Source organism: Winogradskyella litorisediminis, from assembly GCF_042675765.1.
In the GTDB taxonomy this organism is placed as follows: Bacteria; Bacteroidota; Bacteroidia; order Flavobacteriales; family Flavobacteriaceae; genus Winogradskyella; species Winogradskyella litorisediminis.
In genome coordinates this window covers 496342-1419087 of record NZ_JBHTJL010000009.1, presented here as the reverse complement: position 1 = coordinate 1419087, position 922746 = coordinate 496342, and the positions used below count along the sequence as shown (strand labels likewise).

Here is a 922746-nt window from a genome sequence, read left to right as displayed (position 1 = left end):
TCACCTCAACATATTCATCTTTCTGAATATATTCTAGAGCTTCTTCTAAACTAAACTTAATTGCTGGTACAATTTTAGCTTTATCATCTGCTCCAGAAGAACGTACATTACTCAACTTTTTAGTTTTGGTAACATTGACCGTCATATCATCTCCACGAGAGTTTTCGCCAATAACCTGACCTTCATATATATCTTCACCTGGATCAACAAAAAACTTACCACGATCTTGTAATTTATCAATAGAATAAGGTATCGCTTGTCCGTTTTCCATAGATACCAATGACCCATTTTGTCTTTCAGGAATACCACCTTTTAGTGGTTGATATTCTTTAAATCGGTGTGCCATAATTGCCTCACCAGCAGTTGCTGTTAATAACTGGTTACGTAAACCAATAATACCGCGAGAAGGCACAATAAACTCACAAACCATACGGTCACCTTTGGCTTCCATACTTAGCATTTCACCTTTACGCATGGTTACCATTTCAATGGCTTTACCAGAAACGTGCTCCGGTAAATCAATAGTCATTTCTTCAAAAGGCTCGCATTTTACACCATCAATTTCTTTGATGATTACCTGTGGCTGACCGATTTGCAATTCGTAGCCTTCGCGACGCATCGTTTCAATTAAAACCGATAAGTGTAATACACCACGACCAAAAACCATAAACTTATCTGCACTATCTGTCTCTTCAACTCGTAACGCTAAATTCTTCTCAAGTTCTTTAGTTAAACGGTCTTTGATATGACGAGAGGTCACAAATTTTCCATCTTTACCAAAGAAAGGACTATCGTTAATTGTAAACAACATACTCATTGTAGGCTCATCAATAGCAATAGTTTTTAAACCTTCTGGATTTTCAAAATCGGCAACGGTATCACCAATTTCAAAACCATCTAATCCTACAATGGCACAAATATCTCCAGTTTGTACTTCCTCGACCTTTTTACGACCAAGACCTTCAAACGTATGTAATTCTTTAATTTTATTTTTTACAATCGTTCCATCTCTTTTTACCAAAGAAATTTGCTGATTTACTTTTAAGCTACCACGTGTTAAACGACCGATAGCAATACGACCAGTAAAAGAGGAGAAATCTAAAGATGTAATTAACATCTGAGTAGTTCCTTCTTCAATTTTTGGCTCAGGAATATGTTCAATCACCATATCTAATAATGGCTCAATGTTTTCGGTTTCGTTTTTCCAATCATCACTCATCCAGTTATTTTTTGCCGAACCGTAAACCGTTGGAAAATCTAACTGCCACTCTTCTGCGCCAAGCTCAAACATTAAATCAAAAACCTTTTCATGTACCTCATCTGGCGTACAATTTTCCTTATCAACTTTATTGATAACAACACAAGGTTTTAAACCTAAGTCAATCGCTTTTTGCAAAACAAAACGCGTTTGTGGCATTGGGCCTTCAAAAGCATCAACCAACAGCAATACGCCATCGGCCATGTTTAAAACACGCTCTACTTCTCCACCAAAATCGGCGTGACCAGGTGTATCAATGATGTTAATTTTAGTGTCTTTATAAATTACAGAAACGTTTTTAGAAGTAATTGTAATTCCTCTTTCACGTTCCAAATCGTTGTTATCTAAAATTAAATCGCCTGTATTTTCATTTTCACGAAACAACTGACAGTGATACATAATTTTATCTACCAAGGTTGTTTTACCGTGGTCAACGTGTGCAATAATTGCAATATTTTTAATAGTCGCCATAATAGGTGCTGATTTTAAGCGTGCAAAGATACGCTTAATAATTGGATATTTGTTTAACTTATTTCAGTATCTTTTTTGGGCGTTTCATCTTCCGCTAAAGCTTCAGATGATTGCGCTGTCCGCTGTGTCTTTTTAGGCTTAATTTATTCATTTTCAGAAGGTAGAATACAAATAAAATTTTTTAAGTCAATATTAATTCTAATTTTCCAAACGCATAAAAAGGATGCCGCTTCCATCGCTAACGCGGACACATCAACTTATGCCAATCTTAAACTCGAAACTTATGGTATATTTGCAGTATAATTTTAAAGATTTCTTGCAATGGCACTTCAAAATATCCCAAATATAAAACACGTAAATTCAGATAACTTTTTTTTACTATGTGGTCCATGCGCCATCGAAGGTGAAGACATGGCATTACGTATTGCCGAAAAAGTTATTTCTATTACAGATAAATTAGAAATTCCTTACGTGTTTAAAGGCAGTTTTAAAAAAGCCAACCGCAGCCGAATTGATAGTTTTACGGGAATTGGAAACGAAAAAGCACTGAAAATCCTTCGTAAAGTCTCGGAGACTTTTGATGTACCAACGGTGACTGATATCCATGAAGCATCAGATGCTGCCATGGCCGCAGAGTATGTAGATGTACTTCAAATTCCTGCGTTTTTAGTTCGCCAAACTGATTTAGTTGTAGCGGCAGCAGAAACAGGAAAAACTGTCAACCTAAAAAAAGGACAATTTATGAGCCCTGAAGCCATGAAACATGCTGTACAAAAAGTAAAAGATGCTGGAAACGAACATGCATGGATTACAGACCGTGGCACCATGTTTGGGTACCAAGATATGATTGTAGATTTTAGAGGTATACCAACGATGCGTGAGTATGCGCCTACTGTTCTTGATGTAACGCATTCCCTACAACAACCAAATCAAAGTGTTGGTGTTACAGGTGGCCGACCAGATATGATAGAAACGATTGCACGCGCTGGCGTTGTAAATAACGTCGATGGATTATTTATAGAAACGCATTTTGACCCAGCAAATGCTAAAAGTGACGGTGCCAATATGTTGCACCTGGATAATTTGGAAAGCCTATTGACAAATCTGACTGCTATTAGAAAAGTAGTTACTAATTTTTAGCCTTACCTACTCTTGTAAGCTTAAATGGATTGATATTAATTCGCAGTTGTTCTTCTAAAACATATTGAATAACCTCATCATTAATATCTTCAACCAATTTGTAACGCAATGACGTTACGGACTTTCTGTTTTCGGTTACAAAATGTTCTGTATACTCAGTTAATTTGTCGCCATGCCAAAAGGCTAAATCCACATAGTTTTTTGATTGATTAAGATAACAAACAGGCAAATCGTTGTTGTAATAAAACGGAATCCGCCACTTGTATAATAATTCTGATTCAGGTAAAACAGCTTCAACTATAGACTGAAGTTGCAATAAAATAGATTTAAAAGGTTCTTCTTGTTTTAAAATGTACTCTTCAGCAGGTTTCATTATTTTTAGAAAATTCTAAGAATTCCAATAATCAAAAGTGCAATACCAATTATAGCTTTAAAAGGCATTAACTTATCTGACAATTTTCTAAGTGAATCGATTTTTATAACATGATATATTAGTAGTAAACCACCTATTAATTCTACAGCAGTAAATAAAAGGTTACTCCAAAAATTCCATATAGCGAAGAAAATTAAAACACCGCCAATTATGGTCTGAAAAGGTGCCAAAACACCAGCGATTTTATTAAAGAAATTGCGCTCGCCATCCCATTTATCTAATGTTGCAAGGCCTAATAATATTCCGCCTGCGAGACAAGCTATTGTTAAAAATAATCCCATGATATTTTGTATTTATTGATTGATAGTTTTTCAAATTATAAGTCTCATTTTAAAAAAAATGTTACATCAATGATAATTTAAATTTAGTTAAAATCTTCCAAATTAGTTTTGCTAAATTCAATCTTTTTAATTTACTTTGTATTTCAAAGTACTTTTATTATGAGCAACGAAGACTATCTAAAAGATATTAGTGAGATTAAAAATCTTATGAATAAATCTTCACGGTTTATTTCTCTAAGCGGTTTGTCGGGAATATTAGCCGGCATGTATGCCTTAATAGGAGCGGCAGCAGCATATTGGTTAGTTGAAACTTACAGCAATGGTACATTGTATATTTTTCACGGCAAAGTATTTTGGTTATCTATGGCAATTTTAGCAGCCGTAGCCTTTTTCAGCATAGTCACAGGAATTATCTTAACAACAAGAAAGGCAAAAAAGAACAATGAAAAAATATGGGATAGTTCCTCAAAACGATTGCTTATAAATTTTTTAGTGCCTTTAGTTGTTGGCGGAATTTATTGCCTCATTATTCTAAGCCAAGGAAGGTATGGACAGACTGCCGGATTAATGCTCATCTTTTATGGATTGGCTTTAGTTAGCGCTTCTAAATATAGCATAGGAGATATAAGGTATCTTGGATATGTCCAACTAATTTTAGGCTTAATCGCAAGTTATTATCCTGGTTATGGATTTTGGCTTTGGGTTTTAGGTTTTGGAATAATGCACATTGTTTATGGGACTTGGATGTATTTTAAGTATGATAGAAATTAGTTTAAAATGAAAAGGTTAGAACTATATTCAATATTTTTAATTTTTTTGAATTGTTCATTTTTTAATAATGAAAACCAATTTAAAATTATTAATGAAAGCCAATTCGAAATTGATTCATTATCTATCGTTCCTGACTCAAGGAATCTCAATACAAACCTAAAAGTAGGAGAATCTAAATTGATTAAAACAGAATTAGGAAAAATAAAAACTGATGGCTCATTTCATCTCAGTTTTATTAATTCAAAAACTAAAGAAAAATTTCATAAAAATTTCGGTTACTTTACAAATGGAATAGCAAATGATTATCTAACTATAATCACCATAAAAAATGACACGATACTAATAAAATCAGAGTTTAAGTAATCGTATTAAATAAAATTCCTGCTTACACAGGAAATTATGAGCATAATCACCAATATAAATAAATTATTTGACCATCGCATTCGCCTTGGTATCATGTCAGTGCTTATGGTGAATGAGTATGCCGATTTTAATACTCTTAAAGACTTGCTTGGCGCAACAGACGGTAACCTTGCAAGTCATACCAAAGCCCTAGAAAAAGCAGAATATATTTTAATAGAAAAACAATTTATTGGGAAGAAACCAAACACGCGCTACTCTGCTTCAAAACTAGGAAAAGCCGAATTTAAAAAACATATTAACGCCCTAGAAAAATTAATAAATACAAAACCTTAGCATCCAAATTATATTTTTTTGCGTATTTACTTTGAAATACAAAGTACTTTTAATATTTAAATTTTTAATCATATGGAACAATCGAACACACCTCCGCAAGAATCAACAACACAAAACAAATTTACTAATTGGTTAAAAACGTCAATCACCGCTCGTATGCTCATGGTTGGATTTTTGGTCATTATACTTCTGATACCTCTTTCTTACATCAACAGTTTAATTAGAGAACGTTCCTACAGACAATCTGATGTCGTAAGAGAAATAAACGGAAAATGGGGAAACAACGTTTTAGTTTATGGCCCTATGCTTAAAATACCTTATAAAACCTATACAGAGACAAAAACTTATAACGAAACCACAAAGACTTATCTCACAGAAACTAAAACTTTTATTAAACACGCCTATATATTTCCCGAAAAACTTGATGCAGAAGTTAATGTAAACTCCAAAACATTAAATCGAGGAAATTTTGAATCTGCTGTATTTACAACAAAGATGGATTTTTCAGGTCATTTTATTGCTACCGATTTAAGTTCTAAAGACATCAAAGAAGAGGATATAATATGGAAGAAGGCTACAGTTATCATTAAAACATCAAATCTTAAAGGTATTAAGAGAGAAATGGTATTGAAGTTAAATGACGCTTCATACAGATTTCAAACTAATTTCAATTCAGATAACTCAAATAAACAATCAAATTTAGATGTTTTAGAATCTGGATTTATAAACGCAACACAACTTAGCGATACTAATGACGATGCTTTTAGTATTAGTATGGCCTTTAACGGAAGTGAACAAATAGACATCATTCCCATAGGAAAAACTACGACCATGTCCATGGACTCTAATTGGGCTGACCCAAGTTTTGTTGGCAATTACTTGCCTAATGACGAGACAAAATCAATCACAAAAGACGGTTTTAAAGCCGATTGGAAAGTGCTTCAAATCAATCGTGCTTTTTCTCAGCAACACTTAAATTCTATTCCAAACCTTAATCGTTTTGCTTTCGGCACAAAGTTTATGGTTATGGTTGACGAATACCAAAAGAGTGAACGCTCTGCCAAATATGGTTTTCTTGTTATTGGACTCACATTTCTAATTTTCTTTCTCATCCAAACCATGAGTAAGATTCATATTCACCCTTTTCAATATTTAATGATTGGTTTGGCGTTAACCATGTTCTACACATTATTAGTTTCCATTTCCGAGCATAGTAACTTCTTAAAAGCCTACTTAGTTGCAGGAATCTCAGTAGTAACTCTAATTACGCTTTACTCAAAATCTATATTAAAAAGTTTCAAATTTTCAAGCTTTATAGGTGTTTCATTATCAGCCCTATATGCTTTTATATATGTGATAATTCAATTAGAAAACTATGCCTTATTAGTAGGAAGTATTGGGCTTTTCTTAATTCTAGCAAGCGTAATGTTTGTATCTCGAAAAATAGATTGGCATAACGATTAATTAGTTGGTGTGTAACCTCGTTCCGCTTTTGACTTATCAAAATGAACGAGGTTTACATTAAAATGCAATATGAAAAATAATATCAATAATACCGGAAAAATCATTGCTTTGCTCAGTTTTGTTATTGGCACAATAGTATTAGCATTCTATCTCTATTTTGGAGAATCTGTAATAAAGATTTATGCCGCATTCTTATATATAATGGTCGCACTGATTATTAATACAGTAATATTCGCAGTAATTCTTGGCGCTACAATACTTAATAAGACCAACAGAATTGAAGGTGTAAAAACCTTAGCCATTATGCTGTGTAATATTCCTATATCAATTCTATATTTCTATATGGTCATCACATTTCCTGGGCATAAATTTCTATTATGAAGCTGAAATTAAACATAAATTATCTGGCATTTGCAACAGCTGTATTTGTAGTCGAAGTTTGCATTGCTACCTTCCTTAAATCTGGATTTATAAGGCACACGTTTGGGGACTATCTAGTTGTTTTCCTTCTTTATTATTGCATAAGAGGTCTAAGCAGTTTAGGTGTTTGGCGAAGTGCTATCTTAGTACTTATTATTTCATTTTTAATCGAGTTTCTTCAACTCACTACAGTATTAGAAGTCTTTAATTTAGATAATAACACATTAGCTAAATTAATTTTTGGAACTAGCTTTCAGTTCATGGATTTAATGGCTTATACCGCTGGTATAATTACTATTCTTTTTATTGAAACAAATCATCCTAAATACAAAAAATGAAAACATACCTCATCAAAAAATATGACACTTTATCTGTATTAATTTCGGCCATCTGTATGAGCGGACTATTACTTATACTTCGTGTTAAACTAAACAAGTCATTTTTCTACTTATTCCTAGTTTGGAATATCGTTCTAGCCATAGTTCCTTATGCTATAACTATGTATTTAAGTTCGGTAAAACTAAATAGATTTAAACTAGGATTATGGTTTTGTGTTTGGGTATTATTTCTTCCCAACGCACCATACATCATAACAGATTTACTGCATTTACTAGTAAGCAATTCCTATATGCTATGGTTAGATATCTTAGTCATATTAGCCTTTGCTGGTACTGGCCTATTGTTATTCTTCTTATCTCTAAATGACATGAGACTATTGCTAAATCTTCACTTTAAAAAACTACAAACAAAGTACCTTATGACTGCAATTGTATTTCTTTGTGCTTTTGGAGTTTATTTAGGAAGATATCTACGCTACAACTCTTGGGAAATACTAAGTAAACCACAACGTTTATTTTCGGATATCTTAGAAATGATTTCAAATCCCTTTAATAACTCTGAAGTTTGGTTGTTTACATTTGGATTTGGAATTTTCTTGTATGTTGGGTTTAGAATCTTTAGAAAACTCTACTCCTTTCCATCTACATAATCCTGAAGATAGTTGTAACGTTTAGTCAATTTACCGTCCGAAGTTGTCATTTTAGCGCGCTGTAAAATGCCATCTTTATCGTCATTAAAAAAGGCAGGAATAACATGCTCTAAAAATGCATCCCCAAAACCTTCGCTAGCATCTTTTGGAAGTTCGCATGGTAAATTATCTACTGCCATAACGGTAATAGCATCTTTGGCGTCAAAAGCAACTTCTGCTTCAGTTTGTGGATTGTAACCATAAAATGGGTCCGTAATAGTCGATGGGCGAATAGTACTCGCCACTGGACCATCAATATCGCAACTTACGTCAGCCACTAAATTGATTCTGAAATCAGGATGTTTAGCATCTTCCCTAGTGAATAAATACGGAGCGCCATCACCATAAAAATGACCGGCTATAAAGTAATCGGTTTGTTTTGCATAAGGCATAAAATTACTCTCGTAACCACTTGGGTCTTTATAAAATGCGTACTTATCTCCAACTTTTCCGTCTTTGCGTTTGGCATATTCCATAACATCTGCCATACAATAAACAGGTTCTGTAAATTCTGAAGTGAGATACAAAGCGTCACTTATTTGCTTAATCCCTAAATGGTCTAAAATCTCTTTTGCACCATAAGCTACTTTACCTGTTCCTGTAAGTAATATTTTTATATTCGGAATGGTAATTTTATCGAGTTCGGCTTTTACAGCATCTAAATCGGGAAGACTTTCAACTTTTGGTAGATTGAATAATCCGTCTCGCAAACCTAAGGCTCTAAAACCATTATATGCACCAACTAATCCAGCGTAGCGCCCAAAACCAATTAAACGTGCTCCGCTTCGCTTTATAATAGTTTCATGGTCGTACATTTCTATGCCCTTATCCAACATAGCTTGGAGCAGCTTTCGGTTATAAGGTTGCTTTTTTATAGTATGTGAGAAATAGAAATATTTTTTATTCGGAATTAAATGGTCTATTGGCACTTCTTTTACACCAATCATTACATCGGCATCGCTGACATCATCTGTCACTTTAAAACCAAAATCGGAATAAGCAGCATCAGGAAAAATTCTAATATCAGATGACTCTACTATGAATTCGGCATTAGGAAACTGCGCACGAGCTTCGGCTAGCTTTTCTGGTGAAAATACAACACGACGGTCTGGCGGATTTTTACGTTCTTTGATTATGGCGAATTTCATAATTGTTTTTTAAATTACTGACAAAACGACTAGAATATAGTCTGGAATAATATTTGCGTAAAATTAGTTGTAAATGTAGGGTTACACAAATTTTTTGATAGCTTTGCATTTGCTTACAAAGAAACTTCGTTTTGAGTAAGCCCGCGTTAGGGATTGCAGCGTCATCCTTTTTTTGCTGCCATATATGGCAAAAAAAGATATAGCGGAAAGCCCGACCGAGACCGAAGCTTTAGCGGAGCGTCTTGGTAACGCCCAAATAACAAAATATCATTTTTAATTCGGGGTCGACTGGTTTTGACAGCGAGATTAATGAAATGGTAAGCACGTCGTGTAATGGCATTGAAACACGTAAAAGGCTAGACCAAATTTTAAACGGCGAGAATAACTACGCTTTAGCTGCATAATCTGAATTATAGTAAGATTCGTGCTTATTTCTACTAGGTAGAAAGGCTAAATGTTCCCGAAAAGCCCTAGTCAGTGGCGTTTCTTTTAGGAGCATCGTAAAAATTGACTAAGATTAGGTAGTGCTTTGATGCCTTTTCGAGATTAAGAAGCTAAGTTGTAAGTAGGTTGTTTGTAACCAGCTTACAATCGAAAAACCAAGAACAAAATAAACGTGTAGAAAGCTCTTTTGTTACTTGTTTGGACGAGAGTTCGATTCTCTCCGACTCCACATTAAAAAACCTCAACTTAAAATTAAGTTGAGGTTTTTTTTATTTTTCTTTTTCAAAAAAATATTATGCTACTTGCTCTTCGTGTTTACCTTCGTAAACCTCTTCTACTAATTTAGCATTAAAAGCTGGTAAGTCGTCTGGGCATCTACTAGTTACTAAGCCTTCATCAACTACCACTTCTTCATCTACCCAATTTGCACCTGCGTTTATCATATCTGTTTTTATGGAACTGTATGATGTAATTTTTCTTCCTTCTAAAACACCTGCTTCTGCCAATAACCATGGTGCGTGGCAAATTGCTGCTACTGGTTTGTGGTTTTCAAAAAATGACCGTACAAAAGATACAGCATTTTCGTTTTTGCGTAACACATCTGGATTTATTTGTCCGCCTGGTAATACTAAAGCGTTATAATCTTTTTGACTTACTTCATCTAAAGTTTTGTCCACATTATAGGTATTGCTCCAGTTTCCATCGGCCCAACCTTTTATTTCACCAGATTCTAAAGAAACAATATGTACATCTGCTCCTGCACTTTCTAATGCTTTTTTGGGTTCTCTAAGTTCGCTTTCTTCAAATCCGTTTGTTGCCAATATGGCTACTGTTTTTCTGTTTAAATTTTCCATTTTCATCTTCTATTTTTATTAATATTTCATTTATCACTAAATTAAAACAAGTTTAGTTTAAAACTTTGCTTTAGACAATTAGTAATTAACGCAAAAACTTTTATTGTAGGATTGAGGTAACTATTTGTGCTTTTGAAATAATTAAACAACAAAGTATTTAGGACATTTACATAAAAATAAAATTATGTCACGACCAAGTATTAAAAATGAAGACCAATACGAAGCCTTAAAAGAACAAGGCTATAGTAAAGAAAAAGCAGCTAGAATTGCAAATACCAAAAATGCTGGAAAAAAAGGAGGAAAAGCCACTGATTACGAAAATCGTACAAAAGATGAATTGTATCAGCAAGCCAAAGAATTAGATATTGATGGACGTTCTAAAATGAATAAAGATGAATTAATTAAGGCATTACGAAACAATTAAAACTGTAAGTAAAACAGTTGATTTTCGACTATCTTTACAAAAAAAGAAAACTATGCTTAATTGGAAAGACATTATCAATTTCACTGTTAACGGCAACCCAAAACCAGACCAACGTATCGAAAAGACAGAGGCAGAATGGAAAGCACTTTTAACTCCAGAACAATATAGAATTACACGTTTAAAAGGAACAGAATCGCCACATAGCAGTGCGCTTTGTACTACTTACGATGAAGGTAAATACAATTGTGTTTGTTGTAATACGCCGCTTTTTGATTCCTCCATAAAATTTAGCTCAGGAACAGGTTGGCCAAGTTTTACGCAACCTATAAAAGAGAATGCCATTAAATACAAAAAAGATACTTCTTACGGAATGATTCGGGTTGAAGTAATGTGCAATACCTGCGATGCGCACTTAGGGCATATTTTCCCAGATGGACCAGAACCTAGCGGATTGCGATATTGTATAAATTCAGAATCTATGGTTCTAGAAAAAGAAACAGCAAATGGATAAAAATATACAACTAGCAACAGTTGGTGGCGGCTGTTTTTGGTGTACCGAAGCTGTTTTTGAGGAAGTAAAAGGCGTTGAAAAAGTGGTTTCTGGATACTCTGGCGGAAACGTACCTGGACATCCAACCTATCGAGAAATTTGCTCTGGATTAACTGGTCATGCCGAAGTCATACAAATTACATTCGATGCTAACTTAATTTCTTACGAAGACATTTTAGTAATTTTTATGACCACACACGACCCAACAACACTAAACCAACAAGGAGCCGACCGTGGAACGCAATACCGTTCGGTTATTTTTTACCATTCCGAAAAACAAAAGGAAATTGCTGAAGTGGTTTGTAAAGAAGTTGCATCGTATTACAAAAATCCAATTGTAACAGAAATTTCTCCGTTAGATAAATTTTATGAGGCTGAAAAAGAGCATCAAGATTTCTATAAAAACAACCCTAATTATGGGTATTGTAATTTTGTGATTGACCCAAAATTGGCGAAGTTAAGGCAGTTACATTCAGATAAATTGAAGTAAATCCAAGTTTAAATCGAAATTAATGATTCAATATCGAGCGGCAGTCGAGATATCTTATTACCTCAAAATCCTATTGACTTCTCGACTTTCGCTCGAAGTTGAATTGCTATTAAAAAAATGAACCTCAACCTAAAACATAATTTCACAACAGAACTTCCTGCCGACCCAGTTTTAGAAAACTCACGAAGGCAAGTTACCGAAGCATGTTTTAGTTATGTAAAACCAAAACAAACATCAAATCCGGAATTACTTCATGTTTCAAAAAAAATGGCTGAACAGCTAGGATTTTCAGAAATTGATTTAGCTTCAGATGAGTTCTTGAAAATAATGACAGGAAATTCAGTTTTTAAAAACTCAGAACCCTATGCGATGTGTTATGGCGGTCATCAATTTGGGAATTGGGCAGGACAATTAGGTGATGGTCGAGCTATAAATTTATTCGATGTTGAACATCAAAATAAACAGTGGACAATTCAACTTAAAGGTGCTGGCGAAACGCCATATTCTCGTCAGGGTGACGGCTTAGCTGTTTTACGCTCTTCTATAAGAGAATATTTGTGCAGCGAAGCAATGTATCATCTCGGTGTACCAACAACACGTGCTTTATCATTAGCTTTAACTGGCGATAACGTATTAAGAGATATGTTATATGATGGTAATCAAGCCTACGAAAAAGGCGCCATTGTTTCTCGTGTATCACCATCATTTTTACGCTTTGGTAATTACGAAATTTTTGCTGCTCGTGGCGACCATAAAACTTTAAAAATATTAGTTGATTATACGATAAAACACCATTTTAGTCATTTAGGTACACCTTCAAAAAAAACCTATATCAATTTTTTAGATGAAGTAATGCAACGGACTTTGGATATGATTATCCATTGGCAACGTGTTGGTTTTGTGCATGGCGTAATGAATACCGACAACATGTCTATTTTAGGATTAACAATAGACTATGGACCTTATGGCTGGCTGGATGATTTCAATTTTGGATGGACACCCAATACCACTGATGCTCAGCATAAACGTTATCGTTTTGCCAATCAGCCTAATATTGGATTGTGGAATTTATACCAACTTGCCAATGCGCTTTATCCTTTAATTGAAGAAACTGAACCGTTAGAAACTATTTTAGAAAACTATAAAAATGGTTTTGAAAAAAAGTCTTTTGATATGATGAAATCGAAATTAGGCTTGTATGACGTTGATGAGAATGATTTAAAATTAATTCAAGATTTGGAAGATGTTTTACACGCTTCGGAAACGGATATGACTATATTCTTCAGGAATTTGAGCAAGCTGAAAAAATCTAAGAAATTCGAAAGTTTAGCAATAATTGAAGATGCTTTCTATAAACCTAAAGAAATTACAGGAGATATTGAGGCACAATGGAAAAATTGGTTAATCAGATATCATTCACGCTTAAAGATTGAAACGCTTACGGATGAAGAACGAAAAGCTAAAATGAATTTGACAAACCCAAAATATGTACTTAGAAATTACATGGCACAATTGGCTATTGATGATGCTAATAAAGGAAATTACGGTTTGATTGATGAATTATTTCAACTTCTCAAACATCCTTACGCCGAGCAGCCACAAAACGAAAAATGGTTTGCTAAAAGACCAGAATGGGCGCGACACAAAGTTGGATGCTCCATGTTAAGTTGCAGCTCTTAATGGTTCTCTTATGTTTTTATCATAAAAAACTTTATTTTCATTTTTAAATTTCAAAATGCGACTGCATTGATTCTAAAATTGCCACTGCCAATTAAATACTAAATACAATAAATTATTTCAAATAAACTGTTTTCTTATTTACAAATTCCATTATTCCTTCCTTTGATAATTCTCTTCCGTAACCTGAAGCCTTTGTTCCGCCGAAAGGTAATCTCGGGTCTGATTTTACCATTTCATTAATAAAAAAGGCACCATCTTCTATTTCACTAATTCGGTGTTTGGCATCTTCGACATCTTCTGTAAAAATCATAGCTCCTAGACCTAATTTAGAATCGGATGACAATTGATAAGCCTCATCTTTAGTTTCGACTTTAATAATCGCAGCAACTGGGCCAAATACTTCTTCATCAAATAATGGCATTCCCTTTTTAACGTCTGTTATAATTGTTGGTTGATAATATGCGGTTTGGCGTTCGTTGCCATAAAAGAGAGTGGCACCTTTTGCCATAGACTTTTTTACCTGTTCCTCCACTTCTTCTGCTAAAGACTCTGAGGCCATACACGTTATTTTAGCATCTTCCGAAGTTGGATTTCCAACATTATAATTTTCTATTTCAGATTTGAATCGTTCTAAAAATTCGTCATAAATTTCAGATTGGACCAAAAAGCGTTTAGCTGCAATACAACTTTGTCCGTTATTTTGCATGCGTGCCCAAGTGATGGTTTCTATATGCTCATCTAAATTTGCGTCATTTAAAACAATGCATGCATTATTCCCACCAAGTTCTAATACAGTTTTCTTTAAATTTTTTCCTGCTATTTCTGCAATTTTTCGTCCTGCAACTTCACTACCTGTTAAAGTTACCGCCTTTATAATTGGATTACTAATTATGTCTTCGATTTGGTTATGGTCTACCAATAAAGTCTGAAAACAACCTTTAGGATAACCAGCATCTTCAAATAATTTTTGAAGTTCTACAGCACAACCTGCAACGCTGCTAGCATGTTTTAAAACAGCTACATTTCCTGCAGTTAATGTTGGTGCTGCGAATCGCATTACTTGCCAAAACGGGTAATTCCAAGGCATTACGGCAAGTATCATACCTAGTGGATCATAGCTTATAAAACTTTCTGAAGCATCAGTTTCTATAAGTTGGTCGGCTAAAAAGTCACCTGCATTTTTTGCATAAAAATCGCAAACCCATGCACATTTTTCAATTTCTGCAATACCTTGAGTTATGGGTTTTCCCATTTCCTCAGCCATAAGTTTAGCGTAACTTTCTTTTCGTTCTATCAAAAGTTCAGCAACCCTAGTCAATAGTTTCGTACGCTTTTTAATTGATACCGATTTCCAATGTTGAAATTGGGCTTCACCCTGTTTTAATTTGTCATTAAGTGCATCATCAGTAATCAATTGATATTCTTTAATCGTTTTTTGTGTGTATGGATTTTTGGTTTTGATAGTTTTCATATTATGCATTTTTCATAAAATTCGGCAATTTGTGGTTTTCAGAATAGCTCTATCCATTTATTTACTATAATTTTAGATATTCAATTTTAAAATATGGAAAAAACAGTTACCGAAGCTATCGCCTACAGACGTTCTACACGCGTTTACAAAGATGAAAACATTGATACTGAAAAAGTAAAAAATTGCCTTGTTAATGCCTCACTAGCACCAACAAGCAGTAATTTACAGCTTTGGGAATTTTACCATATTACCGATAAAAACAAATTGAAAAAATTAGCAGAAGCTTGTTTTAACCAAAGTGCTGCAAAAACAGCAAATCAGTTGGTTGTTGTGGTTGCACGAAAAGATTTGTGGCGCAAACGTGCTAAAGCAAATCTTGCTTTTTTAGAAAAGGTTTATGATAAAGATGATTTGAGCGAACGCGACCAAAAACGTAAAAAAATGGCGACCAATTATTATAGTAAATTGATACCAACTATATACACAGACTTTTTAGGAATTTTTGGTTATATAAAATATTTTGCATTTCAAATTGTGGGTTTATTTAAGCCAATTTACAGACAAGTACGCCAAAGCGATATGCGGATAGTAGCGCATAAAAGTGCTGGTTTGGCAGCACAAAATTTTATGACAAGCATGGCTGCCATTGGTTACGATACTTGCCCAATGGAAGGCAGTGACACTTTGCGTGTAAAACAAATTTTAGATTTACCACGTGGCGCTGAAATAAATATGGTAATTGGTTGTGGTATCCGTGACGAAAAGGGAATTTATGGCCTGCGCTTTAGAGTGCCTTTTAATGAGGTTTATTTTGAAGTTTAAGTTTTTTTATTGAATCTCTTTTACTTTTTTTTTAAACGTTTAAATTCAACTTTTTCTGCTTTACTTTTGTCTTTAAGATATCTATGATGCGCTTCAACTGTTTTGTCATCAATACAGCCCGTAACCTTTAAATCATAACCAAGTTTAATTAGCTTTTCTTGGTATTTTTCAAATTTTATTTTTTTCTTGATTATATCAACTGCTTCTTCACCTTTTATTACAAAATTTTCTCCTGCAGTTCTCAATTTGAGAGAATCGCAATGTACTTCGCGCCATTCTATTTTCGCTTCAAAATCAAAACACTTTTCATAGCATTTTCCAGGTACAGGATTTTTTGGAAGTTTCTGCCCAAAACAAATTCCTGCAAATAGAAAACTTAATATTTGAAGTACACTTTTCATTAATTAAACTGAAATCCTTTCGTTTTTTTACCAGCTTCAAAATTCTTCAAACCCGTTTCTAACCATTCAAAATAGATATCTTCATTTGGTTCGTAAGCATTGGTTGTGTTTAGCAATTCTAAATCGTGATTTAGAAGTGCATAATATGGTTGCGAGTTATTTTCAAAATTTACGGTTTGTAAGGTTGCCCACTTATCACCAATGGTTTCAACACGTTTTAAAGTGCCATTTGCTCGCAAATAATCGAATTGCTCATCTTCTGGTAATTCTTTTTTATCATCTACATAGAGTGAAATAATAACGTATTTTTCGCTTAAAATTTCATAAACATCAGATGTACTCCAAACTTGCTCTTCCATTTTACGGCAGTTGACGCATGCCCAACCTGTAAAGTCTAATAAAATTGGTTTGTCTTCTGCCTTTGCCTTTGCCAAACCTTCTTCCCAATCCTTACTACAATTTAAATCTAAAGGACATTCCGAAGCCTTATCATAAATACTGTAAAACATTGGCGGTGGAAAACCGCTCAAAAGCTTCAAATTGGCATATTTGGTATTTGTTAAACCTGAAATTAAATAGATGACGAAAGCCACGACTAAAATCCCTGTTGTGATTCGGCCTTTTCCTAATTTCTGTAATGGACCATCGTGAGGGAATTTAATTTTCCCAAAGAGATACAATATCAATCCAATACCGATGATTATCCATATTCCGATAAAGATTTCACGTTTTAAAAGTCCCCAATGTTCTACCAAATCTGCATTTGATAAAAATTTGAGCGCCAATGCCAATTCCGCAAAGCCTAAAAATACTTTTACCGTATTTAACCAACCTCCAGATTTTGGAAGTGTATTTAGCCATTTTGGAAACATTGCAAATAAGGTAAAAGGCAATGCCAATGCAAGCCCAAAACCGCCCATTCCCATAGTGAGTTGTGTTGCGCCACCATCTGCGGTTAAAGAGCTTCCTAGTAATGTTCCTAGAATAGGACCTGTACACGAAAAGGAAACTATAGCTAATGTCAACGCCATAAAAAATATACCGACAAAACCACCAATCTTGTTGGCTTTACTGTCCATTTTTGCACTCCAAGATTGCGGAAGAGTTAATTCGTAATATCCAAAAAATGAAAAAGCAAATACAATGAATATGATAAAGAATATGATATTTAGCGTAACGTTAGTTGAAATATTATTTAGAATTCCTGGGTCGAGTGAGTCGAGTAAATGGAATGGAATACTTAGTAAAACATAGATTAAAAAAATGAAAAATCCATAAAGAATGGAGTTGAAAACTCCTTTTTTAGAGTCGCCAGAACTCTTAGTGAAAAAAGATACTGTCAACGGAATCATAGGGAAAACACAAGGTGTTAGCAATGCAATTAATCCACCTAAAAAACCAAGTATAAAAATAGAGAAATTACTTTTTTCTTCAACGCTTTGCTTTTCGTATTTATCCCAACCAGTAATACCAAGTTCTAATTCTTTGGATAATTCAATACTTCGTTTATCAACTTCAACTAGCTCTTTTCCTACTTCGGTTCCGTCTAAATTTAGCTTAAAGTTATCATCACCTAAAATACATCTCTCATCATTACATGTCTGATATTCAACGGAAATCTCTATTTGTTTAAAATTTGGATTTATAACCTTGATTTGTTGAGAGAAAGTGACTATTCCTTGAAATTTTTTTACTTCTTCATCAAAAAGTGGGTCGTATTTTGATTTAATGTCTGGCTCGGTAGTTTTTCCTACAAGTTGATAATTGCCTTCTTGATTTTTAAACTCAAAATAAGTTTCTGGCGCAAAACCTTCTTCATCTATTTTATATTGTGAATAAATGCTATAACCTTCTTCAACTGTTACGGTCATTAAAATTTTATATTCGGAATCGGATATTTTTTCAATTTTATTTGCCCAACTTGCTGGATTATAATTTTGAGAAAACCCAATAGTAGAAAAAATTAGTGTAAAAAATATGAAGATAAATTTCTTAGAAACTGCCATAAATTTATATTGATGTACAAATGTAAGTTTTGCACATTTCTTATCGATTAAAAGTCGTCTAATTTATTAAAACCTTAATAATTTTTAGGTATAAAAAAACCCGAACATGTTGTTCGGGTTTGATATTCAATTTTATGATTTAAGATTTTTTCTCAATATCCAATAACTCAGTATGCTGCCATTGCGAAATTCCACCTTGCAAATCGTATATTTTTTTAAACCCAGCATCTTGAAGTTTCTTTGCGCATTTAGCACTACGACCGCCACCTTTACAATATAATACTACAGGTTTATTTTTATCTAATTTTTCTACGTCATCATCAAAAGTAGGCGAATTGAAATCTATATTTTGAGCATTTTTTATTCGTACTTCTTCATATTCTTCCGCTGAACGCACGTCTACTAGTTGCACATCTTCTAACTCTAAAATACTTTTCATTTCTGCAGCTGTTACTAATTTTACGTCTGAAGAATCTGCTGCTTTATCAACACAACTCGTACTTAAAAGTAGAGCTAAACTTAACAAAGTGATGGATAAAAATTGTTTCATGATTATTGATTTTTGATTGATTGCTATTTTAATTCACTGACTTCTCCCTGCCATTCTGTAAATCCGCCTACTAGATTGTAAGTATTATCAAAGCCAAGCTGATTCATAATTGCACACGCCTGTGCACTTCGACCTCCTGCTTTACAATACACGTAATAATTTTTAGATTTGTCTAGCTCCTGAATTTCATCAATAAAGCCTTGACCTTTAAAAATATCTATATGAATAGCGTTTGGTATAATCCCTAATTCTTCGACTTCTTCTAAGGTTCTTACGTCTACGATTATAGAATTATTATCTGCCTCAAGATTACTTTTCCAATCTTCTTGTTGTAAATCAGCCATTTAAATTATTTAATGTTAAACAAAATTAACATTTATTTATGATATAGACGAAAAAAAACCTGAGCTGTTACACTTCAGGTTTAACTTTTAACAAAAAAATTTAAAAATGTTATTTTGTTTTTATAGAACAACCGATTGCGCGTGTTGTTTTCTCTTGAACTTCTTTACCTGCCAATAGTGCATCAACAGCATTTTCGGTATATTTTGTTTTCACCTTTGAAGCGTCTTGATAATTATCATCAATTGCACCTATATATTGTACAATATTTCCTTTAGTTGTTTTTTCTAAAACATATACATGAGGCGTTTTTGTAGCACCATACTGCGGATAAATTTTCTGATCTTCGTCCATTAAATAAGGAAACGTAAACCCTTTTGCTTTAGCTCTCGCTTGCATGGCTTGCATATTATCACCTGGCTTAATATCTGTATCGTTTGGCATTATTGCAATTACTGGATAACCTTTTGATGCGTATTTTTTATCTAAAGCGACAATACGATCTTCATAAGCTACAGCATAAGGACAAGTGTTACAGGTAAAAATGACAATAAATCCTTTAGCCGATTTGTAATCGGATAAGGACACCATTTTTCCATCGATATTTTGTAATGAGAAATCGGTTGCTACATCGCCTACTTTATAACCAACCTCTGGTTTTAATGTAAAAGCCGTTAAGCTAACAAGGCAGATTAGAACCGCCATAAATTTTAAAGTTTTCATATTTTATTATTTTAATTTAAAAATTGTTTTAATTCGGTTTCTAATGCTTCTTGGGTAAAAGATTGTTCGTAAAACTTTCGCTTTTCGCCTTTATATATAATTGTGGCTGGTAATGCGCCAGACCAATCTTCATTTATTGCTGGTATCCATCGGTTTTGGTCCACATCATCAAAACAAACGACTTTTGATTTTATATCTCTTTTTTCTAAAAATGGAAGCAATTTTGTTTGGTATTGTCTCGGAAAATCTAAACTGACTAATAAAACCTCTACATTCTTATTTTTATAATTTTCATTTATATTCTCAAAATACGGTAATTCCTTAATGCACGGTGCGCACCAGGTTGCCCAAAAATTGACAACGTGTACTTTACCATCGTCTTTACTTAATAATGGCTTTAAGCCGTCATAGTCATAAATTGCAAGCGAAAAATTTTCATTAGAAGTATTATTAGCTTTTACTGTCTCTTCAGACTTTGCTTCAGAACTTATTTTCACTACTTCATTATTGGACCTTTTACAAGATAAGCCTATGAGTAATATTAGCACAATTATTCTTTTCATTTTATAAAATTACAAATGGTTGTAGGCTGATATTTTTTTTTAACAAAAAATTAATTGCTGATATTAAATTTCGAATTACATTTGTATATACAATAATTGTATATGAAAGAATTAGAAATCATATTAAAATCCACTGCAAAAATTTCAGATGAAAAAGCCGCGGTTGTTTCTATATTTCACATACACAATATATTTAAAGATGCCTTACTCACAGAGTTAAAAACTTATGACCTGTCTATTGAGCAGTACAATGTATTACGAATATTAAGAGGTCAAAAAGGGCAACCCATAAACTTACAAGATATCCAAGAGCGTATGATAAACAAAATGAGTAATACGACTCGATTGGTAGATAAACTATTAAAAAAAGATTTTGTTAACCGAATTATTTGTAAAAATAATCGACGTAAAGTTGAAATTTCTATTACTAGACATGGGCTTAAAATTTTACAAGAATTAGACCCAAAAATTGATGCCACCGAAACACGCGTAACGTCGAATCTAAAAAAAGAAGAATTAAAACAATTAAATAACCTTTTATTAAAACTTAATAATTAAAATCATGAAAAATTTAAAAACCTTAGCTGCTGTTGTATTAGCAGTATCATTCTTTTCGTTTTCTCTATTAAAAGAAAAAAAAGTTGACGTATCAAAAAGTACTGTAAATTGGGTAGGAAAAAAAGTAACAGGAAGCCATGAAGGCACTATTAAACTTGAAAGTGGCGTGCTTAATTTTGATGGAGACAATTTAGTTGGTGGCGAATTTGTAATAGACATGACCACAATTGACGTTACAGATCTAGAAGGAAAAAGCAAAGCTAGTCTTGAAGGTCATTTAAAATCTGACGATTTTTTTGGTGTAGAAAACCATAAAACAGCCACTCTTAAAATTACAAATGCCTCAAAACAATACAACGACTACGAGGTTATTGGAGACTTAACAATAAAAGGAATTACAAACCCGGTAAGCTTTACAATGTATAATAAAGATGGTGCAATGAAAGCAAAATTAATTATTGACCGTACAAAATTCGGCATCAAATATGGGTCGGCTTCTTTTATTGATAATTTAAAAGATAAAGCAATCTCTGATGATTTTGAAGTAAATGTAAATCTTGTTTTTTAATAATTTGAAAAAAATATTTGAAATGCAGTTTTTCATTTCTATATTTGAACTTGAAAATAAAAACAAATGCAATTACATAAAACATGGTGGTGGAATTTTATTAGCGAAACGTTCGTGAAATAGTCCATTGTGTTAACTGAAATACTAAAAGGCTTGTCATTCACGACAAGCCTTTTTTCTTTATGCTGAATTAATTACAGCTCCTAAAGATTAATAATAAAAAATACCGAAACAAATTCGGCACATAATGAAAACATATAATTTACATACATACTACAAAAAGATTTTAACAGACACTATAACACCTGTTTCAGTCTATTATAAGGTAAGGGATAAATTCCCAAATAGTATCCTGCTTGAAAGTGGTGATTATCATAAAAGTCAGAAAAACTTCTCCTACATATGTTTTAATCCAATTGCTGATATAAAAGTTGAAAATGAGGTGATTTATCAGAATTTCCCTGATGGAAGTTCTACCGAAACAATCATTTCCGAATTCGTTAATGTAATCGAAGAACTTCAACAATTCACAAAGCGCTTCAATACAAATTCTGATGAAGAGTTTAAATTTATAAACAACGGTATTTTTGGATATACGGCTTATGATGCGGTTAAATATTTTGAAGACATTACTATTTCTAAAAAAGACAACTCTGTTGAAATACCAGATATGTATTATGCAGTGTATCAGAATATCATTGCCATAAATCATTTTAAAAATGAAGCTTATATTTTCGCACATTGTCCTGATGGTGCTGAAAATAATATTGAAGCGATAGACAAACTGATAAATGTTCAAAATTTTGCGTCATTTAACTTTAACACTAAAAGCGACATTGAATCGAATCTAACAGATGACGAGTTTTTAGAACACGTGGATTTAGCAAAAAAGCATTGTGCTCGTGGCGATGTGTTTCAGTTGGTATTATCACGTCGTTTTACTCAAGAATTTTCAGGTGACGATTTTAACGTATATCGTGCATTGCGTAGCATAAACCCTTCGCCTTACCTATTCTATTTTGATTACGGAAACTTCAAAATTTTCGGAAGTTCACCAGAAGCACAACTTATTGTTGATAATGGTTTGGCTGAAATTCATCCAATTGCTGGAACATTTAAACGTACAGGAAACGATAAAAAAGACGCCATTCTCGCTGAAGAATTAATAAACGACGAAAAGGAAAATGCAGAGCACGTGATGCTTGTCGATTTAGCCAGAAATGATTTAAGTCGAAACGGTAATAGCGTAAAAGTAGAGACTTACAGAGAAGTGCAATTCTTCTCTCATGTCATTCATTTGGTCAGTAAAGTTACAGGTCAAAAACACGACAAAACCTCAACCATGCAAGTTGTGGCAGACACTTTCCCCGCAGGAACCTTAAGTGGTGCACCAAAGCACAAAGCCATGCAATTGATTGATAAATACGAAAAAACTAGTCGTGGTTACTACGGTGGCGCCATTGGATTTATGGATTTTGAAGGTAATTTTAATCATGCCATCATGATAAGAACATTTTTAAGCAAAGATTACAAACTCAATTGGCAAGCTGGCGCTGGATTAGTATCTAGGTCTAATCCAGAAAGTGAAAAACAAGAAGTATACAATAAATTAGGCGCTTTAAACAAAGCCATTGAACTTGCAAAAAGTATTTAATATGAAGAAAGTTTTAGTCATAGACAATTACGACAGTTTCACTTATAATCTGGTTCATTATTTAGAAGATTTAGACTGCGACGTTACCGTAAAACGAAACGACAAATTAACATTAGATGAGGTTGAGAATTTCAATAAAATTGTGCTCTCTCCAGGACCTGGAATTCCAGATGAAGCTGGGTTATTAAAGGCGATTATTCAAAAATATGCACCTACAAAAAGTATACTTGGCGTTTGCCTTGGTCAACAAGCTATTGGTGAAGTTTTTGGCGGAACATTAGAAAATTTAGACACTGTTTTTCATGGTGTTGCCACTAATGTAACGCTATCAGTTGACGACGAAACTTTATTTAAAGGTTTAGACAAAACTTTCGAAGTTGGTCGTTACCACTCGTGGGTTGTCAATACCAATTTACCAGAAAGTCTAGAAGCTACATCGTTTGACGAGAATGGACAAATCATGTCCTTACGCCATAAAGTGTACGACATAAAAGGTGTACAATATCATCCTGAATCTGTTTTAACCCCAAATGGAAAACAAATTTTAAAGAATTGGGTGAATAGTTAAGAAGATATGAAAGATGTTTTAAACAGACTTATAGCACACGAAACGCTTACAACTAAAGAAGCCAAGCAAATCATCGTTAACATATCTAACGATATGTACAACCCAAGTCAGATTGCTTGTTTTCTATCGGTGTATATGATGCGAAGTATTACGATTGAAGAACTTCAAGGATTTAGAGATGCGCTTTTAGAACTTTGCATTCCGATAGACTTAAGTGATTACAACGCCATTGATATTGTAGGAACTGGCGGTGATGGTAAAAACACTTTTAATATTTCAACTTTATCGTCATTTGTAACTGCAGGCGCAGGTGTAAATGTTTCTAAACATGGTAATTACGGCGTATCATCAACTTCGGGTTCATCAAATGTAATGGAGCATTTGGGTGTCAAATTCTCAAATAATGAAGATTTTCTAAAACGTTGTTTAGACCAAGCTGGTATTTGCATTTTACACGCACCGCTATTTCATCCAGCCATGAAAAATGTAGCTCCAATCCGAAAAGAATTAGGCGTTAAAACATTCTTTAATATGCTCGGGCCAATGGTAAATCCATCGTTCCCAAAGCATCAATTATTAGGTGTTTATAATTTAGAAATACTGCGATTATACAGTTTTCTATACCAAAAAACAAATACCAATTATAACATTATTTTCGCTTTGGATGGTTACGACGAAATCTCATTAACAGGAAAAGCAAAACTAATTTCAAATCATTCTGAAACCCTCTTTTCTCCAATTGATTTAGGCTTAAAAACCATCAATCAATCTGAAATTTTTGGTGGAAACACTATTGAAGACGCAGCAAATTTATTCGTAAACATCATCAAAGGAAAAGGTACAGAAGCACAAAACAATGTCGTGTGTACCAATGCAGGTTTGGCTATAGCAACAAGAGAACAAATAACACACAAAGAAGGGTTCGAATTGGCAAAAGAGTCATTACTGAGCGGAAAAGCAAAGCAAAGCTTAGACAAACTTATAGAATTAAGTAAATGAATATTTTAGATAAAATAGTAAAAGACAAACGCATAGAAGTTGACTTACGTAAGTCAATAATTCCAGCAAAACAATTAGAACAATCCGTTCTTTTTGAGAGAGAAACCATTTCATTATCCAAAAAACTACGACATAGCAAAAGCGGCATTATAGCAGAACATAAACGACGTTCGCCGTCAAAGTCTGTAATCAATCATAATTTAAATGTGCAAGATGTAGCTTCTGGCTATGAAAATGCTGGCGTTTGTGGTATGTCTGTTTTAACCGATGGAAAATATTTTGGTGGTAGTTTAGACGATTTACTCATTGCAAGAGCAAGTTCTAATTTGCCGTTATTAAGAAAGGAATTCATTATAGATGAGTATCAAATTTTAGAAGCAAAAGCCTACGGCGCTGATGTGATTCTACTCATCGCAGCCATATTAACTAGAGACGAAATCAAGCAATTTTCAGAATTTGCAAAACAACTAAATCTCGATGTTTTGTTAGAAGTTCACAGCGAAGCTGAATTACATAAATCAATCATGCCATCTTTGGACATGTTAGGCGTAAACAACAGAAATCTAAAAACCTTTGAGGTCAGTTTAGAAACCTCAAAACAACTAAGCCAACTCATACCTGATGATTTTGTAAAAGTATCCGAAAGCGGCATCAGCTCGGTTGAAGCTATAAAAGAATTAAAACCTTATGGCTACAAAGGGTTTTTAATTGGTGAGAATTTTATGAAAACAGATAATCCTGGAGCAAGCGCAACAGAATTCATAAAAAGCCTCCTCTAACTCCTCCAAAGGAGGAGAACACAGACGCAAATGAAAGAAAATTCAAAACACAATAATAAATCGTTTTTCCCCTTTGGGGAAAATGCCATCAGGCAAAAGGGGATGAAACTGAAGATTTGTGGAATGAAATATCAAGAAAATATAAAAGCTGTTGCAGCATTGCAACCAGATTATTTAGGCTTTATATTCTACGATAAGTCGTCACGTTTTTTTGATGGTAAAATTCCACAACTACCAAATTCAATTAAAAAAGTTGGGGTTTTTGTAAACGAAAGCTTAGATAAGGTTATCAATTTAGTAGGGAAACATAATTTACAAGCTGTACAATTACACGGAAATGAATCTCCAGAATATTGCACCAAACTCAAATCGTTTTGTCATGCTGAACTCGATTCAGCATCTCATCAAAAGATTGAATTAATTAAAGTATTCAGCATAAAAGACAGTTTCAATTTCGATATTTTAAAACCTTACGAAGGCATAGTCGATTACTTTTTATTTGATACCAAAGGAAAACTACCTGGTGGAAATGGCTACACCTTCAACTGGGATGTGTTAAAAAATTACCCTTCAACAACACCCTACTTTTTAAGTGGAGGAATTGGATTAAATGAAGTAGAAAAAATAAAAGCGTTCAAAAAAAGTCCAGCTTCAGAATACTGCTATGCTATCGATGTTAACAGTAAGTTTGAAATTGAACCTGGATTAAAAAACATTAATGAATTAGAAAAATTTAAATATGAGCTACAACATTAACGACAAAGGCTATTATGGCGAATTTGGAGGTGCATACATTCCTGAAATGCTATATCCAAATATTGAAGAATTACGTCAGAATTATTTAAAAATCACCGCCGAAGAATCATTTCAAGAAGAGTTTCACCAGCTATTAAAGGATTACGTTGGTCGTCCTTCTCCTCTGTATTTCGCGAAGCGCTTATCCGAAAAGTACAATACCAAAATTTATTTAAAGCGTGAAGACCTGAACCATACCGGTGCACATAAAGTCAATAACACTATTGGTCAGATACTTTTGGCACAGCGCCTAGGTAAAACTAGAATTATAGCCGAAACCGGTGCAGGACAGCATGGTGTTGCCACGGCAACAGTTTGTGCATTAATGGGTGTTGAATGTGTAGTTTATATGGGAGAAGTTGATATTGCACGCCAAGCACCAAACGTTGCAAGAATGAAAATGCTCGGCGCCAAAGTTGTGCCTGCATTATCAGGAAGTCGAACTTTAAAAGATGCCACAAACGAAGCCATGCGCGATTGGATTAATAATCCAGTTAATACGCATTACATTGTAGGTAGTGTTGTAGGACCGCATCCGTATCCAGATATGGTAGCACGCTTTCAGGCTGTAGTTTCAGAAGAAATTAAAAAACAATTGTTAGAAAAAGAAGGTACCGAAAATCCTGATTATTTGATTGCTTGTGTTGGTGGTGGCAGCAATGCTGCAGGGACTTATTACCATTACTTAGATAATACTGATGTAAACATCATCGCCGTTGAAGCTGCAGGAAAAGGCATAGATACTGGCGAAAGCGCTGCAACTTCTGTCTTGGGAAAAGAAGGTATTATTCACGGTAGTAAAACCCTATTGATGCAGACAGGCGACGGACAAATTACAGAGCCCTATTCTATTTCAGCTGGTTTAGATTATCCTGGCGTTGGCCCGATGCACGCTAACTTGTATAAAACTGGTCGCGCAGAATTTATCTCCATTACAGATGATGAGGCGATGACTGCAGGTTTAGAATTATCGCAATTAGAAGGTATCATTCCTGCTATAGAAACATCTCATGCACTAGCTGTTTTTGAGCACAAAACCTTTAAACCAGAAGACATCATCGTACTAAATCTATCAGGTCGCGGAGATAAAGATTTACAGAATTATATTGATTATTTTAAATTATAGGTTTTTCGTCATGCTGAACTTGTTTCAGCATCGCACAAGCAATGAAATACAGCTTTGTTTACATAATGACTAATAAATATCGTACCACTTTCTATATTGGTATGACTACAAATTTATCTAAACGTATAACCGAACATGCTGAAGGTACGGGGTCATTATTTACTAAGAAATATAATCTGAAAGATTTGATTTATTTTGAAAAATTTACTGATATAAATCAAGCCATTGACAGAGAAAGACAATTAAAAAACTGGCACAAAGATTGGAAGTTGAACCTAATACGCGAATTGAATCCAAAATTAGAAACTTTAATTTACTAAGAGAACATAAATTATGTGACACTGAAACAAGTTCAGTGTGACGGCCACAACATTATGAACAGAATAAACCAAAAATTACAAGAAGACAAAAAGTTGCTTTCTATATATTTCACGGCAGGTTATCCAAATATTAATGATACGGTAAACACCATTCAAAATTTGGAGAAAAGTGGTGTGGATATGGTAGAGATAGGATTACCATTTAGTGACCCATTGGCCGATGGTCCAACCATTCAAGATAGTTCGACACAAGCGCTAAAAAATGGCATGACTAGTGAACTGTTGTTCCAGCAATTAAAAGACATTCGTAAAACGGTGTCTATTCCTCTAATTATCATGGGTTACTTTAATCCCATGCTTCAATATGGTGTCGAGGCGTTTTGTAAAAAATGTCAGGAAATTGGCATCGATGGATTAATTATCCCTGATTTACCTGTTGATGTTTATCATGATGAGTATAAATCTACATTTGATAAATATGGACTTATCAATGTATTTCTAATAACACCTCAGACCTCAGAAGAACGTATTAGGTACATCGACTCCGTTTCGGATGGATTTATTTACATGGTAAGTTCTGCAAGTACAACGGGCGCCAAATCTGGCTTTGGCGATGAGCAAGAAAATTACTTTACTCGAATTTCTAATATGAATTTAAAGAATCCGCAAATCGTTGGATTTGGTATTTCTAATAACGACACTTTTATGCAGGCTACTAAGTATGCTAAAGGTGCTATAATTGGCTCAGCGTTTATAAAATACGTTACGGCGAATGGAATTAAAAATTTAAATCATTTTATTAATCCGATATTGGGCAAATAATCTTTTGCGTTAGTTTTTATATGTTTTGAACCATTTTGTCTTTAGTGTTTTGTCTAATTTTATAATGAACAAAAAACAGAATATTATGGGAATGATAGAAGACAGAAAAAAATTTAAACCGACAAAAACACAAACGAATCCAACAAACCCGACGGCAAATGTTAATCAAGAAACTAATGAGTTTGATATTGACAAAGCCACAATAAAAAAGCAGCAGGTTAAAAAATAATCTGTAAAATGAACAAAAACCGAAAAGCCTATTCTTATTTTTGAATAGGCTTTTTTATTTTACTATCTTTCATGAAACTACTCAATAATTGGCGTGTTATTATTCTCCTTTGTTTAACCTTAGGTTTAGCACCTTTTTTACCTGAACCACACATAATTGGAAAACTAAGATGGCTGAGTAGCGGTGCTAATGGTATGACAATTATGGATTATTTTGATGTTCTGCTTCACGGATTTCCATTTATTCTATTATTACGATTGCTAATTATTAAAATCACTAAGACCAATGGCGCTTAATATTGTCCTCATAGAACCCGAAATACCAAATAACACTGGTAACATAGGTCGCCTAGCATTAGCAACTGGCTCTCGATTACACCTAGTTAAACCGTTTGGTTTTGAGATTGACGATAAACGTTTAAAACGAGCTGGATTAGATTATTGGCAACATTTAGAAGTTATCTATTACGATAATGTGGATACGTTTTTCAAAATAAACCATAATAAGAACATGGCTTTTTTAAGTAGTCATGGCACAAAACATCATTGGGCTATAGATTTTGAGGATGATATGTTTTTAGTTTTTGGAAAAGAATCTGTAGGACTGTCAAAAGAAATCACAGAAAAACACGCAGACCAGCTTTTTAAAATACCAATGTATAGTGATAACATAAGAAGTCTTAACTTAGCCAATGCCGTTAGTATTATAGTCTACGAAGGGTTACGTCAACTAAACCATTAAATTAGCAGATATTGAAATTCTCGAGAACAAGAAATCTAATTTCAGAATACGGACAAATAGCTCTAGGTATTGTTCTAGCAAGTATTGGTTTAAAAGCGTTTCTGTTACCCAACGGATTTTTAGATGGTGGTGTTACTGGCATTGCACTTTTAGTAAGTTCACAGCTAAATATTGATGTTTCAGTTTTACTTATTGCTTTTAGTGTACCTTTTTTAATTTTAGGTTACTATACAGTTTCAAAACGTATTGTCATAAAATCCATAATTAGCATCATTGGCCTTGCGCTTTTTATTCATTTTGAAAACTTTGATACCATTACAGAAGACAAATTACTTATCTCAATTTTTGGTGGCTTATTTTTAGGCGCTGGTATTGGTATTGCCATAAGAAACGGTTCTGTTTTAGACGGATCAGAAATTTTAGGCGTGTATCTAAACGATAAATTTGGTATTAGTATTGGAAAAATTATTCTCGTTTTTAATATTATTTTATTCAGCATCACGGCTTATCTTATTTCGGTAGAAGTTGCGCTATACTCTATACTTACCTACATCGTTACGGCTAAAGTTACAGACTTAACTATTGAAGGTTTCGAAGATTTTATTGGTGTAACTATTGTCTCGAAAAAGTATGAATTAATTGAAGATGCCATCATTAAAGATTTAGGTGTTGGCATGACGCTTTACAAAGGAACACGAGGCGTTGGCAATTCAGGAAAATACGAAGATTTTGATATTATTCATTCTATAATAAATCGAATAGATATTAAGAAAATGCATCGCATTGTACATTCTATTGATGATGACGCTTTTATAGTAGAATTTGATGTCAATAATGTAAAAGGTGGCGTACTAAGACATTATTTAGACAAAAAGAAAAATAAAGTTTTACCTAAAATTTAACGTCGTTTTTTAAGCATATTTAAATACATGTTTTCCACCTTTGTTCTCGCCCAAGGCGTGCGACGTAAAAATTTTAAACTACTTTTTACAGATGGGTCATGCGTAAAACAACGAATATTAATTTGATGCCCCATATATTCCCAACCGTAATGCGCCACTAAATCTTCAACAATTTGTTGCAATTTAATACCGTGTAGTGGATTGTTGGGTTGTGTTTCCATAACAATGACTGTTTGATCGAGCATTAACGAGTTTGAAATATATTTTAAACGAAGGTAGCTTACGAAGTAAGTCGAGACTTTTTTTAAATTTTAGAATAAAATTCTCTCTAATTACTCTGTAACATGCTTTCAATAAAACTTATTTATCTCAACCAATGCTCGAAGAGACAAAACTAATTGATTAATTTCTGATATCGTTACTTCGTCTTCTATTTCGGTTACGGTTAGAGGTTTTCGAATTAGAATTTCCTCCTGAATTTTTAGAACTACCTTGAGGTCTTCCTTGGCTTCGTTGCCTATTCTGTCCTTGTTTTATAGGTTCTGTTGACGCATTAGGGTCAGGCTCAAAGCCTTCAATAATATCAACTGGGATTTTTTGCCCGATTAATTTCTCAATACCTTTCAAAAAAGAAGTTTCATCCGCACTTACCAAAGATAAAGCTTCACCACTTGCTCCTGCTCTACCTGTTCGTCCTATTCGGTGTACGTAATCTTCAGAAATATTTGGCAATTCAAAATTAATAACATGTGGTAATAACGGAATGTCTAAGCCGCGCGCTGCGATATCTGTTGCTACTAACACTCTAATTTTTCCGGTTTTAAAACCTGCCAACGCTTTCGTACGCGCACCTTGGCTTTTGTTACCATGAATTGCTGCTGCGGTAATCCCTGAACTCACCATTTTTTTAGTTAAACGATTTGCACCATGCTTGGTTCTTGTAAACACTAAAACTTGTTGCCAATCACCTTCGGAAATCAGCTTAATAATCAATCCTGTTTTTTTTGTTTTAGCAACACGATACACCTTCTGTTCAATAACTTCAACAGCCGTATTTTCTGGAGTCGCTTCGACTTGAACTGGATTATTTAAAATTGAATATGCTAGTTTTTTGATATCTTTTGAAAATGTTGCTGAAAACATTAAGTTTTGACGTTTGCTTGGTATTAATTTCATTACACGCTCAATATCGCGTAAAAAACCCATATCGAGCATGCGGTCAGCTTCGTCCAAAACAAATATTTCGACATCTTTTAACGACAGTAAACCCTGACTCTCTAAATCTAACAGTCTGCCAGGTGTAGCTACTAAAACATCTATACCGCGCTTTAGATTTGACACTTGTGGTTTTTGGTTGACACCACCAAAAATTACGGCACTTCGTATATCTAAAAATTCCGAATAATCTTTAACATTCGCATAAATTTGAGCAGCTAACTCACGTGTAGGTGTTAAAATTAAAGCTCTAACATTTCTGCGTCGATGTGCATCTTCTTTAGATAGCAAATGTAAAAGTGGTAATGTAAAACCTGCAGTTTTCCCTGTTCCTGTTTGGGCTGAAGCTAATACATCTTTTCCATCTAAAACTGGTGGAATGGCTTTGGCCTGTATGGGCGAAGGTGTTTCGTAACCTTTTTTAGAAATTGCTTTAAGAATTGGCGCAGAAAGGCCGAGAGATTGAAATGACATAAATAAGTTTTATAGAGTAAACTCTATGTATTTAGGTCACTCCTTTTAATTTTTGGCGAATGTACCGCTATTTTATCGTAAAAAACATAATTACAGAGATTATAAAAACTTAGCGTAATTTTGCTTTATAACAATCTTACGATAAAGGCGTTTGATTTTAAACCTCACTATGAAAACCCAATTGCTTTTTGTTCTTCTTTGCACATCAATAGGCATGTTTAATATTATAGATGCTCAAAACATTAGGCTTCCAGAAATTGAAGCTCCCGAAAAGAATTTTTACAACCTTCTAGAAGAGCAAAAAATAAAATTTCCTAAGTTTAATAACGGAAAAATTAAATCAGTTAAAAGAACCTATAACATCTATAAAAACAATAGAGTTAATGTTACCGAAACTGAAGTCACAATTTTTGACCGAAATAAAAGTATAACGGAGCATTATTACATTCATAATAATGAAAAATTTGATGATTTTAGTTCACCTCCAATTCAGTACAAAGACTCTATTAACGGTGGATTAAGGATTAAAATTATAGAAGACGAAACCACTTATAAAGACTATATTTATAAATCAGGAAAGCTGATAAAATATGTTGAAAACGCAGAAAATTACTATCAAATCGAAAACGTTTTTAAATATAACGCTAATGGAAAATTAATAAAACGTTATGCGTACAATTTTGATATTTTAGAAGATGAAAACAATAACGCTATTGCTGCTGCAAAAACAATGAATAATGCAGAAATAGCAACTTATAAAGAAAAAAAAATATCTGAAAAGGAAAGTTTTGAAATTTGGGAAGATATATTTAATTATCAAAAAATAGAGTATCAATATAACCTCAAGAACCATCTAGAAAACTATTTATATACACTTAGAAGTTATTCTACAGACAGTTTAAAAGCAGATATTAATTTGGAAAAACAAATACTATCAAACTTTAAGGAATTAAAAGTTAATAGAAAAAATTTAAAAGGCGAATTTCAATACAATGAAAAATCGAAAATAAAAAGTTTTACACTTTCAGATATTAAATCTGAAGCTATTTTAGAAAATTACAACATCAGCTATCAACCAAATTCCATGACGATACTTGGTAAATTTCCTAAACCAAATAACGCAGAATTAATTTTAAAATATGAATATATTTTTGACAAGTTCAAAAATCCTATTTCTATAAAATCGTATTACAAACTTGGTGAAACTTTTGTTTTAGATAAAGAAACACTAATAGAAATTTCGTATTACAAAGACTAATTTTTAGCTGCTCTCCATTCTAAAAATTTAAAAAAAGGATTAGTTCTTCTGTTTTTGTAACCGTGAATCATTACAGTAAAAAATAAAATAATAGCAGCACCATAACAAGTATTTTCTATAGTTGTATTTGTATCGGCATTGGCATTAGCAATCCCTAAAAGTGCCCAAATACCAACAGCAGCAAATTCGCGAAGATTTCGTTTCCAAACAGCAAGTAAATTTATAAATGTAGCTATAATAACCATTATTATTGTCCAGGTTTCTGGTGATAATCCTAAACCATTCCAATCTATTTTTAATAGATATGTAGAAACATTAGCAATACTTGCCACTGTTACCCAACCAGCATAAATTACAAATGGCCACCAAAGAAAAACAATGGTTGAAATCGGCTCATCATCAAGCTCCATTCTATTGTTCCATATGATTTTTAATAAAGAAATGAGCAACAAAAAAATGAAGATGCAAGACACAGCAGTGAACTCATATATCCATGCAAATACCCAAGCAGAATTAAATACACAGCTTGCTACAAACCACCAACCTGTGTCTATTACAAAATCGTTTTTACGTACGTTTACAAATAAACTACGCCCTTGATAAAAAACAAAACCTGCCAACATTAGATAAATAATACCCCAAATGGCAAAGGTATAACCAGCTGGCGTAAACAGAGATTTATAGCTATCAGAAACCTCGCCAATTGTTGTGTTATTTAATACACCAGTATTAGATAAGTAATTGATAAATACGGTAGAAACAAACGCTACTCCATTTGTAATTTGTAGAACTTTTTTCATCTTGAATAATTTGAAATCGAAGTTACGAAAGAAATGACTGTAATGTTGAATGACAATTTTACGGAATATCAAAAAATGCTTTTAAGTTAAGTTTGGGATTACAAAAAAGCTAATTATGTAAATCAAAGCGTTTTTAACAACTGCTCAACCTCAACAATGGTTTGTCGGAATAATTTCCGATTGGGTTTGGTCATGTGCTGCGCTTCGGCGCTGATGTCTTCTAAAATTTCTTTGCCTTTGTTACGACTATCGTTATCTAGATAAAATTTTGCTAATTCCAAACGTTCGCTATAATTAGAATATGGTCTATCAATGGCTTTCAATTGAGTTTCAGCAGCATCTAAATCGTCTTGTTCTCTTAATGCTAAACCATAACAAAATTGCTGTTTTGAGCCTTTAAATTCCGGCTTATTTTTTATTTCATTTACATGGGAAATGACTTTTTCAAAGTCGTTAATTTGAAAATAGCACAACACCAATTGCTGATGTGCATACAAACCATTTTGCGATTTATCTTTTAACGTGATTTCGTAATTTAAAATGGCATTCTGATACGCTTTAATCTCGAAATATGCATCTGCCAAATCCATTCGGTTTGCATACGTATCTACAAACTCAATCTTCTTTTCAAGGTCTTTTATTTTCTTGGTCGGATTGACAACAGACGTAATTTCCTTTTTAATGGTATTGACATCTCTACTAGTTAATACCTGTGTGATGATATAAAAAATCGCGCCAAAAATAGGAATAAATAAAACCACAAAGAACCAATAATACGGTTTGTGATTTTTATAAATATGATAAAAGCAGAACACTTTTACCGCAATAACAAGATAATATTGAAGCATCTAAATAATTATGATACTTAAAGATAAAAACTATCTCGTAAACACCAATTCTTTTTCCGAAGACAACTCTTCACTGAAACCGTAATTGTCTAAATTGAAATTCTTGACATCATCTAATTTTTTTGCATCGGTATCGATAATGTATCTTGTCATTAATCCGCGTGCTAGTTTTGCGTAAATAGCAATAGTTTTATACTTGCCGTTCTTGAATTCTTTAAAATTAACATTAATGACTGGTACTTTTAAAGCTTTGGTGTCAATGGCTTTAAAATATTCGTTACTGGCTAAGTTTAGGAATAACTCATCGTCTTTAAGTTCGTCGTTTAACGATTGTGTGACTTTTTTGCGCCAGAATTCGTAGAGGTTTTTGTTTTTTCCGACAGGGAATTTTGTTCCCATTTCTAAACGATATGGTTGAATTAAATCTAATGGTTTTAAAATACCGTATAATCCTGAAATGATTCGCACAGTATCTTCAACTTTATCTAATTTTTTAGTATCGATTGTATAAGCATCAATTCCACGGTACACATCACCATTAAATGCATAAATTGCTGGTCGTGCATTAGCGTTTGTAAAAGGTAATTCCCAATCTTGATTGCGCTCATAATTTAATTCTGCCAAATTATCTGAAATATGCATAAGCTCTGATAAGGCTTTTGGCGATTTTTTTTTTAGTAATTTATTGATGCGCTCTGCCTCTGCCAAAAAACAGCTTTCTGTTGTTTTTGGTGTTGGTAGTTTACTTTCGAAATCTAAAGACTTAGCTGGTGATAATACAAGTTTCATGAGCCCCTTTTAATTTCCCCAAAAGGAAAATTCAACATTTAAAATTATATCTCAAAGATACGATTTGAAGTTTGTTTGTACTTATGGCTTTAAGAAGATTTTACGATATTGTTATTGATGTTTTTTATTATTCATTTTTGAAACAAAAAGATTTTGAATTGACACTTCAACTGCGCTCAGTGCGACAAATGAGTTTCAAAAAAACATAACCTTGAATTAAAAAACATCTAGAAAGCCCGCGTTAAGGATAGAAACGGCATCCTTTTTATAAGGCACGCATAAAAAGATATAGTGGATAGCCTGACGAAGACGATGCCTTTGGCATGTCTTGGGAACGCCCAAAAAGAAAACAAATTAATCTGTCGCGTGCTTGGCGTAGTGTTTCCACTTTGCAATGCATTGCTTCATGTCTTCTGGGATTTCGGTCGAAAAGCGCAGAAATTCTCCAGTTTTTGGATGCTCAAAACCTAAGGTTTTAGCGTGTAAAGCTTGACGAGGCAATACTTTAAAAGCATTCTCTACAAATTGTTTGTACTTGGTAAATGTTGTACCTTTTAAAACGCGTTCTCCGCCATAACGCTCGTCATTAAAAAGCGTATGACCAATGTGTTTCATATGAACACGTATTTGGTGCGTACGCCCAGTTTCTAGCTTACATGAAACGAGCGTAACGTAACCCAAGCGCTCTAAAACTTTGTAATGCGTCACGGCTGGCTTGCCCTTGTAGGCATCATCACCTTCAAAAACGGTATTTTGTAATCTGTTTTTGGGATGGCGTCCAATATTTCCTTCTATTGTACCTTGGTCTTCAGTAATATTTCCCCAAACTATGGCAATATATTCGCGCTCGCTAGTTTTGTCTTTGAATTGCTGTGACAAATGCGCCATAGCAATTTCAGTTTTGGCAACAACCAAAAGTCCGCTGGTATCTTTATCAATACGATGCACTAAACCTGGTCTATCGCTTGAATTTTTTGGTAAATTTTCAAAATGAAAAATAAGTGCATTTATGAGCGTTCCCGAATAGTTGCCGTGACCTGGATGCACGACCATGCCAGCAGGTTTGTTAACGACCAACAAATCGTCATCTTCGTAAACGATATCTAATGGTAAATCTTCGCCAACCAACAAATGTTCGTGTGGTGGATGTTGAAATTTTACGCGAATAACATCATTTGGTTTTACCTTATAATTTGCTTTTACAGGCGTATCGTTAACAAAAATGGCACCTTCTTTTGCAGCGGCTTGGATTTTATTTCTTGTAGCGTTTTCGACAAAATTCATTAAGTATTTATCGATACGCAGTGGTTGTTGGCCTTTTTCTACAACAAATTTATGATGTTCGTAAAGCTCATTATTGGGCGGCAATTCTGGTGTTGTATCCATAACTTAATTAGATGAGCGGTTGCCGTTGCCCAATACCAAATCTATTTTGGTTTTTAATGGAAATTTATCGCCAGGTTTAACATTTTTTCCGTTGTGCTTTATGCCTAAAACCACATCTTTACCAATATTGTCAATGTATGTTTTATTACCAACCTCGAGACCTAAAGCTTCTAACGTTGGCTTAGCTTGTCTAAAAGTACGACGCATAATATTTGGTAAAGCTACTTTTCTGTAACCAGAAGGATTTAAAGTAAGGTATATTTTACGATTTTCTTTGACATTTTTTCCTGCATTTGGGTCTTGTTCTATAACAGAAAATTTTGGATAATTAGGATTATAATTTGCGGAATCTTGAATCTGCATCACTAAATCTAAATCTTCTAATTCTATCTGTACGGTTTCTAAAGACTTGCCTTTTAGGTCTGGCACCGTAATAAATTCGCCATTATTCGTGGTGCTATCTAGCCACTTTAATAACAAAAAACAAAATATTACAATTGCTATAACAGCTAAAGCCAAATGTTTAAAAAAGGTTTTGCTCGTTAAAAATTTTACAATACTCATATGCGTGGTTGTTGTTGACAAAACTAAGGAAAATGCCACTATTTAGATTAAAGCAATTTACTTTTTTATATACGGTAGTAAATTACAAATCGATTTTAGCTACTAAAATAAATTTATTAATACATTTACATAACAACAATTTCAAAAGTTTATTACGTTGAAAAACATTGCAATTATAATGGGTGGCTACTCTAGCGAATTTAAGATTTCGCTAAAAAGTGGTGCTGTGGTTTTTGAAACTTTAGACCGAACTAAATATATACCACATCGTATTCATATTTTTAAAGAAAAATGGGTGTATGTTGATGAAACTGAAAACGAAACTCCAATAAATAAAGATGATTTTTCTGTTGAAGTTGAAGGCAAAAAAGTAACATTTGATTGCGTGTTTAATGCTATTCACGGTTCGCCAGGTGAAGACGGTTTTATGCAAGGTTATTTTGAGTTGTTAGGTATTCCACATACAAGCTGTAGCATGTATCAAGCCGCATTAACGTTTAATAAACGTGATTTTTTGGCAACTTTAAAACCGTTCGGAATAAAAACAGCCGAAAGCTACTATCTAAATCTTGGTGATGCTATTGACGAAGATGCTATTGTTGCAAAAGTCGGATTACCGTGTTTTGTAAAGGCAAACAAAGCAGGAAGTAGTTTTGGGATTTCTAAAGTATATAAAAAAGAAGATTTACAGGCGGCAATTGGAACGTCTTTTAAAGAAGACAACGAAATTATTATTGAGCAGTTTCTTGATGGTGTTGAAGTTTCTGTAGGCGTCATTTCTTATAAAGGTGACACAAAAGTCTTACCAATAACAGAGATAGTTTCTGAAAATGACTTTTTTGACTACCAAGCTAAATACGAAGGTAAATCTCAAGAAATTACACCTGCAAGAATTTCAAAAGATTACGAAACCAAAGTAAAAACCGAGGCCAAAAAAATATACGAGCTTTTGAAAATGAAGGGTTTTAGCCGTAGTGAATTCATCTTTAAAAATGACGAACCTTATCTTTTAGAAATGAATACTGTTCCTGGCTTAACCAAAGAAAGCATTTTACCGCAACAGGCAAAGGAAGCTGGGATTTCTTTGCAAGATTTGTTTAGTAATGCTATTGAAGAGGCAATCAATTATTATTAATTACATTTGAATTTATGAAACGTGCACTTTTCCCAGGGTCATTTGACCCAATAACAAATGGACATTACGATATCATTAAACGAGGTATAAAACTCTTTGATGAAGTTGTAGTTTCTATAGGTATCAATGCCGATAAAAAATACATGTTCTCTCTTGAAGAACGTAAAGCGTTTATCGAAAAAGCTTTTGAGAATGACCCAAAAGTAAAAGTCACTACTTATGGAGGTTTAACAGTAGATTATTGTAAGGAAATTAATGCTAAATTTATTCTTCGTGGTTTGAGAAATCCAGCCGATTTTGAATTTGAAAAAGCCATTGCGCATACCAATCGAAAGCTATCTAAAATTGAAACCGTATTTTTATTAACAGCCGCCAAAACCTCTTATATTTCATCGTCTATTGTTCGAGACGTTATAAGAAATAATGGCGACTATACTTTACTTGTTCCTAAGAGTGTAAGAGTTAAATAAGATTATTACGTCGTGCCTTTTGCACAGCTTCTAGCTTATTATGCACCTGGAGTTTGCGGTAAATATTTTCGATGTGCTTACGGATTGTACCTGTAGATAAAATTAAATTATCTGCAATTTTATTGTAACTCAAGCCTTTGCCTAATTGTTCTAAAACATCAATTTCGCGCTTAGTAAGTTTAATTTCTTCTTGTTCTGAAATATTTTCTATTGAACTTGGATTACGCAATAGTTTCAATGTCTTTAAAGCTATTGATGGGTTCATAGCTGCGCCACCATTTAAGGTTTCTACAATTCCAGAGTGTAAGTCACCTGCATTGATTTCTTTCAACAAATAACCATCAGCGCCAGCCTTTATAGCATTAAATATATTTTCGTCATTGTCAAAAACGGTGAGCATAATAATCTTTATTTGAGGATATTTTTGCTTGATGACTTGTGTTGCTTCAATACCATTCATGTTTGGCATTTCAATGTCCATTAAAATAAGGTCGATGTTTGAGTTATCTTTAAGCTTATCAACTATTTCTTGGCCATTTAGACCCGTAAATCGGACCTCTAAATCATCAAAAAATGAGAGCTTTTCTTTAACTGCTGAGATTAAAAAAGAGTTATCATCTGCTATAGCCAATCGCGTTTTCATGATTTTTTATTTATAGTTAAAGAAATTTGAGTACCATTTGCAGGAGCTGACTTTATAGTTAGATTGGCATTAATTTCTTCGGCACGTTTTTTCATATTGTTTAATCCATTGCCTTCTGTGGTCTTTTCGACATCAAAACCATTTCCATTATCTGAAATTTCAAGTTTCAAATTTGAATTTTCTTCAAAAAATTCCACTCTAATTTCAGAGGCCTTAGCGTATTTTAGGCTATTATTAATGGCTTCTTGAATAACGCGATAGATATTCATGCCTTCAACAGATGTAAATGATTTTGAAGTATCAACCGAATTATCAACTGTAAATGAAAACGCAATATCAGCATCTGAAAGATTGGCTTTATCAATAAAATTTGAAATTCTAATTTGTAAATCTTCAAAAGAAATTCTGTCTTTATTCATTGCCCAAATGGTGTCACGAAGCTCGCGAATTGTACTTGAAGCAAAACTACTAATGGTTTCTAATTTGCTGTTCAATTTTTTGTCATCAATATTAAAACCGTACTTAAGATTATCTATTGATGAAATAATAAATGTAAGTTGCGCGCCAATATTATCGTGCAAATCTCTTGAAATCCGAAGACGCTGTTCTTGTAATTTATTTTGAGTTTCAATTTTTACCAAAGCATCTCGAAGTTGGTTTTCCTTCTCGAGTTGCTGGTTTTTAAGACGTTGCTGGTTATAAAACAAATAGCCTAATATTGCTAAAATTAAAGCTAATGCCAAAGCTCCGTAAATTTGATAATTTCGTTTCTGTATAACAACTTCATTCTCAGCAATTTTTGCACGTTGCTCAAGGATTTGGCGTTCTTTCTTTTCGGTTTCATATTTAACTTCAAAATCTGCCATAGATTTTGCCATTTCATTTGAAAATATAGAGTCTTTTAATTGAACATAAAGCTTTTTCTGAGAGCGTGCAATATTATAATTTTGTAAGCGAAAATTAGTTTCGGCACTGTTTAAATAAAAATCTGATACTGAATTTTCTAAACTCGGGTATTGTTTTAATAATTCTAATGCTTTTTTTATATAAATCATGGCCTTTTTTGGCTCGTTACGTCCGTTATATAAATCTGTAATATTATTATAAACTGAAAAAAGTGTTTTATCAGAACCTTCTGTTTTTGGCCGGTTTATAATTTCAAGATATGTTTTTAAAGCTAAATCACTTTTATCTTGAAGGTTGTAAACATTTGCTAAATTTTCTAGCAACCTATAATATTCAAGTAGGTTGTTTTCTGCTTTTGCAAGTGCAACACCTTTCTCGTAGGCTTCTTCTGCTTCGTCAAGTCTATTAATTTCTTTTAGGTTGATTCCTATATTATTATAAGAGGCGATTTGTGCATTTTTCATATTAAATTCTCGTCGAATTTTTAGCGCACGGTCGTGATATTCTAAAGCTTTTTCATTGAGACCCATTTCTTGATAAATCAAGCCAATGTTGTTTAGGGAAGATGCAGAAGATTTTCTATTGCCTTTGGCATCATCCATCTTTAGCGATTCAAAAAAATAATTTAATGCTGTTTGAAAGTCACCTGAATTCCAATTGGCCATTCCTAAATTATTGACGCAGCGAGCAGCCACGTCTTCAAAACCAAAATCTTGACTCAGCTTTAATGCTTTTTTAAAGTACACTTTTGCAGAATCAGATTTTCCAGTAACATCATAATATATACCCTGAGTATTAGTAAGAATTGTAAGTCCGTAATTTTCGTTTTTTTCTTTAGCTATAGCTTTACCTTCATTTATAATTTTTATAGCATTATCTGGATTGCTAAAAATAGATTTAAAAGCGATGGCATTGTATTTAAATAGTTTTGTAGAATCATTCTTAATCTTTTTAGCCTCTTGGTAAAGACTATCTAAATTCTGTGAAACCACTAATAACGGCAAAGTCAACGCTAAAAAAAGCAGTATCTTTTTCATATTGAAATTGTTAGGAATTCTCATAAAAATAAATGAAACTATTGACTTTACCATATCTAATTTTTAAAAGAGATTGAAGCACATCTTCCCCCAAAGATGTGCCCAATCCCAAGTTTAACTAACAAACTAAACTACTTTTTTAAATCGTATGCGTAAATTGTTTTATCGTTGGCTTTGTAGTATAAAATTCCACCAAAACCATCGACTTGATATTCTGGTTTTTTATCTTTTAAAATGATTTGTTTTTCTTCTGCACCTGTATCTTTATTCAGCTTTACAAGTCCAACACCTTCATCTAATTTTGTCAACACAAAACGAGAATCTTTAGTTGCCGAAGTTGCTTTAAAACGTTTTGCCATCTCATTAAATGATGCTGTACCGATGTTTGAAAACATAGTTGCTGCTCTATCCATCTCTGCACCGTAACTGTTATAACGACCTAAAGTATTTCGGTTTGCGCCTGCTCTTGCAGCTGCGCTCATAGCCATGGTTGTTGATGCTACAGCAGTAACACCTGCCAAGATAGCTCCAAAGGCACTTTTTCCTGGCGCACGACGATACTCATGCCAACTTTTGTCTCCTTCCCAATTAAGCATACGCATATTCTGGCTTGAGGTGAGTAAAATTCCGCCATCTCTAATTTCAACACTTGTTGGGTCTTCTTTACCTTCAAAATCAGACTCTGCTAGAATTTCAGATGTACCGTCATTAGCATTTAGGCTTATCAAATTTTCATCTGCAGAAATTAAATATCTATCATTTTTTTCGTCATAAACAGAACTTACAGCACTCGCCTTTTTATATTTCAATGGCTTTTTCCAAACTTGACTTCCTGTCTTTAAATCTACAATATTCGCATCAGAAGATGTTATATATAAAAGACCCTGAGGTGTTTCTGCCATTGTTAAAATATTTGGGCCAGTTTTTAATGGTTTTTTGAAAAGCGTATTTCCATCAAAAGAAATTTTGTTAATTCCGCCTTCTCTAATTCCGAATAAAATACCATCATCCATCACATAAAAATGCTGAACGTATCCTTTTGTTTTTGGAGCTTTTTTCCATAAATCTTCGCCATCAGCACGATTTAACATGTAAATATTAGATTGTGCTTTTGCTTGACCTATGGCACTCAAGCCCTTTTTCCCTTGGTCTGCAACGTTGCTAACTACAGCGATTCCTTGTGGTAAAATTTGAAAGTTAGACACCTTTCCTTTAACCTTGCGCTCATCATCCCAGGCAGGTTGTCCATTGGCATTGATTCTGTAAATTTTTTCGTTTTGCAAATTAGCTGAAGCTGCAAAAGCATAGATTTCTTGCTCGGTTTCATCAGTTATCATCCAATTGATGTTTTTCACTTTATTTTCCCAAAGCGTTTTTCCGTCTTTAGATTTGGCTAAAATTCCTTGGCTAGTTGGGATTAGCAATTTGTCTTTCAGCAGTAGTGGCGTTCCTGTCACGGCAAAATATTTCATCGTAACTTTTCCAGGTTCAACTAGGTAAAAAGAATAGTCGAGTTCTCCAGTTCCCAAATCGTAAACAGCAACTTTTGGAGTGACTGAACCGCCTTTTTTATCACCGCCTTTTTGCAAACCACTTACCACTAATTTGTTTTGAGGAATCATAGCGTCGCAAGATGTTACACTTTTCCAACCTTTTGACTCTGTAGTAAACAGTACTTTACCTGAGACATAATCTATTACTGCTTTTTTAGAGGTTACATTAGCAAAACCTGTTTGTCCAACGATAACGTATGGTGAATCAGGAACATAGGTCAATTCTTCTGGTTTTACACGACCGTAATCTGTAAAATTGAAAAGCAGTTCGTTCTGTCCTGGTTTTACACCAACTAAACCATCATTTGTAGCAACAACCATTGTACCTGCTGGTGTAATACGCATCTCGTTAATTTTTGCGCCTAAATCGTATTGAAAATCTGGAGTTTCAGCACGTTGTGCAACAGCATTATTTGTAAATGCAAAAAGCATAAATGCTATTAATGCTATAGGTTTTTGAAGTGAATTTTTCATTATTGAATGGTTTAAAATTAATAACATCACAAATTTGAAAAATAGACAGTTACAACACCATACGATAAATTACGTATAAGTTTTAAATTTATTCTGAAAACAATATCAGTTGCTTGCGTATAATTGGCTTATCAACCTTTCCATCGTACAATTTATCAACGAGATAATCCAAAACTCTGGAATTTTCTCTAATAGCAACCAGAAGAAAATCGACAACAAAACGAAATAGAATCAGTAATATGGCGGCAAAAACTGGCGCGCTTGAAAGCATCATAAAAAAACTACCAATTATAACTACAAATTGTTGAATGAAAATACGTAGATAAGGTTTAAACATCACTTCGTTTGCTGTAAATTGATGGAATTTTTCAGTTTTTAAAAAGTCGAAATAAAACTTCAGCAATTGACTAACAGTTAAAACTAACAGCATTAACAACATGCCTTCTAATTGAAGTAGTGCATTAAAATTATCTATTAAGTTAAAAGGCTCTTTAATAAAACCATTGCCTGAAATTGAAAAAATCGCAAAGAGAAATATAGATTGAATGGCTACAAAGCCACCATAATGAACCACAAAAAATGGGATTAAAAACCAAATGCTATCGTTTTTCTCAATGTCTTCACTATACGTATTTCTACATAAATACATTTTGAAGATATTGAATACACCAATAATTATAGTCTCTAAAAAATAACCAAATAATACAGCGTGCGCTTCAATTTTATCAACTGCTACCAAAAAGATGATAAACAGCAAATTGACCCAAGCGTAACTATTAATTTTGTTTGGTATAAAAATACTTTTAAGCATTATATAAAATTACACAATGGCCTAAATTTTTAACTACGTAAAATGTCGTAGATTTTACGGTATTAACTCAAATTGAGTTGGCGCAATAACATTTAAAGTTACAGAATCACCTGAATCCACAAGCTCTACAACATTTTCTCCAGTAACAAAATTAACTGGTATAGTTTTTATTCCAATTTCGGTAAATGTTACACTAGATGTATTACCGTTAACTGTATAGCTTACTACAACAGGTTCTATTAGCTGCACACTATTTTGAGTTGAAATGGTAATTTCTACTAAATAATTTTCATTTGGATTTATACAACTTCCAACACCAACATTAAACCCGTCTTGAGCTAATACTCTTAGATTTGTAACATTAATTACTGGTTGTTCAGGTGCATCATCATCTCCAGAACATCCTAAAACAACAAACAAAACAAATATTAAAACGACTTTTTTTATCCTAAAATTTTTAAAATTTTTCATAGCTTCTAATTTGTTCTTAGATTAACTTCTATATTTTTTACAATACTCCCAATTCTTACTTGATAGATATTTGCTTCTAACCCATTAAAAAGAACTTGACCATTTGCAAAGAATTGTGATGAGACCAACGTATTATTAAAAAGCAGTTCTACTGGTACTGTGAAACTTTCAGTCGTTTCTATACGTATTGCACCGTTTTCGTAACAAGTTGCATCTTTTCTAAAATATTGCAGGTCTGTATCTACTCTATTGACTATAATTGTCCAATCCTTTAAAACCGAGTTATCTTCGGAACGAACACGATACGTAATAGTATTTGTAAAATTTTGGTTTGTACTTCCTGAAATCTGTTCGATTGTTCCTAAAAACAATTGAGAACCTACTGAGGTTGTAAAAACCGGAGTTAGTGCAGTTACATCTTGACTCTGGTCGACTGCAATAGTAATAACACCATCTGATAATACATTGTCAATGGCTATGACGCCATCAAATTCAAAAGTTAAAATATCAGCAGAATTACTTAAAACTGGGTCTGAAACACTTACTGCCTGAAATACGTCACCCATATGAGAATTAATTTGAAATATTTCTGTTGTGGTAATGTCTCTAACATTATCATTTTGAGAGTCATAAACTTTAAAGCTCAAAGTCTCGCCATTAGTGTTAGAGAACGCAGTTAAGTATGCAAGGTATCTATCTACACTTGAAACGTATACGAGATTTGTAACACCTCTAATTTCAGTACCAACAAATACAGCAAGTTCATCATTAGTACTAGATAGTTCCGTACCGTCAATATTTAAAAAAGCTACAAAAGTCATCGTATGCTCATAGTTATTTTCATTTACAGTCCAGTTTGGATTTTGGGCTTGAAGACACAAGCTCATTGATATAAATAGAACTATGATGCTATACTTCATACTATTTCTTTTTAAGATAGATTCTATATAGATTTTCATATGTTATTTTTTTATGATTTTTTCAGTAAAAATTTGGTTATTCATTCTCATTTTTAAAAAGTAAACTCCAGCCTGAATATCTGTATCAATAGTGTAAGTATTGGTACCTTCACCTATTTCAATTTGCGTACTGTAAACCAACTGATTTGTAATACTAAATAATTGTACACTAATTGTTTGACTATTTTGACTATTAACTAAAAGCTGCAATTGCTTTTCTAAAGGGTTAGGATAAGCTATGATTGTATTTTCTAAAAGATTTAATACAACTGGGTCAGCAACTTTACCTAAAACGTTATTTCCTCTAAAACTAAAGTTACCATCGGTAGGTTTAATGATAGAACCATTACCAACATAAAAACGCAAATCTTCGATAATATCACCGTAAATAGTAATAAAACTTAACAGATTATTATTTACGCTTTGAGTTGTACTTTTTCCTTTTAAATTTCCATCATCGTCAAACACATAGAGTGTATTATAACCATTAGGAAGTTTTACAACCGCATTCATATTTTGAGCATATAAAGTATAGTCTTCTAGTGTTTGCTCTGAATTATCAGATTCTAGTTCTGCAATATCTAAGGTTCTTTGGGCTAAACGAGATGACAAAGCATTTGGATAATTAAAAAGTTGTGCATTTGCAGCTTTAATCATATATCCTTTTCCTGCTTCTAACGTTGCTAAAGAACCGCTCCATCCATTTAAGGGGTCGAAAATTGCAAAATTACCTTGAGATTTTATTACATCTCCGTCTTGAGCATTAAATAGCGCTAATGCTTCACTTACTGAATTATTTATACTAAATGGATAAGGTAACCAATTCCAATTTTCTTCAATATTAAATTCAAAATCTAATGTATTTATTGGATGACCTTGTACGATAAACTGTTGACTACTAGCCGTAAACATCTTATACATTTTGTTTGAAGATATACCACCATTTGCACTCAATGAACCCGACCAACCAATTGCTGCAATGTTATCTGCAGGGTAATAATAAGTATCTACCAAAGATGGAGAATGACTTAAAATACGGTCCGAAGTTGCTAAATTCATCCCTTGTGTCAGTATATTAAGGCTTCCAAAATTTGCATCATTAACATTAAACGACAACCATGTAAATCCTTGATTGAGTTGAATTTCTTGAAGTACATTACCTGTGTTTTCAAAAAGTGCAGGATTTGTAAACGTACCTATAACGTCATTATCTAAAAACTCAATTGTGTTTTGAGAATCGATAGTTACTAATTTAATCTGGCCAGAAGATGCGTCCCAAACTCTAAAACTAATTACATCTCCCACAGCCTCGTTACTATAGATGGTTAGAAAAGCAAAATATTCTTGACGTGCCTCATCAAACTCTAATTGTGCGCTTCCTCTAACCTCGCCTTGCTGAAATGCTCCGACGATGTCATATTCATCTGCCGAAAACTGACCATCAATTAAAACACGCCCAACAATATTCATACTAAATTCAAAATCGTTTGGATTTACATTCCAATCCGGTGCGGGTGATAGCACCTTTAAATCTATCTGAATCTTTTGATTGAAATTGAAATCGGTTTCTAAGAAAAGGTCTTGGGCATAATCTCCAGGAGATAAGCTATTATCTATACTTGCCGTTAAAACAATCGTAGAGTTAGGTTGCAAAACACCTGAAGTTTCAGAAACATCTAACCAACTTGGAATATTAGTAATAGCGTATGGTTGATTATTACCACCACGATTAACAAGAGTAATATCAAAAGATACATCTTCCTCGGATTCTTTAACAATTTCAACATTATTGTTATTAAAGCCATTAGCAAACCAATCAACATCGTTCTTATCTATAAACGCTGTCCATGTTATTGGTGAAAGCTGAACATTATTAAACTCATCAAACATTCGATGAACCGTTATGTCTAAAATTTGTCCTTCAACCGACGCCAAATCTGTAATAACAGGCTCTATAATCATTTCGTCTCCATTTATTACTCTATTAACTTGGAAACTTACAACGTCTCTCTGAGGCTTTATTGGTGGAACATTATCTGAATAATTTACTAAGCCTGTGTTAAGTAATGAAACACTTGATATTACCGTATTGTTTGTAAACGCATGGAAATATCTTGGTCCATTTCCCGTTGGCATGTCTGGCTCGTTCATTGGAGCATAAAGGAGTAAGCCAGTGCTTTCAAAATCGACTTCATTATATCGGTCTCGGGAAATCTGTTCTACATTTCTTAAAGTATTCCAAAAACGTAATTCGTCAATTTGACCTGTAAATTGATTGTCTGTAGATATATTGCCAACAGAATCTGTAAAACCTCTTGCTCCAATAAATATTCGATTACCAGAAAAACCACTAATTGGTATCGATGGGTTTGAGCTTACTTGAGCGCCATCAACGTAAGTTGACAATGCTCCATTTCTATTTAGTAAAATAGCTACATGATGCCAAGTGTCGTCTGCAATAGATTCAGTTGTTAATTGGTAATCGGTACCTTCATTTGCTAATTCTAAAACCCCCGAACTTGTCAAATTTACAGACCATTTATTGGCAAATCCATTAGATTGGATGGTATCATCTCCATTTCCTCTACCGTTTGAAAAAATTGTGCCCGATTGACCTGCCGACGTGTTTACCCAAAAGGATAATGTCGCATCCATATCGTCAGTTAATTGCACAAAACCAACATTGTCTAACTCCTGATATTGACCCGCAGCAAACTCATAAGATTGCGATTTTGGTTTTATGTCCCAACCTGTATTTACTTGCATAGTTTTAAAACGTGCTAAATCTCTTGCTGTATTTCCACGACCTTCGTCCATTGGCCAATAGCCAATTAAACCGTTTTCATTGCCTTGGTATTGCGTATAGATATTTGCAAATGCTTCTGCTAAAGACAGGTGTGTTTCCCAAAGTCTGATATCATGGATGTTACCTTCAAAATTATTTCCGCCAATTATTATATCGTTACTATTAGATATCAATAATTCTGGTACATTATTTATAACAGCCAATTCCGTATCATCTTGATAAATAGATAATTTATTGAGTTCTTCACTATATGTTAATGTATAATGATGAAATAAATCATCAACAAAAATCCCAGCTGTTACAGTTTCACCGCCTAATGTAAACGACATTACATTGTTATCGACATTGACTTGCAATCCTGTATTTTGAGTGAAAACAGTTGCATTTGCACCTGTACTTTGATTGTTCATCCAGAATTCTATTGCAAAATCGCCATTAGCAATATCTGGTTGCTCAATAATTGCTGTATTTGATGGCGCGCCAAATAGCAAAGACACATCGTTATTGATTGGTAATTGATTAGTGCGTCCTTTAATCTCAATTAAACTTACAGCCGAGTTATAAAAAATATCTTCATTAAAACTTACTTTTAAATCTTCACCAACAGATAAAACGCCATCTGTTGGAGTTGGTGTATTAAAGCGTCTAGGTGCTGTTAAATCAACTGTTCCACTAATTACATCAGATGTAAAATCTGTATTGTTTGTACATGAAGTCCTAGCTCTGATTTCATAATTACCATCAGCTAATCCGAGAGCAGCAATATCAAATGAATAAAATAAATTAGGCGCATCAATAAGACTTATTTCAGTTTCATTATTAGTTATTGCATTATCAAAAAATGCTTGGGTCGTATAATATGTTTGAAGCCTTGTCCAAGTTGGTGATGACGCCAATCTGTATTCTAACTCAATTTTCTCAAAACTATTAAAAGCTAGATTAAATTCTGAAAGCTGAATTTGCAAAGCATTTGTACTACCATCTAAATTAAAAGCTGTATTTCGATTATACACAAAATTATCTAGAGGTGCGTTAACTTTTACAGAAGAACACGCCGGAACAAACTCTGCACTAATTAAAACGTCATCAAATATGTTATCCGAGTCACAAAGCGATTGTAATATTATTCTAATATTTTCGTAAACATTTACATCTGAAATAGATTTTCCTAGGGTTAAAGAGTAATTAACCTGCTCACCAAAAGGGACGTTGACTAAAGTTCCGTTTTGTTCTATATTTATTATAGCATTATTTGGATTTGAGGTATTGTCTACAATTAATAAATATGTAGCGTCATCTCCAGTTACACTATTGTTTTCTAAAATAAGCTCAAACTCTGCGTTTTGAGATTCTGGAATATTAGCAACAGATGCAACCTCAACACTTATTAAAGGAATTTCGATCTGTTGCGTTGCTGCACTTAAAGGAATTTGTTCATTAGCTGATAAAGGTTGAATATCTGTAGCATCTGGATTAAAAGTCGAAGGGTTATAAAAATTGGTTAACTCTGCGCCTTCGTAAGGACATGAAGTTCTTCCTCCAATTGTTGCAAAAACAGGTCCATTACCATCAAAAAGATTAACAACATTAACACTCAATAAATTATTTGGATCATTATCACTTAATGTATAAGATATATTTGTAGTGGAAGTATGTTCTTCTTCTATTTCGCTTTCTAAAGATGTATTTTTGGCACCACCTTTTGAAAAAGTAACACCAACATCATTGGTTTCTACTCCAAATTGTAAAGACCATTCAGATTCTACTTCAAGTTGAAAAGATTCTGAAGTTGTATTTACAACTGATGTCTCTACACTTCTTGAAATTTCTCCTACTCCTGCATCAAAAGAAATGTTATCTGAGTAGTTATTTTGAATTAAGCTCCTTAAAAAATTAGCATCATCAATTTTAGAACCATATAAAAGCTCAAGACCTAAAGCTGTAACTTCATCAATAATTGTGTTTGTTTGAAGTAAAGTCAATGCAGCTTCTAAAGAATCGATGTAGTTTTGCATACCCTGATCTATCTCAGCACCCAAAGCTTCTGTTTGGGTAAATGCTCTAAATTTATCTAGCTCATTTTTAAGAATTGTTCTTCTCCATAAATTAATTTGTTGTACGTAAAAATTTCTAGATTGAACACCGTCCTGATTTGGTGTAATCTGTCCAGAATCTATCTGCTGAATTAAAAACTGAAGGTTAGGAATTATATTTTCAATAATTTCAAATTGTGAAAACACAAAGAATGTAGATGTTGGTTCTTCATTAAAATACATTGCTTTTTGCCTACTGATGTATATAGACTCATTTTCGCTATTGATTAATTGTTCAAACACTGTATTTGTTGGCTGTTCATTTGAAGCTTCTATATTATCGTAAGAGCCATAAAAATAATTTACGGAGTGACCGATATACAAATCACCATCCGAGCCAACAAAATCTGGGTCACTGCTAGTAGATATCGATTGAGAAAAAGTATAACTTTTTTGTACACCCTTTCCATCACTTGATGATGTCGATGCAGAAATTCCAGATTCTCCTTCGTTTGTGTTTTCTACTTCTACGACTGGCCCAGCAAGTCCACCTCCAGTTGTAAATGTAGCTCCAATGGAAACTTCTGTCCCTGCCTGAAAACTACTTCCTGTAGATAAAGCACTTGAAACTGCGTAAGAAATAGACTGACCACTCTCAATGGTTGCACTACTTCCAGAACCAGGTGGATCTCTTAAAATAATATCAGGTATATCTGGCGCCGCAGTAGTAAAGGTTTGGCTTCCGTCACTTGCTCCACCAAGTATTATTCCTTCTGATTCGTAATTTTCAGCTTGAAAGTCATTTCCATTTACTCGATACAAGAGATTGATTGTTTGAGTAAAAGGACTAGAAATCCTAGGCAAGCCAGCCTTAAAAGTATATATAATTTTACTCTGATCATTAGCATCAACTGAAATAGATTCTGAATCTTCGAGAGCTAAATTATTTGTTACTAATAATTCTCCATCAGTTATTGGAACCAAATCTTCTTCAGCAGGAGATACATCGAAGTTTTCGTAACGCTCAAGCCTAGTAAGATTAATATTATAAGTTTGGAATTGAGTGTAGATATTAGTGTTTATTCCTGTTGTAGATATTAGCTCTGGATTGTTTGAGTCACCAACATTTATAAATCCATCAGATTGTTGACTTTCGACTATCAATATTGGGGTTGATCTATACGTAAAACTTCTTTCGTATTGATATGGTTCATCAGTTAATACTTGACCGTTACCTAGAGTAATTTCAGGAATAATAGAATCTGGAATTTCTAAGAGGTTTATAGTTTCATTACTGTCTAAAATTGATATTGACGTATTATTCGTAATATTTAAACCTGAAGTTTGGTCAATTGTGTATTGTAATGGTAAAGCCTCAACGCGATACTCACCAGAGTCTTGGTTTGTACTAAACGAAAATTCTGTGTTTGGAGTAACTGTTGAGCCCAAAGGACTATAACCTAAAGTTAGATTAGCTACACCGATATTATTCTTAGAACTTATGGTTTCATTTTGAGTAATACCATTTGCATCAACATAAGATGTTTCAAAGAGTCCATCTGCTCCGAAACCAATTTCTTTTTGAGATTCTACACTACCACCTACAACACGACCAACTAAAGTTACTTTGGTATCATCTATAAAAGTAACTACTTCGTTACGGTCCTCAAAAAATTCATCTAAAGAGCCACTGTCAGCAGGAAAACGTCCATTAAATGTGAACTCGTGTCCCATTAATTCAACCGTAATAAAATGATTACCTATAGGTACTTGCACATCAAAGAAACCTTCAGCATCTGTTACTACAGGGATATTGTTTTCATCCAAAACAATTTCGCCATCAATAAAAATGTTTACATTAGGAGACGCTATTCTTGCATAACTTTCTAAATAATCATCTGAAATATCACCAGGCGTATCATTGTCGTTATACCAATATTCACCTTTCTGATATTTATCTGTTCCTTTTTGATAAAAATTATAACCCTCATCAATGATTCCTGGTTGGCTTACATATTCAGTACCATCAGCAAGGCCAGTAAAATTTGGTTCTGTAGCTCCAACTAGTGTATTTGTTTCAACAAAGGAAGGAAAAACACCTCTAGAATCGTATAACACACGACCTTTGAAACTAAACGATGAAATGTCCGTAAAGTTTACAGAATTTACAACCTCACTACCTTGACCCAAAAAGACAAGCTGTTGGTTTGGTTCAAATTGGTGTACTCCTAAAATTGGAGTTATCGTAAACGACTCGCCTGTTCCTGAATAGGGAATAGCAGTAATTTCGTAATTACCGTTGGCATCTGTAACACCTAAAACACCTAACTGACTGTCTGTTGGTATATTATCTGCATTAGTTTCCCAAGTAATACGGTTTGGGTCTGAAAACTCATCAAATAAACGTCCATGGTTATTGTTGTAGTTAAAACCACTACGAGATAAATCATAAGCAAACTGACCAACGCGTTCATTGGCTCTTAAATAAGTGATTAAACTAGAGTTATTACCACTAATAAAGCGTCTGTAATCAATTCTAATATCATCTGGCTCTACTGCTCTATCCCAAATACGTATTTCATCTACAAAACTATCTTTATTACCTCCTACAAAGAAATTTTGCCAGTTTGTTGGATTTCCGCCTATACTTAATTCAATAGTATTCGTTGGCTCTTCAACCGTGAATGTAGGGTTTAAAGCTGGCTCGTAAGTTGCTATAGAATCTGGATAAGCTGCTCCGATGAAACGTCCATTTACGTACAATTCTGGGATTTCACCATCTCTAATTACTACTGAAAAATGAACAAAATTAGAATTGAAATCGCTAATAGGCACTACTAAATCATTTCCTAGTGCATCTAATTCTCCTGAAGGATAATAATTATTGAGCGTGTAAATAGCGCCTCCAATATTTACATTTAATTTTGAAGTGTTATCCGTAACACTAATGTCAATAGGAATATTTGATGTAAAGCTTTGGTTGACTATATTAAACAAGCGAATTGGAGCATCGCCATTTGTAAATGCTTGTTGCGGTTTAAGATAAGCTTGAAGCGTTGTAGCAGTGGTCACCACTTTCGATGTATTCTCTATGCTTAAACTATTATCAAATGGGATGGCCAATGAACTGCCTGGATTAACAACATTTCCTTGAGCTTCTGCTTTAAGAATCACATCCTGTACAGGATTACCACCTTCAAAATTAACGCTACCAGTTACAATTGCTGTTGGGCTACGGTAACCGATACCAGTTATAAAGTTTGCAAATTTTTTCTCATCAGGCGAAATTCCATCGGCCAAAATTTTGTATTCGTATAAAACGCCACCTTCAATAAACTCGTCTTCGTAAGTCGTTGTTGTAGGTGATGTATTTGCTATCTGTATAAAACTGTTGCTATTATCTTCGGTATATTCTCTTCTAAATATTCTGATGTTGGTAATTATACTCTGATTAGCTTCAACTAACCAGCTTACCAATATCTTATTACCAAAATACCCTTTAGAAACATCAAAACTTAAAGGAGAAAACGTATTTGGTATAAATAAAACATCCCATGGATATCTAATGTCAACAGGATTATTAACACGACCCGATTGACCATCTATAACTCCTAAGTAAGGCACACCTACTTGTAGGGTTAGATTGTTATTTTGCACGGCTTCTGATACAGTGACCGTCGCAGGAGTTGGCTCCTGATTAGTGTCTTGTGCCAAAGAAATTTGGGTACACAAAACTATACTTAGAATAGCTATATAAATTTTCATAACTATTCTTTTTTAAAGTTTAATAATATAATTTACACCATAATTTACTGGGCGCGACTCATTGCTTCCATTTGCCGAAACACCTCCAGAAATCCCGTGGTTATGATCCATATCGTAGCTTATGCTATTCGTAAAGTTTGGAAATACTGAATTTTGAGATACTATTCTTGAAGGACTCCCGTTGGCTTCTCCGCCACTAAAACCAGCAGTTGTTTCCACCCATTTTATAGTAAAATCATTACCAAATGTATTATTTATACTAAAATTATTTCCATGAGAATGCGACAAATAGGTATCATCTTGTACACCTCCAAGTGTTGTAACCTGAGTCGTTAATCCATTGGTACCTGCACCACGTAAAAACATACCTCTCAAATCTGGGGGATTATTAGAACCTAATAAAGCAATCAATCGCTCAGAACCAGGAATGCTGGTTAAATCAGTTGCTGTACCATCACAAAATGCCCAACCTTTTGGCAAATTGGCTTTTGTACCCATAAATGGCATTATAGAACCTGTAGGTACACCATTTCCTGCGGCAGTAGCGTAAGGCACAGATTTAAAAGGCTCATTAGAAACTATGGTTTCTACACCACTATTAATTCTGGTAATTCTAAGTGAACTTTCAAAATTTGCAAGAATGACTTGGTCATCGTCGTCTAAATTAAGAACATACGAAAACACCCCAAATTCATCGGTGAGTAATGATGGCTCTTCTAAAACAAAAACTTGCTCTGCTGGTGCTTGACCGTAATAAACCTCAAAACGCAAGTCGACATTTTGACTTACTATTGCGGTGTTATCTCCATTTCTAGCGATTCCTTGAATTGCTATACCCGAAGTGGTTGCAACAGTTATTGGACCAGAAATCTGAGAATAGACTGATAAAGAAATTAAACCAATGGTTAATAACGAAAGTAGTTTTCTTGTTTTCATTTAAAAAAGTTTTGATGTTATTGTAATAGCTTTTTGAATCTTAAATAATTGTTAATTCTCAAAATTAGAACTTAATACAATACCAAAACAGTTCGCTTAATGTCGATTTTTACGTAGGGGTACGTAGTGATTTTTAAGAAGAAGAAAAAGTATAAATACTCTAAAACTTAAGAAAAGGTAAGGCTTCCTGAAGTTTTGATGCCTTTATTTCAATTTGCTTTATAAACTTTTTGTGAGCGTCAGAATTTGAATTAAAAGGCCGATGTGCCAATCCTTTTTGGATGGCATCAACTTCAGTCATTATGGCTTCAGAATTATCACTTATCCAAACTGAAACAAATTTTTGCCACACGTATTCAATTGCGAGTTGATTTGGGTGCAACATATCTTGGTTGTAAAATCTATAATCGCGCAATTCATCCATAATGATTTCGTAAGCAGGAAAATAACTAAGACTTTCTGACTCAAATTGACTTGACAATAATTGATGTATCGAAGAAATTAAATGCGATTTGCTTAATGTATTTTCTACAAATCCATCTTTGATGTGTCTTACTGGAGAAACTGTAAATATAAAATTTACTGTAGGGTTTATGGTTTTTACCAAATCGACTAAACTATTCAGGGACACTAAAATTTCTTTAATTGATAGTAACTTTTTTGTAAAATTTTGCTGCGGAACTTTATGACAATTAGCCACATATTGCTCTGTATCTAAATGCTTATATACCCAAGATGTACCCAACGTTATTATAATGTGAGTAGCATCTATTAAACAGTTCTTAGTCTGAAATAAATTCTTATTTAGAAGTTGCAGTAACGTCTCTTTTGAAGGGTTGCTTAATCGCGAATGGGCATCAAAACAATGCCATTGTTCGTTATAAAAGAATACGTCTTCTTCAGAATATATTTTCTCATTAATAGCATTAAAAATCAATTTTTGAATTGCTAGTGGCTGAAATAAAATTCCATATGGATTTTGTAAAGACTGAAATTTAAAATATTGAAATTTCTCACCTATATTTTCAGAAAAACAAGATCCCAATAAAACTACTTTGGAGTTATAATCTATTTGATTATTAGATTGTGGTTTTAGTGGGATTGTTGTTTGAAAATTCATATAAATTATAAATCTATTCTATATAAGATTTTGAAGCTTCGAGCGCAGCTTCAATGCCAGCAGGTTTTTTTCCGCCAGCGGTAGCAAAAAATGGCTGTCCGCCGCCGCCGCCTTGAATATATTTACCTAATTCTCTAACAATGTTTCCTGCATTTAGGTCTTTTGCAGCAACCAATTCCTTTGAAATGTAACAAGATAAGATGGCTTTACCGCCGGCTTCACATCCAAATAATAAGAATAAATTATCAACTTGACTACCCAAATCAAAACATAAATCTTTAATACCAGATGCGTCTAAATCTATCTTTTTAGCTAAAAATTGAACACCATTAATCTTAGTTATTTCATTTTTTAATTCACCTTTAAGATTTTTAGCTTTATCTCTTAGTAATGCTTCAACCTGTTTTTTAAGACTTGTATTTTCTTCTTGAAGACTTTTTAAAGCTTTTACAGGTTCTTGTGCATTATTTAATAAGCCCTTTATTTTAAAATAGGCTTTATTTGTTTCAGAATAATAATCTTTTACAGCATCATTAGTAATTGCTTCAATGCGTCTTATACCCGAAGCAACAGCGCTTTCAGAGCGAATTTTGAAATGCCAGATATCACTCGTATTTTTTACGTGCGTACCTCCACATAATTCAATAGATTGACCAAACTTTATGGTTCTTACGGTATCACCATATTTTTCACCAAATAAAGCCATAGCTCCATTTTCTATGGCTTGCTCCATAGGCACATTTCTATGCTCTTCTAAATCCAGTTTGCCTTCAATACGGGCATTAACAAAATTTTCTACATCTCTCAACTCTTCATCCGTAAGTTTGGAAAAATGAGAAAAATCAAATCTCAAGTATTTAGAATGTACGGCCGAGCCTTTTTGCTCTACATGGTCTCCTAATACTTCACGAAGTGCTTGATGTAACAAGTGTGTCGCTGTGTGGTTACATTCTGTTCTGTAACGCTGTTTATCGTCTACTACGGCTTTAAAAACTTCATTCAAATTTTTTGGAAGATTTTTAGCAAAGTGTATAATGACGTTATTTTCTTTTTTGGTATCTAAAATATAAATAACATCGCCGTGTGCATCTTGCAAATAGCCTTTATCACCAACTTGTCCTCCACCTTCTGCATAAAACGGCGTTAGATTAAATACGAGTTGGTACATTTCGCCATCTTTTTTTGAGGTCACTTTTCTGTATCGTGTAATTTTTACATTGGCTTCTAAAAAGTCGTAACCAATAAACTCTTGCTCAGTATCGTCAATTAATACAGTCCAATCATCGGTAGACATTTCACTTGCCTTTCTAGAACGGTTTTTCTGTATTTCTAGGTGTTTTTCAAAACCTTCATGGTCAAGTTTTAATCCCTTTTCTGAAAGAATTAAAGCTGTTAAATCAATAGGAAAACCATAGGTATCATAAAGTTCAAAAGCTTTTTCACCAGAAACTGTATCGCCTTTTGTGTTTTTTACAATACCATCTAGCAAAATTAAACCTTGCTCTAAAGTTCTTAAAAAAGACGCTTCTTCTTCTTTGATAACATTTTCAACTAGCTGTTTTTGAGCTTTAAGTTCTGGAAAAGCTTCTCCCATTTTTTTACTTAAAACATCAACTAACCTATAAATAAATGGCTCTTTTGTATTTAAAAATGTAAATCCATAACGTATGGCACGTCTTAAAATTCGGCGTATTACGTAACCAGCACCTGTATTGCTTGGTAATTGACCGTCCGCTATTGAAAATGCTACAGCTCTAACATGGTCAGATATTACCCTAATGGCAATATCAACCTTTTCATCTTTACCATAATCCGTGTTTGTAATGGTTTCTATCTCTCTAATAATTGGCGTAAATACATCGGTATCATAATTAGACTGTACACCTTGTAATACCATGCATAAACGCTCAAAACCCATTCCGGTATCAATATGCTTGCTTGGTAAAGCTTCTAGACTTCCATTAGCTTTACGGTTGTATTGCATGAAGACCAAATTCCAGATTTCTACGACCTGCGGATGATCCATATTTACTAGAGTCTTTCCGTCAACTTTGGCTTTTTCTTCGGCCGAACGTATATCTACATGAATTTCGCTACAAGGACCACAAGGACCTTGCTCTCCCATTTCCCAAAAATTATCTTTTTTATTGCCTTTTAAAATACGGTCTTCAGAAATGTATTGTTTCCAAATATCGTAAGCTTCAGTATCCATTTTTAGATTGTCGGCATCATTACTACCCTCAAAAACAGTAACATAAAGAATGTCTTTATCGATTCCAAAAACTTCGGTTAGTAATTCCCAAGCCCATGCAATGGCTTCTTTTTTAAAGTAATCACCAAAAGACCAATTACCTAACATTTCAAATAATGTGTGGTGATAAGTATCGTAACCAACCTCTTCTAAATCGTTATGTTTTCCCGAAACTCGAAGACATTTTTGAGAATCTGCAATTCTGTTGTTTTTTGGCTCTGAATTCCCGAGAAAATATTCCTTAAATGGAGCCATTCCCGAATTTACAAACATCAATGTCGGGTCATTTTTTAATACCATTGGTGCCGACGGAACAATGAGATGCTCTTTATTTTCGAAAAATTCGAGAAATTTATTTCGGATATCTTGAGACTTCATGTTTTATATATTTAATCGCAAAAAAAATAGTTTTTTATTCAATCAACCATTTATATCGAATAGCAACTGATTAATTTGAAATGCGAAAGTATTTTTATATTTGTATATTGTTCTAATTTGGCACAAAAATAGAACTTTTTAAGATATGGCTAAAGTAAAATACTATTACGATTCTGAAACCTTATCGTATCAAAAAATACGACGAAAAAAGCGTACAACTTTAAAGTATATTATGGCGTTTTTATTGGCTTCGGCATTGTTTGGTTTTTTTATAGTCGTTGCAGGTAGCTACTTTTTTGAATCGCCAAAAGAGCGTGAGTTAAGTAGAGAACTCGAAAACATGCAATTACAATACGATTTGCTAAACAAGCGAATGGATGATGCTATTGCTGTCCTCGAAAATATTGAGGAACGTGACAACGCTATTTACCGATTATATTTTGAAGCCAATCCAATTCCCGAAGAACAAAGACGTGCAGGTTTTGGAGGTATAAATCGTTATAAGCAATTTGAAGGTTTCGACAATTCAACTTTAATTAAAGAAAGCAATAAACGTTTAGATATTTTAGAGAAAGCAATTGTTGTACAATCTAAATCTTTAGACGAAATTGCAATTTTAGCCGAAGACAAAGAAAAATTCCTTGAAGCTATACCAGCTATACAACCCGTAAATAATGAAGATTTAACACGTATGGCATCTGGTTATGGTTATAGAACTGACCCGTTTACGAAAGTCCGTAAATTTCACTACGGTATGGATTTTACTGCGCCACGCGGAACTCCAGTTTATGCCTCAGGTGATGGCGTCGTAAAACGTGCAGACAACAGTTCATCTGGTTATGGAAATCATATTCGTATTGACCACGGTTACGGTTACGTCTCACTTTACGCACATTTGTACAAATATAATGTTAGAGTTAATCAACGTGTTAAGCGTGGCGATTTAATTGGTTTTGTAGGCAGTACTGGGCGCTCAGAAGCACCACATTTACATTACGAAATTTTTAAAGATGGTGAGCGTATCAATCCTATTAACTTTTACTATGGTAATCTTTCTGCTGAAGAATTTAGCGATTTATTACAAAAAGCGTCTTTAGAAAACCAATCACTCGATTAAGCCATGCACATAGACTTACCAGAAAAACGGTATTACAGTATTGGCGAAGTTGCTAAAGCATTTGATGTAAATACGTCACTAATTCGTTTTTGGGAAAAAGAATTCGATGTTATAAAACCGAAAAAAAATGCTAAGGGTAACCGAAAATTTACACCTGAAGACATTAAAAATCTCAAGTTTATTTATCATTTGGTAAAAGAACGCGGATTTACTTTAGAAGGAGCAAAAACTCATATTAAAGAAGAAAAACAAGAAGCCCTAACTAATTTTGAAATCATTGCAAAACTAGAAGGCATTAAAGCAAAACTTATTAAAATAAAATCACAACTTTAAAAACCACCAATTATGAAAAAATGGATTATACCAGTTGTTCTCATTGTACTTGTAGGACTTTGGGCAATGAATGTGAACAACAAAGCTGTTGAGTTAGACGAAAACGTAACTAAATCTTGGGCAGATGTTGAAAGTTCTTACCAAAGACGAAATGATCTTATTGGTAACTTAGTAAAAACCGTACAAGGAGCAGCAGACTTTGAAAAAGGAACTCTTGAAGCTGTCATAAATGCACGTGCAAAAGCAACATCAGTAACGATTGACCCAAGTAATATTACGCCAGAGCAATTAGCTAAGTTTAACCAAGCACAAAGCGGATTAGCTGGCGCTTTAAAAAGTTTATTGGTAACAGTTGAACGTTATCCTGAATTAAAAGCCAATCAAAATTTTTTAGAATTACAAAGTCAGCTAGAAGGTACCGAAAATCGTATAAATGTGGCTAGAGACCGATTTAATGCAGCTGTAGAACCATACAATAATTATGTGCGTAAAATGCCAACAAAAATTGTTGCTGGCTTTTTAGGATTTGATGAAAAGGGCTATTACAAAGCCGATGCCGGAAGCGAAAACGCTCCTGATGTAGAATTTGACTTTAAATAAAAATATGTCCGAAATTGAAAACTTCCTCACAGCTTCAGAAGAAGAAGCTGTTGTTGCCGCCATCCGTGAAGCCGAAAAAGACACCTCTGGCGAAATCAGAGTGCATATAGAAAATAGCTGCGTTGGTGATATTTTTGAGCATGCCATGGAAGTTTTTCATTACCTAAAAATGGACAACACCAAAGAACAAAATGGTGTTTTAATTTATGTTGCCGTTAGTAAAAAAGCTTTTGTTATTTATGGTGACAGCGGAATTAATAATGTAGTTAGCGACGACTTTTGGAATAAAACAAGAGACATCATAACAACCCATTTTAAAAATGGCAATTTTTCAAAAGGACTTATTGAAGGAATCAAAAAGGCTGGCAACGAACTTTCAGAACATTTTCCTTGGCATCATGGTGATGTCAACGAATTGGATAATTCAATTTCTAAAGGATGATTTTCAATAAGCAGTTTTCAGTCAGAACTATAAAATCAAATTTCTACAGGAATTTAAATTTGCTTGTAGCTTTTTTATTTCTTTTTGGATTTCAGTTTGCTGAAGCGCAGTATAATATTCCTGATGTTCCGAAATTTCAAACGAGTGTATATGACTATGTGAATCTGCTTTCGGACTATGAAAAAAAGAGTTTAGAAGACAAATTAGTTAGGTATTCAGATACAACTTCAACTCAAATCGTAGTTGTAACAATTCCTTCAACTCAGGGCGAAAATATAAATTATTTAGGCGCACAATGGGGTGAAAAATGGGGAATTGGCCAAGATGGAAAAGACAACGGTATCTTAATTCTTTTAGCAAAAAATGATAGAAGAATAGCAATTAATACTGGTTATGGTGTTGAGCATTTACTCACCGATGCGATGAGCAGACGCATCATTGAACGTGATATTATTCCATACTTTAAACGTAACGATTATCCTGGTGGACTTAACCGCGGTGTGGACGCAATTTTTGAAGTCTTAACTGGAGAATATCAAGGTACAAGACAAAAAAGCCAAGGTGACTTTCCTGCGGGTTTATTTTTCTTTATGTTTATTTTCTTCATTATTGTAATAATAGCGCTATCTAACCGAAAAGGTGGCAGCGGCGGAAATCGAGGTAATACAGCTGGTACTGGTAGTTTACTAGAGGCTATTATTCTTAGCAATATGGGTCGCGGTAGTTACAGAAGTGGCGGCTCATCATCTGGTGGCTTTGGTGGTTTTGGCGGCGGAAGTTCTAGTGGCGGATTTGGCGGTGGCTTTGGTGGCGGAAGTTTTGGCGGTGGTGGTGCTTCAGGTGGATGGTAAAAAAAAGCTGCTGCTAAAAATTTAAATTTTAAAACTTATAAATAGACCTATCGTTTAAGGGCAAAATGTTTGGTGATTGTCCTTCCATCGGACAGTTCTACTAAAACCCAGTAGTCGTCTGCAGGCATTAAATTTCCATTGTAAGTGCCATCCCAAGATTTGTTTTCGGCAGAAAGTTCTGTAAGTAGTTTTCCGTGTCTGTCAAATATCTGCAAACGCGAATTAAGCATAAATTCTTCGTTAAAGGCATCAACCGTCCAAACATCATTATTAGCATCTCCATTTGGAGTAAAAAACTTAGGAAAACCAATAACGGCAACTTCTTCTGAAACAACACCACAACCATTTTTATCTCTTACATATACAGTTTGAATACCTGATGGTACATTGGTAAACGTTGCATTGTCTTGATATGGTCCATTTATTGAAAATATTGAATATTCATAATCACCATCGCCTAAAGCAGCAATAGTTACAATATTATTTTCAACGGCGTCAACAACATCGATGGAGCTTATCGTTGCTGTGCTAGAGGCTTCAACTGTAATCGTTCTTCGGTTTGTACAGCCATCGACTTCAGTAACATCAACAAAATAAACACCAGGTTCATTTACTTCAATAGCTATTGTAGTTTCGCCTGTTGACCAATTATAGAAAAAATTATTTGGCACATTATTTACAACGCCACCATCAATGGTTATTGGTTCTGGAAAAATATTTATGCAATATAAAACAGTTTCATCTGGTGCTAGTTCTGGCAAAGGATTTACAATTAAGTTGACTTCAAAAATGCCTAAACATTCAGTACCATCTGATACTTTTACAAAAATTATTTCAGAATCAGGAGTTGCATTTGTGTAATTATTCGGCAGAACATTGTCATTAAGCAAGGCATCATCAAATGTAGGAAAGAATGATACTTGCGCCGTTGTGGGCATTCCCATTAAAACATCGTCATTTAAGTCTGATAAGTTAAATTCGGTTTGCCCATCTTCAATTTCATCATCGCAAATAGCCAATTCAAAAGTTTCACTTGATGGTGGTGCAACAGTCAAAGTTACTTCAGCAATAGCAAAACAACCAGAAGATTGATTTAATACCTCAGCAAAAATAATTTGATTATTAGTGGTATTGGTATAAGAACTAGCGTTTATTGGAATAGTTAAAGCGTTGTCTTCAAAAAAGCTAACAACTGAAGTTGTGCTTCCGTTATTAATGGCACCGATAAAAGTTATTAACTCAAAAACTGAAATACCATCAGCTGAGGTATCATCGCATTGTTGAATAGTGATATCGTTTGCCTGTGGGATTTCATTTACGGTTACAGTCAATTGACTTTCCTCTACGTTTGGACACGTCGAAAATCTCGAAGCAATAAAAAACGTAGTCGTTTGGGTTAAAACAACATCATAAGTAGTACCATTATTTACGGGCATTGTCAACGCAGCATCTTCGTACCAAATAACTTCATCTACATTTGTTGTAACAGAAAGATTGAAAGTGTCTCCTTCACATCCTTCTGTATTTTGCACGTTTATCCGAGGCATATTAAGAATTGTTGCTGCAGATAAATTAATATCTGGATCACCTGGAGAACCTCCAAATTCTACTAAATAACCTTTGGGATGATATGGACTATTAACATCGGCGTCACCTCCAAGTGGCAAATCGTTCCAAGAACCTAATAAGCCAATACTTGGATCTGTAATGTGTGCATAGTCTTCTTCAACATTTCCAAAATTATTTGGTTCGCCTGTATTCCAAAAAGAAAATTCGCCATTTACTGGTGTTCCTGCGACCGCACCTTGCCAAAAAGTAGTACCTGCTTCTGGACCAGTAACCCATTGCCATGTACCTTCTGCCGCAGCATCTGATGCACCTATCCAACCTGCTCCAGGTGATTGCTCTCCAGTAAGTTGCGCTTCCTCTGGAGTTGTTATTGTAGCCAAATAGCCTTGAAGACCAAAATAATCTAACGAAGCGGCTTCATCTCTAGCTGTATTCCAAGGAATTCCAAAACTATCTATATAAAAATAATAATGATCAGTTGACGGTAGATAGTTGGCGTTTCCAAGATTAATTGAAAAACTTCTATCTGATGTAAAAACGGTTTGTGTTGTTGAAAATTCTATACTTAAAATAGCAGTTTCAAACTCATTAAATGTTGCTGGACCAGTTAAAATTAAACTACCTTGAGCAATATTAAACGTACTAGAAATATTAGGATGTGTTCCTGTTAGAGTTAACACATCTGCATTTTCCACATATCCTTCAGAAATTTGAACAGAAACTTCATCTAAAGTAGTATCTGTTGCATCTGGGTCAGTAATTTCAGCACTTGTAGCTATAGCAATTGAAGAGCCTGGACAAAAATTTTGATTGCCGACAGCTGTAATTTCTGGTGGCGCATCTTGTGCATAGGCAAAAATTGAACTTACCACAATTAAACAAAAAACAATTAGAGTTTTTAAATATTTCATAGCATCGTAAAAATACTATTTTTTACGCATGTAAACATTAACTGGCACACCATGAAAATCGAATGTTTCGCGTAGTTTGTTTTCTAAATAACGCTTATATGGTTCTCTAACATACTGAGGAAGATTACAGAAAAATGCAAATTGTGGCTGCGGTGTCGGCAACTGCATAATATATTTGATTTTCACAAACTTTCCTTTGTAAGCTGGTGGCGGATAATTATCTATAATTGGAAGTAAAGTATCATTAAGAACACTAGTTTTAATGCGCTTAGAGCGATTTTTGTAAACCTCAACAGCTGTTTCTATCGCTTTAAAAATTCGCTGTTTATTTAGTACAGAGATAAACACAATTGGCACATCTGTAAATGGTGCTATTTGTTCTCTAATGTGAGTTTCGAATTGTTTTGCAGTTTTAGTATCCTTTTCGACTAAATCCCATTTATTTACAAGAATAACTATGCCTTTTCTGTTGCGTTCTGCTAACCAAAAAATATTTTGAACCTGACCATCAAATCCGCGAGTGGCATCTAAAACCAATAAGCAAACATCTGAATGTTCAATTGCTCTGACGCTTCGCATTACTGAATAGAATTCTAAGTCTTCTTTTACTTTAGACTTACGACGAATACCGGCAGTATCTACCAAATTAAACTCGAAACCAAAACGGTTATATTTTGTGTCAATAGAATCGCGAGTGGTACCAGCAATATCTGTTACAATGTATCTATCTTCACCAATTAATGCGTTAATAAACGAAGATTTTCCTGCGTTTGGCCTACCAACCACAGCAAATCTTGGCAAAGCTTCCACTTCTTCTTCCTCTTCTTGTTCTGGCAATGCTTCAACAACGGCATCTAATAAGTCTCCAGTTCCGCTTCCGTTAATACTGGCAATTGTAAAGTATTCTCCTAAACCTAAAGAATAAAATTCAACCGCATCTTCGGCACGTTTGTTATTATCAACTTTATTGACCACTAAAAAAACTGGTTTCTTTACTTTTCTTAGTAATTGCGCAACGTCTTCGTCCATTCCAGTAACACCAGATTCGACATCAACCATAAAGATTATAGCATCAGCTTCTTCAATAGCCAATTCTACTTGTTTATCGATTTCGGCTTCAAAAACATCATCACTACCAACGACATATCCACCGGTATCGATAAGCGAAAATTCCTTTCCGTTCCAATCACTTTTTCCGTAATGTCTATCTCTGGTTACACCGCTAACGGCATCTACAATGGCTTCTCGGCGTTGTATTAATCTGTTGAAGAATGTTGATTTTCCTACGTTTGGACGTCCAACAATGGCTACTATACTGCTCATAATAAAAGATTTAATCTGCGTTACATATCCTGTAAGCGGTTGCAAATGTAGTTTAAACTAAACGTTTTTAGACAAATAGTTATCAGTTTTTAGGTTTTACTCTAAAACCTTACTTATTATTATAGCCGAATCGTCTTAATTGTTTTTGGTTACTTCGCCAATTTTTATTCACTTTAACGTAAAGCTCAAGGTGTACTTGTTTGCCAAAGAATTTTTCTAAATCTTTACGTGCTTCTATACCTACACGTTTTAAAGCTGAACCTTTATGTCCTATGATAATCCCTTTTTGAGTTTCACGCTCTACCATTATTACAGAGCGAATTCGGATAATAGTTTCTTCTTCAAAAAATTCTTCAGTATCCACCTCAACAGCATAAGGAATTTCTTTTTTATAATGTAAAAGAATTTTTTCTCTAATCGCTTCGTTTACAAAAAAGCGTTCTGGTTTATCAGTTAATTGGTCTTTAGGATAGAACGCTGGTGACTCTGGTAGTAATTCAACTATTCTATTGAAAACGTTCTGCACATTGAATCCTTGTAATGCAGAAATAGGATAAAACTCAGCATTTGGTACTTTCTCCTGCCAATGTTGCGCTTGCTCTTCCATTAATTCCTGATTGGATTTATCAATCTTATTTAGAAGTAGTAATACTGGAATTTTGGAGTTTTTAATTTTATTGAAAAAGGCTTCATCCTTTAGCTCTTTTTCACCAATTTCGACCATATATACTAATACATCTGCATCTTCGAAAGCAGACTTTACAAAATCCATCATTGAGGCCTGAAGCTCGTAAGCGGGTTTTATAATTCCTGGCGTGTCACTTAAAATCATTTGAAAATCATCACCATTAACAATACCTAAAATACGGTGTCGTGTCGTTTGCGCTTTCGAGGTAATAATAGAAAGTTTCTCCCCAATAAACGCATTCATTAAGGTTGATTTCCCAACATTAGGATTACCAATAATATTTACAAAACCTGCTTTATGCATAAATTATATTTTTTGCAAAAATACGACCTTGGTTTGTTTATTCCCCTATCGTACATCACAATACTTCCTGCTACTGAAACATTAAGGCTAAGTTGCGACTTAAACTTTACTAAAAAATGACTCTTTTCTATGGCTTGTTTAGACAAACCATGGTCTTCTGCACCTAATAAATATACACAGCGTCTCGGATGATGAAAGGTCTCTAAATCTTCTGCCTTATCGGTAAGTTCTACACCAACTATACGAGCACCTTTTGGGAGATTATTAAAGAACTCTTCAAAGGTTTCATAATGAAAATACGGCATCGATTTTACAGCATTATGCGTGTCACTTGCTTGTTTAGCGTAGCGATTACCTATGGTGAATATAAAACTCGCTCCTAAGTTTTGAGCTGAACGCCAAAGGACGCCTAAATTTTCAGGTGTTTTGCCATTTTGAATACCAATACCAAAGAATTCGTTTGTAAAGTTGTCATTCATACTGCAAAAATATGATTATTTTGGAAGTATAATTTCAGAGATGTCACACTTCAGAAGAGACTTAAATAAAGAACAATTACTTGGCGAATACCTCGACACGGTTTATAATAGTCTGAATTTACATTTTGTACGAAATGAAGATATAAATCTTCAGCATCGAGGAGTAGATTTGATATTTCCAGAAAAGGAAGGTATTTATATTGATGAAAAAGCGCAACTAGATTATCTGAATAAAAGTCTTCCGACTTTTACGTTCGAATTATCTTATCTAAAAAACGGAGAGCAAAAATTAGGTTGGCTGTTGGATGACAGTAAACTCACCACATATTATTTTCTAATCACAGGAATTTATGTTGAAAATGAAACCGACTTAACTAAAGGTTTTAAAAGCTGTACCATCACAAGCGTAAACCGAAAAAAGTTATTGATTTACTTAGAATCAAAAGGGCTATCGAAGAATAGATTACTTCAATATGATGCCGATTTAAGAGATTTTGAAAACAAAAAACTGAAAAACGAGATTGAAGAATTACACGCAAAAACTGAAGGCTTGCTCTACTTCTCTCCTCATCTCACAGAACAACCTATAAATCTTCAGCTTCGATTAAAGCATTTGATAGAGGTTGGTGTGGCTAAACAGATTTTTCCTCTGAAATAGCATGAAATAGCGTAACACCTATTCTTTCAACAACGCCAACAACCAAGGCATTCCCCATAAAAAATGCACGTTTGGTATCTGTGACGCCTTCTAGTTGGGTATGATTATCAGGAAACATATTTAAGCGTTCTAGCTCTATAGGTGTTAATCGGCGATAGCCTTTTTTAGTTTTAATCACATGTTTAAAACGTGATGCCGATTTTCCACCTTCACCAGTAATAATAGTTCTAGAAGCGTTGTCTAAAGCGTCAGGGAAAATCATTGCTCCTTCGGCATAATTGTATTTATATCCATCTTTAGTTTCACGAATTTCTTTTTTGGCGCCTTTTAGGTAATTCCACTTATCTAGTTCTTCATCAGAAATGTAAAATTCCTCAGGAACCTCATTATCTGAAACTAAAACGTCTTTCAAGATTTTTCGTTTTCCATCAAATTGGGCTTTAGTTTTTACCGTATAAACTTCATCATTGATGTAAAGTCCACTATTGTTAAAAGGCGATAATTTTCCGCCTAAATTAAAGGTATCTGAAATGGTTTTTACGTCATCTTTAAGCTGAAATTTATAATCATCTTTTTCGAATGTAACAGGAAAACTTTTGGCTAGAATACCATCGTTAAAAATCCAATCTTCAGCATCGGACGCTTTCAAATTATCATAAAGTTCAGTCCCTTTTAAATATGCTAAAATGAATATGCGACGTCTACGCTGTGGCATTCCATAATCGGCAGCATTAATAACGCGCCACTCTACAGCATACCCTAAATCTGATAAGCTTTTAAGCATAATAGCAAAGTCTCTTCCTCGTTGTTTAGATGGCGATTTTAATAATCTATCGACGTTTTCTAAGAAGAGATATTTGGGTTTTGTTTTACTTTCATTTAAGATGCGATAAATCTCCCACCAAAGCACCCCTTTTTTGCCTTGAAGACCTTTTGAATTTTTAAGCGTTGTGGCTACGGAATAATCTTGGCAAGGAAAACCACCAACTAGTAAATCATGCTCAGGAATCTGAGAGACTGGTACTTTGGCAATGTCTTCATTAGAATGATTTTTCTTCCCAAATCTAGCCTCGTAAACCTCAGAAGCGTGTTGTCGCTTTGTAGAAGGTTCCCGTTGGTTACTCCAAACAACTTCAACTTTTAGGTCAGAAGCTTTCTGATTGAATTTTTCTAATCCTAGCCGAAAACCACCAACGCCAGCAAATAATTCGGCAACTCTAATTTTTGTCTTTTCTGCAGTCATATTTAGAAGTCCGAAAATAAGATTTAATATATTGAAATGAAAAAGCTCTACACATTATTGTAAAGCTTTTCAAATTACATACTTGTCATTAATAATTTCTTTCAAGAAATATTTTATAACTAAGTAATTGTTATTTCTTTTTTAGTTCGAAAAGGTCTTTTCTTCTATCTCTAAGATTTTTTACTGCTCCAAATTGGTTGAGCTCTCGCAGCAAATCGATATCTACATCTGCAATAAGAATCATCTCGGTATTTGGTGTAGCCTCGGCTTTGATACCATTTGTAGGAAATGAAAAATCACAAGGTGTAAACACCATAGATTGTGCAAACTGAATGTCCATGTTTTCTACATTTGGTAAATTACCAACACTACCAGCGATGGCAACATAACATTCGTTTTCTATGGCTCTAGCTTGAGAACAGTTACGAACTCTAGAATAGCCGTTTTGTGTATCGGTTAAAAATGGGACAAATAAAATGTCCATTCCTTCATCTGCTAGTAATCTACTTAATTCTGGAAACTCAGAATCATAGCAAATAAGAATGCCTATTTTACCACAATCTGTATCAAACGCTTTTAAGGTATTGCCACCTTGCATTCCCCAGACTTTTGCTTCGTCTGGTGTAACATGAAGTTTTTCGTAGCGTTCTACTGTTCCGTCTCTTTTGCAAAGATAACCAGCATTATACAGCTTACCATCTTTGACTTCTGGCATACTTCCTGAAATAATATTGATGTTGTATGCTATAGAAAACTCTGAAAACTTTTTGATGATTTGCTCTGTATGTTTTGCTAGTTCTCTAATGGCTTCTGGCGTAGATAAATGATTGTCTTTTGCCATCAGTGGCGCATTAAAAAATTCTGGAAATAAAGCAAAGTCCGAACGATATCCTGATAATGCATCTATAAAAAACTCTGCTTGTTGCAATAGCGCATCTAAGTTTTTGTAAGGACGCATTTGCCACTGTATTAAACCTAAGCGTACAATACTTTTTTTAGTAATGGCTTTTTTTGTGGGTTTTTTGTAATAGATGTTATCCCATTCCATTAATACAGCATACTCGTTTGATGCAGCATCACCTTCGAGGTAACCTTTCATCACTTTAGATGGATGAAAGTCATTAGATATCTGAAAATTTAGTACTGGGTCATTAATCTCTTTGTGCTTTACTTTTTCAATATACTCTTTGGGTGTTAGAGTGTCTGAAAACTTATGATAATTAGGTATTCGGCCTCCAAAGGCAATGCCACGAAGGTTAAGTTTTTCACATAATTCTTTTCTATAATCATAAAGTCTTCTGCCTAATCTAAGACCTCTAAACTTTGGTTTAATAAAAATATCTACGCCGTAGAGGACATCTCCATCGCTATTATGAGTGTTGAATGTGTAACCATCTGTAACATCTCTATAGGTATGTTCATCATCTAATTTTGAATAGTCAACAATAATAGACAACGCACAACCAGCTAGTTCTCCGTTTATTTTTATAACAATTTGACCTTCTGGAAATTTATTTATTAAAGATTTAATATGATTTTCTCCCCAAAAGGATTCTGGCATATTAGTATAAGCCATAATCATGACTTGTTTTAATTCTTGGTAATCATCAAAGGCTAAGTATTTTAGCTCAATATTATCGATGTCTCCTATTTTCATTAATCTCTTTATTTATATATTTAAAAAACATGTATTACTCAATTTTTAGAGTGGTTTCTTATTTTTTTAGACTCCAATTACTGATGTTTTTATACAAAAAAGCGGTCCTTAGACCGCTATAAATTGAGAGTCTTAATATTTACTTCTGTAATTCTAAATTGATAATTTTAAATACTTCGTATTCGCCATCATCTTCGTCTACTTCAATTTCGATAACGTATTTAATCTTAAACATTTTGTCTTCAAAACCTGCTGTAGTTAAATCGAATTGTTTTTTTGAAGCTTCATTTTGACCAGAAAACGCATACTGTTTTTCGTCTTTATCTTCAAAATAAAATGTTTGATCTTCGTACTCTACAAACTTTGCTTCAAGTGTAAATACTTCTGGCTCTTGAACTAAACCTAAGCCAATAAACAATGCAATAAATAATGTTTTCATTTTTTTAAATTTTTAAGAGTTAGTAATCGCACGTGCGCGCATCGATTATTATTCTGCAATTTCGAGCATATCGGATTGATCAAAATCTTCAAACTCAAAATCACCATCTTCATCATCGTAATCGTAATCGTCATCATCTATATCATATTCTTCCATTGCAATGACTAATTTTTTACTAATTTTTACGAGATAAATGCTATCATCTGTTCTTACCTCAACGCATTTTATAGTTTCGCCTTGAGCGTTTACAAAAGAAATGATGTCTGTATCGTTATATCCATTAGGATAAGTGCTAACCAATAAGTCTAAAATCTTTTCATTTAGCTTGGCATAATCAACAATTATGCGCTTAAGCTGAATTGTAGTTGGCCTCAATTTTATAAATCTAATAGATATGCAAAAATCAATGGCGCTACAATTGTGGCATCGCTTTCAATGATAAACTTTGGCGTATTAATATCTAATTTTCCCCAAGTAATTTTTTCATTTGGTACTGCGCCACTGTAAGAGCCGTAACTCGTTGTTGAGTCGCTTATTTGACAGAAATAACTCCAAAACGGCGTATCTGTACGTTCCATATCTTGGTACAACATTGGTACTACACAAATTGGGAAATCACCTGCAATTCCACCACCAATTTGGAAAAAACCAATTCCTTTTTCAGAATTATCTGTATACCAATCTGCTAAAAACGTCATGTACTCAATTCCTGATTTTACCGTACTTGCTTTGAGCTCACCTTTCATGACATAGCTAGCAAAAATATTGCCCATGGTGCTGTCTTCCCAACCAGGAACAACAATAGGTAAATTGGCTTTAGCCGCAGCATACATCCAAGAATCTTTAATGTCAATTTCGTAATGCTCTTCTAAAACACCAGACAGCAATAATTTGTACATGTACTCGTGTGGAAAATAGCGTTCGCCTTTAGCTTCGGCATCTTTCCAAATTTTTACAATATGTTTTTGGATTCTACGGAATGCTTCTTCTTCAGGAATGCAAGTATCTGTTACACGATTTAAGCCACGTTCTAGTAAATCCCATTCGTCTTGTGGTGTTAAGTCTCGATAATTTGGTACTCGCTCATAATGGCTATGTGCTACTAAATTCATGATGTCTTCTTCTAAGTTTGCACCTGTGCATGAGATAATATGAACTTTATCTTGTCGAATGACTTCAGCGAAAATCTTACCTAATTCCGCAGTACTCATAGCGCCTGCCAAAGACACTAACATTTTAGAACCGCTTTTTAATTGACTTTCGTAACCTTTTGCCGCATCGACTAAGCTCGCCGCGTTAAAGTGTAAAAAATTTTTTGAAATAAATTGAGAAATTGCACCTTTAGAATTCATTATCAGAATACTTTAATTTATTAACAACTGATTCTTTTTGAGACGAATATAAATCTTCGTTTTCATCATCTTCATCTTGTTCAAAAAACTTATAGCTTAGCATCTTGTAATATAATTTAGCCGCTAAAAAGTCTGAAGATTTGTCTATGTCATTCGGGCATAGTTCCACGATATCAAATCCGACTACGTTTTTTTCTTCAAATACTTTTCTTAAAAATTCTAGAGTTTCGTACCATAACAATCCGCCTGGTTCTGGCGTGCCAGTACTTGGGCAAATTGATGGGTCAAACGCATCTAAATCTAAAGTGATGTACACATTTTCGCCTAAAGCTTCAACAGCGTTGTCCATCCAATATTCGTCTGTATTCATATCCTCAGCAAAGAATACGTTGTCTTCGTTCATTACTGATTTTTCAGAAATATCCATACTTCTTATTCCTACTTGAACAAGATTTGTTGTTTCATTAGCTTCGTACAACGCACAAGCATGGTTGTATTTTGACCCATTGTAAGACTTGCGCAAATCTGCGTGTGCATCTATCTGAAGCACAGATAAATCATTAAAACATTCATTAAATGCACGGATTGCACCAATAGATACCGAATGCTCACCACCAAACATTGTTACAAATTTATTGCGCTTGATGTGTTTTTTAACTATTTCGTGTACAGCATTAACCATAGCTTCTGGCGATGCATTTTCTAAAATTGGTTCCGTTAAATGGATTCCTTGTTTGTACACTTCAGAATCTGTTTCAATATCATAAAGCTCCATATTCTCCGAAGCCTGTAAAAATGCCTCTGGACCTTTATCTGCACCTTTTCCCCAAGTACTTGTACCATCGTAAGGCACAGGACTTAAAACAATTTTTGATGTTTCTAAGTTCGCATAGTTATCCTCGATACCTGCGTAATTTTTTGTAGTATTCATTTTAAAAATTAAATATGTTGTGGTGTAATTATAAATTTGTTGTTGAAGTCATTTTTGCTTCACGTGTAGTTGCTTCTAACTCGTGGTTGATTCCAAAATCATAGCCTAAAATAGATAGCAATTGTTCTGAGGTTTGTTGTTCTGCAAATACAGAAGTTACTATTTCTCCAGCGTCACTTCTATCAATCAAAATATGTTTTGGCGTAGGAATTAAACAGTGTTGCAAACCTCCAAATCCGCCAATTGTTTCTTGATACGCACCGGTATTAAAAAAGCCGATGTATAATGGTTTTTCTTGCGAATATTTTGGTAAATAAATCGCATTCATATGCTGCTCGCTGTTATAGTAATCGTCACTGTCGCAAGTTAAACCACCTAACAAAACGCGCTCATATTCTTTGTCCCAACCTGTAATTGGTAACATCACAAAACGCTTATTAATTGCCCAAGTATCTGGCATGGTTGTGATAAAAGATGAGTTAATCATATTCCATTTCTCACGGTCGTTTTGCTTTTTTTGGTAAAGCACTTCATAGATTGCACCACCAGCTTCACCAACTGTAAAACTACCAAACTCTGTAAAGATATTAGGCACTTCGACGCCAGCTTCATCGCACGTTTGTTTTATTTGATTAATGATTTCATCAACCATATAAGCATAGTCATAATCAAATGCTAAAGAATTTTTTATTGGAAAACCACCACCAATATTCAGGCTATCTAACGTTGGGCATTCCTTTTTAAGATTTACATAAACCTTCATGCATTTTAAAAGCTCGTTCCAATAGTACGCCGTATCTCTAATGCCTGTATTTATAAAAAAATGAAGCATTTTGAGTGTTACTTTCGGGTTGTCTTTTATCTCAGCATTGTAAAAAGGCACTATATTTTTATAGCCAATGCCTAGTCGTGAGGTGTAAAATTCAAACTTTGGTTCTTCTTCTGAAGCTATTCTGATACCTATGTCGTAGGTGTCATCAATCTCTTTATCTAAAAGGCTGATTTCCTCGTAATTATCAATTACTACGATACAATTTTTGTGTCCGTTATTGATTAGACGCGCAATGTTCTTAATATATCTGTCGCGTTTAAAACCGTTACTAATCACAAACGTGTCGTTAGTAATTTTACCCTGAGCTTTAAGATTTTCTACAATATCGATATCAAAAGCCGAAGATGTTTCAATATGTATATTGTTTTTTAAAGCTTCATCTAAAACGTGTTTAAAGTGCGAACTTTTTGTGCAATAACAATAGTTGTAATTACCATTATAATTGTGTTTTGCAATTGCATCTGCAAACCAACATTTAGCTCTGTTAATATTGTCAGAGATTTTAGGCAAATACGTAAATTTTAATGGCGCACCGTACGTTTCAATAAGTGCTTTTAAGTCTATTCCGTGGAAACTTAGCTCGTTATTTTTTAAAGTAAATTCTTCCTGTGGGAAGTCAAAAGTTTGATCAATAAGATCAACGTATTTAGTTTTCATTTTTAAAATTGAAAATATTTAGAATTATTTTGATGTGCTGAAAACAGCAGATTCGAAAGTTTTTCTAAACATTCAGATACGAAAAATGAATATGGTAGATGGACTAAAGGTATTTTCCTCCAACTCTTGGAAAGCAATTTTAATTTCAGAAGTCAGCCTGAAAATTCGGTTTCCTATTCCTAGGACAGCTTTTGGAGTAGACTTCTTTATGCTCCTAAGCCCGAATCTGAAAAAAAATTTCATTAAATAGAGGCAATGCGTTCTTGATTTTTTTGAACTCATTCTGCATGACAAATTTATAAAAAAATTGAATTCGCAAACTTTTTATGACAAAAATTTTAAACTTAAAAAAACACTTGATTTTACTAGTAGATTTTATGGTTTGTACTGAAGTAGAGTGATTTGGTTAATTATTTTTGAGATTATTTAATGTCATAAAACAACTTAAAACCACCAAATCTTGAAAAATTTGATTTAATTAATGAAATTTCGACCTAATCCTAAGTGCTTTATTAATTTTACAATTCGAAATATCTTGATTGGAAACTTCAGAACAAAAAAAACTATATAAAATTCCATGTCCTAAATGCAAAGGACAAGGCATTGTTGCTCAACGAAAAAAAGCTTCAAAACAAAAAACCAAGAGTCAAAAAATCTGTAATAGCTGTAATGGCTCAGGTTTAATTAATTCTTTAGAAACTGTTCCAATAAATTATAAGCTCCCAAAAGTGGCTATTATTGGTGGTGGTATTGGCGGTATGGCATTAGCAGCTGCGTGTTACCATCGAGGTATTCCGTTTACATTATATGAACGAGATAGTCATTTTAAAGAGCGCTCTCAAGGCTATGGACTCACACTTCAGCAAGCCAGTAAAGCACTTAAAGGTTTTGGGATAAATCATTTAAAAGAAGGTATCACTTCAACCAAGCACATAGTTTATAAAACAGATGGCACCGTTATTGGCGAATGGGGAATGCGGAAATGGTTAAAAAACGAAGGCGTAATCGAAGATGAAGTTGTAAATGAAAATCAGATTAAAAATCGTAGTAAAAAAACGAATATTCATATTGCACGTCAAGCACTTCGCCTTGAACTTTTAAATCAAATAAAATCTACAGATTTAGTAAAGTGGAATCATCGATTTGTTAGTTATTCTGAAACTGAAAATGGACAGCAATGTATAAAATTTGAAGTCGAAGGAAATATTATAACTAAAAATCACGATCTTATTGTTGGTGCTGATGGCATACGAAGCACTCTCCGGAAACAACTTTTAGGCAACAATTACAAACCCTTGCGATATCTTGATTGTGTTGTTATTTTAGGTATTTGTCCGTTATCTAATTTAAAAGGAGTGAAAAGCGATTTACTAGATTTAAAAACCGTATTCCAGACTGCAAATGGCAATGAGCGCATGTATATGATGCCTTTTTCTGAAGATTCAATAATGTGGCAGTTTAGTTTTAAGATGAATGAGGAAGAAGCTATTATATTAAGTAAAGAAGGTTCCGAAGCATTAAAGTTTGAAACTTACAAAAGAACCCAATGGCACTCGCCTATTCCTGAAATCATAGATGCTACTCCAGAAAAAAATATTTCGGGCTATCCTGTTTATGACAGAACAACGCTGAACCCAGAAGATTTTATAGATAAAAATGCTGTTACCCTTATTGGAGACGCAGCGCATCCTATGAGTCCATTTAAAGGTCAAGGTGCCAACCAAGCGATGTTAGACGCTTTAGATTTAGCTAAACTAATTACCAAACATCAAAATTGGCAAGAAAAGGGAATACGTAAAACTGTTTTAAACCTATTTGAAAAAAGTATGCTAAAACGTTCTGCCAAAAAAGTAAAAGCTTCAGCAGAAGCTGCAAAACTTTTACATTCTGAAATAATACTTAAAGAGAAAAATGCACCTCGCGGGCGATGATAGCAAATAAAAAAGAGTAACCATTTCTGATTACTCTAACTTAGTAGCGAGGACTGGACTCGAACCAGCGACCTTCGGGTTATGAGCCCGACGAGCTACCTACTGCTCTACCTCGCGATGTAATCTAAAATTATAGAACTTAGTTAATAACTCTCGGTTCATAATACCGACTCTATCATTTTAGGACTGCAAAGATAATACTTTTTTTCATTTATAAAAGTTTTATCAAAAAAATAACCCTCATATTTCACGAAGGTTATTTAAAATATCTTTTTAAATTTTAGTTATCGTCTACTTCTTCGTCAAAAGTTGCTAATTGACCTTTTGTATTTGAAATGTCAATTTCAAAAGTTTTAATATTTGGCAGCTCTGCCTTAAGACTAGCATAGTTACCCGTAAAATTATTATTCCCTAAAACAAGTGTATTTAAATTGTCTAGTTTAGCGATACTCACTGGTAGTTGACCAAAAAAACTATTATTAGCAAGAATTAACTCTTCTAAAGATGCTAAATCACCGATATTACTTGGTAAATTACCAATTAAGTTATTATCAAAAAGACTTAGCACTTTCAAGCTTTTAATTTGAGCTATACTATTTGGTAATTTGCCTGTTAATTGATTACTGCTTAATGTTAAGTTTTCTAATTTAGTTAGGTCTCCAAGTTCTGCTGGAATAACTCCTGTTAAATCATTATTGTATAATTCTAAAGATTTTAAATTAACTAATTTTTTAACACTTCGTGGAATAGTACCTTCAATTTTGTTTGAATATAATCGTAATGCTTGCAGATTTGTAAGCTCAGTTATTTCTTCTGGAAGTTGACCTCCAATTGAGTTAAATGATAAATCTAAAACTTCTAAAAACTGTAAATTTTTGATACTTTTTGAAAGTTCGCCCTGCAAATTGTTAAACATTAATTTTACAGCAACTACATTATCATTTTTTATTGAAACACCATACCAACTGCTAACATCTGAATTTAAGTCCCATCCTTTTTTCCAATTTTTTCCTTCTGTAGAATTGTATAAATCAATAAGTGCATCCTTCTGAATTTGAGGAATACTCGCAAATGAAACCGCCGTAAAAAGCAGACTAAATAAAAAAGTATAAAACGTTTTCATGTTTTGAATGTTTGGGGCGAGGGAACCGTTTTAACATATCAAATATATATAAGAATTTAATGCTATCGATTAAATATTGTATTTTTTCGATGAAATGCACATTTTAAAATAAAGGATGTATAGAAATAATAGATTATTGCTCTATGCTATTTGCATCAATTTGAATTACAGATGTACCATCAGAAATTGCTCTTACCTCAATAGGATTACAGCAAACCTCACAATCCTCAACATATGTTTGGTTCGGAACCGAAACGTCAACTAGCATCGAAATTTCTTCCCAACAATACGGACATTGAAAAAACGTTTCTTCCATATTATTTTTTATAATTCAACGTTTAGTAGTTCGCCACTTATCTGAAGTACTAAAATTTCCGCAATTTTAGCATCATATTTGGCTTGACTTCTACTTAATTCGGCATTTAACAAATTGAGCTGTGCTTGTCTAAATTCTATTGAGGTAACTTGACCAAGTTTAAATTTTTCCTTAGTACGTTCAAAATTATTTTTAGCTGTAGTAATGTTATCTTCTTGAACTTTAAAAATTTGAAGTTTATTTTGATAATCATCCCAAGCATTATTAAAATTTCTTTCAATATCAATCTTTAATTGCTCTTTTTGAAGCCTCTGATTTTCAAGAGCAATTTTAGCATTTTTAACTCTTGTAATTGTGCTTCCGCCATCAAATAAATTCCAAGTTAGGTTGACACCTGCAGAAAATCCAGTGGTTGTATTTTGAAGTAAAAAGGCCAGAGGACTGTTATTACTAGACTCATTCCAACCATATGAACCCGTTAAACCAACTGTTGGCAAGTAGCCAGATTTATTGGCTTTTAATGTAAATTCATTAATTGCAATGTTTTTTTCATTTTGAACCAACGTCACATTATTCTTCAACATTTTTGATAGTAAATCTGTCTTATCTAACTGAATTAAAAACGCTATGGTTGTATCAACTTCAAAAGTATTTGTGATTTTATTTCCAGTGACCACATTTAAATCGCGCTTTGCATTTATTAAATTTTGCTTTGCTGAAATGATGCTAATACTATCGTTATTTATGTCTACCTGTGCATTTAAAACATCAAGCTTTGTGTTTTGACCATAATCGAATTGATATTCGCTTCGTAATAATCTATCTTTTGAAATTTCGATAGTTTCCTCGAGTGACTTTAAATTTTCGCTTTGCTGCGCCACATTATAATAAACAGACAATAATTGAATAGTTGTGTTTTCAATCGTTTCTCTGGCTTGTAACTCTGATAAATTATATTCTTGCTTTAAGCGTTTGTAATCGTAATAACGACCTAAACCATCAAACAATGTGTAATTGAGATTTATGGATGCATTATAACGTCTGGTTTCTGCGCCTTCTGCAACTCTGGTGTCGCCGTTTGCTAATTGCCCTTCAGAATTTTGACGATCAATAGACGCACCAGCTAAACCCGTTAAGGTTGGTAAATATCCAGAGTTTAAAATATCCTGATTGTTCTCTGCAATCTCAACGTTATTATTAGCGATTTGTATGCCATAGTTGTGTTCTAAGGCTAGGGCAACAGCATCTGAGGGTTTAATGACTTGCTGTGCATATGAAATTACTCCTATACAAAAAACAATTATACAAAGATTAATCTGTTTCATCACCCGTGTTTTGTTCTTTAATTGCTCTTTCAACTTCTTCTTTAGATATATGCTCTCCTTTAATTAGCCACTTTTTTCTTGTCTTAAAGCTATTACTTACCGATAATAACAATGGTAAAATAACTAATGTTAGTATTGTAGCAATGCCTATACCGTAAGCGATAGAAATAGCCATTGGTTTTAAGAATTGAGCTTGCCTACTCTTCTCTAACAAAAGAGGTGCAATACCAGCAATTGTTGTTAACGAGGTTAAAAATATTGCTCTAAATCTTACTCGTCCTGCCTCAAAAAGTGCTTCATCAAAATCCATCCCAGATTTTAAAAATGAATTAAATTTTCCGATTAACACTAGACCATCATTTACCATTATGCCTATTAATGCGATTATCCCTAAAGCTGAAAGAATATTTATTGGAAAGTCATGAATCCAATGTCCCCAAGCTACAGCAATAAAACTGAAAGGAATTAATAATAGAAGCATCAAAGGTTGGCTGTAACTTCTAAAAGTAAAAGCAATGACAACGTAGATTAGAAAAATTACTACAGGTACAGTTGTTTTTGCCGAACGCGCCAATTTCCCTGCTTCACGATTTTGACCTTCGTAAGAGACTCCTACTGTTGGATATTTTGACAAGATTTCTGGCATAATATTATTTTGAATATCTAAAAGTATCTCTGCAGCACTACTATTTGGATCTTTTAAATCTGCATTAACTTGAATTTCTCTTTGACCATTTAAATGACTTATACTTTCATCTCCACGCTTAATGCTATAGGTTGCTATTTCTCTAAAAGGAACACGTTGTCCTAGTGGCGAAACTATTCGCATGTCATCCAAATCATTAATAGAAGTACGATTAGTTCTATCGTAACGAACCCAAACTCTTATTTCATCTTGTCCTCTTTGAAACCTTTGCGCTTGAAGACCAAAAAAACCAGCTCTTACCTGACTCATTACTTCTCTTAGATTTAATCCAAGAGCGTATGCTGTTTCATTTAATTTTATATTAATTTCTTTAATACCTTCTGGGTCAGTATCAGTTACATCTGCTAAAAGCGAATTTTTTTCTAAAATTTCCCTTAATTCTGTTTTAGCACTTTTAAGTTCTTCGGTATTATTCCCTAGCAAAGAGACTGATATTGGAGTACCTCCAAAGTTACCTCCAGAACCAAAGGTCAATAATTCCACACCATATACTTCGCCAACTTCTTGTCTTATTGCATTTGTTATTTCTGGAGAGCCAAAGTCTCTTTCTTCACCAGGCAACAAATTTACATTAAGACTTGCTTTGTTATTTCCTGGACCAACACGCTTAGTAATGTTTTCTACGACTTGTTTATTGCTAGTTTGTTTTTTAGTGTATACTTCATTAACGCGCCATGCAGCGTTCTCAACTAAAGTGATTATAGAATCTGTAATCTTAGGATTTGTGCCTTCTGGCATTAATAAATTTATACTCACTCTATCGCTGGCTATGCTTGGAAAAAAAGAAGTTTTAATAATTCCACCTTGATTTGCACCTATGGTTAAAATCATTATAGCTAGTAATATGCTAAACGTAATGAAACGTTGATTAAGCGCAAAACGTAAAACAGGAGTATATAAGTTGTCACGGCAATAAGCCATAAAACGGTCGCCATACTCATTTACTTTTCTAAACTTTACAAATAGTTTAGCTAATCCTTTTTTGTTTTCCTTTTCATCTTTAGACATTGTTACTAAAGCCTTTGAATGAGCTATGTGTGCAGGTAAGATTATTAAGGCTTCAATTAAAGAAACACCTAAGGTTAAAATGACTACCACTGAAACTTCACTAAAAAAGTCACCGATTCTACCTTCTAAAAAAAGAAATGTTGAAAAAGCTAAAACTGTAGTTATAATGGCCGAAAGTATGGCAGGTAAAACTTCCATCGTGCCATCTATAGCAGCTTGTATTCTTGGTTTTCCTTGCTCGTAATGCTGATAGATGTTTTCTGCTATAACAATACCGTCATCAACCAAAATACCAATAACTATTATCATACCAAACAAAGACAATACATTTATAGTTACTCCAAATTGCGCAGCAAATACAAACATGCCTAAAAAAGATATGGGCAAACCAAAAGCCACCCAAAATGCCAATCTTGTATTTAGAAAAATAGATAAAAATAATAGTACTAAAAGAATACCAACAGTACCATTTTCTAATAATAATTTTGTTCTTTGGTTTAAAGTAATAGACGAATCACTAATAACATTTATTTTTACGCCAGAGTATTTTTTATTAAACTCGTCTATATAGTCGTTTACTTTATCAGCCGTAACTATTAAATCTTCGCTGTTTGTATTTGTAATTTCAACATTTACAGAAACATTACCGTTAAAATATGAGGCATTTGGTGTTTCGGAAAATCTATCTCTAATATCCGCTACATCCTGAAGTCTAACAATTGTACCATTTGCTTGTGCCCTAACTGGTAGGTTTGTTAATTCATCTCCATAGTAAGACCTATTGTTTGCTCGAATTAAGTAATCTTCTTCTTCGGTTTTTATATCTCCTCCAGTTGTTAATATATTTGATTGTGATACTGCGTTTGCCACCTCTATAAATGTGAGATTGTAAGCGAGTAAATCATTTTCTCTTACGGCAATTTCAATTTCTTCTTCAGGATAACCAACAATATTAATTTGCGAGATACCATCCATGGCTCTTAAATCGTTCTCAATTTGTCGCCCAATCTGTTTTAAAGATTTAAGTTCAATATTATCGCCACTTATAGAAAAATCTATAGTTTGCCTTATACGTTCTTGTTTGGCTACTACTAAAGGCTCTAATCCTGTCGGAAAATTTGGCACTCGGTCAACTGCATTTTTAACTTCCGCAAGCATATCATCAATATCCTCATCACTTTCAATCTCAATTGTTATACTTCCACCATTTTCTCTAGATGTAGATGTTACTCTCTCAACACCAATTAATCCTTTAAGATTATCTTCAATTTTTAAAACAACGCCTTCTTCTATTTCTGCTGGTGCAGCACCTGGATAAGCAATGTTTATTGAGATAATTTCTGCTTCTTGTAAAGGAAAAAATGAGGATTTAAGCTGAAGCATTCCAAAAACACCAAAAATGACAAAAGCGAGTATCACAACATTAACTGCGACATCGTACTTAATAAAATAAGCTATGACTTTTTTCATTTTAGTCTTCGGTTGGATTATTGTTATCTAACTTTGATTCTTGGTTTACCTTTACCAACATGCCAGCATAAGCGCCAGGAACAGAACGAGAAAGAATTACGGTATTATCAGGGATACCCTTTACAACTACAGATTTTGAAGAAAAATGTACTGGATTAACAGTCATAATATCTAAGACACTATCTCTAACAATAAAGATTTCGGATTGATCTATTAATAGTTTTCTAGAAATTCTGTAAGCATTTTCTATATCTTTTGCATTAAGCTGTGCCTCAAGAAACATCCCTTCTTTTAAATTATCAGCCTTAACCTCAACAAAAACGGTTACTGTTTGGGTATTTTGGTCGATTTTTCCGTTTATTCTTGATACTTTTCCCGTAAAGTCTCGTTGGTTATTCTGAGAACTTAATTTTACGTTTTCACCTATTTTTAATAAATCGCTGAAATTTTTACTAATAGATAATTCTAATTCGTAAACAGAGGTATCAATAAATTCACCTAATTTTTGTCCAGGTCTCACTAATGTTCCTTTTGTAACTAAAGCTTCAGTTAAAATACCGCTGTATGGTGCGTAAATTCTATACTTGGAAAGTCTTTGTTCTAAATTTTTAACATTATAGTAAGCAGAATAAATACCACGACCAGTTATAAAATAATTAGCTTTTTCATTTGTAGATTCTGGTAATGGAGCAATACTTTTATCGATTTTAAAATTTTTAAGGTAATTATTCCATGAAGGAAACGTCTCCGGATAGTCAAGCCTTAAATCTGGCATTATTGAAGTAATGAGATTGTACAATTCACTTTTTGCGGATTGAACCGATGCATAGTATTCACTCGAGTTTATGCCAAGTAAAAGTTGCCCTTTTCCAAATTTTTGTCCAGGCTTAAATACATTTGAACTATTTTGAAATACGCCTTGAACCTCCGCAAAAAGTTCTAATCTATTTTTTGCAACTAAGGTTCCGTTTGCAGGAATAGTTATTGGGACGGTTTTATTTTTTACAGTATCAACAAAAATTGTTTTTACAACTTTAGTAACTTCTGGCTTAACCTTAGTATTACTTTTTATAATTAAATACGCGCCTAATAATGCAGCTATAATTATAACAACACCTATTGCAAATAAGGCAAATTTTCTCATTAGATATAAAAGATGGTTAGTTTAAAATGCAAATTTACCTATTACCAAAACTAGTGCCGTTAAAATAATCTTAATTGTTACGCATTAAGTTGGTCAATGGCTTCTTGCACGGTTTCCCAATCTGTCATTAACTGCTCTAATTTTTTCTTTTTGTTTTGATAATTATCAAAAAACTCAGGTTTTGCAGCAGTTTCGTCGTAATTTGTAGCGAGTTGCAAATCGTCTTCCTTAATCTGCTTCTCTAAAGAATTAATTTTAGATTCGATATTACTTAACTTATTATTTAACGATTTTGCTTTTTTCTGGTCTTCGTAGCTTTGCTTATTATCTGTAGCTTTTTCAGCTTTTGCTACCACGGTTCTTTTTTCTGCCTCACGAAGATTTTGAAGATTTCGCTGCTCTAAATAAAAATCAATATCACCTAAATATTGTTTTACTTTTTGGTCTTTAAACTCATAGATTGTTTGCGTTAATCCTTGAAGAAAATCTCTATCGTGTGACACCAAAATCAGAGTTCCTTCAAATTTTTTCAAGGCGTCTTTTAAAACGTTTTTCGATTTAATATCTAAGTGATTTGTTGGCTCATCCATTATGAGAACATTCAACGGCTGCAATAAAAGTTTGGCCAACGCCAAACGGTTGCGTTCGCCTCCAGAAAGTACACGAACATATTTGTCAACTTCCTCGCCACGAAATAAAAATGACCCCAAAATATCTCTAACCTTTGAACGATTGGTTTCATTCGCAGCATCAATCATGGTATCTAAAACGGTTTTGCTGCCGTCTAAATATTCGGCTTGATTTTGAGCAAAATAACCGATTTGCACATTGTGCCCAATAGTCAATTGGCCTTTATAATCTAATTCGCCAACAATAATCTTCGCTAAAGTCGATTTACCTTGTCCGTTTTGACCAACAAATGCTGTTTTTGTATCTCGCGGAATAGACATGCTCACATTATGTAACACTTGTAAATTACCATAATGTTTTGAAACGTTTTCGACTTCTACAACAACTTTACCAGGTGTTATTGAGACTGGAAAACTTAAGGTCATTACTGCATTATCTTCCTCATCAACCTCAATCCTATCCATACGCTCTAATTTTTTTATAAGCGATTGCGCCATCGTTGCTTTAGAGGCTTTGGCTCGGAATTTTTCTATAAGTTTTTCGGTTTGCTGAATTTGTTTTTCTTGGTTTTTCTGCGTGGCTAATTGTTGCTCTTTAATTTCATTACGCAACTCTAAAAACTGAGTATAAGGCTTATTGTAATCATATATACGACCAAGAGAAATCTCAATAGTTCGGTTGGTTACATTATCTAAAAACATTTTATCGTGAGATACGATTACTACAGCACCTGCATAGCTTTTAAGAAAATTTTCTAACCAAATTATTGACTCAATATCTAAGTGGTTTGTTGGCTCATCGAGTAATAATAAATCGTTATTTTGAAGTAAAAGTTTTGCGAGCTCAATTCTCATACGCCAGCCACCAGAAAATGTATCTGTGAGTTTATTAAAATCCTTACGTTTAAAACCTAGACCTTGAAGAATTTTTTCGGTTTCGCCCTGATAATTGTATCCTCCTAAAATTTCATATTGATGCTGAATGTCGTTTAAATCTATCATTAACTGATTGTAAGATTCACTCTCATAATCGGTACGTTCGGCTAACTGAATATTAATTTCTTCAAGTTGTTTTTCGCAACTTTTTATTTCTTTGAAAGCTTCGTAAGATTCTTCTAAAACTGTCTTTCCAAAATCAAAATCGATATCTTGTTTTAAAAAACCAATCTTTAAATCTTTATCGGCTGCAATTTGCCCAGTATCTGCTTCTTGTTCTTTTGATAATATTCTAAGCATGGTAGATTTACCTGCACCATTTTTACCAATAAGTCCAATGCGGTCGCCGTTTCCAAGTTTAAAGGTGATGTCTTCAAAAAGGTATTCGCCTTGAAAAGAAATAGAAAGATTATGAATATTAAGCATAGCGTACAATTATAATAACATAAAACAAATGTTACATTTGTTACAAAACCAGAGCGATAAATCAATTATCTTTGTTTAGGTTTTAAAAAACGCAAAAGTAAGCTTTTAGTCTATGTTTGGAAAAGGAAATAAAATTTATAGTATTATTACAGGTGTTTGCCCAAAATGTCATGGCGAATCAATGTATGTAGAGAAAAATCCTTATAAAATAACAGACACATTAACGATGCATGAGCGTTGCTCTAAATGCAATACAAAATATGCTATGGAGCCTTCATTTTTTTATGGCTCAATGTACGTAAGTTATGGTGTTGGCGTAGCTTTTGCCGTTGCGGCTTTTGTAATTTCGAATATTATTTTTGAAAGCTCTTTAGTCACTGCATTTGTTGCAATTGTGGCTGTACTTGTAGGATTTATGCCAATTATCATGAGAGTTTCTCGAAATATTTGGATTAATTTATTTATGAGCTACGATAAGGAATTGGCCCGAAAAAATGCTGAAAAAAGTGAGTAATTCTAGGTAAACCGGTCGACATCAATTTCTTTGTCTATCGGCTGATTGTTCTCTATTAGACTAAAAAGTTTTTGAGAAACATAGGGCGCAATCATGACTCCACGACTTCCTAAACCATTTAAAATATAAACATTTTTGTAATCTGAATGTCTTCCAATTATTGGCCGTCTATCTTTAACAGTTGGTCTAATACCTGCGCGATGGTCAACCACTTCAAAATCGCACTTGATAAACGTTTTTAATTTTTGAAGCAGTTCTTCCTTGGCTTCCTTGGTTGGATCATTTGTTTTGTCGGTTCTCTCATAAGTGGCGCCGACACGGTATAAATCCTTGCCTATAGGAATAATAAAAACTGAAGATTTTACAGCTTCATCTAATTTTAAATTAGGTGCTTTTATGGTAAGCACCTCGCCCTTTGTTCCATTTAATGGAATATCTTGAAAAAAAGGGTTTTGTTTTACACCGAAACCTTCAGCAAATATGATATGTTTTGATTGAATTTCTTTATATATGATATTTTCATCTAAAAACTGTAATGCATCATACTGAAAAGATGTTTCTATCAAACAATCATTTTGTCTTAAATCATCTTTGTAAACAGAAATTAAATGGTCCGTGTCTACGCGACCAGCGTTGAGAACTTCACCAAAACCAAAAGGTGCATCAATAAATTTGTTAGTATTCTTTTTTAAGTTTGCTGACATAAATGGTTCAAGATTTGGCTTATCTGAAGCGGTGAACCATTTATTTTGTTCTTCAATAGAATTAAGTCTTCTGTGAATAGAATGAGGAAAATCGATTTTAGTATTTAAATGGGCCTCAATTTGTTTATAATTAGGCAAAGCTATGTCTAATTGCTCTTTAGCCTTCCAAACGGCCGAAAAACGTTTTAAAACAACTGGATTATATAAACCAACAGCGACTTTAGATGATTGTTGAGAATTGTCATCAAAAACTACAAAAGATTTATGATTAGCTTTCAAAACTTCGCAAAACGCAATGCCTGCTAAGCCGCAACCAATAACGATGTAATCTACGTTTTTCATATGACGAAAATATAAAAATAGGTCTCGATAGCGCTCAACCAGACATAATTTTTATTTAAAAATTAAAAAAAAACGCTCACTTATAAAGTGAGCGTTCAATTATCTATAATGCGAAATTAGTAATTCCACATGTCTTGTTCAAAGTTTCTAATTTTATCTTTGATACGTTGAGATTCCATAAGTTGCATTAAAGCATTGTCCTTGACGTAATCTTTAACCTCACGATCTCCATAAACGTTTTCCTCTTTGTACATATATCCATTAAATCGTCTTGAATTTAAGATGTGATCAAAGGAAATTGGCATCGCGCTATTTTTGTCATTAAAGGCTTTAGCTTCGTGCAAAATACCTCTAGCTTCAGGGTAAAACACCCAAAATAGAGGAACAGGTTCTTTGTTTGCCTCATCATCAGAGTCGATAAAATTAACATCTGGTGCTGCAGGTCCGATAGCTAATAAACGATACTTTAATTCGCCTTGACGTTTATCAAAATACCATAATCCTTTGATTAAATAAGCTTTGATATCATAAGCTTCAATATCTCTACGGATAATATATTCTGGGTCTACGTAGCCATCAGCATTAAATTGGTCAAAACCAACATCTAATGTGTCAATTTTTTGCATTGATTGCTGTAACTCCTCAAACGTACGCTCTTGCGAAAAATAAGAATCTGCATAAACTCTCGGAATATCTCCAGATTTTACAGCGCCCCATAACGTATGAAATAAAGAACGACGGTCTGCACCAATATTGTTAGTATCTACAGGATAATATAACGGAAAGTTAACACGCTCATCTAAAACCACTTTTTCCCAAGTCATTTTAGAAAATAAACGATCTCTGTCATCTACATAACCATATTCTAAAGGCTCATCATTGTCCATAAGCAACTGGTCATCAGTTTTAAGGCCAATTTCCTCTGGAATTTTAGCATTGAGGATGTTTGCTTGAGCAAACGCGCCTGAGAAAGTCAGAACTCCTAATGTGGTTAATAATAATTGCTTTAATTTCATTTTCGTTTGTTTTAATTGTTTGAGGCTATAAGCAAAACGTATTTAGCATCAAATTATTTTAGTTTGCTAATTCTATAACAACTGGAGTTACCGTTTTAATTTTGATAGAACTTCCTGAAGCTTTAGCTTTAATATTAATAAACTGAACAATATCACCTCTTCTTGCTGAACGTAATGCCGTTTTAGCAGCTGAGTTTAATCTATTACCAGTACAGTTAACAGATGGTTTACCAGGTACTTTCATAGTAAATGAAACAACATCTAATGGTAATTTAAAATCGAAATCGTCACCAAAATCAGCTGATATTTTTCCTATTTCTACATTGTTACGAGGTAATTTTGCATTACCAACTTGTCCGTTAAACGCACCAATTGGCTTTGGTAAATCTTTAATTCTAAAAGTCTTTTTATCTGAAACTTTTGAACCATCGTCTAATGTACCAGTAACGTTAATTGTTACTTCACGACCGCCTTGTGGTCTCATTTCATACTTTCCGTTTGAAACTCTTTTTAAACCAGCTGCATTAGCAACTACTTTATTATCAGAAACTCCAGCAAAAGAAATAGTCATTGGGTTAACAACACCACGGTAAACAACATTCATTTTGTCTGCTGAAATTGTTGCAGAGTTTGGCTTTGGTACAACGACATAGTTTCCTTCAATAGGGATATTAAGTGGCTTGCCATCTTCTAAGAAAGTAAACTCACCTTCAATTTCTTGTTCCCCTACATTTCCTACATTAAAATCTAAAGTTGCTGCTCCACTAGAATCAATTGCTTTAGTTAAATCTACTTCTTGACCGTTAACTACCAATTTTGTTGGAGTTACAGTAGAATATCTTCCTAAAACAACGCGTCCTTGAAATTTTTCACCAGCAAAGAATGCTGACTTATCAGCTAATACTATTGCTTTATAGTTTTTAAGGGACGTTGCATCACTAACTAAGTTACCTAAGAAACCATTATAGATGTTAGTTTCTGTTGCCTTAATATCGTTTTGCATAGCTGTTAGCTTAGTGTAAGATGCAATTGCAGGGAAACCTTGATAATGATAGTTTAACCAATCAATTTTTTTACCGTCGTTGTTTTCAACCTTTTCTGTGCTAAATCTATCATTGATACTTTCTATTACTGGTAACCATTTACCTTCGTTAGGAATTACATCTTTGATATCTGATTTGTATTTTTCAATTCGAGATACGATTTCTGCACCTCTTTTTGTTAATCTGTCTCCAGTAAACCAAAGTTCGTCAAGCTGGTCACCTTTATCCATCTCTTCGTATGGAAGTTCTCCATCTTCGAGTTCGTAACCACCATTAAGTACAACATCTTTACGCTTTACTTCTTCTATAAATTTGTAAAATTCATCAGAAATAACGCTTATTTGTGTTGCTTTTTCGTTTGCTAAAGCAAACTGCTCTGGTTTTTCATCAGCCTGTGTTTCTAATTGAGATAATATACCTTCGTTAGATGAAGTTGCTAACTCATTAGCTCTTACAAACTTTTTATTCATCAATCCAAATGCGGATAATACTTCTTTGGACATCGTCATTGCAATCATTGCAATAAAAACGAGGTACATTAAGTTAATCATTTTCTGCCTTGCAGATAATTTTCCTCCTGCCATGTTTAATTAGTTTTTTTAGTTAATAGTTATTAATTGAAATAAACTAATTAGTTTTTGTTCATTGCAGATAACATACCGCCATATACACCATTTAATGATGATAAATTAGATGCTAAAGATTGCATTTGTTCTTTAAGTTTTGCAGCATTTTCGACAGCTTCCTCGTTGATAGCTGCTTGTCTGTTTGCACTTTCCATTTGGATTTTATACAAACTATTTAATGATTCCATCTGTGCAGCAGCAAGAGACATTTCTTCGCTATATTTCTTTTGTGCAGCCATAGAATCTACAGTTGGATTTAAGCTTTTTGCAGCACCTTCAAAGTTTTTGATGCTATCGCCTAAACTTGCCATTAATTCCCCATCAATTTTTGCATCTTTTAATAAATTATCTAACTTCTTAGACAACATGCCTTCTGCATCTTTAGGCTCTTCTTTTAATTTTTTAGTTGAAGCTGTACCACCAGCTAATTCTGGATATACCAATGACCAATCTAAATCGTCTCCTTGTTTTTCAAATGCTGAAATTGTAAATACGATTGCTTCTACAATCATACCGATTGTTAAAATCAAAGAACCGTAAGGCCAGTGTTGAATTTTAAATAAAGCTCCAATAATTACAATTGCTGCTCCAATTCCGTAGACCATATTCATCGATGAAAGTTTCTTCTGTGCCATAATTTTAGTTTTAAATTTGAGTAAAGTCCAAGCAAGACCTTGCTCGTTAGTTTTGTTTTAGTTTATAGTTTATAGTTTAGTTTAAATAGTAGTTTTATTTTCTTGCGTTATTGGTAACTTCTGTACCCATATAATCTTGTACAGTTCTAAAACCAATGTAGCTTCTTGCTGAGTCAGCATATTCGTAGTCTCTTGAGCTTACTTGCAAATAATAGGCAACATCTTTCCAAGAGCCACCACGAACCACTTTTCTTTGGTTGTTTTGGTCATTAACACTTGGGTTAATACTTGACATAAATTCATATGAGGAAATAGAGTATGAACTATTTACCCATTCAGATACGTTACCAGCCATATTATATAGATTGAAATCGTTTGGCTCGTAAGCATCAGCTTCAACTGTATATAAAGCTTGGTCAGCAGCATAATCTCCCCGTAAAGGTTTAAAGTTTGCCATAAAACAACCTCTATCGTTTAATGTGTAATTATTTCCCCATGGAAATGTTGCACCTTGTAACCCGCCTCTAGCAGCGTATTCCCACTCAGCTTCATTAGGTAAACGATATACATTTACTGGTTGTCTTTTTTTAGTTTTTTGATACTTGTTATGGTATAATGTTCTCCACTGGCAGAACGCTTTTGCCTGCTCCCAAGAAACACCAACTACTGGATAATCACCATAAGCGTCGTGCCAAAAGTAATCGTTGTGCATTGGTTCATTATATGAGTACGCAAAATCACGAATCCATACGGTTGTATCTGGATAAATTTGAACTTCTTTTTGCTCAATAACATCAGAACGCTTTAAAGAACGGTCTTTCGCTGCAGCTTCAATATCCATTTTTGAGTATTTGAATACAAATTGAGACACATCCCATGTGCGCTGACCATTATAAGATTCTTCTAATGGCAAATACATACCATCCATCACTTCTGAATACAATTCATCTGGATAATCTTCTGTATCTAAATATAAATCGATATCTAAATTTAATTGTCTTTGCTCATTACCATAAGTATTAATCATATACTTTTGATAAGGATTAAGGTTTGCCGTATCTGCATCTTGATATGCAAATTCACCAATATCACCTTCACCAGGAACTTTACCTTCTAAATCTGCCATTTCAGCCAATTTTTCTCTGATGATGTTATTTCTAACATCCTCAACAAACTGTCTGTACTCGCTGTTTGTGATTTCGGTTTCATCCATATAGAATGCTCTTACCGTAACTGTTTTAGTAGGTGCATCTTGTACGCCAGCCAAATCATCGTCTGACTTACCCATAATAAATGCGCCTCCAGGAATTAAAGTCATTCCGTAAGGCTTTTCGGGGTGCCATCTTTTACCTTTTACACCGACTACCTGTCCGCGGTCACCAGAGTTACAGCTAACCATAAAAGCTAGAACTGTAATTAGTAAAATAAGCTTGTTAATTTTCATAAAACTATAGGTTAAATTGTTGTCCTTAAATTTTGAGTTGGTAAACATATTTCAATTAATCGGAAAAAACAACTTTTTTTCATTTTTTTTTGCATTTCATCCTTATAAAATTGCATTTCATCGATAAAATTTAAACTAAGTATCGACGAAGTGTAAATTTTAAAAGTTGTTCTTCCTGTAGGCTTTATACCATCTTTCGGGTATTTTACCTTGTGTTGCAGCCTCGTAATCCTCGTGAGCGCATGGTAATAACGTATGCTTTTTGAGTTTATTGTTAAGGTCTGTTAAAAAAGGAATTTCTATCCACCAGCGTCCAGTTTTAACGCTTTTGAAGAAAATAAGCTCCTCATCTTCTATGAGTACGTTATATTTTTGATAGTTGTTAGAATCTATAAAATCGTCATCTTTAACTCGACAATTAACGCCTTCAATAAAATACCATATCATCTGAGCAACTAGCATTGCTGTAATAGTGTCTTTCTTTTCATAATGGTATTCATAAATACCAAATGATGACACTTTATTACTAATACCTGCATAACGAGTTATAGCACATATTTCTTTACCATCTAATCCATTTGGTGTAAACTTCAAGCGCTCACCTACTTCAGCGGCTCTAACTGATTTTAAATCTACAGTGACAATATGAGCATCTCGCATTGCTGGTTCTACAGCATGGATGTTTTTTGACACTTCACCCAAACGGTAAGCTTCAAAATACAAACGTTCCATCAAATCTATTTCTTCTTGAGAATTAAAATAGGTTTGATAACCAATGGTTGAGTAATTAAAAAGATTGTAAGGCTCTTCGAGAATAATTTTGCCGAAGTAACTGTTATTTTTTATAGGCAATGATGAATCACCTAAATCGAAATTAGTGTCAACATTGACAATATTAACCATCGGCTGTAAATTATCATAAGCCCGATAATTAGCATAAGTTAAATCTTGGCTTCCGCCTAAAATGATTGGAATGATTTTCTTTTCTACTAAAACTTCTATAGCTGTACGTAATGCAAAATAGCTATCTTCTACAGTTTCACCTGGCTCAATATCTCCTAAATCTGCAAGCGTAGTGCTCCAATTTCCTGGGAACAAACTATAAAGTGTAGTTCTTATGATATCAAAATTAAGTTCAGAACCGATATAATTAACATCGTTTCTGTTTTCTTTGACACCGATAATGGCAAGTTTTACATCATCTAGGTCTGGAATGCCATACTGACTTGAATGAATTTTTACTTTTCTACCTATGGTTTGCTGAGATAATAATTCGCAATGAGCTAAAACTGAATCTGAAACTGGAGATAAAAAATTAAAATTCATTGATGCTTACTTTTTAGCTGTGGTTTTTTTCTTAGTTGTTGTTTTCTTTTTAGCAGCTGGTTTCTTTTTTGCTTTTTTCTTTGGTGCTGCTTTTTCTAAAATTGCTTTTGCTTCTTCTAAAGTCATTTTAGAAACGTCTTTAGTTTTTGGAAGCTCAACCTTTTGTTTTCCTTTGATTACGTTATGTCGTTTCCATCTGGCTTTTTCAACACGAATACCTTCTTCTTCCCAATTATGAATAATTTTATCTTTTTCTTTCTGAATTTTATCCTCTATCAATTCTTCAATATCACTATCAGACAAATTATCCCAATCGTATTTTTTATTCACATTAATAAACATATCGTTCCATTTTATAAATGGCCCAAAACGTCCTTTGCCTTTTTGTACATCTAATCCTTTATATGTATAGATTGGTGCATCGGCTTTTTCTTTCTCTTTAATATATTCTACAGCTTCATCGTAATCTACACTTAATGGGTCAACACCTTTTGGGAGAGAGACAAACTTTTTACCAAAACGAACGTATGGTCCAAAACGACCAATATTTACTTCAACTTCTTCTTCCTTATAATGTCCCAGTGCCTTCGGAAGTTTAAACAAATCCATTGCTTCTTCATAAGTAATAGAACCCAGCTGTTGGTCTGGTGCTAAACTTGCAAATTTTGGCTTTTCCTCGTCGTCAACTGTTCCCATTTGTACCATAGGACCAAATTTACCCAAACGCACACTGACTTGTCGGCCTGTTTCTGGGTCAACACCTAGAATACGCTCTCCAGATTCTCGCTCTGCGTTTTCTTTAACATCTTCAACTTGTGGATGAAAACCTTTGTAAAAATCCTTCATCATGGCACGCCAATCTTCTTTTCCTTCAGCGATGTCATCAAAACTTTCTTCAACTTTTGCAGTAAAGTTGTAATCTAATATGCTTTCAAAATGATTGACTAAGAAATCTGTTACAATAATCCCAATATCAGTTGGTACTAATTTTCCTTTATTAGATCCTGTAATTTCAGATAATTGGTTCTCCTTAATACTACCATCCTCAAAAACAAGCTGTTTGTATTTACGCTCGTCTCCTTCGTTAGTTCCTTTTTCTATATAATTTCTATTCTGAATGGTTGAGATTGTTGGCGCGTACGTCGACGGACGACCAATACCCAACTCTTCTAGCTTTTTAACCAAAGAGGCTTCTGTAAAGCGCGATGGCGGACGTGTGAAACGCTCTGTTGCAGTTATATATTTGTTATCTAAAACTTCACCGACTTTTAAATCTGGTAAAATTCCTTCTTGCTCAACATCTTCGTCATCTGTTCCTTCGAGATATACTTTTAAAAATCCTTCAAACGTAATGATTTCACCATTGGCAGAAAACTGTTCTTTTACTGGTTTTTCGGCATTAATTTGAATCTTTAAATTGGTACGTTCCAATTGGGCTTCGCTCATTTGCGAAGCAATAGCACGTTTCCAGATTAAATCATATAATCTCGCTTGGTCACGCTCAGCATTTACGGTATGACTTGCAAAATTTGTTGGTCGTATCGCTTCGTGAGCTTCTTGAGCACCTTTAGATTTTCCTTTATAATTTCGAGGCTTACTAAACTCTTTCCCATAAGCTTCAATAATTTCGTTTTGAGCACCTTTTTTTGCTTCATCAGAAAGATTAACACTATCAGTTCTCATGTAAGTGATAAAACCAGATTCGTACAAACGTTGCGCATTACTCATCGTTCGACTAACCGAAAAACCTAATTTACGTGATGCCTCTTGCTGTAATGTTGATGTCGTAAATGGTGGCGCTGGGGATTTTTTTGCAGGCTTTTTTTGCAAGTCTGCAACTTCATAATCTGCAGCAATATTTTTCTTTAAAAAGTCGTGCGCTTCTTTTTCTGAATTAAAATTCTTAGGCAGTTTTGCTTTAAATGAAGAACCATCTTTTGTACTAAATTCTGCATCTATTCTATAAGACGCATCTATTTCAAAATTTTGAATATCGCGCTCACGCTCAACTATTAATCTTACCGAAACGGATTGTACTCTACCGGCAGACAAACCGCCTTTTACTTTTCGCCACAAAACAGGTGATAGCTCGTAACCTACAATTCTATCTAATACACGTCTTGCTTGTTGTGCGTCTACTAAGTTGTAGTCTATTTTTCTTGGATTTTCAATTGCTTTATTAATTGCTGATTTTGTAATCTCGTGAAAAACAATTCGTTTTGTTTTTTCGATATCCAAATCTAAAGTCTCCGCTAAATGCCAAGCAATTGCTTCTCCTTCTCGGTCCTCATCACTCGCTAACCAAACTATATCTGCCTTTTTTGCTAAGTCTTTAAGTTTTTTGACGACGTCCTTTTTGTCTTTAGACACTTGATATTTCGGCATAAAATCACCTTCTACATCAACACCAAGTTCCTTCGACGGCAAATCGGCAATGTGTCCAAAACTAGATTCAACTTTATAGTCTTTTCCTAGAAATTTTTCTATGGTTTTTGCCTTTGCAGGCGACTCAACTATGACTAAATTCTTCGGCATTATTCGTTTTTTTAGGTGGCGCAAAGGTATATGAAAAAAAATTCACAATCCTAATTTGCTTTAAATTCGACCTATTTTTAATACTATTTAACATCATTTTTTTTACCAGAATTGATACTGCCAACTTGTCATAAAACTAAAATTAATCTTATCTTTGCATGCTTATTGAGAATTTGGAAGAAAAATTATTCTGACTTCAGAATATTACATATGGAAAAAATAATAGACGAAAAAAAACAAGGCGAACACCTTAATATTGAAGCCAAAGAAGGTAATACGCGTAAGCTTTTTATAGAAAGCTACGGTTGCCAAATGAATTTTAGCGATAGTGAAATCGTCGCTTCAATTTTATCTGAAGAAGGTTTTAATACCACAAAAAATCTTGAAGATGCTGATTTGGTTTTGGTAAATACTTGCTCTATTAGAGACAAGGCCGAACAAACTGTTCGTAAACGTCTAGAAAAATATAATGCCGTAAAACGAAACAAAAATCCTAAAATGAAAATAGGGGTTTTGGGTTGTATGGCAGAACGTTTAAAAAGTAAATTTTTAGAAGAAGAAAAAATGGTTGACCTTGTTGTCGGACCAGATGCTTACAAGGATTTACCAAATTTAATTAGCGAAGTTGACGATGGCCGTAATGCCATAAACGTTATCCTTTCTAAAGAAGAAACCTATGGCGATATTGCGCCTGTAAGATTAAATACAAATGGCGTTACCGCTTTTGTATCTATAACACGCGGTTGTGATAATATGTGTACGTTTTGCGTCGTTCCTTTTACTAGAGGTCGTGAGCGTAGCCGTGAACCACAATCTATAATTGAAGAAATTAACGACTTAGCAGCAAAAGGTTTTAAAGAAGTAACGCTACTTGGTCAAAACGTAGATAGCTTTCTATGGTATGGCGGTGGATTAAAAAAGGATTTTAAAAAAGCTACTGAAATGCAAAAAGCCACTGCTGTGAATTTTGCTATGCTTTTAGATATGTGCGCAAAAGCACAACCAAAAATGCGTTTTCGTTTTTCAACATCTAATCCTCAAGATATGACGTTGGACGTAATTGAAACTATGGCGAAACACAGAAATATCTGCAACTATATTCACTTACCTGTTCAAAGTGGTAGCAACCGTATTTTAAAAGAAATGAATCGTTTGCACACTCGTGAAGAGTATATGGAGTTAATTGACAATATTCGTAAAATTATACCAGATGTGGCGATAAGCCAAGACATGATTGCTGGTTTTCCTACGGAAACTGAGGAAGAGCATCAAGATACTTTGAGTTTGATGGAATATGTAAAGTACGACTTTGGGTTTATGTTTGCTTATTCTGAAAGACCAGGAACATTAGCTGGCCGTCGTATGGAAGATGATATTCCTGCTGAAGTAAAACAACGACGTTTAAATGAAATTCAAGCTTTGCAACGCAAGCATAGTCATTACCGTACGCAGCAAAATTTAGGACAAATTCAAGAAATTTTAATTGAAAAAGAATCTAAAAAATCCGATGCACATTGGATGGGACGAAACTCACAAAACACTGTTGCCGTTTTTCCAAAAGCGCATTATAAAGTGGGCGATTTTGTAAACGTAAAAATTACAGATTGCACCTCAGCAACTCTTATTGGTGAAGCAGTTGGGTATTCAGATAATAATTAAATTGATGAAGGAAAGTTATAAATTAAGCAAAAGTAATATCATATATATTTCAATACTTGCCTTGATATATGTTGTCTCGTTCGTCTTATTTTCACAGAAAGACGCATTTAATTTAGGAGCTTATTTAGGGTCTTTTCTTTTTTATTTTGTTTTAAGTTTCATTGCAAGTCTTATAGCTTGGTTGATTACAAAAAAAAGAAGTTCAGCAAGTAAAAGTTTTAACATAACTCTTTCAATATTATTAATTTTAAAAGTCCTTCAAACTCTAGCGGAAATAGGGCAAATCGTAAATAATTAATATGGAATCGTCAATACAAGCCATAAAACAACGTTTCGGAATTATTGGTAACGACGCCAAGCTTAATCGTGCTATAGAAAAAGCGATACAAGTAGCACCAACCGATATTTCTATTTTAGTAACTGGAGAAAGTGGTGTTGGTAAGGAAAGTATTCCAAAAATTATACACCAATTATCGCATCGTAAACACGGTAAATACATTGCGGTTAACTGCGGTGCAATTCCTGAAGGCACAATTGATAGTGAATTGTTTGGTCACGAAAAAGGGGCGTTTACGGGTGCTACGCAAACACGTTCGGGATATTTTGAAGTTGCAGATGGCGGAACAATTTTTCTTGATGAAGTTGGCGAATTGCCATTAACCACACAAGTGCGTTTGCTTCGTGTTTTAGAAAATGGAGAATTTATTAAAGTAGGTTCAAGTAAAGTTCAAAAAACAAATGTTAGGATTGTTGCTGCCACAAATGTTAATATGTTCGAGGCGATTAAAAAAGAAAAATTTCGTGAAGACTTATATTACCGATTAAGCACAATAGAGATTAATCTGCCTGCTTTACGTGAGCGAAAAGATGATATTCATTTATTATTTAGAAAATTTGCGAGCGATTTTGCCATTAAATACAAAATGCCAACCGTAAAACTCTCTGATGATGCAGTAACACTACTAACAAATTACCGCTGGAATGGAAATATTCGTCAGTTAAGAAATGTTGCTGAGCAAGTTTCGGTCTTAGAGCACAATCGTACCATAAATGCACAAACCATAAAGAATTACTTACCAACTGGTGCAGGGCAAAACCTACCAGCTGTTATTAATAGCAGTAAATCTGAAAGTGACTTTAGCAACGAACGTGAGATTTTATACAAGGTTCTTTTTGATATGAAAAGTGACTTAAATGACTTAAAAAAACTCACTATGGAATTGATGAAAAACGGTAACGTCTCTGATGTGCAGAAAGAAAATCCAGACCTTATCGAAAAAATTTATGGTGAAAGTGATGCTGCTTCAGATTTTGAAGACTTAATGGAAGAATCTCATGTATTAGAAATTACTGATAGTAACAATACTACCGAAGTAACCACAGCAACACCAGCTACTGTTGAAGACAAATACCATTTTGCCGAAGAAATTGAGGAAGAAGAAACGTTATCTTTACACGATAAAGAATTGGAATTAATTAAAAAATCGCTTGAGCGTCATAACGGAAAACGTAAATTAGCTGCTGCAGAACTAGGTATCAGCGAGCGCACGTTATACAGAAAGATTAAGCAATACGATTTATAATTTTAGCGTTCTATTTTGAAAAGAAACATGAGAATAAAGAAAAACATCTTCATACTAATTGCAGCCTTAAGCTTTTTAGGTTGTGGACCGTATTCATTTACTGGCGCTACAGATGTACCCGAAACTTTCCAAGTGAATTTCTTTCAAAATAATGCGCCTTTAATAGAACCTGGTATCGATTTTCTTTTTAGAAATACGCTTCAAGATTTATTGCAGAACCAAACCAATTCAACTTTAGTGACCTCTGGAGCTGTAGCCATTTTTGATGGTGAAATTGTTGAATATCGAATTTCTCCTACCACGGCAACTGCTAACAACAGAGCAGCACAAAACCGTTTAACTATTGGTGTTAATGTGAGATACACACATACCGAAAATGAAGAAAAGAGTTTTGAGCAACGTTTCTCTTTCTTTTTTGATTACGAAGGAGATGCGCTTTTAACAGGAAGCCGAAGAGATACAGCTATTGAAACTATTTACGAACGTATAACACAAGATATATTTCAGGCCGCTTTCGCCGATTGGTAATATGCAACTTCAAGAATTTACAAACATATTACAACAACCCGAAGCTTTAGATTCTAACCAAATAGAAGCTTTAGAAAGTATAGTAAACAATTATCCTTATTTTCAATCTGCACGTGCTTTGCATTTAAAAGCTTTAAAAAATAAAGAAAGTTACAAGTACAATAACGCTTTAAAGGTAACTGCAGCGCATACAACTGACCGCAGTATTTTATTTGATTTTATTACGAGCGATGTTTTCAATCAAAATGAGATTTCTGCTCAAATTAAGCAAAATTCAGAATACATTAAAGGTATCATTGTTAATGAAGTCGATGATATTTCTATAGAAAAAAGTATTAAAATTGATGATGCTTTAAAAGAGCAGGTTGAAGCAACTAAAGGTGTTTTAGACCCAAACCTCTTTAAACAAAAGGAAGAAATTCCACAACAAACACAAATCCTTCAATCTAGAAAACTAGAAGAACAACTACAAATAGGAAAACCTTTTGAGTTTTCTTCAACTGAGACACATTCTTTTTCAGAATGGTTAAAAATTTCGAGTTTTAAGCCTATCGATAGAACTATTCAGCAAAGTGAAAACAATTCGCCTTTAGCAGAAAAATTAGCGACAATTGATAAGTTTATTTCCGAGAATCCAAAAATAAAACCAAGTACAAAAGCGCCTAAACCCAAGCTAGTTGACAACTATGAAAAACTGGAAGATAGCCTAATGACAGAGACTTTAGCGCGTATTTATCTTGAGCAAAAAAACTATGAAAAGGCAATTCAATCTTACCGAATTTTAAGTTTGAAATATCCAGAAAAAAGTAGTTTCTTTGCAGACCAAATTAAAGCGGTAAAAGAATTAAGCGAACGAAATAATACAAACAATGACTAATTTTACAATATTCTTAATATTAATCGTAGTAGTAGCATTTTTACTCATCGTAGTAATTATGGTTCAAAACCCAAAAGGCGGTGGATTATCATCTTCTTTCGGTGGTGGTGGCACACAACAATTAGGTGGCGTAAAAAAAACTGGTGACTTTTTAGATAAAAGTACATGGTTTTTAGCAACACTTTTAATTGCTTTAATCTTATTATCAAATATCACTATTGATGGTGCTGGCGGTGTTAGTGATTCTAAAGCTTTAGATGCTGACGGGACAACAACTGAACAACCTGCTACAACTGACGATTCTAATACTGGAGATTAATCTCTAGTTCTATAAAATTTATAGGAAGCCAACTTTTTAAGTTGGCTTTTTTGTGTTTTTATATTAAAGATATTCAACATCGAGTAACAGTCGAGAAGTCATAAACTAATATTAAAAACCACCTCTATTCTGCACATTTGTCAGTCTATTCGGCTTGGCATAATTTTCGACTTACGCTTAAGCGTAAATTTAATTTTTAATAACAAAATATATAACAAATGGCTTTAAACATTAAACCTTTAGCGGACCGCGTTCTAGTAGAACCGTCAGCTGCTGAAACAAAAACAGCTTCGGGAATTATTATTCCGGATAACGCAAAAGAAAAACCACAAAAAGGAACTGTTGTGGCTATAGGTAATGGTAAAAAAGACGAACCACTAACTGTTAAGGTTGGAGACACTGTACTTTACGGAAAGTACGGCGGAACAGAACTTAAACTCGAAGGCAAGGATTATTTAATGATGCGTGAGAGTGATATTTTAGCGATTGTATAATTCGCATTAAGCTATTGGCTTTTAGCCATTAGCAATCCAAATTTATAACAAAAATTAATTTTTAGCTAATAGCCAAAGGCTAACAGCTAAAAGCAAAAATTTAAAAAAAAATGGCAAAAGATATAAAATTTGATATTGAAGCACGCGACGGATTAAAACGCGGTGTAGATGCATTAGCAAATGCAGTAAAAGTAACTTTAGGTCCTAAAGGACGAAACGTAATCATTGGCAAGTCTTTCGGCGCTCCGCAAGTGACCAAAGATGGCGTTTCTGTAGCTAAAGAAATTGAGTTAGAAAATGAGCTCGAAAATATGGGAGCTCAAATGGTAAAAGAGGTTGCGTCTAAAACCAACGATTTAGCTGGTGACGGGACAACTACAGCAACTGTTTTAGCTCAAGCAATTGTAAAAGAAGGTTTAAAAAACGTTGCTGCTGGCGCAAACCCAATGGACTTAAAGCGCGGTATTGATAAAGCAGTTGAGACTATAGTAAAAGATTTAGAAAAGCAAGCTAAAAAAGTAGGAAGCGACTCTGATAAAATTAAGCAAGTCGCAGCTATTTCTGCAAATAATGATGATACTATTGGCGATTTAATTGCAACTGCTTTCGGAAAAGTAGGTAAAGAAGGTGTAATTACTGTTGAAGAAGCAAAAGGAATGGACACGTATGTGGATGTTGTTGAAGGTATGCAATTTGACCGTGGTTATTTATCACCTTACTTCGTAACAGATGCTGATAAGATGATTGCTGATTTAGAAAATCCATACATCTTATTATTTGATAAAAAGATTTCTAACTTACAAGAAATCCTTCCAATATTAGAACCAGTTGCACAATCTGGTCGTCCTTTATTAATTATTGCAGAAGATGTTGAAGGTCAAGCTTTAGCTACTTTAGTAGTAAACAAGTTACGTGGTGGATTAAAAATCGCTGCTGTAAAAGCACCAGGTTTTGGAGATCGTAGAAAAGCTATGTTAGAAGACATCGCAATTTTAACTGGTGGTGTTGTTATTTCTGAAGAACGTGGTTTCTCATTAGAAAACGCTGACCTTTCTATGTTGGGTACCGCTGAAACTGTAACCATCGACAAAGACAATACAACGATTGTAAATGGTTCTGGTAAAGCGTCTGATATTAAGGCACGTGTAAACCAAATAAAAGCACAGATTGAAACAACAACATCTGATTACGATAGAGAAAAACTGCAAGAGCGTTTGGCTAAATTAGCAGGTGGTGTTGCTGTACTTTATGTTGGTGCTGCTTCTGAAGTTGAGATGAAAGAAAAGAAAGACCGTGTTGATGATGCATTACACGCCACTCGTGCCGCAGTAGAAGAAGGTATCGTTGCTGGTGGTGGCGTTGCATTGGTACGTGCTAAAAAGACTTTAGAAAAAATTACAACAGATAATTTAGATGAAACTACTGGTGTACAAATCGTAAACCGAGCTATTGAAGCACCTTTACGTACTATTGTAGAAAATGCTGGTGGCGAAGGTTCTGTAGTTATCAACAAGGTACTTGAAGGCAAAAAAGATTTTGGTTACAATGCAAAATCTGAAGAATATGTAGACATGCTTAAAGCAGGAATTATTGACCCTAAAAAAGTAACACGTATAGCTTTAGAAAATGCTGCTTCTGTTGCAGGTATGATTCTTACTACCGAATGTGCTTTAGTAGACATTAAAGAAGATGCTCCAGCAATGCCTCCAATGGGCGGCGGAATGCCAGGCATGATGTAGGCGGCGAGTCGCCGCAGACGTTGAGCTTACTCGGACGTAAAAAATTTGAGATAAGTGAAGCTGAAATAAATTTGAAAAGCCTTTGACGAAAGTCAGAGGCTTTTGTTTTAAATAAATTTTAGTAGATTTAAAAAACTAAAATATTTACTTTGAGCAAAACAAAAACTTGGAAATATACACTTCGTGAAATTATAATCGTTATTATTGGTATTACCATTGCTTTTAGTATGAATAAATGTGCAGAAAGTAGAACTGACGCAAAATTAAAAGAGCAATACCTTAGCAATCTTAAAAGTGACATTGAAGCAGATAAACTTCAGCTAACAAAAAATGCAAAAGATTTAAAACAAAAACTTAAGATTTGTGAGGAACTGATTCCTATTCTAAATACTGGCAAAAAACAAGGTATGCCCTTAATGAATAGTACTTTTGAACTTGTACAATACAATACATTTAGTCCTCAAGATATTACATATAAAACTTTAATAAATTCTGGGGATTTAAAATTGATAGATGACTTTGATTTAAAAACTAGTATCCAAGGTCATTACACACAGTACGAACAATTAAGTGATGTATATTTTAGACACACAAGTTTAGTAAGAGATTATATGGGCAGATATATGATTGAAAATGCAGACTATGACCAGCTTTTCGAAGGCAACTCACCATTTACTAACGAAGTACTATTAAAAAACATTGTCCGTGCGCTTACAACAACTTTAAAAGACAAACAAGTTGTTACAAAAAAAGCAATAGATAATTGTGATAATTTAAGTGTAAGAATTAAAAACGCAATGAAGTAAATTAATTTACAATAGAAGTAAAAAGCCCGATTAAAAATCGGGCTTTTCAATTAATTCTCATGCTCCTTCTTTACATCCTCATCACGATATCTGCAACATGGATGCACAGAATTGTATGCTTCTTCAGTTGCTTTTACAGCTTTTGTATCGTGGCCAACTTGTGCTAACTTTTTAGAAATGGTTTCTACATTAGTTTTACGCTCGTCAAAAATGAGTTTTAGCTCGTGCGTTTTTACATTCCAAATGGCAGACTTTACACCTTTAGTGCGGATGGCTGCCTTTTCAATGCGGTCTTTACACATCATACAAACACCATCAACTTCAATGGTTTGTTTGGCATTTTTATTTTGGCTAAAGGCTATGATGCTAATAAAAAGGGCAATTAGTGTTATTATTTTTTTCATCGAAAATTTATTTTCGTTCCCATGAAAATGAGAAACTATTATACTTTTATTTTTATATTATTGTCAGGTCGAGCGCAGTCGAGACCTATTTAGTCCTCAACTACTAAAACCTCTCGACTGCGCTCGAGAAGACAAAATTATTATTTTATTTTAAACCTTAATCCTGCATAATACATACTTCCAAAAATTGGACCATATACAAAATTAGTATCAAAATTTGAACCAAACGGATTATCTGCACTAATAATTGGGTCTGGCTGACGTACATTGATTACATTTTCGCCACCAACATAGATTTCCAACTTTGGTGAAAAGACTTTGGTCACTTGCAAATTTAACGTGCCAACAGTTGGCGAAAATTCATCTAATTGAAACTGCGATGGACTTAAACTCGTGTCTGGGAAACGTTGCTGACTGAGCCAATTATACGTGGCATCGAATTTCCATCGCTCACCTTTTTCTGTCAATTCTGTTTCATAAGCCGCATTAGCAAACAAACGATGACGAGGTGTTAATGGTCGTTGCAATCTACCAGAGTCATAATCGGTTTGCACATCATAAAATTTGTATGCCAACCGAATATCGAAATTAGAGAATGCATTATAATTTACTTCTGTTTGAAAACTATTAGCAAAACTCTCACCTTGTAAGTTGTAAAAATTAATTTCGAATGGATTTTCATAATCTACAACCACTTGATTCTTAAAATCGGTACGGTAAAAATCAAAAGTGATATCACCTTTTTGACCAAATAGATTAAAGCCTTGCAAATAACTCACCCCATAATTCCATGCGATTTCTGGGTCTAAACCGTAAATTTTACCACCTGTATTTCTGATGTTTATTTGTCTTGAACTCGAAAATATATTCTGATTTTCAGCAAAAATATTAGCGCTCTTTATGCCGCGACCGACTGAAAAACGCAATGCGGATTTTTCCCATGGCGTATAACGCAAATGCAAACGTGGCGTTAGAAAAAACCCAAATCTATTATGCACATCACCACGTAAACCCGCGGTTAACGTTAGCTTATTTAAATCGTCATAAGCGTATTCAAAAAATGCACCGTAGGAATTCTCAACACGATTAAAAGTGTTTGCGTTTACTAATTCCTCATAATCATCTAAAGTAAAACTCAAACCTGTTTTAACCTTATGACGAGAATCTGAAATAATACTATTATAAATAAGATTAGAATAAAAACTATTGTGTTTAATGTCGTAAACATTTAACCCAAAATAGGAGTCTTGTTTATGGTAGCTAAACGCCGTTTGAAAACCAAGGGTTTGCCATGGAATTTCAGGATTTACATACCCTAACTTTGTAGTAACCTCAAAACGTTCGGTGTTAATTAAACTTCCCCAATTGTTTGTCGTACCTTCATCTGTATCTGGATTAAAATCTACTTGTCCAGATTGTGTTTCATCATTTAAATATCTAAAATTTATAAAACTCACTATTCCTTTTTCACCATTTACGTATTGCCAACGGTTCATGATATTAATTTGCTTTTTAAGAGGAATATCTAAAAATGAATCATCATTATTATCAAACTTTTGATTTCTAATATTGCCGTGTAAATACAAACCGCTACTCCATTTATCTGATAATTTTTGGTTAAAATGTGTATTTAATTCTAAACGCCCGTTAATTGACCCATAAGCATTAAGAAAAAATTGATTATCGGTTAATGGTTTTACCAATTCGGCATTAATCTGCCCAGCAATACTCTCGTAGCCATTAACAACACTTCCGGCACCTTTAGTAATCTGAATACTCTCAACCCAAGTTCCTGGAATAAAACCCAAACCATAAGCTTGCGATGCACCTCTAATGGCAGGCACGTTTTCAGTAGAAATTAAAATATAAGGCGATTTTAAACCTAACATTCTAATCTGTTTTGTACCAGAAACCGCATCTGCAAAATTGACGTCTATTGACGGATTGGTTTCAAAGCTTTCAGAGAGGTTACAGCATGCAGCTTTTAATAATTCGTCACTACTTACCGTCATTGTATTTGTCGGTTTTAGATACGACCTTGTTGTAGCTAATTTTCGAGAGGTAATAGTGACTTCGTCTAAAGCTGAGGTAGCTTGCAATACATGACGTATAGATTTATTACTTGTAATTGTCAGCGTATCTGTCTTAAAACCGACATAGCTAATAATTAATCTTGAATAAGAGTTTTCATATGCGATTGAAAATGCGCCGTTCTCATCGGTCATCGTACCAACTGAAGTGTTTAACCAATAGACGTTTGCTCCAGGAAGTGGCATTTCTTTACCATCAATGGATTCTAAAACCACTCCATTAAGTTTATCTTGAGCATTTCCCGTAATTACAAGAAGACCTATCAGTAAAAATAATATCTGTCTCATAACACAAAGATTTTAACTAGCATATAAATTGCCATTAATAACATTATTGAATTTTCTATAATCGTTGCTGTCGTCATTGGCAATTTTAAAACCGTACCTAAACAAGCGCACTGTATGGTTTTTTTATCTAAAAGAACTTTTGCGACTCCTATTGTTGTAATTGCTAAAATGATAAGCGTTAGTATTAAGGCTAGCTTAATTTCTATTCGCATTAAAAATAAAAAACCTAAAACCAATTCAATAAATGGATAGATTTTAGCATAAGGTGAAAAACGTTTTGCTAACGGGTCGTACATGCTAAAGCTTTGGCTAAAACCTTTTAAATCTAGAAATTTAAAAAAACTGAAAACAATGAAAAATAAACCCATGAAATCATACATAAATCGGGCTGTATTCCATGCTGTTTTATTCAGTAAAATGGAAGCCACAAAAATGTAACTTAGAATTAAAAACAGAGGAAATAATTGTTTTAACTTAGATTCTGAGGTTTCTTTTTTAGTCAAAGTTGAAGAAAACACGTTGGTTTCTTCTAATTGTGAAATTTGATATTTTTCTGGTAAAGCCAATTGTAATTCCGACAAAGAAACGTGCGAAGTCATTTCTACCGTTGCTTCTTCTTTTTCAAGATTTACATTAACTGAAGTTATATTTTGAAGTGCTGAAAGCTTTTCTTTTACTGAAGCTTTACAGCCGTTACATGTCATGCCTGTAACTTTATATGTGTGTTTCATTATAATTTAATTTGAAGGCATTAGTAATTTATTGAAATAATTCAACCAATTAATAACTGTGTATCAAATTAAAAAAACATCATCTAAAAGCTGAATGTCGTAAACTAAATTTGGTGGTGAGTAATCTTTATGCGGAACTATTTGTTTAGGTAAACTTTCGTAAAAGACCGAAAACGAATACAGAAAAGAAACAATAAACTCCTGAGTTTCTAACTCAAAATCATCAAAAGATAGTGACTGTAATTCGTCCTGCCCTTCAATAACATCTATTGTATCTTTACAACACGATTTTTTCATGCTGTTTTTTAAAGGCATTTCCATTCCACAACCTTTTGCTTCAGAAAACACTGCTACATCAACTAAACGATTACCACAATAGTGCTTTTCTACTGTAAAAGAAAAAGTAGAGAACAATACTAATGCCGACAATGCTATCGAAAATATTTTATGTATCAAGTTTTGTTTCACACTGCAAAGTTAACCAATTCCTATTAAAAAATAGAACTTTAAGATGCACTTAACGTTTTAATTTATAATAGTATAATGCTGGTAATAAAAGGATTAAAATTAAAGGTTGAATTAAAAATCGGCGCACGTTAAAGAACAAATAATAATCTTCTTGTCTTGGATTAATTACAAAATACAAAAATGGAATTAAAAAACAGATGTAAGCAAAACCGTAAATGATTAGCGAAAATTTTACCATCTGTTTGTCCTTAAATATACAATAAATTATAGCTAAAGACAATAAAGTATTAATAAGAAATCTTAAGGATGTAAAGAAAACTAATTTGGCAATTTCGCGACGCGGACTATCGATGTAGAGATAATCATTTTCAAAAAATTGCAAATATGGGTCATAAAATAGTACATCCTCAAAAGCTCTAACCAAAACAAGCAACAATACACAAATAGCTGCTACCAAATAAGAAACTGTTTTAGACATTTGCTGTTTTATTTTGAATAGAAAAATGACGCACCCAAAACATCCATAGCAAAAATACCATACCGTAAATGGCTAATGGAAAAATAACCTCGTGCATAATGTCGCTTCGCCAAGGATAATGACGCAGACCAATGGTTAATAACACAATTCTTATAAGATTTACAGCATAAATTAAAACGCTACCTGCCAATAAAAATAATAGTGTGCGTTTAAACGTATCTCTGAATGAAACTACAAAAGCGATAAATAAAATAATAACGCTCATACCGTTGCAACCTTCAATAATTCTAGCAATATATTTTTGGTCAACAAACACCATTAATGACGGTTCATCATAATGTGGAACAATACTAGTTCTGTAACCAAATGAAGATAAAACGGTTTCTGTTTGTTTACCAACCAAGTTGGTTAAATAGTCTGGATAATATTTAGAACCTTCAGAAAAATCTAAGTATAATTTATAAGCAATAGATAACACACCGTAAACCAACACAAAAGTGAAAATAAACCGAATAACCAATTTGTATTTTGTAAGTAATGCGCGCAAGGAGTGACTTATGTTATTGTGCTGTTAAATTTATCGAATTTGAAATATAGAACTAGTACAATTTAGATATTTTTACCAAAATTTTAATTGAAAATGACTTTTACAGATTTAAAACCAGAAATAAAAAACATTATAGCTAAAGATTCTTTATCTAAAGATGAAAAGCTTTTAAAAGTTTGCGAGCTTTTAGAAAAACATATCGATTATTATAATTGGGTTGGTTTTTATTTTAAAAATGGCGATAAAAACGAATTAAAACTCGGCCCTTATGTTGGCGAGCCAACAGACCACACCATCATTCCGTTTGGAAAAGGTATTTGTGGACAAGTTGCTGTTAGTAATAAAAACTTTGTGGTTCCAGATGTTAATGCGCAAGACAATTATATTGCATGTAGTATTACGGTAAAGGCCGAAATTGTGGTTCCTATTTTTGTAAACAATGAAAATATCGGGCAAATAGACATCGACTCTAACACGGCTGACCCATTTACTGAAGCTGATGAACGCTTTTTAGAGTTTGTTTGTAAGCAAGTTGCTAAAATTCTCTCGTAAAAAAACTTGTTATCAAAACTAAAAATTCCAAAGGCAAACGTTTTATAAATATCAGCCTTTGGAATTTTATTTTTTTATAAGAATTTATTTCTATTTAAATGATTTATAAGTCTACATTCCAGTTCGGATTGCTTCAACTGGGTCTAATCGAGATGCTCTGATTGCTGGAAGCACACCAGATATAAGTCCAATCAACGTTGAAAGCGAAAAGCCTAAAAACATATTCCCTGGAGACAATACAAATTCAAAATCACCAGAAAAACTCGAAGCAATTAAGGTTAGAATATAAACCAAACCAAGACCTACCAAACCACCAACTACAGCTAAAATTACAGCTTCAAACAAAAACTGAAATAATATAAATCGATTTTTGGCACCTAGAGATTTTTGTATTCCTATTAGATTGGTGCGTTCTTTTACACTTACAAACATAATATTAGCTATACCAAAACCGCCAACAAGTAATGAAAAACCACTAATAAGCCAACCAATACCATTCATTACGCTTATAATTCCGTCAACAAAACTTACCAAGCCTGCCAATTTATTTACAAAAAAATCATCTTCTTCATCTGCTTTTAAACCTCTATATCTTCTAAATTTTTGTTTTAGTTGACTTTCAAAAGCTCCAATATCTATATCAGCTTTTGGTTTTATTACAACTGCTCCTGGCAATCCATCAGAACCTCCGTTTCTGAAACGTCTAACAAAATTTGCTGGTACAAATGCTTTTGTATCTGGTGAATCACCAAGTGCCGCACCATATTTTTCAAGCACTCCAATAACGGTTAATTTTCGGCCAAATACACGAATTTGTTTACCTAGCGGATTGGCATCTTTAAAAAGGTTAGTTGCCAATTCGTAACCCAATACAATAACTGGTGCGCCTGTTTCAGATTCTAATTCAGAATAAAAGCGGCCTTGACCCATTTTTAAGTCGTCAATGACATAAATGCCATTAGAAATCGGTGTTACATTGATATTAGTTAATGTTTCGGCTTGGTATCTAATAGTTTCGCTTCCACCAAAAATAACATAAGCTGAAGCTTCAATACCGTTTACATTTCGTCGTACAAATTCAAAGTCATCGTAATCTACTTGAGGATAACGGTCACGTTTCCATCGTGGCACTTGTGTTGGACCAAATGAAAATTTAGTAAGGTAAATGGTATTTTTATCGAGACCAGAAAGACTGTCTTTTATATTTCTATCTAAGGAATCAACAGCTGCAAGCACAGCGATGATAGAAAAAATACCGACAGTAACACCTAAAAGTGATAAGAAAGTTCGGAGTTTATTATTACGCAAAGCATTGATAGCAAAGGAAAAACTCTCCTTAAATAATCTTAGGTATACTAACATTGGTTGTTGATTTTCTACAATTGTAAATATAAGACGTTGTCAACAATTTAATGTTACAAAAAACTTAAACAAAGTCTTTTTTTCGCTCTTCTAATTTTGTGGTTATGACTATTTTTATGCCTTTAAAAATCACAACACAACACCATGAGCAACAAAACCATTTCATCGGCACTAATTTCTGTATTTAGTAAAGATGGTTTAGAACCAATTGTAAACAAATTAAACGATTTAGGCGTAACCATATATTCTACTGGCGGCACTGAAAAATTTATCAAAGATTTAGGTATTAATGTGGTACCCGTAGAGGATGTTACCTCATATCCATCAATACTCGGTGGTCGAGTAAAAACACTGCATCCAAAGATTTTTGGAGGTATTTTAAATCGTCAAAATCATGATGGTGATGTAGCTGAACTGAAAGAATTTGACATTCCGCAGATTGATGTCGTAATCGTCGATTTATACCCATTTGAAAAAACTGTGGCTTCAGGCGCAAGCAATCAAGATATTATTGAAAAAATTGATATCGGTGGTATTTCTTTAATCAGAGCAGCAGCAAAAAATTATGCCGATGTCACTTGTGTGTCTTCTGTTGATGATTACGCTGAATTTTTAGATTTACTAAACTCTAAAAACGGAGTAACTTCTGAAGAAGACAGAAAAGAATTCGCTGCGAAAGCCTTCAATGTTTCGTCGCATTATGACAGTGCAATTTTTAATTATTTTAATCAAGATGAATCTATTTCAGCTTTAAAAATTTCTGAAACTAATGGCAAAACACTTCGATATGGTGAAAACCCACATCAAAAAGGGTATTTCTATGGTGATTTTGATGCCATGTTTACCAAACTTCACGGTAAAGAATTAAGTTATAACAATCTTTTAGATGTTGATGCTGCTGTAAATTTAATCTTAGAATTTAAAGATGAAGCACCAACTTTTGCCATTTTAAAACATAATAACGCCTGTGGTTTTGCGCAACGCGAAAGTGTTTACAAAGCTTATATCGATGCGCTGGCTGGTGACCCAGTTTCGGCATTTGGTGGTATTTTAATTACCAACACCGAGATTGATAAAGAAACTGCAGAAGAAATACACAAACTATTTTGTGAGGTTGTCATTGCACCTTCTTTTTCGGATGAAGCTTCAGAAGTTTTAAAAGGAAAGAAAAATAGAATTCTTCTTATTCTCAATGATATTGAATTACCAAATACAACTGTTAGAACATGCCTAAACGGAATTTTAGTGCAAGACCGAGACAGTAAAACAGATATGGCTGGCGAACTTAAAGCAGCGACCCAAAAGGAACCTTCTTTATCTCAAATTGAAGATTTAATTTTTGCTTCAAAAATTTGCAAACACACCAAATCTAATACAATTGTTTTGGCTAAAAATAAGCAACTGTGTGCAAGCGGAACCGGACAGACGAGTCGTGTTGATGCCTTAAACCAAGCGATACACAAGGCACAATCTTTCAATTTTGATTTAGAGGGCGCAGTTATGGCAAGTGATGCGTTTTTTCCATTTCCAGATTGTGTAGAGATTGCAGACAAAGCTGGAATTAAAGCTGTAATACAACCAGGCGGCTCAATAAAAGACCAATTAAGTATTGATTATTGCAATGCTAATGACGTAGCGATGGTATTTACAGGTACAAGACATTTTAAACACTAAAATTGTTAAAATTTGTACGAAATTTCACAGATAACTTTAAGTATAAAATTATCTGTGATTTTTTTTGCTTTTAAAACGTCTAGATACAAAGAAATAACGTATTATTTATTTACATTTACGACTAAGCAAAAAACAAATAGAATACTTACCCCAAAACCTTAAAATTACGCATGGGATTTTTTGACTTCCTAACAGAAGAAATAGCTATCGATTTAGGTACCGCTAACACATTAATTATTCACAATGACAAAGTTGTTGTAGACAGTCCATCGATTGTTGCCAGAGACCGAATATCTGGTAAAATAATTGCCGTTGGTAAAGAAGCCAACATGATGCAAGGTAAAACGCATGAAAACATTAAAACCATTAGACCGTTAAAAGATGGTGTAATTGCTGATTTTGATGCGTCTGAGCAAATGATTAATCTGTTTATTAAAAATATTCCTGCGTTAAAAAAGAAATTGTTCAACCCATCGTTGAGAATGGTCGTTTGTATTCCTTCTGGAATTACTGAAGTAGAAATGCGAGCGGTAAAAGAATCTTGTGAGCGTGTTAATGGCAAAGAAGTGTATCTAATACATGAACCAATGGCTGCTGCAATTGGTATTGGTGTTGATATTATGCAACCAAAAGGAAACATGATTGTGGATATTGGTGGTGGAACAACAGAAATTGCCGTGATTGCTTTAGGCGGAATTGTTTGTGACAAATCTGTAAAAGTTGCTGGTGATGTATTTACCAATGACATCATCTATTACATGAGAACGCAGCACAACCTTTACGTTGGTGACCGCACTGCTGAAAAAATTAAAATTGAAATCGGTGCAGCTACCGAAGATTTAGATTTACCACCAGAAGACATGAGCGTTCAGGGTCGTGATTTGTTAACAGGAAAGCCAAAGCAAGTACAAATCTCGTATCGAGAAATAGCAAAAGCTTTAGATAAATCTATTTTACGTATCGAAGACTCCGTAATGGAAACGTTATCGCAAACGCCTCCAGAGTTGGCAGCAGATATTTACAACACTGGTATTTATTTAGCTGGTGGTGGCTCAATGTTACGTGGCTTGGATAAGCGATTATCTCAAAAAACGGACTTACCAGTTTATATTGCCGAAGACCCATTAAGAGCGGTTGTTCGTGGTACAGGAATTACTTTAAAAAACTTAGCAAAATACAAAAGTGTATTGATTAAATAGAGCTAAATAATGCAGCAAATTTTCAATTTTGTAATAAGAAACAAAACATTTCTATTGTTTTTATTACTTTTTGGTATTGCATTATCCCTCACGATACAATCCCATTCTTATCATAAAAGTAAATTTATAAATTCCGCTAATAGTGTCACTGGAGGCGTTTACGGAACTGTTAATGGTATTGGTCAATATTTCAATTTAAAAACACAAAACGAAATTTTGGTTGAAGAAAACCAGAAACTTCGCGAAGCGTTGTTTAATTCAGCATCAATTTCAAAAACTAAAATCGATTCTACTTTAATCGATAAACGTTTTGAAGTGATTTCAGCTGAAGTATTTAAAAACAGTTACAATCTTCCAAACAATCACTTAACTATAAATCGTGGAAAACGAGATAGCGTAGCTCAAGATTTTGGTGTTATTACTTCAAAAGGTATAGTTGGCATCGTTGATAACACTTCAAAGAAATATGCAACTGTTCTTTCAATTTTAAGTAAAAATAGCCGAATAAACGCGAAGCTTAAACGCTCCAATCAAAGTGGCTCGTTAACTTGGAATACCAAATCGCCATACGTTGTCCAGCTCGAAGATGTTTCAAAATTTGCCAAAATTTCTGTAGGAGATACTATTGTTACTGGAGGAAAATCGGCCATTTTCCCAAAAGATATTAATATAGGAACTATTAAAGATTTTACAACTGATGTTGGCGGAGATACTTATGTTATTAACGTGGATTTGTTTAATAACATGACCACGTTAGAACACGTCTATATTATTATAAACAAGGATAAAAAGGAATTAGAACAGCTCGAAGCTCAAAGTAATGAACAATAAAGTCACCCTTAATATCGTCCGCTTTGTTGTATTGCTAATAGCACAGGTAACTATATGCAGTAATATTAATCTGTTTGGTTACGTTAATCCGTTTATCTATATCATTTTTATTCTCATTTATCCAGTAAAGACAAATAGAATGTTGTTTCTACTATTGGCGTTTAATTTAGGATTATTGGTAGATATGTTTTTAGATTCTGGTGGCGTTCATGCAGCTTCATCAGTTTTATTGGCATTTGCAAGACCTGTATTTCTAAAAAATGCCTATGGTACGTTGTATGACCACCAAACTTTAAAATTTGGTAATTCTGAAATAGGAGCTCTAATAACTTATATTTCCACAGCGATACTTTTTCATCATTTTGCTGTATTTAATCTCGAAATTTTTAACATTTCACAGATACTTCTCATATTAAAAAAGACGTTATTTTCTAGTATTTTCACAATAATCTTGAGCTTTTTACTCATCTTATTATTTAAAACTCGAAAATGAGAAAACTGCTACTTTTATCTTTAGTCATAATTGTCGGACTTACCTTCTTAAGTCGTTTGTATTATCTTCAGATTTATGACTCTCAAGCTTATAATCCGTTGAATGACACTGCAATTCGGAAGGAATTCACCTATCCAAAACGTGGTTATGTTTATGATAGAAATGGAGAATTGCTTGTGGCTAACCAACCTTCTTACGATGTGATGGTTATTCCCAGAGAAGTGGAGCCATTAGATACACTTGAGTTTTGCGCATTACTAAAAATTACTAAGGAAGATTTTATAAAAACATACAACAAAGCAAAAAATTATTCGCCAAGATTGCCATATGTGTTTGTTTCAAACTTAGCCAAAGAAGACTATGCGAAGTTACAAGAAAAGATGCGAAAATATGACGGGTTTTATATTCAAAGACGTTCTATAAGAACGTACAGAAAAACCATTGGCGCCAATGTTTTAGGCGATATTGGCGAGGTGAGCCAAGCCACCATAAACAAAAATCCGTATTATGCCAAAGGCGATTTAATTGGCAAACAAGGCGTTGAAAAAACCTATGAGGATATTTTGCGAGGTGTCAAAGGTGTAAAATTTATTCAAAAAGATAGATTTAATAGAGACATAGGCAAGTTTGAAGGTGGAGCACGAGACACAATCGCCAAACCCGGCAAAGATATTACCATCACAATTGACTCTAAACTACAAGAATATGGCGAGTTACTAATGACCAACAAGCGTGGCGGAATCATTGCAATTGAACCAAGTAGTGGCGAAATCTTAGCTATGGTTTCTGGACCAACTTACAACCCAAATTTATTAGTTGGACGAAATCGTTCTAAAAATTTTACTAAGCTTTATAATGATAGTTTAGCTCAGCCTTTATTTGACCGAAGCTTACAAGCCATGTATCCGCCAGGATCACCGTTTAAGACCGTTAATGCTCTTATTGGCCTGCAAGAAGGTGTTGTAGATACTAACGACACCTTTAGATGTAGCATGGGTTTTAATTACGGAAATCGTAAAATGGGTTGCCATGCCCATCGCAGTCCTGCGAACATGAATTTAGGCATTTACGAATCTTGTAATGCATATTTTGCAAATGTCTATCTCAAAATCATGAATAAGTATGATTCGCCTGCAAAGTCTATGGATGTTTGGAGCAATCATGTGCAAAGTTTTGGGCTTGGAAATTATTTAGGAAATGATTTATCTGTAGGTCAACCTGGAAAAATCCCAGATGCCGACACCTACAATCGCGCTCATGGAAAAGGAAAATGGTACCCAACATTTACACTTTCAAACGCAATTGGTCAAGGTGAAGTTTTAGCAACACCAATTCAGTTAGCAAATATGGCTGCCGCTATAGGTAATCGTGGATACTATTTTACGCCACACATTATAAAAGAAATCGAAAACGACAGCATACCATCAAAATACTTAACACCAAATTACACCACAATTGATAAAAAACATTTTGAACCTGTCGTCCAAGGCATGTACGACGTCTACAATAAAGGAACAGCAAAAATGGTACAAATATCTGGTATTGAAATCTGTGGAAAAACAGGAACTGCAGAAAATTTTGCAATTATAGATGGCAAAAAAACACAATTGACAGACCATTCTATTTTTGTAGCATTTGCACCAAAAGACAACCCTAAAATTGCTATTGCCGTATTTATTGAAAATGGTTATTTCGGTAGCAGATTTGCCGGAAAAATGGCAAGTCTAATGATAGAAAAATATCTAAAAAACGAAATTACAAGAACGGATTTAGAGCGTTTTGTTCTTCGTTATTCCTTAGAGCACGAATACGAAAAGCCATTTTCTGGTGAACCTTTTGGCATAAATAGACAAACAACTCTGGAACCAATCTCTGATGAAGAATTTGAAAGACTTAATATGCTAAAAGCGAAAATTGATAGTAAATGATTAGAGAAAATCAAAGACGATTTGGATTTGATTGGGCAACCATAATTGTCTATTTATTATTAATTGCATTTGGCTATGTAAACATAATGTCTGCTTCGCATTCAGGAGAAATTACAAGTTATTTTGACATGAGCCAATCTTATGGAAAACAGTTGGTTTTCATAAGTCTTTCTTTGGTTCTTATTATTCTCACGCTTTCTGTAGATGCCAAATTTTATGAGCGCTTTGCGAGTCTTATTTACATCGGTGCTATGGTTTCACTCGTGGGACTATTTATTTTCGGAAAAGATATTAATGGTGCACGGTCGTGGTATGCTGTTGGCAGCATGACGATTCAGCCAAGTGAATTTGCCAAATTTGCAACAGCGCTAGCTGTTGCAAAATATATTAGTGACATTCAGACGAATTTAAAGACTCTCAAAGATCAGCTTAAAGCAGTTGCTATAATTTTATTACCTGCGTTTTTAATTCTACTTCAAAATGATGCTGGCAGTACTTTAGTTTATGCCTCCTTTTTCTTTGTTTTTTATCGAGAAGGTTTACAACAAGTGTATATGCTAATTGCCTTTTCTGCCATAATTTTAGCAGTTTTGTCTTTAAAATTTGGAATATTAATTGCCGTTTTAGCCGCTTTAATTGTGGTTTTAGGACTTTATTTTTTTAACCGAAAAATAAAAATTTCAGTATTACAAAGTATCGCGGTACTAATTGTTTGTTCTGTGTTTGCTGTTGGTGTTAAGTTGTTTTACAATAATATTCTAAAACCTCATCAGCAAAATAGAATTAGCCTTTGGTTACGATTGGAAAAAGACCCAGTAAAATTGGAGCGCATGAAAAAAGCAGAAGCTTACAATCTCATCCAATCTGAAGAAGCTATAGCTGCAGGGCGATTTTCAGGAAAGGGATTTATGGAAGGTACACGTACTACAGGAAAGTTTGTACCAGAACAAGACACCGATTATATTTTTAGTACCGTAGGTGAAGAATGGGGCTTTTTAGGTGCGTCCATAACCGTGATTCTGTTTGTTTTTTTAATTATAAGAATTCTCATCATGGCCGAAAGGCAGAAATCGCAATTTAGCCGTGTTTACGGTTATGGTGTGGCGTCTATTTTCTTTGTGCATTTTACCATAAATATTGGTATGGTCATGGGATTAATCCCAACCGTTGGTATTCCGTTACCCTTTTTTAGTTACGGCGGTTCTGGATTAATGTCGTTTACTATTTTACTCTTTATTTTTATAAAATTAGATAGTAATCGTATAAATGAGTGGTAATTTAAAAAAAAAAGGCTGAACTTTCGTTCAACCTTTTTTCCTCTAAAAATCAATGCTGTTATTTATTATTTTTTTCTTCGTAATCAGCAATCTTTTCTTTTTCGTCCATTTTATTATTGAACTTTTCAATGGCTTTATCTAGTTTGCCTTTTTCCAATTTCTTATTGAATTTGGCAATAGCTTCTTGATTAATTTTTAAGTATTCATCTATCGTCTCGTTTAACTCTTCTCTTAAATCAGCAAACTGTTCATTTAATTCTTCTAAGTTTTCTTGACGTTCGTTTGCAGAAGCATTCTTTTCTTCAAGATATTCTTTATATTCTTTCTGAATATCTGTAATATCTTCCATCACTTCTTCAGTCTTTAACCAAGCTGGAATGGTTTCACCCAAGCTCATTACTGTTCCATAAAGGTTTGTAATTCTCTTATTAGTTGTTTTGAAATTTGCGTTTTCAATTTCGCCCATTTCATAACTCATAATGTTATAAGCGTCCCAATCTCTTAGTGAGGTTACACCATCTTCAGTATATGTATATGAAATTTCGCTACCATCTTTCATGGCGTACTCTTTGGTCATAACTTCCATTTGACGCTTTTCTTCTAACTGTCCAGATTCATTGGTTAATTTAATTTCTGTGTTATCAGAAACGTTTAATTTTGCAGTATCTTCATTATTTACTTTATCATTACATGATGTCATTACAACACCTGCAATAAGTAAACTTGATATAATTTTAATCGTTTTCATAATTGGTTTCATTTTGGTTTATTACAAAGATAAATTTAACAGAAGACAGAAACCGAATGATTAACTTTAAAGTCCTCTTAAAGTTCAACTCCAAGTTTAACAAACACCTCATAAACTTTAACCATTTTAGAAATTTTATGTTAATGATTCTAAAATCAAAAATTATTTAACACGAAAAAAGCCTCAAAAAACGAGGCTTTTAATACTTTATACTTAACCTTAAACTATTGACCCTGGCCTAAAGAATAGCCCCTTTTTCCGTCGAAAGTGTATAAATTTTCAGTTTTAATAATATCTATATTATTTGCCATTGCAGCTTGCATAATATCAATAATCCTAGATTTGTTCATAGTTTTGCCATCTTTTAATGCATACCTACATCTCCAATGGTCTGTACAAAATGTTTCTTTAAAACCTTGTGGCCAAACCTTTATACCACGGTTAGTGATTAGAACTAATTCAAGCTCATCGTTATTTAAATTCTCAAGTATTTTGGCTAATGCATTTGCATCCTCACCATGCCAATCTACGAATACATCAACACCGACAATTGCTTTATCTTTGGCAGGTTTGCGCTGGTATTTAGGCAAAATTAATGGTGAACTGTTATTATAAGTTACAGAAGGTAATTGTTTTGGACTATTGCCTAAATTGGCAATTACAGCTTCGGCAAACTCTTTTGTACCAACTTTTTTAGTACTCATTACTGAATCGTAAATATCAGTTGTATGAACTCCGTCTTCAATTGTGCGTAACCAAGCATTATGAATTTTTTCTGCCACTTTGTTTTGACCTATGTGATTAAGCATCATTACTGACGCATTAATTAATCCTGAAGGGTTTGCAATATTCTTACCTGCAATATCTGGTGCCGAACCATGAATGGCCTCAAACATAGCACATTCTTGACCAATATTTGCCGAACCACCTAAACCAACTGAACCAGCAATTTGCGCCGCAATATCTGACATAACGTCTCCATAAAGATTTGGCATTACAATAACATCGAATTTTTCTGGTGAATCTGCTAAAAGTGCCGCTCCAATATCAACAATCCAATGCTCTGTTTCAATTTCAGGGTAACGTAGTGACACCTCATTAAAAATTTCGTGAAACAAACCATCTGTTTGCTTCATAATATTGTCTTTTGTAAAACAAGTTACTTTTTTACGATTGTTTCTTTTAGCATATTCGAAGGCATAAGTAATAATTTTTTCGCAACCAGGACGACTTATTAATTTTAGACACTGTACAACCTCATCGGTTTGCTGATGCTCTATACCTGCATATAAATCTTCTTCGTTTTCTCTAATTATTACAACGTCCATTTCTGGATGTTTCGTCTTAACAAAAGGATGCATACTCGTGCATGGACGTATATTTGAATACAGACCAAGTGTTTTACGCATTGTTACGTTTAAACTTTTGTAACCGCCACCTTGAGGAGTTGTTATTGGCGCTTTAAACATAATTTTATTAGTTCTAATAGTTTCCCAAGCATCATCTGAGATACCAGTAGTTTGTCCGTTGAGATACATTTTTTCGCCAACTTCTATTTCTTCAAAAGTAATATCTGCTCCAGCAGCGCTTAAAATATTTAGTGTTGCGTCCATAATTTCTGGACCAATACCGTCTCCTTTTGCAAGTGTGATTTTAACCATAGTTTCTTTAGATTTAAAATTTGATGCTGCAAAATTGAAAATAAATATTCATATATTTTCATATATGTTTTTTATATATATCATAAGTAAATATTATGAATAAAATTAAACATAAAAAAAAACACCATTATAACAATGGTGCTTTTAACAAATTCTTATATGGAGAAAAAATGTTACTGCAACGACTTTAAACTCGCTTCAATCGTTTCAATTTTTGCTAAAGCGTCTGCTTCTTTTTTCTTTTCTGAAGCAACAACTTGTTCTGGTGCATTGTTTACAAAACGCTCGTTAGATAATTTTTTCTGAACTGATTTTAAGAAACCTTGGGTATAATTTAATTCTTCCGTTAGCTTATTAATTTCGTCTTCAACATTAATTGCTCCAGCCATCGGAATAAAATATTCGTTAGACCTTACTCTGAACGTCAGTGCACCTTCTAAAGGTTCAGTTACAGTTTCAAGGTTTGAGATATTACCCATTTTGGCAATAACGCTGTTGTAAGACGCATCTAAACCTTCGTTATTAATTACAGAAAGTTCTATAGCATCCTTAAAGGCGATGTTTTTTTCTTTTCTGATGGTTCTAATGCCTGAAACCGCTTCTTTGACCAGTTCAAAATCTTCAATTAATTTTGAATCTATTGCTTTTCTTTCAGGATATTTTGAAATAATTAAAGCTTCCTCAGGAGTTCTTTCGGCCATAAATTGCCAAATTTCTTCTGTTAAAAATGGCATAAACGGATGCAAAATTTTTAAATTATCTTCAAATAATTCAATAACTGCATCAAAAGTTACTCTATCTATTGGCGCTTGGTATGCAGGCTTAATCATTTCTAATAACCATGAGCAGAAATCGTCCCAAACCAGTTTATAATTAGCCATTAACACATCAGATAATCTAAATTTACTGTAGTTATCTTCAGTTTCTTTTAATGTATTTTGAAATCTCGATTTGTACCAATCAATCGCAATTCTTGATGATTCTGGCTGCTCAATATCTGCAACTTCCCAACCTTTTACAAGACGAAATGCATTCCAAATTTTATTGGCAAATGATTTTCCTTGTCCGCATAATTCTTCATCGAACATTAAATCATTTCCTGCTGCTGCGCTTAAAAGTAAACCAACACGTACGCCATCTGCGCCGTAATCTTCAATGAGTTTTAAGGCATCAGGCGAATTTCCTAATGATTTGGACATTTTACGACGTTGCTTGTCGCGAACCAAACCTGTTAAATACACATTTTTAAATGGACGTTCACCTTTAAACTCATATCCAGCAACAATCATACGTGCCACCCAGAAAAACAAAATATCTGGACCAGTTACTAAATCGTTAGTCGGATAATAATAATTGATTTCCTCATTATCAGGATTTCTAATACCATCAAAAACACTAATTGGCCATAACCATGAGCTAAACCAGGTATCCAATGCATCTTCGTCTTGACGTAAATCAGCATTAGTTAAAGCATCATTGTTTGTCTTTTGCTTGGCTAATTCTAAAGCAGCATCAATATTTTCGGCTACTACGAAATCTTCTTTTCCATCGCCATAATAGAAGGCAGGAATTTGTTGTCCCCAACGTAATTGGCGAGAAATATTCCAATCGCGGATATTTTCCATCCAATGACGATAGGTATTGTTGAAACGTTTTGGATAGAGCTTTACCTCTTCAGATTCTAAAACTGCTTCAATTGCAGGTTTTGCCAAATCTTTCATTTTTAAAAACCATTGGTCTGAAAGTCTTGGCTCGATAATAGCTTTTGTGCGTTCTGAAATACCAACACGATTTGTGTGGTCTTCAATTTTTACAATGGCTCCAAGAGATTCTAATTCTTTTACAATTTCCTTACGAACCACAAAACGGTCTTTGCCTTCGTAGTGTAATCCAAAAGAATTTAAAGTGGCATCTTCATTAAAAATATCAATAACTTCAAGATTATGTTTTTCTCCTAAAGCCTTATCATTTTCGTCATGAGCTGGTGTCACTTTAAGACAACCGGTACCAAATTCTAAATCAACATATTCATCTTCAATTATTGGAATAACTCGATTGTTAATAGGTACAATCGCGCGCTTTCCTTTTAGATGCGTATGTCTTTCGTCGTTAGGATTTATACAAATTGCAGTATCACCCAATAAAGTTTCTGGACGCGTTGTAGCTATTGTTAACACCTCATCAGAATCTTCAATTTTATAATTTATATGGTAAAGTTTCCCTTGTTTTTCAACATATTCAACTTCTTCATCTGACAATGTAGTTTTTGCTTCTGGATCCCAATTTACCATTCGGTAACCGCGATAAATCATTCCCTTATTATATAAATCAACAAAAACTTTGATTACAGCCTCGGACATATCATCGTCTAATGTAAACTTAGTTCTGTCCCAATCGCAAGAGCATCCAAGTTTTTTAAGTTGTTCTAAAATAACGCCACCATATTCGTTGGTCCAATCCCAAGCATGTTTTAGAAACTCTTCTCTAGTTAAGTCATTTTTATTAATGCCTTGTTCCTTTAAACGCGCTACCACTTTTGCTTCTGTAGCAATAGACGCATGATCTGTACCTGGAACCCAACATGCGTTTTTGCCCAACAATCGTGCGCGACGAATCAACACATCCTGTATGGTATTATTAAGCATATGTCCCATGTGTAAAACACCAGTTACATTTGGTGGCGGAATTACGATGGTGTATGGCTCACGCTCATCTGGTGTTGAATGAAAATAATTATTTTTCATCCAGTAGTCGTACCATTTAGATTCTACACTCGAAGCACTATATTTTGATGGGATTTCCATTTTTGGTATCGTTTTTGGTAATAACTGACAAAAGTACTTATATTTCTTTTTTTTAGAAATTAATGCGAAGATAATGTCACTAAAATTCTGAAATTTTGTTAAATAGATTGCATTACAACGTAATAATTTTGATAGGAGTTAAAAAGTATCTAATTTTGAAATGATTATTAAAACGATAAAGCGATGAAAAAGTTAATTACAATTTTATTTATTGGCGTAATGAGTTTAGGGCTTAATGCTCAAGAAAAAGTAGCCAAAATTGAATTTAAAACTGATGTTATAGATTATGGAACTATTGAAAAAGGATCTAATGGCGTACGTACATTTGAATTTACAAATACAGGTGATGCACCTTTAATTATATCTAGTGTAAAATCTACTTGTGGATGTACAGTACCAAAAAAACCAAAAGGACCAATTATGCCAGGAGAAACTGGAGAGATTGAAGTTAAGTACGATACAAATCGTGTTAACCCAATTAGAAAGACTATTACTGTAATATCTAATGCTGAAACACCAACAGTAGCCTTAAAAATCAAAGGTTTGGTTGTTGACCCGAGTAAAACTAGCGTTTTAGATAAACAAGGAAAAAGTACTGTAGAACAGTAAAAGTTATAATTATATATTAATTAGAAGAGTCTTCAGTTTGAAGGCTCTTTTTTTTAAATACATCATCAAGTTGAAATTTAAAATAAAGAAGTTGACCATTTCGGTCAACTCGCAATCTTAAAACAGTACCTTTTTTGTCGTAAAAAAATTGGTTGACTTGTTGTAATGTTAAGTCACTTGTCTCTTTTCCATTTATTGCAATGACAACATCATCAATTTTTATACCTGCTGCTTTGGCATTAGAGTTTTCTCTAAGCTCAACAACTTGAAAATTAGGTTTTAAAACAAATTTGTATTTGTCTATTAAATCTAATCCTACACTACCTTCAACTTTTCTACCATAACCATCTTTACGTACAGTTTTCTGTAATTGTTTTGCTACTCTAAAACCTAATTGCTCCAATACAATACCACTATTATTATAGTAAAAATTAGATTTAAAAGCAGAATTCTTTTTTAACCAAGCTCTATTGTTTTTATAATCCAAAAACCAATTAAAGCGTTTTAAAAGATTACCTGAAATACTTCCATTTCGTTTTGTATTTCTTCTTGCAAACGCTAGATAACTTGAATCCGGATAAGCCACATTTACGTTCTCTAATTCAAAACCAGTCAAAACAAACGTATCTATTTTTGAGCGTTTTCCATAAACAGGTCCACTAAGACCTTTACCTAAAAAGTCTTCAAAATAGAATTGAGTAGGAACGGTAATATTAAATTTACTCTTTTCAAATAACCAAAGCGCATCACTGCTTCCTGTATCCATTAAAAGTTTCACAGACGTCTCTTTGCCATCTGTTGTCACCAAAGCATCCAAGTATGGTTTTTTATTAATAATTTCTATTGGAATCAAGCGTCTACTTTTGCTCGTTTTCAATTTAAAGTTATCTGGTTTATAGAGTTTAATAAACTTATTATTATAATTTATTTCGACTACAAAATCTTTAAAAATATCATATCCTATAATGCCATGTACTGGTACGCCAAGTCGGGGTGTAAAATTAATACTTGGGTCAAAAACCATTGAAATTTCTTTGTTTACGGCAATTGCTTCGCCTATCCTTAAAATATTTCCTTTTGATTTTATGGCACTAATAACTCCATCTTTACCTAATCCTCTTAAAAATGAGCGTTGAGTATTCTTAATTTGCAACGAATCTAAATTTGCAATGTTAAATAAAATTGGTTTACTGACTCCAGTATCTAAAACAAAAGATAATTCCACACCATTTAATTGCACAGGCATTACAATAATGTTATTAATCAATTGAAATTTTATTTTAGAACTTTTGTTTTTAGACATATTAAAAGAGCCTTGTCCAAAGCAACAAACGTTTAAACAAAAACAAAAAATGAGTAATAAAAAAGTCTTATAAATATTCATTAAATTAAAAATACAATTCTACTAGTAAAACATTAATTTTGTTATGTATTTTTTAATAAACTTTAAGAAACAAAACTAAAAACTGCTATGCCTAAAATTTCTGAAAAAGGTACAAAAATGCCATCATCACCAATACGAAAATTGGTACCATATGCTACTCAAGCCGAAAAAGAAGGAAAAACTGTATACTATCTCAATATTGGTCAGCCAGATATAAAAACGCCTCAAGTAGCTTTAGACGCTGTTAAGGTTCACTCTTTAGATATTTTAGCATACACAAGGTCTGAAGGTTCTGAAGATTATCGTAAAAAAATTGCCGCCTATTACGCTAAAAACGATATTAATGTCACTCATGACGACATTATTGTTACTACTGGCGGAAGTGAAGCCTTGTTGTTTGCCTTTGGAAGTATAATGGATAAAGATGACGAAATTATTATTCCAGAGCCATTTTATGCAAACTACAATGGGTTTTCAATTGCATCAGGTGTTAATGTTGTTCCTGTAATTTCAAAAATTGAAGATAATTTTGCATTACCTCCAATTGAAGAATTTGAAAAATTAATTACATCAAAGACTAAGGCAATTTTAATTTGCAATCCTGGCAATCCTACGGGTTATCTTTATTCAAAAGAAGAAATTAGACAACTTGCAGATTTAGTTGTAAAGCATGATTTGTTTTTAATAGCAGACGAAGTATATCGCGAATTTGTTTACGATGGTATTTCGCACTATTCAATATTGCAAGAAGAAAAATTAAAAGAACATGCCATAATTATAGATTCGGTTTCTAAACGCTATAGCATGTGCGGCGCTAGAATTGGTTATTTAGTTTCAAAAAACAAGGAGTTTATTCAAACAGCATTAAAATATGCGCAAGCACGATTGAGTCCGCCAACTTTGGCCCAAATTGCAAGTGAAGCAGCTTTAAACACACCAGATTCTTACTTTAAAGAAGTAATAGAAGAATACGTTGATAGACGAGATACTTTAATTACCGAATTAGAAAAAATTGAAGGTGTCAAAGTTGCCAAACCAAATGGTGCATTTTATTGTATTGCTGAGCTTCCAGTAAAAAATTCTGATAAATTTGCACAGTGGCTTTTAGAGTCGTTTAATTTTGAAAATGAGACCGTTATGGTAGCACCTGCAGCTGGTTTTTATTCGTCTCCAGATGTAGGTCTAAACCAAATAAGGATTGCATACGTACTTAAAGAAGAAAGCCTAAAAAAAGCAGTAAATATTATTGCCGAAGCTCTTAAAGTTTACAAAGATTAAATGATGATTCAAAAAAACGTTTCACTAAAGCCTTACAACACTTTTGGTATTGATGCCATTGCAAAAAGCTATGCAAATATCACCAGTGTTAAAGACTTGAAAAACGTTTTAAAATCTTATGCTTTAGAACCACTCTTTTTTCTTGGTGGCGGAAGTAACATGTTACTTACCAAAGATATTAATGCCCTTGTACTTCATCTCAATCTAAAAGGTATTTCTATAGTTGAAGAAAATGAAAACTATGTCATTCTTGAAGCTAAAGCAGGAGAAAATTGGCATGATTTTGTAATTTATTGTATTGATAATAATTATGGAGGTGTAGAAAATCTATCCTTAATTCCAGGTAATACAGGCACTGCTCCTATTCAAAATATTGGTGCATATGGTGTGGAATTAAAAGATGTTTTTCATTCGTGTAAAGCGATAAATATTGCAACCCAAGAAGAAAAAATCTTCAGTAAAATGGATTGTAATTTCGGTTACAGAGAATCGGTTTTCAAACAAGACTTAAAAGGAAAATATATCATAACAAGCGTAAATTTAAAACTCACCAAACGCAATCATAAGCTTAGTTTAGATTACGGAGCCATAAAGAATCAGCTTGAAAGTTTTGAAGTTAACAATCCGACTATAAAAGACATTTCTGATGCGGTCATTGCGATAAGACAAAGCAAATTACCGGACCCAAAAGAAATCGGCAACAGCGGAAGTTTTTTTAAAAATCCCGTAATTTCTGCTTCAGACTTTAAAATTTTGCAAAAAGATTTTCCAGACGCACCGCATTATGTGGTTTCAGATACCGAAATAAAAGTACCTGCCGGATGGTTAATTGAAACCGCAGGTTTTAAAGGCAAACGTTTTGGAGACTATGGTGTCCATAATAAACAAGCCTTAGTTCTCGTTAATTATGGAAACGCTTTAGGCAAAGAAATATTCGCTTTAGCGCAACTTATACAAACAACTGTTGAACGAATTTTCAATATAAAAATAGAGACCGAAGTAAATATTATTTAATTTTAGGTGAAACCTAACATCCTAAACTAAACTTAATTTGAGCCAAAATATAGAGCAACGTATTATAAAACTTCTTCAGCGAAAAGACAATTACGCGCTGAATTTGTTATACGAAAACTATTCGGATAGTTTATACGGTGCTATTCTCAAAGTTACAAGAAATGAAGAAATTGCAGAAGACGCTTTGCAAGAAACATTTATAAAAGTTTGGAAAAATGCTCATAAATACGATGAGTCTAAAGCCAAACTATTTACATGGCTTTTTCGTATTGCCAGAAACACTGCCATAGATAAACTAAGAAGTTTTAATAATAGATTTCATAAAGAAGTCCAAATTGATAAATCTAACGTATATATATTGCCTGGAACAAAGTTAAACCAAGATGTCATAGACATTAAAGAACACGTGGCTAGGCTAGAAAAAAAATATCAAATTGTACTCAATGCCTTATTTTTTGAAGGTATGACCCAACAAGAAGCTAGTGACGAGTTAGACATACCGCTAGGAACAGTAAAATCTAGACTAAAAATAGGCTTAAGAGAGCTAAAAAAAGTTTACGATTTTTAATTAAAATGTTATGAAAGAAAATATTAAATCATTTTTAGATTCGGGCTTACTAGAGCGTTATTTGGTAGGCGATACTTCTATAGCTGAAAATTTAGAGGTCGAAAATAAAATTGATAACAATCCTGAAATTGCAGAAGCTTACGATAAACTTCAGACTAATTTAGAGATTGTAGCAAAAGCAAATGCTGTCGAAGCACCTTTAGGTGTTTTAAACAAAATCTTACTTGATACAAGAGAAGAATCCAAAGTTATTGTTATGCCAAGGCAAAAAACACCTTGGTATAGCATAGCTGCAAGTGTTGCAGCCGTTGCTTTTGGCATGTGGAGCGTTTTCCTATATCAAGAAAATAAAGCGCTTAATAGCGAAAACAATGTAGTAGTCGATGAAATTTTTGACCTGAGAGATGATATTCAAAATAACAACTCAAAGTTAGATGCATTGGCTATACAACTTCAAAAATTAAATGATCCTGACGCTCAAAAATATTTATTAGAAGGTGATAGAAACCTTAAAACAGTAGCATACATAAATCCTATTGAAAAAACATCGATGATTGATGTGGTATCATTACCAAAATTGTCAGAAAATCAGCAATATCAACTTAGAGCAGAACTAGAAGACCGCATGGTTAGCTTGGGTTATTTAGAAGATTATCAACGTGAGTTAAAACCAATTCCATATATGGAAGAAGCAGTTGCGCTTAATATTGTTATCGAGGACAAAAGTGAGAACGCAAATAACAAATTTACGGAGGTCGCTGAAATTTCATTAAAAAAGAAATAAATTCTAATTTTTATAACATTAATCCGCTTATTAAAACTAAGCGGATTTTTTTGTTTTAAAATCTTATCTTTGCAGAAATAAATTTCACCATAGTATTATGAAATTATTTCTTATCGTTTTAGGACTTTTATTATTAGCCGTTGCCGGAATAGCCATTAAATTATGGGCAAAAAAGGATGGCGAATTTGCAGGCACGTGTGCCAGTCAAAATCCAATGCTTAATAGAGAAGGTGAAGCTTGTGGCTTTTGCGGAAAATCACCAGACCAATTCGATAGCTGCTCTGAGCCGCAACATTCATAGTCTGTAAATGACTATTTTTTTTACCGTACTTTTTTATACTTTCCTTGTAACATCTGCCATTCAGGTAGCGTATTACATTGTGTTTTTAAGTTGTTTTGCCGTAAAAAAACCTTCAAAAACCCAAGGCCATGATATTAGTGTTTCTGTAATTATTTGCGCTAAAAATGAAGCTGAAAATTTAAAAAAGAACTTACCATCATTTCTCAATCAAGATTACAGAAACTTTGAACTCGTTCTCATTAACGACAGCTCATCTGACGAAACTTTTGAAATAATGGAAGCTTTCGCAGAAAAACATAACAATATTAAACTAGTTAATGTAAAATCTATTGAGCCGTTTTGGGGCAATAAAAAATATGCATTGACTTTGGGCATAAAAGCAGCAACTCACGAATTTCTTTTGTTTACAGATGCAGACTGCAAACCAGTTTCTAACCGGTGGATTAAAGAAATGAGTAGTCATTTTAATAACAAAGCGTCGATTGTTCTAGGCTATGGTGCTTACAAAAAAGTGAAAAACTCTTTTTTGAACAAGCTTATTAGGTTTGAAACTCTGATGACTGCCATTCAGTATTTTTCGTACGCAAAAACAGGAAACCCTTACATGGGAGTTGGTCGTAACTTAGCGTACAGAAAAGAGCAGTTCTTTAAACAAAATGGATTTATCAACCATATGCAAATTCGGTCTGGAGATGACGATTTATTCATAAACGAAACGGCGAACAAAAAAAACACTGCAATTTGTTACAGTGAAAACAGTTTTACAATTTCAGAACCAAAACATAGTTTTAACGATTGGATAACTCAAAAAAGAAGACACATAAGTACAGCTAAACACTATAAATTTTTAGACAAATTTTTATTAGGCACGTTTTACATAAGTCAAATTTTATTTTATACGCTTTCTATTATTTTACTAATAACTATTTTCCAATGGAAAATAGTGATTTCTGTTTTGGCTTTACGCTTTACTCTACAGATTTTTACGATTGGTTTTTCTGGAAAAAAACTCAATGAAAAAGACCTAATTTATTTTGCACCATTTTTAGAAATTTTCTTAATCATCATGCAATTGGTTATATTTAGTGCTAATCTCATTTCAAAACCTAAGCATTGGAAATAAAAGAAGCCATACAACTCGCAAAAGAGAACAATCAAACTGCGTTTAAATTTTTACTAGATACCTACTGGAATGACGTTTATGGCTTTCAACTTAAACGTACCGAAAACGAAAACGATGCTGAAGATATCACCATTCAAACATTTTCGAAAGCTTTCGATAAAATTGAAACTTACAACGATAAGTATGTTTTTAAAACTTGGCTCATCACCATATCAAAAAATATTCATATTGATTTAATTCGAAAATATAAATCTTCTATAAACAGCAAAATCAATTCGAAGGATGATGATACCGTTTATGATATTCCGGATGAATCGCCAACACCTGAAGACAAACTCATCAGAAAACAGAACCTTGCACGTTTGCTTCGCGACATTAAAAAGTTAAAACCACATTACCAAGAAGTGATTCATCTTCGGTATTTTCAAGAATTAAGTTATAACGAAATTTCCAATGAGCTTAACGAACCGATGAATAACATAAAGGTAAAGCTACTACGTGCAAAAAAGCTATTAGCTCAAATATTAACCAAACCAAATGCTAGCTAATTTAAAAAAATTAGGTCCAGGATTGTTATTTGCTGGTGCTGCAATTGGCGTTTCGCATTTGGTACAGTCTACAAGAGCTGGAGCAGATTTTGGTTTTGGATTGGTCTGGGCTTTGCTATTAGTAAATGTATTTAAATACCCATTTTTTAGATTTGGTCCACAATACGCTATTGCAACCAAAGAGAGTTTAATTGACGGCTACAAGCGCTTGGGAAAATGGGTGTTTGTTATTTATTTTCTTCTGACTTTTGCCACGATGTTTACCATACAAACAGCAGTTACTATTGTTACGGCTAGTTTAACATCGTATGTGATTTTTGAATTCCAATCTGTTGAAATAGGTAATTTTATTCTGAATAGCGTTCAAATTTGGACAATTATTATTCTGCTGTTTTCTGCTGCAATTCTCATTATTGGTCGTTATAAATTGCTGGACCGATTGATGAAAATCATTATCATCACCTTAACCATTTCAACATTAATTTCTGTTTTTGCTTCTGGTATAAATACTGAACAACCTTTCGATTTTACTCAAATATTTCCTGACCAATCCAAATGGGTGTTTTTAATTGCTTTTATGGGTTGGATGCCAGCGCCGATGGACATTTCGGTTTGGCATTCGGTTTGGTCTTTAGAAAAACAAAGAGAGACTGAAATGCTTGACGTGAAATCTTCTATTTTCGACTTTAATATTGGTTACGTTACTACATTAATTCTCGGACTTGGGTTTTTAACTTTAGGAGCTTTGGTCATTTATAATTCTGATGAAACCTTACAAACTTCTGCTGCAGGATTTTCTGCTCAACTGATTCAAATGTACACCAGTAGTTTAGGAAATTGGGCTTACTCAATTATTGGTATTGCTGCAATAACTACAATGTTTAGTACAACGTTGACAACCTTTGATGGGTCACCAAGAGTTCTCGAACGTACAACGGCTTTGCTATCTAATTTCAAAATAGAACGCAGTTATAACTTTTGGCTTTGTGTTCTGTTTTTAGGAACAATAGGCATCTTTTTCTTTTTAAGTTCTAATCTTGGCACTTTAGTAGAAGTCGCCACAATTTTATCATTCTTAACGGCGCCATTTTATGCTATTGCCAATTACAAATTAATAAGCGCAAAGCACGTTCCTAGAGAACATCGTCCAAAACGAAACATACATATTTTAAGCTGGTTGGGCATTGTTTTTCTCATCGGTTTTGGTGTTTGGTTTGTCACTACACTTTAAGTCTTTTTTTAGTTTTTACTTCGTATCTTTGTTTTATTGAAAAAGAAAATAAATGGAGACGAAAACTGTATCTAATATATTACCAGAACGTAAGCCAAAATGGTTGAGAGTTAAACTCCCTACTGGAAAAAAATACACCGAACTTAGAAGTCTTGTAGATAAGTACAAATTAAATACTATTTGCACCTCTGGAAGTTGTCCAAATATGGGCGAATGTTGGGGAGAAGGCACAGCTACATTTATGATTTTAGGTAATATCTGCACGCGTTCATGTGGTTTTTGCGGGGTAAAAACTGGACGACCAGAAACCGTAGATTGGGATGAACCAGAAAAAGTGGCGCGCTCTATTAAAATTATGGGAATTAAACACGCGGTACTCACCAGTGTGGACCGAGATGACCTTAAAGATATGGGAAGCATTATGTGGGCAGAAACTGTAAAGGCAGTCCGAAGGATGAATCCTAATACAACTTTAGAAACTTTAATTCCAGATTTTCAAGGTATCGAAAGACATATTGATAGAATTGTGGATGTTGCTCCAGAAGTGGTATCTCATAATATCGAAACGGTTCGTCGTTTAACTCGCGAAGTACGTATCCAAGCCAAATACGATAAAAGCATGGGTGTTTTAAAATATTTAAAACAACAAGGTCAACGCCGTACAAAATCTGGTATTATGCTAGGTTTAGGTGAAGCTCGAGAAGAAGTAATTCAGACATTGTATGATTTAAGAGAAAACGAAGTAGATGTTGTAACGATAGGACAATACCTTCAACCAAGTAAAAAACACTTACCGGTGCAACGGTTTATAAATCCTGATGAATTTGAAGAATACAAAGAAATTGGATTAAACCTTGGTTTCCGCCATGTAGAAAGTAGCGCTCTTGTACGCTCATCATACAAAGCTCAAAAGCACATTAATTAATGATTAAAGTAGCCATAAATGGTTTTGGCCGTATCGGAAGACGCTTTTTTAGATTAGCGCTTCAACATCCTGATATAAAAATTGTAGCTATTAATGATTTAGCAGATGCTAAAACATTAAGTCATTTACTAAAATACGATAGTATTCATGGCGTTTTAAAAAAAACAATTAGACATAATAAAAGTGAAATTATTGTTGATGAAGCTTCGTTTCCGCTTTTAAATGAAAAGAATATTTCTAATATAAATTGGTCGGTTTTTCAACCAGATTTTGTTTTAGAAGCAACAGGAAAATTTAAAGAAAAACAGCAATTACTTCAACATATTTCAAACGGTGCAAAACAGGTGATTTTGTCTGTTCCACCAGTTGAAGATGATATTAAAACTATTGTTTTAGGTGTTAATGAAGATACACTTGATGGTACAGAAAAAGTAATTTCTAACGCATCATGCACCACAAACAATGCGGCGCCTATGATAAAATTGATGCACGAAAATTTTGGCGTCAAACAAGCCTACATTACAACTGTTCATAGCTATACAACCGACCAAAGTTTACACGATCAACCGCATAGAGATTTAAGACGTGCACGCGCCGCAGGACAATCCATTGTACCAACTACAACTGGAGCAGCAAAAGCATTGACTAAGATTTTTCCAAATTTGGAAGATGTTATTGGTGGTTGCGGAATACGCGTTCCTGTTGCAAATGGCTCTTTGACAGATATTACTTTTAATGTCGAAAAAGATGTCAACATAGAAACTGTTAACTTATTATTTAAAAAAGCATCACAGACTAATTTAAAAGGGATTTTACAATATACTGAAGACCCTATAGTGTCAATAGATATAGTTGGCAATCCACATTCTTGCATTTTCGATTCTCAAATGACTTCGGTAATTGGTAACATGGTAAAAATCATTGGTTGGTACGATAATGAAACAGGTTATAGTCAAAGACTTTTAGACCTAATTAGCGATTTATCGAAGAAAAATGCACTTTTGTCGGATAAATAATTATATTTGTTCAGATAAAATGTGTTTAAGTGTCACAGATAAAAAATATATTACTTGTACTTTTTTTGCTTTTAGGCATAACCACGTATGCTCAAAATTTAAGTAGAGCAGAACAAGAAAAATTAGAATTAGACCTTGAACAAGCACTCAAGCAGGCTGAGTTATGGACAGACCGTGGAGAATACTTCAGTGCCATAGAAAAGTTAAACGAAGCTATAAGTATTGCGCAACAATTTAACAATCAGCAATCGGAAGGAATTATCTACACTAAAATTGGCCGATTATACTTTTTTATAGATGAACCTGAAAAAGCCATTTCATATTTAACTAAGGCCATAACTGTTCAGCGAGAAATCGACGATAAAATAAATTTAGGCCTAACTTACAACATACGTGGTGTTATTCAATCTAACTTAGAAGATTACGACTCTGCGCTTAAATTCTTTAATTCTGCAATAGACAATTTTATTGCGGCCGAATCAGAAAAATATCAAGCGGATGTAAATCTTAATGAAGCCCGTGTTTATTTAAAACTTAACCAAATAGATAATGCACAAGCCAAGTTAGACCGTGCTATTTTTATTGCAAAAAAGCATGATTTACATCGAACATTAAGCAGTAGCTACATTTTTAATGCTAAAGCATTTATTGCTAAAAAGGATTACAATTTAGCGCTAGACCAAGCAAAATTAGGATTAGACATGGCTAATGAACATAAACTTGTTGAAAACAGAAATGATGCATTTTTAACACTTAGTAAAATTTATCAAAATAAAAACCAATTTAAGTCAGCTAATATGTATTTAAATAAGCATATGAATTTGTCTGACTCAATTTTAAGTATTCAACGAGAAGAAGCTTTGTCTGGAGGAAATCTTAAATACTTAAACGCTTATAAAAAAGCAGAAAACCAACAACTGAAAGACCAAGAAACTGAGGCTGAAGGCGATGGTAATTTGGCAAGAATTACTACAATTTTAAGTATCTCTTTAATAACAATCTTATCGTTGTTAACCTTGTCATTATACAAAAACAATAATATCCGTTTGCGAACAAACAATATGCTTCAAATAAAAAACGATGAACTTATTGTAGCAAAAGAAAAAGCAGAATTAGCGTCTAAAACGAAAGCAAATTTCTTATCGACAGTAACACACGAGTTAAGAACACCTCTATATGCGGTTACTGGCTTAACAAATTTACTGCTAGATGAAGAACCTAAAGAAAAACAAATTCCGCATTTAAAATCACTTAAATTTTCAGGTGATTACTTATTAACTTTTATTAATGATATACTTCAAATAAATAAGATTGAAGCCAATAAAGTAGAGCTAGACCCAGAAGATTTTAATTTAAAAACAAAAATCGAAAATGTTATTGCCGCTTTAAATAATTCTGCACACGATAATAAAACTCAAATTCACTTTAATTACGAAGAAAACTTACCAGAAAATTTTATTGGCGACCAACTAAAAATTTCCCAAATTTTAATTAATCTTTTAGGTAATGCTATAAAATTTACCCAAGATGGAGACATTTGGGTAGATGTAAAGAAAACATCCTCTGATGGTGATATTTACCAATTACATTTTGAAATTAGAGATAACGGTATAGGAATTTCCAAAGAAAAACAAGAACAAATGTTTGAGAGTTTCTCGCAAGGCTCTATACAAATCAACAGAAAATATGGTGGTACAGGCTTAGGATTGTCCATAGTAAAAGGATTAATAAAAATCTTAAAAGGAAAAATTTGGATGAAAAGCCAATTAGGACAAGGCACAAGTTTCTTTTTTGAATTGCCATTGAAATATGTTGAAGTTAAAAAGAAAATTGAACAACCAAAAGAGAGCAAACATTTAGAAAATATTAAAGCATTAGATTTAGAGAACATGAAAATTTTAGTGGTTGAAGACAACAAAATTAATCAGATGATTACCAAGAAAATCTTAAATAAAATGGGATTAACTTGCGAAATTGTTGACAATGGCGAAGATGCCGTTGAAAAAGTTAGAGAAAACGAATACAATGTAGTATTAATGGACATACATATGCCAGGAATCAGTGGCTTAGAAGCAACTAAACGTATTCGTCAGTTTAATCAAGAACTTACCATTTTTGCTTTAACAGCAGTAACTTTAGAAGATAAAATGCAAGAGTTTGATGATGCTGGATTCAATGATATCATCTCAAAACCCTTTAAACAAGAAACGTTTGAGAAAAAATTATACAGTGCGCTTTCTGGTGAAGAAGCAACTGCTTAATTTACATTATCAAAAATCAATTTATTAAATTCTAAAGGCTTATCTAAAACCACTTCAATTGGTAAGTAAAACAACTTCTTTTGGAGACTTTCAACTTCAAACAAACGCATAAAATCTTTTTCTGTAGTAACAATAAGCTCTTGCTTTTCGAGCAATTCAATATCTTTTAGTGTAAAATTGTAATGATCACCATATTCTAGATGATGAAAATCCAAAGTATTCGAATTTAAATAATTTACTAATGGATTTGCATTTGCAATACCTGTAACTAAAGTAAATTTTGGTAATTCTAATAACGATTTTGTTTCGATTGCAGAATTTACATGTTCAGTATATTTTATTCCACTGAAAAACACATGTTGATGCGCTTTAGGTTTAATTTGTTTTATAATAGCTTCTTTTTCAATATCGTTTATAGTTTCAGGACATTTTGTAACCACAATGATGTTTGCCCTATCTGCGCCAGATTTTGGTTCTCGTAAATTTCCTGTTGGCAAAACAATATCCTTTGTGTATAAATTGTAATATGCCGTTAATAAAATATTTAATCCCGCTTTTACTTTTCGGTGTTGGTAGGCATCATCTAATAAAATAACTTCTGGTTGAGGCTTTAATTTTCGGAGTTCTTTAATACCGTTTTGTCGATTTTCATCTACAGCAACATATATATCTTCAAACTTGTTATAAAACTGAAACGGCTCATCACCAACCATATCTACATTAGCACTAGAATCTGCTACCAAAAAACCTTTAGTTACGCGTTTATAACCACGACTCAAGGTTGCAACTTTCTTTTTTTCTGAAAGTAATCTAATTAAATACTCAATCATGGGCGTTTTTCCTGTGCCGCCAGTACTTAAATTACCAACACAAATCACAGGGAAATCGTATGATTTTGAAGGTTTAATACCTGAATCGTACAAGCGATTGCGCAGCCATGTTACTAAAAAATAAATGGGCACAATAGGAAATAAAAGGATTCTAAGAATTTTCATTATAGCGAAAGTAATATATATTTTATATTTGATGAAAAGAGAAAGTAATGGTTGTACAAGATGTTATTAATCACCTTCACGATTTAGCACCTTTGGCTTATGCCGAAGATTTTGATAATGTTGGGCTTCTGGTCGGCGATAAAAATCAAAACGTAAACGGAATTTTAGTCACACTAGACACTTTAGAAACTGTAGTTGATGAAGCTATCGAGAAGGATTGTAATCTTATTGTTAGCTTTCATCCTATCATTTTTAAAGGTTTAAAAAAACTAACTGGTAAAAGCTATGTGGAGCGTGTGGTGATAAAAGCTATAAAACACGACATTGCCATTTTTGCTATTCATACAGCTTTAGACAACGCTTTACAAGGTGTCAACTCTATTATTTGCGACCAGCTGAATCTAATAAATAAACAGATTTTAATTCCACAAAAAGGAACCATAAAAAAGTTAACAACTTATGTACCAAATGACGGAGCAGAAAATTTAAGAGCTGCGCTCTTTAACGCTGGCGCAGGAAACATCGGTAATTATGATAACTGTAGCTTCAACACAAACGGAGTTGGAACGTATCGCGGAAATGAAAACTCAAATCCAGTTATTGGCAAACGCGGACAACTTCAAAAAGAAGAAGAAACGCAGGTAAATGTCACATTTCCGAAACATTTAGAATCTTCGATAATAAAAACTTTATTCAGCGCACATTCTTATGAGGAAGTCGCTTACGAAGTTTCCACCTTAGAAAACACCAATCAACATATTGGTATGGGAATGATTGGCGAATTAGAATCTTCACAGTCGGAAAACGATTTTCTAAATTTCGTAAAAGACAAAATGAATTGTGGCATTATTCGTCATTCAGAATTACTTAATAAAACCGTTAAAAAAGTAGCCGTTTTAGGTGGCTCAGGAAGTTTTGCAATCGGTGCAGCAAAAGCAGCTGGTGCAGATATTTTTATTACTGCAGACCTTAAATATCATGATTTTTTTGCTGCGGAAAATAAAATCGTTGTGGCAGACATCGGACATTATGAAAGTGAGCAATACACAAAAACGTTTTTAGTAGACTATCTCTCAAAAAAAATTAGTAATTTTGCAATCATTTTATCAAACACAATTACAAATCCGGTTAAGTACCTATAATTATGGCAAAAAAAGCTGAAGCTACTGTAGAAGAACGTTTAAGAGCATTATATGATTTACAACTCATAGATTCTAGAGTAGACGAAATAAGAAACATCAGAGGAGAACTTCCTTTAGAAGTTAGAGATTTAGAAGATGATGTTGCTGGCCTAAATACAAGACTAGAGAAATTAAACGATAGCCTTGAAAATATTGACGAGGAAATTAAGGCAAAGAAAAATCAGATTGAAGAGTCTAAATCTTTAATTAAAAAGTATTCTGAGCAGCAAAATAACGTAAGAAATAACAGAGAATACAACTCTTTGAGTAAAGAGATTGAGTTTCAGGAATTAGAAATTCAATTAGCAGAAAAGCACATTAAAGAGTTTAAGGCACAAATAGAGCAAAAGAAAGAAGTTGTTGCAGAAACAAAAGAAAAATTAAAAGATCGCTCTGAGCATTTAAAGCACAAAAAGAACGAGCTAGACGAAATTCTTAAAGAAACTCAAAAAGAGGAAGAGGCATTAATTAGCGAGTCTGAAAAATACCAAAAGAAAATTGAAGAGCGTTTAGTAGTTGCATACAACCGCATCCGCAACAACGTTAAAAATGGTTTAGCTGTTGTAGCTATTGAAAGAGGTGCTTCTGGAGGTTCATTTTTTACAATTCCGCCGCAAATTCAAGTTGAGATTGCTGCACGTAAAAAAGTAATCACTGACGAGCATAGTGGACGTATCTTAGTAGATGCTGCTTTAGCAGAAGAAGAAAAAGCAAAAATGGATAAATTATTTGCTAAACTTAGTAAGTAATTTATTTTAACTATAAAATTGAAGCCTTTGAGAAATCAGAGGCTTTTTTTTACAAAATATTTAAAATTTCTTTTAATGAATCCTCCTTCAATACCTAAGTTAGTGATTAAAGTCTAGATGCAATAGAAGTGTTAATTCACCAAATCTTAATCCATAAAAACTACCAACTACTTTAGGAAAATTTTAAAACCTTTAAAATTTAGGTTTACTAACTTTACACAACCACTTACATAAAATGAATGTTTAGAAGGTCGAGCATGAGTTGAAACAGAGCATGTTTTATTAAAATCATTTTGCAAATCAAATTAAGACCGCGCTAAAAAATTAAATTCTAAAATACACTATGAAAAAACTATTGCCTCTTTTTGCAATCGCACTATTATTTAGCTGCAATAACACAGCCCAAAATCTCAGTTCAAAAAAACAAGAAATTATAAATGCTAAACCTGTTGAAGTTCCACTTAAAAAGGGAAAAGCACGTGCTTATTTTGCAAGCGGCTGCTTCTGGTGTGTTGAAGCAGTTTATGAAAGTGTTGAAGGTGTAGAAGAATCTATTAGTGGTTACTCTGGCGGATGGACAGAAAACCCAACTTATGAAGCAAGTAACACAGGTAGAACAGGACATGCCGAAGCTGTAGAAATTATCTACGACCCAAACATTGTAAACTTTGCCACTTTAGTCGATGTATATTTTGCATCTCAAAATCCAACACAGGTCAATGGTCAAGGACCAGATAGAGGCTCCCAATATCGCTCAATCATTTTTTATCAAAATGCAGAACAAAAGAAAATTATTGAAGAAAAAAAAACAGCTTTAGCTGAAAAACTAGATGCCAAAATTGCAGCAGAAATCTATCCATTTCAAAAATTCTGGGTAGCTGAAGATTACCATCAAAATTTTGAAAAACGAAATCCAAATCACCCATATATTAAAGGTGTATCTGTACCAAGACTTAAACGCTTTCAGTCAAAAATGCCAGAAGTTTTAAAGGACGATGCTAAACATTAAAATTGAAAGAAATGACTAAAGAAGAAAAACAAGAAATTTACGATGATTTTTATGATAATGTTAATATGACACCGTCAGAAATTGAAGATTGGTTAGAGACAGACAAATCTAAATCTGTTGGTCAAGATAGCGGAGATGGCGAATCTATTGGGCGAAAAAGTGCTAAAAAAATCATTAAAATAAAACGCACAAAAAAAGACGAACTTACAGATAGTAATTATGAGCATATGCAAAAAGTAAACGGATATGTAGCAAGACATAAAGCTCAAAAACCAGATGGAGATGTTAAAGAATCTGATTGGCGTTATTCCCTAAAAAATTGGGGACACGATCCGATTAAGTGAATAAGATAAAAATCAATAAAAAACTATACCCGTTAGAACTTCCAACGGGTTTTTTATTTTTAGTAAATTTCTACTATAAACTAAATCTAAGAAGGAGATGAAAGTCACAGCCAAAAAAAATGAGCAAGTTGCCAATATGATATTTGGCTCTATATATCCGCATTACTTAAGTAGAATAGAAAAAAACGGCAGAACAAAAGAAGAACTCAACCAAGTTATAGAATGGCTCACAGGTTACAATGAGAAAAAACTACAAGAACTTATTGATAATAATATCACTTTTAATACATTTTTTAAACAAGCCAAAATACATCCTAATGCGCACTTAATTAGAGGCGTAGTTTGCGGTTACAGAATTGAAGAAATAGAAGATGAATTTGAAACCTATAAACGATGCCGACAAATGGAAAAGCTAATTGACGAATTAGCAAAAGGTCGTAAAATGGAGAAGATTTTGAGAAAGGAGAAATAATCTAGATGTCAATTTTAAAAAATATTAAGTCAATTAGTTGGAGAGAATGGTCAGTATCTCTTTATAAAATATCCTTAATTACTCCAATTTTTATTGGTGCTTGGGGATTAATTGGCTTTTTTGGAATTATTCTCGGTTGGATTGGAGTATTATCATTTGAACCCACTGTTGGATTACCTTGGATTGCAAATTTTATATATGCAGCAATACTATTTGTCAATAGAATAAGTATAAAAATTAAACTTTTTCTAAGTATAATAATGATTGTATTTGCACTTTTTGCAATTGGAATTACTTCTATACCAAGAGATGAAGGTGGTGGAAATTACAAAGTATATGTTGGATTTGGATTTGCTTTTTGGATTTTAAGTTTCATTTGTATTTTCATGGAGCAACTAAATGCTTATAAAAAATCTAAACTTTCCTCGCCATAATCTCAAATATCATAGGAAACAACTGATTTTTCATAATGTACATACCATTTTCAGATTTTACTAAATCAGGGAATACATCATACGGACTTTCATCATGCTCGTTTAAATACTCTATTTGCAAACCCGCTTCGATTAGTGCATTTACAACATCGCCCAAACCATGATTCCAACCATATTCTTTACTCTCCATTTTTGAAGATTGGTCTGCATACGTGCCTTCATATTCATCATAAATGACTTCATCTTGGCTGTAATGGTATTTCATTTCGGGTTTATCTTCGTTATAATCAAACATCCAAAGTATTGGATGAAATTCAACAATATAAAACACACCACCAGGCTTTAATCTTTCAGAAATCATATGTGCCCATGGTTTTAAATCTGGTAACCAACCGATGGTTCCGTAACTCGTAAAAACAACATCAAAGGTTTCAGAAATATGTTTGGATGTATCTAAGACATTACAGCAAACAAATTCGGCATCTAAGCCTAGTTCTTCATTTAATTGCTTGGCCAATTTTATACCTTCATCACTTAAATCTACAGCAGTACATTTTGCTCCCATCCGACTCCAACTCAACGTATCTTGCCCAAAATGGCATTGTAAATGCAATAAGGATTTTCCTTTTACATCGCCTAAAGCTTTCAATTCATAAGGCATCAGAGAGCTTTTTCCAGCTTTAAAAGCTTCCATGTTATACATATCGCTTTGCGCATGTACAGCTACTTTTTTGTTCCAAGTGGCTTTATTAGTTTCAAAATAGTTAGTCGAATCACTCATGGTTGCTTAATTTAGCATGTAATTTAAAATAACTTTTTCAAAATGAAATCAGTAATCAAAATTCTATGTCTGCTTTTAGTTCTTACAAGTTGTAAATCAGACAAAAAAGAAACCGAAGTTAAAGTGCTTTCTATTGCTGAAAAAATTGCAAATGCACATGGTTACGAGAATTGGAAAAATGTAAAAGAAGTTCAATTTACGTTTCAGGTTGATAGAGATACCGTAAAAGGAAATGGACGTTCTTGGACGTGGCTACCAAAAAAAGACAGCGTTTATATGCAAGCTGGAGTTCAGAATATAAAATACAGTCGCAAGAGTTTAGATAGTATTCCTTTAAATGTGGATAGAGCTTTTATAAATGATAAATATTGGCTTTTAGTACCGTTTCAATTGGTTTGGGATTATGGTGCTACACTATCAGAACCAAAAAAAGCAAAAGCGCCAATTAGTAATAACGAAATGGATATGATAACGATTCTTTATCCTAGCGAAGGTGGCTACACTCCTGGTGATGCATACGACATATACTATGGTGAAGATTATTTAATTAAAGAATGGACATTTAGAAAAGGAAACACTACTGAGTCTTCTTTATCCAACACATTTGAAAATTACAAAGATTTTAACGGTATTAAAATTGCCATTGACCATAAGAAAGATAATGGTAGTTGGAATTTAAATTTTACCGATGTGAAAATTAAAACTGAGATTAAAGTCTTTTAAAGCATAATGTAAGTTTCGCGTGGGTCTTTCGACTTAAAACGTATAGCTTATATTTTCCGCCTTCGGGCGTCTATATATTTTGAAGGTTGTCATTTATTTGGCAACCTTTTTTTATTCAATAATCTCAGTTTAATTCTTAAGCCTTAAATCCTTATTTTTGTTAAACACCATAAAACAACTAAACTTTGTCTCATTATAAATTAGGCCTTGATTTTGCTAAAGAGCTCGACAAAAACGACCAATTAGCAAACTACCGAAATCAATTTCACATTCCTAAAGATAAAAATGGAAATGAATTGATTTACATGACGGGTAACTCTTTGGGCTTGCAACCAAAAATCACAAAAGATTATATCAACGAAGAGCTAGAAGATTGGGCAAATCTTGGTGTTGAAGGTCATACAGAAGGCAAACATCCTTGGCTGCATTACCATGAATTTCTAACAGAAACCATGGCAGAAATTGTCGGTGCAAAACCTATTGAGGTAGTGGTGATGAATTCGCTCACCGTCAACCTTCATTTAATGATGGTGAGTTTTTACCAACCTACAAACAAACGTTATAAAATCTTAATTGAAGCTGACGCCTTTCCTTCTGATAAATATGCTGTAGAATCACAACTGAGACATCATGGCTATGATGATAAAGAAGGGCTAGTTCTTTGGAAAGCTAGAGAAGGTGAAGAATTAGCCAATTACGAAGATTTAGAAGCCATTTTAGAGCAGAACGGTGACGAGATTGCCCTAATTATGATTGGTGGTGTTAACTATTACACCGGGCAATTTTTCGTTTTAAATCGTATTACCAAACTCGGACATAAACATGGCTGTATTGTTGGTTTTGATTGTGCGCACGGTGCAGGAAACGTTTCATTAAATCTACACAACTCAGGAGCAGATTTTGCCGTTTGGTGCACCTACAAATATTTAAATTCTGGACCAGGAAGTTTGTCAGGTGCTTTTATACATGAGCGTCACGCCAACAGAAAAGACCTTAACCGTTTTTCAGGTTGGTGGAGCCATAATAAAGAAACGCGTTTTAAAATGCGTGATGAATTTGACCAGTTGCCTGGTGCCGAAGGTTGGCAATTAAGCAATCCGCCTATTTTATCTATGGCAGCAATAAGAGCCTCTTTAGATGTTTTTAAATCTGCTGGTTTTGATAAATTATGCTTAAAATCTAAAACACTTACAGGTTATTTTGAGTTTTTAATTAATCACCTTAACAACCCAAAGATTAAGATAATTACACCTTCTAATCCTGATGAGCGTGGCTGCCAGTTATCGATTCAAGTGCAAGACGCGGACAAAGCTTTACATGATAAGTTAACAGAAGTGGGAATACTATCAGATTGGCGCGAGCCAGATGTTATTAGATGTGCTCCTGTACCATTGTACAACTCTTTTGAAGATGTATATCAATTTGTAGAGCGATTGAAAACATTATTATGAAAGAAAAAAAACAAAACATACTCATCATCGGCGCAGGACTTTGCGGCAGTTTATTAGCATTACGTTTAGGTCAACGCGGCTATAATGTCACCGTTTACGAAAAACGACCTGATTTACGTAAAGTCGATATTAGTGCCGGCCGCTCTATAAACTTGGCATTTTCAGACCGCGGAAACAAAGGCATGAAACTCGTCGGATTAGAAGAAAAAGTGAAGAAATTGTGCATTCCAATGAATGGTAGAATGATTCATGACAAAGAGGGAAACACCTTTATGTCTAATTACAGCGGACGTGATTATGAATATATTAACTCTATTTCACGTGAAGATTTAAATGCGCTATTACTCACTGAAGCCGAAAAGCACGAAAATGTAAAAATTCACTTTAATAAAGGTTGCAAACATGTTGATTTTGAAAATACCACGGCAGAATTCAAAGATTATGTAGATAATTCAGAATTTAAAGAAGATGCCGATGTGATTATCGCAACCGATGGCGCAGGTTCGGCGTTACGTAAAAGCTATTATTTAGGCAAAAAGTTTTTATTCAGTTTTTCGCAAGATTATCTCACCCATGGTTATAAAGAGCTTAGTATTTTACCAGCTGAAAATGGTGGCTATAAAACTTTTAAAAATGCCCTTCATATTTGGCCGCGTGGTGATTTTATGATAATCGCCTTGCCAAATTTAGATGGTAGTTTTACAGTGACGCTTTTTTTAAGTTATGATGAAGGTGAATACAATTTCAATAACTTGACCACGCCAGAAATAGTAACAGAATTCTTCCAAAAAGAATTTCCTGATGCTTTAGAAATTATGCCAAATCTGGTTGATGATTTTTTTGAGAATCCAACAGCACCTTTGGGTACGATAAAATGTTCGCCATGGCATTACAAAGGAAACACCTTACTCATGGGAGATTCTGCGCATGCCATTGTACCGTTTTACGGTCAAGGTATGAACGCTTCTTTTGAAGATGTTGTAGAATTCGATGCTGTTCTAGATGAAGGTCTCGATAATTGGGAGGCCATTTTTAAAGCTTACGAAAAACGTCGTAAAAAAGACACTGATGCTATTGCCGATTTAGCTATAGACAACTTCCACGAAATGAAAGACCACGTCGGTCAAGCTATTTTTCAAGAAAAAAGAAAAATTGAAATGGCTCTAGAAAAAGAATTCCCTGAAGACTACTCATCAAAATATAGTTTAGTAACTTTCAACGAAGATATTGGCTATAGAGAAGCTATGCTGAGAGGTCGAGCGCAAGATAAAGCCATACTAAACATGTTAAGTGACAATGTTATTTCAGCTGAAGATGACATTAAAGATGTATTAGAAAAGGTAAAAGAAGAAACTGAAGCTATTCTTGAAGATGATAGAATTGCTGGATTATATTAATGATTATGAGTGAAAAAACAGTAACACCAAGAGGTGCATATCCACACACAAAACGCGTGGGCGATTTTATATTTGTTTCTGGCACAAGCTCACGTAGACCAGATAACACCATAGCTGGTGTTGACATTATAGACGAGATGGGTACGAAAAAACTAAACGCATATACGCAAACTCAAGAAGTTTTAAAAAACATAAACCGTAATCTCGAAAAGGAAGGTGCCAGTCTTAAAGATGTGGTAGATGTGACATCATTTTTAGTCAATATGAATGACTTTGCGGATTACAACAAAGCGTATGCTGAGTTTTTTGAAAAAGATACCGGACCAACAAGAACAACTGTTGCCGTTCATCAATTACCACATCCAGATTTAGTGATTGAAATTAAGGTGATGGCTTACAAACCTGAATAATTTGAATATAAAAAACTACATAAACGGAGAATTTGTAAATCCAATATCCAATGAATGGATTGATAACTACAATCCATCGAATGGTAAAGTGTATGGACAAATCCCCAATTCATCAAGATCTGATGTAGAAAATGCATATATCGCTGCGAAATCTGCTTTTCCAAGTTGGTCACAAACCACTTTAGAACAACGTAGTAGAATCCTAATCAAAATTTCAGAATTATTAGAAGCTAATCTAGACCGTTTTGCCGAAGCCGAAAGTAAAGATAACGGAAAACCATTGTCACTAGCTAAATCAGTAGATATACCAAGAGCCGCAAGCAATTTTAGATTCTTTGGCAATGCCATTACTCAGTTTGCGAGTGAAAGTCATGAATCTGTTGGACAAAACGCTATTAATTACACCTTACGCCAACCAATTGGTGTTGTTGGTTGCATTTCACCATGGAATCTCCCACTCTATTTATTTACATGGAAAATAGCTCCATCAATTGCTGCTGGTAATTGTGTGGTTGCCAAACCAAGTGAAGTCACGCCAATGACAGCTTATCTTTTAGGAGAGATTTGTAACGAAGCTGGCTTGCCAAAAGGCGTTTTAAACATTGTCCATGGTTTAGGTACAACAACCGGACAAGCCATCGTAGAACATCCAGACATAAAAGCTATTTCCTTTACCGGAGGAACAGCAACTGGTGCACACATTGCAAAAGTCGCTGCGCCACTGTTTAAAAAATTATCTTTAGAATTAGGCGGAAAAAACCCAAATATCATATTTGCCGATTGCGATTACGACGACATGCTCAATACCACGGTGAGGTCATCATTCGCCAATCAAGGGCAAATTTGTTTATGTGGCAGTCGTATTTTTGTAGAGGCGTCGATATATGAAAAATTTAAAGCCGATTTTGTCGAAAAAGTTAAGCAGCTTAGAGTTGGTCATCCGTCAGATTCAGATACTAATATTGGTGCTTTAGTTTCAAAACCGCATCTAGAAAAAGTAAAAACGTATATTGATGTCGCTATAGAAGAAAACGGAACTGTTTTATGTGGCGGAAATGAAGTGACTGTAAATGGTTATGAAAATGGCTATTATTTAGAACCTACGGTAATCGAAGTCTCTAGTAATGAATGTCGCGTTAACCAAGAAGAAATTTTTGGTCCAGTCGTCACCATAATGCCTTTTAAAACAGAAGATAAAGTTTTAGAAATGGCTAACAAAGTGAAATACGGTTTATCAGCAACGCTTTGGACGAATGACCTAAAACGAACCATGAGGATGAGTAATCAATTACAAGCTGGTATTGTTTGGGTAAACACCTGGATGATGCGCGATTTAAGAACTCCTTTTGGTGGTGTAAAAGCCTCTGGTATTGGTAGAGAAGGTGGTTTTGAAGCGCTTCGTTTTTTTACAGAAGCTAAGAACGTTTGTATAAAATATTGACAGCTCGTCTGTCATGCTGAACTTGTTTCAGTATCTCAAAAAAGTAATAACAATTTAAAGATTTCCACTTTCGTGGAAAACAAATATGAACTTAGAACTCAACAACAAATATGCACTTGTCTGCGGAAGCACCGCAGGTATAGGAAAAGCAACAGCAATAGCTTTGGCTGAAGAAGGTGTAATTGTAACGCTGATAGCCCGAAACGAAGAAAAATTGAAAGCGGTTTTAGCTGAGCTACCTCAGCACAGAAATCATGATTATATCGTTGCCGATTTTTCGAATCCTTCAGAATTAAAATCTAAGGTTGAAGATTATATTTTTAAAAATCATGGTTTTCATATCCTGGTAAATAATACTGGTGGACCAAAAGCTGGACCAATTTTTTCAGCGGAAGTTAATGAATTTGAATCTGCTTTTACGCAACATTTAAAATGCAATCATATTTTAGTTCAAACTTTAGCACCATTTATGAAAGTTGAAAAGTATGGTCGAATTATAAATGTTATTTCAACTTCAGTAAAACAGCCTTTAGATGGTCTTGGCGTGAGTAATACCATTCGTGGCGCTGTGGCGAATTGGAGTAAAACAATGGCCAATGAACTTGGGCAATTTGGTATTACGGTAAATAATGTTTTACCGGGCGCTACAGCAACGGAGCGTTTGTCGAGTATCATAAAAAATAAAGCTGAAAAAACAGGCAAATCGATTGATGAGTCAGCAACAGCAATGAAAAATACCGTACCAGCTAAACGCTTTGCTCAACCAGAAGAAACAGCAGATGCTATTACATTTTTAGCAAGTGCGCGTGCTGCTTACATCAATGGTATTAATCTTCCTGTTGATGGAGGACGAACAAAATCTCTATAGCCCACCTTAATCCTCCCAAAGGGAGAAATTATTGCGTAAAAAAAGTACTATATTTATGTCAATTTTAATCATAATTAAACTCCATTCCCATAATGAGTTTTTCCCTTTTGGGGAAATTAAAAGGGGCTTTTCATCATGAGTAAATTATATCCGCCAATTAATTTTAAAGCTTGGATTGAAGAAAATAGACATCTTCTAAAACCACCAGTAGGCAATAAAGTCGTTTGGAAAAATGGCGACTTTATAGTTATGGTTGTAGGTGGACCAAACAGTCGTAAGGACTATCATTACAATGAAACGCCAGAATTCTTTTATCAAGTCGAAGGTGACATTGTGTTAAAAGTGATTGAAGATGGTGAGCCGAGAGATATCCATATTAAAGAAGGAGATATTTTTCTATTACCACCAAAAGTTCCACATTCACCGCAGCGAGGTGCCAATACTGTAGGCTTGGTTATTGAATATCCTAGAGATGAAGGTGTCAGCGATGCTTTATTATGGTTTTGTGAAAACTGCACCACAAAACTTTACGAAGAAGATTTTACACTCGATAATATTGAAACAGATATGCCTAAAATATTTGATAAGTATTATGGGGATGAAAGAAAAAGAAAATGTCCGAATTGCGGGAAATTAATGCAACCACCGAAGAAAGTAAAGTTAGATGACTAAAAGAAAATTAAGAATAAACGGTCACTCTCACCTACTGCCATATCCTGAGGAAATTCCGCAGTTTATGAAAGATAAAGGTATTTTTTGGGTGGATAAAGACCGTAAATTTATGCTTCAAAAAGATTGGAACAGACCAATCACAGATTCTAGCTTTTTCTTAGACGAAAAATTAGCTTGGATGGAGCGCAACAAAATAGATCATGCGGTTGTGCTTAATTTATCACAATTATATGGTAATGGCTTGCGAGTTGAAGAAATGAAACAGGCATTGCGTTTTCAAAATGATTTTAATGCTAAAGTACAGCATAATAATCCGAGTAAATTTACCACGGGTTTTGTGGTACATCCTGGATTTGTCCGTGGTGCATGTTGGGAAATTGAGCGCTGCGTAGAAGTTCTCGGAATGCGCTTATTATGTTTACCAACACATTACATGGATACAATCGGTACTTGGCGCTGTATATTTGATGAAGAAAACGAACCTATTTTTGAACTCGCCAACAAATACAATTTAGCTGTAGAAATACATCCTTATGATGGAGAAAAATTTATAAAATTAGAAAATACATCTTGGCGCTTTCACCTGATTTGGATGTTGGCACAGTGTGCAGACGCTTATCATTTTTTAACCTTAAATGGTTACCAAGATAAATATCCCAACATGCGAACTTGCTTTGCACATGGCGGTCAATTAGCACAAATTAACCTAGGAAGACGAATACAAGGCTTTGATGGGCGACCAGATTTATTTGAAGGAAAAAGTCATCCACGTAAAGCTGTAGGTCATAAAAATATCTTTTTTGACACTTTAGTTCATGATACTGGCGGATTAGAATTACTTATTAAAAATCAAGGCTCTAAACAAGTCCTCATGGGATTAGATGACCCATATCCGTTAGGGGAAATGGAAAGTGAAAAACAAAGCTCTTACCCTGGAAAAATTTTAGATTTGGCTATTGAGAGAGATATAATCTCTGAAACAGAACGCGATGCCATTTGGGAAGACAACGTAATTCAATGGCTTTGTGGTGATGATCAAAATGCAAAAGACGACTTAGTAAAACGAATTTTGGGATAATGCATTTTTTACCTGAAAAATTAGACGATTATGTTGTTGCGCATTCTGAAGAAGAACCACAATTACTTCAACAACTTACCCGAGAAACTTACCAAAAAATATTACAACCAATTATGCTTAGCGGACCATATCAAGGCCGTGTGTTGAGTATGATTTCCAAATTAATAAACCCAGAATCTGTTTTAGAAATAGGGACATTTACTGGATATTCCACGTTGTGTTTGGCTGAAGGCTTACAAAAAAAAGGTACGATACATACTATTGATATTAATGAAGAATTAGAAGATTTTCAGCGAAAATATTTTGACATGTCAGGTTATGGTAAACAGATTACTCAACATATCGGAAATGCGCTGGAGATTATTCCAAACATTAATGAAACGTTTGATTTGGTTTTTATTGACGCCGATAAACCCAATTACAGTAATTATTTTCATTTGATTATTGATAAACTCAAATCTGGTGGAGTTATACTCTCGGACAATGTGCTATGGCATGGAAAAGTGGTTGAAAAATTTAACCCAAAGGATATTTCGACAAAAGCGGTTTTAGATTACAACACACTTCTAAAAAATGATCCAAGAGTGGAAACTGTGGTTTTGCCTATAAGAGATGGCTTAACAATTAGTCGGAAGCTGTAATTGAGAATAATATACTTTTGAAGCCTCTAGTACCGAAATTTCGGAAGCAATAGAGATGATAACTTTATATAAATGTTCAGTAACCGGTTGCATTAGGGATTACTCATAGATTTTATTTAGAAATAAATTGTGAGTGCTTTGCAGTTGAGGGTTTTTTCGAGCTTATCTAAGAGAGCGACTTCCGAAAACCCGACCGAGACGATGCCTTTTTAGAATGTCTTGGTAACGTCCAAATAAAAATTTATAGTTTTCGTTTTACTGAACCTGCAAAATCTTCGACCTCATCTCTCACTTTGTCAAGTTCTTCTTTGATATCTTTTGTCACATCTGTGTCGATGATGCCATTATCTTTGGCGCTTTTTGTAACTTCATTTTTAATATCATTGGTAGCGTCTTTAAGTGTACGCATGCCTTTACCGAGACCGCGAGCGATTTCGGGAATTTTATCTGCACCGAAAACCATTACCACTATAAATAGGATAAAAATTACTTCGGTACCGCCGATAAATAAAAATGTAGGCTGAAAATTCATACTGCAAATATAGAGCGAGTTTAGCTAATAAAAAAAGCCGACTCGTTAAAGTCGGCTTTAGAATAAAAAAAACTTTTTAATTAATCTTTTATCTTATTTTTAAAACTATCGAACTCACTTTCCTTTACCTCTTTTGGCCAAGAATTGTTTGTTGTATCTACATCTGCAGTTTCTAAATCTGGGTCAACTGTAATGCTTACAATTTCTTTTGTACTTGCAATAGCACGAGTTGCTTGTTTATCATTAAGTCTCCAGATTTGTGCTGGAAATGTTTCTCTCTTTTTTGTACCATCTGCGTAGGTATATTCTACAATAATTGGCATTACGAGTCCGCCTGGCTTTTCGTAAGTTACTTGGTAGAAGTATTTAGGAGATTTCATTTCTTTTTGTTGTTCTGGCGTAAAGTTATCCATTACAAATTCCTTTACGGTTTTTAGCTCCGATAAGTCGGCGTTTTTCATAGCTTCATCATAGCCTTCTTGACCTTCTTCAACAAAATAAACCATTTTAGATGTATCTAATCCAAATTGCTTATAGCGCTCAGCTAGTTTTTTTCCTTCTTCTGTTGGTGTTTCGGTTACAGCAAATTTCTTTACTTCTTTGATACCGATATCAGTGTAATCTGTAGTGTAGAACCATCCTCTCCAAAACCAGTCTAAATCAACTGCCGATGCATCTTCCATTGTACGGAAAAAATCTTCTGGTGTTGGGTGTTTAAATTTCCAACGGTTAGCGTATTCTTTAAATGAATAATCAAATAAATCGCGGCCCATTATGGTTTCTCTTAAGATATTAAGTCCAGTTGCTGGCTTTGAATAGGCGTTACTTCCAAATTGGTACGTATTTAAACCTTTAGTCATAATTGGTGCAATATAATCTTGGTTTCCGCCCATGTATCTTACAATATTTTTTGCAGGTCCACGACGAGACGGATATTTTGTTTGCCCTTCTGATAAAGCCGCTGGATACCATTCACCGAAATCTTGCTCTGCAACGTATTGTACAAACGTGTTTAAACCTTCGTCCATCCAAGTCCATTGACGCTCATCACTATTTACAATCATAGGAAACCAGTTGTGACCTACTTCGTGAATAATTACACCCATCATCCCAAATTTTGTACGGTCTGAATACGTACCGTCTTTATTAGGACGTCCAAAATTATAGCAAATCATAGGATACTCCATACCCATTGGTGCGTGAGCAGAAATGGCTTTGTGGTAAGGATAATCAAATGTCATACGTGAGTAACTTTTTAATGTACTTGCAACTACTTTTGTAGACCAATCTCCCCAAAGAGGATTACCTTCTTTAGAATACATAGACACTGCCATTACATCTTTGGTATCTAGCTTTACAGCCATCATATCCCAAATAAATTTTCGAGATGTTGCAAAACCAAAATCTCGAACCATCTGTGCAGATAATTTCCATGTTTTTTTATCTTTACTTTTGCTCTTTTCTGCTTTTTCAGCTTCAGCCTGTGTTACGATAAGTACTGGCTCATCATAGGTCTTTTTTGCTTTCTCGTAACGCTTCATCATTTCTTTTGTGAAGACTTCTTTACGGTTTGTTAAATAACCTGTACCATCTAAGATGTGGTCAGCTGGTACGGTAATATTTACATCGAAATTACCAAATGGTAGCGCAAACTCGTCTCTTCCCCAGAATTGAGAATTCTGCCATCCTTCTACATCATTGTATACCGCCATACGTGGATAGAATTGTGCCATCACATAAATGCGGTTATCGTTTTCTTCAAAATATTCGTAACCCGAACGTCCGCCATCTTTTACGTGGTCATTAATGTTGTACCACCATTTGATGTTAAAGACAAATTTTTCGCCGGTTTTTAAAGTTTTAGGTAACTCTACACGCATCATGGTTCTGTTAATCATGTGCGGTAATGGCTTTTTATCTGTATCCGAAACTTCTTCGATATTGAAACCTCCGTCAAAACGTTCTTTTAAATAAGAGTTAGCCACTCTATCTGAAGTATTTGCTGGCCCAATACCGCTACTATTAATTAACGGTGTTTTTGAGTCGCGCGCGCGCATATTTTGATCAAGCTGTACCCACAAATAGTTTAATGGATCTGGAGAATTGTTTGTATATGTTATGGTTTCGTAACCGTAAAGACGTGCTTTATCATCATCGATTTCGATATCCATTTTGTAATCTGCTTGTTGCTGATAATACGCTGGACCTGGTGCTCCAGAACCTGTACGAAACATGTTTGGTGTTGCAAATTCATCATACAACTGCTTGAATTTGTTTTGGTTGGTGTGTCCTTGTGGCTTCTCGTTTTCTTCAGAATCTTGTGCAAATGCACCTGCCGAAATAAACATAAGACCGAGTAAGACGTGCTTAAAAATTTTCATAATGTGAAATTGGTGTTTTAAAAATGATGCCTAAAGTAGAAAAAAAGCAGCTTTTTTTAATGTAATTAGTCAAAGTTTAACACAGCTTTATTTTTCTCTGGAATGAGAATAAAGCTTTTATCTTTTTTGTAAATCTTTGTTCTAAGTATGTTTTGTTGCTTTGGATAAATGTCGAACAACACTTCGTTTTTTACCTCGAGTGTTTTTATAGTTTTTATATTTTCTATTTCGAGGTAACAATAGACGATATCGTCTTTATATTCTTTGCCCAAAAATTTAAAATCTATGTCCCTTGTGTTTATTTTAATATCTAACTTATATTTAAGATACTTCGCCATAAAATCATCAATTGATTTGGACTCGTTTTTTGTGGCTAGTGTAATATTCTCATCATAGCGTTCTCTTAAAACTTTTTCAAAATCATCTATGAAAATCTGGCTTATAATTTGAATGGATTTTTGGCTCTCGACGTATTCTAGTTTTGTTACGCTCACATAATATTCATGTTGGTTTGAAAACGAGACTAAAAGCGCAAATAAACTGAGAAAGGATAAACTGTAAATTAATTTTTTCATCTTGAAATTTAATGGTAAACTTTTGAAGTCAAATTATGTGCCAAGTTAGTTTTTACTTTCGTTTAAATTGGCTTTGTAAACTGCTAATTTTTCGTTTAAAAACGGAATCACTTCGCTAGGGTCGTTTCGTTCGCATAAATCTTTAAAACTATCGTCATCCATACAAAAGTAAAAATATTCGTTTTGTTGTGCTTCGGTTAAATCTTCTTCTTTAAATAAGGTTTCTGTATAAAAATCTTTTAAGCGATTCATACATTTGTCATTTTCGCTTAATGCTACAATGGCTTTTAATTTTTTTGTTCTGCCACTTACTTTATTTAATAATTTGTGAAAGTTAATACTAAACCCGATGCCGACATATCCCCAAGAACCTGCATCTGCATCAGCTAATTTTCGTTCTTCAATGGTTTTTGGCTTGCCTGTATAACCGGGAATGCCTAAATCGTAAAAATTTAACTCCTCTTTTGTTTCAACATTTCCAAGGTCAGAACCTAAACTACCCGTTAAAATTTTACCTACTGTGACTTCATCTAGCTCATTGATTTTTTCTTCTAAATAAACTTTAAAATCACTTTTTTGTAAGTCTGAAGCTGTCACTACAGTTTCTTTCAATTTATATTTTAATGCAGAAAAAACTAATGTATCATTAGCTTTTGCTATAATAGTGAAACTACCATCTGTATCGGTAACAGTATATTTTACTGAAGATTTATTAAGTACATGTACACCTTCAACTTCGTCATTAGCTATTACGATTCCGTTTAGATTCTGTAGCTGAGCAAAACCTGAATACGTCGAAACTAGAATTAATATGAGGCTAATTTTTTTTATCATCTTCTGCAAGACGTAATTTAAACAATTTTAATTCAGATTGAAGAAATTCTATTGGCTTTAAAACATTTGTACCATTAACACAAGCTTTTTGTAAATCTTCGCTATCGGTTATAAAAACGAAGAAACGATTTTGAAGCTCTTCACTGATATGTTTACCATCAAAAAGAATGTCTTTGTAAGTTGTTTTAAACTGTTCTACACAAGCAATATCCTTGTCTAATTGAATTCGCTTCTTAAGCTCTTTTGTTCTACCTGTAATGAGATTAATTAATGGATTTAAAGGAATTCCACCACCACCTGACGTAGCTTCATAAAGTTTTCTTTCGTTCAGTGTTTTGGGTTTTCCTGTATATCCTGGAATACCTAAGTCGTAAAAATTTATTGGTGTTTCAACATCTAAATTGTTGATATCTGAAGTCATATTACCTGTTAAAATTTTTCCTAATGTAACTTGGTCTAATTGGGTGATATTTTCTTCTAACTCAATATTTAGTTGATTGGTTTGTAATATGGATTTGGTAATTCTTAATTCCTTCACTTTGTACTTAAGACCAGATATGGTCAAAGTGTCGTTTAACTTTGCAGGAATAACAAAACTCCCATCAGTATCCGTAACCGTATATTTTAAAGCTGTTTTGTTTAAAATATGGATACCTTCTACTTCATCATTATTGATGATTTTTCCTTTTATATCTTGAAGCTGAGCATTGGCTGTATTAAAAACGAAAAGTAGAATAATACAGGCAACACTGTATTTAAAACTTAATTTTTCGATAGTAAAAAGAGTTGACTTTGTTTTTCGAGATATTCTATTAGATAGATTTCATTTTTTTCTTTCAAAAGTTTTTCATCATAACCTTTGTCTTGAATAAACTCAATAAACGCATCTGTTTGGTTTAAAGGAATATTAAAATTTTCCTCCAAAAATTGAGCTGTATATTTTTTGGTAATTGGACTCTGATTTAACTCCAAACGCTCAGCTTCTGTTTTTGGTTTATTTTTTTTACCCGGAAAAATGGCCTTAAAAACATTTACAATATTTAAACCATTAACCAATCTATTTGGGTCAACTAATGGATTGTCGACTTTAGTTTTATTATCTGCTGAAAATTTATAATCATCAAGGTCAGTTTCATCTTCATAAACCTTATCCATATCTACATTAACGGTTTTAACCGCATTGGCATCGACTTTTAAATTTCCTGATAAATCGTATGGTAAAACAATTACTTCATCCAGTTTGTTGACGTCTTCGACAAGTCTAACAGATACTTGTCTGGATTCGATAATACGCTCATCGATTCTTATGGTAAAATCTTTGAACTGTAAGGCTCCAAAAGCTACGACATCATTTTCGGCAACATCAATTTTAAAACTTCCGTTTTCGTCTGTAGTTGTGCCTTTATTAGAACTTCTATTGTACACAGTAATACCTTCTTTATCTGGAACGTCTACGGTAATTCTTCCATTAATCTCTACACGCTCAATTGTTTGCGCGCTTATAACAGAAAAAGAAAAAAGTATAAATATGATTGTGGTAATTGTTTTCATGGTTCGATGTGTTAGTTAAAGTAAATTTCGGTGTTGTAAACTTAAAATAGTTATAAGTCTGTGGTAAACTTTTGTTAAATGACAAAAATTTGTTCTTGACAAATTATTCTATTTTTACGTCTAAATAAATATAGTAAAAATGATTTCAGCAATTATTGCAAGTACATCAACAGTTCATGGAAGCGGATATCTCGAATACCTTTTAGATACATTAAAACTACATTTTAAAGGTATTGACAAAATTATTTTTGTACCATACGCTAGACCTGGTGGAATTTCTCATGATGATTACACAGCAAATGCTGCAAAAGCGTTTAAAAAATTAAATATTGAAGTTATAGGGCTTCACACGTGTGAAAATCCTGCTGAAGCGATTACTAAAGCCAAAGGCATCTTTACTGGTGGCGGAAACACTTTTGTATTGGTAAACCAGCTTTATAAAAATAAGGTGTTAGAGCCTTTAAAAATTGCAATAAACAATGGCACTTCTTATTTAGGCACAAGTGCAGGCAGTAACATTTGTGGACTTACTATGAATACCACCAATGATATGCCTATTGTGTATCCACCAAGTTTTAAAACCTTAGGAATTGTACCCTTTAATATAAACCCGCATTATTTAGACCCTATTAAAGGTAGCACTCATATGGGTGAAACTCGCGAAACGCGCATAAAGGAATTTCACAAATTTAACACTCAACCTGTTATCGGATTGCGAGAAGGTAGCTGGATTGAAGCAAAAGACAACAAACTATTTCTACGTGGAAATTTAGATGCCAGAATTTTTACTTACGACGCAACGGCTTACGAAATTAAGACCAACACCGATTTAGAATTTCTCAAATAATTATAAGTGCTTAAAAAAATGATAACCCCAAATTTCCATACCTTCATTATAATAAAATTTGTGAGACGGATAGTTATTAACGTAAGTGTTTAACTCCATAGAATTACAGCCTTGAGATTGACAATAATCATTAATCCATTTCATAAATTTTTTACCTAATCCTCCTTTTCTGTATTCTTCAGATATAAAAACATGATCTAATTCAACCGACTTGCCCACATAGTGTCTAGTACAAAACCAAAGACCAGAAACGCCAATCATTTTTTCGCAATCAAAAATACCAACGCATTGATAGTTTTGCTTAAACATTTCTTGAAATCGTTTATATAAGACACTTTTTGACACTTTTCCTTTATTCAGTTTATCTACTAAAGGAATTATCAAATCAATAGATTGAAAATCAACCAACTTAAAAGTAATATCTAACATTTAATCAACTTTAATATTTAATCAAAAATATATAACCATAATAGTTAATAATTTTAGTTTTTTTGATTTATTTACTTTTCTTAATGTATTTCAGCGAAATAGAGTGCATTTAAACGTATTTAATAATAATTTTTAAGTGGTTTTTTTGTAAGAAAAATAGTTATCATATTTTTACAATTATAGAAAACAAATATTTTTCTATATCAATTAAAATTTTTTTAGAGTAAAATTGTTCAAAAAATTTAAAACATCGGTCGTTTTAATGATTTTGATTATTTTACCTATTTTGTCTTATTCTCAAGTCAAAATAGGAAATAATCCTTCCATTATTGATTCAAACTCAATCCTAGAATTAGAAAGCAACGAAAAAGTTTTTGTGCTTACTAGAATTACGGATGCACAAATGAACACTATTGTTCCTTTAGAAGGTGCACTTATATACAACATTGACTCAGAATGTATTTTTGCTTATGACGGTACCCGATGGAAAAATCTCTGTGACGAACCGTTAATTAGCGTTACTGCCACTGCTCCAACAGCAAATGAAATCGGCGATTATTGGTTTAATCCCACAAACAATATTGCAAGTATTTGGGATGGCTCTGAATGGCTACCAATTAATATAAATCCTCGCAGTGGTAACGGACTACCAGACAATAACGTTTTAGATAATGTGGTTGCAGGAGATATATATGTTGATGAAGACACTGGAGATTTATTTACCTATAATGGCGCAGACTGGATAATGATTAATCAAATTTTAAATGCGGACAATGGTGTATCAATTACAAGTAATACCATACAACTAGGTGGTGCATTAATTTCTCCAACAGTTATAACAACAGATAGCACCAATACTTTAGCATTATTAGGGCTACCGCAAACCACATTAGACGGTAGTAACAGTGTTGTCGTCGCGGATAACGTTACAGGAGAATTAGCCCAAGTATCAGCCACAAATTTAGTACAGCAGCAGCAAGTTGTCATTATAGCTACTGAAGGACAATCACAATTTACGCCACCATTAAATGCGCTTGATATCAACAAAATTGAAGTTTATAGAAATGGCGCCCGAATTTCATTTACGATAATAAATCCTACAACATTAGAAGTAGAACCAGAAGCAAGCTGTTTTGCGGGTGATGAAATACGAATAGTACAATTAAATTAAATATAACTTAACACGAAAAATAATAATTAAAACAAGTAAAATGAAAACAAATTTTTTAAAATTAGGATTAGCTGCAGTAGCTATACTAGCGTTTAGCTTCGGTAATGCACAGCAAACAACAGGAGATATTGGCAAAGGCGAGGATCTAAGTCAATCAAGCGTTCTTAACGGTACAATTAGAGTCATTGACAACAAAGGGACAAAGAAGTTCTTACAAGTTCAGAATGGTTTAACACTTTTAACTGATACCACTCCAGATGGTGGGTACGTTTCAACATGGCAATTAGGTGGAACATTGAGTGATGACACAACCATTACACTAAATGATGGGACAACTGCAAATGGTTTTGTAATTGATGGTGTAAATTTCAGTCTTGAAAACATTGTTACAACCACAGCAGATGCAGCAACTGCAACAACTGCAGAATCTGGCACAGAAACTGGTTACACTTTATTAGTACGTAACGAAGCAACTGGTAATGTGGAGAAATTATTAGCCACAGATTTAATTCAAAGCGGTCAAGAAGCATTTACAGCTACAGCAGGACAAACTGATTACCCTCTAACAGGTGCGCCAGTATTGCCTGCATTTGCACAAGTTTATGTATATAGAAACGGTGCAAAATTGGTAGCAAACACAGATTATACAGTAGCAGGTTCTTCTGTAACATTAATTCCAAGTACTACTGCTCCAAACGATTGGGCGGTTTTAGCTGGTGATGTTATTGAAGTACATTTTGTAAAATAATAACTAATGCAAAAATCCTTGTTTAAAAATATTAATTACATAATCCTAATCTTGACGTTGGTTACCTCGTTTATAACCAACGCTCAAGAAGTTAGGGTTATCGATAACAAGGGAACAATTCAACAAATACGTAATAATCAAGTCACTACGTCTGCTACAGCACCAATAAATCCATTAGAAGGTGATGTTTGGTATGATACAAGTGGTAATACAACAGTAACCAAAACTTATGATGGTACTTCTTGGGTAGCAAATTTTACAAATGTGTACACAGGCTTTTTTATAATAGATAATACAACTCTAACAACTACAGGAACGTATTCTCAATCTATTACCAGTTTACCATTTCAACCATCACAAATTACTTTTGTAGCACACACCAATATTGGATCATTTAATATAAATGATGATAATGCAACAGGAAATAACAATACCAATTTGCTAGAGAATACTGCTGGCACCATGAATGGTTTTGCTCGTAATGATAGCGGCACCATAAATCAAGCAGTTATATTTATTGGAGCTCACGGAAATTCTATAAATGATATATCAAGATATTCTAACAATACGCAATGTATTGGCTTAAGATATACGACACAAAACGGAGATAATAATGGCGTGATTTCTGCTTCACTTAGCACTTTTGATACAAATGGTTTTACAATAAATGTTACCTATACTGAAGGTACTTTTGGAAATGCAGGAGTGCAAGATGATATTCTAGATGAATCTGTTATCGTATTATATACAGCTTACAGATAATGAAATTAAAAAAAAGTTATTTCTTTTTATTTGTTTTAACTCTACTCACTTTTGATTTTAGTGCACAATCCGCATTGCAAAATTCTGGAAACATACAAATCCATCAAGACGGACAAATGGGTTTCCATATAGATTTGGTAAACAATGGTACATTTAACCAAAATCTTGGTCTTGCTGGATTTTACCATACCAGTAATGAACTGACGATTTCAGGAACAGAAACGCCACGTTTTTTTGATATTGAAGTCGATGTGGTAAATCATCTTTTTTTAGATATAAATACTGAAGTAGCAAATAGTGTAGCCTATATTAACGGTGATGTAATTACACCTCGAAATAATCCAAATATTTCTTTAGATTATCTAGAAAATGCGTTTTACGTATTAGAATCATCAACAACCAATACTGACGGTTACGCTAGTTTTAATGGTAATGTAGAATTTAGTTTCCCTATTGGTAATGATGATAAACTCAGACCACTTATTACAACCAATAATACACCTAGAACTTTTATAAAAGCGGCGTATTTTAATGAAGACCCTAATTTCCCTTCGGTTTTTAATAATGGATTTAACACCTCTACTACAGATGCTTTTGTAAATAATGTAAGCACTATAGAATTTTGGGATTTTGATGGCCCAAATAATTCTTTAGTCACCTTAACTTGGGACTCAGAAAGTAATATCAATAGTTTGGTATCGGAATTACAAAGTTTAAGAGTTGTTGGTTGGCATATAGTTGACCAAGAGTGGAAAGATTTAGGTAACTCAAACTTTACTGGTACTTTTAATGAAGGCACTATTGATTCTTTTATTTTTAATCCTTCAGACTATGAAATAATTACTTTTGGTGCTTTAATTACTGAAGATGATTTAAACATCTACAACTTATTTTCTCCAAACAGTGATGGTACAAATGATACATTTGTTATAGAAGGTATAGAACTTTTTGAAAACACACTAAAAATATATAACCGCTGGGGAAATATTGTTTATGAGATTACAAATTATCAAAACGATTGGGATGGCACATCAAATGCTGGAAGAGTTGTTAGAAGAAATCAAAAGTTACCAGCTGGTACGTATTACTATACTTTAGAGCTCACAAATTCTGGCAAAGCTACTACAGGATGGCTATATATTAATTATTAAAAAAGCACCCTAAATGGATGCTTTTTCAAACTAACTAACTCAAATAATTGTCATTATCTAGACACTTATTTTTTAAAACGTTTTAAAAACTGAGCTGCCTCAGTTGCGTTTGTTTTTTCCGCATGTCTTAATGCCGTAAAACCTTTATCACAGGTTTTATGAATCTCTGAACCTTCAGTAATTAAAACCTTTAGCACTTCTACTCTATTAAATCTTGCAGCATAATGAATAGGAAGCATCCCGTTTGATTTTTGATTTACGTCCATTCCATTTTTAAGAAGTTGCTTAACGGCTTCGACATCACCTTTAGCTGCAGCTGCACAAAGCGCGTTAACTTCGTAAATGGATTCTAATTCGATATTCACCTTAGATAAATTTTCAGAATTTAATGCATTAACTGTTGGTAATGTAAAACATAATGCAAGGGCTAAAATTGAAATTGATTTTTTCATGATTGTTGTTTTTTGATTGATTATTAATTAATTTGTCTATACTATAAAGACTACTGAACTTTGTAATAGTTACATCAATTCTATGTATATAACATATATTTAACACGTTAGAAAACAACATGTTAAATTCTCCCAAAATAAAAATTCTCCTTTTTTCAACTAACAGAAATTTTCATCTCAAAAAAAATTAAGCGTAAAATTTGATATCCTTTGGTAAGTGTTATCTTTGAAATTCTAACAAAGTACCATGAATAAAAAAGTAATTCTAATGATTTTAGATGGTTGGGGAATGTCTCCTGACCCTAAAGTTTCTGCAATAGATAATGCCAATACACCATTTATAGATGGACTTACAAAAACCTATCCTCATGCTACTTTAAGAACAGATGGATTACATGTAGGCTTACCTGAGGGTCAAATGGGAAACAGTGAAGTTGGACATATGAATTTAGGTGCAGGCAGAATTGTATACCAAGATTTAGTAAAAATTAATTTAGCAGTTGCAGACAAAACGTTACAAGAAGAAAAAGCATTAAAAGATGCTTTTATTTATGCAAAACATAACAATAAAAGCGTTCATCTACTTGGATTAGTGAGCGATGGTGGCGTACACTCGCATATAAATCATCTTTTTGGACTTTTAGAAGCCACCAATGAAAATAATCTTGAAAATGTTTTTGTTCACGCGTTTACAGACGGTCGAGATGTAGACCCAAAATCGGGTTACGGTTTTATTTCTGAATTAGAAGAAAAGTTAAAAGAAACCAATGCAAAATTAGCTTCAGTTACTGGTCGATATTACGCCATGGACAGAGACAAACGTTGGGAACGTGTAAAAATAACCTATGACGCTTTAGTAAATGGCGAAGGACAAAAAACCACTTCCATTTTAAAAACTATTGAAAGCAATTACGAAGAAGATATTACTGATGAGTTCATAAAACCTATTATAAATGTTGATGCAGACGGTAAACCATTAACAACTATTAAAGATGAAGATGTTGTTATTTTCTTCAATTTTAGAACAGATAGAGGAAGACAACTTACTGAGGCACTAACTCAAAACGATTTTCATGAGTATAACATGCATAAGCTTAATTTGCATTATGTGACGCTCACTAATTATGATGAAAATTTTAAGGGTATCAAAGTTGTTTTTAATAAAGATAATTTGTCTGAAACCTTAGGAGAAGTATTAGAAAAAAATAATAAAACTCAAATTCGCATTGCCGAAACTGAAAAATATCCTCACGTGACGTTCTTCTTTTCTGGCGGACAAGAAGAACCATTTGAAGGCGAAACGCGAATTCTTAGAAACTCACCAAAAGTAGCTACTTACGATTTAAAACCAGAAATGAGTGCTTACGAATTAAGAGATGCATTAGTACCAGAATTGCAAAAAGGTGATGTCGATTTTGTTTGTCTAAATTTTGCAAATGGTGATATGGTTGGTCATACAGGTGTTATGGAAGCAGCTATAAAAGCATGCGAAACAGTAGATGAATGTACCAAAGATGTTGTAACAGCTGCATTAGAAAATAATTACACAACTATACTTATTGCAGACCATGGCAATTGCGAAACTATGATTAATCCAGATGGAAGTCCTCACACAGCACACACTACTAATCCAGTTCCTGTAATATTAATCGATAAAGATTTAACAACTATCAAAGATGGTGTTTTAGGCGATATTGCACCAACCATTTTAAAATTAATGGGTATTGTTCAACCCGAAGCAATGACCAGAAAATCTTTAGTGTAATCCATGAATCCAAAAGACAAACTTATACTTGCTATTGATTTTGACGGAACCATTGTTGAAGATGCATATCCAAGTATTGGTAAACCTCAACTATTTGCATTCGAAACGCTTAAAAGACTTCAAAATGATGGACATCGGTTAATCCTTTGGACGTATAGGCATGGAAAAAAACTTGAGGAAGCAGTTGATTTTTGTAATGAGAACGGCATCGAATTCTATGCTGTAAATAAGAGTTTTCCTGAAGAACAACCATCAACAGAAAAGAGCCCAAAAATCCACGCAGATGTTTTTATAGATGACAGAAATATAGGAGGATTTATTGGTTGGGGAAAAGTATATCAAATGCTTACCAACGAAATTCCAAATATTGAAAAGTCAAAAAACAAGAAAGGCTTTTTCGGCTTGTTTAACAGAAAATAATAGCATTCATATTTTAGTATCTTTGCGCCTCAATACCCTTTAAAATGATTGTTGTAAAAACAAAAGAAGAAATAGAATTAATGCGCGAAGCTGCTCTCGTAGTTTCAAAAACACTTGGAGAAGTTGCAAAAGCAGTTAAACCAGGTGTAACATCATTAGAATTAGACAAAATTGCTGAAGAATGTATAAGAGACCAAGGTGCAATCCCTGGGTTTTTAGGATTGTACGATTTTCCTAATACACTTTGCATGAGTCCAAACTCACAAGTAGTTCATGGAATTCCTAATGATACGCCTTTAGTTGAAGGTGATATTATTTCCATAGATTGTGGAGCAATAAAAAATGATTTTTACGGTGACCATGCCTATACTTTTGCTATTGGTGAAATTGCTCCTGAAACTCAAAAACTTCTTGATGTTACTAAAGAATCCTTGTACGTAGGTATTCGTGAATTTAAACTTGGTAATCGTGTTGGTGATGTAGGTTTTGCTATACAAAAACATTGCGAAGCACACGGTTATGGTGTTGTAAGAGAATTGGTTGGTCATGGCTTAGGACGCAAAATGCACGAAGACCCAGAAATGCCAAACTACGGCAAGCGTGGTCGTGGAAAAAAATTTATTGAAGGTATGGTTGTAGCCATTGAACCTATGATAAATCTTGGTACACATCGCATAAAACAACATCGTGACGGTTGGACAATTACCACACAAGATAACAAGCCGAGTGCACATTTTGAGCACGATGTAGCTATTGTAGATGGTAAGCCAGAATTGCTATCAACCTTTGCCTATATTTATGAAGCTTTGGGAATTGAAAGTAATGAGGAAGACGAATTTAGAAAAAAAGCTTTCGTGCTTTAATGAAGCGTATTTTTAAATTCATATTAAACACAATACCAAGACCGTTATTGATTAGGCTGAGCTATATAGCTCGACCAATATTAGCCTTCTTTTTAAAAGGAAATAACTTTACAGACCCTATTGATGGTAAGAGTTTTAAATCATTTTTACCCTATGGCTATGGAAACCAAAGAAATAACGTACTATCACCTTCTACATTAAGTTTAGAACGTCATCGATTATTATGGTTGTATTTACAAAATGAAACAAATTTCTTTAAAGCAGAAAAAAAAGTCCTCCATTTTGCACCTGAACAATGCTTCTTAAAACGTTTTAGAAAACTGAAAAACTTAGATTACACAACCACAGATTTGTTATCACCAATTGCAGATGTAAAAGCAGATATTTGCAATCTTCCGTTTGAAGATAACAGTTACGATATTATTCTATGTAATCATGTTTTAGAACATATACCAGATGATACTAAAGCCATGCAAGAGTTGTATCGCGTAATAAAGCCTGGTGGTTGGGGCATTTTTCAAATTCCACAAGATTTAAATCGTGACGTTACTTTTGAAGACGATACAATAATTAATAAAGCTGAACGTGCAAAAATATTTGGACAATACGACCACGTTCGCGTTTATGGCAGAGATTATTTTAACAAGCTTCGCTCCGTTGGGTTTAAGGTTGACGAAGTCGATTATACATCTCAACTTTCAAAAAAAGAAATTGAAAAATATTGTCTAGCCAATGGCGAAATAATTCCTGTGGTTTATAAATAAAAAAGAGCAACGTTTGCTGCTCCTTTCTTTCTCATTAAATAATTACCACCAATGCCAAGCAGAACCACACACTTCCTTGTGTTTTTGGCATGTTTCCATATGGGCATTAGCTTTACGACGACGGCGTAACACTTCTTGACCTTCGGCACTATTCCAATAAGCATTATTTTTGTCTTGTACCATTTTATCGTAATCTTTTCCTGCGTTTTTTATCGTTGCTAAATCAGCTTTATCTTTTTCCGTTAATTCGTATGTATCTTGCTTGGCTTTCATGGTTTTTAAATAAGACTTAATCATTTCTCTAACATCGTGAGACATCAAAGCATCATATTCAGGGCCTTCTGGTTGAGCATTTGTGTTTGTACGCCCTTGATTAATTGTAGCATCTTTAAGTTTACCTAAAAACTTACCAAACTTTTTCTTCTTTTTCTTTTTTGTTTCCGAGGATGCATTTTTTGTGCCCACAAGAACGTATGCACGCGATATTTCTCTAAAATCTAGTTTGTCTTTAGAGATACCTTCGAGAAAAAATACATAGTTATCTATGGCAACAAACCCTCTGTTATATCCGCCATGATGTAACATAGAAGTATTTGGAAAACCAATAAAATCTATTACTGTTTCTTTTGTAGCATCATAATTATAACGTCTTATAGGTTCTTTACCTTCAAAGTGCGAAAACACTTTAATACCAGCAGGCAGTCCCATAAACTCATTTAAATCAATAGTTGTTTTTTGCGGTTTACCTGAATTTACTTGTTGCTTACCATCGTCGTTAATATAAACTTGACCAAAATTAAGATATTCTGCATCTGCTCCATGAGAATTTAAAGTTTCAAAAAAAGACGTTTGAGCAAAAGAAAATAACGTAAAAAGATAAATACTAAGTTTTAAAAAAGTCTTCATTTTAATAATATTGAAAGATTAATATGATGCAAATATCTTTCAATTTTAGAGCTAAATATTTAGTGATTTAGTGAAGCGTAAGATTCTTTTAGTAAACCGAAAAAGAGCACCATTTCTGATGCTCTTTCTTCAAAACTAAAACTAAATAAAACTGATTACTGCTTGATAAAGCGCTTTACAACTTGCCCCAAGGTTGTTTTTGCTTTAAGTATGTAAATTCCAGATTTAAGATGAGAGACATTTATGTTTGAGTTATTAGCTCTTAAAACTTGCTTACCTAATATATCATAGATTGCTATTTGCTTAATTTGTTGGTTGTTGGTTTTGATGTTTAGGATGTTTGATGTTGGGTTTGGATATAGCTTTACATCAACTATTTGTGCTTCAGAATCAGAAGATGATAATGACATTGCCCCGAACTCATAGGCACCAGCATCAACAATTGAATTAAAGATTCTATTGTTATTTAATAAATCACCTACGGCGGAAGCTGGCAAATAAGTATTATCTCCAAAATCTATAGCTGGAGATGATGCATTACCAATGCGATATTTATACTTATCTGGAAACACAGCTAGCAATGGGTCTGCTGTACTAGAGTTTTGCGCTATACCAGAACTAAAACTAGGCGCTATACTATTTCTTACAATTCTATTACCAACACTTTGCGAACCAAAACCACCTATAGTGCTATGCTCATTGCCATCACTAGCGCGCTTATTATCCCAAAGAACGCTATTATATAATCTAGCAGTACAGGTTCCACCAATCCTAGAAGCAGATATTACACTAGCTGAATTGTTTGTAGCATTGAAGTCGTTACTTGATATAGTACAATTAATAAATTCTCCTATTTGAGTAGTTGCAACATCTGTTCTAAACCAAAACAAAGTATTTGTTCCTTGATTATAAGCTGGAACGTCAGCTACAACATTATCATAAAACAAACAGTTTGTAAAAGTAGTTTTTATTGTACCTGAAGTTCTTGGATTGGATGCATAATATACTGTAGCAAATCTGCCTAAGTTGTTTCTAAAAATACAATTGGTAAAATTGTAATTATAGTCACCTGTTTGCGCTGAAGTTTGATTAAAATACACAACACCAGCATCATTAACACGATTATCCTCTATTAATAATCTATTAAATTCAACATTTTTAACAGTTTGACTAATATTTATAGCTGCTCCTGTCCTAAAACCTGCTGCGTTTGCATTACCGCCCTTAATAGTAATTCCATCTAAAACCACATTGTCTCCTACAATATTTATAATTTGATATGTGTTATCTCCATAAGCCGATGTATTGAACTGCAAAACACTATCGTCGGTTCCATTAATATCACCAGAAAGAATGGTTTCATTTGCATCTATGTCTCGCTGAGATAAATCAATCTCAGTGCCATCAAATCCACCATAAATTTCTTGGCTTGCTGTTAAATCAAAAGACAATGTCCTATCATTAGATGATGCCTTATATATACCTTGAGCCACCCAGAATTTAGAATTAGGATTGTTTGATAGCGCTGTAGCCAAATTAGTATATGCATTTATCCAGCTAGTTCCATCGTTGGCACCCGTAGCATCAGCATCAACATATATTTGCGAATTGCTACACGTTGTCGAAAAATTTGTTTGTGAGTCTTTCGAGGTCCAATTATTATTTGAATAATTGAAGTAATCGACCAACACACAAGTTAAATTTGGATTCCCAACTGAATTGTATGTTACAATTGCTGTATTATTATTGTTTTTAAGATTAAAAAACGTCAAAGAATTATTTGAAACATCAACAGATGTCAAACTTATATTTTTTGAAAAATCCGCAGAACTTATTTGATTGTTTGAAACATCAATACCTGTAATATTTGGGAATTCTTCAATACCTAAAATATCTAACACACCAAGATTTGGTGTCACAACAGTACCTGTGTAAGCAACTGCCTCTGCAAATTCAATTTCGCTACTGCCATTTGTATTTATCAAATTATTATTTACAAACCAAGATTTAAAATTCGCATCAGAAAAAATAACAACTCCTGGGTCATTTTGAGTTTCGATAACCTCTTGCAAGGATAGTCCTCTGTCAAATATTCTTATATCGTCTATAATCCCAATAAAAGATTGAACGTTAGAACCAACAAATAATGGCTGGTTAGATGTTGTTATACTTGGATTTTGAGAAGAAAAATAAAAATTTGTTTGAGCGGAGGAAATCGAAACACCATCTTGAAATGCTTCTATTTCCCATCCAATTAAATTACCATTAGTAACTTGTTTTACTGTTATAACAATATGATGCCAATTACCATCTGCAATAACATTTGTTTCAGCAGAAGCCAAAATACCGCCAGTATTATTTTGTACTGGTCTAACATAACCTTTTACTTTTCCATTTTCTAATTGAATGGTTATACCGCCTGACTGCATAAAAGTACCAACTCCTTGGTTATTATTGAGTCGCTTAAATATATCTCTATCGCTAGAAATATTTGATGTAGTGTTTAACCAAAATGAATAAGAATACTCTTGTGCTATTTGGGGAAAAGCACCAGTGGTAAATAAAACATTAACTACGTCAATAGCGCTATTAGCAGTGTTATCCCAACCTGTTGTGACAGAATAATTACTAGGCTGTCCAGATGGATTGTTTAAATTTCCAATTCCATTTGCTTCATCTGCTAAACTACCATTGTCAAAATTGTATCTTCCAATATAATCTGTTGGTGCTTGCGTATAAAGGAAATTAAGAATAAATGAGAATGCAAAAAGTAATCGTATTTTCATAATAAAAAATTGAATTAATTTATATTGAAAACAAAAATGCAACCCAATTAAGGTTGCATTAATTATTATTTAGTGAACTGTAAGATTTTACTTGTAAACCGTAACTAGTTAAAAACCCGATTTACCATTTGCATAAATTCTTCTTTTCTGTCTCGAGCAATCGGTATGGATTTCTGATTTTTCATTATGACTTGCAAACCGTCTTTTTTAACGACTTCGTTCATGAATTTTAGATTTATCAAGTAACTACGATGTGGTTTGTAAAACAAGGGCTTATCACTTAGCTGGTCTGTGAAATGTTTAAGCGTTTTGCATATCAGCTCAGACTTTCCGTCTGCTAAATGTACTTTGGTGTAAACACCATCAGCTTCAAAAAATAAAATATCGTCATGAGATGCAAAGATGATACCTTTTGGCACCTCAAGAGCTATTTTGTTTAAAGATAATTGCTGAAAGGCTTTTTCTAAATTTTCGAGCTTATGCGTAATATTTTCTTCGGCTATAGCTTTAGTCGCTTTATTAACCGCCTTATTTAACTCGTCTTCATCGATGGGTTTCAACAAATAATCTACTGCAGATAATCTAAAAGCTTCTATAGCATATTGGCCATAGGCTGTTGTAAATATGATTTGAAAATCTATCACTTCGCCTTTAAAAAATTCGAGAATTTCTAGGCCGCTGTGTTGTGGCATTTCTACATCGAGAAATACAATTTTAGGCTTCTGAGATTTAATAATTTTTACAGCTTCAATTAAATTTGAAGCTTCAAGAATTTGCGAAATATCATCTCGTGTATCACTTATAATAGTGCTTAAAACTCGCCTGGCTCTATTTTCGTCATCGACTATTAATACCTTCATAACTTATATTTTTTTGACTAATGCAAACTGTAATAGCTTACATAGGAATTTGAAGCACAACTTCTGTTCCTAATGATTGATTGTTTGTGTCCTTTAAATCAATAATTTCAACCTTAAATCTTTTATCTCCAGATTTGTTGAGAAGATCTATCCGCTTTTGATTTGCTGACGTAGCAAACGATCTATGGTCCTTTTGCCGTTTTGCCTTAATTTTTGCTGAAGCTTCTCTACCAATTCCGTTATCTCGTATTTTGCAAATCAGTAATCCTTCTGATTCTTTCTTTACAAAAGATATTTTTAGGTTTTTATTTTCACTTTTATGCAATAGACCATGTTTAAGAGCATTTTCGACATAAGGCTGAATAAACAACGAAGGCAAAAATATCTCATCTGTGTTTAGTTGTTTATCGACTGAAATCTCAAATTCAAAATCATCTTCGAAACGGTCCTTTTCGAGTTGTAAATAGAGATTAAGCGCATTTAACTCTTCTGAAAGTGACACTCTATTTTTTTGGCTATGCTCTAAATAGGTACGGATTAATCTACTAAAACGCACCAAATATTGCCTTGCTAGCTTTTTTTCGTTTGTAATTATATAATCTTGTATAGAGTTTAACGCATTAAAAATAAAATGCGGATTCATCTGGCTTCTTAAATTTTCGAGCTGAGAAAACACTAGATCCTTACTTATTTTAGCCTTTTCTAATTCTATTTGTTGTTCTTTCTTAAGCCTATTGGTTTGTTTTTTAAAATACCAAATCACTAATACCACCGCAACACTAAATACCAACGCCCAAAACCACCATGTTTTATAAAATGGCAGTACAACATTAATTTTCAGAAATGCAGGTTGAGAAAAATTATTGGCAAATTTATTTTTGGCCTTTACCTTAAACGTAAAATTTCCGGCTGGTAAACTATTATATTTCACTTCTTGAGACGCGTCATTAACCATTTTGTAGTTTTCATCAAAACCATATAATTTGTAATAATAATCGATTGTTTTGTCAGACTGAAAACCTTTACTATGAAATGAAATAGCAATTTCGCTCTCGGTCTGCTTCAGTGTGTAACTGTCTTCTAAAATCGTTGGCGTTTCGTTTAATGTAACTGATGTAATTTCAACTTTTGGAATTTGTTTATCTTGAAAAACGTTGTCTTTTTGAAGTGAAAACAAACCTAAATTTGATGAAAAAACCACATGGTTTTTTAATACTTCAAGTTGATTAATATTAAAAGAGTTTAATCCGTTTAACCGAGATAAAGTCTGAAATGTGTTTAAATCTGAATTATAAAATTGCAAACCTAAGTCTGTTGCAATCCAAAGGTTGCTGCCATCAGCCGCAATTTTACTGGTCGTGTTAGATGCCAAACCATTTTCGGTTTTAAGATGCTTAATAACTTTACCATCTTTAATTCCAAAAACACCTTGACTGTAAGTTGCCGCCCAAAAAATTCCATTTTTAGTTTCGGTTAAGTCAAAAGCATAAATCGATTTGTTATCGTAATATATTGGCTGTTTGTCAAGCGAAGGATAATCATACTTATCCAATCCGTTTACGGAACTTAATAAAATTGACTTATTTCGTTCTGAATATATCGCTTTGTAAGCTCTTTTTTTTTCTAAAACAATCTCAGAATTTTTATTCAATATACTAGACTCATAATTCTTTCCAATGACATAAGATGTATCAGAAATTTTATCAACTGATTTCAGAGCTGCAAACTGCTGATAAGGGGTTTTAAAATTAGTTATTTCGTTATATAAATATGTGTTTTGGTCTGAAGCGTAAAATAGTTTTTCATCATCGTAGTGCAATTGTCTTACGACACTATTAGATGACAAAGAATGTCTCGTTTTAATTGAAGAATTAAGAGATAGCTCCGATAACTTGCCATTAAGTTCACCAACATAAACTACAGAGTCATTTTTTTTCTCTAGAGCCGTAACATCTTGAAATTTTGAATATGAGATGATATTCTCATTTGGCACAACAAAAACACCATTATTTAAGGTAGAAAACCAAAGGTTATTATTAAAATCTTTTACTGTGGCAGTAACATTCTCTTCCGAAAAATAATGCTGAATTATATGAAGATTTTGATTTCTAATTACACATTTAAAAACACCTTTCGTAGTAGAAAAAAACCAATAATTGTTGTCAATGAAAATCTGATGTATATAAAAACTTGAAAATTGTTCTGGTAAATTGATGTTTGTTAAGCGCTTACTTTCAAATAGAAATAACTTTTTTTTAAAATTGTATTTATTTTGAAACAACAACACATCTAAAGTCTTGTATTTATAAAAAGATGTAAATCCTAATTTATCATCCTTTATTTCATTTGAATATTCAGGAAAACTAAAGGTAGTGAGGCTATCAATACTTTTTCTGATTTGAAAATTTAGAGTAGAATCTAACGAAACAAAATTGTTGTTTTTATTAACGAAACCTATATTTGTGCCGTACTTAAAACCAACTTTAACCTTTTTTTGCTTTGTAACTAAATCAATAAAAAAAAATTTATTCCTCGCCTTAAAAACTAAATTGTTTTTAAAAAAAATATAATCTGGTAATGCGCCGTTAAGTTCATCTTTAAAGTCTAAAAACAATTGAAGTGAATCATTTTTCACCCTAAAAAACTGTCCAGCAATATTATTGCACCATACATTTCCGTACTTATCAAGCTTTAAATTAAAAAAAGAACGGCCACGTTTATTCAGATTTGTATAAGCCTTAAATTCTTTTCCGTCATATCTAAACAACCCTTTATTTGCAGCTAACCACATGTAGCCTTCGTTATCCTCTAACATAGAATAAAACTCTACATCGGGCAAGCCATTTTCTTCAGTTAAATGAATGGAAACTGGCTCTTGTGCTGAAACATTTAAAGCAAAAAGGAAAAGAGGTAATAATAGATGTAATGGCCTTTTCAAGAAAATAAAAATTGTTATCAAAAATACAATTTATAAAATTTTGAAAATCCTTAATTTTAGTAAACAGTAAGCTTTTACTTGTGAATAACTATATTAAAAGTCTATTCTGGAAATCCGTTTAGGCTCAAAGTCTGCAGTTCATTTTTTTCGTCTAAGTAAATAAAATAGACTTGAAGCTCTGGATGTGTTTCTAGAAAAGCTGTTGTTCCGTCAACTCCCATGGCCTGAAACGTTGTTGCATAGCCATCTGCCAACATAGCATTTGGTGCAATTACAGAAACACTTAATACATTTGTTTTGGTCGGGTAACCTGTTTTTGTATTAATAATATGCGCATATCGGTTTCCATAATCATCAACCTTAAATTTTCTGTAAGTGCCAGATGTTGCCATGCCTTTACCTTCTAATGTAATAACTTTTGAGTAGGATTTTGACCCATCAAAATTTGGGTCTTCCACGCCAACTGTCCAACCTCTTTTTTCGTCTAAGTTTGTTCCATTGGCGCGTAAATCACCACCAACATCTACCAAATAATTATAAACGCCGTTAGTTTCTAAAAAATCTGCTATAACATCAATACCGTAACCTTTTGCTATGGCATTGAAGTCTAAATAAGCCTTATCTGGCCGAATGAATTTTGTTGGCAGCATTTTTACACGATCAAAACCAACATGCGTCATAAGTTCTATAATAGTTGCGCTATCAGTTAAAAATTTGTTTTCATCAGGACCAAAATTCCAAGCATTTACGACATTACCAATTGTAGGGTCAAAAACACCTTTAGATTCTTTAAAGATTTTTTTTGAAGTATTAAATACGGTTTTAAAATGCTCGTCTACATTAACTGTTTCGTTTCTATTCCATTTTGAAATGTCTGAATTTGGAATGTAAGTAGATAGTGATTGATTAATTACTGCAAACAAACTGTCGAATTGTTTTTGGTATTCCTCTTTTGCATAATATCTAATATTATAACCTGTACCAAATACTGGTCCGTCAGTTTTAATTAATCTAACGGTGTCAGATTGTTTTGTTTGCTCATTTTTACATGAGGCTACAACTAATGTAAGTACAAAGAGAATAATTATTTTTTTCATATTAATTAAGATTAACATCTATAACTTGGATGCCATTGTATTCAATAAGATATTCTTCATTGAGATAGATAGGTAAATTTTCGCCATTAGGGTTTCCTAAACCAACACCAGCATAAAGTACTTTCACATTTTTTTCGAAAGCGTGCTGTTTAAAAGTTTCCATCCAGACAATGTCATAGTTATTAGGGTTATCTGGTAACAAAACAGCCCTTACAATTACAAAAAACCATTGTTTATTTTTGTCAATACAGACAAATTGTGGATGTTTTTTAAGTTTGCTATTAACAGCCACAAACTCAAAACCACACGCCTCTAAATCCTTTCCTACGTGGTTCATGGCTAGATTATGTAGTTCTTGTTTATTTAGTGGTTTACTCATTACTTAAATCTCACAAACTTTGAGTTTGCAAAGGTAAAACCTGGCACAGATATTTCCGAATTTAATTGCAGTTTATACCAAGGCGAAATGGTGCTATCATCTAAATTTTTAAGCAAATGAATACTCTGCGCAGGAGTATTGCCTTGAATGAGCAAAAAGAGACGTTCTCCATTTTCGTTTTCAACAATATCAGCAATCATAATTACATGACCTGGAAAGCCACCAAGTATAAGCATATCGCCAATTTTTAGAGTTGAAATATTTTTTATTTCTATTAATTCAGCATCAAGAGAACTCGTACCTGAATAGGTATAAATTAGGTTTAGGTAGTTGTAAAAATTGGCTTTTGAATGATTTGCTGAAGCGGTTTTATGAAACGTGACTTTATTTCCATTAATTTTTGGCCGATACCCTTTAGCATATTTATTCCATGAGCAGTGATGACCACTTGTAAAATTAAATCCTATTTTACTTTTCTGATTGGTTTGCCAAAGAAATTCACTTCGTAATCTTATTAAAGCATCTGCGCATTGTTGTAAACCATTACTTGGTACATCGACCTCTAAAACACCTGCATGACCAAGCTGATAGAAATACGGTTTACCATCATAACTAATCACTTTTGCTCCAAAAGGCTTTAATTTTTGCTCTCTTATAAAGTTTTGAAACGAAGAGGAATCGTATACAACTCGCTTATAATTATCTGGCACAAATACTCTTTTAACAATGGTATTTCCGTTTTTATTTAAATAACTTGGATTTGTAACAACAGCGGTAACGGTTTGCTTAATTGGCTTAAACTGCAAAGCAAATACTAAAATAGCAGCTGCCAAAAAAATAAAGAGAAGTGTTTTTTTCATCAATAAGAAAACGTGGTTAGTCATACCTTTCGTATTTAATCTCTATTTTTAATCGCATGAAACATTATTCCATATCAAAACGTATTGGTCTATTATTAGGTCCATTGCTATTTTTAGCGATTCAATTTTTACCATTAGAACTCATTTCGGAAACAGCAGATTCGGTAATAGCTACCGCATTATGGATGGTCATTTGGTGGATTACTGAGGCCGTTTCTATTTCTGTAACTGCGTTGTTGCCATTACTAATATTTCCACTTTTAAAAATTATGCCAATGGACGATGTTGGTGCTAATTATGGAAGCAGAATTGTGTTCTTATTTTTTGGTGGTTTTATATTGGCATTGGCTTTAGAGAAAGTAAATCTCCACAAACGGATAGCTTTAAATATTATAAGAAAAACAGGTACAACACCAAATAAAGTTATTTTAGGATTTATGATTGCTACTGCATTTATGAGTATGTGGATAAGCAATACAGCGAGCACTGTGGTTATGCTTCCAATTGCAATGTCCGTGATTCAATTATTAATAAATGATGATGATGGTTTTACAAAACATGATAAAAATTTCGCATTAAGCGTTATGCTTGGCATTGCGTTTTCTGCAAATGCTGGCGGAATTGCAACAGTAATCGGCACACCTCCAAATTCTGTTTTAATTGGTTTACTTGAAAATGAGTATAGCATTCAAATATCATTTGCAAAATGGATGACTTTTGGTCTGCCGCTTTCAGTTTTATTGGTGGTAATCGTTTATTTGGTTTTAGTAAAAATTTTATTTCCTTGTAGCGATTTGCAATTTGGTACTTCGGCTTCTGTAATTCAGTGCGAATTAGATAAGTTAGGGCGACTAAATTCAAGAGAAAAACATGTACTTATTGTTTTTATTATTGTTGTTTCTTTATGGATTTTTAGAAGTTTCATTAACAGTATATTTCCGAAGCTTGGCCTTACTGATACTATGATTAGTATTTTTGGAGCTATTGCACTTTTTGCTTTTCCGCATAACTTACAAAAGGGAGATTTTATCCTGAAATGGGAAGACACTAAAAATCTTGCTTGGGGTATTTTAATATTATTTGGTGGTGGCTTGGCGCTCGCCAAAGGTATGTCTATTAGCGGAATTGTTGATGTTGTTGCAGCATCCATTTCTAAAGCCGAAATCGGTATCTTATTTACAGCTTTTTTACTCATTTTATTAATGCTTTTTATGACCGAGTTAATGAGCAACGTGGCGCTCACTGCAGTTTTAGCACCAGTTATTGCCGGTATTGCAATAGGTTTAGAAATTCCTTTGTTGCAACTTTTAATACCTGTTGTAATAGCAAGTAGCTGTGCTTTTATGCTACCAATGGCAACACCACCAAACGCTATTGTTTTTGCAAGTGGATTTATCAAAGTAAAAGAAATGGCAAGAGCTGGTCTTATTTTAAATTTCATTTCGGTAGTTTTATTACTACTTATGTTTGAGTATATAATGCCCTTGATTTTTTAAATGAAAAAAAACATGATACAGACTTCTAGATATCTAATACTTTTTATTTTAATTTTTCTTTTTAATTGTAATAATAACCATCAATTACCAGACCCATTAGAAGCTGGTTGGGAAGGCAAAAACGTATGCGAAATATTAGAAGAAAGCAAAGAATTAAGGGTCTTAAAATGTACGTTTCCACCTAATGTTGGGCATGAGTTACACTACCATAATCCACATATAGGATATACCATTAGTGGAAGTAAATTTAGAATTAAAGACGCCAAAGGCATAAAAGAAGTAAACGTGCCGAGTGGATATTCATTTTCAAATGACGAAATAACCACGCATGAAGTTTTAAATATAGGCGATAGCATCGCGGTTTTTTTAATTATGGGATACAAATAAAATTTGTTTTTAAGTTTTTTGTATCTTAATACTCCGAAAAAGAAAAATCTATGAAAACTTTAAATCGTTTTGAAAATGCTATTGAAAAATTGTACTTAGCATTTCATAACAATACCTTAAATCCGGAATGTTGTAAACAGTGTGCTGTTGGAAACATTCTAAACAATACCGAAAGTTGGAAATATTTATCTGATGACCATGGCTCTATAGAGTTAAACTATATTGGTAAATTTCATCAAAATTTGGGCCGTCGATTTAATGGGTATACACCTTTAGAATTATTAACTATTGAATCTATTTTTTTGAAAGCTTGCGGCTATAAATTACCATTGCATCATAAAAATGGAAGACCAAATAATATTACCGACAAAGATGTTCTTTTTAAGGCGCTTACGGCCGTTATCTCGCACCTATGCAGATTAGAAGGTATTGCAAACATAATGGATTACTCAAAATTATTTGAGTATGAAGATGACAAACCTAAATACGAGTTAGTATTATAAAATCAGAACGTCATAAATACAAAAAAGCCGATGCATTAGCATTGGCTTTTTGTTTTTGATAAGACACTGAAACAAGTTCAGTATGAAAACATTTAGAGTTTATCCTCCAAAGTCATCAAACCTGATGTGTTCATCTGGGATACCAAAATCTTCACCCATTTTCTGAACAGCTTGATTCATTAATGGCGGTCCACAGAAATACAATTCAATATCTTCTGGTGCTTCATGATGTTTCAAGTAGTTATCAATTACACAGTTGTGAATGAATCCTATGAAACCATCACCTTCTTCGTCATGTATATTTTTCTTAACCTTCCAGTTATCAGACTCTAGTGGCTCAGATAATGCCATGTAAAACTTGAAGTTTGGAAAGTCTTTCTCTAAATCTCTAAAATAGTGGATGTAGAATAATTCGGCTTTAGAACGTCCACCATACCAATAGGTTACTTTACGACCTGTTTTAATAGTCTTAAACAACTCATATAAGTGCGAACGCATTGGTGCCATTCCTGCTCCACCACCAACGTAAAGCATTTCGCTATCTGACTCGTTGATAAAGAACTCTCCATAAGGTCCTGAAATGGTTACTTTATCGCCTGGTTTTTGTGCAAAAATATAAGAAGAAGCAATACCTGGATTAACGTCCATCCATTGATTTTTAGCTCTGTCCCATGGCGGCGTTGCAATACGTACGTTTAACATAATTTCACGCCCTTCTGCTGGATAAGACGCCATTGAATATGCACGCTCAATGGTTTCGTCATTCTTCATGACTAATGGCCAAAGACCAAACTTATCCCAGTCTTTTTTAAATTTTTCTGGTTCACCTGGATGGTCTGTTGGATGTGCTGTGATATCCATATTTTCATACTTGATTTCACATTCAGGAATTTCAATCTGAATATATCCACCAGCCTTATAATTCATATCTTCTGGAATCTCAACAACAAATTCCTTGATAAATGTTGCTACATTATAATTACGTACAACGGTTGCTTCCCATTTCTTAATCCCAAATACTTCTTCTGGAATAGTAATTTCCATGTCTTGCTTTACCTTAACTTGGCAAGACAAACGCGCGCCTTCTTTTAACTCTTTTCGAGAAAAATGTGGAGTTTCTGTTGGTAACGCTTCACCGCCACCTTCAAGAACGTGACATTCGCATTGAATACACGTTCCACCACCACCACAAGCGGATGGTAAGAAAATTTTGTTACTTCCTAATGTTGAAAGTAATGTGCCTCCAGAAGCGACTTCTATTTCACGTTCACCATTAATCTTAATCTTTACTGGACCAGATGGTGATAATTTCTGCTTCACAAATAATAACAAACTCACTAATATCAGCGTAATTAATAAAAACGCTGCAACTGTTGCTATTACTGTTCCCGTTGTTCCTGCTGCTAAAATCATACTTAGTCTATAGTTTTAGTGTTTTTTGCCTCAGCTAATTTTTTAGCTTCATCAGTATTTTCAATCGATTCAACTTGTGCTGTAGTATCCTTTGCTGGTTCACCTTCTTCATCGCCTCCTGTTAACATTCCACCAAAACTTAAAAATCCAATACCCATTAGTCCGGTGATGATAAATGTAATCCCTAAACCTCTTAAAGGAGCTGGTACACTTGAGTATCTAATTTTTTCACGAATAGCAGCAATTGCCAAAATGGCTAAAAACCATCCGATACCAGAAGACACTCCGTAATTAAATGCCAGTCCTAAAGTTTCAATCTCACGAGATTGCATAAATAACGAACCACCTAAAATGGCACAGTTTACTGCGATTAATGGTAAGAAAATACCGAGTGAATTGTATAATGATGGTGAAAATTTTTCAACAACAATTTCTACTAATTGTACCATCGTTGCAATTGTTGCAATAAACATAATGAAAGAAAGGAAACTTAAGTCGTAATCTGCATACTCTGCTCCTAACCATTTTAGTGCGCCAGGTTGTAATAAATATTGGTCTAATAACCAGTTTAAAGGAACAGTAATTGCCAATACAAAAATTACGGCAGCACCTAATCCAACTGCTGTTGCTACTTTCTTTGATACAGCTAAATATGAGCACATACCTAAGAACACGGCAAAAACCATGTTATCTATAAAAATCGACTTGAAAAATAATTCGATGTGTTCTATCATTGTCTTTTATTTTAAATTCTTTTTTTAAAGAATATTAGTCTTCGATTAAATCTTTGTTTCTACTGCGCTGTACCCAAATAATAAGTCCAACAATAATTAAGGCCATTGGTGGCATTAGCATAAACCCGTTGTTCTCATAACCTGTTGAGTACACTCCTGTTTTTTCAATTGGGTCACCTAAAACAGGAACTCCGAATAATGTACCAGAACCTAATAACTCTCTAAAGAAACCCACGATTATTAAAATTACTGCATAACCTAAAGCGTTACCAATTCCATCTAAAAATGATTTCCATGGTCCGTTTCCTAAAGCAAATGCTTCAAAACGCCCCATAATTATACAGTTAGTAATAATTAATCCAATAAATACAGAAAGTGTTTTACTTAATTCAAAAGCAAAAGCTTTTAGCACTTGGTCTACGATAATTACTAATGTTGCAACAACAATAAGTTGAACGATAATTCTAATTTTTGAAGGAATAATATTTCTCATTAGAGAAATAACCACATTACCTACTCCTAATACAAATAATACTGCGATACCCATTACTAAAGATGCCTTAAGCTCTGCTGTAATTGCTAAAGCTGAACAAATCCCTAAAACTTGGATAGTAATTGGGTTATTATCTGTTAATGGATCAGTAATTAACTTCGTATCTTTTTTTGATAAAATTCCCATACTAGTTAGTTTTTGATTTTAAATTATTGAAGTAAGGCAAATACAATTTTAAATCCTTTTTTATCATCGCAGAGACGCCATCACCTGTGATAGTTGCACCTGCTAAAGCGTCAACTTCGTAATCGTCTTTGATTTCATTTTTAGGATCGTTATTTCCTTTTGCTACCGTGATACCTTTAAACACACCTGCTTCTGTTAACAAACGCTCTCCGTAGAAATCATCCATAAAATAACGCTGCTTTATGTTTGCTCCAAGTCCTGGAGTTTCACCTTTATGATCAAAAAAAGTACCCTTAACAACCATGTCTTTATCAACTGCCACAAAGCCCCAAATAGCATCCCATAAACCTTTACCGTAAATTGGCGCAACATATACTTGTTCTCCATTTTGTTGACCAACAAATAAAGGTAGATATCTAGACTTTCCTTCTTTTGCTCTAGCTTGTTGTTTTTTAATATCAATTAGGTATGGCTCAATACCTTTATCAGCATCTTCAGAGTTCATAAACTCATCTCGAGTATATTCGTTTATGATTTTACCATCTTTAGATTCTAAAACGATTTGCTTAGAAATGTTTGTAGAAAAATCATCTGCAACTTTATCTGTTGATACAAATGTGATATCTCCAGTACCTTCATTTTCATTTACGCCCATGGCGTAAAGGATATTTTGTTGCTTCTCAATACGCTGATTTTCGTCGATATTAGGCTTTAAAACCGAAGCTGTAAAGGCTAATAAAGAACCCACAACTAAAACCATTGCAACTGCAAAGATTATTGTGTACGAATTTTTATCTGTGTTAACTGCCATAATTATGCTGTTTTAACTTTTACACGTTTCATTCTGCGTTTCACATTAGCCTGAACCACATAATGGTCAATTGTTGGCGCAAACACATTCATTAATAAAATGGCTAAGAATACACCTTCTGGATATGCTGGATTAAATACACGAATCATTATTGAAATAAATCCAATTAAGAAACCATAAATCCATTTTCCTTTATTGGTTTGCGAGGCTGTTACTGGGTCAGTTGCCATGTAAACAGCACCAAACAAGATACTACCTATGATTAAATGTTGCCAGAAAGGCACACTCATTAATCCATAAAACTTACTTGATTCGCCAATCCAGCCAGCATCTACAACACCGTTAAATATTAAGCCCATTGCTAAAGCTCCTATTAATGTTGAAAGGATAATTCTCCAGCTTCCAACCTTAGTGAAGATTAAAAATAACGCGCCAATTACAATTAAAAACTTTGACGTTTCGCCAACAGAACCAGGAATAAGTCCCCAAAACATGTCCCAATAATCAATACCAGCTAATGAACTGTTTTGTGCATAAGCACCTAAAATTGTTTCACCAGAGTATGCATCTGGAGTACCTGCCGCAGCAGTTGCTCCGTGAACCCAAACTTTATCTCCTGACATCCAAGTTGGATATGCAAAGAATAAAAATGCTCTAATCGTCAATGCTGGATTTAAAATATTCATTCCAGTTCCTCCAAAGACTTCTTTACCTATAACTACACCAAACACAACAGCAACCGCTAACATCCATAATGGAATATCAACAGGAACAATTAAAGGCACTAGCATTCCCGTTACCAAGTAACCTTCTTCAACCTCGTGACCTTTTATTACTGCAAAAAGAAATTCTACTGCTAAACCAACGCCGTATGATACAATTACCAATGGTAAAACTTGCCAAACACCAACTAAAAAGTTGTCTAATGTCCAGAAAGAAGCTCCAAGAAAACCGTCTGCGCTATCAATTAAGCCTTGTGCTAAATAATGCTGGTAACCAGCGTTAAACATACCAAATATTAAACATGGTATTAAAGCTATAATTACCGTATTCATGGTACGTTTTAAATCGTCTGCTGCCTTAACGTGAGTACCATTATGAGTGGTCTCGTTTGGCAAGTATAAAAAAGTATGTAATGCATTAAATGCCGGAGCCATTTTTTTGCCTTTGTACTTTTCTTTTAAGTTGTGTAATTTTTGTTTTAAACCCATTATCCTATCTCTTTAAGCATTAAGTCTAATCCTTCTCTAATTATTTTTTGATGTGGTTGTTTAGACACACAAATAAATTCTGTCAATGCAAAATCTTCTGGTGCAACCTCGTACATACCAAGTGCTTCCATTTCATCTAAATCTTTATACATACAAGCTTTTAAAATTTGCAATGGATAAATATCTAAAGGAAACACTTCTTCGTAACTACCTGTAATTACAAAAGCACGATGCTCACCGTTTGTGTTTGTATCTAAATCAAACTTCTTATTTGGTGTTAACCAAGAAAATGTTAAAGCTCTTGATGTTGACACTTTATCGAAAACTGGCTTATTCCATCCAAAAAATTCGTAATCATCTCCTTCAGGAATAACTGTTATTACATTACTGTAATAATCTAAGTTTCCGTCTGGCTTTACTTCTTTCCCTGTTAGAACATTTCCAGAAATAATTCTATCATTTCCATCTTTATCAACACCATTATCGTAAACCATTGTTGCAACCTCAGCACCAATTTTAGTTTTAAAATATCGTGGTTTTTTAACTGATGAACCTGCCAAAGCAATAATTCGTTCTGCATTAAACTTACCAGTTAATAATAACTCACCAATGATGACTAAATCTTGTGCGCTTATTGTCCAAACAGTTTCACCCTTATTAACTGGTGCCACTTTATTTATTAATGTACCAACATTTCCTGATGGATGTGGACCAGACACTTGATGTGTAGTAATGTCATTTAAATCAGAAAAAATCGATGTCTTGTTTTTTGGAATAGCGACATGGACATTTCCTTCAGTCAATTTTGCTAAAGCCGAAAGTGCAGCTTGCAACTCGGCTTCTTTTCCTGCTAAAGTATAATCCAAATCTGCAGCCAAAGGTGCTGATGCATAACCTGAAACAAAAATATCTCTTGGCGCGTTGTTCGGATTTGCAACTACATCATACGGTCTTTGCTTGATAAAAGCCCAACAGCCCGATGCTAATAAATGTGCTTTAATAGCATCTGCATTAGCGCTTGAGTCTAATTTAGAATGCTCCACATAAGTTTGTTGCTTATCTGCAGTAATTTTAATTGCCATGATACGTCGACGCTCACCACGTTCAACCTCGGTTACTTCACCAGAAACTGGAGAAACAAACTTCATAGCCTCATTGTCTTTGTTGTAAAACAAGGTTTCACCAGCTTTTACCTTAGCACCTTCTTTGGCAACTAATTTTGGAGTAATGCTGTGAAAATCTTCGGGTCTAACAGTGTAAGTATTGCTAATTATAGCACTTTCGGTGGTCTTTTCAGCTTCACCTACAAGTTTTATATCTAAACCCTTTTTTATTCTAATGTCTTTGGACATATGTCTTAAGATTAGTTATCTAAAAAATCGGTGCAAAAATACGAATTAAAAGAGCAAATTAATAGCTATTATTTTTCTCTTGATTTTATTTATAATTATTCTAAATAATAATATTTAATTCAAAATTTATCTTAACAAAAATTTTACATTTTTTGTTTAACTTCTCACTTAATAAATAGAAAAAAAACTAAGGTATCTTGAACAATTCTTAGGAAAATCACAAGAAATATTTAGGGCATAGAAATTGATTATCTTTGTAATAACAAATCAAATAAAAACATGATTAAAAGATTTCTTTTATTCGTTTTAATAGCATCGCAAAGTTTTTTAGTTTTTTCTCAAGCCGAAGAAATTTTACCTCCAGACTTTATAAAAACTATAGTCTTCAAAGGCGGAACAAACCAAGCTCAGCTTCCTGTTTTGCGACTTGGCCAGCCTTTTTCTTTAGAGTTTGATGCGCTTAATGGTAACGAAGAAGATTTCTATTATAAAATTGAACATTTTGATTTTGATTGGAAACCCTCACAATTGGTTAAAGGCGAATATCTTCAAGGTGTAGATAATGTTAGAATCCTAAATTACCTCAACTCGCAAAACACGTTTCAAATTTATTCGCACTATGATTTGGCCATTCCAAATATTCAAACCAAAGGATTAACAAAGTCTGGTAATTACATGATTACCATATTTGATGATTATGGCGAAGTCATGTTTTCAAGAAAATTTATGATTGTTGAAAACGTTGTCAATGTTGGTGTTCAACCAAAGCGTACACGTAATTTTGAAACCATAGAAACAAAGCAAATTGTAAATGTAAAAATAAATACAAGCAACATAAATCTCAATAATCCGCTTGAAACGGTTAAGATTAAAATTATTCAAAATAACAATTTGAAAACAGCAATTACCGACCTTAAACCTCAATTTTTAACGGGTCAAGAATTGATTTATCGCTATGATAACAAAGCTTCTTTTTGGGCAGGAAATGAATATTTATTTTTTGAAAGCAAAAACGAGCGTGCTGCAACTATCGGGATTCAGTTTATAGATTTAAAAGATTTATACCATACCTACTTATTTAAGCAAATTCCTCGTTACAATAGACCTTACACATGGAATCCTGATATCAATGGTAATTTTTTAATCAATGCCATAGACGTGGACAATGTGGATACTGATGCCGATTATACAATGGTACACTTTACACTTTTAGCAGACGAAATGCCCGATAAAGATGTCCATGTTTACGGTAACTTCAACAATTTTGAAGTTGAAAATATGACTCGCATGGTTTACAATCGGGAAGCAAACCAATACGAAACTATCCTTAAACTTAAACAAGGTTTTTATAACTACAAATTTGTCACTGTAGATTTAGATGGAAATCTCAATGAAGGCGACATAAGTGGAAACTTTTGGCAAACCGAAAACAATTACAAAGTTTTGGTTTATTATCGGGATTTAGGCGCACGGTTCGATAGACTCATCGGTTTTGGTGAAGCAGACTCTGAGCGAATAACAAATTAATTTTCAAGTTTTTTTGACACAAATATTGTAAGTATCTTCGTTTTTATAAGACAATTAATTCATTGTTTTAAAAAAACTTACATGCAAAAAGACCTACAAATATTTTCAAATTTATGTGATTTTTTAATTGAAGAAGAACAGAAAAATCCTGTAGCGGAATCTATTCCGACGTTAGAATTATTTCAGCAATTAGATTTATCATTAAATAATGATGGAGTTATTGATGAAACTCTAACCGAGACGCTAAAATCAATTATCAAACACACCCCAAAAACAGCTTCAAAATCCTTTTTCAATCAGTTGTTTGGTGGCCGAATTGGCAAAGCTACACTTGGTGATTTACTTGCCGTTATGTTAAATAATAGCATGTACACTTACAAAGTTGCTGGTCCGCAAGTTGGTATTGAAAAAGAAATTATAGACAATATTATTAAGCTATCTAGCTATCCTAAAAATAGTGGCGGCACATTGGCTGCTGGTGGCTCAATGACCAATTTTAAGGCGCTGTTGATGGCACGAGATTTTAAATCTCCAGAGGTTCGTTCTGAAGGTATGCAGCAGAAAATGACACTTTACACCTCTGATGCTTCGCATTATTCCATAGCAAAAAATGCTATGTTTTCTGGTGTTGGCAAAAACAATGTTCGTAAAGTTAAAACCAACGAATTTGGCGAAATGAATGCCGAACATTTAAATCAACTTATCGAAGAAGATATCAAAGCTGGTCACAAACCATTCTTTGTAAATGCAACAGCAGGAACAACCGTTTTAGGTGCGTTTGATGATATATTAAGCATTAGCAAAGTCACCAAAAAATATAACCTTTGGTTGCACGTTGATGGCGCCTATTGTGGAAGTGTTATTTTTAGTGAGCGCTACAAACATTTGGTTAATGGATTAGAACATTCGGATTCTTTTAGTTTGAATGCACACAAAATGTTGGGTACACCTTTAGGTTGTTCTATCATCATTACCAAACACAAAGAGCAATTACACCATTCTTTTTCTAACGAAGCCGATTATTTATACCAAACCGATGGTGATGATTTTAACCTCGGAAAAATCTCGTTGCAATGCGGAAGACGCAACGATGCTCTTAAATTATGGACACTTTGGAAATCTGTTGGCACTAATGGCTTAGAAAAAATTATTGACCACCAGTTTGAGTTGGCGCAATTTGCCCGAGACTATATTTCCAATCATCCAGATTACACCTTATATAGTTTTGACGAGTCGATTTCTATTTGTTTTAATTACAAAGACATTCCTGCAAATATATTGTGTACTTCGCTTTATGAAGACGCAAAATTAATGGTAGGTTTTGGTAATTTTAGAAACACGGAATTTGTGCGAATGGTCACCATAAATACAGTTTTAGAAAAAGAAGATATTATTAATTTCTTTGAAACCATTGAGGCTTATGTTGCAGATAATTTGTTAAAAAATAAGGTATCTTAACTTAATTGTTTTTCAAAAAATAAAAAATACACTATATTCGTTAAGAACAATAAAAGCAATGGTACAACAAGTTACGAGCGGAATTAAAATTTCTGTAGAAACTAATTTTGAAGGCACATTTTATAAAAACTATAAAATGAATTATGCTTTTGCCTACACCATTACCATAGAAAATCAAGGCAAAGATGTTGTTCAGCTAGACTCGCGCTATTGGAAAATTAAAGATGCTTTAAATAATATTGAAGTGGTTCGTGGCGAAGGCGTTATTGGCAAAAAACCAATACTTCAACCTGGCGAGTCTCATACTTATAATTCTGGCTGTTTATTAGCTTCTCCGTTTGGAAGCATGCACGGCTACTACAACATGGTTAACTTTTCGAACTCAAAACAATTTAAAGTTTACATTCCTTCTTTTAAATTGAGTGCGCCTTTTTCGATGAATTAAGGTTTGTAATCTTCAACATAATCAAACCTAAAAGTGGTTTCATTTTGCTGGATATGAAAAAATCCGCAGTTGGAATAATGTACAAATTGATAAGGTGAATTTATTTCAAAACCTTCATCATTAACCTCATAAACACCATCACAATCGACATTTCCGTATGGTGAAATTCTACGATATCGATACTTGTCTTTTTTACCTAAATCGTAAATCTCGAACCATGCACCAGCTGCAATGCCACCAAGCCATTGCGCATGAGGTTTCTTTTCAGCATTTTCCTTGGGTTCGATAGTTCCGACTAAACTTGGATTGTAACCTTTCAAGACATCTAAAAACAAACGTCTATTTTCTTTGGCGACGGTTGATGTAAATTCAAATATTTCGCCTATGTCAGTTACGCGGTAGACAAAATTTTCGGTGTCCGCAATTACCACATTTCCGATGGTGCTTGGCGTAAAAGATTTCGACTTAATGAGTTTTTTCTTGATACCATCATCTGTTAAACCTGCTATTAAGGCGTCAGTCACAAAACGTGCACAATTACATGCTCGTTTAATAAAGGCAGCATATCTTATAAATCCTTCATTTTGTCTTTCGGTAATATGTTTTCGGGCTAAATCGTAATTAATAGCGTTACACACAGACGCAAATAAATTACCATCTCCGTGTGTTAATTTGGGATTTGTGGCTAAAAATTTTAGAATATCTTCGAGATTAGTAATGACATCATCTTTTATTTCAGCCTTAATAGGAAAATTTAATTCAAAATCTGTTTCTCTTCCGCGAACGCGACCCATCGGTGATGGCGTGATGTATCGCCCAAAATCGTGATATTCTAAAACACCCGTTTTTTTATCAATCAGTACTAGAGCGGCATGACCAGCTCTAACATGTTTTTTGCTACCAATAAACGCAAATCTCAAAAATTTAGAGTACCATTCTTCAGCATGAGAAACAATGGTCTCTGGATATGCAAGGGTTAAAATAAAAGCATCATTTTTATTCATGAATAAATTTATGGTTTAATGGTCTCTTTAACAGGAACCAACTTACAAAAATATACTAAGAATTAAGTTTTCATTAAGAGTTGGTTTTCAGAAAAAAGGTTTAAAAATTGTACTTTTGCACTTTCAAAATTAACAAAACCAAAAAAATAAAATTATGGCAAACGGATTCTTTAATGTACCAGTAGCGGTTAATGAGCCAGTGAAGTCTTATGCTCCAGGTTCTCCTGAACGCGAAGCTGTTGCAGCAGCATACAAATCAATGTTTAACAGTAAAGTTGAAGTTCCATTATACATTAACGGAAAAGACATAAAAACGGGTAATACCAGAACAATGTCTCCACCACACGACCACAAACATATTGTTGGCGAGTACCATTTGGCAGAAAAAAATCATGTAGAAGAAGCTATTTCTACCGCATTAGAAGCTCGCAAATCATGGTCTCAAATGCCATGGGAACAACGTGCAGGTATCTTTTTAAAAGCTGCTGAATTAATTGCTGGACCTTACCGCGCAAAAATTAATGCCGCTACAATGATTGCACAGTCTAAAACAGTGCACCAAGCTGAAATTGATGCGGCTTGTGAGTTAATTGACTTTTTACGTTTTAACGTTCAGTTTATGACGGACATATACATGGACCAACCAGAAAGTACAAGTGATGCTTGGAATCGTGTTGAGTATCGTCCGCTTGAAGGCTTTACGTATGCCGTAACACCTTTTAACTTTACAGCTATTGCTGGTAATTTACCAGCATGTATGGCGTTAATGGGTAATGTAGTAGTTTGGAAGCCAAGTGACAGCCAAGTTTACTCAGCAAAAGTAATTATGGATGTGTTTAAAGAAGCTGGTGTACCTGCAGGTGTGATTAATGTTGTATTTGGTGACCCAGTAATGATTACAGAAACCGTATTGGCTAGTTCAGATTTTTCAGGATTACACTTTACAGGCTCTACACACATATTTAAGGAGTTATGGAAACAGATTGGAAACAACATTCATAACTACAAAACGTATCCTCGTATTGTTGGAGAAACTGGAGGGAAAGATTTTATCGTAGCACATAAAACAGCAGATGCAAAACAAGTTGCTACCGCTATTGCGCGTGGTGCTTTTGAATTTCAAGGTCAAAAATGTTCTGCAGCCTCAAGAGCTTACATACCAAAAGGTATTTGGAATGATGTGAAAGATTACCTTATTGAAGACATCAACTCTTTCAAAATGGGTTCTCCAGAAGATATGAGCAACTTTATTACTGCTGTAATTCACGAAGGCTCTTTTGATAAATTAGCCAAATATATTGATAACGCTAAAGCCGATAACAATGCCGAAATTATTGCTGGCGGAAACTATGATAAATCAAAAGGCTATTTTATTGAACCTACAGTTATCGTAACATCTGACCCAAAATACACAACAATGTGTACGGAGCTTTTTGGTCCGGTAATTACTATTTATATATACGAAGATGATGCTTACTCTGAAACATTAAAATTGGTTGACGAAACAAGTGAATATGCTTTAACTGGCGCAATACTTTCAAGAGACAGATACGCAGTGGAAGAAGCAACTAGAGCCTTACAAAATTCGGCAGGAAACTTCTATATCAATGACAAACCAACTGGTGCGGTTGTTGGTCAGCAACCGTTTGGTGGCGCAAGAGCTTCTGGAACAAATGACAAAGCTGGTTCTGCACAAAATTTATTACGTTGGGTTTCTCCTCGTTTGATTAAAGAAACGTTTGTAACACCTACCGATTATAGATATCCGTTTTTAGGATAAATACATAATTCTTAATAAATAAAACCCTTTAACTAAGAAAGTTAAAGGGTTTTTGTTTTTAGTTATCTTTATCACCTATTAATCCATTAATAACTACCAAAATGAAAAAAATCTACTTTTTAATTTTCTTAGCATCTTCCCTTTTTTGTTTTGCGCAAGTTACACCTACCGTTATCACTTCAGACCTTGTAGCTGATTTGACTGGTTATACAGGTGCAACGGAATTTCCTGGACAAGCTGAATATTTTGTGTATCTAAGCACAGATAACACTTTAGATAAGCCGATTTTTTTAATTGATGGTTTTGATCCTGGCGACACCAGAAACATAGATGCGCTTTACACTTCTTTGGATTACACAGGCAATCCAAACTTTACAAATTTGGGTGATGAACTTCGTGCTGAAGGCTTTGACATTGTCGTAGTCAATTTTCCAACTTATATGAATGCTGGAAACACTGTTGACGGTGGCGCAGATTTTATAGAGCGTAACGCTCTGACTTTAGTTGCACTTATAGAAGATATCAATGCTCTAAAAGCAATGAACTCACCAGAACAAAACGTTATTATTGGTCCAAGTATGGGTGGTTTGATTAGTAGATATGCTTTGAATTATATGGAGAATAATATGCTTGATGCAGATACACGACTTTGGATTTCTTTAGACTCGCCGCATTTAGGCGCTAACGTACCAATTGGCTTACAACACCAGTTTAATTACTTGGCTTTTAATGATTTGAATCCTGTTGCTGACGTACAACCATTAGTCAATGATGTATTAAATTCACCAGCAGCAAGACAATTATTGGTAGACCATTTTGAATCTCACCTATTAATTGGAAGTACTGTAGAATTTAACCCTGCATTAACTTTACCGATACCGCATCCATATCGAACTCAATTTGAGGCAAACATTAATAGTCTCGATGGGAACGTTACAACTGTAGATTTTCCTCAAAATGTCAGAAAAGTTTCAGTAGTAAATGGCAGTGGAATAGGTACGCCTTACCATGATAAATTAGGAAATGATGTAATATCTGGTTTTGAAATTGTAAATACTACCATACCAGTAAGTGTTGGTTTTTTTACAATTGATGTTGACATAGTTATAAACATGACTCCTGCTTCAGGCACAAGCCAATTAGTAAGTGAGTTTAACACCACAGTCCCTTTTGTAGGTAATGTAAATTCTGTAGCTAATTCGGGAACTTTAAATTTTGATGGTGTTGACGCCTCACCTGGCGGATTATTTGATATTTCTGGCTTATCTGGTGAATTACCAATGGATGGTTTGGCTGCAGATTTTTTAGATGACTTAACAATCGACAAGTTTAGTTTTATACCAACAGTGAGTGCTTTAGCCTTAGAAATAACAGACGAAGGAAATGGTGCTGATAATATAAATTGGTTTCATGATATTGATTTGACCGAAAGTCGTGCAACAACCAACAACACTCCTTTTGACAATACCTTTTTACCAGATGATAATGAAGACCATGTTGAAATTACTTCTGCAAACGCGGCTTTTGTTTTATCCGAAATTAGACAATCTACACTCGGTGAAAATGATTTTGATTTTAACGAAATTAAACTTGTAAAAAATCCTGTTTCAGATATTTTGATTTTACAAGCTAATACAAATGAAAATGCAACAGTTCAAATTATTGATTACTCAGGCAAATTAGTTTTTACAATACTTGCTGATTTAAATGGTATTACCGAAATTCCTATTAATTTAAATTCAGGATTTTATATTTTGAATGTTAAAGGCGAAAATGGAGCGCGTTTTACAACGAAGTTTATTGTGAATAAATAGGTTCACAACCTTAATAATACAAAAAGAGCTCCATCTTGGAGCTCTTTTTATTTATGCTTTAATGGTAAATACACCACTTTTTTGGTCTCAAAAAAGTCTTCTTCAAAATAATCGGTTAAAGGAAATTCTTTAACAGTTGTATATTGCTTCAATTCTTCTGTTAAATCGCCACCTTTTAAATACAAAATTCCGTTTTTAAATTCGTTTTGTTGACGCTTCAAAATCTTTCCTTTTACCCATTTGGTAAATTCTGGCATTGCTGTTACAGCGCGACTTACTATAAAATCGAATTGCTCATCAATGGCTTCTACCCTACTATGTGTTGTTTTTATATTTTGAAGTTCTAAACTCTCCGCAACACCATTAATTACTTTCAATTTTTTATTGATACTGTCTACTAAATGAAATTTACAATTAGGAAACAATATGGCTAATGGCACTCCAGGAAAACCGCCACCTGTACCAACATCTAAAATTAACGACCCATCAGTAAACGGCATCACTTTTGCAATAGATAATGAATGTAAAACATGTCGAAGATATAACTCATCAATATCTTTTCTAGAAATAACATTAATTTTTGAATTCCAATCTTTATACAAAGGCAATAAGGCTTCGAATTGCTGAATTTGAGTTTCTGTTAAATCAGGAAAATATTTTAAGATAAGTTTCATGCTATCGTTTTGGCAAAAATAGTTATTTTTAAAACGATTTTAATTAACAGAATTCGCGTTTTACTAAAACAATTATTAGTTATCTTTACGGCATACATACTTAATAATAATACAGGCCGTTAAGTATAAAATAAATCATTTATGAATACCCAAAAATCTCTTACTTTTTCTCGAGTTGATTCTGCAAAATTTTTCAGAACACTCAACAAACGTGTTAATACTTATTTTAAAGAAAACAACATTAAAAGAACAGGAAATTACAAACTTTGGATTAAAACCATTGTTATGTTTGCACTGTTTTTAACACCATATTTTTTACTGTTAACTCTTAATATACCGACTTGGGCTCAAATATTACTAACCATAGTTATGGGTATTGGTATGGCTGGAGTTGGCATGAATGTTATGCACGATGGTAATCATGGTTCGTTTTCAAATAAAGAATGGGTTAACCGCTTAATGGGAAGTAGTATTTACATTCTTGCTGGAAATGTGTACAACTGGAAAGTACAGCATAACGTTTTACATCATACTTATACAAATATTCATGGGCATGATGAAGATTTAGAAGCAGGAAGAATTCTTCGTTTTTCTGAACACTCGGAATGGAGAAAGCATCATAGGTTCCAGCACTATTACTCAATTTTACTATATGGATTACTAACCATAAACTGGGCAATTACAACCGATTTTCAGCAAATGTATCGCTACATGAAACGTAAATTATCTTACGGTAAATTACCAAATCCAGTAGCAAATTGGAGTAAATTGGTAGTCTCAAAATTAATTTACGTAAGCATGTGGATTGTTATCCCAATTGTATTAACAGATTTAGCTTGGTACGAAGTGCTTATTGGATTTTTAATAATGCATTATGTAGCAGGTCTTATTTTAAGTGTCGTTTTTCAACTAGCACATGTTATGGATGAGGCCGAGATGCCAATGCCAGAAAAAGACGGAACAATGAAAAACACTTGGGCAATCCACCAGTTAAAAACTACGGTTAATTTTGGCGCTAAAAATTGGTTTATAAATTGGTATACTGGAGGATTAAATCATCAAGTAGAACATCATATTTTCCCAAATATTAGTCATGTACATTACGGTAAAATTGCACAGATTGTAAAGGATACAGCAAAGGAATTTAACCTTCCGTATAAAGAATATAAAACAACACGTAAGGCTATTGCAGCGCATTTCAAATTTTTAAAAGAAATGGGAACAAAACCTACAGTGCCTGCTTAAAATAACAACACAACTAACCAACTAACTACATGAATCCACTTTCTGATAGAATAAACAATCTATCAACGTCGGCCACTTTAGCTATGGCTGCTAAAGCAAGAGAACTAAGAGAAGAAGGAAAAGATATAATAGGCTTAAGTCTTGGCGAACCAGACTTTAACACACCAGATTTTGTTAAAAATGCTGCTATAAAAGCGGTAAACGACAACTACAATAGCTATACACCTGTAGATGGTTATGCCGAATTAAAAGATGCTATTATCACCAAATTTAAACGTGATAATCAACTTAACTACAACAGACAACAAATTGTAGTTTCTACTGGTGCAAAACAATCTTTATACAACGTTGCTTCAGTGATGCTCAATGACGGAGATGAAGTTATTCTTCCATGCCCGTATTGGGTAAGTTATGCCGATATCGTAAAATTAAATGGTGGTGTACCCGTGGAAGTCAAAACATCGATAGATGATGATTTTAAAATGACACCAGCACAACTCGAAGCTGCTATTACCCCAAAAACAAAAATGATTTGGTATAGTTCTCCTTGTAATCCAAGTGGTTCTGTTTATAGCAAAGATGAGTTAAGAGCATTAGCAGATGTGCTTCAAAAACATCCAAATATTTACGTGGTTTCAGATGAAATCTACGAACACATAAACTTTATTGGAGGTCATTTTAGCATAGCGCAATTTGATGATATGTACAACCGCACGATAACTGTAAACGGCGTATCTAAAGCTTTTGCTATGACAGGTTGGCGAATCGGCTTTATTGGCGCTCCAACAGAAATTGCGCGCGCTTGCAACAAAATGCAAGGTCAAGTCACAAGTGGTGCCAATTGTATAGCTCAACGTGCTGTTATTGCTGCTTTGGAGGCGAGCCCTGATAAAGTACAATATATGGTCGACGAGTTTAAAGAGCGTCGTAAACTTATATTAGGATTATTGGCAGACATCGAAGGCTTTTCAACTAACGAACCCGAAGGTGCATTTTATGTATTTCCAGATATTTCATTTTACTTCGGAAAAACTTTAAACGGCACATTGATAAGCAATGCATCTGATTTTGCAATGTATCTATTAGAAAATGCCAACGTAGCAACAGTAACTGGCGACGCTTTTGGAAATCCTAATTGTATCCGCATTTCTTATGCTGCATCTCAAGAGCAGATTATTGAGGCTGTAAAGCGTATAAAAGCGGCTTTATAGGTTTACTTACAATTCAAATATAAAAAACCTTTTAGAAATTTATCTAAAAGGATTTTTTTCGTCTTAAAACAAATAAATCTTTAGGCGTATTTCAGAAAAAAATACACCATAATACCGAATAGTACAGAAGTCAAAGAAATCGCCTTTATCCACCAAATTTTAGTTTCAAGTTGCAAGCGCTTTCTAAGGTCTCGTAATTGCTTAGACGATGCTTTTGGGAGATTATACTCTGTTTTTTTAGTTGGGTCGTATCCACCAAGTCTATTTTTAAGTTTATCACGTTTAGGCAAGAGTTTTCTATTGTTATTAATTGCGGTATTCATTGCTTGGATAGACATAATATTTAAATTTAAAAGTTAAAAATGAAAAAGCGCCTCATTCAATAGAATGAAGCGCTTTTTCAATACAATATTATGTGTCTTATATTCTAAAAAATCATAGTTACTGCAATAATAAATACTGATAGTTTAAGTGCGACACCAATAGCATTTACGCTATTAAATTGTTTAAATTTTAGTCGATTTCTCATTCCGTAAACAGACGGTTTTTTAGAGTTGATTAGATTCTGTCTTGCCGCTGCTTTATAGTTAGAATTTAACAAAGGTTCGTTTGTAAAGTCAAACGATGTTTTGGATTCGGGTAATGGTTCTGTTTCAAATGTGTTTACTACTAATTCCATGATTGATGTTTTTTATATGATACTGAAACGAGTTCAGCACATGTTGGTTATACAAATAAGACGTCTATCAATTAAATTTGTTACAACAATTAAAAACATAAACCATTAAAATTCAACCATCAACATATTGAAATATCAGTAAATATATAGGCTAGATAAAAATTAAAAAAGACAAAAAAATTTTATTTTATTTAAAAATATGATGAATTTTTATCGGTTTCGCCAGAAGAAAGGCGTCAATAAAATAAGTACTGTAAATAATTCTAATCGCCCCAAAAGCATTAAAAAGGATGCCCACCATTTTCCTAAATCTGGTAATGCAGCATAATTATTTACTGGTCCAAAGTCGCCCAAAGCTGGTCCGACATTTCCTAAGCTTGAAGCTGCCAGACCTATTGATGAAGCAAAATCGAGTTGAAACATTGAAAACACCAAAGCACCAATAATAAAAAATATCATATAAGTGATAAAAAAACCAAGTATGTTAAATACGATATCTTTTGGTACTGATTTGGTATTGTAACGTACAGGCAATATAGCATTAGGATGTAATGCACGCTTAAACTCTAAAAATCCGTTTTTAATTAAAACCAAATGACGAACCACTTTGATTCCACCAGATGTACTTCCTGCAGAACCTCCTAAAAACATAAGCCCAAAAAAGAAAACGGTTAAAAATGGTGTCCACAGTGTATAATCAGCAGTTACAAATCCTGTAGTTGTGACTATGGCCAATACTTGAAACAAAGAGTGACGTACAGCACTTTCAAACTCTCCAAGAACCATCGGATGTTCAATAGATGATTGCGATACATCCGCATTAAAATAGATAATCAAAGCGGCAATGACAGTAAAAACAAATATGAATTTAAAATACAGTCTAAACTCTTCATCCTTTATAACTTTCTGTACTTTTCCTTTAAATGCAAAATAACTAAGAACAAAATTTGTTCCTGCTAAAAACATAAAAGTAATAATGATATATTGAATTAGCGGATTGTCATTCCAATATGCAATACTTGCATTTTTAGTTGAAAACCCACCTGTGGACAAAGTACTTAGCGCGTGATTTATAGCGTCAAAGAAACTCATACCTGCCACTTGAAGCAAAATCGTTTCAGCTATTGTGTAACCAACGTAAATTAACCAGAGGCGTTTTGCTGTATCGGTAATACGTGGATGTAGTTTGTCGCCTCCAGGTCCTGGAGCTTCTGCCGCAAAAAGCTGCATACCACCAATACCCAATAAAGGTAAAATTGCAATAGCTAATACGATGATTCCCATACCACCAATCCAATGGGTCATGCTACGCCAAAATAAAACACCTTTTGGCACAACTTCAATATCATTTAATATAGTAGCACCTGTAGTTGTATAACCAGACATGGTTTCGAAAAAAGCATTTGTAAACGATGGTATAGCCTCAGTAATCATGTAAGGTATAGCGCCAGAAAGTGACATTACTATCCAACCAAAAGCTACAACTATGTAACCTTCTCGTTTATTCATTTCTTTAACGTGGTTACGGGTATAAGCCATAACCAAACCACCAAGCAAGGCAACAACACCAGATGATAATAAAAGCTCAACGGTAACACCATCATCATAAATAAAGCTAATAAGTGTAGCCAAAGCCATAAAACCACCATTAAATAGCAGTAATAAACCTAAAAAGTGAAAAATAATTTTATAGTTGAGTTTCATTCTTGCCATAATGCCAATCTATTTAAGCAAAAAACTTTTCGACTTCGGCAATAGAACGAGGTAAACAACATACAACAACTCTATCTCCTTCAGCAATTTTGAAATCTCCTAATGGAATTAATCCTTCTTCGTTTCTAATGACACCACCAAAAATGGCTGACCTAGGAAAATCAACATCTTTAATTTTTTTATTGGTGATTTTTGAATTTGGTTTTACCACAAACTCTAAAAGCTCCGCATTCATGTTTGTTAATTTGGTCATTGCCACTACTTCTCCTTTACGGATATATCTAAAAATTGTGTTTGCAGCTAGTAACTTTTTGTTTATCAAAGTATCAATCCCTATGGACTGGGATAGTTGGTAATAATCCATATTTTCCACTAAGGCAATAGTCTTCCTTACACCCTTTGACTTGGCCAAAAGACAAGACATGATATTGGTTTCTGAATTTCCTGTCACAGAGATAAAAGCATCCATATCAGAAATACTTTCCTCCTCTAAAATATCTACATTTCTACCATCGCCACAAATTACAAGTGCTTCAGGAAGTTCATCTGCTAAATCTTCGGCAATACTTTTTTTACTTTCAACAAGTTTAACATTGAATTTACTTTTACATAAATCTCGTGCAGTTTTGTAGCCTATTTTACTTCCACCTAAAATCATAACATCTTTGATTTCGGCTTTAACCTTTCCTGATAATTGAAACAACTCTTCATCACCACCCTTTGAGGTAATAAAAACGACTTGGTCACCTTCTTTAAAAATGGTATCACCTCTCGGTATAATGGTATATTGTGTACCAAAACGTTGTATCGCAATTGGTATAAAGTGTAATTCGGAATATAACTCAGCAGCTTGTTTTACGGTTTTGCCCACAAAAGACGCCGTACGCGATAAACGTAAACCTAGCATGGTTAGTTTTCCTTCTTCAAACTCATAAGTATCATTAAAACCGTACTGGTTAAGAAGTAATTCAATTTCTGAAGCAGCTAAAGATTCAGGAGAAATTAATTCATCAATTCCAAATTTCGAAAACCCAACCTCATCTTTATTATCAATAAATTCGGTATTAGAAATTCTAGCAATGGTGCGTTTCGCACCTAATTGTTTTGCTAAAACACAGGCCGTAATATTAGTAGTTTCAGAAGATGTAACTGCTATAAAAAGAGATGATTCTTCAATTCGGCTTTCTTTTAATGTAGCAATAGACGTGGCGTCACCTTTAATGGTTTTTATATCTAGATTTTCTCCAGCATACGCCAAACTATCCTTTTTATTATCTAATAACGTAATCTCTTGGGACTCAAAAGAAAGTAGTTTTGCTAAATGGAAACCGACTTCACCAGCACCAGCAATAATAATTTTCATTTATATGTTTTTGAAAAGATATACAAATATAATAAGAAGTTACGCGCCTTAATCAAAGTGATAGTTATATTTAAGTTTCATTTTAATAATAAACTTAAACATTTAAGTAATACGTATATTTGCAAAAAATAAATTCGATGTCTAAAAACGTTAAACCATACAAAGACAGTGAGCTTGACAAAAAAGAGCAAGTGACTAAAATGTTTGATACTATTTCTGAAGAATACGATGGTCTTAACCGTGTAATCTCTTTTGGAATTGACATTAAATGGCGAAACAAAGTTGTAAAACTAGTAGCGGAGACTCAACCAGAAAACATTTTAGACATCGCCACTGGCACTGGAGATTTAGCTATTAGTCTAACCGAAACTTCTGCAAAAGAAATCATCGGTTTAGACATTAGCGACGGTATGCTTGAGGTTGGCCGCAAAAAAATAAAGTCGAAATCATTAGACGGCATCATAAAAATGGTTATTGGAGATTCTGAAGATTTACCTTTTGAAGATAATACGTTTGACGCTATAACCGTTGCCTTTGGAGTTAGAAATTTCATGAATCTTAAAAAAGGCTTAGCCGAAATCTTAAGAGTACTAAAACCTGGCGGTATTTTTGTTATTCTAGAAACATCTGTCCCTACCAAAACGCCTTTTAGACAAGGCTATAGATTGTATTCTAAATTTATTTTGCCTACTATTGGCAAGACGTTTTCTAAAGATAAAAGTGCTTATAAATATTTAAGCGAATCTGCCTCAGTTTTTCCTTTTGGTGAAGAATTAAACAATATTTTAAGAGAAATTGGGTTTATTAATGTCGAAGACAAACCACAAACGTTTGGTGTAGCAACCATCTATACCTCATCGAAGGCTTAATATGAAAAAAATACTTATTGTTTTTGTTGTTTTACTTAGTTGCAACCTTAGTTTCGGGCAATTATTTACCAAGAAAAAAGTAATTAACCTTGAGAATATGGACAAAAAAATATTGTCTTATGGTTACTTTTTAGGGTTTAACAGCTATGACTTTAAATTTGAATACGAACGTGATTTGGAAGATATTCTTGTTGACAACACTACTGGTTTTCAAGTAGGATTGGTAGGCGATTTAAGAATTAACAACCATCTTAATTTACGATTTGAACCTGGTGTATATTTTACAACCAGAAATCTTAGGTACGACGAAAGTTATTTTGCTGGACAAAGTTTTAATCCTTCTGATTTGGTTAGAGAAACAAAGTCAACATACATTCATTTACCGCTTTTATTAAAATTTTCTACAAACCGAATTAATAATATTCGCCCGTTTATTGTTGGAGGTATTTCTACAGCCTTAAACTTAGCAAGTAATGAGCAAAATCCTGATGACAATAGCGCTGGCCAGTTTAGAATGACCTCTAATAACTACTTTTACGAAATTGGTTTTGGTATTGATTTGTACCTTCTTTATTTTAAATTTACGCCTTCAATCCGAGGTGTATTTGCCATTAATGATGAAATCATTAGAGATGTAGACCCAAATAGTCCGTGGACCGGAAACATAACATCAATGAAAACTCGCGGTGTTTTTATCAATTTTACGTTTAGATAGTTTTTCGTTTAAATTCACTTAAACAAATCGATGTTGCCATTGCAACATTAAGGCTTTCTGTAGCTTTTAAATTTCCAAATCTTGGAATAGCTAAACGTTGATTTACTATTTGCTCAACCTTTTTAGATATGCCATTAGCTTCGTTTCCTAAAATCAATATACCGTCTTTTGGTAACTGCTTTTTGTAGATGTTTTCACCTTCCATAAAGGTTCCAAAAACTTCTGTATTGCTTTCTAAAAGAAATAATTTTAAATCGACATAATTAATGTTAACTCGAGTTAATGATCCCATTGTGGCCTGCACTACTTTGCTATTGTAACAATCTACAGTAGCGTTACTACACACCAAATCTTTAACCCCAAACCAATCGCACAACCTTATTATCGTGCCTAAATTTCCTGGGTCGCGCACGTCATCTAAAGCCACAATTAAGGCCGGTTTTTCAATCGTTTTAACTTCGGGAATTTTAAATACTGCCAAAGCTGTATTCGGATTTTTAAGCTGTGATATTTTTTTTAAATCACTTTCTGAAATAATTTCAAATTCATCACTCTTTACATCAAAAACAGATTCAGTAGTAAAAATTTTGTAAAGTTGAAATGAAGAATTTACAAACTCCGTAATCCCTTTTATACCTTCAACCGTAAATAAGCCATGTTGCTGCCTATATTTTTTCTGGGCTAAACTTTTAATTAATTTTATTTGAGTCTTTGATAACATTAAAATGTCTTTACTTTTGTTACGTAGAACAAATTAATGCTTTTTTGGACTAATATTTGCATAATGCAAATGGCATCTTACATTTATAACAACTTTTAAACAGCTAAAATTGGTAGCACGGAAATTAAATTTTTACGTTTTTAGAATTGCCTTTTTTGTTGGTATGTTAATTTTTTTGTTTTCATGTAATGCTGTAAAGCGAGTTAAAGATGGCGAACATCTACTAACGGAAAACACCATTTTAATTGATGGTGAAGAAAATAATGAAGCGAGAGTAGATAATATTCCTTTACAAAAACCAAACTCAGGTATTGGTTTTTTTCCTTTAAACCTTCATGTTTACAATTTAGCTCGCCCAAACAGAGATTCTATTTTTGAAGCTTGGTTAGATAAAGGCAATAGAAGAGAGCGCTTAGTAAAGAGATTGTCTCAAAAGCAATTAGACAAGCTTAAATCATCCATGCTTGGTTTTAATTCTTGGCTAAAACGTGTAGGTGAACCACCAACAATTCTTAGTGAAGACAGAACAGAAAAAACAAAAAGTAGACTACGTTCCTATTTTTTTAAACGAGGTTTTTTGTATAACGATGTAGAATTTGAAATAGCTAGAGACTCAAACAAACGTGCACAAGTGACTTATAAAGTTACCAAAAATGAACCAAGCTATTTAGATACGTTGAGCACTACAATTCGTACACCAGTAATTGACTCTATTTACCAAGCTCACAAATCAAAGTCCTTTGTAAAAGAAGGTCAACAGTACGAGGAAGATGACTTTACTAAAGAACGGTCTCGAATCAACACCCTAATGCGAAATAATGGTGTTTACTTTTTTGGACAAGATTACGTGCGATTTGAAATTGATACGTTTAAAACAAAGAACACCTTTAATGCCGAATTATTTATTGACAACCGCGTCATTAGATATGAAGATTCTGTCGATATAAAACCTTTCAAAATATATAAAATTAAAGAGGTTAACATTTATACTGACGCCAGTAACGAAAATAGAATTGAAGGCGCCACCATTAAAGATAGTACCACATATAATGATTTTAATCTTTACAGTTACGATAAATTAAAATATAGACCAAAAGCACTTACTGATGCGGTTTTTCTTCATAAAGGAGACATATATAGAGATATAGACCGCACGAGGACATCTCGCTATCTTAATCAATTGCAAATGTTTAGATATCCTGGCGTAGAGTTTGTTCCCAACGAAACAGACAGTACTTTAGTTGCAAACATTTATTTATCACCTAGAAAAAAATACGATTTAGGCTTTTCTTTCGATGTGTCTCAAAGCAATATTCAAACCGTAGGATTTGCATTTAGTTCTGGTTTAAAAATCAGAAATATTTTTAGAGGTGCAGAAACCCTAGACTTCTCTATATTAGGCTCAATTGGTGCTTCAAAAGATGCTAATGACGATGATGATGCCTTCTTTGATATTAATGAATTTGGTGGTTCTGTCGGTTTGACTATTCCAAGAATATTTTTTCCTATGAATACGGATAATATTATTCCAAAATCCATGTCTCCACGAACACGAATAAACTTAGCTGCTACTAGTCAACAAAATATTGGTTTAGACAGACAAACCTTATCAAGCATATTTGCCTATAACTGGTTACCATCTGAGCGTACGACGAATAATCTAGAGCTTTTTAATATTCAATACGTAAAAAACTTAAACATTAATAATTATTTTGGTGTCTATTCTAATTCCTTTAATCGATTAAATGATATAGCTAGAAATATTGGCTATATTGGCCCAAACGAAAACTTATTTAATCCACCAGCAGATTACGCACCAGCTGATACATTTATTGCTGATGTATTAAACGGAAACACAAGTTTAACTCCAGCCGATGAAAGTTTTGTGGACGTAAATACCATTAATCAACGTCAAGACCGATTGACAGAAGATAACCTTATTGTTTCTTCGAGTTTCGATTATATTTTAGATACCAGAACTGACCTTGCCGATAATAATTTTACGAGATTTAAAACTCATTTTGAATTAGCAGGAAATATTTTGTCTGGAGTTTCTAGTCTTTCTGGCTTAGACAAAAACGCAGACGGTCGTTACGAAATACTCGACGTACCTTTCTCACAATTTTTAAAAACCGAATTAGATTACGTTAAATATTTTGGCCAGACTGGTCGCAAACGTGTTCTAGCTTTTAGAGGCTATTTTGGGGTAGCTATTCCGTTTGGTAATTCTAGTAACATCCCGTTTGTAGAAAGTTTCTTTGGTGGTGGTCCTAATGATAATCGTGCTTGGACAGCTTACAACTTAGGACCTGGACGTTCTACAAATACTAATGAATTTAACGAAGCCAACCTTAAACTTCATTTTAGTTTAGAGCAGCGTTTTAATTTATTTGGCAGCTTTGACGGCGCACTCTTTGTTGATGCCGGTAATATTTGGAATGCCTTTGGAAACGTTGAAGACGACCCAGAATCAACGTTTACAAATTTAAAATCGCTTAGAGATATCGCTGTTGGTAGTGGTTTTGGTATCAGATATGATTTTACATTTTTTGTACTTAGAGGTGATATTGGTTTTAAAACCTATGACCCATCATTGTCTATGGAAAACCGCTGGTTTACCAACTACAATTTCAGTAATGCCACCTATAATATTGGTATCAACTATCCATTTTAAAGCCATTTTATTCTACATCGTTTTCGTATTAATTTTAAGAATTAACGGTTTTTTCAACATTAACAATGCTGTAATTTCTTATTTTTGGACTTACTAATTTTACAAAAAAACCAATGAGTCATTCAATAAAACCTGGCGTAGCTACAGGATACGAAGTTCAAGAAATTTTTAAACTTGCTAAAGAAAAAGGGTTTGCTTTGCCTGCCGTAAATGTAATCGGTTCTAACACTATTAATGGTGTTTTAGAAACCGCAAAGGCATTAAACTCTCCTGTAATCATTCAATTTTCTAACGGTGGCGCACAGTTTAATGCTGGTAAAGGCTTAAGTAATGAGGATCAAAAAGCAGCTATCGCAGGTAGTATCACGGGTGCAAAACATGTTCACTTAATGGCAGAAGCTTATGGTGTACCTGTAATTTTACATACAGACCATTGCGCAAAAAAATTATTACCATGGATTGATGGTTTACTAGATGCCAGTGAAGCACATTTTGCCGAAACAGGAAAATCACTTTACAGTTCTCATATGATAGATTTAAGTGAAGAACCTCTTGAAGAAAATATTGAAATCTGTAAAAAATATTTGGAGCGCATGAGCAAAATGAACATGACGCTAGAGATAGAATTAGGAATTACTGGCGGTGAAGAAGATGGCGTTGACAATAGTGACGTGGATGAATCTAAATTATATACACAGCCAGAAGAGGTTGCATACGCATATGAAGAGTTGAGTAAAGTGAGTGACCAATTTACTATTGCTGCGGCATTTGGTAACGTTCATGGCGTTTACAAACCAGGTAATGTAAAATTGACACCAAAAATTTTAAAAAACTCACAAGAGCATATCTCAGAAAAATACAATAAACCACATAATTATATTGATTTTGTATTTCATGGTGGTTCTGGTTCTACACTCGAAGAAATTAGAGAAGCTATTGGTTACGGTGTTATAAAAATGAATATCGATACCGATATGCAATATGCATTTATGTCTGGTGTGAGAGATTATATGGGTGAAAAAGAAGCCTATTTAAAAACACAAATTGGAAGTCCTGACGGACCAGATTCTCCAAACAAAAAATATTACGACCCACGTGTTTGGTTACGCAAAGGTGAGGTATCTTTTGTAGAGCGTTTAAAGAAAGCGTTCGAAGATTTAAATAATGTAGATACTTTATAAACTAGAAGTAATTATTCTAAAATATAAAATCCTGTTTCGCAATACGTTGAAATAGGATTTTTTAATTTACAAGCTTCAACATCAGCATTATAAATCAAATGTTGAACAGTTATTATAAAATGCCTAATTTTGTATGCTGAAATTATTTTGAGACTAACTAATTATTACTTTAGAGTCAATCTAAAATCATAAACTTGCCCTAAGAGTAATCGAAGGATTAAAAACCGTAATATAAATATGGCTTGGTTTAAAAGAAAAGATAAAGGTATTCAGACCTCAACTGAAGAAAAAAAAGACACCCCTAAAGGTCTTTGGTACAAATCACCAACAGGAAAGATTGTAGAAACTAAAGAACTTGCTAAAAATTATTACGTAAGTCCAGAAGATGGATACCACGTAAGGATTGGTAGTAAAGAATATTTTGAAATATTATTTGACGACAACAAATTCAAAGAATTAGATGCAGGTCTTACCTCAAAAGACCCATTAAAATTTGAAGACACTAAAAAATATCCAGACCGATTAAAAGCGGCGCAAGAAAAAACAAAATTAAAAGATGCTGTACGTACAGCCGTAGGAAAATCTAAAGGCAAAGACCTTGTTATTGCTTGTATGGATTTCTCTTTTATTGGCGGTTCAATGGGAAGTGTTGTAGGCGAAAAAATTACACGTGCCGCAGATTACGCTTTAAAGAAAAAAATACCTTTTATGATGATTAGCAAATCTGGTGGTGCACGTATGATGGAAGCAGCTTTATCGCTTATGCAATTAGCCAAAACCTCAGCAAAATTGGCACAATTAGCAGATGCTGGTATTCCTTATATTTCACTATGTACCGACCCAACAACTGGTGGTACAACTGCATCATTTGCCATGCTAGGAGACATAAATATTTCTGAACCTGGTGCCTTAATTGGTTTTGCTGGTCCACGTGTTGTTAGAGATACTACTGGTAAAGAATTACCAGAAGGCTTCCAAACTTCAGAATTTTTATTAGAACACGGTTTCTTAGATTTTATTACACACCGAAAAGACCTGAAAAACAAAGTGAATCTGTATATAGATTTGGTACAGAATCAGCCTTTGAGAGCATAAAAAAAGCGAGCCAGTTGGCTCGCTTTTTTTATTTAAACTCAACTTTAATAAAACTAATTCAACGTAATTAGTATTTGTGTACCATTGTTAAAGGTGAAACTCGCTTGGTTGTCGCAATCGCCATCACCATAGTTGAATGTACCTCCAAAATTAGTGCGTTGCACGTCAATGGTTCCACTTACAAAATACGTGCAAACCACTTCGCGACGTAACGGTATTAAAACTTCGTAGGTATGTGAATTTCCGTTTACAAAAGTTGTTGTCCAGTTACCTGTCACTTCAAAAACGTTATCGCTAAATACGCCGCTTCCTGCACCTTCTACCCATTCTCTTACTTTCAAACCTGAGCGTGAAGCTTCAGCACCGTTTGGCCAAATAACGGTTAGATCTAAAGTATGTGTAAACTGCGGATTTCCATTTGCATTTTCGAGTTCTCTTAAAATGGTTCTGTTACCCAACACGTTTTTATTGTCGAAGTAAAAATCAACCAAATCGTACGTCACTAAAATTTGCTGAGCTTCAGGATTTCTGGTATACGTAAATTCTATTTGTCCTTTCAGCACATGTCCTCGTACAAGACAACCTTCGTTTCCAAAGTCTATTGTAACCGTTCTAAAGTTTTGTTGTGCTACAACATTAATAGTAACACAATCCGGTAAATTTGGTGGTTGTACACGTCCATTTGGATTGGCTTCATCAAATTGAAATACTTCAATAACAATATCTTCAACAGAAGCACTTGCGGCATCAACTTCGGCAGAGCGTGCCAACTCTAAAGTATCTTGAGCAGTTGGTTGACTAGAATCTATAGCTTCTGCATTATCAGTACAAGATTGAAATGCAAATGCCAGACATACTATTGCCAAAATTCGTTTTAAAATTTTTTTGTAAGTTTTCATAATTAAAAATTTAAATTAATTGTGTTTATTAATGAGATGTGTAAACTTCTGCGCACAAAGTTTTAACTTCCTAACTTGGTTAATTTCCATTAACATATTTTTAAGACAAGATATATTTAAAAAGGTTTAAAACGGTTTATCGAAAAGTTGAAATATTTGATTTATAGACTTGTGTATTCTTAATTTTTCATATATTTGCCGCCTGAAAGAACGACTTTCAGAATACATAACAATCATTTACATAAATATTAGCATGTACATTACAAAAGAAAAGAAGGCTGAAATCTTCGCAAAGCACGGTAAAAGTGCAAACGACACTGGTTCTGCAGAAGGACAAATTGCATTATTTACTGCACGCATAAACCACTTAACGGAACACTTAAAAAATAATCGTAAGGATTATAACACTGAGCGTTCGTTAGTAAAATTAGTAGGTAAGCGTCGTGCTTTACTAGACTATTTAACTAAGAAAGATATCTTAAGATATCGTGCGATAGTTAAAGAATTAGGATTAAGAAAGTAATCTAAATAAAGAGACCACGCCTAACAGCGTGGTTTTTTGTTTATATAAAAGACTTCGGTAATTGAGTTCCATATTGAATGCAGTCGAAATACGGAGTCGAAATAAACGCAACCGAAAGCGTATAACATTCGGGTTGAAGAAGCTCTTATAGTTTTTCATTGGTCACAACAACAACTACACACAACAACACAACGACCATTGTTTAACTGACGATGCTCTGACTTTTAATTAGATTTAATCGTAGAGCGTAGTCGAAATGAAAAATTTATGATTCCAAAGACTTACAAAGAGGTCATTGACCTTGGTGACGGTAGAGAAATTTCTATTGAAACCGGAAAACTAGCAAAACAAGCGCATGGTAGCGTTGTTGTGCAATCAGGAAAATGCATGTTGTTATGTACAGTAGTTTCTAACTATCACCAAAACGATGTAGATTTCTTACCATTAACCGTTGATTATCGCGAAAAATTTGCTGCGGCTGGACGTTATCCAGGCGGTTTTTTCAAAAGAGAAGCAAGACCAAGTGATGGTGAAGTATTAACAATGCGTCTTGTAGACCGTGTTTTACGTCCATTATTTCCAAAAGATTACCATAGTGAAACTCAGGTAATGATTCAGCTAATGTCTCATGACGATGACGTTATGCCAGATGCTATGGCAGGTTTAGCGGCTTCTGCTGCAATTCAATTATCAGACTTTCCGTTTGATTGCCCAATTTCTGAAGCAAGAGTTGGTCGTATAAATGGCGAATTTGTTATTAATCCAACGCGTGCTCAATTATTAGAATCTGATATAGATATGATGATTGGGGCATCTGCGGATTCTGTAATGATGGTTGAGGGCGAAATGGATGAAATTTCTGAAGAAGAAATGGCAGACGCAATTAAGTTTGCGCACGAGCATATTAAAGAACAATGTGCTGCACAAGTACGTTTAGCCGAGGCTGTTGGCAAAAAGGAAGTTCGTGAATACGAGCCAGAACGCGAAGACGAAGATTTAGCTAAAAAAATACACGATATGGTTTACGATAAAACGTATGCCATTGCAAAAGCAGGTTCTGCAAAACACGAACGAGGTGCTGCTTTTTCAGAAATAAAAGAAGCAGTTTTTAATTCATTTTCTGAAGAAGACCAAGCAGATTTAGGGAAACTGATTCATAAATACGTGGCGAAAGCTCAAAAAACTGCTATTAGAGATTTAACTCTTAATGAAGGCTTACGCCTCGATGGTCGTAAAACTGATGAGGTAAGACCAATTTGGTGCGAGATAGATTACTTACCATCAACACACGGTTCTGCCATCTTTACTAGAGGTGAAACTCAAGCATTGGCGACTGTAACTTTAGGTACATCTCGCGAAGCAAATCAAATAGATATGCCGTCTTTTGAAGGAGAAGAGCGTTTTTACTTACACTACAATTTTCCACCGTTTTCAACAGGTGAAGCTAGACCAATCCGTGGAACTTCTCGTCGTGAGGTAGGTCACGGTAATTTAGCACAACGTGCTTTAAAAGGTATGGTTCCTGAGGATTGTCCATATACAGTAAGAGTAGTTTCTGAAGTACTAGAATCTAACGGTTCGTCTTCAATGGCAACAGTATGTTCTGGTACAATGGCGTTGATGGATGCTGGTGTACAGCTTAAAAAACCAGTTTCTGGTATTGCTATGGGATTAATTTCTGAAGGCGAAAAATATGCTGTTTTATCTGACATCTTAGGAGATGAAGATCACCTTGGAGATATGGACTTTAAAGTTACTGGTACTGCAGACGGTATTACTGCTTGCCAAATGGACATTAAAGTAAAAGGATTAAGCTATGAGATTTTAGTAAATGCATTAAAGCAAGCTCGCGAAGGTCGTTTACACATCTTAGAAAAATTAACCGATACTATTGCTGAGCCAAAACCAGAAGTAAAAGATCACGCACCTACAATGGTGACACGCCGCATACCTAATGAGTTTATTGGTGCATTAATTGGTCCTGGAGGAAAAGTAATTCAAGAATTACAGAAAGAAACAGATACAACTATTGTTATCAATGAAGACCCAGTTACAGAAGAAGGTATTGTTGAAGTACTTGGCGTTGGAAGTAAAGGTATTGATGCTGTAATGGCAAAGATTGACTCATTATTATTTAAACCCGAAGTTGGTAGCATCTACGAAGTAAAAGTTATTAAAATGTTAGATTTTGGTGCTGTTGTAGAATATACAGAAGCTCCAGGAAACGAGGTTTTACTTCACGTTTCTGAATTGGCTTGGGAACGTACAGAAAATGTATCGGATGTTGTAAACATGGGTGATGTATTTGATGTAAAATATTTTGGTATAGACAAACGTACACGCAAAGAAAAAGTGTCTCGTAAGGCAATTTTACCAAAACCAGAAGGTTATGTTGAGCGCCCAAAAAGAGATAACGACCGTGGCGGACGTGACAACCGAAGTAGAGATAACCGTGGACGCGATAATCGTAATAGAGACAATCGTAGAGACGATAGAACACCAAGAGAAGATAAAAAAGAAGATTAATTCTTTTTTAACTTTATAATTGAAAGCCCAACAGTGATGTTGGGCTTTTTTATATCATAAAATATTATCGTGTTAGCTATTAAAGTAAAACAAGTATTAAAGCCTCAAAGATTTTTTAAAATCTAAACTTCCCAATGATAACAAGCCTTTGCTTTTAAGACTATTTAACACGAATTTGCAATTGTCCTTTAGTTTTAGTATATTATTAACTATGATTAAGCAAGATAAAGACAATTACAAAAAGGAATTAAAAGACTCAATTAGCTATTTAGAAAATTTAGGTTACGACAATATTAAAGCAGATATTGAGGGTTACGAAAGCCCGAAATCTTACTTTAAAAAAAGTAGCGGTGTTGAGGTAACACCAGATATTGTTGCAGAAAAACATGGTAGAAAACATATTTTTGATTTGAGTTTAAAAACTGTAAAACCAAGATTATTAAAATCTAAATGGTTATTTCTAAATACACTTAGCCAATTAAAATCGTATAGATTTAGGCTTATAACCAAGCGTGGTCACTACTCTTTTTCTGATAAAACATTAGATGCTATCCATCTCGATAATGTTAAAATTATAAAGCTGTAAAAAAAGATTTACAATTTTGTAACAAAATGATTTGTTTGTGCGTATAACTATTGCGCAACACAATGTGGCGTAATTAATTGTAGAAAAATTAAATGAGACAGCTCAAAATTACCAAGCAGGTTACTAACAGGGAAACCGCTTCATTAGACAAATACCTACAGGAAATTGGTAAGGTAGACCTTATCACAGCAGACGAAGAAGTAGAATTAGCACAGCGCATTAAAGCTGGAGATCAAATTGCTTTAGAAAAGCTAACTAAAGCTAATTTACGTTTCGTAGTATCTGTTGCAAAACAGTACCAAAATCAAGGTTTAACTTTACCAGATTTAATTAATGAAGGTAACTTAGGCCTAATTAAAGCAGCCCAACGTTTTGATGAAACGCGTGGTTTTAAATTTATATCTTACGCCGTTTGGTGGATTAGACAATCTATTTTACAAGCATTAGCAGAGCAATCACGTATTGTACGCTTGCCGCTTAATAAAATTGGTTCTATTAATAAAATAAATAAGACATTTGCATTTTTAGAGCAAAGCCATGAGCGTCCGCCATCTGCAGAAGAAATAGCTAAAGAATTAGACATGACTATCAACGATGTTAAGGAGTCAATGAAAAACTCTGGTCGTCACGTATCCATGGATGCGCCTTTAGTAGAAGGTGAAGATTCTAATCTTTACGATGTTTTACGAAGTGGAGAATCACCTAATCCTGATAGAGATTTATTACATGAATCTTTACGTACAGAGATAGAGCGTGCTCTTGAAACATTGACACCGCGTGAGGCAGATGTTATTCGTTTATACTTTGGTTTAGGTAATCAACACCCAATGACTTTAGAAGAAATTGGCGAAACATTTGATTTAACACGTGAGCGTGTAAGACAAATTAAAGAAAAAGCAATTAGAAGGTTGAAACATACTTCACGAAGTAAAATATTAAAGACTTATTTAGGATAGTATTTGCGTTATTTTATTTTTCAAATTTTATTTGTTAGATTACAAGACGATATACGACTAAATTACGGTAACAACAGTTACAAAACATAACTGTTCGTTTTTTGATTGATGAAAGAACCTCCGGCTGATTACCGGAGGTTCACTTTTTATATAACTTTAGTTTTATAAAATATCGTTCTTTTAGTTACTTTTGCACAAACTACAACTCAACAAAAATGGCTTCGAACTTAATAGCGCCTTCAATGCTAGCTTCCGATTTTGGAAATTTACAACGTGATACAGAAATGGTTAATAACAGTGATGCCGATTGGTTTCATATTGATGTCATGGACGGACATTTTGTACCAAACATTTCGTACGGAATGCCAGTAATCGCTGCTATAAAAAAGCACGCAACCAAACCATTAGACGTACATTTAATGATTGAAAAGCCTGAGCGATATATTGAGGAATTTGCAAAAGTTGGTGCAGATATTATTACCGTACATCATGAAAGTACTGTACACTTACACCGAACGCTCCGTCAAATAAAAGCTGCTGGTTGTAAAGCCGGCATTGTTTTAAATTTAACGACACCTATCTCAGTTTTAGAAGACATTTTACCAGAATGTTATATGGTATTACTCATGTCTATAAACCCTGGTTTTGGAGGACAAAAATTTGAGGATATTACTTACAATCGTGTTAAGAAATTGCGTAAAATGATTGACGAGCAAGGTTTAGATACGTTAATAGAAATTGATGGCGGCGTAACTGACCAAAACATTAAAAAACTTGCTGATGCTGGAGCGAATGTTTTTGTAGCGGGAAGTCATGTTTTTAAAAGTGATAATCAACCCGAAACGATTTCTAATTTGAAGCGTTTAGCTAACTCTTAGATATTAATCTATTACCAAAGTTCTCGACTGCGCTCGAACAGACAAAGGTTTACTTTATCATTAATTTATTTATAATCACCTCAGCAATACGCTCAGCCGTATTTCCATCCCAAAATGGAATAGATTGTGTTTGTTTCCATTGACCTTTAAAGAGTCTATCTAAATAAGATTTAAGATTTTTAGGATTTGTGCCTACCAACTCGTTTGTACCCAAATAAATAGTTTCTGGACGTTCGGTATTATTTCTTAATGTCAGACAAGGCACATTCATTATAGATGCTTCTTCTGTTATTCCTCCAGAATCAGTTATTACAGCTTTGGCATGATGTACTAAATAATTAAATTCTAAATAGCTTAAAGGTTCTATAATGTGAAGTCTTTCGTTTTCAATATTTAGGTTTAACAGTATTTTTCTTGTTCTTGGATGTGCTGGAAATATAATCGGAACTTCTCTAGTTTCTTTAATAATTTCAATCAGCATAGCCTTTAAATCTCTTTCAGCATCAACATTTGCTGGTCTGTGCATGGTTAAAACGATATAGCTTTTCGGTTTAAGCTTCAAATTATCCCAAACTTCTGGACTTTTAAATTGTGATTTATTTTTTAGCAAAGTGTCAATCATTGTATTTCCTACAAGAAATAATTGACTTTCTTTTTTCCCTTCTGTTAACAAGTTTTCATTTGCTAATTGAGAGGTTGTAAAAAAGTAATCTGCAATGCTATCGGTAACTATTCTATTTACTTCTTCTGGCATCGTCATGTCTCCTGATCGTATTCCACCTTCAACATGAGCTACTTTAACATTTAGTTTCTTTGCAACTAAAGTACATGCCAACGTCGATGTTACATCGCCAACTACCAAAACTAAATTTGGCTTATGGTTTAAAAGCTCTTTTTCAAAAGCTAACATAATATTTGCTGCTTGCTCGGCTTGTGTACCACCAGCGCAACCTAAATTGGCATGTGGTTTTGGGATATTTAATTGTTCAAAAAAACTACCCGACATATTTTTATCATAATGCTGTCCTGTATGTACCAATCTAAAATCAAGTGATTTACCAGAAGAAATAGCGCTTTGCAAAACATGAATAATCGGTGCAATTTTCATAAAATTTGGTCTAGCACCAGTGATTATTGTTATATTATACATTGACAGTTTGGTCTTGCTTTGATAGTTTTTCAAATTTACACTTTTAAATGTGTCATAAAAAAAAACCAGAAGATTTCTCTCCTGGTTCGTTTGGTGAATATTGAAGTTAAAAATAAATCCCCCAATCAATAATACTCAAATATTGCACCTACTTATAAGCAATCGGATTATATTTTAAAAAGAGCAAATAACTCCAGATTCTCTAATATTTAAAATGCTGCCATCGCTACAGGATGTAAATCTCGTTTCGGTTTTTCCAGTAGGATGCACGACAGTAATAATAATGGCAAAACATTTTGAAGCACAATCGGATTTTGTCTCTCTAATGTTAGCCTCACTTACATGTAATACACCTTCACTATTTGGGTCACTTAATAAGGCTTGGACTTTTTTGGTGACATCGTAACCTGCAATAACGTCGGATTGTGATGCGTCACATGAATATATAGCGGAATGTACTTTGTATCTGTAAGACATAGTGTATGTTTTATTTGATACGAATGTAAAATATTGTTGAAAGCAGTATGATTTAAAATCCATAAGACTGGAATTTTAAGTCTTAAAACAGGATTTTTTTGGTATTACATATTGTGAAAAGTTTGTAAGAAGATTTCAACTTTTATTTTAAAGTTTTAAAATGCTGAATAATATCTCTATAGTTTTCACTTATCTCTGCTTTGTAAGCATTAGAAAGAAGCAAAATTAAAATTAAGCATCGTCTTTATAGAATCATACAAAACAGGAAATTTAGACTTAAATTCTTCTGGTGTTTCTATAAAACACTCCAGTAATACCGCAAAAAACTCAAATTCATTAGTATAAGCATATGTGCGAAAGTATTTTGTTGCAATGAGTTGCTGTCGCTTACTTTCATTAGATTTTAAGTAAGATTTAAGTTCCTTAAAGCCGTCCATAAATATTTGAGAACTGATATCACTGCTTTTAAAACTACTTAAATGTATGGCGTGTCCTATTTCGTGAATACCTAAATTTAAATTATCATTTTCTATATCATAACCCTTTTTAAAGTCGGCCCAAGAAAAAGCAATAATACCCAATCTTGGATTTACCTCACCTTTATGCAATTGTTTATTTTGCTCAGAAAAAAAGGCTTCAGGATAAATTAAAATTGAGTGAAATTTGGGCAGTAGGTAGTGTCTAAAACCAAAAGTTAGCATTATAGCTGTTGCCGAAATTAGAACTATCATTTCATCTGTAACTTCAAAAGATTGGCGACCATGAAACGTTTTGCTTTTAATAAATCTTTTAAGTCGATGTCTAAAAATTAGCTTTTGCTTTCTATTTAATTTTTGATAAAAAGAAAATTGACCTTCCAAAATTGATTTTTGAGATTTTGAAACATCAGTTAAAAATAAATGAGAATTAATATAAAAAGGCTTCTTTTTAATTTCAGCATAGGTTTGCTCAATGTACTTGTAGCTGTAATATAGAAACACAACTACTATAAAAACAATGGTTAAAATGATAAGAACTGAATTAACTTCTTGGTTCTCGATTTGGGCAATGATCATCTGATAAATATATAAACTTTGGCTGAATGTTACGATTTCGCCAAATAGGTATTTTCTTTTAAAGTATAACAAAAAGAATTCGGTAGCACTTATTATAAAAAAGCTAGTGAAGAAAAGATACCTTATAAATAGAGAGAATTAATCTTTTAAACAACCTCATAAATAGGATTCGCTAACGCACATTTCAAAACTCCGCTTTATACATAGAAAAAGCCTAACAGAAATATTGAGTAAACTCGATTTCTATTAGGCTTTTTCCTATTTATTTGTAACCGCGAAGGGACAAAGTTCAAACTTTTTGAAGGAAGATATAAACCTAATTATCTCACAATCAAAAAGTTTTAAACAAAGCTCTATATTCTGATTTTCTAGTATTGTCACGTTCTATTTCAAACGTGATCTAGTCTTAAAAACAATAATTTCTTATTCAGATGAAACCTAATGCAAATCATCTTACCTTCATATTAGGGCCATTATTCCTCGAAATAAGTCAAAATATTTTCAACTTTATGAAGATTTTCCTGCTTACCAATCTCTAAAGTTTGCTTTCCATAATCGCTTCTAAAATGGTGCTTTTTCAAAAATTCTAAATTCAGTTGATGCCATTCTAAATCGCTTACTTGATTATTGCAAAACACCTCCCATTCTCTTCGTAACAATAACTTTCTGTAAAAGAAATGAGGCGTACTTATATGGAATATATCAGCATCGCAGAGAATTTGGGATAATCTATCTGTAGGACTTTGAGGCATTTTAGTAGCATCTATGCAATTACATACTTCATCAATGAAACTTTCATTTGCATTCTGTTCTTTCAAAAATGCTGTAGCTATCAATTTACTTTGGGCTTCGTGACCGTTATAAGCTTTTAAAAATCCTGTGTCGTGAAACCAAGCTGCAATAATTAACAAATCTGTTTCTACTGAATCGATATCCATTGCTGCACATAAATATTTTACATTTTGAACAACTTCTTTGGTATGCTCAAGATTGTGAAAAGGCAGCTCTTTTATCTTAGTACCAGATAATATTTCAACACAGTATTTTTCTACTTTTTCTATCATAATTAAATCAATTTTGTATCAAATTGAGAACTAGTCAATACTGTTATTCTATTGCCAGCGTTCCCCAAAAAAGTGATTCTTAAAATCGTTGCGAGTAACCAACCACTGAGAAATGTGTAATGTTTCTGTTGATTATTCATCTGCAACTAGATTAAATGCACCACTGGTTAATACTTTGTCTGTAGTAGTAAGTTTATCTAAAGAAACTAAAGCGGTATTTCCTTCGTGAGAGCTTCCCAGCTTTACTTCAACTGCTTTAAAGAAATATCCGTCGGCAGTCAACTCGTCTAAGATTAATACTATATAAGACTCTTCAAATGCCACGATAGCTGTTTCTGGTAACGCTTTCGCGAAAGCGGAATCAGTAACAATAGCTGCCTCCACAAACATTCCTACCAAGAAATTCACGTCAGACTCTTTTTCTATATGTCCGTGTACTTTAATCGTTCTATTTTCCTCGATGGCAGTTCCTATTAAATGAACATTTGCTCTATAGGTCTCCGTAGATGATTCTGGAATTTTAAAATTAATAAGTTGTCCTTTTTTAAGTTTCAAAATATCCTTTTCAAAAACAGATAATTCTAAATGAATGTGGTCATTATCTATAATCTCTAAAATTGCTGTAGCTGGCGAAACGTAAGTTCCTCTAGACACGTTTACCTTAGTGATACTTCCCGTGATAGGTGCATAAATTATTACTACTGAACTAATATTCCCTGCTTCAACTCTAGAAGGCGAAATATTGAGTAATTGCAATTGCTTACGCAATCCATTATGACGTGCCACTGCGGTTTTATAAGCACTTTCAGTTTGAAGAAAGCTTTTTTGGGAGGTAATATTTTCGGCTCTCATTGTTTTTTGGCGGTCAAATTCTGACTTTAAATATGTAAGTTGTTCAGTAACTTCCATATATTCTTGCTGGAGGCTTACAAATTCTGGATTTTCTATGGTCACCAGTGCTTGTCCCTTGCGTACTTTATCTCCTATTAATAAGGGTGTGGTTTTAATATAACCGCCCATTGTAGCGTTAACAACTGCTCTGTTTTCTGGCGGAACGTCAATCATCCCACTTGTTTTTACGGTTACAGGAAATGATTTTTCTTCAATACTGCCTAGTGTCATTTTGCTACGCTCAAATTGTGCTTTTGATACAAAAATTCTATCATCTGCTGTTTCGTTTTGTGCTTCTACTATTTCGTTATTAGCCTCTCTATTGTTACAGCTGTATAGTGCGAGTATCACACTTATCATTGCTATTTTATATAGTACTCGTTGCATAGTGCTTTTTTTATAGGGTTAAGTAATTGATTTCAATTACGATGATGTTGTATTCGTTTAGCTTGTTTAGATATTCTAGTTTAACCTCGTAAGCGCTTTCAATACTCTGGATATATTGATAAAAATCGATTTCTCCATTTCTGAAACTTCCATTGGCTGTTTTCAGGATTTCATCAGATAACATTGCTCCTTCTTCCTCGAAATAAACAAGAGCCTTGCTCAACTGAATCAACTGTATGTTAAGTGCATTAAATTTTGCTTCAAGTTGAATTTTATACTCATTAGATTCTTCAGTTGCGACTTCTTCTGCAATACCAGCAGCTTTTATTCTGGATGATTGACCACCAAATAACAGCGGAATCTTCACGCCAATTTGATAGCCATACAGGCTATTGTTCAGACCTGAATTAGTGCCTTGAAAATAATTGAGACTGATATCTGGTAAGAGTTGCTGTTTCTCAAAATTGCGCTGTGCCTGCAATAATGAAATTCGATTTTGATAATAACCTAACTCTGGACTTGAACTTACTTCAAGTTTTTCAAGTGGCAGTTTAAGAAAAGACTCCTTTGCGATGATTAAAGTGTCTTGAGGTTGCACCACTTTAACTAAGTCGCCATAGGCTATAGCTACACTTTGTTGCGCTTCCTGATATTTAAGATTGATTTGCTTCTGTTTTGATGCAGCAGTTATCTTTTCTAAATAATTGGTTTCTCCCAGTTCAAAACGTCTCGCAGCAATACTTGCAAAGTTTGAATACAAGCTGTCTAAAGTTTTTAGGACACGCTGTTTTTCTTGAGCTATCTGGTAATTATAATAGGCATTTGTTACGTTACGTTTTATTGCTTTCGCCTTAATTTCATAACTACTCGTGACAACATTTACATTGGCCTGATTCAATTTCTTTTCTGAAAAGTAAACCGTTGGAAAACGAAAATCTTGTTGAATCCCGAAAACTCGTATAGGTTGTTCATTTATGGCAAGATTATTTTCATCAAACTCATAGTACACCTGCGTTTTATCAAAACTAAAAGCACTATTTACTAGCGCATTAGATTGGTTAATTTTTAAACGATTACCAGTAAGACCTGCATTATTTTCAATAGCTAACGGAATCAAAGCATCAAGATTCATTGGGCTTTCTTGAGCCTTTGCACTTATTGAAACTAAAAGAATTATGATAGTTAGACTAGCAATGCTCTTGCCACTAGAGATTTTTTTTCCTTTCTTAAGGTTATTGAAATAGGCATATAAAACTGGCAATACGATTAAGGTTAATAGTGTTGCAGTAATTAAACCACCTATAACGACTGTGGCAAGTGGGCGCTGTACTTCTGCGCCAGCATTAGTTGAAATTGCCATTGGTAAAAAACCTAATGCTGCTGCCATTGCAGTAAGAAGAACTGCTCGCAGCCTATCTTTTGTTCCTTGTTTGATAAGTTCATTAATATCATCAAATTGACCTTCTTTTTTAAGTTCCTTGAAATGCTCTATAAGTACAATACCATTCAATACAGCAATACCAAACAAGGCAATAAAACCTACACCCGCCGAGATACTAAAAGGCAAGTCCCGCATCCATAATAACAAAACTCCTCCAACTGCCGCAAGCGGAATTGCAGAGTAAATCATCAAGGCTTCTTTTACAGATTTAAAAGCAAAGTAGAGCATAATAAAAATCAACAGTAGCGCAATAGGCACTGCTACCATTAGGCGTGCTTTTGCACTTTGTAAGTTTTCAAATTGACCGCCATAGGTTATCGTATAGCCCACAGGTAATTTTATATTCTCATTAATCAATTGCTGTACATCGTCTACCACAGATTGTAAATCTCGGTTACGCACATTCACACCTACCACAATCCTGCGACGCGTATCGTCACGTGAGATTTTTGCAGCTCCTTTTTGATACGTAATATCGGCCAGTTCACTTAGAGGAATTTTACCACCATTAGGTATATCAATAAACAGACGCTTGAGATTATTAATATCTTGGCGCTTATCTTTATCTAATCGTACCACAAGGTCAAAACGTTTTTCGCCTTCAAATACGCTACCTGCACTTTTCCCTGCAAAACCCATCGACACCATATCATTCACATCTTGAATGTTGAGACCATAACGAGCAATCTTCATTCTATTGAATTTGATATTCATTTCAGGTAGACCAGCGACCTTCTCTACAGAGATATCTGCAGCTCCATCAACGTTTTCAATAAGGGCACCTATCTCACTTCCTTTTTTAGCTAGGATGTCAAGGTCATCTCCAAAAATTTTAATCGCAATATCTGCACGCACACCAGTAATCAACTCATTAAAGCGCATCTCGATAGGTTGGGTAAATTCTACTTCCATACCAGGAATAATAGCCAGCGCTTCTTTAAACTTGTCTGCAAGCTCGTCTTTAGAGTTTGCAGAAGTCCATTCGCTTTTTGGTTTTAAAACAATAATGACGTCACTTTCTTCCATAGACATAGGGTCTGTAGGGACTTCGGCAGCACCTATACGTGTAACCACTTGCTTAACTTCTGGAAATTCACTAAGCAGTATCTTTTCGATTTCGGTTGTTATCTCTACAGTGTTACTCAAGGAGGTTCCTGTTTTTAGAACTGGTTGTATCACAAAATCCCCTTCGTCTAGAGTTGGAACGAATTCACCACCCATTGTGCTATAGAGATAAATAGATGAGGCTAATAAAAGTCCTGCAATAATGAGAACTAACCTTTTGCTCATCAACGCCCAATGAATCACGGGTGCGTATATTTTGTTGAGCCACTTCATTAACCGCACAGATATATTTTTATCAGATGGTTTAGATGGCTTTAGAAATAATGATGCAGCAACTGGTACGTAGGTAAAACATAATATCATTGCGCCAATTAATGCAAAACTAAATGTCAAAGCCATAGGCTTAAACATCTTGCCTTCCACACCTGACAATGATAAAATTGGGATGAATACTATTAGGATGATGAGTTGTCCAAAAACTGCAGAGTTCATCATTTTTGATGCTCCTGTAAATGTGATTTTATCTTTAAATGATTGTTGTTCCGCTTTCGCGAAAGCGTTAATCTCATCTGCCTTTTGCGTTATCTGAAAGGCTATGAACTCGACGATAATTACTGCACCATCAATAATAATCCCGAAGTCGATAGCACCAAGGCTCATCAAATTTGCATCTACGCCAAAAATGTACATCAACGATAAAGCAAATAGTAAACACAAAGGAATAACAGAGGCAACAACGAGTCCAGAACGGAAGTTCCCTAAAAGCAATACCACTACAAAAATGACAATCAAGCAACCTAATATCAAGTTTTCTGAAACAGTAAAGGTAGTTTTGGCGATAAGTTCACTACGGTCAAGAAATGCATTGATATATACGCCTTCAGGTAATGATTTTGAAATCTGCTCAACACGTTCTTTTACGGCATCAATTACTTTTTTTGAGTTTGCATCTTTAAGCATCATTACTTGACCGAGTACTTTCTCACCTTCACCATTTCCTGTAATTGCTCCAAAACGTGTAGCGCTTCCAAAACCAACGGTCGCAACATCCTTTATATAAATAGGTAGATTATTTTCATTCTTAACAACGATATTATTTATATCCTCAAAAGATGAAATTAGACCTTCGCCACGAATAAAGAACGCTTGATTTACCTTCTCGATGTAACCGCCTCCTGAAATACTATTATTTGTTTCTAAAGCAGTAAAAACTTCATTTGCCGTGATATTCATTGCATTAAGTTTCTCGGTATCAATAGCGACTTCGTATTGTTTTAAGAAACCGCCCCAAGTATTAACTTCTACCACACCAGGAATACCGGAAAGTTGGCGCTTTACTACCCAATCTTGAATAGTTCTTAAATCTTCGGCGTTGTATTTGTCCTTAAACTCTGGCTTAACGTCAAGAATGTATTGGTAAATCTCTCCTAAACCTGTGGTGATAGGACCCATTTCTGGTGTCCCAAAACCTTCAGGAATTTTCTCAGAAGCTGATTTGATTTTTTCGGCAATGAGCTGTCTTGGTAAAAATGTGCCCATATCATCTTCAAAGACAATAGTAACAACAGATAAACCAAATTTTGAAATAGAACGAATCTCTACCACGCCAGGTAAATTTGCCATTTCTAACTCTACAGGATAGGTGATAAATTGCTCCATATCTTGCGTAGATAGATTACGCGAGGTAGTAATAACTTGTACCTGATTATTAGTAACATCTGGTACGGCACCTATGGGGATTTGTGATAAAGAATACAGCCCAAATCCTATGATAAAGGTTGTAAATAAAAGAACGATGAACTTGTTCTTTATGCTGAAATTAATAATATGTGAAAGCATCTTGTCATAAAATAATAAACGTTAAAGCCTCAATTCGCAATAATGAATGAGGACAAATATGTTGTACAATTACTTTATGCTTGCCTAGGTGGCTGGAATAAACCTTCAAGATGAAGTGATGATGAAGGTTCTTTATAATAAAAATTATGAGTTCTAAATTCAGAAAATTCTGGTGTTTTAAATTCGTCTTTTTTAGAATCTAATACGCAAGCGGTTATAGAGGAAATATGAGTTTGATGCTGAAACGGCAACTGTTCGTGGTCTTCTTTTTCTTCTTGGTGTTCTTTATTATGTTCTGCCTTTAGTTCTCCATAATGTTTGGAAATAAACACAAAAACGTTGTCTCCATACTGTTCACTATGAAATTGTGCGTGCTCGATAAATTCATCGATTTGAGTTAAATCAGCAAGTCCTATCCCGAAACTCTGAATAAGGATTACAAAAGATAATGATATGGAGAATAATCTACTCATCGTAACAAATATACAATTCTTTAAGGTTCTCAATGTAACCTATGTTACACTATCTTCTTTTAGCTTAAAAAGTCTATTGTGTAACCTAAGTTACTGAGAACATTTTTTATTTCAATTAATTTTACATAAAAATTAAAGCACGATGAAAGGAACCAAACTTTATAGCATTCTAAATATGAAATGCCCTCAGTGCCAAAAGGGTGATTTTTTTGTCGCACATCCATACAAATTATCTACGATGGGTGAAGTAAAAAAGCGGTGCGCAAAGTGTAATCAAAAGTTTGAATTAGAAACAGGCTTTTATCAAGGGTCTTATTATGTTTCTTATGGATTAGGAGTGGCATTATTTGTTGCTGTTGTAGTATTAAACTACATCTTCAGAGAAACGATAACACCTACTTCGCTTATGGTCTCATTTGTCTTAGCATTAATTGTTTTACTGCCTTTACTGTATACATTATCTAAAATTATATGGGCGACGATGTTTATCAAATATGATAAAAATGCAATTACGAATTATCAAATAACTTTAGAAGATGATACAAGAATTAAAAACTAGCTATGGCCATCTTTTTGAAGATGCCTTAATAAATGAAATATTACAAGTAGGTACGTTTAAGGAAGTTCCTGAAGGATATCAAATGATGGATATCGGTTCTTATATAAAAGGGATGCCATTACTTGTTTCTGGAGCTATAAAAGTTTTGAGAGAGGATAAAAATGGGGACGAGTTACTACTTTATTATTTGGAAAAAGGAGAGACCTGTTCTATGACAATGACTTGTTGTATGGGGCAAACCAAAAGTGAGATAAGGGCAATAGCTGAGACAGATGCAAAGTTGATAATGATTCCTATTCGAAAAATGGAAGAATGGACTTCTAAATATAAATCTTGGAGAAACTTCGTTTTTGAAAGTTACCATAATCGTTTGAACGAAATGTTACATACAATGGACAGTATCGCATTTGACAATATGGATGAGCGACTATTAAATTACCTAAAAGATAAAGTTAGAGTTAATAACTCTAGTACACTAAAAAATACACATCAAGAAATAGCATATGAACTTCATAGTTCAAGAGTAGTAATATCAAGATTGCTCAAAAAACTTGAAAATATTGGAAAAATAAAACTACATCGCAACTATGTCGAAATTATCAATTTAGATTAGCTGTGTAACCTAGGTTACCTCTAGTTGTGCTTAGTAAGCATATTTTTGACCCAATAAACAAATCATAACAATGGGATTATTAGAAATTTTAGGATATGCAAGTGCCTTAGTAATAGGTGTTTCTTTAGGACTTATTGGTGGTGGAGGCTCAATACTAGCCGTACCAGTATTAGCCTATTTATTCTCAGTTAATGAAAAAGTTGCAACGGCATATTCTTTATTTATTGTTGGAGCAAGTGCCCTAGTTGGCGGGATTAAACAACACCTTAAAGGTTATGTCGATTGGAGAACAGCAATTGTTTTTGGATTACCTGCTATAGTTGGTGTAACAGTAGTAAGGTCTTATGTTGTTCCGGCCTTACCGGACGTCCTATTCAATTTAGGAGAATTTGAGTTCACCCGTAGAATGGGAATGTTTGGTCTATTTGCTGTACTTATGATACCAGCAGCGTTTTCAATGCTCAAAGAGCGTAAAGAAAAGAAGCAAAAGGGAGATGGGACAGTTAAATATAATTATCCATTAATTTTAATTGAAGGACTTGCTGTAGGTGGTATTACAGGAATGATAGGTGCAGGTGGAGGCTTTTTAATTATACCAGCGCTTGTAATACTTGCAAATGTAGAAATGAAAGTTGCGGTAGGTACTTCTCTAATAATAATTGCTTTTAAATCATTAATGGGTTTCTTCTTAGGTGATGCCCTGACGATGGATATAGATTGGCTTTTCCTATCTGTGTTCACTGGGATATCATTTGTAGGTATTTTTATAGGTAGTTACTTAAGTAACTTTATAGATGGTAACAAACTTAAAAAAGGATTTGGGTATTTTATTTTTGTGATGGCCATATTTATTTTCTATATGGAATTCTTTATAGAACAATAATATTACCTTAATTAATATTAAAAAATGACCTTCTATCTGAGGGTCATTTTTTTTTGAAAATATTCATATTTATGACAATTGTCATCTTCTATTAAAAAACTTCTCTTGTGTAACCTAAGTAACTGGAATAATTTGAGTTACCATTTACTTTTATACTGTTTAACAATTAAATCTAATCAAATGAAAGTAGAACAAATTTATACAGGATGTATAGCTCACGCAGCTTATTATATTGAAAGCAATGGTGTAGCTGCCGTATTTGATCCATTGAGAGAAGTACAACCATACATTGACCGTGCTCAAATAGACAATGCTGAAATTAAGTATGTATTTGAAACACATTTTCACGCAGACTTTGTTAGTGGTCATTTAGACTTACGTAAAAAAGCAGGAGCAGAAATTGTATTTGGTCCAGGAGCAAAACCAGCCTATGAAGCTACAACTGCTAAGGATGGACAAGTATTTGAAGTAGGTGAATACAAAGTAAAAGTAATCCATACACCAGGTCATACAATGGAAAGTACGACCTATCTTCTTATTGATGAGGACGGTAAGGAACACGGAATCATTACAGGAGACACCTTATTTATTGGAGATGTTGGACGGCCTGACTTAGCGCAGCACGTAGTTTCTGACCTAACTGAAGAAAAACTTGCAGGTCATCTTTACGATTCCCTTAGAAACAAGATAATGCCTTTAAGCGATGATTTAATCGTATATCCTAACCACGGTGCAGGTTCCGCTTGTGGAAAAATGATGAGTAAGGAAACGACAGACACCCTAGGAAATCAAAAAAAATATAATTATGCGCTTCAAGATATGTCCAAAGAAGAGTTTATCAAAGCGCTCTTAACCGGACTCACGGCACCTCCAGGATACTTTCCACAAAATGTGTTGATGAATATCAAGGGTTACGAAAGTCTGGATACCATTATGGATAGAGCTACAAAAGCCTTGAGCCCAGATGAGTTTGAAGTAATTGCAAACGAAACAGGAGCACTAATGCTCGATACTCGCGATGCTGATGATTTTGCCAAAGGATTTATTCCCAATAGTGTTAACATTGGGCTTGACGGTAATTTTGCACAATGGGTTGGTGAGATGATTCCAGATGTAAAACAACAAATTCTTTTAATTACTGAAGTAGGTAAAGAAGAAGAGGCAATTACTAGGCTATCCCGAGTGGGTTATGATTACACTGTAGGATACTTAAAAGATGGATTTGCATCTTGGCAAAACAGTGGAAAGGATATTGAAACTGTAAATCGTATAACGCCATCGCAATTTGAAAGTGAATATAAGAAAGACAAACCTTTGGTAATTGATGTACGCAAAAACAGTGAGTTTCAATCAGAACACGTCATTGATGCTACAAACGTACCCTTAAACGAAATCAATCAGCATTTGGCACAATTCCCTAAAGACAAACCTTTTATTCTTCATTGTGCAGGAGGCTATAGAAGTATGATTGCTGCTTCCATTCTTAAACAACGAGGTTGGGACAATTTTGTAGATGTTATAGGAGGTTTTAAAGAAATTGCTGAAACCACAGTTCCTAAATCAGAATATGTTTGCCCTACGACACTACTATAACAAACACTTTACTTTTCTAAACTCCTGCTTTCTAAATAAAGACAGGAGTTTTTTTTGGTAAATTTAACTATATGTAACTTAGGTTACTGTAATCATTCTAAACTCTAATTAGTTTTACATCATAAAATTTAAAATAAACAAGATGAACGTTGAACAAATCTATACGGGTTGCCTTGCACAAGGTGCCTATTACATCGAGAGTAATGGTGAAGTTGCCATTATTGATCCGTTGAGAGAGGTGAAACCCTATTTAAATAGAGCCAAACTCGACGACGCAAAAATCAAATATATTTTTGAAACGCACTTCCACGCAGATTTCGTAAGTGGTCACGTAACCTTAGCAAAAGAGACTGGAGCGCCTATAGTTTTTGGTCCTAATGCAAATCCTTCGTTTGACGCTGTAATTGCAAAAGATGGTCAAGAATTTAAGTTAGGTGATGTAACTATTGTTGCTCTACATACACCTGGTCATACAATGGAAAGTACTACTTATTTATTAAGAGATAAAGACGGAAAAGACCACGCCATTTTTAGCGGAGATACTTTATTCCTTGGAGACGTAGGAAGACCAGATTTAGCTCAGAAAATGGGTGTCTTAACAGAAAAAGACTTAGCTGGATTCTTATATGATAGCTTACGCGAAAAAATAATGCCTTTAGCTGATGATGTCATCGTATATCCGGCACACGGAGCGGGTTCTGCTTGCGGAAAGAATATGATGAAAGAGACTGTGGACACTTTAGGAAATCAAAAGCAGATGAACTATGCTCTACGTGCAGATATGACGAAAGAAGAATTCATTGCAGAGGTGATTGATGGTTTATTACCGCCACCACAATATTTTCCTGCAAACGTAAAACTTAACAAAGAAGGATACGACGATATAGATGAAATTCTAAAAAGAGGGACTCAAGAGTTATCTCCAGAAGCATTCGAAGCAGCAGCAAATGAAACTGGTGCAGTAATTCTTGATGTACGTCATCAAGATGATTTTGCTAAGGGACATATCCCAAGATCTATATTTATAGGTTTAGATGGTAGCTTTGCTCCTTGGGTGGGTGCTTTAATTGCAGATGTTAAGCAACCTTTACTATTAGTTACAGAACCAGGACGGGAAGAAGAAACTATAACTAGACTTTCAAGAGTTGGTTTTGATAACACTCTAGGATATTTAAAAGGTGGTTTTGAAGCTTGGAAAAAAGCAGCTATGGAATACGATGTTGTAAGTTCTATAACTGCCGAAACATTTAAAAAAGAATTAGAAGAAGGAAATCAAGCTGTATTCGATGTTCGTAAAGAGAGTGAATATTTATCTGAGCACGTTTTAGATGCAAATAATACACCATTAGACTTCTTAAATGATCACTTAGCTGAGTTTCCAGAAGAACCATTCTTTGTGCATTGTGCAGGAGGCTATAGAAGTATGATTGCGTCTTCTATTTTAAAGAGTCGTGGAATTCATAATCTAATAGACGTACAAGGTGGCTTTAAAGCTATTCAGGAAGCAGGCGTACCTGTTTCAGAATTTGTTTGTCCTTCAACTCTTTAAAAATTACCGTATGAAAAATGTAAATCAAAGAGAATGGCAAGAACTTATTGCTAATGATTCTAACGCTGTTATTCTAGATGTTCGCACTCCAAGAGAGTGTGCAGAAGGAATTATTGATAAAGCAATTATGATTGATTTCTTAGATGCACCTACTTTCAAATCAGAAATTGAAAAATTAGATAAAAGTAAAAATTACTACGTCTATTGTAGAAGCGGAAATCGAAGTGGTCAAGCTTGTCAATTATTAGATGGATTAGGTATTAATAATACTTTTAATCTTACTGGTGGTATGCTTGCTTGGACTGGAAAAACAGTGATTCCTGCATAATAATATTTATTCCATAGCATAATTACTATGGTCTTATTGGTTGGTTAGTAGAAGAAAGAGGTAGTCGTTATGACTGCCTCTTTTTTTACTTTTAATTATCTATTTGTAACCTGAGTTACGTATAGACTTAGGATTTGGCGTTAACTTTGATAGAAAAATTAATGAAATCCATATTAATAATTATGTCATTTTTCTCTTTTCTATTTGGATCCAACACACAACAAAACGATACTATTACGATTCTTGACAAACCGTCATTTAAAATGGCTATCAATTCAAAAAAAGTTCAACTAGTTGATGTTAGAACACCCAACGAATTTAATGCTGGTCACATTAAAAACGCAAAAAACATTGACTTCTTTAACCAATCAAATTTTATAAAAGAATTTAACAAGCTCAACAAAGAAGAACCTATATATCTGTATTGTCGTTCCGGTAATAGAAGTCAAAAAGCTGCTCGAAAATTGGATAGCCTAGGATTTAAAAAAATCTTTGACTTAAAGGGCGGTTATATGAACTGGAACTAATCTTGAAAATAATAAATTATGACAATAGCAAGTGGTTTTATATGGCATAGCTTTTTAAAACAAGATCCTAATGCAGTCGTATTATATGTTAGGTCTCAGGAAGAAAATGAAGGCAATTTAAGGTTTGGAGCAATAGAAGCTCCATTATTAGATGAGATAGAATTCAGTCATTATCTACATCATCTTGATAAAACAAAGCACTATTATATTTACAGCAAAACAGGCATTAAAGGTGAATTGGCTTGTCGATTAATGGAAGAAGCTGGTTTTAATGAAACTATGAATCTAGACGGTGGTCTAGTAAATTATAAAGTTTAGGAAGCTAGAGTAAGTAATGAAAAAAGGAGCCATTAATTTGGCTCCTTTTTTTTGGCTTGTGTAACCTAGGTTACTGCACACGTTAGGCTTTCACAATAACTTGCTCATATAAATTGAAAGATATGAGAACATCTATAATAGTGCAAAACTTAAAATGTGGTGGTTGTGCAAATACAATTACTACAAAATTATCTCAACTGGAGAATGTAACAAATGTAGCGGTCAATACAGAATCATCTACGGTTTCATTTGTTGCTTCAAATTCTGAAGTTGCGTTAACGGTAAAGGAAAAACTAAAAACACTAGGGTATCCTTCTATTGAAGATGCAAATGGAGTGCTTTCTAAAGCAAAGTCTTTTGTAAGCTGTGCTACAGGAAAAATGAAATAATGGAGAGTCTAATTCTCTCGCTGACAGACAAACTTGCTATAGACAGAACCAAGCTTGCTAATGAAAGGACTTTTCTGGCCTATTTCAGAACATTCATTGTTTTCTTAAGTTCAGGTTTTGCTATAATCAAACTAGATATGTTGGTTGAAATAAGATGGATAGGCATTATGCTTATAATCATAGCTCCTATTCTATTCTTAATTGGTTTAATCAGGTTTTTATATGTCAAGAGAAGTATTACAAAACACTACAGCTCTTAACTTATAACTATAAACAGTACCTCGCAAAATTCTTGTTTGTGCTATGAAACATACAGATGAGATAACTATTCAAGTGGTCTTTAGTAGTGCGACAGACAAAATTCTATTAGTAACAATGGTAAAAGGACAATTTTTAAAGAAAAAAACTTTTACAAGGAAAGAGAAACTAGTTATGATAAAAGGTTCAGCAAAAGTTACTTTAGATTCACAACAGCATAATCTTATTCTAGGAAATACATTGTCCATTGCTCCAGATTCACAGTATAATATTCAATCCATTACAACTTGCCAAATTCTAATCTCACAATAAATTTATTAATGAAAAATCATATAAGCATTTTACCTATTGCCTTCTTCTTGTTATTACTAGTTAGTTGTAATGATTCTAAGAAGGCCAATTATTCCATTCAAACTGATGTTGATGTAAAAACTTCAACCTATACAGCAAGTAATCATCCTGGAAAAAAGCTAATGGAAAGTAAGTGTTACGTCTGTCATAATCCATCCACCGATCACGATAGTAGAATTGCACCACCTATGGTTGCGATTAAATCACACTATCTAAGTGACGATACATCTAAAGAAGAGTTTACCAATGCCGTATGGAGCTTTGTAAAACAACCTTCGAAGGACAAAACAAAGATGAGAGGTGCTGTTAAACGTTTTGGAGTAATGCCTTACCAACCATTTTCAGAGGAAGACATTAAGCTAATTTCAGATTATATGTATGATTTTGAAATTGATGAGCCAGAGTGGTTTAAGGAGCATATTGAAGAAGAGAGTAATGGTAAAATGAAGTATAGAAATAGTGGTAAGAAAGATGATAGTTCTGCTTCCGCGAAATCGAGTTTGCGAGATTCACAACCAGAGGGAGAGCAAAGCGTTAAAGCGAACACACCAGCAGATCGAGGTCAAGAATATGCTTTGAATACTAAAAAAGAACTAGGTAAAAACCTAATGGGCACTATTCAAAAAAAAGGAACTCTTGAGGCAGTTACATTTTGTAATAAACAAGCCTATCCTATTACAGATAGTATGGCGGTAGCACAAAATGCAACTATAAGACGTGTGTCTGATAAACCACGTAACCCAGAAAATCAAGCAAACGCTAAAGAGCTGGGTATTATTGAGCGATTTAAAAAAGCAATAGCAAGCAATGAGAAATACCAACCTGTAACGGAGATTGAAAATGGTACGGTAAAATTTTATGCCCCAATAACTACAAACTCAATGTGTTTACAATGTCACGGTAGTCCTGAAAAAGATATTGAGCCTAAAGTGCTTACAGCGCTCACAAATCTTTATCCTGAAGATAAAGCAATAGGTTATGATGTTAATGAAGTGCGTGGTATCTGGAGTATCACTTATAAGCAATAAAATGAAACAATTAATTATTGCTTTGTTAATAGCAATACCTCTTTTAAATGTCACTGCGCAAGACAGAGAAACTCATTACAGTAGCTGGAATACTATTGATATTAATAAAAAACTGAATGATAAGTGGTCTGTAAATACCGAGTTTAACTTTAGACGCACTAATTTTTTAAGAGATTGGGAGCAGTTTATTATTAGGCCATTTGTGCACTATACATTTGAGAATGATTTAGATATAGCAATGGGTTATAGCTATATAAAAAACTATAATTACTCAGATTATAGCTCGCCCATAGATGCCATAGAGCATAACATTTTTCAACAGCTTACTATAAAGCACAAATTTTCTACGTTTTCTTTTGATCATAGATTACGATTTGAAGAGCGCTTTCAACAAAATGTTATTGAAACTGAAACTAATTCCTATACCATAGATGGGATAAAGTATAGAAATCGTTTTAGATATAAATTTCAGATAACCGTACCCTTAAAAACATTTACATCTAATCGGGCTTTAAGATTAGTGGTGTATGACGAAGCGCACTTAGACTTTGGCAATGGTCTTAGACCAGAGAAACTAGATCAGAATTGGATGTTTTTAGGTTTTAGTTTTCGCGCAAGCGAGCATATAAAAATTCGTACTGGCTATCACGACATCTATGCAAAAAGAGGTGATCTATTTATTAATAATCAAGTGTGGGAAACTACATTAACTTACAAAATATAAAATGAGTAAAATTAAAATTACATTAATTCTAATCTTCGCTACGGCGTTTCAAATAAACGCACAAGAGCATAAGGGTCATATTGAAAAACACGATGATGGTCGCGGATTTAGAATAGCAGGAATTATAGGTCACACACTTATTAATACAGAAGGTGTTGATAATGTATTTGTGCCTTCTTGGGGTGTAGATGTTGAGTATTGGTTTAACCACAAATGGGGACTTGGATTACATAATGATGTTGAAATTGAAACGTTTATCATACGAAATTCTGATAATGAAGAAATTGAAAGGGTAAATCCTCTCGTTCTTACAATAGATGCATTGTATCAATTTGGTGGTGGTTTTGTAGTCACTGTAGGACCTGGTGTAGAATTAGAAAAAGAAGAATCCTTTTACCTTATGCGGTTAGGAATTGAGTACGAAAAAGATATAACTGATTCCTTTTATCTACTTCCTACTTTGTTTTTAGACCAGCGATTTGATGGTTATAACAGTTGGAATATTGGTTTAGGAGTTGGTTTAAAATTGTAATATGATGAGTAAAAAATTTTCAGAAATAATTAAGCAAGACAAGCCAGTACTGGTAGATTTTATTGCAGAATGGTGCGGACCTTGTAAAATGATGTCCCCAGTGTTAAAAGAAGTAAAAGAGTGTCTTGGAGATAGAATAACCATTTTAAAGATAGACGTAGATAAAAACCAAGCTTTAGCCTCAGAGTATAATGTGCGAAGCGTACCTACTTTAATACTATTTCAAGATGGGCTAATTAAATGGAAGGAATTTGGTTTAATAGAAAAGAACGAACTTATTGAAAAAATAATAAGACACCAGAACTAAGTTACGATTGAAAAAGATTCTAAAAATAGCAGTAAAACTTTACGATAAGGTAAAATCTATATGGATCTCGTCTTGGGCAGAGCGTTGGGTAAGTAATATCCTTGTTACGAGTTTTATTATAGGAATCTGTTACTACGGCGCCATTAAAGCAGGATGGTTAGCACCTTTTAATGATTTTTTTACGCACCCATTTTTTGCTATAGAGATTTCATTTACATTGCTTTTAATATTTGAGTTGTTTAGCTTAATATTTTCACTACCGCGCTCTGTTGCAAGATCAAATAGCAAGCAATATGAGGTGTTATCTTTAATTTTTTTAAGATCGGGATTCAAAGAGTTTAGTCATATTGAAAACTTATCTGACTGGTCATTTAACTCAGAATCTGTAATGAATATGTTTGCCTATGGAGCAGGTGGGCTAATCATTTTTGGCTTAACAAGTCTTACCTATTCTTTACAAAAACACGCAAAAATAACGAGTAATAAAACAGAATTATTATCATTTATAGCTGTTAAGAAACTTCTGGCATTAGCACTTTTAGTAGGCTTTTTTATTATTGGAATTAATGATACTATACACCTTATACAAACAGGAACCTATAACCAATCGTTTGAGTCATTTTACACCATACTTATCTTTTGCGACATATTAATTGTTCTTATAGCATTACGTTATTCTACTGCATATAATGTTATATTCAGATATTCTTCATTCGTCCTTGCTACCATATTTATTCGTATTTCATTTAGTTTAGACACAATGGAAAGTATTGCTGTAGGAATAGGTGGTGCTGTCTTTGTTCTACTATTAACACTCACTTATAACTACTTTCTAAAAACTGAAAATAGTAATGCTTATGAAAAATAAACCTAAAATTATATTAGACTCAAGATATTGGGAAAGCCGATATCAGGATAACAGCACTGGTTGGGACTTAGGAAAAGCCTCCAGACCACTAGAATACTACATTGAGCAATTAAGTGATAAAGACCTGAAGATTTTAATTCCAGGTGGTGGTAATTCTTATGAGGCAGAATACTTAATCAAGCGAGGATTTAAAAATACTTTTGTAGTTGATTTGTCTAAGACCGCTTTGATGAATTTAAAGAACCGAGTACCGGACTTCCCTTCATCTCAATTACTCCAAAAGGATTTTTTTGACATAAATATGAAGTTTGACTTGATACTAGAACAAACTTTCTTTTGTGCTATTAATCCTAGTCTACGCAACAATTATGCAGAAAAGATATCAGAATTACTGACTGATAATGGAAAGCTAGTAGGACTCCTTTTTAATGTACCCTTGTATCAAGAGCATCCTCCATTTGGCGGTAATAAAAATGAATATGAAAAATACTTTGAACCTTATTTCAACATTGAAATAATGGAGCTCTGTTATAATTCTGAATCTGAAAGAAAAGGAAAAGAGCTATTTATGAAACTTCAAAAAAAAATAAAACGATGAAAACACTTGGTCTTATAGGTGGCACCTCTTGGCACTCTACTATTGAATATTATAAATTGATTAATGAACTCACTGGAAAGGAAATTGGGACGCAAGGAAATCCACCACTAATTATACATAGCATCAATATAGAGTTGATGCGCGAGCAAAACAAAGAAAAAATTAATGCTAAGTATTTAGATGTTGCTCAAAAATTAGAACAAGCTGGTGCCGAAGCTATTATCATATGTGCAAATACACCTCATATGACCTATAAGTACGTACAACCTAAAATCAATATTCCCATATTACATATTGCAGATGCTACAGGAAAGCAAGCAAGAAAGCTAGGTTTAAACAAACTTGGACTTTTAGGCAATAAACCTACAATGACAGGTAATTTTATACCTGAAGTTTTAGAATCTAATTATGAAATAGAAACTATTATACCAGAAGTACATTGTTTAGGTCAAGCTCATCAATATGTATCTAAAGAACTCACTCAAGGTCTTTTTACAGATAAAGCAAAACAATTTTTTCTTACTCAAATAAATTTATTAGTAAAAAGCGGTGCAGAAGGAATAATTCTAGGTTGTACAGAACTACCATTATTAATAAAGCAGGATGAAGTAACTATTCCATTATTAGCCACTACAGACTTACACGCTCAAATGGCTGTAGATTTTATTCTTTCTAAAATTAATTAGTGCTTTAATTTAAAATTGAGATATTGCGGTATAATAAAAATGAACTTGATAGAAAACGCTTTAAATACATACTTTCCGAAGCTTGCAGAAATGCCAGAATTAAAAAAAGAATTACTTTCAATAAGTAATCTAGTTGAAATTAAGGCTGGTACTGTTATCTTAAAGCAAGGCGAATATATTAAAGTAATCCCTTTGCTAATCTCTGGATTAGCCAAAGTCTTTAAGGAAGAACCTGTTAATGGTAGCGAAGTCCTATTATACTATATTAAACCTGGAGAGAGCTGCGTAATGTCTGTAACCACTCTTATAAGACAGCAAACAAGTCACGTAAAAGCAGTAATTGAAGAAGATTCTACAATAGTTGTCATACCTGCCGATAAAGCATTACAAATTGCAAAGAAGTATCCCAGGTGGAACGAGTTTATCTATGACTTGTTCAATCTCAAATTTGATGAATTGCTTAATGTTATTGAAATTCTGACCTTTTCAAATAAAGATATACGACTGCTTGAATATTTAAAGAAGGAAGCCAAACTAAAAAACACGAATACACTACAAACTACTCATCAACATATTGCTGATGATCTAGGATCTTCTAGGGAAGTAATCTCTAGGTTACTTAAAAAACTAGAAATAGAAGGATATATTAAATTAGCTCAAGGTAGTGTTACACTTCTCTCTAATTAATTTTGTCCTTTTTTAAATCCGTACGTGTTTTGATGTATAAAATCCTTAGGAAATTTATCATCTCCAGGGAAGCCTAATTCTATCGTTCCGCTGTCTTCAGGAACATAATTCGTTTTAAAAATGTAGTCCCATAAGCTCAGGCTTATACCAAAGTTTACTCCGTATTTACCTTCTGGTAAATCATATGCGTGATGGTATAAGTGCATTACAGGATTGTTAATAATGTATTTAAGTGGTCCCCAAGTAATCTTGATATTTGAATGATTAAAGTGACCTATCGTAATTGCTATAAAATGAACAATGTAAGCTTGTTCTGGCTCAAAGCCAAAGAGTATCAATACACCAAAAGTCTTTAATGGTTTATACAAGATGTTTTCCATCCAATGGTATCTTAAATGAGCAGCAAATCCCATTTCCTTAACACTATGATGTACCTTGTGGTATTTCCATAAAAAGGGATATTTATGTAAAAGTGTATGTGTAAACCATTGTACAAAATCGAGGATAATAAAAAACACTACTAGTTGTAACCACATTGGCCAGCTAGAAGGATCTATAAGTGCTAAACTTTTATCTGTAATGCCTAAGTCAGCAAAGCCAACTTGTAGTAATTTGTAAAAACCACTTATGGCAATGGAAAAGATGAAGAAATTAAAGAACATATAAAAACCATCCATCCAAAAATCTTTTCTAAAAATAGATTGTTCCTTTCTCCAAGGAAAAACCATTTCCAAAACCCATACAAAAAGTGAGATAACAATCAATCCCCAAAAGTAATTTGTATACCAAGGCACTTCAAAAATTATTGATTTCCAAGTCCAATCTACAGTTCCGTTGAAAGCATTGATAAATGCGTCCAGATATTTGTACATTTTTTTAGCTTAATAAGTTTATTGACAAAGTTAAATGTTAATACACCTTAAATCTGTAACATTAGTTACAACTTACGCATTACTAGTGTTGTCATAGCCCTTTTATCTTCAACATTAGTAGTTTTTACAAGTTCAATTAATTCTATATTGTAATTCTCTCTAATGTTTTCAATATGCACTCTTGTTATAAAAAAAGTTCCTGCTCTATTCGTTTGGCTCTCTTTTAAATAAGGCACATTACCATCAAGACCAATGTCTGAACCCATCCTGATTAATAAAGTTCCTTGAGGCTTTAATACTCTCAGCAGTTCTGAAAACATCATAAAAAAATGTTTTTCGCTTTCCGCGAAATGTAATACGGCACTACATATAATATGGTCAAATTCATTTTCGTCGTAAGGTAAAGCATCCAGATTTCCTACTTGAAAGTTGTTGGCAGATTTTGGGTACATCAACTTAGCATTTTCAAGACGCTCTATGTCTGTATCAACACCAGAAATCTTATAGTTATTTACATAGAACCATCTTAAATTTCTTCCTTCTCCACAACCAGCGTCAAGAATGGAATCATTAGGTGCATATCTGTTTTTTAAGATTTGGTCTATTAAGTATATATCTACTTTTCCCAGTATTGCTTCAGTTTGAGAATAATTCATTTCTTTTATTAATAGCCTTGTAACATCCGTCACAAGAATTAGTTTTTTAATATCCTACTTTTGAAGCAACTTTAAAAGAAAATAATGAAAAAAGGACTAAAGCTTCTGTTTGTTTGCATTCTGTGCGCAGGATTTTTTACAGGCCTTTACTTTCTTATCAAATAATTAACTTTAAATACTTAATAAGATGAAAAAAAATATGGGCGGTGCAGACCGCATTATTAGATTTATTGTAGCAGCGGTAATTGGTTTATTATATTGGCAGGGTGTTATTGAAGGTACACTTGCATATGTATTATTTGCTGTTGCTGGTGTTTTTGTGCTTACAAGCCTTATTAGCTTTTGTCCTCTCTATTCTATAGTGGGACTTAATACCTGTAAAATTAAAAAGTAATAGCAGTGACATTGCTAGTAAAAGGATAGTTAATACATAGCTATCCTTTTTTTTGCTCTTATGTAACTCAGGTTACATTAATCACAGTTTTATTCCTTTATTTTTATTGAATTAATAAATCTACTAAGAAAATGGCAACACATTATCAAGTTTTAATTATAGGAGGTGGAACTGCTGGAATAATGACAGCTGGTCAACTTCTAAATCAAAAGAAGTCTAATAGCATAGCTATAATAGAACCAGCAGACACGCATTATTATCAGCCAGCTTGGACACTAGTGGGTGCAGGTACTTATGATTATGATAAGACTGGTAGACCTATGTCGTCTATAATTCCTAAAGGTGCAAAATGGATAAAGGACAAAGCAAAAGGCTTTGATGCAGATAATAATACCGTACATACTGAAAAAAGTGGAGATATCACTTACGACTATCTTGTAGTTGCACCTGGTCTTGCTTATGATTTTAGTTTAGTTTCTGGACTAGGAGAAGCTATGGACAAAGGAGTAGTTTGTAGTAATTACACAGATCCAAAGCATACCTGGGACGTTATAAAAAACTTTAAGGGCGGTACAGCTCTTTTTACACAACCCGCAACACCTATTAAATGTGGTGGTGCTCCACAAAAAATAATGTACTTAGCCGAGAGTCACTGGGCTAAGAGCAACACAAAATCAAAAACCGATGTGATTTTTGCCACAGCAGGAACTGTGATTTTTGGAACTAAAGAGATTGCTAAGACATTAATGGAAGTGGTGGATCGAAAAGATATCAATTTACGGTTTAATCATAAATTAGTAGAAGTTGACGGCGATAATAAAATTGCTTGGTACGAACTTACCAAAGACATTGAAGCAGGCGGTTGTGTAGTTATGTCTGGAGATGACGACAATAAGCATCTTGATGAGAAATTTCAATACAATTATAAGGATGTTAAAGTGACTGTAAAAGATGGTCGATATGGGATACATTACGATATGTTACATACTGCCCCTCCATCGGTTGCTCCTAAATTTGTAAAAGAATCTAATCTTGTAAATGATGCTGGATGGCTAGATGTAGATCACCATACAATGCAACATAATAAATACTCAAACATATTTGGCCTAGGAGATGTTGCTGCCTTACCTACTGCAAAGACAGGAGCTGCTATACGAAAGCAAGTGCCTATCGTCGTAGATAACTTAGCATTATTAATAAGCCAAAATAAGATCGGCTCAATGTCCTACAACGGTTACTCTTCTTGCCCACTTGTGACTGATTATGGTAAAATGGTGCTAGCTGAATTTGATTATGAAGGAAAATTTACACCAGACCCAAAATTGAAACAACTTTTAATAAAAGATAGCTCTAAAGAACATTGGAGATTATGGATGCTTAAAAAATATATGCTTCCCTATTTATATTGGAATAAGATGATGAAGGGACAAAACGTCTAAAATCTTATCAAGTTAAAGTTTAAAGGCGAATCTTTGATATAAGATTCGCCTTTTTCTGTATAATTTGCACATTGATATTATGAAAAAGACAAGCAAGGATTATATGTATGTAGGTATTCAGTTTATACTATTTGCTGTTTATATAATTCCTGTAACCATAATAACTTTTACTAGTGGAACCGTCTTTAATATAATTGGTATTATATTACTCGCATTAGGAGCTTTAATGGGTTTAGTGAGTATAATTCAACTCAATAAGAATTTATCGCCATTTCCTACTCCCATTTCAGGAGGCAAGCTTATTGAGACAGGACTTTATAAATATATAAGACATCCTATTTACACTGGTATTCTAAGTACATTATTAGGCTATGGATTATATTCAGGATCAGTATACAAGATTCTTATCACAATGACTTTACTCGTTTTGTTTTTCCATAAATCTAAATATGAAGAAAAAAAACTTTCTTTAGTTTTTTCTGAGTATCCAGAGTATATGAAAAAAACAGGTAGGTTTTTCCCTAAAGCCCTTTAAACGTTATTATCAAGCTCTTTTTTAGGGCAATTTCAATATGTTAAAAAAAGTTAATTATAGTCGTGTGTAACACAGGTTACAGTAAACGTTTTAATCATAGCGTATATTTATAGTGTAGAACAATAACAATAATTAAAAGCTATACTATGAATAACGAAAATTTATTACAGGAACAGATTATTTCAATGCCAAGAATAGGAGACACAGCTCCAGATTTTGAAGCGGTAACAACAAAAGGAAACATCAAAATGTCTGATTTTGCTAAAGACAAATGGATAGTAATGTTTTCTCACCCAGCAGATTTCACTCCAGTTTGTACTACTGAAATGAGTGGATTCGCCCAACGAAAAGGAGAGTTTGATGCCCTTAATACAGAGCTTTTAGGACTAAGTATAGATAGTATTCACGCGCATTTAGGTTGGGTACAAAACGTAAGAGAAAACACAGGTGTTTATTTTGACTTTCCTATCATAGCAGACATCGATATGAAAGTATCAAAGCTATATGGAATGCTGCAACCTAACGAAAGTGAAACAGCTGCAGTAAGAGCGGTATTCTTTATCGATCCATCTAAAAAAATACGTTTAATTATGTATTACCCACTTAATGTAGGACGTAATATGGATGAAATCTTAAGAGCACTAGATGCTTTACAAGTATCTGACGAACACAAGGTAGCGATGCCACTAGATTGGAAACGTGGAGATAAAGCAATTTGCCCACCGCCAAAATCACTGGATGCTTTAAACGAAAGGCTGGCAGATGATTCTGTAGAAAAAATCACTTGGTATCTGGCAAAAAAAGATATCTAAAATAGAACTAAGGGCTTTACGTAGTATTACTAAAGCCCTTTTTTAACCTTAAAACTCAATACAATGAAAATTAAACAATTTGAATATAAGCCATTAGCACATTACTCATACGCAATAGTCAGTAATGGAGAGATGGCTATAATAGACCCAGAGCGTGATCCTAAGGAATATTACGCTTTCGCGAAAGCGAATAACGCCAAAATAGTGGCAGTCATAGAAACACATCCTCACGCTGACTTTGTAAGTTCACACCTTCAAATTCATAAAGAAACTGGTGCAACCATTTATAATAGTGAAAAACTAGGTGCAGACTACCCTCACAAAACGTTTGATGATGGAGACAGCATTAAATTAGGAGACAGCGTTTTAAAAGCTCTTAATACACCAGGTCATTCACCAGATAGTATTACAATTGTGGCTACTGAAGGAAATGATACAGCACTCTTTACTGGAGACACTTTATTTATTGGAGATGTAGGTCGTCCAGATTTACGTGAAAAAGCAGGGAATATGCAGGCAAAACGTGAAGAACTTGCTGGAATGATGTATGACACCGTAACTACCAAGTTTACTGATTTACCAAACGATGCTATAGTGTATCCAGCACACGGAGCTGGCTCTTTATGTGGTAAGAATTTGAGCGATGCTGCCAGTAGTACTTTAGGTGATGAACGTAGAGATAATTGGGCATTTCAAAAGCAATCTAAAGAAGAATTTATGAATACCATACTTGATGGTCAACCCTTCATTCCTTCTTATTTTGGATTTGACGTAGACATAAATAAAGCTGGAGCAGAAAGTCTAGAACCTGCTATAGATAGAGTTCCATTTAAAAAAGAAGCAACTGCTACTGGATTAATCGTAGATATGCGAGATGAAGCTACATTTAAAAAAGGACATTTAGCTGGAAGCATAAACATACAAGCAGTTTCAGAGAATGCAAAGTTTGAAACTTGGCTAGGCGCAATTGTACAGCCAGAAGAGTCATTTACGCTAGTTATAGACAGTGAAAACTCAAAAGATTATATGCTTAACAGAGTTGCAAAAATTGGTTATGAGAAACAACTTAAAGAGGTTATTACACTTAAAAATGAAAATCTCGTAACAACAAAGGAATTAGATTTGAAAGATTTTAAATCTAATCCTGAGAACTATACCATTATCGACATTAGAAACACTGGTGAGGTTGAAGAAGAAACATTTTTTGAAACTGCAAAGTCCCATCCATTAAATCAATTAAGAGATACAGCAGATGAAATTCCTACAGACAAACCTATTGTCGTGCATTGCGCAGGTGGTTATAGAAGTGCAGCAGGAAGTAGCATTTTAGACAGGCAGCTCAAAGATGTAACTGTGTATGATTTGAGCGAGGCTATTAATGATTTTAAATAATAAATTATGATAAACATAAACAACATTGGGTTAGATGATAAGGCATCACAAACCACCGCAGTACAATTGAATGATTTACTTTCAAATTATCAACTATTCTATATGAATCTAAGAGGATTTCACTGGAATATTAAAGGAAAAAAATTCTTTGAATTACATCTTAAATTTGAAGAACTCTATAACGATGCTTTAATTAAAATAGATGAAATCGCAGAGCGTGTACTTACATTAAGCGCAACACCATTACATTCTTTTAAAAAATACCTAGAGACTTCTGATATCAAGCCCGCAGAGAATGTAACAGATGGTGAGGTTGCTATAGACAGTATCCTAGAAGCTTTAAAAACGTTATTAGGTAAGGAAAGAGCCATTTTATCAATTGCTGCAGAAGCTAATGATGAAGGTACAGTAGCCTTGATGAGTGATTACATCGTACAGCAAGAGAAACTGGTATGGATGCTATCTGCATATCGTGACTAAGTCACCTATACTTATAAAAATTGAAAAGCCCTTTTGATATTCTCAAAAGGGCTTTTCAATTTAGAAAATGGCTTTAAAATGCATACTGAACAAATGCTGAAAAATTTCTTCCAGGGTCATTAATAGGCACTCTTGTAAAGTCTGCTTGATTGACAAAAGAGAAATTCAAGTGATTGTTATAGGTCTCATCAAATACGTTAAGAACCGCAAGACCAATGTTTAACTTTTTCACTGGTTTAAAACCGAAACGGAGGTCCAATGTTTCATAACCAGCTGTTTCTTGTTCTCTAAAACTTAAAGCAATTTCATCCTGCATTGATGTAATGGTATAATCTAAACTTGCCCAAAACTTTTCCTTTTCAAAACCCAGCCCTAAACGCGTTGTAAGAGGTGGCGTTAATGGTAAAGATTCATCAAGGTCTTCGTTTCTAGCATATACATAAGAAAATGCAGTAGAAAAATTAAAGTGATTTGCAAAATCTACAACAGCCTCTGCTTCAAAACCAGTTTTATAAGCCTTATCAAGATTGATAAAACGTTTTACCTCTTGTGGTTGTGCATTGGGCATAAACTTTCTATCTAATGTTGGGTCAACTACAGCAACAATGTAATTTTCATACAGGGCATAATACCCAGAAATACTATAACGCAAAGCGTCTATTCCTTTTTCAAAACGCTTACGTCCTTTAATACCTATCTCAAACTGGTTATTAACCTCTGCATCAAGATTAGGATTACCCACATACTCAAAAGGGTCTTGACCTACAGAAAAATGATTGATATAACGCTCTATCATATTTGCAGAACGCACTCCACGACCATAAGCAACCTCTAAAGTTGTATTGTTTGAAAGCTTATGTTTTATAGAAACCGTTGCAGATACATTGTGCTCTTCTCGCTGGCCAAGATTGTCATATAACTCTCGAAAATCTGTCTCTGGATCTTGAATGTCTGAAACGACCAAATCGTATCGTACACCTGCAGTAAGCATCGTTTTATCAGTAATTGCATATTTGTTTTCTGCAAAAATCCCAAAATCGTTCACGTAAGAATCTTGCCATATTTTATCTTGAAACACCATAGGTTCTGGCAAAACATCACCCATCATATTGCGTTTTACAACTCGCGTTCTTCCGCCATCTCTTGCAATAAGCATTGCATCTAGACCTCCATAGAGAATCCACTTTTCGGTAGGCTTCATCTTAAATTCTATTTTCCCTCCAGCTGTAGATGCATCTATGGTAGATAAAGCTTCTGTTGTCATAAATGATGGTCTTCTTTTATTAGACATTATATGGTCAACATAAGAGTAATAAACTTTTGTATTTACTTCTTTGATAATACCATTTAAGTCTGAAATTTTATAGTCTAATGATAAGATAGAACTATTATCTTCTTCTGTATCCATAGGCAATCCAGCGTGGAACACATCACGTCCATAAGACTGTCGCCAGTGCGCCTGCACTCTTTGATTATCTGTTATATTATATCCTAAACGAAGTCCATAGTCTAAACTTCTAAAAGCAGATGGTATTTCAATACCATTGCCATCTTCGTAATTTCCAAAATCACGATAACCTGCATTTGCGGTGATGTCATATTTATCTGTTACTTGATGAAGTTTTAGGGAAGAGACTAATGAGTTTCCGTTAGATTCAAAACCAGAATTTATACTACCGTGTAAACCGTTCTCCATAGATTGTGGTTTTTGAGTAACGAGATTAATCACACCACCAAAAGTCGCTCCATATCTCACCGTATAAGGACCTTTTATAACTTCAATTCGTTCAATATCTTCAGGTACAACGTGTGTTGTAACCGGATCCATCCTGTTAGGACAAGCGTGCATCGCTTTTGTACCACCATCAAATTGAATATTTAACTGTTCGTATTGCGAAGCCCTAAACGATGGGTCTATGGCATAATTTCCTCGTTTTATGAGTGAGAATCCATTAAAGTCGCTAAATAAATCTGCTACATTTTTAGGTTGAACAACCTTCTTAACAAGATTCGTTTTTACAGTGGTGAGTACTGGGTCTGCATTAACCTTACCAGTAACAATAACTGTATTTAATTGTATTAATTTACTATTTGTTGAGTCTTGTTTTTGTTCTGTTGATTCCTGTGCAAATAAGGCAACAGGAGCTAGTGCGCATAGAAGCGCAATTGTTTTAATTTTCATTTTATATTTTTCAAATTACTCCATAGTGTTATTGAGAAAGCAGTTAATCACTGGTTCTCAAAAGTCGTTAAGCAAGGGGTTTTATACCTGTGGAGGATGAAAAATGGAATATGAAAAAGACTGCGTAGGGTTTACTATATAGTAAGAAGTTTCTCTCTTTGAAGAGTCTTCAAAGCTTTGCTCATTCACCGTTATTTCTGTACTACAAAAAACCAACTGCTCCCATTCTAAAACAGGAGTTTTCTGTTCATCTTGCTTTGAGCTATTTGTAGATACTTTACTTAAATAACATTTACCATTACATTGTAACTGAGGTTTATCTTTATTCTCACATAACTGCTCAATAAAGCTCTCAATATCTAAAGTGTACCAACTATAAACAAGGGATACCTTGAGGCTATTACTCAATAATAAAATAGATAATATGGCCACGCTAAAAAGCTTCACAGTGCAAAAATAGAAGTTGCTCTCAATTAAGATTCTGATAAATATTACTTTGTAATATTGAAAATACTATACGCTTTCGCGAAAGCGATATACCATAATACTTACTTAAAAAATTTAATTTATACTACAAAAGTATAGCGCTCCTGCCTTCCTGAAAGCTACCTAAGTTACATATAGAAAAAAAAGAAAAAAATATCACTCTATGTAACCTGAGTTACCCAAACAGGTGTGTTGTCTTTTTAAATTTGTTGAGAAAATACATCACGACTATGGATACAGAAATTCTTGCTAGAATCCAGTTTGCTTTCACTATTGCTTTTCATTACATCTATCCGCCATTAAGTATTGGTATAGGTCTAGTTATGGTCTTTTTTGAAGGTATGTACTTAAAAACTGGGAATAAACATTATGAGATATTAACTCGATTTTGGTTAAAATTATTTGCCATAACCTTCGGTATCGGTGTGGCTACTGGTATAATAATGGAGTTTGAATTTGGCACGAACTGGTCTGTATACTCTAGGTACGTGGGTGATATCTTTGGAAGTGCCTTAGCTGCTGAGGGTTTATTTGCATTTGGTTTAGAAAGTGCCTTTTTAGGTGTACTCCTTTTTGGGTGGAACAGAGTATCTCCTAAAGTTCACTTTATTTCTACAATAGGCGTGTTTCTAGGCTCTATGTTCTCGGCCGTTTGGATTGTTGTGGCTAATAGTTGGCAACAAACACCAGCGGGATATCACATAGTTGGTGAAGGCTTTGATGCTAGAGCCGAAGTGACAGATTTCTGGGCAATGGTCTTTAATCCTTCAAGTGTAGATAGAATCATACACGTATGGCAAGGTGCTTTTTTAGCTGGTGTGTTTTTAGTATTAAGTGTACACGCATATTACCTTATTAAAGGTCGATATGTAGAGATTTCAAAGAAGGCATTCAAAATAGCATTAGCAATAGCCACTATTGTTTCATTAACACAATTAATTTCTGGACATAGCTCTGCAGATGGTGTTGCTGTTAATCAGCCTGCAAAACTAGCTGCAATGGAAGGACACTATGAAGCATCTGCTCCTGCAGATTTGTATTTATTCGGTTGGGTAGATAATGAAACACAGGAGGTGACTGGCGTAAAATTACCAGGTGGTCTATCCTTTTTAGTACATCAAGATTTTGACGAACCCATTACTGGTTTAAATGCCTTTCCTGAAGATGAAAGACCAGGACAAGTTAATGCTGTATTTCAATTTTATCATATTATGATTTCTATTGGTATGTTCCTCATAGGACTTACGCTTTATGCTAGTTTTTTATGGTGGCGCGGGACACTATTTGATAAAAAATGGTTATTAAAAATCTTTGCATTTTCAGTTCTTCTACCACAAATAGCTAATCAAGTAGGTTGGTTTGCTGCTGAGATGGGAAGACAACCCTGGATAGTCTATGGCCATTTAAAAACCAGCGAAGGTTTCTCTCAAGAGGTATCGTCTAATCAAATTCTATTCTCTTTAATATTATTTTTAGTTGTGTATTCGATATTGTTTCTTCTCTTTATTTATTCTATGAATAAAAAGATAAAACACGGTCCTTACGATGAAGCTGAAAATCCAGATGAATTTTTAAAATACGTTTAAGCGTTTAACTATGGAATATTTTTTAGGTATAGATTATCCAACACTTTGGTTTTTAGTAGTCGGTTTATTATTCTCTGGCTACGCTATTTTAGAAGGTTTTGATTATGGCGCTGGAGCCTGGCACTTATTTTTCAGAAAAGATTTGAGTAGACGTATTTCTATAAACGCTATTGGTCCCTTATGGGATGCAAATCAGGTATTTCTGGTAATAGGTGGTGGTGCACTATTTGCTGGTTTTCCTGTGATGTATGCTACAATGTTATCGTCTATGTACGTGCCTTTTATGTTGTTTTTAGTACTATTAGTATTGCGCTCTTCAGCAATAAAATTTAGAAGTGCAGAAAAAATGCTGTGGTGGCGAAAAACGTGGGATATTATTTATTCAGTTTCAAATATATTAATCTCTTTCTTACTAGGAGTGGTATTAGGTAATGTAATAGAAGGGTTTGAAATAGGAGAAAACTTAAGCTTTCAGGGTGATGTATTTCTACATTTTTTGTCGCCATACGCGGTAATGGTTGGTATAACAACTGTAGCTTTATTTATGACACAGGGCGCTATATTTTTGTTGCTTAAAACCGAAGGTCGCCTGCACGCAAGACTAACTTTTTTGCTTAAAAGAGGAATGATTTTTTTCATTGTAAGTTTTTCTGTAATGTCTTTATATACCTTGATATTTGTTGAAGGTGTGACAGAAAATTTTAAAGCGCAACCTATATCGTTTGTACTACCAGTTTTAGCACTTTTAGCTATTGCAAATGTGCCTAGACTTGTTTCAAAAAAGAAGTATATGAATGCTTTGGTTTTTTCTTCATTAACGATGGCATTTCTTTTAATGCTAGTTGCGTTTCAATTGTATCCTGTGTTACTACCATCAAATATAGACCCTAAATACAGTGTAACTATTTACAATGCAGCATCATCTCAAAAATCATTAGGCATAATGTTGACAATTGTTTGTATTGGCTCACCTCTTTTGGCTGGATATTTCTTGTTTTTATATAGAACGTTTAATGGAAAAGTTGAGTTAGATGATACTAGTTATTAGTATCATACTATTTCTTACTTAGCTTTCGCGAAAGCGGAATGAAGAAAGCACTCTTTATACACAAGAGTGCTTTTTAGTTATGTAACCTAGGTAGCTGTAGTACTAAAATTTATTGCAGAGATTAGCAGTAAATAAATACAAGTAATTATGAAAAGATTTGTAAAAATAACAACGACTACAGTAATCGTAATACTGACTGGTTTAGTTTCTTTGACTTCTTGCAGTAATGATGATGACACAGATCAAATTGCAAATAGTATAGTACTTACTCCAGCAGATAAAGATGCTTTACTGTTTATGCTGGAAGAAGAAAAATTAGCGCGTGACACCTATGAGTATTTAGATAATTTATGGTCAATAAACCAATTTGGTAATATTAGAAATAGTGAACAATCTCATATGAATTCAGTTGCAAATTTATTAACTCAAAGTAATGTTCCTTTTGAGATTTTACCATATGGCGAGTTTGCTAATACAGAAATACAAACTCTATATGATCAATTTGTAATTGATGGGTCAACAAGTATGAATAATGCGCTTACAATAGGCGCTACTATTGAAGATTTGGACATTCGTGATTTACAAGATTATATAAACGCTACCTCAAATGCTAATCTCATATCGCTTTTTGAAAACTTACAATGTGGGTCACGTAACCATTTAAGAAGCTTCTTCAATGCAATTGAAAATTCTGGAGGGAATTATGTTCCACAGTACATATCACAAGAACAGTTTGAGACTATCGTAACCTCTGGAAACGAGCAATGTAACTAATTATGACCTTAATTAAACAGACTTTAAATCAAAATAAATGAAACTAAATATCATTTTTACTTTTCTAATAGCCTTTACACTATCAAGCTGTAATTCATCAGCACAAGAGCAGTTTACAATTCAAATAGAGCCATTTTCTATTAATGAAGCGCCTGGGATTCAATCCTACTCATTAGGTAAGACTAGCGATGGTAAGTGGTTAATATTAGGTGGTCGCATAGATGGGCTTCATAAACGTAGACCCTTTGAAGCTTTTCTAAAGAAAGAAAATAACACTTCAGTATTTGTAATAGACCCAGAAATAAATAAAACTTGGGAAACAGATTTAAGCGTTCTACCAGCTTCTATTTTTGAACAATTACAGTCTACAAATCAAGAGTTTCAACAAAGAGATAACACGCTCTATGTAATAGGTGGCTATGGTTATAGCGATACTAAAGGCAATCATACAACATATTCAAATTTAACAGCAATAGATATAGATGGGCTTTCTAAAGCTATAATAGAAGGTTCTAATATCTCTAGTTACTTTAGGCAGATATCAGACGCTAACTTGGCAGTAACAGGAGGACAACTAGGTTTATTAAACGATACTTTTTATTTGTGTGGTGGACAATATTTTGAAGGGAGATATAACCCAATGGGTCCAGATCACGGTCCAGGGTTTACGCAAGAGTATACAAATGAAATAAGAAAGTTTAAAATAGAAGATGACGGTATTAATTTATCAATCAGTAACTACTCGGCAGAAAAAGACCCTCAAAACCTTCATAGAAGAGATTATAATATGGTACCGCAGATCTTTCCAGATTTAACAAAAGGCTTTACAATGTTTAGTGGTGTTTTTCAATATGACGCCAACATTCCTTGGCTAAACTCTGTAGATGTAAATGACAATGGTTTTAAAGTTAATAACGATTTTAATCAATATTTAAGTCAATATCATAATGCAAAAGTCCCTGTATACAATTCAGAAAAAAATGAAATGATGACAATATTCTTTGGAGGGTTGAGTCAATACCAATACGATAATAAAGGGGATTTAATTAAAGATGACCAAGTGCCTTTTGTCAAAACAATTAGTATGGTTACACGCCATCAAGATGGATCTATGACCGAAAAAGATCTTGGTATAAAAATGCCAGCCTTTTTGGGTTCAGGAGCAGAATTTATTCCAGTATCAAATGAAGCAATCTATCTAGAAAATGAAATTGTCAACTTGAATAGTTTAAAACAAGGAAAAACTTTAATTGGCTACATATACGGAGGAATTGAAAGTTCTGAGGGAAATATTTTCTTTAGAAATAACGGAACCCAGAGTACGGCAAGCAATCAAGCCTTTAAAGTTTATTTAACTAAGTAAAATAGTTCTATGTAACATAGGTTACTGACCACCACTATTTATTGGCATTTCTTTGTCAAAAAGAAAATTAATATGAACTGGATTTATGAACCGTGGCCTTGGTATGTATCGGGTCCAATGATTGCTTTTATTATGTTTTTACTCCTTATGGTAGGTAAAAACTTTGGGATGTCTGCCAACCTTAGAACAATGTGTACTATTTGTGGTGCTGGTAACAAAGCAGACTTTTTTAAATTTGATTGGAGATCTCAAAAATGGAATTTAATAGTTATCCTTGGAGCTGTAATCGGGGGATTTATTGGCTCTCATTTTTTAACAGCAGATATGGCTGTAGCTATTAACCCAGATACCATTTCTGATTTAAATGAACTTGGTTTTAATAGTGCAGGCAAATCCTATTTGCCAACAGAACTATTTGAAACGGAGTCTTTACTCAGCTTAAAAACAATTTTAGTTTTAGCCATAGGTGGTCTTCTAGTCGGTTTTGGAGCAAGATACGCTGGTGGATGTACGTCTGGACACGCGATATCAGGATTAAGCGATCTGCAATTACCATCTTTAATTGCTGTAATAGGTTTCTTTATAGGAGGTCTAACAATGATTCACTTTCTTTTCCCTTTAATATTCTAAAAAATGAGAACACTTATATATTTATTTATCGGAATCCTTTTTGGGATCACAATGTTTAAATCTGAAGCTGCCTCTTGGTTTCGTATTTATGAAATGTTCAAATTTGATTCATTTCATATGTATGGCATTATAGGTTCAGCTTTAGTAATCGGTATCATAGTAGTGCAATCGATCAAAAGGTTTAAAATTAAATCTTTCTATGGTGAAAACATTCACTTTATTCCAAAAGCTAAAAGCTTTAGTCGCTATATGTTTGGCGGAATTATCTTTGGATTAGGTTGGGCACTAGCAGGTGCTTGCCCAGGACCTATGTTTACTTTAGTAGGAGTTGGTTATGTGCCTATTTTGATTGTAATAGCTGCCTCTATTGTGGGTACTTTTCTGTATGGATTGTTGAAGGATAAGTTGCCTCATTAGATTTTTTTAGATTTAGAAGTTTCAAAATATTGAAAATCATTTAATTTAAAATAAAACGACCTAAGTATCTACTTGGGTCGTTTTTTTGTACCACACAAAACCAAAAAACCTTTGTTCCCTAAATGAGAAATGTTCAAACCATTATACACCTGATAATCAACTAATTTTCAAATTTCAAAACATTAAAAAACGCTTTAAACTAGATGTTTAAAGCGTTTTAAATAAATTCGTGACCTCGAGAGGATTCGAACCTCCAACCCTCAGAGCCGAAATCTGATATTCTATCCAGTTGAACTACGAGGCCAATTGAGAAACCTTTCGACTAATCGCAAGGTGACTTCCAATTTATTAAAAACTAAATTAATTTTGACTTAACTATAGTTGAAATAGTTTTACCATCTGCCTGACCCGCTAATTTTTGGTTAACAATCCCCATCACTTTTCCCATGTCTTTCATACCTTCAGCGCCTGTATCTGCAATTGTCTGTTCAACAACCTTGGTAATCGCAGCTTCATCTAATTGCTCAGGTAAAAATTGACTAATTACTTTTGCTTGAGCTAATTCTGGTTCAGCTAAATCTTCTCTATTTTGTTCAGAAAAAATGGCTGCACTGTCTTTACGCTGCTTTACCAATTTTGATAAAATTTTAATCTCGTCAGCTTCTGTTAATTCATCACTTCCGCCGGAAGTTTTCGCCAATAAAATTTCAGATTTTATGGCACGTAAGGCTGCAAGTGCTGTTTGATTTTTATCTTTCATTGCCGCTTTCATTGCGGTCATAATATCTGACTGTAAACTCATATTCTGTCCTTTTTATTGAAATGCGAAGATATAAAATTGATATAGTCTAAATTATATCTCACTTATCTTTTTTTACCGAAAGTTTCGCGCAGTGTTTTATAAACACTATCTTGAATTTTCATGTTTTCTGGAACTTCTCTCAGCGGCTCAACTTCTCTTAAGGTTTCATGGCAATCTGTTGGTAATTGTTGATAAAGTTTGGTTCCTTTTGTTTTCCAAGCAATCATTTCATCAGAAACTTGCTTAACCACTTTTGCCGGATTACCAACTACTAAACTTCGTTTTGGAATTACTGTTTCAGCTTTCACAAATGCCATTGCTCCTACAATAGATTCATCACCTATTTCGGCATCGTCCATAATGACAGAGTTCATTCCTATTAAACAATTCCGACCTAAATTAGCACCATGAATAATGGCTCCGTGTCCAACATGCGCACTTTCTTTTAAAATGATAGATTTTCCTGGGAACATATGTACTGTGCAGTTTTCTTGCACATTGACGCCATCTTCTAAAATAATTTGTCCCCAGTCGCCACGAATTGCTGCTCCTGGACCTATATAGCAGTTTTTTCCAATGATGACATTCCCAGTTACGGCAGCTAATGGATGCACGAAACTACTTTCGTGGACAACTGGGATAAAACCTTGGAATTCGTATACCATACTACTTGAAACCTTTTAATTTCTCTTTTGTAAAATCAGATAATACTAAATGTCCACTTGTCTGAGCGCGTTGTGCGAGTAGTTCATCCCAATCACCAGTACCTTTCCAAAATACTTTTTTCATTTCATACATGGCTTCAGTGTTATATGAGCATAAATGCTCTGCTGTTGTTTTGATGGCTTCATCTAGCTCTTCAGTAGTTTCATAAACATGAGTATATAACCCTTTATCTTTTGCCCATTCTGCCGGATAAAACGAATTAGCATCTATGGCAATTTGAGACATAGCACTTAATCCCATTTTCCGTTCAATAGCAGGTCCTACAACAAAAGGTCCAATACCAATATTAAGCTCACTCAACTTAATAGCTGCGTATTTTGAAGCCATACAATAATCGGTGGATGCTGCTAAACCTACTCCACCACCAACAGTTTTACCTTGGATGCGACCTATGATAAACTTAGGACACTTGCGCATAGCATTAATGACATTAGCAAAACCTGAAAAGAAGACTTTTCCTGTCGCCGCATCATTAATGTTAATCAGCTCATTAAAACTTGCTCCAGCACAGAAAGTTCGGTCGCCTCCACTTTTAAGAACGATTATTTTAATCGCATCGTTTTGACCAGCTTCGGTTATAGTCTTGGCTAATTTTGCTAAAACATTTCCTGGAAGAGAGTTATGTGCAGGATGAAAAAATTCTATGTATCCTACTTCGTTTTCTATGGTTTGTTTTACATATGGTTGTTTCTCTGCCATAATTATATTAATTCAAATTGTTCAAAGTGATGATTAAGATGTTTTCTTTCTAATAAATACCATTCATATTTATTCAATTCACCAAACACCATATTGCTTAATGTAGCATCTGGATTTTCCTTAAAGTATTCTAAATATTTTTCTCGTTGTGCTTTAAATTTTTCAATAGCGGTTGTTAAATCCTCATGCTTTAAATCATCAAGCGTGTCCTTTTCGAGTAATGGAAATTGACTGTTTTTCGGGAATTTGTCATAATTCCAAAGGCTGTTTTTTACTTTTTCCAAGATTTTTTCGGGAGTTGAAATTTCAAAATCCTGAATTTCACCAGCAGCAATTTTATAAGTATATTCTAAATGCTCAATCATGTGCTGTGGTGTCATGATTCCCCATTTTGGTTTTGTTTCTTCTGAAAGTTTTGATAAACATTCATCTATCTTTTCATCTGTCATTTCTACAAAAGTTTCTTGCTTTTTTTCAACCATAGTCAATATGGTTGCTACTGCGACTAAAGGACTGTCTTTTTCTGTTTTTTGACTGTCTGGTCGGTTTTCGAAATTAGCATCAAACACCTCAACATGCCATTTTACAATACCACTTGGATGTTCTGCTGAAGCCACATCGCGGTCTACTTTTTCTTTACAAGTTAAGCGTACATTAATGGTGTCGTTATGATATAGTGGACGTAAAAAACGAATACTATCTAAACCGTAATTAGCCGCAACTGGTCCTTTATTTGGATACACAAATAAGCCTGCTGCTGCCGAAATAATGAAATATCCATGCGCTGTTCTCTTTTCGAAAATACTGCCATCTAAAGATGTAATATCTGTATGTGCGTAAAAATGGTCCCACGTTAAATTAGCAAAATTCTGAATATCAGTATCTGTGATTGTGCGATTATGGGTTTTTAATGACATACCTGGCTGGATGTCTTCCCAATGGTATTTAAAAGGATGATTTTCGGCTTCGGTATATTTTGCATTTTGCTGATAAATACCAGTAATCGCTGTGATTGTTGTGGGCGAACCTTGGATTGCTGTACGCTGTAAATAATGTTTAATGCCGCGCATACCGCCCATTTCTTCGCCACCACCAGCACGACCTGGACCACCATGAACCAAATATGGTAATGGCGAACCATGTCCTGTACTTTGTTTTGCGCTTTCTCTATTTAATACCAAAATCCTTCCGTGATGACTTGCTGCATTTACCACATATTCTTTAGCTATTTTATCATCATTTGTTGCAATTGATGATACTAATGAGCCTTTGCCCATTTGAGCTAAAGTGATGGCTTCATTTAAACTTTTATAAGGCATAATTGTACTTACTGGACCAAATGCTTCACGCTCGTGAATTACAGTATTTTGGAATGGATGGTCTGCTCGTAATAAAATTGGACTTATAAACGCGCCTTTTTTAGCATCTGCTCCTATGGTTTCAATTTTATCTAAATCGCCATATACAATTTGTGCTTCTTTTGCTAAATCGTTCACAGAATCTCTTACGGCTTGAACTTGTTGTTGACTGACTAAAGAACCCATTCGTACTTCTTTTAATCTTGGATCGCCAATCGTAACTTTATCGAGTTCTTTTGCTAATGCAGTTTGAACATCTTCAACTAAATTTTCTGGAACAATGATGCGTCGGATAGCTGTACATTTTTGTCCAGCTTTAACCGTCATTTCTTTTCTAACTTCTTTGATGAATAAGTCGAATTCTGGAGTTCCAGGAACCGCATCTTCCCCTAGAATACAGGCATTTAAGGAATCCGCTTCCATCGTAAATGGCACAGATTCTTGTATTAATCTTGGATGTGCTTTTAGCAAGCGTCCGGTTTGCGCAGAACCTGTAAAGGTTACCACATCTTGAGATTCTACAGTATCTAAAATTGTTTTTACGGTTCCGTTTATGATTTGAAGTGCACCTTCAGGTAAAATGCCAGAATCAATGATTGTTCTCGCTACGGCTTCAGCCAGATACGATGAAGATGGTGCGGGTAACACCACAGCAGGTACTCCTGCCATCCAGTTGACGGCACACTTTTCTAACATTCCCCATACTGGGAAGTTAAAGGCATTGATATGAACTGCAACACCTCTTTTTGGTACCATGATGTGATGCGCCATAAAACGTCCACCACGAGATAAATCAATAGCATCACCTTCTACATGAAACGGTTGATTTGGAAACAACTTACGTAATGAGGCATTAGCGAATAAGTTTCCAAAACCACCTTCAATATCTATCCAACTATCAACTTTTGTCGCACCAGTTCGGTAACTCAATTCGTAAAACGCATCTTTTCTTTTGGTAAGATAAAGTGCCAGCTTCTTGAGCATATTACCACGTTCTTGAAAGGTCATTTTACGAAGTATTTCGCCTCCTTTTGTGCGGCCGTAGTTTAAAATTTCAGGAATATCGAGACCTTCTGTTGAAACGCTTGTAAACGCTTCGCCAGTGACTGCATCTAGTATTGGTGTTCCTTCTTCTTTTCCTATTGTCCAGTTTCCTTGAACGTAATGTTGTATTTTTTCCATAATTAAACGCGTTCAATTATCGCAGCATAACCTTGACCAACGCCAATACACATAGTTACGAGTGCATATTTTTTATCTTGCTCTTGTAATTCTAAAGCTGCTGTATAAGTTAATCTCGCTCCTGTGACACCGAGTGGATGCCCTATAGCTATTGAACCGCCATTTGGGTTTAACCTTGGGTCATCATCTGCCAATCCCCAAACTCTAGTACATGCTAAAGCTTGTGCGGCAAAAGCTTCGTTTAACTCGATGATATCCATATCGTCCATTGTTAAACCTGCTTTTTCCAAGGCTTTGTTTGAAGCTTCAACAGGACCAATTCCCATAATCCTTGGTTCTACACCAACAACTGCAGAACTTACAATTCGTGCCAATGGTTTTAAATTATACTTTTTTACGGCATTTTCTGAAGCGATTATCGTCGCAGCTGCTCCGTCGTTTAAACCTGAAGAATTTCCTGCGGTTACGCTTCCACCTTCTTTTTTAAAGGCTGGACGCAATTTTCCTAAAACTTCAAGTGACGTATTTGGCTTTACAAATTCGTCTTTCGTAAATTTTATTGGGTCTTTTTTACGTTGTGGAATTTCAACAGTTACAATTTCTTTTGCTAAACGTCCATTCTCTTGAGCTTTTGCTGCTTTCATTTGACTCCAAAAGGCAAACTTATCTTGGTCTTCTCTTGAAATATTATATTTCTCGACAAGATTTTCGGCAGTATTTCCCATACCGTCGGTACCATACATTTTTTCCATTTTTGGATTGATAAACCTCCAACCAAAACTGGAATCGTACATTTTAGAATCGTTTCCAAAAGCACTCGATGGTTTTGCAATGACGTATGGTCCGCGAGTCATGTTTTCAACTCCACCTGATATAAAAACATCTCCATCTCCAGCTTTAATAGCGCGATTTGCATGGATAATTGCAGATAATCCTGAACTACAAAGTCTGTTAACCGTTTCCCCAGGAACTGTAAATGGTAAACCTGCTAATAGTGCCGACATTCTAGCTACGTTACGATTGTCTTCACCAGCTTGGTTGGCGCAACCCATAATGACATCGTCGTAGGCTTCTTTTGGAATATTGGGATTTCGTTTTACGATTTCTTCAATAACGACAGCGCCTAAATCGTCTGTCCGAACAGCTGATAAAGTGCCTTTGTAGTTGCCTATTGGTGTTCTTATACCGTCTATTATGTATGCTTCCATGAAAATCTATTTAAATTCCGACGCAATTACTTTAACCAGTTCTTTATTATCTTTTTTAAACTTATCGGTATCTCTGACATTATACTTACGTTTAAGCAAAATTTTGTTTGTATTCGCCTCTACTAATATTAAGTAAAAATCGTAATTATACTCAGGCATGCGATTATTATATGTTACAGTGTAGCCATTATTTCTGTCAGGCTCAGAAATTGTATGATTTCCAGCAAGTATGATACAGAGTGCATCATATTCTGAATTTTTAAACTTTGGATTTAATTCGCTAAATGAGGCTATTGCACTTGGAAGTTTTGCATCTCTATCATACATGAACATGTAATCTTTTTTTTGTTTCTTAAAAGCCTTATCAAGCTTTTTAAAAAGATTTTGATAGTTAATTTCCATGTTATAATTACCGCCCGTATAAAACATCACTTTTTGAGGTGTTTCATAATTTTCAGCAGTAAATTTTTCAACTAAAGTTATTCGGCGAGAAATTTTCTCCCCAGTTTCTTGTGCATTGATTAGATTCCCAAAAAGACAAATAGCTACTAATATATATTTTGTTATTTTCATTTTAAATATTTTTTTTAATCTAAAATCACCGAAAAAGTATCTCCCTGACGCATATCTCCTGTTTTATAACCGCGCATAAACCATTGCATGCGCTGCTCCGAAGAACCGTGCGTAAAACTATCTGAATTTACACTACCACGAGTACGCTTTTGAATAGCATCATCGCCTACAGCATTTGCCGCGCTCAATGCTTCTTCTATGTCGCCTTCTTGTAGATATTTACGGTTATGATGTGCCCAAACACCAGCATAAAAATCTGCTTGCAATTCTTGTGCGACCGAGAGTTGATTGGCGCGAGTTCGGTTACTCTGACCTTGTAATTGTCTTACTTTGCTTGATGTACCAAGTATAGTTTGTATGTGATGCCCAACCTCGTGCGCTGTAACATAGGCAATGGCAAAATCGCCACCTTTGGCTCCAAAACGGGTTTTTAATTCATCAAAAAAACGTAAGTCCATATAAATTTTTTGACCTGCCGGACAATAAAAAGGTCCACTTGCTGCTGTTGCATTTCCGCATCCAGTAGAAACTGCATCTGTAAAAAGTATCATTTTAGGTTCTTTGTAGTCGCCTAAATTATTTTCTCGAAATAATCTGTTCCATACATCTTCGGTATCAGCCAAAACAGTTCCCATAAAGTCACCCATTACTTTTTCTTGTTGGGTCAATTCGCGTTGCTCCACTTGTTGTGTGGTTTGCGAACCGCCAAGTTGCTCAACTATTGGTGCAATTTGCTGTCCAGTTTCGCCTCCAAAAAGTTGTAATAGAATAACTATTATCGCAATGGCACCTCCACCGCCAATAACTGCTTTTCCTTTACCGCTCATGCCGCGTCTATCTTCTAAATTTCCACTTTTTCGTCTACCTTGCCATTTCATAATCTATAATGTTTTGATTGATTAGTTCCATTCCTTTTGCGTTCTATATACAACGCCTTTAAACAAAGCTACTAATTCTTCGCCTCTTTTTACTTCTACAATATTGAAACCTAATTTATTGTTTACTTTTTCAATAACAGATTCCGCGACCAAGTAATCACCTTCGTTTAAAGCTTCAATATGATTAATGCTTGTTTCTATGGATACCGCGTAATTTCCGTGCGTATTCGCCGTAAATCCGAAAGCCGTATCTGCCAGTGAATAACTGATTCCGCCATGTGCTTTCCCCATGCTATTTAGCATTTCCTTTCTCACTGTCATCGCAACTTTACATCTACCGATTTCGCATTCGAGAATTTCTATACCTAGCCATTGACTATAGGCATCTTGGGATAGCATTTTATGTGGAATTTTTTCGCCTTTCAATTAAAAAAATGTTTTTTGTTCTCTATTCATTTTACGTAATAACGGGCTGCATCGGTATCTGTCTTCGTGATATTCATTGTAGAGTTTATCTAATTCTGAAACACACCAATCGATACCTTTTTCGTCGGCCCAAGCCAATAAACCTTTTGGGTAATTAACGCCTTTAGTCATGGCGTTATCGATGTCTTTTGCAGAAGCAATATTTAGGAATAATGCGTCTGCGGCTTCGTTGATAAGCATTACCAAGATACGATTGAAAATTTTTTCTTTTAAAGACTCTTCGACTGTGCTCAGAGTGACAGTTGAGTCTTCAACTTTTCTTCCATTTTCATCATAACTATAATAACCTTTACTAGATTTTCTACCTAAATAACCTGCTTCGGCAAAACGTTTTTGAGTAAAGGCTGGCTTATATCTTGGATCAAAATAAAAGGCTGTAAAAACGGTTTCAGTAACCGTATAATTGACATCATTTCCAATAAAATCCATTAGTTCAAATGGTCCCATTCTGAAATTTCCGATGGTTTTCATCGCATTATCAATCGTTGCAAAGTCTGCGATACTTTCTTCATAAATACGAAGTGCTTCACCATAAAATGGCCTAGCTACGCGATTCACAATAAAGCCTGGTGTGTCTTTTGCTACAGCTACCACTTTTTTCCAATCGGAAATGATTTGAATTGCTTTTTGAAGCACATCTTCTGAAGTTTGAATTGCAGGAATCACCTCAACCAATTTCATCAATGGTGCTGGATTGAAAAAATGAATTCCGATACAGCGTTCTGGTTTTTGAAGTGAAGCTGCAATCGATGCGATTGATAAACTTGAGGTGTTTGAAGCTATGATGCAATCTTTAGAAACATAAGTTTCAAGCTCTGAAAAGACTTTCTTTTTGATATCTAAACTTTCGATAATAGCTTCAATCGTTAAGTCTGAATCTGATAAATCCTTTAAATTATATACATAACTTATATTGGATTGGATTCTGTTTTTTTCGTCTGCGTCAATTCGTCCTTTTTCAATCAGACGACTTAAAATTTTTTCCAAAGAACCTTTCGCTTTATCTAAAGCTGCTTGGTTGGTATCGTATAATTTTACTCGACAATTGGCGGTTGCTGCAACTTGTGCAATGCCACTTCCCATTGTCCCTGAGCCTATAATTCCTACGTTCATAGTTTTATTTTAAAAAGGTAATTTCTCTACGTCAACATTTCCTCCGGACAAGATAATACCTATTTTTTTGTTTTTGAATTCTTGTTTGTTTTTTAAAACTGCTGCAAATGGCACAGCACATGAAGGCTCAATGATTATTTTCATTCGTTCCCAGATAATTCGCATGGCATTTATAATTTCATCTTCTTCGACACGAATTATTTTTTCAACATGTTTTTGAATAATTGGAAAATTTCGGTCACCTAAATGCGTTCGTAATCCGTCCGCCACCGTATTAAAATTATCATTGGTCTCTATTTTACCTGAAATTAACGAACGATAAGCATCGTCTGCCTCCATTGGTTCACCACCAATAACCTTACAATCTTTAGAAAAATATTGTGCTGCTAAAGCTGTTCCAGCTATTAGTCCGCCACCACCAACAGGTGTGAGAATCACGTCTAAATCTGGATGCTCATCTAGTAACTCCATAGCCGCTGTTGCGTTTCCGTAGATTACCTCATCTTGGTTTGATGGATGTAAAAATGAGGCTTCTTTTTCTTCTTTAATATTATTTGCTGTGGCTTCTCTCGCTTGAGGTGTAGATTTGCACTCAATAATCTCACCCTGATAGGTTTTAACACCATCTTTTTTGACTTGTGGTGCATTTTCCGGCATTACGATATACGCTTTTACACCAAGTTTTTGAGCTGCTAATGATACCGCTTGTGCAAAGTTACCAGAGGAATGTGTAACGACGCCTCTTTTTCTTTCTTCTTCTGATAAAGACAAAATTGCATTGGCTGCACCACGCATTTTAAATGCACCCATTTTTTGAAAGTTCTCACATTTAAAAACGATATCTGCATCAACCATTTCGTTTATTAAGCTTGAACTTAACACAGGTGTTTTGTGAATAAAGGGTTTTATTCGGTTGTAAGTTTCTAAAAGAATTTGTTTGTTCATAATTGATGAGATACTGAAACAAGTTCAGCATGACAATAAATTATCAATTACCGTTAAAATTTGGTTTGCGCTTTTCTATAAATGCAGCTACACCTTCGGCATAATCATTACTACTAGCCGCTTCAATTTGAAGTTTTGATTCTAAAGCTAATTGGTCTTCTAATGTATTGGTCATGGATTTATTGTAGGCTTCTTTGATTTTACCGAGTGCCAAAGTTGGCATGTTAGCCAATTTAAAAGCCAATTGATTTATGGTTTCCTCAAAGTCTTCAGCTGGAACTGATTTGTAAATCATTCCCATTTTTTCAGCTTCATTTGCTGAAATCTTATCACCTAACATGGCTAAAGCTAGAGCTTTTTGAAAACCAATTAAGCGTGGTAAAAAGAAAGTTCCTGCACTATCGGGAATTAAACCAATTAAACTAAAAGCTTGAATAAAACTTACTTTTTCATGAGCCACAACAACATCACAAGCTAAGGCAATATTTGCTCCTGCTCCCGCAGCCACGCCGTTAATTGCACCTATGATTGGTTTTTTAATATTTCGAATTTTTAGGATGATTGGGTTGTAATGCTCATCAAGAATTTTTTTGAAACCAGGATTTAATTCTGGGTCAGTAACTTCTTTTAAATCTTGACCTGCGCAGAAGGCTTTTCCATTTCCTATTAAAACAATGGCTCTAATATCATCGTTAGTTTCACAATCGTCAAGAATTCGCTGAAGGCTTAATGCCATTTCGCGATTAAAGCTGTTAAATACTTTTGGCCGGTTGAGAGAAATAGTTGCTATTTTGTTTTCTATTTTTAGTAGAATTGAATTCATATTTTTTAAACTTATAATTATCTTGATGAGATACTGAAACAATACTTCGACTGCGCTCAGCGTGTCAGTTCAGCATGACAACAAGTTGTCACTTCAGACATTTAAAATAATCAAAAGGTTCCTGACAATCATCACACTGAAACTGCGCTTTGCAAGCCGTTGAACCAAACTGACTTACTAGTTTTGTATTTGTTGAACCGCAATTAGTGCATTTTACAATTCGCTTTCCATTAAGCAAAACATCTTTATCGGCTTCAGCACTTAAAGGCGCTGCGATTCCGTAATCTTCTAATGCCTTACGTCCTCGTGGTGTTATCCAGTCCGTTGTCCAAGCTGGATACAAAATCAAGTCAACTTCAGATTTATAACCGGCTTCTTTCAATGCTTTTTTAATGTCGTCGCCAATGACGTCCATTGCTGGACAGCCACTGTACGTTGGTGTGATTTCAACTTTAACAACACCATTGTCGATAATCGCAGAACGCACCACGCCCATATCCATAATTGATAATACCGGAATTTCTGGGTCTGAGATTTTTTCCAAGATTTGAAGCAGACGTTTATCTATATTTTGTTCTGTTGTTGTCATATTTTTTTTGAAACTGAACTTCAAGTTGAAATTGAACTCGAAATTATAATCGTAGTATTCGGTTTCGGTTTCGGCTTCAAATTCAATTTCATTTGTTTACCATTCCATATTCGGGTATGTGCGTTGCATATATTGTAAATCCGCTAACAAATAACCCATGTGTTCCGTGTGAATACCTTCTTTTCCGCCTTTTTGAAAATACTTAGATTCTGGAATTTGCAAAGTAGCTTCTTCTAAAACTTGAGAGACGTTTTTGTAATAATTGTCCTTTAGTTTTGTGACATCCACACCTATTCCTTCTTCAACAATTACTTTGTCCGCTTCGGTTTGATGAAATAATTCATCGGTGTATGTCCATAAATCATCTATAGCATTTTGCATTTTTTCTTTACTCTCATCTGTCCCGTCACCTAAACGAATTATCCAATCTGAAGAAAAACGCTCGTGGTAACGTACTTCTTTAATACACTTTTTTGCGATTGCCGAAAGCGTTAAGTCTTTACTTTTTTCCAGTTCGGTTAAGAAAGCTAAATGATAGACATCAAATAAAAATTGTCTGCCCAAAGTGTAAGCGAAATCTGTATTTGGCTGCTCTACTAGCAAAACATTTTTATATTCTCGCTCTTTTCGCAACATTGCGATATCATCTTCTGTTCTTCCATCTCCAGCAATTTTTGCTGCGTATTGAAAGTAGCTACGAACTTGACCGAATAAATCTAACGAAATATTTGTGCAGGCAATATCCGTTTCCAGGCTTGGACCATGACCGCAAAGTTCGCCCATGCGTTGACCGAGAATTAAGCTATTGTCTGCGATTCCAAGAATGTAATTGTATAAATTTTCGTTTTTCATGTTTATTTTATTGAGATGCTTCGGCAAGCTCAGCATGACATTTGTACTTTTTTGATGAGATGCTGAAAAAGCACTTCGACTGCGCTCAATTTTACAATTCAGCTTGACAAAACTTAGTTTTGTCACATATGTTTTACATCGTCTGGTAAGTCGTAAAAAGTTGGATGACGATAAACTTTATCTTGAGCTGGCTCAAATAATTCGCCATTATGTTCTGGATTTGAAGCTGTGATGTGTTTAGATTCTACTACCCAAATGCTAACACCTTCATTTCGTCTAGTATAAACATCTCTCGCATTTTCCAAAGCCATATCTGAATCTGCAGCATGTAAACTTCCACAGTGTCTATGCTCTAATCCATTTTTACTTCTTACGAAGATTTCCCATAAGGGCCAATTTTTAGCTGACATAATTATATCTTTTAAACCGCTTGTTTCTCTTGTCGTTTTTGTTTCTTTTCAGCGTGTGCCATAGCTGCATCTCGCACCCAAGTCCCACGTTCCCAAGCACCAACTCTTGCTTTCATACGCTCTTTATTCATAGGTCCGTGACCTTTTACGACTTGCCAAAATTCATCCCAATTTATTTCACCGAAATCATAACTTTGACGCTCTTCATTCCATTTTAAATCTGGGTCTGGAATTGTTAAACCTAAAATATCCGCTTGAGGAACCGTTTGGTCAATGAATTGCTGACGCAGGTCATCATTAGATTTACGTTTCAATTTCCATTTCATGGATTGTTCTGTATGAACTGAAACATCGTCCGTTGGACCCAACATCATTAAACTTGGCCACCACCAACGGTTTAATGCGTCTTGTGCCATATCTTTTTGCTCTGGTGTTCCATTGGCTAATTTCATCATGATTTCGAAACCTTGGCGTTGGTGAAAACTTTCTTCTTTACAAACACGAATCATCGCTCTTGCGTATGGCCCATAAGAGGTATTACACAATGGTACCTGGTTAATTATTGCAGCGCCATCTACCAACCAGCCAATTGCACCCATATCTGCCCAAGTGATTGTTGGATAATTAAAAATAGAAGAATACTTGGCTTTGCCAGTATGTAATTGCTCATACATTTCTTCTCTTGAAATCCCGAGTGTTTCTGTAGCAGAATATAAGTAAAGCCCGTGACCAGCTTCATCTTGAACCTTTGCCAACAAGGCTACTTTTCGTCTTAAAGATGGTGCTCTTGTAATCCAGTTGCCTTCTGGGAGCATTCCTACAATTTCGGAATGTGCATGCTGAGACATTTGCCTAATGTGCGTTTGACGATACTTTTCTGGCATCCAATCTTTAGGTTCAATTTTTTCGTCTCTTGCGATACGTTCTTCAAACTGTCTTTCTAAACTTCTAATTTGTTCTTCACTCATTTTCTTTAGCTTTTAGCTGTTGGCTTTTGGCCACAAGCGAGTTAATTTTTCTTTTTCAAAATATTTTACACATCAAAATCTACAACCACTTTATCGGATGTTGGCACTGCTTGGCAGCTGAGTACCAGATTTTGGCTGACTTCTTTTTCGTCTAAAGCGTAATTGATTTTCATTTCAACTTCACCTTGTTTTACTTCGCATTTACAAGTGCTACAAACGCCACCTTTACAGGCGAAAGGTAAATCGGCTCCAGCATTTAATGCCGCATCAAGGATATTATCAAATTCCTTAGTCATGGTGAACAGGAATTCTTTTCCACCATCTACAATAGTCACTTCTGTTCCTTCAAAATTTTGTTGCGCCAAACGTTCGGCACGTTTTATATCTTCCTCGGACAATCCTTTTACGAATAATTCAAAATGCACATTTTCTTTGGGTAAACCTGCGTTGATAAGGTATTCGCTAACAAAATTTATCATTTTTTCAGGTCCACATAAAAACACATCGTTGGTATCTGGAATATCGATAAACGTCTTTGTCAAAACTTTCATTTTTTCTTCATCAAAGCGACCATTGAATAGCTCGATATCGCGTCGTTCCTTGGTGAGGAAATAGTAGATTTCTAGTCTTCCGAAATATTTGTTTCGCAATTGCTCCAACTCTTCTTTAAAGATAATAGATTTTGCTGTTTTGTTGACATAAAATAACTTGCAAGTCGAATTTGGCTCGGCTTTTAAATGGGCTTTTAACATCGAAAGGACTGGCGTAATTCCACTACCTGCTGCAAAAAACAAATAATTTTTTGCTGTTTCAGGTTTACAATCCACACCAAAAACGCCACTTGGCGCCAAGATTTCTAAAGTATCTCCAGTTTCTAACTTTTCATTGACATAAGTCGAAAACTTTCCATCAGGAATTTGCTTCACCGCAACTTGCCATTTTCCTTCAAAAGGGCTTGAGCATAAGGAATACGAACGACGAACATCTTCGCCATTAATATCTGCTTTTAAAGTTAAATGCTGACCTTGATGAAATGCGAATTCCTTCTGCAATTGCTCAGGTATATCAAACGTCACCACAGATGTATCTGTAGTTTCTTTGTAAATATCTTTAATTCTTATTTTGTAAAAATCCATTTGCAACAACTTAACTAACACTTGTTAGTTTGGCTAACAAAGATAACAAATAAAATATTAACTATTTGTTAATTTCCTATCCCTAACCCTTTCCGAAGGAAATGGAAATCAGTCTCTAAAAAAGTGTTGTTTAAATTGAATTTAATTTTCGACTCCACGAAGAAGGATGTCGTTTAAATTTACCAAAAGATTAGCTTTATTTATATCCTCTTTTTTTGGAATCCAGAGGTACAACGAACGTAATGTTGACAACATAGAAAACATTAAAACTTCTGGATTTACGGCTTTTATTTCATTTTGCTTGATGCCGTTTTCTATAATGTTTCGGAAGTTATTTTCGTAATCTTGACGTAATTTTAAATAATAGTCTAATTTACTTTCGAGATGCATCCAATCGGAATTTAAAGCTGATAAGCCATCTGCATTTTCAATAGCAATTTTAACGTGTAGTGCAATGATTTGTTCTAATTTTTCGATGCTATTGCTTTTCGTTTCAATTATAATGTGCATTCCGCTTGTAAAGTCTTCTGCAATGGCAATAACAATTTCTTGAAGAATGGCTTGTTTAGAATCTATGTGATTGTATAAACTTGCCGCTTTCATTCCCATTTTTGTCGCCAAATCTCGCATGGTTACTGCGCTAAAACCTTTCTTTTTAAAAAGTTTAGCGGCAACGCGAATGATTTCTTCTTTACGAGTTTCCTTTGACATTAACGAATGACGAAAAAATTGTTATTTAGCAAGGTATTGTTATTAATCACGATTTATAATTAATAATTTTACATGATACAAATATAAGCATGACTACTCATATAGAATCCAATCCTTTAATTGATAGATTACCACCACATTTAAAGCAATTTATAAAACCGCAAAATTATGACGACTATTCGCCAATTAATCAAGCAGTTTGGCGCTTTGTCATGAGAAAAAATATTAGTTATCTAAGTAAGGTTGCGCATCATAGTTATTTAAAAGGAATTGAAATGACAGGAATCTCGATTGATGACATTCCAAGTATGTATGGCATGAATCGTATTCTGAAAGCAATCGGTTGGGCAGCTGTTGCAGTTGATGGCTTTATTCCGCCAAATGCGTTTATGGAGTTCCAGGCATACAAAGTTTTGGTGATAGCAAGTGATATTCGCCAGCTCGAAAATATAGAATACACGCCAGCACCAGATATTATTCACGAAGCTGCTGGTCATGCGCCGATTATTGCGAATCCTGATTATGCGGAATATTTGCGCCGTTTTGGAGAAGTTGGAGCAAAAGCGATTTTATCATCGCATGATAATGATATGTATGAAGCGGTGCGGAAATTATCAATTCTGAAGGAAGCAAAATCATCTTCGGAAGCTGAAATTATTGAGGCTGAAAATGAAGTGAATCGACTTCAGAATAAAAAAGTGCCGTTATCTGAAATGGCACAAATCCGAAATCTACATTGGTGGACAGTCGAATACGGTTTAATTGGCACTACCGAAGACCCAAAATTATACGGCGCAGGTTTGTTATCATCAATTGGCGAAAGCAAATGGTGCTTATCTGAAAAGGTTAAAAAACTGCCGTATTCTATAAAAGCAGCCGAAACTGAATTCGATATTACAAAACCACAACCTCAGCTTTTTGTGACTCCAGATTTTGCTTATTTAATGGAAGTTTTGGACGAATTCAGCAACACAATGGCGCTTAGAAAAGGTGGTTGGCGCGGCTTGAATAAATTGATTGATTCTAAAAAAATTGGCACTATTGAGTTGAATACAGGGTTGCAGATTTCTGGTGTATTTACTAAAATGATTCGTGATGAAGATAATAATGTGGTATTTTTTAAGACTGAAGGCCCATCAGCCTTGGCCAATCGTGAAAAAGAATTAATTGGTCATGGTATTGAAACTCATAAAAATGGTTTTAGTTCTCCTATAGGTAAATTAAAAGGAATTAATTTAGCCATAGAAAATATGGGTCCACGAGATTTAAAAGCCTACAATTTTTACGACAATAAACGCATTGCTTTTGAGTATGAAAGCGGTATTACAGTTGAAGGTTTAAACATCACAGGAATACGGAATCTTCAAGGGAAATTAATTTTAATTCAGTTTGAAGATTGCACAGTAAAATATAAAGACGAAGTACTTTTTAGACCAGAAGACGGTACATTTGATTTGGCGGTTGGCTCGTCAATAGTTTCAGCTTACGCGGGAAGTGCAGATTACCGCTCGTTTGAGAATTTGTATCATGTTTCTGAAAATACGACAGTAAAACCCGAAACAGATGAAACAAAACTCCAGCTTGAAAAACTATATCAAACGGTTAGAGATTTTAGGGAAAATAAATCGGTTTCTGAAGTTGAAATAAATTCAATTTTTAAAACTTTAAAAACGAATCATAAAACCGATTGGCTATTGTCTCTTGAACTTTTTGAATTGGCATATAAATTTGGCTTTAATGATTTAAAAGAAAACCTTTTTTCATATTTAGACAAGCAAAAAACGCTTCAACCTAAAATTGCACATCTAATTAAAGATGGTATTGAAATTATAAATAAACAATAGAAAATTATGGGACTATTCAGCTTTTTATTCGGGACTAAAAATGATAGTGTCAAAACGCTTTTAGACAATGATGCAGTGATTTTGGATGTACGTACACAAACGGAATATAACGGTGACCATATTGAAAATGCTATTCATATTCCAATTTCAGAATTAAAAAATAGAATTGAAGAAATTAAAAGTCTGAACAAACCTGTAGTTGCACATTGCAAAAGTGGTGTGCGCTCTGCGAGAGCTGTTCAAATTCTAAAATCTGAAGGCGTAAAAGCTGCAAATGGCGGCGGAATTGCGACAATGAAAAAGGTGCTACAAGAGTAGTCGTTCAAAATCATTGTCTGCTTTAATTTCTTGGTTATTATAAATGAGTTTCCAGCCTAAAGAGTTGGTTAAAATATAAAATTTAGATACCTCACTAATAAGTCGGTTTTGAGCATTTGAAACTAGACTTGACGTTTTTATCTTTTTTATTAAATCGTCATTAATCGTTTTTTTGATATTGTTATAATCTTCTGCTTCAAATTGATTTAAAAAATCGGCTTGTACATCGTAATATTGCAAATCTGGGTTTAGGGAAATTTCATAATCTGGGATTGATACAATTTTCAGAATCTTATTTTTTTCATCTAACTCATACTTGAGCTGTTGCAAATCATAAGATATTGTTGCTTTGGCATTTACAACCACTAAAGCTTTCTTTTCTGCGGTAATCAATTCTCCAAAAATGGCTTTAGAATTTTTATAATTAAAGACTTCTGAAAACTGACCTTCTGAAACTACTAACTTACTTACGTTTTTGAGCTGTTCTTGTATTAAGGCAGAGCTATTATTTATGGTTAACGTTGAAGATGAAGTGCATTGTTTATAAATTAAAACAATGAGTATTGTAAAAAATATTCCGAATAAAAATTTTCTCATTTTCTAAGGTACATAATTAAATATTCAGTAACAATTTTCATAAAAATCGATGAACTTTATAAAAAGTCGACAAAATAAATTCTATTTAATTTAATACCAGTAATTTAATTTTTTATTTCAAGTTATTTAATATATTTGACGAGCTATTAAAATCAATATTTTGTTTAAGAATAATACCATAAAATTTTTATGCGTATCATTTTTAATATTCTTCCCTCTTTTTTCTGCTAGTCAAAAATCAGTAATATTTAAAAATGTTAACGTCCTAGCCAATGAGCTAAAACATAAGTTAAATGTATCATGCGATAGCTTGATTCTTAACGGGGAACGCACTATATATAAAGTTGAAATCATTAATTCTGAATATAGTACAGAATTAAGATTTAAATCTAAAGACGTTAAAGTACCTTTAAATAATTTACCTATTGGTCGATACACTGTTATAGTTAGGCTTGCTAATAAATTAATTGCAATAAATCTTTTAAGACAAGAACCTTTTAAAGATATTAATGTTAATGACGTTAATGTAAATTTAGTCTCAAAAACTCGTAAACTTTCACAGCTTAAAGACAGAAATATAAGCGAGATTTATGAAGATGACACTAATAGTCTTGTTACTAAAGCGTCAAGAAATAAAAATGAACAAAATAACACTCGCTCTTCTCGAAAATCTCAAATAGCTAAATTAAATAAATCTAATATTGAAAGAAGAAAACCAAGGTCGAACAATGAAAATCCTAGAAGCAACTCAAGACGTATTGCTTATTCAAATAATAAATCATCTACAGGTTTTAATAATCAAAACAATATAGATTCTCTAAAAGAGAATAATAAAGCTTCAGGAAGAAAAGGTGTCATGCTCAATATTACAAAGAGTGGAACGCGACGTAATATTGAAGGCTACTGGATTGTAAAAACATCTCAAGGACATATCGGCAAAAAAATCATCAGGCATTTTGCTACTATTGAAGATTTAGACAACTTAATCTCTAGAATAAAACTAGAACACAATACACGCTCTGGTAAACACAACACACTTCAAATTTGGGAAGTGTATAATTTAGACGCTTTTAAAATTGAACAAGCTAAAGACAGAAACTATATTAAAGTTTCAGATTCTCCTTATTTCAATATTAAACCTTATTTTGATAGTACTATTGAAGCTTCGAACTAATTATTGTTTTTTTAACTCTAATTTTTCAGCAAAATAATCACAGAAATCTTTCATGGTAGCGGTCATTTTTTCGTCCTGAGTTGCACGCATAAATGTATCACTCATAGTTACTAATGTCTGATGAAAAAATTGCTTCATTTCATCTACTGGCATGTCCTTAGTCCACAAATCAATACGCAATGTTTCTTGTGTATTGCTATCCCAGACAGATAACATTACAGCTTTAGCTTCTTCATTATCTATTCCTCCATCTTGAGCAGACCAACTTAACTTTTCTGGCACGCGATTATCGTCTAACTCAACGTTTAATTCAATTTTAGATTTTATCATTTATCGGTTTGGTTTATATTTTGATTCTTTAAAAATAACATCTGCATCTGTTCTCATAATCTGCACAATGTCTTTGTTACTTCTCTCGGCATAGGCTCTAACAATTTGCCAACCTATATACTGACCTATTCTGCCAGGAGATTGATTATCTAGCTCTAGATAAAATTTAGAAAATGGTGCAGGCACTGTAAACCTTGAGTACAATTTTGGATCTGTACTAAATAGCATTTCTTTTTCTACAAAATAGCTCCAAATTTGCTCTTCGTTTATTTTTGCCCAAGCAATATCTTCTTTTGTATATCCAATTTTTTCAGTTTCAAGATAGCTAGGCATCATCACATCCTTAAAATATAGGAGTTTACCATGAAAAATAAGCTCATCTAAAAACGTTTTGCGCTGGCTTTGGTAAGCATAGCGCTCAGCATATTTCAATGCAACATCTGGTATAATTTGCTCAGGTGTCATATTTTCCGCAAAATAAACAGGCGTATTTTGATAAAATTCATGATTTGCACCGAGATAATTACTAAGGTTAATAATGAGTAAGTCTTGTTCTAAAATTAGTTTTGACCTGTAATTAACATAGTCGGCTGCAATGATAACTCTTGGTGCCTTAAAGCCTTTATCGTAGTATTTTATATGCTGAAATAATTGATGTAAATCTTCTTTTAACAACTCTAAATCACCAAACTTAGATTCTGTTTCAGAAAAGATTTGCTGCTGTATTGGACTTTGCAATTGGTTTACCCAAACCGAATCTATTTGTTTTGGAAATAAAAACGGATAGTCTTTTTTTATAGACGCTAGATTTTCGGCCTCAGCATTAGCCAGAATTCTATCAAAACGCTCGACATTAAAATCTACAGAGACTTTAGAAATTTCATTAGCTAATTTATTTTCGTCTTCACAAGACCAAAATAGTAAAGCAGCTATAAAAAATAAATGAAGCAGTCTGATTTTCATTCTTATAAATATTTCGGTTATTTTTGTTTACAAAGGTACACTTCTTACCCATAAAATTCGAAAATTATGCAAACTGAAAAAGTTATAGATTATATAGTTAATTGGTTAAAAGATTATGCTAATAACGCAAAAGTTAATGGTTTTGTTATAGGCATTTCTGGCGGAATAGATTCTGCCGTAACCTCAACATTATGCGCAAAAACAGGGCTTGACTTACTTTGCATTGAGATGCCAATTCACCAAGCAAAAAGCCATGTTAGCCGTGCTCAGGAGCATATTTCACAATTAAAAGAACGCTTTCCTAATGTAAAAGACACTCGAGTAGATTTAACTCCTGTTTTTGAAGAATTTAAAACCGAAGTTTCTCTAGATGGTCAGCAAGCAACAGTAGATATGGCTTTGGCAAATACCAGAGCACGTTTACGTATGACGACCTTATATTACCACGCAGGACTTTTAGGTCTATTAGTGGCTGGTACAGGAAATAAAGTTGAAGATTTTGGTGTTGGTTTTTACACTAAATATGGTGATGGTGGTGTTGATTTAAGCCCAATAGCCGATTTACTGAAATCTGAAGTTTACGCCATTGGCGAAGCATTACAAGTGCCAGAATCTATTATGAAAGCTGCCCCAAGCGATGGACTATTTGGTGATGCTAGAAGTGACGAAGACCAAATTGGAGCTTCTTACCCAGAACTCGAGTGGGCGATGCAAATGAAAGATGAAGGAAAAACAGCCAAAGATTTTTCTGGTAGACAAAAAGAAGTTTTTGAGATATTTTCGCGTTACAATAGTTCAAACAAACATAAAATGATTCCTATACCGGTTTGCGAAATTCCTAAAAATTTGAAATAATATTGATTTATTCTCATTAAAATTAATTATTTATAGATAATTCACCCTTTTTTACATATAAAATCGTACTTTTGTTTAACTTTTTCTACTACGAGTCCTCAAGTTTTTTAAAACAGTAGAATAAAATTTTCTATTATGACAAATGTATTAATCGTTGACAACCATCCGGTTGTAAGAGAAGGACTTACAAGCATAATCAACAATTTATCTGGTTTTAAAATTATTGGTGCGCTCGGTAGCGGTGTACAAATTTTTGATTTTGTAAGAAATTATGCTGTGGATTTAATTATTTCTGAAATTGATTTACCAGAATTAAACGGCATAACGGCATTAAGAGCTATAAAAAAAGAGCATAAGTCAATAAAGATTTTAATGTTTAGCAATCAACCAGAAGAAATTTACGCTATAAGCACATTAAAAGCAGGAGCATCTGGATACCTTTCAAAAAATGCTGGTAAAGAAGAGATTATAGTAGCCTTAGGAACAGTTGTAAGCGGTGATGTTTATCTCAGCGAAAAAATGGATAAACATTATAAATACACGGATACGTCTAAAAGTAGAACACGCTTATTTAAAAAATTATCTACTAGAGAGGTTGAAGTTTTAAAACTACTATCTGTTGGTAAAAAGAATAAGCATATAGCAGAAGAATTAGCTATTAACGAAAAAACTGTAAGTACCTACAAAGCGCGTTTATTTAAAAAGCTTAACGTTAATAATGTCATTGATTTGGTGCATCAAGCAAAGCATCACGATTTGGCTTAACTACCTACCACTTTACCTAATTTCCGGGATAATAACATTTTAAGACCCACATAATCTTTTACGTTTTCCATAACAGATTTTAAATCTGCATCTGGACTTAAAGTTTCTTCCTTAAAAGCTGATACTTTTTGGTCTATTAAATAACACCTTAAACTTAAAATTGTTTGGCTTACCAACTGTGGTACACTATGGCTTTTTTCTTTTGGTACAATATTATTTCTTTCCCAATCGTGTAGATTGTATTTTTCATCATCCATTAAAATACTTGTCACCAATGGCGCCATTTTTTGGTCTAGATTGTTTATAAAATCTTTGGCTGAAAAATCTTCATTCTGATTTAAATTATCAACGATTGAATAATAAAGCGTTTTAAAATCATCGTCGGTAAATTGCATCTCATCCTCTTGAAGGTCTAGATATACTTTTTCAAAAACTTTTGCTTCATGTACAACAGGCTCTAAAACTAAATCTCCCGAAGTTTCATCTTCTTTAAGAACTAAATCTTCAAACTTTTCGGTTTTATTTCCGTAGAGCAATAAAATTTCAATGATTTTTCGCTCTAATTCATACTGAATATTAACTTTTGAAACTTGTTTTGGTTCAGTTCTAACAACATCAAAAGCCTTTTGTTCTTGTTTGTAATTTTTATTGGCCTCTTGGTTTTCTTTTTTAGTAATTTGCGCTAGAGTGCTAAACAAAACCGACTCACTAATATCCATGATACGCGCACAGGCTTGGATGTACACTTCCTTTTTAATCTGATCAGGAATTTTAGCAATACTATTAACAATATCTCGGATAGTTTCTGCCTTTTTTATTGGGTCGTTCTTACTATCTTCAAATAAAAGCGAGGCTTTAAACTGAATAAAATCTTTTGAATTCTCTGTTAGATAATCTTGTACCTCTTTGAGCGAATTATTTTTAGAAAAACTATCAGGGTCTTCACCATCAGGAAATGTACATACACGCACATTCATACCTTGTTCCAAAATTAAATCTATACCACGGATAGAAGCGCGCATTCCGGCTGCATCGCCATCAAACAGTACGGTAATGTTATTGGTTAAACGCTTAATTAATCGTATTTGCTCCGAAGTTAATGCCGTACCAGAAGAAGACACCACATTGGTAATGCCACGCTGATACATTTGTATCACGTCCGTGTAACCTTCAACCAAATAGCAATTATCTTCTTTGGCAATGGTTTGCTTAGCAAAATACAAACCGTATAGAATTTTACTTTTGTGATAGATTTCGCTTTCTGGCGAATTCAAGTATTTTGCCGCCTTTTTATCGTTGCCCAAAATACGACCACCAAACCCTAGAATACGTCCGCTCATGCTATGAATTGGGAACATAACACGACCTTTAAATCTATCAAAATGTTTATCGGGCTTAACGATTGTTAATCCTGTACCCTCTAAAAATTCAATATTGTAGCCGTTTTTTAAAGCCTCGTCTGTAAAGGCTTGCCACTCGTCTAAAGCATAACCGAGCTGAAATTTTTTAATCGTTTCATCCGTAAAACCACGCTCTTTAAAATAACTGAGTCCAATGGCTTTGCCTTTATCGGTTTTATGTAAGATTTTTTGAAAATACTCGTTGGCATATTCGCTTACCAAATACAAACTTTCGCGTTTGTCAGCCTTTTGCTTTTCTTCATCAGTACGCTCAGTTTCCTCAATTTCAATATTGTACTTTTTAGCGAGGTATTTTATAGCTTCTGGATAGGTAAAATGCTCGTGCTCCATTAAAAAGGTTACAGCGTTACCACCTTTTCCTGTGGAGAAATCTTTCCAGATTTGTTTAACTGGCGACACCATAAAACTTGGTGTGCGTTCCTCACTAAACGGACTTAAACCCTTAAAATTACTACCCGATTTTTTAAGCTGAACAAAATCACCAATAACCTCTTCTACACGAGCGGTTTCGAAAACTTGGGCTATGGAATTTTGTGAAATCAAACTTGAAAATTTATTAAGATGGTAAATTTAAGAAACAATACCGAAGTATAAATTTAATGTTTAAAAGTTATTTGACTTTCTACCAGAAAAAAACGAACTTCGTTATCGACTGATATAAATCATTAAAACGATTTCATATCATTTAAGTTGTATGCCATTTGACAAAAAATATGAATAGAACTATATTAAGCTTAGCATTATTAAAAGTAAATTGGTCAAAAGGAGTCGATTATATTGACTGTTTTTTGCCTCTTTTAATTAGTACAATAGTTGCCAATAAAACTGAAACTATCGACATTAAAGATGTTTCGGTTTTTAAAAAAGATATTCTAAAAGAGTATGGACTTGATTTACCAAGTTCTGCTTTAATAACAATTCTCAACAGAGCAAAAAAAAGAGATTATTTCAAAGCTGAAAATGGAATCTATCATGTAAATCATGACAAAATAAATTTAGATGATAATTCAAAAGTTCGTTCAGAAATTGATAGAGCTTACAATTACATAATTAAAGAGATTCAAAAATTCATTTCTGAACATGCACCAGATGGAATTAGCTTTAGTGATGACGAAATTTCAGAAGGCTTACTTGCGTTTTTGAAAAAGCATGATGCAGATATTTCTTTTGGAGCAGGAAATCTATCTATTTTACCTAAAGCAGAAGCACCAGAAAAACTAAGATACCTAATTTGTTGGTTTGTTGTAGAAAATTGGGAATCTAATCCAATACTAGTAAATTATCTTAAAGATATATCAATAGGTCATGCTTTAAGTTCATTAATACTCTATGATGAATTTAGCCCATTTAAAGGTAAATTAGAAAATCTTGATATATATCTTGATACACCATTTATATTAAGTCTTTTAGGTATAAATGGTGAACAACGTACTTTATTGTCTGAAGAAATATTAAATCAATTAAAAAATGATAAAGCTAATGTCTATATTTTACAAACGACAATCAATGAAGTTTTAAATAACTTAGATAGTTGCAAAAACACTTTAAAAAAAGGAAATGGTATTGCACAATCTCTATCTGTAAGAATGTGTATAGAAAACAATATCAGAGTTGAAGATATAGAACAAATGATGGCTGACTTTTATTCTAAAATGGAAAGCCTAGGTATATCAGAAAACCAAGTCCCTGATTATGAAGATTATGACTTGGTAATAGATGAAGAAAAACTTTTTGATACAATAATTGAATCTTACGAGTATGTAAATAGAGGAGAAAAAAAACCGAGGACACTTGAAAAAATCAAGAACTCTTTACCTGACCACATAGAACGAACCATACGAAGAGATGTTAAAGTTTTATCAGGCATCTATCGATTTAGAAAAGGCAAAATTCCAATAAGCATAAAAGATTCCAAAGCAATTTTTGTTACTACAAGTTCTGCATTAGCATTTGCTAGTAGAGTGTTTGAAAACAAACTGAATAAGCGCAATGATGCAATTCCTACATGTTTTACAGATATCTTCTTATCGACATTAATTTGGATTCAAAATCCACTATTAGCGGATAAAATAAATAAAAGACGTATACTTTCTGACTGCTATGCTGGCATAAGTCCATCAGAAGAATTAATAAAACAGTATGAAACTGAACTTAAAAAGCTTGAAGAAAGAGGTCGAATTAATAATTCAACTTATTTAACACTAAGAACTCATCATGTTGCCATTCAAATGCTGTCAACTAAGAGTTTAGGAGACCCTGAATTATTTAGTGGCGAGTCAACTGCTCAACTTGTTAATCAGTTTTTAGACAGAATGACTGAGGAAGAACGAACTAAAAGAATCGAAGTAGAATCAATAAATTTATCGTTACAAACTCAAAAAGAACAATTAGAAAATTCAATATCTATCAGAAAACATAGATTAAATGAAAGAGCAGAAAAATTAGGTGTGAAAATATCAAATTTAGTCTTATGGATATTTTATCTTTTAATGTTTATATGTCTTTTTGTAGGTATAGCTTCATTAATTTTTAAATCAGTCTCTTTAACGGCTCAAATTGTTTCATTTTCAATACTTGCTCTTTTGACTATTTTCGGATTTAGTCATCAGTTTTCGGCTGAATCAATTAGAAAACCAGTATTAAATTATATTAAAAAGAAATATTTGAACTTTTTAGAAAAATAAAAACGGCATACAACAATGGCTATAAGTAATTGCTTGTTCTCGCCTACTTTGGAAATTCCTGCGGAATTTCCAACTTGGTGTGTACTTGCAAAGTTAACTGCTAAACCACGCAACTACTCATAGCCGAGACCGATAACGAAACAAAAAACCTCAATCCAATTAAAGACTGAGGGTTTTTATATCAACTCAAAAAATAATTATTTAGTCCAAATCCCAACGCAGACCTAAAGAGATGTTATTTTGGTCGAACGCTTGGTCTTTAAATAGTGGGTTTAAATCGTATTTTGCGTATAAAGCCCAATCGCCAATACCAATATAACCGCTTAATCCATAAACAAAATTAGAGGCGTTAAAGTTTCGTTTTTGTTTGTCTTTTACCCGGTCGCCATCTGCATCTTCATACACTAACTTTTGCATTGAGCCCAAACGTACGCCACCGTAACCACCAAGTCCTATTTTAAATTTTCCGTCTTCAAAATAACGCACACGGTTGCTATACTCTCGTTTTGTAGATGGTCCAAATTCTAAATGTACTGGCAAAACCAAATTGGTAACTCTAAATTTAGCACTTCTTACGTTTGTTGGAAACGTCTGTAATGTCGTTTGGTCGCCATTCTCCACAAAAAACTGGTTGTTTTTTATATCTAATTTGTTCCACTGAAATGAAAATCCATAATTTAATCGTGCAAAGTTAGATTCCTTTAATAGACGAGTTTCCCAAACCCAACCCAATTCTACAAATCCAGAACCGCCTAATTTGTATGGCGAATCATCAAGTCCTTGTCCATCGCCAATAGCGTTGTTAAAACCAATAGCAAATAATAGTTTGTTACCTGTACGTATGTCGTACTTTGGAGGTGTTTTTTTACCTGATTTAATAGAAATACCTATTCTAGAACCTTCATTTCTTCGGGTTACAAAACCAACGTAAGAGGCGTCGTCGTCTTCTAAATTTTCATTGTATGGATTACGCTTTACCAATTCAATCTTTTTGTCGATAATAGCAAGTCTATCTGCAATATTTGCTGCTCGTTTTTTGGCAGCTGCCTTTTTAAGAATTTCTGCTTCATCAGCTGTAATTTTTTTAGCATCTAACTTGGCATTAATAACCTCAAGCTCGGCTTTTAAAAACTCGCGCTCTTGAGCTTCGATTTCTGTTTTTTGATTTTCTAAATTTTCAATCTTCATAGCTTTAAAAGCATTGACTGAATCTTTTTTAGTCTCATTTTGTTGTTGCTCTTGCGCACTAATATTACTTACAAATAAGCATAGCGATAAAGCCACAACGTATTTTATTACTGTTGTCATTGTTCGATTTTTTTTAAGATTAATGTTGGTTTTCTGTTCGGTTTTTTGATTGACTCAATTAGTTGTCATGTCTTTGAACAACTGCCTTTTTCACTTCTTTTAATCCGCCTTTTAAGGTTTCATAAATTCTGCTTCTAAAAGATTCTCCCATTGCGTCTTCAACGTCTTGAAGCAGCGCGTCCGCATTAACAACGTTAGTATTCTTTTTTAAGGCTTTGTCCATTAACAACTCTTTATTAGCTATTTTTAAAAGCGAGTCCACGGTTTGGTCTGTCACTTCTCGTTTGGCTTTTACTTCTTTTAACTCATCAATAATTGAGTTAAATTCTGGTTTTTCAGTATTTGCAATTGCCGTTTCTTGCTTTACTATTGTATTAAGTGCATTTTTTGGTACAACCAAAGTTTCAACTTTAGCAATTACAGTTTCTTTTTTTGGCGTCTGTTTTTGCTGTTTTTTTGTTATAATATCAGATGCTTTTGATTGTGTTATTTTTAAATCTATTATCTCCTCAGAGGTGTCTTCTTTTGCTACTTGTTGCTTTTCTAAATTTTTAGTTTCAATAAGTGTTTTTGTATTATCGGTTTCGCTTGTTTTATTAATAACATCCTTAACTATAATGTCATCTATTTCAGATTCAGTAGTTTTACTAAAAACACCAACAGAAATCATAATAAGTACTGCAACACTTGCAGCAATACCAATCCACCAAAAGGATGTTTTTTTTGTTTTATTATCTTCGGCATCTAAGCGCTGAGATAATTTAGACCAAGCCTCTGAAGATGGCGTAACCGTACGCTTTTCTAGCTTGTCTTTTATTTGTTCTTCAAATTTAATTGGAGCCATAACTGGTCTTATTTAAGTCTTTAATTTTTTGCTGAAGCATTTTTCGTGCTTTAAATAATTGCGATTTTGATGTGCCTTCTGATATTTGAAGCATCTCAGCAATTTCAAAATGTTTATATCCTTCAATGGCGTACATTACAAATACCATTTTGTAGCCTTCGGGCAAACCGTCAATTAACCGTTGAATTTCTGCAACTTCAATATTGGAGTTGATGCTATCTGTTGAATTTTGCTTAAAATCTATCTCTTCAACCGGAAACTCTAACTGTTTCTTTCCTCGCAAATACGATATGGCTTCTCGTACCATAATCCGTCGTATCCAACCTTCAAAACTACCTTCGTTTTTAAAACTTTTAAGATGCTTAAAGACCTTAAAAAAGCCATTGAGCATTACTTCTTCCGCCTGATGGACATCTTTTATATAATACCGACAAACACTTAACATTTTTGGCGAGTGTAACTCATAAAGCACGTGCTGTGCTTCGCGATTATTCTTCGCAGCTTTTGCAATAAGTTTTTCCTCGTTGTTATGAAGTTGAATAACTTTCACTCCTTTTTTTTGGGTTGATTTGCGTTTCTATTTATAAAGACGCAAATAGTTGGCTTTTGGTTGCCTAAAGGTTGAAATTATTTTTGAATAAATTGAATAAAATTTCAAAAATGCAGTAAAATCAGGTGGTTTGGGATGAATTTATATTTAAATAAAATCTCTAAAATTCAGTTGAAGCTAAGAATGAATTTAAATTCTTGTAAGGTAATATGAAGAAAGAGGAGTTTGTGATAAACTAAAAAACATACTTTTTAAAACACCCTAATTAGCTTCGCTAGTTATTTTCGTCAAAAGCTAAGCTTTAATCTAGATAGTCCTCAAAAGGTCAATTGTGAAAAACTACTTTTTTCGTTCAATAACATAATTCACCATCAGAATTAGTGAATCTTTAAATTCGGAATTCGGATAGTTGGCAATTAAGCCTAAGGCTTCTTTTTGGAAGGCTACCATTTTGCTTTCGGCATAATCCAAACCACCTTTATCAATTACAAAAGCAATGACTTCTTTGACGCGCTTCTTATCTTTATTATGGTTTTTAACCGAATTAATGAGCCAAGATTTTTCCTTTTTTGTAGAATTGTTTAAGGCATAAATTAACGGAAGCGTCATTTTTTGCTCTTTAATATCAATACCTGTTGGCTTTCCTATTTTGGCTTCGCCGTAATCAAATAAATCGTCCTTTATTTGAAATGCCATACCAATTAATTCACCAAACTTTCGCATTGTTTCTACTTCAGATGAATTTGGTTTTACAGAAGCTGCGCCCAAACTGCAACATGCTGCAATTAAGGTTGCTGTTTTTTGCCGAATGATTTCGTAATATACAGCTTCAGTAATATCTAATTGACGTGCTTTTTCAATTTGAAGTAATTCACCTTCACTCATTTCACGAACAGCTACCGAGATAATTTTAAGTAAATCGAAATCGTTATTATCTATGGAAAGCAGTAAGCCTTTTGACAGTAAATAGTCGCCAATGAGTACAGCGATTTTATTTTTCCAAAGTGCATTGATGGAGAAAAATCCTCGACGACGATTACTATCATCTACCACATCGTCATGCACTAATGTTGCGGTATGAATTAATTCTATAACCGAAGCACCACGATAGGTGCGCTCACTTACTTCGCCATTATTCATCATTTTTGCCACCAAAAACACAAACATTGGTCGCATTTGTTTTCCTTTTCGGTTAACAATATAATGTGTAATACGGTTAAGCAGCGCCACTTTACTAGACATGGCAAGACGAAACTTTTTTTCAAAAAGTTCCATCTCGTAAGCGATAGGCTGTTTTATTTGTTCGGTAATTTTCACTCAGTTACAAAGATAGGGTACAAACTGAAGACTATATATTTTTTATGTTTATTTTAAACAATACAGGTTTCGACCATTCTTAATCTGACAATCGTTAATCTATTCAGGTTTATTATTTGATTTACGAATTGAAATAATAGTAAATATCATAGCGAAAATTAGCAACAGACTTGATACGTTTCTAAACCAAAAGCTTCTATCAAACTCTTCGGAAGTGACAATGTTTACGATTATTAAAATAATACTCGCAATGATTAAAAAAACAGGTAGAATTAATTTCTTCATTTAACTTTTGTTTGCTAGTTGTCCGCAAGCGGCGTCGATATCTTTTCCGCGACTACGACGTACGGTCACTGTGATATTGTTTTTTTCTAAAACATTGACATACATATCTATTGCTTTGGAATTGGCTTGCTGAAACATGCCGTCGTCAATAGGATTGTATTCGATTAAGTTAACCTTACTAGGCGCAAATTTGCAGAACTCAACCAACGCGTCAACATCTTTGCGTTTGTCATTAATGCCATCCCAAACGACGTATTCGTATGTGATTCGGTTTTTGGTTTTAGCGTACCAATATTGCAAGGCTTCTCGTAAATCGTTTAAAGGAAACGTAGCATTAAAAGGCATTATAGATGTACGAACCTCATCAATTGCCGAATGTAAAGACACTGCTAACTTGAACTTTACCTCATCATCCGCCATTTTTTTAATCATCTTAGGAACGCCTGAAGTTGAAACTACGATTCGTTTTGGTGACATGCCTAAACCTTCATCTGAGGTTATTTTTTCTATAGCTTGCAATACATTTTTGTAGTTCATTAATGGTTCTCCCATTCCCATAAATACAATATTGCTTAACGGTCGGTTATGATACAAACGGCTCTCGTTATCTATAGCAACGACTTGGTCGTAAATTTCATCTGGATTCAGGTTTCGCATGCGTTTAAGGCGCGCAGTTGCACAAAATTTACAGTCGAGACTACAACCGACTTGCGATGATACGCATGCCGTTGTTCTAGTTGCGGTTGGAATAAGAACGGACTCAACAATTAAATCGTCATGAAGGCGAACGGCATTTTTGATGGTACCATCTTCGCTCCGTTGCATTTGGTCCACACGAATGTGATTTATCACAAAATTATCCTCAAGCATTTGGCGTGTTTTTAAAGATATGTTAGTCATATCCTCAAAACTATGTGCTGACTTTTGCCACAACCATTCGTACACTTGATTGCCACGAAAGGCTTTGTCTCCGTTTTCTACAAAAAAATTACGGAGTTGCTCTTTGGTTAATGCGCGTATGTCTTTCTTTTTGGTTTCCATTTGGGTGCAAAAATAAGTAAAAGATGAAGACGAATCCCGATAGCTATCGGGAGAAGTCGAAGTTGAAGATGAACTCAACTTTATACGAATATCTTAGGTTTCAATTAAAAGCCATAGCCATTTGCCCGCGTTAAGGATGGTAGTGGAAATCCCGCAGCGCAGAGAGGAATTGTAGCGGACAGCCTGACCGAAGCGTTTCCTGCAAGGTTTCTAAAACCTTGCAGGTATTTAGCTTTGGTAACGCCAAAAAACAAAAAAGCTTTCTAATCTTACTGAATTTTATCAGTGAATAGAAAGCTTTAGTGATTATTTTTTACGTATTAGATGATTAACATCGCGTCACCGTAAGAGTAGAATTTATATTTTTCTTTAATAGCTTCTGCATAAGCTTCTTTCATAAAATCGTGACCTGCAAATGCCGAAATCATCATCAATAATGTCGATTTTGGTGTATGAAAATTTGTAATCATACAGTTAGCAATGCTAAAATCGTACGGTGGAAAGATGAATTTGTTCGTCCAACCTTCGTAAGGATTCAACGTTCCGCTTGAAGATACAGAACTCTCGATTGTTCGCATAGATGTGGTACCAACGGCACAAATACGCTTTTTATTCGCTTTTGCATTGTTGATAATGTCTGCAGCTTCTTGTCTAATTTCTATCTCTTCGCTATCCATTTTATGCTTAGACAAATCTTCTACTTCAACCGGATTAAATGTTCCTAAACCTACATGTAGCGTAACTTCTGCGCGCTCCACACCTTTAATTTCTAAACGCTTTAATAAATGCTTAGAAAAATGTAATCCAGCAGTTGGTGCTGCTACTGCTCCTTCTTTAGCGGCATAAATTGTTTGATAACGCTCCTCATCTTCTGGCTCAACCTCGCGCTTAATATATTTTGGTAATGGCGTTTCTCCAAGTTCTGTTAATTTGGTTCTGAAATCGTTGTAAGACCCATCATATAAAAAACGTAATGTACGTCCTCTTGAAGTGGTATTATCGATAACCTCAGCCACTAAAGTTTCATCATCTCCGAAGTAAAGTTTATTACCAATTCTAATTTTACGCGCTGGATCTACCAATACGTCCCAAAGGCGTTGTTCTTGGTTTAATTCTCTTAATAAAAATACCTCAATACGTGCACCAGTTTTTTCTTTATTACCAAACAAACGTGCAGGAAAAACCTTTGTATTGTTTAATATCATGACATCGCCTTCATCAAAATAATCAATGACATCTTTAAACATTTTGTGCTCGATGGTTTGATTTGCTCTATCCAAAACCATTAAACGAGATTCATCTCGGTGTTCTGCAGGATGCTCTGCTAATAATTCGTCTGGAAGCTCAAAATTGAAGTTTGATAATTTCATCTGTTCTTTTTTCTTTTTTTTCAGAAGGAATTCGCCATTATAAATATGAGTTGGTAAACAACTTTATTATTGTGGCTCATTTCATTGGATGTGATTAAATTTTACGAAGGACAAATATACAATCTCGAGATAGGCGTTGTCAAGTAAACTGGCAATTATTTGAATATAAATCCAATTTGATTTAAATCTGACCAAAAGTCTGGGTATGATTTTGACACCACATCTGCGTTTTCGATAATGAAAGATTGCTTTAAGGCTAATGGCGCAAATGCCATTGCCATTCGATGGTCGTTATAAGTTGAAATGGACTCTGTGAACTTTTCTAAAAAAGAATTGTTACTAGATTGATATATGTTATGCGCTTCTAAGGTTAGAGAATCATTAGTGATTTCTATTTCTGCCCCAAATTTTCTTAGTTCGTTTTGTAGCGCTACTAACCTATCTGTTTCTTTAATTTTTAATGTATGTAACCCTGTTAAATGACATTGCAACCCTAAACCAAAAGCTGTTACCGATATAGTTTGTGCAATGTCTGGAGCATTACTTAAATCTAAATTAACTTTGGTTTTGTTATTTACTATTGATGTTTTTTGAAGTAAAATTGAATTATTTTGAAATGTTGTTGAAACTCCAAATTGCTTATAGATTTCTGCTAAAACAGAATCACCTTGAAGTGAATTTTCTTTGTAAGATGATAACTTTACTTCAATTCCTAAATCACTCAGAGCAACAATACTGTAAAAATAAGACGCTGATGACCAATCGGACTCCACAGTTAGTATTTGCGGTTTAACTTCTGTTTGTTTTTGTTTTACAGTAATAGTATTTTCTACAAAAGTATTTTCTATACCTATTTCGTTTAATAAACTAAGTGTCATTTTTATGTAAGGCACAGATGTAATTTTACCGTCTAAAGTCAATTGCAATCCATTCTCTAAAGAAGAGCCGATAAGTAATAATGCCGAAATGTACTGACTACTTACGTCTGCTTTAAGTGTTACTTTACTCTTGGTTAGTATTTTTCCTTTTATTTTTAATGGTGGAAATCCTTCATTTTCTACGTACGAAATATCTGCACCCAAATCCTTGAGCGCATCTACTAAAATTTTTATTGGACGTTCTTTCATACGTTGCGAACCTGTTAGCACTACTTCTCTATCTTTTTTAGCGGAAAAATAAGCCGTTAAAAAACGCATAGCTGTGCCAGCGTGATGAATGTCGACAACATTTTCTTTTGATGCTAATGCCTTTTGCATTAATTGCGAATCATCGGAATTAGATACATTATTTATTGAAATTTCTGGATACAATGCCTGAAGAATTAGTAGACGATTCGCCTCACTTTTAGAACCCGTAATTTCAACGCTTGAACGTTTTTGTATTGTAGATTTTTGAAGGTGTAGTGTCATAAAAAATAAATTCCCGCCGAAGCGGGAACAAATTTACTCGATAATCGAGAATTTATTAGTATTCGTAAAAATTTCTTTTCTTAAAGAAATTATTTCAACTTTTCGTTATTGTGATGCCTATCGTGATCGCGTTTGGTTTTGATACCCATCTTTTTATCAAATGCGGATTGCAAATCGATACCTGTTTGGTTTGCTAAACATAAAACCACAAAAACAACATCTGCCAATTCCTCGCCAAGGTCTTTGTTTTTATCACTTTCTTTTTCACTTTGTTCGCCGTAACGCCTAGCAATAATACGAGCAACTTCGCCAACTTCCTCTGTGAGTTGAGCCATATTAGTCAGCTCGTTAAAATACCGAACACCATGCTCGCTTATCCAATCATCTACTGCTTTTTGGGCATCTTTAATGTTCATAAATTACACCTTTTTTAGTACGATTTGCTCTGCTTGTTTTTCTACTACTTTGCCATAAAATTCTTTAAAAACAGAATAATCTGCAGAATCAATAATAGGCGATTTAATATCAAACTCTGTGCTTAATTGAATAAATTTTCCGTTTTGTTTAGCAACAAAAGAATACGTTACAGCACCATCTTTAAACTTCATCACCTCACTCTGCGGTAAAGCTTCTAGCTCATAACCTTGTGGCAACATTATATTTACTATATTTTTATCTTTGATTGGCATTGTAAAATCAATAGGGTATTTTCTATTATCCAAATTAAATGGATTTTCTTTTTCTGCCATAAACAATAATGGTGAAAAGTAGAGTTTTCCTCCAACTTCATCAATGGCATCACTTAGCTCATAGTCATAAGATACTGAAAAAGCACCGTTGTCTTTAGTTTCAATTTCTGTATCTGAAACTTCAATAGCCCCTTTTCCTTTTTCGATAGATTTTATTTGTTCATCCTTGCTTAATCCTAAATAATTTCTTTTGTAACGAAGCGCCATGTTAGAGGTAATCATCTGTCTTACCTTACCAGAAATACTAAAATCGTCTTCAATCTTAACATTTAAAGACGAAGATTGTTGTGACTGTTGACTTGGAGACAAAGATACCCAACTAGAACTTCCATCTTCTTTAACCAATCGACCTTGCCAGTTAAGTGTGCGCTCTGGCAGTACATTTAAATTACTATAAATCTCTGAAGCATCAATTAGCACATATTGACCTTCGTTTTCAACCATACAAACTACGTAGTTAAATCCTTTACGTGTCGGATATAATGGAATTCCGTTATTACGAGTGCTTACTAAAACAGGATTAGCATTAACGCCTTGCGATTTTAGCATAGCTATAAGTAAAAGATTGATATCACCTATGTTTCCTTCTCCTTCTTGGTATGCTTTTTTAATACCCTTTGAAGATGTAAAACCATAGATACCATTCCATTTTACTTTAGATTTTACAAATGCATTAAGTATCGCGGCTTTTTCAAATGGGTTTTCAACTCCCGCAGTTAAAGTAGCTATGTCGTCCTTAAAAAAATTATCTTTATCTATTTGACCTCCAAAACTATTTTGGTCATAAATAGTTTTTGAGACACTTTCCCAAGACGAAGAAAACGATTTTTCTATTGCACCATAATCATTGAGAGTAGCAACCATTTCAAAACTCATTTTGGAAATATAATTTTCCATACTTCCAACAAATGCCTCCTCAATTAAACTTGGAATATTTTTTTCGTTTATTTCTAGTACATTATCGAAATAAGTTTGAGAAGATCTGCTGTAGTTAGTATTTGTAACGCCTACACCTGATCTTTGCTTATCAACAAATGCAACTTTTCTATCCTCTTTTCTCTCCTTTACTTGTGGAAAATATGTTGCTCTTAAGTTTGCCACTTTATTATACCTAGCGTATTGAGGTGTAGCTACTTTAATATCTAGTTCATTTATAGGTATATTATATTGAAAATAAATATCATCAATTCCACTAAATGGAGATTTTATTGTATAAGTGTATTCTATGACGCAGCCGTCTTTTACATTTGGCATAGTGATAGTACTAACATCGGTAAACTCATTTAATTCTTCCTTAAAAATTCCGTCATTTTTCAATTTATCTTTTTCAACTTTACCACCAATTAAATTAAAAGTATAGCCTTTTATATCGTAAATTTTTTCTTTGGTTGCACCTGAAGAACCTTGGTATAAGTATACTTTTTCTGTTGCCCAATCATAGCCTTCTTTGTTATAAATTTTAATTCTCTCTTGCACTTCACGATTTTGAATAAAACCTTCCCCTTGAACATAAGTAAACGTTATATACTCTTTTTTATATAATACCGCTGCATTTGCAGAAGGCTCGAGAGGATGTGTTTTTTCTTCAAGCTCTGCTTTGGAAACTTTTCCAAATCTAAAATCTTGTGAAAAGCTTAATATTGAAAATGCTGATAAAATTGTTATTAATAGTATTTTTTTCATTTTTATTTAAAGGTATAGATTGATTAATAATTAGTTTACTTTAAGTATAATTTTAGATTTGTCTAGTTTAACGATTTGCTTTCTAAATTCTCTAAAGGCATTATAATCTTCTTTATTATAATCTCCTTTATTCATTATCCAAAGGCGCGAAAATTTAAGTTGATGGTCTGTTATTTTTTCAATTTTGTATTCAAATAATCCAAATTTAGTTTCAATTTTTTCTCCTTCAGACATGGCCTCAACTACAACATTATCTGGCAGGTTAATTATAAATTCATCTACGTCTTTATAGGCACGTTGAATTTTAAAATCTAAGTTTCTTTTTTCGTAACGCGTAGGTATTGCTTCTACTCTATTAAATATATTTGGCATTAAAATAAGTCGGTTTCCACTTTTTGAAGCATAGTTTTTGGCGCTTAAATCAATACTTTCTGTTAGGACTATATCATCTTTATTGTTTTTTAAATCTATAGACAAAATTTCAACATTATTAATATTATCCCAATATTTTTTATAGCTCAATTTTTGGTCTCTCTCAGATAAAGTGACTATTCCTTCATGCTTAGCATACTGAAAGCCGGTAGTTTCAATTTTTACTTTGGCATCTATTGCGCCATTAGCGCTTAAATTGACAATTGCATTGGTTACTTGTTTGCTATCTTCGGCATTGTATATTTTTGTATGTACAATTTCGCCACCTTGGGGTTTAACCAAAAGCACATCTCTGTCGTCTGTAAAACCAGCTGTGAAACCAAAAGGATTGGTTTGGCTAGTACATTCTAAAAAAATGTGATTATCATCATCTGGTAGACATAAAATCACATGGTTTCCTTCAGTTACAGAAAAATCTTTATCTATATCTTTTAGATCACTATCACCCCAAACTACTGTATAAAAAGAAGGTACATTAACAGCTTCTAATAATGCCTTGGTATAGTTAGTTAAACCCTTACAATCACCATAGCCCAATTTGTCTACATCTGTTGCATCCATAGGTTTCCATCCACCTATACCGACTTGCACACTAATGTATCGGGTTTTGTCCTGCATATATTTATACACTATTTTGGCTTTTTCTACATTATCTGTAACGTTTGCTGTAAGCCTTTTAACGTCATCAATTGCAGATTGTGGAATTTCATCTGTACCAGCAATTAGCTCGGTATACATCCATTTTCCAAAATCAGTCCAATTATTATTTTCTCCTTTAATACCTTCCATATTAAAAGTAGTTAAAGCAGATTTTAATCTGGGAACAATGTTAGAAATACCAGGATTATAGGTTTCGTATTTTATGCCTTCCAGGTTTGATGCTTTTGCATGCGTTTCTGAAATAACGTCAATATTAAATTTATCGAAATTTACAGCCTTCGTTCTTACGGGTATATCGGAATTATTTACAATTTGGTACTCTGATTTTTCCACAGAAACATAATAATCATCGATTGGAACCCATTGAGGCACAAAAGCAGTACTTTTCATTTGAACCTCAGATTTATACTCTATAGTATAAGGGTATTTAACTGGTGTATAATTTAGATATTTAACTCGGCTATCTGAATATAATGTACCGCCACTAACAGCACTTTGGTCTGTGAAATCTCTTAATTTAAATTTTTTTATTTCATCACCAGAAGCATCGTAGATACGTGCTTCCATATCTTTGATTTTTGTGTTTTCATCATAACCTTCAATGGCGTTTTGATGTCTATTTCCGTATTCATTAAATACAGTAACAATACGATGTGTAGTTACATACATATCATCATAGTCGTTGATTTCAATAATTTGCTTGTCGAATCTTACAACAGCGTTTGCTTTTACCTTTAAGCTTATGGGAATTGTAGTTGCCTTATAATCTGAATCTGACTGGGAGAAAGAAAGAGTAAACAGAAAGGAAAAAACACAGAATAGGTGCGTTTTTATATGTTTCATTCAAAAAAAATAGGATATAAATATAAAAAGAGAAACCAATTAATCAAAAAAAGTCAATGTTACTTTTATGTTATACTTTTTCTTTACTATCGATAATTATGGTTACTGGACCATCATTGATAAGAGATACTTTCATATCTGCACCAAATTCTCCTGATTGTATTGGTTTTTGTAAATGCGTTTGAAGCGTTTGTTTAAAGGCTTCGTAAAGTGGTATGGCAATCTCAGGCTTTGCTGCTTTTATATAACTTGGACGGTTGCCTTTTTTAGTACTGGCGTGCAGCGTAAATTGACTTACTACAATAATATCGCCTTTTATATCTTGAATAGAGAGATTCATTTTACCGTCGTCATCTGAAAATATTCGTAAGCCACAAATTTTTCGACATAACCAATCAATATCTTCTTGAGTGTCTGCATTTTCTATACCGACCAAAACCACTAAACCTTTTTTAATTTCAGCAACAATAATATTATTTATAGTTACTGAAGCTTGAGAAGTGCGTTGAATGACAAGTTTCATTATGATTTATGTTTCCTAATAAATAATTTTAAAGTGCATTATAAAATAGAGTTATTTCTCATCCCAATTATCGGTTCGATAATGTTCATCTTCGCCTTCTAATATTTGGAGGTAGCTTTTATATCGAGAATACGAAATTTCATCATTCTCTAAAGCATCTTTAACGGCACATTTTGGCTCCTTAACATGCAAGCAATTATTAAACTTACAGTCTTGTTTTAAAGCAAAAAACTCTGGAAAATAGTCACCAATTTCTTCTTTTTCCATATCTACTACACCAAAACCTTTAATACCTGGTGTATCTATAATTTTAGCATCAAAACTTAAATCAAACATTTCTGCAAAAGTTGTGGTATGTTGTCCTTGCATGTGCTGATTAGAAATGGCTTTAGTACGCAAATCTAAAGATGGTTCTATAGCATTAACCAAAGTCGATTTTCCAACTCCCGAATGTCCAGCAAACATAGAAGTCTTGTCTAGCATAAGGTCTTTAACTTTATTAACATTATGCCCTGTTATTGCAGATACTTCAATACACGTGTAACCAATATCTTTATATATGCTAGCTAAATACTTGGCTTCATAAAGCGTATCTTCATCATAGTCATCTATCTTATTAAAAAGTAGTATTGTTTTGATACTGTACGCTTCGGCAGTAACCAAAAAACGGTCTATAAATGTGGCAAAAGTTGGAGGATTATTTATGGTTACTAATAGAAAAACTTGGTCAATATTTGAAGCAATAATATGGGTTTGCTTAGATAGATTTACCGATTTACGGACAATGTAATTTTTACGTTCTTCTATGCGTTTAATAACGCCAGTTTCGGTATTATTTTTAGTTTCTAAGTCAAACTCAACCACATCGCCAACCGCTATAGGATTTGTACTTTTAATGCCTTGCAGACGAAATTTACCTTTAATTCGGCATTCGTAAAAAGTGCCGTCGGTCGATTTAACGGTGTACCAGCTTCCAGTTGATTTGTATACGGTTCCTATCATAGTTTGTATTACAAAGAAACGATATAAATATTAAATTTGGTTTTGTTTGTTTAAATAAAAAAGGCTCGCTAATCTGCGAGCCTTTTTGGTTTAATTATTCACAATCTTATTCTGATGATTAATCGACTCTTGATGAACCGCTTTAAACACGCGAAGGATAAATTCTTCACTAAGGTTTTTTTCTTCGCCTTGAAGAATCATCTTTCCTAAAATTTCATTCCAACGTTTAGATTGCAAAACCGAAACATTGTGGTCTTTTTTAAGCTGACCAATCTCGTCGGCAATATTCATTCGTTTACCTAACATTTCTATAAGTTGATGGTCAACAACATCTATCTGTGTACGTAAAGTATTTATCTTGTTTTTAAATTCTGCTGCATCTCCAACTTCTTTACGTATACGTAAATCTTCGGTATATTTAATTAATGTTTCTGGCGTAATTTGCTGTGCTGCATCACTCCAAGCTTTATCAGGATTGTGATGTGTTTCAATCATTAAACCGTCATAATTTAAATCTAAAGCTGTTTGGCTTAGTTCAAAAATTATATCACGACGTCCTGCAATATGTGATGGATCTAAAATTAGTGGTAAATCTGGAAAACGGTTTTGTAAATCTACTGCTATTTGCCATTCTGGATTATTACGATATCTCGTTTTTTCATAAGTTGAAAATCCTCTATGTATTACTCCTAAGTTTTTAACATCTGCTGTATAAAAACGTTCTACTGCACCAAGCCATAATGCCAAGTCTGGATTTACTGGATTTTTAATTAATACCGTCTTGTCTGTACCCTTTAAAGCATCAGCAATATCTTGAACTATAAACGGACTTACCGTCGTACGTGCGCCAATCCATAAAATATCAATATCATGTTTTAACGCAAGCTCAACATGGTTAGCATTTGCAACTTCGGTTGTTGTAAGTAATCCTGTTTCTTCTTTAGCACGTTGCATCCATTTGAGACCTAAGGCGCCAACACCTTCAAAATTTCCTGGACGCGTTCGTGGTTTCCAAATACCTGCTCTAAATACGGTGGTATCGCTATCTTTAAGCTGATGTGCTATTTTTAATACTTGTTCTTCGGTCTCTGCGCTACATGGACCAGCGATTACCAATGGGTGATCTAAACCAAAGGCATCTAACCAGTTTCTTAATTCTTTTTTATTCTCCATAGTTCTTCTTCTTTTTTATTTTATTCCGTTGAGGATTTTTTTAATGTGATTTGTGGATTCCATTTCTTGAAACACTGATTGAAAATCATCTGCTTCCATTAAAGTTTTAAAATGTTTTAAGTTGTTAATATATTCTTCCAACGTTTCAATAACGTTGATTTTATTTTGTTGAAATATTGGTGTCCACATGGCTGGACTGCTTTTAGCTAATCGTACGGTACTTTCAAATCCACTGCCTGCCATATCAAAAATATCGCGTTCGTTTTTTTCTTTTTCAATGACCGTCTTACCCAACATAAACGCGCTAATATGAGATAAGTGAGACACGTAAGCAATGTGTTTATCGTGCGCTTTAGGGTTCATGTAACGTATGCGCATCCCTAAGTCTTTAAATAAGGTCAGCGCTTTTTCTTGAAGCTTAAATGCTGTTTCCTCTACTTCGCAAATGATATTAGTTTTATCTTTAAACAGTCCATTTATTGCTGCTTTAGGACCCGAATGTTCTGTACCAGCAATAGGATGCGCTGCTAGAAAATTGCGCCGATTTTTGTGATTTTTTATAGCTTTACAAATATCTTCTTTTGTAGAACCCGCATCAAAAACTATAGTATTATCGGCTATGTTATCTAATACTTTCGGTAAAATTTTTAATGTTGCATCGACAGGAATAGCAATGACAACTAAATCCATTTGATTTAAATCTTCAAACGAAATTTCTTTATCAATAACGCCTAAAGACTTTGCTTCTTCAATGTGCGTTTTATTGGTATCTATTGCATTTATATCTACTTCTGGGTATTTTGCTTTAATGTCTAAAGCAAAACTTCCACCGATTAATCCAACACCTATGATAGCTATATGTTTCATATTATTTTACGCGATTTATAGCTTCTTCTATTAATGCACTTTCTGCACATAATGAAAACCTTACATAACCTTCGCCATTGGTTCCGAAAACAGTTCCTGGTGTAATAAAAATACTATGTTCTTTCAATAGTGTATCTACAAATTCTTCACTCTTAACGCCAGAAGGTAATTTTGCCCAAACAAATAAGCCTGTATCATCTTCATTACACATACAGTTTAAAAGCTTAGCTAATTGTAGCACTAGTTTTTTTCTGTTTCTGTAAACGCTATTAACACTTTCAAACCATATATCTGAACTTTTTAAGGCTTCAATAGCTCCCTTTTGGATTCCATAGAACATTCCCGAATCCATATTGCTTTTTACCTTTAATACGGCATTTACAAGCTCATATTTACCGATTAACATACCAACTCTCCAACCTGCCATATTAAAGGTTTTACTTATGGAATTAAGCTCTAAACAAGTATCTTTTGCACCTCTGTATTGTAAAATACTTTTCGGTTTTTGAGTTAGAATAAAACTGTACGGATTGTCATTAACTATTAAAATGTTATGTCGTTTTCCAAAAGCAATAACATCATCGTAAAATTTATGATTTGCATCCATACCTGTTGGCATATGCGGATAATTAATCCACATTATTTTTACTTTAGACAAATCCATACGCTCGAGCGCAACAAAATCTGGCAACCAATGATTTTCTTCTTTTAAATCGTATAACAACGGCTTTGCTTGTAACAGTTTGGTAACACTTGTGTAAGTAGGATAGCCAGGATTTGGAATTAAAACTTCGTCTTTAGCATTGAGAAAAGCCATAGAAATATGCATTATGCCTTCTTTGCTACCCATTAACGGCAAAATCTCTGTAGCCGCAGATAAATCTACATTGTACTGCGATTTGTAGAAGCTAGCCATGGCATCTCTCAGTTCTGGTAAACCTTGATAACTTTGATATTTGTGCACACCTGCATCATCAAAGCTGTCTTTTAAAGCCATAGTCGCCTTTATTGGTGGATTTAAATCTGGGCTACCAATTCCTAAATTAATTATAGGATGACCTTGCGACTTTAAAAAAGCTACTTCTTTTAGTTTTTTTGAAAAATAATATTCTTCAACTTGCTTAAGACGGTCGGCGACTTCTATCATAATTTTCCGTTTTTATATGCTCCTAAAACTTTAAAATTTTGAGCCATTAATTGCACAACAGATTTTGCTTTTTCATAATCGGAAACCTCGTTAAACGTTACGTCAATGAAAAACGCGTATTTCCAAGGTGTTTCAATCTTAGGTAGTGACTGAATTTTAGTTAAATTTAATTTACAGTCGCTTAATACATTTAAAATAGTGGCTAAACTTCCTCTTTTATGGTCAAGCTCAAATTTTAAAGACGCTTTATTAATATTTTTAGTCACATATTCGGTTTGACGTTTTACTATAACAAAACGTGTCTCATTATGTTTAATCGTCTGAATGCTTTCTGCCAATATATTCAGATTAAACAATTGAGCTGCAGTTTTGCTGGCTATGGCTGCAATTCCTTTTGTGTTTCCATTAGAAATTTCCTTTGCAACCTCAGCTGTATCTTTAGCTTCGACCAACTTTATATGTGGATGATTTTTAAAAAACGATTTACATTGCAAAAGTGCCATTGGGTGAGAATGGACCTCTGTTATATCTGAAATATTTTGACCTGGCAAAGCCATTAAGTTATGCTGAATATCTAAATAATGCTCACCTACAATCTGCAAATTATTAGCGTCTATTAAGGCATAGTTTGGTATAATTGAGCCGGCGATAGAATTTTCAATAGCCATTACTGCAACATCAACATTTTTTAGCAATAGATGTTCTACAAGGACATCAAAACTAAGACATTCTTCCAATGTCGAAGCAGTTCCAAAATACTGTTCTGCAACAGCATGATGAAAAGAACCTTTAATGCCTTGTATGGCTATACTTTTAGTTTGATTCAATTTGTAATATTTAAATAAAAAAAGTCTCAATTTTCATTGAGACTTTTTAAAATATATGTTTTAACTATTACATACTAAGCCTCGCTTCTTTTGCTAAAAAAGTAGTAAAACCAGTTGTAATATGTTGCTTGTTTGTTCATTTATATAATTCTGCTGCTAATGTAACCATTAGATTGAAAAATAAAAATTTTTAAAATAGTTTTTTGCATCTTTCGTTTTCTTAATTAATAACTAACTTTACTAAAATATTTTCTCTAATGTCAATAACGGTAAAAGGAATTACTAAACAATACGGAACTCAAAAAGCATTAAACGATATCTCTTTTTCTGTAGATACTGCCGAAGTAGTTGGTTTTTTAGGACCTAATGGCGCAGGCAAATCGACTATGATGAAGATTTTAACCACGTACATTAATCCTACAGAAGGTAAAGCCAATGTTAATGGCTTTGATGTTTCTGAAGATAAAAAAAATGTTCAGAAATCTGTTGGTTACTTACCAGAGCATAATCCGCTTTACACGGATTTATATGTTAAAGAGTATTTAAGATTTAATGCAGGCGTATATAAAGTTGAAAATAAACGAATTGAAGAAGTTATTAAGATGACAGGTCTTACTCCTGAAGCTCATAAAAAAATCGGACAACTTTCAAAAGGTTACAGGCAGCGTGTAGGTTTGGCAAATGCACTTTTACACAATCCTGATGTGCTTATTTTAGATGAGCCTACCACAGGTTTAGACCCAAATCAGCTAGTTGATATTAGAAATCTTATTAGAACTATTGGGAAAGAAAAAACTGTCTTTTTATCTACGCACATTATGCAAGAGGTTGAAGCCATGTGCGACCGTGTTATTATTATAAACAAGGGTAAAATTGTTGCAGATAAAAAACTTACCGACTTAAGAGATGGGCAAGAACAAGTTGTTATTGTGGAATTTGATTACAGAGTTGAAGATGCCTTTTTACTTAAGTTACCAAAAGCAACTAAAGTTAAAAACACACACGATTTTGTTTACGAGGTAACGTTTTCAACCACAGAAGATATGCGTTCTCATGTGTTTGATTTTGCTCATGACAACGAATTAAAAATTCTCCAATTAAATCAAAAAAACGCAAGCTTAGAAAGTCTATTTAGAGAGTTGACTAATTAAATATTAATCTCCCATTAAACACTTCTTCAACATCTACAATTGGTGGTTGGTTAAAAGAAATAACATTGCCGGTAGAAAGAATAGTACCTGTTAATTTTTCTTGCGGATTTACCAACATATCGTTTGATCCTCTATGAAACACAGATATATTTTGTGCTATTAAATTTTCGCCTTCAAAACGACCATTTCCTCCTGCAAAATTTATATTAAGATTTTCAACCTCACCTTCAATATAAAAAAAGGATAAATTATTTGAAATTATATCTAGGTCTTCTGTATCTAATTGTAGTTTAAAATCGCCTATAGCAAAACTATCAGGTTGAGAAAAATTTTCTGAAAGTAAAGTTAAGTTGTCAAAAACTAAAAGCCCGTCAGATGAAATATTAAATTGGGTTGAGCATCTTATTTCTAAAAGATTTGGTGTCGTAACATAAATCTTAGTTATCCCAAAATCACGTACAAAATTACAAGTATTGTTGTCCGTTAGAATAAGTTGATTATCAACTACAGTTACCGAGACATCATTAAAAAGATTTTCACCTGTTTCTACAACTACTTCTTGAAAGCTTCCTTGCTTAATAATTAGCTCTACGTCTCGATTAACCAAAATTCGTTCAAAATTTGGAACCGCAATCGTTGTTTGTGTAATAGCACCAGAGGTTTGAAAACAGTCGGAAGCATTGTCGCTATCGCACGACAAAAACAAAACGAGACACCATAAGTATATAATCTTTTTCATAATCTAATTCCTACTCCAAATTCTAAAGCTTCGGCACTAAATCCATGAGATTTTAGAGTCAACGCGCCAAACCATTTCTTACCAAAATAACGTTTTAATCCTGCTCTTACATAAGTTCTACTTTCAAACTTAAAAGGATAATAAACATAGTAGCCTAATTGTGTTATTAGCGAAAGTTTATTTACAAATAACTCATGCCCAACAAAAACTCCAGCACGCTTGTAATCTTCATCTCCTGTAACATCATTTTCTAAAAGTGACGTACTTTCAAATCGTATTTGTTCTTTTAAAAAGTTTGAAAAAAACACATCTGTACCAATTTGTATAGCACTTTTCTGGTTCAATCTTTTGTCTGCATAAGCTGAAATAATGTAAAAGGGATATTGCGCAGTACCAATAATATCACCTTGGTTAAGCCCAGACCTAAATACCAAATTGTATTTTATGTTTTCAGTAGATTTTTCTTTTTCTATATCTGCAATGTACTCAGGTGAATTCTCTTCTAGATTATAAGTTAATCCTGCACTCAAAGCTATAGTATTAACACTAGTATTTGGTGATTTAAAATTTGCGTTAGAATAATGTATTAGAGAGAAACCTGCCTCAAAACCAACACGATTAAAAATGCGCTCTTTTTTATATTGAAACATAACATACGTGCTGCTTAAAAGCTTAGAACCAAAAGCAATATTTTTAGGATTTTCTTCTCTATCAAAAGGATTTGAGGTATGTGCTATACCTTGACCAATCCTAAACATTAAATTTCTATTCAGAAAATAAAAATTATAATGTCCGTAAAGTCCAAAATTATTTCCTAAAACTGGATTTTTTAAATCTTGATAAATAAATGACACACCGTAATCTGGATAATTATAGCTTTGTTCCCAAGCTCTAGCTCCAAAAGTTTTTTTATTCCAACTTAAGATAACGCCTTCGGGTTGCCCTTGGATTAAACCCAAAATATCATTATTGTGAAGAGCGATGTAACCCTTAAAATAGTTTGCATCAAAATAAGAATCTGATTTTGAATCTTGTGCCATCAAGAGGATTGAAATCAGACTAAAAAAACTCGCTAAGAAGTATCGCATTATTAATTTTTAATGCCGTAAAAGTAACCAAAATTTATACTTCATTATTTAAAATAAAATGAAGGTAAAAGGGTCATAAAAAAATGCTCAGATTAAAAAAGATTGATAAATCTAAAAAATGACTTTTGCAACTTCTTGAATGTTACTGCTTTTTCCCATAGAATAATAATGTAAAACAGGAATCCCAGCAGTTTGCAGCTCTTTGGATTGCTTAATACACCACTCAATACCAACTTGCCTTACTTGACTATTATCTTTGCATTTTACAATATCAATCACCAATTCCTCAGGTAAATCTACATGAAAACGATGCGGAATTAAGTTTAATTGCTTTTTTGTTGAAATAGGTTTTAGACCCGGAATTATTGGAACTTCAATTCCCGCAACACGACATTTATCTACAAAATCAAAATATTTTTGATTGTCAAAAAACATCTGAGTCACAATATATTCAGCACCATTTTTTATTTTCTTTTTTACAAAATGAATATCACTATCTAAACTCGGCGCTTCCATATGTTTTTCGGGATAACCTGCAACACCAATACAAAAATCTGTTTTAGAACAATTTTGCAAATCCTCGTCTAAATACACACCATTATTCATATCCGAAATCTGACTTACCAATTCACTTGCATAATTATGCCCTTCTATTTCTGGCTTAAAATAAGTTTCTGTTTTTACGGCATCACCACGAAGCGCCACCACATTTTCTATCCCTAAAAAGTCTAAATCTATCAAGAAATTTTCGGTATCTTCTTTAGTAAAACCACCACAAAGAATGTGCGGCACAGCATCAACGCCATATTTATTTTGTATTGCTGTACAAATACCAACTGTGCCAGGTCTTTTTTTTACGACTTGTTTTTTTAATAATCCATTACCCGCATCTTTGTATGTGTATTCTTCTCTATGGTACGTTACATCAATAAATGGCGGTTTAAACTCCATTAAAGGGTCAATATTATCAAATATGGATTGAATATTTTGTCCTTTTAATGGCGGCAAAATTTCGAAAGAAAATTGTGTATTTCCGCTAGCATTCTTTATATGTTCAGTTACTTTCATGAGCCTCTCTTAATCTCTCCAAAGGAGAGAAACTGTTATTGTTTTATGTTTACATTTCACTTTTTAAAAGCTTTACCTTTATTAACATCTACAAGATTACTAAACTCTTCAGAAGTCCAATAGTTCCTTCCCTTTGGGAAGGTTATGATGGGCTTTAATCTGCCAAATTTGGGCTTAGCCATTTTTCTGCCTCATCGATACTAATTTGTCTTCGGATTGCGTAATCTTTTAATTGGTCTTTCGTGATTTTTCCTAATCCAAAATATTTGGCTTCTTTGTTTCCAAAATAGTAACCGCTTACACTTGCTGCCGGCCACATGGCTAAACTTTCTGTAAGTTTTACTCCTATACTTTCTTCAACTTTTAATATTTGCCAAATCGTTTTTTTCTCTAAATGGTCTGGACAAGCCGGATAACCTGGCGCTGGTCTAATGCCTTTGTACGCTTCTTTAATAAGTTCGTCGTTAGTTAGATTTTCAGTATTTGCGTAAGCCCAGTGTTTTGTTCTCACTTCTTTATGTAAATATTCAGCAAAAGCCTCAGCCAATCGGTCTGCCAAAGCTTTTATCATGATAGAATTATAATCATCATTATCGGCTTCAAACTGCTCTGCTAACTCTTTTGTGCCAAAACCTGTAGTAACGCAAAATGCACCCATGTAATCCTCAATTCCTGTTTCTTTTGGTGCAATAAAATCTGCTAAGGCATAGTTTGGAATGCCTTCTCGTTTTTTAAGTTGTTGGCGAAGTGTTATGAATTTTAGCCTTTCTTGATGAGATGCTGAATCAAGTTCAGCATTACAATCTGAAATTGAAATTTCAATATCATCATCGTTAATCGTATTTGCTGGAAAAAGACCAAAAATGGCTTTCGCTTTTAGCAGTTTTTTATCAAAAATGCGTTTTAATAGTAATTGTGCATCGTTAAATAACTCTGTGGCTTGTTCACCTACTATTTCATCTTTTAAAATATCAGGATATTTACCATGCAAATCCCAGCTTCTAAAAAATGGCGACCAATCTATAAAATCTTTTAGCTTTGTAATATCGAAATCTTCAACGACTTGAATCCCTAATTCGTTCGGTTTTACAATTTCAGCTTCATCCCAATTTATTTTAAATTTATTTTTTCGAGCGTCTTCAATAGTCAAATATTCTTTTCGTTTTCCTCGAGTTAAAAACTGCGCTCTAAACTTATCGTATTCCTCTCTGATTTGTTCTTTATAAACCTTGTTATCTTGCTGTAGTAAATTACCAACCACCGTCACTGCTCTTGATGCGTCATTGATATGTACCACCGTATTATTATAATTCGGTGCAATTTTTACTGAGGTGTGTGCTTTTGATGTTGTAGCACCACCAATGATTAAAGGAATATCTAAATTCTCTTTTTCCATAGCTTTTGAGACATAAACCATCTCATCTAAAGATGGTGTTATGAGTCCGCTTAGTCCAATAATATCTACATTCTCTTGTTTAGCGGTTTCAATAATTTTTTCTGGTGGCACCATAACGCCCAAATCAATAATCTTATAATTATTACAGCCCAAAACCACACTCACAATATTTTTACCAATATCATGAACATCGCCTTTTACAGTTGCCATTAATATTTTACCAGCAAATTCCGCTTTTCCATCTTTCTCTGCTTCAATAAAAGGTTGCAGGTATGCCACCGCTTTTTTCATCACCCGTGCCGATTTCACAACTTGCGGTAAAAACATTTTTCCGCTACCAAACAAATCTCCAACGACGTTAATTCCTGCCATTAAGTTGCCTTCAATAACTTCGATAGGTTTTAAGGCTTGCTGTCTTGCTTCTTCAACATCTTCTACTATAAAAGCATCAATCCCTTTCACCAAACTATGAGTAATTCTATCTTGAAGTGGAGCACTACGCCATTCTAAAACTTTAGTTTCATCTTCTTTCTTTTGACCTTTAACCGTTTCTGCAAAATCTAAAAGTCGTTCTGTGGCGTCTTCTCTTTTATTAAAAAGCACATCTTCTACATGTTCTAATAAATCTTTTGGGATTTCATCATAAACCTCCAATAAGGTTGGGTTAACTATCCCTAAATTCATACCATGTTGTATCGCATGATATAGGAAAGCTGAATTAATTGCTTCCCTAACAACGGTGTTCCCTCTAAACGAAAATGATACATTACTCACACCTCCAGAAACGTTAGCATAAGGTAAGTTTTTACGAATCCATTTTGTAGCATTGAAGAAATCGAGTGCATTTAGTTTATGCTCATCCATCCCTGTAGCGACAGGAAAAATATTTGGGTCGAAAATAATATCTTGAGGCGGAAAATTGACAATCTCTGTGAGTATTCTATAAGAACGTTCACAGATTTCAATTCTACGCTCGTATGTATCAGCTTGACCAACTTCATCAAATGCCATAACAATTACTGCGGCACCGTAACGTTTTACAAGTTTTGTTTGGCGTATAAATTCAGCTTCACCTTCTTTAAGGCTTATAGAATTCACAACACATTTGCCTTGTACAACTTGTAAACCAGCTTCAATAATTTCCCATTTAGAACTATCAATCATAATAGGCACACGGGCAATATCTGGCTCAGATGCAATAAGATTTAAGAATTTGACCATGGCATACTTTCCGTCAAGCATACCTTCGTCCATATTAACATCTATAATTTGTGCTCCACCTTCAACTTGGTCACGAGCAACATCAAGTGCTTCGCTATATTTTTCTTCTTTAATAAGTCGAAGAAATTTTCTTGAACCTGTAACATTGGTTCGTTCACCAACATTTATAAAATTAGATTCTGGCGTAACCACAAGTGGCTCTAAACCTGAAAGTGTTAAGTATTTGTTTTGCTTTCTCATCGCTTAGTACTTCTCAGCTGCGCTCAAACCGACAGTCTTTTTTCGTGGTTTATAATTTTTCGCAACCTCAGCAATGGCTTTGATATGTTCTGGATTTGTACCACAACAACCACCGATAATATTAATAAGATTATCTTTTAGATAGTCCTCAATATAGGCTTTCATTTCCTCTGGTGTTTGGTCGTATTCGCCGAAAGCATTAGGCAAACCAGCGTTAGGATGCGCTGATGTGAAAAACTCTGTTTTATTAGATAATCTTTGTAAATATGGCTTTAACTGTTCGGCACCAAGCGCACAATTAAAACCGACAGTTAACAGCGGAATATGTGAAATGGATGCCAAAAATGCCTCTACAGTTTGCCCAGAAAGTGTTCTTCCAGACGCATCTGTAATTGTACCAGATACCATTATGGGAATATCGATATTTCGTTCTTCCTTAACTTCTTCAATTGCAAACAATGCGGCTTTGGCATTTAGCGTGTCAAAAATGGTTTCAACCAAAAGCAAATCTACGCCGCCATCAATGAGTGCTTCAACTTGTTGTTTGTAAGCCACACGTAATTCTTCAAAAGTTACGGCACGATATTCTGGTCTGTTTACGTCTGGTGACATGCTTGCGGTGCGATTTGTTGGCCCAATACTACCAGCTACAAAACGTGGCTGCTTTGGGTTTTCTTTTGTAAACTCGTCTGCAACTTGCTTAGCAATTTTGGCAGATTCGTAATTGAGCTCGTATACCAAATCTTCCATTTGGTAATCTGCCATAGCAATAGTTGTACCCGAAAATGTATTAGTTTCTACAATGTCTGCACCAGCTTCAAAATATTTTCTGTGAACGTCCGCAATGGCTTCTGGCTGAGTTAAAGACAGCAAATCGTTATTACCTTTTAATGGCGATGGATAGTCCTTAAAACGCTCGCCTCTAAAATCTTCTTCTGTAAAATTATAGCGCTGTAACATGGTACCCATTGCACCATCAAGTACTAAAATTCGTTTTTGTATTTGTTGATATATATTGCTCATTGTTATTATAAAATAGATTCCCGCTTAACTTTTGGTCAAAGTCAAAAACGGGAATCCTAATTTTAAGACCTATAAAATAAGTCTATTAAAATTGAACACATCTTAAAATTAAGATGCAGCATGAATATGTTATAAAGAAACTGTGTGTAACTACAAATGGGTAATTACTTGTGGTTATCTATCTTGTTTTGCGAGAAATGATTCGCGTCTTCAAGTAGAATTTAGCACCTTCTTAGTAAGTCTAAGGGTTGCTAAGGCTTCGTCGGGTCTATTCCCTCAGCCTTTCTTGATAACATTTTCATTAAAGTTTTGAACTTTGTTTTACAAATATCGCAATAGAAATGTTTAAAATCCAAATTAAATGTGATTTATTTAAATATTTTCACAAACTGACCAAGGTCATTTAGCTTTAGAAAAAACCATAACACTTATCTGAAGTAAACTATATAAAAACCGTATGTGTTTTTAAATATATTTTAGGTTTTTTGTTTTCAATTTAATCTGTATTTTTGCCGCATAGAATTATAGAGGAATGATTTGACTGATTGCAACCTCTGGAAAAAATTGCTAAAGACAGTGTTATACTTTCCATATTATTACGTCAAATCATTTCAGCAAAAGAAAAAATTATGGCGTATTTATTTACTTCAGAAAGTGTTTCTGAAGGACATCCAGACAAAGTAGCAGACCAAATCAGTGATGCTTTAATCGATAACTTTTTGGCGTTTGACAAAAACTCAAAAGTAGCTTGCGAAACGCTTGTAACTACAGGACAAGTGGTTTTGGCAGGCGAAGTAAAATCTGACACATATCTAGACGTACAGCAAATTGCTAGAGACGTTATTAATAAAATTGGCTATACCAAAGGCGAGTATATGTTCGACGGTAGTTCTTGCGGCGTTTTATCTGCAATTCACGAACAGTCTCCAGACATCAATCAAGGTGTAGAACGCGCCAACCCTGAAGATCAAGGTGCTGGAGACCAAGGTATGATGTTTGGTTATGCCACTGACGAAACTGAAAACTACATGCCTTTGGCTTTAGAGCTTTCGCACAGATTATTAAAAGAATTGGCAGAATTACGTCGGGAAAATAAAGACATTACCTATCTACGTCCTGACGCTAAATCTCAGGTAACCATTGAGTATAGTGACGATAATGTACCTCAGCGTATTGATGCCATAGTATTATCAACACAGCATGATGATTTTGATGAAAGCGAGCAAGTTATGCTTGATAAAATAAAGTCGGACATTGTTACTATTTTAATTCCGCGCGTGGTTGCAAAATTACCTGTACATATCCAGAAGTTATTTACAGATGATATTACGTATCACATCAACCCTACTGGAATTTTTGTTATTGGTGGCCCACACGGTGATACAGGCTTAACAGGTCGTAAAATTATAGTAGATACTTATGGAGGTAAAGGTGCTCATGGTGGCGGTGCTTTCTCAGGAAAAGACCCGAGTAAAGTAGACCGTTCTGGTGCTTATGCTACTAGACATATTGCTAAAAATTTAGTGGCGGCTGGCTTGTGTAAAGAAGTTTTAGTACAAGTAAGTTATGCTATTGGTGTTGCAAAACCAACAAGTATAAATGTTGAAACTTACGGAACGGCTACCGTTGATAAAACCGATGGTGAAATTAGCAAAATAGTAGAGTCTATTTTTGATATGCGTCCTTATTTTATTGAGCAACGCTTAAAATTAAGAACACCTATTTATTCTGAAACTGCGGCATACGGACATATGGGACGAACTCCAGAAGTTAAGACACTAACGTTTAAAAACCCGATGGGACAAGAAGTTACTGAAACAGTTGAAACCTTTACATGGGAAAAATTAGATTATGTGGATAAAGTAAAAGCTGCTTTCAATTTATAAACAGTTATAAATAAATATTTTACTTAGAACATCCTAAGTATTGAAAATTTAAAATCATAAAACCTTTGGATTAAGTTCTAAAGGTTTTTTTATGATTTAAATTCATTAAATTATAACGCAACCATTTATTGAGAAAATCATCTTTAGTAAAACAACCATTTATGAAAACTGCTAAAATCTTATTCTTTTCAATTATATTTATTCTCATTAGTTCTTGTGAAAACGATGATGTTTTAAACTCTGAAGTACCATTAGAATATATAATAATCACGATAAATGATGACTTTGAAGCACAATTTGAAATATTTGATGATATTCAAAATGAATGTGAATTTAACTTAAGTATATCTGATGAGCTTTTTCTATGGAATCCACGATGTGAAGCTCACAATAATTCAGAATTCTTTTTTACAATTACTAGTTTTCAAAGTGAAACCAACATCCCTATAAATCTTAATGGCACCTTTGGCGGAAATGAACTTGAAGCCATATTAGGTTTTAAAATCCCGTACCCTAATTCGATGACTAATGATTTAAGATTATTTCAAATGCTAAATGGAACCGTTGACATTTTGGCTTCTGGTGAAGTTGGAGAATACCTAGATTTTCAATTTTCTGGTGAAGCATTGCTTATTGGAAGTCCAGCAGAAGTTGTTAATGTCGCTGGTGAAGTACATCTGATAAGAGACAATTAAAAAAGCCTTCTCCACTTCGACTACGCTCAGTGACCAGAGAAGGCTTTTTGTTTTAGTTTCTACCCCCATCACGGTTAGGTGAGCGTGGTGTTGGCCAAGTTCTTTGTTTTCCAGTTCTTGGGTTTATCGGTAATACAATTTTTTCTCTTGATGTTTTTTCTGCGTCTTCGGAAGCCATGTATGCTAAAATAGCTGTAAGAATAGCATTGTTTCTTACATCATCAAATACAATTTTATCATACGTATCTCTATTTGTATGCCATGTGTAATTCCAGTAAGACCAATTTAAAGAACTTAAACTAAAAGCTGGTGCGCCTTTTGCTAAAAAAGAAGCATAGTCAGAACCTCCACCTGCTGGAGAACCTGGAAAAGTCGTTTCGATATGCTTTGTAATATTATTAGGCACGGCATATAACCAACGTGATAAATAATCGTAAGAATTTAAAAATCCACCACCAGAAATGCGCACTACACGACCTGTACCATTATCTTGATTAAATAACGCTTGTAATCCTTCTACAACTTCTGGATGGTCTTCAACAAAAGCTCTAGAACCATTTAAGCCTTGTTCCTCACTTCCCCAATGTCCTGCGATAATAGTACGCTTTGGGTTTGGATAATATTTTTTAATTAAGCGCATGGCTTCCATCATAACCATTGTACCTGTTCCGTTATCTGTGGCACCTGTTCCGCCATCCCAAGAATCAAAATGTGCAGATAATATTATATACTCGTCTGGTTTTTCAGAGCCTTTAATCTCTGCAATAGTGTTAAATGTAGGTACGCGTCCTAATTCTTTAGACTCTGCAATAATTTTTAATTTAGGCGTGTGACCAGATTCTGCTAAGCGGTACAACATACCATAGTCTTCTAACTCTAAATCTACGGTTGGTATTTTCTTTGTACGTGCACTAAAAATTTTATTTACACCAAATCCTCTCGACCAATTACTTGCAATAATCCCAGCAGCTCCTGCTTCTTCTAACACTGGAATAATTGAACGAGTATTATAACCAGTTTTACTAATATTTTCACGCCAAGCTTTTGTTTGAGCATCTCTCTCGTCTTTCATTTTCTGAAAAGACTCTTCCGTTGCAAATTCTTCCCAGTTGTAATCTGGACGACCTGTAGGTTGCTTCATTGATATTAAAACCAGCTTGCCTTTTACGCTAGGCAACCATTTTTGAAATGAAATAGAATCTTTAATATTTTTGGGAAGTACTATTACTTCAGCAGTAATACCTTTAGAACCTGTGCTTGGATTCCACGCTAATTGCATTCCACTAAGGGATTGAACTCTTGGTTCTATCATATCAATGTGTGTAATGCCGCGTTCCCATCCGCGCCATTCGCCCCATTTTTCTTTACGAGCATCTATTCCCCAAGATTTATATTTTTCAATGGCCCAGTTGTGTGCATTGAGCATTTGCGGCGTTCCTACCAATCTAGGTCCAACAACGTCCATTAGTTCGTGACCAATATTTTCTAATTGAGAATTTTCATTCGCTTCTTTTACAATAGCTTCAATAGTTGGGTCTTTTTCTTGTGCTTTAACATTGGTTATGTTAAATGCAAAAGCAATAATGAATAAGTAAATAACACGTTTCATAAGTTTTGATACTTTAATTGGTTAGAGGAACAAATTACAATATTTGCTGCACATCTAAAATATCTAAACTATAATGCCCATTTTACTTAAAGTAAAATGGGCATTTAAAAAATTTATCTATTTATTTTAAAGTGTATAAACAGCTCTAAATGTTATAAAACGTGGCTGAATAAATGTCTCCGATGTAAATGCCGAAAAATTGCCAACATTGTTAGTTACATTAGAGTCAATATCTAAAATATTACTTGCTCTAATCTCATACTCCCATTTAGCATCACGATTTTTTCTGTAGCCAATACGCGCATCCCAAACTTGATTAGAAATTGTTTCTGTACCGTTATCTTGGCTTCGGTATGAATAGTCTGTTACAAAAGTTAATGAATCCCATATATATGCATCGAATCTAACCGATGGTTCATTAACTATAAACTTTGTACTTCTCGTACCTTGATTGTTATCGGTTACAGAGTATTGATAACGCAACCTTACATTTGGTGCTTCTCTAAAATTAGTACGGATTTCTGGTCTATAACTCTGCGTAAAACTTTCATTTTCAGATTGACGCCCTTGAATAAACTGATTACGTAAACTGTAATTGAAATTTGTTGTGATTGCGCCTTGAATTTTTCCCCAACGTTTTTGCCAACGTCCAAATGCTGTGAAGTTTTCATCAGCAAACTGAGAATTGAAAAAAGTACTTGTTGTAATTACGTTCTCGAAATTAGTTAAGGAACGTATTTGATCTATATTTTTAGTATAACTTACTCTACCAATGACATTTGTATTGTTAAAGAGATTAAAACTTCTATAAAACAAACTTAAGTTATGAGATAAGCCGTTTTGTAAGTTAGCATTACCGAATGATAAATTATCAAAATTATTTAAAACTAAACCTCGAGCTAAATTTGTAACATCTGTAAACTGATTACTCATACGGTAATTAAATTGTAAACTCTCAGATTTTTTAAATTGGACTCGCGCTTCAAATTCTGGTAAAATCCTAAAGAAATTTTCTTCTGTCGTTGCTCCAAACTGCATATTTTGGTTTCCGTAAGCATGAACAGAAACACCAGGTCTAAAGGTAAATTTTCCCGTTCTTACATTGTATCTGGTTCCTACATAAATATCACTAAAATTATACTGTGTATCGTTGAAGCCGTTTAAAGGATTACCATCTAAATCATTAATAGTTGGGTTAGCATCTTGAGTATTACTAGAGTCATTTAGGTCTAAAAACTGAAAGATATTAGAGTCATAGTCTTGACGACTTAAAATGGTACCAAAAGTAAAACTAATGTTGCTTTTGGCATTTAAAATATTATAGTAATCTAATTTAGCGTCTAACTGATTGGACTTTACGAGTTCCGTCTGACCAATATTATAAAAATCTAGACTTCGGTCTAGTCCTAGTTGCTCAGCTGTTTCATCATACGCATCTTCATCAATGGTGTTTGGGTCATCATCTATACCGTTATCATTGTTTGTTGGGTCATTATTTAAAATCGCGTTATAAAATGGATTTTCTCTACTTAGCAAATGCTGAGCTTCAAGAGCAAAAATGTTGTTTTCGTTTAACGTATAATAGTAGTTTAGGTTTTGGTTAATGCTAAATGGTGTTTGGTCTTCAACTTGTGATGTTGTACCAATAATTGAAGAATTTTCTATCTGACGTTCTTCATCCCTAGAAGTACGCGTCAAGACATCATAATCCAATTGATTGTTTACATTTGGTTTATAAGATGCGCTCAGCTTAGCGAGAAATTGATCTGATGCTTCTCGCCCATCGTTTTCTGTTCTTTCATTTGGCGGAATATTAGACTCGTCTATTGATGTATTTGGGTCATCTTCAACTTGGATATATTCAAGAAAATTAATTTCTTTAGTACTTAAGCGTGTTGTATTATAGATTAAAAAACCACTTAAATCTAGAGATTTATTGGGTGAATAACTGAAGTTTGTTGCCAATAATTTTGACTCAACTGTTAAGGCATTTTGAGAATTTGTTAAACCTTGTAAACCATTATTACCAAGGTTTAAGTTGGTTCCACTATCTCTACTCGGTGACCTAAATCCACCACCAAAATTTCGTACATCTCTGTTTGATAAAGCAGGTTCTCCAATGTTGTTAATATCTCCAATAACGTTGACACTGTATTTAGGACTGTAATAAAATAATTTTGGTTGTACCAAATACAATTGGTCGTTAGGTGCTGGTGCTGTGCCAACTCCTGCGGTTATATCTCCAAACCAAAAGTTTTCTTTACCTTCTTTCAGCTTTATATTTATGGCCACGTTATTTTGGTTGTTTTGAACACTTCTTAGTTGACCTACTTCAGAAAAATTACGTAAAACCTCAATTTTATCGACCGCGTTAGATGGTATATTTTGCGTAGCTAGTTTTGAGTCACCATCAAAAAAATCTTTTCCGTTAACAGTTATTTTTTGAACTCTATTTCCTTCAACTTCAATTTGTCCTTGATCATTAATTTCAACACCAGGTAGCTTTTCTAAAACATCACCTAGTTTTCGTTCAGAACCATTTTTAAAAGAATCTGCATTATACACAATTGTATCTCCTTTAATAGTTACTGGCATTTCGTAAGTGAGCTCTATAGCGTCCAAAGCGTTGTCTAAAGCCATGATAAAGTCCTTTTTAATATCTGCTTCTTTGGTATCAACAATTAAATCGATAGTTTTCATACCAATGTAAGTCACTTGAACTTTGTACTTACCGTTTTTGCCAAGTGCTAATTTATATTCGCCTTTAGCATCAGTTATCCCGTAAGATTCTAATGCTTTAGATTCTTGGTTAATTGCAATAACATTAGCCAATTCTAAAGGCTGACCGATGCTATCTTTGACAACTCCAGACATTTTAACTTGCGAATAGGAGCTTAGTACTACTATGATTGCAAGTAGCGTTAGTATTTTTTTCATTTTTTGGTTTGATTAAAGTTGAATAGTTTGAAATACGAAATTAATTACGTCTTCCGCCACGACCACGGCCTCTCCAGTTTTCGCGCATTTCTTCCATTTTCTGTGTTGTGATTTTAGTGTACTCTTCTTGTGTAACGACTTCACCTTTTGATGGTTTATCTATATTATCTTTTTCAGAAGGATTCATTACTATTTTAGTACAAAGAATAGTTGTTCTATCAGCGTTAACTTCTAGAATTAATCCTGGTAAACCCCAATAATCGTCTGGTCCTTGATTAATAGGTATTTGTGGTGTATACCATGCCGTAACTTCTATAGTTTTTGGTATTTCTACCTCGTCCATTGGGTCTCCCGATTTTTTAGCTTCAGTAGAATCGTTTTCAGCTTTTTTATCTCTATCGTTATTGCCTCTACGACGCATGCTTCTCCAATCAAAACCATTCACGGGTTTTGTCGCTGTGGCTTTAAAAACGGTATACTGACCAATCTGCTTAGTTTCTGTACCCATTTTCCATTCTAGATTTTTTAATTCGTCTTTAATTAAAAATTTTTTGCCAAAAAACTCTTGATCTTGTAAAACCTCTTTTTCTTTTACATTTTTATATTTTGGACCACCAGTAAAACTACTAGAAAAACCTCCGAATCCGCCGCCTGAACCTTGTGCTTCTAGACGTTCTTCTTCTTTGTAAATAGACTCTTCTTTATTAAATACGAGTGTGTACTCTTTTTCAAGAAAACTCTTCATACGTTCTTGCCAACGTTTCATTTGTTCTGGACTAACTTGTCTATTGCCACCACCAAACTGGCTCATATCCATAGTAGTTTTTGTTTGGTAATACGCTTTACCTTGAAAGTCTGCTTGCCCAAAGGAAAAGGCTACAAACATAATAGCTAAGGCTAAAGAAAAAGGTTTTAATACTGATAATTTCATTTTGATTTATTTAAACTTAAGTTGTGTCTTTTAGACTTACGAAATAACAATAAGTTAAAGAGAGCTTTGTTAAACTTGCGTTAAAGAATTTAACCGCGGCGTCGGCCACCACGATTGTTTCTAAAATCTTTCATTTTCTCTACAACAGTGGCCTGATAATTTTCTTTATCAATTTCTTCTCCTCGTTTTGGTGCTTCAATATCTACAGTTTCTTTTGGATTGATGACAAGCTTTGAGCATAATATCGTTGTATTATCTGCACTAACCTCAAGAATCAAGCCTGGTAATCCCCAAAATTCTGATGGTCCATGGCTTACTGGCACTTGTGGAGTATACCATGCTTCTACTTGGGTCATTTTTATTTCAGGTATTACATCATTACCTAAAGAATCTTTTTCAGGTGTTTGGCGTCTTAACTTATCCCAAGAAAAATTATACCAAGACAACTCGTCTGAAGGAATTAATGCCATGGCTTTAAAACAAGTATAATTTCCTATTTGTTTTGTTTCAGAACCTAACTGCCAATCTATCTTTTGTAATTTATCTTTAACCAAAAACTTTTTTCCATAAAACTCTTGACTCTGAACAAGTGCAGTATCCTTTACATTTTTATACGAATCTCCTTGTGTAAAGTTTTTTCCCCAAGAGTCAGTTGCTCCAGACATGGCATCAAGTTTTTCATCTTCTTTAAAAAACGATTCTGTTTTATTAAATGTTAACACATAAGTCTTTTCTAATCTATTTTTCATTCGTGCCATCACTTGCTTTTTTTGAGCTTCGCTTAATCGTGCGCCCCAACGTCCTAAATCCATTGTGGATTTTGTGAGATAATAGGCTTTTCCTTGAAATTCTTGAGATTGCGAGACAAATGAAACACTAAGAAAAAAACATAATACAATGAGTTTTGAAAAGATAGATTTCATGACTGTTTAAGTTTATTTGTTAATTGTTTAACAAATCTAAACAATTATTAAACAGAAGTTTGTCGTTTACCAAAATATTAACACTAGTGACTAGCCGCCAATTCTAATCTCAAAAGTTTCGCCACTACGTCTTCCCTTTTTTGGCGCATAACGTTCTAGCATTTCTTTTCGCTTTTTCTCCATGATTTTTTCGTATTCTTCTAATGAGACTTCCTTTCCTTTTTTGGGTTCTGTAATTTCTATTTTATCTTCAGGATTTATAACAATTTTGCTGCAAACAATATTGAGTTTTCCGTCATGGACTTCTAATATTAATCCTGGTAATCCTTGATACATTGCTGGACCATTATTTACAGGAATTTGAAGCGTATACCAAGCAGTAACAACACGTTCTATCATTTCTGGCTTTTCCTCTTTACCATCTTTATTGTCATCTTCATGAACACTAAAACTTGAGAGCTCTCGTGGTTTAGGAACCATTTTTATATATGTTGCTTTAAAGCATTGATACTGACCAATAAATTTTGTTTCACTTTCTAACTTCCAATCGATTTTTTTAAGGTCATCTTTAACCAAAAACACTTTTCCCATAGTATCTTTCTGGTCTATGTATTTACCTGTTTTTGTGTTTTTATATAAAACATCAGATCCTCCGCCAGCACCTACAAAAACCATTTGCATATCACCACCGCCAACTTGTGGTGGCGCCAAAGATTCTTCTTCTCTATATATTGAGGCTTCTTTATTAAAAGACAAATCAAATGTTTTTTGAAACTGTTTTTTTAACATGGCTTGCATCTGTTTTTGCATATCTGAACTCATACCTGGATTATTTGTACTGTCCATTTTAATATCAATAGAACGCTGTGTTTTATAAGTTGCAACGCCATGAAAATCTTGAGCATTAGCAGTACTTAATACTAATACCAAAACCAAAAACATAATTCTAATAATTGTTTTCATTTTTTTATTTTTTATGGTTTATTTTATTTCTTCTAAAGCTTTTATAAAATTTTTAGGATTGACTTTATCTGTAATCTTTTTTAGTTTCGAATCATAAATTAATGGCATTCCCCCTTTAATATCTGTTATAATTCCGTTTCTGTTTACAAAAATATTTATGGGAAATTGATTTGTAAATGTTTCACAATAATCTTTAGCATCAACTAAATGCGTAAAATCAAAGGTTTTCTTTTCCAAAAACTGAGTAACTTTTTCATTATTCTCATAAGTTACTGCAAAAAACTGAACCTCTTTATTTAACGCATCTGCCTTTATTTTATTTAATTCTGGCATTTCTGCAATACAAGGCGCACAAGTTGTAAACCACATGTTTATTACTAAAGGTTTGCCTAACAACTCATCAGATGTAACTACATTGCCATCAATACTCTTTAGAGAAAAGCTAGGTAATTTTGTACCAATCATTATTTCATATTGATTGGTGTTTTTTGTAACTGCTTTGCTTTCACCTTTTAGAATATATCTATATATAATTTTGTTATTATCGTAGATGGTGTCTGTAATTTCCTTTCTAAAAACCATATCAATATTTTTATCCTGCATTTTTTGATTCCTTAACTGTATAACAGAATCGGTTTCTTGTTGAGTTGCTAACTTTCCATCATTGTTTTGAAAAAAAATTGCTCTTTTTTTATTGCAACTCGAGACCAAGACAAAAACAAGAATTAGTCTAGTGATATGGTTTTTTATCATCTTTATAAGCTATAATGAATTTAAAAGTTTTACAAAAAACATTAAAGTTTACTTCTTAGAATTATAATACTTTATTGCCGAAGCTCTAACCTTCGCAATACTTTCTAAAAACTTTTGCTTTTCGTTGATGTTACCTTTAACAGTATAACTCACGCTAGAGCTTTTTCCATTACTCATTTTTTTACCATTGCATTTTATTTTAAAACTTAACTCATCCTTGGCTTCTGTTTCGTTTAGAATTTCTTCAAAGTCTTCAATACTAAATGTAGATTCAATTTCCTCTGCAGAATCCACTTCTACACTAATGCTTAGGCTTTCAACTTTTACATCATTGTAATTTACATTTCCTTTAAGTTTTTGTGCATTTACACTAATTACTGTTCCTAAAGTTAATGCTAATGCGACTACTAAATTTTTCATGATATTGGTTTTTTATGATTAATACACTACAAAGATGATAACTCTTTGAAGTAATTATAGTTAACCAACGTTAACGTGTGTTAACCGATTAGCTTAGCTAAACAATATGCTATATTTTTGAGGTATGAATGATAAAAGATATAGGTATATATTATATGCTATTACAACTGTAATAGTAGTTACTATAGGCATACAATGCTATTGGAACTACAAAAATTACTTAATAAACAAACAGCAGTTTATTAACGATGTACAAGTAAGCTTAGACAAAGCTGTTGATGATTACTATGCTACTATTGCCGAAGAAACCACTATGGCAATGACGTTTGACAAAACTCCTACGTCTAAGTTTTTTGACGAAGAAGGTTCTTTTACCGACATCTTTGAAAGTATAGAATTTAAGGATGGTAAGATTGATGAGATTGACACTAGCAAGACTAAAAAAATTAAAGGGTTTTCTGTGTTAAGAGGTTTTAAAGCTGATTCGATGATGGCCGAAAGACGCAAAAAAAACAAACCACTCGACTTGGATTCATTTAAATTAAAAGTAAAAGAACTAAAACAGTCTGATGCTAATGTAAAGATGGGAAACATTGAGATGTTAACCAGTCAAATTTTAATATCAATTACTAATGATACGCTTAATCTTAAAGTCATTGACACATTACTAAAGAAAGAACTTCAGCGCAAAAAAATAGACATGAATTATAATTTGGAGTATCAAATTCCAAAAGACTATAACGCCAAAGCTGATAAAGTAATTATTGTTGAAGCCGATACTACAAATCTAAAGTCTAAAAATATTTTAAGTGTGTGCTCAGAATCTACTTTTTTACCAAAAGAAAGTAATCTAAAAGTAAATTTTACAAACGAAACCAAAGTGATTTTAAGTCGTATGCTTGGCGGAATAGGTATTTCTTCCCTATTGGTATTAAGTGTCATTGCCTGTTTATTTTATTTACTAAAAATTATCAATCAACAAAAACAATTGGCAGAAGTTAAAAATGACCTTATCAGTAACATAACTCACGAGTTTAAAACACCAATAGCCACTATTAGCGCTGCTTTAGAAGGCATAAATAGCTTTAATATTATTGACGACAAAGACAAAACCAAAAAATATATTGATATGTCTTCAGGGCAATTATCAAAGTTGAATTTGATGGTCGAAAAACTATTAGAAACCGCAACATTAGACAGCGAGAGTTTAAATTTAAATAAAGAAGAAATCGATGTTATTGCCTTGGTAGATTTACTCGTCACACGTTACCAAAGTCAGACTTCAAAAAAGACAATAAGTACAAATTTTAGAGTTAAAAATCTTATTGCGAACGTAGATACTTTTCATTTTGAAAATGCATTAAACAACATTTTAGACAATGCATTAAAGTATGGCGGAACTAACATTTCAGTTGAAGTGATTAAAAATAGAAACAGCTTTAACATCAACATCTCAGATAATGGTACTAGTTTAAACAAAGCAAATAAGGAACGTATTTTCGAAAAATTTTATCGTGTTCCAAAAGGTAATCAACACGACGTCAAAGGTTTTGGTATTGGACTTTTCTATACCAAAAGCATTATTGAAAAACACGATGGAACAATTGATTTAGATTTAAAAAATAAGCAGACTACTTTTAAAATTAAATTACCTAATGGCTGAAAAAACAAAAATATTATTGGCAGAAGATGAAGCTGCTTTAGGACAAATTATAAAAGAAAGTTTAGAAACTCGAAACTTTGACGTTTTGCTGTGTGAAGATGGACAAAAAGCATATGAAGTTTATCAAGCCGAGTCACCTGAAGTTTTAGTTTTAGATGTTATGATGCCAAAAAAAGATGGCTTCACATTGGCAAAAGAAATTCGAAAAATTGACGACACTATTCCTATTATTTTTTTAACTGCCAAATCCCAAACCCAAGATGTGGTTGAAGGGTTTACTATTGGCGGAAATGATTATTTGAAGAAGCCATTTAGCATGGAAGAACTAATTGTGCGAATTAATAATTTAATTGGCAGAAAAAAGCTTCAAAAAACCGCTGAAATTATCTCTATTGGCGATTACACCTTTGATTTTCCAAAACAGTTATTGGCATACAAATCAGAAGAAGCCATTCAACTAACGCATCGCGAGGCACATTTGCTTTTCCATCTTATAAAAAATAAAAATGCAGTTTTAGACCGTTCTTTAATATTAAATAAACTTTGGGGAACCGATGATTTTTTCTCTGCCAGAAGTATGGATGTGTTTATTTCTAAACTTCGAAAAAAATTGAAGTATGACGAGTCTCTACAAATTTTAAATGTTCGTGGTTTTGGATATAAGCTGACGGATTAGTAAGTCTTTCTTTTATTGTGAGATACTGAAACAAGTTCAGCATGACAATGAATGAAAATAATGGCACAATTTTCGTACTTTTCCGATTGGTATGAAACAACTAATTTTTTCAATTTTAAGTCTTGTTTTTTCTTTTGCATTATCGCAAAATAAAGTCTCACTCAAATTTCAAAGTGAAACTGTAATTGAAGCAGATAAAGTTTATGGTGTTGATACTTTTGAAACCCTATATTTTTCTGATGAGATTGGAAGTTTTTATAAAAAATCTGCTGATACCACAATTAGCTATGCTAATTTTCAATTAGGAAAAATCTCATCGGCAAACGCCTTTAATCCATTAAAAATTAATCTTTTTTATAAAGACTTTAATACGCTAGTGATTTTAGACAACCGATTAGCAGAAATAAAAAAAATCGATTTTAATACGTTACCTAATTATAAGTATGTTACACTAGTTTCTACAGGTTATGACAATTTTGTTTGGCTATATAATCAAGATGAACAGCTTTTAGAATTATTTGATTTTTTAACATCAAAAACCCGAATAAAAACAGTTCCTGTGGAATCTCAAGCTTTAGATTTAAAGAGCGATTACAATTATTGTTATCTATTGACCGAAAAATATCTTTACGTTTACAGTTACTTTGGAAGCCTTATTCATAAAATTGAAAATACGGGTTTTACAGAAATGGCATTTAGTAAAGGAAACTTAGTGCTAAAAAAAGAGAATGCGCTTTTTTTACTCCCCAAAAACTCTAAAGAACTGTCGCGCATACAAACAGAAGATTTGTTAATAAATCAGTTTTTGGTAACCAATGAAACCTTGTATATTTACAACGACGAAAAACTACGTCGCTACCAACTAAAATCAGACTAAATTATGCATGTTGCTATTGCGGGAAACATAGGCGCAGGGAAAACTACGCTCACAAAATTATTAGCTAAACATTACAAATGGGAAGCACAGCTCGAAGACGTTGTGGATAATCCGTATTTAGATGATTTTTACAATCAAATGGAACGTTGGAGTTTTAATCTTCAAGTGTATTTTTTAAATAGCCGTTTTCGTCAAGTTAACCAAATACAGCAAGGTGGAAAAGATATTATTCAAGATAGAACTATCTATGAAGATGCTTTTATTTTTGCACCTAACTTGCACGCCATGGGCTTGATGACCAATCGCGATTTTGAAAATTATTCATCTCTTTTTGAATTGATGGAATCCTTTGTGAAAGGTCCAGATTTATTGATTTATTTACGCAGCAGTATCCCAAATTTAGTAGCGCAAATTCATAAACGTGGGCGCGATTATGAAAACTCTATAAGCATTGATTATTTAAGCCGATTAAACGAACGCTACGAAGCTTGGATAACAAAATACACCAAAGGCAACTTATTAATTATCGATGTGGATGATTTGGATTTTGTGGCAAATCCTGAAGATTTGGGCGGCATTATCAATAAAATTGACGCTGAGATTAATGGATTGTTTTAGCTTGGACTCCGCTCAGCTACCAAAAAATTGCTAGTGAAATATTATTTTATAAACCCATATTGTTTTGCATGCTCAATAGCTTGTTCACTACTTTCTACTAATAATGCAGGTGTAGATTTATAATCTTGAAGCAAACTTTGAACTCGGATTATTTTCTTTTTATGTCTAACGCTTCGAAGGTAAATTGCTATTATTCTGTTTGGAAAAGTTTCTGCAATTTCTATATAAATATCTGGGTCATGCTCACCACTATCGCCTATAAGAATAAATGGTAAATCTGGGTATGTTTTTAGAAGATTAATAATCTCCTTTTGTTTTTGAGGTTTTTCGCCTTTTGCTTTTTTCTTTAATATGTCTTTAAAACTCCTCAATAGAATAGGTCCTTTTGGAAAGTTATTCTGTCTCAAAAATAATTCTAAATAACGATACAAGTTCCAAGGACTGTGACTCACATAAAAAATAGGATTTGCTTTTTTGCCAGTTGAACCTCGATGTAGCTGATGGTAAAATTCGGCCGCACCTTTTAGTGGAATTCGGTTAACAGCATGTCTAAAAACGGTATTTATAATTACGCGCCATTTTAAATACGACGTAACGCCTGTATGCAAAATAGTGTCATCAATATCGCTTGCAACGCCATATTCTGCTTCTGGTGAAGAGATAAGTAATTCGCCTGGAAATCGATTCTGATTTTTTATTGTACGCTTTTTATTTAGATCGGCGTATGAAACTTCAAAATTTACCCAACCTTCTTCATTTGCCAATTCGCCAAGTCCTTCAATAGTTTCATCAACTTTAAAATAACCGTGATTATCAGTTTTTGACTTAAAAATAGTTCCGTTTGGTAGCTTTACATTGATATCAACGTTTTTAATTTCATCAGTTTCAAAACGTTTCCATGTGTTTAAAATAAGCTTCCAAAGGCTTTTTTCTTCAAGATTAATCGATTCGTCTTCTAAAGCACGACCTCGAATGTACAAATGGTTTTTTGTGCCGTAAGATTGAAAAACAATTATTTGAAGTGGGTCTTTTCTCAGCATACTGTAAAAATAAAGAAACCACGACAAAGCGTGGTTTCTATTTATTCAAAATATAAAATATATATTAGTTTTTTTGAGTTTTTGCGTATGCTTCTGCTTGTTTTGTTACCTCATCTAAATTTCCTTTAAATGTTTTCTCTTTAACAATAGTTTCGCCATCACCAATAGTTGTTCTAGTAGTTACTTTTGCAGTAGCAGTTTCGTCTAAAGTTCTATCACCTCGAGTTTCGACAGAGATTTCTTTAATTACTTCAATATTATTATTCAGTGCTAAACCTTCTTCGGAATGGTTACCTAAAATAGGTGCAATTACCAATCCGATTAAGCATGTTAACTTAATTAAAATATTCATTGAAGGACCAGACGTATCTTTAAAAGGGTCACCAACTGTATCACCAGTTACCGCAGCTTTATGTGCATCAGAACCTTTAAAAGTCATTACACCGTTAATTTCTACACCAGCTTCAAATGATTTTTTAGCATTATCCCAAGCTCCACCAGCATTGTTTTGAAAGATTGCCCAAAGAACACCAGAAACAGATACACCAGCCATGTAACCACCAAGCATTTCTGCTACAAGCTTGTAATTTTCAGGGTAAATTAAAATTCCTATTAAAACAATTACTATTGGAAAACCGATAGTTAAAATTCCTGGTAGCAACATTTGTTTTAAAGATGCTTTTGTAGAAATATCAACGCACTTATCGTACTCTGGTTTTCCTGTACCTTCCATAATTCCAGGAATTTCTCTAAACTGACGACGTACTTCTTCAACCATTTCCATAGCTGCTTTTCCTACAGAACTCATTGCCAATGCAGAAAAAACCACTGGCACCATACCACCAACAAAAAGCATTGATAATACTGGTGCTTTAAAAATATTAATTCCGTCAATATCTGTAAATGTTACATACGCTGCAAACAAAGCCAAAGCTGTTAAAGCTGCTGAAGCAATTGCAAATCCTTTACCAGTTGCTGCTGTTGTGTTACCTACAGAGTCTAAAATATCTGTACGCTCACGAACGATTGGCTCTTGCTCACTCATTTCTGCGATACCACCAGCGTTATCTGCGATTGGTCCAAACGCATCAATAGCCAACTGCATCGCGGTTGTTGCCATCATAGCCGACGCTGCCATTGCTACACCATAGAAACCTGCAAAAGCATAAGATGCCCAAATAGCTGCTGCAAATAAAAGCACAGAACTAAAAGTAGAAATCATACCTGTTGCTAAACCTGCAATGATATTTGTTGCTGCTCCAGTGCTTGACTGCTGTACAATATTTAAAATTGGCTTTTTACCTAAACCAGTATAATATTCAGTAAATGAAGAAATCGCTGCACCTACAACTAAACCAACTAAGGTTGCGTAAAATACGCGCATTGAAGAAATTTCTTTTAAGCCTTCGCCAAAGAATTCCATTTTCATTGTTTCTGGCAACATCCAAGTTACCAAACCAAAACATGCTAATGCTACTAAAGCAATAGACGTCCAGTTACCTATGTTTAAAGCTTTTTGTACTTGTGCTTCTTTTGCATCATTAGATGAAATTTTTACTAAGAATGTTCCGATAATTGAAATAATGATTCCTGCACCTGCAATTGCCATTGGTAATAAAATGGTTCCTATTCCACCAAAAGCATCTTCGATAGCACCACCCATATCTTTAATGATATAATTTCCTAAAACCATAGCTGCTAAAACCGTTGCTACGTAAGACCCAAATAAATCTGCTCCCATACCAGCAACATCACCTACATTATCACCAACGTTATCTGCAATAGTTGCAGGATTACGCGGGTCATCCTCAGGTATTCCAGCTTCAACTTTACCTACTAAATCTGCACCAACATCGGCAGCTTTGGTATAAATACCACCACCAACACGAGCAAATAAAGCAATAGACTCGGCACCAAGAGAGAAACCTGCAAGTGTTTCTAATACTAAAGTCATATCAGTGGTATTTGTCCACTGACCACCCATAAACAATTGGTAGAAAATGATGAAAAACGCAGTTAATCCCAAAACAGCTAAGCCAGCAACACCAAGCCCCATTACAGTACCACCACCAAAAGAAATATTTAAAGCTTTTGGCAAGCTTGTTTTTGCAGCTTGTGTTGTACGAACGTTAGTTTTAGTGGCTATACGCATACCAATATTTCCTGCAACAGCAGAAAAAACAGCACCGATAATAAACGCTACGATTATTAAATAACTCGTAGATTCAACAACCGCTGCAACACCAGCTAAAGCGATACTCGCACCGATTACAAAAAATGCAAGTAATTTATATTCAGCTTTTAAAAATGCCAAAGCACCTACATATATATGGTCTGAAATCTCCTTCATTTTTCCATCGCCAGCATCTTGCTTCATCACCCAAGAGCGCTTTACAGCCATATAAATTAAACCCAATACCGCCAAAACGATTGGCATATAAATCATGTATGATTCCATATTTTAAAATTAAATTAGTTAGAAATTTAGTCGTGCTAAAGTAATAAAATGATATAGAATAGAAAAACCCTTTTATTTTGATTATAAAAGGGTTTTTGAGTCTTAATGTATTGTTGATTTATATTGTAAAATCGCCATTAACTTTATGCTCGCTATTTTCGTAACGGTCTATACATTTATTTAAAATATCGTAGGCTTCTTTTGCATCGCCCCAACCGCCAACATCTACTTTTTTCTTTTCTAAATCTTTATAAACTTGAAAGAAATGCGTAATCTCTTTAATTCGGTGTGGATTTAAATCCATGATATCTGTATAAGAATTCCAAATTGGATCGGTAACAGGTACGCAAATTAATTTTTCATCTGGCCCTTTTTCGTCTGCCATATGAAAAACACCAATAGGTTTTACTTCAACCACACACATAGGAAACGTTGGTTCTGTTCCCATGACCAAAACATCCAATGGGTCACCATCTAAGGCTAATGTTTCCGGGATAAATCCATAATCTCCAGGATACATCATTGAGGAAAACAACATTCGATCGAAACGTATCTTGTTTAACTCAAAATCATATTCGTATTTGTTTCGACTTCCTTTAGGTATTTCTATTAATACATCAAAGGTTAACTTTCCTGTCTTTGTCATAATCATCTCTTTTAAAAGGGCTGCAAAGATAAGCTATTGTTTGAGTATTGCAAGAGTTGATTTTGATTTATCCGTATATAATTTGAGTGATAAAAAACACTCTTTTTATTTTATTAAAAAATTGATTAATTGAAAATTAGCTGTTTGTAGTTGAGTTGCAAAATAAATTATATTTACAGTGCGACACGGTAGGGAAAATAAACTGATTTCAATTTTTTTCATTTTATAAAACCTTATTTGAAATAGGTTTGCAAACATTCTCAATATTTAAAATGGCAGATATTACAATTTTACCTTTAGCATTGACTGTTATGCTTGGACCTCAAATATTAGTAGGCATGTTACTTATTACTAGAAAAGACCCTATTAAAAGCTCATTGACTTACATTGCGTCATTAATATCTACTTTAATTTTTACCACTTATACTTTCTATTGGCTCGCTTCTGTAACAGATTTTCATAAGATTACAATAAGTAATAGACCTGTAATAAAATATTTATTGATTGCTTTACTTATATTTCTTATTGTTCGTTCGATAGTAAATCGAAAACAAATTACCGAGCCTCCTAAATGGATGCAAGGAATTACAACGGCATCCTTAGGAAAAATTTTTTTAATTGGCTTAGGTCTTATTGCTTTTATGCCAACAGACATTGCAATAGCTTTTACTGTAGGAAATTATTTGAATAAAAACTCAACTCATTTTTTTGAAGCGTTGCCATTTTTTACAGCAGTAGTTTTTATATCATTTATACCTTTATTAATCTATTTTTTAATAGGTGCAAAAGGTCATAAATATCTAGAGAATGTCAACGATTGGTTAAATACGCATGGCTATATCATAAACATAATAGTGCTCTCTTTTTTTATATTTTTATTATTATAAATAAAAATGTATTTTAAAAAGAACATACTCTACCAACAAAACAAAAAATTACCAACATGAAAAAACTCAATATCTTAATTCTTGTATTAGTAATTCTAGGATGCAAAGAAAATCAAACATTTGATACAAATCTTCTTAATCCAGAAGTTATTGACCACAATGTACCTAATAAAACAGAGCCATATGCTGACCAAGAAATATTAAAAAATTTAGCACCTATAAGAGCAAGGTTCGATAATTATGCAATTACTAAAGAAAGTGAATTTATTAACAACAGAATGACTTCTTTTGGAAAGCAGATGCCAAAGACGATTTACGAACCTGTAAAAGATAAAGCCTTTTTAATGTCTGGTTGGCAACTGACTTCAACTCTAATTGTTGTTGGAGACAATGGACTTATAGTTGTAGATCCTGGAGAAAGTGATGAAGCTTCCGAAAGGATATTAAACGATTTTAGAAAAGAAACCAATATTCAATTTCCTGTAAAGGCTGTAGTATATACTCATAGACATCCTGATCACTCATTCGGTTCTGCAGGAATGGGAGTTACTCAAGAACAAGTGGATAATGGAGATGTAAAAATATTTGCTCATCATCAGTTTATGGACTATTTGGCTAATGATGCAAGTGTTGTTGGATCAATTTTAACGGAGCGAACAGCTTATGGAGGAGCTTCCTATTTAGGGCAAAATGAAAAGGGCCTTGTTCATGCTGGTTTAGGTCCAACTTTTGCTGGTGGAAAAATTTCTTTTTATCGTCCTACCAATATTGTAAAAGACAAATTACAAACTGAAGTAGCTGGAGTAAAGATGGTTTTATTTGAAGCTTACGGTGATGCCGAAGATGAAATAGATGTTTTTTTTCCGGATTTAAAACATGTCCATGGTTCTGAGACAATTCAAGGAGAATCATTTCCAAATCTCTACACATTAAGAGGAACTAAATATCGTGATTTGGTAAAGTGGTATAAAGGCGTAGACAATTTATTAGATTATGCCAAGCAGAGCGACAGCTACAGCCATTCGCACATGCGCTCTTGGGTTGGAAATGATTTTATTGTAGAACGAATCCAGAATTACAGAGATGCTATTCAATTTACCCACGACCAATCCATTTTTCATATGAACCAAGGAGCTACAAGAGAAGAACTAGTAAATTTAGTCTCGCTTCCAGAAAACCTAAAAAAAGACCCTTGGCTACAAGAATTTTACGGGAGTGTAGAGCATGTTGTAAGAAACGTCTACAATGGTTATTTGGGTTGGTATTCTGGTGATGCAACCGAGTTAGCAGCTCCATCTTTTAAAAGAAAAGCCGAGCTTTATATTTCTGCTATGGGCGGAAGAGATAACGTTTTAAAAATAGCTAATGAAGCAATTGAAGCTAAAGATTATGGTTGGGCAATGGAAATAACCACACATCTTGTACGCTCAAATCCAGAAGATCAGGAAGCAAGAGATTTAAAAGGAAAAGCAATGCAAGCTTGGGGCTATGACCAAGCCAATATTTATTATAGAAATTTCGCATTATCTGGAGCTAAAGAACTTGATGGCACCTTAGATAAATCTGGTGCATTTGATTTTGCAAATCCTGTGATAATTGAGCAATTCGGAATAGGAACAATATTAGAAAACTTGAGAGTGAAAATTGACGCCTCTAAAGCTATAAATGCCGATTTTAAAATAGGTTTTAAAATTACAGACCGAAATGAACAATATGGATTTCATGTACGAAACGGAATTTCAGCATTTTACAACTACGTTCCAGATAATTCTAATTTGGTAATAAGTATACCAAGCACTGTGGTTTATGACTTTGTATTAGGTAAAGGTCGAGTAATTGATGTTATAAACTCAGGTAAAGGTAGAGCAGAAGGTGATTTGAGTCAATTAGAAACATTTATGAATTACTTTGATTTTAGTAAGCCAAACATCAATCTTTCTTCTAGATAATAGTAGTTTTTGTTATCTCATTAATATCAATTTGCGTAAAATGTAAAAAAGTAAGATTTGAAAATACCGTTATATTTAGTTCTTTTTTGTTTGTGCTTACAAGGATTTAGTCAACAAGAATTTTTTAGTGAGGCTATTTTAAAAAACACTATAATTTCTAAAAAAACTTGGAAATTTAATCTAATTAGCAATTACAAACATGCTTATCAAAATAGTAAATGGCGGAGGTTTGGATTAGATTTTGACTTTGATAAAAAGCTAAATTCAAATTGGACGATTTCTGGCGGATTCGCTAATAATTATCGGTTTGATAGAGAGTTGGGTGATTTTTATGAATTAAGACCAAAAATCGGCATTGAATATAAAATTTCAATTTTTGAAAATGTAATTCTTAAACAAAGACTATTAGGAGAATGGAGAAATTTCTTTCTCGCCAATCATAATCATTATTTAAGGTCACGGTATAAGATAGAATTAAATTATGATTTTAAAAACAATAGTAATAGCCAAAAATACTGGGGTTTAATTTCTTCTTTTGAATGGTATTTTTTGAAGGATTCATTATCGCAAGAACGCTATTCAAACTCAAGAGAATTTTCTTTTTTTATTTTAAAAAAATTAGAAAAATTTCAAATTATGATTGGATATATAAGAGAAGTATTTCTTTCGGATAGTAAAAGTTTCGGTTTAACAGGCAATACTATTTCATTACGCATGATTTTATGATTAGAAAAGCATAATTAAAATTGGAAAACAACTTTAATCAATATCTTAAAATCTTTAAAAAACCTTTCTATCTCCTTTTCTTTTTTGGCTTAAATTTCGCTTTATTTTTTCGCTGATTAAACGGAATCGCATCATCAAAAGTATGCTTAGCTGGTTTTGCTTTTTTGTTTTTTCGCCATTTGTCATCAACTGGCAAAAGCACATTTAACAAATCTTTTCGGTCTAACTTATTTAAGGTTTTTCGTATCCAATCTTTGTTTTCCTTTTTGTACCAAAAGAAAAAACGGTGCTGCTCGTCTTTTTCCTTTTTTGTTTTCGGCGTTTTGGTTGGCTTTAAAGTATATGGATGATAACCACTATAATAAATCACAGTTGCAACTGTCATTGGTGTTGGCGTAAAACCTTGTACTTGCTCTAACTGAAAGCCCATGTCTTTAGTTTCGGCAGCGAGATTTGCCATATCTTCTACTTCGCACGCTGGATGATTGGAAATAAAATAAGGTATGAGTTGAAGGTTGAGACCTTTCTTAATGTTTATTTTATCAAAACGCTCTTTAAACTTATGAAAATACGAGAATGATGGCTTACGCATCAGCTTTAACACTGGGTCACTTGTATGTTCTGGCGCTACTTTGAGTCGGCCAGACACATGCTTTGTCATTACTTCTTCGGTATAATCGTCTAACTCTTTGGCATCTGCATTTTTATTGAATTCTGGAACCAACATATCGTGTCTAATTCCACTACCTATAAAAGATTTTTTAACTTTTGGATGTTTGTCAACCGCTTGATATAGTTCAGTTAAGGGTTTGTGAGACGTATCGAGATTACTACAAATCACTGGCGAAATACAAGATGGCGCCACGCATTTATCACAGATAGATTGCACCTTACCTTTCATCTGGTACATATTGGCACTAGGTCCGCCAATGTCGCTTAAATAACCTTTAAAATCTGGCATATTGGCGACTTTATCCACTTCACGAAGAATGGATTCTTTACTTCTACTGGCAATAAATTTACCTTGATGTGCCGATATGGTACAAAAACTACAACCACCAAAACAACCACGGTGAATATTGATGGAGGTTTTAATCATTTCAAACGCCGGAATTGGTCCACGTTTATTGTATTTAGGATGCGGTAGTCGTGTGTATGGTAAATCAAAAGAAGCATCAATTTCTTTTTCCGTCATGGTTGGATATGGCGGATTAATCATCAATGTTTTATTTCCCACTTTCTGAAAAATACGTCGAGCTTTGAGTTTATTTGACTCTTGCTCAATAATTTTAAAATTTGAAGCAAACTTTTTTTTATCTTTTAAACAAATTTCGTGCGAAACGATTTCAACATCTTCCCAATTAGAATTTTTCGGAATAGATTCTCCTCCATCTATTAAAACGGCAGTTTGTTCAATGGTTTTTAAACTTGAAAATGGAACACCTTTTTGCAACAAACGCACTACTTCTCTTAGTGGCTGTTCGCCCATGCCGTATACCAACATATCTGCTTTAGACGATTCTAAAATGGTTGGCATAAGTTTATCGCTCCAATAGTCGTAATGCGTTACACGACGCAGCGAAGCTTCGATACCACCAATTAAAATAGGTGTATCAGGAAATTTTTCTTTTAAGATATTTGAATATACCGTAGTTGCATAATCGGGTCTAAAACCTATATCGCCATTTGGTGTGTACGCATCTTTATCACGGCGTTTTTTACTCGCAGTATAGTTGCTCACCATTGGATCCATACATCCGCCTGTGACGCCAAAAAACAATCTAGGCTCACCAAGTTTTGTAAAATCCTGAAGATTGTCGTGGACACTTGGTTGCGGAACAATTGCCACTTTTAACCCTAAACTTTCTAAAATTCGACCTATAACTGCAGGCCCAAAAGATGGATGATCTACATAAGCATCACCGCTAAAAAGAATTACATCTAATTCTTCCCAACCACGAATTTTTACCTCTTTTTTGGTAGTAGGTAACCAATCTGAAAGTTTTAACTCTTGCATAGCTTTACAAAAATACGCTATTTATGCTTAAAATGAATGAGATAAGAATACTGCTTATGACTAAAACCGAAAGGTTAAAGCATTTTTAAAGTATTGATTTCTTGAATGGTTAAATGTTTCCAATGACCACGTGGAATGTCTTTTTTGGTTAAATGACCGATTGCCACACAATCAATTTTCACCAAGTCGTAGTTAAGTTCATCAAAAATTGTTCGTAAAATTGTGTTACCAGTATTCTTGATTTTTACGCCAATTTTGTTTTTAGATTCACCATCAATATAGCTAATTTCTTCAACGGTAATCAATTTTCCTTCGACTTTAAAACCATCTTGAATTTTCTTTAAATCTTCATATTTCAGATTTTTATCCAATTCAATTTGAAACAAACGCGCTACACCATTCTTAGAGTTGGTGAATTTTTTTACCACATCATCATCGTTTGTAAACAACAATAAACCGAGCGAATTTCTTCCCAAACGGCCAATAGGTTTTATACGAGCTGAGGTTGCATTAGCCACTAAATCCATAACCGTACGCCCTTTACCTTCTGCAGTAGTCGTTGCAAAACCTTTTGGTTTATTAAGTAATACGTAAGTTTTTGGTTCTGGATTAATTCGGCGACCATCAAAGCGTACATCATCAGTCGGTTTTACCTTGTAACCCATTTCTGTAATTACAGAACCGTTTACCGTTACAAGACCAATAGAAATATTCTCATCAGCTTCACGACGTGAACACATGCCTGAGTTGGCAATGTATTTATTTAAACGAATCTCGTCTGAATTGGACGTTGTTTTAGGTGCAGCCTTCTTTTTTTTAGGCGCATATCTTTGCTTAGAAAATGGTTTCTTTCCTTCACCAGAATATTGCTTTCCGTCTCTCTTGCCTTTACCCTTTTTATCTTGCTGTTTTGACATGCTTAAAATTTTTGCAAAGGTAATACAATAGTTAACATTAACTACTTAATTTCCACAGTAGTTTGACGCTCAGTATTCACTGTTAATTTTGTGACATCTGGTCGTGAATAATGTCCAACAACATCAAAGTTTTGACGCTCCTCTAATACGCGATTAAAATCTATTTTTTGAAATATTAAACCCTCTTTGCAAATAACTGGCTCCACAATCCATTCACCATCTGGTCCAGCTATGCAGCTTCCGCCATTAGCTAAAGTATCAGGTGCGTTTTTTACAATCTCGTCATAATATGGCGTGTTTTCAGGAAAGTCTGATTTTGCCATTAAACTCGAAACCGAAACCACGTAAGAGCGTGATTCTCGAGCGATAAAACGTGTAATATCTTTGGTATTATGGTCACTTCCTGGCCAAACGGCGATATGGAGATTTTCACCTTGACCATACAATGCTGTTCTTGGAAGTGGCATCCAATTTTCCCAACAATTGAGACCACCAACTGTAAATGCTTTTAATGGATGCACCTTTAAACCGTTTCCATCGCCTGGCGCCCAAGTTAGACGCTCATCGTATGTTGGTTGTAATTTTCTGTGTACCGATTCTATACTACCTTCTGGATTAATATAAACCAATGATGCATAAATACTATGTCCGCCACGGTCTTCAGGACGTTCCATGATACCTAAATAAATCGCAATGTTATGTTCTTTTGCTAATTTACAAACAGAATCTAATTCGCCTTTTTCTATACAAATTGAATTATTGACGTAATGTGCATGTAATTTTTTATTAAGATTTGTGTTCCATTCGGCACCACCAGCTAATGCCAACCAGAAAGGATAACCTGGTAATAAAGCTTCTCCAAAAACAATAAGTTCGGCATTTTCTTTCGCTGCATCTTTTATAAATTTTTCTATTTTTTGAAGTGTCGCCAATTTATTTAACCAAACTGGAGCGATTTGCGCCATAGCAATTTTTAAAGTCGTATTCATTTTAGAATCGGTTTAAAACTAAATTTATATTTATTAAAACTATTGAAAACACACCTGCTACAATGATGAATTTCAAAATATTATGAAGCAATAAATAATGTGTTTTTTGATTAGATTTCCACAACAATAGTAGAAAAACAATCAACAAAATTACACTTGCATAAAAGAAATAATACATCAGTCCTATTTCAAAATAAAATACTAATACAAGTGCTGTTGCACAAGTTATAAATAAAGCACCAGTCAGTAAATATTTAGAAATTTTTTCACCATAAACTACTGGTACTGTTCTGTAGTTTAAAGCCAAATCACCTTTAATGTTTTCTAAATCTTTGGTCAATTCGCGCATAGAGATCAATAAGAATAAAAACAAAGCGTGTACAAATACCACCAATTCAAAGTTTTGATAGTAAATAAATATGGCAAAAAATGGCGTAACGGCTAAAATTGAAGACACCAAATTACCAATAATTGGCATTTTTTTAAGCTTATGGGAGTAAAACCAAATGGCAAAAATATATAGAGCAAAGAAGATTACGGCTCTAAAAGAGACATAACTTGCAAAGATAATTGCCAAGAAATTAAGCACGAAATATATAGACAATTTGGTGTTTTGACTAACCAATTTATCTAGCATAGTTTTATTTGGCCTGTTAATTAAATCTTTCTCGGAGTCGTAAAAATTATTAATAATATAACCTGAAGCAATCACGGCCGAAGATGCTAAAACCAACATCAATAAGTAAATATCAAAAACGACATCTTTTACCGATAAATCTGGTGCAAAAATGTATATAGAAGCTAAATATTGAGCAATAACTACAATGAGAATATTGTATCCACGAACCACAGAGAAGAGACTAAAAACCTTTAAAAATATATGTTTTTGTTGTCTCGATAGCATTGGTTGAAATTAAGACCCTGTGACTACGCTCAGGGTAATATCGAAGAAATTAGAAGTTATACACAACCTCTAGTTTTTGACCTTTAAGTGCTTCTCTAGCCTTATCAATATTTTCGGTAAATCCAAGAATATAACCACCGCCACCAGAACCACAAAGTTTTAAATAGTAATCATTGGTGTCGATACCTTTTTTCCACAAAGCATGAAACTGTTTTGGTATCATAGGCTTAAAATTATTTAAAACAATTTTTGATAATTGCTTCGTGTTTTTAAAAAGCGATTTTATATCACCCTTTAAAAAATCGTCAACACAAGCATCTGTATGTTTTATAAATTGTTCTTTTAGCATACTTCGGAAACCTTCATTTTTCATATTTTCCATAAAAATGCTGACCATTGGTGCTGTTTCTCCTACAATTCCACTATCTAATAAAAACACCGCACCTTTACCTTCAGCTTTTTGAGAAGGAATGCCAGTGGCTTCAATATTGTCTTTTGAATTGATAAGAATTGGAAGGCTTAAATAACTATTCAAAGGGTCTAAACCTGAAGATTTCCCATGGAAAAACGATTCCATAGCAGAGAAAATAGACTTCAGTTTTAATAATTTTTCTCTTGTTAAATTTTCAAGAACTGTAATTTTATCTGAAGCATATTTGTCATAAATCGCTGCCACTAATGCACCACTACTTCCAACGCCGTAACCTTGTGGTATTGATGAATCAAAATACATTCCTGCATCTACATCTTCTTGTAGTGCTTTGATGTCAAAAGACACCAAATTAGCATCCAATTCCTTTAAATATATAGCGAATTTCTTTAAACTTTCATTTGATTTTTTTGCTTCTTCAGACGGATTTTCATCCACTTTTAAAGCACCGTTATAAAAGTTATAAGGGATTGATAAACCTTTAGAATCTTTAATGATTCCGTATTCTCCGAAGAGTAAGATTTTTGAATAAAATAAGGGACCTTTCATAGTATTTTTCTTATCGAAAACCTACGCTAACTGTTTTGCGCCTTTTCCGACCGTATCACAAATATAGTGACCATTTTGGCAATACGCAACCAACTCGGTCTTAATAAAATGGTAAACTTTTTCGGTTTCAGCTTCTGGAAACAAGACATGTACGTTAGCACCTGCATCTAATGTAAAGCAGATGTTTGAACCTGTTTCGTTTCTAAATTGCCATATTTTATTAATAATTTGAAGCGTATTTGGTTTCATTAAAATAAAATACGGCATGCTTGTCATCATCATAGCATGAAGCGTCAAAGCTTCACTTTCTACGATTTCTATGAATCGTTTTAAATTTCCTGAAATAAGTACTTCTTTTAATTCTGAAAGATTTTCATGAGCCTGTTCAAAACGTTTTTCGGCAAAAGGATGACCAAACATCAATTTATGACCAACGGTACTACTCACTTGTTTTTCACCTTTATCTACTAATAAAATTGCATCTTGATAATTTTGAAAATTGGGATGAATGTCTTCCGTAAATCGCACACCGAATAAATCTGTACTCTCTGTTGCTTTATTTTTTCCCCAAACCACCAATTCGCCTTCAATGCTTCTACAAGCACTACCAGAACCCAAACGCGCTAAAAATGATGCTTTTTGGTTAAAATATGAAGACCTTTCGACTGCGCTTAAGGTGATATTTTCTTTTAAATTTTGCTCTATACTCATCAAACACAAAGCCAAAGCACTCATTCCTGAAGCAGAAGACGCAATTCCAGAACTATGCGGAAACGTATTTGATGTACTTATCGTAAAATGATAATCTCTCAAAAACGGAACATAAGTCTCAATACGCTCAAAAAAGGTTTGAATTTTTGGTTTGAAGGCTTCATTATTTTCACCTTCAAAAATCACATCAAAACTAAAATCTTTACTTTCTTTCTTTTGATAAGACAACGTCGTAATAGTCTTGCAATTACTTAAAGTAAAGCTAATTGAAGGGTTTTCTGGGATTTGATTTTCGCGCTTTCCCCAATATTTCACTAAGGCAATATTACTTGGCGATTCCCATTTTACTTTTCCGCTTTCAACGTTAGTTTTATAGTCTTTAAGAATAAAATCTTGCTCTGTCATTCGTTTAAATTCTAATGCAAAAATAGGTAAATTCTAGAGCATATTCTATTGCTTATTTCTGAGCTCTTGTCTCCGCATTGGCATACTATCGATGAGGTTAAAAATCACATTGGAATCAATAATTTTAGTTGAAGAAAATTTATTTCCGCCATCTAAGCCAAATAATCTAATAGTAAATTCGTTTGAAGTTTCTGTACGATTAAACATTTTTGGTTATGTCTTAAAATCGTAATAAACGCAAGCTTTTTCAATACATTTATAAATTACTAATTTCCTCTCTTTCATTTTGTTTGACTCCTTTTCAAAGAATTGAAATTGAGTTTCAACAGTATCTCTCGTTGCCTCATTACCAGATATGATAATGACACGTTCTTCCCATTTATGAGATTTTACGTTTTGTGCTAAAAGACAACTAGAAAAAAGGGACATAAAAACTAAATATTTCATAGTTCTAAATTTACAGATTGAGAAACTATAAAAGCGCTCGTCCACGCATTCTGAAAATTAAATCCGCCAGTTACCGCATCTACGTTGATAACTTCACCTGCAAAAAATAAATTTGGAATTAGTTTGCTCTCAAAGGTTTTGAAATTAATTTCCTTTAAATCAACGCCACCAGCAGTTACAAACTCTTCTTTAAATGTACTTTTACCAGTAACTTGAAAAATAGCATTGGTCAACTGCTCAGCTAGAGCTTCTAATTGCATTTTATTTAAATCTGCCCAGCGTGAATTTTCATTAATATCTGCTTCTAAAACCAATTTCTTCCAAAGGCGTTTTGGTAAACTATATTGTGGCGAGTTATAAATCAGCTTTTTTGCTAACTCTAATTTTAGTTCTTTTAAACTATTTACACAATCTTCTGTTTCTTGCTGAATAAAATTAATGCTGATTTTAAAATTATAATTCAGTTTAGCCAATTCTACTGCGCCAAAGGCAGACAGTTTTAAAATAGCTGGCGCACTCATCCCAACATGCGTTACTAGAAGTGGTCCGTTAGATTCTAAATTAGTACCAATAACTTTGACCTTAACATCTTTTGCAACAACTCCTGGAATATCTTTGATGCGCTCGTCCTTGATATCAAAAGTAAATAACGATGGTACTGGTGGTACAATTGTATGCCCTAAATCTAAGAGTAAATTCCAAATTTTCGGGTTGCTTCCTGTAGCAATAATTAGTTTTTTACAGCTTAAATTACCCTGATTAGTTTCTAATTCGAAATTATTTTTAGTTCGAATTGATTTAACAGAATAATTATAAAGTACCTCAACGCCATGTTTTTTTGCTTCATACAAAAAACAATCTATTATGGTTTGAGATGAGTTTGAAACTGGAAACATACGACCGTCTTCTTCAATCTTTAACTCTATTCCGCGTTCTTCAAACCAAGCAATGGTATCTCCTGTCATAAATGTATGAAAAGGTCCGAGTAATTCTTTTTCGCCTCTTGGATAGTTGTACACGAGTTCTGAAGGAATAAACTCTGCATGCGTGACATTACAACGACCACCGCCAGAAATTTTCACTTTTTGCAATCCTGTTTTTCCTCTTTCGAGGATAGCAATGGATTTATCTGGGTGTTTCTCGGCGATGTTTATAGCTGCAAAAAAACCTGCTGCACCACCGCCAACTACAATAATATCGTAAGTATGTTGTTCTTTTTTCAAATCGCTGTAAATTTAAGCCTAAATACCAAAACAATCGATGCGCAAATTACTTTTCATCCTTATACTTCCATTTTTTAGTTGTGACACTGGCAATCTCAAAGTTATAGCCGATTTACCCATAGCTCTAAATGAAGTTTCTGGCATTGCACCTGACGCTAATAATGGTTTTATTTGGATGGTAAACGACAGTGGAAATGCGCCAATACTCTACGGTCTTGACTTTAAAGGTAATATTAAAAAGTCGATTACTGTTGAAGCAAAAAATAGAGATTGGGAAGATTTAACAATGGACAATAAAGGCAACCTTTACATTGGAAATTTTGGAAATAATGAAAACGACAGCAAGGGACTTTCTGTTTATAAAATATCAGCTTCTGATTTGATTTCTGAAAAAACTTTGGTAAAACCAGAAATTATCTCATTTACATATCCTGAGCAAAAAAAGTTTCCTCCAAAACGAAAAGACCGCCATTTTGATTGTGAAGCATTTTTCTTTTTTAATGACAGTTTGTATTTGTTTACCAAAAGCAGAAACCCTAAAAACCATGGTATTTCTAATCTTTATAGCTTGCCTTCAAGAGCTGGAACTTACACTGCAAATCGTTTAGATAGTTTTGAAACTTGTAAAAAATCAGAATGCTGGGTAACATCAGCCGACATTAATTTAAATGGAAATAAACTCGCTCTTTTAACAGAAAATTCAGTTTATGTTTTTGAAAAATTGAACAAAAAGTCATTTTTTAATTCCCCTTACAAACACTATAAATTCACTTACAATTCGCAAAAAGAAAGTGTTGCTTTTAAAAATGATAGTACGCTTTACATAGCTGATGAATATCTCGGTGTTGATGGTGGTAATTTGTATGAGTTTAATATTGAATAAAAAAAGTCAGCAAAAAGCTGACTTTTAAGTATTAATAATTTGTTTTATTTAAAATCCAAAACCGAGCCTAAAGGCTAAACGTACACCATCGTCACTGCTAAATGCAGAAACATTAGCTGTAAACATGCTATAGGCACTTACAAAAATACCACCACCGATAGATGTATTCCATTTGTCTTCATTAAATACTGGCGCAATTACTCGACTGTCATCAATCCAAACTCGACCATAATCAAAACCTCCGTAAAAGCCCATATTAAAAGGTAAGAAACTAGAACCTTGCTTTTTTAAGTTAAAACGTAAGTCTGTACTTTGTACAAAGGATTGCTTACCAGCAAAACGCTCTCTTCTAAAACCTCTTAAGCCTTCAGAATCCCCAAGTGTTGCGGCTTGGTAAAATTCAAAATCATCTCCAAGATTTATATGACTTCTTATTTTAGAGGCTAAAACAAGTCTCCCGCTAGAATTTAGTTTGTAGTCTATTGCTAGTTCTGGAATAATAAATCCGAATCCATCAGAAGTGCTTAAATTATTTTTATATCCAACCTCTAGTCCTGCCTCCAATCCCAAAGTCGGAAATACATTACTATCCTTAACCTCATATTCATATTTGGCATGCGCACCTATAAAATCTTGTTGAGCAAAAACATTATCCGTTGCAGGAATAATTGTCTGCAAAAAACGTCCTGTGGTTCTCTCAACTTCATTAGACTCAAAACCTACTCCAACTTCAAACATAGAACCGTATTGTGTTTTCCATACTAATGAAGGCGCAATACTAAATGTTCTAATTTTTACACGGTTAAAATCTAAATCTATGCTACTGTTATCTGGTTCTAAATTTGGTGTACTATTACCAAAGCCAAAAAAGTTTCGTGCAAAATTTGGACTCGTAAAGTTAGCATCAATTTTTAAGTTAGATTTACCAACAACATTGGCTAATTCTCCCGTATATCCTAACTCAAAACCACTAGTTGCAAAAAAGTAGGCTGCAGAGACAGTATGCCGTGAAGAAAATGGATTTCTTTCGAAATTAAAATTTGTAAATGTAGCTGCAGCACCTATTTTAAAACCATCGTCAGGGTTAGCTCCTATTGTTGGAAGAATTTGTTTTGTATGGTTTTTTAGCTTTTTATAATTATAAACATTTGTCTCATAATCATCTGTAAACTTCTTTGCTCCTTTGTTTGTTACAACTGTATTTTTTTTAGATTTATAATCGTAAAACTTAAGTTTCTTTCCGTTTTTAATGTCATACGTATCGTTGTTTTGGCCTCCAATTAAACGCACCATTATCATGTTATTGCCTTCTCCAGAAACATCAAAAACATCGTCATCGTCTAGAGCGTAAATCCAAATTTCTTTTGTTTCTTCTCGGTTATAAACGCGTTCGTGGAAGATATCTGTCTTTTTTCCATCTTTAATTCTGTAAGCAGTGACTTTAGTTTCGCCATTGGGCATACGAACAACATCAAACCAATCGTCTTTATTTGTGCTCTTAACTACTGCAAATTTATTGACAACATCAAAATATCTATTTGCTATTTTTTGAAGATTTCCTCGGCGAGCTTTCATTAAGCGCTTTATTTCTTCGATATCATTATCCTTTATTTCGGAAGGAATATTATTTGCAAAAGCGTTATCAATAACTTCGTCTGTCATGTTTTTTTGAATTAATGCTACTTGCGCATCCCAAACATTTTTACCAGAATGCTGAATCAATTCCATATCTAAAGGATATGGTTCTACATTTATTTCTCTTACATGTTTTAAATCTTCGCTGTACTCTCTTAACAAACCTGCTGCTGGCATTAATTTAACTGCTGTAGAAAGTAAAAATCCATCGCTCATTTTTGAGAATGCTTGGTCTCTGTCTCTTGGCATTGGACGATATACTTTTTTACCATTTTCTTTAAACTCAATCCAACGCCATTGGTCATAATGTCTATCCCAATCACCTATAAGCATATCAAACAATCTTGCTTTGATGTAAGCTGCTTCGTCGATAACTATATCTTCATCTTTATGTATTTTCTCCATCACATCTGGTGTACTAATTAGCTCATTTTGATATCCAAAACTTGCTTGATCATCATGTCCTTCTGATGTGTGTTCTTCAATCATATACAATTCATTGCCAAAATCATCATTATAACCTTCAATAGCTTTTTGTTTTGGCACATAATACAAAACAGGATTTGTATGATATACACCTATAGCATCTGCTAAATCTCCTACCACAAATGGTGCATACGGATGAGCTCCTGTAAATACATCTAATAATAAATCTGAAGCAAAACTATCGTCTAATCTATCACCAATGTATTTGTCTTTAAACATGATAGCTTGCAAATATTGCGCAGGTTGCTTTCTTAAAGCACGCATAACGTATTGTCGGCCAGATTTGTCTTCTAACCTAAGCGATTTGGACTGATTTCCGCCTCCTTTTCTTACTGGTTTTAAACCTCCAAATAAAGTATCTAAATCTACTGTTGGTACTGTTACTTTTGTTCCGTATTGTTTTCTGTATCTGTTTCCCCATAAAAATTTATGAAAGCCAGAAACGTCTACTTCATCTTCTGAATAAATTGATGCAGAAACTTCATTTGGAAATGTATCTGGATATTTATCCGCATTTGGGTCAACATCTGGCTTTAAAACTTTGGTTTGATATACTGGGACTTTATTACCAACCTCATAAAAACGTACGTGCGATGAGCCATCATTAAAAACATCAAGTCTTGCATAACCATTAGCACCATAACCAAATTGACTATTACCTGTTAATCTTACGGCAGAAACCTCAGAACCAGCTCCACTAATAATTTGAGACAAACCTCCACCTTTTAGAAATTGAAGATTTTTTTCATGACCAGAAACAAAAATGGCTTTATCATTTTGTTTGGCTAAACTGACCACGCGACCACGAAGTTCATTATACATTTTATTTTGAAAATCTCCGTTAGAGACACCGCCAGTTTTTTTAACCACATTTTTAATTGTACCGATGATTGGCAAAGGTTTTAAGTGGCTTTTAAAAGAGTATTCTCCAGAATGCTCACCGTTATTCATAATAGGGTGATGCATTGCAATAAGTGTTGTTTTTCCTCTAGCTTTTTTTACCTCGCTAGCAAATTCATTAACAAAGTCTGCTCTAGTTTTAATATCACAATCGTCATTAATGGTTGGGTGTTTGTCCCAATTTGTAATATACCAAGTGGAATTAACGATGATTAAAACAATATCTTCAGAAATATTAATCTTTTCAATTGGGCAACCATTCTCTGGTAAAAAGGTGTTTTTACCGAGAGCTTTTTCAATAATTTTCTCTTGTTTTTTAAGCGTTCCTAGTCCATCTCGCCAATCGTATTTACCTGTTGTAAATACAATATCTCCATTAAACTCTTTTAGGATGTCTGTCTGTGATTTTAGACTTTGTTCTAATAAAGATTTTGAAGCTTTTTTATGACTATCTAAAGACACATTATCACCTAGAAAAATTACAGTACTGTTGGTCGAAGCTGATTTGAGCATTTCCCCAAAATCAGAAAGAACAGTATTATTATCTGAATCATTTGATGTACTTGCGCCGCCAATTAGATAGAACGAATGGTTTATTGGTTTATTTGGAAATTGAATCTCTGTTGAAGCTTCTTTCTGCAACTGAAGGGTTGCACAGCCTGTAAACAAAAATATAACTAAAAGTAAACGAGCAAGCCAGTAAAAATTTTTCATTAAAATTCGAATTTATTAATAGCGCTTGAATATAATGAAAATGTGTTATTTAACCCACAAGCTGTCGGTAAAGTAGTGCTTACAATCCATGAAATTATTTTGAACTTTAAAACTAGAACTTTTAGCAAGTGTATTTATTTCTTTGACATCGTATTTTTTTGAAAGCTCTGTCCAAATCAATTCATTATAACCAAAAATTATTGTTTTGTTTATTTTTTTTAGGTTTACAGTTTGATTCCTTAAACTTACGATATAACTTTTTACTTCTCCATTGTCTGGATTATAATTGCTGTAAAAATCAAAGTCATCAATTTTAAAATCAGCATCTAATTCGCGATTAATTCTTAAAAGTAAGTTTAAGTTAAATCGTTTTGTAATGCCATGAGAATCGTAATACGCATTATGGATTGTTATTGGATTCTTTTTTAAATCAACTCCAATTAAAAGTTTATCGCCGTTTTTCATGTTTTTATTGAATAGAGTCAATAATTCCGTGGCTTTTTGAGGCGAATAGTTACCAATATTTGAGCCTAAAAAAAGTAATAAACTAGGAAAATTACTTTCGCGATTAACTTTTAAAATTTCAAAATAATCGCCTACTTGTGGTTTTACGTTTAATGTTGGTAAACGCTCTCTCAAGCTTTCTGTAAGTATATCCATAGCCTCTTGAGAAATGTCAATAGGCACATATTTAAAATCGATATTTTTATTGACTAAATATTCTAGTAATTTAAAGGTTTTAAATCCATCTCCAGCACCTAATTCTATGATATTAAAAGGTTCAGAAAATTGTAACGCTTCATGTATTTGTTTGGACTGCATAGATAAAATCTCGAACTCTGCATCCGTAAGATAATACTCTGGCATATTCATTATTTCTTGAAAAATGCGGCTGCCATTATCGTCGTAAAAGTATTTTGATGAAAGGTATTTTTCTGTTGCAGTTAATCCTGCGAGCACATCTTGTGCAAACGAATTGGTCATTTTTTAATCTTGAAAATTAATTATTTGGCTAGTCTAATTCCTGAAAATTGCCACTTAGTGTCTGGTGAAAAGAAATTACGATATGTTGGTCTACTATGATTTGTCGGCGTTGCTATAGATGCACCTCGCATTACCATGGTATTAATCATAAATTTACCATTGTACTCACCAATAGCACCATCAGCTTTTTTAAATTTTGGATAAGGTAAATAAGCACTATTTGTCCACTCCCAAAGTTGACCGTACTTAAGATGTTTTGAGGCAACTTCCCACTCAAATTCTGTAGGTAAGCGCATGTCTTTCCACTCGGCAAATGCCCAGGCTTCGTAAAAACTAATATGACTTACAGGTAAATTTTTATCTAAGCTTTTAAGTCCATTGAGCGTGTATTGTTTGTAACCACTTGATGTTTTATGCCAATACAATGGCGCTTTAACATTATTGACTTGAAGCCAATCCCAACCGTCGGCATGCCACAGGTTAAAGTTTTGATAACCACCATCTTCGATAAATTGTAAATATTCACCGTTTGTGACTAATGACTTTGAAATTTTGCAATTGTGCAAATAGGTTTTATGAACGCCCAACTCATTATCAAAACAAAATTTATTACTAGAATGACCTATTTTATAAACGCCCTCAGATATGGAAACAAATCCCTCTTCAGATTCAGGTTTAAGATTTATATCGGTTTTAAGAGCAGGAAATGCAGGTTGATGCCCAAAAATATACTTTATATCATATATTAAAAGCTCTTGATGTTGTTGCTCGTGTTGCAAGCCTATCTCTAAGACTTCTAGTACGTTTTTTGATTGTTCTTCTTTTAAAAAATCTGATAGTTGATTATTGACGTAAGCTCTGTAATTAAAGACATCTTTTATCGTTGGTCTTGTCATATTCCCACGATTCATCCGTAGTATTCGTTCTCCTACATTATTGTAGTAACTATTAAAATAATACGAAAAATCTTCGCTAAAACACTCGTAGTTTTCTTTATATTCTGAAAGCACAAATTGTTCAAAAAACCAAGTCGTATGACCTAAATGCCATTTTGGTGGCGAAACAAATGCAACAGGTTGCACTGAGAAATCGTCAACTTCTAATGAAGAACAAATTTCTTCAGTCTTATTTCTTATTTCTAAAAATCTATTTTTTATTGAAGGTTTACTGGTAAGAATTTTCAAAGCTACTTTAAATAATATCGGTCTTAAAAACAACGCCACTTTCCAAAGTTCTATGAACCGGGCAACGCGAAGCTATTTCCTTTAACCTTTCTTTTTGTTTTGTGTCTAAGTTACCAACAAATTTTAACTTCTTATCGATATGATGAAGATATTTTGACGTATTTGAAGTCGGCACCATATCTTCTGCATGCTTGCGAGAGTATGAAATGTAAACAAAAACTTCTTGTAAATCCAATTTTTTTCGTTCTGCATACATCTTTAAAGTCATTGCAGTACAAGCTGCAAGAGAAGCATTTAAAAACTCGTAAGGTGAAGGACCATAATCTTTTCCGCCAATACTTGCAGGTTCATCTGCAATAAAAGTGTGATTTTTGGTTTGTATGGTTGTTGTAAAATTATCTTCGAGAATATTAAGGTGACCAACTAATTGCTCGCCATCAGTGTCTAAAATTTCATTCTCTTGTTGAGGAAAATAACGTTTTGCCCAAGTACCAATAACATCACCGGCATATCTGCTATCTTTTTCTTTTGTTAACAGATGGTCTGCATCATCCAAAGACACAAAACTTTTGGGGTGCATAGCACTTTCGTAAATAGTTTTGGCATTTTCTATTCCTACAATGCTGTCAAATGGCGCATGCATTACCAATAAAGGTTTGCGCAATCTTTTTACGATAGAAGGCAAATCTGTATCATCAAAAGCATTTACAAATTCTTGATTTATTTTAAATGGTCGTCCTCCAATATTTATTTCGACTTCTCCTTTTGCTTTCACCTCGTCTATTCCATGAGAAAAAAGATGTTTTACATGAGACACAGAAGCCGGCGCTCCTAATGTAGCTACAGCTTTTACGGTGTCTAATTTTGATGCTGCAACCAAAACTGCAGCACCACCAAGAGAATGACCAACCAATAAACTTGGTGCTTCAAAATTCTCTGACATATAACTGTGAACGTCTAATAAATCTTCAATATTTGCTGAAAAATGACTATCAGCAAATTCGCCTTCACTTCTTCCTAATCCTGTAAAATCAAATCTTAAAACTCCAAAACCATCTTCAGTGAGTGTTCTGCTAATATGACGCACTGCTATTAAACTACTACTACAAGTAAAACAGTGGGCAAAAATAGCATAGTGTTGTGGTTTTTGGTTAGCAGGAAGCTCTAAATGAGCATTAAGAACAAGTCCTTTTCTATTTGTAATTTTAAGCTTTGTAGAATTCATAACCTAATCAACAATTTCTACACCTTTCCAAAAAGCGACTTTATTTTTAATTCCTTTTGCTAGTTCTGAAACTTCAGGATAATACCAAGCAGCATCAGTGTTTTCTTTTCCATCAATAGAAATTGTGTAGTAAGACGCAGTCCCTTTCCATGGGCAAACTGTATGGGTTTCGCTAGGTTTAAAGTATTCTTTTTTAATACTTTCATGAGGAAAGTAATGATTTCGTTCTATAACTACGGTATTATCACTTTCTGCAATTACCGTATTATTCCATATAGCTTTCATAATAATTTTGGTTGGTTACTGTTATATCTAAGTCGCAATTATCTCTAATTGCTTTCTTAAAAATCAGTTTTTCTACAAGTTAGTTTATAACTCTAATTATGGCTCATAAATAATTCTTAAATTCGTCATTATATAATTTTTTATGGAAACATTAATTAAGCAATCAGAAGATTTTGTAACACAATACTTGAACGCTAATCTAGACCCAAAATTTGTCTATCATAATCTGGCGCATACACAACGAGTTGCAAAAAATGTAGAAGATTTAGCTAACGAAAGTAATGTTACCGACCAAGAAAAATCTCTTCTTATTATTGCCGCTTGGTTTCATGATACTGGTTTTACAAAAAAAATAAAAGGTCATGAAGAAGAAAGTGTAAAAATTGCGTTTGACTTTTTAAAAGACAAAGATGTATCTAATGAACAATTAGAAAAAATAGAAGCAATAATCTTAGCAACTAAGATGATACACGCCCCTAAAAATATTCTTGAAGGACTTATAAGAGATGCCGATTCTGCACACATTGCCAGTAAAAACTATGATGATTATGCTGCTCTTTTAAAAAAGGAATGGGAATTAACTTTAGACAAAAAAGTTTCAACGACTGAATGGCTTACAGAGAATATCAATTTTTTAGCAAAACATTCATTTTACTCTCCAATTGCTGGGAGTAAATGGCAAGAACGTAAAGGTAAAAACTTAGCAAAATTACTTAAACAATTATCAAAATTTGCTGAAGAAAACGATAAGCTTGGTCACAAAAAAGCAGAATTAAAATTTAAAAAAGAGAAATTAAATCTTCCTGATAGAGGTATTGAAACAATGTTTCGTGTGGCGCTTAAAAATCATATAACATTGAGTGATATTGCCGACACAAAAGCAAATATATTATTATCTGTTAATGCAATTATTATTTCTGTAGCATTGTCTAATTTATTACCAAAACTAGATAATCCGTCTAATGGTTATTTAATATTACCAACGTTAATTTTCATGGCAACCACCGTAGCCTCTATTATTCTATCGGTTATGGCAACCAGACCTAACGTTACCAAAGGAAAATTTTCTAAAGAAGATGTAGCGAATAAAAAGGTAAACCTTCTCTTTTTTGGTAATTTTCATCAAATGAAACTTGACGAATTTGAATGGGCAATGGAAGAAATGATGCAAGACCGCGATTACTTATACGGATCTCTTAAAAAAGACCTTTACTTTTTAGGATTAGTCTTAAACCGAAAATACAATTTATTGAGAACCACTTACATGGTTTTTATTGTAGGACTTGTTGTGAGTGTTGTGTCGTTTGCTGTGTCGTTTGCAATTGCTAATTAAGCATTAATTTCTTGCATTAAATCTTCGTAAGTATAGTAGTCTTTATCGTCTTCAGATTTGTGATAAAGCACACTCACACGAATAGCCTTTAAGCCTGTTACGGCTTGTAAATCTTCAAGTTCTAAAATTTCAACATCTGTGTCAAGATATTTCTTGTCTTGAAGAAATCTAACATAGCGTAAATATTCTTGCTCATCTTCTTTCTGAGAATAAACAACAGTAATTTTTCCTTTTTGTGTAATACGTTCCTCGGTTCCTTTAATAAACGCTTTGTCTACTCGTTTTTTTACAATTTCATAACGTGCATTGTAAGTGCCATCTACATCAAAATGTTTTTCATCCATTCTAAAACTAATAGATAGCGGCTGACTAAATACCAAAATCATAGAAGCTACATCTAATTTCATAGGAAATTTAGAGTTACTTTGCATTTGGTAATAGGCGTTTTCCATTTCAATCATAACTTGCATTTGCCACAAACGCAAATTGTATAAATAAACAGGATTAAAACTATCTTCTTTAGTAATCGCCTCACCAATATACATGTTATGCTCAACGCCATCTGTTTTGTAACGCTCATAATAATGAGGATACATCTTTTGTGCATCCGCTTGTTTGGAGTCTAAAAAAGCAGCCATTTCTCTGTTGACTAAAGCAATTGTATCATCGTACTTTTTTCTATGAATATAAACAGCTCCTGTTTGGTTATCGATTGAATTGAAATACAATTCAATTTCTGAATTTAATTTAGAATCTGTTTTTAAATGCTTCAACACAGGGTCAATATCTTCATCTATAAACGAAGTTACTTTTTGCTCTGTATCAACCTGGAAATTGTTTTTAACTTCCGTTAAATACTTCTCAATTTGGAACACAAACTGCTGATATATCGGTAAATTATCTAACTCTGAAGCTCTTTTGATTACACTTTTTATTTGATTAAGCTGAATTTCTAAATCCATTTTAGTAGCAAAGTTTCGGGCTTCGGATGACCCTTTTACATCAATTTGCCCGTAAAGCGGATATACGTTATCAAAAGCAATTTTTTTAAACGAAGGCTCTTCGCCTTGCAATTGTTGATTTATAAAACTTTTTGCTTCTTGAACAAAACGCCAATGTACACTTGGATGAATAGAAGTACACTCTTGCTGAATCACAGCTTGTATTTTATTAGCTTCTTCCTCTTTTGAGCGTTCTACAGCAGATACAATAAACGGCATCACATCTACCAATTTGTTGGCATTGATACTGTTAAGCTCTTGCGGATTTTTAGACACAATCTCTAAAACACCCATCAAGCCAGTTTCGTTTGCAATTGGTGCAAAAATTGCACTCTTTATACCTTGTTTATGTAAAACTGATATGTGAGGTACGTTTTTTCCTTCCGAAATTTTATAGGCAGAATCAATGTCTGAAATTGAAAAAATATCTTTTTCAATCAAAAGCTTATGGTATGACCATTCGCAAAGCGTGTCAGAACATTGTGCCGTATCAAAATCATTAAGAAGATAGCTGTTCATTCCGGCACCATAAATACGCTCAAATTTATCATCCATTGGATTGTAAAGTGAAAAACCAACTTCGATGTCTTTTATACCAAATAAAGATTGAAAAACGTCTCTAAAATCCTTAACAAAACTTTTGTTTTTTCTTTTTTCTGAACCAATTAATGTCGATTTTATGTTTGAAATCGATTGGTCATCAGTAACATCAAAAATATTAGAAATTACAAACCCGTTAAACTCATAGCTGTTTGGTGGAAATTTTTCTTTCCACATCTCAATATTTTCAAAATTATCTAAAAGCTCGTTATAATCTTTCTGTGTAATTTTTGGTGCTGAAGGCTTTGGTTTTACTTCAACAAAATCAGCATTATATAATATCTTATAGTAGCGTGTAACACCATTTTCATCTGGTATTTCGTAAAGAAACGGACGTTTAAAATTGATATCATACCCGTAACAAAAGTTTAAAATTATATTGCAAGCTATGATATAACGCTGCGATTCTGGCATGTTTAAAAGCTCAGGCTCAAAATTATTACCAGCATTTTTTATTATGGATTTAAAACGCTCTGACTTATTAAAAATAAGATTATGAAAAGGGATTGAAGCGGTCTTTATCTCATTACTTGAAAGTATGGGATTAAAAGCATCCTGAAGAATTCCAGAGATTTCTTTTTCGTATTCCTTAAAAATTTTTGTCTCTGAAAAACCGCCTCTTAAAACAGGATTGTTATTGGCAATTTTTAAAACACGTTTGGCATTTGATGCAATAAAATCATTATCATCATGAATCAATTCTTCATACTTACAAAGTAGCTTATCAAAGCTTACTTTCATAACAAATGGTGATTCTATATTTGCGTTAATATCCAAAATATTCGTATTTAATTAGTGCAAAGATAGCAATAATACTGTTGGTCGTATTTTTTTTGGATAAATTACAGCTTTAGTTTTCTGAAAACTAAGTGCTTAGTTGATTTCTTGCAAAAGTACTATATCAAAATTAGAATCTATATTTACCTTTCCATCTTTTACCTTAACAGTAAGGCCTGAGTATGCGTCATGAAGCGTTTCTATATTTTTAAAAACTGAAGAAACATCTATAGTTTTTTGGCCTTTAGGTAAGTTGATACCGGCAATAATTTTGTCATCATCCTTAACTCTTGAAAATACCAAACCGTTTTCTACAGAAATCTCATTATGATTACCTGCTCCAACCGCTGGATGATTATTCCTAAACTGTCCCAATTTTTGCCAATGTTTCAATAAAGCTTTGGTTTCAGGATTATTTTCCGCTTTATTCCAATTCATCATTGAGCGCAAATTTGCATCTCCTACAGCACCTTCAATTTGTAATTCTCTAGCAATTTCATCTCCATAATATACCTGCGATGCGCCTTGTGTTAAAAATAACATGGTTGCTGTTTTATAAGATTGCTCTCTATTTTTATCAAAAGGCTGACCATCATCATGCGAGGACATGTAATTCATCACAGAATAACCTTTAAGGTTATTATTTAAAATAGAATCATATTTTCTAAACACCTCTTTTTCTTCAATTTGCTTTACATTCCATTTTAATTCAAAATTTATAAGTGCATCAAAAGCTTTATCAAAATAGTTAACTGTTTTGTCTCCCATATTGAAGTCTTTTCCTTGAGAAATGGAATAGTTGTAAACCTCACCAACTAAATAAAATGGTGTTTGGTCTAAAGCTTTTTCTGGGCTATTTTTCTTAAATTTAGAAAAAGCATAATCACACTCTTTTCTGAATTCTTGCCATACAAATTCTTCGGTATGTTTCACTGTATCTACACGGTAACCGTCGATTCCAAAATCGGTGATGTAATCTGTCAACCATTTCATGATATAGAAACGCGGCGCTCTTGGATGACCAGTACGCTTAAAGAATTCGTCTAGTTCCTTGACCTCTTCTTCGTATCTGCCTTCAGCTTTCCATTTGTTTACTAATTGCGCTGGTAATTCTACGTTTTGATTGCTTTCAGTCTTAATATCTGGAAGATTTTTTACCAAGGTGCAAGTTATGGTGTTTTCGTAATTAGTGTATTGGCATTGTGGTTCTGTTCGAACCCAATCGCTTGGCCAAACTGGGTCTTTTTCTGTGACTGGACCTGTGTGATTAATAACCGCATCTAATAATACACGAATGCCTTTTTCGTGTGCTGCATCAACTAAATTTTTTAAATCTTCTCGCGTTCCTAAATTAGCATCAATTGCTGTCCAATCTTTTGTCCAATACCCATGAAATCCATAACTTTTACCTGTGCCTTCGTCTGTACTGCCGTGGATTTGCTCTACAACTGGCGTCATCCAAATGGCATTAATCCCTAAATCTAAAAAATAACCTTCGTTGATTTTTTGAGTAAGACCTTTTAAATCGCCTCCTTTAAAACCCCTTAGCACGGCAGCATCATCTTGTCTGCCATACATTAAGTCATTTGTTTTATCAGCATTTTTAAAACGGTCTGTTAATAAAAAATAGACGTTTGCAGCTTCCCAAGGAAAAATAGTATCGGGGATTTTAATTTCTGCCTTATCATTTTTAATTGTATTACTTTCGTTTTTACAACTAAATATGGAAAGAGAAATAATAAAGATTAGAGTGATTTTTTTCATTGGATTTATTAAAAAGTCTTCTCAGCTGTCGCTCGAGGGTGAAATAATGTTGAAAAATTAAAGCTACTGCTTAATTAAAATTTTAAAATCCCAGGCTTGTATGGAAACAGCATCATCGTTCGCTTCATTTTTTTTGTCTGCCAAGTAATCTATATAAGTGCCGTTTGGGATTAGAACCTTATTACTTTCCTCTGAAAAATTACCAACAAATAAAATGGTATTTCCATCTTTTGAACGCTCAAACATTAAAATGTCTTTTTCAGATTCTAATGGTGTGTAAGATGCTGGATTTTTACCACCATTTAATGCAGGGTTTGTATTTTTCAGCTTTCCTAACTTCTCGAGAATTTCAAAGGTTCTACCTTTATTATGCGAAATAGAATCTTTCTCAAAAAACTTTAAACGGTGTGATAAATCATATTCTTGTCCTGAGTAAATTAAAGGCATACCTTTCATTGTAAAAGTTAAGGCTGTCATTAATTCGGCAGCATCTCCCATACGTTCTTTTATGGTGCCATTCCAAGAGTTTTCATCATGATTGGTAACAAAATTCATAAGAATATCATCAGCTTCGTAGTCTTTTGAAATCTTTTCTAAATATGCGTTATAATCTTCTAAAGATTTTTCACCTTTTGCTAAAGCATTCATTAAGTGATGTCCGTCCCACGCGTATGCCATATCAAACAAATCGCCCTTTAATAACTCCGGCTCCCAAGCTTCAGCCAACATAAAAATATCTTTTTGAGCACGCAATGCAGGTACAGCCTGCTGCCAGAAATCTAATGGTACAGAACCTGCAACATCGCAGCGAAAACCATCAACACCTTCTTCTGTAATCCAATAGCTCATATCCTCAATCATTTCGTTACGCATCTCTTGGTTGTCGTAGTTTAAATCTGCTACATCAGTCCAATCAGTACCTTCTGGATGAATGACTTCACCTTTATCATTTTGTGTGTAATATTCTGGATTGGTTTTTAACCACTCGTGATCCCAACCTGTGTGGTTTGGTACCCAATCTAAAATGACATAAATTCCATTATCGTGTGCTGTTTTAACAAGTGTTCTAAAATCGTCTTTGGTTCCAAACTCAGGATTAATTTTTGTAAAATCTGTTACTGCATAATAGCTCCCCAGATATTTAGCTTGTTCTTCTTCAGGAAATTCTGAGGCAAACTTGCTATCCGCGCCGCCAGTAGCTTTTCTTTTAGTTTCAGAAATTGGAAAAACAGGCATCAACCAAATTACTTTTACACCTAATTGTTTTAGTTGCGGAATATCTTTTGTAAACTCAGTAAAAGTACCTTCTGCAGAATATTGACGAATGTTCGCCTCATATATTACTGCTGTTTCCATAACGTCGTTAGACATTGGTGCTAGCACATTTCCTTCAGGTATTACCGTTACTGTTTCGGTTTCTTTATTCTCGTTTTTACAAGCAACAAAAGCTATAAAAACTGCAAAAATTAAAATGATTTTTTTCATGAGGTTATTAATTTTAAAATTTTATAAGTATGTCTTTTTCTTCGGAAGTATTCCATGAAACAGTTAATGTCAATGTTTTATTTTTTGAATTGTAAGAAGTATCTACTTTTTTTCCATCGACTTTTACTCTTCTTGGTTCTTTTTCTATATTATGAATTGTGAGCTCGATTATTTTTGTGTTTGAAAAATAATTAGCTGCTATTTGAGCATTTAATTTTAATTTAAGTTCGTTTTCTTTTGATTTGGATTCAAACTTTAAAATCTCAAATTCTCTTTTAGCAATTGCATTTAAAGTTTTGCCGTCGTCAAAATAAAACTCACGTTGAGATTTTAAAATACTTTCATCGTGGTAATATTGAAGCTGTAAATACTTTGCATCAAACTCCTTAGTTGTTTGCATCGTTTTTGCCAACGGAATAAATGCGCCTGCTCTTACAAACGTTGGAATATAAGCTGGATGCGTTTTAATGTTTTTATACTGTCCACCATCAAAACTCTCATCTGTTTCTATATTGAACCATTTTGAATTTTTAGGAAAATAAACCCTTTTTGTTTCGACAGTATCTTTTAAAATTGGAGCTACCAAAATATCGTCGCCCCATAAATACGTTTCGGAATATGTTTTTAATTCTGGGGAATCATCTTCAAAAAACAATGGGCGCATTAATGGTTTTCCTTGCGTATGATTTTGGTACATCATATTATAATTATATGGTAACATGCGGTATCTCATTTCGATTGCAAAAGATGCTAATCGTTTTGCTTTTTCACTTCTGTAAATCGGTTCGCTTGGTACATCTTCTTGCGCATGCGGTCTAAAAATGGGTTGAAAAACACCATATTGTAGCCAGCGCGCATACAAATTATCGTCTAAATTTGCACCTGCAAATCCGCCTAAATCACTATGCATAAATGCTAAACCTTGCATACCCATTTGTAGGGCGATTTCTGGCTGACTTTGTAGTCCGCCCCAAGTTCGGTTAACATCGCCAGACCATGGCACCATACCATATTTTTGAGAACCAGAATAACCAGCGCGCATTAAAATGAACGGACGCTTATTTGGGTTGGCATCTAGGCTTGCCTCTTGTATCAATTTTGCCCAATCGTGGCCATAAATGTTATGAACCTCTTGTGCCGAACCTGTTGTATGTTGTACCCAATGCGGGTGCACTTCAGGCTCACCCAAATCACCCCAAAAACCGGTTACACCAAGTTCTGCTAAATCTTTATAAATATTAGAAAACCACTGCTTTCCCTCTGGTTTATAAATGTCAATAATTCCCGTATTTCCAAAATAGAAATCGTAAGTCGCAGGTTTGCCTATAGAATCTGCTAAAATGTTTTTTTCAACAGCTTCATCCCAACGGTTAGATGTGGTTAAAATAAAAGGTTCGGTTATTAATATGGTTTCTATATTTTTTTCCTTTAGATTTTTTATCATCTTTTTTGGATTTGGAAACGAATCTTTAAGAAATTCTAGATTTCCCATAGTGCCTTGAATTTCTTTACCGAACCAATACAAATCGAGGATTATCGCATCTACAGGAATTTCTTCTTCTTCAAATTTAGCAATCGTTGCTTCAACTTCATGCTGTGAGTGATATCCAAATCTGCTTGAAAAATTACCCAAAGCCCATCGCGGTAACATGGGTTGTTTTCCTGTTAAATCTGTATAGTTATCTATGATGTCGTACCAGGAATTTCCTGAAATGATTTGATAGGTTTTTCTGCCTGAGATGGTTTCGTAAGTCAGTGTGTTATCATTTTTGCTATCTAAATCTAAGTAACCGATTGGCGCATTATCAAAATGAATCATGTATTTGTTTGATGACAAAACAATTGGCATCGTAAAGTTCATCAATTCGCTTCTGGTTTCGTAACCATAATGTGCACGGTTAAATAATGGTAAGCGATTACCACGACGATTCATGCCTAAAGCACGTGCGCCACCACCATATAAAACTTCGTCTGAATTGAGATTGAATTCTATTTTTTCAGTTTCATCTGCAATAATGTTGCCTTTAACCATTTCCATGGGTTGGTGAGCACTTTTATAATAGCCGCGTTTTTCAGAAATGATTTCTTTGTCGTTGTAGAAATATTTTATTTGAAATGGTTCGGTAGTGACTGAAACGGAAACACCATTTGTTGAAAATGATATAACATTTCCCTCATATTTATACTTGGCTTCAATTCTGTTTAATTCATTATTGACCGCATGAGATTTCGGTTTGTAGTCTTCACCTAAAGGAATAAAAGTAGTTTCAACTATAGCTTCAGAATAGAATAGAAACTGATATTCGCCATCATTTGTCACTACAGAAAAGATGTCGTTTTCTTCGCTGTGCGATTGGTAAATGCGGTTTGGATTTTGAGTAAAACCAAGTTGGAAACAGATTAGACTTAAGAGAATTAAATATGATTTTTTCATAATATTGATGAAATGCTGAATCTAGTTCAACATGACATAGAATTTTAATTATTTACCTAACAAAAAGATTAATGGTGTATCTAAACGTTTGTTCCAAGACTTTTCTGAATGGTCAGCACCTTCAAAAAATAGATTTTTATAATCTAAATCCGAATACCCTTTAGCTTTAAAAACAGCATCAACTCTTTTTGCAAATTTTGGATAATATTGGTCTAGGGTTTTATCTCCATAATCAAAATAAAATTTTTGGGTTCCTGACTTTTCAAGATTGTCTTCCATATATTTAAAAATAGCTGTTTCGTGTGGGTTATTTGGACTTGGAATAGCGCCTGGCCAATGCGTTGAAAAACAAGCTGCACCACCAAAAACATCAGGATATTCTATGGCCGCATACATAGACATTAAACCACCCATACTTGAGCCAGCAACAAACGTATTAGCTTTGTCTGCTGCGGTTGAAAACTGTTTATCAATGATTGGCTTTAATTCTTTAACCATAAATTTTAGATAGTCATCGCCCTTTAGATCAATGTTATAATTCACTTTTTTGGCCTCAGCGATTAAAGAATCTCTGACCTTATCTGGCATGTATTCTGTTAAAGCCTTTTCAGGATACAAATCTTGCCATCTTATTTTTGGAATGTTATGAATACCAACAACAATAAAATCTTTGATTTTTCCTTCTGCTACTAATGAGGTTGCCCATTCGTCAATCATCCATTCTTGTTTGTTCCATGTGGTTGTGCCATCAAATAAATTCTGACCATCGTGCATGTATAAAACGACATATTTTTTAGAATCTGAATAATTTTCTGGTAACCAAACATCAACCGGTCTTGGTGTAATATATTCTGAAGGAAATGCATCTACTCGTAATTGTGTTCCGCTGGCGAGAACTGCCTTTTCAAGTGTTTTGAATTCTACTTTTTCTTGAGCAGTCAAGCTTATGCTTCCTAAAATGGTTAGAACAACTAATAAATATTTCATGTTTTAATCGAGTTTTGTTGTCAATAAGCTAACGCCTTTTGATTTTAATTCAATCACATCAACCCATTTTTGAGTTTTTCCTGTAATTATATTTTTTAAGGTTTTTCCTCTTAAACCAATTTCAGATTGATAGTTCAAATCAATTGTTATTGGTTTTTCATTTTTATTCAGAATTAAAACTACGGTTTCATCACCAAATGTTCGGTATAAAAAATAAGTACCAACAAATGGAGCAAAGTGCACAGTTTTTCCTTCATGTATGGCTTTACTGTTTTTACGATAATTAAACAATTTAGTTACAAATTGCTGCACGTCTTTTTGCTCTTCAGATAAACCATCGCCAGTAAATGCATTTACTGAATCTTCTTGCCAACCACCAGGAAAATCGGTGCGTATTAATCCGTGATCGCCTGGTTTTTTAAAATCATTCATTAGTATTTCTGTACCGTAATACATTTGCACAATTCGAGGTAGTGTCGCGTATGTTGCCAAAGCCATTTTTGTGTCTTCAACATCGCCATCCATTTGAGTAAATATGCGACTCATATCATGGTTGTCTGGAAACACCATAATATCTTTTGGGCTCGCGTAATGAAAATCATTAGCCAAGCCTTCGTAAATTTTAACCAAACCTTTGTCCCAAGATTCGTCTTCTTTAATACCTGCTACAACTTTTTGCTGCATGGCAAAATCCATAGTAGATTTTAAGTTTGAATCGTAACCATCTTTATTTTTTGCACCTTTTTGCCAATAGCCAATAAGCAACGGATTGTAACTCCACTCTTCGCCAACAATTGAAAAATTAGGATATTCCGTCATAATCGCGCCAGCCCAATTACTCATAAATTCTTTATCAGGATACGGATATGTGTCTTGACGAATTCCACCTAATTGCGCAGTTTCTATCCACCAAATACTATTTTGTATGATGTATTTTGCCATATACGGATTACGCTGATTTAAGTCGGGCATTGTGGCAACAAACCAACCTTCATTATTGCCTTTTCTATCTGCTTTAGAAGCATAAATATCTTGATTTGTGGTGCGTCTATGGTTTGAATTTATGGTATAAGAATTGTTCCAATTATTTTTATTGTCTTCAAAGTTTTTTTGAAGGTTTACCCAATCCGTAAATGGTAAATCTTTCATCCACCAATGCTCTAATCCGCAATGATTTGCCACTTGGTCCATAATGAGCTTCATACCATTTTCTTGAAGCTTTTGCGATAAATTTTGGTATTCGTTTAGAGTTCCAAATCGTGGGTCAATTTGGTATAAATTAGTGATTGCATAACCATGGTAAGAGCCTCGTTGCATGTCATTAGTTAACATTGGCTGAGGCCAAATAGCTGTAAAACCTAAGTTTTTTATGTAATCTACATGTTCAATAATGCCTGAAATATCTCCACCATGACGTGCGTAATCGTCGTTTCTATCAATGGTACGTTCTAACAATTCGGGTTGGCCTTCAATGCCTAACGGCGAATCGTTTTCGATATTTCCGTTAGCAAAACGGTCTGGTGTAATCAGATAGATGGCGTCACTACTATTAAAACCAACATAATCTTCAGCTGGTTTTTGTCGTTCTTTTAGCTCGTAGGTTGCTATGAGTGTTTCAGCATTTTCTTTTTCAAATTTTATATTGAATTTACCAGATATTGCTTTTGAAATATCTAAGTCAATAAATAAATAGTTATTGCTATTATTACCTTTTGAAACCTTTTGAATTGAAATTTCTGAAGCTTCAACCTTTGGAGAATAGTCAGAAATATTTTCATGTTTTACCAACAACTGAAGGCTATCACTTTTAAAGCCAATCCACCAATTAGGTGGTTCAAAACGCTCGATATCATTTTGAAGCACCAACTGCATTTGATTCTTTTCTTTCGTGGTCTTTTCAGAATCTTGACAAGCCGTCAAAAAACAACACAAAGCAATAAGAATACTAATAATTGCGAAATGATATCTTTTCATAAAACTCAAAAATTAAAAAAGCCTCACAAATATTTTGTAAGGCTTTATTTTGCTATACAGTAACTAAAGTATTTGCCGATAAAACTACCGACTTTCCGTTGACCAAAATTTCTAAATCTTTATCGCCTTCTAACTCAAAATGCGTATGACCTTGACAAGCATTTACTTTTAAAATTTGATTTCTGAAATTCACTTTAAACGAAAATGCTTCCCATTGTTTTGGGATTTTTGGTTCAAACGACAGTGTATTATTAACTACACGCATTCCGCCAAAACCTTCTACGATACTCATCCAAGTACCAGCCATTGAGGTAATGTGTAAGCCTTCTTCCACTTCGTGATTATAGTCATCCAAATCTAAACGCGACGTTCTTAGATAAAACTCATATGCTTGGTCCATTCGACCTAATTTGGCCGCTTGAATACTGTGTACACAAGGTGATAATGAACTTTCGTGAACTGTAAATGGCTCGTAAAAATCGAAATGACGCTCTAATTCTTCAGTAGAAAAATGATCTTCAAAAAAGTAAAATCCTTGTAGCGTATCTGCTTGTTTAATATATGGTGAACGCAGAATTTTATCCCACGACCATTTTTGATTAATTGGTCTTTCAGACTTTGGTAAATCTGCTACTGTTATTAATTCTTTATCTAAGAAACCATCTTGCTGAAGATACACCTTGTGCTTTTCGTCAAACGGAAAATACATGTTATCTGCAACCGCTTTCCATTGAGACAATTCGTCTTTAGAAAGCTTCACTTTTTCCATGATACGGTTGTAATCTGAAACATATTCAGACTTTACTTTATCAATATTTTCTAAGGCATAATCGATACACCATTTGGCAATATAGTTGGTGTACCAATTGTTATTGATATTATTTTCGTATTCATTTGGTCCTGTTACACCGAGTATAACGTACTTGTTTTTTGCTGTAGAAAAGTTGGCACGTTGTTTCCAAAAACGGGCAATTCCGATAAGTACTTCTAAGCCTTTTTCTGGTACGTAACTGTAATCTCCTGTATATCTGTAATAATTAAAAATTGCAAATGCAATGGCACCATTTCTATGAATCTCTTCAAAGGTTATTTCCCATTCGTTGTGACATTCTTCACCATTCATGGTTACCATTGGGTACAATGCCGCACCATTTGAAAACCCTAATTTTTTGGCATTTTTTATAGCTTTCTCGAGATGATTGTATCTGTATTCTAATAGGCTTTTGGCAACGTTTTGGTCTTTGGTTGCCATGTAAAACGGAATGCAATAGGCTTCTGTATCCCAATAAGTGCTTCCGCCATATTTTTCGCCTGTGAACCCTTTTGGGCCAATATTTAATCTAGCGTCTTTTCCTAAATAGGTTTGATTTAATTGAAATATATTAAAACGAATACCTTGTTGTGCTGCAACATCACCATCTATGGTAATATCGCTCATGTTCCATATGTTTGCCCAAGCTTGTTTTTGTTGTTCTAATAACCCGTTAAAACCAATTGCAGAGACTTTATCTAATGTGGCCTTTGCAACGTCTACTAATTTGTTTCTGTCGTGATTTCTATCTGAATTATAACCACCATATTTAGTAATAGTATACGTTTCATTTTTTGCAACGTCATTAACATAAGCAAAAGAAATCATGTCTTTGTAAGCATCGACCATTGGCTCTTTTTCAACTGTTTTACCGTCGATTGCTAATTCGTTTTTCATGTATGTACAGACGTAAAAATCTGTTTTCATAGTTCGTGATACGATATACGCTTGGTCTTCTTTAAAGTCAACACTTACTACATCCCAAAACTTATCGTCCCAGTTAGAGTCTTCATTAGTAATGCCATTATCTAAAAATGGTGCGTATTTAATGTTAGCATCTGAATTTAAAGGTGTGATATTATATTCTATCGCTCCGACTTCGTCAATATCTAAACTTAAAAAACGTTTGGTTTCAACTTTTACAGTAACATCATTTTGAAGCGTTGCTGTAAAACTTCGAGATAACCAACCTTCTTTCATGTTGAGTTCTCTACGGAAGTTTTCAATGTTCTTGCAAGTTGCCAAATCCAATCGTTCGTCATTGATATGTACGTTTATACCAATCCAATTTGGTGCATTTAGTACCTTTGCAAAATATTCTGGATAGCCGTTTTTCCACCATCCAACTCGAGTTTTATCTGGGTAATATACACCTGCAACATAACTTCCTTGAAAGGTTGCACCTGAGTAGTGTTCTTCAAAATTGGCACGCTGTCCCATTTGTCCATTTCCAAGACTCATCAAACTTTCCGATGATTTTACTCGGCTTGCATCCCAACCTTCTTCAATGATGGACCACGGATTTGCTTTTATATAATTGTTATTCATTTTAATAAGATCTTAAATGATAGTTTTAAAATCGCATCACTTTTAGATACGAGTATTAGCTATCATATTTTATCAGTTATTCTTTTTTATTTGTTCTGAAATTATCTGACCTAAAAATTCATTAGATATTTCAGTAAAATCTTTAAATACATAGTCTGCTTCGTGCAGAACCTCTTCTTCTCCGATACCAATGGAAATCATGTTTGCCGCATTTGCTGCTTGTACTCCAGCTACTGAATCTTCAAAAACAATGCAATCTTCTGGCTGCTTATTTAATAGTTTTGCGCCAATAAGAAACACTTCTGGGTCTGGCTTTGCTTTTGATACATCATTACCATCTACTATGGCGTGAAAATGACTTATCAGATTAACTTTTTCTAAAATTGGTCGTGCATTTTTACTTGCAGAACCAAGGGAAATCGCTTGATGCTCTTCAGCTAAAAAGTTAAGAACCCGTTCTACATCTGGAAGAATTTCTGAAGCATCCATCTCGTTAATGTAGCCTAAATATTCTTCATTTTTTTTTGCCATTAATGATGTAAACTCCTCTTCTGGAATGGATTTGTTTCCCCATTCTAATATTTTTTCTAGAGAACGCACACGGCTAACGCCTTTAAGTTGTTCGTTTTCTTTGTGCGTAAAATCTATACCTAACCCGTTGGCTAATTTTCGCCATGCAAGGAAATGGTATTTTGCGGTATCTACGATGACACCATCAAGGTCGAATATGAATCCTTTTTTATTCATTTTTAAGCTTCTGAAGGCTGATACGATATCGCCGACTTGTTTGTAATTAATAAATTTGAAATGCCAGCAATAAGTAGACTAATTCCTGCAATTGTCATAGCATTAATAGCTTCTTCTCCTAATAAACCTGAAACAAAATTTACACCACCTAAAGCAGCAATAATTTGTGGAATTACAATAAACATATTGAATAAACCCATAAACATTCCCATTTTTTTCTCGTCTACAGAACTTGACAACATAGCATAAGGCATAGAAAGAATGCTTCCCCAAGAAATTCCGATTAATATAAAACAGTATTTAAGTTGTTCTGGCGAAACATATTTCATCATTAAAAAGCCAACACCACCGATTGCAAGTGCTATCATGTGCGTATACTTTCGGTTCAATCTACGTTTTGAAGTGTATACTACTAATATTAATGCAAATGCCATTGAAGACAATCCGTAAACTCCCATTGCAGAACCAACCAAATTTGAAGATTTTTGAAATGCTGTATTTTGAATATCAAATGCCTCTTTATCGGTTTGGACTTCCATATTAAAATCTGCTTCAACTGGAGCAGGTGTTTTAAAAACATGTTCGGTTAATGCTGGATTTGCCAAACTCCACATTGTAAAAAAGGCAAACCAACTAAAGAATTGAATAACGCCCAATTTTTTCATGGTCATTGGCATATTACCAATATTTTCAACAATATCAGAAATAAATCGGCTTTTTTGTTTTTTCTCTTCTTCAAAGGCTTCCATGTCTTCTGGAGGATATTCTGAAGTTGTAAAAACCGTATAAAGAATACTAATTAAAAATACAAAAGCGCCAATGGCAAAAGCAACTTTTACGGAATTTGGAACAACGCCTAATGCTGCTGAGTCACTGACTCCTAATTGAGAAACCAACCAAGGTAAATTACTTGCTACCCAAGTACCAATACCAATAATCAATGTTTGGACTACAAATCCATAAGTACGCTGTGACTCATTTAATTTATCGGCTACCAATGCTCTAAATGGCTCCATTGACACATTTATAGATGCGTCTAAAATCCAAAGAAAACCAGCTGCCATCCAAAGTGCAGGTGAATAGGGTACAAAAAATAAAGCTAACGAACTAAGTATAGCTCCAATTAAAAAATAAGGTCTTCTTCTGCCCCATTTGTTGCTCCATGTACGGTCGCTTAAATAACCAATAATTGGCTGTACAATTAGACCTGTTAAAGGTGCTGCAATCCACAATAATGGAATATCATCCTTTGCTGCGCCAAGCGTTTGAAATATTCGAGACATGAAGCCGCCTTGAAGGGCAAAGCCAAATTGAATTCCTAAGAAACCGAAACTCATGTTCCAAATTTCCCAGAAACCTAGCATACGCTTTTTCATTATAGTATGTATTAGATTACTACTATTCTGATAAGCTTATCTTATCAAAACTATTTTCGGGTGAGAAGTGAAAATAAGTGTTTGATTTGCTACAAATGTAACAAAGAATATGATACAGCCAAATAAATTAACACTACTTCGTTGATTCGCGCTCAATCAATTCGGACGCTATAATTTGTGTTTGGTAGGTTTCATCTTCTTCGGCGCTTTCTAATTTATCAATTAATAATCCAGCTGCTTTTTCGCCCATTAATTGTGCATGTTGACTTACTGTAGATAAGCTTGGCGTGGAGTGTTTAGACAATACTCCATCAGTGAACCCAATAACCTGTAAGTTATCTGGTACCTTATAGCCAAGTCTTTGTGCCACACGCATTGCGGTTAATGCATAAAGCTCATTAACAGCAAAAATGCCATCTATTTTTTTATTTGATTTGAATAAATTTTCAATTTCTTTAACTAAAGCCTCCAAGTTTACTTCGTAATCAATATTGTCGTCAAGCTTCAGGATAAGTTCAGATTTTAAATCTAGATGATGATTTTTAAGAGCTTCAATATAACCTTGAGTTCTCAATCTACCTACGCTTACGTAGTCTTTAGTTGTAATTAACGCTATTTTTTTACAGCCGTTTTCTATTAGTTTTTCGACAGCATTTTTAGCCCCTTCAAAATCATCAACAATTACTTTATCGCAATTGATTTCGTTTACAACCCTATCAAACATTACAATGGGCATACCTTGATTAATAGTTTCGTTGAAATGATGGTAATCTTGTAGTTGTAGTGTTTCTTTTGAGAGAGAAATAATAAAGCCATCTATACTGCCATTTGCAAGCATTTCCATATTAATCACTTCTTTAGAAAATGACTCATTAGATAAGCCAATAATTACATTATAGCCTCTTTGGTTTGCTACCAACTCCACACCCCGAATTACTTTTGAAAAGAAATGGTGTACGATTTCAGGAATGATAATACCAATAGTATTGGTTTTTCTGTTTTTAAGACTTAAGGCAATATTATTAGGTTTATAGTTATACAACTTTGCAAAAGCTTGTACTTTTTGCTTTGTATCCTCACTAATTTCGACACTATTTCTCAAAGCTTTAGAAACAGTTGAAATAGAAACATCTAATTCTTTTGCTATTTGTTTTAAGGTTACTTTTCTTTTCATAGGTTTTATTTATTTCACTAAAATACTTCAATTTTTATTTTTGTATGAATCATTTGAAAATGCAAACCTGATAATTAATTGTCTTTTTGATTAAGAATTTCTCATTTATTCCCAAATTATATTCAGAATTTAAGTTTTCAGAAAAAGTTTTTAACACGCAAACGTTTTCGTAAAGGTTGAACTGATTTTTAACAGATTAGTGATCTTAAATTTACATAGATTTAACCCGAGAAGTGAAAATTTTGTTAAAAAATCTAACGCAATTAACTTAAAATTTATTTATGAAAACATTCTTAAATGCCATTTTGTTTTGCCTTTTGTTTGTGCCAGCAACGCTGTTTGCTCAAACTCAAATTACAGGTACTGTAACTGATGGCTCTAGCTCGGCACCGTTGCCAGGCGTTAACGTTTTAATTAAAGGTACCACAACTGGTACAAATACGGATTTTGACGGTAAATATACCATCAACGCAAACACTGGAGATGTACTTGTTTTTTCTTATGTTGGTTTTGTTACAAAGGAAATCACGGTCGAAGGTAGTAACACTATAGATGTGGTTCTAGCCGAAGATGCTGCCCAATTAGACGAAATTGTTATTATTGGATACGGTTCTACTACGGTTAAAGATGCTACTGGTTCTGTAGATGTAGTTACTGAAAAAGATTTTAATAGAGGTGCAATTGTTTCTACTGATCAATTATTAAATGGTAAAGCTGCTGGTGTAAGAATCACTAACAATGGAGGTTCTCCTGATTCTGCTCCAAATATTAGAATTCGTGGTGGCTCATCATTAAACGCTCAAAACAATCCTTTAATAGTTATTGATGGTGTGCCGATTGGAAATGATAATCCAGCAGGTGTTTCTAACCCTTTAACGCTAGTAAATCCAAACGATGTTGAAAGTTTTTCTATTTTAAAAGATGCTTCTGCAACAGCGATTTATGGATCACGAGCTTCAAACGGTGTAATTATTATTACCACTAAAAAAGGGACATCTGGAAAACCTAAATTTAACTACTCTACTGATTATACAGTAAGTTCTGCTGGAGATGGCCTAGATGTAATGAATGGTGAAGAATACACGCAATTCATTCAGCAATTTCACCCAAACAGAGCCGGACAACTGGGTGTACCAGCTGGAAGTGTAAATGCTAACCAGTCTATAAGCCAAACATTAAACGGCAGAGATATATACAACACTGATTGGCGTGATGCTATTTTAAGAACAGCAAATAGTTTTAATCATAATTTTAGCGCTAGAGCAAGCCTCTTTAAAGAAATACCGTTTAGAGCATCTGTTGGTTTAAGTAGAGCTGAAGGTGTTGTTATTAATGATAATTATGAACGCGTTACGCTTTCTGCAAAATTGACGCCAACACTATTAAATGATAACTTAAAAATTGACTTTAATGCAAAAACCATTTTTGCGTTTAAAAATGCTGTTGATGCTGGTGGCGCTATAGGTGAAGCCTTATCATTTGACCCTACAAAACCTATCTATGATTTCTCTTCTGATAATAGATTTGGAGGTTATTATCTAACAACTTTTGACGATGGAAATTTTAGAAGGATTATTCAATCTAATCCTTTGGCTAGATTAGAACAAAGAGAACGTCCTGAGAACGTAAGACGTTTTTTAGGAAATGTTGAATTTGATTACAAAATGCCTTTCCTTCCTGAATTAAATGCAGTAGTTAATTTTGGATTAGATGCATCTGATGCAAATATTTCTGAAATCTTTACAGACAATGCTTTTGAAACTTACAGATTTAATGCAAACAACAGTGACATCAATTCTAATTTTGTATTTAATCCAGGTGTAAATTTTGAAGAAAATCAAAGAATTACTAATACAACGTTTGACGCTTATTTGAAGTATGCAAAGTTCTATGATTCTGGGTTTATTGATAGTTTTGATGTTCAGACAGGTTATGCATATCAAAACTTTAAGAATGATGGAAACCAAAGACGTTTTCAGTATAATTTAGTTACTGGAGTAAGAGAACCATTTGTAAATCCTGCAAATCCAAATAATCGCTATTTAAACGTTTTAAATCTTCAATCTTATTTTGTAAGAGGTAATCTTAGTTTAGGTGACCGTTACTTGTTAACAGCATCATTTAGAGCTGACGGTTCTTCTTTGTTTACAGAAGATAATCGCTGGGGTTACTTCCCTGCTGCTGCATTAGCATGGCAAATACATAAAGAATCTTTCTTAGAGGGCTCAAATTTTATTCAAAATTTAAAATTAAGATTGAGTTGGGGTGAAACAGGACAACAAGATATTACTGGGTCAGTTGGTTTTTATCCTTCTATACCATTATTCTTAACTGGTGATGCTAATAGTCAATATTTACCAAATTCTTCTTTGTACTCAGCACAGCCATTTAATCCAGATTTGACTTGGGAAAAATCAACAACGTACAATGTTGGTTTAGATTTTTCGTTTTTCAAAAACAATCTTCTATCTGGTTCGTTTGACATATATAAAAGAAATACAGTAGATTTATTAGCAACTACACCTGTGCCGCCTGGTCAAGCATTAACTAATGCTTTTATTGATAATGTAGGTGAAACAGAAAGTGAAGGTTTTGAATTAAATTTAAATATTGTTCCTATTTCTACTGATAATTTTAATTTTAGTTTGAATACAAATTTATCATATAATAAAACTGAAGTTACAGATTTAAATGGATTAACGGAAATTAATGCTGGAGGTAGCCTAAGAGGTACTGGTGGAGATTTATTTAGACACGCAGTCGGTCAGCAAGCAGGAAGTGCATTTGTTTTTAAGCAATTATATGACCAAGCAGGAAACCCGATTCCTAATGCTTTTGTAGATCGTAACGGTGATAATGTTATTACTGATGATGACCGTTATTTTAAGCAAATAGCTCCTAATTGGACATTTGGTTTTGGTCTAAATTTTGATTACAAAAAATGGGATTTAAGTTCAAGTTTTAGAGGTCAAATTGGAGGAAATGTATATAACTTTGCTCAATTAAATTATGGTTTTACTGAAAGCGCAGTATTTTCAAGTCAAAATAACTTAACTAATGTTCTGAACTTTTTTGATGGCTCTGCTAATCCAACTATTAACAACGTTAATGGTAACGTACAATTTTCAGATTATTATTTAGAAGACGCTTCATTTTTAAGATGCGATAATATTGCTTTAGGGTATAGTTTTGATAATATTTTAAAAGATGGTACAGTAAGAGTTTATGGTGCTGTAACAAATCCATTTATCATTACAGATTACTCTGGGCAAGATCCTGAAAATTTTGGAGGAATTGACCGAAATTTTTACCCAAGACCTACAGCTTATACTTTAGGACTTAACTTTAATTTCTAAAAAAAATTGATTATGAAAAACAATAGAATTTTAATTTTACTATGTGTTATCCTGTTTGGAGTTAACTCCTGCAGTGATGACTTAGAGACAGCTCCGTTGTTAGAGCTTTCGCTAGAGGAGTTACTAGCCTCAGACCCGAATGCGGTTGAAGGACTAGTGTCAAGACTTTATGCTTCTTTCGCATTAACTGGACCAAGTGGTCCAGGTAGTTCGGATATCGTAAGTCCAGATGCGGGAGAAGGTGCTTTTTTAAGAGCAATTATTAATCTACAAGATTTCACGGCTGACGGAATGAAGAATCGTTGGGGAGATGACGGTTTAGATCAACTAACTACAACATCTAACTGGGATAGAAACAATAAATTTTTTAGATTGTTCTATGACAGAGCCTATTTTACAATTCCTCAGTGTAATAATTTTTTACAAGTTTTGCAAACTGCAGACTTTCCTGATGAAGAAAATATTGTAGCAGAAACTCGTTTTTTAAGAGCTCTTGCCTATTATAATATTATAGATGTTTTTGGGAAAGGTGTATTAGCTACTGATGAAAATTTCGGACAATCTGAACTTTTACCTGAAGCATCAAGACAAGAGCTGTTTGACTATGTTGAGTCAGAGTTATTAGCCATTGAACCAGTAATTAGAACAACAAGTAATTATGGTCGTGCTAATCGTTATGTTGTAGATATGCTCTTAACTAAATTGTATCTTAATGCTGAAATTTATACTGGTACACCTAGATGGGATGATGCTGCAATTTATGTTAACAAAGTAATCAACGAAGGTGGTTATACTTTAGACAACAACTTTGTAAGATTATTCTCTGCAGATAATGATGCTTCTCCAGAGATAATTTTCCCTTTAATTGCTGAGCCATTAACAAGTCAAAGTTTTGGAAACACAACGTATTTAGTTAACGGAAATTTGAGTGCTGACACAATGCCTTTATCTCAATTTGGTGCTGCACAAGGATGGACTGGACACAGAGCAACGGAAGCTTGGTACGGATTATTTGGAAACAGTGCAAATGCACTTGCAGCTTCCAATGACGTGAGAGCTAGCTTGTTTTGGACAGACGGACATCAGTTTACAATGACAGATTACAGAACTTGGACTGACGGCTATCCGTCTATAAAATATAGAAACACTTTTTCTGACGGAAGTGGAAACCCTTTAGATTTTTCACCAACAGATTTTCCTTTTTACAGATTGGCTGATGCTTATTTAATCTACGCAGAATTAGCTTTAAGAGGTGCGGCTAACACCACTATGTCTCAAGCTCTTAATTATGTAAATCAAGTAAGAACAAGATCTTTTGCTGACCCAATTGGTATGTCAGAGCTTACTTTAGATTTTATTATTGACGAAAGAGGAAGAGAATTAAACTTAGAGGGTCATAGAAGATCTGATTTAATTCGATTTAACATGTTTACAGGTGGTAACTATATTTGGCCTTGGAAAGGTGGTACTGCTAACGGCAATGCCATTCCGGAAAGCTATAAATTATTTCCAATTCCTGTAACGGCTATACAAGCCAATCCAAACTTAACTCAAAACCCAGGTTTTTAATAAAAACAAAAAAACAAATTATCATGAAAAACATAAAAATATTAGGATTAGCGCTTTGTGCGTTATTAAGTTTTAACTCTTGCCAAGAAGAGGACAACTTTGTGATTGAATCTGCTGCATCGAGGCCTGCAGAAATTAGTTTACCAACGGCAAGCTCAAGCATAGTCTTAGATATTGAAAATCCAGATGCAATTGCTACTACAGTAGTATGGGATGATGCTATTTACAATGTCCCGACTGAAATACAGTACACAGTTCAATTAGCAAATTCAGGAACAGATTTTGCAAACCCAATTGATGCAGGTACCACTAATGAAACTTTTTTGGCTTGGACAAATTCTCAATTGAACGGAGTTGCAGTAGACTTATTACAATTAACTCCTTTTAGTGCTGCAGATGTTGATTTAAGAATTAAATCTAGCCTAGGACAAAATGATAGTGAAGCTACATTTTCAGAAATTGTGACTTTCTCATTAACACCATACACTACTGAAGCTCCAATGGTATTTATAGTTGGAAACTTTCTATCAGCAAGTGGATATGGAGATAACTGGACACCAGCAAATGCAGTTCCAATCTCAGCATCTGGATTCGGTGAAACAGATTTTGAAGGTTATGTATATATGAATGAAGCTGCTATCGAATTCAAAATTTTACCAACAAACGAAAGTTTTGATGGAGATTATGGTGACGATGGTACTTTCTCAGGAACATTAATCCAAGAAGGTGAAAGTAATATTCAAATTGGTACTGGCGCAGGTTATTATTACATACAAGCAGATACAGATGCATTGACATACAGTGCTCAGAGAACTAGCTGGGCTATTACAGGTAGTGCAACACCTGCAGGATGGCCAGATAATGGTGTTATGGACCAAGATATGACTTATAATGAAACTACAAGTAAATGGGAAATTACCATAGCATTAGATGCAGCTGGAGAATATAAATTTAGAGCTAATGATGGCTGGGATTTAAATTTCGGAACTGATGGAGATGACAACGGATCTTTAGATTATGGCGGAGGTAACTTCTCAGTACCAAGCTCAGGGACTTATTTAGTAGAATTAGATTTAAGTAATCCAAGAGCATATACACAAACTATTACTTTACAGTAATAGATAAAATAAATTTTAAAAAGGCTGTATTCGTACAGCCTTTTTTTTAATAACTATTTGAGCTATGAAAAGAATACTACTTATAATATGTTTAGTTATTTATCAACTAGGCACATCACAACAACAAGATGTTATTTATGAAATATCTCCATGTTCGTTTGATGTCGATGATTCTATTACTATAACAATTCAAGGCTCAAGCCTTGATGAAGCACCATGGGGAATTACAAATGGAGCAAACAATGGCTTGTATCTTTGGGCTTGGAGAAATACAGTAAGTGATACTGGAAATAACAACGATATAAATGCGCCTTCAAATGGTGCATGGACTTCTTCAAACGAAGCAAACCGTTTTACATTTGACTCAACAAACGATATATATACGTTTACCTTAACTCCTCAAACTTTTTATGGTACTTCGGATATTGGAAACATCGGATTTTTAGTAAAACCTAAAGATGGTAATGACGGTCAGTCACAAGATATAGAAGTTGGTATAGGAGAGTCTGCTTTTACAGCAACCTTAACTTCTCCATCTACAAATACTTTAATAATCTCAAGCGGTGACAATGTTACTATATCTGCATCAAATACTTGCGGACTTGCTAATTATTCATTGTCAATAAATGGGGGAACACCAATTGTCTCCAATAATGTTGAAACCTTTTCATATACCGATACATCTATAAATACAAATAGAGCTTATAGCTTAACGATTACTCAAGGTGCAGAGGTAAGAACATTATCAGTAACAGCGGTTTTAAATCCTAGTACAGTAAGCGAAACTATACCAAGCGGACTGATTGAAGGTATTAACTATGACAGTAATGACGACACAAAAGCTACTTTAGTGCTAAATGCACCAGGTAAAGATTACATTTATGTAGCAGGAAGCTTTAACAACTACCAACCAACAGGTTCTTTTGCTATGAAAAAAGATAGCTCTACTGGTTCAGATTTATTTTTTTTAGAGCTTACAAACCTTTCACCAGGGCAAATTTACACCTATCAATATTGGGTAGTTGACGAAACACCTATAGCAAACTCTCCGTCGTTAGTAAAAACTGCAGACCCATATTCAACATTAGTTTTATCAAATTTTGATGATCCTTTTATTCCAGCTTCAACTTATCCTAATCTTCCAGCTTATCCGGCAGGGCAAAACAGAGAAGTTACCGTTTTACAAACGGCTAAACCAGAATATAATTGGCAAGTCAATAATTTTCAAAAACCAAAAATTGAAGATTTAGTCGTTTATGAAGTTTTAGTAAGAGATTTCGATGCGAATAGAAACTATCAAAACCTTATAGATAGAATTGATTATTTTAAAGGTTTAAATATAAACGCTATTCATTTAATGCCAGTAATGGAATTTGAAGGCAATGAAAGTTGGGGTTATAATACTTCATTTCATATGGCATTAGATAAATTTTATGGCACTGAAGACAAATTAAAAGAGTTTATAGACTTATGTCATCAAAACGGGATAGCCGTTATTCTAGATGTTGTTTTAAATCATGCCTTTGGAAGAAATCCTTGGGTGCGTATGTGGATGACTGACCCAGATGGTGATGGCTGGGGCGACCCAAGTATTGAAAACCCATATTTTAATGTTAATGCCAAACATAGTTTTAATGTGGGTTACGATTTTAGCCATACAGAAGAATTACCTAACACACCTTCGGCTAGTTCAAATGACGATACAAATCCTATCGTAAATCAATACGTAGAACGTGTGATTAAACATTGGGTAGAAGAATTTAAAATTGATGGTTTTCGTTGGGATTTAACCAAAGGATTTACGCAAAACTGTTCTGGTGGTGATGACAACTGTACAAATACCTATCAGCAAGATAGAATTGATATTTTGAGAAGTTATGCTGATTATGCATGGTCTTTAGACCCAACACATTATACAATATTTGAGCATTTAGGAGATGCCAATGAGGAAAGTCAGTGGGCAAATTACAGACTTAATGAAGGTAAAGGAATAATGATGTGGGGAAAAATGACAGACCCTTACTCCGTGTTATCTAGAGGGTATCCCAACGACCCAAATGGGACAAATAACGGCGCTTCTGGGGATTTAACTGGCGTAGGTCACAATAGTAGAGGTTTTCAGGGAAAAAGACTTTTAGGTTATGCCGAAAGCCATGATGAGGAAAGAGTAATGTACTATACACTTCAAAATGGAAATCCATTTGGATCTGCACCAGCCCAAGGTAATTTAGCTAATGCTTCAAAAAGAGCTGCAACTGTTGCTGCAACTTTATTTTCAGTACCTGGGCCAAAAATGATATGGCATTTTGGAGATTTAGGAATGGATAATTCAATTTTTACTTGTAGTAATGGTTCTGTTAACACGGATGACGATCCATCTCCAGGTGATTGTAAGTTAGATACAAAACCTCAACCACAATGGATTGAAAATTGGTTAACTGACCCAAATAGATCAGAAATCTATGATGCATATTCTAGATTGATTGCTCTTAAAATCAATGAACCAATTTTTGAAAAAGACTATGCTATTAGTCCCAATGGTAACAATTTGAGACAACGAATTTATGTTTTTGACAATAGCAATCCCGGAAATTCAAGTAGTACAGAATTATTGAACGTAGTAGTTTTGGCAAATTTTGCAGTTGCGAGTCAAAATATAACCCCAGATTTTCCTTACACAGGAGAATGGTATGATTTAATGGACGAAACAGGAAGTACATTTATTAATGTTACAAATACCAGTGACCAAATTAGTATTCCTGCGGGCGAATTTAGAATTTTTGGTAATGCTCCTGCGCAAGCACTAAGCACCACCGATTTTAATTTAGATGATATAAAATTATTTCCTAATCCTGCATCAACTTCATTCTCTATTAATTTAGATGTATCTCAAGTTGGCATTTTTGACATCACAGGAAAAAATATCCAAAGTTTTAAAGGTAATTTTTCAAGCAATACTGCATTTAATATAGAAAACTTAAAAGCTGGCATATATTTAGTAAATGTTGCAACAAAAGAAAACAGAACAAAAACCTTTAAACTTATTAAACAATAATTAAAAGTTTAAACCAAAAAAGCTTCTCAAAAATGAGAAGCTTTTTTTATTGTGCGGATGACAGGAATCGAACCTGCACACCTCGCGGCACTAGATCCTAAGTCTAGCGTGTCTACCAGTTCCACCACATCCGCAAGACTACCAATTCTTTAAAATCGGGATGCAAATATAAACAATGTTTTCAATAATCAAATAGCTTTAAAACAATAAATAGTCCTTTAGCTTTTCTTATTTTTGTTAGACACACAAATTATAAATTATGTCTAGCATTCAGTCTTACATCACTTCAAATAAACAACGATTCATAGATGAGCTCATTGAGCTTCTAAAAATACCCTCTATAAGTGCAGATTCTGCTTACAAAAAGGAAACTATACAAACTGCGGAAGTCATAAAAACCAACTTAAAAAAGGCAGGTTGTGACCGTGTAGAAATTTGCGAAACCGAAGGTTTTCCTATTGTTTACGGCGAAAAAATTATAGACCCAAAATTACCTACAGTATTAGTCTACGGACATTACGATGTACAACCGCCAGACCCATTAGATTTGTGGCACTCACCGCCTTTTGAACCTGTAATTAAAAATACAGATTTGCATCCCGAAGGTGCAATTTTTGCTCGAGGTGCTTGCGATGATAAAGGCCAAATGTATATGCACGTTAAAGCTTTAGAGTATATGACTTCACAGGGCGATTTACCTTGTAACGTTAAGTTTATGATTGAAGGTGAAGAAGAAGTTGGCAGTGTTAATCTCTCGCATTTTGTAAAAGCAAATCGTGAAAAATTAGAGAACAATGTCATTCTCATTTCTGATACGGGAATGATTGCCAAAGACGTTCCTTCAATTACAACTGGACTTCGTGGTTTAAGTTATGTTGAGGTCGAAGTTACAGGGCCAAACCGCGATTTACATTCTGGTTTATATGGTGGTGCGGTAGCAAATCCGATTAATGTTTTAACGAAAATGATTGCCTCACTCCATGACGAAAATAATCATATCACAATTCCAGGATTTTACGATAAAGTCGAAAATCTTTCGGATGCAGAACGTGCTGAAATGGCAAAAGCACCTTTCTCTTTAGAAGCCTACAAAAAATCTTTGGACATTGATGCTGTTTATGGTGAAGAAGGCTATACTACAAACGAGCGTAACTCTATTAGACCAACTCTAGATGTCAATGGAATTTGGGGTGGCTACACTGGTGAAGGCGCAAAAACAGTCATCGCTAGCAAAGCCTATGCAAAAATCTCGATGCGCTTAGTACCTAACCAAGATTGGCAAGAAATCACCCAACTATTCAAAACACATTTTGAGAAGATTGCTCCTGCTGGCGTCCGCGTAAAGGTATCGCCTCATCATGGCGGTCAAGGTTATGTAACACCTATAGATAGCATTGGGTATAAAGCTGCCTCAAAAGCCTATGAGAAAACTTTTGGAAAAACACCAATACCACAACGTAGCGGAGGAAGCATACCAATTGTATCTCTTTTTGAGCAAGAATTAAAAAGCAAAACTATACTAATGGGCTTTGGTTTAGATAGTGATGCCATCCACTCGCCTAACGAGCATTTTGGTATTTGGAACTATTTAAAAGGTATAGAAACTATTCCTTATTTTTATAAGTATTTCACGGAATTAAAACAGTAAATGCTAATAAGTCAATCGTATAGAGAAGTTTGGTCATTGAGAAGTAAACTCATTTTTAGGTTTATTTTCTCATACTTTCTGCTCTACATGGTGTTGATGTTTACCAGTAGTTTATTTGAAGTACCTTTTAGATGGCTTGGTAAAACATTTTTAGGATTTACTTATGAATACGATGTAAGTGGTTATGGTAGCGGCGATAATACTTATGCTTACATTACCCTTTTTTTTAATTTAATTCTAGCTCTATTTTTTACCGTTTTATGGACAGTTTTACAACGAAACAAAAAGGAATATAATAAAGCCTTTTATTGGTTTATTGTTGCATTACGATTTTTTATAGTTTCTGCAATGTTACTTTATGGGTTTGTAAAAGTGTTTCAAATTCAATTTCAACCGCCATCATTTGTAAAATTACTTCAACCGTTAGGTGAATTTTCACCAATGGGATTGGCTTGGACTTACATGGGATATTCTAAAGGTTTTGGCATGTTTGCAGGTATAATGGAAATCCTTGGAGGTGTTCTTCTCATATGGAGACGTACAGCAACACTTGGTGCGTTTATTGTCGTTGGCGTAATGACACAAGTGGCAATGATGAATTTAATGTTCGACATACCTGTTAAGCTATTTTCAATTCATTTAATCTTGATGGCTGGCATTATTTTTATGACAGATTTTAAACGATTCCAATCTGTTTTTATAAAAAACAAAAGCACAAAAGCTTATGATTTTTACCATCCAATAAGCTCAAAAAGTTACCACAAAACTATTTCTATTTTAAAGAAGCTAGTGCTTCCTATTCTTTTAATAGCTGGTTGTATATTAAGCTACTTAGGACAGCTAAATATAAGTGACATAAATCACAGACCTGCACTTTATGGGATTTGGGAAGCAAAAACTTTTATAAAAAACAAAGATACCATTCCGCCATTGACAACTGATTCTCATCGTTGGCGCTATCTATTAGTTGAACGAAAAGGCAATGCTGTTGTTAAAACCATGACTGATAAGTTGTTAAGATATACTTTTGAAACAGATACTCTTCAAAATAAAATTTCAGTTTATAGTCAATATAGCAGCAAAGACAGTCTTAATTTTGAGTTTGATTTGCCCAATCGTAATCAGCTCAAATTATGGGGTGAAATTGAAAATGATAGCATCTATGTTGTATTACAAAAAAAAGATTTAAAAGAATTCCCTTTACATTCGCGTGGTTTTAATTGGATAAATGAACGCCCTTATAACCAATAGTAATTTAACTTACTGCTTCACAAATTTAAAGGTCTTTTCTCCTTGAATAGATTTTACCTTTATAAAGTAAATACCGTTAGTAAAATTTGAAACATTGATAATAGAAACGTCAGATTTCAAACTATTTTTTTGAATAAGTTTCCCTTCAATATTATAAAATTCGAGTTCTAAATCTTGAGGATTTTTCATTTCAATATGTAAATCTGAAATTACAGGATTTGGAAAAACTCGAATTTCATTTTCTTTCAATTCATTAGATGAAAGCACTCTTACAATATTAGCTTTAGTAGCTGTATAGGCGGCTACGAGTTTTACCATTTCATGGTAGTAAGGCATGTCTAGTGTCGAAAGCCTATCTGAAGACATATGATAATGCGGTGTTTGGTCATTGGTTTCCCAAGACTCACCAACTAAAACCGCACCGTAATCTTCGTCCCAAAATGATTTGTGGTCACTAAAAGGTGTTCCTGGATTAACGACAATAGGATTTAAATTTGGAGCATAAGTTGGTTGTAGTGCTAGCAAATCGTCTTTAATTTGTATAGAGTTTCCAATATCTTGCAAATCGATATCAAAAAAATTATCATTAGAGGTTTGGTTTTGATATCCCATCATGTCCATATTAATTACAGCAACGATGTTATCACCATTGGCACTAGCTTGTTCTGCATAAAAATTAGAACCACGTAACCCAATTTCTTCTTGGTCCCAAAGTGCATATACAATCGTGTTCTCAGTTTCGTATTGCGACAAAATTCTAGCGATTTCTAAAACAGCAGATGTACCTGTTGTGTTATCATCTGCACAAAAATCATCAACTGAATCGTAATGCGCACAAATTAGATAAATATTTCCTGGTGTTAACGTACCTGTTTGTGTAGCTATAACATTTGTTCCAATTCCTGCACCTGCATTAAACAATTGTTCATTTATAGTAATATTATTTAAAGCCTCAAAATGGTCTTTAATGTATTCTGCAGCCATATCGTTAACAGAATACTCACGATTAATAATTGTAAAACTCATTCCGTTAATAGACGAAGCTGTTTCACCAGAAAGTTCAGAGACTTTTCGCTCTAAACTATCTAATCGAATATTATTTACAACGTCTTGCACAAATTGGGCATTAGCAAAAAAAACACTAAGAATTATAGCAAATAAAGAAAAGTAAAGTCGTTTCATAATTAATGATTTGGGTTCATTGTTTTTCAAATATAAGAATTCAAAAATGAAAAATAACTTAACTCTACACTTGTAGAATTAAAATTTATTTCTACATTTGTAGAAGTTAATCTAAAAACGTAGAACATGCAACTCTCAAAAACCGAAGAACAACTCATGCAATACCTCTGGAAGCTAAACAAAGCTTTTATGAAAGATTTGTTAGACAGTTACCCAGAACCAAAGCCAGCAAATACAACAGTTGCAACATTATTAAAGAGAATGACTGACAAAGGTTTTGTCGCTTATAAAACATTTGGAAAATCGAGAGAATATTATCCGTTAGTAAAAAAAGAGGACTATTTTTCAAAGCATGTAAACGGACTGATTAAAAACTTTTTTAATGATAGCGCCTCTCAATTCGCGTCGTTTTTTACACAAAAGACCGATTTAACTAAAACCGAATTGGAAGACTTAAAAAAGCTAATTGATAACGAAATTAAAAAGAAATAGTCATGGAAATCTATCTTTTAAAATCATCCGCCATTCTTGTTATTTTTTGGCTACTGTACGTGTTCTTCTTAGAAAAAGAAAATATGCACCGTTTTAAGCGTATTTACTTAATAACATCGGTTGGTGTGGCGTTTGTCATTCCGTTATTAAGCATCACAGAATATGTTTATGTAGAACCACTCAAAGATTTCGACTTTAGCAACGCTAATATTCCTTTTACTATAAACGAACCTTTAGAAGTGATTGAAACTTCATTTTGGACGCTCGAACACATTGTTTGGTCAATTTACTTTTTAGGTGTTGCTGTATTCAGTTTTAGGTTTATTAAAAACCTGTTTAGTATTGTAAAAACCATTAAAACTAACGAAAAACAAAAGCAATCGTTTATCACTTTTGTGTTGCTAAAAAGTTTAATAAATCCGCATACGTTTTTCAATTTTATTTTCTTGAATAAGTTTAAATTCCAAAAGAACGAAGTCCCAGAAGAAGTCCTACTTCACGAAGAAGTACACGCCAAACAAAAGCACAGTTTAGACATTTTGTTTATAGAATTAATGCAAATTGTTTTTTGGTTTCAACCTTTTATTTGGTTGTTTAAAAAACGTATAAAACTCAATCATGAATTTTTGGCAGACCAAGCCGTAATCGAAGCTGGTTTTAAGCCTGCAACATACCAAAACACATTACTTAATTATTCATCACATCAAGACTATAGCCTTGCAAATGCTATAGATTATTCATCCATCAAAAAACGATTTACAGTTATGAAAACACAAACATCCAAACAGAAAAAATGGGCATTACGGGTATTGTTATTGCCACTATTAGGACTTTTATTTTACAGTTTTAGCGACCGCGAGATTGTGGAAATTGAATTAGAGAATACAACAAACCTTTTGGTAAACGGAAAAAGCTGCGACCAGTGTACCTTGAACTTAAATGATATAAAAAATCTTGAATTAAGCACAAGTGATAATCTTGAAGTAGTTTCCTTTTTGGCTAAAATTAGTGGTAAAATGACAGAGTTTATCCAAGGAAATAAACTCAATGAAACCATTAAAAACTATTTAAGTGAAACTTCGACACCTAAAGCCATTCAATTATTTATGATAAAAATTGAAGGACAAGATAAATCAGGTGATGTTCTAATTCATATTAAAGAAGGAAAACAACAAATACCAACACCAAAAGAAATAGCATCTTACAATATCTGGGCTAAAAATGTGAGAAGTAAATTTGTTGAGTATCCGAATGGTGCAGTCTTTATGCCACCGATAGAAGAGGAAGGCTTAGTTGAGAATCTTCGCATTTATAATAGAATGACTAAAGAACAAAAAGAGAAAGCTGTTGAGATGCCTTACCCACAGTTGGACGCAGACGAAGTTGAAAAAAGCATCTCTTCATACCAACAAAACCCACCAACAGCGAAAGAAATTGCAGAATACAATACTTGGGCAAAAAAGATAAACAAGCAAAACGATAAGGCTAAAAAAGAAAAAAACGGGGAATATGCCATTGTAAAGCACAAAGAAGTGATGAAATACAAAGCTATTTATGATAGAATGACCAAAGCTCAGAAAAACAATTCTGAGACATGGCCAAGTTTTCCGCCACCGCCACCGCCACCACCTCCTGCTCCAAAAGTTATAAAAGAATCAAAAAATAAAAATGATTTTCCGCCACCACCGCCACCACCAATGCCAAAACAAGCAAAAGGAAAGCTTACTATGGGTCACATCAATGCCTACAATGAGTGGATGACCTATATTAAATCTGATAAGGCAAATGCAAAATATATGACCTTAGAAATCTATGAAGCCTACAGAGATTTATACGAAGCTATGACAGATGAGCAAAAGAAACTAACCGAAGGTGCGCCACCACCACCACCGCCGCCAGCTCCAAAAAAGACTGACAAGAGTAAAGGTGGGCCAAATGCAGAGATTATAAGCACTTCTACAAATAATGACTATACGACAAGACAAGTGTTTTTAAGAATAAGCAAATCCCAAACAAAACCACCTATTTATAAAATTAATAACGTAGTGTCTACTGTTGAGGAAGTCAGTGTTTATCTAAAAAAGAACAGCGATGCAGATTTAAAGCTTATTGAGGGCGAAAAAAATATTCTAAGTTTTTCGGATAATACTGATAAAAAAATGACAGTTGAGGAGCTTCAAGCTGAATATAAAAAACTTTTCAAAACTTATATAGATAAAAGCAAAAAAAACAAAATCATATATAGTTTAACTCCAATAAAAAATTGCCTTGAAATCCCAAAAAGTTTTAATACTAAAAACGGAAATACGTTTAACATAAAGTGTTTAAACAAATACTCAAAAAACAAATTTGAAGTTTACGACAGATGGGGAAAAAACATCTATTCAAAAGAAAATTATAGCAATAATTGGGATGGCACAGTTGAAAAAACATTTGCCCAAAAAGGAACAAACAAACCAACATCTGGTACTTATTATTATGTATTTTCTTCACCTGAATTAGAGGAATCAAAAGCCGGTTATTTAATAATTAATGCAGAAAACATGAATGTTAAAAACTAAATCCATTTTTTACACATGACAATACCTCGAAATCATTCGAGGTTTTTTTTGTCCAAAACTGTAACAAAACCAAACATTTAGCGTTCTAATAGTTAATTCATCAATCAAACTAATCATGCTAAAACAATTCTTCATCCTGTGCTCTGGTGCAGATACTGATATTTTAAAAGAATGCTCCAACGGCGAGCAAAACAAATATGCTGGCATTGGCGCCACCGTTTTCTTTACTGCGCTTATGGCAACCATAGCAGCAAGCTATGCGCTTTACACCGTTTTTGATAATCTCTACACATCCATAGCTTTTGGCTTCGTTTGGGGTTTACTTATTTTTAATTTAGACCGTTTTATAGTTTCAACAATTAAAAAAAGAGACAATAAATTAAGTGAATTAGCGCAAGCTATGCCTCGAATTATACTAGCTATAATTATTGCTGTGGTAATTTCAAAACCTTTAGAACTTAAGATTTTTGAAAAGGAAATCAATCAAGTATTATTAGAGCAGAAAAACGATTTAACATTGGCCAATCAAAATCAGATTGCACAACAATTCACCCCAAAAATTACAAGTTTAGAAAATGAGATTGTAGCTCTTAAAACAGAAATTGACACCAAAGAGACAGAAGTTAATACGCTTTACGACACCTACATTTCTGAAGCTGAAGGTACAGCAGGCACGCAACTCTTGGGAAAAGGGCCTGTTTATAAAGAAAAACGCGAAAAACATGATGCTGCGCTTGCAGAATTGCAACAACTAAAAGCAGATAATAAAGCCAAAATTGGAGCTATAGAAACTGAAATTGCAGACTTACAAACTACTCAAAAAACTAACGTTGCAGATTCACAACCTGTTATTGATAATTTTGATGGTTTAATGGCGCGTGTTAATGCGCTAGGTGAATTGCCATGGTTACCATCGTTTTTTATATTTCTGCTTTTTCTAGCTATAGAAACTTCACCAATTTTTGCTAAACTATTATCTCCTAAAGGCGAATTTGATTATCGACTTCAAGACCAAGAAACTACAATTAAGACTTGGACCATGCAGAAGGTTAATGAGCGTAAACTGTTACTTAAAACAGATAATGATATTAACAATAAGGTTTATAACGACATTGCCGATGAGGAAGAGGTGATTAGCTATAAGCACAAAAAAGCGCGAGAGCTAATGCAGCTACAGGCTGATGCTTTTTTTAAGAATCAGAAAGAGGCACTTTAAAATTTAGTTACTACTTTTAGGCTGAATAAAACCCAACCTCATGAAAAAGTATGTTATTGCCCTAGGATTAGCACTTATTACTTACGCTTGTATTAGTGTTAGAGCAGATGTTGGAGACGTTACTGTTATCGAAGAAACAGATTACAATACAGCAAAAACTGCTATTTTAAAAGTTATGGATGACCAACAAAACGCATGGAACCAAGGCGACCTTGAAGGCTTTATGCAAGGGTATTGGAAAAGCGATTCGCTTAAGTTTTATGGCAGCAATGGACTTACCAAAGGTTGGCAAAACACATTAGATAATTACAAACGTGGTTACCCTACAAAGGCGGAAACTGGAACGCTTAACTTTGTAATTAATGATGTCTCTAAAATTGAAGGAAACAACTACTGGGTTATGGGAGAGTACCACCTAAAACGTGAAGTCGGTGATGCTGATGGTGTCTTTATCATCATTTTTAAAATGATTAATGGCGAATGGAAGATTGTGGCGGATATGAGTTGTTAGAAGTCCAAAGCCCCATCTAACTTCCCCAAAGGGGAAGAATTCTTATCTTAAAAAAAACTATCGACATAATTTTGATATTAATTAGAATGAAAAGGCAAACGCTTATTACAGTTCTCGCAAGTAGGTCTAATTTCTAGCATTATAGTTTCTTTACGTACTTAGTGATTATCACAATGTGCTGTCCATCGACTTTACCTTCAATATATTCTGAATTTTCTCTGTCGAGCCTTATGTTTCTAACAGCTGTACCTTGTTTAGCAACCATACTAGAACCTTTCACCTTTAAATCTTTTACCAACACCACAGAGTCGCCAGTATCTAAGACAACACCATTTACATCACGATGAATAACCTGGTTTTCGTCAGCCTCTCCATCTCCAGCGGCTTTAGCCAATTCTAGTGTTTCATCTTCTAAATACATCATAGCCAACATATCTTCAGCCCAAGGTTCATTTACACGATTAAGCATACGCCAAGCCATAATCTTTACAGCATCGTGCTCGCTCCACATACTATTGTTGAAACAGCGCCAATGGTTTGGATCAATCTTTTCAGAATCTTCCATTTGCGTTGTGCAACTATTACAGGCATAAATTGCTTTATCTTTTGCATTGGGAATATCGTAAACCGATAGATTTTCCGTTGCACTACACAACTCGCATTGATTATTGCTACGCTGTTTTAAGTCTTTTGCTGAAGTCATATAACTACTAAAAGCTTCAAAGATAATTTTAATATGATTATAAGTTGAAAATCTTAAAATTTTCTATCCGGATGAAACGCATCAATTGGCATTGAAAGTTTCTCTTTCTTAATTATCTCAGTAACTAATTTTCCTGTGGCTGGTCCTAAACTCCAACCCATCATAGCATGGCCAGTAGCTATGGTTAAATTTTCGCATTTTGAAGATTTACCAATATATGGCAAACCGTCTGGTGAACATGGTCTTAAACCGCATTTGGCGTTATCAATAGCGTCTGGGCTAAAAGTTATATTTGGGTAATAGGCCTTAGCTGCTTTTGCAATGGCTTTAACACGTACAGGATTTATATTATAATTTATGCCAGCAATTTCCATAGTCCCTGCGAAGCGCGTAAAACCATCCATAGGTGTTACGGCAACTTTAGGCTCACAAAGAATTGAAGGTATTGTAATTCCAGTATCTTTTTCAACATTTATTGAATAGCCTTTTCCTGCTTGAAGCGGAATTTTAATACCCAGTTTTTTAGATAGATTTTGGCTCCAGCTTCCTGCAGCCATCACAACCTCATCAGTTTCTAGCTCTTGCTTATTTGTAATAATTTTGCTTATTGAATTCGCAGTTGTCTTTATATCAACTAAGGTTTCATTTTCAAAAAACGTGACACCAACTGATTTTAAATAACTCAACATATCCCGCATAAAATTATTAGGTGTCATATGCGCATCAGAATGAAAATAAACGGCGCCTTTTATATCTAAATCTACATCTGGCTCTAGTTTTTTGACTTCTGAAACTGAAAGATTTTCAACTTTGAGACCTTCTTGTATGCCACGTTGCCCAACTTGCCATTCTTCCTCTCCGACCTTTTCGGACTTATAGCACATTAACAATCCTTTATGCTCGTAATGAAACTTAAAATCTCCCGAATCTTTTAAATCCTCATAAAGTCTTCGGCTTAATAAATTTAGGTCTTTAATTACTGGTATTGCTTTTTCGACTTTTGCTTTTGTTGAAGAGGATTTGAACGCCCATGCCCATTTTAAAAAATCGACATCAAGCCTAGGTTTTACATAAAAAGGACTTGCTGAATTAAACATCCATTTTAAGCCTTTTGTAATAATTCCTGGCTGTGCTAATGGAATAAAATGACTGGGTGTTATATATCCGGCATTAACGTACGATGCTCCAGAAGAAAAATCTGATTTATCGATTACCGTGACACTACAGCCTTCTTTTTGAAGATAATATGCAGAACATAATCCTATGATTCCGCCACCGATAATAATTACTTGTTTAGACATATTTATATCACTTGAAAACCATGGGCATATGGGTCATCCTCATCATCAATAGTAATGGTATTATGCCCATAAATTTTTGCCCAACCTTGAATACTTGGAATTATTGCTTTTTTATCGCCTAGACTAGTAACCTCTTCAACACGTCCAATAAATTTACTTCCTATAAAACTTTCGTGGATAAAGGGTTCTCCAACCTTTAATTGACCTTTGGCGAAAAGTTGTGCTAAACGCGCAGATGTCCCTGTTCCGCAAGGACTTCTGTCTATGGCTTTATCGCCATAAAATACGGCATTTCTTCCATTAGAGCTTTTGTCTAAAGGTGTGCCTGTCCATAATAGATGTGAAACATCTCTAATGGTTTCATTTTCTGGATGAATAAAATAGTTAGGATACTTCTCGTTAATAAGTGGTCTGAGTTTTTGAGAAAAACCAATAATTTCGCTTGCTGTATAATCCTGAATACCTGAAAAATTTTCCTGCGGGTCTATTATCGCATAAAAATTACCACCGTAAGCCACGTCGAATTTAAGTGTACCCAAAGTTGGACAGTCTACAGATAATCCTTCTGCTGCCAAATAACTTTTTATGTTCGTTAGTTTTACCCAATCTACTTTTTTACCGGTTTGTTGGTATTCGATTTCTACCAAACCTGCTGGTGCTTCCATTCTTATCTTTTCTGGCGTTTTTGGCGTAATTAAGCCTTCTTCAATTGCGATAGTAATAGTACCAATAGTTCCATGACCACACATTGGCAAACAACCCGAAGTTTCTATAAATAAAATGGCAAAATCATTTTCGGGATTGTGCGATGGATACAAAATACTGCCACTCATCATATCATGACCACGAGGCTCAAACATCAAGCCTTTACGAATCCAATCGTATTCTTTTAAAAAATGTTGACGCTTTTCACTCATTGTATCTCCAATAAGTTCTGGACCTCCACTTTTAACGACTCTAACTGGATTTCCGCAGGTATGCGCATCTATACAAACAAAAGTGCTCTTAGCCATTTACTCAATCGCTGCTTTAGTTTGACTATTATTTACCAATCTAGAAATTCCTAAAGGATTTTCATTTTTTAATTCGTCTGGAAGTAATTCATTTGGCCAATCTTGGTAGCTAAACGGTCTTACCCATCGTTTTATAGAATGGATACCAACAGCTGTAAAACGGCTATCTGTTGAAGATGGATACGGGCCGCCGTGTACCATCGACGGACAAACCTCAACTCCTGTAGGAACGCCGTTATAGATGATACGTCCAACCCTATTTTGTAACGCAGAAATAACTCCTGAATACTCTGAAGCTTCGTCTGAATCTGCGATTAATGTGCCCGTGAGCTGCCCTTCTAAGTTAGAAATCACGTCTTCTAATTGTTCTTTATCATCACATTGAACTACAATTGAAAACGGTCCAAAAACTTCGTGATGCAATGTTGGATTATTTAAAAATTTATCGCCGTCAACAGTTAATACAGCTTGTTGCGCGTGGTTTGCTTTAACCTCTTTATCATAATCCGCTACAACTTGAGTTTCACTTTGAGAAATGGCTTTCTCCTTGTTCTTCGTATAAGTTTCAGAAATATTTGGATGTAGCATACAACTTGGTTCTATGGCTAAAATATCTTCTGATAATTGCGAAACAAATCCTGATAATTCTTCTCCTTTAATTCCTAAAATCAAACCTGGATTGGTACAAAATTGACCTGTACCTAATGTGATAGAACCCGCATAAGTATTAGCTAAATCTTTACCTTTATTCTTCAAAGCGTCTGGTAAAATTACAACTGGATTTATACTTCCCATTTCAGCAAAAACAGGAATCGGTTCATCACGTTGAGCAGCTAAATCATAAAGTGCGCGCCCGCCTTTGATACTTCCTGTAAAACCAACAGCTTTTACTTTTGGATGTTTTACTAAAGCTGCACCAACGTCGTTGCCACTACTATTTAAGTTAGAAAATACACCATTTGGCATCCCTGTTTTTTCAGCAGCTTTTACAATAGCGCTTGACACAAGCTCGCCAGTGCCAGCGTGCATTGGGTGCGACTTTACAATAACAGGACAACCTGAAGCTAATGCCGCTGCGGTATCGCCACCAGCAGTTGAAAATGCTAATGGAAAATTACTAGCTCCAAATACGACAACTGGCCCTAAAGGCACGGCATATTTTCTGATATCTGACTTTGGTAATGGTTTTCTATCTGGTTGTGCCGTGTCAATGGATGCTTCTACCCAAGAACCTTCTTCTACCAAATCAGCAAAACTTCTTAATTGACCTACGGTTCTTCCTCTTTCGCCATGTGCTCTTCCTTCTGGGAGACCTGTTTCAGAACAATACGTCTTAATTAAAGTATCATCTAATGCTAAAATTTCATCAGCAATAGCATTAAGAAATTCTGCTTTTTTCTCACCAGAAACCGTTTTGTAAGTTTCAAATGCCTCTGTAGCCAATTGTGCAGCTTCTTCTATTTCTTCAGAAGATGCTTCAACATGTGCGGTTTCATTTTCTTTATTTAATTGGGGATTAAACGTATGGTACGTTTTACTTCCTTTTGCCGATAGCTTTGAGCCTATATAGTTTTTTCCAGTAATCATATTTTCTAATTTTTTAAATGCTTTTTTAATTTTCTCCTATTTGAAAATTAACTTATTAAGTCCAGAGCTTCAAGTCTTTCTTTTGCCAGGATATATCTAGCACGGACATCATCAATTTGCTGTTTGGTTAATTTCTTACCAAAGGTACGCAGACCTCCAGCAATATCGTTATGATGTATTCCCATAGCAAGCTTAAGATATTCCATAAGCAGCGGCTGAGCATCTAGATAAGATAAGGAATTTAAAGCCTGCGAAATTTTGTTTGCTTTATCCCATTCGCCATTTGAAATATGTTCTTGCATCGTAACACTTGCTTTTGGGAAAATAACGCCTACACCTGTAATCCCACCACAAGCGCCAGCAAGTCCCGCATGCACAGTAACTGTATCTACTCCTGCCAAAATTTTTAAATCTTTATTTTCTAACATTAACGTTTCAATAATTGAAACATCGATAGTCGATATTTTAAGAGCAGTTACTTTAGGAAGAACAGAAAGCCTTAAAAGGAGGTCTGTTGATAGCGGATGATAACCTGCGGCATCAGGATTGTTATAAGGCATAATGGTTACACCTACATCATTTGCAGTTGCTTCTGAAAGTGCATAGTACTCATACATTTCTTTTTCAGAAGGAATCGCCTTCGTTTTTGGTGGCATCACCATAACGGTATCAACGCCAACTTTTGCAAGTCCTTCTACGATTTTGGCAAGTTCTTCTTTAGTTTCTGCTGCAGCTCCGCTTATTAAAGGCACATTGCATTCTTTTGAAACCTCAGAAAGTGCTTCAAGCAAAGAAAGACGCTGTTTTGTACTCAAGTAGCCATTCTCTCCTAACGTACCAGAACCAACAAGTCCGCTCATTCTGCTACCACCTTTTCCTTGAGTTTTTAAAACTCCTGCTGCTTGTTTTTGCGTTGTATCAAAGTCAATCTCAAAAGCACCAGATTTTGACTCTTTTAGCCATGTAAATACTGCAGGCATTACGCCATCCCATTTAGAACTCATACTATTTGTTTTTTGAGTAGTGAAACTAAGCAATTTCTTAATTGCATTTACTTGCCTTAAAAATAAGTACAGTTATGTCGAAAGACAAAAGCCAGCTACTGTATTCGTGTTCTATCCTTCTTTGGTAATTTCTGAACTATCAGGTCGTACGAGTGGTCAATCAACGATACAATAAGTTTTGTAGGCACATCACTATTGACGTAAACGGAATTCCATTGTTGTTTATGCATATGGTAACCTGGCTCAACGCCATCATATTCAGCCCGAAGTTCTCGCGCATAATCTGGGTCGCATTTTAAATTGATAAACGCATCACCTTCTTCCCACTTTTTTAGTGAAGCAAGCGCAAACATTTTGTTGCAGACTTTAAACACTAGCGTATCTTCATCGAACGGAAAATGCTCCGTGACTTCCTTTTTATTCATGCAATAATCTCGGAATTGTTCGATGTTCATTCTAAAAGTTTTTTCTCTTCAGTTTCAATCTTTAATGCCGAATAATCTAACTTCCAACCAATGGTTTGTACAATAGTTTCTATTAGCTGAATAGCTTCTAAGGCTTCGCCACGAGCGACATTAAACAAACCACTTTCTGGAATCTTATCTTGAATATGAATTTTTGCTTTTGAATGTAATTCCGTTAAATCTGAAGCTTCAAACCTGTTGAACATACCGTCTTTTTTATCATAGTAATTGATATTAGTTTCTATTGACAAAACTTCAGGTTGTGGAAAATGAGTTAATACTACTTGCTTTTTTGAAGGATTGGCATCAATCTTCAATTTGTTTAAATCGAAACCAACATGTGCTTTAGCATTTATGACAACTAGCGCCTTTTTTCTACTAGAAATAAGTTTTAGAAATTTCTCTTTAACATCTTCGTAATGGTAGATTTCGGCAAAGTCGCCTTCTACGGTTATAAACTTGCACACCCGTTTTATTTTATCGAGGAGTATGATGGATTGCTCATTCTTTTTTTGCTTGGTTTTCCATTGTTTGTAAATGGTTACTAAACCTAAAGTAACAAGTATGCTTATGATTATTATGAAAAATTCTTCCATGGTTGTTTGTGACTTATTTGCTAACGCTCCAAGTTATGAAATATTTATTTTTTAGCGATGGCTACTTGACTGTCGCTCGAAGTCGCACAGTTTTTAATTAGTGAGATGCAGAAACGAGTTCAGCCTGACAACATAATCATTCAATTATTTTGTACAAAATCGGCTTGCTAGGCGTGGCGTCATTTTCAAAAGGTGCAATTTGAAGATTTAGTAAATACGTGCCATCTTCAATTTTGTTAGACACATAGATAAATTCTGTTATGGTTGCATCTGTTCTGATACTTTCTGAAGTTTGCCAAAACGCGTTATGCCCTTTCAATTCGCCACCGTCTTTTTCTCTATCTACACTTGGCTGATCAAACAGTAAATGTTTAACTCCTTTTTTTACCAAATATTCAATTGCATCTTCCTTTAGATACGGCCAATTGGTATTGGAATATTGCATCGTTTTTTTATCCTTTTGGTTTGGTAATGTTCTAATGACAATGGCTTCTCTAACTTTATTTCCAAGGGCAAATTTTAGTTGTTTTGCAGAAATAACAATGTCTTTCATAAACTTTTCTGGCGCCACCGTAACAACTTCAGCTAAAAAGAAATACTGTTTTAAAGCTTTATTAATAGAATGTTTTTCTTCAACTATATGTCCAACAGTTTCAGTATGCGTGCCGTGGGAATGCGGATTAAAGGTAATGGTATTAAAATTTACAGAGGCACCTTCTTTTACACTGACAATATCGTCATCAAATTTTTCGGGTGCAATTTTAGGCGGACCAATGTACCATGCATTCACGTTTTTTGCGCCGTGCCTTATCGGAATTGAAATATCAAGCGGTTTCGATAAATCGACCTTTAGCCTTTTGGATTTGTATTGAATTGTTGCAATCAAATTTAGTTCAGTTTAAACAGTTCTGATGAAATTCCATCGCTCAAAAACATCCCTTTTTGTGTCGTTTTTAAGTGATTATTTTCAATATACAACAATTGCTGCTGAATAAAAATTTCGGCATGTTTCAGGAGGTAATCTTTGTAGTTTTTACCAAATTCTAATTCGACTTTACTAAGCGAAACTCCAAACATGGTTCGTAAACCTGTCATTATATATTCATTGTAGTGGTCGACTTTAGTCAGTTCTTCAATCTCAATTGGTAAAATTCCGTCTTCAATAGATTGAATATATTTTGAATTATTTCGTAAATTCCAACCACGTTCTTTTCCGTTGAATGAATGTGCTGAAGGACCAATACCAATATAGGATTTACCTTGCCAATACGCTGTATTGTTTTTACTAAAAAAGCCTTCTTTTCCAAAGTTTGACAATTCGTAATGCACAAAACCTTCAGTTTCTAATTTGTTTTTTAGTAGATTAAATTGTTCATGCGCTAACTCATCATCTACATCCTCAATTATGCCTTTTGCTATAAAAGACGCTAGAGCTGTTTTTGGTTCAACGGTTAAGGCATAACTGCTGATATGCGGAATGCCAAAACTTAAGGCGGTTTCTATATTTTGAAGCCATTTTTCTTTGGTTGAATTCTGAATACCATAAATTAAATCCACTGAAATATTATCGAAATGGCGTGTTGCTTCCGCCAAGCATGCTTTAGCTTCTGCTGCATTATGAGCACGATTCATGAGTTTTAAATCGTCTTCAAAAAAAGATTGAATGCCAATCGAAAGACGATTGATACCGATGGATTTGTAGTCATAGAAAATTCTGTCCATAAAATCTCTCGACTGCGCTCGAGGAGACAGCATTTTATTATCAATTATATCAGCTCTCAAAGTAACATTTGCGGTTAGTTTTGAAGCTATGACTAAATCATCTGGGTTGGCTTCTAAAGTAATTTCAGGATTATTAGAAACTTTATAATTTTTATAGATGGTTTCAATCAAAAATCTTAATTCGTCAATCGTCAATAATGATGGTGTTCCACCTCCAAAATAAATAGTTTCTACAGTTTCGGTTTTGAATTCAGTTTTTCGCAATTCAATTTCCTTTGCCAAAGCTTTGACCATCTCGTCACGCTTTTTCAATGATGTCGAAAAGTGAAAATCGCAATAATGACAAGCTTGTTTGCAGAATGGGATGTGGATATAGATGCCGCTCATTTAGTATTCTGTTTTCTGTAGCAGTTGGTAGAGAATTAGTTTTAAATTGAAATGTAAAGTTAATTATGTAAACTGAATTCTGAGACTGTAAAGGTTTACTTCTTCACTCGATCTTCATTCTGACTCACAAAACTTGACCAGCCTGAATAACTTTTTCCAATCTGTACACGACCTTGATTATAAAAATGGCAAACAGCAGCCGCCAAACCATCCATAGAATCTAAATTTTTTGGTAAGGTTTTTAATCCTAACATGCCTTGTAGCATTTTAGCAACTTGCTCTTTGCTGGCGTTTCCATTTCCCGTAATCGCCATTTTTATTTTCTTAGGTGCATATTCAGTAATTGGCACTTCGCGAGATAGACCTGCTGCCATGGCAACACCTTGCGCACGACCGAGTTTAAGCATACTTTGTACATTCTTACCAAAAAAAGGGGCTTCAATCGCAATTTCATCTGGATTGTAGCTGTCAATTAATTCAATTGTTCTTTCAAAAATGACTTTGAGTTTTAGGTAATGGTCGTCGTATTTTTTGAGTTGTAGTTCATTAAGTTGTAAAAACTCCATCTTCTTTCCAACCACTTTTATAAGTCCAAAACCCATAATTGTTGTACCTGGGTCAATGCCTAAAATTATTTTTTCCGTAGCCATAAATTATTCGCAATAATAACAACCACTCAAAGCAATATTTACACCGAATGTGAGATTAAAAACATTACCATTAAAAGCACCAAATCCTAGAGTTTCGGGATTGTAATCTTCTAAATTAGTTAAGCCATATATATATGAAACATCGACATATAAAGCTACTTTCCTGTTAATCATATAATGAAACTCAAGTCCAGCAATAGCGTTTAAATAAGACTGTTTAATGACATCTAAATTACCTAAAGGCTTCGCAGTCGAATATCCTGGACCAATGTGCCCAATCAGTTGCATTTCTTGAGTTAAAAAGTTAAGAGATTCTGAAGGATTATAAACCAGTTGCAAGTTGATACGATTGTAATTAATTTTAAATTCTGGATTATCGCTTTCGCTTTTAAAACGATTAAAACCATAATCGAGACGCGCACCAAGTTGACGACTAAACATTCGCTGAACACCTAAATTTACAGTAGGAAAATTTAAAGTTTGCGCAGGAAAACCATCCACAAAACCACTCTCTGAAGGCGAATTAAAACCTAAACCAATTTTTGCTGACCAAGTACTAATTTCTTTTCGTTGTCCGTAACAAGTGATTGTTGTTGATATTAACAATAAAGCCATTATGAATTTGGGGAACTTAAGCAGCATACTGTAATAATTTGATTTAATTTGTAACGTGTTTGGCAACCTTCCATACAAATCTAAGCAATTCTTTATTGCTATAATTAAACTCAGCATAATTGTTGGCGCGACATATTACATCTATAATAGAATAGCAAATAATTCTGAAATTGATTTTTCTGAATTTAAAGCCATTTTGATTAAAAACGAGGTGTTTTCGGCAAAAAACATCATTTTTTTACTCATTTTAACCTTTTTTAATTGGTTTTTTGAAATAATGAAATGGAAAAAACTAGTATCAAAAGTAAAAAAAATTACTTTTTTTGAAGCCTTAGAACAAAGTCTCGGCGGATTAACAGCCTCGCTAATTACACCAAACCGAATTGGCGATTATGGTGCAAAAGCGGTTTATTTCAATAAATCGCATAGAAAGCAAATTGTATTCTTGAATTTAATTGGAAACGCCTACCAAATGTCAGTAACGACTATTATAGGCTTGATTGGGTTTACGCTTTTTTATTTTAAATACGATTTAGAACTCAATTTCAGAAAAGTGTCACGCTTTTTAATTATAATAGTTGTTGTTACTGGCTTTTTCGCTTTTGGTTTAAAACAATCTAGTTTTAAAATAAAAGGATTTTCTGTTGAGCGAGTTATAAATTACGTGATTTCGTTACCAAAACACACTCATATATTAACGTTTTTTTTCTCTTTAATACGTTATGCTATTTTCTCGTTTCAGTTTTATTTTTTATTGACCATTTTTGGTGTAAACATCGATTATAAATCCGCCATGATTACCATTAGCAGTATGTATTTAATAAGTTCAATTGTACCATCTTTGGCAGTTTTTGATGTACTTATAAAAACAAGTGCTGCGGTTTATTTATTTGCATTTTTGGGTGTTGATGAATTGACTATAGTTTCTATTTCGCTATTAATGTGGTTACTAAACTTTGTAATACCAAGCATTTTTGGTAGCTACTTTGTACTTAATTTTAGACTTCCTAAAACTTCGGAATAAATGCTGCTAATAATCTGCTTCTTTATTGTTCTTATTTACTTGTTGGTTATCACTTGGATTAATTTTGGTTTTAATAAGGTTGAAGATTTTAAACTTCAAGATTTAGAACCAAAAATGAGGTTCTCAATTGTGATTCCGTTTAGAAATGAAGCTGAAAATTTACCAAAGCTTTTAAAATCCATTGAAAACCTCAACTATCCAAAATCACATTTTGAAGTTATTTTGGTGGATGATGAGTCTGAGGATGATTGGAAAACGGTTCTCGATACAGTCCGACAGAAAAGTTGGAACACTCGAACTGACAATATTCGAATAATCTCGAATTATAGAACTTCAAATTCTCCAAAAAAAGACGCGATTTCTTCAGCAATTATAGTCGCAAAGCACGATTGGATTATTACAACTGATGCCGATTGTGTGTTACCAAAATATTGGTTAGACACATTTGATGAACGCATTCAGCTTAAAAAACCAATTGCGATTGCTGCGCCTGTTAGGTTTACTGGTGAATCTTCGTTCTTTAATCGTTTTCAAATTATCGATACACTGAGTTTACAAGCTGTGACAATTGGAACTTTCGGGATTAAGAAACCGTTTATGTGCAATGGTGCCAATTTTGCGTATTCAAAAAAAGCGTTTCAATCTGTAAATGGATTTGAAGGAAATAACAGTTTTGCTAGTGGCGATGATGTGTTTTTGCTTCAGAAATTTATAAAATCTGATAAAACTAAAGTTGAATTTCTAAAATCAGATAAAGCGATTGTTACGACTACTGTTGCTTCAAACTTTTCGGAATTTATTCAACAACGCATGCGTTGGGCTTCGAAATCTGTTGGTTATACATCACTTTTTTCTAAGTTACTTGGGTTGCTGGTTTTGGTTACAAACTTCTTAATGGTTGCACTTATACCGTTTTGTCTTTTTTGTTTGCTAAGCTTTAAAAGTGCGGTACTTTTATTCCTATTGAAATCCTGTATTGACTTATTGCTGATTTTTAAAACCGCTCGTTTTTTTACTCAAGGTCCAGTAATGCTATCTTATCCTTTCGTGAGTTTACTGCATCCTTTTGTGACGGTTTTTGTTGCTTTAAAAGCGCCTTTTTCTTCTTATTATTGGAAAGGCAGAAAATTTTAAAAATTTTGATAGCTTTACCATTACAATTTTGAACCAATTTGCATGAGAAACAACAGAACTTCTAACCCAATATTCAATGATTATTTTTGGGACGATGGTAGAGATTCCGATAAAAAAATGACCGTTTTTGGAATCTTTATTAAGTCATTTTTCGGGATTTTAGTAATCGCCGGAATTACAGCGTATATCTGGAAATTAAGTACCGAAGGTTGGGACACAGGTTGGTTTACACTTGGTGGAATGCTTGGCGCGGCAATCATAAGCATTATATTGTCTTTTAAAACACAATGGGCGCATTTTTTAGTACCACTTTATATTGTGGCTAAAGGGTTTTTTCTTGGTGGATTTTCGGCTTTTGCGCATAAAAACTTTCCTGAATTACCTTACCAAGCTATCGGTGTAACGATTGTAACTTTTTTTGTAATGCTTTTACTCTATCAGACCAGAATTATTGTAGTTACCAAGCAAGTAAGAAGTGTTATTATTACAGCAACCATAAGTATTATGGTCGTGTATTTTGTGTCTTGGATTTTGAGTTTTTTCGGGATTAGAAGTTTTATTTGGGGCACATCTTGGTTGGCAATTGTTTTTAATATAATTGCCGCAATTGTGGCGTCTTTTGCTTTACTTCTAGACTTTGATTATATAGAACGTTATAAAAATAAAGCGTCAAAACAAAAAGAATGGTTGGCAACTTGGGGATTATTGGCAACACTAATTTGGTTATATATTGAAGCGTTACGATTGTTGCAGAAGTTTGCGATAAAGTTTAAGTAAAGTTCTCGATACATTCCGACAAAAGGGTCGGAACACTCGAATTGACAAAACTATTATTTAATGGAAACCACAACAGGCAATACAAATTCGGTTTGTACTTGCTGTCCTCTTTTTATAGCTGGATAAATTTTAGGTAATTTTGAAATGCTTCCTATTAATAAAGAATCTATAGCTGGAATTATCCGCTGTGTTTCAGGCTTTGAATTAATATCTAAAACTGAAATTTCACCTAGTTTATTGATTTGAAGCTTGACCATAATGGTATCGTCTACATCTTCTGAAACGATTATGTTTTGTTTAGAAAGATAGGAATTAACGCTACCTAAAATAATTTGCTCAAAGCATCTTCTATTCTCTTCTTTTTCAGATTTAGTGTGGCACATAGCAAAAGTCGGATAGGAGTCAACAGCGTTCCAATCTATATGTTGCAACTCCTGAGAAACTATGTCTTCGGTTTTAATTTTTTTCTTCTCGAAATAATCGCAAGACAACACAAAAACACATATGCAAATTACCAATCGTTTCATCTAAATATTCTGAAACCGAAATGTACAATATTTCATTTAAAGATGCTAAAAGGAAGACGTGCCTCTTGCTAATCTTTATTCATAAATTCTTCTTTTTTTAATTCTGAAATACGGTGTTCTATAAGCGGTTTAAACATTTTATCATTTGGATGGTCTTCAATAAATTTTTCGTAAAGCTTAATCACGGTTTTTTTGTCTGCATAATATTGATCTTTTGTTGTCAAAAGTGCAAATTGCGCAAATAAATCTTGAGGCTTTTCTTTTACTGCTTTTTGATAGGCGACAATAGCTTCTGCATATTTTTTCTGATAATTTAATACGCGACCCAATTTTATATACTCATCATTTAACGGTACATCTTTTAAATTTAAAGACTTACTGATGAATTCTTCTGCTTGTTTGTAATCTTTTAGTTTTTCGTAATACGTGCCAATGACATACATAGCAGTAGCATTGTAAGGGTTGTACTTTAAAGCTTCTGTACGATGATAAATAGCCTCTTTATAATCGGATTGCTTGGCGTAAGACAGACTAAGTTTTTCGTGAATAAATTCTGATGTTTCGCCCAATTCTATCAATTTATTGAACCAAGTTATGGCTTGGTCATGGTATTCTTGATAGTAGTAATTCTGAGCTTTAAGGCTTATCAGTTCAATATTTTCAGCGTAGCTTTCTAAACCTTTATCGATGTATCTGTGCGATAATTGATGATGGCGTTTTACCAAATGGTGACGTGCAATTTTATAAATTGCCTTTTGATGCGTATCGTCTAAATTATAAGCTGACAAAAACCTGTTTAGAGCAGTAGAGTCATTTAATTTCTCCAAAGCAAGTCCTTTTTGATAGTGATAATTTGGATTTTTATAATCGATATAAATTAATTTTTCGAATATATCTGACGCTTCTTTATATTTTTTTGAAGCCAATAATAGCTTTGCATACTCATATTTAATCAGTGCGTCATCTGGGTTTGCATCTGTACTTAACTTATAATTTTCTAAAGCTTTACCTCTGTTACCTAATGCCAAATAGGCTTTTGCAATTTTGCTGTAAACTGCATGTTTATCCTCAATTTCTAAATAACTATTAATGGCTTTTGTATAATTGCCATTGGCATACAAACTGTCTGCAACGTCTAATGCCGAAGACTGAGCTTCGGCATTGATTTGAAATACATACAAAATGATTAAAATATATTTATTCATCTAGTTATTTGTTATCCTTGGACTTGAAATAAAATAGGCAACTTATAGATGACATCTACTTTTTTGCCTTTATGCTCGCCAGGAATAAATACAGGTAACATGTTTATTACTCTAACAGCTTCTTCTTCTAGTTTTGGATGTGGTGCTCTGGCAGAAGCTGAATGTATCTTGCCGTCTTTTCCTATCATAAATACTACTGCGATACGTTGTCTTCCTTTGAGTCCTAGTTTTTTCGCCAAATCTAAATTGAAATTTTTATTTACAAACATGGCTATTTCATTAGCAGTACATGACCTCTTTTCTTTATTTGAAGTTAAATTCTTGCATTCCTCATAAGTTGGAATTTTATCTGCTTCAGCAAATGGTACATAGTCTTTTTTATCTTGAAGGTCGTTTTTAAAAACATCATAATTAGGTGTTTTTGAAACGGTATTGGCGTTTGTATTTACTTGAAATACGATAGGCAAAGCGTATGGCACAACCACAGGTTTTCCTTTTTGAGTGCCAGGAATAAATTGTGGCAGCAATCCTATAACACGTTTGGCTTCTTCTTCTAGTTGAGGATGTGGCGCTCTTGCACCGATTGAAGTGACGTTTCCTTCTTTATCAATTTTAAAAAATACTGAAATGCGTTGTCTGCCTTCCAAACCTAATTGTGTTGCCAAATTAGTGTTGAAATTTTTGTTGACAAACATTGCCACATTTTTTGAAGTGCAATGTTTCTTTTCCTCATTAGATGTTAAGTCTTTACAAGCTGGAAACGTAGGAACATTTTCAATTACTGCGTAAGGTACTTCTATGGATTCTTGGACTTCTATAATTTCTACATCATCTGCAGAATTTATTTTAGAAACTGGTTCTTTTTGGCCATCTTCAATAACTATGGTTTGAGATTGGTTGCCATCTGAAATAAGTAATCTTGTCCAAAAAGGATCTTTAATAATTAAATCAACCTTTTCTTCAAATCGCTTTTCTTCTTCTTTCGTTTTATTCTTTAAGTCTTTAACGTATAGCTTTAATGTGCTGCCCTTTGTTCGTGTTTCCCATTGTTTTCCGTATTCTTCGGTTTTAGTTCGAGCTAAATAATCCGTATAAGATTCATTTCTCCTATCTGAGTTTTTAAGCATTTTTTTTTCTGAATCTGTAGCTGTTCCACTTTTGATTTTTTCATTTATTCTATCTTCAAACATAACTTTTCCAAAAGCCTTAAATCTAGCAAACTCATCAAGTGTCATTTTAAAATTATTCAAATCTGCTTTTGAAAACTTCATTATTTTATCAATGTCATCTGCATCATACAACTTTTTAAGCTCCTTGTAATATTTTTGAATAAGACTTTTTTCTGAAATCTCTTGAACTTCTATCGTCTCAACAATTGTTTCTTTAGTCTGCGCTTTAACCTCAGCAGATGTGTAAATAAGCATTCCTAAAACCATAGGAATAATAAGCGCATATTTAATTAATGCCGCTTTTTTTGATTTTGATTTTTGTAACATGGCTATTCGTTTTTTGATTAATGATGTATTGAAAAATGTATTGGTAAACGACATATTTTGTGTCTCGAATACCTGATTAAGTAATTGATTGTAATAAGTTTGTTTTCCGGTTTGTTTTACAGCTATTTCATCGGCAATATATTCGTGAAGTGCTTTAATTCTGTTTTGATACATATACACCAGTGGATTAAACCAAAGTAGAATTCGCATTACTTCAAAGAGCATTAAATCTAAACTATGCCATTGTTTTACATGGACTAACTCATGTTTAAGTATGGTCGGCTTGTCTTGATTAGAAATATTTTCACCAATAAAAATGGTGTTAAAAAATGAAAATGCCGTTACGCTTTTAATTAGGTTTACTATGAGAATATTTTCTTGCCAATGCTTAGGATTTATGGCCTTCAAATAAAATAATTTGGAGAGCTTGTAAGCAAAAAATAAAGTTGCAATTGCCATACCTAAAAAGAACACTATTTGCCAAATAGGCATTGTAGGTTCGCTAATTTCAATACCAGCTTGTAGTGCTGCGTTTCTATATGTCTGACTCGGTATGTTTTTGCTGCCGATAAAAACTTCGGGCAAAACAATTACAAAATCTTTTGGCGCTACGGTTTTTAAACTTTTAAACTTAATAAATGGAAGTACAAAGGATAGAATTGCAGTTCCTAAAAGGTAAATTCTGTTGTAATTAAAGAAGGTTTCGCGTTTTAAAAACACATCATAAATGATTAAAAAAACCAACTGAAAAGCTACAATTTGAAGGATATAATACAGCATATTATTCAGTTTTATTAATTTCCTTTAGTAAAGCTTCTATATCTTGTACATTAACATCATTTTTCTTTACAAAAAAAGACACCATACTTTTAAATGAGCCTTGAAAATAATTATCGACTAGTTTATTTATGGACTGATTACTGTACAATTCTTTTTCTACAATAGGGAAATAGACATGACCTTTACCTTGTTTTTCGTAATCTACAAACCCTTTAGACTCTAAAATTCTAACTATTGTAGATACTGTATTATATGCCGGTTTTGGTTCTGGCAACATATCTATAATAGACTTTACATTGGCCTTCTTAAGTTGCCAAAGTGTCTGCATAATTTCTTCTTCTGCCTTTGTTAATTGCTTCATTTAAACTAAATATTTAGTTGAACAGTTAAACAAATATAACTAATATTTTAGTTAAAACTAATTATTTAGTTAAAAAAAAGAAAATTAAAAAACCTAGTAGAAAATCATCGGTCGATTTTACTACTAGGTTTTAAAGCTATTAATTCAACAATTACTTAATAAGAGGGATTAATTAATTCTATGTTGATACTTCAAAGGTAAAGAAGCTAATTATATTTTTGTTACGGAAAAACCGTAGACTTGTTACGGAAAAACCGTAGTTTTCAGTATTGACAGTGTCTCATAGCCTTTTTTGAACATAAAAAAAGGGCATTTTTTATATAAATCCTTTTTCTTTTGCCATTTCTAGTAGGGTTTCATCTTTGCCGTCATCAACATCAAATAATAATTTGAGCTGTTTTTTTCTTTTTTCAATAGCACTCATTGACAATTGAATATGGTCTAAGAGACTTTTAGTTTTTATGCCTTGAGATAATAGATGTAGTATTTTACGATTAATATCATCTACGTAAATTTCATTTGTAATGGTTCTTTTAATGTAATTATGAACCGTGCTGCTGTAATATGGAGGTGATTTTAGAATATGCTGAAAAGCATCTGCCAATTCCATTGAAGTTAAATCACTTTTAATTAAAAAACCATCCGGATTAATCTCTCTAATAATATTATGAATGCGGAAAGATTCATTAAACATCGTAAGAATTACAATCTTTGCATTTGGTAATTTGGTTTGCGCCAACTTGGCTAAATCTTCACCAGAGGTATATTTTCCATCTTGCGATGGCGGAAGACTTATATCAAAGAAACAGAGGTCGTAATGCTCATTGTCTGACGCTCTGTTTATCATAATTTCGGCCATGTCGCAATTATTGGCTGTATCGATATCTAACTCTTGATCATCAGTTTTTGTAGCCATTAATACATTCATATAACCTTCAATAATAATAGGATGGTCGTCTACCATTAAGATTTTTAGTCGTTGCATATTGTAGGTGTAGATTGGTTAAACTTTATAAGGAATTTTGACCTTAACTATTGTACCATTATTTGGTTTAGAGGTAAATGAAATTTTTCCATCAATATCTAAAACTCGCGATGTCATATTTTTAAGTCCAATACCTTTTTTGGCTTTTGTTGTATCAAATCCTTTTCCGTCATCTTCAATGTAGATAATTATCTCATCTTTTTTTCGTAAAATATCAATTTTAACATGACTAGCTTCAGCATGCTTATAGATATTTTGCATGGATTCTTGCAAAATTCTATAAATATTTATCTTGGTTTTATTAGGCACAAACTCCCAACTAAAATCATCTGTATAATTAAAGTCATTGGTTAATCCGTATGCTTTAGTCTGATTTTCTATCAATTCTGAAACAATATCCATAAAGCCCGAACCAGACACAAAATCGGTATTCATTTCGTGCGAAATTTTACGAATATCGTCCTCTATGGTTTTTAGTTGGCCAATGTAATTAGCGCGATTCATCATAGCTTCTTTGCCTTCGGAAAAATTGAGACTATCTAAACTTAATCTTGCCCCAAAAAGACGACCCAAAACACCATCGTGAAGCTCTTTAGAAACCCTAATTTTTTCTTGAGCTCTTGCTTCTTCTACCTTATCTTGTTGTCCAAGCATAAGATTATAAATTTCTTCATTAACGCGTTGTTGTTCTTGCACTAAACGCAACTCTTTATTTTTTGCCCTTTGCGATAGGATAATATAGACCAAAGTTGCTGTAAGTAGAAGCCCTGCGGAAAGTAGTAATAAGTAAAAGTTTTCTTTTGAAATTTGTTCATTTTGGGCTTCTATTTGGTCGGTTTCTAGCTCTATTCTAGCAAATTTGTTTGTGACATTTCTTTCGACTTTCAATAGACTATCACTTAATTTGATGTGTTCTAGGAGATATTTTTTTCCTTCATTACCTTCTTTTAACTCAGATAATAAAATCATAGACTCTAATAGTATGTCATTAGATGTAATCTTTTTTGACAAGTTATATGCCTTTTCTGCATACTTTAATATTGAGTCCGTAATAGCCCTAGACTTATAATATTTAGCCAAATCTATTGTAACAGCTAATTTAGTGATATCATCATCAAGCACACTACTTAAGTCATAAGCTTCATAAAACAGCTTACTAATGGATTCGTAATCTTTGTTACCAGCCAAGACTTTTGTATAAGCTACGTTATCAATTATTAGAGGATAAAAAGTTTCATCATACGGCTCATAAACATCTCGATTATCTAATAAAGAATTATAAAGTTCTAAAGCTTTGTTATAATTTAATAATTCTCGTTGAACACCAGCTTGATTGTTAATGGTTATAGATTTATTATAATCACCATTAATCATACTATCTGCTATATTGAATGCTTTTTCATGATATTCTAAGGATTTTTGAAAGTCGCCTAAATTTTGAGAGGATACACCCAAGAGATTATAAAGACTCCAGATATTATCTAAATTTCGTTCAGTTTTTGGGAGTTTAAACGCTAATTCTAGTGCTTTTACGGCACTTTCTTGACTACCTATGTAATCTTTTTCAGTATCCTGAATATCTGCCAATGCCAATAAGGAACTTAACTGATTTGGTTTATCATTTAAAAAAGTATAAAACTTTAAGGCCTTTAAATAATGGTAATAGCTGCTATCATTCTTTATCTCGAAATATGAAAAATAACCTCCGAGATTGTAATTTGCTGTTGCAATTGCAGTAGTGTCCTTAAGTTTTGTTGCTAAAACAAGATTAGCTCTATTAATTTTTTCATACTTATCAGATTCCTCTTCGTAGAAATATAATAAAGATAAGTTTCGATTATTTATAAGCAATAAAGAATCGAGATTTCGCTGTTTTGCAATAAAAGATGTCTTTTCAGCGAATCTTATTCTGTCGGCAATATTTAGAGTTTCGTCTTGTACTTTATCTCTAAAATAAAACAGACTATCAATATCAGTATTTTTATTAGTTTTTTGTGAGTAGAGAATACTGCAAATTAAAACTATAATGGTAAGACAAAAGCATTTTTTTAACATAAGAAGATTTACCTATGTAGTAAAGTTAAAAAAATAGCTGACAGGTACAAGCAAGTAAAGCCAGCAGAGTGTGCTGACTTAAATAGTATAAAAAAGTTTGAATCTTATCCGTTAGAACTTACTCCACGTTTCTTTTTAGCGTGAACTATAGGATTATAAGATTTTTTAGAATTTTTAAATGTACTAACTTCATCCTGTACCGCATTTTCTTTAGATACAACTGATACAGTTAGTACAACAACAGCAATTAAAAGTAGGGTAATTTTTAAAGCTTTCATAAGTTTTCTTATTTAGTAATAATTATAGTTAAAAGTTAAATTTGAACTAAACAAGAAAAGCCTTTACGTACATGTAAAAGCATCAATGGATTAAAAAAATCTTGGATAAGTGATTTAGGGCTTTATCTAAGAGGACAACAAATAAAGCAAATTTTAAGGCACTATCATCATTTTATCGATTAAATGATGTTTTTTACCGATTAAAAACTCTTTTTTTGTTAATAAAATACCTGAAAAACAAAAAAGCATCCCATTTCCGATACATCGGAAAAGGAAAGCTTCTCATTGGTAATATCCCAATTTTCTTAGGATTCTTACAACTACTCCGAGATTGCTCTCAGAACAACACAACATCTTTAGCATAAAAAAGCTTCAATCTCTTGAAGCTCTAATGCAATTTTGCGGTCTGGACGGGACTCGAACCCGCGACCCCCTGCGTGACAGGCAGATATTCTAACCAACTGAACTACCAGACCGTTGCTTAATTGCGAGGGCAAATATACACTGCATTTTTAATTCCGCAAATAAAAAAAGAAAAAATATTAATTTATTTAGGCAAATTTCTGACGCTCTATCATATAGGTCGATAATATTTTATCAAACCCTTTATTAATATCCGCTTCAACGTACTTAATTCGATATTGTGAGCAACGTAATTTCAAGTTTTTAAAATAAGTATCTACCGCTTTTTCGTAGTTGTCTTTAATGGTATCCGGATACAGGTCAATGGTTTCTCCAGTTTCAATATCTACAAACCGTTTTGGTCTGTTATCAAAATTAAAATTTAGTTCTTTTTCTTTATCAAACACATGAAAAACCACGACTTCATGCTTGTTATACTTTAAATGTCTAAGGGCTTCAAAAATCTTCTCATCATCTTCAGAAGTTTGAAACATATCCGTAAACACAAAAATCAAAGAGCGTCTGTGAATTTTTTCAGCAATTAAATGTAAATATTTATAAGTTTCAGTAGTATCAGTTTTTTTTAAGTTTATAACCGAATTACTTAGTTCACTTAATAACATCTGATGATGACGTTCACTCCCTTTTTCAGGCGAATAAAAATCATAATCATCACTGTAGATACTCAACCCAACAGCATCGCGTTGTTTTTTAAGAATATGCATTAAACAAGCGCAAGCCAATACCGAAAATGAAATTTTATTCAAATTAGCTATCGTAGAACCAGCGCTTTCAGGATAATGCATCGAGGCGCTATTATCTACAATGAGGTGACATCGGAGATTAGTTTCTTCGTCATAGCGCTTTGTATGTAGCCTATCTGTTTTAGCGTAAAGTTTCCAATCAATGTGTTTAGTACTCTCGCCTTGATTGTAAATTTTATGCTCTGCAAACTCTGCCGAAAATCCATGAAACGGACTTTTATGCATACCCGCAATAAAACCTTCAACCACTTGTTTGGCTAACAATTCAAGGTTTTTAAAACCACCTGCTTTATTTAATTCTTTTCTTAAATCCATGAGTTACCGAAACTAAAAAAGGTTTGTCATACAGACAAACCTTTTATAAATTCTTTTTGAATATATAGCTTATAGTAAAGCGTCTAAAGCTTCAGCGTAAGCATTCTTTGGTGCAACACCAACTTGACGACCAACAACTTCTCCGTCTTTAAAAACTAAAACTGTCGGAATATTTCTTACACCGTATTTAGCAGCAAACTCTTGGTTAGCATCTACATCTACCTTACCAACAACCGCTTTACCGTCGTACTCTGAGCTAATCTCATCAATAATTGGTCCTACCATGCGACAAGGTCCGCACCAAGCTGCCCAAAAGTCTACCATTACTGGTTTATCGCTATTTAATACTTGCTCTTCAAAAGTTGCATCTGTTATTTCTAATGCCATAATATTTATTTTTAATGTATTCTACTTCGGTTTAATATACAAAATTAGTCAAAAATTCTGCCAAACCTTACAATGGCAGTATTTCATTTGACTATGCGCATATTGACGCATTTTATTTATTTTATTTGGGCGCATCCAAGACCAGAAAAAGGTCTCGGTCGGGCTTTCACTACTCGCTTCCCAACAAATGTTGGGCGAGCTCAAACATGCCGTTCAATCCCTTGCGCTGGCTGATTTGGTTTCTCGTCGCTATCACAAAGATTCTTTAATTCTTACCAAATTCTTTCAATTGCGTCTTAGAACCTCCAACTTCCGACTCTAAATCAATTTAATCGATACTTAATATCATAATCCGACAAACTATTCAAAAGGTCTTGCGAAATCTTCACTTTATGCTTTCGGCTTGGCATGTTCAGTTTTATTTTTTCTTGACTATCGTACACTATGAAATTTAATTTGTTGTTTCCGTCATGAAGTCTGAAAAGACTTTCAAGCTTGGTAACCGTATCTTCTTTTAAATCTCTAACATCTAATTGTACAGACAGCTTTTTCGCATATGTATCCATGACATCGTGCAATAATTGAAAATTATTAAACTGTATTCGGGGCTCACCTTTTTTGCCAGTTTCTCTATTCACCCAACCTTCTTTTACAAAAGCTTGCACATGCACAAAAGAATTCTGAACTAAAAAATGACGAAACTTTAAGTAATCTTCACCGAAAATTCTGAACTCAAAACTATCTGTATAATCTTCAATGGTAAACATTGCCCAACCCTTGCCTTGCTTACTAATGCGGTGTTGTACTTCTGTAACAACGCCACCAAATTTTATATTCTGATTCAGCATAGTTTCCAGATTATTAAAATCTGCAATTACACCATTGCAAAAGCTTTTCATTTCAATCTTGAAATCATCTAAAGGATGTCCAGAAATGTATATCCCTACGACTTCTTTTTCGCGAGATAATTTTTCCATTGTTCCCCAATCTTCGCAAGGCGGCACTTGAGGTTCGGCAATCTCAACACCACTAGCTTCGCCAAATAGACTGACTTGAGCAGAATTTTCATTTTCTTGGTGTTTAGCGCCATATTTTACAGCCTTTTCTAAAAATGTAATACCATCACCATCATGAGCAAAATATTGAGCACGATGTGTATCTTCGAAACAATCAAAACCACCAGCATTAGCGAGACCCTCAAAAGCTTTTTTATTAGCTGCACGCAGGTCTATACGTTTTGCTAAATCAAAAATAGACTTGTAATTTCCGTCTTTTTTTCTGTTCTCAATAATGGTTTTTACTGCGCCGTGACCAACACCTTTTATAGCACCCATTCCAAAACGGACAGCGTTATCTTTATTAACCGAGAATTTGTAATAACTCTCATTAACACTTGGTCCAAGCACAGGTAAACGCATACGTTTACACTCTTCCATAAAGAAGGTGACGGACTTTATGTCATTCATATTATTAGACAAAACCGCTGCCATATATTCTGCAGGGTAATGTGCTTTTAAATACGCCGTTTGGTAAGCAATCCATGCATAACACGTAGAGTGCGATTTGTTGAATGCATAACTTGCAAAAGCTTCCCAATCTTTCCAGATTTTTTCGAGCTTTTTCTCGTCCATGCCTTTTGCAGCAGCTTGCGAAATAAATTTTGGTTTCATCTTATCCAAAACCGCTTTCTGCTTTTTACCCATGGCTTTACGTAAGACATCGGCTTCACCTTTTGTAAAATCTGCGAGTTTTTGAGAAAGTAACATCACTTGCTCTTGGTAAACCGTGATACCATAAGTTTCTTTTAAATATTCTTCGGTTTCTGGTAAATCGTAAACAATTTCTTCTTCGCCATGTTTACGGCGAATAAAACTCGGAATATATTCCATCGGGCCAGGACGATACAAGGCATTCATGGCAATTAAATCATCAAAAACCGTAGGTTTTAAATGCTTCATGTGCTTTTGCATTCCAGGAGATTCATACTGAAAAATCCCAACTGTTTCTCCACGTTGAAACAGTGCATAAGTTTCTTCATCATCCAACGGGAAATTTTCTGGGTCAAGCGTAATGCCATGCTTGGCTTTTACAATTTTAACCGTGTCTTTAATCAGCGTCAAGGTTTTTAACCCCAAGAAATCCATTTTTAATAACCCAGCACTTTCAACTACGGAGTTATCGAATTGTGTGACATACAAATCGGAATCTTTTGCTACGGCAACAGGCACATAGTTAGTAATATCACCAGGCGTGATAATAACTCCACATGCGTGGATTCCTGTGTTTCTTACTGAACCTTCTAAAATTCGGGCTTGGTTAACAGTTTCTGCTTGTAAATCTTCACCATCAGAAATATTTAAAAGCTCATTAATTTTTTCTAAATCTTCAGCCCTAAATTTTGCTGCTAATTCTTTTTCGCTTTTACCAAAAATCTTTCCTAGTTTGGACATTAACGGAATTAGCTTAGCAATATGGTCAGCTTCATTAAGCGGTAAATCTAGAACACGCGCCGTATCTCGGATAGATGATTTTGCCGCCATTGTCCCATAAGTGATAATCTGAGCTACCTGATTTGCACCGTATTTATCAATGACGTATTGCATGACTCGACCACGACCTTCGTCATCAAAATCGATATCAATGTCGGGCATACTTACACGATCTGGATTTAAGAAACGCTCAAAAAGTAAGTCGTACTTTATTGGGTCTATATTTGTAATCCAAAGACAATACGCAACCACAGAACCTGCTGCCGAACCACGACCCGGACCAACGGAAACATCCATGTTTCGAGCTTCGCGAATAAAATCTTCAACAATCAAGAAATACCCTGGATAACCTGTGTTTTCAATTACTGAAAGTTCAAAATCAAGACGTTCTTTTATCTCATCTGTAATTTCGCCATAACGTTTTTTGGCACCTTCATAGGTAAGGTGTTTTAAATAAGCATTTTCACCTCTTTTTCCGCCATCAGATTTGTCTTCTTCAAATTTAAATTCGTCTGGAATATCAAAAGCAGGAAGCAAAACATCTCTTGCTAACTCATAAGCTTCAACCTTATCGATGACTTCTTCAATATTTACAATAGCTTCAGGAATATCTCTGAATAACGCCTTCATTTCTTCCGAAGACTTGAAATAATATTCTTGATTTGGCAAACCGTAACGGTAACCACGACCACGGCCAATTGGTGTTGCTTGTTTTTCGCCATCTTTTACACACAGTAGAATATCATGTGCATTTGCGTTTTCTTGTTCTACATAATAAGTATTATTTGTAGCAACAAGTTTTACGTTATGTTTTTGTGCAAACTGAATTAAAACTGGATTAACGCGGTTTTCATCTTCTTGATTATGGCGCATTAATTCAATATATAAATCGTCTTTAAAAGTCTCTTTCCACCAAATTAAAGCTTCTTCGGCTTGTTTTTCACCGACATTTAAAACCTTACTTGGCACTTCGCCATAAAGGTTTCCTGTTAGGCAAATTAAATCTTCTTTGTATTGCTCAATAAGTTTCTTATCTATTCTTGGTACGTAGTAAAATCCGTTTGTAAATGCTGCAGATGAAAGCTTTGCTAAATTGTGATAACCATTTTTGTTTTTAGCTAATAAAACAATTTGGTAGCCGTTGTCTTTTCGGGTTTTGTCTTCGTGATTTTCGCAAACAAAAAACTCGCAACCAATAATTGGTTTTATGATTCTACCTTGCTTTTCTTCTCCATTTTCTTCGGCTAAAGCATGCTGCTCTTTTACGGATTTGTTATGGGCAGAAACTGCACTAACAAAATGAAACGCACCCATCATATTGCCATGGTCGGTCATAGCAACGGCAGGCATGTTTTCTTTAGCTGCAGCTTCAACTAAATCTTTAACACTGATAGTTGATTGTAATATGGAAAACTGAGAGTGGTTGTGCAAATGCGCAAAATCGGCATCAGCAAGTTTTGAAGCTGCCTCTTTATTGGTACCACTTATTACAGCATCCGTTTGTTCCTTTTGAAGACGTTCATTTATTTTGGCACTTTCGCGCTTTAAATTAACGTGTTTAAGGCCAATTCCCTCAATTTTTGAAGGATTTTGTTGAGAAAATTCTTCAAAATAATCTGGCTGAACATCGAGTTGCTCTTTAGTGTACTCTCTTCGTCTTATTAATTCTAAAAAACAACGTGTAGTTGCCTCAACATCGGCAGTTGCATTATGTGCTTCGCCAAAAGGGGTATTGAATAAAAACTCGTGAAGCTCGGTAAGTGTGGGAAGTTTATATTTTCCGCCTCGACCACCAGGAATTTGACACAACGCTGCGGTATGCTCTGTACAAGTGTCTAGGACCGGCAAGTCTTGTAATATATTTTCTACATTTTCACGGACAAATTCTGCGCCCATAATATTAACATCGAAGCCAACATTTTGTCCTACAATAAATTTTGTTTTGGACATGGCGATGTTAAATTTTTCTAATACTTCAGAAAGCGCGACACCTTGCTCGTCGGCAAGCTCAGTAGAAATACCATGAATTTTTTCCGCATCATAAGGAATATTAAAACCATCGGGCTTTATCAAATAATCTTGATGCTCAATGCAATTACCCATAGCATCATGCAACTGCCAAGCAATTTGTATAGCTCGTGGCCAGTTGTCTGTATCAGTAATTGGTGCATTCCAATTTTTAGGTAAACCTGTGGTTTCGGTATCAAATATTAAGTACATAAATAGCCCTTTTAATTTTTTCTATACTTAGAGTGCGCTCAGCAAGAGCAAGAAAAAAATTATAATCCTAACGTAAAAAGTTAGCAGATAAACTTACGAAGAATTTGTACTTTTTTAAACCTAAGTTGTTAAGAGTTTTAAACATAAAAAAACCACGCAATTTGCGTGGTTTTAAATTTATTTGAGATTGACGATTACGCCAATGATTCTTCGTAAATTTTTACTTTATTAATCGAATTTTCGATTACGTTTCTTTGTTCTCTCAACAATTCAATTAATCTTGAAGGGAAATTATTATTAGATAGCAAATTGTTGTATTCTTCTAAACTTGCCTTCTCTCCTCTTAAAGCTTCTTCTAAAATAACCTCTTCACTGTTTGATGAAAACGTATTTTTTAAAGTCATCCAATTACGATGCATTGTCCCTTTTAAACTTCCTGAATCCTCTGGCATTTCTCCATAAGTTAAAATTTCAGTTCTTAATTGTCTTGCAAAAATGCTTCTCTGTTCAGCTTGTTTACCAAAAAACTCTTTTAAGTTGGTATTATCTACCTCTTTCATTGCTTTTATGTATCCGCTTTCAGCATCATAATTCTTGATTAATAATTCGTTTAATTTGTCAGAAATAATTTTTTCGTACTTCATAATATCTTTTATCATTTTAATATTTCAATAAATTTTTTAAAGATGCATATTGTTTTACATCCATTCTTATTATAACAGATAATGAGCTAACAAACAAGGGTTTTAACGGTATTTTTAAGTATTTTCCTTCTTTTAACGCTGTTTAACAAAAAAACGCCGCTACATGAGTAACGGCGTAATATTTATTGATTTAATTTCTATCTAATTTTGCAAATAATCTGGAGTGCCATTCATGTCTGAATCTAGGGCATCATCCGGATTTCCATCGCCATTTGGGTCTGGATTTTCGTTAACAGTTAATGCACCATCATTATCATCGTCGTCATCAAGGTAATCTAAAATTCCGTCCATATCTGTATCTTGTCCAGCGGCAGCGTTTTCAAAACTACTTAAAATAGAATCGCCATCGTCATCATTATCAAGGTAGTTTGGCGTACCATCGCCATCGGTATCTCCAGTTTCGGCAGACGTATCTACACCATCACCATCGTCATCTGCATCTAAAAAATCTGGAGTTCCGTCCATATCTGTATCATCGTTATTTAAATTTCCATCACCATTAATATCTTCAAATGAATTTGGGATACCATCCATATCATCATCATCACAATCTAAATTGTCGAAAGCCATTTGCAACGAACCATCCGTATCATCACAAGACAGTAGTTGAATTTCTAGGGCAGCTTGGTAATCTTCGCATAATGTTGGACTTGGGTTTCCAGAGCCAAATTGTGCAGCAAGCATCATAGCCGCGTTAGTTGCAATTTCACATGTTGTACCGCCAGTTTCTTCTACAATATTTTGACGTATTGGTACTTGAAAGAATACACCATCGATAAAATTTACTGAATTTAAGCCGTCAGCAGAGAATGCATTAAACCTAAAAGAACCTGTTACCGTATTAGCAACGGTATTAAATTCTGTTATTTCTATAAGTCCATCCGAAGGAAATACCTGAATTGATGCATCTGGTGCATTTAATGTTGAATACACAGTGCCATCAACACCTCTAAATCTAGCTTCACTTGTATTATTGTCTCCTAATGGATATTGTGCAACATCTGTTCTTGTAGTAAATAACAAAAGTACTTCTGTACCGCGCTGTGCTCTAACAATTAAACCGCCATCTTTTGTAGCAGCAGTATGCACTGTAGCTCTCCAGGCTTGCCCTTCAAAATTTCCTTGTACGGCAGGATTATTAAATTCTACAGTATCTGCACATCCGAAGAATAATGCTACTAATAATAAATAAAGTAAGTTTTTATACATTTCTTTTAAATTTGAGACGTCAAGTCTTATAACGTTTAAATAGCTTTCAAAAGTATATTATTTTTTTGAGAATTCTAAAAGCAATTTAAACACTTGAAAATTAAAAAAATATATTATCTTTGCGCCCTCATTAATAACAGAGGTCGAGAACCTCAACTAATTAATTATTATGCCTGTAAAAATTAGATTACAAAGACACGGTAAAAAAGGAAAACCTTTTTACTGGATTGTTGCCGCAGATTCGCGCGCAAAAAGAGATGGTAAATACCTAGAAAAATTAGGAATTTACAATCCAAACGTTAACCCAGCACAAATTGAATTAGACGTTGATGGTGCAGTACAGTGGTTAAACAATGGTGCACAGCCTACAGATACAGCGAGAGCTATTTTATCTTACAAAGGTGCTATGTTAAAAAAGCATTTAAAAGGCGGTGTTGCTAAAGGCGCTTTAACTGAAGAGCAAGCAGAAGAGAAATTTAACGCTTGGTTAGAAGAAAAAGAAGCCAAAGTACAAGCTAAAGCTGATGGATTATCTAAAGCAGAAGCAAATGCAAAGGCAGAAGCATTAAAAGCTGAAAAAGCTGTTAACGATGCACGTGTAGCTGCTGCACAACCTGAAGTTGAAGAAGTTCCTGAAACTCCAGAAAATGTTGATGCTTCTGACGAAGTTGAAGCAATTGAAACAAAAGAAGAAGAATAAAAAATTTATTTTTATACTTTTAAACCCAGACCATTATGCGTCTGGGTTTTTTATGCAAAAACATTTTTTAAAATGCTGAATGAATTTCAGCAAGTCTTAACTAAAATTTAAATAACCCTGAAATTAATCTGGGTTGACACATAAGAATTTGTCATGAAAAAAGACGATTGCTTTTACCTTGGTAAAATCGTAAAAAAGTATAGTTTTAAGGGCGAACTTTTAGCAAAACTTGATACAGACGAACCAGATTTGTATGATAATTTAGACGCTATTTTTATAGATTTAAGAGGTAATCTCGTGCCCTTTTTAATTGAAAAATCGCAGCTTCATAAATCCGATTTATTACGATTAAAATTTGAAGATGTAGATACCGAAGCCGATGCTGACGCGCTTATAAAATCTGACTTATATTTACCTCTAGAATTACTTCCAAAACTAGAAGGCAACAAGTTTTACTTTCATGAAGTCATTGGATTTACGATAACAGACAATAATTTTGGAATAGTTGGAAAAATCGTTGGTATAAATGACAGTACTGCACAAGCGCTATTTGAAATAGATAGAGAAGGTACAGAAATTTTAATTCCAATGAATGATGAGTTTATTGTAAAAATCGATAGAGAAAACGAAACGGTAATTGTAAAAACTCCTGAAGGTTTAATAGATTTGTATCTTTCAGAATAATGAGCTCTTCCTCTTTTAAATTTAAACAATTCACAGTAGAACAAGACCGCTGCGCCATGAAAATTGGAACTGATGGTGTTCTCCTAGGCGCTTGGACAAGCATAAAACACAATCCTTTTGCAATTTTAGATATTGGCGCTGGTACTGGTATTTTATCTTTAATAATGGCACAGCGCACAGATGCAGAAGTCATTGAAGCTATTGAAATAGATGACAACGCCTACGAACAATGTGCTAATAATTTTGAAAACTCACCTTGGAGCGACCGCTTATTTTGTTATCATGCATCACTTTTAGAATTTGCAAATGAAGTTGATGATCAATACGATAGCATCATTTGCAATCCGCCTTTTTACTCTGAAGATTATAAAACCGAAAACACTTCGCGAGATTTAGCAAGGTTTCAAGACGCAATGCCCTTTGAGCATTTGGTTTTTGCCGCTAAAAAATTTCTTTCAAAGGATGGAGTTTTTTCAGTAGTTATTCCTTTTAAAGAAGAAATATATTTTGAAGAGCTTGCAGCTAAAGTAGGATTGTTTGCTGTTCGGAAACTTCACGTTAGAGGTCATAAAGATGCTGATATTAAAAGAAGCTTGATAGAATTTTCATTTACTAAAACAGCGCTTAAAACTTCAGAATTAATTATAGAAAACGGCAGACACAACTACACAGAAGATTATATAAATATTGTTAAAGACTTCTATCTAAATATGTAACCAGCTACTGGTTTGAAAACTTTTTGTTTAACTTTGAGTATTAAGACAAGTATATCTAATACTCCATAAACTTTGAGTACACCTAAAATAAAGATTTCCGCACAAAGCCTTATTAAATCACTATTTTTAATTGGTGGTATTCTTACTCTATTTTACATAGGCAAAAGCATCATAATGCCATTATTTCTTAGCGCAATTTTAGCAATTCTCTTAGACATACCTGTTAAAATAATGAAGAAATGGGGAATGCCAAATTGGTTTGCTATTACACTATCAATTTTACTAATGGTTGTTCTTTTTTGCCTAATAATTTGGCTCGTAGGTTCGCAGATTAATTATATGTCTGAGGATTGGCCAACAATTAAGGAAAAAGCCACAGAAAAACTAAATATTTTTTCTGAATGGGCTAACCAATCACTCCACTGGGATTATAAAGATTATATAGAATCTAATAAAAAATTGGTTCAAAATGCTGAAAGTTTTATAAGCTCATTCTTATCTTCAATTATGAGCTTATTATCTCAATCGCTTATTATTTTTATATACATCATTCTCTTTCTTGTACAAAAACAACAATTTGTAACATTTTCCAAAAAATTATTTTCAAACGAGCAAACCGTTACATTACTTTTAAACGATGTAGCAAAGATTACAAAAAGCTATTTTATTGGTAAAGGAAAAATTATGCTTTTCCTCTTTATTATTTACTATATAGGATTTACTCTAGGTTCAGTACCATATGCACTATTCTTAGCTTTATTTGCTGCAACATTTTCAATAATTCCCTACGTTGGTAATATCATTGGAGGTGGCGTGGCTATAGTTTTGTCTTACCTCTATGCTGGCTCAACACCGGCATTAATTGTTATTGGCGTTATTAGTGCAACCCAATTATTAGAAAGTTATGTTTTAACGCCATGGATTATTGGTGACAATATTAACTTAAATCCTTTTGTAACCATATTTGCCATTATCTTATTTTCTGCACTTTGGGGTGTTGTCGGTGCAATAATTGCGCTTCCTTTGATAGGAATTTTAAAAGTAATTTTTGACTATACTAAGGGCATGGAAGCTTATGCTTATATGTTGAAAAAAGAAGATTAGATTTTTTTAATTAAGTACAATTGACGATTGGAAAAATTGAATTTAAATTGTTAGCTGAAAACGTTTTCGTTACCTTTGTTTTCATAAATTTTAGCACATGAAACCAGATTTATTTGAAGCTCCAGATTATTATAACATTGACGATTTACTTTCCGAAGAACATAAATTAGTTCGCGATGCCGCCCGCGACTGGGTAAAGCGCGATGTATCTCCAATTATTGAAGAAGCTGCGCAAAAAGCAGAATTCCCAAAATCTATTATTGGTGGTTTAGCTGAAATTGGTGCTTTTGGCCCGTATATTCCAGAAGAATATGGTGGTGCAGGTTTGGACCAAATTTCATACGGATTAATTATGCAAGAAATAGAACGCGGAGACTCTGGTGTAAGAAGTACCGCATCTGTTCAAAGTTCTTTAGTTATGTATCCTATTTGGAAATATGGAAACGAAGAACAACGTCAAAAATACCTGCCTAAATTAGCTAGTGGTGAATGGATGGGAAGTTTTGGATTAACTGAACCAGACCATGGAAGTAATCCTGGCGGAATGACTACAAACTTTAAAGACATGGGTGACCATTATCTATTAAATGGCGCCAAAATGTGGATATCTAATTCGCCATTTTGTAATGTTGCCGTAGTTTGGGCAAAAAATGAAGAAGGCCGTATTCACGGTTTAATTGTTGAGCGTGGCATGGAAGGTTTTTCAACACCAGAGACACATAACAAATGGTCTCTAAGAGCATCTGCAACTGGTGAACTTATTTTTGATAACGTTAAAGTACCAAAAGAAAATTTATTACCAAATAAATCTGGTCTTGGCGCACCATTAGGCTGTTTAGACTCTGCTCGCTATGGTATTGCTTGGGGCGCAATCGGTGCAGCAATGGACTGTTATGACACTGCGTTGCGTTACAGTAAAGAACGTATTCAGTTTGGAAAACCAATAGGACAATTTCAATTGCAACAGAAGAAGCTAGCCGAAATGATTACCGAAATTACAAAAGCACAATTATTAGCATTGCGTCTCGGACAACTTAAAAATGAAAATAAAGCTACTTCTGCTCAAATTTCAATGGCAAAAAGAAACAATGTAGATATGGCACTAACCATTGCTCGCGATGCCAGACAAATGCTTGGCGGCATGGGAATTAGTGGCGATTATAGCATTATGCGACATATGATGAATCTCGAAAGTGTTGTAACTTATGAAGGTACACATGATATTCATTTGTTAATTACAGGACTAGATATAACTGGTCTAAATGCTTTTAAATAAAAAAATTATAATTTTTCTAAGTGTATTCTTTTTTTTAAGAATGCACTTTTTTTAATTTAAAAACTAATATGACACCAAATCATATCAACTCCAAAATTGAAGGTTTAAAACAGGAATTACTTCAACATTCATTATATAAAAACATTAAAACAGTAGAAGATTTAAATATTTTTCTACAATATCACGTGTTTGCGGTTTGGGATTTTATGTCGCTTTTAAAAGCACTTCAAAATAAGTTAACGGGTACAACTTTGCCTTGGATTCCTGTTGGTTTGCCATCAACAAGATACTTGATAAATGAAATTGTATTAGCCGAAGAAACTGATATAAATATAGATGGCCAAAGACAAAGTCATTTTGAAATGTATTTGGAAGCCATGGAAGATTTAAAGGCAAATACATATTTTATTTTAGATATTATTAAAAACGTTAATGAAGGTAAAGACTTGTTTTCAGTTATCTCAAATGCTAAATTACCAACTGAAATTAAAGACTTTTTAAAACATACATTCACAATAGCTGTTAAAGGAGAACCTCACGAGATTGCAGCAGCTTTCACTTTTGGAAGAGAAGATTTAATCCCGAATATGTTTACTGAAATCTTAAAAGAATTTCAGGTCAATTTTCCTGAGAAAGACCTCAAAAAGTTGGTTTATTATTTTGAAAGACATATAGAACTTGATGCAGATGAGCATGGACCAATGGCAATGGCCATGATTACTGATTTATGTAAAAATGACTCAAAAAAATGGCAGGATGTAGAGTTGACTTCTATTACTGCCTTAGAAAAACGCATCCAACTTTGGGATTGCATAGAGCAAGAGATTTTAAAAAACAAACAAAGCGTAATAAAAGAATATGGAAATATTTAATAAAATGATTTCTGTATTTTTACTACATGTTTTCAGCAAAAAAACGATTAGACAACGCTTACAAAAATGCCAAATGCATTTGGTTTAATGATGATTCAAAATTTGTCTTGTTTAGCGATTGTCATCGTGGAGACAATAGTTTTGCTGACGATTTTGCCAACAACAGAAATATCTATTTTCATGCCCTAAAGCATTATTACAACGAAGGTTTTAATTATACAGAATTAGGCGATGGTGACGAACTTTGGGAAAATCTTTCATTTAGCTCGTTACTATATGCACACAAGAATGTATACATGCTTTTAAAAAAATTTCATGATGAGGATAGATTGCATATGATTTGGGGAAACCATGATATGGTATATCGTAAAGAATCTTACTTAAAAGAGCATCTCAACACTTATTTTGACCCAAAAACTGGAAAGGACGAAGACTTATTATGTGATATAAAATATCATGAAGGAATTGTTTTAAAACATATTAAAACTAAGCAAGAATTGTTTTTATGTCACGGTCATCAAGCCGATTGGTGGAATTATTTGTTTTGGAAAGTTAGCCGTTTTATGGTGCGAATTTTATGGAAACCATTAAATGTAATGGGAATTGCCGATCCAACAAGCCCAGCAAAAAATTACAAAGAACTCATAAAAGTAGAACGACGAACTAAACGCTGGATTATTGAAAATAATAATCTTATTACTATTACTGGCCATACACATAGACCACGTTTTCCTGAACCTGGCGATATTGCCTATTTTAATGACGGAAGTTGTGTCCACCCGAGAAGTATAACAGGTTTAGAAATTGAAAATGGCGCCATATCATTAGTAAAATGGCAAATTGTAACCACAGAAGATGGTACGCTTAAAATAGATAGGTTTTTATTGGAAGGTCCAACAGATTTAAAAAGCTATAAGACGGACTAATAGTTAACTGTTTCGCTTTGAACTTTTGCAGAAGGTACAATTACACGCATTTCATTGATTTTTCGGTTTAAATTTTCAAGACTTATTTCTGTTGCACTTTGTCCCAAAATTTCGTTTTTTGCCATATCAATAAGCTCAAATCGCCAACTGCCACACTCTAATTTTTTGATTTTATAGGCATCGTATTGTTGTGCATTTTTTCTAATTTTCATAATTAATGAAACAGCTTCTGAACGGCAAGTACAGTAACGACTTACAAATTCAATCGTATCATTAGACTTTATAAGTATTCTACACTCTTTTCCTTTGCTTTCAAAAACTGTAAAATTGACCATAAATATTGCTTTTACAATATTTACGAAAAAAACAAAATGTAGGTTTGCCTTTTAGGGAAATTTAAGATTCTGGTGCCAACTCAACCTCTAAACCATCAAGCTCAGTTGTGATGTGTATTTGACAGCCTAAACGACTATTATCTTCTACATAAAATGCTTCTGAAAGCATAGCTTCCTCGTCATCTTGCATTTCGGGTAAATTATGATTAGACTTAATGTAACATTGACAAGACGCACACATTGCCATACCACCACAAACACCAATTGTACCTTCTGGTGCTAACTCATAGGAACGGATGACCTCCATAAGATTCATTGCCATATCGGTAGGCGCTTCAATATTGTGTGTTACACCATCGCGGTCAATGATTGTAATGTTTATGTCCTGACTATCCATACTAGAAAAACTAATAAAAAAGTAAAATTAATCAATCTTTTTTACAACAGCTTTTGGCGCTTCTTTTCTCGTACCATCAAACCCATCGACACCAGCAACCGTTGTGTACTTAAGCACATAACGTTTACCTGGATTTATAATTTTATATGCAGCTTGACACATTAAAGTTGCCTCATGAAAACCACAAAGAATGAGCTTTAATTTTCCTGGATATATGTTACCATCTCCAATGGCAAAAATACCAGGAATATTAGTCTGATAATCTAGAGCGTTGTTGACTTTAACAGCATTTTTTTCAATCTCTAATCCCCAATTGGCAATTGGACCTAATTTTGGAGAAAGTCCAAACAACGGTATAAAATTATCGCACTCAATTTCGTATTCTTTTTCGATATGCTCAGCTTGTTTTACAACTACTGCTTTTAAATGGTCATCACCTAAAAGTCCAATAACTTCTGCAGGAGTTACAAGATTAATTTTTCCTGCGTTTTTCAATTCTTGAACTTTGTCTACAGAATCTAAATGACCACGGAATTCGTTTCGTCTGTGAATTAAGGTAACTTCCTTGGCAACGTCGGCTAAAAATATACTCCAATCTAATGCTGAATCTCCACCACCAGCAATAACCACACGTTTATCTCTGTAAACTTCTGGGTCTTTAATTATGTAAGCAACGCCTTTATCTTCGAAATCTGCAATATTATGAATAAGTGGTTTACGAGGCTCAAAACTTCCTAGTCCACTTGCAATTGCTACAACAGGCGCTTTATGTTTTGTACCCTTATTTGTAGTTACAATAAACGAACCATCTTCTTGTTTATCTATAGTTTCTGCACGCTCTCCTAGTGTAAAGCCTGGCTCAAATTGTTTACATTGTTCCAAGAGTTTATCCGTTAAATCTCCAGCAAGAATTTCTGGATAAGCAGGAATATCGTAAATGGGTTTTTTGGGATAAATTTCAGAACATTGACCTCCTGGTTGTGGCAATGCATCAATGAGATGACATTTTAATTTTAATAATCCTGCTTCGAAAACTGCGAAAAGGCCTGTTGGACCAGCACCTATTATTATTATATCTGTTGTAATCATACTAATTCCCAAAAATGTGGGTATCTTTTTTTTGAAATCTTGATGAATATAAATTCGTTAGATTTTTTATGACATTATTTGGCTTACTTGCGCTAAGGATTGAGGCATTGTTGGAGCTCATCTTTGATAGCGACTGCCGAAAGCCTGACCCTTGTGGTCGCGCCCGAAAAAACTATTCTACATTAACCACTTGTTCTATTTGTGGTGCGTATTTTTTTATAGTCATCTCTACACCCGATTTTAGAGTCATTTGATTGACACTGCACGAGATACATGCACCTTGCAACTGTACTTTTACGAGCTTGTCATCCTCAATAGATAAAAGTGCTATATCGCCGCCATCGCTTTGGAGAAAGGGACGAATTTCGTCTAGTGCTTTTTCTACGTTTTGTCTTATTTCTTCGCTTGTCATCATTTCTTTCTACACGAATTTTATTTCTTTTTTACGGCAGAACATCCTGCCATTGTTGTAATTTTTATAGCCTCGGTTTCAGGTAAGTTTTTGTTACGAAAAACAACTTGCTCTACGACACTTTTTGTTATGTCTTGAAAAGCATTTTCTGTTGGTGTTGCTGTTTGTAAAGCAGCAGGACGACCGACATCGCCAGCTTCGCGAATACTTTGAACAATTGGTACTTCACCCAAAAATGGTACTTCTAAATCTTCGGCCAAGTGTTTTGCGCCTTCCTTACCAAATATGTAATATTTATTTTCTGGCAACTCATCTGGTGTAAAATAAGCCATGTTTTCTATGATACCTAGAACAGGAACGTTAATACTTTCTTGTTGAAACATCGCCACTCCTTTTTTAGCATCTGCTAAAGCTACATTTTGTGGTGTACTTACTACAACAGCACCTGTTATAGGTAAGGCTTGCATAATGCTTAGATGAATATCACCTGTTCCTGGTGGTAAATCTAAAAGAAGAAAATCGAGCTCGCCCCAAGCGGCATCAAAAATCATTTGATTTAAAGCTTTGCTTGCCATTGGTCCACGCCAAATAACGGCTTGGTCTGGTTTTGTAAAAAAACCAATAGATAAGACTTTAACGCCGTAATTTTCTACAGGTTTCATTTTTGATTTACCGTCTACATTTACAGAAAGTGGTCTTTCGCTTGCGACATCAAACATTATTGGGATTGATGGTCCGTAAATATCTGCGTCTAAAACACCAACTTTAAAGCCCATTTTAGATAATGTTACAGCCAAATTTGCTGTTACAGTAGATTTACCAACGCCACCTTTACCCGATGCTACAGCCACAATATTTGATATACCAGGAATTGGTTTACCTTTAATTTCGTTTGTTTGTTTTGGCGCTGCTGGAGCTTCAACCTTGATGTTGACTTTTATTTTTGCCTTTTCGTAGACTTCGCGGTGAATGGTTTGTAAAATTTCGACCTCCGTTTTTTTACGTGCTTGTAGGCTCGGATTTTTAATAGTAATGTCTACAATAACCTCGTCAGCAAAAGTAACGACGTTTGTTACCGCACCACTATCTACCATATTTTGACCTTCGCCAGGTACAGTTATGGTTTTAAGTGCGTTAAGTATGTCTTGTTTGTTAAGTTTCATATTTTAAAATTTGTCAAAAGATTTTTGCGCTATTTCATAGGCATTAGACTTGACATATCTTTATTAAGATTAATTCTAAATGCAAAGATACTATGAAAAAATGGGAATTTTCGTTAAGAATATTGAAAAGTAAAATGGTAAGATTTAGGTCTTAAATAGCAACTATTTTAGCTCTTCTGAAGGATTCCAAAAAATAGATTCTAAATTTTGAATTTGATTGTCTTTAACAACTACACCTTCATTTTCTAAAAGCTGTTGCATGAGATTAACACCTTTAAAATGATGTTTACCTGTGAGTAAACCTTTTCTATTAACAACGCGATGAGCAGGAACATCCTTATCATGGGAATTGTTCATGGCATAACCGACTATGCGTGCACTTTTTAATGCACCCAAAAAATTAGCAATAGCTCCATAACTGGTTACTCTACCATAAGGTATTTGTCTTACCACGTCGTACACACGTTCAAAAAAGGATTCAGTCTCTGGTTTCATCTTAAATTTCTCTAAGAATATTTATAAATGTAATTAAAGCGACTAAACCTGTTACGCTACCTATAATATAATTCATATTTTTTTGTGAAGTAAAGGCTTTATCTTTTATTCTATCAAAGAAAAAAATATAGACATATAGCATTACAAATGTACCCATAGCTGCTCCTGTAACATAAGTTATTATGCTTATACGTTCAAAATCCATAACTCCAAAAGATGCTAATGTTATAGTCATATAGGCTTGATACGGAATAGGAAATACATTTAATGAAGACAGTAACATACCATAAAAAAAACGGCCTTTTTTACTTTTTACCTCAACTTCGGCTTCTTGCTTTTTTTCTTGCTTAGAAGCTAGAACCAAAAAATAAATAGTTATAAGCACAAAAATCACGAATGCCACACGTTGTAAAATCTCTACGATATCTGGCCTATTACTTAAATATCTTGAAAAAATGGCAGCAATATACGTCTGAATAAAAACCACCAAACACACACCAGTAGAAAACATAACACCTCGACCTGCACCTTCTTTAAGGCTAATTTTAGCGGCAGTCATATTTAGCAATCCTGGAGGAACAACACCAATTAAGGCCACAAAAAGCCCGAGAAAAAAGATAATAGTTATACTCAAGATTTAGTTGATTTTAAATCTAATATACGTAATTGCCTTGTCTTTCTCTAAGTATTGATTTTCGTAAAAGGTTTGTATTTGTGTTACTTCTTCAGGACTTCCTTCTTGTTTATAGACATTATGATTTGCATAAATCACCTCATAACCTGCGCCATGAAGCAAACCTAAGGTGTATCCGTGCATAAACTCACTATCAGTTTTAAGGTGCATCAAACCATCTGGTTTAAGCACTTTTTTGTAACGTTCCAAAAATTGAAGATTAGTCATTCTGTGCTTGGTACGCTTGTATTTTATTTGTGGGTCTGGAAACGTAATCCAAATTTCATCAACTTCATTTTCCGCAAAAGCGTATTCAATTAATTCTATTTGAGTTCTAATAAATTTTGCGTTTGTAATACCTTCTTCTAAAGCAGTTTTTGCTCCACGCCAAAAACGTGCTCCTTTAATATCGATACCAATAAAATTTTTGTTTGGATAACGCTGTGCCAAGCCAACGGTATATTCGCCTTTACCACAACCCAACTCTAAAACAATAGGGTTATCGTTTTTAAAAATTTCTGAACTCCAATTGCCCTTTGGTTTAAAATTTCCTTCAACAAGCTCTTCCCGTTTTGGCTGAAAGACATTTTCGAAGGTTTCATTTTCTTGAAACCGTTTTAATTTATTTTTACTTCCCACGATGATTTAATATTTCGGCAAAATTAAGCAAACATTTTAGGTTTATCTTTGGTCAATAATCGACATTTTAAAAATAAGTGGCAATTACAGCTGAATCCTCTTCTAACTATAACCATAAAATGACAACCAATCCTGAACAAAAAAGAATTCTGGTAGCACCTTTGCATTGGGGTTTGGGTCATGCTACGCGTTGTATTCCTATAATTAAGGCTTTGCTAGAGCATAATTTTGAACCGATTATAGCTTCTGATGGCGCGGCTTTAGATTTATTAAAAAAAGAGTTTCCTATTTTAAAGTTCTTTGAATTACCATCATATAATATTTCATATCCTAAAAATGAAAAGCATTTAAAATGGCACTTTTTAAAATCTATTCCGCATTTTTTAAAAACAATTAAACGTGAAAAAGCAGTTGTAAAAAAAATTGTTGAAACCGAAAAATTAACTGGAATTATTTCTGATAATCGTTTTGGTGTTTGGCACAACGAAATTCCTTGTGTTTATATAACGCATCAGATTAATGTTTTAAGCGGAAATACGACTTGGTTGACAAGTAAAATTCATCAAAATATCATCGCAAAATTTGATGAATGTTGGATACCTGATTTTGAAAGCAAACCAAATTTAAGCGGAAAACTCGGGCATCCGAAAGCAAAGTTTCCCAACCTGAAATATATTGGACCATTGAGCCGATTTCATAGAGAAATGTCTGAAGAGACTATTGATAAATTAGTGATTCTTTCTGGTCCCGAACCTCAACGAAGCATTCTAGAAGGTAAATTAATTTCGCTTTTAAAATCTAAAAAAGAAAACATTGTAATTGTAAGAGGAATTGTTGAAGAAGAACAAAACATAACTGAAATTAAGAATATTAAGCTCTATAATTTTATGACAAGTATCGAGTTAGAATCTACAATTATTAAAAGTAAGTTGGTTATTTCTCGTTCGGGCTACACAACAATTATGGACTTAGCCAAGCTCAAAAAAAAAGCAATCTTTATTCCAACACCTGGACAATTTGAACAATTGTATTTAGCAGAATATTTTTTAAAACTTAAAATTATTCCAAGTTTTCTTCAAGATAATATTACTGCTAAAGATTTAGAATGGAATCCTAATTTTTCAGGATTTAAGTTTAAAGAAAGTGTAATTGATTTTGAAAATTTATTCAGCCTTTTCTAGAGTAAACGAAAACTCACTACCAACACCAGGCTCACTTTCTACATAAATTTTTTCGTTGTGTGCTTCGATAATATGCTTTACAATAGAAAGTCCCAAACCAGAGCCACCTTCTTTACGAGAGCCGCTTTTATCGACACGGTAAAAACGCTCAAATAATCGGCTAATATGTTCTTTTTCTATACCTTCACCATTATCGGTAACCCTGACAATAACTTTATTTTTTATAAGATTTTCAACGCTAACCTCAGTGGTGCCAAAGTCTAATCCGTATTTTATAGAATTAACGATAAGATTGCTTAATATTTGTTGAATACGCTCTTTATCTGCATGTACGTAAATTGGCGTTTTATAATCGATATCAAAGGTGAGTGTAATTTTCTTTTTCGCTGCTTTCATTTCAAACAAATCGAAAACGTTTTGTACAACTTCAACAATATCAAATTTTTCATATTCTAAACTTAAATCACCAACTTCGAGTTTGGTAATCATATCTAAATCCTTAAGAATATAGGTTAAGCGTTCTACTCCTTTACTTGCGCGACTAAGGTATTTTTTACGAACCTTTTTATCATCAATGGCACCATCTAATAATGTCTCTATGTAGCCTTGAACTGTGAAAAGTGGTGTTTTAAGCTCGTGAGAAACGTTTCCTAAAAATTCTTTTCTGTACTCTTCACGAACTTTTAAAGTTTCAATTTCAATTTTTTTTCCTTTAGCATATCTATCAATTTCTTTAGTTAGTGTAGACATGTCTGTGGTTATGGGATGTTGCCTAAAATCTTTTGATTCTAACAGCGTTAAATCGTCATAGATTTTTTTTACACGTCGGTAAATAAAACGCTCTACTCTGTATTGCGTTACTACAAAACATATAGCGAAACATGCAAAAGGAAACAAAAAAAACTCACTATCTAAATCATGAAAATAGTATAAAAATAATGCCATAAAAATACTAGCCAAAATGGTTATGAAGGCTGAAGTTTTTATAGCAAACTTATATGTTTTTTTGAGAGAATTTTGCATTAGTCTACAAACTTGTAACCAACGCCTTTAACGGTTTTAAAGGATTTATCACCAATTTTTTCACGAAGTTTACGGATGTGTACATCGATAGTTCTACCACCAACAACAACCTCATTACCCCAAACTTTGTTTAGGATTTCTTCGCGTTTAAACACTTTATTGGGCTTGGTTGCTAGTAAAGATAACAATTCGAACTCTTTTCTTGGCAGTATAATTTCTTTGCCTTTTTTGGTAATTTTATATTCTTCTCTATTGATAATAAGATTACCTATTTTGGTTATACTGTCGGTATTAGATTCTGTTTCTTTAAGACGTCTAAGCAAAGCCTTAACTTTACTTACCAAAACTTTTGGTTTTATGGGTTTTGTAATATAATCATCTGCACCAGCATCAAAACCTGCCACTTGAGAATAGTCTTCTCCTCTTGCTGTTAAAAAAGTAATGATAACGTTTTGTAAGTCCGGAATTTCCCTAATTTTTTCACAAGCCTCAATACCATCCATCTCTGGCATCATTACATCCAAAATAATTAGATGTGGCTTATAAGATTTGGCTTTCTCTACTGCTTCAACTCCATTTTCGGCTGTCATCACCTGATAACCTTCAGAAGATAAATTGTAGCCTACAATTTCTAAAATATCGGTCTCATCATCAACCAATAATATTTTGATATTACTTTTTTTCAAAATGAAAATTTTTATTCAATTGTAAATATAAATCATATATCGCTTATGCCAAGTTAAAAAGAAAAATTGATGATTTAAAACGAATGCATAGGTTCAAATACCTAAATGTTCGACAAACTGAAATTCTATATTAAGTTATTGTAAATATGACCTTAATTTGAGTTTTTGAGCTCAAAAACAACGCGCCTATTTGTATATTTGTAGCACTTTTAAATTAATTATCTATTATGAAAAAACTTTACTTTTTATTATTAACAATTTTATTTTCTGCTGCTGGTTTTTGTCAAGGCACTGAAACTTTTGACAATTTTGCAGAAACAGGCACGTCATATGCTAATGGCACTTTTGAGGGTCAAGATGGTTCAACTTGGACATACAATCAATCGCGCGGAGACCAAAGCATAACTGGAAAATCTATTATGCTTGGAAGAAACAGAAGTCCACAAGCTGAAGTTTTCTCAGGGACAATTTCCGGAGGAATTGGCACTCTTTCTTTCAATTACCAAAGAACATTTAGTACAAATGTAAATCTTAATGTTTTAGTAAATGATGTAATTGTAGGGAACGTAACTTCTACAGATGGTACTGTGCAAAATTCAGGAACGATAACAGTTAATCAGCCTGGGAATTTTGTTTTAAAGTTTATCAGCGCAAACAATAGCGATGGTCAAGTAACAATCGATGATATTACATGGACAAATTTTTCTACATCTTGCGGTGTAATTCTAGGCACGGCGTCTTATACTTGTAATTCTAACAATGTTGGCGATACCAATGATTCTGTTATAGTTAATATTCCTTACACTGGCTCTGATATGGGTATTACTTCTGTAACGACAACTAGTGGCGGTACTGTAACTGGAGATAACCCAGCTACAACTGCTGATGGAACTATCTCAATTACAAACTTAATCGAAGGAGATTCATGGGATATTGTTTTAAACGGAGGTGATTGTGATACATTTTCTGTATCAGGTACTGTTCCTGCGGCTGAATGTGACCCAATACCAAATACTTGCTTTGATTTAAGCAATGGAATGAATAATTTTGAACTGGTTGTTGTAACACCAAACTCACAATCTGATGAGTGGTCTTTATCTAACGGAACATATTCTATGAATGGTTTCTGTGGTGGTGGTTGTACTGAATCGATAGAAACCTGGATGGTTTTTGGACCTTTAGATATGACTGGAGTTACTGATTTAGCTCTATCTTTTGATGCTACAGAAAGTTTTGGAGTTACAGACTTGGTATTCGCATATACAGATTCTTATAGCGGCTGTCCTTCTACAACCTCATGGACAACTGCACAAACAATAACAGATGCAGGTTCTTATGATGTTAACTTATCTATGGCTACAGGAACAAATGTATACATTGGCGTACAATATTTAGATGATGGTGCTGATGGATATTCTGGATGGAATCTTTCTAATGTATCTTTAGATGCCTTTGGAAATTGTCCATCACTTGGTATGGTAGTTCCATCTAGTTGTGCTGTTTGCGATATTACTTTAGGAACTGCTACTTACACATGTGATACAAACAATTCTGGTGCCAACAATGATCAAGTTACAGTTAACATACCTTATACCGGTGTAGAAAATACAATAGTTAATATAACAACTTCTGTCCAAGCTGTTATTTCAGGAGATGACCCAAGCATTACTGCTGACGGTACAATTACGCTTCTTGGTTTATCTGAAGGAGATGCTTGGGACATAACAATAAATGGCGGTGATTGTGACGGCACAACGCTTTCAGGAATGGTTCCAGCTACAAACTGCGATCCTCAATTTATTGTAATTAATGAAATTTTGGCAGATCCTGATGGAACTACAGGCGATGCCAACGGCGACGGTACAGTAAGCACTACAGAAGACGAATTCATTGAAATCTATAATACAGGAGTAGATGATATAAATCTTGAAGGTTATACAATCTCAGATCTTACACAGGTAAGACACACATTCCCAGTTGGAGCCACTATTGCTGCAGGTGACTATTATACTATTTTTGGTGGCGGAATGGTAAGCAACCGAGCTAACACAAATTCTGTAGCTTCTAGCGGAAGCTTAGGTCTTAACAACGGCGGAGACACCGTAACTATAACGAATAACTCTGGTGTAATTGTTGCTAGTGTAACCTATGGCGGAGAAGCAGGCAACAATCAATCTATAGCAAGAAATCCTGACTTTACAGGTGCTTTTGTAGAGCATACTTCAATTATGTCTAATCCTGAAGCATTTTCTCCAGGTAGAAGTAATGAAACAGCATTATCTGTAAATGATTTTAATGAAAATCAATTCTCAATCTTCCCTAACCCAACAAACACCGGAGAAATTACTATTTCTTCTATAAACACTACAGCAATGACTGTAACAGTTTACGATATGTTAGGAAAAAAAGTTAAAAACGAAACAATTTCTAATAACAGATTAAACGTTTCTAACTTAAAGTCAGGAATCTATTTATTAAGAATCACTCAAGATGGTGCAACAAGCACTAAGAAATTAGTGATTAGATAAGCATAAAGATTTTTTAAGTCTAAAAAGCGCTACCCATTGGTAGCGCTTTTTGTTTTGCTTAATTTTACAACATGATAGAAACGGACAGAATTTTCAATATAACTTCAGAAAAAGAATTTAAAGAATTAGCCTTAAAGGTCTTTAAATTTCAGTTTGAAAATAATCCAGTCTATCGTTCATTTTGCGATTTGTTATTTAAGCATCCTTCCGACATAAATACTATTGAAGACATCCCGTTTTTACCCATTCAGTTTTTTAAATCCCATGAGGTTTTAAGCGCAAGACATCCTATACAAAAAACCTTTACGAGTTCTGGTACTACAGGAAGTACAACAAGTAAACATCATGTTACCGATTTAGAGATTTACCAAAAAAGCTTTAAAAAAGGGTTTAGTCATTTTTATGGAAATATTGAACAATATGCTGTTTTAGCACTTCTGCCAAGTTACCTAGAGCGTGATGGATCTTCTTTAATTTATATGGCAGATGATTTGATTAAAGCCTCCAAACATCCTAAAAGCGGCTTTTATCTTAACAATTTAAGTGAAATCGTTCACACATTAAAAAACCTTGAAGCCGAAGGTCAAAAAACATTACTTATTGGGGTGTCATTTGCTTTGTTAGATATTGTTGAAAGCTTCAAAATAAAATTAAATAATTCCATTATTATGGAAACGGGTGGCATGAAAGGTCGTAGAAAAGAAATGATACGAACAGAGCTGCATGAGATTTTAAAAAAGGGTTTTGGAGTTAATAAAATTCATAGTGAATATGGCATGACTGAGCTTCTTAGCCAAGCTTATTCAAAGGGTAACGGAATATTTAATTGTCCGCCATGGATGAAAGTTTTAACGCGCGATACTGAAGATGCACTCACCATTCAATCTAAAGGAAAATCTGGCGGATTAAATATAATAGATTTGGCTAATATCAATTCGTGCTCATTTATTGCCACACAAGACTTAGGTAAAGTTTACAGCGATAATTCGTTTGAAGTTTTAGGCCGTTTTGACAATTCTGATATTCGCGGATGTAACCTAATGGTTTTGTAAGTTCTATCGTTTGTTTTCGTCTTAAGTGAAAATTAGAAACTATGAAACTTACATTAGCTATATTATGTCTTTCCGTTTTTAGCTTAAATGCACAATCCATCGATTACAATCTTAAACGTGGCTATGTTGCAGAAGGCTATGACGTGGTTGCTTATTTTAAAAATAAGGCCGTTGTAGGTGATAAAAAATACGAAACCACTTATGATAATGTAAAGTATAAATTTTCTTCTAAAGAAAATTTAAATGCATTTTTAAAGACTCCAAAAAAATACATTCCACAATACGGCGGCTATTGCGCTTATGCCATTGCGGTCGATTCTAAAAAAGTGGATATTGACCCCGAAACATTTGAAATTAGAGACGGAAAGCTTTATCTATTCTACAATTCATGGGGAATAAATACACTAAAAAAATGGAAAAAAAATAATGTGAAAGGTTTACAGAAAAAAGCCGACTTAAATTGGGAGGCTATTAAAAATTAATTTTTTTGACATTAAGTTTCTATGAAAAAGAAAATTAATAAATAGTTGAAAGTTGATTGATTGGTTGAAAATGCTCGGAGACTTCTCCGGGCATTTTTTTTCCATAAAACTAAACTACTTTAATGATGTAAGTAATACGTTTCCCTTTATTAAGGATAACATACTTACCATTTATTAAATCTTCTGAAGAAATGATATAATCTTCGTTTACTTTCTCTTTGTTTACAGAGACGGAGTTTTCTTTAAGTGCGCGACGTGCTTCGCCATTAGAGCTTAAAAAATCTGTTTTGGCTGCTAAAGCTGCAATCATATCTAAACCTGCATCAAAATCTGCCTTAGAAATTTCTGCTTGAGGCACACCTTCAAAGACATCTAAAAACGTTTTTTCGTCTATAGTTGCAATATCTGTTTTAAATGACTTGCTGAATAAAACGTTAGATGCTTTTTCAGCATTTTTAAAATCGTCTTCAGAATGAACCATCGAAGTAATCTCTTGTGCTAATCGCTTTTGAAGTCCTCTTAAATGCGGTGCTTCTTTATGAGTTTCAACAATAGTTTCAACCTCTTCTTGATTTAAAAATGTAAAAATCTTGATATACTTTTCTGCATCTTCATCACTAGAATTTAACCAATATTGGTAAAACTTATAAGGCGATGTGCGCTTAGCATCTAACCAAACATTTCCGCCTTCGGACTTACCAAATTTAGAACCATCACTTTTAGTAATTAATGGACATGTAATTGCAAAACCCTTTCCATTACCAATACGACGAATCAATTCTGTGCCAGTCGTAATATTTCCCCATTGGTCGCTTCCGCCCATTTGTATGGTGCAATTATCCGCTCTATATAGGTGTAAAAAGTCGTAGCCTTGTACCAATTGGTAGGTGAATTCGGTAAAACTCATTCCGTCACTGGACGATTCTCCAGAAATTCTATTCTTCACAGAGTCCTTAGCCATCATGTAGTTTACGGTGATGTGCTTACCAACATCACGTATAAATTCTAGGAATGAAAATTCCTTCATCCAGTCATAATTATTTACCAATTTTGCTGCGTTTGGTGCATCACTTTCAAAATCTAAAAAATGAGCTAATTGCAGTTTAATTGCTTCTTGATTATGACGCAAAGTTGTTTCGTCTAACAAATTACGCTCGCTAGATTTTCCTGATGGGTCACCAATCATACCTGTTGCACCACCAACTAAAGCCACTGGTTGGTGTCCGCAACGTTGGTAATGAGCTAATAACATAATTGGAACCAAATTTCCGATATGGAGAGAATCTGCCGTTGGATCAAAACCCACGTAAGCGCTTCGCATAGTTTCGGCTAAATGCTCTTCAACGCCTGGCATACTGTCGTGCAACATGCCTCTCCATTTTAACTCTTCAACAAAATTCTTATCCATCAGATGTTTAATTTCAAAATTAGTTTGGCAAAGATATGTTTCCACTGCAAAACACAAAAGACAAATGCAAAAAAGCGTAACTTTACTCAATAATCGAGATTTTTATATAGAAAACTCAATCTATTTTTTATGATTTTAGTCACTGGCGGAACAGGTTTAGTAGGTTCTCATTTGCTTTACAAATTACTTCAGACCGAAGAAAAAATAAGAGCAACTTACAGACGTGCTCATAAATTAGACGCCGTAAAACATGTGTTTAGCTATTATTCTGAAAATTGGGAAACGCTTTACAGTAAAATTGAATGGGTTGAAGCTGATATCATCGATATCCCAAGACTACAAAAAGTATTTAAAGATGTTGAATACGTTTATCACTGTGCCGCATTTATTTCATTTGAACCAAACAAATATCCTGAATTACGTAAAATTAATATTGAAGGTACAGCAAACATAGTAAACCTGTGTATTACAAATAAAATTAAAAAATTATGCTACGTGAGTTCGATTGCAGCTATCGGACAAACAGTAAACCCTGAAATATTAATAATTGAAGATACGGCTTGGAATCCCGAAGACGACAATAGCGTTTACGCTATTACAAAATATGGTGCTGAGCTTGAAGTTTGGCGAGGAACACAAGAAGGTTTAGATGCAATAATTGTAAATCCTGGGATTATTTTAGGACCAGGTTTTTGGCGTAATGGAGGAAGTGGCAGTTTGTTTCACCAGATTTACAAAGGCTTAGCATTTTACACAAAAGGTGGCTCTAGCTATGTTGATGTGTTTGATGTTGTAGATATTATGGTGCAACTGATGCAAAGTGATATTAAAAACGAAGGTTATATTTTAATTTCGGAAAATATGAGCTTTAAAGATTTTACTGAAATTACCGCTGAAGCGTTAGGTGTCTCTAAAAAACAAAAATTGGTAAAGCCGTGGCAACTTTCCATTTTATGGCGATTGGATTGGCTAAAACAAAAAGTGTTTGGAAAGCGCAGGCGCTTGTCGAAGCAATTAGCAAACACACTGACATCTGTCACATTACATGATAATTCTAAAATAAAAAATGCTTTAGATTTTGAGTTTAAATCTGTTACGGATTCAATTAAAAGAGTTTCAGAATTATATTTAAAAGATAAAAAGGTTTAATCTATTTTCTTTAAAGAAGAGTTTGCTTCCAAATTAGGATTTGCACGTTGCTTTACTTTAACATTTCTGATAGAATCTTTTTTTCGTTTTAGTTCTGCTTTTTCAGCATCTTGTATATCAACATAGCGTTGTTTTTCCGCGCTTAATCTGGCTTTTACGTTTTCCATAATAGCCTTATAATCCTCTATATCATGAGCATAATAATTATTACTTTGAGCAAATTGTAAGCTATCTATACTGTATTTATCTAAAATATAAGCTTCAGGATTTATCTTTTCGGCCTCAAGCTTTTTACGGTTAACTCCTTTAGCTGAGGTGACTACAAACATATCGTATAAGACCTCTACCATCTTATCTTTTGCTATAAGATTATCGGGTTTTTTTGGTCTAAATCCAGGCTCGCAACCTATAAAAACTAATCCCAAAACTAATATGTAGAGTAGATGTTTCATTTATCTTGTAAATGTCAGTCTTTTTGCTGCTTTAACGTCTAAAACTTTAAAGTTATTATAAACCAACTGACCATTAACAAAAGTATGTGTTATTCGGCTTTTAAAGGTATTGCCTTCAAACGGAGACCAACCGCATTTGTATAAGATATTGCCTTTATTTACTGTCCAAGGATTTTGTAAATCTACCAAAACCAAATCTGCATAATAACCTTCTTTGATGTAACCTCGTTTTTCAACATCAAATAAAATAGCAGGATTATGCGCTGTTTTTTGTACTATTTGCTCTAAGGATATTTTTCCCTTGTGGTACATCTCTAATAAGGCGACAAATGCGTGTTGTACTAAAGGTCCGCCAGATGGTGCTTTGGTGTAAATATTTTCTTTTTCTTCATCCGTATGTGGTGCGTGGTCTGTTGCAATGACATCTATACGACCATCAAGTAAAGCCTTCCAAAGTCCTTCTTTATCATTTTCGGTTTTTACTGCAGGATTCCACTTTATTCGGCTACCTTTAGTTTTGTAATCTTTATCCGTAAACCATAAATGATGAATACAAACTTCTGCGGTTATTTTTTTGTCTTTAAGCGGAATTTTATTTGTAAATAACTCTGTTTCCTTAGCAGTTGATAAATGAAAAACATGCAAGCGTGCTCCTGTCTTTTTGGCAAGCTCAATGGCTTTAGACGATGATAAGTAGCATGCTTCTTCACTACGAATAATAGGATGCTTTTCCATTGGAATATCCTCACCGTATTCTTTTATATGCTCTGCTAAATTTTTACGAATAGTATCTTCATCCTCACAATGCACTGAAATCACCAAATCTGTGCTAGCAAAAATTTTCTCTAACACATTTGGGTCATCCACTAACATGTTTCCTGTTGAAGAGCCCAAAAATAATTTTAATCCTGCAACGGATTTGGGGTCGAGCTTTAAAATTTCATCTAGGTTATCATTAGTACCACCAAACATAAAAGAATAATTAGCATAAGCTGATTTAGCAGCCATTTCAAACTTTTCTTCAAGTTTTTCGATTGTTGTAGTTTGCGGATTTGTATTGGGCATCTCAATAAAAGAAGTAATTCCGCCAGCAACAGCCGCTTTAGATTCGGTTTCTATATTTGCTTTGTGTGTTAAACCAGGCTCTCTAAAATGCACTTGATCGTCAATCATACCAGGGAAGAGGTATTTTCCTTCGGCATCAATGACTTTAACGTCGGCAGATTTTACACTTATAGAATCGTCAACTTCTTTAATGATATCATTTTCGATAAGTATATCACCTTCAAAAATTTCGCCTTCGTTTACAATCTTAGCGTTTTTTATAAGTATTTGATTCGTCATAAATTATTTTTTGAATAAACTATTCCATTTAAGGCTAATTACACCAAAAATAGCTTCAGAAATTATACCGCTAGACATTTTTGATTTGCCTCTAATTCGATCTGTAAAGATAATGGGAATCTCAACAATTTTAAAGCCTTTTTTAAAGGCTTTAAATTTCATTTCAATTTGAAAGGCATACCCCACAAAATTAACATCATTAAGATTAATAGTTTCTAGAACTTTTCTTGTATAACACACAAATCCCGCTGTTGGGTCTTGCACACGCATGCCAGTAATTAATTTTACGTAAAAAGATGCGCCATAGGACAACAAAATTCGTGATAAAGGCCAGTTTACAACATTTACGCCTTTGATGTAACGCGAGCCAACAACTATATCTACATTTGGCAATGTTGCGTTATTATACAAACGTACGAGATCTTGTGGATTGTGAGAAAAATCGGCATCCATCTCAAAGATATACGCGTAGTTTTGAGACAAAGCCCATTTGAAACCATCAATATAAGCGGTACCTAATCCGTTTTTTTCAGCTCTACATAAAAGATGTAACTGAGCTTTGTATTGTTTTTGTAAAGATTTTACGATATCTGCAGTACCATCGGGAGAATTGTCATCAACCACTAAAACATGAAATATTTTTGGCAACCCAAAAACAGCTTCGATTACAGGTTTTATATTTTCCTTTTCGTTAAAGGTTGGTATGATGACAAGCGCATCGCTCATTATGGCCTTTTATTTTGAGCAAATGTAAGTATTTGCTATAAATATTGATGGAATACAGAGTAAGAATTAAAAAAAGCATTCTAAACATTAATCGTTAAATTTGTGCAATGCTAAGAGATTATTATACTCAAAATGTATTTATAGGCTTAATTGTATTTTGCCTTTTACTTGTGGTTTTAGCTAGTCAATTATTCAGCGCCCGATTTATCGATTTTGTATCTGTAATTTGGAACGATAGATACTCCAAACTTTATATTAGAGAGCGAAAAAAACTCGATATTTTTAATGGAATATTATTTCTTAATCTTATAATTTCTTGCGGTTTATTTCTTATAATTTGTTATAAAATTTTTCTGCAAGACATTGAAAATGAAAACCTTGCACTTATTTTTTTAATTTCTGGTTTGTTTTTAATGCTAATTTTAAAAATTACTCTTGAGCGTTTGGTTGCACACGCTTTTGAAATTACAGAAATGGTAAAAAATTATTTGTTTAGAAAAGCAACGTATAAAAATGTGTCAGGTTTAGTTTTACTTGCTGGAAATGTGTTACTTCTGTTTTCTACTCTTGATAAAAAAATGGTAATATTTTCAATAATTACATTGATTTTTTTAATAAATGTTATTGGATTTATAAGATTTTTTAAAGACTATCAAAAAGTATTGATTATAAATTTGTTTTATTTTTTATTGTATCTTTGCGCTCTCGAAATTGGACCTTATGTTATTTTGTATAAGGTAATTAAAGATTATTTCGCTTAAAAAAACGCGTTTGAGTATGAAAGTAAAAACGATATTGGTATCACAACCAGAGCCTAAAATTGAAAATTCTCCTTATTTCGATTTGCAAGAACGTCAGAAGGTAAAGGTAGATTTTAGACCGTTTATACATGTTGAAGGTGTCGATGCTAAAGACATAAGACAACAAAAAATTGACCTTTCAAAATTTACTGCAATTATTTTAACGAGTAGAAATTCTGTTGATCACTTTTTTAGAGTCGCAGACGAAATGCGTTTTAAAGTACCAGATTCGTTGAAATATTTCTGCCAGTCTGAAGCTGTTGCTTATTACTTACAGAAATATGTCGTATATAGAAAACGTAAAATCTATGTAGGTAAACGTACGTTTGAAGAATTATCGCCTTTAATTAAAAAACATAAAGACGAAAAGTTTTTACTACCTACTACAGATAAAGTAAAACCTATTATCCCTGAAACATTAGATAATTTAGGTGTTAAATGGACACAAGCTACATTTTACAAAACGGTAATTAGTGATTTATCAGATTTAGAAAATGTGACTTACGATATTTTGGTGTTCTTTAGTCCTTCTGGAATTGATTCTTTATTTCAGAATTTCCCAGATTTTAAACAAAATGATACTAGAATTGCAGTTTTTGGAAACACTACCATTAAAGCTGTTGAAGAAAAAGGCCTACGTGTAGATATTGCTGCACCAACACCAGAAACGCCATCAATGACTATGGCTTTAAAGAAATACATAACAGAGGCTAATAAAAAATAAGCTTTAGTAATTATAAATAAAAAAGCGATTTAATTCATAATGAATTAAATCGCTTTTTTTTGCTCTAAATTAAACTAAAATTAATACCCGTAACGTTGTGGTCCGCCACGTCTTATTTCTTCAGAAGCATAATCTTCGAACTGTTTAAAATTTTCACGAAATGCGTTTGATAATTTAAATGCCATTTTATAATACGCTTCATCATCATTCCATGTTTGTCTTGGACTTAATAGGCCACTTGGTACACCAGGACATTCTCTTGGTTGAGCTACTCCAAATACTGAATGTATATGGTAGTCGTCATAATTGTATAAACCTAAATCACCATTCAATACCGCAGTAATCATAGCGCGTGTATATTTTAATTTCATACGACTTCCAACACCATATGGTCCGCCACTCCAACCTGTATTTACTAACCATACGTTGACATTGGCGTCTTTCATTTTTTGGCTAAGCATTTCAGCATATTTTGTAGGATGTAAAGGCATAAATGGTGCACCAAAACATGCCGAAAATGACGGCTGTGGTTCTTTAACACCGGCTTCTGTTCCTGCAACTTTTGCAGTATATCCCGAAATAAAATGATAAGCTGCTTGACTTGGAGTTAACTTTGAAATTGGAGGCAATACTCCAAAGGCATCTGCTGTTAGAAAGAAAATATTCTTAGGATTATGTCCTATTGAAGGTTTTTTAATGTTGTCTATATGATAAATAGGATAACTAACTCTTGTATTTTGAGTAATAGACGTATCCGCAAAATCCACATTACCATCGGCTTTAAAAACGACGTTTTCTAAAATTGCCCCTGGTTTTATAGCACCAAAAATTTCTGGCTCTTCTTCTTCAGATAAATTAATCACTTTTGCGTAGCAACCGCCTTCAAAATTAAAGACAGAGTTTTCGCTTGTCCAACCGTGTTCGTCATCACCTATTAAACTTCTATCTGGATCAGTAGATAAAGTTGTTTTTCCTGTTCCAGAAAGTCCAAAGAATATTGCCGTATCTTCTTCTTTACCAACATTTGCACTACAATGCATTGGTAAGGTATTTTTAAAAACTGGAAGTATAAAGTTTAATGCAGAAAATATGCCTTTTTTAATTTCACCTGTATAACCTGTTCCGCCAATTAAGGCAATTTTTCTTGTAAAATCTAAAATAGCAAAATTGTGTTGACGTGTACCGTCAACTTCTGCATTTGCCATAAAGCCTGGTGCATTAACAATAGTCCATTCTGGATTAAAACTTTCGAGCTCCTCTTCTGTTGGTCTTAAAAACATGTTATATGCAAACATATTACTCCAAGGATACTCGTTTATGACACGGATTTTTAACTTGTAATTATCATCTGCACACGCGTAACTATCTCTAACAAAAACTTCCTTTTCAGACAAGTAATTAACGACTTTATTGTACAACTTCTTAAATTTATCGCTATCAAAAGGGATATTTATATCGCCCCACCAAACACGGTCCTTTGTAATATCATCTTTTACAATAAAACGATCTTTTGGAGAACGCCCAGTAAATTCGCCTGTGTTTACGGCTAGTGTTCCATTTGCAGTTTCTTTACCTTGCCCTTTTTCAACGGCAATAGCTTGTAGTTGTTTGGGCGATAATTGGTATCGGACGTTTGCGTTTTTAATCCCATATCTGTCTAACGAAATCGTTTTCGTAGATTGGTCTGATTTTACCATAATTGTTGTGTTGTTTTATGCTGCAAAAATAAAACTTTATTTTAGAATGCCACTTTTAAAAGTGGTTAATCAAATTTAGTTTTTAAGAAACTCATTAACATTAAAGCCCAGGCTAAAATTAGTATTAATCCACCTATTGGCGTAATAAAAGCAATGTTTTTAAAGTCAAAACTAGTTAATGCATTTGTTGCTAAACCATATATTGAAAACGAAAAAAATAGTACTCCAACTAAAACTAAAACAAGTAGTCTGGATTTTACTTTATTGGTCATAAAAGAAAAGTTTGCTACAATTAACAGCAAAAAAGCGTGGTACATTTGATAACGCACACCTGTTTCAAAAGATTTTATAGAGTTTTCATTTACTACTTTTTCTAGTCCATGTGCGGCAAAAGCACCTAAAATGATTCCTAAAATTCCTAATATAGTGCCAGCAATTAATAGTTTTTTGTTCATAATTATTATGATTTATAATCTTTGAAACCTTTGAGGATTTCTTACATTCGTGTTAAACAAAATTAGTCATAAACGACCATTATGCGAAAGATTTTAATCATAGGTGCAGGAAAGTCTTCATCTTATCTTATAAAATATCTTATTGATAAATCTACGACAGAACAACTTCATATAACAATCGGAGATTTAAACGTAGAAAACGCGAAGAAGCTTGTCGGCAAACATAAAAATGTCTCTGTAATTCATTTAGATGTTTTTAATGACGAATCACGAACTGAAGCCATAAAAAATTCGGAAATCGTAATTTCGATGTTGCCAGCTCGTTTCCATATTGAAGCCGCAAAAGATTGTATTACCTATAAAAAACATATGGTCACCGCGTCTTACGTAAGCGAAAAAATGAAAGCGTTAGACGATGATGCCAAAGCCAATAATTTGGTGTTTATGAACGAAATTGGCGTTGACCCAGGAATAGACCACATGAGTGCCATGCAAGTTATTGACCAAATTAGAGATAATGGTGGCAAAATGATTTTATTCGAATCTTTTACAGGTGGATTAGTTGCTCCCGAAAGCGACACAAATCTTTGGAATTATAAGTTTACTTGGAATCCTAGAAACGTTGTAACTGCAGGACAAGGTGGCGCGGCTAAGTTTTTACAAGAAAATCAATATAAATACATACCGTATCACCGTTTATTTAGACGCACCGAATTTTTAGAAGTTGAAAATTATGGCAGATTCGAAGCATATGCTAATCGTGATTCTTTAAAATACCAATCTGTATATGGGCTAGACGAGGTTAAAACATTATACCGCGGCACCATGAGACGTGTTGGTTTTAGTCGTGCTTGGAATGTATTTGTGCAGTTAGGAATGACCGACGATAGCTACACTATTGATGATAGTGAAAATATGAGTTATCGCGATTTTATTAATTCGTTTTTAGCATATAGCCCTACAGATTCTGTAGAATTGAAATTTAGACACGCACTTAAAATTGACCAAGATGATATCATTTGGGAAAAATTTTTAGAACTCGATATTTTTAGTAGTAAGAAAATGGTCAAGCTAAAAAAAGCGACGCCAGCACAAATACTTCAGCAAATTTTAATGGATAAATGGACGCTTAGCGAAGATGACAAAGATATGATTGTGATGTACCATAAGTTTGGCTACGAAAAAAATGGTCAACGTCACCAAATAGAATCGACAATGGTGACACTTGGCGAAGACCAAACTTATACAGCCATGGCAAAAACCGTTGGCTTACCTGTTGCGATAGCAGCTTTAGCCATTTTAAATAAAAAAATTACTACACCTGGCGTACAAATACCAATTACCAAAGAAGTCTATCAACCCATTTTAGAAGAACTAAAGGATTATGATATTAAATTTTCTGAAAAAGAAGTAGACTACTTAGGTTACAACCCACTTTTAATGTAAAAACCTTTCAATAAATAATAGATTTACTACTTTTAACTTTCAAATTTAAACACCAAATAAAATGAAAGTTAATGATAAGGGTATTTTTATAGATGGAATTGACAAAAAAATACTTCGTGCGCTCATGGAAGATGCACGTACACCAATATTAGAAATTGCACGTGGTGTTGGTATTTCTGGAGCTGCCATTCATCAAAGACTCAGAAAACTTGAAAAATCTGGATTGTTAGCTGGCTCAAAATTTATTGTAAATCCAAAAGTTTTGGGATATACTACTATGGCTTTTGTTGGTGTTTACTTAGATAAAGCTGTAAGTAATCCTGAAGCTGTAAAGCAACTAAAACGTATTCCTGAAGTAATTGAATGTCACTACACCACAGGACATTGGAGTATCTTTATCAAAATCCTATCTAAAGATAATGAGCATTTAATGCATGTGTTAAATACACAAATACAAAGTATTTCTGGTGTATCGCGCACAGAAACTTTTATTTCGCTTCAGCAACAGATTGATAGGCAGATAAAAATTTAAGTAAAAAAAAGACTCCGTAAAATCGGAGTCTTTCTTATTTTATATCACATTTTGAATGTATCAATCTCGCGATAAGAAAATGCTTAAAATATACCAGAATAATAGCATTACCGATGCAAATATACCGAGTGCTGCACCAACGTATTGGTCGCCAGAATATTCGTATTTTACTTTAGAAGTTTGGTATAAAATCGCTGCGCCAGCAAAAACTACCATACCAACAGAAAACCATAAACCAAGATTAAAACCAAATAAACTTCCTGCTACAATTAGTCCAATGGCGATAAAACTACCAATGACCAATCCTGTTTTTAAAAATGAAAAGTTTTTTTGCGTCATAAATACAACAGCAGTTAATCCGCCAAATAAACATAAGGTTACTATGGCTGCTTGCGTTAACATATCTGGTCCTGTAGACGAAACGGCTGCCATGTAAATGAGTGGTAAAAAGATGACGGCTTCAAGAAGTACGTACAATCCTAAACCGAGATATTGGGTTTGCTGAGATTCGTGATGCGTTAGTTTATCTGCCATAGTACTACCGACCCAAAATAAACCTAATACTATGAGCCATGAAAAACTATTAGCAAACATTAAGTTTATTAATGTTACTACAGTTTCTTCAAAATAGCCAATAAATATATATTCTACGAAAGCAAATGCTAAAAGTGCAAGCGCAACATGTGTGTATGTTTTTCTGTAAAAGGCTGCTTTTTCTGCATCCTCTAAATTGCCTACTAAAATTGGTCCTTGTAATTGATTTTCCATAAATATTGATTTGTTAGTTGACATAAATGTAATTGATTAATTTATTTCAACAAAAAATGCCCTGAAAAAACAGAGCATTTAATTTATATTTTATGAATTATTAATCACGACCTCCAAACACTTGAAGTGCCCAGTATAATAATGATGCTAATGCACCGATTGCGGCTACTAAGTATGTTCTTGCTGCCCATTTAAGTGCATCTTCTGCACCAACATATTCCTCTTGTGTAACCATATTTTTATTCTTTAACCAAGCCAAAGCACGGTTACTTGCATCATACTCAACAGGTAATGTTATAAAACTAAACAAAGTAGCAAATCCCATGAAAATTAAGCCAGCAACAGCAACCCAATATCCCATTCCAACTCCTGCGGCTGCACCAAGCATTAAACCACCAATGACTAACCATTGACTCATCCCAGAAGTAACACTTACTATTGGTACTAATTGCGAGCGCATTTGTAAAGCCCCGTAAGCTGTGGCATGCTGTACGGCGTGACCGACTTCGTGAGCAGCAACTGCGGCTGCTGCAGCATTACGTTGATTATAAACCGCTTCACTTAAGTTTACTGTTTTATTTTTTGGATTATAATGGTCTGTTAATTGTCCTCTTACCGAAATAACCTCAACATCATAAATACCATTATCTGCCAACATTTTTTCAGCAATTTCTTTTCCAGACATACCGTTTTGTAATTGACGTTTTGAGTAAAACGCAAACTTTCGCTTAAGTTGGCTGCTAACTAACCAGCTTAAAAGTGCTATTCCTCCAATAAGAATGTAGTAACCCATCATTCCGCCCATAATTTTAAAATTTAAAAGTTATAGTATAAAGATAGCAAAAAGTAAGCCAAGTAAATGAGTAGAAATTTTGTCAGTTAACTTATAATTTAAACCAGCTCAAGGTTCATATTAAAGGCTAGTGCAATTTCGTCATAAACAATTTTTCCTTTTACAATATTCAATCCTTTTTGAAGTAATTTATCAGAGTTACAAGCATTTTCCCATCCCAAATTTGCCAATTTTAAGACATATGGCAAAGTTACATTGGTCAAAGCTAAAGTCGAAGTATATGGCACAGCACCTGGCATGTTCGCTACGCAATAATGTACCACATCGTCGATAATGTAGGTGGGATTTTCGTGTGTTGTGGCTTTAGTAGTTTCAAAACATCCACCTTGGTCAACAGCAACATCAACAACTACAGTTCCTGGACGCATTTCTTTTAACATATCCTTTGTGATTAACTTAGGTGCTTTTGCTCCTTTTATTAATACACCACCAATAATTAAATCATGATTTTTAATGCGCTTTCTAATATTGTATTCGCTCGAAAATTCAGTCACTACATGGTTAGGCATTACATCATTAACATAACGCAATTGTTTCATATTTATATCCATAATCGTGACATGTGCACCCAAGCCTGCTGCCATTTTAGCTGCTTGAATTCCTACAACTCCTGCTCCTAAAACCAAAACTTTTCCTGGCGGAACTCCAGGAACTCCACCAAGTAAAACACCGCGACCTTTGATGGGTTTTTCTAAATATTTTGCGCCTTGTTGTACTGCCATTCGTCCTGCAACTTCAGACATTGGTGTAAGTAAAGGCAACGAGCCATCTGGAGCTTCAACAGTTTCGTAAGCAATGCAAACCGCTTTACTTATTAACATTGCTTTGGTCAATACTTCACTAGATGCAAAATGAAAATAAGTAAATACCACATGATGTGGTTTTATTAAAGAATATTCCTTTTCTATTGGCTCTTTTACCTTAACAATCATCTCGCTAGACGCATATACGTCTTCAATAGTGTCTAGAACAATTGCCCCAACATCTTGATAATCTTTGTCAAAAAAACCACTACCAAAACCAGCATCCTTTTGCACAAAAACCGTGTGGTTGTTTTTTATAAGTTCGTACACGCCAGCAGGTGTCATACCTACGCGGTTTTCGTTGTTTTTAATTTCTTTTGGAACGCCAATTTTCATTCTCTTTGAAGTTTTGAGATTATTAATTGGACTTGAATTTAGTTTGAAAAAACCAAACCGCATTTATTTGATTTTGAAACTTGAAAATTTTTACGAATATGATAATTTATTGTCTGTATATTAAGAATTTACGAATCAGCTTAAAAAAATAACGTAATCAATTTGCATCTAATTCGCTTACACCGATTGCTTTATCATTTTTAAATGTGATTATCATCTGTTTATTTTTTTTATCAAAAAAACTTTCGGGCTTACCTAAATTATAAATGAATGCGTCTTTTTTATTATTAAGGTTCTGATTTGGCTCTCCTAAAACATCGATAACTTCTTGTTTGGATGCATTAAGAAACAATTTTTCCTCTATAATATAATCTAACATTTTATGACGTTGAGATGGCTTAGAGCGCCAAGCTTGGCTATCAAATTGCTCTTCAAAGTGATAAATGAGCGTTGTGGAAATAGCAAAAGCTAAAAAGAATGTAAATCCGATTTGGTCGTTTCTTTTTAGCTTTAATTTCATTTTATTTTGTTCTTATTCGCTAGTCATTTCGAAGCTACTCAGCAAGCGACTCTCGAAAAGCATTTGCCTTATTGTTGCCAAATGTCTATTATGGACTTATCCTACGATATTTACAATCTTACCGGGAACAACAATCACCTTTTTTGGTGTGCGCCCTTGTAATTGTTCTTGTGTTTTTTCGTTTGCCATGACTGTTTTTTCGATGTCTTCTTTAGACATATCTAACGGTAACTCTAGGGTAAAACGCATTTTCCCATTAAACGAAATTGGATAATTTTTACTGCTTTCTACCAAATGTTTTTCTTCAAACTTTGGGAAAGGTGCTGTTGAAATCGATTCTGTATTACCCAACTGAGACCATAACTCTTCCGCGATATGTGGCGCATAAGGTGAAATTAAAATTAATAACGGTTCTAAAATTTCTTTGCTCGTACATTTTTGTGCGGTTAACTCGTTAACGGCAATCATAAATGTTGAAACCGATGTATTAAATGAAAAATTCTCAATATCGTCTTCTACTTTTTTTATGGTTTTGTGTAAGGTCTTTAAATTGTCTTTTGTTGGCTCAGCGTCATTAACGTTTAAAGTTTCTTGACCAACATACAATTTCCAAAGTTTCTTTAAGAAATTATGAACACCTGTAATACCAGCAGTATTCCATGGTTTGTATTGTTCTAATGGTCCAAGGAACATCTCATAAAGTCTTAAACTGTCTGCGCCGTAGTCTTCACAAATACTATCTGGGTTAACGACATTGTATTTGGATTTAGACATTTTTTCGACATCGCGTTTTACCTTAAAAGTACCAGCTTCTTCGGTTATAAACTCTGCATCTTTAAATTCTGCTCTCCAATTTTTGAAAGCCTCCACATCTAATTCATCTGAAGAATTAACTAAGGATACATCAACGTGTAATGCTCTTGTGTCCCTTTTAGGAAATTTTATTAATTCAAAACTTTTCTCAAATTCTTCTTCACTCATTACAGAGAGAAACTTATTTTTAATATTGAGTTCAATATATTCTATTCTTTCTTTAAGAGGAAGAGATTCAATTTTTTCGATTAAGTCATATGAAATAAAAATATCTCTTTTAAAACCAACATTCTCGCTAGTTGAGACATTTATTCTATCTTTCACAAATTGATAAACAAAAGCACTCGTCCCCAAAATCATCCCTTGGTTAATCAGCTTTTTAAACGGCTCATCAACACCAACAAAACCTCTATCCTTTAAAAACTTAACCCAAAAACGGGAGTATAACAAATGGCCTGTGGCGTGCTCGCTACCACCAATGTATAAATCGACGTTCTCCCAATACTTAAGAGCATCTTCGCTGGCAAAAGCTTTGCCTCGGTTTTTGGCCTCTTCCATATAACGGAAAAAGTACCACGAGCTTCCTGCCCAACCAGGCATGGTATTTAATTCTAATGGAAAAACAGTTTTATTATTAATTTTTTCGTTTGATACAACCGAATTACTTTCGGTACACCAAGCCCAAACATCGGCACGACCTAATGGCGGCTCGCCTTCTTCGGTTGGTAGATATTTTTCGACTTCTGGTAAGGTGAGTGGCAAATGCTTGGCATCAATCATTTGCGGCATGCCATTGACGTAATACACAGGAAATGGTTCGCCCCAATAACGTTGACGACTAAAAACCGCATCACGCAAACGGTAATTGGTTTTGCCTTCACCTTGACCAATTTGCTCTAATTCGTATATCGCTCGTTTGGATGCTTTTTTGTAGTTCATCCCGTTTAGTAAATCGCTATTGGTAATTTTTACATTGTCTTTTGAAGCAAAAGCTTCTTCGGAAATATCAACACCTTCAAAAATATTTGGAATTGGAATTCCGAAATATTTTGCAAAATCGTAATCGCGTTGGTCGCCACAAGGTACTGCCATAACTGCACCTGTTCCGTAACTTGCTAACACGTAATCGCCAATCCAGATTGGAATTGGTTCTTTTGTAAACGGATGTTCCGCATAAGCTCCGGTAAACACACCAGAAATGGTTTTTACGTCTGCCATACGCTCACGTTCGCTACGTTTTGCTGTCGCTTCAACATAAGCTTCAACCTCAGTTTTTTGTTCTGGTGTTGTGATTTGCGAAACGAGTTCGTGTTCTGGAGCGAGTGTCATGAACGAGACGCCGAAAATGGTGTCTGGACGTGTTGTGAAAACCTCTACAGTTTCGTCATGTGATTTGACATTGAATGTTACTGATGCTCCAACCGATTTTCCAATCCAGTTACGTTGACTTTCTTTCAAAGAATCTGTCCAATCAATCGTATCTAAACCTTGAAGTAAACGTTCTGCATAAGCAGAAATTCGCATGCTCCATTGGGTCATTTTTTTACGAACAACAGGATGTCCACCACGTTCGGAAACACCGTTGACGATTTCGTCATTAGCTAAAACGGTTCCTAATGCTGGACACCAATTCACTTCGGTTTCCGCCAAATAGGTAAGTCTATATTTTAAAAGTATTTCTTGTTGCTTTTCAGAGGAGTAGCCTTTCCAATCTTCAGCTGTAAAGGCTTCAATATTATCATCGCAAGCGGCGTTAACGTTTACGTTTCCTTCAGCATTAAAAATAGCAATCAAAGTTTCAATAGATTCCGCTTTATTGGTGTGATTATTAAACCAAGATTCGAATAACTGAATAAAAATCCACTGCGTCCATTTGTAATATTCGGGATTACTTGTACGAACCTCACGACTCCAATCGAAAGAAAAACCGATTTGGTCTAACTGACGGCGATAGGTTTTTATGTTTTCTTCCGTAGTAATTCTTGGGTGTTGACCAGTCTGTATGGCATACTGTTCCGCAGGCAAACCAAAACTATCGTAACCTTGCGGATGCAATACGTTAAATCCTTTATGGCGCTTGTAACGTGCATAAATATCACTGGCAATATAACCTAACGGATGCCCAACATGTAAACCAGCACCACTTGGATAAGGGAACATATCTAGCACATAATATTTTGGCTTATCGCTAGCGTTAGACGCTTTAAACGTTTCATTTTTGGCCCAGTACTCTTGCCATTTTTTTTCAATTTGATTAAAATCGTATCGCATTGCAGTTATATCCTTGAAATAAGCGCCAAATTTAGGGCTATTACAACACAATTAAAAACTAAACGTTGTAATACTCGGCATAACAGATTTCTTTTTTATTTTTACCTTAATTAATTCTCCATTTATGGCCACATCTTTTGACAACTATCAAAAACGAAAACTCATCTCTTCATACATTTCTGTAGTGATTAGTATTGCTTTGGTATTGTTTCTTTTAGGATGTTTGGGATTATTGGTGATTAACTCTAAAAAAGTGGCAGACCATTTTAAAGAACAAGTGGTGATGACCATTTATTTGAATGATTCTGCTAAGAAAGTCGAAGTCAATCAGCTGAAAAAAAGCCTGATTATGGCAGATTATTCCAAAGAAGCCGTTTATGTGTCCAAAGAAGAAGCAGCAGAATTAATGAAAGCAGATACAGGCGAAGATTTTATGGATTTTGTGGGATATAATCCATTAAAAAATTCGATTGATGTGTATTTAAAAGCGGATTTTGTAACAACTGAAAAGCTCTCTGAAATTTCTGAAAGCCTTTCTGAAAAATCTTTTATAGAAGAAATTAGATATGATAATGATTTGGTAGAACTGATGAATGACAACGTAAAAAAGATTTCGCTTTGGGTATTAATCATCAGCGGATTATTTACCCTAATTGCGGTGTTGTTAATTAATAGTTCTATCCGACTTGCGGTGTATTCTAAACGATTTATCATTAAAACGATGCAAATGGTTGGAGCAACTAAACGCTTTATTCGTCGTCCTTTTGTTTGGCAAAGTGTAAAACTTGGTATCATCGGTGCAATCATTGCCTTAATAGGAATGGCAGTTGTACTGTACTATCTCGATATTACATTTTTAGAATTACGACTTCTCGAAAACACTGTACTTATCGCTGCACTTTTTGCGGGTATTTTTTTACTCGGAATTTTAATTACCTGGTTAAGTACGTTTATTGCGACACAACGCTTCTTAAACTTAAAGACGGACCAGCTTTATTATTAACAATCATTATAGCAAGTTTAACATCATTTTACCAAATCTTTAGTAATAAGAAAACAGAAACACCGTTATCTTTACTGAAATCCCTAACGTAAACTAATGATGCAATTCTACGCCAACCAAAGACATGTTTAACTAAAAATCTTTGATTATGAATCGTATTGTATTTGTAGGTTTATGCCTTATCGGAATGATGGTTTTTGCATTATCTCATGCAGAGATAAAACCAGAACAAAAAACTGAAAACAAAATAGCTAAAGAACACTCTAAAATCGTCTATAGTTAGTGTTTAAAATATTTTTTTGAACAATAAATGTTCGGTATTGTTAATATAATAATACCGAACATTTATTTTTTTGATTGCCTTAACAACAGATTGGACAGAAAATATTTACTTTGCAACATCATTACTCACAACTATGGGCGAACAAAAACGCAAACAAACGGCAAAATCTAATTTTATTTTCGGAAAGCGCAATTACAAATGGCTTTTTATTGGCTTAGCCTTTATTGCTGTTGGCTTTATTTTAATGGCTGGCGGCGGCAGCGACGACCCAAATGTGTTTGACGAGTCTATTTTTCACTGGCGACGTATTCGTTTGGCGCCCACTTTAGTGCTTATTGGATTTGGTATTCAAGTTTACGCTATTCTTTTAAATCCTGATAAGGAGGAAAAATCCAAAGATTAAATTTTTAATTTCCAAAATACATACGCTTAAATTCAGTTATTGATGGATTGCTTTTTTCTTGGAATTTGCAACCCGATAGTTGATATTTGTCAACATGGAAATAATCGACGCCATTGTATTAGGAATTATTCAAGGTTTAACCGAGTTTTTACCTGTTTCTTCAAGTGGACATTTAGAAATTGGAAAAGCCATTTTGGGTGATAATTCTATTCCAAAAGAAAGTTTATTATTTACGGTTGTATTGCATTTTGCAACAGCATTAAGTACCATCGTTGTATTTAGAAAAGATATTTTATCCTTGTTGAAAGGTATTTTGAAATTTCAATGGAATGAAGACTTGCAATTCGCAACTAAAATTGCCATATCTATGATACCGGCAGTTATCGTCGGCTTATTTTTTGAAGAACAATTAGAAGCTCTTTTCGGTGGAAATATTCTACTGGTTGGCTGCATGCTTCTTGTCACCGCAGCTCTTTTATTTTTAGCCGATAAAGCGAAAGACACCGATAAAAAAGTCAGCTTTAAAAATGCATTCGTCATTGGTATTTCACAAGCCATAGCTATGTTGCCAGGAATTTCACGTTCTGGCGCAACTATTTCGACTTCAGTCTTGCTTGGAAATGATAAAACCAAAGCCGCACGATTTTCATTTTTAATGGTGGTGCCTCTAATATTTGGAAAAATTGCAAAAGATATTCTTGGTGGCGAACTCACTTACAATGCAGCCAACTTTACACCATTAGCTATTGGTTTTGTTGCCGCGTTTATTGCTGGACTTTTTGCTTGTACTTGGATGATTGCTTTGGTAAAGAAAAGTAAGTTATCATATTTCGCGATTTACTGCGTTATTGTTGGGTTGATTGCCATTTGTTTTTCATTATTCTTTAGTTAATATGAAGACAGAAGGAGACTTTAAAAACGGACAAATTTTATTAATAGATAAACCACTAACGTGGACGTCTTTTCAGGCGGTTAATAAACTGCGTTGGGCGATAAGAAAAGCCTACAACATCAAAAAAATTAAAGTTGGTCACGCAGGTACGCTCGACCCATTAGCGACAGGTTTGTTAGTGATTTGCACAGGTAAAATGACCAAGCAAATCAACACTTTTCAAGGTCAAGAAAAAGAATACACAGGAATGTTTGTTTTAGGTGGCACAACACCATCTTTCGATTTAGAGACTGAAGTAAATGAAACATTTGCTACAGAACACATTACCGAAGACTTAATCCATAAAACTACCGAACAATTTATAGGCGTAATCAATCAATTTCCACCCGTATTTTCTGCGATAAAAAAAGATGGAAAACGCTTGTATGAATTTGCTCGTGCTGGTGAAGACGTCGAGATAAAATCACGTCAAGTCGAAATTACAGAGTTTGAAATTACTGCAATTCGTGGATTGGAATTAGATTTTAGAGTCGTTTGTAGTAAAGGCACTTACATTCGCTCTCTGGCTCACGATTATGGAAAAGCGCTCAGCTCAGGAGCACATCTTTCGGTTTTAAGACGCACACGTATTGGTAATTTTAAAGTTGAAGATAGTTTAACTCCAGAAGAATTTATTGGGACGATTCCTTTTAAGGAAAAAAACTAATTTACACATCACTCTGTACTTGTTTCAGCATTACAAAATCTTATTAAATAAACCATTTCGCTCCAATTTCCGTATATAATTCAGGTACAATTATTGTACTAAACTACACATGCAAAACATAGACAAATACAAAGCTGGACTAATTACGTTTCTCATTACAGGCATCGTTACGTTTGGGATGTTTAGTTTTCATATTTCGCAACGTACTGAGCAAATTGCTGAAACCTTTTATAAAATTGAAGCAAAAACTGAAAAAGAAATTCAAGAAGAGGTAAAGCAACTTGAAGACATAAAACCCACTACAAATAAAGCTTTTAATGAAGATGAGGATTTTAAAAACCTTATGAAAAATTTCAAAACTATTGCAGCAGACGATTTTGAAAAAACAACGAAACAACTGGAAGAAAGCACTACTGAAAAAGAGGTAGCAACCATAACAAATTCAAGTATAAATTCTAATCAAGGTTATGCTTTAAAGCAGAAAGAAACCGAAACTTATAAAAATGTAAAAAAACTACTTGATAAAAAGCAAAATGGTATAGCAGAGCACTCTTCTGGCGGAAGTACTTTGACGTATTCCTTAAAAGATAGACGCCTTTTAGATTATGATACACCACGCTATTTATGCGAAAAATCTGGTAAAATTGTAGTAAATATAAAAGTGGATAACAACGGAAACGTTTTTGAGGCTTACATCAATGGCTCGTCTAATAGTAGCAACCAATGTTTGGAAGATCATGCTATAGAGTATGCAAAATCAGTACGATTTAATTCTTCAAACCGTACTAATCAATTAGGTTCTATTACTTTTTATTTTAAGGGAAAGTGATTTTTATTGGAATAAAACAATTTTAATATCGAGTGAGAGTCGAGATATAATTGAAACTAAGAATCTTTAATAACTTCTCGACTCTCGCTCGAAGTTGAAATAATGCTAAGTTGAAAATAAATACTGCGACTGAAAACTAAATTAACTCCACTAAATCCGCAATTACCGTTTGCCCTTTATCTTTATTATACCAACGCTGCAAATCTTCCTTAAATTCTGGCGTGAGTTTTCCATGTTTTTCCTTATAATCATTAACCATATTAGTAGCTACAGAAGGTCTTGGACCAAAGGTGTTTTCCACTTCTCCAGTTTCGTTATTAATCATAATTAGTTTTGGGATTGCTTTTGCACCATTGGTTAAAAACTCATTCATTAATGCCTCATTTTCATCTCGTAGAACGACTTTATAATCAATGTTTTTATTTAATTCTGCTAGCTTATTAATTACAGGCATAATGTGAGCCGCATCGCCACACCAGCTTTCTGTAAGTACCAACCAAGTCATTTTCTTTAACGAATTTTCAATCTTAAATTTCGCCTCGTCAGATACTTTTACCGTTTTATCCCAACGATGCATACGTCTGTCGTTTAAGGCTGTATAATTGGCTAAAACTTCTGTTTTTTCAGGTCCAGTTGTAGTGTTTTCAGCAGTTAATTGTTCAACTAAAGCTCTATAGTCTTGGTACGATATGCTTTTTTGTAAACTTGCCGAAATTATATCATTTATCATCGTGTTTTCTAATACATCCATAATACAAAATTAAGGTTCTGTTGCCAATTATTGTGCAACAGTTGTTACATTAGTAGCATAAACGTTTAAACCTTACATTTTGAAAATTTTAAACATACTTAGGATTGTTATTTTAATTTTGTTTTTTGCTGTCGTAGCGGGAAAGTATTTTGACCTATACGATGATGTACAAATCACAGAAAATTTTAGCTTATTTCAGTCTACCTATGTTATCATAGGACTATATTTTATCATTGTTGTGATAGAATATTTTAATAATAAAAAGCAACAAAACTAATGGAAAAACACAGGTGCGGCTGGTGTGTTGGCGACCCACTTTACGAGGCTTATCACGACCAAGAATGGGGCGTTCCTGTTTATGAAGACGACCAGTTGTTTGAGTTTTTAATTTTGGAAACATTTCAAGCAGGATTAAGTTGGATTACCGTTTTGCGCAAACGCGAAAACTTTAGAAAAGCCTTTGATTTTTTCGACTATAAAAAAATTGCGAATTATGATGATGATAAAATTGCTGAATTGCTTCAAAATGAAGGTATCATCCGCAATAAATTAAAGATAAATGCAACAGTAAATAATGCGAAGGCGTTTATAAAAGTTCAGGAAGAATTCGATTCCTTTTCAAACTACATTTGGGATTTTGTGGATGGTAAACCTATAAAAAATAGCTTCAAAAATTATAAAGATGCACCAGCAAACACGCCGTTAAGTGATACAATCAGTAAAGATTTAAAAAAGCGTGGTTTTAAATTTGTGGGTTCAACTGTGATTTATGCGCACATGCAAGCTACTGGTATGGTTAATGACCACGAGGTCTCATGCTTTAGGTATAGCGAGGTTTAGAGAAATTGCAAAAACGCCTTTCGAGAAATATGTTTTCCGCCTAAACTTTCCAAATGATTAGTGTGTAATTGGCAGTCAATCAATTTGTAATTTGAATGTTTTACAAATTCAATAAAGCCATATTTACTAGCGTTACTGACTTTTGTAAACATACTTTCGCCACAAAATACACCATTACCTACATCAACACCATAAAGTCCACCAACTAACGTTTTGTCTTCCCAAACCTCAACAGAAATAGCGTAACCTAACTCGTGAAGTTTTATGTAAGCTTCAATCATATTTTCTGTAATCCATGTTCCTTTTTGTCCTTCTCTATACGCTTCGGAACAATTTGTAATGACAGAACGAAAGTCTTTGTTTTTAGTGACTTTAAATTTATCTTTTTTAAAAAGCTGCTTCATACTTTTTGAGACTTTAAGCTCATCAGGAAAAATAACAAAACGTGGATCTGGCGACCACCATAAAATAGGTTCTTCATCTTCAAACCAAGGGAAAATTCCGGAGTTGTAGGCATGCAAAAGACGCTCTGGACCCAAATCTCCACCAATGGCAAGCAGACCATCATAAGAGGCTTCTGTAACTTTTGGAAATTCTATTTTATTTGTTAAAAAAAACATTTTTACATTAACTACAACGTTGTAGTTGTCCTTATTAGTGTTAAATCAAGCATTTAGCTTTGTGAAATTAGCTTTTTTTCTCATATTTGATTTAACCTTTATGTTACGAATTTTGTTCATCATTGCTTTTTTTTGAGTTTGTTCGTAAGGGTTAACCTAAAACCAAAATTTTAAGTCCTGATTTTTAATCGGGACTTTTTTTATACAAAAAAGCCTGATCATTAAAGAACAGGCTTTTTTAATACTTAATTATTTGATTTAAAATGGTAAATCGTCGTGGTCGTCAGTATTTAAATCTGTTGCAGGCTCAAAAGATGCTGCTGGTGGTACAGGTGGTACGTTACCAGATGCTGCTTCAGCTTGTACAGCTTCAATTCTCCAACCTTGGATAGAGTTAAAATATTTTACTTCGCCTTGTGGGTTTGTCCACTCACGACCTCTTAAATTTATATTTACTTTTACTTGTTGACCAACTTGGTAGTTGTTTAACAAATCTGTTTTGTCTTGTACAAATTCCACCATAATATGCTGTGGATATTGTTCTTCTGTTGTTACTACAAGCTCACGCTTTCTAAATCCATTGCTACCAAAGGTTTGAGTTTCGCCAATCACTTTGATTCTTCCTTGTACTTCCATTGTAAAAATTTATTGATATTATTTAGTTCTCTCTTTTGCTAATAGTAATAGTAAAGCTTGTTCTGCATTACCAGTTTCTATTAATCTTTTTGCTCTTTGATGAACAATTTTCTCCTCCTGAGAATAGTCTGATTTGTTGTCAGTTATTGCAATAAAAGCAGCAATTTCCATCTCATTTGGAAAGGCTGCTAAGTTACCTAAAATTCCTAAATCATTACCCGATAAAATAGAACTTTTCCTAACCGAATCGGGTAACTTATCAACACCTATTCCTAAAGTGCTTAGTGGTTTTGGTATTTCAAAAAAACCATCTTTAGCTCTACTGTAATAGCTTCCGCCAGCTCTAGCTACCAAATCGAGAGCAACTTGATTTATTTTTCCGTTTTCATCTAAAATCTCATCTTTCATATGAAGTTTTACAACTTCACAAATTACCAAATTTCCAGCACCACCTTCAGTTCCAAGTTTAATAATTTCATTAACCTTACATTCTAATTGAATTGGGGATTCTGCAACTCTAAATGGCTGTACTTTATCCGATTTTAGCATCGTTAAACCCGCTTTTTTAAACTCGTTTACAGATTCTGGATATTCGGTACTACTTAAAGACATTTGCTGCACGATATCATAATTTACCACGTTTATAACCACTTCCTTTACTAATTCAACGTTTTCTAAAGTATGTTTTGTAGTATTATTTCTAACGCGTCTTGCCGGCGAAAATATAAGTATTGGCGGATTAGCACTAAAAACATTAAAAAAACTAAATGGTGACAAATTAGGATTACCGTCTTCATCAATAGTACTTGCAAATGCAATTGGTCGTGGTGCCACTGCACTTAATAGGTAATTGTGTAAATCTGGCGTGAGTAAGTCTTTTGGGTCGTAAGAAATCATAGCAATAAATTTAATCAAAGATAAGTATATTACTGTTGCCAACTAAAGCAATAAAGTTGACAGATTTACATTATATTTAAAACTATTAATTTTACTAAATGCGTTTATTTAGAAACAGAAATGTAATCCGCTGGATTATTATTATTTCCTCTTTTGTTATCGTGTCCCTCATTTTATGGAATACCTATGTTTTTTTTCAACATTTTAATGCCGAAGAACAAAACAAAATGAAAAGTTGGACGGTTGCTTATGAAGAATTTTCGAAAGCAATTGACATCAATAACCTTGATGAAAACATTGAAATAAACGAAGTAGCACAACACATTGTTTATGACACAACGATAACAACGCCAATGTTATTGACCAATCTAAAAGACAGCGTTATCCTTCACCGAAACATTTATGGTAGACCACATTTATCTGAAAAAAATTCTTTAGCCCAGCAATTTAATGATAGTATTGATGATGATTTTGTCAAAAAAAATAAGCTGAAATTGATTCAACGTTTCCAAAATGAAAATCCGCCGCTGGTCATTGAAAGTCAAGGCTTGAAGTTGTACTATGGTAATTCGCCGTTACTAAACAATTTAAAATATTATCCTTTGGCATTGTTGCTGATTATATTTCTCTTTTCAGCTGTAGTCTATTTTTTTTATAAAAGTTCTAAAACCGCAGAGCAGAACAAACTTTGGACAGGTATGGCAAAAGAAACCGCACACCAAATTGGCACGCCATTATCTTCTTTAGTAGGTTGGACGGAAATTCTTAAAACCGAAGATGTAAATCCAGATTACATCATGGAAATGGAAAAAGATGTTGACCGACTTAAAACCATTACAGAACGCTTTAGTAAAATTGGTTCTATCCCAGAATTAGAAATTGCAGATATTGTTTTAGAAACAAAGAACTCGTTTGCCTACTTGCAATCTCGGAGTTCAAAATTAATTGAGTTTTATACCGAAATTCCTAACAAAATAATCAACGTAAATCTCAATCCTCAGTTGTTTAGCTGGACGATTGAAAATTTAGTAAAAAATGCTATTGATGCAATGAAAGGTCGCGGAACTTTGCACCTTAGTCTTATTGAGAATGAAAAAGAAGTCTTAATTCTCATTAAAGATAGTGGTAAAGGTATACCAAAAAACCGATGGCAAACCGTTTTTCAGCCTGGATTTACTACAAAAAAACGCGGTTGGGGTTTAGGACTATCTTTAGCAAAACGTATTATTGAAGATTACCATAAAGGCAAAATTAGAGTTGTTAAATCTGAAATTGGTAAAGGCACCACATTTCAAGTTTCATTAAAAAAAATATCATAAATTGGTACCATGTCATCTCACAACTATTTTACGCTCAAAGAGGTATCTCTAAACAATAATTGCCCAGAATGCTACCGAAATGACGGATTGCAATTAACTTTTAAGCAAAAAATATCGGATACTCTATTTTATAAAGTAATTACTAGCGAAACAAAACACGAAATGCGCTGTCTTAACTGTAATACAGATATATATCCTGTTCGTTGGAATGATGATATTGAACGTGTTGTGGCTTACCACGAACGCGCGATAGTGCCAAAGAAAAAATCTTGGAAACTAAAGCCTCTAGCTTACATATTTATAGCTATTGACCTTTTAATAATATTGGTAATTGTTTTGGTAATGACTGGTGTAATTAATATCTAAATAAAGTTTGAAGCAATTGTCTCAGCAAGTTTGGTAAATTCTTCTTTTTGTAATTCTTTTTTTGAGGTAAAACGTGCATCTTCCATTGTTTGAAGCGGAATTAAATGCACATGTACATGTGGCACTTCTAAACCAATAACTGACATCCCAATGCGTTTACAATCTACTGATTTTTCAAGTGCTTTTGCAACACGCCTTGAAAAGGCCATTAAACCCATATAAGTTTCTTCGTCTAAATCAAATATTTTATTAACTTCTTTTTTAGGTATACAAAGCGTATGACCTTTGCTATTGGGATTAATATCTAAAAACGCAAAAAAGTCTTCGGTTTCCGCAACCTTGTAAGACGGAATTTCGCCATTTATGATTTTAGTGAATATTGTAGCCATACGTATTTATAAGTTATTTGATTTAAATTTAATGAAAAGATTTTGACTGAACTCCATCTATCATATTAAAATAAAAAATCCTGCTTAGCTAATGCAAGCAGGAATCTTAAAATGTATTATAGTATATCTTATCTCGAAATTTCTAAAATATCAAATTTCATGATACCGCTTGGTACCTGAATTTCGGCGGTATCTCCAACAGATTTCCCTAGTAAACCTTTTCCAATTGGAGAGTTTACAGAAATTTTGCCTGACGCTAAATCGGCTTCACTTTCTGCTACCAAAGTATATGTCATTTCCATACCGTTGGTTTGGTTTTTAATCTTAACAATAGATAATGCTAATACTTTTGAAGTATCCAATTGAGATTCATCAATAACACGAGCATTTGCTAAAGTTTCTTCCATTTTAGAAATTTTCATCTCTAACATGCCTTGCGCTTCTTTTGCAGCATCGTATTCTGCATTTTCACTCAAATCGCCTTTATCTCTTGCCTCAGCAATCGCTTGTGACGCTTTTGGTCTTTCTATATCCTTTAAATAATTAAGTTCTTCTCTTAATTTTTTTAATCCTTCGGCCGTATAGTATGATACTTTACTCATAATTAATTCGTTTTAAAAAAATATTGCTTTTAATAATACGTTTTATATTAAAATATCCCGAAACATACTTCGACTGCGCTCAGTACGAAAGTTCGGGACAGCATAAAAAAATCTCGCTTACACGAGACAGTTATACAAATATATAAAATATTTATCTGATGTGTTAATTTACGTAAATTGCGAAAAAGAAAAATCTATGAAAAATTTTATTATTATCCTATGTGCATTTCTGCTAATTGGATGCAGTAGAAATGACAATCTAAATAATTGTAACTTTTTATTAGATGTCGGCGTAAATATTAACGTTAATTTAAATTTACCACAATTTAGCCAACTGCAAAACACAGGTAATTCGGTACGCATAAATGGTCAAGGCAACGCAGGGATAATAGTTACACGTGTTAATAGTAGTACAATTAGAGCTTGGGATGGCGCAGACCCAAATCATCCGGTTAGCGGCTGTTCTACACTTACCATTGATGGCGTAAACGCTGTTTGTGGTTGCGATGATGCTAATGTATATAATCTTCTAACGGGACAAAGTTTGGGAGAAAACCAACAACCCTGCACGCTGAGAGCATACAGGGTTGATGCTGTTGGTAATAATCAGTTTTTAGTAACCAATTAAAAATTAAGCGTTACTCCTAATAAAAAGTTTGTACCTGCTTGAGGATAAAATCCTGCACCTTCTACAGTTGTTACTGTTCCTGGATTTGAGAAGTCATCATCAAACGTATAGTAATAACCGTTAGATACATATTTTTCGTTGAAAATATTATTTACTAAACCTGTTAATACAATCGAATCGAAAACTGATTTGGTTTTAATGGTATAATTGATGTTAAAATCATTAGTTAGGTAACTATCTAATCTCGAAAATTCCGATTCAGTATTACTTAAAAACTGTTCTCCAACATATTTGGTTAATAAAGACATCTGTAAATTTTCATTTGGTTGAAAAACTAAAGCATTAGCTGCAACCAATTCTGGTGAAAATGAAATATCAGTTGACCCTAAATTAACAATAGCACCATCTCTAGACACAATAGTTTCTTTATTTTTATTGGAGCTGAATGTTGCGTTTGGTTGAATTGTAAATTTTGAAGTTACTGGAATTACCGCTTCTAATTCTAAACCTAAACGGTAACTCTCACCGCTATTTGTTCTAATTGGAAAGCCAGAATTATCTAACTGACCAGATAAAACCAATTGCTCATTGTATAACATGTAGTACATATTAGCATTGAAACGTAGTTTGTTTGACGTATGTCTCCACCCTAACTCAAAATCGTTTAATTGCTCTGGTTTTACATTATTATCATTTTCAAAATCTGAACGATTCGGTTCTCTATTTGCCCTAGCATATGAGAAATAGAAGCTGTTTTTGTCGTTCAAATCGTAAGTGATGCCAGCTTTTGGATTAAAAAACGTAAAGTTTTTATCAACTTCAAAGAGGTCTAAATCTGAATTTAATCCTTCTGTCTCATAATTTACACTTCTCACCTGCAAATCACCATATAAACTTACTTTATCATTTAACCTATAATTTGCCTTAGTAAAAACATTAAAGTCTGTTTTTTCTGAATTGCCTTCATAATAACGTTCTTCAAAATCTATTTGATTAGCATATTCTGCCCAAATAACTTCACCAAAATGGTCGCCTGCGTAATAGCTATAAGATGCTCCAAAAAATGCATTTAAATTATCTGCTTTATAATTTGCGCTAGCATTTAATACGTAAAAATCGTTATCTAACCAACGTCTACGTATATAATCCATAGAGTCAATGGTATCACCGTTAACAGTAATTGGAGTTAAGCCTAAAAAATCAAACGAAGCATCTCCTGAAAAGTAAATATTTGAGTACAAATAGTCGTCAATATATTCTTCAAAAAAACCGCGACCATAAGTATAGTTTAAAGCCACGTTTGTTGACCATTGACTGTTGTAACGTTGATTCCAGTGGAGTTGGTAATGGTCTTGACTGTAATCATCAACTTGATTGTTGTGATAACCCTCAAAATTACCTTGGTCGTCAAATTTAATACCAGCAATGTTGAATTGACGATTTTCATCAATATTTGGATTAAAACCAATAGCGCCAACTGTAGCTGCTTCAAATCCGTACCATGATTGATATGTCACCTCATTACCAGCAAAAGTAATCGCTTTTATTAACGTATTATCATCTATATAAGAACCTTGAAGAAAATACGATTTTAAGTTTGAAGATGCTCTGTCAATAAAACCATCTGACTGAATGTTTGATAAACGGCCAGCAATTTCAAAATGCTCATTTAATAAACCTGTACTGAACTTTACGGTATGCTTTCTAGTACCAAAACTCCCAAAAGAATTAGCAATTTGCCCATTAGCTTCTTTTGATACTGCATCTGTCAACACATTGATACTCGCTCCAAAAGCACCAGAACCATTAGTAGATGTGCCTACACCACGTTGCAATTGCAAACTTTCAACTGATGACGAAAAATCTCCTAAGTTTACCCAAAACGTACCTAAAGATTCTGCGTCGTTATACGGAATACCATTAATAGTTACGTTAGTTGATTGGCTACTTACTCCACGAACTCTAATACCAGTATAACCAATACCTGCACCAGCATCTGTTGTGGTTACCACAGATGGTAAAAAGTTAAGTAACACAGGAATATCCTGTCCTAAATTACGTTTTGCCAATTCTTTTTTGTCCACATTTGAATGTGTAATTGGCGATTTTGCGTCTACACGGACGGCTTTTACTAAAACCTCATCTAATTTTTCGGTTTTAGTTGAATCCTTAGTTTTTTCTTGTTTATTTTCTTGCCCAAAAGCAGCACATAAGCTGAACAAAATAAGAACTACTGTAAGTTTTTGTCGGTTAAGTTGAGACAGGTTTTTGAATAAAAATTTAGTTTCGCTTATATTATTTTGAAAGACGAAACTGAATCTAGGCCATAATAGATGGTTAAAAGATTTAAGTTTAAGAATACTAGATTTCATACGACTATAGCGTTTTATAATCGAATAAAAAGAGGTAATTATTCTTTATTAATAATTAAATTTTGAACGTTTAACTAGTGGTCTTAAACTAAAAAATTGATTTCATTTTGAATGGTGTGATAGAAAATTTTCTATCAAAATATTCAGAAGTGAAACCAACATTGATAATCTAATTGCACTCGCTAAAAATACCTACTAGACATTTTTTTAACGCTCGCTTCCTTCGCAGCATTACCTGCGCAGGTTCAATGGGTATGATCTCAGCCACTTTCTGGCACCCCTTTTTTGAGAACGCTGCAAATATAATATGGATTTACGATTTTAGGAGTAAGATTTTGAGATTTTTTTAATCAATCTTTGGTGGCTTTCGGTTAGCCTTTTTTTCTGAAGTTTTTCGTTTGTTTTGAAGTCTTTTACGCTTAGCGGCTTTCGGGATTTTAGTTGGCAATCTATCTTTTTCTTCCTTTAAACCTTCGGTAATAAGTTCGGTAAAACGTTTGGTAACGATAGTTTTATTTTTAAGCTGGCTTCGGGTTTCGCCACAACTTAAAATTAAGATACCATCTTTAGTTAATCTGTTATTGAAGTAATCTTGAAGTCTGAGTTTTTCTTCTTCCGTAAAGTGTGACGTATCTTTTAAATTAAAGTACAGCTCTACTTTTGTAGCCACTTTATTAACGTTTTGTCCGCCACTTCCAGAGCTTCGAACAGCTTTGTAATTAACTTCTTTGAGTAATTCTGAAAACTCCATCTTAGCTTAATTGGTGTGATGGTTTTAGCAAATCGTTTACCGTTTTTACTGGGTTAAAGGTTAAAATAGGAACTTCAACAAAAATGGTGTTCCAATACGCCATACTACCATTCCAAAGTCCAGGTAATTCCAAAGCTTTTATATCTTTACCAACCTTAGTTTTCATAGTAATAAAACCTGCTTTTTCGTTGACAAATTGTTGCAAATCAAACGTGTTTCCTTCAAAATCTTTTGTAGAGCATACGATATCAACAGGATTAAAATGTGTTGCATTTGCCATGATACGTTTTTGCTCTTTATCTTTTTTGTTGACCTGAGCAGATTCTACGATTTGTAAAGACAATCGTCCAGATTCATCTTTTACCCAAAAAGGTCCACCTCCAGGTTCGCCTTCATTTTTTACCATTCCGCAAACTCGAACTGGTCTATTTAAAGCTTCGATAAGATATTCAACTTTATATTTATGAGAATATTTTTCGAATTCTTCTGAAATAGAATAATTAAGCTTATTTGAAATGAATGCAGCAATCTCATTAAGTTCTATTTCTGAAACGTCTTCGTTTTTCAATAATTTAATGTACTGAAAAACTTGCGCCTTGATTTGAAGCAAAATCGCAGCCAATACCTTTTTATATTTGGCAACTTCAGCTTTATAATGTTTTACAACAACATTATCTATGTTGCTAATAAATATTAAATCGGCATTAATGTCGTTTAAATTTTTTAACAAAGCACCATGACCTGAAGGCCTAAAATATAGACTGCCATCTTCGTTTCTAAAGGGTTCGTTTTTGGTGGTCAATGCTATTGTATCAGTTGATTGATGTTGGTACGAAAAGGAAATATCATATGCAAAACCTGTAATTTTCTCCACACGTTCTTCAATACGTTTAAACTCCTCGGTAAACTTGTCTTTATGCACTTCTGAGATGGTAAAATGCAATTTTAATGGTTCTTTTTTAGAACCGTAAAATGCCATTTCGAACAAATGCTCTTCAAATGCTGTAGATATATCGTTATTATATTTGTGAAACGGAAATAATCCTTTTGGGAAACTGCCAAAATTTAATTGGTCTTCTTCAAGCATTGCTTTTACAAACTCGTAAGCTTTCTGGTTTGGATTTAGACTTTTGTAATCAATACCATTGTTGTGTATCTGTTCCAAAACGCGCTCGTAAAATGGAAACTTTTCTATAGCGATTAAAAATAATGGTAAATCTTTTAAACTATTACGGTTGATGTAAGCATTTAAAGATTGTAATACAGGATTGTATTCTTTTAAAAAATCAAAAAGAAACTTAAACATCCGAGTTGCCGCGCCAGAAGCAGGTACAAACTTTACTATAGAGATTTGGTCTTTTTTTGAATCGAAAAACTTAATTAATTCATCAACTTGCTCATAAGTTGGATTTAAAATACCGTTATCTATTGTTGCTGCTTCGTAAATATCTGAAAAATTGACACCGTCTTTAAATTGCTGAATTTGCTTCTGTACTTTTGCAACAGAGAGGTTATGATTTTTAATCTGTTTTATATCGTTATCTGAAAACTTCAATATTATTTTTTTAATAATTTATCAATATGCAAAATGGCTTTTTCTAAGCGTTCTTTCTTTCCGCCTTTGAGTAAAACATAAGGTCTTTTGTATTCTTTCAATGCTTCTTCAAAAGCTTGAAACATACGCTTACGCTCGTTGGGTTTATCTCTTAAGTCATCTGCTTCCCAAGGTGTGTCAATATAAGTTAAAAAATATAAGTCGTACTTATTTTGGACAGCATATTTATCCAAAATTGGGTCACAATTGCCTTGATAATACGCTTCGCTATAAACCTTGGTTTCCAACAAATCGGTATCGCAAATTAAAACTTTATTTGCTTTTTTGGTAAGTTGATTTTCCAATTTCATTTGACCGATTGCAATCGGTATTAAATCTTCTGGTTCGCAGATTTTTTGTTCTTTATCCCATTTTTCTTGAAGATAATCTCTTGCAAATTCAGGTACCCAAAGTGTCTTGTAATGTTCGGCAAGCTGTCTAGAAAGTGTTGTCTTCCCTGTAGATTCTGGACCGAATAATACAATTTTTATGCAATCGCTTTTTTGCTGTCTAAGTTCTTGTTCCATGCGAGATAGCCAAAAATGGCAATAATTGTAAAGCCTAAATATTGAAAGCTCGTAAATGTAAATCCTTTATAAAAATACAAAGGAACAGAAATGATATCTCCTATTATCCAAAAAATCCAATTTTCTATTTTACGTCGTGCCATAAGCCACATGCCAACAAAGAAAATTGCAGTTGTTATGGTGTCTATATAAGCAACCCAACCGTTCCATTTATCAAATGTTTTATAGACTAAAAAGACAAAAATTAAAGTCGCTATAAAAATTATAGCACTTAATTTCTTTTCGTTAACTGTAGTTATTGAAATTGGTGTAACGTGAGCATCATCAACTTTTCGCGTCCAAATATACCAGCCGTAAATGCTCATGATAAAGTAGTAAGCGTTTATCATCATATCGCCCAAAAGTTCCCATTTCAGTAATAAATAAACAAAAATGAGTGTGCTTATCATTCCCGTAGGAAATACCCAAATTTTGTTTTGTTTTGAAAACCAAACTGAGAGAAATCCAAAAATTACAGCAGTGATTTCTAAAATGATATCAGTTGTTGAATATTCAGAATACTGCCCGAAAAAGAAATCAAAAATCTGGCTCATAATCACTTCTATCGGTTTTTACCAATTTCATTTGCAAAACGGCAATATCCACGTCTGTAAATGCTTTTTCAATTTCAGTTTGAAGAAAAGGCATCACTTTATTATAATCTCCATAAATCTGAGTACTCAGCGGGTTTTCTAAAACTGTAAATTCTGAATTTCGTAAAGCTTTTATAAACGCAATTATGTGCGGTTCGTAATCGTCTTTTAGAGGTGTAAATGTAAGTTCTATTGATATTTTCATTTCTCTCTTAATCTCTCCAAAGGAGAGAAACTGTTATGTTATTACTATCCTTTTAAAGTTGCTCTATTTTCCCCTTTGGGGAAATCCTTCGGATTCAGCGGAGCTAAATGTCTGCCTTAGCAGACAATGGGGATTTTATGTCCTCGAAGAAACGTTCATCTTCCTCAAAAGCTGTTCCTATAACTACCAAATCTGCTCCAGAATTATATGCCAAATCTAAGGCTTCTTTGGTTCTAATGCCACCACCAACAATTAAAGGTACTCCTAATCGTTTTTTTACTTCAGAAATAATATTACCGTTCACTGGATGTGTAGCTCCGCTTCCTGCTTCAAGATATATGAGCTTTTGCCCCAAATATTCGCCTGCTTTAGCGGTATTTATTATGGTTTCAATGTTATCATTTGCTATTGGTTTTGTTTTGCTGACACATTCAACAGAAGTTTCTTTTCCATTTTCTATTAAAATATAACCTGTTGGGATGACTTCTAATCCAGACTTGAATAACTTCGGCACAGCTTCAACATGCTTTACAATTAAATAATCTGGATTCCGACCTGATATTAGCGATAAAAATAAAATACCATCGGCTTTATCTGTAATTTGTATAACGTCACCAGGAAACAAAATTATTGGTAGTTTAGTATGCTTCTTTAGCTCAACAACAACGTTTTCTGTTTCATTTTCTTCAACCGTGCTTCCACCAACAAAAATATGAGTCGCTATGGATTGATTGATTTTTTGAGTGAATTTACCCAAATTTTCAACCTTTACTTTATCTGGGTCAATTAAAACAGCTAATAGCTTTTTATTCTCTTTAATGGCTGATTTAATGTTATTGTAAATAGTATCCATTAGCCTAAAACATATGCGCAAGTAAATCCTTCAAACTCCAAATAACGTGAATTGTATCTGTATTTTCTTCCATCATAATCAATCCAACACACCGTTTCATCATCTTCAAACGTAAAAGGTATCACCAAAAAATGTTCTCTAAATAACATGCCTGGCGTTGCAAAAAGTTTGTACAATGATTCTTTTATTCCCCAAATTACAGTCAATTTTCGGACATAATCTTCGGCTTCGGGTTTTAGATAATTAAACTCATAATCCACAAATTTCTTAGCGATGATGGCAATCTTTTCGCGCTGTTTTTCAATATCAATTCCAACTTCAGCATCACTAACAATAACTCCCGAAAATGTAAAGCTGTGCGTAATGGATATATGCTTTCCATCCTTAAGGTGTGGCTTTCCATTTTCGACATAGAATAAATCTTGATCTGTGTATCCAAATTCGCGAAGTAAATGACGCACACTTAAAAATCCACGTTGGTGCAACTCGCTTTTCATGCCCAATACACGCTCTAAACTTACGGTCTTTAGATTTAATGGTTGCATTAAATCTTCATAAGATTCTTCAATCTTCCAGATTTTAACAGTAGTTTGTGAGTTAACGCTAATGGATTTATACAGCGGCATTTAGGAATGTTAATGTTATGTATTATCTTTGCAGCGCCTAAAAACGCATTTTGCAAATTTAAAAGCTAAAGTAAACATTTTAGTTTCTTTATTCTAAAAGCGTTTTTCAATTATAAAAAAAAGACAAAAAACAAATGAGTACAAAGACTATTGCTTACGTTCCAAACAAAGTAAAAGACATGTCGTTAGCGGCTTGGGGAAGAAAAGAGATTGAATTAGCTGAAGCAGAAATGCCAGGTTTAATGAGCTTACGCGAAGAGTATAAAAACGAGCAACCGTTAAAAGGTGCGCGTATTGCAGGTTGTTTGCACATGACTATACAAACTGCCGTTTTAATTGAAACGTTACAAGCGCTCGGTGCTGAAGTTACTTGGAGTAGCTGTAATATTTTCTCTACACAAGACCAAGCAGCTGCCGCAATTGCTGCCGCAGGAACTGCCGTTTATGCGTGGAAAGATATGACAGAAGAAGAGTTTGATTGGTGTATTGAGCAAACCTTATTCTTTGGCGAAGATCGTCAGCCATTAAACATGATTTTAGATGATGGTGGTGATTTAACCAACATGGTTTTAGATAAATATCCGCACTTAGCTGAAGGCATAAAAGGTCTTTCCGAAGAAACAACAACAGGTGTTCACCGTTTATACGAACGTGTAAAAAATGGAACATTACCAATGCCTGCAATCAATGTTAACGATTCTGTGACTAAGTCAAAGTTTGATAATAAATATGGATGTAAAGAATCTGCAGTAGATGCCATTCGTCGTGCGACAGATGTTATGTTAGCTGGTAAGCGCGTAACGGTTTGTGGTTACGGAGATGTTGGTAAAGGTACAGCCGCTTCATTTAAAGGTGCTGGTTCTATTGTAACAGTTACTGAAATTGACCCAATTTGCGCATTACAAGCAGCAATGGATGGTTTTGAAGTTAAAAAATTAGAAACAGTTGTTGGGAATTCTGATATCGTCATCACAACGACAGGAAACAAAGACATCGTACGTGCTGAGCATTTCAAGGCTATGAAAGACAAGACGATTGTTTGTAACATTGGTCACTTTGATAACGAAATACAAATGGCTTGGTTAAATGAAAATTACGGTGATACAAAAGATACCATCAAACCACAAGTTGATAAATATTCGGTTGACGGTAAAGATATCATCGTCCTTGCCGAAGGTCGTTTGGTAAACCTTGGTTGCGCCACTGGTCATCCAAGTTTTGTAATGAGTAACTCATTTACCAACCAAACTTTAGCACAAATAGAACTTTGGAATAATAGCGACAAATACGAAAACAACGTATATATGCTACCAAAGCATTTAGATGAAAAAGTAGCTAAACTTCACCTTGAAAAAATTGGTGTAGAACTTACTGAATTAGCAGATTACCAAGCCGAATATATTGGTGTAACTGTAGAAGGTCCTTACAAACCAGAACACTACAGATACTAAAACTATCAATTTGTCATGCTGAACTTGATTTAGCATCTCATCATACGAAATCCCAAGCAGAAATGTTTGGGATTTTTTCTTGCACTGAGCGTAGTCGAAGTTTGGGCGTTTACCACTTCGCAAAAGCTACGTGCAACCAAGCTTTCCGCTATATCTTTTTTTGCCATATATGGCAGCAAAAAAAGGATGACGCTGCAACTGCTAAGCATTCACGATTTCTTTCCAAATAAAATGTATGAGTAATCTTTAACGCAGGGCTTTTTCAATATACTTTCATTAAGCAAGCGCAATTTCAATATCAAGCGACAGTCGAGATATAATTTAACTTCTGAACATGAAAGCGTTCTCGACTATCGCTCGAACTTGAATAAACAACATCTCGCAAAACCAAAAAATTATCTACCTTTCCAAAAAATAACCTTATGGCGTCAAATAATAAACTTGCAACCTACATAAACAGGTTAGAATCCTACATTCCGCAACACAAATTTACCAATACTAAAATCTCAAAAGCGACCATCGGGTGGCAAATAGATCACAGTCTAAAAGTGATAAATAATGTGTGTTTAGCTATGCAATCGTCTGACCCAAATACGTTTGAAAAAAACATGACCTTTATCGGGAAGTTTCTGCTCACTCTCGGCAGATTTCCACGCGGTAAAGCCAAAGCGCCAAAACATGTAAGACCACCAGAAATCATAGAAAAAGAAGCGCTTATCAAACAAATTGCAGACGCCAAAAAAAATATAGAATCAATTAATACTCTACCTGCAAACGCTTACTTTAAACATCCAATGTTTGGACATATTAATAAAAAACGCGTTACTCGATTTTTAGAAATACACACCAAACATCATTTAAATATTATAAAGGATATGAATAAATAAATGTTATGCAACACAACTCCAAACTCCCAAACGTCGGCACAACAATTTTTACGGTGATGAGCGCCTTGGCAAATCAGCATAACGCATTAAATTTGTCACAAGGCTTTCCAAATTATCCGAGTGACCAAAAACTTATCGATTTGGTTAACAATGCTTTGAATAATGGCTACAACCAATATGCGCCAATGGCTGGAAATTTAGATTTGCGTCTCGCTATTGCTAACAAATACCAAAAACTGTACAACAGCACCTATCATCCTGAAAAAGAAATCACCATAACTGCTGGCGCAACGCAAGCCATTTATTGTATTGTCTCAGCCTTTATTAGGCCAAACGATGAAGTTATCATCTTTAAACCTGCGTACGATTGCTACGAACCTGCGGTTGAAGTTAATGGTGGAAAAGTTATTCCAATTCAGCTTTCTACTCCGGATTATAAACCCAATTGGGAAGAAGTGGCTTCAAAACTATCAGCCAAAACCAAAATGATTTTGATTAATTCGCCTCACAATCCAAGCGGAACGATTTGGTCAAAAGATGATATGCTTCAGCTTCAAAAATTAACCAATGGCACAAATATAATTGTGCTAAGCGACGAAGTTTACGAGCATATTGTCTTTGACAGCGAGCAACACCAAAGTGCATGTTTATTTCAAGACTTAAAAGAGCGTAGTTTTATTACGGCGTCTTTCGGGAAAACATTTCATAACACAGGTTGGAAAATTGGTTACACTTGCGCACCAGAAAAGTTAATGGAAGAATTTAGAAAAGTACATCAATTCAACGTGTTTTCTGTACATCATCCATCGCAAAAAGGCATTGCCGATTACATGCAAGATGAAAATACCTATTTAAATCTAAATCAATTTTTTCAGCAAAAACGTGATTTGTTTTTGAGCTTGATAAAAAATTCAAAATTTAAGTTTACACCTTCAAAAGGTACCTATTTTCAAGTGTTAGATTACTCTGATATTACAGATGAAAATGATGTCGATTTTGCCAAACGCCTAACAACAGAATTTGGTATTGCTTCTATTCCACTTTCAGTTTTTAACCTTAATCAAAAAGACGATAAAGTGTTGCGTTTCTGTTTTGCAAAAACGGACGAAACCTTATTAAAAGCTGCTGATATTTTAAATACAATTTAAACTTAATAAACGCTAATTGAGTTAGTATTTAAAGTCTTTATGGCAATTGGTTTTTTACTTTAAATTTATTTTTGAAGAAAAAGAACAATGAAAATGAAAAACATATTTAAAATCTTAAGCTTAGCTTTAATAATGGTGTCTTGCGGCAGCAAGCAAAACGTTATTACAAATTCTGGCGAAGTCTATTCTGTAAAAGGCAATTCATTTTACCAAGGTGATACTGAAGTCACAAGCCAATTATCAGATTCTCAAAAGCAAAATATTAAATCTGTTTTAGACAATCGTTTAGAGGCTGAAAAAGAGCGTGCAGAACGGATTGAAGAATTAGAAAAGCGCATGAATGCATTGAAAGATCAGTTGAAAGAATTAGAAAAAACAAAAGACAATATTGAAAATAAAGAAAGAGAAATAAGTAGAGCTAGAGAAGATTATATAAAAACGAGATTGAACCTTTTAGCCAAAGAAAATGAATTAGACAAATTAGAAAACGGAGGTAGTTTAACGTTAGAAAAGCGCAAAGAACTTGAAGCTGAAATTATGAAATTAAAAAAGCGTGCTGACGAAGACAAACGTAAACTTGACAGTTTAAACAGACTATAATGCTTTAGTTAATTTTTGCATAAACTCCTCTATTTTAGAAGGCTCTAACCAACGCGTTACTACAACGATGTTGGTTTTTTTGTCTATAATTATAAAGTTTCCGCCGAAACCTGCAGCGTAATAAATATCTTCTGAAACATTTTTCCAATGACGAGGCCCTTTTTTGTTGAGCCACCACATGTAACCGTAATTTACGTTTGGTTTTGATGGCGTAATGGCACGATTAATCCAATCCTCACTTATAACTTGTTCATTTTTCCATTTACCATTATTCAAGAACAATAAGCCAAAACGTGCCATATCTTCAGCAGAAATAAACAAGCCTGCTCCAGAATGTCCACCACCAGTAACCGATTTCATTTGTAACCCGTCAATAGTTGTCCATGCGTTATCGTAACCAAACCAGCGCCACGTTGTTGTTGCACCGATTTTATCCATAATCTCATCCTTTAAAACTTTAGGCAACGGTTTACGCCAAACTTGTAATGCCGAATATGCCAAAACATTGACACGCACATCATTGTACTCCATGTGCGTTCCTGGTTCTTTATACTCTCGGTTTTTCCAATCGTCTAAATCGCCTTCTCTTGGTGGTCGGTCTGCCCAATCTTTTCCGCCCCAAATTTCACCAGACCAATCGCTATTTTGCTGTAATAAGTGTTGCCACGTGATTTTAGAATTGTGTTCACCATTAAACGTTCCGTCCCAAACGTAATCTTTGGCAAAATCGGTCTCATTAGCAATCAAGCCTTTATCGACGGCTAAACCTGTTACTGTCGATAAAAAACTTTTTGTAACGCTAAAGGTCATATCTACACGTTTGGTATCTCCCCATTTTGCAATGAGATAACCATCTTTAAGAATGAGTCCTGCTGGTCCACCACGTTTTTTTGTTGGACCCAAAATTTCATGAAACGGTTCTCGTGCAAAACCTTTTAAAATAGCAATACGTAAATCTCTTGAACCAGAATATTCGTTAGCTTCAGCAAATTTTATAGCATCGAATAACCTTTCTGCGTTAATTTTTACATCGGCTGGAGATTTTGTTTCCCAAGCGGTATTTCTCTCAGGAAAATAACTGACTTGCGCCTGTAAAGTCAGGCACATTATAAAAAATAAAACAGAAATTGACGTCTTAAGATTTGGCATTATAATTCGTATTTTGAGCTATTAAATTTACTAATTTTAAATTCTGAAATTCAATTTAATTAGCAATAAAACAAACCTTATGAATACCATTAATTATATAGTTTTAGTTTTTTGTCTTTTTTTATCTTTTTCTGCCTTTGCGCAAAAAGTTGAAAAAAATGATAAAACCTATACCGTTAAACAAGATAAAATCTATCTAGATAAAGAAGATATTACAGATACTCTCGACGATGCTTTACGAATATCGATTTTAAATGAAGCGCAACAAATACGAACAAAAATTGAATTTGAGAAGCAACAAGAGAAGCTAGAAAAAGAAAAGAAAAAAGCAGAAAAGGCTCAAAAAAAGGCAGAGAAAAAACAAAAGAAAGCCGAAAAAGCCCTCAAAAAAAAGGAAAAACTAAAAGAGAATTTAGAAGACGCTAACGAAAAACTTAAAAAAGCTCAAGAAAAATACGATAAGCTGAAACGTAGAGGAAAACTCTCACCAAATGATGAAGAAAAATGGCTAAATAAAATTGAAAAATTAAAAGAAAGAGCCTCTAAAGCTAAAAGAAAATTGTAATGACAGACAAATTGAAAGTTGCTTTAGTTCAAACTGAATTAGTTTGGGAAAATCCAACAATAAATCGAGAGCAATTACAAAAGCAAATTAATTCGATTTCAGAACACGTAGACCTTATTGTATTACCTGAAATGTTTACTTCTGGTTTTACAATGAATGCTTCAAATGTTGCTGAAACTATGGATGGTGAAACCATCACTTGGCTTAATGAATTAGCGGAGAAAAAAGATGTTGCCATTGTCGGGAGTTTAGTCATTTCAGAAAATAATAATTACTACAATCGTTTGGTTTTTATTCATCCTAACGGAACAATTGATAGCTACGATAAACGCCACACATTTACACTTGCTGGCGAACATAAAGTTTACACAGCAGGAATTTCAAAAACGATTATTAATTATAAAGGCTTTAAAATTTGCCCATTAATCTGCTACGATTTGCGTTTTCCAGTTTGGGCAAGAAATACAGAAGATTACGACCTATTATTGTATGTAGCAAATTGGCCAAAACCTCGCATTAATGCTTGGGATGCTTTACTCAAAGCTCGTGCAATTGAAAATATGAGTTACTGTATTGGCGTTAACCGAATAGGCAAAGATGAAAGCGGACATGATTATCTTGGTCACTCTGCATGTTATGATGTTTTAGGTGAAAAACTGACTGATTTTAATCCTGATGAAAAGGGTGTAAAAATCATAACTTTAGAAAAAAGTCACATAAAACATTACCGAAATAAACTTAATTTTTTAAATGACAGAGATGAATTTTCAATCGTTTAAAGTAAATGTAATTACGTATTCAAAATTAGCCCTTACATCTGTATCTTCGAGAGTTGGATAATAACTTACACGTTCGGGTTGAATCTTTTTTAAGAAATCACCAGTATCATATTTTCCATTTTTATTAGTATCAAAAATAGCGCGCAACTGGTATTGTTTAGCATCAATATTATTAAAATCTACAATAGGAAATTCATCTGTATACCTTTCGTAAAGTACTTTACCTTGCGTATCTACGAGTTGAACTATTAATGGAAACTTTGCATTAATTAAGTTAACACGAATGCTTCCAAATTCAGATTTCCTCCGAGTTGAAAAATTGAAATTAAGTGTGTCATTTACAGCACCGTAAAAGTCTGTAAATGCATTTGGCAAGGCCTGCATTTTATATTTTTCTGATTCTTCAAGTTCAAATTTAAATTTGTAATTATTGTAAAGTCTGTCAAATTCTACTCTATATTTTACTGGGATAGAATCATTATTTATTATTGTAATTTTTGTGCTATCAATCTTCTCAAAAGGTGTCGTTGCTGTAATTGTAGCAATATCATTAAAACCTAAGCTTGGTTTTTTTGCAGAGATAATTAGTGAGTCCTTGTCAGCTTCTTTGAATTTGTATTTAAAAGTTTCTGTAAATGTTTCATTCTTTACTAAAAACGAAGCTGAATCTACCTCAACTAATGGCTTGTACCAATAGTATAATGTGTCTTTCTCTTTATCGTGAGTTATTCTATATTGCAGATTTTTTATAGAATCGGATTGCACTTCAATTTCAACCGGATTAAAATTACCTTCATAAGGAAACTGAATGCGTTGCTCCGCAACTTGGCCCGGCTTAAAAACCTTAAAATCGGGCACTTCTTTAAACAATGTAATATTATAAAATGAGTCCGTTGGTACCGTAATTGTACCTTCGTAAAACCCAATTTTGTCTTGTTTTGGCTCGTAAGTAAAATTCCCGTTTTTGTCTTTTAATGCTATTAATTTGTATTTGCCTGCCTTAATATTTTCAATATTAAATGTTGTAAGACTATCTAAAGTGTTGGTTACAAATTTTGGTTTTTGCTTATAAACAGTAGAGTCTGTATAAGTCGTATCTACTTCGTAAAGCATCACAGAAATAAAAGGATCTGCTGTTCTTGCTTTTGCATCAAAAACGGCACCTTGAACCGAAAGTGAGTCAATTGTTGAACCAGTAGAAAACACGTATCGATAATATCTAAATGGATTTTCTTCGTTATTATCTACTATACTATTTCCAAAATTAAAAGCATATGTTGTATTGGGTTGAAGCGTATCTTTTATTTTAATTGAAATATACTTACTGGCAGAACCTTGAGGGTATATTGTTGGTTGATATTTCAAGGGTGGCGAAATAATCAACTGCTTTTGTAAATCTTTTATTTTTACATATTCATCAAAGTAAATACGTATTTCTTCGGCATTAAAATTAGTTGAGAAATTTGCTGGACTCTCTGATACAATTTCGGGCGGTGTTGTGTCTTTTTCGCCACCAGAAGGTCTTCCGCGACTTGCGCAAGCAAAAACCAATAGCATAGCTGCAATTACTGAAGTAAAAAGTTTTAATGATTTTGACATAGAATCCCAAAAAGTTTAGGCAAATTAACGACTTAATTTTTTTAATAACGAAAAAATTATTCTGCAATTGCCATAGTCGCCACACTAATTTTAGCGCTTTCAATAGTTTTTAAAAGTGCTACACAATTTTCAATTGTTGCTCCTGTGGTAATAATGTCGTCAACCAACAGAATGTGCTTATTTTGTAATCCTGATACATTACCAATTGCAAAACGTTTTTCTGCGTCCTCAAAACGTGTAATGCGGTCTTTAAAAACTTGCGTCTTTGTGCGCTCTAATTTTAATAATGCATCTTCAAGATAATCAGCATTTAAGGCAACTGCAATGGCTTTGCCAAATTTTGTAACTTGATTATAGCCACGTTCTCTACGTTTATTTTTATGAATTGGAACAGGTACGACCACATCAATCTCTTTATAATTTTTTATTGTTTTTAGTTCTTCACCAAGCCAGTTGCCTAAAAATTCGCCTATGTCTTCATGACCACGATATTTTAAGTTATGTAATAACTCTTGTACCAATCCTTTTTTAGAAAAATGAAGTAATGCTGTAGCATTTTCTAATTCAGCACGCCCATAAAGCACTTTTTTAACAGCCTCGTTATTTTCAAAATGAAAATTTGTTATTGGCAACTCATGTCTGCAAATGGTACACACAGTTTTCTCGTTGTCTGATAACGGTAATTTACAAGCGTGGCAAATTTTTGGAAAAATGAGATTTATGAGGTTATTAAACATCCTACAATTTAATATTTTTTCATAACACTATTAATTGCTAAAAACCAACACAAAATTCCAGCCGTTTTATATTTTTGCAGCATGGCAAATAACGAAGAACAATTTAAAAAAGTGTTATCTCATGCAAAGGAGTACGGTTATGTATTTCAGAGCAGTGAGATTTACGATGGCTTAAGCGCTGTTTACGATTACGCGCAAAACGGTGTAGAGCTTAAAAAAAATATACGCGACTATTGGTGGAAAGCCATGGTGCAAATGAATGATAATATTGTTGGTATAGACTCGGCGATTTTTATGCATCCGACCGTTTGGAAAGCTTCTGGTCACGTTGATGCATTTAATGACCCTTTAATAGACAATAAAGACTCCAAGAAGCGATACCGTGCTGATGTTTTAATCGAAGATTACTGCGCTAAAATTGAGGCTAAAATTGATAAAGAAATTAAAAAAGCAGCTAAACGTTTTGGCGATGCATTTAATGAACAGGAATTTGTTTCAACAAATGCTCGAGTCCTTGGTTATAAAGAAAAAATTGATAGCATTTTAACCCGAATGGGGAAATCACTGCAAGCTGAAGATTTAGCTGACGTCAAAGCGTTAATTGAAGAATTAGAAATTGCATGCCCAATTTCTGGAAGCCGAAATTGGACAGACGTAAAGCAATTCAACCTTATGTTTGGCACTAAACTCGGTGCGTCTGCAGATTCTGCTATGGATTTGTATTTAAGACCAGAAACAGCACAAGGTATTTTTGTTAATTTTTTGAATGTGCAAAAAACAGGACGCATGAAGATTCCGTTTGGTATTGCACAAACAGGAAAAGCCTTTAGAAACGAGATTGTGGCGCGCCAATTTATTTTTAGAATGCGTGAGTTTGAACAAATGGAAATGCAGTTTTTTATTAAACCTGGTACACAAGCCGATTGGTTTGAGTACTGGAAAGAACACCGCATGAAATGGCATACGTCACTCGGATTAGGCGAAGAAAACTACCGTTTCCACGACCACGAAAAGCTTGCTCATTATGCTGATGCAGCAACAGATATTGAGTTCAACTTTCCTTTTGGTTTTAAAGAATTAGAAGGTATCCACTCGCGTACAGATTTCGATTTAAAACAACACGAGGAATTTTCAGGTAAAAAACTACAGTACTTTGACCATGAAGATAACGAAAGTTATACGCCTTATGTTTTGGAAACGTCGATTGGTCTCGACCGTATGTTCTTGGCTGTATTCTCTAATGCTTTACAAGACGAGGTTTTAGAAGACGGCTCAACAAGAACCGTACTTAAGTTGCCAGCAGTTTTAGCACCAACAAAAGCAGCTATTTTGCCTTTAGTAAAAAAGGATGAAGGTTTGGTAAAACTCTCTAAAGACATCATCGATGATTTAAAATGGGATTTTAACGTGGTTTACGACGAAAAAGATGCTGTTGGTCGTCGTTACCGCAGACAAGATGCTAACGGTACGCCGTTTTGTATCACTGTTGATGGCGAAAGCCTTGAAGATAACACTGTGACTATCCGTCATAGAGACACAATGGAGCAACAACGTGTTAAGATTGAAGATTTAAAATCTATTATTAAAAAAGAAGTCGATGTAGCTTCTTGGTTGAAAAAGATGTAAATTGAAATTATATATACAAAACGCCCAAAGATTTAGTTTGGGCGTTTTTCTATATTAAAAAGTGTATCCGATACGAAGATGTAAATTTACAGCCACATCGCTTTCATCAAACAAAATAACCTTGTCTTTTTTAAAATATCGCACATATCCGATACCAAAACCAGCTTCGTAGTTGAAATGTTTTCCAATATGTCTTCGAATCCCATAGGTTGGGATTATTGATAAATCACCAACAAAATTAATGTTATTATCATCGTGAATAACAAACCAATCTGGATGATATGTTGTTTTTATAGAGGCAAAGTTTCCTGTATTTTTATCTATACGCTTATTCTTAGAAACTCGCCTTTTGAGATTGTAATACCATCGAGGCTCAAGAGTAATTGCAGCTACAAAGGCAAAACCAAAATCATTAGGCCCATCGCTTAAAATACCTGCATCCAAACCTAGTTCAGTTCTTAAGGCAAAATCGTCAGACAATCTTGATTCGTTGTGAACCCAAATTCCTAAAAACCCTGTTTGTACGGCAAAAACTGACTTTTCAACGCTTATCGATTGAGAAAAAGACTGAAAAAAAATAAAATTCAACGAGAGAACAAATACTATTTTTTTCATTTTTTAATTAATTAACATAAGGCTACAAAGATGTATAAATTCTTAAAAATCCTATATAATTTTTTAAAAATAAGCCTTCAACTGAACAGTTCCAGTATGAATGGTTTTTGAGCTTTCTGTTTTTCTACCAAAATAATTAAGGTTTAAATCTAAAAACTTCGTCAGTTTTTTCTGTGCAATCAAACTCCATGTAAAGTTCTTTCCTGGTTGTAAACCTTCTAAAATTTGAAACGCCACTGGCGTATTTGCACTGCCATTATAATCATTCTGAAAATAATTGAACTCACCAGTCAGAGCCACTTTTTGCGCATTGTTATAGGTAAATGAAAAACCGTAATTATTCTGGCTCAACTCTTCGGAATTACCAATAGTATTTAGCTTATTGGTGAATTGGTAAAAAACGTCAAACTGTGCATTTTCATTAAATATGTAAGATAGTTTGGGCTGAAATTGAGTTTCATCTATATTGAAATTTCTCGTGGCGAAACTCTCATTCAAACTTTCAGAATTACTTAAACTACCATCAAAATTTAGCAACCAACTTTTAGCGAATTTATGGTTGAAATTGATTTGATGACTACGCAACAAACTCTGTTGCTCACCAATAGATAAAAGCGTCTGACTTTTATTGGTTAAAAACGTGTAAGATGTTGTGTAACGTTGCTTACCGCGATTAAAAAACAAGACATTACGTAAACTAAAATTAAGACCTAATCGGTTTGGGTCGTCATCATTTTCATCACTCAACGCTTTAAACGGATTGAGGTTAAAATCATTGCCGCTTCGGCGTACTTTATTATCAACTAAAAATGAAGTTTGATTGTAAAAATGCGACCAGAATTTCTTCGTTTTTTTGTCTGAAGAGTTCCACGATTGCGGATTAAATGTTACCGTCTGGCTAAATCGGTTTTGATGTGTTTGCACAAACACCTGATTTGGTAACAAGACACGAATATAATTTCCTTGGTCGGCAAATTGTGCCGATTCAAACTCGCCTAATTCTTGAATACCGTTTTCGTTATAATCTATCCAGGTGAAATTTCCTTGACCAGCTTCAACCTCAACAAAGGTGAAGTCTTGTTGTGGCAAGGTACCAGAATTAGTCTCGTAACTTGTATTGAGCAATAATATGTTTTTAAAAAACCGCTGACTATAATTTAATCTACTATTTAAAGATTGCTCATCTTGAGTTGAAGCATCAGTCGCTTTCAGGTTTCTATAATTGACAAACAATTGCAGATTGGTCGTTTTATTCTGAATTAATCGTGACTTTATATAATAAGTATTCGATGTATTGACACGTTGCACTTGATTATCTCGCAAACTATCATTGACACGGTTGATGTAACCCAACTCCACAAACACTTTTGTACTGTCACCAATACCAGCAAAGGCTTCGTAAGACGTAAACTTTTGACTCAATGGTGTGAGTAATCCAGAAGCTTTTTCGGTTTGTTCATTATCTTCTAAAGCGATTTTTGCGCCTGCCCATTTGTTATTTTTTCCGTAAACAGCACGATTAAAACTTCTAATAAATTTTGATTCGTTTACCGTGGAATTACTCGACAATCCGCTTGATTTTGAAAAAATAGTGAAGTTTCCTAATCTGAAATCCGCAAGTAGATTATGTCGGTTTCCATTAAAATTTTCAGAATAATTTAAATGCTCAAAATTATAAGCTGCGCGTCCTTTTTTGTAATGAAATAATTGCACGCCAGAATTGAATAAAAACTGGTTTCCGAGATTAACATTACGACGATTGGTTTGGGTATTTTCTATATTCCAATCTCTTGAAAACTCTGGTCTGTACAAACGTTGCACCGTTCTAAAATTATCTTGCAGATAATCCACATCTGCCAAAGCAGAAACGTTCCAAACACTATCTTTTTTTATGATGTTTTGCTGCAATTTTAATTTGCCTGCAAAGCCATCGTTATTAACATCATCAATCCCTGAAAATAAATTGAGGTCGTTTTTACTTCCTGCAACTTCAAAAAAGATATTGGTTTTTTCGGTTGGTGTATAAGTGCCGTTAAGCGTTGCAATTTGCAAACGTTCTGGTGCCACCAACTGAATAATGGGTGCAAAATTTCCTTGCGGAACGCCAGCAACTGGCGCGACATACTCGTAAATATTTGCTATAGTACTACTATTGCTTAATACATAATCACCTTGATTATTGCCAACCAAAGTAAAACGCACACTAAACAATTGGTCGTTTGGGTCATTTGAAAACACAAAAATCTCTTCCGTACCAACCACATCTCTTCGGTAGAGAATTCGGTTTTCTGAAAATTCTTCTTCAACCGCTGATGGCGCAGTCATTAAACTCATGTCGTCGCCAGCATCAGCTAAAATTTGGACTTGCTCGGCTGATAAGTTTTGCTGTAAAGGCTGATTTTTAGCATCACTTTCAGAGTACACGGATAAATTTAACTTTAGCTTATCACTTTCATATTGACTTCCACCATAAACGGTAAATCGCGAATAATTTCTATCGCTAAACTGATAATCGACCGTGATTCGCATTTCGGAAGTTATCGGAAATGTAGAATTAAAAATAATTTCGCCTGCATTATAATCAATAATGTAATCTTTATTTTCACCACGTTCTAGTGGTACACCATTAACGTAAACTGTTTCACTTCCTGAAACCACTAGCACAAACAATTTGCCATTTTGCCCTCGTAATTTATACGGACCTTGATTGCCTTCTTGCGCGGTAAATTGGCTGGTAGTAAATTGCCCACGAACTAAAGCACCAGAGGCAAAGACAGTAGTCTTTTCACTCAAATTGGCATTAACGTACAAACCCTGCACTCGTTTACTAAAGCCATTAAAATAACTGGTGTTATTTTCCAAATCAATATCACCTGCTCGGATACGCCAATCTTTACTAAAAATTTCGATAAAAATCTGGTCAAATTCATCCAAACGTTGGGAAAATCCGCTTTCTTGCAATGGAATATTAGCATCTTGAATAGACGCTCTAAGTGAAACTTTATCACTTAATTTTCCTGAAATCTGCAGGTCTAGTTCGCTGTTCAAAACTGAATTTTGATTGTTACCAATTGTAACACCTCGAGAAATACTTCCCGAAGTTGTCAACCCATCAAAAGGCGTAAAATTAGTGTTTCGCTTTGTGCTCTGAAACTGATATAATTTTTGCCGAGCTTCTGTATTTTGAACAATGATATTATCATTGAGCTGGCGATAGGTTTTTGTAATAAAATCAGGATATTTTAGATAATCGATGATGATGGAATCAGTTTCGATATTAGACTTAAACTTCAAAATAGATTTTGAAAAATCTATCGCATATTTTGTAGAGTCGATAAGCTTTCCGTCTTTGGTTTTTACCTTGAAAAAACTTGGGTTTATACTTACAGAATCAATTTTAATTGAATCATTTATAGCCAATTTTTTTGTACGATAATTACTCTTCTCTTCTTGCGAAAGTGCAAAAAACGAAGTGAAGATTAGAAAAAGAGTAATTTTAATTCGCATATAGAAGTAAACGCCTTTATTTAAGACATATTTCACATTAAAAACACCTTGTAAAAGTACAGTATTATTTATTTTTGGCTAAATGGGAATTATGTCTCCTCGAGCACTGATTTCAATAAAATATATTTTATTAAAATCACGCTTACGACGTAAGTCGAGAGGTTTTTGATATTATTTCAATTTAATAGTTCTCGACTGCGCTCGAACGGACAGTATTTATGTTTAACACTTAAAATTAAACTTCCACTTTTACTGAAGATAAATATGAAAATAGCATCATACAACGTCAACGGCATACGTGCCGCACTAAAAAAAGGATTTATAGATTGGCTCGTTGCCACAAACCCAGATGTGGTTTGCCTTCAAGAGATAAAAGCTCAAGAAGACCAACTAGATTTAAGTTTATTTGAAGACGCAGGTTACAAATACAATTATTGGTTTAGCGCACAAAAAAAAGGCTACAGTGGTGTCGCTATTTTAAGTAAAACCAAACCAAACCACGTTGAAGTAGGTACAGGTATAGAAACTATGGATTTTGAAGGTCGTAACATCCGTGCAGACTTTGACAACGTATCTGTTATGAGCTTGTATTTGCCGTCTGGTACAAACGATGCACGTTTGGACTACAAGTTTCAATACATGGATGAGTTTCAAGATTATGTAAACGAATTGCGAAAAGATATTCCAAACTTGGTGATTTGTGGCGATTATAATATTTGTCATGAAGAAATCGATATCCACAACCCCAAAATGAAAGGTGTTTCAGGGTTTTTACCAGAAGAACGCGAATGGTTGGGCGAATTTATCAACAGCGGACTCATTGATAGTTTTAGATATCTAAACCCTGAATTACAGAAATTTTCGTGGTGGAGTTACCGCGCCAATGCTAGAGCTAACAATAAGGGTTGGCGTTTGGATTATGCTATGGTTACAGAGCCATTACAAGAAAACATAAAACGAAGCGTTATACTCACAGATGCAGTGCATAGCGACCATTGTCCAATATTGCTCGAATTAGAATTTTAAAAAACAATTAAACTGTCACTTCGAGCGTAGTCGAGAAGTCTCAAAAAAATCCAAATAAAACCTATGTTCAAAAAAATCTCAATCTTAGCCTTAAGTTTAAGCCTATTTTCATCGTGTGTGTCTAAAAAAATCTACACAGATTTAGAAGACAAATATGCCGATTTAAAAAAAGAACATCGTCAATTATCAGAAGATAATCAATCGCTTTCAGAGGCAAATAATAAATTAGAAAATGATTTAGCTAAATTACAAAAAGCCTATAACGATGCTTTAGCACAGCGCGACCAATTGACTACTGAATTGGCAGCTTCTACAAAAAATCTTGAAAATTTAAAAGCTTCTTATGCAGCGTTAGAAGAAAATAGCTCTACAGCCATTGCTGCAAACTCGAAGAAAAATAGAGAATTATTAGCACAACTCGAAGCTAAAGAGCAAGCCTTAGCAGCAGAAAACGACCGTTTAAATAAACTTCAGAAAGAATTGGAGAGTCGTTCTAAGCGTGTGGCAGAATTAGAAAACGTCATTGCTACTAAAGATGCTGCAATGACCAAACTAAAAGATGCTATCTCTAAAGCATTAACCAATTTTGAAGGTAAAGGATTAACTGTAGAACAACGTGATGGGAAAGTTTATATTTCTATGGAAAATAAACTCCTTTTTAATTCTGGAAGTTGGGCAGTTGGAGCCGAAGGTCGCCAAGCTGTTGAACAATTAGGAAGCGTTTTGGCAGAAAATCCGGACATTGCTATTTTGATTGAAGGTCATACAGACAACGTACCATATAAAGGCAATGCACAGTTAAGTGGCAACTGGGATTTATCGACGAAGCGTGCTACGGCAATCGTCAATATTCTTAGGGAGAACGCTTCTATAAATCCTGAGAATTTAACGGCTGCTGGTCGTGGTGAATATGCCCCAATAGCTTCTAATGAAACGGCTGAAGGCAAAGCTAAAAACAGACGTATAGAAGTGATTTTGACACCGAAATTGGATGAGATTTCTAAGTTGTTGAATGAGATATAAACAAACCATTTTGTCCTTCTGAACTTGATTCAGAATCTTTTCTTCCGAAGATTAACATAGATTTAGACCTTTCAAGTTTTACCAACCTGAAAGGTCTTCTTATTTTTGTGACAAATTAAAATTTGCCATGAAATACACCAACCTACCACATACAGACATAAAAGTTAGTAAAATATGCCTTGGTACCATGACTTGGGGAAACCAAAACACCCAAGACGAAGGTTTCGCACAAATGGATTTAGCCTTAGATAAAGGTGTTAATTTCTTTGATGTGGCAGAGCTCTATCCTGTGCCTGCGACGGCCGAAACTTATGCCGAAACCGAGCGTATTATAGGTAATTGGTTCGCAAAAACTGGCAATAGAGACAAGGTAGTTTTAGCAACAAAAATAGCTGGTCCAGGCGATTATACCGCACATATTAGAACCACTGGTTTTAGTAAACAAGCTTTGAATGAAGCGGTTGAAGGCAGTTTAAAACGACTAAAAACAGATTACATTGACTTGTACCAGTTGCATTGGCCAGAACGCGAAACAAACACTTTTGGGCAACGCGATTATAAACACAATCCTGATGACAAGTGGGAAGATAATTTTAATGAAATTCTACACAATCTAGATAAAATTGTAAAGTCTGGAAAAGTAAGACAAATAGGAATTTCGAATGAAAAGGCTTGGGGAACCATGCGGTATCTCGAAGAATCTAAGCGGCATAATTTACCGAGACCAATTACGATACAAAATGCGTATTCATTATTATGCAGACCATTTGAAGGCGATTTAGCAGAAATTGCACATCGCGAAAATATTGGTCTATTGGCTTACTCGCCAATGGCATTTGGTGTGCTTTCAGGAAAATACATCAAAGGCAGTGCGGCAGATAATGCACGTTTAAAATTATTTCCACGTTTTGCAAGATACAGTAGTAAACAATCTACTGAAGCGACAAAACGCTATCTTAAGATTGCCGAGGACAACGATATGTCTTTAGCACAAATGGCTTTGGCTTTTGTAAATGAGCGCCCTTTTTTAACCAGTAATATTATTGGTGCGACCAATTTAGAGCAACTAGAAGAAAACATCGATAGCATAGATATTTCACTTTCTGATGAAGTGATGAAAGCTATTGATGAAGTGCATTCACAAATCCCTAATCCTGCGCCTTAATATTTTAAAAAATAGTTTACTTTAAAAAAACCGAGGCTATAAGTTTCGGTTTTTTATTTTTTCAGGCTTACTTATAAATAAAATTTTTACATTTATGGAAATCAATCATTTATGAAACAATTTTACCTTTTATTGCTAGCGTCTTTCGCATTTACAAAAATGGCCTCTCAACCTGCAAATGACGACTGCGCCAATTCTCAGAACATCACCGTTGAACTAACATCCAATACGTATAACTTTGATATTAACTCGGCAGTAATTTCTAATCAAGAAGGCTGCTCGGGAACTACCAACGATTACGCCGATGTTTGGTTCGATTTTACGATGCCCGTTAATGGTAATCTCTTTGTTGATGCTGGCATTAACTGGAACGTTATTGTATTGTACGATGCCTGCAACGGAACAGAACTACGTTGCAGCGCAGGAAACGAATTATTTACTGATTTAACCTCAGGCACAAACTATAAACTAAGAATTTTTAGAAGTTCCGCAACAGCTCCAAATACTAGTTTTCAAAGTTTTTCTATAATTGCTTTTGAACAAGTTACAAATGATACCTGTGCCACAGCAGAAACTATTACCGTATCTGAAACCGAAGCAGACCAAACTTTTAATATTGGAGGTGCGGATATTAATAATGAAGTTGGTTGTAGCTCGTCTGCAGCAGAAGATTACAGTGATATTTGGTATAAATTTACAATGCCAATAGATGGTAAACTAAATATCGACGGCGATATTTCTTGGAATAATTTTGCGCTTTATTCTAGTTGTTCAGGAACTGAGCTAGATTGTGGGTCAAATGAAATTCTGTTCGAAAACTTAACCCAAGGCACAGAATACTTTTTACGCGTGTTTAGAACTAGAGCAAATACAGATAATAATGGTTTTCGTTCATTTAGTACACGCGTTTTCTCAAAACCTATAAACGATGATTGCAGCAACGCTATAAACTTAAGTGTGTCAGCTACTCAAATAGACGTAGATTTTGAAATTGGTGGAGCCGACCTTATTAACGAAATTGGTTGCGATGGAACAACAGCGGAGAATCTGGTGGATATTTGGTACGAGTTTAATATGCCCTTTGATGGTAATATTGCAATAGATAGCGGTATACTTTGGAATAGATTTGCACTCTACGATTCGTGCACAGGAACTCAATTGGGCTGTGATATTACAGATGCACTATTTACTAACTTAACTCAAAACACCAATTATAAGCTCCGTGTATTTAGAACAGAAGGCACTAGTACTAACCTTTCGTTTAGAAGCTTCAAAATTACAGCTTTTCAGAATGTGAATAATGATAATTGCAGTACCGCAACTCCAATAACGGTATCTGAAATGGACAATACAATAAATTTTGATATTGGTGGCGCTTCTTTAAATAATGAAATAGGATGTAACGGCTCGGCAGCCGAAGAGTATGTAGACATTTGGTATGATTTCAATTTAGCTGAAAGCGGCAATATATCTATAAGCAGCCCAATAAACTGGAACAATTTTGCATTGTACGATGCGTGTTCAGGCACAGAAATTGGTTGTGTAAATACCAATGGCATATTTGAAAATTTAAATAGCACAACATCATATAAATTACGTGTTTTTAGAACAAAGGTTTTTGCAGATGATGGTTTTAGACAATTTACAATTAAGCAAGAAACAACTCTTGGAAATACAGAGTTTAATCCGAATTCTCAAATCAATTTATACCCAAATCCTGCAAACGAATATGTTGACATTTCTAACACAAATACAGAAATTTTAAAAATTGAGTTATTTGATATTTCAGGAAAACGTATCTATTCAGGTTCTGAAAATAAAATCGATGTCCGTAACTTAAAAAACGGTATTTATTTACTCACGATAAAAACCGATTTTAGCATTACGACAAAAAAGATAATCGTAAAACACCTTTAAAATCTATGGATATTTTCTGAATAATGAGGCTTACTTTTCGTAGTTTTATAGACTTCAAAATTCAAAAAAATGTCCGACCAAAAACGTCTTTTTCTCGTAGATGCTTACGCACTTATTTTTCGAGGCTATTATGCTTTTATAAAAAACCCAAGAATCAATTCTAAAGGTGAAGATACCTCAGCCATTATGGGCTTTATGAATTCTCTTTTAGACGTTATTAAACGTGAACGTCCAGATCATTTAGCCGTTTGTTTTGACAAAGGCGGAAGTGCTGACCGTGTTGAAATGTATGAAGAATACAAAGCCAACCGTGATGAAACGCCTGAAGGTATACGAACTGCAATTCCGCATATTTGCAATATTCTCGAAGCCATGCATATTCCTATAATGGTTAAAGAAGGTTATGAAGCAGATGATGTTATCGGTACTTTATCTCGCCAAGCCGAAAAAGAAGGCTACAAGGTATTTATGGTTACACCCGATAAGGATTTTGCCCAACTCGTTACAGAAAATATTTTTATGTACAAACCTGTTTTTGGTGGTGGCTACGATATTTGGGGTATTCCCGAAGTTCAGAAAAAATTTGAAGTAGAAAGCCCTTTGCAGGTTATTGACTTTTTAGGTATGATGGGCGACTCGTCGGATAACATTCCTGGATTACCTGGTGTTGGTGAAAAAACTGCAAAGAAATTCATAACGCAATTTGGAAGTATGGAAGGCTTGCTTGCCAATACAGACCAGCTAAAAGGGAAAATGAAAGAAAAGGTTGAAGCTAATGGTGAGCTTGGCTTGTTGTCAAAAAAACTGGCCACAATTATGCTCGATGTTCCTGTAACATTCAATGCTAAAGATTTTGAGCTCGACCATCCAGATGTAGAAAAAGTAAAAGAAATTTTTCAAGAATTAGAGTTTAGAAGACTCACTGATAATTTTGTAAAAACATTTACGTCTGGCGCAGAAGCGACTTCGGGATTATCAAATGGCACTTCGACTTCGCTCAGTGACCAAAAGTCTTCATCTCCGAATTCAAATTCAAGTTCGAATTCGAGTTCCGCTGGCGCAGGACAATTTTCATTATTCGGTGGCACCTCGGCTCCGCTCAGTGACCAAGATTCTGAAACATCTTCAACAAACGCTAGGCAAACCATAGAAACCACATCACATTTTTACCAAAGCGTTGCTCCAGGAATGGCAACGACTTTGTTTGTTAAAAATTTATTGAATCAAAGTTCAGTTTGTTTCGATACCGAAACTACTGGTTTAAATCCGTTGACTGCGGAACTGGTCGGTATTGCATTTTCTTGGGAAGCTGGTAAAGGCTTTTATATACCATTTCCAGAGGACAAAAATGAAGCACAAGCATTGATTGAAACTTTACGTCCATTTTTTGAAAATGAATCCATTGAAAAAGTTGGTCAGAATTTGAAGTATGATATTAAGGTTTTAGCCAAATATAATATTAAAGTCAAAGGCAAATTATTCGATACCATGTTAGCGCATTATTTGATTAATCCAGATATGCGTCACAATATGGATGTGTTGGCTGAAACGTATCTCAATTATACACCAGTATCAATAACAGAATTGATTGGCAAAAAAGGAAAAAATCAGCTTTCCATGCGCGATGTGCCTTTAGAAAAACAAACCGAATATGCTGTAGAAGATGCGGATATTACATTGCAACTGAAAGAGCATTTTCAAAAAGAACTTGGCGAAGCTGATACTCAAAAATTATTTGATGACATCGAAGTGCCACTGCTGCGCGTTTTGGCAGATATGGAATTGGAAGGTATTAACTTAGATGAGGAGTTTTTAAATTCACTTTCAGAAGATTTAAATAACGATATCGCTGATTTAGAAAAAAGTATATACGAAGCCGCAGGCGAAGAATTTAATATAGGGTCACCAAAACAATTAGGTGTAATTTTATTTGAAAAATTAAAACTTGTAGATAAACCAAAAAAGACCAAAACTGGTCAATATTCAACCGCAGAAGATGTGTTGAGTTATTTGGCAAAAGACCATAAGATTATTCAAGATGTGTTAGATTATCGTGGATTGGCAAAATTAAAAAGCACTTACGTAGACGCCTTACCAACTCAAGTTGAAGAATCGACTGGTCGTGTACATACCGATTATATGCAAACCGTCGCAGCTACAGGTCGATTGAGCAGTAACAATCCTAATTTACAGAATATCCCAATCCGAACTGAGCGCGGTCGTCAAGTTCGAAAAGCATTTATACCGCGGGATGAAAATTACACACTTTTGGCTGCGGATTATTCACAAATAGAACTACGAATTATTGCTGCATTAAGTAAAGAAACCACTATGATTGAAGCGTTTAAAAATGGTGAAGATATCCATGCATCAACGGCTTCAAAAGTATTCAATGTACCTATAAAAGAAGTAACTCGCGAACAGAGAAGCAATGCAAAAACCGTGAATTTTGGAATTATATATGGCGTTTCGGCATTTGGGTTAAGCAACCAAACCAATTTGTCTCGAGGCGAAGCCAAAGAATTGATTGACACCTATTACGAGACCTATCCAAAACTCAAAGCTTATATGAGTGCACAAGTAGATTTTGCTAGAGATAACGGGTATGTGTCAACGGTTTTAGGTCGTCGACGCTATCTTAAAGACATCAATTCTCGTAATGCCGTGGTTCGTGGTGCAGCAGAACGTAATGCCGTAAACGCGCCAATACAAGGAAGTGCCGCAGATATTATTAAAATTGCGATGATAAATATTCATCAAAAATTAAACGAAGGCAACTACAAATCTAAAATGCTGTTACAAGTACATGATGAATTGGTCTTTGACATCTACAAACCCGAACTCGAAACTCTAAAAACCATCATTAAAACCGAAATGGAAAGTGCCTATAAACTTGAAGTGCCTTTAGATGTGGAAATGGATATTGGACTGAATTGGTTGGAGGCGCATTAAAAAAAAATTAATTTCACATAAAGAAAAAGCATGACCATAAACCTACTTTCCTGTAACTCCGTAAGACCAGACAAAAGAGCTATTGCTAATTGTATTGCTGAGATAGCTATTGACGTAAATCCTTCTTTGGCTCATGAGTTCACTAACATTATTTTAGAAGGTGATGCTGTAGAAATTACTGTTGACGACAAAAACTCTGGTTCGGCATTAAGAGTTTTACGAAAATTAGATATCGACTATGAAATAGTAGAATAAAACGTATACTAATTTCAGTATCTTTAATTATTCGTTATTCGGATTAATTTTGATGTAATATTTTTACATAGTTTAATACATGCCAAACTTTAAACTAAAAACTTGTCTACACCTTAACTTAATTACAACTTTAAAAACGTCGAAGAATTACCATTGTGATGAATGTGTAAAAACAGGTGATTCGTGGCTACATTTAAGAACATGCCAAACTTGTGGCACAACGTTATGTTGTGATAGTTCGCCAAACAAACACGCAACAAAACACGCAAAATCTCACAATCATCATGTGGTAAGTTCTGCCGAACCTAATGAAAAATGGCTTTGGTGTTACGCTGATAAATTGATTAAAACTTATTAAAATGAAAGATCCTAGATTTCCTGAGTTAACACATAGTCAAGTTCAAAAACTAAAGCCTTATGGCGAAGTAGAAACATATAACGACACTACACGTGTTTTTGCTTTAGGCGATAATCTGTACGACTTCTTTGTTATTTTAAAGGGTGAAATTCATATAAACGACCCATATAATGAAACAACGATAGTTAAACATGGAAAGTATGAGTTTTCCGGAGACAGCGGAATGTTGTCTAACCGTGCGGCTCAATTTCATGCAGATGCCCAACCTGGCACAAGTTTACTTCGCATAAAACCAAAACGACTAAAAGAAGCGATTTCAAAAAATAGTGATATTAGTGACGTGCTTCTTAATGCATTTTTATTAAGACAACAAACTGTATTGTCCGAAATGTCTGGCGGTTTGCGTTTGGTAGGTTCTGGAAAATCGAATAGCACTTACAGCATCAGAGATTTCTTAGAAAAAAATCATATTTGGCACAACTTTATAGACACAGACACTGATGAAGATGCAATTGAACTTTTAAAAAACTTCAACCTTTCTAAAGAAGATTTGCCCATTTTAATAAATAGTGACGCTAAGGTTTGTGTACAACCAACTATTGACGAACTCGCAAGGTACAGTGGTGTTTTAATGGATTTTGATGATAAGGTTTTTGATGTGTTAGTCATTGGTGCAGGTCCAGCTGGTTTGGCTGCCAGTGTTTATGCAGCATCTGAAGGTTTAGAAGTAGTTACTATTGATAGTGAAGCACCTGGCGGACAAGCTGGTAAAAGTTCTAAAATTGAAAATTATTTAGGTTTCCCAACAGGAATTTCTGGAGGAGATTTAGCAAATCGTGCTTACATCCAAGCTCAAAAATTTGGTTGTAATATTTCTATTCCGCATCGTGCTAAAAGTTTAGAATATGAAAAAGGCTGTTTTACAGTTTGTGCAACAAACGATAAAACCATACAAGCCAAAGCACTCATCATTGCTACTGGTGCAGCATACAGACGTTTACCTATTGAAAATATTAACGATTATGAAGGTAGCGGCATCTACTATTCTGCTACCGGAATGGATGTGAGCAATTGCGTTGACCAGCCTGTGGTGATTGTTGGTGGTGGAAATTCTGCAGGTCAAGCGGCTATGTTTTTATCTAACCACGCCAAAATGGTGTATGTTATGATTAGAGGAAAAGATTTAGGTGCAAAAATGAGTGATTATTTGGTACAACGTTTGGAAGCTTCAGATAAAATTGAAATACTTAGAAATACCGAAATTACCGAATTACATGGCAAACATCATTTAGAGTCTATAAAAATTTCAACAGAAAACGAAGAAAAAACAATGGATGTCTCTAATGTATTTTCATTTATTGGTGCTCAACCCAATACCAAATGGATGGAAGATATTGTAGCTATGGATAAAAAAGGATTTATCTGTACTGGCGAATCCTTAATTAAAGAAAATTTAACCAAATGCGATATCTACGAAACAAGAAAACCACAGTCGCTCGAGTCTAGTATCCCTGGGATTTTTGCTGTTGGCGATGTAAGAGCAAACTCCGTAAAACGTGTAGCATCTGCTGTTGGAGAAGGTTCTGTTGTTGTAAGCATGATTCATAAATATTTAGCAGATTTAAATTAGTTTAGGTTTTGAGTTAGTTATTTAATTAAACCAACTAAACCACATCGTACTTAAAAAGTAATTTTAGAATTCAATATTTTTTTATTTTAAAATAACATACGATGGAAAAAGACAACAAAACACTAAACGAATTAGAAAAAAATAACACGAGCATCAAAGAAAATGCTATAAATAAAAAAGAAGTTGACGGCCGAGATATTAACCATCAAGTAAAAGACCGAAGAGAAATTCACCAACCAAGAGACAACGCCTAAAAAATAAGATTATGATTATTACAAAACTATTAGGTGTTACAAGCGCTTTTACTAAAAATAAGAAAGCAAAAATGGCAATTCTAGGTTTAGAAATTGGTGTTTTAGCTTATGCATTGTATCAACAAAAGCAGGAAAAGAAAGCCAAAAAATTAAACTCATAAATTAAAATTTGGCTTTATCTTATGTTATTTTGAAGTAATTTTGCGCATATATTATGAGCGTTATTTCAAAAGACATAAAAAAAGCTGTTGCATTATTAAATGCGGAAGAGTTAGTAGCTATACCAACCGAAACGGTTTATGGCCTTGCGGGAAATATTTTTTCTGAAAAAGCGATAAATTCCATTTTTGAAACAAAAAAACGGCCACATTTTAACCCGTTAATTGTTCATATTACCGACGCTGAAAAGTTAACTGACATTGTATCACATATCCCAAAAAAAGCTAAGCTGTTAGCCAATGCCTTTTGGCCTGGACCAATAACTTTGGTTTTAAAAAAGAAAGCCATAATTCCCGATATAGTTACGGCGGGCAAAGATACGGTTGCAGTTAGAGTGCCAAATCACCATTTAACTTTAGAGCTGCTCAATGCTTTAGATTTTCCTTTGGCAGCTCCAAGTGCAAATCCATTTAATCGTATTAGTCCGACTTCTGCAGAACATGTAGAAGGTTATTTTAAAAACCAAATAAAAATGGTTTTAGATGGTGGAACGTGCAAAAGCGGCATAGAATCTACAATTATTGGTTTTGAAAATGATAATCCAATCATTTACCGTTTAGGTTCAACTTCTATTGAAGCTATAGAAGACGTTGTTGGTAAGGTTGAAATTAAAAATACAGCTTTAAAAACTTTAAGTAATGCTTCAGAAAATCCTTCAGCACCAGGCATGTTAGCAAGGCATTACGCACCTCGGACTACAACAATTTTAGTTGATGATGTTAACTCAGCCGTTCTTCAGTATGAAGGTAAAAAAATAGGTGTACTTCTGTTTAAAAATGAATTAGAATCTGAAAACATTTCATTTCAAATTATACTTTCAAAATCAGGAAATTTAGAAGAAGCCGCTTCAAAATTATACGATGCGCTTCATCAACTTGATGGTGCTAACTTAGACATTATCATTGCCGAAAGATTTCCAAATTTTGGCCTTGGAAAATCTATTAATGACCGATTAAATCGCGCTACAAAATAAGCTTACAGCTCAGCAAAAATTATTTCACTAAAAAACAGTATTTTTAGCTCAAACTTTATAAAAGTAATGTCTAAAAATATTCCGAATAAGAAAATAAAAACTCCTGATGATGTAGATATTCCGAAAACTAACGATTTAGCATTTCACTATTGGCATACTTTAAAACATCATACAAATCTTATAAAAGCATCTGAACTTAAAGCTGGTTTAATTTTATCATTTTATGGTATTCTGCTCAACTTTGTTTATAAAAAAATAGATACGACGATGCAATACATGTCTTATGACTGGATTATGTATATTCTCTTGATTTTATGGTTTTTAACTACTGTGATTTCCATTTATTACAGTGTTCGTAGTTTTATTCCGAGGATAGAAAAAAAATACGATTCAAATGTGTTTTTCTTCGGAGATATAATTTCAAAATTTGGAGATGTTGATGATTTTTCTCAAACTTTTTATGATACTGCTGTAGATATTGAAAAACGTTACGAGCAACTCGGACAGCAAGTTTACATTCATGCAAAAATTACCGCTACAAAGTTTAAGTACGTAAATAAGTCGCTTCGTTTTTTGGCTTACGGACTTGCGTTGTTACTAGTTATAATTGTTACAAGCGCGCTTTCGGTACTTTTTTAAACTTATAAATATGACGGCTAATCAATTTAGAGATAAAATTTATAAACTTCCAAAAGGTGATGTACACAGCCATTTGCATTTAGCAGGTTCTCAAAAAAGATTTAAGGAAAAATATCCTGATGCTAATTTAAATTTCCCAAAAACATACGACGGCTTAACGGGAATGATAGATTTTATATACGGACATCTTAATACAATAATGGTAAAAGGTGAAGACGTAAAGAATTTCATGGAAATTGCCGTACAAAGTGCTATTGATGATAATGTAACTCTGCTCGAAGCGAGTGTAGATTTAAACTTATCTCGATTTTTTGACGATAGCGTAGATACTGTTATTGATGTTACTAAAAATTTAAAAGATAAATTCAAAGACCAAATAGATTTTAGACCAGACTTAGGTATAAATAAAGATTTAGAAATTGAAAAAGTGTATATCAACGGTATTAAATGCATCAAAAGTGGTGTATTTAGTGGCGTTGATTTATACGGTCAAGAAGTTGGAAAAGATTTAAATCCATTCGTCGATTTCTATAAAAAAGCAAAAGATTTAGGTTTAAAGACAAAGGTTCATATTGGGGAGTTTTCAGATTATAAAAGTATCAATCATACCATAAATTTATTTATCCCAGATGAACTGCAACATGGAATACGTGCCGTAGATTCTCAAGAAACTATGGATTTAATTGCAAGACACAATATTAGATTAAACGTTTGTCCGTCCAGTAACCTACTCCTTGGCGCTGTAAAAGATATACGCCAACATCCACTACGCAAGTTATACGATAATGGTATTAAGCTTACAATAAATACAGACGACCTTATTTTGTTTGATGCTTCCGTTACTGACGAATTTGTAAAGCTTTACGAAGCTGAAGTTTTTACTGCCAATGAACTTGATGAAATACGCAAAAATGCTTTAATATAAATAAGTTCTAAATTTAATTAGAAAAGTAGCTGATTATCAATCTAAAAAAATATTAGCTAAGGTTTGCCAATCCAATAAGTTATCGTAAATTTGCAAACTCTTTTTCGGAAGAGGAATGTTTAATCAATTGTACCGTATTGGTGCAAAATAAATCAAATTAGTGTGGATACATTAAGCTACAAAACAGTTTCTGCTAACAAAGCTACCGTTAATAAGGAGTGGGTTTTAGTCGATGCTGAAGGACAAACTTTAGGTCGCTTAGCTTCAAGAGTAGCAATACTTTTAAGAGGTAAGCACAAACCTAATTTTACGCCACACGTTGATTGCGGTGACAATGTAATTGTTGTTAATGCAGAAAAAATCAACTTAACTGGTAACAAATGGACAGATAAAAGTTATATCCGTCACACAGGTTATCCAGGTGGACAAAGAAGCCTGACAGCTACTGAGTTGTTTGACAAAGACCCAAGCAGATTAGTAGAAAAGTCAGTAAAAGGAATGTTACCTAAAAACAAGTTAGGAGCAGTTCTTTTTAGAAATTTAACTGTTGTTTCTGGTACAGAGCACGCGCACGCTGCCCAAAAGCCAAAAGCAATTAATTTAAACGAAATTAACTAATGGAAGTAATTCACAAAATCGGCCGTAGAAAGACGGCTGTTGCCCGTGTGTACCTTGCTAAAGGAAAAGGCAAAATCACGGTAAACAAAAAAGACATGACGGATTACTTTACTACTGGAACACTTCAGTATAAAGTAAACCAGCCTTTAGTCATGACTAACAATGATGGCAACTTTGATATTACTGTTAACGTATATGGAGGTGGAATCACCGGCCAGGCAGAAGCAATACGTTTAGGACTTTCTCGTGCAATGTGCGAGTTAGACCCAGAAAACAGAGCAATATTAAAGCCAGAAGGTCTATTAACTAGAGATCCAAGAATGGTAGAGCGTAAAAAATTCGGACAGAAGAAAGCGCGTAAAAAATTCCAGTTCTCGAAACGTTAATATCCAACAATCTATTTTATTCAGAATCTGCTTTGGCAGGTTCTGGATATTATTTTTTAAGAATCTTTTTGTAAGATTCAATTATTAAAAATCTGAAACGAGTTCAGATTAAAAGTTTAGCATCTAAATGGTTTTGGCGAGCGTAAGCAACCACTTAACCATTGCTAATTAACAGAACGTAAACTATTACAAAAATGGAAAAAGTAGAAGTAAAAGAATTACTTGAAGCAGGTGTACACTTCGGTCACCTAACACGTAAATGGAACCCAAACATGGCTCCATACATTTATATGGAGCGTAACGGCATCCATATCATTAACCTTTACAAAACTGCAGCAAAGATTAACGAAACTGCTGAAGCGATGAAAAAAATCGCTGCTTCAGGAAAGAAAATCTTATTTGTAGCTACAAAAAAACAAGCAAAAGACATCGTTGCTGAAAAAGCAGGCGCTGTAAATCAGCCTTACATTACTGAAAGATGGCCAGGCGGAATGTTAACAAACTTTGTAACTATCCGTAAAGCTGTTAAGAAAATGGCAATGATTGACAGAATGAAAAAAGACGGTACATTTAACTCTCTTTCTAAAAAAGAGCGTTTACAAGTAGACCGTCAGCGTGCTAAATTAGAGAAGAATTTAGGTTCTATTTCTGATATGACGCGTTTGCCAGGTGCATTGTTTGTTGTAGATATTATGCGTGAGCATATTGCAATTAAAGAAGCGCAAAAATTAAACATCCCAATCTTTGCAATGGTAGATACAAACTCTGATCCACGCGAGGTTGATTATTTAATCCCTGCAAATGATGATGCTTCTAAATCTATCGATAAAGTTTTATCAATCGTAACTTCTGCAGTAGCAGACGGATTAAACGAAAGAAAAGCTGAAAAAGAGGATAAAGATGCGAAAGCAGCTGCTCCAAAAGCTGAGAAAAAAGCTGAAAAGAAAGCAGCAGCACCAGTAGCAGCTCAAGAAGAAGAATAAATAAAGAATTATACAATAGTTAAGGTCGTTTAATTCTTTTCAATACTGAAAACAATTAAGCGACTTTTTCAAATTTTAATATACTATGGAAAACACAGTGAAAATTACAGCAGCAGAAGTTAATAAGCTTAGACAAGCAACTGGTGCAGGTATGATGGATTGTAAAAAAGCATTAGTGGAAGCTGGTGGAGATTTTGACAAAGCCATTGAAGTTTTACGTAAAAAAGGTCAAAAAGTAGCAGCAAAAAGAGCAGACAGAGAATCTTCTGAAGGTGCAGCTGTGGCAAAAATTAATGCAGACCAAACTAAAGGTATTGCATTAGTATTAGGTTGCGAAACTGATTTCGTTGGTAAAAACAAAAACTTCTTAAAATTAGCTAGTGACCTAGGAGACATTGCATTAAACTATAACTCTAAAGAAGAATTTTTAGCTGCGGATTTTGATGGAATGACAGTTGCTGAAAAATTAGTTGAGCAAACTGGTGTTATTGGTGAAAAACTAGACATTAACGCTTTTGAAGTTGTAGAAGCTCCTTATGTTGGTTCTTACGTACATATTAACAAAATTGCTGCCATTGTTGGTTTATCTGCAAAAGTAGATAACGTTGAAACTTTAGGTAAAGATTTAGCAATGCAAGCGGCATCAATGGGTGCAACAACTTTATCTTACAAAGATTTTGACCCAGCTTACGTAGCATCAGAAACTGAAGCACGTATCGCAGTGATTGAAAAAGATAACATCGAGTTAGGCCGTTTAGGTAAAACATTAAAAAATGTACCAAAATACATCTCTATGTCTCAGTTATCTGACGAAGTTTTAGCTGAAGCTGAAGAAGCTGCAAAAGCAGAATTAAAAGCTGAAGGTAAGCCAGAGCAAATTTGGGATAGAATTTTACCAGGTAAAATGGAACGTTTTATTTCTGATAACACCACTTTAGATAAAGAGCAATGTTTATTAGACCAAGACTTTATAAAAGACGATAAGAAAACTGTTGCACAGTACGTAGCTACTTATGGTGACGTTGAAGTTGTTGATTTTAAGCGTGCTTCAGTAGGATAAATATTTTATATCTTAATATATATTTCGAAAAACCTTCAGTTTTATTCTGAAGGTTTTTTTTTGAATTATTTTAAATTCGACATACAGATTATACTTTCAATCCTAGTAATATTTATGTAGCTTTGTTAAACTTTCAAAAAGACTAATGAAATTCAAAAGAATACTTCTAAAATTATCTGGTGAAGCCTTAATGGGCAATCGCCAATACGGTATTGACCCAGAGCGTTTGGCAGAATATGCCCAAGACATTAAAGCCGTTACAAATTTAGGTGTACAAGTTGCTATCGTCATTGGTGGCGGAAATATTTTTAGAGGTGTTGCTGGTGCAAGTAACGGCATGGATCGTGTACAAGGTGACCATATGGGAATGCTTGCTACTGTAATTAACGGTTTAGCTTTACAAAGTGCTTTAGAAGATGCTGGTATACCAACCAGATTACAAACAGCTATAAAAATTAATGAAGTGGCAGAACCTTTTATTCGTCGTAAAGCCATGCGACATTTACAAAAAGGACGTGTTGTTATTTTTGGTGGCGGTACAGGTAACCCTTATTTCACAACAGATTCAGCAGCTGTTTTAAGAGCTATTGAAATTGAAGCAGATGTGATTTTAAAGGGCACGCGCGTTGATGGTATTTATACGGCAGACCCAGAAAAAGATACTGATGCTGTAAAATTTGATTTCATTTCCTTTGAAGACGTATTACAAAAAGGATTAAAGGTTATGGACACCACAGCCTTTACCTTAAGCCAAGAAAATGAACTCCCGATTATAGTTTTTGATATGAACAAAAAAGGAAACTTACTTAAGCTAATTTCTGGAGAAAAAATAGGAACACAAGTCAACGTTTAAGTTTGGCAGAAATTTTGATAATAGCCCAATAAACTATTAACACTATGGAAGAAATTCAATTTATATTAGACAGTACAAAAGAAGCAATGGATGCTGCAATTAAGCACCTAGAAAAGCAGTTTGTAAATATTAGAGCTGGTAAAGCAAGTCCTGCCATGTTAGGAAGCGTCATGGTAGATTATTACGGTTCTCAAACACCATTGAGCCAAGTTGCCAATGTTAACACGCCAGATGGTCGTACAATAACAGTACAGCCTTGGGAGAAATCTATGCTTCAAGAAATTGAGCGTGGCATCATGATTTCTAACCTTGGATTTAACCCTATGAACAATGGTGATACTATTATTATTAACGTACCACCATTAACTGAGGAACGTCGTAAAGAGTTGGCAAAGCAAGCAAAGGCAGAAGCTGAGGACGCCAAAATTGGCATCAGAAACGCACGTAAAGACGCTAATAATGATATCAAAAATGCAGATGTTTCTGAAGATTTGCAGAAAAATGCAGAAATTGATGTACAAGAATTAACGAATAAATACGTTGATAAGGTAGATAAAATCTATAGCGTTAAAGAAGAGGAAATTATGACAGTGTAAGTCATTTTTTTCTAAAATCGCTTTAAAAAATAAATATGCTAAAGCACAGTATTGCAGTTTTTTTTATTTGCATATCGCTTTGTGCTTTTTCGCAAATTGAAATAGATTCAACCTCAAAAGCCACAACCAAAACACAGGTTAAAGATTCGCTTCGTAAAAAAGTATTTTTAGAAAATATTGGCTTAGGCTATTTTCCGACAAAATATTTTAATTTCGATTTAAGATACCTTATAAAATTTAATCAGTTTGAAGGATTAAGGACAGGACTCGGTGGAATTACCAATGACGGCTTTTCGGAGAAATACCGTGTCGACGGTTATTTAGTTTATGGTTTTAAAGACAAAACCTCAAAATATAGTATTGGAGGTGGTTTTAGAATCGATGAAAAATCTGATACTTGGGTAAACTTATCTTACACCGATGATTTACAAGAAACAGGAAGCTCTAAATTTTTAACGGACAAACGTTTCTTTTCATTTTTTGAACCACGATTGCTAAACATCGATTTATTCCACAGACACATTACAAAATCTGTGTCACTACAGCACCGAATATCAAACCACTTATTGTCTGAAACTGAGTTTTCTGTAAGTCGCATAAACCCAACTTATACATACAATTATATTGTTAATGATGAGGTTTTTAACACCTTCAACTTATCAACATCACAATTGAGTTTACAATGGAGTCCATTTAGCAAGTTTGAAGTGGTTGACCGATTGGTTGTAGAAACCAAAAGTGGATTTCCAAAATTTACAGCACAAGTTACCAAAAGTGTTTCAGATGTTTTTAATAGCGATTTTAATTTTACAAAAATTGACTTTAGAACTATTCATGAAATTCAATACGCAAAAGATAATTTTACACGATTAAGTCTTTTAGCAGGTATGGCAGAAGGCGAAATTCCATTAACACATTTATACCACGCATCTCCAAATAATATCCGAAAAACAAAAATTTTGCAACGATTCTCTGTTGCTGGTCTCAATAGTTTTGAAACCATGTTTTTTAATGAATTTTTTAGCGATAGGTTTGTGACATTTCAAGTAAAGCATTATTTAAAACCTTTTAAAATCACTCAACGTTACCAACCGCAAATGGTTTTAATTACTAGACATGCCATAGGTAATATGCGAAGCATTGACCAACATCAAGGCATCGATTTTGGTACTTTAGACCAATTATACTCAGAGTCTGGTTTTGAAATCAACAAGCTTATTTGGGCGTTTGGTTTAAGTTTTGCTTACCGCTATGGAAGTTATCATTTGCCTACTTTTGAAGATAATATAGCTTTTAAATTTACTTTTAACATTTCACTTTAAATCAGTCTTGAGTTTCAATAACTTTATATTCTAAAGTTTTATATCCTAATTTTCCATCTTTACTAATAGACTCAATCACTACTAGAAAATCTCCAACATCATCAGAGTGACTGAAACTGATACTTTGTGATTCTCCGTTTGTAGTTACAACATTTGGATTCCAGTAGATGGTAGAGCGAAAATCGGGCTCAGCAATACTTCTTGCGGTAGCATCTGTGTAATCTGGAACGTAAAACTCTTTTTCAATTGAAAATGCTTTTATCGTTTGTACATTTAATGTTTGGTCAATGTCTAGAGCTCCATAAAGTCCTTTACCAGCTTTTGTATAGATTGATATAATACTGGCTTTAAATTCGCCAAAAGGATAAAACCCATAAATTGTGGCGTGAAGTTGTCTTGCTTTTGAAGGATTGTCTATTATTTCAAAACTGGTAACTTCTTTAGGATTTATATATTGGATTGATTCATAATCATCTTTATTTACGGGAATGCCATCTACTATAACCATATTTACATGACCTTTTCCTCCATTAGTAGTTTCAGCATAATAATTTCGAAGAGAATCTTTTCTAATAAGAACTTTATCATGAAAACCAATTAAGTTACTATATAATCCTCTAGAGTATTTTTTGGTCTTCTCGTTAATCTCCTTTCCATCGATTACAACATCAGGTTTACCGTATTTATCAAACATTTCTTTTCGCTTAGGTGTCATCTTGTATGCATCAACAATCACTTCATCTAACTGATTAACTCCATTAATATCTGTATAATATTTGTTTTCAATACTCCTTTGATTTTGCTTTATTTTTACTATTGTATCTATTAAACTATCCTTGTCAACTAATGAATTTTGAATTTCATCATTTACAAAATCTGGTTTTAACCCTGCTTTCTTAGTCAGAGAGATATTATAGTATTGACTTTCTTTCTCTGAAATTCCTGAAGGCTTCAAAACTAATTTTCTTTCATCACCATATAAATCTTCAATCTGAAAATTAAAATTACTTGGAACGCTCACATTTCCAGTGTAAACAGATGAATCATCTCCAAAGGTCATTAGCATAATATCAATATTATTTCGTTTAGCTCTGTTACTCTTTTTATTAATTACGCCTTTGAGTTGAAGTCCTGTTTCCATAACATACTGGAACTTTTTTGATGCTGCGTTGTATTTATAATTTCTCCAGCCTTGAGTAAGCAATAAATCGTCAATATTTATATCTGAATCTTCTTTAAAATAATCTGATGCAGCCTCAATTTCTCCCTTAATATCAGAGCTTAGTAAAAAATAGGTTAATATGTTTTCTCTATTTGCCTCAAACTCGCCGTACAAATTCTTGTCAAAAACCAATACAGAACTATTTGAAGGTACAATCGAGTCACTGCTATTTTTTGTTTTCAATAAAATATTGAGGTTATCTCGTTTTGATATTTTGTTAATGTCAATTTTTGCATCTACGTTTAAGCGGTAAGATTTACGATTATTAAAAAAGAGCCGTTCTGCAATGGGTTTAGCGGATTGATTTTGTAATTTAATTTCTAAAACACCTTCAGGAAAAAGGGTCTTTGGTACTGTGAAAATATATCTTCCATCAATTAAAGTTGCCTGCTTTTCAAAATACGTTTTTCCTCTAAGATTTATGGAAAGTTTAATGTTAGCATTAAAATCTGTATTGTGTTTTACGGTTGCTACGACAAAGTCTTTGCGTGAAGCGACAGAAAGTTGATATCCTTCAGAATGTATTCTAGGTAATTGATAAAGAACTGATTTTTTTGCTTTTTCAAGTTTTGCTTGGTAAGATTGGGATGCAGAAACATTAGGTAAAATAAAACTGCCTAAACCGAGTCTATTGCTTTTAAATCTTATTATGGTTTTACCATTCTTGTCAATAATTTCTCCTTCAACTGCGATACCTTTGGCAAAGTTATTTGTGGCCTTAAAACCTATTCTATTATCAAGATTAGCTATAATTTTACCTCCTTCAGGAAAAAATTTTAAATTAATTGAATCTTCGTTTATTGACTTATTCTTAGCTATGTCAACTTCATTTGCAGAATTTTTATTTGGCTTAATGGACGTTTCTGAAACGATAGAAATTGTTTCATTCGTAATAAAATTATCATCAAAGTTTTTGTTCCATTCGGTGTAAGCTCTTATCTGATAAGTGCCACTTTTGTAACTCCTATCTAAATCAAAATACCCGTTACCAATTCCGTTGGTAACTTTAATGATTTTAGATTCGGTGATTTCACTATCAGAATTTATTAAATCAACATACAAAACACCACTTGAAAGCTCTGTACTGTGCGTTGCCGCATTTGCAAGAATTGCTTTAAACCAAATAGTTGCATCAGAGTTATATACTCTATTGTCTAGTTGTAAATAAATTTTTTCTGCTAATGCTACTTTTTCATAGTCATTAGTTTTTTGTGCATTCAAAAAAACACTAAACGTTAAAAAGAAAACTATTAAATACTTACAAGCCATAAAAATGAATTCTTGATTAGAAAAAGCTATTTAATATCAAGATAAAAAACATATAAAACAGTATTTCATAACATATTATTAAAATAACAAATAGATAGGTTTTACAATTTATTTAAGGTTAGATTTTATAGTCCTTAATAACAATTAATAAAATATAATTTTAGCGGGGATTCGCTAGGTTTTTTCTAACTTTGCGGCTCATAAAAATTGCATGTTTAAACTTCTTACAAAAGGGTTTTGGGAAACCGTTGCACGATTAATTTTGCGTAACAAAATTGCCATACTCATTACCGTAGTTTTGTACACCATATTTTTTGGTATGCAATGGAAGCACATGCGCTTTACCTATACTGAGGCCAATCTTTTACCAGACGACCATGAGGTAAATTTAATCTATAACGAATTTCTCGAAATTTTTGGCGAAGAAGGAAATCTAATAGTTCTTGGTGTTAAAGATTCAACATTGTTTTCGGTGGAAAAATTAAATGCCTGGAACCAACTATCAGAATCTTTTAAAACTTACGAGGAAGTTGAAACTGTAATTTCGATTAAGGATTTACAAAAACTCATCAAAAATTCTGAAGAACAAAAGTTTGATTTAGAGCCTTTTATAAAAGATTCTATTTCATCTGTTGAACAATTAGATATTCTTCAAGATGAATTGTTTAGAAAGTATCCCTTTTATGATAATTTTCTTTTCAATAAAGATTCTAAAACCATTCGTACTGCAGTATATCTCAAAAAAGATATCGTCAACACTTCAGCTCGAAAAGATTTTGTTATCAATGTTCTTCAAAAAGAAATAAACATTTTTGAAACTAAAACAGATTTAGATGTTCGCGTGTCTGGCATGCCATACATTCGTACGCTTAACGCTCAAAATATTGTAGATGAAATAAGTCTATTTATTGGTGCTGCATTAGGGATTACGTCTCTCATTTTCTTTTTGTTTTTTAGATCGTTTAGAGCAACCATTATTTCACTTATTGTAGTAAGTATTGGTGTAATGTGGACGTTTGGGATTTTAGGATTACTGAAATATGAAATTACAGTACTTACGGCATTAATTCCGCCTTTGATTATTGTTATTGGTATACCTAACTGTATTTTCTTAATTAATAAATACCAGCATGAGGTTAAGCTGCACGGTAATAAAATAAAGTCACTTCAGCGCGTCATAACCAAAGTTGGTAATGCAACGTTAATGACCAATGTAACAACCGCATCGGGTTTTGCAACATTTATTTTTACAGAAAGTCAACTTTTAAAAGAATTTGGTATTGTAGCTTCACTTAGCATACTTTCTATTTTTATTTTGTGTTTGCTCATCATTCCTATTCTTTATACATTTTTACCGTATCCTAAACCACGACACTTAGAACATTTAAACAAACGTTGGATTAACGGTTTTGTAGATTGGATGGAGCGTATGGTAAAACATCGGAAAATTACCATTTACATCACCGCTTTGATTTTGTTAATTGTAAGTTTACTTGGTATTAATAAGATGGAAATTTCGGGAAGTCTTATTGAAGATATGCCAAAAGACAAGGAGTTTTTTAGGGATATCCGCTTTTTTGAATCTGAATTCAACGGCATCATGCCATTGGAAATTATGATAGACACTAAACGCAAAAAAGGCGTTATGAAGTTGGCTACCATAAAGCGCATGAATGAGCTTGAAGAACTCATTGATGAAATTCCAGAATTATCAAGGCCAGTGTCTGTTGTAAGTTTAGTAAAATATGCGAAGCAAGCTTACACAAATGGAAATCCAAAATATTACCAATTACCAACGAGCCAAGAGAACTTGTTTATTAGTAGCTATGTAAAGAAGTCATCGTCAGATGTGGATTTATTAAAAAACTTTGTGGATAGCACAGGTCAATACGCACGTATTACCACGTTTATGAAAGATATTGGTACAGACAAAATGGAACGTATCGAAGAAACACTACAAACTAAAATAGATAAAATTTTTCCTAAAGAACGTTACGAAGTAACAATGACAGGTAAGGCTTTGGTATTTCAAAAAGGAACAAAATATTTAGTTAGAAATCTTATTATATCGCTGACACTAGCCATAATTCTTATTTCATTATTTATGGCGTATATGTTTAGGTCCATAAAAATGATTGTGGTTTCACTTGTACCAAATTTACTGCCGTTACTTGTTACAGCAGGTTTAATGGGATATTTGGGTGTGCCAATAAAACCATCTACTATTTTGGTATTTAGTATAGCGTTTGGTATTTCGGTAGATGATACTATTCACTTTTTGGCAAAATACAGACAAGAATTACAAGCCAACCATTGGAAAATCCGCAAATCCGTTTATGCCGCATTGCGCGAAACTGGTGTAAGTATGTTCTATACGTCTATTGTTTTGTTCTTTGGCTTTTCGGTATTTATGATTTCAAGTTTTGGTGGTACAGTAGCACTTGGTGGATTAGTTTCTGCGACATTATTATTCGCAATGCTTTCAAATTTGTTATTATTGCCATCGCTATTGTTATCTTTAGAGCGAAGTATTGCAAATAAAACGGTTTTAAAAGAACCATCTATAAAAATCATTCCAGAAGAGGATGATGATAGCAAAGACAATTAAAATTAGACATTAAATAGATTTTCCAAATGAATACAAAATCCGTTTCAGAATTATTAAATCAAGATATCACACTTCAAAAAGTAACAATTAAAGGTTGGGTTCGTACATTTAGAGCAAATCGTTTTATTGCTTTAAATGATGGCTCGACTATTAATAATATTCAATGTGTTGTAGATTTTGAAAATTTTGATGAAGCATTACTAAAGCGCATCACTACTGGTGCTGCTATTGAAGTTAATGGCGATTTGGTAGAAAGTCAAGGTAAAGGACAAAAGGTAGAAATCGTTGTGTCTTCACTTGAAGTTTTAGGAGATTCTGACCCAGAAACGTATCCAATTCAACCAAAAAAACATTCTTTTGAATTTTTAAGAGAAAACGCGCACTTGCGCACACGCACAAACACATTTAGCGCGGTTATGCGTCTGCGTTCATCGTTGTCTTTTGCGATACATAAGTATTTTAATGAAAACGGATTCTACTACATGCACACACCGATTATAACTGGTAGTGATGCTGAAGGTGCAGGCGAAATGTTTAGAGTCACCAATCTAGATGCAAAAAATCCGCCACTTACGAAAGAGGGAAAAGTTAATTATAAGGAAGATTTTTTCGGAAAAGAAACAAATTTGACTGTTTCCGGCCAACTCGAAGCGGAAACCTACGCCATGTCTTTAGGAAAAGTATATACTTTCGGCCCAACGTTCAGAGCTGAAAACTCTAACACTTCTCGTCATTTATCTGAATTTTGGATGATTGAGCCAGAAGTGGCGTTTATGGACCTAGCAGGCAATATGGATTTAGCTGAAGATTTTATGAAATCGGTAATTAGCTATGTTTTAGAACATAATCGTGAAGATTTAGAATTCTTGGATGAGCGTTTATTTAATGACGAAAAGACAAAGCCACAAGCCGAGCGAAGCGAAATGCGTCTTATTGAAAAATTAAAGTTTGTAACCGACAATAATTTTAAGCGTGTAAGCTACACTGAAGCAATTGATATTCTCAGAAACTCCAAACCAAATAAGAAGAAAAAATTTAAATACCTTATTAACGAATGGGGCGCAGATTTACAGTCTGAACACGAGCGTTTCTTAGTTGAAAAGCATTTTAAATGCCCTGTTATTTTATTTGATTATCCTGCAAATATTAAGGCATTTTACATGCGATTAAACGAAGACGAAAAAACCGTACGTGCCATGGATATTTTATTTCCTGGTATTGGAGAAATTGTCGGTGGTTCTCAGCGTGAAGAACGATTAGAAGTTTTAAAACAAAAAATGGCGGCTTTAGATATTCCTGAGGAAGAATTATGGTGGTACCTAGATTTACGTAAATACGGCACTGCGGTACATTCTGGTTTTGGTCTTGGTTTTGAGCGTTTAGTAATGTTTGCAACAGGTATGAGTAATATTAGAGACGTGATTCCTTACCCACGAACACCACAAAATGCGGAATTTTAATTCGCTTTAAGTCAGAAAAAAAATTAATTTTTTTATAAAACAATCTAATAACGGTATAGTTTTAGATTGTTTTTTTATTTTTAACTAAATCCTGCAATCAACCATGCTAAAACAATACTTACAATTTAAGTTATCTCAGAAGCTTTCGCCTCAGCAAATTCAGCTCATGAAGCTGATACAATTGCCTACACAAGCTTTTGAACAACGTTTAAAGCAAGAGCTCGAAGAAAACCCAGCATTAGATACAGGAAAAGAAAAAGAAGCTAAGGACGAGTTTGATGAGTTCGACAACTCAAATGACGATTACAACGACAATGATACTATTGATGCAGGCGATATTAATGTAGATGAATATCTAAGTGATGACGAAATTCCAGATTACAGAACACACGCCAATAATTACAGTGCTGATGATGACGAAAAATCTGTGCCATATGCCTCAGGAACATCTTTTACACAGCATTTAATTACTCAACTTAACACTTTTAGACTTAGTGACCAAGAGTACGAAATTGCTCAGTTTTTGGTAGGTAGTGTAGATGAAAGTGGTTACATACGTAGATCATTATCAGATATTACTGATGATTTGGCTTTTACTCAAAATGTTTACACCACTGAAGAAGAAGTTGAAAAAGTATTAGGTATTGTTCATCAATTAGACCCAGCTGGTGTTGGCGCTAGAGATTTACAAGAGTGTTTAAGCATTCAATTACACAGAAAAGAACAACATCCAGATGTTGAGCTAGCAACAAAAATTATAGATAATGCTTTTGATCAGTTTACTAAAAAGCACTATAAAAAATTGATGCAAAAATTTAATATTACCGAAGAGCAACTTAAAGATGCTATTAGTGAGATTGAAAACTTAAATCCAAAACCTGGCGGATCTTACGCTGGTAATAACCGTATGGTAGAGCATGTGGTACCAGATTTTGCTATTAGGATTGTTGATGGCGAATTAGAATTAACGCTTAACGGCCGAAACGCTCCAGAGTTACATGTTTCTCGTAGCTACAATAATATGCTTAAAGGCTATAAAGAGTCGAAGGAAAAAACAAAAGCACAGAAAGATGCTGTAATGTTTATAAAACAAAAATTAGACGCAGCAAAATGGTTTATTGAGGCGGTAAGACAACGCCAGCAAACGCTTTTTGTTACTATGAGTTCTATAATGCATTATCAAAAAGAATATTTTTTAACAGGTGACGAGCGTAATTTAAAGCCAATGATTCTTAAAGATATTGCCGATGAAATTGAAATGGATGTATCTACCGTTTCCCGTGTGGCCAATAGCAAATATGTAGACACACCGTATGGAACAAAGCTAATTAAAGAGTTTTTCTCGGAATCTATGACCAATGACCAAGGTGAAGAAGTTTCAACAAGAGAAATTAAAAAAATTCTCGAAACTGTTATTGAAGAAGAAGACAAAAAGAAACCGCTAACGGACGATAAATTGGCAAAGATTTTAAAGGAAAAAGGCTATCCAATAGCAAGACGTACTGTTGCTAAATATCGTGAGCAATTAGATATTCCTGTGGCACGATTGCGTAAAAAGATTTAAATTCTTGTATGAATTTTATCTTAAAAAGTATATCGTATGTTTTTCATCCTTTGATAATGCCTCTTTTGGGCGTGCTTTTTTATTTTAGTAAAACGCCCCGTTTTATTCCAGAACCTGTTCAGTATGCTAAAGTATTTTCAACTGTGCTACTTACTATTATTCTTCCTCTACTAGTTTATTTTTTGCTCAAAACAATTAAAAAGGTAGATAGTATCTATTTAAAATCTACGGAAGAGCGAAAATTGCCATTAGTAATTAATGCATTTATAATTAGCCTAGTTATTTCAAAAATATTTCCTGCTGATGAAATAATAGAATTGTATTTCTTTTTTATTGGTGTCTTAATCTCAACAATACTTTGTTTTATTTTCACTTTATTAAAGACAAAAGCGAGTATTCATATGCTAGCAGCTAGTGGATTTTTTATGTTTGCAGTATTGCTAAGTCTTCATTTTAAAATAAACGTAAATGGCACTATTGCTATGATGGCATTTTTATTAGGAGCTATTGCAACATCGAGATTATATTTAAAAGCACACACATACCCAGAGTTACTTTATGGGCTATTGATAGGTATAATACCGCAACTATTTTTGTTTAGATTTTGGTTATAATATATAGAATATTAAACCTACTCGTAGCGCCTTTAAATCTATAGATTCTCCATTTAATTTTGCATCATCATTAAATATTGGATTTAAGCCGTAATACAATTGAAAATTCCATGTTCCATAACCAGCACTTAGCGTTAAGCCATACTGAATTTTATTAAATTCATCTAAATTTGAAAGGTTTTGGCTTAGAGTATTACTTTCCAATCTAGATGAATTATAAAAAAGATAGCTAATTTTAATACCTGAATAAATGCGCCAAAATTTATAATCAGTTGGTGTTGATGTACGCCATCTAAATTCAATGGGCAAATCAATTAAATAGTTGGTAAATTTATTTTTTGATACATCAGTTAATATAGCATCACTATTATTAAACTGAGTTCCGTTTACATTTTGAGTGATTGCTAAATTTTGATTATAAGAATTTAATGATACTCCTAAGCCAACTCCTATTGCCCAATTTCGTTTTTCATTAATTGGCATATCACGAATAAAACCAAGATGAAATCCAGTAGATAAATCAGTAGAACTTATGCCATCCGGTTTGTTATGTAAAGCGTTATAAGTAATAGAGGCGTAAAATTGGTCTTCTCTATATTTTGTGTCTATGCTTACAGATAAACTATCTTGTGCTAGACCAGACAAAACAAAAAACAATGATATGAGGCTAAAGAATAAACGCATTACGTAAAGCTATAAAAATTAAATATTTATTGGGCAAAAAAAAAGCGTTATGATTATATCATAACGCTTTTTGTAAATTAAGATTTTATTATTCATCTGCTTTTTTACCAGTAATGTACATGATTTTTAAAGCATTTGCTTCTCTTAGCTCTTGCTTAACGTCAGATATGATTCCGGCATTTGTTTTTTCATCTACTTTAAAGGCAATAACTACACGGTCTTTAAGTTCTTCAGGCAACGTAGCGATATATTCAAAAACAGCAGGTTGAATAGCATCAATATCAACAAATGCGTCATTGATTTGAATACGTGCTTCAGTACCTAAATTTTTGAATTGCTCACTTGGTTTACCAGCATAGATAAACATTGTTCTGTCTTTTTTAAGCTTCTCAATTTGGTCTGCGACCGGAAGTGTATTTTCTACCATTGTAGAACTATCTCTCATCACGGTTGCCACCATAAAAAAGAATAATAGCATAAATACAATGTCTGGTAAAGATGCCGTCGATATCGCCGGTAATTCACCACCTTTTTTCTTCTTAAATTTAGACATACTTATTAGTTTTTATCTGGTTCTGCTTCCGAAAGTTTCATAGGAAACATATCCTTAATTCTGGTAATCTGCTCATTAAGTTTTTCATCCTTACTAAACTGATTTTTCTCTTTCTCTTCTAACATAGAAGCAAAGGAACGATTGTAAAGTCGCTGAGCTTCTCTTTCTCTTAGCTCATTATAAGCTGCAACAAGTTCGTTTTGTACCTCGATATATCTACCGTAAGATGTTTCGCGATCATGTTTTAGTGTTATAATTGCTTTATCAGGGTGATCAGACGATGCTCTATCTCCATGCTGTTCAGTATTAAGACGCTTGCCTTTACAGTAATCACATCTTTCACCTGCTGCATTTGTACCTCCTCCATTATCTAGGAAGTCGATAGCGGCTTGTCTTAAATCCTTAATGTCCATTTCTTCTTCTTCAACCAGCAATCTATCGTCACGGTTTACTAAAACCGTAAATAAATTTCGCTCCTTAATAATTGGAGGTTCAGTTTGAGAATCGTCAATTGGAGGTAAACTTCTTAAGATACCTTTATCTTTTTCGATAGTCGTAGTTACCAAGAAAAATATCAATAGTAAGAAAGCAATGTCAGCCATTGAACCGGCATTAACCTCTGGTGCTGCTCTTTTTGCCATAATTTCTACTATTTAGTTAATACTTTTTTTACGCCTGAAAAAATCATTGAAACTGCTGCAACACCTAATAATACGTAAAATGCTATTAAGCCTGCACCTACCATTTTAGATTGACCTTCTGTTGCCATCTCATCTCCAGATTTATATAAACCTAAATCAAATGATTGATCTGCTCCATTCGCTAAAACATAGGATATTACTAATACTGCTGCAAAAGCTCCTACGCCTATTAATGTGTTTTTTAATCCTGCTGTATTTGTAAATAAATTTGTAATTACAAATATGACTACAAAAAGCAACACTAAACCTAACATTACATAAGCCACATAGGCCATCGGGTCGACTAAGCCAGCCGCTTCTCCACTCTTAATAGCGTCATCTCCGGCTGCGATAATTCGCACCAAAAAAACGATACCAAGAACACCCAGAATGGCTGCTACTATTTTTAATATTTTGTGCATATCTATTTCTTATTTTTTGTGTCTTACTAATAAATCCATCAAAGTGATAGATGCGTCTTCCATATCATTTACAATACTATCAATCTTTGCGATAATATAGTTGTAAAAAATTTGAAGGATGATAGCTACAATAAGACCAAATACTGTTGTTAAAAGTGCTACTTTAATACCACCTGCTACTAATGAAGGTTGCATATCTCCTGCAGCTTCAATTTTATCAAAGGCTTGAATCATACCAATTACTGTACCCATGAAACCAAGCATTGGTGCTAAAGCGATAAATAAAGAAATCCAAGAAACGTTTTTCTCTAATTGTCCCATTTGTACACCACCATAAGCAACTACTGCTTTTTCAGCAGCATCGATATCTTCGTCTGCACGGTCTAAACCTTGGTAAAAGATAGATGCAACAGGTCCTTTAGTGTTTCTACAAACTTCCTTAGCTGCCTCAATTCCTCCAGAAGCTAAAGCATCTTCTACATTTTGAGTTAATTTTTTTGTGTTTGTTGTAGATAAGTTTAAAAAGATAATTCTTTCTATAGCAATTGCTAAACCAAGAATTAAACATAATAAAACAATCCCCATAAATCCAGGACCACCTTCAATAAATCTCTTTTTTAATTCTTGATGAAACCCTAAATTTTCTCCATCTGCTGAAGTTTCGTCTTGGGCTACATTTGCAACGGCTGTTGTTGCTGAAGCTACTGCTGTTGTTGCGTTTGCGTTAACAGTTCCGATAACCATTAAACATGTAATGGCTAGGATAGAAAATAATCTTTTCATTGTCTTGAATCTTAATTTTATTAGTTAAAGTGTTAAAGATAAAAAAAATAATGTAACTGCATAAGAAATATCAGCAGAGAGGAAGGGATTCGAACCCTCGAAACGCTTTTGGCGTTTACACACTTTCCAGGCGTGCGCCTTCGACCACTCGGCCACCTCTCTGTAAATCTTAAAAATTACAGAACGCCAAATAACAAAAAAAACTTCAAACGCTAAAATTTGATAAGTTAATTTTATGACAATTCGCCGCGTAAGGAAGTTTCAAAAATAGTCTTAAATTCTAAAGGACTAATATCCTGACCTATAAGATACATTAATTTAGTAATTGCAGCTTCTGTAGTAAGATTTTTTCCTGAGATAACACCTATAGTTTTTAGTTGAGAACTGGTTTCGTACTGCCCCATAATAACACTTCCACCCGAACATTGTGTTACGTTTATAATATACACGCCCCGTTTTATGGCTTTTTGCAATAATGCAATAAACCAATCTTCGGTAGTAGCATTTCCAGAACCATAGGTTTCTAAAACTAAACCTTTTATAAGTTTGCTGGTTAGTACAGCTTCTAGAATAGGTTTAGAAATACCAGGAAACAGCTTTAAAATAGCTACATTAGTGTCCATTTTTTTATTAACACTCAATGTCTTTTTAAAATTTGGCTTTAGCAAATAGGGCTTATTAATATTAAGATGTACTCCTGACTCAGCCAAGTGTGGAAAATTTAATGAGGCAAAGGCCTCAAAATGCTCAGCGTTAATTTTGGTGGTTCTATTGCCTCTATATAATTTGTATTCAAAATATAAACCAACTTCTCTAACAACAGATTCTCCATTATCCATCAAAGATGCTAACTGAATAGAAGTTATTAAGTTTTCTTTGGCGTCTGTACGTAAGTCACCTATTGGAAGTTGAGAACCTGTAAAAATGACTGGTTTTGCCAAATTTTCTAATATAAAACTTAAAGCGGAAGCAGAATAGCTCATTGTATCACTTCCATGTAAGACTACAAAACCATCAAATTTTTCATAATACTCTTTAATAATGTCTGCAATTTGACACCAATAAGTCGGATTCATGTTAGAGGAGTCAATCGGCTCTTCGAAGGACACGGTTTCAATCTTGCAATCAATAAGTCGTAGCTCCGGAATTCGTTTTAGCAAATTATTAAAATCAAATGCTCTTAAAGCACCCGTTTTGGAATCTTTAATCATTCCAATTGTTCCGCCAGTATATATTAAAAGTATGTTTGGTTTGTTCATAATTATTAAATACCAAAAACGGCTTTTGAGTTTGCTGTTGTAATCTCGGCGATTTCTTCTTTTGAAACATTATATATTTTAGATAATTTATCTAACACCTTTAATATATAAGCACTCTCATTACGTTTGCCCCGATATGGTTTTGGAGCTAGATAAGGTGAATCTGTTTCTAAAACAATATGCTTTAATTCAATTTGATTAATAAACTGGTCAATTTTTCCGTTTTTAAATGTTACAACTCCACCAATTCCTAATTTCATATTATAAGATATGGCTGTTTGTGCTTGTTCTAAATTTCCCGTAAAACAGTGAAAAATTCCGTACAAATCATCTCCCTTTTCTTCTTCTAAAACTTGAAAAATTTCATCAAACGCCTCACGACAGTGAATAACTATAGGAAGCTTAAGCTTTTTCGCAAGCTGAATTTGATGCTTAAAAGCTTCAATTTGAATCTCTAAGGTGCTTTTGTCCCAATACAAATCTATTCCTATTTCACCTATGGCAAAAAAATTTCGACTTGCCAATTGTTCTTCAACATGTTGCAACTCTTCTGTATAATTGTCTTTTACAGAAGTTGGATGCAAACCCATCATTAAATACACATTATCAGAAAATTTTTTCTCAAGCGCATACATTGATTGGGTATAACTTGAATCAATTGCAGGAATAAAAAAACGTGATACACCAGCATCTATAGCTCTTTGAATCATTTCGCTTTGGTCTTCTTCAAAAGCTTCGCTATATAAATGCGTGTGTGTATCTGTTATAATCATATGACAAAAATAAATGTTTATAAGCTTATATTTACATAAAGAAGAAAAATGGATGCACTCAAAGATTTTATGGCTCAAAAAGGGTATTCAAAAGTAAAATTGAAACTTACCAAAACCAACCATTTTGAAATTAAAGCCAAAATAAACAACGTTGTTGGTCGATTTATCCTTGATACCGGTGCGTCTAGTAGTTGTGTTGGGTTTGAGGCTATCGAAAAATTTAATTTAAAAGTCATTGACTCCGAAATAAAAGCAGTTGGAGCTGGTGCTTCTAACATGCTTACGCAATTATCAAAATCTAACACCATAAAAATTGGTAAATGGAAAAATAGTCGATTAGCTTTAGTTTTGTTTAATCTTAGCCATGTTAATGAAGGGTTTTTAATACATGAAGCGGATGCCGTTGATGGTATTATTGGCGCAGATATTTTGAAAAAGGGTAAGGCTGTAATTGATTACGATAAAAAATACTTATATCTAAAAAGTTAAACAAATTAGACGTAACTATCAATAAATGAAATAGTTAATATTTGTTTTTGTATTAAATATATTGACTTTTATTTTTCAAATCAAAAAGATAATAACAAGTTTAGTGTTTAGATAGCTTAAATCTTCAATAGTGATTACTATTTAATAAATAAGTCTATTGTTTAAAAGGGAATAGCATTAATTTAATTTTTGTATCTAAGAGGGAAAGCGCAGTCATAAAAATTGCGCTTTTATTTTTTTAAAATTTTTAAAAAAATTAAATTGTTAATAATCAGTGCTTTAAATTTTTTAAAATACGTAATTTTACGGATAGCCAAGTCGCATTAATTTTAGAAATTTACATTATCATTAGTTAGATAAAAAACATTGAAGTCATTGCATTATATGAAAAACAACAACAGTAAAATATTTATGTTACTATTGATAATAAGTACTGTAGTTATAGTTACTGCAAATATCTCTTTGATTTTTAGTTAATTAGTTAGTTTATAATTAGATGATTTGTTTTGTCTAATACCAATAAAAAGCGCAGTTTGGGGGAATTGCACTTTTTAATTGCAAAAAATAATCCCCAAGAAATTGGGGATTATTTTATTATTTGGCCAAAAGAGAAAATTACATCTCCAAAGCTTTCTTCACATCGTTGTCCATTAATAATTCTGTTGGATTTTCTAGAGCTTCTTTTACTGCAACTAAAAACCCTACAGATTCTTTACCATCAATAATTCTATGATCATACGATAAAGCTACGTACATTATTGGACGAATCTCCACTTTACCATCAATAGCAACTGGGCGCTCAACAATGTTGTGCATTCCTAAAATTCCACTTTGTGGCGGGTTAATAATTGGTGTGGATAACATACTTCCAAAAACACCACCATTAGAAATGGTAAATGTTCCGCCTGTCATCTCGTCAACTGTAATTTTTCCATCTCGAGCTCTTAAAGCTAGTCGCTTTACCTCAGCTTCTACTCCTCTAAAAGATAAATTTTCGGCATTTCTTATAACTGGAACCATTAAACCTTTTGGTCCAGATACAGCTATACTTACGTCTACAAAATCGTAAGAAACCATTTCTTTACCATCTATCATAGAGTTAACAGCAGGATACATTTTTAATGCACGTACAACTGCTAATGTAAAGAAACTCATAAATCCGAGACTTACACCATGCTTCGCTTTAAAGTCTTCTTTATACTGTTTACGAAGCTCAAAAATTGGAGACATATCCACTTCGTTAAACGTAGTTAACATTGCTGTAGTATTCTTAGCTTCAACTAAACGTTCTGCGACTTTACGACGCAACATTGACATTTTACTACGAGACGTTCCGCGGTTTCCACCAGATGGTGTTCCCATTGAAGGTACTGCTTTGATTGCATCATCTTTAGTAACGCGACCATCTTTTCCTGTGCCAGAAACAGATTTAGCATCAATACCTCTTTCGTCTAAAATTTTACGAGCTGCAGGACTCGGAGTACCAGAAGCATATGTTTTTTCAGCAGGATTTGGTGCTTTTTCACCAGTATTTTTAGTTGCTTCCTGTTCTTTCTTTAATTCTTCTGCAACATTTTCCTCATTACCTCCTTCATCTCCGCCTTCGTATGTTTTTGTTGATGGCGCTGTAGCTTCTGTATCAATTAAACACACAACTGCACCTACAGCAACTGCGTCACCTTCTTCAGCCTTTAAGGTAATTGTTCCGCTGGCTTCTGCTGGTAATTCTAAAGTTGCTTTATCACTATCCACCTCAGCGATAGCTTGGTCTTTTTCTACGTAATCGCCATCTTGGACTAACCATTCTGCAATTTCTACTTCTGTAATCGATTCGCCTGGAGAAGGCACTTTCATTTCTAAAATCATCGTATAATGTTATTTATGCGGATACTTTAATTATCGTTGGTTGTTTTTTGTTTTATCAAATACATAGTCCATCACTTCTTGATGTCTTGCTTTTGAGCGTGTTGAGCTTCCTGCGGCAGGCGCACCGTAAGGTCTTCTGCTTGCTGATCGCCATGTTTTTACTTCATCTAAATGCATCAACATATGGCTATAAGCACCCATATTTCGAGGTTCTTCTTGTGCCCAAACAACATCATCAGCATTTTTATATTTTTTTAATATCGCTCTTATATCATCTGTTGGTAAAGGAAATAATTGCTCTATTCTAACAAAGGCAATATCATCTCTCTCCAATTTTTCTTGTTCTTCTTGTAAATCGTAAAAGAATTTACCTGTAACGAATACTAGAGTTTTTATTTTATCTGCATTAGCGTTCTCATCATCTATAACCATTCTAAAACTTCCGTTTGCAAACTCTTCAACGGTTGAAACTACTTTTGGATGACGTAATAAACTTTTTGGAGAAAATACGACTAAAGGCTTTCTAAAGTTTGCCTTCATTTGTCGTCTTAACAAATGAAACATATTTGCTGGTGTTGTACAATCTGCCATGTACATATTATCTTTTGCACACATTTGTAAATAACGTTCCATGCGCGCTGAAGAATGTTCTGCACCTTGACCTTCGTAACCGTGTGGCAATAACATAACGAGACCGTTTTGTGTTTTCCACTTATCTTCACCAGAAGAAATATATTGGTCAATCATTATTTGTGCACCATTACTGAAATCTCCAAATTGCGCTTCCCATATGGTAAGTGTATTTGGGCTTGCCATAGCATATCCATAATCAAAACCAACTACGCCATATTCAGATAATAACGAATTATAAATATTAAATTGCCCTTGATTTTCTGATACGTTTTTAAGCAACACAATCTCTTCTTCACTATCTTCAACCTTAACTACAGCGTGTCTGTGACTAAATGTTCCACGCTCAACATCTTGACCAGAAATACGTACATTATAACCTTCGGTTAGTAAACTACCGTAAGCCAAATGCTCTGCCATTGCCCAATCTAATTTGTTGTCATCAAACATCGTTTGACGAGACTCTACCAAGCGCTGAATCTTGCGAATAAACTTTTTATCCTTTGGTAAATTAGAAATGGTTTTTGTGATTTCGGCTAACAAATCCTTAGATACGGTTGTATCAATTGGCTTAATCATTTCAGCTTCATCAACACGTACAAAATCTTTCCACTGTTCTTCCATAAATGGTGAAATAACAGTTTTGTCTTGTTTACGAGAATCTTCTAACTTTTCTTCTAATTTATCTTTGTATTCTTTTTCAATCTTTTTTACGTAGCCTTCGTCAATAATGCCTTCTCTTAGTAAGCGTTCTGCATAAATATCTCTCGGATTTTGATGCTTTGCAATAGCTTTGTATAATAGTGGCTGTGTAAACTTAGGCTCATCACCTTCGTTATGACCATATTTTCTATAACCCAATAAATCTATAAAAACATCCCGCTTAAATTGCATTCTAAATTCTAAAGCGAATAATGTCGCATGAACAACCGCTTCAGCATCATCTGCATTGACGTGTAATACTGGCGAAAGTGTTACTTTGCCTACATCTGTACAATATGTACTTGAGCGCGCGTCTAGATAATTGGTCGTAAACCCAATTTGGTTGTTAACAACAATATGAATTGTACCATTTGTTTTATAACCTTCTAATTGTGCCATTTGCACAACCTCATAAACCAAACCTTGACCTGCAATAGCTGCATCTCCATGAACTACAATCGGTAGTACTTGAGAGGCATTTTCTATTTCATTTTTATCTTGCTTAGCTCTAGAAATTCCTTCGACAACTGCACCTACCGTTTCTAAATGTGATGGATTTGGAGCAATTGTTAAATTTATGCGTTTACCTTGGTCTGTTTCGCGATCGCTCGTCCAACCCAAATGGTATTTTACATCGCCATCGAAAATTTGTTCTTCGTAATCTTTACCATCAAACTCACTAAAAATATCTTTTGCAGATTTTCCAAAAATATTAGTTAATGTACTTAATCTTCCTCGGTGAGCCATGCCCATGACAAACTCTTTTACGCCATCATTAGCTGCCTTTTCAATCAATGCATCTAAAGCTGGAATTAAAGATTCATTTCCTTCAAGAGAAAAACGTTTCTGACCCACATATTTGGTGTGTAAGAAATTTTCGAAAGACACAGCTTCGTTTAATTTACGAAGAATATTTTTCTTTTCATCAGCCGAAAACTTTGAATGATTATCGTTGATGTTTAATTTTTTCTGAATCCAATTAATCTCATCTGGTTGACGGATGTACATGTATTCTACACCAATAGAGTCGCAATAAATTGCCTCTAAATGATCTATAATTTGTTGTAGAGTCACAGAGCCGAGACCAATTATTTCACCTGCAGAAAATTTGGTTTGTAAATCGTTTTGAGAAAGACCAAAATTCTCAATTTCTAAAGTCGGTGCATATTTACGTCGTGCTCTAACAGGATTTGTTTTTGTGAATAAATGCCCACGATTACGATAGCCGTCAATTAGTTTAACTACCTGAAATTCTTTTTGAACCTGCTCAGGAATCATTGTAGACACGCCTTCAACTATGGTGTCGTTTTCTCCTATAGTTTCTGTACCAAAATCATAACCTTGAAAAAAGGCACGCCAACTTGGTTCTACAGAATCTGGATTTTTTAGATATTGGTCGTATAAATCGGCGAAATATGCCGTATGTGCTGCGTTAAGAAAGGAATATTTATCCATTTGTTTTTTTGAGACGTTTTCGTTTCAATAAAATTTTAACAAAAGTACAACTTTTAGCATTTATAAGACGCATTTAGTATATTTACTAACATAGTTTTATGAATTTGTAAATATGAAATCATTTTTATTGGTAATTGCCTTTGTTTTTTTTAGTTTTTTGAGTTTTTCGCAACAAGAAAACAATTCCAATTCCTTTTGGAATAATGTAAGATTTGGTGGTGGTATTGGTCTTAATTTTGGTAATGGTTTTTTTAGTGGAACTTTAGCTCCGCAAGCCATTTATGATGTAAATCCTTACTTTTCAACCGGTGTTGGTCTTACAGGTAGTTACAGTAGCCAACGCGATGTTTTTAACTCTACTATTCTTGGTGGAAGTTTAATTGCACTTACCAATCCGTTTCCGACAGTACAAGTCTCTGCAGAATTAGAACAAGTGAATGTCAACACAACTTTTGATTCTAATTTTACCTCAACACGCGACCCAAATTTTTGGGCAACAGCACTATTTTTAGGTGTTGGATACCGTTCAGGCAACGTAACATTTGGCGTAAGATACGACGTGCTTTACGATGAAGATAAAAGCATATATGCAGACCCTTGGTTGCCGTTTGTTAGGCTTTGGTTTTAAAAAAAGCCCATCCTAACCTTCCCAAAGGGAAGGAATGCCACTGTTATAAAAAATAACTAACGAATTATACGCATGAGTATTCCCTTTCCTTTGGAAAGGGTTAGGAAAAGGCCGATTTATACCAAACCTTCTGCCATTCTCTTTGCAATATCAAAAAGGTAACTTCTTCTGAAAGTTTTGCTGTATCATCACTTGCTAAATTTCTGACTTTAGCTTCAGACACATCAACGATATAAAGTAGATTGAGATAATCTGAAAATTTATTTTGAATAAGATTGAATATTTCTTCGCGAAGTAAGTATTTGAGACTTGTTGGTAAAACTTCTATATCAAATTCTAAATCTACATTTGCGTATAACAAATCTTTATTAAGTTGAATTATGAGTTTTTTGTAAAGTTGAAGCGAATTAGCTTCTTGGATTAGTCCTTCAAAATTTATAGGCAATTTCATAACTTATCTTTTAATTCCCTTCAAATTTTAATAAGAAAAGTTTATCCCGCAACAGTGATACTTCTTCCATTTGGGAAGATTGAGATGGTCTTTTTTTAAACATTCCTCGTCATCAACCAAAGCCCAAATTGCTTTAGCATTTGCTTTTTCTCATCACTAATATTTAGCAATTTTAAAATACCGAATGCTTTTTCCGTATAATCTTCTACCGCTTTTTTAGTTGCATCTTTAGCCCCAGATTTTGTAAAAATTTGTGTAATAACTTCTAATTTTTCTTGAGGATTTTCAGGCTGTGACGAAAACCATTTTAATAAATTAACCTTATCTTCATCAGTCGCAAATTCCATTGCTTTTAAATACAAATAGGTTTTTTTATTTTCAATAATATCGCCACCAACTTGTTTTCCGAAAGTTTCAGGATTTCCAAAAGCATCCAAATAATCATCTTGTAGTTGAAAAGCGATACCGAGATTTCTTCCAAAGTCGTAAATCGCATCTTGATTGTCTTTAGAAGTTTCTGCTACAATCGCTCCCATTTTCATGGCGCCACCAACTAAAACTGCGGTTTTATATTCAATCATTTTTAGATATTCATCAATAGTAACGTCATTTCGGGTTTCAAAATCCACATCGGATTGTTGGCCTTCACAAACCTCGATAGCCGTTTTGCTAAAGACTTTTGCTAAAGCTTGAAACGTTTCTGGTTTGTAATTTTCAAACAACTGATACGCCATTATAAGCATTACGTCACCCGAAAGAATACCTGTATTAATATCCCATTTTTCGTGTACGGTTTCTTTACCACGACGCAATGGTGCGTCATCCATAATATCATCGTGTACTAAAGAAAAATTATGAAACACCTCAACGCTTAATGCCGCATCCATGGCTTTATTATAATCGCCATCAAAACAGTCGCAAGCGAGTAAAGTTAAAACGGGCCGCAATCGCTTTCCTCCTAAATCTAGGATATAATTAACTGGGTCGTAAAGGTTTTTTGGGTGGCGTTCTTCAATATAATTTTGCAAATAATTGACAAAAGCCGTTTGATAGGTTGAGATGTTATTCATATTACAAAAATACGTTTTCGGCATATTATAGTTAAGTATTCAGAATGTTAAAAAAACATTAAAACGAAGGAAACTATTTTTGTTTTTAAAGTTTCCTGTTGTACTTTTGCATTCAAATTATGAAAGAAAATATAGTAAATAAAGCATCTGAGCTGTTCTTAACCCTAGGATTTAAGAGTGTTACCATGGATGATATTGCTAACGAGATGGGTATTTCAAAAAAAACCATTTACAAGCATTTTAGTAATAAAACCAAATTGGTAGAAGCTGTAACCTTTACACTTTTTGAAAATATCTGCGACGGAATTGATTGTATTTGCAACAATGCGCATAACCCAATTGAAGAACTTTATGACATTAAGATGTTTGTAATGAAACATCTTAAAAATGAAAAAGCATCACCGCAATATCAACTTAAAAAATACTATCCACCAATCCATGATTTGTTGAAACAGAAACAGTTTGACAAAATGCAAGATTCCGTATCGGACAGTTTACAAAAAGGTATAGATACTGGTGTATTTAGATCTAACATTGATGTAGATTTTATATCACGCCTTTACTTTAATGGAATGACAGGTATTAAGGACGAAACAATTTTTCCTAGAGAAAAATTTAACATGGAATACCTCATGGAAAACTTTTTAGAATACCATTTGAGAGCCATCGTTACCGAAAAAGGCTTTGAAATATTAAACCAATTTATAACCAAAAATCAATCTTAACCCAAATAATGAAACATATTATAACAATCTGTTTTCTTGCTGTTTTTAGTTTCGGTTTTTCTCAAGACTTACCGAGTAGTTTTACACTGCAAGAAGCTATAGATTATGCCTTAAAAAATAACAGGCAAGCTCAAAATGCTCAAAAGGACATTGCTGCTGCTGAAAAGCAAAAATGGGAAACTACAGCTACAGGTTTACCGCAATTAAACGCATCAGCTAATTACCAAAACTTTTTAAAACAACAAGTTTCGGTTGTACCAGCAGAATTCTTTGGAGGAAACCCTGGTGAATTTGCCGAAGTTATTTTTGGCACTAAGCAAAATGCAACAGCAACAGCAACACTTAACCAGCTATTATTTGATGGCTCTTATATTGTAGGATTACAATCTGCGAAAGTATTTCTTCAAATTTCTGAAAACGCTAAAGTAAAAACAGATTTAGAAGTTAGAAAAGCCGTTATCGAAGCATATGGTAACGTCCTACTTGCTAAAGAAAGCGTTGCCATTGGCGAAAAAAATATTGAAGTCATTCAAAAAAATCTCAACGATACTCAGAAAATCTATGAAAATGGTTTAGAAGAAGAAGAAAGCGTTGAGCAGCTTCAAATTACGCTGTCAAATTTGCAAAGCAACCTCAACAACGCTAAACGTCTCTTAGACATTGCCAAACAAATGCTAAACATTACAATGGGCATAGAGTTTAATGCAAATATTTCTTTGACTGACTCTTTAGAAACTTTGACTATTCAGAATATAAATCTTAGCACATTAACCACTGATATTACTGTTGAGAATACCATAGATTATAGAATTGCGTCAAATGATAAAACATCAAAAGAGCTTTTGGTTAAACTCGAAAAAAGTAAAGCTTTACCAAGCTTATCAGCTTATTTAAATGGTGGATACAATAGTTTTTCTGATGATTTTGTATTCTTCGATAACAATAACGAATGGTTTGGATTTTCAAGTTTTGGACTTAATCTTAACGTACCCATTTTTAGTTCTGGAAAACGAAGCGCAGCTACGCAACGAGCAGAAATTAATCTTGAAAAGGCACAAAATAATCTAACGGAAACTGAACAACGCTTAAAACTTCAGATTGCATCAGCACAAAGCAATTACCGTTTTGCTGTAGAAGATTATGAAAACAAAAAGCTTAACCTCCGTTTAGCAGAACGTATTGAAAACAAAAACCAAACAAAGTTTTTTGAAGGTATTGGCACTAGCTTTGAACTTCAACAAGCACAAACCCAACTTTTTGGCGCACAACAAGACTTATTGCAAAGCATGCTTAATGTTATCAATTCAAAAGCCGCTTTAGAAACATTAACTAATCAAACTACAACCTTTTAAATTTCATAAAAATGAAACGTATATATAAAATCTCAGTTCTTTCGCTTTTACTTGTCGCTTGTGGTGGCGGAGACAAACAAACCGTTGAAGACATTGTTGCTTTAGATAATGTAGAAACCATTCAAGCTAAAAAGAAAGAGTTAGTTGCTCAGCAGCAAGAATTAAATTCGAAAATTAAAAGTTTAGACAATCGTCTAAAAGAATTAAATCCTGATAAAAATGTACCGTTAGTGACAACCATTACTGCAGAATCTTCAGAATTTAATCACTTTTTAGAGCTTCAAGGTAGTGTAGAAACCAAACAAAATTTAGTACTCACGCCAGAGATGAATGGTATTATAACGCGTATTTATGTAAAGGAAGGCGACAAAGTGGCAAAGGGACAAACTTTGGCAAAAATTGATGATGGCGGTTTATCTCAACAACGTGCCCAAATGCAAATTCAGGCAGATTTAGCTAAAACAACTTTTGAAAGACAAAAACGTCTTTGGGACCAAAATATTGGTAGTGAGATTCAATATTTAAATGCAAAATCTAATTACGAATCTATGCAGCAAGCTGTAAGTCAGTTTGACCAGCAATTGTCAAAAACCGTGATGAGAGCACCATTTAGTGGAGTCATTGACGACGTTATTACAGAACAAGGTAATGTTGCTGCTGCTGGACAAACCCAAGTGATGCGCATTGTAAGTTTATCAGATATGTACATTGAAACCGATGTACCAGAAGATTATATTACGAGTGTTACTGAAGGAAAAACTGTACAAGTAGAATTTCCTGTTTTGGGCAAAAAATTAAATGCAAAAGTACGCCAAACAGGTAATTTCATCAATCCCGCAAACAGAACATTTAAGGTTGAAATTGCGGTTCCTAATAGCGATAAAAGTATAAAACCAAACCTTACAGCACGTCTAAAAATCAACGATTACACAAGCGAAGACGCAATACTTATTCCGCAAAGTATCGTTTCTGAAAACGCAAATGGTGAGCAATATATTTATGTGTTAAATAAAAACCAAGATGGATTAAATGCCAAACAAGTTATTATAAAAACAGGCAAAACACAAGACGATAAAATCGAAGTGCTTGAAGGTTTAAAAAGTGGCGATAAAATTATTGATGAAGGCGCTCGTAGCGTAAAAGACGGACAAACTGTTAGAGTTTCAGAACCTATCGTGTAACGCTTAGTCAACCACTATAAAAACTAATAACCAATGACCAGTAAGAAAAAAAATAAAAAGGTTGTCGATAAAGAATTTGGCCTATCTAATTGGGCAATAAATAATAAAACCACGATGTATGTGGCAATTATTTTGATTCTTTTTTTAGGAGGAAAAGCCTATTTTGATATGCCACGAGAGAGTTTCCCAGAAATTCAGGAAACAAAAATATACGTCAGTTCGCTTTACCCAGGAAACACAGCCGAAGATATTGAAAAGCTTATCACCGACCCATTAGAAGATAAGCTTAAAAATGTAAGTAATGTAATAGAAATTACCTCAACCTCACAAGAAGATTACTCGATGATTGTCGTAGAATTTGATGATGATGTTGATGTCGAATCTGCAAAACAAAAGGTCAAAGACGAAATTGATACCGAAACATCAAGCGAAGATTGGCCAACCTTTAATGGTGCCAAAGTAGAGCCAAATGTATTTGAGTTGAGCATGTCTGAGGAGATACCAATTCTTAACATTAATATCTCCGGAAATTACCCTCTTCAAAAATTAAAAGAATATGGAGAATATCTAGAAGATGAAATTGAAGATTTAAAGGAAATTAAAAAAGTAGATATCCGAGGCGCACAAGAAAAAGAGGTTGAAGTTGCCGTTGATATTTACAAAATGATGGCATCAAAAGTGAGTTTTAATGATGTTGTTAGCGCCATAAGTAATGGAAACATGACCATGTCTGCAGGTAATTTTATTACTAGCGGACAACGACGTACCATTAGAATAATTGGTGAAATTGATGAACCGTCAAATCTGAAAAATTTTGTCGTAAAATCTGAAAACAACAACCCAGTTTATCTTAAAGACATTGCAACAATTCGTTTTGAAGCTAAAGACAAAACCACGTATGCGCGTGAATATAATCCTGAGACTGGCAAAGGCGAAGAAGTCGTTATGCTTGATGTTAAGAAGCGTGCAGGAAAAAACATGGTTGCAGCGGCAGAGCAAATTGCGGTTATTGTAAAAAAGGCAAAGGAAGAGGTTTTTCCTCCAGATTTAAGAGTTACAACTACTAATGACCAATCGTCTAAAACTATAGGGCAAGTTGATGATTTAGTAAACAACATCATCTTTGGTATTATTCTCGTAGTTACAGTTTTAATGTTCTTTTTAGGTTTTAAAAATGCATTATTTGTTGGTTTTGCCATACCAATGTCCATGTTTATGTCGCTAATGATTCTTAATGCCTTTGGCTACACTATGAATACCATGATTTTATTCGGGCTTATTATGGGTCTTGGTATGTTAGTAGATAATGGTATTGTGGTTGTAGAAAACGTGTACCGTTTAATGGACGAAGAAGGTTTAACTAGAGTCGAAGCTGCAAAAAAAGGAATTAGCGAAATTGCATTTCCCATTATAATTTCAACGGCAACAACTATTGCTGCATTCATTCCACTTGGGCTTTGGCCAGGATTAATGGGTCAGTTTATGATATATTTTCCAATAACTTTGTCGGTAGTATTGGGTTCATCTTTAGTTGTAGCAATTTTCTTTAATTCCGTTTTAGTCTCTCAATTTATGACCACGGAAGACAAGGAAATGCCTAAAAAGCAAATCATCAAAATTTCAGCAATTTTAGTTGGTATTGGTTTACTCATATTTTTTGTTGGTGGTGACTATCGCGGTTTAGGTACAGTAATGATTTTTACTGCTGCCTTATTGTGGGTATACCGTTTAGTACTTCGTGGAGCTGCTAATCGTTTTCAAACTAAAACACTTGTTAAATTAGAGAACTTTTATGAACGCGTATTATCAACCTCATTAAAAGGTTGGAAACCTCAAATTATTGCTGTTGGTAGTATAATTTTACTATTTATTGCAATAGGAGCATTTGGAGCTTCTGTAGCTAGTCAACGTACAAAAATTGAATTTTTCCCAGACAATAAACCAAATCAAATTATTGTCTATATCGAATATCCAGAAGGTACAGACATTGACAAAACCAATGAAATAACCAAAGCTGTTGAAGCCAAAGTTTATGAAGTTTTAAATGATGACGAATACATTGAAAATGGTAGAAACTTCTTAGTAGAAAGTTCTGTTGCACAAGTTGGCGAAGGTGCAGGAAACCCACAAACAGATGGCGGTTCTGCTGCAGAAATGCCACACAAAGGTAAAATTACAGCGTCAATGCGAGAGTACAAATACCGTAACGGAAAGGATAGTGAAGTACTTCGTCAAAAAGTGCAGGAAGCTTTGACCAATGTGTATCCAGGTGTTTTAATTTCTGTTGAAAAGGATGCAAACGGACCACCAATTGGTCCACCAATAAACATTGAAATTGAAGGTGATGACTATGACGAGTTAATTGGTATTGCAGAACGTATGCGACGTTTTATCAATTCTAAAAATATTGATGCTATCGATGAGCTTAAAATCGATGTTAACAAAGATAAACCTGCAATGCAAGTGATGGTCGACAGAGAAAAAGCAGGTGAACTCGGTGTGAGCACAGGCCAAGTTGGGCAGCAATTAAGAAACTCTTTATTTGGTGCAAAAGCTGGTATATACAAAGAAGATGGTGATGACTATGACATTTATGTTCGTTTTAATGAAGATTTACGTTACAACACTAGCGCACTCTTTAACCAAAAAATTATTTTTAGAGATATGGCTTCTGGTCAGGTAAGAGAAATACCTGTCTCTTCGGTTGCTAAACAACGTAACAACTCAGGTTTTAGCGCCATAAAACACCGAGATACCAAACGAGTTGTAACAGTATATTCGGCATTAGCACCAGGATTTGTAGATGCTTCGGCAGTTGTGACGCGCATTCAAGAAGAAATGAAAAATTTTGAAGAGCTTCCTGAGGACGTAAAAATTGATTATACAGGACAAATTGAAGAACAAAACAAGGAACAAGCATTTTTAATGGGTGCGTTTTTCTCTGGATTGTTTTTAATTTTCTTAATTCTAATTTTCCAATTTAATTCGGTTTCAAAACCAGCAATTATCATGATTGCTATTTTCTTAAGTTTAATTGGTGTATTTGGTGGTATTGTTATTACTGGAGCTTCGTTTGTAATATTAATGACGATGATGGGTATAATCTCCTTAGCAGGAATCGTAGTTAACAATGGTGTTGTTCTACTCGATTATGCACAATTACTCATCGATAGAAAAAAGAACGAACTTGATTTAGATATCACTGAATATCTTCCAAAAGAAGAATTACTAAAACAAATTATCAAAGCTGGTAAAGCACGTTTACGACCTGTTTTATTAACGGCAATTACAACGATTTTGGGTTTAATTCCTTTAGCGATTGGACTGAATATTGATTTCTTCAGTTTATTCAGTGAATTTAATCCTAAAATTTACATGGGTGGAGACAACGTAATTTTTTGGGGACCATTAGCTTGGACCGTCATTTATGGTTTGTTTATCGCCACATTCCTAACATTAATTGTAGTGCCAATATTATTGTATTTAGCTATTAGAGTAAAAATGAAGTTTAACACAAAACCAAGTTCTACTCAAGATGTTTTAGAGCGCGAAGGCGAAATGGCTTAATTAAGCAAAACATTTTTTTATTAAAGCCCTAATTTTGTTAGGGCTTTTCTATTTGATAGTCTTATAAGTTGATTAAATTTGCATCTTTAGTCGTCATAGCGGAAGCGAAGATGAAAAATAATTCAAAAAAATATGTACAGAAGTCATACGTGTGGTGAGTTAAGAGCCGCACATAGCAATACAGAAGTAACATTGAGCGGTTGGGTTCAAGGTGTAAGAGATAAAGGATTCATGGTTTACGTAGATTTACGCGACCGTTATGGTATCACCCAATTGTATTTTGATGAAGAGCAAACGGCTAAAGACATTTTAGAAAAGTCTCAAAAATTAGGACGTGAGTTTGTAATTCAAGTTAAAGGAAAAGTACAAGAACGTGCGTCTAAAAATCCAAATATTCCAACAGGTGAAATCGAAGTTTTAGTTTCTGAATTAACTATTCTTAATAGCTCAATTGTACCTCCGTTTACTATTGAAGATAAGACTGATGGTGGTGATGATTTACGAATGAAATACCGTTACCTTGATATTCGTCGTAATCCTGTAAAAGAAAGTTTAATCTTTAGACATAAAGTTGCGCAAGCGGTTAGAAATTATTTATCTAACCAAGATTTTATTGAAGTAGAAACACCTTATCTTATAAAATCGACACCAGAAGGTGCTCGAGATTTTGTTGTGCCTTCTCGCATGAATGAAGGTCAGTTTTATGCGCTTCCACAATCGCCTCAAACCTTTAAGCAATTGTTAATGGTTGGTGGCATGGATAAATACTTTCAGATTGTAAAGTGTTTTAGAGACGAAGATTTACGCGCAGACAGACAGCCAGAATTTACACAGATAGATTGTGAAATGGCGTTTGTGGAGCAAGAAGATATTTTAAATACGTTTGAAGGTTTAACACGTCACCTTCTGAAAGAAATTAACGGTGTAGAAGTCGATAAATTTCCAAGAATGCTTTACGATGATGCGATGCGTTTATACGGAAATGACAAACCAGACATTCGTTTTGGGATGGAGTTTGGTGAGCTAAACGCTGTAGCACAACATAAAGATTTTAACGTATTTAATTCGGCTGAATTAGTTGTTGGTATTGCTGTTCCTGGCGGAAATGCATACACAAGAAAGGAAATAGATAAACTGATTGATTGGGTAAAACGTCCACAAGTTGGCGCACTCGGAATGGTATATTGCCGTTGCAATGACGATGGTACTTACAAATCTTCAGTAGACAAATTTTACGACCAAGACGATTTAGCAAAATGGGCAGAAGTGACTGGCGCAAAAGCTGGTGATTTAATCTGTGTACTTTCTGGCGAAACCAACAAAGTACGTGCACAATTAAGTGCATTACGTATGGAATTGGCAGAACGTCTCGGTTTACGTAAGCCTGATGAATTTGCACCGCTTTGGGTTATGGATTTCCCACTTTTAGAATGGGACGAAGATACAGAGCGTTACCATGCCATGCACCATCCGTTCACCTCACCAAAACCAGGTCAATTAGAGTTATTAGATACAAAGCCAGGCGAAGTGAAAGCTAATGCTTACGATTTGGTGTTAAACGGAAACGAAATCGGTGGTGGTTCAATTCGTATTCATGATAAAGCAACACAAGCTATTATGCTAAAGCACCTCGGATTTTCTGAGGAAGAAGCAAGAGCGCAATTTGGCTTTTTAATGGATGCTTTTGAATATGGTGCGCCACCGCATGGTGGTATTGCTTTTGGACTAGATAGATTGGTTGCCATTCTTGGCGGACAGGAAACCATTAGAGATTTTATTGCGTTCCCAAAAAATAATTCAGGGCGAGACGTTATGATTGATGCACCTGCACCGATTGATGATGAGCAGCTCACAGAATTAAGTTTAAAACTTAACTTGAAATCATAAATTATTAAATCCTGCTATATGCAGGATTTTTTATTAGATTTAATCTATGCCAACAAAATCAAAATTCTTTAAGCAACTGCTTATTTGGAGATACAAATTTATCTCTGAAAAGAATTTTATCTTTATTGTGGCTTTAATTATTGGTTTACTTTCGGGATTAGTTGCTGTAACCATAAAAAATATAACATTTACAATTGAAGCCATTTTTGAAAAAGGGATCATCCTTTCAGAAAATAGTATCTACTTTATTTTACCAGTCATCGGTTTGCTTTTAGTGTATTTGTTTACTAAGTACATTTCAAAAAAACCAAGTGAACATGCTATACCATCTATATTATATTCGTTATCTAAACGAAATGGACTTATTAATAAACGTAAAATCTATTTACCGCTCATAACTGCACCATTAACTGTTGGTTTTGGTGGTTCGGTTGGTTTACTTGGTCCGGCAATTGCTTCGGCATCAGCCATAAGTTCTACATTAGGCCAATGGCTTCATATTGATAGAAAAACACGAAGCTTACTTATTGGTTGCGCTTCTGCTGGTGCTATTGCATCAATATTTAAATCGCCCATTGCAGCTATAATTTTTGCCATTGAAGTGTTTAGTTTAGACTTAACATTCGCTTCACTTTTGCCGCTTTTAATTGCATCGGTATCATCTGTGATTACTTCATATTTTTTCTTAGGAGATAGTGTGCTTTTTAATTTTATTGTTTCAGAAAAATTTCAAATTAAAGACACGCTTTTCTATATTTTGTTAGGTATAGGTACTGGTTTTGCTTCTATTTATTTTACAAAAATCTATTTTGCAGTAACTTCTATTTTTAATCGATTTAAATCACCAAAACACAAACTCATAGTTGGTGGTTTAGCCATTGGTGTAATGTTGTATTTTATTCCGCCATTATATGGTGAAGGTTTCGGTTTTATTAATGATTTGATGCTTGGCAATGACACCAAAGCTATCGGCAATTCTATTTTCGATAGTTACATTGATAATATCTGGGTCGTTATTGCTTTGCTTTTTGGTATTACTATTTTTAAAACCATTGCTATGACCATGACGATGGCAGCTGGCGGAACAGGTGGAGTAATTATTCCGACATTAGTTACTGGTAGTGCTTTAGGAAATTTGGTTGCAAAAATTGTGAATAATTGTGGTTTGGGCTTTTCGGTTTCTGAAGCTAATTTTACATTAATAGGAATGGCTGGTCTTATTGCCGGCGTGTTGCATGCGCCATTAACCGCTATTTTTTTAATTGCAGAAATTACTGGCGGTTACGAACTTTTTGTACCCTTAATGATAACAGCTTCAATGGCGTTTATCATTAATAAAAACATTTTAAATCATACAATCTACACTAAAGAATTACTAGAAAAAGGAGCGCTATTAACACAAGATAAAGACAAAAATGTTTTAACTATCATGAAAATGGATGCTGTTATTGAAAAGAATTTTATTGTGCTTCATCCTGAAATGACTCTTGGTGATATGTTAAAAAATGCAGTAGCTAAGTCTAACCGAAACTTATTTCCTGTAACCGATAAAGACAATAATTTTATGGGAATAATTCTGTTAGATGATATCAGAACCGTAATGTTTGACCAAGCACTCTATGAATCGACAACCGTAGAAACATTTATGCATCGCCCGCCAGAATTTATTATTTATGAAAAAGACAATATGCAGCAAGTCATGAAAAAGTTTCAAGAATCAAGAGCCTGGAATTTACCTGTACTTAAAAATGAAAAGTATTATGGTTTTATTTCAAAATCGAAACTTCTCACAGCCTACCGAAAAGAATTGATTAATTTTACATCTTAAAGTATTGAATTCTGTCACCTTGAGCCCAGTCGGAAGGTGTTTAATATTTGATTCAGATTTATACATTAATAGAAAATTTAAAGATGAAAATTCTAAAAATTATAACGCTTATTGCGCTTTTAGCTTCAATAATTAGCATAATTTGTGGTTATTTTATTGACGTTCCGTATGCTAATAAGTTGATAGGTTTTGGTGTTTTGGGTATTTTTTTTGTGGTTTTTCCGATATTTTCTTACTATCGTTGGAAAGATAAAGACCCTAAAGATTATATGATAAACAAAGACAGTTTAGACAAAATGCGCGAAAATCAGAAGCGCCATAAGTACTAACATTTTGAAATAAAACAATTTATTAACATTAGTAATGTTTTTAACTGTATCTTTGCACTTTAATTTTTATTTATATTTATAATGACTGGAACAGTTAAATTTTTCAATGATTCAAAAGGATTTGGATTCATTACAAACGAAGAAACAGGAAAAGACATCTTTGTACACGTATCAAACTTAAACGGAGTAGAGCTTCGTGAAGGTGATCAAGTAGAGTACACAGAAGAAGAAGGAAGAAAAGGAATGGTAGCCGCTAACGTAGAGGTACTATAAGTATATATCTTACAAGTTTCAACGCTCAATCGAAAGATTGGGCGTTTTTTTTGCTTCAATTTCACTCACTAACAAAAAAAAATTACTCGACTCAGTTCTATTCTGTTTAATAAATGAATTACTTTTTAATTCAAATTTCGTTTTTCAATAAAAAAACGTTTCATTAATTCTGAAGCTTCCTTTTCTAATATTCCGTTTACCACCTTGGTTTTAGGGTGTAATTTTGTGCCCATAACTCTAAATCCGCGTTGCTCATCTGAAGCCCCAAAAACAATTTTTGAAATCTGGCTCCAATACAACGCACCAGCACACATTTGGCAAGGTTCTAAAGTGACGTACAATGTACAATCTTGAAGATATTTTCCACCTAAAAAGTTTGCTGCTGAGGTAATGGCTTGCATTTCGGCATGTGCGGTGACATCATTTAATAATTCGGTAAGGTTATGCGACCGCGCGATGATTTTATCTTTTATAACGACAATAGCACCAACAGGGATTTCACCTTTTTCAAAAGCAACTTCAGCTTCTTGCAAAGCTTTTTTCATAAAGTATGTATCGTCGAATGGGTTTATCATAATGGTAAAAGTAAAAAATCAAAACAAATAATACATTCAGAAATGATATTCAATTATTGTAGCTTTGCTTTATGAGCCACAGCTTTCTTGAAAATATCAATTTCCCAAAAGACCTTAGACAATTATCTTACGATAATTTACCTCAGCTTGCCAATGAGTTACGTCAATTTATCATTGATATTGTAGCAACAAAAGAAGGGCATTTGGGCGCAAGTTTAGGCGTTGTAGAGTTAACTATTGCTTTGCACTATGTGTTTAATACACCTGAAGATTTACTTATCTGGGATGTTGGTCATCAAGCCTACGGGCATAAAATATTAACTGGTCGTAAGTCAGTTTTTGAAACCAATAGACAACTTGGCGGAATTAGCGGTTTTCCAAAAAGAGATGAGAGCGAATTTGATACGTTTGGTGTTGGTCATTCGTCAACATCTATCTCTGCTGCATTAGGAATGGCAATTGCGTCAAAATTAAATGGTGATATACACAAACAACATATTGCAGTTATTGGTGATGCCTCAATTGCAAGCGGAATGGCCTTTGAAGGTTTAAATCATGCTGGCGTCACAGATGCAAACTTACTCGTTATTCTGAATGACAACGCCATTGGCATTGACCCAAGTGTTGGTGCACTAAAGGAATATTTAACCAACGTAAAAAAAGGCACTGAAAAGCAGGATAATATTTTTGAAGCCTTAAATTTTGATTATTCAGGACCAATTGATGGGCATGATTTACCAAAATTAATCAGCGAGTTAGAGCGTTTAAAAACAGTTAAAGGCCCAAAATTTCTTCATGTGATTACCATGAAAGGTAAAGGTTTAAAACAGGCCGAAGAAAACCAAGTCACCTATCACGCACCTGGAAAATTTAATGCTAAAACTGGAGAGTTAATAATTAAATCTAGCCTAAGCCAACCACCTAAATTTCAGGATGTTTTTGGCGAAACTATTGTTGAATTAGCAAAACAGAATAAAAATATTGTTGGTATTACACCAGCAATGCCAACAGGTAGTTCTCTTAAATACATGATGCACGACATTCCGGACCGTGCTTTTGATGTTGGTATTGCCGAGCAACACGCCGTGACAATGGCTGCCGGTATGGCAACCCAAGGCTTAATTCCGTTTTGTAACATTTATTCAACCTTTTTGCAACGTGCTTACGACCAAGTGATTCATGATGTAGCATTACAAAATTTGCCTGTTATTTTTTGCTTAGACCGTGCAGGTTTAGTTGGCGAAGATGGCGCCACACACCACGGTGTTTTTGATTTAGCATATTTACGATGCATACCAAATTTAGTGGTTTTTGCACCTAGAAATGCGATTGAACTCAGGAATATCATGTATACTGTTCAGTTAAAAATCGATTTCCCAATAGCCATTAGATATCCTCGTGGTCGATGTGAAATTATAGACTGGAAAAAGCCTTTTGAAGTCATTGAAATAGGAAAAGGAATTGAGCTAAAAAAAGGAAAAGATTTGGCCATACTTTCTTTGGGGACAACTGCAAATACTGTTGTAAAAGTACTCGATAGTTTTGAAGAATTTGAATCTATAGGGCATTACGATATGCGTTTTGTAAAGCCGATAGACACAAAATTATTACATGAAATTTTTGGGAATTATAAAGCTGTTATCACGATTGAAGATGGTACAGTTGTAGGTGGATTTGGAAGTGCTGTTTTAGAATTTGCCAACCAAAATAACTATAAAAATAAGATTGAAATCTTAGGAATTGCTGATAAATTTACAGAACACGGTTCTGTACAAGAATTAAAAAGCATCAATAAAATTGATGCTGAAAGTTTAAAAGAAAAGGTAAAAAACTTAATCTTCGGCCTCAATATCTAAAGTTGCTAAGTTTTCGGATGTTGTTGCTTCAGTTTTAGAATCTATGATTTCATTTTGTAAAGACGGTTTAACACCGTGCGTCAAGTCATCAATAATTAATAGACACGCTAAAACAGCGAAGAACACTACAAAGGCACTAAGTACATTATTTTTCATAAGTCATGGTAGATTTGGGATTCTAACAAATCAAAAGAACGTATTTAATCGTTAAAAAACAAATATTATCGATGAAATGCGTATATGATTTATTAAATAATTGATTTTAAACAAGTTAAATTATATAGAAATTCCATTAAGCCGATGAAATAATGCCATTGCATTAGAATCAGACAACTTAGAAATAAACAAACAAACTGCCATTACATTGTCATAAAGAGCATCGTTTGAGAGGCTTACCGTTTTTGGCAACGTCTTTAAAACTAATTTGTCATAAGTAGAAATATCACCAGAATAAACATTTATTGCTGCGCCTACATATGTTGAAAGCAATCCATCTAGTACTTTATATCCAGCAATTTCTTTATTAATTACTTCCTCAGACTCATAAACGTTTTTTATACTAATGTCTATTATGTCTTTAATTTGCGCCTTGTAACTACTTATATCTAGTAATCCAGTATCAAATTCACCATTAAGAATAGCTTTTTCATTTTCCATAAAAATAGAAACTGCTTCATTAATTAAAGTACCAATGGCTAATGCTCGCAAATAACTTACACGGTCTTCAGTGGTTTGCAGCGCACTGTATTTGTCAGTATTTATTGTTCCTTTTACGAGCTTAATTAAATACTCTAGTGCATATTCTTCTTCAATTAAACCTAGATTTATACCATCTTCAAAATCTATTATTGTGTAACAAATATCGTCTGCTGCTTCAACTAAAAAAGCTAATGGATGTCTGGCAAATAAATTGTTTTTTGCGTCTCTTAACTTTAAACCAAGTTCTTGAGCAATGGCAACAAAAGAAGCTTCTTCACTTTGAAAAAAACCGTATTTTTTATCAGCAATATGCTTGGTTGGCTTTTTAGGCAATGAAGCTTTTGGGTATTTCATAAATGCGCCTAATGTTGCGTAGCTTAATCTTAATCCGCCTTCGCGTCCTTCTCTACTTTCTGTAAGAATCTTAAATCCGTTAGCATTTCCTTCAAAATCGCATAAATCTTGATATTGCTTTTCGGTTAATACGCTTTTTAGGGTTTTTCCTTCTCCTTTTTTAAAATATGCGCCAATAGCTTTTTCACCTGAATGTCCGAAAGGCGGATTTCCAATATCGTGCGCCAAAGCAGCAGCTGCAACAATAGCTCCAAAATCGTTGGCTTGGTAACCATGAATATTCTGTAAATGCGGGTATTTATTTAACAACAACAATCCTACTTGTCTTCCTAAAGAGCGGCCAACAACACTTACTTCTAAACTGTGAGTGAGACGTGTGTGTACAAAATCAGTTTTGGATAAAGGCACCACTTGAGTTTTGTCTTGAAGACTTCTAAATTCTGAAGAAAAAATAATTCGGTCGTAATCAACTTCAAAACCTAAACGCGTTTCATCTTGTTCTTTTCTTAAACGCTTATTGGTATCTCCTTGACGTTTTAACGATAGTAATTGTTCCCAATTCATAACTAATAATTTGCATCGGCAATATATAGAAATTGGCAAACAAGATTTAAAGCAACCTCAAAAATCTGCTAACAAATTCAATGTTAAGAAATTGTTTCGGTCAATGATTAGCTATTAATATTAAGGTAACCTTATCCTAACCTTTTAATGACTAATCTTTAATTTTTGGTTAACCTATAACTAAGAAGATGGTGGTTTCTTTGCAGCATAAATTTGAATTTCAACTAATGAAACTTAATATTACATTTTTTACCTTACTATTTACCGCATTTGTTTTTGGACAAGACACAGGAACTATTGCTGGCAAAATCCTTGATAAAGAGTTTAACAATGAACCTTTACCATTTGCTAATGTGCTTATAAAAGGAACAACAACTGGTGTGACTTCTGATATTGATGGACTTTATCAATTAGAAAACCTTTCACCAGGTTCTTACACTATTTCTTTTAGTTATGTTGGTTACGAAACTATTGACAAGCAGGTAGAAGTTTTAGCTGGGCAAACCACTACGTTAAATATTACTATGAGCGCAAGTGCTGCTGCCTTAGACGAAGTAGTAATTAAAACAACAGCCAAAAAAGAAACCGAAGCGGCCCTTTTATTAGATCAAAAAAAAGCAACCGAAATAAAGCAAAGTATTGGTGCGCAAGAGCTATCCCGTAAAGGTGTTAGTGATGCTGCTGGTGCTGTTGCAAAAATTTCGGGAGTTTCAAAACAAGAAGGTTCTAGCAATGTTTATGTTCGTGGTTTAGGTGATAGATATTTGAACACAACTATGAATGGTTTGTCTTTACCGTCTAACGATGTAAATAAAAAGAACATTGACCTAAATCTTTTCTCATCAGATATAATTGAAAATGTTTCTATCAGTAAAGCTTATTCGTCAAAGTTTTTTGGAGATTTTTCAGCTGGTAATGTGGATGTGACGTCAAAAGATTATAAAGGCAATGGCTTTTTTGATTTTTATGTTGGCTCTGGCGTAAACTCAAACGCTGCAGACAAATCTTTTGTTAAAAGTGAAGGTACAAGCTACTTTGGCTATTATAATAGATATGATAATAATCCATTCGCAGTAATTTTATCTCATGGTTTTGACCCAACTGATGCCGCTGCGCCAATTGATATAAATTTTGGTGGTTCTTTCGGGAAATCATTTGATTTTGAAAACGGTTCACGTTTAAGTTTCTACGGAACAGGTTCTTTTGAAAATGGTTTTGAATACCGAAGAGGCTCAAATGTAGATTACACAAACGTTGAAAAGAAAGCCTTTGAAGATGCTGAGGAATTTGAATATTCTACAAAAACTACAGCAATGGTTTCTGCCAACTACAAATTAGACAATATTAGTTCGTTTAAGTTTAACTCTTTGTTTATAAATAGCTCTTCAGACCGTGTCGGATATTTTGGTATTGATGGAAATGGTCGTAATCGTGACGCTATTTTAGATACAGACCAAGGTTTTTATCAAATGAACGTTCAGTTTAATCAAAACCTTATTTATGTAAATCAACTTCTAGGACGCCACAGATTTGAAAAATGGGATATTGATTGGGCTTTTGGTTACAACAAAGTAAATGCTCACGAACCAGACCGTAAGCGTATAAGCTTAGAAAACTATCAATTTGCTTTAGATAATGATTCGTCAACGAACCCAAGTTTTTATAGCAATGTGGTTTTTGACAACCAACGTTATTTTCAAGATATAAATGATGAAGAGTTTAATAGTCGATTCAATATAGCCTACGAACCTTCGGAAACTTTTAAATTAAATTTTGGTACAAGTGGAAAATCAAAAGAGCGAAATTTTGAAAACATACGTTACGGATATGATATCACAAACCCTAATACTCCTGTTAGTAATGTAAACGATTTCAATTCTATTTTTACGTTAGACAATTTAACTTTAAATCCAAATACAGGTGGTTTATACGATATACAAGTTATTAATCCTTTCCCAGGATTAAGCAATACCAACCGACCAGGTTTGCCAGAAAACACTTATAATGGTGAGTTAGATATTTTTGCTGGATATGCCAATGCCGAAATTAAATCCAAAGATGATAAATGGTTAATTGTTCCAGGTATTAGAGCAGAACTTATTGATCAAAATATCTCTTATGATGTTATTAACTTAGGCTCTTTAGGAAATAGTTCAGTTGGTGCTGAAGAAACAGTTTTTTTACCAAGCTTAAGTTTAAAGTACGCGCTCAACGACGATATGAACTTCCGTTTTTCTGCAAGTCAAACCATTTCATTACCAGAGTTTAAAGAAGTTGCGCCATTTGTTTACGAAAGTATTTCTCAAAGAATTGGTGGTAACCCAGATTTATTAGGAAGACAAAACGACAACATTCAATATACCAATGTAACTGACGCATCTTACTCCGAGATTTTAAACATAGATTTAAAATATGATTGGTTTGTAACACCAGGCGAAATTATTTCTATTGGTGGTTTCTATAAAAGAATTAATGACCCAGTAAACCAAGTTGTAGCTTTTGATGCTACAGGAACACAACGTTTCTTTAGAACTGGTGAACGCGCCGAAGTATTTGGTGTTGAAGCCGAAATAAGAAAAAACATACTTACAGATAGCGAAGGTGAAACCAAACTTGCCGCTGGTCTTAATGCAACTTATATGTATACGCGCCAGGATTTGTACAGCTCAATTATTGGTACATATAGTGTGAGCTTCAATAAAGACGAAGAAGAGCTACAAGGTGCGTCACCGTTTTTAATAAATGCTGATGTAAGCTACTCGCCAAAAATTGGAAATTTTGAACCGTCAGCAAACTTAGTATTCTCATACTTCGCAGATCGTATTGACGCCTTAGGTTCTGGTCAATTGGGTAATGTCATTGAAAAAGGAATTCCAACTCTGGACTTTATCTTAAAAGGAAAATTAACAGAAAAATTAGAGTTAAGTGTTGGTGTTAAAAACATACTAAATCCTACCATACAATTTATTAGAGAAGGAACTTCTGTTGGTGATGTTTTAGTAACCTCACCAAATGGTAAAGATGTTACAGATTACAAAAGAGGAATTAACTCAGGTTTCTCATTAAAATATAATTTTTAAAACATATTAATAACAAAAATTAAAACCGAAAAAATGAAAAACAATTTATTATCATGTTTAGCAATTTTTGCACTATTGTTAAGCTCATGTACATCAGACGATACGGCAGACATTATTATTAATGACAACAGCGTTACAAACAATAACGGTGGAGGAAATAATAATCCAGCAACTATATTTTTATCTGGTACATTTACTGAAGATTTAAATTTAGATGCAAATAATACTTACAAATTAAACGGTTCACTTATCATGGCAAGTGGTACTACTTTAAGAATTCCTGCAGGAATGACAATCGAAGCACTTGCTGCTGGTTCTAACGTTTATGTAGCTATTTCTGCTGGTGCGCAAATTGAAGCTATCGGTACTGCAAACAATCCTATCGTTTTCACATCAGACGCGGCAAATCCACAAGCTGGTGATTGGGGCGGAATTATTTTACTTGGTAATGCGCCAATTAATTCAGTAACAGGTTCGGCTACTGCAACTTCTGAAATTGCAAGTTTGCCTTATGGTGGTACAAACGCAGGTGACAACTCTGGAACATTAAGATACGTAAGAGTTGAATATTCAGGTGGTTCTGCTGATGGTCAATCAGAAAATAATGGCTTCTCTTTTTACGGTGTAGGTAACGGAACTATTGTAGAATACATCCAAGCTTTTGAAGGTAAAGACGATGGTATTGAGTTTTTTGGTGGTACAGTAAACGCAAGTTTTGTATCTGTTGTAAATTCTCAAGATGATTCTATTGACTGGACTGAAGGTTACTCAGGTACAATTACAAATGCTCACGTGCAACACGGTGCTGAGCACGATAAAGGTATTGAAGCAGATGGTTACAATACGGACATCGGGAACAACTCTAGTCCTTTATTTTGGTCTAACCCAACAGTAACTAATTTAACAATTATTGGTAATGGTTCTAGTACAGGAAATGAAGCAATTCGTTTAAGAGCAGGTACTCAAGGTACATTTACTAATGTTGAAATCGTAGGTTTTGCTGAAGCTTTTGACCTTGACGGTGATGCTGGTGCAATGAGTGATAATCCAACTGGTACTCACGTATTAAATGGAGACTTAACAGCAACTGACTTATTATTTACAGACGTAACGCTTAACGTTAAAAACGATACTGGAGAGACATTTACTGAGTCAGATTTCTTATCTGGTATAGGAAATGGAACTGGTACTGATTTTGCAACTTGGGGCGCAGGTTGGACTGTAGGAAACTAAAACATACAAGACAAGCATTTTGATTTAGTCTCAAATGTGTATAGACGAAAAAGGCATCCAAATTTTGGATGCCTTTTCTATTTTATATAGACTATAACTTATCTATTCGAAGCTACTTCAGTTTTATTTATCCACTCATTGACTCTAGCAATTTTATTGTTAGAGTAATCTACTTCTTTTAATTTATCGCCACTCCAATAAAACCACTTACCCACTTTTTTGCCATTATCATACTTTGCAGAAGTTATTTTATTACCTTCTTGGCAAAAGCTATACCAATCGCCATGTAATTTACCGTCTTTTGTATAAAACCCTGTTTGGCTCACTTCACCGTTATCATGGAAGTAAACAACCTCAATCAGGTCTTTCTCTTTATTTAATGTTAATGTTCTTTCTTTTTGTGCATAGGTAAAACCAACACATAACATCAATAAAATAACAGCTATCTTTTTCATAATAATTTGGGTTTATTAATTTTAACTTTACAAACATAACATTAATTTTACATTTAAACAACATCTCCGTAACATTAAATTAACATTAGGTATGCATATTATTAGTTTTCAAATACTTAAATGTTTTCTTATCTAAAAATAAATATCCTAAATTTTATAAATAATTGTACTTTTGAGAAAAATTTTATAATGCCCTATCGATTAATTTCTGCTTTAACAATTATCTTTTATTTCACGTTTTCTGTCACTTTAATTGGACAAGAAAAAAATGAAAAAGAAGAAAGAATTGATTTTGTCGAGCTTCCTATTTCTATTCAGAATATCAGTAAATCTTTACCTGATAATGCCAAACGCATCAAATATTATTTAGAAGTCGATGGCAGTAAAAAAAGTTTTGAGATTAAGCTGAAATACAAAAGCGTACGCTACAGTATTGAGTTTTCAGAAGAAGGCGAATTGGAAGATATCGAAGTGCTTTCAAAATTTAAAGACATTGAAGATTCAATTAAAACACAAATCACCTCTTATTTTGAGAAAAATTTCGAAAAACATAAAATCATTAAACTTCAACATCAATACATCTTCAACAATACCTCAAGCGCTTCAGAATTTATGAAAATCATTATGTCTGAAAATGATAAAACACTTCCAAATTTTGAACTTATTGTAGAAGTAAAAACTTTAGAAAAAAGAGAACTTAGAGAAATTACATTTAATCCAACTGGGAATTTTATTAGTTCTCGAATTGTAAACCCAAGTGCCTATGACTATGTCTTGTATTAAATCAATCATAGTCATTTTATTGTGCTTCATAGGCTTTCAATTGAGTTCTCAAGAAAATTTTGAAGGTTTAGGCGAAACGGCATTAGCAATAAATCATGATTTTTCTGATAGTTACAAAACAAATGTTTCAGTCCGGTCGCGTTATTACTTTTATCAAGATAAAAACTTTGAGTTTGAAAATAGACAAGTCGATTTTGTTCATTTTTCTACCTTAAAACTTAATTACAATCATAGTATAAGTTTAGGCGTTCAATACAGAATAAGAGAAAGTATAGATGGCGGCAATAATGAGCTAAGGTTTACTCAACAATTTAATTATACAAAGCAAAATAGAGCGTTACGATTTGGACATCGCCTTAGAATAGAGCAACGAATTTTACCAAATTTTACCATTTTAAGATACCGTTATAGATTTGCTTTAGACTTTCCGCTTAATGGCGAAAAATTAGACATTGGCGAAAGTTATTTGGTTTTATCTACGGAAGCTTTACTAAGCCAAAGTGAAGCTATAAAACCTGAAATTGACCATAGAACTACTGCAAATATAGGTTGGGCTATTTCAAAATCTTCAAAAATCCAATTTGGATTAGAATATCGTTTTGAAGCTCTTAACCTCCAAACAGAGCACAAACTTTTTGTACTTAGTTCGTTTATTTTAAAAGTCTAAAAAAAATTAATAATGACTTTATAATAAGCTATTTTTAGGTATTTTGCATTCAACTTTTTATATATAATTCCACATGGAAAACTTATACATTTATATGCTAGCTGCACTCGCTTTTTTAGCAGTTGCAGACTTAGTTGTTGGTGTTAGTAATGATGCTGTAAACTTTTTAAACTCAGCTATTGGCTCCAAAGCCGTTTCTTTTAAAACCATAATGATTGTTGCTAGTATTGGTGTTGCTGTCGGTGCAATGACGTCTAGTGGCATGATGGAAGTTGCCCGAAAAGGAATTTTCAATCCTGGCGAATTTATGTTTAACGAAATCATGGTCATTTTTATGGCGGTGATGCTCACAGACATTCTCCTACTCGATTTTTTCAACACACTTGGCTTACCTACATCTACAACAGTTTCTATTGTTTTTGAGCTCTTGGGCGCTTCAGTTGCTGTGGCTATGATTAAAATATACTCGGATGATAGTGGACAAAATATTATTGATTTAGCCAACTATATTAACAACTCCAAAGCCATAGAAATCATACTCGGCATTCTGCTTTCGGTCGTTGTTGCATTTACAATTGGTGCTATTATTCAATACATATCAAGGATATTACTAACTTTTAAGTTTGAAGAAAAACCAATTTGGTATAGCGCTATTTTTAGTGGTTTTGCAGTAACATCCATCATGTATTTTATTATTGTAAAAGGCCTTAAAAACGCAGCTTTTATGCCTGCATCTGTAAAAGAATTTTTAAGCGCGCATCCAATGACATTTATCGGATTAAGCTTTATTGCTTTTACTATTTTATCTTATTTAGCGGTTAAAATTTTCAATGCAAAAATTTACACAATAATTATTGTCATAGGCACATTTGCATTGGCTGTAGCCTTTGCTGGTAATGATTTAGTCAACTTTATAGGTGTGCCAATAGCTGCTTATAACTCCTATGAAGTTTGGTCTGCAAGTGGTGAATTGGCAACAAACTTTGCCATGGTAGATTTATCTAAACCTGTACAAACGGAACCATATTTATTACTCATAGCAGGTTTAATTATGGTATTAACCTTGTGGTTTTCGAGTAAAGCCAAAGCGGTAGTAAAAACATCAGTTGATTTATCAAGACAAAGCGAAGGTAAAGAGCGTTTTGAACCTAACTTTCTGTCTAGAAAAATAGTAAGATTAACCATTGGATTATCCGAGCATATTGATAATGTTCTTCCAGAATCTTATAAAAAATGGACCAATAATCAGTACATAAAACCTGTATCTCTTGTTAAAGCACAAGATGCACCAGCGTTTGATTTGGTAAGAGCTGCAGTAAACCTCATGGTTGCGAGTGTCTTAATATCAATTGCCACATCCATGAAATTACCGCTTTCTACTACTTACGTTACATTTATGGTGGCTATGGGAACATCATTGGCTGACCGCGCTTGGGGAAGTGAGAGTGCTGTGTATCGTGTTGCTGGTGTACTTAACGTTATAGGCGGTTGGTTTTTTACAGCATTTAGTGCTTTTATGGCTGCAGCAATTATGGCTATTATATTATTTTATGGCGGCGCTTATGCATTGACCGGTTTGCTAATTTTAGCCGTTGTCCTTTTATTAAAAAATTATTTATCGCACAGAAAGAGTTCTCAAGTTATGCGCGAAGAAGATAAGCTTCAAAAAGCAGAAAGCAGCTCTACACAAGGCGTTATTTATGAAAGTGCATCTACAATTGCAAGCGTTGTAAAACGAGGTAACCGCATTTACACATCAGCAATAAACGGGTTATCTACTCAAAATTTAACAGTACTTAAAAAGAATAAAAAGCAAATCAATAAACTTTCTCTCGAAATTGATGAACTGCGCGATAACATCTTCTATTTTATTAAAAATCTCGAAGAGCCAAGTCTAAGCGCTAGTAACTTTTACATCAATATTTTAGGGCATTTACAAGACATTACACAATCACTCGAAAACATTTCAAAAGTAAGTCACAAACATGTAAACAATAATCACAAGAAGCTAAAGTTCAGTCAAATTAAAGAATTGAAAGACTTAGACCAACAACTTGAAGTATTATTTAAATCAACTCAAGATGCTTTTGAGTCGCATTCTTTTGAAGAAATTGAAGCTATTTTAAATAGTAGAACTGAAGTTTTTAATATTGTTAAAGAAAAAATTCAGCGACAAGTAGAGCGTACACGAAGTGAAGAATTAAGTCCAAAAAACACGACTTTATATTTCAATCTTTTACTCGAAACTAAAGATTTACTATCTGCAATTATGGATTTATTAGAAGAATACTTCAATTCTCATGACAGTAAAGTAAAACCGGCTACAGTAACTAAACCAGAAGATAAAAAAGAATAATTATGAAACGTATTGGCTTTATTGTCTTATTGTCTTTAGGTGTTGGTTTTTGCTTTGCACAAAACTTACCAACTGGAGCAGAACTATTAGAAAAAGCCATAAACTATCACGACGCAAATGGCAATTGGCCAAGTTTTAGCGGAAATTTTAAAGTGACCATGACTACGCCTAATCAAAGTCCACGCGTAAGTGATATAAACATTAATTTACCTGCGGAATTTTTTAGCGTTACCGCGCAAAGAGACACCATTACACAGACGTATACAGTTGGTAAAAACAATTGCTCTTTATTTTATAACGAAAAGCAGTTAACCGAAGCTGAAGCCAAAGACAAAAAAATGACCTGCGAGCGTGCCAACATGTACAAAAACTACTATACCTATTTGTACGGTTTACCAATGAAGCTTAAAGACAATGGCACAAATATCGATTCTAAAGTTGAACGCAAAACTTTTAAAGGCAAAGCGTATTTGGTGTTAAAAGCGACTTACGATGCCGAAGTTGGCTCAGACGTCTGGTATTTCTATTTTAACCCAGAAACCTATGCTATGGAAGTGTATCAGTTCTTTAAAACAGATAAAAAAGGCAAGGTAAAATTTGATTCTGGCGAATATATTCTACTCACTAAAGAAGAAACAGTTAATGGCATTAAAATGCCAAAAATACGTGCTTGGTATTACAATAAAGATGACAAGTATTTGGGTACGGATACTTTAGGAAAATAGAAAAATTTCAAAGTAAAATTTGAAATTTGAAAAGATTTATTTAACTATAACTTTACAATTCCGTAACATAGAAATTTATCGTTTTTGTCAATTTTAAAACAAAATTTCATCAAAATTCGCACTTCTAATTTTGACTAATTTTCACTTTCATATTAAAGCCAATTCTTCAAAAAGATTAAACAAAAAATATTAAAATTTTTTCTTTACAATTTGCCCCTAAAACCAAGGGTTTTACAAATATTAAACTAATAAAAAAAACATTAACTTTTTGTTTTTCAGTACCTTAAATAGCTCAATTGATTTTAATTCAAAATAATTCAACAAAAACAAAAAAGAGGATACTACTTGCATTTTTAACTTCAATTTTTAGTCAAAATTTTACAATTTTTTTCATCCATTTCTGTTAAATTTTATATCAAAAAAACAACTTTCATAATTTTTTTTTATAAAAATTGTACTGTTCATAGGCATCTTAAAGCAATGTTAATAAAATGTTGAGAACCCTTTTTAAGGTCATTAAAATTTAATGCCTAAAATTCCAATCTTTACACTTCGATTAACAATCCAAAACTTATAATTATGTCAAAAATTGATTTCATAGTCAAGCGGGACTTCTCTACCAAAAAATTTGAGCTAGAAAAAATTACAAATGCAATTTTAAAAGCAATGACTGCTGTTGAACACGGTGATGCTAACGATGCGCAAAATGTAGCGCTAAGCGTTTATGAAGTACTGACAGCACGTAAGGAAAAGGATGCAGATTACATACCTACAATTGAAGAAATCCAGGATAATGTTGAGACGACTTTAATGGCAACTGGTTTCTTAAAAGCAGCAAAAGCTTATATTCTTTACAGAAACCAACAGGCTGAAAAAAGAAAGTCAGATATTTTTGAAAAACGCGTAAGTTTAAAACCATACGAATATCCGCAATTGTATGAGTATGTTCCTGCAATAAGACATTCATACTGGATACATACAGAGTTTAATTTTACAAGCGACATTCAGGATTTTAAATCGAGATTAAGTGACGTAGAACGTAGCGCTATTAAAAATACGATGTTGGCAATTAGCCAAATTGAAGTTGCTGTAAAAAGTTTCTGGGGCGATTTGTACCACAGAATGCCTAAGCCAGAAATTGGAGCCGTTGGTTCTACTTTTGCAGAAAGTGAAGTGCGTCATGCCGATGCGTATTCACACCTTTTAGAAATTTTAGGTCTTAATAATGAATTTAAAGCACTAAAGAAAAAACCCGTAATTATGAAGCGTGTGCAGTATTTAGAAACTGCGCTTAAAAATTCAAAAAGTCACGACGATAAAGAATATGCTGAAGCAGTTTTACTATTCTCATTATTTATCGAGCACGTATCATTGTTCTCTCAATTTTTAATTATTATGGCCTTCAATAAGCATAAAAATATGCTAAAAGGTATTTCTAATGTGGTTGAAGCAACATCAAAAGAAGAGCAAATTCATGGAGATTTTGGTATCGACTTAATAAAAATATTAAGAAACGAGCATCCAGAATGGTTTACACCAGAATACCACCAAACAATCCAAACCATGTGTTTACAAGCTTTTGAAGCTGAAGATGAATTGGTAGATTGGATTTTTGAAGACGGCGAACTTGACTTTTTACCAAAAGCAGTAGTTTCAGAATTCCTTAAAAATAGATTCAACAAATCTTTAGAAAGTATAGGTATTGATAGTGTTTTTGAAATCAACGAAACATTATTAAACGAAACCGAATGGTTTGATGACGAAATCATTGGTACAAAACACGGCGATTTCTTCGTAAAACGCTCTATCAACTATAGCAAACGTACTCAAAGTATTACTAGCGACGACTTATTTTAAAAATTAACTAATCCAAATACCAAACATACCATGCACGAGAAAACCCTCAACCAAAATATAGACGCAAAATCACAACCAGTCAATGAGCTCAAAGAAGCTAGAAAAGAAGCCTTAAATAAATACAAAACCCTTGGAGAAGGTAATTTTGAATGGCTTAACGAAAACAGCCGTAAGTTTTTGGGTGCAGGTTATTTAATTGAAGGTGTTACTGCAGAACAACGCATTAGAGAAGTTGCTGACCGTGCGGAGCAAATTTTACAAATGCCTGGTTTTTCGGATAAGTTTTACAACTATATGTCTCATGGGTTTTACTCATTAGCGTCACCTGTTTGGTCTAACTTTGGTAAAGAAAGAGGTTTACCAATTAGCTGTTTTGGGTCGCATGTGGATGACGATATGGGTAATATTTTATACACGCAGTCAGAGGTTGGTATGATGTCTAAACTTGGTGGTGGAACATCTGGTTATTTTGGAAAAATTAGACATCGTGGTGCACCAGTAAAAAACAATGGTGAGGCATCTGGTGCCGTGCATATTATGCAGTTATTTGAATCTATGGTAGATGTGGTAAGCCAAGGTTCTGTAAGACGTGGTCGTTTTTCGCCATACTTACCAGTTAGTCATCCAGATATTAAAGAGTTTTTAGAAATTGGTACCGAAGGAAATCCAATTCAAGGCTTAACGCATGGTGTAACTGTTGATAATGCTTGGATGGAAGACATGATTGCTGGCGACCAAGAAAAACGAAGCATCTGGGCAAAAGTATTACAACGACGTGGCGAAATGGGTTATCCTTACATTTTCTTCAATGACAATGCAAACAAAGGCGCAGCAGACGTTTATAAAGATAAAAACCACCCAATTCACGCGAGTAACTTGTGTACGGAAATCATGTTACCATCTAACGATGAATGGTCGTTTGTGTGCGTACTATCAAGTGTAAACTTATTACACTACGACAAGTGGAAAGATACAGACGCCGTTGAGACAATGATTTATTTCTTAGATGCAGTTATTACTGAATTTTTAGAAAAATTAGAAGCATACAGAGATTCTGATAACAGAGAAGACAGACAAACCTTTTTATTTATGGAGCGTGCTTATAATTTCGCAAAAGAAAACAGAGCACTTGGAATGGGCGTTTTAGGATGGCACTCTTTATTGCAATCTAAAATGCATGCTTTTGATAGCCAAGAAGCATTCAACTTAAACAGTGAAATCTTTAGAGTTGTTAAAGAAAAGTCTGTTGCAGCCTCTGAGCAATTAGCGGCTAAATTCGGCGAGCCAAAAGTACTTAAAGGTTACGGCAGACGTAATGCTACTTTAAATGCAATTGCACCAACAACGTCATCTGCATTTATCTTAGGGCAAGTATCTCAAGGTATCGAGCCTATTTGGTCTAATATTTATGTGAAAGATATTGCAAAGCTTAAAACGACGATTAAGAATCCATATTTACAACAATTGTTAGAAGCAAAAGGACAAGATACAACAGAAGTTTGGCGCTCAATTAGGGACCGCGATGGTTCTGTACAGCATTTAGATTTCTTAACTGAAAACGAAAAAGCAGTTTTTAAAACTTATCCTGAAATTGACCAAATGGATATCATTTATCAAGCGGCAAACAGACAAAACCATATTGACCAAGGACAGTCATTAAACATTATTGTACACCCTGATATGCCAGTAAAAGAGATTAACAAAATCCACGTTACTGCATGGAAATTAGGATTAAAATCGTTGTACTACCAACACAGTATGAATGCCGCTCAAAAATTTAAACAAAAGAAAGAGTGCACGAGTTGTGAAGGATAAACAATTGTAAATTCCAAATTATAAAAAAACAGTCGTATTTAATGCGGCTGTTTTTTTTGGGCGTTATTCTGAAAAGACTAAACTTTTAATTATAGAAAGTATTGAAAAATTTAAAAACCGGTGTCAGGTTGAGCGCAGTCAAAAACATTTTTTAGCAAAGCTTATTTACCAAACTTAGCCTGAGCAACAGACTCTAATTCCGCATACCAATCTTCACCAAATTTTCGGATGAGTGCTTCTTTTACAAATTTGTAAATCGGGACTTGAAGTTCTTTGCCTAACGAACACGCATCATCGCAAATTTCCCACTTGTCATAATTAACTGCAGAAAATTCAGAATAGTCTTTTACTCTAATTGGGTACAAATGACACGATACTGGTTTTTTCCAGCTGATTTCGCCTTGGTTATAAGCTTCTTCAATACCACAAAGCGCTGTTTTTTTCTCATCAAAAATCACATAAGCACAATCGGCACCGTTAATTAAAGGTGTTTCTAAATCGCCAAAATCTGTAGTAATGTATTCGCCTTGCGTTTCAATTGCTGCGATGCCTTCATTTCTTAAGAAAGGTTTCACCTTAGGATAAATATCTTTCAAGATTTGCGCTTCATTTTCATCTAAAGGAGCACCAGCATCGCCATCAATACAACATGCGCCTTTGCAAGCAGATAGATTACAAACAAAATCTTTTTCGATTATATCTTCTGAAACTATGGTTTTTCCGAGCTGAAACATGCCGCAAAAGTAACGAAACTTTACTATTATTTAATATTGAAATTCTACAATTTAATCGCACCTTTGCGGCGATTTTTAAAAGGGCTTTTAGCTTTTACTCAAATTTGAATTTAATACATTTAAAAAAAGAAACTAAATCGATAAAATTAAATAATTGACTTATGGATTTTGATTTAAAACAAATTTTTACAGCGTTTATGGTACTGTTTGCTGTAATAGATATCATCGGAAATATTCCAATAATTATAGATTTAAGAAAAAAAGCAGGCCACATTCAGTCTGAAAAAGCCGCAATTATTGCTGGTATTATTATGGTTGTGTTTTTATTTGTTGGTCAGCGCTTACTAAATTTTATTGGAGTTGATGTCAACTCATTTGCAGTTGCAGGTGCATTTATCTTGTTTTTTATCGCGCTAGAAATGATTTTAGGTATTACCCTTTACAAAGAAGATGATGATGGCGATGCTATAACAGCTTCTGTTTTTCCGTTAGCTTTTCCGCTTATAGCTGGTCCAGGAAGTTTAACCACACTTCTCTCTTTACGAGCAGAATTTCTTATAGAAAACATAATTGTTGCTGTAATTATAAATGTTTTAGTAATTTACGTTGTACTAAAAACATCAGCAAAAATTGAGCGTCTAATTGGTCCAAATGGTATTAAAATAATTCGTAAAATTTTTGGTGTTATTTTATTAGCCATCGCTGTAAAATTATTTGCTGCAAATATTAAAGAACTGTTCATTTAATAAACTATGAAAATATTTACCATAATTGCCTCAATCATAGCAATAGCTTTAATAGCTTTTAACGTTACAAAATTGAATTTTGATAATCTTTTACAAGGCGAAAGTGCAATTGCTATAATAACCATTTTAGCTGCGCTATGTGCAATAGTTTTGCTTCAGATATTTAGAATTTCGAAAAAAATTGAAAAATTAGATAAAAAGCACTAATGGATTTTGATGTTTTAATTATTGGTGGTGGTGCTGCAGGTTTATCTTGCGCGCTAGTACTGGGTTCTGCTAAACCAAAAGTCTTTGCAGCAGAGAAGTCTGTGGGTGTTATTACACATCAAAAAACCTCGCACTTACAAAATGCGCTTTTTAATAATGTTTTAGGATTGAAACCTGGAACTTTGGGTAAAGATTTGCTAGGAAATGGGAAGAGACAATTGAACGATTTATATCCTCATGTGCAACAAATTGAAAAGGAAAAAGTAAAATCTATTTCAAAAAACAACACTGGTTTTACAGTTGAAACTAACAAAAATAACTACGAAGCAAAAACCGTTGTTATTGCTGTTGGATATACAAATCTTTTAACCATAAAAGGTTTAGAAAATTACATTGAAACACATCCAAAAGCGGCGATAGAAAAGGACAGAATTTGGTTAAAAAATAATAACCATAAAATTGAAGAAAATCTCTACGTTGCTGGCACATTAGCAGGTTGGCGAAGTCAATATGCCATAGCTTGCGGAAGCGGTGCTCATGTAGCAACAGATATTTTAACGGAATGGAACGACGGAAAGCACACAAAGGTGCACGATAAAGTGTCTTAATTAGTTACTTCTAAAAAACTTTCTTCTTCACTTAGCGTCAATACTTCATCAATCATAATATCATTACGGTTTATGATTTCTTCGTACGCATTATCATCGTAAAGTTGGCGTGCTAAAGTTGCTTTGATAAAAACTTTTATAGTCGTATTAAATGCAACAAAGTTAATATTAGTGCCCTCAACACGGTTGACGTATTTTTGAAAAGCCAAAACAATATCGTCACTTACAGAGAAATTATCTATGAAATCTCGCTTAGAAACACCATCGTAAATTGCTCTATTTTTATCTAATTCTTCAAACACAAAATAGCCAAAATGACCAGCACGTTTTAAATAATTAATTGTTTCGTTTTCTACAGATTTATCAATTGGCACAAAGACATCTGGAATTATTCCGCCACCACCATAAACCACTTTTCCTTTTGGTGTTGTAAACTTTAACGAATCTTCAATTTCTATATTTTCAGAATTTAGTAGCTCACCATTACTCATGCGTTTGTAGTAATCTCTAAAATAAGACTTGTTTTTACCGTTCTCATATGGTTTTTGTATAGAACGACCTGTTGGTGTATAATATCTGGCTACAGTTAACCTTACGGCGCTTCCATCGCCTAGAGCCATTTCACGTTGTACCAAACCTTTTCCGTAAGAGCGTCTTCCAACAATTACGCCTTTATCATTGTCTTGTAATGCACCTGCAACAACTTCGCTTGCAGATGCAGAACTCTCATTGATAAGTACAAAAACTTCACCTTCTTCAAAATCTCCTCGGCTTGTTGCATAAGCATTTTGACGCTTTCCTTTTTTGTTTTTTGTAAAAAGAATCAACTTGTCATCTTCTAAAAATTCGTCTGCAATTTCCTCTGCAATACCCAAAAAACCGCCTGGATTGTCTCTTAAATCAAACACCAATTTTGTTGCACCTTGATCTTGAAGCTTATCTAACGCTGATTTGAATTCTTTGTAACTAGACTCTGCAAAACGATTCATTTTTATATATCCTAAAAAATTATTCAGCATATATGCGGCTTCTACACTTTTAATTGGGATATTTCCACGTTTCACATCGATATCTAAAAACTCTTTAGTAGATGGTCTGTATACCTTCAATCTTACTTTAGTTCCTTTTTTGCCTTTTAGTTTTTTGGCAATGATATCTGTATTAAACTTTTCGCCGTAAATGGTGTCGCCATCCGCCATTAAAATACGATCACCACCTTTTAATCCTGCACGTTTACTTGGTCCACCTTCTGTTGGTCGAATAACAGCTAACGTGTCTTTGTACGGGTAATAATTAATGCCAATGCCAACAAAATCGCCACGCATATTATTTGTGACGCGTTCTAAATCTTTTTTTGGAATGTAAATAGAATGTGGGTCGAGATTATCTAAAATACCATTAACCGTAACATCAACAATACTATCGGTATTGACTTCCTCGACATATTCATAATCAATATAGTCTATTAACCTATTAAGTTTGTCCTTTTTGCTATTGGTTGTAAATAATCTATCTGAAGTGTCTGTAAAATTTAATCTTCCGCCAATAAACACACCAATACCAATGGCTGCGCCTATAATTAATGGAATATAAATTTTAATTTTTTTAGACATGTTATGCTTCTATATGTTGAATTAAATCGATTTGGACACCTGCTTTTTTAAGAAAATCTAAACCTGAATCGTCTTTGTAAGCTTCGGAATAAACCACTCTTACAAAACCAGCTTGATGTATAAGTTTGCTGCATTCTTTACAAGGTGAGAGTGTAATGTACAGTGTTGCACCTTTACAAGACTGCGTGGATGATGCCACTTTTAAAATAGCATTTGCTTCAGCGTGTAAAACATACCATTTTGTGTAACCCTCGTCGTCCTCACAATAATTCTCAAAACCCGTAGGCGTGCCATTGTATCCATCTGAAATAATCATGCGATCTTTAACAATTATGGCTCCAACTTGCTTGCGCTTACAATGCGATAGTTTTCCCCATTCTTTAGCCATACGCAAATAAGCTTTATCGTAACGTAATTGCTTTTTATGTTGTGTCATTAATGCGAAACCGTTTTGTAAATAACGAATATAATTGCTTCGTATTTTATAAGCAATGGCTTGCCGTTAAAGTTTTACCAAACTTAGATTTATTAGAAGATATTGTTTTCTACTAAAATAGGAATAACCAAACCAACAACAACTGAGGATAAAGCTATAATCCAATCTCTCTGGACTATTTTAAATATGGTCTGACACAAAAATCCTAAAAATAAAATAACAAAGACTATAATGAGTTGTGCTAACTCAATCCCAAGGGCAAACTCTAGTAAAGCCAAAGGCTTATTATCAGCATCTCCAAAAACCATAGTAAACTCTCTAGCAAAACCTAAACCATGAATAATACCAAAAGTCAAGGCTGCTACAAAAAGGACATATGCTTTTTGATTTGCCTTTATCTTACCTGCTGTTATTACATTATAAATTGCGGCTATAAGTATAGTAATTGGTATTAAAAATTCTACAGTTGCTCCATTGATTGACACAAAGTTGTATGCTGCTAACACTAATGAAACCGTATGACCAAGCGTAAAAAGAGATACTAAAAGTAAAACACGTTTCCAATCTTTAAATATATACGGAACGGCTAACACCATTAAAAATAATACGTGATCGTAGCCATTGATGTCTAAAACATGATTAAGACCATATTTTACATTGAAGAAAAAATCATTCATTGTTGATTACAATTATTTTTTTAGGATTTTAAAAGTCTGAAGATTAGAGTTTATGTCTTTAACCTTAAGAAAATAACTTCCTTTTGATAAAGAAGAAATATTGAATTTAATTTTTATAGAATCTGTATTTTGAAATAACACCTTTTGACCTAACAAATTATAAACTTCTATTAATTTAATTATTGAATTTCCTTCAACAGTAACGACATCACTAGCTGGATTTGGATATGTTTTTAATTGAATCAATTCAGTATTATTAACATCTAAAACATTATCATTTGTAATAGTTATTACTTGATTTGCTATTACATCTGTTACTACAGTCACAGTGTTGTCAGGCCATTCTACACGTATCTCGTCTATCGTATTGTTATCGCTAAGACCAAAAAAAGCTTCTGCAGGTTCTTGTCCATAAAAACTTGTACCAGCAGTTATGAGGCGCATACCTGTTTTACCATTATCGTAAATAATTTTAACGACAGCTCCTATAGCATAATGATTAGTACCATTCATTCTTGGTTTTACGACTAGATAATTGTTAGGATTAGTCGATTCGCTTATGTCGTTTTCATATAATCTAACTGGCAAATCTGCATTTAAAGTACTTCTAACTTTCATAGATTGTAATAAATCTAAATCTCCATCTCTATCCATGTCAAAAGCTAATAGAGTTGCTGCATATTGAAGGTCGTCAAAATTTGAGGCTTCAGAAATATCTGAGAATAAAAGCCCTTCAACGTTTAACCATAATTTTGATTGGTCTGGCAACCATCCTTCAATGTCATAACCATTTGTGGATGCTATATCTAACCATCCATCGTTATTTGCATCAAAAAATGTAGTTCCCCAATCCCAAGCACTACTATCCACGCCTAAAGATTCTGAAACTTCTTCAAAACCTAGATTATTTGTTTGTGAGAAATTATTTTTTAATAAAATATTATGCCTCATATTGCCGTCTCCAGGATCAATCCTAGATATGTTAGTGGCGTACAAATCAAAATCTCCGTCATTGTCATAATCTCCAATAGTTAATCCCATTTCATTAAAGGCATTATCAGCTCCAACATCATTAGCAATTTCTTCAAATTGATTATTGCCCAAATTTCTCCATAATTCGTTTTCAGTAAAATCTATACTTATATAAAAATCAATAAAACCGTCATTATCAAAATCATTGAATATGGGTTGAAATCTCGATACTGAATTTTGATTAGGAAAACTAGTTGAAGAAATATCTGTAAATCCTTGACCTGCGTTGTTTAAGAACATTGTCATTTCCGCTCCTATTTGATTTCTATCCCAAAACGTAACTAGTATATCTAACCAATTGTCATTATTTATATCTGCAGCAGAAATTCCTCCTACCAAAAAATCTTTTGTAACATTGGCTACATTATATTTTGTACCAAAATCGAGACCAGAGTTTTCAACAATCTCAAAATTTCCAGATGTTAATTGCTTATACAACTTAATATCTGCTCTGTTAACGCAAGATGCATCAATATCTCTGCAGTCTCCAACAATTATTAAATCTAATAACGTATCTCCATTAAAATCCACCCAAAGTGCAGTTCTATTTCTAAAAGTAGAAGTTACACCTAAAGAGGTTGCAACTTCCTGAAATTGGCCGTTTCCAATATTCTCGTATATTCTATTGTTGAGACCAAACTCTGTCCCGACAAAAAAATCTAAATCCCCATCATTATCAAAATCTGCGATGGAAGCTCCGCTACCAAATGTTCCAGACATCGTTTCTACAGCGTCTATACCAGCGCTAGAGGTAACATCGGCAAAAACTTGAGCGTTAGTATCAATAATAAATAAAGAAAAAGCAATTAATAAGTATTTTGAGATAAGCCTCATGTAAAATTTTAAAAAATTAATTAATTGCTACTAAGATAAATATTCTTTAATTATTGAGAAGTTAAAATTTAAGGGTCAAATCAAAGTATTTTGATTTGACCCTTTTGTACTCAAGGTGGGAATCGAACCCACACTTCCGAAGAAATCGGATTTTGAATCCGACGCGTCTACCAATTCCGCCACTTGAGCATTAAAAATTGGATTGCAAAAATAGAAAAAATTAATCAATGTAAACCAATAAAATTGTCTTAGATATTGTTCTTGCTAGCAAAATAATTTTCTAACTTTGAGCATTTCAAACCTATACAACTATTAACAACACAACACATGCCTTACGAAACTACAGAAGCTAAAATTTTTACATGCTCTCAAAGCCGATATCTAGCAGAACAAATAGCAAAAGCCTACGGTGTAAAATTAGGTAATGTTATTACATCTCGGTACAGTGATGGAGAATTTCAGCCATCCTATGAAGAGTCGATACGTGGCACACGTATTTTTATTATAGGATCTACTCATCCTGGTCCAGAAAATCTTATGGAGATGCTGTTAATGATTGATGCTGCGAAACGAGCATCTGCAAGACATATTACTGCTGTACTTCCTTACTTTGGTTGGGCAAGACAAGATAGAAAAGACAAGCCTAGAGTTCCTATAGCTGCAAAATTAGTGGCAAAAATGCTTGAAGCTGCAGGTGCAACAAGAATAATAACTATGGATTTACATGCTGACCAAATTCAAGGTTTCTTTGAAAAACCAGTAGATCATCTTTTTGCTTCAACTATATTTTTACCTTACTTAAAATCATTAAATCTAGACAATTTAACGATAGCGTCTCCAGATATGGGTGGTTCTAAGCGAGCATATGCATACTCAAAAGCTTTATCGAGCGACGTTGTAATTTGCTATAAACAACGGGCTAAAGCTAATGTTATTTCGCATATGGAATTGATTGGAGATGTAACTGGTAAAAATGTTGTATTAGTAGATGATATGGTAGATACAGCAGGCACTTTAACCAAAGCTGCAGACCTTATGATGGAACGCGGCGCATTAAGTGTAAGGGCAATTTGTACACATCCTATTTTATCTGGAAGCGCCTATGAAAAATTAGAAAACTCTAAACTTGAAGAATTGATAGTTACAGATTCGATTCCACTTACACAAGAATCTAAAAAATTGAGAGTACTAAGCTGTGCAGATTTATTTGCCGAAGTAATGCAAAATGTTCACTACAACAAATCTATAAGTTCAAAATTTGTAATGTAGGCACTGAGGTATTTTTTTTAATTGATTCGTTATTTTTAATAATATATTATTACATTTGCAGCCCTCAAAATGAGGAATTTAATAATATTTAATTTAAACTTTTAAAATGAAATCAATTACAATTAATGGATCTCAAAGAGAAAGCGTAGGCAAAAAGTCAACAAAAGCCTTACGTAATGCTGGTCAGGTTCCTTGCGTAGTATACGGAGGAGACAAGCCATTGCATTTCTCAGCACCAGAACTGGCATTCTCAAAACTCGTATACACTCCAGACGCGCATACGGTTGTGATTACTCTAGATAATGGTGAAACTTACAATGCAATTATGCAGGACATTCAGTTTCATCCTGTAACTGACAGAATCTTACACGTAGATTTCTATCAAATTTTTGAAAACAAAGCTATAACAATGGATATTCCTGTTCATACTATAGGTTCTTCAAAAGGTGTTATGAATGGAGGAAACTTAAGAATGCCTTACCGTAAACTTAGAGTTAAGGCAATACCTTCAAAATTACCAGATTTTATTGAAGTAGATATTACACCATTAAAAATTGGAAGTAAACTTTACATCACTGAATTACACAACGACGATTATACATTCTTACACCCAGACAACACTGTTGTTATGCAAGTAAGACGAAGTAGATTAGCTGTAGTAGATGCAGATGATGACGAGGATGACGAGGATGATGCAGCAGATGTACCAGCAACTGAAACTGATGATGTAGCAGCGGTTAAAGAATAACTATTGCAATATCAACCTATAATAATAAGCATTCCATTCTTTGGGATGCTTTTTTTATTTTTGAATAAATTTAAATTCAATGTTTAATTGGTTACGAATATTCTTTAAGAAAGAAGAACAAGATTTTATGAAAAAATTTTTAATCGTTGGTTTAGGAAATATTGGAGAGAAATATGAAGAAACAAGACATAATATTGGCTTTAAAGTATTAGACTCATATGCAAATGATAATGAGCTCTCTTTTAAAACAGATAAACTAGGAGACATTCTTTACCATAAAATAAAAGGAAGAACTTTAGTTTTTTTAAAACCAAACACTTTTATGAATCTTAGTGGCAAGGCTGTTAAATATTGGATGACTAAAGAAAAAATTCCTTTGGAAAATCTTCTTGTAATCACTGATGATTTAAATCTTCCTTTTGGTACTTTAAGATTAAAAACTAAAGGAAGTGATGGCGGACATAATGGATTAAAGGATATACAAGACAAACTACGAACTTCAACTTATTGTAGACTACGATTTGGTATTAGTGCTGAATTTTCAAAAGGGAAGCAAGTAGATTACGTTTTAGGTCATTGGTCCGAAGAGGAAAACAAATTCTTAAAAGAAAGACTCATGCAATGTCATAAGGTTTTAGAGTCATTTGTATTAGCCGGACCAAAACTTACCATGAACGACTATAATGGAAAATAAAAAAGCCTCTCAATTGAGAGGCTTTTTTGTTATAAATTAATAAAAAACTTATTCAGCTTTAGGAAAATTAAAACGAACTAATATTTCATGAGTTCCGTCATTAATAGAGTTTAACTCACTTCTTGAAGAACCTCCATAAGCGTAACCAAAGTCCATCCAATCAGCAAGATTGAACATAATTGTACCAGCCCAAGCAGCGTCAGTACTATACATAACACCAGCTTCGAAACGTTGGTTATATCTAAATGCCGCTGTTAAATCTGCAGAAATTGGATTACCACTTGTGTAACGAATCATAGTAGAAGGTCTAAACTCTACTTTATCTGATAAATCAAAATTATAACCACCAGACAAGTAGAAATGTGCTTTTTCATTTGCGATTGTAACTCTACCATTATCTACATTTACTCTATCACTTAATAATAAACCTGGTACAGAAAGTGATAAAAAGTATTTGTCATTTACTAAATAAGCACCTATACCTAAATTTGGTCTAAAACCAGTATCTATATTAGCGACAGCTGGATCAACTTGATTGTTGTTAAAGTTAAACCTTCCAAAACCGCCTTGGTCAACATTATATGTTCTACCACCAGCTTTTAATCCTAGAAAAACATTTGTTGATTCGTTTAACTGCAATTTATATGAAAAATCTACGTTAAAACTCGTTCTGTTTTCCACAAAGACGTTATCATTAACTATAGATAGTCCAATACCTAAATTTTCAGTCAAAGGCGTTTGAAAAAAGAATGTCTGAGTTTCAGGTGCATCCTCTACGTCTACCCACTGACTCCTAAAATTAGAAGTCAGGCTAGTTGTACCGTCAGCCGCAGCATAAGCTGGGTTGACAGCGTTCATAGTATATCTGTATAAAGCGTAGTTAGGTTCTTGTTGTGCATATAAAGTGCAAAACAACAACAATGCAACTACTTTTAAAGTGTTTTTATAAAATTTCATTGTATTCATTTATTTTAATTTATATGCGATTAATATGTTAAGAATATCCAACCATCTTGCACACGTTCTCCGTTACCAGATTGGTCAATGACATAGTAATAAGAACCAGCTGGCAATTGTCTTCCGTTATTAGTTCCTGCCCAATCGTTTCCATAACTATTTGATGCAAAAACTTCATTACCAGATCTGTTATAAACTTTAACGGTTGTTCCAGGATATAATTGAATACTTTGTACAACCCAGGTGTCATTAATTCCGTCTCCATTTGGAGTAAGAATATCATTTGGAGCTACATCGTCACATAAATCACCAATTCCATCATTATCTACATCTCCTTGATTTGGATTCGCTATAAATTGACAGTTGTCATCTTCGTCAAGAACACCATCATTGTCGTCATCATCGTCACACAAATCACCTAAACCGTCATCATCATTATCTGCTTGATCAGCATTTGCTACAAACTGGCAATTATCATTGACGTCTAATACACCATCATTATCGTCATCGTCATCACATTCGTCACCAATACCATCTTCATCATTATCTGCTTGGTCAGGATTAAATGTAAGTACACAATTATCTACATCGTTTGTTACACCATCTCCGTCATAGTCGTCTGCAAATCTAAATCCGCAAACATTTAATTCTACAGAGTTTATAAATCCGCCATCTCCATTTGCAAAATCAACAGCTACAAATAGCCACGTACCAGCAGATGGTAAATCATTAAAACTAGATAATGGTTGGTCTGGAATAAATGAGCCTGTAAAAGGACCTGCGCCATCAGCTATTGGAGTCGTTGCTTGATCATCAAATACAGTACCTGTAAAGTCATCTGAGCTTCCACCATTTTGTTCTGAAAGAATGACAAAAGGTATGTTTGGATCTGGATGAACTAAAATAAGTCTTAAATCACCAGTCCATGTATGGGCAATATCGACTGTTACATCAATATCCGAGATATTAAAGTTATCTGTTACTTCAATTTCCGAGATATAAACCTGAGGTTCTGTTTGTGTTTCTAAAATTTCAATAGGTAAATCCATTGCTACTCCTAGAGAACAAATTAAATCACATGCTTCTCCAACACCATTATTATCTAAATCTCCTTGATCAGGGTTTGCGGTAAATTCACAATTATCAACTGAATTTAATACACCGTCACCATCAACATCGTCATCACAAACGTCTCCAATATTATCATTATCTAAATCTGCTTGATCAGTATTTGGTGTATCAGGGCAATTATCAACTGGATCTCCAATGCCATCACCATCAGCATCTGGAAGTGGAACACCACATATTTCTATTTCCCAGTTTACAATTGTTCCTATGTCTCCACCAAATCCATCTAAAACTGTTAAAGTCCAAATACCACCAGAAACTTCACCATTTAAAACAGACAAATCTCCGGATGGTATAAATTCACCTGTAAAAGGTGCAGTTCCAGAAGCAATAGGCGTAGTGGCGTCACTATCAAATATAGTTCCCGTAAAGTTATCATCACTTCCACCTACAGCATTTGCTAATTCAACTTCTGTACCAGAAGGAGACGTTAAAATGAGTGTTAAATCTGAAACCCAAGAATGTGTAATATTTACTGTAACATTTACATCTGAAACAGCAATAGCATCGGTTACAGAAATTGTAGAATTTCCTGGAGGTCCATTTTCAGCTCCGAAGAATCCTCCTAAACCGTCAGGAATTGCAACACCGTTTTGGTCGCCTGATGATGCTGTAGAAGCACATTCAATGTTACCAGTTGTAAAATTAGATACACTAAAAGTACCTTCGCCACAATTATTTACAGAACGAACTCTCCAAAAATATTCGGTTTCATTTACTAAAAGAGTTGGCTCATAAGAAGCTCTATCTACTACAACAGATGATTCTACAATACTTGTAAATCCAGCATCAGTAGCTATATCTAATTCATAAGCAGCAGCGTTATCATCTTCACTCCAAATAATTTCAGCTGAAGGATTTATATCAGCTGCACCATTTGTAGGCTGAACAGCGGTTAATGCTACAAAATTATCATCAAACACATTTAATGGTGTTCCAGTAGGCACAACATCGTTTCCGTCTGTTGCTTCAACAACAATTGAATAGGTATCTACGGGTGCTCCATTTAAATTTGAAATAGTTAAAGTAAACGGAGTACCATCAGCAGTAACAGATGTTGGGCTAAATGTTGGAGTTGCTCCAGCAGGTAAACCAGAAGCTGTAAAAGTAACTGGACTAGTAAATGTCGGGTCAACAAGACTGTAAGTCAAGTTTAAAACAGCTGTTTCGTCAGTACAGATATCTGTATCACGGCTGTCAGTATCAAAACTTACTAAAAATGGGAAAGGTGGCTGATTTAAAACTTCTCGTGGTCCACCTGCATCAAATACAGCTCTCATTCTATCAATTTGTCCTTGAGTAAAGAGTCCCATACAACCATCATCACTGTAATCCATGTAATTTTCCACCATGTCAACAGTACCACAAGACATTGATCCAGTAGCGCATCCAAAGTTAGACCCATCGGATTCTGGAGTATCAGCAACAAAATCATCAACACCACATCCGCCGTCGCCCCATATGTGACGAAGGTTTAAATAGTGACCAATTTCGTGAGTCGTTGTTCTACCTAAATCATATGGTGGACTTAAGAAAAAAGTTTCTCCTGCAGCAGCTTCATAATCTGATGAACCAAAATACTCAGGACTCATTACAATTCCATCGTTAGGGTCACCAGCACTAGTAGGGAAAGTCGCATAACCAAGGATTCCTCCTCCAATGTTACCTACCCAGAAATTGAAATAACGTGTTGGATCCCATGCATCAGTTCCTCCAGCAGACGAAAATTTAATATCATCGTTTGTTCCCCATGCGGCAACATTTGTTTCATTTCTCGTAATTCCGTTTGTAGGGTTTCCGTCTGGATCGATTTGAGCCAAATAAAACTCTATTTGCGTGTCGGCAGCTTGTGGCCACTGGTTTGCTTGTATATCAGCAAATTCATCATTAAGAGCTCTAAAATCTTTATAGATAACATCTACTTGAGATTCAATTTGAGCATCACTGATGTTTTCTACAGGATTTGCAGAATTCCAAACTACATGAACAACCACAGGGACATAAATAATATCTCCATTTCTTTGGAAGTTCCCATTCGCAATACTTTGCTGCGTAAAGTTTTCTAGCTGATCTAGCCTGTTTTGTAGTTCAGGATTTTCTTGAATTTGGTCCTGTAAATATTCATGAGAATAACAGTTCCTCTCCTGAGCAACAAGAGAGAATGAAATCAAGAAAAAAGCAACTACTAAAAAGTAAAAATTTTTTTTCATTTGAAGTGAGTTTAATTAATGTATTATTTGCTTTTCATTAGACAACACTAAATTAAGGCCAATAAAAAACAGAATTTTTTATTTCTCATTAAATAAAGAAGCTAAGGAGCTTTATTTAAAGAGCGGTTTATTAAATTAGCATCAAAAATATACTTTTTTTTTACATTTCCTTAACAAAATTTGAATATTTCTCTGAATGTCATTAAATATCGGTCATTTCGCTAAAACTTTAACAATTGGAACTTTTGACGGTGTGCATATTGGCCACCAAAAAATTTTAAAACGCCTAAAAGACATATCCAATCAAAAGCAATTGATACCTAGTGTTTTAACTTTTTTTCCACATCCTAGAATGGTGCTGCAACAAGACAAATCCATTAAACTTTTAAATACAATTTCTGAAAGACGGATATTATTAGAAAAATTTGGTATTGACCTCATTTGCGTAAAGACCTTTACAAAAGAATTTGCAAATCTTTCAGCACATGATTATGTAAAAAATATTATAGTAGATGAGCTTAACGCTAAAGTCGTTGTTATAGGTTACGACCATCATTTTGGTAAAAATCGAAGCGCAAATATCAATGACTTACAAAGGTTTGCTAAAATATTTAATTTTGAAATCGAAGAAATCTCAGCAAAAGATATAGCTGAAGTTACTGTTAGCTCCACTAAAATAAGAACTGCTTTGAATGAAGGTAATATAGCTTTAGCAAATAGTTATTTGGGATATAACTATATATTAACCGGCAAAGTGGTAAGAGGACATAGTATTGGTAAAACTATAGATTTTCCTACAGCAAATCTTTATATTGAAGAAGATTATAAACTCATACCAAAAGATGGAGTTTATGTTGTTAAGGCTAAAATTGATGATAAAGTAATATTTGGAATGATGAATATTGGCTCTAACCCAACCATAAAAAACAAGCCAAGGTCAATAGAAGTACATTTTTTCAATTTCGAAAAAAACATCTACGGTCATCAAATCGTTATAGAGATGCTACACCGATTACGAGACGAACACAAATTTGAAAATATTGAGGCGCTCAAACTTCAACTTAAAAAAGACAAAGTCAAAGCTTTAAATTATGTCGCTAAACTAAATGCATAATTTCCTTTTTAAACATATAGACAACTCTGCTCTAATAGTTTTCAGAATCATTTTTGGGCTGCTTTGTTTTTTAGAATCTGTTGGTGCTATTTTTACGGGATGGATAAAACGAACGTTAATAGAACCAAAATTTACCTTCAACTTTATTGGCTTCGACTTTTTACAACCTCTTCCAGGTAATTGGATGTATACATACTATATTGTTATGGGTATTTTCGGACTCTTAATTATGGTAGGCTACAAATACAGATTTAGCGTATTAGCTTTTGCTTTAATGTGGAGTGCAACGTATTTAATGCAAAAATCATCCTATAACAATCATTATTATTTATTAATGATTTTAACGTTTATCATGGTCATTTTACCAGCCAATAGGTATGCGTCCCTAGATGTAAAATTCAATCCAAATCTCAAAAAAATTTCAATGCCTAATTGGTGTCGTTGGCTCATCATCTTGCAACTATTTATTGTTTACACGTATGCATCTTTGGCAAAATTGTATCCAGATTGGTTAGATGCTTCGGCAGTAAAATTATTAATGCAAGGCAAGTCACATTTTCCGATAATTGGCGATTTCCTTCAAAATGAATATCTGCATTATTTTATCGCTTACGCGGGAATTTTATTCGACGGACTCATAATTCCACTTCTCTTATTCAAACCAACCCGAAAGTTCGCCTTTTTTGGCTCTATATTTTTTCACATATTTAATGCTTGTGTGTTTCATATAGGTATTTTCCCGTTTTTATCGTTAGCATTCTCATTATTCTTTTTTGAACCGAAAACAATCAGAAACATATTCTTAAAACGTAAAGAATTTTATACTCAAGATGAAGTCAAAACACCTAAAAATCATAAAATTCTACTCGGTGTTTTCAGCTTATATTTTATCATTCAAATTGTATTACCATTACGTCACTATTTTATACAAGATGATGTGCTTTGGACGGAAGAAGGTCATCGGCTTTCATGGCGAATGATGCTTCGCGCCAAAAGCGGAAGCATTAATTTTAGAGTCGTTGATAATGAAACTAACACCATTATTCCGATTAACCTTAACGATTATCTCACACCAAAACAACAACGAAGCCTGAGCACAAAACCCGATTTTATTTGGCAATTTTCCCAACGTTTAAAACAACAATTTGAAGCTGAAAATAAATCCGTTTCCATTTTTGTGACAAATTACGTCAGCGTTAATGGCAAACCGAGCAAACGTTTTATTAACCCTGAAGTAGATATGGCAACTGCAGAGTGGAATTACTTTACGCACAACGACTGGATTTTACCTTCAAAATAGGATTGTTTTTATTTTTGTAGCCATAAAAACTTATTACTTTTACGCTTTACAATTACGCACATCATTTGTGCACTAAACTTTTAGACATGTTACAAGTTTCTTACATTAGAGAAAACAGCGAAGACATTATTAAACGTTTAGCTATCAGAAATTTAGATGCTAAACCCATGATTGATGATGTTCTTAATTTCGATGAGCAGCGTCGTCAATTGCAAACGCAATTAGATACGACAAAAGCTGAGATGAATTCCATGTCCAAAGAAATTGGAAATTTATTTAAATCTGGTCAAACTGAAAAAGCAAACTCTTTAAAAGAACAAACGACTGACCTTAAAGAAACTATTAAAACGCTTGAGCAAGACCTCAATGAAAAAGCCGCACTTTTACAGCAGACGCTTTATAAAATTCCTAACGTTCCTAACAGCATTGTACCAGAAGGAAATTCTGATGAAGATAATTTAGAAACTTTCCGAGAAGGTGAAATACCTCAGCTTCACGATGGTGCTTTACCGCATTGGGAGCTAGCCAAAAAATACGATATCATAGATTTTGAGCTTGGAACTAAAATCGCTGGTGCAGGTTTTCCTGTTTATAAAGGAAAAGGTGCGCGCTTACAACGTGCCTTAATTGCCTATTTTTTAGATAAAAATACAGATGCTGGTTATACCGAATATCAGCTACCGCACGTTGTTAACGAAGCATCGGGAATTGGTACAGGACAATTGCCTGACAAAGAAGGTCAGATGTATCATATAACGGCAGACGACTTGTATTTGATACCAACAGCAGAAGTTCCTGGAACCAATATTTTTAGAGATGTAATTCTCAACGAAAGTGATTTGCCAATTAGCATCACAGGTTACACGCCGTGTTTTAGACGTGAAGCAGGAAGTTATGGCGCGCACGTTCGTGGTCTTAACCGTTTGCATCAATTTGATAAGGTTGAGATTATTAGAGTGGAACATCCAACAAAATCTTACGATGCTCTAGACGGAATGGTTTCTCATGTCGAGGATATTTTGAAGGAACTTGAATTACCATACCGAATACTAAGACTTTGCGGTGGCGACTTAACTTTTGCATCGGCATTGACATATGATTTTGAAGTATTTTCTGCAGCTCAAGAGCAATGGTTAGAAGTGTCTTCGGTTTCTAATTTTGAAACGTTTCAGTCTAACCGCTTAAAATTACGTTTTAAAAATAGTGATGGTAAAAACGAATTAGCACACACACTAAACGGAAGTTCTCTAGCTTTACCACGTATTTTAGCTAGTATTTTAGAGAATTATCAAACTGAAAATGGCATAAAAGTCCCTGAAGTATTAAAACCTTACGTTGGGTTTGATATGATTGATTAAATAACTTTCCGTTTAAACAAAAAGAACTAATTAAAAACGCCCTAAATCCTTAAGGCGTTTTTTTATGATTGTATTTACAATATCTCAGGTTTCCATTTGCTATATTTACACTTATGCAGTCAAAAAAATACATTTTATCATTTCTTATTGCTATGTTTTGCGTGGTTTCGGTTTTATCACAAAGTAAAGAGCAAAAGCAAGTTTTAATTGGCGATGAGTATTTTAAAAAAGGTGAATTTGGTAAAGCTCTTTTGGTTTACAAAAAGCTATACGAGGCCAAGCCATACTCTTACAACTATATTTACAAAATGATTGATACTCATCAACAACTAGAACAGTATGATGAGGCTCGTTTAATTTTAGAAAAACGAATCGAAAAAACAAGAATCCCAATCTTTTTAGTAGAAATTGGCTACAACTATCAACTTATGGATAGCGTAGCAAAAGCCCAAGAATTTTACAAAGAAGCCATAAATTCTATAGATTTAAAACCTACAAATGTTTATGGTGTTGGGCAACGTTTTGAAAAACATTCCCTTTTACCACAAGCTGTTGAGAGTTACAAAAAAGCTAAAGAGCTAATGCCAGATAAAGATTTCAGCATCCAATTAGCTCGTATTTATGGAGATTTAGGAGAAGTGAAAAACATGTTTGAAAGTTATTTGGGATACATCGCTTACAAACCTAATACACTTAACAACATAAAACGAAATCTTAGTCAGTTTATATCCGAAAACAAAGATAATGAAGACAATAAATCGCTAAGAGTTTTATTATTAAAACGCATACAGACAAACCCTGAACCGCATTGGTACGAATTATTGAGCTGGTTATACGTGCAAGAAAAACAATATAACAAATCGTTTATTCAAGAAAAGGCACTTTATAAACGTAATCCCGAAAGTTTAGACCGTATAATAGATTTGGCAATTACCGCACGAGATGATAGAGACGTTGATACAGCAAAAAATATTTTTAATTACATTATAGAAACTGCTCAAAATATAGACGTTTTACTTTTAGCGCATCAGTCTATTTTAGAAATGGATACCGAAAATGCTGATAAAAAAACATTGGACAAAATTAATTCTCGGTATTTAGAATTATTTGAAACCTATGGAAAAAAAGAGCTAACGCTTTCGTTGCAATTGGCTTACGGTCAATTCTTAGCTTTTAGTTTCAATCAACCAAAAGAAGCTTCAGACTTTTTAAAAAAATCTTATAAATTAGATATTTCGCCATATCAAGAAGCTTTAGTTAAATTAAAATTGGCAGATATTTTAGTACTTCAAGAAAAATTCAATGAGGCCTTAATTTTTTACACTCAGATTAAAACTAATTTAAAAAATAGCACCATTGCGCAAGAGGCAGCTTTTAAAATTGCAAAAACAAGCTATTACAAGGGTGATTTCGATTGGGCGGAATCGCAACTTAAAGTTCTTAAAGCGTCGACATCGCAACTTATCGCCAATGACGCTCTCGATTTAAAATTACTTATCTCCGATAATAAGTACGATGACACTACACAAACTGCGTTAAAATATTATGCAAAAGCCGATTTATTAGCATTTCAAAATGAAACAGCAGACGCCATAAAGCTTTTAGACAAAGTGCTGACAGAACATAATGGCGAAAGTATTACGGACCAAACTTTATTTACGCAAGCCAAACTATTTGAAAAGCAAAATCAGTTTGAAAAAGCCGCAGCCAATTACAAAAAAATCATAGCAGATTATCGTGAAGATATCTTTATTGATGATGCGTATTACTATTTGGCCGAACTTTACGTCAATCAATTAGCAAAGCCTGAAGAAGCCAAAGAACTTTACGAAAAAATTATTTTTAATCACGAAGACAGTATCTATTTTGTCGAAGCCCGAAAGAAATTTAGAATGCTTCGAGGAGATACTATCAATTAAAGTTTCAAATCTTAAACTCAAAATTTCAAAAGCACTACTTTTGTAGAATTAACAGCAATCGCTATTTTTTAAATTTGAAATTTGGAATTTAGCTTTTATTGGATTTTTTTTAAGTATGATTATTTATAACGTCACCGTAAACATAGACGATTCCGTTCATGACGAATGGTTAATTTGGATAAAAGAACACATACCAAAGGTATTATCAACTGGTAAATTTGACCGTGCAACTTTTTCAAAAGTCATGGTAGAAGAAGATATGGGCGGACAAACCTATTCTATTCAGTACCGTTCATATTCAAGGAAAGCTCTCGATTTATACTATGCAGAAGATGCCGAAGCTCTACGTCAAGAAGGTTTAAAGAAATTCGCTGATAAAATGTTAGCGTTTAGAACTGAACTAGAAATTGTCGATGAGTATGCGGTGAACTTCAAATAAAAAGTAGTGCAATTTTCTACTTATAACTTTTTACTTACAAATTAAAAATGAGCGTAAAAGCAAAAAAACATCTTGGGCAGCATTTTTTAAAAGATGAAAATATTGCCAAAAAAATAGCAGATACGCTTTCTCTAAAAGGTTACGACGATGTGTTAGAAATTGGTCCAGGAATGGGCGTTTTAACCAAGTATTTGTTAGAAAAAGAGACAACAACGCATGTCGTTGAAATAGACACTGAATCAGTTGAATATCTAAAAAATAACTATTTACATTTAGCTAACAGAATTTATGAAAAGGACTTTTTGCGTTACGACCTAAACCTAGTGTTTAAAGGAAAACCTTTCGCGATAATTGGCAATTTTCCGTACAACATTTCGTCTCAAATTGTTTTTAAAACATTAGAGATGCGCGAGCAAATACCAGAATTTTCAGGGATGTTTCAAAAAGAAGTCGCTTTACGTATTTGCTCTAAAGAAGGCAGTAAAGTTTATGGTATCCTTTCTGTATTGACCCAAGCATTTTATGATGCTGAGTATCTATTTACTGTGCCGCCAAGCGTTTTTAACCCACCACCAAAAGTAGATTCTGGCGTGCTATTATTAAAGCGAAAAGAAAATTTCAGTTTACCTTGCGACGAAAAATTATTTTTTAGAGTCGTAAAAACAGGATTTCAGCAACGCAGAAAAACACTAAGAAATAGTTTAAAAATCTTTAATCTTTCAGATAATTTAAAAGCAAATACTATCTTTGGACAACGTCCAGAACAATTAAGCGTAGCGCAATTTATTGAGTTAACAACTTTGATTGAAAATAACGTTAAGTAAAAATTCAAATTAAACTTCTATTGTCACATTGAGCGCAGTCGAAATGTATTAATTTGAACGATTTAAATTTAGATGGAAGAACTTCAAGACAACATACAATTTCAGGTAACTGACGAGCTCTTAGAGCAAGTTGGCCAACACATCGTATCCCAAGATGATAAAGCGCTTAAACTATTGCTTAGCGATTTTCATTATGCTGATGTTGCCGAAATTTTAGACGAGCTAGATTTTGAAGAAGCCATATATATCATTAAGCTTTTAGATAGCGAAACCACATCAGATATCATTACCGAGCTCGATGAAGATGTTCGAGAAAAAATACTTGAAAATCTATCGACAAAAGAAATTGCCGAGGAGATTGAAGAACTCGATACTGATGATGCGGCAGATATTATTGCAGAACTTCCCGAATCGCGTCAAGAGGCTGTAATATCTCAAATTGAAAACGAAGAACACAAGGCAGAAATACAAGAACTTCTTGCCTATGATGAAGATACAGCCGGTGGTCTAATGGCTAAAGAGTTAGTAAAGGTTTATGGTACATGGACTGTTGCAGGATGTTTAAGACGTATTAGAGGACAAGCTAAAGATGTGTCTCGTGTACATTCTATTTACGTAGTGAGTAAAGAAGAAAAACTCATTGGACGCCTGTCACTTAAAGATTTAATAACCGCAAAAAGCGAAGAAAAAATATCAGACATTGCCAAAGACAATGTTGACTTTGTAAATGTTAAAGATAATGCCGAAGACGTTGCAAAAATAATGGCGAAATACGATTTGGAAGCCATACCAGTTGTTGACGATGAGCAAACACTTTTGGGAAGAATTACCATAGACGATATCGTTGATGTGTTAAAAGAAGAAGCCGATAAAGATTACCAACTCGCGGCTGGTATTACGCAAGATGTTGAAGCAGACGATAGCATTTTAGAACTCACGCGCGCACGATTACCGTGGTTATTTTTAGGTTTGGTTGGTGGAATTGGTGCTTACGTAATTATGCATTTTTTTGAAAGTGGCTTAGCAGAAGAGTTTAAAGTCCTCTTTCTATTTGCACCACTAATTGCCGCAATGGCAGGAAATGTTGGTGTACAATCGAGCGCCATTATTGTACAAGGTTTAGCCAATGATGATGTTAAGGGAAGCATCAACAACCGATTAATAAAAGAGATGCTTTTAGCAGCACTTAATGGCGTCGTACTCTCAGTATTTCTATTCGTGTTTGTAGCACTGTTTAAGTCCGATACACTATTTGCACTTGCTATTTCTATATCACTAATTGCCGTGATTATCGTCGCTGGATTAGTTGGCACATTTATTCCGCTTTTTCTGCATAAACGCGGTATTGACCCAGCCATTGCTACTGGTCCGTTTATCACAACAAGCAATGATATTTTTGGAATTATTATTTATTTGATGATTTCTAAAATGATACTTGGTATCTAATTAAAATGTCTTGTAGTGCTGAACTTGTTTCAGTATCTCATAATTTAATAACTTTGTATTATGAAACCCATAAACATCAAAGAAAAGCACAGCAAATTTTCCAAACAATGGCACCCGCACCGTATTGCCACAGTTGATAACATGCAAGTAATTTTAGCTAAGATTAAAGGCGAATTTGTTTGGCATAGTCACGAGAATGAAGACGAATTATTTCAAGTTGTAAAAGGCACGCTATACATGCAATTTCGCGACCGCACTGAAGTTGTAAAAGAAGGGGAAATCATTGTGGTACCAAAAGGCGTAGAACATAATCCTTCAACAAAAAATGACGAAGAAGTGCATTTACTTTTATTTGAAAAATTGGACACCGCACACACAGGAAATGTTGAAGATGAAATGACACAAACGGAATATCCTTGGATATAAAGCCCCCATTATCCTCCAGACATTTAGCTTCGCTGAATCCAGAGAATTTCCGCTAAAGGAAAAATCAATACATCTAAAAAATTATTTATAGAATTCACGTATTTTACGTCACAACAGTTTCTTCCCTTAGGGAAGATTAAGATTGGCCAATTATGAAAATACTCCACATAGACAGCAACCACGACTTACTAATAAATCAACTCAATGATTTAGGCTTTGCCAACCATGAAGATTACACATCTTCTAAAGCTGAAATTGAAGCAAAGATTTCAGATTATGATGGTATTATTATTCGTAGTCGGTTTTCAATAGATAAAGCTTTTTTAGATGCTGCAACCAACTTAAAATTTATCGGTCGAGTCGGCGCTGGTTTAGAGAATATAGATTGTAATTATGCCGAAAGCAAAGGTATTTCGCTTTTTAATGCGCCAGAAGGCAACCGAAACGCTGTTGGTGAACACAGTTTAGCAATGCTACTTTCACTATTCAATAAACTCAACAAAGCGGATGCCGAAGTCCGAAATGGCAAATGGCTACGAGAAGATAATCGTGGTGTTGAATTAGATGGAAAAACAATTGGTTTAATTGGGTATGGAAACATGGGAAAAGCCTTTGCCAAAAAAGTCCGTGGTTTTGATGTAGAGGTGTTTTGTTTCGACATTAAACCAGATGTTGGAGATGCTAATTGTAAACAAGTTTCACTTAAAGACTTACAAGAAAAAGCAGATATATTAAGCCTCCATACGCCGCAAACACCTTCAACGATTAACATGGTAAATTCAGCATTTATTAATGGGTTTAAAAAATCGTTTTGGCTTATTAATACAGCACGTGGTAAAAGCGTGGTGACTTTAGACTTGGTTGAAGGGTTAAAAACGGGTAAAATCCTTGGTGCAGGTTTAGATGTTTTGGAATATGAAAAATCATCATTTGAAAATCTATTTACTTCAGAAAAAATGCCAGAAGCATTTGAATATTTAATTAAAGCTAAAAATGTAATTCTAAGTCCACATGTTGCAGGTTGGACCAAAGAAAGCAAAGAGAAATTAGCGCAAACCATTGTAAATAAAATTAAAGCAAATTTTTGCTAATTTAGAGGAAGACTAAAATCAATCCTCATGCAATACAAAGCAGATTCACCAGAAGACTATATCAGCCAGCTTCCTGACGACAGAAAAGCTGCTGTTACAAAACTGCATAACCTTATTAAAGACAACATGCCAGAAGGTTTAGAAGCTGGTATAAGTTACGGTATGTTAGCTTATTTTGTTCCAAAATCAATTTACCCAGCTGGTTATCACTGTAAGCCATTTCCTCCATTACCCTTTGTCAATCTTGCCTCACAGAAAAACTTTATTGCGCTTTACCATTCAGGGTTGTATGCTAAAAAAGAACTTTACGATTGGTTTGTTGAAGAATATCCAAAGCATGCTAGGTACAAATTAGACATGGGTAAAAGTTGTGTCCGTTTTAAAAAAGTAGATGATATTCCTTATGATTTGATTAAGGAACTATTAGGAAAAATGACGGTTAACGAATGGATTGCCATTTATGAAAATGTTATTAAAAATAATAAATAGAATGTCAATTGTTGAGATTCTTAAATACTGAAATAAATTCAGCACAAGTAAATTAAAAATAAATGAAAAAACGCGTAACAGGCATTGGCGGATTATTCTTTAAATCTAAAGACCCAAAAGCTTCAAAAGATTGGTATAACAAACATCTTGGTTTTAATACCGACGATTACGGTTGCACCTTTTGGTGGAAAGACAAAAAAGGCGAAGATGCATCGACACAATGGAGTCCATTTAAGGATGATACAACCTATTTTGAGCCCTCAAAAAAAGACTTTATGTTTAACTATAGAGTTGAAGATTTAGAATCTCTTATAAAAACTTTAAGAGAAGAAGGTGTAACAATTGTTGGTGATATGCAGACCTATGAGTATGGAAAGTTTGCTTGGATACTTGACAATGAAAACAATAAAATTGAATTATGGGAGCCAATTGATGCTGCCTTTAAATAATTTTGATTTGTTTTTTTGTAATTTTAAGAGCTAACTAAATATTAATTATTAAAACCAACAACTATGTCAGACGACAATAAAAATTTAAATGACGACCTTGATGATATGATAGGTGACGCTAAAGAAAGTGCTAAAAGAGCAGGCGAAAAAATTAGTCAAAAAGCAAGTGAATTTGCCGATGATGCCAAAGAATTTGGTAAAGAAGCTAAAGAAAAAGCTAGTGAATTTGCTAACGATGCTAAAGAAAGTGCAGGCACTTTTGCCTCAGGAGCAAAGGAAGTGATGGACAATAAAAAAGTATTAACGGGTATTATGGCCATACTTTTTGGAGCTTTAGGTGTACACAAATTTATTTTGGGATATAATACAGAAGGTGGAATTATGCTTGGTTTATTTGTTGTAGGTGTAATTTTATCTTGTATTGGTGTTGGTGTTCTTTTGGTTTGGGCACTCGGATTAATCGGATTAATTGAAGGCATTATTTACCTCACAAAATCAGATGCAGAATTTTATAACACATACCAAGTTGGTAAGAAACCTTGGTTCTAAAATTTATAATGAATTTTGAAAAAGAGCTCAAGTTACATACTTGGGCTTTTTTAATTTTTAGAAATACCATAATCTAACGGAAGCGTGTCACCAACACGCATACTTCCCATTTCACCATTAAAAAATAAAGCACGAACGGGTAGAAAATTACCATATTGGTCGACGTAGAATGCTTCTGTCTTTGGTATAATATCAGATTGGTCTTTGCCTTTAAAAAGAACTGTAAGTTTACCAGATAAACTTACTTTTTTATAATTAGGGTCAGTTGTATCTTCAACAAAAATGTGAGCCGCTTCTTTGACGCCAAAACCACGTTTAAAAATTCGGTATTTTTCCTCTTTTAATCGTTTATTATAAACAGCTCTCATAAAATGCTGTATTGAGCCTTCATAAACTTTTTGACGTTGTTTTAAAACACTTTTATCATCAGTATTTATTTCGTCTTTATAAAAAGATGAACCCGAATAAAAAGTTGAATACACGCTAAAATCATTTTTAAACAATTCTATATAATTAAAAATAACTTCAAAATCTACCAGTTCATAGGTTATATGATATTTAAGTACCTTATTTTCTATTTCTAGTGGCGCAATGGCACTAACGGTAAGCTGTCTACTCTTCTTATTATACTTTAATATTAAATCATCTTCGTTAAGAATTTTACACTTTCGAGCATATTTAGACGTCCCTAAAAATTGAGCTCTAAAGATTTTTAATTTTTGCTTTCGGGTTAAGCCGTCATTAGTATTAATTACTACTTCGCCAAGTTGCTCAGCCGATTCAACAAGTTCTATTAAAACTTTTTCTTTGGTTCTATAATCTGAGATGTACTGCTTTTCGTAACCCAAAAACGAAATAATTAAGTCCGATTGTACCGCTTTATTATAGCTGATAGAAAATTCTCCTTTTTCGTTTGTAGTTGTACCTATTGTGGTATTATCAAAATAAACGGAAACAGATTCTAGAGGCACTTTAGTTTTGGCATCAAATACTTGACCTTTTAAAGTTTGAGCGTGCGAAATGAAGGATGAAATAAAAAGTAAAACAAGAGTGGTTTTACTTTTCATTATTGCTCATAAATTTACGTTCTAATTCAGCTTGGAATTCCTCCATCACAGGTCTTACCGTACTTTCTGGCAAGTCTGCAATTTTAATATACATTAAGCCGTCAACTGCATTATTAAACAATGGGTCAACATTAAAAGCAACTAATTTTGCATTTTGTTTTATATACTTTTTTAGTAAAACAGGAAGACGAAGTGCTCCAGGTTCGACCTCATCAATAATTTTATCAAATTTATTTAAATCGGCTTCAGTCGCATCAAAAACAAAATCTTTGTCGGCATCTTTTAACTTTACCTTAAATTCTTTTTTAGGATGAACGTACTGCGCCACATAAGGATCGTAATAATGCGATTTCATAAACTCAATCATTAAACTTTTAGAAAAGTTTGAAAATTGATTACTAATACTTACGCCACCTATTAAATATTTGTGTTCTGGATAGCGCAAAGTTGTGTGTACAATACCTTTCCAAAGTAAGAAGAGCGGCATTGGTTTTTGTTGGTACTCTTTAATGATAAACGCACGTCCCATTTCAATAGATTGGCTCATCATCTTGTAAAGTTCTGGCTCAAAACGAAATAAATCCTGAAGATAAAAACCGTCTATTCCATATTGCTCAAAAATCTTTGAACCTAATCCCATTCTATAAGCACCAGCCACCTTTTGTGCTTCATTATCCCATAAGAACATATGGTGATAATAGGTATCAAAATTATCTAAATCGATAGATTCATTAGTACCTTCTCCAACTTCTCTAAAAGTAATTTCTCTAAGTCTGCCAAGCTCTCTAAGAATATTTGGCATCTCATCAGCGGTTGCTAAAAAAACTTCGTAGTTTTTACTTTCTAATAGTCTACATTCTTTTTCTCGTAAATCTTCTACCTCTTTAATCATTAACTCAGAATTAACTGGAGTAACAATTCGCTTTGCAGCTTTTGGCACTTTTAAAGTGGATTGAATGTTATCTAAAATTTTAGACTTGTCTTCAAAAGCACGAGACAACATATAAGTTTTCTGACGAATAAAATCTGAAAATTCTTTTAAGTTATTATGCTCCTTTTGGTCATTAACAGAAATAGGCTTACCTATTCTAACTTTAATAACACGTCGTTTTTGCGTCAACAATTCCGAAGGTAATTTTGCAGTGCGTAACGTGTCACTTATTTTAGAAAGTCTGTAAAATAATCTGCTATTTTTAGCATGAAAATATATTGGAACAACTGGCACTTCGGCCTTTTGTATCAATTTCATTGCAGCATCTTCCCAAGGTCTGTCAACCACTAGTTTACCATCTCTGTAAGTCGATACTTCACCAGCTGGAAACACGCCAAGCGGATGACCATTACGCAAATGCATAATGGCATTTTTAAAGCCCGAAATACTACTAGCTGCGTCCTTTCTGGTTTCAAAAGGATTAACAGGCATAATGTAAGGTTTTAGTGGTTCAATTCTATGAAGCAAAAAATTTGCGATAATTTTAAAATCTTCGCGCTGCTCAATCATCAATTTTAGCAACAAAATACCGTCAATACCTCCAAGTGGATGGTTTGATACTGTAATGTATGCTCCGTCTTTTGGTAAGCGTTTTAAATCTTCCTCAGGAATTTCGAACTTAATCTGAAAATCATCTAACAACCCATCTAAAAATTCGAGTTTTTCTAGATGTTTATTACGGTTATAAATTTTATTTAAAGACGAAATTTTTAAAACTTTCATCAAAATCCAACCTGCAAAGGTACCCAAAAAGCCATATTTATCGGCGTTTATAGCTTTTGCAACTTCTTTTGCGGTAACAAGTCCGGTGTTAGATGATTTTGACATAAAAACAAATGTAATAAATGTTTAGCTAGTAACGATTTGTACGGTTTGTTGAGTTAATTGTTTTAGTAACACTGTTTTATCTTTTTCTAAAGCTGAAATCGAAGCTTCAGTAAAATGCCTAATAGTGTAAAGACTAACATTTTCATGGCATGTGACTTTAAACTTTGCCTTTAAATGTTGAAGCAATTTTTCGAGATTATTATAAGTATTTTCTAAACAGACTGAAAAACTGATGGCCGAATTTTGAATGACATCTACCTTCATTTTATACAAATGTAAAAGACTAAAAATTTCGCTTATATTTTCTTCAACAATGTATGAAAAGTCTAGAGAAGACAAAGAAATCAATACCTGATTTTTCTTAACGATAAAACAAGGAATTTCTGGTTCAATTGTTTTGCCTTTACTTACACTTGTACCTGCATCTAGCGGATTTAAAAACGATTTAACATACAGAGGAATTTCTTTACGTTGCAGAGGTTGAAGCGTTTTTGGGTGAATTACAGATGCCCCATAAAAGGCCAACTCAATGGCTTCTCTGTATGAGATTTGATGTAGCAGTTGCGCGTTTTCAAAATACCTTGGGTCCGCATTTAAAACTCCTGGAACGTCTTTCCAAATAGTAACGCTTGTGGCATTGAGACAATAGGCAAAAATGGCTGCCGTATAATCACTGCCTTCACGACCTAAAGTGGTTGTAAAATTATTAGCATCGCTTCCTAAAAAACCTTGAGTGATGTTTAAAATATCTTTATTAAACGACTTGGTGATTTGTGCTTGTGTAACATCCCAATCGACATTAGCACGTCGGTAGTAACTATCTGTTTTTATGTAAGAACGCACATCTAACCAATTGTTTTGCAACCCAACATGGTTAAGATAATGACTTATAATTGTGGTAGAAACTAATTCGCCATAACCAATGACCTGGTCATAAACATAGTTGTAATCTGGTGATTTGTTAGTTTTAAAGAAAACATCTAATTCTCTGAATAAGTCCTTTACTTTTTTGAAAACCTCGTGACTTTCATTTTCAAACAAATCGAGAAGAATTTCATTATGAAATTTTAAAACGTCTTGCAATGCACTTTGCAATTCGGGTTTATTATCGAAGTAATTTTTTACTACGATTTCCATGGCATTGGTCGTTTTTCCCATAGCAGAAACTACAACAAGCGTATTACTGTAGCCTACTTTTTGCAACACAGAAACCACGTTTTTTACGCCTTCAGCATCTTTTATAGATGCACCACCAAATTTGAAAATTTTCATCTAAATCTTAGCTAGGTAGTTATCAATCGCCGCTTCATCCATCTGCACCACATCCCAATCTCTCATCACATTAGCACCTTTCTTTTCGTAAAATTTTATCGCTGGTTCGTTCCAATCTAAAACTTCCCAAGAAATACGTTTAACACCTTTTGCTTTTCCGTATTTTACAACTTCATCAAGCAAAACGCTTCCTAAACCTTTTCCTCTAGAGGCTTGACTGACGATTAAATCTTCAAGGTGAATTACTTCGCCTTTCCAAGTAGAATATCTGGTATAGATTAAGGCTAAACCTTCTACTTTATCGTCGACTTCAACCACAAAACAAACAAATTTTGGATTGTCACCAAAACCATCCTTTTCGAGTTGCGCTATTGTAACCTCAACAGCGTCTGGTTCTTTTTCAAAGATGGCCAATTCTTCTATGAGTTCGTAAACTCTAGGCATGTCTTTTTTAGTAGCAAGTCTTGGTTGGTTCATAATCTTAGTAATTACATTTCAAATATAACCTAAATGCACATTTAGTTTTAATTATTTCATTTACGAAAACGTTATAGTTGGGAAAAAAAGCGATATTTGTCCGAAATTAAATCAATTTCCTTTTACACATGTCAAAACGAAACCAGACTTTAGGTGAATTTATTATTGAAAATCAAGCTTATTTTAAATACACTTCTGGAGAACTTTCCCGACTTATAAATTCTATTCGATTAGCCGCAAAAGTGGTGAATCATGAGGTAAATAAAGCAGGTTTGGTAGATATTATTGGTGCTGCTGGCGACACTAATATCCAAGGTGAAGACCAACAAAAATTAGATGTTTATGCCAATGACACCTTTATAAAAACCATGACCAAACGTAATATTGTTTGCGGTATTGCAAGTGAAGAAGAAGACGATTTCATTGCCATTAACAGTCAGGATGAAAACAATCAAAACAAATATGTGGTTTTAATTGACCCTTTGGATGGCTCGTCAAATATTGACGTCAACGTTTCGGTTGGTACTATTTTTTCAATTTATAGACGTGTTACTCCAGTTGGTACACCTGTAACTATCGCTGACTTTTTACAAAAAGGAAACCAACAAGTTGCTGCTGGTTATGTGGTTTATGGCACATCTACAATGCTAGTTTATACTACTGGTCATGGTGTTAATGGTTTTACGTTGAACCCTGCAATTGGTACATTTTATCTATCGCATCCAGATATGCAATTTCCTGAAAATGGACATATTTATTCTGTTAATGAAGGAAATTACATTCATTTTCCTAAAGGTATAAAGGACTATATTAAATATTGCCAGATGGAAGAAGGCGACAGACCTTACACCTCGAGATATATTGGTTCTTTAGTTTCGGATTTTCATAGAAATATGATAAAAGGCGGAATTTACATGTACCCGAAAAGTTCTTTAAATGCAAAAGGAAAATTGCGTTTGCTGTACGAATGTAATCCTATGGCATTTTTAGCAGAACAAGCCAATGGTAAAGCAAGTGACGGTTTTACGCGCATTATGGATATTGAACCTACTGAGCTACACGAACGTGTGCCTTTTATTTGCGGAAGCAGAAACATGGTAGAAAAGGCTGAGGAATTTATGCGAAATGCATAAAAAAAAAGCGAACATTTCTGTTCGCTTTAATGTTATTAAAACATCAGTAACTACTGATTCATTTTTTTCATTTCTTCAATAAAAGCTTCCATATCTACCTTATCGTGTACTAAATTTAGAGCCTTATCAGCAATGTACTGTACATTTTGAGGATTAAAACCTAAACCAACACATAATTTTTGTAATAAAGCTTCTTGATTAGGTCCTTCAATATCATCTATCCAAACCATACGCGCCAAATCGTATAAACGCTCTAAACGCTCGTTGTATGAATTTGGTGCATTGACTGGATGAGATGCATAGTCTTTTAGTATTTCTTTATAATCGTGCTCATTAATATCTAAACGCGTCGCCAAACGGTCTAAAAACGCTTTCTCAGCATCATCAATAACGCCATCACTCATTGCAACTCTTACAATCGCTGCAAAATGGTCTTGGTTACGCTTTTGAAATCCGCTTTCGAATAAATCTGCAAATGACATATCTGTGTGTTTTTAAAGTCGGTGCAAATATAATTCTAATTAGAGATTTTCAACAAAAAAGGCTTCAAAAAAAATTATATTTGCAGTCTTAAAATAAGGACATTGCGTAAAACATTAATTACCCAAACTTATGCACAGGCTTTGCAAACGCAAAATCTGCAAAATGCTATTGTCAAAACTCAAGGAAATACCCTTTTAAAAGGTCTCGTTGGTTCATCACTTTCTATAGTTATTGCCGAAGTTTTTAAAACTGCGGACAAACCTTTCTTAGTTGTTTTTGATGATAAAGAAGAAGCTGCATATTATCTCAACGATTTAGAGCAACTCATCAACAATACAGATGTCTTGTTTTATCCAGGAAGCTATCGCAGACCTTATCAAATAGAGCAAACCAACAATGCTAATGTATTGTTGCGTGCCGAGGTTTTAAACCGAATAAATTCTCGTAAAAAACCCTGTGTCATTGTCACTTATCCTGATGCTTTGTTTGAAAAAGTTGTTACAAAAAAAGAACTTGAAAAAAACACATTAAAAATCTCGGTTGGCGCCGACTTAAGTCCAGACTTTGTCAATGAAGTTTTGTTTGAATACAAGTTTAAGCGTGTTGATTTTGTTACTGAACCAGGTGAGTTTTCGGTGCGTGGTGGCATTATTGATGTATTTTCCTTTTCGCATGATGAACCTTACCGAATTGAATTTTTTGGCGATGAAGTGGATAGCATCAGAACCTTCGATGTTGAAACACAACTTTCAACCGAGCGTATTAAAAAAGTAAGTATCATCCCAAATGTTGCTAATAAATTTATTGAAGAAAAACGCGAAAGTTTTCTAAAATACATTTCACCCAAAACGGTTGTATTTGCTAAAAATGTATCGTTATTGTTTTCTAGAATTGATGATTTTTTCGAGAAAGCAACCGAAGCTTTTAAAGCACTTTCTGAAGACATAAAACATGCCTCACCAAATGAATTGTTTTGTAATTCGCAATTACTAAAACGTCAATTTTTAGAGTTTAAAACAGTTGAATTTGGAGCATCCGTTTTAGAGCGTCAAGAAACCATTGATTTTAAAACAAAACCGCAACCAGCATTTAATAAACAATTCAATTTATTGATTGATGATTTAAATGATAACCATGCTGAAGGAATTACCAATTACATCGCCTGCGTTAGTGAGCAGCAAGCAAAGCGTTTTCATGATATTTTTGATGATGCCGAAAAAGAAGTGCATTATCAAACCGTTGTGCTGTCTTTATATCAAGGTTTTATAGATAAGGAACATAATATTGCGGTTTATACAGACCATCAGATTTTTGACCGCTATCATAAATTTCATCTTAAAAATGGTTATGCCAAAAAGCAAGCCATTACGCTCAAAGAGCTTACCAATCTCGAAATTGGAGATTACGTGACGCACATTGACCACGGAATAGGAAAGTTTGGTGGATTGCAAAAAATAGATGTCGAAGGCAAAAAACAAGAAGCCATTAAATTGGTGTATGGCGAGCGTGATGTTTTGTACCTAAGTATTCATTCGCTTCATAAAATTACCAAATTTAATGGTAAAGATGGTAAGCCGCCAAAGGTTTATAAACTCGGTAGCAAAGCGTGGAAAACGTTAAAGCAAAAGACCAAGTCCAAGGTTAAGGAAATTGCCTTTAACCTTATAAAACTTTATGCTAAACGTAAGCTTAAAAAAGGATTTCAATACGCGCCAGATAGCCACATGCAGCATGAATTGGAAGCCTCTTTTATTTACGAAGACACGCCAGACCAAGTCAGCTCTACGGCCGATATTAAAGCCGATATGGAAAGTGAGCGTCCAATGGACAGACTCATTTGCGGTGACGTTGGTTTTGGAAAAACTGAAGTTGCCATAAGAGCAGCATTTAAAGCCGTTGATAATGGTAAACAAGTTGCTGTCTTGGTACCGACAACCATTTTGGCCTATCAGCATTACCGGACGTTTAAAACCCGTTTGAAAGATTTTCCTGTTACAGTTGATTATGTTAACCGTTTTCGTACCGCAAAAGAAAAACGAGAAACCCTTGAAGGACTTGAAAAAGGTGCAGTTGACATCATCATCGGTACGCATCAACTCGCCAATAAAAACGTAAAATTTAAAGATTTAGGTTTACTCATTGTTGATGAGGAACAGAAATTCGGAGTTGCGGTGAAAGAAAAATTAAAGACTATTAAAGAAAATGTTGATGTACTCACATTAACAGCAACACCTATACCACGAACGCTTCAGTTTAGCTTAATGGCAGCGCGAGATTTGTCGGTGATTACAACACCGCCGCCAAATAGGCATCCTATTGAAAGTCATGTGATTCGATTTAATGAAGAAACGATTAGAGATGCGGTGAGTTACGAGATTCAACGTGGCGGACAAATATTTTTTATTCATAACCGTATTGAAAATATTAAGGAAGTTGCTGGTATGATTCAACGACTCGTTCCTGATGCAAAAATCGGAATTGGTCACGGCCGACTTGACGGAAAAAAACTCGAAGAATTAATGTTGGCTTTTATGAATGGAGAGTTTGATGTTCTCGTTAGTACAACCATCGTAGAGAGTGGTTTGGACGTACCAAATGCCAATACTATTTTTATAAATAATGCCAATAATTTTGGATTAAGTGACTTGCACCAAATGCGTGGTCGTGTTGGGCGAAGCAACAAAAAAGCATTTTGTTATTTTATCACTCCAGGATATGATGCTATGACGCCAGATGCGAGAAAACGCATTACGGCTTTAGAGCAATTTACCGAACTTGGAAGTGGTTTTAATATTGCTATGAAAGATTTAGAAATACGTGGTGCTGGCGATTTATTGGGTGGTGAGCAAAGTGGTTTTATAAATGAAATTGGCTTTGATACCTATCAAAAAATTCTCAATGAAGCCATCGATGAACTTAAAGAATCTGAATTTTCTGACCTATATAAAGACGATAAAAAACCACGTCAGTTTGTAAAAGACGTTACTATTGATACCGATTTTGAATTGTTATTTCCTGATGATTATGTCAATAATATTACCGAGCGTCTTAATTTATATACCAAACTTAACGACATAAAAACAGAAGAAGATTTACAAAAATTTGAATCTGAAATCATTGACCGTTTTGGGGAATTACCAACACAAGTCGAAGATTTATTAGATAGTGTTCGCCTAAAATGGATTGCCACAAAAATGGGCATTGAAAAATTAATTTTGAAGAAAAATCGCCTAATTGGTTACTTTATCCAAGACCAGCAAAGTCCATTTTACCAAACCGATGGTTTTACAAAAGTGCTTCAATTTGTTCAGCAAAACGCTGGAAAATGTACCATGAAAGAAAAACAAACGCGCAACGGTTTGCGATTGCTTTTATCATTTGATAATATTAAATCGACAGCACAAGCGCTTGAAGCTCTTTCGAAAATCTAATGAAACAAAACGCGCACATTCAGCATTTACTGTGGCTTACCATTGCCACAATATTCATTAGTACATCTGGTACACTAGGCAAATATATAGACTTGCCAACGCCAGTTGTAATCTGGTGGCGTTCTGCATTGGCAGCAGTATTTTTGCTGGTATTTTGCTTGTTTAAGGGCATCAGTCTAAAAGTACATACAAAAAAAGACCGATGGACCTTTTTTATTGCCGCAACTTTAATGGGCACGCATTGGATAACCTATTTCTATGCGTTAAAGCTCTCTAATGTTGCTATCGGTATGCTTTCTATATTTACATTTCCTGTGATTATTGCCATTTTAGAACCGTTGTTTTCTAAAGGGAAATTAGACCCAATTCATATTGTGTTAGGTCTAATGGTTTTATTAGGTATCTACATTTTAGCACCAGATTTTAATTTAGAAAGTGGTCAGCTTCAAGGCGTACTTTTTGGTGTGCTTTCTGCTTTATGTTATGCCATTAGGATTTTAATACTCAAAAATCATGTAAAAAACTACCATGGTACAACATTGATGTTTTATCAAGTAGCAATAATCGCCATTTTATTAATTCCATTTTTACTCATGATGGATGGTTCTAACATTAAAACTGAATACCCTTTTGTAATTCTTTTGGCATTACTTACAACAGCTATTGGGCATACTATGTTTGTGACGAGTCTCAAATATTTTAAAGCAAGTACAGCAGGAATTATTGGCAGCTCACAGCCCGTTTTTGGGATTATATTGGCGTATCTGTTTTTGAATGAAATACCGACACTAAATACATTTCTCGGCGGCAGCTTAATTTTAGCTACAGTTATTATTGAAAGTATTCGCTCCAAAAAATCATAATTTGTTTTAAATTGGTGCAATTCTTGTGACCACAGGTTGACATAAAAATTTACTTATGAAAAAAATTCTTTTTACACTATTATTTTTACCGTCTTTATTGATGGCGCAACATAAAATAAACGGAACATTTACGCCTGCAGAAAATTTTACACGTGCATTTTTGTATCACGTCACTCCAGAAGGCGCCAATTATGTGAACATGGCAGAAGTAGATACTCTAGGTAATTTTTCGTTTAGTTTAAAAGAAGATGCCCTTGCGGGGAATTATAAGGTGATATATGCAATCCCTGTTGAAGACAATAATTTTGATTTAGTATATAACGGAAATGAGGATGTGACTTTTACATTCAGTTTAGAAAAAGGTGTTGATTTTACAGAATCTTCAGAAAATAAATTATGGCAATCTTACCTTAACAGTATGGATGTTGTAAACCAAACCATTAGTAATTTTTATGCTAAAGGCGGAAAAGATAAAGCTGCTTTTGGGTCGATTTTTAAAACCTTAAAAGATACCCAAGCACAATACGAAATTCTGGCCGAAGGTAAAATGGTTCAGAAATTTATAAAGGCAAATACACCTTATATTCCGACAGCTTATGAAAATTTAGTCACCTACTCAAATAATCTAAAAAACAACTTTTTTAAGCATGTAGATTTTAGCGACCCATTTTTAAGAAGCTCAAGTATTATTACAGAACGTGTTAACGGTTTTGTTTTTGGTATGGCAAAAGATAATGAAGGCTATAAGAAACATATCGATATTATTTCCGAAGCTATAAAAGATGAAGCTGCCAATATACAGTCGCCATTATTAGAGCAGCTTTGGCAAGAATTTAAACGCCAAGAAAATCACGACATGGCGAATTACATTTCCGATAAATCCCTGTTAGCTTTGGCACAACAAACCGAAAATAAAATTTTAGAGCAGCAGTTATTAAGCTATAAAAACACTTCGCTCGGCGCAATTGCCCCAGATTTTATCATTCAAACTGGACCGACTGTTAAGCTTTCAGAATTAAAAGGCGATAAGTATTACGTGCTTGTATTTTGGAGTAGCGGTTGTGGGCATTGCCTTAACGAGTTACCAAAAGTGAAGCAACTCATGAGCTCTGTTTCTAATACAAAAGTTGTGGCTTATGGTTTAGAAAAAGACACTGAACAATGGTCTAACGAAATTAAAAACTATCCAGATTTTATGCATGGTATTGGACTTGGTAAATGGGAAAACCCAATTGTACAAACTTATGCTATCGCGGCAACGCCAACGTATTTTGTGTTAGATGCCAACAAAAAAATTATTGCTAAGCCTTATGATTTTGAAGGTTTGGAGAAGTTTTTTGGCGGACTGTAAATTTTGATTAGTGTTCAAAAAATAAAACGCCCAATCAACAAGTGCTGACTGAGCGTTTTTGAAACTAAATAACCAACCAAAATTTAGCTTCTTTTTTATTTTTATAATTTACTTCGAGTATTTTCTCTTGGGTTATCTTTTTTAGCTGTTTTTTGCTTACGCTTTTTAGGCGTATCCTTTTGCTCTATCATTCGGCCTTGAGCATTTTCAGTTCTTAAAAACTCTATATAACCACGTCCTCTAAACTCATATATTGTACCAGAATCTGCGTGCAGTAATTCAATGGTTCCATCATCAATAACGTTTAAATCAAAATATTCATTGCTGAAGAAGTCATAATTGAGTGTTAAAGTTTTATCGTACAATGTGCCTGGAACATCACCTACATTATAAACTCCTGTAAAATCCCAGAAAATATTGTTTGGGTTAGAGATATTAGCATCTTGAGAACTTCTAAATTCAGAATCGTTATTAGCAGATAAAAACTGTAAATAGTTCTCGTTATCAAAATCATTTAACGCGCCAAACTCACTTGTATAAGTCTTTTCCCAAGCTTCATATTCTTGTAAGAAATAATGAATATTATCATAGAATACAAAGTCATAATCGAACGTTGAACGCTGATAACCATCTAAAAAGTAAGACGTATCTGTAAACGGATTATATAATTCAATGGTATTACTATCTATCTGAAATACATCAAAAGAATCAAAACCATCTATATCGTGATCAACATCTAATTGCATTCCAATAGTGTTATAATATCCAATAGGTATTCCGTAACCATTTCCTTGACTTCCTATGCCTACCAAATTATTATTTGCCCATAATGTTCCGTTTCTAAAGGATAAGGTAAATGCAATTTGCATAAATGGCACTTCGCCATAACCTTGTGTTGCATTAACGTCTACATACCATAAATCGTATGTGTTCAATAATTGATTTAAGGTAATTGCTGGTGAATTATTATCAACAATAACCACATCATCAACAACACACGATGTGAAAAGTGTTGCACTTAGCACCAATCCTAAAAGTAGTTTTACTGTTTTCATAATCACTTGTTTTAAAGTTTCTATAATTAGAATTTCAAAACGCGTGCCAAACTCCAAAACGCAGTATTCGTCTAGCTTTTAAAGCCATTTAATTTTTGTATTTTTGATATTCAGAAATAAAATCTGTCTATGGACAAAACCACAAAATATGCCGTTTTTGGCTCAGGAAGTTGGGCAACAGCCATTGTAAAAATGCTTTGCGAAAACCTTGATGAAATCGGTTGGTATATGCGCAGTGTCTATACCAAGGAACATATTTTAAAGGAACAACACAATCCAAATTATTTAAGTTCGGTAGAGTTTCATACCGAGCAATTAAATTTAAGTAACGACATTAACGAAATTGCCGATTGGGCAGATGTGCTCATTTTTGTTGTGCCGTCTGCTTTTATTTATTCCGAATTGGAAAAATTGACTGTAGATATTAGTCAAAAGGTAGTGGTTTCAGCTGTAAAAGGAATTATCCCAGAAACTGGGCTATTGGTTGGCGAACACTTTCATGACCATTATAACATCCCTTTTGAGCATATTGGTGTCATTGCAGGACCTTGTCATGCTGAAGAAGTGGCTCTAGAACGTTTATCTTATCTCACCATTTCTTGTGCTGATCCCGTAAAAGCGCAAGCCATTGCTAACGTTTTAGCAAGTGACTACATAAAAACTAAAACTAGCGACGATATTATTGGTACAGAATACGCTGTAATGTTGAAAAATATTTACGCCATAGCCGCTGGAATTGCTCATGGTTTGGGTTATGGTGATAACTTTCAAAGCGTGTTGATGAGTAACGCCATCCGTGAAATGAAACGTTTTATTAAGAAAATGCACAAGATGAAACGCAACATCAATAATTCTGCTTATTTGGGCGATTTACTGGTAACAGGCTACTCCGTATTTTCTAGAAATCGCATGTTTGGAAACATGATTGGTAAAGGCTATACTGTAAAATCTGCACAGATGGAAATGAACATGGTTGCCGAAGGTTATTACGCTACAAAAAGTGCGCATCTACTAAATAAAAAGAACGTCAAAAAAACCCGATTACCAATTATTAATGCGGTTTATGATATCCTCTACGAAAACAAAGACCCTAAAAAAGTTTTTAAGAAATTGACGGATAAGTTAGATTGATGCTTAACTCTTATTTGTATTGATTACTTTACCAAAACCCCTTTTAATTGCATTAAAGGTAATTTCTGAAGTGCTTTTAGATTAATCGTGTTTTTTCTGAAAGTATATGTTTTATCAAACATTTGATTGCCCTCAAAAAAAGTCACTTTAAATACATTATTTAGTTCCAAAACTTTTTCCTGTAAATATTCAATCTTGGCGTAACTTCTTGCTGGCAATTTTGAAATCGTATGACGCATTGGTGGCGTCATTTTACTATCGTTATACCCTTGGGAAACAATAAGCACGGTATCTAAATCTTTGTCTGTATTATTTATGATATAGGCGTTCCAGTCGAGTGTTTTGTACTCTAGATGTTCTTCTTGCAAAACTGCAATATGCACATCTTTAACTTCTGGTATTTGGATGTCTTTTTTCAAAATTACAAGGCACTCTTAAACTGCTCTAAAAAACGCACGTCATTCTCACTCAATAACCGAATATCACTAATTTGGTGCAATAACAAAGCGATACGGTCTATTCCCATACCAAAAGCAAAACCAGAATATTCATTAGAATCAATACCACAATTTTCTAAAACATTAGGGTCAACCATACCGCAACCCATTATTTCTAACCAACCTGTGCCTTTGGTCATTTTGTAATCGGTTTCGGTTTCTAATCCCCAATAGACATCTACCTCGGCACTAGGTTCTGTAAATGGAAAGTACGATGGACGTAAACGAATCTTAGATTTCCCGAACATTTCTGTGGTGAAATACTGCAGCGTTTGCTTTAAATCTGCAAAGCTCACATCTTTATCTATATACAAACCTTCAACTTGGTGAAAGAAACAGTGCGAACGCGCTGAAATAGCCTCATTACGGTATACTCGACCTGGAGAAATGGTACGTATTGGTGGTTTATTTTCTTCCATATAACGCACTTGAACAGAACTTGTATGCGTACGCAACAAAATGTCTGGATTAGTCTGAACAAAAAATGTATCCTGCATATCTCGTGCTGGATGATATTCAGGTAAATTTAGCGCCGTAAAGTTGTGCCAATCATCTTCAATTTCTGGACCTTCACTAACGTTGAAACCAATACGAGAAAATATATCTATAATTTGATTTTTTACAATAGAAATTGGGTGACGTGCGCCCAAGGAAATTGGTTCTCCTGGACGAGACAAATCGCCGTAAAGTCCGTTTTCTTCTTCCTGACCTTCAAGTGTTTCTTTTAGAGCATTTACTTTATCTTCAGCTGTTTTTTTTAGCTGATTTATAGTTTGTCCAAACTCTTTTTTCTGCTCATTTGCCACATTTTTAAACTCAGCAAAATACTCTTTCAAGAGTCCTTTTGAACCTAAATATTTAATACGAAACTGCTCAACCTCTTCTTTAGATTGTGCGGTGAATGCTTCGGCTTCTGCAATGAGTTCTTTTAACTTGTCTATCATAGTTCCTTCTATTGAGACCGCAAATTTAATCAATTTATCGAGATTTGCGTTAGGGATTGAGCCATTGTTGGAGCTCCTCGCAGAGAGCGACTGGCTTAAGCCCGACCGCGCGATAAGCGTGGTAACGCCCAAAAATTAATTTATATAATCTGTTTCTACAAAATAATTAACAATCGCCTCTTTCATTAATATGCTTTGTTCTCCAGCTTTAAGATGTGGTAATTGGGCTGTGACTTTGTAATGTGGCCAACCATCATCGTCTACGAAATCAAATTCGTAAAAACCGTAAGGCTCTAAAAGTTTACAAATGGCAATATGCATAAGATCAAGCTTATGGTCTTTTTTATATTCTCGATGAATTTGTCCTAGCTCTTGAACACCGATGAGATAAATGATGGAATCGAGGTCAAGCGTTTCGCCATCGGCAAATTGAGCAGATAGTTTTTCTACTACTAAATTCCAACGTTCTTTTAACTCTTGGTCTCTTGCCATAATTTATAACTCAAATTTTGCGTTATACAATTGGCAAAGTTAAATTATATTTGTCTAAACCGCTAGTAATATGAGTATCATTGATATTGTTTTGGGCGCTCTAATTCTCTTTGGTGTTATCAGAGGAATTATGAAAGGACTTTTTGTAGAAATTGCATCGCTTGTAGCACTGCTTTTAGGTGTTTATGGCGCAATACATTTCAGCTATTTTGTGTCTGATTTCTTAGAGCCTAGAGTTGAACTTAATGACAAAACAATGAATATCGTGGCTTTTGCTATCACTTTTGTTATAATTGTTTTGGCAATAAGTCTTGCTGGAAAAGCACTAACAAAACTTGCTGATTTTGCGGCTTTAGGAATTTTAAACAAACTTTTGGGAGCAGTTTTTGGCGGTTTAAAAATTGGACTTATACTTAGCGTTATATTAATTGTTTTTAATAAGTTGAATAGCACGTTACCATTTTTAAATGACGAGCAAATTGAAGAAAGTGTGCTTTACAAACCCGTAAAATCTTTAGCGCCAATGATTTTTCCCAATCTAATAAATGTTGAAGATGACAAAGAAGATGAAGAAAAAACTGAAGAGGAATCGGCTGGTATTTAAACAAAAAAAGACCTATAAGGTATTGGAAACCTTGCAGGTCTAGTCTATGAAATTACTTATTTGGTTTACAACATGTTTACTGTACCTGTTTTTAAACTATAAACACCACCAACAATTTTAATTTCTCCGTTATCTTCCATTTCCTTAAGAATTGGACTATTTTCTCTAATACGGTCTATCGTTAATAACACATTGTTTTCTACTGTTTTTGCTACAAATGCGCTGTTTGATGAATTGGCTTCTCCGTCTACCTCAATAGCGGATTTTTTAACCGCTGGTGTAATTTTGCTCAACATTTCTGTAATATTGCCTAATTCTACGCCATCACAAGCCGCTTTTACTGCACCACAACTTTCGTGACCTAAAACTAAAATTAATTTACTACCTGCTACTTTGCATGAATATTCTAAACTTCCTAATATATCTACATTTTCAAAATTTCCTGCGACACGTGCAACAAAAATGTCACCTATAGCTTGATCTAAAACAGTCTCAACTGGCACACGAGAATCTATACAAGATAAAACAACTGCTTTAGGAAATTGGCCTCCAGTAGTTTGGTTAATTAATGCCGAATTGTCTGTAGCTTGAGAATTACCCGATGTAAATCTTTGGTTACCGTCTAATAAATCTTGTAAAACATCATTTGGCGTTAAGCTATCTTGAACTGTTTTTGTTATTGCTGTATTTTTCATTTGTATTGTTTTTTTATGATTAATCAAATTTTTTTTCTAAGAAAAGACTGAAGCATTTAAGTATTTGCTATTTCTTTTTCCTTAGCTTAAAAAATTCTATAAAACTCTCTGGATTTTCTACAATTCCTCTTTCTGAATATAGTTTAATATTTATATTTCGCTCTTTGGCTTTGTGTGCGAAATCTTCTAGAATCTCAATAACATCATGGTCTAAATAGGTTGTTTTTCTTACGTCTAACTCTAGCTGAGTGTCATTCGGAAGCGCATCCAATTCTCTTAAAATAGTTGCTTTGTTAAAAAATGTTACTTCTTCTGCCAGAGTCATTTTTATTTTTCCATCGTCAACGTCTTCACCTTGTTTGTGCAAAAAATGAGAATTTTTGTAACTATGGTATAATGTTACTATTATTCCTATAGCTAAACCGATACCAATTCCCCATAATAAATCTTTAAAAACTATAATTAAAACAGTAGCAATGAAAGGCACAAATTGTTTCCAACCCGAATCCCACATGGCTTTAAAAGTTGAAGGTTTTGCTAATTTATAACCAACTATAAATAAGATAGCTGCTAAAACTGCAAGCGGAATCATATTTAAAACATTTGGTATAATGATTACAGAAATTAACAAGAAGAACCCATGAATTATAGCACTTGCTTTAGTTTTGTTACCAGACTGAATATTAGCCGAACTTCTTACAATTACCTGTGTAATTGGAATACCACCAACTAAACCAGAAAGGATATTACCAGAGCCTTGAGCTAAAAGTTCACGATTGGTTGGTGTTACACGCTTCTCCGGGTCTAATTTATCGGTTGCTTCAACACATAATAAAGTTTCTAAACTAGCAACTAATGCAATGGTAAAGGCTGTAATCCAAACTTCTGGCAACCAAATTACACTAAAATCTGGTGTAGTGAATTGCCCCAAAAAGCTATCTACACTATCAGGAACCGGAACTTTAACTAAATGCGAACCCGCAATTTCCATTGATGTACCTTGCGCTAAAATAAAGAAAACCACACCTGCAACAACTGCCACTAAAGGACCTTGAACAAGCTTAAAAAATTGGTGTTTGTTTACTAATACGCTAGACCAAAGTATCAGTATAGCCATAGCAATTAAGGCAATAACTGTAGATCCAATACCAAGATTAGAAGGAATACTTATAATATCAGAAAACACATTACTGTTTGGTCCAAATAACACAAAATTACCTTCTGGATCTTTATCTATTCCGAAGAAATGTGGGATTTGTTTAAGAATTATAATAATACCGATTCCGGTAAGCATTCCTTTGATAACGGAAGATGGAAAGTAATAGCCAATAATACCGAGTTTAAGAATACTAAATACTATTTGAATAACACCTCCTAAAACTACAGCAACTAAAAAAGCTTCATAGCCCAATGAAGCAATTGCGGCTAAAACGATAGCAGCCAAACCTGCAGCTGGACCACTTACACCAACTTGAGAGCCCGATATAGCTCCTACAACAATACCACCAATAATACCAGCTATAAGTCCAGCAAAAGGTGGAGCATCACTAGCAACTGCAATACCTAAACATAATGGTAGTGCAACAAAAAATACGACTATACTCGCTGGTAAGTCATTCTTTAAATATTTAAACATATAATAAATTTAAGTGTCTTAGTTATGCTAAGACAGATTGAAATAGTTAAGTCTTAAAAGACTCGTAATAAATTTGAAAATAAAATACTACGCGAAGTCGGGCGGCGGTGAAACAAGATTTCTGTAAGGCAACGGATACGTCTTAAAAAAATAAGCATCGGGCTTTATAGAATGTTCCGAAGCCAATTTTTGTTCTATATCTGACTTTAAAAAATCAAAAATTAAGTTAAAGCCTTCTTTTTCTTCTTCTTCATTTTCACCAAAAAAAATAGTAACATCAGCACTATCATCCATCGATACGACCACAGTTGGCGCTGCAACAATTGTAATAAATAAAAGCGCAAAAAATAATGCTAATTTATGCTGATGGTCAGACTTCATATTTACTAAAATATAGCTAAAGATAAGAGATTTAGTTAAAAGAGGATTAAAAAATGTTTAGCAATTTTACATCCTCAGCAATAATCCAACCTTGGGTTTTATCAGCAATTTCAATTTTATACCAATCTTCGTATGTTTCTAAGACTTGCACTTTTGTCCCTTCATGTAGTCTAAAAACTTCTTCGCTTGTTTTATTTGGGTCAGCTTTAATACGGCTTTCTTGAGCAAAAACAACTGCAGGATTATTTTTCGATTCTAAATTATTTTTTTGAAATGCCATAATTATAGAAAATAGTCCAAAAGCTATAGAAAGAATGCTTAATACAAAAGAAACTCTTTTTTGTGATGTAACTTGAGTAAAATGATACAATAAGAACAAAAGAACAAATAAAACCACACCTACGATTGATAACATTGACCAAGTGTCTGCTGAAAATGTATTTATCAAATTTTTAAAAATTCTCGAAAACCCAACTTCAGGGACTTTATCAATAGCATCAACGGTCATATTCTCTGCAAAAACAAGATTGTTTTTAATGTCTTTGTCGTTAGGGCTTAACATCTTTGCTTTTTCAAAATAATAAATACTCGGCGCAATGTTATTAAGTTTATAATGGCTATTGGCTAAGTTAAAATATACAGCTGCCGAATGTTTATTAGATTTTAAAATTGTCTCGTATTTTTCAATAGCTTCGTTATAATTTCCTTGATTATATAGCTTGTTTGCTTCGTTAAAAAGCGCATCATTTTGAGCATTTGAAAAAACACTAGATAAGGCAATTAATAAGATAATTATAACTCTCATATTATCGTATCTGTTTGTCTATTTCGCTAATAGTTTTTACCGATTTTTCATAATCGTTTTGCATTGTTACCTGTGTTATTGGTGTGTAACGCGCAAACTCACAATTTTCTAGGATTGAAATAAACTCATTTATTGTTGATTGATTAACTTGTCTCCCTAATAATAAATTTTCGATTTTTTCTTTATTAAAATCTGATGTTTCAATCTGAAGTTTTGCTTTTAAATAATTATGAAAAGCACGTTCTAAAGCAATATAAAACGCTTCTTTCTGACCTAAATTCTTTTTGGCTTCACTCAAGTATTTTTTTGCTAATCTATCTGCCTTTCTTCGTTTGTTTCCAACAACATCTGCATTTCGTTTTTCTTGATTTCTTCGCACTAAAATAGCAATCGGGATGAGAAGAAAAGGCAACAACAACAATAACCAGAACAAAGTAGATTTAAAAAATGGTTCTTTTAATTTTGGCTCCCAATTCGCATTCGTTTTTATAAAAGCAAAGGTATTTGAGTTGGTAGAAACTGCCTGTTTATTGACATTTGTCGTATTTGTACTTGAAGCGGTTGTTGCTGATGATGGACCATTTACAACATCAACCACAATTTCATTAGATGTAATTGTTCTGTAAGCGCCTGCTATAGGATTAAAATAAGAAAATGAAACTTCAGGAATTGGATATTTTCCTTTAAACTGTGGTACAATGGTGTATTTATCTTCAATAGTTCCTTGCATTCCTCCGAGGTTAGTTCTTACGTTTTCTGAATATTCTGGTTCGTAAACTTCCAAAGAACTTGGTACTGTGAGCTTAGGCAATTCAAATAACTTCATATTGCCTTTACCTGAAACTTTTACTTTTGCCTCTAATGACTCTCCTGCATCTAACGACAACTTGTTCGTCGTAACATCTAATTCAAAAAGACCAACAGCTCCACTAAAATTTGCTGGTTTTCCTTCTTCTGGTAATGGCTTTACGTTTATAGTGCGCTTACCAGCAGTTATGGTTTGTGGTACTTTACGAACAATGCGGTTACCAAAAATATCATATCTACTTGTTGGCACCTCAACTGTTAAATCTAATACGTAAGGCTCTAATTTTAAAGGCCCAGTTTTTTGAGGGTATAATACATACTTCTTTAGGACTACGTATCGGTACTCTTCGCCTTTATATTTTGTATTCTGAGGATTAAATGCTTTAACTTCGATATTCTGATTCCAAAAATCATTAAACTTTGGTGTTTCCTTATCTCGCCAACCATTAACACCTGTATCTAAAGCCACATAAAGTTTATAGACAACAGTGATTGCTTCGTTGAGATATGGATTAGCTTTTGAAACCTCAGCTACTAAATGAATATTTTGCGATGCAATATACGAAGGGTCATTAGGATTTTTGGGTTTATCTATAGCTTTTGTAACTTGTATAGTCACTGGAAAGGTTTTATAAACCTGACCTTCAATTTCTATTTGCGCTTGCTTAATTGTAAAACTTCCTTGTTTTTTTGGCGATAAAAAATAGCTATACGTTTTTGTAAAAGAACGTTTGCCGTTTGCCCAATAATTACTTACAGATGTATTTGGTCCGCCTACAACCGTAAAATCACTAAAACTTGGCGGAACAAAATTGTCACCATCTTTATTCATTTCAAAATCAATACGCAAACGCTCGTTTAGTCCGAGTTTTGTTTTGCTGACTTTAGCCTCAAACTTTACCTGTGTAAAGGCAAAACTCGAAATAAGTAGCAGATTAATTAAGAATATGTTTTTTATTGACTTCATTTAATATTTAAGAAACTAACACTGAATTCTATCAACTAAGTAATACAACTGAAAGCTAATTTTACCAATCTTTTTCAGTTTTTACTCTAGCTCCTTTTTGTTTTTTAGCATTTATTTTTTCTTGAACTTTTTGCTCTTGATTATTCATTGCTTCAAGAATATTTTTTATTTGTTGGGGTGACATTTTACCTGGCTGCGGCTTAGGTTGCTTTTGCTGCTTTTCTTTATCACCTTTTCCATCATCATTCTTATCTTCTTTCTGTTCGCCTTCTTTATCTTTTTCGTCATCTCCTTTTTTCTTATCCTCTTCGCCTTCTTCGTCTTTTTTGTCTTTTTCTTGCTGCTCTTTATCTTTATTTTCTTTCTCCTTGTCTTCGTCTTTTTTGTCGTCTTTATTTTCGTCTTCCTTGTTATCATCACCGCCGCCGTCTTGGTCTTGTTGTTGCTTGGCGCACTCTTTTGCTAAGGCAAAATTATAGCGTGTTTCTTCATCGTTTGGGTTATTGCGTAATGCATTTTTAAAGGCTTCAACAGCTTCTTTACACTTTTTGTTCTGCATCAACACATTACCAATATTATGAAATGCGCGATGTTTTTCTTCTTTAGTCCTAGCATTATTTGCTGCTTCTTGATGACGAAACAGCGCTTCACTATAATTGCCTTTTTGATAATAAGAATTACCCAAATTGTAAGCGCCAACCGCATTGTTTTTTTGTTTTGAAATGGCCTTACGATATTCCATTTCTGCTGCAATAAATTTGTCTTTTTCTAACAACTCATTGGCTTCATAGACTAAATCTTTAGACTCACGTTGTGCCTTTTTTTGCTCTTTATCAAAATCTTGAGTAAAACCAAAAACAGACACTAAAAGTGCTACAATTGTGCTTAATATTTTAATGTTTTTTTTATTCATTATTTCGAATTTAATAAAGCTGTACGCTACTGACGTTAAAATAGTTTTAAAATTCTTTTATGAGATGCTGAAACGAGTTCAGTATGACAAAATAAAATTTTATCAAAACTGCTCATTAAACAAGTTCAACTTCTTTAACCATTCTGTTTTTCGTTCTAAAAAGAAAATATCAATGAATAAAAACAAAATTCCGAAGCCTAAAAACCATTGAAATTGGTCTTTAAAATCTGCTATTTGTTTCGATTCAAATTCCTTTTTATCCATTTTATCTAATAAATCTTTTACCGTATTTACAACTTCAGCCGTATTAGAACCATTGATGTAAACGCCGTTAGCTTCACTAGCGATTTCTTTTAAAGTCTCTTCATTAAGTTTTGTAATTACTGTTTCATTGTTCTTGTCTTTTTTATAGTTAAGAACAACACCGTTTCGTTTAATAGGAATCGGTCCGCCTTTAGAACTACCAACACCAATTGTAAATATCCTGATACCTTGCTCATTGGCTTCTTCTGCAATTTCTGCAACGTCACCTTCATGGTCTTCACCGTCGGAAATGATGACTAAAATACGGTTAGTTTGCTCTTCGTCATCGTAATATGTTTTTGCAAGTTGAATCGCTTCGCGAATGGCTGTTCCTTGCGAGGTCATCATATCCGTATTCATGTTTTGTAAAAACATTTTTGAAGCCGCATAATCAGTTGTAATTGGCAACTGCGGAAATGCTTTTCCCGCGTAAGCGATAATACCAACACGGTCGCTACCTAAATTATTGATAATTTGTGTCACCAACTGCTTTGATTTCTCTATTCGGTTTGGTGCAATATCTTCTGCCAACATACTTTTCGAAACATCAACGGCAAATACAATATCGACGCCTTGACTACGAACGGTTTCTAATTTGGTACCAATTTTTGGATTAACTAATGCTAAGATTAAAAAGAAAAAAGCAGCACATACCATTGCTAATTTTAATATGCTTTTAAACAAGGATTGGTTTGGACTCAATCGCTTAAGCAATCCAGAATCTGCAAATTTTTTCTGCACGGATTTTTTCCAGACTTGCACTAAAATGAATAGCACAATAATTGCTGGAATTATCAGCAAAGCCCAAAACCATATTTTTTCATCGAGTCTAAACAAAGCTTCTAAATATTGTATGTTTTAAAATCCATTCGAGCAAAATCAAAATCAATGCCAATATCACTAATGGTCTGTATTTTTCCTCGTAGTTGTAGTACTTTCGTTCTTCAACTTCAGTGGTTTCTAGTTTATTAATTTCGGCATAAATCTGAGCTAACTTTCGGTTGTTTGTGGCTCTAAAATATTTTCCACCTGTAGCATCTGCAATTTCTTGCAGCAGCTTTTCGTCAATTTCTACTGGCGCTCTTCCGTATTGAAATGTGCCATTTGGACGAATACCAATTGGCGATAATGCCATACCGTTTGTACCTAAACCGATTGTATAGGTTTTGATACCATATTCCACTGCCAATTCACTCGCTGTTTTTGGGTCAATAAATCCGCCATTGTTGACACCATCGGTCAATAAAATAATGACTTTACTTTTCGCCTTACTATCCTTTAATCGGTTAACGGCTGTTGCTAAACCCATACCAATTGCAGTTCCTTGTTGAATAATGGTGTTGTATTTTATGTCTCTTAACGAGCGTAAAACAATATTTTTATCGCTTGTTATTGGTGTTTTTGTAAATGCCTCGCCAGCGTATTCTACCAAACCAATACGGTCATTTGGCCTGCCATTTATAAAATCTGCAGCTACCTTTTTTAAAGCTTCTAATCTGTCTGGTACTAAATCTTTTGCCAACATACTTGCCGAAACGTCAATAGCCATGACAATGTCTATACCTCTTGTGGTTTTGGTTTTGGTCGATACATCAACCGTTCTTGGGCGAGCTAAAGCTGTAATTAATAGTCCTAACGCAATTAGCCTTAAGGCGAATAACACATGCTTAAATTTTGACCAAAATGAGCCCGAAACCTTAAAGCCTTGAACCGATGATATTTTAAGTTCCGCAGATTGGCGTCTAGCTTTAAAAATATACCATGCTAACGCCAATGGTAGCAATAATAGCAACCAGAAAAACTCTTTATTTAAAAACTCGATGTTCTCTAACATTATTTAGTTTCTTCTTCGCGTTTAACGTTTTCGTTTAATTCTACAGAATCTATGATACGCTCAACAATATCGTCAGCGTATTTATCATCTGCTCGCCATACTAAAATTACTTGCTGAATGACTTGCTCCGTCGTAAAACTTAATAACACATATTCGCTTTCTTGATATCGACCTTCTTTTGATGTAGGAAAATCTGCTGTACCAAAGGTTTTGACACCTTGCGCTTCATTTGGCGTTACAAACTCTTCGTTTTTTGTAATAATATTTTGCACACCACTAACTTCCCACGCTTTAATTGCTCCTTCGATGACTTTAGTAATATTCATGGCCTTTTGGACCTCAGCATCTTCTTCTTTTTGCTCGCCAACAATAGTTGTCGAAGTAAATACATAGAAGTCATCTAGCAAACTTCCGTAACCAAAAGTGGTGTTTTTTACTTTACCTTCGGCTTCTTTTGGCAATTCAATAGTTTGACGCTTTAATACTTTTGGTGTTTCGATATAAATTGGTGGAAATCCGTAGGCTGATTTTACCCATTCACCTTCTAGTAATTCCATACTATCGTGGCCGAGAAGTTTGTCTTTTACATAGCCAAAACCATAAGTGGCACCAAAACCAACAAATGTTGCGATTAAAAGAAAAACAGAAATTGCAACTGTGAGCAATATTTTTTTTGTTTTCTGCTTGCGTTCTTTAGCTTCCTTGTATTGTTGGTCTAATAATTTTTCTTCTTCACTTGGCTCAGGCAACGTGAGCTTTACGTTTTCTAATTCTTTATCAATCGTGTTTTTATCCAACTCGGCCAATGCAACGTCTGGTTTAGACTTGGCAAATTTCACTAAATCGGCACGTTTAAAGATAGTTTCGATATTAGAAATGGTTGCTGCATCAAGTTTAATTTGATTGCCGTCGGAAAGCAAACGAAGTCTATCAACAAGCTCATCAGTGGTGCTTTCAAGAGCACGGTCGTATACTTTTTCATCAAGAAACTTTCGGATGATGAAGGTTAATTCAGAATAAAAACCTTTTAAATCTTCTTTAACGAGATATTGCTTTTCATCTAGCTTCGCCATGGCCAACTTGGCACGCTCGTAAGGTGGCAAAAGGGCGATTTCCTCTTCTTCGGTCAAAGGTTTTTTTCGCCATATAAACCAATACAATAAAAATGCGACAAGTACAATTGCAGCCAAAACGATTAATACGTACAACCACCATTTGCTACTGCTTTTTTCAACTTCAATAATTGGTTTGATGTCGTATAAACCTTGTTTTGTGGTATCGACTTGGATGGTGTTCACTTCAATTTTAAGCGAATCTGTAAAAAATGGATTATCGCCAACAATTACCTTTTGACGAGGAATGTAATACGAACCCGAATCGAATTGCGTCAATTTATATTCGCGAAGCAATTGAAATTTAGAGGCTTGTCTCGTCGTATCTATGGTTAAAGCTTCAACCAATTCTAATGGTAAAAACGTTTGTCCTTCAGGAAAAACTACCAAGTTTGTAGAATCTGTTTCGACTTTAATTTTATATGAAATCTGCTCACCAATTCTGATGCTTGTAGTGTCGATTTCGGTTGTGACTTGGGAAAATGAGAAATTAGAAATTAGAAAAAAGAGCATAGACAAGATGCCTGAAGCCAAAAGCTTGAAGCTCGAAGTCCTTTTTAATAATTTATGTAATTCTTTCTTATTCATATATATTTTCTGCGTGCTTTTATCTTCCAACTTCACGCCTAATTATCTTCTTTTAAAATAGCCCAATAACTTTCGCACATAGCTTTCATCAACTCGGCAATCTATAGTGCCTGCACCAGATTTGGCAAATGCATCTTTAAAATAATCCACTTTTCCTTGGTGAAATTTGCTATAGTTTTCTCTCACCTTTTTAGACGCTGTATTTACCAAAATAAGTTCGCCAGTTTCTTCGTCTTGCATTGGCACCATTCCGAGATTTGGAATCACTTCTTCGTGCTTATCATAAATTCTTATTCCTGTGATATCGTGTTTTCTTGCTGTGATTTTCAGGGTTTGTTTATAATCGTCTGCCACAAAATCTGAAAGCATAAACACGATGGCTTTCTTTTTCATCACGTTTGATAAAAACTTTAACGCTTGAGAAATATCGGTCTTTTTACTTTTTGGTTTAAACTCTAACAACTCACGGATAATTCGCAATACATGAGAACGTCCTTTTTTAGGCGGAATAAACAACTCTATTTCATCCGTAAACAAAATAAGTCCTATTTTGTCATTATTCTGTGTGGCCGAGAACGCTAAAGTCGCTGCAATTTCAGTAACAATTTCATCCTTAAACTGGTTTTTGGTACCAAACAATTTACTGCCAGACACGTCTGCCATAAGCATCATTGTAAGCTCACGTTCTTCTTCAAAAACTTTAATATGTGGTTCATAGGTTCGTGCTGTGACATTCCAATCTATATTTCTTACATCATCACCAAATTGGTACTGGCGAACTTCTGAAAACGTCATACCACGGCCTTTGAAGGTCGAATGATATTCGCCACCAAAAATATGATCAGACAACCGACGTGTCTTGATTTCTATTTTTCGTACTTTTTTAAGAAGTTCTTTGGTATCCATGTATTCAGTAAGCAGTTTGCAGTCTCAGTTTTCAGTATTTCAAACTCTAAAAGTATTCAGTTTAGTTGAGCAATCTTCAACTGTGACTGAATACTGTGGACTCTTTACGGTACTTCGATTACGTTTACAATCTTATTGATGATGTCTTCAGAAGTAATGTTTTCAGCTTCAGCTTCATAAGTTATACCAATTCTATGACGTAAAACATCATGTACTACAGCACGGACATCTTCTGGAATTACATAACCGCGACGCTTAATAAATGCATAACATTTAGCTGCTGTTGCTAAATTGATACTTCCACGAGGCGATGCCCCAAAAGATATCAAAGCTTTTAAGTCTCCTAAATTGTAATTTTCTGGGTAACGCGTAGCGAAGATGATGTCGAGAATATATTTTTCAATCTTTTCATCCATGTATACTTCTCGAACCGCTTCTTGTGCTCTTAATATTTGAGCCACAGAAACCACTGGATTAACCTTATCCCATGTACCACGTAAATTGGCACGCATGATGAGTTGCTCTTCGGCTTGTTTTGGGTAATCAATTACGGTTTTTAGCATAAAACGGTCGACTTGCGCTTCAGGAAGAGGATATGTTCCTTCTTGTTCTACCGGATTTTGCGTCGCCATTACTAAAAATGGCTTATCAAGAATAAAGGTTTCGTCACCAATGGTCACCTGCTTTTCTTGCATGGCTTCTAACAATGCCGACTGTACTTTCGCAGGTGCTCTGTTAATCTCATCAGCAAGGACAAAATTGGCAAAAATTGGCCCCTTTTTTATAGAGAAATCATTTTCTTTTATGTTGTATATTAACGTACCAACCACATCAGCTGGTAGTAAATCTGGTGTAAATTGTATACGGCTAAAACTACCATCAACAGCTTTAGATAATGTGTTTATAGCTAAGGTTTTTGCCAAACCAGGAACACCTTCGAGTAAAATATGTCCTTGTCCTAAAAGGCCAATTAACAAACGTTCTACCATGTGCTTTTGCCCAACAATAACCTTATTCATTTCTAAGGTTAAAAGGTCTACAAACGCACTTTCTTTTTCAATTTTTTCGTTAATCGATTTAATGTCAATCGTGTTCGTTTCTTCCATATAATTCAAGAATTTTAACTACAATACTATTGTGTCTATATCAGTTTTGCAAATTGTTAAAATTATTCTTGGTATGGTGTTAACGATTGGTTAAAAATAAAGGGCTGAATGATAATTAGTGTTAATCAAATTTAGCAGACTTTTAATCCATTAAAAATGAATATTTTTACATGGCTATTAATATAAAATTATTACAGTGACTAATTATTCAAAAATCATAAGTGGTACCATGACTTGGGGCGCTTGGGGAAGACAATTTTCAACAAAAGAGATGGAATCCATGATACAGCATTGCTTATCTATTGGTATTTCAACATTTGATCATGCCGATATTTATGGAGCTTATACTACTGAAGCTGATTTTGGGAAAGCACTTGTAGATTCCAGTATTAACAGAGAAGAGATTCAACTGATTTCTAAAATGGGAATTCAACATAAAGTCGAAAATAGAAATAATGTTGTGAAGCATTACGATTACAGTAAAGACTATATTATCTGGTCTGTTGAAGCATCGCTAAAAAATCTTCAAACTGAATATTTAGATTTGCTTTTGTTACATAGACCAAGCCCTTTGATGCAACCTCAAGAAATTGCTGAAGCTATTACAATTCTAAAAAAAGATGGAAAGTTTAGAGATTTTGGTGTATCAAATTTTACACCATCGCAAATGGATTTAATTGGTTTGCGAGCTGATATTGATGTGAATCAAATTGAATTTTCTCTAACAGCACACCAAGCTATGGATAACGGTACATTAGATTACATGTTGGGACAAGGTATTCAGCCAATGGCGTGGTCGCCATTGGGCAATGTTTTTAAAGAAGATACCGAACAAACTAGACGCATCCACAAACAATTAGGCGCTTTATTGGATAAATATAATGCAACTGAAGACCAATTGTTATTGGCTTGGCTAATGAAACATCCTTCGGGCATAATTCCTGTTGTGGGTACAACAAATAAAACACGATTAAAACAGTCTGTTGACGCTTGCAAAATAGACTTAGCACTTGAGGATTGGTTCTTAATTCTCGAAGCAGCTCAAGGTCACGACGTGCCGTAAAAAGAGCCCGTGCTCAATCTTTCCAAAAAGGGAAGGACTTGTTAATTCTTACGAATAAAAAATAACTAAATATGAGTAAAAATGTTACTTCTAAAAATAGGCTAACGGCTTTAATAACAGGTGCAACTAGTGGAATAGGTCGTGCTACAGCACACGAATTTGCTAAACATGGTATCAACTTAGTGTTATGCGGAAGACGACAAGAACGGTTAGATAGCGTACAAAACGCTTTATCTCGTGAAGTTGATGTGCATACACTTAACTTTGATGTCCGCGATAAAGATGCCACTTTTAAAGCTATTGAAAGTATGCCAGAAGCTTTTAAAAACATAGATATTTTAATTAATAACGCAGGAAATGCACACGGACTCGACCCAATAGAAACGGGTAGCACTGATGATTGGGACGCTATGATGGATATTAATGTGAAAGGTTTACTCTATGTGAGCAAAGCCATAATTCCTAATATGACAGAACGAAAATCGGGGCAAATCATAAATATCGGCTCATCTGCTGGTAAAGAAGTGTATCCAAAAGGAAACGTTTATTGCGCTAGTAAACACGCCGTTTTAGCCATTACCGAAGGCATGCGGATTGACCTAAATCCTTACGGTATAAAGGTCTGCGCTATAAATCCTGGTTTGGTTGAAACCGAATTTTCTCAGGTCCGTTTTAAAGGCGGAAAAGCCGCAGATAATGTATATAAAGGCTACAAAGCATTACAACCCGAAGATGTTGCCGAAGTGATTTATTTCGCTGTAAGCAGACCAGCTCATGTAAATATTGCAGATGTGTTGATGTTTTGTACAGCACAAGCGAGTTCAACTATTGTAAAAAAAGATTAATAAGCTACAACCTTGATTAATAAACGCCTTTTAATTAAAAACCTTCTCGCCCATAACGACGAGAACAGTTTTTATGATAAAAAACGAAAAATTAATCTAAGTCAAAAAGAAGGAAAAGCTAAATTTTTAAAGCACGTCTGTGCACTGTCTAATAGCAATCCAAAAAACAACTCTTATATTGTTATTGGTGTTGACGACGAAGATAATAATATCATTGGTGTCGATTTTTTTGATGATAGTAAAATTCAGAATCTCATAAATGCCTATCTCACCAATCCACCGATAGTACAGTATGAAAATATTCCTTTCCCTCATTTACCAGATGACAAAGTCGTTGGTTTAGTTACTATTAGAGCGAGCGATGGTTTGGTTTCACTCCGTAAAAACATTTGGAAATATTATGGAGGTGCAGTCTTTTTTAGAGATGGCAGTATTAGCATGCCCAAAGTTTTTGATATCGAAGTAAAAGACGTCAATTCTAAAATAGTATCGGCCATTGAAAATCATGCGCTCAATAATATAGAATTGACCTTAGATGGTGTTTTCTACTTTATGAAAAAACGAAAAGACTTTAATCCGCAATATAAAGTCTTCAAAGAATATTTTGTGTTATGTTGGGCAGGCCAAAAAAAACAAGTAAAAGATGAAGTATTTTTTAGCCGCGTTGACATAGAGTTAATCAATGAGCAAAAACGTTTATTCTATTCGGCTTTAGATGAAGTTTCAATTTCATACTCAGATGATAAATTTAGTATCGTTGAATATGTAAGACTTGGACTTCAAAATAATTTTAAATATTATAAATTAGAAGAAACAACCATTAATTTTGGTGATAATGCACAATATTCTATTGACACCAAATTACTTTTTGAGCCGCCACAATTCGATAAAAAAACCTTGCATCATATCTATAATGCCAACAATGCACTTTTAGACAAACTTAAAAAAACATTAGCCTTGAACCCCAATGAGGAAGCAGATTTAAAAAATTTGCCAGACACATATCTTATCTGTTATCTCAATGGTTTTGAAGTTGCCTTACATAAACTCGAAGAGCTAAAATTACACTTAAAGTCTTATGACGCTTCAATTTATGAAGCTTATAAATTGACAATGCGTATTTTGAGAAAAGTAAAATACAATTAAATAAAATTTAAGACTTTTTGAGGCGATGTAATAATACCTTTGGTTGATGTGTTTAGCCAGTTTTCTAAAATCGTGGCGTAAATCTGTCTAAAGTCTATCGTAAACTTTAAATCGCCGTTTTCATCTAAATCAGATAAAGACGATAAATCGTTATAAACGCCAGCGTTCTTTAAATTTTTACCAATCACAAAAACATTATTAGCCGAGCCATGATCTGTTCCATTGGCAGAGTTTTGTTTAACACGTCTGCCAAACTCTGAAAACGTAAGAATTAACGTATCCTCATAAGTGCCATTTCTTTTTAAATCTTTGACAAAAGAAGCCAAACCTTCAGCATAAATTTTAAGCAAACGCTGTTGTGTGCTTTTTTGGTTGGCATGCGTATCAAAACCACCTAAAGCATTGTAAAATACTTTGGTATCGAGACCAGAATTTATAAAACGAGCTGTGTTTTTTAATTGTTTTGAAAACGTATTTTGAGGATAGTCTTCTTGAGATAGTTTTGTGGTAGTTTTCTCATAAATGTACTTAGCCGATGATTTAGCGTCTATCATCGTTTTGTACAAGTAGCCCAAGTTATGTTCAGATAAATGTTCGTCTTGGTAGTGATTAAGCACATTTTTAAAATATGGATCTCGCGCCGACCTATGAAGCATTTTGTAATCATTAGTTGCCAAACCATTAAAAGAGTTTCCTTTTAAAGCTAAGCTTAAAGACTCATCTAACTCTATGGCATTATGCGAATGTTTTCCATGTTTGTCTAGATATCTTCCAATCCAGCCACTCTGTAAATATTCGTTACTACTACTTGCTGATTGCCAAATATCCATAGACCTAAAATGCGAACGCACCGGATTTGGATAACCGACATTATTAATAATAGACAACTCACCATTATCAAAAAGATTTTGAAGCGGTTGTAAACTTGAATGCAATGCTAAATTGTCATTAAGTTTTATAACATTATCACTAATGGCAAGTTTTGGTCGAGCATTATAATACAAATCATTACTGTAAGGAATGATAGTATTAAGACCATCATTACCGCCAGAAAGTTGAATAATGACTAAACGCCGATATCCTAAACTTTTTGCATCAATACTCTCGAAAGCTTTTACAAAGTTTGGTACAAAAAACAAACTACTCGCTAATGCCGAATTTCTTATAAAGTCTCTTCTTTTCATAACTAACACATTTGATATTCGGGCAATGACATTAACTGAATGCAATGTGCCTGTTTCGAGCTTTTATCTAAGGATGCAATGTAAGATTTTGTGCCATTATTAATATTACCGTTTAGTAAGATTGAAGCTAAAGATTCGGAATCGATATTTTTAAAATTTTTTTGAAATTCTGCCCAATTTGCCGTGTTTTTAAAAGGCAACTTTTGTTTATTATTTTTAAAAAACTGACGTCGTATTTCATCTTTTTCGTTACCTAAAGCAATCATTCCTCCGTTGAGTAATACCGAAGGCAACTTTAAACGAAGCATAATCGTATTTGCATCTATCCAAGCTTTATGTCCTTTCCAACCAGCTACATTTGGCGGATCTAATAGAGTTTGACCTAATAACTTTTGAAGTCTTAAAACTGCTTTTTTGTTATTAAATTCCACCGGAACTGTTTTTTGAAGACCTACTAAAAAATCAACTGGTGATTTTATTTTGGCACCTAAGTTTGCGTCATCGTAAAACCAACTCTGATTAAACAAATAATGCATTGTATTTTTAATATCGTAATTCTTAAAAAAGACGTCTGTCAACAAATCAACATGACTATCGATAATATTTTCATTAACAAAATAGCGGTATATTTTTTTACAAATAAAATTGGCACATTGCCGTTTTTCTAAAATAATATCAATTATATCATCACCTTTAAAATTTCCCGTTTTGCCAAAAAACGTTTTAAGACCATCATCGTGCTGGTATTTTCTAAATTTAAATGTTCCATCTACAGTACGCGAATATCCTGTAAATGCTCTAGCACTTTCCTTAATATCTGTTTCTGAGTAATGTCCATCGCCAAGCGTAAATAACTCCATAAGTTCTCTGGCAAAATTCTCATTGGGTTGCGCCTTTCGGTTTTGCCCTAAATTGAGATAATTTATCATCGATGCTTCTTTTGAAACGGCTTTTACAAAATCTTTAAAATTTCCTAAAGCGTGCATTCTCAATGTATTGTTAAACTGTTGTGCGTAAATGGTATTTTTATCACCAGATACAAAATGATTTGCCCAAAACAAGGTCATACGCTCTCGTAAAACTTGTTTACTCGTCGCAATTTTAGTAAGCCAAGCGTTATTTAAATCTGGTAATCGTTTTCTTATCTTTTGACGGGTTTCTCTTATCAGCTGCGGATTATTTTTTAGCAACTGATAATCCAAATTTTTAAATTCTGAAAGGTCAATGGTTAAGTCTTCTATCATTTCAGAATTTTGAAACAATTCATCCACAACTTGCGCTGTTGTTTTATTGGCATTACACTCCAAGTCTTTAGGCATTATGCCAAATCCTGCGCGCCAATAGAGATGTTTAAGATGTTCTGCTTCCATGTTGTTAAGACCTAAGTTAGTTAAAAAGGTTTAATTCTCTAAAACAAAAAACCGCTTCAAAATTGAAACGGTTTTTATTAATATCTGTTGTAAAAAATTATTACAAATCAAACTTAATACCTTGCGCAAGCGGCAATTCATCAGAATAGTTAACTGTGTTTGTTTGTCTTCTCATGTAGATTTTCCAAGCATCAGAACCAGATTCGCGTCCGCCACCAGTTTCTTTTTCACCTCCAAATGCACCACCGATTTCTGCGCCAGAAGTTCCAATGTTTACATTGGCAATACCACAATCCGAACCTGCAAATGACAAGAATTTTTCAGCTTCTTTCATCTCATTGGTCATTATTGCAGATGATAAACCTTGAGCTACGCTATTTTGCATTTCAATGGCATTTTCAACATCACCAGAATATTTCATTAAGTATAAAATTGGTGCAAATGTTTCATGCTGAACAATTTCAAAATGATTTTCTGCTTCAATAATTGCTGGTTTTACGTAACATCCGCTTTCGTAACCTTCACCTTCTAAAACACCGCCTTCAACTAATACATTTCCACCTTCAGCTTCTGCTTTTTCAATCGCCGCTAAATACGTATTTACAGCATCTTTATCGATTAATGGTCCTATATGATTGTTTTCATCTAGAGGATTACCAATAGTTAATTGTTTGTACGCGCCAACAATAGCATCGCGTACTTTATCGTAAACGCTTTCATGAATAATTAAGCGACGTGTAGATGTACAACGCTGGCCACAAGTACCAACAGCACCAAAAACAGCACCTGGAACTACCACTTTTAAATCGGCAGTTGGTGTGATGATGATGGCGTTATTTCCACCTAATTCTAACAACGATTTCCCAAAACGTTCAGCAACCGTTGCACCAACAATACGTCCCATACGTGTAGACCCTGTTGCAGAAACTAAAGGAATTCTGGTATCTGTTGTGATGTATTCTCCAACTTTATAATCGCCATTAACTATGCAAGAAATACCTTCTGGCAAGTTGTTTTCTTTTAAAACACCAGCAATAATATTTTGGCAAGCTACTGCACAAACTGGTGCTTTTTCAGAGCCTTTCCAAACGCAAGTATCGCCACAAACCCAAGCCAAGGCTGTGTTCCAAGCCCAAACTGCGACTGGGAAATTAAATGCCGAAATTATACCAACAACGCCTAATGAATGCCACTGCTCACGCATCACGTGACCTGGTCTTTCTGACGGAATGGTTTGTCCGTTTAGCTGACGAGATAATCCAACTGCAAAATCGCAGATGTCTATCATTTCTTGCACTTCGCCATAACCTTCTTGCAAAGATTTTCCCATTTCGTAAGAGACTAATTTCCCAAGAGGTTCTTTTAACTCTCTTAATTTGTTTCCAAACTGACGAACAATTTCGCCACGTTGTGGAGCTGGCATGGCTCTGAAGGTTTTAAAAGCAGATGTTGCTGCGTCCATAACTTTCTCATAATCTTCACGAGTTGTTGTAGAAACTTTTGCGATTAATTGCCCATCTACTGGTGAGTAGCTTTCAATTAAATCACCATTTCCAAAATTATTAGAACCTGTTGAAGTTCCATGATTTATGTCCGAAACACCCAATTGTTGTAGTGCTTCTTTTATTCCGAAATCAGTTGCCACTGTTCCCATAGTATATCGTTTTTTAGTAAAATTAATTTGGGCAAGATAACAATAAATTGTGGCTTAGAATAGTGTTTTTCAGGTTGATAATTAGACGTCAACTTTATGAAGTTTTTAACAATTGTATAAAGTCTAAAAGAAAAATCGACCACGTACATATTTAACAAGAAAAGGCCTTCTTCTTGATTTTCAGGAGTTCTCATAGAGAATGAGAAACCATAATATTTAAATCCACACATTATGTTTTTAAGAATTTTAACAGTGGCTTTCTTCGCACTAAGCGTTGCACAAGCACAAGACATCCAGTACGTAACCGCAGAAAACGGATTAGTAATTAGAGAACAACCAAATCAAGGCGCAACCAAAGTTGGCATCTTGGATTATGGCACGGCAGTAGAAATTATCGAGCACACCAATTTGCACTTAGATGTAAAGGACAGTAACACGAAAGTGTCTGGCAAATGGGTAAAAATCAAAGGACCAGCAGTTGGTGAATATTTTGAAGATGGCTACGTATTCAACGGTTATTTAACCAATGAAAAAATAGAGCAGCCACTTAAAATTTATGGCGAAGCATTCACCATTTACGTTGATAAGTTACACGCTGATGCGGAAATAAAATCGTCAAGCGTAGAAAATGATATCGTCATTCCAGTTTTCAAAATAAATAATAATGAAACTGTTGAAAACAGATACCTCAAAGTGAAGCATCATCAAGGTTATAGAACAATTGAAGTGTTACAACGCCACAGAAATAGCATTGCTGTGAAAACGAAAGATGGCGAAGCTGCCTTTACAGATTTTCAGCATTACACCTCAAGTTGGAAACCTTTAAAATTGGAGTTCTCAAAAGGAAATATCTATAAAACAGCAACATTATCTGCTAAAGATTCTAAGCGTTTTTTAAATTTTGACAAAGCCGAATTATATTCAACTTTAAACCTCGAAGACAGTGCAACTTACAGTATTGCACCGAGCCAAATTGAATTGAAAGTTATCATGACAGATATTGACGGTTACAAAACCGAAAAAATTATAATCTTTGAATTACCTTTAGGCAAAGCGTCGTAAATTATATCACAAATTAATCCACAACATCATGCAAATCAACAAAGTCTTCGCCCTAATAATCATCGCCTTTCTTGCTGTTTCTTGTAAAGACAAAGAAACAGAAACCAACAATATCTTTAAATTTAAAGACTATATCAGTTACACCACTTCAGGTCGTGTTTCGGTAGTCGAACCCATAAAGATATTTTTGGCAAACGAGGTGAGTTCATGGGAAATGGGGCAAGACTTAGATGTTGATTTGGTGAAAATAAAACCTTATGTCGAAGGTAAATTACAAGTGCTCAATAAAACGAATTTACTTTTCACGCCAGACGAACCTTTGGAGCCAGATACAGAATATGATGTTACAGTGAATTTGGGTGAAATTTTTAAGAAAATCCCGAAAGAATTTAAATCCTACACTTTTCAATTTAAAACCATAACGCCTGGTTTTACCGTAACGACTTCAGATTTGCAATCGTACAGTAAAGAATGGCAATATTTGTCGGGTTATTTGCGCTCTGCAGATGTGATTAGTTTAGAAAATGCGAAAAAATTAGTTGAAGCTTCACAAGATAATAACGATTTAAAATTGGTGTGGAATGAAGCTAATAAAAATTCGAAATACTTTGAATTTAAAATCGATAGCATCAAACGTTTTGTAGACGATAGTAAAATTGATATTAGTTGGAATGGAAGTGCCATTGATGCCGAAAATAAAGGTGAAAATTCTGTAACTATTCCAGGCAAAAATAACTTCACTATAATCAATACAGAAGTGTTTCAATCACCAGAACAATACTTGTCACTTAACTTTTCTGACCCATTAAAAAAACAGCAGAATTTTGCGGGTTTGGTGACTATTCAAAATGCGAAGAATCCGAAATATGTCGTTGATGGCAATGTCTTAAAAGTCTATCCAGATTCTAAATTGGTTGGCAATATTCAAATTGATGTGTTTACAGGAATCACAAATACCGATGGTTTTAAGCTGAAAAACAACTTCTCAAAACAACTCACATTCGAGTCTTTAAAACCACAGGTGCGATTAATTAGTAACGGAACTATTCTTCCAAATTCAAAAGAATTAAAATTCAATTTTGAAGCCGTTAATCTAAGTAAGGTTGATGTGCGTATTATTAAAATTTTTGAAGATAATGTGCTTCAGTTTCTTCAAACAAATAATTTAAATAGCAACAATCAGTATGGTATTCGTAACGTAGGACGACGCATTGCTAAGCAAACGATAACCCTAATCGAAGACGAATCTCAAAACACAGGAAAATGGAAGGCTTACAGTATAGATTTATCTAAATATTTTACCTCCGATATGGGTTCTATTTATCGCGTAGAATTAAGTTTTAAGCGTGACTATTCACTTTATGATTGTGACATAAATGCAAGTGAAGTCTCTAGTAACGAAGACGACTATTATGACGATTATTACGCATCTGAAGATTTATCCGAAGAAGACCAAGACCGTTTAGAGGAAGAATATTGGGACAATGTTACGTACCGCTACAAAAATGAAAATTACAGATGGCGAGATAAGGATAATCCGTGTACGGACTCGTATTACAACTATCCAAATCGAACAATTGCACAGAACTTAATTGCTTCAAACTTGGGCGTTGTTGCCAAAAAAGGAAGCAGAAATTCCTACTTTTTTGCCGTGACTGACATTTTAAGTACAAATCCTGAAATTGGAGCTACTGTAAACCTATACAACTACCAGCAACAGCTACTTACAAAAGCAATTACAAACAAAGACGGTATTGCCGAAATTGATACTAAAAAACGCGCTGCATTTGCCATCGTCAATAAAGGTCGAAACACAAGCTATGTAAAACTCACAGACGGTAATTCTTTATCGCTTAGTAAATTTGATGTTTCTGGAAAAAAACTGCAACGCGGACTTAAAGGCCATATCTATGCCGAGCGCGGTGTTTGGCGACCTGGTGATAGTTTATTTCTCACATTTGTACTTAATGACAATGCGAATAAATTACCGCAACGTCATCCTGTAAAACTCGAAATCACTGACCCAGTTGGCAAGTTGGTACATAGACACGTTTCGGTTGATGATGTGAATCATTTTTACAACTTCACCGTACCGACATCAACAGATTATAAAACAGGAAAATACTACGCCAAAGTTTCAGTTGGTGGTGCATCATTCACCAAAACCTTAAAAATTGAAACCGTTAAACCGAATCGTCTAAAAATTAAAATTGATTTTGAAGATGAAATTCTCACCAACAACACAACATTAAAAGGTGATTTGAATGTTGCATGGCTTCACGGCGCACCAGCAAAAAACATTAAAGCTGAAGTGAAAGCAAAATTCACTAACAAATCCACAAGTTTTAAGGGTTATAAAGACTACATTTTCAATGACCCAACACGAAATTTTAGTTCTGAAGAAGTTATTGTTTATGATGGAAAAACAGACGCCAAAGGCGATGCAAAAATTAACAATAAACTTAATATCGGGCAGAATGCACCTGGAATGTTAAACGCTCAATTTTTAGTTAGAGCGTTTGAAAATGGTGGTGGTTTTTCACTTGATTCCTTCACGATGCCTTATGCGCCATACGAAAGTTTTGTCGGTATAAAATCACCTGAAGGCAACAATTATGGTTCCTATTTTACAGATGAAAATCACACGTTTGATGTCGCTACAGTTGATGCAAATGGCAAAGGTGTTCAGAGAAAAAATCTTGAAGTCAAAGTTTATAAAGTCGAATGGCGTTGGTGGTGGAATTCCTCTTACGACAATCTTTCAAGCTACGTTTCGAGCAGTTATCATAGACCAATTAAAGACTTTAAAATTAATACCGATGCCAATGGAAAAGCAAATTTTAAGCTCAATATTCCTGATGGAAATCGCGGTCGTTATTTAATCCGAATTTTAGACCCAGAAAGCGGTCATGCCACAGGACGTACGGCATACTTTTATAAAAACTGGTGGCAATCTGCACCGTCATCAGATAAAGAAGCCGCAAAAATGTTGGTCTTTTCAACAGATAAAGACAACTACAATGTTGGCGAAACGGCGAAACTGACGTTTCCTTCTGGTACTGAAGGTCGTGCGTTGATTAGTTTAGAAAATGGTTCAGAAATCATCGATTACCAATGGGTAAAAACGGCTAAAGGCGAAACTACTATTGACATTCCAATTACTTCAGATATGGCACCAAATGCGTTTATCAATATTTCGTTATTGCAACCGCATGATGTCACGTCTAACGATTTACCTATTAGATTGTACGGTGTCATTCCTCTTTTGGTTGAAAATCCAGAAACCCGATTATATCCAGAAATTTCGATGCCAAATAGCATCAGACCAAAAGAAAATTACGAGATAAAAGTTTCAGAAAAAAACAACAAGTCCATGACCTATACCATTGCGGTTGTGGAAGAAGGTTTATTGGATTTAACACGATTTAAAACACCAAATGTTTGGGATAGTTTTTATGCTCGCGAAGCTTTAGGCGTAAAAACTTGGGATATTTTCGATGATGTCATTGGCGCCTATTCTGGTAGCGTTGACCAAGTGTTTGCTATTGGTGGTGATGGCGAGGCTGCTAAAGGAAAAAACAAAAAAGCCAATCGTTTTAAACCTGTGGTGACCTTTCTCGGCCCATTTATTTTAGATGCGAATGAAACTGCGACACACAAACTAAAAATGCCGAACTATGTTGGTGCTGTTCGTACAATGGTTGTCGCTGGCGATAATGTAGATGAAGCTTATGGTAATGCCGAAAAATCGGTACAAGTGAAACAACCATTAATGGTGTTGGCAACACTTCCGCGAAAGTTAAGTCCAGGCGAAAAAGTGACTTTACCTGTTACTATTTTTGCCATGGAAAAGAAAGTAAAAAACGTAAAATTAGATTTAAAATTGAGTGATGGTATCACTATAAAAGGCAATACATCGCAAACACTTCAATTTGAAAATCCAGATGAAAAAATGGCCTTTTTTGAATTAGATGTCACTAAAGCAAAAGGCATAAATACAATTGAAGTTGTAGCTTCAGGAAATGGCGAAACATCATCTTACAAAGTCGAAATTGATGTTGAAAACCCGAACCCAATTTCTTCAAAAGTGATTGATAAAGAACTTCAGGCTAAAGCAACTCAAGATGTGTCTTTTTCAACTTTCGGTGTTTCAGGAACAAATACAGCAACCGTTGAATTTTCAACGTTACCACCAATGGATTTCAATAAGCGTTTGGCGTATCTTATTCGATATCCGCATGGTTGTGTGGAACAAACGACATCGAGTGTTTTCCCACAATTGTTTTTGGCAGATATTTTCGATTTAACATCACAACGCAAAGAGAAAATTCAAAATAACATCAAAAATGGTATTAATCGTTTATCAAGTTTCCAAAGACCAGATGGTGGATTAAGCTATTGGATTGGAGAAAATTCAGCCAACGATTGGGGAACAACTTATGCGGGTCATTTTATGATTGAGGCAGAAAAGAAGGGTTATGTATTACCATTGACTTTTAAGAGTAATTGGATAGCTTATCAAAAAAGAGCAGCGAGAGATTGGCGTCCAAGCTACCGTTATTACCGTGGCGATTTAGCGCAAGCATACAGATTATACACATTGGCACTTGCTGGAAGTCCAGATTTGGCAAGCATGAACAGACTTAGAGAATTTACCGAATTGTCTAACGATGCTAAATGGCGATTGGCTGCTGCTTATGCATTAGCAGGACAAAAAGAAGCGAGTGAAGCTATTTCAAAATTGGCGAATATCGATTTTCAGCCACCAAAAAGCAACTATTATACTTATGGTTCTTTAGGTAGAAATCGTGCTATGGCATTAGAAACTATGTTAATTACCAATAATCCAAAAGCTGCTGATTTAGCCAAAACTATTGGAAAATCATTGTCTAGTGACACTTGGATGAGCACGCAAACTACGGCATATAGTTTATTAGCTATTGGAAAATTAATCGCAAAAAATGGCGGAAAAGAATTAAATCTGAAATATATCATTAATGGAAAATCTGAAACGATTACCACTAAAAACGGAATAGCACAACGAGACATTCCTGTTGTAGATGGTTTAAACACTATTAAGCTTGAAAACAATGACGATAATTTGGTTTACGTACGTGTCTTAAATTCAGGAAAATTAAAGCTTGGTAAAGAATTACCTGTTCAACGTGGATTTTCAATTTCGACCGTATATAAAGATTTAAAAGGTAACACGCTTGATGTCACTAAACTGCAACAAGGTCAGGATTTTGTGGCAACAGTAAGCATAAGTAATCTTAATAACGAAGTCGTGAAAGATGTGGCACTAACTCAAATTTTTCCTTCTGGTTGGGATATTGTCAATACACGATTTACCGATTTTGGAGACACAACAGTAAGTCAAGCGAGATATACCGATATAAGAGATGACCGAGTTAACTTTTATTTCGATATAGAAAGACGCGGCAAAAGAGGCACTAAAACATTTACTGTTTTACTCAATGCTTCTTATTTAGGAACCTATTATTTACCTGGCGTGCAAGCCGAAGCCATGTATGATAATGATTATTTGGTACGTAATAAAGGACGTTGGGTTACGGTTGAGAAATAGATTATGAAAAACACTAAACCATATTACGCCGTAATTTTTACTTCTACCCAAACCGAAAAGATTGAAGGTTACACGGAAATGGCGGAACAAATGGAAAATCTTGCCAAGCAACAAGAAGGTTATTTAGGTATTGAAAGCGCTAGAAATTCTATTGGTATTACAGTAAGTTACTGGGAAAGTTTAGATGCTATCAAGCAGTGGAAACAAAATTCTGAGCATCTATTTACGCAACAAAAAGGCCGTGAACAATGGTATAATTTGTATAAAGTACGCATTTGCAAAGTAGAACGTGAGTATGAGTTTGAAAAATAATAGCCTTCATATTGAAACTAATACGCTACATAAAACACCATAAAATTAAAAGCGCAATCATCTGTATTGCGCTTATAGCCTACTATTTCTGTTTGCCAAAACAACTATTTAAAGACCCAACAGCAACCGTTATTACAAGCAATTCCAATCAGTTATTAGGTGCTTTAATTGCAGATGACGGACAATGGCGATTCCCAGAAACAGATAGTATTCCAGAAAAATTTAAAACGTGTATTCTTCAGTTTGAGGACGACTATTTTTACAAACATCCTGGGTTCAATCCAATTTCAATCTTTAAAGCGCTGAAGCAAAACATCAGTTCTGGCGAAGTCAAACGTGGTGGAAGTACAATTACACAACAAGTGATTCGCTTATCTCGAAAAGGACGAAAACGCACCTATTTTGAAAAACTGAAAGAACTGGTTTTAGCTACTCGGTTAGAATTCAGACATTCGAAAGACGATATTTTAAATCTATACGTAAGTCACGCGCCATTCGGCGGAAATGTGGTAGGTATTGATGCTGCGGCTTGGCGTTATTTTAATAGGAATGCTTCAGATTTATCTTGGGCAGAAAGTGCAACCTTAGCAGTTTTACCGAATGCGCCAAGTTTAATTTATCCTGGAAAAAACCAAGAGCGTTTGTTTAAAAAACGTAATCGTTTGCTGAAAAAAATTTACGATAATGGCATAATAGACAAATTAACTTATGAATTGTCAATTGCTGAAGGTCTGCCTCATAAACCATATCCGTTACCTCAGATTGCGCCACATTTACTTCAAAAAATTGCAAAAAAAGATAAAGGAAAACGCATTAAAACCACACTGAATATTAGCTTACAAGAACAAGCCAATGGCATTGTAAAACAGCATTATAATCAATTAAAACAGAACGAAATTCATAATATTTCGGTGTTGGTTTTGGATGTAAAAACTCGAAAAGTACTTAGCTACATTGGTAACTCGCCAACAGATAAAGCACATCAAAAAAATGTAGATATCATTGACAAACCGAGAAGTACAGGAAGTATTTTAAAACCATTTTTATACGCGTCCATGCTAGATGCTGGCGATATCTTACCAAATACGTTGGTAGCAGATATTCCTACACAATTTGGAAGCTACCAACCCGAAAATTTCAATAAAGAGTTTGATGGCGCCGTGCCTGCGGATATGGCTTTATCACGCTCGCTGAATGTTCCTGCGGTGCGAATGCTCCAAGATTTTGGTTTGGATAGATTTTATCAATATTTAAAACAATTAAACCTTAAGGATGTGAAGTACAACGCCAATCATTATGGTTTATCGTTAATTCTCGGTGGTGCAGAAAGTAATCTGTGGGATTTGTGCAAAAGTTATGCGGCAATGGCTTCTACATTAAATCATTTCAATGAAAATTCGAGTCAATATTATTCAAATGAATTTTGTGAGCCTAGGTTTTATAATTCTGAAATGAATTTTGGAAAACTTACACAAGAGAAAACCATTTTCGATGCCGCTTCCATCTATCATACGTTTGAAAGTATGAAGCAAGTCAATCGCCCAGAAGAAGATGATAGTTGGGAATATTACGATTCGTCTCAAGAAATCGCTTGGAAAACAGGAACTAGTTTTGGTTTTAGAGATGCTTGGGCCATTGGTACCACAAAAGATTATGTGGTTGGCGTTTGGGTTGGTAATGCCGACGGCGAAGGTCGGCCAGGTTTGGTCGGTGTGCAAACTGCAGCGCCAATTCTATTTGACGTGTTTGATTTACTCCCAAAGAGCGATTGGTTTGACAAGCCTTATGACGAAATGATTGAAGTGCAAATTTGCGATAAAAGTGGTTATCGCGCATCCTCCATTTGCGATGCTGTGTCTTCAAAATTTATTCAAATAAGTGGCCAAAAAACCGAACCTTGTCCGTATCACAAACTGGTACATTTGGATGTTTCAAAGCAATTTCAGGTAAATTCGTCTTGCGAGGATGTTTCAAATATAAAGAGTGAGTCTTGGTTTACGCTTCCGCCGTTACAAGCCTTTTATTACAAAAGCAAAAACCCATTTTATAAAGATTTACCACCATTTAGAACAGATTGCAAGGCTTCAACTTCTGTAACTATGGAGTTTATTTACCCAACGCAACAAAGCACCATTTTTTTACCGAAAGATTTTGATGGAAACACAAATGATTTAATCTTAAAAGTAGCTCACTCAAAACCAGAATTGGAGCTCTTTTGGTATATTGATGAGACTTATGTTGGCAAAACAAAAAATCTTCATGATATGGCGGTTTTACCAAAACCAGGAAAGCATACGATTACGGTTGTAGATGAATTAGGAAATGAATTGAAGCATGAAATAACTATTTCAGAATAATTTATTCTAACATTCAATTATGTACTTTTGTATAACTAACTAATTTTATACTATGGAAACTATTCAATTTATACATTCTGGCTGGGTATATATTGTACTTATCGTTTTAGTCTTAGCAACTTTAAATGCTCTGTACAAACTATTTGCGGACAAAGAATTTGACGCTAAGGACTTCAGAATTTCTCTTTTTGCATTAATAACTATGCACATTCAGCTACTAATAGGTATTGTACTCTGGTTTACAAAAGGTTATTTTGATGAGCTATCTGTTGGCGAAATAATGAAAAATGACGCGATAAGAAAATTAGCAGTAGAACACCCAACAACTATGATAATTGCGGTTGCGTTGGTTACTATTGGCTATTCAAAACACAAGAAAAAATTAGTTTCTAAACCTAAATTTAAAATACTTTCTATCTTTTATACGATAGCTTTAGCCTTGGTTTTATATATGATTCCTTGGAATCTATGGTTTTAAACTTTACAAAAAAGGCTTCAATTAATATTGAAGCCTTTTTTTAGTTTTATAATAAGATGTTTATTCTTCTACTTCTTTAATTACATAGACATATACTGGAAAGTGATCACTGAAACCTCCTGTATATCCTCCATCTGCAAAACTTCTAAACGGATACCCTTCGTATCTTCCTCTAGGGTTTGTTAGATACTGTTTGTTGAAAATTCCAGCTTTGTAAAATCTAAAAGATGAATAATCTTTTTCTAATAATGGCGCTGTTACCATTATTTGGTCAAACAAACTCCAAGCATCACGGTAAGCCGTAGTTCCCAAACCTTTTTTCTTAAACATACTCTCATAAGGATTATAAATTCCTTTAAGCTTTGTACGCTTTTTGCTTGACTGTGCTTTAAGAACGTCTTTAACACTTGCATTTGTTGGGTCATCATTTAAATCGCCCATAATGAAAATTTTTGCATAAGGATCAATCGCTTGTACAGAATCTACCAAACGCTTTGTTACTTTTGCGGCAGCTACACGCTTTGGTCTACTTCTAGCTTCGCCTCCACTTCTGGAAGGCCAGTGATTTACAATGACATGAATATCATCACCATCTAATTTTCCACTTACCAACAATTGGTCTCTGGTATATTTTCTTTTTCTAGTGCGGTCGTCGTAAATTTTTAATTCGTGAGAACTTGTACTAGTTGGTTGAAATAAGTCTTTTTGATAAAGTAAAGCTACATCAATACTACGAGCATCTGGCCCATCAAAATGAATTATTCCGTAATCCAAACCTAACAATAAAGGGTCATTTACGACATCTTCTAAAACCTTTCGGTTTTCAATTTCACAAACACCGATAATTGCTGGAGCATTTTTATTGTATTCGCCACGACCAATTTCAGCAAGTACGCGAGCCATACCCTTAACTTTCTTCTCGTAAACCTCTGCCCTATTTGCAGCTGCCATCTCCATGATAGGACTTGCTTCATCAAATTTTGAAGGGTCATTTAGCGTATCGAATAAGTTTTCTAAATTATAGAAAGCTACGGTGTGAATTTTAAACTTTTTCTCCTTTTGGGCACTAGCCGAAAATGTTAAAGAAAATGTAAGTAAAATAAGTATAAATTTAATCGGTTTCATATTGTATGTTATCTAATTGTAAAGCTTAAAGCAATTTAGATGCCAAAAGTATATAAATTCAATAAAAAACTTACCTTTGTGCGCCTTTAAATAATTGTTAAGGCTTTCATAAAACAAAAATTTTATAATTAGGTATGAAAAAAAGTGTATTACTCTTTCTATTTAGTATAGCTTTTTCATTAATGAGTTTTGCCCAGCAAACCATTGTGAAAGGTAGTGTATTAGATGGAATCACAGGAGAACCTATTCCTGATGTTACTGTAACTATTGAAGGTACAACTTTGAGCAAAACAACTGACGCAAAAGGAGAATTTAGTTTTACTAAAGATGTTCCTTTAGGTGAGCAAATGCTTAAGATTGAAAAAGTAGGTTACGAAACAAAACGTTACCCAATTGTGGTTAACGAAAACAAAACTGTTGATATTTCAGGAATGACTCTTGATTACGATCCAACAGACAAAAAGGATTTGTATACCATTTCTATTTCTGATGACAACCTTAATAGTGAGGATGACGGTCTTACAGATAATGTATCTGGACTTTTACAGGCATCTAGAGATGTGTTTTTAAGTGCTGCCGCTTTTGATTTTAGTGCAACATTCTTTAGACCAAGAGGTTTGGACAATGCCAATGGTAAAGTACTTATTAATGGTATTGAAATGAATAAGCAATTTAGCGGCCGACCACAATGGGGAAACTGGGGCGGACTTAATGATGTACAGCGTAACCAAGAATTTACAATGGGTATGTCTGCAAACGATTACAACTTTGGTGATCTTGCTGGTACAAATAATATTATAATGCGTGCCTCTAAATATCGTAAAGGTGGACGAATATCATACGCCGCTGCAAACAGAAGTTACGAAGGACGTATTATGGGAAGCTACAGTTCTGGCCTTTTAGCTGATGGTTGGTCTTATTCTGTATTATTGTCTAGACGTTTTGGAGAGCAAGGTTATATTGATGGAACACTTTACGATGCTAATTCTTTCTTTGCTTCAATAGAAAAGAAAATAAACGATAAACATTCCCTTAACTTAACGAGTATTTATGCACAAAACAGACGTGGTCGTTCAACAGCAATTACTCAAGAAGTTTTTGATCTTAAAGGAAGACAATACAACCCGTTTTGGGGAGAGTTAAACGGAGAACAGCGTAACTCTAGAATTCGTGAAATAGAAGAGCCAATTATAATGCTTAACCATTTCTGGGATATTTCGGACAAAGTACGTTTAAATACAAATGTAGCTTACCAATTTGGAGAAATAGCAAATACACGTATAGATAATGGAGGTACACGTGCTGTTACCATTAATGGCGAAACCGCTTTTATCGGTGGTGCACGTAATCCAACTCCAGAATACTACCAGAATTTACCAAGTTTCTTTTTACAAGATGAAAACCCAACAGCTTTCGATTATCAACAAGCATACTTAGCAAGAGAAGAGTTTGTTAACGATGGACAATTTGATTGGAATCAACTATATGAAGCTAATGCGACAACAGGGTATTCATTGTATGCTGTACAAGCAGATGTCATTGAAGATAAACAGTGGAGTTTTAATTCAATTCTAGATGCTGATTTAGCAGAAAACATTCGCTTAAATGCATCTTTAAACTACAGAAACTTAAACAGTCAAAACTACGCACGTATTGAAGATTTATTAGGTGGCTCAGGCTATTTGGATGTAGATTTCTTTGCTGAAGAATCTCCAAACGCAGTTGGTGCAACTTTAGAAGAAGTAGCACAAAGTGATTTGCGTAATCCAAACCGAATCGTTGGAGAAGGTGACCGCTATAAGTACAATTACGAAATTAATGCTGATGTGGCAAGTGCATTTGCCCAAGCTCAGTTTAAGTACAATAAAATAGATTTTTATTTAGGCGGAAACGTTTCATCAACAACTTATCAACGTGTAGGTTTTTATGAAAACGGAAACTTCCCAGGAACAGGAAACAACGGGTCTTTTGGTGAGGGTGAAAAATTAGAATTTACCAACTACGGTGCAAAAGCTGGTTTTACATTTAAAGCTTCTGGTAAACACCTTATAGATGTAAATGGTAGCTATTTTACAAAAGCACCAACAATTAGAAACTCATATAGTAATGCTCGCCAAACTAATGCTTCGGTAATTGGTTTAGAAAGTGAAAAAATTCAATCTGTAGATGTAAGTTATATCTACCGTTCACCAAAATTAAAAGCTAGAGTTACTGGTTTTTATTCAGGGTTCGAAGACGGTACAGATATAGGATTTTACTTTACTGAAGACTTAGCTGGTTTAGGTATTGACAATGGTGATGCATTTGTGCAAGAAGTACTAACAGGTATCGAAAGAAGACACGTAGGTGTAGAATTAGGTATTGAAGCTCAAGTAACACCAACCATTAAACTTAAAGGAGCTGCTTCTGTTGGTCAGTACACTTTCCAAAACAATCCTAATTTGTATCTTACAAGTGTAGATTTAGCTGGACCTGTTACTTTTGGAGATGGTACTACAAATCTTAAAGATGTGCATGTTGCTGGCGGACCAGAGCGCGCATTTCAATTAGGTTTTGAATATAGAGATCCTGATTTCTGGAATATTGGAGTAACGACTAATTATTTCTCTAACGCTTATATAGATGTAAGTAATTTAGCAAGATCTGCTAACTTTACTTCAGATTTTGATGGCAACACATTTAATGATTATGACCCGATATTAGCAAAAGAATTATTAAAACAAGAACAGTTTGATGATTATATGTTAGTAAACGTAGTCGGTGGTAAGTCTTGGAAGGTTGATGATTATTTTATCGGTTTCTTTGCAACAATCAATAACATATTTGATCAGGATTACAGAACTGGAGGTTTTGAGCAATCACGATTAGCTAACTTTAGAAGAGTTAGAGACGACCAAGCAAGAGATAATGGTCCTATTTTTGGATCACGTTATTTCTTCGGAAACGGAACGACATATTACTTAAATGTTTACGTAAGATTTTAATTGAAAAAGAAAATATAATACACACAAAAAATGAAAACTTTAAAAATTAACAAATTTATACTTCTACTTATAGGACTTGTAGCTTTTAATAGCTGTGTAGAAGATGACGATTTTAGTATTCCAAATACAGCAGTTTCTGAACCTGAATTTGGCAGCAATGATCAAATAATTCCAATTAGCTCAGTTGCTGGTCAGTTAGCACAAGAGCAAGGTAGTGCAACTGTAGATTTTTCTGATGATGATACCATTTACACTTATCCTGCTGATGGACCAACACAATATGTATCTGGTTACGTTGTTTCATCTGATGAAGGTGGAAACTATTTTGAAGAATTAATTCTTCAAAATGCACCAGAAAATCCAACTATTGGAGTTAGAGTATTGGTAGACGTAAACCCTTTATTTGTACGTTACGAAGTAGGTCGTAAAGTATTTATAAAATTAAATGGTCTTTCTTCGGCAATCTCAAATGGCGTTTTAACTATCGGACCAAAAGATGGTGACCGTTTGGGCAAAATACCTGCGGCAGTTGAAAACGATTTCATCTTAAGAGCAACTGAAGTAGCTACAATCGTACCATTACCTTTAGCTATTTCTGATTTTACAGAAGACAAAACCAACTTAATGATTGAGTTAAACAATGTTCAATTTAACAGAAACCAAGCTTTACCGCCAAACGCATTAAGCTATGCTGCAGAAGGTTCTGATCAGTTTGATGGCGAGCGTCTTTTAGAAAGTTGCGACGATAGTGCTTCTACGATTTTTGCAACAAGTACATTTGCAGATTTCAAAGCATTAACATTACCTTCTGGTAAAGGATCAATGGTTGCGGTTTTACAACGTAACTTTTTTGGCGATGCTTATAATGTTGTTGTAAACTCTCCAGAAGACATCAATTTTGATGACCCAAACCGTTGTGATCCTGTTTTCTTAGATTGTAATGGTCCTGTTTCTTCTGCATTTACTGTTTTTGAAGAAGACTTCCAATCAATTACTAACGAAAGTCAATTAGATGGTATGGGTTGGACAAATGTAAATGTTTCTGGTGGCAGCGAACGTTACGAAAGAAATGCGTTTAGCGGCGATACGTACATGAAAATATCTGCTTTCGGAACTGGGGAAAATCCATTAGAAGCATGGTTAGTAACACCAGCAATTAACCTAGATAGTACAACAGAAGAAAATCTATCTTTTGAAATTTCTGCAAACTTTGAAACAGGTACTGTTTTAAGTGTATTAATTACTGATAGTTTTACCGGTGATGTAACGACTACAGATTGGGCAATCCTTGATGCTAACGTACCAGTTGGTAGTGGCGGATTTGGTCCTTTTGTAGAATCTAACGTAAACATCTCTTGTTTAGACGGTGACGTACATGTAGCATTTAAGTATTTAGGTGCTGCTGGAGGTGCAGAAACAAGATACCACATTGACGATATTGTAGTTACTGGTCAAAACTAAGAACTATATAAATATTTAATATAAAAAAAACCGCATCTGATTAGATGCGGTTTTTTACTTTTACAACTATGTTCGACTCTTTTTATATCAGCTTTCTAAATCGGTTAAAACCAAAGTTTGGCAAAAAGTCAATGACTTGGGCTCTACACTATATTAGTCTTTCAGAAATAGCATTTTATGCACTTTTAGCTTGCTTTTTTGCTGCATTTTCTAATCAACTAAATATTGTAAAGATATCTTCTGAAAAGGCCATTACAATTGCAATTATCTCTATTATTTTTATTTACGGAAAAAACTGGATACGCTACAACGGTAAAAAAAGACTCATTTTAAATGCAAAGTCTAAAAAACAAAAGGTAGAACTTTGGAAATTGATAGCGCTTCCTATTGCATGCGTTGTATTAGCTATAATTTTCTTTCAAGCTGTGTAAATTTATAGCATAAAAAAGCCATCCTATCGGATGGCGTTCTCAAGATTATTTCATTCTAAATTTAAGCTTTTTTAGCCTTACAGCACTCTTTTTTGCAATCTTCAGCGCAAGCCATTTTAGTTTTTTCTTCTTGTGACTTATCTTTACAACATGCCATTTTGCAATCTGCTTTACATGCTTGTTTGTGCTCAGAAGTTTCTTTTTCCGTTGTAAATTGGTCTACAGTTTTTATGTCTTCAACCTTATAAATTTCACTTACTTTAGATACCGTTTCTTTTAAGGACTTTGGTGAAACTTTAGCATCATCATACTCAACCATTGCTAACTCTTTATCAAAGTCTACTACAGCCGATTTTACACCGTCCATTTTTGCCATTTTTTTCTCAATAGTCTTGGCACATCCCATGGCACAAGTCATTCCTTTAATATTAAACTCTACCTTGGCGTAGTTTGCATTTGGGTCTAAAGTTGACTTTGTATCTTCTGCAATTGTTTTAACGGTAATTACTTCTGGTTCTGTATTATTTTTACAAGCAACAGCAAATAATGTAACAAACGCAAAAATTGTAACTCTTTTAAAAATTTTCATAACTCAATCAATTCGGGTTTTGAACAAATCTAGTAAATAGACCAATTCTTGAAAAATAATTAACGAATTTTGTGACAGCATAATCTGCTTTTTATGAAAAACATTAACATAAAGTGGCTTTATTTGGTCATTCTTGCTGTAATTTGGGGTAGCTCATTCATTCTTATTAAAAAATCTCTTTTAGGTTTAACACCTTATCAACTTGGGAGTTTACGTAATGTTTTTAGCGGAATTATTTTGCTTAGTTTCGGGTACAACGGATTAAAAAAAATAAAAAAACAACAATGGAAATGGATTGGTATTTCCGGTTTTTTAGGCTCTTTTTTTCCTGCATTTTTATTTGCAATTGCCGAAACAGAAATTGATAGTGCTATTACATCTGTACTAAATTCGCTCGTACCATTAAATGCAGTATTAATTGGCGCTGCAGTTTTTAAAATATCTTCTACTAAAAGACAAGTTATTGGTGTGATTATAGGTTTTATTGGTACGGCCTTATTGATACTTCGTGGTGCAGAACTTAATCCTAATCAAAATTATTTATTTGCTGGTTTCATAATCGTGGCAACATTGATGTATGCTTGTAATGTAAATATTATAAAACGTCATCTACAAGATGTAAAACCATTGACTATCGCAGCAGGAAATTATGTGTTTATAACAATACCTGCATTAGCTATTTTAATCTTTACAGACTTCTTTTCGGCTGAAACATTTTCTGGTGAATATTTTAATGACTCTATAATATTTATTCTTATTCTTTCGGTTTTTGGAACTGCTTTGGCAAAGATATTATTTAATAAGCTGGTACAGATTTCAACACCTGTATTTGCAACATCTGTTACCTATTTAATGCCTGTTGTAGCACTTATTTGGGGTTTGCTTGATGGGGAAACTTTTACGCTTTTTCAAGGATTAGCCACGTTTATAATTCTTGCTGGTGTTTATATTTCAAATAGTGTAAATCAAAAAAAAACCGAAGCCTAACGACTTCGGTTTATCTTATTCTTAAAAAATTTATTTTTAATTAAAATCTTTAGCTGTTACACCTTCGTTTACTTTAATTTCTGCAACGTCCATAATTATAACTTGAGGACCTGCATTAACTTTCATTTGCTGAGGGAACTTAACACCATTAATTTCTTTATAATTAGACATTTCTGTAACGTTAGTCATTGTTTGCGGACCTTGAGTAACAGTTTCTTCAACTTTAATTAAATAACCCGTATCTGCTGCATAATATCTAGCAGAGACTTTACCATCTTTGTCTACAGTGATTTTATAAGCGCTAACACCATCAACATCTGTTAAACTTTCTAAGGTAATGTCTGTAGCTTCCATATATAATTCTGGAAACAATCCTTTTGAGGATTTACGAGCATTTAAGTCTTCATCAGACATAGGAATTCTTTGACCTTGTTGTTCAGCATAGCCTGAAGAACCATCAAACTTTTGTTTAACAATAGTTCCCATACCTTCAATACTCATTTCCATTGAATATTTATTAGGTTCCATCTGCTTGATAACCGCTTTTGGCTTAAATGGTGCTCCTTGAATAGTTACATCAGCCATGGTCAAAACTGAATTTACACCTCTTAAAGCTTTTTCGCCTCCAATGGCATTTACGTATTTTTTTACAACGTCTGAAGCTGTTAAACCTTCTGGTAATGGTTTAGAAAAAACTGGTTTTTCTGTAGCTTCGGCGTATTTGTCATAATACTTAATAGGAAGTCCTACTTTTTCTAAATTTTCTAAAACTTCTTCGCCTTTACCTACAACTACAACTCTTGTATTATCTGCTTTAAAATACTTGTTAGCTGCACGCTGAACATCTTCAACAGAAACGTTGTTGATGTTTTCTAAATATTTAGCGTAAAAATCTTCAGGAAGATTATTTCTTTTAATATTTAAAGCATAGTTTGCTATAGTTTGTGGACGTTCAAGTGCCATTACAAAATTACCAACATACTTAGCTTTTGCATTCTTCAAAGTAACAGGGTCAACTGGCTCAGTTCTGATGCGTTTAATTTCTTTTAAAAACTCAACTACAGCGCTATCTGTAACGGCATTACGTACTTTTGCACTTGCGTTAAAACGAGATACACCATAACGGCTTGCACCCAAACTTGAATATGCGCCGTAAGTATATCCTTTATCTTCACGTAGATTTTTAAATAAGTAGCCTTCGCCACCACCACCAAGGATGTTGTTTGCCATTAAAGCTGCAAAATAGTCGTCATCACTTTGCTTTAAATCAACATTGTTAGTTACAGAAATGTTAGATTGCGTTGCGTTTGGCATATTTACAAAGTCAATCTCAGTGCTTGATACGTTAGCTGTTAATTCTGGTTCAGGTATAACAGGTAAGTTTTCAACTTTTTCCCATTTTCCGAAGTATTTTTTTAATTGCTTTTTAGCGGTCTTTACATCAATATCACCAACAACAACTATATAAGCGTTATTTGGTGCAAAACGTAAATTATACAAATCTAAAACATCTTGAAACGTTACATTATTTACTGTTTCTTCTGTAGTAAACTCACCGTAAACATGGTCTTTTCCGTAAGCTAATGCACCAACAACACGTCCTGCAGCAGCATCAACGCTTTTTTCGTCTGACTTTAAGCCTTCGATAAGTCTGTCTTTTTCTTTATTGAATTCTTCTTCAGTTAACAAAGGATTTATTGTCGCATCTGCCATTAATTCTACAATTCGGTCTGAGTATTTTACCAAACCGCTAGCAAACCCGCCGCTAGAGCCAAAACTGATGTTTGCTCCTAAAAAGTCAACTTCATCATTAAAATCATCTTTAGAAATAGAGGTTGTTCCGTTACCTAACATAGAAGATAAAATACTGGCTACACCAGCTTTATTTCCTTCTTTGTATGGTTTGTTGTCTATACTTAATTGATAAGAAACACGTGGTAATTTATTGTTCTCTACAACCAATACTGTGATTCCGTTTTTTAGCTGAAACTCGTTTGGCTTCTCTAAGTTTATTGTTGGTTCTGGGCCAGCCTTTGGCATTTGAGAACGGTCTATTTGTGCATTAACGCCAAAAGACATTAAAGCAGCACCGGCAAAAGCAGCTATTTTTAGTTTAATATTTTTCATATTATTTTTCTTCTTTTTTAGGTAAGTACTGGATTTCAACACGCTGGTTAGGGCTTAAATATTTTTTAGCCACATCTCTAATTTCTTCTCTTGTAATAGAGCGGTATAAATCTAATTGTGTATTAATTAGATTTACGTCTCCGTAAAGCATATAGTAAGTTGCTAAAGAACTTGCAATACCGGCTACGCTAGAGTTAGAGTTTACAAATTGATTTTCGAACTGGTTTTGAAGTTTTTGATAATCGCGTTCAGAAATTAATTCTGTTTGCATTTTAGCAATCTCTTCATCCATTTCTGCAAGTAAAGTGTCTAAAGCAACATCACCTTGTGGTAAAGCAAAAAGGGCAAAAATGTTATAATCTACCTGACCTAAGTTAACTGCTTGTACTGTTAAGGCTTGCTTTTGCTCATCAATCATTTTCTTGTAAAGTACAGAACTTTTTCCGCCGCTTAAATAAGTAGAAATCATATCTAATACATACGCATCTCTAGTTGCTTGACCAGGTAAACGGTAAGCTGCTATTATTGCAGGAATTTGAATATTAGGATCGTAAGCCTTTACTTTTTTAGTTTCAGTAATAGGTGTTTCTTTAGGGAAGTTTCTTACTACTTCTGGGCGTGCTTTAACCGCTCCAAAATAGTCTTTGACCATTTTCTTTGTCTCTTCCGTATCGATATCTCCAGCAACAATTAATACCGCGTTGTTTGGGCCGTAATATTTATCAAAGTATGCATTAAATTCCTCTAAAGTTGCAGCATCAAGGTGCTCCATTTTACCGATATTAGAATCCTTATATGGATGTACTTCAAATAAGTTTTCGCCAATAGTTTCTAAAAGTTTTCCGTAAGGTGCATCATATCGTTGACGCTTTTCTTCTTTTACAACTTCGTTTTGTGTATCTACACCTACTTGGTCAATCACTGGGTGAAGCATACGCTCTGACTCTAACCATAATCCTAATTCTAATTTGTTAGAAGGAAAGATTTCGTAATAATACGTGCGGTCTTGAGATGTATTAGCGTTAAAAGTTCCTCCGTTTGCAGGAATAATTTTCATAAACTCTCCTCGCTCAATGTTCTCTGACCCTTCAAATAAAAGATGCTCAAAAAAGTGTGCAAATCCTGTGCGCGCTCTGTCACCATCTTTTCCTCCTACGTCGTACATTACAGATGTAATAACTACTGGAGCAGTATTGTCTTGATGTAAAATAACGTGTAGGCCGTTATCTAAATCAAATTCTTCAAATTCTACCTTTTGTGCTGTGGCCGCATGACCAACAAACAACAAAAGCGCTAGACTTAATAGACTTTTTTTCATGTTTTAGTTTTTGTTTAATAAAAGTTTGCAAGTGTTTGTCTTACCATATAGGTCTTTGTTACACTAATTCTAACAAAAATACAGAAGAATTTAACGTTTTTGTCTAAATAAAATGTGAAATAAATTTCTAGTTAAATTATTATGTCTTCCTATTGTAGCATATTTATCAAATAATTGAGTATTGAAAAAACATCTCAAAAGTTTTAAAACGTTTGTAGATTAGGAATTTAAGCGTATATTTGCATCCGCTTTCTGAGAAGAAGGCTATTTTTGATATATAAACAAATTAATAAAAACGTTACGCTATGTACGCAATTGTAGAGATAGCAGGGCATCAATTCAAAGTTGAAAAAGACCAAAAAGTTTTTGTTAACCGTTTAGCTACAGAAGAAGGTAAGAAAGTAGATTTCGATAACGTTCTTTTAATTGGCGATGGTGACAATATTACTTTAGGCGCCCCAGCTATAGACGGAGCACTAGTAAGTGCTAAAGTCGTTAAGCACCTTAAAGGTGACAAGGTTATTGTTTTCAAAAAGAAAAGACGTAAAGGTTATCGTGTTAAGAATGGTCACCGTCAAGCACTTTCTGAAATCGTAATCGAAGGTATTACAGCTTCTGGAGCTAAGAAAAAAGCAGCTCCAAAAAAGGAAACTAAAAAAGCTGAACCTAAAGCAGATGCTAAGCCAGCAGCAAAAGCTGCGCCGGCTAAAAAAGCAACTGCTAAAGCAGATGATTTAAAGAAGATTGAAGGTATTGGACCAAAGATCGCTTCTACGTTAGTTGAAGCAGGTTTAGCAACTTTTGCTGATGTTGCAAAATCAACACCAGAAGCAATTTCTGAAATTATCGCTGATGTTCGTGGCAACCATGTTACTGATACTTGGCCAGCACAAGCACAATTAGCTGCTGATGGTAAGTGGGACGAGCTTAAAAAATGGCAAGACGAATTAGATGGTGGTAAAGCATAATTGCTTAACTACTTAAGTTTAACAATATAAAACCTTAAGACAATGGCTCATAAAAAAGGAGTTGGTAGTTCTAAAAACGGTAGAGAATCAGAATCGAAACGCTTAGGTGTAAAGATTTTTGGTGGACAAGCTGCTGTGGCAGGAAACATTATCATTAGACAACGTGGTAACACGCATCACCCAGGTGAAAACGTTTACCAAGGAAAAGACCACACTTTACACGCTAAAGTAGATGGTTTAGTAAAATTTACTAAGAAGAAAGACAATAAGTCTTACGTTTCAATTGAGCCTTTTGAAGCTTAATTAGACAATCTTATAAATTACTAAAAACCCCTTTCTAAACTGAAAGGGGTTTTATTTTTTACCAATAGTCATCAATTCTTCCCACTGCGTTGTAAACCTATGACTACGGTGTTCTCTTATTAAAGCCCAGTCTTTTTCGCGGTCTCCGACTGTTGCAAGTTTTACTTTGTTTTTTCCAAATTTGCTATTCAGTTTGTCTAAGGTATTGGTAAGTGTTTTAGATTCACTTTTTTGAGGTTTTTCAAAAAGGCTAAGTTGCGCTTGACCTTCGGGCACTAAATGCATTAAATTAACACCGACTTTTTTATAGCGATACCCTTTTCTGTAAATTTTTCGTAAGCCTTCTAACGCTTTTTGCGTTAACTTTATAGTGCTATTTGTTGGGCAATCTAAGGTAATTACAATTTTGTTTCTATATTGTTTGTCAAACTCGCTATGATAATTTGTAGTTAAAAATATTTCAATTTGGGTTGCTGCACTTTTTTGTTGTCTCAATAAGTCTGCAATTTCGGACACGTAATAACTACAGGCTTCTTCAATTAAACCATAATCGCTTAGCTTATAACCAAAGGATTTTGCAGTACCTATTCCTTTTTTTGCGTTTGGTACGCTTACCAATTCTAAACAAGGTAAATTATTTAGTTCTCTCCACAAACGCTCTCCAATAACCGTCATTTCTTTTCTCACCCAAGCCACTTCCATATTGGCAAAGTCTAATGCTGTTTTTTGACCAGTTGCTTCTACACGAATTGTATGCTTTTTACCAATGCCCCAAATATCTTTAATCTTACATTTTGCAAGTAAATATTTTCGTTTTTCTTCGGAAGAAACAACATATACATTATCGTTTTCAGGGATTTTTTTAGCAAATTTATTTGCCATTTTAGCTAGCGATTTTGTTTTAGCTACGCCAACACCTACAGGAATACCCGTGTTTTTATAAATGGTATCTTTTATTTTATGAGCAATAGCTTGTAACTCTTCTTCTTTGTAGTGCGAAAGGTCAACAAAACTCTCATCAATACTATATTCTTCAACCAAATGAGAGAAAGATTTTAGCGTATCCATTACGCGTCTAGACATATCACTGTAAAGTGTGTAATTAGATGAGAAACAAACCACATTGTTATCTTGTAAAATCTTTTTAATCTTAAAAACTGGTTGAAACATAGGAATATGTGTCAATGCCTTTGCTTCTTTATTTGCAGCAACAATGCAACCGTCATTGTTGCTAAGCACAACAACTGGTTTGTTACGTAAATCGGGTCTAAAAACCTGCTCGCAAGATGCGTAGAAACTATTACAATCGACTAGTGCTATCATTTTACAGAACGTACTTTATAACGTAAGTAATTACACCCCAAAGTTGAAATTCAATATTTAGCGTTTTACTAAATCTTATGATTTTAAAAGCATCATCCTGAATTACAACTATAAGCTGATTGTCTTTTGGAGTTAAGGACTTATCAATGATTAAAACATCTTTTTCGAAGATATTAAATTCTTCATAAGCTTCATCAATAACCCTAACAAAAAATGTAGCCGATTGATTTTCTACAAGAACATCGTTAAGGTCTATTCTCGGCTCTGTATAATGGGTTGCAGGACTAGAAAAACCGGTCTGTGTTGGCCGAGATACACGGTAGCTTTTTTTGGATTTATTGATATGACTTGCCTTAGAATTTTCCACGTTATAAATCTAAAACAAAAAGCAATATGCAAATGTTAATTCTGAATCAAAGCATTAACAATTTTAAAAATGTCGGCTAGATAATTTCCATCTTTTTCAGCAAAAAACTCGCATTCATATTTTGGCAAACGCCTTGTTTGAGTTTGTAGTCAAAAAAAAGCTCGTCGTTTACAATCTGCGCGTCAAAATAATAGTTTTTTACAGGTTCTAATTCGTTTTCAATTTCTGTAAGACTCAAATCGTGTGTGGCAATAATTCCTGTAGCATTTAACTTTACTAATTTTTCTACAAATTTTCTTGAACCAATGGCTTTATCTGTGCTGTTTGTACCTTTTAAGATTTCGTCCAGAATGATGAAATAGTTGTTATCTTTTTCAATAGTATCAACCACAAATTTTAAGCGCGTTAGTTCACTAAAAAAGTAACTGCTGTCATCCGTAAGCGAATCTGTGGTACGCATACTTGTAATTAGTTTTATAGGTTTGTATTTGCTCTCTTTTGCACAAACAGGCAAACCGACGTTAGCCATAACAATATGTAAAGCAACGGTTCTTAAAAACGTGCTTTTACCAGCCATATTGGCGCCTGTTATAATAAAAAATTGTTCTTGTTGTAAATCTAAGTCACTGTCTATACGTTTCTCTACTTTTAACAACGGATGTCCTAAGTCTTTTGCCAAAATCGTATGTTTATGTTCAACAATTTCTGGAAAGGAAAACGCCTGATGATTAAAAGCATAATTACCTAAAGTGTTGAAAGCATCAAAAAACGTAACAACCTCAAACCAATCTTCTACCTTAAAAGCGTAGCTATTTATCCATTGTTCAATTTTGTAAGTTTGGCGGATATCCCAAAGAAAATAACCATTTCCGAATATGGCTGAAATTAAATTATTTCTGTTATCTAAAGCATCAATATATTTAGAGAATTCAGAAAAAATGGTTGATGCTTTTTTCCCTTCATATTGAATTTTTTCTTGTTGCTTTTTTAATAATTCTGAAGAAAAATCAGTGTTTTCAATAGCATTTAATAATTGGGCGTATTGCCTAAATGTATCCTTTGCTTTTGAGGTACGAAGCGAAACATCGTTTATAGGCTTTAGAAAACGACCTGTTAAGCCCAATCCCAAAAGTAACCAATATCCCATGTAAGCAATAGGAATAATTTCGGTAATTGCTAAAGCTAAAACACTAATAGACAGTAGACTAAAAGCAATTGTAGCCACAAACCATTGTTTACTTAAAAACGGCTTATATTCTTTTAAATATTGGACAATGCTAGCTGCAGAATGTTCTATAGAAACGCCTTGGGCTACGGCAGAATAATTTTGCCGCCATTGTGGTTTTTGTGCCAGTTCTTTAATAGCGTTTTGGCGCAATTGGATGTTTGTAATGTCATTAGCCAAAAGATTTGTGACTAGTTTTTGCGTGCCTTCCTTTATGGTTGTTCTATTGATAAATTGAAAAAAAGAGCCGACACCAAACAAATCGATATCGAGACTGTAAAAATGCTTCGGGTTTTGATAGTCTAATCCATCAGCTCTATTATGAAAATCGCCGCTAGCTATATTTAATTCTTCTTGGTTGATTTTTACCAACCGCTTATAGCGTGCACGCTCTAATTTTAAATCGGTATATTTTGAAAGTAAAAACAAAAAAACTGCAGTGCCAATAATGCCAATTGCCAACGCCAATTGCCATTTTGTAAAGAAAAAATAAATTCCAAAACCTGTGACTACAAAAATACCTAGACGCAAAAAACTCATTAAGCTTAGTTTTTGAAACAAAGCTTTTGACCTGTTTTGATGAGTTTCTAATTGCGATTTATAAAATTCTGAAGGATGTTGCATGAGTCAAATTTAGGTTTTGAAATATACTAAAAACAAAGCAAGAGTTCTTGAAACATTTTGATGGAAACATCGAAATATTTGAACTTACTTTATAATAATCTTTAACTCTGAAATTTATAACCCTTTTGCGTCCAAATCTCTAAAGACCGCATGAATAATGGTTACTGAATTTTTGTAGAATTCTGGCGTAATATCTTCAAAATCATCTGTTGGCTTATGGTAAGCGGCATGGTCTTCGTTTCCAAAATATAAAAAAGGAATTTCTGCCCTGTGAAATGGCCCGTGGTCTGAGGCGAATGTCCAATCTTCTTTACCATCTGCACCATCATGACCAACTAATAATTTGGTTTCTGTAGGATTTTTAAATTCTGAAATTAGTGTCTTTAAACCTTCGGTATACCGACTGCCAACAGCATACAATTCATTTTTTGAGCTTCGGCTTATCATATCCATATTAATATTGGCTATGATATTGGTATCCTTCATTTTATCTACAAAATATTTTGCGCCTTGTAAGCCCATTTCTTCCGCATCGAAGGCTGCAAGTATAACTGAATGTTTTGGTGGATTTGCTTTAAGCATCTCAGCAAAAGCAAACAAAGCGGCAACACCAGATGCATCATCATCAGCACCGTTATAAATTTTACCATCTTTAGACATGCCTAAATGATCATAATGTGCTGAAATAACAATGTAGGTTTTAGGATGCTCTGTACCTTCAACCATTGCCAAAACGTTAGTAGCATCAAAGGTTTTTGCTTTTCTTTTAAATTGAAAATTATGTTTGTAGTCAGAGCCAAACGGTTTAATTTCTAAACTTTTAAACTGAGTTACTATATAATCTTGTGCTTTTTTGTTGCCTTCAGTTCCTGTTTTTCTTCCTTCAAATTTATCAGAACTTAAGGTTTTAATGTGTTTCAATAGCACATCACTATCATAACTTGTCGTCGCTACATTTGTCGATTTTTCTGAAGTTACTTTGTCTTTAACTTTGTCTTCTTTTTTGTTTTGCCCGCAAGATTGAACAAAAACGAAAGTAAAACATACGACTAAAATTTGAATGAAGTTTTTCATTAAGTAAGATTATTGATTTTGTTTAAAGACATAAAAAATCCTAAGCATAAACTTAGGATTTTAAAATATAAATAAGATTATTTTTTCGTCAATTAACCTTTAAGACTTGCTGAAAGGTATTCACGATTCATTCTTGCAATGTTTTCTAAAGAAATGCCTTTAGGACATTCAACTTCGCATGCACCGGTATTTGTACAGTTACCAAAGCCTTCTTCGTCCATTTGCTTTACCATATTTAACACGCGGTCTGTTGCTTCTACTTGGCCTTGTGGTAATAATGCAAATTGAGATACTTTAGCACCAACAAATAACATAGCTGAAGAGTTTTTACAACTTGCTACACAAGCTCCACAACCAATACAGGTTGCTGCCATAAATGCATTATCGGCATCTTCTTTTTCAATCGGAATTGTATTTGCATCAATTGTATTACCAGATGTGTTTACAGAAATAAAACCACCTGCATGCTGAATACGGTCAAAAGCGGATCGATCTACAATTAAATCTTTTATAACAGGAAATGCTTTTGCTCTCCAAGGTTCTATAACAATAGTTTCGCCATCTTTAAATGTACGCATATGTAATTGACATGTCGTAATTAAACGGTCTGGACCGTGAGCTTCACCATTTATATATAATGAACAAGACCCACAAATTCCTTCACGGCAATCGTGATCAAAAGATACTGGTTCTTCTCCTTTTTCAATTAATTCGTTATTTAAAACATCTAGCATTTCAAGAAAAGACATATCTGGCGAGATATTACTGATTGGGTAATCAACCATCTTTCCTTTAGCGTTAGCGTTTTTTTGACGCCATATTTTTAACGTTAAATTCATAGCTTTTCTATTTGTAACTTCTTTCTTTTACTTTAATATTTTCGTACACTAATTCTTCTTTATGAAGAACGGCATCTTTAGGTTCGCCTTTATATTCCCATGCAGAAACATATTGGAATTCTTTTTTACGAACAGCTTCTCCTTCTTCTGTTTGGTACTCTTCTCTAAAGTGACCACCAGCAGATTCTTCTCGTTGTAAAGCATCTTTAGCAAATAATTCTCCCAACTCCAAGAAATCAGCAACACGACCAGCTTTAGCTAATTCTTCATTAAATTCTTCGTTAGTTCCTGGTACACGAACGTCTTTCCAAAATTCTGCTCTTAGTTCAGAAATTTCGTTAATAGCAGATTTTAAATCTTCTGCGTTTCTTGCCATACCACATTTATTCCACATAATTTTACCTAATCGTTTGTGGAAATAGTCTACAGAATGTGTTCCGTTATTATTGATTAAATGCTCAATGCGTTGTTTTACTTCAGCTTCAGCTTCTTCAAATTCTTTAGTTTCTGTAGAAATTGGACCTGTACGGATATCGTCTGCTAAATAATCACCAATGGTATATGGCAATACGAAATAACCGTCTGCTAAGCCTTGCATTAATGCTGAAGCTCCTAGTCTGTTGGCACCATGATCAGAGAAATTAGCTTCACCAATGGCGTATAATCCAGGAACGTTGGTCATTAAGTTGTAATCTACCCAAAGTCCACCCATTGTGTAATGAACCGCAGGATAAATCATCATTGGAGTCTCGTATGGATTTTCGTCAACGATTTTTTCGTACATCTGAAACAAGTTTCCATACTTTGTTTTAACTACTTCTTGACCTAATTTTTTTACTAAGGCTGCATCATTGGCATCTAAACCTTTAACATAAGCTTGCTCTTTTCCGTAACGCTCAATTGCCGAAGCAAAATCTAAGTAAACTGCTTCTCCTGTAGCATTAACACCATAGCCAGCATCAGCACGCTCTTTAGCAGCACGAGATGCTACATCACGAGGTACTAAATTACCAAAAGCTGGATAACGACGCTCTAAATAATAATCACGGTCTTCTTCTTTTATTTCGGTAGGCTTTAGCGTTTTGTTTCTAATAGCCTCAACGTCTTTTTTGTGTTTTGGAACCCAAATACGACCATCATTACGTAAAGACTCTGACATCAACGTTAACTTAGATTGATGGTCTCCAGAAACTGGAATACATGTTGGGTGAATTTGAGTATAACAAGGATTTGCAAAGAAGGCTCCACGCTTGTGCGCTTTCCAAGCTGCAGTTACATTACTTCCCATTGCGTTAGTCGATAAGAAGAAAACATTTCCGTAACCACCAGAGCCTAAAACAACTGCGTGAGCTGAATGTCTTTCGATTTCACCAGTAATTAAATTACGCGTAATAATTCCTCGTGCTTTTCCATCGACGATTACAACATCTAGCATTTCGTGACGGTTGTACATTTTTATTTTGCCACGGCCAATTTGTCGGTTCATGGCAGAATATGCGCCTAATAATAATTGCTGACCTGTTTGTCCTGCCGCATAAAATGTACGAGAAACTAGTACACCACCAAAAGAACGGTTATCTAAAAGTCCACCATACTCACGAGCAAAAGGAACACCTTGTGCTACACATTGGTCTATAATATTTGCTGAGACTTCTGCAAGTCTGTATACGTTTGCTTCACGGCTACGGTAATCTCCACCTTTTACGGTATCGTAGAATAATCGGTAAGTAGAATCTCCATCGCCTTGATAGTTTTTTGCAGCGTTAATTCCACCTTGAGCCGCAATAGAGTGCGCGCGTCTTGGAGAATCCTGAAAGCAAAAAGCCTTAACATTGTATCCTAATTCAGCTAAAGTTGCCGCAGCAGAGCCGCCGGCTAAACCTGTTCCAACAACAATAACATCAATGTTACGTTTATTTGCAGGATTGACTAAATTAATTTCGTTTTTATAAGTTGTCCACTTATCTGCTAGTGGACCTTGAGGTATTTTAGAATCTAAAGCCATAATATCTCTTATTTTTAATGACTAAAATGATGAAATAGGGCAATGAAAACAAAGCCTGCTGGTATGCCTATTGCATACAATTTGCTAAATCGTTTTAGTCCTTTTGTATATTTATTATTTGCACCGACTGATTGAAAAGCCGAGTTAAAACCGTGAAGTAAGTGTAAGCTTAATAATATAAAACTTATTACATAAAGTACTACACGCCATATGTCTACAAATTTTTCCTGAAGTTCTTCAAAGTATCTATAACCACTATCTGGATTATTTGGATTTATAAGACCACTCATATCTCCTTCTACATACTTAACCGTAATTTCATGAATCCAGAAATCGTACATGTGTAAGCATAAAAATGCTAAAACAACAGCTCCTGTTAACAACATATTACGGCTCATCCAAGAGGAGTTTGCGTTACCGTTGTTTTTTACGTAACTAATTTGTCTTGCTCTACTATTTTGAATTTCGAGAACAAAACCCATTACAAAATGAAAAATAACACCTGCAATTAAAATAGGTTGCAAAATGTATTGTACTGCCCAGAATGTACCCATGAAATGTGACGCTTCGTTGAAGGCATCAGGACTAAAAACTGAAAGTATATTAATTGCAAAATGTTGTAATAAAAAAACCATTAGGAAGAGTGCCGAAAGTGCCATGGCAAACTTTCTTCCAATCGAAGAATTTAAAATTCCGCTCATTGTCGAATAAATCTTTGTGTTAGTTTAACAAAGATACTGCTCAAAACGCGTATTGCCAACAAGACACTGAGCTAATTCATTATTTAGAATGGTTTTAATTAAAAATCGAAACGCGGATTGACAACCGTGTTATAGATTGATCCAAACGAGTAGTTGAAACCAACACTGACAAAATAATTAAAACCAGATTGTAACTGCTGTTGTTGTAACAATAATTCTTCTACGGTTAAATCGCCACCTGGAATATTTACCTGATTTCTAGTTATAGAATAACTACCACTTACATTAAAGTTAAAACCTTTAAATAATCGCACATTTGTTCCTAAAAAGAAATTTAATGCATTTAAACTAGGGTCTTGTAAAAATTGATTAAATGAAACTTCAGCATTTAAATTTCCCCATTCTTGATTGATTCTTCCACCTAATTGAATACCGTGTTCCCAAAAATATTCTTCAGTTTCATTAAAAACCGTTCTTTCAATATAGTCATTGTAACGAATACCGTTTCGGTACGAAATTGTTAGCTGTTTTTTAGCAGAATCTGCATAATCAAAAAAACTGTATTCTAAGGCTGGTCTTGCCGTCCAAAACAAATCGAAATTACTGAAAGTTGAGGTGCCAATGCTTGTGAAAATACCATAAGACCAGTGGTCGTTAATACTAATGATATCACTAACATTTAAACGTCTATTATTATTGAAAACTACAAAATCATCTTCACTACCATCTTCGTTTATAAAAGTAAATGTTGACCTATTCTCTCCATAACGGGCAAACATGTTAAATTTATTATTTTCCGTAACACGTCTTGCTGATACGCTGAAATTGAGATTACTACTTTTACTTTGTTCTTGGCCGTTAAAAAAGCCGCTAGCTCCAAGTCTAAACAACCAATAATCCCAAGGGTCTTTTTCTTCAACTTTTTCTTCTTCATTTTCGGGAGTTGGTACATTTACTACAACCTCATCAATGGTGCCTCTTGCAATCCAAAAACGCACCAATCCAAGTTTTAAATATTCTAAAACTCTTCTACGCTCATCATCATTGGTCATGTTACCGTCCGTAGAAAAATTAAGTTTGTAGTTAATTTTTTCTAAGTCGTTTTTTCCTATAAAATCCATCTCATAACTTTGACCTCTGGCACCATTACGTTGCGTAACAACAAAAATATGAACATCACCTAAATCTTGGTCTCGTACAAATTGTACATTCCCTAAGTTTTGGCGTAAAAATTCTTGGTCACAACGGTCACAATCAAGAAAGATTTTAACCTCTTCTGTGGATTTTGTTTGAGTGTCTTCTTGCGAAAAAGAGTTTGCAAAAAAACAAAAAAAGGATAGGAGTAATAAACGGTTTAACATGTCTGGTTAGCGATTGATGAATAATTAGGTTCACAAACCTAATAACTTAACAAACGGTAAAAGTTAATTTTTAGTTTGTTTTAACAAAAAACCACTCTTATAATTTTGTTAAAACTTAGTTTGAAACTAAAGGGATTAATCCTCTCAATCCCATATCAACCACTTGTTCACCAGCCGAAGGTTCGTATTTTCCATCAATATTAACTTCAGTCCATTCAAAACTATTATTGATAGAAAATGAAAGCGTCACCACAACATCTTGAGTTTCGTTTCCTGTAATGGTAAAGCCGTTATTAAATTCACCAGTGACTATACATGACCCTTGAGGAATTGGAGAAGAATCAAACAAAGGGTTTGGTACTGTTGTTGCACCTTCGGGTGCTTGACCTTGCACGGTGAAACCTAAAGCTTCAAACGCCCAAAAACCTTGTGGTTTATCATCATTTACTGAGATATTGCTACCGTTTAAATCAAAATTGGTGATGTAATTGTTATAGCCAACAAAGCTTGCTAACGTTCCTGTAACTTCGCCTGCAGCGTCTGTAAGAACGTTAATTTTTCCTTCTTGATAAGACAGAGAAACACGTATCCAATCGTAAGTTCCGGAAGAAATTTGACTCAGAGGAATTGTTACAAACGTATCGTCTTGCCCTGCTAAAATAGCTTGCTGAAAATCTATAGCTAAATTACCGCCAGCCGAAGTTTCCGCTCCAGAATATATTATTTCACCTTCGCCTATTTGTGTAAATCTATCTGGAGCTAACTCTATATAATTGGCGCTCATTTTTTGAATAATTGGCGTTTGTGCTGCATTCCCTGTGGGAATTGTTGCCGGCTGTCCCAAGTTATCTAAGCGTTGTTGATTTGCATCAAAATTTAGTTTTACAATGAGATTTGGTGTACTTGTTGGTGCACTTTCGTTTTCGTCACTACACGAAAATATAGATGCAAATATCACCAAAAAAAGTAGGTATTTCATAATTAAGAGGCTTCGTTTATTTTATAGTGAGATTGGTTTTAGTATCACCAATCATTACAGTATAAACGCCTTTTGGCAAATAATATTTTCCGTTGCTCGCTTCGTTAATATCAATGCTTGTGTTTTCTTTTAATAAAGCTTTTCTCCCTTTTTTGGTTAATTCTAAATTGTAATCTACATAATTAAAGCCTTTATCTGCTTTAACGGTCATTCGATTTAATTCAGCACCGTTTTCTGATAGGATTTTAATTACTTTTTCTTCTTTTGAATTGCTAAAAAACTGAATTGTAGTTTCAGGCTCGTAAGCGTCTAACCATTTACTCCAAGAACTTCCCCAACGGCTAGAATAGCGAATTGGATTGATGTTAAAAAGCGTCACAGCTTCAGAATTCATTTTAGAATTCATCATCTGCAACGGTGCTACGTTTGCCTTGTAAATACTTCGTCCATGCGTACCTAATAGTAGGTCTTTTGCTTCAGGTTGAATAACAATATCATGGACTGCAACATTAGGTACGCCATTAGAAAAGACTTCCCAACTTTCACCTTGATTAAAAGACACATAAGCACCATTATCTGTCCCCAAATACAAGATGTTTTCATTTTCCGAATCTTCACGAATCACATTAACAGGAGACGCTGGAATATTTCCAGAAATGTCTTTCCAACTTTGCCCATAATTATCACTCATATAAACATACACCTTAAAATCATCCCAACGGTAACCGTTAAGCGTTACATAAACACGCTCTTTTTTGTGCTGAGACGCCACAACACGACTTACCCATAAATCTTTTGGTAATCCGGTAGAAATATTAGTCCAACTGCCGCCTGCATCTTTAGTAACGTGTACTAGTCCATCATCACTACCGGTATAAATTACACCAAATTTAAACGGACTTTCACTAATGGTCGCCAACGTACCGTAAGCTACGTTTCCTTTTTTGCCGCCATTAGTTAAATCTGGACTAATCGCTTCCCAATCATTACCCTGATTCATACTGCGCATCAATTTATTGCCACCGAGATATAAAATATCTTGATTGTGTGGTGATAATAATATTGGGGTTTGCCAATTAAAACGATATGGATTCTCACCTAAGGTATGCTTTGGCTGAATGTACGTTCTATCTCCAGTTTCTAAATTTAAACGATAATAATTACCAAACTGAAATCCTGTGTAAACAACATTAGAATTTCTGTTATCTATCTGAACTTGCATGCCATCACCACCCATAATAGATTTCCAAGGATATTGACCTTGCTGATACCAACTTTTATCTTCTCTGGCATTGTTAGCACCTTTCCAAACGCCATTATCTTGTAAACCACCATACACATTATAAGGCTTTTCGTTATCGACATTAATGGCATAAAATTGCCCAACTGAAGGCGAATTATTTTTAATCCAATTTTCGCCATCGTCGTAGGTAATATTAACACCACCGTCATTACCATTTACTAAGTGATTTGGATTCTTAGGATTAATCCAAAGCGCATGATGGTCGGCGTGAACATTCTCAGCACTAATAGATTTGAATGTTTTTCCGCCGTCTTTAGATTTTACAATCGGAACGCCATAAATGTAAATATGATTAGCATCCGCTGGCGATACATGGATGTGACCAAAATAATAGCCATAGCTGAAATAAATGCCGTCTAAATAATCGTCATGTGTTTTCTTCCACGATTTTCCACCATCAGTGCTTTTATACACTTCGGCACCAACCACTGGCGTGTCAAATAACATAGAATTGGCATCTTCGAGATATTTTGCCAAATCAATTGGTTTTACGTTTCCGCTGCGTACCATTTGCTTCACATTCTCTGCACGGTATTTTTCTTGAAAGCCATTCGTCTTTAAAAACGTGTTTAGTTTTTTGTCTTCAAGTGCCAAAAATTCAGCATTAGACATCGACTTAAAATCGTCTTTTGTTAATCCACGACTGTCCGATTTCTTTTTATCGTCTGGTCGTCTAAATTGGCTATCGTGTATGGCATAAACCACATTGTCATTGAATACAGCAACACCAATACGTCCAACACCTTCGCCCGTTGGGAAACCGCTTGAAGCCGTTGAAACTTTAGTCCAAGTTTCGCCAGCATCCGTACTTTTGTAAATGGCAGAGTTGCTTCCGTTACCTGTAAAATTCCATGCTTTACGGTCTTTTGTCCACGAGGTGGCAAACATCACATTGTAATTATTTGGATTTTGTTGTAAGTCTATAATACCGCTCATATTGTCTACAAAAAGCGTTTGTTTCCATGTTTTTCCACCATCGGTAGTTTTGTAAATGCCACGTTCATCATTTTCAGAATATAAATGTCCCGTTGCACCAACAACGACCACATCAGGATTATCAGGATGAATTAATATCGGCGCAAAATGGTGTGCGTCCATCAGACCCAAATTTTCCCAAGACTTACCATTGTCGGTAGATTTTAAAATCCCAATACCTGCATAAGAGCTTCGCGACGCATTATTCTCGCCTGTACCTACATAAATGGTGCGAGTTGGCCAATGCACGGCAATATCACCTACATTTTGAGTGTCTGAGCTATCTAAAATAGGCTCGAAAGTCGTCCCGTTATTCTTTGTATGCCACACACCTCCAGACGCGTAGCCTACGTAAAACTCGGATGGCATGTCTGGATTTACATCGACAGCGACCACACGACCACTCATAATTGTTGGTCCAATATTTTTAAAAGGCACATTTTTTACCAATGAGTTTTCGGTCATTTGGCGTTTTTGCTCTAAGGCCGCTTTTATAGTTTCGGCAGATGTTGCTGGTTGTTGCGCAAATCCTAAAACTGAAGAGATAAAAAGAAAAAATGAGAATACTTTAAAATAGTTCATGGTGGTGGTTTTTTAGTGGCATGAAATTAACCAATCTCTTTTCAGCTTCAAAATTGCTAATAAAAGTTTAACAGAATGTCTGCTTTGCTTTTGCTTATGGCTTCGATTGTTTATTTTTGAAACTATAACGAATTACATACTACCGTTAGTTCAAACAGACAGAAAATCATTACTCATGAAATACGATTTAATCGACCGCCAACTTTTTATAAAAAACCGTAAAAACTTTATGGCTGCAATGCAACCAAACAGTTTAGCCGTTTTTAATTCTAACGACATCTATCCTGTTAGTGCAGATAGCACCTTACCTTTTGCGCAACATCGTGATATTTTTTACCTCAGTGGCGTTGACCAAGAAGAAAGTATTTTGGTCCTTTTCCCAGATTGTCCAAAAGCAAAACATCGCGAAATCTTATTTCTTAAAGAAACAAATGACCATATTGCCGTTTGGGAAGGCGAAAAACTCACCAAAGAAAAAGCCTTTGAAACCTCTGGTGTAAAAACCGTGTATTGGTTACAAGATTTAGAAAAAGTGCTATTCGAATTAATGACCCAAGCCGAAACGGTTTACATTAATACTAATGAGCATTACCGTGCCAATGTAGAAACCGAAACGCGCGAAGACCGTTTTACCAAATGGCTAAAAGACAAATATCCTGCGCATAATGTGGCCAAAAGTAATCCTATTTTACAACGTTTACGTTCTGTAAAAGAACAAATAGAATTAGACTTAATGCAAAAAGCCTGCGATATTACCGAAAAAGGGTTTAGACGTATTCTTAAGTTTACTAAACCTGGTGTTTGGGAATACAATCTGGAAGCCGAGTTTATGCACGAGTTTTTAAACAATCGTTCTAAAGGTTTTGCGTACACACCAATTATAGCTTCAGGAAACAATGCTAACGTATTGCATTACATTGAAAATAACCAACAATGTAAAGCTGGCGATTTAATTCTGCTTGATGTTGGTGCAGAATATGCTAATTATAGTAGTGACATGAGCCGTACTATTCCTGTTTCAGGGAAATTTACAGAGCGACAAAAGCAAGTCTATAATGCTGTGAATCGTGTTAAAGACGAAGCAACAAAATTACTCGTTCCTGGTGCATATTGGGAAGAATACCATATAGAAGTTGGTAAACTCATGACTTCAGAATTATTAGGTTTAGGCTTGTTAGACAAAGCCGATGTACAAAACGAAAATCCTGATTGGCCAGCCTACAAAAAATACTTTATGCATGGCACGAGTCACCATATAGGTTTAGACACACACGATTATGGGTTGCTTCACGAACCTATGCAAGCGAATCAGGTTTTTACAGTAGAACCTGGAATTTACATACCAGACGAAGGTTTTGGTATTCGTTTAGAAGACGATGTGGTAATTCAAGAGTCTGGTGAGCCGTTTAACCTTATGAGAAATATCCCGATTGAGGCTGAAGAGATTGAAGACTTGATGAACTCGTAATTTTTAAAATATGTCTTCAAAATCATGGTCTAAAGCAATAGTTGATATCATTAAGGTTATTCTCGAAGCTTTAGGTGCTTCGACAGGCTCAGCATCCAACAACCGTACATGGCACCAACATGTTGTACCTTATGAAGATGGTTGGGCTGTAAGACGTGAAGGCAACAAACGGATTACCTCTAAACACCGTAAACAATCTACAGCTATTAATAAGGCAAAAACTATTGCAAACCGTAAGAAATCTGATGTGATAATTCATCGTGAAAGTGGTGGAATTCGGAATCGGATTAGTTTTAGAGATTAACACAAAAAGAAATTTATGAAAGCATCAGTCATTCAAAAAGGATTTGTAATTGCAGGCTTAAGTAACATTGTAGGCGTTTTAATTTTGTCTAAAGCATTTACAAATCAGGCGATGCTAACTGCACAACCAGAAGTTATGGGCAAGTTTGGTCTCATTGCTATTATGCTTTGGGGTTTCGCATACATTGCTGTAAGTAAAAGTTACTACAAAGTGCCTTGGCTGTTGCTAGTTTTCGTAATTGAAAAATTAGTTTATGTTATTGTATGGTTGCTTTGGCAAAATAACAACAGTCTTTCTGCGCTTTATGACCAAGACACGTTTGCTGGTATTTTCTATACCATTTATGGGGTTAATGACTTTTTATTTATGTTGTTTTTTGGGTATGTGTTTTGGAAAGCAAAGTCCTAAAATTTAAAATTTCGACTTCGTATTAAAATACCCATTATCGGGTATGGTTTGCTTTTGTCTTGGTGTTTAGTTTTATAATCTAATTAAATCTTTATTAATTATGAAAATAGAATTTGAAGTTGATAGATCTGAAGCAATTGTTCTTTTAGAAGGTCTTAAACATTTAATGGGAATAACAAATAATCCCGCAACCATAAAGACTTTACATAAAATCATTGCTGAAATCCAAAGGGACGGCAAGCTGAATGATATAGTATTTAAAAATCTTGAATACCATACACGTGACTATCGCAATATGAATTTTCCATTTAAGATTGATTCGGATTTAAGGAACGATTTAAAAATGAGCAACCCATTTATTTCTTCCACATATGGTTTAAAACAGAGATGTCAAATCGTGTTGAAACATTTAGTTTTAAAAGGAAAACCTGGGACGATCATCCCAAAAATGTCTTTAACTAAGGTGAAAAAATGTAAAAAAGTATCAGAAGTAGTTAATTTAATCGTAGATAAGTATGAAGCTGCATAATATAATAATAATATGTGTTCTCATTAGTTTTAATCTAAATGCACAAGAAAAAAAGAATCCTAGTTTTGCCCTTAACTTTGGTCAATCTTCTCAAAATACATTTACAAAAGCCAAGCCTGCGCAACTAATTGCTACGTTTCCTGCAAATGATACAATAGCTAACTCATTTTTAATTAACGGATTTGTTGAAGGTGCTTTAAATTGGGAAAGAGACGATAAATTCTCTTATAGTATTGGAATTGCATATGAAGTTCAAAAAAACACACTCATAAGCAATGAGCAAGACGTCAAGCAATTTGGTTTAACTGCATCGCAAATTATCACTAATGATTATGAAGATTCAAAAGGACAGTATATTTTATCACAGAATTTGAAAATATCAGAGAATTTTATTACAGATAAAAAAGCTTTACAAGCACATTTAGGTTTTAAGTACGAAGACTTTAGAAGCAATAGTTTATTTTATGTTGATGCGCCAATACCATTAATTGGAACTAAATCAGCACCAGACCAATTGTTAAGTTTTCGTTGGGACTATGATTTAGGCTTAGGCTACATTGGTGGAGATGAAGAAGTTTTATTTGGAAAAGCTAGTTTTTCAGTAAGCGCATTTCCATTTTATGGATTGCTCAAAAAAGCTTTTAAGCAACCAGAAATTATTTTTGTAACATATAAATTAGATTCTAGAGCTCCATTTATTGGAGATACAGATTTAGATATTAATCCATTGAGGTCTTTATCAACAGGCCTATCCTACGTGATAAATGATACAAACAAATTGTTGCTTGCTTACACTTGGAATAAAGGAGCAAATCCTTTCTCTGGTTTAATTAATCAAGAATATAGCACATTGACTGTTCAATTTAAAATCAACTTGAAAAATTAATACTAAGAGTCATCTTTCTCTGAAAGCCCTTGTTTTACCAAGGGCTTTTTTTATCTTTAATCTTTACTACAAACCAAACAACTTTCATAGAATTTTAAATGGCATTATTTCAAAACTCAGTACTTAACAAATATCTTAAAGGATTACAAGCCGATAAAGTTGCAGAAGCATTCCAAGTATTTACAAGCCATTTCCATAATCCGACCATTCAAGAAAACATCAGGAACTCCAAAGAAGAGCAATACCAAGGCGAATTCTTAATTGATCTTTTTGTGAATGTTTTAGGTTACACTAAAAACCCAACGCCTAACTTTAATCTCACAACGGAATTAAAAAACATAAAAGGCTCTAAAAAGACAGATGGAGCAATTCTAAAAGGCGACAAAGCACTTGCGGTTATTGAGCTAAAAGGCACAAACACCACCGATTTAAGTAAAGTAGAAACACAAGCATTTGGATATAAAAACAACCAACCAGGATGTAATTATGTGATAACCTCTAACTTTGAAAAGTTGCGTTTTTACATAGACAACGCCGTTGATTTTGAGGAATTTAATCTGTTTCAGCTTACAAAAGAGCGTTTCGACATTCTTTGGCTTTGCCTATCGTCTGACTATCTTCTAAAAGACATTCCGAAAAAGATTAAAGACGAATCTTTAACACAAGAGGAAAACGTCACTAAAAAGCTTTACAGAGATTATGCGTCATTTAGAAACGAAATTTTTGATGCCATACAAAATGAAAATCCCGAATACGATAAACTCACGTTATTCAAGAAAACACAAAAGTTACTCGACCGTTTTCTATTTATCTTTTTTGCAGAAGATAGATTGTTATTGCCACCAAATTCTATTCGTTCTATCGTAAGCCAATGGACTGACTTAAGAGATAAATACGATGAGTATTTTCCTTTGTACGACCGATTTAAAAAATATTTCGGTTATATGAACACAGGACACAAAGGCCAACAACACGATATTTTTGCCTACAATGGTGGACTTTTTGCACCAGACGAGATTTTAGATAACATCAAAATTAATGACGATTTACTGCACAAACACACCCTTAATTTAAGTAACTACGATTTTGAAAGTGAAGTAAGCGTAAACATACTCGGTCATATCTTTGAACATTCGTTAAACGACATTGACGAAATTCAAGCTGAGATTCAAGGTGTAGCAACCGAACAAAGTAAAACCAAGCGTAAAAAGGACGGTGTTTTTTACACACCAAAATATATTACCAAATACATTGTAGATAATACAGTTGGTAAACTTTGCGAGGAAAAGAAAACCGAACTTAACATACAAGAAGCCGAATACGAAAAAGAGCGTAAAGGCAGACAAAAATCGACCTTAAAAAAGTTATCTCAAAAATTAGAAGATTATAGAAAATGGTTATTGCAAATTACCATTTGCGACCCAGCTTGTGGTAGTGGTGCTTTTTTAAACCAAGCGTTAGAATTTCTAATTGCGGAGCATCAATACATTGATGAGTTGCAAGCCAAATTGTTTGGAGATGCCATGGTATTGAGTGAAGTGGAAAATGCTATTTTAGAAAACAATTTATTTGGTGTAGATATAAATGAAGAAAGTGTAGAAATTGCTAAACTCTCGCTTTGGTTAAGAACTGCACAAAAAGGCAGAAAACTAACTTCATTGAACGATAATATAAAATGTGGCAACAGTCTAATAGACGACCCAAGTGTTGCAGGAGACAAAGCCTTTAATTGGAAAAACGAATTTCCAGAAGTTTTTGCAAAAGGTGGTTTTGATGTAATCATTGGAAATCCACCATGGGGTGCTGAATTAAATAAATTGGAAAAACAATACTTCAAGAATAGATTCCCCATTATTGATTCATCGACACCTAATTCATACACTTATTTTATGGGTTTATGTTATGAACTTACGAAGGTGCTAGGTTTAGTAATTCCAGATAGCTATTTGTTAAAGGATTTTGAAAGAACCAGAAAAATATTTACCAGCGGAATAAACAACTTAATATGGTATCAAAATTCATCCATGCCTGATGATTTAAAGCCGTTTGCACAAGTAGACCATGATGTTATTTCCTTTACATTTTTTAAAGAAGAGTCATTTACTGAATTAATTTATTCTTTAAACTTCTATATAAACAATCAAATAAATATAGTTTCTTATAAAAGGAACAAAAAAGAAATCATTGAACCCAATTACTTCAATACTTATAATTTACTCTTAGACGACCAGCAAGTACTCTTGAAAAATAAACTTATAAAGCTTGAAACATTTGAAAAAGTAGCCCAAGTTCATGAAGGAATACATACTGGAAATTGCCGAGACAAATTATTTATTGATGCTCAGATAAGAGGAGATGAAAAACCACTTTTTTATGGCGGTAAAAATGGGGATATAATTAACAACTATTATAGTCAAATGGCTGGATGGTATGTTGACTATCGTAAGGAAGTAATTGATAAAGATAAAGGAGAATACGCTTCATTACGTGATGAAAAAATATTCATGTATCCTAAAGTTTATATTACTAGAACGGGTAATCCCTTCAAATGTTTTATTGATAAAAATAACTACGCATCAAATAATTTTTTCTCATTACAAGTAAAAAATTTAGAAGATAATTCAATGGAGTTGTTATCAGTTTTTGTGTGTATCTTAAATTCTAAATTTTCGCAATTCTGTGTTAGAAAATTAATTGCACCTAGAATTGGAAGTTCTTTTGTAGAAACAAAAATTATTCATTTACTTAAATTACCATTACCAGTAAATTATGATAATAATAAAGATGCATTCTTTGATATAGTCAATAAAACGGTTAGAGAGAGAAAGGCACTTACTGAAAAAATTCTATTTCTATTAAATCATCTAAAAGTTAAATTTAGTGATATAAATTTTTCTAAAAAACTTCAAAACTGGCACGAACTCGACTTCGGTATATTCTTATCAGAATTAGAAAAAGCCCGTAAAAAGTCTGCAAAAGAGAACGAAACAGAGTACAGTAAATTATCATTGAGCGAAGAAGCCGAATGGATGCAGTATTTTAATGAACAGAAGCAAAAAGCAGAGGAGTTGAAAACTGAAATAGATAAAACGGATAAAGAAATAGACCAAATGGTTTATGACTTGTACGGCTTAACGGATGAGGAAATTGCTATTGTGGAAGACGCGAAGAAATAGAATATTATGGCAAAATTTATAACAGGTAAAGAGCTCACAGAAGCTATTTGTAATATAATTAGTAATGCAAAAAAAGATTTGCTTATCGTATCTCCTTACATAAAATTAGATGATTATTTTAAAGAGCATCTTTTTAACAAATTACTAGCTAACTCAGACCTGCATATATTTATAGCCTTTGGAAAAAATGAAAACAATCCTTGGAAGAGTATCAAAAAAGAAGATTTTGAATATTTCAAAAACTTCCCAAATGTTTCCATAATCTATATTCCTAATCTACATGCTAAATATTATGCTAACGAAAAACGAGGGATTATTACATCTGTAAATCTCTATGATTACTCTTTTGATAATAATGTTGAATTTGGTGTCATAAGTGAAAATTCTTTTTTAGCTGGTAATGATATCGACTACGAAGCTTGGGAAGAAACAATGGATATTATAAAAAATAATTATGCTGTGTTTGTTAAACGACCTAATTACAAAAAGAAACTTTTAGGTAAAGACTATGTTGGCTCAGAAATAGTCTTAGACTTGACTAAAGAATTAATCAGTGGTAATTTATCACGAAAGGTTTCAGTTTTTGACTTTAAGTCAGAATATTTTGTGAACGTTGAAAATCAAGAAGAAAAATCTTTAACCAGAGAAGAATTCAAAATTCAAAAAAAGACTCAATCAAGTAAATATCAAAAATTTCATTCTGCAACAAACCTTGGTAGACTCAAAAATAAATCATACGATGAGGTTATAAAGTTCATGAAAGATAAAGAGTATATTCTTGATAAGAATACTATTACTCCAAAAGGTTCAAAATTGGGCTTAGCCTATAAAAAGAATAAAAGCGGTACAACTTGGAATGTATATCCAGAGTCATTGTCTGAATTGTTATAAAAAAAAGCGCCTTGCGGAGCTTTTTACTATAGTTTAACCACGTCTACTCAAACCTCAAAGTTCGATACACATAACTTGTACAACCTTTTGTTGCAAAATCGTCATGGGTTTGTATTGGTCCATTTTTACTTGCTACTTGCATTACCATGAGTCCGTTTGGAGATAATTTTTCTTTGCTATGCAATGTGGTGCGAATGAGAAATTCTTCTGGGTTTTCGTTTTCATCAAATTTTTCTGTACCAACAGCTTCAAACGTGTAAACTTTTTTTCCGTTAATGGTTTTTTGTTCCGCAACGATATCTTTTAGTTTATACGAGAATTCAAAAAGTCCTTGAACACTTTCTAACAAATTGCTGAGGCTTTCGTCTATCTTATCTTTTGTAATGCCTGTTAATTTATAGCTTCCAATGTCTATGCGTTCAATTAATTTGTCATTTTCTTTTGAGACAAAACCAACGAAATTGTAGTTCTTTTTGCCTTCTTTTGGAAGATTAATTTCTAGGTTATCCGTATAATCGACTGTAAATTCTACTGGTGGTAATTTATAAGTGTCGTTATAATTTATATCGACGACATGCGTTTTTTTAAAACCGCAATTTTCTGGTACTGGAACTTCTTTTTTGCATGAGAAAAATACCAAAGTAATTAGTAAAAGTTTGAATGTGGTTTTCATGGTTGCATTGTTTTTTACAAACCTCTGAAAATATAGAAAGTGAAAGTATACGATGAATGTCGTAAATAGGTAATATGCAGAAACTTTTTTTAATAATACTATAAATCAAAAAGTTAGGTAATTATCGTAACTTTGATATGTTTCATCTTAATTTTTAATCATATGAGATTTACTTACAGTATTATACTTATAGCGTGTTTTGTATTTACAAGCTTAGGGCAAACTGGTTTTTACGTTAAATACAAAGCAGAATTTAACACAAGCAGTGAAGATGCCGAAATGATGAAAACAATAATGAATGGCTCTTCAATAGAGGTTGCTGCAAATGCTAATAACACCTGGGTAAAAACTAACATGGGATTAATGATGACAATGACAATGGAGCTTGATGTTGAACTTAAGAAAATGACTATGTTTATGACCGGCACAATGGGAAATATGGCCTTTAGTGGAAATACGGATAGCTTAAAAGATGATGAAGAACAAAACAAAACCGAAGTAGAACTTATAGATGAGACTAAAAAAATATTAGGTGTAAACTGTAAAAAAGCAATTACTAAAGATGAGTTTGGCAATGTTTCAACTTACTGGTATACAGAAAATTTTAAGCGCCCTGAAGGAATGAAACAAATGCCGAGTAATGTTCCTGGTCTTTGTTTACAATTTATAACTGAAAGCGAAGAATTTACAATAAGCTACACAGCTGTTGAATTTAACGATAATGCAAAAATGAAAGATTATAAAGTTGTAATCCCAGAAGGCACAGAAATTAAAAGCCTAGAAGAAATGAAAAATATGGGTGTTGGAGGATAATGCTCCTATAAAAAACTTCTAAAAAAAGCGCCTTTCGGCGCTTTTCTCAACTAAAAACTAAACTAAAACAGAATTACCATCAAACACGTAGCGTTGTAATTTTTGTAAGCTTTCGAGCTTATCACTAGTATTTACCAGTAAAGAAATATTATTGTTACTTCCGCCGTAGGCAATCATCCTTACATTTACATCTTGTAATATTTGAAATAATTCTGGCGTGTCTGGATGATAAATAATTTGGTTACCTACTAAACAAATAATACTCATGTAGTCTTCTACCTCAACTTCAGCAAATTTTTGAAGTTCAGATACAATAGCTTTTAAATTCTCGGTGTTGTCGATTGTAAGTGATACAGCAATTTCTGATGTGGTAATCATATCAATAGCTGTTTCGTATGTTTCAAAAATCTCAAAAACTTTCTTTAAAAACCCATGTGCCAAAAGCATCCTTACAGATTTTATTTTTATAGCGGTAATGCCATCTTTAGCGGCAATGGCTTTGATACCTTCGCCATGAATTTGATTGGTTATTAAAGTGCCATGCGCTTCTGGTGCCATGGTGTTTTTTAGTCTCAACGGGATATCTAATTCACGTACAGGCATCACAGTTTGTGGATGCAAAATTTTTGCTCCAAAATAAGCTAACTCTGCAGCCTCGTCATAAGATAAATGCGATAGTGCTTTGGTATCGTTTACATACCTTGGGTCGTTGTTATGGAAACCATCAATATCTGTCCAAATTTGCACTTCATCAGCTCCAATGGCGGAACCAATTATAGTCGCTGTATAATCGCTACCGCCACGCTGCAAGTTGGTTATAGCGCCATCTGCATCCAAGCTAATAAATCCCTGAGTGACATAGATATCTGCCGATGGTTGACTACTTAATAAACGATTAAGATTTTGTTTAATGTAAAAATTATCGGGTTCGTTATTATTATCTATGCGCATAAAGTCTAGCGCTGGTAGTAAGGCAACTTTAAAGCCTTCTTGCTGTAAAAATCGGCTAAACATATACGTTGATAATAATTCGCCATTAGCCAAAATTGTTTTTTGAAGCTGAAGTGAAAATGGTCGGTTTACGGCATCAGCCAAGCCACTAAATATAGAATTTACGTAATCGCTTACATCTCTTCTTAGTGCTTTATCTTGAAGCAAATCGTAAACTGTAGTATTGTATGTTTCGTTTAATTCTGCAATTTGTCTTTTCGCAGACTGAACATCTCTTTTTTCAATATTTTCAGAAATTGAAACCAAAGCATTTGTAGTTCCTGACATTGCTGACAAAACAATAATTTTTTGCTCTTTTGTGTTTATGATATCTTTTACATGATTCATATTTACTACCGAGCCGACAGAAGTACCTCCAAATTTATAAACTAACATGCGTTTTTTTTGGCAAATTTAATTTTGTTTAAAGACACTTTAAGAATATTTATAAAAAATAGTTTAAATTTGCACACAATGTTAAATAAATAACAATTATGAAAACCATAGCATCTTGTGTAGAAGACATTTTAATTAAGCAGCCTTTTTTAGAGGAAGCATTGTTTCGGCAAATAATAAATTTTTCGGCATTGTCAGAAGAATTGCAGGAACCTGTAAGTAAAATGCTGGGCAAACCTGTAAAAACAGGTGCTATTATGATGGCTTTGCGCCGATATGCGCCACCTGTACATTTGCGACAATCACATCAGTTAAAAGCAATTTTAAAGCAATTGGGAGACATTACGGTACGTTCCAATTTAATTGATTACACGTTTCAAAATTCGGACAGCTTAATTGAGAGCCATGCAAAAGTGATAGAAAACTTAGACCCAAAATCGTTCTATGGATTTTCAAGAGGAATATATGAAAGTAACATCGTTGTATCGTCTTCAGAAAAAAGAATTGTTCTTGAAGGTTTTAAAAGCGAAAAACTGATTGATTCACAAGACGAACTCTCCGCCATAAGTATACGATTACCAAAAAACAATCAGCGCATTTCAGGCTTGTATTATCAGATTTTTAAACGTTTTGCTTGGGAAGGTATTTCGCTTTATGAGGTAATTTCCACAACAAATGAATTTACAGTTTTGGTAGAAAGTCATTTGGTAGACCAAGCGTTTTCTGCAATTAAAAATTTGAATACGCAGTAATTAACTTTTAAAAAATTAATCTTCTTTTTTCTGTAACAAATTAACAAAAACAAAAATAATCAAAGCAGGCAAAACCCAACCTAAACTGTTTTCTGCTAGCGGAATTTTTTCTACTAATTTTTCAAGTTTTGTTGGATTAATTATAAACTTCAAAAAATCTGGAATACTAAAAACAAATGTGGTTATCACTACCGATTTAAATACAAGTGATGATGCCCATTTTTTCGGTACAACATTCAGTAAGATTAAAACAATAGTTATTGGATAAATAAACATTAATGCCGGCAAAGCAATGTCTATAATAAATCCAACATTATAACTTCCAACAATAACACCTATGATACAACCTATAATAGCCGTAATTCTGTAAACTATTTGAGAATCTCCTAACAAACCTTTGAAATAATCTGCAGTTCCTGTTATAATTCCGACGGCAGTCGTAAAACACGCCAAAGCCACTAAAACACTTAAAAACGTGCTACCAATACTACCTAAAGTTTGATAACTTAAACCCGAAAGCAACGCCGTTCTATTGATGTCTTCAGGAAAACTACTGCTGTAAAATGCACCAACGCCAATAAGACCAGCATAAATAATAACTAAGCCTGAACCTGCGATAAGTCCAGATTTAATGATGAGTTCTTTTTTGGCTTCAAAAGTTGTATGGCCGCGCAGTTGTAATGAAATAATTAGCACTGCTCCAACCACAACGCCGCCAATAGCATCAAAAGTTTGGTAACCTTCTAAAATTCCATCAATTAATGGTGCCTGTAAAATTCCTGATTTTACACTCGGTACATCTGCCGAAACACCAATACAAATAATAAGTAAAAGAATAATTACAATGAGCGGCGTTAAAAATTTACCTAAAATACTCAAGACTTTTGAACGGTTAAGTGCAAACACCAATACCAAAGCAAAATAAATAGCACTTGTCAGTAACGTTGGCGTATTAAAAAAAGGTTGAATTGCCATCTCATGTGTTACAGAAGCTGTGCGTGGTGCTGGTAAAGCAATAGCGATTATATAAATAAGTATGCAATAAATAACACTGAATACCGGAGATACTTTTTTGCCAAAATCATAAAGTGTGCCTTGTAGTTTGGCATGCGCATAAATTGCCATAATGGGAATGATGACCGCAGTCATTGCAAAACCGATAGCCACAATTAACCATTGATTTGTAGCTTTAAATCCTAAAAGCGGCGGTAAAATAAGATTCCCTGCACCAAAAAACATTGAAAACAGCGCAAAGCCGCTCATCCAAATTTCTTTAGTTCTATTCATTAGTCAACACGTTTAAGTTCTAAGTCTCCAAAATCGAAACTAAAATCTGTGATTGGGGCAATATATTCCATTGTAGCAGATTGTGCTTTACCGTTTTTATCAAAAGTAAATTTTACAAAAACATCAGCGTCAAAACTACGATTATCCCATTTTGAAACAAATGTGGTAGCACTGTAAGGCAGTAATTTTCCTTTTAATTGCGAAGAACGCTTACTGTAAATAGAATAAGATTTACCGTCGTGGCTAATTGTAAAATCACCAAACCAAGCATCTTTGTATGTACCAACAATTTGTTTTGGTTTTGGTAAAGCTGCGTTAGATTTCATCTTATCAACTTGAACATAAACTTTAGCTTTAAGGCTATCGTTATAAGACAAATATTTTCTATTTCTTTCGCCATAATTCTTCAACCAATTTCTGTCATCGTATCCTAAATAACTGTCTTTTATAGTATTGGTAATGGTATTGAATGCAGAGCCATTCATTTGGTTTGTAAGTACTACGATTGCTAAATTTAAATCAGGAATCATAGTAAACTGAGTCACTGTACCTAACAATCCGCCAGTGTGATAAACTTGTTTATAACCACCTTTAACATCGGTTACAAACCAACCCAAACCGTAACCTCTAAAATTACTATCGTAACTATCATTTGCACTTACAGACAAAGGCGTTTGCATTTGCCAAAGCTCATGAAATAAATCTGTATCGAGTAATCTTTTACCGTCAACAGTAACTGCATCGTTCATTAAAAATTGTGCCCATGTAAGCATGTCTCTTACATTGCTCATAATTCCACCGGCAGGATTTGCTAAAGGAGACCAATCGTGAGGAATTTTTACAACCTTACCTTCTGTTCTTGTATGGGCATCAATAATATTATTTCGGTCGGTAACGCGATTATATGACGCTTTGCTATTAACCATACCTACAGGTTTCATAATTTCTGTTTCAATAAATTCTTCCCAAGATTTTCCACTTACACGTTTTAAAACTTCACCGGCTATGATATACATATTATTGTTATACCTAAACTTACTTCTAAAAGATGATTCTGGTTTTAGATATTTCATATTCGCAATAACATCATCTACAGTAAAATCGCTGCCTTCAGGAAAAAACATTAAATCGCCTGCGCCAAGAGATAAACCGCTTCGGTGTGTTACCAAATCTCTAACCGTCATATTTTCGGTTACCCAAGGTTCTGGCATCTGAAATTCTGGAATATGCTTTCGTACTTTGTCATCCCAATTTAACTTTCCTGCATCAACCATCATCGCCAAAGCAAAACAGGTAAAGCCTTTGCTATTAGAGGCTACGCCGACAAGTGTGTTGGCATTCATGTCTTTTTTATTCTCTAAAGAACGTACGCCATGACCTCGAGAATAGATGATTTGATTGTCTTTTAGAATACCAACAGAAATACCAGGAACATCAAAAGTGGTTATAGTTTCTTGTATTAATTTATCAAGTTGTTCTTCTTTAATTTGAGCATTGAGAACTGCAGAAAATGTGATTACAAAAAGTGCAAACCAGCGTCTTAAAATCATAAGGATTGAATTAATTGAGTTACGTAAGATTTCAAATATAGTAAATAGTTATTGATGATATACAAGCTGAAAATCTTGAATAAATCTATCTTTGCAAACATGTTTGTAACACACAAGAATATTCGAATTCATTATTCAGTAACTGGAAATGGTCCAACGTTATTGTTGCTCCATGGTTTTATGGAAACTAGTGTAATGTGGAACGATTACATTGAAAACTTATCACAAACTAGACATGTCATTTGTGTGGATTTGCTAGGCCATGGCAAAACAGAAAATATTGGTTACATACACTGTATGGAAGATATGGCGAAAGCGGTTTATGCTGTTTTAGATGAATTGAATGTTGAAAAAATTGATTGCATTGGACATTCAATGGGCGGTTATGTAGCATTGGCTTTGGCCGAATTGCATCCTGAACTTATTGACGATTTATGCTTACTAAATTCTACTTACGAAGCTGATGATGAAGAACGAAAGATTCTTAGAACACGCGCCGCACAAATGGCAACCACTAATTTTGATACTTTAGTGCGTATGTCTTTTACCAATTTATTTCCTGAAAGTAGCCAAATAAAGTTTAAAAACGATTTTGAAAAAGCTTTAGAAATAGGACTAAAAACATCTAAACAAGGCTTTATTGCTGGTCATAAAGGCATGGCGATTCGCCCAAATCGATTAGACATTCTTAAAAAGATAAAAGGGGAAAAAGTTATTATAATTGGTGATAAAGATTGGATTGTTAACAAAGAAAAAATTATTGCCGATACTAAAAATACAGACATTAAAATTGAAGTATTTTCTGAAGGTCATATGAGTTATATTGAAAATAAATCAGAATTATCTTACTTTTTAAAGCGCTTTAGCGAAAAATAATACTTTTTAGCGAACTTACTGATTTTTTTATTTATGTTAGACACCTCAAATCTAACGCTTTATGAAAAACAGTACGCAACCTACATCGCCGAAAAAGATTATATGTGATATTTTTGGTCACAAATATGAAGTTACAAAAGACGTTACGTTTCATGTCAAAGAATACACTTGCAAATGTTGTAAACGCCAACTGACTACAAACGGAAATGGTAGCTTAACAGAATTAACCCCTAAATTTAAAGAAATCAATGCTACGCTAGCTCGGATATATACCAACAAACTAGAACGCATGAAAGCAAGTCGATTTAATTCGTCTGCTGCTTAAGATTCAGTATCATTAAAATTTTTCCAACCCTTAGCAATAATTGGCACTTTTGCATCACCACGAGTCACTAAATGCATTCCTCTTTCGGCTTCTGTCATATAACCAATAACAGTTAAATTAGGATTGCCCTTTATTTTTGGGAAATCCTCTTGAGAAATCGTCATTAACAACTCATAATCCTCGCCACCGTTTAATGCAATGGTAGTACTATCTATATTAAATTCTTCGCAAGTACTAATAACTTGTGGGTCGAGTGGAATTTTATTTTCATAAATGTCTACACCAACATTGCTATGCTTACAAATGTGAAGGACTTCTGAAGATAGTCCGTCACTAATATCTATCATACTCGTGGGTTTTACCTCGAGTTTTTCAAGCAATTCTACAATATCTTTGCGGGCTTCAGGTTTTAATTGACGCTCTACTATATAAGTATACATTGATAAATCTGGTTGATTTTGAGGATTTACTTTAAAGACTTCTTTTTCGCGCTCCAATATTTGTAATCCCATGTAAGCTCCACCCAAATCTCCTGTAACCACTAACAAATCGTTTGGTTTTGCACCTGAACGTTTTACAACATTATCTTGCTCAACCTCGCCAACAGCAGTAATTGAAATTATTAATCCACTTGTTGAAGATGTGGTATCACCACCGACAACGTCAATGTTATAAATACGTGCAGCAGTTTCAATGCCTGCATATAATTCCTCTAAAGCCTCTAAAGGAAAACGATTAGAAACAGCAATAGAAACCGTGATTTGTGTCGTATTTGCATTCATAGCGCATACATCAGACACGTTAACCATTACTGATTTATAACCTAAATGTTTTAAAGGTACATAGCTTAAATCAAAATGAACACCTTCAACCAACATATCTGTAGTAACTACAATTTGTTTGGTTGTAGGTTTTAAAATAGCAGCATCGTCTCCAATTCCTAAAACAGAAGATTTATGACTTAGTTTAAAATTATCTGTTAAATGCTCAATAAGCTTAAACTCACCGAGTTCGCTCAAAGGTGTTCGTTGTGGATTTTTATCTTCAATCATTTTGCAAAAATATTACGATTTAACAATTTTAAGGTAATTTATTCGTCTAATTTTAGTTTGTATGTAAAGACAATCTTTAATTATTACTTAAATTGCAAAAAAATTACCCAAATGAAACTTACAAGAGCACTACTTTTTTTGTTATTCTGTTCAATCTCCATTACAATACTAAGTTGTAAAGATGAAGATGCACCAACCATAGAGATTGTAGATACAGATGATGATGGCGTTGCAGATGAAGATGATAACTGTCCAAATACGCCAAATCCTAATCAAGAAGATGCTGATAACGATGGAATTGGAGATGCTTGTAACGGTGACTCTGATAATGATGGAGTTTTAGATGTAAATGACAATTGTCCTGATAACGCAAACCCTAATCAAGAAGACGCTGATAATGATGGTATCGGTGATGTTTGTGATACAGATGATGATGGAGATGGTATTGCAGATGCCGATGATAACTGTCCACTAATTCCAAATTCTGCACAAGAAGATAATGACAATGATGGTGTTGGTGATGCTTGTGATGATGACGATGATAATGATGGCGTTGCAGATGTAGATGATAATTGTCCTTTAGTAGCAAACGCAAGCCAAGAAGATGCTGATGGCGATGGAATAGGTGATGTTTGTGACAATTGCGTTAATAATAGTAACCCAAATCAAGAGGATGTAGACAATGACGGAGTTGGTGACGCATGTGACACAAGTCCTTACACCGTTGATACGCCATGTGTAAATGGAATGGCTGGAGAATTTCCATGTAGTGGTATTGATGTTATGGGTATCATTGATGTAAATACACTTGGTGGAAGCACTGCTTCTAATATTGAAGGAAGTGATATTTGGGGTTGGACAGACCCAACAACAAATAAAGAATATGCTTTGATTGGCCTAACCAATACAACGGCTTTTGTTGATGTAACTGACCCTTTTAACCCTATATTTTTAGGTCGATTAAATTCTAGTGCAGGTGTTAATTTTTGGAGAGACGTAAAAGTATATAATAATCATGCCTTTATTGTTGCAGATAACGTCGGGCAACATGGTATGCAAGTTTTCGATTTAACACGTTTAAGAAATGTTACAAATACACCTCAAAACTTTACCGTTGACGCCTTATACTCTGGTGTTGGTAGTTGTCATAACATTGTCATTAACGAAAGTGAAGGTGTTGCTTATTTGGTAGGTTGTACCTCAACTAATGGTGGAGGACCAATATTTGTAGACATAAGTAACCCAACAAACCCTACTTTTTTAGGAGATTATACAGCAGGCGGATATTCTCACGATGCACAAGTAGTCACATATAACGGGCCAGACCCAGATTATCAAGGTAGAGAAATATATGTCGGAAGCAATGGTAATACAGACAAAGTAGTTATCCTAGATGTCACAGATAAAAATAATGTTATTCCTATTAGTGATTTTACATATCCACAAACTGCTTACGCACACCAAGGTTGGTTTACAGAAGACCAAAGATATTTTATTCTTGGTGATGAAATTGACGAACGACAGTTTGGCTTTAATACAAAAACTTTAGTTTTTGATTTTACAGATTTAGATAATCCTGTGCCTTCGGCAAACTATTTTGGTCCAACACCTGCCATTGATCATAACGGATACGTAAAAGGTAACGAGTATTACCTAGCTAATTACAGAGCTGGTTTACGAATTTTAGATATTTCTAATATTTCTTCGACCACAAGTCCAATGACGGAAACCCGTTTTATAGACACATATCCCGCTAATGATGCCTCAGAATTTAATGGCGTTTGGAGTGTTTATCCCTATTTTAATAGTGAAACTTTATTAATTGGAGATATAGAGCGTGGCCTAATTATTGTTAAGAAAAGTCAATAAACTATATCTAAATGTTAGCTCCTAAGTCTTACACATATCTGTTCTTAATTTCACTAATAATTAGTTGTAGTAATGTCGAAGATTTATCAGTAACATTACAAAATGTTTCTGGAGTTACTGAATTTGTTACAACGCTTGGTGGCTCTAAAAACGAGAGCGCACAGTCTGTAATTTCTACTGTCGATGGTGGTTATGCCGTTTTGGGATTTACCCAAAGTAATGATTTAAATATCACAGACAAACAAGACGAATCTTTTGATTATTGGGTGATAAAATTTTCTCCAGAAGACACTATTGAATGGCAAAAAACATATGGCGGTTCTGACGATGACCGTGGCAGAGAAATTATCCAAACACAAGATGGTGGTTATACTTTAATTGGAACAAGCGCAAGTAACGATTTTGATGTAACAGACAATAACGGTTCACAAGATTTTTGGATTGTTAAATTAGATAACCAAGGAAATATATCTTGGGAAAAGTCTTTTGGCTTTCAGGGTGACGACATGGGTGTTTCTGTCATTCAAACAACAGATTTAGGCTATTTAATTACTGGAGTGCTAGACGTTACTTCTTCTAACGGTTTAGGTAATACAGGTAGAAATTCAACACGACACGCTGGTGGTGATTATTGGGTAATAAAACTAAATGCATCAGGTGATTTAGAATGGAGCAGATATTTTGGTGGAAATTTTACTGATACTGCAGAAGGTGCTGTAGAAATGCCAGATGGTGGATTTATCATCGCAGGTGGCTCAGACAGTGAAGATACCGATATTACTGGCAATAAAGGTACTTACGACTTTTGGGTTATACGTATTAATTCTAGTGGTGATTTAGTTTGGGAAAAATCTTTTGGTGGTTCTCAAACAGACGAAGCGCGAGCTATTGCAAAAACAAGCGATGGAAATATTGTTATAACCGGTGATACCAGAAGTAATGATTTAGACGTTTTAGGAAACAACGGTGCAGCCGATTTTTGGTTAATTAAAATAGATATTGACGGAAATCTTCTTTTGCAAAAAACGTTTGGCGGAAGCGGATTTGATGTAGCTCGTGATGTTTCCCCAACACGAAATGGTGGTTTTTTAGTTACAGGAAGTTCTCGAAGCTCAGATGGAGATGTCTCTGAAAACAAAGGTCAAAACGATGCTTGGGCGCTAAAAACAGATAGTAATGGTAACATTCAATGGCAAAAATCTATTGGTGGAAGTAATATCGATTTTGCGTATAGTATTACAGAATTAAATGACCAATCTGTAATTGTGGTCGGAGACACTACAAGTAATGACGGAGATATTACAGAAAATCGTGGATTTACAGATTTGTTGCTGTTTAAAATAAATTAATATGAAAAAGACTTTAGCTCTATTATTAATAATCTTGCTATTTTCTAATTGTGAAGATAACGATGACAATTTAAGTATGGTTGACGTCGCTTTTGAGTTTTCTCATACTTGGGAAAATGATGAAATAAATGCAAATAACTTAACGTCCATTGTTGTTACCAATGAAAATGGCGAAGTTATGAATATTGCACGAATCCGATATTTAATTTCGCGGATAGAACTTACAAACGAAAATGGTACAACCTATAGTTTTAACGGTTATAAATTTACTGATCTTTCTGACGTTTCAACTTATAATTTTACACCAGATAATAACCGTATTCCTTCAGGTAATTACACTTTAAAATTTGTTTGGGGATTTAATGAGGAAGATAATATAGATGGTGAATATTTAGATTTAAATAGTGCATCTTGGAATTGGCCAACAATGCTTGGTGGTGGCTATCATTTTCTTCAATTTGATGGTCAATACAATATTAACACATCACCTTCAAGTTTTAATTTTCATAACGGTACAGCTCGTGTAAGCACAAACCCAAATGTATTTGAGCAAAATTTTGCCGAAATTGAATTTGCTACAACTATTGAGATTTCAAACAATGCTTCAATTGAAGTTGTTATGGACTTTTCAGAATTTTTTAAAACACCACACACTTGGGATTTAAATGTTTTAGACACGCCGTTAATGCCAAACTATAATGCACAAAAAATGATGCAAGCTAATGTACAAAGTGTGTTCAGCATTGGTACAATTACTCAATAAGTATTTTGAAAAAATTAGGAATCATACTCGCCTTTATAAGTCTATTTTCGTCTTGCACAAAAGATGATAACAACGGCTATTCACCTGTGCTTCCAGAATCTCCTATATCTATAGATTTAAATATTCCGCAAATATTCTCAGAAAATATTATTCCACCCGTAATACCTGCGGATAACCCTTTAACAGAAGAAGGTGTTGCTCTAGGTAAACGTTTATTTTTTGACCCAATTTTATCTAGTGATGAAAGTATTTCGTGTGCAAGTTGTCATTCTCCTCAAAACGCATTCACGGATAATACTGCAACAAGCGCTGGCGTTAATGGTACACTAGGAAACAGAAATTCAATGCCGCTTTTTAATTTAGCATGGAATTACAACGAACGTTTTGCTTGGGATGGAAAAGAACTAAGTTTAGAGCGTCAGGCGTTAGAACCAGTTCAAAATCCGATTGAAATGCATAGCAATTGGGACGATGTGGTTACTAAACTAGAAAATCATTCTGAATACCCATCACTGTTTGAAGACGCTTTTAACAGCATAACTATTACCAAAGAACTGGTGGCAAAAGCAATCGCTCAATTTGAACGTACTTTAATCTCAGCCAACTCAAAATTCGACAGATATTCTTTAGGAAACGCAACATTAACACCTCAAGAGTTAAACGGTTTAGACATATTTTTAAGAGAAGATAAAGGTGATTGTTTTCATTGCCACGGCAACCCCAATAATCCACTTTGGACGGATAATGATTTCCATAACAACGGTTTAGATGCGACATTCACAGATTTAGGATTGGGCAGTGTTACTGGTGACCCAAATGATAACGGAAAATTTCGTTCGCCTTCATTACGTAACTTGGCTTACACAGCACCATATATGCACGATGGACGGTTTCAAACTTTAGATGAAGTTATTGATTTTTATTCTGAAGGATTACAAAATTCACCAACCATTGACCCATTAATGAAAAACGTTAATCAAGGTGGTGTTCAACTTTCAGACGAAGAGAAAGCAGATTTGAAAGCGTTTTTATTAACGCTTTCTGACCCTTCATTTTTAAATAATCCTGCGTTTCAAAATTAAGCTACTAGCATTCATTTGTTAAAAATATATGTATTTCATCGAAATAATACGTATTTTAACCCTTAAAGTGAATTGGTTTTATAAATTGGTTATCCCCTAAATCCCCATTAATGAACCCTACTGATTCAGATGATATGACCTGCCTTTTACTGGGTCATAATTATTACAAGTTAGCTGTAGCAAACACAAACAACGAAACTGTTGTTTGCAAATCTTGTGGTAAACATTCAAAGATAAATCCCCAAGGCGATTTTACCACAACAAAGTACGAAGACAAGGCTTTTGTTACTGCACTCCGCAAGCTATTCTTACTCAAAAGAGGCTTAAAACCAAACATAAAATAAGTTTTAGTTTTTTATACTTCTCCGCTTCCTTTCAATATAGCCAAATTCTATAAAATCATATCCTAATATAATGTTAGGTTATATGGTTAAAAGAGACTTATATCGTATCTTTGCACTCTATTTAGAGTAAATCTATATAAATTTATGATTAAAGTTTCAGAAATAGCTAAAAATAAGGTAGTTGAACTAATGACGGATGACGGCTACAACCCAACAAACGATTTTGTTAGAGTTGGTGTAAAAAGTGGCGGTTGCTCTGGTCTTTCCTACGATTTAAAATTCGACAAAACGCAAGTTGAAGGCGATAAGGTTTTTGAAGATAATGGTATAAAAATCATTGTTGACAAAAAAAGCTTTTTATATCTTATAGGTACCACTTTAGAATATTCTGGTGGATTAAACGGAACCGGTTTTGTGTTTAATAACCCAAATGCAAACAGGACTTGCGGTTGTGGCGAAAGCTTTTCGCTTTAAAAAGCTTATCAAAATCTTTTTAATGAAGGATTTTTCAAAATTGAATTAAGAGATATGAGTAAATATACAGAGGACGATTTAAGGGAAGAATTAAAAACCAAAGAATACGAATATGGTTTTTACACAGATATTGAATCTGAAACATTTCCTGTTGGTCTTAACGAAGATATAGTTAGAGCCATTTCTAAAAAGAAAGAAGAGCCAGAATGGATGACCGAATGGCGTCTTGAAGCTTTTAAAGCTTGGAAAGAAATGGAAGAAAAAGATTGGGCAAATGTAAAATATCAAAAGCCCGATTTTCAGGCTATATCTTACTATTCTGCACCAAACAGCAAACCAAAATACGATAGTATTGACGAGGTTGACCCAGAATTATTAGCAACATTTGAAAAATTAGGAATCTCTCTTGACGAGCAAAAAAAATTAGCTGGTGTGGCAATGGATGTTGTGGTCGACTCTGTTTCGGTAGCAACAACTTTTAAAAAGACATTAGCCGAAAAAGGCATCATTTTTATGTCTATTTCTGAAGCTATAAAAGAGCATCCCGAATTAGTCAGAAAATATATTGGTAGTGTTGTACCCCAAAAAGATAATTTCTATGCAGCATTAAATTCTGCGGTGTTTAGTGATGGTAGTTTTTGCTATATTCCTAAAGGCGTTCGTTGCCCTATGGAATTGTCTACTTATTTCCGAATTAACCAAGCTGGTACAGGTCAATTTGAAAGAACACTTGTTATTGCCGACGAAGGCAGTTACGTAAGTTATCTTGAAGGTTGTACTGCACCAAGCCGTGACGAAAACCAATTACATGCAGCAGTTGTAGAGCTTATTGCGCTTGACGATGCAGAAATTAAATACTCTACCGTACAAAACTGGTATCCAGGAAATGCAGAAGGCAAAGGTGGCGTTTACAACTTTGTTACTAAACGAGGACTTTGCGAAAAGAATGCTAAAATTTCTTGGACGCAAGTAGAAACTGGTTCTGCAGTAACATGGAAATATCCTTCTTGTATCTTAAAAGGAGATAATTCTATCGGCGAATTTTACTCTATAGCAGTTACCAATAATTACCAACAAGCCGATACCGGTACAAAAATGGTTCACTTAGGTAAAAACACCAAGTCAACGATAATCTCTAAAGGAATCTCGGCTGGTAAATCTCAAAACTCTTACCGTGGTTTAGTAAAGATTAATTCAGGGGCAGAAAATGCTCGTAATTTTAGTCAATGTGATAGTTTATTAATGGGTAACGAGTGTGGTGCACACACGTTTCCATATATCGAAGCTAAAAACAAAACCGCCATGATTGAGCACGAGGCGACGACGAGTAAAATTGGAGAAGACCAAATTTTTTACTGCAACCAACGTGGTATAGATACCGAAAAAGCCATTGCGCTTATCGTTAACGGATTTAGTAAAGAAGTATTAAATAAACTTCCGATGGAATTTGCTGTAGAAGCTCAAAAACTTTTAGAAATTTCTCTTGAAGGTTCTGTAGGATAAAAACCCAACACAAAATGAAAAAAGTACTAACCATACTCTTAGTGGCTGTTTTGTTTACAGCCTGTAAAGATTTTAAAGAAGGTGTAAAAGACGGCTATGAAGAGGCCAAAAAAGAAACCGAAGCCAAAAAACAAGGCGTAAAATTATACGCTTTAGATGGTGGAACAGTAAAAGTAAATAAACTCGAATTGTTTTCACAAGACACTACTTACACTGGGCAATCTAAAACATTTGCTGATGCTTTCTATCTTATAGAACACCCAAAAGGAAAGTTATTATGGGATGCTGGCTTACCAGACGGATTAGTTGGTCAAGAGCCATTTACAACTCCAGACGGTGCATTTACAGTTTCGCGTAAAGATTCTGTAGTATCTCAATTAAAACAACTTTACCTTTCACCAAATAATATAGATTTTATTGCTTTATCTCACACGCATTTCGACCATTCTGGTTCTGCATCAAAATTTGCAAATTCAATTTGGTTAGTACAAGAAACAGAGTATGATTTTATTACAAGTGAAGAGCAGAAAAAAGGTGATAACTACAAAGCCATTGCAGCTTTAAATAAAGTTGAAAAAATTAATGGAGATTTTGACGTCTTTGGTGATGGTACAGTGATTATTAAATCCATGCCAGGTCATACGCCTGGTCATCAAGTGTTGTTTTTAAAACTTGAAAATGCTGGTAATATCTTACTAACAGGCGATTTATATCATTTTCAAGAAAATAGAGATTCTCGAGGTGTTCCTAGCTTTAATTATGATGTTGACATGACTTTAAAAAGCATGGATGCATTTGAAAAATTTGCTAAAGAAAATGACGCCGAAGTTTACATTCAGCATAGCCAAGACGATTTCAAAAGATTACCAAAATATCCAAATTACCTAGATTAAAATGAAAAAAATAATCACTTTAATCCTTTGCTTCAGTTTTTTGCTTTCTTGTAAAAATGATAAAACTGAAACCATCGAAGCAGAGAATACAGTTTCAAAATCTTACGACCAAAACGATGGTTATGTTACAATAAAAGGCGATTTCATTTATGACAAAAGTCAAAATGCTGCAGTCATTCAATCAGCCAACAATCAAATTTATGGTGTTGTAATTGATGATAATATGAAAGCTTTAAATGAAAAAGTTTTACCCTTTAAAAAAGAAGCTACAGATATGATACCTGTAACAGTTAGAGCAAAACGAATTGCGAAACCAGAAGGCGAAGAAGGTTGGCCGTTTAGGTTAGAAATTAAAGAAACGATTAAGGTCGAGGCGCCTAATCCAGAACAAAACGACGTTATAAAAATAGAAAACTAATTACAATGTTAAAGATAAAAAACTTACACGCTAGTGTTGAGGATAAAGCTATATTAAAAGGAATAAACCTTGAGGTTAATCCAGGAGAAGTACATGCTATTATGGGACCAAATGGCTCCGGTAAAAGTACATTGGCTTCCGTTATTGCTGGTAAAGAAGATTATGAAGTTACTGAAGGTGAAATTCTTTTAGAAAATGAAGATATTGAAGAATTAGGTGCCGAAGAGCGTGCCCACAAAGGTGTGTTTTTGTCGTTTCAATATCCTGTAGAAATTCCTGGTGTTTCAGTGACAAATTTTATGAAAACGGCAATCAACGAAACTCGCAAAGCAAAAGGCTTAGAAGATATGCCTGCTAACGAAATGTTGAAGCTTATCCGTGAAAAGTCTGAACTTTTAGAAATAGACCGTAAATTTTTATCGCGTTCTCTTAACGAAGGTTTTTCTGGAGGTGAGAAAAAACGTAACGAAATTTTTCAAATGGCAATGTTAGAGCCAAAATTAGCCATTCTAGATGAGACAGATTCTGGTTTAGATATCGATGCACTTCGCATCGTTGCCAATGGCGTTAATAAATTAAAATCTAAAGACAACGCGGTAATTGTTATTACACACTACCAGCGATTATTAGACCACATCGTACCAGATTTTGTACATGTTCTCTACAATGGACGTATCGTAAAATCAGGAACTAAAGAGCTAGCTCACGAGTTAGAAGCTAAAGGTTACGATTGGATTAAAGAAGAAGTAGGTGCGTAAGTGCAAGTAATCAGTAATCAGTATTAAGTCAACAGTACTCACTGTTAACTGCATACTGAAAACTGCAAACTGAATACAATGAGTTTAAAAGAAAAATTAGTAACATCATTTATGGCGTTTGAGGACAATGTTGACGTTCACTCGCCTGTACATGATATACGAACAGAAGCCATAAAAACATTTGAAACTGAAGGCTTTCCTAGCAAAAAAGAGGAAGATTGGAAGTATACATCTCTAAATTCTATTTTAAAGCATGATTATAGCGTGTTTCCAAAGCATGAAGAAGCTTTAGAATATAGAGACGTAAAAAAATACTTTATCCATGATATTGATGCTTATAAAATTATCTTTATCGATGGTAAATATTCATCCCATTTATCTCAAACCACACACGATGGAATTGATGTTTGTTTAATGTCTTCGGCATTATCAAAACCAAAATACAGCCCGATAATTGAAAATTATTTTAATAAAATTGCAACAAAAAATGGCTTAACCTCTTTAAATACAGCGTTTTCTGCTGAAGGTGCATATATTCATATTCCAAAAAATAAATTGGTAGAAAAACCAATTCAGATTATACACTTTTCAACAGGAAATGAAGCTGCTTTAATGTTGCAACCTAGAAACTTAGTTGTTGTAGAAGAGAATTCTCATGTTCAGATTATAGAACGTCACCAAAGTTTAACTGACAATCCTGTATTAACTAATAGCGTTACTGAGATTTTTGCAGACAAACGTGCAATTGTAGATTACTATAAAATTCAGAATGACAATCAATCGGCATCACTGATTGATAATACGTTTGTAAACCAAAAAGACGAAAGTATTGCCAAGGTACACACCTTTTCTTTTGGTGGAAAATTAACGCGCAACAACTTAAATTTCTTCCAAAACGGTGAGCGTATTGATTCTATCATGAAAGGCATCACTATCATTGGAGAGAAGCAACATGTAGACCACAATACACTGGTACATCACATAGAACCAAATTGTGAGAGTCATCAAGATTATAAAGGTATTTTTGATGAGAATTCCACAGGTGTTTTTAACGGAAAAGTTATTGTTGAAAAAGAAGCGCAAAAAACAAATGCGTTTCAAGCAAACAACAATATTCTGTTAAGCGACAAAGCAACTATAAATACAAAACCTCAGCTTGAAATATTTGCAGATGATGTAAAATGTTCACATGGTTGTACCATTGGCCAATTAGACGAAAGTGCTTTGTTTTACATGAAACAACGTGGTATTCCTGAAAAAGAAGCACGCGGCTTATTAATGTTTGCATTTAGTAATAACGTATTAGATTCGGTTAAAATTCCAGAAATAAAAAAACGCATCACCAAATTAATTGCTCAAAAATTGGGTGTTAATATTGGGTTTGACCTTTAAAGAAATTTGTAAGAAAATACTATAAAAAGCGATTACTAATTAGTAGTCGCTTTCTTTTTGAACTTAATTCCACTTATAGTACCCTCACTAGATAATTGCATCTCTGACACAGTGTTATTCTTATCTTTTATAAAATGATAAAGTGTTCGCCTACCATTTCCAAATTGATTAAGCTGTACTGGATTTAAACTTATGTTTTTGTTATCGGCATAAGACAACTTTAAATTTCCATTCTCAACAAAAAAATTATAGACAACATCAAGTTCTTCAGAATAAAACTCTCCTGAATAATCAGATAAAACAACAGTATTCTTTTCAATGAATACTGCCTTTCTGAAATAAAAAGGCGTGCCTCCAAATGCAATAATCATATCATGATTTTTATCTGAAAGAAATTCATATTTCACATTCTGGCTTGTAACTCTATGGAATTTGTTCTTATCAAATTGAACTAGAGATGCAGCTACTTTACCAATAGAACCTATGGATTTTAATGTGTCATTTTCTATGAATAATTTCATAGCCATATCGCTATTGATTTCTTTGTATTCACCAGCAAATAAATTCAAATCTTGAGTATTGAAGCCTTTATTTTCTTGAATTTCTTCTTTATTAGCTTTTTTATCTAAAAGAATATCCAAAATCTGATAAGCGATTCTTGGAGAATTTATAGACTGTAAATTAGATAAGACAATAATTCCTATTCGCAATTCCGGAATAGTAATCATTTGTGAACGGCCACCAAATCCAAACCCACCATGACTTAAGATTTGGTGGCCTTTATAATTATCTACTGATAATCCTCTTGCATACTTTGCTTTTTCTCCATTAGTTAAAGTTTCGGTTGTTTGAAGAAATTTTGCTAGATCTTCAAATTTTGACACCTGCCCATTTAGCATTTTCATCCAAATAAGCATATCATTAGTAGATGAGCCCATACTTCCAGCACCATAGCTGAGTTGGTTACTTGATGAAAACACATATTCATTCTTCCGTTTTTGGTAACCAATTGCCTTATTTCTAATAGGGCTACCGCGAGATACCCTAACAAATGTGTGATTCATTTTTAATGGTTTCAGAATATTTTTAACCAAATATTCATTCAGGTTCATACCAGATATACGTTCTATAATTATTGCTAAAAGATTATAGTTAGTATTAGAATACGTTACTTTTTCACCAGGAACATTATTCAAGCCTCTTTGTTTGCAAGCCAACTCATAAACATATTGGTTATCGTAATAAGTGTTGTTGTAGTCAAAACCGGATAGACTCATTAATGCGTGGTAATTTCTTATCCCGCTTGTATGATTTAGAAGGTGACTTATTTTAATAACATCATTATACTTTGGAAGTTCGGGTAAATACATTCTAACATCATCATCTAGGTTGATTTTCCCTTCTTTTTGTAAAGCCCAAATTGCTGAAGCGGTGAACTGTTTAGATACTGAAGCTAAACTAAAAATAGTTGAATCAGAGTTCTTTATACTATAATCAAGATTTGCAATACCAAAGCCTTTGGAGTAATGAACTTTGTTTTGATAAAACACATTTACACTAAAGCCAGGAACGTCTACTTGGTCATACTCTTTTAAAATGCTATCTATTTGATTAGCAAATTGCTCTTGGGCACTTATTCCAAAACAAACAAAAAGACAAAAAAGCTTAATACATACTTTCATCATTGGGATTGTTTATATTTCTGGTAAAAATACATGGGAATCATCCCAAAGTTTAAAAACAAAAAACCAACAAAAACAATAATACCTCTATAGGGCCAAGTTAAAAACTCAAACATAGTGCCAATACCCAGTATAAAGCAGGTTAAGAAACCTACCACAAAAAATGATTTTTTCATATTATACGATTTAAGAAATTTTATGTGTAGAAGATTTATATCTGTCGTAAAAAAACAAGGGTATAACAATCAGAATTAATATTATAAACCCCGAAAACAATAGTATTGAAGCAAAAGGCCAATGCATCCATTTAAACAAAACCCCAGTTGCTATAAATAGAGCTGAAAATGCTCCCGAACCGTTTAGAAAGCGTTTGAGAATTATAGCTTTGGCTGCAAATTTTTGAAGATTAGTCTCTAATTGAAGGTTCTGAAAACTGCTATACCCTCCAAATTTTTGTAAGGCTTCTTGGTAAAGTTTATCAAAATCACCAGAGTTGGCATTCTCAATATAAGTGCAGATATGATCTAGCAAATCTTCTTTCAACTCTTTAGATTTTATACCATACAACTTAAGGTTACGTTCGATATACTCTATATGCTGGTCTGTTAAATTCATTGGGTTATAGATTTAGGATTGAAAATAATTGTCAACGTTTCTATAAAATCATTGATTTCTCGCTTAACTTCAGACACCATTTTCTTGCCTTCATTAGTTATTTTATAATACTTACGCACGCGCTTACCTATAAAAACTTTTTCAGTCTCTAAAACCTTTTTTGCTTCAAGCTTATGAAGTATCGGATATAAGGCTCCTTCAGAAATATCAATCTTTCCAGAAGTGATTTTTTTTACTTCTTGAGTAATCTCATAGCCATACATTTTTCCTTTATTACTTATTAAAGTTAAAATGATAGGCTGCAACGTTCCTTTGGTTAATTCTTTACTATACATATTGCAAATATACATTTTATTTAAATGTATCTAAGTAAAATGTAATAAAATTTAATTCTAGTTCTTAAAGCCCTGTTATAAGTTTTACAATAACCGCAATGCTTTGTACCTTTGTGTATGGAATTGAAAACTATGCTAGACGTACAAAAAATCAGAAAAGATTTCCCGATACTTAATCGTAAGGTTAATGGGAAACCACTTATATATTTCGATAACGCGGCAACATCGCAAACACCACAACAGGTCATTGATGTTATTGTGGATTATTACAGTAATTACAACGCTAACATTCATCGTGGTGTACATGCCTTGAGTCAAGAAGCAACAGATGCTTACGAGCAAGCACGTCACAAAATTCAAAAGCATTTTAATGCCAAACATCCTCACGAAATTATTTATACTTCTGGTACAACAGATAGTATAAATTTAGTAGCCAGCGGATTTTCAACTTTATTAAAAAAAGGTGATGAAGTTATTGTATCGGCATTAGAACACCACAGTAATATTGTGCCTTGGCAAATGTTATGTGAGCGCAGCGGAGCTTCACTTAAAGTATTACCAATGAATAATGACGGTGAATTGGTTATTTCAGAATTAGATACACTTTTAACTGAAAATACCAAGCTAGTTTTTGTTAATCATATTTCAAATGCATTAGGCACTATAAATCCTATTGAAACTATCATAGAAAAAGCACACGCTGTCGGCGCTGCAGTTTTAGTAGATGGTGCACAATCTTGTCCGCATATTAAACCTGATGTACAAGCGCTAGATGTTGATTTTTACGTGTGTTCTGCTCATAAAATTTGCGGACCAACTGGTGTTGGTATGCTTTATGGAAAAGAAGAATGGCTTAAAAAATTACCGCCATATCAAGGTGGTGGCGAAATGATTGCTGAAGTTTCTTTTGAAAAAACGACCTACGCAGATTTACCTCATAAATTTGAAGCAGGAACACCAAATATTTGCGGCGGTATTGCTTTTGGCGCTGCATTAGATTATATGAATGCTATTGGTTTCGACGCTATTGCTGCTTACGAAAACGAGCTTTTAGAATATGCCACCGAAAAATTACTTCAAATTGAAGGCTTAAAAATTTACGGTACAGCGGAAAATAAAACGTCTGTTATTTCTTTTAATATTGGCAATATTCATCCATACGATATCGGAACAATTCTAGACAAAATGGGCATTGCGGTACGTACAGGTCATCATTGTGCACAGCCAATTATGGATTTCTTTAAAATTCCAGGAACTATTAGAGCATCCTTTATGTTCTACAACACCAAAGAAGAGATTGATACTTTTATTTCAGGTTTGAAGAAGGCCGTAATGATGCTTTCTTAAAAAATTTATTTTAATAAATCGTCTTAAAATGAGCACCTTTTTTAGGTGCTTTTTTTATTCAATTATGCAATTCATCGAAAAAAAAGTAAATAATTTTTGTATTCGTTAATTTTTTAACAAAAAAAATTATATTCGTTAAAATTTTTAACTAAAATATCCCAAAATGAAAAAAACAATTTTAAGAATTGCAGTTATTTCTCTTCTATTTGCAGGTTGTAGCGATGATAACAATGTAGAACAAGAACAATCTAAAGTAGATATGAGTGACTTCTATCTATATACAGACGCAACTGAAGACGGTACGGCAAATAGAGTTGCTAATGGTAAGACTTGTGCTTCGATGGAAGTTTTAAATCGCCAACTCAATGAAGACCCAGAGCTATTCGATAAAATGTATAAAGCAGAATTACATTCTCGACGATTTATGGCTAATAATTTGAAACCGAAAGGTGGAAATGGCGGCGGAAACGGCGGCGGTGGAAACGGCGGCGGTGATGGCGGCGGAGGAACTCCAGTTGATGATGGTTTGGGTACGTTAAATATTCCTGTTTATATTTATGTTATATATTCAAACTCTAGTCAAAACATTAGTGATGCACAAATAAACTCTCAAATGGCAGTTTTAAATGCAGACTTTAATGATACTAACTTTAGTGATGTACGTCCTGTATTTCAGGGTCTTGGAGCAGATGTAGATATTAACTTTATGACTCCTGTTGTAGATAGAAGATTCAATTCTACAAGTGCTTGGGGAACTAACAATGCTGTAAAATCTGTTTACCCAGCACAACCTGGGTATTTAACTATGTGGGTCGCTAATATTGGTGGCGGTATTTTAGGTTACGCTCAATTTCCTGGAGGAAATGCATCGACTGATGGTGTAGTAATGTCACCACAATATTTTGGTACAACTGGTACTGCACAAGCTCCATTTGATGGTGGCCGTACAACTACTCACGAAGTTGGTCACTGGATGAACTTACGTCATATTTGGGGAGATGGCAGATGCCGCCAAGATGATTTTGTTGCAGACACACCTGCGTCTAGTAGACCAAACTATGGTTGCAACCTTTCTGCAGCAAACTGTAGATCTACAGATATGGTAGAAAACTATATGGACTACTCTGACGATGATTGTATGGGATTATTTACTGAAGGTCAAAAAACAAGAATGCGTGCAGTTTTTGCGCCTGGAGGACCAAGAGCATCATTGGTGGGTAACTAATAATCTCAAAATAAACACTTAAAATATAAAGAGCATCAAAAGATGCTCTTTTTTTTGGCATCAAAAGTGTAACTTACACTTTTAAAATACCAGAATTATGAAATTTATATTTAGCCTTCTAACAATAGTCATGCTTGCAGATTCTTGCAATGCGCCAAAACAAGCTATGCAAGACTCCGAAAAATCATTAGAACAAAATACAGCTTTGAATAAAACTCCTATAACTACGGATAAGCAAAAGGCGTTTAGCCAAAACGAAGACCTAGTTGTAAGCTACAAAGCTTCTGCAAGAGGATATACAAAATACATTGCGGTCTCGGAAAAAGCTGTAAAATTATCATCAGATTATAGTCTTCAAAAAATGGAAACTTATAATTGTGATAATGCCGATTGGGAAGCTATCAAAACTCTAGTAAAAAATATAAACCCAAAAGAGTTTATGTCTTTAAAAGCTCCTTCTGATAAACACACATTTGACGGTGCAGCTCACACAACTCTAACTGTTATAATTGGAGATGTAGCACACGTAACGCCTACTTTTGATGAAGGAAATCCACCTAAAGAAATTAAAGAACTCGTTAATAAAGTGTTAGCGATTGGAGCAAAAGTTAAAAAACAGTAGTAATTTTGCAACTCAAAAGACTTAATGATGACGATTGAAGAAATACAAAATGAAATTATAGAAGAATTTTCAATGTTTGAAGATTGGGAAGAACGCTATCAATATATGATAGATTTGGGCAAAACCTTACCTTTAATTGAAGACGAATATAAAACCGAAGATAATATCATTAAAGGCTGTCAAAGTAAGGTTTGGGTACATGCCGAAATGGACGATGACAAAGTTGCTTTTACCGCAGATAGCGATGCCATTATAACAAAAGGCATTATAGCTATATTAATCAGAGTGTTTTCTAATCAAAACCCAAAGGCAATTATTGAAGCCAATACAGATTTTATTGATAAAATTGGCCTGAAAGAACATTTATCACCCACTAGAGCTAATGGTTTGGTGAGTATGATAAAACAATTAAAAATGTATGCCATTGCATACCAAACACAATTAAACTAAAATGAGCGATACAACTATAGATACAGCAGCACTTGGCGATAAAATTGTTAGAGTGATTAAAACCATTTACGACCCAGAAATTCCTGTTGACATTTACGAATTGGGACTTATATATGACGTTTTTGTTAATGAAGATTACGATGTTAAAATATTAATGACATTGACATCGCCAAATTGTCCAGTAGCCGAAACACTTCCAATGGAGGTTGAAGAAAAAGTAAAATCAATTAATGAAGTTAAAGATGCCGAAGTTGAAATTACATTTGATCCGCCATGGTCTAACGATTTAATGAGCGAAGAAGCTAAGCTAGAATTAGGAATGTTATAATACTTTAAATATGAATACTACCGGAATTGACGCCATTGCCTTTTATGTTCCTCAACTATATGTCTCCATGGATAATTTGGCTGAAGCCAGAGGAATTCCAGCCGAAAAATTAAAACGTGGCTTGGGTCTTCAAAAAATGGCAGTACCAAATATTGGTGAGGATGCTGCAACATTTGCTGCAAATGCATTGTTAAATTTGATAACGCAGAACAACCTTAACCCTAATGAAATCGGTCGTGTATATTTAGGTACAGAAAGCGCTGTAGATGGCTCAAAACCAACCGCAACTTACGCTGTAGAAATTGTTGAAAAAGAGTTGGCCAACACATTTGGTGAGCGAAGTTTTAAAAATTGTGACATTTTAGATATGACTTTTGCCTGCGTTGGTGCCGTAGATGCATTACACAATTGTTTGGATTGGGTAAAGCAAGATGAAAACAGAAAAGCAGTAGTCATTGCTTCAGACTTATCTAAATATGATATAAACTCTACTGGTGAATACACACAAGGTGCCGGTGCCGTTGCTGTTTTAGTATCTCACAATCCCTCTATTTTAACAATAAATGACATTTGGGGAGTTGCTTCAAAAAGTGAAGGCGACTTTTTTAAACCACGACGTATCTATAAAAAATCAGATTTATTAAAATCAGTTTTAAAAGAGTTGAATGTCGATGCATCAAAGGAAACTATTGATACATTTATAAAATCAACAAATTCTGAGTTTTGGTCTGACAGCAACGAAGTAGTTGAAGTGTTTAAAGAAGAACCTGTGTTTGATGGGCAATTTTCAAACTCCTGCTACGCTGATAGAATTACTGAAGCGTTTGAGCATTTTAATTCTCAAAAAGAAATAGATTTTGTAAATAACTGGCAGCAATTCATTTTTCACTTGCCTTACGCTTTCCATGGAAGACGCATAGTTTTTGATAATTGGCTAAGTTGGATAAAAGACACCGCGGTTTACAATTTATTAGTAGAAGAAGTTGGCAAACCTGAAGACACTGATATAAAAACTTGGAATAAAGCAGCTTACAAATCTAATTTGTATAGCACATTTATTAATGAAAATATTTCTGCTGGCGAATTGGCTTCATCTGAAATTGGAAACATGTACACGGCTTCAATATTCATGTCGCTTTTAAGTTTCTTATCTCACAGTTTTAATACTTCAAAAGAAATTGCTGGTAATACCATTGGATTTGTTGCTTACGGAAGTGGTTCAAAATCCAAAGTGTTCCAAGGAGTAGTTCAACCAAATTGGGTATCAAAAATTAAGGATATTAAATTGTTTGAATACTTAGAAAACAGAACATCAATTACTGTAGAAACTTACGAAAATATACATCGTTCTAAATTACAAACTCCAGTAAACAAAGGCAGTAAAATTGCGCTAAATTTTGTTGAAAAAGAAGATACTAATTATGGCTTAAGACGTTATAAAGTCAACGAATAATGGCTGAAGAAATTATAAATAGAGTTGCACTTAGCAAACTAAAAACATTGGACCTAGAAGATTTTTATCCTCCAGGAAAACGTGTGTCTTTTGATATAAAAGATTGGCTTTGGGAAGGATTGGTACTTCGCGAAAAAGAGTTTCGCACTTTTGTTAAAGCGCATGATTGGTCGCAATATAAAGATGCTTATGTGGCATTATTCTGTTCTGCCGATGCAATAGTACCAGATTGGGCTTACATGCTGATTTCACTTCAACTTCAAGACTATGCAAAACTCTCGGTGATTGGAGATTTAGAACATTTAGAATCTATTTTATATTCAGAAATTATTGCAAACTTAAATCTTTCAGAATATAAAGATGCACCTGTCATCATCAAAGGGTGTACTAACAAACCTGTACCTGCAAATGCTATGGTTTTGCTCTCTCAAAAATTAAAACCAATAGCAAAATCTATTATGTTTGGAGAAGCATGTTCTTCAGTTCCGCTATATAAGAGAAAATAAATTTCCTAATAGTTTATAAATCAGTCAATTAGTTTTTAAGAAAATAGGCATATTTTTCTTACAATTTTTATCTTTGCATCTTAAACATAAATCATTTAACTGATGAAAACCAAATTAATTTTATCCGTATTATTCGTTTTTGCATTAAGCTTTGGCTTTGCCCAAACGAAAGAAGAATTAAAAAAACAAAAAGCTGAAAAGCAAGCAGAAGCTGATAAATATCAAGCAGAAGCAAATGAACTTCAATCACAAATTGATGCATTACCAGGTTGGCGTGTTGGCGCTTTTGGAACTATAGGTGGAAGTTTTTCAAGCTTTAATAATTGGTACGCACAAGGTGTGCCTAACAACTCTTCTGGTACTATTGGCTTTACCGTAAATGCATTTGCTAATAAAATTGAAGACAAATATTTTTGGAGAAACTCACTGAACACAAATCTAAGTTGGGTAAAATTTGATAATGAAGACGACCCAACAGACGATGACAGTTTTCGAGAAGCTACGGACGTATTTAGCGTAAGTTCTTTATACGGACGTAGATTGAGTGAAAAGTGGGCTGTTTCTGGTTTAGTTGAATATAGAACAACAATCCTCAACAATTTTAATAATCCTGGATACTTGGATGCTGGTGTTGGTTTTACATGGACGCCAATGAACAATTTAGTGGTGGTTATACATCCATTAAACTATAACTTTGTTTTTGGAGATAATCCTGTTTTTGAGTCATCGTTAGGTGCTAAAATTGTTGCCGATTATAATGGTACAATATTCAAGGATATACAATTTAGAAGTAACTTATCTGTATTTCAAAGTTACGACACAAGTGACCTGTCTAACTGGACGTGGATAAACTCATTTAGTTATTCAATCTTTAAAAACATAGGTGTTGGCGCTGAATTTGGTTTACGTAGTAATCGCCAAGAGGCTGCAAATTTTCAAGGTACGACTTTGGCCGCTGCAGACAACGATTTACAAACGTACTCTACCATTGGTATAACTTATAAATTCTAAAATAGAAATTTCATAAAAAAAAGAGGTCTAAAATAGACCTCTTTTTTATTCAATATCCTCAACGTCAGGATATAAAAATTCATTGTAAGGAAAACGTGTTACATGAATTTCTCTTACTTCTTTATAAACACGTTTTTTAAAATCGTCTAAATTTTCTCTATTTAAAGCTGAAATAAACAACGCGTTATCTCCAATTTTAGACATCCATGTCTGCTTCCATTCGTCTATAGAATAATTGGCTTTTGTACGTTCTATTATTAAATCTTCTTCATCAAAAGGCGCTGCTTCATAAGCATCAATCTTATTAAAAACCATAATAGTTGGTTTTCCTTTACTATCTATTTCTTCTAAAACTTGATTAACAGATTCTATATGTTCTTCAAAATTAGAGTGCGAAATATCTACAACATGTAGTAACAAATCTGCTTCTCTTACTTCATCTAGAGTGCTTTTAAAAGAATCTACCAATTGGGTTGGTAGCTTTCTTATAAATCCTACTGTATCACTTATTAAAAATGGCAAATTTCCAATTACTACTTTACGTACTGTAGTGTCTAATGTTGCAAAAAGTTTGTTTTCTGCAAAAACTTCGGATTTGCTAATTACATTCATCAAAGTTGATTTGCCAACATTGGTATAACCAACAAGTGCAACTCTTACTAGCTTACCACGGTTACCGCGTTGTACCGCCATTTGTTTATCAATGGTCTTTATTTTTTCTTTTAATAGTGAAATTTTATCACGTACAATTCGTCTATCAGTTTCTATCTCTGTTTCACCAGGACCACGCATACCAATACCACCTTTTTGGCGTTCAAGATGCGTCCACATTCCTTTTAATCGTGGCAATAAATATTGGCATTGCGCTAATTCTACTTGTGTACGCGCATAACTCGTTTGCGCACGTTGGGCAAAAATATCGAGGATAAGATTGGTTCTGTCTAAAATTTTACAATTAAGTATTTTACTGATGTTTCGCTCTTGTGCTGGAGATAATTCGTCATCAAAAATTACAGTACCAATGTCATTTTCTTTTACAAATTCTTGGACATCATTCATTTTACCTGTTCCAATAAAAGTTTTTGGATTAGGCATATCTAATTTTTGAGTAAATCGTTTTACAACTTCACCGCCAGCGGTATAGGTTAAAAACTCTAATTCATCTAAATATTCTTTTGATAAATCTTCGTCTTGTTCTCTTGTAATTACTCCTATGAGTACTACTTTTTCAAGGTTTATATCTTTTTTTTCTAGCATAAATAAATTTCAATGTTTCTGAAATGTTTCAGCAAAACATTACATGCAAATTTAGGCATTTGCGTAATATGGTGATATCTATATTAATTATATCTTTAACCGCATGAGTTACAAACACACGATTGCTTTTTATAATATTGAAAACCTTTTTGACACAAAAGACGACGTCTATACTGATGACGATGATTTTTTACCAAAAGGAAAAAAACGCTGGACATTAAAACGCTACAAGAAAAAAATTAAAAAACTTGGGCGAGTCATATCGCAAATTGGAGACGAAGACTCAAATTTTCCTCCAGCTTTTGTTGGTTTAGCCGAAGTAGAAAACAGACAAGTTGTTGAGGATTTAATAAATGGAAAACATCTAAGAAACTATAATTATAATCTCGTGCATTATGATTCCTCAGACGAACGTGGCATTGATGTGGCATTAATTTATAATCAAGATGTTTTTAATGTAACACATTCTGAAACGTTTTCGGTTTATTTAGAAAAAGAAAATGGTCAGCAAGATTTTACGCGTGATATTTTATTAGTAACAGGAAAATTAAATGATGAGCAAATCCACGTCATTATTAACCATTGGTCGTCACGTCGCGAAGGTGTTGAAGCTACTGAATACAAACGTTTAGCTGCTGCTGATAAAGTAAATCAAATTATTTTAGACCTGAAGGAAACACAGAGTGACCCTAAGATAATTGTTATGGGAGATTTTAATGACACCGCTCAGAATAATAGTCTTTTATCTCTAGAAAATTCATCACAACTATACAACCCGTTTAAACTTATAGATGTAAGTACAAAAGGCAGTCTAACGCATTTTTCAGAATGGTTTGTGTTTGACCAAATACTTTTTTCGAATTCGTTTTTTGATTCTAAATCCACAAAATTGAATTTTATAAAAGCTGATGTGTTTAATTCAAAATTTTTAACACAATATCGTGGTAAATATGTTGGACAACCTTTTAGAACTTACGTAGGTCTCAAATACAAAGGCGGTTATAGTGATCATTTCCCAGTTTACATAATTCTAAAGGAAGACGCTTAAATATCATTTGTTTCATCGGTAAAAAAGAGTATTTGGTCTATTTTTCTTTTAAATTTTATTAAAAGTTTGTTAATAATTTATTTTAGCTAACTTAAAGAAATTCCAACCTTATATGAAACGACTTTTACTTCTGTTTTTTTGTCTTGCTTTATTTAATATTCAATCTAGTTTTGGATTAGACAAAAACACTGACAATCCTCAACCATTTGTAGATTTTACCGTTAATTGTTCTGCCGGCACAGAATCAACAACTTTTTGCTACGGTAATAACGAAACCGAGACCTTTCTTTTTACATCTTCGACAGGAGCTCCTGTAATTATTGAATTTTTAGAAGGTAGCATTGAAAGTGGTTTTGACGATATCACCATTTATGACGGTAACAATAATTCAGGAACTGTTTTATTTAGTGGTGATAATGGTGGTGATTTAGCTGGTATCATCGCACAATCCACTGGAGATTCTCTCTTCATAGAGGTCGATAGTGATGGCAGTGTAAGTTGTCAAAGTAGTACCTCTTTTACACCGTGGACCATTGAATTTCGTTGCGTAACCTGTATACCTGCTACTGCCAACTACGATATTGTAAGTGATTGTGCCAATGGTGAGCAGTTTTTTATTGAAGTTAACCTTTCGGATGTTGGCGATGCAGAATCTATTGAGATTTCTGATAATCAGGGAAGTGATGTCGTTACAACTTCTGTAACTGGCGTTTTTGCTTTCGGCCCTTTTGCAAACGGCACCGAAATAGATATTACAGTTGCCGATGCTGATGACGTTAATTGTATATTAACAAGTGGCACTTTAACACAAGCCTTTTGCCCAGAACAATCTTGTGATATCATAAATGCTGGCCCTGATCAAGTAACTGGCTGCGGTTCTACAGAAGAAATTATGCTTGCAGCAACTTTTATGGAAAGTAGTTTAACCAATGATACTTCGGTATATAATATTTCTTCTTTAAATTGTCCTTTAGCAAATTTAGAAGGTACACCAACAGCTTTAAACATTGATGACCGTTGGTCTTCTGTTATTGATATAGAATTCGATTTTGAGTTTTATGGCATTACCTATAATCAATTAGTGGTTGGTGCCAATGGATTAATATCGTTTGACACTGGATTATCTGGTAATTTTTGCCCTTGGAGCTTTGAGCCAGACGAACTCATACCAACTCCGGATTTGCCAACAAACGCTATACACGGTGTTTATCACGATATTGATCCAAGTGTAAGTGGACAAATTGAATATACAGTCGTTGGTGTGGCTCCAGAGCGTCAATTTAAAGTAAGCTTTGTTCACGTACCGCACTTTAGCTGTAATGAGCTATTGACAACATCTCAAATTATTTTATACGAGTCTTCTAATGTAATAGATGTTGTTGTGGCAGAAAAGCCAACTTGCCAGACATGGAATGACGGTTTAGCTGTAATTGGATTACAAAATTCATCTGGTACAACAGGTGTTACTCCACCAGGCAGAAACACTGGAGATTGGTCTGTGACAGAACAAGAACTTTGGCGATTTGTACCTTCAGGAGATGCAAACTTTGAGTTTGAATGGTTTGATGGTAACGGTACATCCTTAGGAAACAATTCAGATATCACAGTTAACCCTACAGAAACTACAACTTATACGGCTTCCATAACATATACGGATGCTAATAATGTAGAATTTACAATAACTGACGATGTTACAGTATCTGTCTTAGATAATTCTCCAGAAGCTGGTGCTGTAGGTAATCTTGTAAATTGTAGTAACGCCCAAGGCAATGCAGAATTTGATTTGACTCAACAAGATGCCATAATTTTTAATGGTGCAACAGACTTAAACGTTATCTATTTTGAAACCTTTGATGATGCTGATAGCGGAAATAATCCCATACAAAATCCAGCAACTTACACAAACACTTCGAACCCACAAACTGTTTTCTACAGGTTAGAATTTGCAGCGTCTCCAGAATGTTATTCGGTTGGTAATTTTGATTTGGTTGTCGAAGATTTTGATACAAGCTTAGTTAATTTTGAGCAAGGTTGTAATGGTGAATCTTACGAAATTACCATTTCACCAATTAATAATAGTTACGACCCAAATACTGTAACTTACGAATGGTTTGGACCAGTTGGCGCTGATACATCTAACAATACCAATGCAACTTTTATTGCAACAGTTGATGGTGAATATAGCGTGGATATTACGACTGCTGAAGGTTGTGTGTATTCGGTTTCTACGGATGTATTAAATGCAAATTGTGTGTTTCCGCAAGGTATTTCTCCTAATGGTGATGCCTTTAATAACAATTTTGACTTAAGAGCCTTTAATGTTAGAAAGCTAGAAATCTTCAATAGAAACGGGCGTTCCGTTTATATAAAAGAAAATTACACTAATGAGTGGTTTGGCCAATCTTCTGATGGAGAACTTCCTGTTGGCACCTACTTTTACGTCGCTGAATTAGAAAATAACGAAACTCGAAATGGATGGATTTACATTCAACGATAAACTTGATGATGATGCGCAAAAACAAACTAACGACCTTTAAAACAATTTCGATGAGAAAAATCGCTATACTATTTCTATTGGCTTTTGCTTACACAAGTTATGGCCAACAAGACCCACAATACACCCAATACATGTACAACATGAATGTGGTAAATCCGGCTTATGCTGGATCAACCGAAAGTTTATCATTTGGGCTACTCTATAGAAATCAATGGACACAAATTGATGGCGCACCAGAAACAGGAACATTTTTTGGACACTCAGCAATAGGCAACAATATGGGTTTAGGTTTATCTGTTGTTGCTGACCAATTAGGTCCCGTAAAAGAAACAAATGCTTATGTGGATTTTTCATATACTTTAAATCTTGGAGGTGAGCATAAATTAGCACTTGGCGTTAAAGCTGGAGCAACGTTTCATGATATAGGATTAGCCAACATTGCTTTAATAAACCCTAACGATCCGTTCTTTCAAAATATAAATGAAACGACACCAAATATTGGTGCAGGTGCATTTTATTACACCGATAAATATTATTTATCTGTTTCAGTTCCAAATATGTTATCATCAGTGCATTTAAGCCAAAACGGAAACAACATTGGCTCAGAAACACAGCATTATTTTGTTACTGGTGGTTACGTGTTCGATATTTCAAAAAACACAGAATTGAAACCTTCATTTTTAGTAAAATCAGCATTTGATGCACCAACATCATTCGATGTCAACTTAAATGCGCGTTTTTATAAGAAGTTTGAAATTGGCGCATCTTACCGTTTAGATGATTCATTTTCTGGCTTAGTTAACTTTGCTGTTTCGCCATCACTACGCATTGGTTATGCTTACGATGCTGTATCATCAGAGATTAATGCATTTGCACCAGCTTCTCACGAAGTTATGATTTTATTCGACCTCAATTTTTCAAAGCGTGCTTCACGTTCACCAAGATATTTCTAACCAGTTAAGCTAATTATTATGAGAACTCTAAAAACGTTATTTATTATTATAGTCTTGGGTAGTTTCAGCTTAACTGCTCAAAATTCTGACACTAAAAAAGCTGATAAACAATTCAGTAAATTTCAGTTTGTGAAAGCAGCTGAAAGTTATAATGACCTTATTGAAGATGGAAAAGGCAACGAATATATTTACAACCAACTTGCGGAATCATATTTTAACATGTTTAATACCGTTGAAGCAGAAAAATGGTATGCAAAAACTTTAGAAACTTCAGACAAACCAGAAACAATTTATCGATATGCCGAAATGCTTAAGGCTAACGGTAAATATGAAGAATCTAATACCCAAATGAAGCGCTTCGCAAGTATGCGACCATCAGACGATAGAGCAATTGCTTTTAATGAAAATCCAAATTATCTACCTCAACTCTTAGAACAAGGTAAAAAATTTAATGTGCAAAACGCACCTTTCAATTCTGAGCAATCAGACTTTGGTGGTACAGAAAAAAACGGAATTTTATACATTACTTCTGCTCGTAACGAATCTCGTAAAAACTACGGGTGGAATAATGAACCTTTTTTAGATATTTACAGCCTTCAAAAAAGAACCGACGGCAGTTACTCAGATGCTACGCTAATGAGCAAAGACATCAATACCAAGTACCACGAAGGATTAGTATCTTTTTCTCCAAATGGCGAAACAATGTATTTTTCTAGAGAAAGTTTTTTTGAAAAAGACTTTGAAAAAGATTCTATATCAAAAGTAAAGTACAGTCAATTGTATTTATTTAAAGCTACTACACTAAAAGACCAGTGGGATACTATTGAAAGTTTAGCAATTAACAGTGAAAATTATTCAGTTAAAAATCCATCGGTTAATGCAGATGGAAAAACGTTATATTTTGCCTCAGATATGCCTGGCGGTTTTGGGAAATTTGATCTTTACAAAGCACCAATAAATGCCGATGGCACTTTGGGTTCGCCAGAAAATTTGGGTCAAAAAGTTAATACCGAAGGACAGGAAATGTTTCCATTTATTAGCAGTAATAACACGCTTTATTTTTCATCTAACGGCCATTTAGGACTTGGTGGTATGGATGTGTTTTATACTGAAGAAATTGATGGTAAAATGGCGCCCATAAGAAATATTGGAATTCCTGTAAATAGTAATGGTGACGATTTTGCCTTTTCTATAAACGAAGAAACCGAAGAAGGTTACGTTTCCTCTAATCGCGAGGGCGGAAAAGGAAGCGATGATGTTTACTTAATTAAAAAACTTCAACCATTGTGTGATGTTTTAGTCAATGCTTTAGTTTTAGATGACAGCACACGCCAACCTATTGCTGGTGCAACTGTTTCGCTTTTTGATGAACAAGGGAACAAAATAACCTCTAAAACAACAGACGCCGAAGGTAAGGCTAAGTTTATTGTGGAGTGTTCTACTTCTTCAGATTTAGAAGTGACTATGACAGATTACAATAGTAAAAAAGTCAATGTTAAAACAGAACGAAATGAAGAAATGGATGTAACAATATCCTTAGACCCAATTGAGGATATTATTGTAGCAGATAAAATAGAATTAGAGCCGATATACTTTGATTTTGATAAATCAAACATCACAGCACAAGCTGCATTTGAACTCGACAAACTAGTGCAGATTATGAAAAAATATCCGGAAATGGTCATTAACGCATCTTCTCACACAGACAATAGAGGTTCTGATGCATACAATAGACGTCTTTCGCAACGTCGTGCAACATCAACCCAGCAATATGTAATTTCAAAAGGTATTGACGAAAAACGCATACAAGCTATTGGTCGTGGCGAAGACAATCCAAAAATAGAATGTGGAACAAACTGTACTGAAGAAGAACATCAGCTTAATAGACGTTCAGAGTTTTTAATTATTAGTGGCGGACCACAGAGTAATTAAGAATTTAAAAAAACTAACTAAACTATCTTAAAAAACGGGGACTTAAATTATTTAAGTTCTCTTTTTTTTATAGTCACTTGACGGAGTCGAACTTCCAATCTTTAAATGGACGTTTAGACAAATTAGAATTATAATATCTAACATCACCAGTCACTTCGTTACCAAGCCAATCAGGTTTTTCAAAAACTTCAGCTTCAGAGTTTAATTCAACTTCGGCAATGATTAAACCTTCGTTATCACCGAAGAAAACATCGACTTCGTAAAGGTGTTTCCCGATTTTGACTTCGTATCTGGTTTTATCAATGATGCCTTTTTCGCAAAGTTTTAATAACGCTTCAGCTTCATCTAAGTTGATATCTTTTTCCCACTCAAAACGGCTTAAACCGTCGGAAGATGATTTTCCTTTTACGGTTAAAATCCCTTTATCTTTTTTAATTCTAATTCTAACCGTGCGCTCTGGATTACTATTCAAAAAACCTTGTTTGATCTGGTACGAGTAAAAAGCTTCTGTTTTAAAAGCTTCAGATTTTACTAAAAATTTTCGTTCTATTTCTACTGCCATGCGAAGTTTATTAAAAGGCATTTAATGCCTAAATTTACAGCATGTCAAACGATTTACCAATTCGGAAAATAATTCACGTAGATATGGATGCATTTTATGCTTCTGTTGAGCAATTGGATAATCCAGAATTACGAGGTAAACCCATTGCTGTTGGTGGCGGAAGTGCGCGTGGCGTTATTAGCGCAGCCAGTTACGAAGCTCGAAAATTTGGTGTACGAAGTGCCATGTCTGGCCGTTTGGCCGAAAAATTGTGTCCTGACTTAATTTTTGTTCGTACAAACTTTGACCGCTACAAAGAAGTCTCTCAACAAATTCGAAGCATCTTTTTTGAATACACTGATTTGGTTGAACCATTATCTTTGGATGAAGCTTATTTGGATGTCACGGAAAACAAAAAGGGGATGCCTAGCGCATCTTTAATAGCCCAAGAGATACGACAAAAGATTTTTGAAAAAACAGGCTTAAATGCGTCCGCAGGCATATCAATTAACAAGTTTATTGCTAAAGTAGCGAGTGATATTAATAAACCCAACGGACAAAAAACCGTAAACCCAGAAGACGTTTTACAATTTTTAGAAAATCTAGACATCCGAAAGTTCTATGGCGTCGGTAAAGTTACTGCAGAAAAAATGTATCTAAAAGGGATTTTTACTGGTAAAGATTTAAAGTCTAAATCGTTGGAATACCTTTCTGAAAACTTTGGAAAATCTGGCTCCTATTATTACCATGTGGTTCGTGGCATTCATAACAGTGAAGTGAAACCAAATCGCATCCGTAAATCGCTTGCAGCAGAACGAACGTTTAGTGAGAATCTATCTTCAGAAATATTTATGCTTGAAAAATTAGAGCATATTGCCGAGGAAGTCTCTAAACGTTTAGCAAAAAGTAAGGTTTCAGGAAAAACCATTACTTTAAAAATAAAATATAGCGATTTTACGCTTCAAACCAGAAGTAAAACTTTACCCTATTTCGTAAGTGATAAAGCCATCATTTTAGAAACCGCAAAAGACTTACTTTATCAAGATAAACTGAATAACTCTGTAAGACTTTTGGGTATTTCTTTGTCTAATTTAAATACGGAAGACTCCAGAAAGAAAGCCAAGAAAGTTATTGAAAAGCCGATTAGTGTTCAGTTAAAGTTTGATTTTTAAATTGTATACCTAAAAACTACAAGTCTCAATCTCAGTAACTCGTAATGTATTCACCATACCTTTATCTTTAATTGGCATTGCGGCTAAACTAATAAGCATATCACCAACGCCTAAATACCCTTTTTTACAAGCAATAGCGTTTACATCTTCAATAGTTTCATCTGTACTTACAAACTTATCGTAATAAAACGCTGTAACACCCCAAAGTAAACTTAATCGCGTTATCATACGCTTGTTTGAAGTAAATACTAAAATATGAGCTGACGGTCGCCAAGCCGAAATCTGAAAAGCTGTATAACCACTATTAGTAAGCGTAGAAATGGCTTTAGCATCTATTTCGTTTGCCATTTTTGCAGCATGGTAACAAATAGATTTTGTAATATATCTTTTAGTACGGATATGCGGCGGAATTTGTGGTACTTCAATTAGATTAGAATCTTCAACACTACGAATGATATTAGCCATCTGGCGAATTACTTGTACCGGATACTTACCAACAGACGTTTCCCCAGAAAGCATTACCGCATCGGCGCCATCCATTACAGAATTTGCAACATCATTAACCTCTGCTCGAGTTGGCGTTAAACTGCTTATCATTGTTTCCATCATTTGCGTGGCAATAATCACAGGAATACGCGCACGTTTTGCACGATGTACCAATTGTTTTTGTACCAATGGTACTTCTTCAGCAGGAATCTCAACTCCTAAGTCACCACGAGCTACCATTAAACCATCGCAATAGGCAACAATCTTATCAATATTTGCAACAGCTTCAGGCTTTTCAATTTTAGCTATTATTGGAATTTTTTCATCGCTATGCTCACTAATTAATTTTTGAAGTTCCATTAAATCTTCGGCATGACGAACAAACGAAAGAGCTATCCAGTCGACTTTCTGGCCAATAGCAAAAATAGCATCTTCAATATCTTTTTCAGTTAAAGCCGGTTGCGAAATATTTGTGTTTGGAAGGTTTACACCTTTTTTAGACTTCAACGGTCCGCCTTGAATTACCTTGGCTTTTACTTCTGTTTTTTTATCGGTTGAAACAACTTCAAAAATTAATTTACCATCATCTAAAAGAATTCGCTCACCAGGTTTTGCATCTTGCGGAAACTTATCGTAAGTCATGTAAACACGTTCTTTTGTTCCTTCAAAACGTTCTCCAGTAGCAAAAATAATTTCGTCACCTGGATTTACAACAACCTCTTCTTTCATTTTTCCAACACGTAATTTTGGGCCTTGTAGGTCTCCCAAAATTGAGGCATTATAACCATATTCTTTGTTGAGCTCACGTATCATTTTAATACGCTGCTTTACATCTTCATAATCGGCGTGTGAAAAGTTAATTCTAAACACATTTGCGCCTTCATCTAACATTTGTTTTAAAACGGTCTTACTGCTTGTTGCAGGTCCTAACGTTGCAACTATCTTTGTTTTCTTATTATTCATTAATTCTAAAAGATTAAATGTTCTTTTGATTTTATTTTTGACAAGTCAACCTCGTAACTTGTTATAACTTGAGGTATACTTTGTAATTTAGTAATAATTAGTTTTTCGTTAAGTCGTTGTCTATCATTACTTATTTTGATAAAAAAATCTACTTTCTTTAATTCTGGTAACAAATTATAAGTTTTAGTGATTTTTTTGTCGTCTGCAAATAACACTCCGCTACTAGAAAGACTCTCTTCCTCTTTTTTGCAAATGTTTGCAATTAAGTTCCATGTTACGTCATTAGCTTCATTATACCATTCATAAACCGCAAATGATGAAGACGTATAATTGAGGTCTAGGTCTTTATCCTTTCGGGTTAAATTAATACCGAAATATTTATTAACCATATATGCTAAACGGTAATCTTCTAGTCCGCAATGTATGGCAATAAGTGCATAACTATCGTCATAAAAATCATCCATTAAAAGCTTATGCATTGCCATAATACAACAACAATTTATGAGGTAAATATAAGATATTAAAGAGTGATTAGTGTTACCTTTAGATTAAACTTAACCAATAAATCTAACGAAAACGTTTGCGATAACTGTAAGTGTTTTGGGTACTTAAGACGATTTGGTCATTTCTCTCTGAAAAGCAAAAAAGGCGCGTTTTGATGCTTTTTCCTCAGCCTTTTTCTTAGAGGTTGCTCTTCCTTTTGAAATTACTTTTTCATCAATTTTTAATTTCACTGAAAAGTGCTTCAATGCGTCGTTCCCTGTGTCTTCGTAAATTTCGTATTCAAAGGTTTTTTTCTCTTTTTGGCACCACTCTATCAACAGACTTTTGTAACTGATAACTTTACCTTCGAGTTTTTCTATATCTACATGCGGATTTATGACTTTCTTGTAAATAAATTTTTCACAAGATTTATAACCCTTATCTAAGTAAATAGCGCCAACTAAAGCTTCAAAAAGATTACCGTGAATGTTATTTCCAAAATTAGTTGTAGGAATACGGCTTTGAACCAAATCTATAAGTTGAAGGTCTTTGCCGAGCTCATTCAAATGTTGTCTACTAACAACTTTAGAGCGCATTTTGGTTAAGTAGCCTTCATCACCATGCGGAACTTTACTATATAAATAAGAAGCTATCACAGAACCCAGCATGGCATCACCAACAAATTCTAATCGCTCATAATTAATTGGATTACCTTTTTTATCCTTAATATTCATTGAACGATGCGTGAATGCTTTTTTGTAAATCGCATTCTTTTTAGGCTTAAACCCAAGTATGCGTTCAAGTTCTAAAAAAAAATTCCCGTCCTTATCGGAACGGGAATTTTTTAATATGTTATAAATGAAACCCATACGGGATTTAATCTAATTTTTTAAATAATACACAAGCATTATGACCACCAAATCCAAATGTATTACTCATTGCTACTTTAATATCGCGTTTCTGTGCTTTATTAAGTGTTAGGTTTAATTCTGGGTCAATATTCTCGTCCGCAGTCTCATGATTAATTGTTGGAGGAATAATACCATGCTCCATTGCTAAAATCGAAGCAATTGCTTCAACAGCACCAGCAGCACCCAACAAGTGACCGGTCATAGATTTTGTAGAATTAATATTGATATTTTTTGCGTGGCTGCCAAACACTTCAGATATAGCTTTTAACTCTGCAACATCTCCAAGTGGTGTCGATGTTCCATGAGTATTTATGTGATCTACATCTTCAGGTTTTAAGCCTGCATTTTCTAAACAGTTTTTCATTACTGCAATAACACCAATGCCGTCAGGATGTGGTGCAGTCATATGATAGGCATCAGATGACAATCCGCCACCAACAACCTCAGCATAAATTTTTGCGCCACGTGCTTTCGCATGCTCATATTCTTCTAAAACAATAGAGCCTGCACCTTCACCTAGAACAAAACCGTCTCGGTTAGCATCAAAAGGTCTCGATGCAGTTTCGGGACTTTCGTTGCGTGTGCTCATGGCATGCATAGCGTTAAAACCGCCCATACCTGCAATAGTTACTGCTGCTTCACTTCCTCCTGTAATTACAACATCACAATGACCTAAACGTATTGTATTTAAGGCATCAATCATTGAATTTGCTGAAGACGCACAAGCAGAAACTGTTGTGTAATTTGGACCCATAAAACCATACTTAATAGATATGTTTCCAGGTGCAATATCAGCAATCATTTTAGGGATAAAACGCGGATTAAACCTAGGTGTACCATCACCTTTTGCAAAATTTAAAACCTCTTCTTGAAAAGTTTCTAAACCGCCTATTCCTGCGCCCCAAATAACACCAACTCTTAACTTATTAATCGCGTCAAGGTCAAGTTTTGAGTCTGCAATTGCTTCATCCGAAGCTACCATTGCATACTGCGAAAACTTGTCCATTTGACGCGCTAATTTTCTATCAATAAAGTCAGTGACTTCAAAGTTTTTTATTTCACAAGCAAATTGCGTTTTGAACTTTTCAGCATCAAAATGTGTGATAGGCGCAGCTCCACTTTTTCCATTAACAAGACCATTCCAATATTCATCTTTGGTATTGCCAATAGGCGTAAGCGCACCTAAACCGGTAACTACAACTCGCTTTAATTCCATAAAATTGACTTCTTATTTAGCTTCTTCTATATAAGAGATAGCTTGACCAACTGTTGCAATGTTCTCAGCTTGATCGTCTGGTATTTGAATATCGAATTCTTTTTCGAACTCCATGATTAACTCCACTGTATCTAATGAATCTGCTCCTAAATCGTTAGTAAAGCTTGCTTCTGTTACAACTTCGTTTTCATCAACACCTAATTTATCTACGATAATCGCTTTTACTCGTGATGCAATGTCTGACATAATTTTTTAGTTTTTAAGTTTTAATTAGAGGGCAAAAATAAAAAACTTTATTTTAAAATATACATTTACCAATAAAATGTGACTTTTAAAGATAAAAAATAAAATAAGTATTTAAAAATTGAACCTAATTATGAATTATTATTCTTTTTTTTGTTTGAATAAATCTAGACCTAATAACTGTTTATGAAGCGAATTGTAATTTTTGCGTCCGGTTCGGGAAGTAACGCTGAAAATTTGATAAAGTTTTTTCAAAACAGTGATTCTGTGTCGGTTATTCAAGTACTGACTAACAATCCGCGTGCCAAAGTTTTAGAACGTGCTAAACGGCTTGATGTCAGTGCGTTTTCCTTTAACAGAAAAGCTTTTTCTAAAACTGATGATGTGCTTAATTTACTGAAAATCAGTCAACCCGATTTAATTATTTTAGCCGGATTTTTATGGAAGTTTCCTGAACATATTTTAAAACATTTCCCAAATAAAGTCATTAACCTGCATCCCGCTTTACTTCCTAAATTTGGTGGAAAAGGCATGTATGGCATGCATGTGCACGAAGCCGTTGTTGAGGCTACAGAAACAGAAACTGGCATCACAATACATTACGTAAATGAAAATTATGACGAAGGCGCCATTATTTTTCAAGCAAAATGTAGTGTCTTAGCTACAGACAACGCCGAAGATGTGGCAAAAAAGATTCATGAGTTGGAGATGGAGCATTTTCCAGTAATTGTGCAAAAATTATTGAAATCTCAAAATTCAAAAGACTAAATTCCAAATTACAATTAGTGCAAATCCGTGAAATTCGTGTTAAAATAGATGTCCAAGAAAAAGAAAAAATACTACACCGTTTGGAAAGGTCACAACACTGGCGTGTTTGAAACTTGGGATGATTGTAAGGCTCAAATCAAAAACTTTGAAGGTGCGCAGTACAAATCTTTCGCAACGTTTGATGCTGCTAAAAAGGCATTAAAAGGTAGCTATTTCGATTATATTGGGAAGTCTAAAACTTTTACAAGCGAACTCTCTGTTGAACAACTTAAAAAAATTGGGCAGCCTAATTACAATTCTATTTCTGTGGATGCTGCTTCAAGCGGGAATCCAGGTAAAATGGAATACCGCGGCGTAGACACTAAAACCAAAAAACAATTGTTTAGACAAGGTCCGTTTGAAGAAGGCACCAATAATATTGGAGAATTTTTAGCCTTAGTACATGGTTTGGCTTTTTTAAAACAGCACAATAGCGACCGTATTATGTATACAGACTCTCGCACTGCCATGAGTTGGGTGCGTAAAAAAAACTGCAATACCAAATTAACAAGAAACGCAAAAAATAAACCTGTTTTTGATTTGGTAGACCGCGCTGTAAAATGGCTCAAAGAAAATAACTATTCTACAAAAATTGTTAAATGGGAAACTAAAGCTTGGGGCGAAATTCCTGCAGATTTTGGAAGGAAGTGATTATTTGTAATACTGATTGTCTTGTTTTGTAAGGAATATATTTTGCGTAAATTTGCACCTTAATTTAAACGCAACACATGAGCAAACTTGTAATTGTTGGTACTGTAGCTTTTGATGCTATTGAAACACCTTTTGGTAAAACCGACAAAATTCTTGGTGGTGCAGGTACTTTTATTGGTCTTGCAGCTTCAAATTTTAATGTAGATTCCTCTGTAGTTTCTATTGTTGGAGGAGATTTTCCGCAAGAGTACTTAAACCTTTTAACCGAAAGAAATATTGATATTTCTGGTATTGAAATCGTAAAAGATGGTAAAACCTTCTTTTGGAGTGGAAAATATCACAACGATATGAATTCACGTGATACTTTGGTTACAGAGCTTAATGTGTTAGAGCATTTTAATCCTGTTGTGCCAGAAAATTATAAAGACGCCGAAGTCGTTATGTTAGGTAATTTGCATCCGTCTGTGCAAATGGGAGTATTAAATCAAATGAATAAAAAGCCAAAGTTGGTAGTTTTAGATACTATGAATTTTTGGATGGATTGTGCGCTTGAAGAACTACATAATACAATAAAACATGTAGATGTTATTACCATCAATGACGAAGAAGCAAGACAATTGACTGGAGAATACTCGCTTGTGGTTGCTGCCCGTAAAATACATAAAATGGGACCAAAATATGTTGTCATAAAAAAAGGAGAACATGGCGCATTATTGTTTCATGATGATGATATGTTTTACGCACCAGCTTTGCCATTAGAAAATGTATTTGATCCAACAGGTGCAGGCGATACATTTGCTGGTGGTTTTACAGGATTTTTGGCAAAAACCGAAGATTATTCTTTTGAGAATATGAAAAAAGCCGTCATTTATGGCTCAACATTAGCTTCATTTTGTGTCGAAAAATTTGGAACCGAACGCATGGTGAATTTAAAAACTGATGAAGTACAAAAACGCCTCAGACAATTTAAACAGCTAACGCAATTCGAAATAGAATTAAAATAAATAACAACGCGCTATATTTTGGCGCGTTTTTTTTATCCTAAATTATCAGGGTATTTAAGTATTTTTGAATAACAGTATAAACGCACAACACAACAACAATGAGTGACGCTTTAAAACACGAATGTGGTATAGCCCAAATTAGACTTTTAAAACCTCTTGAATATTATAAAGAAAAATACGGAAGTGCATTTTACGGCGTAAACAAAATGTATCTCATGATGGAAAAACAGCACAATCGCGGACAAGATGGTGCTGGTTTTGCAAGTATAAAACTCGATGTAACCCCAGGAGAACGCTACATAAGTCGTGTACGCTCCATCGCTCAACAACCAATACAAGATATTTTTGCACAAATAAATGAGCGTATAAATGAAGAATTAACCCTTCACCCAGAATACCAAGATGACGTAGCTGCGCAGAAAAAAAACATTCCATATATAGGAGAGCTTCTATTGGGCCATGTACGTTACGGAACGTTTGGTAAAAATAGTGTAGAAAGTGTACACCCATTTTTAAGGCAAAATAACTGGATGCACCGAAATCTTATAGTTGCTGGAAATTTTAACATGACCAATGTTAAAGAACTTTTTGAAAACTTGGTAAAAATAGGTCAACATCCTAAAGAGAAAGCTGATACAATCACCATAATGGAAAAAATCGGTCATTTTTTAGATGATGCGGTTTCAAAAATTTATAAAAATTTAAAAAAAGAAGGATATAGCAAAGCTGAATGTTCGCCATTAATTGCCGAAAGACTAAACGTTGCTAAAATCCTTCGAAAAGCAGCAAAAAATTGGGATGGTGGTTATGCTATGGCTGGTTTATTAGGTCATGGCGATAGTTTTGTACTACGTGACCCAGCAGGAATTAGACCAGCATATTATTATAAAGATGATGAAGTTGTAGTTGTAGCGTCTGAACGTCCAGTAATACAAACTGTGTTTAACGTAGATTTTGATGATGTTAAAGAATTAGAACCTGGTCATGCCATTATTACCAAAAAATCGGGTGAAACAGCTATTCACCAAATTTTAAAACCTCTCGAGCGTAAGGCTTGCTCCTTTGAGCGTATTTATTTTTCTCGCGGAAGTGACGCAGAAATTTATAAAGAACGAAAAGAACTTGGTCGTTTATTAATGCCAAAGGTGTTAGATGCGATTGATGGCGATACAAAAAATTCGGTATTCTCTTTTATACCAAATACTGCCGAAACATCTTTCTTTGGAATGATAGACACGGTTGAAGAGCATCTCAACGCCCGAAAAACTCAAGCTATTTTAGATGGTGATGGCAAATTAACTGCAGAACAGGTTACAGATATTTTATCTGAGCGTCCTCGCGTAGAAAAAATAGCCATTAAAGATGTTAAGCTAAGAACATTTATCACAGAAGATAGTAGTAGAGATGATTTAGTAGCACACGTTTACGATGTCACTTACGGAGTTATAAAACCAACTGACAATCTTGTTATAATAGATGATAGTATAGTACGTGGTACAACTTTAAAGAAAAGCATCATTAAAATGATGGACAGACTTCAGCCTAAAAAAATTGTTGTAGTGTCTTCTGCACCGCAAATTCGTTATCCGGATTGTTACGGTATTGACATGGCTAATTTAGAAGGTCTCGTTGCATTTAGAGCAGCTTTAGAATTGCTTAAAGACCAAAACAATTATGGTTTAGTTGAAGAGGTTTATAAAAAATGTAAAGCTCAAACAGAACTTAAAGATAAAGATGTAAAAAACTTTGTAAAAGAAATTTACAATGGTTTTACAGATGAGGAGATTTCGGACAAAATCTCAGAGCTATTAAGCGACGATGATGTAAATGCTGATGTGAAAATTATCTTTCAATCTGTAGAGAATTTACATAAAGCGTGTCCTAAAAATTTAGGTGATTGGTATTTTACTGGAGATTACCCAACAGTCGGTGGAAACAGAGTTGTCAATAGAGCCTTTATCAACTTTTTTGAAGGAAATAAAGAACGCGCCTATTAATTAAATACCCATTAATGGTTAGGACTTAGCTTTTTAGCTATTATAACTGCCGTTAATCCAAAAATTACTAAGCAATTAAATAAACTAACTATATTAGTTTTACCATAACATAAGTAGGTTAAGTTTATGGTAGATTTGGGGCAAAAAAGGACGATGTATTTCGTCCTTTTTTATTTAAAAAAAACGGTAACTTATTTGTTTTCAAAACGATACCTGTATTTTAATACGTTTTGGCGGATTAATAAGTCTTTTATCTAAATTTTAAGATTTTATTGTAGGGTAAAAGCTATATTTGTATTTACCATAACATAAGTAGGTTAAGTTTATGGTAGATTTGGGGCAAAAAGGGTGAACGACTGTTCGCCCTTTTTCATTTTTAATTTCTACGGAAGTGAAAACCTCTTTAAAGGTCAAGTTTATGAAAGTTTACAGCAGATGTAAATCTTGCTTAAGTGATATTGAGTTCTCTTCAAAAGCGAAAACAAGAATTGACTTTGTGATGCTACATGACGAATTTGTATCAATAAAATGCAATAATTGTCAAAACAAAAACAACGTTCATGTCGATGAGCTCAAAGCAGAATTATCAAAAATATCTCAGATAATAGCTAGTTTTATTTTTCTGCTTGGAACGGTATTTTTATTATACTTCGTTGCGCGACTATATTTAAGTCAGGTATCATTTATATACATGGTTTTGTTTAGTTTTTCATTACTCATTCCAATTTTAATTTATAATAGAATTAATTCCGAAGACCAAAAGCGTGTTCGCGCCTTCAATCGATTTAAATACAGACAATAAAAAAATCCCAAATCTTTCGATTTGGGATTTTCAATATTATAAATACCTACAAGGTTTTGAAAACCTTGCAGGATGAGAGTTCAATTTAAACCTTACTTCGCCTCAGCATAGCGTCTTTCGACTTCATTCCAGTTAATCACATTAAAAAATGCATCAATATAATCTGGTCTTCTGTTTTGATAGTTGAGGTAATACGCGTGTTCCCAAACGTCTAATCCTAGGATTGGAGTTCCGCCGCAAGAAACACCAGGCATTAATGGGTTATCTTGGTTTGGTGTTGAGCAAACTTCAACTTTTCCGCCTTTGTGTACGCATAACCAAGCCCAACCAGACCCAAATTGCGTCGCTGCAGCTTTGCTAAATGCGTCCTTAAAAGCATCAACAGACTTAAATTCTGCTTCAATAGCATCTTTTAATTCACCCGACAAACGTCCTTTACCTTCAGGATTCATAACCTCCCAAAATAATGAATGGTTATAAAAACCGCCACCATTATTTCTAACTGCAGTATTATCCATATCGAGGTTAGTCAAAATGTTTTCAATCGTTTTTCCTTCTAAATCTGTGCCTTCAATAGCATTATTTAGTTTTGTTGTATATCCATTGTGGTGCTTAGAATGATGTATCTCCATAGTACGCGCATCGATATGCGGCTCTAAAGCATCATAAGCATATTGTAATTTTGGTAATTCAAAAGCCATAATTATGTTTCTTTTTAAAGGTTAGTAATTCAATTTTAACAAATTTACGATATTGACTACAAGATTTTCCAAATAAAATATTAAGATTAGTTATTTTGGTATAAATTATTTCTTTTGAGTTCAACATTTAATATTTATAGCGCATCTGCCGGCAGTGGTAAAACATACACGCTTGCTAAATCTTACATTAAACTTTTGGTTGTCTCAAAATACTCAGACCAATTTAAAAACATCCTTGCCATTACGTTTACAAACAAAGCTGTTGGCGAAATGAAAACGCGTATTGTTGATATGCTGAAGGTGTTTTCGACTTATTCGGAAGGTGAAACAAAACATCCAATGTTTTTAGACATTTGTAAGGAATTAAATATTTCTGAAGAACATTTACAGGAAAAATCTAAAGTTGTTCTCCAAAAAATTATTCATAATTATGGTGCTTTTGATATTTCTACGATTGATGGTTTTACGCATCGCGTTATTCAAACCTTTGCGTTTGACCTTAAACTCCCTGTAAATTTTGAGGTTGAATTAGACCAAGAATTCCTACTCAATAAAGCGGTTGATAATCTTATTGCCAAAGCAGGAACAGACAAAAAGCTAACCCAAACTTTAGTTGATTTTGCAATAGAAAAAGCCGATGATGATAAAAGTTGGGATATTACATACGACTTTAATAAAATTAGCAAACTCCTTGTTAATGAAAACGATTTACCTTTTGTTGAAAAACTAAAAAGTAAAACTCTTGAAGATTTTAACACGTTAAAAAATCAATTAATTAAACAAATTTCTTCACTTGAAATTGAAATTGTAAAAAAAGCTAAAGAAGCATTAACGCTTATAAATGAAGCTAGTTTACAGTTTGATGATTTTAACAGAAAATCTTTACCTAATCATTTTAAAAATCTTGCAGACAAAAAATTTAATGTTGGGTTTGAATCCCAATGGCAAACGGCTTTGGTTGAAGGCGAAAGATTGTATCCTTCGCGCGTAAGCGATACTGTTGCACAAACTATTGAAGCATTGCAACCAAAATTTATACAGCTTTTTACCGAAACGAAAGAACTTGTTTTCCAGATAAAATTTAAAAAAGCAATTTATAAAAACATTACGCCATTATCGGTGATTAATGCGTTACAGAAAGAACTTCAAACTTTAAAGGATGAAGAAAATAAAATTCTTATTTCAGAATTTAATTCGCTTATCAGTAAAGAAATTAAAGGCCAACCTACGCCATTTATATATGAGCGTTTGGGCGAAAAATTTAGACATTATTTTATCGACGAGTTTCAAGATACATCAGCCATGCAATGGAATAATTTAGTGTCATTAATGGATAATGCGTTGTCTGCCGCAAATGGCTCAGCGATGCTAGTTGGTGATGCTAAACAATCGATTTACCGTTGGCGCGGCGGTGATGCACAACAGTTTATAGATTTAACCAATGGAAGAGTAAACCCATTTCAACTAAAGGCAAACACCACAAATTTAGAAACTAACTATAGAAGTTTTAAAGAAATCATAAACTTCAACAACTCCTTTTTTAAATTCGTTTCAGATTATTTATTTGAAGATGAAAACTACAAATCATTATATAAGGGCGCTACACAAAAGGTCTCTAAAGAAGAAAGTGGCTATGTGAATCTCTCATTTTTAGAATACGATAATGCAGAAGAAGGTACTGAAGTTTACACAGAAAAAACGCTAGAAACCGTAAAATCCTGTATAGAAAACGGCTATAAACTCGGCGATATTTGTGTTTTGGTTCGAAAGAAAAAAGAAGGCATTGCAGTTTCGGACGTGTTGAGTAATCATGGCATTTCCATTATTTCTTCTGAAACGTTGCTGCTCAATAACTCACCTAAAGTGCAGTTGCTTAATTTTGTTTTGGCACTTTTAACTCAGCCAAACGACCAAAAATTAAAGTTGAATGTTTTAAATGCAATTTCAAAATTATTTAAAATTACAGATAAGCATACCTTTTTTAAAGCGCACATCAATTTACCAACAGATGAACTGTTTAAGCAGCTCAACATCTTAGACATTCAGATTAATTATCCAGAATTGTTGCAAATGCCCATTTTTGATACAGTGGAAAGTTTGGTGCGAAGTTTTAAACTTTGTGAGACAAGTTCGGACGCATATGTTCAGTTTTATTTAGATACCGTTTTAGATTATAGTAACAAGCAGAATTCTGACCTTTCAGGTTTCCTCGATTATTTTGAAACCAAGAAAGAAAAACTCAGTATTTCTACACCTAGTAATTTAGATGCGGTTTCTGTAATGACAATACATAAGTCAAAAGGTTTGGAATTTCCTGTTGTTATTTTTCCTTTTGCAGATTTAGATTTTTACAAAGAAATAGAGCCAAAAGAATGGTTTCCGATTGAACAAGAAAACTATAATAGTTTTGATACAGCTCTGATTAATTATAATAAAGACTTTCTAAATTTTGGAGAAATTGGCGAATTTATTTATCAAAAACATCAGTCAGAGCTTGAGTTAGACGGTGTAAATCTGCTTTATGTAACGTTGACAAGAGCCGTTGAGCAACTCTATATTATTACCAAAAAAGATATAAGCGCAAAAGGTGTTATTAACGATAAAACCTATGCTGGACTGTTTATTCAATATTTAATAAATCAGAGTAAATGGAACGAAAGTCAAACAGAATATTCATTTGGTCAACCTTCAAAATTATATATTGAAAAAAAGGAGGAAATGACTGTAGCAAATTTTGAATTTATTTCAACTCCAAAAGAATCTCACAATCTAAAAGTTATTACTAACTCAGGAGTACTTTGGGAAACTGAACAAGAAAAAGCTCTAGAATATGGTAATTTAGTACATTTGGTAATGTCTAAAATTAAAACAGTTGCTGATGTTGATAGCGCTCTAAAATCAGTGATTTCTTCAGGACAAATTTCATCCGAAAATATTGATAGCTTACAACAAATTATAGTATCAATTGTAAGTAACCCAACTCTTTCAAAATATTTTACAGATGAATATGAAATTTTCAACGAAAAAGATATCATTACTAAAGATGGATTTTATCTGCGACCCGACCGATTGGTTATTAAGGGAAATAAAGCCATTATAATAGATTACAAAACAGGTAGCGAAAGCACAACTTATAACGCTCAAATAGAATCTTATGCCAATGTTTTAAAAGCGATGAATTATGAGATTGAAAAAAAACTTATCGTTTACACCAATAATCCGCTAAAAATTTCCGAAGTTAAATAGTAACTTTGCAGAACAACACAAAAAACTTATCATGTACGGAAATATAAAAGAATATTTAGAAAAAGAAATTGAAGACATAAAAGATGCTGGTCTTTTTAAGGAAGAGCGAATTATTACCTCTGCTCAAGGTCCAGAAATTATATTAGATACAGGTCAAAAAGTATTAAATTTCTGTGCAAACAATTATTTAGGATTATCATCTCATCCAGACGTTGTTCAAGCAGCAAAAGACACTATGGATACGCATGGTTTTGGCATGTCTTCGGTACGTTTTATTTGCGGAACTCAAGATATACATAAGGAGTTAGAGCAAAAAATTGCAGATTTTTATGGTACCGAGGACACTATTTTATATGCTGCTGCTTTTGATGCTAATGGTGGTGTTTTTGAACCGTTATTAGGAAAGGAAGATGCAATTATTTCAGACTCTTTAAATCATGCATCTATTATTGACGGCGTACGTTTATGCAAAGCAGCTAGATATCGTTACCAAAATAACGATATGACTGATTTAGAAGCACAACTTATCGAAGCTAATAAAAATGGAGCACGTCATAAAATTATAGTTACAGATGGCGTATTTTCTATGGATGGTTTGGTTGCCCCTTTGGATAAAATTTGTGATTTAGCAGAAAAGTATGATGCTATGGTCATGATTGATGAGTGTCATGCTACAGGTTTTATCGGAGAAACAGGTATTGGTACATTAGAAGAAAAAGGCGTTTTAGGCCGAGTTGATATCATAACCGGAACTTTAGGAAAAGCTATGGGCGGCGCAATGGGTGGTTATACTACAGCAAAAAAAGAAATTATTGAAATTTTGAGACAACGTTCAAGACCTTACTTATTTTCAAACTCATTAGCACCAGCAATTGTTGGTGCGTCAATTAAAGTTTTTGATATGCTCTCTAACGATACTACTTTAAGAGATAAGTTAGAAGAAAATACAAATTATTTCAAGCAAGGAATGAAAAAAGCTGGGTTTGACATCATTGATGGAGATTCTGCGATTGTACCTGTAATGCTTTACGACGCAAAGCTTTCACAGACTATGGCTAATATGTTACTAGAATTAGGAATTTATGTTATAGGCTTTTTCTATCCTGTAGTACCAAAGGAAAAAGCACGTATAAGAGTACAACTTTCAGCGGCTCATACAAAAGATCATTTAGACAAGGCAATAAAAGCATTTACCACTGTAGGAAAGCGTTTAGAAATAATTTAAATATCTCAGAAAGTTAATAAACAAAGGTATTGAGTTAATATTTTTATATATTTGTCTTTGTTAATAGTATTTAACAACTTACATTTGCTAACAATTAACACTTAAAATTAAATTATTTAGAATATGAAAAATCTTAGCAGATTATTATTTGTAGCTGTGCTTTTAGCGAGTTTTAGCACTGTTAATGCTCAGGATGAAAACCAGCCATGGGCTTTCGAAATTGGTACTAACGCAGTTGATTTCTATCCTGTAGGCGAAGCAGCTCCACAAGGTGAGTTTTTCGATGAGTTTGTGAATGCAAACGATCATTACAACTTTATTCCTTTTCTTTCTAGACTTGCAGTTTCTAGATATTTAGATGAAGGATTTACGTTTACTGCCGCTGGTTCTTTAAACAGAATTAAAAAATTTGGTGATTCTACAATACCAGAAGTTGATTATTTTGCATTAGACGGAACTGTTTCTTACAGCTTTATGAATTTAATTGGCTCTAACTCTATCGATCCTTATTTAGGTGTTGGTGGTGGTTATACTTGGGTTGATAACATTGGAGCTGGTACTCTAAATGGTACCTTAGGTTTGAAATATTGGTTATCTGAAAAAGTTGCTTTAAACTTACAGACTTCTTATAAACACTCTTTTGAAAATCAATTATCTAAGCATTTCCAACACTCGTTCGGTGTAGCTTTTAAGTTTGGTGGTGTTGATACTGATGGTGATGGTATTTTTGATAATAATGATGCTTGTCCAGAAGTTGCTGGTTTAGAAGCTTTCAATGGTTGTCCAGACTCTGATAATGATGGTATTCAAGATTCTAAAGATGATTGCCCTAATACTCCTGGTTTAGCTGAATTTAATGGTTGCCCTGATACTGATGGCGATGGAGTTATTGATAGTAAAGATGACTGTCCTACTGTAGCTGGTTTAAAATCATTAAATGGTTGTCCAGATGCAGATGGTGATGGTATTGCTGATGCAAAAGACAACTGTCCTAACGAAGCTGGTCCTGCTGCAAACAACGGTTGCCCTTACCAAGATAAAGATGGTGATGGTGTTTTAGACAAAGATGACAAATGTCCAGATGTTGCTGGTACTGTTGCAAACAATGGTTGCCCAGAAGTAACTAAAGAAGTTCAGGATACTCTAAACGAATACGCTAAAACAATATTATTCGATACTGGTAAATCTTCAATTAAAGCAGAATCAGAGGAAGTATTAGCTGATATCATTAAGATATTAAACAAGTACCCATCTGCTAAATTTACTGTAGAAGGCCATACTGATAGTGTTGGTTCTGAGAAATTAAACCAAAGATTATCAGATGCTAGAGCATTATCTGTAAAAGATTATTTAATATCTAATGGTGTTGATAAATTTAGATTATCTTCTAGAGGTTACGGAGAATCTAAGCCTATCGCTTCTAACAAAACAAGAGAAGGTAGAAAACAAAACAGAAGAGTTGAGATTAACTTAGCTAACTAATTTGTTTTATTACATATAAAGTTTGAAAAAACGCTTCGGATATCCGAAGCGTTTTTTATTTTTAAGCATGCAGACTTTTATAGAAGATGTTTTAAAGTATTTACAGAAAAACAATAACGATTTTTCAAATTCTGTATTTATTTTGCCAAGCAAACGTGCGGGCGTTTTTCTTAAAAGTCAACTTCATAATTACATTTCAGAAACAATTTTTGCACCCGAAATCATAAGTATTGAGGATTTTGTGCAACATCTATCTCAACTTAGACAGATCTCTGGGAATGAATTATTATTCAAATTTTACAATTCTTACAAGAAAATAACTTTACCTCATAAACAAGAACCTTTTGATGCCTTTTCAAAATGGGCTCAAATTATTATTCAAGATTTTAATGAAATAGACAGGTATCTTATAGAACCCAATAAAATATTTGATTATTTAAGTGCTATAAAAGAGCTAGACCATTGGTCTGTAGATAAAGAAAAAACATCAATGGTGACTAACTATTTGAGTTTTTGGAAAAACCTTAAAGCTTATTATAATCAATTATCTAAAGATTTACTCAGCGAAAATATTGCTTATCAAGGCTTGATTTATAGAAAAGCTGCGGAGCGCGTATATGAATACTTAGAAAACAACCATAACCATCATATATTTTTAGGATTCAATGCATTAAATAATTCTGAAGAAAACATAATTCAAGAAATATTAAAATCTAACCAAGGAACTATTTTTTGGGATATCGACCAACATTTTTTGGAAAATAAATTACATAGCGCAGGTTTATTTGCTAGGCAACATAAGAAAAGTTGGATACATTTTGATACCAATCCATTTAATTGGATTCACTCAAATTACGGCAATCAAAAGAATATTAATATTGTAGGTTGTCCTAAATCGGTCAGCCAGAGCAAATATGTTGGAAACTTACTAAAGCAAATTTCAAATAATCAAAAAGGTATTAAAAGTACTGCTGTAGTTCTTGGTGATGAAACACTACTAACGCCTATTTTAAATTCTATACCTAAAGAAATTAATGCTGTCAATGTAACAATGGGTTTACCGCTAAAGTCAATTCCATTATCGAGCTTATTTGAACAGCTGTTTACTATTCATAAACAAAAATCAGAAAACTTTTATTACAAGGACGTAATTGCATTGTTATCTAATCAAATGATTCAGTATATCTTAAAAACAAGTAGAGATATTATTGAAAATATTCAGAAAAATAACATTGTATATGTAACACTCTTAGAATTAAAAAAAATATCTAGCGATAACAATCCTATTTTAGATATACTCTTTGGAGATTGGCACTTAGACACCAAAAAAAATATTAACAACTGTATAGCGCTTATAAGAAGTATAAAAGTTGAGCTTAAAGCGTCTAAATCTGAAAAACGCTTAGAGTTAGAATATCTTTATAGGTTCAATACATTATTTAACGAAATTAGTACGTTAAACTCATCTTATAATTATATAAATGACGTTGCTTCGCTTTTTTCGGTTTATAAAGAGTTACTCTCTAATGAAACTCTTGATTTTCAAGGCGAACCTTTAGAAGGACTGCAAATTATGGGAATGCTAGAGTCTCGCGTTTTAGATTTTGAAACTGTGATTATTACAAATGTAAATGAAGGCATTTTACCTGGTGGAAAAACACATAATTCATTTATCCCTTTTGATGTAAAAATTGAAAACAAACTACCAACTTATAAAGAAAAAGACGCCGTTTACACACATCATTTCTACAGTCTAATTCAACGTGCAAAGAATATATATTTACTTTACAATACTGAAGTCGATGCACTTAAAGGTGGGGAAAAAAGTAGATTTATTACCCAATTAGAAGTTGAAGGCATTCATCAATTAAATCATCAAGTCATTTCAGCAGACATTCCGAATATTAATACCGAATTGACTAGTATTTCCAAGTCGGCCTCAGTAATTGAGACGCTAAAAGATGTAGCAAAAAAAGGGTTTTCGCCTTCGTCATTAACCAATTATATGCGTAATCCAATCGACTTTTATTTTGAACGTATATTAGGCATAAAAAATACCGAAGAAGTCGAAGAAACGATTGCTGCAAATACTTTAGGTACTGTTATACATAATACCTTAGAAGATTTTTATAAACCGTTTGAAGGTAAACTTTTAAAAATTGAAGATGTAAAACATATGAAATCTCTAACCGAAAAAACGGTAACAAAACACTTCAAGGAAATTTATAAAAAAGGGGATATCACAACAGGTAAAAATCTAATAACATATGAAATTGCAAAACGGTACGTAAATAATTTTCTAAATTCTGAAATTGAATTGCTAAACGAAGGAAATCAACTTAAAATATTAGCAATTGAAGTAGATAATAATATAAAACTTAATATTCCTGAATTAAATTTTCCAATTATTCTAAAAGGAAAGGTAGACCGCGTAGATGAGCTTAATGGCGTTACTAGAGTTATAGATTACAAATCTGGTAAGGTTGAACAAAACAAAATTGAAGTTGTAGATTGGGAAGATTTAACTACTGATTACGATAAGTACAGCAAATCGTTTCAAGTTTTGTGTTATGCCTATATGATGCACAAACAAAATATAATAAACTTGCCAATTGAAGCTGGTATTATTTCATTTAAAAACTTAAAAGAAGGTTTCTTAAAATTCGGAAAAAAAGAGTCTTCAAAAAGCCGAAGTAAAAATCAGCTGATTGCTGAAGATACGTTAAATGCTTTCGAAATTCAGCTTAAAAACCTCATTCTTGAAATCTGCAACCCTGATATCGATTTCGTAGAAAAAGAACTCGACTAATGCACATAAACAAGAACATAGTTTTACAACGAGAGAATAACAAACCTATTGTTATTGATACGTTTTGTCCAACAGAAAGCAAGAACCAACCTATTGTTATTTTTTGCCATGGCTATAAAGGCTTTAAAGATTGGGGTGCTTGGGATATCATGGCTAAACGCATAGCTAAAAATGGTTTCTGTTTTATAAAATTCAACTTTTCTCATAATGGTGGTACGGTTGAACAACCTATAGATTTCCCAGATTTAGAAGCTTTTGGGAATAATAATTACTCTAAAGAATTAGATGATTTAGGTGATGTAATTGATTGGGCAATTACACATTTTAAGGAAAATTCATTTGTTGACACTTCGAGAATCCACCTCGTGGGTCATAGTCGCGGCGGCGGAATTGCCATCTTAAAAACTGCTGAGGATAATAGAATTAAAAAACTAGTGACACTAGCTAGCGTATGTGATTTTGGAAATCGTACTGCTACTATCGGTAATTTAGAACAGTGGAAAAAAGATGGTGTTAAATACATTACTAATGGCAGAACAAAACAACAAATGCCACATTTTTATCAGTTTTACGAGGATTACATCCAAAACACAGAACGTTTGGATATTAAAAAAGCTTGCCAAAAAATACATGTACCTCAACTCATTATTCATGGTGATGCAGACACCTCAATTTCTGTTAAAGAAGCTGAAAGCATCAGTGATTGGAATCCAAAAAGTCAACTAAAAATAATTAAAAATGCTAACCATGTTTTTAACGTAAACCATCCATGGATGTCATATAGTTTACCAAAAGAATTTAAAGAAGTAATAGAAACATACATAAACTTTCTTAAATAAAAAAACCAGCCATTAATCATAGCTGGTTGCTTTAATCAAACACTTGGGGGAAAATTATACTTAGCTATTTGATTAAATAGTTTCTCAGTTTTGGCTTAGTTTTTTTGGAAAGTCAATACATCTGTTCCTCCATTTCCACCACTGACGTCTATTAACTCTATTCTAGTATTTGATATTGATACAATATCCCAATCATCATTTAAATCTTCAAAATCATTAGTTTCTGGTACGGGAAAGAAAATATTAAAATCTATATCATCATTACTGCTACTATCGTCACTACTATTACTATCATCTGTTACAGACCATGTTCCTGATACTGTATTAGTTCCGTTGGTAGCGACTAAAGATCCATCAGAATTAAAACTAAAATTGTAGCCGTTAAAATCCGAGGTTTCATCTTGTCCAGAGTCATTAAAATTTGTTATTCTCCATGTTCCTGACTCCGCTGTACTTACGATTTCAGCGATTTCTTGACTGTTATCAAATGGAGCTGGGTCATCGGAAGAACATTGTGTTGACATTAAGGTTAGGCTTAACATAACTATTGCGCTATAATAAAATCCTTTTTTCATAATACTTGTGTTTAGATTAATTTAATTATTTATTTAAATTTTTTGAAGAGTTAACGTGTCTGTACCACCGCCACCGCCGCTTACATCTTGAATTACAACTTGTGTGTCCGATACAGAAATTACATCCCAATCGTCATCGTTAAACTCATTAAACGGAATGTCGGTCCCAAAATTAATAGCCATTTGATTTCCCGAACTAAATATAGACCAGGTACCATTATTTGTATTGCTGCCGTTTGAAGCTGAAACCGTTCCGCCTGAATCAAAATCTAATTGATAACCTGAATAATTAGCCGTTTGGTCATCAGTGTCTTCAGTGTAAGACGCTACAACCCAAAGACCATCTGATAAAATTGCAGATAAATTATCATTTCCGTTTCCGCCACTAAAAGGTGTTCTTTCAAAAGTTAAAAAATCTTCAGAGCCGTCGCCACCGCTAATATCTTTTAGTCTAATTATATCGTTAGTAACTTCGAGCACATCCCAATCATCTGCTAATTCATCAAGCGGAATTGTTGTGCCGAAATTTAAATTTAATCCAAGTACAGTCTCATCTCCAGATGTTGTTGACCATATGCCATTAGTAGAACCGTTTGTGTCTGTTGCTGTGGCTGTATTATCAGAAGCAAAATTGAAAACATAATCCGAAAAGTCTGCGGTTTCGTCTGTGTCGTCAAAGAAATACGTAACATACCAATCTCCAGTGGTTAACGCATTTACCAGTGCTGTATCATCTACCGTTGTTCCTCCAGATGTACAATCACTTTCAAAACGAAGTCTATCGTCTCCCAATCTTAAGTCAACTTTTACTTCTCCAGGTTCTTGTTCTATTTCATGCAAATTCCAATTATCATTAAAATCTGATAAGCCTGTTACGTTAATCATTACAGAAATATTGTTTCCTGTGCCCGTAACGTCCCATGTACCATTAAATGTATTGGTGCCTTGAGTTACTAGAATGGTTCCGTCGTTATTAAATTCAAACGTATATCCCACATAATTGTCTTCTAAATCGTTATCGCTACGTTCTAGTTTATCAACCGTCCATTCTGCGCAATCTGCAAAAACTGTTTCAAGGTCATTGGTCGTGCAATCGTTACAATCGTCATCATCAAAATCGTTATCATCATCCTCGTCACAACTATCATCTGCAGTTTCTATAGCATTTTCTAATTCTTGAATACTATTAACGGTTTGGGTATTTCCGTCAGCAAAGATTACTGTGATTGGGAAATTAATAGTAACCGCTACAAACTCGTCCAAATCATCTATAAAATCATACATTTCGTTATCGTTATTGATAACAATCGTGTCAATTAAATCGTTGTTTGCATTAAAAACTGAAGCTGTAATAGGGTATTGAAAATCAATACATTCTATATCATCATCGTTTTCGTTTTCACCAAGACAATTTCCTCCTAAAGCTTCTAATTCCGAATCCGAATTAACCACTACTGTAGAATAATCTGTAAGAATTACTGTGATAGGATACGAAATAACAACAGAGTCCACGTCGTCATCAAATAAATCAATGATATCTTCTATATCCTCATAACCATCGTCGTCATTTATAACAAGCTCTATCCCGTTTACTGTAACAGTAACTGGTAATTGCACGCTTAAACAACTTGTGCTATCTATGATGTTATCGCTAGAGCCATCGTTGGTTGCTGTTCTGCTCATTAGATTTGCAACCATAGAATTTGCTTCAATGGTTTGTTCGACTGGTGGATCAATCGATAAGTCGTCTTCTGTTCTGCAAGATGTCATTGTAAACACAACACCTAGAACTAATAGTAAGATTGGTTTTAATGTTTTCATAATTAGTGATTTTATATACTGTTCGTTTTTGATTGGCTTTTAAATAGCCTTCTTTATTCTTATAACAACTTAACTATAGATTGTCCCAAGAATTTTTTAAAATTTTTAATTCTAATATTTCTAAATCAGAAATTATAGCTTTCAAATTATATAATCGGTCATTTACCTGGCGATATTTATAGAGGTTTATTGTTGTATACTCTTTTTCTAATATAGCTTCTAGTGTCTTTAACTTTTGGGCGCAAAGCAATAACTCCTTTCTTTTCATTAATGAAATAGATTTAATAAATGTTGTTGTTCTATTTACAGAAAAAGGTTGCATTGAGTATTTCAGTACATTAAAAATTAATAACCAGAATATGGCCGACTATATATTTAAAACAACTAAAACTTAAAGTATCCCAATAAATTTCAGTAAAGATTTTTTTTTATCTTGGTAATCCGTCAATACGATAATTTTTGTCAAAGTCATTACATAAGGATATTTGTGATAAAGTACGCTTCTCTAAGCTTTACAATAAGTATGCGCAATCCTTAAGTAATATTCTCTTTTATAAATATGGCGATTTATTAAACCCATCAGATAAGGTCCAAGAGGCTTTTATTAAGTTATGGGAAAACTGTTCTAAAATAAAACCAGAGACTGCAAAATCTTATTTATATACTACGGCCAATAATATGATGTTAAATGCAGTAAAGCATCAAAAGGTGGTTTTAAAGTACCAAAACGTAAAACCAAAGGACTACACTAACGAGTCTCCTGAATTTGTATTACGAAAAAAAGAATTTTTAAAACGCTTTGAGCGTGCTTTAGCTGGGCTAAAAGAAGATGAACGCGTTGCGTTTTTACTAAATAAAGTAGATGGTAAGACCCAAAAAGAGGTCGCAGAACTTTTAGGAATTACAAAAAAGGTCGCAGAACACAGAATTTACTCTGCTTTAAACAAGCTTAAAAATGAGCTTGAAGAATTAAATTGAAAATAATTTTGGGATAATTGCAACTTGAGTTGTTTTAGTTATATAACAGCAAGTTATGGATAAAGAATACTTAGTAAAAAAGTGGTTAGATAATGACCTTACCAACGAAGAGGCAACAGCTTTCTCTGCGTTGGAAAATGCTGCTTTGTATAAAGAAATTATTGAAGAGTCAAAGCGTTTTAGCGGTAACACTAATGCTAAAGTTGGGTCTTTTGCTGCATTAGACAAAAAGTTAGATTCTAAAAGCGGCAAATCTATTAATTGGGCAAAAGCAGTGTCTGCAATAGCGGCAGTATTCGTTGTTGGTTTTGCTTTATTTACGCTAGTTAATAAAGACAATATCAACACCTTTAATACAGAGTTAGCACAAAATAAAGTCATTGTCTTACCCGATAATTCAACTGTAAGTCTTAATGAATTATCTGAATTAGAATACAATGCATCTAACTGGCAAGAAAATAGGTCACTAGATTTAAAGGGAGAAGCCTTTTTTGATGTAGAAAAAGGAAGTCGATTTGATGTGCACACCGAATTTGGCACTGTAAGCGTACTTGGCACAGAGTTTAATGTCTTTTCTCGAGACAGCGTATTTAAAGTGGCTTGTTACGAAGGTTTGGTGCAGGTAAGCTATAACGATAATAATATTAAACTACCTGCCGGAACAGCGTTTGTGCTGTCTTCTGGAAAAGGTGTTAAATCGGATATTACCATAGCCGAACCGTACTGGCTTAAAAACATGAGTGTGTTCGATAATGCCTCTTTCGATGCTGTCGTTAAAGAACTAGAAAAGCAATATAATATCAAGATTAAATATCCATCTGATTTAAGCTTACGATTTACAGGTGCTTTTGAACATGACAATCTTGAAAATGCCCTAAAATCTATCTCAAAACCTCTTAATTTGACTTATGTAATCGAACCGAATAATAGGGTCATTATAGAGAATGTGGAAAACTAAATATTATATACTAATATGCCTGTCTGTCTTTATTTTATCTAAAGTACAAGGACAAGATTTACAACAGAAAATCCCAATTTCTGTGGTTTTAGACGAAATCTCTAAAATTCACTCCATTAGCTTCAATTACGAGACTAGTCTATTAGAGAATTTAAAAATAAAACCACCTCTAGAAACATTAAGTTTGTCTGCCAAGATAAAGAATCTCGAAAATCAAACCGGTTTTGTTTTCGAGCAAATTAGTCCTATGGTTTATTCCATTTCTAAACCTTTAAAACTTTGTGGTTACATAAAAGATTCAGAATTACAAACACCGCTTACTGGAGCCACAATCAAAAGCAAATATGCATACGCCATTACCGATGAAAATGGCTATTTTGAAATAGCTCTTAAATCTAAAAGCGAACTCTTAACCATAAGACATCTAGGTTTTAAAACCATTGAACGCCAAGCGAAGTTTTTTAATCTAAAGGAATGCTTTACTATATCCATGTTTGTACAGCAAGAGCTTATTGCTCCTGTTCTTGTTGAAACATACATCGTAAAAGGCATCGATAAACGTAAGGATTGGACAACATCAATAGATTATAACAGATTTAGTCTATTGCCTGGGCTAATAGAATCAGATGTTTTGCAAACGGTGCAAGCCTTACCAAGTATTTTAAGCGTAGACGAAACGGTTTCGAATATAAATATTCGTGGTGGTTCTAACGATCAAAATTTAATGCTATGGGACGATATAAAAATGTACCAAACAGGTCATTTTTTTGGTTTAATTTCAAGCTTTAATCCGCTTATGACCCAAACGGCGCATGTTATCAATAATGGCTCGGATGTGTCTTTGACCGACGGCGTTTCTGGCACAATACACATGCAGACAAACCAGCAAATCGACTCGAAATTCAATAGTATTTTTGGTCTTAATTTTTTAAATGCCGAGTTGTTCTCTAATATACCTATCGGCAATAAATCATCACTTCAGATAGCATCTAGAAAATCCTTAGACGAAGTTGTAAGAACACCAACTTACGAGGTGTATTTCGATAGAGTAACACAAGACACTGAGGCCGAAAGCAATGTCCTCAACGTTACAAATTCTAATCAAGAATTTAACTTTTATGATGCTTCACTCAGATGGCTTTATCAACCTACTGACAACGATTTAATTAGACTAAATTTTATATTAATAAATAATAATCTAGGGTTTAACGAAAATGCAACTATCAATGGCGCTGCTCAATCAAGGCGCAGTAACGTTTCACAAAATAGTCTCGCAGTTGGTCTCAATTATCAGAGGCAGTGGAGCAAAAGATTATCTACAACACTTAATATTTACGACACCGAATATAAACTTGAAGCGCTTAATGCAGATGTTTTAAATAATCAATTACAACTACAAGAAAATATCGTTTCAGAATCGAGTATTTTGCTAAATAATACCTATAAGAAAAACCAATGGCAATTTAATCTTGGTTATCAATTTACCGAAACCGAAGTTATAAACCTTAACGATATCGATTTACCACGCTTTGTAAGACGTGACGAAGAAATACTAAGAGAACACAGTGCTTTTGGCCAAGCTTGGTATAAAAATCCAAGTAATGATTTTTCTGTAAGAGGTGGCGTAAGAGCAAATTACTTATCCAAATTTCAAAAATTAATCATCGAACCAAGATTGAGCGTGAGACAATCCTTAGGAGACAACATTGAAATTGAAGCACAAGGCGAATTTAAACATCAAAGCACGTCGCAAATCGTAAATTTTCAAAACGACTTTTTAGGCGTTGAAAAAAGACGTTGGCAACTATCCGATAATGATAGCATTCCTGTCTTACAGAGCAAACAAGTATCTCTTGGAATAACGTATAAAAATAGCGGCTGGTTGTTAGATGCCATTGGCTATTTTAAAAAGGTAGATGGTATAACCACACAGAGCCAAAGCTTTACCACTAAATACGAATTTGCAAAGCAAAAAGGCAATTATGATGCCTTTGGATTGGAATTCTTATGCCGAAAATCATTCGGAAATTTTAATAGTTGGCTTAGCTATTCTTACATCAATAACACCTATACATTTGAAGCGCTTGAGGATAGGGTTTTTCCGAGCAATTTTGATATCACACATTCAATTACTCTAGGTACAACATTCAGCAATAACTCTTGGAACATTTCTGCCGGTTTAAATTATAGAATAGGAAAACCAACATCAGTACCGCTCGATGGTAACGAAATCGTCGATGATGCTATAAATTTTGATATCGCTAATAATGAAAGGCTCCTAGACTATTTAAGAATAGATGCTTCCGCCTTATATAAATTTAAAATAAGTAACGCGTTGAGGTCAGAGGTTGGAGCTTCTGTATGGAATATTTCCGATAGAGAAAACGCCATAAATAATTATTATCGGATTAACAACAATGATGTGGTTGACAAATTTTCGAGATTTTCTCTTGGATTGACAACCAATGCTGTCTTGAGGGTATATTTTTAGATAATTAAAATCGGTAAAAAATTCAATGTTTAACATCCATGGAAAACCAAAAACGTACCTCCAGAATTTAAAAAAATGCTTCACTCTGTCATAGAATTTTTAAAATACTCATAATTAGTTCAATTCAATTGTATTGAGTTAATCATAAATCCTTACCAACAAGCGGTAATCCAACTTGTTGCTTAATTTTATAGTAACCTAATAATCAAATTATTGATTAAACTATTTAGGAATTATAAACATAAAAATTAAATGAAGATGAGCAATTACACAGAAGAAGTAGGAAACAAATTAAACGGTTTATTAGAAAGAACTTACGACGCAGAAAAAGGGTATAAAAAAGCAGCTGAAAATGTAAATCATTCAGCACTAAAAACTTTTTTTAAAGCAAAGGCGCAACAGCGCTATGATTTTGGGCACCAATTAAAGTCTGAAATTAAATCTTTTAACCAAGAAGTTGATAAAGGCGGAAGCTTAAAAGGAGCAGCGCATAGAGCTTGGATGGATACAAAAGCACTGTTTAGCACCGACAATTCGGAAGCTATGTTGGAAGAAGCTATCCGAGGCGAAAAATCAGCCGTAAGCGAATATAATGACGTATTAAACGAAACGACATTGCCAACATCGACAAAGTCGCTATTAAAAAGTCAGAAAAACGTTATTGAAAACGAGCTAAACCGAATTAAAACACTCGAAGATTTAGCATAATTTTCAAAATATATAAATTAAAAAAGAGCATTTAAAAATGCTCTTTTTTTTGCTTTATTGTGGAGAATACCGGATTCGAACCGGTCGCCTCTACGCTGCCAGCGTAGCGCTCTAGCCAAATGAGCTAATTCCCCATATTATTTCTTCGCCAGCGTCTTCCTGCTGCTGACTTTAAGTATTTTTCTCTTTTTCGCGCATCAATTCTTGTTTCAAATTCTTCGATATACTTTACAACCCAAGGAACAAATGCTTTTGTAGATTTCACTTTTTTAGCGTTATGCGAGTTAAGCCTTACCGAAATGTCTTTTGTCATTCCAACATAATACCTATCAAAACTATTGCTATATATTATATATACATAATGCATACCTTATTGTCGCGCTCCCAGCCCGAAAGAACCTTTCGTTCTGGCGGGTAGCCAAATGAGCTAATTCCCCAAATTGTCTAGCGAATATATAAAAATGTTTCTTACACAAAATCAAAAAGCCATATTAAAAAGCTTCTGCAATACCTAAATACAAATAATTAGAGCCTTGACCAAAACCCCAATCGAGTCTAATATTTAAGCGCTCTAATTTATCTACCATAAAGCGTGCGCCAGCGCCATAATTAAAACGCAAGTCTCCCAACTTAAAATCAGATACATCGTTATAAACATCACCAGCACCAACAAAAGCAACTGCGCCCCATCTGGAATTTTTAAATGTTTTACGATATTCTACTTGGCTGGCTAATAAATCACGGTCAACAAACCTACCTTCACGGTAACCTCTCAAAATTTCTGAACTTCCAAATAACGATAATTCATTAAAAGGCACGTCACCACGAGAAAATCGTCCTATGGCTTGAAATGCTAAAATATCATCATTCTTCTCTGATACATCCAAGTAATGCCTTAAGTCGAAACGTGTTAAATCAAAATTTTGAGTACTTCCAAAAGCATCATCATAAACACCATAAGTAAACTCAAAATACCAACCGTTTTGGGCATTTAGTATATTATTTCTGCTATCGTAAAGTACAGCAGCCTCAATACCCATTGAACGAGACCCATCAAAACCTTCTGGCCGTTCTGTATCTAAAATACCGTTGGCTTCAACATTAGTTTCAAAAATTTGATTGTATCTAAAACCTGCTCCAGCAAACAGATATTTAGCAAAAACATTCTTTAAAAAAATAGGCTCAACTAAAACTTGATAATAATCGTATTGCTCTTCGTTTTCTTCATCACTATTTCTGCCTAGACCATAAAATAATCTTGGGTAATTCTGAAATTGAATATTGCCTTCAATAACCCATTTTTCTTGATTGGTAAAAATCTCAAAACCTGAGTAAAAAATAAACTGATTATTAAGCGTATACTGAAAACTAAGCGGCATATTACTAACACGCGTCTCGTCTCCACTACCATTAAATTTAAACAGATATTTAGCACCTGTACCAAATCCAAAATTTGTTTCTGGCGAGTAACTAATTACTGGCGCCAATATAAATTTTGAAAGGTATATCGTTGAGTCTCTCTCTACTGCTTTTTTATTAGGATAGAAAGTGAAAAATTCTTTCATTTTTTCAAAATCCTGAGTACTTGCGTTGTTTGAAAACAAAAAGCAGAAAATAAAGAAAATGAATATGAGTTTAGGTTTAACTGTAATAGCCATAAAATATGTAAGTATCAAGACGTAAATGTACTCTTGAGGCTTTTTAAAAATTAAAATAAATAAAATTTTGATTGACTGTTTTGCGTCACAACTACTTTAAACCCCGAAGAATTAAAACAGGCACTTCAGAAATATAAAAGTCTTTACGCATTACAGTATTTTCTTCCCATAATTTTTGAAAAAAACCGCGCTTACGCCTCACCACACAAAGCAAATCTGGGTTAAGCGCTTTGAAATGCTCTAAAACACCTTGGTAAGTTGTGGCGTTTTTAGACTCAATTTTTTTGTCGATTAAAGTTTTTAATTCATCATCTATCTCAAAATCTGAAGGCGTATGATTTGGTGTTTTAACCAATAGTAAATTCAACTTTGAAGAAAAGTGGTTTTTAATTGCTCGTAAAGGGCGTAAAGCATCTTCACGCTTTAAAATAGCCGATTTAACTGCCATCATAATAGAGTCTATAGGCTTATAAACATAACCTTCTGGCACAACTAATGCCGGAATTTGAGTTTGCTTTACAATCTTTCCAGAGGTTTTACCTAAATACACATCATCATTGACAGAATTTGTGCGAGGCTCTAAAACTATAAGGTTTACATCCAAGGCTTTCGCTGCCAATTCAATAGTGTCAATTAATTTTCCTTTAAAAACCCTAGTAATTACCTCAACACCTTTTTTATCAATGGACGCCACATGTTCGTCTAAAAACGTTTGGCTTTCACGCTCCAAAATATGGTCAATTTTTATCATTGTTCCTGCTTTGGTATAAACGTTATATATTTGAACAACGTAAACCTTTGCACCAAATTCTTTTGCAAAATCAACCGCATACTGCAAATGGCTTTTTGCATTTTTTGACGATCCAACAGGAACTAATATATTTTTCATGATAGTATATTTTAACCACAAAAGTAAACATTATTAATGATTCGAAGCGCTACACTTACCGATATTGATGCATTAATGCAAGTCACCAAAGCTTGCGCCAAATACATGATTAGCAAAGGTATTTTTCAATGGAACGAACATTATCCTAATAGAACAGCTTTTGAAAATGACGTGACTCGAAACGAACTTTTTGTTTTAGAAATCAAAGATGAAATCATCGGTTCAATCGTGCTTTCTAATGTAATGGATGAGGAATATATCCCGATTGAATGGCTCACTAAAAATAAACATAATCTGTACATACATAGACTAGCCATTCACCCAAAATATCAAGGGAAAGGTTACGCTCAGCAATTAATGGATTTTGCTGAAAGTTTTGCAAAAAAAACTCATTATACCTCAATAAGATTAGACACATTTTCACAAAACAAAAGAAACCAAAAGTTTTACGAACTTCGCGGTTATAAACGCTTAGGAAATATTTATTTCCCAAAACAAAGCGAATATCCATTTTACTGTTACGAACTTGTATTGTGAGCAATCCTCTAACATTTAAAAACATAAACCGATTGGCTATTCCTGCTCTAATTGCAGGTGTTTCTGAGCCTATTTTGTCGTTAACTGATGCTGCAATCGTTGGCAATATTAAACTAAACGCCACAGAATCTCTTGCTGCCGTTGGTATTGTATCTACTTTTTTATCGATGTTGATTTGGGTTTTAGGGCAGACCCGAAGTGCCATTTCTTCTATTATTTCGCAATACTTAGGCGCAGATAAGTTAGATGATGTAAAAAATCTGCCAGCCCAAGCTATATTTTTAATTACATCGCTTAGCTTGCTTATTATTTTGGTTACTTTTCCTTTTGCTTCGAAGATTTTTAAGCTCTATAACGCTTCCTATTTAATTTTAGAATACAGTGTTGATTATTATCATATTAGGGTGTTTGGCTTTCCGTTTACCTTATTTACAATTGCTGTTTTTGGTACGTTTCGCGGACTTCAAAACACCTTTTATCCAATGGTTATAGCTATTGTTGGCGCATTGGCAAACATTGGTTTAGACTTCGCATTGGTTTATGGAATCGATGGTTTCATTCCTGCTCTAAACATCAAAGGTGCTGCCTATGCAAGTGTTATAGCGCAAGTTTTAATGGCGCTACTTTCAGGATTTTTTATTTTGAAAAAAACAGAAATCCCATTACTAGTTACCTTTCCTTTTAATAAAGAAATTAAGCGATTTACAATTATGATTCTTAATCTTTTTTTACGAACATTGGCACTTAATGTTACACTTTATTTTGCTACAAGCTATGCTACAAAATACGGGACAAAGTATATCGCAGCTTATACCATTGCCATTAATTTATGGTTTTTGGGTGCATTTTTAATTGATGGTTACGCCAGCGCAGGCAACATTCTCGGCGGTAGGTTACTCGGCGGAAAACAATACAATCATCTCATAAAACTAAGTACTATTCTAATTAAATATGGCATCGGTGTTGGTTTTATAATTGCTATTATTGGCGCAATATTTTACTATCCTATCGGGAATTTATTTAGCAACGACCCAGAAGTTCTTAACACCTTTTATGACGTCTTTTGGATTGTTCTTGCCATGCAACCACTTTGTGCGCTCGCCTTTATTTTTGATGGAGTGTTTAAAGGCTTAGGCCGAATGGCGGACTTGCGGAATTTACTACTACTTTCAACATTTGTGGTGTTTATTCCAACTTTATTAATTTTCGATTATTTTAATTATAAATTAACCGGAATTTTCATCGCGTTTACACTTTGGATTATAGCTCGTGGAATTCCTCTGATTATAAAATTCAGAAAAACATACAGTTCACTTGCACAAAACCCTTAAATTTGGTCGATAAATTGACAGTAAAAAAATTATGGAAGATATCATGGCTTTTTTTAGCGGAAATGGACTATTTCTTTTATTGGGTTTGGTCTTAATCATTGTTTATTTTGTAAATAAAAGAAAGGGACGTAGATAACTTTTACCTAGTTTTTAACCAACCTGTAATGCTTAATCTTGGCGTAGCAACAACTTTTACTTCATGCTCTAGTTCTTGGCTCTCAAAAATAACAACCTTACCAGGAAAAGGATAAATAATCTTTTCTTCGTCTTTTAAATACAAGACCAACTCACCGCCATTTTCTGGTTTCCAGTCTTCACTATTTAAATAACAAACAAAAGACAGACGTCTTCTATCATCGTTCATAAACGTATCTAAATGCCTTTTGTAGTAGGTGTCTTTTGGATAAATAGCATAATGAAATTCCTTTTGATTAATCCCAAGAAAACAGGTTCGGTTGAGATATGTTTTTAAGTCATTAATCTTATTAAAAAACATATTCTCCGCTTCATTAGTAGCATGCTCATCAATCCATAAAATAATATCACCACGAATAGATTTTTTTACAATCTCATTAGTTTTGCTACCAATTGCAGATTTTCTAAATGTATCTTCTTCATACTTTAGAAGTAAGGATTCTCTTAGCGCTAAAACTTCATCTTGCGTAAAAAAATTATCAACAACACTATACTTCTGGCTCCAAATATCTGCTATAATTCTTTCATACAACGGATTTTCAGAAAACGGAATAGCTTCAAATAAGCTACTCACCTTAGGTAATACTAAATTTAATACAACTCATTATTTCCTTTATTTAAAAAAAGTGAGCAAATGTAATCTAAAAAGCAATTCTTTTTACATTTATAATATCTTTGCAACATTATATACAAAGGCATGAGCAATATTCGCATAACAAAACAATTTTCTTTTGAAACTGGCCACGCACTTTACGGTTACGATGGCAAGTGCAAAAATGTTCATGGGCACAGTTACCGCCTAGATGTAACGGTCATCGGTACACCTATTTCGGATAATACGAATGTAAAATTTGGAATGGTAATCGATTTTGGTGACCTAAAACGTATTGTAAAAGCCGAAATTGTGGACGTCTTTGACCACGCTACAGTATTTAACAAAAATACGCCACATGTAGAATTGGCTAAAGAATTACAAGACCGCGGACACAATGTACTTTTGGTAGATTACCAACCAACAAGTGAAATGATGGTAATTGATTTTGCCGAAAAAATAAAGAAACATTTACCTGAAACCATAAAACTACATTCTTTAAAACTTCAAGAAACCGCAACCAGTTTTGCTGAGTGGTTTGCTTCGGATAACGATTAGAGAACGATGTCACCTTGAGCTTTGGTTGAAGAAATACTATTTCTGAAAGCACATTGCAAAGCAATACGAAAGGTCTTTTAAATGAACAATACAATCCAACACATACAAATCCCATTAGGAAAAAAAATCTATTTCGCCTCAGATAATCATTTGGGCGCACCAACGATTGAAGCCTCGCGTCCTCGCGAAAAGAAATTTGTGGCTTGGTTAGATGAAATTAAAGAAGATGCAGCGGCCATTTTTTTACTTGGAGATTTGTTCGATTTTTGGTTTGAATACAGAACTGTTATCCCAAAAGGCTTTACAAGAACTTTAGGGAAATTGGCTGAAATCGCCGATTCAGGAATACCAATACACTATTTTGTAGGTAATCACGATTTATGGATGAACGGTTATTTTGAAGAAGAATTAGGCATACCTGTCTATCATAAACCTCACGAATTTCAACTCGGTAACAAGGATTTTTTCATTGGTCATGGCGATGGTCTTGGTCCAGGAGACAAAGGTTACAAACGCATGAAAAAAGTCTTTAAAGGCCGATTTTTTAATTGGTTGTTTCGTTGGGGACATCCAGATATCGGCATGCGAATAGCACAATATTTCTCAGTAAAAAACAAAATGATTTCTGGCGATGATGATGCCACATTTCTTGGCGAGGATAATGAATGGCTTGCCATCTATAGCCGAAAAAAATTAGAAGATAAACACCGTGATTATTTTGTATTTGGACACAGGCATTTACCGTTAGAAATTCAGCTGAATGAATATTCTAAATACATAAATCTTGGCGATTGGATTCAATATTTTACGTACGGCGAATTTGATGGTGAAAGATTTGAGTTAAAGAAATTTTAATCTTCAATTTCATCAGTTAAATCCAACTCTCTTAACGGCTTATTTTTAATTCCGATTGCTGTAACAGTAATTAATGTTGCAATTCCTCCTAAAACAACGGCTAAAGGCGCACCAAAAATTTTGGCAGCCACACCACTTTCAAAAGCACCAAGCTCATTAGAAGAACCAACAAACATAGAGTTTACAGCGCCAACACGTCCACGCATTTCGTCAGGCGTTTTTAATTGAAGTATCGTTTGACGAATCACCATTGAAACACCATCGAAAATTCCAGCAACAAACAAAGCGCCGACACTTAACCAAAATAATTTTGAGGCGCCAAAAACAATCATAGCGCATCCAAAACCAATAACCGCAATAAGCAATTTTTTGCCAGTGCCCTTTGTTATTGGTATATGAGTTGTAGCTAACATGGTTAAGATGCTTCCTAGTGATAACGCAGCATTTAAAATTCCAAAACCTTCTGAACCTGCGTCTAAAATATCCTTTGCAAATACAGCAAAAATGGCAACTGCACCACCAAATAATACAGCAATCATATCTAAAGTTAATGCGCCAAGAATGACTTTATCATTAAAAACAAAGCGTAAACCTACCGCAAGACTTTCTTTAACCGATTCGCCAATATTTTTATTTAAAATTGGTTTCTTTTTGATGAAAAACACCATTACTAAAGCCAACATTACTAATAAAAAAATAATACCTAATGTATAATGTACGCCAATCCAAGCGATTAAAAATCCACCAAAAAGTGCGCCAGCAACTGATGCGCCTTTCCAAGTACTACTACTCCAAGTTGCAGCGTTAGGATAAATCTTTTTTGGAACCAATAAAGCAATTAAAGAAAATATCGTTGGCCCAAAAAAGGCGCGTAAAATACCGCCAAAAAACACCAATGCGTAAATGGCTAATACAATAGAATTGGTTTGCCAAGCGGCTTCAATGATTTGTGAGGTTAGCCAAAATAATCCAAAACTTATTAATGAAAATAGCGTTATCATTAACGCGAATAAATTTCGTTTTTCTTTTCTATCAACAATATGACCTGCAAATGGTGCCATAAAAAAAGCAGGTATAAACTCACAAGCACCAATAATTCCTAAACTTAATTTATCATTTGTTAAAGAATAGACTTGCCACTCGATAACCACAAATTGCATAGACCAACCTAAAACCAAAGCAAAACGTAACAATAAAAAAATATTGAATTCTTTGATGCGTAACGCAGCATATGGGTCGTTTTTTGCCAAAGTTTAAAGTTTTAAGAGTTTAAATTCTACACGTCGATTTTGTTGTCTTCCGCTATCAGTTTTGTTTTCTGAAATTGGTTTAGAGCTTCCAAATCCAAAGGATGCAATTCGGTTTGTGTTCAACCCTTTCAAAATTAAATAATCTGCTACAGCTTTGGCGCGTTCTTTAGATAATTCGGTATTTCTTGAAGTTAATCCTACGTTGTCGGTGTGACCGTATATTTCAATTTTTAGATTGGAATTGACTTTTAAATAATCGAGTAATTTATTTAGCTCGGCTAACGAAACTGGTAATAAATCCGATTTATCAAATTCGAATAAGACATTTTGAAACGTGTAGGTTTCGTTTGGTTTTATTTTGAATTCTTCATCTTGAACTTTGTCTATTTCAATAGTTTCAAATGTTGAAACTTTATCTTTATTTGAATTTGAAGTCAACGATACCTCATCGATATAATAATACGAAAACAAATATGGACTATTGGATAAAACGCGTTGTTTGTTGGTTTTGGAATTTCGTTTAAAATTTCCAATCGAAAAATAGTTTTCGTAACCATTTGCGGTAAATTCGACAGTATATAATTCCCAAGATGTCTTATTGGAAAAGAAATTTTTATCTGAATCTGAATACATTTGAAAACGTTTCTTAGTCGCAGATGAAGGCTTTATCGCTTTTTCGCATCTATTGGAATGGTAGCATGATATTAATTTTTCTTCTGTAAATAAAACTTCGATATCATTTGTTGAATATGACGCATTATCTGCTAAGCTCAAGTAAAAACTGAACGTGTAAGTTTCTCCTTTTTTAAGAGTTTCCGAAAGTTCTCCTTGAATATATTCTCTATAGTTTTTATCTGTGTAGACATAAATACCAGCATAAGTGTTTCCAGATTTAGGCTCTTGAAAACCATTATAATTGGTTGTACCCATTTTTTTACTGCACGTATCAAAATAATCTGTTGTTCCTTTGTTTGGTGTTGACCAATTTAAGATAGACCTATCAAAACCACTCAAATACACATTGCAACGTTCATCTTTGTGTTCTTCAAAACTCGGATTAAGCACCAAATTTTGAGCATATATATTTTGACAAATACAGAGTAAAAGAAGAATTAAGTGGTTTTTCATATTTAATTATACCTCAAACTAGGTTTCTAAGCTTTAATATCTTTCAATTTTAATTGCAAACTCACATTGCCATTCCAATCGTTTTCATCAATGGTATAAGCTGCCGAAAATAAATTTCCATTCTGGATGAGATGACATTTTTCACCTAAACCAAAACCAATAGCAACGATTTTACCTCGTCCATTTTGTGTTGCCGTGAACCTTAGGTGTTTATCATCTTCACCAACACATTTACCGTAACCCGTATCTTTTAAATTTTGCGTCATAAATACTGGTGTCATATTTCCTGGGCCAAAAGGTGCAAACTGGTGGATAATTCGCATTAATTTTTCATCTATATCGTTGAGATTAATTTCTAAATCTACTTTCAATTCTGGAGTTAGTAATTTTGGATCAATTGATTCTTTAACTACAGCTTCAAACTTAGCTTTAAAAGCTTCATAATTTTCTGGAAGTAACGTTAAACCTGCTGCGTATTTATGACCTCCAAATTGTTCGATGTATTCTGAACAAGCTTCTAGCGCATTATAAACATCAAAACCTTTAACGGAACGTGCCGAAGCCGCTAATTTATCACCGCTTCTTGTAAAAACTAAAGTTGGTCTGTAATAAGTTTCAGTTAAGCGAGAAGCTACAATACCAATAACGCCTTTGTGCCAGTTTTCGTCATAAACCACTGTAGTAAAACGATTTTTTTCGTTATTTTCTTCAATCTGAACTAAAGCTTCTTCGGTAATTTGCTTATCTACTTCTCTCCTGTCTAAATTGTAGTTATTAATATCAACGGCATACTCAGCTGCGAGATTAAAATCGGTTTCCGTAAGTAAAGTAACAGCGTGGTTTCCGTGTTTCATTCGCCCAGCAGCATTAATACGTGGCGCAATAATAAAAACAACATCTGTAATGGTCAATTGGTCTTTTTTTACCTCAGCAATCATAGCTTTCATTCCTGGTCGAGGATTACTGTTGATTACTTGCAAACCGAAGTAGGCTAAAGCTCTATTTTCATCTACAATAGGAACAATATCAGCGCCAATGGCCGTGGCTACTAAATCTAAATATTCTACTAAATCTTCAGGTGATTTTCCGTCTTTCTCGGCTAGTGCAGAAATCAATTTAAAACCAACTCCACAACCACAAAGTTCTTTAAATGGATAGTTACAATCGTTACGTTTAGGGTCTAAAACGGCTACAGCATCTGGAATGTTTTCGCCTGGTCTGTGATGGTCGCAAATAATAAAATCAATGTCTTTTTGCTTAGCGTAAGCCACTTTATCTATGGCTTTTATTCCACAATCGAGTGCAACTATTAAACTAAAACCGTTGTCGTCTGCAAAATCAATGCCTTTGAATGAAACACCATAACCTTCTATGTATCTATCTGGAATATAGGTTGCAACATTTTCGGTTTTTGTTTTTAAATATGAAGAAAGTAAAGCCACTGATGTGGTACCATCAACATCATAATCGCCATAAACTAGAATATTTTCGCCATTAGAAATGGCTGCTTCAATTCGGGCAACAGCTTTATCCATATCTTTCATTAAGAATGGGTCATGCAAATCATCAAAACTTGGTCTAAAAAAAGTTTTGGCGTCTTCAAAGGTTTCAATACCGCGTTGCAATAAAAGTGTAGCTACTGTCTCATCAACATTGAGCGCGTTTTTAAGTGCTTCAATCTTTGAGATTTCTGGTTTTGGTTTAATAGTCCAACGCATATTTATAATGCTCTATCTTTTAGTGGAAATATGAAAATGATTATTAGTTTCAATTTTAGCGAATTGACGAAACATTTCCATAACACCGCAGTATTTTTCTATAGATAATTTCACCGCTTTTTCGCACTTTTTCTTATCTAAGTCTGAGCCATAAAAATGATAATCTACAATTACTTTATGGTAATATTTTGGATGCTCATCCGTAAGTTCGCCAGATACTTCAATCTTAAAATCGTCAATTGGTGACTTCATTTTGTCTAAAATTGAAATAACGTCTAGCGCAGAACAACCAGCCAATGATGAAAGCATCATAGCTTTAGGAGACAATCCAAAACGTTCATCTTGTCCTTCGACATTGGTGTCCATAGTTACATTTTTCCCGCTTGGATTATCTGATACAAAGGTTAATCCGCCTTTCCAGTGTGTGGTAATTTTATCTGCCATTTTAAAATTATATATTAGAAACGCCTAAAGTTAATAAGTTAAACGCGTTTATTTGGGTAATCCTAAAAATATGTTTTGCATTGCATATGACATTAAGTACTTTAGGCACTCAAAAAATTAAGACTTTAAACTATGGCATTAGTAACTCCGTTATCTCCAGAACACGATTTAGAAACCAAAAAATTAGCAGAATTCTTTAACGAAACTCTTGGGTTTTGCCCAAATTCTGTACTAACGATGCAGCGCAGACCCTCAATTTCTAAAGCGTTTATAAATTTGAACAAAGCCGTAATGGCTAATGAAGGACGCGTAACTTCAGCTCTAAAACGTATGATAGCTTGGGTAAGTAGTAACGCTACAGGTTGCCGTTATTGCCAAGCGCATGCTATAAGAGCTGCGGAACGTTATGGTGCCGAGCAAGAGCAATTAGATAATATTTGGGAGTATCGAACACATCCTGCATTTTCTGAAGCAGAACGTGCTGCTTTAGATTTTAGCTTAGCAGCCAGCCAAGTACCAAACGCTGTTGATGCCGAGATTAAAGAACGTCTTTACAAACATTGGGACGAAGGTGAAATCGTAGAAATGCTCGGTGTTATTTCGCTTTTCGGCTACCTAAACCGTTGGAACGATTCTATGGGAACAACCATGGAAGAAGGCGCTATAGAAAGTGGCAACCAATATTTAGGAAAGCATGGTTTTGAGGTTGGGAAACATGATGGGTCTAGATATTAGACATTAAGATTTTTAGACTGTCGCATTGCGACTTTTAGATAGATTAAATTAAATCTTGCCATTTCTGGCAAGATTTTTTTTTTAAAAGTTAAACAGATTAGCTTGTTATACGTTATATAGGTGTCTAGGTAATTAAGCTTAGTTATAAAACAATTAAAATGAAACAAAAATTACCATTTGCGATTTACGAATTTCATTCTGCTAAAAAGTGTTTTGCTTATATAGGCAGTAGGAAACCACGCCTCGGAAAGTTCAAATTATGTGATTTTGTTTAGCTTAAAATATCAAAACCATGGAAACGTATTTTATAATTGGTGCAATATCAAGTGGAGTGATTGGGCTTTGTCAAGTATTAAGTTTGGGAAGATTTTTAAGGCTATGGTTGCATAAAAAACTTCATCCAAATGCTACTCTCAAAGAAATTGAAAGTTTTGAAAAAAACACTAAAACAAAGACCATCATTAATTTAAGTAACAAAAAGTGAATAGACTTCTTTTCTGGTTCAGGAAGTTTTTAAAATATCTTTCACTTTCTCCTGCAACTCCTGCACCACCAACTCCTCAAACCAAGGATTTTTTGCGCGCCAAAACCGATTGGTTGGTGATGGATGCGGAATGGGGAAATACTTAGGCAAGTAGTCTTCAAAATTTGAAACAGTTTCCGTTAAGTTTCGTTTCATTCTATCTTTTAAATAATACTTCTGTGAATATCCACCAATTAACAACGTCAATTTTACATTTTTAAGTTCGCTTAAAACTCTGTCGTGCCACAACGGGGCACATTCTGGTCTTGGTGGTAAATCGCCTGTTGCTGCTTTTCCGGGATAGCAAAACCCAATAGGTAATATGGCAAAATTATCTGGGTTGTAAAACTGAGTATCGTTAACGCCTAGCCACTCTCTTAATTTTCGTCCACTTGGGTCATCCCAAGCTTTCGATTTTTGATGGGCAATTCTTCCTGGTGCTTGACTCAATAAAATGATTTTAGAATGTTCAGAAAAACTTACAATCGGGTTAGCGCCAAGTGGCAGATGATTTCTGCAAACTGTGCAAGATTTTATTTCTGATAGTAAATCTTTCAAACTACAACATTCTAATTTGCTAACATACTTTTAGCATCACTAGCATAACTTGGATAAGTAAAAATCTGACGTTTAAATTCGGCCGCAGTCATTTTATTATTAATAGCCATCGCAAACAAATTAATAGTTTCTGCTGCTTTTGAGCTTAAAATATGAGCACCAACAATTTCGTCTGTACGCTCGTTAACTATGATTTTAAAGGCGTAAGCTGATGCATTTTCTTTTTTTGCATTATACCAATTTGAAACATCATCCTTGTAAACCTTTATTTTTTTGTAACGGCTTATTGCTTCGCTTTCAGAATAACCTACGCTTGCCAACTGTGGATGCGTAAATACTACCGAAGGTACCAAAGGATTTGTAAATTCTTCAGAATTTTCTTTAATCACATTGGAGCCAACAATGTGACCTTGCAAGCCAGAAAGTGGTGTTAATGGCAAAGATTTACTCGATACATCGCCACAAGCATACACGTTCTTATTAGTTGTGCTTTGAAGGTAATTATTTACTAAAACACCGCTATCATCATACGCTACATTCGCTTTGTCTAAATCTAAATTACCTATAGCTGGTACTCTACCAGCAGTATTAAAAATCATACGTGCCTTTATGCGATGCTTTTCTTCATTTTTTTGGAAAACAATGCTGTAATTTTTTGTGTGTTCTTGTATTTTGATAACATCGGTGTTAAAATGAAAGGTAACGCCTCTATTTTTTAATTCCTTCCGTAATTTTTTGGTTAAGTAACTATCAAAAACATTAAGAATTTCATCGCTGCTATCAATCATTGTTACCTTGCAACCAAGACTGTTTAACATACTACTAAACTCCATACCAACATAGCCAGAACCAATAAATACAACTGATTTTGGTATTTTTTTTAGCTGCAAAATATCGTCGCTTGTTTTGAGATATTTTCTGCCTTTTATTTCTAATTTTCTTGGAACCAAACCGGTTGCAATCACAAATTTATCTGCTGAAATCGTTTTACCTTCTACACTAATTTCTGATTCGCTTAAAAATTTTGGTGATTGATGGTATAAATCAATTCCTAATTGTTGTAATTCTTTTTCTGTTGATACAGGAACAGCACTTGTAAATGAAGTTTTGAATTTCTGTACTTTTTTCCAATCTATTGTGGGTAGTTTTTTAACCCCTAAATCTTTAAGTTGTTTAGACTGCTGAAGAATTTCGGAAAATTGAAGCATTATTTTTTTTGGGTCGCAACCGCGCAAAGCACAAGTTCCGCCATACTCACGATTATCTGCAATGGCTACTTTTTTTCCTGTTTTTGCAGCTTTTTCGGCTGCAGTTTGCCCAGCAATACCGCTGCCAATTACAAATACATCGTAGTGTTTGGTTTTCATGATTAAAGATTTTATTCAAAATTAATAGAAACACTTCAACGATGTAATCGCAATGCGTTAATAATTAACCTATTTACGCTTTCCCAGCAACTACAATAACAATTTCGCCTTTTGGTGGCTTGTTGGTATAATGTGCCAAAACTTCTGTTGCTGTTCCTCTAACTGTTTCCTCGTAAAGTTTTGTGAGTTCTCTCGACACCGAAACTTGTCTGTCTTCTCCAAAATACTCGGCAAAATGCCCTAATGTTTTTATGAGTTTATGCGGACTTTCGTAAAAAATCATGGTTCGGGTTTCCTCAGCTAAAAGCAATAATCGGGTTTGACGTCCTTTTTTTACGGGTAAAAAACCTTCGAATACAAATTTATCATTTGGTAATCCGCTATTAACCAATGCTGGGACAAATGCGGTTGCACCTGGGAGACATTCGACTTCAATACCATTTTCTACAGCAGCACGCGTTAGTAAAAAACCTGGGTCCGATATGGCTGGTGTGCCTGCATCACTAATGACAGCTATCGACATGCCTGATTTTAATTTCTCGACCAAATGCTTCACTGTTTTATGTTCGTTATGCATGTGGTGACTTTGCATTTGAGTAGAAATTTCAAAATGCTTTAATAGTTTTCCTGAAGTTCTAGTATCTTCGGCGAGAATCAAATCGACATCATTTAAAACCTCAACGGCTCTAAATGTCATGTCTTTTAAATTTCCTATTGGTGTTGGTACGAGGTATAACTTCATATATCAATTGGCTATAAATCAAATTTACAATCTTTTCTATATCTTAACGCAACCTTACTTAAGAATATACATCTACTAAGCAAAACCAACCTGTGAAAAGATTAATCTGTCTCATCTTATTTTTAGCTTTTAATGCTTTCTTGTTATCGTCGCAGACAACTGATTTATCCGTTATAGCAGAAGCTCAAAACTTATCTGGAAACCCTATTTCTCAGGTTACTATTTATGAAGAGTTTCAATACGTAGTTACAATTGTCAATTCTGGAAATGCAGTTTCAAACAGTGCTGTTTCAATTGATTTTGATGATGATTTAGTTGTTAACTCATTTGTTTCACAAAACAGTGTTGGTGGTACTTCTGATGTTTCAAATTTCAATTTAGATGCTAGTAATGTTTTGACTGGAAGTATTGCGAATATGCCAAATAATTCGAGTGTTGAAATACTTATAAATGTTAATGCACCAACAGAATTGGGTGGTATTGCACTGACGACAATAGTTACTGCTCCAGATAACGTTATTGATAGTAACGCTTCAAATAATTCATCAATAATTTCCATTGATGTTATTGATGTAGTCATTGATTTTACGGTAACGCATAGCCAAATTAATCCTACGGGTGGCGCGCCAATTTCAGCTTGGGGCGATAATGTAACGTATCGGTTTACCATTACAAATAATAGTAGTATTGAATTCCCACTTGAAGGTTTCTCTGGAAATCTGACTTTAAGTTCAGACGTCAATTTCGGAAACCCAAATGTAAGTCTTGTTTCTATTGAATGTTTATCTGCGACTAATGGCACTGAATGTATTGATACATCTAGTGTAGCCTCAAGCACAACTGCAATTACAAGTACGCAATCTGTTTTTTCTTATAACAACCAACATGTTTTTACTTCTGGCGTAAGTCTAACTTTCGAAGTTATTTATAAATACTTAGAACCTAACTGCAGTTCGGAAATTGGTCCAATGAATGTTGATAGTTTTATTACAATAGAATTAAACCATGCCAATATCTCTCAAAACGCATCTAACTCAGTGCCAACTCATTTGATAGAAAGTGAATCGTGCCCAATCGTGGATATCTGCATTATGACAGAGCAAATAAATCCAACGCTCGGTACATCATTAGATTATAACGTTCCTATTACTCTTGAAACTACTGTTTGTAACAATGGGCCAATTGAAACTCCAATGCGATTCTTTCTTCAGAATTTGTCTCTTCCTCCGGTTTGGAGCGTTACATCATTAGAATGTATTTCTACAACTGGTGATATTTCTTGTGATAATTTAACTCTAACTATTGACGGTCAACTTTGGAAAAGTAATGATTTTGTAATGCAACCAAATTCTACGATAAACATAATTAGTACCATTGAATTTATCGAACCCAGTTGTACTATAAATAGTAGCGGCGTTGAAGCAAGAATTAGAAGTGCAACAAATATTTTAGATGTAGATATTGTAGATATTGTTCCAGAAAATAACTTAGATGAAGAAATTTTAATTTTGCCAAGTGCAGAACCTTGCCCATTTGCCGATTTAACCGTGACAAAAACTCAAATTAATCCAGCAAATAATCTAGCACCTTGGGGCGAAGTGACCTATGAAATTTCAGTTTTAAACGATAGTGAATTTAACGCTATTATTGAGCTTAGAGATTTTATGCCAGATAATCAGAATGAATTTGTTGAAGGAATTCTAAGAAGCATTTCATGCGTTAGTACAACAGGAAATGCCAGTTGCTTTGAAATTTTGCACAGCAATATTGATGTACAATTAGATGGCGAACCGGAAGATGGCGAAGAAGACATTTTTTGGGAAATCTTACCCGAAGATAATTGGGAATTGCCTGCAAATAGTTCTGTTAATTTTGAAATTACTGTTGAATGGATTCCTGAATGCAGTGATGATGATATTACAGCTACAAACGGGGTTGAAGTTAAATATGTAAACGCTATAGAAGACACAAATCCTTTAAACAATAGAGCTTTTGCCAATACCCAATTTGCACCTTGTATAGACTTAATTGTTCAGACTTATCCTGAATTTACACAAGTTGGAGTTAACCAATCTTTTGATTGGGTCATAGATATCAGCAACAGTGTAACAAGTTCTGAGGCTGAAGATGTCTTATTTGAAAACACCTTAAATTCTGTTTTTTCTGAATTAGGTACACCAACATGTACTGTGACATCAGGAAACGCTACTTGTATTGCAAACTTTTCGAGTGCTGGAAACACTATTAGTGGAGTTATACCAAATATGAATGCTGGATCAACCGTGCAGATTAGAATACCTGTTTTATCCCCAAGTTTTGGTGGTGCGTTTAATAATATCGCCGAAGCCATTGTTAGCGCTGCAAATAATGAAGAACTAACTCCAGAACTAACCTATCTATTAGTAATGTACAAATAGTTGCACCTGCAGTGACCAAAGCATTTGAGCCAGAAACAATCATCGTCGGAGAAGAAAGCTTGTTGACGTTTACAATTACAAATTTAGCTAGCAATCCCATGCAAACCGATGTCATGTTTCTCGATAATTTACCACTAGGTGTTGTTTTAGCAGGCAGTCCGTTTTGGGAAAATTCAAATGGCAGTACAGGCAATTTTATCGGTGATGTTGGTGATTCTTCTGTAGGTGTTTCAAACTTAACAATAACCGAAGGCACGGCAAATCTCTCTTTTTCTGTTTTGGTGACTTCAGACATTGTTGGAGCATACACCAATACATTTTCTAATTTTTCTGAAATTAATAATGCAGATGCGTCTCAAGCCAGTGCAACCATAACGGTTATTGAGGATATGAGCGATGTAGATATTGAAGTTATAAAAACAGTTTCAGAAACTGAAATTAACATTGGCGAAGAAGTCACTTTTACGATTACGGCAACAAATTTGGGTACCACAACAGCAACTTCAGTTGAAATATTAGAACAACTTCCGCTTGCGTATCAATTTATTTCAGCAACTACAACAGTTGGAGTTTTTGATGAAGACGTTTACACTTGGACAATTGAAAGCTTAGCGCCAAATACAACCGAAACTTTAGAGCTTACAGTAAGAGTTATTTCATCTCAAGACTTAGTGAATGTTGTTATTTTGAATTATGTTGACCAACAAGACAGAAACGAACACAATAATGAAAGTAGTGCTTCAGTAGACATTTCAAATTGCTTGCAAATTGCTGAAGGCATATCACCAAACAATGATGATAAAAATGACGTATTAATAATTCCTTGTATTGAAGATTACCAAAATAATTCCATTAAAATTTTCAACAGATATGGCACTTTAGTTTTTCAACAAAATAATTATGAAAATAACTGGAAAGGTCAAGCCAATATTGGCATATTTACCTCATCAGAAAAACTTCCAATTGGTACATATTATTATATACTTCAGTTAAATAATTCGGACGCGCCACTAAGTGGCTTTGTGTACTTAAATTATTAATCCCTTATATATTTCCCTAAAAAATAAGACGGAAATAAAGCTATCAAAGCATACAACGAAAAGCCAAAAATGCCGTCACCAGCATAATAATGCGCCGCAGTTGCTAAAACCAAATTAAAAAAGAAACCAGCATAAGCCCATTCGGTAAGCCATCGGCTTTTTCGCCATAAAATCATAACAACGCCGAGTACTTTTAAAACGGCTAACGGAATGACAAAGTAAGTTGGATAATTAAGCATGTTAAAAAAACCTTCAACCATTTCTGTATTTCTAAAATACATCTGTGCAGAATAAAGCATAATGCCACAAAGCACAAGAGTTGCTACCCAATAGATAATTTTTTTGGTGAGCATTAATTATTCAAATTTAGCTTCAATAATTTGTGTAAAACGCTCTTCGTATTCTTCTTTGCCTTCCCAGTTATTATAGTCTGGCTTCACTAATTTTTGCACAAAGTCTTGTGCTTCTTGTAATGATGTTGCCGTATTTATTTGAGAAATCACACGATCGTAATCTTCGCTTTTACCTTCAAACAAATGATTGATAAATGCAATTTTATCATTTAGACCAATATTTAGTCCACCAGATTTTAGTCTGTCGTTTAATGATTTTACTTTAATTTCTACTTGATGCTTTTGGGCTGTCTCAACAGGCTCAAATTCTGGCATGTTGGCAAAATCCTTACTTATAGTTTCAAAAGCAATAGTTTTGCTTTGTCCTTTGGTTTCGGTTTTTATAGAATCTTCAACAATAGTTTCGTCTGGCATAAACGCTACCATATCTTTTATTTTGCTCATCACAGGTTCAATGATACGATCATTTTCGCGCTCGTCTAAATCAACATAGACCTTGTTTTCAACTTCAATATTGTCGCTAATTTTATTGTTAAATGCTGTATCTAACATGCCAAAAAATGAAGAATCGTTACCAATGGTTGGTAAATCATCTTCAAAATTTTCTTGTGCAAATTTTAAAACCGTAAGTTTTTCGTAAAGTGCAGCAACTTCCGCATGCATGCGATTAACGTCTTCCTTTCCTGTAAGTTTTAGAATCCTATGCGCTATGCTAATTAATTCTGATTCTAATTTCTTTTTCATCTGTATGTTTTTATTGTTTTTTATGTCAGATAGAACATTTAATTATAATGAATTACAAATTTCATTATTAATTAAAGATTGTTTCATTCTTCTAAATTTTAGCTTTTAATTTTCTCAGGTAAGCCGAAATAACTTTTGATTTTTAATAAATTTGCGCCACCTTTATACAAACGAAAAAAATCATTCGTTTAGTGCTAAAATTACAAAATGTTTCTCGAAAATACGGTAAATCATAAAGAACAATTTGGTTGGATAGAAGTTATCTGCGGTTCTATGTTTTCTGGTAAAACAGAAGAATTAATCCGAAGATTAAAACGTGCGCAATTTGCTAGGCAAAAGGTTGAAATCTTTAAACCTGCCGTTGATGTTCGTTATGATGAAGAAAAAGTAGTATCTCACGATGCTAACGAGATTAGGTCAACTCCAGTTCCTGCTGCAGCCAACATACCAATTTTGGCCGATGGTTGTGATGTGGTTGGTATTGACGAAGCGCAATTTTTTGATGACGAAATTGTAAAAGTTTGTAACGATTTGGCCAATAAAGGTATTCGCGTTATTGTTGCTGGTTTAGATATGGATTTTAAAGGTAACCCTTTTGGACCAATGCCAAACCTTATGGCAACTGCAGAATATGTTACCAAAGTACATGCCGTTTGTACCAAAACAGGAAATTTGGCACAATACAGTTACCGTAAAGCAGCTAGTGAAGATTTGGTTTTACTTGGCGAGGTTGACGAATATGAACCGCTGAGCAGAGCTGCTTATTACAAGTGTATGCTTCGCGAAAAGGTACGCCAAATGAAGGTAAAAGATGCTGAAGAATTAGCGGCAAAAGACCAAAATTCTGATGGCTAAAGCTCAACAAACAGTTTTAGAAATTAACCTGAATGCGTTAACGCATAATTTTGAGTACTTAAAATCGAAACTCAATTCTGAAACCAAATTTTTAGCCGTTGTAAAGGCGTTTGCCTACGGTAGTGATTCGGTTGAAATTGCAAAACATCTCCAAAAATTAAATATTGATTATTTTGCTGTGGCTTACGCACATGAAGGTGTTGCCCTCAGAGATGCTGGTATTATAGCGCCTATTTTAGTGCTGCATCCGCAAGTGGTAAATTTTAAAACTATTATAGAACGTTGTCTTGAACCAAGTTTGTACAGTGCAAGAATTCTTAATGAATTTATTAAAGTAACTGAAGCCGAAAAACAAAAGGAATATCCTGTTCATATAAAATTTAATACGGGTTTAAATCGCTTAGGGTTTTGGCAGAGTGACGTTGACTATATTGTGTCAAAGCTAAAAAACACACAATCAGTAAAAGCAAAATCCTTGTTTTCGCATTTAGCAGCGAGTGAAGATAAAAATGAAAGAGAATTTACTTTAAATCAGATTAAAGATTTTAAATCTATAGCTACAAATTTTGAAAGTCAGACTGATTATAAACCTTGGCTACATTTAAGCAATACGTCTGGCGTAATAAATTATCCTGAAGCGCATTTAGATATGGTGCGCTGCGGCATTGGACTTTATGGTTTTGGAAATTCTGCAGAACAAGACAGCAACCTTAGGCCAATAGCTCAACTAAAATCGATTATTTCTCAAATTCATCATATTGAAAAAGGAGAAACTGTGGGTTACAATCGGGCGTACACATCAAAGGGTTTCGAAAAAACGGCAACAATTCCTATTGGTCATGCGGATGGAATTTCGAGACAATTTGGACAAGAGAAAGGGTTTGTATTTATTAATAATCAAAAAGCACCAATCATTGGCAATGTTTGTATGGATATGATTATGGTAAACGTAACTAATATTGATTGTAACGAAGGTGACGAGGTGATTATTTTCGACGGAAAACACAAAGCCTCAGAATTGGCGGCATCTGCAAAAACCATCTCATACGAAATTTTAACCGCTATATCTCAGCGTGTTAAAAGATATATTATCTATTAAATTTTGAAAGAAAATTCTTCTTCATCTCAAAAGATGTTAATTTTTTAACTAAATTAGAAGCCATTAACTAACTAAAAACTTAATATTATGCTTAAAGAATTTAAAGAGTTTGCGATGAAAGGCAACCTCGTAGACATTGCTGTTGGTTTTGTAATGGGTGCCGCTTTTAACAAAGTTGTATCCTCATTTACTGGCGGAATTGTATCGCCATTAATTGGTCTCGTATTTGATTCGGACTTTAAAGATTTAAGGTATCAACTTAAAGAAGGTACAGTTAATGATGCAGGAGAGACTGTTGGCGAAGTATTTTTAGAATACGGAACGTTTTTGACTAACGTTATTGACTTTATTATCGTAGCTTTTGTAATGTTTATGGTAGTGAAAGGCGTTAACAAAACGAAGAAAAAAGAAGAACCAGCACCAGCCGCGCCTGCAGGACCAACTCAAGAAGAGCTTTTAGCAGACATTAAAGAACTTCTTAAAAACCAAAAATAGATTAACGCTAGCGTCACCGCTACTTTACATATTTTTAACCAAACCCTGATGTAACAGTCAGGGTCTTTTTTGTTATAATTTTAAAAATTACGCTTTGTCATTTCCTAAATCAATTACTTTTGCTTTATTATAAAAAACATGAAAATGAAAGTTGCTATTGTTGGTGCTACCGGACTTGTGGGTAGCGTAATGCTTAAGGTTTTAGAAGAACGAAATTTTCCGATGGACGAGTTGCTTTTAGTAGCTTCAGCACGTTCTATTGGTAAGGAAATCAACTATAAAAACAAGGCCATTAAGGTTATTGGTTTACAAGAGGCTGTGAATCAAAAACCAAACATTGCATTATTTTCAGCTGGTGGAAGTACGTCTTTAGAATGGGCACCAAAATTTGCAGAAGTTGGCACTACTGTGATTGATAATTCTTCTGCTTGGCGAATGGATTTGGACAAAAAATTAGTTGTGCCAGAAATTAATGCCAATCAATTAACAAAAAACGATAAAATTATTGCCAACCCAAATTGCTCAACCATACAAATGGTGATGGCTTTGGCACCACTTCACAAAAAATATAAAATGAAACGTGTGGTTGTTTCGACTTATCAATCCGTTTCAGGAACTGGTGTTAAAGCTGTAGAACAGCTCGAAAATGAAATTGCAGGCATAAAGGGCGAAATGGCATATCCATATCCAATTGCCAAAAACGCAATTCCACACTGTGATGTTTTTGAAGAAACAGGATACACCAAAGAGGAAATGAAGTTAGTCCGCGAGACTCAAAAAATATTAGATGATAATACTATTGCCGTAACTGCAACTGCCGTTCGAATTCCAACAGCTGGTGGTCATAGCGAATCAGTAAATGTTGAGTTTGAAAATGATTTCAACTTAACAGAAGTGCGTGAACTATTAAGTGCGACTGATGGTGTTGTAGTACAAGATAACACGGATGTCAACACCTATCCTATGCCTATGTATGCTAACGGCAAAGACGATGTTTTTGTAGGTCGCATTCGTAGAGATATGTCACAACCCAACTCATTAAATATGTGGATAGTTAGTGATAATCTAAGAAAAGGAGCTGCAACAAATACTGTACAAATCGCCGAATATTTAGTAGCCAATAGTTTGGTCTAAGCTTAATATTCAACATAAAAAAATCTTAAAAAGCACTTTTCTTATTCAGTTGGGTGCTTTTTTGATTAATTTTATTTAAAATCAAACCACTAAACCCATGAAACGAATTCCTTATTTGTTACTTGCAACTATCCTTTTTATGTCTTGTAAAAACGAAAAACAATCTAAAGAAGTTATAAAAGTTCAATATCCTGAAACTGCAAAAGTTGACCACGTAGACACATACTTTGGTGAAGAAGTTAATGATCCATATCGATGGCTTGAAGATGATAGGAGCGCAGAAACAGAAGATTGGGTAAAGCGCCAAAATGCAGTAACTCAAGATTATTTGGCAAACATTCCATACCGAGAAAACCTTAAAAATCGATTATCTAAATTATGGAATTATGAAAAAATAGGTTCTCCTTTTACAGAAGGTGATTACACGTACTTTTATAAAAACGACGGCTTACAAAATCAGTATGTGATTTACCGTTATAAAAACGGCGCAGACCCAAGTTCTGCCGAGGTTTTTTTAGACCCAAACACATTTAAAGAAGATGGTACAATTTCTCTTGGAGGCACAAGTTTTTCGAAAAACGGAAAAATTTTAGCCTATTCTATTTCTGAAGGTGGTAGCGATTGGCGAAAAATTTTAATTATGGACGTGGAGTCTAAAGAAATTGTTGAAGACACACTCGTCGATATTAAATTTAGTGGCATGTCTTGGTACAAAAATGAAGGCTTCTATTATTCAAGTTATGATAAACCAAAAGGAAGTGAATTGTCTGCAAAAACGGACCAACACAAGGTATATTATCATAAATTAGGTACGCCACAGTCTGATGACGAACTTATTTATGGAGGGACACCAGAGCAAAAACATAGATATATTTATGGTGGTGTCACAGAAGATAACCGTTATTTAGTTATCACTCCAAGAGTTTCTACCTCTGGAAACAAGCTTTTGATTAAAGATCTAACTAATCCAAATTCAGATTTTATAACCATTTTAGACCACACCGATACAGATTCAAATATTATAGAAAATGTAGGCTCTAAACTTTATATAATGACAAATATGAATGCGCCTAATGAAAAAATAGTAACGGTTGATGCGTCAAATCCAACACCTGAAAACTGGGTTGATTTTATTCCTGAAACGGAAAACGTACTAAGTCCATCAACTGGTGGTGGTTACTTCTTTGCTACCTATATGGTAGATGCTGTTTCTAAAGTTCTTCAGTACGATTATGATGGTCAATTAGTGAGAGAAGTTAACTTGCCTGGTGTAGGTTCAGCAAGTGGTTTTGGCGCCAAAAAAGAAGAAAAAGAATTGTATTATTCTTTTACAAATTATGTAACACCAGGAAGTATTTATAAATATAATATTGAAAGTGGTGAGTCAGAGTTGTTTCGTAAACCAGACATCGATTTTAATCCAGAAGAATATGAAAGTACTCAGGTATTTTACAAATCTAAAGATGGCACAAAAATACCGATGATTATTACACATAAAAAAGGCTTAGAGCTTAATGGAAAAAATCCAACAATACTTTACGGTTATGGCGGTTTTAATATTAGTTTAAGACCAAGTTTTAGTATTGCTAATGCCGTTTGGATGGAGCAAGGTGGTATTTATGCAGTACCAAATCTTCGTGGCGGTGGAGAATATGGAAAAAAATGGCACGACGCCGGAACAAAAATGCAAAAGCAAAATGTGTTTGACGATTTTATTGCTGCAGCAGAATTTCTAATTGACCAAAAATACACCTCATCAGATTATTTGGCAATACGCGGTGGTTCTAATGGTGGATTATTAGTTGGTGCGACCATGACACAACGTCCAGATTTAATGAAAGTTGCATTGCCTGCTGTTGGTGTTTTAGATATGTTACGTTACCACACGTTTACTGCAGGTGCAGGTTGGGCATACGACTACGGAACTGCCGAAGACAGTAAAGAAATGTTTAATTATCTAAAAGGCTACTCACCTGTTCATAATGTAAAAGATGGAACGTCATATCCTGCAACTATGGTTACAACAGGAGACCATGACGACCGTGTGGTACCTGCGCACAGTTTTAAATTTGCTGCAGAGTTACAAGCAAAGCAAACAGGAGATAACCCAACAATTATAAGAATTGAAACAGATGCAGGACATGGTGCCGGAACACCAGTAAGTAAAACCATAGAACAATACGCAGATATTTATGGTTTTACGCTTTTTAATATGGGTTTTACCAACTTGCCTAATCAAGATTTTAAGGATTAAGTTCTTGACAAAGACTATAATAAACTTGACCTACAAAGTGGTAATAGCTTTGTAGGTCTTATTTTTGCATAATGCTTCAAGTAAAAAATATCAGCTTCGGTTACAATAAAAATCGGGTATTAGAAAACATAACTTTTAATCTTAAAAAAAGTAAAAATCTAGCGATTATTGGCGAAAGTGGCTCAGGGAAAAGTACGCTTTTGAAACTCATTTATGGCGAATATGATTTAGACCAAGGCGACATTTTTTGGAAGGACACCCAAATCCTAGGACCAAAACATAACTTGGTAATCGGTTACGATTTTATGAAGTATGTGTCGCAAGAATTCGATTTGATGCCTTTTATTACGGTCGAAGAAAATATAGGAAAGTATTTATCACGCTTCTATCCCGAAGAGAAACAAAAACGCACGACTGAACTCATTAAAGTTGTAGAACTTCAAGATTTTTCTAAAACAAAGGTTAAAAACCTCAGCGGCGGGCAAAAACAACGTGTGGCTTTAGCGCGCGCCTTAGCAAAACAACCTGAAATTTTATTACTCGATGAGCCGTTTAGCCATATCGATAATTTTAAAAAACAATCACTCCGTAGAAGTGTGTTTTCCTATTTAAAAGAAAATAATATTGCTTGCATCGTTGCCACGCACGATAATAATGATGTTCTTGGTTTCGCAGATGAAATGCTAGTTTTAGACCAAAAAAATATCATTGCCAAGGACACACCACAAAACTTATATAACAACCCGAAATTACCTTTGATTGCCTCGTTTTTTGATGAGTTTAATGAGATTGATGGTAAAATTTATTATGCACATCAGCTTCAAATTGTAGAAAAATCTGACACTTCAACTTCGTGGTCAGTGAGCGAAGCCGAACTGCTCAGCTCAAGTTTGAAAGGTGTAGTAAAGAATTCTTATTTTAATGGTGAATCTTGGTTGATTGAAGTTGAATATATCTCAAAATCTATTTTTATTCAGCATCATTCCGAAATTGAAAAACAGACCAAAATTCAATTTTTGATGAACATATAAGTATTTCCAGTATATTTATTAGTCCAACCTTAAAGATTTTGATTTGAAAAACTTTTTATTTTATTTATTCCTTTCTCTTACAACCTTTAGTTTATCGCAACAATCCAAAATAGACAGTCTAACGGTTGAGTTTCGAAAAGCCAAAATAGACACCACAAAAGCAAAGATTTTAGCAGAAATAGGAATAGCGGCCTATTACACCAATTTTGACCTGGCCACAACCTATAATGATAGTCTTATAGAGTTCTCAAAGGGTAAAACTAAAAAATATGAAGCTTTAGGTTACCGAATGCAAGGCACACTTCAACTCATTAGCGGAGATTTTAATACATCTGAAACGTCTTATAAGAAAAGCTTAGCCATATTTAATGAGATTGATGACAAAGGCTATCAAGGCGCTTTGTTATCTAACCTTGCTACGCTCTATGCCAGACAAAATGAAATTGAAAGGGCAGATAGTCTTTACCTACAGGCAATAGAGATTTTAAAAGACGTAAAAAATGAAAAGCAAACAATTAATTGTTATATAAACTTAGGTATAAATGCGTTGAATGCGAACAAATTAGAATACGCTACAAATTATTTTTTGGAGACGTTGGAGTTAGCAGATGAGCAGAATAATAAAAATTATCAATTGTATTCGTATAACCAACTAGGAACTACGTTTCTGAAGCGAAACATGTATAGAGAAGCAGAGAAAAATTTGGTGGAAGCGGAGAAAATTGGAAAAGAAATCGAAGACTATTCTGGCTTAATGAACACTTACAATTTGTTCGGGGTTTTATATGACGAATATAAGAATCATCAAGACGCTTTAGACAATTTTATGTTGTCTAAGGCATATGCCGAACTTGTTGGTGATAAAGAACAACTGTCTAAAGCTTTAGTAAATGCTGGTCGACAATATAAATTTCTCAATCAATTGGATGAAGCAAAATCAAGTTTTAACAGAGCACTAGAACTATCAAAAACTTTAAACGATTCAAGTCGAATTACATTTATTAATCTAAATAAAGCCAATTTACTCTTAGAACAAAAACTTATAATAAAAGCAGAAGAAAGTATTTTAGAAGCGAATCGCTTCTTGCCAAAAATACCAGATGAAGATTATCACGTCACTTATAAGGAAATAGCTAAGAATTATTCCAATATAGGAATTAATGATAAAGCTTATAGATACTTAAAAATGTATGCAGAGACTTCAGATTCATTATACATTAAAAATGATTTAAAGAAAATAGCGGATATTTCCGCCAAGTACGAACTAGAGAAAAAGGAAAAAGAACTAGCGCAAAATGAAGCGCTCGTGCTAAAAAAGGAATTAGAATTAAAAACTAAACAGCGCTATCTATTAATCTTTGCCATCGCTGCGCTAGTAGCTTTTGCAATTCTTCTTTTGGTTTTATACAATAGAATAAAACGGAAATTTAACGCGCAAAAATTAAAAGATGCTTACCAACAAGGACTTAATAATTATCTCACTAACAAATATAACCTTAAAGAAAAAGAACTTTTGTTATGGTTACAAATTGTCGAAGGACTATCCGAAAAAGAATTAGCGGAGCACTTCTTTAAATCGATAGATACCATTAAAAACTGGCGTAAATCTTTGTACGGAAAATTAAAAAACGAAGAAGAGGTATTTAGGCAGAAAAATGCTATAGACCTCTACCATAAAGAAAATGAGAGCTATACAACCCATAAAGATTAGTTTACCCTTTGGGGTGAAACTTTGTTTGTAAGAAAATTAAGTCGTTTTTAATTTTGGTTTGGTTACAGATTTTAAGTAGTATTGTTTTAATATAAATCATTAATTTACAACCAAATGAAAAAATGTCTACTCGTTTTTGCTTTAAGTTCTTTCTGTTTTTTAGATGCATTTTGTCAAAGTTTAATTGCGGTACAAAACAATAATACACCTCAGTTTTTTTCTGAAGCAAACGAAGCATTTGATGCAGCTGTGGAAGGTGATACATTATATTTTCCTGCTGGTTCATTTTCAATTGAAAGAATCATAAATAAAAGATTGCACATCATTGGAGTTGGACATAACCCTGAAGGAACATCTGCGACGGGTGCAACTATCTTTGCTGATGGTGATGGGAATCGTGGGGTTATAGTTTATGGCAATGGCGGTGGAGGTACACTTACAGGTATAAGCTTTGTTAATGTCAATTGCAATAGTAATGATTGCGCAAGTGTAAGAATAGATTCGGACATAAACGGCTTAATAATTGATAGGGTATATATGCCTAATGATTTACTAACTTATACTGGTACAATATCAAATTTATTAGTGGTAAGGTCTATTTTAAGAAGATTTAGCGTTTTGGATATTAACGGTTTTCAGCCTTTTGGATTAATTAATAATAATATTATCCTGACCAAGTCAAACCGAGCTAAAAATATATCTATAGAATCTAATATTTTTTTTTATTCAAATACTTTTCAGGACGATGTCTTGGGCGCAAATGGTTGCAACATATCAAACAATATATTTCTTGATGACAATCCGCTTTCAGGAACTGTAAATAGCTCAATTAGAAATAATTTTGGAATTAATTTTAATGGATTAAGTGGTAGCAATATCTCTAGCGGTAATATAAATTCATCGACTTACACACCATCAGAAATATTTACTAATTATTTTTCATCTGCTAATTATAGTTATGAATTTGATTTAACTCTCCTAGACGGCACTTCGTTAATAGCAGCAGCAACAGACGGTGGTCAAATTGGTATCTACGGCGGCCGTTTCCCATGGAAAGATGGTTCTATACCATTTAATCCGCATATTATTTCAAAAAATATATCAGGCACTACTGATGAAAACGGAAACTTACAGATAGAAGTCGAAGTACAAGCGCAAGGCAACTAATTATGAGATATATTATTTTTCTAGGTATTGCCCTAATAGGTTTAGTAAGCTATGGGCAAATGGTAACTACTACAGTAGATACTTATTATAGCGGGATAAGAGATATTGAAGTCTATCAAGAGGATAATAAATTAACCTTATATGATAGCGAAAGGCAAATAAGCCAATTTTATACATTTGATGAAAATGCAGTGACCAGATTTCCTATTCGCTCAGTTAATAACAGTTTTGATAATGTATATTTCATTAGTGAAGTAAATATTACCTCAATAAACGAAAATCTTTATTCTAGTGGAATTTTAGGAGAATATGGTGATTATCCCGATGTTTATTTTCAAGTTGAAGATTCTGAAAATAATATTCTGACTTCTTTAGTTTACAATGAATTTGCATTTCCAAGATTTGTTCAATTATCCATACCTGTTCATTTTCCTTTAATAATTAGAGTTTATGATGAAGATAGTTTCACAAGTGATGACTTAATCGCAGAAATTACTATTAATCAACCAACAACTAATTATAATTACAACAGTAACGAAACAATTATTGATTTTACTTTTATAAATAAAAAGAATCCCGCTTTAGATGCTTTTTTTGGTGCTCAAGTAGCTTACGATTATTTCAACGAAAAATTTGATTGGGCTGGACCTGATGGGTTTGGACAGAAAGCATTCAACTCTCATCTATACTTAGGAAGCAATTCCATTCTATTAAATAATGCAAAAGCTGAATCAAGTTCACTTATAGCGTCAAATAATTTTTTACTCTACGGTTTTGGGGATCAATTACAAAAAGATGCTCAGTCTACTTTAGATTTTGTAGGTCACGAGTATTCTCATTTGGTGACAGATTTTAAGGGAGTCTTTAAGAATAATTTTGGAGAGACTGGCGCGCTCAAAGAGGCATTCGGAGATATATTCGCTGTATGTATTAATAATTATGCAAATCCTGACAACGATTTAAATTGGAGAATCGGTGATTTTAATTTGCCAGATACAAATGGAGGGGTAACTCCTCCTCTAAGGTTATTATCTAATCCAACAAGTTTAGAGCAAACCTATGAGTTTGTCATTACAGAAGATGAATCGTATTGCTTTGATTATCGTCAGCCAGACACATATGAATATTCCAATCTAAATTGTGAAGTTTTTAGCACTGGTGACTGTATTTCCTTATCAAATTCGACTAGTTGCTGGGTAGATACAAATTCTCAAAATGATAATGGCGGAATACACACTAACTGCTCAATAATTACATATTGGTTTTATTTGATTGGAAATCGCCAATTTACTAGTGAGGCTTTAAATGGAATTAATCAAAAAGGACGTAGCTACTCTGTCAAGTCTTTTGATTCATTTGCAAAAGCTGAGAGGTTGGTTTATGAAATAATATCAAGTCCTGATTTAAATAATGATTCTGTATTTGAGGATGTAAAAAATGTTTCTATAAGTTTGGCTTCTTTATGGATTGAGACTAATCAATACAATTTTAATCAAGATGACTTAGATTCAATAATTAATGCGTGGTATGCTGTCGGTTTATTAGAAAATCCGAATGAATTTTGTAGCACGGGAATAGTTCTTAATGATTTAGAAGGTTCTATTGAAGACGGCAGTCTAAATCAAAGCTATAATAACAATCAAAATTGTTCTTGGACAATTGCTCCAAGTGGAGCATCGTCAGTATCTATTAATTTTACATCCTTTAATTTAGGTAATGGTGATACAGTGAGGTTATATGATGGTTTAGACAATATGGCATCACCCTTAGGCGTTTTTTCAGGTACATCGATTCCAAATGTGATTGTATCCTCAACTGGTGCTGTTTTTGTAGAGTTTATTACTGATGCCTCTAATGTAGGTGAAGGTTGGAGTCTTGACTATTCAGGTTCTGTTCCAAATGAAAACTGTAATTCACTTACAGAGTTGTTTTTTGCATCTGCAACCTTTGATGATGGAAGTGGTAGTGAAAACTATTTAAACAACAGTAACTGTACTTGGCGTATTGCCCCAGAAGGCGCATCATTTATAAACTTAAATTTTCAATTTATAGATATAGAGGACAATCAAGACATTGTAACAATTTACGACGGTTTAGATGAAAATGCACCGCCAATTGGCACTTATACAGGTGATACAATACCATCAACAATTACAGCAAATTCGGGTACCGCATTTGTAAAGTTTACATCGAATAATGTTACAACCTCTGAGGGTTGGGCTATTAGTTATACTTCAGATGGTATTGCTCCTTGTATTGGTACTACAACGCTAACTGATTCGACTGGCATAGTATCTGACGGTAGTGGTACAGATAATTATGGGAATAATGCCAATTGTTCTTGGTTAATTCAGCCAGATAACGCAACATCGATACGTGTTGTTTTTGACGATATGAAACTTCAAGCTCCAACTTATGATGGAAACGGTACAATTTACAATGATTACTTAGAGATTTATGACGGTACTAACGATGATGGTGAACCAATGGGTTTTTATACCGGTAATCAATTGCTGCCTCTCATTTTGCAATCTAGTAATGGTTCTTTATTTGTGAAATTCGTTACTAACTCATCTATTACAGATTCTGGCTGGCAATTTACATACGAAGCTTCTTACGATGACTTTTGTGCAGGTACAACCATATTAGAAGCAACATCAGGAACTATTACTGACGGAAGCAGCACAGGAAATTATAATTCAAATTCGGACTGCCGATGGTTAATACAGCCAGAAAATGCAACGTCAATAGAGCTTGATATTACATTCTTAGATACAGAACTTGGCAAAGATGGTATAGTCGTTTATGACGGGCCAAACACTTCGTACCCTTTTACATCTTATTCGGGTTCAAATCTTCCTAGTAAAATTTATTCTACAGGCGGAGCTATGTTAATTCGTTTTTTATCTGATGATGTAAATGAATTTCAAGGTTTTGAGGCAAATTATGTTGCTAATATTGCCCCGGAAGGAAATCCAAATAGTATGGTAAAATACCAATATTGGTTCAATGATGATTATTCTAATGCGATAAATGAAAATAACTTCGGTGCTGTAAACTCTCTTAATATCAATGTGCAAGCGAGTACGCTAAATCTCAATGATGGTATAAATACACTTCATATTAGAACAAAAGATAAAATAGGGTTGTGGTCGTCAGTGCTTTCAGAATATATTTACGTACAGAAGCCAACAGGAGGTTTAAATAATGAGATTACGGAATACGAATATTGGTTTAATGATGATTATGGGTCGAGGATTTCTGGTGCTGGAAATAATTCAAACCCATTTGTTTTAGGAATTAATGAGGGTGTCGGTGATTTAGCTATAGGTTTAAATACATTTCATATAAGATTTAAAGATAAAAAAGGACTGTGGTCTTCAATTACTTCAGAATATGTTTATAACAACAAGCCATCTGGCTTAGGTACAAACGTAATTACAGGTTATCGCTATTGGTTTAATGACGATTATGACAATAGAGTTTCTCTCGAGGTTACTCAGAATGAAACGCTAACTTTAATTGAGGATATTGATGTTTCAAATCTTCAGCCAAGTTCTACAAATTTGATTCATTTTCAGTTTAAAGACCTTTATGGAAACTGGAGTTCAGTTGTTACAGAGGAGTTTTTCTTCCAAACGTTGTCAACTAATGGCATTGATTCATCATCTTTTGGAGTGTATCCTAACCCCACCAACGGGAAAATCTTTATTGTATCTCAATACCAAGAAGGAATATTAGAGTTGTACAATGCTTTAGGTAAAAAAATAATGAGTTTAGAAACCGTTCCTAGTGAACTAGACTTAACTAATCTTCAAGACGGTATCTATGTGTTGAAAATTAAGAACGGAAATAATAAACTAGAAAAGAAAATTATAAAATATTAATTTATTCAATACAACCATATATTATGAAAAAAATCTTATTCCTTTTTTTAATCGCCTTTCAGACAGCTGTATTTTCACAAATCAATAATTCCAATGTTTTAACCAATGACCAAGCCATGCTTATTGCCCAAAAAGACGGTTACCAAACACTTAATATTCCAATTTTTGCAAGATATAATGGCATTACTGAAGATCAAACTAATATTTTAGCCAAGCTTAAAAATGCGGTTGTTCTAGAATACACGGTTGTAAATCCTGTTAAAAAAGTCATTGATACTAAACTTACTTACATCGGTAACGACTTGGTTGCCGCACAGACCAGAACACAAGACAACTTTAAAAACTATATTGCTGTAGCTTTAGTTGAAGTAGATAAAGTCATTGAAGTGCGTCAGCACCAAACAAAAAATAACGCACAGACCGTTTATTTTCAATTTAGACTTTTAAATATTTCAAAAGCAGGTAAGGCCCTAGGGTTTAAAGCTGGACAAACCATTACCCATAACGTAGATTACGTAAATACTTCTAATGGTTGGGCAAAAGATATTGAAGATTTAAGCGACCAAAGCATTACCGACTATCGAAAATCTAAATATGGACCCACAGGACTAAGTAATTATAAAAGCAAATTACAAGATATCGAGTTTATTAAAGGAATTAGAACAAGAATCGTTGGTAAATGGAACCGTAATACGGATAAAGAAAAAAGAAGAGAACATTACGTGTTTAACGAAGATGGAACCTATGAAAACTATTTAGCCAAAAAAGACCAAACAAATAAAGGGAAGTTTAAATTTTCTACAAACTATGGCGATGAAATTGTTGTTGCACTTATTCCTAGAGAAGGAAAAAATAAATCTATACGTTTAAAACGAAGTAAATGGGGAATGTACATAAGCGGAAAACCTTATGAAAAAGAAGGTAGCACTAACGAAACAAGTAATACTGACACTGCTATTTCAAGAGACGAATTGGCAGTAAAAAAAAATAAAATTTTAGAGGCGAAAAAACGTCTCTATGGCAGAAAATTAAACGGCTTCTGGAAATCACCGAATGGAAAAGTAACCTTAGATTTTAAAGAAAGCAAAACCCTAACTTTTAAAGAAAAGAAAAATTCTTATGAAAATGCCACTTACGATTTAACTATTTTAGATGGAAAACTTTACATGATAATTTTCGATAAAGATTTAGTCGAAGTTTATAATGAAGAATTAAAAGTTGTAAGAGATGACCAAATGACTTTAAACGGAAAAACTTTTATAAAATTTTAGTACGACCTAAAAAAATAGGGAAACCTCAGCCTAAAAGCTGAGGTTTCCCTATTTATCAAACCGCTTCAACAACGCCGGCAGATAAAAAATATCCGTAATTAAAGCAATAGCAACAGTTGTAGCGCATAACAACCCAAAGTCTCGAACCGATGGCGTGGCACTGCTCGCTATGATTAAAAAGCCTCCAACAAGGGCAATTGTTGTGCTGAATAATGCGCCACCAGTATAATTAATAGCATTATCCATGCGCTCTTTTGCGCTACCTTTTACGGTTTTACTTCGTCTGTATTTATAGACCAAATGAATGGTATCGTCCATAGCAATACCCAACATAATTGGCGTAATCATTGCGGTGGTGACGTCTAATGGAATGTCTAAAACCCACATTAAAATTGCCAAAACCGTCAATGGTAATAAATTTGGAATCAACACTAAAATCGTAGTTCTTAAACGTTTTATAAATACCAATAAGCAAAAGAAAGCCACTATAAACGCTGCAAAAAACGATTTGAATTGTGTTTCTAAAATAAAATTGTTCAATTGCGCGAAAACCACAGCAAAACCATTAATTTTTAAGTTAAATTCCTTAGTATCAAAAGAAGATTCAAATGCCAATTTAATATCGTCTAAAACTTTATTCAACTGGGACGTTCGCCCTTCCATGAGCGTTAAGGTAAATCCAGCTGTTGTTAAGTCTTCAGAAAATAATTTAAAAAAACTATTATCCTTGGCATCAACTTCAGAAAGTGTTGCCTTTATTCTATCTTCTGACACATTGGACTGAAACAAGACTGGCGTTCGCTTTTCTAAAAACTGCTTAATCGTCACTACGGAAACAGGATTAGAAATCAATTCGTTTGCTTCAAGTTTTGTTTGAAAGTCTTCAAGCTGTTTTAAGGCGTCTTTATTCAGAATAACACTTCCGTCAGATGTCGAAATATTTATTTGCAAACGGTTACTTCCGCCAAGTTCTGTTTCAACTTTTCGTAAATCTTGTTTGGCCTTTCCTTCGGCCAAAAGGTCACGAGAATTGGTGTCTATTTTCACCTGAAAAATAGAGTAAAACCCAAATATTAAAACCGCTGTAAACCCTACAATAAGTCCGTTTTTATAATCGGACGTAACTCGGTTTAACCAGTCGATAAAAGCAGATTGATTTAAACGTTTCAAGCTTAAAAGTGGTTTTGCTTTTTCAAAATTGAGATTCATATAACTAAATCCAATAATGGTAATGATATACACCAAAATAAAACTGAACACTAAGCCAATACAGGTAAATACACCCATGTTTTTAAACGCTGGCAATGGCGATAAATACAATGCAAAGTAACCAACAAACGTCGTCAAAGTCGTGTAAAAACATGGCGTAAAACTCTTGCGAATGGCTACAGCCAAAAGTTCGACTTTTGTCATTGCATTATTTGCCAAGCCTTCCTTATGATAGATGTTTATAATATGTACCGCATCACTAACACTATACACCATAAGTATGGTTGGAATGAGCATGGATATCATATTCAGAGCAAATCCAAGCGATGTTATGAGTCCAAAAAGTAAGCTAATTGGTATGGCAACAGACAATAATGAAATGATTAAATAGCGCTTGCTCGGCAATAAAAACAGTAACATCAACGTAATCACCAAAACAGTCAAAACCCCAAATAGGAGACTCTCCTTATAAATACCTTTACTGTAAGCCTCGTTTAAAACTGGTGGACCTGTGAGGTAATAATTTTTGTAGCTTTCTTCAATAATTTGCCGCATTTCTGCAGCAATGGCTTGGCGCTCTTCCTCAACCGTAGATGTTGGCTTTAGTTGAATATAAAAGAACTGACTTTTATAATCTTTAGACACTAACTGCGATGTGATATTTGGCAGTTTGCTGAATAGATTTTTTAAACCTCTATCGCTTCGTTGGTCATTATATAAATCATCAAAATTAATTTTCTGATTGGCGTAAATAGGGTATTTCGCCTTTGCTAAACTGAAAGACGTTTGCACGTATGGTAATGCATCAATACGTTTGTGAAGCGCTTTTAAATCCGAAACCTCTTTTTTCCCAATAGCGTTTTCAACAGGAAACATGGCAATAAAAATCTCATCAGACCCAAATTCTTCCTGAAATTTAATGTACGCTTGGTAGCTTGGGTCATCTTCTAAAAACCAAATGCCAAGCGAGTTGTCAACGCTTAATTTATTTAGCGTATTATAGCCAGAAAATCCCAAAGCAACTGCCAAAAAAGCAATGATTGCAATTCTGAATTTTATAATTTTTGATATGAGGTTTTCTAATTTTTTCATAGTTATTTCTAGAAAGTAAAAGCGCCAAATCTGCCATGATGTGTTAGGCTCACATTCATTCTTTTAGAATCGAACTTTACAGTCGGAATACCGAATTCTGATTTTTGGAATTCTATAGTGTTGGTCGAAATATTGTCGCTCTTACCAATCCTTTCACTTAGTTTATCTCTTAAAACTTGACGCTGACTTTTCAAATTTTCATCTTTAAAAACTAAGACTTCAGATGTTATTTTATGCGGAATTAATCGCGCTTCAGATAGAATGTAATCTGTTGTTTTTTTGGTTGAAAGATAACATGAGAACTCTTTGTAATTCACTTTCCAAATTGAAGCATGTGCGACACATTCAAACTGCTTTGGTGCGTAAAACCGACTTGGATTTTGCTGAACATATAGTTTATAAGCCGCCTCTTTCATGGACCAAAATTGCCAAACAGTAATAGTTTTGTCTTCTGAATTTTTAATAAATTCTTGTTCCTTCTCAGTAAAGAGTTTGTCCAAAAAACGTGGGCGTTGCCAATTAGAGTCTTTCTGGGCTTGTGCGATATCTACAATATCATTGCCAACCATTAGGCGTTGATCTTAGCATTTACAATAGCCATTGCCGATTTTACATCGAGCATTTTTTCCATGTCCTCATTTTCTAATCGGATGTCAAATTCGTCTTCAATATCTAAAATGATATCGACCAAATTGGCCGAATTAATCTTTAAATCTTTTATAAAATCCGTGTCTTCGTCAAGGTTTTTAAAAGCCGCTTCATCTTGAATGTAAGGTGCAATAATGCCTTTGAGTTTGGCAATTAATTCGTCGTTGGTCATAGTCTTGTTTTATCTAGTAAAGATACGAAAAACTGATATGAGATTTTGCATTTTAGACTTCAAACTTCTTGAAGATTACACAAGCATTGACGTCTCCAAATCCAAAACTGGCTTTGGCAATCACATCAAAATTTAAGTCTAATTTTTCAGTCGGAATTTGCTCGCGATTTAAAATATCTTCGATTTCTGGATGCAAATCTTCACAATTGATATTTGGTGCTACAAATTGGTTATTAAGCTGAATGACACTCACCACACATTCAATAGCTCCAGCCGCAGCCAAACAATGGCCAATCATAGATTTTGTGGAGTTTATATACGGAAATTTACTTCCACTTCTATTTAAAGCTTTCGACCAATTTTCAATTTCTAAGCCGTCTTTTGATGTTGCTGTAAGATGCCCGTTGATGACTTCAATATCATTTGAAGAAATTCCAGAATTCTCAATCGCCTTTCTAATACAACGTTGCACGGCTTCAGCATTTGGCGCAGTTAATGTTCCGCCTTGACGTTGTCCGCCTGAGTTGACTTCGCCTCCAAGAACCTCAGCATAAATTTTGGCACCGCGCTCTAAAGCGCTGTCAAGAGATTCTAAAACTAAAGCTCCTGCGCCACTTCCTGGAACAAAACCTGAAGCTGTTGCACTCATTGATCGCGATGCTTTTTCAGGTGAATCGTTATGCTTATAAGTCATAACGCGCATAGCATCAAATCCGCCCCAAACATAAGGTCCGTGGTCACTACAACTGCCAACCAACATGCGTTTTGCTTTTCCGTTTTGGATGCGCTCAAAACCCATTAATACAGCTTCGGTTCCTGTGGTACATGCCGAGGAATTTGTAGTGACTTGGTTACCAAAACCCAACATTCCGCTTAAATACGCACTAACGCCACTTGCCATGGTTTGTAAAACAACAGTGCTTCCGAGACGACGAACATTACCTTCGTCAACACCATAAATCGCTTCTCGGAATTTCTCAACACCCGAAGTTCCTGTGCCGAAAATTAGTCCCGTATCATAGTCCAATTCGCTCTCTGGATTATTGTCAAAACCTGCATCTTTCCATGCGTCGATGCCTGCAATACATCCGTATAAAATACCCGAGCTATTAAAGCCTCGCAACTGTAAATCGGTAAAATATTTCGATTTTAATTCATCTGAAACTGTTGGAATACCGCCTATTTGACATGAAAATTTTAAATCTGCTAATTCTTGATGAAACGAAATCCCTGATTTGCCTTGTTTTAGAGCTTCGATAAAGTCCGAAAGGCCGACACCATTTGGTGCAACGACTCCTAATCCTGTTATAACGACTCTGTTTTTCATGCTTTCAACATTCCTGAAATTAAACCTCTTGCAATTAACTCACCTTTTTCATTTAGCATCTTGACTGTGCATTTCAACTTATTAAACCGAAAAACTTCTTTTTCTGAAATCACCGTCACTTTTTCATTTGGTAAAACAGGCAAATAGAAATCTATTTGGTGAGATGTTAAAGCTATTTGCGGTTGGTTTTCAGAATTTAATTTATCCCTCAATAAATAAATACCCAAACATACCAAACCAATTTGTGCCATGCATTCTGTTAGAATAACACCTGGTGTAATAGGGTTGTTTTTAAAATGGCCTTCGTAGAAAAATTCATCCGTTTTAAAGGTGTAATGTCCTGTTATTCCATCTTCTGAAATTTCATCGATACCATCTACAAACAAAAATGGGTTTTGATAGGGTAAAAGTGATATAATTTCTGATGTTTTCATACTAACTCAAATGTTCTCCACCATCAACAGGAATAACTGTTCCTGTAATCCAAGCGGCTTCATCTTTACTTAATAAATAAACAGCGTTAGCTACATCTTCTGGTAAGGTTAATCGCTTATTTGGATTTCTTATTAAACTGTGCTCTATAATTTTTTCACTTCCGGCAATCATTCGTAATGACGCTGTATCTGTTACACCTGCTTGGATGCAATTGGCTTTTATGCCGAATGGCGCAAACTCTAAAGCAATGTTTCTGGTAATGGCTTCTAAGGTCACTTTTGCTGCCGAAACTGCCGCATAATTTTGCCATGCTTTGCTATTGCCTTCGCTAGTAAAACTTATAATTCTGGTGTCTTCAGCAAATAAATTCGCATCAAAAAGTGCTTTAGTCCAATCGTATAAACTAATGCCCATCGCATTAATGGTCAAAGCAAAATCGTCGTGTTTTAAAACGGGTTTATCTTTTGAAACCATCGGTTTTAAATTGCCTTTTGCAACGCTATGTACAAGGGTTTTAATCTTATGTTGACTTCCAAATTCAGATTTTAAAGCTTCGATTACAGCGGTTCTTTTTTCGGGTTTAAACGCATCTGTGTTGAAGGATTTAAAAGAAACGCCTTGTTGCTTTATCGTTTCAAATTCAGCTTGTATTTCGTCCTCTTGCATACGCGGATTCCGATGAACGATGCAAATGTTCATGCCGTGTTTGGCTAACTTTTTTGCTGTTGCTAAACCTAAGCCTGAGCTTCCGCCAAGGATTAATGCCCATTGGTTTTTATTTTGAAATTCCTTTGTCATTTACTTTTCAATTTATGAGATGCTGAAAGAACACTTCGACTGCGCTCAGTGTGACAGTTCAGCATGACAAAATAAATTTTGTCACCATTCTAATAAAATACGTTGTGCAGAAAAACCAGGCCCAAAACTAAGCATGACGCCTTTATCGCCTTTTGGTAAATCTCTGTCCATAAAACGCTCCAACACATACAAAACGGTAGCACTACTCATGTTGCCGTAAAGTCGTAACACTTCTTTGGTGTCGTCTATATTTTTACCTAACGCACCGAATAATTCTTCAACAGTTTGCACTATTTTTTTTCCACCTGGATGAAATACCAAATGGTCGATGTCTTCAATTTTTAAATTGTTTTTTTCTAAAAATGGATGAATAATCTTCGGGAAATGGTCTGCAATCGTTTGCGGTACTGATTGGTCCAACACCATTTGCAAACCTGTGTTTCTTAATTTAAAACCCATCATATGATTCGCATCATAAAAATGATACATAGCTTCGTCTTTAATTTCTGGTCCTTTTTCATCTTCGTAAGATGATAAAATTACACTGGCACATCCATCACCAAAAATAGCTGCACTGACAATGTTTACCATGGAATAATCCTCTAGCTGAAAAGTGGCTGTTGGCGACTCAACCGCAATCACAGCAGCGCGTTTGTTGGGGTTGGCTTTAAGAAAATTCTTCGCATATATAATTCCCGAAACTCCTGCCGCACAACCCATTTCGGTTACAGGTAAGCGTACGACGTCTTGTTTCATCCTAAGACTATTAATCAAATACGCATCGAGAGACGGAATCATGATCCCAGTACAACTTACGGTGATGATATAGTCGATGTCAGTAGCTTTTAAACTCGCTTTATCTAAGGCTTTTACCAAGCTTTTTTCAGCCAATTTTATGCTTTCTCGGATATAAATGTCGTTTTTTTCTTCGAAAGACGTATTAAGAAATACCTCTTCTGGTCCCATTATGGAATAGCGTTTGTCAACCGCAGCATTTTCAAAAATCTTAAGGACTTTTCGTTTAAAACGCTCGTCTTGCCCATCGAGCCACAGCTCGACAAAAGGCAGAATGTCTTTAGTTTCTCTTGTATTTTCTGGCAACTGTTTTGCCACTGATGTTATGCGTACCGCCATAATTATTTCCTGCATAAGCAGGAATCTTATTAATTATTATTTCTTTTACTTTAAAAAAACACCCCTAAAGTCCCCTCAAGGAGACAATTTCATTTCTGATTAAAAATAAGCCATTGGTAACGGAATGCCCATTTCCAACGGATTTCTGATTTGAGGTTTAATTTTTTTGTTAGGTTTTCTAAGTCTTTTCTTTTGAAGGCTCTTAAAATTGAAGTTAGCCCATCTTCAACTATCATTTGGTTAGAAATTACCAAACTTAACAACTTGAACAAACCGTAAGCCATTTCACTTCTGTGCAAATCGTTAATTACTAACCCTAATCTTGCTTTGCCCGATAATTGCTTCAATAACACTTCTAATTCTTCGGTTTTAAAATGGTGTAAAAACAAGGTTGCTAGAGCGATATCGTAATCTAAGTTTTTAAATTCTTTTGAAAAAATATCATGGTTTTCGAATGTGATTTCGGGATAATCTACCGACAATTCCGAAGCATAATCAATCGCATCTTGATTGGCATCTATACCTATTAATCGTAACTGATAACCGTTTTTTCTTCCAAAGTCGGCAACTAGCCTCAAAATATCTCCATGTCCACAGCCCAAATCAATAATAGTGTATGTTTGGTCTTTGGATTGATGTTTTAACAATTGTGAAACACCATCTAAAGTCACTCGATTGCCTCCTAACCATTTGTTTATTTTTCCTAGCTTGTCTAAAGTGTCGCGCAGTAGGTCGCCTTTCATGGAAAAGTCGTCCATAATTTCAGTTTTATTGCTGCGGTATGTGGTGTTTATAAACAATACTTTCAATTAATTAGTTCTCGACTGCGCTCGAACGGACAGACTTTTTTTTGACTTCGACTCTACTCAGTCATCCATCAATCTTGTTTTTCGTGACTTCGAGAACCTCAGCCACCAGATTTACTTTAAACTTTCATAGGCTTGCCATGTGTCATTTTAATAATTTGCGGTACCAAAAATGGAAACCACCTTAACAGTACCAAAAGCTTTGGCGCTAACCAATTTTGCCGAAATAAATACGCGATTGTATGTCCCGCTTTTAATCTTAAACTAAAGGTTTTTTTCCAGCATTTGGCGTAAGCATTTTCAAAACTTGCTCGACTGTCGAATTTTCCTTCAAGATAATCAATTATTAGCTCAGATGCTATTTGTGCGCTACGAATCGCCATTCCCATGCCATTGCCACATAAGGGATGAATCATTCCGGCGGTATCGCCACACATAATCATATGATTTTCAACCGGATTTTTAGTTTCAAACGAAATCTGACTAATGGTTAAAGGTTTTTCAAACTCTGGTTTTGAATTTTGAAACATTTGTTTTAAAACTTCATTTTTAAACAATACCTCGTCCTGGAACGCCTTAATATCTTTAAACTTCTTAAAAGCTTCAAAATTAGTGATGTAACACAAATTAATATAGTCGTTTTCTACTTTAGATACACCGCAATAACCACCTTTAAAGTTATGAAGTGCTACTTTTTCCTCAGGAAATTCCCCAGATACATGAATTTTCACACCCAAATAAGGCGATTTTTTTTGAATGAATTTTCGTTGAAATTTTACATCGAGATTTGAGCGTTTTCCAAAGGCACCTATGACAATTTTAGACTGAATTATTTGATTTTCTTTTGTTTCAACTTGAAAAATATCGTTATTAAAATCAACATCTTCTACAATATCCTGAAGCACTTCAACACCGTTTTTTAAAGCCAATTGGTACAACTGAAAATCCATTTCGTAACGACTCATCCCAAAACCACCAAGTGGCAACTTGGCTGTTATTTTTTTGTTGTTATGGGTCGTTAATTCAAATTCCGAAATGCGTTTTGCGCCAAATTCAAAAGGATTAAAGCCTAAAAAGTTGAGATATGGTAACACTTCGTTAGACACATATTCACCACACACTTTATGCTTTGGGTAGCTGTTTTTTTCGATAAGTAAAACCTTAAATTTTTTTTTAGAAAGATGAATAGCGCTGGTGAGTCCAGCTAAACCGCCACCAATAATTATAATGTCCTTTGAGGTTTTAGTCATTTCGTTTTTCTATATGAACAACTGAGACTTTAACGGTTTTACTCATCACCAGACTACCGCCGCCAACATTGAAATCTCTACGGTTGATTTCAAAATAAGCAGTTATTTTTCTGGAATCTTTTGTGATTATTGTTTTTACTGGAAAGTTGATTTGCTTGGTCTTATCTTTAATTTTAAGAATCGCTTTTACGTTATAATTACCTTCCGATTTTTTAGAAATCTCCTTACTTTCTAAAAATATTTTAGGGTAATTTTTAGTGTAGAAATAGTCTTCTTCCAAAAGGTGTTCGTCTCGACTTTCTATGCCTGTCTCTATAGAATTTACTGTGATTTCGCCACTAAAATTTTTAAGATTATTGGATGCGTCGAACTTTGTGGTGATTGAGAATTTTTTAAAAAATCCATCAACGTTAATACCTAAGTTTCTAATTTCAAAATCTATGCTTGAGTTTTGCGAAAATCCAATAAAAGAGAACCAAAGGAAAAACGTAATGAACAATCGATTTCTCATAACTAATTTTTAGTGTGAAGTTATGACAATATTCTAAAGGCTCATAAGAGAAAAACGACAAATTAATGTACATAGCAGAAACAGTCCGTTTTTATAACGGCCTTTTTCCTAGATAATCTCTGTAATTGTGAACTGTTGCGTCCTAAACTGAACGCTGTCGCCAACTTGCTTGGAAAGAAGTAGTTGACCTATAGGTGTCGCTGGGGAAATGGCGAAAAACAACTCGTTATTGAGCTTAATTTCGCCAACGCTAACAGCAATAAAATAGTTTGCTGAAGACGTTTTGACTATACTGCCTAAAGCTACTTTAGTGTGTATTTGTTTTGGATTGATTTTATGAAGAAGCTCTTGTTGTTTTTGAAGTTCTGCCAATTGCTGCCCTGCTTTCTCTCGTTCTAATTGCAACATAGCTCTTCCCGTTTCGTGCTTGTCGCCTGCTGTACTTTTTGTTTCGGATTGCAATGCGCTTTGAATGTCTGCAATTTTATTCTTGATGACTTCTAAGCGTGCGCCAAGTTGTGTTTGGCATTGGTTGTAAAGGTTTTGTTTTAGGTTCTCGTTCATCTTTATCTATATGTCTAGTTGAGCGCAGTTGAAACCTTTTTGACATTGGATTAAATAGTTCTCGACTGCGCTCGAACTGACAAAAATTATAATAAATCTGCTAAATCTTTACCAATTATACTTCCAATAGCAACTCCCATTCCACCAAGCCTTACACCGCAAAATACATTATTACTTAGTTGTTTTACGATTGGCTTTTTCTGGGTACCAACGCCCATGATGCCCGACCAATAATGGCCAATCTTTAAATCTTTGTTTGGTAAAATAGTTGTTTTTAGAAGTTCTTCTAGTTTGTTTTTTACCAATTGAGTTTGTCCAAATTCTGAAGTTTCTTCAGTTTTAAAATCGAGGTTTCGACCGCCACCGAAAAGAATGCGATTGTCTATATTTCTGAAATAGTAGTAGCCTTTATCAAGATGAAACGTGCCTTTGATTTCTAAGTTTTCTATTGACTCTGTGATAAGAACTTGAGCTCGTGCAGGCTTCACGTTTTCATCAATTAATTTTGAAGCGAAACCATTTGTAGCTATTAGTAGTTTTTGAGTTGAAAATTCAAAATGATTAGTTTTTATTTTTACTGAATTTGCATCTTCTGAAAACGATAAAACTTCAGTAGAATTAATAATTTTGATATCTTTTTGATGCGCTTTTTGAAGTAGCGCTGCCATCATTTTACCCGTATCTATTTGCCCCTCGAACTGATTAAAACCAAACGTGTCTTGAACATTTTTAAATCCGAATTGATTATCCTTAAAACTAAAAACCTCAGCATTGAAAATAGGTCTTAGTAAATCATTAATCTCATTTTTTCGACTTAAGCATTCCTCATAAAGTGCTTTGTCTTCTTTTGTAAATAATTCGTAGCCGCCAAGCTGTTGGTAATCTATGGCCTTATCTCCGAGTGTTTCTCTTAATAATTTAAGTCCGTCAACACGCTGTTTTACCAAACTAAAAACGTCGCCTTCTGAGTGTGTCTCTAAGTCTGAAATCAACTCGCTTAAACTCCCAAAACAGGCAAAGCCTGCATTTTTAGTACTTGCGCCTTGTGGTAAAATGCCTTTTTCGAGGATTAGAATATTTGCTTTAGGATGTTTTTCTCGTAACTGAAGCGCACAGCTTAGTCCAACAATACCACTACCGATGATAGTGAAATCGACGTTAGTTAACCATGATTTTATTTCCCAGTAGGATAGATTCAAAAATCTTAAATTATTAGATTACTAAGATAGCTTTACTATTCAAAATAGTTTTTTAGCATAAATTCTATAGACGCATACTTTCCTTGAATATCATTAATTTTTTTTAAAGCTTTCTCTGCTTTCCGTTTGTCTCTTGAGTAGATTCCTAGCCCAAAATCGAACGAAAATGCTAGTACATCAAATATTCTAGAATTAGAATTAGTTTCGTCTAGTGATAAATCTGGAATTTGATGAATGTGACCTAAAATAAATTTATCTTCAATATTTTTAAGTAGAAACGATTTTATCTCAGCTGAATAATTAGAAAATTCTTCAATTTCTTGAAGATTAGACTTTCTGTTTATCAAGCGTGCCGCTTGAACTTGAATATCCTTTATTTGCCTGAGTATGTTATTCTGATTAACCAGATTAATCATTCAACTTTAAAACAGCCATAAATGCTTGCTGTGGAATTTCTACATTACCCACTTGGCGCATACGTTTCTTACCTTTTTTCTGCTTTTCTAAAAGTTTACGCTTTCGCGAAATATCACCACCGTAACATTTAGCAGTTACATCTTTACGCAATGCTTTCACTGTTTCGCGAGCAATGATTTTGGCACCAATTGCGGCTTGTATTGGAATATCGAATTGTTGACGTGGAATTAATTCCTTCAACTTTTCGCACATTTTTTTACCAATATTGTGTGCGTTATCTGCGTGAATTAATGCCGAAAGTGCATCGACTGGTTGTGCATTAAGTAATACATCTAGACGTACTAATTTCGAAACTTTCATGCCTATTGGATGATAATCAAAAGAGGCATAACCTTTAGAAACAGTTTTTAATCTGTCATAAAAATCGAATACAATTTCGGCTAGTGGCATTTCAAAAATTAGTTCTACACGTTCGGTCGTCAAGTAAGTCTGATTCATAATCATTCCACGCTTTTCAATACACAAACTCATAACATTACCTACAAAATCTGATTTTGTAATAATAGTAGCTTTTATATAAGGTTCCTCTACGCGATTTACAGTAGTAACTTCTGGTAAATCACTTGGGTTGTTCACAACAAAAGGAACGTCTGGTTCTTTGTTGGTATATGCGTGATAGGACACATTTGGTACAGTTGTAATTACGGTCATATCAAACTCGCGCTCTAAACGCTCTTGGATGATTTCCATATGCAACATACCTAAGAAACCGCAACGGAAACCGAAACCTAAAGCTGCTGAGCTTTCTGGCTGAAATACCAAAGAGGCATCATTAAGTTGTAATTTTTCCATAGAGTTACGAAGCTCTTCGTAATCTTCTGTGTCTACCGGATAAATACCTGCAAAAACCATTGGTTTTACGTCCTCAAACCCTTCGACAATATTTGTGGTTGGGTTTTCAAAGTCAGTAATCGTATCACCAACTTTTACCTCTTTTGCTGTTTTTATTCCTGTTATTAAATAACCTACATCACCTGCTTTTACGCTTTGTTTTGCAACTTGCGTCAATTTTAAAGTACCTACTTCATCCGCGTAATATTCTTTATTGGTTGCGACGAATTTAATTTTTTGTCCTTTTTTAATTTCACCATTAAAGACTCTAAAGTAAGTTTCAATACCTCTAAATGTGTTGTAAACCGAGTCAAAAATTAAAGCTTGTAATGGCGCATTAGGGTCACCTTGTGGTGCGGGAATACGTTCAATAATAGCCTTAAGAATATTATCTACACCAAAGCCTGTTTTTCCACTTGCATGAATGACTTCTTCTGGGTCGCAGCCTAATAAATCTACGATATCATCTGTTACTTCTTCAGGATTTGCACTTGGCAAATCTACTTTGTTTAGTACTGGAATAATTTCTAAATCATTTTCAAGCGCTAAATATAAATTTGAAATGGTTTGTGCTTGTATACTTTGCGCTGCATCAACGATGAGTAATGCGCCTTCGCAAGCGGCGATAGAACGCGAAACTTCGTATGAAAAATCGACGTGACCTGGCGTGTCAATTAAGTTTAATACATATTGTTGACCATCAAGCGTATACTCCATTTGGATGGCGTGCGACTTAATAGTTATACCACGCTCACGCTCCAAATCCATATTGTCTAACAACTGGTTTTGTTGCTCACGAGCTGTCACCGAACCTGTATAATCTAACAACCTATCGGCTAAAGTACTTTTACCGTGGTCTATATGCGCAATGATGCAAAAATTTCTAATGTGCTTCATGTAATTTTTTCTAGTGCAATTTTTCTTTTGCAAATATAGTTGTTTTATAAACGGCTTACCTACCTAAAGTTATAAGAAAATCATCTTATGATTACGGTTTTACCTCAATTTAAAGTCAAAAACAATTTATATCTTGTGCCTTAATACAAACTAAATCAAACAATCAAATTGAAGCCCCTTTTTACTGCGCTGCTTTTGGCGTTTTGTTTTTTCGTTTTTTCTCAAGAAATTTCTTTGAAAGGAACTGTTGTTGACGAAAATAAGCAACCTTTGTCTTATGTGAATGTTTTGGTTTTAAATGCCGAAGACGAATCCTTTATGAAAGGAACCAGTACCGATGATAATGGCGTGTTTGAATTAAGTAATCTAACTGCTGGAGATTATATTTTAAAAGTAAGTTTTATTGGGTTTAAAACAGTCTCTTTGCCAATTTCAATTTCTGCAAACAAAATATTACCAAACATTATTTTGGTTGAAGATGCAGAATCTTTAGACGCCGTAACAGTAACGGCAAAACGCCCAACCATTACTCGTAAACCAGACCGCTTAACTTTTAATATTGAAAATACGGCTTTGACTGAAGGTACAACACTTCAGGTTTTAAAAAGCACGCCAGGCGTTATTGTTTCCGAAGGCAGTATAAATATTAAAAGTACGCCTGCAACGATTTTTATTAATAATCGTCGTATGCAATTAACGTCTGACGAGTTAATTCAGCTTTTAGAAAGCGCACCAGCAAATAGCATAAAGTCTATTGATGTAATCACAAATCCGCCTGCTAGCTATGATGCTGATAGCGGTTCTGTAATTAATATCATAATGAGCAAAAACTTAGTGACTGGATACCGTGGAAGTGTTTCTGCCAATTACACTCAAGGTGTTTTTCCGAGGTATAATGCGTCTACGAGTCATTATTTTAAGAACAATAAAATCAATTTTAACCTCAATTACAGTTACACAGCAAATAAAATTAATAGAGACGAAGATAATGCCATTGATTATTTGGACAATGCTGGAAATATTGACCAAATCTGGAACTCTAGCATCAACCGAAACACAAAATCCGAAACGCATAACCTTAATCTTAATTTTGATTATTTTGTGTCGGACAAAACAACGATAAGCTTAACATCAACGGCGCTTTACACGCCATATTTTAATTATCAGATAAGTAATAATACGGTAATTAATGACGCGAATTCTAGCTTTTTAGATGCTTTTTTAGCAGAAAATTTATCACGTGATGATAAATATAATATTGGTACAGACGCTACTTTAAGAACGGAATTCACTAATGGAAGCAGCCTTTCATTCAACGGTCATTTTACGACGTATAATTATGAAAGAAACCAAAGTGTAAATCAGAATTTTCAAGTGAGTATTACACAAGATTCTGAATTTAGAACACTTGCAGACCAAGACACTAAAATTTACACAGGAAAAGCTGATTATAGTTTGCCAATTAACGACAGTTCTTCTTTTGATGCTGGCGCAAAATTCTCGAATATTAATACTGAAAGTGCTATTAATAAGTTCGATATTAATAACGGTACAGAAACGTTAGACACAGCAAATAGTAATGCTTTTGATTATGACGAAAAAGTATTTGCAGCTTATGCCAATTATAGCAAATCTTGGGAAAAGTGGGATATTGTTTTAGGTATGCGAATAGAACAAACCAATGTTGAAGGCTTTTCAGCCACATTAAACCAAACAAATACGCAAGATTATTTTGAGTGGTTTCCTAATGCAAGCATTTCTCATAATTTCTCAGATAATTTTAGTCTATATGGAAACTATAAGCGAAGCATAACGCGTCCGAATTATACTAATTTAAACCCGTTTACATTTTTTATAAACGAAAACACTACGGTTGAAGGAAATCCTGCTTTACAACCTACATTTCAAGACCATTTCGTAGTTGGAACCAATTTTTTAGAGCATTTTACAGTTGAAGCGTATTACATCAATTACAATGGTGCCATTAGTGAAATACCACGACAAGACAACACAAATAATATCTTAAGCTACACACCAGTAAATTTAGATAAAACAGTAGACTTTGGATTCGATTTTGCTTTTGATGTCAACCCAACAAAAACGTGGAATCTCTATTTTGTAACCTCGTTTTACAACATAACAGAAGAAAATGGCTTTGGTACAGATAGAATAGAACTGGACCAGTGGTCTAACTACAGTGTTTTAGCAAATAATTTTTCATTATTAAAAGATAATAGTTTGAATGTAAGTTTTAATCTCACTTATGTAGGAAAAAATCTTCAAGGTCTTCAGATTGTTGAAGACCGATTGGTTTCAGATTTAAGTATTACCAAGAGTGTTTTTAATAAAAAAGGGGTTATATCACTTTCTGTTGAAGATTTATTTAACGAGCAAGATTACCGTTTTGGAACAAGGTATCTTAACCAATCTAGTAGACAGTTTACCGATGCCGACAATCGTTTTGTAAAACTAGGTTTTCGTTATAAATTTGGTAATACAAAATTAAGTACTAATGAGCGTACTACGGAAGCTGAAGAGCGTGATAGGATTGAGGATTTGGATTAAAAAAGCCCATCCTAAATCCTTCCCAAAGGGAAGGACTTTTTAATCCTGCCACTCGGCAATAAACAAATTAGTATCGCGTCCGCCACCGTTATTTCTGTTACTTGAAAATGCTAAATATTTACCATCATTAGAAAATACCGGGAATGCGTCAAACGTTTCGCCATGTGTGATGCGCTTTAGGTTTTTTCCGTCAGTATCAATCATGTACAAGTTAAAAGGAAACCCGCGTTCTGCTTCAAAATTAGAAGAAAATAACACCTTATCACCACTTGGTAAAAAGAATGGACTCCAATTGGCATTTCCTAAATCTGTAAGTTGACGTAGATTGCTGCCGTCAGCATTGCAGATATACAATTCCATTTCGGTTGGCTCAACTAAACCTTCGGCCAATAACTCCTTATATTCTTTAATTTCCTGCTCAGTTTTAGGACGTGACGAACGGAAAATTAACTGGCTTCCGTCTGGTGAGAAGAATGCGCCACCATCGTAACCCAATTCGTTTGTAATTTGTTTTACATCTGTTCCATCTATATTCATGGTATACAATTCTAAATCGCCACTTCGGGTTGATGTAAATACAATTTTATCTCCCTTTGGAGAAACTGTTGGCTCAGCATCGTAGCCAATTTCGTTAGTTAATTGCTTTACAATATTGCCTTCTAAATCTGCAACAAAAATATCGTAGCTGTCGTAGATTGGCCAGATGTATTTTCCGTTTTTACGTAATGGTGTATCAGGACATTCATCTTGTTTTAAGTGCGTCGACGCATAAATGATATGTTTATTATCTGGTAGAAAATAAGCGCAAGTTGTTCGGCCTTTACCAGTGCTAATCATTGGAGGTACTTTGTCTTTAAACGTTTCATCAGCATTCATTAAAAACATTTGGTCGCAGCCTACATTCCAAGCGGCATTGTTAGATTGAAACACGAGTTGTTTATCATCAAAACTCCAATACGCTTCGGCATTATCACCGCCAAAAGTGACTTGTCTTATAGATTTAAAATGCACTTCTTCCGGATAGATTAACGGGTCATTTCCTGCAACCAATTTTTTCTCTGCTGGCTTTGTTTCCGTTTTATTGACTTCATTTTTACAAGAAAAAATCGAAAAACAAATTAAAAGAATAACACCTAATCGCTTCATAACTATAATTTTTAATGCCTAATTTTGTTATTCCTATGCATTAAGCTTCGGAATTTTGAGACAAAAATAAGATAAACCAATGAAAAAGATTGCCTTATTATTTATAGTATTATTTCTATTTGCCTGCAAAAACGAACCAAAACAAGCTGAAAACAAAATAAAAGACGATGTTACTTTTTTAGCCGATGATAAGCTCGAAGGGCGACAAACTGGCACTCCAGGAGAAAAAGCGGCTTCAGATTATATTTCTGAACGCTTTAAAGATATTGGGCTATTGCCAAAAGGAACTGAGGGTTTTATCCAATCGTTTAGTTTTAAACCAAAAACGGACCCGCACAAAGAAGTTGAATTTACAACCAACGCAGATAGCACAATTACGGGCAGAAACGTCATTGGCTTTATAGATAATAATGCAGAAAACAACATTGTAATTGGCGCACATTACGACCATTTAGGCTTTGGTGGCGAGGGTTCACTTTATCGCGAAAAAGACAAAGCCGTACACAATGGTGCAGATGATAATGCCAGTGGTGTTGCGGTTATGCTGAATTTGGCCGACCGTTTAAAATTGCGAAACGAAACTGCTGAAACAAAAGACAACAATAACTATTTATTTATGGCATTTTCGGGGGAAGAAATGGGCTTATTAGGCTCTAATTACTTCTCTAAAAACCCAACAATTGATACCAAATCCATTAACTACATGATTAATATGGATATGGTTGGGCGAATGAAAGCCGATAGTACATTAGCCGTCTATGGTGTTGGTACGTCTCCGATGTTTAAACAAACTTTAAAAGCAAATAACGAAAAGTTTAAATTGGTAGAAAACGAAAGTGGTGTTGGCCCAAGTGACCACACAAGTTTTTACTTGATTGATATTCCAGTACTACATTTTTTCACGGGTCAGCATGAAGATTACCACAAACCAGGCGATGATTCTGAAAAACTAAATTACGGTGGGATGAATCTCATTTCGGACTACATCTTTACCATCATCACTGATTTAAATGATAACGGAAAACTCGCCTTCCGTAAAACAAAAAACGAAAGCGAAGAAGTACCACGTTTTAAAGTTGGTCTTGGCGTTGTACCAGATTATCTGTTCGACGGAAAAGGTATGCGCATTGATGGCACTCGCGAGGACACACCTGCATCTAATGCTGGACTACAAAAAGGCGATATTGTTATAAAACTTGGTGATGCAGACGTAACAGATATGATGAGTTATATGAAGGCGCTTTCTACTTTTGAAAAAGGTGACGAAACTTCGATTAGTGTGAAGCGAGGCGAAGATATTATTGAGACTACCGTGAAGTTTTGAAAAAGAAGCCTATCCTAAATCCTTCCCAAAGGGAAGGACTTTTACTCATCCGGCTTAACTATGACTAAAAGAGAAATCGTTATCAAAATTCATTTGGTAATATCTGTTATTATCGTTTTTCCCGTAGCTATTAGTTATGGCTTTTTTCCAGATTTGGAATTCGAATTATTTCCAAAAACCATTGATGAGCATAATTTCTACAAGGCTATTATGGGATTGTATATAGCGTTTTCTATTATTTGGATATTGGGAATATTTAAAGCTAATTATCAAAAAACAGCTTTGATAACCAACGTTGTATTTATGCTCGGTTTGGGTTTTGGTAGAATTACAAGTATGCTTGTTGATGGCTTACCAACACAAGGTTACGTTATTGGTACTTTTTTAGAATTGTTTCTAGGGTGCTACGGAATTTGGGTTTTAGTATCCCAACATCAACGTACCGCAAATACCAAGACTAATGAGTAAGTAAAGCCCCGCTAAAATAAAAAGAATCTTAGCTGTCTTTTTATTATTCTTATAAAGAGCAAAACCTATAATAGCTAAAAGAATAGCTGGTCCAAACATTATGGCTAGTATCAAAATGACTAAGCCGTCTAAATTTCCTGGTTCTATTAATAGTTTCATAATAATCTCTTAAAATACAAAAGCTCCGCAAATACCAAATCCAATAATTGAATAAATCAATGCGAAAACCCAGATTTTCTTTCCTAATTTATCATTCTTATTATAAACTATTATTCCTGTAAGCGCCAACAATAAGGGAATTATAATTGAAATAAAGAATAGTAATAACCACGGAAACCGCATAGTTTATAATATTTCGTTTCTAAGTTCTTCTAATCGTGCTTTTTTATCGTCTCGGTAAAATAAATTCATGGTTTCAAACGGGATAATTTTATTGTCCTTATCTACAATATGTACGCATGATTTCTTTATCGCTCGTACATCAAAATTATAAGCATCTATAAACTGCATGATTATTACCCTAAACAAATTATCATAGCCCAAATTTGGTGCATCAATATTTGGTAAGCAACACATTATTGATTTTAAGTTTTCTTCTGCAACTTCAACAGAATTTCCTGTGCTAAACAATTCAATCATTTTTCCATGAAGCTGTTCGTCTTGCTCATAAATAATCGTGTTTTTGCTATTATCTAATAAGTCAGCAGGATTAATATACCGCGTCAATGGAAAAACCTCTCCATCTAATTTAAGAGCGTAACCCATAACCAAAGCATCCGGATTACATGGGACCGGCAACAAGTCGTCTGGATTAAAAATAGGGGTTTGCTCCATTATTTTTCGTCGCACTTCGGTTAAAGTCATTCTGTCCGTTTCAGGATTAAAATTTTCTAACCGACCTGCAATTTGCGTTGGTTGCAAAGTCACGCCACGAACGCATTTTTGCTTTAAGGCGTAATCTATTATTTTTCCTATTTCATGGTCATTTAATCCTTTTTGAAGCGTTACCACCAAAGTGGTTGAAAGATTAAGTTTGTTTAAATTTTTGAGCGCTTGTTTCCGAATATCATTTAAATCTGCACCACGCAATTCTTGTAAAACTGAATTTTCAAACGAATCGAATTGTAAATAAATTTCAAAATCTGGAGCGTAAGTTTTTAGCTTTTCAGCGAAAGCGAAATCCTTGGCGATTTTAATCCCGTTGGTATTTAACATTAAATGCCGAATTGGCAACGATTTTGCATAATCCATAATCTTCCAAAACTGCGGATGTATTGTAGGCTCACCACCAGAAATTTGCACCACATCTGGCTCTTTTTCATTTTTAACAATGGTGTCTAGCATCGTTTTTACCTCTTCCAAAGTTCGATGTCTTCCGTAAGTTGGCGAAGAACCTGCATAACAGGTTGGGCAAGTTAAGTTGCACCTATCCGTAACCTCAACAACCGTTAAGCAGCTATGTTGCTCGTGGTCGGGACATAAGCCACAATCATACGGACAACCATAATGTGTTTTGGTGTTAAAAGTATATGGCGTTTCGCTGGGTTTATTATAATTTCTTATGTTTTTATAATACGCTATATCATCAGCAATAAGCACCTTAGAACTACCATGCTCATTACAAAGTTTCAGCATGTAAACGTTCTCGTTTTCAAAAACAATCTTTGCATCAACACGCCTTAAACATTCGGGGCAAAGACTCAAGGTAAAATCGTAATAGGTATATTTTCTAACGGGCATACTTTAGTTTCTGAAAGATAAATTTGTAATAATACAACAAACAAATTAGACATAATATTTGGATTGTGCTCAGCCCAAGAACATAAAATACATTAGGTTTTAAAAACTCTATAAAAAATCGAAAACCAAAGTAAAACAACATAAAAAGCTTAAAAAGCTCACCGTTTTTTAATGAATAGTTATTCAGAATGTATTTTAAACTGAAAAATAGAATGACTAAAAACACAAGTTCGTAAAGTGATGTAGGATGCCGTTGTAAGCCATCTCCCAAATCCATTCCTGTAAAAAAAGAGGTCTGTTTGCCGTAGGTAAACTCTTTAACTCCCGATAAAAAGCAGCCAATACGTCCAATAAAGATTCCAAGAATAATCGGAAAGACAAACAAATCGCCAGAGAATTGCTTTTCTCCAATAATTTTTTTGGCCAATTCTACACCAAGTAGTCCTCCAAATAAACCACCCATTATGGTTTTTGTGTTTAATAGCTGAATAAGGTTCTGCTCCGTAAATTCTACAAAAGGATTTTCTAAAACGCCCACCAGCCTAGAGCCTATTAAGGCGCCCAACGTTGCACCGAGAATGATTGACAAACGATTATTGGAGTTAATATGGTCAGTCTCCTTTCGTCTTAAAATTATGTAATACCGAAACGCTAAAAAGAACGCTAAATATTCAAGGATTAGATGAATATTTATGGTCGTATTAAAAAGTTCTGGCTCGAATGGTATTTGCAAATTAACGTTGTTGTATAGAATTGATAATTAACATGGCGTCGTTTTTATATTTTTCAAATATGTCTTTTCTAGCCTGATACATAATTGAAGTAACAAACTCGTCGCTGAAATTAAAATATTCTACTCTAGTGGATATTTCATCAGACATAACAAATACTATTTCTGATGTAATTTTGTATTGATACTTAGCATTGTCCTTTATTTCAGTTATTCTAAATGATTTACTTTTTATATGGTGGTCAGGTGTTTCAGCGTATTGTTTGAGATAACTTACGATATCGGTTTTACCAATAAACTTCTTTATTTTACTATTTATAATATACACGAAAGCTGCTCTTTTTTTAATCAACTCCTTTTCTTTCGGAAGCAATTGAAACCCAAATGGATTTTTTTGAATCTTCCAAGCTTTAGGATAATTTAATTTATAAGCTCCAAATTTATAAGTCTTCAAATTTTTATTCTGCGACTCCGCAAAACTGAAACAAAAACAAAAGACAACTATGTATAAAGTCGATTTCATAAGTCTAATTTATTAGTTTCCTTTTCAATTACCTAAAAAACGCTAATTTTGCATCCAAATTCGCCATAACTTTAGTGACGGCGAAACAAATTAATTGCGTTTGGTAAAAATTGGCGACATAGAATTAGGTGAATTTCCTCTGCTTTTAGCTCCGATGGAAGACGTAAGCGACCCACCATTTCGGGCACTCTGCAAAGAGCAAGGCGCCGATGTGGTTTATACCGAATTTGTAAGTAGCGAAGGCTTAATTCGTAATGCTGCAAAAAGCGTTATGAAACTCGACATCTACGAAAAAGAGCGACCGGTTGGCATTCAGATTTTTGGTGCTAATATGGAGAGTATGCTCCAAACCATTGATATTGTTGAGAAATCCAAGCCAGACATTATAGATATTAATTTTGGTTGCCCTGTAAAAAAAGTGGTGAGCAAAGGTGCTGGTGCTGGCATTCTTAAGGATGTTTGCCTAATGGAAAAGCTCACTGCCGAAATGGTAAAACGCACCAATTTGCCAGTAACTGTTAAGACACGTTTAGGTTGGGACCACGACTCTATAAAAATTGTCGAAGTGGCCGAACGCCTCCAAGACGTTGGCATAAAATCTATTGCGATTCACGGACGTACACGCGCGCAAATGTATAAAGGTAATGCCGATTGGAAACCTATTGCCGACGTAAAAAACAATCCTCGAATGCACATCCCAGTATTTGGAAATGGTGATGTAAACACTCCAGAAATGGCTGTGAAAATGCGAGACGAATATGGCTTAGACGGTGCTATGATTGGTCGTGCTACAATTGGCAATCCTTGGTTTTTTAAGCAAGTAAAGCACTTTTTTAAAACAGGAGAGCATCTAGCTCCTATTTCTTTAGCAGAACGTGTTGAAGCTGCGCGTCGTCACCTGCAAATGTCCATAGATTGGAAAGGCGAAAAGCTTGGTGTTTTTGAAACTCGACGCCACTACACCAACTACTTTAAAGGTATCCCTAACTTTAAAGAATACCGCATGAAAATGGTAACTAGCGACGACTCAAAAGATGTGTTTGCTGCTTTTGATGAAGTTCTTGAAAAATTTGGAGATTATCAGTTTTCTTAGATTTTCAATTTAATTTTATGGCAAGCCACGCAAAGCGTGACCGCACTATCCACTCATAGTTTTGTAAAATCGTACTTTGAAATTTCACTAAAGCTAACTGCTACTGTCGCTCTTACACTTATTTAAATTAACTCTTCTGTTTTTTTAGCTTATTAAAAAAGTAATTTACAGCAATTGATATTTTATATCTTGATTCGCCCGCGAGAAGGATTGAAGCATTGTTGGAGCTCCTCGAAGAGAGCGACTGCGGAAAGCCTGGTACGCCAAAAAGCGTACTCGCCCAAATACCCTTAAACTGTTTTTATAAGATTTTTTGTGATGCGTTGCGAGGCAAGTTTTGAAGCGATGATTCCCAAACCAAAAATAGTTATCATAACGATAATAATGTCTCGTAGCTGTAAACTTACTGGATACGGAAAATTTGGCGTGAGCATAAGCCACTCAAAGTATATTTGCGAATAGATGACGGAGAGACCGATGGTAATACCAACAATACCGCTTAAAACAGTCATTAGTGTGCCTTGTAAAAAGAAAATTCGTTTTATCATTTTGGGTTCGGCGCCGAGGTTAAATAAGGTATTAAGGGATTTTTTTCGGTCGAGAATCATCATGATAATTGCGCCAATAACATTGAAAAGCGCAATGATAATGACGAGCGTAAAAATGAGATAGACAGCAAGATTTTCGGTATTGAGCATTTTAAACAGTGCGTCGTTGAGTTGCTCTCTGTTTTTTATGATAAATCGGTTGGGAAACTTGGTTTTAATTTGTTGAGTTACTTGGGCCTCGTTTGCGTTGTCTAAAAGTTTTAGTTCTAGTGCCGAAAATTGGTTTTGCTTATAATTGAGTAATCTACGAGCCAAGTCTATATCTGAAAAAATATACTCGTTGTTAAGTTTTTCGTTAATATTAAACAGACCAATATTGTTTACTATTTCGGAATTAAAATAACTACGTATGCTACTACCTTGACCTTTTCCTGGTTTTGGTACATAAATGGTTAATGGTTTATAATAGTTGAAAATACCGAAGGATAAATTATTTGAAATTCCCCAACCTGATACCACGTCATTGCTGCCTACGTTAAACCATGTGCCTTGTGACACCATGCTGTCTATTTGTGTTACAATTTGATAATTTTCATCAACGCCTTTTAATGTGGCTAGAAGATTTTTGTTTTCTGATTTAATGACAATACGTTCTTCAATTATTTTTGACGTAACATTGATTCCTTCAATAGAATTTAGAGTTTTTAAATCGTTGTCTAAAAACATGAAAGATTTGCCCTCTATGGGCAATAATTTTAAATCTGGGTCTGTGTAGTTGGAGAAATCAAGACTGTATTCTTTTAGTCCTGCGAAAATAGAAAGTACAATTAACAATGCTGCAGATGCTACAATAACGCCTCCAGAAGCAATGTAGCTCATAATATTTATAGCGTTATTACTACTTTTTGAAAAAAGATACCGCTTTGCGATGTAAAAGGATGTGTTCATATTTACAATCTCTCGATAAAATTAGGGATAAAAGATTGTATCTACTAAAATTTAGCAAAGGCTTACGACTTTTTTCTTCGGCCTAATAAATCTTGGTCTTTAATAGGATTTTCTTCGCCTTTAAGAGATTTTTCGATATTGTCAATATATTCTAATGAGTCATCTACAAAAAACTGTAGTGTTGGCATCCGTCGTAATTGGTGACGTGTACGTTGTGCTAACTCGTGGCGAATTAAAGGCGTGTTAGACCTAATACCTTTAAGTAATTCTTCGGCCTCTTTGTTTGGAAAAATACTGAGGTAGACTTTGGCAATAGATAAGTCTACTGTAACATTGACTTTAGATACGGAGATGAGAATGCCTTTTAAACCACCATCGGAAGCGGCACGTTGTAAAACATCAACTAAATCTTGCTGAAGAATTCCTGCTATTTTTTTTTGTCTATTGCTTTCCATTTTGCAAAAGTAGAAGTTATTTAAGTATTATAGTATTTTTACACTACAAAATTAAAGCCATGATTGGAAAAATTGAACATATTGGTATTGCTGTTAAAGATTTAGAGAATTCAAATTCATTATTTGCTTCGCTTTTTGGTGCAGCTCATTATAAAATTGAAGAAGTTGAAAGCGAAAATGTATTGACGTCTTTCTTTAAATGCGGTCCAAATAAAATAGAATTGTTACAAGCCACTTCTGAAGATAGCCCAATTGCCAAGTTTATTGAAAAAAAAGGAGAAGGCATTCACCATATTGCATTTGCTGTTGAGAATATTGAAGCCGAAATAGAAAGATTAACCAAAGAAGGTTTTAGAATGATACACGAAAAACCAAAAAAAGGTGCTGATAATAAACTAATTGCTTTTTTACATCCTAAATCTACAAATGGCGTTTTAGTTGAATTATGTCAAGATATAGCCGATTAAATTGATTTAATTTTCTTGTAGAGTTTTAAAATATATAGTAATATTGCAAACTCTTTTAATTTTAAAAGAGATTGACATTTGTCAATGGTCCTATAGCTCAGTTGGTTAGAGCACCTGACTCATAATCAGGTGGTCCATGGTTCGAGTCCATGTGGGACCACAAAAAACCCCTTTTAACGTTGCGTTTTAAGGGGTTTTTATTTTTTAAAAGCTAAAGTTTTGTCTATTAACAATTTTAGCGTCTAATATGTTGATAGCTTTTGCTTCTTATATTTTAGAGGCCAATTAATAATTATATTTTAGAGGCAAAAGAATAGAACAAATAAAAAAGAAAGAAAAAGACTACAAAAACTTGAGTGAACTTTAAAAAATTGTCATTTTGTCGGATTTTTTTACATTTTATAGATTTTTTTTAAGGTTTAAAATTTTGATAGCACACTTTTTTTTATACATTTGCGTTAGTCTCTTATAATAAATATGAAGATTGCCTCAATTTTTAGTGTTATTTTTAATCTCGCGTTAGTCGTACAAGCGCAGTGTGCTGGTTGCCCTTCGGGTAACCCATGTGCTCCTTGCTGTGCTACAGGTTCTTGTGGTGGGCCGCCGCCGCCGCCAGGTTTCCCTATTGACAATTATATTTACCTTTTATTTTTTGCAGCTATTTTTCTAGGCGCATACGTTATAAATAAAAAGCTAAAGAAAGCTTAAGACCTTAGCTCATTAAGGCGTTTAACGTATTTTCCTATTACATCAAATTCTAGATTCACCTTATCATTCTTTTTTAGGTTTTTAAACATCGTATGCTTGTAAGTGTAAGGAATTATAGCTACAGAAAACTCATTTAGCTTAGAGTTAACTACAGTTAAGCTTACGCCGTTTACCGTAATTGAACCTTTTTCGATAGTTATGTTATTCAAAGCTTCGTCGTATTTAAAGGTATACGACCAGCTACCGTTTTCTTCTTCAAAATTGGTACAAATTGCCGTTTGATCTACATGACCTTGTACAATATGCCCATCTAGTCTATCGCCCAATTTCATGGCACGTTCCAAATTAACAATTTCACCAACTTTTAAATCGCCAATATTTGTTTTATCAAGGGTTTCTTTAATTGCTGTGACAACATATTTATCGTCATCTTTTGAAACTACGGTTAAGCATACACCATTATGTGCAACACTTTGGTCAATTTTTAATTCATTAGTTATTTTACTACTGATTGTAATATGAAGGTTTCCTTTATCGGTAACTAAATTTTTTACAACACCTAAATCTTCAATTATCCCTGTAAACATGGTTCTATTTTAAATGGTTAAATTTGCTTTACAAAGTTACGGACAAAAATGACGTCAGTTTTATAAATTCTTATTAATAAAGTTCTAAATATTGAAAACAAACGAAATTATTAAAGTAGGTATTTCTATTGGAGATTTAAATGGTATTGGACCCGAAATCGTCATCAAAACATTCGAGGATGCAAGGTCTTTAGAACTTTGTACGCCGGTGATTTTTGCGTCATCGCGTATTATGAATTTCTTTCGCAAGCACTTTAAGAGCAAAATTATATTTCATGAGATAAATAGCTTAGACAAACTTGCTCACGGAAAAGTTAATGTTGTAAATGTTTGGAAAGAATCTGTAAACATTCAGTTTGGTCAAGAGGATAAAACAATTGGAGAATACGCCATCAAATCTTTAGAAGCTGCTGTTTCTGCTTTGAAAGAAGGTGATATTGATGTTCTAGTTACTGCTCCAATAAATAAAAGTAATATTCAGTCCGAAAAATTTAATTTTCCTGGTCACACAAATTATTTAGACCAAGAGCTTGAAGGCAACAGCCTCATGTTTATGATTTCAGAACACCTTAGAGTTGGTCTTTTAACCGACCATGTACCTGTAAAGGATGTGCCAAGTCATATAACAGAAAAACTAATTCGTCAAAAACTCGATACCGTTTCAACATCATTAAAACAAGATTTTGCCATCAGCAAACCCAAAATTGCAGTTTTAGCTATAAATCCGCATGCAGGTGACAACGGCGTTATTGGTAATGAAGATGATACTGTTTTAAAACCCGCATTAGAAACTCTCAGAAAAGAAGGGCATTTGGTTTACGGACCATATTCCGCAGATAGCTTTTTTGGATCTAATGGCTATCAAAATTTTGACGCAGTTATTGCCTCTTACCACGACCAAGGCTTAATACCGTTTAAAACTATAACTTTTGGAAACGGCGTTAATTTTACAGCGGGCTTAAATAAGGTGCGTACCTCACCAGATCACGGAACAGCGTACGAAATTGCAGGCAAAGGTACAGCTGACGAAAGTTCATTTAAACGCGCCATGTTTACAGCGATAGAAATTTTTAGAAAACGAAGCGACTACAACCATTACTCAAAGAATCCACTCAAAAGAATGAGCAGAAAGTAGTTTAAAAGAGCTTGAATAATTTACAAATCGTGCGTTGCGTTCTCTTCAATTGTTAATGAAAATTCTATTTCATTAATTTATTGGAACTTAGCAAAACAATTATTAACAATTTTTGTTGAAATCTTAGGCTGCTATATAGAAAAAAGTTTTATATTTGCACGCTCAAAATGAATGTGAGAATGAAAGAATTGAAAGCGTATACAATACCGTTTGTAGGGCTAAAAAAAGGAAAACACCATTTTGATTATCAGATTGATAAAACGTTCTTTTTAGAGTTTGATTACGATGAATTTAATGCAGCTAACGTTAATATAGACTTGTTTTTTGATAAAAAGTCTACATTTTTAGAGTTAGAATTTAAAGCCGAAGGTTTCGTAAACGTTAATTGTGACGTTACAAATGAACCTTTTGATTTAAAAATAAAAGACGCTTTTAAGCTTGTAATTAAATTTGGTGAAGCATATAATGATGACAACGAAGAAATTTTGATTATTCCGCATGGTGAATATCAAATAAATGTTGCTCAATACATATATGAACTTATTGTTTTGGCTTTACCAGCTAAAAAAGTTCATCCGGGTATTGAAGACGGCACGTTACAATCTGATATACTTAAAAAGCTCGAAGAATTAAGTCCTGAAGAAGGCAAAACAGAAGAAAATAACACTGAGGATACAGATCCTCGTTGGGATACATTAAAAAAACTATTAACGGATAAATAACATTTAAAATGGCACATCCAAAACGTAAAATATCTAGAACAAGAAGAGACAAAAGAAGAACTCACTATAAAGCAACAGTTCCTCAAATTGCAACTTGCCCTACAACTGGTGAGCCGCATTTATACCACAGAGCACACTGGCACGAAGGTAAATTGTATTACCGTGGCCAAGTACTTATTGACAATTCTGTAGCAGAAGAAAACGCAGCATAATTACTATGCGTGCATATAATAAAACGCCCATTGTTGGGCGTTTTTTTTGTTTTAGTGCTTCAAATCGCCAAAAAACCATTTTATTTGCATAATTATTTGCCAAAAAATGTTGAAAATGGTTGAAAACAACCTCTTTTTAATCAATTTTCGATATTTTTAATCAATTTAAACGCTTATAATGAGTAAAATCACAGCGGCTATTACTGCAGTAGGGAAATATCTCCCTGATTTTGTTTTATCTAACAAAGTTCTCGAAACTATGGTAGATACAAACGACGAATGGATTACCACACGTACAGGAATCAAAGAGCGTCGTATTCTTAAGGATGAAGGAAAAGGATCTTCATACTTGGCCATAAAAGCAGCCGAAAATCTTATAGAAAAATCTAATTTAGACCCTAAAGAAATAGATTTAGTAATTGTTGCAACAGCGACACCAGACATGAAAGCAGCTTCTACAGCGGCTTACACGGCAACACAAATTGGTGCAACAAATGCATTTTCATATGATTTGGAAGCAGCATGTTCTAGCTTTCTTTTTGGTATGTCAACTGCAGCAGCTTATATAGAATCTGGCCGATATAAAAAAATACTTCTTATTGGCGCAGATAAAAACTCATCTTTTATAAACTATGAAGACCGTGCAACGTGCATCATTTTTGGTGATGGCGCTGGTGCTGTTCTTTTTGAACCAAACCACGAAGGTCTTGGATTGCAAGATGAGTTGTTAAGAAGTAATGGCGAAGGACGAGAATTTTTAAGAGCACAACGTGGTGGTTCTTCATATCCTATAAATGCAGATACTTTTAAAGAAGGATCTCATTACGTTTTTCAAGACGGAAGAACAGTATTTAAAAATGCCGTTTTTAATATGGCGGATGTCGCAGAGCGAATTTTAAAAAGAAACAATCTCACAAATGACGATATACATTGGTTAGCGGCTCATCAAGCCAACAAACGGATTATTGATGCAACTGCCAACCGAATTAATCTTGAAGAAGATAAAGTGATGATGAATATTGAAAAATATGGCAATACCACATCAGCAACTTTACCTCTTTTACTAAACGATTACGAAACACAGCTTAAAAAAGGCGATACGATAATATTTGCTGCTTTTGGCGGCGGATTTACTTGGGGTTCTATTTATTTTAAATGGGCCTATAACTCATAAACCAATTATTAATAACTGAAATATTATGGATTTAAAAGAAATTCAAAACTTAATCAAATTTGTTGCTAAATCTGGTGCAAGCGAAGTTAAGTTAGAAATGGATGACGTTAAAATTACCATTAAAACGGGTTCTGAAGAGACAACAATCGTTCAACAAATGCCAGTTTCTGCTGCGCCAATGATGCAGCAAGCTGCTCCAGTTGCCTCTGCACCTGCACCTGTTGCCGAAACTCCTGCAGCTGCTCCTGCAGTGTCAGAGGATTCTAAATACATTACTATAAAATCACCAATCATTGGAACTTTCTATAGAAAACCTTCTCCAGACAAACCTGTTTTTGTAGAAGTCGGTACAGAAATTAAAGAAGGTGATGTTTTATGTGTTATCGAAGCTATGAAACTTTTTAACGAAATTGAATCTGAAGTATCAGGGAAAATTGTAAAAGTTTTAGTCGATGATTCTTCTCCTGTAGAGTTTGATCAACCTTTATTTTTGGTTGACCCATCATAATAATGTAAATCACAATTTTTAATTTCCAAATTCCAATCCTTTTTTTGGAGTTTAGTTTTTGAATATTGAAAATTTGAAGAATTTATGTTTAAAAAAATATTAGTTGCCAATCGAGGTGAAATTGCGCTACGCGTTATTAGAACCTGCAAAGAAATGGGCATAAAAACTGTTGCCGTATACTCTACAGCAGATGCAGACAGTTTGCCAGTAAAATTTGCTGACGAAGCGGTTTGTATTGGACCAGCTCCAAGTAGCGAATCGTATTTAAAAATGTCTAATGTTATTGCAGCAGCAGAAATAACAAACGCAGACGCAATACATCCTGGATATGGATTTTTATCTGAAAATGCAAAGTTTTCAAAAATCTGTGAAGAACACGGTATAAAATTTATCGGTGCCTCTGAAGATATGATTGCAAAAATGGGAGACAAAGCTACTGCTAAAGCAACCATGAAAGCTGCTGGCGTGCCTTGTGTTCCTGGAAGTGACGGCATCATTTCAGATTTTAAAGAGTGTGAAAAGCTAGCTGTTGAAACTGGATATCCTGTAATGCTTAAAGCAACTGCTGGTGGTGGTGGAAAAGGGATGCGTGCCGTTTGGAAACCTGAAAATCTTAAAGCCGCTTGGGATTCTGCTAGACAAGAATCTAAAGCTGCATTTGGAAATGATGATATGTATATGGAAAAGCTCATTGAAGAGCCTCGCCATATCGAAATACAAATAGTTGGAGATTCTACAGGTCGTGCTTGCCACTTGTCAGAACGTGATTGTTCTGTTCAGCGTCGTCATCAAAAACTAACAGAAGAAGTACCTTCTCCGTTTATGACGAATGACTTGCGCAAACGTATGGGAGAAGCCGCTGTAAAAGCTGCTGAATACATCAAATATGAAGGAGCTGGCACTGTAGAGTTCTTAGTAGATAAACATCGTAATTTCTACTTTATGGAAATGAATACACGTATCCAAGTAGAGCATCCAATTACAGAACAAGTAATCGATTTTGATTTAATTAGAGAGCAAATTAAAGTAGCTGCCGGAATTCCTATTTCTGGAAAAAACTACGAACCAAACTTGCATTCTATTGAGTGTAGAATCAATGCTGAAGACCCATACAACGATTTTAGGCCTTCACCAGGAAAAATAACAGTCTTACATGCTCCGGGTGGACATGGTGTGCGTTTAGACACTCATGTTTATGCAGGTTACAGCATTCCTCCTAATTATGATTCTATGATTGCTAAATTAATTACGACAGCACAATCTAGAGAAGAAGCTATTCATAAGATGAAGCGTGCTTTAGATGAATTTGTTATTGAGGGTATCAAAACCACTATTCCTTTTCATCGTGCATTGATGGACCATCCAGATTATTTAGCGGGTAATTATACTACTAAATTTATGGAAGATTTTGTAATGCCAAAAAAACAAGAAGACTAAATAATAATTAATAAAAAAGCCCTCATTTAAAATGAGGGCTTTTTTTATAGTTCTATATCTATTGGTTTTCCGAGATAGACCAAACGCCAACCTTCTTCAATTTCTGTGACTTCGTCATTAAAAGAGGTTATAATTCTTAAATCTCCTGCAGCATCCTTAATAAATAATGGAATAACGTCCTTATCGTGGTTGGTAAAATCTATCAATGACAAATAATGGTCAACATCCTTCAGCTCTATTTCTTGAATGTTAGGATACTTTTTACTAACACTATTTAGCGTTTCATAATCATCTGTATGCGAAAACAAGCCTTCTTTTGGGTTGTTTTTATCGTCTTTCATTTCTTCTTTTGACACTAATCTAAATGACCCGTTTTCACCAAATTGCGCACCAAATTTATTTATCGCGTAGCGGTTAATGTCCGAACTAGCCGTTAATGCCATCAAATATCCTACATCATTTAATTCTATATTGTCAGATAATGTACTTGTGTATATGTTAGTTGAAATTGCCTCTAAACCCATTTCTTTTGCCTTATCAATATTAGTTTGGTTACTGTCAATTAACACTACACTTCTACCATTATTCTCTAAATAATTACCTAATAGACGTGAAACTTTTGAAGCTCCGACAATTAAAATACCATCTGATTTTGTTAAAAAGACACCAACAACCTTAGCAAATAAACGCGCTGTTGTAGCATTCAATAAAACTGTGCCAAGTACAATCATAAATACCAAAGGCGTAATATACTCTGCCCCAGCTACACCTTCTTTCATAAGCTTGCTTCCGAATAAAGAAGCGATACCGGCAGCAACAATACCACGTGGCCCAACCCAACTTATAAATAATCGTTCTTGAAGTTTTAAACCTGAGTTATGAGTACTCGCAAACACTGCTAATGGTCTTATGATAAGCACAACAATTAAAAATAAAACGGCTGTTTGCCAGTTGTAAAGCAGCATTAAATCATCAATATTGATATTAGCCGCGAGTAGTATGAATAAAATTGAAATCAACAAGACGCTTAATGATTCTTTAAAATAAAGAAGCTCTTTAAGGTTTTCGAGTTTAGAATTACCCAAAACCATTCCCATAACAACAACGGCTAATAGACCCGATTCGTGAGCAAATAATTCTGACTCTACAAACACCAAAAGCACTACTGATAGCGAAACCACATTTAGTAAATAATGTGGAATTAATTTTTTATTTACCGCAAAAGCTAACCCATGTGCAAAAGTAAACCCAAAGGTTGTACCAAATAAAACAATCTTTCCAAACTCTATAAAAGCAGTTTTTGTAAAACCACTATCACCTTCAACACTTATAAATTCAAACACTAATACGGCAACCAAAGCACCAATTGGATCAATTAAAATACCTTCCCATTTAAGTACTGCAGAAATATCTTTTTTCAACGGAATATTTCTTAAAATCGGTGTAATTACCGTTGGACCTGTTACAATGATCAAGCCTGAAAATAAGAAGCTTAATTCCCAACTTAGACCAAATAACAAGTGAGCAGCTAAACCTGCACCAAAAAAGGTAATCACTGCACCAACTGTAATTAATTTTGTAATAACTGGCCCAACATTTTTAACCTCGTTTCGTTTTAGGGTTAATCCACCTTCAAACAGAATAATACTAATGGCTAAAGACACAAAATAGTATAAACTTTCTCCTGGAAAGAGTCCTTTTTCTCCGTTCCAAATAGGTTCAATCCATTTGGTTCCGTCTTCAGATAAATATGTTGCTGCAATCGGACCTACCAAAAGGCCAATTAAAATTAAAGGTAAAATTGCTGGAATTTTGAAGCGCCATGCAACCCATTGCGCTAAAATTCCTAATATGATAATGCCTGCTAATTCTATCATTAGTTGTTTTTTTAAAAAGTAAAGTTAACAAAGAAATGGCAATTGATTGCCTAATCGTTTTTAATTGTAAGACGAAGTACAGAACAAGCCGATTTTTCTGTAAACTTATCTTTACCCGATCCAAATAAGACGTTTATCCAACTGTCTTTTTTTGGTGAGCCTAAAATAAGTAAATCGTAAGATGCTGAAAGGTTTGAAATCGTTTCAATAGAATCGTTAGATTTAATGATTCTCAAATCTGATTCAGCTATTGAGCCAGATATTAATGCGTTTGAAGTTTGCTCTAAATCATTATAATCCGTTTCGGAAATTTCTTCTGAAACAACTCGTAAAAAAGAAAATGAAGCACCATAAAATTGACTAATTCTGTCAGCAACTTCTATAAACTTTTTATCGTTTTTGCCAGGTGTTAATGCTATTAAAACCTTACCAATATAACGAACGCCGTTATCTTTAAATAGAGCAAAATTTGAGTTGATATGCGTCATTAACCAACCTATAGGGTTGTTAATTAAAATTCCTGTTCTGGCACGACCATTCCAACCAAAAACCAACCAATCGCAATGCGTTTGATCACTTAATTCGTATATGGTGTCTGAGATATTATGAGTAACGACAGATTCAAAATCGACATTAATTCTATTTGATTTTGCCAATCTTGAAAAGCGTCTTGCCAATGCTGTTACCTTTGGGTTTTCGTCAACAACTGCCTCTAAAAAGGTTTGGTTAGGCACTTCAATAATATTAGCAACTTGAAGTTTTTCTTTTGTATTAAGCGCTGCACCTATTTCAACCAGCATTTCTGGCGACTTTTCATTTCCTAATAATGGAACAACAACACCTGCATCATCTAAAATTTCTCCATCAAGAAATTTGCTATTTATAACAATATCACCGGTTAATCGGGCTTTTCTTCTATTTTTCTTTTTATATAACAAATATAAAGCCGGTCGGTGCCCGTATTTTCTTAAAACGCCTGTTCTTAGTGCTTTTTTTCCATATTTTAAATAGATTAAAAAACCTATTATAGTAATTATTAAAATGGCTAAAAGCGGTACAAGCCCCAGAAGAATTAATAGAATAATACCACTAACTATACCGAACAACTGAATAAAGGGATAAAATGGTGATTTATAAGGCGGATTGTACCATTGTGTTGCTGTTTCGCGTAAAATGATAACACATGCATTAACCGAAATAAACATCATTACCATAAATGCACTTGCAAGTTTCGCTATTTTTTCAACATCTAAAAATAAAATGACAAGCGCCATTACCAAGCAAGTCATCACGATGGTAACGACTGGCGTTAAATATTTTGAGTGAATTCTACTCATAAACTCTGGCAACAACTTGTCAATTGCCATTGCAAAGGGAAATCTTGAAGCCGCTAAAACACCTGAATTTGCCATTGAAACCAGTGTAATAACACCAACAATAGCAGCTGCATAACCAATATAAGTTCCTCCTAAGATGTTGGATATTGTGTAGATTGGTTTTATATCTGAACCTAAATCTGTCATTGGAATATTACCAACCAAAACAAAAGCCACAGACACATAAATTGCGGACATTATAACCAAAGACAACATCATGGCGCGTGGCAAATTCACGCTCGGATTTTTAATTTCGCCCGCGATAGCGGCAATTTTTGTCACACCAGCATATGAAATGTAAACAAAAGCCACTGTAGATATTAAACCAATATTTCCATCTGTAAAAACAGGTTGTAAATAATCTTTGTTGATATTCGGCAAACCAAAAATTAAAATTGCTGCGAGACTTATCAAGCTAATGGTTACAATAACTATCTGCACTTTTCCTACTTTTTTTATTCCGACGATATTTAAACCTAAAATCACGAGAAGAAAAAAGAGTGCTGCGTATTTTGTAAAGCCTTCATCAATACTTACTAAAACTGTGAGATAAGCACCAAAACCAACTAAGGCAAATGAACTTTTTAGCAACAAAGACAACCATAATCCAATACCTGCAATAGTACCGAAAATTGGTCCAAACGTACGTTCTATGTAAACATACGTTCCGCCAGAAGATGGCATTGCCGTAGCTAGTTCACTTTTAGATAAAGCTGCTGGTAAAATACAGACCGCAGCTAATAAGTAAGCCAACCAAATAGAAGAACCTGTTTTTGCAGCTGCAATACCAGGTAAAACAAAAATACCACTACCTAACATTCCGCCAATGCTAATGGCAATTGCTGAAGTAAGATTAACACTGCGGTTGAGTTTTTTCAAAGAAAAAAATTTTATCCGAAAATAGGGTTTTTTTAAAGACTCAAAAAATCTTAATTAATTCTAAAAGCAATCCCGCAGTTTCTCTGCTTTTTCTTAATTTGCATATCCTATGAAGCTATACCCTATTGAAGCTGGAAATTTTAAGCTAGATGGCGGCGCCATGTTTGGCGTCGTCCCAAAATCACTTTGGCAGCGCACAAATCCTGCAGATGCCAACAACATGATAGATATTGCTGCGCGCTGTTTATTAATTGAAGATGGAAATCGTCTGATTTTAATTGATACTGGTATGGGCGATAAACAAAGCGAAAAATTTTACGGTTACTACCATTTATGGGGAAATGACTCCATTGATAAATCATTAAAACAACACGGTTTTCATCGCGATGATATTACAGATGTATTTATGACGCATTTACATTTTGACCATTGTGGCGGAAGTATTCAATACAATAAAGACCGAACAATTTTAGAGCCCGCTTTTAAAAATGCTTATTTTTGGAGTAATAAAAACCATTGGAAATGGGCAACTGAGCCTAACCGTCGTGAGAAAGCATCTTTTTTAAAAGAGAATATTATACCAATGGAAGAATGCGGACAATTAAAGTTTACTTCACTTCCAGAAGATTCATTTTTGAAGAATTTTGAATTAGGGTTCGATATATTTTTCGCCAATGGACATACCGAAAAACAAATGATTCCGATGATAATTTACGACGGAAAAACGATTTGTTTTATGGCTGATTTACTACCAACTGCTGGCCACTTACCTATTCCGTTTGTGATGGGTTATGATACGCGACCACTATTAACTTTAGACGAAAAAGAAAACTTCTTAAATTTAGCAGCCGATAATAATTATTATTTGTTTTTAGAGCACGATGCACACAACCAAATAATCACGGTAAAACATACCGAAAAAGGCATTAGATTAGACCAAACTTATACTTGTAACGATATATTTTAAACACACCAATATAATTATGAAATACTACGGAAAATTTACAATTGCATACGCATTTTTTGCTTCAATTTTAATGGGTTGCGGTGGCGCGGCTTTGGTTTCAACTCCTGTTGAAAATATTGATACTTCGCCAATAAAAGTATCAGAATTAACTAAGGCAGAGAAAGAAAACTGGGGACATTTAGACCTCGAAAAAGACACCATTCCTGGAATGGGCGTTGACCGAGCTTACGCTGAAATTTTAAAAGGAAAAAAGGGCCAAAAAGTTATTGTTGCGGTTATCGACTCTGGTATTGATATTGACCACGAAGATTTAGACGGCGTAATTTGGACCAATAAAGACGAAATACCAAATAACGGAAAAGACGATGATAACAATGGTTATGTAGATGACATTCACGGATGGAATTTCCTTGGAGATGGTTACAATGAACAATTAGAATATGTAAGATTAATAGCTTCAGGAAACACTAGCGACCCACGTTATAACGAAGCTGTAAAACTTCAAGAAGAAGAATACAATAAATGGTTAGGTAGAAAAACACAATATGACCAAATTTACCAACAACTGGTATCTAATGACGAGATTTTAACCAAACACTTAGGTAAAAGCGACTACACTAAAGAAGATGTAAACAATATCAAGTCTACTGACCAATCAGTTCAAGGTGCGGTACAATTTGCGAAGTTTATCTATTCAAACGGAATAGAATCTATGGCTGCTGCTAAAAAAGAAATATCTGGCGCACTAGAAAGTATAAACGACCAATTGAATTATAACCTCAATAAAGATTTCAACGGTCGTAAAACTGGAGATAATCCAAATGATTTTAACGATATGCCAGGTTATGGAAATGGAAATGTAAAACCAGTAAAAAAATCTGAAAGTCACGGTACACACGTTGCAGGAATTATTGCTGCTGAGCGTAACAATGGAAAAGGCGCAAATGGTGTGGCTAATAATGTAGAAATTATGTCAATAAGAGCCGTACCTAACGGTGACGAGTACGACAAAGATGTTGCAAAAGCGATTCGTTACGCGGTAGATAACGGTGCTAAAGTTATAAATGGAAGTTTTGGAAAATCCTTTTCACCTCAAAGTGAATGGGTAAGAGACGCTATTAAATATGCGGCTTCAAAAGATGTGTTAATTGTTCATGCTGCAGGAAATTCAAGCCAAGATATTGATGTAGAGCCAAATTTTCCTGCGGATAATGTAAACGGCGTTGAAGTGGCGGATAACTATATTTCTGTTGGTGCATTAGCTCCAAAATACGGTAGTAGTATGGTAGCAAGTTTTTCAAACTATGGCGACCAAAATGTAGATGTATTTGCGCCTGGAGCTCAAGTATATTCTACAACTCCAGAAAACGAGTACGATACAAAAGGAGGAACTTCAATGGCTGCACCTGCTGTTGCTGGTGTTGCAGCGTTAATTCGTTCTCAATATCCAAATTTAACTGCTGAACAAGTGAAGAAAGTGATTTTAGATTCAGGTTTAAAATTAAATACTAAAGTGGTTGTTGGTGGAGATTCTGAAAATGTTCAACCATTTGCTAACTTATCTAAAAGCGGACGTATTGTCAACGCTTACAATGCCTTAATAATGGCTTCAAAATTAAAATAAAACATGAAAAAAGTTCTTTCAATATTTGCTTTTGCTGCACTGCTTTCATCATGTGATTCTGCAAAAACAGCTACAGAAAATACAGCCAAACAACCAATGACAACAACTGCTGCTGCAGATTGTTATTGGCAACAACATGTCGATTACAAAATGAACATCGATATGAATACCACAACCTACCAATATAAAGGTGACCAAACGTTGGTGTACACTAATAATTCGCCAGATGTGTTGACGCGTGTGTACTACCATTTGTATTTTAATGCCTTTCAACCTGGTAGCGAAATGGACTTACGCTCTCGTACGATTGCCGACCCAGATAGACGTGTTGGTGATAGAATTAGTAAGTTGAAACCTAACGAAATTGGTTTTATAAAAGTGAATAATCTATCGCAAAACGGTACTGCTCTTAATTATGAAACAGTTGGTACTGTTTTAGAAGTTGAATTAGCAAAACCGATTCAACCTGGCGAAAAAGTAACTTTTCAGATGAATTGGGATGCGCAAGTGCCTGTTCAAATTCGTCGTTCTGGTAGAAATAATGCCGAAGGTGTTGCGTTATCAATGACGCAATGGTACCCAAAATTAGCTGAATATGATGACGAAGGTTGGCACGCCGACCCTTATATTGGGCGAGAGTTTCATGGTGTTTGGGGCGATTTTGATGTCTCTTTAACTATCGATAAAGATTACGTTGTTGGTGGTACAGGTTATCTTCAAGGTGAGCCTGTTATAAAAGGAAGCAAGAAAACATTGCGATACAAAGCGCCACGTGTTCATGATTTTACATGGGCTGCTGACCCAGATTATATTCATGACACTTACAAAGTTCCAAATGGGCCAATGCTTCACTTCTATTACAAAAAAGATTTACCTGCGGAAAACTTAAAAAACTGGAAAGATTTACAACCAGATACAGCAAAGCTGATGAAGTTTTTCTCAGAAAATGTAGGTGAATATCCTTACGACCAATATTCGGTGATTCAAGGTGGCGATGGTGGAATGGAATATGCCATGAGTACTTTAATTACAGGAAAACGCAGCTACGGGAGTTTGTTAGGCGTTACAGCTCACGAATTGGCACATACGTGGTTTCAATTTTTATTGGCAACGAATGAAGCAAAACACGAGTGGATGGACGAAGGTTTTACAAGTTACATTTCGGCATTAGCGATGAATAGCTTGCGCGATGAGCCAAGAGATAATCCAACCTCAGGTTCTTACAGAGGTTACATTGGCTTAGCAAAATCTGGCAAAGAACAGCCGTTAACAACACACGCAGACCGTTACGAATATAATGGTGCTTACGGCGCTGCTGCCTACAGTAAAGGTGCTGTTTTTATTGCTCAATTAGGCTACATTATTGGTGAAGATAATTTGAAGAAAACCATAAAAAAATATTACAATGATTTTGCGTTTAAACACCCAAAACCAATGGATATTGTTAGAACTGCCGAGCGTATCACTGATTTTGAATTGGACTGGTATCTCATTGATTTTGCACAAACAACAAATACTATTGATTATGGCGTAAAATCAATTGATGGCGCAGATGTTACTTTAGAGCGTATTGGATTAATGCCAATGCCTATTGATTTATCAGTGACATATACAGATGGTTCTACCGAAGATTTTTATATTCCGTTGCAAATGATGCGTGGCGAAAAACCAACCTCAGCAACTGTAGCCAAAGATTGGGCTTGGGCATATCCAACATATACACTAAATACTAAAAAGTCTATCGCATCAGTTGAAATTGACCCGTCACAAATGATGGCAGATATTAATAGAGAGAATAACAAGAAGTAAATTCTTTTTCAATACTATAAAAAGGGCATCAATTAGATGCCTTTTTTTATTTTTACGATTATATAAAATTAGTATGACTTTCAGCTACTCCAAAAAAGACAAGCTAAAAAGCAAAAAGGTAATAGATAAGTTATTTACTGAAGGTAAATCAGTGACCGCTTTTCCGTTACGTTTGGTGTATTTACAAACAGAATTTGATGATGGTTCTACCCTTAAAACTGGCGTTTCCGTAAGTAAACGATTGCATAAAACAGCTGTGAGCAGAAATCGCATAAAACGTTTAATGCGAGAAGCCTATCGTTTAAATAAACCTGCGTACTTTAACACTAATGCAACATCTTATGCGTTTATGATTTTGTACATTGGAAAAGAAAAAACAACTTTTAAAGCGCTTGATGTAAAAATGAAACGCTTATTCGAAAAGTTTTTAAATCATACTTCAGAAAATGAAAAGATTTCTAAATAAGAAGATTATCATTCCTGCTGCACTTGTTGTGGTGTTTTTATCAACAACAGCTTTCAATTCTAACTTTTTTGAAATTGCAAAGCAGATAGAGATTTTCACTACTATGTTTAAAGAACTAAACATGAATTATGTAGATGAGACGAATCCTGGTGATTTAATGGATACAGCCATTAAAAGCATGCTTGAAGATTTAGACCCATATACACGATTTTATAATGAACAAGACGTTCAATCGGCAAGAATAAACCAATCAGGTGATTTTACAGGCATTGGCGCAAAAGTGCGTACTATGAAAGATAAATTAGTTATTGTAGAACCTTATAAAGGTTACGCAGCAGATAAAGCAGATCTAAAAGCAGGAGACGAAATAATAAAAATTGATAACGTAGATATAACCAACTTTAAAGACGACGCTGGAAATTTATTACAAGGTACCGCAGGCACAGAAGTAGCTTTAACATACAAGCGTCAAGGTAAAATAAATACAGCTACAGTGACGAGAGAATCTTTAGAGATTGATGCCGTGCCACATTATTCCATGATAAACGATGATACAGGTTATATTGTTTTAAGAAAGTTTACAAATAAAGCGTCATCTCAAACAGAAAAGGCTTTAAATTCTCTTAAAGGATTAGGCGCAAAAAAAATTGTATTAGACTTACGTGGTAATCCTGGAGGATTACTTAATGAAGCTGTAAATATTGTAAACCTTTTTGTACCAAAAGACCAATTGGTTGTTACCACAAAATCAAAGATTAAAAAGTATAACAAAACATATAAAACAAAGCGCGAACCTGTAGATTTAGAAATTCCGATTGTAGTTTTAATTAACGGTCGTTCTGCATCTGCAAGTGAAATTGTTTCTGGTGCATTACAAGATTTGGACCGCGCCGTTATTGTTGGAGCACGAAGTTTTGGTAAAGGTTTGGTACAACGTCCAAAACCACTTACGTATGGTACGCAAATGAAAATTACTATTTCACGTTATTACACACCATCTGGCCGTTGTATACAAGCGTTGGATTATTGGAATAGAGACGAAAACGGAAAAGCCACGCGTACTAAAAAACAAGATTATAAAGCCTTTAAAACTAAAAAAGGACGTTCAGTTTTTGATGGTGGCGGCGTGCAACCAGACATTGAAATTGAAGTTGCAAAACAAACACCAATTACTGAAGCTATTGAAGAAGAAAACTTAATTTTTGACTTTGCTACGGAGTATTTTTACAAGAATAATGTGTCTGATTTAAAAGGTTTTGAATTTTCTAATAATGATTTTGAAGGCTTTAAATCATATCTCGAAAAACAAAATTTTAGTTTTGAAACTGAAACAGAAAAAGCTTTAAATGAAGCGTTGATTGTTGCGCAAGAAGAAAAATTAGATAATGCTATTTCTTCAGAATATAACGATGTTATTTCGGCTTTAAACAGTTATAAAAGCGCTGCCATAAATAAAAACAAAGAAAAACTTTCTGGACTTTTACAAGACGAAATTATTAAACGCTACTTCTACGCTGAAGGTTTATACGATTATTACAAAGCGAATAATACCGAGATAAAAAAGGCATTAGAAATATTAAATAATCCTTCAGAATACAATAAGATTTTAAACTAAAAATCTAATTTTCATATATTTATAAAGTAGAATAGCCAAAATCAACATTTTTTAAATGTAAGTTTTAGTGAATTTACTTTAAATGAAAAACCTTTGTTTTTTAGTTTTATTCTGTTTTCAAATTTCAGTTTCTCAAACTGCTATCAAACATATTGTTTATTTTGAAACTGATAAATATTCCATTCCAGAAACTGAAATGTACCGACTTCTTCTTTTTTTAGAAGACATTGAATCGGTAGATATTTCTAAAATTTCTATCTATGGTTTTTGTGACGATAGAGGTAGCCACTCTTACAACATGAAGCTCTCTCAAAATAGAGCTAATGCTATAAAAGAAGTATTTACAAGTAACGAATTTGATGAATTTCTCATAACCAATACAGATGGTAAAGGTGAGCTATTACTACGTATTGTTCATGAAGATGAGATTAATAAAATAAGAGGTTTAAACCGAAAAGTTGAAGTAACCGTGATGCCTGTATTTCCAGCTCGAAAAAATAATTTTGATTCTTCAAAACTAGAATCTATACTTAATGGCGATTTAAAGGTTGGAGATAAAATTTTATTAGAAAATTTACTTTTTGAACGTGGTTACAGTTATTTAATACCTGAATCTCGTGTAATTTTAAATAATGTTTCAGAAATTTTAAAAAACCGTAAAGATATTTATTTTACCATACAAGGTCATGTCTGTTGTACTAACGGAGAACGTGATGCTATTGATGGTAAAACAAAAAAACGCAACTTATCAGAAGCAAGAGCAAAGTATATTTACGAATATTTAGCTCGAAGAGGTGTAAGTAAACGTCGTATGAAATATGTAGGTATGAAACGTAAATATCCGCTTGGTGGTCCTCAACGTTTAGATAGACGGGTAGAATTATTAGTTACTGAAGTAAAAAATTAAATTTTCTTCATTTTTATATGCGGAATACCATCTTCTAAATATTCCTTATCGAATTCTATAAAACCAAGATTGTTGTAAAAATTCTTTAAATACACTTGTGCTGAAATAACGATGACGTTGGTTTTGAAATGTTTCTTAATAGCTTCTATTGAAGCTTTCATAATATCATAACCGTATTTATGTTGGCGTTGATTTTCTGCTACTATTACTCTACCGATACTCGATTCTTCAAAATAATCGCCTGGTTTAAAAAGCCTTGTGTAAGCGATTAATTTTTTATCTTTATAACCTAAAATGTGTAGTGCCTTTTGGTCTTTACCATCAATGTCTTGATAGACACAGTTCTGCTCTACTACAAAAACCTCACTCCTTAATTGCAAGGCATCATAAAGTTCCTCTTTTGTTAAATCATCGTAAGACTTTATTTTAGTTTGTAACATATTTAATCAATTAGATTAAAACAAAATTACTCAAAATATGGTGTCTAGAAACTACCTGAAAAATTCTCTATATTTATTTTTTCTTTTTTCTTTTCATCCAATTACAATAAAAAAACCTTAGATTATTCATCTAAGGTTTCCTTTACACAGTATAATAAATCCCCCAATATATTATACTTTCTTATAATCTTATATTTTACATAATTATTTAGCATTAAAAAAAAGTAAGATAAATCAACATAAAAATAATATTATCACACTTACTTTTTTTTAAAGATTGACATAATTTTATAAAACAATACTTAAATATATCTTATTTACAATTATCTACATAAAAAAATGTGTGAATGGTAGGTTTGACTTTATGAACGGTAAAAAATTGTAGGTTAAATCTTAATATCTAACAAGACATGGGAATTTTATCAACACGATTTTGATGTCTTCCACCTTCAAAATCAGTATTTAAAAAGGTGTCAATCATTTTAATAGCTTGAGGAATTGCTGTATAACGAGCTGGAATACAAATAATATTTGCATTGTTATGTTGTCGAGTTAATTCTGTAATCTCATTAATCCAACAAATGCCAGCACGTACATTAGGATACTTATTAGCTGTCATTGCAACTCCATTTGCTGAGCCACAAATTAAAATCCCAAAATCTACATTTGCCTCATTAACATCTTTAGCTACTGGATGTACAAAATCTGGATAATCTACGCTATCAAAAGAATCTGTACCATAATTGGTTACAGTAATTCCTTTAGCTTCGAGATGTTTTACAATAGCATTTTTGTAATCTGGACCTGCATGGTCGTTACCAATAGAAATAGTCATAATAGTGTGTTGTGTTTTATGACAGTAAAATTACATTTTTTTGATGTTGGTTAACAGTCTTATTCATTACTTGTTAATAAGTGTTAACAAGTATTTAGAACTAAAATTTTATTTTCTCAATAAAAATTACAACCAAGAATAGAATTTACACTACCAAAAAAGTTAGCCTTTAATTTTAGATGAGTTATCAGACAAAAAAAGGCAACTACTAACATAAAAAAATCATATACTTATTAAGTATAAATTGTTATCTAAGGTTATTAACAACTGTGAATAGAAAATAAATATACGCTGAAAACTAAGCTTTTAAAATGCTTATAACTTGTTAATAGAAAACAGTAAGTAACTTTTACAACTAAACTATAAAAAAGTTATACCGCTATTAACAAGCTATAATAACCATTATTTTATTTTTTAAATTTTAAAAGAAAAATGATGTTATGTATATATGTGTTGATAACTGAAATTTAAAGTCTAATTGATATTAAGTTAATGGTATTAAATTTTAATAACGTAGCTTTGTAGTAACTTAATATAATTACTTCGCCTGATATTAAGTAGATATAGAAAGAATTCCTGACACTTTCAGGAAATGAAATGATGAAATTTTAAATGACAAAAAAAAGAAAAAAGAAATCTTCAAATAACAAGATTTCGAACCTTACCAATACAATACTAAGTATTTTAAAAAAAGAGCGAAACAAATCGTTCAACTACAAACAAATTGCCGCTACACTTGGCGTTAACGATGCTAGTAGCCGTAATCAAATAATAAAAACATTAGCTAAACTTGCTGCTAAACAAGAGATTGAGCAAGTTGATAGAGGAAAATTTAGAGCTCTAGTTACAGCAGAATATCATGTAGGAAAATTTGATGTTTCAAGTCGTGGAAATGGCTATGTAATTTCAGATGATTTTGAAGATGATATTTTTATCGCTTCAAACAACACTAATAAAGCTTTACATGGCGATGAGGTCGAATTTTACGCTTACAAACGCAAACATCGTGGTAAGCAAGAAGGAGAAATTACAAACATCCTTAAACGTGCTAAAACTGAATATGTAGGAACCATTCAAATTCAAGACAAAAAGAATTTTGCATTCGTTGTACCAGATAGCAACAAAATGTACAAAGATATTTTTGTGCCAATTAATAAGATAAATAAAGCTGAAGATGGAGATAAGGTCTTAGTTGAGCTTTCCGACTGGCCAGAAAAAGCAGATTCGCCATACGGAAAAGTAATTAAAGTTCTTGGAAAACCAGGAGAACACAGCACCGAGATTCATGCCATTTTAGCTGAATATGGTTTACCATTAGAATTTCCACACGAAGTCGAAGAATACGCTAATAATATCGATATTTCTATAAAAGACGACGAAATTAAAAAGCGTCGTGATATGCGTAGAGATTTAACCTTTACCATTGACCCAAAAGATGCCAAAGATTTTGATGATGCCTTATCGTTTAAAGTTTTAGAAAACGGTGATTACGAAATCGGGATACACATCGCAGATGTATCGCATTATGTGCAACCAGATACCATATTAGATGACGAAGCTTATGAGCGCGCCACTTCTATTTATTTAGTAGACCGCGTGGTACCAATGTTACCAGAACGTTTATCAAACGGCGCATGTTCATTACGTCCGCATGAAGAAAAATACACCTTTTCAGCAGTGTTTAAAATGAACAATAAAGCCGAAATTAAAGACCAATGGTTTGGTAGAACAGTAACTTATTCTGATGCGCGTTTTGCTTACGAAGAAGCCCAAGCGATTATAGAAAATAATCCTTCTGTCACGCTAAGCGCAGTCGAAGCGTCTAAGTTAGATAACACAATCCCAACCGAAGTCTCTTTGACAGGTGCGGCATACAAAACTGACCCAAAAATCGCTGAAGCTATATTGTTATTAGACCGTTTAGCTAAAAAAATGCGTGCCAAACGTATGCGCGAAGGTGCTATTTCATTTGATAAAGTCGAGGTAAAATTTAATTTAGACGAAGAAGCAAATCCAGTTGGAGTGTTTTTTAAAACTAGCCGTGATGCTAACAAACTTATTGAAGAGTTTATGCTTTTAGCAAACCGAAAAGTTTCAGAATTTGTAGGAAAACAAAAACCTAAAAAAACTTTTGTCTATCGTGTACACGATGAGCCAGACGAATCTAAACTAGCGCAATTACAAACTGTAGTAAGCCGTTTTGGTCACAAACTTAATTTTAAAGATAAAGGCTCAATTGCGTCTTCATTAAACAATTTATTAAGTGATGTTGTTGGTAAAAAGGAACAAAATTTAGTAGATACACTAACTATCAGAACCATGTCAAAGGCTGAGTATACTACAGATAACATAGGCCATTATGGATTATCTTTTGATTATTACAGTCATTTTACATCTCCTATTCGTCGTTATCCAGACGTGATGGCGCATCGTTTGTTGCAACGTTATCTCGATGGTGAAAAATCAGCAAACGAAGAGATTTATGAAGAAAAATGCCGCCACAGCAGCGATATGGAAAATCTAGCTACAAAAGCAGAGCGCGATTCTATTAAATACATGCAAATTCGCTTTATGCAAGATCATCAAGATGAAGAGTTTTTGGGTGTTATTTCTGGTGTGACCGATTGGGGAATTTATGTTGAAATTATTTCCAACAAATGCGAAGGTATGGTCAGTGTCCGCGACATGAAAGACGACCATTACTATTTTGACCAAGACCAATACGCTATGGTTGGTAAAAAGAAAGACAAAACTTACCAACTTGGTGATGAAGTCATTGTTAAAGTAAAAAATACAGATTTAGTTAAAAAACATCTTGATTTTTACATGATAGGAAAACCTAAAAATCAAGAGTAATTTTTTTAATAATCTGTATTCAGTTGTAGTTTAAAGTTTACAGCAATAAAGGAAAAATCGAAAAGTCTTTCCTTTGAGCTATTCATTTTTAAATTCCGAAAAAATTCAAGAAATTCGTTTTTCAAACAAATTCAATATGATATTAACAACAACAAATAGCATTGAAGGTTTTAAAATTGCAGATTACCTCGGTATTGTAACAGGTGTAGCAATAAATGATCAAACTTTAACTTCTGGTTTTAGTCAAACAAAATACTATCAAAAATTACAAAGTAGTGTTGATGTTGTAAAGGAAAAGGCATTTCAAGTACTAACCTCTAATGCTAAAGCTTTAGGTGCAAATGCGGTTGTTGGTATCAAGATTGAAATTGAATTAACTACAACCAACTACCCTATGGTATCTATTACAGGTACAGCTGTTAAAATATTGGTATAGTTTTTAGTTTGAAATTTATTTTGCTTTAAACTGTAACAATAATAAGCCAACTTCATCTTTAATGGTATAACGTTTTAATCAAATTAAATTTATTATGAAATATATTGCCATTACATTCGCATTATTAGTTACCACATTATTAAGTGCTCAGAACTCTATTGAAAAAACCATTGGTGAATTTACAGAAGTCAAAGCCTTTGATTTAATTAACGTGGTGATGGTAAAGTCCGACGAAAACAAAGTGGTTATCGAAGGTCGCAATCGTCGTAATGTTAAAGTGGTTAATAAAAACGGAAAGCTTAAAATACGTATGGAGCTTGAAGAGTCATATGACGGGAATGATACAGTCGTAACTTTATATTACACAACGGTTGAAATTATAGATGCTAATGAAGGTGCAGAGATTGAAGTTAAAGATGATTTAAAGCAATTCGATATTAAATTTAAAGCTCAAGAAGGCGGACAAATTAATGCAAACGTCGATGCCACATATACTGATGTTCGTGCAGTGACTGGCGGCATCATTAACCTCATAGGAACATCAAAAAATCTTGATGTAAGTATTTATACAGGTGGTGAATTTGACGGTAGAGAATTAAAGACAAAATCTACCGAAGTATCTATCAATGCAGCTGGAGAGGCACGCGTAAATGCATCAGATTTTGTAGAAGCTAGAGTTAGAGCTGGTGGCGATGTTTACATTTATGGAAGCCCAAAGGAAATCGACCAAAAAACAGTTCTTGGTGGTCGTGTAAAACGCATGTAATAAGCTTTGTGATTAGCAAGTTGGTGCGGAATCTTACAATTCGTAATTCCCTATAACTTTCTTACATTTGTGTAAACCATCATGTTTACATGCTCGACGATATATTAACAGCAATTCCATTCGGAATTATTTTATCCTTTACCATTGGTCCAGTATTTTTTGTACTGTTAGAAACTAGTGCTACAAAAGGGTTTAAAAGTGCTTTAATTTTTGACTTTGGTGTAATTTTAGCAGACATCGTTTTTATTTTCGTGGCGTTTTTTAGTACTAATAAATTGGTTGAAAAAGTTAAGGATGACCCAAGTTTTCTCATTTTTGGTGGTATGCTTTTAGTGGCTTACGGAGCTATTTCATTTGTAAAAACCGCCAAGTCTTTTAAATCTATTGTGAGAGAATACCATAAAGTAGTTATCAAAAAAGGCTATGGAAAATTATTCGTTAAAGGGTTTTTACTCAATTTTATAAATATTGGAGTATTAATGGGTTGGCTTGGTTTTATTGTTATTGGTACCTCATTAACTTCTTCAGAAAATGGTACACTTATCTTTGTATCCACGATGCTTACCACCTACTTTATTGTGGATTTGCTCAAAATAGCCGCAGCAAAACGTCTACGTACAAAATTGACACCACGCCGTATTTACAAAACCAAAAAGATTGTGGCCTTAGTTATTTTAGGCTTTGGTATTTTACTTTTAGTTCAAGGTTTATTTCCTGATGTTTACGAAAAAGGCAAAGAGCAGATTGAGAAGATAAGTCCTGTAGGAACGGATTAAATTTTAAAAATAAAAAATACTGAACTTTTGTTCAAGGTTTTAACAGTTATCAAGTAGATTCGAATTGCTTAAAACTTAATTTAAATTTTCCTAAAATTTAAAAACAAAAAAATCCTCAACGTTATGTTGAGGATTTTTAGAGGTGTCGAGCGGATTCGAACCGCTGTAGATGGTGTTGCAGACCACTGCCTAGCCACTCGGCCACGACACCCTATTAAGGTGACAGCAAATATAAAAATATTTACTGTTTTACACTATTTAGAGTGGCTTTTTCGCTTTTTGTCCATTTTTATGGTAACCATTTCTACATCACCACCAATTGGCGGGTTTATTTTACTAACAGAAATTGTGGCTTTGGTTACCATGTTGTCTTCCGAAAATATGCGGTCTAAAATGCGTTTTGCTACGGTTTCAAGTAGTTTAGATGGTATTGCCATTTCTTCTCTTACCACTTTATTTAAAAACACATAATCAACGGTATCACTCAACTCATCTGTTTTTGCTGAGGTTTTTAAATTAGCTTTTACTTCTAAATCAACGCGATAATCGCTACCAATTTTAGTTTCCTCTTGCAAACAACCATGATTTGCAAACACACGGATATTTTCAACTTTTATTTTTCCCATAACGCAAAAATAATATAAATACTTGTCAGATTGAGCGCAGTAGAAATCCTTTTAAATGTAGAACAAGAATGCACTTCGACTGCGCTAAGAGTGACAGAATCGTTAAATCCTAATTTGTAAACAAATCAAAAATATTACTTAATGCACTAGTTTTTGCCTTAAAAAATTCAGTGTACGAGCAATTTTTACAAGTAACGGATGTAAACTTTTTGTTTTGTACATCGAATATTTTTGATAAGGTGCCGCCGGTGGCTCTCATTTCGCCAACCTCATATGTAGTATTATGGCATTTTGGACATTCATATCCCATTAAAATTGATTTTATAGTTTATTGTATTGGTAGAATTTAAAGCTGTTTTGTTACATTTTTATGTAATTTTACAGTCAAATTTTTTTTAGTGAGCTATCGCTTATTTTTACAAATAGCTAATGGCTAAAAGCCAAAATTTAGATTATGTCAGAAGAAACAAAATCACTCAATTTTATTGAGCATATTATAGAAGAAGATTTAGCAAACGGTCTGCAAAAAGACAAGTTACGTTTTCGTTTTCCACCAGAGCCAAATGGTTATTTACATATTGGACACACAAAAGCTATTGGTATTAGTTTTGGTTTGGGCGAAAAGTATAATGCGCCTGTAAATTTACGTTTCGACGACACTAATCCAGCTAAGGAAGAACAAGAATACGTAGACGCTATTAAGCGAGATATTGCTTGGTTAGGCTATGATTGGGCAAATGAGTTATACTCGTCAGACTACTTTCAAAAACTGTACGATTGGGCTATTTTAATGATAAAAGATGGTAAAGCTTATGTCGATAGCCAATCTTCTGAAGCAATGGCAGAACAGAAAGGCACACCTACGCAAGTTGGTACCAATTCACCATTTAGAGACAGAACTGTTGAAGAAAATTTGGAACTTTTCCAAGGTATGAAAGACGGTAAATTCAAACAAGGTGAACATGTGCTGCGTGCTAAAATTGATATGGAAGACCCAAACATGTTGATGCGTGATCCTATAATGTATCGTATTTTATTTGCACACCATCACAGAACTGCAGATAAATGGTGCATATACCCAATGTACGATTGGACACATGGCGAAAGCGATTACATTGAGCAGATTTCGCACAGTTTATGTTCGTTAGAATTTAAACCACATCGCAAATTGTACGATTGGTTTAAAGAGCATGTTTACGACTATGCAAAGGAAGAACTTCCAATGTTGCCAAAACAACGTGAGTTTGCACGACTTAATTTAAGTTATACCATAATGAGTAAACGTAAATTATTACGTTTAGTTGAAGAAGGTGTTGTTAGCGGTTGGGACGATCCAAGAATGCCAACTATTTCGGGCTTACGACGCCGAGGTTACACACCCAATTCTATAAGAGTATTTATAGAAAAAGTTGGTGTAGCTAAACGCGAAAATGTTATTGATGTTTCACTTTTAGAATTTTGTGTTCGCGAAGATTTAAACAAAACAGCCAATCGTGTTATGGTAGTTTTAGACCCAGTAAAAGTGGTTATTACCAATTATCCTGAAGGAAAAGAAGAATGGTTAGAAACCGAAAACAACCCTGAAGATGCTTCTGCTGGAAACCGTAAAATTCCTTTTTCTAGAGAAATTTATATCGAAAAAGAAGACTTTAAAGAAGAAGCGAGTAGCAAATTTTTCAGGCTGAGATTAGGTGGCGAAGTTCGTTTGAAAAGCGCTTACATTATTCAAGCAAATGATGTTGTAAAAGATGCAGAAGGAAACGTTACTGAAATCCATTGCACGTATTCTACAGATACTGAAAAGAAAGTCAAAGGCACATTGCATTGGGTTTCTGTAAAACACGCAATTAAAGCAGAAATTAGAGAGTACGACAGATTATTTAATAATGAAGCGCCAGATAGCCATGCCGATAAAGATTTTATGGAATTTGTAAACCCAAATTCGCTTAAAATAAAAACTGGCTATCTAGAGCCGAGTTTAGAAGATGTAAAAATCGGCGAGCAGTTTCAGTTTCAGCGTTTGGGTTATTTTAATGTAGATGATGATTCGACTTCAGAAAAATTAGTATTTAACAAAACTGTTGGTTTAAGAGATAGTTGGGCAAAACAAAAACCAAAGCCTCAACAAAACCAAAACCAAAATAAACCACAGCAGAATCGACCTGCTATTAGTCTTATTCAGCAATTTGGAAAAAAATATACCAATCTGCCAGAAGATAAGCGCGAAAAAGCAAAAGCGGAAATTATTTCATTGTCAGACAAAGTGTCTTACGACGAATTAGAGCCTTTATTTGGCACTGCAGCAAAAAAAGCAGGAACTAGGGCAGTTGTATTAATTGCTTTAAAACAACTACTTAAAAAGGGCTTAAAACCAAACGAAGCAACTAATGATTTTATTGAAAGAGCCAAAACTGATAAAAATGAAGTTTTGGCTGCGGAAGCAAATAGTTTAGATTAATCTAAGCAGTTATTAAGATATCAAATTAACCTCTAAGCGATTGACCTTAGAGGTTTTTTTGTAAATTTAAATACTAACTTAAATCAAGCTTATTATGGAAATGAATTATCTAGCAATTGTAGTTGCTGCTTTAGTGCCTATAGTTTTGGGTTTTCTTTGGTATAACCCAATATTATTTGGAGGTTTTTGGATGCGAGAATCTGGCATGACTGAAGAAAAATTAAGAAGCGGAAACATGGCCGTTATTTTTATTGTGTCATTAATATTCTCTTTCTTTTTGTCAATGTTTTTACAAACTCTTGTGATACACCAAATAGGAGCAGTACAGTTAATTGGTGGCGATCCAACGGCTGAAGGTATTTTACCATCTTTCCAAGCCTTTATGAACGATTACGGCACAAACTTTAGGACTTATAAACATGGGGCTTTGCATGGTTTATTAGCTGGGATTTTTCTTATTCTACCAATTCTTGGAATCAATGGAATGTTTGAGCGCCAATCCTGGAAACACATATTTATTAACGTTGGCTATTGGACGATGACTTTAACGATTATGGGAGCAATTCTTTGTGGTTGGGTTTAACAATTTATTTATAAAATTCTTAGTTTTAAATGTTTATATTATCTTAAAACGATTTTATGGAAAAACAACACAAACAATTATTAACAGAAATCTCTGTATTGACAAGAGAAATTGAAGAAAAATATCCAGAATTACTTAAATATTTAAACGAAACAAGAAGCACACTACCAAAAGAGCCAAATTCCGATTCCGGACTTAGTTTCGAAGACTTGGAAAATTATAAGCAACAATTACAAACTATGATTGCGAAATATAATCCTGATAAGTAAATTTTTTTAGAAGGATAAACGTCATTTTAAAGCAATCATTTAAAGAATTTAAAAAAGACCTATCTCGTTTTAAGCAAAATAGGTCTTTTATGATTTATTTTTTATTCTTTTTTAGATTTACTTTTATCAATTTTCATCCTTCTTTTTAGCATTTTTCATAGCTTCACCAATTTGGTTACTCGCCGCAAAACTTGCCACCATGTCATTTAGCATATTACTACCTGCCTGTGGAGCATTTGGTAGCAAAATAAGATTGCTATTGGTTTCTTCACCAAGAGATTGAAGCGTATCGTAATGCTGCGTTACCACAATTAACGCAGACGCTTCTTGTGAGTTGATACCAACACGATTTAATACTTCAACAGATTCTTCTAATCCACGTGCAATTTCGCGTCGTTGGTCCGCAATACCTTGACCTTGTAAACGCTTACTTTCGGCTTCGGCTTTTGCTTTTTCAACAATAAGAATACGTGCCGCATCACCTTCAAACTGTGCAGCAATTTTTTCACGTTCAGACGCATTTATACGGTTCATGGCCTCTTTAACTTGTGCATCTGGGTCAATATCCGTTACTAAAGTTTTTATAATATCGAAACCGTAATCTAACATCGCATCGTTTAATTCTGCTTTTACGGCTAATGCAATATCATCTTTCTTCACAAAAACGTCATCTAATTTCATTTTTGGTACTTCAGCACGAACCACGTCAAACACATAAGATGTGATTTGGTCGTGAGGATAATCAAGTTTATAAAATGCATCGTAAACTTTATCTTGTATTACTTTATACTGTACGGAAACCTTTAAACGAACAAAGACATCATCTAACGTTTTGGTCTCTATAATGACATCTAATTGCTGAATTTTAAGGCTTAAACGACCGGCAATTCGGTCTATTAATGGAATTTTCATTTTTAACCCAGAATGTGAAATGACCTGAAATTTTCCAAAACGCTCAATAATGGCAGCTGTTTGCTGTTTTACTGTATAAAAAGCCGAAAGGATTACTAATAATCCTATAACTATAACCGGTACTAAATAATAAGGCATAAAATGTGTTTTAATGGTTGATGTAATATGTGTTACTAAAATTAAGTTATATTTTTGATTGCTCTCGTTAATTCATAGCTAAAATTTACCTTTACCCACTTTCTTATTTACTAAATCTACCATATCATGAAAATTAAATTTCTCCTATTTACCATCTTTTTTGCTTTATTTAGCAGTTATAATGCAGATGCACAAAGTTACCGTATCCAAAATGGTATCGGTCTTTATGGAGGTTTAACCAGTTTTGATATTGATACGGACGATTTTGCCACCGAAAGACAAAACGGTTGGCTGGCAGGCATGGCTGCAACGGTAGATTTACCACACCGTTGGTATGATGTGAGTTATAACATACAGCTGTCTGAAAATCAACTAGGTATTGCTGCAATACCTATTGGAGGTTCACAGGCCGAAATGATAGATTATAAATTATTTACAGCCCAAGTAGCTTTAATAGGCCATCTTAAAGTAATAAAAAATTACATCACTATCGATGCGGGTCCACAATTACAATATAACAGTAACTTAGATTTACAGGACGATACCAAAGAAAATTTTCTTGTTGATGGTTACAATACAATTACAGCAAAAGATATTTCTGAAATTTCAAGATTTAATGTCAACGCAACTGTTGGCGCTACTTTTGGTGTAGAACAATTTAAATTAAGGGCGCAATATATTTATGGATTTACAAATATATTAGGCAAATTAAACGACAAAAACCTATCAGAAAACTCAGATTTTAAAGGCAATCAAAGTATGCTTGTTTTTTCGGCTGGATTTTTCTTTTAGTCTTTTTTGTCATTCTGAACTTGTATCAGAATTTAATTATAATGAACGAATAAGCGCTTTAATTCTATTCACTGTTTCATTTTTTCCAATCATAAACATAATATCAAACACATCTGGTCCTTGTAAAGCTCCGACCAGGGCCAAACGCAACGGCATCATGACTTTTCCAAAGCCAATTTCATTATCTTTAATCCAACTCTTAAGGTTATTTTGAAGGTTTTCTACAGTAAAATCATTGGTTTTTAATACTATTTCAGAAACAGTTTGCATAATCTCCGCAGTATCTTCTTTTAATGTTTTTTTAGAGGCTTTTTCGTCATAAGAGGTAGGAGCAGAGAAGAAGAAGTGGCTTAAATCCCAAAAATCGCTTACAAAAGTTGCACGTTCTTTAATTAATCCTACAACTAATGCGATGTAATTGACATCGATTTCGGCTAATTCTGAACGTTCCGCTTTAAAACTTTCAGCTAAATCTAAATCGAGTTGCTGTTGCATGTATTGGTGATTAAACCATTTGGTTTTATCTGGGTCAAAACGCGCACCAGCCTTATTAACTCTAGCTAAATCAAATTCTGAAACTAAATTTTCTAAGCTGAATAGTTCTTGTTCTGTTCCTGGATTCCAACCTAAAAACGCTAAGAAGTTAACCATGGCTTCTCGGAAATACCCATCTTGTTTGTATCCTTTTGAAATGTCTCCAGTTTTTGGGTCTTCCCACTCTAAAGGAAACACCGGAAACCCTAATTTATCGCCATCACGTTTACTTAATTTTCCTTTTCCTGTTGGTTTTAAAATTAATGGCAAGTGTGCAAATTCAGGTGCTTTCCACCCAAAAGCATCATATAACAATTGGTGTAAAGCCAAGCTTGGTAACCACTCTTCACCACGAATAACGTGTGTAATTTCCATTAAATAGTCATCTACAATATTTGCCAAATGATACGTTGGCATGCCGTCACTTTTAAACAAAACTTTGTCGTCTAGCGTGTTTGTATCTATTGAGATATCGCCACGAATAATATCTTTAAGATGAAGCGTTTGATCTTGTGGTGACTTAAAACGAATGACGTAATTTTCACCAGCATCAATCTTGGCTTGAGTTTCCTCCGCTGTTAAAACAAGTGAATTTACTAAGCGTCCTTTTTCACGATTATGCCAATTATAGATAAAGGTTTTTCCTTCGGCTTCGTGGTTTTTTCGCTCTGCGTCCAAAGCTTCGGCAGTGTCAAAAGCATAATAAGCCTTGTCTTTAGCAATTAAAATATCGGCATATTGCTTGTATAAATGTTTACGTTCGCTTTGTCTGTATGGACCAAATTTTTCGTTTTTGTTTGGACCTTCGTCAAACGGAATATTACACCAGTTTAAAGCCTCGATGATATAATCTTCAGCACCTTCAACATAACGGTTTTGGTCAGTATCTTCTATACGCAGCACAAAATCACCACCGTGTTTTTTAGCAAACAAATAGTTGAAAAGTGCAGTTCTTACACCACCAATATGTAAAGGACCAGTTGGACTCGGCGCAAAGCGCACACGAACGTTTTTAGACATAACGAAATAATAAATATTTTGTCATTCTGAACTTGTTTCAGAATCTCGTGCAAAGATAGAATTATAGCTTTAAAGTTTGAAGCTGGAAGCTGGAAGTTTTAAGCGCGATTCAAAACCATATTTTCAGGCACACGTTTATTCATAATTTTAAACCAAAGCGGCGGAAACATGGCAATAACCATAGACGTTGGGTAACCATAAGGCATTTGTGGACTTTCGTCATGGCAATCTAAAATCTGATATTTTTTGGATGACTTGTAATGATGGTCACTATGGCGCGTCAATTCATACAACACAATGCGGCCAATGACGTGGTTAGAGTTCCATGAGTGCATTTCTCTTACACGCTCATAACGTCCAATTTTAGTTTTAAGCCGAAGTAAGCCGTAATGCTCAATGTAGTTTACGGTTTCAAGCAGAATAAAGCCAACTATACCTGCTGCTATCGCAAAAATTAATCCTTTTGAAGAAAATAGAGTAAATACAATTGTCAAATACCCCAATTGAAACACATGATACCAAAACATATCGTTTTTAAAAGATAAAAACGATTGATTGTTATTTTCTAATAATCTTTTCTGAATACGCCAAGCGCTAAAATATTGTCGCACCGTGGACGTTAACCAAAACGAATACACCGTTTGATTATACCTTGCTGTTGCTGGGTCTTCTGGCGTTGCGGCATGTAAATGATGTCCGTAATTATGCTCAATAAAAAAATGCATATAAAAAGAAGGTAGAAGCAAAGCTTTACCAATAAAACGTTCGTTTGTTGTTTGTCTGTGACCCAACTCGTGAGCTACATTAATACCATTAACCCCAAGCACAATACCTACAGAAAAAATTAAACCCACAAACTCATAGGTTGCAAACGTTTTTGCAGAAACCGCGACCAAACTATAAATTACTAATCCGAAAACAATAGGTAAATTAAGGTATAACAACCAATCAAAAACTTTCTTTTTTAGTCGACTATCTACAGTATCTTTATCAAGGTTTTCAGTATCTACCGGGAATATTAATTCCAAAATAGGAATACACACAAATGCAAAAACAGGTGTTGCCCAAACCCAATAATTTTGAAGGTAAATACCTAAAAATGCAAAAACAGGAATGCAAAATGCTGCGAGATACTTTAAGTCTTTCATAGTTAATTAACAGAATGTTATCAAATTTAAGAATTCACAATTTAAAATAAAATTGTAGATTAGTCAGTTATCCAAGGACAAATGAGTAATTTCAAGACTATACTAGCTAAATTACAGCAATTTATAAAGAAATTCTATACCAATGAATTGCTTAAAGGTGTCATATTATTTTTCGCTATTGGCGTGCTTTATTTCATGTTCACGTTGCTTATTGAATATGTATTATGGCTAAACCCAACAGCAAGAACCATTTTGTTTTGGGTATTTATCGCGGTAGAATTGACGTTATTTGTAAAGTTCATCGCCATTCCGTTAGCACATTTATTCAACTTAAGAAAAGGCATTAATTACGAAACCGCCTCAAGACTTATTGGTAATCATTTCGCTGAAGTTGATGATAAATTATTGAATGTTCTTCAGCTTAATCAAAACCATAAACAATCAGACTTGCTTCTAGCAAGCATTGAGCAAAAATCGGCAGAGTTGAAGCCAATCCCTTTTCAAACGGCTATAAATTTTAAGTCGAGTTTAAAGTATTTAAAGTACGCAGCGATTCCTGTTGCTATTTTGTTCTTATCTTTTATTACGGGAAAAATCAATTGGTTTAGCGATAGTTACGAGCGTGTTGTAAATTATCAAACCGCTTACGAACCGCCAGCACCTTTCCAGTTTTTTGTGGTAAACGAAAAGCTTCAAGCTATTGAAAATAAGGATTATATACTAATTGTAAAAACAGTTGGTGAAGTTATTCCTGAGCAAGTTCAGATAGATTATAACGGCGAAACTTACTTTTTACAGCAGAATGTTCCGGGCGAATTTCAGTATGTCTTTACACAACCAAAAGCTAATATTCCGTTTTCTCTGACTGCGAATGGTGTTAACTCCAAAACTTACGAATTAAGTGTTGTCAATATTCCGACGCTGACAGGTTTTGACATGGTTTTAGATTATCCTAGCCATACCAAAAAACGTGATGAGGTTTTAAAAAGTTCTGGCAGTGCTACAATTCCTGAAGGCACAAAAGTCATATGGAAAGTTAATACAAAAACAACTTCTGAAGTTGCGATTTACGGCAATGACACGTTAAGTTTTGAGAACGAGAGCGACGATGTTTTTCAGGCTTCAAAACGTTTGTATAGAAATTACAATTACAGTATAAATACTAGCAATGAGAATTTAAAAAATTACGAAAGTTTAGCCTTTTCCATTAACGTCATTAAAGATGCGTATCCAGAGTTAGATATCAAGGTTCAAAAAGATTCATTAGACCAGCAAAGTCTTTATTTCTATGGCCAAGCCAGTGACGATTATGGCTTACGTAAGCTTAATTTGGTTTATTATCCTTCAGAAAATGAAGCACAAAAACAAATTTTACCAATTAACATTTCAACCTCGAATTTTTCAGAATTCGTTAGTGCATTTCCAGACCAATTAAATGTTGAAGACGGCAAAGCTTACGAGTTGTACTTTGAGGTATTTGATAATGATGCTACTCACAATTATAAAAGCGTAAAAAGTTCGGTGTTTAGCTACAGAAAACGCACTAAAGACGAAGAAGAAACCAAACAACTTAACGAGCAAAACGTAACCATTAAAAGTATCAGCGATACGTTTGATAAACTAAAAGAACAAGATAAAAAGCTTGAGGAATTATCTAAAACTCAAAAGGAAAAAGAAGCCTTAAATTTTAATGATAAAAAGAAGTTCGAAAATTTCTTGAAACGTCAGAAACAACAAGAGCAGCTGATGAAAAACTTCAATAAAAAACTTCAGGAAAATTTAGAAGAATTTCAAAAAGACAAAGAAGAAGAAAAAGGCAAGAAAGACGAGTTTAAAGAAGATTTAAAAGAACGTTTAAAAGAAAACGAAGAGCAACTCAAAAAAGATGAAAAACTACTTGAGGAGCTTGAAAAAATGACTGAGAAGATTAATAAAGAAGAGTTCAGTCAAAAACTTGAAGAACTTGCAAAACAGAATAAGAACAAGAAACGCAGCATGCAGCAATTGTTAGAGTTAACCAAGCGTTTTTATGTTACCAAAAAGCAAGAAAAAGTTCAAAAACAGCTCGAAGATTTAGCAAAGAAACAAAAAGAACTTTCAGACAAAAACGAAAAAGAAAACACTAAAGAGGCGCAAGAAAAACTAAACAAAGAATTTGAGGACGCTTTAAAAGAATTAGAAAAACTAGAGAGTGAAAACCGTAAGCTCAGAAAGCCAATGGATATTGAGCGCGATAAGCCAACGGAAGATAGCATAAAAGAAGACCAAAAAGAGGCTAAAGAAAATTTAAATAGCGAAGAAAAAGACGCAGAAAAGCAGGAAGGTGAGAAGCAAAATGCCGAAAAAATAGAGCAAAAGCCAATGACGCCTCAGCAAATGCAAAAGGCAAAAAACAAGCAAAAAGCAGCTGCCAAGAAAATGAATCGTATGGCAGAAATGATGAAACAATCTATGATGTCTGGCGGCGGAGGAGGCGATAAAATGGAAGAAGATGCCGAAATGTTGCGACAAATTTTAGACAATTTAGTGTTGTTTTCTTTTGACCAAGAAGCGTTGATGGACCGTTTTAATGAGATTGATATTAACCATAATCAGTATGGAAAATTCATTATAAAGCAAAGCACATTAAAAGAACATTTCGAGCATGTAGATGATAGTTTATTCGCTCTGTCTTTGCGCAACCCAAAAATTTCAGAAAAGATAAATTCTCAAATCACCGACGTCTATTTTAACATTGATAAGAGTTTAGATTTGTTAACTGAGAATCGTATTTTTCAAGGCGTATCCTCACAACAATATACCATAACCGCTGCAAACGACTTGGCAAATATGTTAAGTAATATGTTAGATAATATGGAGATGCAAATGAATATGCAACCAGGTTCTGGCGGTAAGGGAGAAATGCAATTGCCTGATATTATTATGAGTCAAGAAGAACTCAACAAGAAGATGGAAGAAGCTATGAAAAAGGCTAATGGCGAAGAAGAAGGAAAAGAGGGTGAGGAAAAAGGAAAGGAAGGCGAAGAAGGAAAAGAAGGTGAAAAGGGTAAAAAAGGAGAGCAAGGAAAAGAAGGCGAATCTGGAAAGCAGTCTGGAGGAAAAGATGGTGAAGGCGAATCTGGAAATAAAGGAAAAGAAGGACAGGGTTCTGAGGGACAAAATGGAAAACCAGGAACTGAAGGTAAAAATGGAAAAGATGGTAAAAGTGAATCTGGCGAAGATGGAAAGAATGATGGTTACGGCGAAGGCGGAAGCGAAGAGTTAAATGGTGAACTTTATAAGATTTACCAGCAACAACAAAAGTTAAGACAAGCGCTTCAAGATAAAATTGGAAAAGAAGGTAGTCAAGGCAATGCGGGCGATTTAATAAAGCAAATGGAAGATGTGGAGTTAGATTTAATCAATAAAGGTTTTACCAATCAGACGCTGCAAAAAATGATGGACGTACAGCATCAGTTATTAAAGTTAGAGAATGCCACATTTACTCATGGCGAAGACGAAAAGCGAGAATCTAAAACAAACAGAAAAGACTACAATACAAATTCCAAAAGTCAAATTCCGACTGCTAAACAATATTTCAATACTACTGAAATTTTGAACAGACAAGCCTTACCTTTGCGCTCGCAATTCAAAAAGAAATTGCAGGACTATTTTAAGACCACAAATGATTAGTTTTAATTACGAAACCGATTTTAAATTACAAGATGAAATTGCAAAACGTCAATGGATTTCAGATTTAATCGAAGAGGAAAATTGTCGTGAAGGCGAAATCAATTATATCTTCTGTTCAGATGATTATCTGCATAAAATAAATATCGATTTTCTAAACCACGATACCTTAACAGATATTATCAGTTTTGATTATTCTGTAGGAAAAAAACTACACGGAGATATCTTCATCTCTGTTGATAGAGTGGAAGAAAACGCCAAAGATTTTGGTGTGTCTTTCGACAATGAAATGTCTCGAGTGATGGCGCATGGTGTTTTGCATTATTGTGGCTATAAGGATAAAACGGATGCTGACCAGAAAGTGATGACATCAAAGGAAGATTACTACCTCAAAAAATTCATTTAATATCCACGTTTTCAGCGTATATTTGCAAATTGAAAAATTGGAATTAGAAAAACGTTCCACGTGGAACAAAAACAGATACACTTATGTTTGCTGATAAATATGATGTTATAGTTGTTGGAGCAGGTCATGCAGGTAGTGAGGCTGCTGCCGCTGCCGCTAATATGGGCAGCAATACACTTCTAATAACCATGAATCTTCAAAATATTGCACAAATGTCATGTAATCCTGCGATGGGCGGAATTGCAAAAGGACAGATAGTTCGAGAGATTGATGCACTCGGCGGATACAGTGGCATTGTGTCTGACACATCTGCGATTCAGTTTAAAATGCTCAATAAGTCAAAAGGACCTGCAATGTGGAGTCCGAGAGTTCAGAGCGACCGTATGAGATTTGCTGAAGATTGGAGAATGCTTTTAGAGAATACACCCAATTTAGATTTTTACCAGGAAATGGTTTCGGGTCTAATCGTTAATAACGGTAAGATAGAAGGTGTAAAAACTTCTTTAGGAATTGAAGTGAAAGCCAGCACCGTAGTTTTAACCAACGGAACTTTTTTAAATGGTTTAATACATATTGGAGAAAAGAATTTTGGAGGTGGAAGAGCAGGTGAAAGAGCTGCAACCGGCATCACAGAACAGTTGGTAAATTTTGGTTTTGAATCTGGTAGAATGAAAACTGGAACACCACCAAGAGTTGATGGTCGCTCTCTAGATTATTCAAAAATGATTGAGCAACCTGGTGACGAACGTCCAGATAAATTTTCTTACTTAGACATTACAAAGCCTTTAGAAAACCAAAGGTCATGTTACATGACGCACACAAGTGAACAGGTACATGATTTACTTCGTGAAGGCTTTGATCGTTCTCCAATGTTTAATGGCAGAATTAAAAGTGTTGGTCCAAGATATTGTCCTTCAATTGAAGACAAAATCAATCGTTTTGCAGATAAAAACAAACATCAATTATTCGTAGAACCTGAAGGCTGGAATACCTGTGAAGTTTACGTTAATGGCTTCTCAACATCGCTGCCAGAAGATGTCCAATTTAAAGCTTTACGTTCTGTTGTGGGTTTTGAAAATGTGAAATTTTTTAGACCAGGTTATGCAATCGAATATGACTATTTTCCACCCACACAATTAAAACACACTTTAGAAACTAAGCTGATTGACGGTTTGTTTTTTGCAGGACAAATTAATGGAACAACAGGTTACGAAGAAGCGGCTTCTCAAGGTTTAATGGCAGGTATAAACGCGAGCTTAAAAGTTCAGGAGAAAGAAGCGTTTACCTTAAGAAGAGATGAAGCTTACATTGGCGTTTTAATCGATGATTTAATTACAAAAGGCACAGAAGAGCCATATAGAATGTTCACCTCGCGTGCTGAATACAGAACACTTTTAAGACAAGATAATGCGGATTTTAGATTAACTCCAAAAGGATACGAACTTGGCTTAGCTTCCCAAAAGCGTTTAGAACGTATGGAAGAAAAGCAAGCAAAATCAGATGCGTTTGTTCAGTTTTTTAAAGATACAAGCGTAAAGCCAGAGGAAATAAATCCAATTCTAGAAGCTAAAGATTCTGCAAAAGTCAAGCAGCAAGACAAGATGTTTAAGTTGTTTGCTAGGCCAAATATTAGCATCGATGATATGCGAAAAGTTAATTCTGTCGAAACTTTTATTTCAGAAAACAAGTTAGATACTGAAGTTTTAGAACAAGCCGAAATCCAAGTGAAATATGCTGGATATATTGAGAAAGAAAAGAACAATGCAGATAAACTTCAACGATTAGAAAACGTAAAGATTCCGCCAAACTTCGACTATTCAATGTTACAATCGATGAGCTTAGAAGCGCGTGGGAAATTGAACGAAATTCAACCAGTTACCGTTTCTCAAGCATCACGAATTAGTGGCGTTTCACCAGCAGATATTTCTGTCTTGTTGGTTTATATGGGGCGATAATTTTGTAATGTTCCACGTGAAACAATAAGATTCAAAGTCTAATATTTAAGGTTTAAAATTGTTTACCCAGATTATTAAAAACTTAATTTAGCAGCATCTAATTCGTAAAACTTAGTGTTCAGTTTCGAGCGACAGTCGAGAGATATTTTAAGGACTTTTTGTAATAATCTACCCTAATTCTAAACTTATCTAAGTCAGCAGAATTTTCTAATAAATGAAAAACCAAACAAAATTCATATCCCTAAAAGACCATTCTGTTTCTGGAGAATCGTTTGATTTAATTTATAGTCAATACGATGATATTCTAGAAACATCACCACAACCATCAGCTAAAGATTTGCCTAAATACTACCAAAGCGAAGATTATATTTCGCACACAGATACAAGGCGAAATCTTTTAGAACAAGTCTATCATATTATCAGAAAAAGTGCTTTAAAAAAGAAATTGTTATTGATAAATTCGTTTGATTCTGACACTTCAAATTCGCTCACCACAAGTACTTCGAATTCGCTCAGTACAAAAGAAAAAAAATTATTAGATGTTGGATGCGGAACAGGTGATTTTTTAAAAACCGCAAAGGACAATAATTGGTCGGTTTTTGGAATAGAGCCAAATCCTGATGCAAGACAAATTGCTAATTTAAAAACAGAGAATTCCGTTTTCGATATTCCAAAATTGTTAGATTTTGAAGAGAGTAGTTTCGATATTATTACTCTTTGGCATGTTTTAGAACATCTACCAAAATTAGAAGAGCACATTCAAATTTTCAATTCCCTTTTAAAACCAGATGGACACTTGGTCATTGCCGTGCCGAATTTTAAAAGTTACGATGCAAACTATTATAAGAAGTTTTGGGCAGCTTATGATGTGCCAAGGCACTTATGGCATTTTTCTCAAACAGGAATGAAACGATTGGTCGAGAGTTTTGGTTTTAAATCTCAAAAAACGTTGCCAATGATTTTTGATGCGTTTTACGTGAGTCTGCTTTCAGAAAAATACAAGCGCGGATTTATGAATCCGTTTATGGCATTTTGGATTGGATTGCGCTCAAATCTTAAAGCAAAGCGTTCTGGCGAGTATTCTTCCTTAATTTACACCTTCAAAAAGAGCTAAAAGCTAATATTAGCCGATTTAAGAGCTTTTTGTGTTAAGTAGCTTGAAATCGTATTAGCAAAGATTAGTGCAATTAGAATTGCGCCTTATTTTAATTCAATTTTAATAGAAAATAAATATTATATCATGTTGCTTTAATAGAATATTGCAATAGTTGTTTTTTCACGTTAATTATCCGTCAACTTTTATACATTTGCCAAAATTTAATTCAAAAATCCAAATACATATGAAATCTATTTTCAAATTATTAATTATAGCTATTTTATTTTCGTCTTGCCAAGAGCAGAAAAAAATCGGATTCGTAAATAATGGTGATGTCCTTAACGAATACCAAATGAAAAAAGATATCGAAGCGACTTACAAAGTACGCAACGAGGTTTTTCAAAGAAGAATGGACAGTATTGACAAAGACTTCCAAGTTGAAGTTAAGGCATTTCAAATGGCACAAGCTAGAATGTCTCAAAAGAAAGCTCAAGAAAAATACAATGAGTTAGGCCAAAGAAATCAAATGCTTACTCAGCAATTTCAGCAAGACCAAGCGGTACTTCAGCAAGGTTTTAATAAAGAAATGGATTCTGTAATTAAGACAATGAATGCATTTGTAAAAGATTACGGTAAGAAAAACGGTTATGCTTTTATTTTAGGTCAAAACGAAGCTGGTAGCGTTATTTATGGTGAAGAGGCAAGCGACTTAACATCAGAAATTACTGAAGCTTTAAACGCAGAGTATAACAAGGACGATGTTGCTGAAAAGAAAAAGTAAACAATAAAACATTAAGTATTTAAAAGTCAGGCGTTTGCTTGACTTTTTTTATGCAGTAAACGCGTTAGTTTAATCGATAAATCGGTAAGGATAATCTTAGAATTTCCGTTTCGCTCAATATGGTAAATAGCATCTTGTAGTTCGTTTGTTATTTCCATAATGTTACTATCATGAACAAAAGGCGCGAATTTTTCGAGCTTAAAACTTTCAGATTTTGGTTCTAAATAGACGAGTTCATTCGCCTTATAATTTAAAAGCATGGCTTGTCTAAAATAGTTAATGCAAAAATGCAGAAATTGCTTTTGCGTTTCACGACCAGTTTTGGCAATATCTTCTGCCCAAGTAATAAGCGCCCTAATTGAAGCCTTATTTCCTTTTGCTTTAAAAGCGGTACGTACCCAAGCAATAAACCATTTTTCAAATTGAATATCTTCGCTATCTTGATAAACTAAATCGCAGGCTTTATTAAAATTTCCATTAGATTGTTGTGCAATTTTGGTAGCAACAGCTTCATCAATATTATATTTTTTTACCAAAGCCTCGGTAATCACAACCTCGGATAATCGCGGAAAATGGAGTATTTGACAACGCGAACGAATGGTGCCAATAATTTGCTCTTCATCTTCAGCAATTAGAATGAAAACTGTTTTTTCTGGTGGTTCTTCAATTAGTTTTAGGAGCTTGTTAGAGGCTTCTGTATTCATTTTTTCAGCCATCCAAATGAGCATCACTTTGTATCCGCCTTCGTAAGCCTTTAAGCTCAAAGATTTTACAATATCTTGCGCTTCATCTACACCAATTCGACCTTGCTTGTTATCAACGCCGAGCAATTTATACCAATCAAATAAATTACCATATGGTTGTTGCGCTAACAGTTGTCGCCATTCTTCTAGAAAATGTTTAGAGACAGGATGCTTTTTTATTTTATCATTTGTAGTAACTGGGAATGCAAAATGCAAATCAGGATGTGATATCGATTTAAATTTTAGATTGCAAGATTCGTTTCCGTTGGTATTTTCAGAATTTGAATTACCACACAAAATGTATTGCGCATATGCAATTGCCATTGGTAAAGTGCCAGAACCTTCTGGACCGACAAACAATTGCGCATGAGGAATACGCCCAGCATCTGCACTTAAAGTTAAGTGAGATTTAATATGATTTTGCCCTAAAATTTCTGAAAAAAGCATAACGCAAATCTATGTAATATTTTACCGAGAATTAAATCTGAAATGATTTATTGAATTAAGATTCTTTTTTGTGTCAGTTAAGAAATTATTAAAGAAGCACCACTTTTTAGACTTTTATAAAAAAACAATTTTGAATATTCTATATTTACATTTCAATTATAAAAAAGACTAATGAAAACCATTAACGATTTTAATTTTAACAATAAAAAAGCATTAATCCGTGTAGATTTTAATGTGCCTCTAGATGACAATTTTAATGTTACAGATGACACAAGAATTCAGTCAGCAAAACCAACGATTATTAAAATTTTAGAAGATGGCGGAAGCTGTATTCTAATGTCTCATTTGGGTCGTCCAAAAGGCGTTCAAGACGAGTTTTCTTTGCGTCATATTGTAAATAAAATCGAAGATATTATTGGTGTTGAAGTCGCTTTTGTAAATAATTGTATTGGCGAAGACGCAGAAAGAGCTGCTGCAAACTTAAAACCGGGTACTATTTTATTATTAGAAAATTTACGTTTTCATTCTGAAGAAACCTCTGGAGATAAAGATTTTGCTGAGAAACTCTCAAAGCTTGGTGACATTTATGTAAATGATGCATTCGGTACGGCGCACCGTGCACACGCATCGACGACAATTGTTGCTGAGTTTTTTCCAGAAAACAAGTGTTTCGGTAATTTGTTAGCCAAGGAAATTGAAAGTATTAAAAAAGTAATGGAAGATGGTGAAAAACCAGTGTTAGCCGTACTTGGCGGTGCAAAAGTTTCATCAAAAATTACCATTATTGAAAACATTTTAGATAAAGTAGACCATTTAATTATCGGTGGCGGAATGACGTATACTTTTATTAAAGCACAAGGCGGAAAAGTAGGTGATTCTATATGCGAAGATGATAAAATGGAATTGGCACTAGATATTTTAAAACAAGCCGAAGCAAAGAATGTGAAAATCCATTTACCAGTTGACGTTCTAGCGGCGAACGATTTTAGCAACGGTGCAGACACACGAGTTGTCGATGTAACAGCAATTCCTGATGGTTGGCAAGGATTAGATTGTGGTCCAAAATCTAAAGCTAATTTTCACGAGGTTGTTATGCAATGCAAAACCATTTTATGGAATGGACCTTTAGGCGTTTTTGAAATGGAGAATTTTGCAAACGGAACGATAGAATTAGGAAATTCTATAGCCGAAGCTACTAAAAACGGAGCATTTTCGCTTGTTGGTGGTGGCGATTCTGTCGCAGCAGTCAAGCAATTTGGTTTTGAACACAAAGTAAGTTACGTAAGTACTGGTGGTGGCGCCATGCTAGAAAGTTTAGAAGGAAAAACATTGCCCGGTATTGCTGCTATTTTAGACTAAAAAATATAATTTTCTGTATTACAACACCAATATGTCTTCATAAACGTTAACAGTATTGAAGATTTTTAAATATGAAAATTCAAATATTCTACATATCAGTTTTGTTTTGTTTTTGCAATACGTCTGTTTTTGCCCAAGATTCAATTCCCGTAGCAGAAAAAAAACGCATTGTTGAGAAAGATTTTGAAACAGGAAAAACCTACGCTGTAGATACTATTATTAATGGAATTACTTACTTTAAAGAGTTTAAAAGAGCAAAAAAGCCAAACATAGTAACTAAAACAATATTAGACGGAAAAGCTGAAGTAGAAACTGAAATCCCAGCAATAAAAGATTCTCTAAACATATCTAATCTTGAAGACAATCCTTTAGCTGCTGAAATTGATGAAAAATGGCGAAAAGAATTATATAGCAATGCACTTTTCGATTCTATATACAAAACAGTTACAGAGTTAGACTACCAACCTGTGGATTATCCAGAATTATCTACAGATACATTAAAAGCACGATTGGCAAGGCTTAACGCCAGATCACCTTTTAATGTAGAGTATAATCCTGCATTAGAAAGTGTTATTAAGTACTATTTAAAAACCCGCCGAAATTCTATGGAAAAACTTATGGGTTTGAGTCATTTTTATTTTCCAATGTTTGAAGAAGCTTTGGATAAAGAAGACATCCCATTAGAGGTAAAATATTTAGCAATTGTAGAATCGGCCTTAAAGCCAAAGGCACGCTCTAGAGTTGGTGCTACAGGACTTTGGCAGTTTATGTTTGGTACAGGAAAAGAGTATGGTCTTAACGTAAGTAGTTATGTAGATGAGCGCAGTGATATTACAAAATCTACCGAAGCTGCTGCAAAATATTTAGCGCGTTTGTATAAGATTTTTGGCGATTGGGATTTGGCTTTGGCAAGTTACAATTCTGGTCCAGGAAACGTTTCAAAAGCCATAAGACGTTCTGGTGGTTACACCAATTATTGGAACATCAGGCAAAATTTACCACGTGAAACCGCAGGCTATTTACCAGCTTTTTTAGCAAACATGTACATTTTTGAATTTGCCGAAGAACATGGGTTTAAACCTGTAAAACCAAAGTTTCAATATATCGAAACTGATACTATTCGCGTGAAGCAAATGATAACTTTAGACCAAGTTTCTGAGGTGACAGGTGTGGCTATTGAGGAGCTTCAGTACCTCAATCCTTCATATAAATTAGATATTATTCCATATATAGAAAACGAAAATTATACAATTAGATTACCTCGTGAAGCTGTTGGTACTTTTGTTAATAATGAAGATAAAATTTATGCTTTCGCAAAAGCAGAGTTCGATAAGCGTGAAAAACCATTACCACAATTTTTTGATAGTGATACCAAAGTAAGATATCGCGTAAAAAGCGGTGATTATTTGGGTAAAATAGCACGAAAATACGGTGTTAGAGTCAGCAATATTAAACGTTGGAATGGACTACGAAGCAATAACTTAAAGATTGGTCAACGTTTAACTATATATCCAAGAAATCCTGGTGCGTCTGCTTCAAAATCTAAAACAACTGTAAAACCAAAAACCGCAATTAGCAAAGCAGGAAAAAAAACATACAAAGTACAATCAGGTGATTCGCTTTGGAGTATTGCACAAAAATTTTCGGGTGTTTCAGTTCAAAATTTAAAAGATTGGAATAATATTAGTAGTAACAAACTCAAAATTGGAATGACTCTTGTTGTATCCAAATAAACCAATTCAAAACTTAAAAAAATGAAAAATATTTTAGCTGTTTTCAGTCTACTTTTACTCTTTAATTGTAATGACAAAAAGGATAATGTAAAGTATTTATCAGCATCTTCGGGTAATATAAATACTATTTCTGTAGTGGTAGATAATCTACTTTGGGAAAACAATGTTGGTGAAGCTGTAAGAGAGGTTTTAGCAGCTCCAGCTAAAGGTTTGCCTACGGAGGAGCCAATGTTTTCGCTGAAGCAAATCCCGACACAAGTTTTTACCGGATTTGTAACTAGAGGACGTACCATTTTAAAAATTGAAAAAACAGATGCATCAGCATCGGGTATCGAAATTAAAGAGGACGTCTATGCTAAACCACAAACGGTGGTGATTGTTAGAGGAAAAACAAATCAAGAGATTATCAATGTTTTTAATGAAAACTCGGCAAAAATTATTGACGCGTTTACAAAAAGAGAAGTTGCAGAAAAGTTGAGACGTATCAACAAATCGCTACTTAAAGATGAAAAAATGGAAGACGCTCTAGGTTTTACTATAGATATTCCTTCGGTATACAAAATTGCAAAAGCCGATGGTGACTTTTTCTGGTTGCGTAAAGCTTTACAACCAAATAAAACGATGGATTTAATGTTTTACAGTTATCCGTTAGATTCTATTAGAAAATCAGATAGCACGGTCGTAGATATTATAAATATGCGAGATAAAATGATTAAAAACATCCCAACAGAAGATGATATGGTGATGCAAACCGAAAAAGCGTATGCGCCGTCAATTTACAATGCAATTGTAGATAACAAACCAGCTTTTGAAACGCGTGGTATTTGGGAAATCGCAGATGATAAAATTCCAATGGGCGGACCTTTTATTAACTACGCTATTGAGGATAAAGTTAACAACAGATATTTAGTCGCAGAAGGTTATGTATATGCGCCATCTTTGGATAAGCGCGAGTATGTTTTTGAGCTAGAATCTATTATAAAGTCAATAAAGATTAAGTAAATCTTTAAATCAACAGAAACAAAAAAGCCAATTCAAATTAACTGAATTGGCTTTTTCAATTTATAAAATTTAGAAAAATTTAATTCTTTTTTTCTTCTTTAATTTCTTTAGAATCGTCTTTACTGGCGTCTTTAAATTCTTTTAAACCGCTACCTAAACCTTTCATTAATTCTGGAATTTTTTTACCACCAAATAAAAGTAAGATTGCAACAACGATTAATATCATCGACGCTGGACCAGGAATAGCTAAAAATATTGAACTAGATATCATAACATTTAATTTAAGTTACAAAGTTAATAATTAAACTTTAATTACAACGTTAATAGCACAACTTTAGGATTTAATAACTTAGCATTTACGGTATTTTATATACTTTTGTTTGACCTATGGCAAAAAAAGCAAAAAAGAAAAAATTTAAAAAAAAACTACTGCACAAATACCGTTTGGTAGTTCTTAATGAAGATACCTTTGAGGAGCGATATGCTATTAAGCTCAATAGACTCAATGTATTTGTTTTAAGTGCTTTTTCTGCCATTATTTTAGTTGGTTTTACAACATTACTTATTGCATATACACCACTTAGAGAGTACATTCCAGGCTATTCCTCCACATCCCTTAAAAAAAAGGCAACTGCTCTTACGTATAAGGTAGATTCTTTGCAACAACAATTATTTTTTAATGAACAGTACTACGCATCTATAAAAAAGGTACTAACAGGAGATGTAGCTGAGTTAGAGTTTAATAAAGATTCTATTCTCGAAGCTGCAAAACTTGAAGATATAGAAACTGTTTATAGAAATAGAGAAGACTCTTTACTAAGAGAAAAAGCAGATAAAGAGGATAAGTACAATCTCTTTGATTCTAAAACAGATAGCGATAGCTTTGTGCTATTCCCACCTGTAAGCGGTGTAATTTCCGAAGGATATAACATAGAAGAAAAACATTTTGCTGTAGATATTGTGGTGCCAGAAACCACACCAGTAAAAGCAACATCAGACGGTACAGTAATTTTTGCAGAATGGACAGTAGCTACTGGTTATGTAATTATTTTAGAGCATACCAACGAGCTTATTAGTATTTATAAACACAATGGTTCGGTAACAAAAGAACAAGGTGATTTGGTAAAAGCAGGTGAAGTTATTGCACTCTCTGGCAATACTGGCGAGTTAACCACTGGTCCGCATTTGCATTTTGAACTTTGGAGTAAAGGTTACCCAATTAACCCAACCAATTTTATCGATTTTAAATAATGCCATCACTCAAAGGAATTTTAGCAAAACCTTTTGCCTATATCATTTCTAAACAAATTGAAAAATGGGCGAAAAACCCTGTTGAAACTCAGCAAAAAGTTTTTCAGAATTTAATTGCCGAAGCTGCTTCAACCGTATTTGGTAAAGACCATAATTTTGTAGGTATCAATAATCATGAAGACTTTATAAAACAAGTTCCAATAAGAGATTACGAAGACTTAAAAACTTATGTAGAATGCGCTGTTTCGGGCGAAGAAGATGTGCTTTGGAAGGGCAAGCCCTTGTATTTTGCTAAAACTTCTGGCACAACTTCAGGTTCAAAATATATTCCTATTACTAAGGAAAGCATGCCAACACATACCGAAGCTGCTCGTAACGCTATTTTATGTTATATTAAAGAAACTGGAAATACAAAATTTGTAGACGGAATGATGATTTTTCTACAAGGTAGCCCAATTCTAAATAAAAAAAATGGCATTCAGTTTGGGCGTTTATCAGGCATTGTAGCACATTATGTCCCAAAATACCTTCAGAAAAACAGATTGCCCAGTTGGGAGACCAATTGTATTGAAGATTGGGAAACCAAAGTAGACGCTATAGTTAATGAGACTCTGGCTGAAAATATGACTGTTATTTCCGGAATTCCGTCTTGGGTACAAATGTATTTTGAAAAAATTATTAATACATCCGGAAAGAAAGTAGGTGATGTATTTAAAAATTTTAGTTTGTTTATTTTCGGAGGCGTTAATTACGAGCCATACCGCGCAAAATTTGAAAATTTAATAGGAAGAAAAGTTGATAGTATAGAATTGTATCCTGCAAGTGAAGGTTTTTTTGCATTTCAAGACAAACAGAATGAAAAAGGGATGTTGCTGCAATTAAATTCAGGTATATTTTATGAATTTATTGAAGCCGACCATTTTTTTGAAGACAATCCGAAGCGCCTTACAATTGGTGATGTAAAAGTTGGTATAAACTACGTAATGATAGTTTCTACAAATGCAGGACTTTGGGCGTATAATGTTGGTGATACGATTCAGTTTACAAGTACTTCGCCTTATCGTGTAATCGTTTCAGGACGTATAAAACATTTTATTTCCGCATTTGGCGAACATGTTATTGGTAAAGAAGTTGAGCAAGCTATTAATGACGCTTTAAAAACTTCGGGAGCATCTATAAACGAATTTACGGTGGCTCCACAAATCAATCCCAAAGAAGGTTTACCATACCACGAATGGTTTATAGAGTTTGGAAATGAACCAGAAAATATACAAGCTTTTGTTGATATCTTAGAGCAGTCGCTACAAACTCAAAATTCTTATTACAAAGATTTGATTTTAGGTAAAGTGCTTCAACCATTAAAAATTTCCGCAGTTAAAACAGATGGATTTAAAGAGTACATGAAATCTGTTGGAAAATTAGGAGGACAAAACAAGATACCACGACTAGCAAACGACCGAAAAATAGCTGATGTTATGTATGAAAAAGGATTGGTTAAATAGTTTATATTTGTCGGTTGAAAATGAGTATGAAAACCAAACATAAACGAACAAGAGCGCAACAAAGCTCAAACGCCATAGAGCGCATGTATATTACTATGCGACACTTATTTAACCGCGGTTTTTATAAACCAATGGGTGTTTCTGGTGAAACGCTTCGCGAAGCTTTACTACTGTTAAGGCCAGAAATTTATGGCTCAATTGCCGAAGAAAATGCTGAGTTAGAAGGATTACTTTATGTAATTGATAGGCTGCCACAAGGTATTGAGGAGTGTACATATATAAATTTAACAAGTGATGAAGGTTATGGAGATTCTCATTTTACAGTAATAATTCCACCAAAAAGACGGAGAAACTGCTACCGTATTGACGAAGAGCAGATGAATATTGAAATTACACGTGGACGCTCTGAAATTTACGATATACTAACGCATCTTACTTTTTTATTTGTAGAGTCTCACAAGATTAGCAAGCGTGTTTTAATAGACGAAAATGGCACAACTATTAGAGATTGGGGAAAATTAGAAACCGCAGTTAAAAAAGGAAAAAAACTGACTCAAAAAGAACGCGAAATAGCCATAACACATACGGCACATATATTGGGTCGCACATTTAATGAGATATCTCAAGTTTACGACCAATTTGCAAGCACCAATAACCCAGAGCGTTTTTTAAATATTGTTTATTGGTTAGGAAAATTAGCTATTGAAGAAACAGTTAATAATAACAAGCGTACAATTACGTTTAGCCCCGTTTTAAGAGAACGTCTAGGGCATCATATTCATGGCGAAGTTTGGGCAGACAATATCAAAGATGTATTAAATAAAAAAGGTTTAATAAATAGACCAATTCATATCATTAGTGCAAATATGCATAGTGTTATGAATTCGATTTTTGCAGATATTGCGGTTAAGTCCCCAAAAACAAAGAAGGATTCCTTTGACGTGTATGAGACTTTAAGCCTACCTGCAAACACTGCATTACGACAAAAAGTTGAAACCTTGGCGTTTAAAAACGGTATGACTTTTATTAAGGATACATCAGGAACTAATATAAACGTTCAAATATTCGATACAGATAAAATAGATTTCTCAAAAACAACTTTTACTTATAATCAAGATAAGGTCGAAGAAAAAGCTGTGATAATAGTCATGGATTATGCTTTTGGCGAGCAAGCTTATGAAACCATGGACGAGTTGCTAAAACCAGTATCTTTTGACGGAAAAAATGTACATTTAGATGTAAAATCTATTTCTATAATGGGTAAAGCTGGTATTTTACAAGGAGGTAAAGGTGACGTTATGGTTCCTTCTGCCCACATTTTTGAAGGTACAGCAGACAATTATCCATTTAAAAATGAGTTATCTACACAAGATTTAGCAGATTGTGGCGTTGCTGTGTACGAAGGTTCAATGATTACTGTTTTAGGTACATCACTGCAGAATAAAGAAATATTAAAGTTTTTTAAAAAATCAACATGGAATGTCATCGGATTAGAAATGGAAGGTGCACATTACCAAAAGGCCATACAAGCCGCTGCAAAAGTCAGAGGTAGTATCAATGAAGATGTAAAAGTACGCTATGCGTATTACGCAAGTGATAATCCATTAGAAACAGGTAGCACATTAGCTTCTGGCGGATTAGGCGCAACAGGCGTAAAACCAACTTATGTTATAACAAAAAAAATATTACAACAAATTTTTAATCAATAGATTATGAGTGAAAACACAAAACCAAATTCACAGAATGACGAAGTAGATTTAGGTCAGTTGTTTAAAATGATTGGACGTGCATTTCAAAAAATTGGCGACCTATTTTCTAAGCTTTTTAGTTTTTTAATGTTTGTAGTTGGAAAGCTGATTGTTTTTTTATTACTTTTTGTAAACATTTTCATAAAGCACATCGTTATTATTGGTTTAATTGGTGTAGTAGGTTTTGTAATTCCTTACCTTTTAGATAAAAAAAGTAAAAAAACCTACACGGCTTCCATGTTGGTTTCGCAAAACTATTCAACAGGTAAAGTTCTATATGCAAATATTGAAAGATATAATGATTTAGCGGCAGATGGAGACTCTATTAGTTTGTCTAGAGAATTGAATGTAGATATTGAGAAAGCTAAAAACTTTACAGAATTTACTATTAAAGGTCTAAGAAATAGAAATCAAATTTTAGAAGAATATACTTTGTATATAAAAGAGATGGATTCTATAGATAAACCAACTTTTAAAGAGTATTTTGAAAATGTAGATTTAAGCTCTTCAGCGCTTCAAAGCATTACGGTAAATTCGATTGCCCCAGAAGTTTACGAAAATTTGTCAAAAACTATTATTAACGCAATTAATAAAAACAACTATTTTGTTAAAGAAAAAGAGGAGACAATCTTAAATCTCAAGAACAATATAAAACTCACTAAAGAGTCAATTGTAAAAACGGATAGTCTACAAAAAAAATATTTCGAGATTTTAAACAAATATTATACAGGTGTTCAAGATCCATCGAACACAAAACAGGGTAGTCTAAATCTTAATTTAACTAATAACAAAGAAAAGATAAATACAAAAGAGTTTGAGCTGTTTCAAATTCAAGAACAAAACAGACAAAAACTTAATGACCTGCAAGCGCAATTAGAAAAAAAACAAGAAATAGTGGAGTTACAAAAAGATTTTGAAAGTCCAACACTTGTTGAAAGTAAGTATAAGGACCTTAAAATTAATCTACCTTTTATTCTAATGCTTATTGCTACATTATTTTTTGTGTTTAAAAAATTAAACCTTAATAGTTATATTAAAGAATACGGTAGTAAAGAAAAATTATTAAAATAGTTTTTGTGATTCAATCATTATTAATAACAGGTGGTTTAGGCTTTATTGGTTCTAATTTTATAGAATATTATTTAGACAAATATCCCAATTATAAAATTGTAAATTTAGATAAGCTCACCTACGCAGGCGAGCTTTCTAATTTAAAGTCTGTTGCAAATCATCCAAACTATTTTTATATCAAAGGAGATATTTGTAATAAAGAATTGGTAGAAAAACTTTTTAAAGACTACAATTTCTCTGGTGTAATTCATTTTGCTGCAGAATCTCACGTAGACAATTCAATTAGTGGTCCAAGCGCATTTATAGACACTAATATATTAGGTACTTTTAATTTATTAGATGTTGCTAGAAATTATTGGATGGAAGCCCCTTTTCATTTCAAGAACGGATGTGAAACTAACAGATTTCATCACATCTCAACCGATGAGGTTTATGGATCTCTTGGAAAAGAAGGTTTATTTACAGAAGAAACAGCTTATGCTCCAAATAGCCCTTATAGCGCGTCAAAGGCATCTTCGGATTTCTTAGTTCGAAGTTATTTTCATACCTACGGGATGAATATTGTTACAACCAATTGCAGTAACAATTACGGACCAAAACAGCACGATGAGAAATTAATACCAACTGTTATTAGAAAAGCGTTACGAGGTGAGCAAATTCCTATTTACGGAGATGGAAAAAACGTCAGAGATTGGCTCTACGTAACAGACCATTGTAAGGGTATTGATTTAGTATTTCACAAGGGTAAATCAGGAGAAACCTATAATATTGGAGGCAAAAACGAAAGAGATAATTTATACATTGCTCATAAAATTTGCAGTATTTTAGATGAGTTACAACCTCAACAAGACCCATATTCAAACTTAATAAGGTTTGTTTCAGACAGACCAGGTCATGATTTTAGATACGCCGTTGATGCTTCAAAAATTGAAAATGAATTAGGCTGGATTGCAGATGAGGATTTTGAATCAGGTATTATAAAAACCGTAAATTGGTACATCAATAAATACGAGCAATAAATGAAGGGAATAATTCTTGCTGGAGGTTCAGGCACACGTTTGCATCCACTAACATTGGCGGTGAGCAAGCAGTTGATGCCTATTTACGATAAGCCCATGATTTATTATCCGTTGTCTACATTAATGTGGTCAGGAATCAAGGATATTTTAATCATTTCTACGCCGCAAGATTTACCACTATTTAAAAAACTGTTAGGCGATGGAAGTCAATTGGGCTGTAGCTTTCAATATGCAGAGCAAGCGTTCCCAAACGGATTGGCAGAGGCATTTATTATTGCAGAGGATTTTATTGGTAAAGATAAAGTTGCTCTAATTTTAGGAGACAATATTTTTTACGGTACAGGTTTGTCAGAATTATTACAGCAAAATAACAATCCTGACGGTGGAATCGTATACGCTTATCATGTACATGACCCAGAGCGTTATGGTGTTGTTGAGTTTGATGATGATTTTAATGCAGTTTCGATAGAAGAAAAACCAAAAGCACCAAAATCTAATTTTGCTGTTCCAGGAATTTATTTTTATGACAATAATGTAGTTCAAATTGCAAAAAAAATAAAACCCAGTACACGTGGTGAACTTGAAATTACAGATGTAAACAAAGCATATCTTAAAGCAGGAAAATTAAAAGTAAGTATTCTTGACAAAGGCACTGCTTGGTTAGATACAGGAACGTTTCAATCGCTTTTACAAGCCTCGCAATTTGTTGAAGTTATAGAAGAGCGTCAAGGCTTAAAAATTGGCGCTATTGAAGAAGCTGCTTACGAAATGGGTTATATTAATGATGAACAACTTCGTGCATTGGCAGAGCCACTTATAAAAAGTGGATATGGGAAACATTTATTAAATCTCATAGATTAGTGTTTATGAAGGTTACGGAGTCTAATCTAAAAGGTTGCTTTATTATTCAACCACATATTTTTAAAGACGAAAGAGGTTCGTTTTTTGAAAGTTTCAATCAAAAAGTATTTGAAGAGCTTATAGGTCAAAAAATAAATTTTGTTCAAGATAATCAGTCGCAATCTTCAAAAGGTGTTTTAAGAGGATTACATTTTCAACACCGTGAATTTGCACAAGCTAAACTTGTAAGAGTTATAAAAGGAAGTGTTCAAGATGTAGTTGTTGATTTACGAGAAAATTCAAGAACTTTTGGACAGCACTTTTCAATTGAATTGTCAGAAAAGAATAATACCCAATTATTTATTCCTAGGGGTTTTGCTCATGGGTTTTTAGCTTTGGAAGACGATACGATTTTTAGTTATAAGTGCGATAATTTTTATAATAACGAAAGCGAATCTGGTATTATTTATGATGACCAAACTTTAAGCATAAGTTGGAATGATTTAGGAACATCTTATAAACTTTCAGAAAAAGATATAATGCTACCAAAATTTGAAGATTTAAAATTATGATTTCTGTTCTCGTCACTGGAAAAGACAGTCAATTAGCACTATGTTTAAAAGATTTGGAGGAGAGTTATCCTTTAATTGATTTCACTTTTAGGAATTCTACAGAATTAGATATTACTTCAAAAACATCAATTGCGCACAATTTTAAATCTAAAAGCTTCGATTACTGTGTTAATTGCGCTGCATATACAGCAGTTGATAAAGCAGAGTCAGAACCAAAAAAAGCAAAATTAGTCAATACTATTGGCGCAAAAAATTTAGCTTTAGCTTGTAAAAAATATAACACAATTCTTATTCATATTTCTACAGACTTTGTTTTTGATGGCAAAAAAAATGAGCCTTATCTAGAGACAGACATTACAAATCCAATTAATACATATGGCAAGACCAAAAGAGATGGTGAAATAGAGATTGTAAATACGATTTCTAATTACATTATAATTAGAACATCTTGGCTGTACTCTCAATATGGAAATAATTTTGTTAAAACAGTTTTAAGATTGTCAGAGGAAAAAAAAGAGATTAATGTTGTAAACAATCAATTTGGAAGCCCAACATATGCAATGGATTTGGCTAACTTTATTTGTGAAATTATAGATTCAAAAAAAGCAACTTTTGGGATATTTCATTTTGCAAACATTGGATGTATAAGCTGGTTTGATTTTGCTAAAAAAATAAAAGAAATTTTAAATTTAAAGCTAAATATTAATCCTGTTTCGTCGATAAATTATCAAACTACTGCCTCTAGGCCAAATTATAGTGTATTATATACTTCAAATACACGAAAAGTTTTTGACACTCGATTGGATTTTTGGACAGACGCTTTGCAAAGAAACTTTGTTATTGTATTTAAAAATAAGTCTTTTAGATAATCGTTAAAATAAACGATATTTGCACCAAATTAAGACTATTAAAAGTATAACGAATCAATAAGAACAATAGAACTGTATCGTTGATTTCCACTATAAACCGTTTTTAAAAAAAGTATGAAAAATAAAATTACTATAATAGGTTTAGGTTACGTAGGTCTCCCATTAGCTGTAGAGTTTGCAAAAAAATACAATGTTGTGGGTTTTGATATCAATCACAGTAGGGTAAGTGAGCTTAATAGTGGTCATGACTATACTCTAGAGGTAAGTGATAGTGACTTAAAGAACGTTTTAAAAAACACTGAGAAAAGTGGATTAAAATTAACAAATAACGTTAATGATATCAAAGATTCAAACATTTTTATTGTTACCGTACCAACTCCAGTTGACCGAAACAATAGACCTATTTTATCACCACTTATTAAAGCCTCGGAAACGGTAGGTAATGTTTTAAAGCCAAATGATATCGTAATCTATGAATCAACTGTTTACCCAGGCGTAACAGAAGATGAATGTGTACCTATTTTAGAAAAATACAGCTCCTTAAAGTTTAATACAGACTTTTTTTGTGGTTATTCTCCAGAAAGAATAAACCCAGGAGATAAAACACATACTGTAGCAAACATAAAAAAAGTGACTTCAGGTTCAACATTGGAGGTCGGCAAGATAGTAGATGAATTATACAAGTCTATAATCACAGCGGGCACTCATTTAGCTCCTACAATAAAAGTTGCAGAAGCTTCAAAAGTCATAGAAAATGCACAAAGAGATGTAAACATTGCTTTTGTTAACGAGCTCGCTATTATTTTTAACAAATTGGGTATTGATACTCACGATGTTTTAGAAGCAGCTGCTACAAAGTGGAATTTTTTACACTTTAAGCCAGGTTTAGTTGGAGGTCATTGTATTGGTGTTGATCCGTTTTATTTAGCACAAAAAGCACAAGAAGTAGGATACCATTCTGAAATTATTTTAGCGGGCAGAAGACTGAACGACAGTATGGGAGATTATATTGCAACCGAAATTTTAAAATTAATGGTAAAAAAGGACATTAAAGTAAAAAAAGCTAAAGTATTAATGCTTGGTATTACATTTAAAGAGAATTGTCCAGATATTAGAAACACCAAGGCTATAGATGTTTACACTTCTTTAAAGCAATATGATATGTCAATAGATGTCTATGATCCGTGGGCAGATTTTAAAGAGGTTAAAGATGAATATGGTATTGAATTGATTTCTCAGATAGAAAATAATTACGATGTTATAATTCACGTCGTAGCCCATAGTGAGTTTTTAAATATAAATTATAAAAAAATAAAATCTCATAATGGCGTGGTATACGACGTCAAAGGAGTACTTTCAAAAAATGTTATTGACGAAAGACTCTAGTTAACTATTAATTAAACATAAAAAATGAAAAGAATATTGATAACAGGGGCAGCTGGATTTTTAGGATCTCATCTTTGTGACAGATTTATAAAAGAAGGTTATAACGTTATTGGTATGGATAATCTTATCACTGGAGATCTTAAAAATATAGAGCATTTGTTTCCTCTTGAAAATTTTAAGTTTTATAACCATGATATTACAAATTTCATACACATACCAGGAGACCTAGATTATATATTACATTTTGCATCTCCCGCAAGTCCTATCGATTATTTAAAAATCCCTATACAAACTCTTAAAGTAGGTGCTAATGGAACTCATAACTGTTTAGGTTTAGCAAAAGCAAAAAACGCAAAAATTCTCATAGCTTCAACTTCTGAGGTTTATGGTGATCCATTGGTACATCCTCAAACAGAAGAGTATTATGGAAACGTAAATTCAGTTGGCCCAAGAGGTGTTTATGATGAAGCAAAACGGTATCAAGAGGCTATAACCATGGCTTACCATACCTTTCATAAAGTTGACATAGGTATTGTAAGAATCTTTAATACTTATGGACCTAGAATGCGTTTAAATGACGGAAGAGTTTTACCAGCTTTTATTGGTCAAGCCTTAAGGGGAGAAGATTTAACTGTATTTGGAGATGGAAGTCAAACAAGATCATTTTGTTACGTAGATGATTTAATTGAAGGCATCTATCGTTTACTGCACTCAAATTACCATGCGCCAGTAAACATCGGTAATCCAGATGAAATTACTATTCTTGATTTTGCAAAAGAAATTATTGAACTTACAGGGACAACTCAAAAAATAGTCTACAAGGATTTGCCCAAAGACGACCCTTTAAAAAGACAGCCAAATATTGAAAAGGCAAAACGTATTTTAGGTTGGGAACCAAAAGTAGATAGAAAAGAAGGACTTCAAATTACATATGAGTATTTTAAGTCTTTACCTATGAATGTTATTAGAGATTTAAACCATAAAGATTTTACAAAGTACATAAACTAGTAATTAAATTTTAAAACAAAGCGTATGGCTTATTATTATAAACTTGTATCGGAAGATAATATTGCCGATATTCAGTATCTAATAAAAGCGGTTTATCAACAAGATAGAGACCTCAAAATTATTAAAAAAAAATACGACACTTCTGCTTTTGGTCATTATACAATAGGTTATATTGCTTACTCCGTAGAAGATAATTTGCCTGCTGCATATTACGGTGTATTTCCTTGTGAGTTTACTTACAACAATAAGGTCTATTTAGCCGCTCAGTCAGGTGATACAATGACACATCCAAATCATAGAAAAAAAGGACTGTTTGTAAACTTAGCTAAGCAAACCTACGATAGGGCTAAGGAATTGGGTATAGAATTTGTGTTTGGTTTTCCTGGAGAAGCTTCATATTACGGTTTTGTGAAAAAATTAGAATGGCAGCATAAAGAAGACATTTGTAAATTTTCTTTTTTAGCGCCTTGCTTACCGTATTCATTAATTCAAAAAATAATTAAACCTCAGAATTACTTGGCGTGGTGTAATTTTATTTTAAAGCCTTTTAAATCTAAAACATATCCATATTCTAACAAAGGAAATGAAAACCCACATTTACTAAGAAATGACGATTATTATAAATACAAGGATAAAAATGGAAATTATAACATTAAATTTTTAGGCTTAAATGTATGGTTTCAGGTAAAAGGATATAACTTTATTGTTGCTGATGTTTTATCAAAGAGTAGTACAAAACCTTCAAAAATAATTTTTAAATTAAGAGTATTAGCATTTTACTTAGGTATCCCAAGAGTGTTATTTCATGTTTCTAATAATAGTGCGCTTAATAAAATTTTAAACCAAAGATTCACAAGCGAAAAAGGCTTAGCGATTGGTTATATAGACTTGTTAAATACAACTTTACCATTAGAGCAGCTTAATTTTACATATTCAGATTTTGACACTTTTTAAGAAAATTATTTTTGCGATATCTTCATTTCTTTACCAAAACCAATACAGTAAAGTAATTTACTACCATGACGTGCACAATTCTAAACCCTTTACTCCAATGTCTACGCCTTTGGAGTTGTTTATTAAGCACATGGATATTTTGAAAAATGAGTATGTTATAGTTAAAGAAATAACCAAAAAAAAAGGTGAAATTCTTATTTGTTTTGATGATGGTTTTAAGGGCATTTATGATTGTAAATCATACTTTATAAAAAATAATATTAAGGTTCATATTTTTTTGATTTCATCTTTTATTGGTAAAGAAAATTATCTAAATAAAGAACAGATTTTAGATCTTAATACTTATTCAAATTTTACGTTTGGTGCACATACTGATAATCATGTTAATTTAGGAACTTTAAATAAAGATGAAATCACATCTGAACTGGTAACCTGTAAAAACAAGTTAGAAGACTTACTTAGTGAAGAAATAACGGATTTGTGTTTTCCAAGAGGAAGTTTTAGCAATAAAGTTATAGCACTATGCAAGGAAGCTGGTTACAATAGTCTTTATTCTTCAATTCCTGGAAATTATTTTTCTGTAATAAAAAAGGATGTTATCTGCAGAAATTTGGTACAGCACGATTCTCCTTCTGCATTTAAACAATCTTTAAATGGAGCACAGAACATTTTAACTAAAAAACGTTTAAAGCAGCATTTTAACTCTTTAAACTAAATTTGACAGTTTGATAAAATTAAAGCTTAAAAAATACTTATTTAGTCATTTTTTTCAATCTGTGTCTTTATCACTTTTTGCAAGAGCGATAGGAATCTTTAATATTTTGATAATTATACCTTTAATTATCAATAACTATACAACAGAGGAGTTTGCTGTCTTTTCAATTCTCACACAATTTATAACCATATACGGCTTTTTAGATTTAGGTATAGGTAGCATACTTATTAATGAGATTATATATTACCGTTCAAAGAAATATATAAAGATTATTAGAACGGTTGTGTTTCAACTCATTAAATTTTTATCAGTTTTAGCGCTCATACTTCTAGGCATATTTTTGCTTATTAACTATTTTTTTGGACTAGAACTTTTATTCAAGGATATTGATGAGGAATTATTGGTTTCCCTTAGTGACAACTTCCCGCTACTTTGTGGTTTGTTTTTTGTTATTCTTCCAACCACACTAATTCAAAAAATTCAATTTGGCTTTTTAGACAATTCTATCTTTCATATATCTGAGATTGTTCAGAAATCGTTACAAATACTATTAATATATTTTCTCGTAAAGTACGATAGTAGTATTGTTGATATAATATTTTATTACTATTTGGCCATTTTAGTAACTAACTTTATAAATATTTTACTTTACTTTTTTATTATAAGAAAAGATGTTTTTAGAAACAAAAAGGTTATAAAAAAACTATACATACCTAGTCTTATAAAAAAATCTATCTTTTATTTTTTAGGGAGTATATTTTTCTTTTTCTCAAGAACAATAGACACTTATCTTATTAGTATCTATGGCTCTTATGACATTTTAAAAGATTATGAAATTATAAAACGCCCTTTTGATATTGGCCTTACTACACTAATGGTAATCACTTCTGTGCTATGGCCAATTTTAGCAGAAGCCCACCACAAAAAAGAATTCAAAAAAATTAAAAAACTATTAAATACTACAATTATTGGTGTTTTTTTGGCTATGATTCTGTTAAGCCTTTTAATGGTAGCAATAGGGGATGAGATTTTACAATTGTGGATTGGAGATGATACCATTTCCTACCAAACTCTTGTTTATGTTTTGGCAGGTTCAGTTTTTTTATTGTACGGTGTTGGAAATGTTTTAATAACCTATCTCAATTCTATAAGTGTCTTTTACGTACAATTGGTAGTATATGTTATATTAGCTTTTATTGGTATACCAATAAAAATTTACACCTTATCTAATTATGGTTTATCTGGTTATCTTGCTGCTTTAATTGTTATTTTAGCCTTAGTTTACGTAATACCAATGTATTTTATTAGCAATAAAAAAATAAACAAAAATTTAGCATGAAAATAGTATTTTATGAAAATTTAGTAAGTCATTTAAGAACTCCATTTCATAAAGCGCTTATAAGTCAAGGTCATGATGTTACCCTGATAGTTGATAAAGAGTTGACCGAAGACCGAAAAAAACTAGGCTGGAAGACTCAAAAAATTGATGGGTTGAATTTGATAGTAAATCCGTCAGATGAGGAGATTAAACAAATTATAGAAAACACTAAAGACGCTTGCCATTTCGTGGCTGGCATAAATATTTACAATATTGGCAAGAAAGCTATAAAGTATCTTATAAATGCAAATGTAAAGTTCTATACAGGTTCAGAACAGTTTAAAAACGAAGGAATAAAGGGCAAACTAAGATTTTTAAAATCTAAGCAAGAGTATTTAAAATACAACAAGCACATTAAAGGCATTCATGCAATTGGAGATGAAGCTTATAATTGGTATAAAAAATTAGGATATAACACAGATAAAATTCACCAATGGATTTATTTTTCTGAAGTGTTTGATATTAAATTGGAAAAAGAAGATACCAAAGTAACTTTTTTGTTTGTAGGAGAACTATCAGACAGAAAAAACATACTTTATCTTATAGAGTGTTTTTTAAAGTTACCCAAAAACAGTGCTAAACTAAAAATTATTGGTAGTGGAGAACATCAAAAGGTAATTGCCGATTATGCTAAAAACAATTTAGACATCGATTATTTAGGTGTAATGCCAACAAAAAAGGTGCGTGCAGAAATGGCCAAATCTACAGTTTTGGTTTTGCCGAGTAATTTTGATGGTTGGGGTGCAGTAGTTAATGAAGCGCTATTGGCAGGTAATTATTGTATTACAAGTAACAAATGCGGTTCTAAATTGTTATTTAAGAACAATAAATTTCTTGGGACTTATTTTATCTTAGAAAAAAATAATTTGTTAGATATTTTAGAACAAACTATTAAAAATGCGTCAGATATCGATGCTTCAAAAATAAAAAATTGGGCTCAACTCAATTTAGATGCTCATAAAATAGCTTCTTATTTTGTAGAAACCATTGAGTACAATGAAGGTCTAAGCCTAAATAAACCCAAAGCACCATGGCTTTAAAATTGAAAATAAAGCGGAGTTTTATTATTACGCTGCTTTATTTATCTTATGTTTTAAATTTCTCGGTTTTAACCGTATGGCCATTAGAGTATGATTTTTCTCTATTGAGAAATTGTTTATTAATTCTACTGTTCCTTATAAGTCTTTACAAATTTAATTTAAGACTAAATTTTGCCATATTAGTATTTGTAATTATTTGCGCGCTAAGTATTGTATTTAATGATATACACCCTGTTTTTAATTCTGGATTAAGGCTTGGTTTTTTTGTTTTAACAATAATTGGTATAGGTTTATTGACAAGAACTAACCAATCTTCAGAAGAGTTTATAAATTTGAGGCATATTTTTAAAATAAATACACTTATTGTAGTTTTAAGCTTTATCGCCTATTTTACGCATATAGGTTCTATAGGAAGAGGAAACTTTAATGGAGTCTTTAATCATAGCAATGCATTAGCTCCAATTGCGGCGCTCGTATGCATAGAAAAAGTGTTGCAATATTTTAAAGATGGCAAAAAAATAAAACATGTTTTAATTGCATTAATAGCAATATTTATTGTTCTACTTTCAGGCGCAAGATCTTCATTGGCAGCTTTGGTTGTATGTCTAATGGTCATTGGCTTCTACATATATAGAATTAAATTTGTATTCTTCGGAACAGGAATTTTAATTATAGGAATAATAGCCTTTTTTACACTAAAGAATTTTAATTCTTATTTAATTCCCGAGGAACATCTGTCAAATAGATACAGATCAAGAACAATTTTTGAAAAGGGACTTGATAATACCAGATTTCTTATTTGGGGAGAACGGATAGATGAGTTTAAGGCTAAACCTTTTTTGGGCAGTGGATTTTCGGCGGTAAACACAAAAGTTATTCCAGAAGAATCAGCGTCATATGATATAGAAACTGGCTCAATTCAGCCTGGTTCGGGGTATTTGGGAGTGCTTTCTATGCTTGGTGTTTTGGGCTTTTCACTATTTCTATACATTGTAATTTATGCTATATCTAACCTTTACGAAAATAGTAAGTACTACAATAATAAAGATTTTCTAATAATTGTATCAATTTTGTTATTTGTACTTATACATTCATTTTTTGAAGGTTATATTATTTCCTCAGGAAGTATTTTGTTTTTAATATTTTGGTTGTCTATTAGTTATATACTTAATAAAAATGCAGCATAAAACATCTATTTTTTACCCAACAAGCGCCTATTATCCTTCGCAGCTAGGTGGACCTTCAAACTCAATTTATTGGATGTGTATGGGTTTAAAAAAAAGTAATTTTGTTGAAACAAGGGTTCTAGCCACAAATGCAGGCATAAATGCCTCATATCAAATTGATTTAGATAAATGGCACACAGATAAAAACCATAAATTTTTATTTACACAATCAAGTGGTTTGCTTCCTATTAAGCTTATTTTTAAGTCCATTAAGACAATCAAAAAAGTAGATATACTTCATTTTAATTCTCTTTTTTATCCTCCGTCTCTATTACTAGCCCTTATTAACGTACTGTTTTATAAAAGAAAAATGGTTGTTTCTGTACGAGGAGAGCTTTACCCTTTTGCTTTAAACACCTTCAGGCCAAGATTAAAAAGGATTTTTATAAAGATTTGGAAGTTAATTTTAAGAAAAATAACAATTCATTGTACTGTAGAAAAAGAAGAGTATTATGTTAAATCTGTATTTGGTGATTCCGTAAAAACTGTTTTGCTACCCAATTATATAGTAAGACCAGAGCCAATAAAAAAAGATGAAAACCAAGAAAAAGAGTACATACTTTTTTTAGGCCGACTTCACAAAATTAAAGGATTAGAAAATCTATTCAAAGCATTGCAAATGTCTGATAATTTTATGAAAAGTGGATTAAAACTTAAGTTAGCTGGAAGAGGAGAATCCGTTTATGAAGCAAAGCTCAAAGCACTATCAAAGGCATTAGGGTTACATCAAAAAATAGAGTTTGTTGGGCAGGTAGAGGGCTATGAGAAAGAAAAGTTAATAGCCAATGCTTATTTTTTGATATTACCAAGCTTTACAGAAAATTTCGGGAATGTTGTTGTAGAATCTTTAATGCATGCTGTACCGGCCATAACATCTACAGGCACGCCTTGGTCTCTTTTAGAAAAAAACAAAGCAGGATTTTGGACAGAAAATAGTGTAGAAGCGCTTACTAAAACTATAGACAAAGCATGCGCATTATCAAAAGAACAATATATTCAATATTCGAAAAATGCGCAAAAATTAGCCTATGCAGAATACGACATAGAAAATAATTATCAGAATTGGGTTAGTTTTTACAAAGAATTGGTTAACTAATGACAAATCTTTTAACTAAAATTAAAGTAGCAAATGTTATGCCCTTTTGGGCTCTTAACTTTTTGTTGCTTACGATTAATTACCCAAATCACTTATTCAATAATCTTGCAATAATCTTCGCTATTTTAACTGTTTTTGTAGTCTCATGGCGCAATTTTAATCTTAAAAGTGCATTTCGCGAAAAAATTAATATTCTATTTTTAATGTTTTTTTTCGCTTATCTACTAGGAATAATTCAAACCGAAAATATATATCATGCATTGAAGGTTATTAAATTTAAGATTCCTTTATTTTTAATTCCTATTCTGTTTTTTCTTTTAAAAAAACATATTAGTTCTACACAAGTAAAAATACTTAAATATAATTTTGTTGCTGTAACCATAGTATTTTCTGTCTACACTTTGATATGTGTAGCCTTAAATTATGGTCCTGTACACGAAGGCTTACTCCTAAACAATGATATGTCTAGATTCAGCCATTCTAATTTGACTATAAAAGTTAATAACCACCCAACGTATCTTTCATTCTCAATTTTAGTTTGTGTTTTGTTTCTTTTAGATTTGAAAAAACGCAAAAAAATTAACGTTTATATTTTCACTATAATATACATGTTTTTTGCGTTATACGTTTTATTACTGCTCAGTAAAATTTCTATAATTATATTTATTTGTTTAACACTTTATGCCGTTCAGAAAAATATAAATTTAAAAAAAGCGTTAGTAATCAATCTAATACTTTTAATAGGTTTGTCTTTTATCTTTTCAAAAACAAATTTAGGTTATAGATTTATTGAAGAATACCAATCTGTCTTAGTTTCAAAAGATTTAAAAGACAAAACTGTACCAATATCAAAAAAAAATTTAAGACTAATATCAGCAGACATATTTTTTAATCAGCAATTAAGTGACATAGTATTTGGTTTGGGTGCAGGAAATGTTCAAGAGTACTTAGATATAAAGTATCGTTATTATTTGCAAACAACAAATAGAACAGGATTTAAAGGTTTAAACTATCATAATCAGTTTTTTCAAACCATAGGCGATACAGGCATCATTGGTTTCTTTATATTAGGTTACATATTTTTGTATTGTTTTAAAGAAGCAAGGTCATCAAATTCTAAAAAGTTTGTTGCTTTTTTAACTATAACTTTATTATACTTTAGTATTGAGTCTTTTTTTGAAACCCAAAGAGGAGTTATGCTTTATGCTTATTTTAATTCCTTTTTCTTTTTCTTAGATAAAGATTAAATATAAATTTGTAAAAATTTTAAAGATGAAATATTTACTAGCTTTAGTTATTTGTATAGCGTTGTTGTCCTGTAATGACAAAAAAGATGCTAATACCAACACAGAGATTATTAAAACACAGCCAGATGCCCCTAAATCAGCAGAAAATTTAATAAACTGGAAAGAAAAATGGACGGTAGGTCAAGGTTCTGCAGACGGTTTTAAATCTTTTGGAAACGAAAATGAAAGTCGAAGAATTAAAGGGTTAGATATAGATTCTAAGGAAGCAATACTTTGGGAGTGTGTTGCAGATACATCGACAAGTTGGGACGGTGGTTTTCTTTCAAAAGTAGAAGAAATAGATTCAACAATGCCATACATGTTTGTAGCTTGGGTTAAAAAGACAAATGGTAACTCTGCAAGAGTATATTATGCGTTTGACTCTGTAAATGAAGTAACTGGAGAACCTGTTAAAAACGCAAACTTTATTGGTGCAGGAAGTAAATTAACCAATTTAGAAAGTTGGTACACTTTGGTGGGTTATATATATCCGAGTGACCACCAAGATAACATAGAAGCCAAAATTTATTCAGGCTTATATTTTAATGGTGAGAAAGTACAAGAAGGAAGAGATTTTAAATGGGAAAAAGGAGCAACCTCATCAAATATTAGAATTGTACAAGTAGAGAGCCAAACAGATGGTGAAAATCTTCTTATTTGGAATCCTCAACTTTATAAGGTTGATGGTACAGAACCAAAACTTTATAACTTGTTATAATTTACAGATGTAAATGTCAAAAACTATCCTAAGTAAATTCGATGAGTTTCTACTTTCTAACTTTATTCTTATAATTCTTGCATCGGAGTTTTTTACTAAAATCTTAATTTTATCTGAAAATTTACCATATAGAGTCAGCACATTCGTCAAATTAGGATTAGGATTATATCTTTTTTTCTATATCTATAAAAAAAATCTTTGGTGGCATAAAATATTAAAGTTTCTTTATTTTTTAACGATAATATTTATTGTAGGACAGTTGTTTTTCTTATTTAAAAATAACACTTCAAAGACAGATTTACTCAACAATCTCTTTACATTTTCTACCTACATTTTTCTACCGTTATTTGTTGTTTGTGTTGAAAATGAAAAAACTCATGAAATAGTATTGAGAAATGTAATTTCAATCAAAGTAGCGGCTTTTATAAACCTGCCGATAATTTTATTTAGCTTAATAGTTCCCTTTGAGATTTTTAGATCTTATCCCTTAACAGACAGGTTTGGCTTTAATGGTTTTTTAGGGTTTTCGTCTTCAGCTAGTTTCTTTTATATTGCTATAATTATTATTTTTTTTGGTACTTATTATATAAATAAGTCTAAAAAAAATTTAATCTTTCTAATACTACATACTTTCATATCAATATTGGTTGGTACAAAGACCATTTGGTTTTTTTTGCTTTTAGTAGCTATTTCATATTTCTGTTTTTTAATAAAAAACCCATTAAAATCTTTTTTTAGATTTTTATTTTTAATAGGTATAATTTTCTTTCTAAGCTTTAGAGAAAAAATCGAATTATTTATAGTTTCGATATTTTCTTTTGCAGAAAGGTATTACAATGAGTACGGTTTTTTAACTGTTATTCTATCTACACGAGATCTTTACTTCAAACAAGTTTACAATTATTATATAAGCAATTTTTCCTTGCCCACATTTTTATTCGGAGGTATTAATGTCATTAAAATAAGAGTAGAGTTTGAATTTATAAATATGTTTGTGTTTTTTGGATTATTTGGTACGCTTGTATATTTATTGATAATTAGATATATTTTCTACAAAACACAGCAAAAACCAATAAAAACTACAATCTTTGTCGCTTTAATTATAACTTGCGCTTTATCTGGTGGCTTTTTTTACAGTGTGTTTAGCGCCTGCCTATTTTATTTAGCCTACAGGTATTTGGATTATATAAAACAAGAATGAAAGAATTAAAAAACAAAAAACTATTAATTACAGGCGGAACAGGATCCTTTGGAAATGCCGTACTCAATAGATTTATAGAAACCGACTATTTTTCAGAAATTAGAGTTTTTTCTAGAGACGAAAAAAAACAAGATGAGCTTAGAAGACGAGTATCTAACCCTAAAGTTAAGTTTTACATTGGTGATGTAAGAGATTATAGATCCGTAGAGACAGCTGTGAGAGGAGTAGATTATATTTTTCATGCGGCCGCTCTTAAACAAGTACCGTCATGTGAGTTTTTTCCTATGGAAGCAGTGAAAACAAATGTTGTTGGTACAGAAAACGTATTAGATGCAGCTATAACGCATAATGTAAAAAACGTTGTTGTTTTAAGTACAGACAAAGCAGTATATCCAATTAATGCTATGGGAATTTCAAAAGCCATGATGGAAAAAGTCTTGGTTGCAAAATCAAGAAATGCCGCAAATACAATTATTTCAGGTACGAGATATGGTAACGTTATGGCATCTCGTGGTTCTGTTATTCCTCTTTTCGTTGAGTTAATGAAACAACAAAAAGATTTAACACTGACAGATCCCAAAATGACACGCTTTATGATGACTTTAGATGATGCTGTAGATTTAGTGTTATTTGCATTTAATAATGCAAAACCAGGAGATATGTTTGTTCAGAAAGCACCAGCGGCAAGTATTGAGACTTTAGCAAAAGCATTAATAGAACTATACAAATCTAAAAGTGAGCTAAAAGTAATTGGTACGCGCCATGGCGAAAAGCTATATGAATCTTTGCTAACTAGAGAAGAGCGCGTTAAAGCTGAAGATCTTGGCGAGTATTATAGGGTGTCTGCAGATAGCAGAGATTTAAACTATGCCAATTATTTTTCAGAAGGAGAAATTGATATGGATAATGTTGAAGATTATCACTCTCATAACACGGAACAATTAGACGTTGAAGGCATGAAAAAATTATTGCTGAAATTAGATTTTATAAAAGAAGACATTAATTCATTGTAGAGATTTGCAAAAGCAACAACCAACATTAATTAAAGGTGGAGTTTTTAAAGACCAAAGAGGTAAATTAGATTTTTTTAATGATTTCGATGCCAAGCAAATTAAACGAATTTATTTTACTACCCATTTTGATACTAAAGTCATTCGGGCATGGCAAGGTCATAAAGTTGAAAGTAGGTGGTTTGTTTGCACCAACGGAAGTTTTCAGATAAAGCTGGTAGAAATAGATAATTGGCAAAACCCTTCAAATAATTTACCTATAAAAGAATTTAAGCTTTCAGCTAATTCAAAACAAATACTTCACATACCAAACGGATTTGTTAATGGGTTTAGAGCATTAGAAGATAACTCTCAATTAATGATAATGGCAAACTATGAATTTGGCGAAATAGAAAATGATGAAGTACGTTTTAATTATAACAAATGGACAACATGGTAGATAGCGTAAAAGTCGGTATTACTGGCCAAGGTGGTTTTATGGGAAGCCATTTATTTAATTTTCTTGGTATTAAAGAAGACATAGCAAGAGTTGAATTTAAAAGAGATTTTTTTCATAATAAAGAACAACTTGAGGAATTTGTAGCTTCTTGTGACGTAATAGTACACTTAGCAGCAATGAATAGGCATACAAACCAAGATGTCATTTACAACACAAATGTAGAACTTATAGATAAGCTTATTGCGGCTTGCTATGCCACAAGAACTACCCCAAAAATTATTTTTTCTTCCTCCACACAAGAAGATAAAGACAATTTATATGGTAAATCGAAAAGAGACGGAAGGCAAAAGTTAGAAGAATGGGCAAAAAAAAGCGGTGCAAAGGTAACTTCAATGTTAATTCCTAATGTATTTGGTCCATTTGGAAAACCTAATTATAATTCTTTTATAGCTACGTTCTGCCACAAAATTGTAAATGGAGAAAAACCGACCGTAATCAATGATGCTCAAGTAAATCTTATATATATTAATCAGCTCTCAGAAAGATTTTATAAAGAAATCCTAAACACTAACTTAAAGAATATTAATTCTTTTGTTGTTGAACATACATGTACAAAGCAAGTCTCAGAGATTTTAGGGTTACTCAATAATTTCAAAAATCAATATCTGGATAATGGTCAAGTTCCAAATGTGCCTCTAAATTCATTTGAGCTAGATTTGTTTAATACGTTTACAAGTTTTATCCCTAAAAATTATTTTCCAAAAAAGTTTACAAAACATACCGATAATCGTGGCGCATTTGTGGAAATAATGCGTTCTGATATCGCAGGGCAATCATCTTACTCAACAACAGTTCCTGGTATTACAAGAGGTAACCACTTTCACACACGTAAAGTAGAACGTTTTGCGGTTATAAGTGGTAAAGCTTCAATAAAACTTAGAAAAATAGATGAAGACCAAGTTTTTGAATATATTTTAGAAGGAGATGAACCAGCTTACGTAGATATGCCAATTTGGTATACTCATAATATTACAAATATTGGAGACAAAGAGTTAATTACTCTTTTTTGGATAAACGAACCCTACAATTCTGAAGACGCTGACACCTATTTTGTAGAAGTATAAAACAAATATAATGAAAAGATTAAAAGTACTTACTGTAGTTGGCACGCGGCCAGAAATTATAAGATTATCATGTACATTAATTGCACTAGACAATAATGAAGCGATTGAACATATATTGGTTCACACGGGACAAAATTACGATTATGAGCTAAATGAAATCTTTTTTGAAGATTTAGGATTAAGAAAACCAGATTATTTTTTAGAAGCTGCAGGAAAAAATGCAAATGAAACTATTGGCAATATCTTAATTAAAATAGACCCTATTCTAGAAAAAATACAGCCAAATGCATTTTTGGTATTAGGAGATACCAACTCATGCCTTTGCGCAATACCAGCGAAAAAGCGTAAAATACCAGTTTTTCATATGGAAGCAGGAAATAGATGCTTCGATCAACGCGTCCCAGAAGAAACAAATCGTAAAATCGTTGATCACGTTTCTGATATTAATTTAACATACAGCGACATTGCCCGAGAGTATCTTCTAAGAGAAGGTTTGTCTCCAGATAGAGTTATAAAAACGGGAAGTCCAATGTATGAAGTTTTAAAAAAGTTCTTATCTCAAATTAAATCTTCGGATGTTTTAGAAAAACTTGGGCTAAAAGAGCAAGAATTTTTTATTGTATCTTCTCATAGAGAAGAAAATATAAGTAACCCAAAAAACTTTAAAGGACTTATAGATTCCTTAAATTTAATCGCCGAAACTTATAACTTTCCCATTATCGTATCTACGCATCCGCGGACACGCAATATGCTAAATAATAAAAATTTAAAAACACATAAGAACATTCAATTTTTAAAACCACTTGGTTTTTTAGATTACAATGCTTTACAAATGCACTCCTGCGCGGTACTATCTGACTCAGGCACTATTTCCGAAGAATCTTCGATTCTAAATTTTCATGCGCTAAATATAAGAGACGCTCATGAGCGTCCAGAAGCTATGGAAGAAGCTTCAGTAATGATGGTAGGGCTAAACCCAGAACGCATAATGCAAGGTTTAGCTGCTCTAAAAGTGCAAAGTAGAAATCCAAACCGTAATTTTAGAGAAGTGGCTGACTATTCAATGCCAAATGTGAGTGAAAAAGTAGTGCGCATTATTTTATCGTATACAGATTATATCAATAGAGTTGTTTGGTCTAAATAATTATGAATGTACTTTTTCTAACATTAGCAACTATTAAAAATATCAATGAGCGAGGTATTTATACAGACTTGTTACGTGAATTTGTAAAAAACGGTTACAACGTCAGTGTAATGACACCTGTCGAAAGAAGATTAAATAAGCCAACAAGCTTGAATGTTGAGGATAGTGTAAAAATTTTAAATGTAAAAACCTTTAATATACAGAAAACTAGTGTCTTAGAAAAAGGAATAGGAACATTAGCAATAGAATATCAATATCTTAAGGCGCTAAAAACATATTTTAAAAATCAAAAATTCGATTTGGTCTTATATTCAACGCCGCCAATCACCTTTTCTAAAGTAATAAAGTATTTAAAGCAGCGAGATAATGCATATTGCTACTTACTACTTAAAGATATTTTTCCCCAGAACGCTGTAGATTTAAAACTCATAAAAAAAGGAGGACTTCTTCACAGAATTTTTCAAAAAAAAGAAAAAAATCTTTATAATCTTTCTGATACGATAGGCTGTATGTCTCCGGCAAACAAAGCTTATATTTTAAAAAACAACTCATATCTTGCTTCAGAAAAAGTTGAGGTAAACCCTAATAGCATAATGCCTGTATCTTTTAATAACACTAAATTAGAAATACCAAACAAAAAAATAAGAGAAAAATACAATATCCCTTTAGATAAAAAAGTATTTATATATGGAGGTAATTTAGGAAAACCTCAAGGTATAGATTTCTTGATAAAAACATTAGAAACAGTTAATAATGAAAATGCCTTCTTTTTAATTGTAGGATCTGGAACGGAGTTCTCAAAAATTTCTAATTGGTTTTTAAAAAACAATCCTAAAAACGCAAAACTTTTATCCTATTTAGAAAAATTAGATTATGATAGGCTTATCAAATCATGTGATGTTGGTTTAATATTTTTACATAAAGATTTTACAATTCCAAATTTCCCTTCTAGATTATTATCTTATCTTGAAATGGGTTTACCAATAATCGCAGCAACAGATGTAAATACTGATATTGGGTATGTGGTAGAATCTAACAATTGTGGTTTTTGGGTCGAAGCAGGAGACTTAGATAAAATGCAAGATACTATATTAAAGTTTACAGATGAAACTGTTGATTTAAAAGCGATGAAAACTGCGGCATCAAAACTTTTAATTAATGAATATCATGTTTCTAAGTCATTTAAATTAATAAACGATAAACTACAAAATGTATAAATCCTTTTTTAAAAGAATACTTGATTTTTTAGCTTCATTTATTGCATTAGTTGTATTGTCTCCATTATTTATAGTTGTAACTTTTTTATTAGCAATAAACAACAAGGGGAAACCTTTTTTTTATCAGAATAGACCAGGAAAAAACGAAAAAATTTTTAAGCTTATAAAGTTTAAAACAATGACTGATAAAACTGATGAGAACGGAATTCCACTTCCCGATTATTTAAGATTAACAAAATTGGGTAAATTTGTAAGAAAAACATCCTTGGACGAGATGCCACAGTTAATTAATGTTATAAAGGGAGATATGAGTTTGATTGGCCCTAGACCTCTTTTACCAGAGTATCTACCTCATTATACAAAAACACAACAAAAACGTCATTTAGTAAAGCCTGGTATCACTGGCTTAGCTCAAGTTAAAGGTAGAAATTTAATGAAATTTAGTGAAAGATTTATTAATGATGTTTTTTATGTTGAGAACCTAACATTTTTTTTAGATTTAAAAATTTTATGGATGACGTTTGAAAGTCTTTTGTTTAAGAAAAGTACAATTGTTAATGGTCAAACGGTAGATGAGGTTGATGATTTAGGTCTCAGTAAAAATTTATCCTCAAATCATTTTAAAAACACCAAAAATGAATATTAAAGGAAATAAAGTAGTTCTAAGAGCGGTAGAAAAAGAAGATATTGAATTACTGCACAAATGGTCTAACTTACCAGAAATAAACTATATGCTTGGAGGTTGGCATTTTCCATCTAGTATGCAGGATCAAGAAAAATGGTACAATTCTTTGAATTTAAGTTCTAACAATCAAAAATTTGCAATACATACAGATGATTTGGGCCTTATTGGAATGGCAAACCTAGTAGACATTAATTGGAAAGACCGAAACGCTTTTCATGGTATGCTTTTAGGAGATAAAAACATGAGAGGTAAAGGTTATGGCGTAGATACTATAATGGCTATAAATAGATATGCTTTTGAAGAATTGGGTCTCATGAGAATGAATGGAAGTATGATTTCATATAATGAAGCATCAATCGGAGTTTATACCAAAAAATGTGGCTGGGAAGTGGAAGGCATTAAAAAAAATCACTATTTCAGAAAGAATAAGTGGTGGGACCAAGTTGTTGTTGGTATTACTCGAGACAATTATTTTGACCTTATTAAGCAAAATAAATATTGGGAAAAAGAGTAAGAGAATTTGGGTCCGATTTTAATCTCTGTACAGATCAAAAATGGTTAGATAGTAATTCGTCCTTTTTTAATTCTGAGGCTTCTCATTTTTTTTTATCTGGTAGAGCTGCCTTATATGCACTGATAGAATTTGGAATAAAAAAACATGGATGGATTAAAGTTTATTTACCAAGTTTTTATTGTCATGAAGTTACAGATTACATCAAAAGTCTTTCTATTGAGATTATAAACTATACTTACAATCCTCTAAACGATATTAAAGTTGAGGTTTTTGATACTGGGCCTTCTGTTATTGTAAAAGTAGATTATTTTGGATTTGGTATTTCACGCAATATTCATATTAATCAAGAAAACACGTTAGTCATCGAAGACTTAACTCACAATCTTTCAGGAATTAAAAATAGCACATCAGATTACGGCTTTGCATCGTTAAGAAAAGAATTACCCATACCAACAGGCGGTTTAATATTTTCAAATAAAAATAAAGAGTTACCAAAAGGGTCTTTGAATACTGTAGCTAACGATATTGCACAAAGAAAACTTACAGCAATGCATCTAAAAACAATGTATTTAGAAAATAAATTTTCAGACAAACCTTTTTTTAGAACCTTGTTTTTAGACGCCGAAGTGGATTTTGAGTCAAGCTTAGCAAATGCAATTAACCCAGAGCTATCAAACGCCATAATAAATGGATTAAATATTTCTAAAATTTTAAAAGTAAAAAAAGATAATTTAAAGTTGATTTTAGACCAATTAGTGGTTGATGAGAATTTTACCATCTTAAATACTTATGCAAACCTTGGTTTTGGTCTCGTACTAAAAGCAAAAACACAAAAACAAAGGAATAACCTCAAAGATTATTTAATAAAAAACTTAATTTTCCCTGCTATTCTTTGGCCTCATCAGTATGAAGAAATAGACGTTGCATTAGAAAATACAATCCTTTTTATACATTCAGATTTTAGATATAATAAAAATCAGATAACTCAAATTTGTCAAAAAATTAATCTCTTTTTTAATAATTAAATGAAGATTTTTAAAGTTATAAAGGAAAACGACGAGCAATGGTCAGAAATTATTAAAAAAAGTACTGGCTTTGATTTTTATCACACTATTTGCTACCATGAATTAGAAAAAGATGGTGAGCCAATTTTGTTGGTAGCAATAAATGGCAATAGTTTTATTGCCTTTCCTTTAATAAAAAGGCAAATTCCAAATTCTCATTTTTATGATTGTACATCTGCTTATGGTTATTTGGGTCCAATTACCAACGTTAGTGTAGAAAATAGAAATTCAGACTTAGAAAAATATTTCAAAAATAATGTGAAAAAGTTCTTTTTAGAGGACAATATAGTAGCGTGTTTTTCAAGATTACACCCTATAATTAATAATCATAAATTACTCACTGATTTTGGAAAGATTTTAGACATAAATAAAACAATATCCATAGATTTAAGCATTTCAGCAGAAGAGCAAAGAAGAGAATATAGAAAGTCTAATAAATATGAAATTAACAAACTAAGGAAAAACGGTTATACTGTCGTTGAAGCTAAAACAGAAGAAGAAATTAATACATTTATTAGTATTTATTTAGAAACTATGAATAAGGTAAATGCAGCTGACAATTATTTTTTTGATAATGAGTATTTTTATAAATTTTTAAATAATAATTGTTTTAATTCTAAATTACTATTAGCCAAAAAGGATAACATCATTACTGCGGGTGCAATATTTACTATAACTAATAATATTATGCAGTATCATCTCGCGGGTACAAGACAAGATTATGCGAGAGAAACCCCAATGAAGCTTATACTCGATGAAGCAAGACTATTAGCTAACGATTTAGACTTAAAACATCTTCACCTTGGTGGTGGAGTTGGTGGCAGTGACGAAGATTCATTATTTAAGTTTAAATCTGGCTTTTCTAAAAACACACATATGTTTAAAGTTTGGCAATACATTGCAAATAAAGAAGTTTATGATAAATTAGTTGATGAAAAAGGGGCAGATAAAGAAAACAAATATTTTCCTTTGTATAGATCTTAAAAATGAAAAGTTTTTTTGATTATTTTTTAGCTATCTTAATTTCCCCACTAGTTTTTCCATTTATTATACTTTTTGCGTTTATCTCCAGCTTAGTCAATGGAGGTTATGGTTTTTTTGTACAAAAAAGGATTGGTAAAGACCAAAAACCCTTTAATATTTACAAGTTAAGAACATATAATCTAAAGACACAAAAGATAAATAATGTGAGCAGAGTTCTCAGAAAATATAAAATAGACGAAATGCCACAAATCTTTAATGTTTTAGCTGGCGAAATGAGTTTTGTTGGCCCAAGACCAGACATTAAGAAATATGCAGATTTGCTGCGAGGCGAAGAAAAAAAGATTTTGCTTTTAAAGCCAGGTATTACAGGCCCAGCAAGTCTAAAATATTTCAATGAAGAAGAATTACTTTCTAAAATTGAAGATAAGCAAACGTACTATGATGAGGTTATTTTTAAAGATAAAATCAAGATTAATCTTGATTATTATTATAACAACAATATGCTTATTGATAGTAAGATATTAATAAAAACAATTTTAAAACTTCTAAGATAATTATGAAATCAAAAATATGGCTTTCATCACCCCATATGGGTGGCACAGAACAAAATTATATTAATGAAGCTTTCGAGACTAATTGGATTGCACCTTTAGGGCCAAACGTATCTGGCTTTGAATTAGATTTAGAAAATTACTTAGGGGGAAATAAAAACGTAGCATGTCTGTCATCTGGCACCGCAGCCATACATTTGGCATTAGTACAACTAGATGTAAAAAGGGGAGATGAAGTCTTATGTCAAACCTTTACTTTTTGTGGCTCAGCAAATCCAATAATTTACCAAGGTGCTACCCCTATTTTTATAGATTCTGAAATGGATACTTGGAATATGTGTCCTAATCATCTAGAGGAAGCTATAAAAGACAGAATCTCTAAAGGGATAAAACCAAAAGCAATTATTATAGTACATCTTTACGGAATGCCAGCAAAAATCAATGAGCTATTATCTGTTGCAAAGAATTACAATATTCCTGTTATTGAGGATGCGGCTGAAGCTTTGGGTTCAACTTATAACTCAAGAAAATGTGGAACTTTTGGGGATTTTTCTATACTTTCTTTTAATGGAAATAAAATAATAACTACATCTGGTGGTGGTGCTTTGGTTTGTAATTCATTAGATGATAAGAAAAATACTATCTTTTATGCTACACAAGCTAGAGATAGCGCACCACACTATCAACATTCTGTTATAGGCTATAATTACAGAATGAGCAACATAAGCGCAGGTATAGGAAGAGGTCAAATGGAAATTTTGGATAAACATGTTGCACTTCGTCAAAAGATGAACACTTTTTACAAAGAGAGTTTTAAAAATCATAAAGGTGTTTCGGTATTTCAAGAATATACAGACAAAATCATATCAAACCATTGGCTTAGCTGCATTACAATTTCAGAAGTAGCAAAATTTACAAAAGAAGAGTTTCAAAAAGCAATGAATGATGCCAATATTGAAACACGACCTCTATGGAAACCTATGCATTTGCAGCCTGTTTTTAAAAACACACCCTATTATGGAAATCACGAGAGTGAATCATTATTTAATAAAGGTCTTTGCCTACCAAGTGGATCAAATTTAACTGATAAGGATAGAGAAAGGATTAATAGTGTTATAGCATGCTTTAACTAACATAAAATTTTAATATTTCGATATTCTCATTATTATTAAGATATTTGCAGTTCAGAAATTTACGTCTCGATGTACAAAAAATTTAGTCAAGCATTAATTTTGGTTCTTGAGTCCAGTAAAAAAAGACTTAATTTCAAAAATATCGGTTATCTCCCAAGATGGGCCATCTTAGGTTTTGATATTATTATCATTTTCATTTCGCTTTTAGCTACAAAGATTACTATTAGTAACATAAGCAATCAGGTTTTTCAACTTAGCTTATCATCTACAGAAATATTATTAGTTTCAGTAAATACAATATTCTTCATACTCTATAGAACTTATGCTGGTTTAATAAGACATTCTACATTTTTAGATGCAGTTCGTTTTTTAGTAGCTACGCTATCTACCGTAATTGTAATATTAGTAGCATATTATGTTTATTATCTTTATAAATCTGAGGAAATAATTTTTATTCCTTTTTTACTCATTTATGCAGTAATATCGTTTTGCGGATTATTCTTATTTAGAGTTGTGGTTAAACAAGTTTTTGAAGTTTATCTAAATGTAAGTCAAAAAGAAAATCAAATAAACGTTTTGGTATATGGAACAGATGAAAATGCCATTTCAATCGCAAGCGCATTAAAGTCCGAAAAACCACATCGATTTAATGTTCTCGGGTTTATAGATAAATCTTTTAAAAATAATAGTAAGCAAATTCTTGGGTTACCAATACACAGTGTGACTAGAAATATTGCAGTAACATTAAAGATACACAAAGCCCAAGCCTTAATACTTGCCGATAAAACAATTACTAAAACAGAAAGTATATCGTTAATAGACAAATGTCTTGATTATAATTTAAAAGTATTTAGAGCTCCTTTGATATCAGATATTGAAGAGAATAAAAATATAACGAGTCAGATTGAAAAAATTCAAATTGAAGATATTTTAGAACGTGCACCAATTAAATTAGATAACAAACTAGTAGCTAAAGAAATATTCAATAAATGCATTCTCGTTACAGGAGGAGCAGGATCTATAGGTAGCGAAATTGTGAGACAAATTGCTGGATACAAACCCAAAGGTTTAATTATTGTAGATCAAGCAGAAACACCCTTACACAATATCCATTTAGAAATTAAAAGCAACTTCCCAAATGTTAACTACAAAGCTGTCGTTTGCGACGTTAGAGATTTAAATAAAATTAAAAATATTTTTTTAGAATATAAGCCAGACATTGTTTATCATGCCGCGGCATATAAACATGTTCCTTTAATGGAGGCACATCCTTCGGAGGCTATTTTTGCAAATGTTTTAGGCACAAAAAATGTTGCCGATTTATCTCAAGATTTTGGTGCAGAAAAATTCGTCATGGTATCTACAGACAAGGCCGTAAATCCTAGTAATGTTATGGGTGCTTCTAAAAGAATAGCAGAGATATACGTACAAGCACTCCAGGAGCAGTCAAACAGAAATTTAAAAAAGAGTACTGGTTTTGTAACCACAAGATTTGGAAATGTTTTAGGAAGTAATGGTTCTGTAGTACCATTGTTTAAAAAGCAAATTGAAGAAGGTGGCCCATTAACCATAACTCACCCAGATATTATAAGATATTTCATGACTATATCTGAAGCATGCCAGCTCGTTATAGAAGCAGGTGCAATGGGTAACGGAGGTGAGGTTTTTATTTTTGATATGGGAGAAGCTGTTAAAATTATAGATTTAGCTAAAAAGATTATAAGATTAGCGGGCTACACACCTTATAAAGATATAGATATAAAAGTAATAGGATTAAGGCCTGGCGAAAAGTTATATGAAGAATTATTAAACGAAAAATCCTCTACATTGCCTACATACAACGAAAAAATTATGATTGCAAAAATGCAAACTTATGACTATAAAACAATCAATAGAGATGTTTTAGAACTTTTGCAATTAGCACTTACACAAAATAAAAATGATATTGTCAAAAAAATGAAAGAAATAGTTCCAGAATTTGTAAGTATGAATTCAGACTATCAAAAATTTGATAATTCAACTGATAAAGCAAGTTAATTTATGAATATAACAGTAGTAGGAACAGGATATGTAGGTCTTGTTACCGGAACATGTCTCGCAGAAACAGGAAATAATGTACTCTGCATTGATATTGACGAAAATAAAATAGAGCTCATGAAAAAAGGACAAGTTCCTATATATGAGCCACATTTGGATGTGATTTTTGAACGCAATATAAAGGCGGACCGTTTAAAGTTTTCAACAAAACTGCAAGATGGACTAAATCATGGAGATATTATTTTTCTTGCTTTGCCTACTCCAGAAGATGAAGACGGTTCTGCTGATTTAAAATATATTTTAGGTGTCGCAGATGAAATAGGTAAACGCATTACTAATTATAAAATTATTATTGATAAAAGTACTGTTCCTGTCGGAACTTCCGAAAAAGTTGCAAAAGCTATAGCAAAACATACAGATGTAGATTTTGATGTTGTATCTAATCCAGAGTTTTTAAGAGAAGGTTTTGCTGTTGATGATTTTCTTAAACCAGAGCGTATAGTTATTGGCTCAGACAGTGAACGGGCAATAGAGCAGATTAAAAAACTTTACAAGCCCTATGTTCGTTCAGGAAATCCTATAATAGTAATGGATAAAAAATCTGCAGAGCTCACAAAATATGCTGCAAATGCTTTTTTAGCAACTAAGATTACGTTTATGAATGAGATTGCTAATTTTTGCGAGCTCGTTGGTGCAGATGTAGATAAAGTTAGAATTGGAATGGGTACAGATTCTAGAATCGGTAAGCGTTTCCTTTTTCCTGGTATTGGATATGGCGGTTCTTGTTTTCCAAAAGATGTAAAAGCATTGCACAAATCAGGCAGAGATTCAAATTATGACTTTAAGATTTTGGATGCTGTAATTGAGGTTAATCAAAAACAAAAGTTATCCTTAATACCTAAAGTTGAAGCTCATTTTGATAATAAACTTGAAAACAAAAATATTGCAATTTGGGGCTTAGCTTTTAAGCCAGAAACTGACGATATACGAGAAGCACCATCATTAGAAATTATTAATGCACTTTTAAAGCAAAACTGTTTAATAAGTGCTTTTGACCCAGAAGCGATGCCTAATGTAAAGCGTAAATTAGGTGACAAAATTTCCTTTGCAAATAGTATGTATGAAGCTGTTAAGGATGCAGACGCATTAATTATATGTACAGAATGGAGTATTTTTAGAAATCCAGATTTTAAAAAACTAAAATCACTAATGTCAAGTTCCGTAATTTTTGATGGAAGAAATTTGTACGATATTGCTGAGATGGAAAAAGAAAACTTTAAATACATTTCTGTAGGTAGATAAAGCAAATCAAATACATAAAGTAAATCATGGAATACATAAGAGGCAGATTTTCTTGGTTTATTAGGCCTGCTCTTATTGTTTTTGATATTTGTATCGTTATTTTTTTTGCTTCTTATTTTATAGATTTTAAAACCTTTGGTCTTCCTTATTGGTCTATCGGGTTTTTAAAAAGTAAAGCCACAGTATTTGCAATATATGCCAGTTTATCTTGGATTATATCTGCGTATTCTATTAAGTTTTACCATGTATATAGATACACGACAGCTCTAAATATATTTGGGCTATTTGTAAGACAAAGTTTTCTTTTTTTTATAATAGTTTTTGCCTTTATTGGCTTTTATCGTAGTATAGAAATCGACAAAATGACAATAATTAAATACTTAGTATTTACGATGTCTGCCGTTGGCTTCTTTAAATTTTTAATGTTTTATAGCCTAAGAGCTTATCGTAAATTTCTAAACGGAAATCATAGGCGTATTATCATTGTTGGGAGTAATGACAATGCCTTAGAACTCAAAAATTTTTTTAAAGAAAAGGAAAAATATGGCTATAACCTGTTGGGTGTTTACAGTAACCAAGACATTTCAAATCTTGCTGGAAGCATTGATGATGCATTAAAATACACTAAAGATAATGAGGGTTTAGATGAGGTTTATTGCGCTATGGACGAGTTGTCCGAGTTAGAATTAAATACGTTTGTAAAACATGCGGAGTTAAATCGGTTTAATATCAAATTTATTCCCGACACTACAAATTTCTTAAATAAGCGCTTAAGAGCCGATTTTTATAATTATCAGCCTGTTTTATCAATACAACAAGTTTCGCTAAATAAACCCTTTAATAGAGTTTTAAAGCGTGCGTTTGATGTTATATTCTCAACACTAGTCATAGTATTTGTTTTGTCTTGGTTAAGTGTCATTTTGTTTATCTTAATTAAGCTAGAATCCAAAGGCCCATTATTTTTTAAACACAAGCGTAATGGTATTAATTACAAAGAATTTAATTGCTACAAATACCGATCACTAAAAATCAATTCCTCTAAGTCCGAAACTTACGTAAAACAGAAAGACGAAAGAGTTACTAAAATTGGTAATTTTTTACGAAAAACAAGTTTAGATGAACTACCACAATTTATCAACGTTTTTAAAGGTGAAATGTCTGTTGTAGGGCCAAGACCTCACATGTTGGCATATACGCAAGCTTACTCCAAAAAAATAGACCCATATAACTTTATTTTTAGGCATAATGTTAAACCAGGAATTACAGGTTTAGCACAAATAAAAGGATTTAGAGGAGAAATAAAGTCAGATGAAGATATCGTAAACCGAGTAAAATTTGATATTTTTTATATTGAAAATTGGTCTATTTTGTTAGATTTAGACATTATTGGCCGTACTATAGTATCTATATTTAAAGGTGATGAAAAAGCCTATTAGATTAAAGAAATCAAACAATTAGTTTGATGTTTAGCATCAAAATTATAAAGTGCTGTTTCTTGGATTTTTTCCCTTAAGTTACTATTCAAATCTTTAATATTAATTTCTGAAATAACGTTGTTTAGCGAATCATAATTTCCAGCTTCGGCAATCCATCCCAAATTATATTTTGTAACCAAAGCTTCGCCTTCTCCACCACCAAAATAGATGATAGGCAAACCTAATCTAGAATATTCAAATATTTTTGAAGGTACAGCACCGTAAATTTTATTTTTCAGTGGAATTATTGTCGCATCATATTTTACCAATTCTTTATGCAGTTCAGTTCGTTCTAAACTTCCGTGAAACAGAATAGGTAAATCAGGATTATGCTGAATAAAACTCTTCAAGTTTTCTTCTTCAGCACCAGATCCGTAAACATGTAATTCAATATTTTTATAATCTAAGCGTTGTGCTAAACCAACAATATTTTGTGCAACACCAAGCAAACCTGCATAAACAATTTTTATTTTTTGCGAATTTCTGTAGCTTTCAATTTCAATTTTTGGAGCTTTAAAATCTGGATAATTTCTGAACAAAAGCGTTTCCTTTTTGGGAACAACCGTTTTTATATGAGCTAAAATTTCTTCACTCTGACCTAAAATTAAATCCGCTTTTTTGTAATTATACTTTTCAATTTTTAGTAATAAATTATAGCCAAACCCTTTTTTTACGGCATTAAGTTCTAAAGCAGATTTTGGCCACAAGTCACTAACATTAAGAATTAATCGGTGTTTTTTTCGACTTAAAAATAATAGCGATGTAAAAGCCACAAACAATGGAGGCGAATTTACAATCACTGTTTTCGGTACCTTATTCATAAAGATAAACCACATCAAACTAAAACTAAACGACAACATGGAAAATAATCGAACCAACTTGTTTTTAGAATTCGACGGATAAATCCAAAGGCGATTAACCTGAATATTTTCAATTGATTCTTGGCGCATAGATTTATACCCATCAAAAATTTTTCCTGTCGGGTAATTGGGTAACGGGCAAACAACACTCACATTAGCATCTTTCGAAAGTCCTTTTGCCATTTGAAAAATACGATTTGATGCCGCACCCATTTCTGGTTGAAAGTAGTTGGAAATTATAAGTACATCTTTCATAATTTAAGAGTTGACATAAGATGTAAATTGTTTAAGTTTTCCACTTTTCTGACGATTTAAAGTTTCAAAACGCTCGAATTCTATGGTTAAACCATCCTCAAGATAGGTTATGGTTTCTGCTACAATCGCTTCTTTTTGTTGTTCTTTTAATGGAACTTCTGCCACATAATTTATTTTAAAAAGATGACGTTCTAATTGCTCAATCACAAATTCTTTTACAGCGCTTCCATCTTCCATAATGCTTTTGGTAACATAGTAAAATGTAAGTCCAGCGGCTTTTTTTCCGCTTGGTAAAATGGCAATATCGTTAGTGCGGCCAACTAATTTTTCTAAAACAGGTTTTTTAATTGTACTCTTTTTAGATAGAACACCGATGTCACCAATATCATAACGAATAAAGGGCATAGCTTTATTGTAAAACGATGTAATTACAATACGTCCTTCTTCGCCATAAGGCAACTTGTTTCCGTTGTCATCTACAATCTCAACAAACAAGGTTTCGCTATTAATTTGCCAATCGTTTTGTTTATTTTCAAAGGCAATTAAATCTAATTCAGATGCGCCGTATTCTTTTACAATTGGCACTCCTAATTGAGTTTCCATCAGTTTTTTATCATCATCAAACAACATTTCAGAAGTTACAATACAGGCTTTTAAAGTTGGGCAAACAGTTTTTAAAACAATGTTTTCTCGCTTTAAATATTTGGCAAATTGTACAATAGAACTCGTGTAGCCATTGATATAATCGAACTTGTTGCTTCTAAATTTCTTAACTGTTTTTGCAAAAGCAGTATCACTTAAATCAAATACCGAAAACCGAAACCGATTTGCTAAAACATCTTTCAATCTTTCGATATAATAGCCTTTTTTATCTAAAGGGATACCATAAAATCGAGCTTGTTTAGAGGTGTTGAAATCAATATTATACCACGAAAAACGGTCGATAATTTGTGCCCAAGTTAAGGCATGACAAAACTTGTCTTTAGCAAAATAAAATGGGTCACCAGATGAACCAGAGGTTTTTCCGATGTGCGTGTTTTTTTTGGTAAAACCATTGGATAGCATATGTTCCAAGGGTTTTTGTAAATCCTTTTTCGTGAGAATTGGTACCGAATTCCAATCATTGATATCAATTTGTTTGCCTATTGATTTATAAAATTGATTTTTGGTAAGATGAAAGTCTAAAATTGCCCTTTTCTTTTGCGCTATCATGGCTTCAAACGCAGCACCTTCCATTTTTTTAATTTCCGACAAATGTTTTTGGGCTTTAGCAATGTCAAAGCCTTTAAGTTTAAGAGTAAGGTCGAATAATTTCAAGTAAAGAAAGGTAAATAAGGTTTCTGTAAAATAATTGTTTTTTAACCGTAAAAGCAATTATTTTTGCGCAAACAACACACAACTCATGAATATTTTAGTACTCGGCTCAGGCGGAAGAGAACACACATTTGCTTGGAAAATTTCTCAAAGTCCACTTTGTAAATCGCTTTTTGTAGCGCCAGGGAATTCTGGAACCTCAAAAATTGCCACCAATTTACCAATTGGCGTTACAGATTTTGAGTCTATAAAAACTGAAGTATTAAAAAACAAAATTGAGCTAGTAATTGTTGGTCCCGAAGACCCATTGGTGCAAGGTATTCACGATTTTTTTCTGAAAGATTCTGAGCTAAAACACGTCAACGTTATTGGTCCACAAAAAGCCGCAGCAGAGCTTGAAGGCAGTAAAGAATTTGCTAAAAAATTTATGATGCGTCATAACATTCCGACTGCAGCTTATGAAAGTTTTACTGCCGCAAACTTAGAAGAAGGTTATGCATTTTTAGAGTCTTTACAAGCACCTTATGTTTTAAAAGCTGACGGATTGGCTGCTGGTAAAGGTGTTTTAATCTTAAATAATCTAGACGAAGCTAAAAACGAGTTAAAAAATATGCTGGTAGATTCTAAATTTGGAAACGCTAGCACCAAAGTAGTTATCGAAGAATTTTTAGACGGTATAGAACTCAGTTGTTTTGTGCTTACCGACGGAAAAAATTACAAAATTTTACCAACAGCAAAAGATTATAAGCGTATTGGAGAAGGCGATACAGGTTTAAATACTGGTGGAATGGGTGCCGTATCTCCTGTGCCTTTTGCAACAGAGGATTTCTTAAATAAAATTGAAACCAGAATTGTAAAACCTACGATTGAAGGTTTACAAAAAGATAATTTGCCTTATGTAGGTTTCGTATTTATTGGATTAATCAAAGTAGGAGATGACCCTAAAGTTATTGAGTACAATGTTCGTATGGGAGACCCAGAAACAGAAGTTGTTTTACCACGTTTAAAAACCGATTTAGTTGAAATTTTCACTGCAATGGGCAATCAAACTTTAAATAAAATTAGTTTAGAATTTGATGAGAGAGCTGCCACAACAATAATGTTGGTTTCTGGTGGATATCCTGAAGCTTACGAAAAAGGAAAAGAAATTTCAGGTATTGAAGCCGTAGAAGATTCGATTCTATTTCATGCTGGTGCGCAAGAAAAAGAAAGTAAAGTGATTACCTCTGGTGGTCGTGTTATGGCAGTGACATCTTTTGGAAATACATATGATGAAGCCATAAAAAAATCTTATCAAAATATAGAAAAACTATATTTTGATAAGATGTATTATAGAAAAGATATTGGGTTCGACTTATAAATAAGAGTGAGCCGAAACGGTTTTGTCTTCCTCGTTATTATCATTGTATTTTTTAAGCTGAAGCATCCAATAAGTAAATGCAACAAAGCCAATAGCCATAAAAATCCATGACATGATGTTGGCTGCAAACCAATTTTCTAACTCTAATTCTCTTAAAGCATCTAACGGCGCAAAAAGTACATTAACAAACAAATCTTGGATAGCGTAAAAAAAATCTTTCATAACTTTAATAAATTTACGTTACAAAAGTAATAAATCTGTCAATGATTACAAGCATTTTTAGTAAATCAAAACCTATAAACTACATTATAGTTTCCATTTTAATAGTTGTGGCGTTTGTATTTAAGGTATATTCAGATTATTACACACCTGATTTTTCATATATCACAAATGGGATTGCTCTAGTTTTAGTGCTCTTTAGTGTGTTTATGACAGACTTTATAATATCAAAAAACGAATTAACCAAACGCAACAGTTATGGTATTTTTTTGTTTGGGTTATCCGTTTTAGCTTTTCCCGAAATTTTCAATAACATTAATTTTCTTATTGCAAACCTTCTAATTCTCTTTGCGTTAAGGCGGTTATTTAGTTTACACACAAAGCGTAGTGTGAATAAAAAGTTTTTTGACGCTGTGTTTTGGATTGCACTTGCTTCTCTTTTTCATACTTGGTCTATCTTATATTTGATAGTTGTTGTTATTGCTTTGGGGCATTACTGGCAAAATGAGGGTAAATATATCGCTATATCTATTTTAGCTATAGTAACTGTGTTTGTTTTATTAGTACTCTATAATATTATTTTTAAAGACCAATTTTTACCTACAAGTAATTTTGATTTTGGCTTTAGCTTCGATTTTTCTAACTATAATTCACCAAGCAAAATTGTAAGATTTACTATTGTTATTGCAATTTTTATTTGGAGTTTGGTGTATTACATCAAAGTTAGTGGCGAGAAAAATAAAAAGTTACAACCTATTATCGGTTTACTAATTCTCTCTGCTTTCATTGCTCTTGTAATTGCTCTATTTGCTACAAATAAAACAGGAAATGAAGCAATTTTTTTTATTATGCCATTTTCTATAATTGTTGCTAATTATATAGAAACTATAAAAGAAATCTGGTTTAGAGAAGCGTTTGTAGGTTTATTAATTGCGCTTCCAATTTTAAACCTAGTGTTGTAGTTTTTCACCAAAGGCTAAATCTCCAGCATCGCCCAAGCCAGGAATTATGTATCCTTTGTTATTAAGTGTATTATCAATATCGGCTATCCAAAGATGGGTATCGGTTTCAAAATGTTGAGAAACAAAATCAACACCTTGCTGTGCGCCAATAACACTTACCAAATGAATGTTTTTAGGCTTTCCAAAGGGTTTTAAAGCTTCAAAAGTAGCCAACATTGACTGGCCAGTTGCCAGCATTGGGTCGGCTAAAACAAGTGTCTTATTTTCGAGACTTGGGCACGCCAGATATTCGACTATAATTTCAAAACTTTCAGGATTATTTTTATGATGTCTGTATGCGGAAATAAATGCATTTTCTGCAGTATCAAAATAGTTCAAAAGTCCATTATGTAACGGTACGCCAGCTCTTAAAATGGAGCACAAAACGACATCTTCTTTTGGTAATTGAGTTTTTAAATTAGCTAAAGGTGTTGTAATGTCTTCAGATTTAAACTCAAAAGATTTACTCATTTCATATCCCAAAATTTCGCCAATACGTTCAATATTTCGTCTAAAACGCATACTGTCTTTTTGGATGGTTTCATCTCTTATTTCAGATAAAAACGTATTTAAAATTGAGGCTGTTTTTGAGATATGATGTATGTGCATTAGACCAATTATATGTTCAAGGGCTAAAGTAAATAATTCAAACTATATTTGCAGAACTAAATCTTTTACAATGTTTTCAGAAAAAGCAAATTCTATATTTCAAGACGTTATTAAAACGTATAAAGTATTAAATACCGTTGACCAACCGTTTACAAATAAGTATGATAAGAATGATGATTTAATCGCTCATTTATTATACAGAAAATGTTGGATTGATACGGTACAATGGGCTTATGAGGACATTATCCGAGACCCAAATATTAATCCAGTTGCTGCTTTAAAATTGAAACGAAAAATTGATGCGTCTAACCAAGACCGAACGGATACTGTTGAATTTATCGACAGTTATTTCTTAGATAAATACAAAGATGTTGCCGTAAAAGCAGATGCAAAAGTAAATTCTGAAAGTCCTGCTTGGGTTATCGATCGCCTTTCAATTTTAGCCCTAAAAATTTATCACATGCATTTAGAAACTGTACGTGATGATGCTAGCGAAAGCCATAAAGCTGCTTGCCAAAAAAAGCTCAATGTTTTATTAGAACAACGTGTAGATTTAAGTGGCGCTCTCGATGATTTATTGACAGACATTGCCAATGGCGATAAGTACATGAAAGTGTACAAGCAAATGAAAATGTACAACGACGACGAGCTCAATCCTGTTTTGCGCGGGCAGAAGTAAAATTTTTTAAATGTTTGTCATGCTGAACTCGTTTCAGCATCTCATTCTGTTTATGAGATAAAAATGTAGTGGCAAAAACTCCAAAGCATATCGTTGTTTTCCGTTTCTCAGCCATGGGCGATGTTGCTATGTCTGTGCCAGCCATACGCGCATTAACTCAGCAATATCCAAATTTAAAAGTCACCGTTGTTACAAGAAAATTTTTTAAGCCATTTTTTAGAGGTTTAAAGAATGTTACTGTTTTTGAAGCCGATTTAAAGGGAAAACATAAAGGCATTCTTGGGCTTTATAAATTATCGAAAGAGTTAAAGATATTAAAGTTTGATGCCGTAGCAGACATTCACAATGTCTTACGAACTAAGATTTTAAAATTTTTTATCGGCGGAAATTTTAAGCAAATAGACAAAGGCCGAAAAGAGAAAAAGGCTCTAGTTTCTGGTGAAATCTTTCAGCAACTAAAAACCACGCATCAACGTTATGCCGATGTGTTTGAAGCATTAGGTTTTCCACTTGATTTATCAAATCCCAATTTTCCTGAACGTGCAAAGCTGAATGAAAAATTACAATTGTTTATTTCAAATAAAGATATACCAACAATTGGTATTGCACCATTTGCAGCGTTTGAAGGTAAGTTGTATCCGCTTGAGCAGATGAAGTTGGTAATAAATCAACTTTCAAAAAAGCATAACATTATCCTTTTTGGTGGTGGAAATTCTGAAATTATTCAGCTGAACCAGATTGAAGCACAAACACCAAACACCAAATCCGTTGCAGGAAAATTAAGCCTAAGTGAAGAGTTAGACCTTATTTCTAATCTTGATGTGATGTTAGCCATGGATTCTGGAAATGCGCATATGGCTGCCATGCTTGGTGTGAAAACATTAACTGTTTGGGGCGTCACGCATCCTTTTGCTGGCTTTGCACCTTTTAATCAACCAAATGATTATGCTTTGGTTGCTGATAGAAATCAATTTCCAAAAATCCCGACATCGATTTACGGCAATAAACAACCCGAAGGTTATGAAAATGCTGCTGGTAGTGTTTCTGTGGAAGCTGTTGTTGAGAAGATAAAATCTATTATCTAACAGCGAAGCGGTCTAAAATCTAACATCTATATTTACACATCATCATAATCCACAACAATCTTAGCCGTTGTTGGATGCGCTTGGCACGTAAGAATCAAACCTTCGGCAACTTCGTTATCGGTTAAAATATTGTTTTGACGCATCGTAGCTTCGCCTTCGGTAACGCGAGCAATACAGCTGCTGCAAATTCCGCCTTGACAAGAATATGGCGCATCGACATCTTGTTTTAAAGCTGCATCAAGAATACTGGTGTCCTGGCTCATTTCAAACTCAAACTCTTCGTCATCAACAATGACTTTAAGTTGCGTTTGTCCGTTACCAATTTCGGTAGAATTTAAAGCTTCGGTTTCTGTTGGCGCTGTAAATAATTCAAAAAAGATGTTCTTTTCTTTGACATTGTTTTCAATTAAAACATCCTTTACGGTATGTATCATGGCTTCTGGTCCGCAAAGGTAAAAACTATCTACAGTAACGCCTTTGTATTTGTTTTTTACAATAAGGTTTACGGTGCTTTTTTCAATACGCCCAAAAAGGGCATCTTGTTCTTGCGCTTGGCTATAAATAAAATGAGCATGAAAACGATTACCGTATTTTGCTTTAAGCGTTAATATGTCTTCTGCAAACATAGCTTCAGCTAATTTTTTATTCCCATAAACTAAGATGAAGTTACTAAAAGGCTCGTCTTCTAAAAGTGTTTTTGCTATACTTAAAATAGGCGTAATCCCGCTTCCAGCAGCAAACGCAGCAATAGTTCTTGTTTTAGCGTTGTTAGCTTCGAAAACAAAACGGCCGTTTGGTTCTGCGACTTCTAAAATGTCACCTACATTTAGTTTTTCATTAGCATAAACGGAGAATGTTCCGTTTTCCACGGCTTTTACAGCAACGGTAACATCACCGCTGTTTACAGATGAACAAATGGAGTAATCTCTACGAACGTCTTCGCCATTAATTTCTGTTTTTAAAGTGATGTACTGACCAGCTTTAAATTTATAAATCCCTTTCAAATCCTCAGGAATGGCAAAAGTTATAGCTACAGATTTGTCAGTAACGCGATTAATAGATTTTATAGAAAGTTTATGAAATTGTGCCATTGCAAATGTTTTTGGCGAAGATACATAATACATCACTTATACTAAGGCTATTCAAAGGATGAAGATTTTAAAATTTTCTTAAAAAACGAATGCCTAAGAAACTTATACATAAGAAAATTATGTATATTTGCGGTATGAGTAATTCAAAATTATACAAAGGCAGTTTAACGACTATTATTCTGAAGTTATTAAACGAAAACAACAGAATGTACGGTTACGAAATTACACAAAAGGTAAAAGCGTTAACCAAAGGCGAACTTAAAATTACCGAAGGCGCATTGTATCCCGCATTGCACAAACTTGAGGCCGAAGGTTTATTAGATGTTGAGGTTGCCAAAGTAGATAACCGTTTACGCAAGTATTACAAATTAACCGAAAACGGAACCAAAGAAACTTTAAACAAATTGGAAGAATTAGCAGAGTATATTAAAACCATGCAAGCATTGGTAAATCCTAAATTGGCTTAAGAATGAAACTCACCAAAGAAGAAATAAAATTCATCGATAATTACCTTATAAAAAACGAGGTAAAGTTTTGGGATGTGCGTTTAGAATTGCTCGACCATATTGTCTCAGCAGTTGAAGATAAAATTGAAAACGAAGGTATTTCATTTAATGAGGCGTTGTTGGATGTGCATTACAGTTTTGGTAATCAACCAAACCGATTCGAGAGACCAAAAGATAAAATTTTCACTAAAGGCTTATATGGAAACACAAAAGGTTTTAAAGAATTTACAAGACAAAAACAAAAAGCTTTAGGTAGTAAACAGCGTAAACTGTATTGGCGCACGTTTCCTTCTTATCTAATAACCTCAAGATGTATTATTGAACTTGTTGCTGTCGTTCTAACAATTTTTACAATATTTCAATTCCACCAAAAAACAGCTTTTATTGTGGCGATGATATTAAGCTTGTTACCAGAGTTTTTAAAGATATTTCCAGGTGTTTTTCGTAAAGCGAGCAAGCATTCCTTACGCGCACAAATGGCATTTAATATTAGCGCTTTATTTATGTCGCTAAACTATTTTTGGCTAGCTGGTTTTAATGAAATATTTGAAGACCAACAACCAAAGCCTTATATCTATGGTATTATTTTTTACCTCGTACTTTTTGTTTTTTTACGACATGGCTATAATGTGTACAAACAAATTATGACAGAAAATAATTACGAATATAAATCAATGATTGCATGACTTTAAGTAAATCTCAAATACAAGATTTATACGCTTTTACGCGTGCGCATTTCGTGGAGCATTACGATTTACAAACAGAACTTGTAGACCATTTGGCAAACGATATTGAGGACATGTGGATGCAAAACCCAAGACTTTCTTTTGAAGAAGCTAGAGAAAAGGCCTTTAAAAAATTCGGGGTATTTGGTTTTATGGAGCCAATTGAACAAAAGGCTAAAGCGATGAACAGAAGGTATCTAAAATACCTATGGACAGAGCTTAAAGAATGGTTTACTTTGCCAAAACTAATGGCAACAGTACTATTATTTTTAATATTTTATTTTTCTTTTTCCTCGAGTATTGCGAGCTATTTTATGTTGGGTTTCTATTTGTTAATTGCAGTCTGGTCTTTTTATAAAAGCATTCAGCTTAATAGACAATTTAGAAGGCGAAAAGAAATTTCTGATAAAAAGTGGATGCTAGAAGAAATGATATTTAAACAAGCAGGGTTTTCAAGATTACTTTTATTATCTCAATTGCCAACTTGGTATAATATCTCAGGAAAATTGTTTTCTAATTTTTACTTTATTATCGGTTTTTCTGTATTTACAACTTTATTTTTTCTTTGGATGTATATAAGTTTAGAGATTATACCTCAAAAAGCCGAAGAACTTCTCAACGAAACCTATCCAGAATTTTCTTTGTAACAAATTGTAGTATCTTGCTACTAACGTTTTATAACTAACCCAACTATGATAAAACATTTTTTAAACTTAGAGTGGAAACAATATTTCCGTTCGGCATATTGGCAAAAAAATATTGCACTCAATATTCTTTTGGTGTTTTTTGCCTTGTATTTTATGGTCATTTTTGTGGCTGGTGGAATAGGACTTTATTTTGGATTAGAAGAATTATATCCAGACCAAGACAAGTTAGAAATTGTAAATAAGTACATTTTTTATTGGTTTTTGGGGGATTTACTTCTGCGATTTTTTATGCAGAAATTACCAGTAATGAGCGTAAAACCCCTATTAACTTTACCTGTTAAGCGAAGCACAGTCGTTAATTTTGTATTAGGAAAATCGGCATTTTCATTTTTTAATTTTTTACCTCTATTTTTTATAATACCATTTGCAATTACCTTATCACTAAATGGTTACGAAGATACAACTGCAATATTATTCTGGATTTTAACGGTAATTCTCATTACGTTTATTTCTAACTTTTTAAACTTTATTATCGAAGCTTATTCGGCCGAATTAACCGTTCCACTTTTACCACTTTTAATAGTTGCTGGCGGTTTATATGGATTAGATTATTTTGGTGTCATTTCTTTTACAGAAATAATCGGAAACAGTGTTACTGCGATAATCAGAAATCCAATATTTGTTGTCGTTCCCGCAGCAGTTTTGGGATTACTCTACACCGTAAACTTTAAGCTACTTAAGCAAAAATTATATTTGGATGCGTCACTTAAGTCTAAAGTAAAAGAAGTCAATGCTTCAGATTTATCGTGGACAAAACGTTTCGGTGATATTGCGCCATTTATGCAACTCGATTTAAAACTCATTTGGCGAAACAAACGCACAAAATCTATGGCGTTTTTAATGGTCATTGGCTTGCTTTACGGATTATTCTTTTATCCTCAGCCTGTTTACAAAGACATGACGTTTATGTTCGCTTTTATTGGAATTTTCTCTACAGGATTTTTCCTCATTAACTTTGGTCAATTTATTCCAGCTTGGGATAGTGGTTATTACAAAATGTTGATGAGCCAGAATATAAAGTACGAACAGTATTTACGTTCTAAATTCATCCTTATGGTGATGAGTGTGGTTATTATGTTTGTGCTAGGTATTCCGTATGTGTATTTTGGCTATAAAATTCTAATCGCGCATGCTGCTGCTGCGGTTTACAATATTGGTGTAAACACGCATGTGATAATGTGGGGCGGAAGTTTTAACCGTAAAAAGATTGATCTCGACAAAAAAGCAGCCTTCAACTATCAAGGCACTGGTGCCGTTCAATGGCTAATTGGTATTCCGCTAATGTTGGTGCCAATGGCAATTTTTGGATTGTTAGACTGGCTTATTGGTTTTGAAGTTGCAGTCGCTGTCCTCGTTGCTGCTGGCGGACTTGGCATTTTACTGCACAAAAAATTAATGAAAGCTATTACCCAAAAATATCTCGATTCTAAATACAAAATGATTGCCGCATTTGGCAAAGACTCTTAATACAACTCAACCATGATACATACTCAAGACTTATCAAAATCATATAACGGCGTTCAAGTTTTAAAAATCGACGAACTCACCATTCCAAAAGGTCAAAGTTTTGGCTTGGTAGGTAACAACGGTGCAGGAAAAACAACATATTTTAGTTTACTTCTAGACTTAATTAATCCAACCACAGGAACCATAAAAAACAAAGATATTGTTGTTTCGCAAAGCGAAGATTGGAAACCGTTTACCTCGGCTTTTATAGACGAAACTTTTTTAATTGGCTATTTAACACCAGAAGAATATTTCTATTTTATTGGCGATTTAAGAGGACAAAACAAGGCCGATGTTGATAAATTGACTGCTAAATTTGAAGACTTTTTTAATGGCGAAATCATTGGGAAGAAAAAATACCTGCGCGACCTTAGTAAAGGTAACCAGAAAAAAGCAGGAATTGTTGCCGCATTAATCGGGAATCCTGAAGTAATTATCTTGGATGAACCTTTTGCCAACCTTGACCCAACAACGCAAATTCGTTTAAAGCAAATTCTGAAGGATTTAGCTGAAAAACAAGGCGTCACCGTTTTGGTATCGAGCCACGATTTAATGCACGTTACAGACGTTTGCGAGCGTATCGTTGTTCTAGAAAAAGGCGAACTTATTAAAGACCTCGAAACAAATCCAGCAACCTTAAAAGAACTCGAAGCTCACTTTGCAAAAAGCGCGGTTTCTGTTTCTGATGAGGAAGAGTAGGTTTTAAATCATAATTTTACTTAAAACCTAGACTCTAAGTCTAGGTTTTTTTATTTCTAGAATTAATCTTCTAGCATTAAGTCATTCGACAGAAAAAACAATCAACAGATTCAATTCAACTACAAATTCAACCCAATATTCAAAAAGATGTTTATTTTTACGACTTAAGATAACAATAACGCATGTTTTTTGTTATGGGTTCATAAAAATTCAATCTTTTGAAAAACTATATAAATGCTTCAGTATTAATTCTTTTAATTGCGGTAGTTTCCCAAAGCTGTTCGCGTAAGAAAGATACTTTTATTAATAGAGCTTGGCATTCTGTTGGTACGGAATACAATATTCTTTATAATGGTGAAATTGCTTTACAACAAGGTTTAGAATCTGTAAACAATGCCTATACCGAAAACTTTTGGGAACTTTTACCAGTAGAGCGTTTTGAAGCCAAAACCGATGAGGTGCGTTTAGGTAACGAAGCCGAAAATAGCGACTTTGAACGTGCCGAAGAAAAGGCAGCAAAAGCGATACAACGACATAGTATGACTATCAATGGAAAAGAAAAAAATCCGCAGATAGACGAAGCCTATTTACTATTAGGAAAATCTAGATATTACGACCAGCGTTTCGTGCCGGCATTAGCGGCTTTTAACAATATTCTCAATAAATATCCAACGAGTGATAAAATAAACCAGGTCAAAGTTTGGAGAGAAAAAACAAATTTACGCCTCGGAAGTCCTGAGTTAGCAATCAAAAACCTAAAACGTCACTTGCGTGTTGAGGAAGTTGAGGGTCAAGATTTAGCAGATATTTCTGCAGTATTGGCAGATGCGTATTTGGCAATCAAAGAGAAAGATTCTGCTTTAAGATATATCGATACGGCTGCAGTTGCCACAAAAATCAATGCCCAAAAAGCGCGTTATAATTTTATTAAAGGGCAACTCTATAATGAGTTTGGAAAAACCGATAGTGCTAACATGGCTTTTGATGAAATTATAGACATGCATCGAAAAATTCCACGAGCATTTTATATTAATGCACATTTGGCAAAGTCAGATAATTTTGATGCTGAAACGGGCAACAAAGTAGAGTTTTTAGAGTATCTCACAGATATGGAAGAAAATCGTGAAAATCGTCCATTTTTAGATAAAATCTATAACAGAATTGCACGTTTTCATCAATCGCAATCTCGTGATAGTTTGGCAGAAGTGTATTACAACAAGTCATTAGCTTCAAACAAAAAATTGAACAACGATAATGTGTTGTCTGCAAAAAATTACCTTATCCTTGGTGATATGTATTTTGACCGTACAGAATATAAAACTGCTGGCGCTTACTACGATAGTACCTTAACCAATATGGTTGAAAAAACAAAACCATATCGGGTAGTTGCTAAAAAACGTAAAAATCTTGACGACGTTATTCTATACGAAGGCATTGCTAGAAGTACAGATAGTATTTTAGGTCTTATAAAAATGCCGAAGGATGAACAGGTTGCTTTTTTTAATAATTATATAAAAGAATTAAAGATAAAAGACTCTTTACAAGCTGAAGTTTTAAAAAACAAAACACAAGGCAAAGCTAGTAATAGTAAATTAGGTGGTTTTGCTGGTCAGTCTCAGCGTCAAGCCAATTTACCAGGTTTACCACAAAGTTCTGGTGATGGCGATTTTTATTTTTACAATCCAACAACGGTTGAATATGGTAAATTAGAATTCTTCAAACTTTGGGGAGAACGCTTACCGACAGACAATTGGCGATTATCGAGCAGCAGAAAAAACCTAGCAACTGAAGCTATTAAGACTAAAGGCGGAAATGAAGTTGTAACACAATTAGAACTATACGAACCAGAATTTTATATATCAAAACTACCAACAACCCAAATAGAAATAGACAGTATTGCTAAAGAACGCAACTTTGCATACTATCAATTAGGTTTAATTTATAAGGAAAACTTTAAAGAATATCAGCTCGCAAAAAGCAAGCTAGAGGATTTGTTAGAGAGTAATCCTGAAGAGCGATTAATCATTCCTGCAAAATACAATTTGGTTAAAATTTACGAGTTATTGGGCTGGCAAGATGAATATGAAATAGCAAAAAACAAGTTAATTGCAGATCACCCAGAATCTAGATATGCGGAGATTTTACGCAATCCAAATTCGCAATTAGCAAAAGATGAAAATGACCCACAGAACGTTTACGAGAAACTTTACAAACAGTTCGAAAACCAAGAATATGTTTCAGTCGTAGCGCAAGCAGAAGAAAACATCAAACGTTTTGAAGGTGATGGTTTTGTGCCAAAATTTGAGATTTTAAAAGCTTCAGCAATTGGTCGTCTTCAAGGTGTCGACGCTTATAAAGACGCTGTAAACTATGTAGCATTAACCTATCCGAATTCAGAAGAAGGAAAGCGTGCCAAGGAAATTTTAGACAATGCGATTCCGCTAATGCAAAACAAAGAATTTTTCCCTGATGATGAAGGTGACTCGTTTCATGTGGTGTATCAGTTCAACAGTTCAGATAAAGAAGGTATAAAAAGCTTTAATGAAGAATTAGGTAAAATGCTTGAAATTCTTCCTTATAAAAACTTAACACTTTCAACAGATGTTTATGATGCAGACACTACCTTTGTTGTGGTTCACGGTTTAAAATATATTACATCGGCTTTAGGTTTTGGACCAACACTTCAAGATTATAAAAAGAAAGGCACTAAAGGCATTACTAAAAAATATATAACTATTTCGTCTGCAAACTATGCTATAGTGCAGCGTCATAAAAATTTAACTGAGTACATTAACCCTGAATAATTCCCTAAAATTATGCGCTCCGACAAAAAAAGAACAAATACCGAAAACACAAGTCAGCAAAACATTATTGCGCATGGTACTAAAATAGTAGGTGATATTGAAAGCAAAGGTGCTTTTAGAATCGACGGTTCTATTGAAGGAAACGTTACTACAGAAGGTAAAGTAGTAATTGGCAAGTCTGGAAGCATTACAGGAACATTAAAAGCCGTTAATGTTGATGTGGAAGGAAAATTCTCCGGAAATCTTATTTTAAAAGGCACATTGTCATTAAAATCTTCAGCGCAGATAGATGGTGATGTACAAGTTAATAAACTAGCTGTTGAACCTGGCGCTACCTTTAATGCCACGTGTACAATGGGCGCAGTTAAAACCTTAGGAAATGAGTCTGGAGCAAAAACCAAAGAAGAGCAAATCGCCTAATAAATATCTTAGATTTACAGGTATAGCTTTTCAAATGGGTGGCACTATTTTACTTGGAAATTATTTTGGAAAATGGCTAGATGAAAAATATGCAACAGATTATTGGGAGCAAGTTGTAACGTTATTTTCCGTATTTGTAGCAATGTACTTAATTATTGCACAGGTGATTAAACTTTCAAAAGACGATGATTAAATCTTTACTCGTTTATATGGTGTCCTTTGCGGCACTTTTTTTTGCAGTTTTACATACACAACATTGGTTTATAGAATCATATAGCTCAAATATTAGATTTAATTATTATGACACCAATTTGTTTTTTGCAGTAGCCTCTGCTCTCATTTGCATTCATCTAAAATTGTTTTCTATTTTAAAAGCACTACAACCGCAATTAGGTTACATTTATTTACCAACTTTATTTATTAAAGGTGCTTTATTTTTTTTTGGATTTAGAGACACTGTTTTTTCGTTAGGTAATCTCAATATTTCGGAGCGTTTGTGCCTATTAATTTCTCTACTTGTTTTCTTAGTTTTAGAAGTGATTTTTGTTATTAAAATTCTGAAAGAAAACAACCCTGAAATTTAGCATTAAAAAAGATATTGTTTTTTTAATAAAAAGCGTACTTTTGCACCGAATTTGAAAAGAGTGATTTTTTAGAAGTTCTAACAATGAAGATATTTCAACAAAATTTTAAATGTTTAGCACTTACGCTTTTAATGACTTTGCCAACACTAATGTTTGCAAATAAAATAGAAGGTGGTGAAGGCGAAGTAGATACAAAACAAGAGATTGAATCTTACATCTTGCATCATATTCAAGATTCTCACGACTTCTCATTGTTTTCTTACACAAATGATGCTGGTGAACGTAAGCATGTTGGTTTTCCGTTACCAGTAATTCTTTGGACTTCTGAAGGTTTAGTAACTTTTATGTCTTCAGAATTTCACCATAACGATGACGGTTCTGTGATTGTTGAAAAGAAAGGTTTAAAGTTTGCAAAAATCCATTCTAAAATCTATGAATTAGAAACAGGAGCAACCGCTGTTAATTTTGACGATGATAAACACGCAACAAACGGACACAAAGTCTTAGATTTTTCAATCACAAAAAGTGCTTTTGGTCTTTTAGTTATTGGTCTATTATTATTATTTTGGTTTTCAAGTTTAGCAAGACAATATAAAAAGAAGCAAATTCCGACTGGTTTTGGTCGAGTGTTAGAACCACTTGTGATCTATGTAAGAGACGAAATTGCAAAACCAAATATTGGCGAAAGACATTATAGAAGATTTACAGGATATCTATTAACGGTATTCTTTTTAATCTGGGTATTAAACTTGGCAGGTTTAACTCCTCTAGGATTTAACGTTACGGGTCAGTTAGCAGTGACAGCATGTTTGGCAATTTTTACATTAGTGATTTACACAGCGAGTGGAAATAAAGATTACTGGATGCACATTTTATGGATGCCAGGAGTTCCAATTTTAATTCGCCCTGTATTAGCTGTTATCGAATTGGCAGGTGCATTATTGATTAAGCCGTTTTCATTATTGGTGCGTTTATTTGCAAACATTTCTGCAGGTCACATCGTTGTGATGAGTTTAATAGCAATTATGTTTACACTTAAAGATACTTTAGGTACTGTTGGCGCAACAGGATTGTCTTTTGTATTGTCATTTTTTATAACATTAATTGAGGTTTTAGTGGCTTTCTTACAAGCGTATATCTTTACAATGCTTTCAGCATTATTTATTGGTATGGCTGTAGCGGACCACGACCATGACCATGAGCATGATGCGCATGGTAACGAAATCCCTGATGCAGAAGACGTCAGAGCAGATTTTATTTAAGTAAGAGTTTTTTTAATTTAACTATAAATATTTTAATTATGTACAATTTAATTGGAGCAGGTTTAATCGTAATCGGAGCAGGAATTGGTCTTGGTCAAATTGGTGGAAAAGCAATGGAAGGTATTGCTCGTCAGCCAGAAGCAACAGGGAAAATTCAAACTGCGATGATTATCATTGCTGCCTTATTAGAAGGTTTAGCATTCGGTGCTTTATTCTTAGGAAAATAAGAACTGAATCAGATTACAAAACATTTTCCTGTAACGGTTGGTTGCAGGAAATGTTTTCAAATTAAAAAAAAGACAAACACTAAATAAGTTTATATAATGGATAAGTTATTAAACGATTTTTCACCTGGGTTATTTGTTGTTTCTACGATTTTATTGTTAGCGTTAATTGCTTTAATGGTAAAGTTTGCATGGAAACCAATTCTTACTTCACTTAACGAAAGAGAAGAAGGTATTCAAGGTGCATTAGACGCTGCTGAAAATGCGAAGAAAGAGATGGAAAATCTTCAAGCAGATAACCAAAAGTTATTACAAGAAGCACGTTTAGAAAGAGAAGCAATGCTTAAAGAAGCGCGTGAGCTTAAAGCAAAGATGATTGCAGATGCTGAGACTGAAGCACAATCTCAAGCTAGTAAAATTATTGAGCAAGCACAAGCGGCAATTGCTAGCGAGAAAAAAGCGGCTATGGCAGAATTAAAAAGTCATGTTGCAGGCCTTTCAATTGATATTGCAGAAAAAGTAGTGCGTAAAGAGTTAGCAAGTAAAGACAGCCAAGAAAAATTGGTTGAAGAAATGTTAACTGAAGCAACACTTAACTAAGAAAAAATTATAACATCTGGTGGCTGAGCTAAGTCGAAGTCACAACACGTTAGGAATATGAACAGAGCAGCCATAAGATACGCAAAAGCAGTTTTAAGCTTAGCACAAGACCAAAAGGCAGAAGAAGCAGTTAACGCAGATATGAAATCTATTGTTAATGCTATTTCTCAAAGTGAGGACTTGCATCAAATGCTTCAAAGTCCTGTTGTAAGGTCTTCAGATAAAAAAGCAGTATTGCTATCTGTTTTTTCAGATGCTAACACTACTACTAATAATCTCATAGATACATTAATTTCTAATAAGAGATTGGCACTTTTAAATGATGTTGCTTCAAGTTATGTAAGCTTATATGACCAATTAAGAGGTAGTCAAGTTGCAAAAGTAACAACAGCTGTGGCTTTAACTTCAGAGCTTAAAATTAAAGTTCTAGCTAAAGTCAAAGAGCTCACAGGAAAAGACGCAGAATTAGAAAATATTATAGATGAAAGCATCATTGGTGGTTTCATATTAAGAGTTGGTGATATTCAGTACAACGCAAGTATTGCAAACAAACTCGATAAATTAAAAAGAGAATTTACATTAAATTAGAATAATTCAGAATTCAGAATTTTGAATTCAAAATTTATAAAAGATGGCAGAAGTAAAACCAGCTGAGATATCAGCAATCTTAAAACAACAACTTTCAGGTTTTGAAGCGGGCGCTTCATTAGATGAAGTAGGAACAGTATTAACTGTAGGTGATGGTATTGTACGTGCTTACGGATTAGCTAACGCTGAGTATGGCGAATTAGTTGAATTCGATGGTGGTGCAGAAGGAATTGTACTTAACCTTGAAGAAGATAACGTTGGTATCGTACTTTTAGGTGCTTCAACAGGCGTTAAAGAAGGTTCAACCGTAAAGCGTACGTCTCGTATTGCCTCAGTAAAAGTAGGTGAAGGAATTGTAGGTCGTGTAGTTGATACTTTGGGTAACCCAATTGATGGTAAAGGACCAATTGCTGGAGATACTTATGAAATGCCATTAGAGCGTAAAGCGCCTGGTGTAATATACAGAGAGCCAGTTACAGAACCAATGCAAACTGGTATTAAAGCGATTGATGCCATGATTCCTGTTGGTCGTGGTCAACGTGAGTTGGTAATTGGTGACCGTCAGACTGGTAAGACTACGGTTTGTATTGATACCATCTTAAATCAAAAAGAATTTTATGATGCAGGTGAGCCTGTATATTGTATATATGTTGCAGTTGGGCAAAAAGCATCAACAGTAGCAAATATTGCTAAGACTTTAGAAGAAAGAGGCGCATTAGCCTACACAACTATTGTTGCAGCAAACGCATCTGACCCAGCAGCAATGCAGGTTTATGCACCAATGACTGGAGCATCTATCGGAGAATATTTCCGTGATACTGGTCGTCCAGCATTAATTATTTACGATGATTTATCAAAGCAAGCCGTTGCATACCGTGAGGTGTCATTATTATTACGTCGTCCTCCAGGACGTGAGGCGTATCCAGGTGACGTTTTCTACCTACACTCAAGATTATTAGAGCGTTCTGCGAAAATCATTAATGATGATGCTATTGCAAAAGAAATGAACGATTTACCAGACTCATTAAAGCCGATGGTAAAAGGTGGTGGTTCTTTAACAGCCTTACCAATTATCGAAACTCAAGCTGGTGATGTATCTGCTTATATTCCAACAAACGTAATTTCTATTACAGACGGACAGATTTTCTTAGACGGAGATTTATTTAACTCTGGTGTACGTCCAGCAATTAACGTAGGTATCTCTGTATCTCGTGTTGGTGGTAATGCACAGATTAAATCAATGAAAAAAGTATCTGGTACTTTAAAATTAGACCAAGCGCAATTCCGTGAATTAGAAGCGTTTGCTAAGTTTGGTTCAGATTTAGATGCATCAACATTAAACGTAATCGAAAAAGGTAAGCGTAATGTTGAAATCTTAAAGCAAGCACAAAACGATCCATTTACAGTTGAAGACCAAGTAGCAATTATTTACGCTGGTTCTAAAAACTTATTAAGAGATGTGCCTGTGAATAAGGTGAAAGAATTCGAAAGAGATTATATCGAATTCCTAAACGCAAAGCACAATGATACTTTAGATACATTAAAAGCTGGCAAATTAACAGATGAGGTTATTGATACTTTAACAAGTGTAGCAAAAGACTTATCTGGAAAATATAGAGCATAAAACAAGTACCAAGTATAAAGCGTAAAGTAATTTTTACTTTGTGCTAAACACTTAATACTAATTGAGATGGCAAACTTAAAAGAAATACGTAACAGAATATCATCAGTGTCTTCAACGATGCAGATTACCAGTGCTATGAAAATGGTATCCGCTGCTAAGTTGAAAAAAGCACAAGATGCTATTACGGCAATGCGTCCATACTCTAATAAATTAACTGAACTTTTACAAAGTTTAAGTGCAACGTTAGATGCAGATTCTGGAAGTAAATTTGCTGAGCAGCGCGAAGTTAAGAATGTTTTAATTGTAGCTATAACTTCCAATAGAGGATTGTGTGGAGCATTTAATTCAAACATTATTAAGCAGACAAATTTTTTAATTAATGATGTTTACGCCGGAAAAAATGTATCAATTTTAGCTATCGGAAAAAAGGCAAATGATGCTTTTGCTAAGCAAGACAAAGTTATTGCAAACAAAAGTGAAGTTTTTGACAATTTAACTTTTGACAACGTTTCAGAAATAGCAGAGATGCTAATGGAAAAATTTACTGAAGGTGAATTTGATAAGATTGATATCGTTTACAACAGCTTCAAAAACGCAGCGACGCAAATTGTTATGACAGAACAATTTTTACCGATTGTTCCTGTAGAAACAGACGAAAATGTAAATTTAGATTACATCTTTGAGCCGTCAAAAGAAGAAATAGTAGAAACATTAATCCCAAAGTCGCTAAAAACCCAACTTTACAAGGGAATTAGAGACTCTTTTGCTTCTGAACATGGCGCGCGTATGACAGCAATGCACAAAGCTACTGATAACGCAACAGAACTTAGAGACCAATTAAAGCTTACTTATAACAAAGCGAGACAAGCTGCTATTACCAATGAAATATTAGAAATTGTTGGTGGAGCAGAAGCATTAAATAATTAAGAAAAGTTTTTTTTAAGAAAATTGTAAACCTCACTTTTAAAGTGAGGTTTTTTTATCCGTTTAATCTTAATTAATAAATGCTAATGATTATTAAGGAATAATTATTTTTTCGTGTAATCAAATGAGATTTTATTCGACTATTTAAGAATATTTTAATGATGTTTTTAATATTTAATAAAATATAAGATATTTGAAAACCAAAATTCGCGAAATGAAAAAGAAACTCTTCCTAGGTTCAATTATTTTGATTGGATTAGCATTAGCTTTTACCATACTTACCAACCAAAAATTTATTAGTTCCAAGGAACTGACAAACGATGACATTGTAAATCTTCATAAGAAACATTTAGAAAACAGTCCGTTTAAAGAAACGCTAAAGCTATCAAAATCAGAGCGTAAAGCTTTGGGAATACCACCAGACAGATATTACGAAGAGGAATACCAATTAACAATGAATCCAATTCTAGGCCGACCAACTCCAGAAAACTTGGAAGTTGTTCGTGAACAAATACAAGCTAGGCTAGCGCAACGTGTTCCTGGTGATGGGATAGAAGCCGATTGGGAATCTCGTGGTCCTGATAATGTTGGTGGCAGAACAAGAGGTTTAATGTTTGACCCAAATGATACTTCTAATAAAACGGTCTTTGCTGGTGGTGTTAGTGGTGGACTTTGGAAAAACACAGACATTACAGATGCAAATACAGTTTGGCAACGTGTAGATTTGCCAGACCATCTTAATGTATCGGTAATTGTTGCTGATCCAAACGACTTTAATATCTTTTATTTAGGTACAGGAGAATCTTACACAAACGGTGATGTCAGTGGTGATGGTGTTTGGCAATCATTAGATCGCGGTAATACATGGAATAGAATTTTAGGAGGTGTAACTGGTCCAGCAGAATTTCAATCTGCATCAGATATTACAGTTTCTGCTCCAGCTAGTATAGCAGCCGATTATAATTCTCGAGAGTCTACTAATTTTGGTTCACAAGCAACCTCTGTAGTATCAGGAGATTTCATTCTTGCAAACGACACTGCTTCTGCGACGCCGTCAGAAGGTTGTGCTAGTTTTGGAGGTGACGCAACTGGAAAAATTGCAATTATTAGACGCGGAAACTGTCCGTTTGTAGATAAAGTAAGAAATGCCCAGAACGCCGGAGCAATTGCTGCAATTGTAGTAAATAATGTTGGAGGCGCACCTATAGATATGGGTGGTACCGATGCCTCTATTACAATCCCAGCAGTAATGATTTCTCAAACTGATGGAAACACTATAATCAACGCCATACAAACAGGTACTGTAACAGGTTCTGTAAACCCAGCTATGGGTGATTTTACAGGCACACTAGTTCCAGGAATTCAGCATATTAATGATATAAAAATTAAAAATAATAATGGTGTGTCAGAAGTTTATGTAGCAGCTGGAGATGCCTTTTATGGCGATGCAAATACTGCTACTTTTTTAGGTGGTACAGAGTTAGGAGTTTTTAAGACTGTAGACCAAGGTGTCACTTGGATAGAAACGAACTTACCGCAAACGCCAAATGGAAATGATTACGAACCTAATGACATTGAAGTAAGCGCTGACGGAAAAATTTGGGTATCTACTATAGACAGTTCTATTTTTGGAAATGGTGGTGGTACGATTTTATCATCATCCGATGGTGAAAATTTTGAAGTAATTTATAATGTTCCCAATACAGACAGAACACAAATCGCGGTATCATCTCAAAATGCGGGTACAATTTATCTACTTGGTGAAATTCCTGGAGGAGTTATTATGCAAGGAACTACAGATGGGTTTCAAAACAATATTTTCGATTTGGAGCTACCAAATGATGCGGACAACGGCATCCCAGCAAACGATTTTACGCGAGGCCAAGCTTTCTACGATTTATTACTTGAAGTAGACCCTACCGATGATCAAACTTTATATGCTGGAGGCATTGATTTATTTAAATCTGAAAATGGTGGAGAATTAGGTAACACAAATTCTTGGAGTCAAATTTCAAAATGGTCAAACAACAATAATTTGGCAAATTTAAATGTGCCTTTAGTTCATGCGGATCAACATGCTATGGCATTTGCGCCAAACGATTCAAATACTATAATTTACGGTAATGATGGCGGTGTATATTACACATCTCTTCTATTATTTGACATTGTACCTAGAAATAATGGTTTTATAACCTCTCAATTTTATACTGTTGGTGTAGCGCCAACAGGTGCATTTTCTGGTGACACAGACCACTTTATCGGCGGTTTGCAAGATAACGGAACACAATTATTTAATAATGTTGGTCCTGGCATTAACAGTTCAGTAAGTGCATTTGGAGGCGATGGTGCCGCAAGTTTTTTTGATCAAGATGGTAATGATCAGTATTACATAACTAATTTTGTTTTTAACAGAATAGTAAGGCTATTTGACCTCCAGACCAATCAAACAGTTGTTTTAAATAGTGAAGATTCAAGTAATGGTTCATTTATTAATCAGCAAGCTTTAGATTCTAATTTAGATATTTTATATTCGAATTACTCTTCTGGTGCAAATAACATAATAAGAAGATATTCTAATATAAGACAGACTTCTGAAGATGTCGTAAAAGACGACTTAAGTGATATTTTCAACTTTACAAGTCGTCCAACAGCAATGGAAGTTTCTCAATATACTACAACTTCTACTACATTATTGGTTGGAACCGTTTTAGGCGATATACTTAAAGTTGAAAATGCAGATACAACACCAGTTTGGACAAATATCGAATTAGATAATAATATAGTTGGAAGTATTTCTGATGTTCAATTTGGAGCAAATGAAAACGAAATTTTTGCTACAGTACACAACTACGGAGTTAATAATGTCTGGTACACGCCAGATGAAGGTTCAACTTGGACGCAAAAGGATGGAGACTTACCAGATTTACCAGTAAAAGCAATACTTCAAAATCCTTTAAATCCAGAAGAAGTAATTATAGGTACAGAACTTGGTATTTGGTTTACAACTAATTTTTCAGACGTCAATCCAAACTGGAACCCTGCTCAAGGAGGAATGCAAACCGTCAAAGTTACCGATATTGATTTAAGAGATGACAACGCAATATATATTTCAACTTATGGAAGAGGCGTTTTTTCAGGTCAATTTCTTGAAGACCCGACAGCAGATAACGACGGTGATGGTGTTTTTAATACCGTAGATAATTGCCCCAATACCCCAAATCCTCTTCAGACGGATTCTGATGGTAATGGAATTGGTGATGCTTGCCAAGACACCGATAATGATAGTATCCTAGATATTAACGACAATTGTCCAACGATAGCAAATCCCAATCAAGAAGATGCTGATGGAGACGGTATTGGCGATGTTTGTCAAGATGATGATAACGACGGAGTCATAAATGAAGATGACAATTGTCCTGATACTCCAAATCCAAATCAAGAAGATTTAAATAATAATGGTATTGGTGATATTTGTGATACTAGTTATGAAAATTCAAATAACATTACTCTTGAAATTATTTCAGAGCGATGTGAAAATCAAAATAATGGTGAAGTAAATGTAAATGTTTTACAAACCTTCGTTAACTATACAGTAACCTTGGTAGGTAATGGCATAAATCTTACTCAGACTATTGCTGGCGTAAATAATAATACTAGATTTTTAGATGTTGCCGTGGGAGCATATACGGTTTGTGTGAATGTAGATGGTCGAGATTATCAACAATGTTTTGAGATTAACATAGATGCAGCTCCAGCACTTGGTGCTGTGTTTAGCGTAGCTAATGAAAATGGTGGAAGCTCAGATACTCAAAGTCTGAGAACCGCTGTAGATATTAATTCCGGTACAGCACCTTTTACAATAAAATTAAATGATGAAGTTGTACTAATTACCTCTGAAACTCAATTTAGTGTTGACACATCTTCTGGAGGTTTATTAGAGATAACATCTGCAATCGCTTGTGAAGGTAAGTTAAGCAGAACAATTGATTCTTCACTGCCATTAGAATTGACTTACGGACCAAATCCGGTAATCAATAACTTGAGAATTAATATTCCTGATGCTCCAGAAAATGGAGTTAATGTTCAGATATTTGATGTTCACGGAAAATTGGTGGCTAATCAAAATTACAATGTTCAAAACAGCGCATTTATTTCAGTGCCGTTTAACTCATTATCTCAAGGTGTTTACTTTGTGAAATTGGATTTAGAAAAAGCAGAAATGATTAAAATCATCAAAAAATAAATTAATATGAGAAATACTATAAAATTTATAACAGCCTTATTTACTGTGCTATTTTTTAGCGCTTGTGGCGGTGGTGGCGATGATGGTCCTCCACCAAATTCGGCACCGACACAAGTCACGCAAGTTACATTTCCAACTGCAGATTTACTTTGTGTAAATAACAACATCAATTTTCAATGGAATGCTTCTTCAGACGCAGATAATGATCCAATATCTTATCGTATTGTTATAGCCTTAGATCGGCCATTAACCAACATTGTTGAGCAACGCACAGTAAATAACAATAGTGTTACTATTACTTTACAACAGGGAGTAGCATACTATTGGAATGTTACCGCAATTGATGATATGGGACAAGCTTCAGAACCTTCACAAACTTTAGCGTTTTTTACATCAGGACCAGGAATTACCAATTATGCACCATTTACGGCGGCTCTAAATGCGCCTGCTGATGAAAGTACAGTCGCAGCAGGACAGTTAACATTAGAATGGACTGGCGGTGACACAGATGCAGGAGATACTTTAACATACGATTTATATTTTGGCCAAACCAATGACCCACCATTAAATCAAGCAGGTTTAACTACGGAAAGTGCAGCTGTTACAACAACAGCAGGAAACACATATTTTTGGAGAGTTGACTCCATAGACAATTCTGGCATAAAAACAATCGGACAAGTTTGGACTTTTAGCACAAACTAAGAAAAGTTTTGTAGTGGCATAACTATTGATTATTGGTTAAAACAAGAAGTTCAATTATGAAATCTATAAAAATCTTTATAAAGCTTTTGTGTTTAGCCTTACTTACTGTTAGTTTTTCTCAATGTGCAAGTACGATGAAGTTAGAAAAAGAAGCACCAACGACCTTCGGCGAAACATATTATCAAAATTGGGTAGCAGGTGTTCAAGGTGGCGGTTCTGGTATAAATGTGTTTATTGAAGTTAATTCAAAAAGCATACAACTAGATAGTATTTATTTTAGAGGAAACATTGCTAAGCTTCAAACGAAACCTTCTAATAAGCAAATGTATATAGGTAGATTTAGTACCGAAGCTAATAAGAGTTTGTATGAAACACTTTCCAAATCAGATGTGAAGTTGCAAGATGAAGATTTTCCATTTAAATTGGACAACAGTGAGTGTGTGGTAAGTTATTCTGAAGATGGAAAACAGAAGTATTTTAAAATTTCTAATCTAAAAGAAAAACCACTCGAAGCTTTGCCAATGTCCGCACCGCCAAATAAAAATTAAGCTTACATTTATATAAATCAAAACCTCACAATATCTGTGAGGTTTTTTTGTTTTAAAAATGGTATTTTTAACCAGATATATTATAGAGATTGAACGGATTTAAAAGCCTTTTTAAACAAACATTCATTTACGGTTTAGCAACAGTTTTACCTCGTATGCTAAGCTTTTTATTAGTGCCACTTTATACAAATCCCGAAGTGATGTCGGTTGAAGAATATGGTCGTGTATCCTTTATTTTTGCCTACTTCGTGTTATTTAATGTGGTTTTAGCTTACGGAATGGAAACCGCATTTTTTCGATTTTTCAATAAAGAAAAACATCCCGAAAAAGTAACAAGTACAGCAAGTATATCTTTAATGGTATCGTCCGTTTTGGTTTTAGGAATAGCTTTTTTATTTCGAGATTTTATAGCCAATGCCATTGAAATAGATTTAAAATACCTAAATCTAGTCTTCATTATATTACTCTTAGATGCTTTAGTAATCATACCATTTGCGTGGTTAAGAGCAACTAAAAAACCTTCTAAATATGCCTTAATTAAGATTCTTAATGTTGTTATTAATTTAGGATTAAACGTCTTTTTGTTATTGTACTTAAAAGGGCTTTCAAACGACTTTGATATTCTAAAAAGTATTTATAAGCCAGATTTTGAAATCAGCTATATTTTCATTTCTAATATTGTTGCAAGTGGAGTTACACTGCTTTTGTTAATTCCGTTTTACACAAAAATTAAATATAGTTTTGACTTAATTCTCTGGAAGCAAATGCTCAAATATGCTACGCCAGTTTTAATAGCGGGAGTTGCATATTCAATTAACGAAACATTTGATAGAATTTTACTTAAAGAATTATTGCCATCAGATATTTCAGAAGTTCAAATAGGAATGTATTCCGCTTGTTATAAAATAGCACTGTTTATGACACTATTTGCAACAGCATTTAGATTAGGAATAGAACCTTATTTTTTTAGTCATTCAAAAACCGCAAATCCTCAAAAAAATTATGCTAAAATATTAGAATTTTTTGTAGCGTTTGGTTCTGTTATTTTACTAGCGGTTGTTGTTTTTTCAGATTTTATAAAACCCATAATCATAAAAAGTGAAGCATATTATGAGGCGATGTGGATTGTCCCATTAATTTTAATTGCAAATTTTTGTTTGGGTATTTATCACAATTTATCAGTTTGGTACAAAGTCACAGACCGTACGAAATTTGGCGGCTATATTTCTGTTTTGGGAGCTATTGTAACACTGGTTATAAATTATCTTTTGATTCCGCATATTGGATTTAAAGCTTCTGCGATTGCTACAGTTTCAGCTTATGGAATTATGATGCTGATATCATTTTATTACGGTCAAAAATATTATCCAATTCCGTATAATTTCAAGAAAATAGCAATTTATTTTGTTTTGTCTGTTGTCTTTTCAACTGTATATTTTTATGGATTTAGAGAGAACTATTTCGTCGGTTTTGGAGCATTAATCGTATTTTTGATTGTTGTATTTCAACTTGAAAAAAAGAATATTTCAGTATTAATCAAAAACTAATTTTTTTCAGTCAAAAAAGAAAGAAGATAGACGTATGACAATAAAAATCATTAACAAATCCAATCACAATTTACCACATTACGAAACCATTGCTTCAGCAGGCATGGATTTAAGAGCAAATATAAACGAGTCAATTGTGTTAAAACCTTTAGAGCGTACTATCGTTAAAACAGGTTTATTCATAGAATTGCCAATTGGTACAGAAGCACAAGTGCGTCCACGAAGCGGTTTAGCTGCCAAAAAAGGAATTACAGTACTTAATGCTCCAGGTACAGTTGATGCCGATTATAGGGGCGAAATCGGCGTTATTTTGGTCAATTTATCTAGCAAAGATTTCACCATAGAAAACGGCGAACGCATTGCTCAACTCGTTATCGCAAAACACGAGCGTGCCGATTGGCAAGAAGTCCAAGAATTGTCTGAAACATCACGTGGCGAAGGCGGATTTGGTAGCACTGGCGTAAAATAATTTAGCAGAAATAATGGTTGATATACGATTCAACAATTCAACAACAAACAACTTGACAATAAAATGAAAATAATAGTCCCAATGGCAGGTCGCGGTTCGCGATTAAGACCACATAGTTTAACCGTTCCAAAACCATTAATTCCTGTTGCAGGTCAGCCAATCGTGCATCGTTTGGTAAAAGATATAGCCAAGGTTTTAAAACAGCCAATCGAAGAAATTGCTTTTGTTCTTGGTGACCCAGCTTTTTTTGGAGATGATGTGGTTTCAAAATTAGAAGCACTTGCTAAAAGTCTTGGAGCAAAAGCATCAATTTACAGACAAGACCAACCTTTAGGAACAGGTCATGCTATTATGAGCGCAGAACCTTCATTATCTGGTCCAGCAGTTATTGCGTATGCAGACACTTTAATTCGGGCTCAATTTGATTTAGACCCAACAGCCGACGCAGTTATTTGGACAAAGCAGGTCAAAAATCCTGAAGCTTATGGTGTTGTAAAACTCAACGAAAACAAGGAAATTATAGAACTTGTAGAAAAGCCTGAAACTTTTGTAAGTGACCAAGCCGTTATCGGTATTTACTATTTTAAAGATGTGGCGGTTTTAAAAGATAAATTGCAAGAAGTTTTAGATGAAAACGTAATGAATGGTGGCGAATACCAAATTAATGACGGTATAAAACGCATGATGGCTGATGGGAAAATTTTTAAAACAGGTACTGTAGACGAGTGGATGGACTGCGGAAACAAAGCTGTAACGCTAGATACTAATACCAGAATGTTAGGGTTTTTAAAAGCAGATGGCGAAGAACAACTCATTCACGATTCTGTAATTTTAGAAAACTCAAAAATTATAGAGCCTTGCTTCATAGGCGAAAATGTCGTTTTAAAAAATAGCATTATTGGGCCAAATGTGTCGATTGGAGAAAATACACTTATTCACGATTCAGTCGTTAAAAATAGCTTAATTCAAACCCAAACTCATATCAAAAGTGCTACATTAGACCAAGCTATGATTGGCAATCACGTTAAGTATAATGGCAAGTTTACTGAGATTAGTATTGGCGATTATACACAAATGGAATAATAATTGAATATAATAAATGGCAGCTATATCCAGTGAAGTCGATATATCACATTTTCAATGTTAAAAAATATCTACATATTAACCATAATCTTCGGAATGCTTTGCGTTCCGCAGATAATTTATGCTCAAGATAATACCAATGACGAGCCTGAAGACGATTTAGGTAACGTAACAGATGCTTATCAAGAAAGTTTTTTTGAAGCATTAAAGCAAAAAGCCATTGAAAATTATGAACGCGCTATTGATGCACTCCAAAAATGTAAAGAAATAGACAGCCAAAAACCAGTGATTTATTTCGAATTAGGTAAGAACTATAACGCACTGAAAAAGTTTGATGCAGCCGAAGAAAATCTAAAAATCGCCATTAAAATGCAACCTGATAATGAGTGGTTTTTAGATGAACTCTACGATGTATATTACCGTCAAGATGATATAGATAATGCCATTAAAACGGTAAAGCAGTTGGTAAAATACCATCCAGACTACAAACAAGATTTAGCGACACTCTACATTAAAAAAGAAAAGTTTACGGAAGCCATTTCGCTTTTAGATGAACTCGATAGAGAATTAGGCACAGACGAAGTTCGTACCGAAATGCGGAATAATATTTACAGTCTTTCTGGTAATGCTGATGTTGAAATAGAGAACTTGAAAAACAGAATTTCAGCAAACCCAAATAACGAAAACAACTATCTGCAACTCATTTACAGATACGGACAAACAGGACAAGCTAAAGAAGCTTACGATACGGCAAAGCAATTACTAAGTGTAAAACCAGATTCTAAATTTGTGCATTTAGCTTTATATAAATTTTATCTCGAAGAAGGTAAAGTAGATGATGCTGTTGCCTCTATGAAATTGGTGCTGAATGCCTCAGAAATTGATGAGCAATCAAAATCTAAAGTGCTTAAAGATTTTGTAGCCTTTGTGAAAAAAAATCCGCAGTATCAAAAAGATTTAATCGAAGCAACCGATGGCGTCGATACGCAAAAAGATACCGAGTCACTTTCAAATTTAGGAACTTATTATCTCAAATCTGGAGATAAAGCAAAAGCACTTCAAAATTATAAAGAAGCACTTAAACAATCGCCTAATGATTTTAAATTATTAAGAGATATTATTTTGCTTCAAATAGATTTAAAACAATTTAATGACGCCTTAAAACAAAGCGAAAATGCTCTCGAATTATATCCAGCGCAACCTATTTTATATTTGTTAAATGGTGTTTCTAACATCAATTTAAACAATCCAAAAAACGCTATTGATAGTTTAGAAATGGGATTAGATTTTTTAGTCGAAAACCCTAAAATGGAGCGCGATTTTTACCTTCAATTAAGTCAAGCTTATGGAGCAACAAATAATAATGTAAAGTCTAAAGCGTTTGCTAAAAAGGCAGAAGCCATAAAAGTGTCCAATTAATTTATGAAGCAATTACTTAATTATAATTTTAAAACATCAGCAGCCGTACTCTTTTTGTTCTTAGTAATGATGTCGTGTGGCTCTGCAAAATCTGTTGTTGCTGAAGGCGAAGCCAATCCAAATTTATCGGCAAAACAAGTTATTAGAGCGCATCAAAAAAATGAAGTTAATTTTAAAACACTTCAGGCTAGAGCTAAAATAGACATTACTCAAAACGATAAAACACAAGGCGCTACATTTACGCTTCGTATACAAAAGGACGAAACTATTTGGTTGAGTGCGCCATTAGGTTTGGCGCGTATGATGATTACACCCAAAAAAGTGCAGTTTTATAACAAAACTGATAACACGTTTTTTGATGGTGATTACAAACTGTTAAGTGATTTTGTCGGGTTTGATTTAGACTTTAATAAAGTACAAAACATCTTAATGGGTCAAGCCATTTACGATTTAAAAGCACAACCACATCAGGTCGATATTCAAGAAAAATCTTATGTCTTATCGCCTAAAAATCAAAACCCATTATTGGAATTGTTTTACTTAATGAATGCTACACATTACAAGTTGAATTCGCTTCAACTAGCGCAAAACTCCCAACAACGTATTTTGCAAGTCGATTATAAATCTTACCAAAATGTAAGTAAAAATATTCTTCCAAAAGAAGTAAATATTATTGCGGTTGAAGGTACAGACCAAGCCTTGATTGATATGGAAATAAAATCTGTGACGCTAAATGAAGAGGTGCGTTTTCCGTTTAAAATTCCTTCAGGTTATACCGAAATTGAATTAAAATAATATGCGTTTAAAATCTATTTTTCTTATTGTTTTGTTGTCGTTATTTTCTGTAACGACCATTACTGCACAGAGCAAAGAACAGAAAGAATTAGAAGCCAAGCGTCAGCAAATTTTAAAAGAGTTAAGCCGTTATAATGCGCTTTACAACAAAGAAAAGAAGAAAGAAACTTCGGTTATAAAACAGGTAGAGGATGTTAATTATAAAATTCGCGTTAAACAGAATTTAATTAAAATCACCAATGAGCAAGCCAATCAGTTGACGCGAGATATCAATAACAATCAAAATCAAATTACAGATTTACGTAATCAATTAACGGCACTTAAAGAAGATTACGCCAAAATGATTGTAAAGTCTTACAAAAGCAAATCTGAGCAAAGTAAGATTATGTTTTTACTATCGTCTGATAATTTTAAGCAAGCCTACAAACGTTTACAATATATCAATCAATACAAAGCTTACCAAAAGAAACAAGCCGAAGAAATTAAAACGAAAACCGAAGTTTTACAAAAGCTTAATCTACAATTAGCCGAACAAAAAGAGCAAAAGAAAAAACTCATTGCCGAAAACCGAAAGGCAAAACGCGAGTTAGAGCAAGAAGTTGCCGAGCAAGAAGCTTTAATGGCATTGATTAGAAAAGATATTAAAAAGCACAGTCTTGCCATTAGAAAAAAGCGTCAAGAAGCAGAACGTATAGATAAAGAAATAAATCGATTAATCCGTGAAGCTATCGCGGCATCTAACAAAAAAGCTGGTAAAACATCGTCAACAGGTAAGTTTGTTTTAACACCAGCAGGAAAAGCTTTAGCGGCTAATTTTGAGTCTAATCGTGGTAAATTGCCTTGGCCAGTTGACCGTGGTGTGATTAAAAGTAAATACGGATTGCAACGCTCAATTACAGATGGTGCTGTAAAGCAAAACTACAAAAGTATCTATATTGCCACTGAAAATAATGCTGAGGTAAAATCGGTTTTTAATGGCGAAGTTTATAAGATTATGGTCATTAAAAATGCGAATCCAGCGGTTATGATAAGCCACGGAAATTACATTACTGTTTACATGAATATGGCATCAATCAATGTAAAACCTGGACAGAAATTAAAAACAGGAGATGTTATAGGTAAAGCTTTTACCAATAAAACAAGTGGCGAAACTTTGTTAGGATTTCGGGTTTACAAAAATGATGCTACGCAAAATCCTGAATATTGGTTGTCTAAGAATTAAATTCTCATCACGACATATCCTTTTCGTGTTTTGCGATAGTGTTTGCCATTCCAAGTATAATACCTATTACCATTAATACGCACAACTTTATAATCACGAGGCAATGTTTTTACCACAGTTACTGTGTTTGGCTGTCTTACAACAACACGTCGTGCACAACTGTTTACGCTTAAAAAGAAAGTAAGTCCTAAAAGGATTAATAAATTTTTCATTGTAATGCATATTTGGGTTTACAATGAGTAAGACTGAAATATAAAAAGAAGGTTTAATTACTCAAACAACGCCTTTAATTCCGTAGCATCATCAGCTTTCATTTTTCCTGCTAAAACTAAACTTAATTGTTTTCGACGCAACGCAGCAGCGTAACGTTCTTTTTCTAATTCCGTTTCTGGGATGAGTTCTGGTACTTTTACTGGTCGTCCAGTTTCGTCAACGGCAACAAAAGTATAAATGGCTTCGTTAGCTTTAATACATTCGCCAGATTCACGGTCTTCTATCCAAACATCGAGATACACTTCCATAGAAGATGTAAATGCACGCGACACTTTAGCTTCAATGGTGACTACACTTCCTAATGGAATAGACCGATTAAAAGCCACATGGTTTACAGAAGCGGTAACTACAATTCGGCGCGAGTGGCGACGAGCAGCAATACTTGCTGAACGGTCCATTCGTGCTAAAAGTTCACCACCAAAAAGATTGTTGAGCGGATTTGTTTCACTTGGTAAAACAAGGTCAGTAACTATGGTTTTAGATTGAAATGCGGTACGTGCTTCCATAAAAAATGAATTCTTTTTGCAAAGGTAAATTCATTTTGAAGAATATGAGTAAGATTTTGTATTTAGTTACCTATCCAAATCCTTAACCAACAACCAAGCGTCTTTATTGTGGTTTTTTCTAATACTATACATAGCGCGTTGAGCTTCGCTTCGGGTTTCGTAACTTGAGTATACGACCTCATAAAGTCCGTAACGGTTAGCCCCAATTTTTCTGGCTTTATAACCTAACGCTTTTAGTTGTTCTACATTTTTGTCTGAATTGGCTTCAACTCTAAAAGCACCAGCAACTACGTGGTAATTTCCTACTTGCTTTTCAACCGAAAGTGTAGCCGTTGGTAACGGATTACTTATAAAAAAAGTAGCTTCTTGTATTTTATTATCAATCTCGGTTTTGGCTTCTTGCTCTGCAATTTCGTTATGCGTGTTTACGTTATCCGAAAAATATTTGCCAGCTCCAAGTCCGCTTAAACCTAAAACAACAACAGCCGCAGCGGCATATTTTATCCAATTGCTAGAGCGCTTTTCTGGCGTTAAAACAATAGGTGCTTTTTCTTCAATAGCTTCAGCTTCTTGTTTATAAACTTCGCGAGCAATGTCTGTAGAATTGAAATGTGATAAACCAAAAGCATCTGTTAAATAGTTAACGTGATATGATGGATTAAAAACAATACTACCTTCAGAATTTAATGATAAATCACCAATATTTTGAAACGAAATCATTTCGCCTTCAACCAAATAAGATTTAATTGATTTAACTTGTTTGGCAATTTTTTCTACAGCAACGGTATATGGAATCTTTTCAATTTCAGATATATAATTGGCCAATAAACCATCATTATTCTGCAATTGTTCGTTAAACGATAACACCTTTTTTGGTGGGTAAAACGTGTGTGTAGATTCGTGTATTTTGGCAGACACGCGGTTGGTTAAAAACGCACCAAAATTAGGCACGGTTACACAATCGTATCTGTAAAGTAAGTCGCTGATGTAAGTTTCTAAATGCATATACACAAATTTAGAAATTTTTAATTGCCGTCATAGGTTGAGGCGCCAAATTTATTAACAGTCTAAAAAAAATGTATTTTTAAGCTTTAAAATTTTTCATGACTGAAGACCAACTCATAAAAACTTTAGCCTTGCAGCATGTTCCGAAAATTGGTGGAACAACAGCAAAAAAGCTCATTGCCCATTGCGGAAGTGCTGAGGCTGTTTTTAAAGAAAAGAAAAGCAACCTTTTAAAAATCGATGGAATTGGTACGCTAACTATTGAAGGGTTACATGACAAAATTCATTTTGAAGAAGCCGAAAAAGAACTGACTTTCATTAAAGCAAATAACATTAAATACAGTTATTTTTTAGGTGAAAAATATCCTGAACGGCTTAAACATTGCATTGATGGTCCATTAATTTTATTTGAAGCTGGAAACATAAACCTTAAAAATAAACATATCATCAGCATTGTTGGCGCTCGAAAAATAACAACAAGAGGCATTACATTTTGCGAAAAGCTAGTTGAGGAATTAGCGCCTTATAATCCAGTTATAGTTTCGGGTTTTGCTTACGGAACAGACATTACAGCGCATAAAGCAGCAATAAAAAACAATCTGCAAACTATAGGTTGTTTGGCGCATGGTTTAAATCAAATTTATCCGAAAGTACATAAAAAGTATATGGCAGATGTCGAAAAGCACGGCGGTTTTTATACCGATTTTTGGAGTACAGATACGTTTGATAGAAAAAACTTCCTAAAACGAAACCGAATCATTGCTGGATTAAGTGAAGCTACAATTGTCATAGAATCTGCCGAAAAAGGCGGTAGTCTAGTCACGGCAGACATCGCCAATTCGTACAATCGTGATGTATTTGCAGTACCTGGACGAGTCACCGATTCTCAAAGTGTAGGCTGTAATAATTTAATAAAAGCCAATCAGGCACATTTATTATCAACACCTTTGGATGTGCCTTATATTTTGGGCTGGGAATTAGAAGATGAAGTCAAACCAGCAGTACAAAAACAGCTTTTTGTTGAGTTAGAACCTGATGAGAAGGTAGTTTACAATTTCCTAAAAGATAATAATAAAGAACTGCTTGATGTTATTGCGCTAAATTGCAATATGCCAACATATAAACTCGCAAGTGTACTATTGAATATGGAATTGAAAGGAGTCGTAAGACCTTTGCCAGGAAAGTTGTTTGAGATTGTTTAGTATCCTACTTTTTCTCTTACTCGACACAATACATCATTAGCAACAGACTTAGCCTTTTCAGCACCAACAGCTAAAGCAGCATCAACTTCGTTAAGGTTATCCATATAATAATTGTAACGCTCACGAGGTTCTGCAAAACGTTCTAAAATCAATTCATATAAAGCTTGTTTAGCATGACCGTAACCATAGTTTCCGTTTTCGTAATTGGCTTTCATTTCCGCAGTATCAGCTTCATTTGCTAATAAACTATACAAAGCAAAACAATTGCAAGTTGACCAATCTTTTGGGTCTTCTAGAGCTGTACTATCGGTTTGGATAGACATGATTTGTTTTCTTAATTTCTTTTCTGGCAAAAAGATATTGATGGTATTGCCTTTGCTTTTGCTCATTTTGGCGCCATCCGTACCAGGAATAAGCATGGTTTCTTTTTGCACATCGGCTTTTGGCAATACAAAGGTTTCTCCTTTAATCTTGGCATGGAATCGAGACGCGACATCGCGTGTCATTTCAATATGTTGTTCTTGGTCTTTTCCAACGGGAATCACTTCAGCATCATACAATAAAATATCTGCTGCCATTAACATTGGATAGGTAAATAAACCCGCATTAACGTCTTCTAAACGGTCGGCTTTATCCTTAAAACTATGCGCCAAGGTTAAACGTTGGTATGGAAAAAAACAGCTTAAATACCAAGACAATTCCGTCACTTGTGGAATATCACTTTGTCTATAAAACACCGTTTTTTCGATATCTAAACCAAAAGCTAACCAAGTTGCTGCCGTAGAGTATGTGTTTTGTCTAAGCGTTTCGGCATCTTTTATCTGAGTTAATGAATGCATATCTGCAATAAACAAAAACGAATCGTTAGCATCGTTTTCTGCCTTTTCTATTGCGGGTATTATCGCACCTAAAATATTTCCTAAATGTGGTGTGCCGGTACTTTGTATGCCTGTGAGTATTCTTGCCATAATCACTTTCCACGCGAGTGGGAATCTTTTAAAATTAATATTTTTAGGTGTTTTTTCAGAATAAATTCAAACTAAAAACACTTTAATTTTACTATTTCACAACAATACTTTAATGAAGCTTCATTGTGTTAGGACAAAGGTAATTTTTTCTGTAAGACTATTTAATTTATTTAGCTAGTTTTGGAGCGATGAAATTATTTAAATATCCATTCTGGATTATATACCGCATTTGGTTTTACGTTTTGGTAGCTATTCCTATTTTGGTGTTGTTGCCATTTTTGTTGTTGTCTATTTCTAGAGAACAATGGTATCCGTATTTTTTTAGACTCGCGCGTTTTTGGGCTAAGTTTATTTTAATTGGTATGGGTTTTAATTACAAAATTAAAAGAGAGCAAACTCCTGATAAAAACTCGAGTTACATGTTTGTAGCCAACCACACATCAATGACGGATATTATGCTTATGCTAGCGGCTGTTAAAAATCCGTTTGTATTTGTAGGAAAAAAGGAGTTGGCTAAAATTCCGTTGTTTGGTTTTTTCTATAAACGCACTTGTATTTTGGTAGATAGAAGTAGCGCCAAAAGTAGGCAAGCTGTTTTTTTAAGAGCGCAACGTCGTTTGAAACAAGGCTTGAGTATTTGTATATTTCCTGAAGGTGGCGTACCAGAAGAATCTATACTTTTAGACAGTTTTAAAGATGGTGCTTTTAGAATGGCAATTAACCAGCAAATACCAATTGTACCGATAACTTTTTACGACAATAAAAAACGGTTTTCATGGACATTTTTTAGTGGTGGACCAGGAAAAATGCGTGTTAAAATCCATCAATTTATTTCTACGGAAGGATTAACTATTGACGATACAAGAAATCTTAACGAAAAGACTAGGCAGTTAATTTTAAAAGATTTAGAGGAAGACCAAGAGCCTACTAAATAAAAAAGCCGCTCAAACCACTGAGCGACTTTTTGTATAGTTATTGACATCATTGCTTACTTGAGTTACAATAACTACGGTCTAACTAAAAAAACCTAAAACTTAAAACTTAAGCCTGTATAAACACCAATAAAAAATGGTCTAAAGTCACCAGATGTGTTATTAAATGTGTTGATTTGATACTTGAACTTTGGTTCAAGATTTATATTTAATTTTTCTGTAATGCTATAATCTACACCAATACCAAAATTAGCACTAAAGCTGGTTTGGTTTATATTATTGGCTTCGCCCAACAATGTGTTTTCGCCATTAATATCAGCAAAAATCTCGTTGTCGTTTAGTAATAACGTACTAAAACCACTACTTACATTTAAGCCAAGTTTTTTATCTACTAATCGGTACTCAACTTCTAATGGAATCTCAATAAAACCAAAACGTTGTTCTAAATCTCCAGTTTCAATGGTACGAATAGCCTCTGGAACAGAATTAGCATCAATATTTGGTCTGCTTAATAACATAAGCGACTGATTATTTAATCCATCTTTTAAATCTATATTTTGCAAACGTCCAGCTGCTGAAGCCACAGAAGAAAAACTATTGTCATTCATTGCAATAACATCATTAGTTGTGTTGCTAAAGTTTACGCGGTTAACACCAGCCGTAATTTTTAACCTGCTATTTACAGCATAACTACCCTTAACTCCATAACTCATGTTAATGTCGCTCGTAGTATTATTATTAGCAAATTGCGCGTCAATAGATGAACCATTTCCTAAAGAATTAAAATAAACCGGCGCAACATTAGGCGCAATGCTCCACCGGAGAATTTTACTTTCTTCTTCTTTTTCATTTATTGTATTAGCGTCGGCAATTGCCTCTTCTATGTCTTGACCTTTTTCTTCTTTTATTATTTCGAAGATTTTAGAATTATCTTCCAAAGATTTTTCAGTAGCATTAATTTCTGAATTTTTTAAAGTCGAATCGTCTGATTTTGCAACAGCATTAGTCGAATTTTTTGTGCCAGATTTTAAAATCTCTTTTATTTCGTTTTTAGACCTTAATTCATTTGAATTTGAATCTGATTTATTATTGTTTATGTTATCGGTTGAAGCAACCGCATTTTTTTCATAATTTAAATACTTAATATTAGAATTTGATTTTGAAGCGTCTTGATTAATTTGTTTCGAATTTTGAGTTAAAGCTTCACGATTTGATTTGTCTGAAATAAGTGATTTGTTTTTTGATGTGTTTGGAGTGTTTGCCTTCTGATTTAAATTTTTGTTTTGCTCAAGATTGGATGTACTCTCAAAGTTAGAATTATGTTCAACAGTACCAGACTCATCTTCCGCAGTATTCGAAACTACCGCAGAGTCGTCATTTGATTTAGGTGTAATGGTAGAATTGTCTTTTTCAACTTTAGTCGAATCGATTTTATTCGTTTCGACAATAATTGGGTCATGATCATTTGTGTCGAACACAAAATTTCCAACAGCAAAAAGTAAAACTAATGCGGCGGCAACACCACCAAGTTGCCACCAAATAGGAATAATGCGGCGTTTCTTCTTCTTTTCTTGGAGTCTAGCTTCAATGTTTTCCCAAACATTGTCATTTGGTGCCACGTCAAAGTCTTTAAACTTCTCCTGAAACAGGCGGTCGATATGTTTTTTATCGCTCATTTTTATAAGGATTGCGAGTTTAAACTCGCTTTATAATCTTCAATTTTTTGTTTTAAAATCATTCTGGCTCTAGCCAAATTAGATTTTGATGTGCCGTTAGATATTTTTAAAAGTTCGGCTATTTCGTTATGCGAATAACCGTCTAAAACGTAAAGGTTAAAAACCAATCTATATCTATCAGGCAACTCTTGTATAATACTCAGTAAAAAATCTAAGTCAATATCTTCATTTTCAATTTCTAAAGTAACGTCTTCAATTGCATCTGCATCATTTAAACTATAAACACTTGCTTGTCGGTAACGTTGTAAAGCTGTATTAATGGTTATTCTTTTTATCCAACCTTCAAACGATCCTTGATTATTATACTGCTCAATTTTGTTAAATATAGTCACAAACGCATCTTGCAGATTATCTTCTGCTTCTGCGTAGTTTTTAGAATACTTAAGACAAAGTGAAAACAGTTTACTTGCATATTGCTTGTATAGTTGACTCTGAGCGTTAGCATCCTTTTTTTTACAATGTTTTATGAGTTTTTCTAAACTCACATTAAGCTTTGTTTTAGTTAAGGAATAATTTCTATTGCGTTACAGGTACTTCAATAATGAGATAATCATCTTCTCCATTTTGAGTTGTTCCTTGAAAAAACTGAAAAATATATGTATCGTTACTTATGACTCTAAAATCAAAACTAACCTCGGCTTGTACACTTGCAACTGAGCAGTCTGGTTCGTTATATACATTATCGACTACAGCAACTGTTCTGGTATTTCCGTTTGACTGAAAAATGAAGTTATTAAACTCATAACAATCGTTTGGTCTCGTGTAATTAACAGTAATTTCATATGTTTCTCCAAATGTAAATTCATCAGGAATATTAACACCTGTTATAAACATTAATTCGCTTTGAAAATTTGGAGGATTGTTTCCTTCTAAATCGCATGATAAAAATGCTAAGGTTACAAATAATAAAAGAAATTTTTTCATTTGGGTTTATTTATAAATTATAACTTGCTATTTGCAAGATGCAAAAGGTTTCAAAAGGTTGCGTCTAAAACAAAAAAAATCCTGAAAATTTCAGGATTTTATAATTTAAGCACTTTTTTAGGCTTCTGTTTCGTTTACTTTAGCTCTAACTTTTTCTTCAAGCTCATCCATTAATTCTGGATTATCTTTAATCAACGCTTTTACGGCGTCTCGGCCTTGACCAAGCTTTGTGTCTTCGTAACTAAACCATGAACCAGCTTTTTTTATGATGTCATGCTCTACTGCAATATCTAAGATTTCACCAACTTTAGAAATTCCTTCGCCATACATAATATCAAACTCTGCCATTTTAAATGGCGGTGCTACTTTGTTTTTTACAACCTTTACACGCGTTTTGTTACCCATCACGGCGCTATTACTATCTTTAATTTGCGTAGAACGTCTGATGTCTAAACGTACAGACGCATAAAATTTTAAAGCATTACCACCAGTTGTAGTTTCAGGATTACCGAACATTACACCAATTTTTTCACGCAATTGGTTGATGAAAATCATGGTGCAGTTGGTTTTACTTATAGAACCTGTTAATTTTCTTAAAGCTTGAGACATCAAACGGGCGTGAAGTCCCATTTTAGAATCTCCCATTTCGCCTTCAATCTCACTTTTAGGTGTTAATGCTGCAACAGAATCTATGACGATAATATCAATAGCTCCTGAGCGCACTAAATTATCAGCAATCTCTAATGCTTGTTCACCATTATCTGGTTGAGATATAATAAGGTTTTCTAAGTCTACGCCTAATTTTTCAGCATAAAAACGATCAAAAGCATGCTCAGCATCAATAAATGCTGCTATGCCACCCGCTTTTTGAGCCTCAGCAATAGCATGTAAAGTTAAAGTGGTTTTACCAGATGATTCCGGTCCATAAATTTCTATAACTCTTCCTCGTGGATAACCGCCAACACCCAAGGCAATATCTAAACCAAGAGAACCAGATGAGATAGCATCTACATCTTCAATTGCTTGGTCGCTCATTTTCATTACAGTTCCTTTTCCGTAAGCCTTGTCTAACTTGTCTAAAGTTAGCTTTAACGCTTTTAATTTTGCATCTTTTTCGCTACTCATTTTTTGTTTTTTTCTCTATTAATCGTGAAGGTAAAAATAACATTTCTTTTAGGAGATTACAATTTACGACGCAACCATTTTATACTTTTTGCATCTACCTATTGAAAAAGGAAAAAATTGCTATGAATTAGCTTAAGGTTTTAGGTAAAATGAAATTTTTAGGAAAAATTATTCTAAGTAAAACTTTAGGTAAGACAACAGTCGTCTTCTTATTCTGCTGTTGTAAAGCCGATGGTGGTTAGCTCGTTTTAATATGATTTAATTTAAAAAATTAATATTAACAACGAGTTAGTCCTCTAAAAAAGCACTTTGGTAAAAACCAAGGTGCTTTTTTCATTTAAAAAATTACCTTTGCAGCTGAAAATAAATTCTTTAACCTTAAAATTAGTATAGCATGCAACTGTACAATAACTTAAGTAATGAAGAAAGAGCTGCACTTATAGCAGAAGCTGGTAAAGAACGCCTTACCATCTCTTTCTACAAATACGCCAAAATCGGTAACCCAGAACTTTTTAGAAACAACCTTTTTATCAAATGGAATGCGCTCGATGTTTTAGGTCGAATTTACGTTGCAACCGAAGGAATAAACGCACAACTGTCTGTGCCAGCAGACCATTTTAAAGCGTTTAAAAAACACCTTGATTCTATTTCGTTTTTAGAAAATGTAAGATTGAATATCGCCATTGAGCACGATAATTTTTCCTTTTTAAAGCTGAAAATTAAAGTCCGAAACAAAATTGTGGCCGATGGTTTAAACGACGATACGTTTGACGTGACAAACAAAGGTGTTCACGTTAATGCCAAAAAATTTAATGAGCTCATTGAAGACCCAAACACCGTTTTGGTAGATATGCGTAACCATTACGAAAGTGAAATAGGTCATTTTAAAAATGCCATTACACCAGATGTTGACACGTTTAGAGAATCTCTAGATTTAATTGAAGAAGATTTACGTGAGCACAAAGAAGACAAAAAATTAGTGATGTATTGCACAGGCGGAATCCGTTGCGAAAAAGCCAGCGCATACTACAAGCACAAAGGTTTTAAAAATGTCTTTCAGCTCGAAGGCGGAATCATCAACTACGTTCGCCAAATTGAAGCCGAAGGTTTAGAAAATAAATTCATTGGTAAGAATTTTGTGTTTGATGAGCGTCGTTCGGAGAGAATCTCAGATGATGTTATTGCCAATTGCCATCAATGTGGCGAGCCAGCAGATTTGCATACCAATTGCGCAAATGAAGCATGTCACTTGCTCTTTATTCAATGCGATAGCTGTAAAAGTAAAATGGACAATTGCTGCTCCACAAACTGCCAAGAAATTATAAAATTACCTTACAAAGAACAAAAAGAATTACGAAAAGGTCAAGGCAATAGCAACGACATCTTTAAAAAAGGGCGTGCAGATCATTTACCTTACAAAAAGGACTTGCGAAATATTTTTGAGACGTTGAAGAAATAGGATTTTAAGCTTAAGAATTTTCTGTTTTTCAATATCGAGCGACATCCCGACGCTTCGGGAGAGATATAATTGAACACCGAATGTTCCAAGAGTTCTCGACTCTCGCTCGAACTTGAATATTGGCTTTTTTAACTACCTTAGTGTAATCACCTAAAATGATAATTAATGAGTAACATTAAATATTTTATAGCTTTTGCTACAACTTTGTTCTTTACAACAATAGTTATAGCACAAATAAAGCCTTTATATAAATATGATATTGTAGATATTGATGATTATAACGGTTTCGCCGAATATAGATTACAACGTAAAAAATACTTTTTGCACTATAATAAAATCTCAAAAGGCAAAGATTCTATTGTATATAACAAAATTTTAATAAGAGAAAATGACACAATACTTAATATCAAAACTGAAGACATAACTTTTTTCTCAATACTCAAAAAAAGATATTTATTTGTGTCATATTATCCTAAAGAACAGAAAGGAGTGTCTATTGGTTTTTCAATAAGACGATTAGGAAAAGTAGATGTCATAGATTTAAAATATCCTACAAGAAGGTGGTATTTTAATTTAGATAAGGATAAAGGTGTTAGTTTAGACGGTATTCATGATTTTAAACCAGATACAGGAGAAATCATATTCAACTATAAATTTTCCATTGACACAAAAAACAAATCGAAGCCAATACCAACTCATAATTATGCCAACAATTATTAAAACAACTTCATGTATCAAGGTTTATTTACAAAGAGATTTTAGCTTCAAATCAACATACATTGTTTAATAGTTCTATAGTCCATAAATAATTTTATCTTTACTTTTCAAAGATTTATGAATCCTTCTTTCGGAAAACTTTAGTCTTCCGAAGACAATATAACCTATATTATGGCTTGCAACAGTTGTTCAACTGGCAAAGACGGCCAACCAAAAGGATGCAAAAACAACGGTACTTGCGGCACAGATAGCTGCAATAAACTCACTGTTTTTGACTGGCTGGCTAACATGTCGCTTCCTAACGGACAAGACCCTTTTTTGGGTGTCGAGGTACGTTTTAAAAACGGAAGAAAACACTACTATAAAAACACAGAAAACTTAACACTTAGTATTGGCGATATCGTAGCGACCCAAGCAAAATCCGGCCACGACATTGGAATGGTAACGCTAACGGGCGAGTTGGTGCGCGTGCAGATGAAGCGCAAAAAAGTAGATATAGACGATAAAGAAAACGTTTTAAAAATTTACCGTAAAGCATCTCAAAAAGATATAGATATTTGGTCTGCTGCCAGAGATAAAGAAGAACCAATGAAGGTAAAGGCAAGGCAATTTGCTATTGACCTTAACCTAAAAATGAAAATTTCTGATATCGAGTTTCAAGGCGATGCAAGTAAGGCAACTTTCTATTATACAGCCGAAGAACGTGTAGATTTTAGAGAGCTTATTAAAGTTTTTGCGCGCGAGTTTAGAACGCGTATAGAAATGAAACAAGTTGGCTTTAGACAAGAAGCCGCAAGACTAGGTGGTATTGGCTCTTGTGGTCGCGAGTTATGCTGTTCTACCTGGCTTACAGATTTTAGATCAGTAAGTACCTCTGCAGCACGTTATCAGCAATTGTCACTGAACCCGTTAAAATTAGCAGGACAATGCGGTAAATTAAAATGCTGCCTTAATTATGAACTAGATTCTTACTTAGATGCTTTAAAAGCATTTCCAAAAAAAGATAAAAAATTACAAACTGAAAAAGGAAATGCCGTTTGCCAAAAAACAGATATTTTTAAAGGTTTAATGTGGTTTGCCTATGAAGGCGAGTGGATGAATTGGCATGTGCTTTCTACAGACCAAGCCAATGAAATTATAGAACTAAATAAGCAAGGAAAAAAAGTTGCTAGTCTCGAAGAATATGCTGCTGAACACGCTATAGATACTAAAACAGAGTTCGAAAACGTTGTTGGTCAAGATAGTTTAACACGTTTTGATAGTCCAAAACGCAATAACAAACGTAAAAATAATAAGAGACGAAGTAATAACAACAAACGCCGTAATAGAAACCCGAAAAATAATGCCAAAAAAGACTAAGATATATTTAACGGCAATGCTGTTTTTTTCGATGTTTTTAGCTTGTGATTCAAAGTCGGTTTTTGATGAGTATCGAAGTCTTCCAAATCAATGGAATAAGGATAGCGTTGTTTCATTTAAAGTTGAAGCGCCAGATACGTTGAATAATTACAATTTGTTTATTAACCTTCGTAACAACAACGACTTTAAGTATAGTAATTTATACCTCATTACAGGTTTAGAGTATCCAAACGGAAAGACATTTATAGACACACTAGAATACAAAATGGCTGCACCAAACGGAGAACTTCTTGGCAGGGGTTTTACAGATTTAAAGGAAAATAAGCTCTGGTACAAAGGACACAAAACACCTTTTAAATTCACCGAAATAGGTACATATACTTTCAAAGTTCAACATGCTATGCGTAAGTTTGGAGAAGTTGATGGCTTAGATAATTTAGAAGGTGTTACTGAAGTTGGTTTTAGAGTAGAAAATAATTAATTATGGCTCAAAAGAAAGCTGTGAAAAAGACTGAAAAAACTCAGGATTTTTCAAAATACATAAGTTGGTTTTGGAAATTATTTGCACTAGGTATTTTTGCATTTATCCTCTTGTTTTTGTCTGCTTCTTGGGGTTTATTAGGAGAAATGCCAGATCATACCGTTTTAGAAAATCCTAGAACAAATTTAGCTTCTGAAGTAATATCTTCTGACGGAAAAACCCTCTCAAAATTTTATTTTGAAGATAATAGAACACCAGTAAGTTATGACGATTTACCAAAGGATTTGGTAGATGCTTTGGTGGCTACCGAAGATATTCGATTTTATGAACATTCAGGTATTGACGCTAGAGGCACATTGCGCGCCATTTTTAAAATGGGAAAAGGTGGTGGAGCAAGTACTATTTCTCAGCAATTAGCAAAACAATTGTTTACAAAACAAGTATCTTCAAATAAGCTTGGTCGCGCTTTTCAAAAAGTAAAAGAATGGGTTATTGCTACACGTTTAGAGCGCCAATACACTAAAGAAGAAATTATAGCTATGTATTTTAACATCTATGATTTTAATAACAATGCTGATGGTATCCGTTCTGCATCACGGATTTATTTTGGTAAAGAACCCAAAGATTTAGAACTTAAAGAGTCTGCAATGTTAGTTGGTATGTTTAAAAATTCATCTTTATACAACCCTCGCGAACATAAAAATCCTATTGGGACAAAAAATAGACGTAACGTGGTTTTAGCGCAAATGGCTAAATACGGATATATTACTGAAAGGGTTAGAGACTCACTTCAAAAAACAGAATTAGATTTAGATTATTCACCAGAATCTCATCGTGAAGGTTTAGCAACATATTTTAGGGCTAATTTAGCTGATTTTATGAAAGATTGGATTAAAAAAAATCCAAAACCAGATGGCGAAAAATATAACCTGTACAATGATGGTCTTAAAATTTATACCACAATAGATTATCGTATGCAGAAGTATGCTGAAGACGCTATTGCACAGCATATGCCAAAACTTCAAGCCGAATTTGATAATCAAAACACGCCAGATAGAAATCCTACGGCTCCCTTTCTTGAGTTAGATGAAAAAGAAATTAAAAGCATAATGGAAGTTGGCATGCGACGAAGCGAGCGTTGGCGACATATGAAATACGACTTAGGTAAAGATGATAAAGAAATTATTGCGTCCTTTAATAAGCCAACACAAATGGAAATATTTGCATGGAAAAATGGCAAGTACACAGAGATAGATACTATAATGAAACCAATGGACTCTATGCGATATTACAAGTCGTTTTTACGTCCTGCTATGATGTCCATGGATCCACAAACAGGCCATGTAAAAGCTTGGGTTGGCGGTATGAACTACAAACATTTTAAATACGATATGGTAAAACAAGGTAAACGACAAGTAGGTTCTACTTTTAAACCTTTTGTTTATGCTACAGCTATTGATCAGTTGCAATTATCTCCTTGTGACTCTCTTCCAAGAACACCAATTACCATAGAGGCAAATAAATTTAATAATCCACAAGCGTGGACGACAAGAAATACAGGAGGAAATTACGAAGGCTATCAAACCCTAAAAGAAGCTTTAGCAAGTTCTACAAACACCATTACAGCACGTTTAATGAATGAAATTGGTCCTCAACCTGTGGTAGAAATGGCTAAAAAATTAGGTGTAGAACAGGAGATTTTACCTGTTCCAGCAATTGCATTAGGTACACCAGATATTAGCGTTTACGAGATGGTTGCTGCATATTCAACTTTTGCTAATAAAGGCGTTTATAACAAACCTGTTTTAGTTACACGTATTGAAGATAAAAACGGTACTGTTTTATATCAATTTCAACCAGAAAGCCGTGATGTGTTAAGTGCTGAAGTTGCTTACACAACAATTAATTTAATGGAAGGTGTTGTACAATCTGGTTCTGGCGCACGCTTGAGAGATAATTGGCGAAAAAACCAACAATTCACCAAAGAAATGCTTACGGGTTATCCTTGGGAACTTACAAATCCTATAGCAGGAAAGACAGGAACTACCCAAAATAATAGTGATGGCTGGTTTATGGGTATGGTACCAAATCTTGTGACTGGTGTTTGGGTCGGTTGCGAAGATAGAGCAGCCCATTTTAATAAAACAAAATACGGTCAAGGTGCATCAACAGCGTTACCAATTTGGGCATTGTACATGAAAGCATGTTATGAAGACGAATCGCTAAATGTTTCAAAATCTGAGTTTGAACGTCCTGCAAATTTATCTATTAACGTAGATTGCTCAAAAGCAACTGCAGATAATGACACGATTGACGATAATTCTGATGATGATATTGATATCGATTTTTAATCCTTATTAGGTTTTAGCATTTTTTTGGTAGTTGATTTTAGATATCTTTTGTAATTTACGAAGACAAATAATCAACAAAATATGATTAACAAAGAAGTGGCAAATGTCCATGTTGCACTTGATGGTGTGGCAGATAATATGACTTTAATGCTTGGTGGTTTTGGGCTAAGCGGTATTCCTGAAAATTCTATAGACGAACTTGTAAAAAGAAATGTAAAAGGGCTCACTTGTATTTCTAACAATGCAGGTGTCGACGATTTTGGTCTCGGATTATTACTTCAAGGCAAACAAATTAAAAAAATGGTGTCTTCTTACGTTGGTGAGAATGACGAATTTGAACGTCAAATGCTAAGCGGCGAGCTCGATGTAGAATTAATTCCGCAAGGTACTTTAGCTGAACGCTGCAGAGCTGCACAAGCAGGTTTTCCTGCAGTTTACACACCAGCAGGTTATGGAACCGAAGTTGCCGAAGGAAAAGAAACACGAGAGTTTGATGGTAAAATGTATGTTTTAGAACATGCTTTTAAAGCCGATTTTTCTTTTGTAAAAGCATGGAAAGGTGATGCGGCTGGAAATCTTATTTTTAAAGGTACAGCTAGAAATTTTAATCCAAATATGTGCGGTGCAGCAAAAATTACTGTCGCTGAGGTCGAAGAATTAGTACCTGTTGGCGAGCTAGATCCAAACCAAATTCATATCCCAGGAATTTTTGTACAACGCATTTTTCAAGGGGAAACTTATGAAAAACGAATTGAACAAAGAACCGTAAGACAAAGAAATTAATTATGGCTTTAGATAAAAACGGAATCGCAAAACGTATTGCAAAAGAAGTAAAAGACGGTTACTATGTTAACTTAGGAATAGGTATACCAACTTTGGTTGCCAATTTTGTAAGAGAAGATATAGAGGTAGAGTTTCAAAGTGAAAACGGTGTTCTCGGAATGGGACCATTTCCTTTTGATGGCGAAGAAGATGCAGATATTATAAATGCGGGTAAGCAAACCATTACTACGCTGCCAGGTGCAAGTTTTTTCGATTCGGCAATGAGTTTTTCTATGATTAGAGGAAAACATGTCGATTTAACCATTCTTGGTGCAATGGAAGTTGCACAAAACGGTGATATTGCCAATTGGAAAATTCCTGGAAAAATGGTAAAAGGAATGGGCGGCGCTATGGATTTAGTGGCAAGTGCCGAAAATATTATCGTTGCCATGATGCATACAAATAGAGCAGGCGCATCAAAATTATTAAAGCAATGTTCGTTACCATTAACTGGTGTTGGTTGTGTAAAAAAAATTGTGACTAATCTTGCAGTTATTGAAGTAACTAAAAAAGGTTTTAAACTTTTAGAACGAGCGCCAGGTGTTTCTGTGGAAGAAATTAAAAATGCAACAGAAGGTCATTTGATTGTTGATGGTGATGTGCCTGAAATGAATATATAATTTTATTACTGATTAAATTTTAAGCCACTTGAGAGTGGCTTTTTTGTATATAAACATTGTGAAATGTTAAAATTTAATGTATTTCAACGATTAATAATGTATTTAATCGTTATTATTGAAATTTTGTTTCATATTAGCAGTCCCAAATCTATGTTACCAAATTTACCATAAACTTAATTTATGATTTGTCCCCAAATCTATCATAAACTTAACTTATGAATACAAAACCAAATCTACCAGAACCTACTTTTGAAGAAAAACCTTCTAAACTAAAAAATACGCTCCGATTGATTTCGGGCGTATTTTATTTAACTAAAAAAGTTTTTTTTCTATAAACCTTTTGGTATAGCGTCAATAAGTTTTTTAGTATATTCTTTTTTTGGATGACTATACACTTGGTCTGCTTCGCCTAATTCTTCAATCTCACCTTTATTCATCACCAACAATTGGTCTGCCATATATTTTACAACGGCCAAGTCGTGCGAAATAAAGATGTAAGTAAATCCAAAATTTTCTTTCAGACTATTTAATAGGTTTAAAACTTGTGCTTGCACGGAAATGTCCAACGCCGAAACCGATTCGTCACAGATAATCAATTTTGGTTCTAAAGCAATTGTTCTTGCAATTCCAATACGTTGACGTTGTCCACCAGAAAATTCATGAGGGTATTTGTAAAAATCAGTTTCAGATAAGCCAACATGTTTCAAAATCTCAATAGCTTTTTCATTTCGCTCTTTGGATGTATTACAAATTCCATGAACCTCCATTGGTTCGGTTATGGCTTTTCCAACGGTTAATCTTGGATTTAAAGATGCAAAAGGATCTTGAAAAATAATTTGAATATCTTTTCGTAAACTACGTAAGGGCTGAGACTTTAAATTCGAAATATCTTCACCTTTATATTTAATGATTCCATCTGTAGCTTTATCTAATTGTAAAATGGCATTTCCTAAAGTTGATTTTCCGCAACCAGATTCTCCTACCAATCCAAGAGTTTCACCTTCATAAACTTTAAAACTGACTTGGTTTACAGCTTTAAATTCTGTTTTTGGTTGAAATAATCCTTGATAAGAGAGGTATGTTTTTTCTAAATCTATGATTTCCAAAAGAGGCGCTTGTGCGTATAATTTATTGTGATGCCTTTTACGTTCTTCTTTTGAAATTACACTAGTATTAATCGTTTCATTTATAAAATCAGAGACTGTTGGTAATTTTTTTAAACGCGTGTCTAACGATGGACGAGAATTTAATAATGCCTTTGTGTATTGATGTTGTGGAGAATTAAAAAGACCCTCGACATTCGCTTGTTCAACAATTTCTCCTTTATACATTACCGCAACTTTATCTACTAGTTCAGATACTAAAGCCAAATCGTGAGATATAAAAAGAATGCTCATTTTGGTTTCTTGTTGCAACGTTTTTAATAACTCCAAAATCTCCTTTTGTACCGTGACGTCTAATGCTGTTGTTGGCTCGTCGGCGATTAATAATTTTGGTTTACACGAAATAGCCATAGCAATCATAACACGCTGCTTTTGTCCGCCAGAAATCTCATGCGGATACGCGTTAAATGCACGTTTTGGGTCGGGCAATTTTACACGTTCAAATAGTGAAAGTACTTCAGCTTTTATTTCAGATTTACTGAGATTGGTATGTCGCTTTAATAATTCTGCGACTTGCCTACCACATTTCATAGACGGATTTAAAGAACTCATCGGCTCTTGAAAAATCATTGCTATTTCGTTTCCTCTTAAATTTTGAAATTCTTTTTCTGAAATTGAGGACAAATCTTTTCCTTCAAATTCAATTGAACCATAAGAAATTTCTGATTTCTTCTTAGGCAATAATCCCATTATAGCTAATGAGGAAACAGATTTACCTGAGCCAGATTCACCCACTATCCCTAGAATTTCATTTTTAGAAATATCAAATGAAATACCATGTATAACTTCTGTCTTCTTCTTGCCAGAAATAAAACTGATGCTGAGATTTTTTACATTAAGAAGTTTGGAATTTGACATACGTAAATTTAGGTAATCTTCTTTAAAATATACCCAAACTTTTAAAAGTTGGATTAATCTGATAAACGACTGATAATAAACAAAGTATAAATCATTAAAATATTTAATGTTTAATAATTTGACATTTTATTTATTAATTTGACAGCGTTTTGTCGAAAACACTGATAATATTATTGTGTGTTAACATAATTTTAATATTTTCACGCGTCTTGTAAATTTATAAGACATAGAACTCAAAATCTTTTTTATACAGATGACTAAAAATTTACGCTTCCTTATTGGTGGAATAACAGTAATGTTGTTGGCCATAGGTACATTTACTTACGTATCTAAAACTCAAGAAATTAATTTAACTTTAGAAGAACAACGTGCTGCACATGCTAAAATTGTAGCAAATTCACCTTTTAAAGAAACTCTAACTTGGGATAAAAAGAAACGTAAACAGGCGGGTTTACCTCCTAATCGCTATTTTGAGCAAATGTGGGAGTTATCTATTAATCCAGCTACAGGAAAATTAGACAACGATGAACTTAATGTAATTAGAGAAAGTCTTAGAGCAGAAAGACAAGCTCAACGAAATCCTGGTGAAGTGGGTAACGCTTGGGAAGAAAGAGGTCCAAATGACATTGGTGGTCGTACACGTGTTATTATGTTTGATCCAAACGACTCAAGCAACAACACAGTATATGCGGGTGGAGTTAGTGGTGGACTTTGGAAAAACACTAATATTACAAACACAAATTCTTTATGGACACGTGTGCAAAATGTTCCTGGGAATTTAGCGGTAACATCAATTACTGTTGACCCAAATAATTCTAACCGTTGGTTTGTTGGAACAGGAGAACAATATACAGCTGGAGATGTTGTAGGAAATGGTGTTTATGTAACCACTGATGGTGGAAATTCTTGGAACGCTTTAAATATTCCTGCTGCAGGTTCTGCAACTTTCGATTTTAGTGCTACTAATTTATTTCTATCAGGATTTTTCTATGTAAACGATGTTTTGGCTTGGAATAATAATGGCAACACAGAATTATTTGTTGGTGTTGGTGCTCAAATTTATGGAGACGCATCAAGTCCAAATAACTATTTAGGATTACAAACGGCAGGATTATATCATTCAACAGATGCCGGCGCAACTTGGAATAGGATAGAGTCTGCAAACATGGAAGCAAATACATCAGGTGCTAATACATATTATGTAATACCAAATGATTTAGAAGTTGGTGCTGACAATAAGCTTTGGATGGGATCAATCTCTAATGCTTTTGGAAGTGGAGGCGGAAGAGTATATAGTTCTTCAAACGGAACAACTTGGACAGAGGCAGGAGCTTCGCCATTAGCAGATTCTAATCGTGTTGAGCTAGAACCATCAGCATCTAACCCAAACAAGTTATATGCTTTAACGCAAGGCGCTGGCGCCGCACCAGTTCATATTTACAGTACAACTAACGGTTTTGGAAGCATTTCTTCTACAAGCCTACCTAATGATGCAGACACAGGTATTCCTGCTAATGATTTTTGTAGAGGTCAAGCTTTTTATGACTTGGTTATAGAGGCTGATCCAAACAATGATAACATTGTTTACGTAGGTGGTATTGATTTGTTTAAAAGTACTAATAGTGGTTCCTCTTGGTCACAATTGTCACATTGGTACGGCGGATTTGGTCAACCTAATAATGTACATGCCGATCAACATTCAATAGCTTTTGGTAACAATTCTTCGTCTCGTATGTTATTTGGTAATGATGGTGGTGTGTATTACTCAGGTAATGCTGGGTCTACAATTACTAAACGCGTCAATGGATACAACGTAACACAATATGTAAAAGCTGGAATTGGTCCTGACGGCCAAGGAAGTTCTAATGTCATATTTACAGCAGGAGCTCAAGATAATGGTTCACAAGGTTTTAGAGGAAGTAATACATCACCAGGTATAAATGGTTCTGAAGAACTAAGTGATGGTGATGGTTTTTACACTTTTGTAGATAAAGACGGTCAGTATTTAATTGCCACTTATGTATTTAATCAAATCTATAGATTTAATTTACCTTGGAATGGACTAGGAAGACGCCAAGGTGGAGCAACAACACTTTCTAGCGATCAATCTTCTGGAGATTTTGTTAACCAAATGGGTTACGATAGTGATGCAAATCGTTTATTGACTAACGCATCTTCAGGTTCTACTTTTAGAATAAAGAGTATAAACGTTGCTTCAAATTCTAGTGGATTTTTATCTAACTCAGCTCTAAATAGTAAACCAACTGCATTTGGTGTTTCTCCTTTTGCAAATAACACATGGCATGTAGGTTTAGCTAACGGTGGACTTTTAAGATTAACAAATGTTACAAATTCAAGCGCAACATTTACCACAATTAGCACACCATTTGTTGGTGCAGTATCTTCTGTAAGATATGGAGAAACAGCCAATGACATTTTTGTTACTATTCATAATTATGGTGTAACAAGTGTTTGGGCAACTTCTAATGGTGGCTCGTCATGGCAAAATAAAGAAGGTGATTTACCAAATATTCCTGTTAGAGATATGCTTCAAAATCCTTTAAACAGAAATGAAGCTATTTTAGCAACACAATTGGGTATTTGGTCAACAAGTAATTTTAATGATGCAAATCCATCATGGTCTCAAGCTTATAATGGTATGAGTGATGTAAGTGTTACATCTCTCGATTATTGGGCAGTCAATGGCGATGATAATAACAATCAAATTATAGCGTCAACTTATGGTCGAGGAGTGTTTACGGGTAAATTTACATCAACAACTGTTGCCGATACAGAAGCACCTTCAGCACCAACTAGCTTAACAGCATCAAACACAACGCAAAGCACAACTGATTTAAGTTGGGCAGCTTCTACAGATAATGTAGGTGTTTCAGGTTATGATGTTTTAAGAGACGGTGCAGTTATTGCTTCAGTTTCTGGGAATACAACTAATTACCAAGCTATAAGTTTGTCGCCAAACACCTCATATGCATTTACTGTGAGAGCAAACGATGCAGCTGGGAATCAATCTGGATTGAGTAACGTAGTAAACGTGACTACTGATGCACCAGACACAACGGCACCATCTGTTCCAACAAGTTTATCAGCTTCAGGTGTTACAGCTACTTCAGCTAATTTATCTTGGACAGCTTCAACAGATAATGTTGGTGTTGCGTCTTATGATGTTTTAAGAGATGGTGTCGTAGTCGGAAACTCAACATCTACAACTTTTGTAGCAACAGGTTTAACGGCTGAAACACAATACAGTTTTTCAGTCGTGGCTAAAGATGCCGCAGGAAATACATCTGGAGCTAGTAATGTGGTTACTATCACAACAGATGCAGTGCCAATTACGTATTGTGCATCTCAAAGTTCTAATGTAAATGACGAATACATTTCTAGAGTTCAGTTAAATACCATTAACAATACATCTGGCGCTCAATTTTATTCAGATTTTACATCGATTTCTACAACATTAACAAAAGGAAGTCAATACACGGTAACAATTACTCCAACTTGGACAGGCACTTTATATAACGAAGGCTATTCCGTTTGGATAGATTATAACCGTGATGGCGATTTTACAGATGCAGGTGAGCAAGTATTTACAGCAGCACCTTCTCAGACAACTCCAGTCACAGGTAATTTTACAGTACCAGCTTCTGCAAGTGAAGTTTCAACACGTATGCGTGTAACTATGAGTTATAATGCAAATGTAGATTCGTGTGCTTCATTCACTTATGGTGAAGTTGAAGATTATACGATTGTAATTGAAGGTCAAGGTCCAGATACAGAAGCACCAGTTGTGACTTTAAACGGCGCTTCAACAATCGATTTAAATGTCGGAGAAGCTTATAACGAATTAGGTGCTACAGCAACAGATAATGTTGATGGAAACTTAACATCAAGCATCGTAACATCTGGTACAGTAAATACAAATGTTGCAGGAACTTACACCGTAACTTACACAGCAACGGATGCTGCTGGAAACTCTGGTTCTGCAACACGTACAGTAAACGTTATTGCAGATACAACTGCTCCAGTGATTACTTTAAATGGTTCAGCAAATATTACTTTAGAGTTGCAACAAACCTATAACGAGCAAGGTGCAACGGCAACTGATAATGTAGATGGAAACCTTACTTCTAGTATCGTAATATCAGGGACTGTAAACACAAACGTTGCAGGAACATATACAGTAACATATTCTGTAAGTGATGCAGCTGGAAATTCAGCAAGTACTTCGCGTACGGTTACTGTAAATCCAGATACAACGGCACCAGTAATTTCATTAAACGGCGCAGCGACAATTAACTTAAATGTTGGCGATACTTATAATGAGTTAGGCGCAACAGCAACAGATAATATCGATGGAAATTTAACTTCGAGTATTGTAACTTCAGGTACAGTAAATACAAATACTGCAGGAACATACACTGTAACATATAGTGTTAGTGATGCTGCTGGAAATTCAGCAAGTATTTCAAGAAGTGTTGTGGTGAGTGCAGATACAATTGCGCCAATAATTACGCTTAATGGTTCAGCGACAGTAAACCTTACAGTTGGAGATGCGTATTCAGATGCAGGCGCAACAGCGTCAGATAATATTGATGGTAACTTAACGGCGAGTATTGTTGTTTCAGGTTCAGTAAACACAAATGTAGCTGGTACATACACATTAACGTATAATGTAAGTGATGCGGCAGGAAATGCAGCAACTCCAGTAAGCAGAACTGTTAATGTAAATGAAGCAGCGAATGGTTGTTCTGGCGGAATTTCAACATTCCCATATGCTGAAGGTTTCGAAGGTGGAATCGGCGCTTGGACACAGTCTAATGCAGATGATATAAATTGGACAGTTGACGCTAACGGAACACCAAGTAATAATACTGGTCCATCGAGTGCAGTTCAAGGCAGTAATTATATTTATGTTGAAGCCTCAGGAAACGGAACAGGTTTCCCTAACAAACGTGCGATTATCACTTCACCATGTTTTGATTTATCAAGTGTAACAGAAGCAAATTTCAGCTTCAAATATCACATGTTTGGTTCAACAGATGGAGGTTCAGTAGATTTAGAAGTCACTAATGATGAAGGTACAACTTGGAGGAGCTTATGGAATCAAACAGGAAACCAAGGCAACCAATGGTTAGCAGTAAACATTGATTTAGCTTCTTACTTAGGAAGTGGAATTCAGTTACGTTTCAACAGAATCACTGGTGGTACATGGCAGTCTGACGTAGCCATTGATGATATTAGCCTAACTGAAGGTGTACCAACAACACCATCTTGTTCTGGTGGCGTAAGTTCTTTCCCATACACACAAGGTTTTGAAGGTTCAATCGGTGATTGGTCGCAAAGCAGTACAGATGATTTAAACTGGACGGTTGATGCCAACGGAACACCATCAAATGGTACAGGACCATCAAGTGCTATTCAGGGCAATAGCTACATTTTTGTAGAAGCTTCAGGAAATGGCACAGGTTATCCAAATAAGCGTGCAATTATAACTTCGCCATGTTACGATTTATCGGCTCAGTCTGGAGCAACATTCACATTTAATTACCATATGAATGGTGCAGCAGATATGGGAAGTATTGCCTTAGAAGCTAGTAATGATAATGGTGCAAGCTGGACGACTTTATGGAGTGAAACTGGCGATAAAGCCAATGCTTGGCTTTCTCAAAGTGTAGATTTATCCGCATATACTGGTAATAGTGTACAATTAAGATTCAACAGAGTTACAGGTAGTACTTGGCAAGCAGATATTGCGTTAGATAATATTAATTTATCGGCTGGACCAACAACAAAAGCTGAAGAAGTTTTGGTTGACCTTAATGATGATATTCAAACTATTGAAAACTCTGTTCGTTTCTATCCGAATCCAGCATCATCAACTGTAAATGTTGGCTTAGGTTTAGATATGCAAAACGGACCAGTAGATATGACTTTACAAATTTTTGATTTAACAGGTAAAATGGTAAATCGAGTGCAATGGTCAGTAAGTGATACAACTTCAGAAAAGCAAATAAATATTTCAAACTTAAATAGTGGTATTTATATGTTGAGTATCGAAGGTTCTAATGGCTTCAGAAAAACACAAAAATTAATGAAGAAGTAATTAAAAATGTAATTAAAAAGAAAAGCTCAGACTAGTAATGGTCTGAGTTTTTTTTATGAAAACTATTCTTCTTGTAAGATAATTCCTCAATACTGTTACGGTAAAACCGTAATGAAATTTTAATTGATGTTTTTGGTCGAAAACAGCGATAAATGTTATTTATTTTAACAGTTTTTTAATAGTTTCAAACACGAATTAACTAATTAATTACTAACTCCTAATTTTTTTACATGAAAAACAAATTTACTCTATTACTATGTTTCCTTTTAGTAGGAAGCCTATTTGCTCAAGAGCGTAATTGTTCTACAATGGAAAATCTTGAATATCGCTTAAGCAAAAATCCAAATCTAGCCAGAAACATGGCGCAAATTGAAACCTTTACTCAAAATAAGGTTGCCGAAATGGAAAACCAACGCATTGATGGTAACATCATTACACTGCCTGTAGTTGTTCATGTCCTTTATAGAAACAGTACAGAAAATATTAGTGTGGCACAAATAGAATCGCAACTAGATGTGCTAAACGAAGATTTTAGACGTACAAACCCAGATGCAGATAATGTTTGGTCTCAAGCAGCAGATACAGAAATTCAGTTTTGTTTGGCTTCTGTTGACCCGAATGGAAATTCAACAACAGGTATTACACGTAAATCTACAACTCGAAGAAATTGGGGGACAAGTGATGACATGAAACGCGCGTCTACCGGAGGTATAGACCCTTGGAATACAAGTGAATATTTAAACATGTGGGTTGTACCACAAATGTTAAACGCTCAAGGAGGAACAATTTTAGGATATGCTCAATTTCCTGGAGGCAGTGCAGCTACCGACGGTGTTGTCATGGGTTATAATTATTTTGGACGTGTTGGAGCAGTTTCTGCACCGTTTGATGGCGGTCGCACAACAACTCATGAGGTTGGTCACTTTTTAAATTTACGTCACATTTGGGGCGATTCTAATTGTGGAAATGACTTTGTAAGTGATACACCAACGCACCAAACTTCTAATGCAGGTTGTCCTGCAGGTCGCGTATCTTGTGGCTCTACAGATATGTATCAGAATTATATGGACTATTCTAACGATGTTTGTATGAATTTATTCACAAATGGACAAAAAGCTAGAATGCGTGCACAATTAGCACCTGGTGGCTTTAGAAGAAGCTTGGCTTTATCAGATAAATGTGGCGGCGGAACAACACAACCATCATGTACAGATGGCGTTCAAAATGGAGATGAAACTGGTGTAGATTGTGGTGGCTCATGTACACCATGCCAAACAGGCAACCAATACTGCGCATCTCAAGGAAACAGCGTAAATGATGAGTATATTTCTCGTGTTCAAGTTGGAAGTATAAATAATACTTCTGGAGCACAATTATATTCAGATTTTACAAGTATTTCTACAAACTTAAATAAGGGTTCTAACTACACAATTACAGTTACACCAACGTGGACAGGAACTGTTTATAACGAAGGTTACGCCGCTTGGATTGATTATAACGATGATGGTGATTTTTCAGATTCTGGAGAACAAATTTTCTCTAGAGCAGCAACCAACGCGTCTTCTGTAAACGGAAGTTTTACAGTACCAGCAGGAACAGCAAATGGTGAAAAGCGTTTGCGAGTATCTATGAAATATAACGGTACACCAACAGCTTGTGAGACATTCCCTTATGGAGAAGTTGAAGATTATACAGTAAATATTACTACCGGAAGTACGCCAATAGGTTGCTCTGGAGCAGTAACGTCTTTCCCGTATTCCGAAGGCTTTGAGTCTGGGTTAGGTGCTTGGACACAATCTACAACAGATGATATTAATTGGACAGTAGATGCCAACGGCACACCTTCAAGTGGAACAGGACCATCAAGTGCAAGCCAAGGTTCTAATTACATTTTTGTCGAAGCTTCTGGCAATGGAACAGGATTTCCAAACAAACGCGCCATTTTAAATTCGCCATGTTTTGATTTAAGCAGTGTTAGTGCAGCTAATTTCAACTTTAAATACCATATGTATGGCGCAAATGATATGGGAAGTATCTCTTTACAGGTAAGCACAAATAATGGAAGCACTTGGTCGACAATTTGGAGTCAAACTGGCAACAAAGGCAACTCTTGGTTAGATGCTAATGTAGATTTAAGTGCTTATGTAGGAGGTGAAATTAAACTAAGGTTTAATCGTTTAACAGGTTCTACATGGCAAGCAGATATCGCAATTGATGCGATTAATCTAAGCCAAGGTTCAGCAGATAAATGTGCTGGTGTACCAGCTTATGTAAGCGGTCAGTCGTATTCTCCAGGTGACCAAGTTGTTTATCAGAACACCTTGTATGAAAGAACGTCAACAGGTTGGATTAACCTAGGAACATGTGGTACACCAAGAGTATCAGAATTGCGTACTGTGGACTATTTAGACCCTAAAATTTCTATATATCCAAACCCAGTTAGTGGTAATACTTTATTTGTAAAATCAAATATCGAAGACCTACCATTTACAGTTCTTAATATGTTAGGTCAGCAAGTAGCTAAAGGTACATCTGCAAATGGTGTAAACGTAAGCAGCTTAAAATCTGGTTTATACATGATTCAGTTTACTGTAAACGACAATGTTGAAACCCTTAAGTTTATCAAAAAGTAATTTGAAACTTTAGAAATAATTAAAGCTCAGACGAGAAATTGTCTGAGTTTTTTTTTGGTAAATATTTGGAGAAAACCAAAAATAGGCTGACCCTATTCAATCTGCTTCGCAGAATTTCATACTTGCCGTTCTATCCTTTTTTGCAGGCTTTTTCTAATATTAGTTTTTATGTAGTAGAGTTTCTAAATACTTTCTATCAATCAACAATTTCTAAGATTTAAATATGCTTTATCTCGTTATCATGTAGCAATTCATCACCACGTAAACGTAAAAATATTTGTGCTACAGCAATAGTATCTTTCTCGCAATAGGTAATAATGCGGTCTATATTTTTTTCTTTGTAATACACGTCGCAAACTTCACTACCATCAATATCATCTTTAGGCGAAGGAATACCCAAAACATTGGTCAATAACTTTAGCGACGTATAAGTTTTATAATCGCCAAATTTCCATAGGTCTAATGTATCGAGATGAGGAACTTCCCAAGGTTTTTTTCCGAACAGATTCAGTTTGTAAGGCAATTCAATATTTTGAATAATCATTCGTCTCGCTATATACGGAAAGTCGAATTCTTTACCGTTATGCGCACAAAGCAGATGTTTTTGTTGACTAAAATGCGAAATCAGTAGGTTTTTAAAATCTTTTAGAATTTTATCTTCATCGCCATAAAAGGAGGTGACTCTAAAGTTGCGGATATCACCTTCCATTTTAAAATAACCAACAGAAACACAGATTATTTTTCCAAATTCTGCCCAAATGCCAGCACGGTCGTAAAATTCTTCGGCCGTAAATTCATCACGTCTCTGGTATTTAGATTTTGCTTCCCAAAGTTGTTGTTTGGTTTTGTCTAAGTCCGAAAAATGTTCAGTTTCTGGAACGGTTTCAATATCTAAAAAAAGAATATTTTCGAGATTGAGTTTGGCAATCATAGCGCATAAGTTATTTGGATTTCAATACTAAAGATAATTGTTTTCCAAATAAAGCCGAAACGCCAGATGCAAGACCACCAATGATTCCAGTAATTAAAATAAGTAAATAAGCGTTTTCACCAATCGTTAATAATACGCCTATTTTTTTTGCTAGAATAAAATCGTTGGCACTACTTAAAGACCAAGAATAAATAATCCAAAACAAGGCAATTGCTAAAAACGGTACAAGAAACACAGCAAAACGTTTAAGAGGTATTCCTAAAGATGAAATAAAGCTCGCTAGCATTACAGACCACCAAGGTAAAAATTGTGATAAAATGATGGCTAAAATTATGGTTATTATGAAGTTGATGCTATTTCGTTTCATGTTATTTAGCTGGCTTTAAAGTTTGTGTAGATTGGATTGAAGTGGAGTCACTTTCAGACTGCAAAAAGTTAATTTCAAAATAGTTTCCTTTTGCCCAATCGTCAATAAAATTATCGTAATATTTACTGCCTGGATTTCCTGATTGTCCTCCTGGATAAATACCAAAACCTTTTGGTTTATCACCCATTTCTACAATCATTCGCCATGAAGGTCCGTGATTTCGAGTCGTGGCGTTTACGGTGTTTCCGTCGCCACCAATAGGAATATTTCTTACAGAAAACGCTGGTAACGCTTGTAGCAAATGCCCAACATAAGTTTTCTTATAATTTGCCCAATCGTAATCGCCATTTTTTTCAGCCCATTTGTTTAATTTTTCAACGGTTTCTTTGAAGGATTGCTGAATTAAATCCTTTGCCGTTTCTTTCTCTGGCGTATCCAAAACATCCATAAATTCATCGTTAGGATGATTTTTCAACATATACATATATTGGTAGGTGAATGGATAAGCAAGATTATTTTCTTCAACATCAAACTCATCCCAGATTAGGTTGTAAAGACTATTATTCCAACTCGAAAATAAACCTGGCGCTTTACTATCAATGTGATTATCAAAATCCCAATTTTTCAAAATGGATAAAGCCTCTTTTTCGGCTTTATTTAATTCTGAAGCATCTAAATTTTCAATTAAATATGGCACAATTTCCTTTGCTTTTAAGTTGAAATTATTGTTTTGTAAATCTTTAAAATCCTCAATATTCAACTTTTCTTTCGACCTTAAAAAATTATTTATAATTCGCGAACGGTAGGTATCATAACCATCATTAAAAACATAAAACGGGTACATAGAATCTGTTGGATGCTGATTAGCAGAACTTACAAAACCACGCTCAGGATTTTTTGTGTTGGCATTATATTCTGAAGGAATAAAACTTTTCCAGTCATGGTCAGGGTTACTACCATCCATTAAAAATTTGCCTTGGCCTTTCCATTTATTTGGGAATTTACCTTGAACCCACATTGCAATATCTCCAGTTTTTGATGCAAAAATGAAATTCTGTGCTGGTGCAACGTGATTTTTTATGGCGTCTCTATAATCGTTATAATTTTTAGCACGGTTCAGTTTGAAGAATAAATCTGTAAAATTATGCCCAATATGTCCAGCCCATTTCATAGCGTACCCTTTAAGCTCGTTATCGGTTTTAAAACTCTGGTCATAACTTACTGGACCGTGATGTGTATAAAATACTGAATCGATAAAGGTTTCCTTGCCTTTAATTTTAATTTCTTCAAGCCTCAATGACGTTTCTTTCCATTGGTTATCGTATTTATATTCAGTGCGACTTTCATCTTTAAAATCGATTTTATACCAATCTTTTACGTCTCGTGTAGCATTAGTCACGCCCCAGGATATATCTTCGTTAAAACCAATAATTACGCCCAAAGCACCTGGTAAAGTGGCGCCATAAACATTATGTTCTGGCGTAGACAATTGCATCACAAACCAAATGGAAGGTAGATTTAAACCTAAATGTGGGTCACTGGCTAAAATAGCATTTCCTGTCGCAGATTTTTTAGGTGCAACCGCCCAATTGTTACTGCCGTTGTTTGGATGTGGTTTGGTCATGATTTCCGTTACCGAAATGGTATCATCTGCCATTTCGCTTTCTGGAATTTCGGTCATTTTTGTATCGATGTAATTCCAATCCGTTTCTTTAGGAATTACTGGATCGATGATGTTATAGAAATCTGGAAATAGTAAATCAAAACGTTTTTTCCCGAATTTCCTAATGGTATTTGTAAACTCCAAATCGTCATCGCCACCACAAAGCATATCTGTCATATACATCAATAAATGCATAGTTTTTTCTACGGTCCAAGCTTCGGGTTCGTAACCTAATAATTTATATTCTACAGGATAATTTTCTGGATTTAAGGTTGAAATATAAGCGTTAACACCATTGCTGTATGCCTCAAGTAATGCTAAAGCTTCTGGGTCTTTTTTTACTTCTTTCAAACTGTTTTCTGCACCAAATAGCATCCCTTTTCTGCGTTGTTGGCGGTCGTAATCTAAAGCACCTTCGCCAATAATTTCAGATAATCGACCAGCTGCAGCATAGGTTTGAAACTCCATTTGCCACAAACGGTGTTTTGCCGTAATGTAACCCTGGGTTTTGTATAAATCTGTATCGTTTTTTGCAAAAATATGCGGAATTAATTGTGCATCATAATGCACGGTCACAACATCTTCTAAACCATTAATGGCAATCTCACCAGTGGTAAT

General features: G+C 34.0%; 840 protein-coding genes, 9 tRNA genes, 1 other RNA gene, 1 pseudogene and 1 riboswitch (2 of these 852 cut by a window edge). Of the genes and pseudogenes, 458 read left to right on the top strand and 393 right to left on the bottom strand.

The genetic code is table 11. The annotated features are described in order from the left end of the window. Nucleotides 1-1729: the 5' portion of a translational GTPase TypA gene (gene typA / locus ACFQ1Q_RS08755; RefSeq protein WP_386130010.1), read on the bottom strand. The gene continues 71 nt to the left of window position 1, outside the view; the window shows 1729 of its 1800 coding nt (coding positions 1-1729); the start codon lies at nt 1727-1729; the stop codon falls past the left edge of the window. Nucleotides 1730-2050: 321 nt separating this feature from the next. Between typA and kdsA the strand changes: the two genes are divergently transcribed. Further along, a complete protein-coding gene (gene kdsA / locus ACFQ1Q_RS08750; protein ID WP_386130007.1) occupies nt 2051-2869 on the top strand; it encodes a 3-deoxy-8-phosphooctulonate synthase in 819 nt (272 codons plus the stop codon). Here kdsA and ACFQ1Q_RS08745 read toward each other — a convergent pair. Together ACFQ1Q_RS08745 and ACFQ1Q_RS08740 are read right to left on the bottom strand one after the other, a co-directional pair. Next, complete coding sequence (locus ACFQ1Q_RS08745; protein WP_386130005.1) at nt 2859-3242, bottom strand: DUF1801 domain-containing protein; 384 nt, start codon at nt 3240-3242, stop codon at nt 2859-2861. The two genes, kdsA and ACFQ1Q_RS08745, sit on opposite strands and share 11 nt — an antisense overlap. A 5-nt stretch (nt 3243-3247) precedes the next feature. Next, on the bottom strand, nt 3248-3583 hold the full coding sequence (locus tag ACFQ1Q_RS08740; protein WP_386130003.1) for a hypothetical protein: 336 nt from the start codon (nt 3581-3583) through the stop codon (nt 3248-3250). Between the two features lie 159 nt (nt 3584-3742). Between ACFQ1Q_RS08740 and ACFQ1Q_RS08735 the strand changes: the two genes are divergently transcribed. From ACFQ1Q_RS08735 to ACFQ1Q_RS08705, 7 genes are all read left to right on the top strand, one after another. Further along, nucleotides 3743-4354 carry a hypothetical protein gene (locus tag ACFQ1Q_RS08735; protein ID WP_386130000.1) on the top strand — a complete coding sequence of 204 codons (612 nt, stop codon included), beginning with the start codon at nt 3743-3745 and terminating at the stop codon, nt 4352-4354. Between the two features lie 6 nt (nt 4355-4360). Further along, a complete protein-coding gene (locus tag ACFQ1Q_RS08730; RefSeq protein WP_386129997.1) occupies nt 4361-4717 on the top strand; it encodes a hypothetical protein in 357 nt (118 codons plus the stop codon). 36 nt (nt 4718-4753) lie between these two features. Next, nucleotides 4754-5050 carry a winged helix-turn-helix domain-containing protein gene (locus ACFQ1Q_RS08725; RefSeq protein WP_386129995.1) on the top strand — a complete coding sequence of 99 codons (297 nt, stop codon included), beginning with the start codon at nt 4754-4756 and terminating at the stop codon, nt 5048-5050. Between the two features lie 72 nt (nt 5051-5122). Beyond that, nucleotides 5123-6514, top strand: coding sequence for a cell envelope integrity protein CreD (creD, locus tag ACFQ1Q_RS08720; RefSeq protein WP_386129992.1), 1392 nt, complete (start codon nt 5123-5125; stop codon nt 6512-6514). A 69-nt stretch (nt 6515-6583) separates the two neighbouring features. Further along, nucleotides 6584-6895 (top strand): hypothetical protein, encoded by a 312-nt coding sequence (locus ACFQ1Q_RS08715; RefSeq protein WP_386129989.1) that lies wholly within the window; start codon nt 6584-6586, stop codon nt 6893-6895. Further along, a complete protein-coding gene (locus tag ACFQ1Q_RS08710; protein WP_386129987.1) occupies nt 6892-7272 on the top strand; it encodes a ribosomal maturation YjgA family protein in 381 nt (126 codons plus the stop codon). The genes ACFQ1Q_RS08715 and ACFQ1Q_RS08710 overlap by 4 nt, the downstream gene beginning before the upstream one ends. After that, the gene (locus ACFQ1Q_RS08705) at nt 7269-7922 is read left to right on the top strand and encodes a DUF1361 domain-containing protein (RefSeq protein ID WP_386129985.1); all 654 of its coding nucleotides are present in this window, start codon (nt 7269-7271) and stop codon (nt 7920-7922) included. Before ACFQ1Q_RS08710 ends, ACFQ1Q_RS08705 begins: the two co-directional genes overlap by 4 nt. On the opposite strand, the gene ACFQ1Q_RS08700 is transcribed toward ACFQ1Q_RS08705, so the two are convergent. Next, nucleotides 7901-9109 carry an NAD(P)-dependent oxidoreductase gene (locus tag ACFQ1Q_RS08700; protein ID WP_386129982.1) on the bottom strand — a complete coding sequence of 403 codons (1209 nt, stop codon included), beginning with the start codon at nt 9107-9109 and terminating at the stop codon, nt 7901-7903. The genes ACFQ1Q_RS08705 and ACFQ1Q_RS08700 overlap by 22 nt on opposite strands. A 280-nt stretch (nt 9110-9389) precedes the next feature. On the opposite strand from ACFQ1Q_RS08700, the gene ssrA reads away from it, so the two are divergent. Further along, nucleotides 9390-9785, top strand: a transfer-messenger RNA (tmRNA) gene (gene ssrA, locus ACFQ1Q_RS08695). Nucleotides 9786-9846: 61 nt separating this feature from the next. On the opposite strand, the gene ACFQ1Q_RS08690 is transcribed toward ssrA, so the two are convergent. Then, nucleotides 9847-10407, bottom strand: coding sequence for a type 1 glutamine amidotransferase domain-containing protein (locus ACFQ1Q_RS08690; protein ID WP_386129979.1), 561 nt, complete (start codon nt 10405-10407; stop codon nt 9847-9849). 184 nt (nt 10408-10591) lie between these two features. Here ACFQ1Q_RS08690 and ACFQ1Q_RS08685 point away from each other — a divergent pair, with 184 nt between their 5' ends. From ACFQ1Q_RS08685 to ACFQ1Q_RS08670, 4 genes are all read left to right on the top strand, one after another. After that, complete coding sequence (locus tag ACFQ1Q_RS08685; protein ID WP_386129977.1) at nt 10592-10831, top strand: DUF7218 family protein; 240 nt, start codon at nt 10592-10594, stop codon at nt 10829-10831. A gap of 52 nt (nt 10832-10883) precedes the next feature. Continuing rightward, nucleotides 10884-11342 (top strand): peptide-methionine (R)-S-oxide reductase MsrB, encoded by a 459-nt coding sequence (gene msrB / locus ACFQ1Q_RS08680; RefSeq protein ID WP_386129975.1) that lies wholly within the window; start codon nt 10884-10886, stop codon nt 11340-11342. Beyond that, the gene (gene msrA / locus ACFQ1Q_RS08675; RefSeq protein WP_386129973.1) at nt 11335-11871 is read left to right on the top strand and encodes a peptide-methionine (S)-S-oxide reductase MsrA; all 537 of its coding nucleotides are present in this window, start codon (nt 11335-11337) and stop codon (nt 11869-11871) included. The genes msrB and msrA (ACFQ1Q_RS08675) overlap by 8 nt, the downstream gene beginning before the upstream one ends. A gap of 117 nt (nt 11872-11988) precedes the next feature. Continuing rightward, nucleotides 11989-13551: a protein adenylyltransferase SelO gene (locus ACFQ1Q_RS08670; protein WP_386129971.1), complete on the top strand. Its 1563-nt coding sequence runs from the start codon at nt 11989-11991 to the stop codon at nt 13549-13551. Nucleotides 13552-13663: 112 nt separating this feature from the next. On the opposite strand, the gene ACFQ1Q_RS08665 is transcribed toward ACFQ1Q_RS08670, so the two are convergent. Beyond that, on the bottom strand, nt 13664-15022 hold the full coding sequence (locus ACFQ1Q_RS08665; RefSeq protein ID WP_386129969.1) for an NAD-dependent succinate-semialdehyde dehydrogenase: 1359 nt from the start codon (nt 15020-15022) through the stop codon (nt 13664-13666). A 93-nt stretch (nt 15023-15115) separates the two neighbouring features. On the opposite strand from ACFQ1Q_RS08665, the gene ACFQ1Q_RS08660 reads away from it, so the two are divergent. Next, nucleotides 15116-15844: a nitroreductase family protein gene (locus tag ACFQ1Q_RS08660; RefSeq protein WP_386129967.1), complete on the top strand. Its 729-nt coding sequence runs from the start codon at nt 15116-15118 to the stop codon at nt 15842-15844. A gap of 20 nt (nt 15845-15864) precedes the next feature. On the opposite strand, the gene ACFQ1Q_RS08655 is transcribed toward ACFQ1Q_RS08660, so the two are convergent. The 6 genes from ACFQ1Q_RS08655 to ACFQ1Q_RS08630 all read right to left on the bottom strand — a co-directional run bounded on the left by ACFQ1Q_RS08655 (nt 15865) and on the right by ACFQ1Q_RS08630 (nt 20429). Beyond that, nucleotides 15865-16245: a hypothetical protein gene (locus ACFQ1Q_RS08655; protein ID WP_386129965.1), complete on the bottom strand. Its 381-nt coding sequence runs from the start codon at nt 16243-16245 to the stop codon at nt 15865-15867. Then, on the bottom strand, nt 16245-18251 hold the full coding sequence (locus tag ACFQ1Q_RS08650) for a protein-disulfide reductase DsbD family protein (protein WP_386129963.1): 2007 nt from the start codon (nt 18249-18251) through the stop codon (nt 16245-16247). Before ACFQ1Q_RS08650 ends, ACFQ1Q_RS08655 begins: the two co-directional genes overlap by 1 nt. A 139-nt stretch (nt 18252-18390) precedes the next feature. Next, nucleotides 18391-18801, bottom strand: coding sequence for a rhodanese-like domain-containing protein (locus ACFQ1Q_RS08645; RefSeq protein WP_386129961.1), 411 nt, complete (start codon nt 18799-18801; stop codon nt 18391-18393). Nucleotides 18802-18824: 23 nt separating this feature from the next. Further along, a complete protein-coding gene (locus tag ACFQ1Q_RS08640) occupies nt 18825-19145 on the bottom strand; it encodes a rhodanese-like domain-containing protein (RefSeq protein ID WP_386129959.1) in 321 nt (106 codons plus the stop codon). 109 nt (nt 19146-19254) lie between these two features. Then, entirely contained in the window at nt 19255-19866 is a 612-nt protein-coding gene (locus ACFQ1Q_RS08635) for a thioredoxin family protein (RefSeq protein ID WP_386129957.1), read from the bottom strand. A gap of 11 nt (nt 19867-19877) precedes the next feature. Then, nucleotides 19878-20429, bottom strand: a complete 552-nt coding sequence (locus ACFQ1Q_RS08630; RefSeq protein WP_386129955.1) for a TlpA family protein disulfide reductase — start codon at nt 20427-20429, stop codon at nt 19878-19880. Nucleotides 20430-20531: 102 nt separating this feature from the next. Here ACFQ1Q_RS08630 and ACFQ1Q_RS08625 point away from each other — a divergent pair, with 102 nt between their 5' ends. The 14 genes from ACFQ1Q_RS08625 to ACFQ1Q_RS08560 all read left to right on the top strand — a co-directional run bounded on the left by ACFQ1Q_RS08625 (nt 20532) and on the right by ACFQ1Q_RS08560 (nt 30490). Beyond that, the gene (locus tag ACFQ1Q_RS08625) at nt 20532-20987 is read left to right on the top strand and encodes a MarR family winged helix-turn-helix transcriptional regulator (RefSeq protein ID WP_386129953.1); all 456 of its coding nucleotides are present in this window, start codon (nt 20532-20534) and stop codon (nt 20985-20987) included. 4 nt (nt 20988-20991) lie between these two features. Then, nucleotides 20992-21555: a YceI family protein gene (locus ACFQ1Q_RS08620; protein ID WP_386129951.1), complete on the top strand. Its 564-nt coding sequence runs from the start codon at nt 20992-20994 to the stop codon at nt 21553-21555. Nucleotides 21556-21802: 247 nt separating this feature from the next. Then, complete coding sequence (locus tag ACFQ1Q_RS08615) at nt 21803-23209, top strand: anthranilate synthase component I family protein (RefSeq protein ID WP_386129949.1); 1407 nt, start codon at nt 21803-21805, stop codon at nt 23207-23209. Nucleotide 23210: 1 nt separating this feature from the next. Continuing rightward, nucleotides 23211-23777, top strand: a complete 567-nt coding sequence (locus ACFQ1Q_RS08610) for an anthranilate synthase component II (RefSeq protein WP_386129948.1) — start codon at nt 23211-23213, stop codon at nt 23775-23777. 6 nt (nt 23778-23783) lie between these two features. Continuing rightward, a complete protein-coding gene (gene trpD, locus ACFQ1Q_RS08605) occupies nt 23784-24776 on the top strand; it encodes an anthranilate phosphoribosyltransferase (protein WP_386129946.1) in 993 nt (330 codons plus the stop codon). Further along, on the top strand, nt 24773-25555 hold the full coding sequence (trpC, locus tag ACFQ1Q_RS08600) for an indole-3-glycerol phosphate synthase TrpC (protein ID WP_386129945.1): 783 nt from the start codon (nt 24773-24775) through the stop codon (nt 25553-25555). Before trpD ends, trpC begins: the two co-directional genes overlap by 4 nt. A gap of 102 nt (nt 25556-25657) precedes the next feature. After that, nucleotides 25658-26311 carry a phosphoribosylanthranilate isomerase gene (locus ACFQ1Q_RS08595; RefSeq protein WP_386130211.1) on the top strand — a complete coding sequence of 218 codons (654 nt, stop codon included), beginning with the start codon at nt 25658-25660 and terminating at the stop codon, nt 26309-26311. Then, on the top strand, nt 26295-27476 hold the full coding sequence (gene trpB, locus ACFQ1Q_RS08590) for a tryptophan synthase subunit beta (RefSeq protein WP_386129943.1): 1182 nt from the start codon (nt 26295-26297) through the stop codon (nt 27474-27476). The genes ACFQ1Q_RS08595 and trpB overlap by 17 nt, the downstream gene beginning before the upstream one ends. A 41-nt stretch (nt 27477-27517) precedes the next feature. Next, nucleotides 27518-27796 carry a GIY-YIG nuclease family protein gene (locus tag ACFQ1Q_RS08585; protein ID WP_386129941.1) on the top strand — a complete coding sequence of 93 codons (279 nt, stop codon included), beginning with the start codon at nt 27518-27520 and terminating at the stop codon, nt 27794-27796. A gap of 54 nt (nt 27797-27850) precedes the next feature. Next, nucleotides 27851-28618 carry a tryptophan synthase subunit alpha gene (gene trpA, locus ACFQ1Q_RS08580; protein ID WP_386129939.1) on the top strand — a complete coding sequence of 256 codons (768 nt, stop codon included), beginning with the start codon at nt 27851-27853 and terminating at the stop codon, nt 28616-28618. A 64-nt stretch (nt 28619-28682) separates the two neighbouring features. Then, the gene (locus ACFQ1Q_RS08575; protein WP_386129937.1) at nt 28683-28847 is read left to right on the top strand and encodes a hypothetical protein; all 165 of its coding nucleotides are present in this window, start codon (nt 28683-28685) and stop codon (nt 28845-28847) included. 71 nt (nt 28848-28918) lie between these two features. After that, on the top strand, nt 28919-29143 hold the full coding sequence (locus ACFQ1Q_RS08570; RefSeq protein WP_386129935.1) for a hypothetical protein: 225 nt from the start codon (nt 28919-28921) through the stop codon (nt 29141-29143). Beyond that, nucleotides 29133-29588, top strand: coding sequence for a tRNA (cytidine(34)-2'-O)-methyltransferase (locus ACFQ1Q_RS08565; RefSeq protein WP_386129933.1), 456 nt, complete (start codon nt 29133-29135; stop codon nt 29586-29588). The genes ACFQ1Q_RS08570 and ACFQ1Q_RS08565 overlap by 11 nt, the downstream gene beginning before the upstream one ends. Before the next feature lie 11 nt (nt 29589-29599). Beyond that, on the top strand, nt 29600-30490 hold the full coding sequence (locus tag ACFQ1Q_RS08560; protein WP_386129931.1) for a YitT family protein: 891 nt from the start codon (nt 29600-29602) through the stop codon (nt 30488-30490). Here the strand turns inward: ACFQ1Q_RS08560 and ACFQ1Q_RS08555 are convergent. Together ACFQ1Q_RS08555 and ACFQ1Q_RS08550 are read right to left on the bottom strand one after the other, a co-directional pair. Beyond that, nucleotides 30487-30711: a VF530 family protein gene (locus tag ACFQ1Q_RS08555; RefSeq protein ID WP_386130209.1), complete on the bottom strand. Its 225-nt coding sequence runs from the start codon at nt 30709-30711 to the stop codon at nt 30487-30489. The two genes, ACFQ1Q_RS08560 and ACFQ1Q_RS08555, sit on opposite strands and share 4 nt — an antisense overlap. Before the next feature lie 181 nt (nt 30712-30892). After that, nucleotides 30893-32179 (bottom strand): DEAD/DEAH box helicase, encoded by a 1287-nt coding sequence (locus tag ACFQ1Q_RS08550; protein WP_386129929.1) that lies wholly within the window; start codon nt 32177-32179, stop codon nt 30893-30895. Nucleotides 32180-32348: 169 nt separating this feature from the next. Between ACFQ1Q_RS08550 and ACFQ1Q_RS08545 the strand changes: the two genes are divergently transcribed. Beyond that, the gene (locus ACFQ1Q_RS08545) at nt 32349-33437 is read left to right on the top strand and encodes a hypothetical protein (protein ID WP_386129927.1); all 1089 of its coding nucleotides are present in this window, start codon (nt 32349-32351) and stop codon (nt 33435-33437) included. Here ACFQ1Q_RS08545 and ACFQ1Q_RS08540 read toward each other — a convergent pair. From ACFQ1Q_RS08540 to ACFQ1Q_RS08520, 5 genes are all read right to left on the bottom strand, one after another. Continuing rightward, nucleotides 33434-34237 carry a tryptophan-rich sensory protein gene (locus tag ACFQ1Q_RS08540; RefSeq protein WP_386129925.1) on the bottom strand — a complete coding sequence of 268 codons (804 nt, stop codon included), beginning with the start codon at nt 34235-34237 and terminating at the stop codon, nt 33434-33436. The two genes, ACFQ1Q_RS08545 and ACFQ1Q_RS08540, sit on opposite strands and share 4 nt — an antisense overlap. A gap of 122 nt (nt 34238-34359) precedes the next feature. After that, nucleotides 34360-35085, bottom strand: a complete 726-nt coding sequence (locus ACFQ1Q_RS08535) for a hypothetical protein (RefSeq protein ID WP_386129923.1) — start codon at nt 35083-35085, stop codon at nt 34360-34362. 30 nt (nt 35086-35115) lie between these two features. Beyond that, complete coding sequence (gene yaaA, locus ACFQ1Q_RS08530; protein WP_386129921.1) at nt 35116-35874, bottom strand: peroxide stress protein YaaA; 759 nt, start codon at nt 35872-35874, stop codon at nt 35116-35118. A 354-nt stretch (nt 35875-36228) separates the two neighbouring features. After that, nucleotides 36229-37260: an RluA family pseudouridine synthase gene (locus ACFQ1Q_RS08525; RefSeq protein ID WP_386129920.1), complete on the bottom strand. Its 1032-nt coding sequence runs from the start codon at nt 37258-37260 to the stop codon at nt 36229-36231. Between the two features lie 3 nt (nt 37261-37263). Beyond that, the gene (locus ACFQ1Q_RS08520; protein ID WP_386129918.1) at nt 37264-37824 is read right to left on the bottom strand and encodes a PASTA domain-containing protein; all 561 of its coding nucleotides are present in this window, start codon (nt 37822-37824) and stop codon (nt 37264-37266) included. Nucleotides 37825-37981: 157 nt separating this feature from the next. On the opposite strand from ACFQ1Q_RS08520, the gene ACFQ1Q_RS08515 reads away from it, so the two are divergent. Next, nucleotides 37982-38959 carry a D-alanine--D-alanine ligase gene (locus tag ACFQ1Q_RS08515; RefSeq protein WP_386129916.1) on the top strand — a complete coding sequence of 326 codons (978 nt, stop codon included), beginning with the start codon at nt 37982-37984 and terminating at the stop codon, nt 38957-38959. Between the two features lie 14 nt (nt 38960-38973). Continuing rightward, a complete protein-coding gene (gene coaD, locus ACFQ1Q_RS08510) occupies nt 38974-39429 on the top strand; it encodes a pantetheine-phosphate adenylyltransferase (RefSeq protein WP_386129914.1) in 456 nt (151 codons plus the stop codon). Here the strand turns inward: coaD and ACFQ1Q_RS08505 are convergent. The 10 genes from ACFQ1Q_RS08505 to alaS all read right to left on the bottom strand — a co-directional run bounded on the left by ACFQ1Q_RS08505 (nt 39422) and on the right by alaS (nt 59572). Continuing rightward, nucleotides 39422-40072: a response regulator transcription factor gene (locus ACFQ1Q_RS08505; RefSeq protein ID WP_386129912.1), complete on the bottom strand. Its 651-nt coding sequence runs from the start codon at nt 40070-40072 to the stop codon at nt 39422-39424. The two genes, coaD and ACFQ1Q_RS08505, sit on opposite strands and share 8 nt — an antisense overlap. Beyond that, a complete protein-coding gene (locus tag ACFQ1Q_RS08500) occupies nt 40069-42015 on the bottom strand; it encodes a tetratricopeptide repeat-containing sensor histidine kinase (RefSeq protein WP_386129910.1) in 1947 nt (648 codons plus the stop codon). Before ACFQ1Q_RS08500 ends, ACFQ1Q_RS08505 begins: the two co-directional genes overlap by 4 nt. A 131-nt stretch (nt 42016-42146) precedes the next feature. Continuing rightward, nucleotides 42147-44042 (bottom strand): outer membrane protein assembly factor BamB family protein, encoded by a 1896-nt coding sequence (locus ACFQ1Q_RS08495; protein WP_386129908.1) that lies wholly within the window; start codon nt 44040-44042, stop codon nt 42147-42149. An 88-nt stretch (nt 44043-44130) separates the two neighbouring features. After that, nucleotides 44131-44853, bottom strand: coding sequence for a DUF6498-containing protein (locus tag ACFQ1Q_RS08490; RefSeq protein ID WP_386129906.1), 723 nt, complete (start codon nt 44851-44853; stop codon nt 44131-44133). Between the two features lie 54 nt (nt 44854-44907). After that, entirely contained in the window at nt 44908-45324 is a 417-nt protein-coding gene (locus ACFQ1Q_RS08485) for a hypothetical protein (protein WP_386129904.1), read from the bottom strand. Between the two features lie 5 nt (nt 45325-45329). Further along, a complete protein-coding gene (locus ACFQ1Q_RS08480) occupies nt 45330-46283 on the bottom strand; it encodes a hypothetical protein (RefSeq protein ID WP_386129902.1) in 954 nt (317 codons plus the stop codon). Between the two features lie 3 nt (nt 46284-46286). Continuing rightward, nucleotides 46287-54887, bottom strand: a complete 8601-nt coding sequence (locus ACFQ1Q_RS08475; RefSeq protein ID WP_386129900.1) for a LamG-like jellyroll fold domain-containing protein — start codon at nt 54885-54887, stop codon at nt 46287-46289. A gap of 12 nt (nt 54888-54899) precedes the next feature. Then, the gene (locus ACFQ1Q_RS08470; protein WP_386129898.1) at nt 54900-55823 is read right to left on the bottom strand and encodes a tail fiber protein; all 924 of its coding nucleotides are present in this window, start codon (nt 55821-55823) and stop codon (nt 54900-54902) included. A gap of 160 nt (nt 55824-55983) precedes the next feature. After that, nucleotides 55984-56943, bottom strand: coding sequence for a GSCFA domain-containing protein (locus tag ACFQ1Q_RS08465; protein WP_386129896.1), 960 nt, complete (start codon nt 56941-56943; stop codon nt 55984-55986). A 13-nt stretch (nt 56944-56956) separates the two neighbouring features. Beyond that, the gene (gene alaS / locus ACFQ1Q_RS08460) at nt 56957-59572 is read right to left on the bottom strand and encodes an alanine--tRNA ligase (RefSeq protein WP_386129894.1); all 2616 of its coding nucleotides are present in this window, start codon (nt 59570-59572) and stop codon (nt 56957-56959) included. 145 nt (nt 59573-59717) lie between these two features. Between alaS and ACFQ1Q_RS08455 the strand changes: the two genes are divergently transcribed. From ACFQ1Q_RS08455 to ACFQ1Q_RS08435, 5 genes are read left to right on the top strand one after another with little or no spacing between them, the layout of a single operon-like run. Next, complete coding sequence (locus ACFQ1Q_RS08455; protein WP_386129892.1) at nt 59718-60689, top strand: M23 family metallopeptidase; 972 nt, start codon at nt 59718-59720, stop codon at nt 60687-60689. Between the two features lie 3 nt (nt 60690-60692). Continuing rightward, nucleotides 60693-61022 carry a MerR family transcriptional regulator gene (locus ACFQ1Q_RS08450; RefSeq protein ID WP_386129890.1) on the top strand — a complete coding sequence of 110 codons (330 nt, stop codon included), beginning with the start codon at nt 60693-60695 and terminating at the stop codon, nt 61020-61022. A 12-nt stretch (nt 61023-61034) separates the two neighbouring features. After that, the gene (locus tag ACFQ1Q_RS08445) at nt 61035-61622 is read left to right on the top strand and encodes a LemA family protein (protein WP_386129888.1); all 588 of its coding nucleotides are present in this window, start codon (nt 61035-61037) and stop codon (nt 61620-61622) included. A 4-nt stretch (nt 61623-61626) separates the two neighbouring features. Further along, nucleotides 61627-62064 (top strand): TPM domain-containing protein, encoded by a 438-nt coding sequence (locus ACFQ1Q_RS08440; protein ID WP_386129886.1) that lies wholly within the window; start codon nt 61627-61629, stop codon nt 62062-62064. A gap of 59 nt (nt 62065-62123) precedes the next feature. After that, complete coding sequence (locus ACFQ1Q_RS08435) at nt 62124-62915, top strand: TPM domain-containing protein (RefSeq protein WP_386129884.1); 792 nt, start codon at nt 62124-62126, stop codon at nt 62913-62915. Nucleotides 62916-62962: 47 nt separating this feature from the next. Here the strand turns inward: ACFQ1Q_RS08435 and ACFQ1Q_RS08430 are convergent, their stop codons facing one another. The 4 genes from ACFQ1Q_RS08430 to ACFQ1Q_RS08415 form a co-directional block, all read right to left on the bottom strand. Beyond that, on the bottom strand, nt 62963-65395 hold the full coding sequence (locus tag ACFQ1Q_RS08430; protein ID WP_386129882.1) for a T9SS type B sorting domain-containing protein: 2433 nt from the start codon (nt 65393-65395) through the stop codon (nt 62963-62965). A gap of 15 nt (nt 65396-65410) precedes the next feature. Then, nucleotides 65411-66718: a ribosome biogenesis GTPase Der gene (gene der, locus ACFQ1Q_RS08425; RefSeq protein ID WP_386129880.1), complete on the bottom strand. Its 1308-nt coding sequence runs from the start codon at nt 66716-66718 to the stop codon at nt 65411-65413. 109 nt (nt 66719-66827) lie between these two features. Continuing rightward, nucleotides 66828-67709: a GTPase Era gene (gene era, locus ACFQ1Q_RS08420; RefSeq protein WP_386129878.1), complete on the bottom strand. Its 882-nt coding sequence runs from the start codon at nt 67707-67709 to the stop codon at nt 66828-66830. Beyond that, nucleotides 67688-68188: an RNA methyltransferase gene (locus ACFQ1Q_RS08415; protein WP_386129877.1), complete on the bottom strand. Its 501-nt coding sequence runs from the start codon at nt 68186-68188 to the stop codon at nt 67688-67690. The genes era and ACFQ1Q_RS08415 overlap by 22 nt, the downstream gene beginning before the upstream one ends. A gap of 40 nt (nt 68189-68228) precedes the next feature. Between ACFQ1Q_RS08415 and ACFQ1Q_RS08410 the strand changes: the two genes are divergently transcribed. Beyond that, nucleotides 68229-68846, top strand: coding sequence for a hypothetical protein (locus ACFQ1Q_RS08410; protein ID WP_386129875.1), 618 nt, complete (start codon nt 68229-68231; stop codon nt 68844-68846). Here ACFQ1Q_RS08410 and dcm read toward each other — a convergent pair. The 7 genes from dcm to ACFQ1Q_RS08375 all read right to left on the bottom strand — a co-directional run bounded on the left by dcm (nt 68821) and on the right by ACFQ1Q_RS08375 (nt 75957). Then, nucleotides 68821-70089 (bottom strand): DNA (cytosine-5-)-methyltransferase, encoded by a 1269-nt coding sequence (dcm, locus tag ACFQ1Q_RS08405; RefSeq protein ID WP_386129873.1) that lies wholly within the window; start codon nt 70087-70089, stop codon nt 68821-68823. The two genes, ACFQ1Q_RS08410 and dcm, sit on opposite strands and share 26 nt — an antisense overlap. Before the next feature lie 130 nt (nt 70090-70219). After that, complete coding sequence (locus tag ACFQ1Q_RS08400) at nt 70220-71746, bottom strand: bifunctional GNAT family N-acetyltransferase/carbon-nitrogen hydrolase family protein (protein WP_386129871.1); 1527 nt, start codon at nt 71744-71746, stop codon at nt 70220-70222. Between the two features lie 139 nt (nt 71747-71885). Beyond that, nucleotides 71886-72185, bottom strand: a complete 300-nt coding sequence (locus ACFQ1Q_RS08395; RefSeq protein WP_386129869.1) for a hypothetical protein — start codon at nt 72183-72185, stop codon at nt 71886-71888. A gap of 48 nt (nt 72186-72233) precedes the next feature. Then, nucleotides 72234-72560 carry a hypothetical protein gene (locus tag ACFQ1Q_RS08390; RefSeq protein ID WP_386129867.1) on the bottom strand — a complete coding sequence of 109 codons (327 nt, stop codon included), beginning with the start codon at nt 72558-72560 and terminating at the stop codon, nt 72234-72236. A 2-nt stretch (nt 72561-72562) separates the two neighbouring features. Next, a complete protein-coding gene (locus tag ACFQ1Q_RS08385) occupies nt 72563-73537 on the bottom strand; it encodes a deoxyhypusine synthase family protein (RefSeq protein ID WP_386129865.1) in 975 nt (324 codons plus the stop codon). Beyond that, entirely contained in the window at nt 73527-74468 is a 942-nt protein-coding gene (speB, locus tag ACFQ1Q_RS08380; protein ID WP_386129864.1) for an agmatinase, read from the bottom strand. Before speB ends, ACFQ1Q_RS08385 begins: the two co-directional genes overlap by 11 nt. A 28-nt stretch (nt 74469-74496) precedes the next feature. After that, the gene (locus ACFQ1Q_RS08375) at nt 74497-75957 is read right to left on the bottom strand and encodes an arginine decarboxylase (RefSeq protein WP_386129862.1); all 1461 of its coding nucleotides are present in this window, start codon (nt 75955-75957) and stop codon (nt 74497-74499) included. A 539-nt stretch (nt 75958-76496) separates the two neighbouring features. Between ACFQ1Q_RS08375 and ACFQ1Q_RS08370 the strand changes: the two genes are divergently transcribed. Further along, nucleotides 76497-77888: an FAD-dependent monooxygenase gene (locus ACFQ1Q_RS08370; RefSeq protein ID WP_386129860.1), complete on the top strand. Its 1392-nt coding sequence runs from the start codon at nt 76497-76499 to the stop codon at nt 77886-77888. 44 nt (nt 77889-77932) lie between these two features. On the opposite strand, the gene ACFQ1Q_RS08365 is transcribed toward ACFQ1Q_RS08370, so the two are convergent. The 7 genes from ACFQ1Q_RS08365 to ACFQ1Q_RS08335 form a co-directional block, all read right to left on the bottom strand. After that, a tRNA-Met gene (locus ACFQ1Q_RS08365) sits at nt 77933-78005 on the bottom strand. Nucleotides 78006-78168: 163 nt separating this feature from the next. Beyond that, nucleotides 78169-79011, bottom strand: coding sequence for a leucine-rich repeat domain-containing protein (locus tag ACFQ1Q_RS08360; protein WP_386129858.1), 843 nt, complete (start codon nt 79009-79011; stop codon nt 78169-78171). A 133-nt stretch (nt 79012-79144) separates the two neighbouring features. Then, nucleotides 79145-79327, bottom strand: coding sequence for a CPXCG motif-containing cysteine-rich protein (locus ACFQ1Q_RS08355; protein ID WP_386129856.1), 183 nt, complete (start codon nt 79325-79327; stop codon nt 79145-79147). 8 nt (nt 79328-79335) lie between these two features. Next, nucleotides 79336-80652, bottom strand: a complete 1317-nt coding sequence (locus ACFQ1Q_RS08350) for a TolC family protein (RefSeq protein ID WP_386129854.1) — start codon at nt 80650-80652, stop codon at nt 79336-79338. Then, nucleotides 80639-83836: an efflux RND transporter permease subunit gene (locus ACFQ1Q_RS08345; RefSeq protein WP_386129852.1), complete on the bottom strand. Its 3198-nt coding sequence runs from the start codon at nt 83834-83836 to the stop codon at nt 80639-80641. Before ACFQ1Q_RS08345 ends, ACFQ1Q_RS08350 begins: the two co-directional genes overlap by 14 nt. Nucleotide 83837: 1 nt before the next feature. After that, nucleotides 83838-84980 carry an efflux RND transporter periplasmic adaptor subunit gene (locus ACFQ1Q_RS08340; RefSeq protein ID WP_386129850.1) on the bottom strand — a complete coding sequence of 381 codons (1143 nt, stop codon included), beginning with the start codon at nt 84978-84980 and terminating at the stop codon, nt 83838-83840. A gap of 77 nt (nt 84981-85057) precedes the next feature. Then, nucleotides 85058-86971, bottom strand: a complete 1914-nt coding sequence (locus ACFQ1Q_RS08335; RefSeq protein WP_386129848.1) for an ABC-F family ATP-binding cassette domain-containing protein — start codon at nt 86969-86971, stop codon at nt 85058-85060. A gap of 112 nt (nt 86972-87083) precedes the next feature. Between ACFQ1Q_RS08335 and ACFQ1Q_RS08330 the strand changes: the two genes are divergently transcribed. Beyond that, a complete protein-coding gene (locus ACFQ1Q_RS08330) occupies nt 87084-87485 on the top strand; it encodes a DUF983 domain-containing protein (RefSeq protein ID WP_386129846.1) in 402 nt (133 codons plus the stop codon). A 2-nt stretch (nt 87486-87487) separates the two neighbouring features. Here the strand turns inward: ACFQ1Q_RS08330 and ACFQ1Q_RS08325 are convergent, their stop codons facing one another. The 7 genes from ACFQ1Q_RS08325 to topA form a co-directional block, all read right to left on the bottom strand. Then, nucleotides 87488-88531: an NAD(P)/FAD-dependent oxidoreductase gene (locus tag ACFQ1Q_RS08325; RefSeq protein ID WP_386129844.1), complete on the bottom strand. Its 1044-nt coding sequence runs from the start codon at nt 88529-88531 to the stop codon at nt 87488-87490. A gap of 116 nt (nt 88532-88647) precedes the next feature. Further along, nucleotides 88648-89547 carry a type IX secretion system ring subunit PorN/GldN gene (porN, locus tag ACFQ1Q_RS08320; protein ID WP_386129842.1) on the bottom strand — a complete coding sequence of 300 codons (900 nt, stop codon included), beginning with the start codon at nt 89545-89547 and terminating at the stop codon, nt 88648-88650. Between the two features lie 58 nt (nt 89548-89605). Then, nucleotides 89606-91174: a type IX secretion system motor protein PorM/GldM gene (gene porM / locus ACFQ1Q_RS08315; protein ID WP_386129840.1), complete on the bottom strand. Its 1569-nt coding sequence runs from the start codon at nt 91172-91174 to the stop codon at nt 89606-89608. Nucleotides 91175-91221: 47 nt separating this feature from the next. Beyond that, a complete protein-coding gene (gene porL, locus ACFQ1Q_RS08310; RefSeq protein ID WP_386129838.1) occupies nt 91222-91851 on the bottom strand; it encodes a type IX secretion system motor protein PorL/GldL in 630 nt (209 codons plus the stop codon). Between the two features lie 94 nt (nt 91852-91945). Then, on the bottom strand, nt 91946-93289 hold the full coding sequence (gene porK, locus ACFQ1Q_RS08305) for a type IX secretion system lipoprotein PorK/GldK (protein ID WP_449361589.1): 1344 nt from the start codon (nt 93287-93289) through the stop codon (nt 91946-91948). A gap of 165 nt (nt 93290-93454) precedes the next feature. Continuing rightward, a complete protein-coding gene (locus ACFQ1Q_RS08300) occupies nt 93455-94621 on the bottom strand; it encodes a formimidoylglutamase (RefSeq protein ID WP_386129834.1) in 1167 nt (388 codons plus the stop codon). Between the two features lie 6 nt (nt 94622-94627). Further along, nucleotides 94628-97156, bottom strand: a complete 2529-nt coding sequence (topA, locus tag ACFQ1Q_RS08295) for a type I DNA topoisomerase (RefSeq protein ID WP_386129832.1) — start codon at nt 97154-97156, stop codon at nt 94628-94630. Between the two features lie 210 nt (nt 97157-97366). On the opposite strand from topA, the gene miaB reads away from it, so the two are divergent. The 8 genes from miaB (at nt 97367) to ACFQ1Q_RS08255 (ending at nt 105161) form a co-directional block, all read left to right on the top strand. After that, the gene (gene miaB, locus ACFQ1Q_RS08290; RefSeq protein WP_386129830.1) at nt 97367-98815 is read left to right on the top strand and encodes a tRNA (N6-isopentenyl adenosine(37)-C2)-methylthiotransferase MiaB; all 1449 of its coding nucleotides are present in this window, start codon (nt 97367-97369) and stop codon (nt 98813-98815) included. Between the two features lie 299 nt (nt 98816-99114). After that, nucleotides 99115-100398 carry a sigma-54 interaction domain-containing protein gene (locus tag ACFQ1Q_RS08285; protein ID WP_386129828.1) on the top strand — a complete coding sequence of 428 codons (1284 nt, stop codon included), beginning with the start codon at nt 99115-99117 and terminating at the stop codon, nt 100396-100398. Nucleotides 100399-100425: 27 nt separating this feature from the next. After that, nucleotides 100426-100926, top strand: coding sequence for an LptE family protein (locus tag ACFQ1Q_RS08280; protein WP_386129827.1), 501 nt, complete (start codon nt 100426-100428; stop codon nt 100924-100926). A gap of 1 nt (nt 100927) precedes the next feature. Continuing rightward, nucleotides 100928-101803: a hypothetical protein gene (locus ACFQ1Q_RS08275; protein ID WP_386129825.1), complete on the top strand. Its 876-nt coding sequence runs from the start codon at nt 100928-100930 to the stop codon at nt 101801-101803. Next, nucleotides 101796-102122, top strand: a complete 327-nt coding sequence (gene secG, locus ACFQ1Q_RS08270; RefSeq protein ID WP_386129823.1) for a preprotein translocase subunit SecG — start codon at nt 101796-101798, stop codon at nt 102120-102122. Before ACFQ1Q_RS08275 ends, secG begins: the two co-directional genes overlap by 8 nt. A 218-nt stretch (nt 102123-102340) precedes the next feature. Continuing rightward, on the top strand, nt 102341-102616 hold the full coding sequence (locus ACFQ1Q_RS08265) for a co-chaperone GroES (protein WP_386129821.1): 276 nt from the start codon (nt 102341-102343) through the stop codon (nt 102614-102616). A 110-nt stretch (nt 102617-102726) separates the two neighbouring features. Then, nucleotides 102727-104355: a chaperonin GroEL gene (gene groL, locus ACFQ1Q_RS08260; protein WP_386129819.1), complete on the top strand. Its 1629-nt coding sequence runs from the start codon at nt 102727-102729 to the stop codon at nt 104353-104355. A 149-nt stretch (nt 104356-104504) separates the two neighbouring features. After that, on the top strand, nt 104505-105161 hold the full coding sequence (locus ACFQ1Q_RS08255; RefSeq protein WP_386129817.1) for a DUF6090 family protein: 657 nt from the start codon (nt 104505-104507) through the stop codon (nt 105159-105161). 50 nt (nt 105162-105211) lie between these two features. Here the strand turns inward: ACFQ1Q_RS08255 and ACFQ1Q_RS08250 are convergent, their stop codons facing one another. From ACFQ1Q_RS08250 to xrtF, 6 genes are all read right to left on the bottom strand, one after another. Then, nucleotides 105212-105565 carry a heavy-metal-associated domain-containing protein gene (locus ACFQ1Q_RS08250; protein WP_386129816.1) on the bottom strand — a complete coding sequence of 118 codons (354 nt, stop codon included), beginning with the start codon at nt 105563-105565 and terminating at the stop codon, nt 105212-105214. A gap of 140 nt (nt 105566-105705) precedes the next feature. After that, nucleotides 105706-107943, bottom strand: a complete 2238-nt coding sequence (locus tag ACFQ1Q_RS08245; RefSeq protein ID WP_386129814.1) for a TonB-dependent receptor — start codon at nt 107941-107943, stop codon at nt 105706-105708. Next, nucleotides 107940-108674 (bottom strand): heavy-metal-associated domain-containing protein, encoded by a 735-nt coding sequence (locus ACFQ1Q_RS08240; protein ID WP_386129812.1) that lies wholly within the window; start codon nt 108672-108674, stop codon nt 107940-107942. Before ACFQ1Q_RS08240 ends, ACFQ1Q_RS08245 begins: the two co-directional genes overlap by 4 nt. Before the next feature lie 63 nt (nt 108675-108737). Next, nucleotides 108738-109142 (bottom strand): HYC_CC_PP family protein, encoded by a 405-nt coding sequence (locus ACFQ1Q_RS08235; RefSeq protein WP_449361587.1) that lies wholly within the window; start codon nt 109140-109142, stop codon nt 108738-108740. A gap of 49 nt (nt 109143-109191) precedes the next feature. Beyond that, complete coding sequence (locus tag ACFQ1Q_RS08230) at nt 109192-109620, bottom strand: exosortase F system-associated membrane protein (RefSeq protein WP_386129808.1); 429 nt, start codon at nt 109618-109620, stop codon at nt 109192-109194. Next, nucleotides 109613-110167, bottom strand: a complete 555-nt coding sequence (gene xrtF, locus ACFQ1Q_RS08225) for an exosortase family protein XrtF (RefSeq protein WP_386129806.1) — start codon at nt 110165-110167, stop codon at nt 109613-109615. Before xrtF ends, ACFQ1Q_RS08230 begins: the two co-directional genes overlap by 8 nt. Before the next feature lie 93 nt (nt 110168-110260). On the opposite strand from xrtF, the gene ACFQ1Q_RS08220 reads away from it, so the two are divergent. After that, a complete protein-coding gene (locus ACFQ1Q_RS08220; protein ID WP_386129804.1) occupies nt 110261-110719 on the top strand; it encodes a GAF domain-containing protein in 459 nt (152 codons plus the stop codon). 111 nt (nt 110720-110830) lie between these two features. Here ACFQ1Q_RS08220 and ACFQ1Q_RS08215 read toward each other — a convergent pair whose 3' ends face one another. Beyond that, nucleotides 110831-112081: an ABC transporter permease gene (locus ACFQ1Q_RS08215; RefSeq protein WP_386129802.1), complete on the bottom strand. Its 1251-nt coding sequence runs from the start codon at nt 112079-112081 to the stop codon at nt 110831-110833. A gap of 144 nt (nt 112082-112225) precedes the next feature. Between ACFQ1Q_RS08215 and purH the strand changes: the two genes are divergently transcribed. From purH to rodA, 6 genes are all read left to right on the top strand, one after another. Then, nucleotides 112226-113755, top strand: coding sequence for a bifunctional phosphoribosylaminoimidazolecarboxamide formyltransferase/IMP cyclohydrolase (purH, locus tag ACFQ1Q_RS08210; protein ID WP_386129800.1), 1530 nt, complete (start codon nt 112226-112228; stop codon nt 113753-113755). 170 nt (nt 113756-113925) lie between these two features. Further along, complete coding sequence (locus ACFQ1Q_RS08205; protein ID WP_386129798.1) at nt 113926-114954, top strand: rod shape-determining protein; 1029 nt, start codon at nt 113926-113928, stop codon at nt 114952-114954. Nucleotides 114955-115008: 54 nt separating this feature from the next. Beyond that, nucleotides 115009-115785, top strand: coding sequence for a rod shape-determining protein MreC (mreC, locus tag ACFQ1Q_RS08200; protein ID WP_386129796.1), 777 nt, complete (start codon nt 115009-115011; stop codon nt 115783-115785). Beyond that, nucleotides 115775-116278 carry a rod shape-determining protein MreD gene (locus ACFQ1Q_RS08195; protein ID WP_386129794.1) on the top strand — a complete coding sequence of 168 codons (504 nt, stop codon included), beginning with the start codon at nt 115775-115777 and terminating at the stop codon, nt 116276-116278. The genes mreC and ACFQ1Q_RS08195 overlap by 11 nt, the downstream gene beginning before the upstream one ends. Then, nucleotides 116275-118206, top strand: coding sequence for a penicillin-binding protein 2 (gene mrdA / locus ACFQ1Q_RS08190; RefSeq protein WP_386129792.1), 1932 nt, complete (start codon nt 116275-116277; stop codon nt 118204-118206). The genes ACFQ1Q_RS08195 and mrdA overlap by 4 nt, the downstream gene beginning before the upstream one ends. Continuing rightward, a complete protein-coding gene (rodA, locus tag ACFQ1Q_RS08185) occupies nt 118203-119483 on the top strand; it encodes a rod shape-determining protein RodA (RefSeq protein WP_386129790.1) in 1281 nt (426 codons plus the stop codon). Before mrdA ends, rodA begins: the two co-directional genes overlap by 4 nt. Nucleotides 119484-119541: 58 nt before the next feature. On the opposite strand, the gene ACFQ1Q_RS08180 is transcribed toward rodA, so the two are convergent. From ACFQ1Q_RS08180 to ACFQ1Q_RS08170, 3 genes are all read right to left on the bottom strand, one after another. Next, complete coding sequence (locus tag ACFQ1Q_RS08180) at nt 119542-120231, bottom strand: hypothetical protein (RefSeq protein ID WP_386129788.1); 690 nt, start codon at nt 120229-120231, stop codon at nt 119542-119544. A 224-nt stretch (nt 120232-120455) separates the two neighbouring features. After that, nucleotides 120456-121892, bottom strand: a complete 1437-nt coding sequence (locus ACFQ1Q_RS08175) for an NADP-dependent isocitrate dehydrogenase (RefSeq protein ID WP_386129786.1) — start codon at nt 121890-121892, stop codon at nt 120456-120458. A 173-nt stretch (nt 121893-122065) separates the two neighbouring features. Then, a complete protein-coding gene (locus tag ACFQ1Q_RS08170) occupies nt 122066-124696 on the bottom strand; it encodes a valine--tRNA ligase (protein WP_386129784.1) in 2631 nt (876 codons plus the stop codon). Between the two features lie 183 nt (nt 124697-124879). On the opposite strand from ACFQ1Q_RS08170, the gene ACFQ1Q_RS08165 reads away from it, so the two are divergent. After that, on the top strand, nt 124880-125305 hold the full coding sequence (locus ACFQ1Q_RS08165) for a DUF1573 domain-containing protein (RefSeq protein ID WP_386129782.1): 426 nt from the start codon (nt 124880-124882) through the stop codon (nt 125303-125305). A 16-nt stretch (nt 125306-125321) separates the two neighbouring features. On the opposite strand, the gene ACFQ1Q_RS08160 is transcribed toward ACFQ1Q_RS08165, so the two are convergent. Further along, complete coding sequence (locus tag ACFQ1Q_RS08160; protein WP_386129780.1) at nt 125322-126608, bottom strand: retropepsin-like aspartic protease; 1287 nt, start codon at nt 126606-126608, stop codon at nt 125322-125324. 168 nt (nt 126609-126776) lie between these two features. On the opposite strand from ACFQ1Q_RS08160, the gene ACFQ1Q_RS08155 reads away from it, so the two are divergent. From ACFQ1Q_RS08155 to ACFQ1Q_RS08105, 11 genes are all read left to right on the top strand, one after another. Beyond that, nucleotides 126777-127967, top strand: a complete 1191-nt coding sequence (locus ACFQ1Q_RS08155; protein WP_386129779.1) for a pyridoxal phosphate-dependent aminotransferase — start codon at nt 126777-126779, stop codon at nt 127965-127967. Then, nucleotides 127968-128981: a UDP-N-acetylmuramate dehydrogenase gene (gene murB, locus ACFQ1Q_RS08150; protein WP_386129777.1), complete on the top strand. Its 1014-nt coding sequence runs from the start codon at nt 127968-127970 to the stop codon at nt 128979-128981. A 37-nt stretch (nt 128982-129018) separates the two neighbouring features. Further along, complete coding sequence (locus tag ACFQ1Q_RS08145; RefSeq protein ID WP_386129775.1) at nt 129019-129549, top strand: RNA polymerase sigma factor; 531 nt, start codon at nt 129019-129021, stop codon at nt 129547-129549. Nucleotides 129550-129559: 10 nt separating this feature from the next. Beyond that, nucleotides 129560-130333, top strand: a complete 774-nt coding sequence (locus ACFQ1Q_RS08140; protein WP_386129773.1) for an RNA polymerase subunit sigma-70 — start codon at nt 129560-129562, stop codon at nt 130331-130333. Between the two features lie 97 nt (nt 130334-130430). Further along, nucleotides 130431-130634 (top strand): membrane or secreted protein, encoded by a 204-nt coding sequence (locus tag ACFQ1Q_RS08135; protein WP_386129771.1) that lies wholly within the window; start codon nt 130431-130433, stop codon nt 130632-130634. Between the two features lie 7 nt (nt 130635-130641). Further along, nucleotides 130642-131757 carry a glycosyltransferase gene (locus ACFQ1Q_RS08130; RefSeq protein ID WP_386129769.1) on the top strand — a complete coding sequence of 372 codons (1116 nt, stop codon included), beginning with the start codon at nt 130642-130644 and terminating at the stop codon, nt 131755-131757. Continuing rightward, nucleotides 131748-132305, top strand: coding sequence for an RNA polymerase sigma factor (locus tag ACFQ1Q_RS08125; RefSeq protein ID WP_386129767.1), 558 nt, complete (start codon nt 131748-131750; stop codon nt 132303-132305). Before ACFQ1Q_RS08130 ends, ACFQ1Q_RS08125 begins: the two co-directional genes overlap by 10 nt. Next, on the top strand, nt 132295-133536 hold the full coding sequence (locus ACFQ1Q_RS08120) for an NRAMP family divalent metal transporter (protein WP_386129765.1): 1242 nt from the start codon (nt 132295-132297) through the stop codon (nt 133534-133536). The genes ACFQ1Q_RS08125 and ACFQ1Q_RS08120 overlap by 11 nt, the downstream gene beginning before the upstream one ends. A gap of 52 nt (nt 133537-133588) precedes the next feature. Continuing rightward, nucleotides 133589-134461: a lipoyl synthase gene (gene lipA / locus ACFQ1Q_RS08115; protein WP_386129763.1), complete on the top strand. Its 873-nt coding sequence runs from the start codon at nt 133589-133591 to the stop codon at nt 134459-134461. After that, a complete protein-coding gene (gap, locus tag ACFQ1Q_RS08110) occupies nt 134461-135477 on the top strand; it encodes a type I glyceraldehyde-3-phosphate dehydrogenase (protein WP_386129761.1) in 1017 nt (338 codons plus the stop codon). The genes lipA and gap overlap by 1 nt, the downstream gene beginning before the upstream one ends. A gap of 29 nt (nt 135478-135506) precedes the next feature. After that, nucleotides 135507-137738 carry a tetratricopeptide repeat-containing hybrid sensor histidine kinase/response regulator gene (locus tag ACFQ1Q_RS08105; protein WP_386129759.1) on the top strand — a complete coding sequence of 744 codons (2232 nt, stop codon included), beginning with the start codon at nt 135507-135509 and terminating at the stop codon, nt 137736-137738. Here the strand turns inward: ACFQ1Q_RS08105 and lpxK are convergent. Then, the gene (lpxK, locus tag ACFQ1Q_RS08100) at nt 137735-138733 is read right to left on the bottom strand and encodes a tetraacyldisaccharide 4'-kinase (RefSeq protein ID WP_386129757.1); all 999 of its coding nucleotides are present in this window, start codon (nt 138731-138733) and stop codon (nt 137735-137737) included. The two genes, ACFQ1Q_RS08105 and lpxK, sit on opposite strands and share 4 nt — an antisense overlap. 47 nt (nt 138734-138780) lie before the next feature. On the opposite strand from lpxK, the gene ACFQ1Q_RS08095 reads away from it, so the two are divergent. The 6 genes from ACFQ1Q_RS08095 (at nt 138781) to ACFQ1Q_RS08070 (ending at nt 142922) form a co-directional block, all read left to right on the top strand. Beyond that, the gene (locus tag ACFQ1Q_RS08095; protein ID WP_386129755.1) at nt 138781-139875 is read left to right on the top strand and encodes a Nif3-like dinuclear metal center hexameric protein; all 1095 of its coding nucleotides are present in this window, start codon (nt 138781-138783) and stop codon (nt 139873-139875) included. Between the two features lie 2 nt (nt 139876-139877). After that, nucleotides 139878-140663 (top strand): zinc ribbon domain-containing protein, encoded by a 786-nt coding sequence (locus ACFQ1Q_RS08090; RefSeq protein ID WP_386129753.1) that lies wholly within the window; start codon nt 139878-139880, stop codon nt 140661-140663. A 343-nt stretch (nt 140664-141006) separates the two neighbouring features. After that, nucleotides 141007-141672, top strand: coding sequence for a peptide-methionine (S)-S-oxide reductase MsrA (gene msrA / locus ACFQ1Q_RS08085; RefSeq protein ID WP_386129751.1), 666 nt, complete (start codon nt 141007-141009; stop codon nt 141670-141672). Nucleotides 141673-141683: 11 nt separating this feature from the next. Next, nucleotides 141684-142016, top strand: a complete 333-nt coding sequence (locus tag ACFQ1Q_RS08080; RefSeq protein WP_386129749.1) for a DUF3140 domain-containing protein — start codon at nt 141684-141686, stop codon at nt 142014-142016. 97 nt (nt 142017-142113) lie between these two features. Continuing rightward, nucleotides 142114-142488 carry a DUF2200 domain-containing protein gene (locus ACFQ1Q_RS08075; protein ID WP_386129747.1) on the top strand — a complete coding sequence of 125 codons (375 nt, stop codon included), beginning with the start codon at nt 142114-142116 and terminating at the stop codon, nt 142486-142488. 5 nt (nt 142489-142493) lie between these two features. Continuing rightward, a complete protein-coding gene (locus tag ACFQ1Q_RS08070) occupies nt 142494-142922 on the top strand; it encodes a hypothetical protein (protein ID WP_386129745.1) in 429 nt (142 codons plus the stop codon). Here the strand turns inward: ACFQ1Q_RS08070 and ACFQ1Q_RS08065 are convergent. Next, entirely contained in the window at nt 142903-143703 is an 801-nt protein-coding gene (locus tag ACFQ1Q_RS08065) for a class I SAM-dependent methyltransferase (protein ID WP_386129743.1), read from the bottom strand. The genes ACFQ1Q_RS08070 and ACFQ1Q_RS08065 overlap by 20 nt on opposite strands. A gap of 42 nt (nt 143704-143745) precedes the next feature. Between ACFQ1Q_RS08065 and ACFQ1Q_RS08060 the strand changes: the two genes are divergently transcribed. The 9 genes from ACFQ1Q_RS08060 (at nt 143746) to ACFQ1Q_RS08020 (ending at nt 152384) form a co-directional block, all read left to right on the top strand. Further along, on the top strand, nt 143746-144426 hold the full coding sequence (locus ACFQ1Q_RS08060) for a hypothetical protein (RefSeq protein WP_386129741.1): 681 nt from the start codon (nt 143746-143748) through the stop codon (nt 144424-144426). A gap of 185 nt (nt 144427-144611) precedes the next feature. After that, nucleotides 144612-145877, top strand: coding sequence for a kynureninase (kynU, locus tag ACFQ1Q_RS08055; protein WP_386129739.1), 1266 nt, complete (start codon nt 144612-144614; stop codon nt 145875-145877). After that, a complete protein-coding gene (locus ACFQ1Q_RS08050; protein WP_386129737.1) occupies nt 145874-147274 on the top strand; it encodes an FAD-dependent oxidoreductase in 1401 nt (466 codons plus the stop codon). The genes kynU and ACFQ1Q_RS08050 overlap by 4 nt, the downstream gene beginning before the upstream one ends. A gap of 5 nt (nt 147275-147279) precedes the next feature. After that, on the top strand, nt 147280-147684 hold the full coding sequence (locus ACFQ1Q_RS08045; RefSeq protein WP_386129735.1) for a RidA family protein: 405 nt from the start codon (nt 147280-147282) through the stop codon (nt 147682-147684). A gap of 1 nt (nt 147685) precedes the next feature. Beyond that, nucleotides 147686-149125 carry an aldehyde dehydrogenase gene (locus tag ACFQ1Q_RS08040; RefSeq protein ID WP_386129733.1) on the top strand — a complete coding sequence of 480 codons (1440 nt, stop codon included), beginning with the start codon at nt 147686-147688 and terminating at the stop codon, nt 149123-149125. Between the two features lie 85 nt (nt 149126-149210). Next, complete coding sequence (locus ACFQ1Q_RS08035; RefSeq protein ID WP_386129731.1) at nt 149211-149993, top strand: SDR family oxidoreductase; 783 nt, start codon at nt 149211-149213, stop codon at nt 149991-149993. 135 nt (nt 149994-150128) lie between these two features. Then, entirely contained in the window at nt 150129-150665 is a 537-nt protein-coding gene (locus tag ACFQ1Q_RS08030) for a 3-hydroxyanthranilate 3,4-dioxygenase (RefSeq protein ID WP_386129729.1), read from the top strand. Beyond that, on the top strand, nt 150658-151743 hold the full coding sequence (locus ACFQ1Q_RS08025; protein WP_386129727.1) for an amidohydrolase family protein: 1086 nt from the start codon (nt 150658-150660) through the stop codon (nt 151741-151743). The genes ACFQ1Q_RS08030 and ACFQ1Q_RS08025 overlap by 8 nt, the downstream gene beginning before the upstream one ends. Next, a complete protein-coding gene (locus ACFQ1Q_RS08020; RefSeq protein WP_386129725.1) occupies nt 151743-152384 on the top strand; it encodes an O-methyltransferase in 642 nt (213 codons plus the stop codon). The genes ACFQ1Q_RS08025 and ACFQ1Q_RS08020 overlap by 1 nt, the downstream gene beginning before the upstream one ends. Nucleotides 152385-152625: 241 nt before the next feature. On the opposite strand, the gene ACFQ1Q_RS08015 is transcribed toward ACFQ1Q_RS08020, so the two are convergent. The 6 genes from ACFQ1Q_RS08015 to ACFQ1Q_RS07990 form a co-directional block, all read right to left on the bottom strand. Beyond that, on the bottom strand, nt 152626-152916 hold the full coding sequence (locus ACFQ1Q_RS08015; RefSeq protein WP_386129723.1) for a Sec-independent protein translocase subunit TatA/TatB: 291 nt from the start codon (nt 152914-152916) through the stop codon (nt 152626-152628). 80 nt (nt 152917-152996) lie between these two features. After that, complete coding sequence (locus ACFQ1Q_RS08010; RefSeq protein WP_386129721.1) at nt 152997-155297, bottom strand: M1 family metallopeptidase; 2301 nt, start codon at nt 155295-155297, stop codon at nt 152997-152999. A gap of 65 nt (nt 155298-155362) precedes the next feature. Continuing rightward, nucleotides 155363-155872, bottom strand: coding sequence for a DUF6702 family protein (locus tag ACFQ1Q_RS08005; protein ID WP_386129719.1), 510 nt, complete (start codon nt 155870-155872; stop codon nt 155363-155365). A 45-nt stretch (nt 155873-155917) separates the two neighbouring features. After that, nucleotides 155918-156706 carry a carboxypeptidase-like regulatory domain-containing protein gene (locus ACFQ1Q_RS08000; RefSeq protein WP_386129717.1) on the bottom strand — a complete coding sequence of 263 codons (789 nt, stop codon included), beginning with the start codon at nt 156704-156706 and terminating at the stop codon, nt 155918-155920. After that, on the bottom strand, nt 156690-157385 hold the full coding sequence (locus ACFQ1Q_RS07995) for a carboxypeptidase-like regulatory domain-containing protein (protein ID WP_386130207.1): 696 nt from the start codon (nt 157383-157385) through the stop codon (nt 156690-156692). The genes ACFQ1Q_RS08000 and ACFQ1Q_RS07995 overlap by 17 nt, the downstream gene beginning before the upstream one ends. 83 nt (nt 157386-157468) lie before the next feature. Beyond that, entirely contained in the window at nt 157469-158257 is a 789-nt protein-coding gene (locus ACFQ1Q_RS07990; RefSeq protein WP_386129715.1) for a carboxypeptidase-like regulatory domain-containing protein, read from the bottom strand. Between the two features lie 139 nt (nt 158258-158396). Here ACFQ1Q_RS07990 and pepE point away from each other — a divergent pair, with 139 nt between their 5' ends. Then, nucleotides 158397-159104, top strand: a complete 708-nt coding sequence (pepE, locus tag ACFQ1Q_RS07985; RefSeq protein WP_386129713.1) for a dipeptidase PepE — start codon at nt 158397-158399, stop codon at nt 159102-159104. Here pepE and ACFQ1Q_RS07980 read toward each other — a convergent pair whose 3' ends face one another. Continuing rightward, nucleotides 159105-159533: a GNAT family N-acetyltransferase gene (locus tag ACFQ1Q_RS07980; RefSeq protein WP_386129711.1), complete on the bottom strand. Its 429-nt coding sequence runs from the start codon at nt 159531-159533 to the stop codon at nt 159105-159107. A gap of 262 nt (nt 159534-159795) precedes the next feature. Between ACFQ1Q_RS07980 and ACFQ1Q_RS07975 the strand changes: the two genes are divergently transcribed. Genes ACFQ1Q_RS07975 through ACFQ1Q_RS07960 form a run of 4 tightly spaced genes read left to right on the top strand, consistent with a single transcriptional unit; the run spans nt 159796 to nt 163365 of the window. Beyond that, nucleotides 159796-160704 (top strand): hypothetical protein, encoded by a 909-nt coding sequence (locus ACFQ1Q_RS07975; RefSeq protein WP_386129709.1) that lies wholly within the window; start codon nt 159796-159798, stop codon nt 160702-160704. Between the two features lie 40 nt (nt 160705-160744). Further along, on the top strand, nt 160745-161452 hold the full coding sequence (locus ACFQ1Q_RS07970) for a hypothetical protein (protein ID WP_386129707.1): 708 nt from the start codon (nt 160745-160747) through the stop codon (nt 161450-161452). Between the two features lie 6 nt (nt 161453-161458). Continuing rightward, entirely contained in the window at nt 161459-162214 is a 756-nt protein-coding gene (locus tag ACFQ1Q_RS07965) for a hypothetical protein (RefSeq protein WP_386129705.1), read from the top strand. Then, a complete protein-coding gene (locus tag ACFQ1Q_RS07960) occupies nt 162214-163365 on the top strand; it encodes a gliding motility-associated C-terminal domain-containing protein (RefSeq protein ID WP_386129703.1) in 1152 nt (383 codons plus the stop codon). The genes ACFQ1Q_RS07965 and ACFQ1Q_RS07960 overlap by 1 nt, the downstream gene beginning before the upstream one ends. 65 nt (nt 163366-163430) lie before the next feature. Here ACFQ1Q_RS07960 and ACFQ1Q_RS07955 read toward each other — a convergent pair whose 3' ends face one another. Then, the gene (locus ACFQ1Q_RS07955) at nt 163431-163817 is read right to left on the bottom strand and encodes an ankyrin repeat domain-containing protein (RefSeq protein ID WP_386129701.1); all 387 of its coding nucleotides are present in this window, start codon (nt 163815-163817) and stop codon (nt 163431-163433) included. A gap of 247 nt (nt 163818-164064) precedes the next feature. On the opposite strand from ACFQ1Q_RS07955, the gene gpmI reads away from it, so the two are divergent. The 4 genes from gpmI to ACFQ1Q_RS07935 are packed head-to-tail and all read left to right on the top strand — an operon-like array spanning nt 164065 to nt 167629. Next, complete coding sequence (gpmI, locus tag ACFQ1Q_RS07950; protein WP_386129699.1) at nt 164065-165582, top strand: 2,3-bisphosphoglycerate-independent phosphoglycerate mutase; 1518 nt, start codon at nt 164065-164067, stop codon at nt 165580-165582. Nucleotides 165583-165585: 3 nt separating this feature from the next. Continuing rightward, nucleotides 165586-166002 (top strand): BT0820 family HAD-type phosphatase, encoded by a 417-nt coding sequence (locus ACFQ1Q_RS07945; protein ID WP_386129697.1) that lies wholly within the window; start codon nt 165586-165588, stop codon nt 166000-166002. A 44-nt stretch (nt 166003-166046) separates the two neighbouring features. Continuing rightward, a complete protein-coding gene (gene map / locus ACFQ1Q_RS07940) occupies nt 166047-166865 on the top strand; it encodes a type I methionyl aminopeptidase (RefSeq protein WP_386129695.1) in 819 nt (272 codons plus the stop codon). Next, on the top strand, nt 166865-167629 hold the full coding sequence (locus ACFQ1Q_RS07935; protein WP_386129693.1) for a class I SAM-dependent methyltransferase: 765 nt from the start codon (nt 166865-166867) through the stop codon (nt 167627-167629). The genes map and ACFQ1Q_RS07935 overlap by 1 nt, the downstream gene beginning before the upstream one ends. Nucleotides 167630-167671: 42 nt before the next feature. Here ACFQ1Q_RS07935 and ACFQ1Q_RS07930 read toward each other — a convergent pair whose 3' ends face one another. The 7 genes from ACFQ1Q_RS07930 to ACFQ1Q_RS07900 form a co-directional block, all read right to left on the bottom strand. Next, nucleotides 167672-168535, bottom strand: coding sequence for a hypothetical protein (locus ACFQ1Q_RS07930; protein ID WP_386129691.1), 864 nt, complete (start codon nt 168533-168535; stop codon nt 167672-167674). Between the two features lie 155 nt (nt 168536-168690). Continuing rightward, nucleotides 168691-171321: a T9SS type A sorting domain-containing protein gene (locus tag ACFQ1Q_RS07925; protein WP_386129689.1), complete on the bottom strand. Its 2631-nt coding sequence runs from the start codon at nt 171319-171321 to the stop codon at nt 168691-168693. 104 nt (nt 171322-171425) lie between these two features. Continuing rightward, nucleotides 171426-172181 carry a LytR/AlgR family response regulator transcription factor gene (locus ACFQ1Q_RS07920; protein ID WP_386129687.1) on the bottom strand — a complete coding sequence of 252 codons (756 nt, stop codon included), beginning with the start codon at nt 172179-172181 and terminating at the stop codon, nt 171426-171428. Nucleotides 172182-172218: 37 nt separating this feature from the next. Continuing rightward, nucleotides 172219-175119 carry a sensor histidine kinase gene (locus ACFQ1Q_RS07915; protein WP_386129685.1) on the bottom strand — a complete coding sequence of 967 codons (2901 nt, stop codon included), beginning with the start codon at nt 175117-175119 and terminating at the stop codon, nt 172219-172221. Between the two features lie 101 nt (nt 175120-175220). Continuing rightward, nucleotides 175221-176216, bottom strand: a complete 996-nt coding sequence (locus tag ACFQ1Q_RS07910; protein WP_386129683.1) for an FAD:protein FMN transferase — start codon at nt 176214-176216, stop codon at nt 175221-175223. A 1-nt stretch (nt 176217) separates the two neighbouring features. Continuing rightward, entirely contained in the window at nt 176218-176595 is a 378-nt protein-coding gene (locus tag ACFQ1Q_RS07905) for a Na(+)-translocating NADH-quinone reductase subunit F (RefSeq protein WP_386129681.1), read from the bottom strand. Continuing rightward, on the bottom strand, nt 176595-177479 hold the full coding sequence (locus ACFQ1Q_RS07900) for a DUF4846 domain-containing protein (protein WP_386129679.1): 885 nt from the start codon (nt 177477-177479) through the stop codon (nt 176595-176597). The genes ACFQ1Q_RS07905 and ACFQ1Q_RS07900 overlap by 1 nt, the downstream gene beginning before the upstream one ends. Before the next feature lie 32 nt (nt 177480-177511). On the opposite strand from ACFQ1Q_RS07900, the gene ACFQ1Q_RS07895 reads away from it, so the two are divergent. Genes ACFQ1Q_RS07895 through ACFQ1Q_RS07885 form a run of 3 tightly spaced genes read left to right on the top strand, consistent with a single transcriptional unit; the run spans nt 177512 to nt 179841 of the window. Next, nucleotides 177512-178951: an SLC13 family permease gene (locus ACFQ1Q_RS07895; RefSeq protein ID WP_386129677.1), complete on the top strand. Its 1440-nt coding sequence runs from the start codon at nt 177512-177514 to the stop codon at nt 178949-178951. Between the two features lie 12 nt (nt 178952-178963). After that, nucleotides 178964-179338, top strand: coding sequence for a cupin domain-containing protein (locus tag ACFQ1Q_RS07890; RefSeq protein ID WP_386129675.1), 375 nt, complete (start codon nt 178964-178966; stop codon nt 179336-179338). A 50-nt stretch (nt 179339-179388) separates the two neighbouring features. After that, the gene (locus ACFQ1Q_RS07885) at nt 179389-179841 is read left to right on the top strand and encodes a Na(+)-translocating NADH-quinone reductase subunit F (RefSeq protein ID WP_386129673.1); all 453 of its coding nucleotides are present in this window, start codon (nt 179389-179391) and stop codon (nt 179839-179841) included. Between the two features lie 99 nt (nt 179842-179940). Here ACFQ1Q_RS07885 and nqrF read toward each other — a convergent pair whose 3' ends face one another. From nqrF to ACFQ1Q_RS07855, 6 genes are read right to left on the bottom strand one after another with little or no spacing between them, the layout of a single operon-like run. Beyond that, entirely contained in the window at nt 179941-181254 is a 1314-nt protein-coding gene (nqrF, locus tag ACFQ1Q_RS07880; protein WP_386129671.1) for an NADH:ubiquinone reductase (Na(+)-transporting) subunit F, read from the bottom strand. A 2-nt stretch (nt 181255-181256) separates the two neighbouring features. Continuing rightward, the gene (gene nqrE / locus ACFQ1Q_RS07875) at nt 181257-181988 is read right to left on the bottom strand and encodes an NADH:ubiquinone reductase (Na(+)-transporting) subunit E (protein WP_386129669.1); all 732 of its coding nucleotides are present in this window, start codon (nt 181986-181988) and stop codon (nt 181257-181259) included. A gap of 34 nt (nt 181989-182022) precedes the next feature. Then, complete coding sequence (locus ACFQ1Q_RS07870) at nt 182023-182667, bottom strand: NADH:ubiquinone reductase (Na(+)-transporting) subunit D (RefSeq protein ID WP_386129667.1); 645 nt, start codon at nt 182665-182667, stop codon at nt 182023-182025. Nucleotide 182668: 1 nt separating this feature from the next. Next, nucleotides 182669-183478 carry a Na(+)-translocating NADH-quinone reductase subunit C gene (locus tag ACFQ1Q_RS07865; RefSeq protein ID WP_386129665.1) on the bottom strand — a complete coding sequence of 270 codons (810 nt, stop codon included), beginning with the start codon at nt 183476-183478 and terminating at the stop codon, nt 182669-182671. Between the two features lie 2 nt (nt 183479-183480). Next, nucleotides 183481-184689: an NADH:ubiquinone reductase (Na(+)-transporting) subunit B gene (locus ACFQ1Q_RS07860; protein ID WP_386129663.1), complete on the bottom strand. Its 1209-nt coding sequence runs from the start codon at nt 184687-184689 to the stop codon at nt 183481-183483. After that, nucleotides 184689-186041 carry a Na(+)-translocating NADH-quinone reductase subunit A gene (locus ACFQ1Q_RS07855; protein ID WP_386129661.1) on the bottom strand — a complete coding sequence of 451 codons (1353 nt, stop codon included), beginning with the start codon at nt 186039-186041 and terminating at the stop codon, nt 184689-184691. The genes ACFQ1Q_RS07860 and ACFQ1Q_RS07855 overlap by 1 nt, the downstream gene beginning before the upstream one ends. 279 nt (nt 186042-186320) lie before the next feature. On the opposite strand from ACFQ1Q_RS07855, the gene ACFQ1Q_RS07850 reads away from it, so the two are divergent. From ACFQ1Q_RS07850 to apaG, 3 genes are all read left to right on the top strand, one after another. Continuing rightward, on the top strand, nt 186321-187568 hold the full coding sequence (locus tag ACFQ1Q_RS07850) for a type IX secretion system plug protein (protein ID WP_386129659.1): 1248 nt from the start codon (nt 186321-186323) through the stop codon (nt 187566-187568). A gap of 81 nt (nt 187569-187649) precedes the next feature. Then, nucleotides 187650-189026 carry a pyridoxal phosphate-dependent decarboxylase family protein gene (locus ACFQ1Q_RS07845; RefSeq protein WP_386129657.1) on the top strand — a complete coding sequence of 459 codons (1377 nt, stop codon included), beginning with the start codon at nt 187650-187652 and terminating at the stop codon, nt 189024-189026. Nucleotides 189027-189084: 58 nt separating this feature from the next. After that, entirely contained in the window at nt 189085-189471 is a 387-nt protein-coding gene (apaG, locus tag ACFQ1Q_RS07840) for a Co2+/Mg2+ efflux protein ApaG (RefSeq protein WP_386129655.1), read from the top strand. On the opposite strand, the gene ACFQ1Q_RS07835 is transcribed toward apaG, so the two are convergent. Then, nucleotides 189468-190475, bottom strand: coding sequence for a DUF6695 family protein (locus ACFQ1Q_RS07835; protein WP_386129653.1), 1008 nt, complete (start codon nt 190473-190475; stop codon nt 189468-189470). The genes apaG and ACFQ1Q_RS07835 overlap by 4 nt on opposite strands. A gap of 154 nt (nt 190476-190629) precedes the next feature. On the opposite strand from ACFQ1Q_RS07835, the gene pruA reads away from it, so the two are divergent. Continuing rightward, nucleotides 190630-192255 carry an L-glutamate gamma-semialdehyde dehydrogenase gene (gene pruA / locus ACFQ1Q_RS07830; protein ID WP_386129651.1) on the top strand — a complete coding sequence of 542 codons (1626 nt, stop codon included), beginning with the start codon at nt 190630-190632 and terminating at the stop codon, nt 192253-192255. A 101-nt stretch (nt 192256-192356) separates the two neighbouring features. Beyond that, nucleotides 192357-194069 (top strand): T9SS type A sorting domain-containing protein, encoded by a 1713-nt coding sequence (locus ACFQ1Q_RS07825; protein WP_386129649.1) that lies wholly within the window; start codon nt 192357-192359, stop codon nt 194067-194069. Between the two features lie 47 nt (nt 194070-194116). Here the strand turns inward: ACFQ1Q_RS07825 and rsmG are convergent, their stop codons facing one another. Further along, the gene (gene rsmG / locus ACFQ1Q_RS07820) at nt 194117-194743 is read right to left on the bottom strand and encodes a 16S rRNA (guanine(527)-N(7))-methyltransferase RsmG (RefSeq protein WP_386129648.1); all 627 of its coding nucleotides are present in this window, start codon (nt 194741-194743) and stop codon (nt 194117-194119) included. A 141-nt stretch (nt 194744-194884) separates the two neighbouring features. Between rsmG and ACFQ1Q_RS07815 the strand changes: the two genes are divergently transcribed. Continuing rightward, nucleotides 194885-195988, top strand: a complete 1104-nt coding sequence (locus ACFQ1Q_RS07815; RefSeq protein WP_386129646.1) for a fatty acid desaturase family protein — start codon at nt 194885-194887, stop codon at nt 195986-195988. A 29-nt stretch (nt 195989-196017) separates the two neighbouring features. Continuing rightward, a complete protein-coding gene (locus ACFQ1Q_RS07810; protein WP_386129644.1) occupies nt 196018-197199 on the top strand; it encodes a pyridoxal phosphate-dependent aminotransferase in 1182 nt (393 codons plus the stop codon). 80 nt (nt 197200-197279) lie between these two features. On the opposite strand, the gene ACFQ1Q_RS07805 is transcribed toward ACFQ1Q_RS07810, so the two are convergent. From ACFQ1Q_RS07805 to trkA, 4 genes are all read right to left on the bottom strand, one after another. Further along, a complete protein-coding gene (locus ACFQ1Q_RS07805) occupies nt 197280-197537 on the bottom strand; it encodes a hypothetical protein (RefSeq protein ID WP_386129642.1) in 258 nt (85 codons plus the stop codon). An 89-nt stretch (nt 197538-197626) separates the two neighbouring features. Further along, nucleotides 197627-197878, bottom strand: coding sequence for a hypothetical protein (locus ACFQ1Q_RS07800; protein ID WP_386129640.1), 252 nt, complete (start codon nt 197876-197878; stop codon nt 197627-197629). A gap of 210 nt (nt 197879-198088) precedes the next feature. After that, nucleotides 198089-199582, bottom strand: coding sequence for a TrkH family potassium uptake protein (locus tag ACFQ1Q_RS07795; RefSeq protein ID WP_386130204.1), 1494 nt, complete (start codon nt 199580-199582; stop codon nt 198089-198091). A 22-nt stretch (nt 199583-199604) separates the two neighbouring features. Continuing rightward, nucleotides 199605-200954 carry a Trk system potassium transporter TrkA gene (gene trkA, locus ACFQ1Q_RS07790; protein WP_386129638.1) on the bottom strand — a complete coding sequence of 450 codons (1350 nt, stop codon included), beginning with the start codon at nt 200952-200954 and terminating at the stop codon, nt 199605-199607. 137 nt (nt 200955-201091) lie between these two features. Between trkA and ubiE the strand changes: the two genes are divergently transcribed. Together ubiE and porT are read left to right on the top strand one after the other, a co-directional pair. Continuing rightward, on the top strand, nt 201092-201823 hold the full coding sequence (gene ubiE, locus ACFQ1Q_RS07785; protein WP_386129636.1) for a bifunctional demethylmenaquinone methyltransferase/2-methoxy-6-polyprenyl-1,4-benzoquinol methylase UbiE: 732 nt from the start codon (nt 201092-201094) through the stop codon (nt 201821-201823). A 1-nt stretch (nt 201824) separates the two neighbouring features. After that, nucleotides 201825-202538, top strand: a complete 714-nt coding sequence (porT, locus tag ACFQ1Q_RS07780; RefSeq protein ID WP_386129634.1) for a type IX secretion/gliding motility protein PorT/SprT — start codon at nt 201825-201827, stop codon at nt 202536-202538. Here porT and ACFQ1Q_RS07775 read toward each other — a convergent pair. Continuing rightward, entirely contained in the window at nt 202531-203259 is a 729-nt protein-coding gene (locus ACFQ1Q_RS07775; RefSeq protein ID WP_386129632.1) for a TrmH family RNA methyltransferase, read from the bottom strand. The genes porT and ACFQ1Q_RS07775 overlap by 8 nt on opposite strands. Before the next feature lie 109 nt (nt 203260-203368). On the opposite strand from ACFQ1Q_RS07775, the gene tamL reads away from it, so the two are divergent. The 3 genes from tamL (at nt 203369) to accD (ending at nt 208209) form a co-directional block, all read left to right on the top strand. Then, nucleotides 203369-205933: a translocation and assembly module lipoprotein TamL gene (gene tamL, locus ACFQ1Q_RS07770; protein ID WP_386129630.1), complete on the top strand. Its 2565-nt coding sequence runs from the start codon at nt 203369-203371 to the stop codon at nt 205931-205933. 113 nt (nt 205934-206046) lie between these two features. Further along, nucleotides 206047-207114: a class II fructose-bisphosphate aldolase gene (gene fbaA, locus ACFQ1Q_RS07765; protein WP_386129628.1), complete on the top strand. Its 1068-nt coding sequence runs from the start codon at nt 206047-206049 to the stop codon at nt 207112-207114. Nucleotides 207115-207351: 237 nt separating this feature from the next. Next, nucleotides 207352-208209 (top strand): acetyl-CoA carboxylase, carboxyltransferase subunit beta, encoded by an 858-nt coding sequence (gene accD / locus ACFQ1Q_RS07760; protein ID WP_386129626.1) that lies wholly within the window; start codon nt 207352-207354, stop codon nt 208207-208209. Nucleotides 208210-208262: 53 nt separating this feature from the next. On the opposite strand, the gene ACFQ1Q_RS07755 is transcribed toward accD, so the two are convergent. Then, nucleotides 208263-209108 carry a hypothetical protein gene (locus ACFQ1Q_RS07755; protein WP_386129624.1) on the bottom strand — a complete coding sequence of 282 codons (846 nt, stop codon included), beginning with the start codon at nt 209106-209108 and terminating at the stop codon, nt 208263-208265. 253 nt (nt 209109-209361) lie between these two features. Between ACFQ1Q_RS07755 and rpsO the strand changes: the two genes are divergently transcribed. The 5 genes from rpsO to rpe all read left to right on the top strand — a co-directional run bounded on the left by rpsO (nt 209362) and on the right by rpe (nt 214577). Next, entirely contained in the window at nt 209362-209631 is a 270-nt protein-coding gene (gene rpsO, locus ACFQ1Q_RS07750) for a 30S ribosomal protein S15 (RefSeq protein WP_132704442.1), read from the top strand. Nucleotides 209632-209898: 267 nt separating this feature from the next. Beyond that, nucleotides 209899-212157: a polyribonucleotide nucleotidyltransferase gene (locus ACFQ1Q_RS07745; RefSeq protein ID WP_386129622.1), complete on the top strand. Its 2259-nt coding sequence runs from the start codon at nt 209899-209901 to the stop codon at nt 212155-212157. A gap of 211 nt (nt 212158-212368) precedes the next feature. Then, nucleotides 212369-212743: a hypothetical protein gene (locus tag ACFQ1Q_RS07740; RefSeq protein ID WP_386129620.1), complete on the top strand. Its 375-nt coding sequence runs from the start codon at nt 212369-212371 to the stop codon at nt 212741-212743. Between the two features lie 92 nt (nt 212744-212835). After that, nucleotides 212836-213699: a sigma-70 family RNA polymerase sigma factor gene (locus ACFQ1Q_RS07735; RefSeq protein ID WP_008270568.1), complete on the top strand. Its 864-nt coding sequence runs from the start codon at nt 212836-212838 to the stop codon at nt 213697-213699. 215 nt (nt 213700-213914) lie between these two features. Beyond that, nucleotides 213915-214577, top strand: a complete 663-nt coding sequence (gene rpe / locus ACFQ1Q_RS07730; protein WP_386129618.1) for a ribulose-phosphate 3-epimerase — start codon at nt 213915-213917, stop codon at nt 214575-214577. Between the two features lie 49 nt (nt 214578-214626). On the opposite strand, the gene wecB (ACFQ1Q_RS07725) is transcribed toward rpe, so the two are convergent. The 7 genes from wecB (ACFQ1Q_RS07725) to ACFQ1Q_RS07695 form a co-directional block, all read right to left on the bottom strand. Beyond that, a complete protein-coding gene (gene wecB, locus ACFQ1Q_RS07725; protein ID WP_386129616.1) occupies nt 214627-215727 on the bottom strand; it encodes a non-hydrolyzing UDP-N-acetylglucosamine 2-epimerase in 1101 nt (366 codons plus the stop codon). A gap of 174 nt (nt 215728-215901) precedes the next feature. Then, a complete protein-coding gene (locus ACFQ1Q_RS07720) occupies nt 215902-216204 on the bottom strand; it encodes a hypothetical protein (protein WP_386129614.1) in 303 nt (100 codons plus the stop codon). Between the two features lie 209 nt (nt 216205-216413). Beyond that, the gene (locus ACFQ1Q_RS07715) at nt 216414-217259 is read right to left on the bottom strand and encodes a zinc-dependent peptidase (RefSeq protein WP_386129612.1); all 846 of its coding nucleotides are present in this window, start codon (nt 217257-217259) and stop codon (nt 216414-216416) included. Nucleotides 217260-217732: 473 nt separating this feature from the next. Then, complete coding sequence (locus ACFQ1Q_RS07710) at nt 217733-218323, bottom strand: HD domain-containing protein (RefSeq protein WP_386129610.1); 591 nt, start codon at nt 218321-218323, stop codon at nt 217733-217735. A 132-nt stretch (nt 218324-218455) separates the two neighbouring features. Further along, nucleotides 218456-219601: an efflux RND transporter periplasmic adaptor subunit gene (locus ACFQ1Q_RS07705; RefSeq protein ID WP_386129608.1), complete on the bottom strand. Its 1146-nt coding sequence runs from the start codon at nt 219599-219601 to the stop codon at nt 218456-218458. A 10-nt stretch (nt 219602-219611) separates the two neighbouring features. After that, complete coding sequence (locus ACFQ1Q_RS07700; protein ID WP_386129606.1) at nt 219612-223946, bottom strand: CusA/CzcA family heavy metal efflux RND transporter; 4335 nt, start codon at nt 223944-223946, stop codon at nt 219612-219614. A 74-nt stretch (nt 223947-224020) separates the two neighbouring features. After that, the gene (locus tag ACFQ1Q_RS07695; protein ID WP_386129604.1) at nt 224021-224419 is read right to left on the bottom strand and encodes a hypothetical protein; all 399 of its coding nucleotides are present in this window, start codon (nt 224417-224419) and stop codon (nt 224021-224023) included. Nucleotides 224420-224561: 142 nt separating this feature from the next. Here ACFQ1Q_RS07695 and ACFQ1Q_RS07690 point away from each other — a divergent pair, with 142 nt between their 5' ends. From ACFQ1Q_RS07690 to ACFQ1Q_RS07600, 19 genes are all read left to right on the top strand, one after another. Continuing rightward, nucleotides 224562-224978: a DUF983 domain-containing protein gene (locus tag ACFQ1Q_RS07690; RefSeq protein WP_386129602.1), complete on the top strand. Its 417-nt coding sequence runs from the start codon at nt 224562-224564 to the stop codon at nt 224976-224978. Next, entirely contained in the window at nt 224956-225591 is a 636-nt protein-coding gene (locus ACFQ1Q_RS07685; RefSeq protein WP_386129601.1) for a Crp/Fnr family transcriptional regulator, read from the top strand. The genes ACFQ1Q_RS07690 and ACFQ1Q_RS07685 overlap by 23 nt, the downstream gene beginning before the upstream one ends. Before the next feature lie 70 nt (nt 225592-225661). Next, entirely contained in the window at nt 225662-226474 is an 813-nt protein-coding gene (locus tag ACFQ1Q_RS07680; protein WP_386129599.1) for a sulfite exporter TauE/SafE family protein, read from the top strand. Between the two features lie 180 nt (nt 226475-226654). Beyond that, entirely contained in the window at nt 226655-228067 is a 1413-nt protein-coding gene (locus ACFQ1Q_RS07675; protein ID WP_386129597.1) for an MBL fold metallo-hydrolase, read from the top strand. A 142-nt stretch (nt 228068-228209) separates the two neighbouring features. Next, a complete protein-coding gene (locus ACFQ1Q_RS07670; RefSeq protein WP_386129595.1) occupies nt 228210-229616 on the top strand; it encodes an MBL fold metallo-hydrolase in 1407 nt (468 codons plus the stop codon). A gap of 10 nt (nt 229617-229626) precedes the next feature. Beyond that, on the top strand, nt 229627-229944 hold the full coding sequence (locus tag ACFQ1Q_RS07665; protein WP_386130201.1) for a rhodanese-like domain-containing protein: 318 nt from the start codon (nt 229627-229629) through the stop codon (nt 229942-229944). Between the two features lie 161 nt (nt 229945-230105). Beyond that, nucleotides 230106-230471 (top strand): rhodanese-like domain-containing protein, encoded by a 366-nt coding sequence (locus ACFQ1Q_RS07660; RefSeq protein WP_386129593.1) that lies wholly within the window; start codon nt 230106-230108, stop codon nt 230469-230471. Nucleotides 230472-230489: 18 nt separating this feature from the next. Continuing rightward, nucleotides 230490-230789 carry a rhodanese-like domain-containing protein gene (locus ACFQ1Q_RS07655; RefSeq protein WP_386129591.1) on the top strand — a complete coding sequence of 100 codons (300 nt, stop codon included), beginning with the start codon at nt 230490-230492 and terminating at the stop codon, nt 230787-230789. Between the two features lie 122 nt (nt 230790-230911). Continuing rightward, entirely contained in the window at nt 230912-231178 is a 267-nt protein-coding gene (locus tag ACFQ1Q_RS07650) for a heavy-metal-associated domain-containing protein (RefSeq protein ID WP_386129589.1), read from the top strand. Beyond that, nucleotides 231178-231438: a DUF202 domain-containing protein gene (locus ACFQ1Q_RS07645; RefSeq protein WP_386129587.1), complete on the top strand. Its 261-nt coding sequence runs from the start codon at nt 231178-231180 to the stop codon at nt 231436-231438. Before ACFQ1Q_RS07650 ends, ACFQ1Q_RS07645 begins: the two co-directional genes overlap by 1 nt. Nucleotides 231439-231481: 43 nt before the next feature. Beyond that, a complete protein-coding gene (locus ACFQ1Q_RS07640) occupies nt 231482-231748 on the top strand; it encodes a hypothetical protein (RefSeq protein WP_386129585.1) in 267 nt (88 codons plus the stop codon). A gap of 227 nt (nt 231749-231975) precedes the next feature. Further along, nucleotides 231976-232815, top strand: a complete 840-nt coding sequence (locus ACFQ1Q_RS07635) for a Tll0287-like domain-containing protein (protein ID WP_386129583.1) — start codon at nt 231976-231978, stop codon at nt 232813-232815. A 1-nt stretch (nt 232816) separates the two neighbouring features. After that, nucleotides 232817-233539, top strand: a complete 723-nt coding sequence (locus tag ACFQ1Q_RS07630; RefSeq protein WP_386129581.1) for a DUF2490 domain-containing protein — start codon at nt 232817-232819, stop codon at nt 233537-233539. Between the two features lies 1 nt (nt 233540). Continuing rightward, on the top strand, nt 233541-234071 hold the full coding sequence (locus ACFQ1Q_RS07625) for a hypothetical protein (RefSeq protein WP_386129579.1): 531 nt from the start codon (nt 233541-233543) through the stop codon (nt 234069-234071). 4 nt (nt 234072-234075) lie between these two features. Beyond that, on the top strand, nt 234076-234378 hold the full coding sequence (gene trxA, locus ACFQ1Q_RS07620; RefSeq protein WP_386130198.1) for a thioredoxin: 303 nt from the start codon (nt 234076-234078) through the stop codon (nt 234376-234378). Between the two features lie 7 nt (nt 234379-234385). Next, nucleotides 234386-235246: a hypothetical protein gene (locus tag ACFQ1Q_RS07615; RefSeq protein WP_386129578.1), complete on the top strand. Its 861-nt coding sequence runs from the start codon at nt 234386-234388 to the stop codon at nt 235244-235246. Continuing rightward, complete coding sequence (locus ACFQ1Q_RS07610; RefSeq protein ID WP_386129576.1) at nt 235236-235844, top strand: SAM-dependent methyltransferase; 609 nt, start codon at nt 235236-235238, stop codon at nt 235842-235844. Before ACFQ1Q_RS07615 ends, ACFQ1Q_RS07610 begins: the two co-directional genes overlap by 11 nt. Beyond that, on the top strand, nt 235841-236530 hold the full coding sequence (locus ACFQ1Q_RS07605) for an aspartate/glutamate racemase family protein (protein ID WP_386129574.1): 690 nt from the start codon (nt 235841-235843) through the stop codon (nt 236528-236530). The genes ACFQ1Q_RS07610 and ACFQ1Q_RS07605 overlap by 4 nt, the downstream gene beginning before the upstream one ends. A 39-nt stretch (nt 236531-236569) precedes the next feature. Further along, on the top strand, nt 236570-237217 hold the full coding sequence (locus tag ACFQ1Q_RS07600) for a Crp/Fnr family transcriptional regulator (RefSeq protein ID WP_386129572.1): 648 nt from the start codon (nt 236570-236572) through the stop codon (nt 237215-237217). Here the strand turns inward: ACFQ1Q_RS07600 and ACFQ1Q_RS07595 are convergent. Both ACFQ1Q_RS07595 and ACFQ1Q_RS07590 read right to left on the bottom strand, forming a co-directional pair. Next, entirely contained in the window at nt 237214-238089 is an 876-nt protein-coding gene (locus ACFQ1Q_RS07595) for a sterol desaturase family protein (RefSeq protein WP_386129570.1), read from the bottom strand. The genes ACFQ1Q_RS07600 and ACFQ1Q_RS07595 overlap by 4 nt on opposite strands. Before the next feature lie 65 nt (nt 238090-238154). Then, entirely contained in the window at nt 238155-238745 is a 591-nt protein-coding gene (locus ACFQ1Q_RS07590; protein ID WP_386129568.1) for a class I SAM-dependent methyltransferase, read from the bottom strand. A gap of 187 nt (nt 238746-238932) precedes the next feature. Between ACFQ1Q_RS07590 and ACFQ1Q_RS07585 the strand changes: the two genes are divergently transcribed. The 6 genes from ACFQ1Q_RS07585 (at nt 238933) to ACFQ1Q_RS07560 (ending at nt 243797) form a co-directional block, all read left to right on the top strand. Then, on the top strand, nt 238933-239139 hold the full coding sequence (locus ACFQ1Q_RS07585; RefSeq protein ID WP_386129566.1) for a YgaP family membrane protein: 207 nt from the start codon (nt 238933-238935) through the stop codon (nt 239137-239139). Between the two features lie 131 nt (nt 239140-239270). Continuing rightward, complete coding sequence (locus ACFQ1Q_RS07580) at nt 239271-240578, top strand: NAD(P)/FAD-dependent oxidoreductase (RefSeq protein ID WP_386129564.1); 1308 nt, start codon at nt 239271-239273, stop codon at nt 240576-240578. Between the two features lie 79 nt (nt 240579-240657). After that, entirely contained in the window at nt 240658-241113 is a 456-nt protein-coding gene (locus ACFQ1Q_RS07575; RefSeq protein WP_386129562.1) for a methyltransferase family protein, read from the top strand. A gap of 146 nt (nt 241114-241259) precedes the next feature. Further along, entirely contained in the window at nt 241260-241925 is a 666-nt protein-coding gene (locus ACFQ1Q_RS07570) for a peroxiredoxin (protein ID WP_386129560.1), read from the top strand. A 63-nt stretch (nt 241926-241988) separates the two neighbouring features. Next, nucleotides 241989-243317, top strand: a complete 1329-nt coding sequence (locus ACFQ1Q_RS07565; protein WP_386129558.1) for an MBL fold metallo-hydrolase — start codon at nt 241989-241991, stop codon at nt 243315-243317. A 6-nt stretch (nt 243318-243323) separates the two neighbouring features. After that, a complete protein-coding gene (locus ACFQ1Q_RS07560) occupies nt 243324-243797 on the top strand; it encodes a Dps family protein (RefSeq protein WP_386129556.1) in 474 nt (157 codons plus the stop codon). A 73-nt stretch (nt 243798-243870) separates the two neighbouring features. On the opposite strand, the gene ACFQ1Q_RS07555 is transcribed toward ACFQ1Q_RS07560, so the two are convergent. Further along, nucleotides 243871-245979, bottom strand: coding sequence for a TonB-dependent receptor plug domain-containing protein (locus ACFQ1Q_RS07555; protein ID WP_386129554.1), 2109 nt, complete (start codon nt 245977-245979; stop codon nt 243871-243873). Nucleotides 245980-246695: 716 nt separating this feature from the next. On the opposite strand from ACFQ1Q_RS07555, the gene ACFQ1Q_RS07550 reads away from it, so the two are divergent. The 6 genes from ACFQ1Q_RS07550 (at nt 246696) to ACFQ1Q_RS07525 (ending at nt 252283) form a co-directional block, all read left to right on the top strand. Then, nucleotides 246696-248051 (top strand): cytochrome ubiquinol oxidase subunit I, encoded by a 1356-nt coding sequence (locus tag ACFQ1Q_RS07550; RefSeq protein ID WP_386129553.1) that lies wholly within the window; start codon nt 246696-246698, stop codon nt 248049-248051. 10 nt (nt 248052-248061) lie between these two features. Then, nucleotides 248062-249099, top strand: a complete 1038-nt coding sequence (cydB, locus tag ACFQ1Q_RS07545) for a cytochrome d ubiquinol oxidase subunit II (protein ID WP_386129551.1) — start codon at nt 248062-248064, stop codon at nt 249097-249099. A gap of 210 nt (nt 249100-249309) precedes the next feature. After that, nucleotides 249310-249873 carry a DUF2202 domain-containing protein gene (locus ACFQ1Q_RS07540; protein ID WP_386129549.1) on the top strand — a complete coding sequence of 188 codons (564 nt, stop codon included), beginning with the start codon at nt 249310-249312 and terminating at the stop codon, nt 249871-249873. A 37-nt stretch (nt 249874-249910) separates the two neighbouring features. Then, complete coding sequence (locus ACFQ1Q_RS07535; RefSeq protein WP_386129547.1) at nt 249911-251236, top strand: hypothetical protein; 1326 nt, start codon at nt 249911-249913, stop codon at nt 251234-251236. A 72-nt stretch (nt 251237-251308) separates the two neighbouring features. Next, nucleotides 251309-251866: a YeeE/YedE family protein gene (locus ACFQ1Q_RS07530; protein ID WP_386129545.1), complete on the top strand. Its 558-nt coding sequence runs from the start codon at nt 251309-251311 to the stop codon at nt 251864-251866. Between the two features lie 3 nt (nt 251867-251869). Further along, nucleotides 251870-252283 (top strand): DUF6691 family protein, encoded by a 414-nt coding sequence (locus ACFQ1Q_RS07525; protein ID WP_386129543.1) that lies wholly within the window; start codon nt 251870-251872, stop codon nt 252281-252283. 230 nt (nt 252284-252513) lie between these two features. Here the strand turns inward: ACFQ1Q_RS07525 and ACFQ1Q_RS07520 are convergent. The 18 genes from ACFQ1Q_RS07520 to ACFQ1Q_RS07435 form a co-directional block, all read right to left on the bottom strand. Further along, nucleotides 252514-252587: transfer RNA gene (locus tag ACFQ1Q_RS07520), tRNA-Arg, on the bottom strand. A gap of 51 nt (nt 252588-252638) precedes the next feature. Further along, entirely contained in the window at nt 252639-253085 is a 447-nt protein-coding gene (locus ACFQ1Q_RS07515; RefSeq protein WP_386129541.1) for a GatB/YqeY domain-containing protein, read from the bottom strand. 62 nt (nt 253086-253147) lie between these two features. Continuing rightward, nucleotides 253148-253750, bottom strand: a complete 603-nt coding sequence (locus ACFQ1Q_RS07510; RefSeq protein WP_386129539.1) for an acyltransferase — start codon at nt 253748-253750, stop codon at nt 253148-253150. A gap of 1 nt (nt 253751) precedes the next feature. Continuing rightward, the gene (locus ACFQ1Q_RS07505) at nt 253752-254510 is read right to left on the bottom strand and encodes an enoyl-CoA hydratase/isomerase family protein (protein WP_386129537.1); all 759 of its coding nucleotides are present in this window, start codon (nt 254508-254510) and stop codon (nt 253752-253754) included. Nucleotides 254511-254512: 2 nt separating this feature from the next. Next, the gene (gene paaZ, locus ACFQ1Q_RS07500; protein WP_386129535.1) at nt 254513-257050 is read right to left on the bottom strand and encodes a phenylacetic acid degradation bifunctional protein PaaZ; all 2538 of its coding nucleotides are present in this window, start codon (nt 257048-257050) and stop codon (nt 254513-254515) included. A 2-nt stretch (nt 257051-257052) separates the two neighbouring features. Beyond that, nucleotides 257053-258258, bottom strand: a complete 1206-nt coding sequence (gene pcaF / locus ACFQ1Q_RS07495) for a 3-oxoadipyl-CoA thiolase (protein ID WP_386129533.1) — start codon at nt 258256-258258, stop codon at nt 257053-257055. A gap of 6 nt (nt 258259-258264) precedes the next feature. Continuing rightward, the gene (locus ACFQ1Q_RS07490; protein WP_386129531.1) at nt 258265-258831 is read right to left on the bottom strand and encodes a hypothetical protein; all 567 of its coding nucleotides are present in this window, start codon (nt 258829-258831) and stop codon (nt 258265-258267) included. Between the two features lie 14 nt (nt 258832-258845). Continuing rightward, nucleotides 258846-259709 carry a KPN_02809 family neutral zinc metallopeptidase gene (ypfJ, locus tag ACFQ1Q_RS07485; protein ID WP_386129529.1) on the bottom strand — a complete coding sequence of 288 codons (864 nt, stop codon included), beginning with the start codon at nt 259707-259709 and terminating at the stop codon, nt 258846-258848. Between the two features lie 21 nt (nt 259710-259730). Further along, the gene (locus ACFQ1Q_RS07480) at nt 259731-260135 is read right to left on the bottom strand and encodes a PaaI family thioesterase (RefSeq protein WP_386129527.1); all 405 of its coding nucleotides are present in this window, start codon (nt 260133-260135) and stop codon (nt 259731-259733) included. Next, nucleotides 260136-261308, bottom strand: coding sequence for a 3-hydroxyacyl-CoA dehydrogenase NAD-binding domain-containing protein (locus ACFQ1Q_RS07475; RefSeq protein ID WP_386129525.1), 1173 nt, complete (start codon nt 261306-261308; stop codon nt 260136-260138). It abuts the gene before it with no gap. Between the two features lie 9 nt (nt 261309-261317). Then, entirely contained in the window at nt 261318-262253 is a 936-nt protein-coding gene (locus tag ACFQ1Q_RS07470; RefSeq protein ID WP_386129523.1) for a threonine ammonia-lyase, read from the bottom strand. 43 nt (nt 262254-262296) lie between these two features. Next, nucleotides 262297-263076 carry an enoyl-CoA hydratase-related protein gene (locus tag ACFQ1Q_RS07465; RefSeq protein ID WP_386129521.1) on the bottom strand — a complete coding sequence of 260 codons (780 nt, stop codon included), beginning with the start codon at nt 263074-263076 and terminating at the stop codon, nt 262297-262299. A gap of 88 nt (nt 263077-263164) precedes the next feature. Beyond that, entirely contained in the window at nt 263165-263665 is a 501-nt protein-coding gene (gene paaD / locus ACFQ1Q_RS07460; protein ID WP_386129519.1) for a 1,2-phenylacetyl-CoA epoxidase subunit PaaD, read from the bottom strand. 96 nt (nt 263666-263761) lie between these two features. After that, the gene (gene paaC / locus ACFQ1Q_RS07455) at nt 263762-264517 is read right to left on the bottom strand and encodes a 1,2-phenylacetyl-CoA epoxidase subunit PaaC (RefSeq protein WP_386129517.1); all 756 of its coding nucleotides are present in this window, start codon (nt 264515-264517) and stop codon (nt 263762-263764) included. Nucleotides 264518-264639: 122 nt separating this feature from the next. Continuing rightward, nucleotides 264640-264927, bottom strand: coding sequence for a 1,2-phenylacetyl-CoA epoxidase subunit PaaB (gene paaB, locus ACFQ1Q_RS07450; RefSeq protein WP_386129515.1), 288 nt, complete (start codon nt 264925-264927; stop codon nt 264640-264642). A gap of 11 nt (nt 264928-264938) precedes the next feature. Beyond that, nucleotides 264939-265895 carry a 1,2-phenylacetyl-CoA epoxidase subunit PaaA gene (gene paaA, locus ACFQ1Q_RS07445; RefSeq protein ID WP_386129512.1) on the bottom strand — a complete coding sequence of 319 codons (957 nt, stop codon included), beginning with the start codon at nt 265893-265895 and terminating at the stop codon, nt 264939-264941. 65 nt (nt 265896-265960) lie between these two features. Then, nucleotides 265961-267031: a 2Fe-2S iron-sulfur cluster-binding protein gene (locus tag ACFQ1Q_RS07440; protein WP_386129510.1), complete on the bottom strand. Its 1071-nt coding sequence runs from the start codon at nt 267029-267031 to the stop codon at nt 265961-265963. Between the two features lie 141 nt (nt 267032-267172). Further along, nucleotides 267173-267742 carry a TetR/AcrR family transcriptional regulator gene (locus ACFQ1Q_RS07435; protein ID WP_386129508.1) on the bottom strand — a complete coding sequence of 190 codons (570 nt, stop codon included), beginning with the start codon at nt 267740-267742 and terminating at the stop codon, nt 267173-267175. A gap of 89 nt (nt 267743-267831) precedes the next feature. Between ACFQ1Q_RS07435 and ACFQ1Q_RS07430 the strand changes: the two genes are divergently transcribed. Together ACFQ1Q_RS07430 and ACFQ1Q_RS07425 are read left to right on the top strand one after the other, a co-directional pair. Next, nucleotides 267832-269586 carry an aromatic amino acid hydroxylase gene (locus ACFQ1Q_RS07430; RefSeq protein WP_386129506.1) on the top strand — a complete coding sequence of 585 codons (1755 nt, stop codon included), beginning with the start codon at nt 267832-267834 and terminating at the stop codon, nt 269584-269586. Nucleotides 269587-269592: 6 nt separating this feature from the next. Next, on the top strand, nt 269593-269904 hold the full coding sequence (locus ACFQ1Q_RS07425; protein ID WP_386129504.1) for a rhodanese-like domain-containing protein: 312 nt from the start codon (nt 269593-269595) through the stop codon (nt 269902-269904). Here the strand turns inward: ACFQ1Q_RS07425 and ACFQ1Q_RS07420 are convergent. Continuing rightward, on the bottom strand, nt 269893-270501 hold the full coding sequence (locus ACFQ1Q_RS07420) for a DUF4230 domain-containing protein (protein ID WP_386129502.1): 609 nt from the start codon (nt 270499-270501) through the stop codon (nt 269893-269895). The genes ACFQ1Q_RS07425 and ACFQ1Q_RS07420 overlap by 12 nt on opposite strands. Nucleotides 270502-270811: 310 nt before the next feature. On the opposite strand from ACFQ1Q_RS07420, the gene ACFQ1Q_RS07415 reads away from it, so the two are divergent. Then, nucleotides 270812-271675, top strand: a complete 864-nt coding sequence (locus ACFQ1Q_RS07415; RefSeq protein ID WP_386129500.1) for a hypothetical protein — start codon at nt 270812-270814, stop codon at nt 271673-271675. Here the strand turns inward: ACFQ1Q_RS07415 and gldC are convergent, their stop codons facing one another. Together gldC and gldB are read right to left on the bottom strand one after the other, a co-directional pair. After that, nucleotides 271676-272005, bottom strand: coding sequence for a gliding motility protein GldC (gldC, locus tag ACFQ1Q_RS07410; RefSeq protein ID WP_386129499.1), 330 nt, complete (start codon nt 272003-272005; stop codon nt 271676-271678). After that, nucleotides 272006-272968 carry a gliding motility lipoprotein GldB gene (gene gldB / locus ACFQ1Q_RS07405; RefSeq protein WP_386129497.1) on the bottom strand — a complete coding sequence of 321 codons (963 nt, stop codon included), beginning with the start codon at nt 272966-272968 and terminating at the stop codon, nt 272006-272008. A gap of 66 nt (nt 272969-273034) precedes the next feature. Here gldB and nadE point away from each other — a divergent pair, with 66 nt between their 5' ends. After that, the gene (gene nadE / locus ACFQ1Q_RS07400) at nt 273035-273823 is read left to right on the top strand and encodes an NAD(+) synthase (RefSeq protein ID WP_386129495.1); all 789 of its coding nucleotides are present in this window, start codon (nt 273035-273037) and stop codon (nt 273821-273823) included. A gap of 135 nt (nt 273824-273958) precedes the next feature. Continuing rightward, complete coding sequence (locus ACFQ1Q_RS07395) at nt 273959-274588, top strand: response regulator (RefSeq protein WP_386129493.1); 630 nt, start codon at nt 273959-273961, stop codon at nt 274586-274588. Here the strand turns inward: ACFQ1Q_RS07395 and dnaG are convergent. Next, a complete protein-coding gene (dnaG, locus tag ACFQ1Q_RS07390) occupies nt 274585-276552 on the bottom strand; it encodes a DNA primase (RefSeq protein WP_386129491.1) in 1968 nt (655 codons plus the stop codon). The genes ACFQ1Q_RS07395 and dnaG overlap by 4 nt on opposite strands. A gap of 170 nt (nt 276553-276722) precedes the next feature. On the opposite strand from dnaG, the gene ACFQ1Q_RS07385 reads away from it, so the two are divergent. Next, on the top strand, nt 276723-278693 hold the full coding sequence (locus ACFQ1Q_RS07385; protein WP_386129489.1) for a hypothetical protein: 1971 nt from the start codon (nt 276723-276725) through the stop codon (nt 278691-278693). 201 nt (nt 278694-278894) lie between these two features. On the opposite strand, the gene ACFQ1Q_RS07380 is transcribed toward ACFQ1Q_RS07385, so the two are convergent. The 16 genes from ACFQ1Q_RS07380 to ACFQ1Q_RS07305 form a co-directional block, all read right to left on the bottom strand. Beyond that, complete coding sequence (locus ACFQ1Q_RS07380) at nt 278895-280001, bottom strand: hypothetical protein (protein WP_386129487.1); 1107 nt, start codon at nt 279999-280001, stop codon at nt 278895-278897. Nucleotides 280002-280059: 58 nt separating this feature from the next. After that, on the bottom strand, nt 280060-280845 hold the full coding sequence (locus tag ACFQ1Q_RS07375) for a hypothetical protein (protein WP_386129485.1): 786 nt from the start codon (nt 280843-280845) through the stop codon (nt 280060-280062). Further along, the gene (locus ACFQ1Q_RS07370) at nt 280832-281395 is read right to left on the bottom strand and encodes an RNA polymerase sigma factor (RefSeq protein ID WP_386129483.1); all 564 of its coding nucleotides are present in this window, start codon (nt 281393-281395) and stop codon (nt 280832-280834) included. The genes ACFQ1Q_RS07375 and ACFQ1Q_RS07370 overlap by 14 nt, the downstream gene beginning before the upstream one ends. 339 nt (nt 281396-281734) lie before the next feature. Continuing rightward, entirely contained in the window at nt 281735-282712 is a 978-nt protein-coding gene (locus tag ACFQ1Q_RS07365) for a polyprenyl synthetase family protein (protein WP_386129481.1), read from the bottom strand. 285 nt (nt 282713-282997) lie between these two features. After that, nucleotides 282998-284038, bottom strand: coding sequence for a 23S rRNA (adenine(2503)-C(2))-methyltransferase RlmN (rlmN, locus tag ACFQ1Q_RS07360; protein WP_386129479.1), 1041 nt, complete (start codon nt 284036-284038; stop codon nt 282998-283000). Between the two features lie 320 nt (nt 284039-284358). Continuing rightward, a complete protein-coding gene (queA, locus tag ACFQ1Q_RS07355) occupies nt 284359-285408 on the bottom strand; it encodes a tRNA preQ1(34) S-adenosylmethionine ribosyltransferase-isomerase QueA (RefSeq protein WP_386129477.1) in 1050 nt (349 codons plus the stop codon). Nucleotides 285409-285563: 155 nt separating this feature from the next. After that, a complete protein-coding gene (locus ACFQ1Q_RS07350; RefSeq protein ID WP_386129475.1) occupies nt 285564-286817 on the bottom strand; it encodes a 3-phosphoshikimate 1-carboxyvinyltransferase in 1254 nt (417 codons plus the stop codon). Nucleotides 286818-286906: 89 nt separating this feature from the next. Next, nucleotides 286907-287233: a nucleotide pyrophosphohydrolase gene (locus ACFQ1Q_RS07345; RefSeq protein WP_386129473.1), complete on the bottom strand. Its 327-nt coding sequence runs from the start codon at nt 287231-287233 to the stop codon at nt 286907-286909. A 3-nt stretch (nt 287234-287236) separates the two neighbouring features. After that, nucleotides 287237-289249, bottom strand: a complete 2013-nt coding sequence (locus ACFQ1Q_RS07340) for a transglutaminase domain-containing protein (RefSeq protein ID WP_386129471.1) — start codon at nt 289247-289249, stop codon at nt 287237-287239. Between the two features lie 30 nt (nt 289250-289279). Continuing rightward, complete coding sequence (locus ACFQ1Q_RS07335) at nt 289280-291184, bottom strand: DUF3857 domain-containing protein (RefSeq protein ID WP_386129469.1); 1905 nt, start codon at nt 291182-291184, stop codon at nt 289280-289282. Between the two features lie 70 nt (nt 291185-291254). After that, nucleotides 291255-291707 carry a D-aminoacyl-tRNA deacylase gene (gene dtd / locus ACFQ1Q_RS07330; protein WP_386129467.1) on the bottom strand — a complete coding sequence of 151 codons (453 nt, stop codon included), beginning with the start codon at nt 291705-291707 and terminating at the stop codon, nt 291255-291257. Nucleotides 291708-291758: 51 nt separating this feature from the next. After that, nucleotides 291759-292709, bottom strand: coding sequence for a ribosome small subunit-dependent GTPase A (gene rsgA / locus ACFQ1Q_RS07325; protein WP_386129465.1), 951 nt, complete (start codon nt 292707-292709; stop codon nt 291759-291761). A 90-nt stretch (nt 292710-292799) separates the two neighbouring features. Beyond that, nucleotides 292800-293882, bottom strand: coding sequence for a chorismate mutase (locus ACFQ1Q_RS07320; protein ID WP_386129464.1), 1083 nt, complete (start codon nt 293880-293882; stop codon nt 292800-292802). 15 nt (nt 293883-293897) lie between these two features. After that, nucleotides 293898-294749, bottom strand: a complete 852-nt coding sequence (locus tag ACFQ1Q_RS07315) for a prephenate dehydrogenase (protein ID WP_386129462.1) — start codon at nt 294747-294749, stop codon at nt 293898-293900. Nucleotide 294750: 1 nt separating this feature from the next. After that, on the bottom strand, nt 294751-295896 hold the full coding sequence (locus tag ACFQ1Q_RS07310; protein ID WP_386129460.1) for a pyridoxal phosphate-dependent aminotransferase: 1146 nt from the start codon (nt 295894-295896) through the stop codon (nt 294751-294753). Next, nucleotides 295893-296723 carry a prephenate dehydratase gene (locus ACFQ1Q_RS07305; protein ID WP_386129458.1) on the bottom strand — a complete coding sequence of 277 codons (831 nt, stop codon included), beginning with the start codon at nt 296721-296723 and terminating at the stop codon, nt 295893-295895. The genes ACFQ1Q_RS07310 and ACFQ1Q_RS07305 overlap by 4 nt, the downstream gene beginning before the upstream one ends. 257 nt (nt 296724-296980) lie before the next feature. Here ACFQ1Q_RS07305 and gldA point away from each other — a divergent pair, with 257 nt between their 5' ends. After that, on the top strand, nt 296981-297874 hold the full coding sequence (gene gldA / locus ACFQ1Q_RS07300) for a gliding motility-associated ABC transporter ATP-binding subunit GldA (RefSeq protein WP_386129456.1): 894 nt from the start codon (nt 296981-296983) through the stop codon (nt 297872-297874). On the opposite strand, the gene ACFQ1Q_RS07295 is transcribed toward gldA, so the two are convergent. The 5 genes from ACFQ1Q_RS07295 to ACFQ1Q_RS07275 all read right to left on the bottom strand — a co-directional run bounded on the left by ACFQ1Q_RS07295 (nt 297867) and on the right by ACFQ1Q_RS07275 (nt 304649). Continuing rightward, nucleotides 297867-298613 carry a head GIN domain-containing protein gene (locus ACFQ1Q_RS07295; protein WP_386129455.1) on the bottom strand — a complete coding sequence of 249 codons (747 nt, stop codon included), beginning with the start codon at nt 298611-298613 and terminating at the stop codon, nt 297867-297869. The two genes, gldA and ACFQ1Q_RS07295, sit on opposite strands and share 8 nt — an antisense overlap. Then, on the bottom strand, nt 298610-299653 hold the full coding sequence (locus ACFQ1Q_RS07290; protein ID WP_386129453.1) for an acyloxyacyl hydrolase: 1044 nt from the start codon (nt 299651-299653) through the stop codon (nt 298610-298612). The genes ACFQ1Q_RS07295 and ACFQ1Q_RS07290 overlap by 4 nt, the downstream gene beginning before the upstream one ends. A gap of 159 nt (nt 299654-299812) precedes the next feature. Continuing rightward, complete coding sequence (metF, locus tag ACFQ1Q_RS07285) at nt 299813-300769, bottom strand: methylenetetrahydrofolate reductase [NAD(P)H] (RefSeq protein WP_386129451.1); 957 nt, start codon at nt 300767-300769, stop codon at nt 299813-299815. Nucleotides 300770-300923: 154 nt separating this feature from the next. Next, nucleotides 300924-303626: a methionine synthase gene (metH, locus tag ACFQ1Q_RS07280; protein ID WP_386129449.1), complete on the bottom strand. Its 2703-nt coding sequence runs from the start codon at nt 303624-303626 to the stop codon at nt 300924-300926. Nucleotides 303627-303629: 3 nt separating this feature from the next. Further along, nucleotides 303630-304649, bottom strand: coding sequence for a homocysteine S-methyltransferase family protein (locus ACFQ1Q_RS07275; RefSeq protein WP_386129447.1), 1020 nt, complete (start codon nt 304647-304649; stop codon nt 303630-303632). A 171-nt stretch (nt 304650-304820) separates the two neighbouring features. Beyond that, nucleotides 304821-304945: riboswitch (SAM riboswitch) on the bottom strand. A gap of 333 nt (nt 304946-305278) precedes the next feature. Between ACFQ1Q_RS07275 and metK the strand changes: the two genes are divergently transcribed. Together metK and ACFQ1Q_RS07265 are read left to right on the top strand one after the other, a co-directional pair. Then, nucleotides 305279-306535, top strand: a complete 1257-nt coding sequence (metK, locus tag ACFQ1Q_RS07270) for a methionine adenosyltransferase (protein ID WP_386129445.1) — start codon at nt 305279-305281, stop codon at nt 306533-306535. Between the two features lie 161 nt (nt 306536-306696). Next, entirely contained in the window at nt 306697-307230 is a 534-nt protein-coding gene (locus ACFQ1Q_RS07265) for a hypothetical protein (RefSeq protein ID WP_386129443.1), read from the top strand. A gap of 52 nt (nt 307231-307282) precedes the next feature. Here ACFQ1Q_RS07265 and ACFQ1Q_RS07260 read toward each other — a convergent pair whose 3' ends face one another. From ACFQ1Q_RS07260 to ACFQ1Q_RS07230, 7 genes are all read right to left on the bottom strand, one after another. Continuing rightward, the gene (locus ACFQ1Q_RS07260; protein ID WP_386129441.1) at nt 307283-308839 is read right to left on the bottom strand and encodes a M20/M25/M40 family metallo-hydrolase; all 1557 of its coding nucleotides are present in this window, start codon (nt 308837-308839) and stop codon (nt 307283-307285) included. Nucleotides 308840-308965: 126 nt separating this feature from the next. Further along, a complete protein-coding gene (locus ACFQ1Q_RS07255; RefSeq protein WP_386129439.1) occupies nt 308966-311776 on the bottom strand; it encodes a carboxypeptidase regulatory-like domain-containing protein in 2811 nt (936 codons plus the stop codon). 40 nt (nt 311777-311816) lie between these two features. Next, nucleotides 311817-312707 (bottom strand): GLPGLI family protein, encoded by an 891-nt coding sequence (locus ACFQ1Q_RS07250; RefSeq protein ID WP_386129437.1) that lies wholly within the window; start codon nt 312705-312707, stop codon nt 311817-311819. Nucleotides 312708-312796: 89 nt separating this feature from the next. Then, nucleotides 312797-313630 (bottom strand): GLPGLI family protein, encoded by an 834-nt coding sequence (locus ACFQ1Q_RS07245; protein WP_386129435.1) that lies wholly within the window; start codon nt 313628-313630, stop codon nt 312797-312799. A gap of 90 nt (nt 313631-313720) precedes the next feature. Next, complete coding sequence (locus ACFQ1Q_RS07240; RefSeq protein ID WP_386129433.1) at nt 313721-314593, bottom strand: GLPGLI family protein; 873 nt, start codon at nt 314591-314593, stop codon at nt 313721-313723. Between the two features lie 18 nt (nt 314594-314611). Further along, nucleotides 314612-315196 (bottom strand): TlpA family protein disulfide reductase, encoded by a 585-nt coding sequence (locus ACFQ1Q_RS07235; protein ID WP_386129431.1) that lies wholly within the window; start codon nt 315194-315196, stop codon nt 314612-314614. A gap of 198 nt (nt 315197-315394) precedes the next feature. Then, complete coding sequence (locus tag ACFQ1Q_RS07230; protein WP_386129429.1) at nt 315395-315766, bottom strand: hypothetical protein; 372 nt, start codon at nt 315764-315766, stop codon at nt 315395-315397. A gap of 124 nt (nt 315767-315890) precedes the next feature. Here ACFQ1Q_RS07230 and ACFQ1Q_RS07225 point away from each other — a divergent pair, with 124 nt between their 5' ends. The 4 genes from ACFQ1Q_RS07225 (at nt 315891) to ACFQ1Q_RS07210 (ending at nt 319600) form a co-directional block, all read left to right on the top strand. Beyond that, nucleotides 315891-317429 (top strand): sensor histidine kinase, encoded by a 1539-nt coding sequence (locus ACFQ1Q_RS07225; RefSeq protein WP_386129427.1) that lies wholly within the window; start codon nt 315891-315893, stop codon nt 317427-317429. Continuing rightward, a complete protein-coding gene (locus ACFQ1Q_RS07220; protein WP_386129425.1) occupies nt 317422-318105 on the top strand; it encodes a response regulator transcription factor in 684 nt (227 codons plus the stop codon). The genes ACFQ1Q_RS07225 and ACFQ1Q_RS07220 overlap by 8 nt, the downstream gene beginning before the upstream one ends. A gap of 91 nt (nt 318106-318196) precedes the next feature. Continuing rightward, complete coding sequence (locus ACFQ1Q_RS07215) at nt 318197-318982, top strand: hypothetical protein (protein WP_386129423.1); 786 nt, start codon at nt 318197-318199, stop codon at nt 318980-318982. A gap of 3 nt (nt 318983-318985) precedes the next feature. After that, entirely contained in the window at nt 318986-319600 is a 615-nt protein-coding gene (locus ACFQ1Q_RS07210; RefSeq protein WP_386129421.1) for a deoxynucleoside kinase, read from the top strand. A 41-nt stretch (nt 319601-319641) separates the two neighbouring features. Here ACFQ1Q_RS07210 and ACFQ1Q_RS07205 read toward each other — a convergent pair whose 3' ends face one another. From ACFQ1Q_RS07205 to ACFQ1Q_RS07195, 3 genes are all read right to left on the bottom strand, one after another. Further along, the gene (locus tag ACFQ1Q_RS07205) at nt 319642-320640 is read right to left on the bottom strand and encodes an App1 family protein (RefSeq protein ID WP_386129419.1); all 999 of its coding nucleotides are present in this window, start codon (nt 320638-320640) and stop codon (nt 319642-319644) included. 64 nt (nt 320641-320704) lie between these two features. Then, the gene (locus ACFQ1Q_RS07200) at nt 320705-323098 is read right to left on the bottom strand and encodes a sodium-translocating pyrophosphatase (RefSeq protein WP_386129417.1); all 2394 of its coding nucleotides are present in this window, start codon (nt 323096-323098) and stop codon (nt 320705-320707) included. Nucleotides 323099-323216: 118 nt separating this feature from the next. Next, complete coding sequence (locus tag ACFQ1Q_RS07195; protein WP_386129415.1) at nt 323217-323744, bottom strand: inorganic diphosphatase; 528 nt, start codon at nt 323742-323744, stop codon at nt 323217-323219. Between the two features lie 272 nt (nt 323745-324016). On the opposite strand from ACFQ1Q_RS07195, the gene ACFQ1Q_RS07190 reads away from it, so the two are divergent. Genes ACFQ1Q_RS07190 through ACFQ1Q_RS07180 form a run of 3 tightly spaced genes read left to right on the top strand, consistent with a single transcriptional unit; the run spans nt 324017 to nt 327306 of the window. Then, nucleotides 324017-324631: a GAP family protein gene (locus ACFQ1Q_RS07190; protein ID WP_386129413.1), complete on the top strand. Its 615-nt coding sequence runs from the start codon at nt 324017-324019 to the stop codon at nt 324629-324631. A 56-nt stretch (nt 324632-324687) separates the two neighbouring features. Further along, on the top strand, nt 324688-326580 hold the full coding sequence (locus ACFQ1Q_RS07185) for an alkyl sulfatase dimerization domain-containing protein (protein WP_386129412.1): 1893 nt from the start codon (nt 324688-324690) through the stop codon (nt 326578-326580). 57 nt (nt 326581-326637) lie between these two features. Beyond that, nucleotides 326638-327306, top strand: a complete 669-nt coding sequence (locus ACFQ1Q_RS07180) for a DUF2490 domain-containing protein (RefSeq protein WP_386129410.1) — start codon at nt 326638-326640, stop codon at nt 327304-327306. 67 nt (nt 327307-327373) lie between these two features. On the opposite strand, the gene ACFQ1Q_RS07175 is transcribed toward ACFQ1Q_RS07180, so the two are convergent. From ACFQ1Q_RS07175 to ACFQ1Q_RS07140, 8 genes and pseudogenes are all read right to left on the bottom strand, one after another. After that, nucleotides 327374-329323: a YgiQ family radical SAM protein gene (locus ACFQ1Q_RS07175; RefSeq protein ID WP_386129408.1), complete on the bottom strand. Its 1950-nt coding sequence runs from the start codon at nt 329321-329323 to the stop codon at nt 327374-327376. Between the two features lie 74 nt (nt 329324-329397). Continuing rightward, on the bottom strand, nt 329398-330240 hold the full coding sequence (locus tag ACFQ1Q_RS07170) for a pseudouridine synthase (protein ID WP_386129406.1): 843 nt from the start codon (nt 330238-330240) through the stop codon (nt 329398-329400). A 41-nt stretch (nt 330241-330281) separates the two neighbouring features. After that, nucleotides 330282-331229, bottom strand: coding sequence for a carbon-nitrogen hydrolase family protein (locus tag ACFQ1Q_RS07165; protein ID WP_386129404.1), 948 nt, complete (start codon nt 331227-331229; stop codon nt 330282-330284). Between the two features lies 1 nt (nt 331230). Then, nucleotides 331231-332133 carry a geranylgeranylglycerol-phosphate geranylgeranyltransferase gene (locus tag ACFQ1Q_RS07160; protein WP_386129402.1) on the bottom strand — a complete coding sequence of 301 codons (903 nt, stop codon included), beginning with the start codon at nt 332131-332133 and terminating at the stop codon, nt 331231-331233. A 49-nt stretch (nt 332134-332182) separates the two neighbouring features. Continuing rightward, complete coding sequence (locus ACFQ1Q_RS07155) at nt 332183-333112, bottom strand: mevalonate kinase family protein (protein ID WP_386129400.1); 930 nt, start codon at nt 333110-333112, stop codon at nt 332183-332185. A 21-nt stretch (nt 333113-333133) separates the two neighbouring features. Further along, nucleotides 333134-334228, bottom strand: a complete 1095-nt coding sequence (locus ACFQ1Q_RS07150; protein WP_386129398.1) for a diphosphomevalonate/mevalonate 3,5-bisphosphate decarboxylase family protein — start codon at nt 334226-334228, stop codon at nt 333134-333136. A gap of 45 nt (nt 334229-334273) precedes the next feature. After that, a pseudogene (locus ACFQ1Q_RS07145) lies at nt 334274-334657 on the bottom strand (DUF4174 domain-containing protein). 14 nt (nt 334658-334671) lie between these two features. Beyond that, complete coding sequence (locus tag ACFQ1Q_RS07140; RefSeq protein ID WP_386129396.1) at nt 334672-335898, bottom strand: BaiN/RdsA family NAD(P)/FAD-dependent oxidoreductase; 1227 nt, start codon at nt 335896-335898, stop codon at nt 334672-334674. Nucleotides 335899-335935: 37 nt separating this feature from the next. Here ACFQ1Q_RS07140 and ACFQ1Q_RS07135 point away from each other — a divergent pair, with 37 nt between their 5' ends. Beyond that, the gene (locus ACFQ1Q_RS07135; RefSeq protein WP_386129394.1) at nt 335936-336781 is read left to right on the top strand and encodes a hypothetical protein; all 846 of its coding nucleotides are present in this window, start codon (nt 335936-335938) and stop codon (nt 336779-336781) included. A 48-nt stretch (nt 336782-336829) separates the two neighbouring features. Here ACFQ1Q_RS07135 and ACFQ1Q_RS07130 read toward each other — a convergent pair whose 3' ends face one another. From ACFQ1Q_RS07130 to ACFQ1Q_RS07110, 5 genes are read right to left on the bottom strand one after another with little or no spacing between them, the layout of a single operon-like run. Then, a complete protein-coding gene (locus ACFQ1Q_RS07130; RefSeq protein ID WP_386129392.1) occupies nt 336830-340516 on the bottom strand; it encodes a phosphoesterase in 3687 nt (1228 codons plus the stop codon). A gap of 45 nt (nt 340517-340561) precedes the next feature. Then, the gene (locus ACFQ1Q_RS07125; RefSeq protein ID WP_386129390.1) at nt 340562-341500 is read right to left on the bottom strand and encodes an L-histidine N(alpha)-methyltransferase; all 939 of its coding nucleotides are present in this window, start codon (nt 341498-341500) and stop codon (nt 340562-340564) included. A gap of 20 nt (nt 341501-341520) precedes the next feature. Beyond that, nucleotides 341521-342684 (bottom strand): ergothioneine biosynthesis protein EgtB, encoded by a 1164-nt coding sequence (gene egtB, locus ACFQ1Q_RS07120; RefSeq protein ID WP_386129388.1) that lies wholly within the window; start codon nt 342682-342684, stop codon nt 341521-341523. Nucleotides 342685-342691: 7 nt separating this feature from the next. After that, nucleotides 342692-343909: a bifunctional alpha/beta hydrolase/OsmC family protein gene (locus tag ACFQ1Q_RS07115; RefSeq protein WP_386129386.1), complete on the bottom strand. Its 1218-nt coding sequence runs from the start codon at nt 343907-343909 to the stop codon at nt 342692-342694. Between the two features lie 3 nt (nt 343910-343912). Further along, entirely contained in the window at nt 343913-344194 is a 282-nt protein-coding gene (locus ACFQ1Q_RS07110; RefSeq protein WP_386129384.1) for a DUF427 domain-containing protein, read from the bottom strand. 142 nt (nt 344195-344336) lie between these two features. Here ACFQ1Q_RS07110 and ACFQ1Q_RS07105 point away from each other — a divergent pair, with 142 nt between their 5' ends. Next, the gene (locus tag ACFQ1Q_RS07105; RefSeq protein ID WP_386129382.1) at nt 344337-345527 is read left to right on the top strand and encodes a Pycsar system effector family protein; all 1191 of its coding nucleotides are present in this window, start codon (nt 344337-344339) and stop codon (nt 345525-345527) included. On the opposite strand, the gene ACFQ1Q_RS07100 is transcribed toward ACFQ1Q_RS07105, so the two are convergent. The 10 genes from ACFQ1Q_RS07100 to ACFQ1Q_RS07055 all read right to left on the bottom strand — a co-directional run bounded on the left by ACFQ1Q_RS07100 (nt 345524) and on the right by ACFQ1Q_RS07055 (nt 362205). After that, nucleotides 345524-347869 (bottom strand): GAF domain-containing protein, encoded by a 2346-nt coding sequence (locus tag ACFQ1Q_RS07100; RefSeq protein ID WP_386129380.1) that lies wholly within the window; start codon nt 347867-347869, stop codon nt 345524-345526. The genes ACFQ1Q_RS07105 and ACFQ1Q_RS07100 overlap by 4 nt on opposite strands. A 132-nt stretch (nt 347870-348001) precedes the next feature. Further along, the gene (locus tag ACFQ1Q_RS07095; RefSeq protein WP_386129378.1) at nt 348002-349669 is read right to left on the bottom strand and encodes an alpha-amylase family glycosyl hydrolase; all 1668 of its coding nucleotides are present in this window, start codon (nt 349667-349669) and stop codon (nt 348002-348004) included. A gap of 63 nt (nt 349670-349732) precedes the next feature. Further along, a complete protein-coding gene (locus ACFQ1Q_RS07090; RefSeq protein WP_386129376.1) occupies nt 349733-351154 on the bottom strand; it encodes an alpha-amylase family glycosyl hydrolase in 1422 nt (473 codons plus the stop codon). A 13-nt stretch (nt 351155-351167) separates the two neighbouring features. Next, on the bottom strand, nt 351168-353588 hold the full coding sequence (locus ACFQ1Q_RS07085; protein WP_386129374.1) for a TIM-barrel domain-containing protein: 2421 nt from the start codon (nt 353586-353588) through the stop codon (nt 351168-351170). Between the two features lie 48 nt (nt 353589-353636). After that, nucleotides 353637-354575, bottom strand: coding sequence for an alpha/beta hydrolase (locus ACFQ1Q_RS07080; RefSeq protein WP_386129372.1), 939 nt, complete (start codon nt 354573-354575; stop codon nt 353637-353639). 3 nt (nt 354576-354578) lie between these two features. Further along, nucleotides 354579-356549 carry a glycoside hydrolase family 13 protein gene (locus ACFQ1Q_RS07075; RefSeq protein WP_386129370.1) on the bottom strand — a complete coding sequence of 657 codons (1971 nt, stop codon included), beginning with the start codon at nt 356547-356549 and terminating at the stop codon, nt 354579-354581. Nucleotides 356550-356601: 52 nt separating this feature from the next. Beyond that, the gene (locus tag ACFQ1Q_RS07070; RefSeq protein ID WP_386129368.1) at nt 356602-358908 is read right to left on the bottom strand and encodes a glycoside hydrolase family 65 protein; all 2307 of its coding nucleotides are present in this window, start codon (nt 358906-358908) and stop codon (nt 356602-356604) included. A 72-nt stretch (nt 358909-358980) separates the two neighbouring features. Next, entirely contained in the window at nt 358981-359655 is a 675-nt protein-coding gene (gene pgmB, locus ACFQ1Q_RS07065; RefSeq protein ID WP_386129366.1) for a beta-phosphoglucomutase, read from the bottom strand. A 2-nt stretch (nt 359656-359657) separates the two neighbouring features. Further along, the gene (locus ACFQ1Q_RS07060) at nt 359658-361031 is read right to left on the bottom strand and encodes an MFS transporter (RefSeq protein ID WP_386129364.1); all 1374 of its coding nucleotides are present in this window, start codon (nt 361029-361031) and stop codon (nt 359658-359660) included. Nucleotides 361032-361164: 133 nt separating this feature from the next. Further along, the gene (locus ACFQ1Q_RS07055; RefSeq protein ID WP_386129362.1) at nt 361165-362205 is read right to left on the bottom strand and encodes a LacI family DNA-binding transcriptional regulator; all 1041 of its coding nucleotides are present in this window, start codon (nt 362203-362205) and stop codon (nt 361165-361167) included. A gap of 281 nt (nt 362206-362486) precedes the next feature. Between ACFQ1Q_RS07055 and ACFQ1Q_RS07050 the strand changes: the two genes are divergently transcribed. The 4 genes from ACFQ1Q_RS07050 to ACFQ1Q_RS07035 all read left to right on the top strand — a co-directional run bounded on the left by ACFQ1Q_RS07050 (nt 362487) and on the right by ACFQ1Q_RS07035 (nt 371303). After that, nucleotides 362487-365561: a SusC/RagA family TonB-linked outer membrane protein gene (locus ACFQ1Q_RS07050; RefSeq protein ID WP_386129360.1), complete on the top strand. Its 3075-nt coding sequence runs from the start codon at nt 362487-362489 to the stop codon at nt 365559-365561. A gap of 12 nt (nt 365562-365573) precedes the next feature. Next, nucleotides 365574-367130, top strand: a complete 1557-nt coding sequence (locus tag ACFQ1Q_RS07045) for a RagB/SusD family nutrient uptake outer membrane protein (protein WP_386129358.1) — start codon at nt 365574-365576, stop codon at nt 367128-367130. A 23-nt stretch (nt 367131-367153) separates the two neighbouring features. Further along, complete coding sequence (locus ACFQ1Q_RS07040) at nt 367154-368248, top strand: SusE domain-containing protein (RefSeq protein ID WP_386129356.1); 1095 nt, start codon at nt 367154-367156, stop codon at nt 368246-368248. Nucleotides 368249-368312: 64 nt separating this feature from the next. Beyond that, nucleotides 368313-371303, top strand: a complete 2991-nt coding sequence (locus ACFQ1Q_RS07035; protein ID WP_386129354.1) for an alpha-amylase family glycosyl hydrolase — start codon at nt 368313-368315, stop codon at nt 371301-371303. Between the two features lie 52 nt (nt 371304-371355). Here the strand turns inward: ACFQ1Q_RS07035 and ACFQ1Q_RS07030 are convergent. Next, a tRNA-Leu gene (locus ACFQ1Q_RS07030) sits at nt 371356-371437 on the bottom strand. Nucleotides 371438-371562: 125 nt separating this feature from the next. On the opposite strand from ACFQ1Q_RS07030, the gene ACFQ1Q_RS07025 reads away from it, so the two are divergent. Further along, nucleotides 371563-372951: a dipeptidase gene (locus ACFQ1Q_RS07025; RefSeq protein WP_386129352.1), complete on the top strand. Its 1389-nt coding sequence runs from the start codon at nt 371563-371565 to the stop codon at nt 372949-372951. Then, nucleotides 372952-374202 (top strand): hypothetical protein, encoded by a 1251-nt coding sequence (locus ACFQ1Q_RS07020; RefSeq protein ID WP_386129350.1) that lies wholly within the window; start codon nt 372952-372954, stop codon nt 374200-374202. It begins immediately after the preceding gene. Nucleotides 374203-374211: 9 nt separating this feature from the next. Here the strand turns inward: ACFQ1Q_RS07020 and ACFQ1Q_RS07015 are convergent, their stop codons facing one another. After that, nucleotides 374212-375384 carry a M28 family peptidase gene (locus ACFQ1Q_RS07015; RefSeq protein ID WP_386129348.1) on the bottom strand — a complete coding sequence of 391 codons (1173 nt, stop codon included), beginning with the start codon at nt 375382-375384 and terminating at the stop codon, nt 374212-374214. Nucleotides 375385-375510: 126 nt separating this feature from the next. Here ACFQ1Q_RS07015 and ACFQ1Q_RS07010 point away from each other — a divergent pair, with 126 nt between their 5' ends. The 4 genes from ACFQ1Q_RS07010 (at nt 375511) to ACFQ1Q_RS06995 (ending at nt 380164) form a co-directional block, all read left to right on the top strand. Continuing rightward, nucleotides 375511-375876, top strand: coding sequence for a BlaI/MecI/CopY family transcriptional regulator (locus ACFQ1Q_RS07010; RefSeq protein ID WP_386129346.1), 366 nt, complete (start codon nt 375511-375513; stop codon nt 375874-375876). 2 nt (nt 375877-375878) lie between these two features. Beyond that, the gene (locus ACFQ1Q_RS07005) at nt 375879-378437 is read left to right on the top strand and encodes a T9SS type B sorting domain-containing protein (RefSeq protein WP_386129344.1); all 2559 of its coding nucleotides are present in this window, start codon (nt 375879-375881) and stop codon (nt 378435-378437) included. A gap of 115 nt (nt 378438-378552) precedes the next feature. Next, the gene (locus ACFQ1Q_RS07000) at nt 378553-379653 is read left to right on the top strand and encodes a DUF4407 domain-containing protein (RefSeq protein ID WP_386129342.1); all 1101 of its coding nucleotides are present in this window, start codon (nt 378553-378555) and stop codon (nt 379651-379653) included. Nucleotides 379654-379693: 40 nt separating this feature from the next. Then, a complete protein-coding gene (locus ACFQ1Q_RS06995; RefSeq protein ID WP_386129340.1) occupies nt 379694-380164 on the top strand; it encodes a YybH family protein in 471 nt (156 codons plus the stop codon). A 139-nt stretch (nt 380165-380303) separates the two neighbouring features. Here ACFQ1Q_RS06995 and ACFQ1Q_RS06990 read toward each other — a convergent pair whose 3' ends face one another. From ACFQ1Q_RS06990 to ACFQ1Q_RS06940, 11 genes are all read right to left on the bottom strand, one after another. Further along, complete coding sequence (locus tag ACFQ1Q_RS06990; protein ID WP_386129338.1) at nt 380304-380867, bottom strand: PhnA domain-containing protein; 564 nt, start codon at nt 380865-380867, stop codon at nt 380304-380306. Nucleotides 380868-380920: 53 nt separating this feature from the next. After that, nucleotides 380921-382168: an NAD(P)/FAD-dependent oxidoreductase gene (locus ACFQ1Q_RS06985; protein ID WP_386129336.1), complete on the bottom strand. Its 1248-nt coding sequence runs from the start codon at nt 382166-382168 to the stop codon at nt 380921-380923. Nucleotides 382169-382170: 2 nt separating this feature from the next. After that, nucleotides 382171-383181, bottom strand: coding sequence for a 4-hydroxyproline epimerase (locus ACFQ1Q_RS06980; RefSeq protein WP_386129334.1), 1011 nt, complete (start codon nt 383179-383181; stop codon nt 382171-382173). Further along, the gene (locus ACFQ1Q_RS06975; RefSeq protein WP_386129333.1) at nt 383182-384768 is read right to left on the bottom strand and encodes an aldehyde dehydrogenase (NADP(+)); all 1587 of its coding nucleotides are present in this window, start codon (nt 384766-384768) and stop codon (nt 383182-383184) included. Nucleotides 384769-384815: 47 nt separating this feature from the next. Next, nucleotides 384816-385772 (bottom strand): dihydrodipicolinate synthase family protein, encoded by a 957-nt coding sequence (locus ACFQ1Q_RS06970; RefSeq protein WP_386129331.1) that lies wholly within the window; start codon nt 385770-385772, stop codon nt 384816-384818. 95 nt (nt 385773-385867) lie between these two features. Further along, on the bottom strand, nt 385868-386227 hold the full coding sequence (locus tag ACFQ1Q_RS06965; protein WP_386129329.1) for an MmcQ/YjbR family DNA-binding protein: 360 nt from the start codon (nt 386225-386227) through the stop codon (nt 385868-385870). Further along, complete coding sequence (locus ACFQ1Q_RS06960) at nt 386224-386832, bottom strand: DUF4230 domain-containing protein (RefSeq protein WP_386129327.1); 609 nt, start codon at nt 386830-386832, stop codon at nt 386224-386226. The genes ACFQ1Q_RS06965 and ACFQ1Q_RS06960 overlap by 4 nt, the downstream gene beginning before the upstream one ends. Before the next feature lie 136 nt (nt 386833-386968). Next, complete coding sequence (locus tag ACFQ1Q_RS06955) at nt 386969-387718, bottom strand: cyclase family protein (protein WP_386129325.1); 750 nt, start codon at nt 387716-387718, stop codon at nt 386969-386971. Between the two features lie 2 nt (nt 387719-387720). Next, nucleotides 387721-388941 carry a coproporphyrinogen-III oxidase family protein gene (locus tag ACFQ1Q_RS06950; RefSeq protein ID WP_386129323.1) on the bottom strand — a complete coding sequence of 407 codons (1221 nt, stop codon included), beginning with the start codon at nt 388939-388941 and terminating at the stop codon, nt 387721-387723. Nucleotides 388942-389036: 95 nt separating this feature from the next. Further along, the gene (gene ruvC / locus ACFQ1Q_RS06945) at nt 389037-389591 is read right to left on the bottom strand and encodes a crossover junction endodeoxyribonuclease RuvC (protein ID WP_386129321.1); all 555 of its coding nucleotides are present in this window, start codon (nt 389589-389591) and stop codon (nt 389037-389039) included. Nucleotides 389592-389594: 3 nt separating this feature from the next. Next, nucleotides 389595-390206 carry an outer membrane beta-barrel protein gene (locus ACFQ1Q_RS06940; protein ID WP_386129319.1) on the bottom strand — a complete coding sequence of 204 codons (612 nt, stop codon included), beginning with the start codon at nt 390204-390206 and terminating at the stop codon, nt 389595-389597. 55 nt (nt 390207-390261) lie between these two features. Between ACFQ1Q_RS06940 and ACFQ1Q_RS06935 the strand changes: the two genes are divergently transcribed. From ACFQ1Q_RS06935 to ACFQ1Q_RS06925, 3 genes are read left to right on the top strand one after another with little or no spacing between them, the layout of a single operon-like run. Continuing rightward, the gene (locus ACFQ1Q_RS06935; RefSeq protein ID WP_386129317.1) at nt 390262-391230 is read left to right on the top strand and encodes a lysylphosphatidylglycerol synthase domain-containing protein; all 969 of its coding nucleotides are present in this window, start codon (nt 390262-390264) and stop codon (nt 391228-391230) included. After that, the gene (locus tag ACFQ1Q_RS06930; protein ID WP_386129315.1) at nt 391231-392364 is read left to right on the top strand and encodes a glycosyltransferase family 2 protein; all 1134 of its coding nucleotides are present in this window, start codon (nt 391231-391233) and stop codon (nt 392362-392364) included. It begins immediately after the preceding gene. A gap of 42 nt (nt 392365-392406) precedes the next feature. Beyond that, on the top strand, nt 392407-393141 hold the full coding sequence (locus ACFQ1Q_RS06925; RefSeq protein WP_386129313.1) for a Bax inhibitor-1/YccA family protein: 735 nt from the start codon (nt 392407-392409) through the stop codon (nt 393139-393141). A 53-nt stretch (nt 393142-393194) separates the two neighbouring features. Here ACFQ1Q_RS06925 and ACFQ1Q_RS06920 read toward each other — a convergent pair whose 3' ends face one another. From ACFQ1Q_RS06920 to ACFQ1Q_RS06860, 13 genes are all read right to left on the bottom strand, one after another. Continuing rightward, nucleotides 393195-393668 carry a hypothetical protein gene (locus ACFQ1Q_RS06920; RefSeq protein ID WP_386129311.1) on the bottom strand — a complete coding sequence of 158 codons (474 nt, stop codon included), beginning with the start codon at nt 393666-393668 and terminating at the stop codon, nt 393195-393197. Nucleotides 393669-393736: 68 nt separating this feature from the next. Continuing rightward, the gene (locus tag ACFQ1Q_RS06915; RefSeq protein ID WP_386129309.1) at nt 393737-394873 is read right to left on the bottom strand and encodes a tetratricopeptide repeat protein; all 1137 of its coding nucleotides are present in this window, start codon (nt 394871-394873) and stop codon (nt 393737-393739) included. An 11-nt stretch (nt 394874-394884) separates the two neighbouring features. Then, nucleotides 394885-397149: an energy transducer TonB gene (locus ACFQ1Q_RS06910; RefSeq protein ID WP_386129307.1), complete on the bottom strand. Its 2265-nt coding sequence runs from the start codon at nt 397147-397149 to the stop codon at nt 394885-394887. Nucleotide 397150: 1 nt separating this feature from the next. Then, nucleotides 397151-397510 (bottom strand): BlaI/MecI/CopY family transcriptional regulator, encoded by a 360-nt coding sequence (locus tag ACFQ1Q_RS06905; protein WP_386129305.1) that lies wholly within the window; start codon nt 397508-397510, stop codon nt 397151-397153. 316 nt (nt 397511-397826) lie between these two features. Further along, entirely contained in the window at nt 397827-398495 is a 669-nt protein-coding gene (locus ACFQ1Q_RS06900; protein ID WP_386129303.1) for a response regulator, read from the bottom strand. An 18-nt stretch (nt 398496-398513) separates the two neighbouring features. Continuing rightward, nucleotides 398514-400550 carry an ATP-binding protein gene (locus ACFQ1Q_RS06895; RefSeq protein ID WP_386129301.1) on the bottom strand — a complete coding sequence of 679 codons (2037 nt, stop codon included), beginning with the start codon at nt 400548-400550 and terminating at the stop codon, nt 398514-398516. A 104-nt stretch (nt 400551-400654) separates the two neighbouring features. After that, complete coding sequence (locus tag ACFQ1Q_RS06890; protein WP_386129299.1) at nt 400655-400828, bottom strand: hypothetical protein; 174 nt, start codon at nt 400826-400828, stop codon at nt 400655-400657. A gap of 402 nt (nt 400829-401230) precedes the next feature. Then, nucleotides 401231-401304 (bottom strand) — tRNA-Asp (locus tag ACFQ1Q_RS06885). A 75-nt stretch (nt 401305-401379) separates the two neighbouring features. After that, the gene (locus tag ACFQ1Q_RS06880; protein WP_386129297.1) at nt 401380-402309 is read right to left on the bottom strand and encodes a DUF58 domain-containing protein; all 930 of its coding nucleotides are present in this window, start codon (nt 402307-402309) and stop codon (nt 401380-401382) included. Nucleotides 402310-402378: 69 nt separating this feature from the next. After that, the gene (gene trxA, locus ACFQ1Q_RS06875) at nt 402379-402696 is read right to left on the bottom strand and encodes a thioredoxin (protein WP_386129295.1); all 318 of its coding nucleotides are present in this window, start codon (nt 402694-402696) and stop codon (nt 402379-402381) included. 323 nt (nt 402697-403019) lie between these two features. After that, the gene (gene dnaE / locus ACFQ1Q_RS06870; RefSeq protein ID WP_386129293.1) at nt 403020-407405 is read right to left on the bottom strand and encodes a DNA polymerase III subunit alpha; all 4386 of its coding nucleotides are present in this window, start codon (nt 407403-407405) and stop codon (nt 403020-403022) included. A 194-nt stretch (nt 407406-407599) separates the two neighbouring features. Continuing rightward, a complete protein-coding gene (locus ACFQ1Q_RS06865; protein WP_386129291.1) occupies nt 407600-408049 on the bottom strand; it encodes a ferritin-like domain-containing protein in 450 nt (149 codons plus the stop codon). A gap of 201 nt (nt 408050-408250) precedes the next feature. After that, entirely contained in the window at nt 408251-409318 is a 1068-nt protein-coding gene (locus tag ACFQ1Q_RS06860) for a DUF6252 family protein (RefSeq protein ID WP_386129289.1), read from the bottom strand. A 169-nt stretch (nt 409319-409487) separates the two neighbouring features. Between ACFQ1Q_RS06860 and ACFQ1Q_RS06855 the strand changes: the two genes are divergently transcribed. From ACFQ1Q_RS06855 to ACFQ1Q_RS06825, 7 genes are all read left to right on the top strand, one after another. Continuing rightward, on the top strand, nt 409488-410018 hold the full coding sequence (locus ACFQ1Q_RS06855; protein WP_386129287.1) for a 30S ribosomal protein S16: 531 nt from the start codon (nt 409488-409490) through the stop codon (nt 410016-410018). Between the two features lie 153 nt (nt 410019-410171). After that, a complete protein-coding gene (gene rimM, locus ACFQ1Q_RS06850; protein WP_386129285.1) occupies nt 410172-410702 on the top strand; it encodes a ribosome maturation factor RimM in 531 nt (176 codons plus the stop codon). A gap of 56 nt (nt 410703-410758) precedes the next feature. After that, nucleotides 410759-411418 (top strand): tRNA1(Val) (adenine(37)-N6)-methyltransferase, encoded by a 660-nt coding sequence (locus ACFQ1Q_RS06845; protein ID WP_386129283.1) that lies wholly within the window; start codon nt 410759-410761, stop codon nt 411416-411418. 72 nt (nt 411419-411490) lie between these two features. After that, nucleotides 411491-412522 (top strand): AI-2E family transporter, encoded by a 1032-nt coding sequence (locus ACFQ1Q_RS06840; protein WP_386129281.1) that lies wholly within the window; start codon nt 411491-411493, stop codon nt 412520-412522. A gap of 97 nt (nt 412523-412619) precedes the next feature. Continuing rightward, nucleotides 412620-413798, top strand: a complete 1179-nt coding sequence (locus tag ACFQ1Q_RS06835; RefSeq protein ID WP_386129279.1) for an acyl-CoA dehydrogenase family protein — start codon at nt 412620-412622, stop codon at nt 413796-413798. A gap of 68 nt (nt 413799-413866) precedes the next feature. Then, entirely contained in the window at nt 413867-414670 is an 804-nt protein-coding gene (locus tag ACFQ1Q_RS06830) for a DUF3050 domain-containing protein (RefSeq protein WP_386129277.1), read from the top strand. Between the two features lie 26 nt (nt 414671-414696). Continuing rightward, complete coding sequence (locus ACFQ1Q_RS06825; protein WP_386129275.1) at nt 414697-415596, top strand: metallophosphoesterase; 900 nt, start codon at nt 414697-414699, stop codon at nt 415594-415596. Here the strand turns inward: ACFQ1Q_RS06825 and ACFQ1Q_RS06820 are convergent. From ACFQ1Q_RS06820 to trmB, 8 genes are all read right to left on the bottom strand, one after another. Then, nucleotides 415593-415931 (bottom strand): hypothetical protein, encoded by a 339-nt coding sequence (locus ACFQ1Q_RS06820; RefSeq protein WP_386129273.1) that lies wholly within the window; start codon nt 415929-415931, stop codon nt 415593-415595. The genes ACFQ1Q_RS06825 and ACFQ1Q_RS06820 overlap by 4 nt on opposite strands. 61 nt (nt 415932-415992) lie before the next feature. Continuing rightward, the gene (locus tag ACFQ1Q_RS06815; protein ID WP_386129272.1) at nt 415993-416328 is read right to left on the bottom strand and encodes a ferredoxin; all 336 of its coding nucleotides are present in this window, start codon (nt 416326-416328) and stop codon (nt 415993-415995) included. A 27-nt stretch (nt 416329-416355) separates the two neighbouring features. Further along, complete coding sequence (locus ACFQ1Q_RS06810; protein ID WP_386129270.1) at nt 416356-417417, bottom strand: NAD(P)/FAD-dependent oxidoreductase; 1062 nt, start codon at nt 417415-417417, stop codon at nt 416356-416358. Between the two features lie 172 nt (nt 417418-417589). Beyond that, nucleotides 417590-417829, bottom strand: a complete 240-nt coding sequence (locus tag ACFQ1Q_RS06805) for a NifU family protein (protein ID WP_386130195.1) — start codon at nt 417827-417829, stop codon at nt 417590-417592. A gap of 20 nt (nt 417830-417849) precedes the next feature. After that, nucleotides 417850-418992 (bottom strand): Mrp/NBP35 family ATP-binding protein, encoded by a 1143-nt coding sequence (locus ACFQ1Q_RS06800; protein WP_386129269.1) that lies wholly within the window; start codon nt 418990-418992, stop codon nt 417850-417852. 162 nt (nt 418993-419154) lie between these two features. Then, nucleotides 419155-419487 carry an MGMT family protein gene (locus ACFQ1Q_RS06795; RefSeq protein ID WP_386129267.1) on the bottom strand — a complete coding sequence of 111 codons (333 nt, stop codon included), beginning with the start codon at nt 419485-419487 and terminating at the stop codon, nt 419155-419157. 1 nt (nt 419488) lies between these two features. Then, the gene (locus tag ACFQ1Q_RS06790) at nt 419489-420121 is read right to left on the bottom strand and encodes a LysE family transporter (RefSeq protein ID WP_386129265.1); all 633 of its coding nucleotides are present in this window, start codon (nt 420119-420121) and stop codon (nt 419489-419491) included. A 3-nt stretch (nt 420122-420124) separates the two neighbouring features. Continuing rightward, on the bottom strand, nt 420125-420799 hold the full coding sequence (trmB, locus tag ACFQ1Q_RS06785) for a tRNA (guanosine(46)-N7)-methyltransferase TrmB (protein WP_386129263.1): 675 nt from the start codon (nt 420797-420799) through the stop codon (nt 420125-420127). 77 nt (nt 420800-420876) lie between these two features. On the opposite strand from trmB, the gene ACFQ1Q_RS06780 reads away from it, so the two are divergent. After that, entirely contained in the window at nt 420877-421980 is a 1104-nt protein-coding gene (locus ACFQ1Q_RS06780; protein WP_386129261.1) for a glycosyltransferase, read from the top strand. Here the strand turns inward: ACFQ1Q_RS06780 and ACFQ1Q_RS06775 are convergent. Together ACFQ1Q_RS06775 and ACFQ1Q_RS06770 are read right to left on the bottom strand one after the other, a co-directional pair. Beyond that, entirely contained in the window at nt 421963-423003 is a 1041-nt protein-coding gene (locus ACFQ1Q_RS06775) for a sensor histidine kinase (RefSeq protein WP_386129259.1), read from the bottom strand. The two genes, ACFQ1Q_RS06780 and ACFQ1Q_RS06775, sit on opposite strands and share 18 nt — an antisense overlap. Continuing rightward, entirely contained in the window at nt 423003-423689 is a 687-nt protein-coding gene (locus ACFQ1Q_RS06770) for a response regulator transcription factor (RefSeq protein ID WP_386129257.1), read from the bottom strand. Before ACFQ1Q_RS06770 ends, ACFQ1Q_RS06775 begins: the two co-directional genes overlap by 1 nt. A 227-nt stretch (nt 423690-423916) precedes the next feature. Between ACFQ1Q_RS06770 and ACFQ1Q_RS06765 the strand changes: the two genes are divergently transcribed. The 3 genes from ACFQ1Q_RS06765 (at nt 423917) to ACFQ1Q_RS06755 (ending at nt 427751) form a co-directional block, all read left to right on the top strand. Further along, nucleotides 423917-426217, top strand: coding sequence for a lamin tail domain-containing protein (locus tag ACFQ1Q_RS06765; protein WP_386129255.1), 2301 nt, complete (start codon nt 423917-423919; stop codon nt 426215-426217). Between the two features lie 71 nt (nt 426218-426288). Next, complete coding sequence (locus ACFQ1Q_RS06760) at nt 426289-427269, top strand: LuxE/PaaK family acyltransferase (RefSeq protein WP_386129253.1); 981 nt, start codon at nt 426289-426291, stop codon at nt 427267-427269. Nucleotides 427270-427310: 41 nt separating this feature from the next. Then, nucleotides 427311-427751 carry a YHS domain-containing (seleno)protein gene (locus ACFQ1Q_RS06755; RefSeq protein WP_386129251.1) on the top strand — a complete coding sequence of 147 codons (441 nt, stop codon included), beginning with the start codon at nt 427311-427313 and terminating at the stop codon, nt 427749-427751. Between the two features lie 109 nt (nt 427752-427860). On the opposite strand, the gene tyrS is transcribed toward ACFQ1Q_RS06755, so the two are convergent. Further along, entirely contained in the window at nt 427861-429159 is a 1299-nt protein-coding gene (tyrS, locus tag ACFQ1Q_RS06750; RefSeq protein WP_386129249.1) for a tyrosine--tRNA ligase, read from the bottom strand. 129 nt (nt 429160-429288) lie between these two features. Between tyrS and ACFQ1Q_RS06745 the strand changes: the two genes are divergently transcribed. After that, complete coding sequence (locus ACFQ1Q_RS06745) at nt 429289-430308, top strand: NAD-dependent epimerase/dehydratase family protein (RefSeq protein WP_386129247.1); 1020 nt, start codon at nt 429289-429291, stop codon at nt 430306-430308. On the opposite strand, the gene ACFQ1Q_RS06740 is transcribed toward ACFQ1Q_RS06745, so the two are convergent. The 3 genes from ACFQ1Q_RS06740 to ACFQ1Q_RS06730 are packed head-to-tail and all read right to left on the bottom strand — an operon-like array spanning nt 430305 to nt 432830. Beyond that, on the bottom strand, nt 430305-430760 hold the full coding sequence (locus ACFQ1Q_RS06740) for a DUF4296 domain-containing protein (protein ID WP_386129245.1): 456 nt from the start codon (nt 430758-430760) through the stop codon (nt 430305-430307). The two genes, ACFQ1Q_RS06745 and ACFQ1Q_RS06740, sit on opposite strands and share 4 nt — an antisense overlap. Continuing rightward, on the bottom strand, nt 430761-432104 hold the full coding sequence (locus ACFQ1Q_RS06735) for a dihydroorotase (RefSeq protein ID WP_386129244.1): 1344 nt from the start codon (nt 432102-432104) through the stop codon (nt 430761-430763). 3 nt (nt 432105-432107) lie between these two features. Continuing rightward, entirely contained in the window at nt 432108-432830 is a 723-nt protein-coding gene (locus ACFQ1Q_RS06730; RefSeq protein ID WP_386129242.1) for a polyprenol monophosphomannose synthase, read from the bottom strand. A 107-nt stretch (nt 432831-432937) separates the two neighbouring features. Here ACFQ1Q_RS06730 and ACFQ1Q_RS06725 point away from each other — a divergent pair, with 107 nt between their 5' ends. Together ACFQ1Q_RS06725 and ACFQ1Q_RS06720 are read left to right on the top strand one after the other, a co-directional pair. Further along, complete coding sequence (locus ACFQ1Q_RS06725; RefSeq protein ID WP_386129241.1) at nt 432938-433591, top strand: DUF4271 domain-containing protein; 654 nt, start codon at nt 432938-432940, stop codon at nt 433589-433591. 16 nt (nt 433592-433607) lie between these two features. Next, the gene (locus ACFQ1Q_RS06720; RefSeq protein ID WP_386129239.1) at nt 433608-434354 is read left to right on the top strand and encodes a uroporphyrinogen-III synthase; all 747 of its coding nucleotides are present in this window, start codon (nt 433608-433610) and stop codon (nt 434352-434354) included. An 80-nt stretch (nt 434355-434434) separates the two neighbouring features. Here the strand turns inward: ACFQ1Q_RS06720 and pckA are convergent, their stop codons facing one another. Both pckA and ACFQ1Q_RS06710 read right to left on the bottom strand, forming a co-directional pair. Beyond that, entirely contained in the window at nt 434435-436051 is a 1617-nt protein-coding gene (pckA, locus tag ACFQ1Q_RS06715) for a phosphoenolpyruvate carboxykinase (ATP) (RefSeq protein ID WP_386129237.1), read from the bottom strand. Between the two features lie 65 nt (nt 436052-436116). Next, nucleotides 436117-436506, bottom strand: a complete 390-nt coding sequence (locus tag ACFQ1Q_RS06710) for a DUF423 domain-containing protein (protein WP_386129235.1) — start codon at nt 436504-436506, stop codon at nt 436117-436119. Between the two features lie 81 nt (nt 436507-436587). On the opposite strand from ACFQ1Q_RS06710, the gene ACFQ1Q_RS06705 reads away from it, so the two are divergent. Continuing rightward, nucleotides 436588-437952 carry a saccharopine dehydrogenase family protein gene (locus tag ACFQ1Q_RS06705; protein ID WP_386129233.1) on the top strand — a complete coding sequence of 455 codons (1365 nt, stop codon included), beginning with the start codon at nt 436588-436590 and terminating at the stop codon, nt 437950-437952. A 61-nt stretch (nt 437953-438013) separates the two neighbouring features. Beyond that, nucleotides 438014-438484, top strand: a complete 471-nt coding sequence (locus ACFQ1Q_RS06700) for an Lrp/AsnC ligand binding domain-containing protein (protein ID WP_386129231.1) — start codon at nt 438014-438016, stop codon at nt 438482-438484. Between the two features lie 60 nt (nt 438485-438544). On the opposite strand, the gene ACFQ1Q_RS06695 is transcribed toward ACFQ1Q_RS06700, so the two are convergent. From ACFQ1Q_RS06695 to ACFQ1Q_RS06675, 5 genes are all read right to left on the bottom strand, one after another. Beyond that, complete coding sequence (locus ACFQ1Q_RS06695; protein WP_386129229.1) at nt 438545-439276, bottom strand: Bax inhibitor-1/YccA family protein; 732 nt, start codon at nt 439274-439276, stop codon at nt 438545-438547. Nucleotides 439277-439352: 76 nt separating this feature from the next. Then, nucleotides 439353-440048 carry a zinc metallopeptidase gene (locus ACFQ1Q_RS06690; RefSeq protein WP_386130192.1) on the bottom strand — a complete coding sequence of 232 codons (696 nt, stop codon included), beginning with the start codon at nt 440046-440048 and terminating at the stop codon, nt 439353-439355. Nucleotides 440049-440143: 95 nt separating this feature from the next. Beyond that, nucleotides 440144-441244: an alanine dehydrogenase gene (gene ald / locus ACFQ1Q_RS06685; protein WP_386129227.1), complete on the bottom strand. Its 1101-nt coding sequence runs from the start codon at nt 441242-441244 to the stop codon at nt 440144-440146. Between the two features lie 157 nt (nt 441245-441401). Beyond that, the gene (locus ACFQ1Q_RS06680) at nt 441402-441764 is read right to left on the bottom strand and encodes a hypothetical protein (RefSeq protein WP_386129225.1); all 363 of its coding nucleotides are present in this window, start codon (nt 441762-441764) and stop codon (nt 441402-441404) included. 96 nt (nt 441765-441860) lie between these two features. Then, entirely contained in the window at nt 441861-444848 is a 2988-nt protein-coding gene (locus ACFQ1Q_RS06675; RefSeq protein WP_386129223.1) for a leucine--tRNA ligase, read from the bottom strand. A 124-nt stretch (nt 444849-444972) separates the two neighbouring features. Here ACFQ1Q_RS06675 and ACFQ1Q_RS06670 point away from each other — a divergent pair, with 124 nt between their 5' ends. The 6 genes from ACFQ1Q_RS06670 to ACFQ1Q_RS06645 all read left to right on the top strand — a co-directional run bounded on the left by ACFQ1Q_RS06670 (nt 444973) and on the right by ACFQ1Q_RS06645 (nt 448964). Further along, complete coding sequence (locus ACFQ1Q_RS06670; RefSeq protein ID WP_386129221.1) at nt 444973-445851, top strand: cell division protein FtsX; 879 nt, start codon at nt 444973-444975, stop codon at nt 445849-445851. A 148-nt stretch (nt 445852-445999) separates the two neighbouring features. Beyond that, entirely contained in the window at nt 446000-446134 is a 135-nt protein-coding gene (locus ACFQ1Q_RS06665; protein ID WP_386129219.1) for a hypothetical protein, read from the top strand. Between the two features lie 133 nt (nt 446135-446267). Then, nucleotides 446268-446537, top strand: a complete 270-nt coding sequence (locus ACFQ1Q_RS06660) for a DUF3098 domain-containing protein (protein WP_386130189.1) — start codon at nt 446268-446270, stop codon at nt 446535-446537. Between the two features lie 94 nt (nt 446538-446631). Beyond that, nucleotides 446632-447429 carry an undecaprenyl-diphosphate phosphatase gene (locus tag ACFQ1Q_RS06655; RefSeq protein ID WP_386129217.1) on the top strand — a complete coding sequence of 266 codons (798 nt, stop codon included), beginning with the start codon at nt 446632-446634 and terminating at the stop codon, nt 447427-447429. A gap of 1 nt (nt 447430) precedes the next feature. Further along, nucleotides 447431-448135, top strand: a complete 705-nt coding sequence (gene truB / locus ACFQ1Q_RS06650; RefSeq protein WP_386129215.1) for a tRNA pseudouridine(55) synthase TruB — start codon at nt 447431-447433, stop codon at nt 448133-448135. A gap of 109 nt (nt 448136-448244) precedes the next feature. After that, nucleotides 448245-448964: a hypothetical protein gene (locus ACFQ1Q_RS06645; protein WP_386129213.1), complete on the top strand. Its 720-nt coding sequence runs from the start codon at nt 448245-448247 to the stop codon at nt 448962-448964. Between the two features lie 136 nt (nt 448965-449100). On the opposite strand, the gene ACFQ1Q_RS06640 is transcribed toward ACFQ1Q_RS06645, so the two are convergent. Next, nucleotides 449101-449715, bottom strand: a complete 615-nt coding sequence (locus ACFQ1Q_RS06640) for a thioredoxin family protein (RefSeq protein WP_386129211.1) — start codon at nt 449713-449715, stop codon at nt 449101-449103. A gap of 276 nt (nt 449716-449991) precedes the next feature. Between ACFQ1Q_RS06640 and ACFQ1Q_RS06635 the strand changes: the two genes are divergently transcribed. Then, the gene (locus ACFQ1Q_RS06635; RefSeq protein WP_386129209.1) at nt 449992-450555 is read left to right on the top strand and encodes a DNA-3-methyladenine glycosylase I; all 564 of its coding nucleotides are present in this window, start codon (nt 449992-449994) and stop codon (nt 450553-450555) included. Here the strand turns inward: ACFQ1Q_RS06635 and aat are convergent. The 3 genes from aat to ACFQ1Q_RS06620 form a co-directional block, all read right to left on the bottom strand. Further along, nucleotides 450552-451175: a leucyl/phenylalanyl-tRNA--protein transferase gene (aat, locus tag ACFQ1Q_RS06630; RefSeq protein ID WP_386129207.1), complete on the bottom strand. Its 624-nt coding sequence runs from the start codon at nt 451173-451175 to the stop codon at nt 450552-450554. The genes ACFQ1Q_RS06635 and aat overlap by 4 nt on opposite strands. A gap of 258 nt (nt 451176-451433) precedes the next feature. Next, nucleotides 451434-451811 (bottom strand): DUF3127 domain-containing protein, encoded by a 378-nt coding sequence (locus ACFQ1Q_RS06625; RefSeq protein ID WP_386129205.1) that lies wholly within the window; start codon nt 451809-451811, stop codon nt 451434-451436. 18 nt (nt 451812-451829) lie between these two features. Continuing rightward, on the bottom strand, nt 451830-452708 hold the full coding sequence (locus ACFQ1Q_RS06620; RefSeq protein ID WP_386130188.1) for a flavin reductase family protein: 879 nt from the start codon (nt 452706-452708) through the stop codon (nt 451830-451832). A gap of 98 nt (nt 452709-452806) precedes the next feature. On the opposite strand from ACFQ1Q_RS06620, the gene ACFQ1Q_RS06615 reads away from it, so the two are divergent. Together ACFQ1Q_RS06615 and ACFQ1Q_RS06610 are read left to right on the top strand one after the other, a co-directional pair. Further along, nucleotides 452807-454027: a sensor histidine kinase gene (locus ACFQ1Q_RS06615; RefSeq protein ID WP_386129203.1), complete on the top strand. Its 1221-nt coding sequence runs from the start codon at nt 452807-452809 to the stop codon at nt 454025-454027. 9 nt (nt 454028-454036) lie between these two features. Then, the gene (locus ACFQ1Q_RS06610) at nt 454037-454393 is read left to right on the top strand and encodes a hypothetical protein (RefSeq protein WP_386129201.1); all 357 of its coding nucleotides are present in this window, start codon (nt 454037-454039) and stop codon (nt 454391-454393) included. Here ACFQ1Q_RS06610 and ACFQ1Q_RS06605 read toward each other — a convergent pair. Next, nucleotides 454390-454782 (bottom strand): HIT family protein, encoded by a 393-nt coding sequence (locus tag ACFQ1Q_RS06605; protein WP_386129199.1) that lies wholly within the window; start codon nt 454780-454782, stop codon nt 454390-454392. The genes ACFQ1Q_RS06610 and ACFQ1Q_RS06605 overlap by 4 nt on opposite strands. A 128-nt stretch (nt 454783-454910) precedes the next feature. Further along, complete coding sequence (greA, locus tag ACFQ1Q_RS06600) at nt 454911-455384, bottom strand: transcription elongation factor GreA (protein ID WP_386129197.1); 474 nt, start codon at nt 455382-455384, stop codon at nt 454911-454913. 196 nt (nt 455385-455580) lie between these two features. Here greA and ACFQ1Q_RS06595 point away from each other — a divergent pair, with 196 nt between their 5' ends. Further along, nucleotides 455581-456012: a hypothetical protein gene (locus ACFQ1Q_RS06595; RefSeq protein WP_386129195.1), complete on the top strand. Its 432-nt coding sequence runs from the start codon at nt 455581-455583 to the stop codon at nt 456010-456012. On the opposite strand, the gene ACFQ1Q_RS06590 is transcribed toward ACFQ1Q_RS06595, so the two are convergent. From ACFQ1Q_RS06590 to ACFQ1Q_RS06555, 8 genes are all read right to left on the bottom strand, one after another. Beyond that, the gene (locus ACFQ1Q_RS06590) at nt 456009-458384 is read right to left on the bottom strand and encodes a TonB-dependent receptor (RefSeq protein WP_386129193.1); all 2376 of its coding nucleotides are present in this window, start codon (nt 458382-458384) and stop codon (nt 456009-456011) included. The two genes, ACFQ1Q_RS06595 and ACFQ1Q_RS06590, sit on opposite strands and share 4 nt — an antisense overlap. A 346-nt stretch (nt 458385-458730) precedes the next feature. Continuing rightward, the gene (gene arfB, locus ACFQ1Q_RS06585) at nt 458731-459135 is read right to left on the bottom strand and encodes an alternative ribosome rescue aminoacyl-tRNA hydrolase ArfB (protein WP_386129191.1); all 405 of its coding nucleotides are present in this window, start codon (nt 459133-459135) and stop codon (nt 458731-458733) included. 1 nt (nt 459136) lies between these two features. Beyond that, a complete protein-coding gene (locus tag ACFQ1Q_RS06580) occupies nt 459137-460690 on the bottom strand; it encodes a DUF4301 family protein (RefSeq protein WP_386129189.1) in 1554 nt (517 codons plus the stop codon). A gap of 2 nt (nt 460691-460692) precedes the next feature. Then, complete coding sequence (locus ACFQ1Q_RS06575; RefSeq protein WP_386129187.1) at nt 460693-461256, bottom strand: AAA family ATPase; 564 nt, start codon at nt 461254-461256, stop codon at nt 460693-460695. After that, on the bottom strand, nt 461217-461849 hold the full coding sequence (gene pnuC / locus ACFQ1Q_RS06570) for a nicotinamide riboside transporter PnuC (protein ID WP_386129185.1): 633 nt from the start codon (nt 461847-461849) through the stop codon (nt 461217-461219). The genes ACFQ1Q_RS06575 and pnuC overlap by 40 nt, the downstream gene beginning before the upstream one ends. Then, nucleotides 461833-462093, bottom strand: a complete 261-nt coding sequence (locus ACFQ1Q_RS06565) for a hypothetical protein (RefSeq protein WP_386129183.1) — start codon at nt 462091-462093, stop codon at nt 461833-461835. The genes pnuC and ACFQ1Q_RS06565 overlap by 17 nt, the downstream gene beginning before the upstream one ends. Nucleotides 462094-462196: 103 nt before the next feature. Beyond that, nucleotides 462197-462946 carry a geranylgeranylglyceryl/heptaprenylglyceryl phosphate synthase gene (locus ACFQ1Q_RS06560; RefSeq protein ID WP_386129181.1) on the bottom strand — a complete coding sequence of 250 codons (750 nt, stop codon included), beginning with the start codon at nt 462944-462946 and terminating at the stop codon, nt 462197-462199. Beyond that, nucleotides 462946-463572 (bottom strand): 4'-phosphopantetheinyl transferase family protein, encoded by a 627-nt coding sequence (locus ACFQ1Q_RS06555; protein WP_386129179.1) that lies wholly within the window; start codon nt 463570-463572, stop codon nt 462946-462948. The genes ACFQ1Q_RS06560 and ACFQ1Q_RS06555 overlap by 1 nt, the downstream gene beginning before the upstream one ends. Before the next feature lie 134 nt (nt 463573-463706). Here ACFQ1Q_RS06555 and ahcY point away from each other — a divergent pair, with 134 nt between their 5' ends. The 4 genes from ahcY (at nt 463707) to ACFQ1Q_RS06535 (ending at nt 467658) form a co-directional block, all read left to right on the top strand. Then, nucleotides 463707-465023: an adenosylhomocysteinase gene (gene ahcY, locus ACFQ1Q_RS06550; RefSeq protein WP_386129177.1), complete on the top strand. Its 1317-nt coding sequence runs from the start codon at nt 463707-463709 to the stop codon at nt 465021-465023. A 422-nt stretch (nt 465024-465445) separates the two neighbouring features. Next, nucleotides 465446-465910 (top strand): DUF1569 domain-containing protein, encoded by a 465-nt coding sequence (locus ACFQ1Q_RS06545; RefSeq protein WP_386129175.1) that lies wholly within the window; start codon nt 465446-465448, stop codon nt 465908-465910. A gap of 5 nt (nt 465911-465915) precedes the next feature. Next, complete coding sequence (locus tag ACFQ1Q_RS06540) at nt 465916-467058, top strand: methionine aminotransferase (protein ID WP_386129173.1); 1143 nt, start codon at nt 465916-465918, stop codon at nt 467056-467058. A 93-nt stretch (nt 467059-467151) separates the two neighbouring features. Continuing rightward, entirely contained in the window at nt 467152-467658 is a 507-nt protein-coding gene (locus ACFQ1Q_RS06535; RefSeq protein ID WP_386129171.1) for a hypothetical protein, read from the top strand. Here the strand turns inward: ACFQ1Q_RS06535 and ACFQ1Q_RS06530 are convergent. Continuing rightward, nucleotides 467653-468807: a serine hydrolase domain-containing protein gene (locus ACFQ1Q_RS06530; RefSeq protein ID WP_386129169.1), complete on the bottom strand. Its 1155-nt coding sequence runs from the start codon at nt 468805-468807 to the stop codon at nt 467653-467655. The two genes, ACFQ1Q_RS06535 and ACFQ1Q_RS06530, sit on opposite strands and share 6 nt — an antisense overlap. Nucleotides 468808-468886: 79 nt before the next feature. Between ACFQ1Q_RS06530 and ACFQ1Q_RS06525 the strand changes: the two genes are divergently transcribed. Continuing rightward, a complete protein-coding gene (locus tag ACFQ1Q_RS06525; protein WP_386129167.1) occupies nt 468887-469372 on the top strand; it encodes a hypothetical protein in 486 nt (161 codons plus the stop codon). Beyond that, entirely contained in the window at nt 469372-470151 is a 780-nt protein-coding gene (locus tag ACFQ1Q_RS06520; protein WP_386129165.1) for an amidohydrolase, read from the top strand. The genes ACFQ1Q_RS06525 and ACFQ1Q_RS06520 overlap by 1 nt, the downstream gene beginning before the upstream one ends. Here ACFQ1Q_RS06520 and ACFQ1Q_RS06515 read toward each other — a convergent pair. Next, a complete protein-coding gene (locus ACFQ1Q_RS06515) occupies nt 470140-471750 on the bottom strand; it encodes an Ig-like domain-containing protein (RefSeq protein ID WP_386129163.1) in 1611 nt (536 codons plus the stop codon). The genes ACFQ1Q_RS06520 and ACFQ1Q_RS06515 overlap by 12 nt on opposite strands. A 56-nt stretch (nt 471751-471806) precedes the next feature. After that, the gene (locus ACFQ1Q_RS06510; RefSeq protein WP_386129161.1) at nt 471807-472487 is read right to left on the bottom strand and encodes a ComF family protein; all 681 of its coding nucleotides are present in this window, start codon (nt 472485-472487) and stop codon (nt 471807-471809) included. An 81-nt stretch (nt 472488-472568) separates the two neighbouring features. On the opposite strand from ACFQ1Q_RS06510, the gene ACFQ1Q_RS06505 reads away from it, so the two are divergent. Beyond that, on the top strand, nt 472569-474113 hold the full coding sequence (locus ACFQ1Q_RS06505; protein WP_386129159.1) for a glycine--tRNA ligase: 1545 nt from the start codon (nt 472569-472571) through the stop codon (nt 474111-474113). 54 nt (nt 474114-474167) lie between these two features. On the opposite strand, the gene ACFQ1Q_RS06500 is transcribed toward ACFQ1Q_RS06505, so the two are convergent. Together ACFQ1Q_RS06500 and ACFQ1Q_RS06495 are read right to left on the bottom strand one after the other, a co-directional pair. Then, the gene (locus ACFQ1Q_RS06500) at nt 474168-474728 is read right to left on the bottom strand and encodes a hypothetical protein (RefSeq protein ID WP_386129157.1); all 561 of its coding nucleotides are present in this window, start codon (nt 474726-474728) and stop codon (nt 474168-474170) included. Nucleotides 474729-474791: 63 nt separating this feature from the next. Further along, the gene (locus tag ACFQ1Q_RS06495) at nt 474792-478235 is read right to left on the bottom strand and encodes a hypothetical protein (RefSeq protein ID WP_386130185.1); all 3444 of its coding nucleotides are present in this window, start codon (nt 478233-478235) and stop codon (nt 474792-474794) included. 264 nt (nt 478236-478499) lie between these two features. Here ACFQ1Q_RS06495 and ACFQ1Q_RS06490 point away from each other — a divergent pair, with 264 nt between their 5' ends. The 20 genes from ACFQ1Q_RS06490 to ACFQ1Q_RS06395 all read left to right on the top strand — a co-directional run bounded on the left by ACFQ1Q_RS06490 (nt 478500) and on the right by ACFQ1Q_RS06395 (nt 497389). Then, nucleotides 478500-479261, top strand: coding sequence for an exodeoxyribonuclease III (locus ACFQ1Q_RS06490; protein WP_386129155.1), 762 nt, complete (start codon nt 478500-478502; stop codon nt 479259-479261). Nucleotides 479262-479324: 63 nt separating this feature from the next. Continuing rightward, nucleotides 479325-480284, top strand: a complete 960-nt coding sequence (locus ACFQ1Q_RS06485; protein ID WP_386129153.1) for an OmpA/MotB family protein — start codon at nt 479325-479327, stop codon at nt 480282-480284. Between the two features lie 127 nt (nt 480285-480411). Next, on the top strand, nt 480412-481449 hold the full coding sequence (locus ACFQ1Q_RS06480) for an aldo/keto reductase (protein WP_386129151.1): 1038 nt from the start codon (nt 480412-480414) through the stop codon (nt 481447-481449). Nucleotides 481450-481560: 111 nt separating this feature from the next. Next, nucleotides 481561-483366, top strand: coding sequence for a T9SS type A sorting domain-containing protein (locus tag ACFQ1Q_RS06475; protein ID WP_386129149.1), 1806 nt, complete (start codon nt 481561-481563; stop codon nt 483364-483366). Nucleotides 483367-483435: 69 nt separating this feature from the next. Then, nucleotides 483436-486318 (top strand): DNA polymerase I, encoded by a 2883-nt coding sequence (gene polA / locus ACFQ1Q_RS06470; protein WP_386129147.1) that lies wholly within the window; start codon nt 483436-483438, stop codon nt 486316-486318. A 30-nt stretch (nt 486319-486348) separates the two neighbouring features. After that, nucleotides 486349-486573, top strand: coding sequence for a hypothetical protein (locus ACFQ1Q_RS06465; RefSeq protein WP_386129145.1), 225 nt, complete (start codon nt 486349-486351; stop codon nt 486571-486573). 79 nt (nt 486574-486652) lie between these two features. Continuing rightward, nucleotides 486653-486931, top strand: a complete 279-nt coding sequence (locus ACFQ1Q_RS06460) for a UBP-type zinc finger domain-containing protein (protein ID WP_386129144.1) — start codon at nt 486653-486655, stop codon at nt 486929-486931. 1 nt (nt 486932) lies between these two features. Continuing rightward, entirely contained in the window at nt 486933-488561 is a 1629-nt protein-coding gene (locus ACFQ1Q_RS06455) for an FAD-dependent oxidoreductase (RefSeq protein WP_386129142.1), read from the top strand. Between the two features lie 101 nt (nt 488562-488662). After that, the gene (locus tag ACFQ1Q_RS06450; protein ID WP_386129140.1) at nt 488663-488815 is read left to right on the top strand and encodes a hypothetical protein; all 153 of its coding nucleotides are present in this window, start codon (nt 488663-488665) and stop codon (nt 488813-488815) included. Between the two features lie 11 nt (nt 488816-488826). Further along, nucleotides 488827-488976, top strand: coding sequence for a hypothetical protein (locus ACFQ1Q_RS06445; RefSeq protein WP_386129138.1), 150 nt, complete (start codon nt 488827-488829; stop codon nt 488974-488976). A 53-nt stretch (nt 488977-489029) separates the two neighbouring features. Beyond that, complete coding sequence (locus ACFQ1Q_RS06440) at nt 489030-490007, top strand: L-threonylcarbamoyladenylate synthase (protein ID WP_386129136.1); 978 nt, start codon at nt 489030-489032, stop codon at nt 490005-490007. Between the two features lie 66 nt (nt 490008-490073). Beyond that, nucleotides 490074-490646, top strand: coding sequence for a Pycsar system effector family protein (locus ACFQ1Q_RS06435; protein ID WP_386129134.1), 573 nt, complete (start codon nt 490074-490076; stop codon nt 490644-490646). 10 nt (nt 490647-490656) lie between these two features. Next, nucleotides 490657-491571, top strand: coding sequence for a hypothetical protein (locus ACFQ1Q_RS06430; RefSeq protein ID WP_386129132.1), 915 nt, complete (start codon nt 490657-490659; stop codon nt 491569-491571). Between the two features lie 162 nt (nt 491572-491733). Next, entirely contained in the window at nt 491734-492189 is a 456-nt protein-coding gene (gene rplM, locus ACFQ1Q_RS06425; RefSeq protein ID WP_386129130.1) for a 50S ribosomal protein L13, read from the top strand. Then, on the top strand, nt 492189-492575 hold the full coding sequence (rpsI, locus tag ACFQ1Q_RS06420; RefSeq protein WP_386129128.1) for a 30S ribosomal protein S9: 387 nt from the start codon (nt 492189-492191) through the stop codon (nt 492573-492575). The genes rplM and rpsI overlap by 1 nt, the downstream gene beginning before the upstream one ends. A gap of 194 nt (nt 492576-492769) precedes the next feature. Then, nucleotides 492770-493558, top strand: a complete 789-nt coding sequence (gene rpsB, locus ACFQ1Q_RS06415; RefSeq protein WP_386129126.1) for a 30S ribosomal protein S2 — start codon at nt 492770-492772, stop codon at nt 493556-493558. 85 nt (nt 493559-493643) lie between these two features. Continuing rightward, the gene (tsf, locus tag ACFQ1Q_RS06410) at nt 493644-494618 is read left to right on the top strand and encodes a translation elongation factor Ts (RefSeq protein WP_386129124.1); all 975 of its coding nucleotides are present in this window, start codon (nt 493644-493646) and stop codon (nt 494616-494618) included. Nucleotides 494619-494763: 145 nt separating this feature from the next. Continuing rightward, on the top strand, nt 494764-495471 hold the full coding sequence (gene pyrH, locus ACFQ1Q_RS06405; protein WP_386129122.1) for a UMP kinase: 708 nt from the start codon (nt 494764-494766) through the stop codon (nt 495469-495471). Nucleotides 495472-495515: 44 nt separating this feature from the next. Further along, complete coding sequence (frr, locus tag ACFQ1Q_RS06400; RefSeq protein WP_386129120.1) at nt 495516-496067, top strand: ribosome recycling factor; 552 nt, start codon at nt 495516-495518, stop codon at nt 496065-496067. 35 nt (nt 496068-496102) lie between these two features. Beyond that, nucleotides 496103-497389: a hypothetical protein gene (locus tag ACFQ1Q_RS06395; RefSeq protein ID WP_386129118.1), complete on the top strand. Its 1287-nt coding sequence runs from the start codon at nt 496103-496105 to the stop codon at nt 497387-497389. Nucleotide 497390: 1 nt separating this feature from the next. Here ACFQ1Q_RS06395 and ACFQ1Q_RS06390 read toward each other — a convergent pair whose 3' ends face one another. Then, entirely contained in the window at nt 497391-499880 is a 2490-nt protein-coding gene (locus ACFQ1Q_RS06390; protein WP_386129116.1) for a hypothetical protein, read from the bottom strand. Between the two features lie 211 nt (nt 499881-500091). Between ACFQ1Q_RS06390 and ACFQ1Q_RS06385 the strand changes: the two genes are divergently transcribed. The 4 genes from ACFQ1Q_RS06385 to ACFQ1Q_RS06370 all read left to right on the top strand — a co-directional run bounded on the left by ACFQ1Q_RS06385 (nt 500092) and on the right by ACFQ1Q_RS06370 (nt 506126). Next, nucleotides 500092-502488, top strand: coding sequence for an efflux RND transporter permease subunit (locus ACFQ1Q_RS06385; RefSeq protein ID WP_386129114.1), 2397 nt, complete (start codon nt 500092-500094; stop codon nt 502486-502488). A gap of 26 nt (nt 502489-502514) precedes the next feature. Continuing rightward, nucleotides 502515-503948, top strand: a complete 1434-nt coding sequence (asnS, locus tag ACFQ1Q_RS06380) for an asparagine--tRNA ligase (RefSeq protein ID WP_386129112.1) — start codon at nt 502515-502517, stop codon at nt 503946-503948. Nucleotides 503949-504051: 103 nt separating this feature from the next. Then, nucleotides 504052-505512, top strand: coding sequence for an RNA polymerase factor sigma-54 (gene rpoN, locus ACFQ1Q_RS06375; RefSeq protein WP_386129109.1), 1461 nt, complete (start codon nt 504052-504054; stop codon nt 505510-505512). Nucleotides 505513-505520: 8 nt separating this feature from the next. After that, nucleotides 505521-506126, top strand: a complete 606-nt coding sequence (locus tag ACFQ1Q_RS06370; protein WP_386129107.1) for a hypothetical protein — start codon at nt 505521-505523, stop codon at nt 506124-506126. Here ACFQ1Q_RS06370 and ACFQ1Q_RS06365 read toward each other — a convergent pair. The 8 genes from ACFQ1Q_RS06365 to ACFQ1Q_RS06330 form a co-directional block, all read right to left on the bottom strand. After that, nucleotides 506121-506810 (bottom strand): porin family protein, encoded by a 690-nt coding sequence (locus tag ACFQ1Q_RS06365; RefSeq protein ID WP_386129105.1) that lies wholly within the window; start codon nt 506808-506810, stop codon nt 506121-506123. The genes ACFQ1Q_RS06370 and ACFQ1Q_RS06365 overlap by 6 nt on opposite strands. 88 nt (nt 506811-506898) lie before the next feature. Next, complete coding sequence (locus tag ACFQ1Q_RS06360; RefSeq protein WP_386129103.1) at nt 506899-507363, bottom strand: ExbD/TolR family protein; 465 nt, start codon at nt 507361-507363, stop codon at nt 506899-506901. A gap of 5 nt (nt 507364-507368) precedes the next feature. Further along, nucleotides 507369-508004 (bottom strand): ExbD/TolR family protein, encoded by a 636-nt coding sequence (locus ACFQ1Q_RS06355; protein ID WP_386129101.1) that lies wholly within the window; start codon nt 508002-508004, stop codon nt 507369-507371. Nucleotides 508005-508012: 8 nt separating this feature from the next. Beyond that, nucleotides 508013-508465 carry a hypothetical protein gene (locus ACFQ1Q_RS06350; protein ID WP_386129099.1) on the bottom strand — a complete coding sequence of 151 codons (453 nt, stop codon included), beginning with the start codon at nt 508463-508465 and terminating at the stop codon, nt 508013-508015. Nucleotides 508466-508474: 9 nt separating this feature from the next. Continuing rightward, entirely contained in the window at nt 508475-509248 is a 774-nt protein-coding gene (locus ACFQ1Q_RS06345; RefSeq protein ID WP_386129097.1) for a MotA/TolQ/ExbB proton channel family protein, read from the bottom strand. A gap of 74 nt (nt 509249-509322) precedes the next feature. After that, a tRNA-Ser gene (locus tag ACFQ1Q_RS06340) sits at nt 509323-509410 on the bottom strand. A 71-nt stretch (nt 509411-509481) separates the two neighbouring features. After that, nucleotides 509482-510507, bottom strand: coding sequence for an asparaginase (locus ACFQ1Q_RS06335; protein ID WP_386129095.1), 1026 nt, complete (start codon nt 510505-510507; stop codon nt 509482-509484). A gap of 5 nt (nt 510508-510512) precedes the next feature. Then, nucleotides 510513-511280: a TatD family hydrolase gene (locus ACFQ1Q_RS06330; protein ID WP_386129093.1), complete on the bottom strand. Its 768-nt coding sequence runs from the start codon at nt 511278-511280 to the stop codon at nt 510513-510515. A gap of 48 nt (nt 511281-511328) precedes the next feature. Between ACFQ1Q_RS06330 and ACFQ1Q_RS06325 the strand changes: the two genes are divergently transcribed. Beyond that, nucleotides 511329-511769 carry a retropepsin-like aspartic protease gene (locus ACFQ1Q_RS06325; RefSeq protein ID WP_386129091.1) on the top strand — a complete coding sequence of 147 codons (441 nt, stop codon included), beginning with the start codon at nt 511329-511331 and terminating at the stop codon, nt 511767-511769. A gap of 615 nt (nt 511770-512384) precedes the next feature. On the opposite strand, the gene odhB is transcribed toward ACFQ1Q_RS06325, so the two are convergent. Further along, the gene (gene odhB, locus ACFQ1Q_RS06320) at nt 512385-513635 is read right to left on the bottom strand and encodes a 2-oxoglutarate dehydrogenase complex dihydrolipoyllysine-residue succinyltransferase (protein ID WP_386129090.1); all 1251 of its coding nucleotides are present in this window, start codon (nt 513633-513635) and stop codon (nt 512385-512387) included. 30 nt (nt 513636-513665) lie between these two features. Beyond that, entirely contained in the window at nt 513666-516422 is a 2757-nt protein-coding gene (locus tag ACFQ1Q_RS06315) for a 2-oxoglutarate dehydrogenase E1 component (protein WP_386129088.1), read from the bottom strand. 112 nt (nt 516423-516534) lie between these two features. Between ACFQ1Q_RS06315 and ACFQ1Q_RS06310 the strand changes: the two genes are divergently transcribed. Beyond that, on the top strand, nt 516535-517050 hold the full coding sequence (locus ACFQ1Q_RS06310) for an alpha-ketoglutarate decarboxylase (RefSeq protein ID WP_386129086.1): 516 nt from the start codon (nt 516535-516537) through the stop codon (nt 517048-517050). Between the two features lie 100 nt (nt 517051-517150). Here the strand turns inward: ACFQ1Q_RS06310 and ACFQ1Q_RS06305 are convergent, their stop codons facing one another. After that, nucleotides 517151-517501: a hypothetical protein gene (locus ACFQ1Q_RS06305; RefSeq protein ID WP_386129085.1), complete on the bottom strand. Its 351-nt coding sequence runs from the start codon at nt 517499-517501 to the stop codon at nt 517151-517153. A gap of 95 nt (nt 517502-517596) precedes the next feature. Beyond that, nucleotides 517597-518571, bottom strand: coding sequence for a polyprenyl synthetase family protein (locus tag ACFQ1Q_RS06300; RefSeq protein ID WP_386129083.1), 975 nt, complete (start codon nt 518569-518571; stop codon nt 517597-517599). Nucleotides 518572-518690: 119 nt separating this feature from the next. On the opposite strand from ACFQ1Q_RS06300, the gene ACFQ1Q_RS06295 reads away from it, so the two are divergent. The 8 genes from ACFQ1Q_RS06295 (at nt 518691) to ACFQ1Q_RS06260 (ending at nt 529713) form a co-directional block, all read left to right on the top strand. Continuing rightward, complete coding sequence (locus ACFQ1Q_RS06295) at nt 518691-519296, top strand: TetR/AcrR family transcriptional regulator (protein WP_386129081.1); 606 nt, start codon at nt 518691-518693, stop codon at nt 519294-519296. 8 nt (nt 519297-519304) lie between these two features. Beyond that, nucleotides 519305-520648 (top strand): TolC family protein, encoded by a 1344-nt coding sequence (locus tag ACFQ1Q_RS06290; RefSeq protein WP_386129079.1) that lies wholly within the window; start codon nt 519305-519307, stop codon nt 520646-520648. An 11-nt stretch (nt 520649-520659) separates the two neighbouring features. Then, entirely contained in the window at nt 520660-521829 is a 1170-nt protein-coding gene (locus ACFQ1Q_RS06285) for an efflux RND transporter periplasmic adaptor subunit (protein ID WP_386129077.1), read from the top strand. Nucleotides 521830-521862: 33 nt separating this feature from the next. Further along, complete coding sequence (locus ACFQ1Q_RS06280) at nt 521863-525396, top strand: efflux RND transporter permease subunit (protein ID WP_386129076.1); 3534 nt, start codon at nt 521863-521865, stop codon at nt 525394-525396. Nucleotides 525397-525528: 132 nt separating this feature from the next. Beyond that, on the top strand, nt 525529-527283 hold the full coding sequence (gene aspS / locus ACFQ1Q_RS06275; RefSeq protein ID WP_386129074.1) for an aspartate--tRNA ligase: 1755 nt from the start codon (nt 525529-525531) through the stop codon (nt 527281-527283). 46 nt (nt 527284-527329) lie between these two features. Next, a complete protein-coding gene (locus ACFQ1Q_RS06270; RefSeq protein WP_386129072.1) occupies nt 527330-529111 on the top strand; it encodes a chloride channel protein in 1782 nt (593 codons plus the stop codon). Nucleotides 529112-529194: 83 nt separating this feature from the next. Next, complete coding sequence (locus ACFQ1Q_RS06265) at nt 529195-529440, top strand: hypothetical protein (protein ID WP_386129070.1); 246 nt, start codon at nt 529195-529197, stop codon at nt 529438-529440. A gap of 81 nt (nt 529441-529521) precedes the next feature. Beyond that, nucleotides 529522-529713, top strand: coding sequence for a cold-shock protein (locus ACFQ1Q_RS06260; protein ID WP_173302025.1), 192 nt, complete (start codon nt 529522-529524; stop codon nt 529711-529713). A 125-nt stretch (nt 529714-529838) separates the two neighbouring features. On the opposite strand, the gene ACFQ1Q_RS06255 is transcribed toward ACFQ1Q_RS06260, so the two are convergent. Then, complete coding sequence (locus ACFQ1Q_RS06255; protein WP_386129068.1) at nt 529839-530288, bottom strand: nucleoside deaminase; 450 nt, start codon at nt 530286-530288, stop codon at nt 529839-529841. 71 nt (nt 530289-530359) lie between these two features. On the opposite strand from ACFQ1Q_RS06255, the gene ACFQ1Q_RS06250 reads away from it, so the two are divergent. Beyond that, complete coding sequence (locus ACFQ1Q_RS06250) at nt 530360-532144, top strand: 1-deoxy-D-xylulose-5-phosphate synthase (RefSeq protein ID WP_386129066.1); 1785 nt, start codon at nt 530360-530362, stop codon at nt 532142-532144. Here the strand turns inward: ACFQ1Q_RS06250 and ACFQ1Q_RS06245 are convergent. Both ACFQ1Q_RS06245 and ACFQ1Q_RS06240 read right to left on the bottom strand, forming a co-directional pair. Next, nucleotides 532121-532300: a hypothetical protein gene (locus ACFQ1Q_RS06245; protein WP_386129064.1), complete on the bottom strand. Its 180-nt coding sequence runs from the start codon at nt 532298-532300 to the stop codon at nt 532121-532123. The two genes, ACFQ1Q_RS06250 and ACFQ1Q_RS06245, sit on opposite strands and share 24 nt — an antisense overlap. Nucleotides 532301-532420: 120 nt before the next feature. After that, entirely contained in the window at nt 532421-533761 is a 1341-nt protein-coding gene (locus tag ACFQ1Q_RS06240) for a deoxyguanosinetriphosphate triphosphohydrolase (protein WP_386129062.1), read from the bottom strand. A 227-nt stretch (nt 533762-533988) separates the two neighbouring features. Between ACFQ1Q_RS06240 and ACFQ1Q_RS06235 the strand changes: the two genes are divergently transcribed. Next, entirely contained in the window at nt 533989-536841 is a 2853-nt protein-coding gene (locus ACFQ1Q_RS06235; protein WP_386129060.1) for a TonB-dependent receptor, read from the top strand. A gap of 33 nt (nt 536842-536874) precedes the next feature. After that, complete coding sequence (locus ACFQ1Q_RS06230; RefSeq protein WP_386129058.1) at nt 536875-538074, top strand: multidrug transporter; 1200 nt, start codon at nt 536875-536877, stop codon at nt 538072-538074. A 98-nt stretch (nt 538075-538172) separates the two neighbouring features. Here ACFQ1Q_RS06230 and ACFQ1Q_RS06225 read toward each other — a convergent pair whose 3' ends face one another. After that, on the bottom strand, nt 538173-538529 hold the full coding sequence (locus tag ACFQ1Q_RS06225; protein ID WP_386129056.1) for a toxin-antitoxin system YwqK family antitoxin: 357 nt from the start codon (nt 538527-538529) through the stop codon (nt 538173-538175). Between the two features lie 189 nt (nt 538530-538718). Here ACFQ1Q_RS06225 and ACFQ1Q_RS06220 point away from each other — a divergent pair, with 189 nt between their 5' ends. The 6 genes from ACFQ1Q_RS06220 to ACFQ1Q_RS06195 all read left to right on the top strand — a co-directional run bounded on the left by ACFQ1Q_RS06220 (nt 538719) and on the right by ACFQ1Q_RS06195 (nt 546732). Beyond that, on the top strand, nt 538719-539312 hold the full coding sequence (locus ACFQ1Q_RS06220) for a hypothetical protein (protein ID WP_386129054.1): 594 nt from the start codon (nt 538719-538721) through the stop codon (nt 539310-539312). Beyond that, nucleotides 539299-539979: a DUF2490 domain-containing protein gene (locus tag ACFQ1Q_RS06215; RefSeq protein ID WP_386129052.1), complete on the top strand. Its 681-nt coding sequence runs from the start codon at nt 539299-539301 to the stop codon at nt 539977-539979. Before ACFQ1Q_RS06220 ends, ACFQ1Q_RS06215 begins: the two co-directional genes overlap by 14 nt. Nucleotides 539980-540052: 73 nt before the next feature. Continuing rightward, the gene (locus ACFQ1Q_RS06210; protein WP_386129050.1) at nt 540053-542335 is read left to right on the top strand and encodes an inorganic phosphate transporter; all 2283 of its coding nucleotides are present in this window, start codon (nt 540053-540055) and stop codon (nt 542333-542335) included. A 2-nt stretch (nt 542336-542337) separates the two neighbouring features. Next, entirely contained in the window at nt 542338-543060 is a 723-nt protein-coding gene (locus ACFQ1Q_RS06205) for a DUF6503 family protein (protein ID WP_386129048.1), read from the top strand. Between the two features lie 579 nt (nt 543061-543639). Further along, on the top strand, nt 543640-544917 hold the full coding sequence (locus ACFQ1Q_RS06200) for a ribonucleotide-diphosphate reductase subunit beta (protein ID WP_386129047.1): 1278 nt from the start codon (nt 543640-543642) through the stop codon (nt 544915-544917). 30 nt (nt 544918-544947) lie between these two features. Next, nucleotides 544948-546732: a ribonucleoside-diphosphate reductase subunit alpha gene (locus tag ACFQ1Q_RS06195; protein ID WP_386129045.1), complete on the top strand. Its 1785-nt coding sequence runs from the start codon at nt 544948-544950 to the stop codon at nt 546730-546732. Between the two features lie 161 nt (nt 546733-546893). Here ACFQ1Q_RS06195 and ACFQ1Q_RS06190 read toward each other — a convergent pair whose 3' ends face one another. Beyond that, complete coding sequence (locus tag ACFQ1Q_RS06190) at nt 546894-547466, bottom strand: DUF3109 family protein (protein ID WP_386129043.1); 573 nt, start codon at nt 547464-547466, stop codon at nt 546894-546896. A 161-nt stretch (nt 547467-547627) separates the two neighbouring features. Between ACFQ1Q_RS06190 and ACFQ1Q_RS06185 the strand changes: the two genes are divergently transcribed. The 3 genes from ACFQ1Q_RS06185 to ACFQ1Q_RS06175 are packed head-to-tail and all read left to right on the top strand — an operon-like array spanning nt 547628 to nt 549027. Beyond that, nucleotides 547628-548212: a MarC family protein gene (locus tag ACFQ1Q_RS06185; protein ID WP_386129041.1), complete on the top strand. Its 585-nt coding sequence runs from the start codon at nt 547628-547630 to the stop codon at nt 548210-548212. A 6-nt stretch (nt 548213-548218) separates the two neighbouring features. Then, the gene (locus tag ACFQ1Q_RS06180) at nt 548219-548419 is read left to right on the top strand and encodes a hypothetical protein (RefSeq protein WP_386129040.1); all 201 of its coding nucleotides are present in this window, start codon (nt 548219-548221) and stop codon (nt 548417-548419) included. Further along, nucleotides 548419-549027: an FAD-dependent oxidoreductase gene (locus tag ACFQ1Q_RS06175; protein WP_386129038.1), complete on the top strand. Its 609-nt coding sequence runs from the start codon at nt 548419-548421 to the stop codon at nt 549025-549027. The genes ACFQ1Q_RS06180 and ACFQ1Q_RS06175 overlap by 1 nt, the downstream gene beginning before the upstream one ends. On the opposite strand, the gene ACFQ1Q_RS06170 is transcribed toward ACFQ1Q_RS06175, so the two are convergent. The 5 genes from ACFQ1Q_RS06170 to ACFQ1Q_RS06150 form a co-directional block, all read right to left on the bottom strand. Continuing rightward, on the bottom strand, nt 549024-550640 hold the full coding sequence (locus tag ACFQ1Q_RS06170) for a S41 family peptidase (RefSeq protein WP_386129036.1): 1617 nt from the start codon (nt 550638-550640) through the stop codon (nt 549024-549026). The genes ACFQ1Q_RS06175 and ACFQ1Q_RS06170 overlap by 4 nt on opposite strands. A gap of 1 nt (nt 550641) precedes the next feature. Beyond that, nucleotides 550642-551076, bottom strand: coding sequence for a deoxycytidylate deaminase (locus ACFQ1Q_RS06165; protein WP_386129034.1), 435 nt, complete (start codon nt 551074-551076; stop codon nt 550642-550644). A gap of 92 nt (nt 551077-551168) precedes the next feature. After that, on the bottom strand, nt 551169-551753 hold the full coding sequence (locus tag ACFQ1Q_RS06160; RefSeq protein WP_386129032.1) for a HupE/UreJ family protein: 585 nt from the start codon (nt 551751-551753) through the stop codon (nt 551169-551171). Nucleotides 551754-551765: 12 nt separating this feature from the next. Continuing rightward, the gene (locus ACFQ1Q_RS06155) at nt 551766-553619 is read right to left on the bottom strand and encodes an FG-GAP-like repeat-containing protein (RefSeq protein ID WP_386129030.1); all 1854 of its coding nucleotides are present in this window, start codon (nt 553617-553619) and stop codon (nt 551766-551768) included. A 107-nt stretch (nt 553620-553726) separates the two neighbouring features. Beyond that, nucleotides 553727-553808, bottom strand: a tRNA-Leu gene (locus ACFQ1Q_RS06150). A gap of 138 nt (nt 553809-553946) precedes the next feature. Between ACFQ1Q_RS06150 and ACFQ1Q_RS06145 the strand changes: the two genes are divergently transcribed. The 3 genes from ACFQ1Q_RS06145 (at nt 553947) to pth (ending at nt 556330) form a co-directional block, all read left to right on the top strand. Continuing rightward, entirely contained in the window at nt 553947-554888 is a 942-nt protein-coding gene (locus tag ACFQ1Q_RS06145; RefSeq protein ID WP_386129028.1) for a ribose-phosphate pyrophosphokinase, read from the top strand. A 106-nt stretch (nt 554889-554994) separates the two neighbouring features. Then, nucleotides 554995-555636: a 50S ribosomal protein L25/general stress protein Ctc gene (locus tag ACFQ1Q_RS06140; protein ID WP_386129026.1), complete on the top strand. Its 642-nt coding sequence runs from the start codon at nt 554995-554997 to the stop codon at nt 555634-555636. Nucleotides 555637-555763: 127 nt separating this feature from the next. Continuing rightward, the gene (gene pth / locus ACFQ1Q_RS06135; protein ID WP_386129024.1) at nt 555764-556330 is read left to right on the top strand and encodes an aminoacyl-tRNA hydrolase; all 567 of its coding nucleotides are present in this window, start codon (nt 555764-555766) and stop codon (nt 556328-556330) included. 48 nt (nt 556331-556378) lie between these two features. On the opposite strand, the gene ACFQ1Q_RS06130 is transcribed toward pth, so the two are convergent. Then, nucleotides 556379-557287, bottom strand: coding sequence for a PorP/SprF family type IX secretion system membrane protein (locus tag ACFQ1Q_RS06130; RefSeq protein WP_386129022.1), 909 nt, complete (start codon nt 557285-557287; stop codon nt 556379-556381). 29 nt (nt 557288-557316) lie between these two features. Next, nucleotides 557317-560625 carry a thrombospondin type 3 repeat-containing protein gene (locus ACFQ1Q_RS06125; RefSeq protein ID WP_386129020.1) on the bottom strand — a complete coding sequence of 1103 codons (3309 nt, stop codon included), beginning with the start codon at nt 560623-560625 and terminating at the stop codon, nt 557317-557319. Nucleotides 560626-560821: 196 nt separating this feature from the next. Between ACFQ1Q_RS06125 and ACFQ1Q_RS06120 the strand changes: the two genes are divergently transcribed. The 12 genes from ACFQ1Q_RS06120 (at nt 560822) to ACFQ1Q_RS06065 (ending at nt 572029) form a co-directional block, all read left to right on the top strand. Further along, entirely contained in the window at nt 560822-561739 is a 918-nt protein-coding gene (locus tag ACFQ1Q_RS06120; RefSeq protein ID WP_386129018.1) for a bifunctional riboflavin kinase/FAD synthetase, read from the top strand. Further along, complete coding sequence (locus ACFQ1Q_RS06115) at nt 561732-563039, top strand: HTTM domain-containing protein (RefSeq protein WP_386129016.1); 1308 nt, start codon at nt 561732-561734, stop codon at nt 563037-563039. Before ACFQ1Q_RS06120 ends, ACFQ1Q_RS06115 begins: the two co-directional genes overlap by 8 nt. An 86-nt stretch (nt 563040-563125) precedes the next feature. After that, nucleotides 563126-564397, top strand: coding sequence for a serine--tRNA ligase (serS, locus tag ACFQ1Q_RS06110; protein WP_386129014.1), 1272 nt, complete (start codon nt 563126-563128; stop codon nt 564395-564397). Nucleotides 564398-564510: 113 nt separating this feature from the next. After that, nucleotides 564511-566316, top strand: coding sequence for a tetratricopeptide repeat protein (locus tag ACFQ1Q_RS06105; RefSeq protein ID WP_386129012.1), 1806 nt, complete (start codon nt 564511-564513; stop codon nt 566314-566316). 115 nt (nt 566317-566431) lie between these two features. After that, nucleotides 566432-566755: a DUF4286 family protein gene (locus ACFQ1Q_RS06100; protein WP_386129010.1), complete on the top strand. Its 324-nt coding sequence runs from the start codon at nt 566432-566434 to the stop codon at nt 566753-566755. Between the two features lie 47 nt (nt 566756-566802). After that, nucleotides 566803-567579 carry a 16S rRNA (adenine(1518)-N(6)/adenine(1519)-N(6))-dimethyltransferase RsmA gene (rsmA, locus tag ACFQ1Q_RS06095; protein WP_386129008.1) on the top strand — a complete coding sequence of 259 codons (777 nt, stop codon included), beginning with the start codon at nt 566803-566805 and terminating at the stop codon, nt 567577-567579. A 72-nt stretch (nt 567580-567651) separates the two neighbouring features. After that, a complete protein-coding gene (mgtE, locus tag ACFQ1Q_RS06090) occupies nt 567652-569025 on the top strand; it encodes a magnesium transporter (protein WP_386129007.1) in 1374 nt (457 codons plus the stop codon). 60 nt (nt 569026-569085) lie between these two features. Further along, nucleotides 569086-569451: a cupin domain-containing protein gene (locus ACFQ1Q_RS06085; RefSeq protein WP_386129005.1), complete on the top strand. Its 366-nt coding sequence runs from the start codon at nt 569086-569088 to the stop codon at nt 569449-569451. A 152-nt stretch (nt 569452-569603) separates the two neighbouring features. Next, entirely contained in the window at nt 569604-570542 is a 939-nt protein-coding gene (locus tag ACFQ1Q_RS06080; protein ID WP_386129003.1) for a 2-hydroxyacid dehydrogenase, read from the top strand. A gap of 27 nt (nt 570543-570569) precedes the next feature. Then, nucleotides 570570-571031, top strand: a complete 462-nt coding sequence (locus ACFQ1Q_RS06075) for a DUF1801 domain-containing protein (protein WP_386129001.1) — start codon at nt 570570-570572, stop codon at nt 571029-571031. A gap of 62 nt (nt 571032-571093) precedes the next feature. Beyond that, on the top strand, nt 571094-571480 hold the full coding sequence (locus ACFQ1Q_RS06070; RefSeq protein WP_386129000.1) for a VOC family protein: 387 nt from the start codon (nt 571094-571096) through the stop codon (nt 571478-571480). A gap of 63 nt (nt 571481-571543) precedes the next feature. Continuing rightward, nucleotides 571544-572029 (top strand): NINE protein, encoded by a 486-nt coding sequence (locus ACFQ1Q_RS06065; protein ID WP_386128998.1) that lies wholly within the window; start codon nt 571544-571546, stop codon nt 572027-572029. Between the two features lie 50 nt (nt 572030-572079). On the opposite strand, the gene ACFQ1Q_RS06060 is transcribed toward ACFQ1Q_RS06065, so the two are convergent. From ACFQ1Q_RS06060 to ACFQ1Q_RS06045, 4 genes are read right to left on the bottom strand one after another with little or no spacing between them, the layout of a single operon-like run. Continuing rightward, a complete protein-coding gene (locus tag ACFQ1Q_RS06060) occupies nt 572080-573096 on the bottom strand; it encodes a carboxypeptidase-like regulatory domain-containing protein (RefSeq protein ID WP_386128996.1) in 1017 nt (338 codons plus the stop codon). After that, a complete protein-coding gene (locus tag ACFQ1Q_RS06055; protein ID WP_386128994.1) occupies nt 573086-574915 on the bottom strand; it encodes a GNAT family N-acyltransferase in 1830 nt (609 codons plus the stop codon). The genes ACFQ1Q_RS06060 and ACFQ1Q_RS06055 overlap by 11 nt, the downstream gene beginning before the upstream one ends. 21 nt (nt 574916-574936) lie before the next feature. Beyond that, a complete protein-coding gene (locus ACFQ1Q_RS06050; RefSeq protein ID WP_386128992.1) occupies nt 574937-576187 on the bottom strand; it encodes an aspartate kinase in 1251 nt (416 codons plus the stop codon). Further along, nucleotides 576188-576664 carry a GNAT family N-acetyltransferase gene (locus ACFQ1Q_RS06045; RefSeq protein ID WP_386128990.1) on the bottom strand — a complete coding sequence of 159 codons (477 nt, stop codon included), beginning with the start codon at nt 576662-576664 and terminating at the stop codon, nt 576188-576190. 128 nt (nt 576665-576792) lie between these two features. Between ACFQ1Q_RS06045 and fbp the strand changes: the two genes are divergently transcribed. After that, a complete protein-coding gene (gene fbp / locus ACFQ1Q_RS06040) occupies nt 576793-577797 on the top strand; it encodes a class 1 fructose-bisphosphatase (RefSeq protein ID WP_386128988.1) in 1005 nt (334 codons plus the stop codon). A gap of 50 nt (nt 577798-577847) precedes the next feature. On the opposite strand, the gene ACFQ1Q_RS06035 is transcribed toward fbp, so the two are convergent. Then, nucleotides 577848-578279, bottom strand: a complete 432-nt coding sequence (locus tag ACFQ1Q_RS06035; RefSeq protein WP_386128986.1) for a tellurite resistance TerB family protein — start codon at nt 578277-578279, stop codon at nt 577848-577850. Between the two features lie 102 nt (nt 578280-578381). On the opposite strand from ACFQ1Q_RS06035, the gene mfd reads away from it, so the two are divergent. From mfd to ACFQ1Q_RS06020, 3 genes are read left to right on the top strand one after another with little or no spacing between them, the layout of a single operon-like run. After that, entirely contained in the window at nt 578382-581711 is a 3330-nt protein-coding gene (gene mfd / locus ACFQ1Q_RS06030; protein ID WP_386128984.1) for a transcription-repair coupling factor, read from the top strand. Continuing rightward, nucleotides 581711-582574 (top strand): DMT family transporter, encoded by an 864-nt coding sequence (locus tag ACFQ1Q_RS06025; RefSeq protein ID WP_386128982.1) that lies wholly within the window; start codon nt 581711-581713, stop codon nt 582572-582574. The genes mfd and ACFQ1Q_RS06025 overlap by 1 nt, the downstream gene beginning before the upstream one ends. A gap of 55 nt (nt 582575-582629) precedes the next feature. Next, the gene (locus ACFQ1Q_RS06020) at nt 582630-583925 is read left to right on the top strand and encodes a TlpA family protein disulfide reductase (protein ID WP_386128980.1); all 1296 of its coding nucleotides are present in this window, start codon (nt 582630-582632) and stop codon (nt 583923-583925) included. 101 nt (nt 583926-584026) lie between these two features. Here the strand turns inward: ACFQ1Q_RS06020 and ACFQ1Q_RS06015 are convergent, their stop codons facing one another. Then, on the bottom strand, nt 584027-584980 hold the full coding sequence (locus tag ACFQ1Q_RS06015; RefSeq protein ID WP_386128978.1) for a nicotinic acid mononucleotide adenyltransferase: 954 nt from the start codon (nt 584978-584980) through the stop codon (nt 584027-584029). A 129-nt stretch (nt 584981-585109) separates the two neighbouring features. Between ACFQ1Q_RS06015 and ACFQ1Q_RS06010 the strand changes: the two genes are divergently transcribed. Further along, nucleotides 585110-586111, top strand: a complete 1002-nt coding sequence (locus ACFQ1Q_RS06010; protein WP_386128976.1) for an NAD(P)H-dependent glycerol-3-phosphate dehydrogenase — start codon at nt 585110-585112, stop codon at nt 586109-586111. Nucleotides 586112-586134: 23 nt separating this feature from the next. Here the strand turns inward: ACFQ1Q_RS06010 and ACFQ1Q_RS06005 are convergent, their stop codons facing one another. The 3 genes from ACFQ1Q_RS06005 to ACFQ1Q_RS05995 all read right to left on the bottom strand — a co-directional run bounded on the left by ACFQ1Q_RS06005 (nt 586135) and on the right by ACFQ1Q_RS05995 (nt 588044). Continuing rightward, on the bottom strand, nt 586135-586530 hold the full coding sequence (locus ACFQ1Q_RS06005) for a hypothetical protein (protein WP_386128974.1): 396 nt from the start codon (nt 586528-586530) through the stop codon (nt 586135-586137). 2 nt (nt 586531-586532) lie between these two features. Next, nucleotides 586533-587552, bottom strand: coding sequence for a phenylalanine--tRNA ligase subunit alpha (gene pheS, locus ACFQ1Q_RS06000; RefSeq protein ID WP_386128972.1), 1020 nt, complete (start codon nt 587550-587552; stop codon nt 586533-586535). Between the two features lie 135 nt (nt 587553-587687). Further along, a complete protein-coding gene (locus tag ACFQ1Q_RS05995) occupies nt 587688-588044 on the bottom strand; it encodes a hypothetical protein (RefSeq protein WP_386128970.1) in 357 nt (118 codons plus the stop codon). 70 nt (nt 588045-588114) lie between these two features. Here ACFQ1Q_RS05995 and ACFQ1Q_RS05990 point away from each other — a divergent pair, with 70 nt between their 5' ends. Then, nucleotides 588115-588648, top strand: coding sequence for a CvpA family protein (locus ACFQ1Q_RS05990; protein ID WP_386128968.1), 534 nt, complete (start codon nt 588115-588117; stop codon nt 588646-588648). 65 nt (nt 588649-588713) lie between these two features. Here the strand turns inward: ACFQ1Q_RS05990 and ACFQ1Q_RS05985 are convergent, their stop codons facing one another. The 11 genes from ACFQ1Q_RS05985 to ACFQ1Q_RS05935 all read right to left on the bottom strand — a co-directional run bounded on the left by ACFQ1Q_RS05985 (nt 588714) and on the right by ACFQ1Q_RS05935 (nt 600701). Then, nucleotides 588714-589343, bottom strand: coding sequence for a carbonic anhydrase family protein (locus ACFQ1Q_RS05985; protein ID WP_386128966.1), 630 nt, complete (start codon nt 589341-589343; stop codon nt 588714-588716). Nucleotides 589344-589410: 67 nt separating this feature from the next. Next, on the bottom strand, nt 589411-590979 hold the full coding sequence (locus ACFQ1Q_RS05980; RefSeq protein WP_386128965.1) for a SulP family inorganic anion transporter: 1569 nt from the start codon (nt 590977-590979) through the stop codon (nt 589411-589413). 87 nt (nt 590980-591066) lie between these two features. Continuing rightward, the gene (locus tag ACFQ1Q_RS05975; RefSeq protein WP_386128963.1) at nt 591067-591360 is read right to left on the bottom strand and encodes a hypothetical protein; all 294 of its coding nucleotides are present in this window, start codon (nt 591358-591360) and stop codon (nt 591067-591069) included. 46 nt (nt 591361-591406) lie between these two features. After that, nucleotides 591407-592165: a tetratricopeptide repeat protein gene (locus ACFQ1Q_RS05970; RefSeq protein WP_386128961.1), complete on the bottom strand. Its 759-nt coding sequence runs from the start codon at nt 592163-592165 to the stop codon at nt 591407-591409. Nucleotide 592166: 1 nt separating this feature from the next. Then, the gene (locus tag ACFQ1Q_RS05965; RefSeq protein ID WP_386128959.1) at nt 592167-593939 is read right to left on the bottom strand and encodes a BatD family protein; all 1773 of its coding nucleotides are present in this window, start codon (nt 593937-593939) and stop codon (nt 592167-592169) included. A gap of 61 nt (nt 593940-594000) precedes the next feature. Beyond that, nucleotides 594001-594852 (bottom strand): aerotolerance regulator BatC, encoded by an 852-nt coding sequence (locus ACFQ1Q_RS05960; RefSeq protein WP_386128957.1) that lies wholly within the window; start codon nt 594850-594852, stop codon nt 594001-594003. 102 nt (nt 594853-594954) lie between these two features. Continuing rightward, complete coding sequence (locus ACFQ1Q_RS05955; protein WP_386128955.1) at nt 594955-595992, bottom strand: vWA domain-containing protein; 1038 nt, start codon at nt 595990-595992, stop codon at nt 594955-594957. Then, on the bottom strand, nt 595985-596989 hold the full coding sequence (locus tag ACFQ1Q_RS05950; protein ID WP_386128953.1) for a vWA domain-containing protein: 1005 nt from the start codon (nt 596987-596989) through the stop codon (nt 595985-595987). Before ACFQ1Q_RS05950 ends, ACFQ1Q_RS05955 begins: the two co-directional genes overlap by 8 nt. Beyond that, on the bottom strand, nt 596989-598614 hold the full coding sequence (locus tag ACFQ1Q_RS05945) for a hypothetical protein (protein ID WP_386130182.1): 1626 nt from the start codon (nt 598612-598614) through the stop codon (nt 596989-596991). The genes ACFQ1Q_RS05950 and ACFQ1Q_RS05945 overlap by 1 nt, the downstream gene beginning before the upstream one ends. A gap of 117 nt (nt 598615-598731) precedes the next feature. Continuing rightward, complete coding sequence (locus tag ACFQ1Q_RS05940; RefSeq protein ID WP_386128951.1) at nt 598732-599595, bottom strand: DUF58 domain-containing protein; 864 nt, start codon at nt 599593-599595, stop codon at nt 598732-598734. A gap of 104 nt (nt 599596-599699) precedes the next feature. After that, entirely contained in the window at nt 599700-600701 is a 1002-nt protein-coding gene (locus ACFQ1Q_RS05935; protein WP_386128949.1) for an AAA family ATPase, read from the bottom strand. Nucleotides 600702-600891: 190 nt separating this feature from the next. On the opposite strand from ACFQ1Q_RS05935, the gene ACFQ1Q_RS05930 reads away from it, so the two are divergent. The 3 genes from ACFQ1Q_RS05930 to ACFQ1Q_RS05920 all read left to right on the top strand — a co-directional run bounded on the left by ACFQ1Q_RS05930 (nt 600892) and on the right by ACFQ1Q_RS05920 (nt 603755). Next, the gene (locus ACFQ1Q_RS05930; RefSeq protein ID WP_386130179.1) at nt 600892-601764 is read left to right on the top strand and encodes an aldo/keto reductase; all 873 of its coding nucleotides are present in this window, start codon (nt 600892-600894) and stop codon (nt 601762-601764) included. Nucleotides 601765-601835: 71 nt separating this feature from the next. Continuing rightward, nucleotides 601836-602609 (top strand): SDR family NAD(P)-dependent oxidoreductase, encoded by a 774-nt coding sequence (locus ACFQ1Q_RS05925; protein WP_386128947.1) that lies wholly within the window; start codon nt 601836-601838, stop codon nt 602607-602609. A 12-nt stretch (nt 602610-602621) separates the two neighbouring features. After that, on the top strand, nt 602622-603755 hold the full coding sequence (locus ACFQ1Q_RS05920; RefSeq protein WP_386128945.1) for an ATP-binding protein: 1134 nt from the start codon (nt 602622-602624) through the stop codon (nt 603753-603755). On the opposite strand, the gene ACFQ1Q_RS05915 is transcribed toward ACFQ1Q_RS05920, so the two are convergent. From ACFQ1Q_RS05915 to amaB, 3 genes are all read right to left on the bottom strand, one after another. Further along, nucleotides 603752-604939, bottom strand: coding sequence for a DUF1501 domain-containing protein (locus ACFQ1Q_RS05915; protein WP_386128943.1), 1188 nt, complete (start codon nt 604937-604939; stop codon nt 603752-603754). The genes ACFQ1Q_RS05920 and ACFQ1Q_RS05915 overlap by 4 nt on opposite strands. A 2-nt stretch (nt 604940-604941) precedes the next feature. Further along, the gene (locus ACFQ1Q_RS05910; RefSeq protein WP_386128941.1) at nt 604942-606309 is read right to left on the bottom strand and encodes a DUF1800 domain-containing protein; all 1368 of its coding nucleotides are present in this window, start codon (nt 606307-606309) and stop codon (nt 604942-604944) included. A 100-nt stretch (nt 606310-606409) separates the two neighbouring features. After that, entirely contained in the window at nt 606410-607963 is a 1554-nt protein-coding gene (gene amaB, locus ACFQ1Q_RS05905) for an L-piperidine-6-carboxylate dehydrogenase (protein WP_386128939.1), read from the bottom strand. Nucleotides 607964-608194: 231 nt separating this feature from the next. On the opposite strand from amaB, the gene ACFQ1Q_RS05900 reads away from it, so the two are divergent. The 5 genes from ACFQ1Q_RS05900 to ACFQ1Q_RS05880 are packed head-to-tail and all read left to right on the top strand — an operon-like array spanning nt 608195 to nt 617759. After that, nucleotides 608195-609025: an SH3 domain-containing protein gene (locus ACFQ1Q_RS05900; RefSeq protein WP_386128938.1), complete on the top strand. Its 831-nt coding sequence runs from the start codon at nt 608195-608197 to the stop codon at nt 609023-609025. Nucleotides 609026-609053: 28 nt separating this feature from the next. Next, nucleotides 609054-614612: an alpha-2-macroglobulin family protein gene (locus tag ACFQ1Q_RS05895; protein WP_386128936.1), complete on the top strand. Its 5559-nt coding sequence runs from the start codon at nt 609054-609056 to the stop codon at nt 614610-614612. A gap of 3 nt (nt 614613-614615) precedes the next feature. After that, nucleotides 614616-614924, top strand: a complete 309-nt coding sequence (locus ACFQ1Q_RS05890; protein WP_386128934.1) for an antibiotic biosynthesis monooxygenase family protein — start codon at nt 614616-614618, stop codon at nt 614922-614924. 8 nt (nt 614925-614932) lie between these two features. Further along, a complete protein-coding gene (gene pbpC, locus ACFQ1Q_RS05885) occupies nt 614933-617281 on the top strand; it encodes a penicillin-binding protein 1C (RefSeq protein WP_386130177.1) in 2349 nt (782 codons plus the stop codon). A gap of 52 nt (nt 617282-617333) precedes the next feature. Continuing rightward, nucleotides 617334-617759, top strand: a complete 426-nt coding sequence (locus tag ACFQ1Q_RS05880) for a hypothetical protein (RefSeq protein ID WP_386128932.1) — start codon at nt 617334-617336, stop codon at nt 617757-617759. A 60-nt stretch (nt 617760-617819) separates the two neighbouring features. On the opposite strand, the gene ACFQ1Q_RS05875 is transcribed toward ACFQ1Q_RS05880, so the two are convergent. Then, nucleotides 617820-618884 (bottom strand): endonuclease/exonuclease/phosphatase family protein, encoded by a 1065-nt coding sequence (locus ACFQ1Q_RS05875; RefSeq protein WP_386128930.1) that lies wholly within the window; start codon nt 618882-618884, stop codon nt 617820-617822. 134 nt (nt 618885-619018) lie between these two features. Between ACFQ1Q_RS05875 and ACFQ1Q_RS05870 the strand changes: the two genes are divergently transcribed. The 3 genes from ACFQ1Q_RS05870 to ACFQ1Q_RS05860 all read left to right on the top strand — a co-directional run bounded on the left by ACFQ1Q_RS05870 (nt 619019) and on the right by ACFQ1Q_RS05860 (nt 623760). Beyond that, on the top strand, nt 619019-621868 hold the full coding sequence (locus ACFQ1Q_RS05870; RefSeq protein WP_386128928.1) for a carboxypeptidase regulatory-like domain-containing protein: 2850 nt from the start codon (nt 619019-619021) through the stop codon (nt 621866-621868). Between the two features lie 30 nt (nt 621869-621898). Further along, on the top strand, nt 621899-623329 hold the full coding sequence (locus ACFQ1Q_RS05865; protein ID WP_386128926.1) for a DUF5689 domain-containing protein: 1431 nt from the start codon (nt 621899-621901) through the stop codon (nt 623327-623329). A gap of 131 nt (nt 623330-623460) precedes the next feature. Beyond that, complete coding sequence (locus ACFQ1Q_RS05860; RefSeq protein WP_386128924.1) at nt 623461-623760, top strand: hypothetical protein; 300 nt, start codon at nt 623461-623463, stop codon at nt 623758-623760. A 61-nt stretch (nt 623761-623821) separates the two neighbouring features. Here the strand turns inward: ACFQ1Q_RS05860 and ACFQ1Q_RS05855 are convergent, their stop codons facing one another. Further along, nucleotides 623822-624349 carry a heavy-metal-associated domain-containing protein gene (locus tag ACFQ1Q_RS05855; RefSeq protein ID WP_386128922.1) on the bottom strand — a complete coding sequence of 176 codons (528 nt, stop codon included), beginning with the start codon at nt 624347-624349 and terminating at the stop codon, nt 623822-623824. A 93-nt stretch (nt 624350-624442) separates the two neighbouring features. On the opposite strand from ACFQ1Q_RS05855, the gene ACFQ1Q_RS05850 reads away from it, so the two are divergent. Beyond that, nucleotides 624443-625336, top strand: coding sequence for a DMT family transporter (locus ACFQ1Q_RS05850; protein WP_386128920.1), 894 nt, complete (start codon nt 624443-624445; stop codon nt 625334-625336). Nucleotides 625337-625372: 36 nt separating this feature from the next. Here ACFQ1Q_RS05850 and ACFQ1Q_RS05845 read toward each other — a convergent pair whose 3' ends face one another. Then, complete coding sequence (locus ACFQ1Q_RS05845; protein WP_386128918.1) at nt 625373-627463, bottom strand: M16 family metallopeptidase; 2091 nt, start codon at nt 627461-627463, stop codon at nt 625373-625375. Nucleotide 627464: 1 nt separating this feature from the next. Continuing rightward, nucleotides 627465-628781, bottom strand: coding sequence for a M16 family metallopeptidase (locus ACFQ1Q_RS05840; protein WP_386128916.1), 1317 nt, complete (start codon nt 628779-628781; stop codon nt 627465-627467). A gap of 305 nt (nt 628782-629086) precedes the next feature. On the opposite strand from ACFQ1Q_RS05840, the gene rplU reads away from it, so the two are divergent. After that, on the top strand, nt 629087-629749 hold the full coding sequence (gene rplU / locus ACFQ1Q_RS05835; RefSeq protein WP_386128914.1) for a 50S ribosomal protein L21: 663 nt from the start codon (nt 629087-629089) through the stop codon (nt 629747-629749). 42 nt (nt 629750-629791) lie between these two features. Further along, nucleotides 629792-630052 (top strand): 50S ribosomal protein L27, encoded by a 261-nt coding sequence (rpmA, locus tag ACFQ1Q_RS05830; RefSeq protein WP_110474587.1) that lies wholly within the window; start codon nt 629792-629794, stop codon nt 630050-630052. 51 nt (nt 630053-630103) lie between these two features. Here the strand turns inward: rpmA and ACFQ1Q_RS05825 are convergent, their stop codons facing one another. From ACFQ1Q_RS05825 to ACFQ1Q_RS05780, 10 genes are all read right to left on the bottom strand, one after another. Beyond that, entirely contained in the window at nt 630104-631375 is a 1272-nt protein-coding gene (locus ACFQ1Q_RS05825; protein ID WP_386128911.1) for a Y-family DNA polymerase, read from the bottom strand. Nucleotide 631376: 1 nt separating this feature from the next. Beyond that, complete coding sequence (locus ACFQ1Q_RS05820; RefSeq protein ID WP_386128909.1) at nt 631377-631742, bottom strand: S24 family peptidase; 366 nt, start codon at nt 631740-631742, stop codon at nt 631377-631379. Between the two features lie 76 nt (nt 631743-631818). Continuing rightward, the gene (locus ACFQ1Q_RS05815; RefSeq protein ID WP_386128907.1) at nt 631819-633591 is read right to left on the bottom strand and encodes a MutS-related protein; all 1773 of its coding nucleotides are present in this window, start codon (nt 633589-633591) and stop codon (nt 631819-631821) included. A 114-nt stretch (nt 633592-633705) separates the two neighbouring features. After that, a complete protein-coding gene (locus ACFQ1Q_RS05810; protein WP_386128905.1) occupies nt 633706-634665 on the bottom strand; it encodes a M20/M25/M40 family metallo-hydrolase in 960 nt (319 codons plus the stop codon). A gap of 92 nt (nt 634666-634757) precedes the next feature. Next, nucleotides 634758-635504 (bottom strand): succinate dehydrogenase/fumarate reductase iron-sulfur subunit, encoded by a 747-nt coding sequence (locus ACFQ1Q_RS05805; protein WP_386128903.1) that lies wholly within the window; start codon nt 635502-635504, stop codon nt 634758-634760. A 7-nt stretch (nt 635505-635511) separates the two neighbouring features. After that, nucleotides 635512-637509: a fumarate reductase/succinate dehydrogenase flavoprotein subunit gene (locus ACFQ1Q_RS05800; protein ID WP_386128902.1), complete on the bottom strand. Its 1998-nt coding sequence runs from the start codon at nt 637507-637509 to the stop codon at nt 635512-635514. Between the two features lie 14 nt (nt 637510-637523). After that, nucleotides 637524-638210, bottom strand: a complete 687-nt coding sequence (locus ACFQ1Q_RS05795) for a succinate dehydrogenase cytochrome b subunit (RefSeq protein WP_386128901.1) — start codon at nt 638208-638210, stop codon at nt 637524-637526. A 98-nt stretch (nt 638211-638308) separates the two neighbouring features. Next, complete coding sequence (locus ACFQ1Q_RS05790) at nt 638309-639571, bottom strand: hypothetical protein (RefSeq protein WP_386128899.1); 1263 nt, start codon at nt 639569-639571, stop codon at nt 638309-638311. Between the two features lie 115 nt (nt 639572-639686). Further along, nucleotides 639687-640550 (bottom strand): hypothetical protein, encoded by an 864-nt coding sequence (locus ACFQ1Q_RS05785; protein WP_386128897.1) that lies wholly within the window; start codon nt 640548-640550, stop codon nt 639687-639689. Nucleotides 640551-640566: 16 nt separating this feature from the next. Further along, nucleotides 640567-643410 (bottom strand): WD40/YVTN/BNR-like repeat-containing protein, encoded by a 2844-nt coding sequence (locus tag ACFQ1Q_RS05780; RefSeq protein ID WP_386128895.1) that lies wholly within the window; start codon nt 643408-643410, stop codon nt 640567-640569. A 175-nt stretch (nt 643411-643585) separates the two neighbouring features. On the opposite strand from ACFQ1Q_RS05780, the gene ACFQ1Q_RS05775 reads away from it, so the two are divergent. The 7 genes from ACFQ1Q_RS05775 (at nt 643586) to ACFQ1Q_RS05745 (ending at nt 651072) form a co-directional block, all read left to right on the top strand. Next, entirely contained in the window at nt 643586-644878 is a 1293-nt protein-coding gene (locus tag ACFQ1Q_RS05775; RefSeq protein ID WP_386128893.1) for an aminopeptidase P family protein, read from the top strand. A gap of 10 nt (nt 644879-644888) precedes the next feature. Further along, the gene (locus ACFQ1Q_RS05770) at nt 644889-645182 is read left to right on the top strand and encodes a DUF2188 domain-containing protein (protein ID WP_386128891.1); all 294 of its coding nucleotides are present in this window, start codon (nt 644889-644891) and stop codon (nt 645180-645182) included. Between the two features lie 15 nt (nt 645183-645197). After that, on the top strand, nt 645198-645590 hold the full coding sequence (locus ACFQ1Q_RS05765; protein ID WP_386128889.1) for a hypothetical protein: 393 nt from the start codon (nt 645198-645200) through the stop codon (nt 645588-645590). A 100-nt stretch (nt 645591-645690) separates the two neighbouring features. After that, entirely contained in the window at nt 645691-646119 is a 429-nt protein-coding gene (locus ACFQ1Q_RS05760) for a hypothetical protein (RefSeq protein WP_386128888.1), read from the top strand. Next, entirely contained in the window at nt 646106-647005 is a 900-nt protein-coding gene (locus tag ACFQ1Q_RS05755; RefSeq protein WP_386128886.1) for a hypothetical protein, read from the top strand. The genes ACFQ1Q_RS05760 and ACFQ1Q_RS05755 overlap by 14 nt, the downstream gene beginning before the upstream one ends. Before the next feature lie 98 nt (nt 647006-647103). Then, nucleotides 647104-650181, top strand: a complete 3078-nt coding sequence (locus tag ACFQ1Q_RS05750) for an Eco57I restriction-modification methylase domain-containing protein (RefSeq protein WP_386128884.1) — start codon at nt 647104-647106, stop codon at nt 650179-650181. 6 nt (nt 650182-650187) lie between these two features. Next, a complete protein-coding gene (locus tag ACFQ1Q_RS05745; RefSeq protein ID WP_386128882.1) occupies nt 650188-651072 on the top strand; it encodes a phospholipase D family protein in 885 nt (294 codons plus the stop codon). Between the two features lie 43 nt (nt 651073-651115). Here the strand turns inward: ACFQ1Q_RS05745 and ACFQ1Q_RS05740 are convergent, their stop codons facing one another. Further along, nucleotides 651116-651745, bottom strand: a complete 630-nt coding sequence (locus ACFQ1Q_RS05740) for a hypothetical protein (protein ID WP_386128880.1) — start codon at nt 651743-651745, stop codon at nt 651116-651118. A 162-nt stretch (nt 651746-651907) separates the two neighbouring features. Between ACFQ1Q_RS05740 and ACFQ1Q_RS05735 the strand changes: the two genes are divergently transcribed. Beyond that, nucleotides 651908-652558: a hypothetical protein gene (locus ACFQ1Q_RS05735; RefSeq protein ID WP_386128878.1), complete on the top strand. Its 651-nt coding sequence runs from the start codon at nt 651908-651910 to the stop codon at nt 652556-652558. 57 nt (nt 652559-652615) lie between these two features. On the opposite strand, the gene ACFQ1Q_RS05730 is transcribed toward ACFQ1Q_RS05735, so the two are convergent. Further along, entirely contained in the window at nt 652616-653944 is a 1329-nt protein-coding gene (locus ACFQ1Q_RS05730; RefSeq protein ID WP_386128877.1) for an aspartate kinase, read from the bottom strand. Nucleotides 653945-654042: 98 nt separating this feature from the next. On the opposite strand from ACFQ1Q_RS05730, the gene ACFQ1Q_RS05725 reads away from it, so the two are divergent. Beyond that, entirely contained in the window at nt 654043-654696 is a 654-nt protein-coding gene (locus ACFQ1Q_RS05725; protein ID WP_386128875.1) for a hypothetical protein, read from the top strand. A 15-nt stretch (nt 654697-654711) separates the two neighbouring features. Here ACFQ1Q_RS05725 and brnQ read toward each other — a convergent pair whose 3' ends face one another. Beyond that, nucleotides 654712-655983 (bottom strand): branched-chain amino acid transport system II carrier protein, encoded by a 1272-nt coding sequence (gene brnQ / locus ACFQ1Q_RS05720; RefSeq protein WP_386128873.1) that lies wholly within the window; start codon nt 655981-655983, stop codon nt 654712-654714. Next, a complete protein-coding gene (locus tag ACFQ1Q_RS05715; protein ID WP_386128871.1) occupies nt 655983-657533 on the bottom strand; it encodes a serine hydrolase in 1551 nt (516 codons plus the stop codon). The genes brnQ and ACFQ1Q_RS05715 overlap by 1 nt, the downstream gene beginning before the upstream one ends. Nucleotides 657534-657608: 75 nt before the next feature. On the opposite strand from ACFQ1Q_RS05715, the gene ACFQ1Q_RS05710 reads away from it, so the two are divergent. Both ACFQ1Q_RS05710 and ACFQ1Q_RS05705 read left to right on the top strand, forming a co-directional pair. Then, nucleotides 657609-658409, top strand: a complete 801-nt coding sequence (locus ACFQ1Q_RS05710; RefSeq protein ID WP_386128869.1) for an alpha/beta fold hydrolase — start codon at nt 657609-657611, stop codon at nt 658407-658409. A 61-nt stretch (nt 658410-658470) separates the two neighbouring features. Continuing rightward, entirely contained in the window at nt 658471-658734 is a 264-nt protein-coding gene (locus ACFQ1Q_RS05705; protein WP_386128867.1) for a hypothetical protein, read from the top strand. On the opposite strand, the gene thiL is transcribed toward ACFQ1Q_RS05705, so the two are convergent. Further along, nucleotides 658731-659786, bottom strand: a complete 1056-nt coding sequence (gene thiL / locus ACFQ1Q_RS05700; protein ID WP_386128865.1) for a thiamine-phosphate kinase — start codon at nt 659784-659786, stop codon at nt 658731-658733. The two genes, ACFQ1Q_RS05705 and thiL, sit on opposite strands and share 4 nt — an antisense overlap. A 111-nt stretch (nt 659787-659897) precedes the next feature. Here thiL and ACFQ1Q_RS05695 point away from each other — a divergent pair, with 111 nt between their 5' ends. The 11 genes from ACFQ1Q_RS05695 to sufD all read left to right on the top strand — a co-directional run bounded on the left by ACFQ1Q_RS05695 (nt 659898) and on the right by sufD (nt 670631). Continuing rightward, a complete protein-coding gene (locus tag ACFQ1Q_RS05695) occupies nt 659898-661655 on the top strand; it encodes a choice-of-anchor B family protein (RefSeq protein WP_386128864.1) in 1758 nt (585 codons plus the stop codon). An 11-nt stretch (nt 661656-661666) separates the two neighbouring features. After that, complete coding sequence (locus tag ACFQ1Q_RS05690; protein ID WP_386128863.1) at nt 661667-663004, top strand: hypothetical protein; 1338 nt, start codon at nt 661667-661669, stop codon at nt 663002-663004. Nucleotide 663005: 1 nt separating this feature from the next. Then, nucleotides 663006-663767, top strand: a complete 762-nt coding sequence (locus ACFQ1Q_RS05685) for an MbnP family protein (protein ID WP_386128861.1) — start codon at nt 663006-663008, stop codon at nt 663765-663767. Between the two features lie 5 nt (nt 663768-663772). After that, nucleotides 663773-664849 (top strand): cytochrome-c peroxidase, encoded by a 1077-nt coding sequence (locus tag ACFQ1Q_RS05680; RefSeq protein ID WP_386128859.1) that lies wholly within the window; start codon nt 663773-663775, stop codon nt 664847-664849. A 110-nt stretch (nt 664850-664959) separates the two neighbouring features. Next, nucleotides 664960-665193 (top strand): hypothetical protein, encoded by a 234-nt coding sequence (locus ACFQ1Q_RS05675; RefSeq protein WP_386128857.1) that lies wholly within the window; start codon nt 664960-664962, stop codon nt 665191-665193. Between the two features lie 144 nt (nt 665194-665337). Beyond that, the gene (locus ACFQ1Q_RS05670) at nt 665338-665667 is read left to right on the top strand and encodes a HesB/IscA family protein (RefSeq protein WP_386128855.1); all 330 of its coding nucleotides are present in this window, start codon (nt 665338-665340) and stop codon (nt 665665-665667) included. Between the two features lie 54 nt (nt 665668-665721). Continuing rightward, entirely contained in the window at nt 665722-667170 is a 1449-nt protein-coding gene (gene sufB / locus ACFQ1Q_RS05665; RefSeq protein ID WP_386128853.1) for a Fe-S cluster assembly protein SufB, read from the top strand. A 14-nt stretch (nt 667171-667184) separates the two neighbouring features. After that, the gene (locus ACFQ1Q_RS05660) at nt 667185-668063 is read left to right on the top strand and encodes an N-acyl homoserine lactonase family protein (RefSeq protein WP_386128851.1); all 879 of its coding nucleotides are present in this window, start codon (nt 667185-667187) and stop codon (nt 668061-668063) included. Nucleotide 668064: 1 nt separating this feature from the next. Continuing rightward, on the top strand, nt 668065-668481 hold the full coding sequence (locus ACFQ1Q_RS05655; protein ID WP_386128849.1) for a hypothetical protein: 417 nt from the start codon (nt 668065-668067) through the stop codon (nt 668479-668481). A gap of 5 nt (nt 668482-668486) precedes the next feature. Continuing rightward, nucleotides 668487-669239, top strand: coding sequence for a Fe-S cluster assembly ATPase SufC (gene sufC / locus ACFQ1Q_RS05650; protein ID WP_386128847.1), 753 nt, complete (start codon nt 668487-668489; stop codon nt 669237-669239). Between the two features lie 78 nt (nt 669240-669317). Beyond that, the gene (sufD, locus tag ACFQ1Q_RS05645; protein ID WP_386128845.1) at nt 669318-670631 is read left to right on the top strand and encodes a Fe-S cluster assembly protein SufD; all 1314 of its coding nucleotides are present in this window, start codon (nt 669318-669320) and stop codon (nt 670629-670631) included. Nucleotides 670632-670666: 35 nt separating this feature from the next. On the opposite strand, the gene ACFQ1Q_RS05640 is transcribed toward sufD, so the two are convergent. From ACFQ1Q_RS05640 to ACFQ1Q_RS05630, 3 genes are all read right to left on the bottom strand, one after another. Beyond that, a complete protein-coding gene (locus tag ACFQ1Q_RS05640) occupies nt 670667-672316 on the bottom strand; it encodes a serine hydrolase domain-containing protein (RefSeq protein WP_386128843.1) in 1650 nt (549 codons plus the stop codon). Between the two features lie 183 nt (nt 672317-672499). Further along, nucleotides 672500-672928: a hypothetical protein gene (locus ACFQ1Q_RS05635; protein ID WP_386128841.1), complete on the bottom strand. Its 429-nt coding sequence runs from the start codon at nt 672926-672928 to the stop codon at nt 672500-672502. After that, nucleotides 672925-673263: a PadR family transcriptional regulator gene (locus ACFQ1Q_RS05630; protein WP_386128839.1), complete on the bottom strand. Its 339-nt coding sequence runs from the start codon at nt 673261-673263 to the stop codon at nt 672925-672927. Before ACFQ1Q_RS05630 ends, ACFQ1Q_RS05635 begins: the two co-directional genes overlap by 4 nt. Nucleotides 673264-673395: 132 nt before the next feature. Here ACFQ1Q_RS05630 and ACFQ1Q_RS05625 point away from each other — a divergent pair, with 132 nt between their 5' ends. From ACFQ1Q_RS05625 to ACFQ1Q_RS05590, 8 genes are all read left to right on the top strand, one after another. Beyond that, nucleotides 673396-674610: an aminotransferase class V-fold PLP-dependent enzyme gene (locus ACFQ1Q_RS05625; RefSeq protein WP_386128837.1), complete on the top strand. Its 1215-nt coding sequence runs from the start codon at nt 673396-673398 to the stop codon at nt 674608-674610. 163 nt (nt 674611-674773) lie between these two features. Continuing rightward, nucleotides 674774-675835: a zinc metalloprotease gene (locus tag ACFQ1Q_RS05620; protein ID WP_386128835.1), complete on the top strand. Its 1062-nt coding sequence runs from the start codon at nt 674774-674776 to the stop codon at nt 675833-675835. Nucleotides 675836-675932: 97 nt separating this feature from the next. After that, nucleotides 675933-676457 carry a hypothetical protein gene (locus ACFQ1Q_RS05615; RefSeq protein WP_386128833.1) on the top strand — a complete coding sequence of 175 codons (525 nt, stop codon included), beginning with the start codon at nt 675933-675935 and terminating at the stop codon, nt 676455-676457. Between the two features lie 27 nt (nt 676458-676484). Beyond that, the gene (locus ACFQ1Q_RS05610; protein WP_386130175.1) at nt 676485-676907 is read left to right on the top strand and encodes a SufE family protein; all 423 of its coding nucleotides are present in this window, start codon (nt 676485-676487) and stop codon (nt 676905-676907) included. A gap of 1 nt (nt 676908) precedes the next feature. Next, a complete protein-coding gene (locus ACFQ1Q_RS05605) occupies nt 676909-677235 on the top strand; it encodes an iron-sulfur cluster assembly protein (protein ID WP_386128831.1) in 327 nt (108 codons plus the stop codon). Between the two features lie 10 nt (nt 677236-677245). Next, nucleotides 677246-678688, top strand: coding sequence for a hydroxymethylglutaryl-CoA synthase family protein (locus ACFQ1Q_RS05600; protein ID WP_386128829.1), 1443 nt, complete (start codon nt 677246-677248; stop codon nt 678686-678688). Continuing rightward, nucleotides 678688-679194: a DUF2480 family protein gene (locus tag ACFQ1Q_RS05595; protein WP_386128827.1), complete on the top strand. Its 507-nt coding sequence runs from the start codon at nt 678688-678690 to the stop codon at nt 679192-679194. The genes ACFQ1Q_RS05600 and ACFQ1Q_RS05595 overlap by 1 nt, the downstream gene beginning before the upstream one ends. A 102-nt stretch (nt 679195-679296) precedes the next feature. Continuing rightward, nucleotides 679297-680205 (top strand): DUF3078 domain-containing protein, encoded by a 909-nt coding sequence (locus ACFQ1Q_RS05590; RefSeq protein ID WP_386128825.1) that lies wholly within the window; start codon nt 679297-679299, stop codon nt 680203-680205. 45 nt (nt 680206-680250) lie between these two features. On the opposite strand, the gene hflX is transcribed toward ACFQ1Q_RS05590, so the two are convergent. After that, nucleotides 680251-681462: a GTPase HflX gene (hflX, locus tag ACFQ1Q_RS05585; RefSeq protein ID WP_386128823.1), complete on the bottom strand. Its 1212-nt coding sequence runs from the start codon at nt 681460-681462 to the stop codon at nt 680251-680253. Nucleotides 681463-681565: 103 nt separating this feature from the next. Between hflX and ACFQ1Q_RS05580 the strand changes: the two genes are divergently transcribed. The 4 genes from ACFQ1Q_RS05580 to ACFQ1Q_RS05565 all read left to right on the top strand — a co-directional run bounded on the left by ACFQ1Q_RS05580 (nt 681566) and on the right by ACFQ1Q_RS05565 (nt 687892). Further along, entirely contained in the window at nt 681566-682510 is a 945-nt protein-coding gene (locus ACFQ1Q_RS05580; RefSeq protein ID WP_386128821.1) for an endonuclease/exonuclease/phosphatase family protein, read from the top strand. Between the two features lie 112 nt (nt 682511-682622). After that, the gene (locus ACFQ1Q_RS05575) at nt 682623-685007 is read left to right on the top strand and encodes a gliding motility-associated C-terminal domain-containing protein (protein WP_386128819.1); all 2385 of its coding nucleotides are present in this window, start codon (nt 682623-682625) and stop codon (nt 685005-685007) included. A gap of 50 nt (nt 685008-685057) precedes the next feature. After that, the gene (locus tag ACFQ1Q_RS05570) at nt 685058-685960 is read left to right on the top strand and encodes a PorP/SprF family type IX secretion system membrane protein (protein ID WP_386128817.1); all 903 of its coding nucleotides are present in this window, start codon (nt 685058-685060) and stop codon (nt 685958-685960) included. A gap of 18 nt (nt 685961-685978) precedes the next feature. Further along, nucleotides 685979-687892 (top strand): OmpA family protein, encoded by a 1914-nt coding sequence (locus ACFQ1Q_RS05565; protein WP_386128815.1) that lies wholly within the window; start codon nt 685979-685981, stop codon nt 687890-687892. 73 nt (nt 687893-687965) lie between these two features. On the opposite strand, the gene ACFQ1Q_RS05560 is transcribed toward ACFQ1Q_RS05565, so the two are convergent. Continuing rightward, nucleotides 687966-688454 (bottom strand): CYTH domain-containing protein, encoded by a 489-nt coding sequence (locus ACFQ1Q_RS05560; protein WP_386128813.1) that lies wholly within the window; start codon nt 688452-688454, stop codon nt 687966-687968. Nucleotides 688455-688495: 41 nt separating this feature from the next. Here ACFQ1Q_RS05560 and dinB point away from each other — a divergent pair, with 41 nt between their 5' ends. After that, entirely contained in the window at nt 688496-689605 is a 1110-nt protein-coding gene (dinB, locus tag ACFQ1Q_RS05555) for a DNA polymerase IV (protein ID WP_386128811.1), read from the top strand. 9 nt (nt 689606-689614) lie between these two features. Here the strand turns inward: dinB and pyk are convergent, their stop codons facing one another. The 5 genes from pyk to ACFQ1Q_RS05530 all read right to left on the bottom strand — a co-directional run bounded on the left by pyk (nt 689615) and on the right by ACFQ1Q_RS05530 (nt 693910). Beyond that, nucleotides 689615-691054, bottom strand: coding sequence for a pyruvate kinase (pyk, locus tag ACFQ1Q_RS05550; protein ID WP_386128809.1), 1440 nt, complete (start codon nt 691052-691054; stop codon nt 689615-689617). 5 nt (nt 691055-691059) lie between these two features. Beyond that, on the bottom strand, nt 691060-691539 hold the full coding sequence (locus ACFQ1Q_RS05545) for an IPExxxVDY family protein (RefSeq protein ID WP_386128807.1): 480 nt from the start codon (nt 691537-691539) through the stop codon (nt 691060-691062). A gap of 123 nt (nt 691540-691662) precedes the next feature. After that, entirely contained in the window at nt 691663-692406 is a 744-nt protein-coding gene (gene rnc / locus ACFQ1Q_RS05540; RefSeq protein WP_386128805.1) for a ribonuclease III, read from the bottom strand. Nucleotides 692407-692413: 7 nt separating this feature from the next. Beyond that, the gene (gene fabF / locus ACFQ1Q_RS05535) at nt 692414-693664 is read right to left on the bottom strand and encodes a beta-ketoacyl-ACP synthase II (protein ID WP_386128803.1); all 1251 of its coding nucleotides are present in this window, start codon (nt 693662-693664) and stop codon (nt 692414-692416) included. Between the two features lie 12 nt (nt 693665-693676). Continuing rightward, nucleotides 693677-693910: an acyl carrier protein gene (locus tag ACFQ1Q_RS05530; RefSeq protein ID WP_008269813.1), complete on the bottom strand. Its 234-nt coding sequence runs from the start codon at nt 693908-693910 to the stop codon at nt 693677-693679. A gap of 183 nt (nt 693911-694093) precedes the next feature. Here ACFQ1Q_RS05530 and purN point away from each other — a divergent pair, with 183 nt between their 5' ends. The 4 genes from purN (at nt 694094) to ACFQ1Q_RS05510 (ending at nt 698366) form a co-directional block, all read left to right on the top strand. Continuing rightward, complete coding sequence (gene purN, locus ACFQ1Q_RS05525) at nt 694094-694675, top strand: phosphoribosylglycinamide formyltransferase (protein WP_386128801.1); 582 nt, start codon at nt 694094-694096, stop codon at nt 694673-694675. A 48-nt stretch (nt 694676-694723) separates the two neighbouring features. Then, the gene (locus ACFQ1Q_RS05520) at nt 694724-695365 is read left to right on the top strand and encodes a ribonuclease H1 domain-containing protein (protein ID WP_386128800.1); all 642 of its coding nucleotides are present in this window, start codon (nt 694724-694726) and stop codon (nt 695363-695365) included. Nucleotides 695366-695442: 77 nt separating this feature from the next. After that, complete coding sequence (locus tag ACFQ1Q_RS05515) at nt 695443-696369, top strand: PfkB family carbohydrate kinase (RefSeq protein WP_386128798.1); 927 nt, start codon at nt 695443-695445, stop codon at nt 696367-696369. 98 nt (nt 696370-696467) lie between these two features. Next, nucleotides 696468-698366: an amidophosphoribosyltransferase gene (locus ACFQ1Q_RS05510; protein WP_386128796.1), complete on the top strand. Its 1899-nt coding sequence runs from the start codon at nt 696468-696470 to the stop codon at nt 698364-698366. An 894-nt stretch (nt 698367-699260) separates the two neighbouring features. Here the strand turns inward: ACFQ1Q_RS05510 and ACFQ1Q_RS05505 are convergent. Beyond that, nucleotides 699261-699869, bottom strand: coding sequence for a superoxide dismutase (locus ACFQ1Q_RS05505; RefSeq protein WP_386128794.1), 609 nt, complete (start codon nt 699867-699869; stop codon nt 699261-699263). A gap of 114 nt (nt 699870-699983) precedes the next feature. On the opposite strand from ACFQ1Q_RS05505, the gene ACFQ1Q_RS05500 reads away from it, so the two are divergent. The 5 genes from ACFQ1Q_RS05500 to ACFQ1Q_RS05480 all read left to right on the top strand — a co-directional run bounded on the left by ACFQ1Q_RS05500 (nt 699984) and on the right by ACFQ1Q_RS05480 (nt 709470). After that, nucleotides 699984-703115 (top strand): UvrD-helicase domain-containing protein, encoded by a 3132-nt coding sequence (locus ACFQ1Q_RS05500; RefSeq protein ID WP_386128792.1) that lies wholly within the window; start codon nt 699984-699986, stop codon nt 703113-703115. A gap of 31 nt (nt 703116-703146) precedes the next feature. Then, entirely contained in the window at nt 703147-704340 is a 1194-nt protein-coding gene (kbl, locus tag ACFQ1Q_RS05495; protein WP_386128790.1) for a glycine C-acetyltransferase, read from the top strand. A 123-nt stretch (nt 704341-704463) separates the two neighbouring features. Then, a complete protein-coding gene (locus ACFQ1Q_RS05490; RefSeq protein ID WP_386128788.1) occupies nt 704464-705822 on the top strand; it encodes an OmpA family protein in 1359 nt (452 codons plus the stop codon). A 22-nt stretch (nt 705823-705844) separates the two neighbouring features. Next, the gene (locus ACFQ1Q_RS05485) at nt 705845-708631 is read left to right on the top strand and encodes a PD-(D/E)XK nuclease family protein (protein WP_386128786.1); all 2787 of its coding nucleotides are present in this window, start codon (nt 705845-705847) and stop codon (nt 708629-708631) included. Next, nucleotides 708631-709470: an alpha/beta hydrolase family protein gene (locus tag ACFQ1Q_RS05480; protein ID WP_386128784.1), complete on the top strand. Its 840-nt coding sequence runs from the start codon at nt 708631-708633 to the stop codon at nt 709468-709470. The genes ACFQ1Q_RS05485 and ACFQ1Q_RS05480 overlap by 1 nt, the downstream gene beginning before the upstream one ends. Nucleotides 709471-709565: 95 nt before the next feature. Here ACFQ1Q_RS05480 and ACFQ1Q_RS05475 read toward each other — a convergent pair whose 3' ends face one another. Together ACFQ1Q_RS05475 and ACFQ1Q_RS05470 are read right to left on the bottom strand one after the other, a co-directional pair. Next, nucleotides 709566-710045, bottom strand: a complete 480-nt coding sequence (locus ACFQ1Q_RS05475) for a hypothetical protein (protein WP_386128782.1) — start codon at nt 710043-710045, stop codon at nt 709566-709568. 33 nt (nt 710046-710078) lie between these two features. Continuing rightward, nucleotides 710079-711866: a hypothetical protein gene (locus ACFQ1Q_RS05470; RefSeq protein ID WP_386128780.1), complete on the bottom strand. Its 1788-nt coding sequence runs from the start codon at nt 711864-711866 to the stop codon at nt 710079-710081. A gap of 459 nt (nt 711867-712325) precedes the next feature. On the opposite strand from ACFQ1Q_RS05470, the gene ACFQ1Q_RS05465 reads away from it, so the two are divergent. The 4 genes from ACFQ1Q_RS05465 to ACFQ1Q_RS05450 all read left to right on the top strand — a co-directional run bounded on the left by ACFQ1Q_RS05465 (nt 712326) and on the right by ACFQ1Q_RS05450 (nt 717001). Continuing rightward, nucleotides 712326-712844, top strand: coding sequence for an RNA polymerase sigma factor (locus ACFQ1Q_RS05465; RefSeq protein ID WP_386128778.1), 519 nt, complete (start codon nt 712326-712328; stop codon nt 712842-712844). Nucleotides 712845-712899: 55 nt separating this feature from the next. Next, nucleotides 712900-713802, top strand: coding sequence for a FecR family protein (locus ACFQ1Q_RS05460; protein ID WP_386128776.1), 903 nt, complete (start codon nt 712900-712902; stop codon nt 713800-713802). Then, nucleotides 713789-716293 carry a TonB-dependent receptor gene (locus tag ACFQ1Q_RS05455; protein ID WP_386128774.1) on the top strand — a complete coding sequence of 835 codons (2505 nt, stop codon included), beginning with the start codon at nt 713789-713791 and terminating at the stop codon, nt 716291-716293. Before ACFQ1Q_RS05460 ends, ACFQ1Q_RS05455 begins: the two co-directional genes overlap by 14 nt. A gap of 258 nt (nt 716294-716551) precedes the next feature. Beyond that, on the top strand, nt 716552-717001 hold the full coding sequence (locus tag ACFQ1Q_RS05450; protein ID WP_386128772.1) for a ferritin-like domain-containing protein: 450 nt from the start codon (nt 716552-716554) through the stop codon (nt 716999-717001). A gap of 60 nt (nt 717002-717061) precedes the next feature. Here the strand turns inward: ACFQ1Q_RS05450 and ACFQ1Q_RS05445 are convergent. From ACFQ1Q_RS05445 to ACFQ1Q_RS05430, 4 genes are all read right to left on the bottom strand, one after another. Beyond that, nucleotides 717062-717135, bottom strand: a tRNA-Ala gene (locus ACFQ1Q_RS05445). Then, on the bottom strand, nt 717126-717368 hold the full coding sequence (locus ACFQ1Q_RS05440; RefSeq protein WP_386128770.1) for a GIY-YIG nuclease family protein: 243 nt from the start codon (nt 717366-717368) through the stop codon (nt 717126-717128). The genes ACFQ1Q_RS05445 and ACFQ1Q_RS05440 overlap by 10 nt, the downstream gene beginning before the upstream one ends. Nucleotides 717369-717492: 124 nt before the next feature. Continuing rightward, nucleotides 717493-718566 (bottom strand): BamA/TamA family outer membrane protein, encoded by a 1074-nt coding sequence (locus ACFQ1Q_RS05435; protein WP_386128768.1) that lies wholly within the window; start codon nt 718564-718566, stop codon nt 717493-717495. A gap of 184 nt (nt 718567-718750) precedes the next feature. Beyond that, the gene (locus ACFQ1Q_RS05430) at nt 718751-719548 is read right to left on the bottom strand and encodes a universal stress protein (protein WP_386128766.1); all 798 of its coding nucleotides are present in this window, start codon (nt 719546-719548) and stop codon (nt 718751-718753) included. 36 nt (nt 719549-719584) lie between these two features. Here ACFQ1Q_RS05430 and ACFQ1Q_RS05425 point away from each other — a divergent pair, with 36 nt between their 5' ends. Both ACFQ1Q_RS05425 and ACFQ1Q_RS05420 read left to right on the top strand, forming a co-directional pair. Continuing rightward, entirely contained in the window at nt 719585-720085 is a 501-nt protein-coding gene (locus ACFQ1Q_RS05425) for a GNAT family N-acetyltransferase (protein ID WP_386128764.1), read from the top strand. Then, nucleotides 720082-721416: an MATE family efflux transporter gene (locus ACFQ1Q_RS05420; protein WP_386128762.1), complete on the top strand. Its 1335-nt coding sequence runs from the start codon at nt 720082-720084 to the stop codon at nt 721414-721416. The genes ACFQ1Q_RS05425 and ACFQ1Q_RS05420 overlap by 4 nt, the downstream gene beginning before the upstream one ends. Before the next feature lie 139 nt (nt 721417-721555). Here ACFQ1Q_RS05420 and ACFQ1Q_RS05415 read toward each other — a convergent pair whose 3' ends face one another. Further along, entirely contained in the window at nt 721556-722185 is a 630-nt protein-coding gene (locus ACFQ1Q_RS05415) for a 2OG-Fe(II) oxygenase (RefSeq protein WP_386128760.1), read from the bottom strand. 123 nt (nt 722186-722308) lie between these two features. On the opposite strand from ACFQ1Q_RS05415, the gene ACFQ1Q_RS05410 reads away from it, so the two are divergent. Next, nucleotides 722309-722761: a 6-pyruvoyl trahydropterin synthase family protein gene (locus ACFQ1Q_RS05410; RefSeq protein ID WP_386128758.1), complete on the top strand. Its 453-nt coding sequence runs from the start codon at nt 722309-722311 to the stop codon at nt 722759-722761. A gap of 102 nt (nt 722762-722863) precedes the next feature. Then, nucleotides 722864-723616: a UDP-2,3-diacylglucosamine diphosphatase gene (locus tag ACFQ1Q_RS05405; RefSeq protein ID WP_386130173.1), complete on the top strand. Its 753-nt coding sequence runs from the start codon at nt 722864-722866 to the stop codon at nt 723614-723616. On the opposite strand, the gene ACFQ1Q_RS05400 is transcribed toward ACFQ1Q_RS05405, so the two are convergent. The 4 genes from ACFQ1Q_RS05400 to ACFQ1Q_RS05385 are packed head-to-tail and all read right to left on the bottom strand — an operon-like array spanning nt 723613 to nt 728156. Further along, nucleotides 723613-724866, bottom strand: a complete 1254-nt coding sequence (locus ACFQ1Q_RS05400) for an MFS transporter (protein WP_386128756.1) — start codon at nt 724864-724866, stop codon at nt 723613-723615. The two genes, ACFQ1Q_RS05405 and ACFQ1Q_RS05400, sit on opposite strands and share 4 nt — an antisense overlap. 3 nt (nt 724867-724869) lie before the next feature. Beyond that, complete coding sequence (locus ACFQ1Q_RS05395) at nt 724870-725994, bottom strand: OmpA family protein (RefSeq protein ID WP_386128754.1); 1125 nt, start codon at nt 725992-725994, stop codon at nt 724870-724872. 26 nt (nt 725995-726020) lie between these two features. Then, entirely contained in the window at nt 726021-727712 is a 1692-nt protein-coding gene (recJ, locus tag ACFQ1Q_RS05390) for a single-stranded-DNA-specific exonuclease RecJ (RefSeq protein ID WP_386128752.1), read from the bottom strand. 12 nt (nt 727713-727724) lie between these two features. Further along, nucleotides 727725-728156 carry an OsmC family protein gene (locus ACFQ1Q_RS05385; protein ID WP_386128750.1) on the bottom strand — a complete coding sequence of 144 codons (432 nt, stop codon included), beginning with the start codon at nt 728154-728156 and terminating at the stop codon, nt 727725-727727. 132 nt (nt 728157-728288) lie between these two features. Here ACFQ1Q_RS05385 and ACFQ1Q_RS05380 point away from each other — a divergent pair, with 132 nt between their 5' ends. Beyond that, nucleotides 728289-728891 carry a carboxymuconolactone decarboxylase family protein gene (locus tag ACFQ1Q_RS05380; protein WP_386128748.1) on the top strand — a complete coding sequence of 201 codons (603 nt, stop codon included), beginning with the start codon at nt 728289-728291 and terminating at the stop codon, nt 728889-728891. A 292-nt stretch (nt 728892-729183) separates the two neighbouring features. Beyond that, nucleotides 729184-729375, top strand: coding sequence for a hypothetical protein (locus ACFQ1Q_RS05375; protein WP_386128747.1), 192 nt, complete (start codon nt 729184-729186; stop codon nt 729373-729375). An 18-nt stretch (nt 729376-729393) separates the two neighbouring features. Here ACFQ1Q_RS05375 and ACFQ1Q_RS05370 read toward each other — a convergent pair whose 3' ends face one another. From ACFQ1Q_RS05370 to rsmI, 3 genes are all read right to left on the bottom strand, one after another. Then, the gene (locus ACFQ1Q_RS05370) at nt 729394-729972 is read right to left on the bottom strand and encodes a uracil-DNA glycosylase family protein (protein WP_386128745.1); all 579 of its coding nucleotides are present in this window, start codon (nt 729970-729972) and stop codon (nt 729394-729396) included. Between the two features lie 11 nt (nt 729973-729983). After that, a complete protein-coding gene (locus tag ACFQ1Q_RS05365) occupies nt 729984-731339 on the bottom strand; it encodes a dihydrolipoyl dehydrogenase family protein (protein WP_386128743.1) in 1356 nt (451 codons plus the stop codon). 73 nt (nt 731340-731412) lie between these two features. Further along, nucleotides 731413-732081 (bottom strand): 16S rRNA (cytidine(1402)-2'-O)-methyltransferase, encoded by a 669-nt coding sequence (gene rsmI, locus ACFQ1Q_RS05360; protein ID WP_386128741.1) that lies wholly within the window; start codon nt 732079-732081, stop codon nt 731413-731415. Nucleotides 732082-732173: 92 nt separating this feature from the next. On the opposite strand from rsmI, the gene ACFQ1Q_RS05355 reads away from it, so the two are divergent. Continuing rightward, a complete protein-coding gene (locus ACFQ1Q_RS05355) occupies nt 732174-734498 on the top strand; it encodes a hypothetical protein (protein WP_386128739.1) in 2325 nt (774 codons plus the stop codon). Between the two features lie 11 nt (nt 734499-734509). Continuing rightward, nucleotides 734510-735538 carry a DUF7933 domain-containing protein gene (locus ACFQ1Q_RS05350; RefSeq protein WP_386128737.1) on the top strand — a complete coding sequence of 343 codons (1029 nt, stop codon included), beginning with the start codon at nt 734510-734512 and terminating at the stop codon, nt 735536-735538. Here ACFQ1Q_RS05350 and ACFQ1Q_RS05345 read toward each other — a convergent pair. After that, nucleotides 735535-735891: a DoxX family protein gene (locus ACFQ1Q_RS05345; RefSeq protein WP_386128735.1), complete on the bottom strand. Its 357-nt coding sequence runs from the start codon at nt 735889-735891 to the stop codon at nt 735535-735537. The genes ACFQ1Q_RS05350 and ACFQ1Q_RS05345 overlap by 4 nt on opposite strands. 3 nt (nt 735892-735894) lie before the next feature. Then, nucleotides 735895-736635, bottom strand: a complete 741-nt coding sequence (locus tag ACFQ1Q_RS05340; protein WP_386128733.1) for a hypothetical protein — start codon at nt 736633-736635, stop codon at nt 735895-735897. Nucleotides 736636-736842: 207 nt separating this feature from the next. Here ACFQ1Q_RS05340 and ACFQ1Q_RS05335 point away from each other — a divergent pair, with 207 nt between their 5' ends. From ACFQ1Q_RS05335 to ACFQ1Q_RS05290, 10 genes are all read left to right on the top strand, one after another. Next, nucleotides 736843-737490 (top strand): thymidine kinase, encoded by a 648-nt coding sequence (locus ACFQ1Q_RS05335; RefSeq protein WP_386128731.1) that lies wholly within the window; start codon nt 736843-736845, stop codon nt 737488-737490. After that, nucleotides 737483-738589: an alanine racemase gene (alr, locus tag ACFQ1Q_RS05330; protein ID WP_386128729.1), complete on the top strand. Its 1107-nt coding sequence runs from the start codon at nt 737483-737485 to the stop codon at nt 738587-738589. The genes ACFQ1Q_RS05335 and alr overlap by 8 nt, the downstream gene beginning before the upstream one ends. Before the next feature lie 87 nt (nt 738590-738676). Continuing rightward, the gene (gene mscL / locus ACFQ1Q_RS05325) at nt 738677-739084 is read left to right on the top strand and encodes a large-conductance mechanosensitive channel protein MscL (RefSeq protein WP_386128727.1); all 408 of its coding nucleotides are present in this window, start codon (nt 738677-738679) and stop codon (nt 739082-739084) included. A gap of 144 nt (nt 739085-739228) precedes the next feature. Continuing rightward, entirely contained in the window at nt 739229-740218 is a 990-nt protein-coding gene (locus ACFQ1Q_RS05320; protein ID WP_386128725.1) for an aspartate-semialdehyde dehydrogenase, read from the top strand. Nucleotides 740219-740315: 97 nt separating this feature from the next. Next, nucleotides 740316-742472: a prolyl oligopeptidase family serine peptidase gene (locus ACFQ1Q_RS05315; RefSeq protein WP_386128723.1), complete on the top strand. Its 2157-nt coding sequence runs from the start codon at nt 740316-740318 to the stop codon at nt 742470-742472. A 71-nt stretch (nt 742473-742543) separates the two neighbouring features. Next, on the top strand, nt 742544-743503 hold the full coding sequence (locus tag ACFQ1Q_RS05310) for an ABC transporter ATP-binding protein (protein ID WP_386128721.1): 960 nt from the start codon (nt 742544-742546) through the stop codon (nt 743501-743503). Between the two features lie 43 nt (nt 743504-743546). Beyond that, entirely contained in the window at nt 743547-745214 is a 1668-nt protein-coding gene (locus ACFQ1Q_RS05305; RefSeq protein ID WP_386128719.1) for a tetratricopeptide repeat protein, read from the top strand. Between the two features lie 114 nt (nt 745215-745328). Next, entirely contained in the window at nt 745329-746381 is a 1053-nt protein-coding gene (locus tag ACFQ1Q_RS05300) for a hypothetical protein (RefSeq protein ID WP_386128717.1), read from the top strand. Nucleotides 746382-746383: 2 nt separating this feature from the next. Then, complete coding sequence (locus tag ACFQ1Q_RS05295; protein WP_386128715.1) at nt 746384-750268, top strand: CUB domain-containing protein; 3885 nt, start codon at nt 746384-746386, stop codon at nt 750266-750268. A 23-nt stretch (nt 750269-750291) separates the two neighbouring features. Continuing rightward, nucleotides 750292-751539, top strand: a complete 1248-nt coding sequence (locus ACFQ1Q_RS05290; RefSeq protein ID WP_386128713.1) for a hypothetical protein — start codon at nt 750292-750294, stop codon at nt 751537-751539. Between the two features lie 48 nt (nt 751540-751587). On the opposite strand, the gene ACFQ1Q_RS05285 is transcribed toward ACFQ1Q_RS05290, so the two are convergent. The 14 genes from ACFQ1Q_RS05285 to lepA all read right to left on the bottom strand — a co-directional run bounded on the left by ACFQ1Q_RS05285 (nt 751588) and on the right by lepA (nt 764889). Beyond that, nucleotides 751588-753840, bottom strand: coding sequence for an efflux RND transporter permease subunit (locus tag ACFQ1Q_RS05285; RefSeq protein ID WP_386128711.1), 2253 nt, complete (start codon nt 753838-753840; stop codon nt 751588-751590). 8 nt (nt 753841-753848) lie between these two features. Beyond that, entirely contained in the window at nt 753849-754409 is a 561-nt protein-coding gene (locus ACFQ1Q_RS05280; RefSeq protein WP_386128709.1) for a 4'-phosphopantetheinyl transferase superfamily protein, read from the bottom strand. Continuing rightward, a complete protein-coding gene (locus tag ACFQ1Q_RS05275; protein WP_386128707.1) occupies nt 754409-754660 on the bottom strand; it encodes an acyl carrier protein in 252 nt (83 codons plus the stop codon). The genes ACFQ1Q_RS05280 and ACFQ1Q_RS05275 overlap by 1 nt, the downstream gene beginning before the upstream one ends. A 52-nt stretch (nt 754661-754712) precedes the next feature. Beyond that, nucleotides 754713-755987, bottom strand: coding sequence for a beta-ketoacyl-[acyl-carrier-protein] synthase family protein (locus tag ACFQ1Q_RS05270; protein WP_386128705.1), 1275 nt, complete (start codon nt 755985-755987; stop codon nt 754713-754715). Next, nucleotides 755984-756421 carry a 3-hydroxyacyl-ACP dehydratase FabZ family protein gene (locus tag ACFQ1Q_RS05265; protein ID WP_386128703.1) on the bottom strand — a complete coding sequence of 146 codons (438 nt, stop codon included), beginning with the start codon at nt 756419-756421 and terminating at the stop codon, nt 755984-755986. The genes ACFQ1Q_RS05270 and ACFQ1Q_RS05265 overlap by 4 nt, the downstream gene beginning before the upstream one ends. 1 nt (nt 756422) lies before the next feature. Then, a complete protein-coding gene (locus ACFQ1Q_RS05260; RefSeq protein ID WP_386128701.1) occupies nt 756423-757220 on the bottom strand; it encodes an enoyl-ACP reductase FabI in 798 nt (265 codons plus the stop codon). A gap of 81 nt (nt 757221-757301) precedes the next feature. Continuing rightward, nucleotides 757302-758354: a type III polyketide synthase gene (locus ACFQ1Q_RS05255; RefSeq protein ID WP_386128699.1), complete on the bottom strand. Its 1053-nt coding sequence runs from the start codon at nt 758352-758354 to the stop codon at nt 757302-757304. 89 nt (nt 758355-758443) lie between these two features. Beyond that, nucleotides 758444-759112 carry a methyltransferase domain-containing protein gene (locus ACFQ1Q_RS05250; RefSeq protein ID WP_386128697.1) on the bottom strand — a complete coding sequence of 223 codons (669 nt, stop codon included), beginning with the start codon at nt 759110-759112 and terminating at the stop codon, nt 758444-758446. Nucleotides 759113-759279: 167 nt separating this feature from the next. Beyond that, nucleotides 759280-760410, bottom strand: coding sequence for an NAD(P)/FAD-dependent oxidoreductase (locus ACFQ1Q_RS05245; RefSeq protein ID WP_386128695.1), 1131 nt, complete (start codon nt 760408-760410; stop codon nt 759280-759282). Further along, nucleotides 760403-760921, bottom strand: coding sequence for a YceI family protein (locus ACFQ1Q_RS05240; protein ID WP_386128693.1), 519 nt, complete (start codon nt 760919-760921; stop codon nt 760403-760405). The genes ACFQ1Q_RS05245 and ACFQ1Q_RS05240 overlap by 8 nt, the downstream gene beginning before the upstream one ends. Nucleotides 760922-761029: 108 nt before the next feature. Beyond that, nucleotides 761030-761485, bottom strand: coding sequence for a 3-oxoacyl-ACP synthase (locus ACFQ1Q_RS05235; protein WP_386128691.1), 456 nt, complete (start codon nt 761483-761485; stop codon nt 761030-761032). Between the two features lie 86 nt (nt 761486-761571). Continuing rightward, a complete protein-coding gene (locus ACFQ1Q_RS05230) occupies nt 761572-762684 on the bottom strand; it encodes an NAD(P)/FAD-dependent oxidoreductase (RefSeq protein WP_386128689.1) in 1113 nt (370 codons plus the stop codon). A gap of 35 nt (nt 762685-762719) precedes the next feature. Then, a complete protein-coding gene (locus ACFQ1Q_RS05225) occupies nt 762720-763100 on the bottom strand; it encodes a hypothetical protein (RefSeq protein WP_386128687.1) in 381 nt (126 codons plus the stop codon). Beyond that, a complete protein-coding gene (lepA, locus tag ACFQ1Q_RS05220; protein ID WP_386128685.1) occupies nt 763093-764889 on the bottom strand; it encodes a translation elongation factor 4 in 1797 nt (598 codons plus the stop codon). The genes ACFQ1Q_RS05225 and lepA overlap by 8 nt, the downstream gene beginning before the upstream one ends. Before the next feature lie 168 nt (nt 764890-765057). On the opposite strand from lepA, the gene ACFQ1Q_RS05215 reads away from it, so the two are divergent. After that, nucleotides 765058-767454, top strand: coding sequence for a TonB-dependent receptor domain-containing protein (locus ACFQ1Q_RS05215; RefSeq protein ID WP_386128682.1), 2397 nt, complete (start codon nt 765058-765060; stop codon nt 767452-767454). A 39-nt stretch (nt 767455-767493) separates the two neighbouring features. Here ACFQ1Q_RS05215 and ACFQ1Q_RS05210 read toward each other — a convergent pair whose 3' ends face one another. Continuing rightward, complete coding sequence (locus tag ACFQ1Q_RS05210) at nt 767494-768600, bottom strand: TolB family protein (RefSeq protein WP_386128680.1); 1107 nt, start codon at nt 768598-768600, stop codon at nt 767494-767496. Between the two features lie 79 nt (nt 768601-768679). Between ACFQ1Q_RS05210 and ACFQ1Q_RS05205 the strand changes: the two genes are divergently transcribed. Both ACFQ1Q_RS05205 and ACFQ1Q_RS05200 read left to right on the top strand, forming a co-directional pair. After that, nucleotides 768680-769924 (top strand): M28 family peptidase, encoded by a 1245-nt coding sequence (locus ACFQ1Q_RS05205; protein ID WP_386128678.1) that lies wholly within the window; start codon nt 768680-768682, stop codon nt 769922-769924. Nucleotides 769925-769984: 60 nt separating this feature from the next. Further along, nucleotides 769985-770392 carry a DUF4345 domain-containing protein gene (locus ACFQ1Q_RS05200; RefSeq protein WP_386128676.1) on the top strand — a complete coding sequence of 136 codons (408 nt, stop codon included), beginning with the start codon at nt 769985-769987 and terminating at the stop codon, nt 770390-770392. Between the two features lie 345 nt (nt 770393-770737). Here ACFQ1Q_RS05200 and ACFQ1Q_RS05195 read toward each other — a convergent pair whose 3' ends face one another. The 3 genes from ACFQ1Q_RS05195 to ACFQ1Q_RS05185 are packed head-to-tail and all read right to left on the bottom strand — an operon-like array spanning nt 770738 to nt 773316. After that, entirely contained in the window at nt 770738-772132 is a 1395-nt protein-coding gene (locus ACFQ1Q_RS05195; RefSeq protein ID WP_386128674.1) for a radical SAM protein, read from the bottom strand. Continuing rightward, a complete protein-coding gene (locus ACFQ1Q_RS05190; RefSeq protein ID WP_386128672.1) occupies nt 772122-772865 on the bottom strand; it encodes a prolipoprotein diacylglyceryl transferase in 744 nt (247 codons plus the stop codon). The genes ACFQ1Q_RS05195 and ACFQ1Q_RS05190 overlap by 11 nt, the downstream gene beginning before the upstream one ends. 1 nt (nt 772866) lies before the next feature. Next, the gene (locus ACFQ1Q_RS05185) at nt 772867-773316 is read right to left on the bottom strand and encodes a hypothetical protein (protein WP_386128670.1); all 450 of its coding nucleotides are present in this window, start codon (nt 773314-773316) and stop codon (nt 772867-772869) included. Between the two features lie 169 nt (nt 773317-773485). On the opposite strand from ACFQ1Q_RS05185, the gene dusB reads away from it, so the two are divergent. After that, a complete protein-coding gene (gene dusB / locus ACFQ1Q_RS05180; RefSeq protein WP_386130170.1) occupies nt 773486-774478 on the top strand; it encodes a tRNA dihydrouridine synthase DusB in 993 nt (330 codons plus the stop codon). A 290-nt stretch (nt 774479-774768) separates the two neighbouring features. Here dusB and ACFQ1Q_RS05175 read toward each other — a convergent pair whose 3' ends face one another. Both ACFQ1Q_RS05175 and rbfA read right to left on the bottom strand, forming a co-directional pair. Then, nucleotides 774769-775974, bottom strand: coding sequence for an ABC transporter permease (locus ACFQ1Q_RS05175; RefSeq protein WP_386128668.1), 1206 nt, complete (start codon nt 775972-775974; stop codon nt 774769-774771). A 62-nt stretch (nt 775975-776036) separates the two neighbouring features. Continuing rightward, complete coding sequence (rbfA, locus tag ACFQ1Q_RS05170; RefSeq protein WP_386128666.1) at nt 776037-776429, bottom strand: 30S ribosome-binding factor RbfA; 393 nt, start codon at nt 776427-776429, stop codon at nt 776037-776039. A gap of 62 nt (nt 776430-776491) precedes the next feature. Between rbfA and mce the strand changes: the two genes are divergently transcribed. Both mce and ACFQ1Q_RS05160 read left to right on the top strand, forming a co-directional pair. Continuing rightward, nucleotides 776492-776896: a methylmalonyl-CoA epimerase gene (gene mce, locus ACFQ1Q_RS05165; protein WP_386130167.1), complete on the top strand. Its 405-nt coding sequence runs from the start codon at nt 776492-776494 to the stop codon at nt 776894-776896. Nucleotides 776897-776982: 86 nt separating this feature from the next. Then, nucleotides 776983-777056: transfer RNA gene (locus ACFQ1Q_RS05160), tRNA-Ile, on the top strand. Between the two features lie 298 nt (nt 777057-777354). On the opposite strand, the gene ACFQ1Q_RS05155 is transcribed toward ACFQ1Q_RS05160, so the two are convergent. Both ACFQ1Q_RS05155 and ACFQ1Q_RS05150 read right to left on the bottom strand, forming a co-directional pair. Further along, nucleotides 777355-777528, bottom strand: coding sequence for a hypothetical protein (locus tag ACFQ1Q_RS05155; protein ID WP_386128664.1), 174 nt, complete (start codon nt 777526-777528; stop codon nt 777355-777357). 72 nt (nt 777529-777600) lie between these two features. After that, nucleotides 777601-778191, bottom strand: coding sequence for a riboflavin synthase (locus tag ACFQ1Q_RS05150; protein ID WP_386128662.1), 591 nt, complete (start codon nt 778189-778191; stop codon nt 777601-777603). Nucleotides 778192-778282: 91 nt separating this feature from the next. Here ACFQ1Q_RS05150 and pdxA point away from each other — a divergent pair, with 91 nt between their 5' ends. From pdxA to accC, 6 genes are all read left to right on the top strand, one after another. Beyond that, nucleotides 778283-779326 carry a 4-hydroxythreonine-4-phosphate dehydrogenase PdxA gene (gene pdxA / locus ACFQ1Q_RS05145; protein ID WP_386128661.1) on the top strand — a complete coding sequence of 348 codons (1044 nt, stop codon included), beginning with the start codon at nt 778283-778285 and terminating at the stop codon, nt 779324-779326. A 179-nt stretch (nt 779327-779505) separates the two neighbouring features. Continuing rightward, nucleotides 779506-780048 (top strand): YceD family protein, encoded by a 543-nt coding sequence (locus ACFQ1Q_RS05140; protein WP_386128659.1) that lies wholly within the window; start codon nt 779506-779508, stop codon nt 780046-780048. 8 nt (nt 780049-780056) lie between these two features. Next, nucleotides 780057-780260 carry a 50S ribosomal protein L32 gene (gene rpmF, locus ACFQ1Q_RS05135; protein WP_386128657.1) on the top strand — a complete coding sequence of 68 codons (204 nt, stop codon included), beginning with the start codon at nt 780057-780059 and terminating at the stop codon, nt 780258-780260. A 178-nt stretch (nt 780261-780438) separates the two neighbouring features. Further along, on the top strand, nt 780439-781434 hold the full coding sequence (locus tag ACFQ1Q_RS05130; RefSeq protein WP_386128654.1) for a beta-ketoacyl-ACP synthase III: 996 nt from the start codon (nt 780439-780441) through the stop codon (nt 781432-781434). Between the two features lie 25 nt (nt 781435-781459). Then, nucleotides 781460-781942, top strand: a complete 483-nt coding sequence (gene accB, locus ACFQ1Q_RS05125) for an acetyl-CoA carboxylase biotin carboxyl carrier protein (protein ID WP_386128652.1) — start codon at nt 781460-781462, stop codon at nt 781940-781942. An 84-nt stretch (nt 781943-782026) separates the two neighbouring features. Further along, the gene (gene accC, locus ACFQ1Q_RS05120; RefSeq protein ID WP_386128650.1) at nt 782027-783379 is read left to right on the top strand and encodes an acetyl-CoA carboxylase biotin carboxylase subunit; all 1353 of its coding nucleotides are present in this window, start codon (nt 782027-782029) and stop codon (nt 783377-783379) included. A gap of 44 nt (nt 783380-783423) precedes the next feature. Here the strand turns inward: accC and ACFQ1Q_RS05115 are convergent, their stop codons facing one another. Beyond that, a complete protein-coding gene (locus ACFQ1Q_RS05115) occupies nt 783424-785256 on the bottom strand; it encodes a cation:proton antiporter (protein ID WP_386128648.1) in 1833 nt (610 codons plus the stop codon). 50 nt (nt 785257-785306) lie between these two features. After that, nucleotides 785307-787511 carry an amino acid permease gene (locus tag ACFQ1Q_RS05110; protein WP_386128646.1) on the bottom strand — a complete coding sequence of 735 codons (2205 nt, stop codon included), beginning with the start codon at nt 787509-787511 and terminating at the stop codon, nt 785307-785309. Nucleotides 787512-787620: 109 nt separating this feature from the next. Between ACFQ1Q_RS05110 and ACFQ1Q_RS05105 the strand changes: the two genes are divergently transcribed. The 6 genes from ACFQ1Q_RS05105 (at nt 787621) to ACFQ1Q_RS05080 (ending at nt 794899) form a co-directional block, all read left to right on the top strand. Beyond that, nucleotides 787621-788478, top strand: coding sequence for an MBL fold metallo-hydrolase (locus tag ACFQ1Q_RS05105; protein WP_386128644.1), 858 nt, complete (start codon nt 787621-787623; stop codon nt 788476-788478). A 16-nt stretch (nt 788479-788494) separates the two neighbouring features. After that, nucleotides 788495-790102 (top strand): S8 family peptidase, encoded by a 1608-nt coding sequence (locus ACFQ1Q_RS05100; RefSeq protein WP_386128642.1) that lies wholly within the window; start codon nt 788495-788497, stop codon nt 790100-790102. A 3-nt stretch (nt 790103-790105) separates the two neighbouring features. Further along, entirely contained in the window at nt 790106-791911 is a 1806-nt protein-coding gene (locus ACFQ1Q_RS05095; RefSeq protein WP_386128640.1) for a M1 family metallopeptidase, read from the top strand. A 73-nt stretch (nt 791912-791984) separates the two neighbouring features. Beyond that, the gene (gene rnpA, locus ACFQ1Q_RS05090) at nt 791985-792377 is read left to right on the top strand and encodes a ribonuclease P protein component (protein WP_386128638.1); all 393 of its coding nucleotides are present in this window, start codon (nt 791985-791987) and stop codon (nt 792375-792377) included. Beyond that, nucleotides 792358-793992 carry a S41 family peptidase gene (locus ACFQ1Q_RS05085; protein ID WP_386128636.1) on the top strand — a complete coding sequence of 545 codons (1635 nt, stop codon included), beginning with the start codon at nt 792358-792360 and terminating at the stop codon, nt 793990-793992. The genes rnpA and ACFQ1Q_RS05085 overlap by 20 nt, the downstream gene beginning before the upstream one ends. A gap of 82 nt (nt 793993-794074) precedes the next feature. Further along, entirely contained in the window at nt 794075-794899 is an 825-nt protein-coding gene (locus ACFQ1Q_RS05080; RefSeq protein ID WP_386128634.1) for an OmpA family protein, read from the top strand. On the opposite strand, the gene ACFQ1Q_RS05075 is transcribed toward ACFQ1Q_RS05080, so the two are convergent. Next, nucleotides 794896-795339, bottom strand: coding sequence for a GNAT family N-acetyltransferase (locus tag ACFQ1Q_RS05075; RefSeq protein ID WP_386128632.1), 444 nt, complete (start codon nt 795337-795339; stop codon nt 794896-794898). The two genes, ACFQ1Q_RS05080 and ACFQ1Q_RS05075, sit on opposite strands and share 4 nt — an antisense overlap. Before the next feature lie 400 nt (nt 795340-795739). Beyond that, entirely contained in the window at nt 795740-796174 is a 435-nt protein-coding gene (locus ACFQ1Q_RS05070) for an RpiB/LacA/LacB family sugar-phosphate isomerase (RefSeq protein WP_386128630.1), read from the bottom strand. A 612-nt stretch (nt 796175-796786) separates the two neighbouring features. Here ACFQ1Q_RS05070 and rnr point away from each other — a divergent pair. The 4 genes from rnr (at nt 796787) to ACFQ1Q_RS05050 (ending at nt 801008) form a co-directional block, all read left to right on the top strand. Then, nucleotides 796787-799030: a ribonuclease R gene (rnr, locus tag ACFQ1Q_RS05065; RefSeq protein WP_386128628.1), complete on the top strand. Its 2244-nt coding sequence runs from the start codon at nt 796787-796789 to the stop codon at nt 799028-799030. A 136-nt stretch (nt 799031-799166) separates the two neighbouring features. Then, on the top strand, nt 799167-799466 hold the full coding sequence (locus tag ACFQ1Q_RS05060; protein ID WP_386128626.1) for a heavy metal-binding domain-containing protein: 300 nt from the start codon (nt 799167-799169) through the stop codon (nt 799464-799466). A 94-nt stretch (nt 799467-799560) separates the two neighbouring features. Next, nucleotides 799561-800232: a head GIN domain-containing protein gene (locus ACFQ1Q_RS05055; RefSeq protein ID WP_386128624.1), complete on the top strand. Its 672-nt coding sequence runs from the start codon at nt 799561-799563 to the stop codon at nt 800230-800232. Between the two features lie 89 nt (nt 800233-800321). After that, nucleotides 800322-801008: a LysE family translocator gene (locus ACFQ1Q_RS05050; RefSeq protein WP_386128622.1), complete on the top strand. Its 687-nt coding sequence runs from the start codon at nt 800322-800324 to the stop codon at nt 801006-801008. Nucleotides 801009-801148: 140 nt separating this feature from the next. Here ACFQ1Q_RS05050 and ACFQ1Q_RS05045 read toward each other — a convergent pair. The 3 genes from ACFQ1Q_RS05045 to ACFQ1Q_RS05035 form a co-directional block, all read right to left on the bottom strand. Continuing rightward, a tRNA-Cys gene (locus ACFQ1Q_RS05045) sits at nt 801149-801219 on the bottom strand. Nucleotides 801220-801262: 43 nt separating this feature from the next. Beyond that, nucleotides 801263-801634: a dihydroneopterin aldolase gene (gene folB / locus ACFQ1Q_RS05040; protein WP_386128620.1), complete on the bottom strand. Its 372-nt coding sequence runs from the start codon at nt 801632-801634 to the stop codon at nt 801263-801265. Nucleotides 801635-801743: 109 nt separating this feature from the next. After that, a complete protein-coding gene (locus tag ACFQ1Q_RS05035) occupies nt 801744-801944 on the bottom strand; it encodes a zinc ribbon domain-containing protein (RefSeq protein WP_386128618.1) in 201 nt (66 codons plus the stop codon). Nucleotides 801945-802088: 144 nt separating this feature from the next. On the opposite strand from ACFQ1Q_RS05035, the gene ACFQ1Q_RS05030 reads away from it, so the two are divergent. From ACFQ1Q_RS05030 to ACFQ1Q_RS05020, 3 genes are all read left to right on the top strand, one after another. Then, nucleotides 802089-804092, top strand: a complete 2004-nt coding sequence (locus ACFQ1Q_RS05030) for a glutamine--tRNA ligase/YqeY domain fusion protein (RefSeq protein WP_386128616.1) — start codon at nt 802089-802091, stop codon at nt 804090-804092. Between the two features lie 100 nt (nt 804093-804192). Then, the gene (locus ACFQ1Q_RS05025) at nt 804193-804675 is read left to right on the top strand and encodes a DUF1761 domain-containing protein (RefSeq protein ID WP_386128614.1); all 483 of its coding nucleotides are present in this window, start codon (nt 804193-804195) and stop codon (nt 804673-804675) included. 56 nt (nt 804676-804731) lie between these two features. Further along, nucleotides 804732-804944 (top strand): hypothetical protein, encoded by a 213-nt coding sequence (locus ACFQ1Q_RS05020; RefSeq protein ID WP_386128612.1) that lies wholly within the window; start codon nt 804732-804734, stop codon nt 804942-804944. Between the two features lie 126 nt (nt 804945-805070). On the opposite strand, the gene ACFQ1Q_RS05015 is transcribed toward ACFQ1Q_RS05020, so the two are convergent. Next, nucleotides 805071-805994, bottom strand: coding sequence for an SPFH domain-containing protein (locus ACFQ1Q_RS05015; protein WP_386128610.1), 924 nt, complete (start codon nt 805992-805994; stop codon nt 805071-805073). A 126-nt stretch (nt 805995-806120) separates the two neighbouring features. Here ACFQ1Q_RS05015 and ACFQ1Q_RS05010 point away from each other — a divergent pair, with 126 nt between their 5' ends. Further along, nucleotides 806121-806786 (top strand): hypothetical protein, encoded by a 666-nt coding sequence (locus tag ACFQ1Q_RS05010; protein WP_386128608.1) that lies wholly within the window; start codon nt 806121-806123, stop codon nt 806784-806786. Nucleotides 806787-806822: 36 nt separating this feature from the next. Here ACFQ1Q_RS05010 and gltX read toward each other — a convergent pair whose 3' ends face one another. Then, nucleotides 806823-808340: a glutamate--tRNA ligase gene (gene gltX / locus ACFQ1Q_RS05005; protein WP_386128606.1), complete on the bottom strand. Its 1518-nt coding sequence runs from the start codon at nt 808338-808340 to the stop codon at nt 806823-806825. Nucleotides 808341-808438: 98 nt separating this feature from the next. Beyond that, nucleotides 808439-809488: an alkane 1-monooxygenase gene (locus tag ACFQ1Q_RS05000; RefSeq protein WP_386128604.1), complete on the bottom strand. Its 1050-nt coding sequence runs from the start codon at nt 809486-809488 to the stop codon at nt 808439-808441. Nucleotides 809489-809569: 81 nt separating this feature from the next. On the opposite strand from ACFQ1Q_RS05000, the gene ACFQ1Q_RS04995 reads away from it, so the two are divergent. From ACFQ1Q_RS04995 to ACFQ1Q_RS04975, 5 genes are all read left to right on the top strand, one after another. After that, nucleotides 809570-813160, top strand: a complete 3591-nt coding sequence (locus ACFQ1Q_RS04995) for a DUF4175 family protein (RefSeq protein ID WP_386128602.1) — start codon at nt 809570-809572, stop codon at nt 813158-813160. Further along, nucleotides 813153-813563: an rRNA maturation RNase YbeY gene (ybeY, locus tag ACFQ1Q_RS04990; protein WP_386128600.1), complete on the top strand. Its 411-nt coding sequence runs from the start codon at nt 813153-813155 to the stop codon at nt 813561-813563. Before ACFQ1Q_RS04995 ends, ybeY begins: the two co-directional genes overlap by 8 nt. An 83-nt stretch (nt 813564-813646) precedes the next feature. Beyond that, the gene (mnmG, locus tag ACFQ1Q_RS04985; protein ID WP_386128598.1) at nt 813647-815518 is read left to right on the top strand and encodes a tRNA uridine-5-carboxymethylaminomethyl(34) synthesis enzyme MnmG; all 1872 of its coding nucleotides are present in this window, start codon (nt 813647-813649) and stop codon (nt 815516-815518) included. A 214-nt stretch (nt 815519-815732) separates the two neighbouring features. Beyond that, on the top strand, nt 815733-816632 hold the full coding sequence (locus tag ACFQ1Q_RS04980; RefSeq protein ID WP_386128596.1) for a class I SAM-dependent methyltransferase: 900 nt from the start codon (nt 815733-815735) through the stop codon (nt 816630-816632). A gap of 226 nt (nt 816633-816858) precedes the next feature. Continuing rightward, complete coding sequence (locus tag ACFQ1Q_RS04975; RefSeq protein WP_386128595.1) at nt 816859-817395, top strand: OmpH family outer membrane protein; 537 nt, start codon at nt 816859-816861, stop codon at nt 817393-817395. A gap of 26 nt (nt 817396-817421) precedes the next feature. Here ACFQ1Q_RS04975 and ACFQ1Q_RS04970 read toward each other — a convergent pair whose 3' ends face one another. After that, nucleotides 817422-818585 carry a DNA polymerase III subunit gene (locus ACFQ1Q_RS04970; RefSeq protein ID WP_386128593.1) on the bottom strand — a complete coding sequence of 388 codons (1164 nt, stop codon included), beginning with the start codon at nt 818583-818585 and terminating at the stop codon, nt 817422-817424. A gap of 171 nt (nt 818586-818756) precedes the next feature. On the opposite strand from ACFQ1Q_RS04970, the gene ACFQ1Q_RS04965 reads away from it, so the two are divergent. The 3 genes from ACFQ1Q_RS04965 to ACFQ1Q_RS04955 all read left to right on the top strand — a co-directional run bounded on the left by ACFQ1Q_RS04965 (nt 818757) and on the right by ACFQ1Q_RS04955 (nt 822679). Then, nucleotides 818757-819944, top strand: a complete 1188-nt coding sequence (locus tag ACFQ1Q_RS04965; RefSeq protein ID WP_386128591.1) for a phosphoglycerate kinase — start codon at nt 818757-818759, stop codon at nt 819942-819944. A 71-nt stretch (nt 819945-820015) separates the two neighbouring features. Continuing rightward, the gene (locus tag ACFQ1Q_RS04960) at nt 820016-821677 is read left to right on the top strand and encodes a LysM peptidoglycan-binding domain-containing protein (protein WP_386128589.1); all 1662 of its coding nucleotides are present in this window, start codon (nt 820016-820018) and stop codon (nt 821675-821677) included. 21 nt (nt 821678-821698) lie between these two features. After that, on the top strand, nt 821699-822679 hold the full coding sequence (locus tag ACFQ1Q_RS04955; RefSeq protein WP_386128587.1) for a DUF4837 family protein: 981 nt from the start codon (nt 821699-821701) through the stop codon (nt 822677-822679). Between the two features lie 79 nt (nt 822680-822758). Here the strand turns inward: ACFQ1Q_RS04955 and ACFQ1Q_RS04950 are convergent, their stop codons facing one another. Beyond that, on the bottom strand, nt 822759-822950 hold the full coding sequence (locus ACFQ1Q_RS04950; protein ID WP_386128585.1) for a Sec-independent protein translocase subunit TatA/TatB: 192 nt from the start codon (nt 822948-822950) through the stop codon (nt 822759-822761). A 116-nt stretch (nt 822951-823066) separates the two neighbouring features. Here ACFQ1Q_RS04950 and ACFQ1Q_RS04945 point away from each other — a divergent pair, with 116 nt between their 5' ends. From ACFQ1Q_RS04945 to ACFQ1Q_RS04785, 33 genes are all read left to right on the top strand, one after another. Continuing rightward, nucleotides 823067-823930, top strand: a complete 864-nt coding sequence (locus ACFQ1Q_RS04945) for a M23 family metallopeptidase (RefSeq protein ID WP_386128583.1) — start codon at nt 823067-823069, stop codon at nt 823928-823930. Continuing rightward, a complete protein-coding gene (locus ACFQ1Q_RS04940; protein WP_386128581.1) occupies nt 823930-825432 on the top strand; it encodes a GH3 auxin-responsive promoter family protein in 1503 nt (500 codons plus the stop codon). Before ACFQ1Q_RS04945 ends, ACFQ1Q_RS04940 begins: the two co-directional genes overlap by 1 nt. Before the next feature lie 20 nt (nt 825433-825452). Continuing rightward, on the top strand, nt 825453-827141 hold the full coding sequence (locus ACFQ1Q_RS04935) for a DUF6909 family protein (RefSeq protein WP_386128579.1): 1689 nt from the start codon (nt 825453-825455) through the stop codon (nt 827139-827141). Between the two features lie 3 nt (nt 827142-827144). Then, nucleotides 827145-828251 (top strand): hypothetical protein, encoded by a 1107-nt coding sequence (locus ACFQ1Q_RS04930; protein ID WP_386128577.1) that lies wholly within the window; start codon nt 827145-827147, stop codon nt 828249-828251. Nucleotides 828252-828259: 8 nt separating this feature from the next. Then, a complete protein-coding gene (rfbB, locus tag ACFQ1Q_RS04925) occupies nt 828260-829270 on the top strand; it encodes a dTDP-glucose 4,6-dehydratase (RefSeq protein ID WP_386130164.1) in 1011 nt (336 codons plus the stop codon). Then, on the top strand, nt 829271-830131 hold the full coding sequence (rfbA, locus tag ACFQ1Q_RS04920; RefSeq protein ID WP_386128575.1) for a glucose-1-phosphate thymidylyltransferase RfbA: 861 nt from the start codon (nt 829271-829273) through the stop codon (nt 830129-830131). A 5-nt stretch (nt 830132-830136) separates the two neighbouring features. Next, on the top strand, nt 830137-830682 hold the full coding sequence (gene rfbC, locus ACFQ1Q_RS04915; RefSeq protein WP_386128573.1) for a dTDP-4-dehydrorhamnose 3,5-epimerase: 546 nt from the start codon (nt 830137-830139) through the stop codon (nt 830680-830682). After that, nucleotides 830679-831551, top strand: a complete 873-nt coding sequence (gene rfbD / locus ACFQ1Q_RS04910) for a dTDP-4-dehydrorhamnose reductase (RefSeq protein ID WP_386128571.1) — start codon at nt 830679-830681, stop codon at nt 831549-831551. Before rfbC ends, rfbD begins: the two co-directional genes overlap by 4 nt. Nucleotides 831552-831665: 114 nt before the next feature. Next, entirely contained in the window at nt 831666-832937 is a 1272-nt protein-coding gene (locus ACFQ1Q_RS04905; protein WP_386128569.1) for a nucleotide sugar dehydrogenase, read from the top strand. Nucleotides 832938-832961: 24 nt separating this feature from the next. Continuing rightward, nucleotides 832962-833945 carry a UDP-glucuronic acid decarboxylase family protein gene (locus ACFQ1Q_RS04900; protein WP_386128567.1) on the top strand — a complete coding sequence of 328 codons (984 nt, stop codon included), beginning with the start codon at nt 832962-832964 and terminating at the stop codon, nt 833943-833945. 24 nt (nt 833946-833969) lie between these two features. Further along, complete coding sequence (locus tag ACFQ1Q_RS04895) at nt 833970-834899, top strand: GNAT family N-acetyltransferase (protein WP_386128565.1); 930 nt, start codon at nt 833970-833972, stop codon at nt 834897-834899. Between the two features lie 97 nt (nt 834900-834996). Further along, nucleotides 834997-835614: a polysaccharide deacetylase family protein gene (locus tag ACFQ1Q_RS04890; protein WP_386128563.1), complete on the top strand. Its 618-nt coding sequence runs from the start codon at nt 834997-834999 to the stop codon at nt 835612-835614. Between the two features lie 10 nt (nt 835615-835624). After that, the gene (locus ACFQ1Q_RS04885) at nt 835625-836953 is read left to right on the top strand and encodes an oligosaccharide flippase family protein (protein WP_386128561.1); all 1329 of its coding nucleotides are present in this window, start codon (nt 835625-835627) and stop codon (nt 836951-836953) included. Continuing rightward, a complete protein-coding gene (locus ACFQ1Q_RS04880; protein WP_386128559.1) occupies nt 836950-838032 on the top strand; it encodes a glycosyltransferase family 4 protein in 1083 nt (360 codons plus the stop codon). Before ACFQ1Q_RS04885 ends, ACFQ1Q_RS04880 begins: the two co-directional genes overlap by 4 nt. 293 nt (nt 838033-838325) lie before the next feature. Then, nucleotides 838326-839219, top strand: coding sequence for an O-antigen ligase family protein (locus ACFQ1Q_RS04875; RefSeq protein WP_386128557.1), 894 nt, complete (start codon nt 838326-838328; stop codon nt 839217-839219). Nucleotides 839220-839298: 79 nt separating this feature from the next. Then, a complete protein-coding gene (locus tag ACFQ1Q_RS04870; RefSeq protein WP_386128555.1) occupies nt 839299-840354 on the top strand; it encodes a glycosyltransferase in 1056 nt (351 codons plus the stop codon). Between the two features lie 746 nt (nt 840355-841100). Next, nucleotides 841101-841601: a hypothetical protein gene (locus ACFQ1Q_RS04865; RefSeq protein WP_386128553.1), complete on the top strand. Its 501-nt coding sequence runs from the start codon at nt 841101-841103 to the stop codon at nt 841599-841601. 25 nt (nt 841602-841626) lie between these two features. Continuing rightward, nucleotides 841627-842358: a hypothetical protein gene (locus ACFQ1Q_RS04860; RefSeq protein WP_386128551.1), complete on the top strand. Its 732-nt coding sequence runs from the start codon at nt 841627-841629 to the stop codon at nt 842356-842358. A 13-nt stretch (nt 842359-842371) separates the two neighbouring features. Further along, the gene (locus tag ACFQ1Q_RS04855) at nt 842372-843559 is read left to right on the top strand and encodes a hypothetical protein (protein WP_386128549.1); all 1188 of its coding nucleotides are present in this window, start codon (nt 842372-842374) and stop codon (nt 843557-843559) included. After that, on the top strand, nt 843556-844572 hold the full coding sequence (locus ACFQ1Q_RS04850; protein WP_386128547.1) for a polysaccharide biosynthesis protein: 1017 nt from the start codon (nt 843556-843558) through the stop codon (nt 844570-844572). The genes ACFQ1Q_RS04855 and ACFQ1Q_RS04850 overlap by 4 nt, the downstream gene beginning before the upstream one ends. 4 nt (nt 844573-844576) lie before the next feature. Continuing rightward, a complete protein-coding gene (locus ACFQ1Q_RS04845) occupies nt 844577-845008 on the top strand; it encodes a WxcM-like domain-containing protein (protein WP_386128545.1) in 432 nt (143 codons plus the stop codon). Continuing rightward, nucleotides 844993-846132: a polysaccharide biosynthesis C-terminal domain-containing protein gene (locus ACFQ1Q_RS04840; RefSeq protein ID WP_386128543.1), complete on the top strand. Its 1140-nt coding sequence runs from the start codon at nt 844993-844995 to the stop codon at nt 846130-846132. Before ACFQ1Q_RS04845 ends, ACFQ1Q_RS04840 begins: the two co-directional genes overlap by 16 nt. A gap of 10 nt (nt 846133-846142) precedes the next feature. Beyond that, a complete protein-coding gene (gene wecB, locus ACFQ1Q_RS04835; protein ID WP_386128541.1) occupies nt 846143-847276 on the top strand; it encodes a non-hydrolyzing UDP-N-acetylglucosamine 2-epimerase in 1134 nt (377 codons plus the stop codon). 2 nt (nt 847277-847278) lie between these two features. Next, nucleotides 847279-848493 (top strand): glycosyltransferase family 4 protein, encoded by a 1215-nt coding sequence (locus ACFQ1Q_RS04830; RefSeq protein WP_386128539.1) that lies wholly within the window; start codon nt 847279-847281, stop codon nt 848491-848493. Continuing rightward, on the top strand, nt 848486-849139 hold the full coding sequence (locus ACFQ1Q_RS04825) for a sugar transferase (protein WP_386128537.1): 654 nt from the start codon (nt 848486-848488) through the stop codon (nt 849137-849139). The genes ACFQ1Q_RS04830 and ACFQ1Q_RS04825 overlap by 8 nt, the downstream gene beginning before the upstream one ends. Beyond that, nucleotides 849129-849692, top strand: coding sequence for a GNAT family N-acetyltransferase (locus ACFQ1Q_RS04820; RefSeq protein ID WP_386128535.1), 564 nt, complete (start codon nt 849129-849131; stop codon nt 849690-849692). The genes ACFQ1Q_RS04825 and ACFQ1Q_RS04820 overlap by 11 nt, the downstream gene beginning before the upstream one ends. After that, complete coding sequence (locus ACFQ1Q_RS04815) at nt 849677-850717, top strand: hypothetical protein (protein ID WP_386128533.1); 1041 nt, start codon at nt 849677-849679, stop codon at nt 850715-850717. Before ACFQ1Q_RS04820 ends, ACFQ1Q_RS04815 begins: the two co-directional genes overlap by 16 nt. Next, a complete protein-coding gene (locus ACFQ1Q_RS04810) occupies nt 850718-851740 on the top strand; it encodes a GNAT family N-acetyltransferase (RefSeq protein ID WP_386128531.1) in 1023 nt (340 codons plus the stop codon). A gap of 2 nt (nt 851741-851742) precedes the next feature. Then, the gene (locus ACFQ1Q_RS04805) at nt 851743-852294 is read left to right on the top strand and encodes a sugar transferase (protein WP_386128529.1); all 552 of its coding nucleotides are present in this window, start codon (nt 851743-851745) and stop codon (nt 852292-852294) included. A 2-nt stretch (nt 852295-852296) separates the two neighbouring features. Continuing rightward, on the top strand, nt 852297-853424 hold the full coding sequence (locus ACFQ1Q_RS04800) for a DegT/DnrJ/EryC1/StrS family aminotransferase (protein WP_386128527.1): 1128 nt from the start codon (nt 852297-852299) through the stop codon (nt 853422-853424). 69 nt (nt 853425-853493) lie between these two features. Continuing rightward, complete coding sequence (locus tag ACFQ1Q_RS04795) at nt 853494-855461, top strand: polysaccharide biosynthesis protein (RefSeq protein ID WP_386128525.1); 1968 nt, start codon at nt 853494-853496, stop codon at nt 855459-855461. Nucleotides 855462-855464: 3 nt separating this feature from the next. Beyond that, on the top strand, nt 855465-856763 hold the full coding sequence (locus ACFQ1Q_RS04790) for a UDP-glucose dehydrogenase family protein (RefSeq protein WP_386128523.1): 1299 nt from the start codon (nt 855465-855467) through the stop codon (nt 856761-856763). Nucleotides 856764-856789: 26 nt separating this feature from the next. Beyond that, nucleotides 856790-858199, top strand: a complete 1410-nt coding sequence (locus ACFQ1Q_RS04785) for an exopolysaccharide biosynthesis polyprenyl glycosylphosphotransferase (RefSeq protein WP_386128521.1) — start codon at nt 856790-856792, stop codon at nt 858197-858199. Here ACFQ1Q_RS04785 and ACFQ1Q_RS04780 read toward each other — a convergent pair. Both ACFQ1Q_RS04780 and ACFQ1Q_RS04775 read right to left on the bottom strand, forming a co-directional pair. Then, the gene (locus ACFQ1Q_RS04780; protein ID WP_386128519.1) at nt 858196-859353 is read right to left on the bottom strand and encodes a glycosyltransferase family 4 protein; all 1158 of its coding nucleotides are present in this window, start codon (nt 859351-859353) and stop codon (nt 858196-858198) included. The genes ACFQ1Q_RS04785 and ACFQ1Q_RS04780 overlap by 4 nt on opposite strands. 3 nt (nt 859354-859356) lie before the next feature. Further along, nucleotides 859357-860670 carry a phenylacetate--CoA ligase family protein gene (locus tag ACFQ1Q_RS04775; protein WP_386128517.1) on the bottom strand — a complete coding sequence of 438 codons (1314 nt, stop codon included), beginning with the start codon at nt 860668-860670 and terminating at the stop codon, nt 859357-859359. Nucleotides 860671-860755: 85 nt separating this feature from the next. On the opposite strand from ACFQ1Q_RS04775, the gene purD reads away from it, so the two are divergent. Continuing rightward, nucleotides 860756-862027 (top strand): phosphoribosylamine--glycine ligase, encoded by a 1272-nt coding sequence (gene purD / locus ACFQ1Q_RS04770; RefSeq protein ID WP_386128515.1) that lies wholly within the window; start codon nt 860756-860758, stop codon nt 862025-862027. Here the strand turns inward: purD and ACFQ1Q_RS04765 are convergent. Next, the gene (locus ACFQ1Q_RS04765; RefSeq protein WP_386128514.1) at nt 862022-862249 is read right to left on the bottom strand and encodes a DUF6341 family protein; all 228 of its coding nucleotides are present in this window, start codon (nt 862247-862249) and stop codon (nt 862022-862024) included. The two genes, purD and ACFQ1Q_RS04765, sit on opposite strands and share 6 nt — an antisense overlap. Nucleotides 862250-862290: 41 nt before the next feature. Here ACFQ1Q_RS04765 and ACFQ1Q_RS04760 point away from each other — a divergent pair, with 41 nt between their 5' ends. Continuing rightward, nucleotides 862291-863208, top strand: coding sequence for a DUF6427 family protein (locus ACFQ1Q_RS04760; RefSeq protein ID WP_386128512.1), 918 nt, complete (start codon nt 862291-862293; stop codon nt 863206-863208). Here the strand turns inward: ACFQ1Q_RS04760 and upp are convergent. Next, entirely contained in the window at nt 863197-863856 is a 660-nt protein-coding gene (gene upp / locus ACFQ1Q_RS04755) for a uracil phosphoribosyltransferase (protein ID WP_386128510.1), read from the bottom strand. The genes ACFQ1Q_RS04760 and upp overlap by 12 nt on opposite strands. A 70-nt stretch (nt 863857-863926) precedes the next feature. Between upp and ACFQ1Q_RS04750 the strand changes: the two genes are divergently transcribed. Together ACFQ1Q_RS04750 and ACFQ1Q_RS04745 are read left to right on the top strand one after the other, a co-directional pair. Continuing rightward, nucleotides 863927-864535 (top strand): DUF4254 domain-containing protein, encoded by a 609-nt coding sequence (locus ACFQ1Q_RS04750; protein WP_386128508.1) that lies wholly within the window; start codon nt 863927-863929, stop codon nt 864533-864535. A gap of 113 nt (nt 864536-864648) precedes the next feature. Then, complete coding sequence (locus tag ACFQ1Q_RS04745; protein WP_386130161.1) at nt 864649-865620, top strand: glycosyltransferase family 9 protein; 972 nt, start codon at nt 864649-864651, stop codon at nt 865618-865620. A 32-nt stretch (nt 865621-865652) separates the two neighbouring features. Here ACFQ1Q_RS04745 and ACFQ1Q_RS04740 read toward each other — a convergent pair whose 3' ends face one another. Further along, complete coding sequence (locus ACFQ1Q_RS04740) at nt 865653-866711, bottom strand: 2Fe-2S iron-sulfur cluster-binding protein (RefSeq protein ID WP_386128506.1); 1059 nt, start codon at nt 866709-866711, stop codon at nt 865653-865655. A gap of 134 nt (nt 866712-866845) precedes the next feature. Here ACFQ1Q_RS04740 and ACFQ1Q_RS04735 point away from each other — a divergent pair, with 134 nt between their 5' ends. The 24 genes from ACFQ1Q_RS04735 (at nt 866846) to ACFQ1Q_RS04620 (ending at nt 891912) form a co-directional block, all read left to right on the top strand. After that, entirely contained in the window at nt 866846-867178 is a 333-nt protein-coding gene (locus ACFQ1Q_RS04735) for a PadR family transcriptional regulator (RefSeq protein ID WP_386130158.1), read from the top strand. Between the two features lie 2 nt (nt 867179-867180). After that, a complete protein-coding gene (locus tag ACFQ1Q_RS04730; RefSeq protein WP_386128504.1) occupies nt 867181-867903 on the top strand; it encodes a hypothetical protein in 723 nt (240 codons plus the stop codon). Next, nucleotides 867900-868589 carry a hypothetical protein gene (locus ACFQ1Q_RS04725; RefSeq protein WP_386128502.1) on the top strand — a complete coding sequence of 230 codons (690 nt, stop codon included), beginning with the start codon at nt 867900-867902 and terminating at the stop codon, nt 868587-868589. Before ACFQ1Q_RS04730 ends, ACFQ1Q_RS04725 begins: the two co-directional genes overlap by 4 nt. 45 nt (nt 868590-868634) lie before the next feature. Then, complete coding sequence (locus ACFQ1Q_RS04720; protein WP_386128500.1) at nt 868635-870116, top strand: DUF5687 family protein; 1482 nt, start codon at nt 868635-868637, stop codon at nt 870114-870116. Between the two features lie 12 nt (nt 870117-870128). After that, nucleotides 870129-870854, top strand: coding sequence for an ABC transporter ATP-binding protein (locus tag ACFQ1Q_RS04715; RefSeq protein WP_386128498.1), 726 nt, complete (start codon nt 870129-870131; stop codon nt 870852-870854). 218 nt (nt 870855-871072) lie between these two features. Then, nucleotides 871073-873658 (top strand): type IX secretion system periplasmic lipoprotein PorW/SprE, encoded by a 2586-nt coding sequence (gene porW, locus ACFQ1Q_RS04710; RefSeq protein ID WP_386128496.1) that lies wholly within the window; start codon nt 871073-871075, stop codon nt 873656-873658. Nucleotides 873659-873670: 12 nt separating this feature from the next. Continuing rightward, nucleotides 873671-874078: a bactofilin family protein gene (locus tag ACFQ1Q_RS04705; RefSeq protein WP_386128494.1), complete on the top strand. Its 408-nt coding sequence runs from the start codon at nt 873671-873673 to the stop codon at nt 874076-874078. After that, nucleotides 874038-874271, top strand: a complete 234-nt coding sequence (locus ACFQ1Q_RS04700) for an AtpZ/AtpI family protein (protein ID WP_386128492.1) — start codon at nt 874038-874040, stop codon at nt 874269-874271. Before ACFQ1Q_RS04705 ends, ACFQ1Q_RS04700 begins: the two co-directional genes overlap by 41 nt. Continuing rightward, on the top strand, nt 874264-874662 hold the full coding sequence (locus ACFQ1Q_RS04695) for a DUF6168 family protein (protein WP_386128490.1): 399 nt from the start codon (nt 874264-874266) through the stop codon (nt 874660-874662). Before ACFQ1Q_RS04700 ends, ACFQ1Q_RS04695 begins: the two co-directional genes overlap by 8 nt. 83 nt (nt 874663-874745) lie before the next feature. Further along, the gene (gene atpB / locus ACFQ1Q_RS04690) at nt 874746-875924 is read left to right on the top strand and encodes a F0F1 ATP synthase subunit A (protein WP_386128488.1); all 1179 of its coding nucleotides are present in this window, start codon (nt 874746-874748) and stop codon (nt 875922-875924) included. Nucleotides 875925-875962: 38 nt separating this feature from the next. After that, a complete protein-coding gene (atpE, locus tag ACFQ1Q_RS04685) occupies nt 875963-876151 on the top strand; it encodes an ATP synthase F0 subunit C (RefSeq protein WP_013993139.1) in 189 nt (62 codons plus the stop codon). Nucleotides 876152-876247: 96 nt separating this feature from the next. Further along, nucleotides 876248-876748 (top strand): F0F1 ATP synthase subunit B, encoded by a 501-nt coding sequence (locus ACFQ1Q_RS04680; protein WP_386128485.1) that lies wholly within the window; start codon nt 876248-876250, stop codon nt 876746-876748. Between the two features lie 57 nt (nt 876749-876805). Further along, nucleotides 876806-877336, top strand: a complete 531-nt coding sequence (atpH, locus tag ACFQ1Q_RS04675; protein WP_386128483.1) for an ATP synthase F1 subunit delta — start codon at nt 876806-876808, stop codon at nt 877334-877336. A 43-nt stretch (nt 877337-877379) separates the two neighbouring features. Then, the gene (atpA, locus tag ACFQ1Q_RS04670) at nt 877380-878960 is read left to right on the top strand and encodes a F0F1 ATP synthase subunit alpha (protein WP_386128481.1); all 1581 of its coding nucleotides are present in this window, start codon (nt 877380-877382) and stop codon (nt 878958-878960) included. 66 nt (nt 878961-879026) lie between these two features. Further along, nucleotides 879027-879887 carry an ATP synthase F1 subunit gamma gene (gene atpG, locus ACFQ1Q_RS04665; RefSeq protein ID WP_386128479.1) on the top strand — a complete coding sequence of 287 codons (861 nt, stop codon included), beginning with the start codon at nt 879027-879029 and terminating at the stop codon, nt 879885-879887. Between the two features lie 211 nt (nt 879888-880098). Continuing rightward, nucleotides 880099-884127, top strand: coding sequence for a thrombospondin type 3 repeat-containing protein (locus ACFQ1Q_RS04660; RefSeq protein WP_386128477.1), 4029 nt, complete (start codon nt 880099-880101; stop codon nt 884125-884127). A 6-nt stretch (nt 884128-884133) separates the two neighbouring features. Then, the gene (locus ACFQ1Q_RS04655; RefSeq protein WP_386128475.1) at nt 884134-884829 is read left to right on the top strand and encodes a hypothetical protein; all 696 of its coding nucleotides are present in this window, start codon (nt 884134-884136) and stop codon (nt 884827-884829) included. Nucleotides 884830-884885: 56 nt separating this feature from the next. Next, a complete protein-coding gene (locus ACFQ1Q_RS04650; protein ID WP_386128473.1) occupies nt 884886-885377 on the top strand; it encodes a hypothetical protein in 492 nt (163 codons plus the stop codon). Between the two features lie 89 nt (nt 885378-885466). Then, the gene (locus ACFQ1Q_RS04645) at nt 885467-886924 is read left to right on the top strand and encodes an oligosaccharide flippase family protein (RefSeq protein WP_386128471.1); all 1458 of its coding nucleotides are present in this window, start codon (nt 885467-885469) and stop codon (nt 886922-886924) included. 34 nt (nt 886925-886958) lie between these two features. Next, the gene (gene dut / locus ACFQ1Q_RS04640; RefSeq protein ID WP_386128469.1) at nt 886959-887393 is read left to right on the top strand and encodes a dUTP diphosphatase; all 435 of its coding nucleotides are present in this window, start codon (nt 886959-886961) and stop codon (nt 887391-887393) included. A gap of 63 nt (nt 887394-887456) precedes the next feature. Continuing rightward, complete coding sequence (locus ACFQ1Q_RS04635) at nt 887457-888476, top strand: sugar phosphate nucleotidyltransferase (RefSeq protein ID WP_386128467.1); 1020 nt, start codon at nt 887457-887459, stop codon at nt 888474-888476. Nucleotides 888477-888533: 57 nt separating this feature from the next. After that, nucleotides 888534-889895: a tetratricopeptide repeat protein gene (locus tag ACFQ1Q_RS04630; protein WP_386128465.1), complete on the top strand. Its 1362-nt coding sequence runs from the start codon at nt 888534-888536 to the stop codon at nt 889893-889895. A 3-nt stretch (nt 889896-889898) separates the two neighbouring features. Beyond that, on the top strand, nt 889899-890690 hold the full coding sequence (locus tag ACFQ1Q_RS04625; protein ID WP_386128463.1) for a DUF4292 domain-containing protein: 792 nt from the start codon (nt 889899-889901) through the stop codon (nt 890688-890690). Between the two features lies 1 nt (nt 890691). Next, a complete protein-coding gene (locus ACFQ1Q_RS04620; RefSeq protein ID WP_386128461.1) occupies nt 890692-891912 on the top strand; it encodes a murein hydrolase activator EnvC family protein in 1221 nt (406 codons plus the stop codon). On the opposite strand, the gene ACFQ1Q_RS04615 is transcribed toward ACFQ1Q_RS04620, so the two are convergent. The 3 genes from ACFQ1Q_RS04615 to ACFQ1Q_RS04605 all read right to left on the bottom strand — a co-directional run bounded on the left by ACFQ1Q_RS04615 (nt 891909) and on the right by ACFQ1Q_RS04605 (nt 893696). After that, nucleotides 891909-892124, bottom strand: coding sequence for a DUF6515 family protein (locus tag ACFQ1Q_RS04615; protein WP_386128459.1), 216 nt, complete (start codon nt 892122-892124; stop codon nt 891909-891911). The two genes, ACFQ1Q_RS04620 and ACFQ1Q_RS04615, sit on opposite strands and share 4 nt — an antisense overlap. Nucleotides 892125-892181: 57 nt before the next feature. Further along, entirely contained in the window at nt 892182-892691 is a 510-nt protein-coding gene (locus ACFQ1Q_RS04610; protein WP_386128457.1) for an acyl-CoA thioesterase, read from the bottom strand. A 66-nt stretch (nt 892692-892757) separates the two neighbouring features. Then, a complete protein-coding gene (locus tag ACFQ1Q_RS04605) occupies nt 892758-893696 on the bottom strand; it encodes an HU domain-containing protein (RefSeq protein WP_386128455.1) in 939 nt (312 codons plus the stop codon). 98 nt (nt 893697-893794) lie between these two features. Between ACFQ1Q_RS04605 and dprA the strand changes: the two genes are divergently transcribed. Then, nucleotides 893795-894898 (top strand): DNA-processing protein DprA, encoded by a 1104-nt coding sequence (dprA, locus tag ACFQ1Q_RS04600; RefSeq protein WP_386128453.1) that lies wholly within the window; start codon nt 893795-893797, stop codon nt 894896-894898. Here the strand turns inward: dprA and trpS are convergent. Continuing rightward, nucleotides 894895-895866: a tryptophan--tRNA ligase gene (gene trpS / locus ACFQ1Q_RS04595; RefSeq protein WP_386128451.1), complete on the bottom strand. Its 972-nt coding sequence runs from the start codon at nt 895864-895866 to the stop codon at nt 894895-894897. The two genes, dprA and trpS, sit on opposite strands and share 4 nt — an antisense overlap. Nucleotides 895867-896054: 188 nt before the next feature. Here trpS and ACFQ1Q_RS04590 point away from each other — a divergent pair, with 188 nt between their 5' ends. After that, nucleotides 896055-896801: a lysophospholipid acyltransferase family protein gene (locus ACFQ1Q_RS04590; RefSeq protein ID WP_386128449.1), complete on the top strand. Its 747-nt coding sequence runs from the start codon at nt 896055-896057 to the stop codon at nt 896799-896801. 92 nt (nt 896802-896893) lie between these two features. On the opposite strand, the gene ACFQ1Q_RS04585 is transcribed toward ACFQ1Q_RS04590, so the two are convergent. From ACFQ1Q_RS04585 to recA, 4 genes are all read right to left on the bottom strand, one after another. Next, nucleotides 896894-898474 (bottom strand): hypothetical protein, encoded by a 1581-nt coding sequence (locus ACFQ1Q_RS04585; protein ID WP_386128447.1) that lies wholly within the window; start codon nt 898472-898474, stop codon nt 896894-896896. Between the two features lie 2 nt (nt 898475-898476). After that, nucleotides 898477-899019, bottom strand: a complete 543-nt coding sequence (locus ACFQ1Q_RS04580) for an RNA polymerase sigma factor (RefSeq protein ID WP_386128445.1) — start codon at nt 899017-899019, stop codon at nt 898477-898479. Between the two features lie 31 nt (nt 899020-899050). Continuing rightward, nucleotides 899051-899458, bottom strand: a complete 408-nt coding sequence (locus tag ACFQ1Q_RS04575; RefSeq protein ID WP_386128443.1) for a hypothetical protein — start codon at nt 899456-899458, stop codon at nt 899051-899053. Nucleotides 899459-899575: 117 nt separating this feature from the next. Then, a complete protein-coding gene (recA, locus tag ACFQ1Q_RS04570) occupies nt 899576-900583 on the bottom strand; it encodes a recombinase RecA (protein ID WP_386128441.1) in 1008 nt (335 codons plus the stop codon). A 394-nt stretch (nt 900584-900977) separates the two neighbouring features. On the opposite strand from recA, the gene trhO reads away from it, so the two are divergent. The 7 genes from trhO to ACFQ1Q_RS04535 all read left to right on the top strand — a co-directional run bounded on the left by trhO (nt 900978) and on the right by ACFQ1Q_RS04535 (nt 908392). After that, nucleotides 900978-902042, top strand: coding sequence for an oxygen-dependent tRNA uridine(34) hydroxylase TrhO (trhO, locus tag ACFQ1Q_RS04565; protein WP_386128439.1), 1065 nt, complete (start codon nt 900978-900980; stop codon nt 902040-902042). Nucleotides 902043-902207: 165 nt separating this feature from the next. Then, nucleotides 902208-902762 carry a hypothetical protein gene (locus ACFQ1Q_RS04560; RefSeq protein ID WP_386128437.1) on the top strand — a complete coding sequence of 185 codons (555 nt, stop codon included), beginning with the start codon at nt 902208-902210 and terminating at the stop codon, nt 902760-902762. 168 nt (nt 902763-902930) lie between these two features. Next, nucleotides 902931-904118 carry a PSP1 domain-containing protein gene (locus tag ACFQ1Q_RS04555; protein ID WP_386128435.1) on the top strand — a complete coding sequence of 396 codons (1188 nt, stop codon included), beginning with the start codon at nt 902931-902933 and terminating at the stop codon, nt 904116-904118. After that, nucleotides 904102-904599, top strand: coding sequence for a gliding motility lipoprotein GldH (locus tag ACFQ1Q_RS04550; protein ID WP_386128433.1), 498 nt, complete (start codon nt 904102-904104; stop codon nt 904597-904599). The genes ACFQ1Q_RS04555 and ACFQ1Q_RS04550 overlap by 17 nt, the downstream gene beginning before the upstream one ends. A 2-nt stretch (nt 904600-904601) precedes the next feature. Then, nucleotides 904602-906950 carry a penicillin-binding protein 1A gene (locus tag ACFQ1Q_RS04545; RefSeq protein WP_386128431.1) on the top strand — a complete coding sequence of 783 codons (2349 nt, stop codon included), beginning with the start codon at nt 904602-904604 and terminating at the stop codon, nt 906948-906950. A gap of 81 nt (nt 906951-907031) precedes the next feature. Continuing rightward, on the top strand, nt 907032-907733 hold the full coding sequence (locus ACFQ1Q_RS04540) for a CoA transferase subunit A (RefSeq protein ID WP_386128429.1): 702 nt from the start codon (nt 907032-907034) through the stop codon (nt 907731-907733). Between the two features lie 2 nt (nt 907734-907735). Then, nucleotides 907736-908392, top strand: a complete 657-nt coding sequence (locus tag ACFQ1Q_RS04535; protein ID WP_386128427.1) for a CoA transferase subunit B — start codon at nt 907736-907738, stop codon at nt 908390-908392. A gap of 329 nt (nt 908393-908721) precedes the next feature. Here the strand turns inward: ACFQ1Q_RS04535 and ACFQ1Q_RS04530 are convergent, their stop codons facing one another. Beyond that, complete coding sequence (locus ACFQ1Q_RS04530; RefSeq protein WP_386128425.1) at nt 908722-910413, bottom strand: ABC transporter ATP-binding protein; 1692 nt, start codon at nt 910411-910413, stop codon at nt 908722-908724. Between the two features lie 253 nt (nt 910414-910666). On the opposite strand from ACFQ1Q_RS04530, the gene ACFQ1Q_RS04525 reads away from it, so the two are divergent. Then, nucleotides 910667-916534: an immunoglobulin-like domain-containing protein gene (locus ACFQ1Q_RS04525; RefSeq protein ID WP_386128423.1), complete on the top strand. Its 5868-nt coding sequence runs from the start codon at nt 910667-910669 to the stop codon at nt 916532-916534. Nucleotides 916535-916764: 230 nt separating this feature from the next. Further along, nucleotides 916765-919167, top strand: a complete 2403-nt coding sequence (locus ACFQ1Q_RS04520; protein WP_386128421.1) for a GEVED domain-containing protein — start codon at nt 916765-916767, stop codon at nt 919165-919167. Between the two features lie 217 nt (nt 919168-919384). Here the strand turns inward: ACFQ1Q_RS04520 and ACFQ1Q_RS04515 are convergent, their stop codons facing one another. The 3 genes in view from ACFQ1Q_RS04515 to ACFQ1Q_RS04505 are tightly spaced (at most 10 nt apart) and all read right to left on the bottom strand, a layout consistent with a single transcriptional unit that may run on beyond the window. Next, the gene (locus tag ACFQ1Q_RS04515; RefSeq protein WP_386128419.1) at nt 919385-920098 is read right to left on the bottom strand and encodes a 3'-5' exonuclease; all 714 of its coding nucleotides are present in this window, start codon (nt 920096-920098) and stop codon (nt 919385-919387) included. Nucleotides 920099-920108: 10 nt separating this feature from the next. Beyond that, complete coding sequence (locus ACFQ1Q_RS04510; RefSeq protein WP_386128417.1) at nt 920109-920465, bottom strand: hypothetical protein; 357 nt, start codon at nt 920463-920465, stop codon at nt 920109-920111. A gap of 1 nt (nt 920466) precedes the next feature. Further along, a protein-coding gene (locus tag ACFQ1Q_RS04505; RefSeq protein ID WP_386128415.1) for a penicillin acylase family protein crosses the window boundary here: on the bottom strand, nt 920467-922746 show its 3' portion. 141 nt of this gene lie beyond the right edge of the window; only the last 2280 of its 2421 coding nucleotides appear in the window; its start codon lies beyond the right edge, outside the window — the gene reads right to left on this strand; its stop codon occupies nt 920467-920469.

Bases quoted from the DNA above. Each gene is read 5' to 3' on its own strand.
- kdsA (WP_386130007.1), top strand. From the start codon at position 2,051: ATGGCACTTCAAAATATCCCAAATATAAAACACGTAAATTCAGATAAC.
- ACFQ1Q_RS08745 (WP_386130005.1), bottom strand. From the start codon at position 3,242: ATGAAACCTGCTGAAGAGTACATTTTAAAACAAGAAGAACCTTTTAAA.
- ACFQ1Q_RS08740 (WP_386130003.1), bottom strand. From the start codon at position 3,583: ATGGGATTATTTTTAACAATAGCTTGTCTCGCAGGCGGAATATTATTA.
- ACFQ1Q_RS08735 (WP_386130000.1), top strand. From the start codon at position 3,743: ATGAGCAACGAAGACTATCTAAAAGATATTAGTGAGATTAAAAATCTT.
- ACFQ1Q_RS08730 (WP_386129997.1), top strand. From the start codon at position 4,361: ATGAAAAGGTTAGAACTATATTCAATATTTTTAATTTTTTTGAATTGT.
- ACFQ1Q_RS08725 (WP_386129995.1), top strand. From the start codon at position 4,754: ATGAGCATAATCACCAATATAAATAAATTATTTGACCATCGCATTCGC.
- creD (WP_386129992.1), top strand. From the start codon at position 5,123: ATGGAACAATCGAACACACCTCCGCAAGAATCAACAACACAAAACAAA.
- ACFQ1Q_RS08715 (WP_386129989.1), top strand. From the start codon at position 6,584: ATGAAAAATAATATCAATAATACCGGAAAAATCATTGCTTTGCTCAGT.
- ACFQ1Q_RS08710 (WP_386129987.1), top strand. From the start codon at position 6,892: ATGAAGCTGAAATTAAACATAAATTATCTGGCATTTGCAACAGCTGTA.
- ACFQ1Q_RS08705 (WP_386129985.1), top strand. From the start codon at position 7,269: ATGAAAACATACCTCATCAAAAAATATGACACTTTATCTGTATTAATT.
- ACFQ1Q_RS08700 (WP_386129982.1), bottom strand. From the start codon at position 9,109: ATGAAATTCGCCATAATCAAAGAACGTAAAAATCCGCCAGACCGTCGT.
- ACFQ1Q_RS08690 (WP_386129979.1), bottom strand. From the start codon at position 10,407: ATGGAAAATTTAAACAGAAAAACAGTAGCCATATTGGCAACAAACGGA.
- ACFQ1Q_RS08685 (WP_386129977.1), top strand. From the start codon at position 10,592: ATGTCACGACCAAGTATTAAAAATGAAGACCAATACGAAGCCTTAAAA.
- msrB (WP_386129975.1), top strand. From the start codon at position 10,884: ATGCTTAATTGGAAAGACATTATCAATTTCACTGTTAACGGCAACCCA.
- msrA (WP_386129973.1), top strand. From the start codon at position 11,335: ATGGATAAAAATATACAACTAGCAACAGTTGGTGGCGGCTGTTTTTGG.
- ACFQ1Q_RS08670 (WP_386129971.1), top strand. From the start codon at position 11,989: ATGAACCTCAACCTAAAACATAATTTCACAACAGAACTTCCTGCCGAC.
- ACFQ1Q_RS08665 (WP_386129969.1), bottom strand. From the start codon at position 15,022: ATGAAAACTATCAAAACCAAAAATCCATACACACAAAAAACGATTAAA.
- ACFQ1Q_RS08660 (WP_386129967.1), top strand. From the start codon at position 15,116: ATGGAAAAAACAGTTACCGAAGCTATCGCCTACAGACGTTCTACACGC.
- ACFQ1Q_RS08655 (WP_386129965.1), bottom strand. From the start codon at position 16,245: ATGAAAAGTGTACTTCAAATATTAAGTTTTCTATTTGCAGGAATTTGT.
- ACFQ1Q_RS08650 (WP_386129963.1), bottom strand. From the start codon at position 18,251: ATGGCAGTTTCTAAGAAATTTATCTTCATATTTTTTACACTAATTTTT.
- ACFQ1Q_RS08645 (WP_386129961.1), bottom strand. From the start codon at position 18,801: ATGAAACAATTTTTATCCATCACTTTGTTAAGTTTAGCTCTACTTTTA.
- ACFQ1Q_RS08640 (WP_386129959.1), bottom strand. From the start codon at position 19,145: ATGGCTGATTTACAACAAGAAGATTGGAAAAGTAATCTTGAGGCAGAT.
- ACFQ1Q_RS08635 (WP_386129957.1), bottom strand. From the start codon at position 19,866: ATGAAAACTTTAAAATTTATGGCGGTTCTAATCTGCCTTGTTAGCTTA.
- ACFQ1Q_RS08630 (WP_386129955.1), bottom strand. From the start codon at position 20,429: ATGAAAAGAATAATTGTGCTAATATTACTCATAGGCTTATCTTGTAAA.
- ACFQ1Q_RS08625 (WP_386129953.1), top strand. From the start codon at position 20,532: ATGAAAGAATTAGAAATCATATTAAAATCCACTGCAAAAATTTCAGAT.
- ACFQ1Q_RS08620 (WP_386129951.1), top strand. From the start codon at position 20,992: ATGAAAAATTTAAAAACCTTAGCTGCTGTTGTATTAGCAGTATCATTC.
- ACFQ1Q_RS08615 (WP_386129949.1), top strand. From the start codon at position 21,803: ATGAAAACATATAATTTACATACATACTACAAAAAGATTTTAACAGAC.
- ACFQ1Q_RS08610 (WP_386129948.1), top strand. From the start codon at position 23,211: ATGAAGAAAGTTTTAGTCATAGACAATTACGACAGTTTCACTTATAAT.
- trpD (WP_386129946.1), top strand. From the start codon at position 23,784: ATGAAAGATGTTTTAAACAGACTTATAGCACACGAAACGCTTACAACT.
- trpC (WP_386129945.1), top strand. From the start codon at position 24,773: ATGAATATTTTAGATAAAATAGTAAAAGACAAACGCATAGAAGTTGAC.
- ACFQ1Q_RS08595 (WP_386130211.1), top strand. From the start codon at position 25,658: ATGAAACTGAAGATTTGTGGAATGAAATATCAAGAAAATATAAAAGCT.
- trpB (WP_386129943.1), top strand. From the start codon at position 26,295: ATGAGCTACAACATTAACGACAAAGGCTATTATGGCGAATTTGGAGGT.
- ACFQ1Q_RS08585 (WP_386129941.1), top strand. From the start codon at position 27,518: ATGAAATACAGCTTTGTTTACATAATGACTAATAAATATCGTACCACT.
- trpA (WP_386129939.1), top strand. From the start codon at position 27,851: ATGAACAGAATAAACCAAAAATTACAAGAAGACAAAAAGTTGCTTTCT.
- ACFQ1Q_RS08575 (WP_386129937.1), top strand. From the start codon at position 28,683: ATGAACAAAAAACAGAATATTATGGGAATGATAGAAGACAGAAAAAAA.
- ACFQ1Q_RS08570 (WP_386129935.1), top strand. From the start codon at position 28,919: ATGAAACTACTCAATAATTGGCGTGTTATTATTCTCCTTTGTTTAACC.
- ACFQ1Q_RS08565 (WP_386129933.1), top strand. From the start codon at position 29,133: ATGGCGCTTAATATTGTCCTCATAGAACCCGAAATACCAAATAACACT.
- ACFQ1Q_RS08555 (WP_386130209.1), bottom strand. From the start codon at position 30,711: ATGGAAACACAACCCAACAATCCACTACACGGTATTAAATTGCAACAA.
- ACFQ1Q_RS08550 (WP_386129929.1), bottom strand. From the start codon at position 32,179: ATGTCATTTCAATCTCTCGGCCTTTCTGCGCCAATTCTTAAAGCAATT.
- ACFQ1Q_RS08545 (WP_386129927.1), top strand. From the start codon at position 32,349: ATGAAAACCCAATTGCTTTTTGTTCTTCTTTGCACATCAATAGGCATG.
- ACFQ1Q_RS08540 (WP_386129925.1), bottom strand. From the start codon at position 34,237: ATGAAAAAAGTTCTACAAATTACAAATGGAGTAGCGTTTGTTTCTACC.
- ACFQ1Q_RS08535 (WP_386129923.1), bottom strand. From the start codon at position 35,085: ATGCTTCAATATTATCTTGTTATTGCGGTAAAAGTGTTCTGCTTTTAT.
- yaaA (WP_386129921.1), bottom strand. From the start codon at position 35,874: ATGAAACTTGTATTATCACCAGCTAAGTCTTTAGATTTCGAAAGTAAA.
- ACFQ1Q_RS08525 (WP_386129920.1), bottom strand. From the start codon at position 37,260: ATGGATACAACACCAGAATTGCCGCCCAATAATGAGCTTTACGAACAT.
- ACFQ1Q_RS08520 (WP_386129918.1), bottom strand. From the start codon at position 37,824: ATGAGTATTGTAAAATTTTTAACGAGCAAAACCTTTTTTAAACATTTG.
- coaD (WP_386129914.1), top strand. From the start codon at position 38,974: ATGAAACGTGCACTTTTCCCAGGGTCATTTGACCCAATAACAAATGGA.
- ACFQ1Q_RS08505 (WP_386129912.1), bottom strand. From the start codon at position 40,072: ATGAAAACGCGATTGGCTATAGCAGATGATAACTCTTTTTTAATCTCA.
- ACFQ1Q_RS08500 (WP_386129910.1), bottom strand. From the start codon at position 42,015: ATGAAAAAGATACTGCTTTTTTTAGCGTTGACTTTGCCGTTATTAGTG.
- ACFQ1Q_RS08495 (WP_386129908.1), bottom strand. From the start codon at position 44,042: ATGAAAAATTCACTTCAAAAACCTATAGCATTAATAGCATTTATGCTT.
- ACFQ1Q_RS08490 (WP_386129906.1), bottom strand. From the start codon at position 44,853: ATGCTTAAAAGTATTTTTATACCAAACAAAATTAATAGTTACGCTTGG.
- ACFQ1Q_RS08485 (WP_386129904.1), bottom strand. From the start codon at position 45,324: ATGAAAAATTTTAAAAATTTTAGGATAAAAAAAGTCGTTTTAATATTT.
- ACFQ1Q_RS08480 (WP_386129902.1), bottom strand. From the start codon at position 46,283: ATGAAAATCTATATAGAATCTATCTTAAAAAGAAATAGTATGAAGTAT.
- ACFQ1Q_RS08475 (WP_386129900.1), bottom strand. From the start codon at position 54,887: ATGAAAATTTATATAGCTATTCTAAGTATAGTTTTGTGTACCCAAATT.
- ACFQ1Q_RS08470 (WP_386129898.1), bottom strand. From the start codon at position 55,823: ATGAAAACAAGAAAACTACTTTCGTTATTAACCATTGGTTTAATTTCT.
- ACFQ1Q_RS08465 (WP_386129896.1), bottom strand. From the start codon at position 56,943: ATGAATTTTCAAACAACAATCCCACTAAAACCACAATCTAATAATCAA.
- alaS (WP_386129894.1), bottom strand. From the start codon at position 59,572: ATGAAGTCTCAAGATATCCGAAATAAATTTCTCGAATTTTTCGAAAAT.
- ACFQ1Q_RS08455 (WP_386129892.1), top strand. From the start codon at position 59,718: ATGGCTAAAGTAAAATACTATTACGATTCTGAAACCTTATCGTATCAA.
- ACFQ1Q_RS08450 (WP_386129890.1), top strand. From the start codon at position 60,693: ATGCACATAGACTTACCAGAAAAACGGTATTACAGTATTGGCGAAGTT.
- ACFQ1Q_RS08445 (WP_386129888.1), top strand. From the start codon at position 61,035: ATGAAAAAATGGATTATACCAGTTGTTCTCATTGTACTTGTAGGACTT.
- ACFQ1Q_RS08440 (WP_386129886.1), top strand. From the start codon at position 61,627: ATGTCCGAAATTGAAAACTTCCTCACAGCTTCAGAAGAAGAAGCTGTT.
- ACFQ1Q_RS08430 (WP_386129882.1), bottom strand. From the start codon at position 65,395: ATGAAATATTTAAAAACTCTAATTGTTTTTTGTTTAATTGTGGTAAGT.
- der (WP_386129880.1), bottom strand. From the start codon at position 66,718: ATGAGCAGTATAGTAGCCATTGTTGGACGTCCAAACGTAGGAAAATCA.
- era (WP_386129878.1), bottom strand. From the start codon at position 67,709: ATGCATAAAGCAGGTTTTGTAAATATTATTGGTAATCCTAATGTTGGG.
- ACFQ1Q_RS08415 (WP_386129877.1), bottom strand. From the start codon at position 68,188: ATGAATGACAACTTTACAAACGAATTCTTTGGTATTGGTATTCAAAAT.
- ACFQ1Q_RS08410 (WP_386129875.1), top strand. From the start codon at position 68,229: ATGTCACACTTCAGAAGAGACTTAAATAAAGAACAATTACTTGGCGAA.
- dcm (WP_386129873.1), bottom strand. From the start codon at position 70,089: ATGACTGCAGAAAAGACAAAAATTAGAGTTGCCGAATTATTTGCTGGC.
- ACFQ1Q_RS08400 (WP_386129871.1), bottom strand. From the start codon at position 71,746: ATGAAAATAGGAGACATCGATAATATTGAGCTAAAATACTTAGCCTTT.
- ACFQ1Q_RS08395 (WP_386129869.1), bottom strand. From the start codon at position 72,185: ATGAAAACATTATTTATTGCATTGTTTATTGGCTTAGGTTTAGTTCAA.
- ACFQ1Q_RS08385 (WP_386129865.1), bottom strand. From the start codon at position 73,537: ATGAATTCTAAAGGTGCAATTTCTCAATTTATTTCAAAAAATTTTTTA.
- speB (WP_386129864.1), bottom strand. From the start codon at position 74,468: ATGAATACTACAAAAAATTACGCAGGTATCGAGGATAACTATGCGAAC.
- ACFQ1Q_RS08375 (WP_386129862.1), bottom strand. From the start codon at position 75,957: ATGAAAACTAAATACGTTGATCTTATTGATCAAACTTTTGACTTCCCA.
- ACFQ1Q_RS08360 (WP_386129858.1), bottom strand. From the start codon at position 79,011: ATGAAAACGTTTTATACTTTTTTATTTAGTCTGCTTTTTACGGCGGTT.
- ACFQ1Q_RS08355 (WP_386129856.1), bottom strand. From the start codon at position 79,327: ATGGAAGAAACGTTTTTTCAATGTCCGTATTGTTGGGAAGAAATTTCG.
- ACFQ1Q_RS08350 (WP_386129854.1), bottom strand. From the start codon at position 80,652: ATGAAACAGATTAATCTTTGTATAATTGTTTTTTGTATAGGAGTAATT.
- ACFQ1Q_RS08345 (WP_386129852.1), bottom strand. From the start codon at position 83,836: ATGAAAAAAGTCATAGCTTATTTTATTAAGTACGATGTCGCAGTTAAT.
- ACFQ1Q_RS08340 (WP_386129850.1), bottom strand. From the start codon at position 84,980: ATGAGAAAATTTGCCTTATTTGCAATAGGTGTTGTTATAATTATAGCT.
- ACFQ1Q_RS08335 (WP_386129848.1), bottom strand. From the start codon at position 86,971: ATGCTTAATATTCATAATCTTTCTATTTCTTTTCAAGGCGAATACCTT.
- ACFQ1Q_RS08330 (WP_386129846.1), top strand. From the start codon at position 87,084: ATGTTTGGAAAAGGAAATAAAATTTATAGTATTATTACAGGTGTTTGC.
- ACFQ1Q_RS08325 (WP_386129844.1), bottom strand. From the start codon at position 88,531: ATGAAAAACGTAGATTACATCGTTATTGGTTGCGGCTTAGCAGGCATT.
- porN (WP_386129842.1), bottom strand. From the start codon at position 89,547: ATGAAATTAAAGCAATTATTATTAACCACATTAGGAGTTCTGACTTTC.
- porM (WP_386129840.1), bottom strand. From the start codon at position 91,174: ATGGCAGGAGGAAAATTATCTGCAAGGCAGAAAATGATTAACTTAATG.
- porL (WP_386129838.1), bottom strand. From the start codon at position 91,851: ATGGCACAGAAGAAACTTTCATCGATGAATATGGTCTACGGAATTGGA.
- ACFQ1Q_RS08300 (WP_386129834.1), bottom strand. From the start codon at position 94,621: ATGAATTTTAATTTTTTATCTCCAGTTTCAGATTCAGTTTTAGCTCAT.
- topA (WP_386129832.1), bottom strand. From the start codon at position 97,156: ATGCCGAAGAATTTAGTCATAGTTGAGTCGCCTGCAAAGGCAAAAACC.
- miaB (WP_386129830.1), top strand. From the start codon at position 97,367: ATGGAAAAAATAATAGACGAAAAAAAACAAGGCGAACACCTTAATATT.
- ACFQ1Q_RS08285 (WP_386129828.1), top strand. From the start codon at position 99,115: ATGGAATCGTCAATACAAGCCATAAAACAACGTTTCGGAATTATTGGT.
- ACFQ1Q_RS08280 (WP_386129827.1), top strand. From the start codon at position 100,426: ATGAGAATAAAGAAAAACATCTTCATACTAATTGCAGCCTTAAGCTTT.
- ACFQ1Q_RS08275 (WP_386129825.1), top strand. From the start codon at position 100,928: ATGCAACTTCAAGAATTTACAAACATATTACAACAACCCGAAGCTTTA.
- secG (WP_386129823.1), top strand. From the start codon at position 101,796: ATGACTAATTTTACAATATTCTTAATATTAATCGTAGTAGTAGCATTT.
- ACFQ1Q_RS08265 (WP_386129821.1), top strand. From the start codon at position 102,341: ATGGCTTTAAACATTAAACCTTTAGCGGACCGCGTTCTAGTAGAACCG.
- groL (WP_386129819.1), top strand. From the start codon at position 102,727: ATGGCAAAAGATATAAAATTTGATATTGAAGCACGCGACGGATTAAAA.
- ACFQ1Q_RS08250 (WP_386129816.1), bottom strand. From the start codon at position 105,565: ATGAAAAAAATAATAACACTAATTGCCCTTTTTATTAGCATCATAGCC.
- ACFQ1Q_RS08245 (WP_386129814.1), bottom strand. From the start codon at position 107,943: ATGAGACAGATATTATTTTTACTGATAGGTCTTCTTGTAATTACGGGA.
- ACFQ1Q_RS08240 (WP_386129812.1), bottom strand. From the start codon at position 108,674: ATGAAACACACATATAAAGTTACAGGCATGACATGTAACGGCTGTAAA.
- ACFQ1Q_RS08230 (WP_386129808.1), bottom strand. From the start codon at position 109,620: ATGTCTAAAACAGTTTCTTATTTGGTAGCAGCTATTTGTGTATTGTTG.
- ACFQ1Q_RS08220 (WP_386129804.1), top strand. From the start codon at position 110,261: ATGACTTTTACAGATTTAAAACCAGAAATAAAAAACATTATAGCTAAA.
- ACFQ1Q_RS08215 (WP_386129802.1), bottom strand. From the start codon at position 112,081: ATGTTAGTATACCTAAGATTATTTAAGGAGAGTTTTTCCTTTGCTATC.
- purH (WP_386129800.1), top strand. From the start codon at position 112,226: ATGAGCAACAAAACCATTTCATCGGCACTAATTTCTGTATTTAGTAAA.
- ACFQ1Q_RS08205 (WP_386129798.1), top strand. From the start codon at position 113,926: ATGGGATTTTTTGACTTCCTAACAGAAGAAATAGCTATCGATTTAGGT.
- ACFQ1Q_RS08195 (WP_386129794.1), top strand. From the start codon at position 115,775: ATGAACAATAAAGTCACCCTTAATATCGTCCGCTTTGTTGTATTGCTA.
- mrdA (WP_386129792.1), top strand. From the start codon at position 116,275: ATGAGAAAACTGCTACTTTTATCTTTAGTCATAATTGTCGGACTTACC.
- rodA (WP_386129790.1), top strand. From the start codon at position 118,203: ATGATTAGAGAAAATCAAAGACGATTTGGATTTGATTGGGCAACCATA.
- ACFQ1Q_RS08180 (WP_386129788.1), bottom strand. From the start codon at position 120,231: ATGAAAACGATTAAAATTATATCAAGTTTACTTATTGCAGGTGTTGTA.
- ACFQ1Q_RS08175 (WP_386129786.1), bottom strand. From the start codon at position 121,892: ATGGTTAAAATCACACTTGCAAAAGGAGACGGTATTGGTCCAGAAATT.
- ACFQ1Q_RS08170 (WP_386129784.1), bottom strand. From the start codon at position 124,696: ATGGAAATCCCATCAAAATATAGTGCTTCGAGTGTAGAATCTAAATGG.
- ACFQ1Q_RS08165 (WP_386129782.1), top strand. From the start codon at position 124,880: ATGAAAAAGTTAATTACAATTTTATTTATTGGCGTAATGAGTTTAGGG.
- ACFQ1Q_RS08160 (WP_386129780.1), bottom strand. From the start codon at position 126,608: ATGTCTAAAAACAAAAGTTCTAAAATAAAATTTCAATTGATTAATAAC.
- ACFQ1Q_RS08155 (WP_386129779.1), top strand. From the start codon at position 126,777: ATGCCTAAAATTTCTGAAAAAGGTACAAAAATGCCATCATCACCAATA.
- murB (WP_386129777.1), top strand. From the start codon at position 127,968: ATGATGATTCAAAAAAACGTTTCACTAAAGCCTTACAACACTTTTGGT.
- ACFQ1Q_RS08140 (WP_386129773.1), top strand. From the start codon at position 129,560: ATGAAAGAAAATATTAAATCATTTTTAGATTCGGGCTTACTAGAGCGT.
- ACFQ1Q_RS08135 (WP_386129771.1), top strand. From the start codon at position 130,431: ATGAAATTATTTCTTATCGTTTTAGGACTTTTATTATTAGCCGTTGCC.
- ACFQ1Q_RS08130 (WP_386129769.1), top strand. From the start codon at position 130,642: ATGACTATTTTTTTTACCGTACTTTTTTATACTTTCCTTGTAACATCT.
- ACFQ1Q_RS08120 (WP_386129765.1), top strand. From the start codon at position 132,295: ATGCTAGCTAATTTAAAAAAATTAGGTCCAGGATTGTTATTTGCTGGT.
- lipA (WP_386129763.1), top strand. From the start codon at position 133,589: ATGGAGACGAAAACTGTATCTAATATATTACCAGAACGTAAGCCAAAA.
- gap (WP_386129761.1), top strand. From the start codon at position 134,461: ATGATTAAAGTAGCCATAAATGGTTTTGGCCGTATCGGAAGACGCTTT.
- lpxK (WP_386129757.1), bottom strand. From the start codon at position 138,733: ATGAAAATTCTTAGAATCCTTTTATTTCCTATTGTGCCCATTTATTTT.
- ACFQ1Q_RS08095 (WP_386129755.1), top strand. From the start codon at position 138,781: ATGGTTGTACAAGATGTTATTAATCACCTTCACGATTTAGCACCTTTG.
- ACFQ1Q_RS08090 (WP_386129753.1), top strand. From the start codon at position 139,878: ATGGCAAAAAAAGCTGAAGCTACTGTAGAAGAACGTTTAAGAGCATTA.
- msrA (WP_386129751.1), top strand. From the start codon at position 141,007: ATGAAAAAACTATTGCCTCTTTTTGCAATCGCACTATTATTTAGCTGC.
- ACFQ1Q_RS08080 (WP_386129749.1), top strand. From the start codon at position 141,684: ATGACTAAAGAAGAAAAACAAGAAATTTACGATGATTTTTATGATAAT.
- ACFQ1Q_RS08075 (WP_386129747.1), top strand. From the start codon at position 142,114: ATGAAAGTCACAGCCAAAAAAAATGAGCAAGTTGCCAATATGATATTT.
- ACFQ1Q_RS08070 (WP_386129745.1), top strand. From the start codon at position 142,494: ATGTCAATTTTAAAAAATATTAAGTCAATTAGTTGGAGAGAATGGTCA.
- ACFQ1Q_RS08065 (WP_386129743.1), bottom strand. From the start codon at position 143,703: ATGAGTGATTCGACTAACTATTTTGAAACTAATAAAGCCACTTGGAAC.
- ACFQ1Q_RS08060 (WP_386129741.1), top strand. From the start codon at position 143,746: ATGAAATCAGTAATCAAAATTCTATGTCTGCTTTTAGTTCTTACAAGT.
- ACFQ1Q_RS08050 (WP_386129737.1), top strand. From the start codon at position 145,874: ATGAAAGAAAAAAAACAAAACATACTCATCATCGGCGCAGGACTTTGC.
- ACFQ1Q_RS08045 (WP_386129735.1), top strand. From the start codon at position 147,280: ATGAGTGAAAAAACAGTAACACCAAGAGGTGCATATCCACACACAAAA.
- ACFQ1Q_RS08035 (WP_386129731.1), top strand. From the start codon at position 149,211: ATGAACTTAGAACTCAACAACAAATATGCACTTGTCTGCGGAAGCACC.
- ACFQ1Q_RS08030 (WP_386129729.1), top strand. From the start codon at position 150,129: ATGAGTAAATTATATCCGCCAATTAATTTTAAAGCTTGGATTGAAGAA.
- ACFQ1Q_RS08025 (WP_386129727.1), top strand. From the start codon at position 150,658: ATGACTAAAAGAAAATTAAGAATAAACGGTCACTCTCACCTACTGCCA.
- ACFQ1Q_RS08020 (WP_386129725.1), top strand. From the start codon at position 151,743: ATGCATTTTTTACCTGAAAAATTAGACGATTATGTTGTTGCGCATTCT.
- ACFQ1Q_RS08015 (WP_386129723.1), bottom strand. From the start codon at position 152,916: ATGAATTTTCAGCCTACATTTTTATTTATCGGCGGTACCGAAGTAATT.
- ACFQ1Q_RS08010 (WP_386129721.1), bottom strand. From the start codon at position 155,297: ATGAAAATTTTTAAGCACGTCTTACTCGGTCTTATGTTTATTTCGGCA.
- ACFQ1Q_RS08005 (WP_386129719.1), bottom strand. From the start codon at position 155,872: ATGAAAAAATTAATTTACAGTTTATCCTTTCTCAGTTTATTTGCGCTT.
- ACFQ1Q_RS08000 (WP_386129717.1), bottom strand. From the start codon at position 156,706: ATGATAAAAAAAATTAGCCTCATATTAATTCTAGTTTCGACGTATTCA.
- ACFQ1Q_RS07990 (WP_386129715.1), bottom strand. From the start codon at position 158,257: ATGAAAACAATTACCACAATCATATTTATACTTTTTTCTTTTTCTGTT.
- pepE (WP_386129713.1), top strand. From the start codon at position 158,397: ATGATTTCAGCAATTATTGCAAGTACATCAACAGTTCATGGAAGCGGA.
- ACFQ1Q_RS07980 (WP_386129711.1), bottom strand. From the start codon at position 159,533: ATGTTAGATATTACTTTTAAGTTGGTTGATTTTCAATCTATTGATTTG.
- ACFQ1Q_RS07975 (WP_386129709.1), top strand. From the start codon at position 159,796: ATGATTTTGATTATTTTACCTATTTTGTCTTATTCTCAAGTCAAAATA.
- ACFQ1Q_RS07970 (WP_386129707.1), top strand. From the start codon at position 160,745: ATGAAAACAAATTTTTTAAAATTAGGATTAGCTGCAGTAGCTATACTA.
- ACFQ1Q_RS07965 (WP_386129705.1), top strand. From the start codon at position 161,459: ATGCAAAAATCCTTGTTTAAAAATATTAATTACATAATCCTAATCTTG.
- ACFQ1Q_RS07960 (WP_386129703.1), top strand. From the start codon at position 162,214: ATGAAATTAAAAAAAAGTTATTTCTTTTTATTTGTTTTAACTCTACTC.
- ACFQ1Q_RS07955 (WP_386129701.1), bottom strand. From the start codon at position 163,817: ATGAAAAAATCAATTTCAATTTTAGCCCTTGCATTATGTTTTACATTA.
- gpmI (WP_386129699.1), top strand. From the start codon at position 164,065: ATGAATAAAAAAGTAATTCTAATGATTTTAGATGGTTGGGGAATGTCT.
- ACFQ1Q_RS07945 (WP_386129697.1), top strand. From the start codon at position 165,586: ATGAATCCAAAAGACAAACTTATACTTGCTATTGATTTTGACGGAACC.
- map (WP_386129695.1), top strand. From the start codon at position 166,047: ATGATTGTTGTAAAAACAAAAGAAGAAATAGAATTAATGCGCGAAGCT.
- ACFQ1Q_RS07935 (WP_386129693.1), top strand. From the start codon at position 166,865: ATGAAGCGTATTTTTAAATTCATATTAAACACAATACCAAGACCGTTA.
- ACFQ1Q_RS07930 (WP_386129691.1), bottom strand. From the start codon at position 168,535: ATGAAGACTTTTTTAAAACTTAGTATTTATCTTTTTACGTTATTTTCT.
- ACFQ1Q_RS07925 (WP_386129689.1), bottom strand. From the start codon at position 171,321: ATGAAAATACGATTACTTTTTGCATTCTCATTTATTCTTAATTTCCTT.
- ACFQ1Q_RS07920 (WP_386129687.1), bottom strand. From the start codon at position 172,181: ATGAAGGTATTAATAGTCGATGACGAAAATAGAGCCAGGCGAGTTTTA.
- ACFQ1Q_RS07910 (WP_386129683.1), bottom strand. From the start codon at position 176,216: ATGAAAAAAATAATTATTCTCTTTGTACTTACATTAGTTGTAGCCTCA.
- ACFQ1Q_RS07905 (WP_386129681.1), bottom strand. From the start codon at position 176,595: ATGAGTAAACCACTAAATAAACAAGAACTACATAATCTAGCCATGAAC.
- ACFQ1Q_RS07900 (WP_386129679.1), bottom strand. From the start codon at position 177,479: ATGACTAACCACGTTTTCTTATTGATGAAAAAAACACTTCTCTTTATT.
- ACFQ1Q_RS07895 (WP_386129677.1), top strand. From the start codon at position 177,512: ATGAAACATTATTCCATATCAAAACGTATTGGTCTATTATTAGGTCCA.
- ACFQ1Q_RS07890 (WP_386129675.1), top strand. From the start codon at position 178,964: ATGATACAGACTTCTAGATATCTAATACTTTTTATTTTAATTTTTCTT.
- ACFQ1Q_RS07885 (WP_386129673.1), top strand. From the start codon at position 179,389: ATGAAAACTTTAAATCGTTTTGAAAATGCTATTGAAAAATTGTACTTA.
- nqrF (WP_386129671.1), bottom strand. From the start codon at position 181,254: ATGATTTTAGCAGCAGGAACAACGGGAACAGTAATAGCAACAGTTGCA.
- nqrE (WP_386129669.1), bottom strand. From the start codon at position 181,988: ATGATAGAACACATCGAATTATTTTTCAAGTCGATTTTTATAGATAAC.
- ACFQ1Q_RS07870 (WP_386129667.1), bottom strand. From the start codon at position 182,667: ATGGGAATTTTATCAAAAAAAGATACGAAGTTAATTACTGATCCATTA.
- ACFQ1Q_RS07865 (WP_386129665.1), bottom strand. From the start codon at position 183,478: ATGGCAGTTAACACAGATAAAAATTCGTACACAATAATCTTTGCAGTT.
- ACFQ1Q_RS07860 (WP_386129663.1), bottom strand. From the start codon at position 184,689: ATGGGTTTAAAACAAAAATTACACAACTTAAAAGAAAAGTACAAAGGC.
- ACFQ1Q_RS07855 (WP_386129661.1), bottom strand. From the start codon at position 186,041: ATGTCCAAAGACATTAGAATAAAAAAGGGTTTAGATATAAAACTTGTA.
- ACFQ1Q_RS07850 (WP_386129659.1), top strand. From the start codon at position 186,321: ATGATTAAAAGATTTCTTTTATTCGTTTTAATAGCATCGCAAAGTTTT.
- ACFQ1Q_RS07845 (WP_386129657.1), top strand. From the start codon at position 187,650: ATGCAAAAAGACCTACAAATATTTTCAAATTTATGTGATTTTTTAATT.
- apaG (WP_386129655.1), top strand. From the start codon at position 189,085: ATGGTACAACAAGTTACGAGCGGAATTAAAATTTCTGTAGAAACTAAT.
- ACFQ1Q_RS07835 (WP_386129653.1), bottom strand. From the start codon at position 190,475: ATGAATAAAAATGATGCTTTTATTTTAACCCTTGCATATCCAGAGACC.
- pruA (WP_386129651.1), top strand. From the start codon at position 190,630: ATGGCAAACGGATTCTTTAATGTACCAGTAGCGGTTAATGAGCCAGTG.
- ACFQ1Q_RS07825 (WP_386129649.1), top strand. From the start codon at position 192,357: ATGAAAAAAATCTACTTTTTAATTTTCTTAGCATCTTCCCTTTTTTGT.
- rsmG (WP_386129648.1), bottom strand. From the start codon at position 194,743: ATGAAACTTATCTTAAAATATTTTCCTGATTTAACAGAAACTCAAATT.
- ACFQ1Q_RS07815 (WP_386129646.1), top strand. From the start codon at position 194,885: ATGAATACCCAAAAATCTCTTACTTTTTCTCGAGTTGATTCTGCAAAA.
- ACFQ1Q_RS07810 (WP_386129644.1), top strand. From the start codon at position 196,018: ATGAATCCACTTTCTGATAGAATAAACAATCTATCAACGTCGGCCACT.
- ACFQ1Q_RS07805 (WP_386129642.1), bottom strand. From the start codon at position 197,537: ATGTCTATCCAAGCAATGAATACCGCAATTAATAACAATAGAAAACTC.
- ACFQ1Q_RS07800 (WP_386129640.1), bottom strand. From the start codon at position 197,878: ATGGAATTAGTAGTAAACACATTTGAAACAGAACCATTACCCGAATCC.
- ACFQ1Q_RS07795 (WP_386130204.1), bottom strand. From the start codon at position 199,582: ATGAAACTCAACTATAAAATTATTTTTCACTTTTTAGGTTTATTACTG.
- trkA (WP_386129638.1), bottom strand. From the start codon at position 200,954: ATGAAAATTATTATTGCTGGTGCTGGTGAAGTCGGTTTCCATTTAGCA.
- ubiE (WP_386129636.1), top strand. From the start codon at position 201,092: ATGTCTAAAAACGTTAAACCATACAAAGACAGTGAGCTTGACAAAAAA.
- porT (WP_386129634.1), top strand. From the start codon at position 201,825: ATGAAAAAAATACTTATTGTTTTTGTTGTTTTACTTAGTTGCAACCTT.
- ACFQ1Q_RS07775 (WP_386129632.1), bottom strand. From the start codon at position 203,259: ATGTTATCAAAGACTCAAATAAAATTAATTAAAAGTTTAGCCCAGAAA.
- fbaA (WP_386129628.1), top strand. From the start codon at position 206,047: ATGAGTCATTCAATAAAACCTGGCGTAGCTACAGGATACGAAGTTCAA.
- accD (WP_386129626.1), top strand. From the start codon at position 207,352: ATGGCTTGGTTTAAAAGAAAAGATAAAGGTATTCAGACCTCAACTGAA.
- ACFQ1Q_RS07755 (WP_386129624.1), bottom strand. From the start codon at position 209,108: ATGAAAACTTACAAAAAAATTTTAAAACGAATTTTGGCAATAGTATGT.
- rpsO (WP_132704442.1), top strand. From the start codon at position 209,362: ATGTACATTACAAAAGAAAAGAAGGCTGAAATCTTCGCAAAGCACGGT.
- ACFQ1Q_RS07745 (WP_386129622.1), top strand. From the start codon at position 209,899: ATGATTCCAAAGACTTACAAAGAGGTCATTGACCTTGGTGACGGTAGA.
- ACFQ1Q_RS07740 (WP_386129620.1), top strand. From the start codon at position 212,369: ATGATTAAGCAAGATAAAGACAATTACAAAAAGGAATTAAAAGACTCA.
- ACFQ1Q_RS07735 (WP_008270568.1), top strand. From the start codon at position 212,836: ATGAGACAGCTCAAAATTACCAAGCAGGTTACTAACAGGGAAACCGCT.
- rpe (WP_386129618.1), top strand. From the start codon at position 213,915: ATGGCTTCGAACTTAATAGCGCCTTCAATGCTAGCTTCCGATTTTGGA.
- wecB (WP_386129616.1), bottom strand. From the start codon at position 215,727: ATGTATAATATAACAATAATCACTGGTGCTAGACCAAATTTTATGAAA.
- ACFQ1Q_RS07720 (WP_386129614.1), bottom strand. From the start codon at position 216,204: ATGTCTTACAGATACAAAGTACATTCCGCTATATATTCATGTGACGCA.
- ACFQ1Q_RS07715 (WP_386129612.1), bottom strand. From the start codon at position 217,259: ATGATCATTGCCCAAATCGAGAACCAAGAAGTTAATTCAGTTCTTATC.
- ACFQ1Q_RS07710 (WP_386129610.1), bottom strand. From the start codon at position 218,323: ATGATAGAAAAAGTAGAAAAATACTGTGTTGAAATATTATCTGGTACT.
- ACFQ1Q_RS07705 (WP_386129608.1), bottom strand. From the start codon at position 219,601: ATGCAACGAGTACTATATAAAATAGCAATGATAAGTGTGATACTCGCA.
- ACFQ1Q_RS07700 (WP_386129606.1), bottom strand. From the start codon at position 223,946: ATGCTTTCACATATTATTAATTTCAGCATAAAGAACAAGTTCATCGTT.
- ACFQ1Q_RS07695 (WP_386129604.1), bottom strand. From the start codon at position 224,419: ATGAGTAGATTATTCTCCATATCATTATCTTTTGTAATCCTTATTCAG.
- ACFQ1Q_RS07690 (WP_386129602.1), top strand. From the start codon at position 224,562: ATGAAAGGAACCAAACTTTATAGCATTCTAAATATGAAATGCCCTCAG.
- ACFQ1Q_RS07685 (WP_386129601.1), top strand. From the start codon at position 224,956: ATGATACAAGAATTAAAAACTAGCTATGGCCATCTTTTTGAAGATGCC.
- ACFQ1Q_RS07680 (WP_386129599.1), top strand. From the start codon at position 225,662: ATGGGATTATTAGAAATTTTAGGATATGCAAGTGCCTTAGTAATAGGT.
- ACFQ1Q_RS07675 (WP_386129597.1), top strand. From the start codon at position 226,655: ATGAAAGTAGAACAAATTTATACAGGATGTATAGCTCACGCAGCTTAT.
- ACFQ1Q_RS07670 (WP_386129595.1), top strand. From the start codon at position 228,210: ATGAACGTTGAACAAATCTATACGGGTTGCCTTGCACAAGGTGCCTAT.
- ACFQ1Q_RS07665 (WP_386130201.1), top strand. From the start codon at position 229,627: ATGAAAAATGTAAATCAAAGAGAATGGCAAGAACTTATTGCTAATGAT.
- ACFQ1Q_RS07660 (WP_386129593.1), top strand. From the start codon at position 230,106: ATGAAATCCATATTAATAATTATGTCATTTTTCTCTTTTCTATTTGGA.
- ACFQ1Q_RS07655 (WP_386129591.1), top strand. From the start codon at position 230,490: ATGACAATAGCAAGTGGTTTTATATGGCATAGCTTTTTAAAACAAGAT.
- ACFQ1Q_RS07650 (WP_386129589.1), top strand. From the start codon at position 230,912: ATGAGAACATCTATAATAGTGCAAAACTTAAAATGTGGTGGTTGTGCA.
- ACFQ1Q_RS07645 (WP_386129587.1), top strand. From the start codon at position 231,178: ATGGAGAGTCTAATTCTCTCGCTGACAGACAAACTTGCTATAGACAGA.
- ACFQ1Q_RS07640 (WP_386129585.1), top strand. From the start codon at position 231,482: ATGAAACATACAGATGAGATAACTATTCAAGTGGTCTTTAGTAGTGCG.
- ACFQ1Q_RS07635 (WP_386129583.1), top strand. From the start codon at position 231,976: ATGGTTGCGATTAAATCACACTATCTAAGTGACGATACATCTAAAGAA.
- ACFQ1Q_RS07630 (WP_386129581.1), top strand. From the start codon at position 232,817: ATGAAACAATTAATTATTGCTTTGTTAATAGCAATACCTCTTTTAAAT.
- ACFQ1Q_RS07625 (WP_386129579.1), top strand. From the start codon at position 233,541: ATGAGTAAAATTAAAATTACATTAATTCTAATCTTCGCTACGGCGTTT.
- trxA (WP_386130198.1), top strand. From the start codon at position 234,076: ATGAGTAAAAAATTTTCAGAAATAATTAAGCAAGACAAGCCAGTACTG.
- ACFQ1Q_RS07610 (WP_386129576.1), top strand. From the start codon at position 235,236: ATGAAAAATAAACCTAAAATTATATTAGACTCAAGATATTGGGAAAGC.
- ACFQ1Q_RS07605 (WP_386129574.1), top strand. From the start codon at position 235,841: ATGAAAACACTTGGTCTTATAGGTGGCACCTCTTGGCACTCTACTATT.
- ACFQ1Q_RS07600 (WP_386129572.1), top strand. From the start codon at position 236,570: ATGAACTTGATAGAAAACGCTTTAAATACATACTTTCCGAAGCTTGCA.
- ACFQ1Q_RS07595 (WP_386129570.1), bottom strand. From the start codon at position 238,089: ATGTACAAATATCTGGACGCATTTATCAATGCTTTCAACGGAACTGTA.
- ACFQ1Q_RS07590 (WP_386129568.1), bottom strand. From the start codon at position 238,745: ATGAATTATTCTCAAACTGAAGCAATACTGGGAAAAGTAGATATATAC.
- ACFQ1Q_RS07585 (WP_386129566.1), top strand. From the start codon at position 238,933: ATGAAAAAAAATATGGGCGGTGCAGACCGCATTATTAGATTTATTGTA.
- ACFQ1Q_RS07580 (WP_386129564.1), top strand. From the start codon at position 239,271: ATGGCAACACATTATCAAGTTTTAATTATAGGAGGTGGAACTGCTGGA.
- ACFQ1Q_RS07575 (WP_386129562.1), top strand. From the start codon at position 240,658: ATGAAAAAGACAAGCAAGGATTATATGTATGTAGGTATTCAGTTTATA.
- ACFQ1Q_RS07570 (WP_386129560.1), top strand. From the start codon at position 241,260: ATGAATAACGAAAATTTATTACAGGAACAGATTATTTCAATGCCAAGA.
- ACFQ1Q_RS07565 (WP_386129558.1), top strand. From the start codon at position 241,989: ATGAAAATTAAACAATTTGAATATAAGCCATTAGCACATTACTCATAC.
- ACFQ1Q_RS07560 (WP_386129556.1), top strand. From the start codon at position 243,324: ATGATAAACATAAACAACATTGGGTTAGATGATAAGGCATCACAAACC.
- ACFQ1Q_RS07555 (WP_386129554.1), bottom strand. From the start codon at position 245,979: ATGAAAATTAAAACAATTGCGCTTCTATGCGCACTAGCTCCTGTTGCC.
- ACFQ1Q_RS07550 (WP_386129553.1), top strand. From the start codon at position 246,696: ATGGATACAGAAATTCTTGCTAGAATCCAGTTTGCTTTCACTATTGCT.
- cydB (WP_386129551.1), top strand. From the start codon at position 248,062: ATGGAATATTTTTTAGGTATAGATTATCCAACACTTTGGTTTTTAGTA.
- ACFQ1Q_RS07535 (WP_386129547.1), top strand. From the start codon at position 249,911: ATGAAACTAAATATCATTTTTACTTTTCTAATAGCCTTTACACTATCA.
- ACFQ1Q_RS07530 (WP_386129545.1), top strand. From the start codon at position 251,309: ATGAACTGGATTTATGAACCGTGGCCTTGGTATGTATCGGGTCCAATG.
- ACFQ1Q_RS07525 (WP_386129543.1), top strand. From the start codon at position 251,870: ATGAGAACACTTATATATTTATTTATCGGAATCCTTTTTGGGATCACA.
- ACFQ1Q_RS07515 (WP_386129541.1), bottom strand. From the start codon at position 253,085: ATGAGTTTACAGTCAGATATTATGACCGCAATGAAAGCGGCAATGAAA.
- ACFQ1Q_RS07510 (WP_386129539.1), bottom strand. From the start codon at position 253,750: ATGGTATACGAATTCCAAGGTTTTATCCCAGTTGTCCACGAAAGTAGT.
- ACFQ1Q_RS07505 (WP_386129537.1), bottom strand. From the start codon at position 254,510: ATGGCAGAGAAACAACCATATGTAAAACAAACCATAGAAAACGAAGTA.
- paaZ (WP_386129535.1), bottom strand. From the start codon at position 257,050: ATGGAAAAAATACAACATTACGTTCAAGGAAACTGGACAATAGGAAAA.
- pcaF (WP_386129533.1), bottom strand. From the start codon at position 258,258: ATGGAAGCATACATAATAGACGGTATAAGAACACCAATAGGCAACTAC.
- ACFQ1Q_RS07490 (WP_386129531.1), bottom strand. From the start codon at position 258,831: ATGAAAATAACAAAATATATATTAGTAGCTATTTGTCTTTTTGGGAAT.
- ypfJ (WP_386129529.1), bottom strand. From the start codon at position 259,709: ATGAAATGGCAAGGTAGACGAAAAAGTGGAAATTTAGAAGATAGACGC.
- ACFQ1Q_RS07475 (WP_386129525.1), bottom strand. From the start codon at position 261,308: ATGAACGTAGGAATTATAGGCTCAGGGACAATGGGAAGTGGCATTGCA.
- ACFQ1Q_RS07470 (WP_386129523.1), bottom strand. From the start codon at position 262,253: ATGAACAAACAAATTCTTTTAGAAACTTACAACCGAATAAAACCCTTT.
- ACFQ1Q_RS07465 (WP_386129521.1), bottom strand. From the start codon at position 263,076: ATGAATTCAATTCTACTAAAAATAGAAAACAAAATAGCAACTATTTCT.
- paaD (WP_386129519.1), bottom strand. From the start codon at position 263,665: ATGACAACAACAGAACAAAATATAGATAAACGTCTGCTTCAAATCTTG.
- paaC (WP_386129517.1), bottom strand. From the start codon at position 264,517: ATGAAAAACGAAAATTTATACAATTACATTCTTGGAATCGCAGACAAT.
- paaB (WP_386129515.1), bottom strand. From the start codon at position 264,927: ATGTCAGCTAAAAATTGGCCCTTATGGGAAATCTTCGTAAGAAGTAAA.
- paaA (WP_386129512.1), bottom strand. From the start codon at position 265,895: ATGAGTGAAGAACAAATTAGAAGTTTAGAAAGACAGTTTGAAGAACGT.
- ACFQ1Q_RS07440 (WP_386129510.1), bottom strand. From the start codon at position 267,031: ATGGATTTTTACAAAATAAGAATTAAAGATATTTACAAAGAAACTACA.
- ACFQ1Q_RS07435 (WP_386129508.1), bottom strand. From the start codon at position 267,742: ATGTCAAAGGAAACTCGTAAAGAAGAAATCATTCGCGTTGCCGCTAAA.
- ACFQ1Q_RS07430 (WP_386129506.1), top strand. From the start codon at position 267,832: ATGACTACTCATATAGAATCCAATCCTTTAATTGATAGATTACCACCA.
- ACFQ1Q_RS07425 (WP_386129504.1), top strand. From the start codon at position 269,593: ATGGGACTATTCAGCTTTTTATTCGGGACTAAAAATGATAGTGTCAAA.
- ACFQ1Q_RS07420 (WP_386129502.1), bottom strand. From the start codon at position 270,501: ATGAGAAAATTTTTATTCGGAATATTTTTTACAATACTCATTGTTTTA.
- gldC (WP_386129499.1), bottom strand. From the start codon at position 272,005: ATGATAAAATCTAAAATTGAATTAAACGTTGAGTTAGACGATAATCGC.
- gldB (WP_386129497.1), bottom strand. From the start codon at position 272,968: ATGAAAATCAGACTGCTTCATTTATTTTTTATAGCTGCTTTACTATTT.
- nadE (WP_386129495.1), top strand. From the start codon at position 273,035: ATGCAAACTGAAAAAGTTATAGATTATATAGTTAATTGGTTAAAAGAT.
- ACFQ1Q_RS07395 (WP_386129493.1), top strand. From the start codon at position 273,959: ATGACAAATGTATTAATCGTTGACAACCATCCGGTTGTAAGAGAAGGA.
- ACFQ1Q_RS07385 (WP_386129489.1), top strand. From the start codon at position 276,723: ATGAATAGAACTATATTAAGCTTAGCATTATTAAAAGTAAATTGGTCA.
- ACFQ1Q_RS07380 (WP_386129487.1), bottom strand. From the start codon at position 280,001: ATGACAACAGTAATAAAATACGTTGTGGCTTTATCGCTATGCTTATTT.
- ACFQ1Q_RS07375 (WP_386129485.1), bottom strand. From the start codon at position 280,845: ATGGCTCCAATTAAATTTGAAGAACAAATAAAAGACAAGCTAGAAAAG.
- rlmN (WP_386129479.1), bottom strand. From the start codon at position 284,038: ATGGAAACCAAAAAGAAAGACATACGCGCATTAACCAAAGAGCAACTC.
- queA (WP_386129477.1), bottom strand. From the start codon at position 285,408: ATGAAATTATCAAACTTCAATTTTGAGCTTCCAGACGAATTATTAGCA.
- ACFQ1Q_RS07350 (WP_386129475.1), bottom strand. From the start codon at position 286,817: ATGACACTACACCTTCAAAAATCTACAATACAAAAACGTTCAAGCGTT.
- ACFQ1Q_RS07345 (WP_386129473.1), bottom strand. From the start codon at position 287,233: ATGAACATTAAAGATGCCCAAAAAGCAGTAGATGATTGGATAAGCGAG.
- ACFQ1Q_RS07340 (WP_386129471.1), bottom strand. From the start codon at position 289,249: ATGAAAAAAATACTATTAATAACAATTTTATCAGCATTTTCAATATTA.
- ACFQ1Q_RS07335 (WP_386129469.1), bottom strand. From the start codon at position 291,184: ATGAAACATATAAAAACGCACCTATTCTGTGTTTTTTCCTTTCTGTTT.
- dtd (WP_386129467.1), bottom strand. From the start codon at position 291,707: ATGAAACTTGTCATTCAACGCACTTCTCAAGCTTCAGTAACTATAAAT.
- rsgA (WP_386129465.1), bottom strand. From the start codon at position 292,709: ATGATAGGAACCGTATACAAATCAACTGGAAGCTGGTACACCGTTAAA.
- ACFQ1Q_RS07320 (WP_386129464.1), bottom strand. From the start codon at position 293,882: ATGGAGAATAAAAAAGAATTAAGAAACTGGTTAGATGCCTTTGGTTTA.
- ACFQ1Q_RS07315 (WP_386129462.1), bottom strand. From the start codon at position 294,749: ATGAAACATATAGCTATCATAGGTGTTGGATTAATCGGTGGAAGTTTT.
- ACFQ1Q_RS07310 (WP_386129460.1), bottom strand. From the start codon at position 295,896: ATGATAGAAGTCGCCGACCGTCTTAAGCAAGTTGAAGAATATTATTTT.
- gldA (WP_386129456.1), top strand. From the start codon at position 296,981: ATGTCAATAACGGTAAAAGGAATTACTAAACAATACGGAACTCAAAAA.
- ACFQ1Q_RS07295 (WP_386129455.1), bottom strand. From the start codon at position 298,613: ATGAAAAAGATTATATACTTATGGTGTCTCGTTTTGTTTTTGTCGTGC.
- ACFQ1Q_RS07290 (WP_386129453.1), bottom strand. From the start codon at position 299,653: ATGGCACAAGATTCAAAATCAGATTCTTATTTTGATGCAAACTATTTT.
- metF (WP_386129451.1), bottom strand. From the start codon at position 300,769: ATGAAAGTAACTGAACATATAAAGAATGCTAGCGGAAATACACAATTT.
- metH (WP_386129449.1), bottom strand. From the start codon at position 303,626: ATGAGAAAGCAAAACAAATACTTAACACTTTCAGGTTTAGAGCCACTT.
- ACFQ1Q_RS07275 (WP_386129447.1), bottom strand. From the start codon at position 304,649: ATGAGCAATATATATCAACAAATACAAAAACGAATTTTAGTACTTGAT.
- metK (WP_386129445.1), top strand. From the start codon at position 305,279: ATGGCGTATTTATTTACTTCAGAAAGTGTTTCTGAAGGACATCCAGAC.
- ACFQ1Q_RS07265 (WP_386129443.1), top strand. From the start codon at position 306,697: ATGAAAACTGCTAAAATCTTATTCTTTTCAATTATATTTATTCTCATT.
- ACFQ1Q_RS07260 (WP_386129441.1), bottom strand. From the start codon at position 308,839: ATGAAACGTGTTATTTACTTATTCATTATTGCTTTTGCATTTAACATA.
- ACFQ1Q_RS07255 (WP_386129439.1), bottom strand. From the start codon at position 311,776: ATGAAAAAAATACTAACGCTACTTGCAATCATAGTAGTACTAAGCTCC.
- ACFQ1Q_RS07250 (WP_386129437.1), bottom strand. From the start codon at position 312,707: ATGAAATTATCAGTATTAAAACCTTTTTCTTTAGCCTTAGCTATTATG.
- ACFQ1Q_RS07245 (WP_386129435.1), bottom strand. From the start codon at position 313,630: ATGAAATCTATCTTTTCAAAACTCATTGTATTATGTTTTTTTCTTAGT.
- ACFQ1Q_RS07240 (WP_386129433.1), bottom strand. From the start codon at position 314,593: ATGAAAACAATTATTAGAATTATGTTTTTGGTTTTGGTATTAGTATTA.
- ACFQ1Q_RS07235 (WP_386129431.1), bottom strand. From the start codon at position 315,196: ATGCAGGATAAAAATATTGATATGGTTTTTAGAAAGGAAATTACAGAC.
- ACFQ1Q_RS07230 (WP_386129429.1), bottom strand. From the start codon at position 315,766: ATGAAAAATTTAGTAGTCGCATTAGCATTAACTTTAGGAACAGTAATT.
- ACFQ1Q_RS07225 (WP_386129427.1), top strand. From the start codon at position 315,891: ATGAATGATAAAAGATATAGGTATATATTATATGCTATTACAACTGTA.
- ACFQ1Q_RS07220 (WP_386129425.1), top strand. From the start codon at position 317,422: ATGGCTGAAAAAACAAAAATATTATTGGCAGAAGATGAAGCTGCTTTA.
- ACFQ1Q_RS07215 (WP_386129423.1), top strand. From the start codon at position 318,197: ATGAAACAACTAATTTTTTCAATTTTAAGTCTTGTTTTTTCTTTTGCA.
- ACFQ1Q_RS07210 (WP_386129421.1), top strand. From the start codon at position 318,986: ATGCATGTTGCTATTGCGGGAAACATAGGCGCAGGGAAAACTACGCTC.
- ACFQ1Q_RS07205 (WP_386129419.1), bottom strand. From the start codon at position 320,640: ATGCTGAGAAAAGACCCACTTCAAATAATTGTTTTTCAATCTTACGGC.
- ACFQ1Q_RS07200 (WP_386129417.1), bottom strand. From the start codon at position 323,098: ATGGAATCATACATGATTTATATGCCAATCGTTTTGGCGGTATTGGGT.
- ACFQ1Q_RS07195 (WP_386129415.1), bottom strand. From the start codon at position 323,744: ATGACAAAGACAGGAAAGTTAACCTTTGATGTATTAATAGAAATACCT.
- ACFQ1Q_RS07190 (WP_386129413.1), top strand. From the start codon at position 324,017: ATGGCAGATATTACAATTTTACCTTTAGCATTGACTGTTATGCTTGGA.
- ACFQ1Q_RS07185 (WP_386129412.1), top strand. From the start codon at position 324,688: ATGAAAAAACTCAATATCTTAATTCTTGTATTAGTAATTCTAGGATGC.
- ACFQ1Q_RS07175 (WP_386129408.1), bottom strand. From the start codon at position 329,323: ATGCAAGAGTTAAAACTTTCAGATTGGTTACCTACTACCAAAAAAGAG.
- ACFQ1Q_RS07170 (WP_386129406.1), bottom strand. From the start codon at position 330,240: ATGTCAAAACAGCAAGATAAAAAGGGTAAAGGCAAGAGAGACGGAAAG.
- ACFQ1Q_RS07165 (WP_386129404.1), bottom strand. From the start codon at position 331,229: ATGAATACGACTTTAAAAATTGCTATGGCGCAAATCGCTCCAGTTTGG.
- ACFQ1Q_RS07160 (WP_386129402.1), bottom strand. From the start codon at position 332,133: ATGCTATCGAGACAACAAAAACATATATTTTTAAAGGTTTTTAGTCTC.
- ACFQ1Q_RS07155 (WP_386129400.1), bottom strand. From the start codon at position 333,112: ATGAAAGGTCCCTTATTTTATTCAAAAATCTTACTCTTCGGAGAATAC.
- ACFQ1Q_RS07150 (WP_386129398.1), bottom strand. From the start codon at position 334,228: ATGACAGAGCAAGATTTTATTCTTAAAGACTATAAAACTAACGTTGAA.
- ACFQ1Q_RS07135 (WP_386129394.1), top strand. From the start codon at position 335,936: ATGCGCAAATTACTTTTCATCCTTATACTTCCATTTTTTAGTTGTGAC.
- ACFQ1Q_RS07130 (WP_386129392.1), bottom strand. From the start codon at position 340,516: ATGAAAAATTTTTACTGGCTTGCTCGTTTACTTTTAGTTATATTTTTG.
- ACFQ1Q_RS07125 (WP_386129390.1), bottom strand. From the start codon at position 341,500: ATGACCAATTCGTTTGCACAAGATGTGCTCGCAGGATTAACTGCAACA.
- ACFQ1Q_RS07115 (WP_386129386.1), bottom strand. From the start codon at position 343,909: ATGAATTCTACAAAGCTTAAAATTACAAATAGAAAAGGACTTGTTCTT.
- ACFQ1Q_RS07110 (WP_386129384.1), bottom strand. From the start codon at position 344,194: ATGAAAGCTATATGGAATAATACGGTAATTGCAGAAAGTGATAATACC.
- ACFQ1Q_RS07105 (WP_386129382.1), top strand. From the start codon at position 344,337: ATGGAAACATTAATTAAGCAATCAGAAGATTTTGTAACACAATACTTG.
- ACFQ1Q_RS07100 (WP_386129380.1), bottom strand. From the start codon at position 347,869: ATGAAAGTAAGCTTTGATAAGCTACTTTGTAAGTATGAAGAATTGATT.
- ACFQ1Q_RS07095 (WP_386129378.1), bottom strand. From the start codon at position 349,669: ATGAAAAAAATCACTCTAATCTTTATTATTTCTCTTTCCATATTTAGT.
- ACFQ1Q_RS07090 (WP_386129376.1), bottom strand. From the start codon at position 351,154: ATGAAAAAAATCATTTTAATTTTTGCAGTTTTTATAGCTTTTGTTGCT.
- ACFQ1Q_RS07085 (WP_386129374.1), bottom strand. From the start codon at position 353,588: ATGAAAAAATCATATTTAATTCTCTTAAGTCTAATCTGTTTCCAACTT.
- ACFQ1Q_RS07080 (WP_386129372.1), bottom strand. From the start codon at position 354,575: ATGAAATATTTATTAGTTGTTCTAACCATTTTAGGAAGCATAAGCTTG.
- ACFQ1Q_RS07075 (WP_386129370.1), bottom strand. From the start codon at position 356,549: ATGAAAAGATATCATTTCGCAATTATTAGTATTCTTATTGCTTTGTGT.
- ACFQ1Q_RS07070 (WP_386129368.1), bottom strand. From the start codon at position 358,908: ATGAATAACAATTATATAAAAGCAAATCCGTGGTCCATCATTGAAGAA.
- pgmB (WP_386129366.1), bottom strand. From the start codon at position 359,655: ATGAATAAAAAAGGATTCATATTCGACCTTGATGGTGTCATCGTAGAT.
- ACFQ1Q_RS07060 (WP_386129364.1), bottom strand. From the start codon at position 361,031: ATGAAAAAGCGTATGCTAGGTTTCTGGGAAATTTGGAACATGAGTTTC.
- ACFQ1Q_RS07055 (WP_386129362.1), bottom strand. From the start codon at position 362,205: ATGAAAAGAAAAGTAACCTTAAAACAAATAGCAAAAGAATTAGATGTT.
- ACFQ1Q_RS07050 (WP_386129360.1), top strand. From the start codon at position 362,487: ATGAAAACATTCTTAAATGCCATTTTGTTTTGCCTTTTGTTTGTGCCA.
- ACFQ1Q_RS07045 (WP_386129358.1), top strand. From the start codon at position 365,574: ATGAAAAACAATAGAATTTTAATTTTACTATGTGTTATCCTGTTTGGA.
- ACFQ1Q_RS07040 (WP_386129356.1), top strand. From the start codon at position 367,154: ATGAAAAACATAAAAATATTAGGATTAGCGCTTTGTGCGTTATTAAGT.
- ACFQ1Q_RS07035 (WP_386129354.1), top strand. From the start codon at position 368,313: ATGAAAAGAATACTACTTATAATATGTTTAGTTATTTATCAACTAGGC.
- ACFQ1Q_RS07025 (WP_386129352.1), top strand. From the start codon at position 371,563: ATGTCTAGCATTCAGTCTTACATCACTTCAAATAAACAACGATTCATA.
- ACFQ1Q_RS07020 (WP_386129350.1), top strand. From the start codon at position 372,952: ATGCTAATAAGTCAATCGTATAGAGAAGTTTGGTCATTGAGAAGTAAA.
- ACFQ1Q_RS07015 (WP_386129348.1), bottom strand. From the start codon at position 375,384: ATGAAACGACTTTACTTTTCTTTATTTGCTATAATTCTTAGTGTTTTT.
- ACFQ1Q_RS07010 (WP_386129346.1), top strand. From the start codon at position 375,511: ATGCAACTCTCAAAAACCGAAGAACAACTCATGCAATACCTCTGGAAG.
- ACFQ1Q_RS07005 (WP_386129344.1), top strand. From the start codon at position 375,879: ATGGAAATCTATCTTTTAAAATCATCCGCCATTCTTGTTATTTTTTGG.
- ACFQ1Q_RS07000 (WP_386129342.1), top strand. From the start codon at position 378,553: ATGCTAAAACAATTCTTCATCCTGTGCTCTGGTGCAGATACTGATATT.
- ACFQ1Q_RS06995 (WP_386129340.1), top strand. From the start codon at position 379,694: ATGAAAAAGTATGTTATTGCCCTAGGATTAGCACTTATTACTTACGCT.
- ACFQ1Q_RS06990 (WP_386129338.1), bottom strand. From the start codon at position 380,867: ATGACTTCAGCAAAAGACTTAAAACAGCGTAGCAATAATCAATGCGAG.
- ACFQ1Q_RS06985 (WP_386129336.1), bottom strand. From the start codon at position 382,168: ATGTCTAAACAAGTAATTATTATCGGTGGCGGAATCATAGGATTATGT.
- ACFQ1Q_RS06980 (WP_386129334.1), bottom strand. From the start codon at position 383,181: ATGGCTAAGAGCACTTTTGTTTGTATAGATGCGCATACCTGCGGAAAT.
- ACFQ1Q_RS06975 (WP_386129333.1), bottom strand. From the start codon at position 384,768: ATGATTACTGGAAAAAACTATATAGGCTCAAAGCTATCGGCAAAAGGA.
- ACFQ1Q_RS06970 (WP_386129331.1), bottom strand. From the start codon at position 385,772: ATGAGTTCTAAATGGGATGGCGTAATGCCTGCAGTATTTACATGGCTA.
- ACFQ1Q_RS06965 (WP_386129329.1), bottom strand. From the start codon at position 386,227: ATGAACATCGAACAATTCCGAGATTATTGCATGAATAAAAAGGAAGTC.
- ACFQ1Q_RS06960 (WP_386129327.1), bottom strand. From the start codon at position 386,832: ATGGAAGAATTTTTCATAATAATCATAAGCATACTTGTTACTTTAGGT.
- ACFQ1Q_RS06950 (WP_386129323.1), bottom strand. From the start codon at position 388,941: ATGAGCGGCATCTATATCCACATCCCATTCTGCAAACAAGCTTGTCAT.
- ruvC (WP_386129321.1), bottom strand. From the start codon at position 389,591: ATGGCTACGGAAAAAATAATTTTAGGCATTGACCCAGGTACAACAATT.
- ACFQ1Q_RS06940 (WP_386129319.1), bottom strand. From the start codon at position 390,206: ATGGCTTTATTGTTAATATCAACAACAATCACTTGTTACGGACAACGA.
- ACFQ1Q_RS06930 (WP_386129315.1), top strand. From the start codon at position 391,231: ATGCTGCTAATAATCTGCTTCTTTATTGTTCTTATTTACTTGTTGGTT.
- ACFQ1Q_RS06925 (WP_386129313.1), top strand. From the start codon at position 392,407: ATGAGAAACAACAGAACTTCTAACCCAATATTCAATGATTATTTTTGG.
- ACFQ1Q_RS06920 (WP_386129311.1), bottom strand. From the start codon at position 393,668: ATGAAACGATTGGTAATTTGCATATGTGTTTTTGTGTTGTCTTGCGAT.
- ACFQ1Q_RS06915 (WP_386129309.1), bottom strand. From the start codon at position 394,873: ATGAATAAATATATTTTAATCATTTTGTATGTATTTCAAATCAATGCC.
- ACFQ1Q_RS06910 (WP_386129307.1), bottom strand. From the start codon at position 397,149: ATGCTGTATTATATCCTTCAAATTGTAGCTTTTCAGTTGGTTTTTTTA.
- ACFQ1Q_RS06905 (WP_386129305.1), bottom strand. From the start codon at position 397,510: ATGAAGCAATTAACAAAGGCAGAAGAAGAAATTATGCAGACACTTTGG.
- ACFQ1Q_RS06900 (WP_386129303.1), bottom strand. From the start codon at position 398,495: ATGCAACGACTAAAAATCTTAATGGTAGACGACCATCCTATTATTATT.
- ACFQ1Q_RS06895 (WP_386129301.1), bottom strand. From the start codon at position 400,550: ATGTTAAAAAAATGCTTTTGTCTTACCATTATAGTTTTAATTTGCAGT.
- ACFQ1Q_RS06890 (WP_386129299.1), bottom strand. From the start codon at position 400,828: ATGAAAGCTTTAAAAATTACCCTACTTTTAATTGCTGTTGTTGTACTA.
- ACFQ1Q_RS06880 (WP_386129297.1), bottom strand. From the start codon at position 402,309: ATGGATTTAAGAAAAGAATTAAATAAAGCAGGTGGTTTTAAAAACCTT.
- trxA (WP_386129295.1), bottom strand. From the start codon at position 402,696: ATGGCATTAGAAATAACAGATGCAACTTTTGAAGAGCAAGTATTAAAT.
- dnaE (WP_386129293.1), bottom strand. From the start codon at position 407,405: ATGTACTTAATATTTGATACCGAAACCACAGGTTTACCTAAAAATTGG.
- ACFQ1Q_RS06865 (WP_386129291.1), bottom strand. From the start codon at position 408,049: ATGAAGTACGAAAAAATTATTTCTGACAAATTAAACGAATTATTAATC.
- ACFQ1Q_RS06860 (WP_386129289.1), bottom strand. From the start codon at position 409,318: ATGTATAAAAACTTACTTTATTTATTATTAGTAGCATTATTCTTCGGA.
- ACFQ1Q_RS06855 (WP_386129287.1), top strand. From the start codon at position 409,488: ATGCCTGTAAAAATTAGATTACAAAGACACGGTAAAAAAGGAAAACCT.
- rimM (WP_386129285.1), top strand. From the start codon at position 410,172: ATGAAAAAAGACGATTGCTTTTACCTTGGTAAAATCGTAAAAAAGTAT.
- ACFQ1Q_RS06845 (WP_386129283.1), top strand. From the start codon at position 410,759: ATGAAAATTGGAACTGATGGTGTTCTCCTAGGCGCTTGGACAAGCATA.
- ACFQ1Q_RS06835 (WP_386129279.1), top strand. From the start codon at position 412,620: ATGAAACCAGATTTATTTGAAGCTCCAGATTATTATAACATTGACGAT.
- ACFQ1Q_RS06830 (WP_386129277.1), top strand. From the start codon at position 413,867: ATGACACCAAATCATATCAACTCCAAAATTGAAGGTTTAAAACAGGAA.
- ACFQ1Q_RS06825 (WP_386129275.1), top strand. From the start codon at position 414,697: ATGTTTTCAGCAAAAAAACGATTAGACAACGCTTACAAAAATGCCAAA.
- ACFQ1Q_RS06820 (WP_386129273.1), bottom strand. From the start codon at position 415,931: ATGGTCAATTTTACAGTTTTTGAAAGCAAAGGAAAAGAGTGTAGAATA.
- ACFQ1Q_RS06815 (WP_386129272.1), bottom strand. From the start codon at position 416,328: ATGGATAGTCAGGACATAAACATTACAATCATTGACCGCGATGGTGTA.
- ACFQ1Q_RS06810 (WP_386129270.1), bottom strand. From the start codon at position 417,417: ATGATTACAACAGATATAATAATAATAGGTGCTGGTCCAACAGGCCTT.
- ACFQ1Q_RS06805 (WP_386130195.1), bottom strand. From the start codon at position 417,829: ATGACAAGCGAAGAAATAAGACAAAACGTAGAAAAAGCACTAGACGAA.
- ACFQ1Q_RS06800 (WP_386129269.1), bottom strand. From the start codon at position 418,992: ATGAAACTTAACAAACAAGACATACTTAACGCACTTAAAACCATAACT.
- ACFQ1Q_RS06795 (WP_386129267.1), bottom strand. From the start codon at position 419,487: ATGAAACCAGAGACTGAATCCTTTTTTGAACGTGTGTACGACGTGGTA.
- ACFQ1Q_RS06775 (WP_386129259.1), bottom strand. From the start codon at position 423,003: ATGCAAAATTCTCTCAAAAAAACATATAAGTTTGCTATAAAAACTTCA.
- ACFQ1Q_RS06765 (WP_386129255.1), top strand. From the start codon at position 423,917: ATGAAAAAACTTTACTTTTTATTATTAACAATTTTATTTTCTGCTGCT.
- ACFQ1Q_RS06760 (WP_386129253.1), top strand. From the start codon at position 426,289: ATGATAGAAACGGACAGAATTTTCAATATAACTTCAGAAAAAGAATTT.
- ACFQ1Q_RS06755 (WP_386129251.1), top strand. From the start codon at position 427,311: ATGAAACTTACATTAGCTATATTATGTCTTTCCGTTTTTAGCTTAAAT.
- tyrS (WP_386129249.1), bottom strand. From the start codon at position 429,159: ATGGATAAGAATTTTGTTGAAGAGTTAAAATGGAGAGGCATGTTGCAC.
- ACFQ1Q_RS06745 (WP_386129247.1), top strand. From the start codon at position 429,289: ATGATTTTAGTCACTGGCGGAACAGGTTTAGTAGGTTCTCATTTGCTT.
- ACFQ1Q_RS06740 (WP_386129245.1), bottom strand. From the start codon at position 430,760: ATGAAACATCTACTCTACATATTAGTTTTGGGATTAGTTTTTATAGGT.
- ACFQ1Q_RS06735 (WP_386129244.1), bottom strand. From the start codon at position 432,104: ATGACGAATCAAATACTTATAAAAAACGCTAAGATTGTAAACGAAGGC.
- ACFQ1Q_RS06730 (WP_386129242.1), bottom strand. From the start codon at position 432,830: ATGAGCGATGCGCTTGTCATCATACCAACCTTTAACGAAAAGGAAAAT.
- ACFQ1Q_RS06725 (WP_386129241.1), top strand. From the start codon at position 432,938: ATGCTAAGAGATTATTATACTCAAAATGTATTTATAGGCTTAATTGTA.
- ACFQ1Q_RS06720 (WP_386129239.1), top strand. From the start codon at position 433,608: ATGAAAGTAAAAACGATATTGGTATCACAACCAGAGCCTAAAATTGAA.
- pckA (WP_386129237.1), bottom strand. From the start codon at position 436,051: ATGGTAAAATCAGACCAATCTACGAAAACGATTTCGTTAGACAGATAT.
- ACFQ1Q_RS06710 (WP_386129235.1), bottom strand. From the start codon at position 436,506: ATGAACAAAAAACTATTAATTGCTGGCACTATATTAGGAATTTTAGGA.
- ACFQ1Q_RS06705 (WP_386129233.1), top strand. From the start codon at position 436,588: ATGCGAAAGATTTTAATCATAGGTGCAGGAAAGTCTTCATCTTATCTT.
- ACFQ1Q_RS06700 (WP_386129231.1), top strand. From the start codon at position 438,014: ATGAAAGTTAATGATAAGGGTATTTTTATAGATGGAATTGACAAAAAA.
- ACFQ1Q_RS06695 (WP_386129229.1), bottom strand. From the start codon at position 439,276: ATGTCAACTAACAAATCAATATTTATGGAAAATCAATTACAAGGACCA.
- ACFQ1Q_RS06690 (WP_386130192.1), bottom strand. From the start codon at position 440,048: ATGATGGGTTACTACATTCTTATTGGAGGAATAGCACTTTTAAGCTGG.
- ald (WP_386129227.1), bottom strand. From the start codon at position 441,244: ATGAAAATTGGCGTTCCAAAAGAAATTAAAAACAACGAAAACCGCGTA.
- ACFQ1Q_RS06680 (WP_386129225.1), bottom strand. From the start codon at position 441,764: ATGAAATTAAAGCTAAAAAGAAACGACCAAATCGGATTTACATTCTTT.
- ACFQ1Q_RS06675 (WP_386129223.1), bottom strand. From the start codon at position 444,848: ATGCGATACGATTTTAATCAAATTGAAAAAAAATGGCAAGAGTACTGG.
- ACFQ1Q_RS06670 (WP_386129221.1), top strand. From the start codon at position 444,973: ATGGCCACATCTTTTGACAACTATCAAAAACGAAAACTCATCTCTTCA.
- ACFQ1Q_RS06665 (WP_386129219.1), top strand. From the start codon at position 446,000: ATGAATCGTATTGTATTTGTAGGTTTATGCCTTATCGGAATGATGGTT.
- ACFQ1Q_RS06660 (WP_386130189.1), top strand. From the start codon at position 446,268: ATGGGCGAACAAAAACGCAAACAAACGGCAAAATCTAATTTTATTTTC.
- ACFQ1Q_RS06655 (WP_386129217.1), top strand. From the start codon at position 446,632: ATGGAAATAATCGACGCCATTGTATTAGGAATTATTCAAGGTTTAACC.
- truB (WP_386129215.1), top strand. From the start codon at position 447,431: ATGAAGACAGAAGGAGACTTTAAAAACGGACAAATTTTATTAATAGAT.
- ACFQ1Q_RS06645 (WP_386129213.1), top strand. From the start codon at position 448,245: ATGCAAAACATAGACAAATACAAAGCTGGACTAATTACGTTTCTCATT.
- ACFQ1Q_RS06640 (WP_386129211.1), bottom strand. From the start codon at position 449,715: ATGGATGTATTAGAAAACACGATGATAAATGATATAATTTCGGCAAGT.
- ACFQ1Q_RS06635 (WP_386129209.1), top strand. From the start codon at position 449,992: ATGGAAAAACACAGGTGCGGCTGGTGTGTTGGCGACCCACTTTACGAG.
- aat (WP_386129207.1), bottom strand. From the start codon at position 451,175: ATGTTTTTTTTAACAAATAAAATAGAATTTCCAAAAGTTACAGAAGCC.
- ACFQ1Q_RS06625 (WP_386129205.1), bottom strand. From the start codon at position 451,811: ATGGAAGTACAAGGAAGAATCAAAGTGATTGGCGAAACTCAAACCTTT.
- ACFQ1Q_RS06620 (WP_386130188.1), bottom strand. From the start codon at position 452,708: ATGATTTCTTACGACCCAAAAGACTTACTCACGCCAGATTTACACAAT.
- ACFQ1Q_RS06615 (WP_386129203.1), top strand. From the start codon at position 452,807: ATGCGTTTATTTAGAAACAGAAATGTAATCCGCTGGATTATTATTATT.
- ACFQ1Q_RS06610 (WP_386129201.1), top strand. From the start codon at position 454,037: ATGTCATCTCACAACTATTTTACGCTCAAAGAGGTATCTCTAAACAAT.
- ACFQ1Q_RS06605 (WP_386129199.1), bottom strand. From the start codon at position 454,782: ATGGCTACAATATTCACTAAAATCATAAATGGCGAAATTCCGTCTTAC.
- greA (WP_386129197.1), bottom strand. From the start codon at position 455,384: ATGAGTAAAGTATCATACTATACGGCCGAAGGATTAAAAAAATTAAGA.
- ACFQ1Q_RS06595 (WP_386129195.1), top strand. From the start codon at position 455,581: ATGAAAAATTTTATTATTATCCTATGTGCATTTCTGCTAATTGGATGC.
- ACFQ1Q_RS06590 (WP_386129193.1), bottom strand. From the start codon at position 458,384: ATGAAATCTAGTATTCTTAAACTTAAATCTTTTAACCATCTATTATGG.
- arfB (WP_386129191.1), bottom strand. From the start codon at position 459,135: ATGGAGTTTTCAGAATTACTCAAAGAAGTTAATTACAAAGCTGTTCGA.
- ACFQ1Q_RS06575 (WP_386129187.1), bottom strand. From the start codon at position 461,256: ATGGAACAAGAACTTAGACAGCAAAAAAGCGATTGCATAAAAATTGTA.
- pnuC (WP_386129185.1), bottom strand. From the start codon at position 461,849: ATGAGCCAGATTTTTGATTTCTTTTTCGGGCAGTATTCTGAATATTCA.
- ACFQ1Q_RS06565 (WP_386129183.1), bottom strand. From the start codon at position 462,093: ATGAAAATATCAATAGAACTTACATTTACACCTCTAAAAGACGATTAC.
- ACFQ1Q_RS06560 (WP_386129181.1), bottom strand. From the start codon at position 462,946: ATGGATACTATTTACAATAACATTAAATCAGCCATTAAAGAGAATAAA.
- ACFQ1Q_RS06555 (WP_386129179.1), bottom strand. From the start codon at position 463,572: ATGCCGCTGTATAAATCCATTAGCGTTAACTCACAAACTACTGTTAAA.
- ahcY (WP_386129177.1), top strand. From the start codon at position 463,707: ATGAGTACAAAGACTATTGCTTACGTTCCAAACAAAGTAAAAGACATG.
- ACFQ1Q_RS06545 (WP_386129175.1), top strand. From the start codon at position 465,446: ATGGCGTCAAATAATAAACTTGCAACCTACATAAACAGGTTAGAATCC.
- ACFQ1Q_RS06540 (WP_386129173.1), top strand. From the start codon at position 465,916: ATGCAACACAACTCCAAACTCCCAAACGTCGGCACAACAATTTTTACG.
- ACFQ1Q_RS06535 (WP_386129171.1), top strand. From the start codon at position 467,152: ATGAAAAACATATTTAAAATCTTAAGCTTAGCTTTAATAATGGTGTCT.
- ACFQ1Q_RS06530 (WP_386129169.1), bottom strand. From the start codon at position 468,807: ATGCCAAATCTTAAGACGTCAATTTCTGTTTTATTTTTTATAATGTGC.
- ACFQ1Q_RS06525 (WP_386129167.1), top strand. From the start codon at position 468,887: ATGAATACCATTAATTATATAGTTTTAGTTTTTTGTCTTTTTTTATCT.
- ACFQ1Q_RS06520 (WP_386129165.1), top strand. From the start codon at position 469,372: ATGACAGACAAATTGAAAGTTGCTTTAGTTCAAACTGAATTAGTTTGG.
- ACFQ1Q_RS06515 (WP_386129163.1), bottom strand. From the start codon at position 471,750: ATGTCAAAATCATTAAAACTTTTTACTTCAGTAATTGCAGCTATGCTA.
- ACFQ1Q_RS06510 (WP_386129161.1), bottom strand. From the start codon at position 472,487: ATGTTTAATAACCTCATAAATCTCATTTTTCCAAAAATTTGCCACGCT.
- ACFQ1Q_RS06505 (WP_386129159.1), top strand. From the start codon at position 472,569: ATGGCAAATAACGAAGAACAATTTAAAAAAGTGTTATCTCATGCAAAG.
- ACFQ1Q_RS06500 (WP_386129157.1), bottom strand. From the start codon at position 474,728: ATGAAAAAAATAGTATTTGTTCTCTCGTTGAATTTTATTTTTTTTCAG.
- ACFQ1Q_RS06495 (WP_386130185.1), bottom strand. From the start codon at position 478,235: ATGCGAATTAAAATTACTCTTTTTCTAATCTTCACTTCGTTTTTTGCA.
- ACFQ1Q_RS06490 (WP_386129155.1), top strand. From the start codon at position 478,500: ATGAAAATAGCATCATACAACGTCAACGGCATACGTGCCGCACTAAAA.
- ACFQ1Q_RS06485 (WP_386129153.1), top strand. From the start codon at position 479,325: ATGTTCAAAAAAATCTCAATCTTAGCCTTAAGTTTAAGCCTATTTTCA.
- ACFQ1Q_RS06480 (WP_386129151.1), top strand. From the start codon at position 480,412: ATGAAATACACCAACCTACCACATACAGACATAAAAGTTAGTAAAATA.
- ACFQ1Q_RS06475 (WP_386129149.1), top strand. From the start codon at position 481,561: ATGAAACAATTTTACCTTTTATTGCTAGCGTCTTTCGCATTTACAAAA.
- polA (WP_386129147.1), top strand. From the start codon at position 483,436: ATGTCCGACCAAAAACGTCTTTTTCTCGTAGATGCTTACGCACTTATT.
- ACFQ1Q_RS06465 (WP_386129145.1), top strand. From the start codon at position 486,349: ATGACCATAAACCTACTTTCCTGTAACTCCGTAAGACCAGACAAAAGA.
- ACFQ1Q_RS06460 (WP_386129144.1), top strand. From the start codon at position 486,653: ATGCCAAACTTTAAACTAAAAACTTGTCTACACCTTAACTTAATTACA.
- ACFQ1Q_RS06455 (WP_386129142.1), top strand. From the start codon at position 486,933: ATGAAAGATCCTAGATTTCCTGAGTTAACACATAGTCAAGTTCAAAAA.
- ACFQ1Q_RS06450 (WP_386129140.1), top strand. From the start codon at position 488,663: ATGGAAAAAGACAACAAAACACTAAACGAATTAGAAAAAAATAACACG.
- ACFQ1Q_RS06445 (WP_386129138.1), top strand. From the start codon at position 488,827: ATGATTATTACAAAACTATTAGGTGTTACAAGCGCTTTTACTAAAAAT.
- ACFQ1Q_RS06440 (WP_386129136.1), top strand. From the start codon at position 489,030: ATGAGCGTTATTTCAAAAGACATAAAAAAAGCTGTTGCATTATTAAAT.
- ACFQ1Q_RS06435 (WP_386129134.1), top strand. From the start codon at position 490,074: ATGTCTAAAAATATTCCGAATAAGAAAATAAAAACTCCTGATGATGTA.
- ACFQ1Q_RS06430 (WP_386129132.1), top strand. From the start codon at position 490,657: ATGACGGCTAATCAATTTAGAGATAAAATTTATAAACTTCCAAAAGGT.
- rpsI (WP_386129128.1), top strand. From the start codon at position 492,189: ATGGAAGTAATTCACAAAATCGGCCGTAGAAAGACGGCTGTTGCCCGT.
- rpsB (WP_386129126.1), top strand. From the start codon at position 492,770: ATGGAAAAAGTAGAAGTAAAAGAATTACTTGAAGCAGGTGTACACTTC.
- tsf (WP_386129124.1), top strand. From the start codon at position 493,644: ATGGAAAACACAGTGAAAATTACAGCAGCAGAAGTTAATAAGCTTAGA.
- pyrH (WP_386129122.1), top strand. From the start codon at position 494,764: ATGAAATTCAAAAGAATACTTCTAAAATTATCTGGTGAAGCCTTAATG.
- frr (WP_386129120.1), top strand. From the start codon at position 495,516: ATGGAAGAAATTCAATTTATATTAGACAGTACAAAAGAAGCAATGGAT.
- ACFQ1Q_RS06395 (WP_386129118.1), top strand. From the start codon at position 496,103: ATGCTAAAGCACAGTATTGCAGTTTTTTTTATTTGCATATCGCTTTGT.
- ACFQ1Q_RS06390 (WP_386129116.1), bottom strand. From the start codon at position 499,880: ATGGCTTGTAAGTATTTAATAGTTTTCTTTTTAACGTTTAGTGTTTTT.
- ACFQ1Q_RS06385 (WP_386129114.1), top strand. From the start codon at position 500,092: ATGTTTAAACTTCTTACAAAAGGGTTTTGGGAAACCGTTGCACGATTA.
- asnS (WP_386129112.1), top strand. From the start codon at position 502,515: ATGAATACAAAATCCGTTTCAGAATTATTAAATCAAGATATCACACTT.
- rpoN (WP_386129109.1), top strand. From the start codon at position 504,052: ATGCTAAAACAATACTTACAATTTAAGTTATCTCAGAAGCTTTCGCCT.
- ACFQ1Q_RS06370 (WP_386129107.1), top strand. From the start codon at position 505,521: ATGAATTTTATCTTAAAAAGTATATCGTATGTTTTTCATCCTTTGATA.
- ACFQ1Q_RS06365 (WP_386129105.1), bottom strand. From the start codon at position 506,810: ATGCGTTTATTCTTTAGCCTCATATCATTGTTTTTTGTTTTGTCTGGT.
- ACFQ1Q_RS06360 (WP_386129103.1), bottom strand. From the start codon at position 507,363: ATGTCTAAATTTAAGAAGAAAAAAGGTGGTGAATTACCGGCGATATCG.
- ACFQ1Q_RS06355 (WP_386129101.1), bottom strand. From the start codon at position 508,004: ATGGCAAAAAGAGCAGCACCAGAGGTTAATGCCGGTTCAATGGCTGAC.
- ACFQ1Q_RS06350 (WP_386129099.1), bottom strand. From the start codon at position 508,465: ATGCACAAAATATTAAAAATAGTAGCAGCCATTCTGGGTGTTCTTGGT.
- ACFQ1Q_RS06345 (WP_386129097.1), bottom strand. From the start codon at position 509,248: ATGAAAAGATTATTTTCTATCCTAGCCATTACATGTTTAATGGTTATC.
- ACFQ1Q_RS06335 (WP_386129095.1), bottom strand. From the start codon at position 510,507: ATGAACAAACCAAACATACTTTTAATATATACTGGCGGAACAATTGGA.
- ACFQ1Q_RS06330 (WP_386129093.1), bottom strand. From the start codon at position 511,280: ATGATTATAACAGATACACACACGCATTTATATAGCGAAGCTTTTGAA.
- ACFQ1Q_RS06325 (WP_386129091.1), top strand. From the start codon at position 511,329: ATGGATGCACTCAAAGATTTTATGGCTCAAAAAGGGTATTCAAAAGTA.
- odhB (WP_386129090.1), bottom strand. From the start codon at position 513,635: ATGATTTTAGAAATGAAAGTGCCTTCTCCAGGCGAATCGATTACAGAA.
- ACFQ1Q_RS06315 (WP_386129088.1), bottom strand. From the start codon at position 516,422: ATGGATAAATATTCCTTTCTTAACGCAGCACATACGGCATATTTCGCC.
- ACFQ1Q_RS06310 (WP_386129086.1), top strand. From the start codon at position 516,535: ATGAAATCATTTTTATTGGTAATTGCCTTTGTTTTTTTTAGTTTTTTG.
- ACFQ1Q_RS06305 (WP_386129085.1), bottom strand. From the start codon at position 517,501: ATGAAATTGCCTATAAATTTTGAAGGACTAATCCAAGAAGCTAATTCG.
- ACFQ1Q_RS06300 (WP_386129083.1), bottom strand. From the start codon at position 518,571: ATGAATAACATCTCAACCTATCAAACGGCTTTTGTCAATTATTTGCAA.
- ACFQ1Q_RS06295 (WP_386129081.1), top strand. From the start codon at position 518,691: ATGAAAGAAAATATAGTAAATAAAGCATCTGAGCTGTTCTTAACCCTA.
- ACFQ1Q_RS06290 (WP_386129079.1), top strand. From the start codon at position 519,305: ATGAAACATATTATAACAATCTGTTTTCTTGCTGTTTTTAGTTTCGGT.
- ACFQ1Q_RS06285 (WP_386129077.1), top strand. From the start codon at position 520,660: ATGAAACGTATATATAAAATCTCAGTTCTTTCGCTTTTACTTGTCGCT.
- ACFQ1Q_RS06280 (WP_386129076.1), top strand. From the start codon at position 521,863: ATGACCAGTAAGAAAAAAAATAAAAAGGTTGTCGATAAAGAATTTGGC.
- aspS (WP_386129074.1), top strand. From the start codon at position 525,529: ATGTACAGAAGTCATACGTGTGGTGAGTTAAGAGCCGCACATAGCAAT.
- ACFQ1Q_RS06270 (WP_386129072.1), top strand. From the start codon at position 527,330: ATGCCAACAAAATCAAAATTCTTTAAGCAACTGCTTATTTGGAGATAC.
- ACFQ1Q_RS06265 (WP_386129070.1), top strand. From the start codon at position 529,195: ATGAAAATTCTAAAAATTATAACGCTTATTGCGCTTTTAGCTTCAATA.
- ACFQ1Q_RS06260 (WP_173302025.1), top strand. From the start codon at position 529,522: ATGACTGGAACAGTTAAATTTTTCAATGATTCAAAAGGATTTGGATTC.
- ACFQ1Q_RS06255 (WP_386129068.1), bottom strand. From the start codon at position 530,288: ATGATAAACCCATTCGACGATACATACTTTATGAAAAAAGCTTTGCAA.
- ACFQ1Q_RS06250 (WP_386129066.1), top strand. From the start codon at position 530,360: ATGAGCCACAGCTTTCTTGAAAATATCAATTTCCCAAAAGACCTTAGA.
- ACFQ1Q_RS06245 (WP_386129064.1), bottom strand. From the start codon at position 532,300: ATGAAAAATAATGTACTTAGTGCCTTTGTAGTGTTCTTCGCTGTTTTA.
- ACFQ1Q_RS06240 (WP_386129062.1), bottom strand. From the start codon at position 533,761: ATGAATTGGGAACAATTACTATCGTTAAAACGTCAAGGAGATACCAAT.
- ACFQ1Q_RS06235 (WP_386129060.1), top strand. From the start codon at position 533,989: ATGAAACTTAATATTACATTTTTTACCTTACTATTTACCGCATTTGTT.
- ACFQ1Q_RS06230 (WP_386129058.1), top strand. From the start codon at position 536,875: ATGAAAAACAATTTATTATCATGTTTAGCAATTTTTGCACTATTGTTA.
- ACFQ1Q_RS06225 (WP_386129056.1), bottom strand. From the start codon at position 538,529: ATGAAAAAGATAGCTGTTATTTTATTGATGTTATGTGTTGGTTTTACC.
- ACFQ1Q_RS06220 (WP_386129054.1), top strand. From the start codon at position 538,719: ATGCCCTATCGATTAATTTCTGCTTTAACAATTATCTTTTATTTCACG.
- ACFQ1Q_RS06215 (WP_386129052.1), top strand. From the start codon at position 539,299: ATGTCTTGTATTAAATCAATCATAGTCATTTTATTGTGCTTCATAGGC.
- ACFQ1Q_RS06210 (WP_386129050.1), top strand. From the start codon at position 540,053: ATGGAAAACTTATACATTTATATGCTAGCTGCACTCGCTTTTTTAGCA.
- ACFQ1Q_RS06205 (WP_386129048.1), top strand. From the start codon at position 542,338: ATGAAACGTATTGGCTTTATTGTCTTATTGTCTTTAGGTGTTGGTTTT.
- ACFQ1Q_RS06200 (WP_386129047.1), top strand. From the start codon at position 543,640: ATGTCAAAAATTGATTTCATAGTCAAGCGGGACTTCTCTACCAAAAAA.
- ACFQ1Q_RS06195 (WP_386129045.1), top strand. From the start codon at position 544,948: ATGCACGAGAAAACCCTCAACCAAAATATAGACGCAAAATCACAACCA.
- ACFQ1Q_RS06190 (WP_386129043.1), bottom strand. From the start codon at position 547,466: ATGTTTCAGCTCGGAAAAACCATAGTTTCAGAAGATATAATCGAAAAA.
- ACFQ1Q_RS06185 (WP_386129041.1), top strand. From the start codon at position 547,628: ATGGATTTTGATTTAAAACAAATTTTTACAGCGTTTATGGTACTGTTT.
- ACFQ1Q_RS06180 (WP_386129040.1), top strand. From the start codon at position 548,219: ATGAAAATATTTACCATAATTGCCTCAATCATAGCAATAGCTTTAATA.
- ACFQ1Q_RS06175 (WP_386129038.1), top strand. From the start codon at position 548,419: ATGGATTTTGATGTTTTAATTATTGGTGGTGGTGCTGCAGGTTTATCT.
- ACFQ1Q_RS06170 (WP_386129036.1), bottom strand. From the start codon at position 550,640: ATGTCTAAAAAAATTAAAATTTATATTCCATTAATTATAGGCGCAGCC.
- ACFQ1Q_RS06165 (WP_386129034.1), bottom strand. From the start codon at position 551,076: ATGACACAACATAAAAAGCAATTACGTTACGATAAAGCTTATTTGCGT.
- ACFQ1Q_RS06160 (WP_386129032.1), bottom strand. From the start codon at position 551,753: ATGAATGATTTTTTCTTCAATGTAAAATATGGTCTTAATCATGTTTTA.
- ACFQ1Q_RS06155 (WP_386129030.1), bottom strand. From the start codon at position 553,619: ATGAGGCTTATCTCAAAATACTTATTAATTGCTTTTTCTTTATTTATT.
- ACFQ1Q_RS06145 (WP_386129028.1), top strand. From the start codon at position 553,947: ATGCCTTACGAAACTACAGAAGCTAAAATTTTTACATGCTCTCAAAGC.
- ACFQ1Q_RS06140 (WP_386129026.1), top strand. From the start codon at position 554,995: ATGAAATCAATTACAATTAATGGATCTCAAAGAGAAAGCGTAGGCAAA.
- pth (WP_386129024.1), top strand. From the start codon at position 555,764: ATGAAAAAATTTTTAATCGTTGGTTTAGGAAATATTGGAGAGAAATAT.
- ACFQ1Q_RS06130 (WP_386129022.1), bottom strand. From the start codon at position 557,287: ATGAAATTTTATAAAAACACTTTAAAAGTAGTTGCATTGTTGTTGTTT.
- ACFQ1Q_RS06125 (WP_386129020.1), bottom strand. From the start codon at position 560,625: ATGAAAAAAAATTTTTACTTTTTAGTAGTTGCTTTTTTCTTGATTTCA.
- ACFQ1Q_RS06120 (WP_386129018.1), top strand. From the start codon at position 560,822: ATGTCATTAAATATCGGTCATTTCGCTAAAACTTTAACAATTGGAACT.
- ACFQ1Q_RS06115 (WP_386129016.1), top strand. From the start codon at position 561,732: ATGCATAATTTCCTTTTTAAACATATAGACAACTCTGCTCTAATAGTT.
- serS (WP_386129014.1), top strand. From the start codon at position 563,126: ATGTTACAAGTTTCTTACATTAGAGAAAACAGCGAAGACATTATTAAA.
- ACFQ1Q_RS06105 (WP_386129012.1), top strand. From the start codon at position 564,511: ATGCAGTCAAAAAAATACATTTTATCATTTCTTATTGCTATGTTTTGC.
- ACFQ1Q_RS06100 (WP_386129010.1), top strand. From the start codon at position 566,432: ATGATTATTTATAACGTCACCGTAAACATAGACGATTCCGTTCATGAC.
- rsmA (WP_386129008.1), top strand. From the start codon at position 566,803: ATGAGCGTAAAAGCAAAAAAACATCTTGGGCAGCATTTTTTAAAAGAT.
- mgtE (WP_386129007.1), top strand. From the start codon at position 567,652: ATGGAAGAACTTCAAGACAACATACAATTTCAGGTAACTGACGAGCTC.
- ACFQ1Q_RS06085 (WP_386129005.1), top strand. From the start codon at position 569,086: ATGAAACCCATAAACATCAAAGAAAAGCACAGCAAATTTTCCAAACAA.
- ACFQ1Q_RS06080 (WP_386129003.1), top strand. From the start codon at position 569,604: ATGAAAATACTCCACATAGACAGCAACCACGACTTACTAATAAATCAA.
- ACFQ1Q_RS06075 (WP_386129001.1), top strand. From the start codon at position 570,570: ATGCAATACAAAGCAGATTCACCAGAAGACTATATCAGCCAGCTTCCT.
- ACFQ1Q_RS06070 (WP_386129000.1), top strand. From the start codon at position 571,094: ATGAAAAAACGCGTAACAGGCATTGGCGGATTATTCTTTAAATCTAAA.
- ACFQ1Q_RS06065 (WP_386128998.1), top strand. From the start codon at position 571,544: ATGTCAGACGACAATAAAAATTTAAATGACGACCTTGATGATATGATA.
- ACFQ1Q_RS06060 (WP_386128996.1), bottom strand. From the start codon at position 573,096: ATGAAAAGTAAAACCACTCTTGTTTTACTTTTTATTTCATCCTTCATT.
- ACFQ1Q_RS06055 (WP_386128994.1), bottom strand. From the start codon at position 574,915: ATGTCAAAATCATCTAACACCGGACTTGTTACCGCAAAAGAAGTTGCA.
- ACFQ1Q_RS06050 (WP_386128992.1), bottom strand. From the start codon at position 576,187: ATGAAAATTTTCAAATTTGGTGGTGCATCTATAAAAGATGCTGAAGGC.
- ACFQ1Q_RS06045 (WP_386128990.1), bottom strand. From the start codon at position 576,664: ATGAACCAACCAAGACTTGCTACTAAAAAAGACATGCCTAGAGTTTAC.
- fbp (WP_386128988.1), top strand. From the start codon at position 576,793: ATGTCAAAACGAAACCAGACTTTAGGTGAATTTATTATTGAAAATCAA.
- ACFQ1Q_RS06035 (WP_386128986.1), bottom strand. From the start codon at position 578,279: ATGTCATTTGCAGATTTATTCGAAAGCGGATTTCAAAAGCGTAACCAA.
- ACFQ1Q_RS06025 (WP_386128982.1), top strand. From the start codon at position 581,711: ATGAAACAAAACGCGCACATTCAGCATTTACTGTGGCTTACCATTGCC.
- ACFQ1Q_RS06020 (WP_386128980.1), top strand. From the start codon at position 582,630: ATGAAAAAAATTCTTTTTACACTATTATTTTTACCGTCTTTATTGATG.
- ACFQ1Q_RS06015 (WP_386128978.1), bottom strand. From the start codon at position 584,980: ATGAAAACAGTAAAACTACTTTTAGGATTGGTGCTAAGTGCAACACTT.
- ACFQ1Q_RS06010 (WP_386128976.1), top strand. From the start codon at position 585,110: ATGGACAAAACCACAAAATATGCCGTTTTTGGCTCAGGAAGTTGGGCA.
- pheS (WP_386128972.1), bottom strand. From the start codon at position 587,552: ATGATAGACAAGTTAAAAGAACTCATTGCAGAAGCCGAAGCATTCACC.
- ACFQ1Q_RS05995 (WP_386128970.1), bottom strand. From the start codon at position 588,044: ATGGCAAGAGACCAAGAGTTAAAAGAACGTTGGAATTTAGTAGTAGAA.
- ACFQ1Q_RS05990 (WP_386128968.1), top strand. From the start codon at position 588,115: ATGAGTATCATTGATATTGTTTTGGGCGCTCTAATTCTCTTTGGTGTT.
- ACFQ1Q_RS05985 (WP_386128966.1), bottom strand. From the start codon at position 589,343: ATGAAAAATACAGCAATAACAAAAACAGTTCAAGATAGCTTAACGCCA.
- ACFQ1Q_RS05980 (WP_386128965.1), bottom strand. From the start codon at position 590,979: ATGTTTAAATATTTAAAGAATGACTTACCAGCGAGTATAGTCGTATTT.
- ACFQ1Q_RS05975 (WP_386128963.1), bottom strand. From the start codon at position 591,360: ATGAAGTCTGACCATCAGCATAAATTAGCATTATTTTTTGCGCTTTTA.
- ACFQ1Q_RS05970 (WP_386128961.1), bottom strand. From the start codon at position 592,165: ATGAGAGTTATAATTATCTTATTAATTGCCTTATCTAGTGTTTTTTCA.
- ACFQ1Q_RS05965 (WP_386128959.1), bottom strand. From the start codon at position 593,939: ATGAAGTCAATAAAAAACATATTCTTAATTAATCTGCTACTTATTTCG.
- ACFQ1Q_RS05960 (WP_386128957.1), bottom strand. From the start codon at position 594,852: ATGAATAAAAAAAACATTAAAATATTAAGCACAATTGTAGCACTTTTA.
- ACFQ1Q_RS05950 (WP_386128953.1), bottom strand. From the start codon at position 596,989: ATGTTAGAGAACATCGAGTTTTTAAATAAAGAGTTTTTCTGGTTGCTA.
- ACFQ1Q_RS05945 (WP_386130182.1), bottom strand. From the start codon at position 598,614: ATGCTCTTTTTTCTAATTTCTAATTTCTCATTTTCCCAAGTCACAACC.
- ACFQ1Q_RS05940 (WP_386128951.1), bottom strand. From the start codon at position 599,595: ATGGATACCAAAGAACTTCTTAAAAAAGTACGAAAAATAGAAATCAAG.
- ACFQ1Q_RS05935 (WP_386128949.1), bottom strand. From the start codon at position 600,701: ATGGAAGAAACGAACACGATTGACATTAAATCGATTAACGAAAAAATT.
- ACFQ1Q_RS05925 (WP_386128947.1), top strand. From the start codon at position 601,836: ATGAGTAAAAATGTTACTTCTAAAAATAGGCTAACGGCTTTAATAACA.
- ACFQ1Q_RS05915 (WP_386128943.1), bottom strand. From the start codon at position 604,939: ATGAAAAGAAGAGACTTTATAAGAAATTCGGCATTAGCGAGTAGTTTG.
- ACFQ1Q_RS05910 (WP_386128941.1), bottom strand. From the start codon at position 606,309: ATGGAAGCAGAACATCTTAAACATCTCTATTGGCGCGCAGGATTTGGC.
- amaB (WP_386128939.1), bottom strand. From the start codon at position 607,963: ATGGGAACAGTGGCAACTGATTTCGGAATAAAAGAAGCACTACAACAA.
- ACFQ1Q_RS05900 (WP_386128938.1), top strand. From the start codon at position 608,195: ATGTTTTTAAGAATTTTAACAGTGGCTTTCTTCGCACTAAGCGTTGCA.
- ACFQ1Q_RS05895 (WP_386128936.1), top strand. From the start codon at position 609,054: ATGCAAATCAACAAAGTCTTCGCCCTAATAATCATCGCCTTTCTTGCT.
- ACFQ1Q_RS05890 (WP_386128934.1), top strand. From the start codon at position 614,616: ATGAAAAACACTAAACCATATTACGCCGTAATTTTTACTTCTACCCAA.
- ACFQ1Q_RS05880 (WP_386128932.1), top strand. From the start codon at position 617,334: ATGGAAACTATTCAATTTATACATTCTGGCTGGGTATATATTGTACTT.
- ACFQ1Q_RS05875 (WP_386128930.1), bottom strand. From the start codon at position 618,884: ATGAAACCGATTAAATTTATACTTATTTTACTTACATTTTCTTTAACA.
- ACFQ1Q_RS05870 (WP_386128928.1), top strand. From the start codon at position 619,019: ATGAAAAAAAGTGTATTACTCTTTCTATTTAGTATAGCTTTTTCATTA.
- ACFQ1Q_RS05865 (WP_386128926.1), top strand. From the start codon at position 621,899: ATGAAAACTTTAAAAATTAACAAATTTATACTTCTACTTATAGGACTT.
- ACFQ1Q_RS05860 (WP_386128924.1), top strand. From the start codon at position 623,461: ATGACTTGGGCTCTACACTATATTAGTCTTTCAGAAATAGCATTTTAT.
- ACFQ1Q_RS05855 (WP_386128922.1), bottom strand. From the start codon at position 624,349: ATGAAAATTTTTAAAAGAGTTACAATTTTTGCGTTTGTTACATTATTT.
- ACFQ1Q_RS05850 (WP_386128920.1), top strand. From the start codon at position 624,443: ATGAAAAACATTAACATAAAGTGGCTTTATTTGGTCATTCTTGCTGTA.
- ACFQ1Q_RS05845 (WP_386128918.1), bottom strand. From the start codon at position 627,463: ATGAAAAATATTAAACTAAAAATAGCTGCTTTTGCCGGTGCTGCTTTA.
- ACFQ1Q_RS05840 (WP_386128916.1), bottom strand. From the start codon at position 628,781: ATGAAAAAAAGTCTATTAAGTCTAGCGCTTTTGTTGTTTGTTGGTCAT.
- rplU (WP_386128914.1), top strand. From the start codon at position 629,087: ATGTACGCAATTGTAGAGATAGCAGGGCATCAATTCAAAGTTGAAAAA.
- rpmA (WP_110474587.1), top strand. From the start codon at position 629,792: ATGGCTCATAAAAAAGGAGTTGGTAGTTCTAAAAACGGTAGAGAATCA.
- ACFQ1Q_RS05825 (WP_386128911.1), bottom strand. From the start codon at position 631,375: ATGATAGCACTAGTCGATTGTAATAGTTTCTACGCATCTTGCGAGCAG.
- ACFQ1Q_RS05815 (WP_386128907.1), bottom strand. From the start codon at position 633,591: ATGCAACATCCTTCAGAATTTTATAAATCGCAATTAGAAACTCATCAA.
- ACFQ1Q_RS05810 (WP_386128905.1), bottom strand. From the start codon at position 634,665: ATGAAAAACTTCATTCAAATTTTAGTCGTATGTTTTACTTTCGTTTTT.
- ACFQ1Q_RS05805 (WP_386128903.1), bottom strand. From the start codon at position 635,504: ATGAATTTAACGTTAAAAATATGGCGTCAAAAAAACGCTAACGCTAAA.
- ACFQ1Q_RS05800 (WP_386128902.1), bottom strand. From the start codon at position 637,509: ATGGCTTTAGATTCTAAAATACCTCAAGGTCCACTAGCAGATAAGTGG.
- ACFQ1Q_RS05795 (WP_386128901.1), bottom strand. From the start codon at position 638,210: ATGAGCGGAATTTTAAATTCTTCGATTGGAAGAAAGTTTGCCATGGCA.
- ACFQ1Q_RS05790 (WP_386128899.1), bottom strand. From the start codon at position 639,571: ATGTTAAACCGTTTATTACTCCTATCCTTTTTTTGTTTTTTTGCAAAC.
- ACFQ1Q_RS05785 (WP_386128897.1), bottom strand. From the start codon at position 640,550: ATGAAATACCTACTTTTTTTGGTGATATTTGCATCTATATTTTCGTGT.
- ACFQ1Q_RS05780 (WP_386128895.1), bottom strand. From the start codon at position 643,410: ATGAACTATTTTAAAGTATTCTCATTTTTTCTTTTTATCTCTTCAGTT.
- ACFQ1Q_RS05775 (WP_386128893.1), top strand. From the start codon at position 643,586: ATGAAATACGATTTAATCGACCGCCAACTTTTTATAAAAAACCGTAAA.
- ACFQ1Q_RS05770 (WP_386128891.1), top strand. From the start codon at position 644,889: ATGTCTTCAAAATCATGGTCTAAAGCAATAGTTGATATCATTAAGGTT.
- ACFQ1Q_RS05765 (WP_386128889.1), top strand. From the start codon at position 645,198: ATGAAAGCATCAGTCATTCAAAAAGGATTTGTAATTGCAGGCTTAAGT.
- ACFQ1Q_RS05760 (WP_386128888.1), top strand. From the start codon at position 645,691: ATGAAAATAGAATTTGAAGTTGATAGATCTGAAGCAATTGTTCTTTTA.
- ACFQ1Q_RS05755 (WP_386128886.1), top strand. From the start codon at position 646,106: ATGAAGCTGCATAATATAATAATAATATGTGTTCTCATTAGTTTTAAT.
- ACFQ1Q_RS05750 (WP_386128884.1), top strand. From the start codon at position 647,104: ATGGCATTATTTCAAAACTCAGTACTTAACAAATATCTTAAAGGATTA.
- ACFQ1Q_RS05745 (WP_386128882.1), top strand. From the start codon at position 650,188: ATGGCAAAATTTATAACAGGTAAAGAGCTCACAGAAGCTATTTGTAAT.
- ACFQ1Q_RS05740 (WP_386128880.1), bottom strand. From the start codon at position 651,745: ATGAAAACCACATTCAAACTTTTACTAATTACTTTGGTATTTTTCTCA.
- ACFQ1Q_RS05735 (WP_386128878.1), top strand. From the start codon at position 651,908: ATGAGATTTACTTACAGTATTATACTTATAGCGTGTTTTGTATTTACA.
- ACFQ1Q_RS05730 (WP_386128877.1), bottom strand. From the start codon at position 653,944: ATGTTAGTTTATAAATTTGGAGGTACTTCTGTCGGCTCGGTAGTAAAT.
- ACFQ1Q_RS05725 (WP_386128875.1), top strand. From the start codon at position 654,043: ATGAAAACCATAGCATCTTGTGTAGAAGACATTTTAATTAAGCAGCCT.
- brnQ (WP_386128873.1), bottom strand. From the start codon at position 655,983: ATGAATAGAACTAAAGAAATTTGGATGAGCGGCTTTGCGCTGTTTTCA.
- ACFQ1Q_RS05715 (WP_386128871.1), bottom strand. From the start codon at position 657,533: ATGATTTTAAGACGCTGGTTTGCACTTTTTGTAATCACATTTTCTGCA.
- ACFQ1Q_RS05705 (WP_386128867.1), top strand. From the start codon at position 658,471: ATGAAAAACAGTACGCAACCTACATCGCCGAAAAAGATTATATGTGAT.
- thiL (WP_386128865.1), bottom strand. From the start codon at position 659,786: ATGATTGAAGATAAAAATCCACAACGAACACCTTTGAGCGAACTCGGT.
- ACFQ1Q_RS05695 (WP_386128864.1), top strand. From the start codon at position 659,898: ATGAAACTTACAAGAGCACTACTTTTTTTGTTATTCTGTTCAATCTCC.
- ACFQ1Q_RS05690 (WP_386128863.1), top strand. From the start codon at position 661,667: ATGTTAGCTCCTAAGTCTTACACATATCTGTTCTTAATTTCACTAATA.
- ACFQ1Q_RS05685 (WP_386128861.1), top strand. From the start codon at position 663,006: ATGAAAAAGACTTTAGCTCTATTATTAATAATCTTGCTATTTTCTAAT.
- ACFQ1Q_RS05675 (WP_386128857.1), top strand. From the start codon at position 664,960: ATGAACCCTACTGATTCAGATGATATGACCTGCCTTTTACTGGGTCAT.
- ACFQ1Q_RS05670 (WP_386128855.1), top strand. From the start codon at position 665,338: ATGATTAAAGTTTCAGAAATAGCTAAAAATAAGGTAGTTGAACTAATG.
- sufB (WP_386128853.1), top strand. From the start codon at position 665,722: ATGAGTAAATATACAGAGGACGATTTAAGGGAAGAATTAAAAACCAAA.
- ACFQ1Q_RS05660 (WP_386128851.1), top strand. From the start codon at position 667,185: ATGAAAAAAGTACTAACCATACTCTTAGTGGCTGTTTTGTTTACAGCC.
- ACFQ1Q_RS05655 (WP_386128849.1), top strand. From the start codon at position 668,065: ATGAAAAAAATAATCACTTTAATCCTTTGCTTCAGTTTTTTGCTTTCT.
- sufC (WP_386128847.1), top strand. From the start codon at position 668,487: ATGTTAAAGATAAAAAACTTACACGCTAGTGTTGAGGATAAAGCTATA.
- sufD (WP_386128845.1), top strand. From the start codon at position 669,318: ATGAGTTTAAAAGAAAAATTAGTAACATCATTTATGGCGTTTGAGGAC.
- ACFQ1Q_RS05640 (WP_386128843.1), bottom strand. From the start codon at position 672,316: ATGATGAAAGTATGTATTAAGCTTTTTTGTCTTTTTGTTTGTTTTGGA.
- ACFQ1Q_RS05635 (WP_386128841.1), bottom strand. From the start codon at position 672,928: ATGAATTTAACAGACCAGCATATAGAGTATATCGAACGTAACCTTAAG.
- ACFQ1Q_RS05630 (WP_386128839.1), bottom strand. From the start codon at position 673,263: ATGTATAGTAAAGAATTAACCAAAGGAACGTTGCAGCCTATCATTTTA.
- ACFQ1Q_RS05625 (WP_386128837.1), top strand. From the start codon at position 673,396: ATGCTAGACGTACAAAAAATCAGAAAAGATTTCCCGATACTTAATCGT.
- ACFQ1Q_RS05620 (WP_386128835.1), top strand. From the start codon at position 674,774: ATGAAAAAAACAATTTTAAGAATTGCAGTTATTTCTCTTCTATTTGCA.
- ACFQ1Q_RS05615 (WP_386128833.1), top strand. From the start codon at position 675,933: ATGAAATTTATATTTAGCCTTCTAACAATAGTCATGCTTGCAGATTCT.
- ACFQ1Q_RS05610 (WP_386130175.1), top strand. From the start codon at position 676,485: ATGACGATTGAAGAAATACAAAATGAAATTATAGAAGAATTTTCAATG.
- ACFQ1Q_RS05605 (WP_386128831.1), top strand. From the start codon at position 676,909: ATGAGCGATACAACTATAGATACAGCAGCACTTGGCGATAAAATTGTT.
- ACFQ1Q_RS05600 (WP_386128829.1), top strand. From the start codon at position 677,246: ATGAATACTACCGGAATTGACGCCATTGCCTTTTATGTTCCTCAACTA.
- ACFQ1Q_RS05595 (WP_386128827.1), top strand. From the start codon at position 678,688: ATGGCTGAAGAAATTATAAATAGAGTTGCACTTAGCAAACTAAAAACA.
- ACFQ1Q_RS05590 (WP_386128825.1), top strand. From the start codon at position 679,297: ATGAAAACCAAATTAATTTTATCCGTATTATTCGTTTTTGCATTAAGC.
- hflX (WP_386128823.1), bottom strand. From the start codon at position 681,462: ATGCTAGAAAAAAAAGATATAAACCTTGAAAAAGTAGTACTCATAGGA.
- ACFQ1Q_RS05580 (WP_386128821.1), top strand. From the start codon at position 681,566: ATGAGTTACAAACACACGATTGCTTTTTATAATATTGAAAACCTTTTT.
- ACFQ1Q_RS05575 (WP_386128819.1), top strand. From the start codon at position 682,623: ATGAAACGACTTTTACTTCTGTTTTTTTGTCTTGCTTTATTTAATATT.
- ACFQ1Q_RS05570 (WP_386128817.1), top strand. From the start codon at position 685,058: ATGAGAAAAATCGCTATACTATTTCTATTGGCTTTTGCTTACACAAGT.
- ACFQ1Q_RS05565 (WP_386128815.1), top strand. From the start codon at position 685,979: ATGAGAACTCTAAAAACGTTATTTATTATTATAGTCTTGGGTAGTTTC.
- ACFQ1Q_RS05560 (WP_386128813.1), bottom strand. From the start codon at position 688,454: ATGGCAGTAGAAATAGAACGAAAATTTTTAGTAAAATCTGAAGCTTTT.
- dinB (WP_386128811.1), top strand. From the start codon at position 688,496: ATGTCAAACGATTTACCAATTCGGAAAATAATTCACGTAGATATGGAT.
- pyk (WP_386128809.1), bottom strand. From the start codon at position 691,054: ATGAATAATAAGAAAACAAAGATAGTTGCAACGTTAGGACCTGCAACA.
- ACFQ1Q_RS05545 (WP_386128807.1), bottom strand. From the start codon at position 691,539: ATGGCAATGCATAAGCTTTTAATGGATGATTTTTATGACGATAGTTAT.
- rnc (WP_386128805.1), bottom strand. From the start codon at position 692,406: ATGGGTTTCATTTATAACATATTAAAAAATTCCCGTTCCGATAAGGAC.
- fabF (WP_386128803.1), bottom strand. From the start codon at position 693,664: ATGGAATTAAAGCGAGTTGTAGTTACCGGTTTAGGTGCGCTTACGCCT.
- ACFQ1Q_RS05530 (WP_008269813.1), bottom strand. From the start codon at position 693,910: ATGTCAGACATTGCATCACGAGTAAAAGCGATTATCGTAGATAAATTA.
- purN (WP_386128801.1), top strand. From the start codon at position 694,094: ATGAAGCGAATTGTAATTTTTGCGTCCGGTTCGGGAAGTAACGCTGAA.
- ACFQ1Q_RS05520 (WP_386128800.1), top strand. From the start codon at position 694,724: ATGTCCAAGAAAAAGAAAAAATACTACACCGTTTGGAAAGGTCACAAC.
- ACFQ1Q_RS05515 (WP_386128798.1), top strand. From the start codon at position 695,443: ATGAGCAAACTTGTAATTGTTGGTACTGTAGCTTTTGATGCTATTGAA.
- ACFQ1Q_RS05510 (WP_386128796.1), top strand. From the start codon at position 696,468: ATGAGTGACGCTTTAAAACACGAATGTGGTATAGCCCAAATTAGACTT.
- ACFQ1Q_RS05505 (WP_386128794.1), bottom strand. From the start codon at position 699,869: ATGGCTTTTGAATTACCAAAATTACAATATGCTTATGATGCTTTAGAG.
- kbl (WP_386128790.1), top strand. From the start codon at position 703,147: ATGTACGGAAATATAAAAGAATATTTAGAAAAAGAAATTGAAGACATA.
- ACFQ1Q_RS05490 (WP_386128788.1), top strand. From the start codon at position 704,464: ATGAAAAATCTTAGCAGATTATTATTTGTAGCTGTGCTTTTAGCGAGT.
- ACFQ1Q_RS05480 (WP_386128784.1), top strand. From the start codon at position 708,631: ATGCACATAAACAAGAACATAGTTTTACAACGAGAGAATAACAAACCT.
- ACFQ1Q_RS05475 (WP_386128782.1), bottom strand. From the start codon at position 710,045: ATGAAAAAAGGATTTTATTATAGCGCAATAGTTATGTTAAGCCTAACC.
- ACFQ1Q_RS05470 (WP_386128780.1), bottom strand. From the start codon at position 711,866: ATGAAAACATTAAAACCAATCTTACTATTAGTTCTAGGTGTTGTGTTT.
- ACFQ1Q_RS05460 (WP_386128776.1), top strand. From the start codon at position 712,900: ATGGATAAAGAATACTTAGTAAAAAAGTGGTTAGATAATGACCTTACC.
- ACFQ1Q_RS05455 (WP_386128774.1), top strand. From the start codon at position 713,789: ATGTGGAAAACTAAATATTATATACTAATATGCCTGTCTGTCTTTATT.
- ACFQ1Q_RS05450 (WP_386128772.1), top strand. From the start codon at position 716,552: ATGAGCAATTACACAGAAGAAGTAGGAAACAAATTAAACGGTTTATTA.
- ACFQ1Q_RS05440 (WP_386128770.1), bottom strand. From the start codon at position 717,368: ATGCATTATGTATATATAATATATAGCAATAGTTTTGATAGGTATTAT.
- ACFQ1Q_RS05435 (WP_386128768.1), bottom strand. From the start codon at position 718,566: ATGAAAGAATTTTTCACTTTCTATCCTAATAAAAAAGCAGTAGAGAGA.
- ACFQ1Q_RS05430 (WP_386128766.1), bottom strand. From the start codon at position 719,548: ATGAAAAATATATTAGTTCCTGTTGGATCGTCAAAAAATGCAAAAAGC.
- ACFQ1Q_RS05425 (WP_386128764.1), top strand. From the start codon at position 719,585: ATGATTCGAAGCGCTACACTTACCGATATTGATGCATTAATGCAAGTC.
- ACFQ1Q_RS05410 (WP_386128758.1), top strand. From the start codon at position 722,309: ATGAGCAATATTCGCATAACAAAACAATTTTCTTTTGAAACTGGCCAC.
- ACFQ1Q_RS05395 (WP_386128754.1), bottom strand. From the start codon at position 725,994: ATGAAAAACCACTTAATTCTTCTTTTACTCTGTATTTGTCAAAATATA.
- recJ (WP_386128752.1), bottom strand. From the start codon at position 727,712: ATGCGTTGGACTATTAAACCAAAACCAGAAATCTCAAAGATTGAAGCA.
- ACFQ1Q_RS05385 (WP_386128750.1), bottom strand. From the start codon at position 728,156: ATGGCAGATAAAATTACCACACACTGGAAAGGCGGATTAACCTTTGTA.
- ACFQ1Q_RS05380 (WP_386128748.1), top strand. From the start codon at position 728,289: ATGGCATTAGTAACTCCGTTATCTCCAGAACACGATTTAGAAACCAAA.
- ACFQ1Q_RS05375 (WP_386128747.1), top strand. From the start codon at position 729,184: ATGGAAACGTATTTTATAATTGGTGCAATATCAAGTGGAGTGATTGGG.
- ACFQ1Q_RS05365 (WP_386128743.1), bottom strand. From the start codon at position 731,339: ATGAAAACCAAACACTACGATGTATTTGTAATTGGCAGCGGTATTGCT.
- rsmI (WP_386128741.1), bottom strand. From the start codon at position 732,081: ATGAAGTTATACCTCGTACCAACACCAATAGGAAATTTAAAAGACATG.
- ACFQ1Q_RS05345 (WP_386128735.1), bottom strand. From the start codon at position 735,891: ATGCTCACCAAAAAAATTATCTATTGGGTAGCAACTCTTGTGCTTTGT.
- ACFQ1Q_RS05340 (WP_386128733.1), bottom strand. From the start codon at position 736,635: ATGAAAAAGAAATTAGAATCAGAATTAATTAGCATAGCGCATAGGATT.
- ACFQ1Q_RS05335 (WP_386128731.1), top strand. From the start codon at position 736,843: ATGTTTCTCGAAAATACGGTAAATCATAAAGAACAATTTGGTTGGATA.
- alr (WP_386128729.1), top strand. From the start codon at position 737,483: ATGGCTAAAGCTCAACAAACAGTTTTAGAAATTAACCTGAATGCGTTA.
- mscL (WP_386128727.1), top strand. From the start codon at position 738,677: ATGCTTAAAGAATTTAAAGAGTTTGCGATGAAAGGCAACCTCGTAGAC.
- ACFQ1Q_RS05320 (WP_386128725.1), top strand. From the start codon at position 739,229: ATGAAAGTTGCTATTGTTGGTGCTACCGGACTTGTGGGTAGCGTAATG.
- ACFQ1Q_RS05315 (WP_386128723.1), top strand. From the start codon at position 740,316: ATGAAACGAATTCCTTATTTGTTACTTGCAACTATCCTTTTTATGTCT.
- ACFQ1Q_RS05310 (WP_386128721.1), top strand. From the start codon at position 742,544: ATGCTTCAAGTAAAAAATATCAGCTTCGGTTACAATAAAAATCGGGTA.
- ACFQ1Q_RS05300 (WP_386128717.1), top strand. From the start codon at position 745,329: ATGAAAAAATGTCTACTCGTTTTTGCTTTAAGTTCTTTCTGTTTTTTA.
- ACFQ1Q_RS05295 (WP_386128715.1), top strand. From the start codon at position 746,384: ATGAGATATATTATTTTTCTAGGTATTGCCCTAATAGGTTTAGTAAGC.
- ACFQ1Q_RS05290 (WP_386128713.1), top strand. From the start codon at position 750,292: ATGAAAAAAATCTTATTCCTTTTTTTAATCGCCTTTCAGACAGCTGTA.
- ACFQ1Q_RS05285 (WP_386128711.1), bottom strand. From the start codon at position 753,840: ATGAAAAAATTAGAAAACCTCATATCAAAAATTATAAAATTCAGAATT.
- ACFQ1Q_RS05280 (WP_386128709.1), bottom strand. From the start codon at position 754,409: ATGGTTGGCAATGATATTGTAGATATCGCACAAGCCCAGAAAGACTCT.
- ACFQ1Q_RS05275 (WP_386128707.1), bottom strand. From the start codon at position 754,660: ATGACCAACGACGAATTAATTGCCAAACTCAAAGGCATTATTGCACCT.
- ACFQ1Q_RS05270 (WP_386128705.1), bottom strand. From the start codon at position 755,987: ATGAAAAACAGAGTCGTTATAACAGGATTAGGAGTCGTTGCACCAAAT.
- ACFQ1Q_RS05265 (WP_386128703.1), bottom strand. From the start codon at position 756,421: ATGAAAACATCAGAAATTATATCACTTTTACCCTATCAAAACCCATTT.
- ACFQ1Q_RS05260 (WP_386128701.1), bottom strand. From the start codon at position 757,220: ATGACAAAGGAATTTCAAAATAAAAACCAATGGGCATTAATCCTTGGC.
- ACFQ1Q_RS05255 (WP_386128699.1), bottom strand. From the start codon at position 758,354: ATGGCGGTACGCATAACATCAGTGGCAAAACAGTTGCCAGAAAATACA.
- ACFQ1Q_RS05250 (WP_386128697.1), bottom strand. From the start codon at position 759,112: ATGGACGACTTTTCCATGAAAGGCGACCTACTGCGCGACACTTTAGAC.
- ACFQ1Q_RS05245 (WP_386128695.1), bottom strand. From the start codon at position 760,410: ATGACTAAAACCTCAAAGGACATTATAATTATTGGTGGCGGTTTAGCT.
- ACFQ1Q_RS05240 (WP_386128693.1), bottom strand. From the start codon at position 760,921: ATGAGAAATCGATTGTTCATTACGTTTTTCCTTTGGTTCTCTTTTATT.
- ACFQ1Q_RS05235 (WP_386128691.1), bottom strand. From the start codon at position 761,485: ATGAACGAGAACCTAAAACAAAACCTTTACAACCAATGCCAAACACAA.
- ACFQ1Q_RS05225 (WP_386128687.1), bottom strand. From the start codon at position 763,100: ATGATTAATCTGGTTAATCAGAATAACATACTCAGGCAAATAAAGGAT.
- lepA (WP_386128685.1), bottom strand. From the start codon at position 764,889: ATGAAGCACATTAGAAATTTTTGCATCATTGCGCATATAGACCACGGT.
- ACFQ1Q_RS05210 (WP_386128680.1), bottom strand. From the start codon at position 768,600: ATGAAGCGATTAGGTGTTATTCTTTTAATTTGTTTTTCGATTTTTTCT.
- ACFQ1Q_RS05205 (WP_386128678.1), top strand. From the start codon at position 768,680: ATGAAAAAGATTGCCTTATTATTTATAGTATTATTTCTATTTGCCTGC.
- ACFQ1Q_RS05200 (WP_386128676.1), top strand. From the start codon at position 769,985: ATGACTAAAAGAGAAATCGTTATCAAAATTCATTTGGTAATATCTGTT.
- ACFQ1Q_RS05195 (WP_386128674.1), bottom strand. From the start codon at position 772,132: ATGCCCGTTAGAAAATATACCTATTACGATTTTACCTTGAGTCTTTGC.
- ACFQ1Q_RS05175 (WP_386128668.1), bottom strand. From the start codon at position 775,974: ATGAACACATCCTTTTACATCGCAAAGCGGTATCTTTTTTCAAAAAGT.
- rbfA (WP_386128666.1), bottom strand. From the start codon at position 776,429: ATGGAAAGCAATAGACAAAAAAAAATAGCAGGAATTCTTCAGCAAGAT.
- ACFQ1Q_RS05150 (WP_386128662.1), bottom strand. From the start codon at position 778,191: ATGTTTACAGGGATAATTGAAGATTTAGGTGTTGTAAAAAATTTAGTT.
- ACFQ1Q_RS05140 (WP_386128659.1), top strand. From the start codon at position 779,506: ATGAAAGAATTGAAAGCGTATACAATACCGTTTGTAGGGCTAAAAAAA.
- rpmF (WP_386128657.1), top strand. From the start codon at position 780,057: ATGGCACATCCAAAACGTAAAATATCTAGAACAAGAAGAGACAAAAGA.
- ACFQ1Q_RS05130 (WP_386128654.1), top strand. From the start codon at position 780,439: ATGAGTAAAATCACAGCGGCTATTACTGCAGTAGGGAAATATCTCCCT.
- accB (WP_386128652.1), top strand. From the start codon at position 781,460: ATGGATTTAAAAGAAATTCAAAACTTAATCAAATTTGTTGCTAAATCT.
- accC (WP_386128650.1), top strand. From the start codon at position 782,027: ATGTTTAAAAAAATATTAGTTGCCAATCGAGGTGAAATTGCGCTACGC.
- ACFQ1Q_RS05115 (WP_386128648.1), bottom strand. From the start codon at position 785,256: ATGATAGAATTAGCAGGCATTATCATATTAGGAATTTTAGCGCAATGG.
- ACFQ1Q_RS05105 (WP_386128644.1), top strand. From the start codon at position 787,621: ATGAAGCTATACCCTATTGAAGCTGGAAATTTTAAGCTAGATGGCGGC.
- ACFQ1Q_RS05100 (WP_386128642.1), top strand. From the start codon at position 788,495: ATGAAATACTACGGAAAATTTACAATTGCATACGCATTTTTTGCTTCA.
- ACFQ1Q_RS05095 (WP_386128640.1), top strand. From the start codon at position 790,106: ATGAAAAAAGTTCTTTCAATATTTGCTTTTGCTGCACTGCTTTCATCA.
- rnpA (WP_386128638.1), top strand. From the start codon at position 791,985: ATGACTTTCAGCTACTCCAAAAAAGACAAGCTAAAAAGCAAAAAGGTA.
- ACFQ1Q_RS05085 (WP_386128636.1), top strand. From the start codon at position 792,358: ATGAAAAGATTTCTAAATAAGAAGATTATCATTCCTGCTGCACTTGTT.
- ACFQ1Q_RS05080 (WP_386128634.1), top strand. From the start codon at position 794,075: ATGAAAAACCTTTGTTTTTTAGTTTTATTCTGTTTTCAAATTTCAGTT.
- ACFQ1Q_RS05075 (WP_386128632.1), bottom strand. From the start codon at position 795,339: ATGTTACAAACTAAAATAAAGTCTTACGATGATTTAACAAAAGAGGAA.
- ACFQ1Q_RS05070 (WP_386128630.1), bottom strand. From the start codon at position 796,174: ATGACTATTTCTATTGGTAACGACCATGCAGGTCCAGATTACAAAAAT.
- rnr (WP_386128628.1), top strand. From the start codon at position 796,787: ATGACAAAAAAAAGAAAAAAGAAATCTTCAAATAACAAGATTTCGAAC.
- ACFQ1Q_RS05060 (WP_386128626.1), top strand. From the start codon at position 799,167: ATGATATTAACAACAACAAATAGCATTGAAGGTTTTAAAATTGCAGAT.
- ACFQ1Q_RS05055 (WP_386128624.1), top strand. From the start codon at position 799,561: ATGAAATATATTGCCATTACATTCGCATTATTAGTTACCACATTATTA.
- ACFQ1Q_RS05050 (WP_386128622.1), top strand. From the start codon at position 800,322: ATGCTCGACGATATATTAACAGCAATTCCATTCGGAATTATTTTATCC.
- folB (WP_386128620.1), bottom strand. From the start codon at position 801,634: ATGGGAAAAATAAAAGTTGAAAATATCCGTGTGTTTGCAAATCATGGT.
- ACFQ1Q_RS05035 (WP_386128618.1), bottom strand. From the start codon at position 801,944: ATGGGATATGAATGTCCAAAATGCCATAATACTACATATGAGGTTGGC.
- ACFQ1Q_RS05030 (WP_386128616.1), top strand. From the start codon at position 802,089: ATGTCAGAAGAAACAAAATCACTCAATTTTATTGAGCATATTATAGAA.
- ACFQ1Q_RS05025 (WP_386128614.1), top strand. From the start codon at position 804,193: ATGAATTATCTAGCAATTGTAGTTGCTGCTTTAGTGCCTATAGTTTTG.
- ACFQ1Q_RS05020 (WP_386128612.1), top strand. From the start codon at position 804,732: ATGGAAAAACAACACAAACAATTATTAACAGAAATCTCTGTATTGACA.
- ACFQ1Q_RS05015 (WP_386128610.1), bottom strand. From the start codon at position 805,994: ATGCCTTATTATTTAGTACCGGTTATAGTTATAGGATTATTAGTAATC.
- ACFQ1Q_RS05010 (WP_386128608.1), top strand. From the start codon at position 806,121: ATGAAAATTAAATTTCTCCTATTTACCATCTTTTTTGCTTTATTTAGC.
- gltX (WP_386128606.1), bottom strand. From the start codon at position 808,340: ATGTCTAAAAACGTTCGTGTGCGCTTTGCGCCGAGTCCAACTGGTCCT.
- ACFQ1Q_RS05000 (WP_386128604.1), bottom strand. From the start codon at position 809,488: ATGAAAGACTTAAAGTATCTCGCAGCATTTTGCATTCCTGTTTTTGCA.
- ACFQ1Q_RS04995 (WP_386128602.1), top strand. From the start codon at position 809,570: ATGAGTAATTTCAAGACTATACTAGCTAAATTACAGCAATTTATAAAG.
- ybeY (WP_386128600.1), top strand. From the start codon at position 813,153: ATGATTAGTTTTAATTACGAAACCGATTTTAAATTACAAGATGAAATT.
- mnmG (WP_386128598.1), top strand. From the start codon at position 813,647: ATGTTTGCTGATAAATATGATGTTATAGTTGTTGGAGCAGGTCATGCA.
- ACFQ1Q_RS04980 (WP_386128596.1), top strand. From the start codon at position 815,733: ATGAAAAACCAAACAAAATTCATATCCCTAAAAGACCATTCTGTTTCT.
- ACFQ1Q_RS04975 (WP_386128595.1), top strand. From the start codon at position 816,859: ATGAAATCTATTTTCAAATTATTAATTATAGCTATTTTATTTTCGTCT.
- ACFQ1Q_RS04970 (WP_386128593.1), bottom strand. From the start codon at position 818,585: ATGCTTTTTTCAGAAATTTTAGGGCAAAATCATATTAAATCTCACTTA.
- ACFQ1Q_RS04965 (WP_386128591.1), top strand. From the start codon at position 818,757: ATGAAAACCATTAACGATTTTAATTTTAACAATAAAAAAGCATTAATC.
- ACFQ1Q_RS04960 (WP_386128589.1), top strand. From the start codon at position 820,016: ATGAAAATTCAAATATTCTACATATCAGTTTTGTTTTGTTTTTGCAAT.
- ACFQ1Q_RS04955 (WP_386128587.1), top strand. From the start codon at position 821,699: ATGAAAAATATTTTAGCTGTTTTCAGTCTACTTTTACTCTTTAATTGT.
- ACFQ1Q_RS04950 (WP_386128585.1), bottom strand. From the start codon at position 822,950: ATGATATCTAGTTCAATATTTTTAGCTATTCCTGGTCCAGCGTCGATG.
- ACFQ1Q_RS04945 (WP_386128583.1), top strand. From the start codon at position 823,067: ATGGCAAAAAAAGCAAAAAAGAAAAAATTTAAAAAAAAACTACTGCAC.
- ACFQ1Q_RS04940 (WP_386128581.1), top strand. From the start codon at position 823,930: ATGCCATCACTCAAAGGAATTTTAGCAAAACCTTTTGCCTATATCATT.
- ACFQ1Q_RS04935 (WP_386128579.1), top strand. From the start codon at position 825,453: ATGAGTATGAAAACCAAACATAAACGAACAAGAGCGCAACAAAGCTCA.
- ACFQ1Q_RS04930 (WP_386128577.1), top strand. From the start codon at position 827,145: ATGAGTGAAAACACAAAACCAAATTCACAGAATGACGAAGTAGATTTA.
- rfbA (WP_386128575.1), top strand. From the start codon at position 829,271: ATGAAGGGAATAATTCTTGCTGGAGGTTCAGGCACACGTTTGCATCCA.
- rfbC (WP_386128573.1), top strand. From the start codon at position 830,137: ATGAAGGTTACGGAGTCTAATCTAAAAGGTTGCTTTATTATTCAACCA.
- rfbD (WP_386128571.1), top strand. From the start codon at position 830,679: ATGATTTCTGTTCTCGTCACTGGAAAAGACAGTCAATTAGCACTATGT.
- ACFQ1Q_RS04905 (WP_386128569.1), top strand. From the start codon at position 831,666: ATGAAAAATAAAATTACTATAATAGGTTTAGGTTACGTAGGTCTCCCA.
- ACFQ1Q_RS04900 (WP_386128567.1), top strand. From the start codon at position 832,962: ATGAAAAGAATATTGATAACAGGGGCAGCTGGATTTTTAGGATCTCAT.
- ACFQ1Q_RS04895 (WP_386128565.1), top strand. From the start codon at position 833,970: ATGGCTTATTATTATAAACTTGTATCGGAAGATAATATTGCCGATATT.
- ACFQ1Q_RS04890 (WP_386128563.1), top strand. From the start codon at position 834,997: ATGTCTACGCCTTTGGAGTTGTTTATTAAGCACATGGATATTTTGAAA.
- ACFQ1Q_RS04880 (WP_386128559.1), top strand. From the start codon at position 836,950: ATGAAAATAGTATTTTATGAAAATTTAGTAAGTCATTTAAGAACTCCA.
- ACFQ1Q_RS04870 (WP_386128555.1), top strand. From the start codon at position 839,299: ATGGGTTTAAAAAAAAGTAATTTTGTTGAAACAAGGGTTCTAGCCACA.
- ACFQ1Q_RS04860 (WP_386128551.1), top strand. From the start codon at position 841,627: ATGAAATATTTACTAGCTTTAGTTATTTGTATAGCGTTGTTGTCCTGT.
- ACFQ1Q_RS04855 (WP_386128549.1), top strand. From the start codon at position 842,372: ATGTCAAAAACTATCCTAAGTAAATTCGATGAGTTTCTACTTTCTAAC.
- ACFQ1Q_RS04850 (WP_386128547.1), top strand. From the start codon at position 843,556: ATGAAAGAATTAAAAAACAAAAAACTATTAATTACAGGCGGAACAGGA.
- ACFQ1Q_RS04840 (WP_386128543.1), top strand. From the start codon at position 844,993: ATGGACAACATGGTAGATAGCGTAAAAGTCGGTATTACTGGCCAAGGT.
- wecB (WP_386128541.1), top strand. From the start codon at position 846,143: ATGAAAAGATTAAAAGTACTTACTGTAGTTGGCACGCGGCCAGAAATT.
- ACFQ1Q_RS04830 (WP_386128539.1), top strand. From the start codon at position 847,279: ATGAATGTACTTTTTCTAACATTAGCAACTATTAAAAATATCAATGAG.
- ACFQ1Q_RS04825 (WP_386128537.1), top strand. From the start codon at position 848,486: ATGTATAAATCCTTTTTTAAAAGAATACTTGATTTTTTAGCTTCATTT.
- ACFQ1Q_RS04820 (WP_386128535.1), top strand. From the start codon at position 849,129: ATGAATATTAAAGGAAATAAAGTAGTTCTAAGAGCGGTAGAAAAAGAA.
- ACFQ1Q_RS04810 (WP_386128531.1), top strand. From the start codon at position 850,718: ATGAAGATTTTTAAAGTTATAAAGGAAAACGACGAGCAATGGTCAGAA.
- ACFQ1Q_RS04805 (WP_386128529.1), top strand. From the start codon at position 851,743: ATGAAAAGTTTTTTTGATTATTTTTTAGCTATCTTAATTTCCCCACTA.
- ACFQ1Q_RS04800 (WP_386128527.1), top strand. From the start codon at position 852,297: ATGAAATCAAAAATATGGCTTTCATCACCCCATATGGGTGGCACAGAA.
- ACFQ1Q_RS04795 (WP_386128525.1), top strand. From the start codon at position 853,494: ATGTACAAAAAATTTAGTCAAGCATTAATTTTGGTTCTTGAGTCCAGT.
- ACFQ1Q_RS04790 (WP_386128523.1), top strand. From the start codon at position 855,465: ATGAATATAACAGTAGTAGGAACAGGATATGTAGGTCTTGTTACCGGA.
- ACFQ1Q_RS04785 (WP_386128521.1), top strand. From the start codon at position 856,790: ATGGAATACATAAGAGGCAGATTTTCTTGGTTTATTAGGCCTGCTCTT.
- ACFQ1Q_RS04780 (WP_386128519.1), bottom strand. From the start codon at position 859,353: ATGAAAGATGTACTTATAATTTCCAACTACTTTCAACCAGAAATGGGT.
- purD (WP_386128515.1), top strand. From the start codon at position 860,756: ATGAATATTTTAGTACTCGGCTCAGGCGGAAGAGAACACACATTTGCT.
- ACFQ1Q_RS04765 (WP_386128514.1), bottom strand. From the start codon at position 862,249: ATGAAAGATTTTTTTTACGCTATCCAAGATTTGTTTGTTAATGTACTT.
- ACFQ1Q_RS04760 (WP_386128512.1), top strand. From the start codon at position 862,291: ATGATTACAAGCATTTTTAGTAAATCAAAACCTATAAACTACATTATA.
- upp (WP_386128510.1), bottom strand. From the start codon at position 863,856: ATGCACATACATCATATCTCAAAAACAGCCTCAATTTTAAATACGTTT.
- ACFQ1Q_RS04750 (WP_386128508.1), top strand. From the start codon at position 863,927: ATGTTTTCAGAAAAAGCAAATTCTATATTTCAAGACGTTATTAAAACG.
- ACFQ1Q_RS04745 (WP_386130161.1), top strand. From the start codon at position 864,649: ATGGGCGATGTTGCTATGTCTGTGCCAGCCATACGCGCATTAACTCAG.
- ACFQ1Q_RS04740 (WP_386128506.1), bottom strand. From the start codon at position 866,711: ATGGCACAATTTCATAAACTTTCTATAAAATCTATTAATCGCGTTACT.
- ACFQ1Q_RS04735 (WP_386130158.1), top strand. From the start codon at position 866,846: ATGAGTAATTCAAAATTATACAAAGGCAGTTTAACGACTATTATTCTG.
- ACFQ1Q_RS04730 (WP_386128504.1), top strand. From the start codon at position 867,181: ATGAAACTCACCAAAGAAGAAATAAAATTCATCGATAATTACCTTATA.
- ACFQ1Q_RS04725 (WP_386128502.1), top strand. From the start codon at position 867,900: ATGACTTTAAGTAAATCTCAAATACAAGATTTATACGCTTTTACGCGT.
- ACFQ1Q_RS04720 (WP_386128500.1), top strand. From the start codon at position 868,635: ATGATAAAACATTTTTTAAACTTAGAGTGGAAACAATATTTCCGTTCG.
- ACFQ1Q_RS04715 (WP_386128498.1), top strand. From the start codon at position 870,129: ATGATACATACTCAAGACTTATCAAAATCATATAACGGCGTTCAAGTT.
- ACFQ1Q_RS04705 (WP_386128494.1), top strand. From the start codon at position 873,671: ATGCGCTCCGACAAAAAAAGAACAAATACCGAAAACACAAGTCAGCAA.
- ACFQ1Q_RS04700 (WP_386128492.1), top strand. From the start codon at position 874,038: ATGAGTCTGGAGCAAAAACCAAAGAAGAGCAAATCGCCTAATAAATAT.
- ACFQ1Q_RS04695 (WP_386128490.1), top strand. From the start codon at position 874,264: ATGATTAAATCTTTACTCGTTTATATGGTGTCCTTTGCGGCACTTTTT.
- atpB (WP_386128488.1), top strand. From the start codon at position 874,746: ATGAAGATATTTCAACAAAATTTTAAATGTTTAGCACTTACGCTTTTA.
- atpE (WP_013993139.1), top strand. From the start codon at position 875,963: ATGTACAATTTAATTGGAGCAGGTTTAATCGTAATCGGAGCAGGAATT.
- ACFQ1Q_RS04680 (WP_386128485.1), top strand. From the start codon at position 876,248: ATGGATAAGTTATTAAACGATTTTTCACCTGGGTTATTTGTTGTTTCT.
- atpH (WP_386128483.1), top strand. From the start codon at position 876,806: ATGAACAGAGCAGCCATAAGATACGCAAAAGCAGTTTTAAGCTTAGCA.
- atpA (WP_386128481.1), top strand. From the start codon at position 877,380: ATGGCAGAAGTAAAACCAGCTGAGATATCAGCAATCTTAAAACAACAA.
- atpG (WP_386128479.1), top strand. From the start codon at position 879,027: ATGGCAAACTTAAAAGAAATACGTAACAGAATATCATCAGTGTCTTCA.
- ACFQ1Q_RS04660 (WP_386128477.1), top strand. From the start codon at position 880,099: ATGAAAAAGAAACTCTTCCTAGGTTCAATTATTTTGATTGGATTAGCA.
- ACFQ1Q_RS04655 (WP_386128475.1), top strand. From the start codon at position 884,134: ATGAGAAATACTATAAAATTTATAACAGCCTTATTTACTGTGCTATTT.
- ACFQ1Q_RS04650 (WP_386128473.1), top strand. From the start codon at position 884,886: ATGAAATCTATAAAAATCTTTATAAAGCTTTTGTGTTTAGCCTTACTT.
- dut (WP_386128469.1), top strand. From the start codon at position 886,959: ATGACAATAAAAATCATTAACAAATCCAATCACAATTTACCACATTAC.
- ACFQ1Q_RS04635 (WP_386128467.1), top strand. From the start codon at position 887,457: ATGAAAATAATAGTCCCAATGGCAGGTCGCGGTTCGCGATTAAGACCA.
- ACFQ1Q_RS04630 (WP_386128465.1), top strand. From the start codon at position 888,534: ATGTTAAAAAATATCTACATATTAACCATAATCTTCGGAATGCTTTGC.
- ACFQ1Q_RS04625 (WP_386128463.1), top strand. From the start codon at position 889,899: ATGAAGCAATTACTTAATTATAATTTTAAAACATCAGCAGCCGTACTC.
- ACFQ1Q_RS04620 (WP_386128461.1), top strand. From the start codon at position 890,692: ATGCGTTTAAAATCTATTTTTCTTATTGTTTTGTTGTCGTTATTTTCT.
- ACFQ1Q_RS04615 (WP_386128459.1), bottom strand. From the start codon at position 892,124: ATGAAAAATTTATTAATCCTTTTAGGACTTACTTTCTTTTTAAGCGTA.
- ACFQ1Q_RS04610 (WP_386128457.1), bottom strand. From the start codon at position 892,691: ATGGAAGCACGTACCGCATTTCAATCTAAAACCATAGTTACTGACCTT.
- ACFQ1Q_RS04605 (WP_386128455.1), bottom strand. From the start codon at position 893,696: ATGCATTTAGAAACTTACATCAGCGACTTACTTTACAGATACGATTGT.
- dprA (WP_386128453.1), top strand. From the start codon at position 893,795: ATGACTGAAGACCAACTCATAAAAACTTTAGCCTTGCAGCATGTTCCG.
- trpS (WP_386128451.1), bottom strand. From the start codon at position 895,866: ATGGCAAGAATACTCACAGGCATACAAAGTACCGGCACACCACATTTA.
- ACFQ1Q_RS04590 (WP_386128449.1), top strand. From the start codon at position 896,055: ATGAAATTATTTAAATATCCATTCTGGATTATATACCGCATTTGGTTT.
- ACFQ1Q_RS04585 (WP_386128447.1), bottom strand. From the start codon at position 898,474: ATGAGCGATAAAAAACATATCGACCGCCTGTTTCAGGAGAAGTTTAAA.
- ACFQ1Q_RS04575 (WP_386128443.1), bottom strand. From the start codon at position 899,458: ATGAAAAAATTTCTTTTATTATTTGTAACCTTAGCATTTTTATCATGC.
- recA (WP_386128441.1), bottom strand. From the start codon at position 900,583: ATGAGTAGCGAAAAAGATGCAAAATTAAAAGCGTTAAAGCTAACTTTA.
- trhO (WP_386128439.1), top strand. From the start codon at position 900,978: ATGCAACTGTACAATAACTTAAGTAATGAAGAAAGAGCTGCACTTATA.
- ACFQ1Q_RS04560 (WP_386128437.1), top strand. From the start codon at position 902,208: ATGAGTAACATTAAATATTTTATAGCTTTTGCTACAACTTTGTTCTTT.
- ACFQ1Q_RS04555 (WP_386128435.1), top strand. From the start codon at position 902,931: ATGGCTTGCAACAGTTGTTCAACTGGCAAAGACGGCCAACCAAAAGGA.
- ACFQ1Q_RS04550 (WP_386128433.1), top strand. From the start codon at position 904,102: ATGCCAAAAAAGACTAAGATATATTTAACGGCAATGCTGTTTTTTTCG.
- ACFQ1Q_RS04545 (WP_386128431.1), top strand. From the start codon at position 904,602: ATGGCTCAAAAGAAAGCTGTGAAAAAGACTGAAAAAACTCAGGATTTT.
- ACFQ1Q_RS04540 (WP_386128429.1), top strand. From the start codon at position 907,032: ATGATTAACAAAGAAGTGGCAAATGTCCATGTTGCACTTGATGGTGTG.
- ACFQ1Q_RS04535 (WP_386128427.1), top strand. From the start codon at position 907,736: ATGGCTTTAGATAAAAACGGAATCGCAAAACGTATTGCAAAAGAAGTA.
- ACFQ1Q_RS04530 (WP_386128425.1), bottom strand. From the start codon at position 910,413: ATGTCAAATTCCAAACTTCTTAATGTAAAAAATCTCAGCATCAGTTTT.
- ACFQ1Q_RS04525 (WP_386128423.1), top strand. From the start codon at position 910,667: ATGACTAAAAATTTACGCTTCCTTATTGGTGGAATAACAGTAATGTTG.
- ACFQ1Q_RS04520 (WP_386128421.1), top strand. From the start codon at position 916,765: ATGAAAAACAAATTTACTCTATTACTATGTTTCCTTTTAGTAGGAAGC.
- ACFQ1Q_RS04515 (WP_386128419.1), bottom strand. From the start codon at position 920,098: ATGATTGCCAAACTCAATCTCGAAAATATTCTTTTTTTAGATATTGAA.
- ACFQ1Q_RS04510 (WP_386128417.1), bottom strand. From the start codon at position 920,465: ATGAAACGAAATAGCATCAACTTCATAATAACCATAATTTTAGCCATC.